Consider the following 922,746-nt stretch of genomic DNA (forward strand, 5'->3'; position numbering starts at 1 on the left):
GAAGCGGTTCATGGGGGGCTTCAAAGAACACAAATTGTTTTGGATTCTTACTATATTCAGAAGGCCAATCTACGGGAAAGCAAATTTGAAAGGATTTTGTATCCAATTGATTGAGATGGGGGATGGAATATGAAGAAACGATATGGTATCCTGGCGGTGGTGGTTATCCTGCTGCTGACACTTTGGGGTGTGTTTTATCAGAGCAGGAAGGAGGGCGGAAGGGAAGAAAAAAAGTCCATACGTATCGGGGTGACCCTATACCGTGGAGATGATTCCTTTATCAATACGCTCAGGGGAAATATTGAGGAACAGGCCAAGGAATATGAAAAGGAAACAGGTATTAAGGTAGTCATGGATATTGTGGATGCCAAGGGGAATCAGAATACCCAGAACAGTCAGGTAGACCGTTTTATTTCCCTTGGCTATGATGCTATCTGCGTGAATATTGTGGACCGCTCCGTGGCCTCCAATATCATCAGCAAAGCCATGGATGCCAGTCTTCCTGTGGTGTTCTTTAACCGGGAACCGGTGGAGGAGGATATGCGTCGATGGGAAAAGCTCTACTATGTGGGAGAAAATGCAAAAGAGTCTGCAACCCTGCAGGGTAACATCCTGGTAGATGCTTACAAAAAAGATCCTTCTTCCCTTGACTTAAATGGGGATGGAAAGGTCAGCTATGTCCTTTTGGAAGGAGAAAACAGCCATCAGGACTCTTTGATCCGTACGGAATGGTCCATTCAGACCTTAAAGGATGGCGGAGTTCCGTTAGAAAAGATCACCGGCGGAATAGCCAATTGGGACAGAAGCCAGGCATCCGCCTGGATGGAGCAGTGGCTTTCGGAGTATTCGGATGAGGTGGAAGTGGTGATATGCAACAATGATGACATGGCTTTGGGAGCTGCTGACGCTCTGGAACGGAAAGGGGACATGAGGCCTGTTAAAATTGTAGGGATAGACGGTACGCCTCAGGGGCTTGAAGGTCTGCGCACGGGAAAACTGTTTGGAACAGTTCAATGTGACAGCCAGGAATATGCAAATGTTATTTTTAAAATTGCTGCTGCGGAATCTCTTGGTCAAAGTGTACAGGAAATTGTAAAATTAGACCAGGATAAGTATTATGAATGCAGACAGAAGGCACTGACCGCCCAGTAATGGGCGGTCAGTTGTGCATAGTGAGTAAAAATATCGAATTATTTTGATATAAAAAGGAAGAATCTAAAAAAATCGATACATATCCAAAAAAAATTATATGGAAAACTGCACAAAAGAAAGCTATAATGTGCATGTCGGTAAGGTAAAAACACCAATCGATAACAATATAATGATAAGGGAGGATTTATCATGAGATTACTCAAAAAAGCATTAGCAGTAGGCCTTGCCTCAGCAATGGTATTTTCCATGGCAGGCTGTGGAGCAGGTACCAAGGCAACAACAGCGGCACCAGAGGCTACTACGGCAGCAGAGACCAAGAAGGAGGAGGCAAGCGCAGAGACCACAGCAGAAGCAGTGAAAGATGCTGTTGGCGGAGATGTAGCGGATAAGAAAGTCGGTATCTCAATTTACAAATTTGATGATAACTTTATGACACTTTACCGTACAGAGCTTCAGCGCTATCTGACAGAGGACTTAGGCTTTAAGAAAGAAAATGTTGTAATCCAGGATGGTAAGGGTGATCAGGCTGAACAGACCAACCAGATCCAGAACTTCATTACCCAGAAATACGATGTATTGATTTTAAACCTTGTGCAGGCTTCTTCTGCTCCGGAAATCACAGATATGTGTAAGGAAGCAGGAATCCCGGTTGTTTACATTAACCGTGAGCCAGATACTCAGGAAGAGCAGAGATGGAGTGACGACAAGATTAACGCTACTTATGTAGGTTGTGATGCCAGACAGTCCGGTACCTATCAGGGAGAAGAGATTTTTGAAACTTCCAACAAGGGCGATATTAACGGTGACGGCGTTGTTTCTTATATCATGATCCAGGGTGACCCTGAGAACGTAGATGCTCAGTACAGAACAGAATTCTCTGTTAAGGCTCTTACAGATTCCGGCATGCAGGTTAAAGAACTGTTAAAGCAGCGTGGCGACTGGGATCAGGCAAAAGCTCAACAGATCGCTCAGGATGCTTTAACACAGTTTGGTGATCAGATTGAAGTAATCTTCTGCAACAACGATGCTATGGCACTTGGTGCTCTTCAGGCAATTGAGGCAGCAGGACGTACAGTAGACAAAGACATCTATTTAGTAGGTGTTGATGCTCTGACAGAGGCTGTTCAGAACGTTATCGATGGCAAGCAGACAGGTACTGTATTCAATGACCACTTCTCACAGGCTCGTACAGCAGGCGATATGGCTGTTAAGTTTATCAAGGGTGAATCCGTTGATAATGTAAACATGGTAGACTATATTAAGGTTACCAAGGATAATGCTCAGGAAATTCTTGATAAATTAAAATAATTTCCAGCAGCCGGTAAAAGAAACGGGTGTGTCGGTAAGGCACACCCGATTTTTAAAGGTATCCGGAGTTACAGGTGTCCCTTAATGCCCAGAAAGCATGGGCTATAAATAGGAAAGGAGAAACGGGATGGCAGAGGAATACAGACTGGAAATGATAGGGGTCAGCAAATCCTTCCCTGGTGTTAAAGCGCTCGATAAAATCAACTTAAAAGTACGTCCCGGTACCGTTCATGCCTTAATGGGTGAGAACGGAGCAGGTAAGTCGACCCTTATGAAATGCCTTTTCGGCATTTATAAAATGGATGAAGGAAATGTTCTTATTGACGGGAAGGATGTGAGCATCGCAAATCCCGATGATGCCCTTCGCAAAGGGCTTGCTATGGTGCATCAGGAGCTGCAGCCGGTTCCGGCTCGTTCCATTGCGGAAAATATGTACCTTGGAAGGTATCCTTTAATAAAAATAGGTCCGTTAAAGATGATTGACCATAAGACCATGAATCAGGAAGCGGAAAAGTGGTTAAAAGATGTAAAAATGAGTTTTAATCCCAGGGCAAAACTTGGGACACTATCAATCGGACAAATGCAGTCAGTGGAAATTGCAAAGGCAGTGAGCCAGAATGCAAAGCTGGTAATTTTGGATGAACCGACCTCATCACTGACTGATAATGAAGTGGAAGCGCTGTTTCGGATTATCAGGGATTTAAAATCCCGCGGTGTTTCTATGATATATATCAGCCATAAGATGGCAGAAATCCGGCAGATTGCCGATGACATTACAATCATGCGAGATGGAACGTACGTAGGCTCCTGGGAGGTAAAGGACATTTCGGATGATGAAATCGTAAAGCAGATGGTCGGCCGGGAATTAAGCAACGTCTATCCGCCAAAGGAAGACTATCGGACAGATGAAACTGTTTTAAAAGTAAGTCATGTAAGCAGCATCCACGCACGCTCCTTCCGGGATTGTTCCTTTGAATTAAAGAAAGGAGAAATTCTGGGATTTGGAGGCCTGGTAGGTGCTCAGAGAACAGAATTGATGGAAGCGATTTTTGGTATGCGCCATATTGCAAGCGGTGAAATTGAAATACTTGGTAAAAAGGTGACGATCAAGCGTCCCCAGGATGCCATCAATGATTCTGTGGGAATGATCACAGAGGACAGACGAGGAACCGGCATTATTGGCTGCTTAAGCATTGCAGATAATACGGCCATAGCCTCTTACCGGAATTATACCAAGGCTGGAACCATTAACAGCAAAAAGGTGGGGGAGGTTGTAAAAGAGAGCATCGCAAAGCTGAGCATCAAGACGCCCAATGACAAGACCCTGATACAATCTCTGTCAGGAGGGAACCAGCAAAAGGTGATCATCGCCAGATGGCTGGCGAATAACCCGGATATTCTGATTATGGATGAACCCACCAGAGGAATTGACGTCGGTGCTAAATATGAGATTTATCAGATCATGATAGATCTGGTAAAGCAGGGAAAATCGATTATCATGATTTCCTCCGAAATGCCGGAACTGATCGGCATGTCAAACCGGATCATCGTTATGTGCAATGGCCATATTACCGGAGAACTGGAAGATGATGAGGCAACTCAGGAGAAAATAATGGCATTTGCCACAAAATTCGATTTAAACGATAAAGTTACAGAAAATTTCACACAGGAGGTTAAATCATGACATCGAAGAAGGTTAATTCTAAAGATTTACCTATGCAAACAAATAAAGTTAATATAAAGGATTTTCTTATTAATAATGGAATCATCGTCGTTCTCATCATGCTGGCGATTTTTACTGCAATTAAACAGCCATCCTTTGGTACCCCTGATAACTTAAAAAACATCGCTTTAAACGTAGCGCCCCGTTTTATCATTGCCTGCGGCGTATCCGGATGTCTGATCACCAGAGGTACAGATCTTTCCGCCGGACGTATGGTAGGGCTATCTGCCTGCCTTGCAGGTACTTTGCTTCAGAAACCAGGATATAGCGGAAAGTTTTTCCCAAATCTTCCTGATTTCGGAATCTGGTGGGTATTCGTAGTCCTGTTAATCTGTATCGCTGTTTGTGCGATTTTCGGTCTGATCAATGGTATGGTTGTTTCTTTTCTTCAGGTTCCGGCTTTTATCGGAACTTTAGGTATGCAGCTGATTGTTTACGGTGTCTGCCTTGTTTATACCAATGCGACTCCAATCGGCGGTTACCGTCCTGCCTATACAGAGGTAGCAAAGGGCAGGCTTTTTGGATTCATTCCTTATCTGTTCCTAATTGCCCTTGCAGTCGGGTTTGTGATCTGGTTTATTTATAATAAAACACCACACGGCAAATATATGTACGCCATCGGCGGAAACGAGCAGGCAGCGGAAGTTTCCGGCGTTAATACAAAAAAAACGAAAATCATCATTTATGTAACAGCAGCAGCCCTTTATGCATTGGGAGGTTTCCTTGTAGGCGCTAAATCCGGCGGTTCCTCCGTTAATATGGGAATGGGCTGGGAGCTGGAAGCCATTGCGGCATGTACCATCGGAGGCGTATCTGTAAATGGTGGTATTGGTAAGGTATCCGGTGTTCTGATCGGAGTACTGGTATTTGAAATCTTGAAGACCTGTCTGCAGTATCTGGGCGTTGATACCAACTTTCAGTATATTGCACAGGGAATTGTAATTGTAGTTGCGATTGCTCTGGACATCAGAAAGTATATTGCAAAGAAGTAATTCCTTTAAGGAGCGCCCCGCAGCTTTTACGGGGTTTTTAGAAAAAGGAATCGGAGCAGGGGCAGCGGACTCTTAAGAGTAATTCCGCCTTTGTTCCGGTTCCTTTTTATGAATGATGTTTCTATGAATGGCGAGCCGTAAGAGTCTGGAAAAGAGGTATCCTTTGGACTCCTGCGGCTCGCTTTATTCATAAAATATTATGGAAGCTGGCTTAGCCTGCTGTTCTGATATTCTCCTGAAAACGTTACGTCTTCTCCAAACCAGGAGGGAGGAATGAAGTTTTCAGCTTCTTCTCGTTCCGGGAATTCCACTTCGGCTAATATTAACCCTTTAAAGCGTCCATCAAAGACATCCAGTTCTATGATCAGATGATCGGAACCTTTTAGGGGGATCAGATATCGTTTTTTTGTAAGAATATGGCCATCCGCTTTTTTGATTAAGTGTTCATAGGACTCTGGTGTCAAAGGAAGATTGTATTCCTCCCGTTCCAAAAGTCCCTTTGATTTGTAGGTAAGGTAATAGGAGTCATCCTCCCTGCGGATCCGTACAACAGGTTCTGTTGAGAGATATCCCTGTTCTATGAAGTGACAAGGATAGGCGGTGTAATCAGCCGGCGGGTGGGGTATGAGATATTTACGTTCTATTTCCATGGGAAATTCCTCCTGCTATAATGTTTTGTACTGCCATATGCGGCCAGTATGTCATGGACAATAAGTTTATTAATACCTGGCCAGGTTTTTCTGTTATACCATGAAAGCAATGAGATAAGCACTGCAAAGCGGTAAGGCTAATGCGACACGATGATAGATGCCTGCGTCATTATACCACATGGGAACAAAAAGTAGAAGGTGGTGGCAAAAAAAGAAAAAACGTGGTAATATGGGGAAAACAATGGAATTCAGGAGATTTTGGACATGAAACGTTTAAGTAAACGGATTTTTGCGGCTTTTCTGGTTGTCTGGGCTTCTTTTCTGCTTTATGGATGCGCTCCGCGGGATCAGGAGAAGAATACCGAAGATAGTTCAGCATCAGAAGCAGGCACGGAAGGGATTCATGAGGAGAAAGGCCCTAAGATCGGGATAAGCATATACCGCTATGACGATACATTCATGAAGCTGTATCGTTCGGAACTAAAACAATATCTGGAAGAAACCTACCATGCGGAGGTGATCATGCGTAATGCCGGAGGAGATCAGGATGAGCAGAACCGGCAGATCAGCCAGTTTATTTCGGACGGGTGTGAAGGGATTATAGTAAATCCAGTGGAGGTGTCGGCTGCGCCCGGTCTTTCTGATGCCTGCAGCCAGGCAGGGATCCCTTTAGTTTTCATTAACAGGGAGCCAAACGAGGAGGAGCAGAAGCGGTGGCAGAACAACCATATGGCAGTGTCCTGCGTTGGAACAGATTCCAGGCAGGCAGGGACTTATCAGGGTGAGATCATACGGGAAATGCCTGATAAAGGAGATATAAACGGCGATGGGGTGGTGTCTTATGCCATGCTCATGGGAGAGGACGGCAATGAGGACAGCCGTTACCGGACGGAATATTCCATAAAAGCCCTGGAAGAAGGGGGAATGAAGACGGATAAACTGTTTTCCGGCAATGGAGACTGGAACAAGGATAAAGGGAAGAAGCTTGCGCAGGAGGTGTTAACCACCTACGGAAATAGGATAGAGGTAATCTTCTGCAACAATGATTCCATGGCAAACGGTGCTTTGGAAGCTGTAGAAGAGGCAGGCCGCGTTCCTGGAAAGGATATTTACCTGGTAGGGGTTGACGCCCTTCAGGATACGGTAAAATATATAAAAGATGGAAAAATAAACGGGACAGTTTTAAATGATCATGAGGGACAATCCCAAACAGCTGCCGATACTTTGATAAAGATGATTGACGGGGAAGATGTGGACACAAGGTATCAGGTGGATTATATCAAGGTCACTGCAATCAGTACCTTTCATACGCTAAAAGGAGAGGATTAAAATGGGAAAAGTATTTGCGTTTTTCGCTGATGGATCAGAGGAAGTGGAGTTATTGGCAGTTGTGGATATTTTAAAGAGGGGTGGCCAGGAGGTGACCCTTGTTTCCGTTACGGGGAAAAGAGATGTGGTAAGTGCCCATCAGATAAATATCCAGGCAGACTATGAATTTTCCGAAGTAGACTGTAAAGATGCCGATGTTCTGTTTCTTCCCGGCGGAATGCCGGGGACCAGGAATTTAGGTGCTCACAAGGGGCTGTTAAATTCTTTAAAAAAAGCTCATAAAGAGAACCGGAGAATCGCGGCGATCTGCGCTGCCCCAAGTATACTAGGAAGGCTTGGTATCCTGGAAGGAAAGAGAGCAACCTGCTTTCCCGGCTTTGAACCAGAGCTTAAAGGTGCCTTGTATACAAAACAGGGAGTTGTTACGGATGGGAATATAACCACCGCCAGGGGGTTAGGCTATGCGCTGGATATGGGAATTGAACTTCTGGGCCTTCTGACGGATAAAGATCATGCCCGCCAGGTAAAGGAGGCCATCCAATACGACCATAGTTCCATGTGATGGGGTAGGTGAATGTATGAAAAAAGGATGGGTATTGCCGGTTCTGGCTGCTGTTTTCATCGGCCTGCTTACCGGATGTGAGAAGAAAGATCCATATGGATTATCGGAAAAAGATCCGGTCACCATTACCATCTGGCATTATTACAATGGCGTCCAGAAGGAAGAATTCGACCGTCTGGTGCAGGAGTTTAATGAAAACAAAGGAAGAGAAAAAGGGATCATCGTCAAGGCGTTTAATAAGGGAAGCATTGACGAATTGAGCATTCTGATTAATGAAAGTATTGAAAAGAAAATCGGAGCGGATCCTCTGCCTGACGTTTTTTCTGCTTACGTGGATAAGGTATACGAAGTGGATCAGATGGGGTTGGCAGCAGATTTAAGCAGCTATCTGACTGCGGACGAAATATCGGAATATGTGGATGCCTATATGGAAGAAGGCAAATTTGACAGCACAGGGGCGATCAAGGTATTTCCTGTCGCCAAGTCTACTGAGATCCTTACTGTGAACAAGACGGACTGGGACAAGTTTGCAGAGGCAACAGGAGAGACAGAGGAGGCTCTTTCCACCTGGGAAGGAATCACCCGTGTGGCAGAGGCCTATTATAAATGGACAGACAGCTTAACGGAGGAACCGGATGATGGAAAGGCTTTTTTCGGAAGGGATGCGTTTGCTAATTATATGATCATCGGCAGCCTTCAGCTGGGCCATGAAATCTTTAAAGAAAAGGATGGGAAAACCATTCTGGATTTTGATAAGCAGACCATGCGGAAGCTATGGGACAATTATTACGTTCCCTATGTAAATGGATATTTTGGTTCCTACGGGAAATTTAGAAGTGATGATGTAAAGACAGGCCAGCTTGCTGCCTTTGTTGGGGCAACCAGCGGAATCTCTTACTTTCCAACCTCAGTGACCCTTGAGGATGGGACCAATTATGCCATAGAAAGTAAGCTTTACCCTCTTCCCAATTTCCAGGGTACCGTTCCCTGTGCAGTACAGCAGGGAGCCGGTATGATGGTGTTTAAATCTGAGGAAAAAAGAGAATATGCAGCAACACTATTCCTAAAATGGTTTACATGTGTAGAACAGAATATGAAGTTTGCTATTGGTTCCGGTTATCTTCCGGTAAAGAAGGTTGCCGGTAATGAAGAACTGCTTAGACCCTTCCTGGAGGAAGCCGGAGAGGACAGCGGGGTATCACAGAACCTTCTGATTGGCCTTAACACAGCGAATCAATACCGGCTTTATACTTCAAAACCGTTTAAAGGCGGTGACCGCGCAAGAAGCGTGCTGAATTCTTCAATGGTTTTAAAGGCAAAAGAAGATTACGAAGAGATATGCGCCCTTATAGGACAGGGAGTGAAACGGGAAAGTGCAGTTGCAAATTTTGTGACGGAAGAAAATTTCGATAACTGGTACAGGGACACAATGGAGCAGTTGGAAGCGATTGTTGGAGAGTAATTTATGAAGAACAAGAGTAGTGAATCCATTCGCACCCAGCTTCTGGGACCTTTGCTGATCCTTCTGGTCCTGCAGGCTGCGGTCATTGCTGGGCTGGTACTGTTTGGCGGGGTTTCCATCAAATTAAAGAATAATGAAATCCACATATTAAGTGAAAATACAGAAAGCACAAAGCTTAGCCTTGAGAAGGAGACCTTTCACCATTGGGTCGTTATGTTTAATAATTCTGAATTCATAACTGCCGGAATCCAGCAAGTGCTGGACAGTGAGGGACGCGAATCCAGGGATATCCTTATGGATCATGAACTGAATCGGAAAATCGTTGATAAGGTTATGGAAAAGTCCATAGAAATGCTCCACTTAAGCCATGCGACAGGAGTTTTTGTGGTCTTAAACGGCCCGGCTGCCAAGAACAGTCCGGTTGAAATGAAAGCAGGCTTTTATTTGCGCAATTCCAATTCCGGAGGATATTTAAAGGATAATTCGTCCCTTCTTATGGAGAGAGGACTGCCATCCATAGCGGAAAAATACGACATTCCTCTGGATTCCTTCTGGGAACTTGGCTTTCAGGAAGATGAGGAGAATAAAGCCGCCGCCTCTTTTTATAAGAAGCCGTATCTTATGGCGGTTCAGAATCTGGCAGCCAAGGATGATGCCATGAAATTTGCCTACTTAAGCCAACCTTTCCGCTTAAGCCCCAGGGATATACAGGTAATAACCTATTCCATCCCAATCATTCTTAATGACGGCACCGTTGTGGGGACATGCGGGCTGGAGATCACCTTAAACCAGCTTGAGCAGATTCTGGGAGAAGACCAGACAAGCGGCAACTTTGAAGAATGCTGGCTTTTAGGTATCCGGAACAAAGGAACAAAGACCATTGTCCCTGTCGCCTATTCCGGATATTTGTATAATCAGTATTTTAACGAGAGCCAAAGAATTGATTATGAGGATAATGAAGAAGAAAACATCAGTGAGCTGACGTCTTCTGAGGGAACCAAATGGTATGCCAGCATAAGAAGTTTAGATGTCTATGGAAACAATGGACCTTTTGAGGAAGATGAGTGGGTATTAGCCGGTATCGCACGCCAGAAGGATCTGCTGTCTTTTTATAATGCAATCCGGCGCATGCTTCTTGGCTCCATGGCAGTACCGCTTATTTTCAGCCTGTTAGGGGCGTTTGTTATAGGCAAGATCATGACGGAACCTATCCGCAGACTGATCGTGGAATTAAGAGGAAAGTCAGGAAGCAGGGGACTTTCCCTTAAAAGAGTACATATCAGGGAAATCGATGAACTGACAGAGACCATTGAACAATTAAATCAGGATGTGGAAAGGGCGTCGTCAAAAATTTCAAGTATTCTGGAACATGCCAATGTCCTTATTGGTGTATTTGAATATGAGGAGGAAGCTGACCGTGTATTCTGCAGCCGCTCTTTGTTTCAGATGCTGGACTGGGGAAGTATAGAAGAGCCATACTGCTATATAAAAACAGAAAAATTCAAGAAATACATGAAGAGGACCTTTAGCGGAATTAAGATAAAAGGGGACCGTATTTTGCAGTGCCTGGAGGGCCCGGAAGGGACGCGCTGGGTGGAATTTATTCTGGACGGATCAAAGAAAGGGACAATTCTTGGAGTGTGTTCGGATGTGACTGCGGATGTAGAGGAAAAAGAAAAGCTGGAGCGGGAGAGAAACTTTGACCTGCTGACGGAGATTTACAACCGGAGAGCATTCCGTGAACAGGTCGCGGCTGTTATGAACAGGCAGAAAGAAAAGGTTTCTGCACTTATCATGTGGGATCTGGATAATTTAAAATATATTAATGATACATACGGGCATGACGAGGGAGACCGGTACATTGTCCTCTTTGCCAACTGCTTAAAGATATTCTCTGAAAAGGGAGGGATTGTAGCCAGATATTCCGGAGATGAATTTGTTACCTTTATGGAAGCAGATGAAAAGGAAGAAATCAGAGAAAAAATCCGGGAATTCATGAAGCATATTCAAAAATTCTCACTGAATACGGGTGGTGGATACCAGTTTCCTATCCGTGTGTCGGGAGGGCTTTCCTGGTACCCGGATGATGCGGCAGACTTTGAGACCCTGTTTAGTTATGCGGACTTTGCCATGTATATGGTAAAGCACAGCGTGAAAGGGGTGGTAAAGGAATTCGATTTAAACGAATATACCCATAACTCCTATATGCTTGCAGGCAGCGAAGAGCTTAACCGGATGCTTGATAAAAAAGAGGTTTGTTTTGCTTTTCAGCCAATTGCAACAAGGGAAGGAAGGATTTACGGATATGAATTGCTGATGCGTCCAAAATTTGCAAATATGAAGGGAATCAGTGAAGTGCTAAATCTGGCAAGAGCGCAGGCAAAGCTTTCCCAGATAGAATCTCTTACCTGGTTTGCAGGACTTAAGGCGGTTGTGGCGGAGGCTATGGCCGGGCAGCTGGGAGCTGACGAGAAGCTGTTCATCAATTCCATTGCAAGCGTTTGCTTAACGGAAACAGAGCAGACGGAGCTGGAAGAAACCTACGGGGATCTGCTTCACCGAATTGTCATTGAAATGACAGAAGGCGAACCGGTAAGCCACGATTTCATGCAACGTAAAGTCGACATGGCGAGGCGGTGGAAGGGGCAGGTCGCTGTTGATGATTTCGGGACAGGATATAACAGCGAATCCATTCTCCTGCGTATGAGGCCGGATATCATTAAGGTGGATATCAATCTGGTGAAACGGATCCACGAAGACCAGAACCGCCAGATCATTTTAAGGAATCTTTTGGATTTTGCAAAGCAAAACAACATAACAGTTCTTGCCGAGGGAGTAGAAACCCCGGAAGAGCTTGAATTTCTTATGAAATGCGGGGTTTCTCTGTTCCAGGGATATTATATTTCAAGACCGCAGATGGAGATCAGACCCCTGGACCCCTACATCGTGAAGCGCATGCAGGAGTTTTCAGGAAAAACCTGATTTAATCGTAAATAATGCTGGAATTTACGGGACGAGTATGCTATAATGTTAAATTGAAGTGTAACGCCCTGTTGATTTGGCGGTTCACATATATTTCAAGGAGGAACCCTTTAATGAGTTTACAAGTAGAAAAATTAGAAAAGAACATGGCAAAATTGACGGTAGAAGTGTCGGCGGAAGAGTTTGATAAGGCTCTTACTGCGGCTTACAATAAGAATAAGGGCAGATTCAACATCCCTGGTTTCAGGAAAGGGAAAGCTCCTCAGGCCATGGTTGAGAAGATGTATGGAGCAGGCATTTTATATGAAGATGCAGTAAACGAGGCTCTTGATGCAACCTATGGTGATGCAGCAGAAGAAAGCGGACTGGACATTGTTTCCAGACCTGAGATTGACATCGTACAGGTAGAAAAGGGTAAGACCCTGATCTATACGGCAACAGTAGCCGTAAAACCAGACGTAACACTCGGCGAGTATAAGGGAATCGAAGTGACCAAGGCATCTGCTGAAGTAACCGATGAAGATATTGATTCTGAATTAAAGAGAGTTCAGGAACAGAATTCCAGACTTATCTCAGTAGAAGACAGACCCGTAGAGGACGGTGACCAGACGGTTATCAACTTTGAAGGCTTTGTAGACGGAAAGACATTTGAAGGCGGAAAGGGTGAGGATTATCCTCTTACCATTGGTTCCCACTCCTTCATTGATACCTTTGAAGAGCAGCTGATCGGAAAGAACATCGGTGAAGAGTGTGAAGTCAACGTAACCTTCCCAAATGAGTATCATGCAACAGAACTGGCAGGAAAGCCTGCATTATTTAAGGTGACTGTTAAGGAAATCAAGAAAAAAGAACTTCCTGAGTTAAACGATGAGTTTGCAAGCGAAGTTTCTGAATTCGAGACATTGGAAGAATACAAGAACGACATCAGGGAAAAGGTTGCTTCCAGAAAAGAGAAAGAAGCAGCAACAGAGAACGAAGATCATGTGGTAGAGAAGGTTGTTGAAAATGCTACCATGGAGATTCCTGAGCCTATGATCGACAGCCAGGTGAACAACATGGTTAATGATTATGCAAGAAGAATGCAGAGCCAGGGCCTGTCTCTTGACCAGTACATGAAATTTACAGGCATGACTCTTCAGTCCTTAAAGGAGCAGATGAAGCCACAGGCTCTTAAGAGAATCCAGACAAGACTGGTATTGGAAGCAGTTGTGAAAGCTGAGAACATCACTGCATCTGACGAAGCAGTAGAGAAAGAAATTGCCAGCATGGCAGAAGCTTACAAGATGGAAGCCGCTATGGTAAAAGAATCTCTTGGAGAAGTCGGAATCCAGCAGATGAAGGAAGATCTGGCAGTTCAGGAAGCAGTAGATTTTCTTGTTGCAGAAGCAAAATTAGTTTAAGAATTATCCCTTGAATAGATTCCTGGCATTTTGTCCGGAGTCTATTCGACTTTGATAAGAGATATCTTGGGGTATCCCTTTATGCCCAGAAAGCATGGGCAAAATATAGGAAAGAGCAGACAGGAGGAAGACAGATGAGTTTAGTACCTTATGTCATTGAATCAACCAGTAAGGGCGAACGTTCTTACGATATTTATTCCAGACTTCTTAAGGAGAGGATCATTTTCCTTGGGGAAGAGGTATCCGATGTATCGGCAAGCCTTGTAGTGGCCCAGCTGTTATTTTTAGAGGCAGAGGATCCGAATAAGGACATCAACCTCTATATCAACAGCCCTGGCGGTTCCGTAACCGCAGGCATGGCAATTTATGATACCATGAACTATATTAAATGTGATGTATCTACTGTTTGTATGGGCATGGCAGCCAGCATGGGAGCATTTTTGCTGGCCGGCGGAGCAAAGGGAAAACGGTTCGCTCTTCCAAATGCGGAGGTTATGATTCATCAGCCATCCGGCGGAGCAAAGGGCCAGGCCACTGAGATCCGAATCGTAGCTGAGAATATACTGAAGATAAAGAAGCGTTTAAATGAAATCCTGTCAGCAAACACTGGCCAGCCTTATGAAGTGATTGAACGTGATACGGAGCGTGACAATTACATGAACGCGGAAGAGGCGAAGGCATATGGCTTGATTGATGATATTATCTACAGCCATGACCGATAAGCCTTTACGCTTAAACAGCCAGGGCGATTGATAGGAAACACCCTGCGGGGTATCCCCGTTACACCCGGTAAAACGGGGCGGGTACTGCCAGAAAGCAGGGCAATGTATTAGGAAAGAATGAGGTGTGTATATGCCGGTCAGAACAGACGACAAGATCCGATGCTCTTTTTGCGGGAAGACCCAGGACCAGGTAAAGAAGCTCATTGCCGGTTCCAATAATGTCTACATCTGTGACGAATGCATTGACTTGTGCGCAGAGATATTAGAGGAAGAATTTGACAGCCATGAGGAAGATGTACCTGATTTTGGTGATATCAACCTGATGAAGCCAAAGGAAATCAAGGCTTTTTTAGACGATTATGTCATTGGTCAGGACAACGCAAAAAAGGTATTGTCTGTAGCAGTCTATAACCACTACAAAAGAATCACTTCCAGAAAAAAAATGGATGTAGAAGTGCAAAAGAGCAATATTCTGATGTTAGGTCCTACCGGCTCTGGTAAAACCTATCTTGCGCAGACGCTGGCAAAGGTTTTAAATGTTCCGTTTGCTATTGCAGATGCCACCGCCCTAACAGAAGCTGGTTATGTTGGCGAGGATGTTGAGAACATCCTTTTAAAGCTTATCCAGGCGGCTGACTACGATATCAGCAGGGCAGAATATGGGATTATCTATATCGATGAGATTGATAAAATAACAAAAAAGTCGGAAAATGTGTCTATTACCAGAGATGTTTCCGGCGAAGGCGTACAACAGGCCCTTTTAAAGATCCTGGAAGGTACGGTTGCAAGTGTTCCGCCCCAGGGAGGAAGAAAGCATCCCCACCAGGAACTTTTACAGATCAATACGACCAATATTCTGTTTATCTGCGGAGGCGCCTTTGATGGATTGGAAAAAATCATTGAGCGCCGGTTAAGTGCCGGTTCCATCGGCTTTAATGCGGAAATCGTAGATAAGAACAAAACAGATATTGATGATCTTCTGAAAAAGGCCCTTCCTCAGGATCTTGTGAAGTTCGGATTGATCCCGGAGTTTATCGGCCGAGTGCCGGTTAATGTATCCCTGGAGCTTCTGGATCGTGAAGCGCTTGTGAAGATTTTAACAGAGCCGAAGAATGCCCTGGTCAAGCAGTATCAAAAATTGTTTGAACTGGATGATGTGAAGCTTGAGCTGACTAGTGAAGCAGTAGAACGGATTGCGGAGCTGGCAGTGGAGAGAAAAACAGGGGCCAGAGGCTTGCGTTCCATTATGGAAAGCGTAATGATGGAGATGATGTACGAGATTCCATCGGACAGCAGCATCGGAATCTGCACGATTACCAGGGATGTTGTAGATAAAAAGGGTGAGCCGGAGCTGATTTACAGGGACACGGCAGTCCCAAGAAAATCACTGGCTCAGAAGTTAAGAAAAGATAAGACAGGCGAGATCGCATAGGTCCCTGCATGAGTCAGGAAGGTGTTACAGCGAGAAAATCTGCTGGAACACCTTTTTGAATGCAAAGGAGAGAACACAATGGTGGATAAGACAATCACAATGCCAGTTATCGCCCTGCGAGGCATGACTGTTCTTCCCAAAATGATGCTGCATTTTGATATCAGCCGGACAAAATCCATTGCAGCTGTGGAGAAGGCAATGGTGGGAGATCAGAAAGTATGTCTGGTTACCCAGAAGAATTCTGAGGAAGCTGACCCTGGAATCGAAGATTTGTATCAGATCGGTACAGTGGCTCTCATCAAGCAGCTGGTAAAGCTGCCGAATAATGTGATCCGTGTTATGGTGGAAGGTATGGAGCGGGCAGAGCTTTTGACTCTTGACAGCGAGGAGCCCATGCTCATAGGTGAAATTGAAAAAGCTCTGGAAGCAGATGATTCCATTGATTATATTACAAGAGAGGCTATGATTCAGATCATTCAGGAAAAGCTGGAGGAATACGGCAGGGAGAATCCCAGAGTCGCTAAAGAGGTACTTCCGGGTCTCATGGTGCTTAATGACCTTGGCGAGCTTTTGGACCAGATTGCCGTACAGCTTTCCTGGGATTACCGGGTACGCCAGCAGGTGCTTGAAAGCGCTCTTTTAGAGGACCGGTATGCGCTGGTTGTTAATCAGCTGATGACGGAGATCGAGGTCACAAAGGTAAAACGGGAATTACAGTCCCATGTTAAGGAACGGATCGACAAGAACCAGAAAGATTATATCTTAAGGGAGCAGCTTAAGGTGATCCGCGAGGAGCTTGGTGAGGACAACCCATTGTCCGATTCCGACGAATACTTAAAGAGACTGAAGGCATTAAAGGCTGATAAGGAGACCAAGGATAAGATACAGAAGGAGATTGAACGCTTTAAGGCGATGCCTGGAGGAAGTCAGGAAGCCAATGTGGTCCGTATGTACCTTGAGACGGTCCTGGAGCTTCCGTGGAAGAAGCTGTCAAAGGATGATAACAGCATCGCCCATGCAGAGGAGATCTTAAATGAGGATCATTATGGCCTTGAGAAGGTAAAGGAGCGGATTCTGGAATATTTAGCAGTCCGCGTCCTTACAAAAAAAGGATCCAGCCCTATCATCTGTCTGGTAGGACCTCCTGGAACAGGAAAGACTTCCATTGCCAGATCGGTGGCAAAGGCTTTAAATAAGGAGTATGTAAGGATCAGTCTGGGAGGAATCCGGGATGAAGCAGAAATCCGTGGACATCGGAAAACCTACGTGGGTGCCATGCCTGGAAGGATTGTAGAGGCCTTAAGACAATCCGGAGTCAGCAATCCGTTAATGCTTCTAGATGAGATCGACAAGGTCAGTAGGGATTATAAGGGTGATACTTCTTCCGCTCTTTTAGAGGTTCTGGACAGCGAACAGAATGTGAAATTCCGGGATCATTATGTAGAGATTCCCATTGATTTATCCAATGTGCTGTTTCTTGCAACGGCCAATACCACGACCACCATACCGGGGCCGCTTCTTGACCGTATGGAAGTAATTGAAGTAAATAGCTATACGGAGAATGAAAAATTCCATATTGCAAAGAATTACTTAGTGAGAAAGCAGCGGGAAAAAAATGGGCTTAAGCCAAGTCAGGTGGCCATATCGGACGAGGCTCTTGAAAAGATCATTCACCATTACACCAGAGAGGCCGGAGTCAGGAATTTAGAAAGGCGGATCGGGGCTGTTTTCAGAAAAGCTGCAAGAGAATTCCTGGAAGATGGGAAAAAGGCCATAGAGATAAATTCAAACGACCTGGAGAAGTATTTAGGTAAGGAAAAGGTACTCTTTGAGGATGTAAACGAGGAAGACCAGGTAGGAATCGTAAGAGGTCTTGCATGGACCAGCGTCGGCGGCAACACCCTTCAAATTGAAGTCAATGTCATGCCAGGGAAGGGAAGCCTTCAGATGACCGGACAAATGGGCGATGTCATGAAGGAATCCGCCCAGACTGCTTTAAGCTATGTCAGGTCGGTATGCCCGGAATATAAGGTAAAGGATGATTATTTTGAAAAACACGATATCCACCTTCACATTCCGGAAGGTGCCGTGCCAAAGGATGGCCCATCGGCAGGAATCACCATGGCAACGGCTATGCTGTCTGCGGTCACAAAACGGAAGGTAAACGCCAAAGTGGCCATGACAGGGGAGATCACTCTTCGCGGCCGTGTTCTGCCTATCGGTGGCCTGAAAGAAAAAATTCTGGCTGCCCGTATGGCCCATGTGGAGAAAGTTCTTGTTCCTGACAGGAACCGCCCGGATATTGCAGAGCTGTCAGAGGAAATCATCGGAAATCTGGACATCATATATGTGAAGAACATGCCGGAGGTTTTAAAAGAAGCTTTCATCAAGGAATAGAAGCACAGGTATGCCCAAAAAGCATGGGCAGGAAAGAGGAAACACCCTTCGGGTATACCTTTATGCCCAAAAAGTATGGGCAGGAAAGAGGAAACACCCTTCGGGTATACCTTTATGCCCAAAAAGTATGGGCAGGAAAGAGGAAACACCCTTCGGGTATACCTTTATGCCCAAAAAGTATGGGCAGGAAAGAGGAAACCATATGATCATTAAATCAGTTGAGCTGGAGACTGTGTGTGGAATAACCAGCAAGCTTCCGGAGAATACAAAGCCGGAGTTTGCCTTTGCGGGCAAATCCAATGTGGGAAAATCTTCTCTCATAAACGCCCTGATGAACCGCAAATCCTTTGCCAGAACCTCGTCCCAGCCGGGGAAGACTCAGACCATTAATTTTTACAACATCAATGATGCTTTGTACTATGTGGATCTTCCAGGCTACGGCTATGCTAAGGTATCCCTGGAAGTGAAGGCAAAGTGGGGGAAAATGATAGAAAACTATCTTCATAAGTCCTCCATGCTCCGGTGCGTGTTTTTGCTGATCGATATCCGTCACGAACCATCGGAGAATGATAAGACCATGTATGATTGGGTCGTGCACAATGGCTATCATCCGATCATCATCGCCACCAAGCTGGACAAGATCAAGAGAAGCCAGGTGCAGAAATCGTTAAAAGTCCTTCGCACGGGGCTTGGGATCGGAAGCGATGTGACAGTGATTCCCTTTTCCGCTGAGACCAAGCAGGGCAGGGAAGAAATATGGGACTTAATTTCAGAATCCGTAAATAGTCTTGACAAGGAGTAAAAATCTTTTTATAATGAACCTATTTATTACATAGAGTTCATTTTGGAGGAAGAGGAGAAAACAGTTATGAAAAAGAAAATGAGAAAAATCGTATCAACTCTTATGGCAGCGACCCTGGCAGCATCCTTTCTGACTGCCTGCGGAGGCGGTAATGCCGCAACAGGCACGTCTGCGGGAGCGGGCAAGGAAACAGGAGATAACAAGGTATTAAAGGTTGCCATGGAGTGCAGCTACGCACCTTATAACTGGACCCAGCCGACAGATGCAGGCGGAGCCGTTCCAATTTCCGGAAGCTCTGATTTTGCTTATGGCTATGACGTCATGATGGCTAAAAAGATAGCAGAGGAACTGGGCTATGGACTGGAGATCGTTAAGCTGGACTGGGATTCCCTTGTTCCTGCCGTTCAGTCCGGAAAGGTTGACTGTGTCATTGCCGGTCAGTCCGTTACTGCAGAACGTATGCAGTCTGTTGATTTTACAGAACCTTACTACTATGCGACCATTGTGACCCTGGTGAAAGCCGGAGGCAAGTATGAGAATGCAAAGAGTGTTGCTGATTTTGCCGGGGCAACCGCTACTTCCCAGTTAAATACCATCTGGTATGATAACTGTCTGCCTCAGATTCCAAATGCAGACATTCAGCCTGCCCAGGAATCCGCACCGGCCATGCTGGTATCTTTAAGCTCCGGAAGATGTGACCTGGTAGTAACAGACAAGCCTACCGGTCAGGCGGCGCTGGTTGCTTATCCTGACTTCAAGCTCCTTGATTTTACCGGAACAGAGGGTGAGTTTAAGGTTTCTGATGAAGATGTGAACATCGGTATTTCTTTGAAGAAGGGCAATACAGAATTAAAGGATGCCGTAAACGGAGTACTTGCCAAAATGAGCAAGGACGATTTTAACAAGATGATGGAAGAAGCAATTTCCGTTCAGCCATTATCCAAGTAATCCAGGTAACATACCTGAAAGTGTAGGTCGGATGCAGGAATGCAGGCATTCCTGTGCCTCACTCACTGCTTGCGGGAATAAAAAATAGAATCAGGGCTTGCAGGCACGGGACAAGAGTGTTCTTATTTCGTGCCGTTTGTTCTGTTTTGACGAAGTACGAGAAGGAGAAGGTAGTATATGTCTTTGCCATCAGATTTTTTTGGAAGAATTGTATTTATACTGCAGCATTATGGCCCTTCCTTTTTAAATGGGGCGGGAAAGACTATGGCAATCGCCATTGTCGGCACATTCATCGGCTGCATCATTGGCTTTGCCGTAGGAATTATCCAGACGGTTCCGGTTTCAAAAAGTGACAATCCGATAAAACGGTTTTTATTAAAATTAATTAAATTTATTTTAAATGTTTATGTAGAGGTATTCCGCGGAACTCCTATGATGGTTCAGGCCATGTTTATATTTTATGGTTCTTCCGTACTGTTTGGCATTAATATGTCCATCGTTTTTGCTGCCTATTTCATTGTATCCATTAATACAGGTGCTTATATGGCTGAGACTGTGAGAGGAGGAATCCTTTCCATTGATCAGGGACAGACCGAGGGCGCCAAGGCTATCGGCATGACCCATTTTCAGACGATGGTCAATGTTATCATGCCCCAGGCACTGCGCAATATCATGCCTCAGATTGGCAATAACTTAATCATCAACATTAAGGATACCTGCGTGCTTTCTGTTATCGGCGTAGTGGAGTTGTTTTATGCCACAAAAGGCGTTGCAGGCGCGTACTATACCTATTTTGAAGCATTTGGCATCACCATGATCATTTATTTCATCCTGACCTTTACCTGTTCCAGAATCCTTCGTTACTGGGAGAAGAAGATGGATGGTCCGGACAGCTACGATCTGGCGACCACGGATACGCTGGCTTATACCAGCGGTATGGTCAAATTTCCAGATCCTAAAGAGAAGGAGGTTAAATAAATGACAGACGGAAAAGTTTTAGAGATTCATCATTTGAGTAAAACCTTTGGAACGAATGTGGTGCTGCGGGACATTGATTTTTCTGTCAATGCCGGAGATGTGACCTGTATTATCGGAGCATCCGGTTCCGGAAAGTCAACGCTGCTTCGATGCATCAACCTGTTGGAAACTCCTACTACCGGCGAAATCCTGTACCATGATGTAGACATTACAGACCGGAAGATGAACGTTCCTTCTTACCGTACGAAGGTAGGTATGGTGTTCCAGAGCTTTAATTTATTCAATAACATGACTGTTTTGGAAAACTGTCTGGTAGGACAGGTAAAGGTGCTGAAAAAGGATAAGGAAGAAGCCAGAAAGAAGGCAATGATGTATCTGGAGAAGGTAGGTATGGCTCCTTACATCAATGCAAAGCCAAAGCAGCTTTCCGGCGGGCAGAAGCAGAGAGTGGCCATTGCAAGGGCCTTGGCAATGGAACCGGAGATCCTGCTGTTTGACGAGCCAACCTCTGCACTGGATCCCCAGATGGTAGGGGAAGTACTGGCAGTTATGAGAACTTTGGCAAAGGAAGGCCTTACCATGATCATCGTAACTCATGAAATGGCATTTGCCAGGGATGTGTCCAGCCGTGTGGTTTATATGGCAGGCGGCGTCATTGAAGAAGAAGGCGCTCCGGCTGATATTTTTGGGAATCCAAAGAAAAATTCAACTAAAGAGTTTTTAAACCGGTTTATGCAGGGATAAGAAAAAGCTGATTCAGGATAATAAATCTGAATCAGCTTTTTTATTAATTTAAGTGATGATTCTCTGACAAGATCCTTTCATCAATACGACGCACAACGCCATGGGTATAAGCTGTAAAATATTTTGACCAGAAACTATATGCCGATGGATTGATGCTCTCAAAGTCTACACCCAGGTGGGTGTAACCCTCTGCCTTCAAGGTTTTTATCACCTCATCCAGCAGGCTTTGATATAATCCTTTGCCTCGATGCTCTTTAAGACAGAACGCACTGTTAATATGGCGGTAATTCGGATGTTCAGTTATAAAGGTTTCGCCAGATTCTGAAATTTTTAAATAAGCGCATATTTTACCCTGGTATAGAGACACAAAACACCGTTCATGATTATTTATACACGTTTCACAAAAGGCATCCAATGGTTCCTGTACACGGTTCATGAAAGTTGGACTATTGTTAAAATGTTTGTTTAACATGAGTTCAAGCGGATATGCCAAAGCGTACTCGCTTGGTTGAAGTTCTATGAACTCGTATTCTTCACAAGTCCTGCAATCAAATGGCTCCATAGGGCGGATTGAATCAATGCAGCGAAGACCAAAACCATATTTAAAAAACTGGTTTTGAGAAATTTCGTCATGTGCATATAAGCAAATACCATGACTGACTGCGCCTGCACGCACCCATTTGCGGGCAGCATCCTGATACATGGCCGCATAAATATTTGCTCTGTTCTTAAGGGTTGCCGCATTGGCCCACATGGGTGAAAACACACCCTTAACGTCAGTAGAGTGAAACGCATTGTCAAAAGGCTTGATGCCGCATAAAAATCCAATCATTTCATCATCTTCAAATGCTGCAACACCCATACCGTTATCGGCAAAGCAGGTCAAATCAGGGAAGGCATCAACATATGGCAGAGCTGGCACCTGAGAAAGTTCTTCTTTGTAGCAGGCCAGTGCCAGTGCGTTTGCCTTTCTGATATGCTCCCTGGCAAAATCAACTATAATCATCGTTTCATTACGCCTCTTTTCGTTTATGGGTAATGAGCAAATTTTATTAGGGCTCATCGGAAACCCGCTGTGGTTGAATCGTTTCCTTTTTAACCGGCTCTCCCTGGATGGGGACCGGCATTTCCTGTTTTTCTGGTATACACTTATGAACCGGCTTGGAAAAAAGATTTCGTATTTTGATCCTGATAAAGGTATTTGCTGCTTTGATAAAAACCACAAAAATAAAAACGGGCAGGATGACGGTTAAAATCAACCTTACCTTGAAATGTAACTTTTTTTTCTCTAATTGTTTCAAATGTAACTGATATTGCCCTTTTATCTTCGGAAATAATGTATTCTTTGTCTGAATTTTACTCAAAATAAATCCCCCTTATGTTTCTGCTAGATGAAATGTTAAGAGCCGCTCATCAGTGCTTTCATGGCAAATGCATATATTTCCTGACTCTTAGATTTCCAGTGGTCACACATGATTTCCGCCTGGTCCTTATCCGGGACAGACAGTTCCAGATTTATCAGGCAGTTTTTTCCTTCCCGGACCTGACAGTGGACGATGTAGTCATGGCTGGTGGATTTATAGAAATCAGCGGTTACACCCACCTCGTTGCGGAGACGGAACTTGTTCTCTTTTAAATATTCATCCATATCATTGATGATAGCCGGTGAAATCTTGCTGCCGAAAAAGGAAAGGGTTTCTTCCCCTTCCCTGGTGATTTCGTACCGGCTGCTGTTATGGTTGGTTTCCACATGAAGCAGTCTGGCCTCCAGCAGTTCATTCAATGCCTGATTGAGCGTAAAATATGTGGTATATTCATGCTCCAGAAAAAAGTTTGACAGTTGTGCGCTTGTCAGGGGGAAATTAACCTGTTTAAGCATGTATAAAATCATTAGTTTGTACAGGGTCATAGGTTCTGACAGCATAGTTACCTCTTTCCTGCCCGCGCTTTTTGGGCATTTTGGTATCCCTGTAAGGGGATACCTCCTTTGTCGCGCTTGCTGCGCCGTAAATTCTAGGATTGTGAAAGCCGCTTTCAACCAGATCCTTCATATTTTTTACTGCCGGATATACTCTTTGACCGCCTGGCTTACCACAGATGCAACACGGGGGTCAAAGGCCTCAGGCAGGATATTATTTTCGTTCAGTTCTGAAGGCGCTACAAGACCGGCGATAGCAGTTGCGGCTGCAAGCTTCATATCTTCCGTAATAGCGGTTGCCCTTCCCTCCAATGCACCTTTAAAGATACCGGGGAACACAACTACATTATTGACCTGGTTGGGGAAGTCAGACCTTCCGGTTCCAACTACTTTTGCGCCGGCTGCTTTGGCGAGGTCAGGCATGATCTCAGGAACCGGGTTTGCCATGGCAAACAGAATGGCGTCCGGATTCATGGAAGCGACCATTTCTTCCGTAACGATTCCAGGGGCGGATACTCCTACGAAAATATCACTGCCTTTCATGGCATCTGCCAAGGAACCATGGGTTCCTTCCAGATTCGTCACATCCATCATCTTTTCCTGCATCCAGTTCAAGCCCTCCATGCCCTTTACCAGGATTCCCGCACGGTCACACATGGTGATATGAAGAAAGCCATAGGAGAGAAGAAGTTTTGTAATGGCAATTCCGGCGGAGCCTGCACCGTTTACAACTATTTTGCATTCCTCTTTTTTCTTCCCTGTCACTTTTAAGGCGTTTATAATGCCGGCAAGAACGACGATCGCCGTTCCGTGCTGGTCATCATGGAATACGGGGATGTCAAGAAGCTCTTTTAGCCGTTCTTCGATTTCAAAACAGCGGGGAGCGGAGATATCCTCCAGATTGATTCCGCCAAAAGCAGGCGCAATATTCACTACGGTCTTAATGATCTCTTCGGTGTCCTGGGTATCCAGACAGATCGGGATGGCATTAATTCCTCCAAACTCCTTAAAAAGCACCGCTTTTCCTTCCATAACAGGCATGGCGGCCAGAGGTCCGATGTTGCCAAGTCCAAGAACAGCACTTCCATCTGAAACGACTGCAATGGTGTTTGATTTGATTGTGTATAGGTAGGCAGCCTCAGGATCCCCTGCAATGACTTTGCAGGGTTCCGCTACGCCTGGGGTGTAGGCAAGGGCCAGATCCTCCCGGCTTTTTACCTTTGCTTTGGAAGTGATTTCCAGTTTTCCTTTCCATTCTTCATGAAGCAATAAAGCTTTTTCGTTGGTTGTCATGATCGTTCGTCCTTTTTTTCACAGTTTTATTTTATCATACCAATTTTAGGGTTTTAAATCAATAGAAAATATGTTAGAATATAGAGTAATTGAAATCAAATAGCTAAATAAGATAAGGAAATTAAAGATACAGGTGGTACTATGAGAGAACGGATCAACAGGCTGGCAAAGGGCATCATTGATTCAGAGATTCCAAAGATTAAGGTGACACCGTGGGAAATTGATGATGTGGTTCGTTCCGGCGGAGCTACCAGGCGGGAACTTGTCGTTACCAGTGAGAATAATTTACATATAAAAGGACTTGCATATTCGTCGAATTTCCGTGTCAGGCTCATAAGCGGAGCATTTGGCGGAACATATAACCATCTGGTCTATGAGATAAACAGTAGTTACCTGGAAGATGGAGATGTGATTAAGGGCTCTTTTTATCTGGTTACCAATGGCGGCGAGAGAGAAGTCCCTTATTCTTTTTGTGTGGAATTAAGCACATCAGGAAAAGCACTGAGTGATTTAAAGACAGCAGAGGATTTTGCAGATACGGCAAAAAAAGATATGGATACGGCTCTTCGTTTGTTTGAGTATCGGGATTTTGCCACGGCTCCCTTTATGCAGGAACTACATGTAAGGGCAATCTACGACGGATTAAAGGGAAGGCCTGACAGAAGGAAGGAACTGGAAGAGTTTCTGACCGCGTTAAAGGTGAAAAAGCCGGTCCAGTTATGGACGGAAACCGAGGAGCGGAGATTTGGGGAACTTGAGGAAGTTGTAATGGATTGGGTGATCATAAAGCGCAGCGACTGGGGCTATGTGAACCTGGAAGTTACAACGGACTGTGATTTTATAGAACTGCCAAGGAAAAGCATCGGAGAGCAGGACTTTGAAGAAGAGGAATGCAGGGTACCCTTTTTGGTTCATCCGGAGCGTATGCACCAGGGAGAGAATTCCGGAAGAATTCTCATAACTGGAATGGAAGACCGATTTGTCATCTCCGTTACTGCGGTCAATAATCCCGGAGGAGGGGTATCCGCAGAAGACGCGTTTGCAAAAGAAGCCTTGAGCCGTTTTTTACGGCTCCGCCTGGAAGAAGAGTACGGGCAGAGGGATATAAATATTCTATATGATGAGATGGAAAAGGCCCTTGATGAGATTGAACTGATGAAGGGTGAAAATAGCCTCCTAAAGCTGCTTCGGGCTGAGATATTCCTTGGCCAGGAAAATCCTTCCAAAGCTGCATTGCTCCTTGACGAGTGCAGAGATGATATCCTTAAGGAGCGCCAGGAAAAAAGGGAGCTTTACTGCTATTACCAGTACCTGCGTTTAAAGGTGCAGCCGGACGAATACCAGAAGGAATCCCTGATCCGTCTCATGAAAAAATATCTGGAAGAAGACAGAAGGCTCTTCTGGCTTTTTTTGCTGCTTATGAAGCTGGATGACAAGCTGCTTGAGAATCTGCCTTCATTGTTAGCCATGATGAAAAAGCAGTTTCATATGGGAGTCAGAAGCCCGTTTTTCTATGTATGGGGCTGCAGGGTACTGAACTGTTCACCGGAGATCATAAGGGCCATGGGTTCCATGGAACTCCAGATCCTATATCATTGCGCCGGTAAAGGGATTATAGATCAAAAGCTGGCGGTGGCCGTATCCAGGCTTACCCTGACGGCAAAGCATTTTAACCGGCTGCAATACCGGATGTTAGTTAAGCTTTATGAGGAGCACCCAATAAAAGAGGTACTTGAGGCAATCTGTGCCTTGTTAATCAAAGGGGAATGCCGCATGGCGGAAGCCTTTTCCTGGTACGAAAAAGGGATAAAGTCAGGGATCAGCCTGACGCGGCTGTATGAATATTATTTGTATGCTCTGCCGGGAAATTACTGCTATCTCCTCCCAAAGGAAGTGCTTTTATATTTTTCTTATGGAGGAAATGAGCTGGATCTCCACAGCCGGGCGGTCCTTTATAAGAATGTTCTGGTTTATCTGGAACCGACCGACCCTCTGTATCAGGCCTATGAGCGGACGATCGAGAAATTTGCTACAGAGCAGCTGTTTGAATCACGGATTGACAAACAGCTGGCCGGGATTTATGAGCGGATGATACTAAAGGATGTGATCGATCTTCCTATGGCAAAGGTGCTGCCCTCCATACTACGGTCCTACCGGGTGGAATGCAGCAATAAAAATATGAAGTATGTCATTGTGTGCTATGAGGAAATGGCAGAGGAAGATGCGTTCCTTCTCGATGATGGTGTTTCCTATGTGCCTTTATTTTCGGAGCACAGCATATTGCTTTTCCAGGATGCCTTTGGCAACCGGTATGCCAACATTCCCTATGAGAAAGAACCTGTTATGGACCGTCCGGAACTGGAAGAGCGCTGCTTTGAATTATATCCGGAGCATTCCATGCTCCGGCTTCGGGCATGTGAACGGATTCTGGCGGACGGGGCATCAAATATAGAAGAGGTGAAGATTTTAGAAGGCACGCTGGAGGATAAAAATCTGCGGCCTCTTTATCAGAAGCTTCTTCTTTCCAAAGTCATCGAGTTTTACAGCATGCAGGCCTCTGACGGTCTGGAAGGAGAAGAAGGAGCCGGGTATTTGGTTAAGCTGGATAAAAAGGTCCTTTCCAGGGAAGAGCGGATAAACGTCTGTGATACGCTCATCCATAACAACCACATGGAAGAGGCGTTCTTAATGATCCGGGAATTCGGAAGCGAAGGAACCCGGACGGAGCGGCTTTATGAACTGTGTACGAAAATGATACTAAAGAACTTATTTGACGAGGATCCTTTGCTTTTACATCTGGCTTACGATGTTTTTAGAGAAGGAAAAAGTGACGGCGTGATCCTTGACTACTTGTGTGAGCATTTTAACGGGTTAACGAGCCAGATGTATCAGGTGCTTATGAAAGGCGTTTCTGAGCATGTGGAAACATATGATCTGGAAGAACGCCTGACGGCTCAGATGATGTTTTCCGGCTGCAGCTCAAAACTTGACAAGGTGTTTGGTCTTTACCGGAGCCGCAAAGAAACTGGTGAAATGATCGTGAAAGCTTATTTTACCATAAAATGCACAGAATACTTTATGGAGGATAAGGAGCCGGAGGAAAAGGTTTTCGCTTATCTGGAAGGAACGGTCCGGGCGGCTTCTGTAAAAGGCCGTCTCCCCACCATTTATCTGCTGGCCATAACGAAGTATTATTCTAAACGTTCTGCACTAGATGAAGAGCAGCAGAAGCTGTGCCGGAATACAGTATCCTTCCTGTTAGAAGAAGGTCTTGTGTTTCCGTATTATAAGGATCTGTCAAAATATATTCCCATGCCGGAAGATATTATGGATAAAGCCATGGTCCAGTACTGTGGGGACCGGGATTCCAAGGTGGAGTTGCAGGTCAGGATTCTTCCGGATGAAGAAGAGTTTCACAGTGAGGATATTTCCCGGATGTACCAGGGAGTTTTCGTCAAGCAGAAGATATTGTTTGAAGGCGAGATCATGGAATACCAGGTGAGAGAGCTGATCGAGGAAGCGTGGGTTCTAAAAAAAGAAGGCAGTATAAGCTGCGATACCGGAGTATCCCGGAAGGCTTCGGACAGCAAGTTTGCCTGTTTAAATGAAATGAGTCTGTCCTTAAGCTTAAAGGATGAAAACGGGCTTAAAAATCGGATGCAGGAGTATTTAAAAAAGAATGCTGCTGCAGAAGAATTATTTCCACTGATGTAAGATAAGGGGGCTGTCAATGGACGGACTGATAATAGGGCTTGACCTTTGTGATGCCTATACCCGCATATGCTGCCATGACAGAGAAAAATCATGGTGCTTTCCTACAGTGATCTGCAGGAAAAAGGATGAAGATGCCTGGTTTGTAGGAGAAGAGGCTTATGCCTATACTCTTGTAGGCGAGGGCATTATAATAGACAAGCTGATAAAAATGGTTAGGAAAGAGGGAACCGCGACTTTGGGCGGAACCAAATACGAAGGTCTTGACCTTTTAAAGATGTTTTTAAAAAAGATATTAAAGCTTCCCATGGAAGAGTTTTTCTGCGATGAGGTGAAACAGCTGGTGATCACCATGCAGAAGGTGGATGTAAAGCTGATGGATGCCCTTATGTATTGTGCGGACTACTTGGAGATTCCAAGAGAGCGTGTGCACATTATCAGTCATACGGAAAGCTTTGTATACTATACCCTCAGCCAGAAAAAAGAGGTTTGGAGCAATCAGGTAGGTGTGTTTGACTTATCGGAAGATTCTTTTCACTATCATGAGCTTAAGGTACAGAGAGGCCTTCGGAAGATGGTGGTGATTGCAGAGGATGAAGCTTTGGAGGAAAGCTTTAATCTGGATATTTTAGACACGCCTTCCGGAGGAAAGCTGGCGGATAAAATCTTAAGCTCCTGCGCGGACAGGCTTCTGCAGAAGAAGTTATTTTCAACTGTATTTCTGACGGGAAAGGGCTTTGAGCGCCATGACTGGGCGGGAGATTCCATGAAGATACTCTGTTCCCGACGGAAGGTCTATATGGAGCCGGAACTGTTTGCCAGAGGTGCGGCTTTTAAGGGAATGGATTATCTTCAGGATAAGACCTCTTATCCCTTTACCTGCATCTGTGAAGGGCGGCTTCATTCCACCATTTCCATGAAGGTGCTTCATAAGGAACGGGAAAGCCAGCTGGTTGTGGCTGCAGCCGGGGATAACTGGTATGAAGCAAAGAGCAGCGTGGATTTGATCCTGGATCATCAGGATTATGTGGAATTTATGGTAACGCCTATGGATCCAAAGCAGAAACGGCTGGTGAAGATCCCGCTTGAAGGATTTCCAGACCGGATGGACAGAACGATCCGGATAGGGATCAGCTTTGGGTTTTTGGATGAAAAAACCATGGCAGTGGTACTGAAAGACAAGGGGTTTGGTGAAATATTCCCGGCCACGGAGGCCGTGATAAGGCAAGAGGTTATGCTATGAGTATGATTCTTTGCCGGCAGGAGCCGGTTAAACATCCTTTTTATTTTGAAGGCCTGGGAATCCGCCTGTTTTCTTCCCAGGAGCTTTGCTATGTGATTTATAATAATCCTCTTTTGGTTATGGATCAATTTGTGGATAATAACCTGATTCAGTTTATCAGAGAGGATCTGGATATGGCTTTTCTGGCTGCAAAGCTGGAAAAATGGCAGCAAAGCGGTGAGGAAACGGATGAGCTTCTTGCTATGATTCTTCACGAATGCGATTACTATACTGCTTCTGAGGTCGGACGGTTCCGGCAGAATCTGGCTACTTACCGCCGGATGCCTGTCCAGGAGTTTTTAAAGGTAAAGGCGGATTACCTGTTTTCCAGAAAACAATATGGAAAGGCCATCACAGAATACGGAAAGATCTTGGATCTTCCAAAGGGTGACCGGGGGGATGACACCTTCCGGGCTAAAATATTTAATAATCTGGGAGCAGCTTATGCCAGGCTGTTTATGACGGACAAAGCCTGCCAAGCGTACCAGAAATCATTTGATCTGGTGAAAAATGCCGAGATTTTAAAAAGAATATGCCATCTGGCCCAGTGGAATCCGGGTCTGGTGTTAAATGAGCGTTTTCAGGCTCTCATTACAGATGAAATGAGGCAGGAATGCGAAATAGAAAAAGAGAAGGCGGAAGCGCTGGCGGCTCAGGCGGACAGCCTAAAAGAACTTGAACGGCTGTTTCAAAAGGACCCAATCAAACGTCTTCAAGGGGCAGGAGAGCTTATCCAGAAGTGGAAACAGGAATACCGGAATATTATGTCTTGACAAATCCTTAAAAAGACACTATCATTACAAGGTATAAGAAAACACCCAGTGGGTATACCTATATGCCCAAAAAGCATGGGCAGGAATAAGAAAAAGGTAGAGACGAAGAGGAGTACGCTTATAACCCTGAAAGAGAAAACCGTTCATCGGCTGAAAGACGGTTAAGGAAGTGTATGCGGAAGGTAGCTTCAGAACCGGAAGGCTGAAATTTATGTTTCAGTAAGCTTTCACGCGTGGCTGCGTTAGAGGCTATGTGAGATATGACAGGCTCTGTCATATGAATAAAGGTGGTACCGCGTTAATACGCCCTTTGCATCCTGACGATGCAGAGGGCTTTTTTTATTTGTAGGAAGCTACGTCCTATGGATTTAAAACTATTTGTTTTACGGCAATTACATGGAAGCAAGGATCGATCGGCCGCCCATGGGCATACATTAAAGCCCTGAATATAAGGCGGTCAGCAGGAAGGAGATAATGATGAAAGAATTGGAGAAGACCTATAATCCGGCAGGGATTGAAGGCAAACTTTATGAGAAATGGCTGGATAAGAAGTATTTTCATGCAGAACCAAATAAGGATAAAAAGCCCTTTACCGTCATAATGCCGCCGCCCAATATCACGGGGCAGCTTCATATGGGCCATGCCTTAGACAATGCCATGCAGGATATTTTGATCCGCTATAAGCGGATGCAGGGATTCGAAGCCCTGTGGCAGCCAGGCACAGACCATGCGGCTATTGCAACAGAAGTTAAGGTTATCGAGAGCTTAAAGAAGCAGGGAATTGAAAAAGAAGAACTGGGCAGGGAAGGCTTCCTGGAAAAATGCTGGGACTGGAGAAAAGATTATGGCGGACGGATCATCAACCAGCTTCATAAACTGGGATCTTCTGCCGACTGGGACAGAGAGCGTTTTACCATGGATGAAGGCTGTTCCGCAGCCGTTCAGGAAGTTTTTATCCGGCTCTATGAAAAAGGTTATATTTATAAAGGTTCCCGTATTGTAAACTGGTGTCCGGTTTGCCAGACTTCCATTTCTGATGCGGAAGTGCTGCATGAGGACCAGAACGGCTTCTTCTGGCATATTAATTACCCCATCGTAGGAGAAGAGGGAAGATTTGTAGAGATCGCAACTACCAGACCGGAAACCCTTCTAGGAGATAGCGCTGTAGCAGTGAACCCGGAAGATGAGCGCTATCAGGACCTTATCGGCAAGATGTTAGAGCTTCCCCTTACCGGCCGCCAGATACCGGTGGTAGCAGATTCTTATGTAGATAAAGAATTCGGTACCGGCTGTGTGAAGATTACCCCGGCCCACGACCCCAATGACTTTGAGGTTGGAAAGAGACATGATCTTCCTGAAATCAATGTTATGAATGACGATGCCACCATCAACCTTCCTGGCAGCAAATATCATGGTATGGAACGCTATGAAGCCAGAAAAACCATTGTAAAGGACCTTGAAGAACTGGGGCTTTTGGTAAAGGTTGCTCCCCATGCCCATGCGGTAGGAATCCATGACCGCTGTAAGACCACTGTAGAGCCTTTGGTTAAGCAGCAGTGGTTTGTCAAGATGGAAGAGATGGCAAAGCCGGCAATTGAGGCTTTAAAATCAGGAGAACTGAAATTCGTTCCGGAGAGATTTGATAAGACCTATCTTCACTGGCTTGACAATATCCGTGACTGGTGTATTTCCAGACAGCTTTGGTGGGGACATCGCATTCCGGCATATTATTGTGACCAGTGCGGAGAGATTATCGTGTCAAAAGAAGTTCCCACAGTATGCCCGAAATGCGGGGGAACCCATTTGACTCGGGATGAGGATACCCTTGATACCTGGTTTTCTTCTGCTCTCTGGCCATTCTCCACTTTAGGCTGGCCGGAAAAAACAGAGGACTTAGAATACTTCTACCCAACCGATGTGTTGGTTACTGGCTACGACATTATCTTCTTCTGGGTAATCCGAATGGTATTTTCCGGAATCGAGCAGACCGGTAAGCTTCCTTTCCATACAGTGCTGATGCACGGTCTGGTAAGAGATTCGGAAGGCCGCAAGATGAGTAAATCCCTAGGAAACGGAATCGATCCTCTGGAGGTTATCGAAAAGTACGGAGCCGATGCCCTGCGAATGACCCTGATCACAGGAAATGCGCCCGGCAATGACATGCGTTTCTATTGGGAGCGGGTGGAGGCCAGCAGAAACTTTGCCAATAAGGTTTGGAATGCTTCCCGCTTCATTATGATGAATATTGAAAAAGCACCGGATGCAAAGGCAGAACTTTCAGAACTTACCATTGCGGACAAATGGATCCTGTCCAAGGCGAACACCCTTGCAAAGGATGTAACAGAAAACCTGGATAAGTATGAGCTTGGAATTGCTCTTCAAAAGGTTTATGATTTTATCTGGGAGGAGTTCTGCGACTGGTATATCGAGATGGTGAAACCAAGGTTATGGGATGATAAGGATCAGACGAAAGCGGCTGCCATCTGGACGCTGAAAACCGTGCTTATTAACTCCTTAAAGCTTCTTCATCCTTATATGCCGTTCCTCACCGAGGAAATCTTCTGCAATCTTCAGGACGAAGAGGAGTCCATTATGATTTCCAGCTGGCCGGAGTATAAGGAAGAGTGGAACTTTGAGACAGAAGAGCATGCGGTTGAAACCATTAAGGAAGCTGTAAGAGGAATCCGGAATGTACGCACCTCCATGAACGTTCCGCCAAGTAAGAAAGCGAAGGTTTATGTTGTTTCTGAGAATCAGGAGATTCTTGATATCTTTGAACACAGCAAGGTTTTCTTCGCTACGCTGGGATATGCTGGTGAAGTGTATTTACAGAAGGATAAGAATGGCATAGCAGACGATGCCGTATCTGCGGTTATTCATCAGGCAGTTATCTATATGCCGTTTGCAGAACTGGTGGATATTGAAAAAGAAGTAGAGCGTTTAAAGAAGGAAGAAGAGCGCTTAGGCAAGGAACTGGCTCGTGTTGAGGGCATGCTTAACAACGAAAAGTTCGTAAGCAAGGCTCCGGCAGCCAAGATTGATGAGGAAAAGGCTAAGCTTGAGAAATATGCTCAGATGATGGATCAGGTAAAGGAGAGACTTTCTCAGCTCTCTTAAATCCCCATCTTGGAAAATCGACAATATGAAATAGAATGTGAAAAACAGTCGAACATGGCAGAAAATGCTGTGTCCGGCTGTTTTTTGTTGCGCAGTATGGGAGAAAGCGTCCTTTTTGATTTTTGTCCATTTGTCAGGAAGAGAGAAGGAATGGACAAAAGGGGAACGTGTGGTCTGTAAGAAACTGTCGGCATATGCCGTGGCAGGATGGAAAAAGGCGATAAAAAAATGGAATCATCCCCATGGTTTTGACAAATTCTGAATGGCTTACTGGCTATAATGTTCGTACAGGGCGGGAGGTGAAAGCGGCGACGGAAATAAACCTGTATATTGATGTGTTGTTCTTAACTAATTTTGCCATGGATTTCCTGGTATTATCCATTGTAAGACGGGGGATGAAGTATCGTCTCATATGGTGGAGAATGATTCTTGGGGCTATTTTGGGGGCAGCCTGGGCCGTGTTTGCTGCCGCTTTTCCATTTTTACCCCTGTGGCTTGAGATGGTAATAACCTATCTGGCGGTGAGCACCCTGATGGTGATGACGGCTTTCGACGTAAAAAGACCAAAGGAAATAGGGAAAGCAGTAAGTGCTCTTTATCTGGCTGCAGTTACAACAGCAGGCATAATGGATGCCCTATATCAGCATACGAAGGCCGGCTATTATATAGAACAGATTCTTAGAGGAAATGGTCAGGAAGCCATACCTTTTTACCGGTTGATTTTTATAGCAGCGGGTACTTACTTTGGAATCCGCTGCTTTCTGCGGCAGATTTCCGCCATGCTAAAGGGAAAGAACAATTTTTATGAAGTTACCATGCATTACAGAGGAAAGAAAAAGGTAGTAACGGCTCTGCTTGATACAGGAAACAGGCTGTATGAACCAGTGAGCCGCCGGGCTGTCCACGTTGTGACCTATGAAGCTGTCCGGGAGCTTTGCGAAAGTGTTTCGGAGGTCGTCTACATTCCCTACGGAAGTGTTGGGAAAAGTGACGGCGTGCTGCCCGGAATATTTTTGGATGAGATGGAGGTACGTCAAGGGGATGAAGTGAAGGTGATTGAAAGGCCTCTGGTGGCCGTATGCAAAAAGACATTATCCGTAAATGGAGAATATCAGATGCTGCTGCATGAAGAGTGAGTGAACGAAGTAAAGGAGAGAGTATCAATGATTATAAAAGTATCCGTACCAAACCGTTTCCAGTTTAAGGCAATTCCAACATTTAAAACATTGATGATGCCGTCACAGGGGGAGGTTCATTACATAGGAGGAGCTGATATTCTTCCTCCGCCTCTGGACAATGAAAAAGAAGCACAGATTATTGGGCTTCTTGGCAGTGATGATGATCAAAGAGCAAAATCAGAGTTAATTGAACATAATCTCCGTCTTGTGGTATACATAGCGAAGAAGTTTGATAATACCAGTGTTGGGGTGGAGGATTTAATTTCCATAGGTACCATTGGACTCATTAAGGCCATCAATACGTTTAATCCAAATAAAAACATTAAATTGGCCACCTATGCCTCCCGCTGCATTGAAAATGAAATACTCATGTATCTGCGCCGGAATAACAAGACTAAGATGGAGGTTTCCATTGATGAACCCTTGAACGTGGATTGGGATGGGAACGAGCTCCTTTTATCAGATATTCTCGGAACCGAAGAGGACGTTATTTATAAGGATTTAGAAACCGAGGTGGAACGGAACCTTCTTAATACTGCCATCAGCCGATTAAGCCCAAGGGAGAGAAAGATCGTGGAACTGCGGTTTGGACTCACAGATGAGGAAGGAGAGGAAATGACCCAGAAGGAAGTTGCTGATTTACTGGGGATCTCCCAGTCCTATATATCCAGGCTGGAAAAGAAGATTATGAAGAGGTTAAAAAAAGAAATTGTGCGGTTTGAATAATCGTTATGGCTGAAAAAAGGGAAGACTTCAAAGAGTCTTTCCTTTTTTTGTTAATAATGAAACTTTTTTGCGTTATAATACGTCTAATAGATAGAAACCCAGAGAGGAGGAAAAAATGAAACAAAAGATTGAAGAAGAGGCAGAACGAATCCTTTTGAAAAATTATGAATCTTATTACCGGCTTGCGTACAGTTATGTAAAAAATGAGCAGGATGCCCTGGATATCGTTCAGGAGAGTGCGTACCGGGTAATTAAGGAATGCAGGAGACTGAGAGAAGAAACCTATTTGTCGACCTGGATTCACCGGATTGTTATAAATGCATCCATTGACTTTATCAGGAAGCAGAAAAAGGAAAGCGTGAGCTTTGATGAGATGGAGATTCCTCATGAAGACAGCTATAAGGAAGATGATCCTCTGGAGCTTTTAAGTTCTTTAGAGGAAAAAGATCGTACAATCGTGATTTTAAAATATATGGAGGAATGGAAACTGGAAGAAATTGCTGAAATTCTGGAAATGAATGTGAGCACTGTCAAGGCCAGGCTTTACCGGGCGCTGAAGAAACTAAAGATTTTACTGGAACCGGAGGTCACTTAGGATAGAAAGGAGCAGTTAATATGGAACACAGCAATGAGGAAAAACTGTTAAGGATGAAAGAAAGATATCAAAATATTCCTGTGCCGGAGGCTGCCCGTGTAAGTATGGCGGCAGGTATTGAGAGAGCAAAAAAAGAAAAGAGGAGAATTCAGATGATGAATATGACTAAAAGAACAGGTATAACAGCAGCAGCTGCAATGGCAGCGATTGTGATTATGGCAAATGCCAGCCCGGTTACCGCCAATGCAATGGAAGAAATTCCGGTTTTAGGCGCAATTGCAAAGGTTGTTACTTTCCGTACCTTTGAGGATGCTAATAATAATTATGAGGCTAAAATAGATATCCCAAAGGTTTCCATCAATGAGAAGGATAATGAAAAGGTTAACCGAACCATTGAAGAGTATGCCAATCAGCTGATTGCGGAATATGAAAATCGGGTAGCAGGAGATCAGGCTGGTAACGGCCACTATTCCGTGACTTCCAGCTATGATGTTGTGACAGACAACGATGAGTACCTTTCCCTGCGGATCAATACAACGGTTGTGATGGCCAGCGGAGCGGAGTACGTAAAGATCTTTACCATTGATAAGGAAACAGGAAATGTAGTGTCTTTAAAGGATTTGATGAAGGATAAGCCCGACTACATTACTGCCATCAGTGATAACATCAAAAAACAGATGGAAGAACAAATGGCTGCGGATGATTCCAAGATGTACTTTTACAATACGGGAGAGGATGCCGTGGATGAATTCAAGCAGATTACCGGAGATGAAAGTTTTTACTTTAATGAGAATGGAGAAATCGTAATTGCATTTGACGAATATGAAGTGGCTCCGGGATACATGGGCGCAGTAGAGTTCACCATACCTAAAGCTGTAATCGGATTTTAAGCGGGAGCTTAAATTGCAGTACCAAACATTTTGATCTAAAATAGGGATGCTGTACAATGACGGGAAATCTTTAAGATTTCATATCATTGAGCAGCATCCCTTTTGTCTGCCTGCCGCCGGAATCTCCGGAATCTCCGGGATCTCCAGTATCACCAGAATCTCCTGTATCTCTGGCATGGAGGCCATATCTCCTGTAAGGATCGTTCCCGTCTTCTGTATTATGTCTGATAATCCTTGTTAATTACGGAGTATCTTTTTCCAATACGGCTGTTTCAAGAGTGTGCCACGGCATAGCCGCACACTTTACCCGTGCGGGCAGATTAGAAATACTTTTCAGAGCGGCGGCTTCTTCAAGCGGCTCTAAGTCATGGTCATTTGTTATTTTACGCTGTATCATCGCGGTAAACAATTCTGCGAGATATTTTGCCTCAGAGAGAGACTTTCCTTTTATCAAGTCGATCATCATTGAGGTTGATGCCTGGGAAATCGCACAGCCTACGCCGGTAAAGGAAGCGTCCATGATCCGGCCGTGCTCAATCAGCAATTCAAGTTCTATTTCATCTCCGCAGCTGGGATTTTTCCCCGCCAGACTAACGCTGGCCTGTTCCAGGTGACGGCGGTTTCTTGTGGATGTGCTGTGTTCGGTAATAATTTCTGTATAAATCTCATTCAGCTCCAAGTTTCAACACCTCCCTGACCTTCCATATGGATCCAATCAAAACGTCTATGTCGTCTTTGGTATTGTAAAAGCATAGGCTGGCCCGGCAAGTAGCATTCACGCCCATATACCGCATAAGCGGATGAGCACAATGATGCCCTGAACGTATCGCCACGCCATCTGCGCTCAGGATTGTCGAAACATCATGAGGATGTGCTCCGTCAATATTAAAGGAAATGACACCCGTGCGGCCATAACCGCTTTCCTGACCGTAAATAGTAACGTGCGGAATGGAATGAAGCCGTGCAAGCGCATACCCGGTCAGCTCATGTTCAATCCGTCCAATCTGCTCATAACCGATATTTTCCAGATAATCAAGTGCTGAGTGCAGGCCGACTGCACCTTCCACATGTTGAGTACCGCCTTCAAATTTCCCGGGGCCGTCTGTGTAAGCGGCGGTCTGTTCGCTCACATCGTCCACCATCCCGCCGCCTAACAGCAATGGGTGCATGTTCCTTAAATGCTCTTTTTTCGCGTATAATACGCCAATGCCCATGGGAGCATACAGCTTATGGCCCGAAAATGCCAGAAAATCCACATCCAATGCTTGCACATCGACCGGCATATGGGGAATTCCCTGTGCCGCATCCAGCACAACAATTGCGCCGGCCTCATGTGCCCTTTTGACGATTTCTTCAATCGGATTAACGATCCCCAATACGTTGGACACCTGCGCGACAGCAACGATCCTGGTCCGGGTAGTTATTTTTGCGGCAATTTCTTCCGTCGTCAGTTTCCCATTTGCATCGGTGTAAAGATACCGTAGCTTAGCGCTTTTTGCTTTTGCCACGGCCTGCCACGGGATTAAATTACTGTGATGTTCCGCAATGGAGATCAAAATTTCATCGCCTTCCTGGACGATATCCATTCCATAAGAGCCTGCTATAAGATTGAGGGATTCCGTGGTTCCTTTTGTAAACACGATTTCATCCGGACTTCCCGCACCTATAAAGGCTGCAACTTTACCCCGCGCGGATTCATAAGCTTCCGTTGCTTTCTCGCTCAAGGGATATGCCCCGCGGTGGGGGTTGGCGTTGTATTGTTCGTAATAGTTTCTCACGGCATCAATCACCTGCGTAGGCTTTTGGGTGGTAGCCGCATTGTCGAGATAAACCAATCTTTTTCCGTTTTCCGTGCTGTTTTTAAGCAGAGGAAAATCATCTGCGTAGTTAGTCCGCATCGCTCAGCACCTCCTGAATATATGAGGAAATTTCTTCCTGAAGGCTGTCTGGTTCTATTTTTTCCAAAACAGAATTGAATGACGCCAGCGCAATCAGTTTCCGTGCCTCACTTTTTCTTATACCGCGGTTCATTAAGTAAAAGAGCTTGTTTTCGTCAAGCTTTCCAGTGGTGGTGGCGTGCTGGCCTTCCACATCATCCTCGCCGCACAAAAGTAACGGTGCGGAAAGATTGACTGCATCAGAGCCAAGTACCAGCACGCTTTCTTCTTCCCGTCCTTTTGCTCCTGCCGCGCCAGGTAGAAAATCAAGGGTACTTTTTGCCGCTTTGCGTGCCTTGTCCAGCAGCGCTCCCCGGACATTTATATTACCACGGGTGTTTTCCGCTTTGTATTCAATTCGGTAATTAAAATCAAGCTCCCGTTCCTGGTTTACAGCATAAGCACCGTCCAAATCAACCGACGCACCGTTTCCTTCAAGCTGTATGCTGCAGCTGGAAACGGATTTTTGCGAACCTGCTTCAATCAGGATCACATGTGCGGCTGCCCCTGTTTCCACGTTTATTTCTGTCGCGTCAACGCCTGTATGATTCTCCGCCAATCTCTGCGCCTTTATCAGCCTGATGTTAGCGTCTGCTTTTGCATGAAGCTTCGTGTATCCACAGTGGAAACAGTTTGCGTCCTCGTCCGATGCATACCGCAGAACCACTGTTGCGCTGCTTCCGGCTTCCGCGCTGATGAACAGCTCATCTGACAGAAGAGCATTGCCGGCACCTAGATGAAAGTCCAGCACAATCGGATCCTTCGCCGTAAATCCTGCCGGGATCGTAAGATGCAGGCGGTAATTGCATAGCGCCGCCGCGTATTCCCGAACATCCTGAAGGATGACCGGAGGAGTTTCCTTCACCTCCAATGCGGGTTCATGGGTGATCTGAATCCCTGAATATTCCTTTTGAAGTGGATTCCCGGAATAGGCGGGCATTCCATCAAGATCTATCGTTATGGCTGTATCGTTTATTTTGAGCATGCTCCATGTTGGAATCTGCAGCCTGTTAAGCCTTTTTAGGGTATTATTCATGCCAACCTCCTTCTAACCGATGCCGCCCTCAAATTCAAGGGCCACCAGCCTGTTCATTTCCACGGCGTATTCCAAAGGAAGCTCCTTTGTTATGGGTTCCACGAAACCGCGGACAATCAGCGCCTTGGCTTCATTTTCACCAATTCCCCGCGTCATCAGGTAAAAAACAGTTTCTTCGCTGATTCGCCCGATTTTTGCTTCGTGTCCGATATCCACTTCGTCATTACGGATATCCATCACAGGAATTGTGTCGGAGCGGCTCTCCCTATCCAGCATGAGGGATTCGCAGCTTACGCTGGACTTGCTGTTTTTAGCTTCGGGCAAAACAGTAACAGCGCTGCGGTAGATGGCTTTCCCGCCACTTTTGGAGATGGATTTTGACGATACCGTAGATGAAGTATTCGGAGCGGCGTGAATCACTTTTGTGCCGGTATCCAGCTCTTGCCCCGCGGCAGCAAAGGTGATGCCCGTAAACTCGCTTCTGGCCCCTTCCCCCCGCAAAATACTGCTGGGATACAGCATGGTGATGTGAGAGCCGAATGTGCCGGAAACCCACTCAATTGCCCCGTTTTTTTCCACTGCCGCGCACTTTGAATTAAGGTTCATCATATTTCTCGACCAGTTTTCGATGGTAGAATACCGCAGTGTCGCGTTCTCGCCCACATAAAGCTCCACACAACCGGCGTGCAGATTCAGCGCGTTATAACGAGGTGCGGAACAACCCTCAATGAAATGAAGCCGTGCGCCTTCCTCAAGAATAATCAAAGTATGCTCAAACTGCCCGGCTCCCGGTGCATTGAGCCGGAAATAGGATTGCAGCGGCATATGCACCTCGATATCTTTTGGCACATAGACAAAGGATCCGCCTGACCAGACCGCTCCGTGCAGCGCCGCGAATTTATGTGCAGTGGCGGGGAGCAGTTTCATAAAGTGTTTTTTTACGATATCCTCATACTCATGGAGCGCGGTATCCATATCGGTGTAAATTACACCCTGCTGGCGCATTTCTTCCTTAATGCTGTGATAAACGACCTCAGAATCATATTGTGCGCCCACCCCGGAGAGCGCCAGTTTTTCCGCTTCGGGAATACCAAGCCGGTCAAATGTTTGCTTGATTTCTTCGGGAACCTCGTTCCAGTTATCCGTCATCGCCATATTTGGGCGGACATAGGTAACTATATGGTTCATATCCAATTCGTGAAGGCTCGGCCCCCAATTTGGCAAAGAAAGCCGTTCATAAACGGCGAGGGATTGTAACCGGTGTTCCAGCATCCAGCTTGGTTCGTTTTTTCCTGTGGAAATATCGGTAACGATTTCCGCAGTCAGCCCTTTATCCACCTTATAAGCGGCGTTTTCCGGGTTTGCAATGTCATAGGCGTCACGGTTGATTTCCTCAACCTGTGTTTTTTTTCGTTCCATTATGTCACCTCCTCAGCCGCTTTGGCAGGTGAGAGAGAAGTAAAGCCGCTGCGGTTCACCTCATCAATCAGCGAGGCGTCTCCGGTTTTGATAATCTGCCCGTCAATCAAAATATGTACCATATCGACACTGATATTTTCTAAAATTTTCGTGCTATGGGTAATGATCAGCAGTGCGTTTTCTTTATTTTTAAAGCCCCGTACACCCTCAGATACCGTTTTGACCGCATCAACATCCAGGCCGGAATCTGTTTCATCCAAAATAGCCAGCTTTGGGTGAAGTGCCAGCATCTGCAATATTTCATGTTTCTTCTTTTCTCCGCCTGAAAAACCTACGTTTAAATACCTTGCGGCGTAACTCTCGTCAAAATCCAGACGTGCCATAAGCTCTTTTAATTCCTTGTGGAAGTCCCAGGCCCGCTCGTTGTTGCCGGTAATCGCATACCGCGCTGTGCGCAGAAAGCTTTCCACAGTGATGCCGTCCACTTCCTCGGGATTTTGAAATGTCATAAAGATGCCGCTTCTAGCTCTTTCATCTGTTTTGGTATAGGTGATGTCTTTGCCTTCAAATACGATGCGGCCTTCCGTTACCGTATAGTCCGGATGCCCCATGATGACACTTGCCAGCGTAGACTTTCCAGCGCCGTTCGGTCCCATGATCACATGGGTCTCTCCTGGGTTTATTGTTAAATCTACCCCCTTGAGGATTTCATTATCACCTGCATAAGCCCTTAATTTAGAAATAGTAAGCATGTCTTACTCCTCCTTTCTTTCTATACCGCCTCCGCAGCCGCCCCCTGATTGGCAGACAAACTCACTGATAGGCATACATTCCTTTACTTTTTCAAAAAAATCCAGAATAACCCTTGCGTTGGAGTCGCTGAGAGAACAGAAATATTGACACAGCTTTTGGTTGGCTTTACTATGGTATTCCTGATGCTTAAGCCTAGCCTGCTCTCCATCCGCTGTAAGCCTGTAATATTTTTCTTTCTTATTCCCGGGCATTTTATATCCTTCAATCAGTTTCTTTTCTGTCAGCTTTACCGTCATCTGAGTTATCGCGCCCTGCGTAACGCCCATAATTTCTGATAGCATACGTGCATTTGCATCGGGATGGTCATAAATCGCGTCAATCAGGTTCAGTTCTGCGTGATAAAGCACATTAGACTCGCTGTATATTTGAGGGATTCTCTGCTCATCTGTGATCATAGCTATAACTTCAAATAAGTTCCCAATTAATTTACATTCCATGTCTTTTTCCCTCCAATATTTTCACGAAACAAAGGCTGATTTTGGTTCTAATTGCGAATTTAGTATAGCACCTAAAGAATCTGCTGTCAATATACTTTAGCAGCTAAAGAATATTGTGATTGCTTATCTGATGGGTGAGAGGAGGTGCATCTTTTTATAATTTATGGTTAAATCAAATATTTACAATGCCTTGATTACAGCTTCGATTATACAATCATAATATAAAATGGTGAAATAACACGAAAATGATTATATGTGAATTTCGGAACGAACAATATTGTGAAAAATGCATTTGCTTAAATCATAAGTCTTATAAAAAATAAAAATATGCATAAATAATTAAGTTAAAAATGTATAAAATACACAAAATATTTAAAACGAACATATAATGTACAAACGGTCATTTAACGCTCTTGAAAAACTAATATTGTAATGTTATTATCTAAATGTAAAGATAAATTCGAACATAATCGATCATAAAACGATCATAAAGAGCAAAGGAGGATGTTTGGATGAGCAAAATGGAAGAAATCACAAGGGAAAGCTGGATCATGAGTACGTTCCCTGAATGGGGAACCTGGCTGAATGAAGAAATTGAACATGAGACAGTGGAACCTGGAACAGTGGCTATGTGGTGGCTGGGCTGTACGGGCATGTGGTTTAAAACACCGGGCGGCTGTAACATTACCGTAGATTTGTGGTGCGGTAACGGAAAGCGTTCTCATGGAAACGGAAAGATGGCTGAGGGTCATCAGATGGCCAATATGTGCGGGGGAAGAAAGATGCAGCCTAACTTAAGGGCGGTGCCTTTTGTGCTCGATCCGTTTGCAGTTAAGCATGTAGACGCGGTTCTGGCAACCCATTACCATCAGGATCATATGAGCCCGGAATATGCTGCCCATGTAATCCAAAGCAATATAACAACCGTTGATGAGAATGGAAAAGAAATCCCGGTTCCTTTTATCGGCCCTAAGAAATCCGTTGAGCTGTGGCAGAAATGGGGGGTTCCGGCGGACCGCTGCATTACGGTAGTGCCTGGAGACAGTATCAGGATAAAGGACATTGAAATTGTGGCATTGGATTCCTTTGACAGAACCTGCCTTGTAACAACCGATTCCACCGGCCCGGACCGGGAAGAGCTGACAGGTAAGTGTCCCATGGATATGGATGATAAGGCGGTAAATTATCTGATCAAAACGCCTGGCGGTAATATTTATCACAGCGGAGATTCCCATTACTCCATTTACTTTGCAAAACACGGAAAGGATTATGACATTGATGTTGCATTTGGTTCTTATGGGGAAAATCCCGTGGGAATGGCAGATAAGATGACATCCTGTGATATCCTCCGCATGGCTGAAGCTCTAAGATGTAAGGTGGTAATCCCCATTCATTATGATGTCTGGACCAATTTCATGGCGGATGTGAATGAAATCAGGGTACTCTATCATATGAAGAAGGATCGGCTGGATTATAAGTTTCATCCGTTTTTCTGGGAGGTAGGCGGAAAATACGTTTATCCCAGAGATAAGGACAAGCTGGCTTATCACCATGAAAGAGGCTTTGAGGATTGTTTTGAAGCACCTCAGAATATTCCGTTCCGTTCACTTTTGTAAGCAGGAAAAAGGAGAAAACAGAAAACATGCTGAGAGATTTTGTGGAGAAGAAACATTATAAATTTGCCATAGAAGCAAAGGATTGGGAGGATGCAGTCCGGATGAGCTGTGAGTGTCTGGAAGAGGACGGGACAGTCGAAGGGAATTATAAGGAAGAGATCATTGCCTGTATTAAAAAATACGGCCCTTATATCATTGTTTTGCCGGACATTGCCATGCCGCATTCCCAGGAGGGGGCAGAAGGCGTGCATAAGACCACAATCGCCTTCATGAAACTGGATAAGCCGGTCAGCTTTGATGCGGAGGACCCGGAAAAGGATGCACAGCTTTTCTTTACCCTGGCCTCCTGTAATCCGGATCAGCATCTGAATAATATGAGCCGGTTATCGGAGCTGCTGTGCAATGAGGAAGTGATTGCTGAACTGAAAAAAGCCAAAGATTCAGAAGATTTACTGAGAATACAGGAACGATATTTGGATTAGGGAGAAGGGGGTAATGCAATGGAGATTTTATTGAAGGTATGGACTTTTTTTGCCACAAACGTTTTGCAGCAGCCGGCATTTATGATTGGTCTGATCGTTATGATTGGTTACATCTTGCTGAGAAAACCGTGGTATGATATACTTGCTGGGACTTTAAAAGCGATCGTGGGCTATTTGATTTTAATGGTTGGTTCCGGCGGGCTGGTAGGCAACTTCCGTCCGGTATTGGTAGGCCTAAAAGACAGGTTCCAGATGAATGCCATGGTAATTGATCCGTATTTTGGTCAGAATGCTGTTACGGCAGGCGTTGGGGAAGTGTTTGGAAAAGGATTTGGTGATGCGATGATTCTGTTGTTCATTGCATTTATCGTAAATATTCTTCTTGTACGTTTTTCAAAATATACCAAGCTTCGGGCACTGTTTACCACCGGTAATGTACAGGTTCAGCAGGCTGCTACTGCATATTGGCTGATCATGTTTGCCTGTCCATTCCTGTTAAATGGAAGAGTTGCCATGCTTGTGGTAATGGCCCTTCTATTGGGAGCTTACTGGGCCGTTGGCTCAAACCTGACAATCAAGCCGTGCCAGGAGGTAACGGACGGTGCCGGCTTCTGTCTGGCCCATCAGCAGATGTTCGGTGTAGCGCTCAGCTACTATCTTGCAGGCAAGCTCTTTGGAAAAGAAAGTAGGAAAAACAATGGAAAAGAAATCAGGAAGATTGAAGATATTGAACTGCCAGGTTTTATGTCCATCTTTAATGACAATATGGTCTGTACTTCCATCTTAATGGTTATCTTCTTCGGGGCGATCCTCTGTATCCTTGGCCGGGATTATCTGGTTGAAGGAGAGTTTATGAAAGAGGGAGCCAGCATGTTCTTCTATGTTCTTCAAACCTGTTTATATTTTGCGGTGTATCTGGCAATTCTCCAATTAGGTGTACGTACCTTCGTAGCGGAGCTGACAGCCTCGTTCCAGGGGATTGCAGACAGAATTCTCCCTGGCTCTGTTCCGGGAGTGGATTGTGCCGTAATCTTTGGATTTGGTGCGGCCAATGCCGTGACCCTGGGATTCTTATCAGGCTTTGTCGGACAGATTCTGGCTATTGTGGCGCTGATTCTGTTAAAGAGTCCGGTGCTTGTTATATGCGGTTTCGTTCCCGTGTTCTTTGATAACGCCACCATCGGTGTTTTTGCAAATGAAAAGGGCGGATTTAAAGCGGCCCTGATTCTTCCCTTCCTATCCGGTCTTTGTCAGGTATTCGGTTCTGCATTTATCGCAGGCTGGGTAGGCATGGCAGCCTATGGCGGATATTTGGGTATGTGGGACTGGGCGGTCATATGGCCGGTATTTACCGTGGTCATGAAATATTTAAGCTACATCGGTATTGGAATCGTACTGGTTGCACTGCTTGCTATACCGCAGATTCAGTATTGGAAGGATAAAAAGGGTTATTTCCTTATGACAGAGGATTATGAAGCGTATAAAGAAATGAAGGCAGATAAAGAGTAAAAGAGATTAAGGAGGGTTTTCTCGTGGCTGGTAAAAATTTAAGCTTTTTAGTGTGTTGCGCAAATGGGGCAGGTTCAAGCCTGATGGCACAAATGACCTTGGAAAAAGTGCTGAAGAAGCATAATATCAAACCGACAAAGGTACATCATTGCGCTCTTTCAGAAGGAAAAGGATCGGCTCCTCAGTACGATGTGGTGGTTTGTGCACAGAACTTTAAAGATATGTTTGCAGATGCTGAGAAAAAAGGCATTAAGATCGTTGGACTTAAAAATGTGATGTCTGCTCCGGAGATTGAAACCAAATTAAAAGAGCAGGGAATCATTCAGGAAGGTTAATGATTATAAATTTCGTCTGCCTGTGTTTCAACCTGGCAGACGGTATCCAATAAACGGTGGATCGTAACAGTAATCAAATATTGATAAAAGTGCAGGTGAGCCTATGAAAAGAGAATACGCCCTTGTGGAGGAGAGAAGAGAGCATATATTGGATATCGTAAGAAACAGTCCCAAGGTATCCGTGAACAGCTTGGCAGAGCAATGCGGGATTTCTGTGATAACAGTTCGAAGAGATCTGCAGTATCTGGAAGACAGGAAGCTTTTAAAACGCTGTCATGGCGGCGCCATTCCCATTGAAAAGGGCCCTGCGCAGGCAAATGAAATATTACGATACAGACGGCTGATTGCCAGCTATGCTGCAACGTTGGTAGATGATAATGATACGCTGTTTATTAACACCAGCAGCACTGCCCTGCAGATACTGGAATATATCAAGAGCAGGAATGTGACGGTCATAACCAATAATGGAAAAGCGATTAACAGTGAACATGGAACCGGGGTAAATATCATTCTCACCGGCGGCGAACTTCGCTACCCGAAAGAAGCCATGGTAGGAGATCTTGCGGTCAGGAATCTTCAGAACATCTATGCAAAAAAGGCATTTATGGGTTGTTCCGGTATTTCCGTTATGTCAGGAATGACGACCGAGATCATGAATGAGGTATGTCTGAACGAATTAATGATCGAACACACAAGAAGCGAGCTGTATATCCTGGCCGATCATACAAAGATAGGAAAGAACAGCAGCTTTTCAAGCTGCAGCATAGGCAAAGTTCAGCATTTGATTACGGATGAAAAGGCGCCTGAAGAAATATTAAAGGAATTTAAGGAGGCTGGAGTGCAGATCCACCAGGTGAAAAAAGGAGGTTTTTAATGAAAACCTATACGCTTGGGTTGTATGAAAAGTCAATGCCGGCTGAATTAAGCTGGAAAGAAAAGCTGGAAGCTGCAAAGAGCGCCGGTTTTGATTTCCTGGAAATGAGTATAGACGAAACTGAGGAGAAACTGGAACGTCTGGAAATGACGGAAAAGGAACGTCTGGAACTGATAAAACTGACAAAGGATGCAGGCATTCCCATCGGTACCATGTGTTTAAGCGGACACCGGAAGTATCCCCTGGGAAGCCATGACCCGGAAGTTAAGAAAAAAAGCATGGAAATCATGAGCAAAGCCATAGAACTTGCATCGGATCTGGGAATCAGGATTATCCAACTGGCCGGATACGATGTGTACTATGAAGAATCTGATGAAGAAACAAGGCGGTATTTTACTGACAACCTAAAAAAGGCTGCCGAAATGGCCGCGTCCGCCGGTGTGGTACTTGCATTTGAGACCATGGAGACCGGATTCATGAATACAGTGGAAAAAGCCATGAAATATGTGAAGCAGGTTTCCTCTGTCTACTTAAATGTTTATCCTGATATAGGGAATATAACAAATGCTGCGTTCATCAATGGAACGGACGTATTGGAGGACTTAAAGCTTGGAAGCGGGCGGCTTGCCGCCATGCATTTGAAAGAGACAAAACCAGGCATATTCCGTGAGGTTCCTTACGGCGAGGGCCATGTGGACTTTAAAAAGGCCATTGAGACCGCATGGAAGCTTGGAGTCAGGATCTATGTGGCGGAATTCTGGTATACGGGAAATCCCTCCTGGAAGGAAGACCTGGTTGCGGCAAATCTTAAAATGACCGGGATATTAAGGGAACAGGAATGAAAGGGAGTAAATAAATGAAGATTGAAAAAAAGGTGATGGGAAATTTAACGAAATGCTATTCCATAGCCCCGCTTCGCTACAAAGGAACCGATCACATCCTTGTTGCGGCGGAAAAAATCGACCGCTGCCTGCTATTTGATTCGGAAGGCAATATAGAAGATACCATTTGGACAGAACCTGGCGGTGTAATGACCATGGTTCAAGTTCCTGGTACGGACGGACAGTTTCTGGCAACTCAAAAATTCTATTCTCCCAATGATTCCAAAGAAGCAAAAATTGTCATAGTGACCCCTGATGAACAAAATGGCTGGGAGGTAAAGACTTTAGTGGATTTACCCTTTGTACACCGGTTTCATATTGTGGAACGGAACGGCATCAACTATTTGATTGCTTGTACCTTAAAGTCAGGCCATGAATTTAAGGATGACTGGTCCTCACCGGGAAAGGTATACGGAGCGGTCCTGCCTGAAGATTTAAGCGGATTCAACGATAAGCATCAGCTTCCGCTGAAGGTGATTAAAGCTGGGATGCTGAAAAATCATGGTTACTATAAGGTGGAAGATGGTGGTCTTCAGACCAGTATTATATCCTCTGACAGCGGCGTATACCAGTTCATTCCACCGGAGCAGCCTTCTGGGGAATGGGGGATCCGCCAGTTGATAAAAGAAGCGGCAAGTGATGCGGTGCTGTTGGATTTTGATGAAGACGGAGAGAAAGAATTAGCCACTATTTCCCCATTTCACGGGGATAAAATCAGCATTTGGAAAAAAACAGACGGGGAATACAGGGAGGTCTATGTTTATGATCAGCCGGCTGAATTCAACCATGCTATTTTCGGAGGGACGCTGTGCGGCAGACCGGCCCTGGTCATAGGACATCGGCAGGGAGAACGAAATCTTTTGGTATTTACCTATAATCCGGTGCAGAAATCCTATGAAGCACAGATCTTAGACCGAAATTGCGGTCCTGCTAACGTATACAAGTATACAAATAATGGAAAAGAGATCATCATATCCACCAATCATGGAATCGATGAAATTGCCATGTATACATTTACCCCATAGGAGGAGAAACATGTTAGAAGACTTAAAGCGGCTTGTTTATGAAACTAATATGGAACTGCCCAAGTACGGTCTTGTCACCTTTACCTGGGGCAATGTGAGCGCTATAGACCGTGAAAGTGGTATGTTTGTTATTAAGCCCAGCGGTGTAGATTATAACAAGCTTAAGCCGGAAGATATGGTGGTTATGGATTTAGAGGGCAGAAAGGTGGAAGGAAGATATCACCCTTCTTCTGATACTGCCACCCATCTGGAACTTTATAGGGCATTCCCAAAGATCGGCGGGATCGTGCACACCCATTCTTCCTGGGCGACCAGCTGGGCCCAGTCCGGGCGGGGAATCCCCTGCTATGGCACTACCCATGCGGATTATATATACGGAGAGGTTCCCTGCCTTCGCTGCCTGACAAAGGAAGAGATTGAGGAAGGGTATGAGAAACACACGGGGCTTCTGATTGCAGACTATTTTAAGGACAAAGAGTATCTGGCAGTACCGGCCTGTCTCTGTAAAAACCACGGACCTTTTACCTGGGGGAAGGATCCCAAAGAGGCTGTGCATAACGCAGTGGTATTGGAAGAGGTAGCCAAAATGGCTTATCGGTGTGAGCAGATCAATCCGGATGTCATCCCTGCACCACAGGAGCTGCAGGATAAGCATTATTTAAGAAAGCATGGGGCCAATGCATATTATGGTCAAAAGAATGGGGAGAATGAAAGATAGATTTTTTTAGACAAAGTAAATGAGGGGATATCAGAGAGCTTTTTTGATAAGCTGTCATAAGGGAGGGAGAAATCTCTCCGGTATATGTAAAAGCCTGCCTTCCTAAACGGAAAGGTGGGCTTGTATTAATAAGGAAGCCGTTACCTAAGAAAGGTAATTCTTCATGGTTTTTAATGCGTTTTTTTCCAGGCGGCTTACTTGCGCCTGACTGATATGGATTTCTTCTGCTACCTCGGTCTGCGTCTTTCCTTCAAAAAAGCGCATGTCAATGATATGGCGCTCCCTTTCTGGAAGACGTCTCATGGCCTCGTTTAAGGAGATGTCCTCTACCCAGTTTTCCTCTAAGTTTTTTTTGTCACTGATCTGGTCCATGACAAAAAGAGGATCACCGCCGTCAGAATAGACCGGTTCATAAAGACTGACCGGGCTTTGAATGGCATCAAGAGCATAGGTGATGTCTTCTTTGCTGACTCCGATTTCATCGGCGATTTCCATCAGGGTAGGTTCTTTTAAGTTTTTCTTCATTAAATTTTCTTTGGCATAGATTGCCTTATAAGCGGTATCACGCAGGGACCGGCTGACGCGGATAGAATTATTATCCCGAAGATAACGCCGTACTTCGCCCAAAATCATGGGTACCGCATAGGTGGAGAACCGGACGTTCTGCGTAATATCGAAATTATCAATGGCTTTGATTAAACCGATGCATCCGATCTGAAATAAGTCGTCAACGTTTTCATTGCTCCCGGAAAAACGTTGTATGACACTGAGAACCAGTCTTAAGTTTCCCTTGATGTAATCTTCTCTGGCCTTTTTATCTCCATCAAGAATCCGTTTGAACAGAACTTCCTTCTCTTCGTTATTAAGAAGAGGAAGTTTGGAAGTATTGACACCACAAATCTCTACTTTGTATCCAGACATATCTTTCCCTCCGCATCATTCATTATTCTCATACAGAAATGATGTACTCAATCGAGGGCTTTTATACGATAGCCGGATCAAAATTATTTTCCAGTTTTTAGGGCATTATTAATCCAGCTTATTTTTTTCATATAGAACCAGCAATCCCTTTAATAGCAGAGCCTCGTCATAATGAATTTTATGATAACAAAGCGGGACGACAGAGGAAGCCAGGCCTCCGGTCGCCACAAGGCTTGCCAAAGTCCCAAGTTCTTCCTCCATACGGTCAATGACACCGTCGATCATGGCGGCATTGCCGTAAAGGATTCCGTTTTTCATGCAGTCAATGGTATTTTTGCCGATCACCCTAGTCGGTTTGTTTAAACCGATATAAGGGAGCTGGGCAGCCCGGCTGCTTAAGGAATCCAGGGAGACTCTAAGGCCGGGGAATATAATGCCGCCGGAGTAGTTCCCATTCCGGTCAATGACGGACATGGTAGTGGCAGTTCCCATGTCAACAATGATGATGGGAGCCTGATACTCCTTTAAAGCAGCTACCGCATTTACGATTAAATCGCTGCCAACGGTCTTAGGGTTGTCCATCTTGATGTTGAGTCCGGTCTTCATTCCGGAGCCGACCACCATGGGTGTCTTACCTGTTATTTTTTTAACAGCACACACGACCACATCCGTAAGAGGAGGAACAACCGAAGACAGGATTGCCCCTTCTATGGCTGAGAGGGGCATGTTGTGAATTTCCATAATATCTTTTATATTAACTGCATATTCCAGCTCTGTTTTTCCGTGGTTGGTGGTGACTCGCTCTACAAAGTAGATGCCGGTATTGTCGATGCCGCCTATGACAATATTGCTGTTTCCCATATCAATGGCCAAAATCATAAAGGGAACTCCTTTCCAACTTTTTTTTCTTGTGCTATACTGTAGAGTATCATATTTTAAGACGAAAAACAACGGGAGGCACTTATGCTGAAAGGAAAAAATATCATTTTGGGTGTAACAGGAAGCATTGCGGCCTATAAGATAGCCGGACTTGCCAGTATGCTGGTAAAAAAGGGCTGCAAGGTACATGTCTTAATGTCCCAAAATGCCACCAATTTTATTAATCCCATTACGTTTGAAACATTGACAGGCAATAAATGCCTGGTTGATACCTTTGACCGCAATTTTCAGTTCAACGTAGAGCATGTATCCATTGCCAAGCTTGCTGACGTTGTAATGATCGCCCCGGCCAGTGCCAATGTGATCGCAAAGCTGGCTCATGGGATCGCGGATGACATGCTGACAACCACCATCCTGGCATGCAGATGCAAGAAGATCATTTCTCCTGCCATGAATACCAATATGTACGAAAATCCAATTGTTCAGGATAATATAAGGATTTGTGAGTCCTATGACATGGAAGTAATCAAACCTGATTTCGGGTACCTGGCCTGCGGAGATATTGGGGCAGGAAAGATGCCGGATCCTGAGGTGCTTTTTGATTTCATTGAAAAAGAGGTCTGCTTTGAAAAAGACCTGGCAGGAAAGAAGATTCTGGTTACGGCCGGCCCTACCAGGGAATCCATTGATCCGGTCCGGTTCATCACAAACCATTCCACAGGGAAAATGGGCTATGCAGTGGCAAAGGCAGCCTCCTTAAGAGGGGCGGATGTGACACTTGTGAGCGGGATAACGGATACGCCAAAGCCCAGGTTTGTGCACCTCATAGAGGTTGGCAGCGCAAAAGAAATGTTTGATGCAGTTACAGCAGAAGCAGAATCTCAGGATGCCATCATTAAGGCCGCCGCTGTAGCGGATTACCGTCCAAAGCATGTGGGAACGGAAAAGACAAAGAAAAAAGAGGGAGAAATGGTTATAGAACTGGAACGGACGGACGATATCCTTAAATGGTTGGGAGAGCACCGTAGAAAGGGACAGTTTCTTTGCGGCTTTTCCATGGAGACCCAGAATATGTTAGAAAATTCAAGAGTAAAGCTTGATAAAAAAAAGATAGACATGATTGTTGCCAACAACTTAAAAGTGGAAGGAGCCGGCTTTGGAACAGATACCAACGTAGTTACCATCATAACCAGGGAAAAAGAGCTTCCGCTTAAGACCATGACAAAAGATGAAGTAGCGCATCACATTCTAGATGAGATATTTACCCGCCAGAATGGAGGAAAGAAGGAGCAGGCATTATGAGAATTGAGAAAAGACAAATCGTTGTACCAGGACAGTTGACCGGCCCGGTGTGTTTGACTGGTTATTTACTGGACAGCATAAGCGTTAACCCGGATATGCTTCGCCCTGCAATTATTGTGCTTCCAGGAGGCGGATACAGCCGGCGGTCAGATCGGGAGAGTGAGCCCATAGCCTTGCAGTTTATGTCCATGGGCTGTCATGCATTTGTTTTGAATTACAGCGTTGACCCCAATCGTTTCCCTACTTCCCTAAGAGAACTTGCTGAAGCGGTGGCCGTCATCCGGCAGCACGCAGCAGAGTGGAAGGTTGACACGAATAAAATCATTCCATGCGGTTTTTCTGCCGCCGGGCATTTGGCCTGCAGTCTTGGGGTTTTCTGGGACAGAGATTTTGTGTGGGAAGCCATAGATCGGACTCCGGAGGAGATCCGTCCGGACGGGCTGATTTTAAATTACCCTGTGATCACAAGCGGGGAATTTAAGCATGCCGGTTCTATCTTAAGTCTTTTGGGCGAGAATGCGACAAAGGAAGAAAAGGAAGCGGTATCCCTAGAGAACTTTGTTACGGAAAAGACACCAAAAGCTTTCCTGTGGCATACGTATACCGATGCCGCTGTGCCCCTTGAAAACAGCCTGCTCCTGGCTTCGGCCATGAGAAGGCATGGCGTGAATTTTGAACTTCATGTATATCCTGCGGGATGCCACGGTCTGTCTCTGGCCAGCGAAGAAACCGCAGGCTCCAATGAGTCCCTCTTAGAACCTTCCTGCCAGAGCTGGATTTCTCTTGCGAAAACCTGGCTTTCTAATTTTTAACCGAATCAAGCAGCAATAGCTGCTGTTCGGTTATACCCGGTAGAGCGGGGCACACTGTGAGTATGCAGGGGCGCGGATTGCAAATATCCGCTTAACTATGGAAGATAGAATCTTGACTTATGGTTAGAATCATACTACAATAGACGAGATCTAGACGTAAATTTTGGAGGAACTATTTTTGTGAATATAGCGGAAGAAATTAAAAAGAGAAGAACATTTGCTATTATTTCCCATCCGGATGCGGGAAAGACGACCTTGACGGAGAAATTTCTGCTTTACGGAGGAGCTATTAATCTGGCCGGTACCGTAAAAGGAAGAAAAGGCGCCAAGCATGCCGTTTCCGACTGGATGGAGATTGAAAAAGAGAGAGGTATTTCCGTCACCTCCTCTGTGTTACAATTTAATTACGACGGATTCTGCATCAACATTCTGGACACACCAGGCCACCAGGATTTCTCTGAGGATACCTACCGTACCCTTATGGCGGCCGATTCCGCTGTCATGGTCATTGATGGTTCCAAAGGTGTGGAGGCTCAGACCATCAAGCTGTTTAAAGTCTGCGTTATGCGCCATATCCCCATTTTTACATTTGTGAATAAGATGGACCGGGAAGCAAGAGATCCATTTGAACTGATGGATGAGATCGAGGAAGTGCTTGGAATACGGACCTGTCCTGTCAACTGGCCCATAGGCTGCGGAAGAGAATTTAAAGGGGTTTATGACCGCTTTAAAGAAACCATAACCACATTCCGGGCGACTACGAACGGCCAGAAGGAAGTGGAGGCTACAGAAGTCCAGCTGGGGGATTCCCAGGTGGATGCAATGATCGGAGAAAGTTATCACCAGCAGCTTATGGAGGATATTGAGCTGCTTGACGGCGCCAGTGATGAACTGGATATGGACCGGGTCGGCAGGGGAGACTTATCTCCTGTATTTTTCGGCTCTGCACTCACAAACTTCGGGGTAGAGACATTCCTGCAGCACTTTCTTCAGATGACAACTTCCCCGCTGCCAAGATTGACGACAACAGGAGTTGTGGACCCATTTGAAGAGGATTTTTCCGCTTTTGTATTCAAGATCCAGGCCAACATGAATAAGGCTCACAGAGACCGTGTCGCATTCATGCGGATCGTCTCCGGCAAGTTTGACGCAGGCATGGAAGTAAACCATGTGCAGGGCAGCAAAAAAATGCGGTTGTCCCAGCCGCAGCAGATCATGGCCCAGGACAGGAAGATCGTGGAAGAGGCCTATGCAGGTGATATTATCGGAGTCTTTGATCCGGGCATTTTTTCCATCGGAGATACCCTTTGCAAATCCAATGAAAAATTTGAATATGAGGGTATTCCTACCTTTGCACCAGAGCATTTTGCAAGAGTGCGGCAGATGGATACCATGAAAAGAAAGCAGTTCATCAAAGGCGTAAACCAGATTGCACAGGAAGGCGCCATTCAGATTTTCCAGGAGTTTAATACCGGAATGGAAGAGATCATCGTGGGAGTCGTAGGAGAACTGCAGTTTGAGGTTTTGACCTACCGTCTGGAAAATGAGTACAATGTAGAAGTAAGACTTGAGAAGCTTCCATACGAATATATCCGCTGGATCGTAAACAAAGAAGAAATTGATGTAGCCAAGATTCAGGGTACGTCTGATATGAAGCGGATCAAGGATTTAAAGGACAATCCTCTTCTTTTATTTGTCAACAGCTGGAGCGTTGGTATGGTATTGGAGCGTAATCCGGGACTAAAGCTTTCTGAATTCGGACACAACTAAGAAAAACCCGCTTTGCGGGTTGCTCGCACAAATCAGATGCCGGAAAACTGGTAACGGTTTAGTAATTATAAAATATAAGGAGGCAGCAGACAATGAGTAAGATTGATGAAGTAAGGGCAGCCATGGTAGAGGCAATGAAGGCAAAGGATAAACAGCGGAAAGATGCCTTATCCATGCTTCTTTCTGCTCTTAAGAATTTTGAAATCGATAAGAAGGACCATACCCCTATTACGGAAGATGAAGCCAATACAGTAGTAAAGAAGGAAATCAAACAGACTCAGGAAACTCATGATCTTGCGCCTGAAGACAGGACGGATATCAGGGAAGAAGCTGCGTTTCGTATTATCGTTTATAAGGAATTTGCTCCGGAGGATATGGGAGAGGAGCAGATCAGAGAGATCATCCAGTCAGTTCTTGAGGAACTTGGAATTGAAGCTCCTACTGGGGCAGACAAAGGAAGGATCATGAAAACCCTGATGCCCAAAGTAAAGGGAAAAGCGGATGGCAAGGCAGTAAATGAAGTACTTGCATCTATAATGAAATAAGAAAAAAAGGGGTGCGGATCATGTATAGGAAAGAAATAGAAGAATATATAGAGTCACATAAGCAGGAAATGATAGAAGACATCTGTACACTGTGCCGCATTAACAGTGAAAAGATGCCATACAGGGAAGGGATGCCTTACGGACCGGGAGCGTTTGAAGCCTTGAATGAAGCGCTGGATATTGCGGAATCCTATGGTTTTTCCATTACCAATTATGATAATTATGTTGGAACGGCAGATCTAAACGATAAGGAAAGACAGCTTGATATTCTGGCCCATCTTGATGTGGTGCCGGCAGGAGAAGGCTGGAAGGAGACAGAGCCTTTTGAGCCGGTAGTAAAGGGAGATAAACTATTTGGCAGGGGAACTGCAGATGATAAAGGCCCGGCGGTTGCTGCACTTTATGCCATGAGAGCGGTGAAAGAGCTGAATATTCCTCTAAATAAAAATGTGCGGCTGATCCTTGGAACGGACGAAGAGTGCGGAAGCTCAGATATCGCTCATTATTATGCCATTGAAAAGGAAGCACCTATGACCTTTTCTCCTGACGGCTCTTTTCCGGTTGTGAATACGGAAAAGGGTGGCTTAAACGGCCATTTCACCGCAGAATGGGCTGCTTCTGACCAGCTTCCCAAGCTGGTGAGCCTGGAGGCAGGAACCAAAGTAAACGTGGTTCCCGGAAAGGCCAATGCAGTTGTCACCGGCCTTGATGCAAAAGTCCTTGAACATGCAGCGGCAGAGTGTGAAAAAAGGACGGGAATCCGCTTTGAACTGAAATTGGATGAAGATACGGCCAACATAACTGCAATCGGTGAAAGCGCACATGCCTCTCTTCCTGAGGAGGGGAATAACGCCCTGACCGGACTTCTTTTATTCTTAACAGAGCTTCCTCTGGCGGAAAGCGAACAGATGATCATGATCCGCCGCCTTCTGGAACTGATCCCTCATGGGGATACTTCAGGAGAAGCTTTGGGAATTGCAATGGAAGATGAGCTCTCCGGCAGCCTGACTCTGGCATTCAGTCTCTTAAACGTGACAGAAACCGGTCTGGAGGGGACCTTTGACAGCCGGTGTCCGGTTTGTGCGACTGAAGAAAATGTCCTTAAAGTAGTAAGAAGAACCATGGCGGAAAAGGGCTTTACCCTTCACAATGATTCCATGAAGCCCCCTCATCATGTGGATGGAAATTCGGAATTTGTAAAGACCCTGCTGGATGTTTATGAAAGCTATACAGGCCGCAAGGGAGAGTGCGTATCCATGGGCGGCGGTACCTATGTCCATGAATTAAAGAACGGCGTTGCCTTCGGCGCTTCCATGCCGGGGACAGATAACCGTATGCATGGAGCTGATGAGTATGCAGTCATTGACGAACTGATTGTAAGCGCAAAGATATTCGCTCAGGTGATTGTAGACTTATGTTCATAAAATTTACGTTTTTGTTTCAAAATATAAAATAAGTATTGACAAAAACAGGAAGAGAGCGTAAAATACGCCTCATAAAGTAATTCCTAGTTTGCCTATAGGAATCAGTGGGAGGAGTAGCTGCCATGAACCAGTGGAGAGCCATGCAGATGAATATGAACAAGATGAACGGCATGTGTATGATGATGTGTCGTGTATCAGAGTGCATAAAAATACGATAATCGTTTCATTTGTATGGATTGTGATTGGAATTCGCTGAGAGCAGCAATACGCGGAAAATTTTAGGTCGCAAGTCTGTGCAGGGCTTGCGGCCTTTTTGTACATTAAAGAAACACCCTACGGGAATTCCATTATGCCCAGAAATATGGGCAATAATAATGAAAGGAAACAGACAAATGCAGTCAGCAGAACCTATTATTCAGCTGGTGGGACTAGGAAAAGAGTTTCGTACCACAGGCGGCCCAATTAAGGCCCTGGACGATATCAACCTGTCCATAGAACAGGGAGAGATATTTGGAATTATCGGTTTAAGCGGAGCCGGAAAAAGTACTTTGGTCCGCTGTATCAACTATTTAGAAATACCGACATCAGGAGATGTACTTTTTGAAAACAAGAGTCTGGCGTCCATGCGGCCACAGGAGCAGAGACTGGCCAGACAGTCCATGGGCATGATTTTTCAGCAGTTCAACCTGCTGGCTCAAAGAAACGTTCTTCAGAATGTGTGCTTTCCGTTAGAAATCGCCAAGGCGCCCAAAAAGGAAGGGTTAAAAAGAGCCATGGAGCTTTTGGAAATCGTGGGCCTTAAGGACCGGGCCAAGGCTTATCCGGCCCAGCTGTCAGGTGGGCAGAAGCAAAGGGTAGCCATAGCAAGAGCCCTGGCAACCAATCCGAAGGTTCTCCTTTGCGATGAGGCCACTAGTGCGTTGGATCCAAATACCACAAAGTCCATACTTGGACTTTTAAAAAATATTAACAAGTCCATGGGCGTCACCGTGGTTGTTATTACCCATGAGATGTCGGTTATAGAAGCCATCTGTGACCGGGTGGCGATTATTGACCAGAGCCATATTGCTGAAGTGGGAAGCGTAAAGGAAATATTCTCTGAGCCAAAGTCAAAGATCGGCAGACAGCTCATATTAGGAGAAGCGGCGGAACAAGTCAGCCGTTTTGGCGGCTCCAGAAGAGTCCGGATTTCCTTTGACGGACGGTCTTCCTTTGAGCCTGTCCTTGCCAATATGATATTAGCCTGTAAGGTGCCGGTGAATATTATGCATGCCGAGACCAGAGATATTAACGGAACTGCTATGGGACAGATGGTCATCCAGCTTCCAGATAATGAGGTGGACCAGAACCGGGTGCTTAGTTATTTAAAAACAGCAGGGATAACACATGAGGAGGTGAAGAAACATGACCTTTGATGCGACTACGATACAAATGCTTATTACAGGTATAGGAGAGTCTTTGTTTATGACGCTGACATCTTCCGTTTTTTCTTATCTAATCGGTATCCCTCTGGGAATTATACTAATTGTTACAGATAAGGATGGAATCCATCCGATCCCCTGGCTCCAGCAGGTATTGGGACTTGTTATCAATCTGTTCCGCTCCATACCCTTTATTATTTTACTAATTATGGTAATACCCGTTACAAAAATGATTGTAGGAACGCTTCTTGGACCAAAGGCCGTGATTCCGCCTTTAGTAATAGCAGCAGCCCCGTATGTTGCCAGAGTGGTGGAGTCTTCGTTTAAGGAAGTGGACAGCGGTGTGGTAGAAGCGGCGAAATCCATGGGTGCCTCTACGTTTCAAATAATATGTAAGGTTCTCCTTCCGGAGGCAAAGCCTTCCCTTCTGGTAGGAGCAGCACTTTCCGTAACAACCATATTGTCCTATTCCGCTATGGCCGGATTTGTAGGCGGCGGCGGTCTTGGTGATATTGCAATTCGATATGGATATTACCGTTATCAGACACAGATGATGTTTGTAACTGTCGCGATCCTTGTGATCATCGTCCAGATCATTCAGGAAACCGGAATGAAGTTATCCAGAAAGAGCGACAAACGGGTTAAATAGTAACAGCCTCAGGCGTTACCATAAAAAAATTCAAGGAGGAAAAATTATGAAAAAGTCACTTTATGTATTTTCAGCTGCACTGGTTGCAGCAGCAGCGCTGACAGCATGCGCAGGAAGTAAGGAAGCACCCGCAACACCTACAGCAACCCAGGCTGCATCCTCAGAGGAAACAAAAGCAGAAGAAACAACGGCAGCTGAAACGACCGGCCAGCTGGAGAAGATCATTGTCGGAGCAACTCCGGCACCTCATGCAGAGATTTTAAATGCTGCAAAGGATATTTTAAAAGAAAAAGGCTATGAGCTGGTAGTCAAGGAATATACGGATTATGTGCAGCCAAACATGGCTCTTGAATCCGGAGACTTAGATGCCAACTATTTCCAGCACAAGCCATATCTGGATCAGTTCAATGAGCAGAAAGGAACCGACCTTGTAAGTGCGGCAGCCATTCACTATGAGCCCTTCGGCATCTACGCAGGAAAGACAGATGCTATTGATAAGCTTCCCGACGGAGCTCAGATCGCAGTTCCTAATGATGTTTCCAACGAAGCAAGAGCTCTTCTTTTACTGGCAGACCAGGGGCTGATCGGATTAAAGGAAGGCGTTGAACTGGATGCAACCAAGAATGATATTGTAAAGAACGATAAGAATTTTAAGATCGTTGAAGTAGAAGCTGCTCAGCTTCCCCGTTCCTTAGGCGATGTAGATGTGGCTGTTATCAATGGAAACTACGCCATTGAGGCAGGCTTAAAGGTATCCGATGCACTGGCTGTGGAGGATGCAAATTCTGTGGCAGCAACCCTTTACAGTAATATTATTGCAGTTCGTGCAGGCGAGGAAAGCAGCGAGAAGACCAAAGCTCTTGTTGAGGCTTTAACAAGCGATACTGTTAAAAAGTTTATCGAAGACACTTACGAAGGTGCGGTAGTTCCTTCTTTCTAAACAGGGACTTCTTTATAAAATAAATAAAAGGCCGTTATGGAGATTGCATAAAGCAGCTTCCATATCGGTCTTTTTTGTTTGAAATGCTAGTTTAACAAAATGCCGCCAGCTTACTCATTGTCTCTTCCGGCATACTCCTGTATGGAATCCAGCGAAAGGATCAGATGACGCTCCGCCAGAGGATATATCTTTTCAAAGTCACATGTAATGATGCAAACAGTATTTCCTCTTCTGGCAATGCGCTGCAGGGATTTCTTCAGCATATGCAGGGTGTCATAATCAATATATTTTTCCGGATAGATGCAGAAGATGATTTTCTTTCGCAGAAGCTCTAGCCGGTATAAGTATATGGCTAGTTTTTCCTTCTTGGGGAGGTTCCGGCAGGAGGAACGGGGGATAAATCCTTCTTCCTCATATTCTTTTAGGAAAGTCTGTTCCACATACTGCATTCTGGCCCGTTTTAGGATGCCCAGGGGCCCGGCCAGCTTCCTGTAGCTGCCGATGCATATATTATCTCTGGAGGACAGTGTTTCGAAGATACAGTCCTCCAGATCAAATCCGGCAAATACAAAGGAGGCGCAGCTCTCTGCCTTGACGGGCCGTTCATAGACACTGATGGAGCCGGAGGCCAGATCCCGGGGATGAGAGAGGAGAGCCAGCAGTTGGGTTGAGGCGTTGCGGAATAAGTCAAAGATCGCAACGATCCCGCCTTCATGAAGTTCAAAGGAAATGTGCTTTAAGGAACCGTAACAGAGTCCGTCCGCTTTTATCGCCACCACCGGGGATTCGTGGGTAGAAGACTCCGTGTAAGCCAGTGGTCGGTTGTACAGTCTGGAGATATCAATGGCATTTCTTTTTTCATTGTATATCCATTTTACCATTCGATGGTCGTCCATAAAGTAAATGCGGTCTGAAAAGAGCTGAAGCTGGTATATATCACAGGATGTTATAAGGAATGATACCTTTTTTTCTTTCAGATACTGATACATTCTGGAGAACTGCGGGTCCTGAAAGAAGGTCAGAGGAATGTCATCCAGGATGATCAGCCTGGCTCCCAGGATATATGCCTTTAGTATTTCCACCAGACATTGCTCTGACCTTGTAAGATGATTTACCTGCACATGGGGAGGGATCGTAAGCTTCATTTCCCTCATGTAATTCTGCGCCTCATGGAGGATAAGCTTTCTATGCATGAGAAAGGCTCTCCGCTTATGGCGCCGGATGATGAACACATTTTCCGCCACTGAGAGAGAGGGGATCAGGGAGCTGTGCCTTTGCACCAGGGTAACGTGGGAGGCCAGAGCCTGACAGGTAACAGGAGACTCTTCGTAGTAGAATCTGCCGCTGTCCGGAATCTCCTGTCCGGACAGGATAAGGGAAAGCAGAGTCTTTCCGGAGTCATGAAGCCCCATGAGTCCAATAATTTCACCTTTATATTGATACATAGTCAGATGGTCTATGAGCATGGTATTGTCCTTGCGCAAACATAGGTCCTGTATCCGGTACAGTTCATCAGGCATAGGTATTTCCTCCGGTTTGGGAAAAGTCATCAGATTTCACGGAGATATAAGGGATGTGAATCTCCACATCGGTTCCCAGGGCAGGTGTGCTGGATACATGGAGCCCGTATCTGTCTCCGAAGACCAGCTTCAGCCGCCTGTTTACGTTCCACAGGGCAATGCCGGTGCTCCTTTTGCCGTGATTGGGTGAGACATAGTATTCCTGCTTCAGGGAATGGTTCAGCATCTTAAGGGTATCGGAATCGATCCCTTTTCCATTATCAGATATGCGGATGTTAATATGCTTTTTGGCAGGGATAATTTCGATGTTGATAACTCCGTTGTCTGCGGATTCTGTAAAGGCATGTACGATGCTGTTTTCCACTATGGGTTGCAAGGTGAGCTTGGGAATTACCGCATCCATGATGCTGCTCCAGGTATCCGGCAGATCCACATTCAGACAGAACCTGTCACGGAAGCGGTATTGCTGGATCTTCATATAATTGTTGATTACATTTACTTCATCGTTCAAAGTGGCAAAGTCGCTTTTCGTGCTGATGCTGTAACGGAAGAAGTTAGATAGGGCGTAGGTGATATCCGCTATCTCCTGCATGTCGCTTATTACGGCCTGGGCGCGGATGCATTCCAGCGCATTATACAGAAAATGCGGGTTTATTTGATTTTGCAGGGTAAGAAGTTCGGTCTGCTTCTTTAAGATTTCATTTTCATAGTAACGCGCATTATCCCGGACGGCCTTCAGGCTGTGTTCCTCTAAAAGCTTTTGTAATTTCTTTTCTGTTAAGAGCTTCATAGTCATTCTTTCCCTTTGCATGTCAACTGTATATTTTTCGGTAATCTTTCGGCGTAATGCCTACGTATTTTTTAAAAAGCTTACTGAAATAACGGGCATCCTGAAAGCCTGTGGAATATGCAATCTCATTGATGGACAGATTAGAGTCCTTTAAGAGCTCCCTTGCCTGACCGATCCGGTATGAATTTAAATAGTCAATGAAATTCTCACCGGTCTCCTTTTTAAAGATATTGGAAAGGTAGGCCGGATTTAAGGTTACTAAAAGCGCTGCATCCTCCAGCCGGATTGGATCCGTGTAATGTTCCTCAATGTATTTGAGGACCATGCGGATGGGGCGGGTGTTCTGAGCCTGGACGGCCTTGTGGATATTTTCAAATATGTAGGATACAGGTTCCGATACGGCAGCTTTTAAGGCATCTAAAGACAATGCGTTTTCTATGGCGTAGTGAATCTGGCCGGATAAGTAGTCGATTGGCAGCTCCTCCTGGTCCAAAGATAAGTCCATGCGTACAAGCATCCGGCATATCTCCCCCAGCATTTCTATGATGTCAAACAGTGGGAAAAGATTCTTTGGTCTGAAAAACAGCTGATTTAATGTAGCCATGAAATCCGTGATGTTTACGGATTCAATAGCCTTTTTGAACTGCTGTAAATACAAGCTTTTTTCCACCTCTGTGAGATATGGGACCGGAGGCAGCTTCTTCCGGTACAGGATCTGGCCGCAGCCCGACAATATGCGGTAATAGGCAGCATCCATGGCGTCCTTATTGGACTGTCCGAAGGAAGAGATCTTATCATAGGAATCGCCAACACCCACGGTAATCTTAAGTCCGGCAAACAGGTCCAGAAGATTACAGGCCTTCTGGTAAAACTCCTGGAGATGATTAAAAAAAGATCCTGCCGCCTGCCGGGGATAATTGATGCCGAGATAGATAGCGCTGCCCTCCATGCAGGAAAGAACCTGGAAGCAGAAGTCTTCAAATTCCTCATGGAACATGGAGATCAGCTTTTTGTTCAAGGAGCCGATATTGTCCAGATTATCCGCACTCTGGTTGACGAAGTCCAGCTTGAGGCAGAGGATACAGAACAGTCCGGGTTTAAAGTCTATGCCATATTCACCGATGACCTGCTCCAGCGGGACTGCAGGGTCCTGGATTTCCCATATAATACGTTTTAAGAAAAAGGATCTGCCGGGATGTTCTGTGTGGATGGCAGGCATAGCCTCACCTGCAGCCTGGGACTGATGTCTATTCAATTCTTCCAGGATTTTCTTAAGGGCCTGGTTCAGTTCGTTTTCATTGATGGGTTTCAGAATATAGTCATCAACCGAATATTTCAAGGCGTTGTGGGCGTATTCAAACTGTTTATAGCCGCTTACGATGATGAAACGGCAGGGAATATTTAAATATCGTGTCTGACGGATCAGCTCAATGCCGTCCATAACAGGCATGCTGATGTCCGTAATCACGATGGCAGGGCGTATTTCCTGAATCTGCCCAAACAGCTCCTGCCCGTTGTGGGCGCAGCCAGCAAATTCCAACTGCAGCTCATCCCATAGGATCATCTTTTTAATCAGCTCGCAGATCAGGAATTCATCGTCGGCTATGAGCACCTTCATTCTTTCACTTATCACAGGACCCCTTCTTTCTCTTATTAATTTGTCATTAATATTGCTTAGCAGAAGTTGCACTTTCTTCTGCTAAAAGGCGGGTGCTTTACCGCCGTAAATCTGATTAAGAGAACATGATTTTTGTTCTCTTAATATAGCATACCAAAATGGTAGTGTAAATGGAGGAATTAGTAAAAATGCATAAAAATTATACTGTAAATATACAAAAATAGAAATATTACACATATTCTAAAAAACGGTGCATTGAAAAAAGCCCCAAACAATCTTATGATAAGTTCCATCAAACACCTGTGAACAGGTTGATCGAGAAAGGAGAAGGAGTATGAATAAACAGATTCTTGCATGTGTATTGGCAGCGGCTATGGCAGCAGGAGCCCTTGCAGGATGCAGCGGAACTTCCCAAAGTGGCGCAGCAGCGGGGGGAACGACGGCTTCAAAGGTATCCGATGGGGGAGCGGAGAGCCAGGGAGGTGAGGCAAAGACCGGGGAGAATATCACCCTTACGCTGTGGCATATTGAAAATGATGCCAAACGGCAGGAGGTAGTGAAACGCTGTATTGAGAGATTTGAGGCCAGTCATCCCAATGTGAAAGTGGAACAGGTGCCCATGGAGAACGACCCTTATAAGACCAAGCTTACCACCGCCATGGCAGCCGGACAGGAGCCGGATATATTCATTTCCTGGGGCGGCGGATGGCTCCAGTCCTTTGTAGAAGAGGGAAAGGTGCTTGATATTGATGAGGACGTGAGAAAAATCTCTGACATCTACCACGAGTCGGCCCTGTCTCTTTTCGAGCTTGAGGGGAAATACTGGGCAGTGCCCTTCCGGGCAGGCGCGGCTCCTGTGTACTATAATACCGAGATTTATAAGGAACTGGGACTTAAGGTACCGGAGACGGTGGAAGAGCTTGAGGCCAATTGCGAAGTTATTAAGGAACATGGCATCATCCCCTTTGCCGAGGGTAATTCCAGCCAGTGGCCGGGTGCGCTTACCTTTATATGGCTGTCTCTTAGAGAGGGAGGCTCCCAGACGTTCCTTGACGCCTATAACCGCACCGGTAATGCTACATTTGAGGACGAGAGCTTTATTAAAGCCGGACAGAGGATTCAGGATTGGGTGAAAAAAGGATATTACCCCGAAGGCCTCAATGGTATCAACTATGATACCGGAGGATCCAGAATGCTGTTTTACAGCGGTCAGGCAGCTCACATTGTTCAGACCAATAGTTTCGTATCCAACTGTAAGTCAGAAAAACCGGATTTCTACGAGAATAATCTGGGGTTGTTCAACTACCCTGTAATAGAAGGCGGCAAAGGAAAGGCAGACGAGATCTTAGGAGGCGGCAACGGGTATTCCATCTCTGCTTCCTGTAAGAATCCCAAAGAAGCGATGGAACTGGTAAAAGTCCTGACAGATCAGGAGTATGCCCAGGATATGTCAGATACCGCAGGCATTCTTACCGGAATAAAGGGTGTGGAAATCAAGGACAGCAAGCTGCAGCAGATGGAGGAGCTTCTGGTTCATGCCTCCTATATGCAGAACTTCTACGATCAGTTCCTGCCAACAGAGCTTGGAAACTTACATAAGCAGACCACCTACGACCTGTTCGGACTCACCACTACGCCAGAGCAGGCGGCCGCTGACATGGAAGCACTGGCACAGAAGGATCTGGTTAAGAAATAATACATGACATGGATGGAGAGGGTGTTGCATGGCAGAATGCATGTTGCAACGCCCTCATTCCGGATCGTCCTCTGTGAAAAGGAGTGATTATATGAGCAAACAAAATAAACATATTGGAATCATAACGCTGTTCGTGCTTCCGGCCCTGCTGTTTTATGGTACATTTAATGTAGTGGGAATCGTCAGGACATTCATCTACAGCTTTATGGACTGGAAGGGAATCAGCGCCAACAGGACTTTTGCAGGATTTGGGAATTACATCGAGCTGTTCGGAGATTCTTTGTTCTGGAATGCTATGTTGAATAACGTAATCCTGGTCATTGTCTCCGTAGCTGTCCAGCTCCCCGGAGCCTTGCTCTTAGCCCTGCTGATCAACCAGGAGCTTAAGGGAACAAGGTTTTTCCGTACGGTATTTTTTATGCCGATGCTGCTGTCCACGGTTGCTACCGGTATCATGTGGATTCTGTTTTATGATCCCTATTTTGGCCTGATAGCCAGTCTCATGCAGAAGCTTGGGTTAAAATGCATTGCTTTTCTGGAAGGGAGATCATCCATGCCCTCCATTCTGTTCGTCATATGCTGGCAGTTCATTCCCTTCTATATGATTATATTAAAGGCGGGACTGACCAATATACCGACGGACATTTATGAGGCGGCCAGGATCGACGGGGCAAATGGTAAGCAGTGTTTCTGGAAAATCACCCTTCCACTGCTTGTTCCGACCCTTCGCTCGGCGGCGGTCCTGCAGCTGGTGGGATCTTTAAAATACTTTGACTTATTCTATGTCATGATGGGCGGCGCGCCCAACAGGGCGACAGAGCTGATGGCCACCTACATGTACAAGAAAGGGTTTACGGAATTCCGCATGGGATATGCCAGCGCCATTGCTGCCAGCATGTTCATTCTGTGTTTTGCCATAGCATGCATGTTCCTTTATATTACGAGAGATAAGGAGGCGGCATAATATGGGCGTATTGTTAAAAAGAAAAATAAAGAATACCGTTCTCTACGCAATCAGCATCGTTATTGCACTGATTACAGGATTTCCCTTTGTGTTTCTGGTCATCAACAGTTTTAAGGGCATGGGGGAATACTTAACCAATATCTGGAGACTGCCAAAAGAACCGTTTTTCGGAAATTATCAGTTGGTCTTAAAACCTGATTTTCTCCGGTATTTCTTAAACAGCGTTGTGGTGTCGGGAGTCAGTGTTTTCATCATTGTGGTCGTATCATCCATGATCTCCTTTACCTTTGCAAGGTTAAAATACAGAGGGAGGAATCTGCTTTACTTTGCCATTATCGCGGGAATGATGATCCCGGTACATACGACTCTGATCCCCACATTCACGCTTTTAAGTAGCATTGGCCTGACGGATACTTTAACCGGCCTTGTGGGTCCTTATGTCAGTTATAACATTCCCATTGCCGTATTCATACTGACCCAGTTCTTCCGGGAGATACCCAAGGAGCTGGAGGAAGCGGCCATCATAGACGGCTGCAGCATTGTTGGAACCTTTAAGAATATCATACTTCCGCTGTCTGGTCCGGCTATCTCCACAATCGTGGTATATACATTTTTGAATATCTGGAATGAATTCATTAATGCCAATGTACTGATCAACAGCACGGGAAAGAAAACCCTGCCTTTAGGGATCCGTGAATTCTACGGCATGCAGTCTGTAAATATACCGGCAGTGCTTACCGCTATCCTGATCGGATCGCTTCCGGTCATCCTTTTGTACTTCTTTGCACAGGAAAAGGTAGTTAACGGATTGACCCAGGGAGCGGTTAAAGGCTGAGTGAGCCCGGAAGGGATATATATATGGACAGATCGAATGAAATAGATCGTAAGAGAGGAGAGGATTTGATATGGATTTTGAAGAGAGGGCCAGGGAGTTAGTCGGTCAGATGACCCTGGAAGAGAAGGCCTCGCAGCTAAGATTTGATGCCCCGGCAGTCAAAAGGCTGGCGATCCCCAGATACCACTGGTGGAATGAATCACTTCACGGTGTGGCAAGGGCGGGGACAGCAACCATGTTTCCCCAGGCCATCGGTATGGCGGCCATGTTTGATGAGGAGATGATGAAGGAGATCGGCACTGCGGCGGGCATGGAAGCAAGAGCAAAGTACAATGCCTGTTCGGCCCTGGAGGATCGGGATATCTATAAAGGACTGACCCTTTGGTCTCCCAATGTGAATATCTTCCGGGATCCCAGATGGGGAAGAGGCCATGAGACGTATGGAGAAGATCCATACCTTTCCGGCAGACTGGGCGTGGGATTCATACAGGGAATCCAGGGAGAGGGCGAATACTTACTGGCAGCAGCCTGTGCCAAGCACTTTGCGGTACACAGCGGACCGGAGGAACAGCGCCATACCTTTGATGCCAGAGTCAGCAAAAAGGATCTGTGGGAGACCTATCTGCCTGCATTTGAAGCCTGTGTCACCGAGGGTAAGGTGGAAGGGGTCATGGGAGCGTATAACCGGACCAACGGAGAGCCATGCTGTGGCAGCAAAACTCTGATACAGGATATTCTGAAAGAGAAGTGGAAGTTTGACGGGTATTTTGTGTCGGATTGCTGGGCCATCAAGGATTTCCATGAAAACCATCAGATAACGGATACTGCCGCCCAGTCCGCAGCCATGGCCCTGAAAAATGGCTGCGACATCAACTGCGGAAACACTTACCTGCATATTTTAAGTTCCTATGAACAGGGCCTGGTGACAGAGGAGGAGATTACAGAGGCTGCGGTGCATGCAATGCGCACCAGGATGCGTCTGGGGCTGCTTGATGAGGACTGCCCCTACAACCAGATTCCTTATGAGACGGTGGGATGCAAAAAGCATAGGAAACTGGCCATCTGCGCAGCGGAAAAATCCATGGTTCTCTTGAAGAATGACGGGATTCTTCCACTTGATAAGAAGCTTAAGAGGGTGGCTGTCATAGGGCCAAATGCGGACAGCCGCTGGCCGCTCATCGCCAATTACCACGGCACAGCACCCCGGTATGTGACAGTACTGGACGGAATAGAGAATCTTCTTAATGAGAATACAAGAATCTTTTACTCGGAAGGCTGCCATACCATGAAGGACCGTGTGGAACGGCTGGCACTGCCGGGAGACCGCATAAGCGAGGCAGTGACTGCAGCACTTAAGGCAGGGCTGGCCATTGTATGCGTGGGACTGGATGAGCGGTATGAGGGGGAACAGCAGGATCTGGGTAACCGTTTTGATGAGGCGGTCAGTATGGCGGATAAGCCCACTCTGGCCCTTCCTGAATCCCAGTGCCGCATGCTGACCGCACTTATAGAGACTGGCGTACCGCTGGTGGTGATAAATATGTCTGGAAGCGCCATGGACCTGGCGTGGCTGGATCAGGCGGAAAGTGTAAAAGCAATCCTGCAGGCCTGGTATCCCGGTGCTGAGGGCGGAACGGCCGTAGCCAGGGTCCTCTTTGGGGAGACCAGCCCATCAGGCAGGCTGCCAGTCACCTTCTATCGGTCTGAGAAGGAGCTTCCTGCCTATGAGGACTACAGCATGAAAAACCGGACCTACCGGTATATGAAAGAAGAAGCTCTTTATCCCTTTGGATTCGGCCTTTCCTATACCAGCTTCCGGTACAGGGATTTGGAGTGCGTCCCTGCAGGTGACGGCAGCATGTACGTAACTGTGAAGGTCAGGAACGAAGGACCGGCAGATGGTGAGGAAGTGGTTCAGGTGTATGTGAAGAACCTGGATTCTTCTCTTGCAGTGAGGAATCATTCCCTGTGTGCATTTGCCAGGGTGAGTCTTGCAAAGGGACAGGAGAGGGAGGTAAGCTTCTGTCTTACGGGTCTGGCGTTCTGTGTGGTGGACCATGACGGGGATCGCCGCTTGGATGGGCATCGGTACGATATTTATGCGGGCGGCAGCCAGCCTGACAGTAGGAGCTGTCTGCTTACAGGCACTGAACCCTTAAAAGTCCGGGTGCAGCTATAGGAGGGACTGTTTGAAAGAAAGCTGAAGAAGGAGAGATAAAATGGACTTATTACAGGTAAGAAATGGTAAAATCGTGGATGAATCGGGAAATCCTGTGTACCTTCGCGGAACCTGCGTGGGCGGCTTTATGAACATGGAGGATTTTATCAACGGATATCCGGGTACTGAGAGCGGGATGAAGAGAGAGATGACCAAGGCCCTTGGTGCAGGCAAGGCAGAATTGTTTTTTGAGACTATCCTTGACAATTTCCTGGCTGAGGAGGATATCCGGCTGATCCGGGAAACCGGGGCCAACTGCATCCGCATTCCTTTGAGTTACCGGCATTTTGAGGATGACCAAAATCCCTTTATATATAAGGAAGAGGGATTTAAACGGCTGGATGCCGTACTGGATGCCTGTGAACGCCAGGGGGTCTACGTGATCCTGGATATGCATGCCTTGTCTGGCTGGCAGAACTGCCACTGGCACAGTGATAATGAGCGGGGCGCGGCTCTTCTCTGGAGCTTCCGCCATTTCCAGGAACGGATCATTGCGCTTTGGGAGGCGATTGCACAAAGGTATAAGGACAGAAATGCAGTGGCAGGCTACGACCTGATGAATGAGCCGTCCACAGGAACACCTACCGGCGAACATGCCTATGACTTTTACGAGTTCTACCAGTCGGACTGGAAGGCAATCAACAAACTGTACCGGGAGATAGCAGATGCGGTTCGAAAAATTGATAAAAAGCACATCCTGTTTCTGGAGGGGGATAATTATTCCAGGAATTTTGAAGGGCTTGAGAAGCCTTTTGAGGATAATCTGGCATACAGCAGCCACAACTATATACCGCCGGGATATGGGCCGGGGACGTACCCGGGATATTATGGCGGGGTGTACTGGGATAAGAATAGGCAGAGGGCAGAGTTCCTTAACCACCAGGGGACGCAGTTTGCCTTAAAGCACCATGTACCTCTGTGGGTAGGGGAGTTCGGTTCCCAGTATCATGGTTTTCCGGAAGAGCTTCCATACCGCCTGGCATCTATGGAGGATCAGCTGGATATTTACAACACCTTTGGAGTCCACTGGACCACCTGGACCTATAAGGACCCGGGGATCATGGGGTGGGTATTCTTAGATCCGGAGAGCGAATATATGAAGATTATCCAGCCGGTCCAGGAACAAAAACGCATCCTGGGAGCTGAGAATTTTGTCGCAGATTATGCAGGGGTGGCGGAAGGCAGAAAGAAATCCCGCGCGCTTGCCGATTATATCCTGGATGTGATGGGAGAAACCAGGATTGACAAAGCGTCCAATGCCTTTGTGATGAATTACGGGGTGCTTAACGGCTATGCGGGCGCTATGCTGCAGCCGGCTTACGCCAGGCGTTTTGCCGGATACAGTGAGGATGACTTAGAGCGCATCGCCGGGGGCTTCAAGCTGGAAAACTGCGTAAAGAACCAGCCTTATCTGAATCTTCTGAAACATATGCTGCATTGATAAATATCCATTGTTCTGTTAAAATTGGATGTGGAAATATGTAAATGAGCAGCCAGGAATAACGGAAAGAGGAGAGAACTTGGGATGAGGAAAAAGACAGTCTGGAAAGAAAAAATGGCAGAATACTGGATGATTGGGCTTTTACTTTTCCTGGTGGCTGTATTCTCTTATATGTTACCGGTATTTGCTACCAGAGGGAACCTAGCCAGCTTCCTGCGTTCTATGCCTATTTTGGGAATTGCTACGCTGGGAGTTGCAATGCTCATGATCTCCGGCGGAATTGACTTATCCTGCGGGGCCATCATGGCATGTGCAGGGACGGCGGCTGCGTATCTGGCAGTACGGGGAATGCATCCGGCGGCATGCCTGGCTCTTGGAATCCTCTGCGGCGGCGCATGCGGACTTCTCAACGGGTTTCTGATCACACGGTTTGAGCTTAAGCCGTTTATAGTGACCGTAGGAAGCAATTATATGATCCGGGGGCTGACCCAGATGTTCACAGGGGGAATTCTGATCAGCGGCCTGCCAGGCTGGTTCTACCACATTTCCAACACCCATCTGCTGGGCAATATCCTCTATTCCAACTTTCTTATCTTCCTGATCCTGGCTGTGGCAGTTGTCCTTGTCATGAAATGTACGATTTTTGGCCGATACTGCTATGCCGTAGGCTCCAGTAAGAAAGCCAGCAGTCTGGCCGGCATCCAGGTAAAACGGCATCTTCTCAAGGTTTATTTTATTGAAGGGGCCTTTGCAGGGATTGCGGGAATCATCCTTATGTCCTACTTGAACGTGGGAGCATCCAGTGAGGCTATGGGGCTGGAAGCATATGCCATCGCTGCTGTGATTATCGGCGGGATCCGGTTTGAAGGAGGGGCAGGAGGCATTGTTCGTGCGGTACTGGGACTGCTTATTATAGAAGTGTTTAAAAATGGTATGAATGCGGCCGGATTAAATACTTACGGGCAGCAGGCGGTTACAGGACTTATGATTCTGGCGGCGATCGTGATGGACTATTTTCGGAAGAAGAGGGAAGAAACAGCATGAGTATGTTTAAAATTGGGATAATCGGAATGGCGTTGTGCCTTTTTATGTCCGGATGCGGGAGCCAGCCCGCATCCGCATTTGAACGGCAGGAAGGGAAGACTTTGTATCTGATTGCATTGAATGAAAAAGGACCTTATTGGAAGCCGTTGATTCAAAGTGCGCAGGATCAGGCCAGAGAGCGGGGGTGTACTCTGATCGTAAAAGCCGGGCTGCCTGGGGATTCCTCACGGCCCCAGAAGCTGATTGAGATGGTCCAGGAGGCGATCGATCAGAAAGCAGACGGCATTGCTATGGCAGCCTTAGAACCGGAGATGTTTGATATAAAAGCGGCGGAGGCAATGGCCGCCGGAATCAAAGTAGTCACCTATGATACGGACATCAGGACTTTAAACAACCGGCTGGCATATATCGGAACGAATAATTATGAAGCCGGAATGGAACTGGGGAGGCGGGGAGCCGAAGACTTAAAAGCCCGGGGAATTACCGGGGGGAGGCTGACAGCCGTTACCTACAGTGGTTCCGCGCAGAACATGACTGAGCGTTACAAAGGACTGAAGGATGGTTTTAACCAGGCGATGGATCAGGATGCCGCCCAGTTTACCTGGTGTACCTGGATTATAAATGACCTAAGCGTATCCAGGGCAAAAGAGCAATTGGAGACACAGATCATATCATATCCTGACCTAAAGGCAGTGTTCACTCTGGGAACAGAGTCTGTCATTACCGGGACCATGGAAGCTATCAAATTCCAGAACCTGCAGGGAACTCTGTACCACTATGGATTCGATTATTCTCCTACTCTGGCAGCCGGTGTGGATGAGGGCCTGATTACAGGCATTGTGGACCAGAACTGCCAGGTGATAGGCAGGACACTGGTGGACAAACTTGCAGACGCAGTAGAAGGGAGAGAGATTGAGAAGGAATATTTAATTGATGTGACATGGGTAGAAGCTAAGAATATAAAAGCGTATGGAGAGAAATCGGAGAGGTAATATAAATGAATATAAAGCAGAAAAGCGCGCCCCAGCGGGAGCTGTGGGCTCAGTTTGACGCCCTCCAGATGGGAAGCGGCTGGGATGAGGAAGATATAAAGAAGCCTCAGATTTTGCTTGAGGATGCCTATGGGGACAGCCATCCGGGCAGCGTACATCTTTCGGGACTCATGGAACAGGTAAAATACGGCGTGTTTGAAAAAGGCGGGTATCCAGCAGGGTATCATACTACGGATATCTGCGATGGCTGTGCCCAGGGACATAACGGAATGAATTACATACTGGCCTCCAGAGAGGCCATCTGCGATATGATAGAACTCCACGGTTCCGTGTACCCATGGGATGGAATGGTACTGGCGTCATCCTGTGACAAATCCATACCTGCCCAATTAAAGGCAGCGGCCCGGCTTGACATTCCTTCTATATTTATACCTGGCGGAAGCATGAGGAACGGGCCAGGGATGACGACTTCTCTGGTGGCAGGAGACATATCCCTGCGCCAGAAACGGGAAGGGGCTATCACTCCGCAGGAAATAAGGGATTACAAGCTGACGGGATGCCCCTCAGCCGGTGCATGTACGTTTCTTGGAACGGCCAGTACCATGCAATGCATGGCGGAAGCCCTGGGCATGGCCCTGCCCGGCTCTGCGCTGATTCCGGCCACCATGCGGGATATCCTGGCGTGGGCGCGCAGGGCAGGCCAAACCATAATGAAGCTGGCGGAGAAGGATATTCGTCCCAGCCAGATCATGACGAAGGAAGCTTTTGAGAATGCCATCATGATCCATAGTGCAATCGGTGGGTCCACCAATGGAGTCATTCATCTCACTTCCCTGGCAAAGGAGCTTGGGCTCTTGGTTGCACCGGAAACATTTGACGAAATCAATCACCGGATTCCCCACATCGGAAATATCACCCCCAGCGGGCAGCATCTGACAGAGGCATTCTGGTTTGCAGGCGGAATTCCCATGGTGGAACGGGAACTAAGGGATATGCTGCATCTTGATGTAATGACAGTCACAGGCAGGACTCTGGGAGAAAATCTGGAAGATTTGGAAAAGGACGGCTTTTACGAGCGTTATGAAGGTTATCTGAGCAATTACGGACTGAAGCGGGAACAGGTTATCTTTCCGGTCAGTGAAGCCGGTGAAAAGGGCTCCATCGCTGTTATGCGGGGCAATCTGGCTCCGGAGGGAGCTGTCATTAAATATGCCGCATGTGTCAGAGAGATGTGGGAGCATAATGGAAGAGCACGAGTATTTGACTGTGAGGAGGATGCTTACCAGTCTGTGGTGAAAAAGGAGATCCGCAGAGGTGATATCATTGTGATCCGCTATGAGGGTCCAAGGGGCAGCGGCATGCCGGAGATGCTCATGACCACAGAAGCAATTGTCTGTGATCATGATCTCAATGGAAGCGTGGCCCTGGTTACGGACGGCAGATTTTCAGGAGCCACCAGAGGACCTGCTATCGGCCATGTGTCTCCGGAGGCAGCAGCAGGAGGGCCTCTTGCCTTTGTGAGAGACGGCGATATCATTTCCTACAGTGTGAAGGACAGGACCCTGAACCTTACAGGAATCCAGGGGGAGGAACGGACGCTTAAGGAGATTGAGAAGGTGCTTGAAGAAAGGAAAAGAGAGGGGATCATTCCCAGACCGAAGCGGAAAGGGATATTGGCAAGATACACCAGGGATGCCCTTTCCGCTATGGAAGGAGCAGGATATGAATCATAGGGGACGAAGGAAGTCGGAAAGAGACAGCCGGGCCCGTCTGGCGCATATCGTGTTCAAGGAGAGAGGAAGGATGACAGTTTAGATGAATGTAAAATATATAACACCGGCAGTAACGGCATTTACAAGTGACTTTCATGTAGATATGGAGGCCAATAGGCAGATATATGACCATCTCATAGCAGGAGGAATGGATGGAATCCTGATTCTTGGAAGTATCGGAGAATTTTTTGCCATTCCGCAGGAAGAGAAGAAACGGATGATCCGTGAAGCCCTTGCTTACGTGGATCATCGGGTAACGGTTTATGTAGGCACCGGCGGAACGGTTTTTGAGGAATGTGCAGAGCTGTCCCGCTATGCTCTGGAGCAGGGCGCAGACGGAGTTATGGTCATCCCTCCCTATTACTTTAATCTGCCGGACAGCGCTGTTCTGGACTTTTATGATTCTCTGGCCGGAAGGATAGAAGGCCCGCTGCTGCTGTATAATTTCCCTGCCAGAACCGGGTATGACCTAAAGCCCCAGGTAGTTCTTGAACTGGCCCGCAGAAGGAAGAATATTGTAGGGATCAAGGACACAGTGGATGTCATGGGGCATACCAGAGCTCTGATTCAGACAGTGAAAAAAGAATTTCCTGATTTTCTGATTTATTCAGGATTTGATGAATTCTTCTCCCATAATGTGATAAGCGGAGGAGACGGCTGTATCGCCGGGTTATCAAATTTTGCACCGGAGACCGCCTCTGCTCTTGCTGAGGCGGCCAGGAAGGAGGATTTCGGGCTGCTGCGGGAATACCAGATGAGGATCGACCGGCTTATGGCGGTATACGATGTGGGAGAGCAGTTTATACCTATTATAAAAAAAGCCATGGTGCTTTGCAGGGTTCCCATGAAGTCTGTTTGCGCCCGGCCCATGCAGGAGGCTACGGAGGGAGAGACCAGGCGGCTTGAGCAGATTCTTAAGGAAGAGGGATTGCTTCCGTGAATGCAGAGGGATAGAGATTTTTTAAAGCAGGTAAAAGAACATTCTTTAACGGGTATCCGCTGAAGAATGTTCTTTTTATTGAATGATAAAACTTCCTTATTATCAGCTGTTCTTGCAAAATATCGTTAGACGTTTTTCGCCAAACAAATATTAATTTTACAGAATATGGAAAATAATGTATAATTGCCATATGATCGAAAGTAAAAGTCCTTTCGATCATCGGATGGACGGCGCAAAAAGCATGCGCCTTTTATTCTTGCTTGCTCAGCTCTCTTATCATCAATTGCTAAACAAGTTCGAATAAGTTATATATTATGACAGAAAGGGAGATGATAGAAATGGATCAGGATAATCAAGATGGATCCTGGCAGGTAAACCAGGATTGGGATCGCGAAGCCGTATATAAACAGCCGGAGAGTCCGGTACAGAGCAACATGGCCCTGGCCTCTCTGGTCATGGGGATTCTAGGAATTATAACCTCCTGCTGCTGTTATGGAGGAATGATTTTCGGAAGCCTTGGAATTTTGTTTGCCCTGCTTTCCAGGACAGAAGATAGGTTTGAAGGCTATGCAAAGGCAGGCCTTATTACTTCAACCATTGCCATTGTGCTTGTTGTATTGGTTATAATCGTATTTGTGGGGACTGCGGCGATGAGTGGCCTGGGGCTGGGAGGTGTGTTTTCATGAAGACTTCATCATCAGAACTTAAAAGTCGTGCAAAGCGGTCCTTGAAAGGCAGATACGGCTTGTGTATCGGCATCCAGTTTATAGAAGGTGCCATTCTTCTGGCTATAACTTTGGTGTATATTTTAACGTCCTTTTCTATGGGACTGGTAAGGGATCCTTTTATTAATGGCGGCAGCGTAACAACAGGAAATGTGATCCTGAAGGCAGGTGTTTATATATCGTTCCTGATCATTCTCTCTGTATACGGTCTTTTAAAACCGGGAGTCCTTAAGATTTATATGGATATATGCAATGGCAATGCAGCCAAACTGTCTGACCTTCTCTTTGCTTTTCAGAACAAGCCCCATAGGTTTTTAGGACTTTATTTTATAAATCTTTTCATTGGGTTTGCCTGGGGGATACCGTACTTTGTAGTACTCATTGTAGCAGTCATCACTGATTTTATACCTGTCATGGTAGTACTGCTGGTACTTACGTACCTGCTTCTGCTTATTGGAAATATCATAACTATGCTGTATTTATCCCAGTCTATGTTCCTACTCATCGAGTCCCCGGATCAGAGGGTATTTGGGAGCCTTAAGGAAAGTGCAGCCATGATGAAGGGCAATAAGGGCGGCTATTTTTACCTTTTCATAAGCTTTATTGGCATGGTAGTCTTGGGATACTGCTCCATGGGAATTGGTTTGCTCTGGATCGTCCCTTATATTCAAGCTACTATGACAGAATATTATCTGGATCTTAAGGAACGGCTTTCCCGGAACAGCCATGGAAGAGGTGAGGAAGTTTCTTTTGAATCCATGTGGAGCCAGGAAAATCAGTGGTAGAGCCGTGTCATGCATAAGGTATGCGCATAGAATATACTAAGGAGGTGTATTCTATGCGAATTTGTGAACTAAAACAAAAAGAGGTAATCAATATTTGTGACTGCAGACGCCTCGGTTATGTTGGTGATGTAGATTTTGACATGGAAACAGGATGCCTTTTGGCTATTATCGTACCAGGACCAGGATGCTTTTGCGGCTTTTTAGTCAGGGAAAAGGAGTTTATCATTCCATTCTGTGACATAAGGCAGGTGGGCCCGGACATCATCCTTGTAAATGTGGATTTGGAAAAAGCAACGGAAAGATGCGGGATATAAGGAGGATGGGCTTGCGGATCTTTGGATTGTAAGATATGATATATAAAACGAAGTTCGATTCGTGACACTAAAATTACAGTCCGTAGACAGGAGGACCAGAAACGTGAAATGTCCATTTTGCAATGAAGCAGACACCAAGGTCATTGATTCCAGACCGGCAGACGACAACAGTTCAATCAGACGCCGCAGACAATGCGAGAAATGCGGAAAGAGATTTACCACCTATGAAAAGCTTGAGACCATGCCCCTTATGGTTATTAAGAAGGATAATTCCAGAGAAGTTTATGACCGTTCAAAAATAGAATCAGGAATTCTTCATTCCTGCCATAAGCGGCCGGTATCATCCCAGCAGATTGATTCCATGGTAGACGAGATAGAGACCCAGGTTTTCAACCGTGAAGAAAAAGAAGTGGAAAGTACGGTGATCGGAGAGCTTGTCATGAAAAAACTGCAGGAAGTGGATGAGGTTGCTTATGTGCGCTTTGCTTCCGTATACAGGGAATTTAAAGACGTGAGTACGTTTATGGAAGAAATAGGAAAACTGTTGAAAAAGTAGGAGATATATGTTTAAAGTATTTTATCCGGATAAAGATGCGGCATCAGCATACGATATATCCTTTGAAAAATTATATAAAAATGGGATCAGAGGCGTGATTTTTGATATTGATAATACTCTGGTGCCTCATGGTGCGCCCGCAGATGATAGAGCTAAGAAATTATTTTTACATCTGCGTGAACTTGGGATGGAATCCTGCCTCCTTTCCAATAACAAAGAGCCGAGAGTGGCTTCCTTTGCCAGGGCTGCGGGCAGCCCTCATTATATATATAAAGGAAACAAGCCCTGGAGAAAGGGCTATCAAAGAGCGATGGAATTCATGAAAACGGATGCGAAACATACGGTTTTTGTGGGGGATCAGCTATTTACCGATGTTTATGGAGCCAAAAGAGCCGGAATCTACAGCATTCTGGTCATGCCGATTCATCCCAAAGAAGAAATCCAAATTGTTTTAAAGAGGTATTTAGAAGCAGTAGTGCTGTATTTTTATCACAGAGATAAGAAAAGAAAAAAAGCGAACAGTGTCAGGTGAAAGAACATTTATGAAGGGTAAAAGACAGCCTGACAGGTTATAATACGGATGAGACGGTCCGGACAAGCCGGCTGATCCGGGAGATACAGGAGATGCTTTGCCCGGAAAGCATGGGAGAAAAGGTGGTAAAAAGGATATGAAAATTCTTGTATTAAACGGGCCGAATCTAAACTTTTTAGGAATCCGAGAAAAGGGAATATACGGAACAGAGGATTATGATGCGCTGGTATCCATGCTGGAAGAAAAGGCGCAGAGAGAAGGTCATGAGCTGGAAGTCTTTCAGAGCAATTATGAAGGCGGAATCATAGATAAAATTCAGGAGGCATATCACAATGGAACAGAAGGGATCATCATTAATCCCGGAGCGTTTACCCATTACAGCTATGCCGTCAGAGATGCCCTGGGTTCCGTAGAGATTCCTAAGATTGAAGTCCATATATCCAATGTCCATAAGCGGGAGGAGTTCCGCCATACATCAGTGACGGCGCCTGTTTGTACCGGACAAGTCGTAGGTCTGGGGCTTAAGGGATATGCTCTTGCAATGGATTATTTAACAGGTAAATAATTGCTCTGATTCAAGAAAAGGGAGATATTTGTAAAAAACTGTTGAAAATGTATTTGTTATAGTATAGAATATAAAAGGTTAAGAAGAGAAATTCAAGGAGGAATATCATTTATGATATCAGCGGGTGATTTTAGAAACGGTATCACATTAGAGATCGAGGGTACTGTTTATCAGATTATGGAGTTCCAGCATGTAAAACCTGGAAAGGGTGCTGCATTCGTAAGAACTAAGATTAAAGATGTGTTAAACGGCGGTATTAACGAGCGCACATTCCGCCCATCAGAGAAGTTCCCACAGGCAAGAATCGATCGCTTTGACATGCAGTATCTGTATGCTGATGGAGATCTTCATAACTTTATGGATACGAATACCTATGAGCAGATGGCGTTATCTCCAGATGTAATCGGTGATGCGTTAAAGTTTGTAAAAGAGAATGAAACGGTTAAGGTATGTTCTTATAATGGTAAGGTATACTCCGTAGAGCCTCCGTTATTCGTGGAGTTGGTTATTACAGATACAGAGCCGGGATTCAAGGGTGATACCGCTCAGGGAGCTACTAAGCCAGCTACGGTTGAGACCGGTGCAGTAGTATATGTTCCCTTATTTGTAGATCAGGGTGACAAGATTAAGATTGATACACGTACAGGTGAATACCTGTCCAGAGTATAAAAGGAAAAGGACCGGGCGATCTGCAAGGTCCTTTTATTAATTATGTAAGATATTGAGAAAACAACGTAGAAAGGTTCGTTCTAATATTCCTGCGTTGTTTTTATGCTTTAAAGGGATTTGCAGGACAGCTCTTTTTAAAACCGCTATATTTCTGTGTTCATTTATGGTATAGTTTGTTAAAAAGGAAGTTGAGCGGGGGCATAACATGACTGAAAGAGAGAAAATGTTAGCAGGAGAACTTTATGATTGCGGGGATAAGGAATTATTAACCCAATGGCATAAAGCAAAGAATCTTATAAGGAATTATAACCAGACGAATTCTGAAGATGCTGCGGAAAAAGACCGTATTTTAACAGAATTATTAGGTGGGCGAGGGTCTAACTTATGGATTACCGCACCGTTTTTTGTTGATTACGGGAATAATATTTACTTTGGTAATAACTGCGAGGTTAATATGAACTGCACTTTTTTAGATGACAATAGAATCGTTATCGGGGATAATGCCCTTATTGCACCTAACGTACAAATATATACTGCATTCCACCCTACAAATGCCATAGAGCGTTTCGGGAAGATAAAAGAAGATGGTTCTTTTTCTTTTTGTAAAACACAAACAGCGCCTGTTATTATTGGTAACAATGTTTGGATTGGAGGCGGTGTGATTATTATGCCCGGTGTAACCATTGGCAATAACGTTGTGATTGGTGCGGGGAGCATTGTAACAAGAGATATACCTGATCATCAGATTGCATATGGCAATCCGTGCAGAATCATACGGGAAAATATTTAAATACGGGGAAATGCAATAAGAGAATATTGCAAGCATAGAAAGTAAATATGATAAAATAATAAAAGAAAGCACCTTTTTGGGAAAAGATAAGGATTGAGCGATCCTCATAACTTAAAAAGGCGCTTATTTTATTACTGGATCACCTATTCCTGTCCATGTGACTGAAGATCATGGAGCAGTACAGTTTTGGAAAAGAAAAGGGAAAAGAATTTGATTTTTAAGGTCACTTGTAATATAATTAATATTTAGCGTAGAAATATCTGGAATAGAAAAAGGAGACCAGGAACTGATGAAGAAGATTCTTGATTTGATTACAGCAGAGATGAAGGCAGCATTTGCGAACTGCGGATATGATGAGGCTTATGCAAAGGTAACCTTATCTAATCGTCCGGACCTTTGCGAATACCAGTGTAACGGAGCCATGGCAGCAGCCAAGGCTTATAAAAAGAAACCGTTTGATATAGCTTCGGAAGTGGTGGAAAAGCTTGCCGCAAGTCATGTATTTGCTGCGGTGGATGCAGTGATGCCGGGATTTATCAATTTAAAGCTCAATTCAGATTATCTGGCAGACTATATGAATGGCATGGCTGACGAAGAACAGTGCGGCTGTGAAAGAACAAAAATCCCCATGACAATTGTGGTGGATTACGGCGGAGCCAATGTCGCAAAGCCTCTGCATGTAGGCCATCTCCGTTCCGCAATTATCGGGGAGAGTATTAAGAGAATGGGCCGTTTTCTTGGACATCATGTCATCGGAGATGTTCACCTGGGAGACTGGGGCCTTCAGATGGGACTGATCATTGAGGAGCTTAAGGACAGAAAACCGGAGCTGCCTTATTTTGACGATTCCTATGAAGGGGAGTATCCAGAGGAAGCACCTTTTACCATCAGTGAGCTGGAAGAGATATACCCTGCGGCCAGTTCAAAAGCCAAATCTGATGAAGAATTCAGTACCAGAGCTCATGACGCCACTTTGAAGCTGCAAAACGGTTTCAGACCTTATCGTGCCATCTGGCGTCATATTATAGAAGTATCTGTTTCTGATTTAAAGAAAAATTACGGAAATCTCAATGTTTCCTTTGATTTATGGAAAGGGGAAAGCGATGCAGAACCCTATATTGCCGGTTTGATCAAGGAACTGGAAAATAAGGGTCTTGCCTATGAAAGCCAGGGAGCCCTTGTTGTGGATATTGGAGAAGAGGGAGATACCAAAGAACTTCCTCCCTGTATTGTAAGAAAGTCGGACGGTGCAGCCCTTTATTCCACTTCTGATCTTGGAACCATTATTGAACGGGAGAAAGATATAAAGCCAGACTGGTACATCTATATTACGGATAAACGTCAGGAGCTGCATTTTGTCCAGGTGTTCCGTGTGGCGAAAAAGGCCGGCTTTGTATCACAGGATAAGAAGATGTCACATCTTTGCTTTGGAACCATGAACGGAAAAGACGGCAAGCCCTTTAAGACAAGGGACGGCGGAGTTATGCGTCTGGAAACACTGATATCTGACATCAGCCAGGCGGCTTACGAAAAAATCATGGAGAACCGTACCGTTTCTGAGAAAGAAGCGGAGGAAACATCAAAGATCGTGGGATTGGCAGCCTTAAAGTATGGGGACCTGTCTAATCAGGCATCCAAGGACTATGTGTTTGACATGGACCGTTTCGTATCCTTTGAGGGAAATACTGGCCCTTACATCCTTTATACGATTGTAAGAATTAAATCCATTCTGGCAAAATACCAGGGCCTTGAAGATAAATACCAGGGTGAGGAGCAGATTCTTGCAGCTGCATCGGAGGCGGAAAAAGATCTAATGCTCCAACTTTCCAGATATAACGAAATCATGGAAACAGGCTTTACGGAGCTTGCGCCCCATAAAATATGCCAGTACATTTATGAACTCGCCAATGCATTTAATCGCTTTTACCATGATACCAAGATCATATCCGAAGAGGATAAAAAACGGCAGGCATCCTGGATCCGTTTAATCAGGCTTACCAAGGATGTATTAAATGCATGTATTGGCGTACTGGGAATCGAGGCGCCGGAACGAATGTAATGGTGAACGGATGTGAGGAACTATGAGAGTATCACACTTGACGACAAATACCTTCTGGAAGGGCGAATCAGGCGTCAGTGCCCTGGTGGAGGATCAGGGAAAGGAATATAAGGCAAATTTGCATATCAAGGGTAGTCAGGTTTTTGACTACTCTTGTTCTTGTGCCCAGGGAAATTCTTACCGGGGGATGTGTCCTCACTGCAAAGCTCTGTTTGAGGTGTATAAAGAGCAGGAGTCAAACCCTGGAAGGCCTGTACTCACTTCCCAGCAAGCAAGAGCCATGATTCGGGAATATACCAACCGGGAGGTGTCCCGGATCATGAGCGAGGGAGAAGAGGAACAGGTGAAACTTTCCCTATCCCTCCTCATCAGCCGTAGAGATGTGAAGCTGGAGTTTAAGCTTGGAAAGGACCGGCTTTACATGGTAAAGGATCTGGCTGCATTTGCAAATGCGGTAGAAAACGGCACCTATGTGGAATACGGCAAAAATTTGGCGTTCCATCACAGTCCTTCCGCCTTCGCAAAGGAGAGCCGCCCCCTCCTGGAATTTGTACTGGAGATTGTAAATGCATATTGTGAGCATTATGAACAGTTTCAGAAAAGTTCCTTTTCCACAAAACCTGTCCTGCGTTTTTTAAATTTGAGCCGCGCAAACCGGGACCGTTTCTTTGGAATCATGATGGGAGAGACCCTGGAATTTGAAGATTACAAGGGGCAGAAGCGGCAGCTGATGATCGTTGACCGCAATCCCAACTTAAAGGTTACGGTAAAGCGCCAGGGACGGGATGGGGTTTTGGTGTCCGTTGACCGGGAGCTTCTGACCTTTGAGGGGGAACACCGCTTATATCTTGCAGATATGAAATACTTATACTGTTGTGACCAGCCCTGCAGCGAGGCCCTTTCCGTGTTTCTGGGGCAGATGATGGAAGGGTTTAAACCTTCTTATGAAACAGAGATCAATGACAAGGATATGCCTCTTTTTTATGAACGGGTTTTAAAAAGGATCGCTGCTTACTGCACCATTGATTCCAAAGAACTGGATCTGGAAGCTTATAAACCGGAGGAGTTAAAGGCTAGATTTGACTTTGATTCTGATGGGCAGGGCGGACTGATTTTAAAACCGACCCTTTCCTATGGGGACTATTCGTTCCAGCCGGTAGAAGATGAGCGCCTTCCCCGTACCGTGTGCCGGGATGTGCCCGGAGAGTTCCGCATCAGCCGCCTGATAACCCGCTACTTTAAATACAAAGAATATGAATCGGAATATCCGGCCATTCGGGATGATGAGGAAGCGGTATACCGGTTACTTACCTCAGGAATGAGCGAGTTCATGGCGTTGGGAGAAGTCTATTTTTCCGAATCCTTTAAAAAGTTAAAAGTTCTTCCTCCTCCCAAAGTATCCATTGGAGTTCGGAGTGTAGGGAATTGGCTGGAATTGGACGTGGATACGGCCGGGCTGTCGGGAGAGGACTTAAGCAGGCTTTTGGAAGTATACAGCCAGAAAAAGAAGTATTACCGCTTAAAAAGCGGGGAATTTATAAGTCTTGACGACAACGGGCTTATGACGGTTGCAAGGCTGATTGAGGGCTTATCTGCTGACCCTGATAAGCTGGGCAAGTCGTTCCGCCTTCCAAAATACAGAGCGCTTTATCTGGACAGCATTTTAAAAGAAGGAAATGGCATTACCCTTTACCGGGACCAGCTCTATAAGGCGGTGGTCCGGGGAATGAAGTCTGTGGAGGACAGTGATTTTGAGGTCCCCAAGCCCCTGCGTCATGTGCTGAGAGGGTATCAAAAGACGGGATACCGCTGGCTTAAGACATTGGACAGCTATGGCTTTGGCGGAATCCTTGCCGATGATATGGGACTTGGAAAGACCATTCAAATCATAACCCTGCTCCTTGATGAAGCGGATAAAAAGGAACATACAACTTCCCTTATCGTCTGTCCTGCCTCCTTAGTGTACAACTGGGAGAATGAGTTTCACATTTTTGCTCCATCTCTTAAAGTTGCGACAATCACCGGACAGGCAGGGGAGCGGGAAGAGCTGTTAATGAATACGGATGAGCAAGATGTGCTGATCACGTCCTATGATTTATTAAAACGGGATATTGCTCTTTATAAGGATAAGTTCTTCCGGTTTCAGGTCATTGATGAGGCCCAGTATATCAAAAATGCATCCACCCAGAGTGCAAGAGCGGTAAAAAGCATTGATGCAGGAAACCGGTTTGCTTTAACCGGTACTCCCATTGAAAACCGTTTATCTGAGTTATGGAGCATTTTTGATTTTCTGATGCCGGGATTTCTTTTCTCCTATCGGAAATTTAAAAAAGAATATGAGCTTCCCATTGTCAGGGATCAGGAAAGGCCAGCCCTGGAGAGCCTTCACCGCCTGATCGGCCCCTTCCTATTAAGACGGCTTAAGAAAGATGTGCTGAAAGAATTGCCGGACAAGCTGGAGACCATTGTTTATTCGGCTTTTGACAAAGAGCAAAAAGAGCTGTATGCGGCAAATGCGTTCCGCTTAAAGCAGGAGCTTGAAAGTTTAGATGGCAGTTCGGGAAGGGATAACATCCAGATCCTTTCGGCGCTTACCAGACTCCGTCAGATCTGCTGTGACCCTCATTTATGCTATGAGAATTACAAAGGCGGATCTGCAAAACTGGAAACCTGCATTGACCTGGTTCGGAATGGGGTAGAAGGCGGGCACAAGATCCTGCTCTTTTCCCAGTTTACCTCTATGCTTGAGGTGATCGGACAAAGGCTGAAAAAAGAGGCGGTACCATTCTATATGCTGACAGGAGCAACTCCGAAAGAAGATAGGCTCCATATGGTTAATTCCTTTAAAGATGATGAGATCCCCTTATTCCTGATTTCCTTAAAGGCAGGCGGTACAGGACTTAACCTGACTGCGGCGGATGTGGTCATACACTTTGATCCATGGTGGAATGTGGCTGCTCAGAACCAGGCCACGGACCGTGCCCACAGGATCGGTCAGGAGAAGCAGGTGAGCGTATTCAAACTGATCACTAAGGGGACGATTGAGGAAAATATTTTAAAGCTTCAGGAATCCAAAAAAGATTTGGCGGAACAGATTATAACAGAGGGAACCGTATCCTTAAGCAATCTGACCAAAGAGGATTTGTTGGGGCTTTTGGATATATAGTTAATTGAATGAAAGGATGGATAAGTGATGAAAGTACTAATGTTAAACGGGAGCCCTCATGAGAGAGGCTGTACCAATCGAGCCCTCCTTGAGGTGGAATGGGCCTTGAATGAAGAAGGCATTGAGACAGAAATCCTACACGTAGGGAGCCAGTCTGTCCATGGATGCATTGCCTGTCAGAAATGTTCAGAAACAGGAAGATGCGTATTTAATTATGATTTGGTTAATCAGGTACTTGATAAAATGGAAACAGCGGAAGGACTGATCGTAGGTTCCCCTGTTCATTATGCTTCTCCTAACGGCACCGTGCTTTCCTTCCTGGACCGTTTGTTTTATGCGGGAAGGGATTTTGCCTTTAAACCTGGAGCAGCAGTTGTGTCCGCCCGGAGGGCAGGAACTACAGCTTCTCTTGATGTGTTAAACAAATATTTCACCATTGCCCAGATGCCGGTGGTTTCCTCCACTTACTGGAACATGGTTCACGGATTTACGCCTCAGGAGGTGGAACAGGATTTGGAAGGGCTTCACACCATGAGAGCTCTCGGAAAAAATATGGCATGGCTTTTAAAATGTCTTGAGGTGGGAAAAGCCGCAGGAATCAGCCTTCCCGCCTGGGAAGAAATCCCAAGGACAAATTTCATACGATAAACAAGAAAAAATTCCCTTTACTTTTTCTGGTTGTGGTGTATAATGAGAAAGGCACTATATGTAGTGATTCAAAACTTATAGATACAAAATATAGAAGAGGTTAAGGTGACAGGGATGATTAAAGTTCAAAAACGTGACGGCAGAATTGTGGAATATGACAGGGATAAAATCATTACAGCCATTCGGAAAGCCAATGCAGAGGTGGAAGCTTCTGAGCGGGCTGGAGAGGAAATGATTGATACAATACTGGATCATGTGGAGAGAGATAACGACGGCGTGATCAGTGTGGAAGCAATTCAGGACATGATCGAGAGCAGTCTGGTAAATAAGAACAAATATACGCTCTCCAAAAAATACATCATTTACCGTTACCAGAGGGCTCTGCTTCGGAAGGCAAACACAACCGATGAGTCTATCTTAAAACTGATTAAAAATGAGAACAAGGAACTTGCAGAGGAAAATTCCAACAAGAATACCATTCTGGCATCGACTCAGAGAGATTACATCGCAGGAGAGGTGTCCAGAGACTTAACCAGAAGAATGCTGCTTCCGGAGAGGATTTCTCTTGCCCATGACCAGGGCTCCATTCACTTCCACGATGCGGATTATTTCGTACAGCCGATTTTTAATTGCTGTCTGATCAACATCGGTGATATGCTGGATAACGGCACCGTAATGAATGAAAAAATGATCGAAAGCCCTAAGAGCTTTCAGGTGGCCTGTACGGTCATGACCCAGATCATAGCGGCTGTTGCCAGCAACCAGTACGGCGGCCAGTCCGTAGATATCCGGCATTTGGGAAAATATTTAAGAAAAAGCAATGATAAATTCCATAAGCAGATCTGTGTGGAATTCGGGGATACGGTTTCTCCTGAGATGGTGGAAAAGATGGCCGCCATCCGCCTGAGAGATGAATTAAAATCCGGTGTCCAGACCATTCAGTACCAGATCAACACCTTAATGACAACCAACGGGCAGGCCCCCTTTGTGACCCTGTTCCTATGCCTTGATGATAACGACGAATACCTCAAGGAAAATGCCATGATCGTGGAGGAGGTCCTCCGTCAGAGATTGGAAGGGATTAAGAACGAAGCAGGCGTATATGTCACTCCTGCATTTCCTAAACTGATCTATGTTTTAGATGAGAATAACTGCTTAAAGGGCGGAAGATATGATTACATAACGAAGCTGGCGGTGAAATGCTCTTCTAAACGCATGTACCCGGATTATATTTCTGCTAAGAAAATGAGGGAAAATTATGAAGGGAACGTATTCAGCTGCATGGGCTGCCGGAGCTTCCTGTCTACTTGGAAGGATGAGAATGGAAATTACAAGTTTGAGGGAAGATTTAATCAGGGAGTGGTAAGTCTTAATCTGCCGCAGATCGGTATTCAGGCAAAGGGAGACGAAGATACATTCTGGAAGATTTTGGATGAACGTCTGGATCTATGCTATGAGGCTCTGATGTGCAGACATAAGTCACTGGAAGGCACCCTTTCCGATGTAAGCCCGATCCACTGGCAGTACGGTGCCATCGCAAGGCTTAAAAAAGGTGAAAAGATCGACCCGCTCCTTCATAATGGCTATTCAACCATATCTTTGGGATACATCGGCCTTTATGAGACGACAAAGCTTATGAAGGGAGTCAGTCAGACAGATCCGGTAGGAGAAGAGTTTGCCCTTCGTGTCATGAATTATATGCGGAAGGTTGTAGACCAGTGGAAAAAACAGACAGGCCTTGGCTTTGGCTTATATGGGACACCGGCGGAATCTCTCTGCTACCGTTTTGCCAAAATTGACCGGGAGCGGTTCGGAAACATACCTGATGTGACGGACAAAGGCTATTACACCAACTCCTATCACGTTGATGTGCGGGAAAATATAGATGCGTTCAGCAAATTCACCTTTGAAAGCCAGTTTCAGAATATTTCCTCCGGCGGGGCCATTTCCTATGTGGAGGTTCCTAATATGCAGAACAATCTGGAAGCAATGGAAGAAGTGGTGAAATTCATTTACGATAACATCCAGTACGCAGAGTTTAACACCAAATCAGATTATTGTCAGGAATGCGGCTTTGATGGTGAGATCATCATCAATGAAGATATGGATTGGGAATGCCCTCAGTGCCATAATAAGGATAAGAAGCGGATGAATGTGACCAGAAGAACCTGCGGTTATCTGGGAGAGAATTTCTGGAACACCGGAAAGACAAAGGAGATCAAATCCAGGGTTCTTCATCTATAGGAGGTGTGCCATGAATTATGCAACCATAAAGCCTACGGATGTAGCGAACGGCCCGGGGGTCAGGGTATCTTTGTTTGTCAGCGGTTGCAATCATCGCTGCAAGGAGTGTTTTAATTCTGAAGCCTGGGATTTTCATTACGGCCAGGAATATGGTCCGGAAACCGGATCAAAGATACTGGAATATTTAGACCATCCCTATATTGCAGGCTTAAGCCTGCTGGGGGGTGAGCCCATGGATCCCAAAAATCAGAAGGGCATTCTTTCTTTGATAGAGAAAGTAAAGGAGCGTTTTCCGGAAAAGACGATCTGGTGCTACACCGGTTATGATTTTGAAAAGGATATTCTGGGAGACATGGCAGGAAAGCTTCCTGAGACAAGGCGTATATTAAACTGTCTGGATGTCCTGGTAGACGGAAAGTTTGAAGTGGAAAAAAAGGATTTAAAACTGCGGTTTAAAGGGTCATCCAATCAAAGGATCATTAAAGTGCAGGAATCCCTTGATATGGGAACGATTGTATTGTGGGAATAAAGAACAGGGTATTTTGCAGTCCGCCGTATCGGCGGGGGCAAAATACCCTGTTTTAGCTTCTTACCGTTTAAAACCGGCCACTTACCCATAATCCCTGTAAAAACCGGTTCGATTATGATATGATGAATTGGCAGTCAGGAGGAAGAAGTATGAAGGTCAATTTTAGAACAGTCAGCCATGATGCGGAAGAATCTGCGGAGCTGTACATCCATGAGCGGGATGAGGCGGTGGACCGTCTTGCAGAATATCTGGAACAGGATTTGTTCCGGTCGGTAACGCTCTTGTGCCAGAGGGAAGAGAAAATCTGCCGGGTTCCGAGCCCTGAGATTTATTTGATTGAAACGGTGATGGAAAAACAGGTGGTCCATACGAAAGAGGAAACCTATGAGACAAATAGGAGACTTTACGAACTGGAGCGGCTTCTTCCGTCTAATTTTATCCGTATATCCAAATCTGTGATCATGAATATAGATAAGGTAAGGACCTATACCCCCATGCTCAATGGGCTTATGAAGGTTTCCATGTTAAATTCCCAGGAAACTTATATTTCCAGGAAATATTTAAAAGAGGTAAAGGACAGGATTTTGGAGGTGAGGCGTTATGAATAGGAACGAGGGAAAAAGAGAGGTTTTTTGGGAAATTCTGTTTGCCGGAGCCGATCTGGGGATGATTTTATTTGTAGGTGCTTTAATGGGACTTTGGCTTTTCTCTGGCAGACAGGGGCTAGAGATCGTCATGGACCGCCTGGGCTTGTTTTTTCTCATTTATCTTGCTTCAGGCTGCCTGCTTCAATTCTTTAAACGGCTGCCTGAAATGGATCTAAGCTGGCTGCGGGGAATGGCTTTTATGTACTGGTTTGATATTTTATTAGTTCTCTTATTGTTTCTTGCTGCATTTCTTCCGGATTATTTAAGATACATGATCTTATCCGATGCTGTGGTGCTTGTCGGGAGATGGGCGTTAAATTACCTTTATGCTAAGCGTACTGCCAATGAACTGAATAAAGCAAAGGGAGGACGGACCCTTGTCATTGATTTGAATGAAAAGCCAGGCACTAAGGAAGAATTTTTCTCTTTTCTGGAAAATTACTGCATCAAAAACCGCTTGAGCCTGGAATATATAGAACGGGATATTCCGGCTGTGGTTAAGCTTGACGGGGTCCTTCATGAGGTGGATTTAAGGAGTTACTATACGTATGGAGGACCTGTGTATACCATGGACATTACAAAGCTTTAATTGGCAAGTCAGGAGCTATCTGAGTATGAGAGTGTTCACAAACCTGGGAACCTATGGTAAAATAGATGAAGTAAAATGAACAGGACAGGAGCGGAACATGATTGACAATCCAAACAAAAGCGAAAAAACAAAATACCGTCTGGCTGATTCCATAAAGGATTGCATGAAAACCAAGCCTGTGGATAAGATTACAGTGCAGAACATTGTGGATGGGTGTGGAATGACCAGACAAACCTTTTACCGGAATTTTAAGGATAAATACGATTTGATCAACTGGTATTTTGACAAGCTGGTTCTGGAATCCTTTGCTCAGATCGGAGTGGATAAAACCGTTCGTCAGAGTCTGAAGGAAAAATTCGAATTTATCAAAAAGGAAAAGGTATTCTTTACGGAGGCGTTCCGTTCCGACGATTATAATTCTTTGAAAGAACATGACTTTGAACTGATCATGGGATTTTATACGGAACTCATTACCCGGAAGAGACAGGAAATGCTTTCTGAGGAAATCGAGTTTTTTCTTGAGATGTATTGCAGAGGTTCCGTATATATGACGGTGAAATGGGTCCTTTCGGGTATGAAGCAGAGTCCGGGTGAGATGGCTGCAAGTCTGACAGAAGCTATGCCGCCCAAGCTGGAAACGGTATTTTCGGAAGCGGGCCTGATTTAGGTATGATTGCTATATAATAAAAGTTACAATTTGTGTTTTTTGTAAGATTTGTTACAAAAGATACCGATTGTAACTTTATTTTTTGCCTGTATGTTGTTAAAATTATAACATAATAAACATGTCATATAAGGAGAAGGAGAGGTTATCATGGCAAACAGGATTGTATTAAACGAAACATCATATCACGGCTCCGGTGCAATTTTGGAGATTCCAGGCGAGGTAAAAAGAAGAGGATTTCAGAAAGCTTTTATTGCATCGGATCCCGACTTAATTAAATTTAACGTAACCACGAAGATTACAAAGATCCTGGAAGAAAACGAAATGGATTATGAGATCTATTCAGATATTAAGCCAAACCCGACCATAGAAAATGTCCAGACAGGGGTAGAGGCATTTAAAACGTCAGGAGCGGATTATATCATAGCGGTCGGCGGCGGCTCTTCCATGGATACGGCTAAAGCCATCGGCATCATCATTGCAAATCCGGAATATGAAGATGTAAGAAGCTTAGAAGGAGTGGCTCCCACTAAAAAACCAAGCGTACCGATCATCGCCGTTCCCACCACAGCAGGTACGGCAGCGGAAGTTACCATCAACTATGTAATCACTGATGTGGAAAAGAAACGCAAATTTGTCTGCGTGGATCCTCATGATATTCCCATTGTTGCCATCGTTGATCCGGACATGATGGCCAGTATGCCAAAGGGCCTGACTGCCGCTACAGGCATGGACGCTTTGACCCATGCAATCGAAGGTTATATTACAAAGGGTGCCAATCCCATCACAGATATGTTCAATTTAAAGGCAGTTGAGTTAATAGGAAAAAGCTTAAGAGGGGCCGTGGAAAATACCGTCGAAGGCCGGGAAGGCATGGCATTGGGCCAGTACATTACAGGAATGGGATTTTCAAACTGCGGCCTTGGTATCGTACATTCCATGGCACATGCACTTGGCGCTGTTTATGACACACCTCATGGGGTGGCAAACGCCATTCTGCTTCCTACCATCATGGAGTATAACGCCGATACAACCGGTGAGAAGTACCGTGATATCGCAAGGGCAATGGGTGTGGAAGGAACTGAGAGCATGACGGAAGAAGAATACCGCAAGGCAGCGGTTGATTCGGTCAAAAAACTGTCAGCAGATGTAGGGATACCGGCAGATTTAACACAGATAGCAAAAGAAGAGGATGTGCAGTTCCTGGCAGAATCCGCAGCGGCAGATGCATGCGCTCCAGGAAACCCCAGGGAAGCCAGTCTGGAAGATATCATCAAACTTTATAAATCACTTATGTAAGCAAAAGAAACCTCCTGGCCCTCGGTCAGGAGGTTTTCCAATATCCGATATCCATGGGAAAAGAACTTGAAATAAGATCCAAATCGGTTATTCTGAAAGTAATATAAATGGATAAGGAGAAACTATATGAACGATCGAATGGAAAAGGCTGAATCAGTCTTAGAGCTGCTTCCCGGTTTTCAATATCTCTATAAGGGGGAAGTGAATACAGAAACTGTGGATTATCTGATAAAAAAGGGCTGGGCATTGGAGGCAGAAGACTGCGGATCTGTTCAACTGGCCTCTTTGGCAGGAATGGACAGGAACGACATTTATTTCCCGGCTCTTTATAAAGAGCCGGCAGCCATAAAGGCAGTCATTGGGACATGCAGGTTCGTTGCCTCCAGTTTAAAAGAGATAGAACTTATCAATGAAGCAGCAGCCGGATATCTGGCTCCGGGTCATCTGGAAGTGATAGGAATTGCCGTGATTGCAGAAGCTTATGACAATGGAGAAATGCCTGGCTTCCGTGTGGAAGAATTATCCCAATTAGCGGCGGAAGCCAGAAAATTGCGTTTCATATCCATACGCGGCTGTTTTATCCAGGGCAATTCGAAAGGCCTGTCAGGAGAAAAGCTTGGAAGATATTTGAGAGACTGTTATGAAACAGCCAAACTGGTTACCACGACCATTCCCTGTGGCATGTCTTATATAAACATCGGCAATTCCATGGAACCTGCTGTTCAAACCATGAAATCAGGCCGGGAAGCTCAGGAAACGCTGCAAACTGCAGCAAAGATCATGGTCAACCAGAATCAGACCGCTTTTTATGCGAAATTGCTGCTGCAATAAAGAAAAATCACCCCGCTGCTGGAAACTGTATCTGTTTCTGGCAGCGGGGTGATTTAAGTCCCATTATTTCTTTCTATAATACGTGTTCTTTAACGGCAGGCTTTGTCTGAATACTCCATCCAGCCTGTAGTAAGCATGAGCACAGGCGGGAGAGGTGGGGATCATGCACAATTCCCCGCATCCCTTGGCACCAAAGGAGTAAGGCAGTTTATCCTCTTCCTTTGGCTGGCAGAGAATGACTTCCAGTTCAGGTGCCTCGTCTGCTCTCATAAATCCTATGGTACCGAATTTGCTGGCAGGATATCCGTTTTCACATTTAAACTCTTCAGTGACACCGTAACCGATTCCCATGATCATACCGCCTTCAATCTGACCTTCCACGGACCCAATGTTTACTGGAGTTCCCACGTCAAACGCAGATACTGCCTTGGTGATTTTTCCCTCTTCATTTAAAATAATTACCTGAGTTCCATAGGAATAAGATACGTGGCTTACAGGATTATCCTTGATGGCTCCAAGTGGATCTGTCTGAGCAGAATATTCCCCGAAGAATTCGTGTCCTTCTAAGTCTGCCAGGCTGTTTCCGCTGTCTAAGGCACATTTTAGCTTTTCACCGGCTCTGCGGGCTGCTTCCCCTGTAACAACCGTCTGGCGGGAAGCAGTGGAGGTTCCGGAGTTAGGAGTCCTTATGGTATCTGCCGCTTCATAGATAAAAAGGGCAGGATCAAGTCCTGATGCATGACAGATTTCGGTTAAAGCCATTTGACCGATTCCCTGGCCCATACACGAGGCGGAGGTGCGGATGTGAACATTTCCCTTCTCAACGGAAAGAAGAACACGGCCTACATCCATTTTACCCATTCCGGTTCCTGCGTTTTTAAAGCCGCAGGCAATTCCTGCGTATGGATTGGAATAATAAATATCCTTTACAGCGTCAAGGCAGGCTTCCATATTGGTATTTGGGTCTGCGGTCTGCCCGTTTGGAAGGATATCGCCTGGCTTGATAGCATTCCGCCGGCGGATTTCCCAGGGATCAAGACCAGCCATTTCTGCAAGCAGGTTGATATTCATTTCCGTTGCAAAGCAGCTCTGGGTTACGCCAAATCCCCGGAAGGCGCCGGAAACCACATTGTTGGTGTAAACGGACATACCAAAAATATCAATGTTCTGATAGTTATAAGGGCCGGCTGCGTGGGTGCAGGCGCGGTGGAGCACTGGGCCTCCCAGAGAAGCATAAGCTCCCGTATCGGCAATGATGACTCCCTTCATAGCAGTCAGGCGGCCGTTTTCATCACAGGCTGTGGTGAATTCCATTTCCATGGGATGGCGTTTTACATGGTAATTTAAGGATTCCTGGCGGCTGTATTTGACCTTAATAGGTTTCCTGGTATACCAGGCCATTAAGGCAGCATACTGCTGCACAGACATATCCTCCTTGCCCCCGAAACCGCCGCCTACTAAAGGTGCATGGCAATGGACCTTTTCCTTGGGAAGGTTAAGCATCTGAGCACATTCTCTCTGAACGTCATATATGGACTGGCTGGTGGTGTAAATCAGCAGGCCGTCATCCCCTTCAGGAAGTGCCACGCAGCACTCCGGTTCCATGAAGCCATGCTCCTGCCAGGAGGTTTTGTATTTTCTTGTTACTACATATTTTGAATTTTTAATGGCTTCATCTGCATTTCCCCGCACCAGGTTGGCACGGCTCATGATGTTGCCGTCTTCATGAATAAGGGGAGCATCGCCCTTTAAAGCCTCATAGGGGCTTGTGATGGCAGGAAGCTCCGTATAATCAACGTCAATGAGTGCCAGGATTTCTTCCAGGGCTTCTGCACGGGTCGCTGCAATGACTGCCAGAGCATTTCCAACGTAACGGGTGATATCTCCTTCGCCCATGAGAACATCCCAGTCCTGCTTGATGTGGCCGATCTTATTGCATGGCACATCCTTTTTTGTCAGGATTTCCACGCAGTCCGGGTGCTCCAGTGCTTTTGATACGTCGATCCGGTTGATCAAGGCTCTTGGATACTTGGAATACAGGCACTTGGCGTACAGCATGCCAGGCAGATACATATCATCGGCAAAGATTCCGGTTCCGTTTACTTTCTCTGCAGCGTCTATGCGCTTAAAGTGTTCATTCATATGCAGGGCAGTAGGAGATTGTGGGATCTCCAGCTTCTCTCTGAAAAAGTCAGCCGCCAGAAGAATGGCATCTTCAATCTTTTTATAGCCGGTACAGCGGCATAAATTGCCCTTGATTGCCTTTTTAACTTCCGCTCTTGTAGGGGTGAGATTTGTATCCAGAAGACTTTTGGCGGAAATGACCATGCCAGGAATACAGAAGCCGCATTGAACAGCGCCGGCCTCTGCAAAGCAGTGTTCATAAACCTTCATTTCTTCCGGGTCAATTCCTTCTACAGTAAGAATGTTTTTTCCCTCCAGCGTGCTGATTTTGGGAACACAGGCCTTTACTTTTTTCCCGTCAATAAGAACTGTACAGGTTCCGCAGGCGCCTTCACTGCAGCCATCCTTTGTAGCTGTCAGATGAAGATCATCCCGTAAGAAACGCAGCAGCTTTTTGTCGTGGGGCGTTTCGTAGTCCTGACCATTGATGTGCAATATGTACATGTGTAAACTCCTTCCGGCTAAATGCCTTTTTCTTCTAAGAAATCCTTAAGCAGGTTCATACAGACTGCCTTTCGGTATTCTGCTGATACGCGGCCTCTGGTCAATACAAGGCGCTCCCCGTAAGCAGAAAGCAGCTCTTCTTTGGAAGCGCTTGCTTCATCGAGGGTTTTATCAGACAGTCCGGCTTCTAAATCCTGAAAGCGGAGAACTGTATCGGACACGGCGCCAAATGCGGCGGCCATCTGTTGGATCCTTCCATTTTCTACAGTCAGAAGACCTGCAAATGAAACACGGGAAATGGCAAGAGCGTTTCGCCCGCCGACTTTCTTATAATAATATTGATCCAGGCCCCGTTTAGGGAGAAGTATCTCTACAATCAGCTCCTCTGGCTTTAAATCCAGTTTTTTTCTTCCTAAATAAAAATCTTCAATGTTTACGGTCCGCTGACCGTGGACGGAGGCAAGACGTATTTTTGCGCCGCAGACAAAAAGGATCAGCACGGAATCAGCTTTGGCAGACCCGTTTCCGATATTGCCTCCAAAGGTTCCCATATTCCGGATTGCAGGGGCCGCAATTTGTGCAACAGCCTCTTTCATAAGCGGGTGAATCAGGTCGGATTCCAGCGCCTCTGTAAAGGTAACGCAGGAACCGATGGAAATATAATCCCCTTCCTCCCGGATATTCCTTAATTCATCCAACCCGTTTAAGAAAAGATAGGAGACCCCTTTTCTGTTTTCCACCATAAGATCAGTGCCGCCTGCATAAGGAACGGCATCGGTAGTTTTCTTTATTTCCAATGCTTCCTGTAAGGAAGCTGGTCTGTATCCATTTACCATAATCCATTTCCCTCCTTTGCGGCAATATGAATTGCATTTACAATGGCGTTATACCCGGTACAGCGGCACAGATTTCCGGATAGTCCTTCCCTTATCTGGCTGTCTGTGGGATTAGGAATCCTGCTCAAAAGGGCTTCAGCAGCCATTACCATTCCTGGAATACAAAAACCGCACTGCACCGCCGAAGTGGCAGCGAAGGCTTTATTTAATACGGCAAAGCGCTCCGTCTCCCGAAAACCTTCCAGAGTGACAATGCTGGCGCCCTCAACAGCACCCATAGCAACACAGCAGGTGTTTACCAGAATTCCGTTCATCAGGACGGAACAGGCGCCGCATTCTCCTTCCTTGCATCCGCATTTGACACTGGTCATACGGAAGGAATCTCTTAAAACATCCAGAAGACGGTCTGCTGCGCTGCCGTCATAAGCAGTTTCCTCTCCGTTTAACAGAAAATTGATAGCTTCCATTATAACCCCTCCTTCATAATCACTTTCATGGTATCCTCTGCTGTAAATGGGGCGTGATTCAGCTTGACTCCATGCCCCAGGGCCTGTTCCACAGCTTCCACATAAGCGGCAGGAACCCCTACCAGAGGCAGTTCTCCGGCTCCTTTGGCCCCATAGGGTCCGTCTGGATATTCTTCCACATGCAGCATACAAGTTAGGTTCGTCACATCGGCGGAAGTGGGTATTAAATAATCAGAGAATGAATTGTTTCGGATTCTTCCTTTCTGGTCGTAATCCATATATTCGGTGGAAGAGTAGCCGATCCCCTGAAGGAATCCGCCTTCCATCTGCCCCATAACAATGTTGTAGTCAATGGGCGTGCCAACGTCAAAATTGCCGTAAGCCCCAAGAATCTTCGTCAGCCCTGTATAGGTATCCACCTCTACTTCTGCGGCGTTGACCCCCCAGGCATAGGTGGGATAAGCATCTCCCTGGAATTTATCCAGGTAGAAGGGAATGACAAAGTCAGGTTCTTTAAACCGTTCTTCCACCATCTGATCCTCCCCGTCCTTCCATTGGGAGCGCAGCTTAATGGCACAGCGGCGGAGGAGTTCTCCTACTACCATGAGGGAACGGGAGGCAACAGTGGGGCCGGAGTCCGGAACCCGGGCCGTATCCGGATGATCGTAATAAACCCTATCAAGAGGAAGATTTAATTCCCTGGCAACGATTTTAGGAAACGTGGTACGCAGCCCCTGGCCGATTTCTCCGTTGGATGCCAGGATCTCTACCGTGCCGTCGGGATATTTGTGAAGCCTGCATACGGCTTTGATAATGTCCCGTTCACCGGAACCGGTAAACCCAGCTCCGTGAAAATGCATGGAAATTCCGATTCCTCTGCGGTACCGTCCGGTCTGAGGCTTTGCATATTCCCGGCGCTTTCTGCGGTAATCACATGCCTGGTCAATTTCATCGATCATGGAAGGAATGGGGACAGGAAAATGGTATTTTCCGGAAGTGGAAGTGGAATCCCCCTGCTTTACAATGTGTTTTTCCTTAAATTCCAGACTGTCGATTCCCAGATCCATTGCAATATGGTCCATCATCATTTCAACTGCAAAAAATGTCTGAGGGGCGCCGAAGCCACGGTAAGCTCCTGTGGGAGTGGTGTTGGTTTTTAAGGCCCTACCTCTTACGTGGAGATTTTCAATGTCATAAATTCCGTTTGAGCAGATAATCCCCCGTTGAAGAACCACGGCAGACAGGGTGGTGTAAGCGCCGCTGTTGAATTTTACATCTATGTCCATGGCGGTCACTTTGCCGTTCCTGACGGCTACTTTATATCTGCAGAGAGAAGGGTGGCGTTTGGAGGTAAACTCTAGATCTTCCCGGCGGTCAAAGATGCAGCGGACGGGAGCACCGGCCTTTTTGGCAGCAACAGCTACCTGACAGCCCAGGATTGACGGAAATGCCTCTTTTCCGCCGAAGCCTCCTCCGGTCACATCCTGTTTGATATGTACCTGATCCGGTCCGCAGCCAAGGGCCCTCATAACGGCTCCGTGTACGTAATAGGCGCATTGGAGGGACCCGTGGATAAACATTCTTCCGTTTTCCTCAGGTTCCGCCATCATTCCCTGGGTTTCCAGATAGGTCTGGTCCTGATATCCGGTGGTGAATTCTTCTTCATAGATCTTGTCGGCTTCAGCAAAGGCCTTCTCCATATTCCCTTTGCCATATTCATAGTCAAAGAATACGGTATCCGCATTGCCAAGGTCCAGGACAGGTTCCAGTTCTTCATAGGAAACCTGGATCTCGGCCAGAATGCGGTCAACCACCGCTTCTTCCGGCCCCACTACCATACCAATGGGCTCGCCGATGTATTCTACCGTTTCCCGGGCATAAACAGGCGTATCGTCCATGACGATGTTTACATGATTATCACCGGGAACATCAGATTTATCAACGTAAAAATAGCCGTTGGGAAGGGGCGGGATGTTAACGGCGGTTAGTCTTGCACGGGCCAGCCTGGAACGAAGGATTTTACCTACCAGAACCCCATCATTTTCATAATCGCCTACATAAACAGAGCGGCCCGCCATCTTTGCCTCATGGTCTTTTTTAACTACTGGCTGACTGATGTTTTCCATTGTTTCATTACCTCCTTTTAAATTTTGGCCGGACAAAACCGGCTGATGCATACTTCATAATCTTCCATGGTATCCAGATCCGTCCATACGCCGTCATCATCCACCGGGACGTGGATGATGGAATCCTCCTGCTGCTTCCAAAGCTGGCGCAGACCGCCTTCTCCTTCAAATTGCAGTATGATGTCACGGAATCTGTAATCAATCAGGGGTGGGTGCTTTCTGTATCCTCCCAAAGTGGGAAAGAGGACAGTAGGCCGGTTGTCTGGCCGGGCTTTTAAAAGTTTATGGAATGTGTTTTTTTTAACAACCGGCATGTCACCTGGAAGCAGGAAAAATGATCTGCATTGGGGCATGGAGCGAAGTCCATATTTTATGGAAGTCAGCATATCGGTAGTTTCATAGTGAGGATTGCTGGCATAAATGATTTCTTTCCCATAATGAAGGCGAAGAACCGACTCAATCTCATCTCCCCGGTAACCCAGAACAATTACGATCTGTTTCACTCCTGCTGCCAGCATGCTGTCGATGGTGCTTTCAATCAGTGTTTTTCCCCGAAACGGCATCAGCGGCTTAAAATCCCCCATGCGGCTGGATAATCCTGCGGCCAGTATAAGGCCGCAGGCAGAACTGGCTCCAAGCATAAAAAATCCCCCCTTTTATAATAACACTATGATTATAATGCCATTATAAAAGGGGGTTATGTATGTTTCAAATTCTTCCTGGGAAGCACTCGCTTTACCGGAATAATCCACTGTCACGAAACAGAGAGGAAAATTCTTTTTGTGTAAACTGAAATATATTATCCTCCAGTTTCTGCCATGTCCTTAAGAACTGGAGGCCCTGGGGAGTCAGGGTGGTGTTTCCGCCACGTTTGCCACCATGTTTCCGCTCTGTAATGGGATATCCCGTTTCTTCTTCCAGCTTATTTAACATATCCCATGCTTTCCCGTAGGACAAGGCCATGCGGTCACAGGCACTGCGGACGGAATGGGTGTCGAGGATCAGGTACAGAAGAAGTTTGATTCTTGTATTAAAGAAAACAGATTCCTTTTGGAGGTTTAACTGAACGGTAGGATGGAGAAGTGCCCGGTTATGCTCTGCCAGATAGTCCTCCAATTGGCGGCAGTCCCGTACACTGATAAAGATTCCGGGGTCATCCACAGGTAGAAAGATGCGGCGGTCGGGTATAGAAGAGATGGCCGCCTTTAAGCCTCCGATTCCAGAGTAGGCAATGATTTCCGGAACAACAGTTTCTGAAAGAATAATGGGATGGCCGCCTTTGCCCATACAGGAAGGTGTTATAATATCTCCGTTAGTGGCCAGCAGGCTATTTAGAGTGGCCGGAGTGAACATGGGAACATTTACCGGTGTAAAGACCATCCGGTCACATTTTCCCAGTAAATATTTCAGGCCTATTTTTACGGAGTCAATAAGCTCTGGCTGCTCGCAGTTCTCATTGCGGATAAAGATCACTCCATAGCTGGATAACTGGTATTTTACTTCATCCTCCTCTGCTCCGGTTACGACTACAATGGGAAAAATACCAGCCTGTTGAAAGGATATAACTATACGTTTTATTATGGGGATTGTCCCGATCTGCAGCAATGGTTCCGCATCTTTTTTGCTGGCGGCTGCAATCACCCCGCCAATCCGGCTGATTTTCATATTGGGTCATCCTCCTTAAATAAATATCTGTTTCAATCATAGCATGAGGTAGGGAGCCGGGCAAGTTCTTGTAACAAGGATCTTGACAGAATTGTTATGGAAGATAAGCCTTATTGAGGCATAGGAACCCTGTTAATATAGATTTTATCGCCGATACAGGATTTTATGGGGAAAAACTGGATGCAAAATCAGAAAGATGATGTTATGATAAAACAGGTAAGGAGATAATTCTGAAATGACAGATACAAAGAATGATTTTTCAAAAGGAAACGTGGTGGAAAACATATTAAAGCTGGCCGTCCCCATGACATTGGCTCAGCTGATTAATGTGCTTTACAACATCGTTGACAGAATTTATATAGGAAGGCTTCCGGAAAATGCGACCATGGCATTAACAGGACTTGGCCTGTGCCTGCCCATCATTTCCATAGTCATAGCCTTTGCCAATTTATTCGGAATGGGCGGTGCGCCTTTGTGCTCCATTGAGAGGGGGCGGGGGAATGATAAGGAAGCGGAAAAGATCATGGGTAATTCATTTATCCTCCTGGTGTTTTTTGGCCTGGGGCTTACCGTTTTGGGTCTGATTTTAAAAAAGCCCATGCTTTATTTGTTTGGCGCCAGCGATCTTACATATCCTTTTGCGGATCAATACATCAGCATTTACCTGCTTGGCAATGTTTTCGTTATGATCGGCCTTGGGATGAACAGCTTTATCAACTCTCAGGGATTTGGAACAATGGGGATGGTAACGGTTCTTTTAGGAGCGGTTGCCAATATTATTTTAGACCCCATATTTATTTTTGTTCTGGATATGGGGGTAAGAGGTGCGGCCCTTGCGACCATATTGTCTCAGTTACTTTCTGCTCTCTGGATTGTTAAATTCCTGACAGGAAAGAAGGCTATTTTAAAGCTTAGGACCTCCTGCTTTCGTTTGAGAAAACACAGGGTAAAAGATATCATTGCCCTTGGAATGTCAGGCTTTACCATGTCCATTACCAACAGTCTGGTGCAGATCATGTATAATGCTTCCTTGCAGCGCTATGGCGGCGATTTGTATGTGGGAGTAATGACCGTCATCAATTCGGTCCGGGAGGTAATATCTATGCCTGTAAGCGGAATTACCAATGGTGCGCAGCCGGTCATGGGCTTTAATTACGGGGCACAAAAATATGACCGGGTAAAACGGGCAATTATTTTTACATCAGTAGTTTCCATCGCATATACCACAGTCATGTGGGGACTGGTCCATGGTTTCACAGAGTTTTTCATCCGGATTTTTAATCAGGAAGAAGCACTGTTAAAGGCAGGTGTCCCGGCGATGCGGATCTATTATTTCGGCTTCTTTTTTATGTCCCTGCAGTTCGCCGGCCAGTCTGTGTTTGTGGCCCTGGGAAAAGCAAAAAAAGCAGTATTTTTTTCCATTTTCCGCAAGGTGGTGATCGTGATTCCTCTGATCCTCATCCTTCCGGGTCTGCTTGGTAACGGGGCGGCGGGAGTCTTTATGGCGGAGCCGGTTTCCAATCTCTTGGGAGGCGGAGCCTGCTTTATAACCATGCTGGCGACTATATGGCCGGAGCTTAGTGAAAAAAGAAAACAGTAAAAGGAGAAACGTATGAAAACTATAACCAGGGATTATATTACAAATGTTCTTGCAAAAGAGAATCCGCCCTGTGCTAGGATCAGGGCAGGAGAGATCGTGGCCTTTGAGACCTATGACTGCTTTACAAACCAGTTTCTTCCGGAAGAGGCGACCTTTGAAACTGTAATAAGAAAACCAGGAAATCCGGCTACAGGGCCTCTCTGCATTGAGGGAGCGATGCCGGGAGATATGCTTAAGATCGATATTCTGGATATTGAGATGGGTCCTGTGGGAATTGTCATGTTAGGGCCTGGCAGCGGAAGCGAAAAGGAGGAATTTCCCCGGAAGATATTAAGACGGGTGCTTGTAAAGGGAGGATACGCCTATTTCAATGAACGGGTCAAAATCCCGGTAAAACCCATGATCGGCGTCATCGGGGTGGCTCCGGCAGGAGAGGGAGTATCCACCATCACCCCTATGGATCATGGCGGAAATATGGATTGTACTCAGATCAAAAAAGGAGCATCTTTATATCTGCCTGTATTTGTGGAAGGGGCGCTTTTGTCTATGGGGGATTTTCATGCTGTCATGGGAGACGGCGAAGTGGAGGACTGCGGTCTGGAAATAGAAGGGCGGGCTACTGTCCGGGTGAGCGTTGTGAGAAATAAAAACTGTGTTTCCTATCCAATGATAGAAACAGAGGATAAGCTTATTACCCTTGCATCCAGGGAACAGGTGGAGGAAGCCTGGCGGGCGGCGACCAGACAGATGTATGAATTCATGAAGGAAAAGATGGGTATGGATTATGAAGAGGCCGGCATGCTGCTTACCATGACCGGAGACCTTGTTATCTGCCAGACAGTAAATCCTATGAAAACGGTAAGAATGGAACTTCCCCGCCATATAACCCAAAGTTATGGTTTTGATTCCATTTCGGTAGAGTAAATAAGGCTTAAGATTCTTGACAGCCAACCCTTTTTGGAAGATAATGATAGATAAATTACAATAACTGACAGATATGCCGGTAAGGGAAAGGAAGAGTATCAATGCAGACAATCAGAATCGAAAAAACAACTTGCCCGAAAGAAAAACCAGGCAATGATAACCCGTTGACATTTGGAACCATATTTACGGATCACATGTTTGAGGTAGACTATGAAGATGGAAGAGGCTGGTATGATCCCAGGATCGTGCCTTATCATAAGCTGGAGCTGGACCCTTCTTCCATGGTATTCCATTACGGACAGGAGATGTTCGAGGGCTTAAAGGCATACAAGACAAAAGATGGCAGGGTCTTGCTGTTCCGTCCTGATAAGAATATCGAGCGTGCCAACAGAAGCAACCGAAGGCTTTGCATCCCGGATATTCCGGAAGATCTGTTTTTAGAAGGCTTAAAAACAGTTGTAAACGTAGATCAGGACTGGATCCCTACAAAACCGGGAACCTCCCTTTATATCAGGCCTTTTGTAATTGCTACCGACCCCTTCTTAGGGGTCAGGCCCTCCAACACCTATAAGTTCATGATTATCTTATCGCCTGTTGGAGCTTATTATGCCAGCGGACTTGATCCGGTCAAGATATGGATCGAGGATGAATATGTAAGAGCAGTAAAGGGCGGCATCGGTGAAGCTAAGACAGGGGGGAATTATGTTGCTTCCCTGGCTTCCCAGGTAAAGGCTCATGACGAGGGCTATTCCCAGGTGCTATGGCTTGACGGTGTCCACCGGAAATACATCGAAGAAGTTGGTGCCATGAACATCTTCTTTAAGATCAACGGCGTAGTCATCACACCGGAGCTAAACGGAAGCATCCTCCCGGGCGTTACCAGGGATTCCGTCATTGCCCTGTGTAAAAAATGGGGAGTGGCTGTTGAAGAACGGAAGGTTTCGGTTGATGAGGTGGTCGAGGCGGCAAGATCCGGAGCAATGGAAGAATGCTTTGGTACAGGAACAGCTGCTGTCATATCCCCGGTTGGTGAACTTCGGTTTGAAGAAGAGAGAATGTCTGTGGGAGGTGGCAGGATCGGAGAATTGACCCAGAAACTTTATGATTCCATTACCGGCATCCAGCTGGGCATGATTGAAGGACCAGATGGCTGGTCCGTGGAAGTAAAATAAATCTTACAGAATTTATCCGGCGGAGCTGATCCTATAGCGCCGCCGGAAATTTTGAGGAATACAGAAAGAAAAAGGGAGCCGGATATGACAGCGGTACTGATAAAGGCAGTTGCATTTGTATCAATTATTATTATGGGATACCTGCTCAAACGGGCAGGTTTTTTTCAGGCAAAGGATTTTTACCTGATCTCCAGGATCGTGATCAGGATTACCCTTCCTGCAGCCATTGTATCCAATTTCAGTAGGATCACCATGGATTACTCCATTCTTTTTGTATGTGCAATTGGATTTTTGTGCAATTGTGTGACGGTTGCCGCAGGGTATGTGATGTATGCCCGAAGAACAAAGGCTTTAAGGGCTTTTGCAATGATCAACATGTCTGGTTATAATGTGGGAAATTTTACAATGCCTTTTGTGCAGAGCTTTTTAAGCCCTGTCGGATTTGCCGCCACAAGCTTGTTTGATGCCGGGAATGCTGTTATGTGTACCGGAATGACTTTTACCCTGGCCGGCATGGTGATAGGAGAGGAGGAAAAGCCTTCCATAAAAAAGGCTGTGCTTAATCTATTTTCCTCGGCTCCTTTTGATGCCTATGTCATAATGACAGTTTTAAGCATACTTAATATAAAGCTGCCTTCTGTTTTGGTCACCATCGCGGATACATCAGGGGGAGCCAATGCGTTTCTCGCCCTTTTAATGCTTGGCATTGGTTTTGAGATCCGAATGGAAAAGGAAAAGATGAGTCACATTCTAAGGATATTAGTGGTACGGTATATTCTTGCAGTTTTTATGGCAGTTGGATTTTATTTTCTGGCACCCTTTGGGCTCGATGTTCGCCGGGCACTGGTGATCGTGTCTCTTGGCCCAGTATCGTCAGTGGCGCCTGCATTTACCGGTGCTTTAAACGGAGATATCGAGACAGCGAGTGCAATCAATTCCCTGTCAATTGTCATCAGTATAGCTGCAATTACAGCAGCTCTGATCATTCTTTTGTAAGAAAATTTTTTATGACGCTTGACAAACGGCACAACCGTGTTATAATCTAAAGCTATAAAGCAATATAGAAAAAGCATTGACAAGACCAGTACCATATCAGGAAAGGCCAGAGAGAGGCGCGTTTGGTGAAAGCGTCTTACGGGAATGATATGAGAAGACCAGCTTGGAGCGTCCCGTAATGGGGAACGGTGATTCCGTTATCATCATATGAAGTGGTTTGAACGTTTAATTTGTTCACTCAAGCAAGGGTGGAACCGCGATTTCTTTGAATAGAATCGTCCCTTTCTGTATGGAAGCATACAGAAAGGGGCTTTTTTTATTTTCATAAGCGATTCACAGAACGGATATGCTTACTCGCCAATCCACTTTCGATAAACAAAACATGTAACAATAATATGTAAAGGAGATTGATGGCAAATGAAGATTACGTTAAAAGACGGCTCAGTCAAGGAATATGAACATGCAATGTCAGTGATTGACATCGCTTCCGATATAAGCGAAGGCCTGGCTAGAAATGCCTGCGCGGGCGAGGTGGATGGAAAGGTTGTGGATTTGAGGACCGAGGTTGATGGGGACTGCAGTTTAAGCATTCTTACGGTCAGCGATCCGGCAGGTCTTTCTGCATATCGTCATACAGCAAGCCATATCCTGGCACAGGCTGTGAAAAGGCTGTATCCCCAGGCAAAGCTTGCAATCGGACCGTCCATTGAAAATGGATTTTATTATGATTTTGATATCCCTTCTTTTTCAAGAGAAGATCTTGACAAAATCGAAGGTGAGATGAAGAAGATCATAAAGGAAGGTGCAAAGATCGAGCGCTTTACCCTTCCGAGAGAAGAAGCAGTTAAATTTATGGAGGAAAAGGGCGAACCTTATAAAGTAGAACTGATTCAGGATCTTCCTGAGGATTCGGAAATTTCCTTCTACCGTCAGGGAGAGTTTACGGACCTTTGCGCAGGCCCCCACCTTATGAGCACCAAATCCATCAAGGCATATAAGCTCACTTCTTCCTCTGGTGCTTATTGGAGAGGCAGCGAGAAAAACGCTATGCTGACTCGTGTATACGGCACTGCTTTTGCTAAGAAGGAAGAATTAAATGAATACCTGGAATATCTGGCAAACATTAAGAACCGGGATCATAACAAGCTGGGCCGTGACATGGAGATTTTCGCAACGGTTGATGTAATCGGCCAGGGACTTCCTCTATTAATGCCCAAGGGTGCAAAGATTGTCCAGACGTTACAGAGATGGATCGAGGATGAGGAAGAGAAGCGGGGCTATATGAGAACAAAAACCCCTCTCATGGCAAAGAAGGATTTATATATCATTTCCGACCACTGGGATCACTATAAGGAAGGAATGTTTGTACTGGGAAATGAGGAAACAGATGATGAGGTATTTGCTCTCCGTCCAATGACCTGCCCATTCCAGTACTATGTTTACAAACAGAGCCAGAAATCCTACCGTGATCTGCCTTGCAGATACGGCGAAACCTCTACCCTGTTCCGCAACGAGGATTCCGGCGAGATGCACGGATTAACTCGTGTACGCCAGTTTACTATTTCCGAAGGTCACTTAATCGTGCGTCCTGATCAGATTGAAGAGGAATTTAAGGGGTGCGTGGATCTGGCAAAATACTGTCTCACAACACTTGGCCTGGAAGGCGACGTGACTTATCAAATGTCCAAATGGGATCCAAATAAAGCGGATCATTATCTGGGCACACCAGAGATGTGGGATGAAGTGGAAGGCATGATGCGCAAGATTCTTGACCACATCGGAATCGAATATACGGAAGCTGCAGGAGAAGCGGCGTTCTATGGGCCTAAGCTGGATATTCAGGCAAAGAATGTATATGGTAAGGAAGATACCATGATTACCATTCAGTTAGATATGTTCTTAGCAGACCGCTTTGATATGAGCTTCGTGGATAAGGATGGAACAAAGAAACGTCCTTATATCATCCATAGAACTTCCATGGGATGCTATGAAAGAACACTGGCCTGGCTGATTGAAAAATACGAGGGAGCATTCCCGACATGGTTATGTCCAGAGCAGGTTCGCGTACTTCCGATTTCTGAAAAATACCATGACTACGCAGAAAAAGTTGCGGCTCAGTTAAAGGATAACGGCGTTCTGGCAACGGTTGACGAGCGTGCGGAAAAGATCGGTTACAAGATCCGTGAGGCGCGTTTGTCAAAGCTTCCATATATGCTGGTGGTAGGTCAGAAAGAGGAAGAAGATGGTGTCGTATCTGTCCGCAGCCGCTTTAACGGCGATGAGGGACAGCGTCCGCTTTCCGATTTCATTGATGATATCTGCCGCGAGATCCGGACAAAGGAAATCAAAAAGGTAACTATAACTGAAGAAGCGAAATAAGATCTATCATGGCTTAAGGAAAAGAAGGGAAATATTCGTGAGAATATTTTCCTTCCGCTGCGTGCATAATAATCCTGAAACATTATCTTAGGTAAGAATGCCAGGAGGAAATAGGCCATGACAAAATTAGATTGTAATGTAACAAGCTGTCTTCATAATTCAGATAATTATTGCTGTAAGTCCGCCATTATCGTGGAAGGATCCCAGGCAAAGGACAGCTATGATACCTGCTGTGGAAGCTTTGATGAGAATAAGGACGGTTCTTTCCATAACTTATTCAAGACTCCGGAAAGCCGACTGGAAGTGGACTGCGAAGCTGTTAACTGTGTTTATAATGAAGGACGCCACTGTTCTGCAGAGCATATTGGAATCGCAGGGGACGGTGCGAACGCAGCAGAGCATACCGAATGCTCCACCTTTAAAACCAGATAATCATTAAAAAATAAGATGCGCTGGGAGGAAATTCCTGACGCATCTTATTTAAATCGTTGATCGGATCATAAGATCATAACAAAGGTTCCTGCCGTAATCATAAGGATGCCTATGAGTTTTTTCAAAGTAAATTGTTCATGGAGGATAAGAAAAGCCAGGATCACAGTGAGAACTATGCTTAGCTTATCTACGGGAACTACCTTGGAAGCTTCACCAATTTGAAGGGCCTTGTAATAGCAAATCCAGGAGAGGCCGGTAGCAATGCCGGACAGGATGAGAAAGATCCAGCTTTTTCTGCTGATTTCAGGCAGACCGGTCTGGGCTCCTGTGAGAAAAACGATCAACCAGGCCATGAGCACCACAACAATTGTCCGTATGGCCGTAGCCAGATTGGAATTGACTCCTTCGATTCCCATTTTAGCCAAAATAGAGGTGAATGCGGCAAAAACGGAGGAAAGAAGAGCGAAAGCAAACCACATAAAAAGCGCCTCCTGATTCGTTTATTTTATTACATACTACTATTGTAGCTCTCCCGATAGAAAGTTGCAAGATAAACCTTAAAAGGAAAAAAAGGACAATGTTTTAAAAATATGTTGACAGAAAGATAAATATATAGTATTATTATGTGAGTTGTGAAAACAGCAAACAGGAAAGTAGGTATCCGCCTCACCACGGCACGAGTAAGTGTCCCTGGTTCATAGCCTTTTGTACATAGGTTTACTGTGTAGAGACTTTGGTGGTGGATAGCATTTGTCTATCTACTTTTTTTTATGCCTATGGGCAAGCAATGTGGATTCCAGCCAACACACACTATATAATGGAGGTGCACGACAATTAGCGATTTAATGATTAATGAACAGATCAGAGATAAGGAAGTTCTGTTGATTGGTGAAAACGGAGAAAAATTGGGAATCATGTCTACCAGGGATGCTTTGCAGATGGCAAAGGAATCAGAACTGGATTTGGTTAAGATTGCTCCGACTGCAAAACCACCGGTTTGTAAGATTATCGATTATGGTAAATATCGTTATGAACTGGCAAGGAAAGAAAAAGAAGCTAAAAAGAAACAGAAGGTAATCGAAGTAAAGGAAGTTCGTTTATCTCCTAACATTGACACCAACGATTTAAACACGAAGATGAGCGCCGCAAGGAAGTTCCTCGAAAAGGGAGATAAAGTTAAGGTAACCTTACGTTTCAGAGGTCGTGAGATGGCGCATATGTCAAAGTCAAGGTATATTCTGGATGACTTCGCTGAGAAGCTAGCAGATATCGCTGTTATTGACAAGCCACCTAAGGTAGAAGGAAGAAGCATGGTTATATTTTTGAATGCAAAACGCCAGTAGAACTTATCAAGGAGGAAAATACAATGCCTAAATTAAAAACCAGTAAATCAGCTGCTAAACGCTTTAAAGTTACAGGAACGGGAAAGCTTGTAAGAAATAAAGCTTACAAATCTCACATCTTAACTAAGAAATCAACTAAGAGAAAAAGAAATCTTAGAAAAGATATCGTTACTGATGCAACAAACGCAAAAGTAATGAAGAAGATTTTACCATATTTATAGGATCTTAAGTTAAGAAGGAGGAAAAACCGATGGCAAGAATTAAAGGCGGTATGAACGCTAAGAAAAAACATAACAGAGTGTTAAAGATGGCTAAAGGCTACAGAGGCGCTCGTTCCAAACAGTATAGAGTAGCAAAGCAGTCAGTCATGAGAGCATTAACAAGCTCCTATGCAGGCAGAAAAGAGAGAAAGAGACAGTTCAGACAGTTATGGATTGCCCGTATCAATGCTGCAGCACGTATTAACGGTGTATCTTACAGCGTATTTATGCACGGCTTAAAGTTAGCTGGAGTTGATTTAAACAGAAAAGTTCTGGCTGACATGGCAGTGAATGATGCAGAAGGCTTCGCAAAATTAGCAGAACTGGCTAAGTCCAAAGTGGCTTAATCGCATATACAAACCTCGGAAACCTCGTGTTTACGGGGTTTTTTTTGATGCCGCGAGCGTCTAAAAATGAGTAAATTTTGATTCGTAATATACGCGTAATGTACAAGCGCTTTTAGAACTTTTCAGGAATTTTATTAATATCTGCAAGTAGTACTTCCGTCGTTTTATGGGTGTACGACCCTTTGGTTAAGTAACAGAATGGCCTGCAATGAGCGATAGTTATTCTTAAATATCAATTTAACGAAGTAATATTACGCCCCCCCCTCACATATAATTGTATATCCGTATATTCTTCCAAATCTATAAGTTATGCCGGTTATATGAGTATTAAAGCGCCTTCTGCTATAGATTCGATTTATATCAAGAATTAGAAGTGTTCCAAATTAATTTATCAGAACACTCGTTGTAAAGCCTGAATTTCAGCACTAGGTGTGAATGTAATTGGACCAACATTAAAATTGATTATTAATATAGGAGATGTTGTAGAAATGAACCATATAGTAAATGAGAATTATAGAATTTATTTAATAACCATGGATAAAAGTGATCAATTTTGGAAGGTTATGGATAATGGTGCTAGAGAAATGGCTTCTATGTTAGGTGTTACATATGAATGGGACGCCCCCTTAACGAGAGATGTAAATAAACAAATTGAAATATTTAATAATGCCGTAGTAGCGGGAGCAGATGCAATAATGTTAGCGGCGAGTGATCCTTTAAAGATTTCAAGAGCAGTTGAAGAAGCGAAAGCAAAGGGTGTAAAAATCATTTATGTTGATGCACCAGCGTTTGAAGAAGCAGTCATAACCTTAGCTACAGATAATTATACAGCTGGTAAGATAGCTGGAGAAAATATGTTTTACGAATTAGAGGAGATTGGTGTCACATATGGTTCAATAGGAATCATTGGGATAACTCCTGAAAACAGAACGACTGTAAATCGGGAATTGGGATTTCGTGATTATTTTAAATCGTTTGTCAGATATCAAATATTAGAAACAATATACACGAATGGTGACCCAGAGTTAGCAAAACAAGCAACGGAAAAATATATAAGAGACAATCCCAATCTAGTTGGTGTTTTTTCAACGAATGAAGGAACTACATTAGGGCTGGGATATGCTTTGAGAGAAAATGATATAAATATTATCGGTATTGGATTTGATATCACAGAGGTAATTCAGGAAATGATAAGAGATAATACTTTAAAAGCTATATTGGTACAAAATCCATTTACAATGGGCTATTTGGGTATGGCTGAGGCAGTTGCTGCATTAAGGGGATTTGATACAGGTCCACAATTTATTAATACTGGAGTAACTGTAGTTAATATATATACACCAAGTCGAATATTATCATAAATAACTATATTTGAGAAGCTAGTTGATGCTGTTTTATCCAGGACGATTGAATGAATATCTATAAAGGAAAACTGGTCAGACAGTATGTCACAACTGTCTGACCGGCCCATTTATTTCCTTATTCCGTCGGTACTTATAATATGTCCTTTTTTCCTAATGATTCCAGACCTAAACGTGATTGCTGATTTTTAAAGGGGGCATCCGGTGTTGCGTACCCGCCTTGTGTTGTGAATGACTACGTTTGACAACCGTTTACAGATTTCAATAAGTAGTAATGGATTTTAATAAGTATCATCAGAGATTCTTTTTTAAACTGTTTAAAATATGTTCTGTCTTAAATTTCTGATCGACAATTCTGACAATATCATAATTATAAACCCCGCTATCTGTTTGAGGTTCGTTTCTTGCTGCCCCCTATGTGATAAATAATTTAATAAAATACGTGAACTATTATTGATTTACTCAATATTATATATTAAAAGTAATATAGCTAAAAAATAATAAGGAGTAATTATTATATGGAATTATATGCATTCGCCTCTGAATTTCCGGAATTATATGCAATGTTAAATGAAACTGTTAGATCCACTATTGCAGCGAACAATATGACCGGAGACGAGTCTCTCAGGGATTGGGACAATATGATTGATAATTATGTTAGTAATTTCGATTACGAGGATTATTATGGACAGGAGATGGGAGAAAGTTTATCTCAGCAGATACCTTTTGATGGTTTCGGAGGTAGGGATGGCAGAGATAGGGACAGAGATAGGGACAGAGACAGAGACCGCCGCCGCCGTCGCTTTCATGATTTTAATTTAAGAGATATTATCAGACTTTTGTTTTTAAGACAATTGTTCGACCGAGACCGTTTCTAAAATTTAGTTGTAAAACCCTGAATTTTGTGGTCACAAGCATCCCCTATAAATCAAAGATTAAGTATATGTTTTGGTATACTGTGGCTTGGATATAAATAAAAAAATCACAATATGTGCTTTAACATTCCCATAGTTAAAAGTATATCAACGTGCGCTTGGCTTCGGCTGGGCGCTTTTTTGTGGGTGAAATTATGTGAAAGAAAACAAAAATAGAACAGAATAAAAAAGAATCTATTTGGAGAGACAAACTCTCAGCCCCCTAAATAGAAGTGCTCCAGTGGGATGATCTTTAAATTGATACGAACCTCAGAAACCTCGTGTTTACGGTTTTTTGATGTCATGCGCCTGAAAACGAGTAAATTTTGATTCTCCCGGCGATATAGATGAATTTGTTTGATTAAACCTATATTTAACTGAATAATAGGAAGGTTAAGCCAAGTTTTTCTGCTGTAATAATATCCCGGCAACATGGTGCAATTGCGCGGCGGTATCAATGTATGAATGATTTTCGTGCAGTATTATCTGTAGCCATACTGGGAGTGTTATAAAGTAACGTCTGGTGCTGGTACTTTTAAAAAGTAATTTTGATAAATTGTTTTTCATCATATCACCTCAAAAATATGGTGTGTGGAACGGAAAATAATAATACAGGAAGTATCTGGATATCAATGAAATTAGTTTTACAGAAGAAAGTAACCTTACTGGTACAAGGCAAGAAGCTGATTGAAAAGGCCAAATGATCCCACTGTAAGATCTACCAGGAATGCATAACAGGTGCTGGAAAGATGATGCAAAGAATAACAAGGGAGATTTAAACCTCCCTTGCTTCACTGGATGATGCCTAATTGGATGTAATTCTAGGTTTAGGGCCTTCACCTGGAGGAGTATAAAATGGATCAATATAATCGCTATTTGGAACGGCTTTCGATCGATGTTCTGTATGGGTAACATTTTTATTACTGACATTATTGTCGGTAGTATTACCCTGGTTGTTGGTAGATTTATCTTTGCTATTCAAGATGGATGCTCCTTTCGTTTTTTAGTAGTGTCTGCAGAACAAAAAATTATATTCAAAATTTAGGTTTTAGCTCAATGGAGCAGGAAGGAATATATTATGAAAAATTATGATTTCCGGGAGGATGATTTCAAAACAGTACCTGGATTATATTAAAAAGGCTTAGATTATGCTGGGAGACACTATACAAGGAACAGTCGAAGCACAGAAGAGGAAAAGGAACTCTATTTAGAGTCCCTTGATTCACGGATTGCATTCTTCACTGCTTTTTTTATAACAAAATACAAAATTAGAAAGAACAATATTGGGCCGACAATTAAAAGTAAAAGATTGATAAAAGTTATAAATCCATCAAATATTAAATTGGTATCCATAGTCTTCACCTCCTTATACATCATAAGTATATCATAATTATTGTAAATGATAAATATAATCTGGGAGGTGAGCCGATTAATCAGGAATTAGAATGTAACGGATTATTAAACATTGGTGATTCAATATTGATAGTTAGAAGAGTTTGTTATATTATTATATAAAAATTTAATTTGTGGAGGAGTGGTAAATTGAGACTTCGTTTAGTAAAATTAGATAAAAAATATAAAATGCATCTAAATGATATGATGGAAGAATGGTATGCATCGGGTGAAAAAATCGTTCCTAATGCAATTGGAAGACTTGATTATCGTGATTTTGATAATTACATTAATTGTTTAGATAATAACGTCGAAAATGAAGGATTTGTACCATATTCTACTTTTTTTTGCTTAGATGAAGAAAGAGATATATTCGTTGGAGCCGTTAATATCAGGCATTATTTAAATGAATCTTTGCTGTTAAATGGTGGACATATCGGAGATGGAGTACGGCCTTCAGAAAGAAGGAAAGGAGTTGCGACCAAAATGATTGGTCTTGCCCTTGAAGAGTGCAAAAAGATTGGATTAGATAAAGCTTTAATGGTATGTGATAAGAAGAACATAGGCTCCGCGAAAAGTATAGAGAATAATGGTGGCGTCCTGGAAAATGAAATTTTAATGGATGGCATAGTAGAACAAAGATTTTGGATCAGCATTGACTAAATTCCAATTAAATAATGATAACCAATAACCAATAACTATCAGTATTAAGCTGAGATATTTTATTGCTATAAATCAGGTAAACTGATATTCACCTTAGGGGTGAAAACCTATGATTATCACCCCTGAGGTACACAATACAATCTTTGGAATTTAATTCATCAACAAAATTGTATAATTCAAATAAGCTGCAAATATGCACCATAAAAGATATGGGATCTGTAAGTATGCTGCAACAGAATTTATTTTATAAAACTGTTGGATCATTATAATTATTAGAATGATTAACAATATTAGCCATAAAAATGCAAGTAAATATTGAGAAAATCCAAAGAAAATAATGCTCCAAAAAAAGTTAAAGAAAAGTTGAAGTGCATAGATTTTTAGAGCTTTAGTTGAATTATCATTACCTGACACATAAATTATGTATGAAGATATTCCCATGAGGATATAAAGTAATGTCCAAACAATGGGAAAAATATAGGATGGAGGGCTAAGGGAGGGTTTATTTAATAAGGAATATGTTGACATGTTACCACTTATAAGAGCTGATAAAGAACCAACAGCCAAAGGTATAAGAATTGAAATTACTAGAGCACTTTTGTTTATAGGTTTCATATAATGCACTCCATGTGTATTTATTATAGTTTATGAGGTCACATCGAAGAATATTCGGATTTATAATCAAATAGATATAGATTTTTTAGATTAAAAATTTAAATGAAATTAACGCATTAGAGTACATTGAGAACTTAATATTGATATTTGGCAAGCTTGATGATATTCTATCTTTAAGAATTATTTATATTGGTTTTATGGAGGTGAGAAAATGTATATAACTATTTATAATGATTGTGGTGAGCAAGAGTTTATAAATTCAGTTCGTATAAATGGGTTGCTTGAGCACAATATGAAAAAAACAAACGGTAAATTAAAAGTACCAAATATGGAATTTACGAATATAGCACGCAATGAAAAGGGAGTTATTGTAGGAGGTGTATCAGGATCTACTTATCTCTCATCCTTAGAAATAGAGGTTCTTTGGGTACAGGAAGCTTATAGGGGACAAAAAATAGCATCGCGTTTATTGGAAGTAATTGAACATCAGGCAAAAGACGCTGGGTGCCAGATTGTTCATCTGACTACATATTCTTTTCAAGCTCCTCTTTTTTATCAAAAGCAAGGATATGTTATTTGTGGAGAAGTCAACGGTTTTCCCGATAATATCAGACTATATACTTTAAAGAAACAGTTGTAATTTATAGCGGAATGAACGGATAATTGAGAGAGCCAATGCGTTAAATAAAAATAGTATATGGCTTGCTTTTTATATGGGAGAAGAGAAGCAGACATATCTAATCATGCAAAAAATGCCTGTAAGCATGCTCCTCTTATCCAAGGCTGTAAATATTTTTTCTCTAGTTGTTTTATACTCTCTGCTATTAAAATTCTTTTCGATAACCATTTAACCAAGCTCTATCTTCAAAAGGTTTTTTTGTCACACCAGGATTTTCTTTATCTGGAATTCCCAAGGGCATATAGATAACTACTGTTAAATCTTCTGGAACTCCAAGAATCTCTCCCATTTTTTTGGCCTTTTCTCCTTCGATCTGTCCCTCAATCCAGGTAGTAGAATATCCCTTTGCATTTATTGCCAAGAGAATATTCTCAGCTGCGGCGGAGTAATCGTGTATGTGGTAGGAATTACCTTTATAGGAAATCGTTTCTTTTGTTAACAGAAGGATTGCTGCTGGCGCAGTCAGCGCCCATGATGCACCATATATAGTTGCCAGATTGTGTACCATCTCCTGATTATTTACTGCGATAAAACAAGTTGTCTGCTGATTGCAGCCTGAAGGGGCTGCTGCACCAGCTTTCAAGATTTCTTTTAAATCGGCATCAGGGATATAATTCGGTTTGAATGTTTTGCGATAACTTTTTCTTGTACAGATTGCTTCCATTAAGTCCATTCTATCAGGTCCTTTCTATCTTCCTGTTTATGATTATGTTTCTATAAAAAAGTATATCATGTATTTCCATATTTTGCGATAGTATAGACGTTAAATTACAACGAATGTAATTTATATATGCACTATTTAATGGCTTTTATTGCATGAACATACGCTTACTATATCAAATGCAAGCGGTGAAAGGGTAATACGGAAACCATGTGTTTCCAGGGGCTTTTTTTGACACTCAAAACGACACTTATCCACAATAATGTGGAAACAATTGTGGATTGTGTGTTAATGTCTGAAAATACGACAAAATTATGCAAATTATAACAGGACTGAGACCTATGGTTATACACAAATTCATTGCTAACACACCTTGTCTAGATGGTCCATATAATATAATGTAATACAGTAAAAAGATTAATTTATCAATTCATTCCTATTATAATAAGGGTTAAAATAAATACATATAAATAGCTTAATTGAGTGAATACCGGTGTCAAAGCCATCTTTTGCGGCATTCACATCTTTTCTTATGGGCCCATATAATAAAATATAAAAATAATAAAAGAGGTGCAAATATGGGCTGTTTTTGGGGCGGCTGTAATAATAACTGCAGGCGTAGTTGCAACAATAACTGCGGATGTGAAAATAGATCTTGTTGCGAAACAGAGAGAGATGAATGCGAAAAGGAAAGAAGAGAAGCTTACTGCGCAGGTTTTCGGGATGGCTGTAACAGCGCTTCCCGCTGGCGCGGTGATGATGACTGCTGATGAAATAAATGTAGAGTAGGAGAAATGCTCCAGGAGGCTGAGGGTTTCTGATTTGGAATGTGGCGCCGCAACAGGCGTTTGTATGCCATCTTTTAGGACGGTTATGTACACTTAGTAATTTGGTTGCCTACAGGTAAGAAAATAATATAAAATTATACGCTATATTAGCCCCGGGATTTTGGCCTCGGGGCTATTGTGTTGGGAAATTGTTTCGATCCTAAGTTCGGTCGGTGTTAAGTACAGATATCCAGGCACATCGGGATACATACTTTCTGCTATACTTGGAAAGGAAAAAGCGCAGACAAAGATGCCTGCGCTTTTTCGTATTATAATCACATGTGCCTTTTATTTCCAGGCAATAAAAAACTCCCCGAGTAGGACTTGAACCTACGACCCAACGGTTAACAGCCGTTTGCTCTACCGACTGAGCTATCGAGGAATACATGACTTATTATACCCGAAAAGTGAAATATGTCAATAGGGAAAATATAAATATTAAAAAGTGCGGGAGATGGGACTTGAACCCACACGAGCATACACCCACAAGATCCTTAGTCTTGCCTGTCTGCCAATTCCAGCACTCCCGCACAACGAACATTATCTTAGCACTTAAAAGTAAAATTGTCAATATTTTTTGAAAAATATATACAAAAAAAATATTTGAAAAATTTGGAGAAATGTTGTTGACATATAAGAGCTTGTATACTATAATAACTATTGTTGTTACGACAGATAACAACGAAATGCAGAAGTGGCGGAATTGGCAGACGCGCACGGTTCAGGTCCGTGTGGTAGCAATACCTTGAGGGTTCAAGTCCCTTCTTCTGCATGAAACTATGCAGATCGTCATAGCTGTGTGGTTTTCAATATTTATATGACATGCGGGAGTGCTGGAATTGGCAGACAGGCAAGACTAAGGATCTTGTGGGTGTATGCTCGTGTGGGTTCAAGTCCCATCTCCCGCATTATAATTTAAACCGGATTAGAATGTCCTGTGGAGATGACCACAGGACATTAAATTTTTTTGGGTTTTATGTTCAAAGGCAGCGCCATTAATAAATAAACAATGCCAATTTAGAGTCGAGGATTTAATGATAATCCCCGGCTCTTTTACGTTAAGGTTCTATTAAAAAGAAGCCTATTTTACAGTAAAACACAAAATTCGATACATATAAATCGCAATTAGGGAGTTTGGAAATAATAGGGATTATATTGGGGGTATAATAATTAATACAATTGTTAGATATTAATTACGGTAATTTGTCCGGTTGATAAACGGATAAATGGCTTGTCTGAATTCCTATCACCATTCCATCGTTTTCCCCAATTGAGCTTGTTCAACTGCCTTAAATTTGGCTTTCTGAATGAGCTCTTTTTTATGTACAAATAGAAAAATGTGGAGACATTCTTTCGGTGGCGAGACATATAAAAGAGTTGGAAGCCGGCCGCCCCTCATAGGCCGCCGGCCTTTTTTGTGACAGCATTTAAGATAATGGTCCGGGCACAATTTCTGGCAATCATGCTTTACGCAGGTTAGGACGGGCAGATTTTGGTTTCCTTATTATTCCATCGTTGTATGTTAACAGGCAGTAAAAGTGTTGTCCTAAATATCATTTTCTTCTGATCTACATCTATAACCATTATACCACCTAATTTTGTTGCCGTTTCATTAATGATTGATAAACCAAGGCCATGAAAATCCCGATTAGGCTTTGTTGATTCAGGAATTCCATTACGAATGAGTACTTTACCATGAAATGAGTTTTCTGTTTCGATTTTCAGCCAGCCATTGTGGGAAACAAATCTGCTTCTGATGGAAATAAATCTTTCAGAATCAGAAGTGACTTTTGCACAAGCCTCTGCTGCATTATTGAATAGGTTTGTAAACATACGGACAATATCGGTTTCAGATATATTATGACCGATGGGAAGATAGACATTAGCTGAAAATTGGGTGGATTGCTCCTTACATCGATCTGCGGTATCCTGCAGGAGAGCATCAAGCAGGATATTATTTGAATAAGAGTGTTGTACCGGAACTTGCTTTTGACTTTTATCGAGTATGGTATCGAGTAAGCTTATAGCTTTCTGATATTCACCGATGGACAACAGAGATTTTACAGAGGTTATCATATAATTGTAATCCTGTTTGAGAGCCCGAAAGCTCTCGATATATTTCTGATACGCTTTATAATGCCGCAATTGTCTCTCGAGCTGCTGTTGCTGCAATTCCGTATGTAATTCATATTTTAAAAGGAAACTGGTTCTGATTCCCCAGCTGACGAGCAATCCCTGTGCTGCAAAGCAGATGATACAGGAGATGATGCAGGCCATGTTATACCAGGTCAAATCGGCCATATAATACCGCCCCAGGTTGATAAACAGCAGATATCCCAGAAGGCAAACTTGAAAAATAGCTACAAACCGGATCTGTTCATTACTGCGGTAGAACGTTTCAACCTTCGCTTTTGGAGCGATGAAATGGCGAAAAAGCATATTGTAAACGAGAATCACGCATAAGGAAAGAATCCATGCAATGGGGGAGTAAAACTTGTCTTGCCTTACCCACTGTACGCTATGGTTCAGAATCAGAGCAAAAACCGGCAATACGATTCCTCGTCCCCAGTATAAAACTGCGACAAAATAGCCGCTCTCAAAAAGTAGCTGCATCGAATTCATTTGATACAATCCTTTTAATTCCAGCAGAACGATCAATAAGAGAGCCAGAACTCCATAATGTGAGGATATAGCCAATCCCCAGGTAGCACTGAAACTCCAATTGATGACTGCAGAAACCAGGAAGAATATCAAGTGATTTCGTTTCAACAAAAAATTCCTTCTATGATAAAGAAGAAAAGATACACTGTACACGGTAAAAAGGCATTCTGTGACAAACCGTAATAAAAGAGACATCGGTTACCTCCTTTCGTAAGAAAAACCTCTGTTCGGTGAAAAAATCAGACCAACAAGTAGCATTTACTCCAAGTTATATATAGGAATATAGATGGAGAAAAGAATAAATTTAAAATAGCATTTTTATCCATAATTAGCATTTATTATGCTCTTAATTCATTATTTGTTGTTCTCAATTACCGATCGATAGTGGAAGGGCATATGAAAGGTTTTTATTTTATAACGGCTAAATTCAATACATAAAAACTAAAATTGAGTACATATATTTCCAGAAAAATCAAGTTTCAAATTATACTCACAAAGTAAAGTATTAATATTACAAAATTTCGTTTTTGGAGAAAATACGGTGAAATTTCAGATTACAACGGACTATGCAATTCGGATCATCCTTTATATGGCTCAGCAGGGTGATCAAGTGACAACAGCGAAAGAGGTAGCAGCACAATTAGGTATGACCTATAACTATTTCAATAAAATTGCCGCAAAAATCAAGCGGTTAGGGTTCATAGAGTCTGTACAAGGCCCAAAGGGTGGATACCGTTTAGCAAAAGATGCTGCAGATATAACATTATACGATATTGTTGAGGCGATGGAGGGAAGTATCTGCATCAATCGATGTTTGGAAGAGGATGGATACTGCAGCAGAAATGCTACCCCATCATGTCTGGTGCACCGAATTTTTGAATCTATCCAGTCTAAAACGATTGAAATGCTAAGTGGGACTCGAATTTGCGATCTTATATATGAAAATGCGAACGAAACATAACATTGAGAAGGACACTCATCAGTATTGCCTAAAGTATGAAAAAGTGACTTGCCGTTTTTCTCTGGTAAGAGCTAAGTCTGGAATTAGGCCCAGAGCGTAGAAAAAGATGAAAATGTAAACCTTCGTGTTTACGCAGCAAAAAACCGTATGCAAATCGCAAACGGTTTTTTGCTGCTGTAATCATTATCTCTTTTTAACAGGATAGCAAACCTCGGTTACTAACTCATCAGGGTTCTGGGTTTGAGCAGGGCTGACATGATAGATGCAGAACATAGCTCCGTTAAATTCATAACCATTGTCATTTACCCAATTTGCCACCGCATGGTTTACAGCGGTGAGCTGCTCGTAGCTGCCCTTGTAGGTTGCTGAAGCAATCTCCAGCGCAGGCATGGTTTTAAACACAACGTGTTCAGTATCTTGATAGCACCCTTTTATCGTGATTTGAATTTCTACATCCACGTCGCGATCCTTATATCCCTCGTCATGAAAGATTGCAAGGCTGCAGCAATTGTCAGCTTGCTGAAGCTGCAATGGAGCTGTTTCTGTCATCATAAGGTTCCACAGGATGCCTTCCTGTTCGTAGGCGGGAATCACCTTTCGTACACTGGCAACATAGCGCTCCGGTAGGTTCTTTAATATAACATTGTAATTCATAGCGGTTTCATCCTTTCTCAGCCGTTTGATGGCTGTGTCAAGGAGCAGTAAACGGCGGCCTGTTTCTTCGGCTTCCGTCTGAACCTCAGCCTGCTTCACTGCCAGAAAGTCAGCTAATGCCTGGGGATTATCGTAGTTCTTCAGGATTTCCCCAATTGGAATAAGGCCAAACCCCATATCCTTGAGAGCTATGATTCTGCCTGCAATCGGCAGTTGATCCTCCCCATAGTAACGGTAGCCGGTAAAACTATCCGTGGTTTTAGGCACTAACAGGCCGATCTCATCGTAATGCCGAAGCATTCGTATACTAATCCTTGATAATTTTGAAAAATCACCTATTTTCAGCATTTTTATTTCCTCACATATATGTGTTTTTTGAGCTCAACTACAGTATAGAGTATACCACAATGTAAGAGTCAATGGGAATTTTAGATTATTTATATCGGATGACTTTTTTTGCCTGTAAAGAGGGAATAGTACTTGTACTTTCTTCCATTAGTGGGAAATTTAATACACCAAAACCCTAATTCACTACGTGGGTTTAATAAATATAGTTTTTTATACTATACTTCCAAAGTAAAGTTTAAATTCAATTATTACTATTGGGAAAGGGGGCTTCGGTAGAATTTTTTATAACAATAAATTAAGCAATTCATATTATTATTTATGTAGCTTAACGGAGCGCTTGTACAGCAGCTTGAAGAAGCAATGCAATTAAGCATGGCTTTTGGCTTCTTTAATAAAGATGATGCAGCCAAAAAAGGCAGAGACCTTAAAGGCTGCGCGAGGGTCCGGGAGTGAATACATTTTGATAAAAAGCGCGCCTATTATATTTTGTAATATTACTGATGTTATGGGGGCGTTATATGTACCTGTTACAACTTTAAAGATAAATTTTACGGTAGGGATGTTGTTCCTAAATAAAAAGCTTCAAAGTTTAACAATTATGAAAAGAGTAGGACCTTAACCGTACGCAGGAAAAGCAGCTGGTACTAATAAGAACTGGAGGCCCTTTAAATTCAGTAATAAAGGGGGATCAAAAAATAGGAGGAAAACATATGCAAACAATGAAACACCGTAAAAGCAGCAAAATAATCAGCATGCTCTTGGTGATGGTTTTGCTCTGTGCGATGTTCCCGATAAGGATATTTGCAGAGGAGACTGGGGAGGTTACGGTAAGCACTGCCAAAGACTTTATTCAGGCAGTTAATAGTAATAATACCTGGAAAATTACGCTTGCCGCGGATGTTGTTATAGAGTATGGTATGACAAATGCGCAGGGCAATTGGAACAGTAATTATCAAAGTGCGGCTCAGCCTGGTTTATCTGGACAGCCGCAAGGGATTTTGGTTGGAAATAAAGCAAATGCCGGTGGTGACGGCAGCTTCGTAATCGATGGCCAGAATCAATATAAGATTATATTTAAGTGGCCCCATACGATTGTCGAGAATGGTAATTTTTATTTTCCTAACGCAAGTAAGGTAAAGTCATTCACAATGAAAGATATCACATGGTACGGAAGTAGTGAGGTTGGCTGTTATTTTCCTGCCGGTAATGTCGTGAATGACGTACAGATTACCTTTGATCATGTTACATACAAAGGACCGGGTATGGGTGATATTGCAATATATTCGGTTTATAAACCGCAGGTATTATTTAGAGATTGTGACATTACAATGAGTTACCGCAATGGATCAGGAGGAAGCGGAGTTGATTCGGATGGATATGGAGGAAGTTTGCCGTCATCTGGCTCTGCACCTTATGGAGCTTTGTGGCAGGATACCCACGCTTCTGAAACCATTGCTGCAAATTTTATTACATTTGAAGGAAATAATACCATTACCAAACAGGACTCTCCGGCAGACGGCGGGGGTGTTCTCGGTGATATTGATCCGATCTTCTATATTTACTGGTACGGGGACAGCTACGTGAAGGTGGCAGACGGCGCTTCTCTGATCATTAAGGATGAGGCGGGAAAAACAAAGCAATCTACCTATACAACCGGTTTAATTGGTACCTATACATCCGCCTATTCCACTCCGTTTATCGTTGGAGAAAATGCTGTTTTTGAATATCACCATGTAGGCAGCGGAAATGGATTTATTACCGATTATTACAAGCTTGGCAGCCTTATAATTGGGGATCAGGCAAGTGTAGTCTTCGATATCAAAGCTGATAAAAAGTTTAATACAAATGATGTAAGCAATCTTCCTGCCTATTTTACGGCGGACTCAATTCGCGTCGGTGAAGGGGCAAAGTGGACATATGTTGTGGATTATGCTGGTTCAGCTGCCAATGCTAACAACTCGATGGTCAGTGCAAACACGATCAGCATTGCAGATAGTGCCGAGGTAAACCTTATTGCCAAGAATAATTCGCAAGCAGAATCCCTGATTACCTTGCGGGACAGCAGCCCCAGCATTTCATTTACAAATCCTCAAAATGTTGTATTGTTCAATAGCAAGAGCGACACAAACTCTTATGTAATCAAGAGCTCCAGCAATGCAAGTTTGAACATAAAAACAAATGGGATTCGTTCTTGGGTGTCTTTACCTGAAAACAATGTGTCTATAACAGGGAATATCAATCCAGGAAATCAGGTGGCCCTTGAAAACAACTACGTAACCTCCCCGGATGCCCCTTATCAGTGGGTGTTAGATGGAGCACAATACTCAGCAACTCTAAAATCTGGTGCAAATGCTGAAATTATAAACGATTCTTCGGGTCATGGTGATGTTTTCAATCTGTCAGGTACTAATGCGTTAAAAAACATCAATGTATTGGAACTACGGGCAAAAGCTGCTTTGACAAGTGGCAGCGTTTTATACGAAATCTGGGATGGTACATCTGTCAGCAGCTTTCCAGCCGGAATTGGGGGACCATTCCCTGTTTCAGGTCCGAAGGACAATGATTACAACTATTCAATTGCAAAAGAAATACAATTAGGAAGTGGAGAAGATCATTATATCTTTGACATGGAATATACACTGAATCAGTTACAGGTTAACGCAGCAATTTCCGATTGGGCACTGACAATGAGCGATACTGATAATGGTTTGGGAATACATACGCTCTATTATGCGGTTGATAACCGAGGGGCGATTCCGGGAACTGATCCAGATGGGATCCCAGACTATCAGCAGCCTTATTCAACGGTAAAAGTGTTCTATAGTCTTTATGACGGCACCGTTGGGGATCCTCAGCTTGTCGGTGATCGAGAGGATATGGAAATAGCTACTTTATATGAAAAAGTCGGTTCGGCAGGCATTTATACTGCACCAAAAAATCAGACGTATAATGCAGAAAACTACGTGTTTGACGATATTTTGACCAATGACGAATGGGAGAATAAAGGCGGCCTTTCGTCCTATCAGTTGGATGGCAGGAATATTTCCTTTACCTATCCTGAGGACATAGAGGAAGATCCCATACCAGATGGGAAATTAGTACTTGTTTATTCGCTGGATATAAAAGATATAAACGATATTAACAGCAATGGCAATGAAGATGAGCCGAATGGTATTCCCGATTGGCAGGAAACTGAAACCGAAGAAGGCAACGAAACCGGTGGAGGAATTGAGAACGGTGGAGGAATTGAGAACGGCGGAGGAAACGAAACCGGCGGAGGAAACGAAACCGGTGGAGGAAGTGAAACTGGTGGAGGAAACGAAACCGGTGGGGAAAACGAAACTGGTGGAGGAAGTGAAACCGGAGGCGGTAGCGAAACTGGTGGAGGAAACGAAACTGGTGGAGGAAGTGAAACCGGAGGCGGTAGCGAAACTGGTGGAGGAAATGAAACTGGTGGAGGAAGTGAAACCGGAGGCGGAGGCGAAACTGGTGGAGGAAGCGAAACCGGCGGAGGAAACGAAACTGGTGGAGGAAGCGAAACCGGCGGAGGAAGCGAAACCGGCGGAGGAAACGAAACTGGTGGAGGAAACGAAACCGGTGGAGGAAGTGAAACCGGTGGAGAAAACGAAACTGGAGGCGGAAGCGAAACCGGCGGAGGAAACGAAACTGGAGGCGGAAGCGAAACCGGCGGAGAAAACGAAACTGGGGGCGGAAGTGAAACCGGCGGAGGAAGCGAAAACGGAGGCGGAAGCGAAACTGGTGGAGGAAATGAAACTGGCGGAGGAAGCGAAACCGGCGGAGGAAACGAAACTAGTGGAGGAAGCGAAACCGGTGGAGGAAACGAAACTGGTGGAGGAAGTGAAACCGGTGGAGGAAGCGAAACCGGCGGAGGAAACGAAACTGGTGGAGGAAGTGAAACCGGTGGAGAAAACGAAACTGGAGGCGGAAGCGAAACCGGCGGAGGAAACGAAACTGGTGGAGGAAGTGAAACCGGTGGAGAAAACGAAACTGGAGGCGGAAGCGAAACCGGCGGAGGAAACGAAACTGGGGGCGGAAGTGAAACCGGAGGCGGAAACGAAACCGGAGGCGGAAGCGAAACCGGAGGCGGAAGCGAAACCGGCGGAGGAAACGAAACTGGTGGAGGAAGTGAAACCGGCGGAGGAAACGAAACTGGCGGCGGAAGTGAATCCGGAGGAGGAAACGAAACCGGAGATGGAAGCGAAACTGGCGGAGGAAGCGAAACTGGAGGCGGAAGCGAAAACGGAAGTGGAAGCGGTGGCAATTCCAGCGGAACTGGTGGAAGTAACGGAGGAAGTAGTAGCGGGAGTGGAAGCAGCAGTTCCCGTGGACCTGGAGGAAGCAGTAACAATACCGGTGGACCTGGTGTTATATCTGGAAACAGTGTCAACGATGAGATCATCGAGGATATTGTTGTAGATGACCAGGATATACCGAAAGGAATCAGTGAAATAAACGAAGTAGACGAAATAGGTAAAATAGACGGTTTACCGAAAACAGGCGACACCAGTGTAACCTGGAACGTTTATTTATTGTTATCCTTTGCATCATTCTCCGCGTTTGTTTTATGCCATTTAGGCAGTAAAAAAATAAAATAAAATAAAATGGAAAGGCGGTAAGGGAATGGTTAAAAAAAGATATTCCTTATCGCCTTTTCCATTCATCCCTTTGTCTATGTAAGAGGCTTTGTAGGAGACCATTGGATCATATTATTTAATTCGAGCCGGGGTACTGGAATTAAGACCCCGGTTTTTGGTGTTAAAAACTAAAAGAAGGATATATGAACCCCTTAACACTCCTTACATACAGAAACGCAGTTACAAAAGATAAAATGTGCTATAATAGGATTCAAATAAAATTCAGGAGGAGTATTTATGGGGTATAAAGTACTGGTAGCGGATGATGAGTATATCATTCGCCGGGGGATTATCAGTTTTTTAAGACAATACAGTGATTTCGAACTGGCAGCAGAAGCGGAGGATGGAGAAATGGCACTTGAACTGGCAAAAGACATTTCACCGGATGTTTATTTTGTTGATATTAATATGCCATTTCTAAATGGTCTTCAATTCATTAAAAGCTTAAGGGAAATAAACCCCAGGGCAGTGGTGGTGATCATAACTGGATATGACAGGTTTGAATATGCCAGAGAAGCTCTGAAGCTGGGGGTCTTTGAATACCTGCTGAAGCCTCTGATGGAAGGTCCATTTGATGAGATGATGCAGCGGGTGCGGGAAAGACTGCAGAGAGAGGAAAGTGAAGATAAGTATCTAATCTGGGCGAAGAGTATGCTTGCACAAAATCGTACCTACCTAGCCTCTAACTTTTGGCAGAGAGCACTGGAAGGGCATTACACAAAGGAAGAAATCAGGGAACGCTCCCAGTACTTAAATCTTTTGCTTCCAGAACCATTTGCAATTACGGTGGTTTCCCTGGAATATCATAAAATGGAAGATGTAAAAAGCACCTGGAATGAAGATCTTCTGTTTTTTGTTGCTGAAAATATTGCAAATGAAATGTTTCATGGGCTAGTGAACCCAAACAGCTGCCAGGACAGGCACGGTAATCTGGTGGTGATCTCAAAAACTGTGGCACCGGAAGCTGCAGAGGAGCAGACGGAGACCTATTGCCATATGCTGGAGTCGCAATTACCGGTGCGCTGTATAGTCATGCAGGTGACCGGAGATGATTATGGAGCTCTGGCTGAAACCTATGAAACGGCTGTCAGCCGGTTAAAGGAGCTGGAAACCGGTTCCTCTGTGATTAAGGATGTGAAGCTTTATATTGAGGATAACTATTCGCGGGAAGACTTTTCCTTTCAGGATGCGGCAGGCCATGTAAATCTGTCTGTTCCCCATTTAAGCAGGATGTTCCGCAGAGAGATGGGAGTAACCTTTATCGATTACTTAACCAGCGTCAGGATCCGTAAGGCAATCGAGCTTTTACATAGCGGTGAATTAAAGATTTATGAAATCGCGGAACTGACCGGATACGCAAACCAGCATTATTTCAGTAATGTATTTAAAAAGAATCTGGGGGTCAGCCCTGCTGAATACCGAAGATTGATTAAAAATGATAATCAAACCTCATCCATGCAATGATTTTATACCTTTTACTCAAATTATTGCAAAGACTTTCTCTCCTCCTTCCGGCATAATAAACGTATCGTTAAAACCAAAAAGGAGGATCATCAAAATGAAAAAAAGATTTTTAAGCGTGTTGCTGTGCGCATCCATGGCAGCGGTTTCCTTAGCCGCATGCAGCAGCGGAGCCAGCAGTTCGACCGCAACCACAGCCGCTCCCCAGACTACATCGGCACAGGCTGAGACCACAGCAAAAGCAGAAGAGACCACGGCTAAAACTACCGAGGCTTCAGGAGAAAAGCTGGTAGTCGGCTTTGCCCAGATCGGTCAGGAGTCCGGATGGCGTGACGCAGAAACCCTTTCCATTCAGACATACGCGTCTGAGAATGGGGATAAGGTAGAGCTTCTTTTTGCAGATGCGCAGCAGAAGCAGGAAAATCAAATTAAAGCGATCAAGAACTTCATCGAACAGGGCGTAGATGTTATTGGCCTTGCACCGGTCGTTGAAACCGGATGGGATCAGGTATTTGCTGAGGCAAAAGAAGCAGGGATTCCGATTATCCTTCTGGACCGCAGAGCGGATGTCAGCGAAGACTTATATGCAACCTTTATCGGCTCTGATTTCATTGAAGAAGGCAAGATGGCTGCAAAGGAAATGGCAAAGCTGCTCGGAGAAAATGGTAAAATTGTTGAGCTGGAAGGAACGGTAGGTGCTTCCGCAGCAACGGACCGCAAAACCGGGTTTGATGATGAGATCAAAGCAAGCTATCCAGGTATTGAGATCGTGGCTTCCCAGACCGGTGATTTTACCAGAGCCCAGGGAAAAGAAGTTATGGAGTCTTTCCTTAAATCTAATAAGGATATCAAGGGTGTTTATGCGCACAACGACGATATGGCCCTTGGAGCAATCGAGGCAATCAAAGAGGCAGGATTAAAACCGGGTGAAGACATTAAGATCGTTTCCATTGACGGTGTCCGCGGAATCTTTGAAGCAATGGCAGCCGGAGAGGCAAATTGTACCGTAGAATGTAATCCACTGCTTGGGCCGCTTTTATTTGAAACAGCAGCAAAGCTGAAGGCAGGCCAGTCTGTTGATAAATGGGTGAAATCGGTAGACGGCGTATTTACTGCTGATATGGCAGCTAAGGTACTTCCGGACCGCAAATATTAAACCGCGGGGTTGTTGCAAAAGTATATCATTATTTTTGCAGCAACCCTTTTCATATCAGAGGAGATGCTTCTTAATTGAAAAGCGAGGAGGAAACACCATGAGTGCTGGGAATCAGCTTTTGACAGCGAGAAATATATCCAAGGCATTTGGGAAAGCGGTTATTGCTTTGGCTGATGTGCAGTTTGATTTGAATCGGGGGGAAATACATGCCTTGTTAGGGGAAAACGGTGCGGGAAAATCTACGCTCATTAAAGTGCTGACCGGAGTGGAAACCAAGGACCGGGGAGTCATTGAGTTAGACGGAAGACAGATCAATCCGAGATCCACACAGGAAGCGCAAAACGAAGGAATTTCAACGGTATACCAGGAAGTTAATCTTTGTCCCAATCTTTCCGTGGCGGAAAATATTTATATTGGGCGGGAACCGAGAAACCGGTTTGGAACCATTAATTGGAAAAAAATCAATGCCGACGCCAGTGAACTGCTGGATAAATTTGATTTACATATAAATGTTACAAAAAATCTGGATCATTATTCTGTAGCGATCCAGCAGATGGTGGCCATTGCAAGGGCCAGCGATATTGATGCCAGGGTTCTGATTTTGGATGAACCCACCAGCAGCCTTTCCTCTGCTGAGGTAGATAAGCTGTTTCAAATTATGAGAAAGCTTCGTAAAGAGGGAATGGGGATTGTCTTTGTCACACATTTTCTGGATCAGGTTTATGAAGTCACTGACAGAATCACCGTACTTCGAAACGGAAAATATGTGGGAACCTATCTGACGAAAGAGCTGCCAAGAGTAGAGTTGGTGGGTAAAATGATAGGCAAGGATTATGCAGGGCTTAAGGACATGAATGCTAAACGGCCGGAGGAAGCAGAGGGACGGGAAAAGGAGACTTTTATAGAGCTGGCCAATGTCAGCAGTGCCGGAACGGTTAAGGGGTTTGAGCTTAAAGTGAAAATGGGAGAAGTTCTGGGCTTTTCCGGGCTCTTAGGTTCCGGGCGTTCGGAGACAGCCAAGATTTTATTTGGAATAGACCCCATCAGCGAAGGAGAAGTAAAGGTGAAACATGAGACGGCTCACCTCCATTCTCCCTTAGACGCAATCCGGAACGGAATCGCTTTTTGCCCGGAAAACCGGAAGACAGAGGGAATCATCGGAGAGCTTTCCATCTGGGAAAATATCATACTTGCCCTTCAGGTGAAACGGGGGATCTTCCATAAGATTTCAAGGAAAGAAGCGGAAGAGCTTTCGAAGGAGTATATTGAAAAACTTCAGATCAAAACACCGGGCACTGAGCAATTAATTAAGAATCTGAGCGGAGGAAACCAGCAAAAAGTAATTCTTGCCAGATGGCTTGCTACGGATCCGGAGTTTCTGATGCTTGATGAACCAACCAGGGGAATTGATATCGGAACAAAGGCGGAAATACAGAAAATTGTCATGGATCTTGCAGGAAGAGGGATGGCGGTACTCTTCATATCATCGGAGATTGATGAGATGCTCCGCTGCTGCACCAGGATGATCGTGCTCCGGGATATGAAGCAGGTAGGAGAGCTAAACGGAAAAGAAATATCGGAAGAAGCAATTATGCATATTATGGCTGGAGGTGAAGCGTCATGAGAGAAATCTGGAATCGTTTGTCAGGAAAACAGTATTTCCGCCCCCTCATCATTTTTATGATAATTCTGCTCTTTAACGGTATTGTAAGCAAGGGGGGATTTTTCACACTATCCATCGTGGATGGGCACTTATACGGACGTATAATTGACATTGTAAGAAATGGAAGCAAGCTTATGATACTGGCTGGCGGCATGACTATGATACTGGCAACGGGCGGAACTGATATTTCTGTAGGTTCTATCATGGCAATCAGCGGAGCCATTGCCTGCAGCATTGTAAACGGGAATATTTTTCCGTCATTCCATGGGAATGTTGCCGCGGCGATTATATTCGCGATCCTTGCAGGAACGGTCAGCGGCATCTGGAATGGATTTTTAGTGGCTAAAATAAAGATCCAGCCAATTGTAGCCACCATGATTTTAATGGTGGCGGGCAGGGGTATCGCACAGCTGATTACCAGGGGAAAGATCGTTACGATTACTTCGGAAGCCTATTATTTTATCAACGGAGGTTATATTCTCGGTATTCCCTTCCCCTTGTTTATTGTCGTTTTTCTAGTGGGTTTTTTGGTTCTGTTTACAGGAAGAACGGCATTTGGCCTGTTTTTAGAATCCGTAGGCTGCAATCCGACTGCCTCAAAGTATGTGGGCATTAAGGTTGACCGGATGCTGCTGGCAATCTATACACTTTCCGGAGCCTTTGCTGCGGTGGCAGGTTTGATTGAAAGTGCCGGGATTAAGGGTGCGGACTGCAATAATGCAGGACTGGGGATTGAAATGGATGCCATTCTTGCCGTAGCAATTGGAGGAACCAACTTAATGGGCGGGCGTTTTTCCATTCCAGCCAGCGTCATAGGAGCATTGATCGTGCAGAGCATCACAACAACAGTACTGGCCCTGGGAGTTCCGGCGGCTTATATCCGTGTGTTAAAGGCATTGTTGATTATAATCATCTGTCTGTCCCAGTCAAAACAGTTTAAGGATCTGGTCATCAAGCGCAAAATGATAAACAGAAAGGTGGTTGGTAACTGATGGAGCAGGCGGGAAAAAGAAAAAGAGTTCAGATCAATAATATTTCGCTGGTTATCACCGTTGTGCTGTTTGTCCTGATGTTTCTGTTTGGTTCAGTAAAGTATAATAACTTTTTATCTTTATCAACCTTTTTAAATCTTTTTAATGACAACGCATACTTAATGATTGCGGCAATCGGAGCTACCTTTGTGCTGATAAGCGGAGGAATCGATATCTCCATCGCCTCTACCATAGCATTTACCGGCGTAGGATCTGCTTACCTGCTGGAGCGGGGAGTCCCGGCATTTCTGGTAATCCTACTGATGCTTCTTGCAGGAATCATCGTAGGCTGTACCCAAGGGGCCCTGATTCATTATTTTAAGCTTCAGCCGTTCATTGTGACTTTGGCAGGCCAGTTTTTAATGCGGGGACTTTGCGTTGTAATCAGTGAACGCTCCATTCCCATCAGTGATCCGTTTTTTAAGACCATGGCACTTGGGAAGGTGGCAGTTCATCTGGGAGAAGCGAAAGCGTGGAACGGGAAAATTTATTACTATGTATTTATTCTTTTGATTGTGTTTGCGGCTGCGGTCTATACCCTGAGATATACAAAGTTTGGCAGGTGTTTATATGCACTGGGAGGAGGAGAAACGTCTGCTAGCCTCATGGGATTAAATGTTGCAAGAACGAAAATTGCGGCATATGGAATCAGCAGCTTTTGTGCCGCTCTCGGAGGAATCGTGTTCAGTTTTTACACTCTGGCTGGATTCGGGCTCCAAAATCTGGGTCTGGAACTGGATGCACTTTCTTCCGCTGTGATCGGCGGCACCCTGCTGACCGGAGGCGTAGGTACTGTGGCGGGTACGGCAGTCGGAGTCATGATAGAGGGAATTATCCAGACGATCGTTACCTATCAGAATTTAAATACCTGGTGGACGAAAGTTACCATTGCGGCGCTTCTGTGTTTCTTTATCGTAATACAGAGAATCATCGCGATCCGCGCAGAAAAATCAAAGGGGAAGAACGAATATTAAAGCATAAAGCAGTTGTAAGAGTCTGTTAACTTCGGTATACTGATGAAGCAGGGGATATGAAATGAAAATAGGAGTGAGAGCAATGAAATATTGGACGAAAAGATTCATGGATATGAAAATTCGTGATAAAATGATCAATTCTCATATTTTTATTGCGCTCATTCCTTTTTGCTTTGTTGGATTATTGGGGATTATCAGCTCGACCAGAGAGGCGGAGCGCAATGTGACCCAGCATACATCTTTGCTGGTAGGGCAGGTGCAGCATACAACGGATATCTACATAAGCAGTATTGAAAAGACTGCAAATATGCTGATCAGGATTATTGAGCCAATGCATCTTAATAAGATCCCATCTGCTGAGGACAGCCGCTGGGAAGCGTACGAAACAGCCCTGAAAAACAGCTTTGAGACAGTGGCGGAAACACATGATGAAATTGCGGGCATCTTTTTTGCCACGGAGCATGATATGTATGTGGGAACCGGGATGTCCAGAATCTCCCGGGACCCGTTTGTCAAAGAAGTCTGGTATGAAAAAGCAGCGGCATCTCCAGGTGAAATGCAGATCATCAGCAATGTTACCGGAAGGAATATTGTTACGGAGGCCGCCTACAGCATTGATGATGTATTTTCAGTTATGAAAGCTGTTATTGACCCGGAGACAGGGGAGAGAGTAGGCGTACTGCTGTTTGATGTAAAGCATGAAATTATTTCATCTGCCATTCAGGATGCCAACATCGGTGAAAATGGATTTGTATTCGTCCTGGATGAACAGAATCATTTAGTATATGCACCAACCAATAAAATCGTCTACCGCATCCGCCCGGAATGGCTTTGGAATGAAGAAGAACCTGTAACTGCGGTTACCAATGGGGAAAAGTATCAGATCAGTTATCAGAAATCCGCCTATACGGGCTGGAAGACTGTCAGCGTCTCATCTTACCGTGAAATCATGGGCGGAATCAATACCATGCTGATCATGTTTGGCTGGGTTTTGGTTTTAACAATTCTCACGGTATTTATTGTGGCGGTAAAAATTTCAGAGACGGTCACAAAACCCATAGTCAGGCTCCGCAACCTGATGAAGGAGACGGAAAAAGGCAACTTATCCGTTCGGTTTGAAGGTGATTATCTGGATGAGGTCAGTGAGCTTGGCCGCCGGTTCAATCAGATGCTTGAGCGAATACAAGAATTGATGGAAGAGGTTTATAAAGAACAGGAAAATAAACGGAAAGCACAGCTTAAGGCAGTTCAGGAACAGTTTAAGCCGCATTTCTTATACAATACTTTGGACACCATAGGCTGGATGGCCAGAGAGCATTCCGCTTATGACATTGTTCATCTTGTGGATGCTCTTACCAATGTTTTTCGTATCAGCTTAAGCAAGGGCAAAGACTATATTACCATTGAAGAAGAAATCCGATATATTTCCAATTATCTCTACATACAGAAAATCCGTTACGGGCCTAAGGTTCAGTATGAAATTCAGGCGGAGGAAGACTGTATGAAGGTGGTTCTTCCCAAAATGATCCTTCAGCCGTTGGTGGAAAACTCCATTTACCATGGGGTTAAGATGAAGAATGGAGACGGGCATCTAAAGATCACTGGACGGGTGGAAGATGATTGGGTGAGCCTGGAGGTATGGGATGACGGAAGGGGTATGGAAGAAGAAAAGGTTTGGGAATTATCCAGATTATTAAATGAACCGGGAGAAGCCGGCAAAAACAGAAGCTTTGGTTTGTTTTATATTAAGGAGCGGCTTCGCATCCGGTACGGAGATCAGTTCCAGGTATTGGTGGAAAGCAAAGAGGGGCAGGGGACGCGTATTGTTATACGAATTCCGAAAGAAGTTCAGAATGATCTTGAAAAAGGATAAAATGGAAAAAAGAACGAAATTACTAATGGTATTACTGGTATCGGTATTCATCTTTTTGGGATACCGAATATATAACGGGGCAATTACACAGACGGTTTATAAAAGTGATGTGGAATATGTGATCGGAGTTTCTCAGGCAAACATGCGGGAAGCATGGCGGGTTGCTCTGATTAATGAGATCCAGGAGGAGGCGGGAAAGTATCCCAATATCAGGATCGTAACTGCAGACGCCACCTCCAGCGTAGAAAAGCAGGAAAAGGATGTTGACAGGCTTCTGGATTTTGGCATAGACCTTTTGATCATCTCTCCCTGCGATTCCAGCCGTCTCACAAAGAAAGTCAGAGATGTATATCAGGAGGGAGTTCCTGTAATTGTTATGGACCGAAGCGTGGAAGGCTTTGATTATAACCTGTTTATCGGTCCGGATAATAATCTGATCGGGAAGCAGGGCGGAGAATGTGCGGCCCGGCTTCTTGAAAACGGGAAGGGAAAGATCCTCGAGCTTCGTGCAACGGCTGGTTCCCTTCAGAGCGAGGAGCGAAGCGATGGGTTTGATTCTGTGATCAGGGACTATCCTGATATAGAAAAGACCGTCTGTGATCTAAAAAATGATATGAAGGATCCTGCCTATGATGCGGTTTTTGCCATGCAGGAGGAACTAAAAGGTGTTTCCCTGATATTTGCCAACAATGATTCGGTAGCCTTTGGAGCATACCAGGCACTAAAAGACAGGAATCTTGCTGAGACGATAAAAGTCATCGGATGCGACGGCTTTACAGGAGAAAACGAAGGAGTAGACCTGGTGAGAAAAGGAAAGCTTGCGGCAACGATTTCCTGCCCTACAGGTGGGAAAGAGGCAGTGCAATATGCCATTAATATTCTTCGGAAGGAAAGCGGTGTTCCCAAGCAGGTCATTTTAAGAAGTCATACGATCTATCCTCAGAATGCCGGTGAGTATCTGGCAGCTCTTGACAGAGAAAGTATCGACGATGGCAGGAGAATTACCGTAGGATATTCCCAGGTGGGGCAGGAGAGCCAGTGGAGGCTTGCCAACACCCGCTCGATCCAGGAAGCAGCCAGGGAGTTTCATATGGAACTTCTTTTTGACAGCGCAGACCAGTCTCAAAAAAAGCAGATTGAAGCGATCCGAAGGTTCATTAAGGAGAAGGTAGATGTAATCGTAGTTTCTCCGGTGATCGAGACAGGCTGGGATGAGGTACTGAAAGAGGCAAAGGAAGCCAATATTCCTGTAGTAATGTCCGACCGCAGAATCGAGGCGGGAGATGATTTAACAACCACGTATATTGGCGCTGATTTTTTAGAGGAAGGGCGAAGAGCCATGCGCTGGCTAAAGGAACATGTAAAACCGGAGCATGGAATTGTTCATATTTTAGAGCTTCAGGGAAGCGAAGGCGCGACACCCACGGAAGAGAGAAAAAAAGGTTTCTTCGAAATATTAAAGGAGAATCCCCAGTACCAGATTATATATACGGATTATGGTGATTTTACGTTCGAAGGAGGAAAACAGGTTGTCGAGGAATACATAAACAGTCACACCTGGGATGTGGATATTATCTATTCCCACAACGACGATATGGCCCTTGGAGCGATTAAAGCATTGGAGGCACATGGATTGAAGCCGGGGAAGGATATAACAATTGTTTCCGTGGATGCGACGAAAGAAGCGTTTCAGGCAATGATAGACGGCAAGCTGAACTGTGCCGTGGAATGCAGTCCGCTTTTAGGTCCTCCGCTTATGAAGGCGATCCGGGATATGATTGCAGGAAAGGAAATGCCTCTTCGGATTATAACAGAAGAAAAGGTGTACGATCAGTCGGATGCGGAGGCCGTTATCAAAACCAGAGAATATTAAGGATTGCCATTTTCACTGGAATATTCTTTGCCGAAAAGAAAATAAAAAAGTACTTGATTATTTGCTAAAAGTATAGTATTATAATTGTACGAATTGAATTACCAATTCGAACAATTAAAAGGCAGAAGTGGCGGAATTGGCAGACGCGCACGGTTCAGGTCCGTGTGGTAGCAATACCTTGAGGGTTCAAGTCCCTTCTTCTGCATGGCTATACTTAATGTCCTGTGGAGAACACCACAGGACATTTTTTGTACGATCCTGTGATTAATTATTAATTTTGGGTTGACAATAATTTTAATTACTGGCATCAAATACATCAGATTTTATTTCTTTTAGCTTTTATAATACTTATGTTGCTAAGTACGATGATACAGGAACCCGTGTATCCGGAAACCTGGTTGATAGCGAGCCCAATCCATATTTAAAGACAACAGAGTGGAACTGGCCCATCGATCCCCTTGGATTTCGAATTACACTGAATCGATTGTATGATAAATATCAAGTACCGCTTTTTGTAGCGGAAAATGGACTTGGTGCAAATGATAAATTAGAAGAGTCCGGATATGTGCATGATACCTATCGCATTGAGTTTCTGCGTGAGCATGTTGCTGCGATGAAAGAAGCGGTAAAAGACGGTGTGGAGATATTCGGGTACACTGTTTGGACCGCAATTGATTTAGTAAGTTGCGGTACAGTTCAAATCAACCGGATCTTCATAATCCGCTTGGCTGCTTATTAAAAAAGGGTGCTGTTAAATCAATGATTGATCTGCAGCACCCTGAACTTTTATAATTTTGCCATACTCATACCAGGTTCATAAACCGCATACTGGCTGCGGCCGTGTTTCTTCGCGTGATAAAGAGCAATGTCAGCCTTTTCATATAATTCCTCAAATACAGTACCGTCTTCCGGATAGGCGGCTGTTCCCAGACTGCCGGAAATATGTGCTTCCGGTTCCAGAGCACTGCCTATGAGACTGCATAAATTTTCCAGACGAGCGTACAAATCCATGCTGTATGCCACATCTTTCAATAATATGATGAACTCATCGCCTCCCAGCCGTCCGAAGATGTCATCGCGCCTTAAAGCGGATTTAAGTCTTGAAGCGGCGCGGTGGAGGGCCTTATCCCCAAACTGATGGCCGTAATTATCATTCAGTTGCTTGAAACGGTCAATATCCAGCATAATTAGGATGTGATGTCCCTGGCTGTTTTTTAATGTATTGCGGATTGCATGTATGGCAGTTGCTCTGTTAAGCAGCCCGGTAAGGGAATCCTGTTTGGAAAGCTCCTGAAGATTCAGGGCCTCTCGTTTGGAAGCATCAATATCCTTAATGAGAATAAATGCCTTAATCGTATCAGTATAAGGATCGGAAACAATCTGCACCATGCCAAGTCCCCAGTAGACGGTGGAATCAGGGCGTATACGCCGGTGTTCCAGCCGTAAAGACCGGTTCCCCCGATAGTAGTGGTAGAGCAATTGGTTTTTATTGAAGAATTTTAGAAACATCTCCCGGTCTTCTTCAAAAATATGATTCTCTGCTATGTAGGTCATAATGCTGGAAAATGAATTGGAGACATATTCCGGCATGGTCTGAGTCATTTCTCCAATGATTTCTTCAAATAAGTCGAATTTTAAATTATATTCGTAATAGCCGATACAGTCCTTTTTCTGTTCACGCATGTATTCCATCCACTTTTGATAAGCCAGTTCTTTTTCATATTGATCCGTAATATCCTGGTAGGATATGATTCCCCTGAGAGGTTTTTGCTCCTCAGTGCACACCAGGGAATATTGTGAGGAAAACCAATGATAATCTCCGGAACATATTTTCAGGCGTGTGATGCACTTTCCCTCGGGTATCCCCTTTTCCATGTCATCATAAAATTCCAGAAAATCGGTGACGCTTTCCTTATGCACAATGCCGTTTTCAATAAGGAATTCGGGGGAGAGCGGCTGGGTGTAGGGAAAGGGGAAAGTTCTGGAAAATTCAGGCGATGGAGATAGGGTTCTGGAAGGGATGTCATAGATGCTTACAAGGCAGCCCGAATGCCGGCTTGCCAGCCGGTATTGTTCTTCACGGATCCGTAAGTGTTCCTGGAATTTTTTCATACATGTGATATCGGAGATAGCACAGTACATAAGTTCCTCCTCAGGGATGTAATTCAATTGTAAGGAACACCAGATGCAGCTTTTTTGTATTTTTGCTTTGAATTCTAATTCAAAACTGGCTGCTTCGCCCGTCAGGTGGCTGCGTATTTCCGCAAGCAGCTCCGGATATTCTGATTCACATACCATGTCCTGAAGTGAAGCAGGCGTTTGAAATAGTGCTTTAATCGCCTGATTGGAGTAAAGAATGGTAAGATCATCATCAGTTTTAAGCTTCAGTATGCCGCAAGGAATGCGGTCTAAAAAAGTTTCTCCGTTCATTTTCACTTTCTCCCATAAGTGCTATGAAAATAGAAATTGGCCTTATATAGAATATATGATGCATGTTGTCAAAAAATGCACAAAAAGATATAAATATAGAAAATATTTTTAAATAGATGAATTACGGTTTATGGTCACAAAATATTGGAGGATTTTGACAAAAACGAAAAATAAATTCGTGCACATTGCTTAAAATGAAAGAGATAGATAAGATTCGATTGACAATTTGTTACAATTGATATATTTTTAAAACAGAACTTATTTCGGAGACCGAAAAAAGAAGGAAGGCGTTGTACAAATATGAAAAAAAGCGGTTTACAGGACATGAAAAGGGAAAATTTGCGATTGATCATGAATGTAATTTTAGAAAAGGAAACGGTTTCCCGTATAGAATTATCCGAGATCATAGGGCTTTCACCGAGTACGGTTTCATCACTGACATCGGAATTAATAGAAAAAGGCTGGATCGTGGAAAATGGTGTGACCACATCTACTGGCGGCAGAAAAAGGATCGAATTATCGGTTAATAACAGCAAAGGATATATCGCAATATTGGAAATTGGCTGGAGAAGAGCCGTTTTACATTTTTTAGATCTGGCACTTGAAAAAAAGCATAGCGTTCTGATATCTGATTATTACATTACCGGCAATGAACTGCTTGAAAAGGTCGCCCATTGCATAAAGGAGGATGCGGAGAATTTTTGCAATGGGAAATTGTCCGGAATCGGGCTTTTGTTCCAGGAGGATATGAGTCCCAGCGATTTTAATGTCATGTATTCCACCTCTTTGTCTTCTGCCAGCATATCATTTTGCGAAGCGGTGAAAACCCAGTTTAAAGTACCCGTCATGGAAGAATATTCTCAGGTTTATTCCTTCCGGCAAATCATGAAAAAAGAAGAGAGTACGAACAGTGCACACATTGAGATTGGAAAAAAAATCTTTGTTTCCATAACCTCCAATGGGACGTTTCTTGATATGACGGAGGGTAAGAAAGCGGATATGACCCCCTTCGTTGAAAATACAGGTAAAAAAATGACCGCAGACAAACTTTCTGAAGGAATTGTAAATATATTGCAGATGATCTGCATGATGTTTCCCATCGAAAACGTATATCTGTCAGGCAGGCTGGACGAGGGAGACCGTCTGGCAGAATGCGTAAGCGGACAGTTAAAGAAAAGCCATTTATTAAAACACGCTGTTGAAGTCAAGGCAATAAAGCCTGTGATTAACCATATGGAAACAGATTTAGGTAAGAGAGTACTGAAAAAAGTAATTTGTGAAATGTAGCCATCCGGACGGCCGCCGGATGACTGCATTTCAGAGAGGAGATGTTAATGGATTTTAAAGAAGTGGTAAATGAAAACAGATTTACGCTGGTGGTCAGCCTGCCGGAAAACAATCTGGAACTGGCCAGGGCCGCATTGGAAGGAGGTGCCCAGGCAATTAAAGTTCATGCAAATGTATGGCACCGTGCAAGCGGCCATACATTCGGAACTTATGAAGAGAACAGGCAGTTCCTGAAAGAATTGATTGCACTATGCAAGGATGTGCCGGTTGGGCTTGTACCCGGAGGAGAAGATGCATTTATTACAAGGGAAGAAAGGCTGGAAGTGGAACAAATGGGGCTTCGGTTCTTTTCCTCCTACATTCATCATCTGCCGTGTCATATGATGGAGAGCCGGGTGTTGACAAAAATGGCTGCTATTGATGATACGTATGATCAGAATACGCTGGAAGCAGTCCGGCAGTCCGGCATTGATATCCTGGAATGCAGCATTCAGCCGGGAGCACGCTACGGGACTCCGCTTAATTATGCAGATATTTTACGATATTCCCATATATCAGCTAAGGCAGGGAAGCCGACTTTGATTCCTACCCAGAAGAAGATTTACCCGGAGGAAGTAAAGCATCTTTATGAAGCCGGCTGCAAAGCCGTCATGATCGGAGCCATAGTCATGGGAAAGGAACCGTCTGCAGAACAGGTAAAAAAAGTAACCGGACAGTTCCGGAATGCGGTAGATAAATTATAAACACCATATATTTGAAAAATGGAGGATTTCGTATGTTACAGGGAACATGTATCATCATTGCTTTTCTAGTTATTGCAGCTTTTATGATGGCAAAAAAACTGCCTACTTTGCTTGCTCTTCCCTTTTTGGCGGTTGTCATCTGCGTGATTGCAGGAGTTCCGGCAGTGGGAGTGAATGGAGAAGGGGCTCAGATTGGCTGGCTTTCTACTGTTTTAGAAGCCGGTACTGTCAGAATGGGATCTGCTATTATGGCAGTTATCTTCGGTGCCTGGTTAGGACAGCTGATGAATAAGACTGGAGTGACCGAAAATATCATCAAAAAAAGTGCAGAGCTGGGCGGCGACAGGCCGTTAATTGTTACCCTGATCATGGTAACGGCAGTTGCACTCTTGTTTACTACTTTAAACGGATTGGGTTCTGTTATTATGGTGGGAACCATTGTTTTGCCCATATTGATTTCTGTGGGTGTTCCGGCCGTCAGCGCTGCCAGTATCTTTTTAATGGCATTTGCAGTGGGACTGAGTTTTAATATTGCAAACTGGACATCATTTTCCAGCATTTTCGGATTGGAAATTGATAAAATAAAAGGGTTTGAAATCTATATGCTGGCTGTGACACTGATTGCAACCATAATCCTGATATTTGTGGAATTCAAAAAGAATGGAGTAAAGTTTGCTTTTTCCGCACCTGTTTCAGATCAGATCCAGACAAAGCAGTTAAGAGGAACAGCCGGTGGGCTTGCCATGATCACTCCACTTGTTCCCATCATTCTGGTAGCGTTTTTAAAGATACCCGTTGTTCCTTCCTTTTTGGCAGGTATCTTCTGGATTCTGCTGTTTACCTCCAAAAGCTTTTCCAAAGCCATGAATCTGCTTGTAAAAACCTGTTATGACGGAATTACTGATGCAGCGCCTGCAATCATCTTAATGGTGGGCATTGGAATCTTGTATCTAGCAGTGACTCACGCCATGGTAAAGGAAGTGCTGAACCCGTTTTTACTTGCCGTAATCCCAACTTCTAAAGTCGGATACATAATCTTTTTTTCCATCCTGGCACCATTATCCCTATACAGAGGTCCTATGAATCTGTTTGGACTGGGTTCCGGAATTGCAGCCCTGGTGATCGGACTTGGCACACTGAATCCGCAGGCTGTTATGGGGGCATTTCTTTCCGCTGAAAGGATTCAGGGCTGTGGGGATCCTACCAATACACAAAACGTCTGGACGGCTAATTTCGCCGAGGTCGACGTTAATACTATTACTAAAAAACTATTGCCCTATCTTTGGACGATTTCCGTGATCGGTGTAATCATCTCGGCATTCATATACTTTTAAGTAATCGACAGGAGAATTTATTTTATGAAAGTACGCATTGGGATTGATGTGGGCGGTACCTTTACGGATGCCGCTGCCATTGATAATGAAACTTTTGAATTAATAGGAGTGGTGAAAACTCCTACTACCCACAATTCCAGGCAGGGGGTGGCAGAAGGAATTGTTCAGGCGCTGCAGCGCATTATGGAGGATTGTCATATTAATCCAGATGACGTTGTTTTTATCGCTCACGGTACGACTCAGGCAACCAATGCACTTCTGGAAGGAGATGTGGCTCCGGTTGGAATTGTAACGCTTGGAAGCGGTTTGCAGGGGGCAAAAAGCAGGTCGGATACCAACATCAGCAATATAGAACTGGCAGCCGGTAAATTTTTGGAAAGCCAGAACGAATATGTGGACACATCGGATAAGGACAGTCTGGGAAGCAGGATCGTGGACGCCATCCGCACTTTAAGAGAACGAGGGACTTCCAGCATTGTAGCAGCAGAGGCTTTCAGTGTGGATGATCCGTATCATGAGAATCTGGCTCTGGAAAAATGCAAGGAAATGAATATCCCGGGCACGGCTACCAATGAAATATCAAAGCTATACGGTCTGAAAATAAGAACCAGGACGGCCGTAGTGAATGCCAGCATTATGCCTAAGATGCTTGAGGCGGCGACTATGACAGAAACGAGCATCATAGAGGCTGGAATCAAAAACCCTCTGATGGTAATGCGCTGCGATGGAGGCGTTATGACTGTGGATGAGGTAAGAAACCGGCCGATTATGACAATTCTCTCGGGTCCGGCAGCCGGTGTAGCCGGTGCTCTGATGTATGAAAAGCTGACGGATGGTCTGTTTTTTGAAGTCGGCGGCACCTCTACGGATATATCCTGCGTAAAGGATGGCAAGGTTATGATCCAATATGCAGAAGTGGGAGGACATAAAACCTATTTAAGCAGTCTTGATGTAAGAACCGTGGGCATCGGCGGGGGGAGCATGGTACAGATAAAGGATGGCAAAGCTGTTAACATGGGGCCGCGAAGCGCTCATATTGCCGGTTTGGATTATGAAGTTTATACCGATGCCGGCCTTATTAAAAATCCAAGGCTTATGACGGTCAGGCCCGTACCTTCTGATCCGGAATATGCGGTTATTGAATGTGACAATGGAGTACGGGTGACCCTCACCATGGCGGGAGCCGCTAACATAGCCGGTTACGTCAGGCCGGAGGACTATTCCTATGGGAATGTGGAAGCAGCAAGGAAAGCCTGGAAGCCATTGGCAGATCAAATGGGCTGCACCGTAGAAGAGGCGGCAGAAAAGGCTATGGCATTCGCAGCAGCCAAGAATGCAAAGGTTGCAGAACAGCTTATAAAGGACTATAAAATGCGGCCGGAACAGACCGTATTTGTAGGAGGCGGAGGCGGAGCGGCCAGTGTGGTTCCCCATCTTGCAAAGACTATGAAGCATAAATACAGGATCGCAGGCAATGCCGCGGTGATTTCTACCATTGGTGTCGCTCTTGCCATGGTACGGGACATGGTGGAACGAACGGTGTCAAGTCCCTCACAGGAAGATATTTTAAGCATTCGCAGGGAAGTGGAACAGAAAGCAATCCAGAGCGGAGCAGCGCCCGGGACCATTGAAGTTCATGTAGAAGTGGATACGCAAAAAAACCTTTTAAGGGCAATTGCTGTAGGTGCCACGGAAATGAGAAGTAAGGTTCTGGGTAATACAAAACTGACGGTTGAACAGCTTCTTAAGATTTGTGCCGAAAATATGGTTGGGAATCCAGGAGAGTTATCCATAACCGCTCAAAACGGAGTGATGTATGCCGTGCAGTCCCAGAGGCTGGAAAAGAAATTTCTGGGATTGGTGAAAAAGAAAACAACTCCCCTGCGTTTGATTGATGAAGAAGGCGTGATCCGTCTTCAGAAAAGCAATGCCCTGGTTTCAGAGGTGAAGATTGCGGACTGGGAAACAAAAATCGAATGGTATTTGGAAGAGCTGACAGTGTTTAATGACGGCGGTGCCAATCTGCCCAATATTTATCTGGTATCAGGGAAACGGATCATTGATTTATCCGGACTCCAGAGCAAAGCGCAAATTTGTGCACTGGGAAATGCGGAACTGACAGGTTTTGGCAATGATGAAAATATCCTGATCATTGCAACCGGCCGGACAGAAGGATAAATGTGGATAAGGTGGTGATTGGATTTTGAATACGGGTTCCATGCCGTTTCCGGGAAAGGAATTGGCACAGGATGAATTAAGCCGTGACAGCTGCTATCATAAAATCCGGTCTGAGGACAGAAAAAGGATTACAGACCGGGCGTGGCAAAAGGGAGAAGCGGCAGCAGAAATGATTTTTATGCGATATAATGGGGAAAAGGACTTTTTTAGAATTGTATCAGAAAGCGGCTTAACCTGCGAGAAAGTGGATGCCGATTATGTTGTGGGAAACCAGAGATATTTCAGTGATTATCTGACAGGACAGAAGAGGATCCATCTTTATTTGAAATCCATATCACTTTGGGCAAAAGAAAACAAAATGGAAATGGCGGAAGCTATGAACCTGATTTTAAGCCATGAATATTACCATTATCTTGAATGGAGTGAACTGGGATTTACGAGTAAAGAATATCTGGTGCCAATGCTAAGGATAGGCAGTCTGAAAATCGGACGGACCGGGATACGGGCACTATCGGAAATCGGTGCTCATGCCTTTGCCTGCCGCTATGAACAGCTGATAAAGGAGGAGAGATATGCAACAGAACTTAAACTATGATGTGGTCATTATTGGAGGAGGGCCTGCCGGTACTGTAGCCGCAATCGCCAGTGCCAGATCCGGTGCCAGGACTCTTTTGGTAGAGCAGAATGGATATCTGGGCGGTATGCTTACTGCGGCCGGAACGGGTCCCCAGATGACATTCCATGCTGGAAGTATGCAAGTCGTGCAGGGAATTGCTGAGGAAATTGTAGCGCGTATGGTAAAAGAAGGCTTTTCTCCAGGCCATATGGAGGACTTTGTGGGGTATGCCAGTTCCGTAACCCCGTTTGATGCAGAGGGAATGAAACTGATTCTTGAGACCATGGTAAAAGAGGCTGGAGCTGATCTGCTCTATCATACCGTCTATACAGGCTGTGAATGGGAGGACCGCAAGATCCGCAAGGTACATCTGTATGCAAAACAGGGGTTCTTTGATGTATCCGCATCCGTGTTCATTGATGCATCAGCAGACGGGGATCTGGCCACCCATGCAGGAATCGGAAGTGTTTACGGCAGAGAGGAGGATCATCTGGCTCAGCCCATGACAATGAATGTCAAGGTATGCAATGTGGATCGGAATAAGATGATCGAATACATAAAGAAGAACTCTGATGATATGCTTGAGACCATTCCATTCGAACGTCTGCAGCTGATTCCCAGAAGCGGCATGCAAGGGGCTTATTCTGTTATCAGTAAGGCAAAGGATAAGGGGGAATTCCCGATTGACAGAGATATGGTACTTTGCTTTGAAACCAATAATTCCGGAGAATATATCCTTAACATGTCCCGAATCATTAAAAAAAGCGCTCTGGATTCTTTTGATTTAACGGAAGCAGAGATAGAGGGCAGAAAACAGGCACATGCCATAGTTGCATTTATGAGAAGATACATCCCTGGATTTGAAAATGCGGTTATCGTTACCACAGGACCGCATATCGGGATACGGGAAAGCCGTAAGATAAACGGCGCTTATCGGTTAACTGCCTCCGATTTATTAGAGAACAAAATGTTTGAAGATGCCATTGCCATGGGCGGATATCCCATCGACATCCATTCTCCTGATGGAGGAACAATGGAGCATCATTATTTAAAGAAAGGTAGCTGGTACTCCATCCCATACCGTTGTTTGTATACAAATGAACTGGATAATCTTCTGGTAGCCGGGCGATGCATCAGTGCGACTCATGAAGCCTGTGCTGCGGTCCGCGTAACACCCATACTGATGGCGATCAGTGAAGGGGCCGGTACTGCGGCAGCGATTGCGGCAAAACAGGGAGTTGGGGTTGCCGCAATCGACGTAGCACAGCTTCAGAATCTTTTAAAGGATCATGGCGCTTTTCTTGAGCCATATAATTGAATTTTTAGATCCGGAAAAGCGGACAATAATTATTTCCGGTACAGGTACACGGGTCGGCCGCTTTCCATCTTTCTTTGAGGCTCACCCTGGATCAGCGGTATGGCATATTCCAGAAATTCTGAGGAGATATCCGTGCCATTGCCGCAGATCCACTGGGCAGGGAACAGCTTTTCCTGATTACATACCTCATTGACATCAACGGTGATGCATTCCATGGAATAAGGGGAATTTCCTGTGCGTTGAAAGGCGACCATTCTTCCGGTAATACCTTTTAACGCTGCCTTTACTCCTTCTGATCCCGCCTGCACGGATTCTTCTATATCGGTTGCAGAAGCAAGCATGCCGCTGCAGCGCTGGTTTACATTCAGTTCAATGGACCGGACCTTTACACCAAAACGGTCACGTACAAAATTCTCCAGCATTTTTCCGCTTCCGGTCAGCATTTTATGACCAAAGGTGTCCAAACGGACTTCATCCGCGTATTCGCAGATAAATTTGCCCTGGGAGTCAGAGAGTCCTTCTGAGATGCAGATAATAACGGAATTGTGATTGTTAAGTGCTGCTTTTACATCCGATGCGAACTGCTCAAATTCAAAATCCGTTTCAGGAAGATAGATAAGCAGGGGATTATCGCCATCAAATTTTCTGGCCAACGCACTGGCAGCAGTAAGCCAGCCGGCATGACGTCCCATCAGCTCTATGATGGTGACGGACTTTTGCTGGTAAACAGAAGAATCCAGAACGATTTCGCGGACAGTATCAGCCACATATTTGGCAGCACTGCCGTATCCGGGAGTATGATCCGTTAATATCAAGTCGTTGTCAATGGTTTTGGGAATTCCAATAAAACGGATAGGGCTTCCATGACGGGCGGCGTAGCGGGAAAGCTTACTTACCGTATCCATGGAATCATTACCGCCAATATAGAAGAAATATCCGATATCCATAGCTCGGAATTTTTCAAAAAGAGCCGGATAAAAGGGAGAAGACAGATCGTCAGGGAGTTTATAGCGGCAGGAACCTAAATAAGCAGCAGGTGTTAATTTCAAAAGCTCCAGCTCATCTTCTGTCAGGTTACCTGTTAAATCCATATAATTACCGGACATGAAGCCTTCTATGCCATTGAGCATTCCGTAAACCCTTCCGATTTCGGCCTGGGCCATTCCTTCCTTGATGACGCCGTAAAGGCTTGCGTTGATCACAGCGGTTGGTCCGCCGGATTGTCCTACGATTGCATTTTTCTTCATGTAATAATATCCTCCAAGTTTGCATATGCCATGGGCACCTTCCCTATTCTATAATAGAAAGAGTTTCTTTGCAACTGGGAAATATTTGGCCCATAAAAGGGAGGAGCCGGTGAAATGTGACTTTCACCGGCCAGTTATGAAAAAAAGTTTTATTTTTAACAAGTTTGGAGTTCCTCTTGTTACTGTCTTCATTATATAAGACATATGTGAAAAAAGTTTGTAGAAGTTGTAAATAAATTTTGTACGTCTTGTGAAAAAACTGTGAATGAATGGTGTTGGCTTTTTATAAATGCTTGTAGACGATTTATGCAACTGTAGCTGATTATAATTGAATAATTATGAAATAAAGGTATTATAAAATCACATTGATAGTAACATACTATGCAACAAACTATACAACACTATGCAACAAACTATACAACACTATACAACAAACTATACAACACTATAAAATCTTCTCTATTTCAGTTCTAAACCATTCAATATCCATGTGGGTATAAACTCTATCTGTTAAATCTTTTATGGAATGTCCCATGAATTTTTTCCTGGCGTATTCATCGACTCCATATTCTTTTGCAAATGTTGAAAAAGTATGTCTGCCATCATGTAGAACATGACCTAAAATGCCAAGTTCGGATTCTTTCTTCAACAGAGAGTTTCTGAATGAATTTTCAATATATCTATACGAACCGTGAAATTTTTGAGTTCTTCCAAATAACATAGGCCTACCAATATCAATGGCTTCATGGTAATACTTATGAATTATTGGTAACACCTTAGGATGAATGGGAACTGTTCTATTAATACCATTGATAGTTTTTACTCCACCTGTATATGTCCTGTTTTCTAGATCAATGTTATTTACTGCAAGAGTAATGACCTCGCCTGGACGCCAGCCAGAGTAACATTGAACAATAGTCATGTCAATGAAAATGTCGCCGCTATTGTCCCAGAGAATTGCTAACTCATCTTTAGTGTATGGCCGGCCCTCTCTGGATTTTTGAACGTTCCCTTTGTTTGTGTTTATTGTAAACGTCCGAGCATAGTTTTCGGTTACAATTCGTCGGAAGACAGCATAATCAAAAAGAAGATTATATAAAGCTTTAATATTGCCTTTTATTATATATGTGGCAGCAATCTTTCTACCAGCCTCGCTCCCTCTTTCGCCAATCTTGTACGCATTCTTAATATGTTCTTCGATAATAGGTGGTAAAAAGTCGACAACTTTGATGTTGTAAGCTGGTCCGCAATACTTAAAAGCGGCATCATACGATTTACGCCTATTATCATCCAAGTTATTATCTGATATGTACTTTGGTAACCATGCATCATATAATTCTTTGACAGTTAAATCGTTTTTTAAATCATACGGATTCTCTTTATATCTCATGATTGCTTTATATGCATCTATTTTTTCGGAAAAAGATCCAAGGAAATCATAAATGTAATAGCTTTTCCCTGTATCCTCATTAAGCGTTAATTTAGGATTAACCATTGCAGCGAAAGGCTGGCGCCGATTTCCGGTGAGTGTTTTAATGGTACCATATCCATTTGGTAAACGCATTAATGATTGCTTATCTGATTTTTTAGGCCGGCCCCGTTTGCTTGTAGATTGTTTATGCGGTAAAAGAGGGTATCCGCAATGTGGACAAGCTGTTGCCTGTGTACTAATTTGCCCTTTGCATTCAGGACATTTCTTTAAAGACATAATATCATCCTTTCTAAAAAAGAGTATAAAAATAGCACTATACCGGTTTACAGTTTAGTGCCGGGATGGTACAATGTCTTTGTAAGAGAAGTGTATCGGCACAGCCGGTATAATCTTTGTGAAGCCGTTCGGTGTTGGTAGCGCCGGGCGGTTTTTTAAATTTTTTGTTCCCAGACTTTTCCGCATTTATTACACATGAATTTTTGCTTTCCAGCTGGTTTGTGATTAACAAGAGTAAAAGGTTTAAGTGGATTTAAATTCAAAGTAGTCTTTGTCTTCCCTCCAATCAATTGAACATCGGTGCTTCCACACCCCCATGCCGGGTGTGCCATTGAAGAACCTCCTTTTTATATACTCTTATAAAAGCCATAGGCTTTGATAAACATAGTATAAATCAGGTAAAGCTCCTTCACGGTAAACTGTCAATTATTGCTTAATATATACTTAGAAATTATGACCATGCAAATGATAATACTCAGCATGTTCAAAAACATATCCTTCACCCATAAGAAAAAGATGAGTACTAAAAAATTCGGAATCATCTTTATTGTTCTCAGATTCCTGCTCTGTGTGCATGGGAATATAAGAATTTTTTTTCGGGAAAAACCATTCACATATACTTTTATGTAAATTTCTTTGCGTCCAATAACAAAATGATTGATAATCCTTTGCTATTCGATTAGCAGCCATGCATGATACATAAAATGTATTATAGATATCTTTTACTGACTCACAATGTAAATATTGCATGATCGCCCTGGGAGCTAAGATATTGCTGGAGAAGAAGTCAGCTTCTTTTTCATTTTCTACGCATTCTCCAACATGATTAAGAACGATATGGGCAACTTCATGCATTAAAGTAAAACGTTGACGTTCTTTATGAGGAAACATATCATTATAAAATATTATACCTTGGAGTGTAAAAGCATCATTACTAACTAATAGACATTTTTTAACTTTAGACTCGGGGAGCTCCGAATATTTATATACAGGAATCCCTAAACCTTTGATTACCTTAAAGCAATCAATAGGAAATTTTTTTATATCACATCTCTTATATACTTCTAATGTTTTTTCAATAATTCTATATTGCTCCAAAAAATCACCCTTTACTCATCGGACAGAAGAGCCTTGATTATGTCCTGTTTTTGTTCGAGCGTGAGTTTCTTTCCGTTTCTAGCTATGAGACTTTGAATATCATCATAAGTAGGTTCATATGTAGTTTTCAGGCTGCTATCATCAAAATCATCCAAAGATAAGCCTAAAACACGAGCGATGGCTTTTAAGGTCTCAAGTTTAGGATCTCTTGTTACACCGCTTAATATTTTATTCAATGTTCCGATTGGAACGCCAGATCTTTCTGATAATTCTTCTGTGGTCAACCCTAATTTTTTTTTGTACTCATTAATCTTTTCTAATCCCATTATCTTATCCTCCCGTTCGGTAATATTTTACCGCTAAACAGTGAAAATGTCAATAACAATTTTCCATTAACGGTAAAAATTTCTAAAAAAACTGTTGACTTTTACCGTTGATGGATATATACTTGCATCATAAATAACCGTTAACGGTAAAACAAAGGAGGCGATTAAATGTATTATCGACTGAGAAATGAAATTGACAGAAGAGGATATACAATAGAAAAATTTGCAGCTTTAGCAAACATGTCTGAAAAAAGTCTCAGAAACAAGCTAAATGGTATAACAGATTTTTCTTGGTCGGAAGTTCTTCTGATTCGCAAATTACTTGATTCAAATTTATCTTTGGAAGAACTCTTTAAAAGGGAAGATAAAATAGCCTAACATAAGAACACACGTTCGAATGGTTATAATATACCACTTTCGTATGGACGTGTCAATGCAAAAGAGGAGATAAGTAATTTCAAATAAAGTGGAGGTGAGATACATTGAAAAAGAATCGTGTTAAAACTGCCACGGCAGCTAAGATAGTCGGTGTAGATCGGGGCTTTTTCATTGAGAAGGTTCGTATTGGGAAGTATCCGGGTATCTATGAAAAAAATGGAAAGAGAGCGAATGTAGTGGTTCTTGCCACTGATTTAGCTCAATTCCTTGGGAGAAGTATGGAAGAAATAGATGCAGCAATTGTAGAAATAGAAGGGAGGTGAAACTTGTATGAACAAATTTTTAGATGAAGAGCAGAGAGATAAAAATTCCGTATCAATTTCAGAACTAGACAAACAGATTATGTTAGGGAATTGGAGCCCGGTATGTATTAATGATGGGCGAATTGTTGGAACTGAAGAAGAGGCTTGAAAGGAGGCATTCCTATGGAGGGCAAGCGAAAAGCAGAAACCCCGGGAGCTGCAACTCCCAGGGATTCAAGGTAACTGAAAAAATATTTGTACCTCTATTATACAGAGGAGAACGGAGAAAATCAAGATGGAAGAATTATTAAAAGCAATTTTATTATCTGCCGTGGCAGATAAGGCAAAGAAAGATATGGAACAACCCGTAATTCTGGCTTTTGAAAAAGGGCAAGGGGTGGTTGGTAAAGCCACAATTAAAATCAAGGGACCAAGTTCATGTGTAATGGCTGGTTGTACCACTTTACTTACAAGTGCAATAAACACAATACACCCTGAATGTAAGACAATGCAGAAGGAAACCCTAGCAATGATTTACACACAGGTTGCAGAAAATTTGGAACTTAAATAGGAGGATAAGGAGTTATGAATACATTACAGAACAATTCAGTTACATTAATCGGGGAAGTAGATTCTGGCTTTACTTTTAGCCATGAAGTAAGGGGCGAAGCATTTTACTTGGTAAATCTGGCTGTTAAGCGACTTAGTGAACAGGCGGACATTATTCCGCTGACGATTTCGGAGAGATTGATTGATGTGACTGCTGATTGCATGGGGAGAACCTTAGAAGTTGCTGGTCAGTTTCGTTCTTTCAATCAGCAGGGGGAGAATAAAAAAAGATTGATACTTTCGGTCTTTGTAAGGGATGTTTTCTTTCTGGAAGAGGATTTTACAGATTGTACAAAGTCTAATTCCATTACCTTAAAGGGCTATCTGTGTAAGTCTCCGGTTTACCGGAAAACTCCTTTAGGAAGAGAGATTGCGGATCTTCTTCTTGCAGTTAATCGTTCCTATAATAAATCAGATTATATTCCTTGCATTGCATGGGGGAGAAACGCAAAATATGCCTCAGGGCTTTTTGTCGGCACTAAGATGGAAATTTCTGGAAGAATTCAAAGCCGGGAATATACCAAGAAGCTCAGTGAAACGGACATTGTAACACACACTGCTTATGAAGTTTCAGTCTCGAATTTAGAGGTGTTTGAAAATGATTAAGGAGAGGGCGAAAGAAGTATTAATTAAAATGGGAATGCCAGCTTCGGTCAACGGTCTTGAATATATAGCTGAAGCTATGGGACTATTTGAATCAGGATCCCATGATATTAAAATCATGGCTTTATATGAAGAAATCGGAAAAAAACATAACACAGCTAATACCGGAGTTGAGAGAGCCATACGTCATGCGTTCGGAATAGTTATGACAAAGGGAAATCAATCTATGGTAAAGAAATACTTGTCATTCGACAATACTACCAATTCAAACATGTTAAAACTTCTGTATTACCGGTTGAAGCAGGAGGAACGTGAGACAGCCAATTCTAAACCTCTGGGAGCAGAAGAAGTTATCAATTCAGATCCGTATCAGGTATTGGAAGATGATATGGTCCTGGCAATTCAGAAGTTTGTGAAAAATTTAAAGGAGGCAAATTCAAATGTATATTGTAAAACTGATCAGTGCACATTGCGAGAACTTCAAGGGCTTCAAGAGCTTTGATATGCAGTTCGGAGACAAGGTAACACATTTAAAAGGAGCTAATGGATTAGGTAAGTCAACTGTAGCCGAGCTCCTTATGTGGACGCTTCATGGAATAGGAAATGATCTGACTAATAATCCTAAGGTACGAAGAGAAGTCGATGGTATTCCAGTGGTAGACGTTCCGGTGGTCGGTGAAATCACCATGGAAGTAAACGGTAAAGAGGTGATAGCAAGGAAGGTACAGAAGCGAACCACCAAAAAAGACGGAAGCTATTCTGATGATAATACATATTCCATTAACGGCGTGGAGAAGAATCTGAAAGATTTCATTGGATACTTTGACTTTAATTTCGATGATCTGCTCATGTGTATGAATATCGGAGCATTCCTAGCAAAGAAACCAAAGGAAATGAGAGAATTTCTTTTTAAGCTGCCGCAGGATATTTCGATTAAGGATATTGTGATTAAGTATCCGGAGTTTGCAGAGTTGGTTCCATTGTTGGAGAAGTACGATATTGACGAGATTTCTTCTATGAATAAAGCCAGCATTACCAAACTGAACAAGGAAATTGCTGGCTATCCCGGTCGTATAGATGAAGTAAATCGCCAGATCGTAGAGGATATTGATACTGCAGAACTGGAATTGCAGAAGAATGAATTGCAGCGACAAATTGCAGATATTGAGAAGCAGGAGGAAGATTCTCTTGCTCAGGCTAAACTGCATGATTCCAGGTCCAAGGATATCATGGATTTACAGTTCAAACGTTCGGAAATAGAACGGGTTGCCAATGGAAAATTAGTGGAGCAGAAGAAAGAGATCCAGAAGCGCATTGATGATGCAGAATTACAGTTCCGTCAGGCTATGAATGATTCTTCTATGGCGGAGTTAGACGAACAAAGAATTAATGACGCTATTGAAAGGAAAAAAGAACAGAAAGCCAGCTTACTAAAAGAATACAATAAAATCTCTGAAAGCACATTTCCTCCTTATATAGCATTGCCAGAGTTGGGATCAGATGTTTTAATTTGCCCGACCTGTGGACAGGATTTGCCAGAATCAGTTAAGGCACAGAAAAGAGAACAATATGAGGAAAATAGCCGGGAGCACCTTCAGCAGTATGAAAGCAATAAGAAAAAATGGGAGCTACATAATGCAGAACATCTAGCTTCTATTTCAGAAAAAGGCAGATTGTTAAAAGCAGAGATTGAGAATCTGGAAAGTGTAGAACTTTTAGAGGTTGCTAAACGTCTTAAATCAGCTAATGAGCAGAAGGTTGTTGCCAATAGTGTAAAAAACAAAGCTATGGAAGAATTGAATTCACTTCCCGTCAAGGTGGATTTAACAGACAATCAGGAATATGAAGCAATCTGCATGGAGATTTTCAAAAAGGAAGAAGCTTTAAAGTATGTGAATACCGGTGCCGATTATCGGGCTACACTGCGTAATCAGAAAGCAGAGATTCAGGTTGAACTGGATTCCGTGAAAGAGAAGATTTCCAGATCAGCTAAAAATGTGAAACTGGAAGAACGGTTGTCTTTTCTGCGGAATGAGCAGCTGCAAAAAGAACAGTCTAAGGCTGACTGTGAAAAAATCCTTGAATTGCTGGACCAGCTTGACCAGAAAAAGAACGAACTTCTGGTTGATTCAATCAACAGCTACTTCGGCGGCAGGGTGACATGGGATTTATTTGCCTTTGCTAAGAACGGTGGCTATAAAAAGGATTACTGTGTGCCAAGGATTGATGGATATGAAATCCATGATAATACAGCAAATCATGGTAGGAAGATAGAAGCCATGATGATTATCGCCCTGACCATTCAGAAAATCGTGGGTATTCAGTGTCCGGTCATACTTGATGATGGCGAAAGTCTTGACCCGTGGCGGCTTCCGATATGTGATAGTCAGTTAATTGTCATGAGCCGGGCAGATAACAGAGATTTAACGGTTGAGGTTGCGTAATGGACGCTGAGAGCTTGATTCGCATAACAGAGTTTCTGCATGCATTAAAGATATTGCTTGCGGCAACCAAACGTCTGAAAGTTAAAGATTGGGAGCATCTAAAAAAGATAGCTGAACTATTGGAAAAATGGGGGAAGATCTAAATGCAGATTATAAAAGTGCAGTTTTTAAAGGGAGAAATCCCCAACGGCAAAGCTTATACATATTTTTCAGAGGAAACGGTTTCTACCGGAGATTTGGTACAGATTAATTCTTCTGCGAAGGGCATTGTTACCGAAGTTGATGTACCAGAAAGTGAGATTGAAGCGTTCCGGGATAAGGTGAAAACAATTGTTGGGAAAATTGTTGCAGAATCAAAGGAAGAACCCAGTGAGCATTTCAATGTTTCTAATTCCATGGTGGCACAGGAACGCTATTGTGAAGAAAAGAGCTATCCTCATTTCGCTCCTAAAAGTGGTATCTGTTGGAAATGCAATCAGCAGATTTACGCTGAAGGTAAAAATCGTATGGGGAACCTGTCCAAGGGAATATCGGTAGAAGAGGCTGGGAGCGAGTTAATTACTGCTTGTCCCCATTGTAACTGGTCATATTGCGAATGATGGTCATAAGGAGGACATATGAAACAGAATCCTTGTAGATATTGTTCATCGGCAATGGAGTATAAAGGTAAGCATTTTCCTACCCATAAAATGGAATGTCACGACTGTGAGTATATTAAGTCTCACAGAGAATACTTGAAATCCCAAAGGAAGTTTGAAATAGGTCAATATATATCGGATTTCAACGAGCTTATGGCACAGGAATATGTGTTTGTCGGTATGGCAGAGACTCCAAAGCATATTGAGGTTATCAAAAGTTGGCAAGTAAGAAGTGTATTAGGAATTTTGGATAATAAACATTTCTATAAAGCCATCAGGAAAGAAAACGAGGACAAATAAAAATGGCAGGAGCATTAAAACATAAACAGAGAAGTCGCCGGAGTTTTTATCAGAATCGCAAGGTTCTGGGAAGTGTGGCTACTGCAGCAGCGTATCGTAGTAATTCATTGAACATGGCCCGACAAGCAGCAGGGGTGAACTGGTTGGAAAGATTCAAGCAGATGTTCAGAAAACAGAAAGGGGATAAATAATCATGGCAAAACAGGAAGTAGTGGCAACCGGAACACAGCAAGCGGCCTTGGTAGTAAATAATGCTTTCATTGATGGCTTAAATGCGCAGTTGAAACAGAAGCAGGAATATGGGCTCACATTTCCGGCAGATTATAATCCCACGAATGCTTTAATGGGAGCATATCTCATATTAAAAGAAACCAAGGACAGGAACGGAAAATATGTTTTGGAAACCTGTTCACAGGCCAGTATCGCCAATTCGCTTATGGACATGGTGACGATGGGTCTGTCAATGCAGAAGCGGCAGTGTTATCCAATAGCCTACGGCGGTAAGCTGCAGTGTCAGGTATCCTATCATGGACATAAAGCAATGGCACATAGATACGGAGCAAAGGATATTAATGCAGAGGTTATTTATGAAGGGGATATATTCAAATATCATATTGAAAATGGTCGGAAGATACTTGATGAACATACACAGGATTTTGAGAACATCGACTTGACCAAAATCAAAGGAGCCTATTGCATAGTTATCCTCTCAGATGGCAGTACATACATGGAAGTGATGAATATTCATCAGATTAAAACCGCCTGGAAGAAAGGCTATGGCTATAAAGAGAATAGCGGCACTCATGCGGAATTTACTGACATGATGGCAAAAAAGACAGTGACATCCAGAGCCTGCAAGCAGATTGTTCAGCAGTATGGTGATGTGTATGCTATCGAAGCAGTCGACAAGGCAGAAGATATTGATTCGGTAGATGTTGTTGCAGAGGACGTAGCCTACGATGTTCAGAGTTATGCCAATGCACAGGAATTTCCAATGCCAAAGGAATCTGAACCGGTTGAACAGGATGAAGTACCTGCAGGTGAAGTGGAGGTTCAAGAACAACAGGCTGAATCCGAACCGTCATCACCACAGCCGCAGAAACCTGATTGGGCATAAAGGAGCTTGAGACGCTTGCATGAAATTAAAAGTTATAGGCAGTTCCAGCAAAGGAAATGGATATGCCCTCATAGCAGAAAATGAAATCTTACTACTTGAATGTGGCTGCCCATTTAAAGAAGTCAAAAAAGCCATCGATTGGCAAATTCTAAAGATAAAAGGTTGCTTGGTTTCCCATGGACACCAGGACCATCTAAAATACGTCAGGAGTTTTCTAACAGCCGGAATCCCGGTGTACACCAATGAAGAGACAAAACAAGCTATTGAGCTTATCGCAGGTTCACAATTCTATAGCATGACAGAATTTAAAGTGGTTCAGATAGGAGGCTTCAAGGTTATTCCTTTCTATGTCCCACATAATGAAACGCCGAACTTTGGGTATCTAATTGAGCATGATGAAATGGGAAGATTGCTGTTCGTTACCGACTACGAGTACATACCATACAATTTCCAAAAGCAACAGATTCAGCATTTCCTGATTGAAGCAAATTACCAGGAGCAGTTCATCGACAAGGACCTCCCGAACTATGAGCATAAGCTCCTTGGCCATGCCTCTCTGGAAACTTGTATCGGGGCCATTAAGGCAAACGATACACCTAACCTTAGGAACGTCGTAATGTGCCATCTTGGGGGCGGTTCAAGCTTGGAAGAGTATTTTATCAGTGAAATGCAGAAAGTGACGGGAAAGAGCGTTAATGTAGCCTGCGCGCTACCGGGGCTTGTTCTTGAATTGAACAGCGAGCCTTTTTAACAAAGGAGTTGATTGATACGATTTGCATTGAAAATAATGGCATTCCAGTGTTTAAAGAAAATGAAAATGATATTGAAGTACTCCGTTCTATGAATCCGAATGAGCGGAGAGAAAGCTTAATCACAAACAATATAAGGTTGGCCATTTCAGTGGCACAGAAGTTTAGTTACGAAGAAGACTATGAATCTGTGGCCATGATTGGCTTAGTAAAGGCAGCTGATACTTTTGACTTAGGTAAGGAAATAAAATTTGCCACCTATGCCACCAGAGTGATAAGTAATGAAATTCTAATGTACATAAGAAAAAGCAAAAAGGATTTATATACCATATCTTTTGAAACAATTATTCCAGGAACTGATGAGAGACCATTGACCATTGGTAATACGTTGAGCTACGAAGATAAAGAACTAGATAAATTTGAAAAAGCAGAAGGAATTATAGAGCTTCATGAGGCTATCCATTCTCTTCCGGATAGAGAATGTAGAATAATCTGCTTGCTTTATGGGATTGGCGAGTGTCGATCATATAAACAAAAGGAAGTTGCAGAAAAAATTGGGCTTTCGCAATCCTATATCAGTCGTTTAGAGAAAAGTATACTTAAAAAGATGAAAATAAAAATGAAAAATTACAGATAGATAGGACCGAAAAGTCCCTAAACTATAAGACTTTTTAACCCGGGTTGAAATAGATATAACACATTAATCATGCCTTTGGAGGAAAAATATCATGGCAAAAGTGAATTTGGAAGAGTTTGCGGGCGGTGCCCTACAGGAGAAGTTTGATATGGCTATGGGAAAGGTTCTGGAAAATATGCAGGATCCTAATACCCCATGGAAAAATAAGCGATCTATCACTGTGAAGATAACATTCCAGCAAAATGAGGACCGGGACGATGCGCAGGTTGATGTATCTGTGGAACCAAAGACAGCTCCGGTTGCGCCTATCGCTACCAGAATGGCAATTGGTAAGGATCTTAAGACCGGAGAAACATTCGCACAGGAATACGGTAAACAGCTTCGAGGTCAAATGTCCCTGGAAAATTATCAAACTCCACAAGGTGATTTCAAAGTTGATGGCAAAACTGTTGATCCAGAGACAGGAGAAATCAAAGAAGAATCAGATGGTAAAGTTGTAGATTTAAGAGTAGCCAAACAGGCATAAGGAGGATTTTAATTATGGATATGACAAGGGAAGCATTACAGTATGTGGTTGGATTAAGTGAAGCAAATATCCTGGAAATCAACGGAGATACATATACCGATAAGCAGGTCCACAGAATTGATAATAGTCTGCATGCAGCAGCAATTGAGATGAACACGCTATCAAGTCTGGTGGACTATGCCAAGGCATTTGCTGATGAGATGTCAGATCAGATGTTGGTGCAGGTAGTTTCTCCAACGGAAGTCAAACTGATTTCATGCCTTGATGCGGATCGGAAACGTGAATGTCTGGTAAATGTATCGGCTATGATTCCAGATTTTAACTATGGTAGGTACATGGACCATGAAAGTTTCATCATTGCTTTACAGTCAAAATTCATTGACAACAAAGACCGGGAGTTACTGTTAAGATTCGCTGGCACCGTGAAAGATGAGTCTATTGCTCAGTACGGTGATGATGGCGTGACTCAGAAAGCTACCATAAAGACTGGGATTACTTCCGTTGGTGAGGCAATCGTTCCAAATCCGGTTCACCTGTGCCCATTCCGAACATTCGTTGAAGTGGAGCAGCCAGAAAGTGCTTTTGTATTCCGTATGAAGCAGAGTGAAGGGCGCGGCGTAGAATGTGCCATCTTTGAAGCTGATGGTGGGGCCTGGAAGAATGCAGCTATGAGAAATATTAAGGGATACCTTCAGTCTGAGTTATCTGAGTTGCCACAGTTTACAGTGATTTCTTAACAACGTTATCGCCGGCTCAGTCAATGGGCCGGCGAAGAAAGAAGGACTAGAGCATGAATCGTGTAATTTTAATGGGACGCCTGACCCGTGATCCAGAAGTGAGATATTCCCAAGGAGAGCGTACTATGGCAGTGGCAAAGTATACTCTTGCAGTAGACCGCAGAGGAAGACGACAAGAAGGCCAGCAGTCAGCAGATTTTATTAATTGTGTAGCGTTCGATAAGGCGGGAGAATTCGCAGAAAAATATTTCCGACAGGGTATGAGAATATTGGTATCCGGAAGAATTCAGACCGGTAGTTATACAAATAAAGATGGTATTAAGGTCTACACCACCGATATCATGGTTGAAGATCAGGAATTTGCAGATAGCAAGAATGCTTCTTCCGGTGGAGGAAGCCAACCTACGAACACACCGGGAATTTCTGGTTCAATAGTAGGCGATGGTTTTATGAATATTCCAGATGGCGTAGAAGATGAAGGCCTTCCCTTTAACTAATGGGAGGTGCTGCATGTGAATAAGAAAAATCAACCAAAGCCTTCCGAGGTTATAAAAAATTTTCTTGATTATCTGGTAAATAGCCAGAAGGAATATCAGGCGGCCTGCACAGAAATGTTTGCTGAAGATAAAAAGGTTCAGGATTTTCTCCATGCTATTGAGTTTGAAAAAGATAGTAAGGTCCGTAGTAAAATAAGCACTAAATTTCATATTAGCAGAAATTTCCGGAGAGCTGCAAAGGACAGATCACTTCAACTTGAGCGAGTTGCAAAATTCTATTCAGATAAGGCTAATAAGCCATTTATTGATAAATTGCGCAGCATGGTTCAGGATCAGAAGAAAGAAGAGGAGTGGCTTGAAAGTGAGCGTGTTTATTATCCCAGAGGAGGTGATCCCGATTGCTGATTTTGGAGGATACCAGACAGCAAGAGAAAAAACATGATGTTAAGCATGAGTATTTCCGGCGTGTTGGAGTTCATTATAATCGAACTGCATTATATTGTGGGGATTATACTCTCCCTGCGAATCAGAGTGTTTGTATAGATACAAAAAAAGATATTCATGAGCTTATCGGCGATATTCAAGTTAAGCAAATGCCTAAAAAAGAAGTAAAAGATAAAGTTTACGAAATCTGTAAAAATGAGCGAATTTCATTTGATCTTGCTGATGAAATATATCATGCGATATGTGATGATGATGCAGATCGGTTTGCAGAAAAAGATATTAATGAAGTTTGCTATAAATATGCTTTATCTGAAAGCGTAATAGCCTCGTTTCAGGCACTTTATGTTAAAAGACACGGGTTCTTCCATCGAGGACTTAAAAGGGCGCAGAATAGCAAAATAGGGCTATTTATATTGATTGAGAATGAGGACGGGGTAACTTCTATAGATGATTTGTTCTATTGGCATAATCCTCGGCTTGATATACTGGTTAATAGTAATCAAATGATTGGTTTCTGCAAAAGTGGTAAGCCCAGATATAAGAAGGTAAGGAAATATCCTTATGCGGCTACTGGGGAATGGCTGGCAAAGGCCTGCCTAACTATGGAATTAAAGTATAGCTGTAAGTTTCTTTTTTGCAGCCCGGGGGAATCCGGATCAAAGATTTTAGAACTTTTGGGAATTTCCCAGATTAATTATTGAATTGACTGACCGGAGCTTTTGGTTCCGGTCAGAGAGCTAAATTGACGGGTGGTGTTTTAATATGGGATGTCCTATTATTCCAACGATACAATGCCAGCTAAATTGTCCGTATCGTGAATGCAAGAAGCAAATTACAGCTGATGAAATGCGGTTGTCAGAGCGGATTGATATTGAAATAAAGCTTGATCCTCTTCCCGATGACTATAGATCTAGGTGGGCCAGGAATAACTCAGAACGAAATAAGGCTAATAAGCGTAGGCATTACATAGAAAATTATGATTCTTATAAGGCAAGAAGAATGGCCTATTATCAAGGCCATAAAGAAGAGATATTGTCGAAGCAGCATGAATATTACCAGAGGAATAAGGAGCTTATAAATGCACGAGATCGTGACAGAAAGCGTGACAGATGGGCTGAAAATCCGGAGTACTACAGGCAAAAGCAGAGAGAATATCGAGCGAAAAGGAAAGCAGAGAAATCATTGTCATTGAATACATAAGGCAATCTTCAGTAAAAAGAGGAAATTGGATTATAAGATATTTAAGGTGAATAAAAAATTCATTTAACTAAAAAGCTGAAAACTTTTGAAATTGATTATGGGAGGTTGCGTTAATGACACATAGTTTTGATTCCGAGATAGCAGAGAAATATGGAATACTGGAAGCTATACTTCTAAATAATATTTATTATTGGATTGAAAAAAATCGAGCAAATGAGCTAAACTTTTTTGATGGAACTTATTGGACATATAACAGCGCAAAGGCATTTAGTCAATTGTTTTCATACGCCTCTGAAAGACAGATTAATTATGCCTTGAAACATCTGCGTGAAGAAGAAATTCTTCTTGTTGGAAATTATAACGAGAAAACATATGATAGAACTTTATGGTATTCCATAAGTGAGTGTGGTCTAGCCATTATAGAGAAAAGAGAAATCAAAAATACGGAAATGTCAAATGGAGATAGCAAAAATGTAGAATCCATTTTACAAAATTGTCAAATGGAAATAACAAATTTGTCAGATGGATTTGACACTAATGTAGAACCTATACCAGATATAAAACCAGATAATAAACCAAATATAAAACCAAATGATAATACAGTATCTAACGATACTGTTCGCAGCACTGACGTGCAACGTGTCATTGATGCCTGGAATTCTTTGCCTGGATTAAGCCGCATTACAAAAATTGTTTCCGGTACTCAACGTTACGATTGGTTAAAAGTACGGATTAGGGATTATGGTATTGAAGAAGTGTTAAGAGCAATTGAAAATGTTCGGAGTAGTCCATTTCTTCTCGGGAGAAGTAAAAGCGGTTGGACCATTGATTTTGATTGGTTTGTAAGGCCGAATAATTTCCCCAAAGTACTTGATGGTAATTATCTAGATGATAAATCAGCAAGCCAAGAGCCCAATAATCCAGAGTCTCATAATGATGGTGGAGAAACATGGCAGTAGGACAGAAGTTGTTTGACCCTGATGAAATCCGAAAAACAATCAATACGATAAAACCTGATGGAGAATTGTTTGAGGTACGGTGTCTTGAAGCAAATGGGCGAAAAGTTTACAGCGGATATTTTAAATCACCTGAAACCTTAATTGACCAGCTTTGTAGGCTTAATTCTACAGACAGTAATATTTACATAACTCTGGGGTGTGTGAAAGAAGACTGTTATTCACGGGAGCAACGGGAAAAGTTCGTCATGAACGCAAAGAATACGACTAATGACAATGATATTGTGGGGTATAAATGGCTTTTCATAGATGTGGATCCGCAACGGCCGGCCGGAGTTTCCAGTTCTGAAGAACAGTTGCGGAAAGCAAAGGAACGTGGCAATCAGATTTATGTATTCATGAAGAATCTTGGATTTAATGATCCGGTAACGGCTTTGAGTGGTAACGGGATTCATCTGCTATATCGGATTCAGATCGCCAATAACGAGGATAACAAGGCACTGATCAAAAAGTCTCTAGCGGCACTGGATATGTTCTTCAGTGATGACGAACTGAAAATAGATACAACTAACTTTAATCCCTCCCGTATTTGTAAACTGTATGGGACCATGGCCAGAAAAGGCAGCAATACAAAGGAGAACCCTCACAGGCTTAGTCATCTGCTTTCTGAGGGGAACCCAGTGCCAACAGATAAGATTTATCTGGAAAAGCTAACGGCCATGATTCCGGATAAGCAGGAAAAGCCACAGAGGTATAACAATTATAATCCCAAAGATTTTGATTTAGAAGAGTGGCTACAACGGTATAATATCCAATATAAAAAGGCTGGCTACAGTGATGGAACTAAATTCATTCTGGACGAATGTCCGTTTGATAGCAACCATAAAGGTAAAGATGCTTGTATCTTTCAGTCTCGGTCCGGCGGTATTGGATTCCATTGCTTTCACAATTCATGTTCGGATAAGACCTGGCAGGATGTGAGAAAGCTTTTTGAGCCAGACGCTTATGAAAAGCGGCAGCAGGAATATGAGCGCAAGATTTATTCACGGTTACCGGTACAGCAACGCCCAGTACAGAGCATTGTGCCGGTCCAAGGGAATCCGGTGTTTTTCACGGCAAGAAATATTTTAGACCTGCAGGTACCGGAAGAAAGATTCGTGAAAAGTGGAATAGTTGATATTGACAAGAAACTGAGAGGATTAAAAAAAGGATATGTAACTGTTATGTCTGGCTTAAGAGCCTCTGGAAAATCCAGTGTCATATCTGAAATGGTTTTGGACGCAGTGGAAACTGGAAATAATGCTGCGGTATTCTCTGGGGAGTTAGCACCAAAGAATTTCATGAGGTGGATGGACCTGCAGGCTGCCGGAAGAGGATATACGGAGCCTACGCAATTTGAAGGATATTACAATGTTCCCAGAAAGTATAAGGAGCAGATTGCAGAATGGTTGGGTCAGCATTTCTTCTTGTACAACAACGATTACGGTAATGATTACCGGGCGGTGGCAGAACAGTTTGAAAAGGCCATTGAGGAAAAGAAGCTGGATTTGCTGATTCTGGATAACCTGATGGCTTTCAATATCCTTTGCCTATCAGATAACAAATTCGAAGCGCAGACAGCATTTATTCTTGATATGCAGCGGATTGCAAAGAAACACAATGTCCATGTGCTATTTGTAGCACACCCGAGAAAGGCAATGGGATTCCTCCGGCTTGATGATATATCCGGTACTGCGGACCTGGGAAATGCAGTTGACAATGCCCTGATAGTGCACAGGGTTAATAATGACTTTAAAAGGCTTGGTAAGCAGATGTTTGGCTGGAATGACAATAACCCGATATTTGAATCCACCAATGTGATTGAAATTGCAAAAGATCGAGACGGCGGCACAATGGATTATTTCGTTCCGCTACACTACGAAATAGAAACTAAGCGATTGAAAAATTCGCCTGCTGAAAACAAAATCTATGGCTGGAATAAATCTGATGATGGATTCCTGAATGTGGAGCAGGGCGAGATACCTTTTGATTGAGAGGAGGTAATGTATCGTGACATTAAGCACTCAAAAGCCAACACGGGAAGAACGTGCGGCTATGACCAAAGATGAATTGCTTAGAGCAGTGTGGCTTCTTGATGATGTACTTGAATCTTTAAGGTGGATTCCGATTAAGGAAAGGCAGCCTAAATATGACGGGGAGTATGAAACAACTGTAAGGACATTACCTGGATTTAAGGGTGTTTCGCCTGGTGTTGTACAGAATGTCCGAATGGTTTATGTGTCCGGGAAATGGAAAAGCCAATGGTTTCAGGAAATTCCCTACTATGAGGTATTGGCGTGGCGTGAAGTTGCAGAGCCGTTTAAAGGTTGATACATAACCTGCTTAGGCAGAAAGGACAATATGAATACATATGTGATTACTTTATCAGGATATGATAGGCAGGCAACTGCTTACGGTGAAACGTCGGGAAAGGCTAAGTATAATTCCTACTTAGAAATGGGAGATTTATTTGATAGCTTTGCTGAATTTTTGCGATTTGTAAAAAGCATAAAGCTGATCCATAAATTCAGACCGTGTGATTTGTTTGGTGATATTGAACAGTTCGAGCGAATGAAAGAATGTCGTAATATCCCATTCGCTTTTATGGGAATGAAGGTGATTTTAAAATCCAGAAGCAGAGGAAATATTAAAGGAGCCATTGTCGGTTCAAATGACAGCATGAACTTGGATATCTGCTTTGATGGAACCTGCCATAAAGAGAATTGTCACCCACATTATGAATTGATCTATCTGGATAATAGTGGGAACATCGTAGCCGAATTTTAATTGGGATTTAAAGAAATCAGGACAGAGAGGAGAAAAGGCATGACAGAATATTTAGCAGAAAGTACCCTTGCAAACATGAGATTTGGTTTGTCCATAACAAGACCGGGAATAAATGCAGTAAACGAAAAAATGGCTCTTGAAATAGCTATAAGTGCATTGGAAAAACAAATTCCAGTTAAGCCCATAGAAGATGGTTCATTTGGGAAATGCCCGGCTTGTGGATATGAATTTAATTCGGAGCTTCTGAGTGAGTACAATTTGAAATACTGCTTAAATTGTGGGAAGAAGATTCAACTCGCTAAGCAAGGTTTGGAGGTAGACAATGAAAATCATTAAGCAAGACGGCAATGTAGTTAAGGGGCACAGTATTGAAATGCAAGGTTGTGTTATCTACTGTACTCCAGATGATCAGCCAGGTAAATGTGTAGAGTGTGGTAGGTATAGAGATATGCTGCGGACAACAGAAGTGTTTTCAGAAATGACCATTGCAGGTTGGAGCTTTAAAAATCCCGAATATGCTATGCCACAAAATTAGAATTTAATGAATTAACGTACATTGAAAACTTAATATTGATAGTTAGTAAGGGTAGTGGTATTCTATTCATGAAGATTATTTATATAATAGGAGGGTGAAGCGATTGGAGCAAATTAAATTACAACTTCCTAAAACATACCATAAAGAAGCCGCAGAAGATTATAAGAATGAATTCTTCAAATATAATGAATACGTTATTAACGGAAGTGCATTATTTGACCAAATGAAATATGACCAATGGCTTGTTAACACCACAAATAACAGCAAAGAAAGTACAGTAAGGGCAGATTGGGTGGTAGCAAGTACATTTTTTGCAGTCAGACAGTGCGATAATAAAATTATTGGAATGATAGATATACGCCATACTTTAAATAACGATTTTTTAATGCAATATGGTGGCCATATAGGTTATTCAGTGAGACCAAGTGAAAGAAAAAAGGGCTATGCAACAGCAATGGTTCGGCTGGGGCTTAATTATGCAAAAACACTTGGCCTTAATAAAGTGATGTTGGGGTGTTATGCAGATAACGTTCCCTCAATACAAACCATTAAAAAGTGTGGCGGTATATTGACTGAAATAAAACCATATTTGGATGGAAAAACAATTCATATATATTGGATTTATTTACAGTAATTCTACTAAATGATTACAATATGATTGAATTAAATATGTTAAGAAAACTACTAACTATCAGTATTAAGCTGGTAGTTTTTTAGTGCAGAAATTTAATTAAGCAAACTGAAATTTAATGGAGGCTATATGTTAGATAACAGGTTAAAAGTTTTTGTTGCAGTGTGCGAAACCCGCGGATATCAAAAGGCTGCTGATAAATTATTTATCTCACAGCCTGCGGTATCACATCACATACGAAACTTAGAGCAGGAAATGGGAACAAAACTCATTGTATTTAGAAAAGGGCAGCTTAAGTTAATGCAACTCACGAAACACGGAGAAATATTATTTAAGTATTGCAAGCAGGTAGTTAAACAAGATAAGCAATTACAAGAGGAATTAGCTCAGAACAAGAATTATGTTCCCCCATTTGAGCCATATAAAATTATGACAAAATTATATGAGGATCCTGACTACATAATGGGGAAAAGGCTAAGTGAGTTGGTATCATCTATTGCCGAAACTAGATCCGAAAGGGATCGTCTATATAATGCTTTACGTGATGATCCAGATGTAAGGAAGAAAGTATTTGATAGCGGTCAGCGTAGATTTTATTATTATCACACAGACGATGTTAAAAAGTATATTGAAGATATGCGAATCTGATATTTTGCATAGTTGAAAATCATTGAAAGGAGACCGGAGCGGTGGCCACCGTGACAGGATATCCTGGCTTCTTTCACAAATAATGGATTATTTAGAGTTTTTGAAAACAAAGATTGAAATTGCAACGGATACAGGATTCGCAGTAGAACGGAGCACTATCAATAAGGCATTGAAATTTCATCAGGGTGACGCTGTCGCATGGGCTTTGAAAGGTGGTTGCCGAGCGTTATTTGAAAGCTTTGGCCTTGGAAAGACAGTTCAGGAAATAGAATTCTGCTATCAGGTAATTAGGAAGTTTGGAGGAAAAGCTCTCATAGTTTGTCCATTGGGTGTTAAACAGGAATTCATAAGGGACGCGCAGAGTATTCTCGGTTATGAAAAGCCCATATATGTTAGAAACATGGAAGAGGTTAAGGCTGCAGAAGCTGGTATCCTCATTACCAACTACGAACGAGTACGTGATGGAGATATAGACCCCAGTTATTTCACGGCAACTTCTCTTGATGAAGCCAGTGTTCTTAGGAGTTTTGGAAGCAAGACTTATCAAACCTTCCTGGATAAATTCAAAGAGGTTCCTTACAAACTTGTGGCTACAGCCACGCCAAGTCCGAACAAATATAAAGAGCTGATTCACTACGCCGGATATTTGGGAGTTATGGATACCGGCCAGGCATTGACGAGATTCTTTCAGCGAGATTCTACAAAAGCCAATAATTTAACTTTATATTCGAACATGGAAGATGAGTTCTGGCTTTGGGTAAGCAGCTGGGCGCTATTCATTACAAAGCCTTCAGATATAAACCTGGATTATTCAGATGATGGATATATTCTTCCGCCTTTAGATGTAAGGTGGCATGAACTTCCGGTAAATTACGGCGATACTGCAGATAGAGATGGCCAGTTTCAGTTATTTAATGAAGCAGCTGACGGCCTGAAAGAAGCAGCACAGGTGAAACGAGAAAGTATTGACCTAAGAACAGCAAAGATGAAAGAGATCCTTGAGTCTGACCCGGAGGATCATTTTATTATATGGCATGACCTGGAAGCAGAGAGACTGGCAATTAAGAAAGCAGTGCCGGGTGTCGTGGATATTTACGGTTCCCAGGATTATGAAATTCGGGAACAAAGGGTTATTGACTTTTCAGAGGGTTGTTGTCAGTATTTTGCAACAAAAAAAGAGTTATCAGGATCTGGCTGCAATTTTCAAAAGCATTGTCATAGGGAAATATTCCTGGGGATTGATTACGAATTTAATGATTTTATTCAGGCCATACATAGGTGCTATCGCTTCCTGCAAAAGGAGCCAGTTATCATTGATATTATCTACATGGAAAATGAGAGAGAAATCAAAGATGTGTTACTGGAAAAGTGGAAGAATCATAATCACATGGTAGAAAAAATGATTGAGATTGTTAGAAAGTACGGATTGTCGGCGGCTGGGAAAGAAAAACGCTTAGAGCGGAAGATGGGAGTTGAAACAGTGAAGGTCAAGGGAAGTAAGTATACAGCAGTTAATGATGATTGCGTAGAAGAAACAAGGCGTATGGAAAGTGATAGCGTTGGCCTGATTCATACATCAATACCTTTTGGAAACCATTATGAATATTCGGCCAATTATAATGACTTTGGGCATAATCAGGATACGGAAAGATTCTTTGAGCAGATGGACTTCCTTACACCTGAACTTCTTAGGATCCTGCAGCCGGGAAGAGTGGCGGCAATACATGTTAAGGATCGTATCCTTTTCGGAAACGCTACAGGAACAGGAATGCCCACGGTAGAACCTTTTCATTCAGATTGTATTAGTCATTATATTAAACATGGATTTCAGTATTTTGGCATGATTACTATTGTTACTGATGTGGTAAGGGAAAATAATCAGACCTATCGGCTGGGCTGGACGGAGCAATGCAAAGATGGAAGCAAAATGGGAGTGGGTTGTCCAGAATATATTTTACTCTTTAGAAAACTACCTACTGACAGATCAACGGCTTATGCAGACGTACCTGTGAAAAAGACCAAAGAAGATTATACCAGGGCTCAATGGCAGATAGACGCTCACGGATTCTGGAGATCTTCGGGTAATCGCCTTATTAGAAAAGAAGAGTTAGAAAATGTTTCGGTAAAGAATCTTCAGGCTGTTTACCGGAAATATAGCAGGGATCATGTTTATGACTATAAAGAGCATGTAGAGCTGGCCAAGAAACTTGATACGGAAGATAAGCTCCCAGCTACATTTATGGTGGTTGCGCCGGGAAGCTGGACATGGGAAGTATGGGACGATATCAACCGCATGAGAACTTTGAATACCAGTCAGAGCCGGAGAAGAGCGCAACTCCATGTATGTCCTTTACAGCTGGATATAGTGGAACGAATTATCAACAGATATTCCAACGAAGGTGACCTTGTAGCAGATCCATTTGCCGGGCTTATGACGATCCCTATGACAGCCGTTAAGATGGGTAGGCTCGGATATGGAATAGAATTGAATCCGGATTATTTCAGAGATGGCGTTGGGTACCTGCAGGCGGCAGAAGAAGATGTGGATTCCCCGACACTATTTGATTTTATGCCAGAGATAATAGCATAAGGCAAAGCAAGAGAAGAAAGGAGATAAAAATTTGAAGAATTGGGTTAAATGGGTGAGTGTAGCCGTGGTCGTATTGTTCGGAATTGGTTTTACAGAATCTCCAATGTGTTTGTGGGCGTTTTTCATTCCGTTTTTAAGTGATTGCTTTTCATAGACAGGAACGGAGGCAAAGTCTTGAAATATGAATTACATATGCTTTTACGAAAGATAATAATGAGGTGATACGGAAAAGATTGCAATTCGTGTAAGCATTATGATGGAAGCTTTGGTGACGAGAGCTGCTTTCCCTGTGAACGAAGCATAAAGGCGGTGGGATATGAACGAAAGTAGAAAATATACGATTTACGCCGTAGATTTTGACGGCACACTTGTAGAAAGCGTCTGGCCGGGAATCGGTGAGCCGAATCAGGCATTGATTAATCATTTGATTAAAAGACGTAGAGGGGGAAACAAAGTAATTCTTTGGACATGCCGCTGTGGCAGCCGCTTGGAAGAAGCTGTTTCATGGTGCAGGAATTATGACCTGGAATTTGACGCTGTGAACGAGAACTTATCTGAAATGGTAAAGTTGTTCGGAAACGATTCACGAAAGATATTCGCTGATGTTTACATAGACGATAAGGCCAAGGTTAAGGCCAAGTATCGCATTCCTTATCAAGGTGGTGAAGATGATGGAAGAACGCGATCTTAGAAAGTACTGGTCCGCCTATACGGACGCATGGAAACTAATGAAAAATCGTCAGATGGTCAAGCAGGAGCATGTGGCACAGATGATAAAGAAGCATGGGAATCCTGTCATGAGCCGGCTGTTTTGCCTGGTTGTCTGGCAGGAGATTAAGCGGATTAATTCCGGGGGGGCTCCTCTTCAGGACAAGCAGTATGAAGAATGTCTTACCGGAGCATGGAAGCTGTTTAAGCAGTACAGCGATCCGAATGATACAGAAGAATACTGGAATGGCCTGGTTGATATGATAGGAGCCATGTCCAAAGAATATGGTAATTGCAGCTTTATAAGTAATGTCCTGATCCATGTAACGCTAGAAGAACTTGAGCGGATTTGGAGATCTAAAAAGCAATAAAAAGTGAAAGGAGCCGACCTCCTGCAGGGGTAACGCTATAGCGGGTCCTTTTGAGAATATGAGAGATTTATTAATAGATTGCTTTGCCGGAGGCGGTGGGGCAAGCGTTGGGATGGAAATGGCTTTGGGCCGTCCGGTTGATATTGCTATCAATCATAATCCACAAGCTATCAGGATGCACAGAACGAATCACCCTGATACGCTTCATTTGACAGAGGATATCTTCAAGGTAGACCTGCAGAAATATGTAAAAGGCCGTCATGTAGCTTTAATGTGGGCCAGCCCAGACTGTACCAGTCATAGCAAGGCAAAAGGCGGTAAGCCGCGAGAGAAAGGGCTTAGAATTCTTCCATGGGCAGTATATAAACATGCGAAAGCAATTCTGCCTGATGTGATCCTGATGGAGAATGTTGAAGAGATCCAGCAGTGGGGACCCTTGGATAATGAGGGTTATCCAATAAAGGAGCGTAAGGGAGAGGATTATCAAAGGTTTATTACAGCCATGAAGTCACTGGGTTACATATTTGATAGTCGGGAACTGATAGCAGCCGATTACGGAGCTCCCACCACAAGAAAAAGATGGTATGCAGTATTTCGGAGAGATGGAAAGCCGATTGTCTGGCCGGAACCGACTCATAACAAAAATGGTACTGATGGGTTAAAGAGATGGGAACCTATATGGAAATATCTTGAATTAACGGATTTAGGAAAATCTATATTTGGCAGAAAGAAGCCACTGGCAGATAAGACGATGAACCGGATCGCCAGGGGATTGGATAAATTTGTTTTTAATTGCCCGGAACCGTTTATTGTTCAGGTGAATCATGGGGGAGATAACTTCCGGGGACAGAGCATACATGAGCCTATGCCTACCATAACGCAGAAGCATGGCTTTGGAACTGTGACACCGTACATTATGCAGATAGGGCAGACTGGATTTTGTACAGAACGCAATCGTTCAGTTGAAGATCCATTGAGTACAGTAGTTACAAACAACGAACATTGCCTGATATCGCCAGTTATCACACCCTTCATAGAGAAGTCTTATGGAGGTAATTACAAAGGAGCGGGCAGTGGCATGGATGAGCCAGTACATACTATCACTACGGTTGATCATAACCATGTTGTTGCACCACTTTTGATTCAGTATCATTCCGAAACATCAAAATCTGATGTGAGAGGGCAGTCAGTTGACGTACCGATAATGACACTGGATACCAGTAACCGTTATGGCTTGGTGGCGGCTTTCCTTACAAAATTCTATAAAACGGGAATAGGTCAGCCTTTATGGGAACCGATACATACAATCACAACCAGTCCTGGGCATTTTGGACAAGTCAGTATTCTTGCAATCAGCAAGGAAGAACTGTTGAAGAATGGTGTTGATGAAGAAACAGCACAGAAATGCACTTGGGTAAGCCAGTTTATCATTAAGTACTACGGTGGTGATGTGTCTGGTGTAAGTTTGGAAGAACCACTTCATACTATTGTGACAAAAGACAGATTTGCTTTGGTTACGGTCCTTGGTAGTGAATATGTGATTCTGGATATCTTTCTACGTATGTTGAAGGCCGAACCAGAATTGAAATTGGGACAGGGATTCCCAGAGGATTATATTATTGACCATGATTACGAAGGGAAAAAGTACCCAGTATCTGAACAGGTGGCCCGTATTGGAAACAGCGTTGTTCCCATCGTGGCTAAAGCGTTGGTTGTGGCGAATTGCTCATATCTGAAAATCGGAGAGCGAATGCCAAACATGAGGATTGATGATAGCCAGGAGCAGCTTAGATTTGCCTGATATAACGTAGAATTAAAGATTTATTGTTCCTTGATAATTGAATATTGATAGTTGGAATGGTATAATTCCTTTATCACTAAAGATGGGGGGAGTATTATGGATTGGAATATATTTTGGGCGGCATTTGGTGCAATAGGGACTACTTTAGGTTCTTTGATAACAGCAAGTGCTGTAGTTATTGCAGTTAAACAGTATAAGCAACCTTTGATGAAGATTGTAAAAGTAGTGGTGACTTCGGCTGCTATAGTTGATAATTCAGGAAATTATTTAATGTTTTATTGTATAAGCATAAAGAATAGAGGTATAAGAACAGTACAAATTAACTCTATAAATATCAAGGGGAATAAGAAAGTGTTGTGGTTAAATAGTACTCAATTTGAATCAGATACTAAAATAAATCTTCCGGTAAAAATCGAGCCAGAAGAAATCATAGACTTTTTGATTGAAGTGGAAAAATTTAGATTGGAGATAAAAAAAGCTGTTACAAATAAGGTAATCAGGAAGAGGGGTAAATTAGTGGTTTTTGTAACAGATTCTCTTGGCGATAAGTATTATTGTAAAACAAATATTAAAATTGCAAGCTTAATAAATTCTCTTTAATGTTTGTAACCAACTATCAATATTCGGTAGTTGGTTTTTTGTTGCAAAAAATGAAAGGAGGCTGGAGCTCCTGCAGGGCAAAGTCATGACGGCTCCTTTCAAAAATGTTTATAAAAGAAGATGATTTGAAACTTAATGAGTGGCAATTTTCACAGCGAAAATATTTGCCATGGGAAACAAAATTGCAACTGACGAAGACCAGAATACAGGAGTGGTATGATAACTGGGGTGGTCAAGTATATCTCAGTTATTCCGGTGGATTGGATAGTACTGTATTGCTTCATCTGATCCGCAAGACTATAGGTGATGATATGCCGGCAGTGTTCTCAAATACAGGCTTGGAGTTCCCCGAAATTGTTCGATTTGCAAGGAAGGCACCTGGAACTTTTAAGGAGATAGAACCACGTAATAAAGATGGTAAACGCATCACATACAGGGACGTTATTTTGAGCGAAGGATATCCTCTTGTAAGCAAAGAAACTGCTATGAAAATCAGGAAGTTACGGCACGGGAATTTATCAGATAGATACCGGAATTACTTGCTGAATGGTGATGAAAGGGGCTCTTTTGGAGTTCTTCCGAAAAAATGGAGATGCCTCCTGAACGCACCTTTTGATACCTCTGAAAAATGTTGTGATGTGATGAAAAAGAAACCATTCATTAAGTATACAAAAGAAACTGGCCGGGTTCCGTTCATTGGAACAACGCAAGACGAGGGATTTGTGAGAGCGCGTCTTTATTCACATACAGGTTGTAATGTGTATGATGGTAAGACAATCAAACCAGCCTATGGGGTTTTGGACAAAGCAAGACGTATTACGGTATGTCGTTGAGAATGATTTGGAAATATGCTCCGTATACGGTGACATTAAGCAATCTCCCCGTGGCAAATATTATCTCACTGGGGAGCAACGGACTGGCTGCATGTTCTGCGCATTTGGAGCCCATTTAGAACCAGAACCTAACCGCTTTCAGCGAATGTCAATTACGCACCCAGGATATTATCGTTTATGTTTTAAGCCATTGGAGAGCGGCGGACTAGGAATGAGCGTACCGTTGGACTACCTTGGAATCCCGTATGAAACCTGGGAATCAGTGGGACAGATGAATTTGGCTGACTACCTGAATGAAGAAAGGAATGGACTATGTGGAAAATAAAAATTGTTTACAGTGATAAAAGTAAATGCACGTTAACAGGGAAACACAAGGAAATTCCATTAGAACTGGCACGCCATTACTATAACCAGTATGCGGCAGGGAAGAAGTGTAAAGTTACATACCAGCAATATCCTAAAAAGGATTTTGCAGAAACGGACTTGTATGAGAAGATTGTGGAACTGGAATCCAGTGAGGAATAGCTGAAAGTGCTTGGGGGGACCGGCAAGGTTTCCCCTGCCGGTATGAGTATGAAAAAGCTATGCATCTAAAAATCCAACATTCTTAGGAGCACGTTTGTATTATAGCAGATATGAATCAGTTTAGCAGATGTAAAATTTTACCATTTTCAATTAAAGACAAGAAATAGCCGGGGCATAGACCCCGGTAAAAAAACAACTCTAAAAGAACATACATTCGAATGGTGGATAATAAACAAGCGGCAGAGTCACCGACCAAAGTTTTTCTACCGCTTCACGCTTAAGGATATTATAAATCAAACTGTCTCCTTAAGCAACTAATTTTTTAGTAAAGGAGATTACATATTGTGAATGGACAAACTGTTAAAGCACAGGTTATTAATAATATCATTGTTGCCATGGCAGGGCATGTGGCGAAAGAAGTTTTAGACATTCTTCATCAGGTGGTCATAAAGGAATTTGTTAATGTCAATATGGAGGAGATTACAACTCTTCCGGTAGAATATCAGAATGATATGGATCAAAAAAACAAATACATTATTCAGCTTTTCATTGTTAAGAAGAAAATCAAAGATAATACAAAGGAAGCTTACCTTGGTGCGGTAAAACGACTAATTACCCTGATTGATAAGCCATTGGATAAAATTGAGGAATCAGATATCAGTTTTTATCTTTCCTGGTATGAGAAGCGAAATGTTAATGTAGGCGGGAAAAAGAATCAAGCAGTGACAGTGAATAATGAAAGACGGTTCTTATCTGCTTTCTTCACTTGGATGCGGAAGGAAAAGTTAATAGGTGAAAACCCGGTGGAAGCTACTGATCCGCTGAAAACGGTTCGGAAACCGATTGATTATTTCAAGCCAGAAGAGATGGCGAAGATGAGAGATGCTTGTAAGAAACCAAGGGAGCGCGCCTTAATAGAAGTGCTACGGAGCACCGGTGCCAGAGTCGGAGAGCTGGTCGAAATTACTATTGATCAGATAGATTGGAGGACTGGAGATATTGTAATTCTGGGAGAGAAGAATGACAAGTATCAGCCCATCTTCTTAGATGACGAAGCTCGATATTATTACCGGCAGTATCTTGACTCCAGGAGTGATGATAGTCCGTTTATGTTTCCTCACTGTAGGGAACCTTATGAAAAGCTGTCAACTTCCGGTATCCGGAGCATCTTAAAAACCATTGGTAACCGGGCCAAATTGAAATGCCGGGTATACCCTCATAAAATGCGTAAGACACTGGGAATGAGTCTTAAAAATAAGGGTGTGGACATTGGTACTATTCAGGAGATTTTGAGGCATTCCAGTCCGTCGGTGACAGCTATTTATTATGCTCAGTCAACACCGGATACATTAAGAAACGTGAGGGAGAGATGTTCAGCATGATGAAAAAAACGGTCAAGGAACAATTAAAGAGTTTGGTAGCGCTTAATGCTGCAATCTCTGAGGCTGGAGAAGAAATACAAGCTATTCAAAAGGAAATTAATACATATGGGTATGATGAAAAATATTCCTCTGCTTTAAATGATCTGAAGCAGAAAACCATCTACCACCGATATCTAAAAGTAAAAAATTATATAAATTTATATGATAAAATAGAAGCTCTGGAAGACGAGCAGGAAAAACGCTTGTTGAGATACCGGTATTTACGAGGCTGGCGTTGGGAGGCTATTGCTGATAAAATGGGATATTCACTTAGGCAAACTTTTAATATACATAAGAAAGCTCTCCAAAACATTGAATAGTATTTGTGCATAGAAGTGCAGTTATAATTTATGATATGCTGACCTTAGAAATTAAAAGGAAAGGAGGCGAAGTTTTCCGGATAAAAGCTGCAGCGACTTCTTTCTACAATGAGTTTAACTTTTTTGGACTTTTTTGCGGGCATTGGAGGATTTCGTAGAGGTATGGAATTGGCAGGTCATAAATGTATTGGTTTCTGTGAATGGGATAAGTTCGCAGTCATGAGCTACACTTCAATGCATTTGATTACAGAAGATCAAAGGCAGCTCCTTCTTCAACTTCCAATAAAACATAGGCAAAAAGAAATTTTAAAGGAGGAATATCGGAATGGAGAATGGTATGCAAATGACATCAGAACAGTTAATGTCAGAGACCTGCCAAAAGCAGATGTATGGTGTTTTGGATTTCCCTGCCAAGACATATCTATCGCCGGGAAAAGACTCGGATTCGCTGGAAAGCGTTCAAGTCTGTTTTTCACAGTTACAGGACTTATTAAAGACCTTGAAGAAAAAGATAAACCCTCAATGTTATTTATTGAGAACGTTAAAAACTTACTTAGTGTTAATCGAGGACTTGACTTTGCCAAACTTCTCATTGAGTTGGATGAAATCGGCTACGATGTCGAATGGCAAGTTCTCAATACAAAAGACTTCGGAATTCCACAAAGCCGAGAAAGAGTGTTCATTATTGGATTTCTTAGAGGAAGAAGCAGAAGAGAAGTATTACCTGTCAGAGGATCAGGTTGCAAAAATAATTTTCCATTATTAAAGCCTAAGAAGTATGGGGACGGCATATTAATACGGGATGTAAATAAAAAAGGTTATTCTTTAGCCGAAGTGGGAGATAGTATAAGTCTTGCTTTTCTTAACAGTAAAACAAAGCGTGGCAGGGTAGGAAAGGGAAAGGTCCATACATTAACAACTGCATGTAATCAGGCAGTTGTATGTGAAAAGGATAGGACCCCAAAGATTCGAAAACTAACCCCTCGTGAATGTTTTCGCCTACAAGGTTGGACAGATTATTATTTCGATAAAGCAGCGATAGTTAATAGTGATAACCAACTGTACAAACAGGCTGGTAATGGAGTGACAGTGAAGGTAATACAGAACATAGCTACTAAATTTCATCATTAATAGTATTTCTAAAAATTGTTCTATTGAGATTCTCCAAAACAAGAGGAGGTTTTGTATATGAATAGTTTTATTAGCTGGATAGGTGGAAAAAAGTTATTAAGAAAGCAGATTTTAGAGCAGTTTCCGGATCAGACTTCCTATGGACGTTATATTGAAGTTTTTGGAGGAGCTGGTTGGGTATTATTTTCAAGAGATAAACATGCTCCGTTGGAAGTCTTCAACGATTTGAACGGAGAATTGATCAATTTATACCGGGTGGTAAAATATCACCCGGAACCGCTGCAGAAGGAATTGGAATGGCTGCTTATGTCCCGGGAACAGTTCTTTGATGAGTTGAACCGTAATATCAGAGGTATGACCGACATACAACGAGCCGCCCGGTTCTTCTGCCTGATCAGGGAGAGTTTTGGTACAGATTGTAAATCTTTTAGAGTAAGTCCGAGAGATATGCAGAAAGCAGTTGATTATCTAAAGGAAGTTTCTGGACGATTAAATCGAGTGGTAATTGAGAACCAGGACTTTGAACGGCTGATTAAAACGTATGATAGGCCAGACGCATTATTCTATCTGGACCCTCCATATTACGAAGCAGAGAAGTATTATCCGGACCGGTTCAATCCGGAGGATCATGAAAGGCTGTGTAAATGCCTGAGCAATTTAAAGGGAAGATTCGTTTTATCTTATAACGATTGCCAGCAGATACGTGATTTGTATGAGGGATATACAAGCATTGAAGTTGACAGAATGGACAATTTAGCGAACAAGGATAGGAGTAGGAGATACAAGGAGTTAATCATAAAGAATTTCGAATAAGGTAAATGATTTTGATCCCCCCGGGTATGCAGAAGTAAATCTGGTATTTTGAAAATGGAATTCGTAAAATTATTGCTGAAAATCCGAATCAGATTTGAGAGAGATTCCAACTTAGGAGGCCCAGGTGTTTGAAAAACAATCCCCCCGGGTGGGCGTATTGTAATCTAAGAAATCCGTTTTGAGATTGTGAAATTTTCTATTGAAAGTTCACCTTAAGGTTGTAAAGATTTCCGTTTGAAATCCGCTTCAGATAATTGCTTTATTTTTAAAGATTTCAGATTAACCCTGTAAGCGTTTACTGCATGACTTAATCCCAAGCCAAGGCTATATATTTCCACCGTAGACGGCATTAAAGCAACACATAGCCAACTAACCGCATTGAGAGGGGCAAGCCCATATAAAGGCTATTTGTTGCCATGATAGCATATGCCGGCAGAGACTTCAATGGAAAAATCAGAAAGCCGCCAGAACCACCAGAGCGGCGGCCCGCGTTGCGTAGCTCTATCTAACATAAGCTTGTACCTCCTCACTTTGATTTTTGCATACCTCAAGCCGCGCCCGTCCACGTCCTGCCCCGTGGCTTTGTAGGGCGTAGCCTGATCATATGCGGGGTGCTATCGTGCAACCGTTTAAACGCCGGATTACGTCACCGAGGCGGTGGGTGGTTAATGAGTTACCGGCTTGCGGCAGACTGTAAGCAGGTACATGTCTTTAGCAAGTGCTTTGCGGCCTGATTTCGGGTGGCCGGTCCGTTGCCCTGTCATTGTAATATGTCCAGGCTTGACACAGCGCAAGCACAATTATAACGGCATTGCTTGTCTTGAGCCGGGGGCGCTTCGTTGCCACCTGAAACTCTTTTTGTCCCGTTTGCTGCAGCTGGGCACGGCTTAAATGTAACAGCAACCCGATAATGGATTTTGGACGGATCCTGCGAACCGGTAAAGCACTTGCAAGGCCTTATACATGGGTGGAAGCCTTGAAAGGTTTTAATCCCATATATGGGAAGATTCCGCTTGTAGGTCGTAAGCCTGCCGCCGATCAGAGCCGGGAAGCGGAAAGGAAGTTTAACATTGTCTATGCTATATGGTCTAAATAATATTTTTCACATTCTTCAAAAGTGATTTCATGGCGAATACGCTTTAAAAACATATCAAGTGGCAGGGAATCAAGTACTGTCTCCATCTTAGCGGTGGAGTTTCTTTTTTGCCAATCTTCGATAAAATTTGCTCGCATTGTATCAGATTCATGTTCAATTCTTAAAAGGGCTTGTCCTGGTATGCTCTCTGGCTTAACATACCATGTAATATTGCCGCCGTTGGAAATGTGTGCTATATGTTTATTGTCTCCATTGACCTCCTTTGCGCTGTTCGCTACTGTCAGGCCATTTCCAAGGTATCCCATCCATAAAGTGAAATTACTCTTCAATTTGTTGCCTTTCTCTCCTTGTCCCTGGAGGTAGGGAAATAAAAGAACGGCGGCGGACTGAACCGCCCACGGCTAAACCGTAACCGCCTGAATTGGATTTACTGGAATCACTGAACCATGCTTTTAATAAAATCATCTATGCTGTGGATCGTGGTGAAATAATTTGCTGGGAAGTGCTGATCTACTAACTTTTTCAGTGCTGATATTGCGCCTTTCAAGGTCTTGTATGGTTTGTATAAAGTCCAATAGTCTTGATAATCATTTAATACCTCGGAAAAGTAAAAATCCTTTTGCATTATCACATATTGTCCGTCTTGGGATTTTACCATGTAACTATTCTTTATTTCCTCTTCTCTTTCTTTAAGCATAGTCCGATCGCTTTCCTCTTCAACAATTTCAACAGAATTGCATCTCTGGAGGTTGTCAGACACAACTCCGATGTTAAAGATCTCCCCTACATAGTAGGCGGTGGCTTCCTGAATGGTCCCGTTAAAGCGTGTTGTTATGCTGTCCCCGTTTTCATAATTTACTTTTACTGTCATGATGTTATCCTCCTAAAACTTGATAATCCGGCGGTTGCTTTGACGCTACGGCTTGACCGCCGCCGGCTTAATTAGATAATCGCAATTCGCCTGTCTCCGTTGTCAAGTACTTTCTGAAGCTTGTCAGACGTGCTGGTTAAGTTCTCCGCTTTGAGATTTAAGAGCTCCTTTTCAAAGGCGCTTGCTTCAGGTGACGCTGCAGCATTTGCATTGATTGCCGCATTTCTATCAAGCTCTCCAATGATCCATGCAATTTCCGTTGTAGTTAATTTAATCATTTTGTTACCTCCATTTTGGCAATTTTCCTCCACTCTGCATTTACCAGGGCTTGTGACCTGCGGAACTTGTCCGGCTGCATTAGAGGGGCGGCGGTGGCCGCCTAATAAGCGAATTTAGAATTAAAGATGATTGACATGTAATGAGATTTTGAAACTCTTACCAGACGAAAGTTCAGGCAACCCACTTGCTGACCTATATAGTAGTGATTGCATTTTGAGATTTTGCAGATCCAGATTTTATTTTGATTCCAGTTGTCTACCCTGTGTTCTGTTTTCATGTGGAGCTCCTTTCCTTAAGCGAATATGAAATTGTAAATCTGACATTTCATGGTAGCTGGCATTAAAAAGGCGTAACTGGTGTGAACTCTCCATCGACAAACTGCACGAGTAGCAATGTAGAGTCGTTTCCGTTGCTCACTATCAAGTTGTAAGACCTCCATAATCGCCTGAACTGCGCTTTGTGCTCTATCGTGTGACTGATTGGCATATGACAGGTGCTCCTTGCGTATTTTCAAACCATCAAAATTTCCGTTGTAAAGTGTCTTCCCAGAATAGCAATAATCGTTGTAACTGCTGTTTTCTTCCTCGACTAAATCAATCAGTCTTTCAATGTCAATATTCATTTTCATAATTTCTACCGCCTTTATATTTGTTTTGTAATTGTTTTATTTATTTCCATTTGATACCATTGCTTGAATATTCCAATGTGTGCAATTCTCCACTTACGAGAAAAGTGATTTCGGAGAGATTTCTATCTATCTTGTAAATGCCGCCTGTTTTCGTTCTGTCGCACCAATTGCAGTATGGAATGCCATTGACTAATACTTTGTTAATTCTCTGTGTTTCTTCCATATCTAAGATATTTATAAGTTCCTGAATGTCAGTTAACTTTACATTCTCCTTCAGTTCAATAAATGTTGTAACTCTCTCGTGACCTTTGATTTTTTTCATGTTGTTCGTTCCTCCTTATGTGTCAATAATATCACTAAAAATAGTGAAAGTCAATACATAAATCACTAATAATAGAGAATTATTTTTTGTTGACATTCTACCTAGATTTGATATAGTGTAAATAGAATACTATATTGAGGTGATGCCAATGCTGGAATATAAGATAGATGTAATTCAAAAACTGAAAGAAGTCGGTATTAATACCACAAAAGCTAAAGAAAGTGGTGTTTTTGGTCAGGCCACAATGAAGAAATTTAAAGATAAAGATACAAGTATCTCACTCGACAACCTTAATCGTCTTTGTTGCATTCTGGAAATGCAACCAAGAGACATTATAAAATACGTAGAAACGGAAGAAGATAAAGAAAAAATAATCTCTAAAATCAGGGATAAATAAGTTGACTATTCACTAATATATGTGATAAAATAAGGTATCGAACGAAAGGAGATACCGGAATGCAGATAGAGTACAGTAGGCCGGCCGTAAAGTACATTAATTCACAAGATAAGCCGACAAAGAAACGATTAAAAGAAGCTATTGAAAAAATACCCCAGGGCGATATAAAGAAACTCAAAGGATTAGAAAATGAATATCGCTTAAGGGTTGGTGATTTAAGGGTTTTGTTTACCATTGAAGGAAACATGATAATTATCTATGATATCTTACCCAGAGGGCAGGCATATAAGAGAATATAGGAGGTGCCAGAATGAGCAGAGAAGCATTAAAGAATCTCATTGAATTAGTACCGGAACAGGATATAGAAACCCTTTTCCGTGTGATTGTAAAATTTGTTCCTGGGGATATAGCAGATCAGGACGAGATAGAAGCAATAGTTGCGGCGAAAAGAGATATTGAAGAAAATGGGACAGTTTCACATAAAGACATTAACTGGGATTGATTTAAGGGCCGGCGGTTGCTGGCTCTTTTTTGTGTTCCATGTACGGAGATAAAGAAAAGCCCTGCATTATCTGCAGGGCTGGACCTCTCCGGCAACCGATTGGGGCAGCCTGCCGGTGGCTGTTATAATACAAATAGCACAAAGAAAAATTCCTGTCAAGGGTTGATTTCAAAATTCTTTTGTGCTAATCTGAAAAAGCCGAGGGGGCTCTACAAGAAATACTCAAGGGCATATCTTCCGGACATTGAGAATTTATCATGATGATTTTATCAGGCAGGCCAAAGAGTTGAAAACACTTTGAAGCCTGCTTTTTGTATGCGAAAATCCGTATATTTTGGCCCAATATATTATAAAATACATATAGACATAAATGTTTATTTATTATATACTCTTAGGCTTTCTGTATCCCCTGAGGTATGTAACTGTATGGGATATATATAGATAAAATAAAGGTTATTGACAGATATTTTATATTGTGGTATTATCTGGAAAACGATATAAATAAAGCGTGCATGTGCTAGCCTGGTTGGCCTTGACCATATGCAATGTCCCCGTAATAGGCGGGAAAGAACCAATGACTTTGAGTCCTTGTGTTGTACGGTATTCACTCCGTATGGCGCGAGGACTTTTTTATTTGGTCCATAAATCGATTTAAAAAGTGCAGGCAAGAAAACCTCCACGGAACATAGCGGAAACGCTTTAAAGGGTATTAACGAACGTAAAAACGGCATTTAATTCCATGGGTTATAGAACAAATATAACTTTGTTAAAGAAATTAGGATTGCGAAGTGATCAGATGCAGGGAATTAGTGATAAATGCAACCGGGATAGTTGCAGGCTCTGTAAGGATGAAAAATGTACGGATCAGGAGCAGCGGAACGAATGTCTAGATCTGTTGAGCCAAATCATACCAAGTCCAGGTGATCTGGTAGCATTTGCCCTGTCAGATTAGGATTCCAAAGTTATGTTATATTAGCTTCTGGGGCTTCAAGAGTATTTACCCAGGCATTAAATATATAAAGCTCTTATATGTGTCTGTATGATGATTATATGATACCTGTATAAGAGACAGAAAGGAGATATGTAAGTTATGGCTAAGACAGATGATTATACAGTAGATGGCTTTGATATAGAGCTTAATACAGATGATAGAGATACAGATGATAGAGATTATATTAATAATATTACAGCTATCATTATGGAGATATCTAATGAGTTTATAAAGAGACATAGTAATATTAATCTATGTTCTTCTCAGGGATTATCTGAGTTATTAAAAGATATAGGACGTAAGTATAAAGCAGATATTAATAATATAAAAGAATTAGATATACTATGGGATATCTATACAGTTATCTGTTGTACTTGCAGGATTAAGCCTACATTACTTAGATTCGGTATGATGATAAGTGTAAACAAAGATACGTTTAATAGCTGGTTAAAAGGGGAATATGATGGTCGGGTCGCTTCTGGTCACTCCGTAACGGCACAAAAATGGAAATCAGAATGCGAATCAAGCTTGTATGATGAGGTAATCCAGACCGGCAACATCGGCTGCATGTTCGCCCTAAAAGCCAACTATGGGTACCGTGATAACGTCCAGATCATAGCTTACGATGACAAGGCAGGGAAGCCTGAATATAGCCGGGCAGAGATAGAAGAGCGTGCCAAGACGGTGAACCTGCTGCCTGAATCAACTGACGAACTACCAGATTAACACTTCAAATATTCTGACAACATCTAAAACCTTCCACACAAAAGATAAAATTCAATAGCATCCATGCAATGTGCACAGTGTTTCTAGGCGATTTTGTGCAGTATTCATGCCCAACAATACGTTAAACAGTTATTTAACGAATAGTTGAAAGGGCAATAGCAAAGAAAAAGACCTAACTTGTGCAATGTGCTTTAAAACATGAAAATAATTTGTGCAATAATACAAGTGATATGGACAAGCAGAGATTTGCAAGAGATAAGAGGGGCCGGAGGGGGTCTATGGAGAAGCAGTTTAGGGGCCAGTTAGCCGTCCAAGTTCCGATAAAAAACAAAAAGGCTTTCACCCACTTAAAGCAAAGTGTTTCGGAGATTTGAGAAAAGGAAATATATTCGCCTGATTCTCAAAAATTTTAAAAAATATAAAAAGGCTTTTCCAGGAGGATATATAAATGTTCAATTGTAAATTACTGTTTGCCAAAAGATATAGAGGAACTTTCATGTTTGCCTTTGTAAATTTCAAGACCCAGGAATGCTATGAATGGTTTTTTCAATTCTCGTTAAAGGATCCATGGTGGATTCCTAAATATGATTCGTATTACCTGAATGATGGTAAGTGGCCGTTAGCCGGCTGGTTGTTTTTCTATTTTGGCAGACACACTAGAGGGGCAGTAATCCCATGTGAGCAAAGTGAAATCAGTGAGGGCAAAAAGCCATTGGTTGATAAAGCCGGGAATCTGTATGTGATTTATAACCTGCCTGAAGAAGAACTGGCCAGGAAATTCCGGCGGACAATTCTCCGATATAACTGTGAAGTTGGGATTGAGAAAGATGGCGATAACGTGACAATAATTAATACAGTCCGGTCCAAAAGATGGATTTCAATTTTTCTCAAAAAATAAAAAGGCGTTATTTGCTGTGAAGAAAAAGTTATATATGGCGGTTGAAACAGATAAATATGAGTTGCCGCTTTATGTGGCTGATACATCAAGGGAACTGGCCGACTGGTCCGGCTTCAGCATTAACTACGTGCTAAGTGCTATATCGCATGATTATGCTGGAAAGAAATCCGGAATGAAGTTTCTGCGGATTGAATTTGATCAGGAAGAATGATGCTTGGCTTTAAATAGCAATTTAACAAAGTATAACTTAGGGTATCACGCACGCAAAGTAATTGATGTTAGCACAATATTAAATAATGTTGCTGATTTAATGGAGGCTGGTTATTATGGTGGCGATCTGGTGTTACAAGGGTATGCGCCTCCTGACACCTACAATAGTAATTCCTGGGGACTTATACGGTGGGTAGCTGGATCTTCTGGTATAGCTTATTTGCAATTTGTACAAGATCGCAGTGCTGCCATTATTACCAGGTCTATTAGTAGGACGGGTAATACGGATACAGGCTGGATATTACATTAAAATGATCATTTAATCCAGTAGCACGAATCGAACATAGTAACCAGCATAAATTGCGGCACTTGATTTAATTACGTTAACCTGTAAGGTATTGCAGTCTATCCTCGTTATTCCGTCCATGGTCCGCAGATCTGACCATGTGCCAGTAGATAACTGTATTTGTGCGGCCAATAGGTATGTATTACCAGATGAACTTCCACTGATGTTAAATAGTTGGTTGGTAGACGTATCATTAAATACCCCGGCGGCAGTGCGGATGCGACTTGTGTCAAATTTGTTGTTCAGATTATTACTTACTCCCGCTAAATTGCTATTTAAGGAGATCCATAAATGAAAGATTATAAGATTTTTATAAACATAACAAAAGAGGTTTTAGATTCCGTGAAACCAGGTGATTTAGTAAAAGTCAACGATTGGAAAAAACCGTTGAAGGTAATTGCTGTCTCTGATAATTATTTTGTGATGGCAAGGAAATTGTTTGGAGAATGGGAGTATTCGGTTTGTGAAAAGAAACCTTGGGGTGGAATAAGATATAACGCAATGATTGGCGGCAAATTTCATATTGGTACAGATGGTTGGGTATTTGGTTCTCCGACATGGATTGATTTTGATTGCGAGGGATATGACTTTGATAATTTGGAAGCGTCCCAAGCTTACATAAACTCATTTGAGTTATCAGAGGATAACAGGGATCATTCTTTTATTTCTCCACGCAATGCCGTGCCGATAGCCAGTATTTATATTAAGTCAAACTAAACCACGGGTTCCGGCGTGCATGGGAAGCCGGATTAAATGCGGTCAATCAGGTGGTGGCATCTGGGCGTAAAGCAGCCCGTAACTGAATTTGTGGAGGTAAGTAGAAATGAAAAATTCTAAGGTCATAGCAGCCGATGAAGAAATAATGAAAACTGCTTCAGATACTTTTTTCAGACAGTTAGTTGAGTGGATGAACAGTGAAAGTATTGAAAACACTGATAGTCTCCAAGATGCTGCTGAGATTGTCCGGAAAGAATTTCTACAGAAAGGTGACTGGTACAATGCTCTGGTAGATTCCATTGCCCAGTATTTGAGAACCATTCCAGCCAATAAAGGGTTATACAACGTTGCAGAGGAGCTTGCTGATCGTATTATCGGAATAGAAAATTTGGAAGGAGATATCCATGGACAAGAAAGAATTGGCAAGGCTCATTGATGGCCGGGAATATGGCTATGAACCATTCCGGGACGTTCGGCAGGCAGCGAAAGAATCTGGTCTGGTTATCGTCAGTGGTGCGTCTGATGACTTGATGGAAATTGACGGCGCTATTTATGATGAGCAGGGTTGTTTTGAAGGTGGCGTGATATATTTTGACCGTCAAGGTGCATTTGGTAGTGATGGTTATGCTACAAATAAGATTGTAGCCCTCTGGTGCGATAGGTCCGCATTAGACGAAAACGGAAAAGTTATTACCTGGACGTATAAAACGGATATTCCCCATGAAACTTTTATGATTTATGAGGACGTGGCGCCTTACTGCCGGGGTATAGTATTTAATTTGGCAGATGTGAAATAGAGGTGAGGGATTTGGTATTTCTGAAATGGATTATTACGGTTTGGCATATATCTATGGCACTATTTATTTGCTCGACTTCTAGAGGGTTGACTTGGGAAAGGAATAAAGCTGCCGTTATTGGGTTTAGTATTATGGCTATTATGTATGTTCTGGCATTGGTGCCGATTTGGAGGTGATAGATATGATGTGTTTCACAGAGCAGCAGAAACAGGAAATTGTACATACAGGAATGCTTGTTGTTGAGTTCAAGAGGTCAGTTGTTAAGGCCAGCGAAGCCGTGAAAGAGGTATTTGAGTTTGTGAAGGATGTATTGCTGCAGCTGGCAGATAGAACCACTAAAAGGCTACAGGTAATTCATCGGGGATATCAGAAATTACCTCTAAAAGAAAAATATAAAGCGGTCCGCAGGCTAGACAAGTGCGGATTCACTGAAAAAGAAATTAACCTGATGGTAGGGGGAACATACCACTGCCGGAATAATTGTTAGGGAGGAGTTAGAAGATGAAAAACGTAATTGCTATTGTGGTAGCTGGTATTAGCTTTTTATTGTGATTCTACGTTGGTGGCTGGCTCCTGTTTATACAGCCGATTATATCTGCCGGTCATGCTTTTGACGCCGGTACATTAACTGCAACGATTATTGGCTTGACCATTATCAAGTGTATGCTTGCAGCTGCTGTGGGTTCAATTATCATTTGGCTTGGATGTACAATAGCTGGGTTCATTCAGCTGATTGGAGGGCGTAAGAGAAAGTGATTTTTACATATTTCGGAATTGTCCTGTTCTTTATCACTGAATGGGCGCAATTCAAAAAGGAACGGCCGACATCAGCTTTCAAGGGCCATGCGTTGTCCTTTGAGGCTGACAGGTCGAGGCACCCAGTATAGCTGGTGCTAAGCGAAAGATGTGTAACTATAAAATATCTTTGAAATTTTAAATCACTAAGTGCCAAACTTAAAAATTCTTTCGCAGGCCAATGGCAACGAAGCAATGATGGTAAGTTGCTGAAAAGTCCATCAGAGTGATCAAAATGTACTAACTCCCCATAGCTGAATGCTTGTCAGGGGCCGTCACTGGCCCGTGGGGATTTGCCCGGAAACGGGCATTGACGTTTTACTATCCTTTCACCTCATAGCTGTTTGCTGTTAAGGCGGAGCAAATCCGCCGTGAGGTTTTGGAACAGTAAGTCCATGCAGTATGCGTATTGATTCCCATTTTGGAGTGGTCGGTACGCAGCTGGCAGACGTGTCACCTGCAAGGCAGTTCCTAAGTGAAGTCAAGGCATTTTGCACATTGGAAATTGAATATTGCTGGTTGGTGAGTTATAATATATTCAACACGAATGATTAGGGGGTTTTTATGGACAAGCGATATCAGATATTTATAAGTTCAACATTTACTGATTTGAAAGATGAAAGAAAGGCGATTATTGAAGGACTTTTAAATGCAAAGTACATACCTTCAGGCATGGAGATGTTTGCAGCTTCTAATGATGAACAATTTAAGTATATAAAGAAAATCATAGATACTTGTGATTATTACGTACTGATTGTAGGGGCAAGATATGGTTCGATTAATCCTTCCACAGGTAAAAGTTTTACTGAGCAAGAATATGATTATGCTGTTGAAAAGGGCATTCCTGTATTAGCTTTTCTTCATGATGATCCATACAATCTTCCAGCTGAAAAACGAGAAGATGAAAAACGAGAATTATTAGACAAATTTAGAGCTAAAGTATCTAGTGGTCGCTTATGTAAGATGTGGCATACATCGTCAGAACTGATATCGTCAGTAATTATTAGTCTGGGTGAGGAGGTTGCCGACAACCCGCAAATTGGGTGGACGAGAGGTAATGTTGAAGATAGTACTATACTATTGTCTCAACTTAATACTCTTAGGCTGGAGAAAGAGAAAGTTGATAAATCGTTTAAAGAACTAAGAATAAAATATGATGAATTGACAAGAGATAGGGAAGATTTAGCTTCCGGAAGTGAACATTATGTTATTCTAGGAACAGAAACGATTTACGAATCAGGTGCATACGGAAACCGGAGGAGTAGATCAATATCAAGAAGTAAATCCTTGTCATGGGATGAAATATTTTCAGCTGTTGGGCCACACTTATTAGCTCCAAAGACCTTACATGGTTTTAAGTCTGATTTAATGTCATCTATAAACGCTGCATATGATGCTGGGTTTTCGTTTTTGAATGATGACTGTGTTCAAACAATTAAGATACAGTTATATGCCCTGGGGCTTATTACTGTTTATCAAGCAAAGCAAACTAGTGGGAGCGTTGTAGAGGGCATTGTTATAACTGAAAAGGGAAAGAAATATTTGACGGAATTAAAAACAATAAAAAAGTAGAAATTCACCAACCATCAATATTCGGTGGTTGGTTTTTTATTGCGAAAATGAGGAGGTTGGAATGAATATGGAAAAGAGTCAACCAGTTGTAATATATCGTTGCCGCCAGTGTGGAATTGAATTTGAAAGAGAAGGGATCCATACCGGAAATTGCAGAGTAAATGGTGTTGATGTTCCGGTTGGGCCAGTTAATGTATATCACTGTTGTGGTGATGGCATATTTGGCCTGGGCGATTTGATCGGAGGATATGAGGTGAAAAATGAGCATTAGCAGAGTAATTGAATCAATAGAGCGTGATGCATTCAGCCGCTCCATGAATCTTCCGGAAAATGGATTTGACGGACAGGCGGATGTAAAAGTGTTCCCAGATGGTAGTCGTTGGGCAACGTGCCCATGGTGTGATAAGAAAGCGATAAAAATACTACCAGAAACTAAAATTCATATGATGCCATATAAATGTAAGAATAGTAAATGCGAAAAAGAGTTTATAATTAATCTCTAATGAAATTATTGACAGAACGCATCTATTTATGATAGTCTGAAAGAAGAAAAAGTATAAAGTCTGATTTAAACCAGAGCCTAGTGAGCCTTCGGACCTTTGTTAATAAACAGAGGAAGGAGGCTCTTTTTAATGGATTTTCATGAACACAAAGAAATAATCAAAAAGTTAAAGCGGCAGATTGAAACGCCGCCTTCTTACGACATTCTGAACATTCTGTTATCAGAACTCCAATATACAATGCAAGATAATCCGGATTTGCCAGTTGAGGACCGGGACTTTATCATGGCCTATTCCGGGTTTATCAAGAAATGGGCGGTTACAAGGTTTGTCCAGACCATGGAAATTCGCTGGGACGATTTGTACTGGAAAACATTGCATTTTGAAGCTCCTTTTTTGTTTGAATCTTATCTGATTTACCTGGAGAAGAACCGGGAAGCAAAAGACCGCTTTTATTTACCGAAACGCAAGCAGCTGAATAAGCATGGCTTGATTCAGGCAATGCAGGATCTGGAAGATGATAGGTTAGATATCTTAAGTATATCTATGCCGCCAGGGACGCAGAAGACAACCTTGGAGAAGTTCTTTGCATCGTGGGTAATAGGAAAGCATCCTGATGATTTTAGTTTGTTTTATTCTCACAGTGGGGATATTACGAGAATGTTCTATGACGGCATATATGATATCACTACAAATTCAGATGAATACACTTGGAGCGAGATATTCCCAGATGTGAAACTTGAAAGCACAAATGCCAAGACAGAGACAATTAATTTTAATAAATATAAGCCTTTCCCCAATATTCAGTGTACCTCCATTGGTTCAAAAAATGCCGGTAAGGTTAGGTGTAACCGGTACTTGTATTGTGATGATCTTATTGGCGGCATTGAAGAGGCTCTGAATAAGATCAGATTAGACAAACTCTGGTCTTTGTATAGTGTTGATGGTAAACAGAGAAAGATGGACGGCTGTAAAGAAATTCATATTGCTACAAGATGGTCCGTCCATGATGTGATTGGAAGAATAAAGAATTTATATCACAATAGTGACCGGGTGAGATTCATTAAAGTTCCCGATATCGATCCGATTACTGAAGAATCAAACTTTGACTATGAATATAATGGTTTTTCAGTTGCTTTCTTCAATGATCAGGCACTGGCCATGGATGATATTTCTTATAAGTGTCTATATAAAAGCCAGCCAATTGAACGTGAAGGCTTGCTATATCATGAAGATGAATTAAGGCGATACTTTAAACTTCCAGAAAGAGAGCCTGATGCTCTTCTTGGTATTTGTGATACGAAGGACAAGGGGGCAGATTATATGTTCCTACCTTGCGTGGCCCAGTATGGAAGCGATTATTACTGCTTAGATTGCGTTTGTGATGATAATTCCGACTATGGTGTTCAGTATGAAAGGTGTTCTCAGATAATAGTGAATAATAAGCTGCAGCAGTGCCAGTTTGAAAGCAATAATGGCGGTAGCCGTGTTGGGTACGAAGTAAATAAACTGGTAGAGCAGAAAAACGGCCGTTGCAATATTACCACTAAATTCACTGATAGCAACAAGGAAACGAAGATTATCGTAAATGCGGACTGGGTGAAAAAGCATGTTTTGTTTAAAGATTCTTCACTCTATAAAGCCAAAAGCGATTATGGTATAATGATGAGTTTTCTGCTTAGCTATTCTGTAAAAGGCAAAAATCCGCATGATGATGTACCTGATGGTTGGGCGCAGTTTGCATTGTTCACACAGAATATGGGTGGCGCTAAAGTCACAGCTTTTCGAAGACCGTGTTAAGGAGGATTGATTATGAAATTGACGAGGGAATATTTAGCGACTTATACATATCTAGAATCCGAAATTAAGCGTCTCAGGCGCAGGATAAAATACTATGAGAGTAATCCGTTGACTTCTGAATATGGGATTGTGAAAGGATCCCTGCAGCAATTTCCATATACGGAATGCCATTTCGTAGTTTCAGGGGCAAATGTGAAATCAAATGAGGAAAGAGAAAAGGCGGTACGTCAGCTCCTAATTGATTTGAAAGGCAATGAACAACTTTTTGAAGATATGAAACTGGAGATAGAGTGTTTTCTTGAAAAGCTGGGACCGGAACAGCTGGAGATGAAGCAAATTCTGTATTTTCGATATGTTGAACGATGGTCTTATGATGAGATTGCAAGAGAATTAAATTACGATAGAACTACTGTTCAAAAGAAAATTGATAGGTTATTAGACTTAATGTAATATTATAATTGCATACACATAGTTACCTGAAATGTATTCTATGTATTTTAATATTATTGGTATTTTATTTATTGGTAATTTGTGATAAAATTAAGCATTATGGGGGGTGCGAACTAATGAAATTAATGGATTATGAATTTGGTTTCGCTGATGCGACAAAGGAGTATATAAGGAAACCAGAAATATTTGAAAATGCTTTTTGTGATACAAGAAACATCGTAGAAAAATTGATTGATGGATATGAATTTTTATTGATTGGAAGGAAAGGAGTTGGGAAGTCTGCGTATAGTAGCAAGATTCAATCAATAGCTAAACTTTCCAATACTGAATTAATAGCAAAATTAATGAATTTAAATGACTTTGAATTTAGCACATTCGCGAAGACGGGAATTGACAACGATGTTTCAGGAACCCAAAAATATAAGAGTTCATGGGATTTTATATTATTGTTTGCAATATATAAAGTATTATTTAATGATTTACAAATGACAGAATCTAGTGCCATAAATGATGTAGTGTTTATGCTTGATCAAGCTGGATTCTCTTTGGATAATGAATATAAAACTGATATAGTTCGATTAACAAAAATAAAAATGGGTGTTGGAGTAGTTAATTTTGATGCGGAATTCGAAAAGAAATATAACTCATCTCCAAGTAATTATTTAGAAAGAATTTCAGTTATAACAGAAAAAATGCTGTATGGAATTTCAGATGCATACTTAAATGAAAGAAAAGTTGTAATTATTATAGATGGCTTAGATGATGTTTTAAGATATAAAAAAAATAAAGCTGAAATAATATCTAGCCTGATTAGAAGTGTAGACTTTTTAAATGACAAGTGTGCTCAATTTCATAAAAAAATAAAAATAGTATTACTTATTAGAGAAGATATTATTGCCATGTTAAATGATCCTGATCTAAATAAAATAATACAAGATGGTGCTATTATTTTAAATTGGAGCAATCGATTAGAGGAATTAAAGAAAATTGTAGACTTACGATTTCAATTATCAGGTATGTCAGAATCGAATGCTCTGAAGTGTTGGGATAAGATTTTTCCTCCAAAGATTAGGGGCAAAAGCACATGGTTACATGTCCTAGATCATACACTATATAAACCAAGAGATATTTTGCAATTTCTAAAATATTGCCAAATGGAATATCCAAATAATGAAACATTATCACTTTCGGATACACAAAATTCTCTCAAGGTATATTCAAATAAATATTTTATCGAGGAAATGAAAAATGAATTGTCGGGATTTATTGATGAAGAATTGATATATCTAATACCTACTGTATTTAGAAGATTGGGCGGAAGAGCATTTGATTTAAAAGAGATAGTACGTTTATTTGACGAACAATGCAATAAATGTGTTACCGAAGATTCAATTAAAACTTTGTTGCTATATTTATTTGATGCTGGTTACATTGGACAGCTTGTATCAAATGGAAATAAGAATGGGACAAAGAGATCAGTGATTTTCAAATATCGTAATCCAACGGCAAGAATTGACTATTATCAAAAATTTATAACACATCAAGGTTTGCATAGTGGTTTAGGTGTAAGATTGTAAAAAGGGATTCCCCGGACATGCCGGACGGGAATCCCTAAAAGTAGCTACTCTTTCATAGTATATCTTGAATATATATGATTTATTCAAAGATTGCAAGTCCTTTTTTTAAAAAGTGATATTTTTTGATTTAGAATTGGTGAAACATTCCCACAATTCCCATTTCTAATATGATAAAATGATATCGTGGTATATAATAAAAAGAAAGCGTTGTCGCAGAGATGACGCTTTTTGTTATGTCTGGAGGTGGGAATTTGACGTTTGAAGGCTGGCTGCTTAAGATAAACGAAAAAGTGTTTCCAAATGAATTGATAGCTCTGGAATCATATAAGTGCACGCCGGACCAGATAATGGACCTGGATCCCTACCGAGATGGAAGTGGAGAACTACATCGAAACGTATTACCGCATACAGCTACGTCCATCGAATTTTCCACCACACATCTACGATTGAGAGATGCTGACAAGTTGAACGGGTTTGTTCCTCATGGCGTCCGTGTTAAATGTGAAATTGAATATTGGAATCCCAATACGTCCTCGTATAAAGCGGGGGCGTTTTATATTTCCGATATTCCGTATGAGATTGTAAATGTTGATGAGAAAAGAAAGGATATACTCTACAAACCGATTAAGATAACTTTAACCGAATATTAAGGAGGTCGGTTCTTTGCTGAATATTCCAGAAGAAATTAAAGCCTTGTACCGAGCAGATAATTTAAGTACTGCCACACAAAGGCATCTGAAGCTTCGGTTCTATGATGGGAAGATTAATCTCCCGGAAGATGTTCTTTTTCATAAAGAATCATTACCGGTTGACCAGGAGCCAATATATGTTATTGATAATAGCCAGATAATATCCGAATCCCTTACGATAGAAGAAAATTTATGTGCAAGCCCGGACTTGAAATTTGGAGAATGTAATTCAACACAGTTTGATATAGTGGTGGCTGATGTACTACTAGATCTGACCGGGAAAGAATTTATACTTACGGTTGAGGTTGGTGGCTATGAAATGGCTATGGGGGTTTACAAAGTAGATAGCTTTGTTCGGGAACAAGCTGATAGGCGGCGTAAGAAAATTGTTGCCTATGATCGAATGTTGAAATTTGACGTTGACGTGGCGGAATGGTATCAAGGTCTGTCCTTTCCCATGACCTTGAAACAGTTCCGGGATTCACTGTGCGCGTATGTCGGCGTTACTCAGATCTCCGTGATATTGCCTCTTGACGATATGCAGATTACAAAAACCATTGATCCGGAGCAGTTGGATGGCCGTAAGGTTTTAATTGCCATCTGTGAAATAAATGGTTGCTTCGGAAACTTTGATAAGATCGGCCGGCTTACATATAAATTTCTGGGTTTTTCAGGTTTGTTTCCGTCAGAGACTTTATATCCGTCTGATGATTTGTTTCCATCAGAAATGACCAACGCAGAAAATTTGTCACGGTACAAACAGTCTGAAACCTATTATGAGGATTTTGTAACAAGACCATTTAACAAAGTGCAGATTCGGCAGGAGGAAGGTGATGTAGGGGTTTCTTACGGGTCGGGAAAAAACTGCTATATTATTCAGGGGAATTATTTGGTTTATGGTAAGTCAGCAGAAGAACTTCCATCAATTGCGGCAACGGTATATGAGCAGATATCCAGGAGGATATATAAACCAAGTCATATTGTAGGCCCGGCACTGCCATGGGTGGAGGTTGGCGATGGCATTATTTGCTATACCACCGATGATGTTATTGAAACTTACTGTCTTAAGCGTACTATGAAAGGTATTCAGGGCATGATGGATACCTATGAATCTCAAGGAAGTAGTGAGCGGGAACAGAGTTTCGGACTTGGTGACCAAATTATTCAACTTGAGGGTAAGGCGGCTGTTATTAAAAAGTCTGTGGAAGAAGTATCCGTAAGGGTAACTGACCTGAAAGCAGAAACCGAAGCAAAGTTCGCTATTACCGCTGAACAGATCCTTGCAGAAGTCACCAGGGCAAAGCAGGCAGAGGCTTCTTTGAGCATCAGGGCGGATCAGATTGCTTTATCCGTGACAAACCTTACCAATGATACTAATTCACGGTTTATGCAGACAGCCGAACAGATCGCCCTTAAGGTGAGCAAAGGGCAGGTATCTTCACAACTTTCAGTAGAGAGTGATAAGGTTACGATATCCAGCAACCGGCTCATTGTAAACAGTACAAATTTTCAACTTGATGGCAATGGAAACGCCACATTTAGCGGAAAGGTTCAAGGTGCGCAGGTTGTAGGTTCTTCAATAAGCGGTGGTTCAATCAATATAGGTGGCGGTACTTTCTGGGTGGATTCCGGAGGAAATGCAGCTATTAACGCAGGACAAATAAATCTTGGAAGTGTAAATATAAATCCTAATTATTCTGATCTGGGGGCGTTTAGGGTTACTAGTCAAAGGTATGGAGCAATCTATAGTGCGAACGGTGAAATAGAACTCGTGACAAGTCAAAATGACGGAACCGGTCCGGCATTAATATTGAAAAGAGGTGGAAATGTATCAACCAGGGTTGGATATGGAAGTATAGTAACTGGAGATATTTGGTTAACTAATCGAAGTGATTTTTGGGGAGGTTGGACAATAACTGATGAAATAATATTATTACATAATAGGGTTTTTGGAACGAGTTATTAAAATTTGAAGAGAGGTTGAAATTAAAAGAAAAACTGGATATAATAAGGTTAAGGAGGGGTTAAAATGAAAAATATCATTAGGCTACCACTAATAACAATATTATTAATAACAATATTTTCTTTTAATGCATTCGCCATGAATAATGAATACATTGCACCTGAACGGCAAACACCATTAAACGAAAAAAGGAATGAAGATCGTTCACTTGATTTTAGATGGACCTGGATAAGTGATGATTCATGTGTTCGATTTAGAACAAATGAAAACGTAAATAAAGCTAGAATTGATAAAATGTATGAATTAGGAGCATTGCCACAGTGGGCAGAAGACGGAAAAGATGGTTATGGAGTTGTTAAAAAACGATATACCTATTCTGGAAAGTGGGTACAAGCTGCAGATGGTATCTGGTCTTTTTTGTTTGATGATTACACAATTCCAGTAGGTGTAACACTAATTGATGGCGTACTGTATGCATTTAACACCTATGGAGAACTGAAAGCTGATTATGAGTACTATGATGGTTTAAAAACTAAGGCAGACGGCTTGGTAAAAGCGGACAGTGCAGAATTTACCCAATGGCTCACAACTCAGTATCTTCCAGAATGTACAAGCCACGAATAAGAGGTTGCAAGCAAGGAGCAGTAGATTTTCCCCTGCTCCTTTCCTATGTCAAGAAATGAACAGTGGTTTTTAGAGTGAGAGGATTATAATTTGATTAAGTCCTCGCCTATTCATTATTTGCCATAAATTTAGGGAGATTGATTGAACTGGTTATGAAATCAGAAGGAGCATGTTAATTGCTACGGTCCTAAAACCTGTTTTTCAACAGACCAGATACAGGATTGTTTTATTAAGGTTCCTATTTACGAACAGTTAACTATGTTCAGTGAAATCATTACAAGATATTAAGGAGGACATACATAAGTATGAATACATATGTAAAGCTGGAAGTGAAGCAACTATTGACACATCTGTGTTTTGCAAGGACTTTAAAGAAAAAAACATGAAAATATTTCTGTGGCCCCGAATTGTATCTGTATGCGTTCCATATATCCCAGCGGCTTTATTTTGGAAGTGAAAGAGCATGCAGAAAGGGTTATTATAAGGACTAACCGTGAGTTGATTGATAACGATAATGGGGGCTTTTTGTGTTTCTGAAGAGTGATTCAGATAAAAATACAAATGGAGAGCGAGGATTGATTCCTCGCTCCTTTTGTATGCCTTTTGTATTGCAAAACGTCAAAATACTATTAAATTTAAATTTCAAAAGGCCTTTTGAGTAAAAACTATTTGAAAAACGTATGTTCTTATAGTATGGTCATATTGTAAGAATAAATGAAAAAGCTACATTCTAAGTGGCAAGTGGGGTTTGTTAGCGATACTAAATAAACTCAAAAAGCTTTTACACTTACAGAAAATAAAAACGCAAAGGAGAAGATATTACAATGATTGATAATGTGAAAAACGTGGAAGAGGCTGTTAAACTGGCAAAACGGACAACTTGCAATGATCTTTTATTTGTTGCAGGCATGGCAAGGTTTTATAATTGCAAGCCATTGAATATGGAGAGGGACGATTTTCTTCTCTTTTTAAGTACACTTTACCATTATGGAAAGATTCAGGGAATACGACAGGAACGAGCAAAGAGAAGAAATTGAATGACAACATTTTAGTGGTTGTCGATTATTTAGCAAAATTAGCTGACAACAATTTTGTGGTGTGTGGTTATTCCTTTGACTGACCAGAAAACTCTAAGGAATAGTGAAGTGAAGGACATTTTCCCGTCACCGTATTTACTGAAGCGAAAATTCGCCTTAGTAAGCTCACATCAAAAAGATAGTGGTTAATAATGATAAATATACGGATTTTTAACGATGGACAAATGTCCGTGGTTGATTATTTTAATGGTGAAAGCTAAAGAGTACTGGCTTGGAAATGGGTTATGAGGTCAAAAAGATATTTGATGCCAATTACGGTGAGGTAAATACATATCATCGTGAAGTTTGGGAAGCGGTTTATCCCGAATATGAAATTTAATAAAGTAATGAGTTTAGAAAGAGCGTCCTTAACCGGACGTTCTTTTTCTACGCCGAAAGGAGGAAATAACTTGAAAAGGGTAATCACATTTACTGAGGAACAGGTAATGCAGATACAGTACATGTTAAATGCCGTCACCGTAACCGGTATCCAGAATGCCAAGCAGGTGGCAGCCATTGCGCAAATGTTGGAGTTGGGAATGCCGGAGGAAATTAATGAGTCCGCAGAGAGCGAAAAATTTAAAGACGTGTATTCGCCGGTCGATTGGGAAAACCCGCCTGAAAGAAAGACCACAATCAGTAACGAAAAAAAGAAAGAGGGTGCCAGTTAATGGCTTATGGACCATATTACTACATAACTGACTGGAAAAATGAACCTTCGCAGGAAACACCCATAAACCGTACAAATCTCCTTAAAATTGAGAATGGCATTAAAGAGGCAGATAACCGGATTGTTCAGCTTGATGCCAAGAAGGCAGAGCAGGCCCTTGTAAACACCCTTGTAAAAGAAATTACCCTGGATACGGATACAGGTATCCTGACCGTGACCCAACAGAATGGAACAGTAACTACTTATGACCTGGCCATTGAAAAGGTTGTAGCAAACTTTGACATTAATGATGATAATGAGCTGGTTCTCACCTTGGCAGACGGCACACAGAAGGTAATTGACCTTACCCGGTTTGTCTATTCCGTGGACAGTACATCTACGATTGCAATGAAAATCCTTAACCGGACTATTACCGCAGAGATCGTTGACGGTTCTGTGACCATGGCTAAATTGGACGCTTCCATACAGATGGAACTTAGGCAGTACATGCTTGATGCTCAGGCAGCCAGGGATATGTCCCTCCAATATCAGAATAATGCCAAGATCTTCCGGGATCAGACGGAGGTAATTGCAAACGAGGCCGTAACAGACATAGCTGCAGCCGGGGGCCGTGTAGATGAAACCTTGACAGAGTTTAATTCCCTGCTTATGAACGGGTATTTCAATGGACCGATGGGGCCGCAGGGGCTACAAGGAAATCAGGGGGCCACGGGGGCCACAGGAGGACAGGGGCCACAGGGGATTCAGGGGATCCAAGGTCCTCGTGGGCCACAAGGGGAACGAGGATCTGATGCTGTAGTGACGCAGACTAATGGTAATTATATTTTCCAGATACGAGATGGACACTTATATGTGATTTACCCAGACTCTTCTTCTGAGCCGCCGCCAGTGCATATTAATGAAGCAGGACATTTTATAGTGACTTTTTAAAGGAGGTCAGATATGGCAGAATTGGATTTAGGCTCAGTAATTGGGCCGCAGGGTCCGATAGGACCAAAAGGAGATACTGGAGCTCAGGGACCAACCGGAGCCACAGGTGCAACCGGTGCAAAGGGAGATACTGGTCAGCGCGGGAGCCTCTGGTATAACGGAACCGGGATAACTGGCACAAGTACAACTGCCACAGTATTTAGTGGATCAGGAGTTTCAGCCGCCCTTGTGAACGATTATTACCAAAATACTAGCACAGGTGCGGATAGGGGCAGGATATACCGATGTACGGTAGCCGGTGCCGCTACGGTGGCTAAATGGGTGTATGCAGGTACTAATTTAGGACCGCAGGGAGAACAGGGAATTCAGGGAGAAACAGGCGCTACCGGAGCAACAGGTCCTAAAGGTGATACTGGGGCAACAGGAGCAACTGGGCCAAAAGGTGATAAAGGAGATAAGGGAGACAAGGGGGATACCGGGGCAACAGGCCCGAATGCAGCAAACTTAATCAGTGCCACAGACGTTCAGGGATTGGTTGGCACAGCAGGGGGAAGCTCTACGGTGCAGCTGCTTATCAATGCAATCGCTGATAAGGTAGCCAACAAATTACTTTTAAAAACCGATGTGGTAAGCCAGATTGTAAACGATGCTTCTAAGGCTGCCAGTATGGCGGCGTTGTATTCTCTCAAACAAACTACTGATACACTAAATAGCAATTTAGCATTGAAAGCTAATGCGAGTGATTTACAAAACTTGTCGGCTGATTTAAAGTATTTTTCACAAACAACAATTCTCATAGGAAACAGTGAAAATATCGCTGTGCAGTGCACAAGGCGCGGTCATGTTGTGGATATCGTTTTTAAGGGAAGTAAGCCTATATCTTTCCCTGCAGGTGGATTTGCTTTCTTTACTTTAGCAGAACAATTTCGCCCATCTGACTATAAATACATCAGCGCTTATGGGTTTGATATGCTTATACAGATCGCACCAAACGGAGAAGTGCTTACTTATCAAGAGTCAGCTAGCAGAATCATTCAAGGACAGTGTTCTTTTACCGTAGAATGATCACTTATACGATTGTGGTTGTTCCTGTACTGACGTCATTAAACGATCCGTCCGGATTGACCGTAAATGTGAAATTGCTCAAATATAGGTGGTTATCCCTTATGCCAAGTCTTGTAGCGGTACCTGTGGCAAAATTACGTGATGTAATATATGTTCCGGTAGCATCGTTATAGATAGTCGATCTTAATGTATTTTCGCTATTAATTAAACTCATAGACTTCTGTACACCACTACCAAACAGTCCAACTAAATTGCTATTTAGTAGAAAAGAGAAACTTAAAAACTGGTCCCTCATAGGGGCTTATTTTATTGCCTGAATACGGGCGGAAAGGAATCTTATGAGTATTGAAAAAATCAAATTCGGTGATCAGGTATTCGACCTGGTGCCCGCAGGTGTAGATCTTGTAGATGGTGGAGGAACCATCAAATTTCTGATGGGAGAAAAGCGCTTTGAGGAGATCGAAACCATCCTGCAGGCCAATAGTACCATCAAGCAGATTGCCCGATCAGGCGATACAGACTGGTCGCGATCTGATCTGGTTTATGGTGATTTTGTATCAAGAGATGCCAACTATGTAATAGGTACGGCGGATGATGGTGTAACCGTCATTACGGCCGCTGTAATGATTGCCACGTTCCGTACACCAGATTTACGCGAAAGGGTAACAGCACTGGAAAAAGAAAATGAGAATATCAAAAAGGAAAATGCAGCAATGAAAGAAAGTTTAGGAACTCTGATTTTAAATAACTTAGAGGAGGTTAAATAATGTTTGATATGCTGAAGTGGTTATACGATGGTGGAAAAGGAAAGTTGACTATCAATGGCCTGGTAAATGCTGTCATAAAGGGCTGGATTACCGAAGCACAGAAACAGGAGATCATTGGAACAATAGACAGCCAGTAAAACAGGGAGGGGAGATATGATACTTGACTTCCAAGTCAACAAGCAAAATTTAATTAGAGCAGACACCGAACAGCCGGCGGCCCAGAGTATGCAGTATCTTATGTGTCGGTTTACCTTCCAGTCTGATGATTGGGACAGCATGGAAAAGCACGCTGTCTTTCGGAAATATCTAAGTGATAGCATTGATGCCTATACGCTCCCGTTGAATAGCGAAGGAGTCGCTATGGTTCCGTCAGAAGTTATCACAGCTAGAGGCTTTGAGGCATCTGTATACGGTTATAATGATGGGCAGCGGATTACCACGAACAAGATATACATTTCGATTCAGGAAACTGGATATGAGCAGGGAAAAGTACCAAGCGTCCCTGCTCATGATTTATATGAGCAACTCCTTGATGCCATGAAAAAGCAGGTAAATGGTTTGTCTTATGAATCAGGATACATGCAACTCATGGCAGGGGGGATGTCAATAGGCGAAAGGGTCCGTGTATCAGGAACAAATGAAACCCGGGAAATAGAATTTACTAATGATGGGACCTATATAAAGTGGCGGTATACAGATAGCAATGATTGGCAGCAACTGGTAAGCCTTCAGGCAATTACCGGTCCGCAGGGTCCACCGGGGGCAACGCCAGAATTTGAAGTGAGATCGGGGCGCCTAATCGCAAAGTATAATGAATAAGGAAGTGAAAGAAATGGCGGTAAGAGAAGAAGATTTAGGAAGTGTCATCGGCCCTCAGGGCCCTCAAGGAATACAGGGGGAAGTCGGCCCGACTGGTGCAAAAGGTGATAAGGGCGAAGATGGAGCAAAATGGCTCACAGGTACCTCTGCTCCATCAACTCAAGGTACGAACGGGGATTATTATTTAAATACCAGCAACTGGGATGTATATCAGAAAGCATCGGGCACTTGGTCTAAAACAGGAAATATCAAAGGTGCTACAGGTGCCAAGGGTGATAAAGGCGATCCGGGTGCGACCGGAGCCCAAGGACCAAAGGGGGATCCTTTTGCTATTGCCAAGACCTATACAAGCGTAGCTGCAATGAATTCAGGATATTCCACGGACGGTGTTGGTGTTGGACAGTTCGTAGTGATTGATACCGGAAATGTTGAAGATGTTGACAATGCGAAGTTGTATTTAAAAGGGGTTACTGCCTATACCTACATTACGGATATGTCCGGGTCGACCGGCTTAACAGGTCCTCAGGGGCCAAAGGGCGCAACGGGTGCGACAGGCCCTAAAGGCGATAAGGGTGATCAAGGGGTATCTCCCATGTTTGAACTTAGAAGCGGGCATTTATTTGCTATCTATCCGGAATAGCAGAGGTTGTGACAATTTATAGAAAGCATGAGGTAATTATATGCCTACAGAAATAATGGTGGCACTTATTAGTTTGGCCGGCAGTGGGGTGGGGGCTTTTATAGGAATCCTGGCATCTGCAAAGCTTACTAATTATCGCCTAGAGCAGTTGGAAAAGAAGGTTGACAAACATAATACTGTAATTGAACGCACTTTTAGGCTTGAGGAACAAATGAAAGTTGCAAATCACCGCATAGCGGATTTAGAGGAAAAAGGAGATTGATTATATGGAACAGATCATGAATTACGTAAAACCGGAACTTATTATTGTAGCGGTGGTGCTGTACTTTCTGGGAATGGGCCTTAAGCAGAGCCAGACGGTCAAGGACAAGTACATTCCGCTGGTAAATGGTGCTGTAGGAATCGTTCTGTGCGGCGTATATGTCTTAGCTACCAGTGCCTGCCAGACTGGGCAGGAAATTGCTATGGCGATATTTACGGCCATTACGCAGGGTGTTCTGGTTGCAGGATTGAGTACATATGTAGATCAGATTATTAAGCAGTCTAGAAAAACTGAATAATTGTTGTGATATCACAACTTTTGGGCCTGGGATTATCCTGGGCCTTTTCTATTTGAAAGGAAGGGTAGATTTATGAAAATCTGTTTAGATGCTGGTCATTATGGAAAATACAATAAAAGCCCTGCTGATGGGCGATATTACGAATCAGACATGGTATGGAAACTTCACTTGATGCTTAAAAGATATTTAGAGGAGTACGGCATGCAGGTAATTACTACCCGTGTAGATCAGGCAACAGATCGGGCACTCTATGATAGAGGGACAGCATCAGCCGGGTGTAATCTATTCATTTCTTTGCACAGTAATGCCACAGGCTCCGGATTGAATAATAACGTTGACTATCCGGTATCTTATTGTGCTATCAACGGCAGAGCGGACGATATTGGCCTTGCTTTGGCAAAAGCGGTACAAGTTACCATGCAGACCAAACAGGCCGCCAGAATCGAACACAGGGCGGGTAACAACGGGGATTACTATGGGGTTCTGCGTGGTGCTTCCGCAGTAGGCACTCCTGCACTTATCCTGGAGCATTCCTTTCACACAAACGCTTCGGTAACTGCCTGGCTCTTAAATAACGAAAACCTTGTACGCTTAGCAAAAGCAGAAGCAGACGTTATAGCAGCGCATTTTGGCATTCAGAAGGAAAAGAAATCCGGGTGGAAACAGGAGGACGGCGGTTGGCGTTTCTACAATGGCGATAACGGGGAATACGTGCGGAATAACTGGCACCATGATATAGAAAAGGACCTTTGGTACTGGTTTGATGGCGCTGGTATGATGGTCACAAACACATGGTATCAGTATAAAGGCGGCTGGTATTATCTCAACGCAGATGGTGTTATGCTAAAAGGTACTCTGATCGCAGAATCCGAAAAGGTTTATTGCCTGGATAGCGAGGGCAAAATGGTTGTGGAACCGGTCATGCTCACGCCGGGACAGGATGGGGCGCTGCAGTACCCGGGGTTGGCAGAGTAAATAAAAAGAGCAAAAGCCTACTGGGATAGACTTTTGCTCTAAGATGCAGAGGCCGCTGCACCTATGTACGATGTGTACACATCTAATAATATGGCTTTATTAATAATAATATGCTAGGACCAATTAAAAAATTGCTACATATAATATATTGTACGAAGACATTGTACGATCATTTATATAAATCTCCTTTATTTGTAGACTTCTGTAAGGCGGGTATCCGGAAATTCCGAGCCCGCCTATAAAAGATACTTTGCAATCTGCCAATAACACAGGTGTTTTAATCCTTCAAGCATTAAAAGGACAACTTCTGGATGTAATATTGAGTATTAATAATAAACCACATTTGGGTATCAAATCTCATAATAGTCCAGAGAGATAAACCTTGAAGATCATATTCTGCTACCAGCCCGGCTCTTGCCTCAAAACTTCTCGCATCATTAAACCACACTAAGTGAAGAATCCCGTCACTATCCATATAATAGAAAAAAGGTGACTGTGCTGCTTCGTTAAATTGTATTGGTATATTGTTATCTGCTGCAATCTGTATTGCATTATTGTTTGCTATAGCAGTTGCTTCTGTTGCACCCGGAACATAGGGTAGTGTCCAATCATAACCGAGTGTAGTGATTCCTAAGAATAATAATTCGAGTGGAATAATACTGGTTACGTAGTCTAATAGTTCTCTTAAAACATTAACCGGAAAAATTGAACTTGGGTAACTATAAAATCTAGCCCAATCATAAGAAGCAAATAGAATCCCATCTACATATCCAGATAATCGTGAATAATCCAACTTTTCAAAGCTGACAATAGGCCCCTGAATATTCATAATTGGCGTTGTGGTTATTAGTACTCTATAACCTTCAGAACGAAATATAGCTGAAGCCTTTTTAATGTATTCTACAATACTGTTTATGTTATCCGGTGTAATATCTTCGATATACATATTCACTCCATAATAACCCTTTGTTTTTACCATTTGAAGAATATTATCAATAAGACGATCTTGCACAGAAGAGTTATTTAAAATATTCTGAGTTACTTCACGAATAATAGTTCCTTCTTCCGTAATCGTAGAAACAAACATCATGGGCGCAACACCATAAGTTTTAGCCAACTGAATTACATCAGAATCGTCAGCAATAGTAATAATTTCTCCTTCACTTGTAGCCCTATAATTGAATATAGTCAAATATGTTAAAAAAGGGAGCGTTTTTATTAAAACAGATTTATCTATATATGAAAAAGTATAACCACTAGTGGCAATTGTTCTTGTTTTGTTAGTTTGATAGCTTAAGACTATCGTTTCACCGGCATACAAAAATTCTCTGTCAGAAAGATAGGGATTATTTCTTAATAAAGCCATTGGCGTAGTACCATGCTGCTCTGCAATACTCTCCAAAGTATCGCCGGGTTGGACAACATAGAGTGTTTCTGGCTGTACAATCACGATAGTTTGACCAATTGCTAAATTGCCAGGGTTTGTAATTCCGTTTTCCAATATTAAACTGTCAACTGGGATTTTATAATAATCTGATATTGATTTTATGGTTTCACCGGGTTGGACAACATGTATGATCATGGAATCCCTCAAATGATCTTATTAATACTATTATATGCTAATCTTACATGTTCATAACATCATAATGTAGATATAATACTAGCGGCCTGGGCGGGCAGCCAGGAGCATACCAAGCCATCCACTATTGATTTTTCGAACGTTCGTGCCGATTCCAAATACTCCCATATGTTTTCCTATCTATTGTAATACTGCTCAAACCATCGTGGTTTTCTCATATATTCAGCTTTTTCTTTCGTTTCCTTACCAGACTCCCTAAAAAATCCGCAGCTTGTATGATCGGCTCCGCAACCTTCTTTATCTCTAATGTAATGGGGGCAATGGTTAATGTCCTCCGCGAGCCCACAATTTCCTAACATGCTAACACCTCGATTGTCTGTTCTGTTAATGGTGGAAATAAAAGGAGGGAAGCACTGTGGCTTCCCAATTCTTGTTAATGAATGCCTACTCTGAATAATCCAATTGTCCATTGAATCGTTTTCTGGTTGCAGGCGGTAATGACTCTTTTCTTTAAAAAACCGTTTTACTGTAGCCGAGTCATCGACCAGTGCATCAACAATATCCCCATTATGCGCAGTTGCTCGGTATTCTACGATAATCTGATCGCCTTCAAGAATACCTGCGTTGACCATACTGTTTCCTTTAACTTTTAATATAAAGGTCTCTGCATTTGGAAGTAATTCAGCTGATATGGGATAATAGTTCTCAATGTTTTCCTCTGCATAAAGAGGCAGTCCGGCCGCTACGGTTCCGAGGAGCGGAACGTTCACAACCTCCCGGCGTGTCAGCTGGAAACAATCGTCTATGATTTCAATGGATCTTGGCTTAGTTGGGTCTCTTCTTATGTATCCCTTTTCCTCGAGAATCGACAAATGAGAATGGACGGAAGAAGTTGATTTTAAATTAACTGCTTCACATATTTCTCGGACCGATGGGGGATAGCCATTCTTTAAGATTGATTTTTTTATATACTCTAAAATTTCCTTTTGGCGTTCTGAAATGTCCACATTTAACCCGTCCTTTATTTTGTTTTACTGATAATAGCATACTTAGATGCAAAAAGCAAACGTTTGTTCGAAAAAGACTATACACGTAAAGTAATTTGTAGTATCATTATAGAAAAGGTAGGTGATTAAGATGATGGATACTATATCCAAGGATTTATATAGTAAAGTTATGAAGGCCCAATATCAGATGATTGAAGCTTTTTTAGATTATGTGAACTATGAAGATGAAATAGCAGACGGTTTGACAGGAATGTCATATATATTATTTTGTGAAAACATTCCATTTTCTTTTGATGGGCAATGCATAGCGGTACCTGATTTTGGATTAAAAATATCTTCTGGAGAAAAAGAGAAATTATATGTTGAATTTGAAAATGTAAAGAAATCCGAATGTTATCCTGCAGAGGTCTATAATAAATATTTAGAAAAGAGAAAATAGCAATTTGAATAATACGAAATCGGCCCTAACAACTACTCAGGCAAACATCGATACCCGTATTCCGTCTCGAATCGCTTTCCGATGGAATGATGGAGGAGCCCTACAGCTCTACATAGATGGTGTCTATTATGCATCGATAGAATTTATTGATAAATGATCATTTACTGTAGTGTAATAGGTGATCTGAGTATGCACCAGAATACTTTTAAACTTTCGGAGGCGAAACTTGGGCTTGTGTTATAGGCCATCAATCTAAATCCAGCTGGGGTTAAAGAGACGGCACTTATCTCTACGTCTGCCCACCCAGCCCCCATACCCCCTTTACTTAAAAGTATGGCGTAATTATCATCTGATAGGGGCGTGCCAAACGGGATGTCATAAATTGCGCTGCCAAGTGGTTGTAATGCGCTTACAGTGTAAGACCAGTGCTGTGCATTTTTTGCCAAATTATTACTTAGGTTATTTAAATTGCTATTTAATTAATTATGAAGGTAGTAGACAAAATAAAAAAAGACCACTTATAAGCAGTCTTTCTTATCACTTGGTTTATGCAATTTGAACATTAACAGCCTGTAATCCACGATTACCTTCTGTTACATCAAATGTTACAGACTGACCATCGTCTAAAGACTTATAGCCGTCCATAGCAAGACCTGAGAAATGAACGAAAATTTCGTTACCCTGCTCGTCAGCGATAAAACCAAATCCCTTTTGTGCATTAAACCATTTTACTGTACCTTTATTCATGAAAGATACCTCCTTAAATATTAATATTGTATTTTTGCTAAAACTAAAAATCGCATATATATGTAAATCATCAATAGAATAATGACTTACGTATATATGCGAAATCAAGACCTTATTTAAATACCTATCTATCTTAACACAATGGTTTAAATAAGTCAAGAAAAACTTGCAAAGAAGGCCACATTGAAAAAATCATCAAAAAAAGCACAACGCAAAGCGGGAAAGGTGTTCCAGGCTTAGAATATTGGGAGATTAGTTTATAAGGTAATCAAGTGATTAGTTAAGTCTCGACTAACCACCAGATACCTTGGGAGATCCACCTTACTGGTGATTATTTCTATTTTTTATATTTTACTATAAATTCACGTTGGCTTTGCATTAAAACAGATCTTATCTGTGGGGAAAATAATGATGGAAATATTGGTTAATATAGTTGAAATGGTTTTGACATGCTGATAAGGGATGATAATGAATTGCATTTGATAAATGTAAAATGGTTTAGGATCATTGTTCATAGATAAATGGGATAACTTCTTCACGCTTAATGTTCAATACATAAGCGAACTCCTCACAAAGTGTTTTTTCAGCATCTTTGAGAAAGCATTCGTCAGAATCCTGTAGTTTCTTGTCTTTATTTGTGCTTTTTAGCTCTTGTTTACGACTACGCAAAGTTTTTATCATTTCTATAAGTTCGGAACGGTTACCATCTGCAAGAACCTGGCCGTATAATTCTTTGCGCTTTCGATTATCCTTTATCCAATTGTGGTCTTTACTCGACAATTTCTTGACTAGAAAGAAAATTTCATCGGCAGAAAGAATGTGGCGAATTTCAGTTTTTCTTCTGTCACTTATAGCTGAGACGTATAATGTCGAGGCAGTATGGTAAACAGGCTTGAGCACGTAATATGGGCGGATTTTTTCATCCATGCACATATCCTGTAATCCGGTAACCCTACAAACACCATGACTTCCGTATATGATGACATCACCTATGTTCATAATATTTCACCTCTTTCTAATAAAATAAAAAGTGCGGTTCACTAAAACTGGACTTACGTCCCTGTAAAGCAAACCACACGTTCGATATTTATATTATAGCACAATTGTAGATGAAATGTATACGGTAATTTACTCCAAAGTTCACGACTATATCATGGGCTTATCTATTTAGTATTTTCCGGAGTGCCGGGAGAAAGGTGGAATTATGAAAGTGTGGAATAGAAAATATGATAATGATCACAAAGAACTAGAAGAGAAGATAATGGTAAAAGACCAATATAACAGAATGATGATGATAAGAGTTGCGAAGAAATACAATCTGGACGATCAGATCAATACAAGAATTGAATTAGAATATCACAGTAGTAAAAATTATGAAGTTTCTATATCGGATCTACTAAATTAAATTGCTATTTTAGAATAGACCTCAAGATTCCCACATTTCCCATTCATAATATGATAATATGGTATCAGTGAAAAGTATATCAACATGCGCTTGGCTTCGGCTAGGCGCATTTTTCGTGGGTGAAATTATGGAAAAAAGATTTGAAAAGCCAAAGCAAAATAAAAAAGAATCTATCTGGAGAGATAAAAGTGCCAAACACCCAGAAGGCAAATCTTCCAGTGGGATGACTTTTAGGGTTAAGAAGGTGATAAGTGGATGAACAAACTCAGTTACATTGATATTTGCAAAGGTGCATTCGGGCGCAAGGTAGCATATACCAGTGTTTCGACCATTACTTCCGAAAATATTTTGAAAGTAGTTGGTAGGGCGGTTAGTATCCTGAATTATAATAGGCCGTTCATTCGTTATCTTCATGATTACTATATGGGGGATCAGCCAATTTTGTACAGGGAAAAGGCAGTGCGCCCAGAAATTAATAATAAGACAGTGGAAAATCATGCTTTGGAAATAGTGCGTTTTAAGGCAGGTCAGACATACGGTGAGCCTATCCAATACGTGAGCCGAAAAAAAGATGAGAACATTAATAAAGCTGTTGATGCACTTAATGATTACATGAGGGACGCTCATAAGCAGGCAAGAGATATTGAACTTGGAACATGGCAAAGTTCGGTAGGTACTGCATATAAGGCCACCTTAAAAGCAGGCAAAAACAATCCGGTTCCCTTCTGGATACACATTCCCACGCCGTTAAATACAATTGTTGTATATTCGCAGGTAGATGGCCGGGATATGCTTTCAATTCAGCAGTTAAAAGACGAAAACGAGCAACAGTACTATCTTTGTTTTTCCGAAGATAAATACTTCATTATTAAGAATGGCCGGATTACCGATAACAATATTAATGGATTTGGAGGAATTCCTATAATAGAATATCCTAATAATCCGGATCGGTTATCTGACATTGAAATCGTAATTACAGCTTTGGATCAGATGAACAAAATGCAGTCTGATCGAATGAATGGCATTGAGCAGTTTGTTCAGGCATTTATGCTTTTTAAAAACTGTGAGATTTCAAAAGATGAATTTATAGAAATGAGCCAGTTGGGTGCAATACAGGTTAAAGATTCGGGCCAAGCCAATAAGTCAGATGTGAAGCTTATGACTGCTGAACTTAATCAAGAGCAAACTCAGGTATCCAAAGACGATGTATATCGTCAAGTGCTTGTGGTTGAGGGAATGCCAGATCGTCAGCAAAATACCGGCGGTGATACCGGCCAAGCGGTTTATCTTAGAAATGGTTGGGATTTTGCAGAACAGAGGGCAAAACTCGATGAACCATTCATTATTGAGGCAGAAAAGAAACATTGTCAAATCGTGCTTAATATCATCAAGCAGACAACCAATGATGTTCCTTTGACAGTAAGAGATTTTGATGTTAAAATCACTCGAAACTCAACTGACAATATGCTTGTTAAGGCACAGGCATTGGATTATTTATTGAAAAACAAAGTTAACCCATTAATTGCTTTAACCACTTGCGGTCTGTTTGGAGACCCTGAAAAGGTATGGTTAATGAGTAAACCCTATATGGATACAATATTTAAAACGCAAGAACAATTAGATGTTGAAGTAGAAAAAGGAAGAGCATATGAATTGCTAAAGAATCAATCGAATAATGCAGTAGCTAAAACAGGAGAAGCCGAATAGCTTTTCTTTTTTATTTTGGAGCTATCCGTCAAATAGCACAATCCGGCAGGTGCGACCTGCGTTACCAAAAGCGTGGATAGAAGGAGGAAATTATTATGACCAGAGAACAGGCTAAGAAGAATTTGATAGCATTAGGCGTTGCTGAACCGACCGATGAGCAGATTACGGGTTATCTTAATCAGCACAATGGGGAAGTAAAAAAGGTTCAGGAAGACGCTGATAAATGGAAGAAAGAGGCTGAAAAGGCCGAAGAGTTACAGGCAAAACTTGACGGGATTGAACAGCAGAACCTTACAGATTTGGAAAAGGAAAAGAAAGCTAGGGAAGCGGCTGAAAAGAATGCCGCTGATTTACAGAAGCAGCTTACTCAATCTGCTGTAGAAGGTATCTTTGCAAAGGCGAATTTATCAGGAGAAGAATTTGCTGGAATGATGGGTGCTTTGTCTGCTTTAGATATGGAGGCGGCAAAGACCAGTGCTGAAGCCTTTGTGACTGGAATTTCCAAGCGTGATGAAGCAAATAAGACACAATGGCAGAAAGAAATATTTGACAAAACACCGAATCCGGGTGCAGGAGATCCACCAGCAAATACAGATCCAGGCAAGAAGAGTGCTGCCGCCGAATACGCAAAGCAGTATTCCCAGAATAAAAACCCGCAGCCGGTTGCTACACCTATCGCCGGTGCGCAACCGGGAACATTAATTTAAGGAGGAATTGAGATATGGCTTATATGAAAGTTATTCAGGGAGAAACGCTCCCTAACTTTTTGGAAAGTGCCGTAGGATTGGTACAGAAAACAGAAATGGTTACTCAGGATAAAGCAGAAACTGTAGGCACCAAGAAACTGATTTATGGTGGCACAGCATTCCCGGCCAATGATGGGACAGCCACAGGTATTGTATTTGAAACTGTTGACATGACTGATGATGAGAAGCGGCCTGCCAGTATAATTAGGGCCGGCAGAATCTATGGGAATAGATTAAAGACCGCATTGTCAGCCGCAGCAAAAACAGCTTTGGAAGCAAAAGGCTTTGTAATTCTTGATGCTCCCGAAGTTGAATTTTAATTGGAGGTGCTAAAATGCCATTTAATGTATTGGACGCTATTAGCGTAGATGAAAGACTGAATTTTGCCCAGAACTTTGCAGTTGCAAGGCCGACTGTTCTGGATACCATTTTCCCGGATATTAAAACCCAGCATTTTAAAGCGGAGTATTATCGATTAATGCAGGGGCAGAACTTGCCGACACCGGCATTTGTACATGCCCTGGATACCGAAGCCCATATTGGTGTCCGCCCAACATTTGAGAAAGTATTGACTGAAAAACTTTTCATCAAAGAGAAAATTAATCAGTCAGAGCAGCTTCAGATGTATATTACTAACGGCGTACCTGATGATGACGGCTTAATCAAGTGGGTATTTGATGATATTGGCCGGCTGTCTGAAAGCGTTGTTACCAGAACCAAAATTGCTAAAGGTCAGTTAATGAGCCGTGGTATCATGAAAATCAAGGAGAACAACCTTGATATGGTTATTGATTTTGGAATCCCGGCAGAACAGAAGATTGTTTTTGGTGACTGGTCAGATCCGGAATATGATATCTTCTCTGACTTTCAGCGAGCGGTAAAGATTCTGAAAGACCAGGGCAAGCTTGTCACTAAAGTGTTGACTTCTGATACACAGATCCAGCGTATGAGAAAAAATAAATCCATTCAGACAGCTATTTATGGAGCAATCAATCTTGGTAAACTTGTTACCATGGCCGAGTTACGTTCAATTCTTCTGGAAGAATTCGGATTCTCCCTTGAATCTTGTGATGAAAGGTACGCATATGTAAAGGTTGACGGCTCCCGGGCAAACGGACGTTATTTTGATGAGGATAAAGTTACTTTTTATACGGCTAATGCGTCTGGTGGTGCTGGTGTTGGCCTATGGGGACCTACTCCTGAAGAGGCTGATTATGCAGCGTTCCAGGAAGCATTGCAGAAAATGTATGTAACTGTAACCATGTGGTCTACAAAAGACCCGGTGGCTAAATGGACTAAGGCTTCCGGTATGTTTATCCCGGTTCTTCCAGACCCATATGGAATTGTAATTGCCACCGTAGTGACTGGTTCTGGAACACTTGGAACCCTGACGGTTAATTCTATTGCTGGTACGGCTACGGGTGATACCAAAGTAACTGCTTCCCCAGCAAAGGCAAGCGGAAATTCCTATAAGTATAAAGTGGGCGATTCCGCGACCGCTGTAACCTATGGACAGAATGTCCAGACATGGAGTGCTTGGGACGGTAGTGCGGATATTACGGCAGCAACTGGCAAGGTGATTACCATTGTTGAATGTGACTCCAGCTACAAGGCAGTTAAGGCAGGTAATGCTACGGTAACGGCTAAATCATAAGAAAGGCGGTGAGGTGAGTGGAAATGGAAATCTTGGCTGACATGAGTACATATCTTGGTGACGAAGTAAGCGAACAGGATAATCCGGTTCTGCTCATTCTCATCAATCGGGCAATTCGTAAGGTGAGTTCCAAGCGTTATCCATATGGGTATACTGACACACAAAAAGAAGCGGCGGTTTCAAAGTACCGGGATACGGTCTTTGACGCTGCTGTTTATTATTGGGCGAAGCAGGGAAGTGAGGGGCAGAGCTCGCATTCTGAAAACGGGATTTCCCGGGGATATCAGAATGAAGATGATCTTTATTTTGATGTGGTGCCTATGGTAAAGACTTTATAACTTATATTTTAGACGGTGCGTGTCTGGCTAACCTCCCGGCCGGACGCAGGGTGTATGTCAGTAAATGGTGGTGGGCAGGCATACTTATTATGTCTGGGAGGAATACTTTAATTGAATAACTTCTTTTATTTGCTATCATTATGTTTTATAATGGTTGTGAAAGGAGTGTAGTTCTTATGGAAAATACATTAAGTGAATTAATAATCAATCTATTAGATGGAAATTTTATTTCAACAATTCTTGGGGTTTTGGCTGGAGGAATAATTACTATAAAGATAAATGAATGGACTAATAAAGAAGTAATTAAAATGGAGATAAAAACTAACTTATGGAAGCAGCTTGCTGATTTATTAAATACGGCGGACGATAATATTGTAGTATTTAAATCATTAGTACAACGTGAGGATATGCAGTTAATTGATTACATAATCTCTTTTCAAAAACTTATTGATGATTTAGTTAAAATTTTCAAAAAAGTTAATGATATGCTAATAAATTACGGATTCTTATGCATTGATGTACCTAATATGACTTTGGAACTAAAGGAAATTTTAATAAATATGCAAAATAAAGATATTCAAAGTATTGAAGAAATAAAAGAAGCTCTAGAAATAGTGAGGAATTCTTTTATATTACTAGGTATTGGATTACAAAAAAGTTTACTGAAGGGTTTATATAAGAAAAGTGACTATCGAAAATTATTAAAAATCGGAAAGAACGCATCAAATTAAGCGTTCTTTTTTATTTCGAATTAGGAGTTGACATGTGAGAGGGTTGAAGCGTAACCAGAAATCATTATACTATCAGCTTTATTCAGAGCATATCCCGGTTTATGAAACCGATTTGGACGGCAATATCATCTATGATCCAGTGACTGGAGAACCACTTCGTACTGGTGATTATACTGTAGGGTATGCGGACCCGGTGGAGTTCAGGGCGAGGGTGTCTGCAGCCAGAGGAGAAGCCTCGACTGACCCATTCGGTGTGAATACCGAGTACGACAAGACAATAAGTGATTGCAGCATGAAGCTGCCGATTGATGAGTTGTCCGTACTGTATGTAGATAAGAAACCGGAATTTGACTCTGATGGTAATCTAATGAATAAACCGGACTACAAAGTTGTCAAAGTGGCAGGAGATATCAATTCTACGCTCTATGCTATTAAACAATTGCCAGATGGAGGTGCGAAGAATGGTTAAGTACAAAAAGAAACCAGTGGTATTTGAAGCCTTTAGATTTCAGCTTGATGATGTAATGCCAGACTGGTTCAATGAAAAGCGTATTAAAAATGAAATTATTACTCATGAAGATGGAACGTGCGATATAAAGACGCTTGAAGGGACTATGAGAGCCGACAAAGGCGATTATGTAATTCTGGGCGTAAAAGGCGAGATATATCCCTGTAAGCCGGATATATTCGAAGCAACCTATGAAAAAGTTTGGCCTTTATCTTCATTACTAGAAAATCAAAAAACAGATGTTGGTTCTATGACTGATGAAGAATGGAAAAAATATCTTAATCGCTTAAAATGTCCAGGAGAGTAATTCGAGGAAACTTTTCCTCAAAAGGAATCCAGGACATCATAAACCAACTTAAGCAGTATAAAGCAGACTTGTACCGAAAAGCTGAATTGCTATGTCAACGTTTAGCGGAAGCCGGACAGACAGTTGCCCTGCAAAGCATTAGTGAATCCCCCTTAGGTAAAACAATTACCCTCTGGGTGGAAATGGAGCCGCGGAAAGACGGTTGCAAGGCCATTCTGGTTGCTACCGGGCAAATAAAGTCTAATGACTACGGCACCATTAACACCTTGCTTCTGGTTGAGTTTGGAGCCGGCGCCTTCTATAATCCGTCAGATAATCCGAAAGCCGGAGAGATGGGATATGGAATCGGAACATTCCCCGGACAGATCCATGCCTTTGAAGATGGGTGGTACTATTGGGGCGAAGATGAGAAGTGGCACTACACCCATGGTACAAAAGCCACAATGCCAATGTATAATGCTTCTTCGGCTATACGGACGCGAGTGGCGGCCATTGCAAAGGAGGTTTTCCAGTAATGCTTGATATTTCCTCTTTGGTTTATACCCGGTTGGTGAATGATGAAACACTGAAAAAATATATCAAAGGAAGCGGCACCACTAGGAACGATACACCTTCGGCTTTTCCCTACCTTTATTTCAAAAGCCTGGGCCAGCCGACAACAAGCAGTTCTCTGCAGAACAAGCAGTGTGCCATATCTGCTGATTTTGAAATTATTGTATATGATTCCGGATCTTTCAGCAAGGCAAAACAGTTAATTTTTCTTGCGGCAGATATAATGACAGAATTAGGGTTCACATTAAAATTTGGTCCTCTTGAAGTGGATCGTTCTAATACAACAGAAGCATATCGCTGGATTGCAAGGTTTCATAGGACCTATTGCGAGGGTGATTTGATATAAAAATAAGAGCAATTAACTTTGAGCTTCGTCTAATGGTGAAGTTCTTTTTTATGCAAAAAGGAGGATATGACCTATGGCAAAAGCTGTAGATTTATCAACTGCCGGTATCCATGTCGGATATGGGATCGAAACAACAACTGGAACAAAGCCCACAACCTTTACTGATCTGCCGAATCCCAAAAGTATTCCTGACTTTAATCCAGAAGTAGGTAGCTATGATGTAACATCTTTGAATGATACTATCTGGAAACGTTATATTGATGGGCTGAAAGATCCGGGAGGAGCCCTTGCAATCACGTTTGGTATGTCACAAATGTTCCTGGATATGTGGGAAGCTCTTTGTGATGAGTATGATACGGCTAAAATATCAAATAAACGTATGTGGCTGGAATTTTATCACCCGAGACTAACAAAGGCTTTTTACTTTACTTGCGTGCCAGCAAGATTAGGTTGGGCGGCTTCCGACGTTGACAATGCTTGGGATACCAGTATATCTGTTACACCAACCGGAGAAATCGGGTGGGATGATCCTATTGTTCCAACTGAACCATCGGAAGAACCTTAATAAAAAGTATGGGAGGTATTAAAATATGAGGATTTTAACGATTGGCGGTAAGGACTATAATGTGGAATTTTCCTTTGAAGCTGCAGAGTATAAAGATTGTGTGGACAGTATATTCAAAGTTATTTCTGGCAGTTACATTATGAAGAATGGGCCAACTGATGAGAATGAAAAGATATCTGTTGCAACGGCCATATTGAATGGTACATCTGATATGGTTTCAGACATTCCCAAAATCGCTGTTACGGCTCTTTATGCCGGCTTGCTGGAAAACAATCCGGTGGAAAACGAACAGGCAGCCAAAGCTCTATTTAAGCAGTTTGTCAAGGAGAAACCAGACGATGAGCGTGCTTCATTCTGGGGAATGTATGATTTTCTGAGAGACTGCATGGAAGAAGATGGTTTTTTCAAACTCACCGGAATGGACAAGGTAATTGCTCAGATGAGCGAAGCGGCGGAAGAACAGAAGTCCAAATCCGGGAAGATACCACAGGATCACAAAAGGAAATCAACTTCCACAAAATAATCTGGGAACAGTATTTGCCAGAAGCATTAAATATGGGGGTTCCGTATGATTTATTCTGGCGGTTAAATCCTCGGAAGCTTCTGCCATTTGTAGAGGCATATCGAAGAAAGCAGCAACAACGTAGTGACGAAATGTGGCTCATGGGCCAGTATGTTGCTTCAGCTTTGGACGCTACTGTATGTAATGCAATGCCATTTATTAAAAGAAAGTGGAGAGGTAAGTATTTTGAAGAACCAATACGTGTAACACCAAAGACAGAAGAGGAAAAGCGGTCAGAAAGTGAAAAAGCTTTACAAGGGTTCATCTTTGCTGCTGGAACAATGGAAAATGATATGAAACGTAAAAAGAAAGGCGAGTGATAGACGAAAATTCACTCGCCTTTTTTTGTATGTGCAAAGGGCGGTGAAACCATGTCAGATGTTATTGATGATTTAAAAGTCCAAATAGACGCCAGTACAAATAGTGCTGATGCCAAAATTGATAAATTCATACAAAAGATGATGTCTCTGCAATCTGCCATATCCGGGATTGAAATGTCCGGTGCAAGTCAGGTGGCCTCTGGCATAAATCAGATTGCTTCATCTATCCAAAGCTTTAATGAACGGACTAAAACTGCGGATTTTTCCAGAATAACCGTAGGGCTTAATAAACTGTCGGCGGTTGACGTTCAGGGAGTAAGCAATACCGCTCACGCCATGGAAAGCTTTGCAAATAGTATAAATGGAATTGGTAATCTCAAATTTGATACGGAAACTCTGAATAATATTGCAAATTCCATTTCAAAGCTGGGACGTGCTTCGGTTACGGAGGCAACACAGAATCTGGAATTTTTAAAAACCAGTATGGCAGATTTTGTTTCCGGAATGAACAATGTGGGAAGTCTGAATTTTAATCCGGATTCTCTATATAAACTGGTGTCCTCAATAAGTAGGTTGGGTGGTATTAATGCCACACAGGCGGTAAAGAACCTTCCGCAGATTTCAACCTCCCTGCACAGTTTTGTTTCCAGTATGAATTCTGTTGGCGGTGTCACGTTTAATATTGAGGGACTTAATTCTCTTGTGAACAATATTAGCCACCTTGGTGGGGCAAAAGCTACACAGGCCACAGCAAACCTTAAGCCAATAAAGGACCAGCTTTTAAGGTTTGTGAGTGGTCTGAACGGGATAGGTGCGCTCAATTTTGATACAAGTGGGTTGGAAAATCTCGTTTCTTCTATAACAAAGCTGGGTGGAAAATCTGCAAGCAATGCAATTCCTAATATTCAGAACCTTGGAATATCCTTAAGAAATCTGATGGCCACTCTGTCCAGTGCCCCACGGGTCAGCAATAATCTTATTCAAATAACAAATGCTCTGGCAAAATTGGCTTCCAGTGGTTCCAAAGTGTCAAGTGCCAGCGTTGCAATGAGTAATGGTTTGAAATCGTACACAGGTCGGACGGGAAAAGCCATGTTAGGAATAAAGGGGCTTGCAGCGTCTATTGGAATGTTCTACGCCAGATGGTGGGCGGTAATTCGTGGAATGAAAGGTCTATGGAAAGCAACGGAAGCTTCTATGGACTATATTGAGACATTGAATTATTTTGACGCCGCCTGGGGGCAAGTAGCAGATGCCGGGGTAAAAAACTGGGAGAAGTCTGGCTATGAATCAGCAGAAGCCTATGCCAAATCATTCAGCAAACGTGCACAGGAATTAACGGGGAAAATGTCCGGCTTCATGGCAGATGAGAATGGGAATTTAAAATCTACCGGTGCGGTTAGTCTTGGTATTGATCCAGAAAGGCTTATGAATTATCAGGCTACTTTTGGTCAGATGGCTTCCTCTATGGGAGTAGCCTCTGAAACGGCCCTGCAGCTATCTAACGCTTTAACTATGATAGGTGCAGATCTTGCTTCCGTAAAGAACTTGAATTTCAAAGATGTATGGGAGGATATGGCTTCCGGCATGGTCGGCATGAGTCGGACTCTAGATAAATACGGCGTAAATATCCGCAATGTAAATTTGCAAGAAAAATTAAGTGAACTTGGTATTATGGCAAAGGTTTCGGCTCTAAATCAGCAGGACAAGGCCTTATTACGTGCCATTATCTTATTGGATTCCACTCGGTACGCCTGGGGAGATTTGGCTAGCACTTTAGACGCGCCTTCAAACCAGTTACGACTTCTACAATCAAATTTTGCGAACCTTGCAAGGACGATAGGGAATTTATTTCTGCCTATTGTTGCCAAGGTTCTTCCTTATATTAATGCTCTGGTAATAGCATTACAGCGGTTATTCTCATGGGTCGGCGGACTTTTGGGTATTAAGGTAGGGGATTTCAGCTCTTCTATTGGTTCTGCCGCCACAGACTTTGGAGATATGGAAGATGCAGCAGATGGGATTGCAGATAGCACAGGAGATGCAGCGAAAAATACTAAAAAGATGGCAGACAATTTACAAGGTTTTGATAAATTAAATGTCGTAAGCTCAAAAGATTCTTCTGGTGGTAAAGGTGGTAGTGGCGGCGTCGATGGAGGTTTATTAGATGAAGCTTTTTTGAACTCTTTGTCCGAATATCAGAAAGTTTGGGAAGCTGCATTTGCAAATGTGGAAAATAGTGCACAGGCAATGGCTGATAAAATTGTAAATGCATTTAAGGTCGGTGATTATTACGGTATAGGAAAATACATAGGAGATGGCTTAACAGGGGCTTTAGAAAGTATAAGCTGGTCTGCAGTTTATTCTATTGCGGGTGGATTCGGTACGGGATTGGCAGAATTTTTAAATAGCCTTATTTCGCCTGAATTGTTTGGGGCAGTAGGTAAGACGATTGCAGGGGCTTTAAATACTGCTCTGTATACCGCGCTTGCTTTTGGCATAGCTTTTGACTGGACGAATCTGGGATATTCTAGTGCCAATGGAATTAACAATTTTTTCAATACATTTGACTTTGCTTCTGCCGGAGCGGCGGTTAACGTCTGGGCTAAAGGTCTGTTAGACGCATTAATAGAGGCACTGGATAATATAAACTGGTCTCTAATAGGAACTAAAATTGGAACATTCCTTGAATCTATAGATTTCATTGAAATAGGTGGAAAAGTAGGGGAAGCAATATGGAAAGCCATAAATGCAGGTATAGAGCTTTGGGGGAGTTCTTTTAAGACAGCACCTGTTGAAACGACAATGCTTACAGCATTTGGTCTGCTGAAATTCACAGGACTTGGAAAGTTGTTGTCTGGGAAAATAATGCGATCACTGGCTAAAGGATTGTCTTTCTCTGGAATTGGAACATTACTAGTAAAAGCATTTCCTAGAAGCACTATTATAACCACGATAACTACAACTATGGCTCAAACTGGTGCTTCTTTACCATCAGTATTGTTTGGTGTGATATGGGTACCTATACAGACTTTTTTCACTACAACATTACCTGGATTAATAGGTGGAGCAATAAGTGGTTTAGGTGCAAGCATTGCCGGTGGAATAGCAGCATTGGCCGCAGCTCTTGGAATAAGCGTAACTGCCGCAGCTGCACTTGTGGTAGGTGTAGTTGTTGCAGCTATAGCCACAGTAGTATATGCTTTTACACATTGGGATGAAATTAAAGAATTTTGGACAAAGAAAGTTCCTGAATGGTGGAACACTTCCGTGTTGCCTTTTTTTGAATCTATTCCAGATAAACTCTCTGCAGTGTGGGATAAGGTAAAGTCTACAGCTACTTCTTCATGGGATAAATTGATTCAATATCTGACTGGCATACCGGGGAAAATAGGAAATATTGTTACAGACATCGCTGATTGGTTTAATGAATTACCTGGGAAGATTGGATATGCTTTAGGGTATGCTCTGGGAACCATTACAAAATGGGGCTTAGAAGTAGCAGAATATATGGCTAAGAAAATCCCCGAAATAATAGCTTCTGTGGTAAAATGGTTTTCTGAAATGCCTGGGAAGATATATACTGGAATTTCTACCTTTATAACAAATGTTGCAACCTGGGGAACAGAAATTTACAATGCATTTAACCAAAAAGTATCTGAAATAATTGTCGGCACTGTGAAATGGTTCTCTGAAATGCCCGGGAAGATATACGATACAATAATAAAAATCAAAGAGAAAATATCAACATGGGCCACGAATACCGTATCATTTTTTAAAACAGAGGTTCCTACTATTGTAGATAAGGTGATAGAATTCTTTGGAGAATTACCGAAGAAAATGGTTACTATAGGCGAAAATGTCATTAAAGGTCTATGGGAAGGTATTACGAATTTGACGGACTGGCTGGGAACTGGTATCGCCTCTTTTACTAAAGGCGTAATTGATGGGTTTAAAAAAGGCTTTGATGAACATTCTCCCTCGAAAAAAGCGTTCCAGATTGGTGATTATTTTACCATCGGAATGATGAATGGTATTGAGGATAAATTTGGTGTAATTTATTCTAAAGTAGATTCTTTTGCTGACAAACTAACAGATTATAATATTTCTCTGCCATCAATAGATACCAACGTACAAGTCAGCAGGGAATTCTTTGATATGGTAGATACAAAAGCCTCTGTTTCCTACGATACACCTTCTTATGATTTTAAGGCCGGCATATCCGCAGAATTGCATGCAGCGTTATCTGGAATTATTGATTATGAGAAGATGGCAAAGACTATGGCACCGATTGTAGCTGATGCGTTAGAGCATGCAGATATAAAAGCAAAGATTGGTCAGCAAGAAGTTTGGAAAAGTACAAAAGATAGTTGGAATCAGGATTATAGAAAGTTAAAAAAAGCACCAGTACCAATTTGATTTAAGGGCCATAGACTCTTCCAATGTGGATAGCCTATGGCCTTTTTTGTTTTATTATTAAAATAGCAATTTAACCGCTTTAGGCGATAACCTTGGTGGCAAGAAAACCATTTCCGGGGTCACTGAGGTAACCCTTGATGCCAATGGATACGGCCTAGTTAATTTTGGCTATGTGTTTGCCAACACCTACACTAATGTTATTATTAGTAACAATACGGGGTTGTATTTCCAGTACGAAATCTACCCTGGAGGTTTTGGCGTGTGGGTATTTGATGCAAATGGAACAAAGCTAATTAATACGAAAATCTGGGTCACATGGATAGCTCATGGGACGGCAAAATGATCATTTAATATTTTTTGACAAGTGATTCTTAAACCAATTTGAAGGCTCCCACATAAATGTCATCTATAAATAATTGAAGTACTCCTGCATCATCCCATCTAATAGATGCCCTGGAGGTTATTCGATAATTGAGAGCATTTGTTGTATTATTCAATACAGTATTCGTGTTTTCCAATGCACTAGCATTTGCTTTTAATGCTAAATTGCTATTTTATCTACATTGTTAAAAAAAGAAAACGAAATTAAAATATATTGATTTAAAGTAAATAGTAACACACTATACAACAAAACAGAGAAACGCACTGTATTTAAGCCATTTCTCTGTTATGTGAAAAAACTGTGAATGAATGGTGTTAGCTTTTTATAAACGATTGTAGACGATTTTTACAACTATAACCGATTATAAATGAATATTCTGTTGTAGTGTCTGTCGAAGATTCTGCAGTTATCAACGTTTCGTCTTTCCCAGAGGTTGTTTTACCTCTACAAGCGGATACGCTGATGATATAGCACATAATGCTGCTACAAATAACTTATTTTTCATATTCATTCCCCATTTCTTTTTGCAGCGCCTGGGGCCGGAGGGAGAAAGGGGAACTATGGGAGAGGTACAAAATAGCTGCGAACATTGCAAGACACTGATTGAGTATATTGGTGATATTGATGAAAACAGGGATCAATTAAATTATTGCCCGGTATGCGGTAGAAAAATTAATGAAGAGCTTCCTGAATGGAAGCAGCACTTAGAAAATCGTTTTGCAAAGGTAATTTAGGATTTTTCTTTCTATTTAAAATGCTATTGCTAAAATAATAGCCAAGGTACAATAAAGTACTACTCCATCAATATTCTTATTTCTCCAGCACCACAATGCCATTATCAAATCAAAAAACGTTACAATCACACGTGAAACAACAATAATAGTCATTATATATACCTCCTGTTATACTTCCTTCATTCTCCTGAAAGCAAGTATGAAAAATACAATTCTATTTTCTAAGGCAATAATACCAGATACATAAATAAAAGAATGATTAGTTTGATAAACAGTAGTTTTTTTGTTATGAACTACAGTAAGTCAGGACTGATAAGCAAGAAAGGAAAAGTAATAAACATGGGAAAGCTGAAAATGTTATCTGGTGAACTTTAAGAAATAGTCTTTCAACATTGGAAACTTATGAATTAAACTGATATTTGTATATTCTTAACCATTCAATATCCATGTGAGTATAAATTCTATCTATTAAATCTTTTTATGGAATGTCCCATATTTTTTTCTGGCCTAATCATCAATACCATATTCTTTTGCGAACATTATCATCCTTTTTAAAAAAGAGTATAAAAATAGCACTAAACCGGTTTAAAGTTTAGTGCCAGAATGGTATAATATCTTTGCAATAGAGGTGTATCGGTACAGCCGGTATAATTTATGTGAAGCCGTTCGGTGTTGGCAGCATCGGGCGGTTTTTACTGTTTATGAACTATAAAGTATAAGAAGCTATAAGTTGACCAATTCGCTCTATATCACATGTACCTGTAAATTCGAATTTGACTTTACCTGCACCGCTGAAATATACTTCTAATTCACTATCTAAGTCGAATACTCCAGAAGTCTCAACGGAGAACACTTGTATTTTTGAGTATGGCATTGATGTAAAGTCTTTCTTTGTTCCAGTCATTCCTTGAACATTTACGGAAATAATACGCTTATTTGTAAAAACAACGTAATCGCGAATGCCTTTGTAGCATCCTATGGTCTCTTCGCCAGAGATAAAAAGTTTGGTAACTCCATCTGCAATGGAATTATCTACCTTTTTCAGTTTTACAAAAGAACCATTTTTAAAATCAATCATACTCATTCCCTCTATTTCTTTAGATTTTTATTATAAAGCCAAAGGCTATTCTAATTCTTAAATTATTTAAATAAGCATTTTGAATCTTCTTCTGAAAACTTTAGAACACACGTTCAATATAGTTAATATATCACTTTTAGATTGCTGTGTCAATGAAAAAGGGGGGTTAAGAAATTAAAACGGAGATAAAAAACGTGGTAAACGTAATTAATATTGATAGTTAGTAAGTATGGTGATATTCTACTCATGAAGGTTATTATATTTGACGAAAGAAAACAGGTGAATACTATGGTTGAAACAATATATTTTGCAGGTGGCTGTCTATGGGGTGTACAAGCATTTATCAAAACACTAAAAGGTGTTATTAATACTCAGGCAGGACGAGCAAATGGTTATTCAAATACTCTAGAAGGCGAGTATGATGGTTATGCTGAATGCGTAAAAACAGAATTTGACCCTGATATTGTAACTGTTTCTCAACTAATGGATTATTTTTTTGAGATTATAGATCCTTACAGTATGAATAAACAAGGTAATGATGTGGGAAAAAAATATCGCACAGGCGTATATAGTAAAGTACCTCGACATTTGGAAGATGCCAAGAATTATATAACAGAAAGAGCGGATAGGGGCAAAATTGTTGTGGAAGTTCTTCCGCTTATGAATTACGTTAAAAGTGCAGATGAACATCAAGATAGATTGGATAGGTGCCCTAATGACTATTGTCATATTCCTAAAGATTTATTACAAAAATATTTATAACTCGCTGTTATGAGCATAATACGAAGCTGATAAAATCACGCAGATTATCAATCCGTATTTTAATAAATTTTGCTTAGGTACGAAGAAATTTCACGTTAAAAATAATTGCATTTCCTTATATGGGTTATTGAAGGAAAAACAGGATTTACCTACTGCAAGCTGCTTTACAGGTCTAACCTTATATATTTATTTTATTTGCCGATACCATATATAGCAATGAAAAGTAAAAAGAAAAGGGGGTAACTTATGTATATTGGTAAATTGAACAGGCAGATGACTTCCCTAAATATCAATGCCATCAACCGTTCCGCCGCTAATCAGACAGAGGCCTTGTTTGGAAAAAAGAAAGACGATGTGAACCGGGATACCGCCGTCATTTCTCCTGTTGGCAAAAACCAGAGTATGCTAGAGCTGCTGATGAAGCAGAAGGAGTTCTTACAGGAGCAGAAAAAGTCCCTTATGGACTCATCTCAAGATAATGGAACTGATGTAAAAGCACAGCTGGAAGAATACGAAAAGCGACTGGAGGAAATCGACAATCAGATTTCTCAACTTCAGGCAAAGCAGGCAGAAGAAACGGAGGATGAGGGCTCTGATGGTAGGATCTACGATAAGCCAAAGACAAAGGAAGAAGCCCAGGCAGACCAGCTAAACGGCATCTCCGCTCTTTCTGCCAACCAGGAGCAGGCGGAAACAATCCACCAGGAGAAAAAGCATTTGGCTGGAACCATCCGGGTCCTGGAGGCTGAAATATCCAGAGGCAATGGCAATATAGAAGCCAAGTCTAAAAAGGTGACAGAGCTTAAGGACCGGTCTCTTGAACTCGACGATAATATCAGTCAGAATTTGCAGAAGGTTCAGAAATCCATTGAAGAGATAAGGAACGAAACTAGCGAGGCTGTTATCGATGACGGCGAAGACATGAAACCGACGGAAAAAATGAGCAAGATGGGCAATAAATAGTACAATCGAAAACACCTCCTGCAATCTATTTTCGTTAATTGCAGGAGGTGTTTTAAGTTATAACCTGTGTACCGACATATTATTAATTTATGCATTATAAATTAGCACTAGTAGTAACAAATGATGCAACAAACGATATAAAACTAAAAAATCTTTTCTATATCCATTCTAATTCAAATCTCCATGTGAGTGTAATCTCTATCCTTTAAATCTTTTATGGAATGTCCCATATATTATTTTCTGGCGTATTATCAATACCATATTCTTCTTCGAATTAAAGTATACGGCCACCATGTAGAACATGACCCCAAATGCCAAGTTCGGATTCCTTCTTCAGTAAATTCAATCATTTGCTTTTTATGATATTTGTGATCTCCTGTTGATATAATAATTAGTTGTTTTTCTATAATTACAGACTTCTTAAGATTTGAAATTTTTAATGTCAATTTTTTACAAATAGTTTACTTATTTTTACAAAAACATAAACTTCATTGACTTAAAATTGCTTCAGATTATATACTTTAACTAAATTTATAGTAACCTATGTAATTATAAGGAGGTCAAGATCTATGAAAAAAAAGCATTTAGCGGTTACAACTTTATCTATAGCATTAGCCATAGGAAGTGCTATGTCATCATTTGCTGCAGGATTTGTGAATACCCCGCAGGGGGTAAAGTACCAGTGGGGTTCTGGTGATTATTGTACGAACAACTGGGTCAATTACAAAAATCATTGGTTCTTCTTTGGTAATGACCAGCTTATGCGTACCGGGTGGATTCAAAGGGATAACACATGGTATTACACCGCTGACACCGGTGAACTACAGGGCGGTATTATGAAGATTAATGACAATGTCTACTACTTTGACACCAATACCTTGAAAATGGTAACCGGTCCCTACACCTACAATGGTGTCACACATAACTTTACTGAAAATGGAACCACTGACGGTGGCCCATACGTTTACACCGAATGGAACAGTGATGGCACCATCAGGCGTGGCGTAAAATTTGGTGTCCGTTAAGTGGGGGACTGCTTTTTATATTTAACGTAACGGAGGCCAGAAAGTACGCGCCCATGGTTTAGCTGTAATAATATATTTAATATAATAAGAAAAAGCAGGTGAGTTTTTATGAAGTACCTTAAGAGGTTGGTAGCCTGGGCTTCTGTAATAACAGTACTCTGGATTAGCCTTCCACTTGAATCCCTGGCAGCTTCATCGAAAACTATATCGTCGGTGATTATTTATGTAGGACTGAAGGATTTGGAAGAAGGAAAGACGTTACCGTCAGAAGTTTCCTTTAAAACAACGGAGAAATCAGGAAATTATGTCTGTTGCAATAATAACAGGTATGAAGTTACAGATTTAAATTGGATAACCTCTGATAATAAGGAAATGATGATTGGTTCAAAGCCGAAGATGAAAGTAACTTTACGGGCTATAGATTCCGATGAATATGCGTTTAAAGGAGGATATAATTCCGGTAATGTGTCAATAAAGGGAGGGGAATATGTGACCTCCAGCCGTTCCAGGGCAGATACCTTATATGTGACATTTACGTTTAATCCTTTAAAAGGAACCTATAATTCACCTGAAAGTGCTTCCTGGGGGGATTCAGGAATCGGAGATGCCGAATGGAGCGAAGGGGAATACAGTTCCGGAGCATATGATGTCTATTTATATCGTGGAAAAACAATCATACAAAAGGTTGAGTGTTTAAAAAAAACTTCTTATAATTTCTATCCTTATATGACAAAAGCAGGCAGTTACATTTTTAAAGTCAGAACTACTTCAGGTACGGAAACGGAAAAGAAATACGGAAAGAAAAGTGAATGGACAGAATCTGATGAAGCATATCTTACGGAAGAAAACGTGTCTGATGGAAGTGGACAGAATGGATCATGGAATTCAAATTCGGAAGTTGGTTGGATTAGGAAAGGGAATACCTGGTATTATAAGTATCCTGATGGTACCTATCAAAAATCCTGGGCAAATATAAATAACAAATGGTATATGTTTAACAGCAGTGGAATGATGGTTATTGGATGGAAGCAGAGCAACGATCACTGGTATTATTTTAATAGTAATGGAGACATGGTGACTGGCTGGATTGTTTCCGGTAATAACTGGTATTACTTAAACCCTTCGTTAGATAATGGAGTGGAGGGAGCTATGCATACTGGCTGGAGACAGATCAATGGAAACTGGTATTATTTTAATACCAATGGTTCCATGGCAATTGGCTGGGTTATGTCCAATAATAGATGGTACTACCTAAATCCATCAGCGGCCTCTGGTGTAGAAGGAACCATGATGACTGGCTGGATTGTTTCCGGTAATAACTGGTATTATTTGAACCCTTCGTTAGATAATGGAGTGGAGGGAGCTATGCATACTGGCTGGAGACAGATCAATGGAAACTGGTATTATTTTAATACCAATGGTTCCATGGCAACTGGCTGGGTTATGTCCAACAATAGGTGGTACTACCTAAATCCTTCGTCAGCCGTTAGCATAGAAGGGGCCATGGTAACTGGCTGGGTATTCTATAATAATAAGTGGTATTATACAGATTCTGCCGGAGCCATGCAATCAGGCTGGAAACAGATAAATAAAAACTGGTATTATTTCAATAGCGATGGGGCCATGGCAGTCAACACAATTATCAACGGATTCTTTATTGATAAAGATGGTACATGGTATAAGTAATTAAAAACAGGAATGATAGTTTTATCGCAAATCTCCGCCTTAACTCATGCTGTTAATAGTGATATTACAGCTGTTGTTAACGATGTATTATGAATAATATTAGCGTATGATAAGTGATGACTGCAGACTTATGCAAAGATAATGGAATATAAGAATTAAATAATATAAATGTTCACTTTACAAAAAAGAGGTAGAGATATTGATGTCTTTACCTCTAATATTTTATCCATGGACGAGCATTCCGCACTCTTCACAATATAGCCAAGTAGACTTATTACGAACTTTATTAGGTGTTTTAATCCTTTTAGCGTTGGCATTATTATACCCACATACAGGACATATAAATTTGGTTTCGCCATACCAGCCTATTTTTTCTAAAGCATTTAATCCTGTTTCAATAAAAACAAAACATTCATCATTTTTTAATTGTTTTTCCATTGCAATTACTCCTTTGCGTCTTTTCATAATCAGTATATCATATTTAGAAATAAAAATCAAACATATGTTCGACAAAGTATTTAAAAGCAGCAATCACATTATTAAAGGTATCTGTACTGTATGTATTTGCCATGGCGGCATTTATGACATTAGGATTTACCATATCGAGGCCGGTATTTGACTCTAAGAGTGATGTATGCGGTACTGATGACGGCTACAAAAATGAAGCCTAGCGTGAGTTTTTCATGCGATCGTTGATTGTTTACAAATTCGGCAGATGATGGTAAATAGGAAAATAGAACTTAAGTATTAAATTATGAGTATGTACCCGGATTCGAAGGTTGGGGTATCTGAGTATTTGTAAGGGAAAAGCCCAAGCAACGAAAAGGTAGGTTACTCAGGCTTGTACACGAGATGGGTCACAATTATAATTGCCATAAAATCAAATTATATTCGCAAATTGTGATTTTCTTGATCAATCTTCAATTTCAGTGCAAACGGTAAAACTCCATCGGATACTATGTGTTCCGATCAAGATAATGAAGCTTACATAATAACTAATGTATAATTAGGGTAAGAATTTTATTTTACTTTCCCCACGGCAGCAAGGTAAACGATATATTCATTTATACCATCTAATCCAAGTAATTCATCAAATGCCTCCTGTACATACCCCGCAATTGCACAAGTGCCACACCCAATTCCTTCACATGCCAGATATAAATTTTGACATATATGACCAATATCCAACAACATTAGTCTGTGAGCTTCGCAATGGTATCGCCATTCACCACGATATGGGATACAGGACCATAAAAATACAACCGGAGCCCGTCCAAACCACTTGGCTTCGCTATAATAACCTTCACCACCATAAGCATAGATAAGTTTATCTGTCAAATCATCTACATAATGACATAAAGCCAGCTTATGTTCTAAAGGCATATAAATATAAATACCTTTATCTAAACCTGCCACATTATTAACTGCAAGATATGTCTCACTGGAATGCCTGCCACCTGCAGAAGGAACTGGGCGAAGGGTTATATGACCGGTATTTTTATATGCAGGTATCACTTTCTGCACACCTTGAGTTGACCACAATAAAAATGACAACTCTTCTAATGTAATTGGTTTATCTTTATAATTTCGTCTACTTCTACGATTATTAAAGCAAGTGTATAAATCATTGTATTTAACAGTTTTTTTATCAACTGCCGGAAGATCAATGATTTTTAATTTGCCATCGGTTGTTTTCGCAGCACTTGGTGGCGGCATACCACGCTCTTGATCGGATATAAAGTCACGTTCAGGAAGATCAAATCCACTTTTCATAAAAGTACGATTATCGTTAAAATTGTCCATATTGTGTTCTCCTTTTATCAGAATATCATGAATCCATACAATCAATAAACATAAACGTCATTCCCTTTGTGATGTGCGGGACATTATTAAACCTGTCATCACTCCGAAAAGCAGCATAGATAAAAACATTTCGATAAAATGCGCCCATCTGACCGGATCAGGGAAAAGAAAGTTTGGAATAATGAGTAAAATAGCCGTATTCAGGTATATCAGGCAGATATTAATGATATACTCTCTCCGATGGTTCCACCCCATATAAAGCAGAGGCAAAGCGGCTATCCCCAACAGAGCGCCTCTCATAAACTGGAATGGGTAGATGGCCGGATTCTTTCTCCAGTTTTCTATCAGCTTAGCCCAAAAGCCTATGTCCTACGAATCGCCGGAGTAAAATATCCTCACGGCTTCCGATCTCCACGCGACAAAATAGCCGAAAACAAAGTTTACGATCATATAGGCAAACTCGACCAGAACAATACTTATCACGAGCTTAATCGCATTAATAGGGGAAATAGAAACAGATTCCCTTGATTTTCTTTGCTCCACATTTTAACAGCCATTGGGACGGATGCTAATAGCGGCCGTCCGTGCGCTAGCTTCCTTAAACGCCTGTGAGAATGGCATTATACCATTCACAAGAATAAATACGATTGTATATGTTGCAAATACATTTAAAAATTAGACTATGTTTTTCATATTGCCCCCTGATTTATTTTATTATAAAAATTACCCCATGTGGTTTCGAATCTGATCACAGCTTGCTTGCGGCACGGCTGTATTATATTTAGTATAGTCAGTATAGATTGAAGTTGATAAAAAGGCAATAAAAAATTTAGTTCCACATATAACATTATGCAGATACTAGGTATAAATGATCGTATTGACAATTTCACCCAGTCCAAACGTTTCAAGTCAATCGGATATTCTCACTCCGCTTTTAGCTATGAGGTTAGTCTAATTTGACTATTTCACTTATTCATGCTAAGGTTAATGAAACAGCTCCGAATATCTTTCTGATAGTGGGGGAACCAATCTCAGGGGTGAATCTTAGTTTTAAGAGGGGCAACTTGGGAGCCCTAATCCGTCAGCTAATCCCATAGGAGTATACCAAGCGAATGACGAAGCTCAATATGAGTTAGTTTATCCGCTTTTTTGATGTGCCAAAATATACCAACAAGGAGGTCTTGTAGTAATAGGGTATTGATATATGCAAAAAGCGTTAAACGTATGTCATAAGGTTTAATATTATGATGTGGAGGAACAAAATTGAATTTTCTATTGAAAATCAGTATTGTAATATTTGTTGGAATTATAGGCGGGAAAGCAGCCAGAGTCTTTAAGCTTCCCAATGTATCCGGTTATCTGGTAGCAGGATTGTTTTTAGGGCCATCTTTTTTACAATTTATTAGTTCAAGTGACATGGAATCGTTTTCTGTAATTAATGAATTGGCTTTAGCAGTGATTGCCTTCAGTATAGGTAATGAATTTGTCATTAAAGATATGCTGAAATTAGGGAAATCCATCGTAATTATTACTTTGGCAGAGGTCGTTGGAGCCATTGTTATTGTTTTTACTGTTATGTATTATTTATTAAATCAGCCTTTTACCTTTTGCATTGTAATTGCATCAATGTCAGCTGCAACGGCACCAGCCGCAACTTTATTAGTAATAAGACAGTATAACGCTCATGGACCATTAACAAAAACAATATTACCTGTAGTTGCTTTAGATGATGTGTTTGGAATAATAGCTTTTGGAATTGCAATGTCTTTAGCAACACTATCGACAGGTCAACAGGATTTTTCCATAGTACAAATGTTTCATGGACTGGTTATTGAGATAGGAGGCTCTGTTTTACTTGGTTTGGTTCTGGGGATTATTCTAACTATTTTTGCAAAGAAATCAAGTGGCCGTGACGAGCTTCAGGCAGCATCGCTTATGGCAATTGGAATTGCAACAGGAATATCTATTAGTTTAGGACTATCCCCTTTATTAACGTGTATCATGATGGGAACCACCGTGGTAAATACATTAAAAAAGTCGAAGAGAGTTTTTGACTCAGTCAATGATTTTGCATCACCAGTTTACATTTTATTTTTTACATTAGCTGGTGCCAGCCTGGATATAAGTATTTTAGTTAGCGTAGGAATTGTGGGGGTCGCTTATGTAATTGCAAGGGCCGGTGGAAAAATGCTGGGTGCATGGATCGGTGCGAAAACTGTGAAAGCCGATCCTAATATTACAAAATACCTCGGTTTGGGATTACTCCCTCAAGGCGGTATATCCATTGGTCTTCTTGTGCTGGTACGTCAGCAATTACCGGAATATGCCGTTGCTATTGGTACCATTATCATGTTTAGCGTATTGATTTATGAAGTAACAGGACCTATATTTGCTAAGCTGGCGATACAAAAGGCTGGTGAAATTGATCAATTGGAGAATAAAGAAGAAAAACATAATCACAAGAATAATGTTGTTCATATTTCTCAGTCATATGATTAATCTAAGTATAAATATTAAAATTGGGGGTGGAATTATGTATGTTCTATTTATTGTTTTAAATGCAGTTGACAGTCTGGATGATATTTTATCCGGATTTGTAAGGGAAGGAATTAGTGGAGCAACCATATTGGACAGCCAGGGTATGGGAAGTGCTATTGTGAATAATGAGAATAGGAGTGCCCCATTATTCAGCGCCTTACATATGCTTCTAAGTGATTCGCATCCTTATAGTAAAACAATTTTTACCGTTCTTGAAAACGAAAGTTTATTAGATAAAGCGGTAGCAGTTGTTCGGGAAGCAGTTGACGGTATATCAGGTATTGGGGGAGGATTTATGTTTACAGTTCCCATCGGTAAAGTTTATCAGATGAATCGATAATCTAATCGCTGTAGGAGTTGTACTCGTAGGACCATACTTGTTGAATGTTACAGTACCTTCCGAAATGTACAAGCCATGACTAAAATATCATATTTTACAGGGGTGTTGCAGAGCAAATACATTGTTCTGCAGCACCTTTTTTACGTTACAAATAACCGTCAGGAGGTATTTAATATTCGCATTCGAAGATTTAAGCTATAAAATTGGAAATGCGTACATATTATAAATTGAATATTATGCTGAAGTATAGTGCATGATATTTTTGATGAGAGGTATAATATGTGGAATGAGAAAATGAAAGTACGATCCAAAAGAGGAATTAAAGGAAATACAATAATTGTTATTGCTTCCGTTATACTGATATATTTACTTGTATCTTTATACTTTATAAATCATTTCTATATTTCCACTGTAATAAATGGAGTAAATGTTTCGTTAAAAGCGAATGATGATGTGGATCGGCTAATGGGGAACTACGTAAAAGACTATAAGCTGCAACTAATAGAAAGAAACGGGGAAGTCGAATATATAACCGGGCGTGAGGTTGGATTGGAATACAGAGGAGAAGATAATATTAAAAATCTTCTCCATAAGCAGAATTCTCTTAAATGGATCGTTTCATTATTTAAGGATCAAAAACTATATTCGAGTGATTTATTTACTTATAATAAAAAAGCCCTGGAAAATAAAATAAGCGAATTAAACTGTTTAAATAACAATCTGATAGAACCACAAAATGTGGGTTTTAAATATTCTAACGGTTCCTATGAACTCGTGGAAGAAGTGTATGGTAATAAAATAAGGAAAGATAATTTAGTGAAATCAATTCAGTCGGGTATTTTAATGGGAGAGACTAAATTAGATTTAAATGAAAGACTTTGTTATGAAAATCCCCAATATACCTTAACCTCAGCTAAAACTCATAAAACCAGAAACATTTTAAATAAGTACGTATCAACCAGTATTACCTTTACATTTGGTACCAAAAAGGAAATACTAGATGGGAATATGATACATAAATGGTTACATGTAGATGATAATCTGGATGTGGAAATAAACAAGTCCTCTGTTGCGAAGTATGTGAATGGATTGAGCAAAAAATATGACACTGTCGGAATCACAAGAAACTTCCAGTCATCGGTTGGGAAAGTAGTAGAAGTAAAAGGTGGACTTTATGGTTGGAAAATTAATCAGGATGCAGAAACTAAGGAACTACTGAAAAATATAAGCCATGGGCTGATACTTACCAAGGAACCTGTTTATACACAAAAAGCTTTGTCCCGAGATGAGAATGAGATAGGCAATACCTATGTAGAAATTAACATTACCAGGCAGCATATATGGTATTATAAAGATGGGAAGTTAATTATCCATGGCCCAGTGGTAACAGGGAATCCTAACAGAGGATATTCAACTGTGGTTGGAGCCTACATGCTTAACTATAAGCAAAGAGATACAGTCTTAACTGGGCCTGGTTATGCGGCGGGTGTGAAGTACTGGATGCCTTTTTACGGGAATATTGGAGTTCATGATGCGAGTTGGAGGCATTCCTTTGGAGGTGAGATATACAAAAGAAATGGCACGCATGGATGTGTAAATGCTCCCTTATATTTAGCAAAAACGATTTTTGAACATATAGAAGAAGGGATTCCTATTATCTCCTATGAAGAATAGCAAAAGAAGTTTAATTTGTACCTAGATGTGAGATTTTATTAAGAAAGAACGCTCTTAACAGGGCGTTCTTCAGGCTGCATACAAAGTACATTATATGTTTTAAGATTTTCCATCTGTATTATCAGCATGATCAGAGGAGGTATTTGAGGAGGATTTATCGTTTGCAGATGAACTACAGATTGAACGTCGAACAGCGATTGCATTTAATGAATCACTTAACAATAGCGTGTCTGCAGCCAAAAGTGATAATTCATCATCATTTAAACAATCTGCTATTTGACAAGCCAATGCAGAAATAAATAATACATCGCAACAGTAACTCATATGATCCCTCCGATTATATATATGTATAAGTTATTGTTTTATACCTTTCATTAAAAGAATAGAAGAGGTACATTGGAAAACTAATTTTGGTCTTATTTATTTGGCAATTTTAGTTTTGTTATTGGCAGGCCATTGGATGCTTTTCAGGAAAGCAGGAGAGCCTGGCTGGAAAAATACTCACAGGAAGAATTCCATTACAAAAACGACCATGCAGGCGGCTAAGGAAACCTGGAACAGGCTTTTTTCCTTGTAAGCCAGTATGGCAGCTGCCATAAGAGCAGCGATACCGGACCATATGCTTTTGGTGGCCGTAAGAATGGCAGGAAAGGTCATTACCGACAAAGTCACATAGGGGACATAGTAAAGGAAAGACCGGATGAAGGTTGTCTTTATTTCCTGTCGGATCAGGGTCAGGGGAAGGACGCGGATAAAATAGGTAACGGCGGCCATGACCAATATGTAAAGATAGATTCGGTTATTCATGGGAAACCTCCATAGTGTCCGGTACCGGGAACAAAACAGCAGCAGCTCCCGCGATCAAGACCGTCAGAATGATCAGTCTGAGTCCGGAAGAAACCCTGTGAAGTGCCGGAATCAGGAAAAACAAAAGACTAAAGACCATGGAAACGACGGTTACTCCCGCCAGAATCCGATCTTTCTTTGCAGGGGGAATGATAATTGCCAGAAACATTCCATATAGGGCCACCCCCAAAGCGCTTAAAGCCCTTTCAGGAAGAAGCTGGCCTAAGAAAGCTCCTGCTGCGGTCCCCAGGGTCCAGCCAGGAACGGCCAGCAGAAACAGGCCATAGCAATACCAGGGGTTTAACGGACCTGGCCTGCAAACGGAAACGCCGAAGATTTCATCCGTTATCCCATAGCCGATCAGCAGACGGTGATAAAACGGGGTTGTTTTATCAAGCTTTTGGGATAGGGAACACGACATGAGACTATACCGCAGATTGATGACCAGCTGGGCTATGGCCATTTCAGCAAAGGGAGCACCTGCCGTGATGATGCCCAGACCGGCAAATTGTCCTGCTGATGTCAGGCTGGTAAGGGAGATTGCAATGGACTGCCAGGGCGACAGCCCATAATTTATGGCCATAATTCCAAAAGTGAAGGATACGGCAAAGTAACCAAGGCAGATGGGGATTCCATCCTTTATTCCGGATTTTAACTGTTCTCTTCTGGTATTCATAATATTCCTCCTCGTAGTGTGTGACTGTCCTTATTATGCTATAAAAATATATCATGATCCTTTACATCAGTAAAACAAATGTTTATAATGAAAACATTAGAAAAACTGATGATAAGGAGCTGGAGAATGTGAAGCGGTACCGGGCAGTTATGAAGATTGTGGAAACAGGAGGATTTACCAGAGCTTCCGAAGAACTTGGATATACTCAGTCAGCCGTCAGCCAGATGGTGCAGTCCTTAGAGGAGGAACTGGGTACGGTACTGTTTATCCGTTCTAAAAAAGGCGTGGTTTTGACCCCCGATGGAGCAGAACTTTTACCTTACATAAAAAATATTTACCATGCTTACAGGGAACTGACGGAGAAGCGAAAAGAAATGGAAGGGATCCAGAATGCCACCATCCGGATCGGCACCTTTGCCAGTGTATCCTGTCATTGGCTGCCGGGATTAATTAAGACGTTTAAGGAGAAATACCCGTTGGTCAGCTTTGAACTCTACCAGGGGGATTATACGGCCATAGAGCAGTTGGTTAAGGAGGGAAGTGTGGATTTTGGACTCATCAATCCCCAGGCAGTGGGAGATCCGGAGCTTAAGACCATTCCGTTAAAGAAGGACCCCATGCTGGCTGTCCTTCCCCTATCCCATCCCCTGGCAGAACATAAGAAGATCTTATTGGAGGAACTGGCATCAGAACCATTCATTCTCCTGGAAGAAGGAAGCCTCAGTGAACCTATGGAAAGTTTTCGTGAGCATGGGATCAAGCCCAATATCCAGTATATCGTCCATGATGATTATACGATCATGGCCATGATCGAAAAAGGACTGGGGGTCGGGATTTTATCAGAAATTATATTAAACCGAGCGGATTATAAAAATTTGGTTAGGGAGACGGAACCGCCATTAGCCAGGACCATTGGTGTAGTTTTCAAGGATAAGAAGATACTCCCTGTCGCCAGCAGGCAATTCCTGGAGTATCTTACAGAAGAATATGGGGAACTGGGACCCGGTGCCTAGAGGGGCCTGGAAAAGAAGGACAGCTTTAGGGAAAAGCTAAACTATGGAGGAGAAAAGAATGGGGCATAAAAATTTAACGACACTTTGTTATATCCAGCGGGAAGAAAGCTATTTAATGCTGCACCGGATTAAAAAGAAGGACGATATGAATCAGGATAAGTGGCTGGGAGTGGGAGGTCATTTGGAGGAAGGGGAGAGTCCGGAGGAATGCCTTTTACGAGAAGTAAAAGAAGAGACCGGATTATCCCTGACTTCCTACCGGCTTAGAGCCATTATCACCTTTGTATCAGACAAGTATCCGGATGAGTACATGTTTTTATACATCGCAGACGGATATGAAGGGATAATGACTGAGTGTGCGGAAGGAGAGCTTAAATGGATCCCCAGGGAAGAAATAGGCGGGCTTTCTCTTTGGGAAGGAGACCGTATTTTCTTTGAGCTGTTACTAACGGATACTCCTTTCTTTTCCTTAAAGCTTGTGTATACCGGGGATCATCTGTCAGACGCTTTATTAAATGGCAATCCATTGGCTCTCCCACCGGCTATTACAAAAGTTCCTTCCTCGCAAAGAACTCATAGCTGATCTTATACATCAAAAAGTTCCAGACCAGTGCAAGTAACGGTGAACAGCACAGAAGGATAAATATTATCTGATCTGTAAATGAAACACCCAGCAAGGTGAATAGCTTATAGGCGCCATAGAAGATGGCAGCAGGAATCAAACAGGAAACAAGCATTAATATGCGGGCCTTTTCTGCACCGAATTTAAACAGAAGAGGAATTGACATGCTCCCTGCAATTTCTGAAATCACCAGGCTTATAACGCCGGTAAACAGCAGAGAAAGCATATTATTTATGCTGCTGAAAATACCCTTATGCGCTATGGTGCCGCCTATTGCGCCAATCACCAGTCCGGTAACCGCTCCAATGGCTGAGAAGATCAGAAGAACAATAAATTTGCTGATCACGATATCCTTTTTAGTAACTGGCATAACCATCGCGTATTTCAGCCATTTGGATTGATCATCAAAGCTGAATGCGGTGATGATCATCATGCTGCATAGAATGCCGCTCATGATAATATAACCCTCTACTCCAGAGGAAGGAATCAGGGCAAAAGCTAAAACAAGCAGTATAAAAATCATGGATTTGGCATTGTGTCCGATGTTATATAAATCTTTTAAAATCAAGCTTTTCATTTTATCAGGTCTCCCTTTACATAGAGAAGAAGGATATCGTCAATAGTGGCATCATCCACCACTGCCGTTTTGTATTTACGGCGGGCCTTTTCCTTGTCTGCCACCAGCACATCCCATTGATAGTCACGTTTCCGGTAAGCAAGGATCTCAGATTGATCGATAGCATCGAACTGATCTGTTTTACACCGGATAATACCATATTGGTAGCGCAATTCATCCTTTTCTTTACAGAACAGGGCCTTTCCTTTATGAATAAAAGTAATATAATCCGCCACCTTTTCCAGATCCGTAGAAATATGGGACGACATCAGAATCGAATGGTTCTCATCCTGCACGAAGTCCAAAAACAAATCCAGCATATCGTCACGCATGACGGGGTCAAGTCCGCCGGTTGCTTCATCCAGAATCAGAAGCTTCGGTTTATGGGAAAGCGCAACTGCAATGCTGAGCTTCATTTTCATTCCCCTGGAAAATGCTTTGATCTCTTTATGGGAAGGTAGCTGTAATTTTTTCAGATAGTTATAGTAGGCGGTTTCATCCCATTGCTTATAGGCAGCCGCAGATATTCTGCCAATTTTGGCAGGTGTAAGGGTTTCATAGAAATTGATGCCGTCAAACACGACTCCTATGTTTTCTTTGATGTTTCTTGGATCGGAAGAAAGCTCCTGGCCCCAGAACTTAACCACCCCTTCGTCCTTTTGGATAAGATCAAGGATCGCATTGATTGTGGTACTTTTACCAGCGCCGTTCTCGCCGATCAATCCCATAATAGCTCCTTTGGGAATGGAAAATGATACATGATCCAACTTAAAATCAGGATATTGTTTCGTCAGATTTTCAACTTGCAAAATTGGTTCCATTTTTACTCCTCCTCCTGGTAAAACATAGTTAATAGCTCTATCAGTTTGCCCAGTGATATGCCGCTGGTAAGGGCAATATCGGCAGCCTCCTGCAAATGTTCCTCAGCTTTTCGCTGTTGCTCTTCCTGAAAGAAATCTTTGTTTTGTGCCGATACAAAACTTCCTCGCCCAACGGTAGTTTCAATGAAGCCGTCCCGTTGTAAATCTTCATAGGCTTTTTGTACGGTAATGACGCTGACATGAATGGATTTAGCCAATGCCCGCATGGAGGGAATAGGATCTCCGGTCTGCAGCTCTCCGCTCATAATCAGCGCTTTTATTTGCGAAGTGATCTGTTCATATATGGGCTTATTTGTATTACTGCTGATTATAATCTCCACAGTAGGTCTCCTTAGTGTTGCGTAGTGTACTTATTGAACAAGTACATTATAAGCATTGCATCTCGCCATGTCAATAGGGAAAAGAAAAAAAGATTGACCTGATTTCCTTTCCGTGGTATAGTGATGGAAGTATAAAAGATAGGATGTGTGTGTTTGTTAATTGTATATAATCATGGAGCATAAGGCAGTTTAATATGAAAAACAGGATTCGGATCAGGAAGGCCATAAGTCTTTCCTTTATTTCGTGTACCTGTTTTGCCCATGAGATACAAAGCAGACAGAATAAGGTTGAAAGCCTGTAAGACGTCGGTTTGTGGTCTTACAGGCTTTTTTTGCGCGAACAATGAGCCGAATGAATATGCCTGCATATTCATCTGGCGAATGGTTCTGCCTGCCCTTTGCTCCATGAACCTCAGGAAACCAATTGGAAAGACAGAATGAACGAGGAGAATTACATGAATCACACATTTCGGATTTTAGAATTTAATCTTATATTAGAAAAACTTGAAGAATTTGCGCATACGGAAGCAACGAAAGAGAAAATAAAGAATATGACCCCATGCCTCAAGGAAGGCGAGGTGAAAAAGAGCCTTCGCGATACGACGGAGGCCAGGACCATCATTGACCGGATGGGGCTTCCTCCCGCAGTCAGCATGAATGGTCTGCAGGAGATCATGAATACGGCACGGCAGGGCGGCTGCCTCTCCGCTGAAGAGCTGGAACAGACAGGGGGAATGCTTACCGCAGTAAAGCGGTTTAAGGATTTTTTGAACCGGTGTAAATACCTGGAGCTTGGTCTGCCTTATTATGAGCAGGACTTAAACCCATTGGAAGATCTGGCAAGGGAGATTTATGAAAGCGTCAGAAACGGCAAGGTCGAGGACAGCGCCAGCAAACATCTAAAAAACATCCGCCAGGATGTGGTCAGATTGGAAGAAAAGCTGCGGACGAAAGCAGAGGCCATTTTAAGGGGAAATAAAAAATATTTTTCCGATTCTTATGTGACTTTTAGAAATGGCAGACTTTGCCTCCCTGTAAAAAAAGATTACAGATCAGGGGTTCCAGGCAGTGTCATTGACCAGTCAGCAACCGGCTCTACCCTTTTTATTGAACCGGCAGCAATTGCAGTGCTTAACGGGGAACTGGAACTTTTAAGGATTGAAGAGGATAATGAGGCAAGAAGGATCCTGTATATGCTTACGGCCTCAGTTGAAGAAAATTTAGAGGTTCTGGAAGGGAATAAACGCCTTCTTGAGAAACTGGATTTCCTGTTTGCAAAGGGAAGTTTAAGCGCCTCCATGGCCGGCATCAGTCCAGTCATTAATACGGACCGGACTATAAAAATCGTAAATGGCCGCCATCCATTCATGAACCCGGAAACAGTGGTACCTTTAAACTTTGAACTGGGAGAGAAAGAACGGGGAATCGTAATTACAGGGCCCAATACAGGAGGAAAAACCGTATCCATCAAGACGGTGGGGCTGTTCTCCCTTATGGCACAATGCGGCCTTCACCTGCCCTGTGAAGAGGCCGATCTTTGTATGAACAGCCAGGTGCTCTGCGATATCGGAGATGGTCAGAACATTACGGAAAACTTATCCACCTTTTCTGCTCATATCACCAATGTAATGAAGATCCTAAAGGAAGCCGGCCCGGAGAGTCTGGTCATTCTGGATGAGCTGGGTTCAGGAACAGACCCGGCAGAAGGCATGGGAATCGCCATTGCCATACTGGAAGAGTTAAGAAGCAACGGCTGTCTTTTTTTGGCAACCACCCATTATCCAGAGGTAAAGTCATACGCCAAGGAAGCGGAGGGCATTACCAACGCACGAATGGCTTTTGATAAGGAAACCCTTAGGCCGCTTTACCGTATGGAGATTGGGGAGGCTGGAGAAAGCTGTGCCCTTTATATAGCCAAACGGCTGGGAATGCCGGATTCTATGATAAGAAGAGCCAGAAGATACGCTTACGGAGAACAGGAAGGCCTATGGGAAGAAGGGCAGGATGCCTTAAGAGAGAGAGCTGGACACTTAAACTTAAACGGGCCTAAAATAGAAAAACTGAAGAAGACGGCGGTGAATAAAAATGTAATGGAAAAAAAGTTCACCATCGGAGACAGCGTGTTTGTTTATCCGGATAAGAAAAAGGGAATTGTGTGCAGACCTGTGAATGATAAAGGGATACTGCAGGTCCAGATGCCGGATAAGAAAATCTGGGTCAACCAGAAAAGGGTAAAGCTTCTGGTGGCCGCAGAAGAGCTATACCCTGAGGATTATGATTTTTCCATAATTTTTGATACCGTGGAAAACAGAAAAGCAAGGCATAAGATGGAAAAGGGATATCAGGAAGGGCTGGAGATCAGAACGGAGTGATCCTGAAGTCTGAAAAAGCCGCCGTTAAGCCAGGCAAGGAAGAGCCGGACGCCATAATGTCCGGCTCTTTTTGATATGTTGACTGGATTAAGCGGAATAAAAAGAATCTTGTGTTAATTTGACGACATTGCATACGCATGGTAAAATAATGTAATATAGCTGAAGTTTATACTGGGGGGTAATCATAATTATCATAAAACGGATTATATGCTATTTTCTGCTTATGTTGTTTTTGAACATCAATTTAGTGACTTACGTAATTCCAGGCACTGCGGCAGCTGCAGGTATAGCCCTAATAAATTAAAAGTAAAGAGTCTGTAGAAATGAAAAATACGATTCTTATGAAACAGGTCAAAATAACCTCCGGCATGGGAAGACCCGTAAATGCCGGAGGTTATCTGGCAGTAAAGCTTTGGGCCATGCTGCCTTAATTCTGATTGAAAAAGGAGTGTATCGTGAGATTCAGATTAAACATAAAGTACCTATGCGCCTTAATTATAGTCTTTATTATTGAAGTACTAATAGCTGTTTTCGTAAATGATAAATTCATCAGGCCATACGTTGGCGACGTTTTGGTTGTGGTTCTGATTTATTGTTTTATCAGGTCATTTGTGGGGAGAGAAGTTAAGCTGCTCCCTTTGTACATATTTGGTTTTGCCGTATTGACGGAGGTGGGGCAGTATTTTCATTTAGTGAAGCTGCTTGGCCTTGGCGACTATAAAATTGCAAGGATCATAATTGGTTCAACCTTTGATTTTAAGGATATTGCCTGCTATTTGGCAGGCTGTACCGGGTTATTCTTGTATGAGATGGTAAAGCGGCGTAAGTAATCAGGTGAAATGCGGCCTAAGCCTGGAATGTACGGGGGATGGTAAAGTCGTCGTCAAGCTCAGACAGAATGAGCCGGAAGATCTGTACGTGACAAAGCTCATCTGCAATGATCCTGTTTAAAATTGCCTTGATCCGGCAATCGTCGATCCATTGGGCCTGGAACTGGTATTTCCGGATAGCTTCCAGCTCACTTTCCAGAGAGTTGGCAACCAGGGGACCGATCCGGGTGGGATAGCGGTTGCAGGCTGGAGTCCAATACCTTAATCGTCCGCTTTGATAGCTCCACAGCCTGGGGTCGGCGCCCAGCATGATGGACAGTTCGCCAAAGGTATTAAGATGATGCATTTCAACAATGCTGATTTTATGGAAGCATTCTGCTATATCAAAGAAGAGGCTTCTCGTAATCATGCTGTTGTAAATATAAAGGCTGATTGCAGACATTTCGGAATTGCAATCGCCTATGTTGGAAAGCATAGCTGCGGCATACGCTTTATTTTGAGATATGATCTCTATGGGAGGCCAGGGATCTTTGTCGGCAAAAACAAGAGCTGATAAATCCATATAATACCCTCATTTCAATTTATTCTATTAAAATATATCCGCCAGATGGTAGAGTATGACTTAAAAACACAGGAAGATGGAGGAACGAAGGACATGGACTGCAAAGAGAAATTCAGAAAAACAGTAGAAGACTTTTTACCATATAACGAGCAGGAAGAAAGGGATAAGGAGATGCTGCTCCAATATCTCTCGTCAGGAGAATCCATATTTTCCCGTGAGAGTTTAGGTGCCCATATGTCGGCGTCAGCTTGGGTGGTAAATCGGTCCCACGATAAGGTTCTTATGGCCTATCATAACATCTATGATTCCTGGGCATGGACCGGAGGCCATGCAGATGGGGAAATGAATCTGCTTCAAGTAGCGGTCCGGGAAGCTATGGAAGAAACCGGAATTAGAACGGTAAGACCGGTTACAGAGGATATCTTTTCCCTGGAGGTGCTGACGGTGGACGGTCATGAGAAGAGGGGAGCTTATGTTTCCTCTCATCTTCACTTAAATGTAACCTATCTTCTGGAAGCGGATGACAGAGAGGTCCTTCATAAGAAAGCGGATGAAAACAGCGCAGTGGGCTGGTTCGGTGTGGAAGAATGCTTAAAGGCAGTAAATGAGCCATGGATGAGGGAGCGAATATACCAAAAGCTGCTTGATAAAATGAGAGATATCAATTTTTAACAAAGAAATGATAATTATTTTCCATTTTACTGTTTTATTTTTCCTGATTATGATTTATAATAGAGGAATCAAATGAATAAAGTTTTGCCAAATAAGACAGCGAGGTGGTAGATATGAAGATTATTTACGCAATCGTCAGCTCAGATGATGGAAACAGGGTGACTGATGTGCTGAATGAACACCAGTTCAGCGTGACAAAACTTGCCACAACAGGTGGCTTTTTAAAGAAGGGAAACTCTACATTAATGATCGGTACGGATGACGGACAGGTAGAAGAAGTCATCACTCTGATTAAAGATACCTGCGGAAAACGCCAAAAAATTACCTGCAATGTTCCGGCGCCAAATATCGCGTCTGTTTCAGCCGGATATATGATGATGCCGATGACAGTGGAACTTGGCGGAGCTACCATATTTGTAACTGACGTAGAACGATTTGAAAAGATTTGATGAACCGGCAAAGGGATTGCAGAGCAATCCCTTTTCGTAACTGCTGAAATGAATAAGCCGGAGAATAATAGGAGGTGTGTCTTTGGAACTGGATGAGAGGACAAAAAACATGCTGGTGGCAGAGGCTTACGAAGCTCAGAAAATGGCTTATGTACCTTATTCTGATTTTTGTGTTGGAGCGGCTCTGTTGGCAAAGAACGGAAAGGTCTATCGTGGCTGCAACATTGAAAATGCATCCTTTACGCCCACAAACTGTGCAGAGCGTACGGCATTTTTTAAAGCGGTCTCAGAGGGAGTCTCTGAATTTGATGCCATAGCCATCGTGGGGAATAAAAGGGGCGAAAAGGGAGAACTGTGCGCGCCCTGTGGGGTTTGCCGGCAGGTAATGGCCGAATTCTGTGATCCTGAAGAATTTAAGATTATTCTGGGTGCGGGAGAGGAGTTTTCCGTCTATACCTTAAAAGAACTGCTTCCTTTAGGATTTACAAAAAAGAATTTGAATTCCTGAACGCCCGGAGAACACAGGCAATAAAGCGGGAATGATAAGTATAAGGGAGGTTTTTGAGTGTTATGAGAATGTATGATGTAATTGCAAAAAAGCGGAATGGGGAACCACTGACGGAGGAAGAGATCCGCTTTATGATCAAAGGATACGTAAAAGGGGATATCCCGGATTATCAGATGTCAGCCATGCTGATGGCCATTTATTTTAAGGGAATGAGCGATGAAGAAACAGCTATTCTCACGGATGCGGTGGCTCATTCCGGTGATATGGTAGACTTATCACCCATCCAGGGAGTGAAAGTAGATAAGCACTCCACCGGAGGCGTGGGGGATAAGACGACTCTGGTGGTGGCGCCAATTGTGGCTGCCTGCGGGGTCAAGGTTGCGAAGATGTCAGGCCGCGGTCTGGGCCATACAGGAGGAACTGTTGATAAAATGGAATCCATACCGGGAATGCGGACCGTCCTGACAGAGGAAGAGTTTTTTCAAGTGGTCAATGCCGCCGGGCTTTCCGTGATCGGGCAGTCCGGAAACCTGGCTCCAGCGGATAAAAAACTCTATGCTCTTCGGGATGTGACTGCAACCGTGGACAGCATCCCCTTAATTGCTGCATCCATTATGAGCAAAAAACTGGCAGCAGGAAATGACTGTATTCTTCTGGATGTGAAAACCGGCAGTGGAGCATTTATGAAGACCCTGGAAGACTCCATCACTCTGGCGGAGAAGATGGTAGCAATTGGGGAGCACGCAGGAAAGAGGACCATGGCTCTCATAACGAATATGGACATTCCGCTGGGAAGCCTGATCGGCAACAGCCTGGAAGTCATTGAGGCTGTGGAAATTCTTCATGGAAGAGGACCCAAGGATTTAAGGACGGTTTGCTTAAGCCTGGCTGCCGGTATGCTTTATCTGGCAGGAAAAGGGAATCTGGAAGAATGCCGGTCGCTGGCAGAAGGAGCCATTGCCGATGGAAGTGCTTTGGCACGGCTTATTGCCATGGTAGAAGCTCAGGGAGGGGACTCTTCGGTGATCAGGGATACCTCACTTTTTGCCAGAGCAGCCTTTGAAAGGGAAGTGAAAGCCTTAGAGAGCGGCTATATCACCCATATGAATACAGAGCAATGCGGGATCTCATCTTCGCTTTTAGGTGCCGGCAGAGTTACGAAGGAGAGCGTGATTGATTATACGGCTGGAATCGCCCTTAAGAAAAAGGTAGGCCAGAAGGTGGAAGCGGGAGAGACGATAGCCGTGCTTTATGCTTCAAAGGAAGAGCTGTTTGAGGCTTCTGAAGAGGAATTTATAAAGGCAGTCACCATAAGCAGTCAAAAGCCGGAGGAAGAACCCTTAATTTATGCCAGTGTTACCAAAGAAGGCGTAAAACGCCTGACAGAATAGAAAGGTAGGAAAAAATAATGACAGATTTAGAGATGTTAAGCTACGTAGACCACACACAGTTAAAGGCATTTGCCACCTGGGAGGACATTGAGGAGCTTTGTAAGGAAGCTGTGGAATATAAAACGGCTTCCGTGTGCATCCCTCCCTGCTATATCAGCCGGGTACATGAACAATTTCCAGGCCTTAATATCTGTACCGTTGTCGGATTTCCTCTGGGCTACAGTGTGACAGAATCAAAGATCCTTGAAACAAAAAAAGCCATTGAAGACGGGGCCTCTGAGGTGGATATGGTAGTAAATATCAGCGATGTGAAAAATGGAGATTACGATAAGGTAGAAAAGGAAATTGCAGAACTGAAAAGAGCAGCCGGCGAAAACATCTTAAAGGTCATTATTGAGGCCTGTTATCTTACAGAGGAAGAGAAGATCGCCATGTGCAAGGCAGTTACGGCAGCCGGAGCTGACTATATTAAGACTTCCACCGGGTTTGGTACCGGGGGTGCGGCTCTTGAAGATATTGAGTTATTTAAAAAGCACATCGGACCCGGTGTAAAGATAAAAGCGGCCGGCGGGGTCAGAACCCTTGAGGATTTAAGGGCTTATATTGAAGCCGGATGCAGTCGTGTGGGTGCCAGTGCAGCTGTTAAACTGGCAGCACAGAAGCAGTAAGTCATTTCAGGAAAATAAAATATACTTTCAACGCTCCAAAAGCAGCACCTTTACAAGTGTCTGAATTTTGGAGCGTTTTTTATTTATTTCTATACAATTTACACAAATAATAGCAAGGTGTTCTCTGGCTAAATTTCACGAAAATATTTAAATAAATAAAAAACACTGACAAAAAATTTTTAAAGTGTTAGACTTAAGATATAGAAATTGTAACTTTATGTATCAAAGTGTTGGCATTCAGGCAGGAGGAATAATTATGTTTCAGGTAAATGATCTAGTAGTATTCGGAACCCATGGAATATGCAGGGTAGAGGCGATAGGGAGCCTTAACATGTCCGCAGTGGATGATGACCGCCTTTACTATACGCTGAAACCTCTTTATGAGGCACAGCAATGTGTTGTTTATACGCCCGTAGACAATTTAAAAGCACCCATGAGAGAAGTATCTACCAGAGAAGAAGCCATAGAGCTGATTAATCTGATTCCAGATACTCCAACCACGTGGGTGCTTGACGAAAGACAGCGAGAAGGAAGCTATAAGGAAATCATGATGAAAAATGAGTGCACAGGCTGGCTCCAGATCATCAAGACACTGTATTTAAGGAAACAGAAGGGGCTGGTAGAAGGTAAGAAAAATTCGGCAAAGGATGAATTCTATTTTAAGATGGCGGAAGATCTGCTTTACGGTGAACTTGCGGTAGCTTTAGAATTGGAACCGGCCGTAGTGAAAGACATGGTGGTGACACGGGTGAGTGCTGAGTAAAAAAGGAATGGAATTTGACTGCAATCTCATATATCGTATTCACCATCTAAACGCCTTGTTTAGCTGTTAAAAAATTGCAAAAGCTTATGATCTAAAGACTAATAGGATTGAAAGGTATGAAACAAATATGATATGAAAGATAGATAATCTTTCTGTTTACTATGAAGAAATTGGTTCAGGAAAACCAGTCCTTTGTATTCATGGATTTCCAGAGGATTGGATCATTATCGAAGGATTTATATAGATTTGCCAATGGGGATTAGTAAAGCATTTACCACGTTTGACCTTCCTGTATCTTGATAAAGCAGGACATAATCTGCAAATAGAAAATAAACCATTGTTTGATTTGCATTTCCGTGATTGGCTAAATAACTGTAATTAAGTAATTTGGGTGTTCCAAACAAACCAGGTTAACTTTTAGACGGATAAATGAAATTGGCCGTGGATTAATTATTTTGAGGATATAGTTTCATATTGCAGAATCAATAAATTGAATATATATAAAAGACTACTAACTGTTAGTATTTAGTTAGTAGTTTTTTTGCAATCATATAACCTCATCAAACAAGTAGCTTTGCGGATTGCGAATATCCGATTGACTAATAATAAAATAGTGCTAAGATAAAAATTGTTTTTATTATAGTTAAATAATCATGGAGCATGGGTATATTTTATTTACAGTAAAGGAGAAAAAATGGCAAAATTGTTTTTCAGATATGGTGCAATGGGGAGTTCTAAGACGGCTAACGCACTAATGACAAGATATAATTTTAGAGAAAAGGGGAAAAACGTATTATTAATAAAACCTGATTTAGAAACCAGGGATGAAAAAAACAAAATCAGATCTAGAATCGGACTGGAAGCAGATTGCATTTTATGGTCTGAATTCAAATATGACGATTATAATTTAATCAAGGAATTGGATGCAATCATTGTGGATGAAGTACAATTTCTTTCTGAAAATGATATTGAACAACTTTCTAAAATTGTCGATGAATACGATATTTCAGTTTTCTGTTATGGCCTCAGAACGGATTTTACATCCCACCTTTTTCCCGGATCCAAACGTTTGATGGAACTGGCAGATGAAATTGAGGAACTTAAGACAGTCTGCTGGTGCGGGAATAGTGCCAATATGAATGCTAGGATTGATAAAGATGGAAATGTAATCAGAGAAGGAAAGCAAATATTAATGGGGGCAAATGATAAATACATTTCATTATGCCGTAAACACTATAAAGAAGGTAAAATCAGACAATAGTTTATACGAAATCATATCCTTATTAACAGCCGGGGCAAAGGCCCCGGTAAAATAACATATTTTTTCCACTGCTTTATGCTCATGGAGCAGTATCTTAAATGGCCATTTCCGGCCAGTTTCCCCACATACCATTGTTCTTGTGACATATCACATAATTCCTTAACTGCTGCAATACCTGTTGAAGCACTCGGATTACTATTCACACTCGATTAAAATAATTATTATAAAAAAGTGATTGACTAAAATAATTTTATAAAATATAATGAAATCAACCAAAAAGAAATGCATATTAAAACATTACTTGTACAATATGCGACCAAGGAGGAGGTATAATTTTATGTTTAAGCAGCTTCAAAAATTAGGTAAGGCATTTATGTTACCGATTGCCATTCTTCCGGCAGCAGGTCTCCTGTTAGGAATCGGTGGGGCAATGTCCAATCCAAACACGATCGCGGCCTATCCGTTTTTGAACATCTTTGCTCTGCAGGCAATATTTACTGTTATGAGCAAGGCGGGAGAAGTGGTGTTTGGAAATCTGTCATTAATCATGTGTATTGGTCTGGCAGTGGGGCTTGCAAAAAAAGATAAAGGAACTGCGGGTCTGGCAGCTGCGGTTGCGTTTCTTGTCATGAATGCATCGATCGGTGCATTGCTGTCAGTCTTTAAACCAGATGGAAACACAATTGATACCGGAGTAGTAGGTTCTATTGTAATAGGCTGTATGGTTACCTATTTTCATAACCGGTACCGCGATATACAGCTGCCTCCGTTTCTGGGATTTTTCGGAGGATCACGTTTTATACCGATTGTATCCTCTTTTGCAGCAATTTTTATCGGCGCAATATTTTTCCTGATTTGGCCTCCTTTTCAGTCGTTATTGATTTCCAGCGGCCAGACCATTGCTGGCATGGGAGTTTTAGGGACTTTCCTTTATGGATTTTTGATGAGGCTTTGCGGTGCAGTGGGCCTTCATCATATGATTTACCCTATGTTCTGGTATACAGAATTAGGCGGAGTTGCCACTGTGGCGGGCCAGGAAATTGCAGGTGCTCAAAAGATATTCTTCGCCCAGCTGGCTGATCCTGATTTTACAGGAATGTATACCGAGGGTACACGGTTTTTTGCAGGCCGTTTTGATACGATGATTTTCGGTTTACCGGCCGCATGCCTAGCCATGTATCACTGTGTTCCACAAAAACGCCGTAAATTAGTATTCGGTTTATTCTTCTCTGCAGCCCTTACATCATTTTTAACAGGCATTACAGAACCCATTGAATTCATGTTTCTGTTTGTAGCTCCCTGGCTGTATGTGATACATGCATTTTTAGATGGTCTCTCGTTTGCGATTGCTGATCTTTTAAGCGTTCGTATCGGCAACACATTTTCCGGCGGAATTATTGACTTTACCTTATTTGGAGTCCTGCAGGGCAATGCAAGGACTCACTGGATCTATGTGGTAGTGGTGGGAGTATTCTGGGCGCTTCTGTATTATGTGCTGTTCCGTTTTTTGATTACAAAGTTTAATATCCCGACTCCGGGCCGCGAGGCAGGAGAAGAAGATGAGGTAAATGTAGAGTCAAAGGGTACAATCGCTGAAACGGCGGTTCGTGTACTTGCGGCTCTGGGAGGTAAGGAAAATATCGAAGATTGCGATGCTTGTATCACCCGTCTGCGTGTAGCGGTAAAGGATATTACCAAAGTTGACAAAGAGGCCATAAAACGGGAAGGCGCAACGGCCGTATTGGAAGTTAAAGGGGGTATTCAGGCAATATTTGGAGCGAAAGCAGATCTGATAAAATCAAAAATAAACGACATAATTGGCGAAGATTAGGGAGATGTAATACTTATGAATAGAGGTTTAATTGTATCCTGTCAGGCGCTTCCTGAGGAACCCCTGCACAGTTCATTTATCATGGGGCGTATGGCTCTGGCGGCAAAAGAAGGAGGCGCAGTCGGTATTCGTGCAAACAGCGTGGAAGATATTGAGGAAATCAAGAAACATGTGGATCTTCCTATTATCGGAATTATCAAAAAGGTATATGAGGAAGGCAAACCTTATATTACACCCACATTTGCAGAGGTGGATGCACTGGTTCGGACAGGTGTTGATGTAGTCGCCGTAGATGCTACCATAAATCAGGATGTGGATTTTCTATATAAGCTTCATGAAAAATATCCACATCAAAAATTTATGGCTGATATTTCAACGGAAGAAGAGGGGCTGCGTGCTGATGAGATTGGTTTTGATTTTGTTGGTCTGACACTGCTGGGATATACACCTCAGTCTCAAGGACTGGATAAATTTCAGGTGCTTCAGTCTTTGATTGGAAAATGTAAGCACCCAGTAATTGCAGAAGGAAATTTCAACACACCGGAGCAGGCTGCAAAGGCGATTGAATCAGGTGCTTACGCAGTTGTTGTGGGAACTGCAATTACACGCCCCCAATGCATCACACGTGGATTTGCCGAAGCAGTATCAAAGGTTTTTATTTAAATTGATTCCTCTCTTCCGGTTTCCTCTAAAATCTTTTCGTTTTTATTAAAAGGTGATATAATAAGAACACTTTATTAATATGGGTTCAGTTTTTCACAAATTAAAGACGAAAGTATAAGAGGTACAATATGGATATTCTTTCATCAATTCAAAAGAAATATAATACGTTTACTGATAAAGAACGAAGTATCGCTGATTACATTTTGAAGGAAGGTAATAATATTCGGAATATGAATATCTCTGTTCTTGCTGCTACTGTGGGAGTTTCTGACGGTACAATTACCCGTTTCTGCAAAAAGGTAGGACAGAGATCTTTTGCAGAACTGAAAATCCAGCTTGGAAGCGCAGGAGCAGGAAATAAGATTGCTCACTCAGACGATCTTGTATCTCAGGTTTATGATTTTTATAAGACTGTGATTGAACATTCCAATCAGATGATAGATAGAAAAGCATTGGAGTACCTGGCAGACCAGATTGAAGCGGCAGGAAATATCTATATATTCGGAGTGGGATCATCGGGGCTGACTGCCTGTGAAACCATGCTCCGCCTGTCCCGCATGGGATTTCATGTACAAAGTGTAACAGATTCTCATCTGATGGTAATTTACAGCTCAATTTTAGGCCCTGGTGATCTGGTAATTGCAATTTCCATATCCGGTGAAACCGCGGAAGTTATCAATGCTGTTAGGGCAGCAAAACAAAATGGAGCAAAGCTCATCGGTCTGACCAGTTTTACCGACAGCACGATCGCACAGTGTGCGGATTTTTGTCTTCCCGTAGTAAATCCTTTGTTTGTTGATCAGGAAAGGTTTGTAAACAGTCAATTATCAACTCTTTATACGATCGATCTTCTTTGTCTGATTCTTCTAAAGGATGAGGCCCGAAAGAAAAAGATGAATATTACGGTAGAAACCATTGTCAAACAGTCTCATTTAAAATAGCTTGCTGCAAAATATGCAGCGGATTCCATTATATTGAAACCAGTGGCGGCTTTGAATTGCTATATCAAAGCCGCCACTGGTTTTATGCATATTGTAGGACAAAAAGGAGATAATAGACCAAAATAAGGATTGGAGAAATATGGTTTCACGAGTGATACCATGATAAAAATATGGAAAAAACACTGGCATTTCACGATCTTTTCGTTATTTTGTGCGGTATAGTAATGGGAACTATTGCGCGGATTGTTACACTTCGTATTGATACACGTCAAAATCCCAGTTATCCTACCGGCGGCTTCATTAACATAGTGATAGGCATTCTGGCTTCTTTTCTGGGGGCTGTTGCAATTCCGTCCCTGTTAAATAAAGAATTTACGGCAGTTACTTTTATTGCCTTGGCGATCCAGCATTTCCGGGATGTGAGAAAAACAGAAAAAGAAAGCCTTGAAGATCTGGAAAAAACAGAATATTCAAAAAGAGGGGCTGCTTACATTGATGGCATTGCCAAAACCTATGAATCCAGAAATTATTTATCACTGCTTACATCCCTTTTTGTTGTATTAATTTTAAGTATTGTATCTGCTGACAGTCTGGTTATAAATATGATAGGTGCCGCGGCCAGCGGTTTTGGTATGATTTATTTCCTGACAAGAATAACAAAAGGCAAATGCATTGGTGACATCTGCAACATAAGAGAAGGGAAAATAACCATAGACCATTCGGATCTGCTTGTAAATGGCATGTTTGTTACCAATGTGCTGGGAACTGAGAGAAGCCGGGATTTGTTTTTGAAAGAAGGGATCGGCATTGTTATAGAGCCGAAAACTGATAAATTCAGAATTACGGTTGAGAATTATGGGCAGAGGCAGGCCATGCTTTTTGAGGCTACCCGGACTTTTGGTGTAAAACGGTACAGTTTTACCCGGAAAAATTTTACAAATGGAGCATTGCTATTGGCGTTTGTGCCAATTATCCGTGATCCTGATGCCATAATAGACGTAATCAAAAAGACACCTGTACTGGAAAGCAGCAGAAAAATCACTACAATTATGGATATAGATATGGGAGGGAATATCAATGGGGAAGAGTAATCCGGAGATAATGGTTTATATAACAGATAACAAAGAACGAATCATATCAGGTGATCCTTTGACTCTTTATATCCCGGATTCTAAGGAGCGGGAAATATGTCTGACTGATTTAGGGAAGGCACTTCGGGCGGATGTGGTGCAGCTGAAAAATGGTGATCATGTATTAATAAGCAGATAGAATTTTGCAGGAGGCAGTCAATGGAAACCCAGTTGGGAAAAGACACGGTAAGGAAAGAGGCAAAAGATAAAGTAGCAGGTGCAGCCAAGTATACAAATGATATAACAGATTCGCCGATGCTCTACGCCAGATTATTGACAAGCGTTCATGCTCATGCCCAGATCGTATCCATAGATACCAGGGAAGCTTCTGCTATGCCGGGGGTAAAGGCGGTTATTACTGCAAAGGACCATCAGGTTATCTGTGGATCCATGCTTCAGGACAGGCCTCCCTTAGCCAGAGATAAAGTGCGTTATTACGGGGAACCGGTTGCCATCGTTGTTGCAGATGATGAAATGCAGGCAAAAGCAGCAGTGGGAAGGATACTTGTAGAATATAAGCCTTTACCGGTTGTGAATTCTGTAAAAGAGGCATTCAAAAGGAATCCTGTGATCATACATGAAGCTCTTATGTTATATACTAAAGCCACGGAGGAAGTATATCCTGTAAAAGGAACCAATATCTGCCATCATCAAAAAATCAGAAAAGGCGATATGCAGAAAGGCTGGCTGGATAGCGAAATTGTTGTAGAGGGTAGTTTTTCCCTGCCCCAGTCTGATCATGCCGCCATGGAAACTAGGGCAGTTCACTGTATAATCATGCCGGAGGGCAGTGTAAAGATCAAGACATCAACCCAATCACCTTATGAGGTAAAGGAATCAATCAGCAAATATCTTAATATTCCGGAGGGAAAGATTGTAGTCCAGGTTCCATTAGTTGGCGGTGCATTTGGAGGAAAGGCATGTATACAGCCAGAGGTGCTTGCAGTGATTGCGGCGATGAATGTTAAAGGAAAATGGATCAATCTGGTGAATACAAGAGAAGAAGATATGGTCACTTCTCCATGCCATTTGGGGTTGGAGGGAACCATAAGGATCGGAGCGAAAAAAAGCGGGCAGATCATGGCGGCAGAAATGACATTCCAGATAGATACCGGTGCTTACTCTGACATTTCTCCTAAGATAACGAAAGCAATCGCAGCGGATTGTGCCGGTCCCTACCGGATACCCAATATTCAGTGCGATTGCTACAGCGTTTATACAAACCACCCCTATATAACCTCTTTCCGAGGATTCGGTCATGAGGCACATACCTTTTGTCTGGAAAGAATGATGGATAAACTGGCTTTCGAAACAGGACTGGATCCTTTTCAGCTAAGGCTCATAAATCTGGTTAAAGCCGGCGACACAACTCCCACCCAAGTCAAAGTCACAGCCAGCAATACAGGGAATGCGGCAGAATGCCTTGAGAGGCTGAAAACAGTCATTAACTGGGAGGAAGGTTCCCGCATCGCAGAAGAGAACGGACTGGTCAGAGCAAAGGGAATCAGCTGTCTGATCAAGACCTCTGATACTCCCACAGATGCAGGCGCAAGCGCTGTTTTATCTTTTAATTCTGACGGAAGCATAAATCTGGATTGCGGCGCTGCGGAGATAGGGCCTGGAATGAAGACAACGGCAGCGCAGATATTGGCGGAAAAGATGAGAATCAGTGTCAATGACGTTTATGTAAAGCTGGATGTAAATACCCAGTCAACCCCTTATTTATGGAAAACCGTTGCCAGTATGACAACTTTTCTGGTTGGACGGGCCGTATTAAATGCAGCGGATGATGCCATATCCCAGCTGATGGGTCTTGCATCGATTGCCCTGCGGTGCCCGACGGAAGACCTGGACTTTGAGAATAAGATGATATATGTGAAACATGATCCGGAGCTTTATATCATGTTCGAGGATCTGGTAAAAGGCTACAAATTTTCAGACGGCAATTCCCTCAAAGGGCCTGTGATTGGAAGGGGCAGCTATATCATGAATCATCTGACACCCCTTAATGAGGCATCGGGACGGGGAACACCCGGCAAGAGCTGGACGGTAGGAGCCCAGGCCGTTGAAATTGAATATGATACCAGGCAGCATACTTACCGGCTGCTAAAAGCGGCTACTGTGATTGACGCGGGTAAAGTCATAAATCCCAAGACTGCAAGAGGCGTGGTTATGGGCGGTATGTGTATGGGGCTGGGGCTTGGTACCAGTGAGGATTTCGTCTATAATGAAGATGGAATTGTAGAAGATACTAGCTTTCGCACCTATAAAATGATCCGATATGGAGAAAATCCGGAATATGTGGTTGATTTTGTAGAAACACCTCAAATTGATGCACCCTATGGGGCCAGAGGGATTGCAGAACACGGCATTATTGGAATGCCTGCCGCATTGGCTAATGCTATATCATTGGCAGCTCATATTGATGTGAACCGGCTTCCCATTACTCCTGAATTCATATGGAGAGAAAGGATGAAACTATGATTCCTTTTGATTTTGATTATTATAAACCAGAAAGCATGGATGAAGCATTTAAGTACTACCAGGACTTGCTTGATAATAATAAAAAACCTCTTTATTATGGGGGAGGAACGGAAATTATCAGTATGGCCAGGGTAGGGGGGATAGGATTTGATTCGGTTATTGATTTAAAAGGAATACCCGAATGCAGCCAGCTTGAGGTGAGCGGTGGGAAATTCAGGATTGGAGCCGCACAAACCCTTACAAACATTGCGGAATACAATGCATATCCCTTATTGTCCAAAACCATAAAAAGAATTGCAGACCACACGATCCAGGGGAAGATCACCATAGGAGGTAATCTTGCCGGCACAATTAAGTACCGTGAGGCAGCCTTACCTTTAATGATAAGTGATAGCACCCTGCAGGTAATGACACGGAGCGGTTTGGCCGAATTACCTTTTTCAAAGGCATTCAATGGAAAACTGCAGCTTAAAAAGGGAGAATTTCTGGTATCCATATTGATCGGAGAAAATGATTTGAGTCACCCTTACAATCATGTAAAAAGGACAAAGCAGGAGAAAATAGATTATCCGTTGATCACCATGGTGGCATCGAAACATAACAAGGCCATAAAAACAGCGATTACCGGGTATGGCGATCATCCAATTATTTTATCCGAACGGATTATGAATCATAAATTATATAACATGGAACAGAAGATCAAAAAAATTATAAATTTAGTCCATAGTGATTGTAAAGGTGATTTATCGGGGAGCAGGGATTATAGAGAATTTGTATTAGAAAACATGCTTCAGGATATGTTTCATAATTTTGAAAAGATCGGCTGATCCTTTCAGGAATTGAGGGGCTTTATGCATTTATCAGGTGATAGTATTATAGTTCTTAATGTAAATGGTGAAGATAAAACTGTTATGGTTAAACCGGCCTATACTCTGCTTCATGTTCTTCGGGAGGAATTGTCATTAACCGGAGCCAAAAGCGGCTGTGAGAACGGAGATTGCGGCGCCTGCACGGTACTCGTTGATGACATGCCGGTAAAATCCTGCCTGATGCTGGCGGTAGAGGCGGTTGGTCATAGAATAACCACAGTGGAAGGGCTTAAAAACGCTCCAATACAAGATGCATTTATTAAAAATTGGGGATTTCAATGCGGTTATTGTACTTCCGGGTTCCTGATGGTTTGCCACGCACTGGCCAGGCACAAACCAGATGCGGATGATGAAACCATAGAGGAATGGTTACAATCCAATCTATGCAGATGTACCGGTTATGAGGAAATAGAGAATGCCGTAAAATCAATATTATCAGGGAATTATAATTGAAAGAATGCGAATTTATTCGTATGATTCACATCTTGTCTGATCCTCCCATACAATATAGTATCATAATGAAATGAGGTATATGATATGGGATGTTCTAATTCTTGGTCTGGTGGCTGCAACTGTAACAATACTTGCAACAACCGGAATAATTGCTGTAATAATAGATGTCGTAACAATTGTAATGTTGATCCTTGTGCTGAAGCAAAAAGAGAGGCATATTGTGAAGGTTTCAGAGATGGCTGCAATGATCCATGTTGCAGAGGCAAAAGATAGGCGAGGCTGATAGCAGGATGAGCGGGTATCCGGTATTCCGGACCCGCTTTTTTATATTTATCCAACCGTCCGTATTCGTTTCATGATTTGCAGAATCTGCTTTTTCATGATATGATAATTCCAGAGTTAACCAATAGGTTTCATAAATTTGTAAGAGAGGAAGCATGTCTATGGGAAATAAAAAAGGTATTATAGCTGAGTTTAAAGAATTTGTTTTACGCGGGAATGTGGTTGACCTGGCAGTTGGCGTTATTATCGGTGCTGCTTTTCAGGCGATCGTCAATTCTCTGGTAAAGGATATTATATCTCCTTTGATCGGAGTAATTACCGGAGGAGTGGACTTCTCCAACAAATTTGTTCCTCTATATGCTGTTCCGGCAGGTGCGGATGTTTCCACGCTTTCAGCTGCACAAGCACTTGGTCCGGTATTTGCTTATGGTTCCTTTATTACGGCAGTAATCAATTTTTTAATTATGGCTTCTGTTATTTTTATGATGATAAAAGTGATTAATTCCCTGCGGGGGAAAAAGCAGCAGGCGGAACCGGCTGCTTCTACGGACAAGGAATGCCCATTTTGTTATACTCGTATCAATGTAAACGCTACCCGCTGCCCTAATTGTACAAGCAAACTTCCTGTACAGCCTGAAACAGTACAGGAAGATTAATGGAACAGAAAACCGGGACGCCAGATCAGTAAATTACATGATCGTGGAAAAGAGTTCGAATACACGGTTCAGATCCAATTGCCCAAATCCCCATATATTGTTGGGATAGCTGTAGGCAGGATTCCGTTGTGCTCCTCTTATTATAATACGGTTTACTTGTTCGCCTGTAATATAAGTAAAGTTGCCTTTGTTCTGAGTCCATTCAAAGATGACAGCAATTGCACCCGCTGTAAAGGCGGCAGAAGCGCCGGCGCCTGTTAAGGTTCCGTATTGATTTTCAGTGACTGCACAGGGAATCTGAAAACCGGGAGCTGCAATATCAGGTTTGACATAACCGCTTCTTGTGAAACCTCTTCCTGATTCATCTAATATATTAGATGTCATCTGATTATAAGCGGCAGCGGTTAAGGTACGTCTGGAATTTCCGGGAGAGGTTATGGTGATATCCGGATTGGAATTTAAAAAAAAGGTCTCGTCAGATATCAAGTCTCCGCTGGGGAGCCAGGAATTAATAGTAAAAGGTTCATTTTCTATGTTTTGGACACGGAAGTACCAGATTCCGGGAAGGGGATCCTGAAAACGCAATAATATCAGCTGGTCGCCGCTTTCCCTTTCAAATATCATATTATTCACCCATAAGATACTCTGGCTGTTCTGGAAAACATACTTATGGCAATCATTGAAAGACGGATTAATCGACGAGACCATTTCCCGGTCAGGTGCGGAAATTTCAATAGAAAGCCGTCCTGGAATGTGTGCCCAGATTTCCATGGAGAACTGCTTGTCACTTTCTGCTATATTCAACTGGAAATCATTAAAGTGCGGCGCAGATATGGTTCTGTTAAAATAGTGCCTGCCGCTGTTTCCCTGGTTTCCTGCTGATATGGAAACATCCACATCAGGACGTTGAACCAGGCTTTCAAGGTAGGTGCTTAAAACTCCCCTGCCATCGTGGCTGCCCTGGCTACTGCTTAAAGCAATACATATGACTAGAGGACGTCTTAAGCGTTGACCTACGTCAATTAAATAGCGTATTCCAAGAACGATATCTGATTCCTGAAAACATAGTTTGTCTTCCGGAACAGAAAAAATCATTTTAAGATTTGACTTGGCTTCTTTTAATTTCACAACAACCAATTCTGAATTTGGAACAACGCCGCTAAAAGAGTTCTTAGTGTCTGGAGAGCCTGCAACGATACTTGCTATGGCTGTACCGTGCCCAATTGTATCAATGGAAGGAACAACAGAAAGTGAGTTTTCATATTGCAGTGCGTCATTTATGGAAGCTTTTGTATATTCTGTACCGTAAGTAAAGCCATTGGGAGGTGGCCCATCCTGTATGGTCTGGTCCCAAATAGAAAGGATCCGTGTTGTTTTATCCCTATTCATGAAAGCTGGATGCCGGTAATCAATTCCGGTGTCTACAATGCCGATAATCACTCCTTGCCCCAATAAGGTATAATTATTAACTGGTGTGATGCTTACCATGCCGGGGGTTGGAGGTGCTACGTCAGCAGAAATGGTATAAAGAGTTGGAAAAACGTGGTAAGGATTTTGGCCGAGATCACATGGCTGCATATTATTTTTAGCTAGATGCAGCAGGGAAAACCTGTCATTCAGCAACGTAACATCATCACTGACACCAAAGGTAGGAACTAATAAATTACTTATCATCAAGTCGTAATAATTATTGTCCAGTATTTTCTCCATAATTAAATCTCCCTGATAAGATCTGGTTATAGAACATATAGTATATTTTATGCAGCATTGCTTCTGATATGAGCGCTGCCTGCCTGCAGGTGACGCCCCTAATTTTCTTATACTCATAATAAAGGTCCGGTTGCATAAAATATATCATATGTGCCAGTAGTATAGACAGGGAGGCCTGATCATGCAAAAAATATTGGATGATAATTTTTATGACTTGATCATCAGTAATATAATGATTCCCACATATGATACCGGAGATAATATAACACCTATGGATTTAAGGCATTCTTTGGCTCATATCCCTGTTGATTCAGCGAATCCCTGCGACTTGGGAGTTTACCCTTATAATGCATTTCCTTCTTTGCTGACCTTAAGCTCCACCGTCAGCCTTGAAAAATCTGGTATCGGAACGGTTCAGAGAAATCCTTATCTGGCTTTATTTGGCCGGGGAGTGCTTGTTGCGGTCATAGATACCGGAATTGATTACCAGCATCAGGCGTTTTTATATAATGACGGAACAACCCGCATTCTTTCCATATGGGACCAGACCATTCAGGATGGCGCACCGCCGGAGGGATTTACGTACGGCACCGAATACACCAGGGAGTATATCAATGTTGCACTTAAGTCGGAAAATCCCTTATCCATAGTCCCTTCTGTGGATACCAATGGTCATGGAACTGCAATCGCAAGTGTAATAGCGGGAAAACCGAGCCTGGAGCAGGCATTCAGTGGTGTTGTACCGGAATCCGACATTGTGGTCGTAAAATTAAAGCAGGCAAAGAGCAGTTTGAGAAAAATCTTTTTTGCACCTCCAGATGCCGAATGCTATCAGGAGTCGGATTTAATCATTGGGATCGGTTATGTGACTACCGTTGCTCAAAGACTGAACCGTCCCATCACCATATGCATTGCAATGGGAACAAACCAGTCAAGCCATGACGGACGGGGAGCGACCAGCTTCATTACCAATTATTTGGCGCAGCAGCCGCATATAGGAATAACGATAAGCACCGGTAATGAAGCAAACAAACGCAGACATTACTTTAACAGCACCACAACGGAACCCTACCAGAACAGCTTTGAACTAAGTGTTGGGGAAAATGATAAACTGTTTGCTATTGAGCTATGGCCGTTTGCTCCGGCAAGGCTGTCAATCGAAATAACCGCTCCGAACAGAGAAACAACGGGGCAGGTTTTTCCGGCCCTGGGAGAATGCAGAAGATTTGCCTTCGTATTTAACCCAAGCATCGTATGGGTTAATAATTATATTTTTGAAGAAGAGACCGGGGACCAGCTCATATTGATGCGTTTTCAGGATCCCCTTCCAGGAATCTGGAACATTCGGGTGCAGAACCTTGATAACGGACCATTTTCTTTTCATGCATGGCTGCCGTCAGGAGAATTGATATCAGAAAACACCTTTTTTATAAATTCCAACCCAGATACTACCATAACTTCACCGGCAAACGCAACCAATCCTCTGACAGTAACCGCTTATAATCAGTTTAATGATACCGTGCTGCCTGAATCCGGAAGAGGCTATACACGAACAGGATTTGTTAAACCAGATATCGCGGCACCGGGATTTGAGCTTACCTGTGCAGTTCCGGGAAACCAATATGGCAGCATAACAGGAAGCGGGTCTGCGGCAGCTCAGGCAGCAGGAATTGTTGCCATGGTTTTTGAATGGGCGATTCCAAGGGGAAATTATACCAATATTACAGGAAATGACGTAAACCGTCTGCTGATTCGCGGAGCACAGCGAGACAGCGGGACTACTTATCCCAATAATATCTGGGGATACGGTCAGATCGATGTCAATACGCTGTTTGAAAGGCTTACAAATATTTAAACGGACAACAGATCAGATCAATGGATATTATTGCAGTTCGTTTATATTTTATGATTGAGGTTATTGAAAACATTCGATATAATGTAAATGCTTGCTTTCAGGAAAAAGTGTTAAAAAATAATAGGATACAGGAAAGAGGAGAAGGAATGGAAGATACGAAAAGGTGTGGTTTGGAAGCGCTGGAGAAAACGACTGAAATCAGCGAATTCAAATGGTATATTTTTGATATCATAAATGAAGGGCTGGAACAGGACGGAATTGAAAAAAGTAAATTCAGTCTGGATAAGAAGAAAGCTGATGCGGTCTGTTTCACAGTAGGGGCCGGAAGTTTTTCTATATGCGGCAAAGGCGGAGAAGCAGTTAAACAGCACCACAATATATATCATGCTGTCTGTGACTTTTTTAACAGAATCTATGAGAACGAGGAAAATACAGAGAATGCTGTGACTCGTTTCCTCATAAGAACTCTTGATTTACCGGCCCTGATGAAGAAGCCAAGCCGTTCCATGCTGAGGGACCAGATCAACAAATGTCAGGAAGAGATCGATGCCCTGGAAGAGAAGATGCAAAAGGAGCCGGGAAAAAAGGAAGAAACCATGCTTTCCCTTAATAAGGTTTATTTAAAAGGATTAAAAGAGAAAATGGAAAGAAATTTTGGGGAGACGATATAAAAAAATAATCTTTGCATTTATATGAATAAAACATGTGGATCAGGCCATAATAGGATTATACCAAAGATGAGTGAATACTTATCCTCCCCTTTTTAGTGAGAGAAGTCCTGTAGACTAGTGTTTATGTGGCTTCTCTCATTTTTTTATCAGAGTTCAAATGGCAAAACTGTTGCCAAGCTGTTGCCCAAACGATTAACTTCAATAATGTCGCTGAATCAAAAAACGACGATTCAGCTCTTGTGTAACAAGAACGAAACAAGCTGATGAAGAGGGCGTAAAACATATATAAAATCAAAAATTGGAAAATAATGAATATTAATAATTTAAAAGCAATCGGAATATCTATAACCGGTTGCTTTTATTATGTTATGTTTGATTGGTAATGCTGGGAAAGCTAGAGGACTTCTTTTCTTTTTTAATAACTTAAGATTTTATCGGTAAGGTCGATTATAAATATGTAGTATTATAAAAAGAAATGTGAGGTAGTAACATGAATGAAGAAACATTAGTATTTGGTAAAGGTATTAAAATCTGGAGTATCATTTGTATCGTTTTTAGCGCTCTTGCTCTAATTGTCAATTGTACAGTCGGATTTTTTGATTTGGCTGTTATAGGTGTCGCTAGCTGCGCAGCTTATATACTGTTGTTAATTAAGAAAAGAAAGATTGCTTTTTATGCCATTATAATTTTTACAGTAATAATAATGGTACTAAATGTGGCAATACATGATGTGGGTATTATAACCTCATTAACCGGGGTCATAAATCCTATTATTACATTTGGTTTTCTATCAAAATACTGGAAACAGATGAAATAGGTTAATGCCCATAGGCGTGCGTCGCCAATCTGTTTAGCATAAGCCAGTTCATAAATGGGAGCAACTATCTAAAATGGTAGTTGCTTTTTTATTACAAATTCAAATCCTTTGGGTTGTAAGTCGGATTTACTGGAAAGATGATGCAAAGAGGGTTATGATTGGGAGAACATTGGAGATAGTGATGACAGATATTTTGTAAACTGAAGAATGTTGGTGATTACATTTACTGTACCTGTTCATCGTTTTAATAACATTTTTTGTTGAATGTATTGCAGTAGCAGAATAATACTTAAATATAATTACTGAAAACCAACTATCATTTTTGATAGTTGGTTTTATATTATCATATAAGCGGAAATTTCGTTCTACAATGGGTTGGTAAAAATTGGTAAATGCTATTTTCATATAAAATTGTATAATAATATGAATAGGCCGGTAGCCGTCAGATGCTGCTGGCTGATTTGTTGCATAAAACCAGGCATAAGAAAATGGAGGATATGATATGACTGAATTTATTGAAGAGGATTTACTTACGAATTTTCCTGATCAGCAGCTTGGTTTATATCGAAAGGTGGTAAAAGAATATGGAGATACGACTATCTATATATCTGATGAGGCATATGACATTAAGGGGAATACCTTACAAGAATATTATTCACTAAGAACCAAAGTAAACTGCAACAGATCAGACTTTTGGCAACTGTTTAACATGTTAAGAAAGTATTGATAGATTACCACTGGATTTCCGGAGGTTTTTATTACCATAATAACAAGATTTTTGGGTGTCATTGATAAATGAGCCCTTCTGTCGTATGATATGCTTACAAGAGAAGGGGGTAATTTTATGGACAGCCAGTAGGAAGTGTTGTATACTAGGGCAGTATAAGCAATGAGATCTAAGGCTTAAAAAGGAGTGACAAATATGAATCAATTGCCAGAAGGATATAAGGAAATAAGAAAAGTAGATTTGGAAAAAGATAAAATAGCATTAAATATTTTTGCATTTATAATATTTATCGTTATGGTGGTTTTAGGTGAACTTATAGCTCCAATAACCTTTACAGTTGATTTGAAATTTATTTACTTTCTAATTCTAGCTATTGTCTTATGTATCATCTATACTATTATACATGAAGCGATACACGGGTATTATATGAGGAAATTTAGTGGAAAAAAGGCTCATTATGGATTGGCTGGTTTATGTGCTTATGCAGGTAGTTATGCCTATTTCAATAAAAAACATTACATCATAATAACACTTTCACCTGTTGTGATTCTTGGTATTATTTTATTTATAATTAATGTTATTGTATCACAGAGCTATTTCTGGCTAATATATTTTGTACAGATGGCCAACTTAACGGGTGCTGTCGGGGATTTTTATATAACTTATTTAATGAGTAAGATGCCTGACGATACACTAACGCAGGATACAGGGATGTCTATGATAATGTTTTCAAAACAATCATAATCTAAATTATTTTAAACTATCAATAATCATATTGGTAGTTTTTTTATACTAAAAATCAAGTGTTTGCTAGGAGAAGTAAAATAAAATGCAAGAATAAAATATGAGCGAAGAGGAATTCGATGTTATGACAATAAAGGTATTAAATAACATGAGACATTAGTACTGGTCATTGACTTATCTGATATACAAACAGTAGCTGTCTTTATTATGATGATGAGAGAACAATGTTTTAAGTACCGATAAAACAATCATTTCCCTACTCTTATATAGTATGAATTAGTATTTAACGTATTAGTGTACATTGAAAACTTAATATTGATAGTTAGAAGTGTTTACTATATTATTAAATAGTGTAAATCGGAATTTTTAGTTATATGCGACAATGATTGGGAATAAAATAAACCAGAATTATGTAGTAAATAGGAGACTATGAAAGTGATAGAGATTATTAAAGCATTTATATTTGGGATTGTTGAAGGCATTACAGAGTGGCTACCCATAAGCAGTACAGGGCATATGATTTTAATTAATGAATTTGTAAAATTAGATGTATCTAAAAAGTTTTATAGTATGTTTGAGGTTGTCATCCAGTTAGGAGCAATTATGGCGGTAGTTGTTCTCTTTTGGAATGATATTTTCCCAATTGGACAAACAAATAATAATATTTCTGCCAAAAGTCAAGTATATATAAAAAAAGATGTATTAATTCTATGGTTTAAAATATTAGTTGCCTGTATTCCAGCAGGGGTTATAGGAATAATTTTCAATGAAAAGTTTGAAGATCTATTTTACAATTATCAAACAGTAGCATTTGCTTTAATCGTTTTTGGTGTTGCTTTTTTAGTAATCGAAAGTAATTATAAGGATAAAAGTGCAAGGATAAATTCAATGTCAGAGTTAACATTTGACATCGTCTTTACTATAGGAATTTTTCAGTTGATAGCGGCGATATTTCCAGGCACATCCCGCTCCGGTGCTACTATTGTAGGAGCTTTACTTTTAGGGGTATCAAGAAAAGTAGCAGCTGAATTTACATTCTTCTTAGCCATTCCTGTAATGTTTGGAGCTAGTTTATTAAAGATTTTGCAATTTGGGCTTTTGTTTTCTACATTTGAATTCACGATTCTTTTAGTAGGTATGGTAACAGCATTTGTTTCATCTATGCTTATTATAAAATTTTTAATGGCATACATTAAAAAGCATGACTTTAAAATATTTGGATGGTATAGAATTACTTTAGGTATAATAGTTTTAATGTATTTTATGTAAAAGCATGAAGTTTCAGTTTAATGATGTTAATCACGAACTACTAACTATCAGTATTTAGTTAGTAGTTTTTTAGTGCCAGAAATTCATGAAACTGATATTTGCCAGAAACACCGATTGAAAGCTTTCAATTTTTTTACGCAAAAAGCACTCCAAAAGTTATGGAGTGCAAAATGAGATGAGTCAATGGGTTATAAATTGAACCTTACCAACATTAAAATGCCAATTAGGTATAACGTCTTTTTTAGCCGGAATCGCTTTGTAACCTGCTTTGACCATGGCTTCCATGAAGCATTGTGAAGTGATTTGGTGCCCAATATCAGCCCCTGTTACGCGGTTGAAACGCGCTTTCAGACCATAAGCAGTCTGTTGATAGTTAATGCTTGGAATCATCTTATAGTTAAAAAAGATGTGATCGATCAAAATATCCTGATCAGGAAGAGATAAGTCGGAAAAATGATCAGCCTTTTTCATGGAACGTCTCCTTTCGTCTATACTCAGTTCTGGCGTAAGCCTACAAATAAATTATATGAAAAATATAAAAAGATATGTCAAATAATTGAAAAAACTAAGCACCAAAGGAGGAATGCAACTTATACGAACATTAAACTGATATTTATAAGAAATTTGTGGTAGAATTATGGAAGAGTTTAAGCTTGCTAACTATGAGTATAATCTTTTTGTATTTGTTAAGTGAGCTGAATTATTTTTATTTAAATGAATTATGATTTAATTAACATTAGTTAATAGTTTTAATGAATACATGGAGTTTTTATTATTTTTGAAAGAAAGGTGAACCATACATGAATGAAATGAAAACAGTATTAGATAAAGTTGTAACATCTTTGACTGCAGTTTTAGGTATCGAAGCTATTGTGCTTGGAGGCTCACGTGCAAGGGGAACACATACACCTGAATCAGATGTAGACATCGGCATCTATTACGATAATGCTACGCTTGATCTTGTATCTTTGAACAAAGCAGCACAACTTTTAGATGACAATCATAGGGAAAAGCTGGTTGTTTCTCCCGGTGAGTGGGGAAAATGGGTCAATGGAGGTGGTTGGCTTACTATTGATGGATATCATGTCGATTTTATACTACGCGATGTACAACGAGTTGAAAGTGTGATTTCGGAATGCCAGGAAGGAGGCATTTCGGCGCATTATCAAACTGGACACCCGCATGCGTATATCAATGTAATGTATATGGGTGAACTGGCAATATGCAAAGTATTGTGGGATAAACAAGGTATTATCTCTGAACTAAAGAGCGTTGCAGAACAATATCCGCCAAAATTGAAGCAAGCTATCATAGGATTTTTTGGGTTTGAATCAGAGTTTTCGTTAATGATTGCAGAAAGCAATGCCGGGAAAAATGATATTTATTATGTAACTGCTCATATAGTGCGAGCGATATCAGCACTTAATCAAGTGTTATTTGCGGTAAATGAACAATACTGTATAAATGAAAAAAAGGCAGTCGGAATGATAGACAGTTTTAACAGTCATCCACTTGGTTACAAAGATAAAGTTAATTCAATTTTCTTAGCGGCTGCAACTGATAGCACAGATGCTTGTGCACAGCTAAGGTGCTTAATTAACGAAATAAAAGGTGTTCTTTCGAATTATGAGTGAACTTAGGAAGGAAAGAATGTAAAGAAAACTGATATTATGAGATGCTGCTTTTATGATGTAGTTATTAGCAGCTAAAAACATAAATAGAGTATTATTTTAGGAGGTATAGAAATGGAGACTCGTCCTCAGACAGTCATTAAAATGACTGTAGTAAAAAAGAATAATTATTGCCCTATTTTTAAAGAAGGTGATGAAATAATAATAAAGAAGCACTGCTTTGACATAAGTTTCAATAAATTGGAAAAGTATTGTTATGCTACCCTAGCAGATATATATCCTAAATGTAACAATTTGAGAAAGCAGACGGTGGGATCAAAGGATATCTTTATCTGCCGTGACAATGGAATTATTGAGATTGAATTAGAAAGACTGGCTGATGAGCCGTACGACTTTGAAAGAATAGAAAATACATAAAACAAAGATTGGACAGATACATCTAACGTAATATGTAAGAAGTGGAGAATATGAAAATTGGATATAAACAATAAAAATAGATATACTTATTTTATACAATAAAATAAGGAGTTGTGTGAAAATATGAGAGAATCAGATACAATTAATCTGTTACGTGAGTGCGATGCGGGGATAAAAATGGGAGTTGCGTCAATTGATGAAGTTTTAGAATATGCCTATGATGATAAGCTGAAAAAATATCTGATTGACTGCAAAGATAAACATGTTAAATTAAAAGAGGAAATTCGCACCCTCTTAGATGAACTTCATTGCGACGGCAAAGAACCGAACCCAATGGCTAAAGGTATGTCATGGATAAAAACAAATGTGAAATTGATTATGAAGGAGTCAGATCATACAATTGCCGATTTGATAACTGATGGATGCAATATGGGCGTAAAATCGCTCAATAAGTATCTAAACCAGTATAAGGCGGCTGACGAAAAGCCTAAAGATATTACGAAACGGCTTATTAGCCTTGAAGAAAAGCTTTCCGAAGATATGCATCAGTTTTTATAAGAAAAAAAGAAATTGAGACATGTGTTTTAATGATACATGTCTTGATTCCTACATATTGTTAAATGCTTAGTATGGGATTGTTCCTATAAATATGAGAGATGGCAGCCTGGTATGTATTGGAAAGGGAAATGATGACTGGAATCAATCTGCCCCACATGGAGCCGGTGGATTAATGAGTAGGTCACAAGCAAAAGAGACGTTTACTGTATCAGAGTTTAAAAAGCAAATGAATGGAATTTATACGACATCAGTAAATAAAGAAACTTTAGACGAATGCCCAATGGCATATAAAAAGCATCATCAAACCGATCTACAATTTCAAAGCCGGCTTGTATAAAATAACTATTTCCTGTAGAGGTTTTAAAAACTATATTTTACAATCAACTATCAATAATTATATTGGTAGTATTTTTTGCATCAACTTAAATTAATTTAAGGTAACCCCATTAGTTTTCTTTACGTAGGCTTTTTGTCTGATGTAACATTTATCTAAATGTTGACATTATAATAACTCTGGATTTATAGTATTAAAGAGTATAGAAGGAATAAACAATTTAATTGAACAGAAGAAGAAGGGAGAACCAATGAAAGAATTAAAAACAGTAGAGGAATCCATGGTAGAGCAGGTTCACCTTTTGATGCCTAACCATATCAATGGAAGTGGTAGACTTTTTGGCGGGCAGCTTCTGGAGTGGATTGATGTCGTGGGTGCGATAACTGCTAAACGCCATGCTGAATGTAACACTACGACAGCTGCAATAGATAATCTTCAATTTAAGGCAGGGGCCTTTATAAATGACACCATTGTGTTGATAGGAAGATTAACCTATGTGGGTAATACCTCAATGGAAGTAAGGGTAGATACCTACTCGGAGGATCTTTCGGGGATACGAAAACCGATTAACCGTGCCTATCTGGTATATGTAGCAATTGATAAAGAGGGAAATCCTGTTAAAGTGCCGGGACTTAAACTTACGACACAAGGACAAAAGGCTGAATGGGACAGTGCGGTAAAGCGGAATTTACGTAAGTTAAGACGTAAGGAAGGTTTCTAAGAAAATTTCCATAAAATACAAGATGCCGAAGATCATCGCGATGAAGGTTTTCGGTAACAGGAAAAAGGATATTGACTAAGGTTAATTTTAAATAGAAAACTACAAATTGACATACGAAACTTAACATTGATATTTTTTGAGATTTGCTGTATTCTTCATATATATAAATGAGACTAGAGAGGAATTTTAAATATGAAAACAGAAATAACAGTCGCTTATAATAATATTAGTGAAATTAAAGAATTGTTTTTAGAGTATACTCATATGTTGGTTGAAAATGACCCTGATTTTGCTGAATATTTAAAAATCCAAAATTACGATTCAGAACTTGATCATTTGTCGGATAAATACGCACGTCCAGATGGTAGATTATATATAGCAAAAGTAGAAGATGAAGCAGTTGGCTGCATTGGTTTAAGAAAAATTGATGATGAGAACTGTGAAATGAAAAGACTATATGTTAAACCTGCATTCCGAGGACATAAAATTGCTAATAAGCTTGTGGAACTAATTATTAATGATGCGAAAGAAATCGGTTATAAAAGCATTCTGCTGGACACACTTCCCTTTTTAGAGGGAGCGATACGTTTGTATAAAAAACTTGGATTTTTTGAAATTGATTCGTATAATAACAGTCCGATGGATAATTTAGTATATCTGAGATTAGATTTGAATTAATAAATCATCATCAAAGAAAAACCAGAGAGGAAGGATGTTATGGAATTTTATTTTAAGTCAAAAGGTGCAAAAACCCATCTTTACCGGGAAAGTGGGTTTATCGATGAGGATTTGGGGGAGCTGACGGAAACATTTTCCGGTAAACTGAAGACTAAAAATTTACTGGGTGAAAACTTTGAGTTGGAAGATATTTCTGGCTTCTTTTCAAAAGGAAACAGGTATTCCATTAAGAGTTCGAAAGGATTAAATGGAATAATTGAGAAAAAGAGCTTCGGTGACAGGTATATTTTAAAATAACGATGTTTTTATAGATATGCTGTAGATCGGGCATTGGAGAATAATCCAGTGCCCTTTTTAATACTTTAAATGTAATAATAGAATCAGGCAATTGAAGGTGTCCGGTACCCGTCTATAAGCAGCAGTCAGGTAAAATTAAAAAAATAGAACATATGTTTGCATTTGTGGCATATCTGTGTTATAATATGCATAAGGATTAAATAAAAAAGTATTCCGTTAATACAGCAATAATCTGGACTTGCGTCGCCGATTTAAGTGAAAGCATCAAAAGAAGGCTCTCGATGCATTCATTGCAGTATAAATATTGGTTTTCTGCAAACGCTAAAAATCATAATAACCCAAAGTAATTAGTAAGAATATCTGCTGTTTTTGAAATACTTAATTGCACGATCTGCTCCAAAGAAACGGTTTTTCTTCATCTTCATGATCAAAGAACTTTTCTACTGAAGCATGCCGCTCGCTAAATTAGCGCCACATGCTGATAATCAGATATTTCTTTTAAAATAGTACCCTAAGATAAACTGGCATTTACTGATGCCAAAAAACAGAAAACATATAAATTGGAATATAGTTTTTCATTTTACCAATAGAAATAAACCGTCATACGAAAGGTCATTTATTTAAGGGAAACAGATGCCGCATTATCCAATAACAGATAGAGGTTCTTTAGAAAATCACGATGAGGTGGTTTTAATTTTTAACCATGAAACGAACACTTGTTCTAATGCGAAAGGAGAATCGCGTATGATGATCACAAAAAATAACTTAAATGAAATATTATTTGAAAACCAGGATGCAAGGCTGTTAATTGAACGGGTGGTTTCCTCTACGCAAGCGACTCTATATTATTACCATGACGATGAGATCACCGTTGAGAAGGCATTGGAGATATATAACCGTGCAATGAGGGCGGAAGAGAAAGATGCCTTCTCCTGCGTAACATTCCTGGATTTTTCCAGGGAAAAAAACAAATTGCAGTATTCTGGAAATCCTTGCTAAAATGGCATTTTGGATATAGATTAATTTTAATAAATAATTAAAACAATTCAGAATCGGATGAAATAATAAAAAATATTGACATAAATAATAAAATTATGTATAATTCAAATAATTTCATAGGCGAAATGCCGATGAATTAAGACGAAACAAGAAAAACAATATCAAAAGGAGAGGGAAAAATGAAAAAAAGAGTATTAGCTTTAGGCACTGTAGCCTGTCTTGTTATTGGAACCCTGTCAGGTTGTGGCTTTACCGGGTCAACCAGCAGCCCCACCACTGGAGGAGCTTCCCAAAGTGTGGAATCTAGTGAAGCCGCTTCTGACAAAAAGGAGGCTCCGGCAGCCGGCGATCAGGTGCTTAGCGTATATGCAAATGCTGAGATCAAAACTCTGGTACAATGGGCGGCTTCTGACAATCAGTCATCAAAGGTGAACAATAATGCATTTGAAGGTCTGCTTCGCCTGGATGAAAATCATGATGCGCAGCCTGCACTTGCGGAAAGCTATGATGTTTCCGATGATAAACTTACATACACCTTTCATTTGAGAGACGGCCTGCAATGGAGTGATGGAACTCCTTTGACAGCAAATGATTTTGTATTTGCCTGGTTAAAGCAGATGAGTGCGGAAGCCACCAATGGCTACAGCTTCATTATGACTGACTATATTGTTAACGGTGCTGAGTATAACGAAGGCAAAGCCAGTGCAGAAGATGTGGGAGTAAAGGCCCTTGATGAAAAGACCTTCCAGGTGATTTTAAAAGCACCTACCCCTTATTTCTCCCGGTTAACTGTTCTTTGCCAGTTCTTCCCGTTAAATGAAGCATACGTCACCTCAAAAGGCGACCAGTATGGTTTAAGCGCAGAGAATATGATTTACTGCGGCCCATATGTTATTACCAGCTATGATCCGGCGGTAGGGGCTACCTTGAAAAAGAATGATAAGTACTGGGATGCAGCAAATGTGAAGGTTGAAAATGCTCAGGTAAGGGTAATGAAAGATGCTTCTGCAGCCCTTAATGCTTATCTGGCCGATGAACTGAGCCAGGTGGCTCTTGATTCTGCCAACGTAGCCGCTTATCAGAATAATCCGGAATTCAGTTCTAAGAGTGAGTTCAGAACCGAGTATCTGCAGTTCTCTTTGAGCAATCCGGTTATGGCAAACAAAAATATCCGCAGAGCTGTTTCCATGGCCATTGACCGTGAGACCTTAGTGAAGGCAATTCTTGCTGATGGCTCTGCTCCAAGTGCCGGTCTGATTGCGGAAGGCATGTATGGAAACGAAAGCAAAAGCTTCCGTGATTTAAACGGAAATATTTGTCAATTTGATGCGGAACAGGCTAAGAAATACTGGGAAGAGGGCTGTAAGGAATTGGGACAGACACCAACTCTTACTTTGCTGGTAAGAGATGATTCTGTAACAAAGGCGGTTGCAACCTACATACAGAGCGAATTAAATAAGAATTTAGGCATTGATATCGTGATTGATACAAAGACGGTTCAGGCAAGAAATGAATTAATGGATAACGATAATTACATGTTTGCATCTACCGCATGGGGCGCAGATTATGATGATGCCATGACATACCTTGATTTATGGACCAACGGCACTCCATACCGTGGCTCCTATCAAAATGAACAATATAATAAACTGATTAACGACGCAAGAGTTGAAACCGATGACGCCAAGCGTCTGGATATGCTGCTGCAGGCGGAGAATCTTCTGATCGATGAGGATGTGATTGTTGCACCTTTGTACCATAGAGGTTCTGCAACCCTTACAAAATCCAATGTGAAAGGACTGGTCAATCATCCTTTCGGGCCAGATGTGGAATTTAAATACGCTTATTTTGAGTAAGATGCAGCGGACAGGGATTTGACCTGACCAACGGAATGCGGAAAATGAGAAGAGCCGTTCTTCCCTTTTTAGTACTGGAAAAGGGCGGCTCTTTTTAAAATCTCATGAGAATATGAATGCAAAGGAGGACACAGCATGATAAAATATATCTGCAAGCGACTGATATATCTGGCGCTGACATTATGGGTCATTGTAACAGCTACTTTTTTTCTGATGAAAAAGCTGCCAGGATCTCCTTTTGATGCGGAGCGCTTTAATATGATGTCTATTCAGCAGCAGCAGGCCATTTTAGAGCAGTATGGGCTGAATGAGTCCGTGCCCCGGCAATACCTAAAGTATATGGGAAATATCCTGCATGGAGATTTCGGAACATCCTTTACCTATACTGGACAGAAGGTATCTACCGTAATCGGAGGAAGGATCGGCCCCTCAGCTTTGATTGGCCTTCAGGCAGTGCTGATCGGTCTGGCTGTTGGCCTGACATTGGGAATTATCGCGGCGTGGAGACATAACAGCGGAATTGACTATTTCACTATGATTGTAGCTGTTCTTGGAGTTTCTGTACCTAATTTTGTAGCTGCGGCTCTTTTGCAGTATTATGTGGCCTTAAAATGGGGAATCCTGCCCGTTGGTTTTTGGACAGACTGGAAATGTTCGGTTCTGCCGTCCATTGCCTTATCATTTTCTGCGACTGCCATGATCGCCCGGTTTATCCGGACTGAGATGCTGGAGGTGTTGGAGCAGGATTACATTGTCACTGCCAAAGCCAAGGGTCTTAGTCCAATGAAGGTACTCATGCGCCATGCGGTAAGAAATTCGATCATCCCTGTGGTGACGATTCTGGGACCCATTGTTGTAAATCTTCTGACAGGCTCCCTTGCTGTTGAGAATATTTATACCATCCCTGGAATTGGCAGCTTATTTGTAGACAGTATAAAGGCTAATGACTATTCCACGATCATGGGAATCACGATTTTTTACAGCGCTTTCTATATTTTTGTAGTGCTGATCGTTGATATCGCTTATTCCCTCATCGATCCCAGGATTCGTCTGGCAGCCGGTAAGGAGGGGTAAGCATGGATGAATTATTTGTAAAGGCATATGTGGATGAATCGGAGAAAGAACATATTGCCCGACCCAATTTAACAGCCCTTCAGGATGGCTGGCTTCGTTTGAAAAAAAATAAGGCGGCAGTTGTTTGCCTGTTTACATTGATTGCTATCGGGCTTCTGGCAATACTGGCACCTGAGTTTTCAAGATATTCTTATAAAGAAACGAATTATGACATCATTTATCAGATTCCCTCTATGAAACATCTCTTCGGAACGGATCAGTTCGGCCGTGATCTTTGGGTCAGGACGTGGATGGGAACCCGTATTTCCCTTCTTATTGCCTTTGTGGCAGCTCTTTTGGATTTAACATTGGGAGTGACCTATGGAGCGGTTTCCGCATTGGCCGGCGGGAGAGTGGATGCCGTTATGCAGCGTATCATTGAAGTGCTGGTGGGAATCCCCCATCTGATCATCGTCATCCTTTTGATGATGGTTATGCCGGCAGGTATCTGGACGATTGTAGTAGCTCTTTCCATTACCGGCTGGGTGAATATGGCACGTTTGGTCCGCGGATCCATATTAAAGCTTAAGAATCAGGAGTTTGTGCTGGCAGCCAGAGTGCTGGGAACCAGTACTGTCGGAATCATATGGAAACATCTGATCCCCAATACGGTAGGAGTCATTGTCATCAATGCCATGTTTACCATTCCTTCTGCCATATTTACGGAGGCATTTTTAAGCTTTATCGGCATTGGCATGCAGGAACCAAAAGCATCATTGGGAGTTTTGATCAACAACGGATACCAGGTGCTTCGCAATTTCCCCCATGTATTGATTTTTCCGGCAATCGTGATCGTCCTGATTATGGTATGCTTCAGCATTCTTGGAGACGGCTTGCGGGATGCTCTGGATCCAAGGATGAGAAAGTAGGTGAGACGTCATGAGCAGATTATTGGAAGTTAATCAGTTGCAGGTACATATAAAGACACAGCATGGAGTAGTCCAGGCGGTGCGGGGGATAAGCTTTTATCTTGATAAGCAGGAGACTTTAGCAATCGTGGGAGAGTCCGGCTCCGGCAAAACCATTTCCGTGAAAAGCATTATGGGCCTGCTTCCGAAGAATGGTAAGATCGTGGGAGGCAGTATTCTCCTGGAAGGTAAAGATCTTTCTAAATACAGCGAGCGGCAGATGCAGACGGTACGGGGATCGGATATTTCCATGATATTTCAGGATCCCATGACCTCTTTAAACCCTACTATGACTATAGGAAAGCAGATTGTGGAGGTATTAAAAGAGCATCGGAAGGATATGACTAAAGTTCAGATGAAGAACCGGGCTCTTGAGCTGATTTCTCTGGTTGGAATTTCTAACCCAGAGACAAGGTTTGACCAGTACCCTCACCAGCTTTCCGGTGGTATGAGGCAACGAGTTGTGATCGCAGTGGCATTGTCCTGTGATCCAAAGATATTGATCGCAGATGAACCCACTACGGCTTTGGACGTAACCATACAGGCACAGATTCTGGATTTGATGAAGGATTTGCAGAAGAAAATTAAAACCTCTATTATTATTATTACCCATAATCTGGGAGTTGTGGCGAATATTGCGGACCGGGTTGCCGTTATGTACGGAGGCCAGCTGGTGGAAAGCGCTGATGTGCGTGAGCTGTTTTACCAGACGGAACATCCTTATACGAAGGGACTTTTGGCTTCCATACCAAAGGCTTCCCATAAAGGAGGCGAGCTGACGGCCATTCATGGGACTCCGCCGGATCTGATGGATCCGCCAAAAGGCTGCCCATTTGCAGCAAGATGCACAAAAACCATGGAGGTCTGCAGACAGTATCCTCCCCAGGATATGCTTTGCGGCGAGAGCCACCATGCGCGCTGCTGGCTTCTTGATGAGCGGGCAAAGGCTTTCAGGGAATAGGAGGAAATCATAATGTCGGCAGAAAAGAAACCATTATTAGAAGTAAAGCATTTGAAAAAATATTTCCAGGTGGGGAAAAATCAGATATTGAAAGCAGTGGATGATGTCAGTCTGGATATATATAAGGGAGAAACCCTTGGTCTGGTGGGAGAAAGCGGCTGCGGGAAATCAACCTTTGGCCGGACTGTAATCCAGCTTTATGAGCCAACGGATGGCCGGGTCGTATATGACGGACAGGAAATTAACGGCAGCTTGGCGGCGGCGGAGCGCCATAGCTTTACAAGAAAGATGCAGATGATTTTTCAAGATCCTTACGCGTGTCTTAATCCGCGTATGAAGGTCATAGATATTGTTGCAGAAGGAATTGATGCTCATGGAATCTTGAGCGGAGAGGAACGGAGAATAAAGGTACTTGAGCTTCTGGAAACGGTAGGGCTTTCCGAAGAACATGCAAACCGCTTTCCTCACGAATTCTCCGGCGGACAGCGTCAGCGGGTGGGGATTGCCCGGGCATTGGCTGTGGATCCGGAGTTTGTGATCTGTGATGAACCCATTTCCGCACTGGATGTTTCCATTCAGGCACAGGTGATCAACTTATTGAAAGAGCTGCAGGAGAAGAGGGGGCTTACCTATCTGTTCATCGCTCATGATCTTTCTATGGTTAAGCACATCAGTGACCGGATCGGCGTTATGTACCTGGGGGCCATGGTGGAACTGACAGACAGTGAGAGCCTGTTTGAGACTCCGCTCCATCCCTATACCCAGGCATTGCTTTCCGCAATTCCTATCCCTGATCCTGATGTGGAAAAGAGCCGCAGCCGGATCATGCTGGAGGGAAGCCTGCCAAATCCTGTTAATTTGAAGGAAGGCTGCCGGTTTGCTTCCCGCTGCCCTTATGCTGAGCAGCTGTGCCGGGAAAAGACACCGGAAATGAAAGAAGTCAGGCCAGGGCATTTTGCAGCCTGCCATAAGGCAATGTAGGATGCCGGCAACAAAATATAGATGGTTAGGAGAAAATAATGAAAGACTATATCTTGGAGGTCTGTGTGGATTCTGTGGAATCCGCTAAAGCAGCGGTACAGGGAGGAGCCGACAGGCTGGAGCTCTGTGCAAATCTGGTGATTGGGGGAACTACCCCTGGCGTTAGTCAGTTTAATCAGATCCGCAAAGCCTGTGATGTTCCAATCAACGTTCTGATACGGCCCCGGTATGGAGATTTTCTGTATACAGATCATGAATTTCAGATGATCTCAGAGGATGCGCAGATGTATCGGAATCTTGGTGCGGATGGGATTGTCGTGGGATTTTTAAAACCGGATGGGGATCTTGACATGGAACGGCTGAAAGTGCTCAGAGAAAAGGCGGGAACGGGAAACATGACCCTGCACAGAGCCTTTGATGTATGCCGGGATCCTTACAGGAGCCTGAAAGAGGCCATAGAGGCAGGGGTGGATACCATACTGACCTCCGGACAGCAGAACACCTGCATGGAAGGAAAAATACTTTTAGGGGAGCTGATGGAGCAGGCGGCTGGCCAGATCGACATTTTGGTAGGCAGCGGAGTCAATGTAGATGCCATTGCCTGCCTGATGGATGAGATAAATGCACGTTGTTTTCATATGTCTGGAAAGACAATCGTGGACAGCGGTATGATCTACCGGAAGGAAAATGTAAATATGGGAATACCGGGAATCGGGGAGTATGATATTTTCCGCACAGAAGAGGAACAGATTCGCCGGGCAAAAAGGCTGATGGAGGAGAAAGCATGTTTACGGAAGAACGTTTAGACAGGATTTTACAACTCCTTCACGATCAGGGTATGGTGAAAGTAAAGGATTTAAGCGCCCTTTTTCAAGTGACAGAAGACTGTATACGCAAGGACTTAAAAAACCTGGAGAATGCCGGAAAGTTGAAACGTACCTATGGCGGAGCCTTATTATCCCAGGATTATCCTCTGAAACGGGATGTGATTGACCGGAGAGATACAAATATTGAAAAAAAGAACTTAATTGCTCAGAAGGCTTTTGAACTGATCAGAAGCAATGAAACCATATTTCTGGATATTTCCACCACGAATATCATGGTAGCGGAACGGCTTGCCAAATCCCACAAACGGTTGACCGTGGTGACGAACATGATCGATATTATGCAGACACTGGCAGTAAATCCGGATATCACCTCCATTGGAACCGGAGGAATCATGTACCGCACGGTAAACGGCTTTATGGGAGCAGCTGCCATTGAGATCATCAAACAGTACAGCTTTGACAGGGCCTTCATCGGGACCTGCGGCCTGGACCTTACGGATAATTCCATTACCACCTTAGGAGTGGAGGACGGTCTGACAAAAAAGGCGGCCATTGCCAGCAGCAGGCACAAATATCTAGTAATGGAAAAGGATAAGTTCTACTTCAATGATTCCTATAAATTTGCTCATTTTGATGACATAGACGGAATTATCACGGACTCCATGCCTGATGAGGCCACAGCCAGAAAGCTATACTCTGCAGGAGTTACCATTCAGTAACTTTGACCGGACTGCCCGGGTCAGAAAATAATTAATTGATTTCGCAAAGGAGAATATAGTCATGTTTTCAGAACATTTGCAGAGATATGCCCAGGAAAAATATGAACTTAGACTTCCCTTTCTTGGAGGTCTTAAGGAAGAAATCGAAAGGGCAATGGAGCGGTGTACTCCCATAGAACAGGTACTCATGAAATTTTTATATGGGACAATGCCCTTACGGGATGCCGGGGAGTATGATTTTGACCTGTTTCTTGGATTTGTCAGGCATTCCATCATGGTTTATGAACAAATGGAATGGTGTCAGGAAATTCCGGAAGATATGTTTCTCCATCATATTTTATATTACAGGATCAATACGGAGAATATCGAAGACTGCCGTAGGTTTTTCTATGACAAATTGATCGACCGGATCAAAGGGCTTTCCGTAAGGGAGGCGGTGCTGGAAATCAATTACTGGTGTGCGGAGAATGGAACCTATGAGGCTTCAGACAACAGAACCATATCTCCTGTGACTGTGTATAAATCCGGGAAGGGAAGATGCGGGGAAGAATCTACGTTTGCTGTAACGGCTTTCCGGAGTGTGGGAATTCCTGCCAGACAGGTGTATACCCCCAGATGGGCTCATTGTGACGACAATCATGCATGGGTTGAAGTGTTTGTGGATGGAAAGTGGCATTTCCTGGGAGCCTGTGAGCCGGAAGAAGTGCTGGATAAGGGGTGGTTTACCAATGCTTCCTCCAGGGCATTGCTGGTACACACCAGAACCTTTTCCGATTATTCCGTTGATTCGGTGACAGAATGTCTGGGCAAGGAAGATTTAATGGTTTATTATAATGGTACTGCAACCTATGCCCTGACCAAATCTTATGAGATCCAGGTGCTTGATGAGGATAATAACCCGGCTGAGAGTGTCCAGGTTTCTTTTGAGATTCTTAATATGGCCGAATACTGCAGCGTGGTAAACTTATATACAGACAGGAATGGAAAGGTTTCCCTTACCGTTGGTCTTGGAGATGTCCATGTCCGTGCAATGAAAAAAGGGTTATGCTGCGAGGCGTGGATCTCTCCAGAGGATGAAGATGGAACGGTTCTGGTATTAAAGAAGGAAGAGGAGAAATCCGGATTAAATGCCTGGGTGGATGTGGACGTGAGAGCTCCAAAGGATTATCCCGTAAATCCGGTGAAGCTTACAAAAGAACAGAAGGAAAGAAACAGAGAACGGATCCAAGAGGCTAATCAGATGCGGGAAGGCAGGATCGCAGGGTACTTTATGGCGGAAGAGGCTTCCTCATACCCTGATGAAACAGAGATCCTCCGGTTGTCTGCCGGTAACTTTGACGAGATTTACAAATTTCTTTCCAAGGATCAAAATCCAGACCGTAAGGCCATGCTTAACAGCCTGACTGTAAAAGATTATAAGGATGCAAGGGCAGAGATTCTGGAGAGCCATCTTACAGGGGCCACCCCATATCGTAAGAAGTGGGTGGAGAAGGGACAACTGGATATTTATGTAAAATACATTCTTTGTCCAAGAGTTTTGCTGGAAGAAATGACCGATTACAGGGGATTTGTTGAGGAATATTTTAATGAGGACGAAAAGGAAGAATTCCGTAAAAATCCTGAAATTATTTGGGAATATGTGAAGCAGCATATCGGTTTTGAATCAAAGCTGGACTACAAGACAATTTGCTCCACACCGGCAGGAAGCCTTAAGCTTTTACAGAGCAATCCCCTTAGCCAGAAGATATTATTTGTTTCTATCTGCAGGACATTTGGCATTCCGGCCCGGATTAACCCGGTAAATCTGGAAGCTGAAGTTTATGAGACAGGAAGATTCGTATCAATAACTGGAGCAGATGAAATCGTAAGAGACAGGACCGAAGAGTCAGGAAAACTGGTGCTCTATGGAGAAACAGATAATCTGTGGACCTATTACCAGACATGGACCATTGGAAGGCTAAAAGAGGGGCAGTTTGTATCTCTGGATTATACCGGCTTAAAATTTTCCGGCGGCGTTTTAAAAATGGACTTAGAGCCCGGCATTTACCGTCTGATCACCTCTGTCCGTCTTCCCAGCGGGAACCAGAACGCCAGCGAGTATGTCTTTGAATTGAAAAAGGATGAAGAAAAGTCTGTGACCATGCGCCTGCGGGCCGGAAGCCTGGATGACATGCTGGTTGATAACATGCTGGATGATTTTGAAGTGACCGTAAAAGGGGATAATGAGAAAGAAAAGACGGTTCCGGCATCAGTGCTTATGAAAGGAAAGAGCAATATTCTTGCTATCCTGTCTGAGGGTCAGGAACCAACCGAGCACGTTCTTAATGAAATGTTTGAACAAAAGGAAGCTTTGGAATCCCTTGATGCCCAGATCATTTTCCTTCTGCAAAGTGAAACGTCATTACAGAACCGGACCATCAGTAAAGTCCTGGAAGCAATTCCTCAAATAAAGGTGAGTTACATAAGCTTCGATGATACGGTTGAACCACTGGCCAGAAGAATGTATGTGGATCCGGAGAAGCTGCCTCTTTTAATTGTTACGGACCCTGGCCTTAAGGCGGTCTACGGATGCAGCGGCTACAATGTTGGAAGCGTGAATTTAATAATGAAGCTTTTGGGGTTAAGCAGGAAAAGGCTTTAAAAGAACATAAGTGTATAGGAAGAGACGCAGAGAATTGTAAAATAAGAAAAAACATTTTGCAAAATATATAAAGATGTTATATACTGTTTGTTGGAGTACTACTGGAAGTCAAATACCTTGCAGCAAGCTGGGGGCCATTTGACTCCGTTGGCAGTTGACAAGGTCAGGCTTTACTGATCTTGGCTCATTGCCTTCATGAGAATAACAGACAAAAGGATGGTTTGAACATGGCTATTTTAGAAAATTGGAGAAACTTGGCATACGGCGATGGGCTGGATGATAAAGGAAAAGAAGAATTATGGACCGAGTATTTCAAAGTAGAAAAGGGAATCTATGAGCATATTCTTTCCAAACCAGAGGAAGCGGTAGAGGGAACGGTAGAGGATCTGGCAAAGAGATATGGTACAGATGTCCAGACAATGACCGGATTTTTAGATGGAATCAATGAAAGCTTAAAGGGATATGAGAACCCTATTGAGACCATGGACGAGCAGACCGTGGTAAAAATAGAGATCGATCCGGAAAAGCTGTATTATAATATGGTAGAGGCTAAAGCAGAATGGCTGTATAATCTTCCTGAGTGGGATGCAATACTGTCAGAAGAAAAGAAAAAAGAGCTTTATAAAAAGCAGAAAGCTTCTGGAACCATTGTAAAAGGAGCAAAGGTTGGAAGAAATGATCCATGTCCATGCGGCAGCGGCAAGAAGTATAAAAAGTGCTGCGGATCCAACCAGTAATCCAATGCTGCCCCGGCAGCAGGATAAAGAGACAGGAAGGCAGGTACCTCTTTATGAGTTACCTGCTTTGTTTTTGGATACCTTAATAATGCCCAAAAGGCATGGGCAAGAAAGAGGAAACACCCTTCGGGTATACCTTAATGCCCAAGGAGCATGGGCAAGAAAGAGGAAACTGTGAATGGAAGCGTACACTAGCTTTGCAGAGGTCTATGACCGGTTTATGGACAACATTCCATATAAGGACTGGTGTGAATACGTAACTGGTCTGTTGAATGAATATGGAATCAGGGAAGGCTTGATTCTTGACCTGGGATGCGGTACGGGAAGCCTTACGGAGCTTCTTGCGGACCGGGGGTATGATATGATCGGAGTGGACAACTCCGAAGACATGCTGCAGATTGCCATGGAGAAGCGGGAAAAGTCAGGGAAAGACATCCTTTATCTTATGCAGGATATGAGGGAATTTGAACTCTACGGCACGGTGCGGGCTGTTATAAGCATTTGTGACTGTATAAACTATATTCTGGAATATGAGGATTTGGCGGATGTTTTCAGGTTGGTAAACAATTATCTGGATCCTGGAGGAATTTTTATATTTGATCTGAACACTATATATAAATATGATACCATTATGGGTGACTCTACCATTGCGGAGGACCGGGAGGAATGCAGCTTTATCTGGGATAATTATTATGACAAGAAATCCCGGATCAATGAATATGATCTTTCCCTGTTTATCAGGCAGGAGGATGACTTATACCGGAAATATACGGAGAATCATTACCAAAGAGCATATTCTCTGGAGGAGGTAAAGATCGCGATAAGAGAGGCCGGCATGGATTTTGTGGCAGCTTTTGATGCTTTTACCAAAGAACCCGTAAAGGATACCAGTGAAAGAATTTATATCATAGCAAGAGAACGCGGAAAGGAATTATAAAATGGCTGATTATATTGTCAGAGCTACAGCAGGGGATCATCAGATCCGTGCTTTTGCTGCTACTACCAGGGAACTGGTAGAACAGGCAAGACAAGCTCATAATACAAGCCCTATCGCTACGGCTGCCTTAGGCAGGCTTTTAACTGCGGGAAGTATGATGGGCATTATGATGAAGGGGGAAGATGATTTACTGACCCTTAAGATCCAGGGAAGCGGTCCTATGGAGGGCCTTACGGTGACAGCAGATTCAAAAGGAAATGTAAAAGGTTATGTTTACAATCCAGGCGTCATGCTTCCTCCCAATCAGGCAGGAAAGCTGGATGTAGGCGGTGCAGTAGGAGAGGGAGTATTAAGTGTAATTAAAGATATCGGACTCAAGGAGCCATACGTTGGACAGACCATACTGGTGGGCGGTGAAATTGCGGAAGATCTAACTTATTACTATGCTTCTTCTGAGCAAACGCCTTCATCGGTGGCACTTGGTGTTTTAATGAATAGGGATAATACCGTAAAACAGGCCGGCGGCTTTATCATCCAGCTCCTGCCGGGAGCATCTGAGGAGATTATAGGAGGACTGGAGAAAAAGCTGGGAGAGATTACCTCGATCACAGAGCTTTTGGATCAGGGAAATACACCGGAGATGATTCTTGAGTATATCCTTGGAGAGTTTGGCCTGGAACTGATGGAACAGGTTCCTACCCGTTTTTATTGCAACTGTGATAAAGCCAGGGTGGAAAAGGCCTTGATCAGCATCGGAAGGAAAGAACTTCAGGAAATGATTGACGAAGGAAAGAGCATTGAAGTGAACTGCCATTTCTGTAATAAAAATTATGAGTTTACAGTAGAAGACTTAGAAAGTCTGCGCGATAAGACCTAAGACAAGGATATCAAAAAGAGCCATCCACTGGATGGCTCTAATCGTAATCATGTGAAACAATATAACTTCTTCCTGTATATTGAAAAAAGGTACACTGATGAGTCAATGATTATAATTTGGTAACGTTTGTAGCTTGTGGTCCCTTAGCTCCGTCTACAACATCGAACTCTACCGCAGCGCCTTCATCTAAGGATTTGAAGCCGTCCATGCTAAGACCTGAGTAGTGAACAAATACATCGTTACCCTGTTCGTCGGAAATAAATCCGTAACCCTTTTGGTTGTTAAACCACTTAACTGTACCTTTCATTATGATACCTCCAAAATGAATAAAAAAATTGTACTGTTACAGGATATCTGTAACCTCCCTAAGAATAGCATAAAAAGGGAGAGGTGTCAAACGTTTTCCGTCTTAAAAATCAATAAATCTTCATTAAAAAATAAAGGGGAAATAAGTAGTGAAACCGGAGAAAATTGTGGTAAAATGGGAAAAGATTCTTTTGCAAGGGTAAAAAGGTGAATGCAATGAAATTTATGAATTTGTGGGGTCATTTTTGTACAATCAATATACATAAGATCCGAGTCATGAAAAACTGTTTTCGTGTAGGTCTTATAAAGCAGGGACTGCTTCATGATTTGTCAAAATACAGTCTGGAAGAGTTTGTTCCAGGCGTTCTTTATTACCAGGGGACCAGAAGCCCCAATGCTGCGGAAAGAGAGGACAAGGGTTTCTCAAAAGCCTGGCTCCACCATAAAGGCCGCAACAAGCACCATTATGAATACTGGATCGACTTTACCACAGATATGTCGGAGGGTCTGGTAGGTCATAAGATGCCCCTAAACTATGTCATCGAGATGATGATGGACCGGATTGCGGCATCGAAAACCTATAAGGGCAAGGATTACACCGACGCATCGCCTTGGGAATATTATATACATGCGAAAAACTACATGGTCATTGCCCCTGAGACAAGAAATTTGTTGGAGGAGCTTCTTTTGATGTTAAAAAACCAAGGGGAGCAAAGGACATTTTCTTATATCAGACATTTATTGGAAAAAGGAGATTACTAGCTCCCATCATAAAGGATTTTAGCGAAGAGTTCTTAATATATATCGAACAGGAGATACCAGAATCTCTTTTGCAAGAGATATTTAAAGAAACTTTATTGGGATAAGAATTATAAACGATAGGTATATAGCGATGATAATTAATTGAATATGCAAGAAATAATAATTCAGTATGAAACTGATCGATTGTTTTTTATACTGAAAAAGGAGAAGGTTAATTCAAAAAATCGCTATGTCAGCAGGTACATAATGAAGATGATTTATAAGACGATATTTAAATGCTAAGGCTTGGTTGTGAATCTTGGGGAAGTCCGGCATAATCCCAAAATCCTACCGATGAATATTCAGTACAGAACGGTAACTATATTTTTACACGTATCATATATTGTAAATAATAGTATAAGCGGAGATTTAAGGTGAATTTCGCTGTAAACAAGCACCTGCAGAAGTCATGCATGCAGCAAGCTCCATATAAACAGAGGGAGCTAGATCCGGATAGAATAAGTGTACCTGTCGGTTATCAAATAGAAGTATTTGCTCAGGGATTAAATGCACCTATTGGTATGGTATTTACAGAAAAGGGTGATATGTTAATTGCTGACTCCGGAATGGCTACAATGAATCCGAAAGTTATGCGTATGAGTAATGGAAATATAGATGTTGTAGCCGATGGCTTTAATGTCCCCATAACTGGTATCAATTATAAAAATGGATATATTTATGTATCGCATAAAGGTGTTATAACTGTTCTTAGTCCGGATGGTACAAGACAGGATATTATAAGTGGCTTGCCAAGCAACGGTGACTTTAGCAACAACCGTGTCGAATTTGGTATTGATGAGAAAATATATTTTGGACAGGGAACAATAACGAATTCTGGTGTAGTAGGACTGGATAATAGCTGGGTTCATGAGCATTCTAATTTACATGATTATCCAGGTTCCTATATATTTCTTAACTACACTAATTTTGAAACTAAAAATGTATTGATACCAGCCATGGGGACGGCTGTTACCGGAGCTTTTTCCCCTTTTGGAGTTCCGACTATTCAACAATATCAAGTAAAAGAAGGCAGAACCTTAGCCTCTGGCAGTGTTTTAAGGGCAAATATGGATGGATCTGGTATAGAACAGGTTGCATGGGGGCTTCGTAATCCGTTTTGTATGAAATTTGATGCCTTGAAACGACTGATCATATCAAACCAGGGAATGGATGCAAGAGGAAGCAGACCGATTGCCAATGCATTAGATGAATTGCATTTGTTAAATATAGGTGCGTGGTATGGCTGGCCAGATTACACAGGAGGAGTTCCTGTGACATTGCCCAGGTTTACTCCGATCAGAGGCAGAAAACCAGAACCATTACTTCATACTATTCCATCGGTACCGCCGACACCAATTGCAGTTTTTCCGTCTGGATCCAATATCATGGGATTTGATTTTAACGAATCATCAGATTTTGGACTGATCGGCGACATTTACATTGCATGCTTTGGTGGAATCCAATACGAAGAGCCTGGCGATATACATTCAGGTGTAGGACATAGGGTATTGAAAGTTAATGTTGTGAATGGAGAAATAGCGACATTTGCTATCAACAAATCAGGATTTCCGGAAGAAAGGGGGCTGAGCAGGCCCACTGATGTTGTTTTCGGACCTGATAATTCCATGTATATATCGGATATGGCGATCTCTGATTTAGATATGCATAATATTTATTTACCAAACACAGGAGTAATTTGGAGAATAAGAAAAATAAATCTTTAGATATAATTTAAGGGAAGTCATCTGGCTTCCCTTAAAACATCTAAATATTTAACATTGATTTAACCAAAAGCTTCATATAAAAGACGTTCCATAAAACATTCGGTAAAGTGCCATAAACCGGGGAAAACGATTTTAAATTAACGGCACAGGGTATCTAACAGGTGACGGACGTAAATGCAAAGCTTTTCACCATCCTCAAAGAAGTCCGATTCATAGGAAACATAAGTGATTTTATCCTTGAATTCCATTTGCAGGCAGGGTGTCCACAAGGAGGAAAACTGGGGAAGATACCAGCCGGCCCTGCGTGTGTAGCATGTCTTAGCCGTAGCTTTTATCCGGGCTTCCTTATCCACGTATTCCGCCACGCTTTTGTGAATGGCCTTGTCTTCATAAATCAAATAATAATAATTTTTATAATCAGGATAAAAATATTTTAATTCACCCTCATAGAGGTCTATGGTTATGGTCAGGTGTTCTCCTTTTGCATCCATGGAGACCAGGGAATTGGATTTGGAAAATCCAACAGGAACGGCAAAGCCATTTGTACAGGTAAGCCGTAAAGAGTGGAACTCCCGGCCGAAGATGTCCTCCTGGCTTAATAACTCCTGGTGCTCAAGGAAAAAGCTATGCTCCAAAAAGTCCGGGTAATTCAATATAGGGAGGATCAGTGGCATTCCTTTTAAATCATCTTCATTATGTAATATTAAAAGATCAAATAGAAATTTATCATGGGAGATAAGATAATCTTTATAAACTTCGATCAGCTGACCGCCGGAATAAAGATCCTTCCTCTCTACTTTTAAGAACTCCTCAATGGCTTTTTGCTTCATGGAAGGAAGTCCAAGAAGTCCCCTGTAAGGGCGTATTTTTTTGTAAATATCCAGGCTTTTCACACTGGAAAAATTATAAGGCATGCCATGGGCAAGGCAGCGCTTCAAAAGATAGGGAATATCGAAACCATCCCCGTTAAAATGGATGACTGTATTAAAATCTTCTAAGAAATTAAAAAAGGTTTCCAGCAGTTCTTTTTCCGAATCCAGGGAGTCAGCGAACCATTGGACCAGGTTCCAACAGCCGTTCCTATAATAAACACATCCGATCAGATAAAGGGTAGAATACTCCCCGGAGAAGCCTGTGGTTTCTATATCAAAGAACAGCAGATCCTCTTTCCGGCCGATCCGGTCTAAGGGATATGTCTCATGAAATGCAATGGTTTTCTGTAAGGTGATCATGTATGATTCCGCCCTTTCCTTAGTACTGTTCATGTTTTTTGAACAGGGCAAACCCCGATTTGCCGGGTATATGGGGATACCCGCAGGGTATTTTCTCTCCCAATATTATAGCGGAAAGGCGCTGGTCCGTCAACGAAAAACAGAATATTTGTTCGACCATCCGCTTGCATAAGAACAGGCTGTATGCTATGATAAATAATATAGATAAGATTTCCAGCATAACAAAAGGAGACAGAGGTCGTGATTTCTTTCGTAAAAGGGCCATTGGTTGAAATATTTGAAGATACCGTTGTTATAGAGAGCGGGAACGTGGGATATGAGATACATGTTCCCATATCCGTGATTCAAAATATGCCGGGAATTGGCGCAGAGGCAAAGTTATATACATATTTTCAGGTAAGAGAGGATGCCATGTGCCTCTACGGTTTCTTAAACCGTCAGGATCTGCAGATGTTTAAGCAGCTCATAAGTGTGAACGGGATTGGCCCCAAGGGAGCCTTGGGAATTCTTTCTGCTCTTGACCCGGATGATTTAAGAAGGGCCATTGTTTCAGGAGACGCCAAAGCCATATCCAAAGCGCCGGGGGTTGGAGCAAAGAGTGCTCAGAGGATTATATTGGATTTAAAAGATAAGATTGATATCGCTGGAATTCTCCCTTCCGGGTTTGTGGAACAGAGGAATGGGCCTGTTTTATCCGGCGGCGGGGTAGCAGGAGAAGCCATGGAAGCGCTGGCGGCTCTGGGATATTCCGCAGTTGAGGCGGGCAAGGCGGTTCGTCAGGTGGAAGTGACGGAATCCATGACGGTGGAAGATGTGCTTAAGGCTTCCTTAAAGCATCTGGCATTTATATAAAATAACGGGTAAAGGCAGAGATGGAACGTAGAATTATAACCACAGAGGTAACAGAAGAAGATAAAAGAATAGAACCAAACTTAAGGCCCATGTGTCTTGCTGAGTATATTGGACAGGAAAAGATACGTACCAATTTAAAAGTATATATTGATGCCGCCAAAGCCAGGGGGGAATCCCTGGATCATGTTTTATTTTACGGGCCTCCCGGCCTGGGAAAAACGACTCTTTCAGGGATCATTGCCAATGAAATGGGAGTCAACATGAAGGTCACATCAGGACCTGCAATCGAAAAACCGGGCGAGATGGCCGCCATACTGAACAATCTCCAGGAAGGGGATGTGCTGTTTGTGGATGAGATCCACCGATTAAACCGCCAGGTAGAAGAGGTTTTGTATCCAGCCATGGAGGACTATGCCATAGATATCATGCTGGGAAAGGATTCTTCTGCCAGATCCATAAGACTGGATCTTCCGAAATTCACATTGGTGGGAGCGACTACCAGAGCGGGGCTTTTAACCGCTCCATTAAGAGACAGGTTCGGTGTGGTGCAGAAGCTGGAATTTTATACGCCGCAGGAGTTAAAGATAATTGTTTGCCGTTCCGCCAGGGTCTTACAGGTGGAAATTGAGGAAGAAGGGGCGGCAGAGATCGCCAAACGGTCCAGGGGAACTCCAAGACTGGCAAACCGCCTGTTAAAGAGAGTCCGGGATTTCGCCCAGGTAAAGTACAACGGTATTATCACAAAAGAAGTGGCGGATTTTGCCCTGGACATTCTGGATGTGGATAAGTTTGGCCTGGATTATAATGACAGGGCGATCCTGACCACAATGATTGAGAAATTTGCCGGTGGTCCGGTAGGACTGGATACCCTGGCAGCTTCTCTGGGAGAGGATGCCGGGACGCTGGAAGATGTTTATGAACCGTATCTTCTGATGAACGGCTTTATAAACCGCACCTCCAGAGGGCGTGTTGCCACGGAACGGGCATATGAACATCTTGGAATCTCCTTGGGATCGTAATCTGCCTGAATTTTAGAACTTTCCTATTATTTAGCCGTACTTTTTGGACATAAAGGTATGCAGGCAGGGCTTTTCTATCTGCACAAAATATGTTATAGTAAAAAGGAGCAAATGAAACAGGGAGAGAACAGCATGGATTCCAAACGCAGTACAGAAGTTTTAATAGATGGCAAGATTTATGCTTTGGGCGGAAGTGAGGAAGAAAGTTATATCCACCGCCTGGCAAGCTACATCAATGAGATGATTATAACGCTGAAGCATCAGGAAGGGTTCACGAAGCAAAGCGCAGAATATCAAAATATCATGATTCAGTTAAATATGGCGGATGATTACTTCAAGGCCAGAGAACAGACCGCCATGCTGGAGCAGCAGAAGGCGGAGATGGAAAAGGAGATCTATAGCTTAAAGCATGAACTTGTTGCCACTCAGATGAAGCTTGAGTCGGCAAAGCTTGAACTGGTGGAAACCAGGAAATCTGTGGATTCCGGTAAGAAAGAATAAGTCAGGAGGGGATGTTGGGCGGCAGGGCCGTGACATCCTCTCTTTCATCAATAAAGGGCAATCAGGAGGAACTTGTGAAGAAAGCAGTTGAAATTCTTGCTCCGGCAGGATCATTTGAAAGTATGAAGGCAGCGGTGGCGGCAGGCGCCGATGCAGTCTATATGGGCGGCAGCCGGTTTGGGGCAAGAGCATTTGCGGAAAATCCCGAGGAGGACAAGCTGCTGGAAGCCATTGATTACGTCCATCTTCATGGGCGAAAGTTATACATGACCGTTAATACGCTGATGAAGGAGCAGGAGATAGGGGAGCTTTACGATTATCTTGTTCCGTATTACAGGCAGGGCCTGGATGCAGTCATCGTACAGGATATGGGAACCTTCCGGTTTATCCGGGAGAATTTTCCGGGACTTCCCATTCATGCAAGTACTCAGATGACCATAACCGGCGCTTATGGGGCCAGGATTTTAAAAGACTTAGGAGCAGACCGGGTTGTTACTGCCAGGGAATTATCCCTGAAGGAAATTGCAAAGATACGTGATCAGGTGGATGTGGAGATCGAGAGTTTTGTACACGGCGCATTATGCTACTGCTATTCCGGTCAATGCTTATTCAGCAGCCTCATAGGAGGGAGAAGCGGAAACAGAGGAAGATGTGCCCAAACCTGCCGTCTGCCCTACGAGGTGAAACGGGAAGGCCAGGCTCTTGGAGGAAAGGATGACCATTATTGCCTCAGCCTCAAGGATTTGAGCACTTTGGATATCATACCGGACATGATTGAAGCCGGAGTCTATTCCATGAAAATTGAAGGAAGGATGAAGAGTCCAAGGTATACGGCTGGAGTAGTAAACATTTACCGAAAGTACGCGGACCTTTATCTGGCTAAAGGAAGAGAGGGCTACCGGGTCGAATCGCAGGATAAAAAAATGCTTCTGGATCTATTTGACCGGGGAGGTCAGACCGACGGATACTACAAGCGCCAAAATGGACGGGATATGGTAGTTTGGAAAGAAAAGCCTGCTTTTCGTGAAGGCAATCAGGGGTTGTTTGATTATCTTGATAAAAACTTTGTAGAAAAACAGGTAAAGGAGCCGGTGATTGGAACTGTACTTTTGGAAGAAGGACAGATGGCCTCTTTGCAGTTAAGTGCCTGCGGCCATAATGCCGCCGTCGCAGGGGAGATCGTACAGACTGCCCAAAATCAGCCTGTAACAGAGGAAAAGGTAAGGAAGCAGCTGGATAAAACCGGAAATACACCTTTTTATTTTGAAAATCTCGATATTAAGATAACGGGGAATATATTCCTACCGGTTCAGACTCTTAATGATCTGCGCAGGCGCGGATTGGAAGCCTTGGAATATGAAATTCTTAAAGATTATAAAGAGAAGAGGCAGGCAGTACCGGTGAAAGCTGTAAAAGAGGCTGTTTATAGCCAAAAATCTTCTTCAGAAGGCCCCGAACTTACGGTTTCACTGGAGCGGCCGGATTGTTTGGAAGAAGCGGTGTCCAGCCCTGATGTAAAAAGAATTTATATTGATTCTGCAGAATTTAAGCCGGAACAATGGAAAGCCTCTGTGGAGGCAAGTCACAGGGCCGGCAAGGAGTGTATGCTTACCATGCCTCATATTTTCAGGATCAGGGCAGAACAGTTCTTTGATAAACATTTAACGGAGTTGAAAGCTGCTGCATTTGACGGATTTCTGATCCGTTCTCTGGAGGAAACAGGTTATTTAAAAGAGAAGGAAGTCAATGGTACCCTGGTATTTGATTTTGGCATGTATGGAATGAACAATTTTGCCCAGGAGATGCTAATAGAGCTGGGAGCGGATGAGCTTACCTGGCCGGTAGAATTAAACAGCCGGGATTTGGGAAAACTAAAAGTTCCAGGGGAGCTTTTGGTATATGGCAGGCTGCCAATGATGGTGACCGCCCAATGCCTTCATCAGGGAATGGAACAATGTGACAAAACACCGGTCGTATTGTCATTAAAGGACCGGTTGGGGAAGGCATTTCCTGTTAAAAACCATTGCACTTTCTGCTATAATTCCATTTATAATTCAGCGGCCGTTTCCCTTCTTGGTTTAGAGGAAGCGGTAAAGGGATTATCTCCCTCATTGTTACGGCTTCAGTTCACTACAGAGAACAAAGCACAGACAAAAGCGGTGATACAAAGCTTTTCTGACGGATTCCTTTACGGAAGAGAAGCAAAATTGCCGTTTGAAGAATTCACAAGGGGTCATTTCAAACGCGGTGTAGAGTAGGTGACATATGATTAATCTGATTATTGACGTCTCCAGATATCTGATGATACTGTTGATTGCATTATACACATATTTGAATTTTCGTTTTTTTTCCTTTCCGGATGAAATCAGGAAAAGGAAGATTTGCAGACGCCAGAATTTTGCTATGTTTCTCATTCATCTTCTTGCCTATTTGGTCATCTGGCTGGAGACAGAGGATGAAAAGATGCTGGTTTTTTACGTGGCCCAGGTAATCTTCTTTTTCAGTTACCTTTTCCTGTACCGGCTGATTTACCGCAATGTATCCAGGTTGCTGGTCAATAATATGTGCATGCTTCTTACCATAGGCTTTATTATGCTGACCAGGCTTTCTTTTGACCGGGCCATGAAGCAGTTTGTGATCGTTGCTGCCGCGGCTTTGGTGACATTTGCCATCCCCTTTGTCATTGACAGAGTATGGCAGCTGAGTAAGATTCCATGGATCTATGGAATTGGAGGAATCCTTCTTCTGGGAATTGTATGCCTTGCAGGAACCAGCAGCTACGGCGCCCAGCTATCCCTGGAGTTCGGAGGTTATTCCTTCCAGCCCACGGAATTTGTAAAGATCATTTATGTCTTTTTTATAGCCACTATGTTTTACCGGTCCACCAGCATGAAGACTGTTCTTATTGTCACTTCGGCGGCGGCCCTTCATGTGCTCATTCTGGTGGCCTCCAAAGACCTTGGAAGCGCCCTCATTTTCTTTGTGACTTATGTTTTCATGCTCTTTGTGGCAACAGGAAAATGGCGGTATCTTCTAGTCGGGGCTGGAGGAGGGACTCTTGCCTCCATGTTGGCCTATCAGCTTTTCGGGCATGTAAGGACCAGAGTATCGGCATGGTTAAACCCCTGGGCGGATATTGCAGGGAAGGGGTACCAGATTACCCAGTCTTTGTTTGCCATTGGCACTGGAGGCTGGTTTGGTATGGGACTATACCGTGGGATGCCAAGAAGGATCCCGGTGGTTGAAAAGGATTTTATATTTTCAGCGATTTCGGAGGAGCTGGGAGGCATCTTTGCCATGTGCGTCCTTCTTATCTGTCTGGGATGTTTTTTACAATTCATGATGATTGCCAGCCGGATGCAGGCGGTATTCTATAAGCTGATTGCATTTGGCCTTGGAACGATTTATATCATTCAGGTATTTTTAACTGTAGGAGGAGTAACGAAATTTATCCCTTCCACAGGAGTAACGCTTCCTTTAGTCAGTTATGGAGGAAGCTCCATCCTAAGCACCTTTATCATCTTTGGAATCATCCAGGGACTTTATATACTCAAACGCAATGAAGAGGAAGAAGAAAAATATGAAGGCTAACCCGAATCCAAAAGCAAATCACCATATCCTGATACTTACCTATGGGGTCGTACTACTTTTTGTAGGGCTTGCGGTTTATTTTGGTTACTTTTTGCTTGTGAAAAGCGACAGTGTGATCAATAATTCCTACAATGCCAGACTTGACAGCTTTGCCGACCGGGTGGTACGCGGAGAAATCTACAGCAATGACGGCAGGATCCTTGCCAGGACAGATGTGGACGGAGAGGGAAAGGAAACAAGAGTTTATCCATATGATTCACTGTTTGCCCATGCGCTGGGTTATTCCACCAATGGAAAGACGGGTCTGGAAGCCCTGGCTAATTTTTATCTACTGACAAGCCATGTAAATCTTGTAGAGCAGGTGGCAAATGAGCTGTCTGGCAAGAAGAATCAGGGGGATAGTGTTGTCTCTACTCTTGATGTGGATCTTCAGAAGACGGCTTATGATGCCTTAGGCAAGCGAAAAGGGGCAGTGGTAGTGATGGAGCCGGATACCGGCAAGATCCTTGCCATGGTATCCAAACCGGATTATAACCCTAATACCCTGGCTGCAGACTGGAGTCAGCTGGTGGCGGAAGAGAACACTTCTGGACAGTTATTAAACCGTGCGACTCAGGGACTATATCCTCCGGGGTCTACCTTTAAGATGGTTACGGCATTGGAATATATAAGGGAAAATCCGTCCAATTATAAGGATTATACCTTTGACTGCAAAGGCATTTATAAAAATGGGGATTATACCATCAGGTGTTACCATGAGACAGTTCATGGACATCAAAATCTGGAACAGGCATTTGCAAATTCCTGCAACGGAGCTTTTTCAAATCTTGGTCTGCTTCTGGACTTAAATGGATTAAAGAATACTGCGGACCAGCTTCTCTTTAATACGGATCTGGCCTTACCCATTGCAAGCAGCAAAAGCTCTTATACCATGGGAGGCGGTGCTGATACGTGGCAGATCCTTCAGACTGCGATTGGCCAGGGACAGACTCAGATCACGCCCATTCATAATGCCATGATTGCTGCGGCCATTGCCAACGGCGGAACTCTTATGAAGCCTTATTTCATTGACCGGGTGGAAAACGTAGGGGGGGATATCATTAAGAAATTTATGCCTCAGTCCTATACGAGTCTTATGACTGCCGTGGAAGCTTCTGAATTAACTGAGTTTATGCGGGATGTTGTAACAGAGGGAACAGGCTCTGCCCTTAGGACCGATGCCTATACAGTAGCCGGAAAGACCGGATCTGCGGAATTTGAAAAAGGTAAGGAAACCCATGCATGGTTTGTAGGATTTGCTCCGGCAGAGCATCCAAGAGTCGTTATATGTGTAATTGCAGAAGAGGCCGGCTCAGGCGGGCAGGCGGCGGCTCCAATTGCCAGAGCTTTATTTGATATATATTTTTCCAAACAATAAAAAGAATGCTAGTTGTTTACAATAATTACGCACTTGCATATGAAACCAAAAAGAGGTATACTAGAGCCAGTCTGTGTGACACACCAAAACCGGGCTTCCCAAGGAAGTTACGGTTTCACTCTGGAGGAATTGCAATGATAGAAGCAACGAGTTGTGGCGGTGTGGTTATTTTTCGAGGTAAAATTCTGGTTTTATATAAGAATTACAAAAATAAGTATGAAGGTTGGGTTTTGCCAAAGGGAACAGTAGAAGCGGGTGAAGAGTATAAGGAGACGGCTCTCCGGGAAGTAAAGGAAGAGACAGGCGTAAGTGCGTCCATAATCAAATACATTGGTAAGAGCCAGTACTCTTTTAACACGCCTCAAGATATGGTGGAGAAGGATGTGCACTGGTATCTAATGATGGCCGACAGCTATTACAGTAAACCACAGCGGGAAGAATATTTTATTGATTCAGGATATTACAAGTTCCATGAAGCGTATCATCTTCTGAAGTTTTCCAATGAAAAACAAATATTGGAAAAGGCCTACAATGAATATCTGGATTTAAAGAAGAGTAATTTGTGGGGCAATAAGAAGTATTTCTGAAAGGTCAGTCCAGGGATGTGCCTGGACTTTCACTGGAAGAGCCGGAAAAGTTAAACAGTAACTTTTCCGGCTCTTTTCACATGGAATCATCTTTTAATAAGCAGCTTCCAGTTCTTTTAATTTGGCTGATAGGGACTTTGTATTCAGCTCAAAGATAAGACCTTCACTTTTAGGACTCTCCATTACCTGATTGATATAAGAACAGTGGCTTACCATGGGATCCTGATCCCTGCCTGCAATCGCATCAAGCTCTTCAACGGAAACGATCTCGTCAACTACGATTCCCCATCTGATGCCATCCAGTATAAGAACCATCTCTTTGTAAATCGTTGAACGGAATAATTCCTTTGTCTGGTCCAAAAGGTGTAGTATGGTCGGCATGGATTCTTCCTTTACCCGTTTTAAAATTTTAAGGAGGCATTCCTCTCTCTGGCAGTTTTCGCAGTCCTTTTTGCAGCGGTCTGCTTCATCGGCAGCCAGATGAAGCCTTTCATGAGGCTCCTCTATTTTGCGCAGATGATTGGTGATGGTAAGGTTGTCAGTTTTAAAGCTGTCATACCATATTCCCAAAGCACACTGATGGGGATCTTTTGCCAGGTGGAAGGAGCCGCCTTCATCAATAAAACGTTCCAGTTCCTTTACCCAATTAATATGGTCCTGTTTTCTGGCATCAATCATATCTTCAAAATCCCTGCACTCATCGGAAATGGATTTTAGTCCAAAAGTAACCCGTAAGTCGAGCATTTGTATGACTTCGTCCCGGTATTTGAACATTCCGGTCACATTGGCCGGAGCAGCCGGTATTGTGCTGTAGTTTGGCAGCTGTACAATGGTTGATATGTATTTACTGTTGATGCAATAGAGGGAACCGGCAATTTTAAATAAAATATACGGACATCTGATCTCTTTTTCCATTTTCTGATAGTACCTTCCCTTTTTTTATTCTTGATATCTGTATTATATAGCCTATTGCTACATAGTTCAACGTATTTTGAGGAAAATTATATTTTAAAACTTAATGATTGGACTATGAATAAATGGAAATTCAGAGTATAATGGAAGGGAATATCTGATCGGGATAGCACATATTTATCAGGGAGGAAGGATCATGGCAAAAGTAAGCTCTTTAAGCCGCAGCATCAATACGTTTTATGTGGAATGGAGTGCTCTCAATCACTACTTGTCATCCTATGAATGCGAGCGGAATGGAGTACCATACATCGGTTTTGGGGACCCTCGCGTCCAAAAACTGTGGAAGGGATTATCTGCTCAGGAGCGAAAAGAAGTCATGAAACGCCTGGGCACGAAAAATGAAACAGAACTGCAGAATTATTTTACCTGATTTTACTAAGATTTTGAGAAATGGAGAAATACATGTCTGAAAGAAAATTTGTAGTCGTTGACGGTTCTTCTATGCTGTCGACCTGTTATTATGCGGTTTTACCAAGGGAGATCATGTTTGCAAAGTCAGAGGAGGAGAAACAGAAGCACTATGATAGGATCCTTCATGCAAAGGATGGCACTTATACCAACGCCATTTTCGGTATGCTTAAGATGGTGGTCTCCCTGATGAAAAAGCAGCAGCCGGATCACATAGCCTTTGTATTTGACAAAACAAGGGATACATTTCGCAGAGAGCTGTACCCGGATTATAAGGGGACCCGGGGAGTGACGCCGGAGCCGTTAAAAAGCCAGTTCGTCCTGATGGAAGAGATCTTAAAAGACGTGGGCTTTCAGGTTCTTTTAAGTGAACAGTATGAAGCTGATGATTATGCCGGAAGCCTGGTTATGAAATTCCGGGAGGAGATTTCCATGATTCTTCTGACTAAGGACCACGATTATCTCCAGCTGGTAAATGATGAATACAATGTCCGTGCGTGGATGGTTCAGTCACGGCAGGAGAAAGCGGACGAACTGTACAAAAAATATTATTCTTTTTACAGTGTAAAGAAAGATGAGGTCAACCTTCCTGAAAAGGTTTTTGAATATACCTCTGATACGGTGCTGAATGAAGAGGGTGTCCGGCCGGAGCAGATCGCTGATTTAAAGGGAATCCAGGGAGATCCTTCTGATAATATCCCTGGAGTAAAGGGGGTCAGCAGTGCGGCGGCTCCGCTTCTTCGGGAATACGGCACAGTGGAAGAGATATACCGTTCCATTCACGAGGCCGAGCCTGATAAAAAGAGCCTGAAAGCACTCCAGGATTTCTGGAAAAATGAATTGGGGATTACCCGTTCTCCTTATAAAGCGATGACAAAGACCAGTGAAGAAGAATTGTGCGGGGAAAAGGCAGCCCTGCTTTCTAAAACACTGGCAACTATGAAAACGGATATTCCTATTGATATGGAGCTTGAGGATTTTTCTGCAAACGCCTATCAGGAGGAAAAAGTAAAAAAATGGCTTAAATCCCTTGATATAAAAGAAGCTTCCATATTTGGTACCGGTAAATAATATTTTAAAAAGTATTTTTTCATCTTGCCTGGAGACACTCATACAGAGCGCCTTGATTTTGAGTCAAATATCAGGCTCTTTACTTAGTAGAAATAAAGGAGAAACAGATTATGAGCAAATCTTATGAGGTTTTGTCCTCTTTATTGGAAAAGACTATGGCACTTCAAACTTCCCTCGTTCTATTTGAATGGGATAATGAAACTCTTGCACCGGAAGGTGCCGGTTCCTACACTTCAAGGGTGATCGGTGCGCTCTCTGAGGAATATTACAGGGTTATGACAGGGGAAGACATGGGGAAAACCATTGCTGACTGCGAGGAAGATAAAAGTCTGTCCGATGTGGAACGGGCCATTGTCAAGGGAGCGAAGGAGGCCAGAGAAGAACTGGTATGTATTCCGTCAAATGAGTACCGGGAAAATGCCCAGCTCATCGCCGAGGCAGCCCGAATCTGGTCAAAGGCAAAAAAAGAGGAAGATTTTGATTCCTTTGCGCCGACACTTGAAAAAGTAATCGGATTTAAAAAGAAGTTTGCCTCTTACCGGAAGAAAGAAGGCCAGAAGCTTTATGATGTCATATTGGATGAGTTTGAAAAAGGATTTAATATGGAGCTTTTGGATGAGTTTTTCAGCCGGCTTAAAGAAGAAATAGTTCCCCTGTTAAAAGAGATCAAGGAGAATGGAAAAGCCATTGACGATTCTTTTTTATCAGGCGGGTATCCTGAGGAAAAACAAAGAGAAATGGCACACTATCTCGCTGAATATGTTGGCTTTGACTTTACAAAGGGCGTGCTTGCAGAAAGCGCCCATCCGTTTACGACAAATCTCCATAATCACGATGTGAGAATTACTACCAGTTATCGGGAGAAGATGGATAACGCCATGTTCTCTGTGATCCATGAAGCCGGTCATGGAATTTATGAACTTGGAATCAGTGACGAGATCACACAGACACCAGTAGGGCAGGGAACTTCCATGGGAATGCATGAATCCCAGTCCCGGTTTTTTGAGAATATCATCGGCCGCAGCCAGGCTTTCTGGACTCCTCTTTATGGAAAGCTTCAGGAACTCTATCCTGAACAATTAAAGGAAATCTCCATTGAGCAGTTTATGGATGCAGTTAATAAGGTGGAGCCAAGCTTTATCCGGACCGAGGCCGACGAACTTACCTATAATCTTCATATCATGATCCGTTATGAAATTGAGAAAATGATCATGGAAGAAGACGTGGACTTAAAGAAGCTTCCGGAAATCTGGGCAGATAAATATGAAGAATATCTTGGAGTACGCCCGGAAAATCCATCAGAGGGGATCCTGCAGGATATCCACTGGTCTCAGGGGCTGATCGGTTATTTCCCGTCTTATGCCCTGGGAAATGCTTTTGGAGCGCAGTTATATTATCATATGAGAAAAGAAATGGATTTTGACGAGCTTCTTGTAAGTGGAAAGCTTGATGTTATTAGAGATTATTTAAGAGAACATATCCACAAGTTTGGTAAGCTGAAAACCAGCCGTGAGATATTAAAAGATACTACTGGAGAAGATTTTACCCCGGATTATTTCATTCAGTACCTGAAAGAAAAGTATTACAGCCTGTATGAGCTGTCATAAAGCTCTGGCTGGGATGGCAGGTCCTGCCCTGCTGAAATAAAAAGGGAACGCATAGTTCGCAGTTGAAAAGAGGATGAATATGGAAAATATCAAGAAAAGTGCATCAGAACTGATCGGCCATACACCCCTGGTAGAATTCTCCAATTATGGAAAAAAGCACCATGTGACGGCTGCCATTCTAGCAAAGCTGGAATATTTTAATCCGGCAGGAAGTGTTAAGGACCGGGCGGCTCTCTATATGATTCAGGATGCAGAAACGTCCGGCATCTTAAAGCCTGGTGCCACGATCATAGAACCGACTTCCGGCAATACGGGCATCGGTATTGCGAGCATAGCTGCTATGAGAGGATATAAAGCGATTCTTACCATGCCGGAGACCATGAGCGTGGAACGGCGTAATCTTTTAAAGGCCTATGGCGCGGAAATTGTATTGACAGAAGGATCAAAGGGGATGTCTGGCGCCATTGCAAAGGCGAAGGAACTGCAAACAGAAATAACCGGTTCCATTATTCTGGGACAGTTTGATAATCCGTCCAATTCCAGGGCTCATTACGAAACAACCGGCCCGGAAATATGGGAAGATACCGATGGAACGATCGATGTTCTTATCGCTGGTGTGGGAACCGGAGGTACCATTACCGGAGCAGGAGAATATTTAAAAAGCAAAAATCCTGAGATAAAGGTGATAGCAGTAGAACCTGCCGCCTCGCCGGTTCTTTCCGGCGGAAATCCTGGACCTCATGGAATTCAGGGAATCGGAGCCGGATTTATCCCTTTGATCTTAAATACTGATGTTTACGATGAAATCATACCGGTGGAAAATGGAGATGCATACGAGACGGGAAAGGAAATCGCGCAAACAGAAGGGATTTTAGTGGGAATTTCCTCCTCTGCAGCCGTATGGGCAGCCAGAGAAGTTGCGAAACGTCCGGAATATGCGGGAAAAAGGATTGTTGTAATTCTTCCCGATACTGGGGACAGATACTTATCCACACCTTTGTTTACCTGAACAATAAAAATGTAAATATGAAAAACCAGGGATGCATTTTCTGCAAGCCCTGGTTTTTCATTAAGAGCGCATATGCTCCTTCCAATTTAAAGAATAATAGTAATTGATTTCAGCACCATAAAACAGGATGCAGATACAGGCATAAATCCACAGCATTAACAGCACAATGGCTGTAAGGCTTCCGTACATGACCGAGTAATTGCCGAAATTATTAAAATAAATGGAAAACGCAAAAGAAGAAGCGATCCATCCCAAGGTACAAAATGCTGCTCCGGGCAGTTGGCTTAAAAAATGCTGCTTTTTTTCCGGAACATAAGTATAAAGGACAGCAAAGCAGATCGTCAGCATGAAAACGAGCATGGTACGAAATGTAAGAACATACTGGGTGATCTCGGCCAGCAGCGGAAAGTGGTGGTTCATAAAGCTCTGAATGGTACCTCCAAGGACCAACAGAACAAGGGTCAGGAGACAGATAATCATAAAAATGATGGTATAGCCGACGCAGATGATCCTGGTCACGATATAGTTTCGCTTTTTCTCCTGGCCAAATACCCGGTTAAGGCCCCGTTCAATGCTGAGCATCCCCTTGGAAGCAGACCAAATGGCAGCCACTGCGGTAGCGGAAAGGACAGCTACCGGAGAATTCGTATAAAGGTCATCGATAACAGATACGATTAAGCTGTTCATTTCCAGTGTACTTGGGATGATCGTAATCATAAGCTGGAGCAAATTGGCTTTCGTAATGGATGGGATGAGCTGTATCAAAGCCAGTAAAAGCATCATAAAGGGAAATGCTGCTATAATGGTGAAGAAGGAGGCCTGGGCTGCATATACAGTCATTTCATCCCTGCTGTATTTGTCATAGATTTGTTTACAGCGCAATAAGAATCGAATCATAATATCTCCTTTTCCTGCCATAATTTCTTCGCTAGTATTAGCATATTATCATGGAACAAAAAAAATATCAAGGCATTCTGCCTGCAGGTGGAAATACGTACATGATTGACAGATCCTGCCATAAATCATAAAATAAAACCAACGAGTATCAGGCTGGCAGTGAAGAAAGGAACAAAAACGAATGGAGAATATTCCTGCAAAGACCATAGTGACCAGAACAAAAGGCTCTCAGTGGTTCGGTATTGACTATAATATGAATATCTATAAAGGGTGCTGCCATGGCTGCATTTATTGTGACAGCCGTTCAGACTGTTACCGGATCGATAATTTTGATTCGGTGCGTGTCAAGGAAGATGCCCTTCGGATCATCCGGGATGATTTAAGGCGTAAGGTGAAAACCGGCATTGTTGGGACAGGAGCTATGAGTGACCCCTACAATCCTTTTGAACAGGAGCTTGAATTAACGCGGCACGCCCTTGAGCTTATTGATGTATACGGCTTTGGGGCAGCAGTGGCTACAAAAAGTGCCCTTCTTAAGCGGGACATTGATATTTTAAAAGGAATCATGGAGCATTCCCCTGTCCTGTGTAAGGTAACGGTCACCACCACAGATGACGATCTGGCAAAAAAAATCGAACCACATGTATCCAGTCCCTCGGAGCGCCTGGCTTTGGTTGAGGCATTAAGGAAGAACGGAATATTTACGGGAATCTTATTGATGCCGGTTCTTCCGTTTCTGGAGGATAACGAGGATAATATCCTTTCGATCGTAAAAGCCGCCCATGAAGCCGGAGCCAGCTTCATTTATCCGGCTTTTGGTGTGACTTTACGCAATAATCAAAGAGAATGGTATTTTGACCGCCTAAAAGAGCTGTTCCCCCAACAGGATTTGGTGTCGGAATATATCAGGCGGTATGGCAACAGTTATCAATGTACAAGCCCGGGAGCCAGAAAGTTATGGCAGGTATTTTCCCGTGAGTGCGAGCGGAATGGCATATTATACCGGATGAAAGACATCATTCATGGGTATAAAAAGAATTACGAAGTGACCCAGTTAAGTCTTTTTGATTAGGAAAGGGACATCAGTTCTCCGAAATAGGAAACAAATTCTTTGGCTATGTTTGAAACATAGCCATTTTTTTTATACACGGCTGCCATTCTGGTAACAGTATCCGCAGAGTCGATCTCCCTGAATACGAGGTCCTTGTGTTCTCCTATTTTGCTGATGGATTCAGGCACCAGAGCGATTCCAAGTCCGATACTTGCCCATTGGAGACAGGTTCTGGCATCATCATTGCGGCAAAAAACATTGGGCATGATACCGCTGTTTTGGAAGGCCAGGGAGATGATGGAATCAAACCGGCGGTAATAGATCAAGGGCTTGCCGGAAAGGTCTGTCAGCCTGATTTTATTCTTAGGGACGCCTGAAAAAAAGGACGGGTTTCCAACCGCTATTAATGGCTCGTCTTTTCCGTACATGCATTCAAAGCCCTCTGCATTAAAAGGTGTCCTGATAATCGCGCATTCCACAATCCCGTTTTTCATCTTTTCCAGAAGCTCGTAGGTATTTCCTTCTGTGACCTCAAACCGGACCTTTGGATGGGTGCAGCAGTATATCTTTAAAAAATCGCGAAGCAGATTGCCGGAAGAAGAGATAGTTCCCAGCTTTAAAATTCCTTTGGAAGCAGTTGGAAAATGATCGAGTTCTTCCACAATGGAGTCCATCATGGACAGGATGTCTTTGGCTCTGGAATAGAGAAAAGCACCTGCTTCCGTCAGTTCTGTTTTCCTGGAGCCACGTTCAAAAAGCTTTACTCCAAGCTCTTCTTCCAGCAAAAGGATCTGCTTACTTAGAGGCGGCTGGGATAACCCCAGCTTTTTTGCTGCTGCTGTAAAGCCTCCGGTTTCTGCAATTGTGGTAAAATAATAAAGCTGCTTTGAATTAATTGGATTCATTGGGATATCCTCTATTTCATATTATGTATTGTATTATTATACCAAAATGGTATAATGTTACAAGGTATTATTCCAAAAATGTATTTAATTTTTATAAGCGGAGGAATATTAGGATGAAAAAGCTCCTGAAATATTTAAAGGACTATAAGGTAGAAAGCATTATGGGGCCGTTATTTAAGCTTCTGGAAGCCTGCTTTGAATTATTGGTGCCTCTTGTAGTGGCAAAGGTGATTGACGTAGGGATCAAGTCTCAGAATATTCCTTATATACTTAAGATGGGCGGATTATTGGTTCTGCTTGGCGTCATAGGCCTTGTCTGTTCTATTACGGCCCAGTATTTTGCGGCAAAAGCAGCGGCCGGCTTCGGAACTTCTCTCCGAAATGATTTGTTTGCCCATATCAACAAACTGTCGTACCAGGAAATAGATTCCATTGGAACTGCGACCCTGATTACCCGTATTACCAGCGATGCCAATCAGGTACAGTCTGGAGTTAATTTATTCCTTCGTCTGTTCCTTCGTTCTCCGTTTGTGGTATGCGGTGCCATGATCATGGCATTTACCATCAATGCCAGGGCAGCTCTGGTTTTTGCAGTACTTATCCCGGTTCTTTCCATTGTTGTCTTCGGCATTATGCTGATCAGCATCCCATTGTATAAAAAGGTGCAGAAGCAATTGGATCAGGTGCTCTTGGCTGTCAGGGAGAATCTTGAAGGAGTCCGTGTCATCCGTGCGTTTGACCGCCAAAATGGTGAAATACGCCGGTTTGATGAGGAAAATGGCCTTTTAGTACGTTTCCAGGTTTTCGTAGGAAAGATTTCAGCCTTAATGAATCCCCTTACCTATGTTTTGATCAACCTGGGGATCATCGTTTTGATCAACACCGGCGCGAGACAGGTGCAGAGCGGCATCATCACTCAGGGGGCAGTGATTGCTTTAGTAAATTACATGTCCCAGATTTTAGTAGAGCTTGTAAAACTGGCAAATCTGATTATCACGATTTCAAAGTCCTTAGCCTGTGCAGGCCGGATTAACGCTGTGTTTGAACAGGAGCCAGCCATTACAGAAGTTTCGAATAAGGGTGTGGAAGAAAAACAGGATGCTCCCGAAGTAGAATTTGACCATATGACCTTTGCCTATGCAGGGGCCAAGGATGCGGCGTTAAGCGGTTTATCCTTTCAGGTCATGAAGGGGGAGACCATTGGAATCATCGGAGGAACAGGTTCCGGTAAGACCACCCTGGTAAATCTGATTCCCCGTTTTTATGAGGTCACAGAAGGATCCGTAAAGGTAGGAGGAGTTGACGTAAGGCAATATCCTTTGGGACAGTTGAGGGAGCTGGTGGGAATTGTTCCCCAAAAGGCGGTGCTTTTTAAAGGAACCCTTCGGGAAAATATGAAGTGGGGGAAAAAAGAAGCAACGGACCATGAGATTTATGAGGCTCTTGCCACTGCCCAGGCAAAGGATTTTGTAGAGGAAAAAGGAGAAGGACTGGAGCTTCTGATCCAGGCGGGAGGAAGGAATCTTTCCGGCGGGCAGCGGCAGAGACTAGCCATTGCAAGGGCATTGGTAAAAGATCCTCAGATTCTCATCATGGATGACAGCGCTTCTGCCCTGGATTTTGCTACTGATGCCAGGCTTAGAAAGGCAATTAAAGAAAGTACCGGGAATATGACTGTTTTCCTGGTATCCCAGAGAGCTTCCAGTATTAAAAACGCGGACAGGATCCTGGTCTTAGATGACGGGCAGATGGCAGGCTGGGGAACTCATGAGGAGCTGTTAACTTCCTGTCAGGTTTACCGGGAAATATGCTTATCCCAGCTGTCAAAAGAGGAGGTGCAATAACATGAACGTAAAAAAATACAGATCCACTGTCAAACGGATTTTTCGCTGCATTGGCCGTTATAAATGGGGAGTCGCTGCTTCCCTGGCCTGTGCTTTTGTCACAGTTTTATTGACTTTATACGTTCCCATCCTCACTGGCCGGGCCATTGACTGCATTGTGGGAGCAGGAGCTGTTGATTTTGCCGGCATGTGGACGATTTTAAAACAAATAGGAATCATCATTGCAATAACAGCGGTGGCCCAGTGGCTTATGAGCCATATCAACAACCTGGTTACCTACCGGGTGGTGAAGGATATCAGAACCCAGGCATTTAATAAGCTGGAGATCCTTCCTTTAAAATATATTGATTCCCATTCTCACGGAGATATCATAAACAGGATTATCACAGATATCGATCAGTTTTCCGATGGGCTGCTAATGGGCTTTACCCAGCTGTTCACCGGAGTCCTTACCATTTTTGGAACATTGGTTTTTATGTTTTCCATGAATCCGGGCATAACGGTTGTGGTGGTTCTTGTAACTCCTGTTTCACTGTTTGTTGCCAGCTTTATTGCAAGAAAGACCTTCCGCTTGTTTAAGATGCAGTCTCAGACCAGAGGGGAGCTGACTTCTCTTGTGGAAGAGATGCTGGGGAATCAGAAGGTGGTGCAGGCCTTTGCCCATGAAGCCGATGCACAGGAAAAATTTGAAGATATTAACGAAGATTTGCGTGTCTGGAGCCTGAAAGCTACATTCTTTTCTTCCATTACCAATCCAGCGACCCGCTTTGTGAACAGCCTGGTTTATGCCAGTGTTGGAATCGCCGGAGCTTTTGCGGCTGTAAAAGGACTTTTATCCGTAGGACAGCTTTCCAGTTTTTTAAGCTATGCCAATCAATATACAAAGCCATTTAATGAAATATCTGGTGTGGTTACTGAGCTTCAAAATGCCCTGGCCTCTGCTGCTCGGGTGTTTGAACTGATTGATGAGGAGCCTCAGGTCCCAGAGGAGCCAGACGCTGCAGTGCTCAGCAATGCAAAGGGAGAGATATCTCTGGAACAAGTGTACTTTTCCTATAATCCTGAGATCGCCTTGATTGAGGATATGAATTTAAACGTACGTAAGGGCCAGAGAGTAGCCATCGTAGGCCCTACGGGCTGCGGAAAGAGTACGGTAATTAATCTCCTCATGCGTTTTTATGATGTGGATTCCGGTTCCATCCGGGTAGATGGGAAAGATATACGCCATATGACCAGACAAAGCTTAAGAACCAGTTACGGTATGGTGCTGCAGGAGACATGGCTTAAATCAGGGACCATTCGCGAAAATATTGCATATGGAAAGCCGGATGCGGCTGAGGAAGAAATCATTCTTGCGGCAAAGGAGGCTCATGCCCACAGTTTTATCAGGCGTATGCCGGAAGGATATGATACTGTTATATCGGAAGACGGCGGAAACTTATCCCAAGGCCAGAAGCAGCTTTTATGCATTGCCAGAGTTATGTTGTGCCTTCCTCCCATGCTGATTCTTGATGAAGCCACTTCATCTATTGATACCAGAACCGAGATAAAAATTCAAAAAGCTTTTGGAAAAATGATGGAAGGGCGTACCAGTTTTATCGTCGCTCACCGTCTTTCTACGATTAAAGAAGCGGATGTGATACTGGTAATGAGGGATGGCCATATCATTGAGCAGGGAACTCATGAAAGCCTGCTTTCCCAAAATGGATTTTACGCACAGCTTTATAACAGCCAGTTTGCTGTGTAGCTTTGATTAGATAATAAAAAACAGCGTCAGAAAGATATCTGGGATATACTTTCTGGCGCTGTTCTTTTTTTCACTGTTATGATATACTTTAAAAAGTTCGATATTAGTTATAATAACTATATAAAAGGCGGTAGGATTATGTTTGAAATCATTATGGAAGCCAGGAGGGCGGTCTGTTTCAGGCCCGTAAGAATTCCTTTGCAGTTTACGGATAAGGGGAGGGGGTATGGATAAATTTTGTGATCACATGACGGCGGTTTAAGATATTGATTCTGTAAAAGACAGTGTAAAAATCTTGGCCGTATTTTATGGTTTTAAAGAACAGGGGGAAAAAATGAGTTTTTTAGATATTATTTTGTTGGGCGCATTGTTAACAGAGAGTGTGCTTTTAATTGCGTTGGCCCATTTTTACAATAAAGAAAAAGAAAAAGTTCAGATTGAGAAAACAAAAAGAGCCGAAGATAAGGAGTATATTGATATTTTTATAGAGCATCTGGAAAAACGGGCTGAAACCTATGAAATACTCCTTGAATTTAAAAGAATTTTAGAAGAAGCTTATAAAGATGCGATTTAAGAAAGGAAAACGGACAGAGGCCGTCTTATTTCCTTCTGATATAAGCCATATCAAAATAATCCTTGACATTTTGATCATCCGTTATTACAATGGTACGTAACGTTACAATTAAAAACATCAAATGCAATGAAGGTGTAAGTAAATCCTTAATTTTCTTCCAGAGAGAAAGGGCCATCGGCTGTAAGCCCTTTTAAGTTCAGATAAGAGATTGAATTTCCCACCGAAGCAGCATGATTGAAACCAGCGACAGCTTTGGCTGCCGGTCTGGCGGGTAAGTCATGACGTCAATACACGTTACGTATACCGAGTGCCTGTGTCATACGCAGGAATCAGGGTGGTACCGCGAATATAGCTTCGTCCCTTTTTGGGGCGGAGCTTTTTTAGTTCATTTCGCTGTTATAGCGGTAAAAGTAAAATTTGATCATGAAAAGAAGGAGAGCACGATGAAGGACCAATTGGAAAAAATCAAACAGGAAGCGTTAAAGCAGATTGAAGCTTCCGATGCGCTGGAAAAACTAAACGACATTAAAGTTGCTTATCTTGGAAAAAAAGGTGAGCTAACCAGTGTATTAAAGAGTATGAAGGATGTTGCTCCGGAAGACAGGCCAAAGGTGGGCCAGATGGTAAATGACGCCCGGGCCGTGATCGAGGGGAAATTAGAGGATGCCATATCCGCTCTGCAGAAAAAAGCCAGAGAAGAACAGCTGAAAAAAGAAGTAATTGATGTAACCCTTCCCGGCAGACGAAATAAGGTAGGCCACACCCATCCAAATACCATTGCTCTGGAAGAGGTTGAGCGAATCTTCGTTGGGATGGGATATGAGGTCATTGAAGGGCCGGAAGTGGAATACGATTCCTATAACTTTGAAAAATTGAATATACCTAAGAATCATCCGGCAAGAGACGAACAGGATACCTTTTATATCAGTGATAACATCGTATTAAGAAGCCAGACATCACCGGTCCAGGTCAGGACCATGGAAAAAGGCAAGCTGCCGATCCGCATGCTGGCCCCCGGCCGCGTATTCCGGTCTGATGAGGTGGATGCAACCCATTCCCCTTCCTTCCACCAGATAGAAGGACTTGTAATTGATAAAAATATAACATTTGCAGATTTAAAGGGGACCCTTGCAGAGTTTGCCAGAGAGCTTTTTGGCCTTGAGACAAAAGTGAAATTCCGTCCGCACCATTTCCCGTTTACAGAACCAAGCGCGGAGATGGATGTTACCTGTTTCAAATGCGGCGGAAAAGGCTGCCGTTTCTGCAAAGGCTCCGGTTGGATTGAGATTCTTGGCTGCGGCATGGTTCATCCAAATGTGCTTACAATGAGCGGAATCGATCCCAATGAATATTCCGGCTTTGCATTTGGAGTTGGATTGGAGCGGATTGCCCTGTTAAAATATGAAATTGATGACATGAGATTATTATATGAGAACGACATCAGATTCTTAAAACAGTTTTAAGGAAAGGAAGATAGATCAATGAATACACCATTATCATGGATTAAGGCATACGTTCCGGATTTAGACGTAACGGCCCAGGAATATACAGATGCTATGACGCTTACCGGATCAAAGGTTGAGGGCTATGTTTGTCTGGATAAAAACTTAGAGAAAATCGTTGTTGGACAGATATTATCCATTGAACGTCATCCGGATGCGGATAAACTGATCATCTGCCAGGTCAATGTTGGAGCGGAAACCGTACAGATCGTTACAGGCGCATCCAATGTAAAGACAGGAGATAAAATTCCTGTGGTATTAGACGGAGGCAAAGTGGCAGGAGGCCACGACGGCGGCGCTCTTCCGGAAGAAGGAATCCAGATCAAGAAAGGGAAACTAAGAGGAATCGAATCCTGCGGCATGATGTGCTCCATTGAAGAGCTGGGCTCTTCCAATGAAATGTATCCAGATGCACCGGAAAGCGGGATTTACATTCTGCCTGAGAATACGGAAATAGGTGCTGATGCCATAGAGGTGCTGGGCCTTCGTGATTCCGTATTTGAATACGAGATCACCTCAAATCGTGTGGACTGCTACAGTGTAATAGGAATTGCAAGAGAAGCGGCGGCTACCTTCCGTAAGCCCTTTGTACCTCCGGTGGTAACAGCCACAGGAAACAGTGAGGATATCCATGACTATTTAAAGATTTCCGTAGAGGATAGCCGTCTTTGTCCCCGCTATTGTGCAAGAATGGTGAAAAATATCAAGCTTGCTCCTTCCCCGGCCTGGTTGCAGAGACGACTTGCAGCATGCGGAATCCGTCCGATTAATAATATCGTGGATATTACCAATTATGTGATGGAAGAGTATGGTCAGCCAATGCATGCCTTTGACTATGACCTGCTTGCAAATCATGAAATCGTTGTAAAATGCGCGGGAGAAGGCGATACCTTCCAGACCCTTGACGAACAGGAAAGAAAGCTTGACAGCACCGTTCTCATGATCAACGACGGAGAAAAGGCTGTAGGAATCGCCGGTATCATGGGCGGAGAGAACTCCAAGATTACCGATGAGGTGAAGACCATGGTATTTGAAAGCGCCTGCTTTGATGGAACCAATATCCGCCTTTCTTCTAAAAAAGTCGGATTAAGGACCGATGCTTCCGGTAAATTTGAAAAGGGACTTGATCCTAACAACGCTGAGGAGGCGATTAACCGCGCGTGCCAGCTGATTGAGGAGCTGGGTGCAGGAGAAGTCGTAGGCGGCATGATTGATATATATCCTGAAAAGCGGGAGGGGAAAAGACTTCCCTTTGAGCCAGAAAAGATGAATCGGCTTCTGGGTACTGAGATCGAAGCGGAAACAATGCTTGGATACTTTAAAAAGCTGGATTTGGAATACGATGAGACAGCAAATGAAATCCTTATTCCCACCTTCCGTCAGGATTTAGACTGTATGGCGGATCTGGCGGAAGAAGTTGCCAGATTCTTTGGATATGACAAGATCCCCGTATCCCTGCCCACCGGTGAGGCAACGACCGGCAAACTGTCATACAAATTAAGAGTTGAAGAGGTGGCTAGGGAAGTGGCGGAATTCTCTGGATTTTCCCAGGGAATGACCTATTCTTTTGAAAGTCCCAGGGTATTTGACCGTCTGCTGATCCCGGAGAACAGTCCGCTTCGTGTGACCGTAAATATATTAAATCCTTTGGGAGAGGATTTCAGTGTTATGAGGACATCACCTCTTCATGGAATGTTAAACTCCTTATCCACCAACTACAACCGCCGCAATAAGAATGTCCGCCTTTATGAGCTGGCCAATATTTATCTTCCAAAGGCGCTTCCATTGACCGAGCTTCCCGATGAAAGAATGCAGTTTACCCTGGGATTTTACGGCGACGGCGATTTCTTTGATATGAAGGGTGTGATAGAAGAATTCTTTGATAAAACCGGAATGCACAAACGGCCTCATTATGTTCCAAAGAGTGGTAAAACATTCCTTCATCCAGGAAGACAGGCAGATATCATTTATGATGGGGTAACCATCGGATATCTGGGAGAAGTTCATCCGGAGGTGGCTGACAACTATAAGATTGGGGACCGGGCCTATGTGGCTGTGATCGATATGCCATCCATGATTCCATTTACAAGCTTTGACAGAAAATACACCGGAATAGCGAAATATCCGGCTGTTACCAGAGATATCAGCATGGTGGTGCCAAAGGAAATTCTTGTCGGACAGATCGAAGAGATCATCGAACAACGGGGAGGAAAGATACTGGAAAGCTATGAGCTTTTCGATATTTATGAAGGAACCCAGATTTTAGCAGGATATAAGTCTGTTGCTTATTCTATCACCTTCCGCGCAGGCGATCACACCTTAGAAGAGCAGGAGGTTCTTGCTGTAATGAAAAAGATCCTTAACGGATTACAAGGATTGGGAATTGAACTTCGGGCATAAACAAATGCCGTTTTACAAGTATGACATCAAAGAAAGATGCCAGGATGAAAGAAAAATCTCCTGGCATCTTTTTTCTCTCTGCCTGCATGGACGTGATAAATTCCGTCAATCCTTACGGTAAGAATGTAAGAAAGGACAGGAGGCAAAAAGATGTTTAACAGCCTTGATATTATAGAAATAACAGGAAGAATTGTCCGGGATTCCTGGGGGTATCCCGGGGTAGAAGCTGAAGTGATTCTGGAAAACGGTGCTCATGGAAGAGCGACGGTTTCCCTGGGAGACACAGGAAGGGCAGAGAAACAGGCAGAGCTTGTGGGTGACTGGCTTTCAGAAACAATATTGTTTGAGGATGCATCAGACCAGGGAAGAATCGATCGGATGCTTTCCCAGGCAGCAGTGAACCGGGGAGAAGAGGTTGGGAACCAGGGTGTTCTGGCTTTATCCATGGCGGCTGCAAGAGCAGCGGGGGCAGGACTTCATCTGCCGCTTTACCGTTATCTGGGCGGAACCTCGGCTCCTGTGATGCCGGTTCCCATGATGAGTATGATAAGCGGAGGCGGCGGGGAAAAAGGTCTTGATTTTCAAGAGATCATGATTGTTCCTCAGGGAGCAAATTCCTATTCGGAAGGACTTCGCATGGGAGTGGAGATTTACCAGACATTAAAAAGGCTTTTATCCATAAGCGGCTTTAGCACCTCTACAGGAGATGGCGGCGGCTTTGAACCTGATATGAAAAATTCAGAAGAAGCATTGCATTATTTAATGGATTCCTTTAAGCTTACCGGATATAAGCCGGGGACAGACGTGCTGGTGGCCATCAATGCTGATGCAGACCGTCTGTATGTGAAAGAAGATGGCACTTACTGTTTTTCAAAGGAAAGCAGGAAAGGTGGAATCTCCATAAACAGGGCGCAAAAGGATATGCTCGCCTATTATCTGAGGCTGGCGGACGGCTTTCCCATCTGTGCGGTCCTAAATGGTCTTTGGAAAGAAGATCTGGAAGGACGAGAACAAATGATGAAGCTCTTGGAGCACCGTACGCTTTTGGTATCCGATGATTTTGCTGCGGCTAATGCGACGATCATCCGTATGGAACAGGCGGGGACTGTAACCGGGGCGTTGGAAATGGTGGAGAAGGCAAGAAAAGCCGGACATAAAGTGATCATTGCCAGCGATGGAAAGGATACGGAAGAGTCATTCCTGGCGGATATGGCAGCAGCTGTCGGTGCCGATTATGTGAAGAGCGGAGCACCGTGCAGAGGAGAATGCATCTCCAAATACAATGAACTTTTGCGCATTGAAGAATTTTATAGAAAATTTGGACGGGCTGTTATGGAATATTCTAACTGACCGGCCGAAGGAAAAAAAGTACAGTAGTGCCTGGAGAAGCATGAAAAAGGCAGCGTTTTTTACGGCCGCTGCCTTTTTCATGCTGTTTTAACCGATAACTGGCTGTATTAAAAATCAGCATAAACTGTATTCCCAATTACCAGCACGCCCCATCTTTTTGCCCCAAGATGGTGCGAATGAGATGATTTACGCCATATATAAAAAGTATAATAAAAGACATGATTGCTCCTTTCTGCCTGAAAAAAGGCGTAAAAAAATAAAGCGCTGCCAATCGGCTTTCAGAAAGACAGCGCCTATGCTGTTATTAGCAGGATATCGTTGCTTATTCTTCGTCAATGTGAGGAGCTTCATTCAGCGGAGACATATGCCTGCCGCCACCATGTCTGCCAAAGCAATTGGAACCGTGTCCGTTGAACCTTGGATCATTGTGGCCCGGTTCAAAATGTCCGGCGCCGTGCGAGCCTCCCGGTCTTCTGTCTGGACAGCCATGAAAGCATTCCCTGCGGTCAAAAGGATGTCTGCCCCCACGCATAAACATCATGTCAAACCTTTCATCACCCAGTCTTTCACGTGCAGAGCGCATCCATTCAAGCCTTTCGTCATCTTCATCATCACCAAGCTGGGCTTCAAGTACCTCAGTGATGCGGTCGAGATACTCACCAAAGACCATTTGTTCCTCCTCGTTGAGACAACTGAAGATATCTTCGAAATTCGGGCGGGGCTGCTGCTCATTCTTTCCTTTTTCCGTTAGCTGTACCAACATGACGCGTCTGTCAGCTTCTGAAGGGGTGCGGGTGATATAACCGCCTTTCTCCAGTTTGTTAAGAAGCTCGTTAAGAGATTGTATCCGGATGCCTAACAGATAAGACAGGTCTTTTGTGCTGATTTCAGATTGTATTTTTAGCATCGCCAGAACCCTGCCTTGCCCGCGGGTTGGATCAGCCATGGGTCCATGTTCCGCATGTTTCTGTAAATGGTGGCGCTGCAAGAGCCATTGCAGCTTTGAAAATTTTTCGTAAAGTTCTGTAAAGTTATCTTCCATCATATTATAAACCTCCTAAAATTGAATATTCATCAGGTACCTTAAATATATTGTAACGGTACCTGATAGAAATGTCAAGAAAAATTTCATAAGGTACCTGTTTATTTCATATGCCTTAGTTTTTGTTATTATAAATTCCTTATAAAAGCAAAAGGAAATTAAATTTATAAAAGCGAAAAAGTCTGAATATAGGAACAATGGGATAACATACCTGGCGCGTGATGCCAAAGATGAAGAATAATGATATAATAAGGAGGGATGCGATGAAAATCATATTATGAAAAGTTTTGCGGGGATAAGAGATAAATGCTTATCAAAGGTGAGTGAGCGATTAAGACGCTTCTATAATAATAAGGTCAGAAAAACAGGGAGAGCTTCTTTATAAAACATCATGTAACAAGGGCACATGATGATTGAATATAAAAATATAAAAATATATTGTATTTTCAGAAAAATTATGGTATGATATCCTTTGTTTGACTATAGGAGGTGGGAAACGTGATCAGGATTATTTTATCAATCATATTTGTTATCATATGTGTTGCTTTATCAGCAATAATCCTTTTACAGGAAGGAAAGAGTCAGGGCCTGGGTTCTATCGGCGGTATGGCTGATACCTACTGGGGCAGAAATAAAGGCCGTTCCATGGAAGGAAAACTGGAGAAATTCACAAAATACGGTGCAGTCCTGTTTTTCATTTTGGCGCTGGTACTGAATCTGAATATACTGTAAAGATTAAACACTCTTGTGATATGGCAACAAGGGTGTTTTTTTCGCATTATAGGGAAGTTTCGTAATACCTACTGGTAAAGTGCAGATAATATATTATGGCTTATCGGAACTTGTAAAGCAAGTTTCGATATAAGGGCTATTTTTAGCCCTTCCATACGATTATCGGAAGTGCTTCTTGCTTCCGATAAAAAAGAAATGATTAAAAAATAGATAAAAATCAAGAGAGGAAGACAATGACAGAAGAACAGTTAACGCAAAGAAAAGCCATGCTTCTCCAGCTGATAAATGATCCTGCCTATGCACCTATGAAATTAAAGGAATTAGCCATTCTCTTTGACATTCCAAAGGATCAGAGGGAAGATTTAAAAGAGGTACTGGATACCCTTTTGGCAGAAGGAAAGATTGGTATATCACAAAAAGGAAAATATGGTAAGCCAGATATCGGCTCCATTGCCGGTGTGTTTTCCGGACACTCTAAGGGTTTTGGGTTTGTAGCGGTAGAAGGGCTGGATCAGGATATTTTTATTCCGGAAGACAAGACAGGCGGAGCGCTTCACGGTGATACCGTGCTGATTACTGCAGAATCAAAGTCAGGAAACGGAAAAAGAGCTGAGGGCCATGTGATCAAGGTGCTTGTCCATGCAAATGAGCAGATCATAGGGTTCTATCAGAAAAATAAAAATTTTGGTTTCGTTATTCCGGACAACCAGAAGATTTCTAAGGATGTGTTCATTCCTCAGGGCAAGGACATGGGAGCCGTGACCGGTCATAAGGTTGTGGTTAGAGTTACAGATTTCGGCGGACCGGAACGTAAACCGGAAGGGATGATAACCGAAATAATTGGCCACGTCAATGACCCTGGCACGGATATTCTTTCGATTGTAAGAGCATATGGACTTCCGGAGGAATTCCCGGACAGCGTAATGAAGCAGGTGGAAGCAGTACCTGATGCAGTGACCGGAAAAGATATGCAGGGCCGTCTTGATTTGAGAAATTTACAGACAGTTACCATTGATGGAGAAGATGCAAAAGATCTTGACGATGCTATTACTATATCTAAAAAAGATCGTGTCTATACTTTAGGCGTTCACATCGCTGATGTTACGAATTATGTAACGGAAAACAGCCCTTTGGATGAGGAAGCATTGAGACGGGGAACCAGCGTTTATCTTGTGGACCGGGTAATTCCCATGCTGCCTCATAAGCTGTCAAATGGGATTTGTTCCCTAAATCAGGGAGAAGACCGGCTGGCCTTAAGCTGCATCATGGACATTGATGAAAACGGTAATGTAATGGGACACAGGATAGCAGAAACCATCATAAACGTGGATCGGAGAATGACCTATACGGCAGTCAACGCCATTATCTCTGACCGGGATGAGTCGGTTATGAAGGAATACGAAGCCTTTGTTTCCATGTTTGATCAGATGAAGGAACTGGCTGATATTCTGCGGGAGAAGAGAAAGAAGAGAGGCTCCATTGATTTTGATTTCCCGGAAACCAAGGTGATTCTTGATGAACGGGGAAAGCCTTTGGAAATCAAGCCCTACGAGAGAAATGCAGCAACTAAAATCATTGAAGATTTTATGCTGATGGCAAATGAGACAGTTGCAGAGGATTATTTCTGGCAGGAGATTCCTTTCCTTTACCGGACCCATGACAACCCGGATCCGGAAAAGATGAAGAGCCTTGCCACTTTGATTAATAATTTCGGATACTCCATCCGTTTTCATAATGGTGAGGTTTACCCGAAGGAAGTACAGAAGCTGCTTGCCAATGCGGAGGATACGCCAGAGGAGGCACTGATCAGCCGTCTGGCCCTTCGTTCTATGAAGCAGGCTAAATATACAGTGTCAAATACCGGGCATTTTGGCCTGGCGGCTAAATATTATACTCACTTTACTTCTCCAATCAGAAGGTACCCGGACTTACAGATCCACCGAATCATTAAGGAGAATTTAAGGTCAGGCTTAGCTGGAAAAAGGATCAGCCATTACGATAAGATTCTTCAGCAGGTAGCCGTCCAGTCTTCTGCCATGGAGCGGAGAGCCGATGAAGCAGAGCGGGAGACCATTAAGCTTAAAAAGTGTGAGTATATGTCTAAACACATTGGGGAAGAGTTTGACGGAGTGATTTCCGGTGTGACAAACTGGGGGCTTTATGTGGAGCTTTCCAACACCGTGGAAGGCTTGATCCATGTGAATCAGCTCCAGGATGATTATTATCACTTTGATGAAGAGCATTATGAGCTGGTAGGTGAAATGACAAGGAAAACCTTTAAACTAGGTCAGCCTATCAGGGTCATGGTATTGGGTACGGATAAGCTTTTGCGTACCATCGACTTTATTCCGGCGAAGAGTTTTGATGAGGAATAACAGGAGGAATGAAAATGGGGAAAGAGAGTTTCAAATTAATTGCCAATAACAAAAAGGCATATCACGATTATTTTATAGATGAAAAATTCGAGGCTGGTATTGAACTTGCCGGAACAGAAGTAAAATCCATCCGCATGGGCAAATGCAGCATTAAAGAGTCCTTTGTGAGAATCGATAAAGGAGAGGTTTATGTCTGCGGCATGAACATCAGCCCGTATGAAAAAGGGAATATCTTTAACAAGGACCCGCTAAGGGTCAGAAAGCTGCTGCTTCACAGGGCTGAGATCGGAAAGCTGGATGCAAAGATTGCTCAAAAGGGCTATACCCTGGTCCCTCTGCAGGTATATTTTAAAGGCAGCCTGGTGAAAGTGGAGATCGGCCTTGCCAGAGGTAAAAAGCTATACGATAAGAGAGATGACATTGCGAAAAAGGATCAGAAAAGAGAACTGGAAAGAGACTTTAAGGTGAGAAATCTTTCATAGAGTGCCACTTTAAGCCTCCTGAATAATCTGTACAGAAAGCTGTTTTAATGCTAAAATAACCTTAGAAAATGTTGGAGGGAAAATGGATGGCATTATATGATTACGTAGGGGCGTTAAAGCGGGGCCGAAGGCGATATCAGGCTTCTGTGTCAAAGGGAGAATATCCGTATCTGCCGGTCCTGGATCAGATCCTGTCTTATACGGATATTGTTTCAGAAGTGAATTTGGGAATCATGGATATTCCTCTGGAAAAGGTGGTGGGTACGAAAACGGAGGGACGCACCAGCGCCTTTGCCAGTAATTTCATGCCTCTATTGTCGGAGAAATCGGAATTTGGGGCGAAATGGGCATATTTATATGACCATCAGATTGAAGAGGGGATCCATGATCCTATTGAAGTCTTTGAATTTATGAACCAGTATTATGTTCAGGAAGGCAATAAAAGGGTCAGCGTCTTAAAATATGTTGGTGCTTTCAGCATCTCTGCCTCTGTAACCCGCCTGATTCCAAAGAGGACTGATGATTTAGATAACAGGCTTTACTATGAATTCCTGGATTTTTACCAGGTTTCCTTTAACTGTGATGTCTGGTTTAGTAAAGAAGGGAGCTACGACAAGCTGATAAAGGCAATGAATAAGAATCCGGGAGAGCCTTGGAGTGAGGATGACAGGATCATCTTCAAATCCGCTTATGACCGTTTTTCCAAAGCATTCCATGCCTTTGGCGGCGATGATTACGATATGACGTGTTCGGATGCGTTCCTTGTTTACGTGGAACTGTTCGGATACCGAATCGTGAAAGACCGGATTGAAGGGCAGATAAAAAAGGACTTGGTCAGAATGAAGGATGAACTGCTCCTGGCCTCCAGAGGCAATAAGATCACTTTGGTTGAACAGCCGGAAGAAATAGAGGAATCATCGGACAATAGCCCCCTTAAGCTCATTAATTGGCTGCGCCCGTTCCAGTCCATTGAACCGGAGATGCTAAAGATTGCATTTATCCATGCAAAAACAGCAGAAACTTCCAGCTGGGCTTATGGGCATGAGCTGGGCAGGATGTATTTAGAGCAGGCTTTTAACGGAGCCGTACAAACGGTTGCATTTTTTAATGCAGATTCTGAGCAGGAGATCGCTAATGCCATTGAACTGGCCATTGGGGCCAGGTGCAACGTAATATTTACTACGGCCTCCCAGATGATCAATTTAAGTGTGAAGGCTGCAATCGATCATCCGGAAGTAAAGGTGTTCAACTGTTCCGTTAATATGTCCTATTCTTCCATCTGTACCTATTATGGAAGAATGTATGAATCGAAATTCCTAATGGGCGCTTTGGCAGCTTCCATGTCCCAGGCCGAGAAGATCGGATATATTGCTGATTATCCGATCTACGGCACCATTGCTAATATCAATGCCTTTGCCCTGGGAGCCAGAATGATCAATCCTTATGCCAAGGTGTACTTAGAATGGTCAAGGGTAAAGGACCGTGATGCTCACGCGGAGTTGGAAAAAGAGAAGGTCACCTTTATTTCAGGTGATGACATGATAACTCCTCAGACGCCCACCAGAGAATATGGACTTTACCAGAAGAACCCTGATGGAACCCTGAAAAATCTGGCGACTCCTATCTGGCATTGGGGAAAGTTTTACGAAAGAATTGTTAATATTATATGCCATGGAGATTTCGGCAGGAAGGAAATGAAAGGGAAACAGGCCATCAATTACTGGTGGGGGATGTCGGCAGATGTGATCGATGTCATTTGCTCTCATAATCTGCCTCACGGAACCAGCCGGTTAATTACACTTTTGAGGAATTCCATACGGGCTGGAAGCTTTCAGCCTTTTGAAGGAACCATTTATTCTCAGGACGGACAAATCCAGTGCAGGGAAAACGAAAGTCTTACTCCGGAAGATATAACTACCATGAACTGGCTGACAGAAAATGTCGTAGGACAGATTCCGGAATTTGATGAGCTTACGGAAGAGGCTCGGTCTCTGGTACGTCTCCAGGGACAGACAATATACGAGAACATGGATATGGAGGAACAGCGTGAAGATCCTGGTACTGTCTGACCATGAGTCAAAATCACTTTATGAATACTATTCACCGGAAAAATTGCAGGATATTGATCTAATTATTTCCTGTGGAGATCTACGAGCGAATTATCTTACGTTTTTTGCAACATTTTCCCATGCCCCGGTCTATTATGTCCGGGGAAACCACGATTGCAGGTATGAGGAATGCCCACCTGAAGGATGTACCTGCATTGAAGATGATATCATAACCTACAAGGGAATCCGGATTATGGGCCTGGGCGGTTCCATGCAGTATATTCCAGGCTCACCGAACCAGTATACGGAACGGGGAATGGAGCGGAGAATCAAAAAGATGTGGTGGAAGCTTAAGAAGAACAAAGGTTTTGATATTCTTGTCACCCATGCTCCGGCATTTGAACTCAACGACTTACCCGATCTGCCTCACCAGGGATTTACCTGTTTTAAAGCACTGATGGACAAGTATTCTCCCAAATATTTTCTTCATGGACATGTCCATGCCAATTATGGTAAGAGTTTTAAGAGGGAAGACCAGTATGGCTGTACAAAGGTCGTAAATGCCTATGAGTATTATATTATAGAGTATCCGGGGAATCCGTAATAAGAGTTAAATGCAAAAGTCATGGAATCAGACATTGATTCCTTATATGGAGCTTTGACGGTCATTGTGGTGCTTGCGGACCGGGCAGTGTTAACGTATCTGTATGACGGATCTTTGGGTATGGAAATACGGAACACCCCCAGGCCAAGCCAAGGAAAGAACATGCAATTAAATACATAGATTAGAAGAAACAGAAAAAAGAGGTCTGCGTTGATAAGACGCGGGCCTCTTTGCTTTATTTTTAGGTATAACCTCAAATTATGATACACATTCCTATTAATTAGTTGACAAAAAGATGCTGGATTGTTATCATTTAAGTTACTATACAAAAAGGCGGGGATATGGATGGAGAGAATCGTATTATCATTGTTGGTTGATAACACCTCCGGCGTTTTGAGCCGTGTAGCCGGACTGTTCAGCCGCCGTGGCTATAATATTGAAAGCCTTACGGTGGGTGTGACTGCGGATGAGAGATATTCCAGAATGACGGTGGTGTCCACAGGCGATCAGGAGATTTTAGACCAAATTGAAAAACAGCTGAGAAAGCTGGAAGATGTCAGGGATATCAAAGAATTAAAGCCAGGTCATTCTGTTTACAGGGAGCTTATACTGGTCAAGGTGCATGCGAATGCCAGCCAGCGTCAGGCGATTTGTGCCATAGCTGATATTTTCAGAGCCACCATTGTTGATGTTGGCAAAGATTCCGTAACCGTCATGCTTACAGGAGATCAGTCCAAGCTTGATGCAGTTCTTAACCTGCTTGAAGATTATGAAATATTAGAGCTTGCCAGAACTGGTCTCACAGGACTTTCCAGAGGCTCTGACGATATTCGGTATCTGCCTTAGGCAGTCAGGATTTGTAAGCTAGAGGTTATTGCCAAAGGCGGACAGTGAGCCGTCGGCATGGTTCCTTTAACAAAATATATCAAGAGTCAGTATATGAGGAGGAAATAAAAGATGGCAAAGATTTACTATCAGGAAGATTGCAATTTATCCTTATTGGAAGGTAAGACCATTGCAGTTATTGGATACGGCAGCCAGGGCCATGCCCATGCGCTTAATTTAAAGGAGTCTGGATGTAATGTCGTTGTAGGACTTTATGAGGGAAGCAGTTCCTGGGCAAAGGCAGAGGCACAGGGGTTAACCGTTTATACAGCAGCAGAAGCTGCAAAGAAGGCTGACATCATTATGATCTTAATCAATGATGAGAAGCAGGCTGCTATGTACAAGGAATCTGTAGAGCCTAATTTAAAGGATGGGGACATGCTGATGTTTGCCCATGGTTTTGCCGTTCATTTTGGACAGATCGTTCCTCCTAAGAATGTTGATGTTACCATGATCGCACCAAAGGCACCCGGCCATACCGTAAGAAATGAATATTTGGTAGGCAGAGGAACCCCATGTCTGGTTGCTGTTCATCAGGATTATACAGGCAAGGCAAAGGACAAGGCCCTGGCTTATGCATTAGCCCTGGGCGGCGCAAGAGCCGGCGTACTGGAGACAACCTTTAAGGATGAGACAGAAACAGACCTTTTTGGTGAGCAGGCAGTATTATGCGGAGGCGTATGCGCTCTGATGAAGGCTGGCTTTGAAACCTTGGTAGAAGCAGGATATGCTCCTGAGAATGCTTATTTTGAATGTATTCACGAGATGAAGCTGATCGTAGACCTGATTTTTGAAAGCGGCTTCGCAGGCATGAGATATTCTGTTTCCAATACTGCGGAATACGGTGATTACATCACAGGACCAAAGATCGTTACCGATGAGACCAAGAAGGCGATGAAGCAGGTTCTTACTGATATTCAGAATGGAAACTTTGCTAAGGACTGGTTGCTTGAGAATCAGGTAGGATGCGCTCACTTTAATGCTGTCAGAAAAAAAGAAGCTTCCCACCAGTTGGAAAAGGTAGGCAGCGAGCTACGTAAGCTTTACAGCTGGAACGACGGCGGAAAGCTGATTGATAACTAAGTTTTATAGCCGCAGGCGGCGGCCTGTTAAATAAAAGATCCCGGAAAAAGACTTGCTTTTTCCGGGATCTTTATTTACTTGAGCAATGAGCCGGCTCCTCTCATGGCATTAAAAAAGTTCTCCATAGCCGTGGATAATCCATTTGGATTATAAGCAAATCCAACGGTTCTCTTCTTAATCGCCGTCTCCATGGGAATCTGGACCAAATCTCCCCGGTCCAGTTCATCCTGGACAAATTCCTTGATCACACATCCGATCCCCAGTCCGATTTTGGCAAATTCGATCAGCAGATCCATGGTAGTGACCTCCAAAAGCTGATTTGGTACAATCTGATTTTCTTTCAGATATTCATCAATATACTTTCTGGTCATGTTGTTCTTATCCAAAAGAAGGATATTTCCTGTCTGAAAGAAATCCGCCTCCGGTCCTTCTCTTAAATACAGGTTATCCAGATAAGATTTCGTAGCCACGAAAATATCATGGATGTCCATAACCGGCTGAAACAAAAGAGGTCGCCGGCTGCTGGGCTCTGCAATCAGACCCAGATCAATGCGCTGCTGTTCCAGCATAATGATTGTATGGGAGGTTGACTGGCTTTCAATGGAAATCTTAATATGAGGATACTTCTCAATGAATCCCTTTAAATAAGGAAGAAGGATATACTTGCAAAGAGTATTGCTGACACCTATTTTCAAGTGTCCGATATTAAAATCCTTCACCCGCTTCAGTTCCAGTTCCCCGCGGTTTAATTCTTCAAAAGCTGCTTTTGTATGATTATATAGAAGCTTTCCTTCTTCGGTGAGCTGTACACCTCTTGAATTCCTTGTAAATAATATCACCTCCAGGCTGTCTTCCAGCTTGCTGATTGATTTACTGATGGCAGGCTGGCTGATATAAAGCTCTTTAGCAGCTTTTGAGATATTTCCGGCTTTGGCAACTTCATAAAATATCTTATATTGGGAAAGGTTATGATCCATGATAAGTCTTCCTCTCATTGAACGATACGTTTTGTACCATTTTATAACTAACTATTATATTAAATATTCGTATTATGTATTTCTATTATACCAATAAGTGTGTTAAAATGTAAAGCGAGAAAAAGATGTTACAATTTAAACTGTAATAGTGATAAATGAACAGGAGGACGCAGACAATGGGAATGACGATGACCCAGAAAATATTGGCAGCCCATGCAGGGCTTTCCGAGGTAAAGGCAGGCCAGCTGATCGAAGCAGAACTGGATCTGGTATTGGGGAATGATATCACATCTCCGGTTGCCATTAAGGAGATGGAGAAGTTTGATAAAGATACAATTTTTCATAAAGATAAGATTGCCCTGGTCATGGACCACTTTATTCCAAATAAGGATATTAAATCAGCAGAAAACTGCAAATGCTGCCGTGATTTTGCCGGCAAACACGAAATTACCAATTATTTCGATGTAGGTCAGATGGGAATCGAACATGCCCTTCTTCCGGAAAAAGGACTGGTGGTTGCAGGAGATGCAGTCATTGGAGCGGACTCCCATACATGTACCTATGGAGCACTGGGAGCTTTTTCTACCGGTGTAGGCAGTACGGATATGGCGGCAGGTATGGTAACAGGAAAGGCCTGGTTCAAGGTGCCGACCGCAATTAAGTTTGAACTGGTGGGGAAACCTTCCAAATGGGTAAGCGGCAAGGATGTTATTTTGCATATCATAGGCATGATCGGTGTAGACGGTGCTTTATATAAGTCAATGGAATTTTCCGGAGAGGGTATCAGGAATTTAACCATGGATGACCGTTTTACTATTTGCAACATGGCCATTGAGGCTGGCGGGAAGAACGGTATTTTCCCGGTGGATGATCTTGCAATCCAGTACATAAAGGATCATTCAAAGCGTGATTATAAAATCTATGAGGCGGATGCGGATGCAGAATATGAGGCAGTTTATACCATTGACTTATCCAAATTAGAGCCAACGGTTTCTTTCCCCCACCTTCCTGAAAATACCAGGACCATCGGCACGTTTGGTGAAATTAAAGTAGATCAGTCGGTAATCGGCTCCTGTACCAACGGCCGGCTTGATGATATGCGCATAGCAGCCGCTGTCATGAAAGGACATAAAGTGGCAAAAAATGTACGCTGTATCGTGATTCCGGCTACTCAGGAAATCTATTTGCAGTCTATGAGGGAGGGCCTTTTAGAAATCTTTATTGAAGCCGGAGCTGTAGTCAGCACACCAACCTGCGGACCGTGCCTTGGCGGCTATATGGGTATTCTGGCGGCAGGAGAGCGCTGCATCTCTACCACCAACCGTAATTTTGTTGGACGTATGGGTCATGTGGAATCAGAAGTATATTTAGCCAACCCTGCAGTGGCTGCTGCAAGTGCGATTACCGGTCATATATGTGCGCCGGATGAACTGGGATTATAGGAGGTTGTAAATATGAAGGCATGTGGATCTGTTTTTAAATATGGAGATAATGTGGACACGGATGTTATCATTCCGGCAAGATATTTGAATATTACAGATGGGAAAGAGCTGGCTAAGCACTGTATGGAGGATATTGACAAGGAATTTGTTACCAATGTAAAAAATGGAGATATTATTGTCGCAAATAAAAACTTTGGATGCGGTTCTTCCAGAGAGCATGCGCCCCTTGTTATCAAATGTGCAGGAATAAGCTGTGTGATTGCCGAAACTTTTGCCAGGATTTTCTACCGGAATGCAATTAATATCGGCCTTCCTATTATAGAATGCCCGGAAGCTGCCAGAGCCATTCAGGCAGGAGATGAGGTTATGGTTGATTTTGACAGCGGTATTATCACCAATAAAACCACCGGTGAATCCTTTGAGGGGCAGGCATTTCCTCCCTTTATGCAGGGGATCATTTCAGCGGGAGGGTTATTTCCCTATATTAATAAGAAGAGATAGCTTTTTTCCATGGAAATTAAGTCCGTAACTGTCAGGAATTGTATTTGACAGTTACGGACCTTTTTGCTGTGGGAAATGTTTTTCCGGCATTGCCAATAAAAGAAATGCATATTATAATTAAAAAAAATTCTAGGAGTTGATCTATATGGTAAAGACAAATGCAATGAGAATGCTTGACAAGGCAAAGGTCGAGTATACCACCAGGGAATATGAAGTAGACGAGCAGGATCTATCCGGCAGCCATGCAGCAGATATGATGGGGGCAGATCATGGAAGCGTATTTAAAACTCTTGTATTAAAAGGAGAAAAAATAGGATATCTGGTCTGCTGCATTCCGGTTGATGGGGAACTGGATTTGAAAAAAGTGGCGAAGGCTGCCGGAGATAAGAAGGTAGAGATGATTCCCATGAAGGATTTGCAGGGAATCACAGGATATATACGCGGAGGCTGTTCTCCCATCGGCATGAAAAAACAATTTCCTACATTTGTCGAAGAAACGGCCCGCTCTTATGAGGAAATTGTCGTCAGCGGAGGCTTAAGAGGACAGCAAATCGTCATTGCTCCCCAGGCCCTTGTTGCGTTTATAAAGGGCAGTTTTGCCCCCCTTACCCATAATTAGTTTACATAATACAAGAAATGCTGTGGACAAGTCATACAGTTGAAGTTGAATAATTAACATAAATGTAACACTATTGTAAAATATGAGTGCAATAATAGCATAAAAAGCAGGGAAATACCTGGGGTGAAATAGTGTATAATGCACAAATGAAAAAGGGGGATGAAAATTTAGAAATTAAAATATCACAAAAATGTTAAATGGGCATTGACTTTTTTGGCAGGCTTCTTCTATAATTACGGACGTCACCAGGAAACGGCTGTGGAATGTAACCCAGCCCAGGCAAGTGATATAAGAGAAAGAGGTGTATATATGCTTACACTACGCTCTATCCTTCAACAGATTTGTCAATTCTTCAGAGGGATGTCCTTTAAGGTCACAAAGCGGATGTATCGTTCTTCCGCAGTTTTTATGGCGGGTGCGGCAATTATTACTGTTGTGGCGTTTACCTCAGCAGGATTTGGAAGCGGCGGCAGAAATGCTTTAACGGCATTTGCGGAAACGCCGGAGTCAGAAGACTCTCCGGATAAAGAAGAAGTAAAAGATGAAACAGTGAATGAAGAAACCGTTACCCAGGAAAAAGCCCAGATAAAACTTACGGAAGTCAGAATGCAGGCTCAACAGCTGGCCGGTGATTTCCTGGAAAAAGATGTGATCCTGAAACAGGAACAGGCGGAGGAGTCCAAGGCAGAGATTGAGCGAATCAATACGAAGATCGCCATGGAAGAAGAGGCTAAACGGCAGGCAGAGGAAGCAGCTAAAAAAGCGGCGGAAGCAAAGAAAGCGGCAGAAGAGGCAGCAAAGAAGGCAGAGGAAGAAAAGGCTGCTCATTCTACGTCAGTGACTCAGGACGATTATCAGGTCCTGCTGAAGATCGTGCAGGCGGAAGCCGGTATTTGCGACGACAAGGGTAAGATCCTTGTGGCCAACGTAATTATTAACCGCGTAAAGAGCGGAAAATTTCCCGACACGGTGAAAGGAGTCGTCTATGAACCCTCCCAGTTTTCACCGGTATCAAACGGCAGTATTAATTCCGTAAAAGTGACAGATGATACGAAACAGTGTGTTGACCGTGCGCTGTCAGGAGAGGATTATTCCAACGGAGCCCTGTATTTTATGAATCGGGGTGGCTCCAGAAGAGGTGCTATCAGCTGGTTTGATTCCCATCTGACTTATCTATTTCAGCATGGCAACCATGAATTTTTTAAATAAAAACATTGTAGAATATTCTGCTTTCGGTGTATACTATATGTGCATGCAGGTACCCCTTGAATCTGCGGCCAAACGATACGATACATAAAAGGAGAATAGGATTATGATTTTTGATTCGGCAAAAAACCTTGATTTTTACAGAAGCCTTGGAGTGGACGGAAGATACGAAAAGGCAGTTAATTTTCTTAAGAACACTGATTTAGAGAGCCTGGCGCCAGGCAAATATGAGATTGACGGCAAGAATGTTTTTGCGAATGTAACTGAGTATACGACGGTTCCTTGGGAGGAAGCCAAGTACGAAGCTCACCATAATTACACAGATATTCAATATGTGATATCCGGTTCTGAAACCATGACATATGCACGGATCGATGAACTGAATGAAAAGGTACCTTATAACGAAGAAAAAGATGTTGTATTTTACGACAATGAAAATCCAGGCTTAAAAGTAGTGGTAAAAGCTGGAGAATATATGATTTTCAATCCCTGGGATGGTCACAAGCCAAAAGCAGCTGTAAGTGAACCGGCTTTGATTAAAAAAGTGATTGTTAAGATCAAAGAGAACTAATTAAAAAACGGGAACCGATCCTTTTTCAAAGGATCAGCTCCCGTTTTCTTTTTATGGATTCCAGTTGTCCGGACCGGACAGGACTGCTTCTTTTGTGAAACTTTTACGATCAGTTTCTGTCAGCCGGTGAATCCAGTCCGGCCGTTTTTCCATCTCGGCACCAGGGCCGTAACTGCCATATTCGCCGTAGAAGGTATGTTTATGGGCAGCTTCCTTGTTCCAGTCATGCCAGCCTTCTTTGCAGATATGATTATCCATAAAGCAGTTTATCAGCACGGTTTTCCCATACTCTCTCCATGGACGACCAAGGTAAGCGTTGTCAGAAGGGCAGTTGCCCTCAAAGCGGCAATTTGCCATGACATAGCCATATTCCTGTCCTTTTGGAGTAGAGGCGGCAGTTACATAGCTGCTGATCTCAATCCCCGTATATTTGGAAAAGAAGGTGCAGCCTTCAAAATAAGCGGTTGCGCTGCCGAAAATAAAGTCAATGTCCCCTTCTAAGTAACAGTTTTTATAATAGTGCCGGCCGTTGATCCGGGGAGAATGCTGCTTTGGTCCAATAAAACCATTGGGTTCGATTTCCTTTGGAGGAAGGGGACCTGTAAAAAGAGTATCCTGGTTTCCTAAGAAACGACAGTTTTCAAAAAACAACCGGTCTCCATCGGCATAAAGGGCCAAAGCCTGTCCGACATCGGTGCCAATTCCCGCGCTGTTTTCAAATGTAAGATTCTTAGCGGTAAAATCATGGGTATCGATCAGGCAGGAATAGGTGCGGAAGGTGCCACGCTTCATCCCATCCTCCATGGTCATGCGGGCATAAAGGCCGTAAGAGAGTATGGTGCTTTCTGCATCTTCCCCGACAAAGGTTACATGAGGAACCGTTACGGCTATCTGCTCTTCATAAAAACCCTTGTGTATGTAGAGGACCTGTTCCTCCGTATGATCAGTTGGAAGAGAACGAAGTGCCTCTCCAATGCTTGTAAAATCTCCTGTACCATCTTTTGAAATATGAATCATAATTTTCCCTTCTTTTGCTTATTGTACACAAAATGCATAATATATATTTAATATATCCATTTTTTAGGAAAATTGCAATGAAAATCATTGACTTTTTCTTAACAAAGTGAGATAATAGTAACAAATTTGGATTTTATAAAAGGAGGATTTTTCTATGTCAACAAAAGCATATTATCCAATCAATGAAATTGGAAAAGGCCAACCAGGTTTTGCAACTACGCGTTCGATCATTGAAGCTCCGTTTTATGGAAACAACGTAATTAAGGTTAATACACTTAGAGAGGCATATGAACTGGCTAAGAATTCACCAGGAACCGTGGTGACGGACATGCCTGTGTACAGGGGAGAGGAATTTGGCCTTGATAAAGATGCCAAGGTTCTCTTATTTAACGATGGTGCGATTACCGGACGTTATGCGACTGCAAGAAGAATCGCAGGAGAACCCGGTGTAAATTGCGGCGCTCTTGACAAAGTTGTTATGGACGCAGTTTATGAAACCCGTTGGAAAACAATGTATCATGCAGAGGTTTATGCCGGACTTGATCCTGAATTCATGGTGAAGGTACATCTCCTTATTCCGGAAGGTGAAGAAAATATTCTGTATAACTGGATGCTGAACTTCCAGTATATGTCTGATGAGTATGCGAAAATGTATAAAGCTTCTAAACCAGTCGGCGACGGAAAAGAAGCAGATATCTATATCTTCTCTGATCCTCAGTGGAATGGTTCCGACCGTCCTGGAGTAGATCTGTCCTGCTTAAGCGATCCTAAATGTTTATGCTACTTTAATACGGACCAGAACTGTGCTGCAATCCTGGGTATGAGATACTTCGGTGAGCACAAAAAAGGTACCCTTACTATGGTATGGGCTCTTGCTAACCGCAACGGATATGCTTCCTGCCACGGCGGACAGAAAGAATATAACTTGACTGATGGTTCCAAATATGTTGCATCTGTATTTGGTTTATCCGGCTCAGGAAAATCCACCATCACTCATGCAAAGCATGGCGGAAAATATGATGTTACCGTTCTCCATGACGATGCTTTCATCATCAATACCGATACCTGCTCATCTGTGGCAATAGAGCCTACATACTTTGATAAGACACAGGATTACCCGACCGGCTGTGAAGATAATAAATATCTCTTAACTGCCCAGAACTGTTCCTGTACCTTAGACGAATACGGAAAGATCCAGCTGGTAACAGAGGATATCAGAAACGGCAATGGACGTGCCATCAAATCAAAACTGTGGTCTCCCAACCGTGTGGATAAGATCGAAGCACCGGTTAATGCAATTTTCTGGATCATGAAGGATCCTACCATTCCGCCGGTAGTAAAATTAAAAGGCGCTTCCCTGGCCTCTGTTATGGGTGCAACTCTTGCAACAAAGAGATCATCAGCAGAAAGACTGGCACCGGGTGCTGATCCCAATGCTCTGGTGGTTGTTCCTTATGCCAATCCATTCAGAACCTATCCTCTGGCCAATGACTATGAGAAATTTAAAAAACTGGTAGAAGAGAAGAACGTAGATTGCTATATTATCAACACTGGTGATTTCATGGGCAAGAAGGTTCAGCCTAAGGATACCTTAGGCATCCTGGAAGCCATTGTGGATAAGACCGCCCAGTTCAAACAGTGGGGACCATTCTCTGACATCGAAATCTTTGAGTGGGAAGGATTTGTTCCGGACCTTCATGATGCCTCTTACGCAGAGCAGTTAAAGGCACGTATGGAAGACCGTGTGAAATTCGTTGCAAATACTGCATCTGTAAAGGAAGGCTATGATAAGCTTCCGGATGATGCCCTGGCAGCACTTCAGAAAATTGTTGAGGAATTAAAATAAAATTTCATAGAGACGAAAAAGGACTTTCCTTTTTCGTCTCTGTTTTTGCGTGGATACCACGTCAGTTAAGAAAAACCCTCAAAGAGTGTTTTTCTTTATTTCACCATACAGGAGGCACCATGAATAAAGAATATCTGTTGTTTGATTTAGATGGAACCCTTACGGACCCCAAAGAGGGCATAACGAAGTCTGTCCAGTATAGCCTCCGGCATTTTGGGATTGAGGTGGAGAATTTAGATGAGCTTTGCTGCTTTATCGGGCCGCCTTTAAAGGACAGCTTTATGGAGTATTATGGCTTTAGTGAGGAACAGGCAAAAAAGGCCATTGATATTTACCGGGAATATTTTTCAGAAAAAGGATTGTATGAAAATAAGGCCTATGAAGGCGTGCTGGATGTACTGCAGTCTCTTCTTAAGGCAGGGAAAAAGCTTTATGTGGCCTCCTCAAAGCCGGAAGTGTTTGTCCGGATGATCCTTAAACATTTTGAGCTGGATTCCTGTTTTTTATTTATGGGAGGTGCCGACATGGATGAAACCAGGGTAAAAAAAGCAGATGTGATACGTTATGTTTTAAAAGAATGCGGAATTACCGATTTGGACAAGACGGTGATGATCGGAGACAGGAAGCATGATGTTTTGGGGGCTAAAGAAACCGGAATTGCATCCGTAGGGGTGTTATATGGATATGGAAGCAGACAGGAGCTTACAAAAGCCGGAGCGGATGTTTTGGCAGATACAATTTTTGATTTGCAGAATCTGTTATAGTATGCTATACTAGGTCTCTAACATTTTAAGCAGGAGGAATACAAGAGATGAAAAAGGTGGAGATCGGATTCTGGGGAGTTGAGTCCATCCTGGAATTTGTCTCAATTGCGGGAGCGTGTAAAGAAAAAATAAATTTGGCCTGCGGAGATAGAACGGTAAACGCAAAATCGTTGCTTTCTGTGCTGTCTTTGGCCACTGCGGAAGGGTTGGAACTGATCATTCATGAAGACTCCAGCGACTCTCTTTTAAGACTTCTGGAACTGTATGTAGAGCACGGAAGACTTCTTGGCAGCAAACATATTGCTGTCTGATCCAATAGATTAAAATCAAAACTGACAGGAAAAGGAACTTGAAAAACAAAACAAAGTAGTGTATACTAAGACCATAGAAAACATGGGAATGTAATTCCTGAAATGTGCGACACTCTTACCTTTTTTGAACCTACATTATGACTCATGGGATTCCGATATTTTCAGGTGGATGTCAAGCCTCCGTTTGCAGTGGAAGGCAGAAACTTGAGTGAGGTTGCCCACCTAGCAAGGCTAGGCGTCAATAAGTAAGAACCGGCATTTTGGGGTTACCAAAGAAAAAAGCAGCGAGAAATCGCTGCTTTAATTTTATGTAAAAGTATGGTACAGTATAGGATAGACAATAGTCAATCTTAAAAACTTAGGAGAATTTTTATGAAAGAGACAAAATTTCGGAATTATTTATGCTGGGGAGTCACAGCACTTTCCGTTATTGCCTTGAGCATAACCTTTGCCTTTTTCCTTTCCAGATTCCAGGCTGTGAAAGGTACGGTAAAAATAATTGTGGGGATTCTTATGCCTGTCATTTACGGGGCAGTCCTCGCATATCTTTTACTGCCGGTATATAACAAGTCCAGAGACATTACGGTACGCCTGTTTTCTTCCAGATGGAAAAATGGGAATGGGGTGAAGTCCATATCCCGGGCCGCGGCAACTGTGGTCAGCTTAATTTTTCTGTTTGTGATAGTAGTCGGACTTTTCTGGATGATCATCCCCCAGATCTATACAAGTGTCATGGGACTCCAGGAATCATTGGGCGAGAATATGAACGATCTGGCCCTGTGGCTTCAGAATATGCTTGAGGATAATCCTTCTGTAGAACGGGCGGTCATACCCATATACGACCGGCTGACAGGCCAACTGCAAAATTGGATGACCTCTGATCTGGTCCCCAACATGTCCATGTTGATCGGCAGCCTTTCCAGCGGACTGCTAAGCGTGGTACTGGTTCTAAAGAATATACTGATCGGTATAATCGTAATGGTTTATCTCCTGAACATAAAAGGAACGCTTTCTGCTCAGGGCAAAAAAATCATTTACAGTATATTTCCTATTAAAACGGCTAACCAGGCAATCGATGAAATCCGTTTTGTTCACCGGGTGTTCGGCGGGTTCATAACGGGAAAGATTTTAGATTCCCTGATTATCGGGATTATGTGCTTTTTTCTTTTGAACGCTATGAATATGCCTTACACACTGTTAGTAAGCGTGATTGTGGGCGTAACCAATGTGATTCCCTTTTTTGGTCCGTTTATCGGAGCTATTCCCAGTGCATTTTTAATCCTGCTGGTCAGCCCTATTAAGTGTCTGTATTTCCTGATATTCATTCTTTTGCTCCAGCAGTTTGACGGAAATATCCTGGGTCCGAAAATATTGGGACAATCCACGGGGCTTCCCAGCTTTTGGGTGCTGTTTTCAATCCTGCTTTTTGGCGGACTGTTTGGTTTTGTGGGAATGATCATTGCGGTGCCGACCTTTGCAGTGTTTTACAGTGTCGTTTCGAGGCTGGTAAACCGTTCCCTTACGAAAAAGGATCTCTCCCTTAAAACGGTGGACTATTATGATCTGGAGCGGATTGATGAAAACAAAAAAACTTATATGAGATAAGAGGAGCGCATGAATAAAAAGACATTTATCGGATTTATAGTCGGTATTCCTCTTTTGGTTTTGATTCTCATTATTATTATTCTGGTAAATGAACCGGAACCGGAGGGAATATCAAGGGGGGTAGCATATAAGTCAGCTGCACTTCTTCTTACCGATAGAGAAAGCTGTGAAAAAATGCTGAAGGAACATAGCCAGGAATACTTTCCGGAAAAGGAACAGAATAACTGGTATGTGAAATACATGAATTACCTGTATGCAGGCGGTTATCTTGACCCCCATGAAATTCCGGCAAAAAGTGATACTGCGGAAGGCTTTCTGACCTATAAAGAGGCGGAAAGCCTGGCGGAGGCTCTGGTTCCTGGATCAGGAAAGAGGATTCATGAAAGCAGCAAAAAACAAAATAAGAAACTTCCGGCTGATGAATGGTGGTATTTGTATGAAGAACTGAGGCAGGCACTGGATAAGGAAGGAACGATCAAAGTGCTTGACGTATTTCTTTATGGCACTCCTACCAATGTAAAAACTGCAACAGCCTGGACTGCCTATACCAGCGGGGGAAATTTTCAATTTGAAGGCATCAGCCTGGATTCTTACATAGACTGGGAGTTAAAGCTCCTGGTAAAAGGCAATGAGATCATTGCATTAAAAGAAGCGGTGACAGATTCCATAACCTATAAAAATGTCTGGCTGACCACAGGAACTGGAGGTACATTCGGTGTATACCTGGGATCAGTGGAACGTACTTTTCCCCTTGAGGCCTCTTTGGGGCAGCCGGAGGATTTTGCCAATAATATTGCGGATATCAGTTTAAAAAGAGGGAGCCTTCAAAAGGTTACCTTAAAGAAAAAGAAGATATCGGGGAAGGTTCTTGCGGTGAAGGATGATTCTGTTGAGGTTGAGGGGTATGGCAGCTTAAAGCTGGATAAAGATTTTAAGGTATACCGGTTATACGGTCAGTTTGAAGAGCGCAGTGTCTCTGATATTCTTGTAGGATATGATATACAGGATTTTGTTGTTGCCCATGGCAGGATATGTGCTGCCTTACTGGTAAGGGAATTTGATGCTAAGAGCATTCGTGTCCTTTTGATGAGCACCAATTTCCAGTCTATCTTCCATCCGTCAGTAACCCTGTCTGCTGAAAGTGGTCTGTTATTGACCTATGGCGAGAAGGAGGTAAAGGTGCCTCCAAAGGCAGAAGTAATTATTGATACCTCAGATGAGCGGCTAAAGGATGGACGTATTGTAATCGCACCTTTAGAAAAAGGAGATTCCATTTCCGTTAATTCCATCCAGAGGTCCTATGGCACCCCGGCCTATGACGGAACGATTGAGATACGTAAGGAAGCCGATGGGCTGCTATTAGTCAATGAGTTGTACCTGGAAGATTATCTGACTAAGGTTGTTCCCAGCGAGATGCCAGACAGCTATGAAAAGGAAGCTTTAAAAGCTCAGGCTGTCTGTGCCAGAACCTATGCGTTCCGTCAGATCCAGAGCAACACCTACAGCAAATACGGAGCCCATGTGGATGACAGTACCAGATTCCAGGTTTATAACAATCTGCAGGCTGCATCAAAAACAGAAGAAGCGGTACGCGAGACTTATGGAAAGCTGTTGTTTTATAACGATAAACCAATTGAAGCTTTTTATTTCTCAACCTCTTGCGGACATACAACCGACGGGAGCATATGGGGAGGAGATCCGGCTGGTTTTCCCTATCTTGATGGCAGCCTTCTTCAGGATAGCAGGGGAGTATTAAATTTGTCGACAAATTCTGATTTTGATGAATTTATAAAGAAAAAAGATTATCCAGCCTTTGATTCAGGTTTCCCCATGTACCGATGGGAAACCACTGTCACGAACCGGCAGCTGGAGGAAGAAATCACCGAAGTCGGGTCGATCCTGAATATTACTGTAACAGAACGGGGAGTAGGCGGAATTGTTAAAAAACTAAGGGTCGAGGGATCCGACGGCGTCATGACCATCAATGGGGAAGGACAGGTAAGGGCAAAGCTTGGAAATAAATATATGAGCATTACAAAGCTTGATGGTACGCTTATGAAGAATTTTGACTCCCTTCCCAGTGCCTATATTGCAATAGAAAATCAAGGCGTTGATGACAATAATATCACAACCTTTCATATCTATGGGGGAGGTTTTGGGCATGGTGTCGGAATGAGTCAGAATGGGGCTCAGGCCATGGCAAAGGGCGGAAAGAATTTCGAGGATATCCTGAAATTCTTCTATCATGACACGGAAGTGCGGGAGGCAGAGCAGAGTAAGGAATGAGAATGACTTTTCCAGCGTAGGATGATAGAAAAAACACAGGAATGTCGTATGCAAGATCAAAAGCTGGAAGTCCTGTTAAATCTTGCCCTCAGCGCAACTCCTGAAGAGCGTGAAAAATCAGGCAATTTAAATGTAGGATATAATCCCGAGGAAAAAACATGGGATGTGATTGTAAAGCATTCCGGAGATATAAGCAATCTTTCCCTGGTGGGAATCCGTGTGGAACAAATGGTGAATGAATACTCTATACTTACCGTACCGGAATCCCTTATTGACCAGTTAAGTGCCTTGCCTCAAATCGAATATGTAGAGAAACCAAAGAGGCTGTTTTTTGCCATCAACCAGGCAAAGTCGGCCTCTTGTGTCAATCTGGTCCAGCAGGGAAGCAATCCTCTTACCGGAAGGGGCGTTTTGGTAGCTATTATTGATTCGGGAATTGATTATTACCACGCTGATTTCCGGAATGATGACGGTACGACCAGGATTGTAGCGCTGTGGGATCAGACACTGGACCGGGTGTTCACTGCAGAAGAAATCAATGCCGCCCTGGCTACCGGAAGCAGGACAGAGGCCAGAAAGCTGGTTCCAACCGTAGATATTTCCGGCCATGGCACAGCCGTGGCATCCATAGCGGCAGGAAACGGAAGGGAAAACAGGGGACAATACCGGGGAATTGCTTTTGAAAGCCCTCTTTTAGTTGTAAAGCTTGGAGTTCCTCAGGAAGGAGGATTTCCCAGGACCACAGAACTTATGCGTGCGGTTAATTTTGCGGTACAACAGGCTGTAAGTATGCAGATGCCTCTGGCCATTAACTTAAGCTTTGGAAATACTTATGGATCCCATGACGGCACCAGCCTTTTAGAGACATTCCTTGATGACTTATCCAATTACGGGAAGACGGTGATTGTGGTGGGAACGGGTAACGAAGGGGTGGCCGGCGGTCATATTTCCGGAGTTCTGACAATGTCAAATCCCGAGGAGATTGAGCTGAGCGTGGGAGGATACCAGCGAAGCTTCAGTGTACAGCTTTGGAAATCCTATGCGGATTTATTTGATATCAGCATTATAACACCTTCCGGAGTAGTGATCGGACCCATCAGCAGCAGCCTGGGGCCTCAAACCCTGAACTATGGAAATACAAGAATTTTACTGTATTATGGGAAGCCCGGACCATACAGTGTGGCGCAGGAAGTTTATATGGATTTCCTTCCCCTCGATACCTATATCGACAGCGGGATATGGAAATTCCGCCTGACTCCCAGACAGATCGTGGAAGGCAAATACGATCTCTGGCTCCCATCCGCCGGAGTGCTGAGTGAGTCTACCAGGTTTTTAAGAGCCACACCTGAAACCACTTTGACCATTCCCTCTACGGCCAACAAGGTCATTTCCGTGGGTGCATATGATGATACCTATCAGTCTTATGCGGATTTTTCCGGCAGAGGATTTACCAGGAGAACCAATCTGGTAAAACCGGATATTGCGGCTCCCGGAGTGGGGATCATTGCGGCAAGGGCCGGAGGCGGGTATGAAACGGTAACAGGTACGTCCTTTGCAACTCCTTTTGTCACCGGCAGCGCCGCCCTTTTGATGCAATGGGGAATTGTGGATGGAAGGGATCCGTTTTTGTTCGGGGAAAAGGTTAAGGCTTATTTCATTCGAGGTGCCAGGCCCTTGCCAGGAATTACGAAATATCCCAATCCTGAGCTTGGATACGGTGCTTTATGCGTGAGTGACAGCCTTCCTGTATAACAAGGAAGGTACGCCCTGACAGGATGATGAAAAGCCATTGGAAAAACAAGCAAAATGATTTATAATATAGTTTATGAACTTGCAGCGCAAGTGAAGATAAAAGGGCTGCCTTTTAGCCCGTCCATCCGATTATGAAAACATCTATTGTTTTCATAATAGAATCAGTACTTTTGGGAGGTGTGAAATGGAAGTCAGACATGAACTGGTCATTCCCAATGATGATTTGCCTTTCCGGTTGTTTATTTTTGAGGGAAGAGATGGAAATTACAAGGTCACGAAACATTGGCACCATTCCGTTGAGATTTTTCTGGTTCAGGAGGGCAGGATTGATTTTTATATCAACAACAGCCACCTTTCCCTTGAGAAACAGGATTTTGTGCTGGTCAATTCCAATGAAGTCCATTCCATTGAATGTCCAAATCCTAATATTACCATAGTTCTTCAAATACCGGCGGAAACCTTTGAGGAGTACATGGGAGAAGAGACCTATGTGAATTTTGAGAAAAAGGATGAGGTCCAAAATAAGAAACTGACACAGCTGGTGATTTCCATGTTTTCCATATATGAGGAACAGGAATATGGTTATAGCCTGAAGGTAAAAAGCCTGTTCTATGAACTTCTATATCTTTTGGTTACGGAGTTTAAGTCGGAAACCATGGATAAGGAGGTTATCCGCCAAAAAAAGCAGCTCGACAAGCTGTCAAAGGTGACTCAGTATATGAGAGAAAATTATGACCAGGACTTAAAGCTTGATGAGGTGGCAGGGCGATTTGGCTTCAGCCCTACCTACTTGTCCAGAATTTTTCAAAAATATGCGCAGGTCAATTACCGTACCTATCTTATTGACCTGCGTGTCAAATATGCGGTCCGGGAACTGGCAGGGACCGGCGGTGAGATTGGTGAGATCGCCATGAAGCATGGATTTCCGGACAGCAGGGCCTTTTCAAAGGCATTTAAGAAGAGGTATGGCTGTCTTCCCAGTGAATACAGGAAATATCTGGATGCAGGCAGATAACGGATATTGCAATTATTTTAATATAGGGTGTTATAATTACTGAAAATATGATATAATGTACCATAACTTTGGGCGAAGGAAGTGATTGTATGAATATCAGGGAATCCACTGAACAATGGGAGGAAGCATATTTAAGTCCTTATGCCGCTATCAGTAAGAACAGCAAAGGAAGAGAGCGGAAAGAGGAATCTTGTGATATCCGGACTGCCTACCAACGGGACCGGGACCGGATCATTCACTGCAAGGCATTTCGCAGGCTGAAACATAAAACCCAGGTTTTTCTGGCCCCGGAAGGGGATCATTACAGAACCAGGCTGACTCATACCCTGGAAGTATCCCAGATAGCCAGAACCATAGCAAAATCCCTGCGCATGAACGAAGACTTAACGGAGGCCATAGCTTTGGCTCATGATCTGGGCCATACCCCATTCGGCCATTCCGGGGAAGCAATTTTGAATAAGATCTGCTCCCAGGGCTTTGCTCATTATAAGCAAAGTGTACGGGTAGTGGAGGTTTTGGAAAAGGACGGCATGGGCTTGAACCTTACTTGGGAGGTCCGGGATGGAATCTTAAATCACCGCACCAGCGGTCACCCTTCCACCTTAGAAGGAGGCATTGTCCGCCTGTCGGATAAGATTGCCTACATCAACCATGACATTGACGATGCCATCAGGGCAAAGATGTTTGTGGAAGAGGATCTGCCGGAGTGCTATACGGGTGTTTTGGGTCACAGCGTTCGTGAAAGACTTAACAATCTGATCCATGATATTATCCGCAACAGCTATGGAAAGCCGGAGATCATAATGTCTCCTGATATGGAGAAGGCCATGCAGGGGCTGCGCACCTGGATGTTTGATAACGTTTATAAAAGTGATATCCCAAAAGCAGAAGAAGGGAAAGCACAGCATCTCATCGTCATGCTTTTTAATTACTATATGGAGCACCCGGACAAGCTTGCGGAGGAATACCGCACCTTAATGGAGGAAGGTGAGGAAAGCCGGGAACAGGCGGTCTGCGATTACATAGCAGGCATGAGCGACAGATTTGCCATTGATAAATTTGAAGAGCTGTTTGTCCCAAAAGCCTGGAAAATGGTTTAAAGCAAATGAAACTGAAAAGGAGAAACACCCTGCGGGTATACCTTCATGGCCAAAATATTTTGTCTGAAAAGAGGAAAGGAGAAATGAAGCTTCATGCGATATTCGGAAGAAGTAATTGAAGAGGTCCGGATGAAGAATGACATCGTGGATGTGATCTCGGGATACGTCAAGCTGCAGAAGAAGGGAAGCAATTATTTTGGTCTCTGTCCTTTTCACAATGAAAAGTCCCCTTCCTTTTCCGTATCTCCCGCTAAACAGATGTACTACTGCTTTGGCTGCGGTGCAGGCGGAAATGTACTGACGTTTATCATGGAATATGAAAACTATTCCTTTTCTGAGGCCCTAAAAGTTCTGGCAGACCGCTCAGGCGTGAAGCTTCCTGTGGCAGAGTACAGCAAGGAGGCGAGAGAGCAGGAAGATCTTAGGTCCGCTCTTTTGGATATCAATAAGCTGGCCGCCAGTTACTTTTATTACCAGCTTAAGAATCCTCAGGGTGAGACTGGCTACCGTTATTTAAGGGACAGGCAGCTGAGCGACGAAACCATCACCAGGTTCGGGCTTGGCTACTCCAATAAGACCAGCGATGATCTTTACCGGTATTTAAAGGGCAAGGGATATGACGATAATCTGTTAAAGCAGACCGGACTGGTGACCATAGAGGAACGGGGGACCTATGATAAGTTTTGGAACCGGGTCATGTTTCCTATTATGGATGTGAACAACCGGGTCATTGGTTTCGGCGGCCGGGTCATGGGAGCCGGGGAACCAAAGTATTTAAACTCGCCGGAGACTAAGCTTTTTGATAAAAGCCGGAATTTATATGGTCTTAATTATGCCAGGCTTTCACGGGAAAAGTACATATTGATCTGCGAGGGTTACATGGATGTGATTGCGATGCACCAGGCCGGTTTTACCAATGCGGTGGCTTCTCTTGGAACGGCTTTCACCACCCAGCACGCCCAACTGTTAAAACGATATACGGATAAAGTGGTTCTCACATATGACAGTGACGGCGCAGGCGTTAAGGCTTCCCTCCGTGCCATTCCCATTCTTAAGGAAGCGGGAATCTCCATTCGCGTGCTAAACATGCAGCCATATAAAGATCCGGATGAGTTCATAAAGAATCAGGGAGCAGAAGAATTCCGTAAACGGATCGATGAGGCCCGCAACAGCTTCCTGTTTGAAATTGATGTATTGAAAAAGAATTATAAAATGGATGATCCGGAGCAGAAAACAGAATTTTACAATCAGGTCGCCAGGAAGCTTTTAGAATTCCCAGAAGCATTGGAACGTGAGAATTATTTGGAGGCGGTATCCAGAGAATATTTTATCAATTATGATGATTTAAAACGTCTGGTCAACCGCTTGGGCGCTTCTCTGGGACCATCGGTTTCTGCTCAAAGGGAAGAAGAGGGGTACTTAAAAAACCAGAGGAAAAAGGAAAAGGAAGACGGTGTAAAGCAGTCCCAAAGGCTGTTACTCACCTGGCTCATTGAAAATCCATTATTATTTGATAAGATTGAAGGAGTGATTACTCCCAATGATTTTATAGAAGAACTGTATCACAAGGTGGCACGGATGGTTTTTGACGGACACGCTGCCGGAACATTGAATCCGGCCGAGATCTTAAATCATTTTATTCATGATGAAGGTCAATACCGGGCAGTCGCAGGTCTTTTTCATGCGAGCTTAAAAGAGTCCCTAGATAATGAAGAGCAAAAAAAAGCGTTTTCGGAAACAATTATGAAAGTGAAAAAAAACAGTCTGGATTATGCCAGCCGTCATGCAGCGGGGATTTTGGAACTGCAGAATATTATAAAGGAACAGGCTGCGCTAAAGGATTTGCATATTTCGCTGGATTAGGGTGTACACTATAGGCAGGCTGTGGAAGGATGGAAGAACATGGACGAGAATGTGAAGAAGGCAGCAGATAAGATGGTGGGGTCAAAAAAAACGGAAGAGGAACAGGCTGCAGAGCTGAAGGCTTTGGAGTCAGCCGCTGCATTTGAGGAAAAATTAAATCAACTTCTTCTCCTGGCAAAAAAGAAACGGAATGTACTGGAAAACCAGGAGGTTCTGGATTTTTTTGTGGGAGAGAACTTAGACTCAGATAAGCTGGATCAGATTTATGATTTTCTGGAAAGCAATAAGGTAGATGTACTTCAAATCGGCGGTGAAGATCTGGATCTTGATGAGGATCTGTTCATAGAAGAAGATATCGAGGATGAAGAAGAAATCGATATGGAAAGTATTGATTTATCTGTTCCGGAAGGTATCAGTGTGGAAGATCCGGTCCGCATGTATTTGAAAGAGATCGGCAAGGTTCCTCTTCTTTCCAGTGAAGATGAGATTGAGCTTGCCAAGAGAATCGAGCTGGGTGACGATGATGCAAAGCAGAGGCTGACAGAGGCCAATCTGCGCCTGGTGGTCAGTATTGCCAAGCGTTATGTCGGGCGGGGAATGCAGTTTTTAGATCTGATCCAGGAAGGAAACTTGGGACTTATTAAGGCTGTGGAAAAGTTTGATTACCGGAAAGGTTATAAGTTCAGTACTTATGCGACCTGGTGGATCAGACAGGCCATCACCCGCGCCATTGCGGACCAGGCCCGCACCATCCGGATTCCGGTCCATATGGTAGAGACCATCAACCGCCTGGTTCGTGTATCCAGACAGCTTTTACAGGAGCTGGGCAGAGAGCCGGTGCCGGAGGAAATAGCCGCCAGAGCGGATATGCAGGTCGACCGGGTCAGAGAAATCATGAAGGTATCTCAGGAACCGGTATCCCTAGAGACGCCTATCGGAGAGGAAGAGGACAGTCATCTTGGAGATTTTATTCAGGATGAGCAGGTAGCTGTTCCCGCCGATGCCGCCACATTTACCATGCTCCATGAACAGCTGATGGAGGTGCTTGACACCTTAACCGAGCGGGAGCAAAAGGTCTTAAAGCTGCGTTTCGGACTTGATGACGGGCGGCCCAGAACCCTGGAAGAGGTAGGAAAAGAATTTAATGTTACGAGAGAACGGATTCGTCAGATAGAGGCTAAAGCATTGCGTAAACTGCGCCATCCCAGCAGAAGCAAGAAGCTTAAGGATTATCTGGATGATTAAGGATACAAGACGGAGTTTAAAATGAAGTTATCAAGGCGTTTGGAAACAATCGCTTCCTTTGTTCCGGAAGGAAGCAGAATTGCAGATATTGGAACGGATCATGGTTATATTCCTATCCATCTGGTACAGGAAGGTAAAGCAAAATATGCCATTGCCATGGATGTGCGGAAGGGCCCCTTGTTAAGGGCCCAGGCCCATATCCAGGAGGCAGGTTTACAAGCTCATGTTGAAGTCCGTTTAAGCGACGGACTTTTAAAATTAGAGCAGAACGAAGCGGACTGTGTGGTCATAGCTGGCATGGGCGGTGAACTGATCATACATATACTTGAGGAAGGCCGTAATTTATGGGAAGGCATTCCTTATTGGGTCCTGTCCCCCCACTCAGAACTGGACAAGGTGCGCAGATTCCTGGAAGAACAGGAATTTTTTATTGAGCGGGAGACTATGATAAAGGAAGAAGGAAAGTTCTATTCCGTAATGGGGATCAGCAGAAAGATAAAAGCAGTAGAAAAAAATGAACGCGAGATTTCCTACCGCTATGGCAGGAGCCTTCTGGAATCCAAAGATCCTGTTTTAAAGGAATATTTAAAAAAGGAAGAAGAGCAGCTGGAGCAGATCATGAGAGGGCTTTCCGTGAGCCAATCGGAGGCAGCGGTCAGAAGAATGGAAGAGCTGAAGCTGGAACTAGCCTATAACAAGGAGGCACAGGATGCAGTGCGATAAACTCATAGAAAAACTGGAACTGCTGGCTCCGCCAGTCTGTGCCTGTGATTGGGATAATGTGGGCCTTTTAGCGGGCCGTAGTGATAAAGAAGTAAAAAAGGTTTTTATTGCCTTAGATGCTACTGACGAAGTTGTCGAAAATGCTGTCCGGTGGGGAGCAGATTTATTGATTACCCACCATCCCCTTATTTTCAAGCCTTTAAATAGAATTAATGACAAAGATTTTATATCCAGACGTATTTTAAGCCTGATCCGCAATGACATTTCTTACTATGCCATGCATACAAACTTTGATGCTGCACCTGGATGTATGGCTGATGCGGCCGCTGGAAAGCTTGGTCTTACAGATTTAAACGTACTGGATAAAGAAGGCATGATGACGAAAGAAACATCGGAAGGTTCCAGGGAAATGGTATATGGAATCGGGAAAACGGGGTATCTTAAGGAAGAGATGACGGTAAAGGAGATCGCTGTTCTTGTGAAGGAGCGGTTTCGTCTTCCCTTTGTCACGGTTTATGGAGAGGCAGCACCAGGAGAGACCGTGCGTTTTGTAGGCATAAGCCCTGGATCCGGAGGAAGTATGATCAAACCGGCTTTGGCTGCAGGTGTGAAAGTCTTTATTACAGGCGATATCGGCCACCATAATGGGATTGATGCCGCTGCAAACCATATGGCAGTCATTGATGCCGGCCATTACGGCCTGGAATATCTGTTTTTGGACTTTCTGGAAGAGTATCTGAAGAAAGAAGTAGGGGAGGACTTAGAAATCTGCAAGGCAGAAGTGGAATTTCCTGAAACATTCATATAAGGAGGAAGCGAATGGCAGTTGTTACGATAAACGGTGTTGAAAAGCAATACCCAATTGGCACGTCTTATCAAGATATTGCAAAAGAATATCAGCCCCAGTATGAAAATGATATCTTACTGGTCAGCATAAACGGAAAATTAAGTGAACTCCATAAAAAAGTCCAGTTTGACTGCAGCCTTCGATTCTTTACTGGGAAAGATCAGCCCGGAATCCAGACTTATCACAGAAGCGCTATATTTGTAATGATGAAAGCCTTTTATGATGTGGCTGGCGCAGAAAATATTGAAAAAGTGACTGTGGATTTTTCTCTTGGAAAAGGCTATTATATGCAGGCTCACGGAAAAATCGGACTGACCGAGGAACTGCTTTCCCGGGTAAAATCTCGCATGCAGGATTATGTGAGCCAAAAAATCCCGATTATGAAACGGAGCGTAAACACGGATGATGCCATTGATTTATTTCACAAGCACCGGATGTATGACAAAGAAAGACTGTTTCGCTACCGCCGCGTCTCCCGTGTCAATATCTACAGCATAGGCGGCTTTGAAGATTACTATTATGGATACATGGTACAGAATACCGGATATATTAAGTATTTTGACCTGATATTACATGATGACGGCTTTATGCTCATGCTGCCCCAGAAGGAAAACCCCAAAGAAGTTCCTGTTTTCGAGCCGGAAAAGAAAAAGAAGCTGTTCCGGGTGCTGAAGGAGAGTGTAAAATGGGGGGAACGGCTGAATGTATCCCATGTAGGCGCTCTGAATGAAGAAATTGCATCGGGAAATATCAATGAACTGATTTTAATTCAGGAGGCTTTACAGGAAAAGAAAATTGCTGAGATCGCAGAACGAATTGGCGCCGACAGGAGCAAAAAATTTGTTATGATCGCCGGACCGTCCTCATCCGGAAAAACTACCTTTTCCCACCGGCTGTCCGTTCAGCTAAAGGCTCAGGGAATGATACCTCATCCCATTGCTGTGGACGATTATTTTGTTAATCGGGTAGACAGTCCGAAAAATCCGGACGGAAGCTACAATTATGAGGTCCTGGAAAGCCTTGATATTGAACAGTTTAATAAAGACATGACGGCCCTTCTGGCAGGAGAAACAGTGGAAATGCCGCGGTACCAATTTAAAACAGGGGTCAGGGAGTATAGAGGCGATTATCTCAAACTGGGAGAAGATGATATCCTGGTGATCGAAGGAATCCATTGCTTAAATGACAGGCTCTCCTATACCCTGCCAAAGGAAAGTAAATTCCGTGTATATGTAAGTGCACTGACTCAGTTGAATATTGATGAACACAACCGGATTCCAACAACCGATTGCCGTCTGATCCGTCGGATGGTACGGGATGCCAGAACAAGAGGAGCTTCCGCGCAGGACACCATACGCATGTGGCCGGCGGTGAGAGCAGGAGAGGAGGAGTATATTTTCCCCTTCCAGGAATCTGCGGACATGATGTTCAACTCAGCTACGGTCTATGAACTGGCTGTTCTGAAGCAGTATGCAGAACCGCTGTTATTCGGTATTCCAAGAGAATCCCCGGAATATATGGAAGCAAAGCGCATGTTAAAATTCCTTGACTATTTTCTTGGGGTCAATTGTGAGGATATTCCCCGCAATTCCATTGTCAGAGAATTTATTGGAGGAAGCTGTTTTAAGGTTTAAAACGGAAAGTAGCTTTACAAATAAAGAAATATATGATATGTTATTATAGTTTGTGAGAAGCTTTCTTTTTGCTTTTTACAAAAGGTGCTGGTTTTTAGCGCCGTCCATCCGATTATGAAAACAGTTTTTCATAATATAGTTTTGAGTAAGACAAATGGCCGCAGCTGCAAAGCCGAAAGGCTGCAGGTGAGGAAAGTCCGGGCTTCACAGGGCAGGATGCCAGATAACGTCTGGCGGAGGCGACTCCAGGGAAAGTGCAACAGAAATATACCGCCGCTTCATGCGGTAAGGGTGGAAAGGTGGTGTAAGAGACCACCGCCCTTCTGGTAACAGGAGGGGTCCATGTAAACCCCATCCGAAGCAAGACCGAACAGGGAGCATAAGGCGGCCCGTCTGCTCCCGGGTAGGTCGCTTGAGCCTGCTGGTGACGGCAGGCCTAGATAGATGGCCATTCAACGACATAACCCGGCTTATCGTCTTGCTCAAAACTTAAAAAAGTGGATACGTATGCAATGTCTCTGTTTCTTATCAGAGCAAGCCATATGGAAAGAATAAAAAAACTGCCTTCCTTGTATACAGGGAAGGCAGTTTTTGAATTATTTCGAATATTTTTCTTCGCAATACCGGCAGCGGTAAACTTCTTTCTGCTCATCGGCAAGATAAAATACATGAGGAAGCCCCTGCTCGATGGAGGTAATGCAGCGGGGGTTTTTGCATTGAATCACGTTGGTGATCTTATTAGGAAGGCTTAAGGTCTTCTTTTCCACAATCAGGTTATCCTTTATAATGTTAACCGTAATGTTATGGTCAATGTATCCCAGAATGTCTAAATCAATGTGGTCTAAGCCGCCTTCAATTTTTATGATGTCCTTTTTTCCCATCTTATTGCTTCTTGCATTCTTAATGATGGCAACCTGGCAATCCAGCTTGTCCAGACCCAGGTTATAATAGATTTCCAGACTTTTGCCGGCTTCAATGTGGTCTAATACGATTCCTTCTTTTAATCCGCTGATATTTAACATGATTTTTCTACCTCCAGTAATGTCATGATAAGAGCCATACGCACATACACGCCGTACTGTGCCTGCTTAAAGTAGGCGGCTCGGGGATCCTCGTCAACCTCCACTGAGATTTCGTTGACTCTTGGAAGAGGGTGAAGAACATACATATCTTCTTTCGCCAGTTTCATTTTCTTTTTGTCCAGAATGTAGCAGTCTTTTAAACGGATGTAATCTTCCTCGTTGAAGAAGCGTTCCTTCTGGACGCGGGTCATATAGAGGATATCAAGAGAAGGCATGGCATCGTCAAGGCTGTCCATTTCTACAAATTCAATGTTATTGGCTTTCAGTACATCTTCTCGGATGTATTCAGGCACCCGCAGCTCTGGGGGGGAAATTAAGATGAATTTGATGTTTTCGTAACGAACAAGAGCATTAATCAGAGAGTGAACCGTGCGGCCAAATTTTAAGTCGCCACAGAGGCCAATGGTCAGATCATTCAAACGGCCTTTTAAAGAATTGATGGAAAGCAGATCAGTAAGGGTCTGGGTCGGATGCTGGTGGCCTCCGTCACCGGCATTGATTACCGGTATGCTGGAATGGTTGGCAGCTACCAGTGGAGCCCCTTCCTTTGGATGTCTCATGGCACATATGTCTGCGTAGCAGGAGAGAACCCGAATGGTATCAGCAACACTTTCTCCTTTTGCGGCAGAACTGGAGTCGGCAGAAGAAAAGCCTAGTACACTGCCGCCCAGATTTAACATGGCAGCCTCGAAACTCAAACGAGTTCTTGTACTTGGCTCATAAAATAATGTCGCTAATTTTTTTCCATCGCATACATGAGAATATTTTGGAAGATTTTCTTCGATATCTTTCGCCAGGTCTAAGAGTTGTCCTGTCTCTTCCACACTAAAGTCTAACGGGTTAAGTAAATGTCTCATAAGAATCTCCTTTATCCACTAAATTATGGTTTAAAATTCTATCCCATCTATTATACAGTATCCATTAGAATATTTCCACACTTTTTTTAAATTTATGATATAATCTTTTCGTATGCCTTTTTTCCAGTAATTAACAGCTTCCCTCCTGTAAGGAATATTTAAGGAAGCGTAAGAAAATAAAGAATGACCGATTGAAATATCTTGTTGTATAATGTGTATGCAAAGTCAAGTATCCTACAGCAGGTTCAGGATCGTTGATACTTGCAGCATTCGCCAGATACAAGAATTCCTGCATTCCTGTGCCTGGCTCATTGCTTGTGAAAATAAAGAAAGGGGGTGTCTGTTTTGGCGGAAAGAAAGTCACCTATGATTCAGGTCAAGAATCTCTACAAGGTGTACAAAGTGGGAAACACAAAGGTCTATGCGTTAAACGGTGTGGACTTTACTATAAATAAGGGAGAGTTCTGTGCGATCGTGGGCCCCTCCGGTTCCGGTAAATCCACTCTCTTAAATATGTTGGCCGGCCTTGAGAAGCCGTCAAAGGGAGAGATTGTCATTGGCGGGAGCCATATAGAAAAGCTTTCAGAAAATCAGCTGGTATCATTCCGCAGAAAGCACGTGGGTTTTATTTTTCAGTCTTATAATCTTTTACAGACTATGAACGCGGTGGAGAATGTGGCTATGCCTCTGTCATTTCGTGGAGTGCCAAAGAAAACTAGAAATGAAAAGGCAAAGGAATACATAAAGCTGGTGGGGCTTGAGAAACAGATGAAGCATATGGCCAATGAGATGTCAGGAGGTCAGCAGCAGAGAGTCGGTATTGCAAGAGCTTTGGCAGTAGACCCTAAGATCATCTTTGCGGATGAGCCAACTGGAAACTTAGATTCCAAGACTACCAGAGAAATTTTAAGTTTAATGCAGAAAATCGTGAGGGAGCAGAATCAGACTTTGGTCATGGTTACACATGATAATTATATTGCAAAGTTTGCTGACAGACAATTCCATATAGTAGATGGAAAGATCGTTAAAATCGAAGAACAGCATCATGAGGAACAGCATCATGAGGATACGAAGGAGGACATGGGATATGAAGAAGGTTAGGAAAGGGATTTTATGGCTGCTTGCGGCCCTTATGATCATAGGAGCCATGCCCGGTGCGGCTTTTGCCCAGTATGACCTAAGCAAAAACACCTACATAGATGTTAAGAAGACTCCGTCGGGAAAGACCGGGGAAAACGTTACCATTAATATGGTTTTTACTAATAATAGCGGCAATGATTTAAATAACGTGGCAGTGAGGTTTGACCGGGATCTGGCAGAACAGGAATACCGGGCAACGGAAGATGCAGATGAAGATTCGAAATATACTGGAGCAGTCTTTCCTTTTGAGATCACTTCCAGTACTTTTGATAACAAAAAGCTGGGAACGGTAAAGAGCGGTTCATCTAAGAGTATTTCTCTTACTGGTAGGGTTCGGAGAGACATTGCAGAGGGGTATTACCTAATACCTTTGGAAGTCGTAACGGATGCATTAAAAAAGGATGATGGTGCCCATTCCAGTTACGAAAAGGTCAACATCTGGATCACAAAATCCTCATCAACCACAGAATCCGGGAAAGATGAAGGAACGATTCAGTTTGAGCTGGGTGAAAACCAGAATACGCCTTTTGGCATCTATCCCCAAACCATGAATTTTAATATGAACGTCCGCAATGCTTCCCAAGTTACGGCTTTTGATGTAAATGTCCGTATGAAGCTGGACCAGGACAGCACAAAGTTCCCCTTTGATATTAACGATGGAAACTACACCAGACATTATGACCGCATGGGCGGTGGTGAAACGGTGGAGATTCCCTACAGCATGAATATCCGCAAGGATGTTTACAGCGGATACTATCCTATTACCTATACCATTGAATACCGCGACAGCACGGACGGAGACGTCCAGAAAGCGGAAGAGACCTTCTATGTCAAGGTTCAGAATAAAGACAAAGAAGAGGAGACAGGTGATTTCAATGCCAATGACAGAACAAAGGCGAGAATCATTGTAGATGGATTCCAGACGAACCCGGAGACAGTTTACGCCGGGGAGGAATTTGAAATGATCCTCCATATGAAGAACGCCTCCGAAAATGTTGCAGCAAGCAACATTCTCTTTAACCTGGAATCAGAAAAGGTTACGGACAGCGCGGTATTTACCATGGATTCCGGTTCCTCATCGATCGTTGTAAATTCTCTTCCCGCTGGCCAGACCACGGATATAAAATTAAAGCTTCGGGCAGGAGCATGGGTGGATCAAAGAACCTATGCCATCACCATCAATGAAAAGTATGACAGCCCTGAATTTAAAAACGCAGAAGAAAAAGTTACGGTAAACATTCCTGTTAAGCAGGTTTCCAGGTTGAATACGGGAACGATCGAGGTAATGCCGGATACGATTTCCGTAGGATCAGAAACAAATGTAATGTTTCCTATCAATAACACCGGAAAGGTTCTCCTCTACAACGTAATGGTGGCCTTTGTGGGAGATTCCATCCAACAGACCAACAGCTATGTAGGAAATATAAAGCCAGGAGAGTCTGGAAATGTGGATGCCATGATCAGCGGAACAGCACATACCACGGATGATGGGAAAATTAAGGTTATGATCACCTATGAGGATGAAAATGGGGTTGTCAGCGATCCTGTTGAAAAAGAGTTAAGTTTAACAGTAACGGAACAGGAAGACTTAGATCCCGGAATGGATGGTTCAGGAGAATTTCCGGCAGTAACAGAGCCGGAAGGCACTTCCAAATATGGAAAGATCATCATTCCTGCGGTGATTGTCGTCCTGGTGATAGGAACCATTGGAACCGTATATGTGCTTAAGAGGCGTAAAAAGAAAAAGGAAGCACTGGAAGAACTGGAAGAGGAAAAAGACAATGAAATTTAGCGATTTGCTTTCCATGAGTGTAAATAACTTAAGACGCAGGAAGCTAAGGACATTTTTAACGGTTCTGGGAGTTTTGATCGGTACGGCTTCCATTGTTGTCATGGTGTCTTTGGGGATCGGCTTTAATGAACTTACCATGGAACAGATCGCTTCCTATGGAAGCCTTACGGAAGTTTCCGTATATTCCAATGCAATGTGGGGAGGAAATGAAAGCAGCAAGGACCCTAATTACATGACGGATGATGTGATTGCACAGTTTGAACGGATCGATCATGTTAATACTGCTTCCCCTCTTCTGGAAACCAGTGTTTTGATGACTCAGGGGGCTTATCAGGCGTATATCAACCTGATCGGAGTCACTCAGGAGTACATGAAGAACATCCCCTTAAAGGAGGGGCAAATTCCGGAGGCGGGAAAAAGAGACTTGCAGATGATTGTAGGGAATATGGTTGCCAGGAATTTCAGCAATCCCAAGAGCAATCGTAACAACTATTATGATGATCCCACCAGCATTCCTGACATAGATTTTATAAATAGACCTCTGTTTGTGATTTTTGATATGGATGCCTATTATCAGTCCCAAAACGGGGGAACTGGGGAAGGCGGAACAATCGTCAAACCGCCCAAAAAGTATCTCATACCAACGGCCGGTCTGGTAGAAGGAGGGCCAGAGGATTGGAATAATTACAGTTACAGCGTTTATGTGGATTTAGAAGCGCTAAAATCTCAGCTAAAACAGATTTTTAAAAAGAAGCCCATTCCCAACCAGCCAACCAATAAAAAGGGAAAACCCTACAACTATTTTATTTATCAGCAGGCGGTTGTTGAAGTGGATGATATGAATAATGTTACTGCGGTACAAAAAGCGATTACAGATATGGGCTTTCAGGCCAACAGCAACATGGAGTGGCTGGAGCAGTCTCAGAAGCAGGCTAAGATGGTTCAGGCTCTTTTAGGAGGTATCGGAGCCGTATCCCTGTTTGTGGCGGCAATTGGTATCGCCAATACCATGATGATGTCCATTTACGAAAGAACAAAGGAAATCGGTATCTTAAAGGTCCTTGGCTGCGATATGAATAATATCAGGAACATGTTCCTTATGGAGTCAGGCTTTATCGGCTTTTTAGGAGGCATAACGGGAATCCTGTTCAGCTATGGGGTTTCATTCCTTATTAACAGGTTCCTTTCGGGCCGCTTTATGTCAGATATGCCTGGAGATCTTTCCAGGATTCCTCCCTGGCTTACCTTAACGGCTGTTGGATTTGCTGTTTTTGTAGGAATGGCCGCAGGATTTTTCCCTGCCCTTAGAGCCATGAAGCTAAGTCCTCTTGCAGCCATTAGGAATGAATAGTGGTAAAAAATAGGGTTGCATTTTTTCAGAGAATATTATATGATGATGTATAAGGTACGTGCGACTGGCGGATAAGTGGATTTTTACCACGGGGAGCACGATACGTAAAAAGCCGACCGCCTGGGCACCCTATGGGATGCCCAGGCGGTTTTTTGCGTAAACAGCGAGCCAAAAGAGTTCATTGTGTTTTCATTCAGAAAGGAGACCAGAGCTGATGAGTTTGATTTCTTTACAAGACGATTTAAAGAGTAATTCCTATCCGGGAAGAGGCATTATTATGGGAAAAACACCGGATGGAAAAAAGGCGGTTGCCGCTTATTTTATTATGGGAAGAAGCGATAACAGCCGAAACCGTGTATTCGTAGAGGAAGGGGAAGGTATCCGTACCCAGGCCTTTGATCCCTCAAAGGTCACAGACCCCAGTCTCATTATTTACGCTCCGGTGCGGGTAATGGGGAATAAGACCATCGTGACAAACGGAGATCAGACCGATACCATTTATGAGGGAATGGATATACAACTGACGTTTGAACAGTCCTTGCGGTGCCGGGAATTTGAACCGGATAGTCCTAATTATACGCCCCGTATTTCCGGGATCATGCATATAGAAGGCGGGCGCTTCAATTACGCCATGTCCATCATCAAGAGCAATCATGGGAATCCGGACTCCTGTAACCGTTATACCTTTGCCTATGATAATCCTGAAGCAGGTGAAGCCCATTTCATTCATACCTATATGCATGATGGAAGTCCTTTGCCTAGCTTTGAAGGGGAACCTAAGCTGGCAGCGGCCCTTGACGACCTGGATGAATTTACTGCCATGCTATGGAAAAGCCTCCATGAAGAGAATAAAATTTCTCTCTTTGTAAGATATATTGACATAGAATCCGGAGCTTATGAGACACGGATTGTAAATAAAAACCAATGACAGGAGTACAAAAGATGAATGAGCTGGAATTAAAATATGGATGTAACCCGAATCAGAAGCCCTCAAGGATTTTTATGCCAGGTGGGAAAGAACTTCCCATTAAGGTATTAAGCGGCCGTCCGGGATATATTAATTTTCTGGATGCTTTTCATGGCTGGCAGCTGGTAAGAGAATTAAAGGAAGCGACCGGCCTTCCTGCGGCAGCTTCTTTTAAACATGTGTCTCCGGCCGGTGCCGCAGTGGGACAGCCTCTTGACCGGATACTTGCAAAGATCTACAGGGTAGAGGATATGGAAGGGCTTTCTCCCCTGGCTTGTGCCTATGCAAGGGCAAGAGGTGCAGACCGTATGTCTTCCTTCGGTGACTTCATTTCCCTGTCGGATATCTGTGATAAGGATACTGCAAGAATTATCAAACGGGAAGTGTCGGATGGCGTCATTGCCCCAGGGTATGAACCGGAAGCCCTGGAAATCTTAAGGTCAAAGAAAAACGGCAATTACAACATCATTCAAATTGACCCGGATTACCAGCCAGAGCCGCTTGAGAGAAAACAGGTTTTTGGGATTATGTTTGAGCAGGGAAGAAATGAAGAGAAGATTCATGGAGATCTTTTAATGAATGTGGTGACAAAGAACCAGGATATCCCCCAATCAGCTAAAATTGACCTGATTATTTCTCTTATTACTTTAAAATATACCCAGTCCAATTCTGTTTGTTTTGCAAAGGGCGGACAAGCGATCGGGATCGGGGCTGGTCAGCAGTCCCGTATACACTGCACAAGACTGGCAGGAAATAAGGCGGATAACTGGTTTCTTCGTCAGGCTCCTCAGGTCCTGGAGCTGCCGTTCTTGGAAGGCATCAGCCGTGCGGACCTGGACAATGCCATTGATGTCTACATTGGAGAAGATTATATGGATGTCATTGCTGACGGCAGATGGGAAAATATTTTCAGGGTAAAGCCAGCCGGATTCACAGGTGAAGAAAAGAAGGCCTGGCTTAGCCGGCTGACGGAGGTTTCTCTGGGATCTGATGCATTTTTCCCATTTGGCGATAACATTGACCGCGCATACAGAAGCGGTGTAAAGTACGTGGCCCAGCCTGGGGGATCGGTTCGTGATGACCAGGTTATTGAAACCTGTGACCAATATGGGATGGCCATGGCCTTTACAGGGCTTCGTCTGTTCCATCATTAAATGGGAAGGAAAATAAGTACCAGCCTATATTTTTTGTAAAAGCACTTTAAAGAGAAGGCCGGCATAAAATGAGAGTAAGTAAGTTTAAGGTGGCTTTCTTTGAAAACTTTTCCCAAACCTTTAACTGCGCGAGAAGAACGAGAGTGTCTGGAACGATACCAGGAAGGGGATCAGGAGGCGAGAGCCACACTCATCGAGCGAAATATGCGTCTAGTGGCACATGTGGCAAAAAAATATCAGAATACAGATTATGATATGGAAGATCTTCTTTCCGTAGGTACCATAGGACTTATAAAAGCCGTCAATACCTTTCACCCGGACAGAGGCTCCAGACTAGCCACTTATGCGGCCAAGTGTGTGGAGAATGGTATCCTATCATAACGGCTCCAAACGGGACGAAACATGGAACCGGTGTATGCCTGCGGCAGCAGGGCATACACCGGTTCCTGACGTTTATATATTAAATTGACCTTCACGGCTGCAGATGAATTCTGCTTTGCAATTACATTTCTTCTTCTGTGCTGTACCTTTCCACCAATAATCCCCCAGCAAAGAATATTTAAATTTGTCCAACATATATATTGATAAATAACAAATTTGAGAAGGGGGCAAGGGTATGGTGAAGTTAATTGCTATCGGCAATCGTTTTATGAAGGATGACGCCGTAGCAATTAAAGCTGCCGAAATCTTGGAAGACCGGCTGATCCGCCAGGATATTCATGTGATCGTTGGTGAAACCGATTTTCAAAACTGCTTTTATTTACTGGATGAGGATGACTTTGTTTTCATCCTTGATGCACTTTCTTCTGGAGCAGAGCCGGGAAGCGTTCATCTGACCAGCCTAGAAGATGTGATGTCACAGCCTTCCTTATTCTCCATGCAGCATGATTTAAGCATGGTGGAACTCATGAAGCTGTATGGCAGTCAATTTAAGGGATACTTGATGGGCATAGAAATCTACGAAATCGGCTTTGGCCAGGAACTAAGCACTGTTTTAAGAGATAAACTACCCCAGATCTGCAGGGTAATTGAATGCGCAATTAAAAAAATCATATCGGAGGAAATCACGAATGCATGATACGTTCCTAAATCAAAATATATTTGAAGCGATTGTTGAAATATGCGGGGAGAATTTTATCGAGAAGATTTTTTATTTAACCATTACGGTACATACAAACAGCCATATAAGTGAAGACAGCCTCCGTGACTATTTTTCAGAAAGAAATAATACGCTTATTGGAGACTGGACAAACATATTGGTACTTAAACGGGAAATAGAGCCGCTTACTGCGGTTATAGACGAAATTGAAGGAGAGATATCCCAATGATAAGGCCTGGTTGATGACCGGCACAAGTTTCAATCATTCAGTAATTTATTATGGGAGGTTATTTCATGGAATTAAATATGTTTTTGAATTACATCGGGAACTGCGTCAAGCATATAAACGAGGATATAGAAAGACTACATTCCAACCAGTACAACAATAACGTTGTGCTGGATCATTTGAGCAGTGAAGTGATCATGCTGGAAAGTCATATCAAATATTTTAGTCAGTCAAATCAAGTAGACATGGAAGAAACACAATATCCATATCAGGCCATCCATGCAAATCAAGCCGAGGAGGAAGTACCAAGATACTTTACCCTGGAAGAGTTATCCCGTTATGATGGGAAGAACGGAGCCCCGGCTTATGTAGCAGTAAACGGAGTGGTGTATGATGTGACAAATAATTCTGTGTGGAAAGGAGACAGCCATTTTGGTCTTAATCCTGGAAATGATTTATCAGTTAATTTTGCAACATGTCATCCGGGAGCAATGGTCCTGACCAGATTACCGATCATCGGCTATTTGGCTACAGAGTAAAGTTGGTGAAATGTTTGGATTATGGAAGCTTTGAATGTCCTTACCAGGAAAGCAGGCTAAAAACAACGGAAAGTCTTGTGAACAGGGTAAGGGATGAAATCGTTGGAGAGACGCGGCAAAGACGGAATCTTGTCTGGCTTGAATTAAATGGCTGTTCTGGTAATACCATCTCTCTTTTGGACGGGCAAAATCCGGATTTTAAGTATCTGCTCACTCAAATGACCAATTTTACATACAGCAACAGCCTGATGAATTCTTATGGAAACAAGGCCATGGATCAGCTGTTCGACGTGATAGGAAGGGATTATATCCTTGCCGTGGAAGGTGCCGTATCTTTAAAGGACAACGGTTCTTATAATATCATCGGCCGGCACAACGGCAGGGAGATTACCGGGTATGAAGCGGTTAAAAGATTGGGGGAACAGGCGGCCCATGTGATTGCAGTAGGAGCCTGCGCTTCACACGGAGGCGTGTCGGCGGCAAGACCCAATCCAACCCAGTGTGTGGGAGTACAAGAGGTTTTGCAGAGAAAAGTGATTAAATTAACAGGCTGTCCGTGTCATCCGGACTGGTTTATGGGGACACTGGCCTATCTGATATTATATGGGGACCCCCCGCTTGATAGCAGGGACCGTCCCTTGATGTTTTACAGCATTACCATTCACGACAGATGTCCAAGGAGATCTTATTTTGACAGCGGTATCTTTGCAACGAAGCTCGGGCAGGAAACCTGTATGTACATGATGGGCTGTAAAGGTCCGGTTACCCAGATCGACTGTCCCATTCGACAATGGAATGGGCATGTCAACTGGCCCATAGGAGATGATTCGCCCTGCATCGGATGTGCTCAGTTTGGATTTCCTGATGCAATGGAGCCTTTTATTACCTATGACACCATGAGAGGGGAGTAGATATGGCGGAGAGAATAACCATCAATCCTGTTACCCGAATCAGCGGCTTCATGGAAATTGATGCCGATATCGAAGAGCGGTCAGTGGTGGATGCAAAAATGAGAGGTTTGATGTTCCGTGGATTTGAAAAAATGCTTCAGGGCAGAAGTCCTTTTGATGCTGTTTATTTTACACAGCGCATCTGCGGTATCTGTTCAACCGCACATTCCATGGCTTCTGCTCTTGCTCTGGAAGAAGCATTGAACATTGTCCCCTCTGAACAGGGAAGGTATGTAAGGGACCTTCTTCATGCCTGCGAATTCCTGCAAAATCATCTAAGGCATTTTTACCAGTTTACCTTGCCGGATTTTGTTAAGCTGCCTGAGGATTATCCGCTGTTTAAGACAGATCACAATGATTACAGGCTACCAAAGAACATAAACGATAAAATGGTAAACGATTATTTTGAATCCCTTCAGTTCAGCAGGGCTGCGCATCAGATGCTGGCCATTCTTGGAGGAAAGGTTCCTCATAATCACGGAATATTCATTGGAGGGATCACTTCGCCGATATCTGCAGATAAGATCATTACCATAAAATCAATCCTATATAACATAGGACAGTTCATCATTGAAAAAATGGTTCCGGACGTATACACAATTGGTACCTTTTATCCAGAGTATTATCATTACGGTGGAGGCTATGGCAACTTACTGACCTATGGAAGCTTTAACCATTATAAAAATTTGGGGACGCTCTATGTGGATCCTCTTGTTTATTCCAATGGACAGACATCCCCCTTTGATCCTGTACTTATAACCCAGGAAGACGAATACGCCTGGTTCAATGAAAATGATGAACCGGACAGAAATAAATCCCAGGCATATTCCTGGATAAAAGCGCCGAGATACAATAATATCCCTTATGAGGTAGGGCCGCTGGCAAGGCAGTGGCTCTCCGGCGAGTACAGAAATGGGATCTCTGCCATGGACCGGACCATTGCAAGAGTGCTGGAAGCTAAGAAAATTGTGGAAATCATGCAAACCCTTATAGATAATCTGATCCCGGGAGTATCCATGCAGAGGGAAAATGAGATTCCTGTGCAGGCATCGGGAAAAGGACTGGTGGATACGACACGGGGAGCCCTGGGCCATTGGCTGTATATTGACAACAGTAAGATAGCCTTTTACCAGATCATAACCCCGTCTGCATGGAATTTGTCAACACAGACAAATGGAATGAAGGGAACCGGAGAACAGGCACTGATGGGGGTACCTGTGAAAGATGTAACTACACCTGTGGAGATCGGAAGGATCATACGGTCGTTTGATCCCTGCGTGTCCTGTGCTACCCATGTTTTCTTAAGCGGGAAGTATATGAATACAATTCAGGTTGTGTGAAGCTCTTCCATAAGAGCCTGTTTTTGGTCATTCGGGCAGGAAAGCTGCTGGATATATTGAAGGACAGCCTGACTATGCAGGAGTGCAGCTTTTTTTCTCAATTCTTTTCTGTCTTCTTCTGTTTTGGGCTGATATACGATCATATTCATAACACGGACCTGATATAGACTGTTATTATAATGTATGTTGCCTCCCATGTCCTGTATGTTTGGATTAAGGGAGCGGAACGCAGCGCTATGCTTTAGTGAGGAGGAAGATTGGGTGGAAGCCGGGATAGAAAGGTTTGCGATTTATTCAAGAAAATCAAAATTTACCGGAAAAGGAGAGAGCATCGGAAACCAGATCGAGCTGTGCAGACAATACATTTCAGCACATTATGGAGCGTGTTTCGCTGACAGCGCCTGTGTATATGAGGATGAGGGGTTTTCCGGAGGAAACCTTGAACGGCCTCAGTTCAAAGTCATGATGCAGGAAGCAAAAAAAAAGAAATTTACGGCGGTCGTATGCTACCGTCTTGACCGTATAAGCCGTAATATCGGTGATTTTGCAAATCTGATCGAAGAGCTTAATGAACTTCATATTTCCTTTATATCCATAAAAGAGCAATTTGACACATCCTCACCCATGGGGCGGGCCATGATGTACATTGCTTCTGTTTTCTCTCAACTGGAGAGAGAGACAATCGCGGAGCGCATCCGGGATAATATGCTGGAGCTCTCTAAAAGCGGAAGATGGCTGGGAGGGAATACGCCTACGGGTTATACGTCGGAGAGCGTATCCTCCGTGACCATAGACGGTAAGGTGAAAAAAGCATTTAAGCTAAAGATGATTCCGGAAGAGGCAAATCTTGTCAAGTTGATTTTTGAGAAATTCTTAGAAACAGGTTCACTGACTCAGACGGAAACCTATTTGCTCCAAAATGGTCATAGGACAAAATATGGCCGCCTATTCAGCCGCTTTGCAATAAAAGGAATATTGACCAATCCGGTTTATATGATCGCAGATCAGGAGGCCTATGAGTATTTACGGGAAAAGAATGTGGATCTGTTTGCAGAAAGAGAAGCCTTTGACGGAAACCATGGAGTGATTGCATATAACCGTACCCTTCAAAGGGCCGGAAAAACTCACGAGATGAAAGTTATGGAAGAATGGATCGTGGCAGTTGGAAAGCATAAGGGAGTGATATCCGGCTCCATGTGGGTCAATGTTCAGATGCAGCTGGAGCAAAATAAATCAAAAAATTACCGGAAACCCCGCAGTAATGTGGCGTTGCTGTCCGGAATCCTCTTTTGTGGCGGCTGCGGCGGTTATATGCGTCCAAAGCTGTCAGGCCGGTACAATGACGAAGGGGAACAGATCTATTCTTATTTATGCACCATGAAGGAAAAAAGCCGTATGAAATGCTGCGGAATGAAGAACGTAAATGGAAATATGCTGGATCAGATGGTCCTGGAAGAAATCAAAAAGATATCTGTGGATTGGAGTGAATTTCAAAAGCAGCTTTGCCGGAGCAAAAAGGCAGTGGAAGAAAGCAAAGAGGAAGTGGAATGGGATAAATCCCGTTTAAAGGATGAACTGAAGAATATGGAAGGAGAAATAACCGGACTGGTGGCCTCCCTTGGAAAAGCCGGAGGGACCGGGGCGGAAGGATATATCATACAGCAGATCGAAGGGCTTCATAAAAGAAAAGGGGAAATGGCACAGCGGTTATGGGAGCTTTCCCTTGACGTAGGAAATAAAGAGCTTTCCGATTCGGAATTACAGTTCATAAAGCAGACCCTGTCTTCCTTTCAACATGTGATCAGCCTTATGGATGTCCGGCAAAGGCGGGCAGCGGTCCGCACTTTTGTGGATAAGGTCATATGGGATGGTGAGAATGTTCATCTGTATCTGTTTGGCTCGAAGGTGCCTGAATTACCAGAGCCGCAAGGTGACTATAGCAAATGAAATCCTAATGCTTCTTCGTGCAAACAAGAAATATTCAAAAGAGGTTTCTTTGTTTGAACCCATTGGCGTAGACAAGGATGGAGAGACTGTAAGTTTAGTAGATGTCATTGAAATGGAAAATAAGGAGACTCTGGAATCTATAATTTTAAAACAGGATATTAAGGAACTGTATGAGGCCTTTGACAGTTGCCTTAAGGAAAATGAAAAAACCATAATCGGAATGAGGTACGGTCTCCATGGAGGGAAGGAGTATACACAGCGGGAGATTGCGGATGTCATGGGGATATCCAGATCCTACGTATCCAGGCTGGAAAAAAAGGCTTTGGAGCGGTTAAGAGACGAACTTAAAAAGAATTGTATTTAAAAAGAAGCATTATTAAATTGTCCCATCTCTGATGGTTTAGTAAAAAGTCTGGGAGGCCCGATAAACAGGGCGTTCCGGACTTCTTTGCTGTCTTGTGACAGTGCGTTATCCGGTCAGGGTGTTCTTATCAGGACTTAATGCAGATTGTAATTAATATGGTTGACAAAAAAACGAAATCATAATACTATGTAAAAAAGGATATTTCATACTAAACATATATGTATTCTTTAATATAAGAAATGCGTACAATGCGCAGGACAAATATCTGAGAAAATTTTATGTTTATTTAAGGAGGAGGACATTTATGAAAAAAGTAGTCTTTCAAAAACTGCATAAGGTAATTGGAGCTATGCTAGTTTTCGGCATGGTGGTATCTCTTGCGGCCTGTGCAAAGTCAAATTCCAATCCGGGAGCTGAGAGTCCGGTTAAGGGTAATGCGGCAGAGGATAATTCCGCAAAGGGTGAGAATACGGAGGATAAGATCGTTAATATCGGAATGACCGATTCTATCAGCAGCGTTAACCCACTGTTGATGGATGCAACTGAGATCATGAAGACCTCCACGGCAATGGAATTCCTGCCTCTTGTTGAATTAAACAGCAATCTGGAGTTTGAGGGTATGCTGGCTTCTTCTATTACTACGGAAGACAATATACATTTTACGGTAAATATTGATCCGGGCGCAAACTGGTCCGACGGTCAGCCAGTAACTGCAGATGACGTCGCATACACTGTTCTTAAGCTCTCAAGCCCCGTCCGTGCCAATGCAAGCATGGCGCTCTATGCCATTGAAGGCGTGGGCGACGACGGTTTTTCAGAGGCGGGAGCAACGGAGATATCCGGCGTTAAGGCAATCGACAATAAAACCGTCGAATTCACGACCAAATATCAGATGGCCCTTACCACCTTTCAGAATACATATGGACGCTATATACTGACACTGCCCAAACATGTACTTGAGAGCGTGGCGGATGAGGACCTGGCAGGTTATGACTGGTTCAACGCTCCGACGGTAGTTAACGGACCCTACCGCATCACAGCCGTTGATTTGCAGCATTATGTATCCTATGAGGCAAATGAAGCATACTGGAAGGGCGCTCCAAAGATTAACAGGTTAAATATCAAGATCGTACCTGCGGCACAATTGCTGACAGGGCTGCAATCAGGAGAGATTGATTTTGTGCAGCAGACCACTGGTAACATCCTGCAGGAGGATTATGCCAGCGTAGAAGCCCTTGCGAATGTGACTGTCAACTATGGTGCCCCTGTCATCAACCAGTCGATCTTCTTTAATACCACCACGGTAACGGATCCCCGCATCCGTCAGGCGATTTTGTATGGAATTGACCGCCCTTCCATAATAACAGGACTGTTAAACGGAAAAGGCGAAGTGGTTGACGGCTTCCTGTCCAGTGCGGGACCTTTTTATGACGAGGGCCTGACACCTACTGTTTACGATCCGGAAAAAGCGAAAGAATTAGTCGCTAAGGCAGTCGCAGACGGTTGGGATGCTTCAAGGACATTAAGCTTCTATGTAAACAGCGGTGACTCCACTTTCTGTCAGGCCGCAGATTACATTGCTGCGAAGCTGCAGGAAATCGGACTCAAGATTCAGGTGACAACCGTGGACTTATCCAGCTTAATGACTAAAGCGGGAAATAAGGATTTCGATTTGCTGGCAGTGCAGTATACCTATGCACCGGTAGATCCTTTCCCGGACGTTAACTGGTTATTATCTGCGGACGGCTGGACCGGCTATGTGAATGATACCGTAACTCAGGCCCTGGCGGCGACCCAGGCCACCAGTGATATGAATGAAATCAAGAAGGAATATCGAAAGATCGATACCGTCATGCAGCAGGAGGCCCCAATGATTTCTACCTATATCATAAGTGCAATCGGAGCTGTGAATAAAAGGGTGGAGAATGCGACGCCGGATGTATATGGCTCTTTTAATAATATCCAAGAATGGGATGTGACACAATGACACCGCTGCTGGAAGTAGATTCGCTGGAAATGGCGTTTTCCACCGGAGCCGGAGATATCAAATGCTTAGACAGGGTCAGCCTTCATGTAAATCAAGGCGAGATCCTGTGCATCGTTGGAGAATCCGGCTCCGGCAAGAGCGTTACCCTTCTGTCAGTCATGGGTCTGCTTGGAGAAAATGGTAAAATCACAGGAGGTAAGGTGGTCTTTGACGGGCAGGAACTGCTGAAACTGCCGGAGGAGGAATTGGACCGTATCCGAGGGAGTAAGATGACTATGATCTTTCAGGACGCCATGGCCAGCTTAAATCCGTTATTCACCATTGGGAACCAGATCATGGAAGCCATGCGGATTCATATGAACCTGGACAGGAAAACAGCGAAGGAACGGGCACTGCTCCTCCTGGATAAGGTGGGGCTTCCGGATCCTTCTTCTATTATGAACAAATATCCGCATACACTGTCTGGAGGAATGCGGCAACGGGCAATGATTGCCATGTCCCTTGCCTGTAATCCGAAGCTTCTCATAGCGGATGAGCCAACTACTGCGCTGGATGTTACGATTCAGGCACAGATTATGGAACTCTTAAGGAACTTACGTGAGGAGCTTCATATGTCAATCATTTTAATTACCCATGACATGGGACTGGTAGCTGAAATGGCGGACCGGGTTATGGTTATGTATGCCGGACAGATTGTGGAGGAGGCTGGCGTTCTCGATTTGTTTAAGAAACCGGGTCACCCCTATACACAAGCTCTGCTGAAATCCATTCCAAGTATCAGAGATAAAGAAGAGAGAGAACTGCTTACGATTGAGGGTGCTGTTCCAGAGTTTTACGGTGAGATCACCGGCTGCCGCTTTGCAAACCGCTGCCCGTATATGGCCAATGGCTGTGATCTGGAGCAAAGTTTGGTTGAAATAGAAGATAGTCACGGGACAAGATGCTGGCGGGCGGAAGAAATCCGGGAGAGGAAGAAGCAAGCATCAGGAAGGAATTAACAAATGCAAAAGGAACGACAACCTCTGGCAGAGATAAAGGGATTGAAAAAATATTATCCGGTTCGTGACGGAATTATTCCCCATACAGTTGGGTTTATCCATGCTGTGAACGGTGTGGATTTTGAGCTATATCCGGGAGAAACTCTGGGACTGGTAGGTGAATCCGGCTGCGGCAAATCCACCATAGGGCGGCAGCTGGCCGCGTTAGAAACTCCCACAGAGGGCAGCATTGTCTATGATGGATATCCGTTCACGGACCGGTCAGCGGCTGGAATGAGACAAATCCGTACCCAGATACAAATGGTGTTTCAGGATCCTTATACCTCCCTTAATCCGAAAAAACGTATTTTTGAAACTCTATCCTACCCAATGCTGTATCATGGTGTCACTACAAAACAGAATATCCATAGGGAGGTTGACCGCCTGCTTGATATGGTGGGACTTCCGAAAAATACGAAGGGGCGTTATCCTCATGAGTTCTCCGGCGGGCAGCGGCAAAGGATCGGGATCGCAAGAGCCCTGTCTCTTAACCCCAGACTGGTCATCTGCGATGAGCCGGTCAGCGCCCTTGATGTATCAATACAGGCTCAGATTCTAAATCTGCTTCGTGATCTGCAAAAGGAGCTAAAGCTTACCTATCTGTTTATCGGCCACGGTCTGGATGCGGTCAAATACATCAGTGACCGGATTGCCGTCATGTATCTTGGGAAGATTGTGGAGCTTGCGGATGCAAAGGAACTGTTTGAGAATCCGGTGCATCCTTATACGCAGGCATTATGCAGTGCCGCACCGATTCCAGATCCTGAGGCCAGAGGCAGAAAAAGAGTGATATTGCAGGGAGAACTGCCTTCCAATAAGGATCTTCCTTCCGGCTGCAATTTTCACAGCCGGTGTCCCTACGCCATAGAGGAATGCAAGCGATCGGAGCCGGCGTTGATTCAGGTCCAGCCTGGAAGCGGCCATCTGGCAGCCTGTCCGGTGCTGACCCTGAGGAAACGGCCAAAGGAGGATGCGAATGCTTAAATATATTATCAAGCGTATTCTTATCGCTATCCCGGTCCTGATAGGTATAACCGTAATTGACTTTCTGATCATGACTATGGTAGGAAGTCCATTGGAACTGCTCCAGGGCCCCAGAGTATCCGAGGCGGCCATCGAAACGAAACGAATAGCGTTAGGCCTTAATAAGCCTGTCTATGTACAATACTGGATCTGGCTGACAAATCTTCTTCAGGGCAACATGGGATATTCCATGAAGAGTTTCCAGCCGGTCAGTCAAATGATTAAAACCTATATCGGGCCAACGTTACTGCTCATGTCCGTCTCGTTATTTGTCAGTATGCTGATTGCGGTACCGGCAGGAATCTATAGCGCAGTCCACAAATATACACCGCAGGACTATACTGTAGTCACGCTATCCTTTCTTGGAAGCAGTGTTCCCAGTTTTTTTCTTGCATTGGTGCTGATCTATTTTTTTACTGTGAGGCTTGGCTGGCTGCCCTCCAGCGGTATGTATACCCTGGGAGCGCAGAAAAGTGCCATGGACGTCATCAGGCATATGATCATGCCTGTGATTGTATTGGCGACCTCCATGGCGGGGACCAATATCCGATATATCCGCAGTGCCATGCTTGAGATCCTTCAGATGGATTATCTGCGAACGGCAAGAGCAAAGGGAATTGGCCGCTTTCTGGTGATTAATAAGCATGCGCTTCGCAATGCGTTAATTCCGGTCATTACTGTATTCGGAATGCATATACCGATTTTGTTTGGCGGAGCCATCATCATAGAACAGGTATTTTCCTGGCCAGGGCTTGGCATGATGACCATGAGTGCAATTATCAGCAGAGATTATCCGGTCATTATGGGTGTCTGTCTGATGTCCGCCATCGTTGTTCTGGTGGCAAACCTGCTGACAGATATCATCTACGCACTGGTAGATCCGACGATTACGTATTAAAGCAGGAGAAAATGAATGAATAGAGATAAAACAATCATCAGTGAAGACAATACATACCGTAATACGGTAATGAGGCGGTTCCTAAAACACAAATTGGCTGTGGCCAGTACTGTGTTCCTGGCGATCATCCTCCTATGTGCGCTGCTGGCGCCGGTTCTTTCGCCTTATGACCCGAATAAGGTGGTCGGTGGATTCAGTGATCCGCCTTCCATAAAGCACCTGCTTGGAACGGACCAGGTGGGTCGGGATGTATTGAGCAGAATGCTGTACGCCGTCAGAATCTCACTGCTGGTAGGATTTGCCGCTACCGCCGTATCTACGGTAGTCGGTGTGGTTTTAGGCCTGGTATCCGGGTTCTTCGGAGGAATCCTTGATATGGTTATCATGCGGTTTACTGATATGGTCATGTCCTTTCCTTATATCCTGCTAGTATTAGTTTCTGCTGCGATATTTCGCCCAGGCCTTTTAAATATTATTCTGATTCTCGGTTTTGTTGACTGGCCCGGAATTGCCCGGCTTGTCAGAGGGAATGTACTGTCCATCCGGGAGATGAATTTTATTCAGGGGGACCGCGTCGCAGGAATGCCGAAGCATTATATCCTGTTTTCTGAGATACTTCCCAATACGGTCGCACCTATTCTGGTTTATGCGACCTCTGTTATCGCTATATCAATGTTAGATGAAGCAGCCTTAAGCTTTCTTGGTATGGGAATTCAACCGCCTCAGTCCAGCCTTGGCAATATGTTAAACGGAGCCCAATCCATCTCCATCCTCACTTCCAAGCCATGGTTGTGGGTACCGCCGGGTCTGATGATCATATTGCTGGTTGTCAGTATTAATTTCATCGGAGACGCGTTAAGAGATGCGTTCGATCCTTCGGGAAATTGATTACGGATCGCTGTGTATGGGATAGGGCTGTAGTCTGTTTTTCAGTTTAAATCCTGATTTGAGGATAGGTGAGAGGAATTTAGACTGAAAAAACGAGGAATTATAAAAAATATAGAAAATGTATAAAATTTTGTTGACTTTTTTGAAATAACTGGTATAGTTAAAGCAAGGATATATTGAGTGGATTGTTACTGGAAAGCAGGCAAAACCAATTTTGATTATGGAAAATGAAATTTTATTTTCGTGGTCGAAGTTGGTTTTTTATTTTATAGGATGGGACATTGTATGAAAATTGACAAAATAATCAATAACAATATTGTCAGTGCGCTGGAGCCGGATGGAAAAGAAATTATAGTCATGGGCAGAGGAATCGGTTTCGGTATGAAGCCGGGAAAAGAGATTCCGGAGAGCGCAGTTGAAAAAGTATTCCGTCTGGACAGCCAGAACAATGTTGACAAATTTAAAGAATTGCTGGTGAACCTTCCCCTTGAGCACATCCAGGTTTCTACGGAAATCATAAATTACGCGAAAAGCGTATTAAACAGGAGTCTTAATCAAAACATATACATAACGCTGACGGACCACATCAATTTTGCCATTCACCGGTTTAAGCAGAAGATGAAATTTTCAAACCCTCTGCTTAATGAGATAAAAACCTTCTACAAAGAGGAATACTTGATCGGTGAATACGCCATCGCATTAATTGAGCGGAGGATAGGAATATCCCTTCCTGTTGACGAGGCGGGATTCATTGCGTTTCACATCGTCAATGCGGAATTTAATACCGCCATGCGTGATACCATTGATATCACAAACCTGATCCAGAATACCGTAGGGATTGTGAAAGAATATTTTTCAATGGAACCTGATGAAATGTCTTTAAATTATCAGCGGTTTGTTACCCATTTAAGGTTTCTGGCACAAAGAATCGTTACAAAGGAGCTGTTAAACAGCGGGAATGTTGAATTTAACCATTTGATATCCAAGATGTACCCGGAGGAATACAGGTGCAGTTTAAAAATTAAGGATTATATAATGGAAACATACCATCACGATGTAACGGAAGAAGAGACCGCATATCTGGCGGTTCACATCAAGAGAATGAGGCTATAGAAGAAAGGAGAATCATGGTATGTTTGATTCATTAAAAAAAATATTCGGTGGAGGGGGAGAAAAAGAAAGAGAAAAAATTCTGGCCCCGGCGGAAGGAACAGTAGTACCCTTAAGTGAAGTGAATGATCCCACATTCAGCCAGGAGATCCTTGGAAAAGGAGTCGCCATTATTCCGGCAAAAGGCAGAATTGTGGCTCCGGCCGACGGAATCCTTACGGTGGTGTTTGAGACAAAGCATGCTGTCAGCATTACGACTCCGGAAGGTGCTGAGATCATTGTCCATGTAGGACTTGATACGGTCAATTTAAAAGGGGAGCATTATACTGCTTATAAAAAGCAAGGAGACAAAGTGAAAGCTGGGGAGCTTCTTCTTGAATTTGATATGGCAGCCATAAAGGAAGCAGGTTATGAGGTGATTACTCCGGTTATCGTCTGTAATACTCCGAATTATCCGGATATGGTATGCCATACAGGGATGCAGGTAAAGGAACTGGAACCAATCATCGAATTATAGGTATTAAAATGAGGGAGTATTTGTATGAAATAAAAGATCCCCTGGGACTTCATGCCAGGCCGGCCTCCATGATCTTTATGGAAGCAAGGAAATATTCATGCAGCATAGAAGCCCAGTGGGAATCAGACAAAGCGGATTGTAAAAGCCTTTTGGCATTAATGGGGCTTGGAGCCAAAAGAGGAAGCATCATCCGGTTCCGGTTTGACGGAGAGGATGAGGCGGCGGCCATAACCGCGCTTTGCGCCGTTTTGGAAGAAATGTGATCTGAACCTGCTTGGCAGCAGGTATGGATAAAAAATGTCCGGTAGGACAAAAAGAAAGGGGTTTCTTTATTATGATGAAGTATTTGCAAAAACTAGGTAAGTCATTGATGCTTCCGGTGGCATGTTTGCCTGCGGCAGGCATACTGATGGGGATTGGTTACTGGATTGACCCCACCGGCTGGGGGGCTAACAGTGCCATTGCTGCCTTTTTAATTAAGGCAGGGGGCGCCATCATCGATAACATGGCAGTTCTGTTTGCAATCGGCGTTGGTGTTGGTATGGCAGATGACCATGAGGGTACTGCAGCACTTGCGGCCATTGTTTCCTGGCTGATGATTCAGACGATCCTTTCACCTGGAGTAGTTGCCATGTTAAAAGGAATTGATGTCAGTGAAGTAAATCCTGCCTTTGGTAAGATTGGTAACCAGTTTATCGGTATCGTATCCGGTATCATCGGTTCCAGCTGTTATAACAGGTTTAAGAATACCAAGCTTCCTGATGCGCTGGCATTCTTCAGCGGCAAACGGTCTGTTGCCATTGTCACCGCACTTGTTTCTTTGGTAGCCTGCCTTGTTTTATTCTTTATATGGCCGGTTGTATATTCCGGATTGGTTGCATTTGGTAAGGGCATCCTGGGATTGGGCGCAATAGGAGCTGGTATTTATGGTTTCTTCAACCGTCTTCTGATTCCGGTAGGTCTCCATCACGCACTGAACTCCGTATTCTGGTTTGACGTTGCAGGAGTAAACGACCTTGGTAATTTCTGGTCAGGAAATGGTGTCCTGGGCCAGACAGGTCAGTACATGACAGGATTTTTCCCGGTTATGATGTTCGGTCTTCCGGCCGCAGCTTTAGCTATGTATCATACCGCAAAACCTGGTAAAAAGAAAAATGCATATGGTTTATTGCTTGCAGCAGCAGTTTGTTCCTTCTTTACAGGCGTAACAGAACCTCTGGAATTTGCTTTCATGTTCCTTGCTCCAGGCCTTTATTTAATCCATGCAATTTTAACCGGTATCTCCTTAACGATCTGCTCCCTGCTACCCGTACGTGCAGGCTTTAACTTCAGTGCAGGTTTCGTTGACTGGTTCTTGAGCTTTAAGGCTCCTATGGCTGTAAATCCGCTGCTTATTATCCCTCTGGGCCTTGTTTATGCAGCTGTTTACTACTTCGTATTCCGCCTTGCAATCTTAATGTTTAACTTTAAGACTCCGGGTCGGGAAGATGATGATGTAGATGAAAACACAGTCACTCTTTCCAATAACGACTATACGGCAGTTGCTTCCATTCTTCTGGAAGGACTTGGCGGCAAGAATAACATCACCAGCATCGATAACTGTATTACAAGATTAAGGCTGGAGATCAAAGATTACACTCTGGTAGACGAAAAGAAGATCAAATCCGCAGGCGTTGCCGGCATCATCAGGCCAGGTAAGACCAGCGTACAGGTTATCGTAGGACCCCAGGTGCAGTTTGTTGCAGATGAATTTAAGAAGCTGTGCCAGTAATAAACAGGCAAAAAGCAGGGGCATATTACAGCCCCTGCTTTTTTATTCTTGTATGTGGGTGAAAATACCAAAGTTTCCGGGGTCCCAAACAGGCCTTGAATGAATATATTAAAATAAAAAGGTAAGTTTGCCAGGATATGCGTGATATATTAATTCTTGTGCTGGCGCTTTGCACCGACACCTTTGTTGCCAGCATAGCCTACGGGGCTAACCGTCTGAAGATTTCCAGCGGAAAGGTTATTGCAGTAAATTTGATTTGCAGCGGATGTCTGGGAGCTGCTCTTATATTTGGAAGCGTAATCAGCGGATTGGTACCGGAAAATTTTGCAAAAGGTGCAGCATTTTCCTGCCTGTTTCTTCTGGGCGTTATAAAGCTTCTGGATTATACCATAAAAAAATATATAAACAACCATGTAAATGTTCAAAAGAATCTTACATTCTCTATTTCCGGCCTGAGCATCATCATAAATATATACGGGAATCCTTTGGCGGCAGACTGGGATCACTCCAAATCTTTGTCCTGGAAGGAGACCATCATGTTTTCCCTGGCGATGTCCTTGGACAGTCTGGTAGCTGGAGCTTTATCCGGATTTCTAATGATTCCTCCGGGACTTACAGCCCTTTGTGCCATGATTGTGGGTACTGCCGTCATGTATATCGGCCTGTTTTTGGGACATAAGATTGCAGCGTTAAAAGGCTGGGATTTGACCTGGGTCAGCGGTATACTGTTTTTGTTCCTGGCATTTGGGAAATTATAATCATTTGATTTAAAAATGGGGTTCCGCTCATTTAATTGGGTTGCACCCCATTTTTATTTGCGGTATAATCGTTATCAAAAACAGGAGCAATCATTTATGCAGTTTACAATACCTCATTATTATAATAAATTCCGCTGTGTGGCCGGAGAGTGCCCGGATACCTGCTGTGCAGGCTGGGCCATCATGATCGATGATCTTACAAGGAAACGATACCAAACGCGAAAGGATGCTTTTGGCAGAAGGCTTAGGCAGTGGATCGACTGGAAAAATGGCTCCTTTAAACAGTGTGACGGCCGGTGCGCGTTTCTGAATAAGGACAATCTATGTGATATCTATAAAGAAGCCGGCCCGGGAATGCTATGCAAAACCTGCCGGGATTATCCAAGGCATATAGAAGAATACGAAGGAGTCAGGGAAATTTCTCTGTCCTTATCCTGTGAGGAAGCTGCCGGTCTGATTCTTGGCTGTAAAGATCCTGTCCGATTTCTTACGAAAGAAGATGAAAGGGAGGAGTCTTATCCTGATTTTGATTTTTTATTGTTTACCAAGCTTATGGATGCAAGGGATATGATTTTATCCTTCCTGCAAAACCGGGACATGGATTGCCGTCTGCGCACTGCCATGGTACTGGGGTTTTCTCATGATATGCAGCGGAGAATCAATGAGGAAAAGTTATATGAGTTGGATGAATTGATGAAACGGTATCAAGGGGCAGCCGGAGCCGAGTTCGTTGAAAAGAAAATGGCTGTTCGCAGGATAGAAGACAGGATCCGTTATGAAAAGATGAAGAAGTGGTTTTCTCTGTTTGGAAAGCTTGAAGTGCTTAATGAGAGCTGGCCCCAATATTTGGGAACTCTTAAAAGCATATTGTTTGATGCCGGTGCAGAAAGCTATGAGGAAAACAGGAAAGCCTTTCACCGGTATTTAATGGAGGATGAAGGTCATAAGCGCCAATGGGAGCAGTGGAGCGAACAGCTTATGGTATACTTTATCTTCACCTATTTCTGCGGAGCTGTTTATGACGAACACCCCTATGTGAAAGTAAAGCTTGCCGCAGTGAGCACAATTCTTATTCAGGAAATGGGCCTGGCAGTATTTAAGAGAAATAAAGGCAGCCTGGATTTTGAGGAGTTTGTTCATCTGTCCCACCGGTTTTCACGTGAGGTAGAGCATTCGGATGCGAACCTCAATGAAATGGAACGAATATTCCGGACGGATAAAGGATTTGGCCTGGAGGAGATTCTTCAGATGCTTTAGGGTTGAGGTTTGAAAAGCATAACTTTTGATATTATGCTTTTCAAACCTCCTGTTATTTTTGCAAGCCAATCCCTTTTCAAGCAGAACTCTTTGGGATAGGAGGGGATATTACAGGAAGCCAGAGAACACAGAAGCAAATATAACGGTACAAAGTCCGGAGGTCGCGATGGCAAGACTGCTCATAGCCCCTTCGATTTCCCCCATTTCCAAAGCTTTTGTCGTTCCCACGGCATGGGAAGCAGAACCAATGGCAATGCCCTTGGCAATAGGGTCCGTAATTTTAAATACCTTGCATACGGCTTCAGCAATAATGCTTCCCTGGATTCCGGTGATGATGATGCTGGCTACTGTTATGGTCACATATCCCTTCATTTCCTCTGAGATTCCCATTGCAATGGCTGTTGTAATGGACTTTGGCAGAAATGTAACATACTCCTGGTGATTTAAACCAAAGACCAGAGCCAAAAGCAGTACAGTGGTCATTGTGGTAAAAACCCCGGTCAGGGTTCCGGCTATAATGGCTTTGGAATGCTTCTTAAGCAGTTCCATTTGGCGGTATAGGGGGATTGCCAGGCAAATGGTGGCTGGCGTCAGAAGATAGCTGATGTATTTGGCGCTTTTATCGTACACCTCATAATCAATGTGAAATACAGACAGAAATACCATGACAATACAGATGGATATTAAAAGAGGGTTGAAGATAGCCCATTTAAATTTTTTCTTTAAACGGAGTCCCAGCTCATAGCTTAAGAGACTGAGCACCGCACCAAAAAACAAAAAATCACTAACTGTATTACTCATTTTTTTCTGCCTTTCCATTTCTGTCATTTTTTATAAATAGCTGAGTCACTTTTCCGGTAATTACCATCACGATGATTGTGGAAAGCAGGGTGATGACCAGAAAAGGAACCAAAATGGGACGAAGTACGCCCCAGGAATCCAGAAGTCCGACGGCTGCCGGAATAAACATCAATGGCATGATGTCTATGAGAAATATGCTGACTTCCTCAACTGCTTCCAATGGAATCCATTTCTTCCTTAACCCAATCAGCATGACAAGCAGGCCATAGATGCTTGCAGGGACCGGAAGGGGAACCAGCAGATGTATGATTTCTCCTGCCAGAGATATAAATAGAATAATAGTGAATTGTCTGATGTATTTCATTACAAAGCCTCCTTAGTTTCCTTCCTGACTTTTCAACTATGGTTTATCCTAAACTTAAATTTAGGGCTTGTCAAATGGTTTTATTATCATAACGATTTTTTTTGTTGGTAAATTTAAGGGAAGCAAGGTATAATAGGAGCAAGAATGAAGAAGGAGTAAAGAATTATGATGGCTGGTACGGAATTTGATATTCTGTATTTTTTACAATCGTTACATACTCCCTGGCTGGATGTGTTTATGAAGGAGATTACCAGTCTGGGAGATCACGGGATTTTCTGGATCCTCACCGGAGCTGTTTTGCTGTGTTTTAAAAAGACAAGAATCATAGGCCTTTGTGTTATTTTATCCTTGGCGGCCGGCTTTTTGGTTGGAAATACGTTCCTTAAGAATGTGATTGCCAGAGAAAGGCCTTGTTGGATTGATAGCAGTGTTCCCCTTTTAATTCATAATCCCAGAGACTATTCCTCTCCATCCGGGCACACTCTGGCTTCCTTTGAAGGAGCTGTGAGCATCTGGCTTTACCACCGGAAGTGGGGAACTGCTGCACTGATACTGGCGGCGCTAATCGGTTTTTCCAGAATGTATCTGTTTGTTCATTTTCCTACCGATGTACTGGGAGGGCTGATTCTTGGTGTTTTGATCGCTTTATTGGTTCATTCCATCGTGGAGAAAGGAAGAAATTCTAAAAAAAATATTTGCTTTCCAGGAAATCTGTGATATACTGATGGCGTTACAAAATACAATATAATAGTCGCAGAGTAGACCCGTGTGCGTTAAGTGCCAGCTGAACAGGGAGTTGTCAGCCGGACGAAAAGATTTTCTTGCGGTACACCGGTCGCATCCCGCTGCATCAGAAGATAGGAATATTATCTCCGGTTGTAGTTTGAGGTCTGCAAAGGAGGTATTTTTTATGAAAAAATTCGTCACTTTGTTCACCGATTCTTACAGAGAGCTGAAGTCTGTAAGAACCATTACCACAGCCGCCATGTTTGGCGCAGTAGCAATTGTTTTGGGCATGTTTTCCATTAACATGGGAAATTACATCCGGATCAGTTTTGCCTCCATTCCCAATGGAATGGTTTCATACCTGTTTGGCCCGGTAGTTGGAGGCCTGTTTTCCGGAAGTATGGATGTGCTTAAATACCTCTTAAAGCCTACGGGAGCATTTTTCCCGGGACTGACCCTGGTAACGGTTCTGGCAGGTATCATGTATGGCTGCATGTATTACAGAAAGCCGATCACCTTAAAAAGGGTTCTGGTCTCCAAGCTATTAGTCATGCTGGTATGTAATGTGATTCTTAATACCATGTGTCTATCTATCCTGTACGGAAAGGGCTTTATAGTACTTTTACCGGCAAGGGCACTTAAAAACCTGGTCATGTGGCCAATTGATTCCATGATCTTTTATTCCATGGCAAAAGCTTTGGATACCATGGGGGTTTTTAAAACAATCCGTAATGTTAGGACTGCGGGAACAAAATAAAAAACAAAGGCCTGTAGCGTCATTGATGACGGCACAGGCCTTTTGCCAAGTCAATCGGATATTCGCAATCTGCGACCCACTTTATCACAGCATGCCCCGCTTTGCCTGGCATAACCTCATAGCTGCTGTCGCAGCTTATCGGAATGGTCCAGAACGCCCTTTTATCTTCCTTTGCATTGCAAGTTCAGATAAGATATATTATAATCTTAAGTGTTTATATGTTGTGACGGCACAGATAAGAATAATCAGATTAAAAAGGAATGATGGAAAAATGGAAAAAAAGATAAAAGCCATTTTTTTTGATATTGATGGTACGCTTCGGGATTTTCAAACAAAACGGATTCCGGACAGCGCAAAAGAGGCACTTTTGGAAGCCAGGAAGGCAGGAATCCTGTTGTTTATTGCAACAGGGCGCCATAAGCTTGAAATGGAAGAAGAAAACCTTCTGGAGGGAATTCCCTTTGACGGCTATGTGACGCTAAACGGCCAGTACTGCTATTGCGGAGACAGGATTATTTATGATTTGCCCATAGACCCTGGTGAAGTGGAGCGGACGTTAATGTTTTTGGAGGAAGAGCCTTTTCCATGCATGTTTATGGAAGGGGACCGCATGTACATCAATATGGTGAATCATATTGTGGAAAAGGTCCAGATGGATATCGGAACCAGGATTCCACCGGTTTTAAATGTAGAAAGGGCCAAAAAACAGCGTATTTACCAGATAATACCTTATGTTTCCTGCGATATGGAGCAGAAGCTGAAGAAGCATCTTTGCGGCTGCGAGTTCATGCGCTGGCATGATGAGATGGGCTGTGATGTGATTCCCGCAGGCGGAAGTAAGTGGAATGGGATCATGAAGATGGCAGAGCATTATGGCTTTTCTGCAGGTGAGATGGCTGCCATTGGCGACGGTAATAACGATATTTCCATGATAACCGGTGCGGGTCTTGGAATTGCCATGGGAAATGCCTCTGACGAGGTTAAGAGAGCAGCCGGTTATGTTACAGATTCGATAGAAACAGATGGCTTAAAAAAAGCCGTCTTCCATATATTAGACTATAATTCATTTAGGAGGAATCATCAATGAGTGATGTAAATTGTACTCATAATTGTAATACCTGCCAGGAGAACTGCGGCAGCCGTGAGGAACAGGTAAGCTTTTTAGAACCACTTAACCCTGCCAGTACAGTAAAAAAGGTAATCGGGGTTGTAAGCGGAAAGGGTGGCGTGGGTAAATCCCTGGTAACATCCCTGATGGCTGCAGGCATGAACGGGAAAGGTTATAAAACGGCAATCCTTGATGCGGATATCACCGGGCCATCCATTCCAAAGGCCTTTGGTCTTTCGGATTACGGTGTGGGCATGACGCCTGGTGGCCTTATGATCCCGGCTATCACGGCAACAGGAATTGAAGTGATGTCAGCGAATCTGATTCTGGATCATGAGACAGATCCTGTCATCTGGAGAGGTCCAGTCATTGCAGGAGCTGTGAAACAGTTCTGGCAGGAAGCTCTATGGGATAATATTGACTACATGTTCGTGGACATGCCTCCGGGAACTGGAGATGTGCCCTTAACCGTGTTCCAGTCCCTACCTGTGGATGGAATTATCATTGTCACCTCCCCTCAGGAGCTGGTTACCATGATTGTAGAAAAAGCGGTAAATATGGCGAAAAAGATGAACATACCGATTCTGGGGCTTGTAGAAAACATGAGTTACTTAATTTGCCCGGACTGTGGAAAGCAGATTTCTGTATTTGGGGAGAGCCGCGTTGATGAAGCAGCCAAAGCCAATGGTCTTACCGTTCTGGCTAAAATCCCTATTGATCCACAGATCGCGGCAGCAGTGGATGGCGGTACGGTCGAGTATTTAGAGGTGAACTGGCTTAACGAGGCAGTTTCGGCAGCAGAGAAAGCTTAAAGTAATGTAAGTTTCGAGGGATAAGAATGAATATTAGCATGAACCCCAATAGTGAATTGAACCAGTCCATTGTGAATGTTCCCAATCTGGTTCAGGTTCCGGACCCGCTTATGAAGCAGGCATACCAGTTTCAGGAAGCTATGATGATGTATACCTGTGCCATTCGGGAGATCAAGACAAAGCTGGAGGTCCTTAATGATGAATTGTCAGTAAGAAACTCCAGAAACCCAATTGAAATGGTTAAATCAAGAGTAAAGAAGCCTATCAGCATTGTGGAAAAGCTGCAGCGCAGAGGGCTGCCGGTTTCCCTGGAATCCATGATGGAAAATCTGGATGATGTTGCAGGGATCCGCGTGATCTGCTCTTTCCTTGATGATATTTATGCAGTGGCAGATATGCTGGCCCGCCAGGATGATGTACATATCATTGCCATTAAGGATTACATCCGCCACCCCAAAAAAAATGGTTACCGCAGCTATCACATGATCGTTGAGATCCCCGTGTTCTTTTCCGACCAGAAAAAATGGATGAGGGCAGAGGTCCAGATCCGTACCATTGCCATGGATTTCTGGGCCAGCCTGGACCACCAATTAAAATATAAAAAAGAAGTGGAAGAGTACTCCCAGGAAATCAGCGAAGAACTGCGGGAATGTGCGGACGTGATCGCACAGACCGACGAAAGAATGCTGGGTATCAGAAAGAGAATTGAGGATCATGGAATTGCAGTTTCTAAATAAATAAGAGAAGGGAGCAATTGGGGTAAAAACCTGCAATTGCTCCCTTTTTTAAGTTTTGATTATGTGCTGGCGGGTAGAAAGGGGAAGGCTGACGGTAAAAATAGTTCTTGTTTCAAGACTGCTGGTCAGGTTAATCTTTCCCTTGTGGTGTTCAATAATAGACTTTGCAATAGAAAGGCCAAGTCCATAGCCGCCATCCTTACGGACTCTTGATTCATCCGTCCGGTAAAACCGTTCAAAGACATGGATCTGCTCCTTTTTAGGAATAGGGTCTCCCGTATTTTGAACGGTCAAGATGGCATAATGGGATGATTTCTTTAAGCTGACTGTTACGGAACCATGTTTTCCTGCGTATTTGCAGGCATTGTCCAGCAGGATGTTGATAACCTGCTTTAGCTGGACTTCCCAGCCTTCCAGGATAATGCCGGAGTCAATTTCATTTTCCAGGTTAACCTTATTCTCAAAGGCAACGGATTCAAAAAGCAGGACTCCGTTTAATACGATGTCACTGAAATCCAGAGGAGCCATTGCCGTCTGGGTAGCCTGGACGGCCCCAGTATCGGAACGGGCCAAAAAGAGCAGTTCCTCTACAAGCTGTTTCATGCGTTCTGCCTCTTCTTTTGTGTTGTTCAGCCATTTCTGCTGATCCATGATGGTGCATTCCTTATGAAGGGAAAGAATCTGTAAATTGGCCAGGATTACGGTAAGAGGCGTCTTTAGTTCATGGGATGCATCGGCAATGAACTGGTTTTGCATCCGCCACGCGGTTTCCACAGGTCTTAGTGCCAGACGGGAAAGGAAAATACTCAGGATCAAAAAAAGAAAGACCGCAGCAAGAAAGACCAGCAGACAATTGATCAGAAGGGCTTTTAAATTATTTCGTTCATATCGTTGGTCTGCAAATACTATTTTCGTACCCTCTGTGGAGGAAACTTTAAGGTAACGAAGGGAATAATCCTTAAGTTCCCCCTGGGAAGAGTCATTTGCTTTTGCAAGCTCCACCAGTGTGGAAGCCAGCTCTCTGGTAATCGTGAGATTGTTTTCCCTAATGTTTTCTATGGAGTTGCGGTTGTTTAAATTTACCACGAAAACAGGGACAAGAGGCGGCAGATACTTTTGGGGTCTGCGGGTAATCTCCAACTTATCCGGCAGACGGTCCGGCCTGTTATGGTCGGCGGCCTGGTAAAGAGCCATGACGGTCTGCCGTTCGATGCGTTTAAAATTGGCGTAGTAAAAGATGCCAAGAACTGCGGAAAGAATGCTTATCACAAAAATCATGTTAACCAAAACAAACCGTCTTCTTAATTTTTTTATCATGTTGTTTCCTCCAGGCGGTATCCGACCTTGCGGAGGGTGCTGATTTCCACCCGTGAACCCACAAAGTTCAGTTTTTTGCGTAAAAAGGAAATATAAGCCTCAACATTGTTGTCCTCTGCGTCGGAATCACTTCCCCATACCCTTGAGATGAGAGTTTCCTTTGAAACGATCCTTCCGGAATTGCTCATAAGGATCTTTAACACTTCAAATTCCTTATACCCAAGATGAATGGATTTGGTGCCGCAGCATAAATCATTGGCAGACAGATTCAGGGTTAAGTCACCGAATTTCATTTCTTCCACGATCACTTCTCCCTGGCGGCGGGAGAGAGCCCGGATGCGGGCTAACAGCTCTTCCGGAATAAAAGGCTTTGTCATATAGTCATCAGCACCCCGGTCAAGCCCGGTTACCTTATCCTGAATGTCATCCCGTGCGGTCAGCATGAGAACAGGAGTCTGGATGCGGGACTCTCTAAGCTTTTTAACCACTTGAAAACCATTTTCCCCCGGAAGCATGACATCTAAAACAATGACGTCATATTCCCCGGAAAGACCGCAGGACAAACCATCAGTTCCATTATACACAATATCAGCCTGGTAATGTTGTTCCTTCATAATCTGTCCCAAAGCATCGGCCAGTCTTACTTCGTCTTCTACAATCAATACCTTCATGATTCAATTCTCCTATATATATTATTATGAACCTGCTAACATCTATTATAAAATGTGACTGCTTATTAAGCAATCTTTCATTTGTGTAATCATAATGGATCAAGCTTAAATTAAGCTGAAATGTCATGATCAGATATGGTCTGGTTAAGAAATATTTTAAAGTGAAAACATCAAGTTTCAGGTTAATTTCAGCTTACTGTCACAAAACAGACATATGCGCCTGTTAAAATAAGCCTCAGATTTAAATGATGAGAGGAGAAACTGGATGAACAGACGGACAATAGCGGCCTCCCTGGCTTTTGCAATGGCTGCGACGGCAGTCAGCCCCATGATTACAGAGGCATCAAGTAATTTTGATTTAAGGAAAAAGGTGATCGGTGTTTCGGGGATCATGAACACTGGGAATCTGAATTTATCAGTGACGCGGGGGGAATTTGCAAGCATGCTGGTAAATGCCTCTTCCTATCGAAGTACGGCCGGCAAAACCAGCAACACTTCTGTATTTGCTGATGTGCCGAGAAACCATGAATATGCATCTCAGATCCGGATCGCAGCGGATCAGGGGTGGATGAACGGGTATCTGGGAGGAAACTTTAAACCGGATGAATCCATAACGCTTCAGGAGGCGGTAAAAGGAGTTCTAGGGCTCTTGGGATATGTAAATTCCGATTTTACTGGTGATCAGTCAGGTTCCAGACTTTCCAAATATCATTTCTTGGAATTGGATGAGAACTTAAATAAAGAAGCTTTGGAAATTCTAAATAAAGAGGATTGCATCAACCTGTTTTATAATCTGCTGAAAGCAGATACAAAAGCTGGAACCATGTTTGGAAAAAGTCTGGACTGTGAATTGACGAGTGACGGTGAGATTGATCCGTTTTCAATGGTCGATAACAGCATCAAGGGACCGAAAATTGCAAAAAGCAAGAGCAGGCTTAATTCCATTTTGCCCTTTAAGCTTAGTGATGCCAATATTTATCTTGACGGAGATCCTGTTACCAATTCCAGTGATGCAATTAATGTTTCCTTGGAAAGCACGGATGGTGTTCTTGTATATTATCATACTATCTCTAAAACCGTATGGCTTTATACCGTTGGAAATGAAAATGAAAGCGGACGCTCCGCCGTATTTGGAGAAATCACCAATGTGGTCTATGATTCTTCGGATTTAATGACGCCGGGGGCAATCATACTGGATGACGGTAACACCTACGAGCTTTCCAGCACTGAGATGAAGTTTGCATTTTCTTCCTATGGGGATCTTCGGGTAGGAGATACCGTGAATCTGATCTATACCCTGTCTGTAGACAAGGAAGGAAATGAGACCCGGACTGTCATTGATTATATAGAATAGAAGATAACAGGAGAAGCCGGAATGAAAAAAATCATTCAAAAATTATTTTTAAAAAATAAGAAAAAGGGCCGTATAAAGGGAAAAAAGGTTTTGATTTTTCTGATTTTAATCCTTGCGGTGCTGGCAGGAGTAATAGCGGCTGCAGGCTTTAAAAAGTCAAAGTCAGCATCAACCACAGCAAAAAGTATAAGAACTGCAACAGTAACAAAACGGGATATCGTTTCAGAACTATCCTCCTCCGGAACTATTTCTCCCCAGAATACCTATGACATAACCTCTTTGGTTGAAGGAGAAGTCATCGCAGCAGACTTTGAGGAGGGAGACGAGGTAGAAAAGGGACAGATCCTCTATCAGATCGACACATCATCCATGGAATCGGAGATGACATCTGTAAACAACAACCTGTCCAGAGCCCAGGAAAATTATCAAACTGCACTTGATGATTATAATTCTGCTTTAGGTGATTACAGCGGAAATACTTATAAATCCACAGAGAGCGGGTACATAAAGTCACTTTCTATTAAGGAAGGGGATAAAGTAGGAAACAATACGGAAATCGCCTCAATTTATGACGATAAAACCATGAAGATCAAGCTTCCGTTCCTTTCCGGGGAGGCAGCTCAGATAGCGGCCGGTCAGGCGGCGGTTCTGACCCTTACAGATACTGGAGAGCAGATCCAGGGCGCAGTTACTTCTGTCAGCAACATGGATGTAACCTTAACAGGAGGGCGTATCGTTCGTTATGTAACCATTGAAGTTACAAATCCTGGCGGTCTTACCACGGAAACCCCGGCTACGGCTGCGGTAGGCGATTATGTGTGCAGTGTGGAAGCAACATTTGAACCCAAGCTTGAGTCGACCATGAAAGCGGACTTATCTTCCAGCGTGGAGGTAGGAACCATGCTGGTACATGAAGGAGATTATGTAACAAAAGGCACTCCTATTTTTACAATGGAAAGCAAGTCTGCGGATAAACTGTTGCGCACTTATAAAGATACGATGGAAAAGGCCCAGGAAACACTGGAAGGAGCAAAAAGCAAGCTGGAGAGCACCGAGAATACTTATGATAACTACACCATTACTGCTCCCATATCCGGAAAGGTCATTACAAAAACCGTGAAGGCAGGAGATAAGATTACCAAAAGCTCCAGCGGAAGCTCAACTCTGGCAGTCATATACGATATGTCCGCCTATACATTTAAAATGTCTGTGGATGAATTGGATGTAAAGTCCGTGGAAGTTGGCCAGGAAGTAAACATTACAGCAGACGCCGTAACCGGTAAAACCTTTCAGGGAACAGTTACCAATGTTAGCCTGGAGAGTTCTACTTCCAATGGTGTTACCAATTATCCTGTAACTGTCACCTTAAATGATGGTATGGATGAGCTTCTCCCCGGCATGAACGTAGATGGAGTGATTATTCTGGATAAAGCGGCTGACGTCCTTGCCGTACCGGCCGATGCGCTGATGCGGGGAAATCAGGTGTATGTAAAGGATGATTCGGTGAAGGAGCCCCAGGGGAACATTCCGGAAGGCTTTCGGGCAGTAGAAGTTACTACAGGCTTAATCAGTGATGAATATGTGGAAATTACCAGCGGATTGGAAGAGAACCAGGAGGTCTACGTTGCACAAACCACTGTAAGCACCTCAACGAATATTATGATGCCGGGAGGCATGGGTGGCGTAAACGTAGGCCCAGGCGGCTCCGGTTCCGGAGTAAGGTACCGCAGTGAAGGCGGTGGCTCCGGCAGCGGAAACCGCAGTACAGGCAGCGGCGGAGGTTCCGGCAACGGCGGCCGTCAGCCTTAAGGGCCGCAAGGAGGTTATATAACGTGGAAAACACCTTGATTGAATTAAAGGATATCTATAAAGTATATCAGATGGGAGAGGAGGAGGTCCGTGCAAACAACGGCGTGTCTTTAACCATCTGCCGCGGGGAATTCGTGGCTATTGTAGGAAAGTCGGGAAGCGGGAAATCCACGCTCATGAATATAATAGGCGCACTGGATGTTCCCACGTCAGGAGAATATCTTCTGGGTGGCGAGGAGGTGGGCAGGATGTCGGATAACCAGCTGGCCGGGATACGGAATAAGATGATTGGCTTTATCTTCCAGCAGTACAATCTGCTTCCCAGATTGAATCTTCTTGAAAATGTGGAGCTGCCCCTGTTATATGCAGGGGTAGGAACCAATGAACGGAACAAACGCGCCATGGCTTCTCTGGAACGGGTAGGTCTGGCGGAAAAGTGGAAAAATTTTCCTAATCAGCTTTCCGGAGGCCAGCAGCAGAGGGTTTCCATTGCAAGGGCGCTGGCAGGAGATCCCTCCCTGATTCTGGCCGATGAGCCTACGGGGGCTTTGGATTCAAAAACCAGCCGGGAAGTCCTTAATTTCTTAAAAAAGCTGAACGATGAAGGGAATACCATCGTCATGATCACCCATGACAGCGCCATAGCAAAGGAAGCCAGGCGGGTGATCCGGGTACACGATGGTAAGATTAATTTCGATGGAGACGTAAATGAATATTCTGCAATCCTTTAAAATGGCTTTAAAAAGCATCTGGGGCAATAAAATGCGTTCCTTTCTCACCATGCTTGGAATCATTATCGGTGTGGCATCGGTCATCATTCTGGTGAGTCTAGTAAACGGACAAATGTCCTATATGACGGAACAGTTTACCAGCATGGGTACCAACCAGATTAATGTAAACGTGACCAATCTATCATCCAGAACCGTAACCGTGGATCAGATGTATCAATTTTATGAAGACAATAAAAATCTTTTTTCCCAGATGACGCCACGGGTTTCCTTGTCTTCTACCTTAAAAAACGGTACGGAATCCCTGACCAATACTACGGTATCCGGTGTCAGCGAGGAATATCTGGATATGAAGGATCAGACCCTGGATTCAGGGCGGTTCCTCCAATATTCTGATATCATATCCAGGCAGAAGGTTTGTGTTGCAGGTTATTATGTGGCCTGGGAATTATATGGAGGAGCGGAAAAAGCCATTGGCCAGACCATTAAAATAAATGGTTATGCCTATCAGATCGTTGGCGTGGTTTCCAGACAGGATGAGGATGAGCTTAAGGACGGCGGTTCAGACGATGTTTTATACCTTCCCTACAGCAGTGCCGCCAAGATGAACAACACTGCAGACATAAACAGCTATGTCTTTGCCACCGCCGACATGGATCATTCCGCAGAGTCCAAAGAGGCCATCAACACCTTTCTTTATGGGATTTTCAAGGATGAGGACTTGTACCGGATTACTGCTATGAGTGAGCTTTTAAACTCCTTAAATTCCATGATGTCCATGATGTCCATGATGCTTGGGGGAATCGCCGGGATCTCTCTTTTAGTTGCCGGAGTCGGAGTCATGAATATCATGCTGGTGTCCGTAACGGAGCGTACCAGAGAAATCGGAATCAGGAAGGCGCTGGGGGCTAAAAAGCGCAACATCATGCAGCAGTTTGTAATAGAGGCCGCAGTTACCAGCTCTCTTGGCGGGGTTGTGGGTATCCTGGTGGGCTCCGTGGCAACCACCATCATAGGAACTGCTATGGGAATGAACGCCACACCAACACCCGGCGCTGTCATAGTTTCCTTCAGCGTATCCGTAGGGATCGGTCTTTTATTTGGCTATATGCCTGCCAGAAGAGCTGCTGATTTGAATCCGATTGACGCTCTGCGCAGCGAGTAAATATGGAATATATTCTTGCAAATATATCATATTGGTGATACTATTTGCATAGTTACCAAAGGAGTAGCTCATTTTTGGGCTGCTCCTTTTGCGTAGAGTAAATTCAGTGAATTATGAGAAAGGGAAGAAATTATGAAGGTTGTTGATATGCATTGTGATACCATCTCAGAGCTTTTTTACAGGAGGGAAGAAGGAAAGGTCTTTTCCATCTTAAAAAATGATTGCCATATTGACTTGGAACGCATGAAAAAAGGTGATTATTGCCTACAGAACTTTGCTTTATATACAAATCTTGCCGGTCAGGAGCATCCGTTTGAATATTGTATGAAGCTTGTTGACCTCTTTTATACGGAACTGGAGAAATACGAGGATATCATAGGTATTGTAAAAAGCTACAGGGATATTGAAGAAAACCGGAAGAATGGGAAGATGTCTGCCATGCTTACCATAGAAGAAGGAGGCGTCTGCCAGGGTGAACTGGCATTCTTAAGAAATTTTTACCGGCTGGGAGTACGGATGGCCACTCTTACATGGAACTATAAAAATGAGCTGGGGTATCCCAACCGGATCTGGGAGGAAAACGGAGAGGCCTTTTTTGAGCCGGAGATGGAGCATGGGCTTACGGAAAAGGGAATCGAATTTGTTCAGGAGATGGAACGGCTGGGAATGGTTATCGATGTCTCCCATTTGTCAGATGCGGGGATAGAAGATATGTTCCGGTATACAGAAAAACCATTTGTGGCCAGCCATTCCAACGCAAGAACCATTGCCTCCAACCCAAGAAACTTAACGGACGATATGATTAGAAAGCTTTCGGAACGAGGCGGCGTGACCGGAATCAATTATTGCGCCGATTTTCTTCATGACTGGAAAAAGGGGGAAGGAGTCTTAAGCCGGGTGGAAGATATGGTTTTACATATGAAGCATATGAAAAAGGTGGGAGGCATCCAGTGTATTGGGCTTGGATCAGATTTTGACGGCATTGGGGGAAATTTAGAAATGAAATCTCCGGAAGACTTACCCCTGTTGGAAGTTTATATGAAAAAAGAGGGATTTTCGGAAAGCGAAATTGAGGCAGTTTTTTATGGAAACGTCCTTCGTGTATACAAAGAAATTTTACATTAAGACAAAAATTTACATAAATTTTACATTAATGTGCATTTTACTTTACATGGATTTGATATAGTATTTACAAAAATGTATTATCATGAAAAACGGAGGATGCTATGTCAATCGCAGATTTACAAATGCTTTTTAAATTCATCGGGGGACTTGGAATGTTCCTTTATGGAATGGACGCTATGGCCGATGGGCTGCAAAAATCAGCAGGTCACAAAATGCAGCAGCTTTTAGGAGTCCTTACCAGCAACCGGCTCATGGGTGTGCTTTTGGGAACTGGAATTACCGCCATCATTCAGAGCAGCTCGGCTACCACAGTCATGGTGGTAGGCTTTGTAAATGCCGGAATCATCAATCTGCAACAGGCCGTTGGTATTATTATGGGTGCTAACATCGGAACAACCGTCACCAGCTGGATTGTATCCATGAGTGAATGGGGAGAGATGATGAAACCCGAGTTTTTTGCTCCGGCATTGGTAGGCGTGGGCGCTGTTTTAAGTCTTTTTACCGGAAGCGGGAAGAAAAAACAGGTTGGAGAAATTCTGGTGGGCTTTGGTGTTCTGTTTATAGGACTTTCCTTTATGTCAGACTCCATTACGCCTTACCGGAACGCACCTATTTTCAGCCAGGCATTTTCCGTTTTAGGAAAAAACCCTTTTCTTGGAATTTTGGCAGGCCTTGTTGTTACCGGTATCATCCAAAGCTCCTCAGCATCTGTAGGAATTTTGCAGACACTGGCTCTCAATGGTGTTGTAAACTGGCAGTCAGCGATATTTATCACTTTAGGACAAAATATCGGTACCTGTGTTACCGCCCTGCTTTCCAGTGTTGGTGCTAACAAAACCGCAAAGCGTGCCGCTGTCATTCATCTTCTTTTTAATGTGGTGGGAGCTGTCATTTTCGGATGCATCATGTTTGTCGTGTTTAAATTGAATCCGGTTTTCGCGGTATCACGGGTCAGCAGTGTGGGAATATCCATCTTCCATACGATATTTAATGTGAGCAATACCATTATCTTATTCCCATTTGCCGGGCTTTTGGTAAAGGCTTCCGGTCTGCTTGTTAGGGAGGATCAGAAAGAATCAACGGTAGATTCTGATACCCAGATGAAACGTCATCTGGATGAAAGAATTTTAGAAACTCCTTCCTTTGCCATCGAGAATGTGAACCATGAAGTTGTGAGTATGGGATATGCTGCCATGGAAAACTTGGATCTTGCGGCGGCGGCTCTTCTTGGCAACAACAAGGCAGAGGCAAAGCTGGTGGAAAAAATGGAACAGAAAATCAATGATTATGAAAAGATACTCACAGATTATCTGATAAAACTTAATAACCAGTCCTTAAACGAGGAGCAGCATCTTCTGGTTAAAAACTTATTTTATACAATCAGCGACTTTGAGCGGGTCAGCGATCACTGTGAGAATTTATCCGAGCTGGCAATAGAAAAAACCAACCGGAACATAATCTTTTCAAATGGTGCAGAAAATGAAATAAAGGAAATGCTTAAGGAGGTTCGTTCCTCACTGGAGCATGCCATAAAAGCCAGGGAGACTGGAGACATGTCTGAGGTCCGCGCAGTGATCCAAAGCGAAGAACGTGTGGACAGCCTGGAAGAGGAATTAAGAGAACGACATATCGAACGTTTATCCGCGCAGACATGTAAACCGGAAAACGGAATTATCTTTTTGGATGCACTGAGCAATCTGGAACGTATTTCAGATCATGCCCACAATATTGCCGGTTACGTGAGGGATGAAATGTAACAGAAAGTGTGGGCAGGAAATAAGGAAGGAGAATGTATGGAACGTATCTATGTAATTGAAGACGATGACAACATCAGGGATTTAATTAAAATTGCCCTGGAAGGTTTTGGCTATGAAGTATCCGCTTTTGAGATGGCGGAAGATGCCTTAAGTCATATTGAATCAGATAAACCGGCACTGGCTGTGTTTGATCTGATGCTTCCAGGTATGGACGGCCTGACAGCCATTCGCAGAATTCGGAAAAATGAGTCTTTAAAGGATATTCCCATTCTTATTCTTACCGCGAAAGACAGGGAGTTTGATAAGGTAGCAGGACTTGATGGAGGTGCCGACGACTACATGACAAAGCCATTTGGAGTCATGGAACTGGCTGCCAGAATCCGAAGTCTTTTGCGGCGAAGCACCAGGGGAGAGGCAAACGCAAACGAACTGAATCAATATTGCTTAAGTTTAAATAAAAAAACAAGAGAGGTCTATTGTGACGGCGTTAAGATAGAATTGACGTTAAAAGAGTTTGAGCTTTTGCAGTATTTAATGGAGAACCATAATAAGGTCGTCACCAGAGATGAGCTTTTAAACCACATCTGGGGGTATGATTACGATGGAGAGACCAGGACTCTGGACATGCATATCCGTACGCTCCGGCAAAAGCTGGGAGAAAACGGCGGTTCCTGCATCAAGACGATCCGCGGCGTTGGCTATCGTTTTATTAAGACGGAAGAGTAGGACAATCACAATCAATCGTCTGGCTGTATCCAAAGAATGAGGGAATCTATGAGAAGCGTAATCTTTAAGAAATTTATCCAGATCATTTTGGTAGTGCTGATACTCAGCAGTTCTGTTTTTTATATTGCTTCCAGCAGCGCACTGCTTAAAAATTCCAGAAAAGACATGACTTACACCTTAAGAGCCATGGATGAGATCCTGGATTATTCCAGTGATCTTGCCGGTGAAATAGGTGGCTTAAAGCAGACCCTCAGTGAGAATGAGAGCCGTTTTACAATTATACGCATGGATGGAAGTATTGTGGCCGATACTGGGAGTGTACCGGCCGCTTCCCTGGATAATCATTTGGACAGGGAAGAAGTGAAGGAAGCACTTGTGGAGGGAACCGGCACAGCCAGACGCTATTCCAAGACCCTTAAGGAAAATATGCTTTATGTGGCAATCCGCTCCTCTCGGGCGGATTATATTCTTCGTATGGCAATACCCTATTCGGGCATGAAAGAATACCTGATGCTTCTATTGCCTTCGATCTGGCTCAGCTTTCTGATGGCCATAATGTATTCTGCATTTTCAGCGGACAGCTTTTCAAAATCCATTACAAAGCCGTTAAAGGAAATTTCTCAGGAGATGTTAAAAGTTAACGGGGATTATACGGACCTCTCTTTTGAAAAATACCAGTATCCGGAAATTAATATTATTGCGGAAACGACAACGGAAATGTCTAAGAACGTAAAAGAATATTTAAACCAGATTGAGCTTGAAAAGCAAATTCGCCAGGAATTTTTCAGTAATGCTTCCCATGAGTTAAAAACCCCGATCACATCTGTTCAGGGCTATGCGGAGCTTCTGGAAAGCGGGATCATTCAGGATGAAGAACAAAAGATGGATTTTATAAGACGCATCAAGAAGGAAGCAATCAATATGAATCATCTCATCAATGACATCCTTATGATCTCCCGGCTTGAGGCAAAGGAAGCAGAGGTGTTAAAAAATGATGTGCGCCTGTCCATTCTTGTAGGCGATATCGTCGAATCTTTAAAACCACTGGCTGCATCCCATGAAGTCACTGTCCATGTGGATTGCAAACCGCTTTGTATGTACGCCAATGGACAGCAAATGAAGGAACTTTTTGGAAATCTCATAAGCAACGCGGTAAAATACAATAAGCCTGGCGGTGAAGTTTGGGTCACGGTGACAGAAGAGGACCGCAATGTAATAATCCGTGTGAAGGATAATGGAATGGGTATTCCAAAAGAATCCTTAAGCCGTATATTTGAACGCTTTTACCGGGTAGACAAAGGACGGAGCAAGAAACAGGGCGGAACAGGCCTTGGACTATCCATTGTAAAACACATTGTCAATTTCTATCATGGGACCATTACCGTCCGGTCAGAGCTTGATATGGGTACGGAATTTATGGTAAAGATTCCAATTCAGGAGAAAATATGTTAATATTGATTCAGTAAATGATAGGAGGTGTGCAGATATGGGAAGTTTTATTTTAACCTGCTGTTCTACAGTAGATATGAAGAAGGAATTTTTTGAGCAGCGTCAGATTCCCTATGTGTGTTTTCACTATACAATGGATGGCGTTACCTATCCGGATGACTTAGGGCAGAGCATTCCCTTTCCTGAGTTCTATGACCGGATCGCCAAAGGCGCGACCCCAGTGACTTCCCAGGTAAATGTGGAAGAATATTGTGATTTTTTTGAACCATTTTTAAAGGAAGGCAAAGATATATTGCACCTCACCCTTTCCTCCGGTATTTCAGGAACCTACAATTCTGCATGCGTAGCCAGGGAAGAAATGAGTTCCAGATATCCAGATAGAAAGATCGTCATCGTGGACTCTCTGGGGGCTTCTGCCGGTTATGGACTTCTGATCGATTCAGTGTCAGACTTAAGGGATAAAGGGGTTTCCCTGGAAGAGGCAACGGAGTGGACGGAGAATAATAAATTATTCGTGCATCACTGGTTTTTCTCTACGGATTTGACTAGTTTTAAGCGGGGAGGCAGAATTTCAGCCACATCCGCAATGCTTGGTACAGTGCTTAACATCTGCCCCCTCATGAGCATTGACAACACGGGGCATTTGATTCCCAGGCAGAAGATCCGTACTAAGAAAAAGGCCATCCAGGAGATCATAAACACAATGGAGGCCCATGCAAAAGGTGGGAGAGATTACAGCGGCAAATGCTTTCTTTCCTATTCCGCCTGTGAAAATGATGCCAGGGAAGTAGCGGCCCTGGTGGAGGAACGCTTCCAAAAGCTTTCCGGAAAGGTGCTGTTAAACAGCATTGGCGCAGTCATCGGATCCCATACCGGACCTGGTACCGTGGCATTATTTTTCTGGGGTGATAAAAGAACAGATTAGTTCTAATCCCGGGGAGCACTATCATAATAATGAGGATGCTCTCCGGGATTTTCTTTTACATAAATGCCAAAGTGTGATAAGATAAATGCTGAATGCAGGAAAAAGGAGAGCTCTTATGAAAGTAAAAAATTCAGCACATGTGGCAGCGTTGTACGGAATGCTGATTGCACTGGCGTTTGTTCTCAGCTTTGTAGAAACCCTGATTCCCATTTCCCTTGGAATACCGGGTGTAAAGCTGGGGCTTGCCAATCTGGTCACGGTTGTGGGGCTCTATACGGTTGGGACAGGCGGAACGGTTGTCATTTCACTTTTGCGGATCGTTCTCACCGGATTTACCTTTGGAAACTTGTTTGCCATGCTTTACAGCCTGGGGGGCTGGAGCTTAAGCCTGCTTCTAATGGTTATTTGCAGGAAAAAAAACTGGATGAGTACAACGGGAATCAGTATTCTCGGAGGCGTGGGGCATAACATCGGACAGGTTTGCGTAGCTGCCCTTGTGGTCAAGCAGGCCGGAGTATTCTTTTATCTTCCCTTACTTCTGATATCCGGTACAGTCGCCGGACTTATCATAGGGATCCTGGGGGGTTTGATTATAAGCCGGATCAGTAATTTTATTAAAAAAATGCAGTAAAAACAAAAGATAGGATATTGTTTTGCCGCTTTTGGAAATGTATAATGGGATAGGTATATTAGGATAAAAAGAAACCAGGAGGAACATCACAATGATTTACGAGGCAATTAAGAAGCTGGTACAATATGGACGAAACACAGGCTTGATCGGGGAAGCGGACAGGTTTTATGCCCTTAACCAAATCCTTGATGTAATGATGATGGACGAGTATGAGGAATCAGAAGGAGTACCGGAAAATATTGATCTGGAAACTGTTTTGCACGAATTACTTGATTATGCATGCCAGGCCGGAATCATAGAAGAAGACAGTGTTACATACCGGGATTTGTTTGATACAAAGCTGATGAATTGTCTTATGCCAAGACCTAGCGAAATAGAAAAAACGTTCTGGGAGCTTTATCAGGGCCAGTCACCTGAGGCTGCAACCGGATATTATTATAAACTGAGCCAGGATTCCGATTATATCAGGCGGTATCGGATAGAGAAGGATATGCGGTGGGTGACCCCTACTAAGTACGGAGACCTGGATATTACGGTGAACTTATCAAAGCCTGAGAAGGATCCCAAGGCGATTGCCGCAGCAAAGCTTGCGAAACAAGGTGGTTATCCCAAATGCCAGCTTTGTATGGAAAATGAGGGTTATGCCGGAAGGACCAATCATCCGGCCAGAAATAACCACAGGATCATCCGTCTTGAAATCAATAACAGTGAGTGGGGCTTTCAGTATTCCCCTTATGTTTATTATAACGAGCATTGTATCGTTTTCAACGGAAAGCATATCCCTATGAAGATAGAGAGAGATACTTTTGTAAAATTGTTTGATTTTGTCAAGCTGTTTCCTCACTATTTCCTCGGTTCCAATGCAGATCTGCCCATTGTAGGAGGATCCATCCTGTCCCATGACCATTTTCAGGGAGGAAATTATGATTTCGCAATGGCAAAGGCGCCCATGGAGAATTGCTTCCAGCTGGAAGGCTTTGAAGGAGTGGAAGTCGGAATCGTGAAATGGCCGATGTCCGTACTGCGTACCAGAAGCAAAAACCCGGAAGACTTAATCGCCCTTGGAACAAAGATTCTTGATGCCTGGAGGGCTTATACGGACGAGGAAGCCTATATTTTTGCAGAAACTGATGGAGAGCCTCACAACACCATTACCCCTATTGCCAGAATGCGGGATGGCGTATACGAACTTGATCTGGTCTTAAGAAATAATATCACTACGGAAGAATACCCTCTTGGAGTTTACCACCCTCATCAGGAGCTTCATCATATCAAGAAAGAAAATATCGGCTTAATTGAAGTCATGGGATTGGCAGTCCTGCCTTCCAGGTTAAAGGAAGAACTGAACCTGCTGGCTCAGTGCATTGTGGAAGGAAAAAGCATAAGAGAGGAAGAAACCATTGAGAAGCACGCAGATTGGGCGGAGGGTTTCCTTGGAAAATATGAAGAAGTGACAAAAGAAACTGTGGATGAAATTCTAAAGAAGGAAGTTGGCCTGGTTTTTGAACGGGTTTTGGAGGATTCAGGCGTATACAAATGCGATGAGCAGGGACGTAATGGATTTGGGCGGTTCCTTGCCAGTGTCGGGTTTACTCCTTGTTCACAATAGAAAGACTGTGAGAATATCAGATGGAATTGTGTTTGTAATTACCGTCCCTTTGAGGTATAGTCGAGTGGGAGTGAAAGGAAACTATAAATTCACTCAAAAACGTACAGAACCGGCTTAAAGGAGCCGGAGGGAGATAGACAAACAGTCATGAAGCAGATAGAAAACAAAACACTGAGAACGCTTGCAGAGTATGGACTGATCACGTTCAGCATCTGGATTATGGTAGTGGGGATTTATTTCTTCAAATTCCCCAATAATTTTGCATTCGGAGGTGTCACAGGGTTTGCGACGGTTATCAGTGCATTAACCCATTGGTCGGCCAGTGAGTTCACAACCATTGTGAATACAGTTTTACTGGTGGCTGGCTTTCTCTTCCTGGGACGGAGCTTTGGGATTAAAACGGTTTACGCCACCCTCATGATGTCCGTTTTTCTTTACTTTTTGGAACGGCTTTACCCGATTACAAGGCCTCTCACCAGGGAACCACTTTTGGAACTGATCTTTGCGATTCTTTTGCCAAGCGTAGGTTCTGCGCTCCTTTTTAACACCGGAGCTTCCAGCGGGGGAACGGATATTATCGCCATGATACTGAAACGGTACACCAGCCTTAATATTGGAACCGTGCTTTTGCTGGTGGATGTGACAGGAGTCATTATGGCCTACTTTGTATTTGGGCCGGAGACAGGGTTATTCTCTTCCCTTGGTTTATTAGCCAAATCCCTTGTGATTGGCGATGTCATCGAAAACATTAACCTGTGCAAGTGTTTCAGCATCATTTGTGATGATCCGGGGCCCATCTGTGATTATATTATTCATGGACTTAACCGGAGTGCCACGGTTTATGAGGCACAGGGCGCGTTCAGTCATCATAAAAAGACAGTCATCCTTACGACTATGAAGCGTTCACAGGCACTTAAGCTGAAAAATTATATACGTACAGTGGAACCGACAGCGTTTATACTGATATCTAATTCCAGCGAGATAATAGGAAAAGGATTTCTTGCCAATTAAAAAAAACCGGAGAACATAGATTCTCCGGTTTTTTTAATGAATAGAGCAGGAAATGTGGGATCAGCTTTCGTCATTTTTTACAAAAATGTACTTTAGCACATTAAAAACGCATAAATTTAAAGTAATAAAATTGACGGCTAATCTTTTTTGTAGTATGATACGAATTAAGTTCCAAAAAGGGCGAAGTTTTGGAAGGAAGAGGAGAGAAGATTATGAAGAAATCAGCAAATGTTTTATCATTGGTTCTTGCCGGCGCCATGATGTTGTCTTTAACGGCATGCGGCAGCAAAGCACCAGACACGGCGGCCTCAGCTCCGGAAACCACAACTGCAGCAGAAAAAGCAAGTGAAGCTGCAGAATCCACGGGAGAAAAGACAGCAGATGGAAAGCAGTATAAAATCGGGGTTCTGCAGCTTGTACAGCATGCAGCCTTAGATGCATCCAATAAGGGCTTTATCCAGGCACTTGATGATGCAGGTCTTAACTATACCGTTGACCAGCAGAACGCCTCCGGCGACCAGCCTACGTGCCAGACCATTGCCAGCAAGCTGGTGAATGACAACGACGATTTGATCCTTGCGATCGCAACACCGGCGGCTCAGGCTGTTGCAGGAGCCACAAGCGATATCCCGATTCTGTTGACAGCGGTCACTGATCCGGCTTCCTCCGATCTGGTTGAGAGCAACGATAACCCAGGAGGAAACGTAAGCGGCACCTCTGATTTAACTCCTGTAAAAGAGCAGATAGCTCTCTTAAAAAAGATACTCCCTGATGCAAAAACCGTGGGAATTCTTTTCTGTTCCGCAGAATCCAACTCCGAAATCCAGGCTAAGATGGCAAAAGATGCAATTGAAGCAGAAGGCATGACAGCTGTGGAGTATACGGTATCTAACTCCAACGAGATCCAGACAGTTGTTACCTCCATGGTAGGAAAGGTAGATGCACTCTATACACCTACTGATAATACCATTGCCGCAGGTATGGCAACCGTGAGTATGGTAGCAAATGAAAACGGCATTCCGGTAATCTGCGGGGAAGAAGGAATGGTAAATGCCGGCGGTCTTGCTACATATGGCATTGATTATTATGAACTGGGTTACTTAACCGGACAGCAGGCAGTAAAGATCCTGACAGAGGATGCGGATATCTCCAAGATGCCGATTGAATACCTTCCTTTGGATAAGTGTAAGCTGACTGTCAATGAGGAAACGGCAAAGACCCTGGGAATTGATATTTCCAGCCTTAAATAGGCGGTTAAAAAAATGAGCGGCAGGCGGGTCCTGTTTGAATGGCCCGCCTGCCGGCCATAGATGCTTTACATAAAGGATGGGTTTTCATTCTTTATGTAAGGCATTTATGTCTATGAAAGCCCTTTGGGCATTGCAGGAAATAAGAAACGAGAAAATACGCGGAGGAATGATTGATGAGTGGTTTGTTGGTATCCCTTCAGGATGCAGTTGTTCAGGGGGTTTTATTGGGGATTATGGTTTTAGGAGTTTACATTACCTACAAACTATTGGACATTGCCGATTTGACGGTAGATGGAAGCTTTGCCATGGGCGGATGTGTGTGTGCCGTTATGATACTTAATTTTAACGTTGATCCCTGGATTGCCTTAGGGATTGCGGCAGTGGCCGGGATGGCAGCCGGGGCAGTGACCGGTTTGTTACATACTGTCTTTGAAATACCGGCGATATTGGCAGGAATCCTGACGCAGATCGGTCTTTGGTCCATAAATCTACGGATTATGGGCGGAAAGAGTAATGTGCCGCTTTTAAAGACTGATACAATTATGTCTAAATTCATAGCGGTCACCGGGGTAAGCAAACAAGCTGCCGCAATGATCATCGGAATCGGCCTGGCAATCATAATGATTTTCTTTCTTTACTGGTTCTTTGGAACAGAAATCGGCAGTGCCATGCGTGCTACAGGTAATAATCAGGCAATGATACGCGCTCAGGGCGTCAATACAAACTGGACAAAGCTTTTGGCCCTCACCATCAGCAACGGACTTGTAGGACTTTCCGGAGGACTGGTCTGTCAAAGCCAGAAATACGCGGATATCGGTATGGGTACCGGTGCGATTGTCATTGGCCTTGCCGCTATTGTTATTGGTGATGTGCTTATGGGGAAACTTCGTTCCTTTGCAAGTAAGCTTATCTCGGCAGTCGTGGGTTCCGTCATATATTTTGTGATCCGTGCCATGGTTTTAAGAATGGGTATGGATGCTAATGATATGAAGCTTTTGTCGGCTGCAATCGTTGCAGTGGCGCTTTGCGTTCCAGTCATGGTGAATAAATGGCGTATCAGGAAATCTTATACAGAAGGAGGAGAATAACCATGCTGGATATTAAGAATGTCAAAAAAACATTTAATAAGAACACCATCAATGAAAAAAAGGCATTGAATGGCATTGACCTCCATCTGAACGAGGGTGATTTTGTCACGGTGATCGGCGGTAACGGAGCAGGGAAATCCACAATGTTGAATATGATAGCAGGGGTGTACCCGATTGATTCCGGTAAGATCCAGATTGATGAGATCAATATTTCCAGGGACCCGGAGTATAAGAGGGCTAAATATATCGGAAGGGTATTCCAGGATCCTATGCTGGGAACTGCCGCCGGAATGGAAATACAGGAAAATATGGCTTTGGCTTACCGGCGGGGGCAGGGAAGAGGTCTTGCCTGGGGAATTAAGACCAGTGAAAAGGCATTTTACCATGAGGCGCTAAAAAAACTGGGACTTGGGCTTCAGGACCGTATGACCAATAAGGTAGGGCTTCTTTCCGGAGGCCAGAGACAGGCGCTTACCTTGCTGATGGCGACTTTAAAAAAGCCGAAACTGCTTCTTCTTGATGAGCATACTGCTGCACTTGATCCCAAAACTGCCAAAAAGGTTCTGGAAATCACACAGGAGATTGTGAAAGAGCAAAACCTCACGACTCTTATGATCACTCATAACATGAAGGACGCGATCCAGATTGGCAACAGGCTTGTCATGATGCACGAAGGACGCATCATATATGATGTGTCTGGGGAAGAAAAAAAGAAGCTGGAAGTAGAGGACCTTCTTAAGAAATTCGAAGAGGCAAGCGGTGAGGAATTTTCAAATGACAGAATGATTCTGGCGAAATAGCCGGTGAAATTACAGGGCATGGAACCTTTTGTAAGGGTTTCCTGTCCTGTTTTTTGTTTTCGTGTCAGAAGGCTTATGATTCCAATCTGACTTTTCCGGATGTATCTTTCTTAATATATGTAACATAATCTTAATAATTTTTTGTTGTAGTTATATCGCAAATAATGACATTTTATGCTATACTTAGGCAGATAGACTTATAGTCTGAATTGGCTTTCCGCTAGAAAACAGGAATATGGAGAGAAAGTACAGGATGGAAAATAACAACGAGAAAAAAGATTATATCATTCGTTTGGATAAGGCAAGAAAAAAACGCAGTAATAATGATTACAAAAAACTTTTGGCAATGGGAGGAACAGCGGTTCTTTGCGTAGCAGTTATTTCTGCAGTGGGGGTGGCGGTGAAGAATCACCTCTCTGCAAAACCAGCAGGGCTTGCATCCGCATCCGAGGCCACAGCAATAAAGATGGAGGAATCAGCAGGCTTAAATGCAGAAGCCGAGTCTGAAGCTCAGGCAGCAAAGGAAAAAGAGGAAAAAGAAAAAGTTGTAAATTCCTACAAGAATTTAGGGATCATTCAGGTTTCAGGATACTTAAATGTGAGAAAAGCACCGGGTACCGAGGAGGATGTAATCGGTAAACTCCAGGGTGACAGTGCCTGCGATATTTTGGAGAATACGGAATCCGGATGGAGCAAAATTTCTTCCGGCGGGATTGAAGGATATATAAATTCCGAATTTGTTTTAACAGGAGAAGACGCAAAGAAGAAAGCAATGGATCTGGTGAAGTTAAGAGCAATCGTTCAGACCGATAGCATGAACATCAGGAAGGACCCCTCCACCAGTTCGGATGTGGTAGGCCAGGCACTTTCCAATGAGCGGTATGAGGTCTTAGGACAGACAGAGGGCTGGGTACAGATTCCGGCCGGGTATTTATCCACGGATTACATCAAATTGGAATATGGACTGAATGAGGCCAGAAAACTGGATCTAAAGGCCATGATATTCAATCTCTATAAGAACATCGGTATCTCCGATGTGGATAATTATTTGAACGTAAGAGAAGAACCCAATGAAAACGGCAAGATTATTGCAAAGATGCCAAGCAAAGCCGCAGGAAATATTTTAGAGACGGCGGATGGCTGGTATAAAATTCAGTCCGGTAACATTACCGGCTATGTGAAGTCTGATTATATCCTGACAGGACAGGCAGCAAAGGATGAGGCTTTGCAGGTTGCAGAGCTGATGGCCATCGTCAACACGGATATGTTAAACGCCAGGACAGAACCATCCACTGATTCAAAGATATGGACGCAGATATCAAACAATGAACGGTATCCTGTTTTAAAACAGATCGACGGTTGGATACAGATCGAGCTGGAGGAAAACAGCAGCGCCTATGTATCCACGGATTACGTTGATGTCCGGTATGCTCTTCCTGAGGCAATCAAATTCTCTCCTTTAGAGGAGAAGGCCAATGCCCAGGCATCCTTTAGGGCCCAGATCGTCAATTATGCCCTTCAGTTTTTAGGAAATCCTTATGTATGGGGCGGAACCAGCTTAACTAAGGGGGCCGACTGCTCTGGGTTTACCATGTCTGTTTACGCTCATTTTGGCATTGGACTGCCTCATTATTCTGGCTCTCAGGCCGGTATGGGCAAGGCAGTAAAATCAAGCGATATGAGGCCTGGGGATCTGATCTATTATGCAGACAGCAGAGGGACCATCAACCATGTGTCCATGTATATCGGCAACGGACAGATCGTCCATGCGGCCAGCAGACGAAGCGGTATTAAAATTTCCACATGGAATTACCGGACACCGGTAAAGATCCGTAACATGATCGGTGATTGATGTAAGGTCCCCGGATTGAAATTTAATTGATGTTTTGATTAAATTTCAATCCGGGGGCCTTTTGTATTTTACTTTTATCGGGTTTACAAATTCTGGAAAAAGGATTATAATAGACAAATCCGTTATATTTTTAAAAATATAACGGGAAGATCCGATAGGAAGACAGATGCAGTCGTTTTCGCAGCGATAAGATTTTCAAAACCGGTTCTTAAGCTTGGAAATAGAATTAAATGAAAAAGCATACTAAATATTTTGAGGGGGAATTGAGATGAGAAAGCTGTTTAAATCAGTTTTAGAAACGCTGGAAAAAGGTGAAGATGGGGTTTTGGTAACCATTATTGCAAGTTCTGGATCCACTCCCAGAGGTGCAGGATCTCATATGCTGGTAAGGCGGGACGGAACCACCGAAGGAACGATCGGTGGCGGAGCGGTGGAATACCGGTCCATACAGCGCTCACAGAAAGCGATTGAGGAAAAGACCTCCTATATGCACAGCTTTGTACTTGGAAAGGAGCAGGTAGCTGATCTGGGTATGATTTGCGGTGGCGATGTAGTGGTTTACTTCCAGTATCTGGACCATGAGAATCAGGAATTTAAGGACGTATGCAGGAAGATAGAAGAAGCCTATAACAAGGATGAAGACAGCTGGCTGCTTATGGATATTACCAACGAAACCACATGGGGGCTGGGCATCTACAGCAAATCAGCGGGATTTGCAGGGATAACGGGAATTGATGAAGAAGATAGAAAAATTCTCCTTCAGCATAAAGCGGTTCAAAAAAACTTTGGTGAACGTAAGTATTACAGCGAGCCTCTGGTACGGGCCGGATGCGTCTATATTTTCGGAGGCGGACATGTAGCACAGGAATTGGTGCCGGTTCTTTCTCATGTAGGATTCCGGTGTACGGTTTTTGATGACCGGCCGGAGTTTGCAAATGAAAATCTGTTTCCCCAGGCAGAAAAGACCATTGTAGGGGATTATGAAAAAATTTTTGATTCTCTCGAATTAAGGGAATGCGATTATGTCTGTGTTATGACCAGAGGTCATCAGTCGGATTACGTTGTTCAGAGACAGGTCCTTACGAAAAATGCCTGCTATGTCGGTGTGATAGGCAGCCGCAGGAAACTGGAAACGTTGTCTGAAAAGCTTATGGCAGATGGTGTTACCAGAGAACAAATCGACAGCTGTCACAGCCCCATCGGCTTAGAAATCTACGCAGAGACACCCGCTGAAATTGCCATCAGCGTGGCGGGAGAATTAATTGCTGTAAGGGCCCTGCGGGAAGGACGAAAAAAATAATGGGGAAATTCTTATTTCTAAAAGGTGATTCCGGAGAAGGAAAGACAACCCTGCTTTTTGAATGCTTAAAGCCCTTTCACCGGATGGTTGGAGGATTTTATTCCCAACGTCTGCTAAACGAAGACGGGATGACCATGGGATTTCGTATGGTTCCAGCAGAAGAGGAATGGATTCCGGCAACAGTCTATAAAAAAGCAATGACAAATGTTTTTATTGAGCGGACTGACCATGGATTTCAAAAAAATCTTCAGATCTTTAAAACCGATGGATTAGAAATTCTGCGTTCTTCCGCTCATAAAGAGCTCTTCCTTTTGGATGAAATAGGCGGGATAGAACTTTTTGTGCCGGAATTTATAGATAAGGTTCTTTCCTGCATTGATAGCCAGGTGCCCTGCATCGGAGTTTTAAAAAGCCATAAAAACCTTGAGTCCATGAGAACCAGAATTCCTGCAGAGCCGGACCCGGACAAGATTCTTCAGGATTTGGAAGAAGAGCTTGTAAAGCGGACAAATGGACGTATTCTTACGTTTGAACGTGAAAAAAGAGAACACATTCGGACAGAAATTATAGGATTTTTGAGAGAATGTACGGAAAAGGAAGGAAAGGGAACGGATGGTAGAAAGGGACTGGATTTATAAAAGACGTTTTGGAATCATCGTGCTCTTATTTATTGTCTGCTTTTTGGGCTCCTTTTTGCTTGGACGGTATCCGGTATACCCGGACACACTCTTAAAGCTCCTTCTCTCGGTGTTTTTTCCCATGCAATCCACTTGGACGGCCCAGGCAGAGACGGTTGTTTTCCAGGTCCGCCTGCCAAGAGTTTTTATGGCAGCATTGATCGGAGGAGGATTGAGCTGTGCAGGGGCCGCTTATCAGGGGATCTTTAAAAATCCCATGGTATCACCAGATGTTCTGGGTGCATCCTCTGGTGCGGGATTAGGTGCTGCTCTGGGATTGTTTTTTTCATTTGGCTATAACGGAGTAACAATCAGCGCCTTTCTTTTTGGTCTAGGCGCGGTAGGGATTGTCTGCCTCATCAGCAGCCGTGTAAAGTATAATCCCGTGCTGGGATTGGTGTTGTCCGGTATGATGGTGAGCTCCCTCGCTTCCGCAGCGGTTTCTTTTTTAAAACTGGTGGCAGATCCGACCAATACTCTTCCGGTCATTACCTATTGGCTTATGGGAAGTCTGGCATCCATCCGACAGAAAGACGTTATGTTTGCGGCACCATGGATCCTCATAGGAATCCTTCCGATTTACCTTCTTCGGTGGCGGATCAATGTTTTAAGCCTTGGGGAAGAGGAAGCAAGGAGCATGGGGATCAATGCGAAGAGGCTCCGTTTTATCATAGTAGTCAGCGCGACTTTAATTACCTCAGCAGCAGTATCAGTCAGCGGGCATATCGGCTGGGTAGGACTGGTAATCCCGCATTTTGCCAGAATGCTGGTAGGAAGCGATTATCGCAGGCTATTGCCGGCCTCACTGCTTATGGGTGGCAGTTTTCTGTTGGTTGTGGATAATTTTGCAAGGCTTTTGGCCACCAGTGAGATTCCTATCGGCATTTTGACTGCATTTATTGGTGCTCCGTTCTTTTTATATCTTATTTTGCGGGAAGGAAACCGATTATAAAGGAGGGGAAGTATGGAGCTGACAGTTAAAGATCTGGAATTCGGATATCATTGTTTTCCGGTATTAAAGGGAATCAATTTTTCATTCAACAAAGGGGAACTGGTCTGTGTCCTTGGAAAAAACGGTGCAGGCAAGAGTACGCTCTTTCGCTGCATGTTAGGTCTGCTGAAGGGGTATCATGGAGAGATTCTGATCAATGGAACAGAACGCCGACACTTCTCGGAACGTGAATTGGCCAGAAAGATTGCTTATATACCCCAGAACCATGATACTGCATTCTCTTTTTCGGTTCTGGATATGGTGTTAATGGGAACGACTGCCTCGCTTCCCCGCTTTGCAAGTCCGGGACAGAAGGAAAAAGAAAGGGCATTGAATGCTCTGAAGCTATTAAAGATTGCCAGTCTAAAGGACCGTATATTTGGGCAGATCAGCGGCGGAGAACAGCAGCTTGTGCTGATTGCAAGAGCTATCGCCCAGGAGGCCAAAATACTGGTTATGGATGAACCCTGTTCCAGCTTGGATTATGGCAACCAGATCCGGGTTATGAAGGAGCTGCGGACCCTGTCAGAAAAAGGATATTTAATTGTACAATCCACCCATAATCCGGAGCATGTCTTTTATTTTGCCCATAAAGCACTGGTGATGATGGATGGAAAGACAGCGGCTTTTGGTGAGCCGGACAAGATCCTTACGAAAGAGCTCTTGGAAGGCGTATACCAGGTGCCTATTGAGATCTATGAGGATTTAAATAGCGGAAAAAAGGTGTGTATGCCTGGGGGAAGGTGATGGATATGTGGGAAATGTATGACCGTCTGATAGAACCGATACCAGATGATGCAAAGATAGAAGATTATTTCGTAGGAATCCAGTGGACTTCAGTGACTGTCCGCGGATATACTGGCGCGGCAGCGACAAATCCGCTTCAGACCATTAGGAGGACTGAAAAAAATATACTGGATATGTCATGGAAGGAAGCTGCAGGGCTGATAAAATCATGGAATTTTACCGAGGCAAGCATAGGTGCCGCAGCGGTAAATGCCTATTATAACCAGCCGGAACGGATCAGCGGGCTGGAAAAGGAAGGCACAATCAGGCAGCTATCGAAGGAAGATGCCTTTATGGCCTATCGTGAGGATATCAAAGGAAAAAAGGTGGCGACCATCGGACATTTCTGCTTTGCAGAGGAATTTTTAAAAGAAGCAAAATCCTGCGTGATCCTGGAACGCAATCCAATGGATGGCGATTATCCGGATAGTGCCTGTGAATATATACTCTCAGACAGAGATTATGTTTTTATTACGGGATTTACCCTGGTGAATAAAACTCTTCCAAGACTTTTAGAGCTGTCGCGGAATGCCAAAGTTATATTAGTGGGACCCAGCGTGGCTCTCGCTCCTGATCTTTTTAACTTTGGCGTGTGGGAGCTAGCGGGTACTCTTATTACGGATAAAAGACTTACAGAGGAATTAGTGAAAAAAGGTGAGCATAAGGCGGTAATCCGTTCCGGATTGCCGGTGAGGCTCTCTAAATAATAAATGTATGCCGCAAAAGCGGCGGAATAAGGGGATCATATGAAAAAAATGAGAAAAAGTCTGGTACTGGCTGCATTCCTTGCTGCTGCAGTACTGGCAAATGGCTGTCAAAAAGGAAGCGGCAAGGAGGTTCCTGCCAGTCAGGCAGAGTCAACTGCATCAGTAAAAGCAGAAACTCAGGCAGAAACAGAAAAAGCGGGCGAAGCAGGGGTGCAGACAGACGCCAGAGTGTTCACGGATTCAGCAGGAAGGGAAGTTACACTTCCAAAAGAAATTAACAAGATTGCTCCTTCCGGGCCTTTGGCACAGATCGTGCTTTATACCCTTTGTCCGGATAAGCTGTCCGGACTTGCTTCTGATTTTTCCGAAGGTGCAAAGCAGTACATTGACGAAAAATATTGGTCACTTCCTAAATTCGGCCAGTTTTATGGGAAGAATGCAAATCTTAACATGGAGGCTCTCATTGCGGAAAGTCCGGATGTGATCATTGATATCGGAGAAGCGAAGAAAAGCGTAAAAGAGGATATGGATGCCCTTCAGGAGCAGCTAAACATGCCAGTCATCTTTATAGAGGCAGATTTAGATACCATGAGTTCTGCTTATGAGAAGCTGGGAGAGCTTACCGGAGACACCGATCAGGCAAAGAAACTGGCGGACGATTGCAATAACATACTGATAAAGTCTGAAACAGCCAGGGAACAGCTTTCAGAAAAGAAATCAGTTTATTTTGCAGTTGGAGATGATGGACTTCATACCAATGCAGAGGGTTCCATTCATGCCCGGGTTATCGAACAGATAGGAGCGGAAAATGCAGCTAAGGTTGAAATGGTATCAAGCGGCGGCGGAAGCGAAGTATCCTTTGAACAGCTTCTTCTGTGGCAGCCGGATATTATTATCGCAGATTCTGAAGCCCTGTATCAAACCATAACAACAGATAAGGTCTGGGGAGAATTAAATGCAGTAAAAGAGGGAAAGGTTTATCAGATACCATCCGTTCCCTATAGTTTTATGAGCAGTCCGCCTTCTGTCAATCGGATGATCGGAATTTTATGGCTGGGCAATCTTGTATATCCGGAACAATATAATGCTGATATAAAACAAGAAGTAAAGGATTTTTACGAACTGTTTTATCATGTGACTCTTGATGATACACAGGTAGTAAAAATCTTAAAATAAACAATATACCCCCGGATTGGAACCTGGCTTTTATACCAGTTCCGTGTCCGGGGGTTATGTTTATATAGTTACTGCTGTTGGTTTTTGTTTCTATTATAATTAATCAGACATCCGGCCTTTACGATTTCCCGCTCTTCCGGGGTCATATCAGCAATGTGCAGTTCTATCTCATGAATCGGATTTCCTTCTTCGCTTTTCACAACGTAAGCTGGAATGTGTTCCATATCTCCGTCAAGAGCTTTGCGGATTCCTGGTACATAGATGAAATCCCCTACTTCAAAATCCGGCTCTGCATCAAGAAGGAAAGGAAGCATTCCCCAGTTCATAACATTGGAACGATAACGTTTCGTTGCATACTCTTTTGCAATATTAGCTAAGCCGCCCAGCACTCGCTGGCAGCTGGCTGCCTGTTCACGGGCAGAGCCATCACCCGGCTTTACTGCGTAAATCATACTTCCGATCTCGGTTTCCCCAACATTCAGTTCCCGCTGGTTTAAATAAGCAGTCAGGGCCTTAAAAGCAGATTCCAGTGACCGGTCAGCCTCTAAGGGACATGCACCTGCTTTCCTTACCTGCTCCAGCTCATTTACTTTCTTTGAGCGTTCCACGTATTCCGGATCGCGTCGGGACAATGTAAATTCCGCTAGTCCGAGAGGGTTGGAACGGTAGGAGGAGGTTTCTCCGGAGGGGATCAGTTCATCAGTGGTAGTGATCGGATCCATGATCTTTGAACATACCCGCAATATGATGTTATCCGTTAAGGTACTCATAGCCGGCCAGTCCTTGATATTTGGACCATAAATCAGGGGTACCTCAGGCTGAGCCTTTCCGAATCCCTGATACACCCTTCTCTCATAGGAAGATGGATCGAATTCATAGGCAGGAACCTGGTAATCCTCTCCATAGCCTTCCGCAGATGTGAGATAACCGCCGTTTGCTGCTGTTGCAGCAATGGAGCGGGCATCCATGAGAGCGACACAGGAAATCTGTCCGCTGCCAGGCTTGGAGCCTTCCCGGTTAGGGAAGTTTCTTGTGGTGTGGCGGATGCTTAAGGAATTATTGGAAGGTGTATCCCCTGCGCCAAAGCATGGGCCGCAGAATGCTGTACGGACAGTTGCACCGGCTGCCATCAGTTCTGAGATGGCTCCCTTTTTCACCAGATCCATATAAACTGGCTGGGAAGAGGGATATACAGATAAATTAAAGATGTCATTTCCGCAGTTTTTACCGGACAGAATATTGGCTGCAGCCATAACGTTGGAGTAGTTGCCTCCGGCGCATCCTGCGATCACTCCCTGCTGTACCATCAGCTTTCCGTCCACGATCTTGTCTGTTAAGGAAAGGTTTGCTTTGGAACTGCCCACAATGCGCTCTGCTTCCTTTTCCACAGTGCGCAGAATGTCTCCAAGGTTATTATTTAATTCGTTGATCTCATAGGTATTGCTTGGATGGAAGGGCAGTGCGATCATAGGCCTAATGGTGCTTAAGTCCACATAAACCACTCCATCATAGTAAGCCACTTCTCCGGGATTTAATTCTTTGTAAGCATCTCCCCGGCCATGAAGGTCCAGATAGGCTTTTGTGTCCTCATCGGTTCTCCAGATAGAGGAAAGGCAGGTGGTTTCCGTAGTCATAACATCCACACCGTTCCGATAGTCCGTATCCATAGAAGACACACCGGGTCCTACGAATTCCATGATCTTGTTCTTTACATAGCCGCTTTTAAAGACCGCTCTGATAATGGCCAGGGCCACATCGTGAGGGCCAACGGATGGAGCCGGGCTTCCGGTAAGATAAATGGCCACAACGCCGGGATAAGCAACATCATAGGTATCACGAAGAAGCTGCTTTACCAGTTCTCCGCCGCCTTCTCCAATGGCCATGGTTCCCAGGGCTCCATAACGGGTATGGCTGTCAGAGCCGAGAATCATGCGTCCGCAGCCGGCCATCATTTCCCGCATGTACTGATGAATGACCGCAATATGAGGCGGAACAAAGATCCCGCCGTATTTTTTAGCAGCGGAAAGTCCGAATACGTGATCATCCTCGTTTATGGTACCGCCAACTGCACATAAAGAGTTATGACAGTTGGTCATAATGTATGGAATAGGAAATTCTTTAAGCCCTGATGCACGGGCAGTCTGGATAATTCCTACAAATGTTATGTCGTGGGAGGCCATGGAGTCAAAACGGAGCTTTAGATGATCCATTTGATCCGAAGTGTTGTGATTCTTTAAAATAGAATAGGCGATGGTACCTTTTTTTGCCTCAGCTTTATCTGCAGCCTTTCCTGTAAGGGCAGCAACTTTTTCTGCTTCCTGATCCGGAACCAGTTCCGTTCCATGTACAAGATAAGCTCCGCCGTCATACAATTTTACCATATGCTATCGTTCCTCTCTTTTTTTATAGGAGATAGTTTCTCCTACGTATTTTGTCGCCGGACGCATGATTCTTCCGTCGTACAGCTTGTTTTCGATATTGTGCGCCAGCCAGCCTGCCATACGGGAGCAGACAAATAAAGGCGTATACATATCTTCCGGTATCTGTAACATATTATAAGCGAAACCACTGTAGAAGTCTACATTGTTTGACAGGGTTTTTCCGTTGCCAGCCAGGCATGCTTTGGCAACCTTTTCAAATTTTGTCAGGAATTCATATTCATCTTCCCTGTTTTTCTGTTTGGCAAGCTTTTCACAGCAGACCTTTAATAAATCCGCCCTAGGGTCGGAGACCGTATAAACTGCATGGCCAAGTCCATATACAAGGCCGGAATTATCATAGAAATCCTTAGATAGGATCTTCTGGATTACTCCCTTCATCTGGGCTTCGGTTGCCTTTAGACCGATTTCCTTTTCAATGGCCTTGATCATTTCACTGCAGCATATATTGGCGCCGCCGTGCTTTGGCCCCTTTAAGGAGCCGATGGAAGCGGAGATGGCCGAATAAATGTCGGTTCCTGTGGAAGATATGACTACATTGGTAAAGGTAGAGTTGTTTCCGCCGCCATGATCTGCGTGGATCATCAGCATCACATCCAGGAGATTCGCTTCCTGCTCGGTAAAGATCCCATCCCGGCGCAGCATGTAGAGAATATTTTCTGCCATGGAATATTCCGGCTTTGGATAATGTATGATCAGACTGTCTCTTTCATAGTAATGAACCTTGCTCTGGTATGCATAAACGGAAAGAGAAGGAAGCTTTGCCATGATATTGATTCCCTTTAGAAGTGTCTCATAGGGATCCACATTATCAGGCTCCTCATCATAATCGTATAGAGCCAGTATACTCTGCTGAAGGCTGTTCATCAGATTGCGGGAAGGTGTGCGGAGCATATTCTTCTCCAGAAACTCATCGGGGAGATGGTAGTTCTGGCTAAGGGTAGAGGTGAACTCTCTTAATTCCTTCTTAGAGGGGAGATAGCCAAAAAGGAGTAAAAATGAAGTCTCTTCAAAACCGTTACGTTCATTATTCTTTCCGTTTACCAGGTCGCCGATTTCAATTCCACGGTAATAGAGCTTGCCGGGAACGTTGACCTTTTTTCCGTCTTCGATTTCATAGCCTACTACGTCAGATACGCGGGTCAGGCCTACCCGTACTCCGGTACCGTCTTCGTTGCGGAGCCCTTTTTTTACATTGTGTTCCTTAAATAAATTGTTTGGAATATCCGTGAAATTAGAGGATTTGCCAAAGGTCTGAGCGATAAAAAAGTTGTTCATGAGACGATCTCTCCTTTTTTTTAGTTTAGCCACAGCCAAAAAGTCAGGTATCTGTTTATAGAAAAGCAGCGCAAAAGGATTACTCCGGCGCTGCCTCCATTGGCAAGAATGTGACTTAATTTATGTTGTTTGGTAGTTTACCATGTGGAAGTATCAAAGTCAATAACTTGTTACAATCACAATTAAAATATTGTAATTGCATAAGGTTGAAGACTGGCATTGATCGGAAGCATATTTTTATGGTTTTCTCCACATCATATGGAAATACCCCATGAATATTCCATGACAGCATGTAAAGAGGGCAGATTCCGCCTGGAACGCGTGGGTTAGTATAAAAGTGAAACTACCAAATCAACAGTGAAACAGGAGGTTTTTAAGGTGAGAGAGTATCAGCATAATAATGGGAAGAACGAAGATCCGGATGAAAGACAGAATCGGCCTGACGGCAATGCGCGCAAGGAAAACCTTGATGAAAAAAAGACAGAAAAGGATATAGAACAAAAAGAGGATGAAAAGCTGGAAGAATATGGCCAGATGACCCTGGATGATAACGCGAACAAGCGGAAAATCCATCTGATATCCATTATCGGTGAGGTGGAAGGCCACGAAAATTTATCCGGCAACAGCAAAGCTACAAAATATGATCACATCCTCCCGAAGCTGGCGGAGATTGAAGATGATGATTCCGTGGAAGGACTTTTGGTTCTCTTAAATACCTCCGGCGGAGACGTGGATGCAGGTCTCGCCATAGCGGAGATGATTGCTTCCTTAAGCATCCCGACCGTATCCCTGGTTCTTGGCGGAAGCCATTCCATTGGTGTTCCCCTGGCCGTATGCACGGATTATTCCTTTATCGTACCCACTGGAACCATGATGGTTCATCCCGTAAGAATGACAGGAATGGTAATTGGCGCCTCCCAGACGTATGAATATTTTGAAATGATACAGGACCGGATCTTAAGCTTTGTTTCCACTCACGCAGAGATCGCATACGACCAGCTAAAACGTCTTATGCTGAATACGGAAATGCTTACCAGAGACTTGGGAACCGTGCTGGTTGGCGAGGAAACGGTAAAAGAAGGACTGATAAATGAAGTGGGCGGAATCAAGGATGCTTTAAAAAAATTATATGAACTGATGGAAACTGCTTCCCGTTAATCGTTGCAATTCTCCCGATTTTTTTGTATACTGTTACCAACGGATAGAAGGGGGTAGTTATTGTGCCTGAGACAACGAAGAAACGTACAACAGCAAAAAAAGGAAAAAACGGGAGAACAAGAAATACCGCCGCCAAAAAAAATGTGATTTTACCGGAACCGGAATTTATCCATTCAGAAGTCGTGATCATTATGTCATTTTTGGCTGCGGCCATTCTGTTTTTTAGCAACTTTCATTTATGCGGCGTGGTCGGGGATTTTCTGCGGAGCATACAGTTAGGCATATTCGGAAGTGTGGGATATGTCGCGCCTGTGCTGCTGTTTGCAGGTACAGCGTTTTACATCTCCAACCAGGGAAATCCCAGGGCTGCTTTTAAACTGGCGTCTTTTATTCTGGCGCTGGTTTCTTTGTGTGGATTTTTACAGCTCCTTTTTGGAGCAAAGGCCGGCGAGGGAATAGGACTTGCCGACATTTATTTTGAAGCTTCCGTAAGCGGAAGAGGAGGCGGCATAATAGGAGGCCTTCTGGCAGGAGGGCTTGCCTCCATAATCGGCGTAGTGGGAGCCTATCTGGTGATAGGAGTTCTTCTTGTCATATCTGCAGTCTGCATTACGGAAAAATCGTTTGTAGATATTGTGAAAAAAGGAAGCGGAAAAGCATACCGCCATGCCAGGGAAAATATGGACATGCACATGGAAGTCCATGCTATGCGCCAGGAAGCCCGTAAACAGCTTTTGGAAGAGAAAAAGCTTCGGGGAGTCAATTTAGAGGCCACGAAGTTAGGAGAAGCCCAGGAAGAAAACTATGTGGAAGAGCAGGTTGAGGAAGTTCCTGACAATCTTGCCGATGAAATTATGGTCCAGGCGAAACGGCTGTCTGCCGTTACTGCTGTGGAAGAAGACGAACTCAATCCTGCTGATGTTTTCCGGGGCAGTTTTTCACCTGTACTGGAAGATGATGAGGATATTGTTCCCTTTGACCCCGATGTGGAAGGAACACCGTTTGCTGAGGCTCTGGAAGAACCTTCCATATATATGAAGAAAGAGGTCAAGACCTTAAAGGAATTGGAGTTTGTGGAAGAGGAGTTCTATCCTGAGGAAGGAAATGATACCTTTGCCATTCCGGAGGAGCCAAAACAGGTGGTAACCGCTTCCGGCAAGGTTATAGAAACGGATACAGAAGCTCTTCAGAAAAAACTGGAAAAGAAACGGGAAGAGGCAGCAAAGGAGGATGGGGGAAGTGTCAGCCTTGAAATCAAGCAAAAACAGGAGATTGTGAAACAGGAATATAAGTTTCCGCCTCTCTCCCTGCTTAAAAAAGGAAAATCAGCGGTCTTTTCCGACCGGGAATATAAGGATACGGCCATCAAGCTTCAGCGGACCCTCCAGAATTTCGGAGTTGGGGTTACTGTTACCAATATAAGCTGCGGACCCTCCGTAACCAGGTATGAACTTCATCCGGAGCAGGGGGTAAAGGTCAGTAAGATCGTAAGCCTGGCAGATGACATCAAATTGAGCCTGGCGGCCGCTGATATCCGAATTGAAGCTCCTATCCCGGGAAAATCGGCGGTGGGTATCGAGGTACCCAATAAAGAAAACCAAATGGTATACTTACGGGATATTCTGGAGGCAGACAGCTTCCAGAAACATTCCTCTAAAATTGCGTTTGCGGTGGGAAAAGACATCGGCGGCCAGGTGGTTGTCACTGACATTGCAAAGATGCCTCACCTTCTGATCGCCGGAGCCACTGGTTCTGGTAAATCCGTCTGCATCAACACCTTGATCATGAGCATCATTTTTAAGGCGGACCCAGAGGATGTAAAACTGATCATGGTAGACCCCAAGGTGGTGGAATTAAGCGTTTATAATGGAATTCCCCATTTACTACTCCCTGTGGTCACTGATCCCAAGAAGGCTTCCGGAGCCCTAAACTGGGCGGTGGCGGAGATGACGGACCGTTATAATAAGTTCGCTCAGTATAATGTCAGGGAAATTAAGGGATATAATAAAAAGGTTGAGAGTATAAAAGATATTGAGGATGAAGATAAGCCTAAAAAGATGCCTCAGATCGTCATCATTATCGACGAGCTTGCGGATCTGATGATGGTAGCTCCAGGAGAAGTGGAAGATTCTATCTGCCGTCTGGCCCAGCTTGCCAGAGCTGCTGGTATCCATCTTGTCATCGCCACCCAGCGTCCGTCGGTAAATGTCATAACAGGTCTCATTAAGGCCAATGTCCCCTCCAGGGTAGCTTTTGCGGTTTCTTCCGGCGTGGATTCCAGAACCATTATTGATATGAACGGTGCGGAAAAGCTTCTTGGAAAAGGCGATATGCTCTTTTATCCTGCTGGATATCCGAAACCTATGCGTGTTCAGGGCGCCTTTGTATCAGATTCCGAAGTCTCCAAGGTGGTGGATTTCTTAACAGAGCAGGGCATGACTGCAGATTACAACCCGGAGGTAGAAAGCATGATCGCTTCTGCGCCTGCAGGAGGAGAGATAAAGGGCGGCGGAAACGACAGGGATGAATATTTTGTCCAGGCCGGAAAATTTATCATTGAAAAGGATAAGGCTTCCATTGGTATGCTGCAGAGAATGTTTAAAATCGGCTTTAACCGGGCTGCCCGGATCATGGACCAGCTTGCAGAAGCCGGAGTAGTAGGAGAAGAGGAAGGCACCAAGCCCCGCAAGGTGCTGATGAGCCTGGAAGAATTCGATGAAATACTTTCCCAGGGTTATTAATATGGCTTATCTGAACTTGCAAAACAAGTGAAGATAAAAGGCGCTGTTTTTCAGCGCCATCCATCCGATTATCAGAAATTCCGATAATATAGAACCGTGTTATATACATAGAAGGAGGATTGGAGAATGAAAACAGATATTGAAATCGCACAGGAGGCCAAAATGCTTCCTATTAAAGACGTGGCTGCATCCTACGGAATCGGTGAGGATGAGCTGGAGCTTTACGGAAAGCATAAAGCGAAACTGACAGATGAATTGTGGGATCGGGTAAAGGACCGTCCGGATGGCAAACTGGTTCTGGTAACCGCCATCAATCCTACTCCGGCGGGAGAAGGGAAAACCACCACTACCGTAGGCCTTGGTCAGGCATTGGGGAAAATGGAAAAAAAGGCGATCATCGCTCTCAGAGAACCCTCCCTTGGACCATGCTTTGGAATTAAGGGCGGCGCGGCAGGCGGCGGATATGCCCAGGTAGTTCCCATGGAAGACTTAAATCTTCATTTTACCGGTGATTTTCATGCCATAACCTCTGCCAATAACCTGCTTGCAGCTCTGTTAGATAATCATATCCATCAGGGGAATGCTCTGGGAATCGATACCCGTCAGATTCTTTGGAAGCGCTGCCTGGACATGAATGACCGTGCCCTTAGAAATGTTGTGGTCGGCCTTGGTTCCAAAGCAGAAGGCTTTGTGAGAGAGGATCACTTTGTAATTACGGTTGCATCGGAAATCATGGCTATCCTTTGCCTTTCAAACGATATGGAAGATTTAAAAGCTCGGCTGGGAAGAATCATTGTGGCATATAATTATGCAGGGGAGCCGGTGACTGCCTCTCAGTTAAACGCAGTAGGAGCTATGGCGGCTTTATTAAAGGATGCGTTAAAGCCTAATCTGATCCAGACACTGGAGCATACCGGCGCCATCGTTCACGGCGGACCCTTTGCAAATATCGCTCATGGCTGTAACAGTGTTCGTGCAACAAAGACAGCCTTAAAGCTGGCGGATGTTGTAGTGACAGAGGCAGGGTTTGGTGCGGATTTAGGCGCGGAAAAATTTCTGGACATCAAATGCAGGAAAGCCGGATTAAAGCCCGATGCCATTGTACTGGTGGCAACCGTGAGAGCCTTAAAATACAACGGCGGCGTGCCCAAGGACCAGTTGAAAGAAGAAAACCTGGCTGCTCTTGAAAAAGGGATTGTCAATCTGGAAAAGCACATTGAAAATATGATGAAATACGGTGTTCCGGTCATTGTTACCTTAAATTCCTTTATCACAGATACAGAGGCAGAACACCAGTTTGTTAAACGGTTTTGTGAGGAGAGAGGCTGTGAATTCGCCTTATCCCAGGTATGGGAGAAAGGAGGAGAGGGCGGCATAGAGCTGGCCCAAAAGGTCCTTTATACCTTGGAGAATAAAGAAAGCAATTTTGCACCCATTTATCCTGATGAAATGGGGCTGGAAATTAAGATCGCTACAATTGCAAGGGAAATCTATGGCGCAGCTGGGGTGACCTATGCTCCGGCAGCTTTAAAAGCCATAAGAAAATTTGAAGAAATGGGCTTTGGCAGCCTTCCTGTGTGTATGGCAAAGACACAATATTCCTTATCCGATGACCAGACAAAGCTTGGGAGACCGGAAGGCTTTGATATTAACGTACGGGATGCTTATGTATCGGCCGGAGCCGGATTTGTGGTCATTCTGACCGGAGCCATTATGACAATGCCAGGCCTTCCAAAGAAGCCGGCCGCAGATAATATTGACGTAAATGAAGATGGAGTAATCACCGGATTATTCTGATTTGGAGGTTTTGATGAAGTTTAAAGAATGGCTAAAGGACTTAAAATATGAAGTATTGCAGGGTAGCCTGGACGTGGATGCAGAGGATGTCATTTATGACTCCAGAAAGGCCCGAAAGGGTGTTGTATTTGTCTGCATGAAGGGAACGAGAACCGACTCCCATGAATTTATCCCTGAGGTGGTGGACGCCGGGGTGGAGATCCTTGTAGTAGAACAAAAGACAAAGATCCCGGATGGCGTAACTGCCATTCTCGTACATAATGCCAGAGAGGCTCTGGCTTTACTTTCAGCTGCAAGGTTTGGTTATCCGGCGGAAAAGATGGTGACCATTGGAGTGACCGGAACCAAGGGGAAAACCACAACTACGCACATGATCAAGACAGTTCTGGAAGCCTGCGGGAAAAAAGTGGGAATGATCGGAACCACAGGTATTGTCATTGGTCAGGAAGTAACGCCTACGATGAATACAACTCCCGAGTCCTATGAACTACACCAGGCATTCACCCGTATGGTGGAGGCAGGCTGCGGATATATGGTGATGGAGGTTTCCTCCCAGGCCTTCAAGATGCACCGGGTAGACGGGATCTGTTTTGATTACGGACTGTTTACCAATCTTTCTCCTGATCATATCGGACCGGATGAGCACCAGGATTTTGAGGAATATCTTTTTTACAAATCCAGGATTTTTTGCTGCTCTAAAGTGGGCATCATGAACGGTGATGACGAGCACTGGGCTGAAGTGGTAAAGGATGCCACCTGCAAACTTTATTCTTTCTCCATGGATAAAAACGGAACCGACTTTAAAGCAGAGGACATCCGATACATCGCCCAACCGGATTTTGTGGGACTGGAATTTGACATCAAAGGGAGTTGTGAGCTTTCTGTCCGGGTGAATATTCCGGGACGCTTTAACGTTGCCAATGCATTAGCTGCAGTCAGTGTTTTAAGCTTTTTAGGGCTTCCAAAAGAGAATATCTGTCATGGGCTGGAACATTTAAACGTGAACGGACGTATGGAAATCGTATATGCCTCTGAAAAATGTACGGTAATTGTAGATTATGCTCACAATGCAGTCAGTATGGAAAGTCTGCTTACAACCTTGAGGGATTATCATCCAAAGCGCCTTGTCTGCGTCTTTGGATGCGGCGGAAACCGTTCCAAGGACCGGCGTATTACCATGGGTGACAGCGCGGGACGTCTGGCAGATCTTACGATTATCACTGCGGACAATTCCAGATATGAAAAAACGGAAGATATCATTGCTGATATCCGCGGAAGTCTTGAAAAGACCGGAGGAAAATTCATAGAAATTCCTGACCGCAGGGAAGCGATCCGCTACAGCATCATACATGCCGAACCGGGTGACATGGTTGCCATTATAGGAAAGGGGCATGAGGATTACCAGGAGATAAACGGAGTCCGCCATCATTTTTCAGACCGGGAAGAGGTCTTAAAAGCGGTGGATGCACAGCTTTCATAGGAAGCTTAAAAGGAAGGCCGGGCGATAAATAAAATGCCGGAAGCCGTAGGGATATGCGGCTTTCGGCATTTCCACGGTAGATGGAATGGAGGAAGCAATGATAAATATGACAATAAAAGAAATACTTTCAGCCACAGGAGGAAAGCTTCTTTGCGGAAACGAGAATACAGTTTTAGAACACATCAGTATTGACTCAAGATCGATGAGGGGAAATGATCTGTTTGTCCCTATCATTGGAGAAAAACAAGATGCTCACCGCTTTATCGGGCAGGCCTTTGACAATGGAGCAACAGCGACGCTTACCAGCGAGCATGACGCCATGGACTTAGCGAAACCCTGGATCCGGGTTGAGGATACAAAAAAGGCTCTTCAGGCCATTGGGAGCTATTACAGGGACCGTTTAACACTTCCTCTTGTTGGAATTACGGGAAGCGTAGGAAAGACCACTACAAGAGAAATGGTCGCTTGCGCCCTGTCTGCCCGTTATTCCGTCTATAAAACTCCTGGAAACCATAACAGTCAGGTGGGGGTGCCCATCACCTTATCGGAGATTTCGGCCGGGGATGAAATCGGAGTCATTGAACTGGGAATGAGTGAGCCGGGAGAGCTGACCGTCATTGCCAGGATTGCAAAGATCCAGATGGCTGTGATTACCAACATTGGCGTAACCCATATCGAGCAGTTGGGGTCCCAGGAAAATATTTACAGGGAAAAGATGACCATCCAGGATGGCCTTATGGATGGCGGAATCCTGTTTTTAAATGGGGATGACCCGCTTTTAAAAACAACAAAGGCAAAAGAAGGCTGTAAGACCATCTATTACGGAACAGGGGAAAATTGTGATTACAGGGCTCTGGATGTCCATCTTGAGGAGGGCTTTCCGGCCTTTACTGCAGTTTTTGGCCAGAAGAAGGTTCCTATACGGCTGGCGGTTATGGGAAGCCATAACGTGTTAAATGCCATGGTGTCTCTTGCAGTAGCTTCTGAATGCGGCATTCCTATGGAAGAAGCTTCAAAATGCCTTCAGGAATTCACCGGCTTTAAAAACCGTCAGCAAATCTATCATGTGGCAGGTATGACCATCATAGATGATACATATAACGCCAGCCCGGTTTCTATGAAAGCAGGTCTGGAGGTTTTAGGCTCTATAACAAAGGCGGAACGAAGGATCGCAGTATTGGCTGATATGAAGGAACTGGGAGAAAAATCCCCAGAATACCATTATGAAATCGGGGAATACATTGCAGAACATCCGGTATATGAGGTAGTGACTTTAGGAGAATTGGCAGGGGAGATCGCCAGAGCGGTGAAGGAACACGCTCCTCATATTACGGTTAAAGAATTTATGGAACCGGAGCTGCTGGTATCTTATTTAAATAAGGAGTTAAAGGAAGGGGACTGCGTGCTGTTTAAGGGCTCCAACAGCATGAATCTGGGCCCTGTAGCAGAAAAATTTTACCGGCCTTGACAGCCTTCAAAAGCTCATGCCTCATAAGGCGTACCTTTAAGCCCAAAGAACATGGGCAGAAAAAAGGAAACACTCTTCGAGTATACCTTTATGCCCAAAGAACATGGGCAGAAAAGATGAAACATCCTGCGGGTATGCCTTTATGCCCAAAGATCATGGGCAGAAAAGATGAAACATCCTGCGGGTATACTTTTATGCCCACAAAGCGTGGACAGAAAAGAGGAAAACAATGACTGAACGATATGCCCGGATTATTATTGATATTTCCCATGAAAAAGTTGACAGAACCTTTGATTATAGGATCCCGGCCGGTCTACTTGATGAAGTGGCTGTGGGGTCCCTGGTTTTGATTCCTTTTGGAAAAGGGAATTCCATGCGGAAAGGGTATGTGGTCGGCATTGCCGCCCATGCGGATTATGATCCGGATAAAATTAAGGAAATAGCAGGGATCGTTACTGATGGTGTATCAGCGGAATCTCTGCTCATTTCTCTGGCATGGTGGCTGAAAGAACGGTATGGCTCCACCATGAACCAGGCATTAAAAACGGTACTTCCGGTAAAGCAAAAGGTAAAGCCAAAGGAAAAAAAGGTACTTAAAAGCCTGTTGGATCATTCTCAGCTTATCAATGCTTTAGAGGAAGCGGAAAAAAAGAAATATAAGGCCAGAGCTCGCCTTTTTCAGGCGCTTATGGAAAATCCCGTCATCCCATACGAAATTGCAACCAACCAAATGAACCTTTCTGCAGCCACCTTAAAGCCGGTGATAGAAAAAGGATACGTAAGCCTTGATTGTGAAGAGGTTTACAGAAATCCTGTTAAAACAGAGGCAAAAGAAAGAAATAAGGTGGTTTTAAATGGGGAACAGCAGACCATTGTAGACAGCTTTTGCCTGGATTATTCCCAATCGATAAGAAAGACCTATGTGATCCACGGCATTACTGGAAGCGGAAAAACGGAAGTTTACATGGAACTGATCCAAAGGGTCATAGAGGATGGAAAGCAAGTGATCGTTCTCATTCCGGAGATTGCCTTAACCTACCAAACCGTTCTGCGTTTCTACGGAAGATTTGGGAACCGGGTATCCATCATCAATTCAAGATTGTCGGCAGGTGAACGGTATGACCAGTTTGAACGGGCAAGAAACGGAGATATTGATATTATGATCGGTCCCCGTTCGGCCCTGTTTACGCCCTTTTCCCGTCTCGGGCTGATTCTGATAGACGAAGAGCATGAGGGGGCTTATAAAAGTGAAGTATCCCCTAGATACCATGCCAGAGAGGTGGCTGAGAAAAGGGCCTCCATGCAGGGGGCATCTTTGGTGTTAGGCTCGGCGACTCCATCCCTGGAAGCTTATTCAAAAGCCCTTCAGGGGGAATACCGGCTTTTTCGACTGACGGAACGGGCAAAAAAGAACAGCCGACTGGCGGCAGTATCTGTGGTAGATTTAAGGCAGGAGCTAAAAGAAGGCAATAAATCCATTTTCAGCAGGAATTTACAGGCATTGATCGAGGACCGGCTGAAGAAAAGAGAGCAGGCCATGCTGTTTATCAACAGGCGAGGTTATGCAAATTTTGTTTCCTGCCGTTCCTGCGGCGAAGCCATTCGCTGCCCACACTGTGACGTGACTCTGACACTTCATAATAACAGCCGACTTGTTTGCCATTATTGTGGTTATTCCATATCCATGCCAGACCGCTGTCCTGCATGCAGTTCTCCTTACATTGCCAATTTCGGCGTGGGGACCCAGAAGATAGAGCAGATGACAAAAAAGATGTTTCCAGCTGCCAGAGTCCTGCGAATGGATCTTGACACCACCTCCAAAAAGGGTGGACACGAGGAGATACTCACCGCTTTTTCTGAAGGAGAGGCTGACATCCTTATAGGCACTCAGATGATCGTAAAGGGGCATGATTTCCCCAATGTGACCCTGGTTGGAGTGCTGGCGGCAGATCTGTCCTTGAATACCCCGGACTACCGTTCTGCTGAACGGACCTTCCAGCTCTTAACCCAAGCGGCAGGAAGGGCCGGACGGGATTCTCGAAACGGTGACGTGGTCATTCAGACCTATAGTCCGGAGCATTACAGCATTGTGACTGCCGCAAATCAGGATTATGAGGCGTTTTACCAACAGGAAATGGCATATCGGCGCCTGATGAAATACCCACCGGCAAGCGGCCTTTTAACCGTTCAGTTTTCCTCCAGAAAGGAAGACTGCTTAAAAGAAGCAGCGGCTTTGGCAGCCGGGTTTGTTGCCCCCCTTGCGGAACAGGAAGCGGTACAGGTCATCGGCCCGGTAGATGCGAGCGTTTACAAAATTAATGATATCTATAGAAAAATTTTATACTTGAAACAGGAAAACTATGATATACTAATAAAAATCAGGGATCATATCGATGTTTTTTCAGAAAACCATTGGCAGTTGTTTGATCAGGTAATGATTCAATATGATTTTTCATAAATGAGAGGATAAAAGAAGATGGCAATTAGAAAGATTAGAACCATTGGAGATGAAATTTTAAGAAAGCACTGCAAACCTGTAAAAGAGATCACACCAAGGATTTCCGAGCTGATCGTAGATATGTTTGAAACTATGTATGAATCAAATGGAGTTGGCCTTGCAGCTTCCCAGGTGGGAATTTTAAAGCAGATCGTAGTTATAGATGTAGATGACGGCAACCAGTATGTGCTTATTAATCCGGACATCGTGGAGACCAGGGGAAGTCAGACCGGGCCGGAAGGCTGCCTTAGCGTTCCAGGAAAATCCGGAACGGTTACCAGGCCCGATTATGTAAGGGTAAAGGCTTTTGATGCTTCCATGGAGCCGTTTGAACTGGAAGGGGAAGGATTTTTAGCTCGTGCAATCTGTCATGAATGCGACCATTTAAACGGCGATTTATACGTAGACAAAGTGGAAGGCGAGCTGGAGGATGTCTCCCTTGATGAGGATGAAGAAGGAGAGGTTGAAGAATAATTATGCGTATCATATTTATGGGAACACCTGATTTTTCCGTTCCCGCTCTTGAGGCTTTAAAAGAGGCCGGGCATGAGATCCTTGCGGTAGTTACCCAGCCGGATAAACCAAAGGGAAGAGGGAAGGAAGTCCAGATGACTCCGGTAAAGGAGAAGGCAATGGAATACCAACTTCCTGTTTACCAGCCGGTTAAAGCCAGGGATCCGGAATTTGTAAAAATTCTTTCAGACATGGCACCGGAGCTGATCATAGTGGTTGCTTTCGGACAGCTTCTGCCAAAGTCCATACTGGATATTCCCAAATACGGTTGTGTGAATATCCATGCTTCTCTGCTTCCTAAGTACCGCGGCGCATCTCCCTTACAGTATGCGGTCATTAACGGGGAAAAGGAAAGCGGTGTCACGACCATGATGATGGCGGAGTCTCTGGATACCGGAGATATGCTGGATCAGGAAGCCATTTCTTTGGATGAAAAAGAAACCTTTGGCAGCCTTCATGATAAACTGAGCAGGCTTGGAGGCAGGCTTATTTTAAAAACCATAAACAAACTGGAAGATGGAACTGCCATCCGTATTCCCCAGGATGATTCTAAGACCTGCTATGTAGGCATGATAAAAAAGTCTATGGGAGACATTGACTGGTCCATGGATGCAGTATCCATTGAGCGCCTGATTCGTGGATTAAACCCATGGCCCAGCGCCTATACAGTCTGGAATGGAAAAGTGATGAAACTATGGGAAGCAGAAGCAGTGGATAAGGAGTATGAAGGGGCTTATGGCCAGGTGGCAGAGGTTAGCCGGGATACGCTGGTCATAAAAACCGGAAAAGGCGGCTTATCCATCCGCAAACTTCAGCTGCAAGGGAAAAAGTGCATGGATATTGACGCGTTTCTCCGCGGATATCCCATTGCAAAAGGCACCGTTTTGGAGCGCCTTGCGGACATACCTAAAAGCCAGGAAAGCGCGGGCAAGAAAGAAGAAAGGGGAGTCTGATTATGTATTATGGCGGAATGATGGGATATTATTGGGATCCAACCTGGATCCTGGTCATCATCGGAGCAGTTCTGTCCATGGTGGCATCTGCAAGAGTGAACAGCACATTTAATAAATATTCAAAAGTAAGAAGCATGTCCGGAATGACAGGGGCTGAAGCAGCAAAGCGCCTTTTAAATTCCCAGGGCATTTATGATGTTCAGGTAAGGTCTGTAGGCGGGCAGCTTACGGATCATTATGATCCAAGAACCAAAACTGTTAACCTGTCTGACTCTGTTTATGGTTCCACATCAGTGGCAGCAATCGGTGTCGCAGCGCACGAATGCGGACATGTAATGCAGGACAGCACAGGCTATATTCCTCTGAAACTTCGGGCAGCCATTGTGCCGGCGGCCAATATTGGCTCCAAGGCAGCACTGCCTCTCATTATTCTTGGTGTTATAATAGGGGGAATCGGTTCTCCCTTAGTTAATATCGGCCTGATCCTGTTTTCTCTGGCGGTGATTTTCCAGCTGATCACCCTTCCTGTGGAATTCAATGCTTCCAGCCGGGCGGTTACACTTTTGGGCCAGGTGGGGATTTTAGGTGACCAGGAATTAGGTTATACCAGAAAAGTGCTGGGTGCGGCAGCCCTTACCTATGTGGCGGCGCTTGCTGCAACCGTGCTTCAGCTTCTAAGGCTGGTTATCTTGTTTGGAGGAAGAAGGAATGATGACTAAAGAGACAGACAGCAGGGAAATCTCACTGGATATCCTGTTAGAGATTATGGAGCGGGGAGGCTACAGCCATATCATCCTGCGTCAGGCTCTAAATAAGTATCAATATCTGGATAAATCGGAACGGGCCTTCATTTCCAGAATCGTAGAGGGGTCTGTAGAATACCTGCTTCAGATCGATTATATCATTGATTCCTTTTCTAATACAAAAGTTTCAAAGATGAAACCGGTAATACGCACTATTTTGCGCATGTCGGTCTATCAGCTTCTTTATATGGACCGTGTTCCCGATTCCGCTGTATGCAACGAAGCGGTGAAACTTGCCGTGAAACGGAAATTTACAGGATTAAAGGGATTTGTTAATGGAGTGCTGAGGAATATTACCAGAAATAAAGAGGGATTGGGCTGGCCCGATGATTCTGTCCGTTATTCTATGCCGGCATGGATCGTATCCATGTGGGAGGAGACCTATGGCAGGGAAACAGCAGTCACCATAATGGAATCCTTTTTAAAAAATAAAAAAACCACGGTCCGCTGCAATTTTGCAAAGGCTTCAAAAGAAGAAATCCTTCAGAGTCTTAAAAAGCAGGGGGCAGAAGTAAGTGAGTCCGGAATCTCAGAAGCAGTGCTTTGCATTGAAAAATATGATTACCTGGAAGGCCTGGAGGCATTCCAAAAGGGATATATCCAGGTTCAGGATTTAAGTTCCAGCTTTGTAGGTGAAATTGCTGACCCTAAAAAGGGAGATTACGTCATTGATGTCTGCGGCGCGCCGGGAGGAAAGAGCATTCATATAGCAGATAAGCTTGACGGGACTGGTATGGTGGAGGTCCGGGACTTAAGTCTATTAAAGATAAATATGGTCGAAGAAAATATGAAACGATGCGGATTTTTAAATATCCGCACAAAAGTCCAGGATGCACTTGTTGCTGACCCGGATTCCGTGGAAAAGGCGGATATCGTCATTGCCGATCTGCCTTGTTCCGGACTTGGAATCATTGGACGAAAGCCGGACATCAAATACCGCATGACGCCGGAAGCCCTGGAATCTTTGGCCGCGCTCCAGCAAAATATCCTGTCGGTTGTCCAGGCATATGTAAAACCGGGCGGACGTCTGATTTTCAGTACATGTACCATAAACAGAAAAGAAAATGAAGAAAATGCCCGGTGGTTTCTTGAGCATTTTCCTTTTGACTGCATAAGTCTCGAGGGAAAACTTGGAGAAGGGCTGGATTCAGCCGCCGCAAACCGGGAGTTTATACAGCTTTTGCCGGGAATCCATCCCTGTGACGGATTTTTTATTGCGGAATTTCAAAAAAGGTAGGCATACCTTTATACCCAAGGAGCATGGGCAGAATAGAGGAAATGGATAATGGATAAAATAGATATAAAATCTCTGGATATGGAGCACCTGACATCCTATATGGTATCCATTGGAGAAAAGCCCTTCCGTGCAAAACAGCTTTATGAATGGATGCACCAGAAGCTGGCTCCTGATTTTAATGAAATGACAAATCTTCCTAACTCACTGAAGGATAAGCTTGTGCATCTGACAGAGTTTACCTGTCTTTCAGTTGTTGAGGAAAAGATTTCAAAAATAGATGAAACAAGAAAATACTTATTTGCTCTTTCCGATGGAAATGTGATTGAAAGCGTTTTGATGAAATACAAGCATGGGAATTCTGTCTGCATTTCATCCCAGGTAGGCTGCCGCATGGGCTGTCGGTTCTGTGCTTCCACACTTGACGGATTGGAAAGAAATTTAACCCCTTCTGAAATGCTTGATCAGATATACCGGATCCAAAGAATTACCGGGGAACGGGTTTCCAATGTGGTTGTCATGGGTTCCGGGGAACCTTTAGACAATTATGACAATCTGGTTCAATTCATTCGCCTTCTTACGGATGAAAACGGACTGAATATCAGCCAGCGCAACATAACGGTATCCACCTGCGGCATAGTACCTGGAATTCTTCGGTTGGCGGAAGAGGATCTGCAGATTACCCTGGCATTGTCTCTTCATGCACCAAACGATGAAGTAAGAAAAACCCTGATGCCCGTTGCCAATCGTTTCCCTCTAAAGGATGTACTGGATGCCTGCCAGACGTATTTTGATAAAACCGGTAGAAGACTTACCTTTGAATACAGCCTGGTGAGCGGTGTCAACGATAATTTAAAGGAAGCCTCCTCTCTGACGGCTCTTTTAAAGGGGCAGCATGGGCATGTGAATCTGATTCCGGTAAATCCTATTAAGGAACGCAATTACGTGCAGTCAGACCGGAAGGCAATAGAAGCCTTTAAAAATCTTCTTGAAAAAAACGGAATAAATGTTACTATAAGAAGAGAAATGGGACGGGATATTAACGGTGCCTGCGGACAGCTTAGGAAAAGCTTTTTAAGTCAGGAGTTAACTACTCCTCAGTAAATTACAGGGTATTTGACCCTTGAAGCATTCGCTGGATAAAGGAATGCAAGAATTCCTGTACCTGGCACGTTGCTTACAGAAATAAAGAGGAAGTGAGAATGAAACGATGAAGGCTTGCGCTATGACGGATACCGGAAGAGTCCGTACGGCCAATCAGGATTATGTCTATGCCCAGGCAGAGCCTTTGGGCACACTGCCCAATCTTTTTTTGGTTGCAGACGGCATGGGCGGCCATCAGGCCGGAGATTATGCCTCCAGATATATTGCAGAAAGTCTGGTGGCTCACTTAAAACAGGCGGATTCGTCTGGTATTGTTCCGCTTCTTCGGGAGGAAATCTTGAAGGTCAACGGAATGCTTTATCAGGAATCCATGAAAAGTACAGAGTTAAACGGTATGGGAACAACCTTGGTTGCGGCTGTGATCGAGGACACTACTATGTATGTGGCAAATGTTGGAGACAGCCGTCTGTATCTGGTTAATAATAATCGGCTGCGACAGATTACAAAAGATCATTCCTATGTGGAAGAACTGGTGTCTTTAGGCCAACTGGAACGTGGAAGCCGGGATTATCAGGAAAAAAAGAATATTATAACAAGAGCGGTTGGTACTGAAGATAAGCTGGAGGTTGATTTTTTTGAAGTCAGTCTGGAACCTGGAGATTATGTGCTCATGTGTTCCGATGGACTCAGCAATATGGTTGAGGACGCTGAGATAGAAGAAATTATATGCTCAGAACTGGAGCTGCAGGAAAAGGCAGAGAAGTTGATTACAATAGCCAATGATAATGGCGGGAAAGACAATATAGCTGTTGTTTTAATTGATCCGCAAATTGGCAGGGAGGTAAGCTTATGATCTTAAGACCGGGGACATTTTTACAGGACAGATATGAAATACTGGATCAGATCGGTTCCGGCGGGATGTCAGATGTATATAAGGCCCTGTGCCACAAATTAAACCGCCCTGTAGCCATAAAAGTCTTAAAAGAAGAATTCAGTTCAGACAGCGGTTTTGTCAGCAAGTTTAAAATGGAGGCCCAGGCGGCTGCCCGCCTTTCCCATCCAAACATCGTAAACATCTATGATGTAGTAGATGAAGGGGATCTCCATTACATTGTCATGGAACTGATTGAAGGAATCACGTTAAAAAATTATATTAATAAAAAAGGCTGTCTTGATGTGAAAGAGGCCATTGGTGTTGCAATTTCCGTTGCACAGGGAATCGCAGCTGCTCATGAACAAGGGATCATACATCGGGATATCAAGCCCCAGAATATCATCATAGCCAGGGATGGAAAAGTGAAGGTGGCTGACTTCGGAATCGCGCGGGCTGCCTCTTCCCAGACCTTAAGTGCTACCGCAGTAGGCTCTGTCCATTACATATCTCCGGAACAGGCAAGAGGCGGTTACAGCGATGTAAGAAGCGATGTTTATTCTCTGGGAATCACCATGTACGAAATGGTGGCTGGCAGAGTTCCGTTTCAGGGTGATAATACAGTGACTGTTGCCCTGGCCCATTTGGAAGACCCTATCACACCGCCAAGCTATTATAATGAGAACATTCCGGTAGGGCTTGAAAATATAATTTTAAAATGTACCGAAAAGAAACCGGAGTACCGTTATGGCAGTATGCAAGAGGTCATATCCGACTTACGGAAGGCCCTTGTCAATCCTGACGGAGATTTTGTCCAATATAATTCCCAGGTGGATGATTCCCAGACGGTTATTATCGGAAAACCGGAGTTGGAACAGATTCGTTCCGGCCGGAAGATCCAGGCAGATCCTTTTGCCAGCCGGAATGGAAACAGAAATCAGGAGCAGAGGCCGGAACGCCGCCCGGAAAAAAAAGCGGGCGGACAGCCAGGAAACGGCAGAGCCAGAAAACAGGATTCAGAGGATGATATCAATCCTAAAATCGAAAGGCTTTTAACTGCGGCAGGTGTTGTTGTTGCCATTCTCATTGTGATCGTACTGGTCATCGTGTTCTCTAAGGTAGGAGGCTTGTTCCGTTCCGGTTCTCCCAAGGAAACTGAATCAACTGCGGAAATTTCTACGGAAGAAACCTTAAGCGACAAAAAAGTGAAAATGACCAGCGTTGTGGGATTGGCTACGGATATTGCAGAGCAGAAGTTAAAGGATAACGGCGGCCTGTATATGAAGGTAAGTGATTACGTATATGATGACACGGTAGACAAAGGCGATATTGTGTCTCAGGACCCGGCAGAGGGTACGGTAATTGATAAGTATTCTGCTGTATATGTGATGGTCAGCAAGGGACCGGAGCACGAAACCGTTGATTTAACTACGCTTGGTCTGGAGAAGATGGATGGCGCTACCGCCAAGGCAGCTCTGGAGGGCAAAGGTCTGACAGTCAATGAGGAACAGAAAAACAGCGATACCGTAGCAGCAGGATATGTAATCAGCTACAGCCCTGATAAGGCAAAAGAAGGAGAAACCGTGACTTTGGTTTTAAGCAGCGGCCCGGCTCTTGTCAATCCGGTCACTGTACCAAACATTATCGGCCAGACCCAGGAGGTCGCCGTGGAGATGCTGGCTGACGTGGGACTGGTTCAGGGAACGGTTACGGAAGCAGCTTCTGAGACAGTTCCCCGCGGTAATGTTATCAGCCAGTCCTTAACCGCTGACAGCCAGGTAGAGACGGGAACTGCTGTGAATTATGTTATCAGCAGCGGAACTGCCCAGCAGGCCAAGGTCAAATATCTGGCTTCCATTGATAAGTCTTATTCACTGCAGAATATTATCGGACCAGGCTCCGGCAGCACCCAGCTTACTTTAAAGATACAGCTGAGGCAGTCGGTGAATGGAAGGGATGAAATCAGAGAGCTAATGGGACCTGTTACCATGGCAGGCGACCAGATGCTTCCCGTATCATTTAAAAATATAGAAGGTGCTTATGGCGTTTCCGGCGGGACCGTAGAGATCGTAAATGTCGAGACCGGCGATGTGATTAATTCTTATTTCATCACATTTATACCGGTACCGCAATCGTAAGGAACACACCCTTCGGGTATCCCTTCATGCCCAAAAAGCGCGGGCAGGAAAAAGGAAAAAATATGACAGGAAAAATTTTGAAAGGAATTGCAGGCTTTTACTATGTGCACGGCACAGACGAAAACATCTATGAATGTAAAGCAAAGGGTATTTTCCGCAATAAAAACGTGAAACCATTGGTTGGAGATGATGTGGAATTTTCTGTCCTGGACAGCATAGAACTGAAAGGAAACATCGAACAAATCCTGCCAAGGAAAAACACCCTGGTTCGCCCGGCCGTAGCAAATGTGGATCAGGCGCTGGTGTTGTTTGCCATTACCCATCCGGAACCCAACTTAAATCTGTTGGATCGTTTTCTGGTTATGATGGAAGTTCAGGAGGTTCCTGTAAAAATCTGTTTTAATAAAACGGATTTAACAGGCAGTGAAGAAAAGCTGGCTCTTGGAGATATCTATGAGGCAGCTGGTTATCCTGTGTATTTTACCAGTACCTATGACGATCAGGGAATTGAGGAGATCAGAGATCTGGTGCGTGGGAAAACCACGGTTCTGGCAGGACCTTCCGGAGTGGGAAAGTCCTCCTTAACCAACCTTCTTTATCCTCAGGCTGAGATGGAGACTGCAAATATCAGCGAGAAAATTCAAAGAGGAAAGCATACCACCAGGCATTCGGAGCTTTTTGGCATCGGACGGGATACGTACCTTATGGATACGCCGGGATTTAGTTCCATGTACCTGGAAGACTTGGAGTGCAGTCAACTGAAGGACTATTTTCCTGAGTTTGAATCCTATGAAGACGGATGCCGGTTTCTGGGCTGTGTCCACATAGGAGAAAAAACCTGCGGCATAAAGGCTGCGGTAGAAGAAGGAAAAATAAACCGGGGCCGATATGAAAATTACCGGCTTTTATATCAGGATCTAAAAGAGAAAAGGAGATATTAATATGCTTAAACTTGCCCCTTCCATATTAGCGGCAGACTTTAAAATTCTTGGACAGCAGGTAGCTGAAGTGTCGGAGGCAGGAGCCCAGTACATTCATCTGGATGTGATGGATGGTGCATTTGTGCCCAGTATTTCATTTGGAATGCCGGTCATCGGAAGCCTGCGGAGCTGTACGGACCGGATATTCGATGTTCACATGATGGTTGAGGAACCTGGAAGATATATCAATGATTTCAAAGAAGCAGGAGCTGATCTCATCTGTGTCCATGCAGAAGCCTGCACCCATTTAGACCGTACCATAAATCAGATCAAGGAAGCCGGTCTAAAGGCTGGAGTAGCCCTTAATCCGGCAACTTCCCTATCTGTCCTTGATTTCATTCTTGCGGAAGTGGACATGGTTTTACTCATGACGGTAAACCCAGGCTTTGGCGGACAAAAATTTATTCCGTATACCCTGGATAAAGTTAAGGACTTAAGGCGCATCTGCAGGGAGCGGAATTTGGAGACAGATATCCAGGTTGACGGGGGCGTCACCTGTGAAAATGTGAGAGAACTGATTGAGGCAGGTGCTAATGTATTTGTGGCCGGTTCTGCTGTATTTAAAGGAAATGCGGCTGATAATACAAAAGCATTCTTAAAAATATTTGAGGAATATGAAGGGTGAAAGAAGAAACTACAGGTTTGATCGTTACCGGGGGAACCATGGATTATGGATTTGCCGGCAGATTCTTAGAAAACAAAAGGTTTGATAAAATCATCGCAGTAGACGGGGGTCTTGCAGCTCTTTCCAGGCTGCAGTTAAAGCCGGATGCCATTGTCGGAGATTTTGATACGGTGGCAGAAGATGTCCTGTCTGAATATAAAAACAGTTCGGAGAATATCACCTGGGAAATTCATAAACCGGAAAAGGATGAAACTGATACAGAACTTGCCATAAATACCGCCATAGGGCTTGGCTGTTCAAAGCTGGTCCTGCTGGGGGCAACAGGAGGTAGGATGGACCATTTTATCGGCAATCTTCATCTTCTTTATGCCTGCCTGAAAAAGGGTGTGGAAGCAGCCATTGTTGATGAAAAGAACTGGATCACAGTGATTGATAAGGGAAGGACGTTTCAGGCTGAAGCACTATGGGGAAAATATATTTCCTTCCTTCCACTATGCGGAGAAGTGAAGAAAATCACTCTGACCGGCTTCAAATATCCTCTTTATGAAAAGGACATTGACTTAGGAACCAGCCTGTGTATCAGCAATGAGCTGACGGGTGAAGAGGGCACCATTGAATTCGCATCCGGAACCCTGATCTGTATCCAGTCCCATGACTAAACTGGTATGATTTAATATATCGAAACTGGATATTTATATCACTCCACTTGCGTGCTAAGATAAAGAACAACTAGAGCAGCAAGGGAGGAATTACCAATGAGTAAAACAGACAACAGGATTTATAAAACCGCACTGACAGGACTGTTTGCCGCTATGTCCTACGTAGTATTTACATTCCTGCAATTTAAGATCACACTTCCGGGAGGGGATGCCACTTCCATTCACTTAGGGAATGCGGTCTGCGTTTTGGGAGCAATTCTATTAGGCGGGCTCTACGGCGGCTTAGGCGGCGCAATCGGCATGACCATCGGAGACCTTTTTGATCCGGTTTATGTGGTATATGCGCCAAAGACCTTTCTATTAAAACTGTGCATCGGCCTTATCACCGGATTTTTGGCCCATAGAATCGGAAAGATCAATGAATCCTCTGACAAAAAGCATATACTGACCTGGACCATCACGGCAGTGGCAGGAGGACTATTGTTCAATGTGATTTTTGATCCTCTGGTCGGTTATTTTTACAAGCTTCTGATCCTGGGTAAACCGGCGGCAGAACTGGCGCTGGCATGGAACGTTGCATCCACTTCTATTAATGCAATTACATCAGCCATAGTTTCCGTCCTCATTTACATGCCTCTTAGAAATGCCCTGATCAGGTCCGGTTTATTTACTAAAATTTGTTAGGAGCTCTTATGACATCAGAAAAACATCAGAAAAAAATTGCTGTTATTCAAGATCTGTCGGGATATGGCCGCTGTTCTCTCACAGTGGCTCTTCCTATACTTTCTGCCTTAAAGGTACAGTGTTGTCCGGTTCCCACTTCCATACTATCCAGTCATACCGGATTTTCCACCTACTTTTTTGATGATTATACGGAGAAGATGCCTTTATATATTGAACAGTGGAAGAAACTGGATCTGTCCTTTGACGGTATTTACAGCGGTTTTTTAGGTTCCGAGGAACAGATTGAAATTGTCATTGACATGATTAAGGATTTCAGCACACCGGAAACGAAGGTTTTGGTGGATCCCATTATGGGAGATCACGGAAAGGCATATCAGACCTATACGGAACGGATGTGCAGCCGCATGAAGGAACTGGTGGGATATGGTGATATTGTAACCCCTAATCTGACAGAGGCCTGTATCCTGACCGGCAGACAATACCGGCCGTCAGGCTGGAAGCGTTCAGAGCTTCTTGTTATGGCTGCTGAGATATGGGATATGGGACCAGATTCCGTGGTGATCACTGGCGTAAGAGAAGGCAACTATGTGACGAATGTAGTGGCGGAGAAGGACCGGGATCCCCGCTTTTTGCGTTCTCTTCATGTCGGCAGTGAGCGGCCGGGAACCGGAGATGTGTTTTCAAGCATCCTCGCAGCCCAAACCGTGAAAGGGATCCCATTAACAGAAGCAGTGAAAAAAGCGGCCAGTTTTGTAAAGGCCAGTATCATAAAATCCGATGAGCTGCATGTCCCGATAAAAAACGGAGTGTGCTTTGAAGAAATCCTTTCTATGCTGATTCGGGGATAAGAATGAGACATAGGATGGGGAATTTTAGGAAAGGGGCTTTTCTTTGCCCTTTTTTTGTAGTATAATCAACGGCAGACTATCATGCGGACAACTTTCGCAGAGAATATTGAGGAAAAACCAGGAGGAATACCATGTTAGATTTAAAGTTTGTAAGAGAAAATCCTGAAATTGTAAAGGAAAATATTAAAAATAAATTCCAGGATAGTAAACTGCCGTTAGTTGACGAGGTGATTGAACTCGATGAGCAGAACCGTACAGCAAAGCAGGAAGGTGATGCTTTAAGAGCTGAACGCAACAAACTTTCCAAACAGATCGGCGCCTTGATGGGACAGGGGAAAAAGGAAGAAGCACAGGAAATGAAGAAGAACGTGACCGATGCTTCCGAACATCTGGCCGGGTTGGAGGAAAAGGAACGTGAGCTGGAAGAAAAAATCAAAAAGATTATGATGACCATTCCGAATATCATTGATCCCAGCGTCCCCATCGGTAAGGATGACAGCGAGAACGTAGAGGTAGAACGTTACGGCGAGCCTGTTGTTCCTGAGTTTGAGATTCCTTATCACACAGAAATCATGGAAAGCTTTGACGGCATTGACCTTGACAGTGCAAGAAAAGTAGCCGGAAATGGCTTTTATTACCTGATGGGTGATATTGCAAGGCTTCATTCTTCTGTACTTTCCTATGCAAGGGATTTCATGATAAACCGTGGCTTCACCTATTGCATTCCGCCCTTCATGATCCGCAGTGAAGTGGTTACCGGCGTTATGAGCTTTGCCGAGATGGATGCCATGATGTATAAGATCGAAGGAGAGGATTTATATCTGATCGGTACCAGCGAGCATTCCATGATCGGAAAATTCATTGATACCATCCTTCCGGAAGAAAAGCTTCCTCAGACCTTAACCAGTTATTCTCCCTGCTTCCGCAAGGAGAAAGGCGCTCATGGCTTGGAAGAACGTGGAGTGTACCGGATCCATCAGTTTGAAAAGCAGGAAATGATCGTTGTCTGCAAGCCGGAAGAAAGTATGGATTGGTATGATAAATTATGGCAGAATACAGTTGACTTATTCCGTTCCCTGGATATCCCGGTAAGAACCCTGGAATGCTGTTCCGGTGATTTAGCGGATTTAAAGGTAAAATCAGTAGATGTAGAAGCCTGGTCCCCAAGACAGAAAAAGTATTTTGAAGTGGGAAGCTGTTCTAATTTAGGCGATGCCCAGGCAAGAAGACTTAAGATCCGTGTTTCTGGAGAGGAAGGAAGAAAGTATTTTGCCCATACGCTAAACAACACCGTAGCTGCTCCTCCAAGAATGCTGATCGCTTTCCTGGAGAACAACTTACAGGCAGATGGAACCGTGAAGATTCCGGAAGCCTTACAGCCCTATATGGGAGGCACAAAAGCACTTATGCCGAAAAAATAAGGATTGAATAAGGTCCGGCTTTTCCTGAAAGGCCGGACCTTTTTACATTTCCTGCACAAGTTATCCGGTTGCAGTTGACAAGGGGGATCATACGTATGGTATGATGGATAGGACGAAAGACAGGTGCGTATCCGTTAGAAGGGAAACGCAGCCGGTATGAAAAATGAAAAAGGAGTGACAGCGGTATGATTACATTTAACCATTTTAATTTTAATGTACTTGATCTGGAAAAGAGCTTAAAATTCTATAAGGATGCACTGGGACTTGACCCTGTGCGTGAAAAAACAGCATCAGACGGTTCCTTTAAACTGATATATTTAGGTGATGGAAAAAGTGATTTTACCCTGGAACTGACGTACTTAACAGAACGAAAAGAGCCTTATAACCTGGGAGAATGTGAATTTCATCTTGCATTCAAAACGGATGAATACGAGACCTTCTATAAAAAACATAAGGAAATGGGTGTTATCTGTTATGAAAACCCTGCCATGGGCATTTACTTCATCAGTGATCCTGACGGCTATTGGATCGAGATTGTTCCAACCAGATAAGGAGAAGCCGTGTATATTGAAGTAAATGGAGTCACGTTATACTATGAGGTTTCAGGAAGCGGCCCGGCGATCCTTCTTGTCCATGGGAATGGAGAGGATCATAGTATTTTTAATGAAACAGCGGAGCTTTTAAGAGAAAATTATACCGTTTATGCCCTGGATTCCAGAGATCATGGAAAAAGTTCCAGAGTGAAAACACTGGGGTATGAGGCAATGGCGGAAGACGTGGCCGAATTTGCCAGGAAGCTGAAGCTTGAAAACCCCTGCTACTGTGGATTCAGCGACGGCGGGATCATTGGGATTCTTGCAGCCGTCCGGTATCCGGAGCTTTTTTCAAAGCTGGTGTTATGCGGAGCTAATGCTTATCCCCAGGGTTTAAAATGGTACTGGCTTAAATTATTTTCTCTGTTAGAAGCCGTAAATCACGATCCAAAGCTTTTGATGATGCTGAAAGAACCCCAGATAACAGCCAGAGAGCTGGAGAGCATCCCGGTTCCAGTCCTTCTATTGGCCGGAGAACGGGATATGGTCCGTGAATCCCATACCCGTTATCTTGCTTCAAAAATTAAAGACAGCCGTCTTAACATCCTTCCGGGAGAAGGGCACGGCAGTTATATTGTACACAGCAGGAAACTTTATTATTTCATAAAGAAGTTTCTTGAACGACCAATTCCGAAAGAAAGATTTATTTAAAATAAAACAGGGGTGTAAAGAAAAAACACTTGACACCTAATAAAAAATATTGTATGATATCCCAGGTGATGATATGGAGAGGATTGCAAGACAGGTCTTATTATATGATTTCTACGGCGCTCTCTTAACGGAGCATCAGAGGCATATTTACGAAGATGTGGTTTTTTATGACCTATCTTTAAGTGAGATTGCAGAAGAACAGGGAATCAGCCGTCAGGGTGTCCATGACCTCATTAAACGGTGCAATAAGATCCTGGAAGATTATGAAGAAAAACTTCATCTGGTAAAAAAGTTTGAGCAGACAAAAAAACTGGCCAGAGAGATCCAGAGTTTGACAAAAGAGTTTGCCGGCAGTTCAGATATGAATCTGATCCATCGCATTGAGGAGATATCGGGCGAAATCATCGAGCTGGAAGCTCATTAGGAGGGCGTTAGATGGCTTTTGAGAGCTTATCCGATAAATTACAGAATGTATTTAAGAGCTTAAGAGGCAAAGGACGCTTGTCCGAGGCCGATGTGAAAACAGCACTTAAAGAAGTGAAGATGGCTTTACTGGAAGCCGATGTAAGCTTTAAGGTTGTTAAACAGTTTATAAGCGCTGTACAGGAGCGGGCAATTGGACAGGATGTCCAGAACAGTCTGACTCCCGGACAGATGGTAATAAAGATTGTAAATGAAGAGCTGGTAAAGCTGATGGGATCTGAGACGACTGAAATTTCGTTAAAGCCTGCCGGTGATACGACCATTATTCTGATGGCAGGTCTTCAGGGCGCCGGTAAAACGACCACTACTGCCAAAATAGCTGGAAAGCTTAAGGCAAAGGGCAGGAAGCCGCTTCTCGTTGCTTGTGACGTTTACCGTCCCGCTGCTATCAAGCAGCTGCAGATCAATGGGGAAAAGCAGGGCGTTCCCGTTTTCTCCATGGGAGAAAACCATAAACCGGCAGATATAGCAAAGGCTGCTGTTGCTTATGCGGCAAAGAATGACCAGAATGTGATCATTCTGGATACGGCAGGCCGTCTTCACATTGATGAAGACATGATGAACGAGCTGATCGAAATTAAAGATGCAGTAGATGTTCATCAGACAATCCTGGTAGTAGATGCCATGACAGGACAAGATGCGGTAAATGTAGCAGGAATGTTCAACGACAAAATTGGCATTGACGGCGTTATCATTACCAAGCTGGATGGTGATACCAGGGGCGGTGCAGCCCTCTCAATCCGTGCAGTAACTGGAAAACCGGTTCTTTATGTAGGTATGGGAGAAAAGCTTTCCGATTTGGAACAGTTTTATCCGGACCGTATGGCTTCCAGAATTCTTGGTATGGGCGATATCCTTTCCCTTATTGAAAAGGCTGAAACCCAGGTTGATGAAGAGAAAGCAAAAGAGTTGTCTCAAAAGCTCCGCAAGGCGGAATTTGATTACAATGACTTTCTGGACCAGATGAACCAGGTAAAGAAAATGGGCGGCATGGCAAGCATATTAAGCATGATGCCGGGCATGGGCCAGATGAAGGATATGGATTTTGATGAAAAAGCCATGGACCGGGTGGAAGCGATCATCCTTTCCATGACAAACAAAGAACGGTTGAATCCTGAGCTTATGAAAAATGCTTCCAGAAAGCAGCGTGTAGCTAAGGGTGCGGGCGTGGATATCACAGAAGTAAACCGCATAGTCAAGCAGTTTGATCAGATGAAGAAGATGATGAAACAGCTTCCCGGCATGATGGGCGGCGGAAAGCGTCACGGCGGTTTGTTCGGCAAGATGAAGTTACCGTTTTAGTTTATTCTTTTACGTTAGCAAAGCAGATTTCTGCGTTCGCTATAAATTAGTTTCAGAATCCAAGATTTAAGGAGGTGAATTTCAAAATGGCAGTAAAAATGAGATTAAAAAGAATGGGTCAGAAAAAGGCTCCTTTCTATAGAATTGTAGTTGCAGATTCCAGATCTCCAAGAGATGGCAGATTCATCGAAGAGGTTGGTTACTATGATCCTACCACAGAACCAAGCGTAATCAAGTTCAACGAAGAGAACGCAAAGAAGTGGTTAACTGCAGGTGCTCAGCCAACTGAAGTTGTAAGCAAGCTTTTAAAGATCGCCGGTATCCAGTAGTGAGAGGTGAAGCATATGAAGGAATTAGTAGAAGTAATTGCAAGAGCACTGGTTGATAACCCGGATCAGGTTGTTGTTACTGAAACCGTAAAAGACGATGAGATAATCCTTGAACTTACGGTTGCACCTTCCGACATGGGTAAGGTAATTGGCAAGCAGGGCAGGATCGCTAAAGCTATCCGCTCTGTTGTAAAAGCAGCAGCTTCCAAAGAAGACAAAAAGGTTACTGTAGAGATTCAGTAACCGTAAAAGACCGCCGGCCTGTCGGGACGACGGTCCTTTTGGTATTATTTTCTTTGTGCAAATGCTTAAGAATAAGCCGGATAGTGATATCCGGTTTCTTTAACATGGTTCGATGAGCAAAGGGAAGCAGATTTCCTTTGCATAAGATGGAGAGACAGATGGATAATTTGTTAAGAGTTGGTGTAATTTCATCCACTCACGGGGTGAGAGGAGAAGTGAAGGTTTATCCAACCACAGACGATGTAAATCGTTTTAAAAGTCTAAAGAATGTAATTCTGGATACGGGCCGGGAACATATGGATCTTGAAATCCAGGGAGTAAAGTTTTTTAAGAATATGGTGATCCTTAAGTTTAAAGGATATGATTCCATTGATGACATTGAAAAATATAAAGGAAAAGATCTGCTCATAACCAGGGACCAGGCGGTAGAGCTGGGACCGGATGAAAATTTCATTGTAGATTTAATTGGACTTCGTGTAGTCACTGAGGATGGAGAAGAGTTTGGAACCCTGACCGATGTGATTAAGACCGGAGCCAATGACGTCTATGAGGTAAAAACGGCAGAAGGGAAGGAAGTCCTGCTTCCGGCAATTAAGGAATGCGTGTTAAATGTGGATTTAACAGAAGGAATTGTTACAGTTCACATCATGGCTGGACTTCTGGATTAAGATAGAGGAGTGGAAATAGACAATGAATTATCACATATTAACCCTGTTTCCTGAGATGGTCCTAAACGGCCTCCACACCAGCATTATTGGGAGAGCGGCGGAAAAAGGCCTGCTCTCTATTGAAGCTATAGATATCCGGGAATATTCAACGGACAAGCACCGCCATGTGGATGATTATCCATATGGCGGCGGAGCCGGAATGGTCATGCAGCCTATGCCTATCTGTGACGCCTATGATGATTTGTGTGAGAAAATAGGGAAAAAGCCCCGGGTTATCTACATGACTCCCCAGGGGAGGGTTTTTAACCAGAGAATTGCGGAGGAGCTGGCAAAGGAAGAAGACCTTGTTTTCCTGTGCGGCCATTATGAAGGAATTGATGAAAGAGCTTTGGAACTTGTTGCCACGGATTATCTTTCCATCGGTGACTATGTGCTGACAGGAGGCGAGCTTCCGGCCATGGTTATGATTGACTGCATTTCCCGGCTGATCCCAGGGGTCCTAAACAACGATACCTCTGCAGAATTTGAATCCTTTCACGACAATCTTCTGGAATATCCCCAGTATACCAGACCGGAAGAGTACAGGGGGCTCCGGGTTCCTGATATCCTTTTATCCGGTCATCATAAAAATATTGATACCTGGAGAAGGGAACAATCCATTAAACGGACCCTGGAACGCAGGCCGGATCTTTTGGCGGAGGCCAGCCTGTCCAAAAAAGAAGCGGAATATTTAAAAAAGCTTGAAAATGAGCAGGAAAAACGGGAATAATATAACCGAATCAAGTAAGTAGTGAAGCGGATTGCGAATATCCGCTTTATGAAAAAGGACTTGCAATCCAAGTTTCTTTATGATAAAATGAAAAACGTTGTGATGAAAAGGCGATGGTCCTCTGTTACGGATTATAAAATGAAGTATTAAGAACATCAAATAATATCAAGGAGGTTCACACAATGAACGAAATTATTAAGAATATTGAAGCAGCACAGTTAAAGCAGGAAGTTCCTCAGTTCAACGTTGGCGATACCGTTAAGGTATACAACAAGATCAAAGAGGGTGCCCGCGAAAGAATCCAGATTTTTGAAGGAACCGTTATTAAAAGACAGAACGGCGGCGCCAGAGAGACATTTACCGTAAGAAAGAATTCTAACGGCATCGGCGTTGAAAAGACCTGGCCATTACATTCCCCTTCTGTAGACAACATTGAAGTTGTAAGAAGAGGTAAAGTAAGAAGAGCAAAACTTTACTACTTAAGAGACAGAGTTGGTAAGGCTGCTAAGGTCAAAGAATCAGTTAAATAATTCCGGATCAGGTGAGGGGGACAATGCAAATTGTCCCTTTCTTGACATGAGTTACTTAATGAAGATAAGCGAAGCGAACTTCCTTATAATAGATGGGGGGTTTCATACATGGATTTTTATCACAGTGAAGATAATAATAAGCTCCGGCAAATAGTCAACTGGGTCGTTGATATTGTAGTAGTGATTGCCTTAGCATGGTTTCTGGTATATGCTTATGGAACACAGATTGTGATTGCAGGGCACTCCATGCTTCCTCTTCTCGCTTCGGATGATGTGGTTTTGATGGACCGGCTGGCTTATGATTTTGGAAAACCGGATCGGTTTGATGTTGTGGTATTTCAAAGAGAAGATCAGAAAATGAATGTAAAGAGGGTCATCGGACTGCCAGGGGAAACCGTGCAGGTGAAAAACGATGAAATTTTTGTTGACGGCGAAAAGCTAAAAGAGCCGTCAGGCTCTGGCCGTATCTCTCTTGCCGGACTTGCGGAAAAGCCGGTCAAGCTTGGAAGCGATGAATATTTTCTGCTGGGTGATAACAGAGACAGCAGCGAGGACAGCCGTTTTGCCAATATCGGAAATGTAAGCAGAGGTCAGATCCAGGGCAAGGTATGGTTCCGGATGATGCCTTTTATAAAAATGGAACTAATTCGTTCAAAGTAGAGGAATGTTATGAATATACAATGGTATCCAGGTCATATGACCAAAGCCAAAAGGGCTATGAAGGAAGATATCAAATTAATTGATTTGATAATAGAACTGGTGGACGCGAGAGTGCCCTTAAGCAGCCGGAATCCTGATATTGATGAATTAGGAGCCGGAAAGGCACGTATCGTTCTGCTTAATAAATCCGATCTTGCGGATGAACGCTGCAACAGCGCCTGGGAGGCTTATTTTGAAGCCAAGGGCTGCCACGTTGTCAAGGTAAATTCCAAGAGCGGGGCTGGATTAAAGCAGATTAACGGTGTAGTTCAGGAGGCATGCAAGGAGAAAATAGAACGTGACCGCAGAAGAGGAATTTTAAACCGTCCGGTGAGAGCCATGGTGGTTGGAATTCCCAATGTGGGAAAGTCTACCTTTATCAATTCCTTTGCAGGAAAAGCATGTGCAAAAACAGGAAACAGACCGGGAGTGACAAAAGGGAATCAATGGATCAGGCTTAATAAGAGCTTAGAGCTTCTTGATACCCCCGGTATTTTGTGGCCGAAATTTGAGGATCAGCAGGTGGGAATCAGGCTTGCTCTCATTGGATCTGTTAATGATGAGATATTGAATAAGGATGAACTGGCAATGGAACTCATCCGTTTCCTGACAAAAAAATATCCCAGAGTTCTATCTGAAAGATATGGAATAGAAACAGAAGATGCCCTTGAGGCATTAATGCAGGTAGCACAGGCCAGGGCCTGTCTTGCAAAAGGCGGAGAACTGGACCTGGTAAAAGCTTCGAATCTTTTAATCGATGATTTCAGAAGCGGAAAGCTGGGTCGGATGACTCTGGAACTTCCTGCGCAATAACCAAAATTAAAAGAAAGGGTTTTGCTTTTTGGAAAAAGAGCAAGACCCTGTTTTTCAATCAAAACATGGGAGCATAAAGAAATGAGAAAATTAACAGAAGAAAAGCTTCAGGCGGAACAGGAGCGCCTGGAAAAAATGAAAGAGTTTGAACGTCAATATGAGGATCATATCCTGGTCTGCGGTATCGATGAGGCTGGACGCGGACCTCTCGCAGGGCCGGTGGTAGCCGGTGCGGTGATCTTGCCCAGGGCTTGCGAAATCCTTTTTTTAAATGATTCAAAAAAGCTGTCAGAGAAACGGCGGGAAGCCCTTTTTGAAGAGATTCAGGAAAAAGCCTCCGCTTTTGCAGTCGGAGTGGTCGGAGCAGACCGGATCGATGAAATAAATATCCTGCAGGCTACCTATGAAGCGATGAGGCTTGCCATAGGCGAATTAGGAGCAGAGCCGGAAGTCTTTTTAAATGATGCGGTTACGATCCCGGGAATTACCGCTTCCCAGGTTCCTATTATCAAGGGAGATTCAAAGAGCGTGTCAATTGCCGCTGCAAGCATTATGGCAAAAGTGACCAGGGATCATATGATGGAGGAATATGAAAAATTGTTTCCCGAATATGGTTTTGCAAAGCATAAGGGATATGGAACGGCAGCTCATATTCATGCTCTAAAGGAATTTGGCCCATGTCCCATTCACAGACGCAGCTTTATCAAGAATTTTGTGGGAGGTTGTATTTGAAGAACAATCGGGAGATTGGAAATGAATTTGAAGATGCGGCCGCCGCATATCTGGAAAGTAAAGGATATGTTATATTAGAACGGAATTTTGGAGACCGTAAGGGAGAAATTGATATTATCGCAAAGGATGGAAAGGAACTCGTCTTTATTGAGGTAAAGTACCGGCGGAATCTGGAAAAAGGAGATCCGGCGGAAGCAGTCCATTTTTCGAAGCAGAGGAAAATCAGGGATGCTGCCAAAAGATATTTGTACCGGTGCCATCTGGGAGAGGACATTCCCTGCCGGTTTGATGTGGTGGCTATCCTGGGACAGGAAATCCGGCTGATTAAAGACGCATTTTAAACAAAGGTGTGATGGAAGATATGTGGAAGCGAAAAGCTAGTGTTACAGGAATGGATTATAAGACAGTGGAAAAGGTACCTTATTTGTCCTTCCCTGTTTTAGAAAGAACTGGGTTAGTGAAGCAGGGGTTTTCAACAAAACTGGGTGGCGTCAGCCAGGGTAAGTTTGCTACTATGAATTTTACATTTACCAGAGGAGATAATCGGTCGCATGTTTTGGAAAACTACCATAGGATGGGAAAGGCCCTGGGAGTCGATGTGGAGCGGATGGTTTTATCCTATCAAACCCATACCACCAATGTACGGCTGGTAACAGAAGAGGATGCGGGGAAGGGAATCGTAAAGGAACGGGATTATGAGGATGTGGATGGATTGATCACCAATATTCCTGGAATTACCCTGGTCACCTTTTATGCAGATTGCGTGCCCCTTTATTTTCTGGATCCAATCCATCAGGCCATTGGGCTGAGCCACTCCGGCTGGAGAGGAACCGTGAAACGTATGGGGGAAGTTACGGTTAAGAAAATGGAGGAAGCCTTTGGAACGAAGGCAGAGGATGTGATCGCCTGCATCGGCCCCAGCATTTGTAAGGAATGTTATGAGGTGGGAATCGAAGTGGCCCAGGAGTTTATGAAAGGGTTCGATAAAAAGCATTGGGGCGATATCTTATCTGAAAAGACAGATGGAAAATATTTGCTGGATCTTTGGCGGGCGAATGAAATTGTGCTGCTGGAATCAGGGATAAAGCAGGAAAACATACAGGTTACGGATATCTGCACCCATTGTAATTCCGATCTTTTATTTTCCCACCGGACGACCGGGAATGAGAGAGGGAATCTGGCGGCATTTCTAGGGATTGCAGAAAAGACCAAAGGTATATGATACACTTGATTGTTTATCATTCATAAGTTCAAAAAAGTGAGATGCTGCAAAACAGCAGCATCTCACTTTTTGGTTAAAATGAAGAGGAACCTTACACCCTTTTGCGTTTACATATGCAGGGTATATTCTTATGCCCGATATTTTTTTAACAAATTCTGGATTTTCTCTGTAGAAGAAAGGGCTGTACTTATGGGCACATCATGATTTAAAGAATTAACAATTGCCGCAATGTATTTACTGATATCTGCTTCTACATACCATTCCCTTTCCAGCAATTCCATGGGACGGTAATTTAAATTTGTTGTAACCACACAGTCTATATAGCCCCGACTGTAATAGTCGTCAAATTTAGCCAGTCCGTTGGTGAACAGGCCAAAGGTACAGCAAACGATTACCTTATCTGCTTTCCGCTCTTTTAATTCCTTAGCCGTATCCAGCATGCTCTCCCCGGAAGAGATCATATCGTCTACGATTAACACTGTCTTACCTTCTACGGAGGCACCTAAGAATTCATGGGCGACAATCGGGTTCCGTCCATCGATTACTTTGGAGTAATCCCGCCTCTTATAAAACATACCCATATCCACGCTTAAGTTGTTTGCAAGGTATACGGCACGGTCCATGGCACCCTCATCCGGACTGATTACCATTAAATGCTCTTTATCAATCTTTAAATCCGGACACTTCCTCAATACTGCCTTGACAAACTGGTAAGTGGGCATGAAATTGTCAAATCCATTTAACGGGATGGCATTTTGGACCCTGGGATCGTGGGCGTCAAAGGTAATGATGTTGCTGACTCCCATATGTACCAGTTCTTCCAAAGCCATGGCGCAGTCTAAAGATTCCCGTTTGGTTCTCTTATGCTGGCGGCTCTCATATAAAAACGGCATGATAACACATACCCTATGAGCCGTTGCGCTGCAGGCGCCAATAATTCTTTTTAAATCCTGAAAATGATCATCAGGAGACATGTGGTTGGTATAACCATTGACGGTATAGGTTATGCTGTTATTGGTGACGTCTGCCATCACAAATACGTCCGTACCCCGGACGGATTCCCTGATAATGCCTTTCGCTTCTCCGCTTCCAAAACGCGGGCATTCGCATTTGAGAAGATAGGAATCCACATCATATCCGCGATAGTGAAGATCAGCTTTTCGGCGTATAAGCTCCTGGATATCATTTCTGCGGAAACCTACGATGTGGTCGTTTACTTTCCCGGCCAATTCCCGGCAGCTTTCCAGCGCTGCAATCTTTAGGGAAGCAACAGGTAGCTGGTCGTTAAATACATAATCATTTGCCATGACAAAGATTCCTCCATAATAAATCAACAGCCAGTCGTAAGACTGCCTGCTTTTAATCTTACACCCTTTTATACCATTGAATGACAGAATGCGTCAATAGCTTCGGTCGTATTTCCAGGAAAAAAACAAAAAAGGCTTCCTTTACAAAGAGTGACAATCTTGTTATGATATATGGGACAGCTACAGAAAGGTAAAATTAAGATGAGCAAAAGAGGACATATCATAAAAGAAGTTGATTCCGGCTCTATAGCAGATCAGCTGGAACTGGAGCCAGGGGATACGGTCCTGTCCATAGATGGTCATGAACTGGAAGATATTTTTGATTATGAGTATTACATTAACAGCGAGTCCATTCTCATGACCGTAAAAAAGAAAGATGGGGAAGAATGGGAGCTGGAAATAGAAAACCAATACGAGGATCTGGGGATTACCTTTGAAAACGGACTCATGAGTGAATACAGATCCTGCCGGAATAAATGTATTTTCTGCTTTATAGACCAGATGCCCCCTGGAATGAGAGAGACCCTGTATTTTAAGGATGACGATTCCAGGCTTTCCTTTTTACAGGGAAACTACGTGACACTGACCAACATGAGCGATCATGACATTGACCGTATCATAAAGTTTAAACTGGCACCGATCAACATTTCCGTTCACACCACCAATCCCACATTAAGGTGTGAAATGCTTCACAACCGGTTTGCAGGCCAAGCGCTGGATAAGATCAGGAGGCTCTATGAGGCAGGGATCCCCATGAACGGACAGATCGTGCTGTGTAAGGGCATCAATGACGGAAATGAGCTGGAGAGGACTATAGAGGATTTATCAAAATACCTCCCATATATGGAGAGCGTATCCGCAGTCCCTGTTGGAATGTCAAAATACCGGGATGGCCTGTATCCTTTACAGCCCTTTACGGCTGATGATGCAAAAGAGATCGTGGAGATCATCGGACGATGGCAGAAAAAGCTTTATAAAGCCCATGGAACCCATTTCATTCATGCCAGTGACGAACTTTATATCCTGGCGGGAGTGCCTTTTCCGGAAGAGAGCCATTACGACGGATATATTCAGCTGGAAAACGGCGTAGGCATGCTGCGGCTTTTGGATGAGGAGATTAAGGCCGCTCTGGAAACCATGGAGAATGACCATAAATCTGAAGAGATTTCAATCGCAACAGGCAGGCTTGCTGCCCCTTATATTGAGAAACATGCAAGACTGGTACAGGAAAAATTTCCCGGGCGGATCATTCACGTTTATCCTATTACCAATGTCTTTTTCGGGGAGCAGATCACAGTGGCAGGTTTAATCACCGGCCAGGATTTAATCGGACAGCTTAAGGGACAAGCAATGGGCAGAAGGTTATTGCTTCCTGAATGTATGTTCCGAAGCGGAGAAGAGGTATTTCTTGATGACCTGACCCGTCAGGATGTACAAAATGCTTTACAAGTACAGGTAGATATTGTAAAATCAAGCGGTCAGGATTTTGTACAGGCAGTTCTTATGCCGGTAGAAGAGCGCGAAGTTTCTTATGAAGGATATGAATTAAACAACCTTACGGGAATACCCTCATAACCGGAACATCGGGCAGGAAAGGGGAAATACCCTGCGGGTATCCCTTTATGCAAGAACCTTTATGTCCCAAAAACATGGACAACAAGAAGAAAGGAAATAACATATGAGTAAACCAGTAGTTGCCATCGTAGGCCGCCCCAATGTGGGAAAGTCTACGTTGTTTAATGTTTTAGCCGGTGAGACCATTTCTATTGTAAAGGACACACCAGGCGTTACCAGGGACCGGATCTATGCAGACTGCACCTGGCTGGATATGAATTTTACACTGATTGATACAGGGGGTATTGAGCCGGACAGCAGCGACATTATCTTATCCCAGATGAGGGAGCAGGCGGAGATCGCCATTGCCACTGCAGATGTTATCATATTTATCGTGGATGTCCGTCAGGGACTTGTTGATTCGGATTCCAAGGTCGCAGATATGCTTCGGAAATCCAAAAAGCCCATCGTCCTTGCTGTCAATAAAGTGGACAGCTTCCAGAAGTTCGGGAATGATGTATACGAGTTCTATAACCTAGGAATCGGGGATCCGGTCCCTGTTTCTGCTGCTTCCAGACTGGGCCTTGGAGATCTTCTTGATGAGGTGGCAAAGCATTTTGGCGCCTTTGATACAGAGGAAGAAGAGGATGACAGGCCGAGAATTGCAATTGTGGGAAAGCCAAACGTAGGCAAATCTTCTATTATAAATCAGCTTCTGGGAGAAAACCGGGTCATTGTTTCCAATATTGCAGGCACTACCAGGGATGCGGTGGATACGGAGATCGTTCATAATGGCACGGAATATGTGTTCATTGATACAGCTGGTCTGAGACGGAAGAGTAAGATCAAAGAGGAACTGGAGCGCTACAGCATCATCCGTACCGTTACGGCAGTTGAACGTGCCGATGTTGTGGTAGTGGTCATTGACGCGGAAGAAGGCGTAACCGAACAGGATGCAAAAATTGCGGGTATTGCCCATGATCGTGGAAAGGGCATCGTTGTTGCGGTCAACAAATGGGATGCCATTGAAAAGAACGATAAGACCATCTATGAATATACAAACAAGATCAAGAATACTTTATCCTTTATGCCTTATGCAGAATACTTATTTATCTCTGCAAAAACCGGCCAAAGAATGAATAAGCTGTTCGAGGTGATTGATATGGTTCGGGAGAACCAGACTCTTCGGGTAGCTACCGGAGTTCTAAATGAAATCATGTCAGAAGCCGTGGCACTTCAGCAGCCCCCGTCCGATAAGGGCAAGCGGTTAAGACTATATTATATCACCCAGGTTGCTGTAAAGCCTCCGACTTTTGTAATCTTTGTAAACGACAAGGAATTGACTCACTTTTCCTATACCAGATATTTAGAGAATAAGATCCGGGAAGCATTCGGTTTTAAGGGAACCTCCCTTAAGTTTATATACAGAGAAAGAAGCGGAAAGGAATAATCGTATGGAGCGAATCATCTGTCTTATTGCAGGTTATTTATTCGGACTCATACAGTCCGGTTATTTTTACGGAAAGGCTCATAAAATTGACATCCGCAATCACGGAAGCGGTAATTCCGGCACGACCAACGCCTTGAGGGTTATGGGGCCAAAGGCCGGAGCAGTGGTCTTTTTAGGCGATTTCTTAAAGTCATTGCTGCCTTGCCTGATGATCCGGGTCCTGTTCCGGTCCCAGCCGGAGATGATTTATCTTCTGATATTGTATACTGGTTTTGGCGTAATCCTGGGCCATAATTATCCATTCTATCTTAATTTTAAAGGCGGCAAGGGCATTGCTGCCACAGCCGGGCTGATTGTAGCTACTGATTTAAGAATGATGCTTTTATGCCTGGTGGCATTTGTTTTGATCGTCGCTGTTACAAGATATGTTTCTCTTGGTTCTCTGGTGGTCGCAACAATTTTTCTAATATGGCTGTTCGTCTTTGGAATGATGGGCGCGTATGGTCTTGATCAAAGATTATTGCCCGAATTCTACATAGTGACAGCACTGATAAGCGGTCAGGCGTTCTGGCGCCACCGGGCAAATATTGGACGCCTTGTCCGCGGCAGAGAGAATAAAATTTCCTTTGGATCAGGAAAAAAATAACATGAGGTGAAGAAAATGGCTAAAATCGGAGTGATCGGATCTGGGAGCTGGGGAATAGCGCTTGCAGCTCTTCTATATAATAATGGGCATGAGGTGACCGTCTGGTCTGCTCTTCCTGAGGAAATTTCGGAGATGAGATCGACCCAAAGGCATCATACCCTGCCGGATCTGGTGCTGACTGAGGATATGACTTTTACGGAAGACTTAGAAGAAGCCATGACAGGGAGGGATCTTCTTGTAACGGCAGTTCCTTCCGTTTATGTCCGTTCAACGGCAAGAAAGATGAATTCATTTTGCAGATATGGTCAGGTAGTGGTCAACGTTGCAAAGGGAATTGAAGAATCCTCTCTTATGACCCTCTCCGAAATATTGGAAGAAGAGCTTCCCATGGCAGATGTGGCGGTCCTTTCCGGACCAAGCCATGCGGAAGAGGTGAGCAAAAACCTCCCCACCACTTGTGTGGCAGGTGCCCGTACCAGAAAGACAGCGGAATACATTCAGGGAATTTTTATGAGTGAGGTTTTCAGGGTTTACACAAGTCCTGACATCCTGGGAATCGAGCTTGGAGGCTCCATCAAAAATGTCATCGCCCTTGCTGCCGGTATCGCAGATGGACTTGGCTATGGTGATAACACAAAAGCAGCTCTGATCACAAGGGGCATTGCCGAGATATCCAGGCTGGGCACAGAAATGGGCGGTAAATTTCAAACTTTTTGCGGCTTATCCGGAATCGGAGATCTGATCGTAACCTGTGCAAGTATGCACAGCCGGAACCGGAGAGCAGGAATCCTGATCGGCCAGGGAAAGACCATGGAGGAAGCCACAAAAGAAGTGAAGATGGTGGTAGAAGGCATTTATTCTGCCAAAGCAGCTCTGGCTCTGTCGGAAAAATACGGTGTTTCCATGCCGATTGTGGAGCAGGTAAATGCAGTTTTATTTCATAACAAACCAGCCTCTGAAGCGGTCAAGGATTTAATGCTTAGGGATAAGACCATTGAAAGTTCTGATCTGCCCTGGGATTAATGGAGAAGCATTCCTCATGTGCAGGCAGGAAAAAAGAAACATGTCGATTTTTTTATATTTAAATTAAAATCAGTTGACTTTTTTTAAAAGCCATTTTATTATAAAGACTATGTATACGTCAACGAAGTTCGATCTGCCCCTGGCTCATTGAACAGAAGATTTGCTGGATTCCGGTGTGCATTATCTGCCGTTATCAAGTAAATATTACCAACGGACACGTATATATAAAACGTTATATGAGGAGGAATGGATTATGAAAAAATCTATGAAGAAGTTACTGAGCCTTGTCATGGCAGTTGCTTTGGCAGCATCTTTAACTGCCTGCGGAAGCGGCAAGACTTCAGAAACCACCGCCGCCGGGGAAAAAGCGGCATCAGGAGAGTCCTCGGAAGCAGCAAAGGCTTCTGGAGAAGGTTCCTTTAAAATCGGTGGTATCGGACCGATCACTGGAAGCACAGCGATTTACGGACAGGCTGTTATGCGCGGTGCGGAATTAGCCATTGACGAGATCAACGCTAACGGCGGAATCAATGGGACTCAGATTGAGTACAGCTTCCAGGATGATGAAAACGATACGGAAAAAGCAGTAAATGCGTACAATACCTTAAAGGATTGGGGTATGCAGATGTTAGTTGGTACTGTTACCTCCGCTCCCTGTATCGCAGTAGGTGCGGAATCCAGTAACGATAACATTTTCCAGCTCACTCCTTCCGGTTCAGCCGTAGACTGCGCCAAATTTGACAACCAGTTCCGTGTATGCTTCTCTGATCCAAACCAAGGAGCAGCTTCCGCACAGTACATTGGTGAGAACAAGCTGGCTACCAAGGTCGCTGTTATTTATGACAGCTCCGATGTTTATTCAACCGGTATCCATGATAAATTCCTCTCTGAAGCAGCTAACCAGGGATTTGAAATTGTGTCAGATGAGGCATTTACCGCAGACAACAATACCAACTTCTCCGTACAGCTTCAGAAGGCACAGGATTCAGGCGCAGAGCTTGTATTCCTTCCGATTTATTATTCTCAGGCTGCCTTAATCCTTGCACAGGCAAAGCAGATGGGATACGAGCCACAGTTCTTTGGCTGTGATGGACTTGACGGACTTTTAACCGTAGAAAATTTTGATACTTCCTTAGCTGAAAACGTAATGCTTCTGACACCATTTGCTGCTGATGCAAAGGATGAACTGACCCAGAAGTTCGTTACTACATTTAAGGAGAAATACGGCGAAACACCAAACCAGTTTGCTGCTGATGGTTATGATGCGGTTTACGCCATCAAGGCTGCTGCTGAAAAGGCTGCAATTACAGCAGATATGGATGCTTCTGCAATCTGCGATGCGTTAAAGACATCTATGACAGAAGTTTCTGTTAACGGCTTAACAGGCGAAAACATGAAGTGGTCCAAAGACGGAGAACCGGATAAGGCACCAAAAGCAGTTAAGATCGTAAATGGTGTTTATACAGCGATGTAATTACTGAATTTCATTCATTTGGTAAATGACCCAATAGAGGGTCGTCCAGAGGACGACTCTCTTCTTTTAAAATAAACAACGAATGAGGTGCGATGGTATGATGAGTTTCATATCCTATTTTATTAATGGTCTAAGTCTGGGCAGTGTTTATGCGATCATTGCCTTGGGGTATACCATGGTATATGGCATTGCCAAGATGCTTAATTTTGCTCATGGCGATGTAATTATGATTGGAGGATACGTGGTGTTCACAGTTGTCAGCACAATGGGCTTAGGCCCGGTTGCCGGCATACTTCTTGCAGTGATCCTATGCACGGTTCTTGGCGTTGTCATTGAGGGGGTCGCTTACCGTCCTCTCCGTATGGCAAGCCCACTTGCGGTTCTGATCACGGCAATCGGTGTGAGCTACCTGCTCCAAAACATCGCACTGCTCGTTTTTGGTTCTAATCCGAAATCCTTTACTTCTGTCGTAACAGTTCCGGCTCTTAAGCTTTCCCAGGGAAAGCTGATTATTTCAGGAGAGACCATTGTTACGATCATCAGCTGTATCATCATTATGATCGGTCTGACGATGTTTATCAGAAAGACAAGAGCAGGACAGGCCATGCTTGCCGTATCGGAAGATAAGGGAGCCGCCCAGCTCATGGGAATTAATGTGGACGGAACCATTGCCCTTACTTTTGCCATCGGCTCGGCCCTGGCTGCTGTGGCCGGTGCGCTACTTTGTTCCGCTTATCCGACTCTTACCCCCTATACCGGCTCCATGCCAGGCATTAAGGCATTCGTGGCTGCTGTATTTGGCGGGATTGGCTCCATTCCGGGAGCGTTTATCGGCGGACTTTTGCTGGGTGTCATTGAAAACTTAAGCAAAGCTTATATTTCTTCCCAGCTTTCCGATGCCATCGTATTTGGAGTCCTTATTGTCGTTCTTCTTGTAAAGCCAACCGGAATCCTGGGTAAGAAGATCAACGAGAAAGTATAGGTGGACGATATGGAAAAAAGTATGAAGATAAATTTCCGTCTGAATAAGACAATAAAAAGCAATATGATAACCTTTGGGCTGGTGATCGCTGCCTATATTATCGTACAGCTTCTGGTAAATGCAGGCCAGGTGAGCAACCTGATGAAGGGCCTTCTGGTGCCCTTGTGCATTTATACCATTATGGCAGTATCCTTGAACTTAACCGTAGGCATTCTTGGAGAACTGAGTCTGGGTCACGCAGGTTTCATGTGTGTGGGAGCCTTTTCCAGTGCTTTGTTTTCCATTGCCATGCTGGAAGCCATTCCAAACGCGGGGATCCGTTTCTTTTTCGCTATTTTAATTGGTGCTTTCTCGGCTGCACTGGCTGGCATTGTGGTTGGAATTCCGGTTTTAAGACTTCGGGGCGATTATTTGGCGATTGTAACCCTGGCATTTGGAGAAATCATTAAAAATGTGATAAATGTGGTTTACATTGGAAAAGATGCTGACGGGCTTCACTTTTCCTTAAAAAACGCGGGAGCTCTCAATATGGCAAAAGAGGGGACTGTAATCATAAACGGTGCCCAGGGAATTACAGGAACGCCTAAGAATTCCACCTTTACCATTGGTGTAATCCTTATTTTGATCACGCTGTTAATCGTTCTGAATTTAATTCATTCCAGATCCGGCCGGGCTATCATGTCTGTGCGGGATAACCGCATTGCGGCGGAATCCATTGGTATCAACATTACAAAATATAAATTAATGGCCTTTACCATTTCTGCCTCCCTGGCAGGCGTGGCTGGTGTTCTGTACTCCCATAACCTTTCTGCACTTACTGCGACACAGAAGAATTTTGGCTACAACCAGTCCATCATGATTCTTGTATTTGTGGTTCTCGGCGGAATCGGAAATATCCGTGGTTCCATGATCGCTGCAGTTCTCTTAACTTTGCTTCCGGAGCTTCTGAGAGGTTTAAATACCTACCGGATGCTGATTTACGCCATCATTCTGATTGTCATGATGATTTTTAACTGGAGCCCTAAATTAATTGATCTCAGGAAACGGTTTTTTCATAAGAACAGGGCAGAGAAGGAGAGGGCATAACCATGGCTTTACTGGAAATCAAGAATCTTGGAATATCCTTTGGCGGATTGCGCGCCGTAGATAATTTCAGCATCACCATTGAAAAAGGGCAGCTTTATGGTCTTATCGGCCCAAACGGTGCCGGGAAAACCACGATCTTTAACCTTTTAACCGGTGTATATAAACCCAATACAGGCACTATTTTCTTGGACGGAGAGAACATCACAGGGAAAAAGACAGTGGATATCAACAGAGCCGGGATCGCAAGAACCTTTCAGAATATCCGTCTGTTTAAGGAGTTAACGGTTCTTGATAATGTTAAGACCGGTCTTCACAACACCTATTCCTATGGGACGGTCACAGGAATTCTCCGCCTGCCTAAGTACTATAAAGTGGAAAAAGAGATGGATCAGCGGGCCATAGAGCTTTTAAAAGTATTTGGCCTTGATGAAGAAAAGGATATCCTCGCTTCCAACCTTCCATACGGAAAACAAAGGAAGCTGGAGATCGCCCGTGCCCTTGCCACAGGTCCTAAGCTTTTGCTTCTGGATGAGCCGGCAGCCGGTATGAATCCCAACGAAACCACAGAGCTTATGGATACCATACGTTTTGTACGGGATAATTTTGATATGACCATTCTGCTTATTGAGCACGATATGAAGCTTGTTTCCGGCATCTGTGAAAGACTGACTGTACTGAATTTCGGCCAGGTGCTTACTCAGGGAAAAACAGCGGAGGTGCTCAATGATCCGGAAGTTATCAAGGCATATCTGGGAGAATAAGGAGGCTTAAGGAATGGCACTACTTGAAGTAAAAGATTTAGAAGTATATTATGGCGTCATCAAGGCGCTTAAGAATATTTCCTTTGAAGTAAACGAGGGTGAGATCGTAGCCCTGATCGGCGCTAACGGCGCTGGAAAAACCACGACCCTTCATACCATAACCGGCCTTTTAAAGGCGGCCTCAGGCACCATCCAGTTTGACGGCCAGGATATCACAAGAATCCGGGGCGATAAAATTGTGGGCATGGGTATGGCTCATGTACCGGAAGGACGTCGGGTATTTGCAGCTTTAAGCGTTTATGAAAATTTAAAGCTGGGCGCTTATACAAGACGGGATAAAAATGAGATAGAAGAAACCCTGCAGATGATCTACAAACGTTTCCCAAGGCTTCTGGAGAGAAAGAACCAGCCAGCGGGAACCTTAAGTGGCGGAGAGCAGCAGATGTTAGCCATGGGACGTGCACTGATGAGCCATCCTAAGGTGATCGTGCTTGACGAGCCCTCCATGGGCCTTTCCCCAATTTATGTGAATGAGATTTTTGATATCATTCAGGAGGTCAACAAGTCAGGAACTACGGTATTGCTGGTGGAGCAAAACGCAAAAAAGGCTTTGTCCATTGCAAACCGCGCGTATGTTCTGGAAACAGGGGCCATTGTGTTAAGCGGCAATGCCCATGAACTGATGAATAATGATTCGGTAAAGAAGGCATATCTAAGCGAATAATCATATAGCTTTCGCAGAATACCAGATTTTTAAAGGATGGCAAAAGAAGTGTAAAAGCTGCTTTGCCATCCTTTAATTTACCCTTTTCCACCAGTCCAAATTCGATTATAAAAGAGACGCGGCGTGAAAAATAAAAGGGAATAATCCTTTCTCCCATGCATATAGTATAACAGCACAGAAGGGGGAATCTTTATGGACAATTATAACGTATACAATGATATCAAAGCCCGAACCAACGGAGAAATCTACATCGGAGTTGTGGGGCCGGTAAGAACAGGAAAGTCGACTTTTATCAAGCGTTTTATGGAATTAATGGTTCTGCCGGGCATGGAGGATGAACACCAGAAAACTCAGACAAGGGACGAACTGCCCCAGAGTGCGGCAGGAAAAACCATCATGACCACAGAACCAAAATTCATCCCCAAAGAAGCGGCAACCATCCGTTTGGGAGATGAGATCGAAACAAAAGTCCGCTTGATCGACTGTGTAGGCTTTATGGTAGACGGTGCTGCCGGCCACATCGAAAATGATGAAGAACGGCTTGTGAAGACACCCTGGTTTGATTATGAGATCCCTTTTACGAAAGCGGCAGAAATAGGAACCAGAAAGGTTATCAATGACCATTCTACCATTGGCGTAGTCATAACCACAGACGGTTCCATCGGCGAACTGAAGCGTCCCAACTACATAGCTGCAGAAGAGCGTACCGTACAGGAATTAAAAAACCTGGGGAAACCATTTATTATTCTGCTCAATTCTGCAAGGCCGTATTCTGAGGAAACAGCGGCTCTTTCAAAAGATATAAGCCAGAAATACGGGGTAACGGTCATGCCCATTAACTGTGAACAGTTAAAGAAGGATGACGTAAATAACATCCTTGAACGGGTATTAAAGGAATTCCCTGTGACAGAAATGGATTTCTTCATTCCAAAATGGCTTGAGATCCTCCCTGCCACCCACTGGCTGAAAGCCCAGGTAATCCAGGCTGCAAAAGATATGGTAAAAAAAGTATCCCACATGAAGGATGTATCATCAGACTTATTTGACGGGTCAACAGAAAGCGTCCGGTCCATCAAGATCCAGAACTTAAATATGGCCGACGGCAGCGTATCGGTTGCCATGGATGTGGATGACAGTTATTATTATCAGATTTTAAGCGATTATGTAGGACTCCCGATTGAGGGAGAATACCAGTTGATGCAAACCTTAAGCGAGCTTGCAAAAATGAAGGCTGAATACGAAAAGGTCAATCAGGCCATGAGCCAGGTTCGTTTCAAAGGTTATGGAATCGTGACTCCGGAACGGTCCGAGATTATACTGGATGAACCGGAAGTCATTAAGCACGGAAATAAATACGGAGTAAAAATGCGGGCAGAAGCACCTTCCATTAATTTAATCAAAGCCCATATACAGACGGAGATCGCTCCTATTGTCGGAAGTGAACAGCAGGCGGAAGATCTGATCGCTTACATTAAAGAAAATGCAAGAGAAAGCGAAGACGGAATATGGAACACCAATATCTTTGGAAAATCCATTGAACAGATCGTGGAAGACGGCATTCAGCAAAAAGTATCCCAGCTTACGGAAGACTGTCAAATAAAACTTCAGGACACCCTCCAAAAAATAATTAACGATAGTAATGGCGGTATGATTTGCATTATTATCTAAATTAATGGTATAATACAAAAAACAGGTACAAAAGGAGGGCTTTATGAAATTAATGTTCATCGGCGCAGCCCGCGAGGTAACCGGGAGCTGTCATTATCTGGAAGCTGCCGGTTTTAAAATCCTTGTGGACTGCGGTATGGAGCAGGGGATTGATAAATATGTAAATGTGGATCTGCCAGTCAGCTATGCGGAAATTGATTATGTTCTTTTGACCCATGCCCATATCGATCACGCAGGAATGCTTCCTTTTATCTATGCAAGAGGGTTCCGGGGACGAGTGATCTCCACCGTGGCAACCGCCGACCTTTGCGGAATTATGCTGAAGGACAGCGCCCATATTCAGGAGTCTGAAACAGAATGGAAGAACAGAAAAGCAAGGCGGGCTGGTCTCCCGGAAGAAGAACCCCTGTACGGAATCAATGATGCCATGGGCGTAATGGAGCTGTTTCATTCCTACAATTACAACGAAAAGGTGGAACTGGAGGATGGCTTTACAATCCGTTTTATAGACGTAGGCCATCTTCTTGGTTCCGCCTCTGTTGAAGTCTGGATGACAGAAGGCGGAATCTCAAAAAAAATCGTATTTTCCGGTGATATCGGCAACAAGAACAAGCCCTTAATCCGTGACCCTCACTACATAAAAGAGGCGGATTATGTGGTCATGGAATGCACCTACGGAGACCGGCTTCACGGTGTGATACCGGATCATGTTTCCATTCTTGCAGGCATTGTCCAAAAGACCCTTGACAGTGGTGGAAACGTGGTAATACCCGCATTTGCAGTGGGAAGGACCCAGGAGCTCCTTTATATGTTCCGCCGAATTAAAGCAGAGAAGATGGTCACGGGTCACGATGGGTTTGAGGTTTATGTCGACAGCCCTCTGGCAGTGGAAGCAACCCATATTTTTAAAGATAATCTGGTAGACTGCTATGATGAAGAAACAAAGGAACTGGTCATGAAAGGAATCAACCCCATATCCTTTCCAGGCTTAAAGCTGTCGGTTACCAGTGAAGAATCCAAGAACATTAATTTTAATTCAAAACCAAAAGTGATCATCTCAGCGGCAGGCATGTGTGATGCAGGCCGTATCCGCCATCACTTAAAGCATAATTTATGGAGACGGTCATGCACGATCGTTTTCACCGGATACCAGTCCATAGGAACCTTGGGAAGGAGCCTGATCGAAGGCTGCAGCGAAGTAAGGCTGTTTGGCGAAACCATTCAGGTGGAAGCCCATATAGAACAGATGGAGGGAATGAGTTCCCACGCAGATATGGAAGGATTGATTGCCTGGTTGAACGCTTTTGAAGAAAAACCGCGACAAGTATTTCTGGTACACGGTGATGACCTGGTTTGCAGCTCCTTTGAGCAGCTCCTTGAGAAAGATTACGGATACAGGGCAAAGGCCCCTCACTCCGGATCTGTTTATGATCTTTCCCTTGGGAGATGGCTCGATGAGACAGAGGGCATCGCAGTTGTCAAAGGACCGGAAATCTCAAAAAAACCAGTGGGTGTTTATGGAAGGCTTTTTGCTGCCGGCGAAAGGCTTTTGCAGGTTATCCGTCATAACGAAGGCGGAGCCAATAAGGATCTTGCCAAATTTGCGGATCAAATTAATTCTTTATGTGATAAATGGGATAGATAAGGAGAACAAAAGAAAGTGACGAAAGTACAATTATTTACCGACGGAGCTGCAAGAGGAAACCCCGACGGGCCAGGAGGCTATGGCGCGGTTTTGCAATTTACTGATTCCAAAGGGCAGCTCCACGAAAAAACCATGTCGGCGGGATATGTAAAAACCACCAACAACCGTATGGAACTTATGGCGGCCATTGCAGGTCTGGAAGCGCTTACCAGACCTTGTCAGGTAGAACTATACTCTGATTCCAAATATGTGACAGACGCATTTAATCAGCATTGGATTGAGAACTGGGTAAAAAACAACTGGAAGAGAGGCAAAAGCGGCCCTGTAAAGAACATTGATCTATGGGAAAGGCTGTTAAAGGCCATGGAACCTCATCAGGTGACTTTTCACTGGGTAAAGGGACATGCCGGTCACCCCCAGAATGAACGGTGTGATGTGCTTGCCACAAGTGCTGCGGATGGAGATGATCTGCAGGTCGACGAAGGGATATGATATGGCAAGCATTGGGAAATGCCAAAAACTTACATATCTCTTACAATGTCTTACTAATTGCGATTTCCTATTTTCTTTCTTTTTTATTTGTGCTATGTTATTTTCATCAAATAGGTTAGGATGATATTTCATGAATAAAAATAGAGGAATTTGGATTGTAATTGGAAGCATTCTGGTCATCGGGATCCTCATAACCCTTGCCACAACCACATTTGTAAAAAGCAAGGAAAATGTTTCGGATCCTTTGGGAATTACCGGACTTTCAAACTCCGAAATTCCGGATGACCAAGTTGAAGCAAAAGGCTATGGCGGAACGCCGGAATTGTTCTCAGCGGATATGGCGGCTCCCCAGGAAGCGCCTGCTACCGCAGAAGAATCAAAGATGAGGAAAGCCGGTCCGGCAGCCACCCCTAATGCCGAGACCGCTGTGGAGAATAAAGCCCAGCCGGCAGATGCCGAACTTCGAATGAAAAGCGATGCAGTTCCTGATCAGGCAGCACCGGCCCCCCAGGCAGCGGAAAGCTCGAACGAGGCTTCCATAGAGGAAACCGTAATCTCTCCCATAAGCCCGGATTTAAAAAGCAGGCAGGCGAATGCTGCCGCTCCCGCGGAAGGTGCAGCCTATTATCAAAAGCATTTGCTGGAACTGGATGCCCAGATCAAAAAGATGCGGGAGGAATCAGGAGATTCCAATACCTACTCCATGAAGGTCCTGGTGGATAAAGAATTCAAGCTGTGGAACAGGGAACAGAATGCGATTTATGCCGCTATTATAGAAGGGCTGACTGACGAAGATAAGAAGACACTGGAAACTTCACAGCAGGAATGGATCAAAAGCAGGGATGCAAAGGCAGAGGATGCAGCAAAAAAATACAGCGGCGGAAGCCTGGAAGAGGTTGAGTATACGGCTTCCATGGCAGAGTCCACAAGGGCACGGGCCTATGATCTGGTAGAAGAATACATGGATGTTCTTTCTTTAAAAGATGAACAGTAAAAAGTACGGCATTTACCGTACTTTTTTATTTTGAGTTAAAAAATTTCCATAGCAACATCTTGATAAATAAAATCCCATATGATAGGATAGTAAAATGAGTGATATTATATGAATTTTTGGGAGGAAAAAATATGACAGCAATATTTGCAAGTTTATTGGAGACCGCAATAAAATTCCTGTTCTTCCTGTTTCTTGCATGGGGCGGTATCGTATGCGGCAAGAAATACAGAGATCATAAAGATGCCGTAAACAGCGGCAATGCGACGAAAGAGACAAAATAGCAAACGGAGGACAGTAACGTGAAGAACTACGGTGTGAATGAACTGAGGAGAATGTTCCTTGAATTTTTTGAGAGTAAGGGACATCTGGCTATGAAAAGCTTCTCCCTGGTTCCGCATAATGATAACAGCTTGTTGTTAATCAACTCGGGCATGGCTCCCCTTAAGCCATATTTTACAGGCCAGGAAATCCCGCCAAGAAAAAGGGTGACTACCTGTCAGAAGTGTATCCGGACAGGAGATATTGAGAACGTTGGCAAGACAGCCCGCCACGGCACATTCTTTGAGATGCTGGGAAATTTTTCCTTTGGGGATTATTTTAAGGATGAGGCGATTCACTGGTCATGGGAATTTTTGACCCAGGTAGTCGGCCTTGACCCGGACAGGCTGTATCCCTCCGTATATCTGGAAGATGATGAGGCCTTCGAAATCTGGAATAAGAAAATCGGCATTGCGCCCGAGCGTATTTTCCGCTTTGGAAAGGCAGACAATTTCTGGGAGCACGGCGCAGGTCCCTGCGGCCCCTGTTCTGAGATCTACTACGACAGGGGAGAGAAGTATGGCTGCGGCAAGCCAGACTGTACCGTTGGCTGTGAATGCGACCGTTATATGGAAGTGTGGAATAATGTATTCACCCAGTTTGAAAATGACGGCCATGGAAACTATGAGGAATTACAGCAGAAAAACATTGATACCGGCATGGGACTGGAACGTCTGGCCGTAGTTGTTCAGGATGTGGATTCCATTTTTGATGTAGATACCATAAAAGCTCTTTTAAACCGCGTGGCTGAACTGGCCCGGACAGAATACAAGAAGGATCCTGATGTGGATGTATCCCTTCGGCTGATCACAGACCACGTTCGTTCCTGTACCTTTATGATATCCGATGGCATCATGCCCTCCAATGAGGGACGGGGATATGTTCTCCGCCGCCTCTTAAGAAGAGCTGCCCGTCATGGAAGACTTCTGGGAATCGAAGGAAAGTTCCTTGCAGACTTATCCACCACCGTGATTGACTTATCAAAGGATGGATACCCGGAGCTGGAAGAAAAGAAAGCTATGATTTTAAAAGTTCTGACCCAGGAGGAGGACAAGTTCAACAAGACCATTGACCAGGGGCTTGCAATTCTTGGCGACCTGGAAGAGGAGATGATAAAAGAAAAGATCACCATCCTATCCGGCGAGAATGCTTTCAAATTATATGATACCTACGGATTCCCTCTGGATCTGACTCTGGAGATTCTGGAAGAAAAGAATTTCGGAGTGGATGAAGCCGGCTTTAAAGCTGCTATGCAAAAGCAGAGGGAAACAGCCAGAAATGCCAGAAAGACCACCAATTACATGGGGGCTGACGTCACGGTGTACCAGTCCATTGATCCAGCCATTACAACGGAGTTTATCGGCTATGATAAGCTGGTTTGTGATTCCAAAATACTTGTTCTCACTTCGGAAACAGACTTAGTGGAGGCGCTTACCGATGGAGAGACCGGAACCATTGTGACGGAACAGACCGTATTTTACGGAACCATGGGAGGCCAGCAGGGCGATGTAGGCAGAATCGTAAGTGATATGGGCGAATTTAAGGTGGAAGATACCATCCATTTACAGGGTGGAAAAGTGGGCCATGTGGGCAGAATGATAAAGGGAATGCTGCAGACCGGAGATGTGGTTACTTTAAAGGTTTGTGAAAATAACCGCCAGAATACGGGGAAAAACCACAGTGCAACCCATCTTCTCCAGAAAGCCTTAAGGGCAGTTCTGGGCAATCATGTCGAGCAGGCCGGTTCCTTCGTTGACGGAGACAGGCTGCGCTTCGACTTTACTCATTTCTCAGCCATGACACTTAAGGAAATTGAACAGGTGGAAACCCTTGTGAATGAGAAAATCAAGGAATCTCTTCCTGTAAAAACGGAAACCATGTCTTTAGAGGAAGCCAAAAAATCCGGTGCTATGGCACTGTTTGGGGAAAAATACGGCGATACGGTCCGCGTGGTAAAAATGGGAGACTTTTCCACAGAGCTTTGCGGAGGCACCCATATTAACAATACGGGAGTCATCGGCTCTTTTAAGATCTTATCCGAAACCGGTATCGCAGCCGGAGTCCGGAGAATCGAAGCCCTGACCGGAGACGGCCTGATGCATTATTATCAGGAGACAGAAAAAGAGCTTCTTGAAGCAGCAAAGACTGCCAAGACAACACCATCATCCCTGACGGCAAAAATTGAATCTCTTTTAGAAGAAATAAAAGTCCTGCATTCTGAGAATGAAAAGTTAAAAAGCAAACTTGCAAAAGACTCTCTTGGAAATGTAATGGATCAGGTAAAAGAGATCAAGGGAGTTAAGGTCCTTGCCACAAAGGTGCTTGATGTGGATATGAATGGACTCCGCAATCTGGGCGACCAGCTGAAAGATAAGATAGGCGACGGAGTCATTGTAATCGCCTCTGTTCAGGATGATAAAGTGAATCTGATGGCCACTGTTACGGAGGAAGTGCAGAAGAAGGGAGCCCATGCAGGCAACTTGATCAAAGCCATTGCTTCCTTAGTCGGAGGCGGCGGCGGCGGACGTCCGAATATGGCTCAGGCAGGCGGAAAGAATCCGGCAGGAGTGGATGCGTGCCTTGAAAAAGTTACGGAAGTTGTTGCAGAACAGCTGAATTAATCCGCGAAACATTAAGAAAAATATAAAAGTTTTTCTTGACGTATGGCAAAATTATGCTATAATCATATCAGTGCTATAAAATACCCAAACAGTTGTATTATGCACAAGTACACAACTGGAGGGAGGTTAGGTGTGAGCTATGTCAAATGTTATCGTTAAAGACAACGAGACCTTAGATAGTGCTTTACGCAGATTCAAAAGAAACTGTGCAAAAGCAGGTATCCAGCAGGAAATTCGTAAGAGAGAGCATTACGAGAAACCAAGCGTTAGACGTAAGAAAAAGTCTGAAGCTGCAAGAAAACGTAAATATAACTAATAGTTAAAAGATGAATCCCTGGTCGCATTTCTATGTGACCAGGGGTTTTTTCGACTTTTAAGGCCGTAGAATGTTCCGCATCTTTTTTGCATATAGTATAAAGGGATTAAAACCCTAAATCGTTTTGCAAAAATAAAAAGAGAGGGGCAGAAAAGGGATTATGTTTGAGGAATCAAAGGAAAAAGCAGCTTCCGCCTTAAAACTCCCGAAGGACGTGGTCCTGGGAGAGGTGCTTGTATCTTTTCTTGGACGTCATAGCGTTGTAATAGAAAATTACCGAAGCATTATCCTGTATACAGACTGTTCCATCAAACTTCAGGCAAAAAACTGCCGAGTGATCATTGGCGGAAGCCGTCTGATGATTGAATATTACACCAATGAGGAGATGAAAATCAACGGTTATATAAAATCCCTGGAATTTGAATAAAAGGGGAACTGGAGGTGAAATAAGATGCTTGCATGGCTGAAACATTATTTATTCGGTTATCTTTCTATAGAAATGACCGGTTTTTCCCCGGAACGTTTTCTTAACATGTGCAGCGTACATGAACTTGAATTGTGGAAAGTCGTAAATTGCGGACATTCCTATCAGCTTTTCATGACGGTACAAGGGTTCCGTAAGGTGAAGCCCCTTGTGCGCAAATCGAAGGTCAGACTTAGGATTTTAAAAAAGTTTGGACTTCCTTTTTTTTTATATCGGAACAAAAAAAGAAAACTATATGCAGCCGGGTTCATCAGCTTTTTTTTGATCCTCTATTCTCTTTCCCTGTTTATCTGGGATATTGAATTTGACGGGAACCGGATGTATACATACGACACTCTTATAAAATTCTGCGAATCGGAAGAAATCCGGTATGGTATGAAAAAATCAAAAATTGATTGTGACGTCCTGGAAGAAGCTTTTCGCACAAAGTTTCCTGAAATAACCTGGGTATCAGCAAGGGTATCAGGAACACGCCTTTTGGTTAAAATAAAAGAAAATGAAGTGTTGTCGGAGATTCCTGCTAAGGATGAAACTCCCTGTGATATCATAGCGGAAAAAGGCGGTGTAATCACCTCCATGATCGTTCGCAGCGGAGTTCCAATGGCAGCCATAGGTGATACGGTAGAAGAAGGGCAGATACTGGTCAGCGGCACCCTTCCCATTATCGATGACAGCGAAACAGTGATAAACACCCACTTTGTACGCTCTGATGCGGATATAACAGCCAGGACAGAATATCATTTTATAAGACAGATTCCTCTTTTTAGGAAAATCGATGTAGAAACAGGGAAAGAAAGGAAGGGTTATTATATGAAGGCTTTCCGTTTTTCCTTCATGCTTATCCGACCCCGGCCAGAGGGAACTTCCTGGAAAAGGACCATGGAAGAAGAGCAGCTTCATTTATTCCAGAATTTTTATCTTCCCATTTACTTTGGCAAAATAACAGGGAAAGAGTATATATCCTACGAGCGTCCCTATACAGAGGAAGAGAAAAAACAGCTGTCTGAGGATATCAACGAAAGGTACAAAAAAAATTTAATAGAAAAAGGGGTACAAATTCTGGAAAATCATGTTAAAATACTAGATAATGAATCTTTATGCCAGGTAGCCATAGATTTCGTGGTAGAGGAGCCTTTAGGTAGGCGGGAGGCGTTTAAGATACAAAGATCAGAGGAACCGGAGGAGACAAATCATTCAAATGAGCGTAATTGAGACAATCATAGACATTCCAGCTGAACACGAAAAAAATGTATGCGGACAGTTTGACAGCTATCTAAAGAAAATAGAACGTACCCTGCATGTTACCATGATTGGACGCGATGGCGCCCTAAAGATCATTGGATCAGAACAAATGGTACAGAAAGCAAAAAGTGTATTTAGTAATCTGATTGAGCTTTCCAAACGGGGGAATTCCATTACAGAACAAAATGTAGATTATGCTCTTTCTCTGTCATTTTCTGAAATCGACAATCAGATTTTAGAAATCGACAAGGACATTATCTGCAGAACCATAACAGGAAGGCCGGTAAAGCCAAAGACCCTCGGGCAAAAGCAGTATGTAGACCAGATCAGAAAGAAGATGATCGTATTCGGAATCGGTCCTGCAGGAACCGGAAAAACCTATCTTGCCATGGCTATGGCAATCCAGGCTTTTAAAAACGGAGAGGTAGGCCGGATCATTCTGACCAGACCTGCTATTGAGGCCGGTGAAAAGCTGGGGTTTCTCCCAGGAGATTTACAAAGCAAAATAGATCCTTACTTAAGGCCTTTATATGATGCACTCTATCAGATCATGGGAGCAGAGAGCTATCTTCACAATTCCGAGAAAGGCCTGATTGAGGTAGCACCTCTGGCTTACATGAGAGGCCGTACCTTAGACAATGCCTATATTATTCTTGACGAAGCCCAGAACACCACTCCGGCCCAGATGAAGATGTTCCTCACCAGAATCGGCTTTGGGTCAAAGGTAATTGTAACAGGTGACTTGACGCAAAAAGATCTTCCTTCCGGAAGCTTATCAGGTCTTGATATGGCCATGAAAATATTAAAGAGAATTGACGACATCGGTTTCTGCCATCTAACCAGCAGTGACGTGGTTCGTCATCCTCTGGTGCAGAAAATCGTACAGGCTTATGATGATTATGAGTCGAAGAAAAAGCCAGTGGAACGAAAGACAAAAGCCATTGGCGGCAGAAAGGCGCGTTATGACGATTAATATTGAATATGAGGCCGAAAAAAAACTGGATATCCCATATGAAGATATCATTAAAAGGGTAGTGGAAGATTCACTGGATTATGAAGACTGCCCTTATGAGGCAGAGGTCAATGTCCTCATTACAGACAATGAAGATATCCGCCAGATCAACAACGAATACCGGAATATTGACAATCCCACAGATGTTCTTTCCTTTCCCATGATTGAATATGAAAGGCCTTCGGATTTTGAGTATCTGGAAGATGCTGCGGATGACTGCTTTCATCCGGAAACAGGAGAACTATTACTGGGAGATATCGTCATATCTATCGATAAGGTGGAAGAACAAGCAGAAAAATACGGTCATTCCCAAACAAGAGAGCTTGCTTTTTTAGTCGCTCACAGTATGCTTCATCTATGCGGCTATGATCACATGGAAGAGGAAGAACGGGAGATCATGGAAAGGAAGCAGGAAGAAATCTTACGCCGGGGAGGATATACGAGATGATGAAAAAGGTATGGTTTGGATTCGCTGGCGTCATGCTGTCTGCCGCTTTTTTATCCGGCTGCGGTAAAAAATATGAAAAGGTATGGATTCCGGATCAATCGGTGGAAACCGCCGAGGCGGAAACAAAAGAAATCAAAATAAGCAGCAGTGAGTCAGCAGACGATGGGACAGAAGCGAATTCCGGTGAATACTATACCTTTGAAGAACGTACCGAAAAAGATGGTAAGATACGCAGTTACCTTACGGGGGAGATGGTGGATTCTGCCATAGGAAACCGGAGGCCGGTGGCAGTGATGATGAGCAATGACAAAGAAGCTCTTCCGCAATACGGAATCAACCGTGCCGGAGTGGTCTATGAAGCACCGGCAGAAGGTGGAATGAACCGTTACATGGCTATTTTGGAAAATTATGATGATCTGGACCGGATCGGCTCCGTCAGGAGCTGCCGCACCTATTATACATATTTTGCCCGCGAGTTTGATGCGATCTATGCTCATTACGGGCAGAGCACCTTTGCAAAGCCTTATCTGGCCAATGTGGATAACATCAACGGGCTTGACGGTATCGGTACGGTGGCATATTTCCGTACCAAAGACCGGAAAACTCCCCATAACGCTTACACCAGCGGGGAACGGTTAAACAAATCCATTCTTCAGCTGGGATACTCTGAAAGCTATGCTCCGTCCTACCGCGGCCATTACCGTTTTGCAAAGGATGGCAGGAAGGTAACTCTTGAAGGAGCAAATAGCGTTAGCGATGCCTATAAGGTCTATCCAGGCTATGTGCTCAACAAACCGTGGTTTGAGTATCATGAAGAGGACGGTCTTTACTACCGGTTTCAGTACGGGGCTCCCCACAAGGGAAGTGAAGGCCAGATCAAGGTTAAGAATATCATCCTTCAATACTGTCCTTCCGCCCATTATGCAACGACAGAATATTTAAACATCAACGTACAGGATGACTCTTATGGCTGTTACGTGACAGAAGGCCGTTCCATCCCCATAAAATGGAGCAAAGACGGAGAATTCGGCCCAACACATTATTACGACATGGAGAATAACGAGATTATCCTGAACCAGGGAAAAACCTGGGTATGCATTATTTCTGCACAGGATTCTCCCAATGTAAAGTTATATGGAAAAGAATAGGACAAGCAGTAAAGCAACAAAAAGGGGATCTTCTAATTTCCTGATCCAGGGAGCCATCCTTGCGGTGGCAGGCATTATCGTTCGGGTCATTGGCATGTTTTACCGTATCCCTCTGGCGGATATTTTAGGGAATGAAGGAAATGGTTATTACAGCTCTGCGTTTACCATTTATTCCCTCCTTTTGATTGTATCCTCCTACAGCCTGCCTACGGCAGTATCCAAGATGATCGCCACCAGACTGGCGAGAAAAGAGTACCGCAACTCCATAAGGGTGTTAAAGGTAGCTCTGTTTTACGGTACTGTGGTAGGAGGGCTGGGAGCTGCCGTGCTCTGGTTTGGAGCGGATATATTCGCCAGCCGGTTTTTAAAAATGCCTTATACCTTCTATGCCTTAAAGACACTGGCCCCTACCATCTGGGTGATTGCCTATCTTGGTGTGTTCCGGGGATATTTCCAGGGTATTGGGACCATGCTTCCCACGGCTATATCTCAGATTCTTGAACAGATCGTCAATGCGATCATCAGCGTATATGCAGCTTCCAGGCTGTTTCAGGCAGGGCTTCGGTCCAATCTGGTTCACGGATCAACGGAATACTCCTTTGCCCTTGGAGCAGCGGGAGGAACCATTGGAACAGGAGCAGGGGCTGTAGCTGCCCTGCTGTTTCTCCTGTTTATTTTATTCAGCTACCTGCCAATCATGAAAAAGCAGGCAAGAAGGGACAGGACAAGGCGTCGGGAATCCTATGGAGAACTTTCCGGCGTTCTTTTCATGACAGTCTTTCCCATTGTTTTAAGCAGCGTGGCTTATAACATAAGTACCGTGATTGACAACAGCATCTATGGAAACGGCATGACGGCTATGGGCATGGGTGCTTCGGAGATTGCTTCCAACTGGGGCATAATCGGGAAGTACCAGCTTCTATTTAACATCCCGGTTGCAATTGCCAATTCCCTTGCCTCCGCTCTAATCCCATCCCTTTCAAGAGCAATGGCGGAAGGTCAGAGAGGACAGTTAAAAAGCAAGGTTTCCATGGTGATTCGTTTTTCCATGCTCATCGCCATACCGGCTACGGTTGGTCTTACCGTACTGGCAGGGCCTATCTGTAATCTGTTATTCAGCAGGAATGACAACTCGGCTCTAATTAAGATGATGATGTACGGATCTGTGGCAGTCGTGTTTTTCTCCCTTTCCACAGTGACCAATGGAGTATTACAGGGGATAAACCGGATGCAGACCCCCTTAAAGAATGCGATCATTTCCCTGGTCCTTCATGTAATCATCCTGTGCATCATGCTTTTCGGATTCCGGATGGGAATTTACAGCGTGGTATATTCAAACATCTTATTTGCCCTTACCATGTGTCTCTTAAACGGAGCCGCAATCGGTCGATTTTTAAATTACAGGCAGGAAATCAAAAAAACATTTATTATTCCCATTCTGGCATCGGGGGTTATGGGAGCGGCCGCTTACGGCACTTATTTCCTTGTTCATCTGACCTTAAAGCGCAATGCAATCAGTGTTCTTGCCGCTATAGCCATAGCTGTGGTGGTTTATGGAATTCTTCTTTTAAAACTGCGCTGTGTAGATGAAGCAGAGCTTTTAAACGTTCCGGGAGGGAAGAAGCTGGTGCGCATTGCAAGAAAATTCCATCTTATGTGATTAAAACCCAGGAAGAAGGCAGATACTATACTTACATGAAGGAGGTATCATCTCATGAAGAAGTATATGTTCTGCTTTCTTTTGTTCGTAGCGGCATCCGCCATTTGCTTAGGAATTGGTTTTGCCATTACAAAGGACAGCGTAAGGCCTGAAGAGGCTCTGCCGGGGGCAACCATAGAAACAGAAACTGTAACGGAAGCGCAGATTGTGATAAACCAGGAAGAGGTTGAACCCGTAAATGCAAAGGGCAAAGAAAAATTTTATCTTGTCTCAGAGGACGGATATCTTCTCGTCCTCTACCAGGATAAAACAACCATCTGCCTTTATACCCATATGCCCGTCACTGACTTTCCTGAGGAAGAGCGGGGGAAATTAATGGAAGGCATATGGTTTTCTTCCATGATCGAGGTATTTAATTACCTGGAATCCTATACAAGCTAAAGAAATACTTGAAATGAAGGGACAAACTGGATACAATAAGTCTGTCTGAGGATACAGGAGGATTTTATGAAACAACAGGTAATCATTGTAGGAGCAGGAGCTTCCGGTCTGGCAGCGGCTATCCAGGCAGCCAGACAGGGTGCTTCTGTTACCGTTTTAGAACATACAGCCAAAGCGGGGAAAAAGCTTCTTTCCACCGGAAATGGGAAATGCAATTTAACCAATTTAATGACTCCGGATGGCGCTTACCGGGGAAGTCAGCAGGCGTTTATTAAAAAAGTGCTGGATCACATTACAGTGGAACAGACACTGGAATTTTTCCGGGACCTGGGTCTTGTTCTTACAGACCGGAATGGATACGTCTATCCTAACACAGGACAAGCCGTCTCCGTTCTGGAAGCTCTTCTTTTTGAACTTAACCATCTTGGTGTTTCCGTCATCACTGACTGTCAGGTTGAGGAGATAAGGAAGGATTTATCCCTGATAACTTCCAAAGGAAAGAAAAAGGCAGATGCCATCATTTTAGCGGCAGGTTCCATGGCGGCTCCGAAAACAGGATCCGATGGAAGCGGTTATCAGCTGGCTAAGGCTTTGGGGCACCGCATTATTAAGCCACTGCCTGCTTTGGTACAGCTAAAGTGCAGGGAAAAGTGGTACAAACAGGCAGCCGGTGTCAGAACTGAGGCTTCTGTGACGCTTAAAATAGACGGAAAAACTGCAGCAGAAGACCGCGGGGAACTTCAGTTCACGGATTACGGAATCTCCGGAATTCCGGTTTTCCAGGTCAGCCGTTTTGCTGCCGGGGGAATCGATACTGGCCGTCAGGTGACGGCAGAGTTGGATTTATTACCTTCCATGGATTTTAACAGTACCAGACAGCTTCTTTCGGAAAGGGCGAAGCGCTTTTGCTACCGGCCGGCGGAAGAATTTCTAAATGGTGTCTTAAATCACAAGCTTGCCCGGATTCTTTTAAAGGAAGCCGGGATCTCAGAGACGGGCTTTGTTAAAGATATCACAACCCTGCAGATAAAAAAGCTGACCTCTGTTTTAAAGGGACTTAAAACAGAAATCCTTGCCGCCAATTCCTTTGATCAGGCTCAGGTGTGCAGCGGAGGCATTGATACCAGGGATGTGGACCCCAATACCATGGAGTCAAAACTAATTAACGGACTTTACCTGGCTGGGGAGATTCTTGATGTGGACGGCATTTGCGGGGGTTATAACCTTCAGTGGGCGTGGTCTTGCGGCATACTGGCAGGTACTAGTGCAGGAAAGGCTGTCCCTCGGGGCAGGAATGAGGAACGTAATGATCAGAATTAATCAGTTAAAGCTGCCGGTGGATCACACAGAAGAGGCCTTATGGGCAAAGGCAGCAAAAACACTAAAAATTCCGGTAAAGGATATCCGCTCTATTCAAATAATCAAACAGTCTGTTGATGCAAGAAAAAAAGAGGAAATCCATTTTACTTACAGCATCGATGTGGAAACTACAAAAGAAGAGTCTGTGATACATAAAGCAAAAAGCGGAGATATTGGAATGTCGGAGATAAAAGAATACTCCTTTCCAAAGCCGGGTATCGAACAAATGGCCAGCCGGCCGGTAATCATCGGTGCCGGACCGGCCGGGCTTTTTTGTGGGCTCATGCTTGCAAGACACGGATACCGTCCCCTTCTTCTGGAACGGGGAGAATCCGTGGAAAAGCGCAGAGAGGCCGTGGACTTATTCTGGAATGGCGGGACATTAAAACCGGATTGTAATGTACAGTTTGGAGAGGGAGGCGCTGGTACCTTTTCCGATGGAAAGCTTAATACCCTTGTGAAAGATCCCCTTATGAGGAACCGGAAGGTGCTGGAGCTTTTCGTGGAATTTGGAGCTGATCCTTCTATACTCTATGTAAACAAGCCTCATATCGGCACTGATGTTTTAAGCGGCATCGTGAGAGGAATGAGGGAGGAGATCATAAACCTTGGAGGAGAGGTCCGTTTTAACAGCCGTGTTACAGATTTTATCGTAAAAGACGGCAGGATGCAGGGAGTGATGGTCGATGAAGAGGAAGAGATTCCGACAGAAGTTCTTGTACTGGCTATCGGGCACAGTGCCAGGGACACGTTTGAAGTTCTGAATAAAAGAGGCATTCCAATGGAAGCAAAGGCTTTTGCTGTGGGCTTAAGAATTCAGCATCCGCAGGAAAGCATAAACCGTTCTCAGTACGGAACTGGTAACCATCCTGTACTTGGCCCGGCGGATTACAAGCTGACCCATCAGTGCACAAACGGAAGGGGTGTATATACCTTCTGTATGTGTCCCGGAGGATATGTAGTCAATGCCTCCTCAGAGGAACACAGGCTTGCGGTAAACGGAATGAGCTATCACAAGAGGGATGGCGTAAACGCCAACAGCGCCCTGATTGTTACCGTAACACCAGAGGATTTTGGCAGTACAACTCCTCTTGCCGGAATCGCATATCAAAGACGGCTGGAAGAAGCGGCCTTTTTAAGCAGCAGCGGGAAAATTCCGGTCCAGCTTTACGGAGATTTTAAAAAGAATCAGCTCTCAAAGGTATTTGGCAATGTTGAACCGGCTTTTAAAGGTTTATATGATTTTGCAAACATCAGAGAATTACTACCTGAATACTTAGCAGAATCCCTGATCCAGGGAGTAGAAGCTTTTGAACGCCGGATTCACGGCTTCTCCAGGCCAGACGCCATCCTGGCAGGTGTGGAAAGCAGAACCTCTTCACCGGTACGCATACCAAGAGGCGATACCTTTGAATGCAGTATCAGCGGAATCTATCCATGCGGAGAAGGCGCCGGCTATGCAGGAGGGATCACTTCTGCTGCAATGGACGGCTTAAAAGTGGCAGAAGCCATTGCTTCCAGATTTGACAGGTTTTCTATATAAATTGACGAAACCATAAAAATGATGTAAGATATGAAACAAAAAGAATTACAGAAAGCAGATGATAATGAAGATGAACGCCACAGAACGAGAGGAACTAAAGGATAAAAAACGGATTGTGATAAAGATCGGATCCTCATCCTTAACCCATGCCTACACAGGGGATTTGAATCTGATGAAAATTGAAAAGCTGGTTCGTGTAATCAGCGATTTAAAAGGACAGGGAAAGCAGGTGGTTTTAGTTTCCTCAGGCGCAATTGCAGCAGGACGTCAGGCTCTTGGGCACCATACCAGACCTGTAACCATATCAGAAAAACAGGCATTCGCCGCCGTAGGCCAGGCCAGGCTTATGATGGTGTACCAAAAGCTGTTTGCTGAATATAATCAAATAGCGGCACAAGTTCTTTTAACCAAAAACACCATGGTTAATGACAGCAGCCGATATAATGCCCAGAACACCTTTGATGAACTTTTAAAACTTGGAACCATCCCCATTGTCAATGAAAACGATACCGTATCCACCTCCGAAATTCCTCTGGTAGATAATTTCGGGGATAATGACCGGCTTTCCGCCATTGTTGCCGCATTGATCGGGGCAGATCTTTTGATATTATTATCGGATATTGACGGTCTTTATTCTGATGATCCCAGACAAAACCCGAAGGCAGAATTTATCGGTTTGGTAAAGGAAATCACACCTAAGCTGCTTGATATGGGAAAATCCACCTCCGGAAGCGATGTGGGTACCGGAGGCATGGCTGCAAAGCTCGCTGCCGCCCGTATTGCTACGGACAGCGGTTCTGATATGGTCATTGCTAACGGTGACCAGGTGGAGGTTATCGAGCAGATCGTAACAGGCGAAGAAAAAGGAACCCTGTTCCTGGCCCATCCAAACCATGACTTTGACTTAATGGACTATATTAATCACGAATATTAAGGAGAACCCTATGAATCAGGATAAGATCGACAGAATCAATACACTTTATCATAAATCAAAAGCAACAGGATTATCAGAAGAAGAACAGGCGGAGCAGGCTGCTTTGCGAAGAGAGTATATCGAATCCATCCGCAATAGTTTACGGGGAAATTTAAACAACATTTCCATTCAGGAGGAAGACGGATCCGTAACGGATTTGGGTAAAAAGTATGGAAAAGTTGGAGAAGAATGATATCAGGCGTTTGATAAAGGAACAGCGAAAAACCTTGGAAACGGTTACCGAGAATGTATGGAACGATGCCATCTGTGAGCAGCTTTTAAGCCTTGATGATATCCTTCGGGCGTATTGCGTTTATTGCTATGTTTCCTTTCGTCAGGAAGCAGGTACCTGGAAGTTCATGGAAGCTTTATTAAAACAGGGAAAATACATAGCAGTACCTAAGGTCGTTGGAAGGGAGCTTGAATTTTATTCCATTTCCGGAAAAGCAGATTTAGAAGAAGGTGTTATGGGTATTATGGAGCCAAAACCAACCTGTTTAAAAATCCATGATCCGGAAGCGCCTGTGATTGTTCCGGGAGTTGCTTTTGATAAGTCCGGAAACCGGCTCGGATACGGCGGCGGATATTATGACCGTTTCTTTGAAAGAGAACCAAACCATCCCCGCATTGCCATAGCCTACGGCTTCCAGATCTTTGACCATATTCCTACAGAACCACATGACAAACGTATGGACCGGATTATCATTCCTTAAGGGATTCCCTTAAGAGCAAGAAGAAACACCGTTTAAGAAACGACCTTCGGGTATCCCTTTATGCCCAAAGAGCATGGGCAGGAAAGACGAAAAGATTGGAGGAACCTTTTATGACGATTACTGAAATCGGAAGAAAAGCAAAAGAAACAGCCGGAATTATAGGTATCCAGGGATCAGCAAGAAAGAATGAAGGATTAAAGGCAGCGGCAGCCGCCCTTCTGGAAGGAGAAGCGGAAATCCTCGCCGCAAACCAGGAGGATGTAATAAAAGCTGCTGCTTCCGGAATGAACGCCGGACTGATTGACCGCCTGGAACTGACTCCTGCGAGAATCGAAGCCATGGCTGACGGACTTTTATCCGTGGCTGCACTGGATGACCCGGTGGGAGAAGTGATTTCCATGAAGATCCGTCCAAACGGCCTGACCATCGGCCAGAAGCGCGTTCCTTTGGGCGTTGTAGGTATTATATACGAAGCCAGGCCCAACGTGACCGCCGATGCCTTTGGGCTCTGCTTTAAATCAGGAAATGCTGTGATCTTAAAGGGCGGAAGCGATGCTCTGGAATCCAACATGGCTATAGTTAAATGTCTCCGTACCGGCCTCAGGAATGCAGGACTTCCGGAGGATACCATCCAGCTCATTACTGATACTGACAGAGAAGTAACAAAGGAATTCATGCGACTTAGGGAATATGTGGATGTATTGATCCCAAGAGGAGGCGCCGGATTAATAAAAACCGTTGTGGATAACAGTACCATTCCGGTCATTGAAACAGGAACCGGAAACTGCCATATTTTTGTCGATGAATCCGCTGATTTTGATATGGCCTTAGATGTCATATTTAATGCAAAGACCCAGAGGATCGGAGTGTGCAATGCCTGCGAATCCCTGGTCATTCACAGAGCAATTGCCCCTCAGTTCCTGCCTTTATTAAAAGAGCGGCTCGCTCAGAAATCCGTAGAGATCCGGGCGGATGAAGAAGCCTGTTCCATGGCAGAAGGATTTGTCCCTGCAACCGAGGAAGATTGGGGCAGTGAATACCTGGACTATATTTTGTCCTTAAAGATTGTTGGCTCCGTGGATGAAGCGATTTCCCACATTAATCGTTATAACACCAAGCATTCCGAGGCCATCATTACCTCAGATTATAATAACGCTCAGAAGTTTTTAAATGAGATCGATGCAGCGGCCGTTTATGTCAATGCATCCACGCGCTTTACGGATGGATACGAATTCGGTTTTGGGGCTGAGATCGGGATCAGTACCCAAAAGCTCCATGCAAGAGGTCCTATGGGACTTAAAGAGCTGACGACCACAAAATATATCATATATGGGGATGGCCAGGTACGTCCATAGCTAGGTTAAAACATATAAGGAAAACAGGGAGTTTGCTACAGGAATGTGCACACCCTGTTTTTTTTGTGTAAAAATCGTAAATCACCTATTAAATGTATTATCCAAAGAGGCATTGCTGGTTAAAAATAAGAAAAAATAATTGAAAACACTTGATTTATCCTCCATTATAACTTACTATAAATCAAATTTATGCATATTGCACAAATAGTATTAAATATAATTACTGAACATGTGCTATTTGTATGAAATGAATTGATTTATTGATAATATTAGTATATTGTAATGTTATAACTTTTACATGCCTGCGCAAGTGGCGCAGGATAAGCAAATAAGGAGGCAATCGTTATGTTAAAAACTAAGAGGTTTGTAGCGGCGACGCTGACAGCGGCAATGATTATGGGAACATTGGCCGGATGTGGGAGCAGTTCAAAAGGGAACGCTGACAACGGGACTGTGAAAACAGAAGGGGAAAAAGCAGAGACATCAGGAGCAGCGGCAGGGGGAAGCGCAGCAGTAGGAACGAAAGTGGAATTTTGGAATGACAAATTTGCCAATTCGGAAAAGTCTGATGTAGATAAAATCATGAACAGTATTACGGAATTAAGCGGAATTAAAGTAGAGCAGATTGCGTATCCGGATACGGCAGCATATCAGACAGCCATGCAGCAATCCATCCGCGATAAGAAGGCACCAGGATTATTTACCTGGTGGAGCGGACCTCAGTTAGAAACACTTGCCAAGAATGATTTGCTAGAGGATTTATCAGACCTTTGGGATGAAGTGATTGTTCCAAACGGCGTATCAAAGGACTTGGCAGATGCGTTTACTGTGGATGGCAAGGTCTATGCGGTACCATACAGTGTTATCTATAATACCATGGTTTACAATATGGATATTTTCAAACAGTTTAATCTTGAAGAGCCCCAAACATTTGATGACTTCCTTGCTGTCTGCCAGACGTTAAAGGACAACGGCATCACTCCTATCGCATTGAAAAATGACTCATGGGCGGGCTTCATCTGGTTCCAGGCCTTAATTGGTGCATATGAACCGCAGCTTTATTTGGATATCTGTAACGGAACAAAAGATTATACGGATCCGGACGTAGTAAAAGTAATGAATATCTGGAAAGACATGCTGGACAAGGGATATTTCACCATGCCCATGAAGATTCAAGATATGGATAAATCTTTAGCACAAGGTACCGTAGCCATGGAATTGGAGCCAAACTATGAAGTGGGTTCCCTGATTAAAGAATACGGCATGGTAGCCGGAGAAACTGTGGGTGTATTCGTCCTTCCTTCCATGAATGATCATAAGAAGGTTATCTTCTATGAAGTGGCTCCATTATGTGTCGCCAAGGCCAGCGCAGATAAAGATACTGCAAAAGAAGTGTTACGGTCCTGGTTTAAGAAAGAGCATCAGACGGTTCTGACAGAAGTCGCAAACTTTGTAAATACCAGTGAAGTACAGGTTGATAACAAATGCATCCAGGATACGCTTGCCTTTACTTCAGATTCAGATAATTACCAGATGCTCCTCCGCTACTACGAAAATACGCCGGAAGAAATTCGTAATACAGCGTTGGACGAACTGATGAAGTTTGAACTTGGGGATGCAGATGTGGATGATGTATTACATACAATCCAGGCAAAAGCATCTGAAGTATTTGGAAAATAGTCAGGAAAAGGTCAGGAACCGGAGAGCGGACATCCGCTCTCCGAGTCTGCGATCAGAAAGGAGCATCTGGTATGGCAAGGACGATAGAAACAAAGAATAAAAAAATATATTGGAAGGATTATTTATATATACTTCCGGCAGTCCTTTTTATCGGTATTTTTTTTGTATCATCCATTTTTTATACGGTCCGGCTTAGCTTCTTTGAGTGGGATGGTTTTTCAAAAATGACGTTTAAAGGTCTGGATAATTATATCAATTTGTTTCAGGATAAAAATTTCAAGACTTCAGTGATGAATACTTTCATCTGGGTAGTTTCTTCCATGGTTACGTCAGTGCTTGTTCCATTATTGTTTGCGATTTTGATTACAAGGAGTTCCGCATTAACACTCTTTAAAAATATATTTTATTTTCCAACAGCACTTTCCGGCACGGTCGGAGGCTTGATCATGGCTACTCTTTTATCCACCTATGGACTTCCTCAGATTTTCTTATGGCTTGGGAAGCCGGAACTGGCGAGAGACTGGCTAGCCATTCCTTATGTAAATACCTTTATCATGATCCTGACCGGCGTATGGCAGGGGATCGGTCTAAACATGCTGTTGTTCATTTCAGGAATCAGGAACATGGATTCGTCTCCCATTGAGGCCGCCAAGATTGAAGGTGCAGGTTCCATCAAGCTTTACACAAAAGTGATTCTGCCGCTTTTAAAACCGACCATCATCGTTGTGCTTTTAATGGCACTTGTAAACAGTTTTAAAGTATTTGACGGCATATGGGTTATGACGAAAGGCGGTCCATACAGGACATCTGAGACTCTGGCTCTTACCATGTACGAGGAATCCTTTATTTATAACAATTTCGGCGTTGGCGCTGCGGTTGCAGTCGTTCTTACTATCGTAATCCTCATAGTATCCTATTTTAATATCAGGAATACTTTCAAGGAAGATTAGACAAGGAGGTCATCATGGCACAGAAAACAAATAAAACAGTCATTGTCAATACCATACTGTCCGTTCTTGGCCTTGTGTGGATTACCCCCTTGATCTTTACAGTACTGAATATCGTAAAGACAAAGCAGGAATATAACATGGGAAGCTTCTGGCAGCTTCCAGAAGGTTTCAATTTAGTGGACAATATAAAAACCGTGATTGACAGCGGGATATTAAGTTCCATAGGAGCCAGCTTTTTATACGCAGTTTTAGGATCTGGTTTTTCAGCTTTTATCGGCCTTTTGGCAGCTTATGCCCTTACTCATTTAAGGATTCGTGGAAAAATGTTCTGGTTCCTTTTTATCTACAGCGGAACAATCTTTCCATTTCAGGTTTATTTGATTCCTATTTACAAAGGATACTTTAAGCTGGGACTTTACGATACAAGTCTGGGCATGGTACTGTTCTATACGGCAATCTGTATTCCTTTCTGTATGTTTGTCCTTCGCAACTTTTTTCTTGGTATCTCTAAAGAGGTCTGCGAATCGGCAAAGATCGATGGAGCATCGGATTGGAAAACGCTGTTATACATCTTCGTACCAATGGCAAAGGCGCCTTTATCCATTCTGTTCCTTTCACAGTTTACCTGGTCCTGGAACGACTTGATGTTCGGGCTTACTTTTACAAAATCAACCAATGTCAGACCGGTCATGGCAAGCATGTCCATGTTAAGCAAAGGTAATGCACCGGCACTGTTTTTAGCATGTATACTGGTGTCCATACCAACTATTATTCTGTTCATATTTCTTCAGAATAACTTTGAGGCGGGTATGGCTTACACCAGTAAATAAAAGGAATAAGGAGGATGAAGATGTATATGGAAAAAAAGTGGAATATTTATTTAATACAGCATTCCCATACAGATATTGGCTATACGGAAAGACAGGATAAGATCATGCGGTACCATTACGATTTTATACGCCAGGCCATGGGTATTCTTGATGGAATCCACAGCGGAGAAATCACAGGGTCTGACGGTTTTGTATGGCAGTGTGAAAATTACTGGCAGGTGGAGAATTTTTATGAAATAGCAGACAAGGCCACAAGGAAAAAATTCGAGACCTACGTAAAAAGCGGTGAAATCGGGTTAAGCGGCAACTATTTAAACATGACTGAACTGGTAAGCATGCCGGTTCTGGAACACGCAATAGAAAAAGCGCAGCAGTATGGGAAAGCAATCGGGCATCCGATTACAGCTGGTATGTGCGCTGATATCAACGGAATGGCATGGGGATATGCGGATGCTCTTTACGATTATGGAATCCGGGATTTTTACTCCTGCCTCCATCCCCATCACGGAATGTTCCCTCTCTATAAAAAAACACTTCCGTTCTACTGGGAAAGCCCCAAAGGAAACCAGCTATTAGTCTGGAACGGAGATCATTACCACCTGGGGAATGAGATGTTTCTAGCTCCACATGGGGGAACAACTTATATGATAAACGATGAATTTTCACCGGGAATCCGGAAGAATTTCATTCTTAACCAGAACACAGAGGACACGTACGAGAACGAGATGAAGATCGTAAAGACCAGAATCCAGAGGTATCTAGATAATCTCAATGAGGAAGGTTATCCCTACGATATCGTACCGTTCATGGTTTCCGGAGCAATTACCGATAATGCACCGCCCAGTGCCGGCATTGCAAAACGGGTCAATGAATTGAACAAGATATTCAAAGACCGCATATCTTTCCGCATGGTGACCCTGGAGCAGTTCTTCGATGCTGTAAGGAATCATTGCAGCGATATCCCCGTCTTTCGCGGAGACTGGACCGACTGGTGGGCCGACGGAATCGGCTCAACACCGGCTGAGGTAAAGGTATACCGGGATGCTATGAGAAAATATGACCTCTGCAGGAAACTGGATCCCCATGGTCTGCTTGGAAATCAGAAACTGATGGAGAAAACAGCAAAGGAGCAGATGCTGTATGCGGAACATACCTGGGGGTATTCCTCCAGCGTTTCTGAACCGTGGGAAAGTCTGGTAGGGATGCTGGAACTGAAAAAAGGTGCTTATGCAGCTAATTCCAATACTCACGTGGCAAAGAATTTAGATCAGATTATGGCAGCCAAAGGGGAAGTGACAATCCGCCAGGATAAGCCTCAGCGCTATTTGATTATCAATCCACATGACGTAGCGCTTCACACAAAAGCCTGCCTTTATATTGAGTTCTGGGAGTATATCCAAGGTGTACGTTATGATGAGACCATTCCGATCCGGGTGGTAGATTGTGAAACCGGACAGACGATCCCAAGCCAGGTAAAACGGATCGCCAGGGCTACCCAGGTAGAAATCGAAATTGTTATGAGACCGAAAGAAGAGAAGTTGGTGATGATTACTCTTGATGAACGGAAGTATCAGACAACTGAAAATCACGCCCACATCGGGGCGGAAGGCATTAAGGACCTGCTTTCAGAAAAGGATAACAGGGTGGATGCAGACCGGATTGAGACTGACCATATAATTCTTACTTTAGACGGAGAAAAGGGGATTATTTCCATTATTAATAAAGCAGATCACACAGAACTGATCCGTAATGACAGTGTGGACGGCGCATTTGCCGGTGTATACGAGGTGACGGATATGGCGGAATCCGCCTGTGAAACCAGAAGAAGAATGGGACGCAACAGAAAGTCTACAGCTACCAGAAGGTACAGAAGCATGTTAAAGGATCGGAGAATCGTGGAAAACGGAACGGTTTACGCGGTAATTGAATTGGATTATCAACTGGAAGGAACCGGATTCTATACGGTATTGGTAAAGGCATATAAACATCAGCCTAAGCTGGAGGTTATGGTAAGAGTCCATAAACAAAGTGTATGGGAGCCAGAAAACTTATACGTGGCCCTTCCGTTTACTGCCGGAGAAGACACAACGGTTTATTTTGATAAAACAGGTTGTATTTTCCGGCCGGGAATTGATCAGCTGCCGGGAAGCTGTCAGGACTTCTATCTGATACAGAATGGTGTAGTTTTAAAATCAGACAACATAAATCTTGCCATTATCACGAAAGATGCGCCTCTCATTAGTCTTGGCGGACTGGAAGCCAGACCAATCGTCTTATGTAATTGCAAGGATATTGGAAGAAACCGTTCCCCGATTTACTCCTGGGTGATGAACAACTATTGGGAGACAAATTTCAAGGTGAATCTGGGTGGATTTTATGAATTTTTCTATACGCTGATGGTTCATGAGCCATGCGGCGAGGCGGAAATGTATGCAGAATGTGAGGCAGAAAACCAGGGCCTGATTGCCTGTTATACAGATTGACAAAGGAGAGATAAGTGTGAAGGCGGAATGCAGATATATACTTCTGGATGTAGGCGGTACGAAGATAAAATACGCGGTTGCAAACCAAATGGGACAGTTGTTTTATAAAGAACCGGAGAGTTTTCCGGCCTTAGCAAAGGAAGAAAGCGGGATTATCTTTGACAATTTTGCTTTCCTGATTGATCAGATGAAGAAAATGGCCGGGGGAAATCCCATTGCCGGCATAGCCATGGCGTTTCCTGGACCGTTCGATTACGTTCATGGAATCAGTTTGATGAAAGGACTAGATAAGTACGATTCCATCTATGGAATTCCTCTCGTTCCCCAATTGAAAAAGCGTCTGGATTGGCTGTCAGATATTCCTTTTCAATTCCTACATGATGTGGAAGCGTTTGCTGTGGGGGAAAGCTGGTTTGGAAAAGCTGCAGATAAGGAAAAAATCATTTGTCTTTGTATTGGCACTGGAGCAGGCTCCGCTTTTGTAAAAGCAAAAAAGGTGCTAAAGGAAGAAAAGGACGGAGTGCCGGAAAATGGCTGGCTTTACAATACTCCTTATCGTGACGGAGTAATTGATGATTACGTATCCGTCAGAGGTCTAGCGGCACTTGCCGGTGAAATTTATGGCAGCAGTATTTCCGGTAAGGAACTTTACGACCGGTCCTGTCAGGGGGTAGAGAAGGCACTGCTTACGTTCCAGGCATTCGGGGATAATTTAAAAGACGCTATGATGCCGTTTATAGACAAGTTTAAACCTGATGCACTGGTTATGGGGGGGCAGATATCAAAAAGTTTCGCCTTCTTTGGAGACGGTATCCGAAAAGAATGCCAGGATAGGAATATCGAGATTTTCACAGAAGACGACACATCGGGGCTGGCAATGCTGGGACTGTTTATTTCCATGAAGGAAGGAGTGTAGACAATGCTGAATCACGAAAAAGGAGCGCAGCCCTTATATTCCCAGCTGGAAACAATATTAAAGAAGCAGATTGAGCATGGGGAATTCAATAAGGGTGATATTTTTCCCACTGAAAAGATGCTGATGGAAGAGTACAATGTATCTCGGGTCACGATAAGACAGGCTTTGGCTGCGCTGACACTGGACCGGTACATCAAAAGTTCAAGGGGAATTGGAACCACGGTAATATATGAAAAAATTGACGAACATTTAAAATGTGTCATCAGCTTTACAGACGAAATGAAGCAGCATAACATCACCATGAGTACATCCTACTGTACAATGGAAAAAGTCAGACCGGGGAAGAAAGTAGCCATGGTACTTGGAATTCCTGAGACGAAGCAATGTTACTGCCTTACCAGAGTGAGATGCGTGGATAATATCCCTATGGTCTATTCCGTAACGTATTTGAAGGAGATCGTGGAACTGCCTATGGAAAAGGAATATTATATGGAATCCTTATATAAATATCTTCAAGAAACCCATGGAATCATTATTGTGAGAGGACAGGATACTTTAGAAGCCGTGTTATCCACGAAGGAAATCCAGGATTTTTTAAAAGTAGATCCACAGCTGCCTTTATTTAAGAGGATTAGAAAGACATTTTTAGCAGATGGGGAAATATTTGAATATTCTGATTGTTATTATCCAGGCAACCGGTACAAGTATACTGTGGATTTATAAAAAGGTGAAAAGAAAAGCTTCATTCAACGTTGGTGTTATAAATCATTTGCAAAACAACTGGATATACAGGCATATTCGCTTGTTTCATTAGGAGGCAAATATGATATTTAAAAACAAATATAACAATTATGAACTACATCCGTATACTGAAATTAAGGGGTACAATGACCATGCATGGGAAGATTACGATTCGGTGATATCTAAATTGAAACAGAATATTGGGGAAAAGGAATCTGCCGTGGTGTGTTTTGACTTATATCCGGGTGTGAATAAGGAAGAAATCATTGCTTTGGCAAGGAAATTAAAGCCGGATATTCTCATTGATATGGAAGAACTGGCAAAAAGTGAGGAAGTATTAAACCGGGAATTTCGTGATTTTATTACGGACGACCGGGTGTTTGGAATCATGTGCCATAAGCGGCTGGAGGACTTTTTTGATTTTGAAAAAATGGCAGCAGCCAGGCAGCAGCTTTCCATACAAAAAAAAGGGCTTGTGGTGATTGCCGGGGTTGGGGCAGGGCTATTAAGGGAAGGTGATATCACGGTTTACTGTGATATCACTCGATGGGAGGTTCAGCTTCGCTACCGTGAAGGTATGCCTAACTGGCACTGTACCAATTACGATGCACCGAATCTGGAAAAGTATAAAAGAGGGTTTTTCATTGAGTGGAGACTAGCCGACCGGTATAAGAAGGAACGGTTTGAAAGCTTTGATTACATACTGGAAACGGAAGAAAAGGGAAATCCAAAGTTGATTACCGGTGAGGCATTCCGGGCAGGCCTGAAGGAACTAAGCAGACGCCCCTTCCGTTTAGAACCTTACTTTGATCCGGGGGTTTGGGGCGGTCACTGGATGAAGGAGCACTTCAACCTTGATAAAGAGAAAGAAAATTTCGCTTGGAGCTTTGATGGAGTACCGGAAGAGAATGCCATAAATTTGGCCTTTGGAGAGGTGAAGGTAAAACTCCCTGCCATTGATCTCGTTTTCTACTGTCCCAAGGATCTTTTAGGAGAGCGGGTGTACGGCCGATTCGGCACGGAATTTCCTATCCGTTTTGATCTTTTGGATACCATGGGAGGGGGAAATTTATCCCTTCAGGTTCATCCGATGATGGAATATATTCAGGACGCTTTCGGAATGCATTACACTCAGGATGAAAGTTATTACTTGCTGGATACAGATGAAGACGAGGATACATATGTTTACTTAGGTGTAAAAAAAGGTGTGGACAAGGATGCTATGGCACGGGATTTGCGTGAAGCTGAGATTGGTAAAATCCAGTTTCCTGCCGAAACATATATAAACGAAATACCGGTGAAGAAGCATGACCATATATTGATCCCGGCGGGAACCATCCATTGTTCCGGTAAAAATACCATGGTACTTGAGATCAGCGCCACTCCCTACATCTTTACCTTTAAGTTGTGGGATTGGGGAAGAGTCGGTTTGGATGGGATCCCACGTCCCACTCATGTGGATCACGGGTTAAAGAATATCCAGTGGGAACGGGACACAGACTGGATCTATAACGAAATCGTTCATCAGGAGCAGATTCTGGAAGAACGAGAGGGTATGAAATTGGAACGTACCGGACTTCATAACCAGGAATTCATCAACACCTTCCGCTATACGTTCACGGTACCGGTTTCCGTTAAGATGGAGGATTCCGTTCAAATGATGAACCTGGTAGAGGGAGAATCTGCCAGTATCGAAAGTGTAGACGGAACCTTTCAACCCTTTGAGGTCCACTATGCGGAAACAGTCATCGTGCCTGCAAGCGTAGGAGAATACCGGATCGTACCTGGTAATGGTATGTGCATGATGATAATTGCAGCAATCCGAAAATAATGGAGGAAATAAAGCATATGGATAAATCAGCGATTAAAAAGGTACACGTGGTATTTAAGACCCATCTCGACATCGGCTTCACTGATTTAGGGCAGAATGTTCTGAACAAATATGTGAATCATTATATTCCGCTTGCCATTGACTTGGCCATAAAGATAAATAAGGAAAAAGAAAAACGGTTTATCTGGACTGTCGGTTCCTATCTCATAGATTACTATTTCAGACATGCTGGAGAGGAGGCCTGCAAACGGCTTGAGGCGTCAATTCGCCGGGGAGATATCTGCTGGCATGGACTGGCCTTCACTACACATACGGAATTATTGGATAAGGAACTTTTTGAATACGATTTAAGCCTTTCTGACAAGTTGGATAAGCGGTTCGGAAAGAACACCATTTCAGCCAAGATGACAGATGTTCCAGGCCATACGAAAGCCATCATCGGTCCTATGACGGATCACGGCAAGGTTTACATGCACATCGGTGTCAATCCTTCTTCAATGGTCCCTCAAGTCCCCTTGACCTACCGCTGGAAATCGGGAGATAAGGAGATTATCATCCAGTACTCTATCGAATACGGTGCGCCTTGTTACGTGGAAGGAATGGATGAGGTACTGGAATTCGCCCATACCGGTGATAACTTAGGACCTCAATCGGTTGAAGCTGTAGAGGCTGAGATGGACCGGATACAGGCCATTTATCCTCAGGCTAAAATCGTAGCGTCTACCATGGACATGTATGCTGAGAGCCTGCTTCAATATAAAGTCCACCTTCCGGTAGTAGAAGAAGAAATAGGGGATACCTGGATTCATGGCATTGCCTCCGACCCGCTGAAGATTACTCGTTATCGCGGACTGATAGAATGGAAGGACCGTATGGAAAGGGAAGGAAGACTATGCCGGGGAGACAGTTTTTATGGAAACTTCATGGAAAACCTGCTTCTGGTGGCAGAGCATACGTGGGGACTAGATTATAAAAAATACCTGGCTGATTTTACGAATTGGGAAAAAACTGATTTCCAGGCAGCCAGAAAAGCGGATGTGACAACACTGGATTTCCTTACAAACCGCAATGCCGGTATGTTAAAGGTCTTACAGGAGGATTTCCACAAGTACCGCGGAGGGAAATTCGATGGATCCTTCAAACTATATGAAAGTTCCCATGCGGAGCAGATGGAATACATTTGGAAGGCTGTGGATACCCTTCCGGGTGAATTGAAGGAAGAGGCAAAAAAGGAACTTGACCGTCTGACTGTTAACTGCCGCGATATGGCGGAGAGAGAGGACGGAAGAACAATATATCCTTATGATCGGGTGGTTATAGGAGAATGGACGGTATCATTTGATGGCAGTGGTACTATGGTGTATTTGAAGAAAGGTGATAGGGAGTGGATTACGGATGGGGGGTTCGGGAGGCTATCCTATGAGACTTATAATGCCAGGAACTGTGTGGAGAATTATTACAGCTATAATCGGGCCTTCCGCCAAAATCAGTGCTGGTCGGAAGGAGATTTCTCTAAGCCGGGCCTTGAGTTCGTAGAGGATTTAGATAATCAGAATTACGTATTTGGTGCAAAGAAAATAAGCGCAGATGGTAATGAAATTCACATCATGCTAAAAGGCAATGAAGAGGCGAATACAAAATATGGCTGCCCGAAGCAAGCTGTTATTACCTATACCTTTGGGGGTGATATTAAAGTAAGACTCTGCTGGTCCGGAAAGGATGCCAACCGCATGCCGGAAGCACTTTGGTTTGATGTTTGCTTTGATGTAGAAAATCCATACTGCTGGAGGCTGAAGAAGATGGGAGATCTTATTTCTCCGGTTGAAATAGTGCGGGGAGGTAACAGAAGACAGCATTGTGTGGAAGAACTCTCCTATCACGGTGCAGACGGAAAAATCGTGGTTATAAACCACCATTCCCCTCTCGTCAGCGTGGGTGGCAAATGGATGTACGGTGATTACCGGAATCTTCCAGATATAAAGAAGGGATTCTCTTATAATTTATTTAATAATAAATGGGGAACAAATTTCAAGATGTGGTGTGAGGATGATTGTTGTTTCGAATATACGGTCAAGATCACAGGAGAGTGTAAACCTGCTATTTAAGAAAAAATATACGTCTCTGGTATTCCTACTTAAAGCAGAGTGACTGTACAAAAGATTCAAGAGCCAGCTGATATGGTGTTCTACCATACAGACTGGCTCTTAAACTTAAAGATATCGTTTGCGAATCTTTCCCTCTTATGAATAAGCCGGATATCAGCTTTTGACATAAGTCAACTGGTATTTCGGTGAGTTAAGCGTTAATTCTGTATAATCCATGATCTGATTATTGGTCAGATAAGTAGTATTGGCAACTCTCAGAATGGGAGTATCCAACGAAATTCCAAACATTTCTGCAATATTTTTTGTAGGATGAATGGGTGTTACCGTATGATCGCTGTATGCGATTTTCATATCCTTTACCTTTTCAAAGTACTGATATTTTGACTGCTGCAATACCTGCATAGAGATATCGGGATATAACCGGCTGGACATATAGGTTGTTTCAAACTGAAAAATTTCATCATTTGCATACCGGATTCTTTCAATAAAATAAATCGGTTCCCCTGTCTCAATTTTTAAGATGGAAGCAATGTTTGAAGGTGCTTTCTGGATCATAAAGGTGGGAACTTCTGTCCGGACAGAAATTCCCTGTTCACACATTACTTCTGAAAATCCCTGGATGGAACTGGGGTTTAATGTAACAGAAGGGTGGCACACAAATGTTCCAACTCCGGCAACTCTTGTCAAAAGACCCTTTGCAACCAGATTATCTGTGGCCTTTCTGACAGTCACCCTTGAAACATGATAGGTGTTAGAAAGCTCCAGCTCTGTGGGTATAAGATCGTCTTTTTTGTAATAACCTAAATTTATCTTCTGAAGCAAGTCATTTTCAATCTGTTTATATTGTGCAATTCTTTTTTCTGCCATAATTATCACCTCATTTTCTAATAAAACCAGTTCTTTAATTGTATTATACTTTGAAATAAATGACAATACATATTTGAATTAATATGTAAACTACGCAACAAACTAATAAAGGAAGCTGCATGTTCCATGATAATACAAATATATTAAATGTATTGACATTACTTTGCGGCTGTAGTATATTATGTACAGAAATGATAATACATATTAAGCAGTGATAAATACATTTTAACAGCAGGAGGTACATTTAGTGAAAAATGTATTGTATATTCATACCCATGATTCCGGGCGGGTATTAAGTCCTTATGGTTATAAGGTTCCCACGCCGAATATGGAATCCTTTTCCAGGACAGCAGCCGTGTTTCGGAATGCGTACTGTGCAGGTCCGACTTGTTCCCCCAGCCGGGCAGCAATGCTGACAAGTACGTATCCACATCAGAATGGCATGTTAGGTCTGGCCCAGAGAGGCTTTACCATGGACTACAGCAAACATCTGGTTCATTATCTGAACGAGAATGGCTATAATACCGTTCTTTGCGGAATCCAGCATGAAGCAGGCTGGTATCTGGACCGGAAACTTGGGGCGGCCGAGATTGGCTATCAGGAAGAACTGACCACAGATAATTCCGGATATTCTCAGGAAGAGCTGGTGGACTGGGATAAGGAAAATGCACGTAAGGTCTGCCGATGGCTGAAAAATTATAATAAAAAACAACCCTTTTTCCTTTCTTACGGAATGTATGCAACCCATCGGCGGTTTCCTGATAAGATTGATGATGATATTGACCCTGAATATGCCCTTCCCCCTTATCCGATTCCGGACACCAGGGAAACCCGTAACGATTTTGCAGGTTATCTGATGAGCGTTAAATGCGCAGATGCCTGTTTTGGCCAGGTGATATCCTGCTTAAAAGAAGAGGGGTTGTGGGAAAATACCATTATCCTTTTTACTACAGATCACGGTTTGCCAAATCCCTTTTCAAAATGTACTTTATTTGACAGCGGGATCGGTGTGAATCTGATGCTTCGTTCACCGGGAGCTTTGGCGAATGGAACCGTTGCAGACAGTCTTGTTTCCCATATGGATGTATTTCCTACGCTTTGCGAGCTCCTTGAATTGGAGAAACCGGAATATCTGGAAGGAAAATCAATGGTTCCCCTGTTAACAGGGGAGAAAGAAGAAATCAGGTCCGATGTCTTTGCCGAAATCAATTTCCACACGTCCTATGAGCCGGCACGTTGTGTACGCACGAAGCGTTACAAATATATCCGTTTTTATGATACAGCCTATTTGAAGATTAACCAGTCAAACATTGATGAATCTATGACAAAAGATTATTTTCTGAAGCAGGATCTGGAAAGCCAGACAAAGTACGAAGAAGCTCTTTACGATCTTCTTTATGATCCGGGAGAACGCAATAATCTGGCATATAACGGGGAATACGCTTCGGTTTTGAAAGATATGAGCCATAGATTACTGGTTTATCAGGAAGATACAGGAGATCCGATTCTGAAAGGTGAAATTACAATAAAACCAGAATGGAAAATAAACAGAAAGGAGTGTAAGACCGCAAGTTCAAAAAATCCAGAAGATTACGTCAGCTTTGGAAAATGAAAGGAGGAAAAGGATGATAGGAATGATTGTAGCCGGCCATGGCAGTTATGCCGCAGGGATCACAAGCGGACTGAAGCTGCTGGCTGGAGAGCCGGAGTATTATGAACCAGTGGATTTCCTGGAGGAAGATTCTCTGGAGATTCTAACCGGAAAATTAGCGGCGGCGGCTGAAAGGCTTTCCCAGTGCACCGGAATTTTGATTTATACGGATTTGACCGGAGGATCCCCGTTTAATGTCTCCGTTCGCATGAAAATGGAGCGGTCCGGCAAAATAGCGGTAATCGGAGGCGCAAACCTTCCGGCAGTACTGGAAGGATATATGTCAAGAGGCTCCTTGGACAGTGCTTCAGAACTTGCCGCAGGGAGCTTGACTGCGGGTAAAAATGCAATGGTGCAATTTGAAGAATCTGCTGTCGCGGATGGGGATTACGAAGAATAATAAACGGAGGAATAAGGTATGACTTTTTTACAAGCTTTACTGATTGGAATATTTGCCTATCTTGGCAGTAAGCGTACACCATGGTTTTTTGGGGTAACCGGAGGGTGGAATATGATTGGGCGTCCACTAGTAGCCGGCTTGATTATTGGCGTGATCTTAGGGGATGTAAGAGGGGGCGTCATTGCAGGTGCTATGGTTCAGGCACTATTTATCGGACAGATCACGCCCGGAGGTGCTATGCCGGCGGATGTGAACTGGGCAGCCTATATCGGGATACCATTAGCACTGGCGGCTGGAGGTACCGGTGAACAGGCAGTGGCCTTATCGGTTCCTCTCAGCATGCTGGGACTTGGGCTGTTTAATTTTATTATGACGATCAATGCATATTTTCCTCATATGGGAGATCTTGCCGCAGAAAAAGGAGATGGGGCCGGAATTCACCGTGCTACTTACCTGGCAGCCGTTCCAAGCTTTATTCTCAGGGGAGGCTCTGCCTTGCTGATCTGTTATCTTGGAACGCCCCTGGCAGAATTCCTGATCACCAGTATGCCTCAGGGAATCCTGCACTTCTTTGAGGTTGCCGGAAAGATGCTCCCGGCCATTGGATTTGCCATGCTGCTTAAGCAGTCCCTTTCAAAGAAATGGATGCTTGTATTGTTTCTGATGGGCTGGATCCTGATCGGCTCCACCAATATGTCTGTGACTGCACTGGCGGTATTTGCAACTGCAATTGCATTTATCTTTGTTATGGCCCAGGGCGGAACACAAGCGGCTGTACCGGCTCCGGTACAAAGCGCAGAGGAGGATGGCTGTTATGAAGAATAAAAGAGAAAACTCATTGCTTAACAAAAAGGATATTAATAAAGCTGCCTGGTCTTACATTTTCTTTATACAGGCAACCCAGAATTTTGAACGTATGATGGGACTAGCCTTTTGCCATGTGCTGGAACCGATTTTAAAGAAACTCTATAAAAATGATTCCGTTGAATACAAAAAATCCCTTCAGCGCCATATGCAGTTTTTTAACACAGAGCCTCAGCTTGGCGCCCTGATTCCCGGCATTACCATTGCCATGGAGGAAGCCCGTGCCATGGGGGAAGATGTCAGTGAAGAGCTGATTGTTAATACCAAAAATGCGCTTATGGGGCCCTTTGCCGGAATTGGAGACTCTATGTTAATCGGTACCTACAGTCCGATTCTGCTGAGTATTGCCATGAGCATGTGCATTAATGACGGAAATCCCGTTGGTCCCCTGTTCTTTTGCGCAGTATGGCTTACCAGTGTGGTTGGCCTGCAGTGGTATCTGTTTCATAAAGGATATCATATGGGAATCGGTGCGGCAAACCTGTTTTTCACCAACCGTTCCCTTGCAGATAAAATCACTACCGGACTCACCATGATGGGGTTGATCGTAATAGGCGGAGTTGCTGCAACAACTGTAAAAGCAAATGTGGTTTACCAGTTTGTCAGCGGTGAAATGTCTCTTTCTTTGCAGGAACAGATTTTTGATAAAATAATGCCTGGGATACTTCCCCTTTTGCTTACACTGGCAGTGTGGTATCTGATGGATAAAAAGAAGTGGTCCGCGACAAAGATAATTCTCGGCATCGTTGCGTTTACAGCTGTTATGGTATTTTTAGGGATCATGTAAATGCTGGAGGAACAGAAGCAGACGGACCAGAGGAGATTTTCTTATGAAAGATATGGTTTTAATAATGTCAGACCAGCACGGCTGGGATTACACGGGATTTGCAGAGGAACGGATTGATACGCCAGGTCTTAAAAAGATTGCAGAGGAAGGTCTGCTGTTTGAACGCTGCTATTGCAATTCGCCCCTTTGCGTCCCTTCCCGTATGTCATTTCTAACTGGAAAATTACCCTCACAACTGGGCATTTTTAATAATGATGCCGCTCTTGGCGGGGATGTGCCCACCATTGCCCATGAGATGGGACGTCTGGGATACCAGACCGTTCTGGCTGGCCGGATGCATTTTAAAGGGGAAGACCAGAAGCATGGATTTGATGAACGGTATTGCGGAGATATCACCTCTCAATTCTGGGGAACCGGCGGGAAAAAGCGCCTGGACTTTGGCGTGTATGCCGGAACCACGAACAGGAAAAACTGCCTGGATGCAGTTGGAGGGGGGATTTCCCCGGTTATGCTTTATGATGAAATGGTGTTCCGCTCAGCCATGGATTTTCTTGAGAATTGGGGAAAGAAGAAACATAAAAAACCGCTGTTTCTGGTGGTAGGATTCTATGGCCCTCATTTTCCTTTTACCTGTAAAAATGAGGATTACCTTAAGTACCAAAGCCGCTTTACTATAGAGGAATGTGAGAAAGAGGCAAGGCTTCCTTCTTTTTCTGCTTATCATGAATTCCAGCAGGAATGTGCACCAGAACATATGAGAAACTGCAAGGCCGCTTATTGCGGCCTGGTGGAGCAGTTGGACCGGTATGTAGAGGAACTATATCATAAAATCAAGACAGTTGAAGCCGGACGGGAATATCTCTTTCTCTACACCTCTGATCACGGGGAACAGCTTGGAAAACGGAAACTGTTCGGTAAGCAGACCATGTATGAAGCTGCGGTCCGCATACCTCTTCTGGCGGCAGGCACAGGGATAGCTCCAGGTATTTCAAAAGAGCCTGCAGGACTTTTGGATGTATCACGCACGCTTTTGGAAGAGACCGGAAGGAATGAAAATTACTCCTGGCATCAGGGAAAGAGACTTGATTTCAGTGGCACCCGAAGTGAAACATCCAGACTCATCAGAATCCAGCAGATGGTGGGAAGTGATGACAGCCTGCAGCTCATAGAAGGAGTGGTTCTGGGACAATACAAAATAGTCAAGTCAGGTAATGAAACCATATGTCTATATGACTTACAGGAAGATCCTGATGAAGAACATGATCTGTCAATGATGAGGAAAGGCTTATTAGAAGAGCTTATGAAACAGATAGGAGAAAGCGGAGGCTACCTGAGTAAACCTATGGTGCAGTATCTAACTGACCGGGAGCAGGAAGCCAGAGATGATCAGCGGCGGTTAAAAGCATGGGGACAGGTAAAAAAACCGGAAGAGTGGGCAACCATGAAAATAGATAAAAACACACTCATAAATCCAAGAGAATAGTTGGGAGGATTCCATGAAATACAATAAGTTTTGGACAGATATGCATAGTAATATTCACCATGAGCAAATGAGCGAGCTCCCGGTGTGGTATGAACATATAAAAAAACAGATGGATTTCTGGCCGGTGGCTTATTATCCGTTTTACATGCGGCCCTCACCTTCAGGGCTTGCGGTCGAAGACCGGTACGATGATGAAGCAATTGCCAGGGACTGGGAATTATTAAGAAACTTTACTGAGGAAGCCAACAGACAGGGATTTCCAATGTTCATGGGTTATGAATGGCAGGGAGCCGGGCTGGATGGAGATCATAATGTGTTTTTTCTTCACAATAACGGGAAACAGGAGCATCCGATGCGATATCAGGACCTGGCCGCAGCCTATGAGGGGCAGGAGGTCATTGGAATCCCTCACCATCTGGCATACCAGCCGGGCTCCAGAGGTAAGAATTGGGATACTCATAACGAAACGTTTTCTCCTATCGCAGAAATTTACTCCAGCCACGGCTCCAGTGAAAATGACGATGGGCCTCTGTCTATGGACCGCCATGTCCATATGGGTCCGCGGACAGGAGAGACGACCTTTGAGAAAGGCCTTGAACGAGGGTATAAAATCGGCATCATTGCGGCAGGTGATAACCACAGTATTCCCGGAGTTTTTGAGAATGGAATCATGTGTGTGCTTGCAGAGGATAATACAAAGGAATCCATCTGGGAAGGATTGATAAACCGGAGAACCTACGGGGTAACCCGGAGCAGGATCGAAGTTGACTATTGTGTGAACTCAGCGCCAATGGGATCTGAAATTGAAGCAGGCAAAGAAGTAGAATTGGAATTTCAGATAAAAGGGACCGGAGCGGTAGACAGGGTGGAGATTTTAAGAGATAATGTCTTAGAGGAAATGGTTGTGCATTCAGGCACATGGGAACGGGAGAGGCCGGTTGGATTGATCCGGTTCAAGTTCCGTCTGGAGCTTGGCTGGGGACCGGATACCAGGGTCTACCATAACCACCTAAGGAAAGACTGGGAAGGACGTCTGGAAACGGACGGAAAACTGCTTTCCGTCCAACCGTGCTGGAATCACTATGGTCAGGAAATTTTTCGGGATGATGAAAAGAGCTGCAGCTTTACCATGACTACATACCAGTCTCCGGCTTCCGGTAAATGGATGGGATCGGAGAAGGCTGCAGCAGAGGGCTTTATCTTTGAAGTGGAAGCGGATGTGGACAGCGTTCTGCACCTGTTTGTCAATGGAAAGGAATATCTCCTTCCGGTAAGGGAATTGCTTAACAGCTCCCAGGTTATGGCACTTTGGGATGAAGTGAACTGCCTGACAAAGGAAAACTGGGGTGAGATCACTCATTACCGGAATGATCCATGGTGGCACAATGCCTATAAAATCCGCATAGGGAAGGCATATCCTGAAAGCTCCTATAAACTGACCGGGAAAAGAAAGATCCGGATGGAGCAAAGCGGAAACCTCCGGCTTCGCATCTGGCAGAAAAATGGAGATGCCGCCTGGACCTCACCTGTGTTTATAACCGTAAAAGACTAACGAAAGGGGACTATTTAATGATGGAGATTGTTAATGTCCGGATTGATGACCGCCTGATTCACGGACAGGTAGCTACTGTCTGGAGCCAGGTTACAGGAGCAACCAGGATTATGGTAGTTGATGATCAGGTTGTAAAGGATACAATCAATAAGGAGGCTCTTAAGCTGGCATGTCCTAAGCAGTGCAAGCTTTCAATTCTTACCGTAGAAAAAGCTGCCGCAAATCTGTGCGCTGAAAAATACGAAGGGGAAAGGGTCTTCCTGGTTGCCAAAAGCCCAAAAACCATATGCAGGCTTTACGATGCAGGCTTCCACATGGATCGGGTGAATGTGGGAAATATGGGAGGAAAGCAGAACACCCGAATGTTAAAAAAAGCCGTCAGTGTATCAGAAGAAGATATTGCAGATTTTCTGTATCTGTCGGAACAGGGGGTTGCAATTACGGCCCAGATGGTTCCGGCCGATGAAGCACTGGATTTCATTAAACTAATCAATGAGCGGTAAAATGCAAACGTAGCCAGAAATGCCTTATCCCATTGCCTCCAATGATACGGAAGATGGAAGAGCATAAAACTGCCGGGTAGAAATTACCATTACTGGACGGGCTAATTAGAGAGGATTCGTACATACTATGAAATATCCCCCGTATTCCGTTTGTGATATTTGACATTTTTATCTATTTATGATAGACTACGGGCATATAAAAACGAAATGAGGTGAAAGGATGAAATAACAATTCTTGCTAAAGTAACTGCATGATGAGAAGAAAAAGAGACTTTGTCTTTTTTTTGTCATGCCTGTTTTTGCAAGAATATTGTTTCATTCTCATACCCTTTTTATGTCATAGATGACATGGATTAATCAGAATATTAGCCCTATGGGCTTGTTTTGATGCGAACGGCTGTGAGAAAATGAATTCTTGCAGTCGTTTTTTGTGCGGAAATATTTTATTTCCTGCCTATGGAGGAATCTCTATGTCATTAATACAGGTCACTGATTTGTCATTTACCTATGAAGGAAGCCCGGATCCTGTCTTCGAACACGTTTCCTTCCAGATTGATACGGATTGGAAGCTGGGTTTTACTGGAAGAAACGGGAGAGGAAAAACTACCTTTCTAAATCTTCTGATGAATCGTTATAATTACACAGGAACTATTATTTCAAATGTCATATTTGACTATTTTCCCTTTCCTGTGCCGGATGAAAAAATGAACACTGTGGAGATTCTGGATTCCCTCCTTGGAGAATATTTATTCTGGGAGCTTAAAAGAGAGCTCTCCAGACTAAAAGTTTCTGAGGATGTACTATACCGGCCTTTTTACACACTTTCAAACGGGGAGAGGACTAAGGTTCTTTTAGCAGCCCTGTTTTTAAGAGAAGGCCATTTCCTGCTGATCGATGAACCGACTAACCACTTAGACCGGGAGGCCAGAGAGCTGGTAAGCCAGTATTTAAACAGCAAAAAGGGATTTATCCTTGTATCTCATGACAGGAAATTCCTGGATGCATCTGTGGACCATATCCTGTCCATTAACAAAACAAATATTGAAGTTCAGAAAGGCAATTTCTCCTCCTGGTATGAGAACAAGCAAATGCAGGATCAGTACGAACGGTCCGAAAATAACCGTTTAAAAAAGGACATCCGTCATCTGGAAGCAGCCGCAAGGCAGTCAGGCGAATGGGCGGATCAGGTGGAGTCAACAAAGATCGGGAAAAAGTCCATGGGCCGTGAAAAGTCCATTGATACACGGGCCTATATAGGCGAAAAGTCCAGGCGGATGCAGATGCGCAGAAAGAGTCTGGAACTCAGGCAGGGCAGGGCCATTGAGGATAAAAAAGGGCTTTTGAAAAATATAGAAGAGGCAGAAGATCTTAAGCTTTATCCTTTAAAATACCGCTCATCCAGAATCCTTTCATTAAAGGATGTTGTTCCTTACTATGAAGGGCCTGTTTGCGGGCCCGTCTGCTTTACACTGGAACAGGGACAGAGAATATCCCTGCAGGGAAAAAATGGCTGCGGAAAATCCAGCATATTAAAGCTGATCGCCGGAAGGGAACTGACAGGAGACACTATTTCCTTTAAAGGGTATAAGGAAATACCAAGCGGTCTTAAAATATCCTATGTATCTCAGGATACTTCATTTTTAAAAGGGAGCCTGACAGAATATACCATGGAAAGCGGTATCGAAGATCATCTGTTTAAGGCGCTTCTTCGAAAGCTGGACTTTTCTAGAGAACAGCTGGAAATACCCATGGAATCCTATAGCGAAGGACAGAAGAAAAAGGTTCTCATCGCCCGCAGCCTCTGTGAGCAGGCCCATCTGTATATCTGGGATGAACCTCTTAATTTCATTGATGTATATTCCAGGATCCAGATCGGGGATTTAATCCTTAAGTTCCAGCCGACCATACTGCTTGTGGAGCATGACGATGCATTTACCGGGAAGGTGGCAACTGGTGTGGTGAAACTGATGAATTGATGACGATTTGTCCTTTGGCGGCCCAGGACTTCGTTGTAGAATTTTCAGTGGACTTGTGCTATAATCTTTGCACATGATGTTTTTTTACCATGTTGGTAAGAATCGTACGTTACGTACAAAATATATATCAGGAGGATAATTTAATGACGCATTCCATGAGGTTAAGATAGAACCGCGGGTTATGTTGCGGTAATTCCGTATTACAATAACTCACTTTAAAAAAACGAATTTTGTAATATAGGAGAATATAAAAAATGAATAAATGGAAAAAACAATTTATTACTATTTACGCAGGGCAAGCGTTTTCCTTGCTAGGGTCGTCTGCTGTACAATTCGCTGTTATCTGGTGGCTGACAATACAGACTGAATCTGCAGTTACACTTACAGTGGCATCCATTGTTGCCTTTATTCCGAGCATGATAATAGGCCCCTTTGCCGGAGTATGGATTGACCGCTATAACCGACGCACTGTTATGATCGCGGCTGATGGTTTTGTGGCTCTTTCCAGCGTGGCTTTAGGCAGTGCCTTCCTGTTGTCAGAAAATCCCCCCTTAACATTCATCTACCTTATACTGTTATTGCGGGGGCTTGGCAACACCTTCCACGGCCCGGCCATGCAAGCTGCCATTCCCATGCTGGTACCTGCACCGATGCTTACTAAGGCTGGTGGCTGGGGCAATATGGTCACTTCAGTTTCCAATATGCTTGGTCCAGCGTTGGGCGCAGCCCTCATGGGTATTTTCCCAATCGCTGCCATCATGTTGATAGATATATTTGGAGCTGTTTTCGCCATAGCATGTCTGTTGTTCATCAGAATCCCCAATATACCGCAAAGTGGTGAAATGCCGCATATGCTGGCAGATATGAAGATGGGGCTTTCTGCAATGCGGGCAAATAAGCCTCTTATGGCAATATTCCCCGCCATGATGATTATGACCATTCTTTATATGCCTTTGGGTTCTTTGTTTCCGCTATTGATCCGTGTTCATTTCGGCGGTACGGCGTGGCATAGCGGTGCAGCTGAGTTTGTCTTTGCGGGCGGGCTGCTGATTTCTTCTTTTGTCATAGGAGTTTGGGGTGGTATGAGGCGTCGCTTTCTTATGGCGGCTCTCGCAATCGTAGTTATGGGCGCATGCTCTCTTGTCAGTGGAGCTTTGCCCGCCGGGGGCTTTTGGGTTTTCCTTTTCTGTTGTTTTCTTATGGGCAGCTCCGGTACTTTTTTGAATGTGCCGATAATGGCCTATATCCAGGAAACTATCCCGCCGGAAATGATGGGTAAGGTGTTCTCTCTTATGATGACCGCCATGACATGGGCTATGCCAATAGGACTCATTGTTGCAGGACCGGTAAGCGAACTCATTGGAATTGACCGGTGGTTCTTCTGGTCTGGTCTTGCGCTCATGGCAACCGGGCTGGCTTGCCGTCTGATGACACGGCGATATGACGCATTGACCATGCTGCCTGAAGAAATATCTTAATCCATACTGCGCCGTGATTATCGGCATTCGTTACACAACCGTCAGAGGACAGGGCATTCAACCCTGTCCTTTTTGCCCCATTACCCAACAAAAGAAAGCAATTGAAATTAATCAGGTAGATTACTGCTCATATGAAGGGTGTTTCCAACGGAAAAGCCGATTTTGATATTTGCAATAAAAAATATTTATGATATAATGGGAAAACCGAATAAAAATCAAGAGGTTATACAAATGGATTATATAAATATGACTTATGAGGAAACCCTCAGCCAGGCACCAAAGGAAGAGCCGGCAAGACAGTACTACTTTATAGAACGTTACCGGGATATTCTGGATAAATTAAAGGAATCATCAGGGAAAGAACAATTTACCTTTCACATCGCTACCTTCGGTTGCCAGATGAACTCTAGGGATTCCGAAAAGCTTCAGGGAATTTTAGAAGCAATCGGCTTTGTGGAAACCGATACGGAGGAAGCAGACTTTGTTCTATATAATACCTGTACAGTCAGAGAAAATGCCAATGACAGAGTCTACGGACGTCTTGGATATTTAAACAGTATAAAAAAGAAAAATCCTCATATGATGATCGCTCTATGCGGCTGCATGATGCAGGAAGAAAAAGTAGTTGCTAAGATTAAAAAGAGCTACCGCTTTGTGGATATTATATTCGGAACTCACAACATTTTTAAACTGGCTGAGCTTATGTATGAACGCCTGGAAGAAAAAAAGATGGTTGTAGACATCTGGGAAGGAACGGACCGGATTGTGGAGGATCTCCCAACGGACCGGAAGTATCCCTTTAAGTCCGGCGTTAATATTATGTTTGGCTGCAATAATTTCTGCAGCTACTGCATCGTGCCCTATGTGCGCGGCAGGGAGCGGAGCCGCAGTCCAAAAGACATTCTGGAAGAGGTAAAACAGCTCGTAGATGACGGTGTTGTGGAAATTATGCTTTTGGGACAGAATGTTAACTCCTATGGAAAAAACCTGAAAACACCCGTAAGCTTTGCAGAGCTTCTGACTCAGATCGATCAGGTGGAAGGCCTGGAGCGGATACGTTTTATGACTTCCCATCCAAAGGATTTGTCAGACGATCTGATCGAAGCCATGAAAAATTCAAAAAAGGTTTGCACTCATCTTCACCTGCCCCTTCAGTCAGGCAGCAGCCGTATTTTAAAGGTTATGAACCGGAAATACACCAAGGAACAGTATCTGGAGCTTGTAGAAAAAATCCGGACAGCCATGCCGGATATTTCACTGACTACAGACATCATTGTAGGTTTCCCCGGAGAGACGGAAGAAGATTTTAACGAAACCCTTGAAGTGGTGAAAAAGGTACGTTTTGACAGCGCCTTTACCTTTATCTACTCCAAGCGTACCGGTACACCGGCGGCCAAGATGGAAGAGCAGGTACCGGAAGACGTGGTAAAGAACCGCTTTGACCGTCTGCTGGCTGAAGTCCAGAAAATCTCTTCCGAGGTCTGTGGAAGAGAGGAACATACCGTTCAGAAGGTACTGGCAGAAGAGGTGAATGATCATGAGGAAGGTCTTTTAACCGGCCGCTTGAGCAATAACACTACTGTTCATTTTAAAGGGGATTCTTCTCTTATTGGAAAAATCGTGGACGTATATCTGGATGAATCCAGAGGATTTTACTACATGGGAACTTTAAGACCATAAACAGAAGAAAAAGGAAGTGAAAGAGCATGGCTGGACTGTCACCAATGATGACCCATTACATGGAAACAAAGAAGGAGTACCCGGACTGTATCCTGTTTTACAGACTGGGGGACTTTTACGAAATGTTTTTTGATGATGCGGTTACCGTATCAAGAGAGTTGGAAATTACCTTAACCGGAAAAGAATGCGGACTGGAGGAACGGGCGCCTATGTGCGGCGTTCCTTATCATGCCGTTGATACATATTTAAACCGTCTTGTCCAGAAAGGTTTTAAAGTTGCCATTGCCGAGCAGATGGAAGACCCCAGGCTTGCCAAAGGATTGGTAAAGCGGGAGGTTATCCGTGTGGTAACACCTGGAACCATCACAAGTGCACAGGCTCTTGATGAAACAAAAAATAACTACCTGATGGGAATCGTCTATATCGGCGAAACCTTTGGGGTCGCAGTTGCGGATATCAGTACCGGCGATTTTCTTGTAACAGAGGTAGAGTCAGAGCGGGAACTTATGGATGAGATCAATAAGTTTACCCCCTCCGAAATCATCTGCAACGAAGCATTTTATGTTTCGGGAGTGGATGTAGAAGAAATAAAGAACCGTCACCAAGCGGTTATTTCATCTCTGGATCATCATTTCTTTTCCGATGAAGTCTGCCGGAAAATTCTAAAAGAACACTTCAAGGTAGGCGCACTCACAGGACTCGGGCTGGAAGATTATGACACCGGAGTCATAGCTGCCGGGGCAGTTATGGAGTACATGTACGAGACCCAGAAAAACAGCCTTTCCCATATAACAACCATTACCCCTTATTCCACCGGGCAATTCATGATTATTGATACTTCTACCAGGCGGAATCTGGAGCTTTTAGAGACCTTAAGGGAAAAGCAGAAGCGTGGAAGCCTTCTCTGGGTTCTGGACCGGACGAAAACAGCCATGGGCGCCAGAATGCTGCGCACCTACATAGAGCAGCCTTTAATCCATAAATCAGAGATCATAAAACGCCAGAATGCCATTGAAGAGCTGAATATGAATTTCATATCAAGGGAAGAGATCTGTGAATATTTGAATCCGATTTATGACCTGGAACGTCTGATCGGACGAATCAGTTATAAGACAGCCAATCCAAGAGATATGATCGCATTTAAAAGCTCCCTGGAGATGCTTCCGCACATCAAGAATCTTTTGGCGGAATTCACCAGTGATATGCTCACGGACTTGTGGGGGGAACTGGATCCCTTAGAGGATGTCAGGGAATTGATTGACCGTGCCATTATCGACGATCCGCCCATCACCTTAAGAGACGGCGGAATTATTAAGGACGGCTTTCATGAAGAAGCCGACAAGCTGAGAAGTGCCAAAACAGAGGGTAAAAACTGGCTTGCTGAGTTGGAATTACGGGAAAAAGAAAAAACAGGAATCAAGAACCTGAAGGTAAAATTCAATAAGGTATTCGGCTATTATTTTGAAGTGACCAATTCCTTTAAGGATCTTGTACCCGATTACTTTATTCGTAAACAGACGCTTGCCAATGCAGAACGTTACACCACCGACGAGTTAAAGGAACTTGAAAATGTGATACTGGGAGCTGAGGACAAGCTGTTTTCTCTGGAATACAGTTTATTTTGTCAGGTCCGGGATTCGGTGGCGGATCAGGTTCTCCGGATTCAAAAGACTGCCAGGGCCATAGCAGGGATCGATGTTTTGGCCTCCTTATCCTCTGTTGCCACAAGGAACAACTATGTAAAGCCTCAGGTTAATGAAAAGGGACTGATCGACATTAAAAACGGTCGCCATCCGGTAGTGGAAAAAATGATGCGGGATGATCTGTTTGTTTCTAATGATACCTATCTGGACAATGGGAAAAACCGGGTTTCCATTATCACCGGCCCAAACATGGCAGGAAAGTCTACCTATATGCGCCAGACTGCGTTAATTGTCCTTATGGCCCAGATCGGAAGCTTTGTTCCAGCAGAGGAAGCAAGCATTGGAATCTGCGACCGGATTTTCACCCGGGTGGGTGCATCCGATGATCTGGCTTCCGGCCAGAGTACCTTCATGGTGGAGATGACGGAGGTAGCCAATATCCTTCGGAACGCTACGAAAAACAGTCTGATTGTCTTAGATGAAATCGGCCGCGGCACCAGCACCTTTGACGGACTCAGCATTGCCTGGGCTGTGGTAGAACACATCAGCAATCCGAAAATCCTGGGAGCAAAAACCCTGTTTGCGACCCACTATCATGAGCTGACCGAACTGGAAGGAACCATGAGCGGGGTGAATAATTACTGCATCGCAGTAAAAGAACAGGGCGATGATATTGTTTTCTTAAGAAAGATCATAAAGGGCGGGGCTGATAAGAGCTACGGCATACAGGTAGCTAAGCTGGCCGGCGTCCCGGACACCGTTATTGCCAGGGCCAAAGAGCTGCTGGAAGAATTAAGAGATGCGGACATCACAGCCAAAGCCAGAGAGATTGCCGAGATCAACTCCAATATTACCCAGAGAAAGGCTGTTCCAAAGCCCGACGAGGTGGATTTACAGCAGATGTCTCTCTTTGATACCGTAAAGGATGATGATATCATCAAGGAATTGGGCGATTTAGAGCTGGGCAACATGACTCCCATTGACGCGCTCAATACCCTGTACCGCCTGCAGACAAAACTAAAGAACCGTTGGCAGTAGAATAACAGCCTGCGGGCATACCTTTATGCCCCAAAAGCGTGGGCAAAAAAGTAGAAAGGAGCAGGTGCCATGCCGAATATAACCGTATTGGATCAGAATACCATCAACAAAATAGCGGCAGGAGAGGTCATCGAACGTCCGGCCTCCGTTGTTAAGGAGCTCTTGGAAAATGCCATTGATGCTAAATCCACCGCAGTTACCGTGGAGATCAAAGAAGGGGGAACCTCCTTTATCCGGGTGACCGACAATGGCTGCGGAATTCCCAAAGAGGAAGTACCTCTGGCATTTCTGCGTCATTCTACAAGCAAGATCAAATCCGTAGAGGATCTCTTTACCATTTCCTCTCTTGGATTTCGGGGAGAAGCTCTTGCAAGTATCGCCGCTGTCTCTCAGGTGGAGCTGATTACCAAGACCAGCGTCGGACTTACCGGTACCAGGTTTCAGATTGAGGGTGGTGAAGAACGGTCCCTGGAAGAGATCGGAGCACCTGAAGGAACCACCTTTATCGCCAGAAACTTATTTTACAATACTCCGGCCAGGAAGAAGTTTTTAAAAACTCCTTCCACGGAAGGTGCTCATGTGGCTGAGCTTGTGGAAAAGCTGGCGCTGTCTCATCCGGAAGTATCCATCCGCTTTATCCAGAACAATCAGAACAAGCTTCACACCTCCGGAAACCACAACTTAAAGGATATTGTATACACGGTATTTGGCCGGGAAATCGCATCAAACCTTCTGGAGGTTACGGTGAATAAGCCTCAGGTTTCCATTCATGGCTACATCGGAAAGCCGGTGATCGCCAGAGGCAACCGGAATTATGAAAACTATTTCATCAATGGCAGGTATATCAAAAGCAGCATTATTTCCAGAGCTATAGAAGAAGCCTACCGTCCATTTATGATGCAGCATAAATATCCCTTTACCATGCTTCATTTCTCCATAGAATCGGAGATGCTTGATGTAAATGTCCACCCCACCAAGATGGAGCTTCGGTTCCGGGATGGGGAAATGGTCTATCACATGGTGTATCAGGCAGTATCAAGCGCTTTGGCCCACAAAGAACTGATCCCTGAGGTGGAGTTAGAGAAAAAGGAAGAGGTAAAACAGTACTTTTCCGAAAAAAGACATGAGCCCAGCCCAGAGCCTTTTGAAAGACGCAGGCTTATGGCTATGGAGCAGCAGGCGGCTGCAGAAGAAAAGAAAGTTACGGCCTATGCTTTTCCTAAAAGATTAACTCCGCCCCAGCCTTCCTTTGTAAAGGAAAGGGATGATCTGGCGGACAACTGGATAAAACCTCAGACTCCAGCCTTAGAAAAACTGCCGGAAGCTCCATCAAAAGATGAGGTGCCCAAGAAAGAAAAGGGACCGGAACAGCTGGATTTGTTTGACGGAAAACTTCTGGAGCCAAAGGCCCGGTCCATGCATAAGCTCATTGGACAGCTGTTTGATACTTACTGGCTGGTTGAATTTAATGAACAGCTTTTTATAATTGATCAACATGCTGCCCATGAAAAGGTTTTATATGAAAAAACCATGGGAACACTTAAGAATAGGGAATACATTTCCCAGATGGTTAGCCCTCCCATTATTCTGACTTTAAACCAGAATGAAGAAGTTTTATTAAAATGCCATTTAAAGTATTTTTCAGATATGGGCTTTGAAATTGAACCTTTTGGCGGCAAGGAATATGCGGTCAGAGGAGTTCCTGCCAACCTTTTTTCCATTGCCAAGAAAGAACTTCTGATTGAGATGATCGATGGGTTATCAGAGGATGGCTCTTCCCATAACCCGGATATGATTTATGAACGGGTTGCATCCTTATCCTGTAAGGCAGCGGTAAAAGGAGGGCATCGCTTATCAGCAGCGGAAGCCAACGAGCTTATTGACCAGCTATTAAGCCTGGAAAATCCTTATGCCTGCCCTCACGGAAGGCCAACGATCATTTCCATGAGCAAATATGAGTTAGAGAAGAAATTTAAGAGGATCGTATGATGAGACCGCTGATTATTATTACCGGGCCGACGGCAGTGGGAAAGACCGCTTTGTCGGTCCGGCTTGCGAAGGCAATTGGGGGAGAAATTATAAGCGCTGATTCCATGCAGGTATACCGCCATATGGATATCGGTTCTGCAAAGATCAAAAAGGAAGAAATGGACGGAGTTCCTCATTACCTGATCAATGTTCTTGACCCGGAAGAGGAATTTAATGTGACAGTTTTTCAGAAGATGGCGAAGGAGGCCGTGGAAGAGATTTATTCCCACGGTCATATACCCATTGTGGCCGGCGGAACCGGTTTTTATATCCAGGCCCTTCTTTATGATATTGACTTTACGGAAAATGGAGGAGACACCTTCATACGTATGGAACTGGAAAAATTGGGCCAGGAGAGGGGAGCAGAGTTTCTCCATAATCTTCTTCGGGACATTGATCCGGATTCCGCAGACGAGATCCATGAAAATAATATGAAACGGGTAATCCGGGCAATTGAATATTACCGGCAGACCGGTGAACGGATCTCAGAGCACAACAAACGGGAAAGACAAAAGAAGTCTCCTTATGATTTCCTCTATTATGTAGTAAATACTGACCGGGACCGCCTCTATGAACGAATTGACCGGCGTGTGGACTTAATGCTTGAGCAGGGGCTTGTGGAAGAGGTAATGCACTTAAAGGATATGGGCTTAACCAGGGACATGGTTTCTATGCAGGGCCTTGGGTATAAGGAAATCCTGGATTATTTACAGGGGATATATACACTGGAAGAGGCTATTTATGTTTTAAAGCGGGATACCAGGCATTTTGCAAAACGGCAGATCACCTGGTTTAAACGGGAACGTGATGTAAGATGGCTGGATCTTCCGGATTTTAACAATGACCTGGATCAGGTGCTTATAAAAATGTTGCAGGACATAAATGAGATGTACGAATTGGAGAATAATAAACAATGGAAATAAATGAAATGTACGAAAGCCTGGGGGTCAGCAGACAGGTAATGGATTTCGGGAAAGAAATCGAAGAAGCTTTAAAGGAGCGCTTTCGAGAAATCGATGAAACGGCCGAATATAATCAGATGAAGGTCATTAAAGCCATGCAGGAAAACCGGGTCAGTGACATCCATTTTGCGGCAACCACGGGCTATGGTTACAACGACTTAGGCCGTGATACCTTGGAAGCAGTTTATGCCAGTGTATTCCATACGGAAAGCGCTCTCGTAAGACCGAACCTGATCAGCGGCACCCATGCCCTGACCGTAGCCCTTTCCGGGAATCTCCGCCCAGGGGATGAACTTCTCTCACCTGTGGGAAAGCCCTATGATACCCTGGAGGAAGTGATCGGCATCAGGGACAGTGTAGGTTCTTTAAAAGAATACGGAGTTGTATACCGGCAGGTGGACCTTCTTGCCGATGGGACCTTTGACTACGAATCCATTGAAAAAGCGGTGAATGAAAAAACAAAGCTGGTAACTATCCAACGTTCCAAAGGATACGATACCCGTCCTACCTTTTCTGTATCCCAGATCGGCGAGTTGATATCCTTCGTGAAGAAGATAAAGCCTGATGTGATCTGTATGGTTGACAACTGCTACGGGGAATTTGTTGAAAAGATTGAACCGTCTGACGTGGGAGCCGATATGGTGGTAGGCTCTCTCATAAAGAATCCAGGAGGAGGCATTGCTCCCATCGGCGGCTACATTGCGGGACGGGCAGACTGCATTGACCGTGCTTCCTACCGGCTGACTGCACCTGGCCTTGGAAAGGAAGTTGGGGCCACTCTGGGTCTTAACCAGTCCTTTTTTCAGGGATTATTTTTATCTCCTACCGTAGTGGCAGGGGCCTTAAAGGGAGCTGTATTTGCCGCCAATGTCTATGAAAAGCTGGGCTTTTCTGTGGTACCTGACGGTACCCAGTCCCGCCATGATATCATACAGGCCGTTACCTTCGGGAAACCGGAAGGAGTCATTGCCTTTTGCCAGGGGATTCAGGCGGCCGCTCCAGTTGACAGCTTTGTCACACCGGAACCTTGGGATATGCCGGGTTATGATGCCCCTGTCATCATGGCAGCAGGTGCTTTTGTACAAGGTTCATCCATTGAGCTGAGCGCGGATGGTCCCATCAAACCGCCTTATGCGGTTTACTTCCAGGGCGGTCTTACCTGGTACCATGCAAAGCTGGGGATTTTAATGTCGGTACAAAAGCTCTTGGAAGCAGGTCTGATCCGTTTTAAATAATAAATTTTTCACAATCGTGCTTACTGGCCAATGGAAGAACAAGTCCTTGCACTTTTCCCTTGAAGGCAAATTATAAAAAACGGTATACACAACTGCAAAACTATGTTAGAATAATTTGATAGGTATGGACAATCCTGTCATAAAACCAAAAGGGGTAGTAAAGCAGATGAAATACAAAAACTGCTGGGTACTGCTTCTTCTTATGCTGGCCGGCGTAGTTCTCGGAGGCTTTGTCGGAGATCTGACCCGGGGAATTTCCTGGCTGTCCTGGCTGAACGCAGGACAATCCTTTGGATTTGATACCCCGCTGATCGTCAATCTCGGCATATTGGTAATAACCTTTGGTATTAACATTAAAATTACCATGGCTGGCATTATAGGAGTAGCAGCAGCCCTCATTACATATCGGTTAATCTGAACGCATGCGTTCATGCCCGATGAAGCGGGGCACGCTGAGATCAAGGAGCGAAATGATTGCCAATATCCGCTCTGCCCTACATATGTCCTTTTTAACGTACCTGGAGAGTAACGGTCAGGAGGCATATGAAACGAATAACGATGAAAGACATTCCTGCGGATGAACGGCCCTATGAAAAGTGTTTAAAGGAAGGCCCGGAAGGCTTAAGCGATGCGGAGCTTTTATCTATTATCATCCGCACAGGTTCCAGGGAGAATAATTCCCTGACGCTGGCACAGAAGATACTGGCCTTAAATTATCCCAAAGAGGGTATTTTAGGGCTTTTGCATCTTTCAATGCCGGAACTTATGCAGGTTAAGGGAATCGGAACCGTAAAGGGCGCCCAGCTTTTATGCGTGGGAGAGCTTTCCAGACGTATCTGGAAAAGAACCGCACGCTCCGATGGGATGTCATTCCGTAATCCCCTTGATATTGTTAATTACTTTGTGGAGGATATGCGCCATAAAGAACAGGAGCTGGTTTATATCGTGCTCCTGAATACAAAAGGAGCCCTGATAAGGGACATTATGATCTCTCAGGGAACAGTGAATACATCCGCTGTTTCTCCCAGGGAGATTTTCATTGAGGCCATGAAATATCATGCCGTAAGTCTGGTACTGGTTCATAATCATCCAAGCGGAGATCCGTCTCCCAGCAGGGAAGATTTAAGCTTCACCCGCAGGGTAAAAGAAGCAGGAGATCTGGTTGGCATCCGGTTATTGGACCATATTATCATAGGAGATAATTCCTATATCAGTTTGAAGGAACGGGGAATCTTATAGATGGAATCAAAGCGCAGCAAATATGTTCTAATTGCCTTAACGGTATTTTGTGTCCTGTTGATCGGGTTGACCTCCATTCATGACGAATGGCTTACGCCCCTTAGGACCGGGGTAGGATATTTTCTGATTCCGGTGCAATCGGGTGTCAATGCGGTTGGTTCGGCCATTTATGATGAAATTATTGATTATACAAAGCTTCATGACGCACTGAACGAAAATAAAGAGATGAAGGAAATTATCACCCAGCTGACCGAGGAAAACACCAGACTTCAGGCGGAAGAATTTGAGTTAAAACGGCTTCGCCAGCTTTACAGCCTGGATCAGGATTATAGTCAATATACAAAGGTGGGAGCCAGGGTCATTGCCAATGACTCAAGCAACTGGTTTCAGATATTCCGAATCGATAAAGGCTCAAAGGATGGGATTGCCCCGGATATGAATGTTGTGGCCGGAGGCGGTCTGGTGGGCATTGTCACGGATGTGGGGGCGAATTATGCAACCGTCCGCTCTATTATTGATGATTCCAGCCGTGTGAGCGGCATGGCCATGCAATCCGGAAACAGCTGCATCGTTGCCGGTGACTTGACCCTGTTTAAAGAGGGAAGGCTCCGGATCACCAACGTGTTAAAGGAAAGCGATGTAAAAGACGGAGATAAGATCGTAACATCCAACATCAGTTCCGTATTCCTGCCCGGCATCCTGGTTGGTTATGCCTCCGGCATTACCAATGATACCAATAACGTTACCAAATCAGGGTATTTAATTCCGGCAGCAAAGTTTGACAGCCTGCAGGAGGTTCTGGTTATCACAAAACTGAAAGCTGATATGATGAAGGAAGAAGATTCTTCTACGGAGGAGACCGCTCCCCAGGAGACGAATTCCTCTGAAACAGAAACATCGGAAAGCGCTTCTCAATAAGAAAAAATAACCTTCGGGCATACCTTTATGTCCAAAAGGCTTTGACAGGAAAGAGGAAACACCCTTCGGGTATACCTTTATTGCCAGAAGGCTTGGACAGGAAAGAGGAAACACCCTTCGGGTATACCTTTATTGCCAGAAGGCTTGGACAGGAAAGAGGAAAGGAGTAATATGAGACGGATACTTTTTAATGTGCTGATGATAATTCTTGCATTTACGATACAAAATTGCCTTTTTCCGTTGCTGCCGTTTTTATCGGCTTCTCCCAACCTGCTCTTAATCCTCACCTTTTCCTTCGGCTTCATGCATGGAAAAGAGGCAGGGATGTATTACGGGCTTTTGGCCGGGCTACTCATGGATTTATTTTACAGCGGGCCTTTTGGCTTTTACACCCTGATTTTTATCTATGTAGGTTATATCAACGGAATCTGTACGAAATATTATTATGAAGATTACATTACGCTGCCCTTGATCCTAAGTGTACTGAACGAATTGGCTTACAATCTGTATATTTATGTTTTCCGGTTCCTGATTCGTCAGAAAATCAGGGTTGGGTATTATTTTATCAATCTGATGCTTCCGGAAATCATTTTTACCGTTGTAACGACCCTGCTTCTTTATCGGGTATTCCTGATTTTGAACCGGCACTTGGAAGAGATAGGAAAAAGAGGTGATTCGGCAATTGTTTAGTGATTTGTTTGACATTATAAAGGATTTTTTGAAAAAAACCATATCTTCTCGGCTTTTTATACTTGGAATCATTTGTTTTTTCATGTATGCCGGATTAATTAATAAACTTTTTAACATGCAGATCGTTAATGGAGAAGAAGCCCTTAACGAATACCTGCAGCTTACGGAACAGACCATTACAACCGCCGGAACAAGAGGCAATATCTATGATCGGAACGGCAAAGTCCTGGCTTATAACAAACTGGCTTATTCCGTTACCGTACAGGATACCGGAGCGTACAAGAATGCAAACGCCAGAAATAACATGTATTTAAGGTTGGTACAGATTCTTGAAAAGCACGGGGAAACCATACAGGGAAAATTTGAAGTTGCTATTGATACCAACGGCGACATCGTATACACTTCCTCCTCCGAGTCCTCCAGAAAACGCTTTCTGCGGGATTATTATGGTCTGAAAAAGGTGGAAGACCTAGATGATGAAAAAGGTGCCTATCCCTCTAATATAAACGCAAGGGAGCTGTTTGAGAAGGCCTGCAAGGACAATGGCCTTACCGATATGAAAGATCAGGATGGAAAGCCAGTTCCCCTGACAGACCAGGAGGCCCTTGATATCATCAATATCAAATACGCCCTTCGCCTCATGTCCTACCGAAAATACGAAGCCACTACGGTTGCCAGTCAGGTATCCGATGAAACCGTAGCGGATATTTTGGAGCATATCGGTGAAATGCAGGGAGTGAATGTGGAGGAAACCACAATCCGCGCTTATAACGACAGCATTTCCTTAGCTCCGGTCATCGGCTATACCGGAAAGGTCCCGGAGGACCAGTTAGAGGGCCTTCAAAAGAGGAAAGACGATTACGACATCAATGACATCGTAGGACGGACTGGAATTGAATATACCATGGAGCATGAGCTTCAGGGGACAAAAGGGAAAAAAACGATTTACAAGGACAGTGTGGGACGAGTACGGGAAACAAAAGATGAAACCGATGCTTCCGCAGGAAATGATGTGTATTTAACCCTGGATGCAGATCTTCAAAAGGGCATTTACCATCTGATTGAACAATCTTTAGCCGGAGTTCTCATTAAGACCATTGTAAATGGCGATTTCAATACAAACGGATCCACCGATGGCTCCAATATGAAGATACCTGTTAAGGATGCCTACTACCAGCTGATCAACAACAATGTCCTTTCCCTGAAGGAAATGGAAGGTGAGGACGCCTCTGAAACCGAAAAAAACATATACCGGAAATATATGTCTTCCCAGCAGCAGATCTTTACCAATTTAAACAATGAGCTGATGAGCGCCCACGCCACGCCTATGAAGGATCTTTCAGAAGACTTAAAAGCCTATATGTTTTATATATATACTTATCTTTCCGGTCCTACCGTGGGAATTATTAAGGAAGATGCCATAGATACCTCCAGCGGGGAATATCAGGCGTGGAAAGCGGATGAAATCAGTTTAAGAGACTATCTGTATTATGGAATTGCCAATGGCTGGGTAGACACTACCAAGCTGGGGACCAGTTCCAAATATTCAAATGCGGATGACACCTTTGAAGCCCTTGTGGCATATGCTCTGGACAAGCTTAAGGATGACCGGAACTTTACGAAAAAAATATACCGGTATCTGATAAATGACGATGTCATTACAGGGCAGGAGCTATGCCTTGCTTTATATGATCAGGGTGTTTTAACAGACAACGGTCAGGATGCCGCAGATTTAAGGGCAACTGGTGATGCTTACACCTTTCTGATAAAAAAGCTGTCATCATTGGAGATCACTCCTGCCCAGCTGGCATTATCCCCATGTAATGCAGGAGTAGTGGTTACAAACGACAAAACAGGAGAAGTGCTTGCTTTGGTTTCCTATCCTGGATATGACAACAACAGGATTGGCGACGGAACCTATTTCAGCCAGCTGCAGGCGGACATGTCCCTTCCGTTATACAACAATGCGACCCAGACAAGAAAAGCGCCTGGTTCCACCTTTAAACCCATCACTGCAGTAGCAGCTCTGGAAGAGCATGTCGTCACAATGGATGAAACCATTACCTGTACCGGTATTTATACGGATGTAGAACCGCCCATTAAGTGCTGGATTTATCCAGGCCAGCATGGTCCTCTGAACATTGTGGGAGGAATTGGGAATTCCTGTAACTATCTCTTTGCCGATCTGGGGCACCGCTTGTCAATGGATGCAAACGGAGTATATTCTCCTGACCAGGGACTTGAAGTTTTGCGGAAATATGCAACCATGTTCGGACTGGATCATAAGTCCGGGGTAGAGATCGCAGAGCTTGATCCACAGATTTCAAAGGAAGCGCCAGAGCGTTCTGCCATGGGACAGGGAAGCCATGCTTACACCAATGTCCAGCTTTCCAGATACGTGTCTGCCATAGCAAACCGGGGAACTGTATTTGAACTCAGCTTATTGGACAAGACAACCGATTCTGAAGGTAATCTGATACAAGATTATACCCCTAAGATTTCTTCTCATATTGACGCGGCGGCTTCAACGTGGGATACTGTACAACAGGGGATGAGAGAAGTGATTGCAAACGGTTCAAGTAAAAGGTTATTTACCGATCTTGAAGTGGAAATTGCCGCTAAAACCGGTACTGCACAGGAGGCCCGCAACAAGCCCAATCACGCTTTCTTTATTTCTTATGCGCCATATGACAATCCGGAAATCTGTGTTACCGTGAATATTCCGTATGGCTATTCATCATCCAACGCCGCCAATATTGCGAAGAACGTCTATAAGTATTATTACGGCTATACGGACTTAGAATCCATTATAAATGCCGGTGCCCTGGATGCAGCGAAGGTCAACATTCGCGATTAACTAGGATAAGAGGTGATATGATGCATAATACCGTAGTAATTAAAAGCAACAGAGCAGGTATGACTGTCATCCTGGACCCAGACACCCCCTTCCCTCAGCTTCTATCTGATATTGGGAAAAAATTCGGGGATCATGCGAAATTCTGGGGATCCGCACAAATGACCCTGACCCTGGAAGGGCGGGAACTGAATTCCGAGGAAGAGTTCGCAATCATCAACCAGATCACGGAAAACTCCAATGTGGAGATCATCTGTCTGGTTGATACGGATATAAACCGTATGGAGCGCTGCGAAAAAGCACTGAACGAGAAACTCATGGAGCTGTCCTGCCAGACAGGGCAGTTCTTCAAAGGCAATCTACAAAGCGGAGAGACTTTGGAATCCGAAGCCAGCATTGTGATCATCGGTGATGTATGCAAAGGTGCGAAGGTTTTGGCAAAGGGCAATGTGATCGTTCTTGGAAAACTTTCAGGAACAGTATGTGCAGGTGTAGCAGGAAACCGGGGAGCGCTCATTACTGCCCTGGATATGGCTCCAATCCAGCTGCGCATCGCAGATTACACCTCAGGCCTTGACGGAAGAGGAAAGCGCCTGGGAAGAGGTCCTATGAAGGCTTATATGGAAAATAACAAGGTCATAATTAAACCAATGAAAAAAAGTGTGGAAATATTCCAAAAACTAAGGTAGAATATAAAAAGGAAGTTATCCCTAAAAATCAGGAGGATATGGTATGAGCGAGATTATCGTAATCACTTCTGGAAAAGGCGGGGTAGGCAAGACAACAACCTCTGCTAATGTTGGAACCGGACTTGCGATTCTGGGTAAAAAAGTAGTTCTGATCGATACAGATATAGGACTTCGGAACCTGGACGTTGTTATGGGTCTGGAAAACCGCATTGTCTACAATCTAGTAGACGTGGTAGAGGGCAACTGCCGTATGAAGCAGGCCCTGATAAAAGACAAAAGATACCCGAACTTATTTTTACTTCCTTCAGCCCAGACCAGGGACAAGACTGCAGTCACTCCAGAACAAATGGTAAAGCTGGTTGATGATTTAAGAGAAGAGTTTGATTACATCCTTCTGGATTGTCCCGCAGGTATTGAACAAGGCTTTCAAAACGCCATTGCAGGCGCTGACAGAGCCATTGTTGTTACAACTCCGGAGGTTTCCGCAATCCGGGATGCAGACCGGATCATCGGGCTTTTAGATGCCGCTGACATGGGAGCCATTGAACTCATCGTAAACCGGATCCGTGCGGATATGGTAAAAAGGGGAGACATGATGTCTCTGGACGATGTCATGGACATCCTTGCCGTTGATATTATCGGTGCTGTGCCGGATGACGAGGACATCGTCATTTCCACAAACCAGGGAGAACCTCTCGTTGGTATGGGAACCCCGGCCGGACAGGCCTATATGGATATCTGCAGGCGGATTACCGGGGAAAACGTACCGCTTCAAAACCCAGCAGTACGTGAAGGCCTGTTCTTTAAACTCTCCCATCTCTTAAAGAGAGCATAGGAGGGTGTGATATGAGCCTGTTTCCTGTATTCCGCAAGAAGAATTCAGGAGAAATTGCAAGAAATCGTCTGAAACTTTTGCTGGTTGCGGACAAGGCTGATTGTTCTCCTGAGATCATGCAGATGATAAAAGACGATATGGTCCGTGTTGTTTCAAGATACATGGATATAGATTCCGACAGAATAGAGATACAGATGAAGAAGCTTAAACAGCCGGATTGCGAACGCTTTATTCCGGTTCTTTATGCAAACATCCCTATTCGCGACGTACCTGATAAGGGGATATACTAATTATGTTTTCTGATTACAATTTTAAATACTATAATTACCGGTTAGTTTTGTACATGCTGTCGCTGTCCGTTATCGGGGTTCTTGTGGTGGCCAGCGCCTCCAACCAGGATTCCAGTACAGTGACAAAACAGATTATCGGCGTAATGGTGGGATTTGCCCTGGCTATTGGGCTTTCCATCATAGACTATCATAGAATTATCAAGCTTTATGCTCTGATTTATGCGGGCTGCATTATTTTGCTGGGAGCTGTTCTTGTTATGGGACATACGGCTGGAGGAGCCACCAGATGGATTAATATTCCTGGTATCGGACGGATACAGCCGTCTGAATTCGTAAAAATCGGTTTAATCGTGTTCTTTTCCTGGTATTGGAACAAATACCAGGAAAGGCTGAACACGCCGATTATGATAGGGCTTGCCGCTTTGCTTGCGGCCATACCCATCGGTCTTATTTTTGCAGAGCCGAATTTATCCACCAGCCTTGTGGTTTCCATTATTATCCTGTGTATGGTATTTTCCGCAGGAATCAGTTACCGCTGGATCGGGGGCGTCCTTGCCGTTGCTATACCGGCAGGAGCGCTTTTCATATTTCTGCTGACCAAAGGACTGATCCCTTTTATACACGATTATCAGGCGCGGCGGATCCTTGCATGGATTTATCCCCATGCAGAGCAGTATGCGGAGAATCTGTATCAGCAAAAAAATTCAATTATGGCAATCAGTTCCGGACAGCTTCAAGGGAAAGGACTTTTTAATACAACCATTGCATCGGTGAAAGATGGAAACTTCTTATCAGCCGGGGAAACCGACTTTATTTTCGCCATTATCGGCGAAGAAATGGGATTTCGAGGCAGCGTTATCGTCATTGTTCTTATTGGTCTGGTTGTATTTGAATGCCTTTATTTGGCATCCAAAACCAAAGATATGTCAGGAAAACTGATTTGTACCGGCATGGCAGCTTTAATCGGCTTCCAGGCCTTTGCCAATATCGCCGTGGCAACGCAGATATTTCCCAATACAGGCCTTCCTCTCCCCTTTATCAGCTCGGGAGTCAGTTCGCTCATCAGCATCTTTATGGGTATGGGACTGGTGCTGAATGTTGGACTGCAGCGCAAAATCGGTAATTAATAAGGAGGTATATCGTCATGAATATAGGACTAGTTGCACACGATTCAAAGAAAAAACTTATGCAGAACTTCTGCATTGCCTACAGGGGAATTTTAAGTAAACACATGTTATATGCTACCGGAACCACCGGACGTCTGATCGAAGAGGTAACAAACTTAAATGTTCATAAATATCTGGCAGGACATCTGGGCGGGGAGCAGCAGTTGGGATCCCAGATTGAACACAATGAGATCGATCTGGTTATCTTTTTAAGGGATCCTCTTACACCCAAGTCCCATGAACCGGATATCGTAAACATCATGAGCACCTGTGATATGCACAACATTCCTCTTGCAACCAATCTGGCTACCGCAGAACTTTTGATCAAGTCTCTGGAGCGTGGTGACATGGAATGGCGAGAGATGTACAAATAACAGAGGTAGATTCCGTGAAAAAAAGAGTTTTTGTAAAATCAGGCTGCATTGCCTTATGTACCGTATTTCTGACAGGCTGCGCCGGTCTGAAGGGCCTGGATAATCCTTATGTGTATTCGGAAAGAACCACCCTTTACCAGTCCAGTGCAGTATCTGGCAGAGCAGAACCCTTTGCTCATGATCTCTGTATCGTTTCAGAGGATCCTTCCAGCCAGGACAATGCGGTCACTGCCGAAGCTGCCGCAGTCTTTGACTTAACGGATAAGAAAGTCCTGTTTGCAAAGAATCCTTTTGAGCGTTTGTATCCTGCAAGCATCACAAAAACCATGACAGCTCTTATAGCCTTAAAATACGGAAATTTAACAGATGAAGTCACGGTGACCAAGGATGCTGTCATTACGGAAGCCGGGGCTACTTTATGTGGGATAAAGCCAGGAGATAAGCTGACTATGGAACAGCTTTTATATGGTCTTATGCTCCCATCCGGAAATGATGCCGGGGCTGCCATTGCAACCCATATGGCCGGAGGGATAGACCAGTTTTCACAGATGATGAATGATGAAGCGTTGAAGATTGGAGCTACAGGCACTCATTTCCTTAATCCCCACGGATTAAGCGATGATAATCACTACACCACAGCTTATGACCTGTATTTAATCTTTAATGAAGCTTTAAAGTATCCCGATTTTCGCAAGATTGTTGGTACAACTGAGTACACCACCACCTATCAGGATGGCGCGGGAAAATCAGTAAATGCAACCTGGAAAGGCACCAACTGGTATATGACAGGAGAGCGCCAGATGCCGGAAGGACTTACCGTCCTGGGCGGAAAAACAGGTACGACAAAGGCGGCCGGAAGCTGCCTGATCATGGGAAGCTCGGATTCCTCTAAGCGGGAATATATTACCGTTGTTTTAAAGGCACCGAATCATGCAGGCCTTTACGATAATATGACAAATATATTGAATAAAATTGTAGAATAGTCATTGCCTTTCTTATGGATTTGTACTATAATTATATTAATCCGAATAGACTTTTTATACAAATTATATAACGCAAGGAGGAGATTGCTATGGTGCAGATAATAGCAGGAAAAAAGGGTAAGGGAAAAACAAAACATCTGTTAGACAGAGCTAATTCCATTGTTAAAGAATCATCAGGTTCTATTGCCTACCTGGACAAAAGTTCCAAGCACATGTACGAATTAAGCAACAAGATCCGCCTCATTAATGTCAATGAGTATCCGATTACATCAAGCGAAGGATTTATAGGTTTTATCTGTGGTATTATATCTCAAGATCATGACTTAGAGATGATGTTCTTTGACAGCTTTCTAAAGCTGGCCTGCCTTGAAGGGGAAGATATATCTGAAACCATTGCAACTTTGGAAAAAATCGGTGAAAAGTATCACGTAACCTTTGTTCTCAGTGTTTCCATAGATGCGGAGAATATGCCTGAGAATGCCAGGGCTAATGTGGTTGTTTCATTATAATCATACATGAAGATAAGGGGGCTGCACGGCAGTCCCCTTTGTTTTGCTTGAATTTTTTGGAATTTCCTTTTATAATACTAAAAAGAACGCCCTGGGGCATACCTTTATGCCCAAAGTACATGGGTAGTAATAAGGAACGCCGTGGGGGCATACCTTATGCCCAAAGTACATGGGCAGTAATTAGGAAAGGAGGCGTCAGGTTGGCTAAACAAAAGGCAGCGCAGCCATTAAAAAGGGCTGTTCGTCCAAAAAAGAATAAAAAAATCATCCGGTACCGGCGGCCTCTGAATATTAATGTTGGCATGATCATCTTTGCGTTGATCTTTGTTTATATGGTGTTCAGTGTATTCGCCTATGTTCGTAGAGATAAGATACAGTTTTATGAAGTACAAGAAGGCAGCATCGTCAATAATAAAAATTACACAGGAATAATCCTCCGGCAGGAAGAAGTAAAAAATGCAGACCGTTCCGGCTATGTCAATTACTACGTAAGGGAAGGAAAACGGGCTTCAAACGGCACCAGGGTCTATTCCATTGATGAGACAGGAAATCTCACTTCATTTCTGGCGGAAAATTCAGAGGATAAGATTACACTGACACCGGAAAATCTTGCTGAGCTGAAAAAGCAGCTGACCACATTCAGCCTCACTTATGACAATGACCAGTTTCGATCTGTATATGATGCCAAATACGCTTTAGAAGCCGAAGTCATGGAATATATGAATTTTAATGCTTTGGACAACCTCGGAGCCCAGATGGATCAGGCAGGCATTAATTTTGAGCAGGTAAAAGCAGACCGGGCAGGTATCGTCTCCTATGGAGTGGATTCTTATGAGGGACTTCAGCCATCGGGAGTTTCAGATGCCGTATTTAACCGAAGCAGCTATACGAAAACCTTTACAAAATCAGGAAATCTAATAGAAAAGGGCTCACCCGTTTATAAGGTCATTACTTCCGATTTATGGTCAGTCGTGTTCCCAATGACAGAAGAAGATTCCAAATCATATGGAGACAAAACGAATCTTACCGTAGAATTTTCCGGACGGGATTTAAAAGCTACGGGTAGCTTTTCCGTGTTTTCCGGAACAGATGGAAAGGCTTTTGGAAAATTGGACTTTGATAAATATATGGTTCAATTTGCATCCGACCGGTACGTTGATTTTGAAATCGTTTCTGACCGGGTAGATGGATTAAAGATTCCTGTAACATCTGTTACTAAAAAAGATTTTTACCTGGTCCCCATGGACTATGTCACCCAGGGCGGAGACAGCCAGTCCACCGGTTTCAACAAAGAAGTGTATTCTGGGTCCGGGACCTCAGTAGTCTTTGTCCCTACTGAGATTTACTATTCCGAAGGGAATAATTACTATATTGAAATGGGTACGGAAGACGGCTTTAAAGCCGGAGATTATATTGTAAAACCCAATTCCACGGAGCGTTATCAAATTGGGACAAGCGCTTCCCTTCAGGGCGTATATAATATAAACAAAGGGTACGCTGTATTTAAACAGATTGATGTGCAGGCATCCAATGACGAATATTACACGGTGAAAAAGAACATGACTTATGGATTGGCGGTATACGATCATATCGTTCTCAAAGCAGAAACTGTCAATGAAGGGGAATTAATTTATCAATAAGAGGTGATTGGTTTGGTTAGGGAAAATCTGGAAGAAGTAAATAAACGTATTTTAGCAGCCTGTAAGAGGGCCGGAAGAAATCCGGAAGAAGTAACACTGATAGCGGTAAGCAAAACAAAACCCAATAACATGATTTCAGAAGCATATTCTGCCGGTGTACGGGATTTTGGAGAAAATAAGGTGCAGGAACTTTGTGAAAAGCACCTTGCCCTTTCGGAGGATATCCGCTGGCATATGATTGGTCATTTGCAGAGAAATAAAGTCAAGCAGGTCATTGACAAAACTGTGTTGATTCACAGTGTAGACACTATCCGCCTGGCGGAGCAGATCGAAGAGGAAGCCGCCAAAAAAGACTTAATTGTGGACATCCTTTTGGAAGTGAATGTGGCAGAAGAAGAAAGCAAATATGGGTTTAAATTGGAGGAGACGGAGAGCGCGATTCGTAGAATCGCCAGCCTTCCCCATGTAAAGATAAAAGGTCTTATGACTATTGCACCTTTTGTAGAAAAATCTGAGGAAAATCGTCCTGTTTTTAAAAAATTAAGACAATTTTATGTTGACATGCAAAGCAAAAACGTTGATAATGTTAGTATGAATATGCTCTCAATGGGTATGACCGGAGACTATGAGATTGCCATAGAAGAAGGTGCTACTCTGGTAAGAGTCGGTACCGGAATTTTCGGTACAAGATATTATATGAACACTTAATGATTGAAGGAAATGCGAAGCAACGTTTACCCGCATGATTGGGCATGAATTAAGTGAGAATATATGCCTGGACCCTGGATAGATTTTTTCTCACTCAGGAACCATGGTATAAGATTGGAGAGAATAAAGTATGAGCATTTTAGGCAAACTGATGGATAGCATGCGCTTAAACGATACAGATGATGACGATTACTATTTAGATGACGACTACGAGGATGAAAGCGATAAACCTGCTAAGAGAACCCTTTTCTCAAAAAAGAATGAAGAGGATTACTACGAGGAGGACGACGACTTTGATCAAAAGCCTCGTTTCCTATCCCGGTCCCCTAAAGTAGTGCCCATGAAGCAGTCCCGCACTATGGAGGTATCCATGGTAAAACCAACCTCCATTGAAGATGCAAAGGAAATTTGCGATCATATGCTGTCCGGAAAGGCTGTTGTCCTCAATATGGAAGGCATCCATACAGAAGTCGCCCAGAGAATCATCGACTTTACCTCAGGCGCCACTTACTCCATGAATGGTAATTTACAGAAAATATCAAATTACATATTCATAGCGACCCCGGAATCCGTAGAGCTCTCCGGTGATTTTCAAGATCTGTTAAATAATGGAAGTCTGGATATGGGCGGAATGAATTTACGCCTTTAACAGATGTTCCGCATAAGACATCATACATTTCTTTGAATGGTACAAGCAGACGATTTTCCACATCACACGTTTCCTCAAATCGTTGCAGCATTGCAATGCAGGAAACGGGACGGAAGATTGTTTGCTTTCTTCCATGATATAGGAGTAAAAATAATACAGCAGTAAAACACCCTGCGGGCATACCTGAATGTCCCAAAAGCATGGACAGAAAAGAGGAAAATACCATGGGAAACAGAATTCCGGTACACATGAACGGTGCCTTCATTTATGAGATTGTCATGGAAACTGGGTTTGACAGACTAAAAGAAGAACTGAAAAAGCTGAACCTGGAAGAACGCAAGGTTTGTATTGTCACAGATTCCAATGTGGCACCTCTTTACCTTGAGGAAGTGGAATCGATTGTGTCTTCCTGTTGCAAAAATACAGAACATTTTATTTTCCCTGCCGGAGAAGAAAACAAAAATCTGGATACCGTCAGGAACCTATACGAAGTTCTTGTTGTAAAACAATTTGACCGCCATGATTATCTGCTTGCTTTGGGCGGAGGAGTTGTGGGAGATTTATGCGGTTTTGGGGCTGCAACCTATCTGCGGGGAATATCCTTTATCCAGGTGCCTACAACCCTGCTGTCCCAAGTCGACTCCAGCATCGGCGGAAAAACCGGCGTTGATTTTGATTCCTACAAAAATATGGTAGGAGCCTTCCATATGCCGAAGCTGGTATATTCCAATACCGCCACCTTAAAAACTCTCTCAGAAGAGCAATTTTCTTCTGGAATGGGAGAGGTTATCAAGCATGGACTGATCAAAGATGCCTCCTATTACCAATGGCTTATGGAGCATGCCGCTGAAATTCATAGCAGGGATTTAACAGTATTAAGTGAAATGGTTCTTGTGAGCAACCAGATCAAGCGGGATGTAGTGGAAAAGGATCCGACAGAACAGGGAGAGCGCGCTCTTTTAAATCTGGGACATACCCTGGGACATGCCATTGAAAAGCTTTCGGATTTTCGGCTTGTACATGGTCACTGTGTGGGACTTGGCTGCATCGCTGCCATGGCGATATCGATCAATAGAGGAATGATCCGTTCAGAAGAACTTCCAAGACTTTTAACGGTGATGGAGCAATTTGGTATGCCTGCTTCGGTAAGCGGTCTTTCTGCAGAAAATATTGTTCTCACAACAAAAAGTGATAAAAAAATGGATTCCGGCACCATCCGGTTTATCCTGTTAGAACAGATTGGTAAAGCCTTCACCTGCAAGACTGTCACTGATACGGAAATGGCAGAAGCGCTTCGCCATATCTTAACTTAAGGAGATTTTCATGAATCAAAAAACAAAACTGATCATTGGTATGATTATCGGCTTCTTTCTTTCCATTGGCCTGGATCAATGGACCAAGCTTCTTGTTGTTAAGCATCTCATGAACCGGCCTCCCTTTGTCATCTGGAATGGAGTATTTGAACTTTATTATTCCGAAAACCGGGGGGCAGCATTTGGAATGCTTCAGGGTAAACAGGCGTTTTTCCTGCTGGTTGCCTTGCTAGTGCTTACAGCAGCTGCTTTTGCGGTCAGCCGTATGCCTGCTGATAGAAAATACCTGCCGCTGCACCTGATTGCCATGTTTCTTTCGGCAGGAGCGGTGGGAAATATGATCGACCGCTTTTTAAGAGGCTATGTGGTTGACTTTTTATATTTTAAGTTGATTGATTTTCCAATTTTTAATGTTGCGGATTGTTACGTCACGGTATCCATGTTCGTCTTTATGCTCCTGTTTCTGTTCTATTACAAAGAGGAGGACTTATCCTGTCTTTCCTTTCATAAAAAGGAGGAGCTGGGTTGAGTCAAGAGTTTATAGTCGCTCCTGAGGAAGCCGGTGTCCGGATCGACCGGTATTTATCCGACCAATGCCAGGACATTTCCCGTTCCTATCTTCAGAAGCTTTTAAAGGAACAATCCGTGCTGGTTGAAGAAAAACCGGTAAAAACCAATTATAAAGTAAATGCAGGGGACCGGATTTCCCTGACCCTTCCTGAAATAAGGGAACCGGAAATCATGCCGGAGGAAATCCCCCTTGATATTGTCTATGAGGATAAGGATATCATCCTCATTAATAAACCAAAGGGGATGGTAGTCCATCCCGCTGCAGGCCATTACAGCGGAACCCTGGTCAATGGCCTGATGTCTCATTGCCGCAATGAATTATCCGGAATAAACGGTGTTATGCGCCCTGGTATCGTCCATCGGATTGATATGGATACCACCGGGGTTCTTATTGTATGTAAAAATGACATGGCCCACAATTCCATTTCAGAACAGCTGAAGGAGCATTCCATTACCAGAAAATATGCTGCAATCGTACATGGAGTCCTAAAGGAAGACGAGGGAACGATCAATGCACCCATTGGCCGTCATCCCGTAGACCGGAAGAAAATGAGCATCAATGAGAAAAATGGAAGAGAAGCAGTGACCCATTACCGCGTTCTTGAGCGGTATCGGCAATTTACCTATATCGAATGCCAGCTTGAAACGGGCCGAACTCATCAGATCCGTGTCCATATGGCAAGCATAGGCCATCCTCTTCTAGGAGATTCTGTCTATGGCCCCGCAAAGTGCCCATTCCGTCTTACCGGGCAGACGCTTCATGCCGGCGTATTAGGTATCATCCATCCCAGAACCGGTGAATATATAGAGTTTACTGCGCCTCTTCCCGACTATTTTGAAGAACTATTGAGAAAACTGCGGTTAACTTAACAGGCTTGGCATAAGACATCTTCTTAAAAAACAGTTAAATCGTAATATAAATCTAGATTTTTCAGAAATTTTAAGGTATAATATAACTATAAGATACCGGAAGGAGCTGTCTATATGAGTGGAAATTTAGTAATTGCAATTGGAAGACAATGCGGAAGTTCTGGAAAAATCATCGGACAGAAATTGGCAGAAGAACTGGGCATTAAATGCTATGACAAGGAGCTTTTGGCACTTGCAGCAAAAAACAGCGGGTTATGTGAAGAATTATTCAAAACCCATGATGAAAAGCCAACCAACAGTTTTCTGTATTCCCTTGTGATGGATACATATTCCATGGGATTCACAACCTCTGGTTACATGGATATGCCAATAAATCATAAGATCTTTTTAGCACAGTTTGATACCATCAAACAGCTGGCGGATGAAGAATCCTGTGTAATCGTTGGAAGATGTGCCGATTATGCACTGGCGGATTATCCCAACCTTGTTTCCGTGTTCATTACTGCCGATGAAGAAGATAAGGTTCAATCCTTAAAAGAACTTTATCATGTTGATGATACCAAAGCAAAGGATATTATGGTCAAAACGGACAAAAAGCGTTCCAGCTACTATAATTACTATTCCAATAAAAAATGGGGAGATGTAAGAAGCTACGATTTATGCATTAATCGAAGCTCCGTAGGGATAGATGGAACCGTAAAGCTGATCCACAATTTTGTTGATGCTAAAATGGAATGGAATAATGCGAACCGTTGACGGTTTAATATCCTTAAGAAACAGATGCTATTTTTATTGAATTGAATAAAGACGGACATTTCTATGATACAGCTGAAATGTCCGTTTTTTGTTCGCGGTTTTGTATTTTCTGTACATTAAATGTAGATATGTTAAATAATATTGTTGACATTGTACATAGCATATGATATTGTTTGAATATACAAAATAATGTAAATTGATAAAAGCGAGTAAACTCATGAATAACAATTGTTTAGAAGCAGGAAACCTATATCAAAAAATAGGCCTGGTAAAAAATCTATTGGCGCTGGATTTAATGTCCCGGAATGCAGGAGACCGGATTCTGCCTATCTCAGAGTATCAGGATAAATTCGGGGTATCCAGGGGGACCATTCAGAACGCATTTGCCTGTTTAAAAGAGTGCAATGCTGTGACGCTGGAGAACCATGGGCATCAGGGTACCTTCATCAAAGAGATTGATTATAAGAAGCTGCAGGAAAATTGTATGCGCAAAGAAATTCTTGGAATCATGCCCCTTCCCTATTCCGTAACTTATGAGGGCTTTGCCACGGCCATGTATACCCAGTTTGCACCGCTTAACTTTAATATGGCTTACGCCAGAGGTGCAGTAGGGCGTATTGATCTGGTGGAATCAGGAACGTATCAGTTTGCTATCTGCTCCCAGTATGCAGCGGAACAATCCATAAAAGAAGGAAAGCAGATTGAAGCGGCAATTAATTTTGGACCGGGCAGCTTCCTTTCCAGGCACGTGCTTCTTTTAGGGGATACCAAATATGAAAACATTCAGGATGGCATGCGGGTAGCATATGACAGCAGCTCCATTGACCAAAGCTGCATTACTAAAAATATTATCCACGGCAAAAAGGTTACTCTGGTCCCTATCCGGACCCAACAGACCGTAAGCGCCTTGATGGATGGTATCATAGATGCAGGAGTATGGAACTATGACGATATCCTGGAGCATAAATACGAATCACTGAACGTGGTTTTCTTAGATGAATCCGATTATAACAACCTGTTTTCGACGGCTGTAATGGTTATCAGAAAGGAGGATGAATATCTAAAGGCACTGTTAGAAAAGTATGTCAGCGTACCGAAGGTTGTGGAGATCATCAGGGAGGTAAGAGATAAAAAGAGAGAACCCTATTTTTAAAAGTTGTCTTTTTGAAGCAAAGTACAAAAAAATGTATATTGATATTGGGAGGAAATCCAATGGATTTAAGAGATATTTTAAACCAGCGTCTGGATATTCTGGAGGAAAATCATGTAATTTGCAAAGAAGTTGCGGATTATTCCAGAAAAGCAGTGGAACGGATCCTGGAAGAAAAACCTGACACAGAGGAAGATAAGGCTGCAATGTTTATTACTCATCTGGCTATGGCAGGACAACGGGTACTAGACGGGGTTGTGGAACACCCTCTGGATAACACGCTCCTCGAGGGAATAAAAATGGAGCCGGTTTACCAAAGAGCGGAAGTGTTAAAAGAGGAACTGTTAAAGGAAACAGATATCCAGTTCCCGGAAGCAGAACGGAATTTTCTGACCGTTCATCTATGCAATCTGCTTACATAATAAGGTATCAGGACCGAATGGTCTTTTTAAGAAATGATACAAGGATAAAAGGAGGATAGAAGCAATGAAGATTGTGGTTGGTGGTCAGATTGACAAGGAGGAAATTGCCAGACTGGTGTCCCTGCAGATGAACGGCCGTGCAGAGATCGAGATCAAGGGGGATCTGGATGCTGCATTGGGCGTGAAAAACGGAAAGTATGATTATTATGTAGGTGCCTGCAATACTGGCGGCGGCGGAGCGCTGGCTATGGCTATGGCCATGCTGGGTTCCGGGCTCTGTTCTACGATTTCCATGCCAGGAAATGTAAAGAGCGGAGATTTTATCAGGGAAGAGGTACAAAAGGGGAAAAAAGCATTTGGATTTACAGCACAGCACAAAGAAGAGGTCCTTCCGGTTTTGCTTCAGGCAATCATTGAGAAAGAGGAGGTTTCATAGGTATGAAATACATAGTTATCGCATTAATCGGGGCATTGGCTTCCGTTTTATCCAATCAAGGGATTGCAGTATTTAATGACGGTTTCCGGCCAATTGTGGGGCAGTATTTTAACGGTGAGATCAACCGAAAAGAATTGGCGGCCATGAGCTTTGCCATCAGTTTCGGTCTGGTTATCGGTTTTGGTATACCGACCTCTATTGCAGCAAGCATTATTTTGATCCACTGCCTGCTGTTAACTACTGATATCATCGGATCCTTCTGTAATAACAGCAGGAACGGGATGATCCTTTCCGCTGTCATCGGAGCCGCTTACGGCCTGGCGATTCTGGCCGGTCTGGAGTTTGTCGTAAAACTGTTCAGCTACATGCCATATAACTTCACCAGTGATTTAGGAAGTGTTTCCGGCTATATAACAGTTGCATTTGCCGTATTCCCGGCAGTGGGCATCGCTTATCAGCATGGTTTTAAAAAAGGATTGACCACCGGAATAGTAACCTTAGTTGTATATTTCCTTGTAAAAAAATTCGGTACCTTTCCTATCGGGGCAGGCAAGGTTTCTTTAAATGCAGAAGGCATGGCTATGCTTGCAGGTATGATTATGATGATCGTTTATGCTGCTCAGCAGAAAGGAACGGAACATACCAATGAAGGGCTGATCCAGGGTTTTGAGGGCAACATTTTACGAATTCGTAAAAACTGGCTGTTACTGGCTGTTATGGGCGGTCTGATCGCAGCCGGAACCAGTCTGGCGATTATCGCCGGCGATCCCGCCTCCCTGGCCCTTTTGGCTAATCAGGAATACAGCAACGCTGGATTAACTGCACTGGCAAGAGCCATTGGTTTCATACCTCTGGTATTTACTACAGCCATTGTGACAGGCGTGTACGGCGCGGCTGGATGCACTTTTGTATTTGTAGTCGGACTGTTCCTCCATGGAAACCCGCTTTTTGCCTTTGTACTGGGATTTGCAGTCATGGTAGCAGAGATTTTCCTGATCAACATTTTTGCAAAATACATGGATAAATTCCCGGGTGTAAAAGATATGGGAGAGTATGTGAGAACATCCATGAACAAGGTTCTGGAAATTTCTTTGCTTGCAGGCGGTATTGTAGCTGCTGAAAAAATGGCCGTTTCCTCTTCCGGATACACTGGAATCGGAGCACTGTTTGTAATCGGGGCCTTCCTGTTAAATAAGAAAGCGAAAAAACCGATTGTTGACCTGGCGGTCGGTCCTGTGGCCTGTATCGTATTCGGAGTGCTGCTGAACCTGCTTCTCATAATCGGTCTCATTGCAGTCCCGGTGGCTAAGTAGCTGGGAATTGATATGGAACGACTTGAAACATATGCAAAAAAAACATTTTTGGCACTTAAAAATCCCTATTGCACTGTAAACCAGGTAAATCCCCTTGCAATCGACCAGATTGCTCCAACTCAGATAAAACATGGGTTTGCCTGTTATACCGGTATTAAGGATACTCCGGTCATTCCCGGGAAACTAAAAGAACGGCTTAATGAAAGTGGCTTTTTATTTCATACCGCCGATAAAATGGCTTTAGGCGGGAGAGCGGTGGATTTACAGCTTATCAATCCCATTACAGGAAAATGGATGACCGGTTCCAGCAGCGGTACGGCCCTAAACGTCTTCTATGGAATCAATGATGCCGGAATCGGAACAGACGGCGGCGGCAGTGTACTTGCACCTGCCGCTGCACTCAATCTTTATGGATTTATCTCTCCGTTAATCGAGCAGGATCATATGAGGCAGTATTCAAAAGCTTCCACTGATGGAATCATATTTTCCCCCAGCATTGGTGCCATTACCAGAGATTTAAAGACCCTGGAACAGGTTTTAAACCCATTGCTTGGAATAAGCCTGACGGAGGAATCCGATGACAGGAATATCGGTTGGGAATGGCAAGAAGTACCAAGCGGAGGACCGCCGGATATTTATGGGGGCCGGGAACCATTGATCCAATACTTAAACGGAATTATAAAGCCGGGAACCATCCTGATCTCAAAGGAAGGACCGGTGGATGTGAATGCCATGGGGGACAGCATTTACGGCCATTTTGATAAGGAAACAGAAAAGAGCCAGGCTCATTCGGGAAAAGGTCTGATGCGGGTGGTCAATATGTGCGGAAAATCCGCATTGACCGTACCTTCCAGTGAATTGGGGTGTTGTATAGTTCTGATCTGTGAAAGTAAAAAAGAGGACATTGAAGCAATGTTCCGAAAGGCCAGATTGCTGGTCTGTAAAAGATCCCAGTTGATCGAGCGGTACTTTATGAACTTTGATATGTATTTCTAGTGCTGAGTTAGTAAACAGCGTACCCCGCTTTACCGGGTATCAACTGGATATGCAGGCATATCCTCTTGATTCGTTAGGAGACAAAACATGGAAAACGGTTATACTTTGATGCATGAACACATTACCATAGACTTATCAGGAGTAAAAAAAGACCAGGATTGCCGGCTGGACTGCTTTGAAGAAACGAAAAGCGAGCTTCACCGTCTGTATCAGTTAGGAGTCAGGCGCATTCTGGATGTGACGAATATGGGCATGGGAAGGAATCCGGAATACGTGAGCCGTATGGAAAAAGCCACCGGCATCAGGATCTTGCAGTCGACCGGTTTTTATAAAGAGCCATTTCTTCCGGATTTTGTGTATTCCATGTGTGAAACAGAACTTGCCGAACTGGCAGAGAAGGAATTGACAGAAGGAATAGGGGATTCCGGCATCAAAGCAAGGGTCATAGGAGAGTTTGGGACCAGTAAAAGCACCATGACGGATATGGAAAAAAAGGTATTTCATTCCATGGCTTTAGCCGCGGTGCATACCGGTTCCGTAGTAACTACTCATACCACCCTTGGAACAATGGCTTTGGAACAGGCCATCTATTTAAAAAATGCCGGGATACGGCCGGAAAAGATTATTATCGGCCATTTAGACCTTTCTCAGGACACGGATTATATTCTTTCGGTACTGAAGGAAGGCGTCAATATCGGATTTGATACTGTGGGAAAAAATAATTACTGTCCGGACCGGTTCCGCGCAGAAACACTAAAGCAAATCGCAAAAGAAGGTTTCCTGGGGCAGGTGGTTTTATCTATGGACATTACCAGAAAATCTCATTTAAAGGCATGGGGAGGTCTGGGTTATGCTTATCTGTTTGAAACCTTTCTTCCCATGCTTCGGGATTATGGTTTATCCAAGGAACAAATCGACATGCTGCTGATTAATAATCCGGACCGGATTTTAAAATAAGGAGGAAGATAAAATGCAGACCTATCCGTTATCCAGCATCTCAGTAGAGGCGGCCGCCAGACTGCAGTTTAAAGTGATTGATTGTATCACAAAATCATTCAGCGGCCGCGAGATTTTAAATCGTGGAGATTTAGGGGTTATTCCAGGGCTTAATAAGCCGATAACCACAAAGAAAGCGGAACGGGTTATTGCGGATCTGTTTGATGGGGAAGCCTGTATCCTGGTAAGAGGCGCCGGAAGCGGAGCTATAAGAATGGGACTCCACAGTATATTAAAACCGGCCGAAAAAATTTTGGTACACAAGGCGCCTGTTTACAGTACGACTGCCACCTCCCTGGAAATGTTATACATTCCGGCTGTAGAGGCCGATTATAATGATCCGGACGATATACGCAGGGTGATAAAAGAAAACAATGATATTAAAGGTGCCCTCATCCAATACACAAGGCAAAAGGCGGATGACCGCTACGACATAGCCCAGGTGATAGAAACAATTAAGGAATGCATTGATATTCCCATATTAACCGATGATAACTATGCCGCCATGAAAGTGAGCCGGATTGGCATCCAGTGCGGAGCGGACCTTTCCTGTTTTTCCTCTTTTAAGCTGTTGGGCCCGGAAGGTGTAGGCATTATCGTAGGAAAGGCATGCTATATTGAAACATTAGTGAAAGAAAGTTATTCCGGAGGCATGCAGGTACAGGGACATGAAGCCCTGGATGTACTCCACGGCCTTGTTTACGCGCCTGTGGCCCTGGCCATACAGGCCCAGGTAAATGAAATATGTGTAAAAAGGCTGAATGAAGGTGAGATCCCTCAGGTAAAACAGGCATTTCTGGCAAATGCCCAGTCAAAAGTACTATTGGTCGAGTTTTATGAGAACATTGCAGAAAAAGTCCTTATGGAAGCCGAAAAGCTGGGAGCAGCGCCGAATCCAGTGGGGGCAGAATCAAAATATGAGCTGGTTCCCATGTTTTACCGGGTATCCGGTACCTTCCGGAGTGCGGATCCAACACTGGAAAGCCGTATGATCCGAATCAACCCGATGCGGTCCGGGGCGGATACCATTATGCACATTATAAAAGAAGCTGTAGAAAGAGTGATATAAATGTTTTTAGAACAGACCTTAAAACGAAACCCGGAACTGATCAAAGCCTCCTTTGAGCTTCATCAGAGCGGGCTGATCCAACCGGATTCTTATGTGATAGACGTGGATACCTTTCTGGATAATGCAGCTTTCATGTTAAAAGAAGCAAAGAAAAAGGAGATCCGGTTGTTCTTCATGCTGAAGCAGGCCGGAAGAAATCCCTACCTGGCAGGGAAACTGGTGGAACTGGGCTACGAAGGGGCCGTTGTAGTGGATTATAAAGAAGCCAAAGTCATGATGGATCACCAGATCCCGATCGCAAACGTCGGGCATCTGGTACAGATTCCCACTGCCCAGGTAGAGGAGATCGTGGCATACCGTCCTCAGTTGATCACGGTATATTCCGAAGAGAAAATCAGTCAGATCCATCAGGCGGCAAAGAAACTGGGACTTTCCCAGGAGATCATTCTCCGTGTTACCAGCGATTCGGATATGATCTATTCAGGGCAGACTGCAGGGTTCCATATTGATGCGTTAAAAGTTCTGGCAGAACGGGTCAAAACACAGTATCCCTGTGTAAGAATTGCAGGTGTCACATCTTTTCCCTGTTTTTTGTATGAAGAAACCGCTCATGACCTGAACCCCACCAATAATATGGATACCGTAAGATTTGCGGCTAAGATTTTAAAGGAGTGTGGAATCCAGGTAACCATCGTCAATACACCATCAGGATCCTGCACCTACGCCCTGAATAAGATCAGAGAAATGGGAGGAAACTGTGCCGAGCCGGGCCATGGCCTGACCGGAACGACTCCAATGCATGCGTACCATATGCTGGAGGAAGTTCCGTGTGTTACTTATGTTAGTGAAATATCCCACAATTTTAAGAGGCAGGCCTATTGTTTCGGCGGCGGCTATTACCGGCGTTCCCACGTAAAGTCTGCACTGGTTGGGACCTCTTTTGATAATTACACAGAAATGGGTATTATTCCGCCTTCCAATGAAAGCATTGATTACCATTTCGGCCTGACGAAAGAAGGAACAGTAGGAGATACTGTGGTCATGGCATTCCGTTATCAGATCTTCGTTACCCGGTCGGATGTGGTGCTGTTGGAAGGATTGAAAAAGAAAAAGCCGCAAATTGTTGGAATATATGACAGCATGGGGAAAAAGCTATGAAAAAAAGATTGATTGTTATCGTATTGGATGGATTTGGCATCGGAGCCATGGAAGATGCACGTCTGGCCAGGCCGGGAGATGAAACAGCCAATACCCTTAGAAGCATTTTAAAGGACTACCCCGATCTAAAGCTCCCGGCACTGGAAAAGCTGGGACTTATGAATGCCTATGGGAAGGAAAGTGCTTCCATGAAATTCTCACCTGAAGCAAATTTCGGTAGCTGCGAACTCATGCATTATGGTGCAGATACGTTTATGGGGCATCAGGAGATTATGGGAACACTTCCTAAAAAACCAGAAGTCCATCCCTTTCAGGAGAAAGCAGACGCAGTAAAATCACACCTGGAGGCAAATGGACATCAGGTACAGGTCATAGAACGGCAGGGGCTGCGCTATTTACTGGTAGACCATTACGTAACCGTAGCTGATAATCTGGAAGCGGATTTAGGGATGTGCTACAATGTAACGGCTCCTTTGGATCTGATCTCCTTTGAAGAGGAATATGCCATAGCCAGAAAGGTAAGAGAAGTAGTAACCGTAGGCCGGGTGATTGTATTTGGCGGAACCGGAAATACCATGGAAGACCTCTGGAATGCTGAAGAAGTGAAAGAAGGCCGTTTTATCGGCATTGCCTCTGCAAAATCCAAATCCTATGATCAGGGCTACCAGTGCAGACACTTAGGTTATGGGGTGGATCAAAACGTACAGGCCCCCACGATTCTCACAAAAGCAGGGTATGACTGTACTCTGATTGGAAAAGTAGCGGACATTGTATCCAATGACAGAGGGCTGAGCATTTCCTGTGTACCCACACAGGAAGTGATGGACCTTACATATCGGGAAACAGAAGCCATAAATCAGGGCTTTTTATGTACCAATGTGCAGGAAACAGACTTAGCCGGGCATTCCCAGTCCACCATGGTTTATAAAAGGATCTTAGAAATCGCAGACCAGGGAATCAGCAGGCTTTTACCGGAACTGACTTCCCAGGACATTCTGGTGATTATGGCCGACCACGGAAATGATCCCAATATCGGTCACAGTAAGCATACCAGGGAACGTGTTCCCCTTCTCGTTTATAAAAAAGGAATAACAGGAAGAAGGCTGGGAAGGAGAAATACTCTCTCTGACATTGGCGCAACCGTTTGTGATTATTTTGGCACAGACGCTCCGCAAAACGGAGAATCCTTTCTGCCGGTTCTAAAAAATTGACGGGAAGGAATTTAACTTCATCAAGTAGTGAAGCGGATTGCGAATATCCGATTGGCTCCATAAAAAAAACATGAGGGAAACGGCAAAGGCCGCACGCCTCATGTTTTTTCTTTTCCTATGAGTTTACTCAACCGTCACAGACTTCGCCAGATTCCTTGGCTGATCCACATCCAGATCCTTTCCCACAGAAGCGTAATATGCAATAAGCTGAAGCACAACTGCGATTGGAAATACCGTGAACCGGTCGCCGATCTCCGGAATATTGATCTGAACATCAGCAATCCCTGGCTCAATCTTAGATTTCTCCTTTGTCAATAAAATCACAAATGCACCTCTTGCCTTTACTTCCCGGATATTGGAGATGGTTTTTGAAAAAATCTTCTCCTGTGTTGCAATGGCAATAACCGGAACCTGATCCGTTATAAGAGCAATGGTACCGTGTTTTAATTCACCTGCAGCATAGGCTTCCGCATGAATATAGGAAATTTCTTTTAATTTCAAAGCCCCTTCCAGTGAGAAGGCGTAATCAAGACCACGTCCGATAAAAAAAGCATCCGGCTTATTGATTAAGTGCGTTACTAAGGCCTTTACCTCATTCTTTTTTTCAATCATAGCCTCCATGGCCGGTATGGCATCAAGCAGCTTTTTTATAAAGTCCTCGGCTTCCTCGTGGTCATAATTTCCTCGGACAAAGGCCATCCGGCAGCATACCATATAAAGGGCAGCAAGCTGAACAGAGTATGCTTTGGTACTGGCAACAGCAATTTCCGGGCCTGCATGAGTATAAAGAACATAATCGCTTTCCCTGGCAATGGTAGAGCCTTTTACATTGACCACAGAAAGAGTAGAAGCGCCGCAGGCCTTCGCCAGCCGCAAAGCCGCCAGGGTATCAATGGTCTCCCCTGACTGGGATATGATGATGACCAGGGTGTTACGATCAATGAGCGGGTCTTCATAACGGAATTCAGAAGCAATGGAAACTGTAACAGGGATACGAAGAAGCGGTTCCATAAGAGCCCTTGCCACCATCCCTGCGTGCATGGCAGTACCGCAGGCCACGATATGAACCTGGGTGCACTGTTTCAGCACTGAGTCCGGAATTCCGTCATCGCCAAAGTCCGGCAGTCCCTTTACCAGTCGCGGCAATATGGTGTTCTTAAGGGCATCCGGCTGTTCATGGATTTCCTTCAGCATGAAATGGGGGAATCCGTTTTTCATGGCTGCATCCATATTCCAGTTTACCTCCATCAGCTCAGGTACTTCTTCCTGTTGTTCCAGGTTATAAAGATGTACCTTATAGGAGGTGAGTTTTACAATATGATTCTCAGGAACCACAAAGTACTGCCTGGTATATGGAATGAGAGCAGTTAAATCCGAAGCTACAAAAGAACCGGATCTTGTATAGGCCACAACCAGGGGGCTGATATTGCGGATTGCATAGATATCACCTGGATGATCTTCAAACATCACGCAAAAGCTGTAAGAGCCTTTTAAATAGGCGGTAAATTTTGAAATAGCTTCTACGGGATCTCCCTGATAAATGCTCTCCAGAACCCAGGCAGCCACCTCGCTGTCTGTTTCGGAGCGGAGCTTTCCCTCCAGATGAAAATCAAGAGTAAGCTGATGATAATTTTCTATAATGCCGTTATGAACCAGAGTAATCCGCCCAGCCTGATGAGGATGGGTATTTTGGGTCGTTACACCTCCGTGGGTTGCCCATCTGGTATGTCCAAGACCACAATGGGATACCTCTGTGATTCCTTTGCATTCTTCCTTTAGATTGGATACTTTTCCTGTATGTCTGATCAGTCGGGTATGAGAATTCTCCATAAAAAGAGCAATGCCTGCACTGTCATACCCCCGGTATTCCAGCTGAGACAATCCTTCGAGCAATATTCTTTTAGAGTCTAATGGTCCTGTATATCCAATAATTCCACACATAATTTCATAATCTCCTTAAATTTTCATTTTGTGGCTGCATTCGTCCTTAAAAATGGCAAACAAAAAACAAGCTGTCTGGCTCCAGATTTTAAAACGGCAGCTTTTTTATTACATTCTGTTTTTAGTCCCCGGTTCCAACGCGTTTGTTTTGCAGTTACCTGCATATTTCACGTAGGATACACGCCCGGAGGGGCATGGAAGGGCATCCGCCGAATATTCGATAACCCTTCACCTCGTCAACCCTTGATGCCATTTTTCCCTGAAAAATGTTCACGATCGCATCAACTGGTGCATGGCGCTTAGCTTTGCTATTGTTATTTATGCCTCCTTCATAAATCTAGTTTATTATAGCCTTTGATCGTTTGTGCGTCAATACTATGATTTACATTCATTTTACGAAAAGCTTCTTTTTCATTTTACATCAATTCTATAAAATGAATTTTAGATATGCAGAAAGGAATTGTGATCTATGGCAAGTTTATCTTTTGTAAATGTATGTAAAACCTATAAAAACGGCCTCACCGTTGTAAAGGATTTTAATCTTGATATCAAAGACAGGGAATTTTTGATCCTGGTCGGCCCATCCGGCTGCGGGAAGTCAACGACACTTCGCATGATAGCAGGGCTTGAAGACATTTCTTCCGGTGAGTTGTGGATAAATGGACAGCTTATGAATATGACAAGCCCCCAAAGCAGGGACCTATCCATGGTGTTCCAGTCTTACGCTCTTTATCCCCACTTAACAGTCTACCAGAATATGGCCTTTGGCTTAAAGGTACATAAGGTCCCAAGGGAAGAAATAGGGAAACGAGTTGGTCGTGCGGCGGAAATCCTTCATATCAGCCATTTGCTTGACCGGAAGCCTTCTGCCTTATCAGGAGGGCAGAAACAGCGGGTTGCAATCGGAAGCGTGATTGTCCGCCAGCCTAAGGCATATCTGATGGACGAACCCTTATCCAATCTAGATGCAAAGCTGCGGGCACAAATGCGTGTAGAGCTTGCCAAAATCCACAGAGAACTGGATGCAACCATCATTTATGTTACCCATGACCAGGTGGAGGCAATGACCCTTGGCACCAGGATCGTAGTCATGAACAGCGGGGTGATCCAGCAGGCTGCAGTTCCAAATGACATTTATCAAAATCCAGTCAATAAATTTGTGGCAGGCTTTATCGGCTCCCCCTCCATGAACTTCCTGCCTGTCTGGGTAGAGCGAAGAGAAGAGAAGATCTGCCTGGAATTTGGTAAAAACAAACTCTTTACGAATGAAATATGCGCAAAGCGGCTGTTGGAAGGCGGTTATGTGGGAAGGCGTGTGTACCTGGGGATCCGGCCAGAAGATTTCCATGAAGAAGGACCAGAAGAACAGAAGCTCCTTTTGGATGTGGATATGAAAGAGGTCCTTGGGGCCGAAATACTTTTCCATGGCCGAATCAACAGAGATGAGATATGTGTACGGTTAAGTCCCAATGTTAAGGCAGAGAGCGGCGACCGTTTACCGGTATATGCGGATATGGACCGAATTAAATTGTTCGATATGGATACGGAGCAAAATATTTTATACGTTTAAGGAGCCTTCATATGAACCTAAAAACAATTGTAAAGAAAGCAGGGCCTTATGCCTATATAGTCCCGGCAATGACAATATTTGCAGTATTTTTGTTTTTCCCGTTTTTCAAAACAATATATTTAAGCTTATATAAAACCAATAAAATGGGTCAGGCCAAGCTTTATGTAGGTCTTTTAAACTATACGGACCTTTTAAATTCCCCGTCTTTTTTCAACAGCCTTCTGGTAACCGCAGTATTTGTCTTAATTGTCGTAACAGTAAGCATGCTGTTAGGGCTCGTTGCTGCAGTTCTTTGCAGCAAGACCTTTCCCGGAATCCGGATCTTCAGCACTGCTTACGCGCTGCCAATGGCCATTGCTTCCAGTTCCGCTGCTATGATATTTAAAATCATGCTTCATCCTTCCATTGGAATCGTTAATAAGATCCTGGGATTCCATATTAACTGGATCAGTGATCCCAGGTATGCCCTGGCCTGTGTCGCCCTGTTGACCGCCTGGCTGAACAGCGGAATCAACTTTCTTTATTTCAGCGCCGGGCTCAGCAACATTGATGAGACCATTTATGAAAGAGCCTCCGTGGATGGGGCAAATGCTGTTCAGAAATTTTTCTTCCTGACACTTCCTGGCTTAAGCCCTATTATGTTTTACACCCTGGTGGTCAATATCATTCAGGCATTCCAGTCCTTTGGCCAGGTCAAGGTCCTGACTCAGGGCGGACCTGGAGAATCCACCAATTTGATCGTTTACTCCATTTACCGGGACGCCTTTTTTAACTACCGCTTCGGGAGCGCAGCAGCCCAGTCCGTGCTGTTGTTCCTCATCATCATGATCCTCACCATATGCATGTTCCGCCTGGAAAAGAAGGGGGTAAGCTATTGATGGAATCTATTATCACCACAGCCTCCAAAGATATGAACCGGGATGAGCTGGAAAAACTGAAGCAGTCTGCCAATCAAAAGGCCCTTGTGCGCAGAAGGGTGGGAAAGCTGGCACTGGTGATCATAAACCTGGCCATGTCTGTCTTTGTTTTGCTTCCGCTTCTGTATGCGGTGAGCATTGCATTCATGCCTTCCGGTGAACTGTTCACAACTGATATGAACTTAATCCCAGGGAATCCGACCCTTGAGAACTTTCGTCAGGCCATGGTTAAAATCCCCTTAAGCCGGTTTATTGTCAATTCCTTTTTTGTAGCAGGCTGTATCACATTCGGACAGATCCTATCCTGTTCCCTGGCGGCATTTTCTTTTTCCTTTCTGGATTTTAAGGGGAAAAATCTGCTGTTCATGATTGTTATGGCAACCATGATGATACCTGGAGAAGCCACCATCATCTCAAATTATTTGACCGTAAGCGGGTTACAATGGCTTGACAGCTACAAGGTATTAATTATTCCTTATCTTACTTCAGCCATGGGTATTTTCCTTTTCCGTCAGTTTTATAAATCTTTTCCTGTATCCTTATATGAATCTGCGAGGATTGACGGTTGTTCTAACTTAAGATTTATTTACAGCATCCTGATTCCTCTTACCAAATCAGCAATCGGGGCCATGGCAGTCTATACCTTTATCAATGCCTGGAATATGTATATGTGGCCTCTTCTTGTTACCGGCTCTGACCGCATGAGAACGGTTCAGATTGGAATCGGCATGCTGGACAGCGTGGACTCACAGTCCATTTCCATGATGATCGCAGGTGTTGTCATGATCATCGTTCCATCTATCTCTGTTTTCATTGCAGGGCAAAGACAGTTGATCCGTGGTATGTTCTCAGGAGCAGTCAAAGGCTGACCTGGTTCAGACGTCCGGCGAGCCGCCAGGCAAATCGGTCTTCAATATTAAAAATAAAATTTGGAGGAAAGAAGATGAAGAAAAGAGCACTTGCCATGAGTATGGCAGTTATGATGGCAGCAGGAGCATTGTCCGGCTGCGCCAGTCAGACAGGAACAGAAACGAGCAGTGCCGGTTCAACCACAGTGGAAGCCCAGACGACTGCCGCCCAGTCTGCAGATAGCTCTGGCAGCCCTGCAGGCACCACCATAACCTTCTGGCATTCTATGGGAGGTGTAAACGGAGAAGCCATTGATACTCTTGTAACGAAATTCAATAAGGAAAACACTTCCGGCATTACTGTAGAAGCTCAGTATCAGGGCAGCTATGACGATGCCATCAATAAGCTGAAGAGTGCTCAGATCGGCAATATGGGCACTGATCTGGTCCAGATCTATGACATCGGTACCCGTTTCATGATCGATTCCGGCTGGGTCATTCCCATGCAGGAGCTGATCGATGAGGACCAATGGGATTTAACACAGGTGGAACCAAACATTGCAGCCTATTACACCGTAAATGGAAATCTGTATTCCATGCCTTTTAATTCCTCTACTCCGATTCTCTATTATAATAAAGACATCTTTACGAAAGCCGGCATCACGGAAATTCCTGACAGCCTTCCAGGAATTGAAAGAATCGGCGAGGATCTTATTGGCAAGGGCGGAGCAGGAGAGGTAATATCCTTAGGCATTTATGGCTGGTTCTTTGAGCAGTTCACCTGCAAGCAGCAGGCTCAGTATGCCGACAATGGAAATGGAAGAGAAGGAGCTGCAACGACAGTAGATTTTGATAAAAACGGAGCCGGTGTCAAAACCTTAACCGCATGGAAGAACTTATCGGATAAGGGTTATGCTCCTAATGTCGGACGGGGCGGTGATGCAGGTCTTGCCGACTTCAGCGCAGGCAAAGCGGCTATGACTCTGGGCTCCACCGCATCTTTAAAACAGATATTAAACGATGTGAACGGTAAATTCGAAGTAGGAACCGCATATTTTCCTAAGGTGAGTGACGATGATAAAGGCGGCGTTTCCATTGGCGGAGGTTCCTTATGGGCACTAAATAATGAGGATCCGGCAAAGCAGCAGGCTGTATGGGAATTTGTGAAATTCCTCGTTTCCCCGGAAAGCCAGGCCTACTGGAATTCCCAGACCGGTTATTTTCCTGTTACGGTTGCCGCTCACAATGAAGCTGTGTTCAAAGATAATATCGCACAATACCCTCAGTTTAAAACAGCCATTGATCAGCTTCATGATTCCACCCCTCAGTCCGCCGGGGCACTTCTCAGTGTATTCCCTGAAGCAAGGCAGATCGTGGAAACGGAGATCGAGAACATGATCAACAACAAGGGGACCCCGGAAGATGCAGTTGCTAAGATGGCAGAAAGCATTAATAAGTCCATTGAAGACTATAATCTTATTAACAATTAGATAATATCTAGAAAGGATATTGACAGATGAGAACAAAAGTTTGGGCTCACAGAGGCGCTTCCGCTTATGCGCCGGAAAACACACTGGAGGCATTTGAACTGGCATGCTGCAGCAAAATCCAGCCGGAATTTGGCACCTCAGTCATTCCTGAACTCATTGAAGTGTTAGAGCTTGTAAAGCCTTTTGATCTCACTGTTAATATTGAGCTGAAGACAGGAGTTTTCCGCTACAAAGGAATTGAGAAGGAAGCATTAACCGGACTTCTTTTCTCAGATGGTTTCATTAACGTTGCCGGATACGCAAAATTAATAGGGGCGGATGCACTTCATCCGTCACTCAATCACCTCCGGTCTAAAAAGCTGATTAAGGAAGCAAGGAAGAAGAAGCTTCCGATTCATGTCTGGACCGTGAACGATAAAGACATGATGGAATACCTTGCAGACAGGAAATTGATGCAATCATAACCAATTACCCTGATATTGCAAAAGAAATTGTAAATAAGAAAGGAAGATTACATGATACGATTAGTAGCATCTGACATGGATGGAACTCTTTTAAACCGATATGGAAAGGTTTCCTCCTTAAATATTGCCGCCATTGAGGCTCTTAAGCGAAAAAACATCGGTTTTGTTGTCTGTACTGGCAGAAACTTTGCTGATGCCTACAGCCCCTTAAAGGAAGCTGGAATTTCCTGTGATATTATCTGTATGAACGGTGCCGCCGTTTTTGACAGTTATGGAAGACAGCTGAGAAAGCAACCGCTGTTAAAAGACCAGGTAAGCCGCATTCTTAATATTTGCCGCCCTTTTTCAGTTCTTTATGATTTTATGACAGAAGAGGGAAGTTACACCACCTCCACCATGGAAGAATTCCGGAAAAGCTTTGAGGATAAAATTTTTCTCCCCATGGTTTCCGATGAGCATACCTATGAGACCATTGCAAAGCGGTTTCATTTTACATCAGAAGAAGTTCTGCTTGGATCTTCATGGGAGATATATAAAATGTCTGTTGTCCATGAAACCCCGGAGGTCTTAATGCAGATCCGCTGTGCTCTGGAAAATGAAGAAGGAATCTCAGTTGCTTCATCGGCACCCACCAATCTGGAGCTGACTCACATAGGTGCACAAAAGGGATCTGTCCTGATGGAATATGCGGCAGGCACCAACATCCACCCCAGGGAAATACTTGCCATTGGAGACAGTGAAAACGACCTTTCCATGCTTAGACTTCCTCTGGGATATACCATAGCCATGGGCAATGCATCGGAAGTGATTAAACGCAGCGCACGCCTAATAACCAGAAATAATGATGAAGATGGGGTTGCTGTCGCCATAGACTCTTTGATCCTTTCAGAAGCAGCCGCAAATTATTGATTCTTTTACCAATCTTAAATATATCAATTCTTTTTCTCTTTCTTTTAGTCCCCGGATTACAGGTACAAATAAACCTGGCTGCGTTACGGCCATTGGCCGTAGTTCAATACAGGAAAATATCATTACTTTTAATAGTGGTCAAGGTAAATATTTTGTGTTACAATAAATAGCTGATTGACTGATAAAATTAAGAGAAAAGCAAGATATCTTAGGCATATTTCTGATAGAATAGATGGGATCTGCCAAAGAAAATATTGGAAAGGATTGATTATTCGATCATGGATTATGAGGATGAATTAGACCGTATGCGGGACCGAAAAAGCCGGGAGGGCAGTAAAAGGACGAGGAGCGCAGATAAAACTCCTCCGACAGAAAAAAAGCGCCAGCCGCAGACGGTAAGAGGAGATAGAACCTATTACAGTACAGGTGACGGAAGAAATCCGCGTGTACGATATAATGGTCCGCAAAACGGCACCAAACATAAAGCGAATAAAAAACGGAAGCGAAAGCACAAGCAGCGAGTCATATTAGTGGAGCTTGTAATTTTGGCGCTGGTACTGTTTGGTGTGTTTTTTTTGTTCAAACAGCGCACCCATCAGAAAGGTTATTGGACCATTGCCGTTTTTGGTGTTGATTCCCGGGATGGAAAGCTCGAAAAGGGAGCTCTGTCCGATGTGGAGATGATCTGCAACATCGATAAGGCTACCGGTGAAATAAAACTGGTATCGGTTTTCAGGGATACATATTTAAAGATTGACAGCAAAGGAACCTATCACAAAATTAATGAGGCCTATTTTAAAGGCGGCCATAAACAGGCAGTGGATGCACTAAATGAGAATCTGGATCTTAACATTGATGATTATGCTACCTTTAACTGGAAAGCTGTTGCTGATGCCATTAACATTCTAGGCGGAATCGATTTGGAAATTACAGATTCAGAATTCGCCTATATCAATGGTTTTATTACGGAAACTGTTAATTCCACAGGAATCGGCTCTTATCAATTGAAGAAAGCAGGGATGAACCATTTAGATGGTGTACAAGCTGTGGCCTATTCCAGATTACGTCTCATGGATACGGATTTTAACCGGACAGAGCGCCAGCGTAAAGTAATAAGCCTTGCAATGGAGAAAGCAAAAAATGCTGATTTTGGTACATTAAGCACTTTGGTTTCTACTGTATTTCCTCAGGTCTCTACCAGCATTGGCATGAATGATGTTCTGTCCTTAGCCAAAGGAATCAGCAAATATCACATAGGTGAAACAAACGGTTTCCCATTTTCACGCACTACCATGAAGATCGGCAGAATGGATTGTGTTATCCCTACCACATTGGAGAGTAACGTCGTCCAGCTCCACCAGTTTCTTTATAATCAGGCTGATTATTCTCCATCATCTGCGGTGAAAAAGATCAGCGATAAGATCGCCCAGGAAAGCGGCATGAAAGATCCTGGTAAGAATGCTCCGACCGGCGGAAGTTCAGGAGGCAAGAAAAAGAATCAATCGTCATCAAAAGATACCGCTCCTGCACAAACGGAAGCTGCCACTGAGGAACGTGTGATAGAGACCACGGCAGAAAGTACGAAAGAAGTGATTCCGGAAACAACCGAGCAGGAGAGGACGGAAGTTCCCACCAACGATGACGGAAGCCTGGTTGGACCTGGAGCAAATATAAAGGAAACAAAGGAAGAGAAGAAACCGGAGAAAGATACGGAAAAGGAAAAGAATCCGGAAAAGGAAACAAAACCGGAAAAAGAAACCGAAGAAAATCCGGGAGTACGGGAAGGTCCGGGATCTGGCGGAGAGATCGGTCCTGGAGTATAAGGAGAAAGGAAATTATTTTATGATTTTATCTGATAAAACAATTCTTCGGATGCTGGAGGATAAAACGCTGACGATATCACCTATGGAAAAGCACCAGATACAGCCTGCAAGCGTAGACATCAGACTTGGGAATACGTTTTGTGTCGTGGAGGATACAAGCAATGGGATTATTTCCTTAAATGATGAGATACGGTATAAGACCATTGAAACGGATCGGTATCTGCTTCTGCCCGGACAGTTTGTACTTGCTACCACCATGGAATATTTCTCTTTGCCAGATGATCTGACGGCCTTTGTGGAGGGCCGCAGTTCCTTGGGAAGACTGGGGCTGTTCATTCAAAATGCAGGCTGGGTGGATCCGGGATTTAAAGGCGAAATCACGTTAGAGCTTTTTAACGCAAACAGATGTGCGATCGAGCTATGTTCAGGCCGACGTGTCGGACAGCTTGTTTTTGCACAATTAGATGATCATGCCTTAAATCCATACAACGGAAAATATCAGGGGCAAAAGGGTGCAACGGCTTCTAAGGTTTTTATGGATATGGATTCGTAACGAAAAAGGAGATCAAGGCCAACCGGACTTATCGGCGGCCTTGATCTCTTATTTTGTTGAATCTCTTATATCGTTCATACTTTCTACCGACTATTTGACCCTACCTTAATATCCAAAATATCCAGGAAAAACATGAACAGCGGAATGCCAAAAAGCAGACCCCAGACTCCAATATAATGTTCGCTCACCATTAGAATAATAAATACTAAAAATACGGGGATCTTTGTTTTTGCAGACATTAATTTTGGGTTCAACACATAGGTTTCCAAAGAATGGAGAATTACAATCATCACAATACCGTTTACCTTTCTAACCTAAAAACGTGTATTTATAAATTATGTATTATTTATGTCCAATTTAGCCTGTATTCCAATTATAGTATAAGAATATAGCTTTGAAAATACCTGGACACAATTTTGCAAAATCTATAATGACTTCTTATAGCATTATGGGGTCAAAAATTTATTTATAGCATATTACCGTTTAATATATTGACATTTATCGATATGAAACTTATAATGTTTTCTTAGCTACTAAATTTGGGGGAATATTATGAACGTATCTATAACAAATTGGAAACGAAACTTTTATACCATATGGGCAGGCCAGGCATTTTCTCAATTTTCAAGTTCTGTCCTACAGTTTGCGATTGTATGGCATTTGACAGATAAAACCGGTTCCGCTTTGGTTTTATCTGCTGCAATGATGATGGGATTTCTGCCGCAAGGAATCTTAGGTCCTTTCATAGGTGTGTTCATTGACCGCTATAACAGAAAGATGATTATGGCAGTTTCAGATTTATTCATTGCTGCGGCCAGCTTTATCATGGTTATTGCTGGACAGATGGGCGTTTTATCCACGGAGCTGATTTTATTGGTTTTGCTGATTCGATCCATAGGATCTGCCTTTCATACACCTTGCCTACAGGCTGTGACGCCTCAGATTGTACCGGAAGATCAACTAACACGATGCTCCGGATATTCACAGGCTCTGGAATCTGTTTCTCAATTATTCAGCCCTGCGTTAGCGGCTGTTCTCTATCAGTCATGGAGCTTAAGCAGCATCATCTTTCTTGATGTCATTGGAGCGTTAATTGCAGTATTCATGCTTGTGATATCAGTAATCCCGGAATTAAATCATAATGAAAAAATAGGAAAGATACATATTTTAAAAGAGGCAAAAGAAGGATTTAAAATACTTCGTACCAAAAAAGGAATGCTGGGCCTGGTTTTAATAGGTACTCTTTATACCCTGGCAATGATGCCGACCAGTGCACTGTTTCCTCTGATGAGTATGTCATATTTTCATGGTACCAGCACAAATGCAAGTGTTGTTGAAATTGTATTTTCCATTGGCCTGCTGATTGGATCTTTGATATTGGGCCGATGGGGAGGAACTAAAAATAGAATTTATACCATAATCGGTTCTTTTCTGTTAATGAGTTTTAGTTTGTTTGTATCTGGATTCTTGCCGCGTGACAGTTTTATATTATTTGCTGTATGCTCCTGGTTAATGGGAATATCCGGCCCATTTTATTGGGGAATGTATACACCATTGCTGCAAAGTAACTTTGAAGCGAAATATTTAGGGCGGGTAATATCATTATCAAGCAGTATCCGGTTAATAAGCGGCCCAATAGGGCTTTCTGCTTCCGGAGTTTTTGCAGAAAGATATGGGGTGGAGAAGTGGTTCCTAATTGCAGGAGCACTTGTCTTATTTGCCTCATTTTTATGTCTTGCCATACCTTCCATAAGAAATTGTGATGCTAAACAAAATGATAATAAATAGAAGATTAAATACAACTGTTTGATAATAACCAAATAAAAAATATTGACAAATTTAAGCAGGAGTATATAATGGCATCATATTGATATATATGAATGTGTGGAGTGATTATGGATAAACACGAGAAAACTGCTAAAATATTCAAAGCGTTCTGTGATGAACAAAGACTTGCAATATTAGAGTTACTACAGGACGGAGAAAAGTGCGCCTGCGAATTGCTGGAAAAGCTGGATATTACCCAGTCAACCTTGTCCCACCATATGAAAATTCTTTGTGATTCCGGGATAGTGGCAGGGCGTAAGGATGGGAAATGGATGCATTATTCAATCAGTGAGTCCGGGACAGAACATGTGAAAAAGCTTATAAAAGAAATTACAATGGTGAGCCCCAATAAGACAAATAGTTGTTGTTAAGTATACCTCTTCATATTAAAATTATAAAAAGCATAGATTGAAATGCCAAACAAGAAACTAACAAAGTCATCATCTTGTCTGGTATTCAATCTATGCTTTTCTTTATTATTCCGGTTCCGACATATGATATCAGCTCACTCAGGATTCAATATAATCCCGGATATCCTTTGTTTCATGGTCTTCGTATTTAACGATACTTCCTTCCCAGGTTCTCAATTGAACATAGCCTGGTCCCCGGGATACAATGTAATTAGGAAAGATAGGAGTCTTTCCCAATCCCTTGGGTGCGTTAACTATAAATGTAGGAATTGCCATACCAGAAGTGTAGCCTCGTAAATATTCCATGATCTCTATGCCGTCTTCAATGGATGTATTAAAATGAGCGGTTCCCCGGACATGCTTTGCATGAAAGATGTAATATGGTCTTACCCTGCATTTGAGCAGCTCATGGTTGAGCACCCTCATGATGTACTTATCATTGTTAATTCCATTTAACAGTACGGCCTGATTTCCCAGAACGATCCCGGAATCTGCCAGTTTTTCACATGCCGCTTTTGACTCTTTTGTAACTTCTATGGGATGATTAAAATGAGTGTTTATGTAGATCGGATGATATTTTTTCAGCATGGAGCATAATTGATCTGTAATCCTTTGAGGCATGGTTACCAGGCATCTGGTTCCCAGGCGGATATAATCAACATGAGGGATCTCTTTCAACTGCTTTATTATCCACTCAAGGTACTCATCAGAAAGGCACAGGGCATCCCCGCCGGTGATCAGCACATCCCTGATTTCTTCATTTTCTCTTATATAATCAATGGACTCCAGGATCATGCTGCGGGACCGGTGAACGTCTTCCTCCCCAATATTTCTTCTTCTCTGACAGTGCCTGCAGTACATGGCGCATTCATTGGTCACATTCATAATTAACCGGTCTGGATATCGTCTTGTAATGCAGCCTGCCGGATTTGTAAATTCTTCTCCCATAGGATCAAGATCCATGCAGGAGTCATCCAATTCTTTATAGGTTGGAATCGATAATAACCGAATAGGATCATATCTGTCATCTGGATCTGCCAGACTTAAATAATAGGGAGAAACCGCCCATCTGAATTTTTTCTCGACTTTTTTAATGCGCATTTTTTCTGTTTCACTTAAGGAAATGATTTTACTTAAAGTTTCAACATCCGTTACCCTATGAGTTAACTGCCATTGATAATCATTCCAATTTTCTTCTGTAGCATCCAGTACCTCTAATATTCTGGTTTTCCTTTTCATGAATTCTTCCTCTAAATCCATTCCTTTTGGAATTCTCTTGCGTGCCTCTAAAAAATCTTCGATTCGCCCCTTTAATTCTTCTGCTCTTTCAATTGATACCTGTTGTTTTTTGCTTTTTCCCATATAATTTCTCCTTATATATTATTTTCTCCGTAAAAAACAAACTTCCTATGGAGATTTTGGCAACGAAAAACCGGGAATGGTGTTTGCTTGTTGGAAAATGAAACGTTACTAGTTAAGATATGATGAAGGAATATAATGTCAGATTAAATTGGTTAAATCAATTTCATGTTATAGTAACAACTTAATTATATCAGTAAAGTTGTTACTTAGTCAACAGTATAGAAAAAAACTGCTTTAGTGAATATTCACAAATAAAAAATGTAAAGACCAAGACATGTAGGCTGAAGCCAGATGAATAAAAATTGAGAAGAATAAAAAAGTATTGGGATTAATACAACTCATATGTAACATATTTTCATGAATAGATGGAGCTGATTATGATTCATTAAAATAGCTTTTATCTTCAGTACACTTCAACATTAGATTAAGCTTTTACATTTTCTACAAATAATACATCTTTTACAAAAATATTATAAAATTAAATTTATAATTATTAAAAACATGAAAATATTACAATTATTTTTAAAATAGTTCATTTATTATAGCAAAAAAATTCCATATAATTAAATAAATTTTTATATTATATCTCTGACTGTTTTTATGGGATAGGCAGGATCACTTATTAACAGGTTCAAGATCACTAATATAATTATTTTAATAAAAAAGGAGGAATTTTGTGTGAAGCAAAAGATTAGGAACAAGTGGAAGCGGGTGACAAGCATGTGTCTGGCAATACAGATGATCATGACAGTTCCATCTGCCGGACAGACGTTACCGGTAATAACCGGATCAGAATTATTAAACACACGGCATTATGCAGCGTCCATTAATCCTACAGTGGGAGGGGGAAGTCTGTCACTATCAAAAAGCAATGATACGACTTTGGCATGGAACACCATGAATGAAGAATTAATACCTGGAACAACCATGTTCTGGGAAGGGGGGAACCAATTTCGAGGGGCTGAAATCACAACAGAGCTGTCAATGAAGTCACTCTCGGAAACTTACGGTGTACAAGGAGTAAAGCTGGGGAATGAGGTTCATGGCGTTAAATCATGGTTTTTATTCGGCGGCGAAATCCTTTGTGCCGGAGCAGGCCTTATGGCGCAAACAGGAAGCAGCGGGCAGCTCATAACCGTTGTAGATAATATTCCGGTTACAAAAGATACAAAGCTGGCATTAACAAATCCCAACAACGGATACCGAAATGTACTGGCAGCAAGCACAAACCAGTGGAGTTCCCTCGTTAATACACCAACGAAAGGGGTCCATACCCAGAGAAACTGGCTCAGCGCATCTGACTTGAACAATAATGAACTGCAATGGTCCTATGTGTTTGGAGACGGGGAGACCGGATCGTTCCTGTCTACTTCAAACGTATACTATCGGCTGAACACGAAAGAGTCTGATACGGCTCAGTTAGCCGAGTTTTTTATAGCTCCCGGAGAAACCTACCAGTATACCATGGTCTCAGGGAAAACAACCGCTGATTATTCAAATTCAAGCCTCTACAAAACCGATGCAAGGCTTCTGATAAATACTCCGCAGATACAGGCTGCTTCCAGCAACGCAGAAGGGATTGTATCTGTAAACAAGTGGTCTTCCGACAGCATCAGACTGGATAATCAGATAGTGCCATTGACAATGAATGAGAGCATGTCACTTACCATAAAAAAAGATCCTTCTAATGGTAATATAACGCTGAATATAGCAAAGCCCGAGAATCAAACCGTTGGTTATCTGGAGGTAACACTGGAAACCAGGGGAAAAGGCATACTAACAAATTCGAACCAAAAGGCATTGGCAGATTCCTCTTTTGGATCTAACATTTTTCTTAAATTCGATGCTTCCGAAATGGGTCCTGAGCCAGTGGTTCTGAAGATTGAAGGAAAGGCAGCTGAAGCAATAACAGGAGATGAGATTGTTTTGGTAAGAGGAGAAGACGGACGGATTGAAAAACCGGCTGAATTATCCGGCAGCATTCGTTGGGAAGTTAAAATACCAAAGCCCGACGGGAGTTATGTGCGCAATGCGGGAAGTAGTAAGATTAAGAGAGAATTGCTGGAAGGAGAAACAGATGGAACCAGAAAAGCCGGAGATGCTGATGGAAGCCACATCGCTTCTGTTAAAAAGCTTTCCGGTGAAGACGCACTGCTGATGGCAAATGAAAAAGGAATTGCCACAGTACTGGCCACTGATGAAAACGGAAAACAAAAAAAGTGGAACGTAACAGTCCTATATGAAGATCCTGCAAATCTACCACAGACAGAACCGGAAGATTACGAGACAATCCGTAAACGGTGGAAAGATTCTCTCATCGGTAATGATCTGACTGAACTTGATGGAGGCAGAGTGATCCTTGACGACATTCAGGCGCAGGCAAAATCTGCATGGGAAGCGTATGCCTATAAAGGACAGGATTCCTGTGCCGGAATCCCCTGGCTAAAGGATGAAGGAGCTGAGGGTAACCCGGAGATTCTCTATGAGAATGATGCGGTAGAGTTTCGTCCGGCTTTTAAAAAGGTGCTGGCAATGGCAAAGGCATATGCAGCAAAGGGAAACCCCTATTACCAAAATGATGAGCTGATAAAGGACATAAAACAGATCATGAACTATCTGTGTTCCCAGTGTTACTCACCAAAGACCCAGACAGATAACTGGTGGACGTGGGAAATCGGCGTTCCCAAAGATCTTATTCCTATACTGGTCCTTATATATGACCAGCTGACGGAGGAAGAAATCAACCTTTATACCGAGGGGCTATATTTCTTTCAGCCGGATCCTTATCATGAAGGCATCATTGGAACCGGAAGCACCCATGCTCAGGGATACCGGACGGCCCAGGGAGCCAATATCATTGACTGTTCCAGGACCGCCTTAGGACTGGGAATTATCAGAGAAGATAATGAGCTTGTTTATATGGCTCAAAAAGCTTCTTCAGAGACTTTTATAATCCAGAGCTTAAAAGACAGCACCAAAATTGCGGATCAGGGTTATACCAGCGGTTTCTATGCAGATGGTTCTTATCTTGACCATTCCCATGTGCCATATTTAGGGTCCTACGGAATAGAGTTTCTGAAAGGCGGGGCAGGAATGCCGCCTCTATTTGCCGGAACACCTTGGGAATATCCAAGAGAAGTGCAGGAAAACCTGGAATTCTATTTGAAAGAAGGTTTTTTGAATGGGATGTACGATGGTATGATGCTGGATTCTCTGAAAGGACGTTCTGTATCAAGACCTGCTGGCAGTAACCGTGGTGCAGGAAGAGAAGCTATGGTTCTAATGATCCAGCTAATGGATTCCGTATCCCCTGAAGTACAGGAAGAATTAAAAAGTTCATTAAAAGCCTGGATGGAGATTGATCCCGGATTTATTAAAACCTTAAGCGGAGCAGAGTATATATCGATAAAGGAAAAAGCCCTGGAAATTCAGGGAGATGATTCTATCACCACCTCCATTGCTCCGATACATAAAAATCTGCCTCTCATGGACCGGGCGATTCACCGTACAGATAAGTTCCTGATGGCTCTGTCCATGTATTCAGAACGTATTCAGAATACGGAAATCATGAATCATGAAAACCGTTTTGGCTGGCATCAGGGAAGCGGCATGACCTACTTATACAATCAGGATACGATGCAGTATACGGAAAATTTCTGGAACACTGTTAATCCCCTCCGGTTGGCGGGAACTACCCTGGTTTCCAAGAATATCGGCAACGGTCAGCCGGACAGCTCAGGCTTTGCCCAAGGCGGTGATTTCCGCTCAAGGGAATCCTGGGTCGGAGGCAGCAGCATAGAGAATGACGGAATAAACGGAATGTCGTTAACCGGAGAAGTCCGTGTCAAAGAGGGAGAAGGTTCTCCTTCCGTGACATATTCCCCTAATCTGTCCGCTAAGAAATCCTGGTTTATGCTCGGGGAACAGATCGTATGTCTTGGAGCCGGCATATCTAATTCCGGAGAAGAATATCCGGTGGAAAGCATTATTGAAAACAGGCGTCTGAGACAGGATGGTGACAATCCTCTGATCATCAACGGAGAGCCAAAAGATCTTATGACAGAGTCCGCATCTTTAAAAGATATTGTAGAAGGAAAAGTGGATGTGTCAGGAACAACGCTTTCTGATGTTTCATGGGCCCATTTAAAAGGTAATACAGCCGGAAGCGATATCGGTTACTATTTCCCTGTCGGTTCTCAAACAATATCGGTAAGGAAAGCAAGGAATGCCGGAGACTGGTCAATGGTCGGAACATCAAATGGAAAAGCGGAAGAGAACTATCTGGAAATGTGGTTTGACCATGGGAAAAATCCTGAAAATGCCACATATGAGTATGTTCTTCTGCCAGGAAAGACTGCTGAAGAAACAGAACAGTATTCCAGGGAACCACAAATAACGGTCCTGTCAAACACTTCACAGATACAAGCTGTTTACGACAGATCCGAAAATATACTTGGAGCCAATATATGGACAGATACTGCTGCAAAAATTGGAGACTTCTCCGTTAAAGGTGCTGCTTCTTTCATGGCAAAAGAAGACGACAATGGAAATCTGACTGTCTCTGCCTCTGATCCAACGATGAAAAATACAGGTACTATTGTAATCGAAATAAATAAACCTGTGACAGATATTCTTTCATCAGACGAGAATGTTAAGGCAGAACTGACAGAATACGGTGCAAAACTTACCATTCAGGCAAAAGGAACCAACGGTTCCAATTCTTATGCAACAATGCAGCTGGCGGCTTCCCTTTCTCCGCAAGCCGTTACCCTTTCTCCTGGGCAGAGTATATCCTTTGCAGTCAATGATTACACCAATGATGCAGGGAATGTTACCTGGAAAGTCACAGGAGATAAGCCTCTGGAATCAGGTACCGGAATCGATGAAGAAGGCGGTCTTGATATTGATGATTTTGAAGAGAGCAGCCGGTTAAACGTGACTGCTGAACTTGAAAATGGGATAAAGCTTCAGGCCTTTGTATCCTTAGGCGGAAAAGTTGGACCAGAATTACCGAAAAACATTCAAAAAGTCCAGTCTCTTATTGAAGATGCGGTAAAAGAGGCCATAAGCAACGATGATTACAGCGATTACAAGGTACAAAAATCTATCAGGTCAGCAGTCAATGCCTTAACTGCCGTTTCAAATGAAGAATTGGCAACGTATTTAATGGATCAATTGATCACATTAGAAGAACTGTATAAGGCTGCCATGGCTGCAAAAGACTGTATGATAGACAGCAGAGTGGATTCCACTGAAACAGAAATGACTGGTATACAAATTGCAGGGGCTGCGTTAAGCATACCCATTAAAATTACAGGAAGCAGTGCAACTCCCTCCAGTGCGGTAAGAGCGACTGCCTCCAATGCAAGCAAGGCATCTCCCTCATCCGCTTTCCGGATCTTTGAAGATGAGGAAGATGATCAGGAAATCCGTACTGCAGTTCTGTCGGTCACAGACGGCAATGTATCCGAAACAGAAGAAGAATTCCGAAAATCCTTTGGGCTTCAGCTTCAGTTGGAGGATAAGTATGGAAATAGAAAGCCCATATCATTAAATGCTCCGGTGAAAGTATGGATGGACATTCCTGAACAGGAAAAGAGCAATCGTTCCATTGCTGCGACATTTAAGGGGTCAGGTGGAGAAACCAGACAATTGCCCGTATATTGGGATCACAAAACAGATAAAATTTCATTTGTGATAACGGATAACGGAACAGTGACCTTAATAATTGACAGTACCACAGGAGGAGAAGAACACTTTCAGGTGTCCATTGATGACAATCTGGAAGGCGGCAGCATCACTGCCAATCTCACCGAAGGAAAAAAAGGAACAAAGGTAATTGTTAAGACAGTTCCTGATATTGGATATCGTTTAAAACGTCTGTCTGTTAACGGAAAGACAGTGTCGCTGGACAAAAACGGAAAATATGAGTTCCTGCTCTTGCAGAATACCTATATTACAGGTGAATTCCGGAAAACCAATCTGGACGGAGAGGGAAGCCAGGACAAAGATAGAAACTATGAATCAAGACCAGCTAGCTCTGTCTGGAAGATGGTGAACGGAAAGTGGTACTATTTCAATGATAAGGGCAATATGGCGACAGGCTGGCTTTTAGCCGATGGAAAATGGTATTGGCTGAGCTCAGATGGAGCTATGCATACCGGCTGGGTCTTTGATCAGATGGACGGCTCCTGGTATTATCTGGATTCATCCGGAACCATGGCAGAAGGCTGGAATTGCATAGATGGGAAATGGTATTATTTGACCACACAAGCAGAGGGTTCATCCGGCTGGGCACTGAATCAGGAGAAATGGGAATATAAAAAGCCAGAAGGGTACTCACGCCCGCGTGGATCGTTATACATGAATGGTGTGACTCCAGATGGCTGGATGGTTGACAGCAATGGAGTATGGAATCAATAAGTGTCAGGCTGTTAATCTTTTGTAAAAGATAATAAAGTTGATGGATGCTGCTTTGCTAACTGATGTTTGTTTTGCAGCATCCATTATTTTTTTGAAATTCCTCCGAATATAGATTGTCCTTCAATCCAAAATTTGTAATATAAACAACCTTATGTTATGATAATATTTATAAAAAATGAAGTAGGAAGGTAAGTAACATGATTCAGTGCAATTATGAAAGAATGGAAGATAAGATTAAAACTTTCAGCAGGTTTGGAGATACTGGAAAGGGTGGAATTACCAGATTTTCCTTATCAGATGAAGCCTTAGCCGCAAGAAAAGAATTCGTAAAGCGCATGGAGGCAATCGGTGCTTCCATGGCAACAGATGATATGGCAAATATATATGCAACCATTGCCGGTACAGAAGATTTACCTGCCATTGTCTCAGGTTCCCATATGGATTCTGTACGCCAGGGCGGGAATTATGATGGAATTCTGGGTGTCTTAACCGCAATGGAAGTGGCAGAAACCATAGTTAATGATAAAATACATCACAGACATCCGATTACGGTTATAGTATGGACAAACGAAGAAGGCGCCAGATTTGAACCGGCAATGATGTCTTCCGGTGTTGTTTGTGGAAAGTTTAACAAGGAAATTATGCTTGCTTCACAGGCAAAAGACATTCCTGGATATACCTTCAGAGAAGCTTTGGAGAAAAGTGGATTTAAAGGAAAGGAAGAGAACCGGCTGGATCCATCTAAAACAAAGGCTTTGGTGGAACTTCACATTGAACAGGGCCCGGTGCTCGAAGCAGAAGGAATAGATATTGGAGTAGTAGAAGGCGTCTGCGGAATGATCAATTACGAATTTACATTTACCGGACAGGCAGGTCACGCAGGAACAACACCTATGAAATACCGTAAGGATGCACTTTATGCGGCGGTTAAAACCATTCAATATCTCCATGATGAACTGGACCAGTTAGATAGCAAATTGGTTTATACCACGGGAAAGATTTCTGCCCATCCGAACATTCACACCATAATACCGGATGAAGTAAAATTTACCCTGGATGCGAGACATCAGGATCCGGAAGTGATCAAACAGGTACTTGCAGTCATTAATAAGATCCCAAGCATTGTGGAGCAATGCGATGTGAGTTATGAGGAAGCATGGTCACGTGAGACCGTGAGCTTTACTGCTGAACTGGTTGATTATGTGGAAAAAAGTGCAGAGGAATGGGGCTATTCCCATCGTAGAATATACAGCGGCCCAGGTCATGATGCACAGTTTGCTATAGATCTGGTTCCTACTACCATGATATTCGTGCCAAGTGCAGGAGGGCATAGCCATTGTGAGATCGAATATACTCCGGTAGAAAACTGTTTAAAAGGTGCGAATGTACTTTTAAATACAATTCTGCATATCGATAAAGAGCATTAAACAATAAGAATGCTCAATAAAATGAAGCTGAATAATCTATGATAAATCATGTAACAAATCATTACTCCTTTATAAACGAAACGGCTCCGTCAGTATAAAAACATAATACAGCTTGCCGTGAAAGAGCAGGAGAGCAGGGATAAATATTTAAATTGCAAAGGCAAAATAATTATGGTAAAATATAGAAAAATCCCAGAAGAAAGAAGGAATATCAATTATGGATAAAGAAGTATTAGATTATGCTGTTGAGAAAACTCACGAATTGATGAGTGCACCATCATGTAGCAATGAGGCAAAAGCAGCGGCTCAGACCTGGTTGGATTCTATTGGAACTGATAGGGAAGCCGCAGAAACCAAAAAGTATATTGATGAACTTGAGGCAGATATCTTGCCTGTTGACAGTTTAATCGGTTTTGCAGGATCTGAGGCTGGAATCCAGGTTTTTGGTGAAGAAACTGCGAAGAATATTGAGGCACATGCAATTGAAATAAAATCTGCCGGAGAGAAATATTGTGATTGTCCGGCTTGTGCTGCTGTAGCAGCAATTCTTAGTAAGAAAGATGTCCTTCTTAAATAGGAAAATAAAATTAAAAATCGGAACACTTTAAAGAGCATCAATCAGAAATGATTGGTGCCTTTTCTTTATTGATTCCTATTTCTCGCAGGGGCGGCTATCAATAGAACTATCTTTTAAGAAATCTTTATACGGCCTTCCATAAGCATGGCTACAGAAGCGATAGCAGAAAACCCATGAAACAAATGAAACAATCATGAAACAAATGTAAAACTTATGACTATATTGACAAAAATATTTTATTACTTTATGATCAAATTGTTAATTATGATATAATTATTGGTTTGAAAATGAAAAATATAGTAATTATATATAATTATTGTTTCTGAAACAAATTGAAAGAGGTGAAAGTAATGCCATTGACAGTTAGAGATATTGCAAAAATTGCAGGTGTTTCTCCAGCTACTGTTTCAAGATATTTTTCTGGCAGTGGTGTTGTGAGTAAAGATACGGCCAGAAAGATTGAGCATGCTTCCAAAGAGTTAGGGTATACACCAAGATTTAAAAAGTGCAAAGATAATGGTGTCATAGCTGTTTTGGTACCTAACTTGCAACTGGGCTTTTACGGTGAAGTGTTAAAAGAATTGATTGAAGAAATTCCAAAATATAACTACAGAATTGTATTTATACCAACCATACCGGACAGTGAACATTATAAGATATTCTTTAAGGAAATGAACATTGTAGGCGTGATATATTTTGATGAATTCATAGACCTGGATATTATTAACTACATCGCATCCAAGAAAATTAAAACGGTAATGTTTGCCGGAGGGTCTCTTGACAGCAGGTCAGAAATGGTTCATATCAATGATATTGCAGCCGCCTATGAAGGAACTAAATATTTAATTAGCCTGGGGCATGAAAAGATAATAATTCTATCAGACTTTTTAAAAAATATCGGATCTTCTTTTCAGCGGTTTACTGGCTGTAAGCGGGCGCTTGATGAGATTGGAGTTGATTTAAATGAAAATGAAATGTTAGGATGCGGAACTGTTACTTATGAAACTGGTTACCGGTTAACAAAACAATTCTTGGACAAGAAAACAGACTTTACCGCTATTTTTGCCTTTAGTGATGAGATGGCAATGGGAGGAATATCTGCGTTGCATGATTTTGGGCTTAAGGTACCGGAAGATGTATCGGTTTTGGGATTTGATGATATTGCCATGGCAAGCAGATTCATACCAAGGTTAACTACGATACATCAGCCAATCAAAGAATTTGTTACGAAAACCTTAGAGGCTTTTCAGGATTTAGACAATGTAAATGATAAAGTAGAGATCACACTGCCATATAAGATTGTAAAGCGTGACACTTGCACGGTGAATAAGGGAGTAAACATATATGAAAAGTAAAAGAATAGGGGCATTCGTTTCTGAGTTATTAAGACAGATTTATCTGATATTCTTTGTGTTCATCTCAATTGGACCATTATTATGGATTATCATGTCTTCCTTTAAGACGAACAAAGAAATTTTATCATCTGCATTCGCATTACCTTCAAATTTTAGTCTGGCAGGTTATAATGCAGCACTTAAACTGGCTCCTATCTTTAAATTTTACAATAACAGTTTATTGATTTCCATGGTTAGTACAATTCTAAATATACTTGTAGTATCAATGGCAGCATATATTTTGGCAAGATGTCGGTTTAAAGGGAAAACATTTTTAACATTATTACTTTCCTCCTCGTTATTAATACCTACTTCCTCTTTATTAATGCCAATTTATATCATTATGACAAAGATTGGTCTGTATGATACGAAAACAGGACTGATCATTGTATACGCAGCATTAGGGCTTCCCTCCTCGCTGTTTATTATAAAGAGTTATTTTCAGAGTATACCGGTAGAATTGGAAGAAGCCGCTTATTTAGACGGAGCGGGTTTTGCGAAAACTTACTTTTTAATTGTATTTCCTATTGCTAAATCGGGGCTTGCAACTGCAGCAATACTCCAATTCTTAACTTCATGGAATGAATTCATGTTCGCATTGATCTTAACAAAAAGTACATTGGCAAGAACATTGCCATTAGCACTCAATTATTTTACATCTCAGTTCTCATTTAATTACACGGCGATGTTTGCAGCATTAGCCATGGTGATCATTCCAAGTATATTAATTTATACACTCCTGCAGGAACAAGTAACAGATAGTATGGTAGCCGGATCAATTAAAGGTTAGGCTGGTTAACGGGGCTTTGGCACAATGGTGTCTCAAATATAATGTATCAAAGAAAGGGGATTTATGATGAAAAAAGATCTTGGGAAAGTTGTAGGGGTACTATTAATAGGGGTTATGGTTATCGGTATGTTGCAAGGGTGTGGGGCAAAAAACAATGAAACCGGAAGCAAATCTGATACCGGCAATACACAGGTAACGGATGGCGGCAGCGAGGCTGGTAAGATAATTGAAATTAATTTTCCCACCTCCTGGGTTGGTGTAAGTTCAAGTACAGAGTGGTTTAATGATCGTTTAAGCGCATTTAATGAACAATATTCGGATAAATATAAAGTTGTAGTAGAAGAGATTGCCGGTGATCAGGCTTATGTGGATAAATTAAAAGTTCTATACTCCTCCAAATCCTTACCGGATGTTATTAGTACAGGAGGTTACAACCTCATTGATTCCATGAAAGATCAGCTGGTTGATTTAACGCCTTATGTGGACGATCAATGGAAAAACTCTACCAGTGAAGTATGCTGGGATGTAAATTCAAGAGACGGACATATTTATGGAATTCCGTATTCCAGACAGGTGATTGGATATTTCTATAACAAAGAGCTTTTTGAAAAAGCGGGAATCAAAGAACCGGCAAAAACCTGGGATGAATTCTTTGATCAGTGTGACAAATTATTGGCAGCAGGTATTGCTCCAGTATCAATGGATACTGCAGATTCAGGCTGGCTGACTTCATTATTGTTAGGTGCCATGGTTGCTTCTAATGACGAAGGTGAAAAGTTTATGAATACGTCACTTCCTAAAAACTATAATACTCAGGAATTCATAGATGCAGCCGGAATGATTCAAACATTGTTCCAGAAATATACGACTCAGGATGCAATTGGCGGAAAATATGAGAATGGAGCCAGTAACTTCTTTATGGAACAGACAGCAATGATAGCAAATGGTCCTTGGATGGTCAGTGATTTCTATGATACTTCCATGGTAGAAGAAGGTTTTGCGGACAAGATAGGAACAGCTATGTTTCCGGGAAATGTTATGTATAACAGCGGAAAAATTGGTTTTAATATTGCATCTAAATCAGAAGATCAATTAAATGCTTCTCTTAAATTTGCTAAATTTATGACATCTGCGGAAAGCCAACAAAAAATGCTGGAAATGACAGGAGAAATTCCGGCTGATATTCATGTGACTTCCGATACCATTTATCCGCTTGTAAATGATGTTGTAGAAAACGGTAACCAGGCAGCTAGAAATATTAATGATTTTCAAAGCTTATGGTATGCCAACGTAGTTGATGAGATAAGCATTCAATATCCACTGCTTGCCCAAGGACAAATAACTCCGGAAGAATTTGCAACCGCATTAACCAAAGCAGCAGAGAAAAATTAATTGACAATATCAATTCTTTCCTCTGCCTTTACCGGCAGGGGAGAGAAGAATAGAGGTGAAAGAGATTGCGTGTAAAAAAAAGAATGATGGTATGTTTCTTATTACCTTGTATCCTGCTATTTTCCTTAATTTATCTAATACCCATGGGAATTGTATTTGTAACCTCATTCTTTGAGTGGAAATCTGGCGGAGTTTTTCATTTTGTTGGTCTTCGTAATTACATTGAGGCCTTTATAAATGATACAAGAATGCATCAGGCATTAAAAAATACCGGAATATGGGCTCTGCTTCAATCAACTGTCCACGTAGGAATAGGTACCATTACCGCATTTATACTATCCCGTAAAATAAAAGGCTGGAAGATCTTTCGAACGATATTCATGATACCCAATGTTATATCAGCAGCTGCCTTAGGCGTTATCTTTTTAAATGTATTTAACCCCAAATATGGACTGCTTAATTCCATGATCAGTACACTAACCGGTAATGAGTTTTCTAAAAATTGGTACTTTGATCAAAACTCAGCTTTTCTTACCGTGACCTGGAGCTGGTTGTTGTATGCAGGTCTGGTTATGATACTAGTTCTGGCAGGTGTCATGTCCGTTCCTGATGAAGTAATGGAGGCGGCGAAAATAGACGGGGCCTCCGGTTTACAGATTGATTTTAAAATAAGGCTGCCATTGGTACGTACAATTCTTGGAACTTGTGTAATTATATCGGCAACCAGTATGCTAAGAGAATTTGAATTAATTTATCTTACTACCAACGGAGGACCTGGCGATACTACCCTTAATCTGCCTCTATATCTATATAAAACCTCTTTGACAGATAATAATTATGGATATGCAAATATGATGGGAGTTTTATTAATTATCTTAGGTATCTTTGCTGTTTTTGCTATTAATAAATTGTTCCGTATGAGTGAGTCTGATTATTAATAAAAAGGATAGGAGAATAAGAATGAAGATTACAGTAATAGGTGGGGGAGGGGTACGCTCAATGTTTCTTGCAAAGAGCCTGTCCCAAAATGCGAAAAGATTAGGAATCACTGATCTGGTATTCATGGATAATAATGAGAAAAAATTAAATATTTATGGAAAAATGGCAAGAGAAGTTGCAAAAAGAATTGATTCTTCTCTTACATTTGCTCTCACAACCGATCCTGTCGAAGCAGTAACGGATGCCGATTATGTCATTACTACCATACGTGTCGGAGAAGATGACATGAGAGTTAAAGATGAAAGAATCGCTCTTTCCTATGATTTGTTAGGGCAGGAGACAACAGGTGCGGCAGGTTTCTCATTTGCAATGCGTTCCGTTCCTGCTTTGGTACAATACTGTGAGCTAATAAAAGAACATGCAAAAAAAGAAGTGAAAGTATTTAATTTTACCAATCCTGCGGGAGTAGTTTCCCAGACGTTAAGAGATATGGGATTTGATTTTACTTATGGGATCTGTGATGCACCCAGCGGTTTGCTGCATTCCTTTGCTAAACTGTATGGTGTCAGCCAGGATGAAATAACAGGAGAATGTTATGGACTTAATCATCTTTCCTTCTTTAAGAGCATTCAATTAAACGGGAAAGAGATTATGGCAGATTTGCTGGCAGATGACCGTGTTTATGAGTTTACTGATATGCGGTTTTTTGATAAAGAATTAGCTTTGCATCTGGGCTGTATCTTAAATGAATATTTGTATTACTTTTATTATCGTGAGGTAGCCATATCCAATATTCTTACAGCAAACGTAACACGAGGTGAAGTGATTAAAGACATTAATCTACATATGACAGAAGAATTATCTAAGATGGATATAGAAGGTGACTTTGATCATTGTTTAAAAGTATATGAGCAATGGTATGACAGAAGAGAAAGCGCTTATATGGCTAATGAAACGGGGATTAAAAGCCATAAACCTCCTTTTAAGTTTGATATTAATGAGAAAGATAATGGTGGCTATGCTGGGGTCGCTTTAAAATATATTGAAGCAGAATTATCTGGGGAGTCAAAAGATATGATTCTTTGCGTTCCCAACAATGGGGCTATTGAAGGATTAAAGGATACAGATGTGGTTGAAGTCAGCTGTACCATTACCAGAGATGGTTATATTCCTCACAAGATTGAAGAACCCGGTGAACTTCAAATGGAACTGATAAGAAGAGTAAAGTCTTATGAAAGACTGGCTTCTTCCGCCATTCGGAACCGGGATAGAAAAGAAGCAGTGGATTGTCTCATGCTGCATCCGCTTGTGAATTCTTATTCCCTGGCTAAGGCCTTAATGGAACAATACCTAAGTATCAATACAGAATATATTAAGGAGTGGAAGTAGGATGGAGCACGTATCAGGAGTCGGAATGATTAATGTGGATATCCTTTATTCAGGAATTGACAGAATTCCCAATGAAGGGGAAGAAATATATTCCAAGGAATTTGATATTCAGTTAGGTGGGGGAATTCCGGCAACTATGATTAACCTAGCACGCCTTGGGATTCCTACTGAACTATGCACTTTCTTAGGAGATGATATGTTCTCCAATTATGCAAAATCCCAGTTAAAACACTATAATACATCGTATCATAATATTTATAATGGAGACGGTATGCCCCTGGCCATAACCTCCATAGTCACAACACAAAGGGACCGTACCTTTATTTCTTATCGTAATCATTTTACACTGAATGAAGAAGATCAGGATAAGATATACGATAAACTAAAAGGTGCAAAAATAGCAGATATGCAGCTGGGGTATTTAGAAGTTTATAAGCGTTTGAAAGAGGATGGAACAATACTTGTTTTTGATGTGGGCTGGGAAGACGGGATGTCTTTAGAAAAATATTCAGAGTATCTTAAGCTAGCAGATTATTTTACGCCTAATCAGAAAGAAGCGTTAGAGATTACGAAAACAAATAATTTGCAGGAGGCTGCGGATAAACTAAAAGAATATTTTGATCAGGTAATTATCAAGCTTGACAAGAACGGTTGTATGCTTGTAGAAGGTGATACGACACATATCATTCCGCCGTTAGAGAATATTAAAGCGGTTGATGCTACAGGAGCAGGAGATGCATTTTTAAGCGGTTTTATTTATGGTTTATATCATAACTATGATATTAAAGATGCCATACTGTTTGGCAACATTACCGGCGGATTATGTGTAGAAGGGATTGGATGTTTAACACGTTATGTAAATGAGAAGGAATTACTAGTGATAGCAAATAAGCATCGTAAGAAAATCAGGTAAAATAAACAGGTGAAATTAATCATTAAACGGATTAAAATAAAAGACAGAAAGATGGACAATTTATGTGATTGTTCATCTTTTTCACGAAAAAACCTAATGCGATATGGTAGTGAGCATGTAAGGCCGCGGATTTCGAATGTCCGCTTGACTTTCATGTCTGCTACAGACTAAGAATTGACAGCACCAAAATGCTGTGATATAATGATTGCGTTTCAGTAAAGGAGAGAATACTATGAACTTCTATTTGACCAATCAACTTGTTAAGAAACTCAACTCTGTACAATTCATGCCGGTGAAACATTGTACAGAGTATAGCGTATAGATGACGCATTAAGATTTCATCGGAAAGCAGGGCAATTTTCATACTAATACAAGTTAGTATGCTATTGCTTCTTTCCGTGTGTAAATTTAGCGTATAAAAGGCTATGGACAATGTTTTGTCCGTAGCCTTTTGCTTTTAAAATATCGGTTTGTATAGAACTGAGAGGCAGAAGGCAAATACACATATGTGTATTGTCTTCTGCCTTTTTGCGTTTTTACACATGGTTGCTGGTTTAATAACAGAAATGAAAGGACTTTGATTAACATGAGCTTACTAGAAATTAACGGATTATCACATTCTTTTGGAGATAATCTGCTTTACAAAAATGCGGAATTGACCCTCAACAAAGGCGAACATATTGGTATCGTTGGACAGAACGGAACTGGAAAAAGCACTTTGATTAAAATTTGCACCGAGCAGGTGATGCCGGACGCCGGACGAATGAGCTGGCAGTCCAATATCTCTGTTGGTTATCTTGGCCAGTATGCGGAAATAGACCATAGCTTAACTATGAAAGAATTTTTAAAGTCAGCCTTTTCAAGACTTTACGAGATTGAAAATGAAATGGGGGCATTATATGAAATGGCAGCAGACGGCGATACGAGATACCTGGAACGTGCAGCTAAACTTCAGGAAGAACTTGAAAGAAATGATTTTTATTCAATTGATACACATATCGAACAAGTGGCAAACGGATTGGGATTGCTTGCTATTGGTCTTACCCGTCCGATTGAGCAAATGAGCGGAGGCCAGCGCGCAAAGGTGATTTTAGCAAAATTACTTCTAGAAAAACCTGATGTTCTTTTGCTTGATGAACCAACAAACTTTTTAGATAAAGAACACATTACATGGCTTGCCGAATATTTATCCAGATTGGAAAATGCTTTTATGATAGTGTCACATGACTTTGCCTTTTTAGATAAAATAACAAATCGAATTTGTGATATAGATAATGATACCATTACAAAATATTATGGTTCCTATTCAGAGTTTTTGAAAAAGAAAACTCTGCTGCGAGAAGATTATATCAGGCAATATTCTACACAACAAAAGGAAATCAAAAAGACAGAAGAATTTATAAGAAAAAATATAGCCGGACGAAAATCAAAAATGGCAAGAGGCCGTCAGAAGCAGCTTGATCGCATGGATAAAATGGAGGCTTTAGCGCAGAAGGAAATAAAGCCATATTTTTATTTTCCAGAATTACCTTTGACGAATACAGAGCATTTAACAGTTAAACATTTAACAATTGGCTACCATTCCCCTGTGTTGTCTGATATTGATTTTAGCATAAAAGGCGGACAAAAGGTAGTGATCACCGGGTTTAACGGAATCGGAAAGTCAACGCTTTTAAAAACTCTGGTCGGGCAGATTCCGTCCATACAGGGTTTATATAAATACTCCGACCAAGTAACTCTTGGATATTTTGAACAGGATTTATCATGGCCTGATGATACAAGAACTCCCATTCAGATTGTTTTAAATTCCTGTCCGGATCTGGTAATAAAAGACGTCAGAAAAAAATTAGCCAGATGTGGTATTTCGAGTAAGCATGCCATGCAATCAATCGGGACATTAAGCGGCGGAGAACAGGCAAAAGTGAAAATGTGTTTATTGACATTAACACCATGCAATTTTCTGATTATGGACGAACCGACAAATCATTTAGACGTTCAGGCAAAAGACTCCTTAAAAACAGCCTTATCGGAATTTTCGGGGACTGTTTTACTGGTTTCACATGAAGAAGCATTTTATAAAGATTGGGCGCAAAGGGTCATTGATATAGAGAAACGGTAAAATTTTCTGAACATCCTAATCTGCCCTGCAGCAGAAAGTATGTCCGACAGCTCTCTGTTGCAGAACAAACATCTCAACACCGGAACGTACATATTGGCTCTAGCCAATATATCGCCCACTCTGGTATAATAAGAGCATAAATGGAAAGGACGTGAACAGATGCAGAAAATGTTGGAAAAATCACCGGATATCCTTTTGTCAAGGGGTGGGGAGCTGGAGGATGAATATAAAAAGGTATATCGATCCTTATGCCAATGAGTTTAATGAGAGCGCCAACGGTGCGGGACATTAAGATGATACAAATTGTCCATCACGAAAAGTACGGTGATATCTATGCTTATGAAACCGACGGTATGGGACATCATATTCTGATGGATGACGCAAATTCCCCCAGCCTTCTGGCTATTCCTTATCTGGGTTACAAAGATGCTTCGGATGAGATATATCAGAATACCCGCAGATTTATCCTGTCAGAGGATAATCTTTACTTTTATTCCGGTACATACGCCCGGGGCATTGGAAGCCAGCATATACCAAAAGGCTTCATCTGGCACATCGGATTAACAATGCAGGCTTTAACTTCCACTGACAGGGCTGAGATACTGGAATGTCTGAGAATGATAGCGGCTACCCATGCCGGCCTTAATTATATGCATGAGTCCTTTAATCCGGAGAATCCAGAAGAATTTACCAGGACCTGGTTTGCCTGGGCTAATTCAATATTTGCAGAACTGTTGGATCAATTATCCATTCATGGGTTCTGGACCAGTGCTTCTTTGCTATAATAGCAACAGACGCACTGGTCTTAATTTTTCTTAAGTATCACCTGTTTAAAAATGCAAGAGGCTAAGTTAAATTGGAACTCTTTATTATGATTTATACTAAGTTGAATATGTCAAAAATACACAAGATAGGACAGGAAACGTAATGCTTGATTTGATATTATGATGATGTAACGAAGGGAGGATAAAAGATGGCATGGATAGAGATGCTTCAGCAGGCAATTAACTACATGGAAGATCATCTACTGGATGAAATTAATTATGAAGATGTAGCAGATATGATTTATATGTCAAGTTACGAATTCCATCGAACATTTAGTATAATGGCCGGAATGACAGCTAATGCTTATATTCGAAATCGTAGATTGTCACTTGCAGGTGTGGAATTAATGGAAACAGATGTAAAAGTGATAGATGCAGCTCTAAAGTATGGCTATGATACTCCAGAAAGCTTTACGAAAGCATTTACACGTTTTCACGGAGTTTCACCCAAATATGCCAAAAAGCAAGGAACTAAATTATGCCTCTTTAATCCCTTGAAAATTAAGATATCAATGGAAGGCGGTAAAAGTATGGACTATCGTATGGAAGTTAAAGAGGAACAGAGGTTTATATGTTTAGCGAGAGCATTTTCTAACGAAAGTATAAATGAAGAGGGAAATCATGAAATACCAGATTTCTGGGATGAATGCCATAAGGCCAACCTGGTAGAGGTATTGCGACAATTGAGACCAGAGGGTAAAAAAGATTTATATGGACTTTGTTCACCTAACCAGGAAGGAAAAACAACATTTGAGTATGGAATAGGAGTCATTGTTGATGACGAAACAAAAGTATTTAATCAAAGTGAAATGGAACTGAAAGGATATCGCATTTGGACTACTTTAAAACAACAGTATGTGGTATTTGAATGCTTTGGAGAAAATGGCGATTGTATTAGTGAAGCATGGATTCAATTTTTTAAAGAATTTTTACCACAGATGGGATATGAAGCATCTGATCATACCGACTACGAAATCTATTTTGAAAACGGAAAAATAGGTTTGTTCTGTGAATTGTGGATTCCAGTGAAAAAGTGCTAACGAAGTATAGCTGATTTATTGAAAGAAGAGGGGATAGGGAAAGAAAAACAACAAAACTGCTTGATGTTATGTGTGATACAGAATCTAAGATCAACAGCTAGAATGCCAGCGCCGCCTTCATTTTGAAATCGTAACGATGGCCAAGAAATTTCAATAAAATAGTATTGTATATTAATTGAAGATATGGATTTATTATGATATTATGTTTAAAAAAGGAGGTTTTATGTATGAAGGGGTTTTTTAGGGTTATATTTACAACAATATTACTTGCTGGTATGTTGATTATTCCTGCAAGCGCCGCTGAAGATCAAGCTGTTAACTGGGGAGATACAAATTATCAGATAATGGTGCCAGGTTTTATTGAGGGAAGAGATATTACAATTAACGGTCAACCCACACCTGCAATTGTTGTTCAAAAGCCAGAGAAAAATAGTGATAATAAGTATCGTATTTTTGATATCATAACAACTAATACAAATGCAACATCCATTACTTCAACTGTTTATAATTCAAAAGAAGAATATGCAGGCGATTTAATGACAGATCTTGAAAATGGTCGTGTCAGCTACATTCCAGTTTTATCAGACGATTTTGAAAGTTTATCTAAAGAGCCTATGTATTTTGGATTCTCATATCGGGATAAAGATTGGAATGAGATTTATAAATTCCCAATTTGGATAGTATTTGAAGACAAAAAATAAGTTATCGTTGATTATTTCAGTTTCTAAGATATCAGTGAAGAATCATGAAAAAAGTATAAAATATTTTAAGACGGGGCTATTGTTAAAGTAGATATATCTACGGTAACGAATAGTCTCGTTCTTTATGTGCCAAAGTAGTAATGGATAAAACAGTAGTGAAAGCTAGAGATAATCCCTTTGATTGAGAAAATGGGAGATTACTTGATATAAAAGATAGAGTAGAGGGGAACGTAATCTGTCCCTATTCTTGGAAAGGCTCAGTGAAAGATAGAGTGAACGTAGAATTAGATTGTCCATATTTGTAATAGAAGAGAATACGTGGAAAACATTATATTCTAATATGATGAAAATGGAACATAGGTAACTGGCTCTTTATTGACCCCGATAATATTATGAAAATTATTCGGGTATTGTTTGGTGGACCAGTTCCGAGTGTCAAAATTCTTATGATATGAGACCTAAAAAGAAGTTGTATTATCAAAAGAGGAAAAAGGAACGTTGCCCGTATTGTAGAGGAATGCGCAGAAAAATGCATCTATTTTATGAATATCATTGGACTAAGATGATGCCAATATGATATACTTAATGATAGTATTAAATAAAAAAACGACAAAACCCCCATGATTTCAGTTTTTCGGTTTTCCGGATAAAACAGTGAAAAACGACATAACAGATAACCGAAAAATTTCCGACAAAACTCCGAAAATCCGGGAACCCTTGTAAATACGGGGCTGGAAGGGGTTTTGTCGTATACATTTGAAAAACGACAAAACCTCGATAACGACAATTCAAATCAGCTAGGTTTTGTCGTTTTTTTATAAGCGAAAATATTATTGAGAGAAATGCTGTAAGATAAAAGCGACAAAACTAACTGATGGTGATTGCTCAGAAAACTATTTTCATTTTCATGGGCGTGGGGCGGGCGTATGACCGATGGAATTGTTTTACTGATAATGGGCTTTCTTGTTTCCCCCTTCGGCATACCCTGCGCCGGGCTGTGGATAGTGGATAAGCTGCACGATCTAAAGGATAGCATACAGAGCATTTGAGAGGACAACCGAATACCGAACGGGGGAGCGCCACACTAGCAGGCAAGGGTTCCTATTGGACGGTGCGGCGGCTGTCTGACCGTATCTGTCTGTAATGGGGCCTGTCGTATATCGCCCAGCCGAATATTATGGCGAGTGGCTGGACAACCGCAGACCGCCCACCTAGCAGCAGCGCCTTGTGGCGCAGATTGACGCTTGCCTAGCCTAGCAGCCCGCCAGCTTTGACGAGTTCCTACAGGCTATTCATATACAGGGGCGGCTCCATTAGTTTCCGTGAGGCCGGGGCCGCTGAATTCTTCACCCGCTTGCGGTCTGACACGCTGGGCGAGGGCAAAGGCCTCGGCTATGAGCGGTGGACCAAGATTTTCAACCTAAAGCAGATGGCTGCGACCCTTCAATTTTTGCAGAAAAAGGTCTTGCTACAATATGAGGATTTGGAGCGGCGGGCCGCCAGGGCCGTTGACCGCTCCCATGCGCTAACCGACAAAATCAAGGCGACGGAGGTGGCAATGGCCCGCAACAATGAGTTGAAAGGGGCCATTGTGGACAACGCCAAAACCCGCCCGCTCTTCGACGCTTATAAGGCGGCGCGGTACAGCCGCAAATGCCTTGCGGAGCATGAGGCCGACATCCAGCTCCACAGAGCTGCGCGGGCTACCTTTGACCATCTGCTGGGCGGGTGGCAAGCTCCCCACAGATGGACGCGCCGAAAGAGGAGTACAAGGCATTGTAGGACGAGAAACGCACCTCCAGCCGAAAATACTGATATGAAACATGATTTGCTGTTAAATGTATCGGTATTGCACAATTAGAGTGGCTCTTTAAAATATATTATACCTAAGGCATTGCTACTAATTGAATTTAACTTAGCTTTATATTATAGTATAGTTTATAAGTATTGTTGCAGTACAATGATTTGCCTTGAGACATTTTTTGTAAACGAATGAGGAGGAATATTTTATGAGTATTATGAGAAGGCGTTTAATTTGGGGAATGATAACGGGGGTTTGTCTTGCAATTGTTTCTTTGCATAGTACAGCAATGGCGGATTATAGTACTGGTAAAGTATTGTCATTAACCAATATAGAAGGCATATCGGCTACACCATCTAATGCAACATCATCCAACGCTTTATTAACAGAACAGATGGGGAGTTCAATTGTGATAAGTGGCGTAATGCCTGGTCAATTGAAAACTTTCATTGAGGCAAATCCTCAGTTTGTATCTGAGGAAAAAATACGGGATCTTACTGTATCCGGAATATTAGGGTCGTCTGATTATCATTATATAAATATGAACCTAAGCAGATTAGAAACTTTAGATCTGAGTGATGTAGATAACGCGACAATTCCTACCTATGCGTTTGCTAATTCCCAGACTTTGAAAGAAGTTATTTTGCCGATATCTCTGAGTGAAATACCAGCCAGTGCGTTTGATGACTGTAAGCAACTTACTGAAATTGATTTGTCCAATATATCGATAATCGGTCCTAGGGCTTTTAAAGGATGTGAGAATCTCACTTTGAAAGCCGGAACCAATTTATCCCCCGATTTGGAAGGAATTTCCTTGTATGCTTTTGCCTACTGTAAGCAACTGTCTGACATAGATTTGTCTCATGTTACTTTGTTAGAGCAAAATGCATTTTATATGTGTGAAAATTTAACTTTGGCAGAAGGTACCAACCTATCTCCTGAATTGAAAACAATTCCACATGAAGTCTTCGTTGGCTGTAAGCAGTTAACTGGCTTAGATTTATCCCATGTCATATCAATAAGCAGAAGTACATTTGCCAGCTGTGAAAATCTTACATTAGCGGAAGGAACCAATTTATCCGGGGGATTAAATGAAGTGTCGGAGTATGCTTTTGTGGGTTGCAAGCAGTTGACTGGATTGGATTTGACGCATGTTACTTCATTGGGGGAGCGGGCTTTTGCAGGATGTGAAAATCTTAAATTGGCAGAAGGAACAAACTTATCTCCTGAGTTAACTAAAATTCCAAGGTATGCTTTTCAGGACTGCAAGCAGTTGAGCGGATTGGATTTGTCATATATTTCTTCATTGGAATTCTGTGCTTTTACGCGCTGCGAAAATCTTACATTGGCGGCTGGAACCAACATATCACCGGAACTAAATGTAATACCAATGTATGCGTTTGAAGGTTGCAAACAGTTGTCGGGAGTGGATTTGACGAATGTTTCAATTCTGGAGTATTACGCTTTCAATGGTTGTGAAAATCTTACATTGGAAGTTGGGACCAATCTGTCACCGGAGCTGAAATCAATACCAATTTATGCATTTCAAGACTGTAAGCAGTTGTCAGAAGTGGATTTGACACATGTATCTTCACTGGATCGCTATGCTTTTAGTGGGTGTGATAATCTTACTTTGAAAAAAGGGACTAATTTGTCTTCTGACCTGAATGAAATATCGATGTATGCTTTTGCAGGCTGCAAGCAACTTGTGGGAGTGGACTTAACGCATGTTTCCTGGGTGCAGAGTGATGCATTTTATGGTTGTGAAAGCCTTAAAAGTATCTTATTACCCAAAATAAAACCTAGTATTGAGAGGGAGAGTTTTACCACGCCACTTTTATTGCTGGTAGAGGATGGAGCTGTGTATGAGAACCTTGATGGTTTTCCAACAGGTTCCTCTTACCCAGTCATATCTGGGAAAGAATCTATTTACGCAGGTGATACGTTAACACTCATGATCGATCCTGATGGAGGGGATGTTATCGCATATCAGTGGTATTTTAATAAGTCTCTTTTGGCAGGAGAGAGTGGGAAAACATTAACTAAACTGAATGTACAGAAATCCAACAGTGGAATATATGAGTGCGAAATACGGTTGGGTTCTGTCTCTCAAAGGATTAGTAAGTCTATTACTATTAACTCTGTGAGCTCTTCCGGTTCGGGTGGGGGAGGATCTTCATCATCATCCTCTTCTTCAGGGACTCTTGGTTCATGGAAGAAGGATGATGTTGGCTGGTGGTATCAAAATAAAGATGGCAGTTATCCAAGTGTGTCCTGGAAACATATTAATAAAGAGTGGTATTACTTCGACGGACTTGGCTATATGATGACTGGTTGGCTGCAGCAGGAGGGGAAATGGTATTGGCTAGATCCGGGAACCGGAAAAATGATAAAATCTGATTGGGTACTTTATCAGGATAATTGGTATTATTTTGGAGCGGATGGATCAATGCTAACTGGCTGGTGTGAATACAAGAATGCATATTATTACCTGTCACAAGAGGAAGATAGATATTATGGACACATGCTGAGGAATACGGTAACACCTGATGGCTATATCGTGAATGAGGATGGAATGAGGATTCCGTAAGATAAAGATATCGGTTATAAAGAGCAAGTGCAGAAATGCTAAGATAAAAACCGAAAAATTTCCGACAAAGCTCCAGAAGTCTGGGAAGTATAGAAAACTAAGGACTGAAAGGGTTTTGTCGCTTTTTTATTAACTATATATAGAGAGATAGAGGTGGAGATAGGGAGAGAAAAGCGTCATAACCGATTTTTATTATGGTGCCAACAGAAGTTAAGAGTAGCCACTGATCGGGAGTCGGTAAGCCAGCGATCACTGCAGCTAGAAAGCCAGCGCCGTCTCCGTTTTGATCGGCAGCACAGAAGTGGTCATATCCAATGTTATATAGTTATTTATGAACAACATATAGTCTACCTATTACATGGGATTGTTCAAAGTGCGCTATGGCTTGGAAAGGTTCTGTAAAAGATAGAGTAGATGGGAGTGTAATCTGCCCCTATTGTAGTGGTAAGAAAGCCATTCCGGGCAAAACCTCTTTTAAAGCACTGTATCCCGAATTGGATGCAGAAGCCTCTATAACGAATGAAGTGGATCTCGATAACATTCTTCCAACATATAGTCTACCTATTACTTGGGATTGTTCAAAGTGCGCTATGGCTTGGAAAGGTTCTGTAAAAGATAGAGTAGATGGGAGTGTAATCTGCCCCTATTGTAGTGGTAAGAAAGCCATTCCAGGCTAAACCTCTTTTAAAGCACTGTATCCTGAAAAGGCTGCAGAATATTCTTCAAATAATGAAGTAACTTCAGATACTATTTTATCTACATATTCACCTCTAGTTGAATGGGATTGTCTCGTTTGTAAAATGTCTTGTAAAGGCTCAGTGAAAGATAGAGTGAACGAAGAAATAGATTGTCCTTATTGTAATGGAAGAGAAGCTATACGTGGAAAAACTTCATTCAAAGCATTACATTCTGATTTGATGAAGGAATGGAATTTAGGTAACTGGCTCTTTATTGATCCAGATGATATTATAGAAAATTATTCGGATAGTGTTTGGTGGACTTGTTCCGAGTGTCAAAATTCTTATGCTATGAGTCCAAAAAAGAGGTTATATTATCAAAAGAGGAAAAAGGAGCCTTGTCCGTATTGTAAAGGATTGCGCAGAAAAATGCATCATTTTTTATGAATATCATTGGACTAAGATAATGCCAATATGATATACTTAATGATAGTATTAAATAGAAAAACGACAAAACCCCCATGATTTGAGTTTTTCGGTTTTCCGGGAAAAACAGTGAAAAACGACAAAACAGCAGTGAATTTTTTTTTCGGTTATTTTAAGGAATTTATTTTCGGTTATCAGTAGATCATGAAATTTTTTTCGGTTATAGATTTATGCAGAAATGGTAAGATTAATAGAGTGATTTCCAACTATTCGCGAAAGTCTAGTTTAACGAATAGTTGGCAAAGAAAACAATAGAACTGTTAATTACATAATTAATTATATCACTTAAGAACTTTATCTTTCATATCCTTGCTTACCATTACTCTGATATGCTCCCAATACTTACCCTCTTTATTCCAAAGTATGTAAAGTTCTTTAATACCATTGCCTAAGAATCAGATTATATTAAAAAGTAAAATTAAAAATGAGGGAAATATAAATGACTGGTCTTTCAATAATCATTTACAATCCAAATATTAAAAGAAATGAGGTCCAATTATGAGTTCTTCTCTCTCCTACCACCAGCAAAAAGATATTGAAAACGTAAAGCACCTGCGTCAGTTGGTAAAGGAACTTCCCAAATTCTGCGGAGATTTTTTCAGGGGGATTGAACCTCGCACTTCTTCCCGTACCAGGATCGCTTACGCTTATGATCTAAAGGTATTTTTTGACTTTCTAATTAAAGAAAACCCCGTTATCGGCAAGCTTCAGGTTCAGGATATTACTTTAGACCACCTGGAATCGCTTCGGGTTGTAGACATTGAAGAATACATGGAATATTTAAAATACCGTTTTAATGATAAAAATCAGGAAGTGACCAACAAAGAGCGAGGAATCATGCGAAAAGTCTCTTCACTGAAAAGCTTCTATAATTATTATTACCGGAATGAGCGGCTTCAAACAAATCCCGCTTCTCTGGTGCAGCTTCCAAAGCTGCATGAAAAGGATATTATCCGGTTAGATATTGATGAGGTGGCTCTTTTACTCGATGAAGTAGAAAACGGGGGATCTTTAACTGAGAAGCAAAAATCCTATCATGCGAAAACTAAGATCCGTGACCTTGCACTATTAACTCTCATGTTAGGAACCGGTATCCGGGTCTCTGAGTGTGTTGGTCTGGACGTAGATGATATTGATTTAAAAAATGGCGGGATCCGGATTCATAGAAAAGGAGGAAAGGAAGTCACTGTCTACTTTGGTACCGAAGTTGAGGATGCCCTTCTTGATTATCTTGACGAACGCAGTTTTGTCATTCCTGAGGAAGGCCATGAAAAAGCACTCTTCCTATCCCTTCAAAAGAAACGGATTGCAGTACGCAGCGTCGAAAATCTGGTTAAAAAATATTCCAAACTCGTAACACCTTTAAAAAAGATCACCCCACATAAACTGCGCAGCACCTACGGAACAAGCCTGTATAAAGAAACCGGGGACATCTATCTGGTTGCAGACGTTTTAGGACACTCAGATGTTAACACTACGAAAAAACACTATGCTGCTTTGGAGGATGAACGCCGGCGCAGTGCCAGAAATAAGGTTAAATTGCGGGAAAAAATGTAATGAAAATAAATTATAAAGTAAAATAATAAAACTAAAAATTCTAGAGACTATATATATCATAAGCAACTGTATCCCTGGCGGATTCCTTTTTGTCTTTTGGGGAACTTTGAAAGCTTTGGCGAATGGTCTGCGAGCATGTGTCTTATGTAAGAGGACATGACGCATGCACGTAAGGACCTGATATAAATATAATGGGAAGTTGCTATCTATCTTTTTAATTTTTTGTTATAAAAAAGAAAGCATCTAATATCTAAATTAGAGCTTTCTTTTTTCACCTTTATCATCAGGCTCTTATAATATTTTCATACGAAAAGCGAATGCCGTTATTCCTCTTAGCTTTTGGCCTCTTCTTCACCTTCAACTGCTTCACGTATCTTAGAGCCAACAACTGTTATCATCTTTTGTTCCGGATCAATAGTTGAGGTAAGTCCTTCCGGAAGTTTAATATCACTAAATTGAATACTTTCACCAGCCTCCATATTAGAAACATCAATTACTATTTCATCGGGAATATCCTGAGGTAATCCCTCCAGTAAAATTGAATCTATGGTACTGTTAATCAACAATCTTTTTGACTCAAGAAGTTCTGCTCCGGTAATTTTTATAGCCACTTCTTGTTTGATTTTTTCAGAAAAAGATACCATTTGAAAATCCAAATGAGAGATTTCGTTCTTAACCGGTTCAATGTGTATTTCTTTTGCCATTACGGTATAACTCTGGCCATCAGGAACAACCAGTTTAAAAATGCCATTCCGGCCAAACTCTTTCATTGATCTTCTAAATACATCTTTCTTAACAGCTATTGAGATTGAATCAACACCTTTACCAGCTATGTTTCCCAGTAAATATCCTTCTCTTTTTAACTGATTATTGTCACCCTTTCTGGTACTTTTTCTTAACTCAACGTTCATAACTCCAGTATTTTCCATAGTTAGAAGCCTCCTTGATTTATAATTATATTATGGCAATCATCTAAAATCTTATGATTCAATGATGAAAACCTGTTACCTAAATTTCAATGTGATTTAAAATAACAAAATATAAATTGTCAAAAGAAAATATATTTCTCAAAGAAAATGTATTTCAAATAAGTTATCCTAAATTAAATTTGAATTTATTTCTTTAATACAAACTTATTTTATTTATTATTTAAAAAATCACATAGAGTTTCAAATAACATATAATTAATAGTATAGTATAAATCTGACAATTGTCAAGTTTTCTATTTGTATAACAGAAATTTTTCCTGATGAAAAGATTAAAAAGATATAAAGGTGCTGTTCGAGAAACTCAAGTTCTTGGCACAATATTAAAAACCATTAACTTATTCTAATGGATTTTCAATATTATCTATTATTTCCCCTTTATCGCAATGTTTTAAAAAGAAATAAAATGTTGAATCAATTATATTAATAGTACGCTGAGAGATATCATAATCAAACAACGGTGGTTGGATTTTCTTAGCTGTTTGCAATTTTGCCAAACTACTCAATAGATACCCAATATCACTAGGCCTTATATCGGTACTTCTGTGATGACGGCTTTTAATTATTTCTTCTATCTTTTTACGCGGCACACCCATTAAAATAGTGGAAAAATCCATACTTAAAATTGCAATAACAAAATAGTATGGCAAGAAAAGAGGTTTTTTCTCCTTATCTTTAACATCTCTCTGCCCCTTTGCAATATCCTCCAGTGCACGAACATGTCTCGAAGAATAATCATCACATTTTGCTGTAATGGCGTGATCAAGAGTCATCTGGTCAACAATATGTTTTCTGAGTCCTTGTTTTTGTAATATACCATTTTCCAGGCATAACAGTTTTAATAGCTCCTGAACAACTCCTATGCTTCCCATCGATTCCTCGCAGAGCCTTAGTAATATTTCATCAGAAATTTCAATATTAAGCTCTTCTGCTCCTTTTTTTGCTACACTAATAAATTCTGTGTTGTCCCACGGCTCAACCGGTATTTCTGCAATCCTATCTTGTAAATCTCCATTAAATTGAATAAGCCTGTTTTTTTCTTTCCATACACCTAAAATTATAAATCTTAATCCTAGCTCTTGAAAAGTGCGCAAATCAAACGCTAATTGTTTTTGAACATCACTAGAAAGATAATGAAAATTTTCAAGAATTACAAATTTATCAGAATTGGCTTGTTTATATAAATCAAAAATGTCTTGTGGCAGTTCTAGGTTAAACTCTATTGATCGATAATTAAGCTGCTGTTCAGCTAATGCATTAACTTTTGCAGACCCTTCGATCTCCGCAGCCGCTAAAAATGGTAATTTAGATTTAATTTTTGCTACAGCTCCAATTTCAACATCTCCGCTCTTACTCTTCTGCTTATCGGTTAATATTTCAATACCAAGTTTTCTAAGAATCGATTTATAAATATCTGAAACCTGACTTTTGGGACTGCAGCTGACAGCTAAGCATTCACTATATGGCAAATATTTACTGACCAAAGCAGTTTTTCCTTGTTTTGATGCACCATAAACTATTATTTGTTTATCTGACCTTAGTGCGTTCTCAAATGACCCATCAACTTCCTGGCGTTCAATATAGCTTAGCACAGGTTTTCTACTAACCCCGAAGACTTCTTCTAATTTGACCATAGGTACTCTTCCCCCGTCACATTATATATTTAACTTATTATACAATGCATTTTCAGTTTTAACAAACAAAACGTAACTATAATAAAGTAATTTAAGCAAACCTGCAACGAGACCAATGCCTATTGCAATCTGCATTCGCAGTATTGCATAGATGGTAAAAATTATTTAAGATAATTTATAAATTTAAAAACCAAATAAATTGAGTCTCATGCCTATATTCAGGTTCATTATAATATGCATACTCATCAATCACACTAAGAGTTGCTCCTTGTTTATGATAAAATTTACAGGCAGGAACATTATTGTTCTGACATTCTATTTTCATTTGTACAAGTCCTTGACTGCGACACCAATTTGCAGCCATGTCAAATAATGTTTGACCAACTTTTTGCTGCTTGTATGTATCATCCACACGAATATCCCATAATACTGCAAGGTCATCCCTATTTGAAAGCATATTTATTCCTTTTGTACGTGATACAATTGTTGCTGCTCCTATTGGTTTATCACCATCAAAAGCCATGAAAAAAGCCCAAGTTGAAATATCCCATTGACTTCCCCAACGCATTACCGTTTCGTCTTCGCCAGTACAAAAGTCTTTTACATAAGGTTTTATAGGGGTTTCGACAAGATTGAAACCACTTAATCCACGATTAATTTTATCTATTTTATAATAACTAGAAACATGAACACGCATAGGAATTAAGTCATATTGTGTGAAATATGTCTTATCCACCTTTTTATATGTAATCATATAATATCTCCTTTGATCTTATTAATTATTTTCACCCTATCCTTCTTATGTTAATTATATGATAGCTCGTTGTTTTTGAAAGATATAAAAAAGCTATCAACATATCGAATGTTGACAGCCTAAAGCGGCAACAATTCATTGCGGCTTTTCTTTATGTGTTTTTTCAAACTTCAGAATCTTTAACAATGATCCATAAACTCAAACTAAGTATAAAAATAAAATGCAACAATTACCTAAGAGTATGCATATATTCTTCTGCATGATCCCAATTAACTACAAACGAAGTTCCCTTTTGGCAGAATACGGAACAAGAAGGATTATTAATATCCTCATTTGGGTTATATTGATAATGATCAAGAACTTGGGCTTCATTATGACATTTATCATAATGAGAAAACGCCATAGATATACTTCCCTTGCCTCCGGACATTACCATCAGCTCTTCTCCGTAATTCATAAATGAGGCAACAGGACCCTGACCTCTTATTACAGTTCTTCCACTTCCATCCGGAACCGGAGCTTCAAACCGGCCGGAATATTTTGTAATGTCAGTTAATACCCTTCCAGTTAATGGATCCGGGATTAATATCGTAAAACTGTAATAAGGCTCCAGAAGTAGGTTTTTGGCCTTCATAAGCCCCTGGCGAACCGCCCGGTATACTGCTTCACGAAAATCGCCGCCCTCAGTATGCTTAATATGAGAAATTCCATCAACCAGAATAACCTTAATATCCGTCAACTCAGATCCGGTCAAAACTCCTTTATGAATGGTTTCAAACACATGGGTACGCACCAGATTCTGATAATTGATCCCAAGTCTGTCCACATGACATTGACTCTCAAATGTAATCCCCTTCCCCCGCTCACCGGGTTCTATCCTTAATGCTACTTCCGCATAATGGCGAAGGGGTTCAAAATGTCCATACCCTGTAACCGGTTCCTCTACGGTTTCCATATAGATGATCTCTGGCTGTCCAAAGGATATCTTTGTCTGAAATCTTTCTAACACAACCTGTTCCAGAACCTCAAGCTGTATTTTACCCATGATATTCACTTTTAACTGCCGCAAAGACTCTTCCCATACCACACTTAGCCCAGGTTCTTCTTCCTCCAGAATGTGAAACATCTTTAAGATTGCCCGGTCGGGTATCTCAGGCGAGTACAGGGCTCTTGCCTGAAGGGTGGGTTGAAGTGCCGGAACTACCGTATCACAGCACTCCCCAAGCCCTTGGCCTGCCCTGGTAGTCCGAAGCCCGGTGACAGCCACCACATCTCCTGCAGAAGCCGTCTGAAGGGCCGTAAAACGTTCTCCCTGAAATGTCCTTATCTGATGAACCTTCTCATCCGCTGATAAAGAATCCCGGACATTGAGAATGCCGCTTAATATCTTCAAATACGTCATACGCTCTCCATGTACATCATATCGGATCTTAAACACTCTTCCTCTAAAAGGAGCTGATACCGGATAGGAAGTGTCTGTGTAACTATAAAAGATATTAAGAAATGCTTCTATTCCCTCTCCTATTAAAGCGCTGCCGCCAAAACAGGGGAATAGCTTCCGGTTTTTAATCTGAGAAACAACGGCAGGTCTTACGTCATCAAATGTAATACTTCCATTCAACCATTTATCCAGTAATGCTTCATCCCATTCAGATACATTCTCAATGAAATCGTCTGTCAGGGAAGCCTCATTTCCCTTCTTAATGCTAATGCCTTGAAAATCCAGGATATTACCTGAAAAACGTTCACGAATCTCTGTTAAAACTCTTTCATAAGATGCAGATATCACATCAAGTTTATTAATAAATAAAAAAACAGGTATATGATAACGCTCCAGCAGGTTCCATATGGCCTCTGTGTGGCCCTGTATTCCATCTGTGCCGTTGATCATAAGAACTGCATAGTCCATGATCTCCAAGGCCCGTTCCATCTCAGCGGAAAAGTCTGTATGGCCAGGCGTATCAATCAGATAATAAGTATCTTTGCCATGGGTAAAGCCGGCCATATCTGAAAATATGGTTATTCCTCTCTCCCTTTCGATATCATCATGATCCATACATGCGTTTTTAGCATCTACACGGCCCAGAGCCCTGATTACCCCTTCTCTGTATAATACCTGCTCCGAAAAAGTGGTTTTTCCGGCGTCTACATGGGCCAAAATTCCAAAAGTTATCTTCATAATTATTTTTAATCCTTTGACTATAAGAATAATTCTGAACTTAATAATGCATGATTTATGCCTCTATAAGAGACGTTGCATTTATTATTCTAAGATATAATTCCAATAAAATCAATGGATTTAAAAATAGCGGCTTATTTTTCTATTTATCTCACTCCTGAATCAGAATCAGATGCAAAGTATACGACAGTCAGATACTGTCCGCTGTGTATGGTATCTTCTTTTAATCCGTTTATGTTTTTTAATTCTTTTACATATTGGGCAGTGGTCATACCACTGTTCTCCAGATACGTTCCGGCAATGCTCCATAAGCTGTCCCCCTTTTGGATCTCAATGCTGGTATAATACTTCTCCAACGCCGGAATTTCCGTCTCTCCGGCAAGGGCATTCATTATAGAATTGCCAAAAAAATGAGAACCAAGTAAAACGACCAATGACAGTGCAATTAATTGCTTCATCATATGCATACCTCCTTTAAAACAATCCCAAACAGAACATAGGTTCTTTTTCTGTCATCATCATACCACTGCGAACATATGTTTGTCAATTGATTTTGCATTTTTTCGAACAAAGGTTTGCATTTTTATCGAACATATGTTACTATAGTTTTAATGAATAAGGATTGAGGAGGCCGTACCATGGCGCAAGAGAGAATTACCCCAAAACAGCAGGAAATTTTGGAATATATAAAAGAAACAATATTAAAGAAGGGTTATCCACCGGCAGTCAGGGAGATTTGCGAAGCGGTCTGTTTAAAATCAACATCATCCGTTCACTCTCACCTGGAAACGCTCGAAGAAAAAGGATACATAAGAAGAGACCCAACCAAGCCCAGAACCATTGAGATCATAGACGACTGCTTTCAGCTGACTCGCAGGGAAGTTGTAAACGTTCCGCTTCTTGGTACCGTAGCGGCCGGACAACCTCTTTATGCAGAGGAAAACATTGAGAATTATTATCCCATACCAGCTGACATTCTTCCAAACGCTGAGACCTTCATGTTAAAAGTTAAGGGAAACAGCATGATTAATGCAGGCATACTTGAGGGTGATCAGATTATTGTTGAACACTGCCCGACAGCCCATAACGGCGAAATTGTGGTGGCATTGGTTGATGATTCCGCAACTGTAAAACGGTTTTTTAAAGAAAAGGGACATTACCGCCTGCAGCCAGAGAATGATTCCATGGATCCGATTATTGTAGACAATGTTGAGATCCTGGGTAAAGTAATCGGTCTGTTCCGTTTGGGGATTCATTGAGAATGATTCATTGAGATTTTTAATTCATTGAGATTTTTAATTGAGAAACGTGATTTTGTCTCAAGGTTTACATAATTAATTTATGTAAACCTTGAGCAGACTAAAACATTCATTTATCAATTATTACAAGACTTGTAACAAGGCATAAAATAAAACATAAATAAGACACAAATGATACGATACTTATTTTGCAGGAATATTAGCAGTTTCATACTGCAATAAGACTGTAATAAAAACTGCAATGAAAAAACGGCTCACAGATTCTGTTAAGCCGTTTTACCCAATTAAATTCCATTCTTATGATAAAGCTTCCAATTCGTCAGCCTCAATTTTCTTTCCATCTCTCCAGATTCTTTCCAGATCATAGAACAAACGATTTTCACGATCAAATACATGGACAATGATATCACCATAATCCATGAGTATCCAGTTAGCAGACTGATAGCCCTCTATCTGTTTGCAGACAAATCCCTTTTTTCCAAGTTCTTCCTCTACATTGTCAACCATGGCCTGTACCTGATTTGCATTGTTACCGCTGGCAATAATAAAATAATCTGCCATTACGGATACTTTGCAGATATCAATAATTCTGATATCTTCCCCTTTTTTATCTGATAAAGCCGCAAAAGCGGTTTTTACCATCTCTACTGACTGATTCATCCTTGTTCTCCCTTCTTTTCTTCGTGAACCTGCTTATAATAAGCATATGCCTGCTTTGACATAGAGTCCACAAAACTGCCTTTTCCTTCCAGATAATCCAAGGTTTCCTTAAGGATCTGATAAACACACTCATCTAAGTCCACAAAAGCTACAGACCGCACAAGAGCCAGATTCACCGCTCTGTTGCGTCTGGGTTCAATATAATCCGCCGTAAAAACGATTTTTTCCAATATGGACATCTCTGCTCTGCCGGTGGTATGCCACCGGATCGCGTTTAAGATCTCATCGTCATTGATGCGGTATTTATGCTCAGCAAGCCATGCCCCATATTTTGCATGGAGTACGACCGGGGCCCTCAATTCGTCGTCAGTCAATGGAAGATCTTGTTTCTTGCATTTTTTAATAATATCTTCATCACCATAAGGCTTGGCACAATCATGAAGCAGGCCGGCCAGCTCCGCTTTATTTAAATCACATCCATAGCGCATAGCCAATGCGGTGCAAATAAATGATACACTGATCGTATGCTCAAACCTGGAAGGAGTTAAACTCCCCTTTAAATCATTTCTCAACTCTAAGATAAGATCCTTCATGGTTCCAACTCCTGATATAAACCGTGGGCTTCAATATATTCGATGACCTCCCGCGGTACATAGTCTGATATGGACTGCCCACTGGCAATCATGCGGCGTAGCTCTGCAGAAGAGATATCCATTTCCCCGCAGTGAAGCGTGCGGATATCCGCGCCATACTTGTTGGCCAGATAAGCTATCTGCCTGTCCATGGGACGGTCCGCTTCCTCATATTCCCGCCGGGCAGTCAATATGACTGCCTGGGTCAACACCTGGTCCGGCTCATACCAATTCTCAATCTCATATAAAGAATCAGCTCCAATGATGAAATAAAAAGAATGCTCCGGATATTCTTCGTGCAGTAATCTTAACGTCTGCGCCGTATACGTATTTCCGGTTCGCCTTACTTCAAAATCCGAACAGACTAAGCCTTCATGATCTTTCACGGCAAGTTCTGTCATGGCAAGACGGGTAGCCGGTACTGACACATTACGGTTCTTTTTATGAGGCGGATGTCCGGAAGGCATATACCAGACTTCATTTAAGCCATATTCCTTATATGCCTGCCTGCCAATCATTAAATGTCCATTGTGGATTGGATCAAACGTACCGCCCATAATGCCTATTCTACCCATAATCTTCGACTCCCTGACCCAAAAATGAAACAGGATTATTTTGGAAGCACGATCTTCCTTTTGTTTTCCTCTTTCGCCTGCTTATAAAGGATAATCTTTCTTCCGATCACCTGAACGACCTCGGAGTGAGTTCTCTCTGCTAATACTTCAGCAATACTGCTTCCATCATCCAGGCAATTCTTTAGTACCGTAATCTTTATTAATTCTCTGGCTTCCAGTGCCTCTGCAACCCCATTGGTGATCTCAGGTGTCAGGCTGGACTTTCCAATCTGGAAGATAGGATCTATATTCATCGCCAATCCCTTTAAATAGGATCTCTGCTTACTTGTCATATTATTCTCCTCTGCTATTTGTAATAGTCAAATTCAAGACCATACATGCGGACCGTATCTCCTTCTTCAATTCCCGCCTGTTCCAGCTCATCTAAAATTCCGTTTTCTTTTAAGAATTTCTGGAAGAAGGTAAAACCTTTTTCTGATTCCAGATTCGTATAGCCTAACATCTTTTCAATACGGGGACCTTCTACCACGTAAACTCCATCTTCTGTTACTTCCACAGAATAAGGAAGAAGTGCATCCCCCAGGCTCTTAACATCGAATTCCTTTTCAAATATAATCGGACTTAAATTCACAGTCTGAAGCAATTCATAGATAGCATATAACAATTCTTTTACTCCCTTACCGCTTACTGCAGATATAGGATAAACCTTAACACCCTGGGGTTCAAATTCCGCCTTAAGCTTTTCAACCGGATCTTCACCGTCATCAAATATCGCATCAGTCTTATTGGCTGCAATGATTTGAGGACGTTCCATCAATTCCGGATTATAAGCCTTCAGCTCCTTATTGATTGCATGGATATCCGCAATAGGATCTCTTCCTTCCGTAGATGCGGCATCCACCACATGAACCAGGACTCTTGTCCGCTCAATATGACGGAGAAAATCATGTCCTAATCCAACACCCTCAGAAGCGCCCTCAATAAGCCCTGGAATATCAGCCATAACAAAGCCCTTTCCTCCATCCATATCCACAACGCCTAAATGTGGGTTCAAGGTTGTAAAATGATAATTGGCTATTTTAGGCCTTGCATTGCTGACTCTGGAAAGAAGTGTGGATTTTCCAACGTTTGGAAAACCAACTAGACCTACATCCGCAATCACCTTTAATTCAAGCTGTACCCAAAGTTCCTGGCAAGGCTGGCCAGGCTGGGCATATTTGGGGGCCTGCATGGTAGGAGTTGCATAATGCATATTCCCCTGTCCGCCTTTGCCACCTCTTAATATAACTTCCCTGCGGTTCTCGCCGGACATATCGGCAATAACTTTTCCGGACTCAAAATCCTTGAGCACTGTGCCTTCCGGAACTTTGATCACCAGGTTTCCGCCGTCTTTTCCATGGCATCGGCGTTTTCCGCCTGATTCCCCGTCCTGTGCGGTATATTTGTGAATATGCCGGAAATCACTTAATGTGTTAAGGCCTTCATCTACCTCAAATATAATATCACCGCCGCGGCCGCCGTCACCGCCGTCAGGACCGCCGCACGGAACATAAATTTCCCTGCGGAAACTGACATGACCGTCACCGCCTTTTCCGGACCTTATAAATATTTTTGCTCTATCGGCAAACATTCATTCACCTGTTACCTTTCTTTTCGATTAAAATTAGGGTTTAACCCTTCCTTTAAAGGGTTAAGCCCCTTTCTTAAAGGGTTCAACCCTAAATTGAGCATGAGCAGCGAATTTTTGAATACAGGCAGCCAGACAGGTCCTGTATTTTAAAAAACGGCTCCATACGTCTAAGGTATGAAGCCGGTCCAATTATTCGTTAATTGCTTTTGGATAAACAGAAACCTGCTTTTTGTCTCTGCCTTTTCTCTCAAATCTTACAACGCCATCCACTAAAGCGAATAATGTATCATCACCGCCACGGCCTACGTTGATGCCTGGATGAATGTGAGTTCCGCGCTGTCTATAAAGAATATTGCCTGCTAACACGAACTGACCGTCAGCTCTCTTGGCACCTAATCTCTTAGCCTCGGAATCTCTACCGTTCTTGGTAGAACCAACACCCTTTTTATGAGCGAAAAATTGAAGGTTCATTCTTAACATTACTTACACCTCCTTAAATCGGATTTTAATATATGGTTCTCCATACTCTTCTTCAATATCTTGTAAGCCCAATACCAAAGAGTTCATAAGGAGTTGTGATCCTGAACTGATATTTGATGTAAAACGGAAATGAAAAGCACCTGACTTCTCTTCCTGGTCTACTTCAAAGGAATCTTCAGTAAACTGTTCCACGCTGTTGGTCATATTAAATGTAAGTGCTGACACCGCAGCACAGACAAGTTCCTGTCCTTCCTGATGATCATCAGATAAACCGGCATGTCCTAACATCTGGATTCCTGTATAATGCTGTTCTGAATCAACCAATACGGTTACTCTTATCATAATTAAGCATTGATCTTTTCGATCTTAACCTGAGTATAAGACTGTCTGTGACCATTTTTCTTATGGTATCCGGATTTTCTCTTATACTTGTAAACAATAACCTTCTTAGCTTTGCCTTCCTTCACAACTGTACCTGTTACGGTAGCACCTGCTACGGTTGGGCAACCAACTGCTAATTCACCATTGTTAACAACAAGTACTTGGTCAAATGTGACAGCTTCGCCAGCGTCAACACCAAGCTTTTCCACTTTAATGATATCGCCTTCCGCTACTTTGTACTGCTTTCCACCTGTTGCAATAATCGCGTACATATGGCACCTCCTATTATCATTACTCGCCAACTGTGGTGTTCCATACAAATGGAAACTTTTCAACCTCATTGTGCGGCATACTTTATTAATATATCATTCCTAAACTGTTCTGTCAATATCTTTTAAATAAAAAATAATCAGTTTTTCCGCCTGCAGCAAGGCTTTTCCTTGTATTTGTTTCTGGTGTCCAGTATAATAGAAGCCATCAAATAAAACAAGGGGATACGAATAGATTCAGCTGGGCATAAATAATCACATATTTACCAGCCTCTGTCATAAACATGCTATCAGTATAAGGAGCGTTCGGATTACAGCGCTTAACATGTTCATAAGCGAACGAAAGGAGATCAAACTATGAAAAACTTTTTTAACAGAGAATGGAGTTTACCTGAAAAGCGATTGTCAATCCTGTCAGCATTTCTGTTAGGCTGCGTCCTTGGCTTTTTATTCTCACCTATAAAGAAAGGAATCTACTGCGGCAATCATAACGGAAACAGATATGAGAATCTTCCAGAAAAAGGCACAACGGGAATCCTGTAGCATTTCATTACTCTCTCCACGCATTAAGGCCGCAAAATATCTGCGGCCTAATCTTTTTTTAACTATTTTTCCATGTAGAAGGTGCAAAAATCAATAACAATGGGAATACCTCCAAACGTCCCGCAAGCATGTCAAACATCATGACATATTTAGACAAAGCAGAAAAATTAGAGAAGTTCTGGAGAGGTCCTGCTCCTGCAAGTCCTGGTCCTATGTTATTAAAGGTTGCTGCAACAGCAGTAAAATTAGTAGCAAAATCAAAGTTATCCAGACTGACAATCAGGACAGAGAACGTAAAAATTACGATGTAAGCACATAAAAATGTATTGATAGACCGGAGTACATTATGTTCAATGGGCTTTCCATCCAGCTTTAATACCTTTACGCTTCTGGGATGGATCAAGGATCCCAGTTCTTTTTTTACAGCCTTTAAAAGAATGACGACTCTTGATACTTTAAAACCTCCGCCCGTACTTCCTGCACATGCACCGATAAACATGAGAGCAACCAGAATCCCTTTTGAAAATTCCGGCCATAAATCAAAGTCAACGGTTGAATAGCCCGTTGTTGTAATAATCGAGGCCACCTGGAAGGCCGCATGATGAAACGCGGAAAACAGACTTCCAAAGCTGCCGCGGATATTAAAGGTAATAAATAAAACAGACGCTGTAATGATTCCAAGATATGCCCTGGCTTCCTCACATCGGAAGGCTTCTTTGGGATGGCGGGTTAAAAGCAGGTGATACACATTAAAGTTTATACCGAATAAAATCATAAATACGGTAACAACTCCCTGCAGGTAGTAACTGTCATAAAAAGCCATACTGCTGTTTTTAATTCCAAATCCGCCGGTACCTGCTGTTCCGAAGCTGATTGCCAGGGAGTCAAACAGCGGCATACCTCCTATCAGCAGAAGAATAATCTGCAGCACCGTCATAAATAAATAGATTGTATAAAGGATTTTAGCGGTGGACCGCACCCTTGGCACCAGTTTCCCTACGGAAGGGCCAGGGCTTTCTGCCTTCATAATATACATATTATAACCGCCTGCAAGAGGCAGGATGGATAAAATAAATACCAGAACCCCCATACCGCCAATCCAGTGGGTAAAGCTCCTCCACATAATCATGCATTGGGAAAGAGATTCCACATCCGTTAAAATACTGGATCCAGTTGTCGTAAAGCCGGAAATCACCTCAAACATGGCATCTTCAAATCTAGGGATCTCCCCACTTAAATAAAAGGGCATTGCCCCAAAAAAGCTTAAGACAATCCAGCTTAGTGCAACGGAAACAAAACCTTCTTTTGCAAAGAAAACCATGTTTTCAGGTTTTTTTCGTGTAAATATAATTCCAATGCTTCCGCAGACTGCCATAACTGCCAGAAACCAATAACCGCTGGTTTCTCTGAAGATCAATGCAGTGATACACGGCAGCAACATGAAAACTGCCTCAATATTTAAAATCCAGCCCATCAGATAGATGATAACTTTTTTATTCATTGCCTTTTCGCCTTTTCTACCTTAGTATGTCCTTTAAGTCATTAAGCCCGGTCACTGTGGTGACTACGATCACCCGGTCACCTTCTTCCAGGGTATCTTTTCCGCGGGGGCTGATAAACCTCCCCTTCCGGTTAATAAAGGCCACAAGAAGATTATTTTTAAGCTCAAGCTTTTCAAGTGGAATCCCTACGATACTTGGCTCATTTGCAACACGGAATTCCAAAGCTTCCGCCCGGTCCGCTACAATTTTATAGAGGGTCTCCACATTGCTCCCCATGGAATTCTGCATGGCGCGGACATATTGGAGAATGGTTTCACTTGTGATGAGTTTGGGATAAATCACACTGCCTAAATTCATGGAATCAATGACATTTTCAAAAGCGATCCGGTTTACTTTTGTAATAAGTTTTGCCTTGGACTGGCTTGCTGCATAAAGAGATAGCATGATGTTCTCCTCGTCAAAACCGGTAAGAGAAGCGAAGGCATCGATCTGCCCGATTCCTTCCTGAAGCAGCAGTTCCTGATTAGAGGCATCTCCATGAATGACCATAGCCTTTGGAAGAAGCTCGCTCAGCTCATTGCAGCGTTCCATATTCTGCTCCAGTATCTTTACGTTAATCTTTGTACTTTCCAGCAATTTTGCAACATAATATGTAATCTTTCCGCCGCCTACCATCATGACTGTCCGAATTGTATTGTTATCAATCCCTGCCTGTTTGAAGAACTCGTTGGCTTCTGCAGGCGATGCGATAAACGAGATTTTATCTCCAGCCATCACGACGGATTCCCCGCTAGGGATGATGACTTCACTGCCATGCTCAATGGCGCAGATCAGCACATTGCAATGAAGCTTTGAAAGGACCTCCCGCACCTTCATGTTGTGGAGGATGGAATGATCCGGCACCAGGAATTTTAAAATTTCAATCCTTCCTTTGGCAAACGTATCAATTTTGATTGCAGACGGAAACCGGAGCAGCCTGGCGATTTCCATGGCTGCAGCCATCTCCGGATTAATAGCCAGGGAAAGTCCAAGCTCTTCCCTGATATAGTTGATTTCAGAGTGATATTCCGGATTACGGATCCTGGCAATGGTATGGCAGTCTCCTGCCTTCTTCGCAATCAGGCAACATAGCATATTCAGCTCGTCAGAATTAGTTGTGGCAATTAAAAGGTCTGTCTCCTGAATCCCTGCCTCCATCTGTACTTTATAAACTGCCCCATTTCCCACGACGCCCATGACGTCGATTCTCTCCGTAATAGAGTTAATGACATCTGCGCTTTTATCAATGAGCATAATATCATGATGCTCATTGTTCAGCTGTTCTGCCAGGGTTGCACCTACCTTACCGCAACCCACGATTATGATTTTCATAACGAAACCTTCTCCTTCATCTGCAATGCCTGCTCATAAAGAGGCTTTCTTATTTTTTTTCTGGTCACTTCCACCAGATTTAATTTTGTCATTTCAACAACGGTCGTTTTGACCGGATCTTTGGACAGAATCCCTTCGAGACGTTCCATAAGCATACGCCTGTCTTCTTCTGCTTCCATATCAATAAAATCAATAATAATGATACCGGATAAATTTCTGAGCCGAAGCTGATGCCCGATTTCTTCAGCCGCCTCTAAGTTAACCTTTTTGATCGTTTCCCTGAGTTCTTTTTTTCCGGAATATTTACCTGTATTTACATCAATGACTACCAGAGCTTCCGTGGGTTCAATGACCAGGTAACCACCTGATTTCAGCCATACCCTTTTCCCTAAAGCTTCATCCATAGTCTTTTCTATCCGGTATAGCTTTCCTAATGGAAGCAAATGATCCTCATACTTTGTAAGAAGCCCCAGGTCCTCCGGCTGGCACTGGGTGAGATAATCTTTTATAGCCTCGTATATATCCGGTTCATCGGTAATGACTGCTTCCAGGGAAGATTTAAGGCTGTCCCTTAAACCGGTCAAGTAGGAAGGGGCTGAGCTGTACAGAAGGCTGTAGCAGGTTCTGTGCTTTGCATTGTCCAGCATCTCTTTAAATGAATCCATTAACTGGATCAGTTCCGATTCCAGTTCCTCTTTTGGAACCTTATAGGCATTGGTGCGGACAATCATGCCAAAGTCTTCATCCTTCCTGGATTCCAGATAAGACTTCATCTCCTGTTTCCATGACTGATCCGTGATCTTGGTTGAAAAGCCAATCTGTTTCTTTCCGGAGGTCAGTACAAAATAGCGGCCGGTAACATTTAAATTTCCAGTGAGAACCGGAGCCTTTGTCTTCACCGCATCCCGTTCTACCTGGACGATGATTTCATCGCCCTGACGAAGCCTGCCGTTATAAGGCCTCTGATCCACAAAGAGGATATTGGCGTCAGACAGACTTAAATATCCCATCTGTCCCCCACCTATATCTACAAATGCCGCATTGATATTTTTAACGATATGATTTACTTTTCCTATATAGATATTTCCCAAAACGGACTGGTTTTCTTCCGGTTCAATGTTGACCTGAACCGTCTCTTTTCCTGACTGGAGAAGTGTGATGACCGAGCCGTTCCATCTTGTTATGATTAACTTATTCAAGGGATTCTCCTATAAGCCCCAAAGGCACAAGCTTTCTATGTTCCTCATCTCCGTTGTTTCCGTAAACCTCTTCTCTCTGAATCTGGAAGGCAAACTCCGGGCAGGTCTGTCCAAGCCACTGGTAATAAGCTTCCATCACCAGCTCAGGCTTTAAATTATCTGCGCTTCCGGCAGATATCTTCATGAAGATCGTCTCTCCATGAACCGAGAGTTCATAGATAAAAGCTTTTAAGTCTATTTCTCTTTCGCCTTTTTTAGTTTTTTTGATGATAAGAATATGTTCCTGTCCCATAAAATCCGAAAGGCCGTTTAGAAATGCCTCCAAATCGTTTGGCTGCTTTCCCTCCCGGAACGTCAGTGTATAGTCTGCGGCAGCAACAAGAGACATGGCGTTTTTCGCCCGTTCATCAAGGATATGGCATTCCATGATCTGGATTCCCTCAGCCATTACTTCATTTAACTGGCTCACCATGGTTTTGCAATCCTCCATGGAATTCACTTCAATATCCATGTATTCTCCATTGCTGGTAAGGCCCACTCCTAAAGGTGCTGCAAAGGACATGATCTGATGAGGGCTGAAGCCTTCGCTGTATTTGATATCAATCCCGGCCCTTCTCATAGCCTTCTGAAAATAACGCATCACATCCAGGTGGCCTACGAATTTGACCGGGCCTTGCTTGGAAAATTTAAATCTCAGTTTCATAGCAGACTCCTCCCTTGAAATTCATAGCCCCACAGCCGGAACATCTTTCCCTGCAGTTGGGGGTGACTTTCGCATTGATGGCATTCTGCCATTCTCTCTTTAAAAATTCTTTTGATACGCCTGCATCAATAAAGTCCCAGGGGAACACTTCCTCTAAATCCCTTTCCCTGACCGTATAGAAATCCTCATCAAGGCCGCAGGTTTCAAAAGCTTTCATCCAGATATCATTTTTAAAATGTTCGGACCAGGAATCATACAAGGCGCCGTTTTTATAAACCTCTTCAATCAGGGAGGAGACTTTTCTGTCACCGCGTGCCAAAACACCTTCCAGAACCGTCAAGTCAGCTTCGTGATAATTATATTTTAAGCTCTTTTGATTCAGCATCTTCTTGAATTTATCTTTAACGATATAAGCTCTTTCCAAAAATTCTTCTTTTGTGCACATCCTTGCCCACTGGAACGGGGTAAATGGCTTTGGAACAAAGAAGGAAGAACTTGCTACTACCTGGACCTTTCCATTTCTTTGATCCTTTGGAATTTCATAGTAGACTTCCGCCACCTTTTCCGACAGTTCTGCTATCCCTTCCATATCCTCTACAGTTTCTGTAGGAAGCCCCAGCATAAAGTAAAGCTTTACCCGGTTCCAGCCGCCCTGAAAGGCTTCTCCCGCACCTTTTAAGATGATCTCTTCTGTCAGTCCTTTGTTAATAACATCACGAAGTCTTTGGGAACCCGCCTCTGGTGCAAAGGTTAAGCTGCTCTTTCTGATATCCTGTACCTTGCTCATGACATCAAGGGAAAAAGCATCGATACGAAGGGAAGGCAGAGAAATATTGACTCCCTTGTCCTTAAATTCATCAATCAGGAAATTTACAATTCCCTCTAAATGGCTATAGTCACTGGAGCTTAAAGAGCTTAGGGAAATTTCTTCATGCCCGGTACTCTTTAAGAGCTTGCTGGCATAGTCTTTTAAGTATTCCAGACTGTGTTCCCTTAGTGGACGGTAAACATTACCGGCCTGACAGAAACGGCAGCCCCTGATGCAGCCTCTCATGACCTCTAAGACCACCCGGTCCTGAGTTACCTTGATAAAAGGAACCACCGGCTTTTCAATGTAATAAGCCTCATCCATGGTTACAACTAACTGCTTCGTTACCTTTTCCTTTGCATGGGGATTGTTGGGCTTCATGCTCTCTATGGTTCCATCCTCATGATAGGATACATCATAAAAAGCCGGTACGTAGATACCATCAATCTCTGAAGCCATCTCCAGAAATTCCCGGCGGGTTCCTCCATTCTTCTTATTTTCCTTATAACGGTCCATAAGCTCAAAATAAACGGTTTCTCCTTCGCCGATGTAGAACATGTCAAAGAATTCCGCCAAAGGCTCAGGATTGTAGGCACACGGGCCTCCGCCAATGATAATAGGATCTTCCTCTGACCGGTCCTCCCAGTGAAGGGGAATTTGTCCCAAATCAAGAACCTGGAGGATGTTTGTATAACACATTTCATATTGAAGGGTAATTCCAATAAAATCAAATTCCTTAATAGGATCCTGGGATTCCAAAGCAAAAAGAGGAATATGCTGCTCCCTCATAATCTGATCTAAATCCGTCCAGGGGGAAAAAATGCGCTCACAGTAAATATCCTCTCTACGGTTAAACATATCATATAAAATCTGCATTCCTAAGTGGGACATCCCAATCTCATATACATCCGGGAAACACATGGCAAAGCGGATGTCTACGGCAGACTGGTCTTTTTTTACCATATTTACCTCGCCGCCGATATAGCGGGCCGGTTTTTCAATTCTCAATAAAATCTCATCGCTTAGTGCTAATTTTCTCATGGTCATTCCTTTTTTTATTTGCAGTTTATGCATCTATTTAGTAGATATCTGTTGTAAAGCTGTCAATGAAAACCAGCGGTTGCCTGACATTGCGGCCGCTTCGTTTTCCCCAACGAACCATTCTTAATGATACTTTGCATAATTATAGGATACTTTCGGTGATTAATCAACTCCAAAATTACCTGTGGGGATCCGGACTTGGAAAAACTCATAGAACACAGAAATAGGCTACCCGGCATCCGTAGCTGGAATCTCTTTCTTTACTAAAGCAGAGGCTGGCCAGCTTTTTGTCCTTTCTTTTCTATACCAACGGTTATCCAGGATACCAAAAGCAGCACACAGGCCATCCAAATCGCCTTTTCTCCCAACCGGTAGGATAGCCAGCCCCCAGTAAGGGCTCCGGTGAAAAAGGCCAACAAGATTCCTGTGTAATGATATGCTCTTCTCCGGCACATTTTATCCTTTCTGACAAAACCTTCATAATACATTTCCGCACAGGAACGCATATTTCCCGTACAAAAAACCGGCGCATAGGCGGCATTTCCTCCAAAGTTCCGGAAGGTACAAAATTGCACCGCAGCGGCAAATGAAACCGCTGTATTGGCAAACAGGTGTGGCAGGGTGTGAGGAATGAAGCCGACCAAAAACAATACGGCAATTTCCAGAAACAAAATACCCGATATCCAATGGGTGTGTTTTTCTTTATAAATTTTATAAAAAATATGCCTTGCGAGAAAAACCCCCAGCCAGAACGCTCCGATGGGTACAAATGCCTGCCCCATGCCTTTATAATCCTTTGAGAGGAAACGAATTGCAGCCAGAACGAAATTTCCTGTCTGGCCGGTGGCAAATACATTGCCTCTGTCAACATAAGAATAAGCATCCATTAATCCGCCTATTGCAGCCAAAAGCATGTGAAATCCGATGTGGTCAGTAAACTTTATATTTGATTCATTTCCCATATGCCAATATCTCCTTAATTCCTAATGCCCATGGCCTCCTAACATTATAGTACATTCCTTCAGCAAGTACAAGGGCAGTTGTGGCCGATGAGCAGGATACCGTTAATCCTAATGTAAGCCCGAATCTCGGCATCCATGATTAAAAGCGCGAAACCGGCAATGCCGGTTTCACGCTTCCACATCAATACTCCCCTGATCATAATATTTTTTTACTTAGCCCCATAATAACTGGCAATCCCCTTAAATATCAACGTTCCAACAACCGAACCGCCGTCTAAAATGCCAATGCTTCGATCTGCCGAATAAGCGGCACGTCCATGGACTGCCCGCATCTGCCGTGTGGCTTCTGAACCCTGTCCTGCTGCCTTCTCCGCTTCTATTACTGCCATTTCAGGATCAGATGCATATGAAACCAGGGCCTCTGCTCCCGGATACAGGGAATCAAGAATGGTCTTCTCTCCCACCTTTGATTCCGCCTTTTCCATGATGTTTTCCACTGCCGCAAGCAACGCCCCGGCTGCCTCTTCAAAGCTCGCCACTTCTTTTCCCTTTAACGCTTTTGCTAAGCCCATAAAGCCAAAAGAAGTGATCGTTCCCAAGGAAGATGGGGCGGAGGCATTGAACACCTTGCCGCATGCCAGGAAAAGTTTCCCAAGATCCTTTTCCTCCGCAGTTTTTAAAAATTCCACCACTGCCCGGTAGCCGTCCTCCATAGAAATTCCTAGGTCCCCATCCCCGTTTACCTGATCCAGTTCCACCAGATAATCCCGGTTTACAGACATTTCCTTACTGACCGCTTCCAGGATTCCTTTTACTGATTCCCGATTCATGCTTATTCCCCCTATTTATTTGCATTTGTATAGAACGGAGTTTCTGCCGGAGCCAGAAGCAATTCCTTTAATTCCTGATCCAGTTTAAATATCGTTACAGAAAGGCCGGCCATTTCCATAGATGTAGCATATTCCCCTATGTGGGGCATTACAATGCTGACTCCTGAACGGGAAAGGATCTGATGCACTTTTCTGTACACAATTAACTGTTCCTCCAAGGGGGTTCCACCAAGGCCATTGACCATTACGGACACTTCGTCCCCGTCTTTCAAAGGCATATCCTTCGTGATCGTATTCACCAGCGTTTCTGCTATTTCGTCGGCGGTCATCATCTTCCTCACCTCAATACCCGCTTCTCCATGAATCCCCATTCCAATCTCAATCTTATCATCTGCTATGGAAAAGGTCGGTTTTCCAGCCTTGGGAACAATGCAGGGAGACAGGGCAACGCCCATAGAACGAATGTTGTTTAAGGCTTTGGCTGTTACATCCGCCACTTCCTCTAAGTTCCTCCTGTTATCGGCTGCTGCTCCCGCTATTTTAAAGGCATATACCATGCCTGCAACACCCCGGCGCTTCTCTGCATTTTCCTGGGAAGAGCTGGCAACATCATCCTTTACAAGTACTGCTTTTGTTTGAATATCGTCAAATTCCACTTCCTCACAAGCCATATTGAAATTAAAGCGGTCGCCGTTATAGTTTCCGTATAAACACAGCACGCCATTTCCCCTGTCACAGGCGCGGATCATGTCAGCCATCTTAGCCGCTGCCGGGGAAGCAAAGACTTCCCCTACTGCACAGCCGTCCAGCAGCCCTTTCCCAACATATCCTAAAAATACCGGAAGATGTCCGCTTCCCCCTGCTGTTACTACGCCGACCTTCCCCTCCTTGACCGGATAATTGGAAACCAGCACATGATAATCATTATGTAACAGCTTCACCTTATCACCATATGCACAGATAATGCCTTCCATGGTATCCTGCACGAACGCGTCCGCACTATTGATAATCTTTTTCATATAATCCCTTTCTTTCTATGGTTCAGATCTACCTAATTTTCCTTTACTCCCCAAGCACTGCGAAGCAGCTCCGGATATGGCTCCAAATGGGCATAATCATTAAACCTGGCGGATCCCTTCTTCCGAAATGGGCACATCCACATTGCATCGTTTAACACATTGCCGTCCATGCCGGATCAGATACAGCTTCAAAGATCAATTTCCTCCTTATCTTTCATTGGAAAACGAAATCTCTTTCGGATATTCCCACCGCTGCAGCTCCTCCTGAGCAAAGCCAACCGGCTCTTTTCCTCCGCCTGCTGTCAATGCCAGATAATATAATTCTGCCAGTTCTTCAATATAAGCGGCCTTTAAAAATGCTTCATAAACATCACGTTCATCCAACGCAACGGCTCCATGCTTTTCCAGTAAAAAGCAATCTGCCTCCAGGCAGCTTTCAATGACGCTGTCCGCCAGTCCAGTGGTTCCCGGACGTCCATAGGGAGCAACAGGGACGCGGGCTTTTGTCAGGCCTAAGTTAGCCACTTCATACACAACTGCCGGAATCGGCTTGTTTAGTAAGGCAAATGCAGTGGCATAGGCAGAGTGTGTATGGGCAATTGCCGCTGCTTTAGGTCTCTGCCGGTAGATCATAAGATGCATCAGGGTTTCGCTGGTCGGCCTTAAGCCAGACAAGTTTTCAATAACCCTGGCCTCCAGATCCATAACTACCATATCCCTTGGAGTCAGCAAGTCCCGGTCAACGCTAGTTGGAGTAATGATTACATAACCGGTTACTAAATCCCTTGCACTGAAATTTCCGGACTTATGCTTACACAAACCATCTCTCTGAGCACGTTTTGCAATTTCACACACATCCTTTTTTAATGTTTCAAGCATTCTAATCTCCTCTTTTCTTCTTCATTTTCGCAGACCAGCTGCAGTAATTCCAAAATATCATCTGCTGTCTTTGCCTCCTTTATGGAAGCCAGCTTCTTTTCATCTTCTAAAATATTGATTAACTGGTTTAACGCTGCCAAATGGCTCTCATAATCCGGAGTTGCCAGTACAAAAATCACCTTTACCTCCATGTAATCATGCACCATTATGTTCTGAGGAAGCAAAAGCATGGATAATCCTACATCATATACTCCTGCATCGATTCCAGCATGAGCAATCATGACATGGTCTGCAATTAGCATGATCTGCTGATGTTCGATAATATTAGAGATAATCGTTTCAACATATTGGTATTTGATAATATTTTTATAAAGCAGGGGAACTGCTGCAAATTCTATGGCTTCCTTCCAGCCCATGCGTTCCTTAATGATCCTGATGTTGGATCTTGTCAGCAATTCCCTTAGTTCCGGTTTCCTTTTCTCTATGGTTTCTCCTTCTCTCCGGTCAGACTGTACCATGTATGAGTCAATTTCCATTCTCAGCTTCTGAAACACACTTTCATTTGTATGCTTTTTTATGATTTGGAGGATAGTCTCTACCTGGGGAAAGATCTCCCCTGAACTTTTCAGGCTATCAAATACATTTTTACGAAGCTTCTTTCTTCTTTCCTTGTCCAGCAAAGGTTCAATCACAAATTGTTTTTTTGATGTCTTTAAGGACGCTGTCGTAAATACCAGGTCAAAGTCTTCCTCGTACTGATAGAATTGGCGCGCCGACATATAGTTCAGAAAGTCGATTTCCGGAAAGGTGTGCTTTAATGAGGTCAGAAGAAAATGGGATACTGTAATACCGTTCTGGCATACCACCACCGCCCTTGGGCGTCTGTCTGTTTTCTCTTCCTCATCCTCTCTGCTGGTCTGGGCAATAAAAATCAGGGTAATATAAACAAGTTCACTTTCCGGAAATGACATTCCGATTATTTTTTCCAGAGGCGTCACAGACTTTTTCACCATGTCATGTACTTCCTGGTAAGCAGGAAGTACGTATTCGGAAATATCGGGGCCTATATGAAAATTATATCTGATGCGGTACAGGGCAGGCAGGCTGTGGTTCATGAGCAAATGTAAGGTATTCTCTTTATTCTCAAAGCAAATGCAGGCGATCCGCTCAAAATTGCGGATGGTTTCCTCCACTGCCTGATAAACCTCTTCCTGCCCTGCAACAGCCTCCAAATGGGTGTTGATCTTCATGCTCTGGATATGGGCGGTAAAGTACATTGTTTCCTGAATGCTGTTTACCCCCTCGGCAGACAGGCAGGATTTGATCACCATATATTCCTTTGTTCCTGCCACATGACGGAAGGTTTCCGGAACTATATCTAAAGCCATACCGTCCCGGATCCGCCTCAGCACCAGGGCGAAAAAGCACCGGTTCACTTCGATCATTTCGTCCGTAAAACGGGTCTTCAATTCTCCTTCAATGGTTTCCGTCATATTCCGCATATGCTCCATCTGCTTTTGAGTGATCTTTCCGATCCGAAAAACCGCTGCCTGCTGCCCACGTCCTGACAAAATATTTCGCAGTACCAGAAACAGCCGCTGCCTCAAATCATATTCCCGGCCTTCAAGCTGGTAGCCTTTTACCCTGCTGTATGTAAGTTGAATGCTTGAATCAGGCAGTTCATCCTTTAAGCGCTTTAAATCCGAAAGTACGGTATTTTTACTGGCCTTTAACTCAGTTATGAAATGCTGCAGCGAAAGTTCCTGCTGTTTTGAAAGCAGCATCAGCTGTATGATATCTCCCCGCTCATCCCTGGAAAGCCAGACATCCTGATTTTCCTGTTCCAGACGGGTGAAATCCAGTTGTTCTATGATCTCATTTGGGATGAGAATCCTCCCGTTATTCACCCGTTCCAGAATCGGCAGCTGCTGTTCCTCCAGATATTCATTAATTCTAGTAATCCCATACTCCAGTTGTTTTCTTGACAGATGCAATTTTGCTTCCAGAGCCTTTCCCGTAACAGATGCACTATGATTAATAATTTCTTTCAAAATCAAGCAATTCCGTTGGCCGATTTTCATGTTACGCTCTTTCCTTTGCCAGGTCTTCCTTCTTTTCCTGAATCAGGCTTCTTGAATAGAGTACAAAGGACGCAATCCACAGAACCAGAATAATTAACGGAAGGAAATCTCCCTGCAGCGCCTTTACTGCGTGTGAAAATGCATAAGTAAATATAGGGCCGTCAATGCTTGAGTTTGAAATCATCTGCCCAGGCGCAAGCTCCACCGCTTTTGTGGTATTTGCCAGCTCTGTCATAAAGGGAGCAAAGGCAGTACCCACCCATAAAAATACCGGTGTAAAAATGGTACATTGAATCAGCATGCGCAGGATGTTTCCCCTGCACACCAGGTATGCTGGTACTGCAATGGCAATATTAATGATACCCGCAAAAGGTAAGATCTTATTGCCGGGAAGGATAAAGGACATAATAAGGGTCACTGGCACCGTCCAGATAACAGCCAGCCAAATCTCATTGGCCCCGCCAAGAAACGGCCAGTCTAAACCTACATACATCTCTCTGTCTGCAAATTTGCTCTGCATAAATTCTGAAACCGCATTGGAGATCGGCTCCAAAGCCTGCATGAAGTATTTTGAGATCACCGGGAATAAGGTGAGGGCAGTGGCACACTGTACTCCAAGAGTTAATATCCCTGCTAAATCGTACCTTGCCAAAGCTCCGAAAATAATTCCTAAAAGGAATCCCAAAATATGATTTTCCGCAAAAATACCTAGCTTTTCTTTTAAATCCTCTGCATTAAATGATTTATTAAGTCCAGGAATCTTCCGAAGGATACAGTCTACAATATACATAGGTGCCGTAAGAAAAACCATCTTATGAGTACAGGTGACTCCCGGAATACCGGAAAGCTTACTGATACGGTGCTGATGGAAATCAGCGGATTTCAGTTCAAAAACCACCTGAACTGCCGCAACGACAAACGCCACGATTACATTGCCGGTTATGTAGTATACTGCAACAGCCGTAAAGATTTTACCCCATACATTCCATAAATCTGCATTAAAGGTATCCGTCTTGTTCATGGCCAGCATGATAATATTAATGACGATTAAAAGGGGAAACATCAAAAATGCATAAGGCCAGGACCAGGAAATCGTGGACATTGTGGTCCAGCCCCCATCGGTAATGGGAAGATCAATACCGGAAAACTTTAACATGGCAGTTGCTGCCGGTGTGATCACTCCGGTCATGTAGTTGATCAGCATGCTCATTCCGGAAAATGCTACACCAAGGGTTATGCCTGATGAAACAGCGTCTTTTACTTTCATTTTAACAATTAACCCGGCTATGATAATGATTACCGGTACAAATACAGCAGCCCCAAGCCCCAGAAAGAAATTTACAGTATTTGCTAACATCTGCATCCTCTTTACCTCCTTATTTTACAAACTCTAAATTTATAGATTCATCTTTTTGTAGTCCGCGATTGCTTTCAGCAGTTTATCAAACTCCTGGTCTTTCCCAATGCCTGTGAGAAATGCGATTCCATTGATCACAGGAATCGGATATTCCTTGGCATTTTTTACTATGGTAATATAGGCTGCGCTGCCGTCCATATAACGGTCAACAGACTTTAAATCCACTGCCTCCACTAAAGCATCCACTTTCTTTTCCTTTAACATGCGGTTTACCTTGCTTGCTACTGTCTGTGAAGTAGCCACTCCGCTTCCGCAGGCTACAATAACTCTGATTCCCATGGTCAAAACCCTCCTCTGATTTCATACGGATCCTTACGATTCCATACCCTTGATGCCGCAGACCAGCTCAAAGTATTCATCTGCTGTTTTGGCATTGTTTAAACGCTCCATTAATTCCTCATTCTGAAAATTCTCCACCAATATCTGCAGCAGATCGATGTGTTCATCTGATTTTAAAAATCCCAGCATAAATATAAATCTGACTTGATGGACTTCATCATTGTTTGCCATTTCCCTCCATTCAACAGCTTCTTTCAGCCGAATAGGAGCAATAAACGGCCGGATGATCTGGCTGATATCTGTATGGGGAATGGCAACCGGATAGGGCTTAATGGGTAGTGCTGTGGGATAGCTTTCTTCCCTTACCTTTAGTGACTCCAGATAAGTTTCTTTCACAAATCCTCTTTTAAACAGAATGTCTGCCATCCGTTTAAATACTTCGGTCTGGTCCGCCGCTTCTAAGTCCAGCTGAACCAGGTCCCGAAATAACATATCCTTTTTCAAATGTAACCTCCTTTAATGCTTATCATTTACCGGTAATAATCAAGCAATTTGTTATGTGCAAATTATACCATTGCACTATCCCCTTATCTACAACCGTTGTGTACAATTATCAATTTCCCCATTGCGCAAAATTGGACTCACGCAAAAAAAGACCAGTCTTCAAATGTTGACAGACCAGTCGTTTTCTTTATAAGATTGCTATTGTTATACAGGCTTTTGCCATTTCCACTAATTACATCCGGAAAAATCGGATGCACACCGGCGCCCCGGTATTTATCTGATTTACCTGATTCATATGACCATTTTCTTTGATTTCAAAAACTGTGATTGTATCACTGTCTTGATTGCCAACTAAAATATACGCTCCAGTCAGGTCAATTGCAAAATTCCGAGGCGTTTTTCCACCGCAGAATTGTCTTTCGACGAATGTCAGACTTCCATCCTCTTCGATTTGATAGCAAGCCAGACTATCATGTCCACGATTCGATGCATAGAGAAATTTTCCATCTGGAGTAATATGAAGGTCAGAACATGTGTTGTTCCCGGTAAAATCCGATGGAAGTGTATTTACGGCATTCTGAAATTCCATCTTGCCGTCAACATATGTAAAATGCATTACCTGCGAACTAATTTCATTAATCAAATAGAAATGCTTCCCATCTTTTCCGAACTCTCCGTATCTGGGGCCGCTTCCTGCAGGCACACGAACCGAAGCGCTATCCTCAGTATATGCAACGCTTCCTTCATATCGATATGCCACAAGCTTATCAATTCCCAGATCAGAGACATAAAGCGATTCCTGATCCGGTGCAAAAATACAGCTATGTGCATGGGGCCTTTCCTGGCGTGACTGATGAATACTGCTTCCCTCATGTTTAAATAACTGGCAATCATTTTTAACATTTCCTTTTTCATCAATTGGATACACAGTCACGGAGCCACTGGAATAATTAGCTATAGCAGCAAATTGTCCGTTTGGCCCAATCGCAATATGACATGGGTCTTCCCCATAAGTATTCCAGCTACCTTCTATGCTCATATTGCCTTCTTCATCATAAGTGAGCTGGGTCATACCGCCGCCGGTCTTTCCCAGATATTCTTTCATCTCATTAACTGCATAAATCTTTTTATTTATCTCATCTACACATAGGAAAGAAGGATTTTTGACTGCAATTTCTTTTTTTATTTCTATCTTGCCGTCTTCAAATGTACAGAATGAAATTCCCTTTCCTTTTCCTTGAAATACTTCACCTGTTCCAAATAAAATTGGTTCCGTGTAACTGCCAATAACAAAATATTGTTTCAAAGTTCTTATTCCATCCTTTCTACCAGCTCCACCCAACAGCCGGGCTTGTTGGTTCGTTATGGTTTACTTAAGGCTGAAAGCATAAAATCACCTCCAAAAATCAAAGTAGAATTCTACTATGGTTTATGAGTAGGATTCTACTTTGTCAATAGCTGCCTTTTTAATCGGAATGGCAGGGTACTGTTCCCTCTGCATTTTATCTTTCTGTAAATTTCTCTACGATTTTAAGAAGCAGTTCTACCACCTTCTCCATGGACTGAACGGGAATAAACTCAAACTTTCCATGGTAGTTATAACCACCGGTGCACAGGTTTGGACAAGGAAGCCCTTCATAAGACAAACGGGCTCCATCCGTGCCTCCGCGGATGGGTGTTACCAGAGGTTCTATTCCGATTTCCTCCATGGAAGTCTTTGCTATATCGATCAGGTACATGTGAGGCTGGATCTTTTCCTTCATATTATAGTAACTGTCCTTTAAAGTAAGTTCCACGGTCCCTGCATGATAGCGGCTGTTGAGATATTCCGCCACCCTCTCCATAAATGCCTTTTTCTCTTCAAATCTTTCTTTGCTGTGATCCCGGATAATATAATCCATACGGGCTTCTTCCACCGTTCCGCTCATAGAATCCAAATGGAAAAATCCCTCATATCCTTCTGTATACATAGGATTTTCAGCAGCTGGAAGCATGCTGTGGAACTCCATGGCCATCAGCAGGGCATTCCTCATTCTTCCTTTGGAAGATCCTGGGTGGATGCTTGAGCCGTGCACCCGGACCTTTGCGGAAGCAGCATTGAAATTCTCATACTCCAGTTCTCCTAATCCACCGCCGTCTACGGTATAAGCCACATCTGCTCCAAAGCCCTTTACATCAAAGAAATCTGCGCCTCTTCCAACCTCTTCATCCGGTGTAAAGCCAATGCGGATGGTTCCATGAGGAATCTCCGGATGGGATAAAAGATACTCCGCCATAGCCATGATCTCGGCAACTCCGGCTTTGTCATCCGCCCCCAACAGGGTGGTTCCGTCCGTTGTAATGATATCCTGCCCCTTGTACTTTAACAAATCCGGAAAATCGCTTGCACTCATGACCAGTCCGGTTTCTTTATTCAACAGGATATCACCGCCGTCATAATTTTTCACGATCTGCGGCTTTACTCCCGTCCCGGAATATGCAGGTGCGGTATCCATATGGGCAATTAAGCCAAGTACCGGGACAGGCTTATCCATGGTGGCAGGTATGGTAGCGTAAACGTAGCTATGCTCATCCACCATCACATGCTCCGCCTTCATGGCCTGAAGCTGGGCCGCCAGTTCTCTGGCTAACACCCGCTGCTTTTCCGTACTGGGAACTGCCTCCATATCCTCCTTAGACTGTGTGTCAAAGGATATATACTTTAAAAAATTATCTAATACTTGTGACATATTCAAATCGCCTCTTTTTCTAAAATTTATTATTCCATATTTAAAATGGCTTTTATAGCTCCTGCCGCGGACCATACAGACAGGCCGAAACCAATGGCTAGGTCAATGAAAAATCCTCTCCACATATCCATATCGGACATCAGCTTTCCAAAATTGGAGAAAACATAGGCCAAGGTTTCAAAGCTGGCTTCATACTGGAAGTATCCCCTTGTTATGGATACGGCATAATCCAGAAGATTGGCTCCAATGATCATTCCGGCTGTTATAATAAGACAAATGACGGCTCCCTTTTTATCCAGTGATCCTCCAAACTTCTGATAGCCGCTTAAGGCAAGCTTCAGCATAACAAACCCTGCTATTCCTGCAACAAATCCAACCTGACCGATGAGCACCCACAGCCCCACTCCTAAAAGAGAGGCAAACAGGGCCCCGATTATACCAAAGAGTGGATTGGACGGCTTCTGATCAAGGGATGCGGATATCTGAAGGATTGCTTCCGGATCCACATTTTCAGGGTACATGCGGTATGTACCGTCCAGTATATCTTCCGGCAATTCCTCTTTTTTATCCTCAATTTTCCTTTTCACCTGGGAGATTAGTTCCAAGAACCCATCCTTGTTCTTTCTTCCCCCCATAGCAAGGGTATGGTATTTTTGATCCTTTGTTTCAACCATAAGCCTTATTCCCGTTGCAGAGGAGGTATCATAAATCCGCGCAACAGCCTCATATGGGATGATATCAAATCCCTCTGCATTGGCAATGATATAATCATTGGTCAAATAAAGCTGTTCTTTTTCATAGGAGGAGGTATTGGCCCGATTAAGCTGTCTGTCTAATGCAAGCAGTCTTTCTCCTGTCCATGCCTTTAAGGTAATCCGGCTTATCTTAAACCTCCGGCTGTTAAGCTTCCATACCAAAATCAAAGTTCCTGCCAGAGCGGCCAGAAATCCGTACGAAAAAACGAGAGAAATTGTTTCCGAAGCATTGGAGGCCGGCATTCTGGTGGTATCCAGATAGTATTCTCCGAAATAATCCGAAAAATTATCCTCCGTTACAAGTTTCTCTCCCCACATCTCATTGTAGCTCTCTATGGCATACTCCCGGATATCAGCCTCAATGCGCGACGACATGCCGTAAAAAACCACAGGCTCCGGTTCTTCCTCGGACTCATCGTACAAATAGGATTGAATCTGTAAATATTCCTCAGGCAGGTTCCCGTGGACCTGTACGATATAAGGAAGCAGGTTTTCATCGTAAGCAAAGTAATAATGATTGGTTTCCTTAAAATCCGACGCAAACTCCCAGGTCATCATTTGAGCCTTTAAGCTGCTGTAAATATCTGCGCCATCATACACATGAAACTCCATCGGTTCCACATCAGGCTTCGTATTTCCCACAAGTTTCATGCCAATTCCTGCAACAAAAAACGAAACGGCGGTGATATACAGGAAAATAACAGGTAACACCCAGTGGTAAATCCGTGTCATCCGTTTCATCCTGCCAGACATCTGTTCTTTCATACCCATAGCCTCCCATAATTTCCATTTTTTTATTATACCATGGAACAATCAGGCTGTCCATGGCTCTATGTACACAAAAAACGCTGGAAAAGCAAGCAGCCTTCCCAGCGTTTTTATAAGGTTTATCGGTTGGACAGTTCCCTGGTAATATCTTCCCAGGATACTCCTTTATAAGCCATAAGCACCATCATATGATAAAGGAAATCTGAAATTTCGTATTTTACTTCCTCCGGATTTGGATTTTTGGCTGCTATTACAATTTCCGTTGACTCTTCTCCCAGCTTTTTCAATATCTTGTCAAGACCTTTGTCAAACAGATAATTGGTATAGGAACCTTCCTTTGGATTTGTCTTTCTGTCAAGGATTACATGAAATACCTCTTCAAACACCTTTAAGGGATTGCTCTCCTGATACTCTTTTTTAACAAGATTCTGATAAAAACAGCTTCTCGCCCCTGTATGGCAGGCGGCTCCGATCTGGTTCACTTTTGCTAACAGCGTATCATTGTCGCAATCCAGGGCCAGGGACTTCACATACTGATAGTGGCCGGAGGTTTCTCCCTTCCGCCAAAGGCTTTTACGGCTTCTGCTGTAATAGGTCATACATCCGGTCTTAAGTGTTTCGTGAAAGGCTTCTTCGTTCATATAGGCCAGCATGAGCACTTCTCCTGTCCTGTAATCCTGGGTGATTACAGGAATCAGGCCATCATCGCCCAGCTTAAACTGGTCAAAGCTTACCGGGCTTTCAAAGGTATCCACTCCGATTCCAAGGGCTTTTAAATCCTGCTTCAAATCCATGCAGTTGGCTTCCCCGTCAAAGCTTCCCACCAGGCCTTTCACATTTTCCACCCCAAGGGCATAGGCTAAGAGATCTGCATCTTCCCCGCAGCCGGTGATCAAAAAGTCCTCCTCACAAGATGAAACGGCCTGGAGTTTTTCCTCTGTAACGCCCTCCCCCAGGATCATGAAAGAAGCACCCAGCTGGGCGTATTCCTTGGTCCGCTCCAAATACGAACAGTCCGGAAGATAAGCATAAATCTTATCATCTCCAAACCTGTCCGCCGCTTCCTTCATCAAATCCACATTTTCATCAAGGCTTACATCAAGAAATGCTGCCTTTGCTCCTGCATAAAGGTATTTCTTCACATCCTCCAGCCGTCTGACTCTTCCTCCTAAAATCACAGGAATATCAGACAGTCTTGCAACTTCCTTCATAAGGCCGATTGTCCGTTCATGATCTTCCTCTGACTCAGATAAATCATGCAGAAAGAGCTCGTCGGCTCCGCTGTCACCGTAAAAACAGGCCAGTGTCAAAAGATTTTCCCCATAGCACGCCTTTTGATCATCAAGCCTTACTGCCTTCCCCTCCCGGATTCCAAAACCTGCAATTAGTTTTTTATATTCCATCATCATATCCTCCCCTGATGATTCTGCTTTTCAAAGGCTTCAATGGCTTCCTTTAAATCGATCCGATTTTCATACAACGCCTTCCCGATGATGGCACCACGGACACCTGCATGATAAAGCTGCCTTAAATCTTCCATGGAAGACATTCCTCCGGAGGCAATGATATCCATTCCGGTTTCTTCCGTCAGCCTTTTCGTGTACTCCACATTGGGGCCCGTCAGCATCCCATCCCTGGATATATCGGTATAAACGATATGACGGACGCCGTACTCCTTCATCCTGCTGCAAAGCTCTGATGCGGTGATTCCGCTGATCTTTTCCCAGCCTTCCACCGCTACCATACCATCCTTTGCGTCAACGCCTGCCACGATCCGGTCCTGCCCGAACTTTTTCACCATGTCCCGGATAAATTCCGGATTTTCAACGGCCTTTGTCCCGATGATTACCCTGGCTACTCCCAGGGAAAGCATGGACCCGACAGCCTCTTCGCTTCGGATGCCGCCGCCTATTTCGATTGGTATGGAAACGGTATCCGCTATTCTTTTGATCACCTTTTCATTTATAGAACGGCCGGCCAAAGCCCCGTCTAGATCTACCAGATGAAGGAATGTGGCTCCCTGGGATTGCCAGAGGGCAGCTACCTCCTCCGGCTTTTGGGAATATACGGTGATCTCCTTAAATTCTCCCTGTTTCAAACGGACGCACTGTCCGTCTTTTAAGTCAATTGCTGGATAAAGCTGCATATGGATTCTCCTTTATAATGTTCCCTTTGTAGACAGTACCCCTGTAATTCTTGGATCAGGGGATGTTGCCTCATCCAAGGCTTTTGCAAATGCTTTGAAGATTCCCTCGATCACATGGTGGTTATTCTCTCCTGCCATTTTTCTGATATGCAGGTTCATTTCAGAAGCATATGAAACAGCATAGAAAAATTCCTTCAGCATTTCCGTCTCAAATTCACCCACCCGTTCGCTGGTAAGCAAAACATCGTAGCTTAAATACGGCCTGCCGGATAGGTCAATGGCACAGAGGACCAAGGTTTCATCCATAGGGAGGATCATGCTTCCGTAACGTCTGATGGATTTTTTATCACCAAGGGCCTGTTTGATGGCAGTTCCCAGGACAATGCCCGTATCTTCAACGGTATGGTGGGTATCTACCTCTAGATCTCCTTTCACCGTCAAGGTTAAGTCAAAAAAGCCATGTCGGGCAAAGCTGTTTAACATGTGATCAAAAAATCCAATCCCCGTTTGGATGTCAGCTTTTCCGCTTCCGTCTAAATCAAGGTTCAGCCGGATATCTGTCTCACGGGTTACCCGGGAAATCTCTGCACTTCGTCCCATATTTAACCTTCTTTCATGTTTATAATTAGGTGAGTCCGCAGTTGCGCTCGCACATAGCACTATTCCGCACTGCTCATTGCTTTCGAGGAAAGCGTACCTTTACAGAGTTTGCATGGGCGGTTAAATGTTCTGCCTCGGCAAATGCTTCGATATCTTCATGGATCTCTTCCAACGCTTCCTTTGAGTAATAAATAATGCTTGATTTCTTTATAAAATCATCCACACTTAAGGCTGAAAAAAATTTCGCCGTCCCATTGGTAGGAAGCACGTGGTTTGGTCCGGCAAAATAGTCTCCAAGAGGCTCCGAACTGTATTCTCCAATAAATATTGCGCCTGCATTATGAATCCTGGTCATATCTTCAAAAGGATTTTTGGTGATGATCTCCAAATGCTCCGGAGCGATCTCATTGACAGCCTGGATGGCTTCCTTCATGGTATCCGCCACTAGGATATATCCGTAATTATCCAAGGACTTTTCAATGATCTCTCTACGGGGCAGTTCCTGGGTGAAGGTTTTTATTTCCTCTGACACCTTCTCAGCCAGTTCCATACTGGTGGTTACTAAAATAGCCGAAGCCAACTCATCATGTTCTGCCTGGGACAATAAATCTGCCGCCACAAAGCGGGGATTGGCGCTCTCATCTGCAAGCACCAGTATCTCACTTGGGCCTGCAATGCTGTCAATGCTTACATGTCCGTAAACAGCCTTTTTTGCCAAAGCCACAAATATATTTCCTGGACCTACGATCTTGTTAACCTTAGGGATGGTTTCTGTACTAAAGGCAAGGGCCGCTACAGCCTGTGCCCCACCTACCTTATAAACTTCGGTCACCCCCGCAAGATGAGCTGCCGTTAAGGTGACAGGATTGACCTTTCCATCCTTTCCCGGCGGAGTCACCATGGCAATGCGTCTAACACCTGCCACTTCTGCCGGAATGATATTCATCAGGACCGAGGACGGGTAAGCAGCCTTTCCGCCTGGAACATAAACACCCACGCTTTCTAATGGTGTGATCTTCTGGCCAAGAATGGTGCCGTCCGGCTTACTGTCAAACCAGCTGTACTGTCTTTGCTTTTCGTGAAACTGGCGGATATTTCTCATGGACTTTTTAAGGATCTCTATAAGCTCCGGATCAACTTCCTTCATGGCTTCTTCAATTTCCTGTCCGGTCACCTTTAGGGTTTCGGCCTTTATTTCCGCCTGATCAAATTCCTTTGTATAGGCAAATACTGCCTGATCTCCATCCCGTTTCACCGTTTCTACGATTTCCTGGACCGTGTCGGCATATGCGCTGTAATTATTAGGATCTCTTTTTAACAGATCAGCAAGAATATTTTGTCTGGAAGTTTCGTTAAGTTTTACAATTCTCATCGGTTTTCCTCCTGCAGCAAGGTACGCAGATCATGGATCAGCTTTGTTATCCTGTCATTCTCCCGTTTCATACTTACCTGATTGACCACCATACGGGCGGATAAGGGGCAGATTTCCTCCAATACCGCAAGCCCGTTTTCCTTAAGGGTGGCACCTGTTTCCACAATGTCCACTATAACCTCGGAAAGCCCTACAATAGGCGCCAGCTCAATGGAGCCGTTAAGCTTTATGATTTCAACAGTCTGATGTTTTTTATTGTAAAAATAGTCCTTGGCAATCGCCGGATATTTGGTGGCTACACGAATCCTTTCATGATGCTTTAAAAGCTCTCCTGCCGATGGCGGGCCGCAGACACACATTCTGCAGGTTCCAATCCCCAGGTTCATGACCTCATAAAGCTTTCTTCCTTCTTCTAAAATGGTATCCTTTCCCACTATGCCAAGGTCAGCCGCCCCATACTCTACGTAGGTAGGCACATCACTGGCCTTCGCAAGAAAGAACCGAATTCCCAGCTCCTCGTTGGTGAAAATCAGCTTCCGGGAATCTTTATCCTTCATTTCTTCACAGGTGATCCCGATTTTTTCAAACATTTCAAGTGACTGTTTTGCAAGCCGCCCCTTTGCCAGGGCAAAAGTCAGATATCTCATACGTACCCCCGATTATTTTAAATATTCCGACAGAGGTATCTCATCTGTACGGTCCAGAATAAGGTTCATGACCTTTACGGAAAACCCGCTTTGGTCCAGATACAGCAGATTATTTAAATCCCGGCGCCTTGCATAAGCCTGATAGTCCTCAAGGGAACGGGCCGGATCCTTCCGCTGAAGCTGAACCGCCATGCCGGACTCCCGGAAATGGCTGGAAAGACGGATTGCATGTTCCCTGGCTTCTTTCTCATAAAGGATCATGGTGTTCACCAGATCAACCTTCATCTCGATCTTCTGCCGGGAAAGGGCCAGTAAAAGCTCATCCACCGAGATTCCGAATCCCACGGCAGGAGCATTTTTACCAAACTGTTCCAAAAGCTTATCGTATCTTCCGCCATTCACTACGTAATCCCCGGTCCCGTAGGTATAAGCCTTAAAAATAATGCCGGTGTAATACTGATACTGACTCAGCATGCCGAGGTCATAGGAAACGTAATCAGAAAGCCCATAACATTCAAGAATCCGGCTTACCTCTTCCAAGCGTTCAATCGCCTTTAGCGCCCGTGGATTGGAGGTCAGTTCCCTGGCAGCCTGGATCTGATCAAGGGATCCAAACAGTTCCGGAAGCTTTAAAAATACCTGTTTTAACTCCGCTTTAATAGGCTGTGCCATCACCAGTTCTTCTACACCAAAATAATTCTTATTTTCAATAAGCTCTCTTAAGGCCTCTTCCATATCCTCATCCATGCCGGCTTCTTCCATCAATCCTTTAAAGAAATCCACTTCACCTAATTCCACCTGGAATTCCGTTAATCCTGCTGCCTTTAAGGCCCTGATTACCATCGCAAGAATTTCTGCATCTGCATCCGGAGAATCGTCTCCGATAAACTCCACTCCTGTCTGGCTGGCTTCCTTAAGCCGGCCCTGATAGCTGGAATTATTGATAAAGGTTCTCTCGATATAACAAAGACGGATGGGCATATCCTCATCCAGAAAATATTTGGCCGCACATCTGGCTATGGCAGGCGTTTCATCCGGACGCAGCACCAAGGTTTGGTTATCCCTGTCAAAAAACTTAAACATCTCCTTTGCCTTGACACTTCCCCGGGACTCGTTGAAAATATCAAAAAATTCGAAGGTGGGAGTTTCAATGTCCTGATATCCGCACAGATGGAAAACCTTTAACATCTTCTCCTGTACAGCAGCCTTTCTCGTACACTCTACTCCATAGATATCCCGGACTCCATCCGGCGTATGTAACAGTTTATTTGCCATAATAACCTCCGTCTTCTGCTTCGATCTTCCATGATAAACCGCCAAAACATGCAGTGAAGAAAAATATTTTCACAGTTTATTATTTTATATCACTTTCTTGTAGTAAAGTGATAATTTGATAACGTATAGTCGATTATAGGGGAAAAAGCGTTTCTTGTCAATCTCTTCTATCCAAATCTTTCTGAATCAGTTCCAGGTAGTGGACGAAAATATCCCGTAACCTCCGTATCCGCCAGGTCTTATCCACCTCTTCATAGGTAAAGCTTTTCCGCCCGCCCTCTTCCATTCGTTTCCAGAACCGTTTCAGCTGGTCAAATGGGAGATAATAGATCTCATCCTTCTGAGTATAGGATAAAATGATAAAAGCAATTCCTCCCTGACTTTCAAACTCTTCCATAAAAGCAACTTGATGAGGATGGATGTTTTGAAGGGGAAATGTGCCAGCCGAACATTCCTTGGCATCAAAGCATACCGGAATCCCCTGAACAGCCCCGATATAATCCACTGTACTTTTCTGGTCGAAATAGGCCAGGGTGATGTGGCGGCTTTCCTTATCAATGGAAATCGGGGTGATCGGCGTCGGTATCTTCTGGATCAAAGCCAACCCTTTTTCCCGGTAGCTGTCATTGCTTCGGTTAATCAGATCTTCAAGAGCTGAACCTCTTAACCCTCTTGTATTCCAGGTTCCCATCTCTGCCTCCTATCTCCATTCCCTGCATATCTTGGAAAAGGTCTTTGGTAAAGGCGCATAAAAGGTGCGGCCAGATAAGTAGGCAAGCGGCTCCGGCAGTTTAGGGAATGTCACCTGATAAGAGTGTAGGAGCTGGGATTGAATGTGATAAAGCTTTTTTGCTTCCTCGTTAACCCTGCTGTCCCCATATTTATAGTCTCCTACGATCGGGTGTCCAATGGAGGATAAATGAGCACGGATCTGATGGGTACGTCCTGTAATCAGAGTGACCTTAAGGAGAGTGTATCCTTCCTGCCACTTTACCGGCTCATATTCCGTAACTATCGGAGCGCATCCGGGAACCTCCTGCTTATAGACTGTCACCTGATTGGTTGCTTCCGACTTGGTCAGATAGCCTGTGATCACCTGTTTATCTGAAATCTGCCCCTTTACCACGCACTGATAATACTTGTGGATGCTCCTGTCCTTAAAGGATGCTGACATGAGCTGAAGGCCTGGGAGCGACTTTCCTCCCACCACCAGGCCGCTGGTGTTCCGGTCCAGACGGTTGCACACGGAAGGCCGAAAGCTCCTTAACTGATCTTTGGATAGCTGTCCGCTCGAAACCAGATAATCGATCATGTATTCCACCATGGATTCATCCGACTCTTTAGCTTTCTGGGAGAGCATGCCTGCAGGCTTATTTACCAAAAGTATGTGCTCATCCTCATAAATAATGTTTAATGATACTTTTTTTACCTCCTGAAGCTTTACCTGGGAAAACTTTTCAATGGTTTCATCAGAGAGAAAAAGTTTGACCTCATCTCCTTCTGCAAGCTTTTCCGAGCCTTCACATTTCCTGCCGTTTAAGGTGATGTTCTTCTTTCTCATCATCTTATAGAGAAAGCTCTTTTCTGCAAGGTTTAAATATTTGGAAAGCAGCTTATCAAGGCGCTGCCCTGCTTCATTTTTCGATACAATCAATGACTGCATGTTTTATCCTTTCCATATTACTACCATGTATTTTGGACAGGCCCACCCCGCTTTATCGGGTGTAAAGGTATACCAGAAAGGTATTTCTGTCCTGCCGGTTACATGGATAAGCTTTTTAACAACGTAACACCACGCTCCACGCTGCCGTCATCCTTGTACTCTGCTTCCGGTCTCAGATTGGAAAGGCAATTGAAAAATTCCTCTTCATCCAGAATGAGCCTTATATCCAGCTTTACCTGATGGCTGAGGAACATATCCTTAAAAAAACACTCTGCTTTTCCTGTGTCCTGTTTTCTGGCTGAACAGTAAGCATAGATGCCGGTTGGATGAACCGCAGCCACATCCACCGGCATGACCGCATCCCTTGAGGTGATGATCAGATCGTAAAGCATTCTGCTTTTTCCTTCATGGGAACATGCTTTTTTATAGAGTTCCTGGTTCAGCGTTTTGTATTTCCATGAGGCCAAAAGGGGGGATGCCCAATTGGCCATCGGAAGGACGGATAGAATGGCTGTAACCGTCAGGATATTTTTAAAGGATGAGCTGTCTGCCATTGTACGGGCCAATAGCTGTATGAGTATCAGGGCCGCCCCGGCAAGGACTTTCCCTAATTCTGTTCTTTTATGATAATTACGGTAACCGTACTGTCCCTTCCTGTATCGTTTCACTTTTATATTCCTCTTCCTTTGCCTTCTGGATATTCGTAATCCATTCGCTACTTGCTCACAGCGTGCCCCTCTTCACCAGACATAACCTCATAGCTGATATTGCAGCTTGTCAGAAAGGGCTTACACCCTTCTGACACAAGCAATTCCCAATCACCCCTTCTGCCTTTTCGGCATTCAAAGCGTGGGACTTACTTGATGAGGTTAAATAGTCTTCATAAGTCCCTTCATAATACGAAAGATCACGGAGTGTGGAATTGTGTTGCACATAAGCCGGAAAGACTTCATGGTGGTTCCATATACAGAAACCGGACGCCCCATCATGCTGTCCCGCAAAGCAATGCGCACCACTTTCTTGGGATCAGCCATGACGATCCTCTTATAAAGAGGGATCTTTCCTGTGGTTTCCGCAATATCGAAAAATTCGGTTTTCACTGGTCCCGGGCATACCGCCGTCACATAAATTCCCTTTTGCTTCAATTCTTCATTCAGCGCCCTGCTGTAACTTAACACAAAGGATTTTGTAGCCGCATAAATGGCAAATCCGGGTTGGGGCAGAAAGGAAGCAGCAGAGGAAAACTGTATGATGCGGCTGTTCTTTGACATATAGGGAAGGACCATATGAGTCACAGCACAAAGGGCTTCGCAGTTTAATTCCACCATGCCCATCTCATCCCCTATATTTATGCTCCCCACGGCGCCGATTTTTCCATAACCTGCCGCGTTGATTAACCACTTTACCTCTGGCTTTTCTTTCGCCAGGATATCCTCTAAGCTCATCAGTTTGCTTTTATCCGTCAGGTCAATGGCAAAGGTCCGGACCTTAACCGGAACATGAGGGGACAGCTCTTCCAGCCGGTCTTCCCTTCTGGCGATGGCCCATATTTCCCCAATCCCATTAAAACGGTCAGCAATCTGCATGATAAATTCTCTTCCCATGCCGGAAGACGCACCTGTTACAATGGCAATCTTCATAATCGTTCCCTTCTTTTTTATTATTTTTGCCTGCATATCTGGGGCAGAGCCCACCCCGCTTTTTTCGGATGTGAATATACCCGAAGGGTATACTTTGAATACAGGATTATTTTTTACCTGCTTTTTTATGGATGTTCCTAATGGTCTTTTTCTTTTGCTCCCGACGATCTTTTGTCTCTGAAGCCGCCCCTCTTTTCCCGCTGCCAGGATTCTTCCCTGTTTTATTCTCTGAGAAACCTCCTGGTGAACCTGTCTTCGGACGGATTAAGCATTTTTTATCATACCCGATCAAATCGGTGCGGCCTGCCAGTCTTAATGCCTCGGAAACCAATTCATAGTTTTTCGGATTCCGATACTGGATAAGCGCTCTTTGCATGGCCTTTTCATGAGGATTGACCGGTACATATACCTTTTCCATGGTACGGGGATCATATCCCGTGTAATACATACAGGTGGATATGGTGGAAGGGGTAGGATAAAAGTCCTGGACCTGTTCCGGCATATATCCCAAATCCCGTAAATATTCTGCAAGCTCCACGGCTTCCGAAAGTCCGGAGCCTGGATGGGATGACATTAAATAGGGAACCAGATACTGTTTCATACCAAGCCGCCCATTCATGTCCTTATATTCCTTTACAAACTGGCGATATACCTGATTTTGGGGCTTTCCCATTTTTGAAAGCACCTTGTCCGATACATGCTCCGGGGCCACCTTTAGCTGTCCGCTGACATGGTACTGACAAAGCTCTTTTAAAAACTTTTTCCCGGGATCCGCCAGCACATAATCAAACCGGATGCCAGAACGGATGAATACCTTTTTCACCTTTGGCAGGCTTCTTAGCTTTCTCAGTAACTCGATATAATCCGAATGGTCCGCTTTCAGATTTTTGCATGGTTCCGGGAACAGGCACTGCCGGTTGGAGCAAGCCCCTTTTGTCATCTGTTTTTCACAGGCCGGGTATCTGAAATCCGCTGTGGGTCCTCCTACGTCATGGATATATCCCTTAAAGTCCGGTTCCTCTGTTAAAAGCTTTGCCTCATCCAGAAGGGAATTATGGCTTCTTGCTTGTATAATCCTGCCCTGATGAAAGGTAAGAGCACAGAAACTGCAGGCGCCAAAGCACCCCCGGTTGCTGATCAGACTGAATTTAATTTCACGGATGGCCGGAACTCCTCCAAGCTCCTCATAGGAAGGATGGTAATTTCTCATATAAGGAAGAGCATAAACCTCATCCATTTCCTCCATGGAAAGAGGCTTGGCCGGAGGATTCTGAACAACAAACAGATTGTCTTTATATGGCTCCACCAGACGCTTTCCGGTAAATGGGTCCGTATTATTATATTGAATGTAATAGCTTTTTGCGTATTCTTGTTTTTCAGCCTTCATTTTATCAAAAGAAGGAAGGATCTGGGCATCATATACGGATTCCAGGCTGTCCGTCTTATAGACTGTGCCATCGATAAAAGTGATATCCTTGATGTCGATCCCGCTATTCAATGCGTCTGCAATTTCCACAATGGACTTTTCCCCCATCCCATAGGAAATTAAGTCCGCCTGGGAATCAATCAGAATGGAATGCTTTAACCGGTCCGACCAGTAATCGTAATGAGCCAGACGCCTTAAGCTGGCTTCAATGCCGCCGATAATGACAGGCGCTTTCCTATATGCGGACCGGATCAGATTACAGTATACCGTAACCGCATAGTCAGGACGCTTTCCCATAACGCCCCCTGGTGTATAAGCATCCTGCTGTCTGCGTTTCTTCGAAACAGAATAATGATTTACCATGGAATCCATGTTGCCGCCGGAAACCAGGAATCCCAGGCGTGGTTCTCCTAAGACCTGAATGCTTGCCCGATCCTTCCAGTCCGGCTGGGATATAATCCCCACTTTATAGCCATGGGCCTCTAAAAGGCGGCTGATAATGGCATGGCCAAAGGACGGATGGTCCACATAGGCATCTCCGGTGACATAGATAAAGTCACATTGTTTCCACCCTCTGATATTCATATCAGCCCGGCTCATGGGAAGATAATCGTGCATCATGATATTTCGACCTTTCTTTTCAGTATCTGGTGATAATCGTATATAAAATAGTCAGCTAGCTGCCGTTTTTCTTCTTCCATCTCTCTGGAAAATTCATCATCAATGGCGCAGACCGTCATGCCTGCACGCTTTCCTGCCAGAATTCCTGCAGGGACATCCTCAAAGACCAGGCATTGATCAGGAGATACGGAAAGCTCCCCTGCAACCTTTAAATAAATATCCGGCGCAGGCTTACCATAAGTCACCTCGCAGGAAGTAGCCACTACCTGAAAATATTGCCCGATATTTAAGGAATCAATCACCGCATCCACCATCTGCCTGCCATTGCTGGTGGCGATTCCAGCCTTTAATCCTCTTTCAGTGATATATTTAAGAAAATCTCCTGCTCCCGGCTTTAACCAAACCTCGTTCCTGTATTTTTCAATGGACATATCCGTCCACACAGCCTTGATTTCCTCAAGGGATTCTTTCAGCTTGAACCGCTCTTTAAAATAAAAAGCGGTTTCCGAAAAGCTCATCCCTTCAATCTCCTTTTGTAAATCTTCCGGACATGCAAGCCCTCTGCTGCCAAGAAATTCTATATCAATGGATTTCCACATCCACATGGAATCAACCAGTGTTCCATCCAGATCAAAAATCACTGCTTTCTTTTCCTCTAACATCCTCTGCTTTTGTCTTCCTTTCCTTAAGATTGCCCATGTAGTTTGGGCATAAAGAGATTCCCGAAGGGTGTTTCCTTAAGATTGCCCATGTAGTTTGGGCATAAAGGGATACCCGAAGGGTGTTTCCTTATTTACCATGATTTTTTAGACTCAGGATTTCATCCTCTGAAAGCGGGCGGTATTCACCCGGTTTTAATGCCTCATCTAATATAAGGCTTCCCATAGACATTCTCTTTAAGTATATCACACAGCACCCAAGAGTTTCAAACATCCGTTTGACCTGATGAAATTTTCCTTCCCGGATGGTCAGGTGGATTTCAGAAGGTACCTTATTTTTCCCCTGCTTAAGTACTTCCAGCAGGGCTGGCATTGTGGGCGTTCCATCGGAAAGCACAAGCCCTTCCTCCATGCGTTCCTTTGCATCAGGCGGAAGCTCCCCTTCAACCCGTGCAAAATAAACCTTATCCACATGCTTTTTAGGAGACAGCAGCCGATGAGCCAGGTCTCCGTCATTGGTGATAAGAAGAAGCCCCTCCGTATCAATATCCAGCCGTCCCACAGGAAAAAGATCATCCCGTTTCCGCTCCTCAATGAGACTGATCACGGTTTCATAACGGGAATCTTCTGTGGCAGATACCACGCCCTGGGGCTTGTTTAGCATGTAATATTCATACCGGACATAGGACACTGGACGCCCATCCACGGATACTTGTTGTTGTTCCGGATCGATTTTGCGCTCTGCCCTTTTCTCCGGTATGCCATCTACCAGAATCCTGCCTTTCCTGGCCATTTCTTTGATCTGGCTTCTCGTTCCTTCTCCCATCTCTGTTAAATATTTATCAAGTCTCAGTTCCTTCATTATTGCCACCGCCATCCCGGATAGTATTTGTTTTTTATAGTTGCTCCGCTTCCCTTTGCAAAGCCCAGGGGGAAGCCCTCCACACAGATCAGACACCAGCCTTTTACAGGGTCCTCTCCGTCTTTCAGGGAAATGGTTTCTCCCTTTAAATAGCGGATCACCCTATCATCCTGTTTTTCCCAGGAGACAACCTGTTTGAACTCTTCTGGCTTTAAGGCCATAGCAAAGGCCTGTCCCGGTTCAAAACGGTCCTTCTTCATCTCTCCCAGCAAAAGTCCGGTCCTTAAGAAGCGCAGTCCTTTCGTATTCTCCTGGAAATGTTCGGGCAAATAGTATACCGCATCATTCTTTATCCGGATCCGGGAACTCTCCAGTGGCTTTGAGACCATGGTAAGGAAATTAGAAAGTTCAGCAGGAAGGGGAGACTGTTTGCTTCCGGCCTTTCCATAATCCTTATATCCTGCCGTACTGCCTTTCTTTTTTAACAGCGCCATAAAATGCCCTTCTCCCTTGATCTTATGGGGAAAAAGGCGGAGGCAGCCGGGGAGGCTGATCCCACCGCTGGCTCCTTCGAAAAGAGGAAGCCTGATAAGCTCCATCTCCTCATGGAACTTCAGAGTCCGTCTGATAATGTCTTCATTTTCACAGGCAGAAAACGTACAGGTGGAGTATAAAATATAGCCCCCGGGAGCAAGCATGCCTACTGCCTGATCCATAATTTCACTTTGGATCGCAGCATAATACTCCGGCCCGTGTTCCTCATAGCTTTTCACCATATCCGCATCCTTGCGGAACATCCCTTCTCCGGAACAGGGCGCATCAACCAGTATCTTATCAAAAAATTCACCGAAGGTTTCCTTTAATTTCTTTGGTTCCTCACTGGTGACACAAATATTCTCAATTCCCCACAATTCTAAGTTCTTAAGCAAAGCCTTTGCCCTGGAATTGCTGATGTCATTGGACACCAAAAGACCTAGGCCTTTCAGCTTTGCCCCCAGCTCCGTACTTTTCCCCCCTGGCGCTGCGCAAAGATCAAGTACCTTGTCTCCCGGAACTACGGGAAGCAGGCTTGCCGGCGTCATAGCGCTGGGTTCCTGGAGATAATAAAGCCCGGCGTAATAATAAGGATCTTTTGCCGGACGTTCTTCTCCCTCATAGTAAAAACCGTTATAAATCCAGGGAACGGGCTTTAGCTTAAGGGTTGTCATGTTTGTAAATTTTTCCGGGGTTATTTTAAGGGTATTGATACGCAGTCCATAGAGCCGTTCCTCTTCAAAACTTTTTAAATACGCCTCATACTCTTCTTCCCCTAATAAATCTTTCATTCTGTTAAAAAATTCTTCTGAAATCTTCCGTTCTTTCACGTTGTCGCTCCCATCTTGCGTCAAGGAAGTTCGATTTACCTTAGGCTCATCGAACGGCTAATTTACCAAAGTAAGGCGCGTTATTCTGCCTTCATTAAATAAACTATGCCTATGTAAGCAATCTTAATATAGCTTATCGAAATTTGCAAGGCAAGTTTCGATAAAAGGCCGGCTTTATCGTCCATTTATCCGATTATCGGAAGCGATATTTGCATCTGATAATATATAACTTACCGGAACATGCAAAGCAAGCTTCGGTAAAAGAGCTGCTTTTTTACCCAGCCAACCGATATTACATTAATACGAATATTTCAACCGGTATTTCTCCAGATATTTTAACACCCAATAGGGATTTACGCTCATCTCCTCATTATGATCGGTCCGCAAATAAATTCCCAAATGCAAATGGACTGGAAAGTTGCCGGTAGTCCCCTCTACCTGGCTGTAACCGGTATCCCCCATAAATCCCAAAAGTTCTCCCGCTGTCACCTCGTCTCCTTCCTTCCACTGCCTGCTGTAGCCGTAAAGATGGGCATAATAAAGATACGCTCCCTTTGGAGTCCGTATCCCGATCCTCCATCCTCCCTTTTCCAGCCACCCTACCTTTTCAACCACTCCGTCACTTATACTGACCACCGGATAATGCCCTCTGGGCTGCTCCTCGCCCATAATGTCGCAGCCTTCATGCCCTCGATCTCCTCCGTAGGTCCTGTTGTCCATCCAGCCGTTTTGATAGCTTATATCCGGAGAACCGGACTCAAGGGACAATGGGATCGGAAAAAACTTTAAATCATATAAAATAGTTTCATAGGCCTGACGGAGCTTTCTATACTCCGCCGGCTTTACCTTTAATAGTCGGTCCGTATGGGTATCACTGTCTGTGACCCCAGTCAGATCATATTGATGCTCCACCATTAGGGAAGTCAAAGTATCATAATCAAGTAAATCCCATTCCGCCACCATTTTTCCAAGCTTTAAGCTTCTGAAGTCATCGCTTTCCCAGGTATAAGCGTCGAGCTGGTAAAAGGTAGGATTATTATACAGGTAATCGATCATGGTTACCTGGAAAACAGAAAGGATCAGTATTAAAAGAAGAATCACCATCATATCAGTCATGCCATTTCATATAATTGTATAAAACAATCTATTCAGGTGTACATGAAAAAATCCTTTTTCCGTCTGCTTTCCGTTGCTGCCTTAATTCTGTTGCTCCGTTTTCCGTCCACAGCCTTTGAAGGGGCAAGAAACGGACTTGTATTATGGGGCTCAGTCGTGATACCCACCCTTTTGCCCTTTATGATCTGTTCCAATGTCATAGTTGCCTTAAATGCAATCCGCATCCTTATTTTCCCCGTCAGAAGGATCCTTCATCGATTCTTTTGCCTTTCGGATGCAGGAAGCTATACCCTTGTTTCCGGACTGCTCTGCGGTTATCCCATGGGAGCCAGAACCTGCAGTGATTTCATGGATAATGGACGTATCTCCGAAAAAGAAGGAAGATATCTTTTAGCCATCTGCAATCATCCCAGCCCCATGTTTTTGTTAGGCTATGCTGCCGGAGGGCTTCCATCATCCGTACCGGTCTGGCTCCTTCTTGTCTGCGTCTACCTGCCCATAATTCCTCTTTCCATTGCAGCCCGGAGCTGTTATGGCATAAACGGACCTGCCCTGTCCCTTCCTGTAACCAGAGAATCCTCCAAATCCTTTGATGACAGCTTAATGGATTCCTGCGAAGTTATGGTAAAAATCGGGGGATATATCATGCTTTTTTCCATACTGGCCCTCTACATAACAAAGCTCCCCATAAACCTCCCTCAGTATAAGGCCCTTATCCTGGGATTTGTTGAAATGACCACAGGAATCAAGGCCGTTTCTCGTGCTTTTACAGGAATCTCCGCAGGCTTATGGATCGGAACCGTAACCGCATTCGGCGGATTATCCGGCATCTTTCAGACAAAGAGTGTTATAAAAAATGCCGGATTATCCATCCGGCACTATGTAGCTTGGAAAGTACTTCACAGCTTCCTTACCATCATACTTTTTATTCTGTTGTCCCGTTTTCTTCTGTTCCTTCCACGGGCATGACAGCTCCTGTCAGCTCCTGGCGGTTAGAGGAGACGATATCATAGCTTGACTGCATGGAAGTCATAAACGCGTCAAAACGGCCCTGAGCTCCTTCCATGGAATGACTGATTATAGTCTGAAGGCTCTTTAACATGTCATCCGTATACTGGACAGAGCTTTGCCTGATTCCATTGGCGTCAGAAACCGCCTGCTCCACAATCTGCTGGGCTTGGCTGTTGGCCTGTTCAATAATATCATTGGCCTGGGTGTATGCTTTCTGCATAATTTCATGCTCATTAACCAGCTCATTTGTCTGAGCATTGGCCTGGGCCAAAATAGAATCCGCCTGCTGGCGGGCTTCATTCATAATGGCGTCACGGTTGCTGATGATCTTCTGATACTGCTTAATTTCATCCGGAATGCGCAGACGAAGCTCTACCAAAAGCTCTTCAAGTTCATCCCTGTTGACCACAATCTTACTGTTGGAGAGCGGCTGGTATTTACAGCTGTCAATATATTCTTCAATTTCACCGATTAACTGTTCAATTCTGCTCATCATATACGAACACTCCTTACCCTTATTTCATTCTATCTTCCATCTTCTTCATTACACGCTCTGCAACGCATGCAGGTACAAACGTGTTTATCTCTCCACCATAGGCGGCAATCTCCTTCACAATGCTGGAACTCAAGTAAGAATATTTTAAATTCGTTGTCAAAAACACAGTATCAATCTCTGGGGCCATGACCCGGTTTGTCTGTGCGATCTGCAATTCATATTCAAAATCCGTTACAGCCCGAAGCCCGCGAATCACTGCATCCGCCTGATTGGCTCGTACAAAATCTACCAAAAGCCCTCCAAACGACTCTACCTCCACATTGGGAAGATCTTTCGTAAGGCTCTTTAACATATTAACACGTTCTTCTACAGAAAACAACGGAGTTTTTGAATTATTATTTAAAACTCCTATGATCAGATGGTCCGACATCCTGGCAGAACGTTCAATAATATCCAGATGACCAAAAGTCACCGGATCAAAGCTACCCGGGTACACTGCTTTTTTCATATGGTCTCTTCCTTTTCCTTATTGTTGTCCATGTATTTCAGGCAATTTCTTATAGTTTTTTCCTTGTTATAAAAACATGCTTATTGGTTTTATAATTCTTTTCCCTTAACGTCCGGTATCCCAGATTCTCCAAAAAATCAAAAGAAGTCTCTAAAGAAGCTTCCACAATAATTGTCGTATCCTCATCAATCAGCCGGGAATCAGCCAGTTCCTGCAAAGCCTTTTTTTCCCAATCTTGATTATAGGGAGGGTCCATAAATATAAAATCAAACACATACCCTTTCCCAGAAAGCCTTCCAAGTCCTGTCATGATGTCACAGTTCATCACAATTGCGCCATCCTCCAGTTTGGTGGTCTTTAAATTCTCACGGATACATTCCGCTGCCCCCGGATTCTGTTCCACCATGACCGCCAGCCTGGCGCCCCGGCTCAGCGCTTCGATTCCGATAGCCCCGCTGCCAGAGAATAAATCCAGAAAACAGCAATCAGGCATGTCCCCTTGTATCATATTAAAAAGTGTTTCTTTAATTCTATCTGTCGTAGGCCGCGTATCCAGCCCCTCTATGGTCTTCAAAACAAGCCTCCTGGCTTTTCCTGCTATTACTCTCATAACAATTCCTCACTTTATTTTTCCAAACCATTATAGTATGAAATCGGTAGATATACAACTGATTTTTCGCGCCAGCAATGAGCCATGGTGAAAAAATGCAGAAATTCAGGCGCGTTGTGCTTGCACATAAGCACCTGAACTTCTGTATTTTTTCATAGGGCGAAGCCCGCGACCCTGACTGCGCTCCGTGCAGTCAGGGTTCCATGGCGGACTCAACTACCGCACCAACCCTTTCCAGCCACTTCTCCCACCCCAAATCAAAAAAAACAGGAGCCGCAGCCCCCATAACTGATTATCAGTTACGAAACTGCAGCTCCTGCTTCCCTTCAATCGTCCATGCTATTGGACTAAATGTTATTTCTTGTTATATTCGAAGGGTGTTTCATTTTTTTTTACAGATTATTTACCTGCCATCTGTCTTTCCTGGGCTTCGATCATCTTCTTAACCATATAACCGCCTACGGAACCGTTCTGAGCAGAAGTTAAGTTACCGTTATAACCGTTGGTTAACGGAACACCAATCTCGCTGGCTACTTCCATTTTAAAACGATCCATTGCTTCTTTTGCCTCTGGTACATTTGTAGTATTAGATCTACCTGACATAATGATATGCCTCCTTTTCATCTATTCACCATGATTTTGTTTTTTTAATAATTCATGGTGTGTTTTGTGCTACACTCCTATTATGGCTGGAATAGAATGAAATACACTAGAAGGTTTTTCGTAAAATGTTTTTTTCTGGAAAAAATCGAGCCTTCAAAAACATTCTCATACAGATACATTTTTAACCCTGATTACCAGACTCCAAAATCTTTTCAATATTCGTTTTCACCAATTGAAACGCTACCTCATTCATGCCGCTGTTTATAATAACATCCGCCATTGGTTTCGTAGGCTCCACAAACAAATAATGCATTGGCTTAACTGTGGTTAAATACTGTTCCACAACACCCTCGATATCCCGGCCTCTTTCCTTTACATCCCGGATCACCCGGCGAAGGATCCGTTCATCGGCGTCAGCCTCCACAAAGATCTTTATATCAAACATGCTTCTTAAGCGCTCATCCGCAAAAACCAGGATTCCCTCAACTAAAATAACCTTTTTAGGCTCCACTTTCACTATATTTTGAGAACGGTTGTGCATGGAATAATCATAAACAGGGCAATCAACCGCTACTCCTGCACGAAGCATTTGAAGCTGCTCCAGCAAAAGTTCTGTTTCAAAAGCTTCGGGATGGTCATAATTCATTTTCTTTCTCTCTTCAAAAGAGATCCCGTCCTGCTTTTTATAATAATTATCATGATAAATAACCGCGATATCGTCACAAAATGCATCCTTTAACCGGTTGGTAAAGGTCGACTTCCCTGAGCCGGTTCCTCCGGCAATTCCAATTATCACACACTTCATCTTCCGTGCTCCTCCACTCATTTGCCGTACAAAAGGGTTCAACCTCTTAAAAAAGTTTGAACCCTTTTATCATTACTCAATTACAGTCGCTTCTTCATATACAACCGCATTAGGCTTTATTGCACAATAATAATTAGCAAAGGTAACCTTCATATAAGGATATACATAAATGAAAGCAATACCACAGGTGACAAGGCCCAAAAGCTGCCATAAAATAAAGGACAGCTCCAGAACAAAGAATTCCCACTTATGTCCTACCATCATTTCCTTACTTTCACGAATGCATTGCATAATACCTTTACTAGGATCCTCAACCATAATAATAATAGCCTGTGAATAGCGGTAAGCAGCTATAATACCCGGAATAATCAGAAGCAGGGTCCACAAAAAAGTAAGTAAAGACACCATGAGAATCAATCCAAGAGCTTTAAAAAAATACCTTACAGATCCGAATAAATCCCCATATGACATAGTATCATCCCTGTTTGCAACTTTTAAACAGTAAGACTGATACCCAAACTGGATAATAGTACTAACAACAATATTAATAATTAAAAAAATAATGCTGCTGGCTGCAAATGCTCCGCTCTGGCCTAAATCCCCGTAAGCGTTCGCATTACCTATCATCTCCTGCCATATATCAAGAAATCCCTGTACAACAGATAATATAACCATGATGACACCAACAATTATTGTAACCATATAAGGACTTACCATCGCATCCCTCATGGCATCCTTTGCATCAAATTTTAAGGTTTTTCTACTCATTACATTCCTCCTGTTTCCCTGCATTCATAATTTTACGTAAATAAGTTTATCATTTGCAGTCGATTATTGCAAATATTTTCTGCAAAAATCAGACAATCAGATAATTTTAACTATAAATTAAGCTTATCATAGCTTTTCTCAAGATACTCCTGCAGCTTACCTTTCAGTTCCTGGTGTTCCTCTTTTTCCAGCTCCGGATCCACATGAAAAAGCCGTTTCACTTCTTCAGATACAGTCTTTAACAGGTTTGCATCCGTAAAAATATCCCCCAGTTTAAATTCCAGATCCCCACTCTGCCTGATTCCGAAAATATCGCCGGGTCCCCGGAGCTTTAAATCCTCTGAGGCAATAAAAAAGCCGTCATTGGACTGGTTTAAGATTTCCAGGCGTTCTTTCGTCCCTTCCTGTTCCGACGCTCCTACCATAATACAGTAAGACTGATATTTACCCCGCCCTACACGCCCTCTCAGCTGGTGAAGCTGAGCCAGCCCAAAGCGCTCCGCATTCTCAATCATCATTACCGTTGCGTTGGGAACATTCACTCCTACCTCAATTACAGTCGTGGAAACCAGAGCTTTGATTTCCCCGCCGGCAAATCTCTCCATGATTTCATTTTTCTCCTTAGGCTTCATTTTCCCATGAAGATATTCAACAGATATTCCCGGAAGTGCCTCTCTTAAGGTTTTCGTATAATCCACTACATTTTCCGCATCAATCATCTCGCTGGCTTCCACCATAGGGCAGATCACATAGGCCTGCCGGCCGCTTGCTATCTCTTTCCGGATAAATTCATAGGCCTTCCCCCGGCAGCCGGTATCTACAACACAGTTTTTAATAGGCAAACGGTTTGCCGGCAGCTCATCAATGATTGATATGTCCAGATCTCCGTAAATGATAATAGCGAGGGTCCGTGGGATGGGTGTGGCACTCATAACCATAACATGAGGCTCTTCTCCCTTTTTCCCCAGCAATTCCCGTTGGCCGACTCCAAACCGATGCTGTTCATCGGTGATCACCAGTGCCAGATTATCGTATACCACCTTTTCCTGTATGAGGGCATGGGTTCCGATAATGATATCCGCCTCATGGGAAGCAATCTTTTCGTAAGCAATCCTTTTTTCCTTCGCCGTCATGGAGCCTGTAACAAGTATGGGCTTTTTGTCAATCTGATGCGCAGCAAACAGCTCTGTCATGGATTCAAGATGCTGCTTTGCCAGTACCTCCGTAGGCGCCATAAGAGCTCCCTGATATCCGTTATACGCCGCCTGAAGAAGGGCAAGTATGGCAATAATCGTCTTACCGGAGCCTACGTCTCCCTGAATAAGCCGGTTCATGACCCTGCCTCCCGAGAGATCGCCGTATACCTCATTTAAAACCTTATCCTGGGCATTGGTAAGAGAATAGGGAAGACTTTTCCTCAAGGCCTCTACTTTGGGAGAGAGACTCAAGATATATGCGCTTTTTTTATCCTCTCTGCCATCCTTTAAACGCCGGACCGCCATGAGAAAAAGAAAAAATTCGTCAAACACCAGTCTTTTTCTGGCAAATAACAGTTCATTCCGGTCCGTCGGAAAATGAATATGTTCAATTGCAAAATTATATTCCGCCAGTTCGTGTTTTTTTCGCAAATCAGCAGGCATATAATCCCGTACCATACTCCGGAGGCTTAACGCCTGTCGTTGAGCTTTTACAATGGTTTTATTGCTCAGTCCCTTGGTTTGACCGTAAACAGGCTGCATGGAATGCACCACCTGCTCATAAGCCTCTTCCGTAAATACCTCAGGCTGTTCCATAGTAAGACGCCCGCTTTTCTTTACCACCCTGCCACGGAAAATAGCCCGTGTCCCCGCTTTTAAAGTGGAGTGAAGATAGGGCATATTGTACCAGGTGAGCAAAAGAGTTCCCGTCATATCCTTTAAAGTTGTTGTGATGACCTGAATATGGCTGTACCGTTTTACATCCGGAGTCTTATAAAGCATACCGGCCACAGTCATCACCTGATCCGGTTTAAGCTCCCCAATAGGGCATGGCTCCTCATAGGTGTCATAGGCCCTTGGATAATATTCCAGAAGATCCCCAACGGTTATCACTCCCACCTTTTGAAACAATTTCCCTGTTTTTTCACCGATTCCCTTTAAGGAATCAATAGACTCACCATTCAAAGACGGGTTCCCCTCCTTTCTTTTTACCTGCACAGCAAAACCGGGCAGACAGGCCTCGTCTGCCCGGTATATAAAATGCCGCTGGCTCTTTTTATTCTACTGATATGAGATAATAATAAATCGGCTGGCCGCCTGCATGAAGCTCTACCTCGCAATGGGAAAACAGCTCTTCTGCTTTTTCCTTAAGCTCTTTTGCAGCCTCTTCTTTGACATCCTTGCCGTAATAAATGGTCACTAATTCAGATTCTTCTTCCACCATGGCTTCCATGGCTTCTAACACCGTTGACTCAATTTCCTTTCCAACCGCCAGAATACCACTGTCGCCAAGCGCCATGATATCCCCTTCCCGGATCTCAATATCATCGATCATGGTATTGCGGACCGCATAGGTAACCTGTCCTGTTTTCACTCGGGACATCTCTTCTGTCATAATCTTTTCATTATCCTCCGGCGATAAATCCGGAGCAAAATTGATGATGGCAGTAATGCCCTGAGGTATGGTTTTTGAAGGAATCACAATAACCTTCTTGTCTTCCACCAGGCTCTTGGCCTGCTCAGCAGCCAATATGATGTTTTTATTGTTTGGCAGGATATAGATGGTGTCGGCATTCACCTTTTCGATGGCATTTAACATATCCTCTGTACTTGGGTTCATGGTCTGACCGCCCTGGATCAGATAATCTGCGCCGATCCCCCGGAATATTTCATCAAGACCTTCCCCGACAGATACGGATATAAATCCATAGGGCTTTCTCTGCTCCGCCTTTTTTTCGACCCCAGCCTTCTGCTGTGCTGCAAGTTTTTCCGATTCTTTAATCAATTTTTCCTGATGCTCTTCCCTCATATTATCGATCTTCATGCGGGATAAGGAACCATAAGTAAGGGCCTTTTGGATTGCAAGTCCCGGATCATTGGTATGGACATGGACTTTTACCACGTCATCGTCCGAAACAACCACAATGGAATCACCGATGGATTCCAAGTATCCCTTGAAATCGTGTTCCTTCTTATCATCATAGTGGTTTTCCAGATTAATGATAAACTCGGTACAATAACCGAACCGGATATCAATGTCAGCAGTTGTTGCTCCTGAGGCTCCGGCAGCATCAACCGGGCGCTTTTCGACCTCTACGGATAAGTCAACCTCTTTGCCCGACAGACAGTCAAAGGCACCCTTCATTACCTGCATAAGGCCCTGGCCGCCGGAATCTACAACACCAGCCTGTTTTAAAACCGGAAGCATCTCAGGCGTCTGGCTTAATACATAATCACCATGTTCGATTACCTTCTGACAGAACTCAAGGATATCCTCTGTCTCGGTCACCAGCTCCGCAGCCTTTTCTGCCATTCCTCTGGCTACAGTTAGAATGGTTCCCTCTTTTGGTTTCATAACTGCTTTATAAGCAGTTTCTGTTGCCCGTACAAAGGAATTGGCTAAAACGGTGGCAGTCACCTGATTGGCGGCAGCGATCTCTTTTGTGAAACCACGGAACAACTGGGACAGGATCACACCGGAGTTTCCTCTCGCTCCTCTTAATGAACCGGAGGAAATTGCTTTTGCTAACGATTCCATGGTGGGATTTTCAATGGCAGCCACTTCCTTTGCCGCTGCCATGATCGTCATGGTCATGTTGGTACCGGTATCTCCATCCGGCACTGGAAACACATTCAGTTCGTTAATCCATTCTTTCTTTGCTTCCAGTCCTTTTGCTCCTGCCAGAAATGCCTTTTGCAGCATTTTGGCGTCTATATACTTCATACCCACGGGTAGTTTCCTCCTTAATCAATCACTCTTACGCCTTCGACAAAGATGTTAATCTTATCTACTGCCATACCTGTGAATTCTTCTACTTTGTATTTTACATTTTCAATCAAGTTATCCGCCACCGCAGAAATGCTGACCCCATAGGCTACAATTACATGGAAATCGATGGTGATATGGTTGTCCTGGATATTCACATTGATTCCGTGAGTCAGGCCTTCCCGTTTTAAAAGCTTAACAAGTCCGTCTTTCATACTGACAGCCGCCATACCGACGATACCGAAGCATTCCACTGCGGTCGTTCCGGCATACATAGCGATAACATCAGGGCTCACCTGGATTTCGCCCAGTTTATTATTAATATAACCCTTCATAGTCTCTACCTCCGTTCTTTCTGTCTGTTTTGATTATACATGATTTTACCAAAAAAAGAAACAAATTTTTAATTTTCACTTGCAAATCCATGTGTTTTCTGTTATCATACATTTGTTGTGGATTTTTCAACCATAAAAAGTCCAAGTCGCTTTTAAGGAGGTGCAATCATGGCTAAATGTGCAATTTGTGAAAAAGCCGCTCACTTTGGCAACGCAGTGAGCCATTCCCATAGAAGATCCAATAAGATGTGGAAAGCAAATGTAAAGTCCGTTAAAGTAAAAGTTAATGGCGGCGCTAATAAGAAGATGTACGTATGTACTTCCTGCTTAAGATCCGGATTAGTTGAAAGAGCTTAATCGAAGGAAACTCCTGGCTGATGACAGTCAGGAGTATTTTTTTGCCTTTTTTTCATGAGGCCGGACTCTTTAAAAGGCTGGCCTCATTTATTTTTAACAGCATTGCTTATTCAGCAGCAGAACAGGTTATATCCCAGTACCAGACATCCGATAATAAAAAGGATCGTTACGATAGTCGCCGGGATAAAAAGCAGAATTGCCATGCCCGCTCCAAAGCAGAACAGCATAAGTCCGCATACTCTTCTCATATCATCCCTCAATCCATTCAGGCTATATAACATACTATGCGGCTTATCCCTTTATTATTCTTCCGCTTTTTTCTTCTCTTCAGAAGCGGCCATCTCCTCCGCCACCTTTAATGCTTCCGAGGAAACCTCTTTTGTTCCGCCGGCAAATTTATTGACAAAATCCGGAACCATATCCAGAATTTTCGTTACAGCATCCTGCTGTTTGATGTTAACCAGCTTTGTTACTCCATTCTGAATGATTAACACCGCACTGGGGCTCATCTTTGCATGCATGCCTCCTGCCCCGTTATGCTTTGTATCTCCCGCAAAGGATCCGGCGGCCATGCCGCAGGTCACATCCACCAAAGGCAGAATGATCGTATCATCCACCTTTACCGCATCTCCTACCACAGTTTTTGTCGCCACGAAAGAATCCATTCCCTTAAACAGCGACTCTACCGTAGATGTAAAATTATTCTCTGCCACGTTAAGCAATTCCTCCTTTATGAAGCCATCCTTTTAGCAAACGCCTGAAATTTCTGTCCAAAAGCATCCGCAATCCTATAAAAAGAGCCGTCCCCAGACGAATCCTTCCGCGAAACGTTCCTTCCACCATAAACACCGTCTGGTCAAAAACCGGATACAGGTTCAAATGCTTATGGCAAAGCGGATAAATAACGCTTGCATAGGTAAGCACCTGACCAGTCAGATACGGATCATCAAAGCCAAAGGTTATATTTCCCTTTCCCCGGCGGGGAAGGATATGGCGGATCAATCTTTTTACCTGTCTAAAAAGCAGCTTTCCTGTCTTCTGGTTCTCCTTGTTGGAAACCCAGGCATAAATCTCATCTTTTTTGTCTTTTATTGTTCTCAGTGTATCACAGATCCGCAGGAAAAAAAACTTAAGTTTTGTAAAAGCCATAAGAACCTTCTTCTTAAGCTTTTCAAACACTCCCATGACCCGGAATCCTTTTTTCTTTTTTGATTCTTCCTTTGGAGGCGTCAGATTTCTTAATTCCTCCCTTGGAGGCGGCAGGTTCTTTGGTATTTCCTTGACCCTGTCATGAATTTCATCCTTCACTTCCTGTGCTTCTCTTATGGGTTCCGGTTCCATTATTTCCATGGCCTGAACCATAATATCCTCCGCTTCCTTAAGCTCTGAATCCATCTTTTTGGGCTTTCCTTTGCGGAAGCCAAAAATCCGGATCCTCACGATTAAGTCTTCCTCATACTGAGCTGTTACGGAAAGGATATGTAGCAGCCAGGTAATCCTGGCTTTCCCCTTCACCTTTCCGTCATAGGATCCCTCTGCCTGGTACCGAACCGGGACCAGAAGGATTAACAGAGCAACAGTGAGGACAAGCCCTAATACGATAAGCACCAGCAGACCTAAAATTTTAAGTATAAACAAAATTATATGAAGCATGAACACCTCACACCTTACCGGCTTTTTTCGTTGCTTTCACCCATGCTTTTTGGGCATAAAGGTATCCCTGAAAGGGGCTTCCCTATAAAAGCAGACAGATCGAAGCCTCCAGTTTTCCGGTACATATCACCGATGATATTCCCAGCCACCTCTAACGCTTCCCAGTAACCGGACGCAATGCCTAAAATGAGAAATTCCTCCTCCCGGTAAAGAGGCCACAAAAGTGTTATTGCCGGATAGATATCAAGTATATTATTCCCATTTGCAGCAGGCGTAATCACATAAATCCCTGGTCCAGGCTTTAACCTGCGGATTCCCTGAATAATCCGGTAACGTTTCTTCTTCGCTTTCTCACCAACGTACAAACGGTCAAACCAGCTTATTTTCATCATCCATCAGCTCTTCCAATAATTCCTTGCAAGTTTCCTTTTCCGCTTCATCCAGGCAGCTTTTTAAGCTTCCTTCGATATATGCCTGTATTTCGTCAATTGAATTAAAATAGACAGGGAGGCCTGATAAAACCTTCGCCATTATAGCCCGGATCACAGGTCTGGAGACGCCAGAGAATACCTCCTCAAGCTCTTTAAAATACTCCTTCGCCGTTTTCTCCAGATAGGAACGGTCAACAACAGCCGCTTCATCTGCCTTACCTGTTTCTTTCCACTCATCCCGGCTTTTTAATTCTACAAAAGAGCTTCCGGATAAAAGCCTGTCTACGTTTACAGCTTTCACGTAATCCGGATCTTTATTCCAATCGTCGCTCTCTTCCGGAAGCTCGGTCCTTAAATACCGCTCATAATAAGCTTCCTGCCTTCCCTCCAGCTGGGTAAGCTTGTCAAAAAACTCTTCTGCTGCTGGGGAATAATCATCTTTTATGAACTTTTCTAAAATCTCTGTAACCATGGAGCAGTAAAGTTCTTCCTCCTTCACATCAACAACTGCTTCCGGTCTTGCAAATACTAGAACACAAAAGTCATTGATGATATCCTGGAGCAAGATATAAAGGCCGGATTCATCCATAAGACCCTCGCAGGCAAGGCCAAGCTTTTCAGAAGCTTCCTCAAAACCTTCCGCGGTCATATTTCCGTAATCCATAATCCGGAACTGTTCCAAAAGCCCAAAAAGTTCCTTATGCCCTTCTTCCATTCCTGAAGGAAGCTTCACCATGGATTCGGTGCGGAGGTTATACATCATATCCTTAAGATTCTCTATGGGAGAACCAATGTAAACGGACAGTCCTTCCATAACAAGACTGAAAAACTTCTGTTTTGTCAGACGGACCGGAAGCTGCCCGATGATCTGCCTGATCCTTCCGTTCATAACGGCCGTTTCCTTCGTATCCGTAACGAATCCGATAAGACGTTTTGCAAAGCCTTCATCATCCCCTTCGGTTTCCGGCAAAGACATAAACTTCCGTTCCAGGCGGTTTATAACATATTCATAAATCTGAAAGCAGTCCGTGTAGGAAGTTAGGACCTCCACTTCATGAGTAACACCCTCGCGGAGCTTAAGCAGTTCTTCTTCCGCATCTTTTCCGGAAAAATGACTTTTTAGCAGCCCGTTAAGCTGCCGGCAGTAAGCAATGATCCGCTCCGGAATCACCGGTTCCTCCCCTACGGTTTCAAATAAAGTATAATAATTCAGCACCAGTCTTACGTAGGAATACTGGTACGCTGAAGTCATCTGTTTTTTCAGCAAACGGGTCTCCAAATTTATCTCCTCCCGGAAGGTTTTATGAATGATAATTCTTAAGAATGGAACGGCGCAGCAGATCCAGTGCCTTTACTACAGATTGTTCCCTGATCTTCTCCCGGTTTCCCTTAAAATGATATTCTTCCACTGAAACCTTATCCTTCATATAGCAGGCCATATAAACAAGTCCCACTGGTTTTTCCCCATCAGAATCCGGTCCTGCGATCCCTGTCACTGCGATGCAGACATCTGAATCAGCCGCACATACACCACCGATCGCCATTTCTTTGGCAGTCTGTTCGCTGACAGCACCGTACTTCTTCAAGGTGCTTTTGCTTACATCAAGATGTTTCCTCTTTGCCTTGTTGGAATAGGTGATAAAGCCTTCCCGAAAAACTTCGGAAGCCCCCGGCACATTCACCAGACGTCCTGCAATCAGTCCTCCGGTGCAGGATTCTGCTGTAGTCACCGTCAGCTCATATTTTTTCAGGAGGCGTACTACTGCCATTTCAAGGGTTTCTTCCTCTTTTGTGGTATACACATCATTCCCAAAACGGTTTTTAATTTCTTTTACCACCGGTTTTAAAAGACTTTTGGCTTCCTCTTCACTTGATGCCTTAGCTGTTACCCTTAAATGCACCTCAGCCGTCTTTGCATAGGTGGCAATGGTTGGGTTGGACTGTACGTCAATGAGGTCAAGAAGCTTATTTTCTACCTGGCTCTCTCCATGTCCGCAGATCTTGATCATTTGAGAACGGATCACGTCAGGCTGGAGCTTCTGAAGGTAAGGAAATACCTGATCGCGGAACAGGGGCTTTAACTCATTTGGAGGTCCAGGCAGCAGGATTGCCGCCTTTCCATCTTTTTCCAAAATCAGTCCTGGAGCAGTACCGTTATGGTTGTCAAGTACAGCCGCTCCCTGAGGAACCAGTGCCTGCTTCCAGTTATTATCTGGAATCTCTTTATAAATGCTGTTTTTAAAATACTCTTTGATTCTCTCCTTTGTATGGCTGTCTTCCACCAAAGAGAATCCCATGACCTCTGCGCAGACTTCTTTTGTCAGATCATCCTCCGTAGGTCCAAGGCCTCCGGTCAGGATGACAACATCCGAGCGCTTTAAGGCAGTCTCAAATGCCTCAGAAAGACGTTCCCTGTTATCGCCCACTGTAACCTGATGATACATGGAGAGTCCCAAGAGAGCACATTTTTCCGCCAGATACTGAGTGTTGGTATTTACAATATTTCCAAGAAGAAGTTCTGTTCCAACTGAAATCAGTTCAACAACCATGATTACATACTCCCTTCCGTAAGAACGTGGTAATTTTTTGCTACATAATCAACTAGTGAAACCAAGGTAAGAATTGTGGCGAGCCAGATAAACACTGTTGTAAGGATAGACAATGCCGGAATATTTAAGATAAGTAAAACAGACAAAATCATCTGGGACACTGTTTTAAACTTTCCCCAATAGCTTGCCGCGATCACCACACCATTATCAGAAGCCACCAGACGGAACCCGCTGATAATAAATTCACGGCTAATGATCACAATAACGATCCAGGCAGAAAGCTGGCCCAAGGCCGTAAAACAGATAAGTCCTGCACAAACCAGCAGCTTATCTGCCAGTGGGTCCATAAACTTGCCAAAATTAGTCACCAGGCCATACTTCCTTGCAATCTTTCCATCAAGCAGATCCGTAAAGCTGGCCACAATGAATATAGCCGCCGCAATGTATCGGTATGATGCATTGGCACCTCCGTCAAGCAGCAGAAACAGAACAAAAAATGGAATCATAATAACCCTTAAAATCGTAAGCTTATTCGGTAAATTCATCCTCCAACTCTCCTATCAAATCATATTCCATAGCCCCTGTCACGCGGACTCTTGCAAAATCACCTGACATCAGTTCTCCTCCCGTCTGAACAAAAATCATTCCGTCCACACCAGGCCCATCCATATAGGTACGTCCAACATAAGCGTTTTCATCCGCCACCTTGCCTTCTATCATAACCTCCAGGCTTTTCCCGATCATAGATCTGGAAAAATCATAGGAGATCTCCTGCTGAAGCTCCATGATGGCGTCACGGCGTTCCTCCTTCTCTTCCTGCAAAACCTGATCCGGAAATTCCGCAGCAGGAGTATCTTCTTCTGCCGAATATGCAAACACTCCCAAACGCTGGAATTCCATCTCATCCACGAACTCCATCAGCTCTTCGTGATCTTCCTGGGTCTCCCCTGGGAATCCTGAGATCAATGTAGTTCTAAGTGCAATATCCGGGATTTCTCTCCGAAGCTTTTCCACGATTTCCCGAAGCTGGGTCTGCGTGGTCTTACGGCCCATGCGTTTTAAAATCCTGTCGCTGGCATGCTGAATAGGCAGATCAAGGTACTTGCAGATTTTCTCTTCTTCCTTAACGGTCTGAATCAGCTCATCCGTAATCTCTTCCGGATAGCAGTACTGAATCCGGATCCACTGAATCCCGGATATGCGGCACAGGTTTTTGAGAAGCTTTGGAAGCGACTTCTCGCCATATAGATCCACGCCATACAGAGTCGTCTCCTGAGCCACTAAAATAAGCTCTTTTACGCCCTTCTCAGCCAGTCTCTCTGCTTCCTTTACCAGACGTTCCATAGGAACGCTGCGGTAATTTCCACGCAGAGACGGGATGATACAGTAAGTACAATGCTTGTCACAGCCTTCCGCAATCTTTAAAAAGGCATAATGTCCCCCTGTAGTAAGAATCCGGTCTGTTTCCACTTCCGGAAGCTCATCCAGTTCGTGAAAACGCTGAACGTGTTCTTTACCGCCCAAAGCTTCCGCCAGAACGTGAGAGATCTCGTCATAGGTGGAAGTACCTAAAATTCCATCAACTTCAGGAATCTCGTCTATGATCTCCTGTTTATACCGCTGGGCCAGGCAGCCGGTCACGATTAATGCCTTGCATTTGCCATCAATCTTTCTCTGCGCCAACTCCAGTATGGTATTTACGCTTTCCTCTTTAGCATCACCGATGAAGCAACAGGTATTGATCACAATCACATCCGCCTCATACTCATCATCCGTAAAGGTATATCCGTCTTTATTCAGAAGGCCCAGCATCATCTCTGTATCCACAAGATTCTTGTCGCAGCCCAGTGAAACACATAATAACTTCATGTTTTAACTCCTGTCTTTCATTATAATGGGAAAGGCCATCTCATCCAAAAGGGAGACGGCCTCTTTCCTAATTATCGTCTTCTTCTGTTGCATCCGCTTCGCTTAAAATCTTCACTTTGCCCTCATATAGTTCTTCTACGGCAACAGAAAGCGGTTTCTTACCAGCTCCCAAAATCTCCGGCTCTGAGCCGCCGATAATCTGCCTAGCTCTCTTGGCTGCGGCAATTACGATAGAATAACGGCTCTGTACAACAGGAGCCTCTCCTGGCTCTACCTCGCTGTTTACTACATTAATCAAATCTGAATAAGATGGATGTAACATCTTTCATTCCCCTTTCTCAATCGGCTCTATATATTCTTTAATTCTTCCCGGATATGGGATAAAAATGCCATATTATTGGAAGCACGGTTATGCTGTACCTGTATCATGCGGTGCATCTCTTCCACACAAGTGTCTATCTTATCGTTAATGAGGATATAATCATAGCCTTCCATGCCTTCCGCTTCCTCAGCTGCCCGGCGGAGTCTGGCATTGATCACATCCATGTTTTCCGTACCGCGGCCTATGAGACGACGCTTTAATTCCTCTGCGTTGGGCGGCATGACAAAAATCAAAATCGCAGCAGGGAAATGTTTCTTTACCTTTAGCGCCCCCTGAATTTCAATTTCCAGGATTACATCCTTCCCCATTTTCATCTGGTTTAAAACGTATTCCTTGGGTGTACCATAGTAATGGTTAACATACTGGGCATATTCGATCAATTCTTCCTTTTGTATCATATCCTTAAAACGTTCTTCTGTCACAAAGAAATATTCCCTGCCGTCTGCTTCTCCCTCTCTGGGATTTCTGGTAGTAGCGGATATGGACAACGCATAATTATCATACCGTTTCAGAAGCTCTTTCATCAAGGTTCCCTTGCCTGCCCCTGAAAATCCCGATACGACTACCAATATGCCATTCTCATTCATGTTTTTCGTTACACTCCTACTCAATATTCTGGATCTGTTCCCTTACCTTTTCAATCTCGGTCTTCAGAGCGATGGCCTTATCGGAAATTTCCAGGTCATTGGCTTTGGAAAGTATGGTATTCGCTTCCCGGTTCATCTCCTGAGCGATGAAATCCAGTTTTCTTCCCACACTGCCGCCTGCATTAAGCTCTGTACAAGTATTTTCAATGTGGCTTCTGAGACGTACGGTTTCTTCATCCACACAGATTTTATCGGCAAATATCGTAACTTCCGCGGCAATTCTTCCTTCATCAACGGAAGCATTTGCCAGCAATTCCTTCACCTTGTCCTCCAGTTTTGCCCTGTATTCTAAAAGAATCCTGGGGGACCGTTCTTCAATGAATTCCACAAGCTCAGTCATAAACTTAAGCTTTCCAAGGAGATCGTTCTTTAGGTTTTCTCCTTCTGTCACTCTGGTTTCCACAAAACGTTTTGCAGCTTCCTCTATGGTTTCTGAAAGAAGCTTCCACATCTGATTCTCATCCTCCGGCACCTCTTCCATGATAAGGACCTCCGGGCACCTGGCCAGGGTCGATACCTTGATGTCGTTCTGAATTCCGAATTGTGCCTCCATCTTTGCGAAATAATCCATATATTCAGCAGCCAGCGCATTGTTATACTTCAAACACAACTTATTCTCTGTGTAATCCTCGTAGGTGATAAATACATCAACCTTACCGCGCTGGATATAATTCTTTAATAGATTCCTGATCCCTGCTTCAAAGAAATTAAACTTTTTCGGCATCTTTATGCTTAAATCCAGATATCTGTGATTTACAGCCTTCATTTCTACGGAAATCTTATATTCATCCGTGACAGTTTCGCATCTGCCAAAACCTGTCATGCTTTTGATCATTCCATATGCCTCTCTTTCGCCATAGATATCATCCATTATAATTCATATTAAAATACAAGTCAATTGGTTTTAAATTTTACAGAAAGTTGATTCTGTGCTATACTATCCTTATTATATAGACCATTTACCGGAGGAACAGACAATGGCATTAGACGGAATTGTTATGGCAAATCTCGCAGCAGAGATGAAAAACCGGCTGGAAGGCGGAAAAATCGCAAAAATTGCCCAGCCGGAAAAGGACGAACTGCTGTTTACTATTAAAAACCAGAAAAACACATGGAGACTCCTGATTTCGGCCAGTGCCAGTCTCCCCCTCATCTATTTTACAGAGGCAAACAAACAGAGCCCCATGACCGCCCCAAATTTTTGTATGCTTTTAAGAAAGCACATCGGAAACGGGCGCATCATCCGGGTAAGCCAGCCGGGACTGGAACGGATCTTATGCATGGAAGTGGAGCATTTTGATGAATTAGGTGATAAACGAATTAAAAAACTGATTATTGAAATCATGGGAAAGCACAGCAACATCATCTTTTGCAATGAAGAGGACTTGATTTTAGACAGCATAAAGCACATCTCCGCCCAGGTCAGCTCTGTACGTGAGGTTTTGCCGGGAAGAACCTATTTTATCCCACAGACCATGGAGAAAAAAGATCCCCTTACCATCACGGAAGAAGAATTCATTGATGTAATCGGCCAGACAGCCGCACCTATACAAAAAGCGCTGTATATGAAACTGACCGGTCTAAGCCCCATTATGGGCCATGAGCTTTGCAATCTGGCCTCCATTGACGGGGACCGTTCTGCCAATGGAATGACGGAGCTGGAACTGGTCCATCTGTATCACATGTTTTCCTTTATTATGGATGATATAAAGCATGGACATTTTACACCAAACATTATATATAAAAAGGAAGAACCAGTGGAATTCTCCGCCCTTCCCTTAACCTGTTATCAGGGAGAAGGCTATGTTTCCCAATGCTTTGATTCCATCAGCTCACTTTTGGAAAACTATTATTCCTCAAAAAATACCATTACCAGAATCCGGCAAAAATCCGTGGACTTACGGAAAATCGTCCAGACTGCTTTGGAACGAAATTATAAGAAATACGACCTGCAGGCCAAGCAGCTGAAGGATACGGACAAACGGGACAAATATAAGGTCTACGGAGAGCTTATCAATACCTATGGATATGAATTAACCGGAGGTGAAAAGCAGCTGGTCTGCCTTAATTATTACACCAACGAAGAAATTACCATTCCTATGGATGATCAGTTATCAGCAAAAGAAAATGCTCAGAAGTATTTCGATAAATACAATAAGTTAAAGCGCACCTTTGAAGCTGTAACAGATCAGATTGCCGAAACCAAACAGGAAATTGACCATCTGGAATCAGTTAGTACTGCTTTGGACATCGCTTTAATGGAGGAGGATCTTGTACAGATTAAAGAAGAATTGATGGAGTACGGATACATTAAGCACCGTCGATCCGGCGACAAAAAGCCTAAGATCACAAGCAAGCCCTTCCACTACCTTTCTTCAGACGGATTCCATATTTATGTAGGGAAGAACAATTACCAGAATGAAGAGCTGACTTTTAAAGTGGCAAGCGGCAATGATTGGTGGTTCCATGCAAAAGGGATCCCAGGCTCCCATGTGATCGTAAAATCCGATGGAAAAGAGCTTCCCGACCGGGCCTTTGAAGAAGCCGGAGCTTTAGCAGCCTACTATTCTAAGGGTCGTGAAAACGATAAGGTGGAAGTGGATTATGTGCAAAAAAAGCAGATAAAAAAGGTGGCTGGAGCGGCGCCTGGCTTTGTTATCTACCATACCAATTATTCCATGGTCGCTGAGCCAAAGATTCTTTTGGAAGAATGTAAGTAAATCCATTCCGGAAGGCTCGTAATCGTTTATTGAGCCGTTGAAGGGAAGAAAATGATATAAATTAACAATATTGAATTCAAAATAAGCAGGTAACGGAAGAACATAACATTCTTTCACGTTACCTGCTTTTATTTAAATTCCACCAATTACTTACTCTTGTCAAATATCAATACACTCCATCTCTACCATAGCTCTTCTTTCAGGTACTGTCGTTATTACATCTATATAATATTCATCTGGAATGATCTTCCTCTTTCTATGCTTTGACTTGATATTCTTTTGCACAGAAGCATCTGCTAAATTCTTTTCCAATTTTAGAATTTTACAAAATAAGTTTTCTCTCATCTGCTATTCTCCAATCTTTGTTATCCCCTAGTACAGGAAAGATATGCCAGACTTCATGCGATAAATCAGTCTAAAACAATACCTATCCAATTTCATAAAATTGACTAACTGCCCTTTGAATTTAATTCAAAGGGCAGCATCTTTTTACTTTATTCTACTGAGTATCCATAAAACTTCTGAATGAATACAAATTCCATATCTTTTAACTTAGTCTATTTATAGGAATCTCAATTAATTCAGACGAAGTTTCCCCCTTGTTACTACTGTAGTCATACAATACATATTCCAACTAGTTGGATTTGAAGATCTCACAATGATTTATATGTATTATTTTCATTGTCATCACGGCGCTTTTTCTTTTTATAATGAATACATTATCATTATATAACTCATACCGGACAATCTGCACTTAAATTTAAAACCAAAATTCTTTTTCTCGTCAATTCCTTATTTAGTATTATCATTATGCATTTTTAACACTGCTTCCGGAATTTTTCTCTCATAGATTCCAGCAGGAAAACTTCTCCCTATAGAATTAAGAGATACTTTTACTAATACTTTCTGTAATTCTTCTACTACCATCTTTTTCATCATTAGTTCTCTCCTTTAACATTTATTTTATTTTTAGGAAGTAAAGTTAAGACTTCCAAAATAACTGGATAAATAATAAGTCCTCTAAGGGTCGGATTTAAATATGCAATTCCCATCATCAACGTTAAGGCAATAATGGAATGTATCTTCTTAATTAGTTTATCTTGTGAACTAAAGTGTTCGATATTTATTGTACGTGGAACGCAACAAACAATAATAATAACGGAAACTATATAAATAAACGGCAAAAGTAACACTTTTATTTCAAAGAAGACATCTCCTAAAATTGATAATGCCCAAACCAGCATCATACTAAATCCGCAGCCCAAACCCGTTTTAGCATGAATACCGCCAGCCTGTAATCTTAATCCGCAAAATGCAGATAATACAACAAGTGTCTCAAATCCTTTTCCTAAGACAACTCCTATAAGAAAGATAATAATAAGCTTAATAACATTGTCAAGTAATAGTTCCATTCCATATTGAATCACTTTATTTTCTTCTTGACTTTTGGGGCTTACTTTATTCAACCAGTCGCAAAAACCAACAGCAATTCTGCTAATACTCATTTTATCACCACCATTTGACCTTATACTACCATATCTTTAGGCCAACAAAATATTTTTGCAATTTCCGTAGTGTTTTTCTTCCTAAGCGTTAAATGCATTTGCTTTTCATACAATTCCCTTTACTTTCCAATTACAACAATGTAAAATATAAACATACATCTACGGGCGAGGAGATACAACATGACTTATTTTACCTATACACTTACAGGAGCCTTATGTACCTATTTTCTTTGTGTACATTTGCTTCCTAATAAAATATCTATTCTCAAACGAATTATTATATTTTTATATGCTTTTGGTACACTCTATTTTTTTAATAGAATATACGGTCAATCTGGCTCGTTTTTCACTTTTTCTGGCATAATACTTTTAGTTTATTGCTTTACCAATAATCATTATCTAAGTCTATCATGCTATTTATTCGGATACCTTTATAGTATTTCTTTCAGCTACTTATTTATGTGGATAATGACCTTTTTTCTAAAAATAGATATAACCGACTTTTCGAATAATGGTCAAGCAATCATAATCTTTTCTTGGGTTTATTGTGTGTATTGTGGTATAACAACAAAATTGATAGGCTGGTATTTTCACAAAAAATTGAAACTTTCTCAATATTTAACCAATCGTCATCTGTTGAAAGCGATTTTTATTGACCTATTTCTTTTAGTGTTGTTTTATATCTTTAATTTTTCTTACGGAGAGCGTCTTGGCTATAACTACGGTGTTATCGCAGTAAATGGAATCATCTTTATCTTTTTATTTTCAATCACAGTCCTGCTCATGTATTCAGTCTATAAGATTACCATAAGTGAACAGTCCTATAAACACCGCATGGCACAGTTTGAAAATCTCCGTACTTATGCGGAACGCCTAGAAAAATCTTATGGAATTATGCGCAAATTTAAGCATGATTACATGAACATACTTATTACCATGTCAGGATTTATGAAAGAAAATGATATGGTAGGTCTAAAGGAATATTACGGAGAAAGAATTCTACCTATCAGCCATGCATTTACAGAATCAGATACCAAATTGGGAACTCTCTCCAACATTAAAAATACTGCCTTAAAAAGCCTGCTATCCTCCAAATTCGTATATATGATGGAAATAGGCATCAAAACGGAAATAGAACTGATTGAACCTGTTAATGATCTTAACATGGATTGCCTTGACCTCTCCCGAATTCTAGGCATACTCTTAGATAATGCTATGGAAGCTTCTATAGAAACAAAAGAAAAAGAAGTGCGCTTCTGCATGTTTTATAAAGAGAAGGATCTCCATCTCATCATTCAAAACACCGCACTCCCTCCAACGTATGCGATATCAGAGCTTCGCAGTCACGAAATTTCAACAAAAGGTGAGAATAGAGGAATCGGCCTTTTTAACGTAGATATGATTTTAAAAAATTACGAAAATACTATCTGGAATACTACATATGAAGAACCTTATTTTACACAAGAATTAATCCTAATGCATAATGATTAATAGGGAGTACAAAAATGATCCACATATACCTTTGTGAAGATGATAACAGGCAATTAAGCCGCTGGAAAGACATCATAGAAAAATATCTGATAATAAATCAGACAGAATCCATGCTTTATTGCGCAACCTCAAACCCGGAAGAACTGCTTTCCATGCGAAAGCGCTCCAACACCACCGGACTTTATTTTCTGGACATTGATTTGCAGTCAAATAAAAATGGAATTGAACTGGCTCAGGAAATACGTAAATATGATCCGAGGGGATATGTTGTCTTTGTAACTACTCACAGTGAAATGGCTATTCTTACCTTCCGATATAAGGTGGAAGCAATGGACTTCATTACAAAAGATGAAACAGAAACCTTACCAGATCAGATTTGCTCATGTATACAAAATGCAGAAAGAAATTATAAGGCTCAGCTTGACACCTCCAATCGTCTTTTATCCATAAAGCTGGATAAAGATTCACTGGTTCTGGATCAAAATGACATTGTAGCAATTACGACCAGCGACGATTCCCACAAAATCATCGTTCATACCAAAACCGGAATACGTCAGATCTCAGGCTCATTGAAAGAATTTCATGCAACCTTGAATTCCGGTTTCTGCCAATGCAACCGTTCCACCATTATAAATATGAAACATGTATTAAAGTATTCCAAGGAAAATGCTATACTTCATATGAATAATAAAGAAACCTATTCCGTATCGATTCGTATGATGGGAAAAGTGCAGAAAGCTTTAAATAACATTCATATTAAATAGATGCGCTGGGCAATTGCAGCACAGTTAAAAAAAGCAGCCCCTGTCATTCCTTTAGAGAATGCTAATGGAGCTGCTGCTTTTGATGTATGATCGTTAAACAAATCCTACCACCACTTAATTAAATCCGTCACTTTATTCCGTAATTCCACAAAGTCCTTAGAAGCAATATCCCTCGGCCTTGGCAGATCGTTTTTGATCTCTGTTTTTATCGTTGTAGGCTTATTTGTAAGAACAAGAATCCTTTCCCCTAAATAAACTGCCTCTTCGATATTGTGGGTAATGAAAATAACAGTTGTCCCGTTTCGTTTCCACAGGCTTAACAGCTCATCCTCCAGCTTAAACCGAAGTTCAATATCCAGCTGCCCATAGGGTTCATCCATTAACAATAACTCCGGCTCTGTAGCAAATGCTCTGGCGATGACTACCCGCTGGAGCATACTTGCTGAAAGCTGATCAGGATAGTATTTACGGTATTTCGTTAGTCCTACCACCTCTAAATACTCCTCCACCTTCTGATCCGCCAACTCTTTTGAAGTATGCTTAATGTCCAGACCAAACCGGATGTTTTCTTCTACCGTAAGCCACGGCATCGTTGAATATTCCTGAAAAATATATGCAATGCTGTGCTTTTTTAAATCTACAGGTTCATTGTTAATTAATATCTCCCCTTTTGTGGGTTGATAAAGCTTAGTGAGGCTGTTTAGAAATGTTGTCTTGCCACAGCCTGTAGGCCCTACGATACAAAGAAATTCTCCTTTTTTCACGTCAAAGGATATGTCATCCAGAACAAGAAGCTGGTCGAACTGTTTTGTCAGATTCATTACCTTAACTTTTGTTTCTCTTTTATCTTCCATAAACTCCTCCTTTACAGCGATTTGTCCATATTTTCTGTTATCTCCTGCCGTAATCGTAGGAATTCAGAGTCAACATAACTTCTGGGATGAGGCAGATCAATCTTATATTCTTTCTTAATGGCAGAAGGACAGTTGGTCATCAGGATGATCCGGTCTGCCAGAAACAACGCTTCCTCAATGTTATTGGTAACGAAGATAACCGTTCTCTTTTCTTTCTGCCAGATTCTCTGAAGCTCTTCCTCCATCATATATCTGGTCTGGGCATCTAAATGGCCGAAAGGTTCATCCATCAGCATAATATCGGGATTATTGCTGTAAGCTCTGGCAATTCCGACTCTTTGTCTCATACCGCCTGACAACTGGGAGGGATAACTTTTTTCAAACCCTTTTAGACCTACCAGATCTATATAATGATCTGCAATCTTTTTTATCTCCTCTTTCTTAAATCCACGGACCTTCGGCCCAAATTCCACATTTCCCATGACTGTAAGCCATGGAAATAATGCTGTTTTCTGATAAACAACTCCTCGTTTTGGAGCAGGGGCAGTCACTTTTTTTCCATGATCCAACACATCTCCGGAAGTGGCCGGCTCTAAACCTGCCAAAATGTTAAGCAAAGTGGTTTTTCCGCACTGTCCCGGTCCAAATAACACCAGAAATTCATTTTCCTTAACAGAAAAATCAATGTCCTTTAATACCAGATTCTTGCCGGTACCGTCAAAGCTGTCAAACTCCTTGGATACGTGACTGCACTGTAGCACTCCTGTTAAAGTCCCTGCTGCTGATTCCATATGCATAACCTCCCTTCCAGCTTTGCCATGGCAGTAGCCAGAATATATCCAACAAGGCCGATTGCCAGCATTCCAACCATAATCTGAACGGTATTTCCATTGGTCATTCCCATAACGATTAACCAGCCGACACCTTCATCGGACCGTACCATTTCAGCTCCTACTACCGCGGACCAGCCTGCTGTAATCGCAATCTGAAGACCTGCGAAAATATACGGAACCGAGGAAGGAAGAACAACACGAAAGAACACCTGACGCTCTGATGCGCCTAACATTCTGGCAGCTCCCAGTAAAACAGGATCTACATTTTTCGTTCCATCGTATGTATTCACTGTAATAAAACAAAAACACCCCAGAAAAATAATAAAGAATTTACTCTGATCTCCAAGCCCAAACCACAGAATTGACATAGGGATCCAGGCAAGAGGCGGTATCGGACGAATAAATTCAAAGATGGGCTTTACAATTGCTTCTACTGTTCTGGAATACCCCATTGAAACTCCCAAAGTAATCCCGGTAAGAGTTGCGAAAAAGAAAGCAACACCCACTCTGTACAGACTGACACCAATGTGTACCATCATCGTATGCCTGCCAATGGGGACAGTAAAGCTTTCGAAGAATTTAATAATGATCTCTGAGGCAGGAGGGAGAAACATTCTGGCATTTGTAAACCTGGCTACCAGTTCCCATAAAAGCAGCAGAGATCCAAAGGCAATCACAGTCATAAAAACTGCAACATTTTTTCTGAACAATCTGGCTGCCATGGCTATTTCCCTCCCTTTACAAACTTAGTCTGCAATTTTTCCAGTATATAGGACAACAAAAAACCAATCACTCCTATTGTGATCATTCCTACTAAAATCACATCTGGCCGTCCCAGCATTCTTGCTACCTGAATCATATAGCCCAGACCTCTTGTTGCCGCTAGAAGCTCTGCTGCCACCAGTGCAACCCAGGAGGACCCCAGTGCAAGCCTTAACCCTGTAAAAATCATTGGAAGCGCAGTTGGAATAGCCACTTTAAATAACATCTGCTTATTAGTAGCACCAAAGGTACTCGCAACCCACAAATGAACCCGGCTGGTTCTCTTGATCCCTGCATAAGCATTGATGGTAGCACTGATAAAAGCTGCAAAAAATATAATTCCAACCTTTGACCAGTAACCAATTCCCAGCCACAGAATCATCAGAGGAATCCAGGCAAGGGCGGGAATGGGACGTATTACATCAAACAATGGCTTGGCAAACATCTCAAATCTCCTGCTCCATGCCATGGCAATCCCCAGAGGCACCCCAATGACTACTCCAACGGTATAACCTCCCAGTGCTATTTTCATACTGGCTCCTATATGCTGGAGAAGGGTCGCTCCATCTGGATTGACCCCTCCTGTTAGTTTATATAGAAATGTATTCAGTACTTTTGCCGGACTGGGAAGCATCATGGGAGAGATCAGGTGCAAAATATCGGTTACCAGCTCCCAGATAAAGAGCACAGTAAGAACAGAACATACTGACATCAGCCAGTATTTATATTTTGCTTTCTCCTTCTTCATTTCCATTCCTCCTAATTGTTTTTAACGAATTCCGGATCAATATTTTTGTCAAACTTATCTATGAGCTCAGGCTCCAGCTGACCAAGGCTTATATAGAATTCGCCAAGCTCCCTGGCAAAGCTGCCCAGATCACGATTGCTCCAGTCTTCCGCTGTGATGAACTGAACTCTGCCTAAATCACTGACACAGCTTTCTCTTGTGGTCTCTGCACCTGCTTCTTTTAAAAATTCCACCATCAGATCTGCGGCCATATCAGTATCTTCATTCAGTGCCTTACAGGCCTCCATAATACAGTTCATGTATTTCTGAACCAGTTCCGGTTTTCCTTCCACTGCTTTTCTGTTAGCAACTACCATATCTACATATCTGGTTCCAAGATCAGCCAGATTGCCTACCTGAACCATACCGTCATCCACTGCTTCAAAAAATGTGGGAACGTTAAGAGCTACGGCATCACACTGATTTGCCTGTAAGGCCTGATAAGCCTGGGCGGTATCCATATTAACAATATTTACATCTGTAATTCCAAGCCCCAGCTTCTCCAGCCATTTTAATGTGGTAAAATGCTGTGCTGTTCCTATTGGCAGGAGAATTGTGGCTCCCTTTACAGTCTCAGGACTGCCAAGTACATTGGGGTAAGAAGGGTTGTAGCCCTTAGCACCTGCAATAGCAGAATCAGGCTTTACAAATACTCCCAGACCATCTGTAGACTCCAGAACTTCTCCTATAATCATCATGTCATAATTGGCAACACCTGTCACTGCTGCTGCACCCATTGCTCCAACATCCCATAAATCTGCTGCCAATGCTTCATTCATAGGTGCACCTGTTGCAAACATGACTGTTTCCATTTTAAAACCAGCTTTTTCATCCAGCTTATTCTTCTTAATATACTCTGTGGGCAGGCTGGTGATAAATGGCATCATAGCAACTCTTAATACAGGCAAATCTCCTGCTGCCTCTGTACTTGAATTTCCACCGTTTCCTTCTGATGGAACAGAAGCATTTCCGCCTCCCTTTCCACAAGCTGCCAGTACCATGGACAAAGCCAGAACCGCTGCTGCAACCTTCATTACTTTTTTGCTTTTTCTCATATTACATCCTCCTCGTATAATAGTTTCTAGCATTTTCCCCTATCCTGTTTACAAATGGAAATACGAATTCTTCCGACTTGCCGCAACCAACTCTTTATTTTTTCGTATTTCCTTCTTGTATTATGATTATATAATAGCCATAGTACCTCTGTTTTTTTATTATTTTATTTTTCTTTTGCTTTTCGGATGGATTTTGCTAAAATGAAATTGTTGACTTTTCCAATTTTGACATTTGTTTTGATATTTTGACAGAATACTGTTGCTGCAGGATTCTCCTCCTGCGGCTGCACCTTTCCAGCCATTTTGCAGAATTTCTATTACATAAAAAAGATGACCGCTCAGTTAACGGCTGGCGGTCATACAATATCATCCCCTCTTTTTAGAATCCGTATCGTTCCAGCATCTCCAAAGGACACTGGTTTTCCTTCATACGTTTTCTCATGAAATGGATCATTCTTTTTTCTGCTGCTTCATCCTCAATGGGCGATTCCTGATTCGGATCTTTTTCTAAATCAAACAACATCGTAGGATATGTATTTTGCCCGGCTTCTCTGCCATAGGGAATCTGCATAACAGGCAGATCCTTTGTAAATGAAAATCCATCTGACAAAGTCATCTGCTTTAACTCTTCCTCTTTTATAAAAGCCCTGCGTCCTCCATGGCGAGTTGGCATCAGAGTATACTGATAGATCTTCGTCTCATAATTTACAGGACTTCTCATATAAACATAGCGTCCGTCTGTACAGTTGATCTGGCCTCCATAGATTCCGAAAAGAGCAGCTTCCCGTATGGCTTTATCTTCCTGAAGTACAGACTGAAGGGGAATTCCCTCCATATCTTTTGGAAGCTCCAGCCCAAATTGTTTCAATATGGTTGCAGGCAGATCAATGGTCTGCACCAGACTTTTTACCCGTTTTCCCTTATTTCCAGTGACCGGGTCCCATATGAACAAAGGAATCCTGGCCACTTCATTATAAAACGGGCAGTGGCATTTGGCCCATTGCCCATGTTCTGACAGAAGAAACCCATGATCAGTATTAACAATAAGCATAGTATCCTTCCACATATGATACTCATCCATCAGATCCAGGATCTCACCCAGCTTTTCATCACACATAGACAACAGGGCTCCATATTCTGACCTCAAATGAAGAATTTCCTCTGGTGTATCACGCTCATTAAGATTTCTGTAATCCGGCCAGTCATAAACGGCCCCATTATAAGTATGGGGAAACAGTTTTTTAAACTTATCATGAGTAAAAAACGGTTCATGGGGATCAAAGGTTTCTATCTGCAAAAACCATTGGTCTGAATTGTGGTTGGTCCTGATAAATTCTTTACCGGCTTCAAAGGTTTTACTCTGGGGCTGCTTCTCTTCTGTATCTAAATAGGACCTGTTAATAAAATCCTGGGGGACCCAGTTGTGCTCCCAGCTGTCAGCAATTCCATCACACCGGTTTTTATATTCCTTTGGAGCCCTGTTCTCTCCTGCAACCCCTTTCCATGCATCCCCCTCCTGTCCACGGAATCCTTCCCACGTTCTGTATCTGGTATGATAGGTTGCTCCGCCATCTTCAAAATAATGGTAATGATCGGTAGCAATATGGGTATGAATGCCATTGCGATTTAACAGCTCAGGCATGGAATCATCAAAGGGCTCCAATGGCCCCCAGCTTCGATGGAGAAAATTATATCTCCCAGTGTGCAGTTCCCGCCGCGCAGGCATACAGGGAAGGCTGCCGGCATAGCAATTGTCAAAAGTTACCGAATGTTCTTCCAGTTTGTTAAAATTAGGAGTCTTTGCAAATCTTCCTCCATAGGACTCCAGCATATTTCTATTTAATGAATCAAACATGACCATCAAAACTCTCATGATTTCTTTTACTCCCCTCTTCTGTATTCATAGGGATTGACCCCATAACGTTTTTTAAAGGTTGTGGAAAAATAACTCACATTAGGATATCCCACCGCTTCCCCGATTTTCTGAACACGTTCTGTTGTGTGGGACAGCAAATAAGCAGCTTTCTTAAGCCTTATCTCAGAGACAAAGGCACTATAGGTACAGCCCACCTCTTCCTTAAAGATTCTGGATAAATATTCCGGGTTTAAGTGGACCTCCTGGGAAACCATTTCCAGGCTGATAGCTTCGCTGTAATGCTTTCTCACATAATCAACGGCTGCGGATACTCCTTTGGACAATCGTCTTTCATCCACATCCTGATATGCCAACACATTTCTGATAAACTCCAAAACTTTGCACCTGGCTTCTGCATAGTCTGTGGTTCTATAGACCCGGCTTTTTTCTTCTAAAAGCATATGGTGCATCAGCTGTGCGTCCTCTTCTGCAAACCGCATATATGCCATTTCCATTGCATCACAGCAAAAGGAGGTAAAACCACTGATAGGAACCCCTGTATCATTCCTGGCTTCTTCCATGGTTTCTTCCGTTCTTCCATAAAATTTGTCACCTTGCACATCATATAATTCCCGTCTTTTCTTCCGGAAAACAGACTCCCACTTTGATTCCTTTTTTCTGATTTCACTTCCACTGCTCTTAGCTTGCCAAACCTTTATTTTCCCTTCATAATATCCCATTCCAAGACCATAAACCGCCTGAACAATAGCATCGGGCACATTGCATAAACGGTCCGTTATGGTGCTGACTCCTGCCATACAGCCGTTATTTAATACAATTGCAGATGCATACTCATACAAGATCTGATTCTTCTTAAGCTCGGTTAAATCCCTTGCCAGATTACCAATAATCACATAGGTATATCTGTCATACTCAAAGCTGGCTACATGACGGACACAGGCGTTCTGTGGCAGGACAAAATCTTTCATTAAATCCTGTTTCCAGACAGCAATGGAAAACAGTCCTCCATCCCTCCATCTGATATTACAATCTCTCAGCTGCCTGATATCATCCTCTTCCAATGGTCCGTCTTTTCTTAAAATATCACTGATTATGGAGTGCTGCTGTCCTGTACTCTCCGTTTCTCCACGAACTTCTTTCGTACCCGCTCTTTTTATTTGCAGTTCCAGCTTAGAAAGCATCTCCTGAAAGGACTGTTGATTCATCTCTGTTTTCAGCAGATAATCGTCACCACCCTGGCGAATGGCTTCCCGCACCAAATCAAAATCTGCAAAAGCAGTCAGTAATATGACGATCGTTCTGGGATTTAACTTTTTAATCTCCTTTAAAAGCTCTAAACCTCCCATGAGAGGCATTTTTATATCTGTGAATACGACATCAGCCTCATTTTCTTTATAAATTGACAGAGCCTGCTCTCCGTTATGCGCACAGCCTGCCAGTTCACAGCCCGGATAGCTCTGAATACAAAACTGCAGCCACTCACAAATCATTCTTTCATCATCTACAATCAGTATTTTCATGCGAAATCCTCTTCATTGATATGCTCTCTCATTATAACAGGAAGCTTTAAAGTAACTGTTGTCCCGATTCCTGATTCGCTTTCCACAAGAAGCCCATAAGAATCTCCAAAATTGATTCTGATTCGATTTAACACATTTAAAATGCCAATGGAACCTCCGGTATGGTACTCTCTGTCCTCCAGCTGATTTCTCAATTGTATAAGTTCCTCATCGCTCTGACCAACTCCATCGTCGGAAATAGTAATCAAAAGACAGTCTCCGTATATGGCAGATTCGACCACAATAAGCCCCGGCTCCTCCTTTGCATTAAGTCCATGAAATATAGCATTTTCCACGATTGGCTGTATAATAAGAGAAGGCACAAGGCACCCCTTTGTCTTTTCTTCTATTTCACATTCAAAATGCACTTTATCGCCATAGCGGATCTGCTGAAGTACCAGGTATTTTTTCGTATTTTCAAACTCTTCCTCCAACAAAATGAAATCCGTATCTACTGACAAGGTCCTCTTTAGCAGGTCTATAAAAGCTGACATCATTAAAACCGCCTGCTTGTTATTTCCCAGTTCAATCATGCACTGAATAGAAAACAGGGTATTATAAAGAAAATGGGGATTGATCTGGGCCCTGAGAAAATCAAGCTCAGATTTCCGCTTTTTTATTTCTTTTTGCTTTACACTTTCCATCAGTTTTTTAATCTCTTTTGCCATCTCATTAAAGCTGTCTTTCAATTGATTGACTTCTTCATAGCCTTTAATGTCACTGATCACATCAAAATCACCCTGCCGTACCTGATCCATCAGACTGCACAGCTTCTGGATCGGCTTTGATATTCTGCCAGATAAGTAATAAGCAGCTCCCGCTCCTGCAAAAATGCAGAAGCTTAAAAGCAGGAGCAGAATGGCAATGGCCTGATGGAGAGGCCTAAAAATCACAGAACAAGGCATCTCCTCTACAATTGTCCATCCTGTTTCAGGATCATAATAATTGGACAGCAGATAATCCTGCCCCAGTTTCCTAATCATATTGTACTGATTTATTCCATAAAACTGTCTGAAGTTTTTAACCCCAATGAAGTTTTTGCCAAGCAAATCCTTATCTCTGCTGGATACTATATTTCCTTTTTTATCAAAAATATAAAAGTTGCTGTTTTCCTCTACAGAACTATATAAACCCTCCAGATACTTTTCATCTATATTAACCAGGATCGTACCAAGTATATTGCCCTCCTGATCCATGACCTGACGAAATGCACCGAATACATAAGGATTATCTAAGCCTGTGCTGTCAAACTTTTCCCGAAAACTGCTGATAAACACCATATCATCCTCAGAATCATAGCTTTGCCTGTACCATAACTGGCTTTCTAATCCCTGAAAGTCATAATCCCCTTTCCCCCTTGAGGAGTACTGAAAACCATTATTGCCCAGAATGACCACATCATAATTCAGACCTATATCATGAAAAACCTGGTCATAGGTCTTTTTTAACTCATCAAGATAATTGATGGCCTTCTGCCTGCTTTCCAGGAACTGATCCTTTTCTTCAGACAGATAGCTTCTCATATGCTCATCATAGCGGTAAAGATTGGATATGGTAATCGTATTGCTTTTTATGGTATTGGATCGTTCTGAGATCTGTTTTAATACATCCAGTCTGCTCTGTCCGATCTGATCCAGCATAAGGCTTTTGATCCCTAGGAATAAAAACATAACAAAAAGAAGGGAAATCAAGGCAAACGTAAGCCCATATCCCAGGCGCAGCTGTGCCTTAAGGGTACTAAATCCCTTTTTCATTTTATTCCATTCCTTTTTCATCTTTACAATTAGTTTTCTGCAGTTTTTCTTTAATATAATCATCACAGCTATGAGACTCTTTCTCCTTACTCCAGACTCCCGCCAGATTGATCTGCCCGGAACCGTATACAGCTTCTTTCGCACCATCAATCTCCGGATTTACATATTTTAAAAACCACTGCTCCAATTCATAATTCAGTTTATTTTTAATTGTTGCCGCTTCCCCGTCTTCAGATAAAAGAAGATTGCTCCTCTCTACCGGATCTTTCTCTAAATCATAGAGTTCATTGGGTCCATAAGGGTAACGTTTGATAAACTTATATCTGGTTCCCCGTATCATTCGGTTCGGCCCATATTCATCTAATACAACAATAGATTCTGACTGAATAAAGGGTTGTCCCATCATAGCCGGAAGAAAGCTTCTGCCAGGAAGATGATCCGTGAAACTGTCCTCTGCTCCGACATATTCCAGCAGAGTTGGCATAAAATCATAAGCGGAAACAAGAGAAGTGTTTACCATACCCTGAGGAATGCTGCCAGGCTGGCTGGCAATAAAAGGAACCTTAACTGAGGATTCATACATATTGATCGGAAAGGTACCATTGCCTTTTCCCCAGAAACCATGGTGTCCGCAGCTGAATCCATTATCGCTGGAAAACACTATCAGCGTCTCTTCTCTGATACCCAGACGATCAAGCTCATCAAGAATACGGCCGATATTCTGATCCATTGCAGTGACTGCTGCATAATATCCCATCTGATTAGCCCTTAAATCCTTCATAACCTCTTCTGTTAAATAAATATGATCCGGATGCTTTTCCTCCATAGGGCATGACAAGAAGGAACAGTCCTCGTAAATTTTTGTGTATTCTTTTGGATGGTTGTTAACCCATGGGGAATGAGGTGCCGTATAGCCTACATGAAGATAAAAAGATTGCTTGCCTGCGTTTTCTTTGATAAAAGATATGGCATCATCGGTTATCACATCAGTGACATAACCGGATTCATAGATTAGTCGTCCTTCTTTATAAAAAGGAGCATTATAATAAGGGCCTCCGCCAGATTTGTGCGCAAACCAGTGTGTAAAACTCTTTTGAGGAACAGAACTCCTGCCAACGTGCCATTTACCGGACAGACCACATACATAACCTTCCCGAGCCAATACATCGGTATAAGCGGTCTGACCCGCCAGATATTCTATATCCTCCTGTTCTTTATTATCGTCACGAAGCCAGTCATGGACCCCATGCTGTGATGGAATTCTTCCGGTTAAAAGAGAAGCCCTGGCTGGGGAACAAACAGGGGAAGCACAAAAGAAGTTGTCAAAGCGGATCCCCTCTGCTGCCAGCCTGTCCAGGTTGGGCGTAAGTATCTCTTGATTCCCGGCACAGCCCATAGCCCAGGCACCCTGATCATCCGATAATATAAAAATGATATTGGGTTTATTTTTACTCATTTTTGTTCTCCTTACTATTAGGTTATAATAGCTGCGGCAAGTCGAACATTTATCTTTAGTATATATGATGTAGAATCAATTGTAAAGATGCATTTTTATGTCGCATTTTATACAAAAGCATCTCCTGACCATAGTTAAGACCATCGTCTATGCCGCTTAGCGGGTTGCATAGATATCTGCACTTTGCATGCTCTATTGGGTCAAGGCACATAAAAAGCGCCGGAAAAAGTCCGACGCTAATAGTATGTGCCTAATTGATTCTTTCTATTTCATGGTAAGTTTGGCATGATCTTAAATATCAATCCCTGATTCTTTTAATTTTACCTGTCCCACAAAAACGGATCTTCTGTCTTACACAGGTAATTTTTAAGTTTTTCCCGGTATGCAAGAATTTCTGTTCTCTGGCAGTCCGGCTCCAACAGTACCGGATTTATCTGGTAAGGATCTTCCATATTATCATATAGATATTCCTTTTGTTCCTCTCCAGGAGCATAGCCGTTAAAAATGACATAGGTATAACGTTTATCCTTGATGCCTCTCCAGCCATAAGCCTTATGGGTGAGCCCCTTGTCGGAAAACGCCTTTACCGCATCCGCACCGCCTGGATAGGAACAGATCAACATATCCTGCGGTTCGTTCTCATCTTCTCCGAACATACCTTTCACATGACTGTAACCCTCGCACGTTTCAGGTATGGAAAGCTCCAGAAGTTCCAAAATGGTCGGCATATGGTCCGGACTTGCAAAGATTCCGTCATTGTCCACAGCCTTAATTCTTCCCTTCTGACGGATCATAAGAGGAATATGGATGGACTCCTCATACCAGACATTTTTACTCATCAGACCGTGGGAACCAAGCATTTCCCCATGATCCGCAGATAAGATGACAATGGTATTTTCCTCCATATTATGGTCCTTTAAATATTGAAGGATTCTACCAAACTGTTCATCGATTCCATGGACTGCAGCATAATATTGCCTGGTCTGGGTTTCAAGCAGTCCGCCTTTTTCCCTCATCTCTTCCGGTACGTTTTTCCGGTATTGAACTTCTAAATCCTTAAATTTCTCATAATACCGGTCCGGTACCAGTTCATAGGGAAGATGGGGCGGATTATAGGATAAGTACAGCGCAAAAGGCTGCTCTTCTTCTTTCCTGGCTTCCATATACTCAATGGCCTTATCTGTCTCAAATTCCGCAGACCACTTTCCGGGTTTTATTTGCTTTTCATCATCCTGCCAGTAATGAGGATCCAAATGGTCATCCCAGGCTCCATAAGACAGCCAGTAGTCAAATCCATGTCTTCTCTCTCCAGGCGGTGTATAGGCATCCCAGTCTTTTGCGCCCGATTTAGGATTGGAGGAAAAGTTAAGCTCTGAAGCATCCAGATGCCATTTGCCAATGTAACCTGTTTGATATCCTTCGGCCTTCAGTACATCTCCGATACAGAGCTCCTGGGGCCTTAGCATGACTTTTTCTTCCAGTCCTATCTTGCAATTGGTCCACATCCCTACACGGAATGGGTATTTCCCTGTCATCAGGGAAGCTCTGTGAGGAGAACATAAGGGGAACGTACTATAAGCATTGGTAAACCTCATGCTCTCCTGGGCAAAGGAGTTAATATTTGGAGTCACCACCTGGTCCATGTTCATAAATCCCATGGCGTGAGCCCGCCACTGGTCGGCAAAAACATACAGCAGATTCGTTTTCATTTTTTTCTCCTTATTCTTCCACAGTTCTTACCAGTACAGCTCCCAGTCCTTTGAAAGCCTGGTAAGAGCCTCCATGTAAAAATAATCGCCCCAGGTATTGCACTCATCCACGCCACGGTTCGTACAGGTATTCTCCTTGGAATCCCTGGCGTAAGTGCCATGAAGCAGCAGTCCGTTGGATTTATTGTAATCCTTGTTGGCACAATGATCTACCAGTGCCCTTAGCATGCGGTCAGCCGCATCTAAATATACCTTAGCTTTATCTTTTTTTAAATATTTTGCCATTTCTAAGATTCCGCAGACAGCAATGGCAGAAGCGGAGGAATCTCTCGGCTCCGTGCTTCCCGAGTCAAAGTCAAAATCCCAGTAAGGAACAAGATCATCTGGCAGGTGTTCGATAAAATAATCCGTTACCCAGCAGAACAGATCCATGTATTCTGTATTTTTTAAGTACCGGTAGCTTAAGGCGATTCCATATATGCCCCAAGCCTGGCCTCTGGCCCATGCGGAGCCATTGCGATTACCCTGATGGGTCACGCCATAGGTCGGTTCCCCGGTCTCTACGTCAAAGAAATGAGTATGATAAGTGGAATGATCAGGACGAAGAATGCATTTCATAGCAGTTCTTATATGATTTTCCGCCTTTTCTTCATAAGAAGGATCTCCCGTCACTTCTGTTGCCCAGTAAAGCAATGGAAGATTTAACAGACAGTCAATGATCAGCCTGTATTCCTTCGGTTCTCCCGGATTTCCCCAGGCCTGAAGGAATTTTCCCTTCTCCCGGTAACGTTCCGCCAAATGGTCCGCTGCCAATAGAGCCGCCTTTTTTGCATGCTCATTACCGGTCAGCTTATAGGCTGCCACGCAGGATAAGCTGAATAAAAATCCCATATCATGATGGTTTACATCAATTTTATTCTCAATTCTGTCAAGAAAGCTTTCTACCTGTACTTCTGCCGCTTTCCGGAACGCTTCATCGCCGGTATGCTCATAAGCCAGCCAGATCACTCCTGTCCAGAATCCTGTTGTCCATTCTACATTTTCTGTTGCTTCATAAAATTCGTCAAAACTGTTGGAAGACTGGAATTTATCCGTAAATACTGCTAGGTTTTCTTTGACGATCATTACCGCATCATCAAGAGCTTTTTGAACCATGCCCTCTTCCATTCCAGGATAGGTTTTTATTTGTTCCAATGTTTGTGCCATATGCCTCTCCTTTCCTCCTGTTGTCCATCTTTTTGGACATAAAGGTATACCTATAGGGTGTATCAGCTTAGCCTTTGATTCCGCTGGCTGCGACGCCCTCAACAAAGAACTTCTGGCAGCTTAAGAATACAATGATGACCGGGATCAAAGAGCATACAGAGGCTGCCATGATCCATGCATAATCCGCTCCGAACTGGGATATAAACATCCGGATACCAAGCTGAATGGTCTTTAATTCTTTTGTCTTTAAATAGATCAATGGTCCCATAAAATCATTCCATACATTCGTAAAGGTAAAAATGGTCAGGGTTGCCATTGCCGGCTTACCAAGAGGAAATACGATTTTAGCAAATATACCGTACTCGTTTAATCCATCAATCCTGGCTGCTTCACATAATTCGTCAGGAATGCTGATATAAAACTGCCGGATTAAAAATACGCCGAATGCGGAAAAGGCCTGCATCAGGATTAATCCTAAGTGAGTATTGTTAAGCCCAAGCTTGGAAACCAGAATAAACTGGGGAACCATGTAAACCTGCCATGGAACGGCTATGGTCGTAACATACATAAGGAATATTAAATCTCTGCCTTTAAAACGTGTCTTCGTAAAACCGTAAGCAGCAAAGCAGCTGGTGAACAGCTGGATTACGGTCGTAATGACCGTCAGCTTGGCGGTATTGAAAAAGAAGGTCACAAGGGGCAGCTTCTTCCAGATGATTTTGTAGTTCTCCCAATGCATCGATTCCGGCCACCACGTCATAGGTATGGAAAATACGTCTTTATTAAGCTTTAAGGAAGAAATCACCATCCAATAAAAGGGCACCAGCATAAAAAGGGATAAAGCAATCAATCCCAGATACAGAAAAATGTTCAAACTCTTAGTTTTTGTTTTCATCGCTTTCCCTCCTTACATCAAATCTTTAGACCACTTCTTTTCACCAGCAAACTGAATCAGGGTGACAACAAGGACTACTGAGAACAGAACAAGTGCGCCAGCGCTTGCCGGTCCAAACTCCCAGCTTGTAAACGCCTTTTCATATATATAATTGACCAGAGTCTTAGTGGCATTACCAGGACCTCCGCCTGTCATTACGTATACGAGGTCAAATACCTTAAAGCATTGGATGGTCAGCATGATCAATACGAAGAATGTGGTTGGAGTCAGCATAGGAATGGTAATATAACGAAGCTTCTGGAAGCCGTTGGCTCCGTCAATTCCTGCTGCTTCATAAAGAGAACCTGAGATTCCCTGAAGCGCTGCCAGATACACGATCATATAGTATCCCATGTATTTCCATACGCTTACGATGGAAATAGCCACCATGGCCCATTTCACATCCACAACCCATCTGGGGGGCTTGGAAATGCCGATGAATCTCAGAAATTCATTGATTGGTCCAAAATCCGGCTGGAACAGCATATTCCACACCGCACCTACTGCTACGATGGAAGCAATATAAGGGAAATACAATGCTGTACGGAAAACTGCGATTCCCTTTAACTTATGGTTCAACAAAACTGCCAGTAAAAGTGCCAGCACTAAGGTTGGTAATACAGTAAGCAGTGCATATTGAATCGTGTGAAAAAAGGATTGAACAAAAATCCTATCATTAAAAATCTGAACGAAATTACTTAATCCTACAAATTCCATGGGGGTACGGGACCCATCCCATTTCATAACACTTAAAACAAAAGAAAAGATAACGGGAATAAATACGAAAATTGCATATCCGATTAAATTGGGTAGAATAAAGGAATAACCAATCAGGTTACTTCGGATTGCCTTCATTTGATGAGACTTCATTGTCTTTTTTGATTCTTTCATACAGGGTTAACCTCCTTTTCACCTGCTTTTTGCCACAAAAAGAGCGCCTTGCCATATGATTAGAAAAGGCGCTCTCCGGGCAATCAATTTTTTACCAGCCCTTGATCTCCGCAACACGCTTGTTCAGTTCTTCGATTCCCTGATCAACAGTATACTGCTTAATCATGATCATCTCATGAACTTCTTCAAGTACAGTTTTGATTTCAGTAATCTTTGGATCTAAAGGACGGTCAAATATATAGTGAGTATAAGTCAGTGCTTCAATATTTGAATCTCCCTCTGGGAAGAACTGTGCAGAAGCAATGGTCTTTAATGACTCTTCTGTCTGGATACCGGTAAATACGCCCTGTTCAGCTAAAATATTAGCTGCTTCTTCGCTGGTTGCAAACTTCACAAAATCCCAGGATAAGTCAGGTTCATCGGTATAAGCACTGATTCCAACAGGAGTGAGAGCTCCTACCGTGTAACCGGCTTCTGTATCAGCAGGATGTGGAATCCTTGCAATGCCCCAGTTAAAGGAAGTTTCATCAGATGCCTGAGACTGGATCATAGTTGCAATAAACCAGGAACCCATAGGCATCATAGCACACTGCTGATTTTTAAATACAGATGAATAATGGATATTTGCTGTCTTTAAAGTAGAGAAATCCTGAATATAACCATTATCCTGTAAAGCAAGAGCTTGCTCATACCATGGCTTTAAGAAGGAATAATCCTTTTCAACAACTGTGTGTTTGCCATCCTGAACAGCCCAGTTTGATACAAGTGCCTGCCAGGTGTGGTTATGTCCGCCATAAACCTTTGAACTGCCTTCACCAGAAGTCAGCTTTGCTGCAAGATCATAATACTCATCCCAAGTCATATCATTTGATGGATAAGGAACGCCTGCCGCATCAAAAAGGTCTTTATTGTAGTATAAGATATACCAGTCGGAACGATATGGAAGTCCATAGGTAGCTCCGTTATACTGAAGCTGCTCTGCTGCACCATTGTAAATGGATAAATCCAAATTATCTTTCTTCATGAAATCATCCAAAGGAAGAAGCTGATTTTTATCTGCCATCTGAAGCATGGAACCCATGTCTTTTACCCAGATTACATCTGGATCCGGCTGAGCTGCAGATAAGCTGATTCCAAGGGAATTGTTGTATTCATCGGCTGATGTATCAATAACATTAATTTCAACATCCGGATGTTTTGCCATGTAAGCATCAACTACCGTCTGGAATGTGGGTGATGTATCATAGTCCCATGTAGTAACGGAAAGTACTTTCTTTTCTCCTGTGCTTTGTGCTTTTTCATCTGATTTTGTTGTTTCTGTCTTTTCAGTTGAACCTGCAGCACTGCTCTCAGTTGTTTTGCTGCCACCACAAGCAGTTAAAGATGCGCATACCATTCCGGCTGCTAACACCATAGCTAAAACTCGTTTTAATCTCATTAGATTGAAACCTCCCTTTTTTTAGAACTACGCGCGTATGTGTTCTTTGTGGTATAAGAATAACAGATTTATGGCAATATCAAAATAAACGATTTGCATAATTCTATTATTTTTTTTACTCATAACCGTTTTTCATGATTCCAAACATATACTTTATTTAGATTCTTATACTTTTTTAAGATTAATTTTTATATTCGTTGAATTTCTGTGTAATAAAGGATATGATATTATTAAATTTATTCTCGTGAAGGCAACGAATCAAGGTCAAGCATGTTTAACTTTGACGACTGCTCACGGGGTTTAGAAAGGATCTCTGTCATGCCCCGCACATTCCAGTATAAGCTTCTTCTATATAATCTTCTGGTAGTTATAAGTATCGCCTGTGCCGTAAGCTTTTATAACTATCATTCCTATTATAAGGATGCCATTCAAAATGAAACGGAAAACTCTGTTAACCGCATACAGATTCTGTCCGACCGGATGGAAGTTGCTTATGAGGAAATGGTTAACATCATTGTAACCTGTTCAGAAAGAAAGTCTTTATTTTACACACCATCCCTAAAACAGTCGGAATACGGTGATGCTGCTTATATTAAGCTGTACGCTTCCAATGTACTGAGGGATTTCTGCGCAATTTCAGGATACAGCAAATATATCTATAAGATCACTCTTTATAGTAACGGAGAAATCCTGCAAGCAGGAAACGCCTACGGCTCCTCTTTCGATTATAGAGACATCCAAAATGCGCCCTGGTTCCACGATATGCTTTCCAGAGAAAATACCCAGTATCTTCTCTCCCTGGAGGACAACCCTTTTTCTCCAATGAATTACACCCCTAAGCTGCTCCCTCTTCTTAGACCATTAAAATATTCCTCAAGCAGTAATCCGGAGGATGCCTGGATATTTCTGGCCATTTCTCCCCGCCTGTTTTCCGATACCCTGGAAAGCATGGGAGATGGGCAGATCATCTTTGCATCCACTTTAGATGGAAGTATCATTTCTTCTGTGAATGGAAAGGATTATGATGTCTCTGATCTGCTGGTCACTCTTAGAAACTTAAAAGACCCTCAGGGCAATTTCCGAACTTTGCTGAATGGAAAGGATTGTATCATATCCTATCAGAGGCAATTAATCAGCGGTCTGATCTTTTTTCAGATCCTGCCAATTTCAGACCTTAACCTTGACCATGGCATGATTGGGGGTACCATTGCTCTCATATTCTTTTTCTGCTGTACCATTGGCTTAACCTTGTCCTGGTTTATATCCCGCCAGCTAAGCGCTCCTATCAGCCGTTTGAAAAAACGTCTGGAATTCATCTCCATGGGAAATTTCGAACCGGACCGCTCCATTGAAACAGATGATGAAATCGGAAGCATAGGAAAGCAGATCAACCAGATGTCTGACCGGATCTCCGATCTTTTGGAAACCAGAGTTCAAAGTGAAAAAGAAAAAAAGGATTTGGAAATTAAAATGCTTCAGGCCCAGATCAATCCTCATTTTCTATACAATACACTGGATTCTATCAAATGGATCGCAACCATGCAGAAAAACAGCGGGATCGTTCAGGTGGTCACTGCCCTGTCCTCCCTGCTAAAGAACATGGCAAAGGGATTCAACGAAAAGGTAACCCTTCGTCAGGAATTGGATTTTTTGCAGAATTATGTTATTATAGAGAAAATCCGATATATTGAACTTTTTGATGTAACCACAGAGGTTGATCAGGAAGTTTTATACGATGCGAAAATTGTGAAGCTGACCCTTCAGCCCATTGTGGAGAACGCCATCTTTAACGGAATCGAACCAAGCGGAAGAAACGGGCTGATACAGATACACGTTTTTGCTGAAAACAGTGTTCTTTATATTACGATAAGAGACAACGGCATCGGCATTTCTCCAGAAGGCATTGAAACGCTGTTAACTGATACTTCCCGCATCACGAGAAGCAATATGAGCGGAATCGGGCTTCCAAACGTGGACCGGAGATTAAAGCTGGTTTACGGAGAAGAATACGGAATAAAGCTGGAAAGCGAATTAGACCAATACACATTAATTACCATTGCCCTTCCTTTGGAATTTTAAGAAGGGCTGACAAAGGGGTATAAAGACAGCATGTATCGAATTATAATTATAGACGATGAGCCACTCATCCTGGCGGGCATCGCTTCCCTGATCATATGGGAAAACTATGAGTGCACGATTATAGGAAAGGCGACCAACGGTCCTTCCGCCTATGAGATGATCATGGATCTTCATCCGGATATCGTTATAACGGATATCCGGATGCCCGTGTTAAGCGGGCTTGATCTGGTGGAAAAATGCAAAGAAAACGGCTGTGACTTTGCTTTTATTGTATTAACAAACTTAGAGGAATTCCATCTGGTGAAAAAAGCCCTATCCCTGGGTGCCTCCGACTATCTGGTGAAAATCGATCTGAATGAAGAAGCGCTTGTGAACGCTTTGGAACGGGCCAAGGAGGCCTGCGACCTGCTGGTCAATAAGCAGAACCGCCTCCTGGACAGCCAGCTTAAGAATAACCAGGAGGATCTGGCAAAGACAGAGTTCCGCCGTCTCTTTCTTTCTCAGGAGGCAGTATCTGATATTCCCGAAGAACTGGAGGAGCAGTATCCGGCTCCTTTTGTCATCCTATTTTCCTTAAGCCCAATTCACATAGACTTTGAAGCAGGCGGGGGAAGCTATGATCTGCATTCCGTCAGCAGGCAGCTTATGGATATACTGGGCGGAATCGCAGCAAGGTTTTTCTTTCATTACACGATTCTGGAATACCGGCAGGATACGTTTCTTCTTACAGCCTCTTTTAAAGAAGAAGCCTTTTCCAAAAACGTTATAAGGGAATTCTGCCAGAAGTTCAGCGTTGCTTTAAAAACTTACTTTGAACTTTCTGCCGTCTACGGCGTAAGCAGGACAAAGGAAAAGATTTCAGAACTCCCCCAGGCATTTTCAGAAGCTTTGACGGCCTTGGAGTATTACTACTTTGAATCTTCATCCCAAGTGGTTTTTTATGACGGACAGAACTCTCATTTCAGTCAAGCAAAAAAATTCAATATCAATGTTTTTAAAAAAGATCTGGCCGCTTATATAAGCCAGAACGACAGTGAAAAGCTGGCTTCCATTTTTGAAGAAATCATCACCCTGTTCCGGGAAAACAGACCCCGCAAGGAACAGGCCACCAGCGCCTGCATTAACATTTACACCTATCTCTATTCATTTTTTGAAACAGGGGATGACAGCTATCAGGAGATCTTTCCTTATACCATTAACATTGCAGAGCAGCTGAATCATTTTAACAGCCTGGAGGACATTCTGGAATGGCTGAGAAGTTTCTGTCAGAAGCTGTGCCGTCTTTTGGAGGACCGGAAATCCACTCGTTCCGACAAGCTGGTGGATCTGGCCAGAAGCTACATCAAGGAGCACTACATGGAAAAGCTGACTCTGGCCGATGTTGCCGAAGCTTTAAACATAAGCTCCGGACATTTAAGCAATACTTTTAAAAAACTTACAGGAACTACCCTGTCAGACTATATTGCCCAGGTTAAGATTCAGCATGCCATGGAGCTTATAGATACCCACCAGTACCTGATGTACGAAATCTCTGATAAGCTTGGCTTTGATAATCCTTATTATTTCAGTAAGGTATTTAAAAAGGTTACGGGCATATCGCCGAGAGAACACGAAAACCGGGTCACTTATCCATTTACAGACGAAGGGAGTTAACTATGCCTCCAGTTAATCTTTTGATCAAACCGTCCTCCGGCATGTGCAACATGCGATGTCAGTACTGCTTTTATCACGATATTACGGAAAAGCGAACACAAGGCTCATATGGCTTTATGTCAGAGAAAACTTTAAAGAATGTCTTAAAAAAAGCCCTGGACCACGCAGACACTGCCTGCACCATTGCTTTTCAGGGAGGAGAACCTACTCTGGCCGGTCTTCCTTTTTTTGAACAGGCCGTAAGGTTATCAAAGGAATATAATAAGAAAAATTTAGAAATACATTTCGCCCTTCAGACCAACGGCTATAATCTGGGCCCGGAATGGGCGGAATTTTTCGCCAGAGAACATTTTCTGGTTGGAATCTCCGTAGACGGGACCATACATACCCATGATGCTTACCGGAAAAACGGAACCGGCAGTGCCACATTTTTAAACATCATGAAAACAGTGGATAGCTTCAACAGGTATGGAGTGGAATATAATATCCTCACAGTGGTAAATAAAAGAACCGCAGCCTCCATCAAAAAAATATATCAATACTATAAGAAAATGGGCTTTTCTTATCTCCAATTCATTCCCTGTCTGGATCCCCTGGAGGCTGCCCCTGGTACTATGGAATATTCTCTTACACCGGAATTATACGGACAATTCCTCTGTGACCTGTTTGACTTATGGTATGAGGATTTTAACGCCGGAAAGGAAATTTACATCCGACAGTTTTATAATTACCTCTCACTTCTATTGAACGGAAATGCAGAATCTTGTGACATGAACGGTTTTTGCAGCATCCAAAACGTCATCGAAGCCGACGGCGAGGTATATCCCTGTGACTTCTTTGTTCTGGATGAATTTAAGCTGGGGAATTTAAACGATACCGGTTTTGATGAAATACACAAAAAAAGAATGGAAATCGGTTTTCTCTCTAACCAGAAAGCGCCTGACAGCCAGTGCCAGAACTGTTCTTACTTTGCTCTGTGCAGGGGAGGCTGCTACCGGCACCGTATCATGTCCATGGAAAAAACCTGCCGTAATTACTTCTGCAAATCCTATCAGTTGTTTTTTGACCATTGTCTTCCAAGGCTTATGCAGACAGCAAGAAAATTAAATCATCTATGAAAAACGTTTTAAAGTAAGATATAAAATTCTGGGGAAAGATCATTATCTGGTCTTTCCCCTTTTCTGTATTCTGAAGCATGTCTTGGGCATGTCTGGATGAACTATCTTCTGATCGCTTTGACTTCAATTCCGTTTAATTCAGTTCAGATGACTTGACATACTTAGATTGTCTAGGTATAATGATTACAATACTTAGATCACCTAGGTATAGCGTCAGGAGAATGACAAATTCTGAGAAAGGGGAAATCCTATGGACAAACGCTATATGGCTCTCGGCACTTCTATGCTGGTGCTGAAGCTTCTGAAAGAGCAAAGCATGTACGGGTACCAGATAATTCGTATACTGGAACAGCAAAGCCAGAATGTATTTCAGCTTCAGGAAGGCACACTCTACCCAATTCTGCACACTCTGGAACAACAGGGAGCAGTCACCAGTTATCATCAGACTGCAGACAATGGCCGCAGCCGCAAATATTATGCAATTACCTCTTATGGGCAGAAGATGCTGGAAGAAAAATCAAAAGAGTGGAAGGTTTACCAGACTGCCGTCAACCAGGTGATGGGAGGTGTTTTATTTGAATAAAAAAATCTCTGATTCTGCAGTCACCCATTTTCTTGAAGATGTAACTGACCAGATTTCTTATAAACCGTTACGTCCCTCCATTCATCAGGAGCTGGAATCACATATTAAGGACCGGATTGAGGAGTATGAATCCCAGGGCCTATCTCTTGCTGATGCAGAGCGTAAGGCTCTTCGCGGCATGGGGGATGCAATTGCCATTGGTACCGGACTGAATGAGGCCCACAAGATTCAAAAATCCCCTAGACTTGCCTTCATCACCGCTTTACTGCTTCTGACAGGCTTTGTTCTCTCCTGCTTTTTCCGATGGACGCCGGAGCAGATGTCAAATGGCTATCTTTACTACATACCAGGAGGGATTCTGCTTGTATTTACAGTATTAAAGGGGTACCCCCTCTTAATCCGGCACAGAAAGATTCTGGCATCATCTATATGCCTGCTGTATCTGGCTCAAATAGTGATATTTTTCCTGTCACACTTTAGCGGTAGACGGTTTGGGGTTGTAAGTACTGCCTATTTTGCCACATTACTGTTAGTTCCAGTGATCACAGTGCTGCTGTATTGTTCCCGCCATAACAGGAAGAAATTTCTGACAGCCGCTCTTGTGTGCGCCGGAACATGGATGCTTCTCATGTATACATCCGGCCTGTATCTTATCAGTGATACTGCAGCAGCCATTTTTCTGCTGAGTATACTTGGAACCGTGTGTTTTATGATTCACCGCGGGATTCTTTCCGGTAAGAAGAAATATCTTTATTCCTGTACACTGGCATTTCTTGTTCTTCTCGGAAGTCCGCTTTTTTTAACATCTTCCGGCCGTGAAAAAATAAAAGCTTTTGTAACTCCACAGTCTGCGATTTACACCACCTGGGATGATACGTACAATGGAATATTGATTCAGGAGCTGCTTTCAAGAACTTCTCTTACTCACGGCCTTTTACTCTCCCCGGAGGAAATGATGGATTACGGTACCGGTGCATGGTATTTCGCTTCCCGTGATCCGCGGCATATTGGCATAGTAGGCATTCATACCGACAAACAGCAGCAGGAATTTCAGGAGAAAGTGGAGGCAATTGAAAAGCAAGGAGGAAGACCGCGATATATCCATTACCAGGCAGATGATGTGACCCTCTGGGATATTCTTCCTCAGCACTACCATAATAATTATTTGATTGCTGTATGTATCTTCCTGTTTGGCTGGCTTCCGGGGCTGGCTATGATAGGAACCATTGGCCTGTTTTATTGGATCCTTTTTTCATACATCAGACGGATCCATGGGAATCTGGCTTCATCTCTTGCTTTTTGCTGTGGTCAATGCTTGCTTTGGCAGGGAGTATTTTACCTGTTGGGAAACTTTGGTTATCAATATGCGATTTTTCCCAATCTTCCCTTGATTTCAGAGGGGCAGCTAAGCATACTCCTCAATATGTTACTTCTTGGGCTTGTTTTTTCAGCATACCGTTATGACCACGTAATAGAAGAGCCTGTAAATTACAGGCCAATCACATCCGGCTGAATGACCGGGGCAATAATTTTCATCTTTTCATTTTATAATACAAGATGCTATGACTACTATCAATATTAAGTTAATTTCATTCCGGCAATAAAAAAACTACCAACTTAATATTGATAGTTTTAATGTTAACAATTAAAATCAAAAACCTACTCTTTTGGATTCGGCTCCGGGAGCCATGAAGTATTTAAGTCAGTTCCTTTAAAAACCCGCCTCAAACCATAAGATTTTTGCATATACATATCATCATCAGGATAATAGCAAGTATCTTCACTTTGATTAGTTCCAATGTCCAAAATTGCCAAAACCTCGTCACTGGAATTATAGAATGTATGGGCGATATTTTTCCCTGCCGGTTTTGCTATAAAGTCTCCCTGTTTTATGGTTCTCTCCTCTTCGTTTAAGCGTAAAGTTCCAGTACCGGAAAGGATCATAAAAAACTCTTCCTGCTGTGAATGACTATGATATCTCGTACTGTATGCTTTAGGCGGAACATAATCAATATTCACATAAATCTTCTGACTTCCGGCAGCCTCCCCCAATAGCTTTGTTACCAAACCGATCTCATCATCCCAAATAAACTGTTCAGGCAATTTATCCACGTTAAAGATATCCAATTAAAATTCTCCCTTCGCTCTTTAAATCATTTTATACGAGTAGAATATCACACAGCCTGCCAACATTCAATATTAGGTTTTCAATTTATGGATGATCTGCCAATAATAAAAGCACGGTAACCCCGTGCTTTTATTTGCATATCGTTCTTATTCTGCTAAATTGACAATGTAAAAATTCGTCAGATCGTTTACCGAAAATATGGAAACTTAATCCGCATAAGTCCCTTTTGATTTAACCAACTTAGGCCGGTAACCCTGGGCCGTAAGTGCTGCCATAATGGTATTCTTATGTTCCGTTCCAAATGCTTCCATGGTTATGCGGAGTTCCACTGCCGCATTCCGGTTAATGCTGATAAACTGGTTGTGATCCAGACGGATGACATTACCCTGTTCTTTTGCAAGTAGCGCAGATATCTTTGCAAGCTCTCCTGGTTTATCCGGAAGCAGAACAGATACCGTAAAGATACGGTCTCTCTGCATCAGGCCCAGTTGGACTATGGAAGCCATGGTAATCACATCCATGTTTCCTCCGCTTAAGATAGAGACAATTTTTTTATTATCCACGTTCATGTGCTTTAATGCCGCAACCGTCAGAAGCCCTGAATTCTCCACGATCATCTTATGGTTTTCAACCATGTCAAGGAATGACACGATCAGTTCAGAATCCTCTATGGTGATGACATCATCCACATTTTCCTTGATGTAGGGGAATAGTTTTTCTCCAGGGCATTTTACAGCTGTTCCGTCTGCTATCGTGTTGACACTTGGAAGGGAAACCACCTTCCCCTGCCGTAAGGATTCCTGCATACAGTTGGCACCTGCCGGTTCCACGCCGATGATCTTGATCTTGGGATTTAACATCTTGGCCAGAGTAGAAACTCCTGTGCAAAGACCGCCGCCTCCGATGGGTACCAGGATATAATCAACAGTAGGAAGTTCCTTGATGATCTCCATGGCAATGGTTCCCTGCCCGGCTGCTACGTCCAGGTCATCAAATGCATGAATAAAGGTAAGCCCCCGTTCTTCTGAAAGCTTGTAGGCATAATTGCAAGCCTCATCAAAAACGTCGCCTTCTAATAGGACCTCCGCTCCATAGCCCTTGGTACGGTTTACTTTCATCAGGGGTGCCGTGGTGGGCATAACAATGGTTGCCGGAATGCCGGCCAGCTTTGCAGCATAGGCAACACCCTGGGCGTGATTACCTGCAGAGGCAGCAATAAGACCTTTGGATTTTTCTTCTTCAGACAGGGTGCTGATTTTATAATAAGCCCCTCTCACCTTGTAAGCTCCGGTATACTGCATATTCTCAGGCTTGAAATATACCTTATTGCCAGTCTGAGCGGAGAAATATTCACTGTATACCAGCTTTGTTTCCAGGATAACTTTGCTAACGGCTTCCGATGCTTCTTCAAATTTTTCCAATGTCAACATACTTTACGCCTCTTCTTTCTCTTCAACGTGAAACAATGCACTTACAAATTCTTTTGCATTGAATTTCTGCAGGTCATCAAGTTTCTCTCCTACCCCAATATATTTTACAGGAATTCCCAGCTCAGACTGGATAGCGACCGCAATGCCTCCTTTTGCGGTTCCGTCAAGCTTTGTAAGGATAATCCCGGTAATATCAGCAACCTCCATAAATTGCTTTGCCTGAACAAGAGCATTCTGTCCCGTGGTCCCATCCAGTACTACCAGGGTTTCCCGGTAGGCCTCAGGGTATTCCTTGTCAATGATCCGGTTGATCTTTTTTAGCTCTTCCATAAGGTTTTTCTTGTTATGCAGACGGCCTGCAGTATCACAGATTAAAAGATCCGCATGTCTGGATTTTGCCGCTGCTACCGCATCAAAAACAACTGCCGCAGGGTCGGAACCTTCCTGCTGGGCGATAATATCCACTCCGGCCCTCTTAGCCCATTCACTAAGCTGTTCTATGGCTGCTGCACGGAAGGTATCCGCTGCGGCAACGATCACCTTTTTTCCGTCATCCTTCATCTGCCCGGCCAGTTTGCCCACTGATGTGGTCTTTCCTACTCCATTTACGCCGATGATCAAAAGAACGGAATTCCGTTTTTCAAATTCATAGGCATTTTCTCCCAGATCCATCTGTTCCATGATGCTGTCCATGAGAAGCTGTTTGCATTCCATGGGATCCTTGATGTTTTGTTCTTTTACTTTCTTTCTCAAATCCTCCATAATGGACATGGTGGTCTGAATCCCCAGATCCCCCATAATCAGGATCTCTTCAATTTCTTCATAAAATTCATCATCAATGGCTGAAAAACCACTGAATATGGAATCTACGCCAGCGATGATGTTATCCCTTGTCTTCTGCAGCCCAGCAACCAGCTTACCAAAGAATCCCTTTTTCTCACCCATAGTCGGCCTCCTTAACTTTCTAAATCTTCTTCAATCAGGTTTACAGATACTAGCGTTGAAACACCCTTTTCCTGCATGGTAATACCATATAGACGGTCTGCAGATAACATGGTACCACGCCTGTGTGTAATAACAATAAACTGAGTATATTTCGTCAGTTTATGCAGGTATTTTGCAAAACGGTCCACGTTGGAATCATCAAGGGCTGCTTCGATCTCGTCAAGAAGGCAGAATGGAGAGGGCTTTAAGTTCTGGATAGCAAACAGCAGCGCAATAGCCGTCAATGCCTTTTCCCCACCGGAAAGCTGCATCATATTCTGAAGCTTCTTGCCAGGCGGCTGGGATATGATTTGAATTCCTGCTTCCAGGATATCCTCATCCTCCACCAGCTCTAATGTGCCCCGTCCTCCTCCAAAAAGTTCCTTAAATACTTTATCAAACTCCTGCCGTATTTCCCGGAACTTTTCCTCGAATTGTTTTCTCATTCCCGTATCCAGTTCATCGATGATCTTTAACAGGGTGCCCTCTGCGGCTACCAGATCATCGTGCTGGGTCTTCATGAATTCATAGCGCTCTGATACCTCTTTATAATCCTCAATGGCATTGACATTGACATTGCCAAGCTTCCGGATCTCCTCTTTTAAGGACTGGATCATTCGTTTGATCTCTGGAAGTGATGTCCATTCCTGGTTCTTTAACTCCTTTGCAGTGGAGAAAGTCAGTACATATTCATTCCACATGTAATTGACATGGTTCTCCATCCACTCATCAAGCTTTTCCTTCTGGCTTTGCAAACGGAACAGTTCCTTATCCAAAAGGCTGATCCTTCCCGTAAGCTCTTCTCGTTTTCGGAACAGTTCCTTCTGCTCTCTGGAACTGGTCTCTTTTTGTGTGGACTTCTCATTTATGATGCCTTCCAGTTCTTCTGAATATACCCTTTCTTCCGCGATCCTGCCCTTTAATACCTCAATTTCTTTTTGTTTTTCTTCGATAATGGAATTAGAACCATGCGTTCCGTTTGAAAGCCCAGAAAGCTCCTCCTCCAGACGATGGGTTTCTTCCTTTACACGCCGGATATTTTCCAGTTCAAAATCATCCTTTTGCTTTAAACTTGAGGTTTTCAGCTGGACGGACGATAAGTCCTTAGAATACTGCTCACGGTCTGCCCTGGCGGTTTCAAGCCGGCCGTTTAAACGTTCCAGTTCTCCGACCGTATCCTGATTCTGTATCTCCAGCTTATCAATGGCTGAAAGAAGCTCTTGCTGGCTGACACTGATTTCACGTATCTGCACTTCAAGCTGGCCGTTTTCCCGCTCTAAGTCTCCGTAAGATTCCTTAATTTCTTCTTTTTTATCTTCAATCCTGCGTATATTTATTTTAACCGTATTTTGCCTTAAATAAAGCTGCTGTTTTTCTGCCCGGATCTTTTCCAGTTCCTCCCTGCTTTCCCCAAGGAGTCCCTCGCTTAACACCAGTTCTTTTTCCAGCCGTTCCACATCAGAAAGAGCCTTGGAGCAGATCTCTTCCAGTTCCTCCATCTCACGCTTGCGCCCTAAAAGATTGCTGGAATTTTTAAAGGCACCGCCCGTCATGGATCCGCCTACGCTGAGAAGCTCTCCTTCCAGTGTTACGATCCTGAAAGAATACTGGAACTTTTTTGCAAGTGCAATGGCGTGTTCAATGGTATCCACCACAACCACACGGCCCAGAAGATAATTTAAAAGGCCTTTATACCGGTCTTCCGCTTCCACCAGGGTACCCGCAACCCCCAGTACTCCCGGTTCCGTAAGAGCCCTGTCCTGGCGGAAGGAATCCCTGTTGCCAACGCTGGTTAAGGGAAGGAAGGTAGCTCTTCCATACCGGTTTTTCTTTAGATATTCAATAAGCTGCTTGGCAGTTTCTTCGGAATCAGTCACAATATTCTGAATGCTTCCGCCAAGAGCGGTCTCAATGGCAATTTCAAATTTTTTCGGTACCTTGACCAGATCCGCTACAACCCCGTGGATGCCATGGATCCTGTCCCTAACCTCCATGATACGGCGGATGCTGCCGCCATAGCCTTCATAACGCTCAGCTATATTTCTTAAAGACTCCAGCTTTGTATAACTGGTATGATATTCCTGCTGTTTGTCATTTAAGTTCTTGTTAAGCCTTTTGACCTCGCCTTCTAACTCCTCAGCCCGGTTCTCACTGAACGCCTGGGCTTCCTGGCTTTCTGAGATTTTGGCTTCTATCTCATCTGCTTCCTTTTGAAGAGCTTCCAGCCGCTCATCCTGTTCCGACTCATCACTTTTAAACTTTAAAAGCTTCTGGCAAACCTCAGAACGGCGCACATTCACCTGTTCCAGCATGGTTTCATACCGTTGTTGTTTTGCGGTTAAGGAAGCTTTTTCATTGAGGATATCAATGATGCCGCTCTTTCCTTCCTCAATCTGCTGTTCAAAAAGATGGATTTTCTCATCTTCTGAACACAGGACTACTTCTGCATCTTTCAGTTCATTTACGGCGGATTTCACCTGGTCGGCAATCAGGGAACGTTCTTCCTCATAAGTAGCAGCCTGAGACATTTTCATCTGGATTTCAGCATGAATAGCCCTCATGCGTCCGGCAATGTGCTCCGCATTCATCTGTTCCGTATTGATCTGTTCCTTTAGAACGTTGATCCGGCCTTCCAGACTTCCTATTTCCATGTTGGATTTATTTTTCTCATTGCCGGCCTTGCTGATAGCCTCTTCAAGCTCCGCTAAATATGTATCGAGAACATCATATTCTTCCCTGATGCCTTCTGATGTCTGCTTTGCCTCCTCCAGATCATGCGCTACAATGGTTTCCTTTTCCTGGTTTTCCTTCATCTGTACCTGGATTCCCTCGGTCTCCATCAGGAATTGGTTAACATCATACTTTTTTAAATCTTCTTTTAATCGCAGATATTCCTTTGCCGCCTCAGATTGCCTTGCCAGGGGGCCCACCTGCTTTTCAAGCTCTGTGAGGATGTCATTGACACGGATGAGGTTTTGTTTTTCATCTTCAAGCTTCTTCTGGGCAATGAGCTTGCGCCGTTTAAATTTAACGATGCCGGCGGCCTCATCAAATAATTCTCTTCGCTCCTCCGGCTTACCGCTTAAAATCTTATCAATCTGGCCCTGGCCGATAATGGAATAGCCTTCCTTACCGATTCCGGTATCATAGAACAATTCATAAATATCCTTTAAACGGCAGGCACTGCCATTGATCATGTACTCGCTTTCGCCGGAACGGTAAACCCTTCTTGATACTGTTACCTGGTCGTAATCAATGGCCAGATGATGATCGGAATTATCAAGGGTAATGGCAACATAGGCAAAGCCCTGAGGTTTTCTCAGTTCAGTTCCGGAGAAAATCACATCCTGCATGTTGGAGCTTCGAAGCTGCTTTACCTTTTGTTCACCAAGCACCCAGCGCACGGCATCGGCGACATTGCTCTTGCCGCTGCCGTTAGGGCCTACGATGCCGGTGATCCCATTATGAAATTCAAAGACGATCTTATTGGCAAAAGATTTAAAACCCTGGATTTCAATACTTTTTAAATACATAGTTCACGCCGACAGGCTCTACTGGACCTGCCCTTTCTTTTCCTTATTATTGTCCATGCTCTTTGGACATAGAGGTATACCCGCAGGGTGTTTCCTTATTATTAAGGCGGAGAATCCCATGATAGGCGGCCACCTGCTCCGCCGCTTTTTTTGTCCGTCCGGTCCCCTGACCGATTATCTCCTGGCCTATAAGGACTTGAGACTCAAATACCTTGTTATGATCCGGTCCCTCTTCCCGTAAAAGCTCATAGCTTAAGGGCTCGTCCGTCTTACTCTGCACGATCTCCTGTAAGATAGTCTTGCTATCATAAAAGAGCTGCTTATGTTCCAGATCATTCATGATGAATCGAAGGATAAACTCTTTTGCATTAGCAAAACCACCGTCCAGATAAATGGCCCCAATCAGCGCTTCCATAGCATCAGATACGATCGATGCACGTCCTCTGCCTCCGGTGGCTTCTTCCCCCTTGCCCAAAAGCAAGTATTCTCCAAGCCTTATATCCTCTGCACAATAGGCAAGAGTCGGTTCACAGACGATGCTGGCACGTATCTTTGTCAAATCCCCCTCCGGCTTTTCCGGATACTTGTGATACAGACAGTCACTGGAAACTACTTCCAGCACAGAGTCTCCCAAAAATTCCAGGCGTTCGTTGCACTCCAGCTTATTTAACCGGTGTTCATTGGCATAGGAGCTGTGTGTCATGGCCTGTGTCATGAGATGGCTGTCCGAAAAACGGTAGCCGATACGCTCCTCCAGTTCTTTTAATTTCCTGCTCATTATACACCTCTTCTCATTATGAAAGAAGGTGCTGCGGACAGACCAAAAAGTCCCCGGCAGCACCCACATCTATTAATTTAAAGCATTCTTGATCTGTTCTACTGCATCACTGACACTTACGATGTTTTCTGCCACTTCTGTTGGAATCTCAATATCAAATTCCTCCTCAATGCCCATAATGATCTGGAACACATCAAGGGAATCAGCGCCAAGGTCATCCACAAATGTGGAGTTCATGGACACCTCATCCGGCTCAATATTTAACACCTCTGCAATTATGTTCTGTAGCTTCTCAAATTCCATCTCTTTTCCTTCCTCTCTCCTATTCTTGATTTCCTTATTCCTGCCCATTCTTTTTGGGCATAGCGGTATGCCCGGAGGGCGTTTCATCATTCTTTTTAAGACTTTCTCTTATCTTATCATTAATTCCCTGTTCTTTGAAGGTCACGCACTGAAGTATGGAGTTCTTCACTTCTGTTGCCTTTGAATTCCCATGGGTTTTTACAACCAAGCCATTCAGTCCCAGAAGCGGCGCTCCACCGTGCTGAGATGCATCAAATGATTTTAGGCTTTCCTTCAAAGCAGGTTTTACAAGCAGAGCTCCGATTTTGCTCCTCAAACTTCCCATCATACCGCGTTTAACCTTATCGATTAAGGTTGCTCCTACTCCTTCGTAAAGCTTCAGGATTACATTGCCTACAAATGCCTCACATACAATGACATCTGCACCGCCATGCGGAATCTCCCTGGCTTCAATGCTTCCGGTAAAATGGATATCCTTGCACTCCTTTAACAGTGGAAAGGTTTCTTTTACAAGCGCATTTCCCTTTTCCTCTTCTGCGCCGATATTAACGATAGCCACTCTTGGATTCTTTATTCCCACTACATGCTCCATGTAAAGGGATCCCATCCTGGCAAACTGTACCAAATGGGATGGTCTCGCATCCACATTGGCTCCGCAGTCAATCAGCAGGGAAACGCCTTTTTCCGTTGGGATAAGCGGTGCAAGCGGTGGTCGTTCCACCCCTCTTATCCGTCCGACAATCACCTGTCCGCCAACCAGTATAGCGCCCGAACTGCCAGCCGATACAAAAGCATCCGCCTCCTTCTGTTTTACCAGATTCATTCCCACAACGATGGAAGAATCTTTCTTCTTTCGTATGGCGTTAACCGGAGGTTCATCCGTCTCGATTACCTCTGACGCATTCACAATCTGTATCTGATCCTTTTGAAACGTATGCTTCTTCAGTTCTTCCGATACAATTTGCTCCTGCCCTACTAAGAGAACCTGGACTTCTTTATTCGCGTTTACCGCCTCTACGGCTCCGGCAACCATCTCCACCGGTGCATAGTCGCCGCCCATGGCGTCAACAGCTACTTTTATCATCATGATTCTCCTTTCACATATCGCCTAAGATAATCTATTACATAATATACTAAATATTATACTATAAATCAATAATAAATTAAGAAAATTAAAAGATCAGACACGACCTTTGTTTTCTCTGCTTTTTTCCACCCTCTTCATGATATAGACATATGAGATTGCAGTGAACAGCCCGGCGCTTAACCAGGCTGCCGGATCGCAGGCACATGCCAAGGGAAAGCTTAAAAGCCGAATCGCCAATCCTGCAGTGATCAGTCTGGCCGCAAGCTCTACAACTCCTCCAAGCATGGGAAGAAGGCCGTAGCCGCACCCCTGCATGGTATTTCTGAATATAAAAATCATTCCAAGAGGAATATAAAAAACAGAACATAAATAAATATAGGTTTTCGCCCAAGGCAGCATTTCCGTTATATCCACATTGCCCGAAAAAAACAGCCTTAATGCATATGGGAGGACTAAACAGACGATGACAGAAGAAAGCGCGGAATAAACGACCTCTGCCCAAAGTACAAGCCTGACACCCTGGCGGATCCTTCCTATGTCTCCTTTTCCGTAATTCTGACCCGAATACGTCGCCATTGTCTGTCCCATGGCGACCATTCCCTGCAGAACCAGACCCTGAAACTTATTAGCGGCCGTATAAGCTGCTACTGCAGCTGAACCGAATAAATTAACAGCTGACTGCATGATGATGGTTCCTGATGCAGTGATTCCAAACTGAAGAGCCATGGGAATTCCCACGGAAAGCTGGCGCATTGTATCCGGCACATTCAGCTTCCAATGATGCCTCTTTGGAGTTAAAACCGGAACTTTTTTATAAATATAGAAGATACACAGGAGCGCGGATATCCCCTGAGAAAGATTCGTTGCCCAGGCAGCTCCGGCCACTCCCATTTTTAAATTAATTATAAAAACAAGATCCAGCACTACGTTCAGAGAGGCAGAAAACATCAGAAACAAAAGGGGGATCCGGCTGTTCCCAACGGAACGGAGATAAGAGGAAAACAGATTGTAAAATACATTTGTAACAATTCCCATGCAGATGATGGAAATGTAAGTGTAAGCATCCTCGAAAATATTGCCGGGTGTGTTCATTACCTTTAAAAGTGTTCTCATAAAGGAGAGACTTAAGACTGTCATAAGCACAATAACGAAAGATGACAGGATAATCCCATTTGCTACGGAGCGCTTTGTGCCGTCTTCATCTCCTGCTCCAAACCGCTGGCTGGTAAGGACCGTAAACCCGGTGCTCATGCCCTGGGAAAAACCAATGACCAGGAACATGATCGTACCGGTAGATCCCACTGCTGCCAGTGCATCCGGCCCTACAAAACGGCCTACGATAATGGTATCTGCCATATTATAAAGCTGCTGAAAGATATTACCCATCAGAAGCGGAAGTGTGAATTTTAAAATGATCGGAAGAGGATTGCCTCTAGTCATATCAGTTTCCATTTTTTTCCATCCTCTGTTCAAAAATATTGTCGCCCATTATAGAAGCGCAAGGGTTATTTTATCACGTTCCTCTTCTATTGTCACTCCTTTTCAAAAAATCAGGCATACCTATTCATAAACAGCAGCCATAACAGCTCCATAATCCCCTATTCGCTCCCCTAACTGTGCAGGTACGATCCTGCACGCAGCTGCGGAAGAGGCAAGAGCCTCCCTGTGAATTTCCTCCCACATGGCTGTTTCCATGAATTCATGGGTCCTTGCGTATATGCTGCCGGCTACTATTACCTCCGGATTCAGGATATCAATAAGCATGGACAGCCCTCTTCCGAAATATGTTCCCGACTCTCCTAATAATTTAACGGCATCCTCTTGACCTGCCCTGGCTGCCTCTGCCACATCCTTTGCCGTAATTTCTGTCTTATCTCCCGTCTGAAAGGAAGCCCTTTTCCCGCATTGTTCCATCTGCTCCGCCTTATTTATCGCCATCTGCCGGATTCCGCCTCCGCTGCAGAAACCTTCCAGGCTCCCGGCCTTTCCATATCCCACCGGTCCATCCTCCTTAAGACGGATGTGCCCCACTTCTCCTGCCAGGCCACTGGTTCCTGTATATAAACGCCCGTTTAAAATCAGCCCTGCGCCAAGGCCGGTCCCAAAGGTGAGAAATATCATATGAAGAGCTCCTCTGCCAGCCCCATATTTCCATTCGGCAAGGGCACAGGCATCGGCATCGTTTAACATCCTGGCAGGCATCTGGAGTTCATCCGACAGATAAGAAACAATGGGAACTGAAACCCATCCCGGCAGGTTAGGAGGAGAACAGATGACCATGCGGTCAGGACTCAGAGGTCCTCCGCAGGATATTCCAATACGGCAATCAGGCCGGGAAACTCCATGGGTCTCTAACATACTTTCCCCATAAACGCATAACATATCCAACACTGCTCTCCAGTCTGATGTTGTCTGTATTTCCTTCCGGTCGATCCATATGATCGTATCGCCCTCCAGCCGGCAAAGAAACACCGCACACTTTGTTCCTCCGATATCAAATCCCATGATATGCATCATTATACCTCAGCCTTCTATTATTATAAGTAAGTTCAATTCGCCTGGCTGCTGGCCAAACGGCCAACTTGCCTTCATTAAGTAATATATGCCAACAGAGCAGGAACCGGCGAACCGGCCCTGCTCTTTTCCTGTTATAAAATGTATCTGCGATTAAATCTCACTTATTTCAATGTATCTTTTGTAAGAACAGAAACACCTGTATCTACATTCTTGTCTCCTGTATCCTTGTCTTCCAGGGCATTTACAGCAGTCTTCATTCCTTCATATCCCATAACATCTGGATTCTGAGCCATGGTTGCAAGGAGATAGCCATCTTTAATCAGCTGAAGGATCATATCAGATTTATCAAAGCCTACGCCGATTACAGTCTCGCCTGCTTCCTGAATGGCATTGCCTGTTCCTACTGTAGAGCCTTCATTGGCTCCGAAAATGCCTACACAGCCCTGGGTAATATAGTTTGCAGCAATATCCTTGGATTTTGCAGCATCGCCTTCGCCGTACTGAGTTTCCAGGATCTCAAACTTTGTTCCTTCAAATGCAGAACGGAAGCCTTCTTCTCTGGCCACTGTGGATGCGGTTGCAGCATTCACGTTTACGATGCCGATCTTGCCTGATTCGATTCCTTTTTCCTTTAAGGCTTTGATCATTTCATCACCTGCAGTTTTTCCAGCAGCTTTGTTATCTGTTGCAAGGGTCTGGATCGCCGGCAGAGATGCTGCAGAGTCTACATATACCACTTTTACTCCTGCGTCAATAGCTTCCTGTAACGAAGCAGTAACTGCATCAGGGCCGTTAGCAGCCAGCAAAATAGCCTGGGCGCCTCCTGCTACGGCATTGTTAATGCATTCAATCTGCTTTGCATCATCCTTTACATCAGGAGCCAGCCATTTATAATCTACATTTCCAAGCTCCTTTACAGCCTTCTGGGCGCCTGCATCCACGTTTACCCAGTGCTGATCCATTTGATCCATGGTGATCAGATAAACCTTGTGTGAGCCTCCGCCGGAAGCCGCCTCTTTCGCTGTTTCTGCAGCTGTAGTTGCAGCTTCTGTTGCAGCTGCTGTTGTTGCCCCGGTCGTAGCTGCAGCCTCCTTCTGCCCGCTGCTGCAGCCTGCCATAGCCGCAATCACTCCCATTGAAAGAATAGCCGCCAATACTTTCCGCTTCATAAACCTTTTCCTCCTTAAAATTGGATAATTTAAAATCTGCCTATATCAAAGCCTCAGGCTCCAATACCATCATTATGGTTCTATCTTATTTTTCTTTCCCAGCTTTCCGCTTCGTACAATCACATCAATCAATACGGAGATCACTACAATGGCGCCGATGACAATATTTCGGATTGCAACCGGGGCACCTGCAAATTGAAGTCCATTCTGGAGCACGCCCCAGATAGAAGCACCGATTACCGTACCAATTAGAATTCCCTGGCCTCCCAAAGTTGAAACTCCTCCGATTACGGAAGCCGCCACAGCATACATTTCATAGGCATTGCCGGCATCCATGGTACCCATGCCGCTTGTTGCACAGATCACAAGTCCTACGACGCAGGAGCAAAAGGAGCTGACCAGATAAGCCTTTGTAGTGGTGGCTACGATATTTACCCCGGACAGCTTGGAGGCCTCTATGTTGCTTCCGATTGCATAAATATGCCGTCCGGTCCTTGTTTTGCTTAAAAGGAAATTAAATACCAGCCATAAAACAATGGATATGATTACCGTGTTATACACTCCGGCGACCTTTCCATAATAAAAGAAATCCCGAAATCCCCTTGCCCCGTCTCCAATGGCATCGGTATTGTAGTTGTTATTGACTATCTGAGCAACGCCCCTGGCAATTGTCATGGTGCCTAAGGTTGCAATAAAGGGTGGAAGCTTGCACTTGGCTACCAGTAAGCCGTTGACAACTCCTACGATCAGACAGCACATCAGGGTAAGAATTACCGCAACCCATGGATTCATGCCCTTTGTCATCATGGTCGCAGATATCATGCAGCTCATGCCGACAACAGAACCAATGGACAAATCAATATTGCCGGTGATCAATACATAGGACTGTCCGATGCCGATTAACAGGATCGGCGCAATCTGGCGCAAAAGATTTGCAACATTTTTCCCGGAAAAGAATGTAGGGTTTATGATGCCAAAAACAACGCACATAACGATAAGTCCTAAACTTACTGTGACTACCTGCCCCATCCCGCGAACGGCGAACAGCCTTTTATACCAACTCTGTCTTTTACTATTCATGTTACCTCTCCTTGCCCTTTTCTTAACTGATCTTGCTTTCAAACTGAGTCGCATATTTGAGGATCAGATCCTGTGTCGCCTCAGCTGTCATCACTTCCCCTGTAATTTTCCCGTCGCACATAACAATAATCCGGTCGCTGATGCCAAGGACTTCCGGCATTTCCGATGAAACGAACAAAACGCCGATCCCCTTCTGTTTTAATTCGTTCATCAGGTTATAGATCTCAACCTTAGCCGCCACGTCGATGCCTCTGGTGGGTTCATCAAAAATAACCACCCGTGAATTCCTTGCCAGCCATTTACCCACCACCACCTTTTGCTGGTTACCACCGGATAAGCTTCCGGCATCCACCTCTGCGTTCGGCAGCTTGATTTTTAAGGAAACCACTGTTTTATCCGTCATTTCCCTCTCTTTTCTTCTGTTGACAATTCCCAGCTTTCCGCATAGCATATCCAAATTAGGAAGGGCGATGTTATCCCGTATGCTGAGTTTCGTACAAAGTCCGTCCTTTTTCCTGTCTTCCGGAGCCAGTACGATGCCTGCTTTTATGGAATCCTCTACCTTATGTATGATAACTTCTTTTCCATCCAGAAAAATCTGCCCGGATTCCTTTGGATCCGCTCCAAATATAGCCCTGGTGGTCTCTGTCCTTCCTGCCCCCATTAATCCTGCAATCCCCACGATCTCGCCTTCATGCAGCTCCAGGTTGATGCCGCGTACCATCCGTCCGGCATTTAAATTGCGGATCTCCAGAATCTTCTTCCCCTTTGGACAGGAGACCCGTGGGAATTTCTGTTTTATTTCACGGCCGACCATGTGAGAAATGATCTCATCCATCCGCTTCTGATCAAAATCCATGGTTGTGATAAATCTTCCGTCTCTCATAATAGTGACCCGGTCCACGATATGCCTCAGTTCTTCCAGGCGGTGGGATATGTATACGATTCCACAGCCTTCTTTCTTTAGCTTTTTAATGATAGTGAACAGATCTGCGATTTCTTTTGAGGTCAGGGCTGACGTAGGCTCATCCATAATCAGGACCCTGGCATTCATGGAAAGCGCCTTGGCGATCTCAACCATCTGCTGCTTGGATACTGCCAGATTGCCCACCAGCTCCTCTGGATCTAATTCTATATTCATACGGCTTAAGATCTCGGCTGCCGCCTTGTTCATCTCTTTTTCAGAAAGGAGCATTCCCTTTGTCCGTTCCCGTCCCAGAAAAATGTTTTCCGCTACGGTCAGATGCTGGCACATGTTCAGTTCCTGATGGATGATCGCTATCCCAAGTTCCTTTGCCTTCTGTGTGGTCATTTCCCGGATATTGTCGCCGAATACTTCAATGGTTCCTCCATCTCTTGGATAAACGCCGCTTAATATTTTAACAAGCGTCGATTTTCCTGCACCATTTTCACCCAGCAATGCCATAACTTCTCCTGATTTTAAATAAAACGAGACATCGTCAAGTGCTTTTACACCAGGGAACGTCTTCATAATATTCTGCATCCGCACAATATCTTCCTGCATACCTATCACCCTCATATTTCTCTCAAATTCTAGCTTCTGTAAAGAGTATATCATCGGAAACCCATGGATAGTAGGGGAGATTCTTCCGTTTAAGGGGGGTATTCTTTGGCAATCAAATCCCTTGCAGAAATGAAAAACAGGCAGCCTGACCGCCTGTTAATCTTTTTTATTACCAGCCAACTTTATAAAATTCCTCTTTCGCATATTCTGCCGCCACCTTTCCATCCTGCAGGATTATCATCCGGTCTGATACATCCATGTTGTCGGCAAGGTTGCTGGTAAGAATGAGTACCGAGATCCCGCTGTTTTTCAGCTCCTGGATCAGATCCAGCACATAACGCCTTAAGTACATGTCCCCTTTTGCCAGCGGCTGTACACACACGGCGACCTTGGGGTGAAGGAGATGGATCCGGTAATAGGCAAGGCCGTATCTTTCCCGCACGCTTAAACGGTCAATCTTTCCCGCATCAATACAGGAGCCCACCTTTTTCATATATTCCTTCCGCACACTGCGAAGATGGCTGCGCTTTAAATTCCCAAACCACACCTTCCGGTCCAGAAGAAAGGTCAGGTTTTCCATATAGCTCATATCTCTAAACAGAAAGGTTTCTGCCGGATCATCCGGAATGACGGCTACACCCTCCTTAAAAAAGTCCGTAGGCTCCTCCCCTGCAAAGACCCTTTCTCCCAGGTAAATCCTTCCGGTCCGGATTCCCCTGCTGCCGGAGAGAACCTCCACCAGAGGCTCCCATGTCTGGTTATCCGTATCCAGTATCATCAGACATTCCCCTTTTCGCAGAGAAAACCCAACCGGCTCTTTCCCATTCAGATACACTCCATCTAACTTAAGAACGGCCTCCTCCTTAGGTTCCCGGATCTGGCTGCCGGACAAGTCAAAAGATATGGTATAAGGCTGAAGGGCCGTTTCCACCATTTCTTCTTTTTCAAACACCTTCCATATGATTCCCTGATGAAAAAGAGCTGCCCGGTCCGCAATCTGGAACACCTCCTGATGATGGTTGCCCATATAAAGAAATGCGGTCCCCCGCTTTGCCTGCTCCCTGATAATATCCTGGAACTGTTTTAGTTCCATCTGGCTTAAGAAATTGCTGATCCTGTCCAGAATAATGAACCGGCACCCAGCCAGAATGGCTTTTAAAAGCTCAGTAACACAGCGCTCAAAGGCGCTTAAGGTTGAAACCCGGCGCTTGGGATCAATGGACAGCCCCAGCTCCGCCATCAAAAGTTCCACCTGATGATCCAGCACCCTGCTGTTAATAATATACTTTTTAAATCCCTTCCGCATTACAAACAGGTTATCAGATATGGTCAGGCTGTCTATGAGCCGTCCCCTCTCCTCAATGACATAAACCCGGTTGTCGGTAAAGTCTGCATGGGAATAGTGATTTATCCGGTCTCCTTCATAGTATACTCCGCCAAAGCTTATGGGAATATTATGGCAGATGAGGCGGATCAACTGGGAACAGCCCTTTGCATCGGATATGATGAGCCCCATAATTTCTCCCTGGAGAATATAAAAATCCAGATTATCCAGATAACGTTCTCCGTTTTCTTCCAGGGTAACATGATTCAGCCGGAGAATTTCCTTTCTCATCTCATCACCTCTTTTTCCTGTTAATCCTTTACAAGCGGAAGGGATATCTCCACATCCGTCCCTGCCTCCACCTGGCTGTAGACGTGGATACCATATTCCTCTCCGAAGAGCAGCTTGATTCTGTTATTGACATTCTGGATTGCAATGCCGCCTTTCCGGTCTATATCTGGGTTCACGTCGTCCAGGGATAAGCTTTTAAGCTTTTCATTCAGCATCTTCACCCTTTCAGCCACCATGCCAAGTCCGTCATCAGATACCTTGATGATCAACCGGGAATCCGTCACCGAAATTTTAATGATCAGATGCCCCTCCCCTATCTTCCGTTCGATCCCATGATAAATGGAATTTTCAACAACAGGCTGCAAAGTCAGCTTTGGCAGACGGTATTGCAGTATCTCCATTTCATCCAACTCTTCTGAACATGCATACTGGATATTCAGCTGTAATTTTTTGCCGAAGCGGAACTGTTGGATGTAATAGTAGTTCTCAATATTTGCAAGCTCATCCTCTAAGTTTACCAGATGGTCTACATTGGAAATGGTATATCGGAAAAAGGTGGCAAGAGCCTCCGTCATCTCCGCTATACTGTCCACTCCCAGGCTCAACGCCTCACTCCGTATACCTTCCAAAGTATTGTACAAAAAATGAGGATTGATCTGGTTTTGCAGGGCTAGGTATTCCGCCTGCTTTTTTGATACATTGATCAGTTCCCTGGTTCCAAGCATTTCCAGGAACCTTTGATTTACTTTCTCGGATTCCGGGCAATAGGGATAGCGTATTTTAAATAAGTCATTTAAAACACTGCCAGAGGCAAACTGCCGTTCCACCCGTTTGGTTTCCTGCATGGGCTTATAAATTCCATAATATCCGTTGTAAAAAAACAAGACAAGGAGAACGGAAGCCGCCATTAAAAGCCAAATTTGCTCCGGCTGACCCCTGGTTAAGTAAAGGGCATAACAAAGCATTAGCATGAACCCGGTCAAAATACCTGCCAAAAGAAAAATTACTCTGACGGACAGAAACCGAAACTTCTCTTTCATAATGCGCCTCCCATCAGGAATAAAGCTTCCGATATTCGTTTGGCTTTAAACCGGAATATTTGGTAAAGTTCTTTGTAAAATATTTTACATCGCTGTAGCCCACTTCCTCACATATGGATGCAACACTTAAATTTGTTTCCTTTAGAAGACCTTTCGCCTGTTCCATGCGCACCTCGGATAGGAACTCCAAAAAGTTCTTGCCTGTCTCTTTCTTAAACAGGGAACTGAAATATGTAGGATTGAATCCGGCGACTTCACTGACTGTTTCTAAGGTAATAGCTTCCCTATAATGGTCCCTGATGTACTTTTTAGCTATGCGGATGGGGCGGTTATTCTCCTGCATCTTTCCGGCCACGGCCCTATCGTAGGAAGCGGAAATCTCTTTTATGAGATAGCGCAGGACCTCTCTTGCAGATGAACAGAATTCCACTCCCTGATTAAACCGTTCCATAAAATTCTGTTCAATGGGGATCTTATGGTTTTTCATGAAAAACAGATAGAGATTACAGACCTCTCTGCACATCTGCAAAATTTCATGCCCGGTCATATCAGTCTGCTCCAAAAGCCCGTCTTTCAGTTTCATCAGGCAATCCCCCACCTGCTGCCTGTCCAGACTTTCCAGAGCCGTGTTCATATTCTGGTTAAATTGAGTAAACCACTGGCTTGATGCCAGATGAAAAGAACTGCGCAGCTCCCCCTCCAGGAGCTTGCCGTTTCCAGCCACCAGCCGCTGCTCCACCAGATACCTGGCGGATTTAAGAGAGCTTCTTAGCTGGGCAATATTCCATACGGTAGTTCCAAACCCTATGGTCACCCGAAGCCCTTCCAGAATGGATTCCAGCACCGCAAGCTCATTTAATATATTTTTACATTGCCGGCGAATGAATTTCCTGTTTTCCTCTCCATAATTCAGAAATAGATAAATATGACTGTTTTCCACATACAATTCCCAGTCGAACACGTGGCCTTTCAGCATCTGCTCTGCAATCTGAGTTGTCTTTTCTGTCAGGAATTCCAGGTTTTTCTCGTCTGGCATGGAAATTCCATCAAATTTGACACAAACGATCTGGAAGCATCCCTGTTTTAACTGATAATAATACTGCTTATTGATTTCTTCCAGGCTGGAGCAGTCCTGTTCGCTCCGGTCCCGGTACAGGACATTGGAAAACCAGGTGGTACGCAGCCTCTCCGCGTCACTCTTCCTTGCCAGCCTGACCCGTTCCTCGTAGGTCAGCTGTTCACTTTTTTCATTATACCTTACTCTTATTTTTTCCAGAGTTTCCGTTAGTTCCTGTTTTTTAATAGGTTTTAACAAATAATCACTGACCCCATATTTGATCGCTGTCTGGGCATATTCAAAATGGCGGTATCCGCTGATAATCACAAATTCCACGCCAACATTCAGTTCCCGGGTCTTTTTCACCAGGTCCAGGCCGTCATATCCCGGCATCCGGATATCCGTAATCACTACATCAGGAGAAAGGGCTTCTATCTTTTCAAGCGCCTCGATCCCATTATTTGCCACACCGCTGAGCTTCATATCCAGTGCTTGCCAATCAATCAACTTCTCGATCAGCTGGCAGATCTTTTCTTCATCATCTGCTATTAATACTTTTAACATGATTTTCCCCCTGCTTTGCCCCGATTCTTTTGTCATTATAACATGTTCGTCCTAGGGAAGGAAGTAGTGTAAAAAAAGAAAAGCAGGTTCCCATAGACCAAACTTTTTGTATTTTGTAATTCAGACACGGTAAGCTCTGTCAGGCCGATCAATCCAATCTTTCATTCCCACTTGAAAAAACGGATGGAAATACTGATACATATCACTGCAATGGCGATCATCACCAAAACCGGAAGGAAAACACTGTTCATTGGCAGCCCCAATGAAGCAGCCTTAAGAAGTTTAATTCCCTGTGTCAAGGGAAGGATGTCTGCTACCTTTTGAAACGCAGCAGGCATTACCTCATAAGGCAGAGTAGCGCCTGAAAAAATAAGCATTGGAAAGTACAGCAGGCTGGCAGCGGCACCAGCTATTTTCGTATTCGGCGCTATCCCGCCCACCAGGAGCCCAATGCTGAACATAGACAGCATAACCAGAAAATACGCTCCAAGGAACGGAAGCCATGAGCCTTTTAATTGATATCCGAACAATAACGCCCCTGTTACATAAACGAGAATAAGGGATGCAATGGAATAAAATGCATAAATGGCAACCTGCACCGCCAAGATAAGTGCAGGGTCAGCGGGCGTTACCTTAAGCCGCTTTAAAATCTTTCTGCTTCGATAATCAGAAACAACCAGGGGAAGCCCCATCACGCCTCCGGCACAAATAGCAATGGCTGATACCGCACCAAAGGATTGTTCCAGGAACGTATAATCTGCACCATCAAAGGCGGGTTTGTCTCCAAACACTGCTCCTAAGATCACAACCACGACAATTGGCATACAAATAGCAAAAATAAACATGTCCAGTCCGCGAAGTGACAATTTTCCTTCTGTTTTTAGTAACGTTTTAAATGGTTTCATATTCACCCTCCCCGTCAGTATACCAAAGATATGCATCCTCTAGCTTTTCATAAGGACTTGCTGCGACCGATTCTTTTATGGAACCGCAAAATATGCTCTTCCCGTCCTTCAAAATCATGATCCTGTCACAAAGGGCTTCCACCTCATCCATAAAATGGGAGGTCAGCATAATGGTGATTCCTCTTTCTTTTAACTGGGAAAGACTCCTCCACACTTCCCGCCGTGCCCTGGCATCCAATCCTGTTGTCAGTTCGTCTAAAAATACTACTTCGGGATCCGGGATCAGCGCAAGCACGATAAAAAGCCGTTGCTTCTGACCTCCTGAAAGTTCACTGACCAGGCTTTTTGACTTTTCCAAAAGCCCGAATTGTTCCAGAAGGACAACATAATCCAGGGTGCTTTTGTAAAGCGAAGCAGTAACTTCACAAAGCTCATCTACCTTGATTTTGTCCTGATAATTGGCCTCTTGAAATTGAACACCGACCCTCTCGAAAAGTTTTTTCCGGTCTTTTTGCGGATTCATTCCCAAAATGGATACCGTTCCACTATCCTGCTTTTTCGTTCCCAGGATACATTCGATAGCCGTACTTTTCCCCGCACCGTTTGCTCCCAGCAAGCCAAACACTTCCCCGCGGGAAATTGAGATATTAATGTTCTCTATCGCTTTTACTTGGGCGTAAGACTTGCTCAGCCCTTTTACTTCAATGGTTGTCTCCATGCGATAAAATTCCTCCTTTTTTCTTTTCACAAAAAGAATAACACCAGAGCAAAGTCTGGTGTTAAAGTGTAGGGTTTGATTCAAATTGTTTTTTCATCTTCCCAAGGTGCGCCAGCATAACTTTCGCGTTTTCCTCCGCATAATGCAAAGAAGTGAGAAGCTTATCACATACGGAAATAATATCGTCGCTTTCGTCCGGCGTATCAATTACCTGCCGGATATCTGCTTTGGGATTTTGGGATAATGAATTCAGCATTCGCAAAATTGCTGAAAGGGAGTAATTTGCACAGCGCAGGGTACGTATGATTTTGAGCCGCAGAATATCCTCATCCGTATAAACCCGGTAGCCGTTTTGCTTTCGTTTTATAGTGAGCAGACCGTTCATTTCCCAATTTCTTAAGGCATCCATTGAAATTTGTAAATAATCGGCCGTTTCTTTTCTGGTTAAAACCATTGTTCCGGGTTCTTTGTTGTTGCCTGGTAACAGCTTTTGGGTAATCTCTATGGCCTCTTCCGCATTACTCTGCTCATTCTTTATCTGCTGCAAATAATGTTCCGTTAAGGCAATCGCCTTGTCAAAATTTCCGGAAGCTGAGGTCTTAATAATCGTAATTGCCTGCTTTCTCAATCCATTTTGCAAGACCTCGACCTTTAGCGCGATTCTTACGAATTTAATCTGCTCCATATGAAAATCTGTAAAAATGCGATAACCGTTTTCCTTCCGCTCTGGTTTGGGAATAAGCTCAAGATCTTCATAAAGCCGTACTGTATTGGAATGGATCCCTATACTACGCGCAATTTCAGACGTCATGTATGTTTTCATTTCATCTATCACCACCATTCTATTCTACCATAATAACATCGTTTAAAAGCCTGGTGTTATAGTGGAGAGTTCAATTGTAACGAATGAGAATAAAAAGTGCAAGGTGTAAATGATATCGGCCTGCCTGCAAATGAAAACATGCATATCGTCCATCGGGACGATACACTTGTTTTCCAGTCAGCCAGCCTTACAGAGACATAACACGATTCGCTCTTCACCTGACTATTTCAAATTCAACTGACCCGGCAGCTCCAGGCGCTATCTCATATTTGTCAAAAACTATAACCGGATTTCCATTATCCTTCATATAAAATTTCGTTTCATCCGTAATGCTTTCGAAACCGCCCTCCTCAGGGGTAAAAAATGAAATACCAATTTCCTTTGATTTTTCCTCCATCTGGCTATTAATGCTCTCGTTTGCTTTATTGATGTAATCCTCTCCGAGAACATCCTTTAGTGATAATAGCTTTCCTGATTTTAAATCTATGTTATAGTACTTCTCCTGACTGTATGCAGAGGTCCAGCTCTCTGTTCCCCTTACCACAAAAGAAAGATAGTCATCGCTTTGGGCCTTGATCTCATACCACACCTTGATCTCGATCTGATGTTCCGCCCATTCTGCCTCTGTTCCTCCTGTATCCAGAAACGCCTGTTTATATTCCTGTGCACGCTCCAATGATTCATCCGAATATCTGCTGCAGATTTCCTGGATTTCTTCATTTATTTGCATGGAAAGTCCATGAGTGTCATTTTGGATAAATTCCACTCCCGGCACTTCTACCGAAATTTTTTCATCCCCAACAGTCTTTTGATAGGAGCTTACGGTCAGGACCCGGGCGATGGCACCTACAACCGGAATCTGGTGCACCTCCTCTGCAAAAGCTGTGTTTATATTCAGAGCCGCAGTAAATGTTAAAAGGAAAGCTGCTGCTGTTCCCAATCCCCAGCTATAATACCGCTTCTTTCCATTCCCATTATGATTCCTGGTGCTTGTTGCTTTTCTTCCTTCGAACTGCTCGATGGCACCCTGTATGCGTCCGCTTAATTCCTCGGGAATGGGAGTCTCATCGTATCTTTTTTTTGCATCATCCAACTGGTTCATATGTTTACCTCCTGAATATTCTGCTTTAACAATTTTAAGCCACGGTACAGTCTTGCCTTTACCGTGTTTAAATTGGCACCGGTGATCTCAGCAATCTCTTTCAGCGACATTTCTTCAAAAAAACGAAGCTTTATGATGTTTTGTATTTCTATATCCAACCGGTTGATCTCGTTATAAAGGTCATCCGATGGTTCAAAGCCCTGTTCATAATAGGGGATCTCCAGACCAAGGTCTTCTCCTGAGGCGATCTCTTTTTTATTTTTCTTGAGAAAATAAATGCTCTCGTTTACAAGTATCCTGTAAAACCATGTTTTAATGGCATCGGTATTTTTTAAGGATTCATAATGATCCAGCGCTTTTAATACCGCATTCTGAACAATATCCAGTGCATCCTCCTGGTTTTGGGCGTAGCTGAATGCCAGCCGGTAAAACTTTTTCTGGTTTTCAATGATGTAGCCTGTCATCTTATCATAAATCTCTTGTCTCATTAGTTACCCTTTCTGTCCTTTGCCAGACATTTTTGCCGTTCTGTTATATAGATGATTTCAGATGCAAAAAAGTTGCAGAAAATGAGAAACAGGACTCTGAAAATTCAGAAGCCCCGTTTTTATATGCTTTGCGCCCTTACTTATTATTATTTCACCTTTGAGCTTAAATTTATTCTATTAACGTAATTGCCGCCAAACAGCAGGTGGCGCAATTCGGTATCATATGTTTTTCATAATTTCCATACCTCTATCATTACATAACTGAGTCAAAATATCAAGCAGGCATCAGCTTCCCCAATTTATATACTAAACAAAGCGGCGGCTTTGAATCTATTCGATTACAAAACCGCCGTTTAATTATACATTTTTCAATTGGTATAACATATTGTCTGCCAAATGACGGCTTTTTATATACCGTCCGGCTGTTTAAATATGTTTTCGTGAATTTAACCGTCAATTTTACGAACGGGGATCCATATCTCACTTTTATAATCTGGTCTGCCCGTATCAGGGGTTTCATTCCACAATAACTCCGGTCCCCCGGTCAATTCATATCCCGATGCCGGGAACCATTCCCCATAAATCTTAGCCCATGTGTCCTGTATCGCCTCCGGAAACGTACCAACCGCTTTAAATACCGCCCAAGTAGATGCCGCAACATGAAGGATATCATAGCCGTCAGAAGCCGTTTTGGAAGTAGCAACTCCGATATACTGGTCAAGCTGTGAGCCTTCCGTGGTACGCTCTTGAAAATTCGCAGAAACACTGAGCATTCCTTTTGGTTCCACATCGCATAATCCTTTTAACTCGTCAATAATTTGAGGAGTTAGTTTTTGCACCAATGAGTCCATCTGTGGATTGATCCCTTTAAATTGCACTTTAATTCTTTTTTTAAATCCGACAACATAAAAATCGTCTTTTTCCACAACACGATAATTCATTTCTATTCCTCCTTTGATTGTTAATTGAAAGGTCATTGGCGGCAGGACTTTAAGTTCAGTGTTTGCTTTTTTGGCTTGTGAAGGGGTTACTCCATGCATCACTTGAAAAGCTTTGCTAAAAGCTTCAGGTGACTCATAGCCAAGCTGTAATGCTAAATCAATGACCTTTACCGAATCATTCTGTAACATCAGTCCTGCTGCCGAGAGCCGCCTGCGGCGAATATATTCACCTAATGGCATTCCTGCAAGAAAAGAAAACATTCTGCGAAAATGATATTCTGAACAGCCGGATATACGTGCGATCTGACTAGGTTCAATATCAAGCATCAAATTTCTTTCAATATATGCCATTGCATCATTAAATTGAGCCAGCGTATTCATTGCCTTATTCCTCCTTTCAAAACAATCATACCTGAGTTTTAGATGTAAATCCTGATATTTTTGATGCGGATAAACACGGATTTTTATCAACAAAGGACTCCTTGCTTTAATATTCCACTTCCTTTTCCGGCTTTATTATATCATGCAATGCCTCTGGTTAAAAGAAGTAACCTTTGCCGGAAACTATATCATTATCAGCATCACTCATTGCTCTGTAACCGGTCAATTACCACTGCAATGAGAATAATAACTCCCATGGCAATGGTCTGCCAGTAAGAGGATATGCCTAACAGACTCAATGCATTATTTATGATTCCGATGACAAAGAGTCCAAAGATCGTCTGCACCATACCGCCCCGCCCTCCGGACATGCTGGTGCCTCCCATAGCTACGGCAGCAATGGCATTCAGCTCATATCCGGCTGCTGCAGTTGCCTGACCGTTCTGCAGTTTAGAAGCCAATACAGCGCCTGCAAGGGCCGCTAAGATACCGCAGATGATATAAACAGACATTTTGATCTTCCTGACCTGGATGCCGCTGAGCTTTGCAACCTCCGTATTGCTTCCTACCGCATAAATGTATCTGCCGTAACAGGTTCTTCCAAGAATAAAAATAGCAGTACCGATCACTAAAAACATGAGTATAACAGAAACCGGCACCGGACCAACCGAGCGAAGTCCTACCCAGCCAAAAGAAGCCGGCAGTCCGAATATCGGTTTTGCATCTGTAAAAACATATCCCAGACCTCTTGCGGCATTCATCATCGCCAGTGTGGCGATAAAGGGCGGAACATTTAAAACAGATACAAATAATCCGTTGATGCTGCCGCAAATTCCTCCGACCACAACAGATGCTGCCACAATCACGCACAAGCTCAGCCCTATGCCGGCATCCGGAAACAGCTTGATGCAGGCTGCTGCTGCAATACCGGCAAGTGCCGCAACAGAGCCAACGGATAAATCAATTCCATCAGAAAGAATCACAAACGTCATGCCGGTTGCGATCAATGCATTAATCGCAATTTGAATCAATACATTCTTAAAGTTACCGATGGTTGCAAACCTGGGAACAAACATCAGGCAAAGTGCAAATAAAAGGATCAGGAAAATCAGCATGGTATTGTCTTTTACAAATGTCAGATATTTATTTGGTTTTTGTGTATTCATTCGTTTTCCCTCCCGGAACTTTCTGTGCTGATGCTTGCCAATCCCATGATTTTTTCTTCCGAAGCCTCTTTGGTATCTATAAATCCTGAAACAGTCCCTTCCCTCATTATCATGATCCGGTCTGCAACTCCAAGAATTTCAGGCAGATCAGAAGAAACCATGATAATGCTGCCTCCGGCCTCTACAAACTCCTTCATCAAGTTGTAGATCTCAGCTTTTGCATTGACATCAATCCCCCTGGTAGGTTCGTCCATAATCAAAATACGTGAGCCTGCAAGAAGCCACCTTGCAATGACAACCTTCTGCTGGTTACCTCCTGAGAGATTTTTAATCCTGGTCCTGATCCCGGGAGTTTTCGTCCCCATCTTTTTCACATATTCCTCTGACGCCGCCTTTTCCCAGGCGAAGTCGATCAATCCCTTTCTAGACCTTTGAAACAAGCTGGATATCGTCGTATTGATGGCTACATTCTTTTCAAGAAGCAGCCCCTGGCCCCTTCTGTCCTCCGGAACAAGGCCAATCCCGGATGCAACCCCATCCTTTACAGATTTCGGCCGGTATGGTCTGCCATAGACAAACATAGAACCAGAGTCCGGGGCATCCGCTCCGAAAACAGTTCTCATTACTTCTGTCCGTCCGGCACCGATCAATCCTGCAACACCCAGGATTTCTCCCCTCCTAAGCTGAAACGTGACATTGTGGAACGTTCTGCCTCGTCCCAGGTTTTCTACGGATAACACAATTTCATCCTTTACTGCATGTTCAGACCGGAAATAGAACTGCTTCATTTCTCTTCCCACCATCTTGTTGATCATTTCTTCTTCTGAAATTTGAGATAAAGGCAGAGTTGCTACAACCTTTCCATCTCTTAATATCGTAATATCATCCCCTATTTCACGTATCTCCTTCAAACGGTGGGATATGTAAATAACCGCTACATTTTCTTTCTTTAAAGACTTTATGACTTTAAACAAGGCCCCCACTTCTTTTTCCGATAAGGAGGAGGTAGGCTCATCCATGATGACCATTGAACTATTTTGGGATACCGCTCTGGCGATTTCGACCATCTGCTTATCCCCATTGGCCAGCTTTCTGATAAATGTCTTGGGGTTTATTTGCATTCCTAATGATTCAAGCAGCTTACCGGCTTCCTGATTCATCTTCTGCTTATCAATCAGCCCTAAGGGGGTTTTGGGTTCCCTTCCTAGGAAGATGTTCTCAGCAATCGTAAGATCCGGTATCACACTGAGTTCCTGATGGATCACACTGATTCCTTTTCCTAAGGATTCCCTGGTGTTTTCAAATCTTTCTTTATTTCCTCTGACAATCAGATTTCCTTCATCCGATTGATATACCCCTGAGATGATTTTAATAATTGTAGATTTCCCTGCACCATTTTCCCCCAGCAGAACATGGACTCTGCCAGGGGAAAAATTGATGGAAACGTCATTCAGTGCTTTTACGCCAGGGAAGGATTTACTAATGTGTTCTAAAGCAACGAAAACCTGTTCTTTCATTGCATCTCACTCCTTCCGTTGTAGGTTGTACTATTTTAAGCTGCTTGCGTCAATCACTCTGGGGGGAATCGGAATTAATTTTTCAACAGATTCACCGGCCAGATGCTTTTTAATGCATTCCAATGTTGTTATTCCAATGGCTGACGGATCCTGAGCAATATCTGCGATCCAGTTTCCGCCGCTTAAAATCGCTTCAACGCCCTCGGGGTTTCCGTCAAAACCAATTACTTTTACATTACTTCCCACCGCATCAATGGAAGACATGGCACCTACGGCTGCGGGATCTCCAACACAAAATACCACATCAAGGTTTTCATGCTTTAACAGCATATTCTGCATAACCTCTGCCGCTTTTCCCTGGTCTCCCGAATAATTCTGTACATCCACAACCGATACATCGGGGGCATTTTTATTAAGCCATTCTGTGAACCCTTTTTCACGCTGTACGCAGCCTTCAATCTCTGCATATGTAATAACTGCCGCCTGACCGGCTTTTTCTTTCAGGATATGTTCCACCGCATATTCTGCGGCCAGTTCCCCGCCTCTGTAATTGTCGGTTGAAATATGGCTGATTACCTCTCCATCCGATGCAACATCCATGGTAAATACCGGTATACCGGCTGCGTCAGCCAGTTCCACCATGGATTTACTTCCGGCGGAGTTGGTAGGACAAATGACGATTGCATCTACCTTTTGTGTAATAAAATCCTGTACCTGATTCAGCTGTTTGTTGCCGTCTCCGGCCGCATCCTGGATGATCAGCTGATATCCCATTTCTTTTGCCTTTTCATTCATTGCTGCCTCTATGTTATTATAGAAAACATGGGCATTGTTTAACAGGCTGACACCCACTGTGATGCTTTTGTCATTGGTTTCCTTAGGCTTTGAAGCCTCCTCGCTTCCCCCATTTGTTGCCACTGCCGGTTCCTGTGTGGCTTTCTGGCATCCCGCCAGACTCAAAACTACTGCTCCTGCGACTAAAAATCTCTTTAATGCTTTCTTCATGTTGCGTAACCTCCCATAATTTTTATTTATATCAAGTTATTTGATACCCAATCCGACATAGCCTGGAAAATCAGCCATACGGATGTAGCACCCGCATCCTGAAGTCCAATCGCCTTGTCCCCGTAATATTTAGCCCTTCCAAATCTGGCTCTTATCCCTTTTGTAAATTCAACACCTTTTTTTGCCGCTGCTGCAGCCATGGAGAATCCCTCATGGATGGTCAGCCCCTGGGAAGCGGCGTATTCTAACGCAGCTACGGCTGGCTCCAAAGCATCCACCATTGTCTTATCTCCGACCCTGGCCTTTCCTCTCTGCATAATGGCATTCAGGGATACCCGGAAGCTTTCCGCAAAATCCGGAAGTCCAAAACAACAGGACGGTTTTCGCCGGATAACACCGCTGATAAACATGGTACCAAACAAAACGCCTGAGGCTCCGCCCATGGTATCAAGCAGGATCCGCCCTAATTCCTGAAATACAGATTCCACGGATTCAGCTTCCATGGAAGGAAGCTGTTCCAGGACCGCTTTAAATCCCAGTTCCATACCCGTGCCGTGATCTCCATCACCTATTTTCATATCAATTTCTGTCAGATACGGCTCATTTATCACAATCCGGTCGGCAACACACAGAAAAAGCTGCTTTACCTGATCCGCATTTAGTTGATCCACATTCATCTGCTGCCTCCTCGAAACCGGAATAATGGGGATTTACAGGGTTTTCGGTATAATTCTTTCAACTCATCATCAAGGATCAGTATTGACACGGAGAAGCCACCGGTTCCCTGAGGTGAAAAAAGGGTATCAATAAATGAATGAACATTGACAATTCCGTTTGCCTCTGCAATTTCACTTACTTTCCGGCTTACGATACATAGTTCCAGCATGCTGGTAAAACCGTAACCATTCACCATAAATACAGCCTCACAGCCTGCCGGGACCTCATTTAACAACTGTTCCATGAGCGCTTCTGTTATCTCATCTGCTGTCGAGAGCTCCTCCCGTTTCATTCCAGGCTCTCCATTAAATCCCATTCCAAACTCCACAAAGCCATCCGGAAGCTCGCACATCGCCTCTCCTGACCCGGGCATATATCCCGGGGAGGTGGTTACACCAAAGGTTCTGGTGTTTTTGCCTGCTTTCCCAACCACCCGTTTCATTTCTTCCAGACCATAGCCTTCTTTGGATGCTGCCCCCGCAATTTTAACCACAAAGGAAATTCCTGCTATCCCCCTGCGCTCCTCCTTTTTTTCCAGGGGAGCCGATGAAATATCATCAGATACATAAATACAATGGGACTTAATACCTTCCAATTCAGCAAGCTCCCGCACCAGTTCAAAATTCAGTACATCTCCGGCATGATTTGCCGCGATAAAAATGACCCCCTTATCATGAGGCACTGACCTTGTCACTTCCAATACGGTACGGGAAGGCGGCGCCGTATAAACATTTCCCAGGGCAGCTCCGTCAGCCAGGCCATCTCCCACAAATCCCAGAACCCATGGTTCATTCCCAGATCCTCCGGCAATGACCACCGACACCTTATCTTCTTCCCTTTTATTTTTAATTCCCATAACGCCAGGAACCTTGCAATACAGGTCCGGATTTAAGGAAAGATAGCCTTCCAGCATCTCCGGTACCAGCCGATCCTGGCTATTGATCAGCTTATTCATAATTTCCTGCTTTCCCCCCGCTGCCGCAAACTGTAATTTTGTTCCTTACATACTGCTTTACAGAATCCCGGCCTCTTTTGCCATAAATTTTTGGATCAATAACGGATTGGTTTTCTTTTAGAACTGCTTTCACCCCATCGCTAAATGCAATTCGCAAATCCGTTGCATAATTGACTTTACAAATGCCTTCCCGGATGCATTCCTGCACTGTTTCATCTGCAAGCCCGGAGGTTCCATGGAGGACAAGGGGTATGGAAACCTTTTTCCTGATTTCCTTTAGTATATCAATGCGGATATTGGGAACCCCGGAATATACGCCATGTGCGGTTCCGATGGATACCGCAAGATAATCGATTCCTGTCTTTTCCACAAAATAAGCTGCTTCATCCGGTGATGTGAATCCTCCGTCACCCCCCTCCAGATCATCTTCCTTTCCTCCCACACGTCCCAGCTCCCCTTCGACCGGTATGTAAGACGGATGGCAGGCATCTACAACAGACTTTGATATAGCCGCATTCTCTTCCATGGACAAATGGGAACCGTCTATCATAATGGAGGTATATCCCTCACGAAGGGCCTGCATCGCCAGTTCAAAGCTGCTGCCATGATCCAGGTGAAGAGCCACAGGGACTAAAGCGCGTTCGGCTGCTGCTTTTACATTGGCATAGTACAGGTTTAAGCCTCCATATTTTACAGTAGACGGCGTTGTCTGCAGAATCACCGGCGCGTGAAGCTCTTCCGCCGCACTAATGACAGCCATAACCATTTCCATGTTTTCCACATTAAAGGCTCCGACTGCATAGTTTCCTTTTTGGGCATCAAGTAACATTTTTTTAGAAGTAACTAACGGCATTTTTCTCTCTCCTATTCTTATGACAATCATGAAACAGCCTCATGTTCATTCCACCCTTCTTACATCAATTTCCTTCTCATAATCATCCACCTTATCCATGGGGCCCAATCCGTTGCTCTCAGCCACATTTGCCCCTACTGCCGCAGAACGCTTTAATGCTTGTTCTACCTCCCCCGGCTGGTCAAGCCATACGCTTAAAAATCCGGCAAGACACGCATCTCCCGCACAGGCAGAGCTGACCAGTTCAACGTTCTTTGTACCCGCAAAAAAAACAGATTTTCCATTATAAAAATAGGATCCCCGATCCCCCAGTGTAATAAGGATATTTTGTGCCCCCTTCTCGTGCAGATAGTGGAGGGCATCAACCATATCAGCTTCATCCCGCATAATGATTCCAAAGATATCTTTTACTTCCTCATCATTGGGCTTAATTAAATATGGCCGGTAATGCATCAAGTCCTTTAAGTAACCGGAACTGATATCTAAAATCACCTTTACCTGTTTTTTTCTGCAGATTTCCATTACCTCATCATAAAACTGGTTTCCGATCCCCTTTGGCAGGCTTCCGCTGATTACCAGCGTATCTAAATCAACAAGTCCGTTCATCATCCGGAGCATATCCTCCTGCTTCCGGTCAGATACATAGGACCCTTCATTTACAAACTTGTACTCCTCCTTCCCATCGTTTATAAAAATATTAATCCGTGTGATATCCTCCACCCAGACCGGAAAGGTTTCAATGGATTTCTTCTGAGTCTCCTCAACAATATACTTTCCTGAAAAGTCCCCGAAAAAGCCAAGAACTTTTGATTGGATATGGAACCGTTTCAAACAATAGCTTACATTCAGCCCCTTGCCATTGGGAGTATAAACTGCACCATACGTCCGGTTTACTACTTTTGCCTGTATTCCATTGGTTGAAATATTCATATCAATCGCAGGATTTGTAGTCAATGTATAGATCATCTTCTATTGCACCTCACCTTTTTTCAGAACTTCTGCTCATTTGCCATTATATATAGAAATTCCATGAAAATCTTTTCAGAAATTGAAAACCCAGCAAAGCCAAGATATAAAAAAAGGGCTGGATTTTTCATCCGCCCTGTTATTTTTTGCGATAGGTTGATATGTAATCAATGATAATTCTGCAAATCATATGCAATGCAATTCTTGATGAGACCTCAAATTCCTTAATAGCCTGATGGGAATGCTTATATCCGATAAGGGAATAATTGCTGTATAGCAACAGCTTGGACTTCTCATTACAGCAGCAGGTAATCACACGGTTTCCACGATGAAAGGCTGTAAATGCAGAGGCGATCAGCTCCGGAGTTTCTCCGTTTAAAGACAAGAGAAACAAAACATCGTCTGCCTTTAGTTTTGAAGCTTTTACCTGCATGATGTTGGGATCGTCTGTGTAAAAGACATCATAGTCCAGAAGCTGAAGCTTTAATGAAAACTCCTGCCCTACATAAGTTGTCGGCCCTCTTGCAAAAACCGATATCTGCCGGGCAGAATCCAGGCATTTAATAATTTCCAGAACATCGGTAAGGGAAATACGTTCATGTACTTTCTGTGCCTCGATAAGAGTTTTATTGAGTATTTCATTTATGCCTTGTATTTCCTCGCTCTTTGCCTTATTAACGGAGCGGTACCGGAGCTCATTGAATCCGTTTAATCCGCACTTCCGGATTGATCTGGAAACGGTGGAGGGAGAAGAATAGGTCTCAAATGCAATATCTACAATTGACATCTCAGGAAGGGTATCTTCATGAGTATTAATAAAATTTACGATTTCAAGCTCGGTTTTTGTTAACTTATCTACGGTCTTTGGATCAAGTGATATAATCATGACAACACCTCCTGTCTCATGTTTTTGAATGCGGCTCATCATTCTTAAAAACTGTAGAAATTATATCACAAACAATAACGAAAATCTTTTCAGAATTTACAAATATTGACACGACCCTAAAAAAGCTGCGGCATCAGACCGATTAATCAGTCTGATGCTGCAGCTAATAAAAATATCAATTATTCTTTTGTAACTAAATCATTTACGTTATCAGCAGTTACCAGTTCGTTGTCCAGAATCACATACTTGTCCACGTCTTTGCCCTGCAGATAATTGTATGCAGAATTCAAAATCGCTTTTCCAAGGAAGAAAGGCGGTTCTGCAATCGTTGCATTAACCTTTCCTGCTTTAATGGCTTCAATGGTGTCATCAATGGCATCGCAGCCAATCATGGTAATCTCATCCAGACGGCCGGCAGCTTCGATCGCTTCCAAAGCTCCAAGAAGCATTTCATCGTTGGCTGCATATAATCCGTCGATGTGGTCGTTGGCCTGAAGGATGTTCTCCATTACGCTCATGCCCTTGGCACGGTCAAAATCTGCAACCTGGCAGGCAACGATCTTCATGTCAGGATTCTGGCTTATCACTTCGTTAAAGCCCTTGGAACGGCTCTGAGCCACATTGGTTCCCATAATACCCTGGATTTCTACGATATTTCCTTTGCCTCCCAGTGTATCTACCAGATACTCGCCGGCCAGTTTCCCGGATTTGATGGCATCGTAACCGATATGAGAAACCACTTCTCCGCCGCTTGCCTCACGGTCCATGGTAAGCACCGGGATACCGGCTTCGTTACATGCTTCTATGGAAGATACGATTGCATCCGAGTCACAAGTATCAATGATGATGCAGTCCGGTTTCTTGGTGATCAGGTTTTCTACATCCTTCATCTGAATTGAAGGATCATCCTGCGCATCTGTAATATAAAGTTCTACTCCTAATTCGTCTGCGGCTTTCTGTACCCCGTCTTTTACATCCACAAAGAATGGATTTGTCTGAGTATTCATAGCAAGTCCTATTACGTATTTCTTTTCCCCTGACTTATCCTCTGTCTTTGCTTCCGCTGTAGCCGTAGCTGCTTCTGTCTGTACGGTCTCCTGCTTGGTTTCAGACGCTTTCTCTCCGCTGCTGCATCCTGCCAATGATGCAAGGACAAGTCCTGCAGCTGCTACAGCTGCCATGTGTTTTCTTTTGATCATAATCTTTTACCTTCCCTTCTTTTTACATTAATAGTTTTATTTATTCTGCTTTCGCAGATAAATCCTTAACCTTTTTATCCACCAGAACTGCAATGAGTACAACTGCGCCCTTTACAATATTGGTAGCATGGGGATTTACGTTCATTAGTGTAAGAATATTATCGATAATTCCCATGATCATAGCACCTACCACAGTTGGCAGCACAAATCCGGTTCCCCCGCTTAAGCTTGTGCCTCCAAGTATGACCGCCGCAATGGCATCCATCTCGATCCCCTGTCCGCTGGTGGATTGTGCAGACCCCAGTCTGGCTGTTAAAACCACTGCCGCAATACCGCTTAAAAAGCCATTAATGATGTAAGCCATCCACTCCGTCTTTTTCACGGAAATTCCGGATAAGCGGGCTGCTTCCCGGTTTCCGCCAAAGGCATAAATGCTGCGTCCAAAGCTGGTTTGTGTCAATATATAATGTGCCAGCAAGAAAAGAGCAATCAGTATAATAACAGGTACCGGAACCCCCAGAACCGTACCTTTTCCAATAAACTTATAGGAATCTACCTTTACCGGAATGGGAGAACCCTTGGTGTAGACCAAAACACAGCCCCGTAGCAGGGTCATCATGCCAAGGGTAGCGATAAACGGGGGAATCCCGCATTGGGAAATAAAAAATCCATTAACGATTCCGCAGGTAATTCCGATTGCGACTGCTGTAAGTACCGCCAGAAAGGTATTGCCGGTGGAAGCCAGCACACCAGAGGCTACAACTCCGGCAAACCCCAGAATGGAGCCTACGGACAAATCGATTCCGCCGGTAAGGATCACAAAGGTCATGCCGCATCCGATGATGCCGGCAACTGTCACCTGCTTAAAAACATTAAACAGGTTAGAAACACTTAAAAAGCTTTCTGACAGAAAGGCGGCAAAGATACAGATTACCAGTAAGATCAAAACTGATCGATATATATTAATTTGGTTGATTAACCGTTTCTTAGTTTCCTGATTCATTTTCACTTACCCCTCCAGACGCATGTGCTAATATTTTTTCCTGATTCATTTCCTGTTTGGAGATTTCTAACACCGTTCGTCCTTCCCGCATAACAATGACGCGGTCACTGACTCCAATCAATTCCGGAAGATCCGTAGAAATTACAAGAATGCTCTTTCCCGCTTCCGTCAGCTTGTTCATAATGGTATAGATCTCCGCCTTGGCCCCAACGTCGACTCCTCGTGTGGGTTCGTCTAAAATCAGAATATCAGAATCCGCTAAAAGCACCTTTGCAAACACTACTTTCTGCTGGTTTCCGCCGCTTAACTTTCCGGCAAGCTGCTGTGCAGAACTGACTTTAATATTAAGCGCTTTCACCTGTTCCTTTACACGGTCCATTTCCAGCCTGTTATCCAGCCGGAATCCTTTGGTCAGTTTTTTTAAAGATGACATGGAGATATTTTCTTTGATGCTTCTTAATAAAACAAGCCCCTCCTGCTTCCTGTCATCTGAGACAAACCCGATTCCTGCTTCTAATGCTTTTCTGGGAGAAGAACAATCCTTCTTTTTACCATGTACGTATATTTCTCCGCTGTCCATTGGAATGGCACCGTAAATCAGCTTGGAAAGTTCTATGGTACCGGCACCCAAAAGACCTGTAATCCCTAATATTTCTCCTTTGTGAAGCTTTAAGCTGACATCATGGACCCCACGGCTGTTTACTTTCCTGGCTTCAAATACCACTTCCTGGGTTTTGTAATCTCTTACCGGATACAGGTTGGATACATTGCGTCCGACCATCATGGATACCACATCATCGTAATCCGTCTCTCCAATGATTTTAGATGCGACGAATTTTCCGTCGCGGAAAACCGTAAGGCGGTCTGAGATCTGAAAGATCTCATCCATGCGGTGGGATATGTAAATGATTGCAATTCCCTTTTTCTTCAGTTCCTCAATTGTCCGGAAGAGAATCTGGATTTCCTCATCTGCCAGTGCTGCGGTAGGCTCATCCATAATGATGATTTTTGCCCCGATGGTCAGGCACTTGGCAATCTCCGTCATCTGAGCCTCCGCCACTGATAGATTCTTTACCTTAGTCTTTGCATTGAACTTTAAGCCCAGATGATCCAGATTCTCCTGTGCATCCTGGTACAGCCTGTTCCAATCCACTTTCCCCAATGGACTTACCGGAAGTCTTCCAAGATACATGTTCTCTGCAACCGACATCTCCGGAACCATATTAAACTCCTGATAGATCATGGCGATTCCATGTTTTTCCGCATCTTTGGCAGAATGAAACACCACTTCTTTGTCATCCAGATACATGGCACCAGAAGTATAAGGCTGTGCTCCCGCGATTATTTTCATCAAGGTAGATTTTCCTGCCCCGTTTTCTCCGCACAGGGCATGGACTTCTCCCTCAAAGATCTCCAGATGAACCCCGTCAAGAGCCTTAACACCGGGAAACGTCTTTACGATTGATTCCAGTTTTAAAACTAACCTTCCTCCCATATGTTTTCACCACTTCCCCTTTGATTCCGGTCAATATGCACATCCTGAGACCAATACTACGTTGGTATAGCCAGTAAATTCCCCTGTCAGGATGATTGCCTTGGCCCCCTCAGTCATCTTTTTTAATTCTTTGTGGGGCACATACTCCACCGGAATTCCTTCCTGCAAGAGAGCAAGCGCCTTTTTATGCAGTTCAGGGCTTACTGCAAGTGCCTCCTCTGCAAATATGGCCTTTTCCGTTACCATATACTTTTCTATTTCTTCCAGTACTTCCAGATAAGCAGGACTTCCCGGCTTCCAACCCAAGTCCACCCGTTCCACTCCCTTGGGAATGGGAAGTCCTGCATCTCCGATTACCAACATATCCATATGCCTGAGTTCTGCCATGACTCTTGCTAATTGTGGGTGTAAAATTCCTGTTTTTAACATGAGCGATTCTCCTTCTCCTGCTCTTTAATAAATGAGTCAATTTCTTCCCTGTCGGGCATGGCCGGTGTGGTTCCGATCCTTTGTACCGAGATAGCGGCTAATGCATTGGCAAAGGCTGCCGCCTCCCATAGATCCTTTCCTTCTGCTAAGGCTGCCACCAGGCCGCCATTAAACGCATCTCCGGCACCGGTCGTATCTACTGCACTTACCCGGTAAGCTGGCAGGATGCCCCTCTTCTTTGGAGTTGCTAAGTAAACACCTTTTCCCCCTAAGGTGATCAGTACATTTTTAACCCCTTTTTCAAAAAAGTAATCTGCAGCTCTTCCTGCATTTTCTTCCCCATCCACCGGTATCCCGGTTAATATCTCAGCTTCTACCTCATTCGGTGTGATTAAATCCACTTTACTTAAAATGCTGTCACTGACCGGCTGTACAGGTGCCGTATTTAAAATGATTTTTACACCTTTCTCATATGCGATATCAATTACTTTTTCCACGGAAGAAATATTGGTTTCCAGCTGAGTCAGCAAAAATTCCGACTGATCCAGCAAATCTGAAATGGATTCAACTTCTTCGTCTGTAATCGTGTCACAGGCGCCCAGAATGACAACAATTTCATTCTGGCTGGTGTTTTCATCAACCATGATCAGCGCACAGCCGGTCTCTGTCTGTCCTGTGCGGAATATCCGGTTTGTGTCCATTCCCAGGATTTTCATGGTATTTAAGGCCACATCTGCGAATGCATCCTCCCCAAGCTTCGTTACCATGGTCACATCAGCTCCCGCCTTATGGGCAGCTACCCCCTGATTGAATCCCTTTCCTCCCGGACCCATTTTAAAAACACTTCCTTTAACGGTTTCTCCCGGGACCGGAAGATGAGGGCTTCTTCCCATCAGATCCACTACAAAGCTTCCGAAAACTGTTACTTTTTTCCCCATAATCCTTCTCCTCTTTCTTATAGCAAGGCGATTCCGTTGCCTGCTCCTATCCTGTCCGCTCCGGCTTCTATCATGGCCCTTGCCTCTTCCGGTGTACGGATTCCTCCGCTAGCCTTTACTTTTGCCCTGCTTCCTACGGTCTGCTTCATAAGTGCTACATCTTCAGCCGCAGCACCGCCCGTGCTAAAACCTGTGGACGTTTTTACAAAATCTGCTCCGGCTTCTATAGAAAGCTCGCAGGCTTTTACAATTTCCTCTTTCGTTAAGAGGCAGTTTTCTAAAATAACTTTTACAACTTTCCCCTGGGAGGCTTCTACAACTGCTTTTATATCGTCACGCACCAGATCATAATTTTTATCCTTCATGGCGCCGATGTTCATTACCGTATCTACTTCATCTGCCCCTGCCTTCACTGCCTCGGCGGCTTCAAAAGCTTTTGCAGAAGCTAACATTGCGCCCAGAGGGAAACCTACCACGCAGCAAACAGCGACACCGCTTCCTTTTAATTCCTGTGCAACGAGAGGTACCTGGCAAGTATTCACACACACCGATGCAAATCCATATTCTTTTGCTTCTGAACAGTATCTTTTAATTGTTTCTGACGTAGCATCTGCCTTTAACATCGTGTGATCCACTAATTTTGCAATTTCCATTTTCTTCTCCTCTTTTCTTTCATTCTCTATCTCCCCGTATATGTAACCGGTTACATATCCGGGGTAAAAATAAACTGCAAACCGCAGCCTATTTTATTAATTCTGACCCGCGAAGCACCACCTGATATGGAACAAAGATTTTCCTGCCGGAGCTTTTACTCTCCTTATGGGATAGCTTGTCAATCAGCATTGCCATCGCTTCATATCCCTGCCTCTTTGCATCACGTTCGATGGTTGATAGCCTGTAATCGATTATTTTAAGAGATTCAATCTGGTCAAAGCCTACCATTGATATGTCCCTGCCCATTTTAAGTTTCTGCTCGGTAAGATACTTAAGGACTCCCAGACTGGTCTGGTTATTGGAGGCAAAAATTGCAGTCGGCGGATCCGGAAGCCGCAGCAATTCTTTTGTCCGTTCATAGGCTTTGATAATCTTGAAATCTCCGGATACAATATACTCTTCCTTAAGTTCAATCCTATAATCCATTAAGGCCGCCTTGTATCCCTTTAACCGGTCCTTCCCCGGCATAGAAGTGCTTGGACCTGTAATGATTGCGATCTTTCGGTGTCCGGCATGGATCAGAGATTCCACTCCTTTATAAGCAGCGGCGGCATTCTCTACAAAAACACCATCCAAACTGGAATTTTTAATATTCCGGTCAACTAAAACCACCGGAATTCCCTTGTTTTCAAATTGAATCAGCTTATCCCGAGTCACCATATCAAGCTCGGAAACCGGGGTAATAATCAAACCGGAAAGTCTTTGGCCTTCTGCCATCTGAAGGTATTGATGTTCCCTTTCCTGCATTTCACCTGTATCAAACAAAACAATGTTATACTGGTTATTGACCGCTATCTCTCCCATTCCGCTTATAACACTGGAAAAAAACTCATTGGCTATATCCGGAACAATAACACCGATACTGGAAGAGTCACGGGTGCTTAAACTTCTTGCAATGGCATTCGGTACGAAATCAGCTTCTTCAATTGCAGCTAAAACCTTCTGCTTCGTTTCGTCCTTTACATATCCGGACTGATTAATCACTCTGGACACTGTCGCAGAAGAAACACCTACTTTTTTGGCAATATCCCGTATATTCATTATTAGTATCTCCTTTATGTAACCGGTTACATATGCATATTAACATATTGTATAACGAATGTAAAGCCTTTTTTATCATTTTTTACAAATGATTTGGATTTTTTTGTGTAATCAGAAAATAGTGCCAGATAAGAAGGTAATCCATGACAGTTATTATGACTGGAAGAATGGTAAAAAATAGCACGGCGGTAGTCTCTCGTTTGCCGCCGTGCTTCTGAAAGTTGGCTAAAATTATGGAAACTCAATTTAGATCCAAATATTATATTAGGAGGTCATGGGATTCCTCTTATCAATAACAACGCAAAGGAAGCAATTCGGTCCGCATACAAATACCATTTATTAAATAATCGATAACATTAAAAAAGCTGCTACTCAATTCCTTAAGTAACAGCTTTTTTTAATGTAATTTTCTAATAATTCTTACACGGTTTAAATCTTATTTCCACAAAATCCGTAGAAAATTAAGCTTCAACATTGATAATTTCTTTCTTGTTGTAAGAACCGCAAGCCTTGCATACTCTGTGAGGCATCATAAGTGCACCGCACTTGCTGCACTTCACTAAGTTTGGAGCGCTCATCTTCCAGTTTGCTCTACGTTTGTCTCTTCTTCCTTTAGAAGATTTGTTCTTTGGACAGATAGACATGGTTACACCTCCTTAAACTTTTTAAAAATATCCTGGATGACTGCCATTCTAGGGTCTGTAGACCTAATATCGCAGTCACAAGTCTCATGATTGAGATTTGTTCCACATCTATTACAAATCCCCTTGCAGTCTTCACTACAGAGAACTTTCATAGGCAGGTTCAGTATGAGTTCATCACAAACCAACTGGTCTACATCCAGATTATAACCATTAATAAATGGTTGTTCTTCGAAATCTTCTACAATTCCCGAATCCGTTTCACTTAAATCAAGAGCACGGATTACATCAAAACTCAGGTCAACACGTACCGGATCCAAACAGCGGTCACATGGAATGATCAAAGCTAATTTCACTTTTCCTTCCACCACCAGCTTTTTGTCTCCAAGATTCATAATCCGCAGCAGCACAGGTTCTGCATCTACTACTTCATAATCACCGCCTGGCCCGTGATAGACCTTCATATCAAGATCGGGTGTGTAAGTTTTCTCTTTCCCTTCAAGGGTGAACAACTCAGTTAAATTAATAAGCATACTAGTCTCCTAATACGCACCTATGTTATTATACATATGGGTGCAACATTTGTCAACAAATATTTCCATATTTGAAGTAACAGTTCAGCCATACTTATGAATGGTATGGCTGAACTGTAACCCATACACAACATCATGTACCGTTTTATCCCGGATTATACCAGAGCTTTTGTCTCTCTTGCAATGGCCAGCTCTTCATTGGTAGGAATTACGCATACCTTTACCTTAGATTCCGGTGTGGAGATCATGACACGTTTTCCTCTTGCTTTATTGGCTTCTGCATCAATGGAAATACCAAGGTAGCCTAAATATTCGCAAACTGCACCTCTGATTGGCTTATCATTCTCACCCACGCCTGCGGTAAACACAATAGCGTCAACACCGTTCATTGCTGCTACGTAGGAACCGATGTATTTTGCCACGCGGTAAATAAATGCCTGAATAGCAATATCAGCCAGATGATTTCCTTCTCCCTGTGCCTTCTGAACATCACGGAAATCGCTGGAAATACCACCGGACATACCAAGGATACCGGATTTTTTATTTAAAATATCCAGAACCTCGTTAACGCTCTTGCCTTCCTTGTTGCAGATAAACTGAACAACAGCAGGATCAATGTCACCACTTCTGGTTCCCATAATAAGACCCTCTAATGGAGTCAGTCCCATGCTGGTATCCACGCACTTGCCGCCGATGGAAGCAGAAATGCTGGCTCCGTTTCCTAAATGGCATACGATTACCTTGCCATTTTTATGATCCAGATCACAATATGTTAATGCTTCGTTGGATACAAATTTGTGGCTTGTTCCATGGAAACCGTAACGGCGAATGCTGTATTTCTCATAATATTCATGAGGAATTGCGTACATACCGGCTTTGTCAGGCATACCCATACCGAAAGAAGTATCAAATACTGCTACATTTGGAACTCCCGGTACAGCTTCCTCACATGCTTCAATTCCCATCAGGTTTGCCGGATTATGCAAAGGTCCTAAATCAAAGCAGTCACGGATAACCTTTTTCACGTCTTCATTTACTACGATAGAATCGCTGTAAATCGTTCCTGCATGAAGAACCCTGTGTCCTACTGCAGAAATTTCACTGGTATCCTTGATTACACCGTATTTTGGATCAACCAATGCATCCAAAACCAGCTTTATAGCAACGGTATGGTTCGGCATCTCTTTCTCTACTACCAAATCCTCATTGCCTTCTGACTTGTGAGTCAGCTTGGAACCGGCAATGCCGATTCTCTCGCATAAGCCTATTGCTAAGACTCCCTCGTTCTCCATATCGATCAGCTGATACTTTAAGGAAGAGCTTCCGCAGTTAATAACTAAAATTTTCATATTCCTTTGATTCTCCTTCATTTATTTAATAATTTCGCCGTACTGTTCTCTGCCACAGCTTGCTGCGTTGGATTCGTCTGTGTCAATGTGCATAGCCAAAGCATAATTTTCATTTACACGCACAACTACATCTCCGAAAATAAGGCTTCTACCGTCTGTGTCTATTTTCACAGAAACAACTTCACCATCTTTAACACCAAGCTTTTCTGCTTCTGCAGGAGTTGCATGGATATGACGCTTTGCAACGATCACGCCCTCTGTTATCTCAATTTCACCAGCAGGTCCAATGATCTTGCATGCACCGCTGCCCGCAACGTCACCGGATTCTCTTAAAGGCGCAGCAATTCCAATGGAACGGGCATCGGTTGCGGAAAGCTCTATCTGAGTCGCTTTTCTAACCGGGCCTAAAATGGAAATCCCTTTAAACTCGCCCTTGGAACCAACAACAGTTACTCTCTCCTCACAGGCAAACTGGCCTGGCTGGGATAAAGATTTTTTCTTTGTTAACTCATAGCCGTTTCCAAATAAAATCTCAAGATGTTCCTGAGTTAGATGTACATGTCGAGCTGATGTTTCAACGATAAAATTCATACCTATCTATTCTCCTGTTCTTTTAATCGATGTTTTTCACCGATTCTCACTCTATTCTATGAGGATTCGCTAAAATTTTCAAGTGTTGTACTAAAATAATTTGCATTTTTTGCGAAACAATCGCATAATAGAGGATAAGAAAAAGAAAAAGGATATCTTTTAACATGAAAAACAAAAGTTCTCTAGCCGTTGGTATTATCGCTGAATACAATCCTTTCCACGATGGACATGCCTACCATATCAGGAAGGCCAAGGAAATCTCTCATGCAGACTATTGCATCGTGGCTATGAGCGGGGATTTTGTCCAAAGAGGAGCTCCTGCCATCTATGATAAATATACAAGAACAGCCATGGCATTGTCTTGCGGAGCCGACTTGGTGGTCGAGCTTCCGTCTGTATTTGCCTCCAGCAGTGCAGAGGATTTTGCAGCCAGTGGGATCGCCCTTCTTAACAATCTGGGAGTAGTTGGCAGTGTCTGCTTTGGAAGCGAATGCGGTAATGTGGAAAAACTTACCGGTATTGCTTCTATTTTAGCCACAGAACCCCCTGTTTATACGAAAGAGCTGCGCAGAGAGCTGAAAAAGGGGGCCACCTTTCCTCAGGCCAGAAATCTGGCCCTTATTTCCTGTGGAATCTTAAATAAGGATGAGGCTTCCATTCTGGCCTCCCCAAATAACATCCTGGGAATCGAATATTGTAAGGCTCTTTACAGGCAGAAAAGTTCAATAACTCCAGTTACAATATCCAGAAAAGGATACGGATATCATGATACCAGTCTTGCCTCCGAAGGTTTCAGTTCTGCTACCGGAATCCGGAAAGCCATTTATGAAAATCCGGATATCCTTAAACAGGCGGAGTCTTCCCTGATACAAGTGCCGGATTCTGTAAAACAGATGATGTCCCAGGGCTTCCCTGTGTTTCCTGACGATATCAGCGCCTTATTAAATACCACACTGCTTAAATTGGACTGCGAAGGGGTTCCCTTTGAGAAATTTGCCGACGTTTCAGAAGAACTGGCTGCCAGACTCCTAAGGCAGCTTCCGGATTTCCTTCCTTTTGAGGAAAAAATCAACCATTTAAAAACAAGACAATATACTTATACGCGGATCAGCCGGGCTCTTCTCCATATCGCCCTTGGAATCACTGCCCATCAGGTTGTTTTAGGCCGGAACGCCGGTTACGCCCCATATGCCCGGGTTTTAGGCTTTAAAAAAACTTCCGCAGGTCTTATGGGAGAAATAAAAAAGAGAGGGAGCATCCCTCTCATCACAAAAACTGCCGATGCAAGACTCATTCTTTCCGGAGCAGCCTGGTCCATGCTCCGCCAGGATTTTTACTGCTCCCACATTTATCAGACCATTGTACAGGACAAATATCGCATAAAAATGAAAAATGAGTTCACTCATTCCGTCGTCATCCTATGATGGCAGCTGAATGAATTCCCTGATCTTATCTTTATATAGAAGAAACCGGGATTTAGGAACTACGATTCCCTGTTTCCACATTTCAAGGAGCTGTTCAAACGTAACAAACTTCGCATCTACCACTTCTTCTTGCTGAATGGTTATGTCATCTATGGTAACATTTTGCCTGGTGATATAGGTGTCCACAAACCGCTCCTTCAGACGGATTGCATGAATCAGGATGAGCTGCTCTTTTTCCGTCCGGACCCCAACCTCTTCAGAAAGCTCCCGAAGAGCTCCTTCTATGCTGGTTTCACCCGCAAGAACAGAGCCCCCGGAGCATTCCCACATAAGGCCGTAAGGCTTATCCGGATGCCTTTTGGTGAGCAAAATCTCCTGTTTTCCATTTACAAGCCAGATATCCGACACAAGGTGATAATCTCCTGTACCAAGGGGTACTCCGCGGACATGTGTTTTTCCAGTGGCCACCCGATTTTCATCATAAACATCCCAAAGCTCCATAAACCATTCCTCCCGACCTAAGAATCAGCTGTGCAGCTAAAAGTTACCTCCGTTCCAACCCCAGTGATCCACTTCCTCATATTTCACATAAATTTTATCCTGGGCAATGGAAAGCACATCTTTATAGATTTTACAGATCTCAGCGGTCAGCCTGTCGTAATCCCGTTCGGATGCATGACCGAAAATCTTTACTTCCACAAATGCAAGCTTTGTATTATTATTCCCTTTAAAGTAAAGGGAACAGTTATCTTCAAAGCCAACCATGAGCCAGCTTTCCGATTTGCCGGGAATGAGGCTGATGGCCTGTCCAAGCTTTGATTTTAGTGCTGTTTTTTCTTCTTCTGATAATGCGACATTTACTTTCGAGTTGATGAAAGGCACTGATTTCTCCTCCTTAAATCGTTTTTTATATCATACCACATATAATTAAAAATTACCATCCACTTTCTGATTCTTATCCTCTTCTATGAGCAGGTCCGCAAGCGTCAGCTTCCCATGGAGAAATTCCATGATCTCCTGGATCTCCCTGCGGTTATCCTTCTTTCCGCCCTGCTTCACTCCGCGGATCAGAATATTTTTCGGTGTATGCTCCATGTCGATAAATTCAAGAATCTGAGTCCGGTATCCCTGGCTTTCCAGAATTTCTGCCCTGAGCGCATCCGTATAAAGAGCTGCCATCCGTTCCCGGATCAGACCATATTGAAATACAGGAGCCATAAGCTCCTGATGTATGGTTTTATTCAGCTCATGCTGACAGCAGGGAACCGACAAAATGACAGAGGCTCCCCAACGGACGGCCTTTGCCAGGGCATAATCCGTAGCGGTATCACAAGCATGAAGAGTCACTACCATATCCACATGGTCCACACCCTCGTAGGAAGCGATATCTCCATGATAAAATTTTAACTTATCATATCCATACCGCTCTCCCAGGCGGTTACAGTCATCAATGACCGTCTGCTTTAAATCCAGCCCGATAACACGGATCAAATACCCTTTCAGTTCATGAAGATAGTAATACATAGCAAAGGTCAGATAGGATTTCCCGCATCCAAAATCAATGATTACATTCTCTCGGCTCTTGTCAAGCCTTGGGAGAATATCTTCAATAAATTCTAAGAACCGGTTGATCTGGCGAAACTTATCATATCTGGAAGCAATGACTTTTCCTTCCGCCGTCATGACTCCTAAATCCACCAGAAAGGGAACTGGTGTGCCTTCTTTTAAAATATAACTTTTCTGTCTGTTATGCTGAGGGACTGTAGAAGTTGCCGCAATTTTTTGTTGCCGTTTTATCTTGATGCTTGGACTACCCTTTTTGCTCATCAGCACTCTAACCTGGCCCTTTCTGGATTCCAGTTCCATCTGGCGCAGCATTCCATCCAGCAGATCCACGATATAGGAGATACATTCTCCCACTGAAAAATTCTTATGAAAGGCCTGGTTTCCCACCAGCTCTTCCGCTTGAAAGATCAGGCTTCCTTTTAGCAAAAGCGGGCGTACCTTTACTTTGGAAACGCCCTGCTTATCTGATGGATTGCTGATTACGATCCGAAGCAGATTTTCATCAAGAAACTCTCTTCCAATCTGAATTAATTGTTCTTTTTCCTTTTCTTCCATGAAATCAGGCAATTCCTTTCTTCTTTCTCGCCCATGCTTTTTGGGCATAGAGGGATACCCGCAGGGTGTTTCTTCTTTCTCGCCCATGCTTTTTGGGCATAGAGGGATACCCGCAGGGTGTTTCAGTTTTCTGCATCCACCCAGCTTGCCCGCAAAAGCTCCGGGTATGGCTCAAGATGTGCATAATCATTAAAACGTTCCATTAAAAATCGCCCTGTTTTTTCGTTCCAGTGAACTTCTGTAATGCTGCAGTTTTCAAGGGAATTTCCAAGGAGACGATAAAATTTCGGTTCCATATGAAGCAATGCCGATGTCACGGAGCGGATCACGCCGCCGTGAGTCACAACAGCTACATTCTGGTAACCGCTTGAGGCTATTTCTTCAAGGACAGGGATGGCCCGTTTTATTACATCCCCGGCACACTCGCCTCCGGGATAGGGCAAATCCTGTTCCAGCCGTGCCTGTTCTTTCTGAAAATCTCCGTATATTGCCGCTATCTTCTCATCCGCCATGCCTTCCATATCTCCGAAGGAAATCTCCCTAAGCTCCTGCCTTATGATGTGCTTTGCATTCCAGTACCGGTTCGCTTCCCTGGCGGTTTCCACCGCCCGGATCAAATGGCTGGAATATACCGCTTCCATGCCTACGGAGGCAAGCCGCTTCCCGACTAAGGCCGACTGGCGTCGGCCTTCTTCGGCTAGATCCACATCGATATTACAGAGTTTGCTGTTTTGCCGTCCATGGCGAATCAAATAGATATTCATTCCCTGTATCCCTCCTCCACCGGTACTTAATTTTTAAAGCTGTGAATAGGCGCCGGGATCCGTCCGCCTCTGGTTACGAATTTCTCGCAGGAGTACTTGCTGACCGGCATAACAGGAGCATATCCCAATAAACCGCCGAATTCCACCGTCTCTCCCACGGATTTACCAATAACCGGAATAATGCGGACTGCCGTTGTCTTCTGATTTACCATTCCGATCGCGGATTCGTCTGCAATAATACCTGCAATGGTAGTGGCAGGTGTGTCTCCAGGAATTGCGATCATATCAAGTCCTACCGAGCATACACAGGTCATTGCTTCCAGCTTCTCGATATTTAACGCTCCCATGGCTACCGCATCGATCATTCCCTGATCTTCGCTGACCGGAATAAACGCACCGCTTAAACCGCCCACATAGGAGGAGGCCATTACGCCGCCTTTTTTTACCTGGTCATTTAACAAGGCAAGGGCAGCCGTGGTACCCGGTGCGCCAACCCGTTCCAGGCCGATCTCTTCCAGGATTTCAGCCACACTGTCACCAACGGCTGGAGTCGGTGCAAGAGATAAATCAATGATACCAAAAGGAACATCCAGCCTTTTTGATGCCTCCTGGGCAACCAACTGGCCGACACGGGTTATCTTAAAAGCGGTTTTCTTAATCGTTTCACAGAGAACTTCAAAATCCTTTCCTCTGGCTGCTTCAATGGCGGTCTTAACAACCCCAGGACCGCTGACTCCCACATTAATGATGACATCCGCTTCCGTCACCCCGTGGAACGCTCCAGCCATAAAAGGATTATCATCCGGCGCATTGCAGAACACCACCAATTTGGCGCAGCCGAGGGAATCAATGTCCCTGGTGGCCTTTGCCGTTTCCACTACGGTCTCTCCCATAAGAGCCACTGCATCCATGTTAATGCCTGTCTTTGTGGAACCTACATTGACTGAGCTGCATACACGGTCCGTGCAGGAGAGGGCCTTTGGTATGGAGCAGATCAGATTTTTATCCGCAGCGGTCATTCCCTTGCTCACCAGGGCAGAATAGCCGCCAATGAAATTAACGCCCACTTCCTTGGCCGCACGGTCAAGGGTCTGTGCAATGGTTACAAAATCTTCCGGACTCTTGCAGGCCGCACCGCCGACTATGGCAATGGGAGTTACAGAAATTCTTTTATTTACAATGGGTATTCCAAAATCCTTTTCAATCTCCTTTCCCACTGCCACTAGATTTTTTGCAACGGTTGTGATTTTATTATAAATTTTTTCATTCACCGTTTTTAAGTCACTGTCACTGCAGTCAAGAAGGCTGATGCCCATGGTAATGGTACGTACATCAAGCAGCTCCTGTTCGATCATTTTATTGGTTTCATTAACTTCAAACATATTTAACATATCGGGAACCCATCCTTTTCTTATGCCTTGAACTTGTCATCAGATACGGTGCATGCTGGTAAAAATCTCTTCACGCTGGCATTTTACCTTTACTCCGATTTCATCGCCAATCTGTTCCAGTTCATCAGCAAGCTCACCGAAAGGCTTCGTTGCATCATTAATATCCACGATCATCATCATGTTAAAGAAGCCCTGGACAATGGTTTGGGAAATATCCAATATGTTCACCTGGTTGCCTGCTAAATAAGTACAAATCTTTGCTATGATTCCTACGGTATCTTTTCCAACTACTGTAATAATCGTTTTGTTCATTATGTTTCTCCTCTTTCATTAGATTATATCATGGACCTGCAGTTCATGATCAACATTCAACCTTCGTGCCGATGAGCAAGTTCATCTTCGCTCTCCTGCGCTCATTATATCGTAATAATCTCTGACATCTGATCCCTTTTTGCAACCGTTATGGAAAAATCAGATGCCTTAAATGGATTATCTCCTTCTGTGATCTCAAGCCTTACCGTTTCATAAGCAAGCTCTTCATAATTGTTCTCCTTGCTTAAGTGGCCCAGCAAAATCTTCTTTAAGTTTTCATGAAGAATACAGCACAAAAGCCGTCCCGCGTTCTCATTGGAAAGGTGTCCGTGATCTCCCAGGATCCTGCGTTTCAGATAGTAGGGATAAGGCCCTGCCTGCAGCATATTCACATCGTGATTGGACTCGATCAGCACCGCATCAAGTCCTTGAAGATGCTCAATAATATACTGGTCGTAATGCCCCATATCTGTGGCAACCGCAACAGACCTGCGGCCATGCTGGATCCGGTAAGCCACCGGCTTCACCGCATCGTGATCAATGGAAAAAGGCTTTACTTCCAGATCCCCAACATTAAAATCAACATCAGGCCTGATGGCACAAAATAATTCCCTGGGGTATTCCCCTAAATACTTCTGTTTTGATATCTCCTCCAGGGTTTCCCTGGTCCCATAAATAGGAACCCCATATTTCCTGGCCAGAACTCCCAGTCCTTTTGTATGGTCGGAGTGTTCATGGGTAATGACGATTCCAGTCAGTTCACTGCCCTTTACTCCTATTTCATTTAATCCTTGTTCGATCCGCTTGTTGCTTATCCCGGCATCCACCAGGATATGCGTGGTATCGGAGCCCACATAAATGCAGTTTCCGCTGCTTCCGCTTGCAATACTTACCAATCTCATATTTTCCTCTTTTCAGCCCTGCATTCCGGATGATCCCCCCGCTTTTCCGGGTGTAATGAGATACCCGCAGGGTATTACCCTCTGCTTTTCAATAATTCAGCCAGCTGTTGCTTTACCTCCTCCATGGAACCGTTATTTTCAATCACCCGCGTACAGCGGTTTAAAAACTCAGCTTCAGAGGCCTGACTCGCTATGATACGCTCCGAATGCTCTCTCGTATAGCTCCTGGTTTCCGCCAAACGGCGGATCCGGTTCTCCTTTGATGCATGGACGTACCACATCTCATCCCAGCTGTCATCCATATTTTCATTCATAATTGCAAATTCTACCACAATAAGCCCTGCTTGGGAAGCAGAAATTTTATCCTCAATGGTTTTCCATACCATAGGGTGAATGATTCCATCTACGGTTTTCCTTGCGCTGTCATCCTCAAAGATGCGTGCGGCCAAAGCTTTACGGTCGATGGTTCCATCAGGTTTTAAGAGGTCTTCCCCCAAGGCTGTCTTAACAGCCAGGTAGCCTTCCTTTCCCGGCTCCATGAGCTCATGGGCCACTTCATCCGCTTTGATTACTTGCGCACCATATTCCTCTTCTAAAATAGAAAGAACCAGACTTTTTCCGGCTCCGACCCCTCCGGTCAATCCAATCACTCTCATCCTGTCACCAACCATTTATTCTCCTAAAGGCAGCGGCCCAAAAGGACATACCTGGATGTCCTTCTGGCGACAGCCTATCAAATACATTGCAGCAAGGTGTTTTACTTTGCATCAAACCAGGAGTCTCCTACATTTGCCTCTACCTCAAGGGACACTGCAAGGTCCGCTGCATGCTTCATTTCTTCCACAAGAAGCTCTTTTACCTTATCAACCTCATCATGATATGCTTCAATGAGAAGCTCATCATGAACCTGAAGGACGATCCTGGATTTTAATTCCTGCTTTCTTAAAGCATTGTCCACCCGGATCATAGCAATCTTGATAATATCCGCCGCAGTACCCTGGATGGGAGAATTCATGGCGACCCGCTCTCCAAAGGAGCGCTGCATGAAGTTAGAGGATTTCAGCTCTGGTACGGGACGGCGTCTGCCAAACATACTGACTGCAAACCCCTGTTCTTTCGCCTCAGACACAAGCCCATCTAAAAACGACTTCACACCCGGATAGGTTTCAAAATATTTACTGATGTATTCCGAAGCCTCTTTTCTGGTGATGCTTAAGCCCTCACTCAGTCCAAAGGAGCTGATTCCATAAACAATGCCAAAGTTTACGGCCTTTGCGTTCCTTCTCTGAAGAGGCGTCACCTCATTTAGCGGAACGTGAAACACCTGGGAAGCCGTTATGGCATGGATATCCTCCGCCTGCCGGTAAGCACCGATAAGACGCTGGTCCCCTGACATATGGGCCAGTACTCTCAGCTCAATCTGAGAATAATCCGCATCAACAAACCGGCATCCCTCCTGAGGTACGAAAACCTTCCTGATTTCCCTTCCCAGCTCCATGCGGACCGGAATGTTCTGTAAATTAGGTTCTGTGCTGCTGATTCTTCCCGTAGCTGTAATGGTTTGGTTAAAGGTTCCGTGAATCCGCTCATCCGGTCCGATGTAAGCTGCCAGCCCGTCTGCATAGGTAGAATTCAATTTCGTCAGCTGTCTGTAATCCAGAATCAGGTTGACCGCAGGCCAGTCAGGCGCCAGCTTTTCCAATACATCCGCTGCCGTTGAATAACCGGTTTTTGTCTTTTTTCCTCCCGGAATCTTCATATGGTCAAAGAGAACCTCTCCTAACTGCTTGGGGGAATTGATATTAAAGGTTTCTCCCGTTTCTTCATATATCTTCTGCTCAAGCTCTGCAATACGGACCTTTAAACGGTCACCATATTCCTTCAGGCGATCCTTTTCCACGCGGATTCCTGCTTCTTCCATATGAAAAAGGCTGTAGATCAAAGGCATTTCAATCTCATAAAACAGCTTATCCATACCTGCCTTTTCCAGTGACTCACGAAGCAGGTCATGGCTTTTTAAGGCAACATAGGATATATAACAGATGCAGGTAACGGCTTTTTCCCTGTTTTCTTCCAGTGCACGCTTAAAGGAGCTTTTTCCTATAAGCTCTGATCTAGACGGGGTGGAGAGATCTAAGTAATCCTCCGCCAGATCATTGTATTCATAGGAATCCTTTAACGGGTTTAACAGATATCCGGCGACTCCAGCATCAAACACCGGTTGTTCCGGCGAAAGCTTTAAAAACGCTAGCTGGCTCTTTAAGTGAAAGACGGTTGTCTGTCCCGCTCTTTTACAGACCTCCTCTGCTTTCTCTGCCAGATATTGCGGCGTAAGAGTCCCCTGGGGAATGAAGCAGTAGCACTCTGTTTCACTGAGGCAAAGAGACAGGGCTGACACAGCCTTGTCCTCAATGACCAGCTGCAGTCCCAACCGACAATCCACTTTGCACTTTAAAAATATTGCTTCAGCTTCTGAAAGGTCTGTAACAGCTTGAAAGCCAGATTCCAGGGACGGTTCCTCATCTTCTCCAGGGAAAACGGCTTGGACGAAATCCATATCAATAATTTTCTGAATCTCTGCCTGCTGGAGGGTTTTTGTATAATCCAGACGGATATCGCAATCCCTGCGAAGGGCAGCAAGTTCTTCCTTCCGCTTTACTGCTTCCGGATTCCCGGTAAGCGCCTCCCGGATTCTCTGAGACCCTATTTCTTCTATGTGGTCATAAATATTTTCTACGCTGTGATACTCCCTTATTAACTGACAAGCCATTTTCTCGCCAATCCCCCTTGATCCGGAAAGCGCAAATACTCCGCCAAGAGACTCCGGCTCCAGGCCAAATTCTTCCCGTATAAGCTCTATGGAATAGGCCTTAAACTCCAGGCCCTCTTCTCTGACAACCGGCATCTTAAGGGTTACATGTTCTTCCACTGCCTGCAAAAGCCTCCGATCCCCAGACAGGAGCTGTATTTCCCCTTCCTCTTCCAGGCATCTTTTTGCCAAGGAGGCCAGAATATCTGCGGAAGTATATCCATTTTTATCCAGAACAGGGATATCCAGGGAAAGCATTGCCTCCCTTAAGCGCTCTTCCTCCGTTAAAAGTCCTTCGTACACCGCTGTGTTTTTATACATTTCTTTATGACTTCCTTCTGGTCCGGAATCAAAGGCCACTGCCAGATAGTCCGCTTCTTTTGCCTCTAGAAGCTTCACGATCAGACTTTGAACCCCTCTCGCTCCATTGGAAGGAAGCCCGTAAAAGGCGTTCCTCAGCATACTGCTTCCATCTACTAAAACAATATTTTTTCTGCTCATGTTTCCTCTTTCCTGCCCATCTTCTGGGGCATAAAGGTATACCCGCAGGGTGTTTCCTCTTTCCTGCCCATCTTTTGGGGCATAAAGGTATACCCGCAGGGTATTTCCTCTTTTCTGCCTATGCTATTGGGTTATAAAGGTATGCCAGTATACCCATTTAGGTACTCTCTTCCATCATAGTAGGCCCCACTGCAGCCATATCCGGCATTGCAGTAGGACCGTAAAAAACAGGGCCATTACGCTTACCGTAGCCACCGCATACCTGGCAATTTTAATACACCGTATAACCTGAAGCCTTTGTCGGGACTGTTCTAAGGCTGCCTCCAGCGCTCCTTTTATATTATAATTCCCCGTTTCGGAATCCAGCTGCCTGATTCCCACGTCCACAGTAAAGTATATTTCCAGTTCCTCCCGGCAATCCAGGCAGGATTCCATATGTTCCAGAAATTCACTCAGCTCTTCGTCTGTCAGTTCATCATTGATGTATGGCATAACAAGACGTTCTGCTTCCTTACATGTCATGGTCCAGACACCTCCTTTATTATATCTTTTGTCTATCATACAATATATTTTACTCATTTTCAATTTAATAATCGCAAAAAAACACTTGCCAAATGGAAAATCCTATGATAAAATAATGAGCGTTGTAAGGAAAGGCCGGCATGTCGGAATGGCAGACGAGGCGGACTCAAAATCCGTTGATGGCAACATCGTGTGGGTTCAAGTCCCACTGCCGGCACTACACCCTTGGCAGGGAGCAAGGCTCTGGAAAGCTGAAAAAGTTCAGTTTTCCAGAGTCTTTTCTCTATTCTGCGGCTAGTACATCTCGCACTTTTCGGCATCTTCTGCAGCACCTTCCTTCCAAAATTTTCCTATATTTTTCTTAATTCGGGGAAAATCACGGGCACATCTTCAATATTTGTGATATACTGTAAAAAAATCCGTAAAACTGAAGGGAGGTAATCCTATGAAACGATACAATGTTATCCCAGCCCTTTTCATCGGCTGCACCCTGATTTTAAGCGGCTGCGGGCAAAAAAATTATGTTAAAACCGACTTACCAGCCACCTCTGTAGCTGCATCCGGAGAGACCATGTCCGCTGCCGCAGAAGCATCAGAACCTGTAAAAATTGAAAACCCGGATTCCCAGGCTCAGCAAGAGGAAGCTGTCAAGAACACCTCTGCCGCCGGCATCACTGCTGCCCTCCACACCTATAAAGAGGGAAAAGTTTCCATTCAGTATCCAGTCGTCTCCGGATTGGAGGATGGGGCTATGGAAGAAAAAATCAATGCTTTGTTAAAAAGCAATGCCCTTGAGATATTAAAAGCCTATTCCGTCAATGAGGAAAAGGACAGCCTTTCTCTTACAGCAAAAGTAAACTCCGTAGACAGGAAGCGCGTCACAGTTGTATACACCGGACTTTTTTCCGGGGACGGCGCGGCGCATCCGGTTAATGTGTTTTTTACCAATACGGTTGATCTGTCCATGGCAAAGGATCTAAGACTCACGGATTATGTAGATCCCAATGCGCTGGCTGAATACATCCGTTCTGATGACTGTCAGCTCTATGATGCCACTCCTGAACTTACAGAAGCATTGATTCCTTATTTGGTTCAAACCAGCCTGGAAACATATACCAAAATGTTCCAAAAAGCGGATTTTCCCATGGAGACAGCATCCTCTGGACATACTCCTGCCTTTCCGGAATCCTTTAGCTATGAAGACCGCGGTACCATTATTGTTTCCATTCCGGTCCCCCATAGTCTGGGTGATTTTGCGCTGATAAAATATACTCCTGAGACAAAATAGGAAAAATAGTTGCCTTTTACTTCGTTCTCTGTTAAAATAGGACGGAAAATAAAAGGAATTGGGGTAGAAAAATGAGTAACAACGTAAAACTGACAACCCGAGATTATCTGCTCAGTATCCAGCATCTGTTCGCCGCCTTCGGTGCAACCGTGCATAGCGTTACTGATAAGTCACAATCCATCGCTGGCATTACTTTCCACAGGTGCCGGCAACTTAATATTCCACTGCTGTACTAAAATTAAGGTTCCATTATTTCCTGGTTATCCTTCACTTTTCTGGCCGCTGCCACCGCAGTTATCCGGCCGGAAGAAACCGCGATCCCAGGAAACGTACCTTTAGCACAGGGTGGAATTATTTTCGCCCTGGGGGCCATCCCTTCCTTCACTCCCATTCCCTGCGTAATTCTTATGAAGTATATGGAGCATTACGACTAATGGAACTGTTGCATGGAAAAACTTTTAAAGGATAGCTTATTGTAGAACTTAATGTTATAGCAGGCTCAATTACAAGATACAATTTACTTTGTTTCTTGTAGTCATAATCGTTGTTCTCATAAACCTCATATTACCGGAAACCCCTGATACTCTAAGAGAATAAAGAAAGGATTTAAAACAATTATGGACTTTTCAATGGACAATGTAACCGTTTTTACTCACCCGCTTATTCAGCACAAGATCTCTATTTTAAGAGATAAGAGGACAGGCACCAATGAGTTCCGTGCCCTCATCGAAGAAATCGCAATGCTGATGGGATTTGAGGCCTTAAGAGATCTCCCCTTACAGGACGTAGAGGTGGAAACTCCCATTGAGACCTGTATGACTCCAATGATTGCCGGTAAAAAAATGGCTGTCGTTCCTATCCTTCGTGCCGGACTGGGCATGGTCAACGGAATCCTGGCTTTGGTTCCCTCTGCAAAAGTAGGCCACATCGGCCTGTACCGGGATGAAGTTACCCATGAGCCCCACGAATACTACTGTAAGCTGCCAAGCCCAATCGAGCAAAGAACCATTGTTGTAACAGATCCTATGCTGGCAACCGGCGGTTCCGCAGTAGCCGCTGTGGATTTCATCAAACAGCATGGCGGAAGAAACATCAAATTCATGGCCATTATCGCTGCTCCGGAAGGCTTAAAGAGACTTCGTGAGGCACATCCGGACATCCAGATCTACATCGGACATCTGGACCGCCAGTTAAATGATAACGCCTATATCTGTCCTGGTCTGGGAGATGCAGGAGACAGAATCTTCGGTACAAAATAACAGACAACTAAGAACCACTAAAAACGCGCCTTGATCCGGCATATCCTGCCGCTTCAAAGCGCGTTTCTTTTTGACTATATTTTATCCGATTCCTTTATATAGGATGCTAAGTGCAAATACTAACGCAGCAAGAAAAACATAGATGTATTTTGCAGTAAAAAGATAAGCCGCCCCTAAAGGCTTCTTCCTTCCCCTGTTTAATTCTTCCATGATCTTTCCATCTTTTAATACCCAGTAAATCATGATGGAGCATAAAACAGCGCCAAAGGGAACTACGTATATTGTAATCAGATCCATAAAGAATCCCATATAAGGCTCGTATTCTATGAAGAGTCCTGGAATAAACACCGCGGCTCCTACCAAAAAAATAGCCTTTTTGCGTGATAAGTGTAAATGAGTCTGTACCGCCTCTGAGCACACCTCAAGCATGTTTACCAGAGAGGTCACCCCTGCAAACAGCACAGAAAGGAAAAACAGCACTGCCACCCATCTTCCCGCCGGAATCATGGAAAAGACCTTTGGCACTGTGATGAACATGAGCGGCGGACCGCTTGCAGGGTCCATCTGAAAAGCAAATACCGCCGGAATGATGGCGAAGCCGGCCAAAAGCGCAGCAATCGTATCAAGGAATGCAGTGGTGATGGCTGCCTTAGGAATATCTTCCTTTTTATCCAGATAGCTTCCGTAAATGACCATTCCAGAGCCTGTAATGGATAAGGAAAAGAATGCCTGTCCCATGGCCATCACCCAGGTTTCCGGCTTCAGCAAGTACTCCCATCTGGGAACCAGCAGATATTCATAACCAGCCAGAGCGCCTGGAAGAAAAAAGACCCGGACCGCAATGATTGCAAACAGGATAAAAAAAGATGGCATCATGATTGCATTTACTTTTTCAATCCCCTTTAAGACACCGCCAGCCAGCACTGCCACAGTAATGACAACAACAAGGAAATGCCAGGGCATGCTGCCAAATTTTCCAGTCATGCTGGAAAAATATACCGTTGCATCCGTATTCATCATCACGCCGCTTAAGGATCCGAACAGATACTTAAGAACCCAGCCTACAATGATGGCATAGCCAATGGCAATGCCAAAAGACCCGATCAAAGGGATGGCTCCAATAAAGCCGCCTCCTTTTTTTCCTCTGGTCTTCATGGCATAGTCATAGGAACCAATAGGGCCTGTCCCGGTCAGCCTGCCAAAGGCAAACTCGCCGGAAAGCCCAACCATGCCAAACAAAAAAATAAAACCAAAATACACCAGTAAAAAAGCGGCTCCCCCATACTGGCCCAGGCGGTAGGGAAACATCCAGATGTTTCCCATACCTACCGCAGAGCCAACAGAGGCAAGGATAAATCCGATCCGCGAACCAAAGGTTCCGTTCTTCGCCGCAGTGTGTTGTTTATCCATTGTACTGTTCCTTATTCCTCAATTTTTTTCTCTACGATTTCTCCCTGGTTCTTATAGATGGAGTTAGCATCTACACAGCCTCTGACACAGGAAAGAGGATAAATATTGGACTTCGGTCCGATTACGGTTCCTGGATTTAAGACTGCGCCGCAGCCAACTTCCGTGAAATCGCCTATGATCGCACCGAATTTCTTAAGGCCGGTCTCAATATCCCCGTCTTCTGCATGAACCGTTACCAAAGACTTATCGGATTTTACGTTGGAAGCCAGAGAAGAAGCACCCATATGTGACTTATAGCCTAAGATGGAATCTCCTACATAGTTGTAATGAGGAACCTGTACGCCATCAAAAAGAATGGAATTCTTAATTTCAGAAGAGTTTCCTATTACAGCACCTTCTCCAATGATGGCATTGCCTCTGATAAATGCACAATGACGGATCTGTGCGCCCTTACAGATGATCACATTCTCACCCATACATGCAGTTGGCGGAAGATTGATGGATTTATGAATCCATACTGCTTTACCCACGTGAACAAACTCATCCTTTGGAAGACGCGCTCCCAGAGAGACGATGAATTCGCTGATTTTGGGAAGGATCTCCCATGGGTAAGTAGTCTGTTCAAATAATAATTTTGCTATTGTATGGGTAGTATCAAATAAGTCCTGGTTTGTCATATCTTCTTTTTTCATTTTATAATCTCCTATTTTTGTTTTTTATAATTAGCTGCCGCGGCATCAAATACACCATGCAGATCGTAGTGATTGTTGAGTCTTAAAACTCCTGCGGTCCGCCCGGCAACAAAATTCTCCAGCTTCTGCATATATTCATCCGGGGTTATGGACCCCTCGGCCACGTAAGTCAGCCCTTTTTCCCAGCTTGCCGTCAATTCCGGATTAAGAAGCTGTCTGATGGAAGCATTGACTACGTCGAAAATCATCTCTCCCAAAAGAGTGGGTACAATTATCTGAGTCTTGCTGTTTAGGGAGAGGTATTTGATATTGCACAGCTTTTTTAAAATCTCAGCCCGTGTAGCACTGGTTCCTATTCCGCTTCCCTTTATCTGGGCGCGGAGTTCTTCATCTTCAATAAGCTGTCCGGCGTTTTCCATGGCTAAGATCATGGAACCGGATGTATAGCGCTTGGGAGGAGAGGTTTCTCCTTCCTTAATCGTCAGCTTTTTAAGAGGAAGCTTCATTCCTTTTTTCAGGGTGCCAAGCATAGCAACGAATGCGGGATTATCCATCTGATTCTGAGAGGATTCCTGATTGTTCTCCTCTTGTCCGTTGTCCTCAGAAGGTGCTTCACCATTTCCTTCATCCTGCTGCTTCTTTTTTCCCCAGGACACCTCAGCAACTTTTAAATAACCCGCTTCCAGCATGACCCGGAAATTGGCATAAAAATGTTCCTTTCCCGACAACTGATTCGGGGCGGGTTCTGCAGCGGGGTTCCCTGTATCCGCCACAAGCTCCAGGGCATATTTCTGATAAACAGCCGGGGGATAAAAGACGCTTATAAATCTTCTTGCTATGACTTCATAAACCTTCAATCCCAGGGGAGACAGTCCTCTCAACGCGGCAAGTCCCTGACCGGTGGGTATGATGGCATAGTGGTCCGTTATTTGCTTATCATTGACGTACCTGGTTTTTTCAATGGTCTTAAAAGAGCCCTTCTCCATAACCTCTGCAGCTGCTTCTGCCAAAGGTTCAAAGCCCTTAAGCCCGGCTATGTTCTTATGGATCTCCTTTGCAACCGCCGTGGATAAAACTCTGGCATCAGTTCTTGGGTAAGTGACCAGCTTCTTCTCATAAAGCTCCTGGACCTGCTTTAAGGTCTCATCAGGACTGATCTTAAACATTCTGGAACAGTCATTCTGAAGCTCAGCCAGATTGTAAAGCAAGGGAGGATTCTTTGTTTCCTTTTTCTTTTCTATGGAAGCAACGGTTCCTTCCATGGGATCCATGAGAGACAGGGTGTTTATCAGCTCTTCCGCATATTTTCGTTCCTTAAAGCCGTTTTCCTTATAAAGGAATGGGGATTCGAAATACTTGGATCCAGGAGCGCTTCTCCACTCCCCGTCAAAATCCATACCCGATAATTCGGGGTTTACTGCATCTTCTTTAGAAAAGGTTCCGATTACACGGTAAAACGGAGTTTTAACAAAGTCCCGGACCTCCCGTTCTCTCCGCACCACCATCCCCATGACACAGGTCATGACCCGGCCGACGGATATTACCGTATTCTTCCCGCTTTTTAAGTAATTGGAAATATGCTGCCCATATCTTAGTGTAAGCAATCGGGAAAAATTAATTCCCATGAGATAATCTTCTTTCGCCCTTAAATAGGCTGAGGCCGAAAGATTATCGTATTCGGATTCATCCTTTGCTTCCCGGATGCCTCGTAAAATCTCATCCTCAGTCTGGGAATCAATCCACACACGTTTCTGCTTCTTGTCCACCACTCCTGCCATTTGCGCCACCAGGCGGTATATGTATTCTCCTTCCCGCCCGGAGTCCGTGCATACATAAATGGTATCCACATCAGGACGGTTCAGCAGGCCGCTTACAATCTTAAATTGTTTTTCAGCGTTTGGAATCACCTCGTACTTAAACTCCTTGGGAAGAAAAGGAAGGGTGGATAGGCTCCACCGCTTGAATTTGGGATCATAGCTTTCCGGATAGCTCATCGTTACCAGATGCCCTACGCACCAGGTTATGATCACCTGATCCGATTCTATATATCCATCCCTGCGTCTTCCATTCGCCTTTAAAGCGTTGGCAAACTCCTGGGCCACACTTGGTTTTTCTGCAATGTATAACGATTTCGACATATATCTCCCTACCGCCTTATGATAGTAACCTGTTCATTATAACACTAAAATTGATGAATGGCAAATCTTTCTGATAACTATGCCTTTGCGGAACCTTTCCTTTTATATTCAGATAAGATAACGGAGGTGAACATCAGCACACATCCAGCCGCCAGTTTTATCGTCACCTGCTCCCCCAAAAACAGAACGGAAAACATCAGGCCGAATACAGCTTCAAAGGATAAAATAATGGAGGAAGTATTGGGAGTCAGATGCTTTTGTCCCATATTCTGGAGAAGAAAACAGATCATCGTGCAAAAGATTCCCAGATACAGCAGGCCGGTCACCATGGAAGTGTCAATCACGGTTACATCTAAGGAACCTTCCAAAACCGGAGCAATTGCCCAGCTTAAGATTGCCGCCATAACCATCTGGATCACAGTCAGGATAATGGGATCATGGTCTTCAGTATAACGATCAATAAAAACAATATGAAACGCGAAGAAAAAGCCGCATACAAAAGTCATCAAATCCCCAATATTCACGGAAAGGTCTCCCTCCAGGGACAACAGCGCAAGTCCCAGCACTGCGATACCTGCTGCCGCCACATTGTTCCGGGAAGGCTTTTTTCTGTTATAAAACCAATGGAGAAACGGTACCAGGATCACGTACAATGTGGTGATAAAAGCATTTTTACTGGCAGTAGTATATTTAAGCCCATAGGTCTGAAAAAAATAACTGACAAACAAAAAAACTCCTAAAAGTCCGCCGCACATTAAATCCGGCTTACTGACTTTTTTCACCCGCTTCCAGAATACGGCCACCAGCGCAACAGACGCAATGGTAAAGCGTAAAGCCAGTAAATAAGCCGGGGTGATCACTTCCACCGAATTCTTCATCACAACAAAGCCGCTGCCCCATATGATGGTTGTTATAATCAGACCCAAGGCAGATAATGCCTTAATCCCTTTTCCGTCCTGTTTATTCATATGTACACCTAGATGTCCTTTCACAAAAGAGCAGGGGCGCAGTATCCTGCGTCCCTGGTTTATTTTACCTGCTCATTTCTATTTTATAATAGAGAACTTGTATATGGTTGTTGTCTTATATTCTTCGCCGGCTTTTAAGACTGGAGACTGAAATTCCGGTTTATTTACGGAATCAGGATAATACTGGGTTTCAAAGCAATAGCAGCAGCGCTTTTCGTATACCGCTCCGCCTTTGCCCGTCATTCCATTTTTTAAGAAGTTCGCAGTGTAGAACTGTATTCCGGGAAGGTCTGTATAAACCTCCATCCGGATGCCTGTCTTATCTGATTCCGATGCGGCACACAGGGAAACCTCACCTTGCGGGTGGTTTAATACCCAGTTATGGTCATAACCTCCGCCAAAGATCAGCGCCTCATATTTCTCATTGATATCCTGCTCAATGGGTTTCATTACAGTGAAGTCCATGGGAGTTCCCTTAACAGGGGTGAACTCCCCGGTGGGAATGGAACCTTCATCTGCCCTTGTATATGTATCTGCATCAATCCAGACACGCTGCTTCATGGCATCTGCGCCATCATGTCCATCAAGGTTGAAATAACTGTGATTGGTAAAGTTTGCTACGGTATCTGCATCGCAGATCATATGGTAGGAAATCTCAAGGCTGTTATCCGGTGTTAGTGTATAGGTTACTGTAATGTTTGCATTCCCTGGGAATCCCTGATCTCCATCTGGTGAAAACAGGGAAAAGCTGACACTTGTTCCAAGATCATTTTCCTCCGCCTCACTGTCCCAAAGACGGCTTTGGTAAAGATCCGGTCCGCTGTGAAGATTGTTAGGCCCGTTATTAGGTTCCAGTTTGTACTCTTTTCCATTAATGCTGAATTTTGCACCTGCAATACGGTTGGCATTCCTTCCGATGGGAGCTCCAAAATGTGGCGGATTTAAAAGATATTCATCCGCGCTGTCAAATCCCAGGACCACATCAACTACGGTCCCATCCCTGTCAGGCACATTCATATTGACCCAAACTGCACCGAGATTTGTGAAAGAAGCGGAAACTCCGTTTCTATTTACAAGTGTATACAGATACACTTCCCTTCCATCTTGCATGTTTCCCCAAAGCTCTTTCTTGTATGCCATTTTCCTTCCTCCATATACCTTTTTACTTAAAGCTCTCTCCCTGAAGGTCGAGAGCTCTATGATCCAATCATTCTTTGGCCTTGATATATCCCTTTGCGGTTAAAAGCTCTGCTGAGAGAACCGCACCGCCGGCCGCTCCGCGGACCGTATTATGGGACAGACCCACAAATTTATAATCGTAAACCGAATCTTCTCTTAAACGTCCTACTGAAATTCCCATTCCTTTTTCAAAATCCACATCATGAGTAACCTGTGGACGGTTATCCTCTTCCAGATACTGTATGAACTGCTTGGGAGCGCTTGGAAGCTCAAGTTCCTGCGGAAGGCCCTTAAAATTCACCATGCGGTCAATTAATTCCTCTTTGGTGGGCTTTTTGCGGAATTTTACAAATACAGCCGCCGTATGTCCGTTTAATACGGGTACCCGTATGCACTGACAGGTGATGACCGGTTCACTGGCTTTTACGATCTCCCCGTTTTCAATCTTTCCCCAGAGACGAAGCGGCTCCTGCTCGCTCTTTTCTTCTTCTCCTCCGATATAAGGAATGATGTTTTCTACCATCTCCGGCCAGTCCTTAAAGGTCTTTCCGGCTCCGGAAATTGCCTGATAGGTCGTAGCCACCACTTCATAGGGTTCAAATTCCTTCCAGGCTGTCAAAACAGGTGCATAGCTTTGAATGGAGCAGTTGGGTTTTACCACAATGAATCCACGGTCTGTGCCCAGACGCTTTTTCTGATCCTCAATGACTTCAAAATGCTCAGGATTGATCTCAGGCACCACCATAGGAACATCCGGCGTCCACCGATGGGCACTGTTATTTGATACAACCGGTGTTCCGGTCTTTGCATATGCTTCCTCAATGGCCTTTATTTCTTCCTTGGTCATATCCACAGCGCTGAAAACAAAATCAACACTGGCAGCAACCGCTTCCACTTCATTTACATTCATGACAGTTAGGTTTTTTACGGCCTCAGGCATTGGAGTGGTCATTTTCCAACGGCCGCCCACTGCTTCCTCATAAGTTCTGCCAGCAGAACGAGGACTTGCTGCCACTGTCACCACCTCATACCATGGATGATTCTCCAGAAGAGAAATAAATCTCTGTCCCACCATACCGGTTGCTCCTAAAACGCCAACTCGCAATCTTTTTTCCATCGCTTTCTCCTCTTTTCTTTTCATTTTGTAATCTTATCATATGCTAAATTCTTAACTATCCTATAACAAAGTGAAAAAAAAATCAATATTTATTCGCCAGAAAAATACATTTGTACGCCGTGCACATACATTTCTTTAAAATGTATGCTGCAGTAAAGCATTAAAGACGCACCTTGCTGCCCTTTCCGTCACGCTTTCCGATCTTCAGCCGGTTTAAATGAACCTCTTTTTCCTTGTAATGAATGATAGGATCCTCGCCTAAAAGATACACGGTCTCTAACTCCTCGCCAGGCGCCAGTTTGATTCCCCGCACGCCTCTTGCATTCTTCTTCATCTCAGGAATCTCTTCCGTCTGGAAACGTAAAAATACGCCTGCCGACGTCTGCAGCACCACATCCGTCTGTCCACCCACAAGCTGAACGCTGATGACACCATCTTCGTCCTGAAGCTTAGTGGCCGCTACGGTCCTGTTATTAGTTTCAAATTCCTCTCCCGGTACCAGTTTTACAAGAGCCTGTCTGGTAGCGAACAAAAATTTTCGGCCCTTGAAGCTCTGTGCATGGCCCAGGTATATGATCTCTTCCCTGGTCCCATCAAACTTGCTTAAATTATCAATGGGTGTCCCTTTATCCCGCAGCTTGCCGCCTGGAATATCCAGAACTTTCACCTGATGTAAGTTTCCTGTATTGGTAAAGATACATATTTTATCCGTATTCAAACAGTTTACCACATAAGGATTCTCTGTTTCAATGGTTTCTTTATTTCTTTCATAAGTATTCTTATCAAGCACCTTACAGTAGCCAAAACGGTCCATGACAAAGGTGACCTCTGATACGGCAACCGCATCTTCCTCATAAACGGCTTCCCTGCCATCCTCAATATGAGTCCTTCTTGGCGTCGCATATTCGGCTTTGATATTGTCTAAGTCTTTTTTAATGACCGCATCCATGTTTTTGCGGCTGGACAGGATTTTTTCATATTCAGCGATTTTAGCCAGCGTTTCCTTATACTCCTTTTCCAGTTGGAGGATCTCTAGACCGATCAGCTTATAGAGGCGCATTTCCAGAATAGCTCCAGCCTGTTTTTCCGTAAAGTGCAGCTTCTTTGCATCCTCTTCAAAACCCTTGACCCGGAAATTTATATTGGAGATATCTCCGGTCATCAGACAGTTCTTTGCGTCTTTCAGGTTTTTAGAACCCCTTAAAACTGCGATGATCAAATCAATGATGTCACAGGCTTTTATAAGGCCTTCCCTGATCTCTTTCTTTTCCAGCTCTTTTTCCAGAAGGGTCTGATATTTTCTGGTGGCATTTTCATATTGGAAATCCAGGTAATTTTTAAGGATTCCCCTTAAATCCAGGGTTTCCGGACGCCCGCCTGCAATGGCCAGCATGTTGACTCCAAAGGTATCTTCCAGCTTAGTTTTCTTATAAAGGATGTTGCGGATTTTCTCCACATCCGCATCCTTTCTCAGCTCCAGGACGATCCTGATCCCGTCTTTGTTGGACTGGTTGGAAATATCAACCACATCCGTAAGCTTTTTGCTCTCAACCAGGTCTGCCACATCCATCAGAAATTTATTAATTCCGGCTCCGACCATGGTATAGGGGATCTCTGTGATTAACAGTTTATCTTTATCTGCCTTCCGTTTTCCAAGCTCCACTTCTATTTTCCCTCTGAGCTTGATCTTTCCTACGCCGGTTTCGTAAATGGCAGGCAGATCACTTTTATTGGCTATAATACCGCCAGTGGGAAAATCCGGTCCAGGCAAATACTCCATTAATTCCTTTATGGTAATATCCTGATTATCAATATACGCACGGACCGCATCAATGACTTCTCCCAGGTTATGGGGAGGAATGCTGGTGCTCATACCCACTGCAATCCCCTCCGCCCCATTGATCAGCAGATTTGGAACCCGCACAGGAAGGACTTCCGGTTCCTTTTCCGTCTCATCGTAATTGGGGACAAAATCAACCGTCTTATCTAAGTCCTTTAAATAGACTTCCTCTGCGAATTTTTCCAGTCTGGCTTCCGTGTAACGCATGGCTGCCGCTCCGTCTCCCTCAATGGAGCCGAAGTTTCCGTGGCCGTTGACTAAAGGCATCCCCTTTTTAAATATCTGGGACATGACTACCAATGTCTCGTAAATGGAGCTGTCTCCATGGGGATGGTATTTACCCATGGTATCGCCCACGATACGCGCCGACTTCCGGTGGGGCTTATCATGGTTTAAGCGAAGCTCGCTCATGTCATATAATACTCGCCGCTGTACCGGCTTTAATCCGTCTCTTGCATCCGGGATCGCTCTGGCTGTGATTACGCTCATGGAATAGTTCATGTAGCTCTTCTGCATTTCCTCGGAATATTCTGTTTTAATGATTTTTTCTGCCATTACTCCTTCTCCTTACGCGTCAATCTCAGCTTCATCCGCATGCTCATAGATAAACTGCCGCCTTGGAGGCACATCGCTTCCCATGAGCATTTCGGTAATTTCCGAAGCCATACGGGCATCTTCGATTTCCACCTGTTTCAGCACCCGCCTTTCAGGGTCCAGAGTGGTTTCCCACAGCTGTTCTGCATCCATTTCTCCAAGTCCCTTATACCGCTGCAGGGTAAACTCTCCCGTATGGGTCCTGCGGTAGCGCTCCAGCTCCTTTTCATCATAAAGATACTGTTCTTCTCCCCGCTTTGGAACAACCTTAAACAGAGGCGGCATGGCTATAAACACATGGCCGTTATAAATAAGCTCCGGCATAAACCGGTACAAAAAGGTGAGAAGAAGGGTATCGATATGGCTTCCATCCACATCGGCATCGGTCATAAGGATGATTTTATGATACCGCAGCTTTGTAATATCAAAATCATTGCCGTATCCTTCAGAAAATCCGCAGCCAAAGGTATTGATCATTGTCTTGATTTCCCCATTGGCCAGAACCTTGTCCATAGATGCCTTCTCTACGTTTAATATCTTACCTCGGATCGGGAGAATGGCCTGGTACTGCCTGTTGCGGGCCGTTTTTGCGGAACCGCCCGCAGAATCTCCCTCTACGATAAAAATTTCACATTCTTTTGCATCCCGGCTTTCGCAGTTTGCAAGCTTTCCGTTGCTGTCAAAGGAAAACTTTGACTTGGAAAGCATATTGGTCTTTGCCTTCTCTTCTGCTTTACGGATCTTTGCAGATTTTTCCGCACAGCCGATCACTGCCTTTAAGACTTCCAGATTTCGGTCAAAATACCGCTGAAGCTCATCTCCAGCCACAGTGAATACCGCCTTTGTGGCATCGGCGCTTGCAAGCTTTGTCTTTGTCTGTCCTTCAAAGATGGGATCCGGATGCTTTACCGCCACCACGGCAGTTAAACCGTTTCTCGTATCGGCTCCTGTAAAGTTAGCATCCTTTTCTTTTAAAATCCCCAGTTCTCTTGCATAGTTATTGATCATCTGAGTGAAACGGGTCTTAAATCCAGCCAGGTGGGTTCCCCCTTCCTGTGTGAAAATATTGTTGCAGAAGCCCAGGATATTCTCCTCAAAGGTATCTACAAACTGCAAGGAAACCTCCACTTCAACCTTATCCAGGGTTCCCTTAAAATAAATCGGATCGTGAATTGCATCCTTTCCGGAATTTAACTCCCTTACATAGGCGATGATTCCTTCCGGTTCATGATAAATGACGGTTTCCTCTTCTCCCTGCCTTTTGTTAACATAGGTGATATGAAGCTCCGGATTCAGATACGCGGTTTCATGAAGACGGCTTTTTAACCATTCCGCTTTAAAACGGATTCTTTCAAAAATCTCCCCGTCAGGCAGGAAGTTGATTTCTGTTCCTGTCTCTTTTGTTTTTCCTAACGTGGGAAGCAGGCCATCCACCAGTTCTACCGTTGGTATGCCCCGCTCATATTCGTCGTAATGAATCAGACCATTCTTATATATTTTAATTTTCATGTGGGCAGACAGGGCGTTCACAACCGAGGAACCGACTCCGTGCAGGCCGCCGCTGGTCTTGTAGGCGTCATTATCAAATTTACCGCCTGCATGAAGGGTAGACAGTACGACCCGCTCTGCCGATATTCCCTTTTTGTGCATCTCCACCGGAATTCCTCGTCCTGCATCCTTTACGGTACAGGATCCATCTGCTTCCAGGGTGACCCATATCTGACTGCAGTAACCGGCAAGATGCTCGTCCACCGCGTTATCTACAATCTCATAAATCAAATGGTTCAATCCCTTTGTCCCAACACTGCCTATATACATGCCCGGACGTTTTCGAACCGCCTCAAGGCCTTCCAATACGGTAATACTATCCGCATTATACTGTGCTTTTGCCATGTTACTCCTCCACATCTGGTATTGTCATATCCCATTATACAATGCCTTTTCCAGTTTTGGCAAGTTTCTGGCATTTTTTTTGCTAAATTCATAAAAAAGTATTGAACTTTTCCAATACCCTATGCTATAATATAAAACGTATCAAATAAAATAAGCAGATATAGTTCATTGGTAGAACATCAGCTTCCCAAGCTGAGGAGGCGGGTCCGATTCCCGTTATCTGCTCTAAACCTTTTATTTACAAAGAAAAAGAGGACTTCCAAAACAACTTGGATAGTCTTCTTTTTTTAGGTAAGTAATGCGATTATGAACATACCAAAGGCCATAAGGTCTTTAAATTCATATTTCATCCGCACTACTTCCCATCTATGTATAATGGAAGGCCAACGCCCTTGCAGTAACACGATTGCTCCATGTAACTATGGCAGCATATCCCATTTCAATGTGCAATTATTTTTCTTAACATTCTCCATGCATATCCTCGCTATAATTTAAAAAGGAATCACCCCCAAATGCCCAAGCAATATTTTCAAACCAATCAAAACCAATATTATACCTCCAGCCAGCTCCGCTTTCGATTTGAACCTTGTACCGAATACATTTCCTATTTTAACACCGATCATGGATAAGGCAAATGTTGTAATCCCGATAAAAGAAACCGCCGGAACGATGTTGACCTGAAGGAAGGCAAAGGATACCCCCACTGCCAGAGCGTCTATACTCGTGGCTAGGGCAAGGGGCAGCATCTCGTCGGGCTTTAAAGTGGCTTCCTTGTTATCAGGCCGCTTTCCTCCAGGGCAGTTTCTGTCTTTGCACGTTTCAACCGGACAGACTCTGTCAGGACAGCCCCCTCCTTTGAAACTTTCAAAAATCATTCTACCGCCAAGAAAACAGAGCAATACAAACGCGATCCAATGATCATAGGAGATAATCTTGTCCGCAAACCACGTGGCAGCATAATACCCCATAAGCGGCATAACAGCTTGAAATATACCAAAGTACAGACCGACAATCATTGCCTTTTTTACTGTTGCTTTCTTCATTGTCAGCCCGGCGCAGATTGCAACGGCAAAGGCATCCATAGAAAGCCCCACTGCAAGAATAAAGAGTTCGACTAAATTCATTTTACTTCCTCCGTACCAAATCGTTTATTCAACAAAAAAAGACTCCCGTACAACCCTGTCAGGTTATACTTGAGCCAATATAAAGCAAAAGACCTATGTATAGCCTGGGCTATACATGAGTCTCGTTTTTTAAGACAAGCCAGACCATCATGGTCAGTATGTTGACTTGACACGCGGCAGTCCGCGCAAACTACTCCCTCATGAGCGATTCTGTTGTGTTGGTAGTATAGCATGGGTATGCAGCCGCTGTCAATCCTTCTCATTTAATACCTTACCCGGAATCCACTTTCCTCCACTGGCGGGATCTCTGCCGCCTGGAGGCTGTCAATCATAATGTAACGATCCTGCCTTAAATGGTCAAACAGGCGGTCTATTACTTCTTCCAGCCCCTGCAGTTCCATTTCCACCCGCCCATCATCTAAGTTTCTCACCCAGCCGGTAAGGTTAAGTCCCCGGGCAAGCTGCTGGGTTCGGAAACGGAATCCCACCCCCTGTACCCGTCCGCTTACATAAACATGCTTTCGGATTTTATCCCATTTTTCCATCGCAATCACCTGCACCCTGACCTCCTCCGTGGCAGGGTTTCTCCTTTATTTAATAATAGTCTCATCAATGGTCTCATATATTTTACTATAATAAACGAACTGGTTTTCCGGCTGATTTTTTCCATGATTTTGTGTAAAAAAACTCCTCAGAAATAAGCGTTCTCTCCTGGAATCCTTTACTAATTATAACTTTTTATGGGGAGTTTGGCAATCCTTTCGCAATTTAAGTTTTTTTTTCAAGTTGGGGTTGATTTTTTACCATTTAGCTGTTATACTATCAAAGGTTCAGACCTTAAATATTATAATCGGATTGCTTCCGTAGCGCAGTTGGTAGCGCAACGCATTCGTAATGCGTGGGTCGGGGGTTCGAGTCCCCCCGGGAGCTTTATAAAAACCTCGTTTATACGAGGTTTTTTCTTCATATAAAGATTTACTTACACGATGCGATTGAAACTTTTTATGTTTGAAAGGAGAAATTATGTTAGAGATCATTTTACCATTCGTTCTTACTGCTGCAGCTGTAATTATCCTTCTTGGTATCTTAGCAAGCGGATATGTAAAGGCTCCGCCTGACAGGGCTTTCATTATTTCAGGATTAAAAAAAGAGCCAAAGATTTTAATTGGACGCGCCGGAATTAAAATCCCATTCCTTGAACGATTGGATAAGCTTTACCTTGGTCAGATGACGGTGGATATCAAGACAGAACAATCTGTGCCAACAAATGATTTCATCAACGTGAATGTTGACGCTGTTGCGAAAGTTAGAATTGAACCAACGGAAGAAGGAATCAAATTAGCGGCTAAGAACTTCTTAAATAAAAACCAGGATCAGATTACCCAAGACTTGCAGGATTCCCTTCAGGGTAATATGCGTGAGATTATTGGTACTCTTACTTTAAAGGAAATCAATACTGACAGAGATTCCTTCTCCGATCAGGTAATGGCAAAAGCATCAAAAGACATGAAAAAACTTGGGATTGAAATTGTATCATGCAATATCCAGAATATATCCGATGAGAATGGCCTTATTAAGGATCTTGGTGCCGACAATACGGCAAGAATCAAGAAAGACGCTTCTATCGCAAAAGCTCAGGCGGAAAGAGACATTGCAATTGCCCAGGCGGAAGCAGATAAAGCCTCTAATGACGCGAGAGTACTTGCTCAAACAGAAATTGCTCAGAAGAATAATGAACTTGAGATTAGGAAGGCTGAATTAAAGAAGGAATCTGATTCAAAACGTGCGGAAGCTGATGCAGCTTATGAAATTCAGAACCAGGAACAGCAAAAAACTGTTCAGACAGCTACAGTAAATGCCCAGATTGCAAAGACAGAACGGGAAGCAGAACTAAAGAACAAAGAAGTTGCCGTTATGCAGCAGACTTTGGAAGCCGAAATTAATAAGAAAGCCGATGCAGAACGCTATGCGGTAGAACAGAAAGCTTCCGCTGACTTAGCAAGAAGGCAGCGCGAAGCGGAAGCAAAGAAATACGAACAGGAAAAAGAGGCAGAAGCAAGAAAAGCCCAGGCGGAAGCAGAAAAATTTGCTATGCTCCAGGAAGCCGAAGGTATTAAGGCCAAAGGAGAAGCAGAAGCTGCTGCTATTCAGGCGAAGGGTCTTGCAGAGGCGGAAGCAATGGAAAAGAAAGCGGACGCAATGAAGAAATACGGGCAGGCTGCAATGATGGAAATGATTGTGCAGGCATTGCCTGAGATGGCAAAGGCAATTGCAGAACCATTAGCAGCAATTGATAAGGTCACTATTATTGACAGCGGGAATGGTGATACAGGCGTAACTTCCATGGGGAGCTATGTACCCGCCGTCTTAGCTAAGACGATCGAATCTGTAAAAGAAACAACCGGTTTGGATATCACAGAGATCATGAAGGCAAATACATATGATGCTAAGGTAACCAGAAATGTAAATATTACCGGAATTCCTGACGGTACAAATATAAATGAACCGGCAAACGAAGTAATTGTTGCAAACATCAGCAAGGATATTGCTGACAGTACAGAGAAAGGGTAAAAACAGAAATGGAAAAACCATCCTTACACAGGATGGTTTTTTTCATTTATTAATCTTATTTCTCATATATCCGAATTTTTTCGTTTTTTGCTTTATACATCTTTTCATCTGCCCTGCGTATAAGCTCCTCCGCAGTCACAGGAACATCCTTCATGGTTTCTATCCCAAAAGAGATGGAAAGAGGGCCCCCTTTTACAGCCTGGCTTACCGGCATCTTTTCAATTTCCATTTGTATGCCTTCTGCAATTTCACGTGCATGATCTTCATTGACACCGCTCAGGCAAAGAAGAAACTCATCTCCGCCATATCTCGCCGCCCAAACATCTTCATAAGAAATATTCCGGGAAATGACTTCGCCTGCTTCTTTGATCGTTGAATCCCCCGCCTTATGCCCATAAAGGTCATTAATTGATTTAAAGTTATCAAGATCAATAAAGCATACGGACAATGGTTTATGCTTTAGCAAAGCATTAATAATATCAACCGGAAGGCGCTCATCCACAAAACGCCTGTTATAAAGGGTTGTAAGGGGATCTCTCACCGCCGCATCATTAAGCTCCTTTATAAAGCGGGTAAATATTTCTCCTTGATTATAATCACCATTCCCCACGAGCATTGTGTCAGTAGCATTTTTTAACAGCTCAAGTATCGCCGGGCTATCGGCGTTATCAATGGGAATAGCTGTAACAAGAAGAACCTCTTCCCCGCTTTTTTCCATTTTTACAAAGCTTTTATTTTCCTGATAAGCTCTTATGGAAATACAGTTATCACAAATTCTGTTGTTTTCCCAATAATGATAGCATACATCCGGTGTCCCGGTTAAAGAAGACTGCCGATAGTCCAGCACCCTTTTGTTGAGCGGATCAACCAAACGTACGATATCATACATTTTATAAAAAAAGTCCAATTTGTCTTTTATCTCATCCAGCGAAATATTATCCATTTTAACCCCGTAATGCTTATAAATTCCGTATATAACTTATAAGTGGCAATATCGATTCTTTATTTATAAAATCAGCCTTTTTTCCGTAGCTTGCCAGCATCTCTTTGTCTTCCTCCGTCAAAGAATCCTGGTCTTTTTTTGCGGTCATCTTGCAGACAAAAGCCATCATTGACCGATGTATGGGACTGAGTTTAGAATAATCCATGGCCCCGCGTAAATGGAAAACTTTGATCTTATCCTTCATTTCTTCGGTAAGATCCTTATACAGGCTCTTTTTAATATGATCCGTATTAACTGTATCGGAAGGATCAGCCAGACCGCAGGTAAAAAGTATCAGATTCTTGTCGGAGAACTTAGAAAAGTTCTTTGTCAATAACTTAATCCCGTTGACACCCCCGGCATACAGGCCGCCACCTAAAATGATGGTATCATATGGTAAAAGATCACCCGCCTTTATATCTTTACCTTCAAACAGATCACAGGATAATTCCCCGGCGATCCATTCTGCATATTTTCTGGTCGCTCCGTATTTTGATTGATATACTACCGCAATCTTCTTCATAACAGGCTCCTCCTATATTCTTTATCTATGACAAACCTATGTATTCCCAATCGTTTTATACATCAATCAAAAAATGACAGCGCTTCTGTTTTAAAACTGTCCCAATTAACGCAAAAACCCCCAGGCTGCTCCTGAAGGTTTTTACTATGACCTATCCGAGAATCGAACTCGGGTTTCCGCCGTGAGAGGGCGGCGTCTTGACCGCTTGACCAATAGGCCATTTACAGCATATTATTGATACAGAATCGAGGCGACAAGATTCGAACTTGCGACCTCTGCGTCCCGAACGCAGCGCTCTACCAAACTGAGCCACGCCTCGATTACGTTAGGTAGTATAATACAAATCCCAGCGGATGTCAACCTTATTTTCAAAATTTTTTTATTATTTTAAAATTCTGGAAAAATTTCAAAAAATTTCTGTTACTATCTTGTCCGGAAAAGTCCCGGGCTTCAGAAGGGGTCTTATCCCCCTCTGTCAGCCCAGGTCAAATAAGGACAGCTGATTGGATTCCGGGAGTTCAAAAAGAAGTCCTAAATCTCCCATCAGATCACAGACGGTCTTGCTGACCTTTGTCCTGTTTCTGAAATCTTCCCTTGATAGGAACGCTCCATCTTTCACCGAATCCACGACGGCATCAGCCGCTTTTTCACCCAATCCGTCAATGCTGCTTAAGGACGGCATCAGTTTGTCGTCAATGATCTGGAAATGCCTTGCCTTTGCCCGGTAAATATCGATGGGCATAAAGTCATACCCTCTGGCATACATCTCCTGTACGATTCTCATATCCCTTAGTGTATCCTGCTCTTTTTTTGAAAGAGTGTCGATCCGCTTCCTATAGTCAGCCAGATAATATTCCAGCTTATCCCGTCCCTGGCACATCAGCTCATAACTGAAGCCATTGGCACGAATACTAAAGAAGGAGGCATAATAAGCCAGAGGATAAAACACCTTGCAATAGGCAATACGCCAGGCCATCATAACATAGGCGGCAGCATGGGCCTTAGGGAACATGTACTTGATCTTTTTACAAGACCAGATATACCAGTCCGGAACTCCGTGGGCGGTCATCTCCTCCTCCCACTCTTTCTTTAACCCTTTTCCCTTTCGGACGCTCTCCATAATAGAAAAGGACAGTCCCTCTTCGATTCCCATTGATATTAAATAGACCATGATATCGTCACGGGTACAGATTGCCGTCTGAATGGTAGCCTTTCCCTCCTGGATCAGGGCCTGGGCGTTACCCAGCCACACATCCGTACCATGGGCAAGGCCGGCAATACGTACCAGGTCAGAGAAATACTTGGGCTGCGTGTCAATTAACATCTGCATGGCAAAGTCCGTACCAAACTCCGGAACCCCAAGGGCTCCAAGCTTACATCCTCCAATATCCTCCGGCGTGATTTTTAAGGCTGAGGTGTCCTGAAACAGCGACATGACCTCCTTGCTGTCAAGAGGAATATCCTTTACCGGATCAAAACCAATCAGATCCTGAAGCATACGGATCATGGTAGGATCATCGTGCCCCAGAATATCAAGCTTCAGTAAGTTATGGTCAATGGAATGGTAATCAAAATGGGTGGTTACCGTCATGGTGGTCATATCATTGGCAGGCCGCTGAACCGGAGTAAAGGAATAGATCTCCTCTCCATGAGGAAGTACAATAATTCCACCCGGATGCTGTCCGGTGGTTCTTCTGACCCCAACACAGCCTTGCACGATCCGGCTGATCTCACAATTCCGCTTTCTTACCCCATGCTCTTCATAATAATTTTTTACATAACCAAAGGCAGTCTTATCTGCCAGAGTACCAATGGTCCCTGCCCGGAACGTCTGGCCTTTGCCAAAAATAACCTCGGTATAGTCATGAGCCTTACTTTGATACTCACCGGAGAAGTTTAAGTCAATATCCGGCTCCTTGTCCCCCTTAAAGCCCAGGAAGGTTTCAAAGGGAATATCAAATCCGTCTTTTGCCAGTGGAAGTCCGCACACCGGGCAAACCTTATCCGGCATATCACATCCCGCCATACCGGAGAACTGTTTAACTTCCTCTGAATCAAAATCATAATAATGACAGGACGCACAATAATAATGTGGGCTTAAGGAGTTTACCTCCGTAATTCCTGACAGATAAGCTACAAAGGAAGAACCGACAGAGCCTCGGGAGCCTACCAGATACCCATCCTCATTGGATTTCCAAACCAGCTTCTGGGCAATGATATACATAACCGCAAACCCATTGGATATGATGGAATGAAGCTCTCTCTCCAGCCGCTCCGTAACGATTGTCGGAAGGGTTTCACCGTAAATGGCATAGGCCCTGTCATAACAGATTTTTCTTAAGTCTTCATCGGAATTCTCAATGACGGGAGCACATTTATCCGGACGTACCGGAGAGATCTTTTCACACATGTCGGCAATTTTTCTTGTGTTTTTTATTACTACCTCTTCCGCCTTATTTGGCCCCAGGTATCCAAATTCTTTCAGCATTTCCTCTGTGGTACGCAAGTACAAAGGCGCCTGATCGTCGGAATCCTTAAAGCCCTGGCCGGTCATAATGATCCTTCGGTAAACCTCATCCTCCGGATCCAGAAAGTGAACATCACAAGTGGCACAAACCGGCTTACCAAACTGCTCTCCAAGGCTTACGATCCTTTTGTTAATGTCGATCAAGTCCTGTTCCGACTTTATTGAACTTTTCTCATCCCTAAGCATAAAGGCATTGTTTCCCAAGGGCTGTATTTCCAAATAGTCATAAAAGTGAACCAGTTTTGCAACCTCTGCGTCGGAAACGCCACGAAGAAGGGCCTGATACAGTTCCCCTGCTTCACAGGCGGAGCCTACGATCAGTCCTTCCCGATATTTATTCAGAACACTTTTGGGAATCCTGGGTCTTCTGGCATAATAATTAATGTGGGAATAAGAGATCAAACGGTAAAGGTTTACCCTTCCCACATCATTGGAAGCCAATATGATCACATGATAGGTAGGAAGCTTTTTAATCATATCCGCCGTCATGGTACTTAGACCATTAAGCTCGTCAAGGGTTTCCACACCCCGTTCCCGGATCATTCTCACAAATGCCACGAATATTTCAGCCGTACAACCTGCATCGTCTACCGCTCTGTGATGGTTCTCCAGGGAAATATTAAGCGCCTTTGCAACCGTATCCAGCTTATAGCGGTTAAGCTTCGGAAGGAGAAGCCTTGCAAGCGCCACCGTATCAATAACTGTAGGATCAAAGGCCAGGTTAAGCCTGGATGCATTATAGGCGATAAAGCCCACATCAAAGGATGCATTATGAGCTACCAGGACCGAATCCCCGCAAAACTCCAGAAACTGCGGCAGTATTTCATCGATTTTAGGGAAAGGAAGAACCATATTGTCATTGATGCCTGTAAGCTGCTCGATCTCAAAAGGAATGGGCACATCAGGATTTACAAAAGAGCTGAATTTATCCGTAATGATCCCATTAATTACCTTTACCGCTCCGATTTCGATGATCCGGTTCCTGGAAGAACTAAACCCTGTTGTCTCGATATCGAATACAACATAGGAATCCGATAAGCCCTGGTTTCTGGAATTTTCCACTAACTGCTTTAAATCATCTACCAGATATCCTTCCACGCCATAGATCAGCTTAAAGGGATCTCCTTTATCCAGAGCATGATTGGCATCCGGGAAGGCCTGGACACAGCCGTGATCGGTTATGGCTATCGCAGGCATTCCCCATCGCTTTGCCCGTTTTACGATATCCTTGACCTCTGATACGCCATCCATATCGCTCATTTTTGTATGGCAATGGAGCTCCACCCTCTTTTCAAGGCTGTTATCCACCCTCTTCCCGGTAAAGTCCTCGGATTTCTTGATTCCAACCACTGATCCGAGAGTCAGCTCACCGTCAAATTTATCAATGGTGGTAACACCCTTGATGCGTATAAAGCTTCCCTGTACCACTGCTGCTTTTAAATCATCAATCTGCTCTTCCCTGGCAAACATTTTCACCGTGATCGTATCTGTAAAATCCGTCACATCAAAGATCATGATGGTCTTCTGGCTTCTCAGTTCTCTGCTGTCCACAGTTAAAATCTTGCCTCTGATGGCAACTTCCCCGATCTCACCATCAATCTTTTCAATCTCTATGATTTCCCCGTCAAAGTCACGTCCGTACAATACATCCGGATTGTCTGAACGGCGTCCGTAGGAGCCGCTGCCCTTCTTAAAGTCCTTCCACTCCTTTTTCCCGGAATCTGAATCGCCGGTCTTAGCAGCTTCCTTCTTCCCTCCCATACGCAGTGCGGGCGCAGGAGCCTTAGAAGCCTGGTCTGCTGGAGCAAAAGCCGTATATTCTGCAGTCAGGGCATCCAAAGAAATGCCATCTGCCATGGAAGGACCGCCAGCTCCCTCACCGGTCCCGGCACCATACTCAATCTGGTCTTCATCATTCTTTATCGCAAAGGAGGTACGGCTTACAATTTCCGCTACCTCCCGCTGCATCTGAAGCTCTTTTTGTTTTGCCAGCTCGTTTTCCTTGGGTTCCACATATTCATACTGGACCTCTACCGGCAAGCTGCACCGTTCCTGGAAAATCTTTTCCAGAACCCGTTTTAAGTCCCCGGCCTTTTCATGGGTAACTATGGTATCCTCCACCGTCATCTTAAGAAGATCCGGTTCAGGAAACTGGAATTCCGCCTTACGGAACATGTTATATTCAATAATGCTGTAATTTTTAAGTTCCATTAAAAGGCTTTCCTTATAGGCTTTTAATAGCTTCTGAGGCGTATACTGGCCCGATAAACGGAACCGTTCGATAATCTTTATGGTAATCCGCTTGGAAGGAAAAAGCTGGTCCTTGATCCCCTTTTCCAGCCCGTAAATATTTTGTTTATGTATAAGTCTCGGGCTCATGAGGTAAATGCGAATAGAGCTTCTATCCCTGCCTAAAGCGACCTTCTCCACTTCCACCAGATTTAAAAGCTCCCTTAATTCCTCTGTAATATGTAAACTTGGAAAAACCTCCAAAAATCTTTTTGACATTCTATCACCTATTGCATCTTCATAAGCTCTTCCTTTAGGGCCTGAAGCAGTTCATCTTCCGGTACCTTACGGATAATCTCTCCTTTTTTCATCAAGAGGCCTTCTCCGATTCCTCCTGCAATTCCAAGATCTGCTTCCCTGGCTTCTCCCGGTCCATTTACTACGCAGCCCATAACAGCTACCTTAATATCCAGATGGTCGAATTCCGAAACCAGTTTTTCCACCTGGTTTGCCAAAGAGATCAGATCGATCCTGGTCCTTCCGCAGGTCGGGCAGGATACCACTTCCACACCGCCTTTTCTTAAACCAAGTGTCTTTAAAATCAGCTTTGCGGTCTTCACTTCCTCCACCGGGTCTCCTGTTAAAGATACACGGATGGTATCTCCGATTCCTTCATGAAGAATGATTCCCAGACCCACCGAGGATTTGATTGTCCCGGAGACATAAGTGCCTGCTTCGGTTATTCCTACATGAAGAGGATAATCCGACCGCCTGGCAATCAGTTCATGGGCTTTTACGCACATGAGCACATTGGAAGATTTAATACTGATGACAAGATTTTCATATCCCAGTTCCTCAATCATCCGTACCTTTTGAAGAGCGCTTTCCACAATACCTTCTGCAGTCACTCCACCGTATTTTTCTATCAGATTCTTTTCAAGGGAACCACTGTTTACACCTACCCGGATGGGAATATCATATTCCCTGGCCTTTTCCACAACCGCCCGGACCCGGTCGGCCGAACCGATATTCCCTGGGTTAATCCGGATCTTATCCGCTCCGGATTCTATGGAAGCGATGGCCAGCCGGTAATCAAAGTGAATATCCGCTACCAGTGGAATGGAGATCTGCTTCTTTATCTGCTTTAAGGCAGCCGCCGCTTCCATGTCCGGCACTGCAACCCGGATGATATCGCAGCCAGCCTCTGTCAGAGCTTTAATCTGACCTACTGTCGCATTCACATCCTGCGTTTTCGTATTGCACATAGACTGGATCAGAACCGGATTTCCTCCGCCGATCACCCTGTCTCCAATGCGGATAACTCTTGTTTTCTCTCTGCTCATACGTTCCTCCATTCTGCATATACCTCAAAACCGGAAGCAACCCGCTGCGCGAGTTCCATCCGGTTATAGCGGAAGACGTCAAGTGAACATGCATGCATATTCTTTTGACACCCGCCTGAGTAATTATGGTTTTCTCACGTAAACCTGCTGATATCGTTAAATACCACAAAAATCATGAGGGCCATAAGAGCTGCCATGCTGATTAAATTAACCAGGCCCTCCTTTTCCGGATCCATACGCTTGCCTCTGATGGCTTCAATTATCAGAAACAAAAGCCTCCCCCCATCAAGGGCGGGGATCGGAAGAAGATTCATAACGCCTAAGTTTGCGCTCAGCAGGATACACATGCTGATCACATTCATAAGTGCCGCTACAACGCTGACTGTAAGCCCAGCCTTAACAGAATCATCAATCATGACCACAATGCCCACCGGACCGCTTAAATCATTAACACTGGCCTTACCGGTAAAGAGCATGCCAAGGCTTTTAACTGTCAGCTTTACATCGTATTTCATTTCCATATAACCATATTTTACCAGCTCACCAAAAGAGGCGGCCTTTTTATTCTCCGGAGCAATGATAATACCAATCAGATATTTCCCGGTTTCCTTTGAGTACTGTGGATTAACGGAAACAGAATGAATGCTTTCAGCTCCGGTCGTTGGATCCATTCTGGAATATTCCACAAGATTCATCTTTTCCTCAGGCTTTAAAAGCTTATAAAGAATGTAATCCCGATACATGGATACACTTTCCCCATTGATCCGAAGCAGCTTATCTCCCGGCTGGATTCCTGCCTCATAAGCAGGCGAATTTTCTGTTACTTCCTTTATATAGGTCGTATCATATCCGTTCAGCCCTACGAGAATAACAGCCAGGAAAAAGGCTAAAATAAAATTAAAGATAGGACCGGCTGCAATTACTGACATCCGGGCAGGAATCGATTTGTTCTGGAATGCCCGCTCATCGGGATTTTCCTCATCTTCTCCCAGCATCATACAGGAACCGCCCAAAGGCAGCGCCTTTATAGAATAAATAGTCTCACCTTTTTTAAAACGGACCAACCTTGGCCCCATGCCGATTGAAAACTCAACCACCGCGATTCCGTTCATTTTTGCGAATAAAAAATGCCCTAATTCATGAATTAATACGATCAGCCCAAAAACCAGAATCGCTACGATAACGCTGGACAATTTACCACCTGCTTTCTATATATTCATAAGCTGCAGCCTCTGCTTCAAGAATTTCCTCTACTGTTGGATTCTCTTTTACAGTATGCCCGTTCATAGCTCCCTCTATCATATCAGTTATGGTTGGATATGAAATTTCTCTGTTTAAAAATTTGGCAACTGCCCGTTCATTGGCAGCATTGAAAACAGTTGGAAGAGTTCCGCCTTTTTTTCCGGCAATATATGCCAATTTTAAACCAGGAAAATTTACCATATCCGGTTTTTCAAAAGTTATTTGATTCATGGTCCAGAAATCCAGACGATCTCCGGGAAGATATCTCCTCTCCGGATAGAAAAGAGCATACTGGATCGGAAGCTTCATATCAGGCGTTCCAAGCTGGGCCATGACAGCTCCATCCTCAAACTCCACCATGGAATGAATCACACTCTTAGGCTGGATCACCACTTCTACCTGGTCCATATCCACGCCAAAAAGCCATTTTGCTTCCATTACTTCCAGGCCTTTATTGACCATAGTGGAGGAATCAATGGTAATTTTCCTGCCCATAGACCAGTTGGGATGATTTAACGCATCCTCCACCTGCACAGACTCCAGCTCTTTTCTGGTTTTTCCCCGGAAAGGACCGCCGGACGCTGTCAAAAGGATCTTATGTATGGCTTTTTTATCTTCCCCGTTTAAGCACTGATAAATAGCACTGTGCTCGCTGTCCACAGGGAGAATCCTCACTCCTTGTTCCTTTGCTAAAGGCATAATAATATGTCCGGCAGTTACAAGGGTTTCCTTGTTGGCAAGAGCAATGTCCTTTCCCGCCTCAATGGCTGCGATGGTAGGACGGATTCCTATCATTCCAACGATGGCAGTGACCACAATTTCAGCAGAGCTTTCTGTGGCAGCTTCAATAAGGCCTTCCATTCCTGAAACAATGCGGACCGGCAAATCCTTTACCGAAGCCGCCAGTTCCCTGGCCCTATCTTCTCTCCATACGCATGCTAACTTTGGATGAAATTTTCTGATTTGCTCCTCTAACAGGCGGATGTTACTGCCTGCCGCCAAGGCGGTTATTTCTATATCTTTTTGATTTTCAGCCACCTCCAGAGTTTGTTTCCCGACGGATCCCGTTGAACCCAGGATTGCTATTTTCCTCATCTTATGCTGCTTACTCCTTTTCTTTTCCAATTTATCAATTTATTTAGCAAAATAATCTTTTAACGTAAAAATGTTACTGCAAAATAAATGGCAGGCGCCGTAAAGAGCATACTGTCAAAACGGTCCAGAATTCCCCCATGGCCCGGAATCAATTTTCCATAATCCTTAACCTTATGATTGCGTTTGATTGCAGATGCAGCCAGATCCCCAACCTGGGAGATTACCGCGCCAATGGCACAAGCCAGTCCACAGGCTGCCTGCGGATTGCGTAACTCTGTCATGGATCCTCCAAAAAGAGTTGCATAAAGAATACCAAGAAGAGCTGCGCCGGCCACTCCGCCGATTGCCCCTTCTATGGACTTTTTAGGGCTGAGTACAGGAGCCAGCCTGTGCTTTCCTATAAGCATACCCACGCAATAAGCACAGGTATCACACCCCCATGAGCTTAAAAATACCAGCCACACCAGATATTTCCCGTCTGCCATGGCACGGACCTGATAAAGATAGGACAGCATGACTGTAACATAAAAAACTCCAAAAAAGGCCACCGTTACCTCTTCCATCTGATACCTTGGAAAGGCAAATACATAAATACTCATAAGGGTCATCAAAAATGCGATGGACATGAGCATCATAAACTGCTCTCCATGAAACCACAGCAGCCCATAATAGGACAAGGCTGTTAAATATCCCATATATCCCAATGGGTTTTTCTGTATCTTCATCACGCGATACAACTCAAACAAACCAATCATAGATATGGAAAGGGTTGTGGCAAAAAGCAATACTCCCCCGCTTCCAACTGTAAAAAGAGCTATGATAACGAGAATGACTCCGCTTATCAGTCTGGTTGTAAACATGGTGTTTCCTCCCTCCGAATCACTTCACTCCCCCAAATCTTCGTTCCCTACTATTGTACGCAGCAATTGCCTTTTTCATTTCATCCATATTAAAATCAGGCCAAAAGCAATCCGTAACATAGAGTTCCGTATAGGCCAGCTGCCACAGCAGATAATTGGAAAGCCGCAGTTCCCCGCTGGTGCGTATAAGAAGATCCGGGTCCGGAAGTCCTTCCGTGTCCAGATAAGAAGAAAAAACTTCTTCCGTCATATTCTCCGGCAAAAGCTTTCCTTCTGCCGAATCCTTCATGAGTTTCCTTGCAGCACGAACAATCTCATCACGGCCGCCGTAATTAACAGCAATAATAAAGGTAAGACCTGTATTATCTTTCGTCTCTTCCACCAGCTTACCGATTCCCTCTATAATATCCTGGTCAAACCGATCCTTATCACCGATCATCTTTACACGCACATTATTGGCTTTGGCGATCTTCAAAAGCCTGACCATATAATAGCGGAACAGCTGCATTAAGGCTCCCACTTCATCTGTGGTACGTTTCCAGTTTTCCGTTGAAAAACCATAAACCGTCAGATACTTTATTCCAAGCCTTGCTGCATCCTCTACCGTTCTTTCTACGGTCACGCATCCTTCTTTATGGCCCACGCTTCTTGGAAGCCCACGTTTTTTTGCCCATCTGCCATTGCCATCCAATATAATAGCCACATGCTCCGGAATCACCATATTCTCATTCATTTTGTCCATATAATGCCGCTCCTTTTAAAACAGAATAAAGAGTCTTTAAAGCAGACTCTTGCGCAAGAGCGCGGTTCTTTAGCAACCATACTTCCTTAGCGCAGAGTGCGCATCCTAGCGGAGCGCGTTTTTATTATCAGGGAATTCCAGAGAAATCTCCTGATATATAAAACAGGACAGGCATAATGCCTGCCCTTGTTAAAGATTTTTATACAGTAAGAAGATCCTTTGACTTTTCTTCAATCATTTTGTCTACCTGGGCGATCATCTTGTCTGTCAGCTTCTGAATCTTGTCTTCAGCCTCTGCCTGTTCATCTTCAGAAATTTCCTCTGCCTTTAACTGCTTTTTAAATAAGTCATTGGCATCACGGCGGATGTTACGGATAGCGACCTTGGAAGCCTCTCCTTTTTTCTTAACATCCTTAACCAGATCCTTTCTGCGTTCCTCCGTAAGCTCCGGAAATACAAGGCGGATTATATTGCCGTCATTCGTTGGGTTGATTCCCAGTTCAGAAGTGAGAATTGCTTTTTCAATTGCCTTTAACAGACTCTTCTCCCATGGCTGGATCACAATCATACGGGCTTCCGGAATAGAAATGTTGCCCACCTGCTGGATAGGAGTCGGTGTACCATAATAATCCACTCTTATTTTATCCAGAACATGCGGGTTGGCACGTCCTGCGCGGATTGTCATATAGTCATTCTCCAGCGCTTTTAATGTCTTGTTCATCTTGTCTTCGTAAACCTGTAAACTTTCCTGCATATCGTCCTCCTGGTTTATGCGGTAACTATGGTACCGTTTATTTTTCCCTGCATTGCATTGGCAATGCCATCTTTTTCATTTAAACTAAATACCGCAAGGGGCATTTTATTTTCCATACACATGATGGAAGCCGTTAAATCAATGACACCAAGCTGCTTCTCGATGACCTCCTGAATGGAAATCTTCTCATATTTAACAGCATTGGGATTTGTCTTCGGATCACTGTCATATACACCGTCAATGGATTTTGCCAGTAAAATATAATCTGCCTCCATTTCAATGGCGCGAAGCGCAATGCCTGTATCGGTTGAAAAATAAGGATGGCCTGTTCCTCCGGCAAAAAATACAACTTTACCCTCATCAAAATATCGGTTAGCCCTATCCTTGGAAAAAAGTTCTGTCATGGAACCACACTCAAACGGGGTTAGTATCTGTGTACTCATCCCGGCATTACGGAAAATCTCTGAAACATAAATGCAGTTCATTATTGTAGCAAGCATACCAATCTGATCCGCCTTAGGACGGTCAATGGCATCGCTGGTTCTGCCTCTCCAGAAGTTACCTCCGCCAATGACAATGCCTACTTCGACACCTGCATCTACGGATATTTTAACCTGCCGTGCGACCTCCTTAACAGTCGCTTCGTCAAAGCCCGTCTTATTCGCACCAGCAAGAGCTTCGCCACTAAGCTTTAATAATACACGTCTTGGATTCATAGCCTTAACTCTCCTGTACTTTTGTATTGTCTTAGGAGATTATAACATACTTTCGTAGGGTTGGAAAGAGGAAGTTTGCAGGCGGGGAATAAAGACCGGGCAAAAGCAAAGCACCCGGAAAATAATTCCCGGATGCTTCTAAAATTCAGATAATCCTTACTACTCCATGGTAGCATACTGGAAGAACCAGTATCCGTATGGTGAATACCATGTACCCTTTAACTTAGGATCCTGTAACCACGGCTGGCTGTAATAAGCAACCGGAGCTATAGCGGAATCCTCTAAAATCATATTCTCTGCTTCGTGCAGCAATGCATAGTGCTTTGCAACATCAGAAGTTGAGTTTGCTTCATCAAGCTTCTTATCAACTTCAGGGTTATTGTACTTACCATCGTTATTACCGCTGGTAGACTTAAATAAATTCAGCATATTGGATGGGTCGTCATAGTCTAATAACCAGCCGTTACGTGCAATCTGGAAATCTCCTGCACGACGGGTAGGTGTAAAGGTAGACCATTCAACGATCTTAATGTCCATATTAACTCCCAGTGCTTCCTTCCAGCAGCTCTGTAAATACTCAGCTAATGGTTTATGGAAAAGCTGGTCATTCGTCATGTATTCAATGGTTGGAAATCCCTGGCCATCTGGATATCCGGCTTTTGCAAGAAGCTCTTTTGCCTTAGCAATATCAGCTTCATGATCAGCTACATTAAAGAAATCGCCGCCATTATTCTTACGAGTCACGTCTTCAAAGGAAGAACCATTTTCTGCATCAGAGATGCCAGGGCCAACGAAATTTGTTGACGGAGCATAAATTCCCTGCATAACAGTATTGGCAACATAATCACGGTCAATGGCAAGGCTCAAAGCTTTACGCACATCCGGGTTATTAAACGGTTCCTTTTGGGTCTGGAAGCTTATATAATAAGTACCCATAGTAGATCCTATCTGGAAATCATCGGTAGTTCTAAGGGTTGGTATTTCTTCCGTAGGAAGGGTTTTAATCATGGATACTTCACCAGCCTGGTATGCGCTGTAAGCTGCATTGGCATCTTCCATCAGGACGAATTTTAAGGTATTTAAAGTAACCTTGCTTGCATTCCAGTAATTTTCATTCTTACCAAAGGTAATGTGAGAACCTGGTACCCATTCAACCATCTTTAAAGGACCATTGCTCACATAGGTCTCCGGCTTTAAGGTCCACTGATCGCCATTTGCCTCAATTGTAGCCTTCTGTACAGGAACCATGGATGCATGAGTGATCAGCTTTGAGAAATATACACAGGGAACAGACAGCTCAACCACAAAGGTTTTATCATCAGGAGCGGAAACAGCCAGAGCATCCAGATTGCCTGATGCTGCGTCTTCATATCCCTTTACATAGCCCAGCATATCTCCTGCATACGGAGCTGCCGTATTAGGATCAGCAAGTCTCTTCCATGAATATACAAAATCTTCGGCTGTCAGCGGTGTGCCATCGCTCCACTTTAAGCCATCACGGAGATGGAAGGTATAGGTAAGGCCATCCTCAGATACATCAAAAGATTCAGCCTGACCGCCCACAATCTTGTTCTCTGGGTCAACGATCATCAGTGGTTCATACGCATGAACAATAATATTGGCACCATCTGCAGCGCTGTTCAGTGCCGGATCAATGGTCTCGGGATTTGGACCAACCTGCACTGCAAGATCAAGTGCTGTAGAAGTTCCATTGGCGGGAGCTGTTGTTTCGCTGTTAGCCTCCCCAGCTTTTGTGGTGTCAGAACCCGCTTTCGTGCCAGCAGTATTATTTCCGCCGCAAGCGGAAAGAATCATACCGGAGGCCATAACGGCAGCTAACACAAGTGACATTTTTTTCATAGACCGTCCTCCTAATAAAAAATTATATTCGATCAACGCAATAACGCTTTAACCAGTTACTGCAGCGACTTATTCTTTAGCATAACATAAAATCAGAAAAATAGCAATGAGAAAATGGTTTATTAGATAAGAATGCAGTTAATGGGATATTCGCAATCCGCAAGTATGTCCCAACCAGCCATTTATGCCTTTCCGTGATTGAAACGTAGGACTTATCTGATGAGGTTAAATAAAAAAATCACCCAGAAAAATTCCTGGGTGATTTGAAAATAACAGACTTTTTACTCCATGGTAGCAAACTGGAAGAACCAGTATCCATACGGAGAATACCATGTACCCTTTAACTTAGAATCCTGTAACCAGAATTCATTCCGGTAATTAAGCGGTGCAATGGCTGCATCGTTAAGGATTATATTTTCTGCTTCATGAAGCTTCTCATAGTGCTCTTTAACATCAGCTGTGGAGTTGGCTTCATTAAGCAGCTTGTCAAGCTCCGGATTATTGTACAAAGCATTATTGTTGCCGCTTGTAGACATCATCAGGTTTAAAAGATTGGAAGGATCATCATAATCAAGACTCCAGGCATCACGGGCAATCTGATAATCTCCTGCACGGCGGGTAGGTGTAAAAGTAGCCCACTCAAGGATCTTAATGTCTACGTTAATGCCAAGTGCTTCCTTCCAGCAGCTCTGCAAGTATTCTGCTACCGGTTTGTTATAGCCTGCATCATTGGTCATATACTCAACAACAGGGAAGCCTTTTCCGTCTGGATATCCTGCCTTTGCAAGAAGCTCTTTCGCTTTTGCAACATCTGATTCATAATTTTCAATATTAAAGAAGTCGCCGCCGTTGTTCTTGCGTGTTACATCCTCAAAGAAGGTTCCGCCTTCTGCATCAGAAACACCACGTGGAACGAAGTTAGCCGCAGGAGCACCAATTCCCTGCATAACGGTATTAGCCAAATAATCGCGGTCAATGGCAAGGCTTAAAGCTCTACGCACGTCCGGATTATTAAATGGCTCCTTCTGGTTCTGGAAATCTATATAGGAAATACCCATGCCTGGCTCTACATGGAACTCTTCTGTTCCCTTAAGAGCTGGGATCTCCTCTGTAGGTACATCCTTAATCATAGACACTTCTCCGGTCTGATAAGCGCTGTAAGCCGCATTGGCATCTTCCATCAGGACGAATTTTAAAGTATTTAAAGTAATCTTATCTGCATTCCAATAATTTTCATTTTTTGCAAAAGTAATATGGGAGCCTGGAACCCACTCAATCATCTTTAACGGTCCGTTGGAGATGTAAGTGTCAGGCTTTAAGCACCACTGATCCCCAGCTGCATCTACAACTGCCTGCTGTACAGGAACCATGGATGCATGAGTAACCAGCTTTGAAAAATACACGCATGGAGCAGATAATTCTACTACGAGAGTCTTATCATCAGAAGCGGATACGCCAAGGGCATCCAGATTTCCGGCAGCAGCCTCTTCATAGCCTTTTACATAGCCCAGCATATCTGCAGCATAAGGAGCTGCTGTATTAGGATCTGCCAGTCTCTTCCAGGAATACACAAAGTCATTGGCTGTAAGGGGCGTACCATCACTCCACTTCAAGCCATCACGAAGATGGAAGGTATAGGTAAGTCCATCCTCAGAAACATCGAAGGATTCCGCCTGACCGCCTACAATTTTGTTCTCTGAATCTACGATCAGCAGAGACTCAAAGGCATGTACGATCACATTAGCACCATCAGCCGCGCTATTTAAAGCGGGATCAATGGTTTCCGGGTTTGGACCGACCTGAACTGCAAGGTCAAGACCTCCTGATGATTCTCCTCCTGGGGTAGTTGCCTCCCCGTTGGCTGCATTGGTTGTACCGCCTGCAGATGGACCAGCCGATTTATTACCGCCGCAAGCGGAAAGGATCATGCCGGTTGCCATAACAGCAGCCAATACAAGTGACATTTTTTTCATAAATTCCCTCCTATAGATATATTTAATCGGCACAGCAATACGTCCATCGTCTGTTGTGCCGATTCTCTCTCAGCATAGCATAAAAACTATTAAATGGCAATGAAAATCAATTTACCTTTTCCAGATGGTGACATGCAGCGTAATGACCGGAAGAAACCTCTCTCCACTCCGGCTCCTGGGCAGCACAAAGTTCATCCGCATAAGGACACCGTGTACGGAAGCGGCAGCCGGATGGCGGATTTACCGGGCTTGGTACATCCCCTTCCAGAACGATTCTCTTAGATTTACGGCTGGTTTCCGGATCCGCAATCGGGATGGCAGAAATCAGGCTCTTAGTATATGGGTGCACACTGTGGAAGGTCAGTTCATAGCTGTCTGCAAGCTCTACCATTTTTCCTAAATACATAACTCCGATCCGGTTGGAAATGTGTTTCACAATGGAAAGGTCATGTGCAATAAACAGATAGGTCAGTCCCAGTTCTTCCTGAAGCTGTTCAAACATATTGACAACCTGTGCCTGAATGGAAACATCCAGAGCCGATACCGGCTCGTCACAGACGATGAACTGAGGGTTCACTGCCAGAGCACGTGCAATACCCACACGCTGACGCTGTCCGCCGGAAAATTCATGAGGGTAACGGTTTGCATGCTCTGAATTAAGTCCTACTGTTGACAGAACAGAAATGATCTGGTCCTGACGATCCTTTTTATTAGAAGCAAGATGATGGATGTCAATCGCCTCGCCGATAATATCACCAACGGTCATACGGGGATCCAGGCTGGCATAGGGATCCTGGAACACGATCTGCATCTTTCGGCGGTAAGGGAGCATGTTTACCTTGGTAATATCCTCACCGTCAAAGAAAATCTTTCCTGCGGTAGGCTCATATAGCCGGAGCAAAGTACGGCCTGTGGTGGTTTTTCCGCATCCGGATTCTCCAACCAGTCCCAGAGTCTCGCCCTTTTTAATTCCAAAAGAAACGTTATCTACTGCTTTTACGACTTTTTTCTCAAATAACTTGCCTCCGGCAACAGGGAAATACTGCTGTAAATTCTGCACCTCTACAAGATTTTTATTTTCCATCATGCATCTCCCTTCTGTGCCTGTTCATACTCCTGCTTCTGAAGCAGCCAGCAGGCACTATAATGAATATCGGATATATCCGTATACGGCGGCATTTCACGCAGGCAAATCTTCATGCAGGCGCGGCATCTGGGCGCAAAAGGACAGCCAGCCGGCGGATTTAACATATCCACAGGGCTTCCTTCAATAGGAACCAGCTTATTGTGCTCTTTTTCCGTAAGCTTAGGAATGCTTCGGATCAGGCCTTTTGTATATTCGTGGCTTGGATTATAAAAAATATCATCCGTATTGCCGTATTCTACTACTTTTCCTGCATACATAACTGCAATTCGGTCGCACATGTTCGCAACCACACCCAGGTCATGAGTGATCATGATGATCGCCATACCTAGCTTTTCTTTCAGTTCCATCATCAGTTCCAGAATCTGTGCCTGAATGGTTACATCCAGAGCGGTAGTCGGTTCATCTGCGATCAAAAGCTTTGGCTCACATGCAAGAGCAATGGCAATCATGATACGCTGGCGCATACCACCGGACAGCTCGTGAGGATACTGCTTCAGACGCTTATCAGGCTCATTGATCCCTACCAGGGTCAGAAGCTCCCTTGCTCTGTCATTCGCCTGTTGTTTATTTTTATTTGTATGAAGCATGATCACTTCAGTGATCTGGTTTCCAACTGTGTAAACCGGATTCAAGCTGGTCATGGGATCCTGGAAAATAATAGAGATTTCGTTTCCACGGATCTTTCTCATTTCCTTCTCTGTCATTTTTTCAATCTGGTGGCCGTTAAACTGAAGGGATCCATCAATCAAGCGTCCAGGATAAGCCGTAAGTCCCATAAGGCTGTAGGCTGTTACAGACTTACCGGAACCGGACTCACCTACAATGCCAAGAACCTCTCCTTCACGAAGATGAAGGGATACATCATTAAGAGCCTTAACTTCTCCAGCCGGTGTAAAGAAGGAAAGACGTTCATTTTCAATATTAACCAAATATTCGTTCATCGAATCTCTCCTCCTTAATCTTTCAGCTTTGGATCGAATGCGTCACGCAGACCATCGCCCAACAGGTTGAAACTTAGAATAATGATAGAAATCATAAGAGCCGGTGCAAACAAACGATGCGGATAGCTTTGCAGACCATTTAACGCAGCGCTTGCAAGGCTTCCCAAAGAAGGCATGGGCGCAGCAACGCCAAGGCCAAGGAAGCTTAAAAAGCTCTCCGTAAAAATTGAGGATGGTATCTGCAGGGTAGTCGTTACAATTAAGGTACCAATACAGTTTGTAAGTAAATGCTTCTTAATGATATGACCGCTGGAAGCTCCAAGGGCCCTTGCCGCAGTTACATATTCCTGCTCTTTTAAAATCAGGATCTGGCTTCGTACGATACGTGCCATACCTACCCAGTAAAGCAGGGCAAATACAACAAAGATACTGATTAAGTTAACACCAATGACCTGGATCCACTGAAAACCAGGCCTTTGAGACAAGGCTTTTAGAGGCTGGTCAAATGCAACGGATAGCAATACGATAATCAAAATATCAGGTACTGTATAAATCATATCAACAATACGCATCATAATCATATCCACCCAGCCGCCGAAAAAGCCTGCGATGGAACCGTAAAGGGATCCGATGAGTAAAATGATACAGGAAGCGATTAAACCGACCATCAGGGAAACACGGCTTCCCATCATGACACGGACCGCATAGTCACGACCCAGGTTATCCGTTCCTAAAATATGAGGAAATACTTTCTCTCCTGATTCTATAGCAGTCAGTTCTTTTTCAGAATACTGCATGGGAGCAAGATTTTCACTTCCACGGATCTGCTGTTCATACCTATATGGGTAAAATTGAGGGACTAAAAAAGACAAAATAAATACAACAATGATAACAGCAAGGCTGATCATTGAAATCTTATTCTTTTTAAGGCGTCTGATTCCATCCTTCCAAAATCCAACGCTCTTACGCATGACTGTCAGGCTTTCTTTTTCTGCATCACTTGCCGGGAGAAAGTCTTCTACATTAAGCTGTAATGATAATTTATTCTTTGGCATTTCTTTCTCCTTTCCCTTACTTCAGATTAATTCGCGGATCGATGAATTTATAAGCAACGTCGACCAGCACATTCATGATAACCATTAAAGTAGCAAGGAAGATCGTAGTACCCATGATAAGAGGATAGTCACGTCCTGTAATGGAACCAATGAATTCTGATCCCAGGCCCGGAATCGTAAATATCTTTTCAACAATAAAACTTCCTGTTACGGTATAGGCCAAAAGCGGTCCTAAATATGTAACAACCGGAAGAATGGCGTTACGAAGTGCATGCTTAAAGATGCTGACCATCTGGGAAAGCCCTTTGGCACGGGCTGTTCTCATGTAATCCTGTCCCATAACATCCAACATGGAAGAACGCATCAGACGTGCGATATAGGAGGACGGATAGAATGAAAGAGCCATGACAGGCATAATGTAGTTTTTCCACGATGCCAGTCCAAACGTAGGCAAAAGTCCCAGCTTTAGACTCAAAATATACATTAAAATAGTACAGACAACAAAACTTGGTACTGCAATACCGCATGTACTGAAGATAATAATAATATTATCAACTGCAGTTCCGCGCTTGAATGCAGCAATACTGCCTAATGGAACTCCAACGAGAACAGCGGTCAGAATTGCAATTCCGCCGATCTTTGCAGATACAGGAAATTTTGTTTCAATGATCATGTTTACCGTACGGCCGCGCTGTTTTACGCTTAATCCTAAATTGCCGTGAAGCAAATCCTTCATATAAGTAATATACTGTTCGCTTAACGGTTTATCCAGGCCGTACTTTTCATTAAGGGCCGCCTGGGCCTGTGGGCTTATGGCCTTCTCTGACATGAATGGGCCTCCTGGAACCATATTCATGACAAAGAAAGTAACCGTTGCAACAGCAAAGATGGTTACGATCGCCATAGCGATACGCTTTATAATATATTTAGCCACTTTCCTCAACTCCTTTGGTATAGTGATGTCCGTCAGTTATGGAAACATCTGTCAATGGTAAACGGACACTGTTTTAAAAGAAAAATCCCATGGATACCCATGGGATTCCCCCCAGAATCCTGCTACAAGATTACTGCATCTGCCTAGCAACTTCTTCTGCAAAGTTCTCTTCCTTCTTCTCAAGACCTTCACCAGTCTCAAAGCGTACGAACTTTTTCACATCTACCTTACCGCCGACTTCCTTGGAAACCTGCTCCAAGTACTTTCCAACAGTTAAATCTCCATCTTTTACATAAGCCTGGTCTACCAGACAGAATTCTTTTAATTCTTTGTTTAAACGGCCTACAATCATCTTTTCAAGAATGTTATCTGGCTTATCCGGATTCTCATTCTTAGCCTGAACTTTTAAGATTTCCATTTCATGATCAATGAAATCCTGAGGAATTTCATCTCTCTTCACATACTTTGGTGTTAATGCAGCGATCTGCATGGCAATATTCTTTAAAGCTTCCTTTACAGTGTCATTCACTACTTCTGCATCAGCTTCAATCAATACACCGATTCTTCCGCCGCCGTGGATGTAATCAACAACGACTCCGCCGGAAACGATCTTCTCATATCTTCTGATGTTCATATTTTCCCCGATCACTGCGATCTGGCTGGATAATGCCTGGGCAACGGTTAAGGAGCTGTCCTGTTTCCAAGCCTCTGCAAGGAATCCATCCATATCTGCCGCCTGGGAAGTAAGTGCCTGAGCTGCAACATCAGCAACATAGTTCTGGAACTGAGCATTCTTTGCAACAAAGTCTGTCTCACTGTTTACTTCTACGATAGCTGCAGACTTTCCGTCTTCTGAAACAACTGTGGTAACGATACCTTCTGCTGCAATTCTTCCTGCCTTCTTAGAAGCAGCTGCAAGTCCTTTTTCTCTTAAGAACTCTACTGCTTTGTCCATATCACCGTCTGTTTCCGCAAGAGCTTTCTTGCAATCCATCATGCCCGCGCCGGTCATCTCTCTTAATTCTTTTACCATTCCAGCTGTAACTGCTGCCATTTGTTTTCCCTCCATCAATTGATTTCATCGTTATTGCCCATGCTTTCGGGGCATAAAGATATGCCCGCAGGGCGTTCATTTAATCTTTGATATTTTCAAAGGCCGTTTTATTCACAGGAAACTTTTTCCAGTAAAAAAAGCTTCGACCCGCTTCTCAAAGCAGGTCGAAGCATTCAATCGCCTGAATAATTAAGCCTCTACAGTCTCTTCTGTTTCCTGAGCTGCTTCTGCTTCTTCTGCTACTGCCTCGCCCTGGTTTGCTTCGATTACTGCGTCTGCCATCTTGGATACAATTAATTTTACGGCTCTTATCGCATCATCATTACCTGGAATCACGAAGTCAAGTTCTTCAGGATCACAGTTTGTATCAGCGATACCAATTAACGGAATTCCCAGTGTATGAGCTTCCTGAACGCAGATTCTTTCTTTCTTTGGATCTACAACGAAAATCGCATCCGGAATCTTCTTCATATCTTTGATTCCGCCTAAGTTCTTCTCTAATTTCTCCCACTCTTTCTTAAGAGCAATAACTTCTTTCTTAGGAAGAACTTCAAATGTGCCGTCCTGGGACATGGTCTCGATCTGCTTTAATCTTGCTACTCTGGACTGGATTGTCTTAAAGTTTGTAAGCATACCGCCAAGCCATCTTTCATTAACAAAATACATACCACAACGCTCTGCCTCAGATTTGATGGCATCCTGAGCCTGCTTCTTTGTTCCTACGAAAAGGATCTTGCCGCCTTCAGCTGCAATATCAGAAACTGCCTTGTAAGCCTCATCTACCTTAACTACAGACTTCTGTAAGTCAATGATATAGATGCCGTTTCTCTCTGTGTAAATGTATGGAGCCATCTTAGGGTTCCATCTTCTTGTCTGATGACCGAAGTGTACGCCAGCTTCTAAAAGCTGCTTCATTGAAATAACGCTCATGTTACTACCTCCATTTGGTTTTACTTCCGCCCGCTTCTTATGCTTCCAAGGAGACCGGTATCCGGCACCATCCTCTGGAATCCGCAGACGTGTTTTTTATCAGCTTAGCCAGTATAGCATATCTTTTTATACGATGCAAGTATTTTTTTACATTTTGTGTTCAAATTAAACATAACCTACCATATTTTGTGTACAGATGAAACAATTGGATATACAAGCATATTCAACTGATTCATAAATTCAGGTCTGAATGGTTTTTCCTTAACCTTCCATATAAAAAAGAGCAGCTTTCACTCTGCTCCTTTTTCTTCTGACAATGGCTTTATATATCTTTGATATCCCGGCGCTCCGGTATATTTTTAATGGTTCCGGCTTTAATGGTTTTCAATTCATCAAACACCACATCGTTCAATACCTTAATATAAGTTCCCTTCATACCTGAGGATCTGGATTCAATCACTCCAGCACTTTCAAACTTCCGAAGGGCATTGACAATGACGGAACGGGTAATCCCTACACGGTCAGCAATCTTGCTGGCTACCAGGATTCCCTCATTGCCATCCAATTCCTCAAAGATATGAGTAATGGCCTCTAATTCGGAAAAAGACAAGGTGCTGATCGCAGATTTGACAATCTGCACTTTTCTGGTTTCCTCCGCATTCTCTTCATTAACAGACCGCATCATTTCAAGTCCTACCACCGTTGTACCATATTCACTTAAAATGATGTCATCGATATCGTATTGAGAATCGGATTTATAAATGAACAGGGTTCCTAATCTTTCCCCTGCAATATCAATCGGTGTGATGATAGCTTGGTATTTTCTGATATTGTCACCAGTGAAACCCAGCGTTTCCAAATTAACATTCTCCTTTGTTGATAATATGCTGAGCAAACGCTCATTTAACATTGTATCAACATAACCGCCAACCTGGTCCGCGATCAGCTCCTGAATCTCCTCGATGTCCGGTGTCAGGCCTATGCCCAGCACCTTTCCCTTCTTGCTGATCACAAGAATATTCGAATTCAGGATCTCGGTCAGCACTTCACAGATATCGTTAAATACAACCTTATGCGAATTATTGTTATGCAATAATTTGTTAATTTTTCTAGTTTTGTCCAACAACTGTACGCTCATAGCCGAAAACCTCCTTAAGAATTTATGTGAAAAACTAAAATACACCTCTAATGATTAAATATTAACATTATTATTTTCAAATAACAATAGTTTTTTGAAGATTTTCGATTTTCTTAATAATTATTCTTTTTCCTATTTGTCAGTGCTATATCCACATTGCTCATTGGAGCAAAGTAATTTGTTTCCCTTTTCAACCATATAAGCTCCGCACTTGGGACAGGCTTTGGTGGAAGGCTTCTGCCAGGACATGAAATCACACTCAGGATTTGCCTCACAGCCATAATAAATTCTGCCCTTTTTGGTTTTCTTTATTACTACCTCTTTTCCGCATTTCGGACAAGGCACACCGACTTTTTCAAGGTAAGGCTTTGTATTCTTACATTCCGGAAATCCGGGACAAGCCAGGAATTTACCATGAGGACCGTACTTTATAACCATGTTCCGGCCGCACACTTCACAAATCTCATCCGTCACTTCATCAGCGATGGTCACAGATTCCAATTCCACAAGAGCCTTGTCTACCGCTTCTTTTAAATCGGGATAGAAGTTTCTCACAACAGTCTTCCACGGAACAGAACCATCTCCCACTTTATCAAGAAGGTACTCCAAATTGGCGGTGAACGTAATATCAACGATACTTGGGAAGCTTTGCTTCATCATGCTGTTTACTACTTCGCCAAGCTCCGTCACATAAAGATTTTTATTTTCCTTTGCCACATACCGTCTGGCAATAATGGTTGTGATGGTGGGAGCATAAGTACTTGGGCGTCCTATCCCCTGTTCTTCCATAGCCTTTACAAGAGATGCCTCCGTAAAGTGCGCCGGCGGCTGAGTAAAATGCTGTCCGCTCTCAAGTTTATCCAGTTTCAGGATGCTGCCCTTTTCCAGATTTCCAAGCAATACATTGGTATCTTCCTTTTCATCTTCCTGAACATATACGGACATAAAACCATCAAAGGACAGTTTGGAAGCGGAAAGTGTGAAGACATAGCTTCCTGCCCCCACTTTGACTGAAGTAGTCGCATAAACGGCAGACTGCATTCTGCTGGCTGTAAATCGTTTCCAGATCAACTGGTAAAGCCTGAATAAATCCCGCTGCAGGGATTCTTTTACAATAACCGGCGTAAGAGCAATATCCGTAGGACGGATCGCCTCGTGGGCATCCTGGATCTTTGCATTGCTTTTTTTCGCCTGTTCCCCATTTGCTACGTACTGGCTGCCGTACTGCTTTCCAATATATTCTCTCGCCGCAGTATCTGCTTCCTCTGCGATCCTGGTGGAATCGGTTCTCAAATAGGTGATAAGACCCACGGTCCCATGTCCTGCTACCTCCACACCTTCATACAGCTGCTGAGCAAGACGCATGGTCTTCTGGGTTGAAAAGTTAAGTACCTTAGATGCTTCCTGCTGAAGGGTACTGGTAGTAAATGGTATGGGAGCCTTTTTAACTCTTTCCCCATTTTTAACTTCCTCCACTTGATACGTCTGATTTTCAAGACCTTTCAGTATCTTATCCAGTTCTTCCTTTTTTCCAATGGCAATCTTGCCGTCTTTATCACCGTAAAATTTTGCGGTCAAAGGCTTTTTGCTTCCTTCCTGCTTTAAAACGGCTTCCAGGTTCCAGTACTCTTCCGGAATAAATGCATTGATTTCTTCCTCCCGGTCGCTGATCAGACGCAATGCCACCGACTGGACCCTGCCGGCACTTAAGCCTCTCTTTACCTTAGCCCAAAGGAGGGGACTGATCATATATCCAACCATACGGTCCAAAACCCTTCTGGCCTGCTGGGCATCTACCAGATTCATATCAATTGTTCTCGGGGTTTTTAAGGAAGCCTTTATCGCATTCTTTGTAATCTCGTTAAAGCTGATCCGGTATACCTGCTTATCCTTCACTTCATCAAGCTTTAAAGCCTTCATCAGATGCCAGGAAATCGCTTCTCCTTCCCGGTCAGGGTCAGTCGCAAGATAAATCTTATCGGCCTTTTTCACTTCTTTCCTAAGTTTGGCCAGAATATCCCCCTTTCCTCTGATTGTTATATATTTGGGATCAAAATCATGCTCCACATCAATTCCCATCTGGCTTTTCGGAAGATCCCTCACATGTCCGTTAGAGGCATCTACTTCATAATTCGCTCCCAGGAACTTTTTTATCGTTTTTACCTTTGCCGGTGATTCCACAATTACTAAACAGTTCGCCATACCAAACTCCTCGCCTATAGTTTCTTACCATAATATTGATGGGATGTCTGTACAACACAGCCTTTGAGTTCTAATTCCAGAAGAGTGCTCAAACAATCACTGACAGACAATCCGCTTAAAGATATAATCTCTTCCAGATTCTTCGGTTGCAAATCTAGGCAACTATACACCATTTTTTCTTTTTTGACAAGTCCGTTCTCGTTTTTTTCATGAACTCTTAATATATTACCACTCTGCAATTTGAAATATTCCAGCACAGAATCAGGACCTAACAAAATTTCTGCGCCTTCTGAAATAAGCCGGTTGCAGCCTGCACTTAAGGGATCTGTGACCCTTCCGGGAAGAGAAAAAACTTCTTTTCCCTGTTCAAGTCCTAAGTTAACTGTGATCAGAGAACCACTTTTTTCCCGCGCTTCAATAACTAAAATTCCATCTGACAGCCCGCTGATGATCCGGTTCCTCATAGGAAAATTACAAGGTCTTGGCGCATCACCCGGCATAAACTCCGTAATGATTCCGCCCTTGACTGCCATCTGTTCATATAATCCATAATTCTCTTTAGGATAACAAATATTGATTCCGCAGCCTAAAACACCATAGGTGTCTCCGCCGGCTTCCAGCGCACCCTGATGACCAGCACTATCAATTCCCCATGCCAATCCGCTTATGATCTGAATTCCAGCTCCGGAAAGCTCCCTGGCCAGGCAGGAGGCCATTTGCTTCCCGTAATTCGTGCAGTTTCGGGCTCCAATTATGGAAACCGCAGGTCTTTCATCATCAGGCAGCTTTCCTTTAAAAAAGATTCCCATAGGATATCCATAAATCGAAAGAAGCCGTTTCGGATATTCTTTGTCATAAGGTGTAACAAAATGAATTCCTCTATTTTCCAGCTTTTCCAGCTCTGCTATGCAAGCGTCTTTTTTACGTTTCATCTCCTCAAAAATGGTAGCTTCTGTCTGTTTTAAAAATCCTGACTGTTCCAGTTCTTTTCCTTCTATATTATATATTCCTTTATAGCTTCCGATGTAATCATAAAGCCGTTTTATTTTTACCGCTCCCAGAGCGGGAACATGACAAAGCCAGTATAAATACTCCCGTTCTTCATGACCGTCCATAAATTCCTCCCCAATATTTTCCTTCTATACTGCGCAGTCCTACCGCTTCTGCCAGATGGACTTTTCTTATCCATTCAGAGCCGTCCAGATCCGCAATCGTCCTTGAAACCTTTAGGATCTTCTCATAGCCTCTCACACTGAGTCCCAGGTTTTCATATACCTTCTTTAAAAACCTCTGCTCCTCATTTCCAAGACTGCAGGACTCCTCAATCTGGGCCTTATTCATGGAACTGTTAAAGTATATCCCACAGCCTTTAAACCGCTTTTTTTGAATTTTTCTTGCGTCCTCAATCCGTCTTCGTATGGCTGCAGAGGATTCGCCTCCTTTTTTCTCCTGCAGTTCTTCGTATGTGACCGCCCCGGATTCTGTGCAGATATCGATCCGGTCCAACAACGGTTTTGAAATCCTGCTTAAATATTTGCGCACCTGCAGTTCAGAACATCTGCATCTTGACCGGTCCGGGAAAAAGCCGCAGGGACAGGGATTTAGAGCCGCTGCCATCATAAAGTCCGCTGGGAATTCATAGGCACCGAATATTCTGGTAACCGTTATTTTCCTCTCCTCAAGAGGCTGCCTTAGAAGCTCTATGGTAGTTCTTTGAAATTCGGGTAGTTCATCCAGAAACAGAACGCCTCCGGATGCCAGGGAGATCTCGCCTGGTTTTGGTATTCGTCCTCCTCCGGCAAGAGCCGTTGGACTGATGGTATGATGAGGGCTTCGGAAGGGCCTTTTCACCACCAAGGGCTCTTCTTTGGAAAGCAGCCCGCATACACTGTATATCTTTGATATATCCACTGCTTCCTCCATTGACAGAGACGGCATGATCGTTGGAATCCTCTTTGCAAGCATCGTCTTTCCGGTCCCCGCAGGGCCGATATAAAGAATGTTGTGCATACCCGCCACCGCCACCTCTGTGGCCCGTCTTAAAAAAAGCTGGCCTCCGATCTCTGAAAAATCGACGTCATAAGCTTCCTGCTGCCCCATCAGCTCCCCATTTCCTAAGGAGCCTGCTTTTTGCTTCTCCGGATCGTTTAACTGATCCGTTAAATCCTTCAGATGATCCACTCCAATTACTTCTATTCCTTCTATTACTAAGCCCTCCCTGACGTTCTCTCTGGGAAGAAAACACTGGATCTTTCCGTCCTTTTTTGCAGCAGCAGTAATGGAAAGGGCTCCTCTTACAGGCTTAATCTCCCCATCTAGTCCCAATTCCCCGGAAATCACGCAACTACGCAAAGCGGCAGGTTTAACCAAGCCGGAAGCCGCCAAAATGGCCACCGCGATGGGCAAATCAAACGCAGTTCCCTCCTTGCGTATGTCGGCCGGGGAGAGATTAATAGTGACTTTTCTTGCAGGCAGCCGGAAGCCGGAATTTCTTAACGCCGTTCTTACCCGGTCCTGAGCTTCCCTTACCTCAGAGGAGAGATAACCAACCATGGAAAAACCCGGAAGTCCATCACTAACATCTGCTTCCACCAGGATAGGAACCCCTTCTACTCCCTTAATTCCCACACTATGAACTTTACTGTACAAAAATTGCCTCTCCTTTCATTCTTCCTGCCTACGCTTTTGGGCAGGGGATTTTATGATTCTGTTTCATAATTACAAGCTTGGAAAACATGCAGAAACGCATCTGGAATGTTCCTGAACCGGAACCTGATTTTATGATAACCGAAAAAAAGGAAAATGGCAATGTTTTTCTCTCATCTGCCTGATTCCGAAAGAATCAGGAATCCTTTAAGCCATGGGAAAATTCAGGCATATAGGCCCGGTAACGGAGCGGCATGTGATTACGCTGACAGACCGGATTTGTCCTTTCTTTTATGGAAACGCTTATTCTAAAGCGCTGAAAAAGCTTTTCGTATTCGTCTTCATCCGACGCTTTTTTCATTTGTTTCTCCCATTCCGGTGAAATCAGATCCACCAAAAACCAAGGCCGAAATGCCGGATGCAAAACTGCCTTTCTCCTGTTTTCATCATAGATAACCCAATTCTCTCCTGACAAGCGGTCCATAAAATGGGGAGCCAGAAGAACAATTACATCATTCTTTGGTCCGATCCGGCTCACCAAAAGATCACCCTCCATCTCCACAAATCGCACAAAGCCTGAGAGCAGATGAGTCTCATTATCAATATTACGGCACATCTGAAATATTTCGTATACCTCTTGAACCTGAAGCATATGAACTATCTTTGCACCAAAATGAAAACCGTAAATTAAAAAACGGTATATTTTATCCCCACGGTCTCTTTCTTTACTTAACGCAGCCTTGTATACAGCAATATATGCTTCCTCCGAAATCTTCCCCCTGATAGCCTGTACCACCTTATCAACACTCTGGGCGTTGACCGGAACCTCCTCATACTGGCAGAACAGCTCCATGGTATCCTCATCCCCCATAAGCCCAAGCTGCACATTCGCGTGGCCCTTTCTGCTGGTCCATGCTGCATATACACCGCTGAGAATGCCTTCTACGCTATTCTCACACAAATAGACTGTCTTCATAACCGGACTCCTTTTAACTCTGTCAAAGCAGGTACACTCATGTCATCAAACAAAGAAAGCTGCCGGAAAGTTCCTGTGGAACCGATGTCCCATACTTTTTTATGTTCCTCTCCTACAAGATGACTGGTAATAAAGTCCTCCTCGATCTTAACCGGATACATCATCCTGCCGGAACAGGTTATAAAATAAAGCGCACGCTTCAGTACAACACCGATCTTCTTTAAAGCATCAAAATCAAGCGGGCCATTCCTTCTGGCTGCGACTATACGCTTCACCGACTTCACTCCCATTCCGGGGACTCTCAGAAGGGTATAATAGTCTGCCCGGTTCACTTCCACTGGAAATAATTCCAGATGACGCAAGGCCCAGTCACACTTTGGGTCCAGAAATACATTGAAGTTCGGACGATCCTCGGAAAGCAGCTCTCCTGCCTGAAATCCATAGAAACGCATGAGCCAGTCTGCCTGGTACAGCCGGTGTTCCCGCAAAAGAGGAGGTCCCCCAGGAAGAGCCGGCAGGCTGCTGTCCTGATTGACTGGAACAAATGCAGAATAAAAAACCCGTTTTAAATCATAATTTTGATAAAGAGCCTCTGCTACCATCATCATCTGAAAATCATTTTCCCTAGTGGCCCCCACGATCATCTGTGTGCTCTGACCGGCGGGTACAAAGGACGGAGCTTTCTTGTATTCCATCAGTTCGTAACGATTAGCCGTAATTCCTTTCTGAATCTGCTTCATGGGAGTAAGAATCTTGCTCCTGCTTTTGCCGGGAGCCAGCTTCTTAAGTCCGTCGGCAGTCGGAAGCTCCAGATTGATACTCATACGATCTGCCAGAAATCCTGTTTTTTCGATCAATACCGGATCTGCACCCGGAATGGCCTTTACATGGATATAACCGTGAAAATGGTATTCTTCCCGCAGCTTTTTAAGGGTCTGGTAAATCAAATCCATAGTATAGTCAGCACTGTGAAGGACCCCAGAGCTGAGGAACAGCCCTTCAATATAATTACGGCGGTAAAACTGGATTGTCAGCTGGCACACCTCCTCAGGGGTGAAAGCTGTTCTCACAACATCGTTAGAGCATCGGTTGATGCAATACTTGCAGTCATAGATGCACTGGTTGGTAAACAATATTTTCAGAAGGGATATACATCTGCCATCTGCAGAAAAGCTATGGCAGATTCCGCATGCCTTCGTATTCCCGAGGGTCCCCGCTTTTCCCTTTCGGTCCACTCCGCTGGATGTACAGGCAACATCATATTTTGCGGCATCTGATAATATTTCAAGCTTTTCCTGTACACTTAATTCTTCCTGAATCAGCATCTCTCCACCTCGAACACACGTTCTTTTCTTTTATTGTAGCATAGTCAAACCTTTTTTTCAAGCATTTTCGAATGTATGTTCTTAATTTTAAAGATTTAACAGAGTCTGGGCTCATGAAATGTCCAAATAGGAAGATGCCACAAGATGCGAAGATGTACAAGATATAAGCGCAGAGATAGAAAAATGGAATCTTTTAAATAGGTAAAACATGCTTAAAAAGCAGCAGAAAGGAGGCGGAAATGCACGCGCTCTCTTTCTGCTGCCTATACATAAACCTGAAATCTTTCGCCCCCTGCGGTTGATCCATTTGCCGGTTCCGGCACTTATCCGTAAAATTCTGCTTCGTTATCCTCCATCTCCTCCATCTGGATAAAGCAATCGGCGGGAGCTTAGAAACCTTACAAAGCTGGATACAATAATGGACACAATAATGGATACAATGCTCCTTCCCATGATCTCTTCATGTTTCAAGATGGGAAAGGTCCTTTTGTACTGTTATTTAAAAACAGAAGTGATAGTACTCCAGATATATTTGAAAATATTCCCGATGCGGTGGAAAATATTTCCGTCAGAATGAAAGTCTTCATCAACTTTTACATCTTCACTGTCCTGCTTATCTTTTATCTCCTCAGTACGCAGAATCATCTGAATGCTCCTGGGGGACGGATTTTTTGCCGAGGTCATGGACACCGGAGAGGCTTCCAAATCAATGTTTAAAATAGTCGTATCTTCTATCGTATATTCATCCCATTTGTCATCAATCATATCCTTAATGGTGTCTTTTGCATTTCTCAAAACCTCAGTCTGATTCAGCCCATTCCCTGCCTCATCTAACGTACCAGCAAGGCCATTTAAGGTTTTCTCCGTACTGCTGTTTAAGGAATCGCCAACCACTTTCATCTGATTTTCAAGGGACCGGAAAAATACATTCATGGAATCAATGCCTCTGGAGGCGCTGTCTGTCATTTTTCCAATATCATTTAAAGTCGCGATCATATCATCATGGTGACGGTTTAGGATGCCATTTAATTCATCCACTGAGTTGATCAGATCATCGGCCGTATCACAGATATTCCCTGTAGCAGTGGCTATGTCAATTAATCCGTCTATCGTTCCGTTTATAGGGCCTCTTAAGGATTGTAAGTCTGCCATCAGCATACCGGTCATCCCCAGCATTGTTCCCAGATCTCCGGTCAGCCCCGCACCGCTGTTAACAATCTGCGGAAGAAGTGCGGCTAAAGGTGCGGCTGCTTCCATTATTTCCTTGGATCCATTGCTTGGGGTAGCCTTACGGCCGGTTGCCAAAGCGGAAGACAGATAACCGGTAAGAGCATTGATTTCCGGAATAGAATAGTCCTTCTCATTAAACAAATAGGAAGATATCTCGTCTTCATCCATCAGACCTTCATCCTGGATCTCCTGGATCAGATCCTGTAAGTCAGTATTTCTCATTCCTGCCGCCGAAGTACTTAGGGTATTGCTAAGGGCCGCCAGATTAGGAAGGGACTGACCAAGAGAGGCTAATTCCTTTGCCAGCTGCTGCTGCTCCGTTGTCAGAGTATTTAAGCGTCCTTCTATTTTTTTAACCTGCCCCATAAAAGCCTGGGATTTCATATCCGTCTGAGAACTCTTCGCCATTTTCCGCAGGTCATCCACTTCATTTCTTAAATACCGGACACTGTCCTGCAGATCTCCTAGATCAGGGGACAGGTCGTCAAGAATTCCCACCATATGATTTGTCTGGGTCCTGATCTCATTTAAAGCATTTCCGGCATTCTGCGTATGGTTATAAAAGGGCCGCATGGTCTGGGACAAATTGTCAAGAGCTGCCAAAGCCTCATCCGCATTCTCATACACCTTACCCTTGGAATCGGCAAATATCTGCCTGGTCCTGTCAAGTCCCCTGAGACCATCCGCCGTATCTGCGATGCCTTTTTGCATGTTTCCCATGGAGTCTAAAACCACATCCAGGCTGTCGCTGATCGCATCTGCAGAATCCTCCATGGTTTCCTTTGCATCTCTTAAATCTGCAATTTTATCAAGCTGGCTAACTGTCAAAGGTACCATGGTAAAGATCATGCCGGAAAATTTAAAATCTTCTGAACCGATGTGGATGGAATAATGGCCTTCCTCACCTGGCAATTGAAAGAATACAGCCATATTTAAATTACCGATAGACTGCACCTGTGCGCCTTCCGCTTCCAGGCTTAAGTTTTTATCCATATCAACAACTGTGCTGGCCATTAGGGCCATGTTATTCCGGTAGTAATCGGAAACTCCTTGATTGGGAACCAGATCCACATTGACCTCAATCAGGCCCTTTTCGCCGGCCAGCTCTTCTGCCTTTTTCTCTACACCGTTTAAACGGTAACTTACTTTAATATCCCAGGGGAGCTGGGATTTCTCTGTTTGGGTCCGGCCTTCAAAATAAAACCGGCTTCCTGTCTCTTCGGGAGAAAAGGTGACAGAGCCATCCTCCCCTATTACAGGTTCCGAATGGTCCGTTAAGTTCATTACCTTATCGTAAACCCCGTAATCTACTACCATGCTGTTTCCATTCATCTGGTAATTCTTTACAATGCTGCTTTCCTTGATCTCCCCATAAGGATCCATGGTCACATAAAGAGTTTCATCATACTGGGGCACATCAGGCGAGGCCAGGGCCGGCAGTATGGATTCAAGGGAGACTATGACAGCCAGGCCCATACTTATGATTCTATTATACTTCTTCATGATCGTTCTCTCCTTTGATTTTCACTTTTCCATATCTTAAACGTCGTTTTTCTCTTCTTTTTACCGCACGGAGCTGCTGATTCTGGATCTGCTTGTCAAAGGTGCTAAGCAAGGCAGGAAGCAGGGAAAGTACCAAAACCATGCTTAAAAGTGCTCCCCTTCCCACCAGGCGTCCCACCTGGGAAATCGCTTGTATGGACGATGTAAAATACAAAAGATAACCGACTACCGTAAGAATACCGCCTGACGTAAAAATGGAAAGAGTACTTTTTGAAATAGCAGCCTTGGCAGAGTCCGTGTTGTTCATGGTTTTACGGAAGCCCAGATAATTATTGGTCATTAGGATGGAATAATCAATGGTAGCTCCCAGCTGCAGGCAGCTTACGATGATGTATCCGATGTACACCATGTAGTCTCCAAGCACATATGGTAACGTCATATTTAAATAAATGGCCACTTCAATCGGTATAATTACAAGAATCGGTACCAGAACAGACCGGAAGGTTGCAAAAACAACCAAAGCCACTCCCGCCAAAGACAACAGTGACACTTTATTGTAGTCATCCGTTAAAATGTCACGGATATCAATTGTCGTGGGGGTCATACCTATCACATAGGCATCTTCCGGATAGTACTCCCTGATCAATTGTTCCAGCTCCTGACTGCATTCAAAGGCGTACGGACTCTCCTGGACCGTGTTTAGGGAAATCAAAAGCCTGGCGTATTTTTCACTCCGAAGCTGTTCAGTCACTTTTTCAGGAAGAAAGCTTTCCGGAATTCCCTTGGGAATAGTCCCCGCCATAGACATTGCATAATTTACGAAATCCAGCTCCTCCAAGGCGTCCGTCAGCTGCCGTTCGGTAACAATCGATCCATTGGGAACAATTCCAATGATCATGTTTGATTTTCCGAATTCTTCATTGATAGCCCTGGTATCCTCATAAACTCTTGTTCCAGGTCCAGCTCCAATGGCATCATCGCCGTAGTAGAAAACGTTCATATTCTGACCGAAATAACAGGGAACAGCCAGAAAAATGGCAATAACAAAAACAGGCTTCCGGATCTGGTTCATTAATTTTGCAAACCGGTCAAAAGAAGGGATGAACGGTTTATGGGCTGTTTTTTCAATCTTATCATTAAAGTGCAGGATCAGAGTCGGCATAAGGAATAGTACGGTAGCCAGACTGCAAATGATCCCTTTGGTCAGTACAAATCCCACATCCTTACCAATGGTAAAGCGCATGAATGCAATAACAAGAAACCCTACTATGGTGGTGGCCCCGCTCGCAAGAATAGAACTGCAGGATTCCTTTACTGCCAGTTCCATGGCCTCATGGATCTCGACGCCGGTATTCTTAATTGCCGTAAAAGTATGTAAAAGGAAAATGGAATAATCCATGGATACCGCCAATTGTAAAATGGCTGCCGTGGAAAACGTAAAAAATGATATGGTTCCGAACATCAGGTTGGATCCCATATTCAAGACAATGGCCACAACCATGACGAAGATAAACAAAAACGGTTCCATCCAGGATGTTGTGGTAAGGGTTAAGATCACCCAGATGATTACGAGCGCCATTCCAATCGCCATGGTAATCTCTTTTGTTATGGATTCCTCCCGCTCTTTACTGGAAACGGCGCTTCCTGCAAAATAGCCTCTGTCTTTTCCTACAATTTCATAAATCCCGTCTACCGCTTTCCGGGTTACCTGACTATCATCGCCGTTTTCAAATATTACATCCATCAAAGCATACCCGTCACGATAATAATCTTCCATGGAAAACGCATCCACAGACATCATATCGGTAATCCCCTGATCCACAAAAGAAGCTCCCATATAAACATCCGTGGTTAAATCCGGACCTATTACCAGATCCACCCCTTCCAGGTCCGATATTTGCTGTCTTATTTTTTTTGCTTCCTGAAGGCTTACATCCTTTACCATGATACGGGCCATTCCAGGATATCCAAACTCATCCTCCATCACATCAAGAGCCTGTTTTGTTTGGGCAAACTGCGGCAGGTATTTGCTTAAATCGTAATTGACCTTTACAAAAGGAAAACAGATGGCACAAATGATGGCCGCAAGAAAGAAAAAAGTCTCTATTTCCTTCCCGCGGAACACAATAATATGTACGATTCTATCAAATAAACTTCTGTCTCTCTTCATAGTTTCCTCCATTACCCATCCTTTTTCTGTTAATAGATATATTATTGACTTTTGAACACGTGTACATTATAATACTCTTGTAAATAAGTTTCAATAATCAATCAATTAAGAAGAATCTATTAATGATCACAAAGTCTTTTTTAATGCAATATTCAACACTCTTTGATGTTGTGTTCATTATTTTCAGGGATTCAGGCTCTGAAATTAAGAAGCAAGCCAAGAAGCACAATTGGAGGAATCGTATGGAAACTCAAAAACAGGATCGCCGCATCCGAAAAACTCAGAAGCTATTGAAAGAAAGCCTTCTTGAACTCATGGAAAAAAAGGACTTTAAGAATATTTCCGTGAAAGACATCACGGAACTGGCAGATTTAAACCGGGGTACTTTTTATCTTCACTATACCGATACCTACAACCTGTTACAGGAGATGGAATCCGAAGTCTTAGATGATTTTCAGGATATGGTAAGCAACTGCCGCTATGCCTTTAAAAAGGGTTCGCTCCTGCCCGTTGTTATACCAATCATTCATTATATTGAGGAGAACAAAAAGATATGTAAGATCCTTTTTGAGAACAGCTCCTCCAATGATTTTGTAAACCGCTTCCATACCCTTGTCTTAAAAAACGGAACTGCGATCATCAGGGAACAGTATCCTGCTGCCAGGGAAGTGACCCTGAACTATTACCTTGAATTTATCACATACGGACTGACCGGTGTCCTGAAGCAATGGCTTGATACGGATATGCAGCAGCCAAAGGAAGAGGTAGCCGAATTTGTGGATAAGATGATCATGGGAACTGCGCAAAAGCTCCTTGCTGTTTAAAGAAATCATTTTTTGTCATAAATCCTTATTTTTCGCCAGGAATCAACCGATATATGGATAGCGATGTCATACAGCCATTTAACTGTATGCTGCATCAATACTTACACAAGGATGAACTTTATGCTGAAAAATATAAAATCCAAAGATAAGAAGATTCCAAAAACACCCCCTATAAAAGGGAAGGAAGTAAATAATAAACAAAATAAAGCGAAACCGGCAAAAGCTTCAAAAGACAAAGGAAAAGGTCTATTACCTAAAAATAAAAGAGTTCTCGTTTTGATGGGAGCCGCCCTGCTGATCGTTATTATGGGATCTGTTCAGGCCATTATTATGCTTACGTCCCAAAAGAAGGGTGAGTCAGACGAAAAGGCAGAAGTAGCACCAACCTACTACTTTTCAAAAGAAGAAGATATTTCTTCGGTTACTGAAATTGTTGGCGCACGCGATTTTAAAAAGCTGGAGGCTTCTGAAGCCAGCTCTGAAGCAGAAACGAAGGAAACCGTTGATCAGACAACGGAATCATCTTCCGGCACTGCTTCACAAACATCCGGCCTGGAAGCCAGTTACAAATATCTTCATGTGGAAGATACCTCCGCTGATATAAAAAGCTACATGGATTATCTGGAGGAAAAAAAGAATTTCATTAATATAACGGATAAGTCCGAACAGCCAGAGTCCGGACAGCCTTCCTCAGAAGAGACCCCAAAGACAAGCTCAGAATTCTATCAGCTTGCCGGGCCGTCTAAAGATTCCGCTTCCTATCTTTCCATTACCCTGGAATCCGAAGTAGACAGCTATACCGTAACCACCAGTAAAGAAAGCCAGCCCTGGAGCACCTATTTTAAGGACCAGTGGAATCAGCAGAAAAAGATAATCGCTGATTTTGAAAAACTGCCAAAAGCGACCAATACCATAGAACAGGCAGAGGATGCCGTCCGCACCCTGAGCCAGGAAAAGCTTGGCCTGGCGGAAGCTTCCGACTCTTATGAATTTATCGCATCACCTGGTATATCTAAAATAGGCGGAAAAAATTACTATACAGTCAGGACATACAAACGCCAGCCTGACAGTACTCTGATTTATATAGCAACCTATTTATTTGACTATGAAACCAGCAATGTAGCCTTTCAGTACGATGAAGTAACAGGAAAGACAACTCCGCTGGGATGATTATACACGAAAAAGACGGACAGTCCTTATGGTGTGCTACCCATATCATTAAGGACCGGTACCGTCTTTTCCTATTTTCCTTTTTATGCTATAGTTAGCTTATAAAAAACAGAAGGAGATGTTTTAATGGAATTTTTACAATTGGCAAAAGAACGTTACTCAATGAGAAAATTCAGCGACCGGAAAATAGAAAAGGAAAAACTGGATTTGATCCTGGAAGCCGGAAGGGTCGCTCCTACTGCAGTGAATTATCAGCCCCAGCGAATTCTTGTCATTGACAGCGAAGAAAACCTTGCTAAATTAAAATCCTGCACCCCTTATCATTTTCATGCTCCTCTGGCTTTGCTGGTATGTTATGATTCCACGGTCAGCTGGAAAAGGTCTTACGACAATAAGGATATGGGAGATGTTGACGCCAGCATCGTTGCCACGCAGATGATACTTGAAGCGGCTGAATTAGGATTAGGCAGTACCTGGGTAGGTCATTTTGACCCTGTGTGCATCCGTTCGTCATTTAATATCCCGGAGCATTTAATTCCAGTTGCTCTGCTTCCTATGGGCTATCCCGGGAAAAACTGTGCTCCTCACCCTCTTCATGAGAAACGGTTTCCTATAGACCATACTGTTTTCTATAATTCCTATAGCGGCATTGACTCCTCCAAAGAACGGTAACCTTTCATGAACCCCCATATGCATGCATAAGATAACTATATACTGCGTTTAAAATAGCAGGTTGGGGGCTTTAGCATGAATAAAATATTGGATAATGAATATTATGACTTGATCATTAGTAATTCTTTAGTTCCCGGTTTTGATACCGGTAATAATCTTACGGTTTTAAATGATAGATATTCTTTGATGCATATATGGAAAAGCAATATGGACGCCTGTGACCTGGGACGGTATCCTTATGATAATTTCCCTTCCCTTTTTACACTTACTTCTAAAGTGAGCATAGAAAAATCGGGCATTGCCAATGTCCGGAGACATCCCGATTTAAGCCTGATGGGGCTTGGGGTTGCCATCGGCATCATAGACACCGGCATCGACTACCAGCACCCCGCATTCAAATATCATGACGGTACCACCCGTATTCTTTCCATATGGGACCAGACCGACCAGACCGGCAAGCCTCCCAAGGACTTTAGTTTCGGCTCAGAATACACGAAAAAACACATCAATACCGCACTGAAATCCAAGAACCCCTTATCCATGGTGCCTACTGTTGATAGCAATGGACATGGTACGGCAATCGCCAGTGTAATCGCCGGCAGTCCCGATGAAAAAAACTCTTTTACCGGTGTTGCTCCCCAAACCGAGCTTATCATAGTAAAATTAAAAGAAGCGAAGCAAAATTTAAAAGAGCTGTTCTTTGCTCCGGATAATTCCCTGTGCTATCAGGAATCTGATATAATGCTGGGAATCCGTTACCTGCTCTCCGTTTCGGAAGAAAAAGAGCTGCCTCTCGTTATATGCATAGCAATGGGAAGCAACCAGGGAGGCCATGATGGTTTGGGAGTTATCAGCTCTTACTTAGAACACATCGTACAAATGCCCAAAACTGACGTATTGATAGCCGCAGGGAATGAAGGAGACAGCCGCAGACATTATTTCCACCATTCGGCGGCTACTCCTTTCCGCAATGGCTTTAATTTAAAAATAGGGAGAAACGATAAAAAATTCACAATGGAAATCTGGCCCTTTCCTCCTGGGAAAGTAAGTATTGAAATATTCCCGCCTAACCAGGAATTCATTCAGAGCATATCTCCCCCTGCCGGAGTTTGCCAAAAATTCAGCCTTGCCATGGGCCAAACTACCATTTGGATCAACAATATCCTGTTGGAAGGTTCAACGGGGGATCAGGTTATTTTATTGCGGTTTGACAATCCGACTCCAGGAATCTGGTATTTCCAGGTCACAAGCATAGAAAATGAACCTTTTTCCTTCCATTCCTGGCTTCCGTCAGGGAACTTGATTTCAAACGAAACATATTTCTATCAGGCAAATCCCAACACTACCATTACAGCCCCGGGAAATGCCAGAAATCCCCTGACAGTTGCCGCCTATAACCAGTTTGATGGCAGAATTCTGGGTGAATCAGGAAGAGGCTTTTCCAGATTCGGGGAAATCAATCCTAATATTGCCGCTCCCGGATACCAGATTCCATGCGCACTCCCAGGAAATCAATATGGCAGCCTAACTGGTACCGGAGCCGCCGCCGCACACGCAGCGGGAGCTTCTGCCATGGTCATGGAATGGGGGTACTGCAAAGGCAACCACACTACCGTCACCGGCGTCCAGATCAATCATATGATCATGCGGGGAGCACAGAGAGACAGCGCCTATTCTTATCCCAATGAGAGCTGTGGATACGGACAGATAGACGTATACAAACTGTTTCAAAGGATATCTGTGATTTGATGCATTTGGTATTAAGAATATGATAAGTAGCTTTAGCTGTCTAACCCATGGTTGGCAGCTATTTTTTTATAATACACTACTGCCCCTATTCCACACAGGCAGGCAATCCCGGCCAGCAGCAAATACCCGGTCTGTATACCTGCTCTGACGACCAGCGCCCCGGTAAAGATCGGGAAGGTTGTCATGCCCAGTGCATATATAGCCTGGTACATTCCCATGGCCGTAGATTTGCTGCCGGCCGGAATGCCGCGCATTGCTTCCGAGGTTGCAAACGAGAACAAGATACCAGTGGACATCCCCGGTAATATTTGCAGCAGCAAAAGCACAGGTATGCTCCCTGCGGCCGGAACCAGGATACAATAGAAAGCCACAACAGCAAAAACCAGCGGAATCCAGAACCTTGGGCCTTTCCGGCTGCAGGTCCCGGAAGCTGCGAAAGCCGCAAACCCTACGGATGATATCATGTAGATCACAGAGGATATCCCCACAATTACGTCCGATGCGCCCAATTCTTTTAATATCTGGTTCGTAAACGACATGGCAGTCGTCAGCTGGATCCCCTGTTGAATCAGAGCCAGGAAAGAGAACAGCCATAAGTGCCTGAAATTGCAGACAGATAGCAGTTCTCTTTTCTTATGTATACAGGGTTTAACAGCCGTCTCTTTAATTCCAATTGAAAGAAGAAAAGCCATCAGGCCCGCGCACATGCTCAACATGCAGATTCCCGCCATGCCGATGCGATGATAGCTGATTGTACTGCACAGAAAGCCAAGAAGCATTCCAAAATTATTAAACAGTACGATCCGGCTGGTGGCAGCCTGCTGATCTCCTGCAGAAAAATGATAGGTATAGAACACCATATAGGAAATCCACATGGCAGAAGCCAGTCCGGAGAAGAAATTGGCAACCAGAAAACCTGTGCCATTGCACCAGAATACCCGGAAAACAGATGCGGTTCCAGAGGCTATCGCTCCTGCCATTATAAAATATTTATGTCTGCCAACAGAATCTGCGCAAAGGCCTATGGGAAACCTTAACACCAATTGGGAAATTCCATAAGCCCCCACCACCATTCCGGTAAATACGCTGCCGGTGATTGGAGGCAGTAATTCTTGCGATGGTCAAAAGACCCTTTAAAAGTCCGGAGGCTGCGATCGCCGGAACCATGGGAGTAAACATGGAGGAAACTACGGAGATAACACCTTCCAGTTGTCCAATTACTTCTTTCTTTGCCTTCTTTGTATCTCTTAATTCAAACCTTAATCTGGTAAAACAATGGGTGAGTCCCCTTATGTTATCAGAACCGCCGACATTTGTTATAATGTCTTTGGCTATTTGATTATAATTCATTTTCCAAACCCCTTTCAAGTGTTATCATATCTTATCACCCGGCCGAAATGACAAAATAAAAAAGACCCGACCAAGCGATACAAATCATAAGGCTAAAAATAATAAGCCTTATCACTCTTTGCTCAATCCGATCTTGCCTGCATTACCAGTAACACGTCTTCCTGTTTTGCTATTTAGTTGTACTCAACTGAATACAATATAACACTGTTTGCAAATTGATGCAACTAATTTTAAATTTTTCTGCATTTTTCCCAATTTTTCAACGCAAAAATCGTCTATTATTTACAAAAATAAAGCGTTTTTGCTAACAATCAATAAAATGAATGACCGGAGCAAAACATGTCCGTTTGCTCCGGTCATTCATTTTATATGTCTGCAGCTGCCTTCATGATAAGAGCTGCCACAGCAGCCCCGGGATCTTTTAAGGAGCGGGACGCTTCTCCTCTTGTTGCTGCCCTTCCATGAACGGCTATCATTGTCGTTGTATGTTCAAAACCATCCCATGCAGCTGTTGCAGCTTCCTCAAAGGCTTTCTCAAGGGATACTCCGGCTTCCACTCCGGCTTTTAGTATCTGTACTCCGGGATGAAATCCATCCAAAAAGGTTTTATCCCCTAATTTTGCCTTACCCAGATCAGCAACACCTGCTTCATAGGCTTCAAACATATCAGCAACATCTGCACCGGACAATTCTGTCGTTCCTTTTAGTGTCTTCCCGGCACGCATCAGTCCTGCTGCCATCAACGTTCCCATGGTTGAAGGGACCTTATTACCCATGGTCTTTCCTGCCTTGTATAATAACTTGCCCAGATCCGGCTCCGATCCATCCGAAACCGCGTCGTAGGCCGCCTGGAATCCATCCGTCATCGTAAGTCCCAGATCACTGTCTCCCACAACACTGTCCAGTTCAATTAAGTAGTTTCGGTTTTCCACCATAATCTTACTTATTCTGCCAAGCATGGCTATCAGTTCCTGCTGGTTCATATCAGCCTCCATTCTGCCGCTGATGCCGGCGGCATAAATAATCGTGACAAACGATATGCGCTTATACCATCTACTCCAATCGGATCTTTAGACAATTCCCTGCTTAAAGAATGGTGTATCAGCCGGAGCATCCAGATAGCCCTTCAGTTCCTCATCCATTTTCAAAAGGGAAATGGATAAGCCTGCCATCTCAATGGAGGTTACATATTCACCTACATAATAACGGTGCACCTTGATTCCCTTCTCTTCCAGAATCAGATTGACCTTTCTTGCCACAATATACTGCTCATCAAGAGGAGTAGCTCCCAGTCCGTTTACCAGAACCGCAACCTCATCTCCGGCGCAGTATGGAATATCTTCTAGGATTTTTTCCATCATTTCTGATGTGATTTCATCTGCTGTTTCCAGTTTCCCCCGGCGGATTCCAGACTCTCCATGGATTCCCATACCGATTTCCATCTCATCCTCTCCGATCTCAAATCCCGGATGACCGACTCTTGGTACTGTACAGGGGGTTAGTGCCACTCCCATGGTCCTTACATTGGCAGCCGCTTTCTCTGCAATCCGTTTTACCTCCTGTAAATCCTTACCGGCTGCCGCTGCTGCTCCGGCGCATTTGTATACAAAAAAGATGCCTGCTACTCCTCTTCTGGTGTTCTTTTCTCCTGAAGCCGCCTTGGGAGATGCCACATCTTCCCCTGCAACAACGCTTTCCACATGGATATCCTCTTCCATATCTGCCATCTCTGCGGCCATGTCAAAGTTAAAGATATCCCCATTATAATTACCGTAAATATAAAGAACACCGGCTCCGGAATCAATGCGTTTCGTTACATTAAGCATCTGCTCCGCGCTGGGAGACTGGAAAACATCTCCCACCGAACAGCCGTCTAACATCCCTTTTCCTACATAACCCAGAAACAGAGGAAGATGCCCCGAACCCCCTCCGGTCGCAATCCCTACTTTTCCCTCTACCTTATTGGAGGTAACCAGACAGCGCAAGTCACCTTCCGTATAAGTAACATAGTCCGGATGAGCAAGGTAGATTCCCTCCAGCATCTCATTCACATAGTTTTCCGGTACATTAATCAGTTTTTTCATTTATTCCTTCTCCTTCCCACAATTTATTGCAGTTCAACCATATGCGTTCCGATACACTTCTATGACCTGCTGGAGTGTCGGTCTAAATGGATTGTCCTCCATACAGGAATCCTTAAGCGCAATTTCTGCCAGAGCCTTAAAATCTTCAGGATTTACCTTAAGCTCTTTAAGATTTTGTGTAATCCCAACCTCTCTTGACAGCCGCCTGATACAGGCCACCGTTTCCTTCACGGCCTGTTCCCCTGTCATGGCAGACGCCCCAGGCAGTTTAAGTCCCTCTGCCACCTTCTTATACCGTTCCGCGGCTTCCGGCCTGCTTCCATTAAATTCCATGACAAAAGGCAGCAAAACCGCATTGCAGATGCCGTGAGGCAGGTTCATAAGCCCTCCAAGAGAATGGGCCATGGCATGCACCATGCCAAGACCTGCATTGGAAAATGCCATGCCTGCGCTGTATTCCGCATAAGCCATCATTTCCCTGGCCTTTTCATTGCTTCCGTCAGCCACCGCTTCCGGAAGGTATGTACCAATCACGCCCATTGCCCAAAGGGCATCCTTATCCGTATATGGGGTCGCCCGTTTTGCCACAGCCGCTTCAACGGCATGGGTCATGGCATCCATTCCTGTGGAAGCCGTAAGGGCTTTTGGCATGCTCATCATTAAGTCCACATCATTAACGGCTATGGTAACCATACAGTTCGGGTCTACCATACACATTTTAGAATGTCTCACCGGGTCGGTCACGATATAGAACGAGGTAACCTCAGAACCGGTTCCCGCAGTGGTATTCACCGCAACTATGGGCATTCCTGGATTAAGAGAGCGTTCTACCCCTTCATAGTCCTCCACCTTACCGCCGTTTGTCATCACAATGCTGACTGCCTTTGCCGTATCTATGGCAGAGCCACCGCCCACAGCCACCAGAAGGTCCACTTCCAGGGCCTTAGCAGCCTCCAGGCAGTCACCTACAACCATGGTGGTGGGATTGGGCTCAACCAAGTAGTAAATGGCGTATTCCATCCCGGCTTTTAAAAGACAGGCTCCCACTTTGTCACCGGTACCATTTTTATACAGGAAGGGGTCCGTAACGATAAGTCCCCGTTTAAACCCCCGTTTCTTAAGCTCATCCGGCAGCAGCCCGATGGAACCGCGGCCAAAAAAACTGGTCCCTACTGCATTGATCCTCTCAAGTGCCATAAATGGCCTCCTTAGAATTCTATATTTCTGAAATCTCCCGGATCGATCCGTTTCAGCGCGCTCAGTTCTTCCTTTGTAGGAAGGGGCGTATAGGCGATATGGGAGTATTTTATTGGAAATCCGGTATTTTCCTGTACCTCCTCTAAGCTGGAAGTTGGGTGGATGGTTTCAAGAACCATTTCTCCATGTTCCATTTTAAAGATGCATAAGGGGGTGATGATCCGTTCCACATTTCCCCTGGTAGTTACAAAATCCACCTGATTCACAAAGGTGCGCTTATCATGCTTTGTCCTCCAGAGAATCGCCCTCTTTGCCGTTGGTATAAGAACAGCACTTCCTGCTCCTCCAGGCATCCTCACCTTTGGTTTTTTGTAATCTCCGATAACCGACGCATTGACATTGCCATGGGAATCAAACTGGATTCCGCTTAAGAATGCCACATCTAACCCCCCTCTCATGGCCAGGTCAAATACTTCCATTAAAGGAAAATATGAAGTGGAACGTTCCAAAAGCTCCGGGCCTGCACTGGTATACTTTTTAAGCCTCACCGGATCCGGGTCTGTTCCTCCCGGGATATTCAAATGTACAGCTCCCGGTGCATGAAGCGCTTTTGCAAGCAGCAGCGCAATCATGGGCATATGGGAGGATACTCCGTGAAAAACCTTGCTGCCGTCAGGTATGAGGCGGGCCATGGCGCAGACCATAATATCGCAGACTCTGTTTTTTTCTTCCATCATGCCATGTCCCCCTTATCCTTTGTAATCGGACTTTTCAAATGCCTTTAAATAGACATTCAGGCCGTCCAAATCTTTCAGCCCTTTAAATTCCTTTAGATTCTTTCCGTCAATATCATAAGAACCCGGACAAGAACATGGTGCAGCCCCTTTGGGGACCCTGACAACTGCTTCCACCAGAAAATGAGGAATATCCGCCTTTTTTGAACTTCCGGTAAACGCAGATCCATGGACGATATTCTCTGCTGTCAGGATGACCCTTTTGGCTGCCCTGGAAAACAGGACATCCTCAAATAATGGCCCTGTGATCCTGGCGTTCCCCTCTTCATCCGCCTCCTGTACATGAATAACCGCAACCTCCGGCCTTATGGCCTTTACCACTGTCACCGGCTCCTTTGTAAACGGATCCTCGACCCGTATGAAATAATCATTGGCATCGATTAAGTCGCTGATCACAAGCCCCTTTACAGGCATGAATCCCACTCCGTAGCTGGCGGCACGGAGCGCGGAGATCACCGTATAACAGGCGTGCTCGTTCCCTTTGACAGCTCCGCTTTCAACGGCCCTGCGGTAATGTCCGGCCAGGGAATATTCACTTTCATAGCTGATAAAGCCGGCATCTACGCTGGAAACACAGCCTCCGAAACAAAGCATGTCCACATCCATGGCTCCTGCTGTCTTTACCAGCTTTAAGTCTCTTTTTTTCTGACGCACCAGTTCCCGTACCATCGCCATGGGCGCCCGATGGAGCACATTGCCGCCTAGGCCAAGAATATCTCCGTCATAGATCCGGGCGGCCGCCTCCTGCAAAGTCATTATTTTGCTCATGGTCTGACCTCACTTTCTATCCTGCACTCCTTTATTTCGCTGCATTGCAGGCAATCTGGATGGCATCCCATACCCCGGAAAAGGGAGGTGCATAAATGAGATCCGTCATTCCAAGCTCTGCCGTTGTCATCCTGCAATGAATTGCCACAGCAAATACATCTGCCCGCAAAACAGCCCCCTTTTGTCCGCAGGTCTGTGCACCAAGCAGCCTTTTTGTACCTTTTTCATAGATCAGCTTTATGGTGATCGGCGTTGGATCCGGATAGTACGCCGGATGGTCATTGGCCTGGATAACCAAAGTCTTATAATCCTTAGTTAGTCGTATGGCATCTCCTTCTCCCATACCCGTACGTCCAAGCTCCAGCCCGCAAACCTTGATCGCCGCAGACCCAAGGGCACCGATAAACGCTTCATGGCCCCCTGCTAAATTGGCGCCTGCGATTCTGCCGCATTTGTTCGCAACTGTTCCAAGAGCCAAAAAGCTGTCTTCCTCTAATACTTCGTTATAGACTAAAATACAGTCTCCCGCCGCATACACATCCGGAATAGAGGTTCTCATTTCCTGGTCCACAATGAGGCCACCGTTTTTCCCCATGGTGATTCCTGTGTTCTTCAGAAATTCCGTACAGGGACGGACACCCACGGCAACGATCACCAGATCCGCATCGTAGGTTCCCTTATCTGTTTTTACACCTTTTACATAAAGACCGTCTCCATAAAACCCTTCCACCTTTTCTCCGGTGTTAAGAAGGACCCCTGACTTTACCAACTCCTCATGGGCCAGGGCAGCGATTTGCTCGTCAAAGGGCATAAGGATTCTGGGCGCTGCCTCAAGCATACGGACATTCTTTCCCAGATTCAAAAATGCTTCCGCACACTCCACTCCGATATATCCGCCTCCAACGATGACGATGTTTTGGACTTCCGGCATTTTTGCATATTCCTTTAAAAAGATGCCGTCTTCCATGGACTTAAGAACATGGACTCCCATAAGCTCCTTGCCCGGAAAGGGAGGAACCACAGCCGATGCCCCAACAGCTATCATTAATTTATCATAAGAATCCGTAAATTCCTGACCGTTTTCAAGGTTCTTTACAAGGACCTCTTTCCTTTCCACGTCAACGGATTGTACCTCGTGGCGGAGGAAGGTTTCTATGCCCATCTTAGTGAAGGTCTCCCGTGAACGGGCGATCATCTTGCGGTAATCATCGTTATAGTCCCCTACATAGTAGGGAAGTCCGCACGCTCCATAAGAGAGAAAGCCTCCCTTTTCATAGACCGTTACTTTCGCGTCCGGGTCGACCCTGCGGATCTTGGAGGCGGCACTCATTCCTGCCGCTACTCCTCCAATTATAATAATCTTCATGTTTTCTCCCTGATTATATCGTTACCGTTCGGTCATGCTATTTATCTTATGCCCGGCTTCCTTCATGGCTTCTTCTGCTGTCTTTTTTCCGGAAAATGCCTCAAAGATTTTCTCATAAAGGACTCCGTTTTTCTCCCCTGCCTTTGACAGATCGGGAAGGGGTCTTGCAAGTTCTATCATCTTCTGCTGTACCGGAAACCAGGGGCAGTCACCGGCCCCTTTCAGATAGCTTCCTCTTCTTACTGGAGCACCACTCTTTCTTCCCACCTTCTGATCCACCTCCGGTGACCGAAGGTACGAAAGAAATTCCTCTGCAGCTTCTTTTTTCCTGCAGCTTGAACAGATTCCAAAGGACCAGGTCACGTTCCATGCCGTGGAAAAAGTGGAAAATCCCAGATCCTCTGGTTCCAGACAGCCTTCCTTAAACACTTCACCCATCTGACCGCTCCAGGTAACTGCCATAGCTGCTCTTTTTTGGCGGATAGCCTCTGCAATTTCCCCATTGCCGAATCTATCCGTACCGCCAACTGCACAGGATCTCAGTTCCGCATAGGATTTCAGACCCTTTACCGCATCTTCCTTTCCGCAGGCCGCAGATCCATCGGGATCATAAGCATCTCCTCCGTACATGCGCAGGAAGGGAAGGGCATCGGTAAATATCTCAGACTTATCAGCCTTCATGGCTACTGCCCGTTCCCCGCAGGCCGCCTTGTAAGCTTTTGCCGTTTCTATGTATTCCTGGGGAGTGATGACGCTTCCAAGTTCCTTCCCCAGTACCTGTTCAAGCAGGCTTTTACGGTAGACGATCATATGTCCGTCGCAGAAAGAGGGAGATAAATACGTCTTTCCCTTATACTTCATTTCTTCTGCAATGACCGGAAGGATATCTTCTTCCTCAAGCGCAAGTTCCGAAAGGTATCCGTTTTCTACAAAATCACGAAGCCATAAATGGCCTGCAACCATGACAATGTCATAATCTGCTTCTCCGGCAAATGCTTTCATCATCATCGGATAGTAATCCGCCCAGGGCACGATATGAAAATCAACGTTTCCACCATATCCGTCTATAATCCCCAGTTCTTTATCCAGATAGCCTTCCACCGCCGGATCTGCCACTGCCAAAATCTTAAGCGTTTCCTGTTCCATAAGCACTACCTCTCCTATTACGTTAAGCCTTACCTTCCCGGCTGCGGCGGCGCATCTACGATGCCAACGATATAGGCATCAACAGGTGCCGAACGGTCCAGCGCATACTGAGTCGTATTGTCAGTGGTTACTAATACCAGTTCCCCAATCCCAGCACCAATGGTATCGGCCGCTACAAAAGTATCCTTATGATCTCCATAATATGGTTCTACCAAAAGAAGCTTGAACCCAACCAGGTTCCTGCATTTTCTAGTGGAAACCACAGTTCCCATTATTGTTCCTAATATCACCTGGCCTCTTCCTTTCTAATGGTTACCCATTGTCCCTGCTTTAACTGGAACGCATTGGCATCGTCAGTATCCACATGGAAATCCAGCCTGCTGTCACGGGTAACACGAATAAGTACATGGCCGAGCACGCCGCCCTTTGGCCCATCTACTGAAACACTTACCCGGTCCTGATCCGATACCCCAAACCACCGGGCGTCTTCCGGCGTCATATGAATATGACGGTCCACAATGATGACGCCCTCTGTCAGAAGGATTTCTCCCTTTGGCCCCTTAAGCATTACCCCGGGAGTTCCCTTTAGATCTCCCGATGATCTTACCTGTGGCTGTATTCCAAGGATTCTGCAGTCACCGGAGGCCATTTCCACCTGGCTTTGTTTTCTCTCCGGTCCCAGAATCCGTACCTTAGGAAGCGTTCCTGCCGGACCGGAGACAGCAACCTGTTCCTCACAGGCAAACTGTCCCGGCTGGCTTAATGCTTTCATGGGAGTCAGCCGGTATCCGGCTCCAAAAAGCGCTTCTACATGTTCCTTTGACAGATGCACATGCCTTGCCGAGATTCCTACGGGAACCTGGTAAGGCTGTGTGCTAAGCCTCTTCCAGTTATCCAGGACCAGTGAGGTTACCTTCTGAATCAGTTCTTCCCTGTTTTCCATTGTAAGCCTCCGCCTTTAAACATTTTCCTGTTCTTTTTATTTAAGGAATGGAAGGATTCCGCCTATGGAATTATGCGGTCTCGGGATTACATGAACTGCTACTACCTCTCCCACTCTGGATGCCGCTTCCTCTCCTGCTTCCACTGCCGCCTTGACAGCTCCTACGTCTCCCTGAACCATAACCGACACCAGGCCGGAGCCAATTTTCTCAGTTCCCACCATTTCTACGTCCGCAGCTTTTAACATGGCATCTGCTGCCTCGATCGATGCGGTAAGGCCTCTTGTCTCAATCATTCCCAGTGCTAACATTCCCTTTTTTACTGCTGTCTCTGCCATTTACTTATCCTCCTTAAGTTTGTGTTCTTCTTCCTCTGGTTTTACAGGATTCTTTTCGTTTTCATGCCTGTCTATCATATTTAAAAGCTTCAATACCTCCGGATGAGGGTTTTCGATGGACACGGATACTTTTACATTGTCATCTCCCACGATCCGCCCTGCCTCTCTGGCCGCCTCCACTGCGGCACGAACCGCCGAGGTCTCACCCGCTAATACTGTGTGGCACATCCTTCCTCCCAGCTTCTTGTGGCAGCTTACGATTTCCACTTCAGCCGCCTTTAAGGCCTGGTCTACCACCACTACGGTATTGGCATAATAATTGATTTCTAAAACCCCTATGGCGTTTCGGTTTGTTTTCATGACGCCCACCTTTGCTGAAGACTATTTGATCCTTGGTAAAATTTTGTCAATATCCTGATGCGGCCTTGGAATCACATGAACTGCTACCAGTTCTCCGACTCTGGAAGCTGCCGCCTCTCCTGCCTCGGTGGCCGCCTTTACCGCGCCTACCTCTCCGGTTACAATGACGGTTACCAGACCGGAGCCGATTTTCTCGGTCCCTACAAGCTCAACGTCTGCCGCCTTTAACATTGCATCTGCTGCTTCGATGGATGCCGTCAAACCCCTTGTTTCAACTAACCCAATTGATGTGGATGCCATATCCTGCTACCTCCTGAAATTTATAATGTTTTCTTCCTCGAATGATACCTTTGTTATATGAGACAACGCTTTTGTTCCCTCATATGGTTTTTCGATCATCTCTACCAAAACCTCTTCCGGACTGTTAAATTTAAGAGCCGCTCTTTTTGCTGCCTCACAGGCCTCTTTCACATCATCGATTCCGCCTTCAAATTTCACCTGGACCGTAAGGGGAATGAATGCGGTCGCATCCTTTGGATTGATGGTGTCGATCCCAATGATCCTCACATTTGCTGCCTTACAGGCCTTATCCATAGCATAAAGAACTGCGCCATATCCTGCACATTCCAAAAAGCCGATTGCCATATGTACCTTCCCCTCTCTAGATGATCCGCAGGCCTCCTTCTGCCAGCATGCACCTACGTCTTCTGGTAAAGCTTCTTGCACAGGTAAGACCCTCTCCGGTAGGACCTGCGATCGTCATGGTCGTATGGCCCTCTCCGCCGATTCCTACCCCTTTTAAGGTTGAGCCGTTCTTCGTAAAAATGGTTGTCTCAATAATTTTTCCGAATTTGGTCATATTCTCAACGTTTCTGGAAAACATGGATGCCGTATGCCGGTTGCCTGACTCTGCCGCTACCGCGCACTCCACACATTCTTCAAAAGTCTTTAAGCGTACGATGGGTAGTATGGGCATCAGCTGCTCTACCATTACAAAGGGATGGCTTCTGTCTGTCTCGCAGATCAGAAGCCGGACATCCTTGTGCCCGGAAACGCCTATGGCTTCTAAAAACAGGGCCGCATCCTTTCCAACCCATTTTTTATTCACTTCATAGCTACCGTCTTTTTCTATCATGGCAAACTTAAGGATTTCATTTAACTCCATGGAATTAAGCAGGTATGCACCTTCCTTTTCCATCTTATTCACCAGCACATCCGCAACACGTTCCATGACGAAGACTTCCTTTTCCGCCAGACACAGAATGTTGTTATCAAAGGAAGCTCCACGGTAAATCTCTTTTGCCGCAAGATCTATATCCGCCGTATCGTCTACAATGACCGGCGGATTTCCCGCACCTGCTCCGATGGTCTTCTTTCCGGAGCGAAGCAGGGCATTAACCATAGGCATTCCTCCTGTACCAACCATAAGGCGGATTCTGGGATCAGCCGTCATTTTGCCCACGGCCTCCATGTTAGGTTCTTTCTGCATGGTGATTAAATTTTCCGGACCTCCGTTTTCCACAATGGCCTGATGAAGAAGCTTCAGGCAGTGGGCGCAGCATCTCTTGGCTCCCGGATGGACATTAAACACTACGGAATTTCCTCCGGCTATCATACTGATGGTATTATTGATCATGGTTTCGGTAGGATTGGTGGACGGCGTAATGGCTCCGATTACCCCAAAAGGAGCACATTCCTCTATCATCAGTCCTTCATCTCCTGAAATGGCATCCGTAGTCAGACATTCCACGCCAGGTGTTTTTTCAATAACAGCCATATGCTTCAGGATCTTATCCTCAAAGCGCCCCATGCCGGTTTCTTCCCAAACCATCTTTGCCAGGGTTTTTGCATGGCTTTTTGCGGTCATTCGTATGGCTTCAATGATTCTCCGTCTGTCTTCTATCCTGTAATGCTCTACCCATTCACGCTGGGCCGTGTGGGCCGCTGCAATGGCATCCTCTACCCGTTCAAATACCCCATTTTCACTTTGAGAGGGAAAATAAGATGGCTTTACGCCTCTGCTCTCTATGCCTGCAAGCACTTCCTTTACAATCAGTTCTATCTCTTTTGCCCCAATTTCCATGATTGCCTCCTAGTTTAGCTGCTCTATCACTCTTCTCACTACTTCGGCTATAATTTCCTTCTTTGCCTTACCTAAAGCTTCCGCCTCCACAGGCTTCTGTTCCTCTATGGTCAAGGTCTTCTGTGTCACGCCGGTACAGCCGCAGCTGGAGACCGGCAGGTTTTCTCCCGGCCTTACAATGGATGTTACCCCTTTTAGTACCGTCCCTGTCTGCTCTGCCGGACGGACATCTGCTGCCGTAATCACATCCTTCATATTCGTCACTTCTACGGAACAAGGCGGAATCCCGCCAGCCGTGATGCCAAGCTTATGCCGGATATCCAGCAGCTTATCTACCTGATCGCAGGAAAGCAGATTCTGGCGTCCGATGATATTGCCTGTATACATCAATATGGTCGCGTAATATTCAATGGATTCCAGCCTGTAAAACGCCTGGTGAATATCTTTTCCCCAGGTCAGCGCTCCGTGGTTTGCAAGAAGCACGCCATTGTGAGATTTCACAAAGGGCGCAATGGAATCAGGAACTTCCTCTGTACCCGGTGTGGCGTATTTTGCAACCGGGATAGACCCAAGCCCCAGAACCGCTTCCGTAAGGACTGCGGCATCCAGACTGATCCCGGCAATGGCAAAGCTGGTCGCCACCAAAGGATGGGCGTGGGTAACTGCCTGCACATCTGGATTTTCCTTATAAACCCTTAAATGCATCTTTACTTCTGAGGAGGGCTTCCATCTTCCCATCAGCACTTTTCCGTTCAAATCCATCTTCACCAGCATATCCTGTGTCATAAATCCCTTTGATACCCCGGTCGGAGTCGTCCAGATGGTGTTGGGTCCTACCTTACAGCTGATGTTTCCATCATTCGAGGCTACAAAGCCCTTTTCGTACATACGTCTGCCGATATCCAAAATTGCCTTTTTGGCCTCAAAATCAGACATGTACTTTACGCCTTGAACTGTCATCATATCTTTACCTCCAAAGTCCAAACAACTACATGTTTTCCCTGTCCGAACTTTCCTCTTTTATACTGTATTTTTACCATTTTTATGTCTGTTTGTCAATGTTTTATGTTGTTTTATTTCTGTTTTTACTGTTTTATTTTTATTTCAACTATTTCTTCTTTACATTTAAGCAAAAAAATTATACAATATACTTATATACCACATGATTTTTATGGTTTTGTATTGCATTTTATTTTAATTATCATTTATTGTCATAAAGAAAGGAATATGCCTATGTTAGCAGTAACAAGGAAAGCCAAGATCAAAGATATTATTTTAGAAAAGAAAAGCGTTACGGTGACCGAACTTTCCAAGATTTTCTCCGTGACCGAAGAAACCATCCGGCGGGATTTAAAGCAATTGGAGGATGACGGGTTCCTGACCAGAACATACGGCGGTGCATTCATACAAGATGGGGTTGAGAATAACGTAGAATTAACGATCCGGGAAACCGCATATATGGAAAGCAAGCAGGCTATTGCAAAAAAATGCCTGTCCGTGATCCACAACGGCGACTCCATTTTCTTAGATGCCTCTACCACATCCCTGCAGCTGGCAAAAGCTCTCCAGGGGATGCGCCTTACCGTGGTAACTAACTCCCTGCTGATCATCAATGAACTTTATGACAAAGAAGATATCCGCCTCATTTCCATCGGAGGTTCCTATACCCCCCGGGACAAAGCCTTTGTAGGAAATACAGCAATCCGGAACCTAGAATCTTTTTACTTAGACAAGACCTTCATGTCCTGCAGAAGCGTTTCCATAGAACATGGAATCACCGATTCCAACGAAGCCATTGCCGCCATACGCCAGACACTGATGACCCGGAGCAATCATGTGTATCTGATCGCCGACCACTCCAAGTTCGATAAAACCTCCTTCATCCGGATATCCGGTTTTGAAACCATCAAAGGACTGGTCACCGACAAGCAGATGAACGAACAATGGAGAGAATATCTTTTAAAAAACAACGTAGAGCTTCTTGAAGCCGCGGAAGCATAATCTGATTTTGGCAAGAGGATGTCCCAGTTCCTATGAGACATCCTCTTTTCCTATGTAAGGTTCAGCAACAACTACTTACATTTCCTTTGCTTTCAGGGCTTCTTCCTTCTTCCTGAATATTTCTTTTAATGATTCTGTATAGGGTGCTCTGGCGATCCCGTATTCCGTCACGATCCCTGCGATCAGATCATTATCCGTCACATCAAATGCAGGATTAAATACCTTTACGCCTTCCGGTGCCATCCGTTTTTTATACCACATCTCCACCACTTCCTCTGCCGGGCGTTCCTCAATGTGGATCTCCTTACCGGTAAGAGTGTTCATATCAATGGTGGAGGTTGGGGCGCAGATATACATGGGCACACCGTAGCGTTTGGCTGCCAGGGCTACCATGGAGGTTCCGATCTTATTTGCAGTATCACCGTTGGCAGCCACCCTGTCACAGCCTACAAATACGGCATCGACCCAGCCATTTCTCATGACGGTCGCTGACATGTTGTCACAAATCACTGTAACATCAAGACCAGACTCCTTTAATTCGAAAGAGGTCAGTCTCGCGCCCTGAAGAAGGGGTCTTGTCTCGTCCGAAAAGATGCGGAAGCCATAGCCCTTTTCGTGTCCCAGATACATGGGAGCTGTCGCAGTTCCGTACTTTACCGTAGCTAACTGCCCGGCATTGCAGTGGGTCAAAAGGCCGTCGCCCGGCTTTACAAGAGACAAACCATATTCTCCGATCATCTTGCAGACCCAGATATCTTCTTCCCGGATCTCTATTGCCTCTTTATGAAGGAGTTCAACGATCTCAGGAACAGTCCTCTCTGTATTTTTCAGAACCACCTGTTCCATCCGTTTCAGCGCCCATGATAAATTGACGGCAGTAGGACGTGCGGAATCTAGATAGTCCTTTGCTTTTTGGAATTCTGCATAAAAATCTTCAAAACGATCTGCTTTGATCTCCCGTGCGGCCAGATAAATGCCAATCGCTGCCGCCACACCGATGGCAGGTGCCCCTCTTACCTGAAGAAGATAGATTGCATTCCAGATATCCTCCTGTTTTGTCAGGGAAAGTATTTCCGTATGATACGGCAGCTGTGTCTGGTCAATAATGACCAGGGCATTGTTCACTTCATCTAGCGCAACAGTATCATAGTCCATGATGGATTTTTTTGTTTCTTCGCTCATTAGTTATCCCTTTCTTGTTACCGGCTTTCAATCCCGTATTACCGGCTTCCAAACTTACCGATAGCCTCTTTAATTGCATTCAAATAATCTTCTCCGCTCCGGAAGCTGCGGCGGTTCATTATATAATTCTTTGCCAGCGTAATGACGATCTTTTCGGCCCTGGCCCGTTTTTCCTCGTCAGGAATTGTGGTAATATCAATGACATTAGCCATTCCTACAGTCCGGCGGATGGATTCAAGTCCTGCTACACCTGCAGTGTCGGAAAGGATGCCTTCCAGATACCATTCCTTAAATCCCGGTACCTTTGCCATGGTTTCCGTTACGTGCTCATCAAAGACCTTGTTGTACTTTTCAATGAACAAGTCCACAATGTCGGAGATCGTACTTAGGCACCAGCCGCAGAACTCCTCTTTTTCCTTTTCATCTTCAATGGTGGCGTCACCGTTGCACCATGCAAAAAACATATTTGCAATGACATTGCCGATATCATAGCCCATAGGTCCGAAGAAGGCGAATTCCGGATCAAAGATGTAAGTGTGCTCTTTATTAATAAACACAGAGCCAGTATGTAAATCTCCATGAATCAGAGACTGGGCATTGTTCATGAACTCAAACTTCAGCTTGGCTGCTTCCAGATGCAAGGCCTGATCCTCGTACAGTTCCTTCTTTACAAAATCTGCATTGGGTGGAAATACATTGTTCCTGTGGTTGTAATCAATAAAGGGTTCGCTGTATACCAGATCCTCTGAAATCTCGCAAAGGTCCGGATTGATAAAGCTTTTAACCAGTTCTTTTTTCTCTTTGTGTCCCAGGACAATATCCGTTGTACGCAGAAGGGAATTAACCATAAAAGTGGTCACATGATCCGCAAATTTAGGATAAGTCTCATGTTTTAACAGACCGGTACGCATCATGGTATGACCGATCATATCCTCCATGACCATGGCACACATGGTTCCGTCATACAGGTAAACCTTTGGAACCAGCCCCGGAGCATAAGAATCCTGGATCCCAAGAATCTTTGCTTCAATTCTTCCGCGGTCGGTGGAAACATGCATTTCTGCTGAAATACGAAGCGCTTCTCCTGCCTGCTTCACGATGATGGTTTTCCCGCTTGCAGGATCCTTTACACGAAACACATAGTTTAAGTTTCCGTCTCCGATCTCCTTACATTCCAGCCTGGCATCCGCATCAAAATAAGTGAGCTTCTCCTTAACATAATCCGGTACCTCTTCCGCTTTCATCAAAAAATAACTGTCGTATTTAGACATTCCTGTCACCTTCCCCTGATCAATATAACGTTTTTAGTTTACATTTTTTGTCTTGCCGCTTGCATAGGTCATGGCAAGGGCAATGGCAAGGACTGCTCCCTTTATGATGTTCATGGCATAATATGGCACGGACATCATGATAAGACCATTCTCCAGCATACCCACAAGCACCGCTCCCGCAAAGGTACCAAATGCATTGGCTTTTCCGGCACCTAATACAGAAAACCCGATATAAGCCGCACATACAGATGGCATCAGGTAGGCATCACCTGCTGAAATCTGCGCCGTTCCCACACGTGCTGCCAGGCAGATTCCGCCGATCGAAGCAAAGGCAGCTGACAGAAAGTATGCAAGGATCTTATACTTTGCTACCGGAATACCGGAAAGCTGGGCCGCCTCAGGATTTCCGCCTACAGCATACATGTATCTGCCGTGTTTGGTATAATTTAAGAAAAAGTATGCAAACAGCACCACACAGATCATGATGATGATCAGCCATGGTTCCTTTCCCAATGCCCGGAAGGCTTCGGGAACTAGGCCGGGAGCCTGGGTCCCATCGGCGCGTGTCATACGCTCAGTGATAGCGCCGCCCTTGGAATAGGTCATGGAAACTCCCTGATACATAAACATTACGGAAAGTGCCGCAACCATATCCGGTATCTTGAATTTTACGATCAAAATACTGTTGATGACTGCAACGCTTAGGCATATGAGTACCGTAAGAATGATGGAAACACCTATATTGATGTTGTGCCATACAAAGCACGTCATAACAAAAACATTGGCAAACTGAGCCGTAGCTCCAATGGAAAGGTCCATGCCGTTTACCGCCAGGGCAAACGTAAGACCGATTGCAATGATGGTGGTGATGGATACCGCACGAAGGATCGTGATCATATTAGACTGGGTAAGAAACATGCTCGTTCCCGTATCCTTGCTCCAGTTTCCAAACGTAAACAGGATGAACATGATAAGCATCGTTGCGATGGTACCCCATTTTGTCACAAAATCCCCAACGTTCCTTTTCTTTTTTACCTTCTCTGCCCCAGACATATCATTTACCTCCTGTCGAATAGTAAAGCAGTTCTTTTTCGTTCGTATCTGCTGCGTTTAATTCTTTAATAATTTCTCCGTCATACATCACATAGATGCGGTCGCAGATACTTAATATTTCCTGGAATTCGCAGGTGGCATAAATTATACCTTTTCCCCTGGCTGCCAAACCTTCAATTAACTCATACATATCCTGCTTGGCTCCCACGTCGATCCCTTTGGTCGGCTCGTCAAAAATATAAACCTCTGAATCCTTATTCAGCCATTTTCCAACGACCACCTTTTGCTGGTTTCCGCCGGATAGCAGGGCAACAACCTGGTTCTCGGATGGGGTCTTGATTCCAAGGCCGCGTATCATATTTTTGGCGTCCTCTTTTTCCCGCTTCTTGTTTACTACAGAAAGCCGGTTCGTATATTTTTCCATGGCTGCCACAGAGATATTGGAGACAACCGGGTCCGAAATCAGGACGCCTTCTTTTCTCCGCTCTTCCGGAACCAGTGCAAGCCCATGCTTCACGGCCTGGGTAGGCCCTTTTGCCTTGATCACTTTTCCGTTTAACTTCATGGTGCCGCCTGACTGCTGGTAAGCGGAAAACAGGGTCTTGCAAAGCTCTGTCTTGCCAGCGCCCACCAATCCTGCTACTCCGATAATCTCTCCTTTGCAAACGGTCATGTTGATATCTTTTACTTTCCCTTCCCTTTCGGAGAGGTTTTCTATTTCAAGCAACGGCCCGCCGATCTCGCACTTTTTCTTGATGTAATTATCCTCATAGCTACGGCCTAACATATATTCGACAAGAGTATTTACTTCCAGTTCTTTAGAAAGCGGCAGTTCAGTCACCAGTTTGCCGTCTCTCATAATGGTAATATTTTCACAAATCTCGTAAAGCTCACTTAATCGGTGGGAAATAAACACCACTCCCACATTCTCTTTCGCCAGCTCACGCACCACCCGGAACAATTCCAGTGTCTCGGAATTGGAAAGAGGGGCCGTGGGTTCATCCAAAATCAGGAACCTGCACTTTTCCGCCACGCATCTGGCTATGAGAACCATCTGTTTTTGCGCCAGGGTAAGTCCTGATACCTGTTTATTAATATCCACTTCTACATTTAATTTCTTTAATACCGTTTCTGCTGCCTGCCTGATCTCTTTCCAGTGCACGATTTGCTTTCGCCCCATTTTATTGACCAGCGTGTTGAACATTACATTCTCAGCCACGGACAGATAGGGAATCAGCGCGGTGTCAACTTCCTGAAATACGATTTCTATCCCAAGATTTTTAGCGTCTTTGGGGCACCGGATTTCCACCGGTTCCCCTCCAACGTAAATTTGTCCTGTATAATGCGTATTGACACCGGCAAGCACTTTCATTAAGGTGGACTTACCTGCGCCATTAGCACCCACAAGCGCATGAATCGTACCACTTTTCAGACCAAAATCAACTCCATCCAAAGCCTTAACTCCAGGAAATTCGATGGATATATCTTTCATTTCAAGTTTTACTTCGGTCATGGCATCTCTTCCTTAATTATGTAATGAATACAGAGCGTTTCTTTAATTTACATATTTGTTCTTGATTGTATCAGTATATAGTGCGCCCTTAGGATCTTCGGCATCGCCCCATCCATCAATGATGCTGCTCAAATCACTCATGGTTGTCTGAGCATTGAGCTGGGTTGTTTCAATGTTACATGCATTTAGGTTAAAGTAATCCGGTGTTTCTTCTCCCATAAATTTAAGAGCCAAAAGACGGGCATCTACAATACCGATCAGTTTCGGATCAACGGCTGCAGTAGATTTCCACACGTCAGGATTCTTTACCATTAACTGAATGTCATCGTTGGATACATCAATGGTGTACATTGGGATATCGGTACGTCCAGCGTCGTTCAATGCCTGTAATACACCCTTTGCCAGCTCATCGTAGCAGCCCCAGATGGCATCTACGGAACCTTCCGGATATTTAGGAAGAATAGCAGCTGTCTTGTTGGTCATATCGCCGCGGGCATTGGCTGAATCAGATGGCGCAATCACTTCCAGGGTCTGGATCTTGCCTTCTGCTTCCAGCTTGGTATAGATTTCGTTACGTCTGTCTAACGGAGGGATTCCAGGGCCCATGAAGGTCTTTAAAACTTTCATAGGGTACTTTCCGCCTTTTGCTTCAAACTCTTTCATCATGTAGCCAAGGGAAAGCTCGGCCAGCGCCTGATCGTTCTGAGCGGTGGAAGTTACTCCGGAAAGAAGCTCGCCGCTTGCATCTCCGCCCTTAAATGGCATGGTATCAAAGGTAACAACCTCCATGCCTTTGTCTCTGGCAGGCTTTAACATATCATAGGAATAAGACAGCTGTCCGTGAGATACGATAATTCCCTGATAATCTTTTGCAATAACCTGAGCTACTGTCTCCTGAGCCTTTGCATCATCGCCGTCTGTCACAAAAGTGTCTACGGTCCAGCCAAACTTCTTCCCCTCGGATACACAGCCATCTAAAAACTGCTGGGTATGGTCTCCTGCTGCCAGGTTCCGCACAACGGCGATCTTTTTTCCTGCAAGAGAGCCTGTGGACTGGGCGTTTTCAACCTTCTCCGCTGTAGTCGCCGGTTCCGTCTTAGCTGCTTCCGTCTTTGCTTCTGTGGATGCCGGTGCAGCTGTTGCTGCTGTGCCGCTGCTGCCGCATGCAGTTGTTGACAATACCATTGCTGCTGCAAGCACCATTGCTAACCTCTTTTTCATAAAGTAAACCTCCTTTAAAGATATAAAATATAGTTTTCTATTCCGGACACACCCAACCTGTCCTTCCTGTAGAAATTGTAGCATATTGTATCCGGTTTTGCAATATTTTTATTTGATTTTATTTATTTATTTTGTTTTATACTGTATTTCATTGTGTTTTATGTTGTTTTATGTCCTATTCAGGATGTATTTTTCATTATTATATATATCGACCCATTTTCTTCCATACGAAATAGTATTAAACTAATAAAAAGTATTTGCAATCAAACTCATCAATGTTTTACTTATGTTTAAAGTAAAGTAATAGTTGTATTTTCACCAGTGAAAAAGAGGGAAACAGCAGCCTGCAGGCCAGATCCAGTAAAAAACTGGTTCTAACCGGCAGGTAACTGTTTCCCTCTATCACCATTCTATATGAATCCTTAAGGAAAATCCGTACAGGCTGCACCTTCAGCCTCTCAAAGGTTATTTATGACGTCCTTTAATGCATTGATAAATATTCTGCAACATCTTCTACAATCAACGAGGCAGCTGCCTGAACCTCAGAATCCCCGCTTCGCAGAGTTGCACCGCCATAATCCTTAATCATCTGTAAGTCATTGAAACTATCGCCTATGGTTCTTATTTCATCAAACCCGCCCCAATACCCGGAGATCCAATCCACAGCCGCCGACTTGTTCACGCCCTTAGCCACAATATCCCCATTCCAGACATTGGCATAAGCGGATATCAAAGGGAACCGTTCGTTCAGCCGGGCACACAGCATTCGGATCCACTGCACATCCTGCCTGCGCCTGTGAATCTGGATGATCTCTTTCAGGCAATGGATCCGGTCTATGGAAATCTGCCCGTTACAGGGCTTTTGGGTGGTAGCTCCGGAACTTGATAGCACATTCACCTTTCCGTTTCGCATGGATACACCGCTTCCTTCTTCACCAAGACCGTGAAGGTACCAAAGCACTTCTCTAGCCGTATGATCATCTATGGTCCTGCAAAACAGCTCTTTTCCTGTTTCATCTAACAAGAGAGCGCCATTGTTTAATATAAGGGCATCAGGCTTTATCGAATACTTCTCCAAAAACACACGGACTGAAGATTCATTGCGTCCTGTGGCAATGACAAACCGGTTTCCTGCTGCCTGCCAATCACCAACCGCGTTTAAGTTTTTGGCACTAATACAGCCATCTATATATAAGGTCCTGTCAAAGTCACTTACAGCACATTTCATCTATTCCCGTATCTCCTTTCCACGGCAAAATACGCTAACCAGATTCAAATCTGAATCTACGATTGTTAGGTCTGCATCCTTGCCGGGTTCAATGCTGCCCTTTCTGTCATCTGCATGAATATACCGGGCCGGATTTAAGCTGGTCATTCTCATGATATCGAACCAATCCACAGAGGTATGTCTGGCCATGTTTTGTATGGAACCTATGTAACTTAACTCCAGTTCTCTGACTGCCTGATAATCCTTTGGGTCCATCCATTCCTCTCTGCCGTCATAGTGAGATATCCGTACCTTATCTCCCTCCTTTATAAATTTCATTTTCCTGACATAATGATCAAATTCCGTCCGGGTCTGGGCAAGGCCGCTGCAATCCGTGGTCATGATCATGCGTTTGCTGCCTTTGATCCGGAAAGCGATGTCAAAGGCTTCATGAGACACAGTCATACCTGTCTGCTTGGCAAATTCACACATCATATCATCAAAATAAAGTGCGGCGCCCGCCACTCCCAGCTCCCGGTGATGGAATCCACGCATTCCGCTGAAGGTATGGGTAAAACCGCCGAGGCCGGCATCCTTTATCTCTTTGATCTGGGAAAAGGTAGCCCCGCTGTGGCCTACAGAGGTCTGTATTCCCTTCTCTTTGCAGAATTCCAGTACCTCTCTTGCCCCCTCCTGCTCTACCGCAATGGTCATATACCGGCAAAGTTCTTTGTTCCGGAAGCTGTTATAGATTTCCTCCATCACCTTAAGGCTTGGAAGAATGCAGCATTCTTCCCTCTGCATCCCCCGGTAAAGGGGATTGATAAAAGGTCCCTCCAGATGAACTCCTACCATCTCAGCTCCCGGATAATCCGCCTCATAGGCATCATCCGCAGCCTTGATACAGCGCCCGATTTCCGATATGGTATCCGCTCCCGAGGTCGCCAAATAAGAAGTAACTCCTGCATAGGGAAGGGTGCGGCACATTTCTTTTAATGCGTCTGCACTCTTCTCAAACCAGAAAGAGCCTGTTGCCCAGCCATGGATATGGATATCAATGAATCCAGGCAAGATAACAAAATCAGAAAAGTCTTCGTATTGCCCTATATAATCCTTATGCAGCGCCTTTATTTTCCCATGTTCCATCTCTAAAAATCCGTCAAATTCCTGGTTTTCAAGAATGATATGCTTTGAATAAAGTACCATAATCCACCTACCTTAACGTCCAATAATCTTTATTTGCAGCCATTAGGTCATCTAACACCGCTTTTGCCTTGGAAGGGTCTACAACCGTACGGTTCAGCGTCAGTGCCATCAATGCCTTAGTATAATCTTTTTCCAAAAATGCTTCCACAGTCAGAAGCTCATAGGCATACTGTCCTTCCATCAGTCCCTTGTAATAAGGCTTTATGGGCCCAAAGGGATACCCCTTTGCTCCGTCTTTTCCAATGGTCCCTGCTACCTCTACAATTGCCTCGGGTTCAAAATTATCAATGATCCCCTGGTTTTTCACCATCACAATAAATTCCTTATTCAGATCATAGGCAATGGATTCCGCAACCTCCACCATCAGATTTCCAAACACACTGTTGGTCAGCATTTCCAGTCCATCCATGTGATCTTTCCTGGCAGCCCTGGCGCAAAGTTCAAACACTTCCTTTTCCCTGGAATCCCGGGATTCATCGGCACGGGTGTAATCCGGGTCGCTTTCCTCCACGATTTCATCGGGAAACATGTAATACTGCATATAGGTGGTAGGGATATATTCATCCATTAATCTCATGTATTTGTTCACCCTTACATAGGTATCCAGCCATGATTTTGAACGCTGTTCCGCATTAAAGGGCTTAAAGTCGTGATCTTTTAAATAAGAACGCAGCGTGTCAAAGTAATCATTTCCCTCCCTGTCCGTAAGCTCCGTAAACCACCCGAAATGATTCAGTCCAAAGTAACGTGCCCGAAGGCTTTCCTGAGGCACTCCAAGAATTTTGGAGTAGCTCTTCATCAGGGAAAAAGGCTGGTCGCACAGGTTTAAAATACGCTTATCATCAGGAAACAGCCTGTCAAGTCCCAATGCTACAATAGCGGCAGGATTAGTATAGTTTAAAATCCAGGTATCCTTAGAATAGGAACGGACCTTTTCCACCATCTTCTTCATGGCTCCCAGAGAACGCATTCCGTAAGCAAATCCGCCGGGACCGCAGGTCTCCTGTCCAACCAGTCCGTAGCGCAGGGGAATCTTTTCATCCAGGGAGCGCATCATTGTCTTTCCTACCCGCATCTGACAGAAGATAAAGTCAACATTCCTGTAAGCTTCATCCTCATCCGTTGTAAATACCACCTCACATTCCGGATAATAGGATTTTAATACCAGACGGTCGTAAGCCTCCATTAGTCCCATGCGTTCTTTATCTATATCATAAAAGATAATTTTAGAAAGGGGAAAACGTTCCTTATAATTGACCAGCGTACCCACAAGTGCCGGAACGCGGGCACTCCCCGCTCCGGAAATTGTAATCACATGTTGTTTTCTCATGTTACTCTCCTTGTATTCTTAATCATGAAAGGGAATGCCGCAAATCACTGCCGCATCCCCTTGTTTGAATAAATACTGCTTTTTATTCGCCAGCCGCAGCTTCCGTAACGCCGTTTTTCTTTTCTGACTCCAGTCTTTCCTTCAGCTTCTTTGCTCCTATAAGAGCCTTCTGGGCCATCTCCTCTGCAAGAACGCTGCAAAGCCCTGTGTAGTTTGCGGGGTCGATCATGGATTTTAATTCATCTGCCGTAAACATGGAGGAAAGGGTTTCATCCTCTGTCAGCACATGATAATAATCATTTCCTTCAAGCTCCACCATCATGGCTTTTTCATACATGAGTTCATGAGCTCTGTCCTTGCCTATTTTTTCAGCCACATTCATCATTACCAGTTCGCTGTTATCAAGGCCTTGATTTAATTTTACATTTTTAAGCATCCGCTCTTTGTTGATCCGCAGGGTGCGGCTTAGTTCTTCGGCTCTTATAAGGACCTCGGTCGTCAACTGAAGGCCTTCCTCCATAATTCCTTCAAACAGCATATAGGAGCTGCTGTCCCCTTCAAACATCCGCACTGCAGAATAAAGCCCGACAGAAGGAAGGGAGTAAAGCTTCTGGGAATTGGCGATAATCCCCTTGGCCAACTTGGGATTGATCTTCTGGGGCATGGTGGAGCTGCCGATGGTTCCCGGGGTAAAGGATTCGCTGACCTCAGAAAATTCTTCAACGCCGGTATAATAAACCTCTTCCGCCATTTTGTGAAACGTATTACATAGAAGAGACAGATTCATTAAATATTCCAGTTTCATCTGACTCATGTTCCGGCTGGGCACATCCATAGAGCCCATACCCAGTTTATGGGCAACCCGATTCTGGATCTTACGGCCAACAAGACCCGTAGAATTAAAACCCCCTACTGCCCCTCCCATCATGGCTACAAACACCCGTTTCTCGCTTTCCTCCAGCCGTTCCAGAGTGTTCATCAGCTCGCTGATCCAGACGGAAACCTTATATCCATAGGTAATGGGTATGGCATGCCTGCCATGGGTTCTCCCTGCCATGACTGTATCTGCATGGTCTAAGGCCAGCCTGCCCAGATTTTCAAGGATATCTGCAAGAAAGCTTTTGAAAACAGAATTTACCTGCTTTGCGATATAAAGCTGGGATGTCTGCTGAATGTTCTGGGTAGTAACCCCGTAGTGAACATATTTTCCGCCCTCATCACTGCATGCTTTCACCAGCACCTTTACAAAGGGGACAAACCCATGGCCCACCTTTGCCTTGATCCGGTCCATTTCCTCAAGATCCAGATCTTCAAACCGAACCGCCCCAATGTCCCTAGCAGCTTCCATTGGTATGAAGCCTTCCTCTGCCTGGGAAAGAGCCAGAGCAGCCTCCACCTTCAGCCACGTCTCATATTTGAACGTTTCACTTAACAGTCTTTTAATTCCTCTGTCATCCAGTTTACTCTTAGAATCATAGAAAGCTCTCATCGTACACCTCTTATTTCTTCATAGCATCATCTACCGCATGCCGGACAAATTCCACATGGGGCCCAAATACAACGTGAATGTGATCCGTTGACGGAAAGAAGATACCCGCACAGCCAGAATCCTTGATTTTTATCTGATCCACCTTGGTTGGGTCTTTTAAGTCCACCCGCAGGCGGGAAATACAGTTTTCCACACTCAGAATATTATCCTTGCCGCCCAATCCTTTAATAACAACTTCCGCAATAGCCGGCCAGTTCTTTTCCTTCAGAAGAATGCTTGCCGATTCTTCGATTTCAAACCCTTCCCGTCCCGGTGTCTCCAAATTGAATTTTACAATAAACCATTTGAACACCAAGTAGAACACGATGAAGTTTCCAATTCCCAGAAGGATAAGGTTCAGCCAATGTGTATTTTCATACAAAAGCCCAAAAATACCAAAGTCAAAAATCGTACCGCGGATATAGCCAATGGAGATATGAAGCATCTGGTAAGGAATCGCCCCAATACCGCTCATAATGCAGTAGAGAATAAACAAAGACGGCGAAATGAACAGGAACGAGAATTCCAGCGGCTCTGTGATATTACCTAAAAACGCAGTCAGGCAGCAGGTAAGGATTACGCCTTTTGCGATCTTTCTGTTCTTTAAATAAGAGGTTCGGTACATTGCCAGTCCCACAGCCGGTACACGGAATAAAGTTGTTAACATCTGTGCGCCTCCCAGATAACTGGTAAGGGTAGGCATCAGCTGACCCCAGTATTCACTGCTGGGCCCTAAGTTAAAAAGAACTTCATTGGTGGCATTTAAGATTCCCACATATTCGGTTCCATTAATCATATAGGTTCCGCCGGCCTCAGTAAAACGAACCATGGAGGAAAGAACATGATGCAAACCAAAAGGAATCAGCGCACGGTTTAGTGCATAATAAATGGCATTTCCTATGTACGGTGTCGTAAAGATAAAGGAAATGCTGATAAGGAAATTAGTCAGCAGATTCCAGAACACCGGAATGATAAGTCCGATGGGGATCATTGATGCAAACGTAATGATAGGAATGGATTTCTTCCCTCCAAAGAAAGCAAATGCAAGGGGAAGCTCCAGGCGGTAAAACCGGTCTGCTGCCTTGGCAGCCACCAAACCTGCAATCAGGCCCCCCAGTGCCTCGATCTTCAGTGTCTGAATACCAAGAACCGTACCCTGCCCCACCTGAGCCGCAACTTCCGGATCAGCCAGAGTTCCCGTCTGTTTCAGATAAATACCCATTACCACGTTCAGTGTTAAATAGCCGACCACTGAAGAAAAAACAGCAATTCCTTTTTCATTCTTTGCCATACCCTGAGCAACGCCCATGGCAAACAGCAATGGAATATTATTAAAAATAATGCTTGTGATGGTTTGTAAGCTGGATAAAATAAGCTTTAAAACCTGGTTTCCCAAAAACGGGAATTTCTCTATCATGTAGGACTGCCCTAACGCACTGCAAATACCCATAACCATACCAATAGGTGCTAGAAGCGCGATTGGCAGAAGGAGAGACCGCCCAAATGTTTGGATGCTGTCTTTCCAGCTAGACTTTTTATTGCTCATATTTTTTCCCTTCCTTTGTTATGACATTGTGTGTTTAAGGCGCCTTTTAACTGTGTACATTATGGCAGATTCTATGAGTTGCTTCAAGGCAAAAAATTTATATTTTATTGTTGCGTTTAGTTGCCCTTAACTTTATAATGAAACCATTATAAACATAACAGTACTGGAGGTATGTATCATGGGATTAAGCTACAATGATTTAAGCCTGCTGCGGTATATACAAAAAAGACAGCGCATTTCCCTTTCAAAGGTTGCCCTGCAGTTTCAAAAGGATGAAATATCCATACGCCGGACCATCGAGCGGATCAACCTTTTCTCCCACAAGCCCCTGGTGGAAATACAAAAGGGCTTCTGCCTAAGCCCCTTAAACTACAAGGAATTTGTGGATTTTATCCAGCAGATCACCATGACTGACTATAACAGTTCCTACATCGAGCGGATCCGCATCATGATCGTGACCATTTTTTTCGACGGTTATGTCAATGCTTCTTCTCTATATGAAAACTGGGGGCTTTCCCTGACCACAAAAAAGCAGGATACCGCCCACTTAAGGCAATTCTTAGCCGGGCACGGTCTCAGCCTTGTGACTTTAAAGAAAAAGGGGCTTACCATTGAAGGCGATGAACTGCAGCTTCGGTTTCTTGTTATCGACATCCTTCATCCCTTGTTAGAGTTTACGCCGGAAAACCGGATTGCGGTCCGCAAGGCTAATACTCCCCTGGAAAAACAATGCTACGATCTGGCTAATACCGATCTCCAGTCCGTCTCCCATCAGGCGGTGGAACGGCTGAACTTCTTTTTAACAGAATACAATCTGTCTTTAAACTATCCATCTAAAAAGTTTCTTTTGCTGTTTATCTGTATCATGGAGATCCGGCCTGTGAATGAATCCATGAAATTTTGTTACCGCCTGCCCCTGGCGCCATTAAATATCCGCTTTGTTGATGACAGCAAGGAAAACAGGCTGTACAATGTGGCCTTCAGCATGATGAACTTTTCCCGCAGTCTGGATTTTCCTTTTGACAAGCGACTGTGGTATACCACCGAGCAATTTACGGAACAGGTGGTAAGTCATTTAAAAAACCCTTTTTCCATCCAGGAAGAATTCATCAATGAGATTTACAACTATTTATACCGGGAAATCACCCTGGATCACTTTCACTGTACATTTGTGGACAAGACCGTAGAAAATACGAAAGAACAGTTTTCAGACCTGTATGAAACCGTCAGAAAGTACGAGGTGTACTTTAAAGCTTCCTATAATTTTTCTTTCATGGATGAGCATCTTTCTACTCTGACCCTGCTGGTACAAAAGCACATCCTACGCAACCGTACTATAAACCGCCAGAATAAGAAAATCGTTGTGATGACCAGCATCAACTTTGAACGGGTCAGTTTTTTTCTGGAACAGATAAAGGAATATGTGGAACTGCAGTGGATGGGGACCTTAAACATTAACGAAGTCCACAGACTGAAAGACTTGGATTATGATTATATCTTTTGCTTTTCATCGCGGATTTTTAATATCCTTCATGCTCATAATCTTCCTGTCATCCGCATGAATTTCTTTGTTGACAGCAATGATATGAAAACCCTTCTGGCAAACGGCTTTTCTACACGGAAGCACCGATTCCTGACCACCAGCTTTGTGTCGGAAATCGGGGAAAAAAGCGAAACTGAAATGGAAGCATATCTGAAAGAAAATTACGGAGATTATTTTGTATGAGAAATCGAAACAAGGATATTACTTTATAAAAAAACAACTAAAAAAGCACCGGGCTTTGTCTATGATAATGTGAAATAATCATAGACAAAGCGGTGCTTTCAGAATCCTAAAGCAATTCTTCTATTGACTCTCCAATCATATCCTGAGCTTTCTGCAAACCGAAATTATCCAACACCGTTGCCCCGATCACTGCAAATGTATTCTGCTCCTTTAATACTTCGCAGTTGGCATAAGAAGCTGAATAGGCCAGAAAAGGCACTTGTTCCTTTGTGTGGTCACTTCCCTTAAAGGTGGGATCATTGCCATGGTCTGCCGTAATTAAAAGCAGGTCATCTTCATTTAAAAGCGGCAAAAGCTCTCCCAGCTTTTCATCAAACCGTTCTAATTCCGCTCCGTAGCCAATCGGATCCCGGCGGTGTCCCCATAGGGCATCAAAATCAACCAGGTTCACAAAACACAGACCGTTAAATTCTCTTTTCGCGATCTCTATGGTCTGTTCCATGCCATGAACACTGCTTTGGGATTTATTGCCTTCTGTAAGCCCTTCACCATCGAAAATATCATAGATCTTTCCTACGCTGATCACATCCAGGCCTGCATCCTTTAATATATTAAGAGCAGTGGTTCCAAAAGGCTTTAAGGCATAATCATGACGGTTTGGAGTTCTTTTAAACTCGCCTTTCTTATTTCCAACATAAGGTCTTGCAATGACCCTGCCCACCTTCCATTCGTCCCTTAAGGTAAGCTCTCTTGCAATCTCACAGCAGCGGTATAGTTCCTGCAAGCCAAAGGTTTCCTCATTGGCACAAATTTGTAACACTGAATCTGCAGAAGTGTAAACGATCATGTCCCCGGTAGCAATCTGATGCTCTCCCAGTTCATCCATGATTTCTGTACCGCTGGCGGATTTATTTCCGACAATTTTGTGTCCGGTGCGTTTTTCCAGTTCATCAAGCAGTTCCTTTGGAAAACCTGTTTCCGTAAACGTTTGGAAAGGATTTGTAATGTAAAGCCCCATCATTTCCCAATGACCTGTCATGGTGTCTTTTCCCACACTGGCTTCATTAAGTTTTCCATAATACGCCTTAGGCTCAGATACAGGTTTTACATGCTTTAAGGAACGCAGGTTTCCCAAACCAAGCTTTTCCAAATTAGGCAGATTAAGATGTTCCACTACGGCATCAATATGACCCAGAGTATCGCTGCCCTCGTCGCCGTACTCAGCGGCATTATTCATAGCACCTATTCCTAAAGAATCAATTACAACTACAAATATACGTTTAAATCGTTTCATATTACCTCCCTGCGCTTTGATCGCAACATAAGTCTCATACAGCTTGCAAATAATTGTTTTCCAGGATCATTGAACAGGCTCCGATTATAACTTCCTGAAGCCCTCACCCTTGTCTGCTGCTATTATTTTATTCAAACATTCCCTGTCTGACTCATGATATTTAAAATTTGGATCCAGTTACACACACCGCCGGCATTGCAATTGGACAGACCTTTTGAGCATATCTTATCCCTTTATTATACAATTTTGTAGAATTTTTGCAATCTTTTTCTCTGTTTTCTATGAATTTTCCAAACTATCTGGCTGGTTCGTACCCTATCACAGTCCGATCCCGGTATCAACCTGACGTACAAACCGCTTTAAATAAACATACTTTGCAACAGATTTTTCATCTTTCTTTTACCAGGCCTATCGTAATTACTTCTTCGTTGACAAATACTACGGGAAGAATTAAGATGTTTGTAATTATGAGTAATCGGAATTCGTAAAGCTGGGTCTGATGAAGCTCAAATCAGCTAAAAGGAGCAAATTAAGTGAACAATGTCTTATTAAGCATCCTCTTAATCATATCTTCAACATTACTTGGGAATTTAGTTTTATATGGAATCAGAAAGAAAGAAATTCCCGGGGTTTTCTTTTTTTCACTCCTTATGATGGCTATGATCATTCATTCCGTCGGCTATGCCTTTGAGCTGCTGAGCGTTACTGTTGGATCAATGTATTTTTGGATCAGAATCGAATACCTTGGTGCCGCCTTTTATCCATTCCTGATTATGTTATTCGCCAGGGAGTATGCAGATGAGAAGAGGTTTGCCAATAAGTATCTGCTGACTCTGATGTTTACAGTCAGTATCATTACTTTAATATTAGTCAATACCAATTCCTATCACTGGCTGTATTACTCTTCCATAGGGGTTGATTCTTTCCCTTACTTTAACGTTTTGGCACTGGAAAAGGGCATGTGGTACTATGTCCAGGTATTTTGTTTATGTTTTTCTATCATTTACAGCATCATAATCTTTAGTATCAAGATAAAAAGAACAAGAGGGGATTACAGAAAGAAAGTCGTATTTATGCTGATAGGGGTATCCATTCCCATGGTGACGTTAATTGTTTATATGCTCGGACTGGGGCCGGTCTATATTGATTTATCACCTTTCTCCTATTTTTTTATGAGTGCCTTTATAATCATCGGGCTTTTAAGGTATGATATATTATTCCTTGCACCGGTCACCCATGAAATGGTATTCAATTCCATAGAAGAGGCAGTTCTTGTTGTCGATAAAGACGAGTTACTGATTAACTTTAACTATGCTTCGAAACGATTCTTTCCTTCTCTTGCAAAGGTAAAAATCGGGGATTCCATTCATTTAGTCCAGGAATTAAAGGATTATAATTTTTCTGCCAAACAGTCCATTAACGAAATTCATGGTAAGATACTTCGCTTTAAAGTCATTAATATAAAAAATGATAAAGTGAGAATATACGTTGTTGATGATATTACGGAATCAGAGCGGGCTAAAAAACAACTGGAAATTCTGGCTACGGAAGATGCCTTGACAGGGCTTTATAACAGGCGGTATTTTATGGAAAAGGTAGAAGCCAGTACAGAAGAAGGAATTATTGTAATTATTGACTTAGATCATTTTAAATCCATTAACGATACCTTCGGACATATAGAGGGAGACAGAGTTTTAAGAAATTTCGGCGGTGAGCTTATGCGTTTCTTTGATCATCAGACCGTATGCCGGTATGGCGGTGAGGAATTTGCCATATTTATGAAGGGAGTTGCCATGGAAGAAGGATTTAAACAAATAGAAACCATGAGAGAAAAAACGTCGGGTATGGATTTTTCCAGAAAGGTCACTTTTTCAGCAGGAATGGCAGAATGCAAGGATTGTAATATATCAGAAGCACTTATCAATGCTGACCGAAAGCTTTATGAGGCAAAGGAGAATGGAAGAAATCAAACCAGGTACTAGAAGCAGCATTACGCATATAGGCTATGAACAGAAAAACAAGAGAACGCCGAGATACATATAAAAGAATATTTTGCAGGTAAAAATATGAAAATACGCGATGAATACACATGCCCTTTGGAATTGACACATGATATTACGAAAGGCAAGTGGAAACCAATCATTTTATGGCAGCTGGGGAAGGGAGTTATGTCTTTGACCCAGCTTGAAAAAGACATTAAAGGCATTAATCAAAAAATGCTTCTTGAACATCTGAAAGAGCTTATGGATTACAGAATGATAGGCAAGCATTCTTTTGAAGGATATCCGCTAAAAGTTGTGTATTTTTTAACCGAACGCGGGAAAAAGCTGTTGGATGCCGTCACAATCATGCAAAGCATAGGCATTGACATCATGATAGAAAACGATATGACTGACTATTTAAAAGAAAACGGTTTTATAGACTGAGTATACCTACAAAAATGTGTGTAATTTACTGCCTGGTTCTTTTGTGCTATAGTTTTCCCATAAACAAACTCAGGAGGAATTTAAAATGATGAGGGATTCAGAGAAAACGATCGGAAATTTGATTGGCAAGCAGGGAATTTCTTTTATAAGCTCTTTGGATGATGAAGGATTCCCCAATACAAAAGCAATGCTGCCGCCAAGAAAACGGGATGGGATTAAAACCTTTTATTTTACTACAAATACCTCTTCCATGCGTGTCAAACAATTTCGCAGCAATCCCAAAGCATGTATCTATTTTTGTGACAAACGGTTTTTTCGCGGAGTTATGTTAAAGGGAATAATGGAGGTTTTAGAGGACACAGCAAGCAAGGAAATGATCTGGCAGGAAGGAGACACCATATATTATCCGAAAGGTGTTACAGATCCGGATTATTGTGTGCTGAAATTTACGGCCCAGACAGGCAGATATTATGCCAACTTCAGTTCTGAAAACTTTATGATTGAATAATTGCACTATTAGAGTCAACTAAAACCTTAATTTTAGTTGACTCTTTTATTCATATCATGTTTCATTTTCCGTTCAAAACTTCCAGAGATCCCCATCTCTTCCCGGTATTTGGCAATCACTCTTCGAGAAAGGCGATACCCTTTTTCACTAAGTAATTCTGCAAGTTTCGAATCACTATACGGCTTTTCTTTATTCTCTTCATATACGAGTTCACGTATTAATTCTTTGACGCCATCCGAATTAATCAAGCTGCCGTCACTTACGGGAACCGACGCAGAAAATAAGTTTTTCATCAGAATACAGCCTGCAGGAAACTGAAGATATTTGTCCTTAACAGCACGGCTTATGGTGGAGGTACTAACGGACAGCTTTTCTGACATTTGTGTCATGGTACACGGTTTAAGTTTCCCGGAATACAGAAAAAACTCATCCTGTTCTTCCAATATTGCATTTGTTATTTGAATAATCGTCTTGCGCCTCTGTTCAACTGCATATATGAGAAATTTCGCCCGTTCTAACTTTTTCTTAAAGTATTCAAAAAGCTCCGGCTCTTTTACTTCTGCCATCATCTGGAGATAGTAATCGCTTAATTGATAGTCTCCGCACCAATTATCATTGATTTCTACATTCCATTTTCCATCAGGACCCATAGAAACGATAACATCCGGAACAATATATTGCTTTTCGTTCTCTCCAAACCCCTGCAGCGGCCTTGGATTTAATGTACTTATAAGAGCAATATATCTCCTGGCCTGAGCCGATGAAATGTCCAGCGCACGGGTGATGGAACTGATCTTACCCTGAGATATGTCCGTTAAATGATGAGTGATCATATTTTTTAGAATTCCATCATCCAAACCCAGAATTTCGATCTGAATTAATAAGCATTCTATCAGATTCTTTGCGAAAATACCGTATGGCTCCAACTTTTTTAAATCTGATAAACAGTCTTTGATTACCTGCTCATTCACACCGGTTAACTGTGCAATCTCCGGAACTTCCAAATCGATAAACCCATTACGATCCAGGCTTTGAATTAAAAAATCAATAACTCTTAATTGTTTATCCGTGTAACGTTCTAACTCCAGCTGCTCATAAACATAGGTATAGATATTTTTCGTATTAGAAGTATCAAACTCCTGGTTGCTGCTCTCATTACCTTCTTCTAAAATACCTGCTGTATTTTTTAAAGGCTTGCAGTAATTTGACTGATACCACGCTTGATAATCTTCCTGAGTATAAGATTCGGCTCTGGAGCTTGTTTGTTCCAGTAATGGATTTTCCATATATTCATTTTCCATATACCGGCTCAGCTCACTGTTGCATAATGCGAGCAATTCCAGTGAAGATATCTGGTTTTGAGATAGCAGCTGACGTTGTTCAACAGTTAATTTATGTTTCATGGCAACCTCCCTTTGTAACCATTGCGTTAGAAATATTATACCACACGGCAGACTGAGTAAAAAGAGCGAAGTTTTATCACCTCGCTCACTTTTATCATGGAGAACGTCATTTTATTTATTCAAGAATTGTAACCCCATCAATTAATTCCTTTTCAAATTCCACCCTATGATGCTTCGTGTATAATCCTGGTGCTCCTCCTGTATGGATCATGATGATCTTCTCACCTTTTTTGATTTTACCTTCCTTAACCATATCAATGATTGCGGCAAAACATTTTCCGGTGTAACAGGGGTCGAGGAGGATAGCTTCTTTTCCTGCCATCAGACGAACCGCATCTCTTACCTCTTTTGAAGGGAGATTGTATCCGCCCCGGACAAAATCTTTTTCAATATCAAAATCTTTTCGTCCAGCGCTTATTTTCATTCCATACTTCTCTTTTACACTGTCAAAGAGTTCAACAATGCTATTCTCTTTGTAATCATCAAAGGGAGAAATCGCCACACCGGTTAATGCCAGGCCGGAGTTTTCATTATGGAATCCACAATACAGGCCCATATAGGTCCCTAAACTACCTGCCGCAGAAATAACCCGTGCATCTCCGATTCCCATGGCAGCCGCCTGCTTTGTAAGCTCTACTGCACATTCATAGTACCCCAGTATACCGACATCATCGGAACCACCTAGGGGTATGTAATAAACAATCTCTCCCTGAGCCTCATATTTTTTGATTGTGTCCCTGACCAACTCTTTATATTGGTCAAGAGACGGACGGCCGTCATCCTTTTTAATGATTACTTCAGCGCCCATTAACCGGTCCAACAGTAGGTTTGCCGACAATTCTCCTGGGTAATCCCCAATTGCAACAATCGCACACCTCATATTGAATTTAGCCGCCACAGCTGCTGTCAAACGTCCATGATTTGTTTGTACGCCGCCCTCAGTAATAAGCATGGTCGCCCCTTTGTTTTGTGCTTCTTTTAAAATATACTCCAGCTTTCGAAGCTTATTGCCTCCCATGCCCAGACCCGTCATATCATCACGCTTAAGATACATTTGGATCCCTAATTCTTCTGATATATTTTTAAGATACTCCAAAGGAGTGGGTAAATTCAATAATGAGACTTTCTCTTGACCTAAAACCATAATAATACCTCCTTACATAGTTGCCTATATTTTCAGCTGTAAATATAAATAAATCAATCGGATATTTGCAATCCTTTTCGTTCCTTGATGAGGATCAATTGCCGATGCTTTAAAAAACACGGTCTTAGTATATTACATGTGGCATTGACCGTTTATATTCCAGTTACTCACCAATCATGATCTTAACAATTTCGCGGTCCGTCTCACGCATTCCTTCCTTACCAAGCCGTCCGACATTACGTATGGTCTCCTCAACATCACGATTAATAATTCCTTCACCAGAACGGAATTGCTGTTCCCCATTTTTAAACATGTCATGGCCTAAGAGCCCCGCCATAATACTGGTGGCTATTTTTCCTGCACAGGAAGGCTTGGCTCCGTCACAGATCATGCCAGATGTAATAACAACAGAATTAACAAGAGTATGTGCAATCTCCTCAAATCCACCGCCTAACAGATAGGCGATACCGCAAGCGGCAGCACAGCCAGCACTGACAGCGCCGCAATAAGCTGACAAACGGCCAATTCCAGTCTTTTCATGGATGGATACCAGGTTTGCAAGGGCAAGGGCACGATATAATTTATCCCTTGTCACATCCAAATCATTTGCATACTCAATCACGGGCACTGAAACCGTGATCCCCTGATTGCCGCTGCCGGAATTAATGATTACCGGAAGTTCACAGCCACTCATTCGTGCATCACTGCCGGCCGCCGCCTTGGCAATTGCGCGATTACGGACATCGTTTCCGTAAGAAGCCAGCCAGGTGCTTCCTATGTTTGCGCCATAATCATTCTTTAACCCCTCTTCCGCAATCGCCATGTTGTAATTAATTTGAGGATCTAATATGCCTTTTACATCATCGACCTGCAGAGAATCTGCAAATTCGATGATATCGTTTAAGTTTAGCAGGCTTTTATCTGTTAAGCCCACCTCCAGAGTCTTTTCAATGTTATTTCCATTCCCCGGTTCACAGCTGGCCTCCAAATTAAATAATGTTTCTCCATTTTTCTCAATCAATATGATGTTTGTATGATATTGAGCGATTCTCAGCTTTACATATTCATTTCCTTTAAATAAAATGAGGACGATGTCAAACGTCAGTTCCCCGTCTATCGCTTTTACCTTAATTGGCACATGATTCACAAAGTCTCTTATCTCTGACTTTTTATCGTTACTAACTACAGAAATAACCTCCAGATGCCTGGAAGCGTCACCTGCAACGATTCCTGCTGCTACCGCTGCCTCGATTCCCTTTAAGCCATCCGTATTAGGTACCACAACGCTTTTTACATTTTTAATAATATTATAGCTTACATGTACTTCTACTTTATCAGGCATGCCACCAAGCACTTCTCTTGCTTTTGCCGCACCATATCCTAATGCAATCGGTTCCGTACATCCCATTGCGGGTACTAACTCTTCTTTTAAAATCTGCACATATGTTATATAACGCAAATCTTTCGTATCCATATCAATCCTCCCCATTGCCTTAGAAAACCTACTTGCTAAACAGTCAATCGGATATTCACAATCCGCTTCACTTCCTGATTAGGTGAAAAAGCGGGGTTTATATGGAAGTTTCCTATATACCCCGCTTTTTTAAATTTAGAATCCACTCACCTTTATGAATATTACAGTTTTTCCAATACCTCATCTAAGTCTAAGGTTTTAGTTCCGTCTTCAAGAATAAAAAATGGAATTCCAATACCACCGTTCTCTTTAACCGCTTCATATGCCGGTTCCGATTCACGAGCAGCAAGATATGCTTTTAAATCCTTTAAATCTGCTGATAAATTTTTAAAATCTACACTGGCTTTTCTATCAATCAGCTTATTCAGCGCGTAAAGTGTATCTGGACATAGATGACTTCCAATAATTGTTATTTTCATAGGTATCTTTCCTTTCTTTTATGCAATAATATCTGATTTTTCGACGAATTCTTTGTTGTTGCTTTTTATGTGATTATTAATCCATTCTTTCCCTTCAACCATTCTGGCTACCATCATGGAAGCAATGGCATCACCAGATGAATTTAAGCAGGTAGCAGCAGGGTCAAACAGGAAACCTAATGTTGCAATTAACGGAAATGCCTCTGGCGGAAAACCAAAAAGACCGACGATCAGCATTTCGCCTACCAAACCTCCGCCCGGCGCTCCGGATAATACAAACGCGGATAAAATCGCTACAACAATTGACATGGCATAAGTTCCAACTCCTGTGAACGGTTGATGAAACACTCCAAACAAAAATGCAATCTTGACGATTGAAGATAATACCGAACCGTCCATATGCATGGTTGCTCCCATTGGAAGAACAATCTCTCTGATATCCTTTGGAACTCCCATTTTGTCACAAGCATCCAGATTTACAGGAAGAGCAGCCATTGAGCTTTGAGTTGCGAAAGCCGTCAATGCGGGTGTAGGAACAAATTTCAGCATACGGCGAACCCCTTCTTTTCCTCCTGCTAAATAGGAATACAGCGGGAAGAATATTACCACATAAATTAAGCAGAGCGGATAGTACAAGATCATGGAACGGCCGTAATCACCAATTAAACTTGGTCCAAACTCACCTACTAAGTTGGCAAAATAAGCACCCAGTCCGATCGGAGCAAATTTCATGATTAAATTGACCATCTTCATGATGATATTATTTAAGTTCATAAGCATTTTTCCAACAGGACTCTCGTCACCGCCGCATGCGCTTACACAGAATCCAAACATGACAGAAAAAATAATCAGCGGAAGCATGTTCTGGCGGCTTAAAAGTTCCGGAAAATCGGAAACAGTAAGAGCTCCGACAATCATGTCACCTACAGCGGCAGCTTCTCCGACTTCCGATGCCCCCATAGCAATTGAGGTGCTTGCTGCAGGCGGGAAAATATTCACTGCAAACAGAACCAGCACAGCTGCGACAGCGCCAGTGCCGATAAAAACAGCGATAAGATTCATTAAAATACTACCAAGACGTTTCATATTTACCATGCTTCCCACAGCACTGGAAATAGAAACCATGACCATCGGAACAACGATTGTAAACATCAAGTTAAGGAAAATATCGCCAAGCGGTTTAACAATTGCAGCCTTCTCACCTGCAACCAATCCAAATCCTGATCCGATCAGAATTCCCAGCACTAACAGGATAGGGAACCGATAGCTTTTCCAGATATCTTTTTTATTCATAAGTACACTTCTCCTTTTCACCCCATGATTTTAATTTCAAGTGACTTTCATAATTCCTTTATCTTAAAGACGATTTACCGCTTCCTCCAGCTGTTTCATGGCTTTTTCCAGCATGCTTCTCGGACAGGCTGCATTCAACCTCATATAGCCGGAAAGGCTCCGGCCAAAGGTATAGCCTTCATTTAATCCCAATTTTGCTTCTTCAATCATAAATTTTCTTAATCTTTCATTATTCATTCCCAATTCCCGGCAATCCAGCCATACCAGATAAGTAGCATCCGGTACATTGGGTTTGATGTTAGGAATGTACTTCTCACAATAATCTCTAATAAACTCAAAGTTTTCAGAGAGATATGGAAGCAGCTGCTCTAACCACTCTTCCCCCTCATTAAACGCAGCTTCCATGGCTACGGAGCTGAATGCATTATTCCTGTGAATGTCTAAATTCATCCAGAATTTATCAAAAGCAGCCTTCATCTCCAGATTCGGGAAAACATTCGTTGATGCCTGTAATCCTGCAAGATTAAATGTCTTAGTACCAGAAATACAACTTATGACATGATCTCTGGCCGTTTCTGATATCATAGCGGTTGGGATATGTTTCTTACCATGAAACACCAGATCAGAATGTATTTCGTCTGAGACCATCAGCACGTCATTGGCATGACAAATCTCAAACATCTTCTGCAGCTGCTCTTTCGTCCAGACGATCCCAAGAGGATTATGGGGACTGCACAAAAGAAAGATTTTCACATTTGGATCTTTTGCTTTCTCCTCAAAATCTGCGAAATCAATTGTCCATTTTCCCTCCTGTTCAACCAGTTGGTTTTCAACTACGTTTCTTTCCCATGCCTCTGTAATATCATAGAATTCAGAATACACGGGAGTCTGAATCATAATGGAATCCCCTTTCCTGGTAAACACCTTGACAATTGAAGACAGTGCAGGTACAACTCCAAGGCTCCAGCTTACCTTTTCCTTATCAATCTTCCAGCCATGCCTGCGGAACTGCCAGCCAAGTATTGCATCAAAATAGGAGTCAGGCCGATATGTATATCCCCAGATCCCTTCCATTGCTTTCTCCACGCATGCATTAATGATTGGCTGTGCCGTTTGAAAATCCATATCCGCGACCCAAAGCGGAATCACATCCGTAGTACCAAACTTTTTTTGCCTCTCATCGTATTTTCCAGCGCGGTTTTCACTTCGGTCAACTACGATGTCAAAATTATACTTCATATGAAGCTCCTTTCAGTTTTATATTTATATATAGAGCAACACACGTGCCAACTTTTTATAAAACAGAAAAAATATTAATAAAAACGTAGAAAAAGCCTGTAAATGCTGCCTTTTCTACGTTTTATACTTTTTAAATATCTTGCAAAACTTTGCCGGGAAATGACCCCCTTCCCTTCATGGTCTTTAATAAGTTGCAATTTGGTCATTAATTGGTTTCTAATCGGTTTTTAATTGGTTGTTAATGGATCAAGATATATCATATGTCGGATTATCTCAGCCAATTAATTAGTAATCCAATCGACTCCTTTTTTGGTAATACTGCTTCCGCCTCTCCCCCTTGCAACAATTACGTAGCCGTTATCCTCTAATCTGCCTAATATTTTACGCACCTGAGGCTGAGTTAATTTTACCTTGCGATTCTGCGCCTCCAACAGTATTTTATCCCGCCCGATGGACTGTCCTGTACGTTCTGCATGATAAAGAATTTCCAGAATTACCCGTTCCTGTTCGGTGGGCATATGCGATGAATTCTGGTGCTGAGGCGGCTGATCTGCGGCGTACAGTTTCAGTCCCGTATCTTTTATCCCATTCGTCTCTTCTCTGTATTTACCTATACGAAAAACCGGCGGCAGATCATCAATGGTTATGACGGTATGGCCGGTAAAGCACAAATAATCTACGACATTACGCAGTTCCCGTATGTTCCCCGGCCATTCATATTTGTGAAATAACTCCTTGATATCATCACTTAAACGGAACTTTCCTCCAAGTTCTTTCCGAAAACTATCCAGAATTAAGAATACGTCTTCCGCTCTCTTGCGAAGCGGCGGGATTAACACCGGCAATGCGTTCAGCCTGTAATAAAGATCCTGCCGGAATGTTCCTTCCGCCACCTTTTGCTCAAGTTCTTCATTTGTTGCAGCAACGATCCGCACATCAACATGAATCATTTGATTTCCGCCAACCCGCATGATTTCCCGTTCCTGCAAAACACGCAGCAGCTTTACCTGCAGCGCAGGGCTCATGCCTTCCACTTCGTCTAAAAACAGTGTCCCTTGATGAGCGAACTCAAACAAACCTGGGCGGCCGCCCTTTTTCGCGCCGGTAAAAGCTCCTTCTTCATATCCAAACAGCTCACTCTCCAATAAATTTTCTGGCATAGCAGCACAGTTGATTGCCACAAAGGGCTGATCCCTGCGCTTTGACGCATTATGAACGGAATGTGCAAACAGTTCTTTGCCGGTTCCTGTTTCCCCAATTAACAAAACCGGGGATTCTGTGCATGCCATTTTATTTAGAATAAATTTAGTCTTTAATATAAGTTCAGACTCTCCAATCACATCATCAAAACAATATTTGGCACTATGTCCCTGGCCCTTTTTCATCAATTGGCCCCGAAGTTCATTTTGCCGGCGTTCCATCTCATTGAACTTCTGCAAGATGGCAACGGCACCAATACAGATATCCCGTCTTAACACCGGCCGCACATAAAGGCTTACCAGATTTCCTGCAACTCTCACAACTTGAGGATTCGTCTCCTTTTTCTCCTCTAAACATTTCCGGAATGGGATATAAGGGAATACTTCTTCCCCCATGTTTGTAAGACTAAGATTTTCAGGAACACGGGTGATATCGGAAGCATTTTTGTTGATTGCATATATTTCACCATGTTCATTTACCGCAATCACACCCTGATCAAGTACTTCCATGAGAATATCAAACTGACTCTCCAATCTCCTGGAACGGTTGAACATCTGGTCAAAATAATAGGTATTGGTGCATACCGATTCCTGATACTGTTTAAACGTGGCTTCTTCCAGCAAATCGTCAAACCCCAGCCGGAAGGCGGCTTCAATCATGGTATCAGCAGAGCAGGTTCTCTGTCCCAGATTTATAATTGTGGGAATTCCGCATGGCACATAACGCACTTCATCCGGAGTAACAGCAATCTCTGCCATATCAGCCAGCTTGCTTCCCGGTGCATAGAGTATAAACTTTAAATGGGTAATCCCAAGCTGTTCCAGCTGTGTCACCGCTTCCCTGGCCATAACCTCAGTGATATTAACAAAAATGACCTTGGTTCCCTTCGGAATCTCTTCCAGACGGCGTACAGCTTCTTTAAAATAAGTAACTTGAATTTCCATCCGTTGTGCATCAGACGGAATATAACGATCCGTATTCCCCATGGCATCAAAAGCATCCGTCGAGCCCATATACAAATCGCACGGTTCCATATTCGCTGCCGTTCCATCCATCATGCTATAATTTCGTACAACAGCCCGTTCCCCAAACACCGACCGGACCTGTTGCGCATATGCTTCTCCCGCAAATGGGTCTAATGCAATAACCGCAATACTTTTTTTCATGCCTTACCTTCCTGTGATGAAAAAGAATCAAACATCAGTTTATGCGTTTCTTACTCCTGCTGCTTCTAGTATAGCATAGCAAAAAAGGCAGGTAAAGCCATCCTATCGATCATTTCCGTATGAAATGGCTGGGTGTAAAACAGACGCTTATTATAACTTAAAGGAATAATAATAAGACTTCCCCTTTTCTGACAGCCGCCGGATATCCACTTTAAAAATGTCACTGATGCAGCGATGAACCCTTTGATCGGAAGCTACCTCATAAGCGCTCACTTTTCCATTTTCCATCACGGCCAGCAGGTCTGAGTAATTGAGAGCCAGATTGAGATCATGCAAAACCAGAACAATGGTTTTTCCAAGCTTCCTGTTTAAACGGTTTATAAGCTCCATAATTTCATAGGAAACATTAATATCAAGATACGTTGTGGGTTCATCCAGAATAATAACCGGCGTATCCTGAGCCAGCACCATGGCAAGAAAGACCCGCTGGCGTTCTCCTCCGGAAAGCTGGCGCATATTTTTGCTTCGCAGAGACTGGCAGCATGTCATTTCCATGGCATATTCCGTCAGCCGTCTATCCTCGGCAGAAGAGAAACTGATTGGAGACTGATGAGGATATCTTCCTGACATTACCGCATCTTCCACTGACATATCCGGTATGTGGCTGCTTTGAAGCAGCACGGATACATTCCTGGCAAACTCCTTTCGTTTCATACCGCTGATCTCTTTATTCCCGTAAAGCACCTTTCCCTTATCCGGATGCAACAGACGGGAAGAAAGCTTTATCACTGTACTTTTTCCACAGCCATTGGGTCCGACGATGGTGGTTATCTTTCCTTTTTCAAATGTTAGATCCATCCCGTGGATCAGCGGCTGCCTGTTATAAGAATAAGTTACATCCTCAAGCCTGATCATAATTTCCATCATTCCTTCCGCCTGTTTTTTAGAATCAGATAAAGAAAAAACGGTCCTCCCATCAAGGACATCAAAATACCCACCGGCAGCTCATAGGGCAGGAACAAGGTTCTTGCAAGCAGATCACACAAAATTACGAAGATGCCACCTGTCAGAGCACTTGCAGGGATGACATACCGGTTGTCCTGGCCAATCATTAATTTCACCCCATGGGGTACCAGAAGGCCTACAAAACCGATCATTCCGGCAAAGCTGACTGCCGCGCCTGCAAGTATGGCTGCAATGGCCAGATAGGCGCATCGGCAGGCATTTACATTCATTCCAAGGCTTTTTGCGTTGTCTGCTCCAAGATTTAAAATGTTTAAACCCTTGGAGCAAAGCATCGCCAGAATAAAGCCTGCAGCAATAAAAACCGAAGAATAAACAAGTACATTTGAAGAAACAGAGGAAAGTCCTCCTACCAGAAAATTTCCTGCGCCTACGTAGGCATCCGGGTATAAAATCATAATCGTATTCATTCCTGCGCTGAATATACTGTTTACCGCAAAGCCTGTCAAAACCAACAGAACTCTTGATAATCTTCCGGTCATGGTAATGACAAGAACCAGCATACAGGCAAGGAGAGCACCGGAAAATGCCGACAAAGGCAGGAAGAGCGGGTCTGCCGGTAGAAATGCAGATGCCAGCAAAACAAAAAGTCCGGCTCCTGCATTCACGCCTATGATATTAGGACTTGCCAGCGGATTGTTTAACACGGACTGAATGATCGCACCGGATACTGCAAGTGCGCTTCCTGCAAACAAGGCTGCTGTGACCCTTGGCAGGCGGACCGTAAGAAGAATCCGGTATAAAAAATCATCAGGCTCTCCTGCAGACAGGGTGGCAAAGAGAACAGATGGCCGGATGTTACTGGTTCCCAGGCATAATCCCAGCAAAACCGAAACCACAAGCCCTACAGCTGATAAAAGAATAAACAGCTGTGCCTTATTATTTCTTCCCATATAAAATCTCCGAAATATATTGATAGCTTTCCCCCCATTTTTCATTAGGTTTATAAAGAAACTTTTCCTTTGGCAAAAGGATGTAACGGTTATTTTTAACGGCGGTAAGGCCATTCCATGCCGGATTCTTTTCAATGCCTTCCTTTAAATTCTTCATGGCAAGAGCATCGTCATTTCCCATGGGGATCACAAAAATATAATCCGGGTCTTCTTTTACGATGCTTTCCATGTTAAACTCCTTTAACAGGCTCTGGTTCTCGTCGGCTACATTTTTACAGCCCAGATCATTTAATATTTTTCCTGTCATGGTCTCGGAATTTTGTGCAACCGCTCCGCCGGAATAAGTAATGAGAAGTAAAACAGAGGGAGGCTCCTTGGCTTTTGCCCCGGAGAGAATTTCCTCAATCTCTGCTTTCACAGCCACCCCATTTTTTTCATACAGCTCTTCTCTCCCGGTTATTTCCGTACAGGTCTTAAGCATGGACAGATAGTCATCAAAATATGTCACTTTAAAATAGGCAGTCGTAATGCCCGCTTGCTTTAAAACCTCTTTAAGCGCTGCATGTTCTTTGGTTACTGATGACAATAGAACAAGATCAGGGTTTAAGGCTATGATTTTTTCTACATTTGGACTGTTATATTTCCCCACAGATACAGTTTCCTCCGTAAGTTCCAGTCCCCTTTCATCAAATGCATCATCCGTAACACCGGCCAGACTGCCTCCGGCTGATAACCAGACTTCTGCAAAGCTCCCCATCAACGCCACCACACGCTCCGGTTTCCTAACCGTCACCTCCTGCCCAAGAGCATCGGTAAAGCAGTATCCCTCCGGCATAACGGCAGCCGGCTCCCCTGACCTTTTTCCGCACCCTGTAAGCATATTTACTATCATGAAAAACATCATTGCATACACCATGGTTTTTTTCTTCAATTTATCAAGGCACCTTCTTTGCATAATTGTTTTCTGTAAGCGCAATAGCTGTCTTCTGCCATATAATCGCCGTCATGATAATATCCTGCCCGCGCACGGCAGCCTCCGCACTCATTTCCGTAAGTGCAGTTACGGCATGTCCCCTTGTAGTCCCGGGTGCGCAGGGTTTTAAACAAGCTGCTGTTTTTCCATATTTCATCAAACGGTTCTTCGCGGATATCTCCTGCTTCCTCAACCATATAGGCACAGGGGCGGACCTTTCCAACAGGGCTTACCACGCAGTAGGAAAGTCCGGCCAGACATCCTCTGGTAAAACGGGTATGAACTTCCATCTCTTTTGCCACTCTTGTAAATTGAGGGGCGCAGGTGGGTTTGATATCAATGGGAACCTCCTTCTGCTTTTTCATAATAGTCTGCAAAAGCCTTTCGTACTCCATAACTTTCAGCGAGGTTTCTTCCAAATATCTCCCTCTGCCAACCGGAATCAGAAAAAACAGGTAATTGGCTACAGCGCCTGATTCCACGCTGAAATCAATAATATTTTCCACTTCTTCCTGATTCCAGTCCATGATCGTAGTATGTATCTGAAAGGGCAGGCCGGCTTTTTTGCAATTTTCAATTCCTTCTAAGGTCAGGCGGTAAGCATTTTCATCTCCCCTGAATCTGTTATGTTTTTGTTCATCCAGGCTGTCAAGGCTGATTCCCATGACTGCAGCCTTGCACTTCTTTAAATTGTAAGCCGCTTCCCCCGTAATCAGCATACCGTTGGTGCCAAAAACAGGCCGAAGGCCCGCACCTGCTGCATAGGATACCAGGGTATAGATATCCGGGCGCATTAACGGTTCCCCTCCGCTGAATATCATAATGCGAAAACCAGCCCTGGCGATTTCATCAATTAGCTTTTTGGCTTCCTCCGTTGTTAATTCATCTGCTTTTTTACTGCCGGCATCCTGGTAGCAATGCCGGCACTTAAGATTACACTGGTTTGTGGTCATCCATGAAACGATCATATGCTTTCTCCTTGTACTATTCTTTAAACCATTCAATTCATCATAATTCCATCAGCCCTTTTTCATTCCATAATTTTTTGATTTTTAACGATATATCGAAAACAAAAATTCAAAACCAGCGGAAATACAGAAAAATTCTTTTATCCTTTCATGGAAAACAGGTGATATAATAAAGTTTTTAATAAATAGTATCAATAACGATTCCTCATGCGTTGTAATTACAACAACAAAATGGGAAATCCTATGTTATGATAAACATATCGAATAACCCATACTTTTATCCCATACAGAAAGGAAGAAAAATGGCACACTATATAAAAATCACTGACACCATTTACGATATAACCGAAAGATTCCCCGAAACAATCGGACTGTTTGTTGCAAATGGTTTTGAGCAATTAAACAATCCAATCATGCGAAGCACCCTTGGTAAGACGGTCACTCTGGAAATGGCCTTATCCATGCGAAAGCTCAATCAGGAACTTTTCATAGAAAAACTGGAAGAAACCATAAAGCAAAACCTACCGGACCTTACTTCCGGTCTTACCCCTACGAAAAAAGAAGAAGGCGGCGATATCCGCATTGAAGGGGTGCTCCCCTGCCCAATTCGCCTTCCACTTTTGGAAAAGTTCGAAGCCTGGATGGCTTCCCAAAGGGATTCCATGGACTATAAGGTAGACTACAATTTAAAATCTGCCAACCTTGGACTTGATGATGTTAAGGAACGGATCATTGCCGCAGACGGCAACGCTGATGCCTTATCAGATCTCTATCTTTCAGCTGGCTTTGACTTGTTTTTTGATAAAAACCTGATGGGACGCTACCGGGATTCCGGTACCTTTGAAGATATTTCAGATATGAAGCAAATAAATCCTGATTTTGACAATGACGCCATTTCTTTAAAGGACCCTAAGAACCAATATGCCATCATCGGCATTGTTCCTGCAGTAATAATGGTAAATACCGCTGTTTTAGGAGACCGGCCGTTTCCCGAAAGCTGGGCGGATTTAATGAAGCCCGAATTTGAAAACAGCGTCAGCATGCCAATGAAGGACTTGGACATGTTCAACGCATTTTTGCTGCACATCCATCGGTATTACGGGGATGAGGGCATTGAAAAAATGGGTAGGGCTCTTTTACGCAGCATGCATCCGGCCCAGATGGTAAAATCCCATATTTCAAAGGATGGAAACAAAGTTCCGGCCGTTACAATTTCCCCTTACTTTTTTGCCAGCATGGCAGATGAGAAAAGTCCCCTCCGGCCCGTATGGCCAAAAGATGGCGCGATCATCAGCCCGATTTTCCTTTTGGCAAGTACAAAGAACAGGGAAAAGGTCAAACCATTTGTAGACTTCCTGTATTCCAAAGAAATAGGTGAAATCCTTTCCTCTAACGGGAAATTTCCTTCTACTAATCCGCTGGTAGACAACCACTTAAAACCAGATCAGAAATTTATGTGGCTTGGCTGGGATTATATTCACAGCCATGATATCGGAGCACTTATTAAGACTACAGAACAGCTGTTTTATCAGGCAGCGGAAAAGGAGGTCTTATGAATCTGATTATTGTTTCAGGCCCCCCCTCCTCCGGGAAGACGTCTGTGATATTAAAAACCATTGCTTCTTATCAGAGCAGAAATATAAAGGTAGGTGTTGTCAAATTTGACTGTCTTTATACAGACGACGATGCTGCCTATGAAAAAGCCGGTATACCGGTAAAAAAAGGACTTTCCGGTGCCTTATGCCCAGACCATTTCTTTGCTTCCAATATTGAGGAGGTGGTAAATTGGGGCAATGAGGAAAAGCTGGACTTGCTCATCACAGAATCCGCCGGTCTTTGCAACCGCTGTTCCCCCTATTTAAAGGAAATTAAGGGAGTATGCGTCATTGACAATCTTTCCGGTATCAATACCCCGAAAAAAATCGGCCCCATGTTAAAATCTGCTGATTTTGTAGTGATTACAAAAGGGGATATTGTGTCCCAGGCGGAGCGTGAGGTTTTCGCCTCCTGTGTAAGCTCTGTCAATCCCCGTGCCGTCACCATGCATGTAAATGGTTTAACCGGGCAGGGAGCCTACGAGCTGGGAAGTCTTCTCTACGATGAAAACCAAAACATCGAATCCGTCCAGGGCATGCAGCTTCGCTTTCCCATGCCTTCTGCTCTCTGCTCCTATTGTCTTGGAGAAACAAGGATCGGAGAAGCATTTCAGATGGGTAACGTTAAAAAAATCAATTTGGGGGCAGATAAGACATGATAGAATTAAGCTTAGACCAGCTTCTAAAAGATTATGCCTTTGTAAGTGCATACTTTGAACAAAACAGGCTGGATATTGCCGGGTACGGGGATAAGACCTTCCGGGAATATTTAGAACATTTTACGGAGGAAGAATTAGAGGACCATGCCATTGATAAGGATAAGCTCCTGTCCAATCTTCCTGTCTATATAGAACAGATGAGTGCATTTCTGGGTCTTGAAAAAAGCAACCGGGTCCTTTCCATGACAATCCTGGCAGGAAAGGACAAATCCGGTAATCCGGAAGGCTTTACAGAACTAACGGTGGAAACCTCTCAAATTATATCCATCGTAGGGCCTACGGGGTCCGGCAAAAGCCGCCTTTTGGCAGATATCGAATGGGCGGCGCAAAAGGATACGCCTACAGGCCGCAGCATATTGATCAACGGAACGAAGCCGGATAATAAATGGCGTTTCTCCTCCAACAACCGGCTGGTGGCGCAGTTGTCACAGAACATGAATTTTGTCATGGACCTTACGGTAGAAGAATTTTTAAGGATGCATGCCGTAAGCCGGCTGGTGGAAAATCCCCAAACTGTTATTGAGCAGATTATTCTGGCTGCCAATCATCTGGCAGGAGAAAAATTTGACTTAACGACTCCTGTCACCAGCTTAAGCGGAGGACAGTCCAGAGCTCTTATGATCGCAGATACTGCTATTTTAAGCTCTTCTCCCATTGTTCTTATCGATGAAATCGAAAATGCCGGAATTGACCGAAAAAAAGCGCTTGAGCTATTGATCTCTTCCGATAAGATCGTGTTAATGGCAACACACGACCCTCTTCTGGCACTTATGGCGGACAAGCGGATCATCATTAAAAACGGCGGTATCAGCAAAGTCCTGGATACCAATGAGGAAGAAAAGCTCTTGTTAGAGGAACTTGAAAAGATGGATTCCCTGATACAGACTGCACGTCAGGAGCTGCGTAAGGGAAGTACCTTGTCTGCGAAAACCCTGGATATGGGACTATAATACTATTTAGAGATAAAAAAGAATCCTGTCTGCCAAAGGTTGTGTTAATACCTCCTCGGGCAAACAGGATTTTTAATTAACCGTTTGTAACTACCTATTTACAGGAATAAATCCTCACTTCAAATATCCCTGCCTCCCTGCTTCCATATGTAGAAATTGGGCTGATCCGGATAGCGTCTCCTATTGTCCCGTCAATAAAGAGCTGCTGAAGCCTCTGTCCATGGGATTGGGCTGCAATATGCTCCACAACTTCCCCTTCCAGAAGGATATCCGCTTCATATTCCTTTAAAAGTTCCGACGGCGGCCCGGACTTCTGTCTGGATAGCACGCCCTGGTTTATGGAAGGAGTAATCTCCCTGCTTAAATTGGAGTCCAGCACCAGACGTATTTCCCGGATGGGCGTCTTCCCCGGCAGGGATAGAAGCAAGGAAGGGCTGTCTTCCATGGCGGCACGCCAGCAGTTTGACTCTTCATACACCGTTCTTGCCACTCCGTTTACCACCTTTTCCGGCTCACAGCCTGGAATATGGTGAGTCGCTGTCACAAGAGCATGCCTGGCGAGATCATCAGGGTCCTGGTTGACAACAAAGGGGATATAGCAGTCATCCTTTAAAAGTTCCTGCTGCAGTTCCCCCACACAATCAAGAATTTCCCTGGGTACCAGATTCCTTTTTACTGCCACGGAAGCGGCCGTACCTACTGCCTGACCAACGACCGCACAGGTTCCCATAACCCTTGTAGAGGAAAATGCCACATGGGAGCAGCTGATTGCCCTTCCTCCTAAAAACAGGTTACTGATGTTTTTTGAATACAGGCAACGGTAGGGAATGGAGTATATGCCGTTTACCTGGTTCCAGACCGTTGGATCATCGTTTTCATTTAAAAAGCCTTCAACTGTATGAATATCCATGGGCCATCCCCCATAGGCCACGGCATCATAAAACCGGGTGCTCTCCAGACAATCCTTTTCCGTCAGCACATAATCTCCTATGAGCCGGCGGCTTTCTCTTTTTCCAGGAAGAAAGCCCACCCATTCCAGCTCCATACGCTCCGCACCGTGTTCTCCGCTGTTTTTAATATGATCCCATACACCAAATACAGCCTTTAACAGATCATCCCGAAGTTCTTCTCCACAGGAAATTACATCCCGTTCTCCGCCTCCCAGCTCGATCCACCAGTATCCCGAGGTGACATCACTGTGATCCCGCAGCCTAAGCTGTTCCTCGTTATAGGTATTGGCCCAGAAAGGCTTTATAAAGGGCACCTCATGGCCCATATCCCGTGCCTTGAACATGAGGGAATTTCCCATGGTATAGGGATCTTCTTTTTCCGGAGCCAGGGATTCTCCATATTGGGAGCTGCTCTCCCTTCCGATCCGGTACTCTGCTCCTGCCTTAGCTCCCAGAACACCGTCACCCGTAGCATCTAAAAACAGAGTACCGAAAATGTGGAAAGTCTTCTCCGTGGTCATCTGCAGGGCATATACTGCCTCGATCCTGTCACCATCGCACAAGACCTCCGTCATATGAGTATTTAAATAAAGGGTCAGGTTTTCCTGATAATGAACCTTTTCCCATAGAACAGAATCAAAAATCGGATACACCATCTCCGGGTTTCTCCGCTTGTTTTCCAAAAGTATTTCTTCTAATATTCCGGTTTCACGGGCATTTGGAACCGACATGTGATGGTCTGCCCCACAGATATGCATCCGGATTTCGGAGCTGGCATTGCCGCCCAGAACAGGCCTGTCGTGAATCAAGGCTGTTTTCACACCTCTTCTGGCAGCAGCAATGGCGGCGCAGATGCCGGACATACCACCTCCGACTACAACAAAGTCATAGTGATATGTGTTCACGGATTCACCCCCAATTCCATAAGACGGCTTTGAATCTTTCTCACTTCAAGGTTTCTGGGCACTGTTTCAGAAGCGGCGCACATGGCTGCTGCAATTCCCACCGCCTGCCCCATATTGGCGCAGATTGGCATGACCCGGTAATTAGAATGGGCCATATGGGTTCCTGAAATATTTCTTCCCGCAAGATACAGATTGTCAATTTCCAATGGTACGAAACAGCCGTAAGGGATGGTATACCCTTTTGTCTGAGGAAAATGCTTTTGACTGCCGGTTTCGTCCAGGCCATTACCGGTTAAATTGTGCACGTCAAAATTAAAGCAGGCCTTTGTCACTACCCAGTTATCAAATACCCGGGCCTCCAGGATATCCTGCGAACGAATGGTCTCTACGCCCTTAAAATGCCTGGTTTCCCGGATACCCACCAGGGAGGCGGAGCTGATGATATAACAGTTTTCAAAACCCGGTACATATCTTCTAAGAAAAGCAACTATTTTCTCCATCTGTTCTCTGCATACCAGGGTTGCCTTAGTCAGATCCTCGGCACTTGTACCGTCCACTCCGGTGCAGTTGGTCATATTGCAGGTGACCACTCCAGGAAGCGTTGTTTTGTAAAGGAGTACATGACCCGCAGGTTCTGGTAGATGCTGCTTCCCCAGCTCCTGTAAATCCCCGTCAGGAAGGTCAAAGCTTTCTTCAAAGCCACCGGGAAAAACACCTTTCTCCTCATCCACGCCTGCCACCTTAAACATGATCGTAGCCGGCTGCATGAGTCCGTCGCGTTCTCTGCCCTTTAAGTAGGGAGCCCCGGCCTTTGCCGCTATATCGCCATCTCCTGTAGAGTCTATGACGATCTTCGCAAGGACAGCCTCTCTGCCAGACTTGCTTTCCAGGATCACTCCCTTGATCACATTCCCCTCCATAACAACATCACTGGCAAAGGTATACAGTCTGAGGCTTACCCCTGCCTCCGTAAGCATGCGGAGAAACACTGTCTTTAAGCGCTCAGGATTAATGATCTGACGGCCTTCCCCGGAAAACTCTGCCGAACGGCTCAGGATTTCCTCATAAAATCCCCCTTCTGTATTTCCCGTCCAGTGGCTCATAAGTCCTGCTGTGGCGATTCCTCCCACATCTCCGGCCTGCTCCACCAGCATAGTCACAGCGCCTTCTCTTGCCGCTGCAACCGCTGCTCCTATTCCTGCCGGTCCTGCCCCAAGCACCAGCACATCAACCTCACGTATTACAGGTATCTCTCTTTTATTTTCCGTTACATATTTCATATTCTCAACCTTATCCTTTCACTGCACCAGCCACCAGGCCCTTGACAAGAAACTTCTGCCCCAGTAAAAATACGAGAAAAGCCGGAATCAGGGCAGATGCCGCTGCTGCCATGACAAGATTATACTCCGTCACACTTTCTTCTATAAAATTCGTAAGGGCAATAGGAATTGTATACAATCGCCAATCGCTCAAAAACACCAGTGGCTCCAGATAGCTGTTCCAGTTCCACAGGAACACTACCATTGCAAGAGATGCCATATTTGGTTTAGCAATAGGCACCATGATCTTTAGCCATATGAGAAACTCGTGGGCTCCATCTACCCTTGCCGACTCTCTCAGTTCATCCGGAATCTGCATAAAATACTGGCGCATGAGAAATGTGCCTGTAATGGTAATAAGTCCCGGAAGAATCAGGGTTAAGTGGGTTCCAGTGAGCCCCATTTTATTGAACATGACAAACTTGGGGATCAGGGTCACCTGACTGGGGATCATCATGGTCGCCAGATAGATCAGGAAGAGGATATTTCGTCCTCTGAACTTTATTTTTGCAAAGGCATACCCTGCCAGTGTGCTGGTAAGCACTGATCCCGTCAGATTGATGACAGCGATCTTTATGGAGTTCCAGTATGCCAGGCCAAAATGGTAATCCCTGACAGCCAGGCCTCCCACATTCCACACTTTCTTGTAATTATCAGGATAAAAATATTTTGGTATCCATTCAATCGGCAGCTTCATGACATCCAGTGGAAGCTTCATTGATGCCGAAAGCATCCATAAAAACGGGGTGACCATGGAGACTGCCAGAGCCCCTATGACTACGGTAAACAGGATCCTAAGGATGATCCGCTGATGTTTCTTCATTCCAGGCGCCTCCTTTCATCTTTATTGCCCATTTCCTTTGGGCATACAGGTATACCCGCAGGGTGTTTCATCTTTATTGCCCATTTCCTTTGGGCATACAGGTATACCCGCAGGGTGTTTTCTTAATAGCTGACCCATTTTTTCTGCCCCGCCCATTGGAACATGGTTATGCCAAAGAGGATCAGGAACAATATCCACGACATGGCGGAAGCATATCCCATCTTGTAGAAGGTAAAGGCCGAAGTATAAATATAGTAAACCAACACATTGGTGGCCGTTCCGGGGCCGCCCCTTGTCATGATCTGAATAGGCGCAAACACCTGGAACGAGGTAATAAACGTAGTAATGATCAGAAAAAAGGTAGTGGGTGACAAAAACGGGATCGTAAGCTTAAAGAATTTCTGAATCTCTCCTGCTCCGTCAATATCCGCCGCCTCATAAACATCCTGAGGAAGTCCCTGAAGTGCCGATGTATAGATCATATTGGCATATCCCACTCCCGACCATACGGTCATGAGCATCAGCGCGGGCAAAGCCCATGTTGTATCTCCAAGCCACTGGGGAGGATTCTCCACTCCAAATAACTTCACCATCTGGGTAAATGGGCCCCAGGGGGAATACATCATCACCCAAACAATGGCAACCGCTACGATATTGGATATGTAGGGCATAAAAAGCGCCAGCCTCATGGGAAGTCTGGCAACGCAGTATTTATCAATGATGACCGCTAATACCAGTGCCAGAAAAACGGTCACCGGTACCACTCCAACCGCAAAAATGATGGTGTTGAACAGGGAACTGGTAAACCATCCATCCTGCCACATGTCAACAAAATTTTTAAGGCCGATAAAATCCCAGTTGCCGATCCCTTTGGTATAATCCCAGTTCGTAAAGCTGATGATCAGGGAAAAGATCATGGGAAATAAGGTAAAAAGGCATACACCAATAATATTGGGCAGAATGAAAGCATAGCCGGTTAAATCCACCTTTAACTGTCTGCTAAGCCTGATTTTCTTCATGTTCAGTGGTTCCCTCCTTTCTTTTTTATTTTCCCGGGGCTGCGTAATGGAAACAGCCTCCCCGGGAATTTTTTCCCGATTATTTCTGCAAAAGCTCATCAGCTCTGGCTTTGGCCTTATTCATGCCTTCTTCTGCCGTCTGCTTTCCGATAAAGATCCCTTCCAGTTCTTCCACCGCGATTTTCTTTACTTCCGCAATATGGTTGGTGATAGAGGGAACCGCGTAATTGTCTGCCGGTGTTATGAGGATCTTCTGGGTGGTTTCCGCATCTAAATAATCCTCTGCTCCCATGACAAACGCCTCTGTTACCTCAAGGGCATTATAGGTGTTGGAAGCCGGTACACGTCCTCCTTCCACTACGGGAAGCATTCCCTCGGTAGCGTACCATTTTGCAAATTCCCATGCGGCGTCAATGTTCTGGGACTTTGGATTGATGCAAAGATGATCTCCATAGCCTCCCTGAGTGTAATTTCTCTGTCCTTTTTCCACCACAGGATAAGGGGCGAATGCAGTCTTAAAGTCATGAGGATAACTAGCCTGGTCCTTAACGCTTCTTACAATCCACGGCCCCACCGTCATGGCAGATTTTCCTGTCAGGAACATGCTTTCCTGAGACAGCTTCTGGGTCACAGAATCCGTATGAGTTGGAGATGTTTTATCCACATTCATCATGTTATTGATCAGTTCAACGGATTTAAGCACCACAGGATCATCAAAGCTGGTTTCCTTGTCATTTTTATACATAGGATCTCCGCCGCTTGTCTGGGCTACCAGGTACGTGAAAAGATAGGTCAGATCCTGCTGGGAATTCCAAAACATGCCGTAAACCTTATCCTGACCTTCTCCATGAGTAAGCTTTTTGGAGATCTCACGGAATTCGTCAAACGTCCATTCCGTAGGAATCTCTATCCCAGCCGCTTCAAACATGTCTTCATTTAGAACGATTCCGTACTGATCCAGCTTTGTAGGAATGGAAAAAGGCTTTCCGTTTATGTAATACGCCTCCGCCAGAGACCCGAAATATTTTGTCATTTGGAAATCATCACGGGCAATCAGTTCTGAAAGATCCAGTGCCATGTTTCCTTCCGCACGCTTTGTCAGAACATCGGTGCTGTATGTCATATAAAGGTCCACACCATCTCCTGATAGAAGATTTGTTTCCAGTTTTAAATTTCCCGTATCATCATTTACAAACCGTTCGTACTCTACCTGTATCCCTTTGTCCTTGTAGAGCTGGTTAAAATTATCACAAACAGCCTGAGGACCTGCTTCCGCAGGAACACCTCCCCACATCCGCAAAACAACAGGTTCTCCATTTCCTGCTTTTGGCGTTTCTGCTTTTGATTCGTCCGTTTTTGCAGTTTCCTCAGACGCAGTTACCTGTTCCGATTTCTGGCCGCTCTGACAGCCGGCCATCACTGACATTGCCATTAGAGATGCCATGCCGAGTGCCCCTAATTTTTTCCACTTTCTCATTATACCTTCCTCCAATAGTTTTGATTTCTTTTATACTATAGCAAAAACAGCAGACAAGTGATATCCCTCTGCCTGCTGTCTTTCTTTCAATTCTTTCGATTTCCGGCTCCACTGGTTTCTTCCTTTACCAATACTTTAAAATCCTGCTATTTTTCTTTCAGATCCTACTATTTTCCTCCACTTTCTTTAACCAAGCCTGGCGATATTCCAAAGGAGACTGCCCCACGCTCTTTTTAAACTGGGTGCTGAAATAATTGGGATTAAAGATTCCAACCTCATCTGCAATCTCATTTACCTTTAAATCGCTGCTTTCCAGCAAGTATCTGGCATGCTCCATCCTCACCCGGTATACGTATTCCACAAAGCTAATCCCTTCTTCCTTTTTAAAAACATGGGAAAAATAACTGCCGCTCATGTTCACCATAGCCGCAATTTCTGCAACCTGCAATTCTTCCTTCATATGGCTTCGGACAAAACTTTTTGCTTCGGCAACCTCTTTTCTCAATATTCTGCCGCTGTTTGACTCATACTCCTTTTTATACTGTTCCAACAATTCCAATACGGATTGCCTGATTTTTTCAAGATATGTATAATCATTGATGGAAGCCTCCATGTTTATTCCGTTCTTATCCAGGAACAGATCTATATCAGCTTGGCTGCGGGCAAAGGAGGCCGCCAGGGTTCCATAGGCCTTTCTCAGAAGATAACGGATTTCCTCAGGCTCACAACGGTTCTTTTCTTTCAGAAATTCAAATAATTCATTAAGAAACTTCCTCATCCCAAAAAAGTCGTGTTCCGCCGCCAGACGTTCTAAAACAGAGCTGTGAAATTCGGGCGGAAGAACCGCCTCTTCCTTAACATTCCTCTCGTGTGGATGAAGCTTTCCAGGTTCCGAAAAAAAGCGCATATTTAACGTGACCCGGTTCTGAGCAATGGCATCCTTTAACCCTTTGATCCCTGTACATTCCCTGCTCAATGCTCCGCTTACCTCCAGGCCGTAGTACTGTCTGGCACAGTTGGAAAAGATGCCAAACTCCTTCTCCATCGCTGTAAAAAAGGCCTTATGATCCTGATTTCCCGCCAGGTTTACTGCCACAGCAAAATCATATTCCCCATATTGGAACACTTCTGCACGGTGATGGCGGCTGAACAATTCGCTAAGGATATTTTCCATGGTAAATATAAGGAGCTCCAAATCCATAAAATCCCCCTTTTTTCTTACCACTTTAAAATCATCGATGGTAATGGAGAGGATATGGAACGGATGGTCAAAATTTACAGAAAGAGGCAGCCTCATCAGTTCCTCTAAATATTTCTTCAAAAAGGTTTCAGAGTTTAAAATTCTTTTAAACAATCCTCTTTTTATGACTTCCAAATTCCGTTCCGCCAGTGCAGAGGTTTCCTGGACTGTGTCGGTCCCTTTCCCTACGGAGGTGGCTTCATCCATGATTTTCAGCAGCTCCTCCGGCTTCACCGTCAATTTAAAAACATAATCAAACGCCCCCATTTTCATGGCATTTCTTACATTGTCAAAATCATTATAACTGCTTAAGACAATAAACTGGATGTGAGGATATTTTTCCCTGCACTCAGAGATAAGCTCAAAGCCATCCACCGGGCTCATCTTTAAATCCGTAAGAACGATATCCGGCTGGTACTGTCTGATCTTTTGAAGTGCCTCTTCCCCATCCGATGCATCACAGACAATCTGGTATCCGTAGTTTTCCCATTTAATCAATGACTGGATTCCCAGGCGCACCAAAACCTCATCATCTACAATCATCACCCTTTTCATCCCCTGACTTCTCCTCTCTGATTACCGGAAGTGTGAACAATACCACCGTCCCTCTTGTTTTAAGACTTTCTATGGCCAGCCCATACTCATTGCCAAAGGTAATTCGGATATACTCATCCACATTCTTGATTCCGATGCCTGTCAGCTTGCTTTCCTTTATCCGACCTTCTCTGGAGGCCTCAAATTGCCTGATCACATTGGGGGAAATACCCACTCCGTCATCCTCCACATATATGTTAAGGTTGTCCTCCTCTGCAGATCCGTAAATCCGGATCAGGATTTCCTCCCTTTCCTTGTCATATCCATGAATGACAGCATTTTCTACAATGGGCTGAAGGATGAATTTAGCTGTTTTCAAATTCATGAGATCTTCTTCAAGATCCATTTCCAGCCTGCAATGATTTCCGTAACGGCAGTTCTGGATATAAAGATAATTCCTGATGTTCTCCACTTCTTCCGCCACCGTTACCAGGCAGTTTTCCCTGCTCATGCTGTATTTTAATATATGGGCCAGAGCGTCGATTCCATCTACGATATTGTCCGCTCCTCTTATGATCGCCATCCAACGGATGGTTGACAGGGTATTGAATAGAAAATGAGGATTTAACTGTGCCCGCAAAGATTCATACCGGTATTTTTCCTTTATCTCGTGCTCATTTTTAAGTTCTTCAAACAAATGGCGGATGTTAATGGACATTTGCCGGAAGGAGCGGTTTAACTGTCCGATTTCATCGGACCGCTTCATGTCGATATTTTTTAAATCCATGTCCAGCGTATAAATTTCCATCTGACCGCTGAGTTTTACAATGGGCTTTACCAGCATCCTGATGGAAAGATACAGAATTAAGACCAGCGCGCATATGACGATCAGGATGATCAGATTCATCCTGTGCCCGATCATTTCCACCTGATTGGTCACTTCCTGATAATTGGTGAAATGAAAGACTTTCATCTGCTGATCGTTAAACACCCACGGCTTTGGTATGGTGTAATAGCTTATAAGAAAGTTCCCTCCTGCAGACTGATACCGCAGGTTCCCGCTTTTTTTCTTCTCCGTCTCCTGGAACAGATTTCTTATATCCTCTTCGTGAATGAGCCCCTGGGTGTCATTTTGCAAAAGCACAGTTCCTTCTCCAACACAGACATAGGCCATGTCACCTGCATAGGCATATTCCATTAACAGGTCGCTGAACTTTTTCTGGTCAATGCTGATAATAAGTGTTCCTATGACATTACCCGTCGTATAATCATTGAGCAGGGATTTTGCCAGGGAAATATAGGTCTGGTCTTTCTGTTCACCAATGATGTAAGCCGGATTAAACATGGACCATACAATATGCCCATTGTTCTCCCTGCTCTTTTTCACCCAATCCTGATCCAGGAGAAACTGGTAATCCTGGTAATTCATGCTCCAGTTGGAGTAAATCCTGCTGTAATCATCAAACAGGAGGATCTTCATATCCTGAACGAAATCAAATCCGCTGGCGATGCTGAGCTTATGTATCATCTGGTCAAAGTACTTCGTGTTGTCATATTCAGACGTATTGGGATCTGTTATGCGCCTTTGCAGATCCTCGTCATATACAAAGACATTGGTCAAAGCGGCGATGTTCTGTAAATTATCGCAGATATTCCGTTCTCCCCTTGATATGTTCTGAATAACTTTTTCACTCAGCTTTTCCTGGATAAAATGTTCCATGCTGACTCGTACGTAAATACAAGTTCCTGCCAAAGGCATGACCACGCATAGCAGTAACAGCAGAAACATCCGAACAGATAATTTAGAAGGCTTTTTCATCCCTTTTCCTCTTTCCGGTATCATCTATATGCAGCTCCATATATCCTTGCGCGATGAATATCTGTAAATATGGTAATTTTTATTATAGCAAATATTTTATTTTCTGCAAAGATGGGCATTTTTTTTAATATGTAAACGTTTCGTAAATCTTAATTGGTATTTTCGCTTTAAATCCAGCATTTTTTAATTGACTTCATTTCATATTTATATATAAAAGCAATACAATCCACAACATCTTTTTAATAACTCATTATTCACAATCTGTTATTAACTCAAAAGGCTGTGTGCTAAATAATTAGCACACAGCCCAGCTGGAATTTTTTTAAACTACATTATTTATACTGAATACCTTTTAAAACTTGAACAGCCTGTTTTACTTTTTCCTCTGACGTCTGCCAAAGGGCATATTCATCTCTTTCCGGAAGCCCCATGCTAGTTCCTTCTTTTCGATATGTCATCATGCTGTCCACCTTAATTTTTCCGGACATATGATAAGAGGTAATACCGGTAAGCGGAATTAATTTATCCATTACTTCAGCATTAATTCCTCCTGCTGCCAGGATTTCGATTCTTCCTGCACTTTTCTCATAAAGCTCCTTTAACAATTCTCTGCCAGCCCATGCTTTTCCACACTGACCGCCAGTTAAAATAGTATTCATTCCTAAAGAAACTGTCTGTTCCAACGTTTCCAATGGGTTTATGCAGGCATCAAATGCTCTGTGCAGTGCAGTGTCCATGTTTCCGGCTAATTTTACCAGTTCGGACATTCTTTCCTCATCCAGCCGTCCATCCGTTCTTAAGATTCCCATTACCACACCATCGGCTCCCAATTCACGATACATCTGTACTTCTTCTTTTAATTGTTCAAATTCATAAGCATTATAGCAATAATCACCATATCTGGGACGTAGAAGGACACGGACTTTTATATACGTATATTTTTTTACAAGCTTAAACAGTGCCATTCCAGGAGTCACGCCGCCGATTACCAGATTGCTGCAAAGCTCAATCCTGTCAGCTCCTGCATTATCCGCATTTACCGCAGATTGCACACAATCTGCACATACTTCTAATACCGAATATTTCATAATCACCTCATACTCTCAGAATTAAAAAAACCGCCTGTCTTTTCAAACTAGTTGCTCTTTGTTTTTAAATATGCCAGATTCTGTCTGCATATTTCTGTTCAAGAGTATTATTAAACTCTCTGCCTCCGTCAATATTAGCACTCTTGTAAACCGGAGGCTCATATCCTTTTGCCATCATATCTTGTATCGCTTCATAAATCATTTGCTGCAGAAGAAGGCATGTGCTGAGTGAAGAGGTTCCGCAGACTTTGCAGTCCAGTCCTTCAACTTCCAGAGCAGCATCTCCAAATGTGGAATGGTTATCCAGAACCACATCTGCAAACTCATATAAAAGCTTACCGGAAGAATGTCTGGAAGTTGAGCTTTTTGAAACCTCCAGCGCAGTTACTACTATCAGCTTGTTGCCTTTTTTCTTTATGTAATCAGCCATTTCTATTGCAAACGGGTTTCTGCCGGAGTTAGAGATCAGTATGAAAATATCATTCTCTCCTATGTTCACCTGGCGCATTAAAAACGGTGCATTTCCTTCCACACTCTCATACATACCTTCCGCCTTGTCCCGGATAAGCTTGCTTGGAATTAAACCTCCGGCTCTTCCGCATACTTCAATTGCACCTGCATAGGAATGCCCGCTTCCAAATGCCTGCAGGATTCCTCCGTTTCTGATAGAATCAGAAACCAGTATGGCCGCCTCATGAATGTGCTCCTGTTCCGCTGCTTCCAGTTGTTCCATAATTTTTTTTGATTGGTTAAAAAACTCTAATCCCATAATCTCTCTCCTTACTGTATCATTTAATGTTCCACCATTCCCTGACCGGAACATTTCTGTCCTCTGCCGGAAATGGTATGTTGTCTGTTTATCCCAAAAATCCAATTGCTGCAAAAATGATGGATGCTGCCATAACAATTAAGATTGCCTTTGTAGAGGTCATCTTTTTCTTTCCAAGCAAAACATAGATTGCAGCTACAATCAGAACAGGAACAAGGCTTGGCATGATCTGATCTAAAATGTCCTGTCCCGCCAAAGTGACATCTCCCGATGTAAAGGTTGCTGTAACATTCGCGTTTACTACAGTCGGAATCAAAGCACCGACCACGGTAATGCCAAGCAGTGTTGCCGCACTGGTCAATGCATCCAGCTTATCTTTTGCTGAGGCAATTAATTTTGTACCCTCTCTGTATCCAATTCCTACTGTGAAATAACGGAATGCCATGATCGCTATATTAACCAATATCCAGATAACGACACCTGTTACATTACCCTGCTGTCCCATATAAGCGGCTATAGAACCGCAAATCGTTGGTATCAGGACTCCAAATATGGTATCACCAACACCTGCAAAAGGCCCCATCAGACCTGTTTTAATACCATTTGCTGTTTCAACCCCATCTGTGCTGCTGTTTTTCCCCTCTGCCTCTGTTGCAATATCAATACCCAGTATAAATCCGCCCATATGAGGAGTCGTGTTGAAAAACTGCACATGATTTCTCATTGCTGCTTTTAACTCTTCTTCTTTTTTATATAATTTACGTAAGACCGGGAGTATGGAATACAGATAGCCTATTGCCATCATTTTTTCATAATTCCATGTAATCTGTGATGCCAGAATCCATCGTTTGCTTACACTGTTTATATCCTGGCTTGTAATCTTTTCCTGATTAGTCTTCATATTCTCCATCTAACAATCCCTCCTGAACAGCACCCTGATTTACTGCAACAACGTTCTGGTTTTTCGCTGCCTCCTGCTTAAATGCGATGATTGCCAGTGCCACTCCCATGATTGCCACTCCAACCATTGGCACTTTTAAATACGCCGCTGCAATGAATCCAATGAGCAGATAAGCGATATAATTTTTAACAGGAAGATATCTTAAAAGGATTGCAATACCCACTGCTGGAAGCAGTCCTCCTGCAACTGACAAACCGCTCATTAACCATTCCGGCATATGCTCTGTAATGGTATTAACAAGGTTCTGCCCGAAAATTAACATCAGGAAAACTGGAATCGCTCTGGAAAGCCCCCACGAAAAAGCTCCCAGCCACGTATTCCTTGCCATCCCCTTAAAGTCCATTCTTTCAATCGCTGCTTCAACTCTCTTGGAAAAGAACACATTAGAAAATCTTGCAAGGACATCCAGCTGTACCATCAAGAGTCCTACAGGCACCGCCAGTCCCATACCAAACTCCATTCCCTTTCCAGACGTGATTGCAAATACAGTCCCAATCATCGCACCAGTCACATAATCAGGTATGGATGCCCCTCCATATGTACCTACTCCAAGGATCATCAGCTGAAGAGTCGCCCCTACTGCCAGACCAGTTCCTATATCCCCCATAACAATACCGGTAATCGTCCCTATGATAACCGGCTGATTTGCAAATATAGATGTAGATAAGCCTTCACAAATAAAAAAGAAAGCTAAAAATGTCAATACTGTTATCTGCCACACTTGAATTCCCATTCCCTATGCCTCCTTTTTAATCTATAAAAGAAGTAAATTTCTTCTTCTCGTCATTCGGTACCATCTGGGCATATACCTGCACACCGGATTTCTCTATATCCTGAATATCCTTAATTTCTTCCTTTGAGCAGTAAACGGATTTAAATATTTGTTTCCGTCCATTTTTCACTCCCATGTTTCCGATGTTTACTTCTTTTACTTTGACTCCTGCTTCAAGCAGCTCACGGATTGTATTCGTCCTCTTTACAATGAGGAATACTCTCTGTCCCGTGTAAGCACCTTTGTTAAGCTTCCTCGCCGCTGAAGATACTGACAGGACACTTAGCCTGATACCTGAGGGAACTGCTGCCTGCAGAGCCTTTTTGCTTATCTCATCGCTCAAGATGTCGTTATCTACTATCATAATTCTTGTGACGCCAAGAGTACGAGTCCAGAAGGTTGCCACCTGACCGTGAATCAGACGTTCATCCAGCCTGAAATTCACAATACCGTTATTTTCCACCGGCTCAGCAGATTCAACAACTTCCTTTGTTTGTTTTGCGGCATATACCCCTTCTCCGGTAATTATTTCTCTTGACTGTTCAATCGCACTCTCTAACGTATCACCTATATTCAATGCAATCATCATACCCAGGCATAGTCCTGATACCAGTGCGATCGTTGGATACTCATGTCTTATGGTAATTGCTGCATTATAAGGCGTTCCCCCCTTTATGTCAGAAATAATCGCCTGACACTGTTCCTCTCCTTTTTCCGCAATAATCTTTCTGTAGGCCCTCTCAACCGATTCTTTCGTCATTTCCTCTGTAAATGTCACTACTGAAAACTGGGGTGCTGCTCCGGTAATCATTTCGCAGCTCTTTTTACAAGCCTCAGCATATTCCCCATGTGAAGCAATAATGTAATACATATCCCTTCCTCCTAACGTTTTCACAAACTTTTATTGACTATGTCACCCTCCCCATCATTTACGGTCTTTATTAACCGAACATCTCTTACTCCTTTCTGACTGAATTTTATAATTTATTATGCATAATAACTTGAAACTTATTATAAATAAAAACTCTTTAAAAATCTTTGAATTTCGCTTTTTGGAAACTTTTTTAGCAACTTCCCCTTAATTGTACAAACTTAATTTAGTCATTTCTCACAAAAAAAGACAGACTCTACATGAAAGTCTGTCCTTTCTCGATTTAATTATTTTTCACTTTTCTCTTTCCTGATCTTTCTGTAGCTGTCCACAATCAGATTCACGACGACACGCTCAATCATCAGATGATTCTGCACAACCGTCGTTAAATGATATAAAACCGGATACGTGATACAAGGGTCATACGCCGCCTCTTTATTCGAAGTAATGAGCGCTATCTTGCCCTTCGTTTTTTTGATAAATAATTTGGATGAATTCAAAGCTTTCATCCCATCCCTATAAATATACTGGCCTGAATTGGAAAATATAATAATCAGAGTATCCTCATCTGCCTGATTAATAAATTGTTCCTGCTTTATATCAAAGAGATTTGTTTTTATATATTTCCTCTCCTCAGCAAACATATACATAAAATCCATAGCAACCGTTTCCGAATAAACGGCTCCGAATGCAGCAATTTTATCATATTCATAAATAGCCTCTGCCAGTTTTTGAATCTGCCCCATGTTAATTCCTGACAGGAAATTTTTAATATCGCCAGAAAGAACATTCAAATATCGTTCAATTCCTTGTGCTTCAATAAACTCGTTCATCGATAATTTTTGTTCGTTTCCGGTATATTTGCTTCTTTTTTTCTCATTCCTCACATTATCCCTAAATTCTTTGTAATCTTCAAAGCCAAGGCGCTTTATGAATTTAGAAAGTGTTGACTTGGAGATGTGGCATTTTGCCGCAACCTGGTCAATCGGTAAAAATTCAACCTCATATATCATATCCAGCAGACTTTTCGCGATATGTGCATCTGTAGAACCATATTCACAATCATTTAGTAAATTTAACAAGCGATATGCAACAATATACATCCATTAACCTCCCGTATCTCGATATTTCTCAAAAATTTTTATAGTTCATCGGGTTCCGCCATTTCAACGTTAGCCACAATGCAAGAAATGTCTATTTTTCTTTTATAATAAGTATATTGTATATTACAAATTTATCAACTTCTTTATCTTCGGTATTCAAGTATTTAAATCTTCTCATAGTTCAAATAAAAACAGACCTTCTCCATTGTGAGAAGATCTGCTTTTTCAGACTTAACTTAATTTTTTTCACAGAAGCATATAAAGAATTAAAAGCACATAGGGCCTTGCCAATAATATTGAACTATCATCATAATTCCTTTTCATAATTCAGCTGTCTGCATGCAGCGATTATTTCATAACAATTGGTAGTTATCTCAATTCCCTAAATCAATTCAGTTCGACAGCTTCACTTTATTACGTCTTTCCCATCATATGTTCTAGTCCAGATTTTCCTTCAGCCATTCTACCGATTTTACTATAGATTCATGAGGATCATCCCAGTAAATGGAATCGTTGATTTCCAGATCCACAACACCTTTATAGTCATACGCCTGCAACGTCTGCAGATATTCCTTCAGGGGAAGATCCCCATCACCCAGAATATAATGGCACGTATCAGCAAAATGGATCAACTTGATCTTCTCAGTGCCTAAAACCTCAAAGTAGTCCTTCAACTCCTCTCCCGCCACAGCCATGGCTACCACGTCCACACATACGAAGAGTGCCGGGGAATTGACCTCGTCCAGAACACGCTTGACATCCGCCAGATTCAGTACCAGATTGCTCTCATAAGGCTGGAGTTGTTCCAATACCAGCTCAATTCCCTTTCTCTCAGCAATTTCTGCTATCTTTTTGAAAGTATCTACCATCCTAGCAAAGGATTCCTCTCTTGGTAGATCCAGAAGTCCACAGCCTGAATTCAGAAAAACCTTGTTGGTACCCATCACCAAAGCATCGTCCATTGCCATAATGAAATAATCCAATGTGCGATTTCTCACCGCCTCATGGGGATCTGAAAAACTGTAGGGATAAGATAGGGTTTCCGGGGTGTAAACCGCCACGTTCAGACCCAGCTCTTCCATTTTATTCCGGATGGATCCCAATTTAGCTTTGGCATCTTCCGCAGTGGGATTGTCCAGCCTGCAGTAGTGAGGAATTCCGCCCCAAAGGTCCACGTGCTTCAGACCACATTTTTTCATAGAATTCAGATAGTATTCCAGGGAATAGTGGACATACTGAACGCTCATTACCCCGATTTGATCCATGGTAATCTTCGACATTTTTGCCGCCTCCCGTCATCAATATTCAAACTGGCGGTAGTAACGGCGGATCACCATAGGATGGCAGAACTCTTCCTCCATATGGGCATCCACACGGTTGTTAACCGCATGCATAACCAGATGTGAAACAGAACCTCTGAATTCCTGGCTGATTCCCTTTAGTTCATAATCTTTCGTATCAATAACAGTGTAATTCTTGCAGACCTTGGGCAGGAATCCTTTCACGCGCTCTGCCAGGGGGCGCTGCTCGTCCTCTCCGATGAACAAAGTCACAGGAGTTTCCGCGTCTATAACCTCCAGCATACCATGGAAAAATTCGGCACTGGTAATGGATTTAGTTCGGATCCACAGCTGCTCCTCCCAGTAGCACATCGCATAGGAGTAAGTGGCTCCCCACTGATTACCGCCACCCACAAAATAGTGGGGCATATCCGGGCGAGCCTTAAAATACTCATATTTATCCCTGGCGAATCCAGCTGCCCACTGGTCTGCTTCCTTCTCAATCTCCACCAGGCCCCGGGCCAGATGGGCCTCCATCTCTGCGTTGTACCGGTCGTACTCAGGGAAGTCCCCGTTGTTGAACATCAGCCGGTTGGCAACCATATAAAACTTCAGCTGCTCATTCATAGGGTAGGAAATGCACCAGTCACATAGCTTCACCATGGGAGCAACTGGCTTGTCAATAAAACCAAACACCTTGGCACCGGCTTCCCGTGCCTTTTCAATGGCCCTTACCATCTCCTCGGTGCTTCCCGTTACAGATGAGAAGATCACGATGGAATCCTTGGTAAAACGCTTATTGCCAGTAGTGATGAACTCCGCGCCGTTCTCCACATATACCGGTATGGAGCTTCTGCCCCTCATATAGATCTCCGCCTGCATGCCGGAAGCCCAAGTTCCGCCTATACCGATGAAATAAATACCGTCAAAACCTCTCTGCTGGATCTCGTCCACAATTTTTTCAATCTCCGGCCGCAGTGCCAGAGCGCCATTTATACTGTCAATCTGCTTCTGTTCGTCAAACTTTAACATATTTGCTCCTTCCTTCTACTTATGGAAATGCACCTTAAAGTTGCACTTGTCTCCACGGGTATAAGATTTCGAATATTCTATCACACGGTCATCCTCATCATAGGTGGTGCAGGAGAACAGGAATACCGTCTGGTCTTTGTTGATATTAATCAGCCTGGCATCGGACTGAGTCAGCTGAACTAAATCCAGGGTCTGCCAAGCTCTAACAGGGTTAATCCCATAAAATTTATAGATTTCAAACATGCTGAACACACTTAAGTCGATCCCTTCCATCTTAGGTGCCAAATTATAAGGAATATAGATTTCCTGAATGGCTATGGGGTCTTCATCTGCATAGTCCAGACGTTTGATATAGTACAGCATATCTTCCTCGTCGATTCCAAAGATTGCCGCGTATTTTTCTCCGGCCTTCCGCTGGCCTTTCAGCAGGATCTTGCGCTTATTCTGAACATGCTTTTCATCCATGGTCTGGGTAAAACCGCCCAACACCTCTAAGTCCCTCTCGATCTGGGCCACAACGTACACACCCTTGCCCTGGACACGTTTTAACAGTCCTTCATTCACCAGCGCATCAATGGCGCTGCGGACGGTCAGACGGTTGATTCCGTAGGTGCTTGCCAGAACATTTTCCGAGGGGATAGCCGTACCGGGAGCATACTCCCCGTCTTCGATTTTAGAACGTACCACTTCCCGAAGCTGAAGATAAATCGGTGAATTGTAAGCAATCTCTGCTGTTTTGGCCAACTTTTTTCCTCCTTGTTATAAGCACTTGGCGGTCGTTTTTTAACCACATATATGCGATATTACCAGGCGCCGTTGTACTCCAATGTCACACTGGAGTTAGCAGCGCCCATTTTCATGCACTCTTTCACATTTTTGCCTTCCAGAATCCCCTTCAGGAATCCTGCAATAAAGCTATCCCCGGCTCCCATGGTATCCACCACGTTGCAGGGTATAATACCAAATATTGTAAACCCAGTTCCGTCATAGGCAATGCTGCCTTTTTCGCCCATTGTGGCAATCACCATACCAGGACCTTTTTCCTTAAGCTCCTTCATGGTCTCCCGAAGTTCCCAGGTATCTCCGTCGTCCGTGGCAAAAAACAAGTAATCCACAGACGGAATCGCAGCGATAGCCGCCGGATCACCCGGCCTTGTGGCTGCATCGAACGCAATTCTGATTCCACGCTTCTTCAACTGAACCAAATCGTTGTGGATATTCCCCCATAGTCCAGTCACGATCATATCATGCTCACAGATAAAATCCTTTTCTTCATCTGTCAGCTTGAAGCCGGCCAGCACACCCTCATCGTAATCTCCGAAAATGCGCTCTCCGTCCACCAGGTCCACATGGGTGATGGCCGTGTTCCCCTCCATGAAACGGATATGGGATACATCCACGCCTTTTTCTGCGATCTTCTCCTTCATCAGCGCGCCGTACTTATCCGTACCCACCACGCCGGTATAGGAAGCCTGGCCTCCCAGCCGCACAAAATACACAGCCACGTTTACAGGATTGCCGCCCGGGTAAGCATTCCCGGTATTATCATAAACATCCATACAGTTATCGCCAACTGCAGCCAGTTTCATATTTTATTCCTCCATTTGCCGGAAAGAAACTCACCTTCTCGTAAGCTCGCTTGCGAAGCAAACGTATTCTGAGCGTGTGATTTCCTTAAAATATTCAAACACCACGCCCTGCTGGTCCATCGTCACACCTGACTGATAAATCACAGGAGCACCTTCTTCGATTTCCAGATAACCCGCTTCTTCCTCATCGCAATAGGCGATGCTCAGTTTCTCCATACCGCTGGAAACCTCCACACCATACTGTTCCTTCAGCACAGCATAGAGAGAAACCTTATTTAAATCGATCAGTTCCAGACCTGCAAAACGTTGGGCATCCAGATAGATGGTAGTGATCAGCACGGGTATCCCGTCCAGATAACGCAGGCGCACAAGCCGTATCAGCTTGTGCCCCAGCGGCAGTTTCATTTTGCGCCCAATATCCTTCGTAGTTTCACAGAAATCCACGAGCAGCACCTTTGTATCGACCCTCCGTCCTGCAATCTGCGCTGTCTGATAAAAACCGTAGACATCCTGCAGGTTACGGACCAGTTTTTCCCTGGCCACATAGGTTCCAGAACCATTCTTATTATATATTTTGCCTTCCAAAATCAGCTGCTTAATCGCACTTCTGAGGGTGGACCGGTTAAAATCCCACATCTCACACATGCTCCGCTCGGAAGGAAGCTTCTCATCCGGTTTTAAGTTGTTTTTAATTATATAATTTTCAATTTTTTCCATTGCCTCATCCCGGGGCTTCTGGCGATCTAAACTCATGACAGACATTCCTTTTTTTCATTTTTAATTACAAATCTTGTTACACTATCTTTAATCTTAGAACATCTGCCTCAAAGTGTCAATCTCTCTAATTGGAGAAAACCGCTATTTTACGGCCTCCGCCTTTTTATTCCGGCTCTCCCAGAAGTAAAATACCGGAAGTCCTGTAACCACGGCAATCAGTGCGCAGGCGATACCTGCCATAGGCGCCCATATAAAGGTTGACCAGATCAGGGTTCCTGTGATCAGCATGGCCACTCCCACCATCAGAGGCCTTGCAGGCATTCTGTATGCAGGTTTGTAGTGCGCCTTATTTCTCAGCACAATGATCGTGCCAAAGGTAAGGAAGTTCTTTAGCAGAGCTACCAAAGTGAAGTAACCAAGCAAGTCAGAAAGCGATGTGGCGAAAATCAGAATGATCGCAACTGCACACTGAACCAGTATGGAAAAGTAAGGAGTCTCATACTTGGGATGAACCTTGCCAAACGATTTGAAGAACAGGCCATCCTTTGCCATAGCGTATTCAATACGCGGCTGGAACATGATACAGCTGGACAGAGATCCGATTACAACGATCACTGCCATCACCGCCACGATAATTCCCGCATATCCGCCTATAACGGGGATCTTGGAGGCCAGCAATGCGATAGGAGCCTCCGAGGCAGCCAGCTCGTCAACAGACAACAGACCGGAAGCGATCAAAGTCAGGCCAACATACAGGGCAAGTACGATAAATGCAGTGAGGATCAGTCCTCTTGGCAGATTCTTCTTGGGTTCTTTGATCTCTCCAGACATATAGCAGGCCGCCGCCATGCCGTCAAAGGACCAAGTGGTGGCAGAGATACCGGCCAGAAGAGCGGTAAAACCAGTTGCAGTCACGCCTGCCAGCGGCGCGGAGGATAGGAACAGGTCTCCTTTAATGAAGAAGATACCGATACCGATGATCAATACAAAGGGAATAACCTTCAGAGCGGTAATTATTGTCTGAAATTTACCACCACCTTCCACAGAGCGCAAATGCAGCATCATGAAAATCAGCACGAAGCCAACTGCCACCAGGCGGAGAATCAAACCGTGCACCGGAATGAAGAACGCCAGGTAGTTAGCAATGGCCAGGGCCATAATAGAAATGGACGGCGGGTCGGTGGCCCAGAAGCTGATCCATCCGCAAAGGAATGCCAGAGGGCGTGAACCCGCTTCCTTAAAGTAAACATACTGTCCCCCGTCCTCAGGAAAGGCACTGGCCAACTCCGCATAGCAGAAATTAGCTGGAATCTGCAGCATTCCGCCGATCAGGAAAGACAGCACCAAAAACAGACTGCTTCCTGCGGCTCCCGCCACCTCACCCAGTGATGAGAAAATCCCGGATCCTACTGTTGTACCGACTCCGAGAGCAATTACGGTGCCAAGACCAAGCTTCCGCTTTAATTCATTGGAATTTTGTTCCGGTGTTTTAACGTTTGACATACTCTTTCTCCTTTTTATTTGTATTTTTGCTATATATGCTCCCCTTAACCGTATATCACTTCACGTCCACATGGACGTGCAGCTGTTGCTAGAAACTATTAATCCCCCATCACCTGAATGAGTATGGTTCTCTGGGCCGGTCCGTCAAATTCGCAGAAGTAAACATCCTGAGCCCCACCTTTTTGAATGCAGCCCTTGCTTACAATCAGATGACAGTGGTTCCCTGTGAGAAGTGATTTCAGGTGACCCGTGGGATTGCCTGCCGTAGAACCATACTCACGCAGCATCCTGGCGTGAGAGTATGGCCAGTCCTCTGGGGCCATCCTGGCCAGGAACTCCGATATATCACTTTCCAGGCATTCCAGTGACTCATTCACCGTAATTCCGGTAGTTGTGTGTCTGCTGATTACGTTGACAATTCCATTTTGAATTCCACTTTCCTTCACGGCTTGCTCGATTTCACCGGTGATCCGGATCATCTGGTTGTATTCCGTTGTCAGGAGTGTCATTGAACTTGTATTTACCACTGGTATCCCTCCTTACTTTTCCCCGGAACCATCGGGAGTGAAAGTATCTTCTAATCCGCCCAGGAATTCTATTGCATTACCACCTTTTATCAGTTCCAGGGTACTCTCTCTAAAGCCCAGACGCGAAATGGCATCCGCCATACGGATCTGCTCAAAACGCGGATTGTTGCTTCCGAACATTACCTGGTGACGGAGACTGCGGTCAATCCATGTGACGGGGATGTCATGGTTAAATATCCTCTTGAAAAATTCCAAAGCATTATCAAAATACAACATCCCTGTATCCGCATAAACATTGGGATATTTCAGCATCAGCATGGCGGTCTCCTGCACCCAGGGCCAGCCGAAGTGGGCCAGGCAGATCTTCAGGCCTGGTCTGGCGGCTGCCAGTTCTTCAAACTCAATTGGCCTTGAATATTTTGCCAGAGTATTCGGCTCCCAGGACATTCCGCTGTGAAAAATTATAGGCCTGTGATACTTCTCACACATGTCGTAAATCGGATCCAGCCTCTCATCCGACGGATAAAAATGCTGCCTGGATGGATGAAGCTTCAATCCCTTGAGTTTCAAATCACCAAATGCCTGCTCCATCTTATCTGCAGCCCCCTCGGCCAGGGGATCCACTCCTGCGAAACCAATAAAGCGGTTTGGATCCATATCCACCAGCCTTTTGATCTCCTCATTTGTTACCAGCGGACTGCCGTGCTCTGTGGAGTAGTCCTCTGGAAGAAGGCACAGGCGGTCCAGCCCTGCACAGCGCATCTGGTTGAATATATGCTGCAATGGTGCGGTACCGTTTAAGTGGATGTCCAGAGCGTCGTGCCTTAACGCCTCCCTCCTGGCGTCCTCATTGATAGGCTCATAAAACGCCGGATGTACATGAATGTCAATAAACATAATAAGTCTTCCTTCCTGTCTGTCAGAAGCCAGCTTCTCCCATATAGGCCCGGACGTTATCGATGGATCTCCTGGAATACAGCCTGGGCTCGTTGATATATCCTGTTACCAGCTCCAATGTGGCGGTTTTATCATATCCGGCATCCTTTAGCTCTTTAAACAGCTCAGGAAGCGGAATGGAGCCCTCGCCGGGAACAATGTGACTATCAGTCCCCTGAACTCCGTCAATAATATGCATGTGATACATTTTTTCCCCCAGCTTGTCAATGTATGCCATGATGCTTTCATGCTGGACAAAAGGCGGCACCACATCGCACATTCCCACAATATAGGGGGAATCGATGCGTTTGAACAGCTCGATCAGGTCATTGGCGCTCTTAAACGCATTGGTCTCATAGGGTGTGAGTGTCTCTACCACCAGCTTTACGCCGACCTTCTCAGCGTGGCCGGTCAACTCTCTTAAGGTGTCCACCATGCGGGACCAGATCTCCTCATAGGTTGCCAGATATCCGGAATGGGCAGGGGACACCAGCATATAATCAGAACCCATTTCTTTCGCCATATCCAGACACAGCTTCAAATAATCCACCGCATCTCTCCTCTGCCGCTCGCTTCCAATCATGAAGTTGTAAGGATACGCATTGTGCTCTGGTGTGAATCCCATCACCGGCATCTGATATTTATCGATTAACCGCTTTACGTCTAAAATCTCTCCCGCCTTCAGATCTGGTGCAAAGGCGTGAGGTCTCCCGCCCCACAGCTCAATGAAATCATAGCCGAAACGCTTTGCATCCTGAAAGCAGTGTTCCAGCGGATTGCGCTGGTAGCCAGAAGTAAACATTCCAAGTTTCATATTTAATTACCCCCTTTGTTATGGCACGCGACGGTTGTATGTAGACCGCTTATGTGCGATACATGCCGACTTACTCAGTCTGGTACTACACAAGCTTAGTAAGTAAACATTGTTCGTGTTCTTTTATGATTACTGCAATTGCTTCTCCCAATGCCCGGTGTCCTTTAAAACTCAGATGGATTCCATCTTCTCCCACATCTCTGGTGGCAGATCCGCCGTCCAGGTACAGACACCCATGCGAATGGTACAGATCCCGGTAAATCAGCGCCAGCTCCCCGCTCTTTTTCCAGGATTCCTGATCAAACATAGGATCAGTATCAGGATGAATGGGAACTTGGGCCACCAGTATGATTTCAGTTTCAGATCCTCTGGTATCCAGAATGGGCCTGGCCCTGATCAGAATCTCTTCCATATCGTATCCTATTTTGGACATTCTCCTCATATCTGGTACCCGTCTTTGGCATGTAGCCCCATGTATTGGAATCGCCATAACAGAGAATCCGTTTTCACATCTTCTCATTCCTCCCAAGGATTGAAGGTACTGACCACTTTGGCAGCTATCTTCGCACCGGTGTCCAGACATGTTTCAATGTCCGAACCATTCAGAATTTCATAGAGGAATCCAGCGATAAAGCTGTCACCTGCTCCCACAGTATTCACCACCCATGCAGGATAAATGCCTCCTTCATAAAACCGGTTGCCGTCATAGGCCAGGCTCCCCTTATCACCAAAGGTGGCCACCGCAACCTTCATGCCTCTCTCCACCTTATCCTTCAGGTAGGATTCAATAAAAGCATCCCGTTCCTTGTGGTAGGAATAAAATCCATAGTCTACATATGGCAGTGTTTTCTCAACCAGTTCGTGGTCGAGTCTGTCTGCATAGTCAAAGCTGATCTGCGCACCGGAAAGCTGGCGGATCTTCGGCAAGGCATCCTCCGCCTTTCCCCACAATGCGGTATGCACCAGGTCATGGGCGGCAGCAAAGCGGACATCCTCATCGTCAAACTCAATATGTTCCAGCACCCCCTCCACATAATCACCGTGTACCCGGTCCAGCCCGTCCATATCCATGTAAGTGATGGCAGTCGGCCCGTCTCCCACTTTGAAACGGCTCAAATCCAGCCCTTCCCTGGCCAGTGTCTCCACCATCCATTTTCCGTTTTCATCGGAACCGGTGGTACTGATAATGGATACAGGAATTCCCAGCTTCTGAATATTGACACCAGTGTCGACTACATTGCCGGTGGGATATTTCCTCCCAATCCGGTCATACACGTCAATGCAGTTATCTCCCATTGCAGCAACCTTCATTTTTCCTCTCCTCCGCATTTTTATTATACATGTTTTATCTTTTTTATACCACTTGCAGTATATCAGATCAATACATTAGTGTCAATTTATTATTTTTCACATATTTTTCCCAATATAATAGTGCATATTACACATATAATATATAACTTTTGACTTTTAATTTTTGTTTCACTTCCAATCATATATACGTTCAATTAATCTTTATACCAAATTTCATCGTTCTACATCTGCTGTTGTGTACAGCCTGGTGTGCGATGGATTATCTGCTTCCAGTCATATCTTTTAATTAGTCTTCACGCATAGGTCTTCCGTCATTCAAAGTACATAAACCCGTATCCAGCCTGCTTAAAATTTGTAGACTCCGCCTTCCTGTAATAAATAAAGATTCGTTCTATTGTGTGTCAGACTTGTCCTCCTGTCATTATCCAGAAATTTTATTCTGTTCAAAACACATGTGTTGATCTTCTAGAATAAATACATATGTAATCACTATTAAGATACCGTTTATAACGTAACGAACGAAAAACCGAGCATCAACCCTATACCGTATTTTCGCCCACTTATCATTTATTTTTATGCAATATGTACATTTTAATGTTAATTTTTATACTTTTATTACAAATTTTATTACAAGTCACATTTTTGATTGAATCCATTTTTTTACTGTGATATGATAGCATAATAATTGGTATGAAATTTCAAACAACTTATCTGAATCATTATTTTTTCAAAGGAGGCTGATTATGCAGAAAGCTAACATTCTATTACGATCCAACGCTGTTTTCTCAGGCCTTGCTTCCGCTCCGGAAGCAGGTTTCGTTGCCATATCAGGCAATCATATCATGGCCGTAGGTCCCTCAGACGGGGCGGAGTACGCCGAGCCGGACACCCAGGTGCTGAATTTGGGAGACAGGCTCATTTGTCCGGGCTTTACGGATGTACACTGCTTCTTCAGTGGATATCTGCTGACCATCGCAGGAGCCGATTTAAGTACATGCCAAGACGCTGGTCAGGCGATAGCAGCAGCTAAGGATTATCAGAAATCACTGGCCCCGGGCGCTACAGTTCTGGCAAGAGGTGTGCAGACAGGCTTCACGGAGCTAAGCTGTGACCGACTGGATCAGGAATTCGGAGACGTGCCTGTTATCCTCTTTATGGAGGGGGGAGAAAGCTGCTATATGAACAGCGCCGCCCATAGGGATTACCGTTTCACTCCGGACACCTGCTGGTCAGAAAGCTACTGGCGCCTTCTGAAGTATATTCTGGGGCAGAGGGACTTTTCCGTTCCGGAATTCAGGAAATATCTGTCCATGATGAATTCAAGGGGAATTACTTCTATAAAAGAAATGGGCTTTGATGATTTCTACGGTTTTACAAAAGAACTTAAGAAATTAGAACAAGAGAATACCCTTACCGCTAGAGTTCATTTCATGAGTCAACCTGTTGGCTTCCCCATGAATCTGGAATACGGAAGGGAGATGCGGGATTCCTTCTCCGGCAGTTTCGTACACTTCTCAGGTTATAACCAGATGACCGACGGATCCATCAGCCAGCTGGAAGGTGAAATGAAATCGCCTTACCTCTGTTCAGATACCTGCTGTACCAAGGATATCGACTGGGAAGGTTTAAGAAGGGATACCCTATCAGCCGACAGAGAGAACTTCCGCTTTTCTCTCCATGCCCAGGGTGACGGAGCAATCTGCAGGACCATAGATATTTTTGACCAGTGCCAAAGGGAACCGGGCGGTAAGATAAAAAACCGTCATGCAATAACAGACCTGGAATGCTCGGATCCTACTGATCTGGAGCGTATGGGAGTTCTCGGCATAGTGGCAGAGGTCTATCCACAGATCATGTCCATTGCAAACCGGGACAGTAAACTGGCAATGATTCAAAAGAATATCGGCCAGGAACGCGGCAAGAACTACTGGAATCGCCGGAAAATGGTTGATAGTGGCGTGATGATCTCCTGCGGTACGGACCTACCGCTGCTCTACGACGATATTCCGGAGTCCATCTATCACACGGTAGGCGCCCTGTTTCCTGAAGGAGGTGCACCCTTCAACAAGGAGAACACCCTGACTACAGCTGAGCTATTGAAGGCCTGGACCTACGGTGGCCAGTACAACCTGGGCTGTGAAAACCAACTAGGAACCCTTAAAGCCGGCAATCTGGCAGATATCGCAGTTCTGGACGGAAATGTATTTGAGACCTCCATGGACCATGTGCGTGACATCAAAGTGTGTCTGACACTTGTGGATGGCAATATTGTCTATTGTACAATCTAAGGAAACCAATGAATTAAATCACGACAAAAGCGGAAGAAAACCAATCCGGTTTTCTTCCGCTTTTATTTTAATGCTTTTTTATTATTCGTATAAAGAATCCAATGCCTGCCTCAAATCTGAGATAAGATCCTCCGCATCTTCAATGCCAACGGATAAACGAAGGGTATCATCAAAAACTCCTGCTTTTTCCCTTTGCTCCTTCGACTGGCCAAAATGTGGGGAGGTTGCAGAATGTACGATCAAGGACTTTGCATCTCCTACGTTTACCATGTAATCGAAGATGCGGACCCGCTCCAACACCTTCTTGGCTGCCTCAAGACCCCCTTTAAGGCGGATGGACAGTATCGCGCCAGGGCCTTTGGGAAAATACTTTTTCGCCAGGTTATAGTATGGACTGCTCTCTAGTCCTGGATAGGATACCTGCAGAATCTGCGGATGGCTTTCCAGGAACTGCGCCACCTTATGGGCATTTTCCACATGGCGTTCCATGCGAAGGGACAAGGTTTCCATCACTCCGCATCTCTGCATGCTCATAACCTCATAGCTGCAGGTTTCGCAGCTTGTCAGGCTGGACTTACGCCACTTATGCCGTGATTTACAATTGAAGAATGACCTGCAAAAAAAGTCAGAGAATTGGAAAATGGGGTATCGCAAAATTGGGGAATAGTTGGATATTGATTAAGAAATTGATGTGAATGACAAGCGAATTTTACGTATCTTCAGAATAAAAAGGGTCAATCCCACTATGAACTGACCCTAAAAGTTTTAATTATTCAGTGTCCCGCTTGATGGCAGCACACGTTTTTGTTTATTCAAGTAATATCTCTTTTTATACTTCACACCGGCAAATTTGCTGATCTTACGAATGATGTTATAATTTACAAAGCCACCCACTGCTCCTACCAATGGGATCCCCTGTATAAATTTTGCGACTAACAGCGACTCCGATAGTATTCCTGCTGTAGTTTTTATAAGTTCTTCCAAGTCAATTTCCGAAGCCATCTTATCATCGATGTCTACGCCTAATTTTTCAAGCTTTTGATAGAATTCTTTCTGCTGCTCCTGTTTCGACATTGCAGTGCAGATCAAAAGCAGGATATAAGCTTTTTCTTCCTCTGATTCATAATGATATCCATAACTTAAAGCAATTTCATAAACAGATTTCATGACCAAGGATAAAAAAAGCGGAATATCTGGCAAGCCGATTCCTAATGCCCCCAAAACTCCTCCTTCAAGTACAGAAATGGAAGAATTAAACATCTGGGACTGCTTGGAATACCGGTCAAGACGTTTCAGATATTTTCTTTTGGTCACTTTGTCAATGGCATAATTATTTAAATCATATTCCAACTGTATCTTATCTTTATCATAAGTTTTCTCGATATAAATATATCCTTTATCAAAAACCAGCCGGAAACCTTTATAAAATGCCGTTTCCAGGGCGGTTTTCAGTTTGCCGGGAATATAACTTTGGATTTTATCAGCAACAGGCTCTATGGAAGCTTTTAATAATGGATTTTCCTTTTTGTTAAGCAATTTATTTTCTTCTTTTTTTATCTGCTTCACCTGTTTATCGAATTGCCGTCTCATATATGTCAGCCTCCCCTTTCAGTGAGTCCTTTGTTTTAGTTTGCTTATCCAACATTGATAATACAAAAGAGCTATGTTACCATTTTTTCGGTGGTTCATAGCTCTCTAATTGCCATATTTAAAACTTCCTGGTCCCTCCAACTTTCGCAAGATCTCCCTTAATCGTTTCAAAATCCATTCCGGAAGCCGCATCTATGGAGGCTACAACCGCGCCCTCCACTAATGGGCAATCTACCATTTCCACCTTTTTTTCCTCCAGCATTTCGATTACCATCTCAGTGGTCATGACGGCACTGCCCATATCCATGAGCACCAACACTCCATCGTCGCTATAAACAGATTCAATCGCAGCCTGGATTTTCTCAAAGCTGGTGCCAAAGCTTCCGTCTTCAAGCCCGCCGGCCGGGGCAATCCGCGCATTGGATGCCATGATTTTTGTCAGTTCCACAACACTTTTTGCCAGCGAATCACTATGAGATACGATAACTAATCCAACCATCAATGATACACCTCCCTTCAGCTTGCTACTTTAGAAATCACTTCCAGCATAAAAGAATACGATGTAGCTCCCGGATCCTGATGCCCCAGGCCCCGTTCACCCACATAACTGGCCCGGCCCTTGGTGGCAATCAGATCCTTTGTATGCTCCGCTCCGGACCATGCTGCCTTGACTCCTGCATTAAGGACTTCCCCTGCCGTTTTCCCTTCCTGTGCAGCTTGATCCATGGCCTGATAGGACGGTACCATAGCATCCAGCATGGTCGCCTCCTCCACTACTGCCTTACCACGCTGTTCTACCGCTTCGATGGCAGTCTTTATGACCGTCAGAAAATCGGTGATGTCCACACCTTCCTTTCCAGCCATGGCCTGTCCAGCCTTCATGAAAGCAGATCCATATAACGGACCAGAGGCCCCGCCGACAGTAGAAACAAGCGTCATACCTACCGTCTTTAATATGGTCCCGATATCCTTGCCTTCCAAACCGGTTAGCTTTTCATTTACTGCAGCAAAACCACGGGCCAGGTTAATACCGTGATCACTGTCTCCAATCGGCTGGTCCAGTTCCGTAAGATAATCCTTTTGTTCTTCCATTTTTAAACTGATTGCTTTAATGATCTCTAATACCTTTTTACTGTCTGCCATGGCAATCCACCTTTCTGATCCATATTTACATTGATAAAGTCCCCGCAAAAAGCGGGGACTGAAAAAATATTAAAAATATCCCTTTATTTCCAGGCAGGCGTATCCGCGACCGCATCCAGAAGCTGCTTCATTTCATCATCCAAGCGAAGAAGGGAGATTGAAAAGCCCTGCATCTCGATGGAGGTCATATATTCTCCGACAAAGGTTTTATGTATCCGTATACCTTTTTCTGCCAGAACATCAGAAACCCGATTGTTAATGATATAAAGCTCCATCAGCGGTGTTCCGCCAGCACCATTAATCATAACTGCTACTTCGCTTCCTGCATAATCGATATCTTCAAGAATCTGACTCAGCAGCATATCAACGATCTCATCCGCTTTCTTAACCGGCTCTCTATGCGTTCCCGGTTCTCCGTGGATACCGATTCCAATTTCCATCTCATCATCGGAAAGGGTAAATCCCGGTTTCCCCGCTGCCGGTACCGTACAAGGTTCAATCGCTGCTCCCATCGTTCTTACATTATCAATTACTTTTTGCGCAGTTGCCTGCACTTGATCAAGATCTGCACCAGTCTCGGCCATAGCACCTGCTATTTTATGCACAAAGACTGTCCCTGCCACTCCTCTGCGGCCGATCGTATAAAGACTGTCCTTTACTGCCACATCATCATTCGTGACAACATGCTTCACGGTGATGCCTTCCATCTCCGCCATCTCTGCAGCCATCTCAAAGTTCATAACATCACCGGTATAGTTCTTAACGATCATAAGCACACCAGCATCCGTAGCCACCGCTTTAATGCCCTCATAGATCTGATCCGGAGTCGGGGATGTAAAGACCGGACCCGCAACTGCGGCATCCAGCATTCCTGTTCCGACAAAACCGCCATGAGCTGGTTCATGCCCGCTTCCGCCGCCGCTGATCAAAGCCACTTTACCCTCTTTCTTCTCGGCCCGCACAACAACATTACCACAATCCAGCTTTTTCAAATGCCGGGGATAAGCCTTCACCATCCCTAAAATCATCTGTTCTTCCACCAAAACTGTATCGTTAATAAATTTTTTCATTGAGAACCCCCTTGTCCATTCATTATTTTATGAATTTATTCATCTTCACCCAAACAATTCATATCATTTAAGCCGCAAGTTGTATCCTCTTCTTCATCCTCTAAGCAGTTCATATCATTGATGCCGCAGGTTGTATCGTCTTCTTCTCCAAGACAATTCATGTCATTCAAGCCGCAGGTTGTATCTTCATCTTCGGTTAATCCGTTCATATTGTTGATATCCATTTTCTTAATCTTCATAGAAAGTCCTCCTTCGACTAATCATTCACAGCAACACAGAGCTTCAAAAAGACCCAATGTCATCTACACTCTTTTGTTGCTACGATATCTACTCCTGTTCCTGCCACATCAGGCAGGATCACGTCACCAATCCGGACAGGCGCTTTCACCGTGATACCTTTGAGTGCTTTTACACATTCAAAGATTTTATCTTTGGGTATATCCTCTTTGGTTTTTACCGATACCATGTCGGATTTTCCGCCCTCCACCTTCACAGTGGATGTAACGATCCTTGTGGGATTGGTAACTTCCTTTCGGCCATATACCTCACCTCGCTTACAGGTATTTCCTGTAATGTTCACGATTTCCCCGCCTTCCAGTTCCACGGTCAGAGGACAGCCCATAGGACAGCTGATACAGATAAGTTCTCTTTTTTCCATACCTATGCCTCCTCTATCCTTATTGTAATCCTGTCAACATCCGGATGCAACAGTAACTTTTCTTTTTCCAGCCTTATTTCTTCCATTTCTCCTGGTGCCATCACCATCCGTTTCCGATGCAGCACCCTCTCGTTATTAAAGTATACACCGATATAGCAGTTTTTATAAACATTTCCGACCCGGAACCGGACAATTTGAGTTGCCTCCATACGTTCTGGGTTAATCGTGCTTGGAACCGTATAACGAACCCCATCAGTTCCCTCAAGGCTGATTTCCCGGCCGCCCGTTTTTTGCGTCCCGTTTTTCACATATATTGCAGCATTCTTTCCGGCAGCAGCAGCTTCTTCCGAAACGAAATCCACCAAGTCATGCACATGAAGCACGTTTCCGCAGGCAAAGACTCCTTCCACATTTGTTTCCAGACTTTCATTTACAATCGGGCCTGATGTAACCGGATTCAAAACCACTCCCATGGCACCGGAGAGTTCATTTTCCGGTATCAGTCCGACCGATAATAGCAAGGTGTCACAGGAATATTCCTCTTCTGTTCCGGCAATTGGTTTCCCCCTGTCATCCACTGCTGCCAGAGTAATTCCCTCCAACCGCTCCTTGCCTCTGATCTCAACTACCGTATGCTTCAATTTAAGCGGAATTCCATAATCATCCAGGCACTGGACAATATTCCTTTTAAGCCCTCCGGAATATGGCATGATTTCAGCCACCACCTTAACCCTGGCCCCTTCCAGAGTCAGTCGTCTGGCCATAATCAATCCGATATCTCCGGATCCAAGGATCACTACCTCACGCCCGGGCATGTAGCCTTCCATATTTACAAGACGCTGTGCTGTACCGGCCGAAAAAATACCGGCCGGCCGATATCCAGGTATATTGAGAGCTCCCCTGGAGCGTTCTCTGCATCCCATTGCCAGGATGATCGCCTTGGCCTGGATATCAAACAGTCCTTCCTCCCTGTTCATAGCCGTAACTACCTTGTCAGGGCTGATTTCCATAACCATTGTATTTAGAACAAATTCAATCTTATGTTTTTCCACTTGTTCCGTGAAACGAGCCGCGTATTCCGGCCCTGTCAATTCTTCCTTAAATGTATGCAGTCCAAAACCGTTATGAATGCACTGATTTAATATTCCCCCGAGCTCCTTATCCCTTTCCAGGATTAATATACTTTCAGAGCCGTTATCCCGGGCCGCAATCGCCGCAGCAAGGCCAGCAGGACCGCCGCCAATTATCACAATATCATATTCTTTCATCCAAAGCGCGCCCCCTTTTTATATTCTGTCCTTGTTATATCCGACTAACAGCTGTGAATTCCCGCCGGATTTTGTTATTTCTGTCATGGGAATGCCCAGTTCCCGGTGCAGAATCTCCATTGTTTTAGGCGTGCAAAAACCTGCCTGACAGCGCCCTGCCCCTGCCCTGGTCCGGCGTTTGATACCATCTAAGGTTCGGGCTCCCAAAGGCCGGTGAATGGCGTCTAAAATCTCCCCTTCCGTCACCATCTCGCAGCGGCAGATAATATTTCCATATGCCGGTTCTTTCTCAATAAGAGCTGCTTTCTCCTCTTTTGACAGCGTATCCAGATCAATATTTCCTTTGCGGGTTCCGTTAAAATCAGGATTAATATCCAGGTCCAGCTTTTCCCGTAAGATTTCTGCTGTCATTTTGCCGATCGCCGGACTGCTGGTAAGCCCCGGTGATTCAATGCCTGCACAGTCCACAAAACCCGGTGCATCTTCCAGCTCCCGGATAATAAATTCATGATGGTCTTCATGGGCCCTTAAGCCCGCAAAAGAGGTGATCACTTGTCTAAATGGCAGATTCTTCACGTTAAGACAGGCCTTTGAAAGTTCGTCAAGGCCCTCCCTGGTAGTCGCCGTGCCTTCCTTATCCTCTATATCAACAGCGGTTGGGCCGACGATTAGATTTCCATGTACCGTAGGAGTTACCAGTACCCCCTTGCCATATTTACTCGGCAGCGCAAAAATTGTCCGTTTCACATGCTTTCCTGCGTTTTTGTCCAATAGAAAGTAATCACCGCGCCGGGGAGTGATATGGATCTTTGATTCACTGACCATATTATGAAAGCGGTCTGCATAAACACCGGCCGCGTTCACCACATACCGGGTCTCATACTCGCCCTTGCTTGTTACCAGCTTCCAGCCACCCTCGATCTGCTTGATACTCTCTACCTCGGTATCAAATTTAAAGTCAATGCCATTGGTATAAGCATTTTCTGCCAATGCAATATTCAAATGAAAGGGACATACAATCCCCGCTGTAGGAGCAGATAAAACTGCAATCACCTCATCTGCCAGGTTTGGCTCCATTTCCCTGATTCTTGCCTGGTCTGTAATGATTTCCAGATCCTTTACACCATTTTTAACACCCCGGTCATAAAGGGCCTGCAGATTCGGCAGCGATGCTTCATCCAGGCATACAACCATAGACCCGCACTGTTCAAAAGGAATATCAAGCTCCTTAGAAAGCTCTGGCATCATTTGATTTCCTTCAACATTCAGCTTAGCCATCAGGGATCCTTCTGCCGCATCATAGCCCGCATGGATGATGGCACTGTTGGCCTTGGTGGTGCCGCAGCACACATCCTCTTCTTTTTCCAGAACACAGGCATTCACCTTGTACCGGGAAAGTTCACGTGCGACGGCACTGCCAGATACACCCGCTCCAATAATAATTACGTCATACATACTTTTGTGTCCTCCCTTTCATATATTACCAGAAGCGGCACAAATAAGACGTGTTTCCACGCCTATTTGCGCCGCTCCATTCTCCCGCAATCCATATATGATATTATCGATCAGGATGGTTATATGATTATCTCAAAATTATGCCCAGGGAATTGCCTGATACAGCAGTACCGCAGCAATCGCACCAATGACAGGACCGACAATAACAACTGGTGCATAACCCCAATTAGAATCGCCTTTGTCCTTAATCGGAAGAACACTGTGGGCAATACGCGGACCAAGGTCACGAGCCGGATTAATCGCATATCCGGTCAGTCCGCCAAGAGACATACCAACAGAAACGATAATACCAAATACCAGGAGCTTATCCAGACCGGTAGCTATGCCGCTGACCTGTGAAATACCCTTAATACTGAATACTAATACGAACGTACCGATCGCTTCACTTAAAATATTTCGTCCCATATTGGGAATAGATGGTCCTGTTGAAAATACACCAAGCTTGGTAGCCGCAGATTCTGTTGCATCAAATTGATCCTTGAACAGAAGATAAACAAGAACCGCCCCGCAAAATGCACCAGCAAACTGAGCTACTATGTAACCGGGAACCAGCCCCCAGGCCATGCTTCCATCCACAGCTAAGGCAATTGTTAATGCAGGATTAAAATGGGCACCGGAAGCTGCGCCGAAGATAAAGGCCGGAATTAAAACAGCAAGACCCCATGCAAAGGTAATTTGAATTGAACCAGCACCTTTCATACCAGACTTGTTTAATGTTACGTTTGCTACAACGCCATCGCCTAAAAGAATCAGAATCATGGTCCCGATAAATTCTGCTATATATGGCAACATAATGTATCCCCCTTGTTCATTTTTGCACATTAATAGTTACAAAAATCGTTTTAGTCTTCCTTTGACCAGCCAAAAGAATATTTAACAGCTTTATTCCAGCCACTTACCATTTCATTCCTCTTATCCTCTGAGATTTCAGGAGTAAAGGTTCTATCAATTGCCCAGTTCTTAATTACCTCTTCCTTATTCGCCCAGTAGCCAACTGCAAGCCCTGCCAGATATGCAGCTCCCATCGCAGTCGTCTCGACGCACTGAGGACGGTTAACCGGTGCATCAATGATATCTGCCTGCGTCTGCATCAGATAATTGTTGGCACTTGCACCACCATCTACCTTAAGAGCTGCCAGCTGAATGCCGGAATCAGCCCGCATCGCCTGCAGAACATCGTTTACCTGATAGCAGAGGGAATCCAGAGTTGCCCGGATAATATGGTATTTGTTTACACCACGGGTAATTCCAACTAAAGTGCCTCTGGCATACTGATCCCAATGAGGTGCCCCAAGACCTGTAAACGCCGGTACCACATAACAGCCGTTGGTATCCTTAACTTTATTCGCCATATACTCGGAATCCTGAGCAGAATCGATCAGCTTTAATTCATCCCGCAGCCATTGAATCGCAGCACCCGCCACAAAAATTGAACCTTCCAGTGCATAATTCACTTTGCCGTCCAATCCCCAGGCAATCGTTGTTACGAGACCATTCTTAGAGAATACCGGCTTCTCACCAGTGTTCATCAGCATAAAGCATCCGGTTCCATAAGTATTCTTAGCCTCACCGGCATTAAAGCAAGTCTGGCCAAACAGTGCAGCCTGCTGATCGCCTGCGGCGCCGCCGATCGGAATGATACCGCCGAAAAACTGCGGATCACTTTCCCCATATACGCAGCTCGATGGCTTAGCTTCCGGAAGCATTGATTTCGGGATATTAAGTTCTGCCAGAATTTCATCATCCCACATTAACGTATTGATGTTAAACATCATGGTACGGGATGCATTGGAGTAATCCGTTACATGAACCTTACCCTTAGTCAGCTTCCAGATCAGCCAGGTCTCTACCGTACCAAACAGTAATTCACCCTTTTCTGCACGTTCCCGGACTCCTTCTACGTTATCAAGGATCCATTTTAACTTTGTTGCTGAAAAATAAGCATCAATTACCAAACCTGTTTTCGACCGGAAGGTATCAACCAAGCCTTTTTCTTTCAAAGAGTCACAGTATTCGGCGGTTCTCCGGCACTGCCATACAATCGCATGATATACGGGCTCCCCAGTCTCCTTATCCCATACAATTGTTGTTTCACGCTGATTTGTGATACCGATTGCCGCGATATCCTCTGCGCGTGCACCGATCATTGATATAGCCTCAACTGCAACTCCCAGCTGTGTTGACCAGATTTCATTTGCATCATGCTCTACCCAGCCTGGCTTTGGAAAATATTGTGTGAATTCCTTTTGTGCCACACTGCACATCTCACCCTTTTCGTTAAAAAGGATACATCTGTTACTTGTCGTACCCGCATCCAATGCCATTACATACTTCGCCATAAAAACCCTCCTTCTTAGTTGATCCCATTCTTCAGTGTCATTTATACTCAACTGCTTTCCTGCAAAAACAGCTCAGTTCCTTCTTACATTTTCCATACCATCGGATTGGTTGTGGATACGGATATCGCACCTGCGGTGAGAGCCTCCATCACATCCTCTTTGTCCGATATCAGACCTCCGGCTATCACCGGCACCTTGACCAGACTGCATACCCTCTTAATCACCTTTGGCATCAGACCGGGCAATATTTCGATAATATCCGGCCTGGCTACATTCATCAGCCTATCTATATTTTCAAAAGCCATAGAATCCAGGACAAATATTCTTAATGTTGTGAATAATGATAATTCTTTTGCCCGCTTAATCAGTGCCGGCTTTGTTGAGATAATGCCGTCCGCTTTCGTATTATTCTTAATGAAATCAACTGCAATTTCTCTTCCGCTTAAACCTGTAATCAGGTCAATATGTACCATAGCTACTTTATCCGCATCTTTGATCTGCTTAACAATCGAACTTAAATTGCAGATATCACCGAACAGGATAAACACCACCCGGATCTCCTCCATGCTACAGCAGTCGGCAAGACCTTTCATATCCTTTACCGCCGCGATAACCGGATTGCTCTCAAACAAGTCGTAATATTTCTGGTCCATTGGAGCTCCTCTCTTTTTTGCATCGATATCCTTTTTGACATCTGGCCGCAAAAGCCTGCCAGTAATCATCCAAAACGGAAAAAAGAGCATAGTTTAGAATCAACATTTCTGTTGTTCTGCTATGCTCTCATCATCTCCGCATGATTATTACCTTGAACTCAATATAGCACATTGTATATACTCTTTCAATAGTTCAAATTTTTTTCTGTAGAATCAAACAGTTTATCGGCATCTTAAACTACATTTTTGTGCAATTTGTATATTATTTTAATTTTTTTATTTTATTTTTAGTTATTATTTTAACAATGTGACAATTTCCTCTATCGCCTTGTTCCCCATATGGATTTCTTTATCATTGAATATGATCATCGGCACACGCTCAATATTATACTTGGCGACCAAATCCGTATAAAGTGCCGCATCGATCATTTCCGCCTCGATATCAGGATTCAAAATTGCAATCTGCTGACAAGCCGCCACTACCCCGGGACAATGATGGCATGACAAGGATACACATATCTTTATATTGGTTTTTGTCTTGAGCTTTAAAATCTTTTTTCGCAGGCCGCCCGATATCTTCTGCCCCGGACCTGCAAGATTATATATAGCCAAAATAAAAGAATTGATTTCTTTCCCGCCCGGAATTCCGTGAAAAGCACAGCGGCCATAGCTTCCCGCCTTATAAAGACCGGTAACCGGCAGAAAAGCCGTATCCAGCTCCGGAACCTGATCCCCCTCCTCCGGGGAGTACAGCTCCAGGCACAGCTTTTCACTGAGAGAGACAATCGTTTTCAGAAATGAAGCCATCTGCAAATCTTTTTCCCTTGAAATATCCACCACTGCTTTGATTGTCACCGGGTCTTTCATTTTTTTCAATATATCAGACAGCTGCACGTTCAGCTCCTGATCAATCAAATTACTTTCTGCTGATATTGTTGTAATATCAAGCATAACAGGCACCTCCTCTGTTGTTGTTTCTATACCTCATCAAATGAGATACAATCATGAATATTCTTTTATAAGCTTATTTTAGCGAAAAAAATGCTGACTATCAATAGTAATTTTTTTAATTTGTCTCACAACAAATATTATTGAAGAAAAAAGACGCCTCATTTTCTACAAAATGAGCGTCTTTCTATCATTATATCAGCGAAAGCTTCTCCATAGCCCTTTTCATCCTCTCTAAGCCTTCCATCAGCTTTCCCCGGGGACACCCCAGATTCATCCGGAGGTAATTCTCATCCCCATAAACCTTTCCCGGCATGATTCCGACCTTTCCCTCATGGACAAGCGCATTCTGTATGGCACCGCTGTCTGCACCCACTCTGCTCATATCAATCCAGGCCAGATAAGTGGCTTCCGGCATGCGGAATCTCACTCCGGTATCCGCCAGTTCCTTTTCCACAAAGATGGACAATTCCTTCATATTTCCCCTGATATAGGTGCACAGCTGGTCTGCGTAATCCATACATTCCCCGTAGCCTGTCATCATGGCATGCATCCCCATAAGGCTGACGGAGTTGAGAAAATCCCTGTTTCGCATCCGGGAAATAAACGGATCACGGATTCCTTTATCGGGAAGGACACAGTAAGAGCCTATAAGGCCGGGCGTGTTAAAAGTCTTGCTGGCGGAGCTGACCAGATACAGCTGGTCATATTGATTCCCATATTTAAGAATCGGACAATGCTTCCGGTCTGTCAAAATCACATCCGAGTGTATCTCATCCGAAATGATTGTAACCTGATGCTTTCTGCACAATTCCACCATCCGGTCCATTTCATCCGTAGTCCAGACCCGGCCCGTAGGATTGTGAGGGGAGCAAAGCAGGAAAATCCGGCACTCCTTAACCAGGTTCTCGAACCGGATAAAATCGATTTCATACCTGCCGTTTTCCGGTATAAGCCGCAGAGGGACCATTTCCCGGTTATTGTCTTTAATTACGTGATAAAAGGCATCATACATGGGTTCAAACACCAGTACCCTGTCATGCTCACGGCTCAGCAGGCGAAAAAGCACTGCAATGGAATACAGAACCGATGGGCTGTAGACCACCCAATCCGGGCTGACCAAAACCTTGTGTCGGTCAGCAAAGTATCCTGCCACAGCACCTTTAAATTCTTCATGGTTCCACCGGCTGTAGCCATAGATTCCATGTTCCACCACTTCCAAAAGCTTTTTCCTGATTGGCCAGGGCACCATGAAATCCGTATCAGAAATGGAAAAGGGAAGCAAATCCTCCTCTCCGAACCGGTCTTTTATATAATCCCACTGGGTACAATATGTTCCCCGTCTGTCAATTATTTGATCAAAATTATACTTCATATACTTCCGCCTCAAATCCGATCTGCCTGCAGACCTCTTTATCCAGCTTTATCAGCAGGCACTCCAGCAAATCCACCATCTGCTCCATATCCCGGTAACATGCAATGGAATAGGGAGAATGTCCATAGCGCGTCGGAATTCCCAGCACCACGGCAGGATGTCCCGTTCCGTCCTGATGAAGCACACCGCCATCCGTTCCTCCGTTTAAGAACATATCGTCCTGCACATGGATATCAAGCTCCTTTGCACAACGGCGTACCAGCTCCACCATGGCGCGGTTGCTTACAACGGTTTTGTCATAGTGAACGATCATAGGCCCCTTTCCAATCTGCCGGTTATTGGTGTGGTCACGCACGAACTCATTTCCGCTGCAGGCTGCATCCAATACAATGCAGATATCCGGAAGCACAACTCTTGCCGCTGTTTTTGCGCCTCTCGTCCCCACTTCCTCGGAACTGGTAAATGCATAGCTGATACGGTTCGGATGAACGTTCCCATCCATCCGTTTCATTAACTCTCCCATCACCCAGCAGCCCGCCCTGTCATCAAGGGCCCTGGCGGCAAAACGGCCATTTTCGTATTCCCTGTAAACGGAAGAGAAAGTTACCATATCTCCAGGCTGCACTCCAAGGTCCATGACCTCCTCTAAACCGTCCTGCCCCATATCCACATAAAGGCCTGTTGCCTCTTTTTTACCTTCGTCATATACTGCGTTTAATATCCCTTTATACTCCCTGCCGCCGGCAGTTGTGACTGTTACTTCCTGCATGAAGCTGGAAAAGGTCCGTACATTTCCAACGGGCAGCACCATCACCATCCCCTGGCTGGAAATGGACCGCACCAGAAATCCCACCTCATCCATATGGGCGGCTAAAAGGATCGACGGCCCTTCTCCCCCCTGGGTGAAAATGATGCTGCCAAGACCGTCATAAGCCAATTCCTGGGCATAGGGCGTGCAATTTTTACGCAGTACATCCCTAACCCGGCGTTCATTGGAGGCCACCGCCTTGGCCTCACATAATTCTTTTAAAAATTCTTTATCCATATAAAAAGACTCCTTATCCCACAACAGTCAGTTCCCTGGGCGAGGATGTGAGCAGACGGCAGCCTTCTTCCGTAACAAGAACATCATCCTCAATGCGTACACCACACTGTCCTTCCAGATAGATTCCAGGTTCCACAGTCATGACCATACCGGGCACCAGAACCCTTTCGTCTCCAGGTGCGAAATCAGGCAGCTCGTGGCAGGCAATCCCCAGACCGTGTCCAAGATTGTGAGAAAATGCCGGGCCATATCCTGCTTTCTCAATCACGTCTCTGGCAGCCCGGTCGATATCACTGCATTTTTTTACCGGACCAATGGCACGGATAGCCGTCTCCTGGGCTTTTTTCACGGTCTCATATACCCGTCGCATGTTAAGATCAACCCGCTGCACCGCAATTGTCCGGGTGATATCAGAACAGTATTCTCCCACCCGGACGCCGAAATCCATGGTAACAAAATCTCCGGCTTCAATGACCTTATGACCTGCCTTGGCGTGGGGCATAGCGCCATTTATTCCACTGGCAACAATCACATCAAAGGACTCTTTCTGCGCCCCCAGTTCTTTCATATAATAAATCAGGCGGTTCTCCACCTGTTTTTCCGTCATTCCGGCTTTGATCTGACCGAGGATATAGGAATAACCCCGGTCAGCAATCTCACAGGCCCTGCTAATACAGAAAATTTCATCTTCCGTCTTCACCATGCGAATGGAATCCGGCGACACGGGCACAAGCTCTGACATCAGTCCCGCTTTCAGTTTCTGGTACTGTGCAAAAGAGACGGCCTCCGCCTCAAAGCCCAGTTTTTTGACAGACTCTTCCTTCGAAATCCGGTTTATGTACTCCATATACCCACAGTTTTTGTCCGCCAGCAAAACCCTGGCATTCATTTCCTTAAGGGCTCCGGCCATCCGCTCCTTTTGCTGTACATAATACCGTCCATCCACAATGGAATAACAGCCCTTTTGGGTAAGCAGCACATAACCGCTGCCGCTGTATAGCCCTGCCGTGTAACATTTATTTTCTCTGGATACCAGCAGCAGTCCATCCAGACCGTTTCGTTCCATAAACTGCCATACACTTTTCAGATGGAGTTCCATTCTGCCATCTCCTGTTCTATCAGTCGTTGGAATCTACCGTCAGCCTGCCTTTTAGTATCATATTGTTGCGGATAAATATGACCAGCAAAGCCGTCACTACAGCTCCGACCACGATTCCCGCGATATAGGCCGGAATGTTCTGGCACAAAGGCCATGCCCATACAGCGGACTCCGGGAACCACTGCACCGCACCGAATATAGTGGCAGAAAGGGAACCGCATATAGCACCGATCATGTAAGAGGGAATGATTACCTTAGGCATTTCCAGTGCAAATGGAATGGCTCCCTCAGAGATTCCCATCAGTGCCAGAAACATGGCAGTCTTCCCCTGAGGGTAGAACTGCTTATCAAACACATGGCGCTTTACTACCAGACGATCAATCAAGGTCGCTAGCCCCAATCCAAAGGAAGGAACGACTATGGCAACTACACGGGCAGTAATTGGCAGTACCTTATCGGTTGTAAATCCAAGTGCAACAAACCCGGCTGCTTTGTTGATAGGGCCGCCTAGATCAATGGCCGTAGCAGCAGACAGAGCAATGGTATACCCATAAGACCCTGCCTTTCCGGCTGCCGACAGTCCCGACTTGATCAGGCTATTCAACATTCCCCCAAGAGGCGTTACCACCAGATGCATGCCCAGCATGACAAACACGGCCGCCAGCATGGGAATCAGGAATGTGGATTTGAATGCCAGCATATTGTGGCTCACTTTAATCTTCTGGTTCAAAAACTTTACAAAATACCCGGCTGCAATGGCTATGATCAGCGCTCCTAAAAATGTAGAAGCTACGGGCGAGGCAGCCGTCCAGGTTCCATCCACAAGGCTCACAACTGCAGTTGGCTTTGTGGCCATTAAGCCGCCGATAAAACCGGCCGGAAATGCCAGCTTGCCGCCGATGGAATTCGCCATAAAAGCCGCAAACATAGGAATCGCAAATCCGAACAGCGTTCCGCCAAAGTTCGCACATAATTCGGAAAATTTCAAAAGAAATAAGTTAAATCCAACATAATCTCCACTGTTCATGGCATCCAGAATACCTATGGACGGGTCCACGCTCAGGATTACATATGGAATAAGCTGTGAAAATGCAAGAATCAATCCGCCCATGATCAGGAATGGAATCATGTTGCTGATACCGGTCATTACGTGACGTGACAATGTATCCCAAATCCCCTTTTTCTCCTGAAACTCCGGTTTCTGCTGTACAGACTTATTGGAGCTGCCTGCATTTTTGTTTTCTGCCTGCCCTGTCAATGCACTCCTCTTTGTAATTGCCATCTTCTTTTATCCCCCTTATCTCTCGTTTTTCACTCTTCCATGCTTTCAATTTCCTGAATAATCCCCTTGGCATTCTTAATCGCATCCTGAAGGCCGATTTCGTAAATATCATAGGCGTCAAAGCGCTCATTGTTCTGGGGTGCGATGGCAACGGCATGAATAATAATATCTGCCTCAGCGATTTCTGCCGGGGTCAGCTCATTTTGAATTCCATCCGCCCCCTGGGTCTCCACCTTTACGTCGTATCCCAGTTCCTTTGCCGCATCCTCTAAGGCCTGAGCCGCCATAAAGGTATGGGCCAGCCCCATGGTACATGCGCATAATGCTACTAATTTTTTCTTTGCCATTATTTTTCCTCTTTCTCATTATTTTTTATATTTATCATCCGGGCGTCCCCAGAAGAATCAACTTCTCAAATGAAATTCATCAGTTTATAGACACCGCCTGATGAATGACCTCGTAAATCTCCCCGGCGGAATCAGACTCCATAAGCCTGTTCCGGAATTCCTGTTTCATCAGCATTCTCGAAAGGGATGCCAGAATCTGAATGTGCTCATTTCCGTAATTCTCCTTTGGAACAATTAAAGCAATCATAATATGAACCGGCTTGCCGTCAAAGGATTCCCACTCCAGTTCATTGTTCGATTTCACCACAATGATTCCCGTCTGAACTACGGATTCACAACGGGTATGAGGAATTGCAAACCCGTCCTCCATGCCGGTAGGACCCTGAGACTCCCGTTCCAAAAATCCCTTATAAGTTCCTTCCACATCCCGGCACAGCCCTAAGCTTACCGCCTTTTCTGCGATGGAACGAAGCGCTTCCTCCTTACTCCCAAATTCCATCCCGGTAAAAATATAATCTTTTTTGATCACTTCCTTCGTCATCATCACACCTCTCTCCCGCACATAATATTTTGAAATGTATAAAAATCATCCGCCTGTATGAGGCGGCGCACCAGTTCCTCTGAGTGGACCACTTTATACAGCGTTCTGAAAATCCGGGCATACTGGTTTCCAGACTGGTTAAAACAGGCTAAAAATACCATCTGAACCATCTCGCTCCCCCATTGAACGGGATTATCCAAAATCCCTATAGCAATACAGGAAGAGAATTCTCCCTGCATCAGCACATGAGGCACGGCCACCAGATTTCCAACCTCTGTGGAACTGATCCTTTCACGCTTTTCTATGGCGTTTATCATCTGGCTTCCAATTCCTTTGTTTCGTTCCAGCATAGCACCCAGCTTTTTAATGGCCTGGAACCGGTTCTCCGCACTGATATATCCAAAGCAGTCCGGGTCAAAATACCTCATTAACTCCTTTTCAATGCATATCTTCTGCCAGATCTGCTCCTGAATACCGGAAATTGCTTTCTCGCCCAGAAGATCATGGGAAACGATTACAGGAACATTTCCCTCATACTCATCCATAGGAACCGCTGAAATAATCACATCCGGCTCCCGGTCCAAAGCCAGCTTTAAATATCGGACCGGATACACGCTGCAGATAAATATATTCTGAACTTCGCTCTGAATTTTCTCCAGAATCATCTGAGACGTGCCGATTCCGTAATTGCATAGGATCACCGCCTTAATCCGCTCTCCGGACTGGGGTTCATAAACACCTAAATAAACGGTCAGATAACCGATCTCATCCTCATTGATGGAAACGCCGAACCGCTCCTCAAAGCGCTGTGCCATCAGGATGGCATAATTCATTTCCAGAGGATAGCTGTTTTTGATCTGTCCGATAATGGGATTGGGCGAGTAGTTTCCGGCTCTGGCCCTCTGCATCAGGGCCTTCAAGTGCATGCTTAAAACATTCATCACTTTCTCATCCTGATTATAGGAAATCCCTGTAAGCTGAGAAATCTCCGCTAAAAAGTCATTGACGAACCGGCGCATTTCCTCACAGCCAGCGGTATCCGCAAGGTTTAAGTTATATCCCATAAAACCGGAACACACCATGACATAAAAGCACTCCTCCTCTGCAACTGCAATATGGAATTCCTTACCCAGTGCCTCCATAATAGAGCGTATCATCTGATAGTTATGGCCGGAAATGGAGGCTCCAAGCTTCATTCCGGTGACTTGACGCCCTTTTCTGTTCCGTGAAAGGGCGATGATGATTCTTGCAATCAGATTGTTTAAATCCATATCTGCCACTATCATTCCGTATTCCTGAATGTATCCGAACACCAATTCATCCGTCCGTTCAAGCTCTTCCTCAGAAATGTTATAAATTCCTGTATTCACAAGCTTTGCATTACAGTAATCCAGGCCAATGTCCCCCAAAAGAGTGCGGATATCTGTTTCTTCCCCCGTAATGGAGAGGCCATAATAAGGCTTACCGGCAAGGGTCAGCCTGTATCTGCCTAAAAAATCCTTCACATCTGCGGTCATTTTATTTAAGGTGGACGAGCTTAAAAACATGATATCGCTGAGTTTCTCAATGGTGATCTCATCCCGGTCGATGATTTCTAGAATCATCTCATGAATCCGTTTATCTCCATCTTTCTGGCGGTATTCTTTCTGGGTAAGAAGAGGCTTTAATGCCGCCTTGTTTCCCTCCAAAGCATACCCCTGTCCCCTTTTACGGGAAATGGACACATCAAACGTTTTCAGTTCCTCACTTAGAACCGAGAGATACCGCATTACCGTTCTGGAAGAGATTCCAAGCCGTTTCGCCAACTCTTCCCCATCCATGGCATTATCCTGATGCATCAGGCAATTCAAAAGCTGTATCTGCTTTTGTGTCAAATCCTGTATCATACAATCACTTTCCTTCTGGTTTTATTATGCTCCTAAGCAGTATAACTTTCCATTCATTCCTTGTCATCAGAAAATGACAGGAGGTGGAAAGAAAAAAGAGGAGCCAAAGCAGACTCCTCCAGATTGTCCCATATTTGAATAATAGACCTAGTGACCCTAAGGTTTTTTATCAATCAATTCCCCTTTCTTTTTAATAACACGTATCTTAAATTTATTTATGCATATATTATAAAGATGAGTAAAGTCATAAAGAGGCCACGAATGCACATATGTAATTTAGGTACAATCAGGCAAGTTGGACGAATGCTACAAATCCATAATGCAGTGGTTGATGAGGTTTTTCTTATTAATAATAATACCGGATATCTTGACATTCTCTACGCCAATTATGAACAAAATGAGGCCATATCGGAATCCTTAAGACTTAATGTAACCATTAGCACTGTCATACTAAATTCATACGGCTATCATATATTCTTATCCGACATCGAAGAAGGCATGTTGGTAGATTCCTTATTTTCACCAATTAATGTAGGACTCACTCCGCCACAGGTAGATGCAGATTTAATTGTTGCAAGAACATACGATCAGCCGCCACTGAGCTTTGTTATAGATCGAATCGCAAAAGTAGATATCGATAACTCTTTTCTCTATACTGGCGATCCTAATAATACAGATAATCAAATAAAATTTAATATCAGCAATATAACTACAATTCGAGATAAAGACAGCAACCCTGTTCCTCTTCGTTCGCTTCATCCTGGTTTATTAGTGGACGTGATCGTGGCTCATACCAATTTTCAAAATACGATTATTCCAAATGAAGCCGATGCTCTTCATGTCCAAGTATTATAAATATTACTTAATGCCCAGCAGGATTCAGCCAGCCTGCTGGTTTTTGTTTTATCCTTAATCACCTTTTTCTACTTTCACAAACTCTTCACAGTTTCATCAAACTCCCGTCACATTTTACAGGTATATTCATAAATGTAAAGAGGCCAATAACCCTTTAAAATAAAACTTTTTTTCATACAGCCGGCAGGATTCCCCCGATCTTGCCGGCTCCTCCCTTTTATCAGACAAAACATATCTGCTCCTTGAAAACCCACATTGGAAATGCTGCTATTTAATTTATTCCTGACCTTTCGCAGGTTCCTGAAGCAGTTCCTTTATCTGCGGTATGGTTTTGCCGTTCTGATGCATTTCCCTTATTTCCTCTATACGGGTGATTGCTTCTTCACGTTTGAATCTCCTGGTCAGATTCGTTTCTGCCTGTTCAAAAGGCAGCATCCCCTCTTCTGTATAGAACTTTAGGGTGCTGTATCTGGTATTGGTCAGTCGTACCAATTCTCCGATTGATACATATTCTGATTCCATTATTTTTTCAATTGTTCGTTGCCTTGACATAACAAGCTCCTTACAGATTGTAACGACGTAATCTTACTCCATGGATTGGCATTCTGCCGCTGATTGCTTCAGGGATTAGTTCATATTTAATATTATCAATTTTTACAACCGGAACTGCACCTTCCCGAAGCACCTCATATACATGTCCCTGTGAAAATACCCGATCTAATACATTCTTCAATCACATCTGTGCGTTTGGAAAATATTCTTCCGTATCGATAAAGATCGTTGTTCTCCATTACAAATTCCCAGCTGATTCCTCCATCTTCTGATTGGTAAAGTACCTCTTGTCCCCCATCAGCCCCCTGTCCTATTACCATTTTCAGAATCCCATCTTCTTCATATGGCATTTGGGGGAAATCAAACGGGGAATCCTGGTTCAGATTTTCTTCCATAACGGAATACGGAAGCTGTACTGGCTCCGTTGTTTTTCCACCATCATCTGTCCGGTATAGCTCTGCCTCATCGCCGCCATTATGTGAAAGACAGAAAAATCCCAGCTTTTCGTCAATAAAGGCAATGCCTGCGGCCACCCCAGTCTGACCTAAAAACGGGTCTAGATTCACAACCTTCCAGTTTATTCCTCCATCATCACTGCACTCCAGGGTGTAATAACGGCTGCCAAGAGCGGCATCTGCTACATTCAGACGGAACCGGTCACCATTTTCAAATTGAAATTCTTCATCTGGATTAATTGCGGCAGGCTTATCTTCAGACATTGCTTCGCTGCCAGATTGCTCCTCCTCCTTTGATGCTGCCAGATAGCGTTTTGGCGTGATTTCATTTTCTTTGCCAGGAACAAACACAGAAACTGTATACCCGCGAATATTGGATCCGGTCTCAGCGCTCGCCTGATTGCCCTCATTTAAATCCAGACAAATGATTCCTGTCGAATCATTTCCCCAATCCCTCACTCCGTAATAAATGAGGCCGTATTCCTGTTCCCCCCACGGCTGCACAGCTTCTTCCAGATTCACTTGTTTTAGAATATCAAGCATCGGCTGCAATTTCTTACGGTCTTTATCCTGCTCTGATACTGATCCATCCAAATACACAGTCGCACGTTTTGACTTGCTCCCATCATAACTGATCAGATAGGTCTTTAATTTACCTTTATCATCTATTCCATACAAATAGGTCTCCAACGAAGTTATGGTTCCATCTGGTTTGAAATGAAGATTAAAACTGGTAGCGACATAAAGCTCTTCCGGCATTTGAAGCGTTTGCTTCAAATCCTCTATCATTTTATCTACTCCACCAGAAAACACATGATCATGAGCAATCTCTACCGTCCTTTTATGGGTTCTTTCATATAAAAACCATGATAATTTTCCATTAAAATTACTGGCGCTAAGTACAATTTTCTCACCATAAAACAATGTAGTTCCAATATAAAATATCAGAAGCACCGACATATAACTTCTATATAACCATCTGCCTTTATTATTCTTTCGTAATACGGCTTCTTTCAGAATATCAGTTTGTTCTTCTGCCCTTCTCCCTTTTTTCACTGATGCTATCATCGCTATTAAGAGCATTACACAGAAAAATACCAAACAGCCTGCTAATATCGGTATATTCCTTCGCTTTCCTCCAAACTGGCACAATCGGTATAAGCGTTGCAAAAACACAAGATATACCGCTGCTGTCAGAGGATTTACCATTAAAAGCCAAAATGTTTTCCAACTCATTCTTCCTTTATTCTCTTGCATGGGTTACAGCCTCCAAATTCCTACTCCATACGTTTCTGCTGTTCATGAATCAAACGGACATTGAAACGCTCTGTTTCATTCAGCACATCTTCCTTAAAATCATTTGGATCAATCGTTCCTTCATACCAGCTGCATTGATTAAAATACCTCTGCAATTCTTCATCAGCAAACCGCCTGCCATGCCTTGCATAAATCTCGTTTCTTGCAATCCGCAGCTGACTGGCTGAAAGGTTCCATAAATCGGGCTCCTGCAACAGGCTATCGCTGCTGTTAGGAAATACAAATTCTGATCCGTCATATTTTGCTGTATCAGACTGAATCCGGAAAGTATCCCTGATTTGACTGATTTCACCATGCATTTTATTGTATTCCTCCATTATGGCATTGTCATCCATATAAAATGTCACATCCGTGGGCAGTGACATTACATATACATAGGGACCATCATACCCCCATATTTCATAATCAGGCAGATTAACATAGCTGCAGTCCGGGTACGCCTGAATATAGAATAGTACTCCATCCCCCATCAAATCAAAGGATTTTTTCTGATGGTAGCTGCATCCTCCTTTAAACTCATTTCTGACTGCCAGGCGATTCCATTCTTTTGGCAAATCCAGTTCAAAGCCTGGCGCCTGAGAGTCAGAAGCCGGAAAAGCCGGCTCCTGCTCCGTTTCAGACATCTCTGTTTCCATAGACTCAGCTTCTGCCTTCTCTGTGGCATTTGTTTGCGGTAGGAATTCTTCGGCTTTCGTCTCTTCATATACTATCGTTTTATTTGATCCCCAATGATGTGACCCCATTAGCATAAGGATTCCAAACAGTACCGTGTAAATACCAAGTACTCCGGTTAAAACAATCCGGCACACTAGGCCGGCCTTATCTTTGAGAAAGCCTGGAGATTCCGCATAGGTACAAGCTCCATATCCCATTGCCTCCCTGACTGCTTTATTTTCAGGGCTGTATGAAAGCAGATTCCCGCAGATATTTTTCGCCTTATCCATTTCACCTGCTTGTTTATAAACATTCATCTGAATGGGCATAAGCGGTATGCGATGATATGCATCTGGAAAACGGTCACAATATACATTCACATAGGCTTCCACCTGTCCAAATTTCTGATCCATATAAGCCTTCCTGATTTCAGACAACAGAAGCATTGCCTCTCCAATTCTTTTTAATTTGGGATAATTATTAACAAGCTGCTTCTGGTATAAATATTCTGCTTCGGCATCTCCTTGCCATCCCAGCCCTATGTAGCATACGAAGCATAGATTGCTGTGAACCAGCTGCATCAATTTCTTTTCATGAACGCCCTTCCAGTCATTATCTGCCAGCTTCAGTGCCTGCTCAAATCTTCCAGCCCTGGCAAATCCGACGGCAGCATTATGTATCTGTTTCTTATAGTAAGACGGATACCGATAGGAACCATAGGCTGCCTCCATTAAAAAAGCTGCCGCCGCTGTAAGGGGCCGGTTCTCTTTTGTAAGTACCTCCATATGCTTTTTTGCCCAATAAACTCTCAAAGTAACGCCTAAACTCAAAATCACCAGGCTTAATATAAAAACAGTTCCTATGTAGTCTAATGAATTCAGAAAGACCCACTCGTATAAATATTCCTGGAAAATGTAAAAACCTGATCCGCAGGCAAATAATAATATCAGGCATCGGTTCCAGTATCGTCTTCTGTCATGGATTAAAAACCACCGCTTCCCTGCCTCAAATGCTGCCTGATTCACTGGGTCATCCTTAAATTCCAGTAATCTTTCTTTTGCATAGCTTCTCTTTTTACGATTATTTTTTAAAAGTTGAAAAACACCCAGTACCCCAAATATGATAACGGCAAACAGGTAGAGGTACCCCCGAATATTTGCCATCTCTCCCTGACTATAGTGAATCGAAGACAACCCCACAGAACTTAACAGTTCCCATTGCCAATTATCTGTATTGTCAAGGCTAAACATAAAAAGATGGATTGGCGTGCTGTCTGAAGTTTTTCCCCTGATACTTCCCTCTATTATCAGTCTCGTCTGCTGCTCTTCCAACCTGCCTGTATAACTGACCGAAACATGAACGCCTTTTTCCGCAGCAAAAATATCAACACCCTCGCCATTTGCCCCTACATTGATTACAAAGCTCTGCTTTGCCGGCATAATTTCCATATCTAAATAATGCAGCCGCTTTCCTTCAATCAAAGAAATCCACAATACAAAGCAGCCGATCAAGATGCCTAACCCATAATACAGGTAACGCATATTGCTTAACTTTACTACGCCTTTTTTATTCATTCTTCCTCCCCGCAAAAACATATAGAATCACTTAATAATAGCATAAAAATGAATGAAAAGAATAACGAAATCATAAATATTTCCAAACGAATTATTTTAACAGTCATCAGATAACCGATAGATTGATTCCTGGATCCCCGCGACATACAAAAAACAAGGTACAGAATATTATTCCTGTACCTTGTTTTCTGCTATTGGCTCATGAACAAAACATAAGTGTAGGTGCTTGGTATAAAATTTAAGACTGGCATCATCATTCATTTTCATAATGCAGCTGTCCGCATGCAGCGCTAATTTCAGAACCAAATTGCGTTCTGATCGTCACGCTTATACCGGCCCTCTTCAGGGTACCGCCAAATTGCCTGATAGCACTTGAAGATTGAAATTTAAAAGTTGTCTTATCCGTAGAATTATAAGGGATTAGATCAATGTGATATAAATGCCCCCATGAACCTCGGCTTTTCAATAAACTTACAACTGCTTCTGCATGATCTTTGGTATCATTAATTCCTTCAAGCATAATATAAGCAATAAACACTCGCCGGCCCGTATGAATGATATGTTCATCTAATGTTTTCATTACTTCATTCAATGGAAATCGTCTATTGATAGGCATTAAATCGTTTCGTTGCTTATCAAATGGTGAATGAAGGGAAAATGTCAGATTCACTTGTGGAAATTCTCTGGTCAATCTTTGAATTCCCGGTATAATGCCAATTGTTGAAACAGTAATTCTTCGCTGCCCTAATCCAAATAAACTCTGATCCGTTAAAATTTTTACTGCTTCAAATAACTCCGGATTTGCAAAAGCCTCACCCATTCCCATAAACGAAACACTATTGAGCTTATGGGAATTAAATAGGAAGTAAAGTAATTGGTCTGTTATTTCATCAGCAGTAAGATTACGTTTAAAACCAGCACTTCCCGTTGCACAAAAGCGACAGCCAAAACCACAGCCGCATTGGGTAGATATACAAAACGATTCCCACCCCTGCTTATATTTTAATCCAACTGCTTCTATTTTTTCTCCATCAGTTAATTCGAACAGCAATTTTTCAACTTGTTTGGAATCTTGTATAAAAACAGGTTTTACACTTGATACACGATTCCCAAATTCATTTACTAACGCCATCCTTAACTCTTTTGGCAGTATCTGCATATGATCAAAATTATCTATTCTTTGATGAAAAATTGCATTTGTAATCTGTTTGTACCTATACTCAGGTAATCTCAAATCTGATACTATTTGTTTCATTATTTTATATTTTGTTTTTGTCTGTTTCACGCAGGCTTCCTCCTCACTATTAATCGTTAGGAAGCAAAGCCAGTATGATTAGCGACTTATATTACTCCATGCAAGCGTCGCCCAAATCATCCGGCTTTGCATGGAGCCTATTGTGTGTTGCTATTCTTAACTCTTTAAACATATTAATTTCCTTTTCCATTTACAATTTAATTGTTTTTGTTGCTACATTTTCACAAAACGTTCTGTCATGCTCGACAAACAAAATTGTCAGCTCATGTTCTATTAATAATTTCTCAATCTGCATACGGGAAATGACATCAATAAAGTTCAATGGTTCATCCCATATATATAAATGCGCCCGTTCACAGAGACTTTTGGCAAGCAATACCTTTTTCTTCTGTCCTCCGCTAAAATCCTCGATATTCTTTTCAAACTGTTCTCTTGAAAAATCAAGTTTTCTAAGCATGGATTTAAATAAACTCTCATCTATACAGTTTTTATCTGCATACTCAGATAGATCACCATATAAATCCGAGGTATCTTGTGAGACATAGGAAATGATTAGCTTGTTGTTCTTACTTACAACTCCACTATGGGGGATGTCATCTCCATAAATCAATTTTAATATACTTGATTTTCCACTGCCGTTTTTTCCCTGAACAGCAATCTTTTCACCTTGCTCAATGGTGAAACTTATTCCTTCACAGACAATTTTATCGTCATATTTAATAGCAACATCTGTAAGCTCTACAAGCTTTTTATCATGGAACGTGGACGGTGTTAACTTTAAGCTTTCATTTGATTCAATATTTTTAAGAAGCTTTGACTTTTCTTCTATCATATTTTGTTGTCTGGCTTCTATATTTTTAGCACGCTTCATCATTTTTGCAGCTTTATGTCCAACATATCCTTTATCTAATTTGCTACCGGAATTAGTGGTTCCATGCTTACTGCTTTCAACACTGTCTGACCAGGTAGATGTTCGTTTTGCCGAGCTGGAAAGTCTGTTAATATCCCTTTTTAATTTTTCATTTTCTGCCAGTTCAAAATTATCTTGTAATTCCTTATTTCTCCACCATGAAGAAAAATTTCCCTTTTGTATTTCAATATTTGTTTTATTAATAGACAAGATATGGTCTATACAATTGTCCAAAAAAGACCTGTCATGGGAAATCAGAATAAATCCTTTCTTTTTTTTCAAATAATCACTCAGTTTTTGCCTGGCTTCAGCATCCAAATGGTTGGTCGGCTCATCGATCAGCAAAAAGGATTTCTCCTTCAAAAACATGGCAGCCAACAATGCTTTGGTCTGCTCTCCTTTCGATAGTGTATAATACTGCCTGTATAAAGCGTCATAGTCCATATCTAACAATGATAATTCTTTAACTATCTCCCAATCCTCTGAGTTTGGACTGATCTCCCTTATGATATCTATGGTGAAATTATCTTGCTCCTGAACTTCATAAGGAAAATATTCAAACGTCACATTCGCTGAAATGCTTCCGCTATATTCGTATTTACCCAGCAAAAGATTTAGAAAAGTAGTCTTCCCTCTGCCATTTCTTCCGGTAAAGCCTAATTTCCAATCGGTATCAATCTGAAAGCTGACATTTTCAAAAATATTATCATAACTACCTTCATAAGCAAAGGTCAGGTTTGCTACATTTATTAAAGACATAATTTTGTCCTCCTCTGAATTTTAAAATATAAATGACAAAGTCGGAACAATCGGCGACCTTATTATTACTCCATATAAATGCCGCCTGCAGTATCCGACTCTATATGGATAGAAACATGTGTTAGTAAAGTATCTTTATTCATCATAATATCCTCCTTATCTGATTATATAAAAAAAATAAGAGCTGCAAGAATTAATTATTCTTACAGCTCATAAATATACGCAGTTAAGCTAAAATTATAGCACAACACAAGTGTATAAATTAAGAGAAAAAAGAATATCTTTCTTGCATGAGTACAACAAAACAAACAGGACAGCCCTGTTTCGCTTTGTATTAAGTGTACTGGAAAAATTAGCAAGAAAAATTAATCATTTTTTCACCTCGAATTATTTTTTACTATTGTACTATTATTTGCTTGAAATGTCAATAATGAGTGACTCAAGAAAATCTATTTCTTATATGCTGACATCAAATTCATACCCCTACAGTATAACCAGTGGCTTTTATTGGCAAGATTTACGACGTTCGATTCGTTATTTCGTTCTCTATAAAATCTTTCGAAACATTCATTGCATTTATGATAGGGGTGAATCGCCTGTACTGAATTGTTTCTTTGTCATATTTAATTTGGGCCTTCTCAGTTTTGCTTATGATCGATTGAACAGGCGGTAATGCTTTTATTAAATCTGTTTTCGTATACATCCCTATATTACTATCTTTTTCTATTAAAGCTTTTGAAATATACAACGCCTTAATTCTATTCTTTAAAAGAGAATGCTGTGATGTACCCTCAGCAAATTTTAATTGCATTTTTTCACAATTATTTATGGTAGTACATATGAGCTGTAATGCAGCATCCAACTCTTTTTGCAAATAATTTTCCATGTATTTCTCCTAGTAAGATTAGCGTAAGGCTGGAATTTAGCCGAGGTCATCATGTTTCTCAATATTTTGCTTTATACCGATCAGAAGTGCCAAAAATAGCAAGAGCCCTACAAATACTTCTCCTATATAAGATAACATCGCCCTGGTCATGGCAGAAATTTCAAACAACTGCGGCAATATCCACAGCGCACCAAATGCCCCAAACACCATTGTAACACAAATAAATATACGCAGCTTTGTAAATGGAATACAACTTTTAATAACTGACAGCATAGATACCAGAATCAAAAGCATGTACATAATCGTCTGCCTCTGCTGTGTATCAAATGGTAAGGTAAGGCTGATAAAAATGATTCCAGCTGTAATTGTCAGTGCAAACGGTGCAGCATTTGCCAATGCTGTCCTTAAGAAAGAGCTGCGAACCCTCTTTGTATTCGATTCAAAAATCGTCAGAAACGATGGATATGCTTCGATAAAGGCATCAATCAGCGTAATTTGAATTGGAATAAACGGAAAAGGCATGTTGAACAGCAGGAAGAAAAGGGACAGTAGCAAAGAATAGATCGTCTTAATAAAGAATATCCCTGCTGTTCTGGTCACATGATTAATCACTTTTCTTCCTTCCAACACCACCTGCGGCAGATTCGCAAAATCTGAGTCTAACAAAACGATCTGTGAAATCTGACGGCTGGCATCACTGCCTTCGGCTATGGCGATAGAACAATCTGCTTCTCTAAGGGCCAAAAGATCATTCACACCATCACCAGTCATCGCCACCTGATGTCCTGCGCGCTTCATAGCCATCACAAGCAACTGCTTTTGTTTCGGTGTCACCCGGGCGAATACTGTATATTTCATGCATATGCTGTCATAATCCGTAATCTCTCCAAAGGAGGACAGATCGACTGCATTTTCCCATTCCTCTAATCCTGCTTTCTTCGCGATGATAGACACTGTTTTAATATGATCACCGGAAATAACTTTTACTTCAACACCTTCTTTACGAAAATACTCCAGCGTTTTTGCAGTGCCTTTTCGAATGTTATCTTCTAAAATAACGGCGCACAGCGGTTCAATCTCATCCGGCAGTTCTCTTTCATTTTGCCATTCGCCATTGTAATAGCCTATTACAACAGCACGGCAGCCCTTTTCTATCTGGTGTTCTACATCCGAAGGCAAAACATTCATAATCCTCTCAGCCGCACCAATGAATACTGTTCCGGCAGTGTGAAAGCTGACCGCCCCCCATTTCCGAAGGGAGGAAAAAGGAACTTTATATGTCTGCTGGTACACGGAATTTGTTCCAAAATGCTCTTGAAGAGCCTGAAAGGTAGCGTTATTATCATTGCTCGCAGCAAGATAAGACTGAATCAGCGGTGACAGTTTTTTATTCGTTGAATCAGATAACGGAAGCACTTCCTTAACCTTCATCTTACCGTCTGTGATGGTTCCCGTTTTATCAAGGCACAGAACATCCACATGAGCCAGTGTCTCCAGGGAATAGATATTCTGGACCAGAATCTTCATGTTTGCCAGACGGATAACGCCGTTTGCAAGCGAAACGGCAATCAGGAGCACCAATCCTTTGGGCAGCATCCCCAAAAGTGCCGCCGAAGAAGATACGACAGCATCCGAGACCAATACTTGCCTGAGCATGATTGCTTCAAGGAACAACAGAATCCCCAACGGTACAATGAGAAAGCTTGTAAAGCGGGTCACCTGTTTCATGGAACCGAGCAATTCAGACGACACTCTCTTGGCTTTTTTGGTTTCTTCCATAAGCTTTACGGCATAATTTTCACTGCCTACGTGCGTTGTTTTTGCATAGCATTTTCCTGTGACGACAAAGCTTCCGGAAAAAAGCTCGCTGCCCTCTGTCTTTAATATGGCATCACTCTCGCCGGTTAACAGCGATTCATTAACTTCTGCCATACCGCCAAGTACAATCCCGTCATTGCAGATTTGATGTCCGCTTTCCAGTACCATTACATCATCTATAACAATGTCCTCGGTTTCAACGACAATCTCTCTGCCATCTCTTACCAATTTTGCCTTTGGCCGGTTCAAGATCGACAGCTCGTCTATCAGTTTTTTTGCTTTCAGTTCCTGTGCAATCCCGATCACAATATTGATTATAATAATGACAATAAAAATCATATTGGAATAAGCACCGACAGCGAAAAGCAATGCCGCAATTATAAAATTGAGCAAATTAAATAATGTAAAAATGTTTTCTTTAAATACCTGCGCTTTGGTTTTTGTAATGGAACCTGGTGGTTTTCCCATATCTCCCCGTTCTTTGCGATCCATTACTTCCTGCGTAGATAGACCTTGTATTGGTGCCTCCATTTTTTCCTCCATTTATATCCAGTCTTAATTTCCGTTTATTAACCATTTCATCGAAAGCGAACCATTTTTGACCATCGGATGGACAAGCTGAAATAAAGCCCTTTTATCTTCACTTGCTTTGCCAGTTCAGATAAGTTATATTATTCAAACATAAAGTCCAGTTAAATTGAAGTTAAACTCTTCATAAACTATAAAACAGTTTCCCTGTTTCAGCAAAATCACTTTTTTATGCAATGGAAGATCTGGCTGGGATCAGCAGGATACTGGACAAAAACTCCATAGCGTTATCCGTGGATTCCTCTGGTAAAACTATCTATCAGTACGGGAGTGCAACCGAAGCAGATGGAATCCTGCTTGATCTAATGCTTCCCGGTATTGACGGTTTTACCGTCTGCCGCAAGCTGCGGGAGACACTGGACATTCCTATCCTGATGTTCACGGCACGTTAGGAGGATATTGATAAGATACGCGGACTTGGACTTGGCGCGGATGATTATATTGAGAAGCCTTTTTCTCCCAGTGTGCTGGTGGCACGGGTTAAGGCGCATTTGGCACGATATGCCAGATTGAAGAAAACGGATAGGACCGAACCGATACCGATTACGTTCGGCAATATCCGCATAAGTACCGATACTCGCAGGGTCTATGTGAATGACATTGAAATCGAACTGAAAAACAAGGAATATGAGTTTTACTGTTTATGGCACTCAACGATGATGTGGTCTTCAACCGGGAAACGCTTTACGAGCGTATCTGGGGTATGGAGGCTATGGGAGATAATGCCTCTGTCGCCGTCCACATCAACCGGCTGAGGGACAAAATAGAGGAAGATCCAGGCGTATATCCAGACGGTGCGGGGTGCGGGTTATCGGCTTAAGGCGTAAATTTCACAAACAGGCACCTCTGGCACATTTCCGTGCCAAGGGCAGCCCATTTTTGAAATCTATCATTTATGTTTATGCATATCCGCCCATCAGCTCCCGGATCTCTCCCATCGGGTACTGGAACCGGCTTCGTTTCTGAATCAGGTCAGGGAACGGGTTAGTCGGCAGCAAAAACTTACCCACTCCAAGAATACTGAACAAAGATAGGCAGTACAAGTTTTCCCATAAGAATAAAAGAGCTTTAAATACGATCCGGCTTAAGATAATGACTGATCAGTTCCCTTGTCTTCAATCCGCTTAATCTGCGTTACAATGTGTCTGTTACAATTTCTTTCTAATATTTTTTATGATAAATCCGCTTTCAGGCAAAGTGGGAATTCTTGAAAGGCTGTAGGTTAAGTCTTGTTCTGGAACTTCAAAGTCAATTTTATTAACAAGAAAGTTTAAACCTGCTTTCATTATCTCAATCGTAATACCTTCACCAGGACAGCGATGCCCCTTTCCTGGATCGCCGCCGCCTTGCGGGATAAAGCTAAATGTCCGGTCTTTTTGTTCCTTAAAGCGCTCCGGCAGAAATTCATCAGGATTACTCCATATTTTAGAATTATGATTCATCCCATAAACATCAAGTAATACAAGTACCCCTTTTTTAAACTCATACTGATTCCAGACAAAGTCCTTGTGTACCCTTGCTCCTAAAAATGGGGTAAACGGATAGAATCTACGAACTTCCTGCACAAACATTTCAAAATAATTGTTATCACCACGAGTCAGTTCTTCATGACACTCAGGATGTTCATACATTGCTAATGCTGTAAAAGTAATGTATGTTGAAATAGCGACAATAGGTCTTATTACGTTTATAAGCTCTTTTGCAGCCATCTGTAACTCCATTTGGCTGCCATCAGGCTCTCTGTGAAAAGCCATTAAATGAAGTGCGGAATCATCTTTTACTATCAGCTTCTCTTGTCTTACATCGTCTATGATTCCTCTTATCCATTCCTCGGTTCTATTTCGTGCCGCCTTTCCTTTCCAGTATCTTGGCCCAACTCCGCCCAGTCCATCAACCATAGCACAAAAATCATCTGCCCTGCTTTCTACATCAGATTCCGGCAATGGAACTCCAGTCCAGAAACATGCTATCTTGCATATAACATTTTTAACTTCGTGAAATAGTACAACTTTTTCCATATCCGCCCATTTATGAACGGAAGCTTCCATTTCTTTCTCAAAAAGCTCCGCAAGTTCCTTTTGATGATTTTCAGTCATTAACGACATGAAAAATAATTTTCGCTGAGTATGTGCTTTATTATCCATCCCCTGAATGGCATTAACTCCAAACAGTGTTTTTTGTATTCTCTTTGGCATTGCACCTTTTCGTTGAAATAACTCTTCATTATAAAAAATTTTACATGCTTCTTCTCCACTAATGCAAATAGCTTTTTCTCCCATGATATGGGTCTCGAAAATATTGCATTTATAAAGATCCATTCTATTTTTTATAAAAAGATATCCTTCTTCCAATAATTTAAGAGTGTGATCTAAGCCTTTATCCTGTACAATTCGCTCTTTAACTTCCATTCCTTCTCTACCTTCTGTTTCTATTATAATTTTTTAACATTGTAAATACTTTTGGTTTATTATCGCTTTATTACCGATAAATATTCATAGAGAACAGGCCTTAATGCACTGTTTCTTTGCATTGAAAGCAAATGGTTACTGCAAAGAATTCTCAGTTTAAAAAAAAATAATATTTAAACATCATATCAGCTTTCATCTAAACCTCATCATGCTAAAGGCTCTGTGGCAGCTGGGAGCAATGAAATATTTAAAGGGCGGCTATTATTTAACAACAAAGTGTTGTTAAATGGCAGCCGCCCACTATAGGATTTCTTCTGTCCGAGAACTATTTTCCTCCAATTATATTTTTTTCACCATGCCAACAGACTTTGGAGCCGAATACACAAATCCAAATTTTTTATATAGTTCATCCGCCGGTATATCAGCAATCAGGCTAACATAAGAATTTTTCGGAATGTTATTCTCCAGGTATGTATTTATTTCTGACATAATCCGTTTACCTAGTCCTTTTCCCTGGTATGAGGGGGCAACAGCAATGTCCACGATATGATAAAAGCATCCTTTATCCCCTATAATTCTTCCCATGCCAATTAGTTTATCAGAGTCCCTTAAAGTAACAATATAGATAGAATTTTTAAATCCCACTTCTGAAGCCGCTTCATCTTTTGGACTCAATCCAGAAATTATTCGTAAATTATTATATTCCTGTGCATTTGGAATTTCATTTGAAACGGATATATCCATTTTCATATTTCCTTTCCCTCTTATATATTGAAAACAACTTCCTATTCTATCCCTCAAAATATAACCGATATTAAAAGGTACGTTAATTGTGGAATAAATATTTAGGTAATCTCGCATCCGGATGAGAAAGTGAACCCGCATTATGCTTGTTCTATTCAGGCTTTTTATACATGCTCGAATCCCAAGGGGCGTTTGCGTCATAATCTTCGGGCGGATGATGCTGCGGGGCTGTGATATACCACCAAACACCAAATTTATCTATTACTTCGGCAGCGCATGGGCTCCATGGTAATGGCCCGATGGGTGTTTTTATTATTCCGCCCTCGCTAAGGAGTGCATACGCTTTTTTCACTTCTGTTTCATCACCAAATGTAGCACCCAACTGTACCCTTTGGTCCTTGATGTCATTGTTTTCCGCTTCGACAACAGAAAGAATTTCTTCGCCGTTTTTATAGAGTTCTGAATGAAAATATGTTCCATCAGGGTTTTTGACATGATACCCTAACTCCAACCCGAATACTTCCTTATATAGTTCTACTGCCTCCACGCTGTTTTTGACATACAGTCCATGTCCTATTTTCATATTGATACCTCCTTTCAAGAGATATGATTTTTCACGTCTGCCTTTTGCTTTGCAACAACACCTCATTAGAACCATGTTAACAACATTCATAGAGGACATAAACCACTGAATCCCAGGCTAAATGCTCCGTCATGAATCAAAAACCGTGCAAGATTCTCCTGCTATTGGTAATTATACTACTTTTCTGCTCTATTTTTAAGTCTTAAATTAACAAAATAAAAGATCCCCGTTAAAAATGGGAATATAGCCATCAAAGCAAACATTGTCACATATCCTGCCGCATTTTATTTCGAAAATATAACCAGGCTTTATCGGATGAAAGCGTCAGATTCACAAAAAAGGTACTCCAACCGTTTGTAAAACGTTTGAAGTACCTTTTTCCATATCTTATTCTGCTGCCGGAACCACCGGTATGTCCATCTCCGTACCAGTAGTCTCCGAACCTCCAGCCCCAGGTCCGATCTCCGAATTCTCTTGCACTTCCGTGGTCTGCGGCTGTGTCTCCGTAGACGTCTGGGACTCGGTTTCCGCTGGAGGCACTGTGGTATTCCGATTAATGACTGCAGGTTTCCCTTTATAAGTACTATTATGAAGCGGCTCTTCCTTTATCACCGTATCTCCCTTTTTATACACCCGGTAGCTTTTGTAAACGCCGCCGATGGCGCCCTTATCGACTACCTTTTCCGTTCCATAGGGCAATGCAGGATTTTCCTCGTATACAGGCTCCAACGGCTCTAAATCACGAACCTTCTCGGATCGGATTGACACTTTCACCCCAGCCTCCAGGATTGGAAGTCCCACCAGGGAGAGCTTTAAGCTTTTCCCGTCCAGCGCAGCCCGGATCGCCATGGTATGACCGCTGGTATTTACAAATTTTAAATCCGGACCTGCGTAGCCGTCAAAGCTGACCATGGCATCCTGTCCCTTTTCCACATAGGACGGTGCAAAGCTGTGGGCATTGCGCTCCGTGGTTTTAAAACCGACTTCAATGATGGCATGATACAGGGTGGTGGATACCTGGCACACGCCTCCGCCCGGTTCTTCAATCAGGACTCCGTTCCGGTATGCACCGGCGGGCTGATATCCTTTTTCCTTTGTACGGTTCCCGGTAGTATTGTTAAAGGAAAATTCTTCTCCCGGCTTAAGTATTAGTCCATTGAGGGAATCTACTGCCAGACGGATGTTTTGATTTCTGTTTTTATTATCCGTCGTCATCGTTGTAAAGGTTCCGACGACCTTATACTGCTCTTTTGCCTGGCTCTGAGTCCTTTCAGGGGATGTTTCCGTAAAACCTGCCATGATTTCAGCTTGGTAATTCTCTGATTTTGCTGCGTCCATCAGCTGCTCCACCAGCTTCTCCTGATCCAGAACGCGACCGTTCTGTTCTTTTGTATACACGAAAGCCCCGCTTGTCTTGTTAAAAGATTCCAGCTCGGAGTTAACAGCGCTTTTATTCCAACGATCAGCAAGCGAAGCCGCTTGACTGATAAATGGCTCTCTTAAGGCTTCATAATCAATTTCATACTGCTGCTTTTGATCCGGGGACGTTCCCTCCAATTGCTTTATAATCGCCTGAAGCTGTGGTTCTAAAAGATTGTCCAATAAAACCGAATCCTTCCCGTCACTGACAATCAGCTCCCACTGATAACGTTCTTTCAGGGTTTCTTCTGCCTCCATTACTGTAAGACCGGTCAAGTCTGTCTGTCCCACCCGGGCTGCGGAAAGGATTTTATCCGTCAGGCCCGGGGTAGTTCCCTTTTCTGACTCTTCCACTGACCGCGGGCCGTTGGAACCGGCCCTGGAATACAGATAACCTCCGGCTGACAGAGCTGCCAGAAGCAGCACACCCACTGCTATATTTCTGTTTCTTTTTATTTTTCTTCTTCTTTCCCTGTACTTACCCATGGATTCAATTCCGCTCTCCTTTCATCGTCTGCTCAATGATGCTTTTCATAATATCCTCGGAAAGCTGTCCGCTTGCATAGCCAAATGCAATTCCAATCCGCGCCTAAAACCATCAGGGCATCGTCCCCACACTCTTATCTATGGAATACCCTAATGCGGCATCTATTTTAATGCAAAGTTATTTGATTCTGTACTTTAATCAGTTACAGTTTGTGACTGTAACTATATCATTTACACTTCCTTGTGTCAAGGGTTCTGGGAAGATTTCATAACAAAATTTGTCTTCTTATAAGAGCACAGTATCTGGTCATGCAGAACTAATTTGGAACGTGCCCTCGGCATTAATTATTTTCGGTGGAACCATCGGAGCCACTATAATGGCTTTTCCTCCTCAAAGGCTTAAAACCATAGGAACCGTAATTAAAAAGGCCTTTTCTAAATCACATTTTGATGTAAAAAGGATATTGCTTCTTTAGTCAGAAGCGCCGAAATATCCCGGAAGGATGGGCTTCTTGTTCTTGATAATCATATTGATGATTTAACTGATGATGCATTCTTGAAGATGGGAATTCAACATATCATTGATGGTGCGGATGAAGATCAGTTGAGAAATTTATTGGAAGGTTCTACTTATTTCATGAAACAGCGGCATCAAAAGGGCGCAGCAATGCTGGATATGATAGCAGCTACGGCTCCTGCACTGGGGCTTTGCTTTTCCATGATGAAACAGGCGGGTGGACTTCTTTATAAAGGGAACCAATGATTAAGCGCTGGTTTGTAGCATTTTCAAAACGCCGCGTAGAATGAAAGGAAAGCCATTTCCTAACTTCCTAAAAACAGGAACTGGAAATGGCTTTCTTTTCTTAAAATATGTTTTATTTATACAGACATGGCGCTACTTCTGCTGTGTCCATATTGGAGGCGTCGTACCATAGACAGCCTGTGTCTATATCGTTAACCGGTTGCCCGGTTGCCGCCTTTGCTGCCAGCATAACCGCCTGATATCCGATTTGTACCGGATTCTGGGTAATGGAGCCTGCCAGGATCCCGTTCTTTACGGCGTCAAGCTGAATGGAGCCGGAATCAAAGCCTACACCGATCACTTTATCCGATCCCAGCTTCTGAAGGCTTTCATTGGCAGTTACCAAATTCTTTGCAGTAAACTCATTTGAAGCATAAATGGCAATGAGATCGTTCTTATTTAACAACGTGCTGGCCACAATAACGCAGGATGCGTCATCCACGGTTGCCGGAATTCCCACATCAATAATCACCTTTGCCCCATCAGCCTTTACGTTGTACTTGTCATGTCCTTCCACCGCACAGTTGCTTTCTCCGATCAGGGTGCGCATCTTGTCAATAAAGCCTCCGGTTCTCTCCCCGATAGATTGGGAGGTGGCATCCTGAGAAACCACACCGATTCTTACTACCTGGGCGGGATCTGTTACCTGTTCCTTGATGATGTCGTACATTTTTTCAGCTGCCAGACCTCCTGCCACATAATTATCCGTTGCTGCATTTGCTACAATGGCGCCTTTTGGCGCATCTGGAACTCCGGAATCAAAGCCTACGATAGGAATGCCTGCCGCCTGAGCATTGGAAATGGCATCCAAAGACGACTGGGTATCAAGGGCTGCCAGACAGATGGCACTGGGTTGTTTATTAACCGCATTGTTTAATTGCTCAATCTGCTCAGCTACGGCGCTTTCATTGGCCGGACCTACAAAATTGGTGGATTTTAAGCCTAAATCCTTTGCCGCCTGCTCTGAACCCATCTTAACTGCCTTCCAAAAATCATGCTGAAATCCCTTTGCCACGATCTCTATCGAAATACTGCTGTAGTCGATCGTTCCGTCCTCTGCCGCCTTCGGACTTTCAGTCTTTGAAGTCTCTTCCTTCGGGGCAGGAGCCTCTGTAGAAGCAGGTGCCGGAGCCTGTGTCTCTCCGGAACATCCTGACAGAATTGCAGAAGTCATTGCCGCGCATAGGAATGCACCAAGTAATCGATTTAGTTTCATTTGAAAACCTCCCTAAATTTTTTTATAATTTCCCATTTTTAGCGGAAGATTAATTAATAATAGATGGAATCTCTTTAAGCCTTCCCCTGCTTTCTCCGGTTCAGCACATCTACAAAGACTGCTATCACAAGGACAAATCCGGTAATTAAAAGCTGGTAATGAGGCTGTACCCCTATAAAGGGAAGGCCGGTCTTTAAAACAGCCATGATAAATACGCCAATCAAGGTTCCTGCAATGGAGCCTACGCCGCCCGCCAGACTGGTTCCGCCGATAACAACTCCTGCAATTGCATCCAGTTCAAAACCGTTTCCCGTACCTGGCATCAGAGTGGAATATACGGCCGCATAGGATACACCTGCCAGACCGGCAAATAATCCACTGATGACAAAGGCCAGAGTTTCATATTTCATCACATCCACACCGGACAGCCGTGTGGCCTCTTTATTGCTTCCCAAAGACAGAATGTAGCGGCCCGGTCGTGTTTTATTCAGAAGAACAGCCATGGCCACAGCCAGAATGAGAAGCAATATAAAGCCTGTTGGTATTCCTGCCTGGGGAAGCCCCGGCGCTTTCAGCTTAAAAAGGCTTCGAAAGGCTCCTCCGGAAGCCGTTGCCTGCGGGAAGGTTACGGTAGCTGTATTGGTAACAATAGAGCCTAAGCCTCTGGTAATCATCATCGTTCCCAATGTGGCGATAAAAGCCGGGAGCTTCATAACCGATACCATAATTCCGTTAGCCAGTCCGAATAATCCTCCCAGAAGAACAGCCAGAACCACGCACACTGGCATAGGCAATCCGGCTTTGGTAAACAGAGTTCCCGTTATAAGGGAGCAGCAGATACAGGAGGTTCCTATGGATAAATCAATACCTCCGGTAATGATGACAAAGGTCACGCCGATTGCCATGATTCCGATATAATAAGAAGAATCCAGGATACTGATTATGGTGCTGTATTTTGCAAAATTTTTCCCAAAAAAACAGAAAAACAGGAATAACACAACTAATGCGATAATTGCGACTAATTTTTGAGTACCGATTGCCTGAAGCAGGCTCCCATGGTCTTTTTTTGCCTGATTGTTTTTATCTTCCATCTTTATAATTCCTCCTGGTTAATTTCTTATGGTTGCAGCATGCATGATCTTTTCCTGGGTCGCCTCATTAATGTTTATTTCTCCCGTCTTGCGCCCCTCACACATGACCAGAATACGGTCACTCATCCGAAGAACCTCGGTCAGCTCTGAGGAAATCATGATAATTGATTTTCCCTGTTTGACCAGTTCATTCATCAGCGTGTAGATTTCACTTTTCGCACCTACATCGATCCCTCTGGTTGGCTCATCAAAGATCAGGATTTCACAGTTTCTGGTAAGCCATTTGGCAATCACCACTTTCTGCTGATTACCTCCGGATAGATTTCTCACCTGCTGATGTACAGAAGGAGTTTTGGTCTTCAAGGCTTTCACATACTTCTCCGCTGTCCTTACTTCCGCCTTATTGTCAAGAAACAGCCCTCTGGTAAACTGCTTCACAGAAGACATGGTAGTATTTACCACCACTGACTTTTCCACGATAACGCCATACCGTTTCCGGTCCTCAGATAAATAGCAGATTCCGGCTTTTACCGCATCTTTAGGAGAACGGATATCCACCCTTTTTCCATAGACAAAAATTTCTCCGCTATCTTTTTTATCCGCTCCGAAAATAGCCCTGGCACTCTCCGTGCGTCCAGCTCCCATTAGCCCGGAAAAGCCCAGGATCTCCCCCTTATGAAGTTCGAAGCTTAAATCCTTTACGGCTCTTCCTACATTTAAGTTCTCCACCTTAAGAACCACCGGAGCATCCTCTGGTACGCTGCTTTTTGTCTTGGGTGCCTCATAAACGGTCCGTCCAACCATCATGCGGATGATATCATCCTTCGTACAGTCCTCAGTAATCAGAGTCCCCACATATTCGCCGTCACGCATGACGGTGACACGATCGGTGATCTGATTGATCTCATCCATCCGGTGGGATATGTAAATAATTCCGATTCCTTTGTCACGCAGATCCCGGATGATTTTGAACAGCTCATTGATTTCAGACTCCGTCAGGGCCGCCGTTGGTTCATCGAATACAATTACCTTTGCTTCTGTGGAAATAGCCTTTGCTATTTCACACATCTGCTGCCGCCCTACCGTCAGACGCCCCATATTTTCATTTGGATCTATTTTTATATTCAGCTTACGAAATAGCTCTGCTGCATCCTCTGCCATCCTCTTGTCATCTACAAGCCTCCCGCTCATCCTTTCTCTTCCAATAAAGATGTTCTGGGCGACGGTCAGATGATTCATCATATTTAACTCCTGATGAACGATTACGATTCCTGCGTCCTGGGCCTCTTTCGGGTTTTTAAACTGAACTTCCTGTTCTTCAAAAACAATGGTTCCCTCATCCCTGCTGTAAATGCCGGTCAAAATTTTCATCAACGTGGATTTTCCTGCGCCGTTTTCTCCCATTAGAGCATGAACCTCTCCCCGCTTCAGCTCCAGACTGGCCTTTTTCAGCGCATAAACCCCTGCAAAGGATTTATCAATATTCTTCATGGTCAAAATAACCTCTCCCACTGATCTCCCTCCGTTCCTCTACGTCTCTTTAATCTTGACTCAGTATATCAGGATAAAGTTTTTTAAAAAATCGAAAAACCTCCCAAAATAGGTTAAAATATTACTTTTTCAAGCATATTAACCCTTTTTGGAAGGTTCTTTTCCTTCACATTCTATTGGCTGTTGATCTCTTCTTTTTTCGTTGCCCTGCTTCCCAGAAAGGGAAACAACAGCTTTTCATTTTCTTCGGAATAGATATCCCCCACAGTGACCAGCTTGGAGCCAGAGTTTAAAAACAGATCGGTTTTTCCTCCTTTTATGCGTTTAACTGCCTCTTCAATTCCCAGATACCCCATATTAAACGGATTCTGAATAGCCAGCGCCTGATATACACCGGATTCCAGAAGCTGAATCTGAGATACGGAGCTATCAATTCCAAAGGTTTTCACCTTACCTTTGAGTCCCAGATCCCGTACTGCACTGGCGGCACCGAGGGAGGAATACTCATTAAATCCGGCTATAATATTGATCTCAGGATGCCTTTTTAAAAGCTGCAAGGTTACATCATATGCCTCCTGATAGATGGAATCACAGAATACCACTTCTTCAATAGCTCCAGCCTCTTTTCCCAGGCCTTCCCGTATTCCCTTCTCCCGGTCTATGGCTGTAGAGCTGCCTTTTACATGTCCTACCAGACCGATTTTGGGATTCTCCGGAAGAAGTTCCTTCATATATTCCCCCAGTCTTCTTCCAATTTCCACATTGTCCGTGGCAACAAGAGGAATGGACAAGCTTTCATTGATATTGGAATCAATGAGAATAACCTTAACTCCCTGATTTACAGCCTGTCGGATGCTAGAGGTAGTTTCCTCATAGGAGCAGGGACTGACTAAAATCGCATCCGGCCTTCTCCTCGCCGCCTCCAGTATCAACCGGTTCTGTCCTTCTACATCCGTTTCCGTTTCCGGAGCCATCAGGCTTAATTCTACGTTATACTCTTTAGACGCAACCTGGGCTCCCGCTATAACGGAGGACCAGAATTCGTTGCTCTCGTCAATCTTTTTGGGAATCAGAATAATCTTTGGCCCGGCCTTCTCTCCTGTTGTTTCATAAAGCTGATAGCAGATTCCAAAGACCGCTCCCAGTAAGAGCAGGTACGCTCCCAGCTTAATTCCTGTGCTCTTTTTCACTTTCACCGCCTCCCTCCATGTCCGGAATACGGACAATAGCAGCAGTTCCCCCGCTGGGGCTGCTTTCATAGCAGAGACCGTATTCCCTGCCATAATACAGTTTCAGCCGGGTCTGCACATTATACACTCCCACTCCATTTCTCTTATAGTTGACCTTATGCTTTTGAAAAATGGATTTCATCTGTTCTTCGGTCATCCCTTTTCCGTTATCCGTTACCTTCAATATAATATCCCTTCCCTCCGGGTAGGCCTCAATCCGAATAAGCCCCCTGCCGCTTTTATATTTAATTCCGTGGTAAATAGCGTTCTCAGCAAGCGGCTGCAATACCAGCCTAATCACCAGCTTCTCCATTATAGATTCATCAATGGCCATTTCATAATCCAGTTTGTCCTTATAGCGCATCTGCTGAATATCCAGGTAGTTCTTTACATAATCGGTTTCCTGCTTTATGGTAAAAAGCTCCTGATCACTGCTGATGGACCGCCTTAAAAGCCTGGCTAAGGCCATGGTCATATGGACCACCTCACGGTTCTTTCCGGCTTCGGCCATCCATACAATGGAATCCAGCGTATTGTAGAGAAAATGGGGATTTATCTGAGACAGCAGGGCCTTCATTTCATTCCTGCGTTTTTCCTCTTGTTCCCTAATATTTTCCGCCATCAGCTTCTGAATCTCATCTGCCATCATGTTGAAGGCATTTCCCAAAGTCCTGATTTCATGGTCAGGTATTCGGGTCAGATCCACCTGTTCAAAATTCCCTCTTTCCACCCGTTTCATGGACTCCTGCAAAAGAATCATGGGCTTTGTTATTCTGCGGGAAAGTATTGTCACGGCAGCGGTCAGAACCAGACACAGCAACAGGGTAACCAGAGTATAAATCAGCTGTGTCTGGGAACGGTTCTTTAAGAGCTCTGAAGTATAGGCCACTCCCACTACCGTCCAGCCTGTTTTTTGGGATTCCGTTATGGTATAGAGCTTCTGTTGCATGCCTTTTCCGCTTAAGAAATATTCCTCCCCGCAGTCAAGTACTTCTTTTATCTGTTCTTCCTTTAAGCCGCTGTAGATCAACTGCTGCTTGGGGTGGTAGAGAATATTTCCCTTCTTGTCCAGAATAAATACATATCCTCTGGTCCCCAGATCAATTCGTTCGCACTGCTCCTCAATGGCCTTGTAATTTAAATCAATAAAGAAAACTCCCTGATTTTTCGTTCTGCCCGTATACCTTAAGGGACTGCTCAAGGTCACTACCCAGGGGTATTCGTTCATGATGATGTTCTGCACCCGGGAAGATGAAAGAACCGTCATCCCTTTACTGGTCTCCAAAGCGTCCCGGTACCAGGCTTCATGGAGAATATACGCATAAGGATTTAAAGTCTGGGTTCCGTCATTTATCAGGATATTGCTGGGACCGGCCACGGCGCCAATATTGTAAATATCATCCCGTGTTTCCCTTACCAGCCGGAACCGTTCCAGTACGCTGCTTCTTAGCTCTTCCCTGCGGATCGGATCTCTTTCAGAAAATAAATACCGAAGCAGATCCTTATCGCCTGACATCAGATAGGAAATATTCTCCATATAATCAAGATAGGAATCTATGTTATGGTTAGCTTGCTCAATCAGCTGCATGGTGCAGTTTACGGAATTGTTTAGAACATTTTTTTCGGTATACCGGAAGGAAAAGACGTAGATCAGAAACAGGGCTGATAGAATGATGGGAAGGAAGCAGATCAGCATGCCGGAGCGGATGCTTTTAAATTGAAAACGGAACCTCATTTATCTCCTCTTTTCCTTTGCATATTCTGTAGGCGTCTTTCCGGTTGCCTTTTTAAAAGCAAGACTGAAATAATGGGGATCTCCAAACCCGGTCTTCTCGGCTACCTGATAAGTTTTTAAGCTGGTAGTTTCCAGAAGTTCTCTGGCCTTTTCCATGCGGGTATCACTTAATACCTCCAGGAAGCTTTTACCAATACAATCCCGGAACATGGCGCTGAAACGGCTGGGGCTCATAGCCAAGTAGCTGCACATGGACTGAAGATTTAAAGTACTTTCACCATAGTGGCTTCTAATATAATCTACGGCTAGTACCGCCCGCTCATTCCCCTTCTTATCCTTTACCTCTGCCACTGCATCTACTAGTCCTTCGAAAATATTCTCCAAAGCCGTCCGTTCTTCCTCCAGAGACTTTTTTCCGTCTATTTGTGAGATATATTTATTTACCTGCTCATACGCCTCAAAGCCTTCCATTCCCATAACTTCCAGCATGGATCTGGCCTCAGAGAGCGTATGAATGATGATGCTTTTGGCACGGTCCTTTTTTAAAAAGGATTCCTGTATCCGCAGGCAGAGTTTGAAAAGAGCCTCTCCGGCTTTCTTTTTTTCTCCTTCCCGGACCGCATTAAGTAAATCCTCCTGCAGTTTTTCCCATTCTTCAAAAACAGCCGCTTTCACAGCCCTTTCCCTGTACAGAATGGCTCCCGCCTCCTGGCTGTAGCGGTATTCCAGCATATCCTCTGCCTCCTCATAGGACAGATAAAGCTGCGCCGTACTGTTTACAGGACTTCCGATTCCAATGGTAAGCCTGATACCTATACAATTATTTACGCTATCTGAGATTACTTGAAACAGTTTTTCTGCCTTTCCTCCCCAGCGTTCATGAAAGTTCCCGAACAGCAGAAAAACAAGCTGGTGGTCCAGTTTCTGAATCACATATCCAATACCTGATCTTCCAATAATTTCAGCTGCAATATTATAGACAGCAAAACACAGAAGTTCTGCAGACTCCTTATCCTCTCCCCTGATTTCCGCATCTCCGACAGCAACCATACACTTAGAGCCACTTAGGGCAATGCCATAGGATTTAAGCTCTGCCTCCAGTTCAGCAGCAGAACTATTCCCACAGATCAGGCGCATCAGAAGCTTTGACCTTAAAACCTCTCTATTTTTTAGCAATCTTTTTCTTTCCCGGCTTTCCTGATCCAGCTTTTCGCGAATGCCGTCAAGGGCCTGTCCCAACTCTTCAAGAGAAAAAGGCTTCAGAATATACTCTCTTACCCGGTATTTTAAGGCCTGTTTGGCATATTCAAAATTATCATAGCCGCTTAATATGACCACACAGATATGCGGATACTCCCTTGAAATCAGGCGGCTTAACTCCAGGCCATCCATATAAGGCATACAGATATCCGTCAGAACTACCTCTACCGGATTGTCACGGATGTAATCCATGGCATCCTCCCCATGCGGAAAACACCCCTTCAGTTCAAATCCCCTGCTGCTCCAGTCCATGGTTTCCTTTACTGCCTCACGGACTAAAAACTCATCATCAACAAGAACCACACGATACATAAACCTTCCCCATTTCTGACTCTCATTATAATACACAGAGCTTCTTTTGCCTAGAAAAAAACAAGGCTTAAGCAGATGAATCCTCTTAAGCCTTTGGTTTTTAGTTATTCTGTTATTTTGGGGATCCTCGTCAGTTTCTCTACGGACTCCCGGGCCTTTAAGTACACCGTAAGCGGTGGAACGGAAGCCGATCACCGGATATTGACCTATTGATCTGCTTGCCGCAATATTGTATCTTTCTAAATAGTTTTTTGATAAGTCTATTATACTATTGCCGCCATTTTGTTTCTTGTGATATAGTAGCAAAAAGCATAATAATATTCATATCTCTGCCAAATATTGCCAGAGAATAGAGAGAGGGACCAATAACAATAAACAAACTCAGCATGAACTCTTGGTTATGTAAGGTCATACCTACAAATGTTCACGACCCATATCGGTTTTTTATTCCCATTTGTTACGTATCAGCTTATTAAATTACAGAATTGGAACCCAATATTCTATATTACCGTTCCCGTCTTTATCCACAGATTCATCACTTTTCGTAAAATCATACATGGCATTTTCGTTGAATTGACAGGTAGACTGCGGGAACCACTCTTTATAAATATAATCTGCAACCGGCTGTAGAGAGTCTTGCGGTCTGCCAGTAAAGCTAAAAACCACATACTTGCTTGCTGGCAATTCCTTTGTTACCATTCCATCAGGTATTTTGAAAAAATCCGTAACCTCTGCAACAGCGTAAAAATCAAAGGCAGGCTGTCCATTTTCGCCGGAAAAATCTTTATAATCATTTAGCCCTATTAAGCAATTCCTATCAGAACGGTTAGCAATCTTTCCTTTATTGGCCTGAAGCCGTATCATACATTCACTAATAACAGCAAATCCGTTTTTTGTATTCGCGGTATATCCAACCAACAATATTTTCCCGCTTTCTATAGTCTTTATATCCATAATCATATCTCCTCTTAATTGTTTCTTTCCGTCTACGGTGAATTTGAGTTGTAAAGGGTAAAATTCACTTTTCTTTCTCAACGCTTGAGGACTACAATCAAAAAGTGCCTTAAACGCTACTGAAAAAGATTGTTGTGTTTCATATCCTGCAAACAATGCAATTTCCAGAATAGGTTGATTAGTAAAAATAAGTAATCTTGCCGCTTCGGTTAACCGCCGCCTTTGCACATATAAATGAACAGTAAAGCCAACAATACTGGTGAACATCCTATGCAAATGATATTTTGAATATCCAGCTTCATGGGCCAGGCTTTCTAAACTCAGTTTGTCTTCCAAGTGGCTTTCGATATAATCCACTATTCGAGTTATATTTAGTAGATTGTTGTCCACGTTTCCACCTCCTACGGCCATTATAGTAAAAATCGGATAGGCACTTTTCACATTTCTTGCTATCTTACCATTTTCGATTATTTCATTTCAATCTGGTAGCATGTTTTATGCTATAAAATTTGTTTATCTTTTTGACATATGGAATATGGTATTATTCCTTTTGCGTTTTTAATTCAAATAATAGGCATTCATTTTTTCTCCCTTACAAACACCCCCAACACCTCATACATGATGCTATTCAACTCACTTTAGGTACAATAATGCAATTTCAACTTACAATCGGGTGATTTTTATCTTACATTTCTGTAGGCCAAAATGGCCCCGTTTAAACGGGACCATTTTGCAACATGAAAATATTACTGTGCACTTATGGTATCTACAATTGACATATCGCGAATGCGTTTCACCGGGCCTCGTACAGCCAAGATAACGGATAATAAAACAACTGCTATAATAATGGTTATTTGTATGAATGGAATATTCCATTCTTCGCTCCAGTGAAAGGTTATCAGTTTAGCGTATAGGAACTTATTCAGCATTAACCCGACAACACTGCCGAAGATACTTCCTGTAATCGCATAGGCTGAGGCTTCCGCAACAATCATTTTTATGAGCTGGCGATTACTCAAGCCGATGGCACGAAATGCTCCATACTGCTTCATACGGGAGGAAACGCTCATGGCAAGGCTATTCACAATATTGAAGATGGTAATTAAAGCAATCAAAGCCATAAAACCATAGATAAACAATCCAAAAGAGTAATACGAACCTATTACGCTGCGATTACTGGAGCGCTTATCAGAAAAGGTGACCTCCGTACCAACCATTCTATGAATTTCATCAACATCAGCTTCCGTTGCGTTCTTAGATAACTGCAAATCAATAATTGTATAATCCGTTTCGCCGGTCAGCTGCAGAAAAGTATTTTCCGAACAGATCATTGTTCCTACGTCAGGGGCACTGTTAAAAGGACTGGCAGAAAGTGAGCCGACGATTTTTATATCCGCCGTTTGCCCATTTATGTGCAGAGTAGCCGTATCCCCAGTTTTTATGGTATTTTGTGGTTTAAAAACAATCAGACCGGTATTGCTTTCCTGTTGGACGGTATCTAAAGATCCCTCCAGTAAAGAATTCTTAGCCCATCCAAATTGGTTTTCCTCATAAGAAATCAAATCCACCTTTTTTTCCTGTCCATTCACCGTAACCGGTACATTATAGGCAAACTTTCGTCCGTATACCCGTTTAACCGCCGGATTTTCCTGAAATTCCCCTAACAAGATACTGCGAATCGAACAGGTACTATCCGGGCTGACAATGGATAAATCCGGTGTCCATGGCTTTAAGGGAGTAAGCGAATGGTGCATAAAATCAATTGTGACCGAAAATGCTAAAAAAAGCATAATACTTAGTGAAAAGGAACCTACCATCAAAACAAAATTCTTCTTACTGGCTTTTGCATGATGGAAACCAAGAGCTGTATCAATCTTAAAAAGTGTAGTATTTGCGGCTTTGCGCACAGGTTGTAAAGAATTCGCATTTCCGGATACGGCTGCCAATGGCGAGACTTTAGCGGCTCTTTTCGCCGGGGAACGAGCGGCCAGAAGAACCGTCAGGATACCTACACTGATACCGGCCACGATACTAGGCAAGCTTATTCCAAATGCTGGCATTCCAGCAAAATATTCCGGACTGAGAAAACGTAGTATGGCGCACAAGATCCAAATAACAACGGCTCCCGTGGAAATGCCCAGCGGAATTGCGAATTTACACCATCCAAGGGCTTCCTTTCGGACGAATCGCATCACCTGCTTTGGTGTCGCACCGATACAGCGCATCATTCCAAAAAATTCGGTACGCTGTGCGACATTGCTGTTTAGACTGCTTGCAATCATCATAATGCCTGCCAGTAAAACCAATAGAAACAAGACAGCAGCTGAACTATAGATTTGAAGCATAAAAGAATTTCCGCTTTGCCCAAGCAATCCCAACAGCTTCGTATTTTCCGAAACCTGTTCGTCTGAGAGTCCAAGCTGAGACTTCATATCATCAATCGTATTGCGTATATTGCTATGAGTGGAAAACTGCACACAAAAGACACTGTTATACTCCGCAGGGTCACCATTCGTGACTCCGGGATACAGGGAACGAAACGCCTTGGTCGTCAAGCAAACCCCATAGGAATCTTCTTCCATCGTTTTAGCGCCATTATTCAAAAAGCCGGAAATCGTAAACTCATAGATGTTTCCGTCAGGCCCATCGACTGAAATCACATCTCCAATTTGCATACCAATCACTGTCTTTACGTTTTCGGTAACCATAGCCTCTTGGTCATCTTGCGGAAACGCTCCGTCCCGAATGTCTTGCGTTTGCATCTTGGTAATCCAGTCTTTATCACTTCCAAAAATAATAGCATCTTTTCCAGATACAGTATAGCCTTGATCTCCCCTAAAATTAAGGACACCATACCAGGAAGATGCAGTTACATCCGGTCGTGCAGAAATTAGAGCGGCTTGTTCTTCATTTATATTTCGCACCATTACATGCCAATTACCATCCTCCATACGGGCCTGCATAATCTGGCTGCGTATAAACATGTCAGCCATACCAAAAATAGCCGTAACTAGAAACACCGCTAAAACAATGCAGAATACAGACATTCTGTTCTGCCTTTTATGGACTTTTGCTGAAAGGGAAACAAGGTCAAGATAACTTTTCATTCTCTTTCCCTCCCAAATCCGTCAGCACACCATCCGAAACGCGCAGCACGCGATCTACTGACGTGGTCAGATGATTGTTATGTGTAATCATTAAAATTGTTTGCTGATAATGGCGCGATGCCTTGTCCAGTAAATCGATTACATCCTGACTGTTTTTGCTATCCAGATTTCCGGTGGGTTCATCCGCCAGAATCAGTTTGGGTCTTGTTATCAGCGCCCGTCCAATTGCAACACGCTGCTGCTGACCGCCGGATAATTGGCTGGGCAAGTGATGGCGGCGTTCTTGAAGCCCTAAGACTTCTAAAATCTCATTCACTGTTGACTGCTCCGGCTTGCGGTAATCCAGAAGAATCGGAAACATAATATTTTGCTCCACAGTTAATTCTGCAACAAGCTGAAAAAATTGAAACACAAAACCGATATTGCGCCTCCTAAAAATAGTACGCTGTTCCTCTTTCATGGAAAATAAATCTTTTCCGTCCATGTAGATGTTACCGGCAGTAGGGGTATCTAAAGCTCCAATACAATTAAGCAGTGTGCTTTTACCGGAACCCGATTCGCCTACCACCGCCGCAAATTCGCCCTGTTCTAATGTAAAAGAAACATCTTTTAAAGCATTTACCTGATTTTCACCCGCTCCATAGGTTTTTGATAAATGCTGTACTTTTAAAATATCCATATATTAAGTACCTCCTTTCTGAATAGAATAACAGGTACACCTTACAATCGGGTGAATAACAGCTTACGGTTCCGTAAGAAAGGAAAGCGTAAAAACTGTCCCCTCATGCAGAGCGCTTTGAACGGAGATGATGCCGCCCTGACCCTCAACAATGGCTTTTGCCAGTGACAGGCCTAGACCTATTCCCTGCATATCCAGAGATTTTTTGCTGCGGTAAAAACGTTTAAACACGTGATGTAAATCTTCCGGAGAAATACCTGAACCATTATCTGTAATCAATATGCGGAGCATTGCAGGGGATCGGTTCCAAGAAATATGGATTTCCCCTCCCGAATTGGTATGATCCAACGCATTTTTAACGATATTTCCAATCGCTTCGCTGGTCCACTGCTGATCACAAAGGAGGGTTTCTTCCGGTGTTTCATCGACGATGATTTCTTTTCCCTCACTGGCTGCCCGTGTTGTCAGTTCACTGACAGCTTGAGCAATTAAATTCGATATACGACAGCTTTCTTTTTCAAAAGCAATACTGCCAGCATCTAATCGGGTAATTTTCAGCATGACTTGAATCAGCTGATCCATACGTTTTAGAGCTAATTCTGTCTTTTGGGAATACTCCATTACGGTTTGAACATGATCCGGTTCATCGGCAATGATTTCGTGATACATAGTTAGTGCCGCAAGCGGTGTTTTCAGCTGATGTGATATGTCTGAAATTGTACTTTTTAAAAATTCTTTTGCTTTCTGACTGGCTTCGCTTTTTGACTGGAGTATTGTAGCAAGCTGTTCTACGGAAGCAAAGAGACGATAGATTGTTCCCTCGTTCATTTGTGGCATGTGGCAGGAAAAATCGCTCTCTGTAAAATTGGTAATCACCTTTGCCGCCTGAAGATAAAGCTGCTCTCTTTTCCATAAGAAAATGAATGCTCCAACCAAAAGCAAAGAGGATAGAAGCATTCCAAAAAGCAGCATATAGGATTCTGAAATCTTCTGAAACTCAGCAATGAAGGGAAGAAATCTTATTGCGGTATGTTCTGTTACACCAATATTAGCAAGTAGTGCTTTCCCCTCTTGGCTGTTTGTTGTACTCGTAATGGCTTTGGCAATCACATCTTTTGAAACACCCTGTTCCAAGAAAGAAGTCACAACGGCATTGTCGTGCGATAGAAATAAACCATGCACGGCTTTTTTCTGTACAGCATTCAACCCTATGCCAGAAAGAAAAATCAGCAAAACAAAGGTTAAAATAAACACACTAAAATATTTGAATTGTTTATCACGAAAAAGGTTCATACAGATACCTCGTTCCACTGATAGCCAAATCCCCGGATCGTTATTAAATGCTCTGGATGGGAAGGATCAGATTCAATTTTTTCACGGAGCCGCCGCACATAAACGGAAAGAGTATTATCGTCCACAAAGTCGCCTGTATTGTCCCACAGTTCATTTAATATAGTATTACGAGTAGTCACCCGGTTAGCATTTTTTACGAATAAACAAATAAGACGGTATTCTGCGCTTGTTAAATCCAGAGTTTTTCCATTTAACAACACCCGGCTTCCTAAAAGGTCAATCGATATATCACCACATTCTATTATGGTATGGTTATTTTGATTGGAAATTCCCATTCGGCGCAGCAGGGCACGTATCCGGGAACACAGTTCGCCGAGTTTAAAAGGTTTTGTAACATAGTCATCGCCACCGCAGTCCAGCCCCCGAATGACATTCACCTCTTCATCGGAAGCGGTTAAAAATAGAATAGGAATCTTATATCCTTGTTTCCTCACTTTTTCGCAAACTTCAAAGCCCGTCCCATCCGGCAATGTCACATCAAGAATAAGTAAGTCGTATTTATCAATCATAGGTAACCAGCCCAAGGCTTCTTCTACCGTACGGACAAGTTCAACATCAAAGCCATTGCGCTCTAAAGAATATTTCAGCCCATCCACTAAACTGATGTCATCTTCTAATAGCAAAATTTTATTTTCCATCGTTCATTCCCCTTTTTCTGGCATCCACTGGTTTTTCCGCATCTTTTGGAATTGCCCATGCACGACCAAAGCGAACTGCTCCGTCAATTCTGTTTTCCCCACATAGCTTTTGTATTCTCCGCTTGGAGATTTCCCATTTTTCAGAAGCCTGCTGCACAGATATATAATCAAGCATTTGTTTTCCTCCACAATGTTTATTGATTCCAGTATATATGCAATAGCGAATGAATTCAACAATCCCTTTTACCAAATGTATTCTTGTCAACCGTCATCATTGGTTCGTTAATTGTCCGGAGAGCCATTCTGTCAGCTCCGTAAGCTCAGAGGGAAACAGTATACCATGAGTTTTCACCCCGGTCACGCCCCAAAGCTCGCCGCTCCATTCCTCCAGGCAATCATCCATATCACCCCATTCATTCTCTCTGTAGATATGAGGGAAGAGGTGGCTGAATAACTGCAGGGTTTGCAGTTCATTTTTCATGGTGCATCTGTCCTTTCATTCTGATTTAAAATCACCTTTTCCGTCAAGAAACGGTATTAATCGTTCAAGCAAATTTTCATTGATTATGTCATATGTTGCGATTTCCAGCAGTTTGACAACTGTATCATCATTTATGTATTCCGCTAATGAAACAATGCTAGAAATATCTATTCCATGTTTTGCAAGACCTTTTGCCATTTTGTCAAGTAAACTGGGTTTTAGCAACGGTGCGATATTTACTATATCAGATATGCATTGTTTGTCCAATTCACTGCATAAATCTTGCCCTTCCACAGCGCTTTCATGAATGGCGGCTTCCTTATCAGTTGGATGGCCGGAACTAATAAGTTCATCAAGAGTGATACCGAATATCGGGGAAACTGTCTCCGCACTCATATTTTGATATTGCTTGACGGGTCAGGTTAAGTCGTTCAGCAAGTTCAGATTGTGTCATGTCTGCTTTTTTACGAAGCTTTGAAGTATATGCACCAAATTTTTTTATATCAAACATAAAAGATACCTCCTTATATTCAGAATATCGTGGATGCAAAGGCAAATCAAGCAAAGGATAGTTGCCATTAACCATATCCAATGTTATGTCACCCATTCCGAGAAAGAACCTCCGTTAGCAAGGTATAACGGCATCTTTTCCTCGATAATAGGTTCTATGTTCTCAATAATACATTCTTTGATTTCTTCAATTAAAAAAGACACAATTTCAAAACTGAAATGTGCCTTATTTGCCCTTTATTTACCAAGTGTCCGTCCAAGCTTTCATGCCTGCGGTTTAATATCATAAGTGATAATTCCCCCACAGATTATTAGTACTAAAATTATTCAAAAACAAAAGAACCGTAAGCTATTTATAAAATCCCTGTCTCGTATCATTGTTCCCCATAAATACAGTTCTCAAGTGCCTCTTTTAACCCTTCAAAATCCAAATAGTCTTCAATAAATTGTTTGCGTAGTAAATTAAAAGGAATAAACTCGTTATATTTACCATCAATCTGCACTTTCTCAGGTAAAGGAAGTTCATATAAATCTAGATCAGATTTTATAATATCGGAAATAATATATTCCAATTCTTCTTTCGTTCCAGTAAAATTCACCTCTAAATAGACACAAGTAATCCAGGGATGTTTACTTTTTATTTTCCTTTTCAACAATGCAAAATGAAGAGTTAATAGCTGTCGTGTCCCCAACCAAGGGAACACCGCATATTTTACATCAGAGAGAGGGGTAACCAGATTTTCTAAAATACCGCTATTTCGAGCAATGTATTGTATTTCCGTTAATCGTTCACGACACCTTTCACTCAAGTAGGGATATGACAAATCACCTTTAAGAATGCTGCGGACCTTTTTTACTAAAACAGTATGCAGCTCCGCATCGAAATCCACGTCCCAGTCAACGACTGAAATACCTGGTACTTTTTTAACAAAAATTACCTTTGATTTTGTATTAACATCAACCGTTTCCCATGTCATGCCCGCTAATGCAAAACGAGTACCAACAGGGTAAATCTTATCAACAGTACCGATTGTGCGGTTTTCATCCTTAACAAGCAAATATTCCGGTGCAAGGAAAACCGTGAGAAAATGATGACTATTTACAATTTTTTCGCCTTCTCTGCCGATCATCAAGCCCCCGTGTTCTGTCCGCTGTAATTGCTCAATATTGATAAGATGAGTCAATAACTGTTTATAATCCTCCTGGGAAATATGGCTAAAACAACCCAAAGTAAGGATGGCCTGCGCAAGAGCTGCAGGGGAAAGTTCACCACTGCTTTTTAAGTGGCTCATCGTTTGATGATACAGAAGGTTATATGCATGATGATGCGGATAAATTGGTTCTATCCAATGGTCCTTTATATACAGCTCAATAATAGCAATCGTTCGGATAAACTCCCAATTGATAGGCCCCAGTGTATCTGCCGGATTGATTCGGATATCTTCAACAAAGGTGAATAGAAGTTGTGGAACCTGACCTCGGCGTCCACATCTGCCAAGCCGCTGTGCAAAGCTGGAGACGCTAAGCGGGGCGCCGACCTGTACTGCCTGATCAAGCGAACCAATGTCAATACCTAATTCCAATGTAACGGTTGCACCGGTAACAATTTTATCATCACTTGATTTCATCTCATCCTCCGTGTTTTCACGAAGCAACGCAGAAACATTTCCGTGATGAACCCGGTAAACATCTGGCGCCTTTTTTTGTAGCGCAATTTCACGAAGATTCGCCATAACAAGTTCGGTTTCTTCCCGGCTGTTTGTAAAGATGATGGTCTTTTTATCAAGCGTCATCTTAAATAAATATTCGTAATGCTCACGATCACCCATATTCCCGCCTGTTACAACCTTGTTATCGCTTGCGTCGTTGTCAGAGATATCACGCTCATCGTGTAGATTAACAAAACGTTCCACATGAAGCTTGATACGCTTCTTTCCATCTTCCGTTATAGGGGCAGCACAGTTACGGCCAGTTCCTGTATTGAGCCAGTTCTGTGCGGAAGACACATCACCGAGCGTTGCCGAAAGGCCGATACGCCTTGGATTTACGCCAGTCAGCTTTTGAAGACGTTCTAAGATGCACAACAGCTGAACACCGCGTGCATCGCGCATAAACTGATGTACTTCATCAATAATGACAAATCGCAAATCAGAGAACATTTGGAGGCAAGCGCCACGCTTATTGGTTAAAAGGCTTTCAAGTGATTCCGGGGTTATTTGGATAATCCCTTCCGGATGCTTGATCAACTCATTTTTCTTGGTTTGTGATGCGTCACCGTGCCATTTACAAACAGGAATATGTGAATCAACAAGTAACTGCTCAAGGCGTTTGAACTGGTCGTTAATAAGAGCTTTCAGCGGTGAAATATACATTACGCCTACCGAACGGGAAGGTTTCTCATACAGCTCCGTAAGCACAGGCAAAAAAGCCGCTTCGGTTTTTCCAGAGGCCGTGCCAGAGGAAAGCAGTAAATTGTCATCACTGTTAAAAATGACCTCGCAAGAGGCAACCTGTATTCCACGTAATTCCTCCCATTTGTTCTGATATATGAAATCCTGTATGAAAGGAGCAAGTCTGTTAAATACATCCATCTTAGTTTACACCTCGAAATCTAAAAAATCACTGTGTATCGTTTCATCGGACAAACCACCCTTGGCCATCTCAAAGCTGTTGCTGCCTAAAATATCAGACACACTACTATTTGGGTTCTGATGCAGAATATTAACAAGTTCGATGAAATCACGGATGATTTCTCTCGGTGTGATATGTGTGCCTGCACCAACACGATTATATTCCACGGTCAGAAAGTACAGTAAATCCTCATGATTCATCGTTGGTGTATAGCTGTATAGCTGTGCATGAATGTCCCGCAGTTTTTCAACGAGAACATACACCTCTTCTTGCGTAAGCATTTGCAGCCTAATAATAGGAGCGGTTAAGTCCTTCATCTCTTCAGTGGCAAAATGTCCTTCTGCAAGGCGAGACCGAAGAGCTTCATAACTGAACATACCTTTGTATTTATCTTCAATGCACTGAGGTGTACCGCCGATTAAAAATCCAATATGCTTTGCTTTGCCCTGTAACACGTCGTTATACATAGTCAGTATTTTTTCATAATTATTTTGTCTTGTGATGGAGTTTGGAATCTTATAAATATTGACAAGTTCATCAATGAAAACCAATAGCCCCTTATATCCGGCGTTTACTAAAAAAACAGCAAATAATTTCAAAAAATCATACCATGTTTCATCCGTAACAATGAAATTAATATCCAAATCTGCCTTTGCTTCTTTGCGGGATGCATATTCGCCGCGAAACCACTTCAGTACATTTGATTTCATTGCGGCATCATCTTGTTGGTAGGCTCTCCAGTAAGCAGCAACTGCTTTGGCGAACTCAAAACCGTTTACCATGCCCTCAAGAGAACCAGCTACGACATATATCTGTTTTTCAACTAATCGATTGAACGCTTCGCCTTCTGCATCGGACTGTGCTCTTATAGACGCCTGTATACCTGAGATCCATTTTTCCAAAATCAACGGCAGTGCGCCACCATCCGGCTTTGATTTCGTTGAAAGGTTTTGGATCAGTTCTTTGTATGTTGCAAGTCCCTGCCCTTTTGTTCCCGCAAACCGTCGCTCAGGGGAAAGGTCAGCATCAACCACAGCAAAGCCTTTTGCAGTCGCATAATTACGTATGGTTTGAAGTAAAAAGCTCTTACCGCTGCCATACTTACCTACAATAAATCGAAAAGAAGCACTTCCATCCTCAATCATTTCAATATCATGTAAAATCGCAGCAATTTCCTGTGTTCGCCCTACGGTGATGTATTCAAGTCCTATGCGGGGGACCACACCCCCCTTTAATGCATTGATTAGTATATTAGCTATCCTCAACGGCAACTTATTTTCCATTATATTACACCATTTCCTTAATTTTATTTATATATTCTTCATATATAGTCAGACTATCGTCAAGTTCAAGAATGTTATCACCGATTGTGTCAATCGCCTTTTCATTAATACTGTCAGCCAACACTTCCAGCATAACTCCGTTGGCATCTGCAAAATGCTTCAGATTTGTATCCCCTTGAAGTATTAATTTAAGCGCATTCACTTCTGTTTCGCCGAGTATATGAAAAAAACTTGTCCAATTGTCTTGCATTGCTATAGGAGCGTCGGTAAAAACAGTTTGAGATATAGCAGGACTAGTCTCTGCTGTGCTTGATTCAAAATACATCATAGGTTCGATATCTGGCACGATCAGTTTTTCCTGAGTGTCATCAGCTTCAAGTCTTATTTTATGAAGAGAAGTTTCATCCACGGATACAACAATTTTCGTTGATTCTTTGTAATACTCATTCACTGCTTCGTGAATTATATATTCAAGGGAAAGGCCCACAGATTCAAGTTTTTTTATAAGTTCTTTGTCAACTAAATGAATATCAGCAGACAGCTTGTGTTTAAACTTTGTAACTTTTCGTAACTCAGATTCTGTTTGCTTCATAATATAGCCAATGAGTTGCCGACCGCTATTCATAGCCAGTGTGGAACTAAAAGACCAAAAGTTTTGAGAACATATATATATTTCTTTATCGGAAAACACAACTTTCTTATCCGGTCTATTAATTGCGGAATAAAACAATGCATCCTTGAAAGGCGTCCATACAGACATCTTATTCGTCGGATAAAAAATCAAATCGTCAAAAATGATACCTGCTCTATTAAAAACAACTCTAAGTTTATGGATTACCATACAAAAACAATCACTGAGCTGCCCTTTTGTATCATTGGTAAAAAAAATTGATTTTCTGATATCATACTTTGAAACATTGCAAAACAAATCAAAGTTGTCGTTCATGTCTGTTTCGTACATGAATACTTTGGCATAATGTGCTTGCAGATTGTTTTCACAGACAAATTCCTTAAATGGCTTCGGGAGATCATAATAAATATGGTAGTCCTTTATCCACTTAACCATATATTTATCAATCGAAGAGTCAAAACGCTTGAAAGCTCTCCAGAAAAACATCAGCTTATCAAGTCCTTCCTGAGAGTCAGCCACTCCGATATTATGAATCAGCTCGTAAATATAAACAAAGGCATATGATAATGAAACATTTGTAACATTACCTTTTCTTACATCAGTCCGCCATGTAAAATATGTTCTGAGCTGCGCATAACTCATTTGCTGGTAATAAGGAAAATAGTTTGAAAATTCTACATAGCCATTGTAATCATCTTCGTAATCCTTCATGAAAACAGCTTGTTTATAGAATACTTTTGAATTACTAATCCGTGTTTGCTTGTTATAAAAATGAGAATTGAAATTAGAAGGAAGCTGGGTATCTCTTGCTATTTGCCTCATTTCATTAAATATCTTACGATTCTCATCAACGATAGGATTTACTACTTGCGGCTGAGGTCTAGAAAATGCCCGATTGTTGTTTGTTCCTCCGTCAATTTCAATTTCAGCAAAAACCTCGTCTTCAAAAGAAACAGGAGTGACGTTTTGCAGAAACTGTTTTAATTGATTTTCCTTTTCTTCAAAAAAAGAAATTTGTCCCGGTATTTTTACAGGTTTATATTTCTGGTCATTTTTGTTCATACGCATTATAATTACGAGAAATACCCGCTACCTCCTTTTTTTGATATAAGCTGTCTCTCTTAAAAGTCTATTCCTTTCAATCTTTGACAGCTGTAAACAAACTCAATTAATCATCATCTTCATCACAATATTTTTAATGCGGCCTATAGAGATAATATATCATATTTATATGGATAAAGCAAACAAATGTTCTTGCTGTTGATTTCATATCTGGTAGCTGATTGGTCATAAAAGAAGCCATAAAGCATGGTCAACCTACCGCCTTATGACTCCATGATTCCTTATGATATCGATTCTTATTCTTGCTCTGGCTTTATAATACCCATCAACCGTTTGATTTCCTCAAACTCTATGGGAGTATAATCAATCCGTTCCACACTAACACAAAAACTCTGGCTACTATAATCGGTATACTGCTTGCTGGAATGTACATGACAAAAAATATTGGCATAGGGCATGTTGGTATTGGTATAAAGCGGCTCATGAGACAGTATCCAAAAGTGATCTAAAATAATAGGAGCATCGTAAACCCGATGAAATCCCATATCATAATAACATTTCACATTTGGATTGTCATGATTCCCAAGGATCAGATATTTGATTCCCTTCAGCCGTTTTACAATCCCGGCAGTAACCTCAGCCTTATAAAAAGAAACATCTCCTAACTGATAGACCTTATCCTGTTCTCCAACTACCAGGTTCCAGTTAGCAATCAGTGTATCGTCCATTTCTTTCACCGTTTTAAATGGACGATTCTCATAAGCCATAATTGCACTGTGACCAAAATGCGGATCGGCAATAAAAAAAGTATTCATAGTTCCTCCATAGCTCTACAAATAATCTAATACCAGCCTAACCGATTGCTCCGGTGACTGATCTGAGGTGTCGGGCCAAAATCCAATTTTAGGAGTTTCCCGCATAAAGTCCGCGTGTAGTGTTTCCCGCGTAAAACCAATATACCCAACCTTTCCCCGCGATGCCTCTCGCTTCTTTACTGTTTTCACATTTGGACAAAGCACTATTACATGAACACTCCGGTCCCCCAGCATATCTAATATCTTGGAAAGCTCTTCGCCGTAATAATTATCCTGCATAACAACAGAAAACCCGCTATCATAATAGGTTCTGGCCACATCTGCGGTCAAGCCATAGCGCAGATGCAACTGTCGGACGGCTTCGTCGGATGGCTGTACGGGCATCTCTGCACGTCCTGATACAATCATTGTTCGAAATATATCACCGCGCAGGTGTACGCTGTTTACAATTTTTGAAGCGAGTAGTTCTGCAACTGTTGATTTTCCAGATGTCATAACACCAGTAATTAAATATATTGCCTTCTCCAGCATAACACACCTCCTATTGATGCTTTTTAAATCCGTAAAGTATTTTATCCCAACGATAAATTCAAATTTTTCATTTTATCACTCTATCTATCTAATATTAAGAAAAATTGCTTAGCAAGAATCAGAATAAAAAAGACTTTATTCAAATCGGCCGCCTACGGCTAAGACATTGCAAGCCGAATATGCAGAACTGCTTTCGAAGAATAAAAAAGCAAACTGAAATGTCCGAATACCTCCATTGCTTGGACTTATTTTGCTGTTTTCTCAAACAGATAAAAAGCCACTTGACTCTGACACCGTGTCAAGGCTTAAGGTCAATTTCAAAGGAGGGATATGAAAATGAATTTTAAGATTTACTCGAAGCAAAGCATTATAACTAATCCCAAGCAGTTTATAGACAAATACAAAGATTTACCAGCATCTCCAAAGGAATTACTGAAAATAGTGCAAGGATTAGTCATTCATGGTGACCAGGGAAAGCTGTACAACACTACCTTCAGCAAAAGACAGATGGATGAAGAATTGTTACGCACTGTCCCGCAAATGTTAGAGAAATTATTACAATTCAACCAAAGTTCCCTGTTAGACACAAGACCCGCAAATCTTCGTCTGATTGGAATGTGCAGAGATTACGCTCTACTCTTCTTATCTTTTCTACGGCATAAGGGTATTCCTGCAAGACTGCGTGTTGGCTTTGCTAATTATTTTGAAAGTGAACTAATGTATGAAGATCACTGGCTTATTGAATATTACGACAAAGAAAAACATCATTGGGTGCGTGTAGACGCACAGCTTGATAGCATTCAGAAGGCTCATTTTGGGGTGACTTTTGACACTGAAAATATGCCGTCAGATGCAGGATATCTACTTGGAGGGCAAGCGTGGACGCTATGCCGCTTGGGAGAGCGCCATCCGGAGGATTTTGGCTACAATAAAAACTGGAAGGGTTGGCATTCCGTCAAAGGGAATCTATTACATGATTTCAACAGCCTACTTGCTATGGAACTCCTGCCGTGGGATTTGTGGACGGAGCTTAGTACGAAAAAATATAATAATCTAAGTCGGCGGGAAAAGGACATTTTAGATGAAATGGCTATGCTTACCACAAATCCTAACATCACGGAAGAAGAACTCTTAGCATTTCAAAAACGTTTGCCTGCGGAGTACATGGAGGCTATCCATTCAAAACTTAAGCTGTTGGGTATTGAGGGGCAATACGAAACGTTGAGCCCCGATATGCTGGAGACAAAGTTTTCTATAATTCCATCAGCAAAAGAACGAACTGTAGTTACCCCCGTGAAAGATAATAAACATCAATTGGTGTTAAAAGGGTGTCGTCAAAACAACTTAAAAAATGTGAATGTGATCATTCCAAAAGAAAAGCTTACTGTCATCACAGGTGTAAGTGGAAGCGGTAAATCGTCTCTAGCTTTTGACACAATTTATGCAGAGGGAAAACGTCGATATCTCGATAACATGTCAAATGCTGCTAAAATGCAGGAACAGATAGAAAAACCGGATTTTGATACGATACAAGGTCTCACTCCCACCATTGCAATTGAGCAGAAAAAAGGAAGTCAAAACCCTCGTTCTACCGTTGGAACGCTGACAGGTATTTTGGATCACCTGCGAATGCTATATGTTGCAATCGGAATACCTCATTGCCCTTATTGCGGAGTGCCTGTACAAAAAGATAGCAAAAGTAAAAATCGTTGTCCTGTTTGCGGTAGCCTGTTTCAAGGGCTGACAGCATCAACGTTTAATGCCAATGCTCATGTAGGGGCATGCCATACCTGCAATGGGCTTGGAATTTTATATGAAGTTAACACGGATACTATTGTGGTGAATGGCGACCTATCTGTGTTAGATGGAGCTACTTCCTACTTTGGAAAGCTGCGTGGTAAAAAACCAACAGGAAACTGGATGCTCGGAGAATTATATGCAATAGCAGCCGATATGAACGTGGATTTAGATCTGCCTTGGAATGAGTTACCCAATGAATTCAAACAAGCAGTATTTTACGGCACAGGGGATAAAATTTACAGCTTTAAATATAATTCCGGAGGACGTGATACAGAAATCAATCGCCCCGCAGCTGGAGCAGTAAGCCATATACAGCGATTATTCCGAGAATCCAAGTCAAATGATAATCCACAAAAAGAATATATGCGGGAAATTCCCTGCCCCACCTGTCACGGAGAATTATTGTGCTATGAAGCCCGCTACACAACAATTATAGGATACCGTTTGCCCGAACTAACAAAGATGTCCATTGACAAGCTCTGGAATTGGGTATGCAACTTGCAGGAATTGCTTTCAGATAATCAGAAAAGCAAAGCCGAAGAAGTTCTGCTCGAAATTCAAAATCGAATTGTAAATCTCTTACAAGTTGGTTTGCCATATGTATCTTTGAGTCGAACCGCTCCAACCCTTTCAGGTGGTGAATTACAGCGTGTACGGTTGTCTAGCCAGCTTGGCAGTGAACTAATTGGTCTTACCTATATCCTTGACGAGCCCTCCATCGGGTTGCACCCACGAGATCATCATCTGATGATTGACACTATCAAGCATCTACGGGATAAGGGAAATACCGTTATTGTTGTAGAACATGATAAGGATACAATGTTAAATGCTGATTATATCGTTGATATCGGCCCTGGTGCGGGAACTTTCGGCGGTGAAATTGTGGCCGCAGGAACTGTGGATGAATTTATGAAAAATACATTGTCTGCTACCGGACGTTTTCTTAGCAAGAGCAAATCATGTGAGCCAGAAAATACAATAAATCCTCATAAGTGGATGACTCTGAACGGATGTACTGGAAACAATCTTAAAAATATCAACGTCCGTTTTCCACTTCATACAATGTGCTGTATTACTGGTGTAAGCGGTTCTGGGAAAAGCTCACTCATTTTTGGTACCTTGATACCGGCACTGAACAAGGTGATTAACCATCAAAGGTGTGTCGATTCCAGTTATCTCTCCTTTGAGGGATATGAGGATATTGATGGGTTTGTCCAGATGGATCAAAGTCCAGTTGGGAAGTCCTCACGCTCAACCCCTGCAACCTATATTGGTGTTTTTGACACTATCCGCAGCGTATTTGCAAAACAACCCAGAGCTTATGAGCTTGGGCTTAGTGAAAGCCATTTCAGCTTCAACTCAAAGGGCGGTGGATGCCCTGTGTGTGAGGGGCAGGGGCAAATTAAAGTCGCTTTTCAATATATGGCGGACACTTACGTTACTTGTCCAGAATGTAAGGGCAGCCGCTATCAGGAGTGTGTGCTAGAGGTTCTTTACAAGGGAAAAAGTATTGCAGAAGTCTTGCATATGGATGTGTCGGAAGCACTATTACTTTTTAAAGATGTTACAGAGATTGTACAAAAGCTGTCCCTAATGGATGAAGTAGGTCTGCCTTACCTAAAACTGGGCCAAAGCACTGCTACTCTTAGCGGAGGTGAAGCACAAAGACTGAAGCTTGCCAAGGAACTGAGCGGAAAGCAAAAAAGGCATATGGTCTATATATTGGATGAACCGACAACTGGGTTGCACTTTCAGGACATTGAAAAGCTGCTATTGATTTTCCGCAAATTGGTTGATGCAGGGCATTCACTATACATTATTGAACACAACACCGAAATCATCGGAGCCTCAGACTGGATTATTGATATTGGGCCAGAGGGAGGAAATGCTGGAGGGCAGGTTGTGGCCGAGGGAAGTCCGGTGAAAATTAAAAGAAATCCAGCAAGCGTTACTGGCAAGTATCTGTGAGGAGGGAACGAATGAAAATATGGTCGAAAGAATCTTGGCAGTATAAACTCACGGCGTATATGTTGAGCCAAGGAATATCCCTACTTGGTTCATCGGTTGTATCGTTAGCAATTATCTGGTATGTCACGCTGGGAACTGGCTCTGGTAGTTTGGTTGCAGGTGTTACCATCACAACTTTTCTGCCACAGGCTGTGGTAATGTTATATGGTGGCATACTTGCCGACCGTCACCCACCTAAGCGTATTGTGATTTTAAGCGACTCTATGATAGCTATTTCCACTTTTATACTGGCTATTTTGTTTATTACTGGTATAGATAATATAGGCTGGGTGTTTTTCTTTAATGTTTTACGTTCTTTTGGAACAGGCATCCAACTTCCTTCTTCAAAGAGTATATTGCCACAGATTGTTCCAAAGGATCAATTGATAAAAGCAAACAGTATCAATACCGGTGTGTGGAGTGTCATTCAATTGATATCGCCGGGGCTTGGCGGCCTTGTTATGAGCCTTATGGATATGGAGTATGTGTTTTTAATTGATGTAGTGACTGCTGTAATCAGTATTATTATTTTAGCTACCATCATCGTGCCATCGGCCGAAATACAGCAATGCAATGAAAATACACGAGAGGAGCTAGTGCAAGGTTTTCGTTACATCATGAATTCTAGTGCATTGCGCAATGCAATACTATTATACACCATATTTCAGTTCTTGGTCGTTCCGGCTTCACAGCTTACACCACTGTTAGCATCTAAAAATGTGGGTGGTGAAGTTTGGGTACTCAGCGTGATAGAAACAGCGTTTTCAATCGGCGCACTGTCAGCAAGTCTTTTTATGGCGTATAGAGAGCTAAAAGTTCCCCATTTCAAACTCATCGGGTTGTCCTCTATTGTTTTTGGAATGACAATGCTCCTGTTATTGCCTGCACGAGGTATTCTGCTGTTTGCAGCAATGATGTTCCTAATGGGAATCGGCAGTCCTTTGTATTACACACCGCTTATCACTCACATACAAGAGAGTACCGAGGACTCTTATATGGGTCGTACCTTTTCATATGTAGATTTATTGTCTTCACTTGCAACACCACTTGGCATGATGATATTTGGTCCTTTAGCTAATGTCAGTATCCTTCTACCTTTTGTAATTCCAGGTATTGCACTAATCTCATTGGGCATTTGGGTTCGAAAGAAAATGCAAAAATAATAGGGCTTGCCCTAAGGGGCAGCCCATCTTTTCAAATCATACTTCAATTAGCGGGATTTGTATCTCTGTTAGGTATTCTTCTGGGTTATCAGTATCCTCATGGTCGATAATTGTGACCTGACGAGACGGACTTCCCATAGTATATGGGTGGATTTTGTCAAGCCAATCTGCAAAAGAATAGTAAGCACCTGCAATATTTTCATATGGACCATAAACCATCATGCAAGCCATTTTATCAATATTTTCAAGCATGCGATAAGTAAAAGCTCCTTTGCTCTTGCCTAACCGCTTCACAATAAGGCATACTTCAATATCAACACCTGAGTCCATGTGTTCATCGTCGTGATAAATTGCAACATTGTTTTGACTGCTTCTATCAAACTCAATATGCTCTTGATGGACAAAATCCATAAGTTCACTCCAAAGTTTACCTTCATCAAAATGACTATCAACCTTACGGCGAAGCGATATAACAGGATATGAAGGTATGGATTTTATAGTTACATTATAATATTGGTCAAATTTGTCCGTCTCAATATGTGCGATAGCAGAACGAATCTGTTCAATACGCTTTTTCTCCATTTCAATAACTTCTTCAATATCTCGAATTTTGTTATTAAGGCTTTGCATTAGATATGTATCATTCCAGTTTTGCAATAACTGCGTAGTTTCAGCTACTCCAAAATTAAGGTCTCTCAGTAGTACAATTTTTTGCAACCCC

Annotated in this window: 867 protein-coding genes, 10 tRNA genes, 2 other RNA genes, 5 pseudogenes, 3 riboswitches and 2 other annotated features (2 of these 889 cut by a window edge); of the genes and pseudogenes, 518 read left to right on the forward strand and 366 right to left on the reverse strand. The window is 43.4% G+C overall.

Going from position 1 to position 922,746, the window contains the following annotated elements; all coding sequences use genetic code 11:
* The 5 genes from H171_RS05375 to H171_RS05395 form a co-directional block, all read left to right on the forward strand.
* Window positions 1-114 carry the final stretch of a substrate-binding domain-containing protein gene (locus H171_RS05375; RefSeq protein WP_186802577.1) on the forward strand. 858 nt of this gene lie to the left of the window's left edge, so 114 of the gene's 972 nt are visible here — the last part of the coding sequence; its start codon lies off the left edge, out of view; the stop codon is at window positions 112-114.
* Window positions 115-129: 15 nt separating this feature from the next.
* Window positions 130-1,152 (forward strand): galactose ABC transporter substrate-binding protein, encoded by a 1,023-nt coding sequence (locus H171_RS05380; protein WP_242976872.1) that lies wholly within the window; start codon window positions 130-132, stop codon window positions 1,150-1,152.
* Window positions 1,153-1,341: 189 nt separating this feature from the next.
* Window positions 1,342-2,460: a galactose ABC transporter substrate-binding protein gene (locus H171_RS05385; RefSeq protein ID WP_100304230.1), complete on the forward strand. Its 1,119-nt coding sequence runs from the start codon at window positions 1,342-1,344 to the stop codon at window positions 2,458-2,460.
* A gap of 127 nt (window positions 2,461-2,587) precedes the next feature.
* Window positions 2,588-4,144: a sugar ABC transporter ATP-binding protein gene (locus tag H171_RS05390; protein ID WP_100304231.1), complete on the forward strand. Its 1,557-nt coding sequence runs from the start codon at window positions 2,588-2,590 to the stop codon at window positions 4,142-4,144.
* A gap of 32 nt (window positions 4,145-4,176) precedes the next feature.
* Window positions 4,177-5,175 carry a galactose/methyl galactoside ABC transporter permease MglC gene (locus H171_RS05395; RefSeq protein WP_100307432.1) on the forward strand — a complete coding sequence of 333 codons (999 nt, stop codon included), beginning with the start codon at window positions 4,177-4,179 and terminating at the stop codon, window positions 5,173-5,175.
* 197 nt (window positions 5,176-5,372) lie between these two features.
* Here H171_RS05395 and H171_RS05400 read toward each other — a convergent pair whose 3' ends face one another.
* Window positions 5,373-5,825: a CYTH domain-containing protein gene (locus H171_RS05400; protein WP_100304232.1), complete on the reverse strand. Its 453-nt coding sequence runs from the start codon at window positions 5,823-5,825 to the stop codon at window positions 5,373-5,375.
* A 264-nt stretch (window positions 5,826-6,089) separates the two neighbouring features.
* Here H171_RS05400 and H171_RS05405 point away from each other — a divergent pair, with 264 nt between their 5' ends.
* The 12 genes from H171_RS05405 (at window position 6,090) to H171_RS05465 (ending at window position 21,583) form a co-directional block, all read left to right on the forward strand.
* Window positions 6,090-7,154 carry a galactose ABC transporter substrate-binding protein gene (locus H171_RS05405; protein ID WP_100304233.1) on the forward strand — a complete coding sequence of 355 codons (1,065 nt, stop codon included), beginning with the start codon at window positions 6,090-6,092 and terminating at the stop codon, window positions 7,152-7,154.
* 1 nt (window position 7,155) lies between these two features.
* The gene (locus H171_RS05410) at window positions 7,156-7,716 is read left to right on the forward strand and encodes a DJ-1 family glyoxalase III (RefSeq protein ID WP_100304234.1); all 561 of its coding nucleotides are present in this window, start codon (window positions 7,156-7,158) and stop codon (window positions 7,714-7,716) included.
* Between the two features lie 16 nt (window positions 7,717-7,732).
* Entirely contained in the window at window positions 7,733-9,178 is a 1,446-nt protein-coding gene (locus H171_RS05415) for an extracellular solute-binding protein (RefSeq protein ID WP_166433595.1), read from the forward strand.
* Window positions 9,179-9,181: 3 nt separating this feature from the next.
* Window positions 9,182-12,160, forward strand: coding sequence for an EAL domain-containing protein (locus tag H171_RS05420; RefSeq protein WP_100304235.1), 2,979 nt, complete (start codon window positions 9,182-9,184; stop codon window positions 12,158-12,160).
* A 113-nt stretch (window positions 12,161-12,273) separates the two neighbouring features.
* On the forward strand, window positions 12,274-13,560 hold the full coding sequence (gene tig / locus H171_RS05425; RefSeq protein ID WP_100304236.1) for a trigger factor: 1,287 nt from the start codon (window positions 12,274-12,276) through the stop codon (window positions 13,558-13,560).
* Window positions 13,561-13,694: 134 nt separating this feature from the next.
* Window positions 13,695-14,282, forward strand: a complete 588-nt coding sequence (gene clpP / locus H171_RS05430; RefSeq protein WP_013273024.1) for an ATP-dependent Clp endopeptidase proteolytic subunit ClpP — start codon at window positions 13,695-13,697, stop codon at window positions 14,280-14,282.
* Window positions 14,283-14,412: 130 nt separating this feature from the next.
* Window positions 14,413-15,714, forward strand: a complete 1,302-nt coding sequence (gene clpX / locus H171_RS05435; RefSeq protein WP_100304237.1) for an ATP-dependent Clp protease ATP-binding subunit ClpX — start codon at window positions 14,413-14,415, stop codon at window positions 15,712-15,714.
* Window positions 15,715-15,792: 78 nt separating this feature from the next.
* Complete coding sequence (gene lon, locus H171_RS05440) at window positions 15,793-18,111, forward strand: endopeptidase La (RefSeq protein WP_100304238.1); 2,319 nt, start codon at window positions 15,793-15,795, stop codon at window positions 18,109-18,111.
* A 202-nt stretch (window positions 18,112-18,313) separates the two neighbouring features.
* Window positions 18,314-18,913: a ribosome biogenesis GTP-binding protein YihA/YsxC gene (gene yihA, locus H171_RS05450; protein ID WP_100307434.1), complete on the forward strand. Its 600-nt coding sequence runs from the start codon at window positions 18,314-18,316 to the stop codon at window positions 18,911-18,913.
* A 66-nt stretch (window positions 18,914-18,979) separates the two neighbouring features.
* Window positions 18,980-19,861: a transporter substrate-binding domain-containing protein gene (locus H171_RS05455; RefSeq protein ID WP_100304239.1), complete on the forward strand. Its 882-nt coding sequence runs from the start codon at window positions 18,980-18,982 to the stop codon at window positions 19,859-19,861.
* Between the two features lie 183 nt (window positions 19,862-20,044).
* Complete coding sequence (locus tag H171_RS05460; protein WP_207655223.1) at window positions 20,045-20,839, forward strand: amino acid ABC transporter permease; 795 nt, start codon at window positions 20,045-20,047, stop codon at window positions 20,837-20,839.
* Entirely contained in the window at window positions 20,840-21,583 is a 744-nt protein-coding gene (locus H171_RS05465) for an amino acid ABC transporter ATP-binding protein (protein ID WP_100304241.1), read from the forward strand.
* A 43-nt stretch (window positions 21,584-21,626) separates the two neighbouring features.
* Here H171_RS05465 and H171_RS05470 read toward each other — a convergent pair whose 3' ends face one another.
* The 4 genes from H171_RS05470 to H171_RS05485 all read right to left on the reverse strand — a co-directional run bounded on the left by H171_RS05470 (window position 21,627) and on the right by H171_RS05485 (window position 24,794).
* A complete protein-coding gene (locus H171_RS05470; protein WP_100304242.1) occupies window positions 21,627-22,589 on the reverse strand; it encodes a GNAT family N-acetyltransferase in 963 nt (320 codons plus the stop codon).
* Between the two features lie 46 nt (window positions 22,590-22,635).
* Window positions 22,636-22,947, reverse strand: a complete 312-nt coding sequence (locus H171_RS05475) for a glycoside hydrolase family 23 (RefSeq protein ID WP_100304243.1) — start codon at window positions 22,945-22,947, stop codon at window positions 22,636-22,638.
* Between the two features lie 35 nt (window positions 22,948-22,982).
* Window positions 22,983-23,507 (reverse strand): DUF4364 family protein, encoded by a 525-nt coding sequence (locus tag H171_RS05480; protein WP_025233525.1) that lies wholly within the window; start codon window positions 23,505-23,507, stop codon window positions 22,983-22,985.
* Between the two features lie 132 nt (window positions 23,508-23,639).
* On the reverse strand, window positions 23,640-24,794 hold the full coding sequence (locus H171_RS05485; RefSeq protein WP_100304244.1) for an NAD(P)-dependent malic enzyme: 1,155 nt from the start codon (window positions 24,792-24,794) through the stop codon (window positions 23,640-23,642).
* 141 nt (window positions 24,795-24,935) lie between these two features.
* Here H171_RS05485 and H171_RS05490 point away from each other — a divergent pair, with 141 nt between their 5' ends.
* The 8 genes from H171_RS05490 to H171_RS05525 all read left to right on the forward strand — a co-directional run bounded on the left by H171_RS05490 (window position 24,936) and on the right by H171_RS05525 (window position 37,066).
* Window positions 24,936-28,508 carry a DUF5717 family protein gene (locus H171_RS05490; protein WP_100304245.1) on the forward strand — a complete coding sequence of 1,191 codons (3,573 nt, stop codon included), beginning with the start codon at window positions 24,936-24,938 and terminating at the stop codon, window positions 28,506-28,508.
* A gap of 16 nt (window positions 28,509-28,524) precedes the next feature.
* Window positions 28,525-29,748 carry a DUF5716 family protein gene (locus tag H171_RS05495; RefSeq protein ID WP_100304246.1) on the forward strand — a complete coding sequence of 408 codons (1,224 nt, stop codon included), beginning with the start codon at window positions 28,525-28,527 and terminating at the stop codon, window positions 29,746-29,748.
* On the forward strand, window positions 29,745-30,560 hold the full coding sequence (locus tag H171_RS05500; protein WP_100304247.1) for a hypothetical protein: 816 nt from the start codon (window positions 29,745-29,747) through the stop codon (window positions 30,558-30,560). Before H171_RS05495 ends, H171_RS05500 begins: the two co-directional genes overlap by 4 nt.
* A 90-nt stretch (window positions 30,561-30,650) precedes the next feature.
* Window positions 30,651-30,874: a binding site (T-box leader), on the forward strand.
* A gap of 163 nt (window positions 30,875-31,037) precedes the next feature.
* Window positions 31,038-33,677 (forward strand): valine--tRNA ligase, encoded by a 2,640-nt coding sequence (locus H171_RS05505; protein ID WP_100304248.1) that lies wholly within the window; start codon window positions 31,038-31,040, stop codon window positions 33,675-33,677.
* 242 nt (window positions 33,678-33,919) lie between these two features.
* On the forward strand, window positions 33,920-34,813 hold the full coding sequence (locus H171_RS05510; RefSeq protein ID WP_100304249.1) for a sigma-E processing peptidase SpoIIGA: 894 nt from the start codon (window positions 33,920-33,922) through the stop codon (window positions 34,811-34,813).
* Between the two features lie 27 nt (window positions 34,814-34,840).
* Complete coding sequence (gene sigE / locus H171_RS05515; RefSeq protein WP_038280784.1) at window positions 34,841-35,581, forward strand: RNA polymerase sporulation sigma factor SigE; 741 nt, start codon at window positions 34,841-34,843, stop codon at window positions 35,579-35,581.
* A 115-nt stretch (window positions 35,582-35,696) separates the two neighbouring features.
* On the forward strand, window positions 35,697-36,176 hold the full coding sequence (locus tag H171_RS05520; protein ID WP_100304250.1) for an RNA polymerase sigma factor: 480 nt from the start codon (window positions 35,697-35,699) through the stop codon (window positions 36,174-36,176).
* Between the two features lie 20 nt (window positions 36,177-36,196).
* Window positions 36,197-37,066 carry a DUF3298 and DUF4163 domain-containing protein gene (locus H171_RS05525; RefSeq protein ID WP_100304251.1) on the forward strand — a complete coding sequence of 290 codons (870 nt, stop codon included), beginning with the start codon at window positions 36,197-36,199 and terminating at the stop codon, window positions 37,064-37,066.
* A gap of 241 nt (window positions 37,067-37,307) precedes the next feature.
* Here H171_RS05525 and sufU read toward each other — a convergent pair whose 3' ends face one another.
* Genes sufU through H171_RS05555 form a run of 6 tightly spaced genes read right to left on the reverse strand, consistent with a single transcriptional unit; the run spans window position 37,308 to window position 42,708 of the window.
* Window positions 37,308-37,745: a Fe-S cluster assembly sulfur transfer protein SufU gene (gene sufU / locus H171_RS05530; protein ID WP_100304252.1), complete on the reverse strand. Its 438-nt coding sequence runs from the start codon at window positions 37,743-37,745 to the stop codon at window positions 37,308-37,310.
* The gene (locus tag H171_RS05535) at window positions 37,732-38,964 is read right to left on the reverse strand and encodes a cysteine desulfurase (protein WP_100304253.1); all 1,233 of its coding nucleotides are present in this window, start codon (window positions 38,962-38,964) and stop codon (window positions 37,732-37,734) included. The genes sufU and H171_RS05535 overlap by 14 nt, the downstream gene beginning before the upstream one ends.
* Complete coding sequence (locus H171_RS05540; protein WP_100304254.1) at window positions 38,954-40,039, reverse strand: SufD family Fe-S cluster assembly protein; 1,086 nt, start codon at window positions 40,037-40,039, stop codon at window positions 38,954-38,956. The genes H171_RS05535 and H171_RS05540 overlap by 11 nt, the downstream gene beginning before the upstream one ends.
* Window positions 40,040-40,051: 12 nt before the next feature.
* Window positions 40,052-41,458: a Fe-S cluster assembly protein SufB gene (gene sufB, locus H171_RS05545; RefSeq protein ID WP_100304255.1), complete on the reverse strand. Its 1,407-nt coding sequence runs from the start codon at window positions 41,456-41,458 to the stop codon at window positions 40,052-40,054.
* Entirely contained in the window at window positions 41,458-42,210 is a 753-nt protein-coding gene (gene sufC / locus H171_RS05550) for a Fe-S cluster assembly ATPase SufC (RefSeq protein ID WP_100304256.1), read from the reverse strand. The genes sufB and sufC overlap by 1 nt, the downstream gene beginning before the upstream one ends.
* 3 nt (window positions 42,211-42,213) lie before the next feature.
* Complete coding sequence (locus tag H171_RS05555; protein ID WP_100304257.1) at window positions 42,214-42,708, reverse strand: MarR family winged helix-turn-helix transcriptional regulator; 495 nt, start codon at window positions 42,706-42,708, stop codon at window positions 42,214-42,216.
* Between the two features lie 512 nt (window positions 42,709-43,220).
* Between H171_RS05555 and ulaG the strand changes: the two genes are divergently transcribed.
* From ulaG to H171_RS05595, 8 genes are all read left to right on the forward strand, one after another.
* Window positions 43,221-44,324: an L-ascorbate 6-phosphate lactonase gene (gene ulaG, locus H171_RS05560; protein ID WP_100304258.1), complete on the forward strand. Its 1,104-nt coding sequence runs from the start codon at window positions 43,221-43,223 to the stop codon at window positions 44,322-44,324.
* A 26-nt stretch (window positions 44,325-44,350) separates the two neighbouring features.
* Entirely contained in the window at window positions 44,351-44,806 is a 456-nt protein-coding gene (locus H171_RS05565) for a PTS sugar transporter subunit IIA (protein ID WP_100304259.1), read from the forward strand.
* Between the two features lie 18 nt (window positions 44,807-44,824).
* Complete coding sequence (locus tag H171_RS05570; protein ID WP_100304260.1) at window positions 44,825-46,315, forward strand: PTS ascorbate transporter subunit IIC; 1,491 nt, start codon at window positions 44,825-44,827, stop codon at window positions 46,313-46,315.
* A gap of 23 nt (window positions 46,316-46,338) precedes the next feature.
* Window positions 46,339-46,650 carry a PTS sugar transporter subunit IIB gene (locus H171_RS05575; protein WP_100304261.1) on the forward strand — a complete coding sequence of 104 codons (312 nt, stop codon included), beginning with the start codon at window positions 46,339-46,341 and terminating at the stop codon, window positions 46,648-46,650.
* 103 nt (window positions 46,651-46,753) lie between these two features.
* Entirely contained in the window at window positions 46,754-47,524 is a 771-nt protein-coding gene (locus H171_RS05580) for a DeoR/GlpR family DNA-binding transcription regulator (protein WP_100304262.1), read from the forward strand.
* Window positions 47,524-48,366 (forward strand): L-ribulose-5-phosphate 3-epimerase, encoded by an 843-nt coding sequence (locus tag H171_RS05585; RefSeq protein WP_100304263.1) that lies wholly within the window; start codon window positions 47,524-47,526, stop codon window positions 48,364-48,366. Before H171_RS05580 ends, H171_RS05585 begins: the two co-directional genes overlap by 1 nt.
* Window positions 48,367-48,380: 14 nt before the next feature.
* Entirely contained in the window at window positions 48,381-49,430 is a 1,050-nt protein-coding gene (locus tag H171_RS05590) for a hypothetical protein (protein WP_100304264.1), read from the forward strand.
* Window positions 49,431-49,440: 10 nt separating this feature from the next.
* Entirely contained in the window at window positions 49,441-50,148 is a 708-nt protein-coding gene (locus tag H171_RS05595) for an L-ribulose-5-phosphate 4-epimerase (protein ID WP_100304265.1), read from the forward strand.
* A gap of 144 nt (window positions 50,149-50,292) precedes the next feature.
* Here H171_RS05595 and sigG read toward each other — a convergent pair whose 3' ends face one another.
* The gene (gene sigG, locus H171_RS05600; protein WP_025233499.1) at window positions 50,293-51,069 is read right to left on the reverse strand and encodes an RNA polymerase sporulation sigma factor SigG; all 777 of its coding nucleotides are present in this window, start codon (window positions 51,067-51,069) and stop codon (window positions 50,293-50,295) included.
* A gap of 108 nt (window positions 51,070-51,177) precedes the next feature.
* Window positions 51,178-51,948, reverse strand: coding sequence for a type III pantothenate kinase (locus H171_RS05605; protein ID WP_100304266.1), 771 nt, complete (start codon window positions 51,946-51,948; stop codon window positions 51,178-51,180).
* A gap of 84 nt (window positions 51,949-52,032) precedes the next feature.
* On the opposite strand from H171_RS05605, the gene coaBC reads away from it, so the two are divergent.
* The 8 genes from coaBC to H171_RS05645 all read left to right on the forward strand — a co-directional run bounded on the left by coaBC (window position 52,033) and on the right by H171_RS05645 (window position 60,811).
* The gene (gene coaBC, locus H171_RS05610) at window positions 52,033-53,250 is read left to right on the forward strand and encodes a bifunctional phosphopantothenoylcysteine decarboxylase/phosphopantothenate--cysteine ligase CoaBC (RefSeq protein WP_100304267.1); all 1,218 of its coding nucleotides are present in this window, start codon (window positions 52,033-52,035) and stop codon (window positions 53,248-53,250) included.
* Window positions 53,247-54,062, forward strand: a complete 816-nt coding sequence (locus H171_RS05615) for an alpha/beta hydrolase (protein ID WP_100304268.1) — start codon at window positions 53,247-53,249, stop codon at window positions 54,060-54,062. The genes coaBC and H171_RS05615 overlap by 4 nt, the downstream gene beginning before the upstream one ends.
* 180 nt (window positions 54,063-54,242) lie before the next feature.
* Window positions 54,243-55,832, forward strand: a complete 1,590-nt coding sequence (locus H171_RS05620) for a peptide chain release factor 3 (protein ID WP_100304269.1) — start codon at window positions 54,243-54,245, stop codon at window positions 55,830-55,832.
* Window positions 55,833-55,924: 92 nt separating this feature from the next.
* On the forward strand, window positions 55,925-56,377 hold the full coding sequence (locus H171_RS05625) for a GatB/YqeY domain-containing protein (RefSeq protein ID WP_100304270.1): 453 nt from the start codon (window positions 55,925-55,927) through the stop codon (window positions 56,375-56,377).
* Between the two features lie 20 nt (window positions 56,378-56,397).
* The gene (pepV, locus tag H171_RS05630; protein WP_100304271.1) at window positions 56,398-57,801 is read left to right on the forward strand and encodes a dipeptidase PepV; all 1,404 of its coding nucleotides are present in this window, start codon (window positions 56,398-56,400) and stop codon (window positions 57,799-57,801) included.
* A gap of 392 nt (window positions 57,802-58,193) precedes the next feature.
* Window positions 58,194-59,216, forward strand: a complete 1,023-nt coding sequence (locus tag H171_RS05635; RefSeq protein ID WP_242976873.1) for a methionine ABC transporter ATP-binding protein — start codon at window positions 58,194-58,196, stop codon at window positions 59,214-59,216.
* Window positions 59,206-59,871 carry a methionine ABC transporter permease gene (locus tag H171_RS05640; RefSeq protein ID WP_100304273.1) on the forward strand — a complete coding sequence of 222 codons (666 nt, stop codon included), beginning with the start codon at window positions 59,206-59,208 and terminating at the stop codon, window positions 59,869-59,871. The genes H171_RS05635 and H171_RS05640 overlap by 11 nt, the downstream gene beginning before the upstream one ends.
* A 46-nt stretch (window positions 59,872-59,917) precedes the next feature.
* Entirely contained in the window at window positions 59,918-60,811 is an 894-nt protein-coding gene (locus tag H171_RS05645) for a MetQ/NlpA family ABC transporter substrate-binding protein (protein ID WP_100304274.1), read from the forward strand.
* A 110-nt stretch (window positions 60,812-60,921) separates the two neighbouring features.
* On the opposite strand, the gene H171_RS05650 is transcribed toward H171_RS05645, so the two are convergent.
* From H171_RS05650 to H171_RS05660, 3 genes are read right to left on the reverse strand one after another with little or no spacing between them, the layout of a single operon-like run.
* The gene (locus tag H171_RS05650; RefSeq protein WP_157803121.1) at window positions 60,922-62,331 is read right to left on the reverse strand and encodes an ATP-binding cassette domain-containing protein; all 1,410 of its coding nucleotides are present in this window, start codon (window positions 62,329-62,331) and stop codon (window positions 60,922-60,924) included.
* A complete protein-coding gene (locus H171_RS05655; protein WP_166433596.1) occupies window positions 62,324-63,121 on the reverse strand; it encodes a sensor histidine kinase in 798 nt (265 codons plus the stop codon). Before H171_RS05655 ends, H171_RS05650 begins: the two co-directional genes overlap by 8 nt.
* Window positions 63,122-63,143: 22 nt before the next feature.
* On the reverse strand, window positions 63,144-64,754 hold the full coding sequence (locus tag H171_RS05660) for a helix-turn-helix domain-containing protein (protein WP_100304277.1): 1,611 nt from the start codon (window positions 64,752-64,754) through the stop codon (window positions 63,144-63,146).
* A 319-nt stretch (window positions 64,755-65,073) separates the two neighbouring features.
* Here H171_RS05660 and H171_RS05665 point away from each other — a divergent pair, with 319 nt between their 5' ends.
* From H171_RS05665 to H171_RS05795, 27 genes are all read left to right on the forward strand, one after another.
* Window positions 65,074-66,435 carry an extracellular solute-binding protein gene (locus H171_RS05665; protein WP_100304278.1) on the forward strand — a complete coding sequence of 454 codons (1,362 nt, stop codon included), beginning with the start codon at window positions 65,074-65,076 and terminating at the stop codon, window positions 66,433-66,435.
* Window positions 66,436-66,526: 91 nt separating this feature from the next.
* A complete protein-coding gene (locus H171_RS05670) occupies window positions 66,527-67,399 on the forward strand; it encodes a carbohydrate ABC transporter permease (RefSeq protein WP_100304279.1) in 873 nt (290 codons plus the stop codon).
* 1 nt (window position 67,400) lies between these two features.
* A complete protein-coding gene (locus tag H171_RS05675) occupies window positions 67,401-68,234 on the forward strand; it encodes a carbohydrate ABC transporter permease (RefSeq protein ID WP_100304280.1) in 834 nt (277 codons plus the stop codon).
* Window positions 68,235-68,304: 70 nt separating this feature from the next.
* Complete coding sequence (locus tag H171_RS05680) at window positions 68,305-70,413, forward strand: glycoside hydrolase family 3 C-terminal domain-containing protein (RefSeq protein WP_100304281.1); 2,109 nt, start codon at window positions 68,305-68,307, stop codon at window positions 70,411-70,413.
* Window positions 70,414-70,453: 40 nt separating this feature from the next.
* The gene (locus H171_RS05685; RefSeq protein WP_100304282.1) at window positions 70,454-71,893 is read left to right on the forward strand and encodes a glycoside hydrolase family 5 protein; all 1,440 of its coding nucleotides are present in this window, start codon (window positions 70,454-70,456) and stop codon (window positions 71,891-71,893) included.
* An 84-nt stretch (window positions 71,894-71,977) separates the two neighbouring features.
* On the forward strand, window positions 71,978-72,937 hold the full coding sequence (locus H171_RS05690; RefSeq protein WP_100304283.1) for an ABC transporter permease: 960 nt from the start codon (window positions 71,978-71,980) through the stop codon (window positions 72,935-72,937).
* Entirely contained in the window at window positions 72,934-73,929 is a 996-nt protein-coding gene (locus H171_RS05695; protein ID WP_100304284.1) for a sugar ABC transporter substrate-binding protein, read from the forward strand. Before H171_RS05690 ends, H171_RS05695 begins: the two co-directional genes overlap by 4 nt.
* 5 nt (window positions 73,930-73,934) lie before the next feature.
* On the forward strand, window positions 73,935-75,662 hold the full coding sequence (ilvD, locus tag H171_RS05700; protein ID WP_100304285.1) for a dihydroxy-acid dehydratase: 1,728 nt from the start codon (window positions 73,935-73,937) through the stop codon (window positions 75,660-75,662).
* Window positions 75,663-75,744: 82 nt separating this feature from the next.
* Entirely contained in the window at window positions 75,745-76,641 is an 897-nt protein-coding gene (locus tag H171_RS05705; RefSeq protein ID WP_100304286.1) for a dihydrodipicolinate synthase family protein, read from the forward strand.
* A 338-nt stretch (window positions 76,642-76,979) separates the two neighbouring features.
* Window positions 76,980-77,327, forward strand: a complete 348-nt coding sequence (locus H171_RS24540; RefSeq protein ID WP_242976874.1) for a hypothetical protein — start codon at window positions 76,980-76,982, stop codon at window positions 77,325-77,327.
* Window positions 77,324-78,151: a DUF975 family protein gene (locus H171_RS05715; protein WP_100304287.1), complete on the forward strand. Its 828-nt coding sequence runs from the start codon at window positions 77,324-77,326 to the stop codon at window positions 78,149-78,151. Before H171_RS24540 ends, H171_RS05715 begins: the two co-directional genes overlap by 4 nt.
* A gap of 53 nt (window positions 78,152-78,204) precedes the next feature.
* A complete protein-coding gene (locus H171_RS05720; protein ID WP_092250591.1) occupies window positions 78,205-78,465 on the forward strand; it encodes a PRC-barrel domain-containing protein in 261 nt (86 codons plus the stop codon).
* Between the two features lie 103 nt (window positions 78,466-78,568).
* Window positions 78,569-79,021 (forward strand): transcriptional regulator NrdR, encoded by a 453-nt coding sequence (nrdR, locus tag H171_RS05725; protein ID WP_025233466.1) that lies wholly within the window; start codon window positions 78,569-78,571, stop codon window positions 79,019-79,021.
* Between the two features lie 7 nt (window positions 79,022-79,028).
* Window positions 79,029-79,553 carry a YqeG family HAD IIIA-type phosphatase gene (locus tag H171_RS05730; RefSeq protein WP_100304288.1) on the forward strand — a complete coding sequence of 175 codons (525 nt, stop codon included), beginning with the start codon at window positions 79,029-79,031 and terminating at the stop codon, window positions 79,551-79,553.
* A gap of 136 nt (window positions 79,554-79,689) precedes the next feature.
* Entirely contained in the window at window positions 79,690-80,118 is a 429-nt protein-coding gene (aroQ, locus tag H171_RS05735; protein ID WP_100307435.1) for a type II 3-dehydroquinate dehydratase, read from the forward strand.
* A gap of 111 nt (window positions 80,119-80,229) precedes the next feature.
* Window positions 80,230-80,787, forward strand: coding sequence for an elongation factor P (gene efp / locus H171_RS05740; protein WP_025233463.1), 558 nt, complete (start codon window positions 80,230-80,232; stop codon window positions 80,785-80,787).
* A gap of 205 nt (window positions 80,788-80,992) precedes the next feature.
* Entirely contained in the window at window positions 80,993-81,577 is a 585-nt protein-coding gene (locus tag H171_RS05745; protein WP_100304289.1) for a sugar O-acetyltransferase, read from the forward strand.
* Window positions 81,578-81,866: 289 nt separating this feature from the next.
* Window positions 81,867-83,636: an arginine--tRNA ligase gene (gene argS, locus H171_RS05750; protein ID WP_100304290.1), complete on the forward strand. Its 1,770-nt coding sequence runs from the start codon at window positions 81,867-81,869 to the stop codon at window positions 83,634-83,636.
* Between the two features lie 22 nt (window positions 83,637-83,658).
* A complete protein-coding gene (locus H171_RS05755) occupies window positions 83,659-86,802 on the forward strand; it encodes a DEAD/DEAH box helicase (RefSeq protein WP_100304291.1) in 3,144 nt (1,047 codons plus the stop codon).
* A gap of 27 nt (window positions 86,803-86,829) precedes the next feature.
* Window positions 86,830-87,450, forward strand: coding sequence for a flavodoxin family protein (locus tag H171_RS05760; protein ID WP_100304292.1), 621 nt, complete (start codon window positions 86,830-86,832; stop codon window positions 87,448-87,450).
* A gap of 114 nt (window positions 87,451-87,564) precedes the next feature.
* Entirely contained in the window at window positions 87,565-89,694 is a 2,130-nt protein-coding gene (gene nrdD, locus H171_RS05765; RefSeq protein WP_100307436.1) for an anaerobic ribonucleoside-triphosphate reductase, read from the forward strand.
* Between the two features lie 10 nt (window positions 89,695-89,704).
* Entirely contained in the window at window positions 89,705-90,223 is a 519-nt protein-coding gene (gene nrdG, locus H171_RS05770) for an anaerobic ribonucleoside-triphosphate reductase activating protein (RefSeq protein ID WP_100304293.1), read from the forward strand.
* A gap of 149 nt (window positions 90,224-90,372) precedes the next feature.
* A complete protein-coding gene (locus H171_RS05775; RefSeq protein ID WP_100304294.1) occupies window positions 90,373-90,831 on the forward strand; it encodes a LytTR family DNA-binding domain-containing protein in 459 nt (152 codons plus the stop codon).
* Window positions 90,824-91,459 (forward strand): DUF4318 domain-containing protein, encoded by a 636-nt coding sequence (locus tag H171_RS05780; protein WP_100304295.1) that lies wholly within the window; start codon window positions 90,824-90,826, stop codon window positions 91,457-91,459. Before H171_RS05775 ends, H171_RS05780 begins: the two co-directional genes overlap by 8 nt.
* Before the next feature lie 97 nt (window positions 91,460-91,556).
* Window positions 91,557-92,126 (forward strand): TetR/AcrR family transcriptional regulator C-terminal domain-containing protein, encoded by a 570-nt coding sequence (locus tag H171_RS05785; protein WP_186802576.1) that lies wholly within the window; start codon window positions 91,557-91,559, stop codon window positions 92,124-92,126.
* Window positions 92,127-92,273: 147 nt separating this feature from the next.
* On the forward strand, window positions 92,274-93,422 hold the full coding sequence (fucO, locus tag H171_RS05790) for a lactaldehyde reductase (protein ID WP_100304296.1): 1,149 nt from the start codon (window positions 92,274-92,276) through the stop codon (window positions 93,420-93,422).
* 126 nt (window positions 93,423-93,548) lie between these two features.
* Entirely contained in the window at window positions 93,549-94,253 is a 705-nt protein-coding gene (locus H171_RS05795; RefSeq protein ID WP_100304297.1) for a hypothetical protein, read from the forward strand.
* Window positions 94,254-94,316: 63 nt separating this feature from the next.
* Here H171_RS05795 and xdh read toward each other — a convergent pair whose 3' ends face one another.
* The 6 genes from xdh to H171_RS05825 all read right to left on the reverse strand — a co-directional run bounded on the left by xdh (window position 94,317) and on the right by H171_RS05825 (window position 101,975).
* Complete coding sequence (gene xdh / locus H171_RS05800) at window positions 94,317-96,881, reverse strand: selenium-dependent xanthine dehydrogenase (RefSeq protein ID WP_100304298.1); 2,565 nt, start codon at window positions 96,879-96,881, stop codon at window positions 94,317-94,319.
* 17 nt (window positions 96,882-96,898) lie between these two features.
* A complete protein-coding gene (locus H171_RS05805) occupies window positions 96,899-97,717 on the reverse strand; it encodes an FAD binding domain-containing protein (RefSeq protein ID WP_100304299.1) in 819 nt (272 codons plus the stop codon).
* Window positions 97,711-98,184 (reverse strand): (2Fe-2S)-binding protein, encoded by a 474-nt coding sequence (locus tag H171_RS05810; RefSeq protein ID WP_100304300.1) that lies wholly within the window; start codon window positions 98,182-98,184, stop codon window positions 97,711-97,713. The genes H171_RS05805 and H171_RS05810 overlap by 7 nt, the downstream gene beginning before the upstream one ends.
* Entirely contained in the window at window positions 98,184-100,310 is a 2,127-nt protein-coding gene (locus H171_RS05815; RefSeq protein WP_100304301.1) for a xanthine dehydrogenase family protein molybdopterin-binding subunit, read from the reverse strand. Before H171_RS05815 ends, H171_RS05810 begins: the two co-directional genes overlap by 1 nt.
* 17 nt (window positions 100,311-100,327) lie before the next feature.
* Entirely contained in the window at window positions 100,328-100,951 is a 624-nt protein-coding gene (locus H171_RS05820) for a nucleotidyltransferase family protein (RefSeq protein ID WP_100304302.1), read from the reverse strand.
* Between the two features lie 94 nt (window positions 100,952-101,045).
* Entirely contained in the window at window positions 101,046-101,975 is a 930-nt protein-coding gene (locus H171_RS05825; protein ID WP_100304303.1) for an NTP transferase domain-containing protein, read from the reverse strand.
* A gap of 235 nt (window positions 101,976-102,210) precedes the next feature.
* Here H171_RS05825 and H171_RS05830 point away from each other — a divergent pair, with 235 nt between their 5' ends.
* The 6 genes from H171_RS05830 to H171_RS05855 all read left to right on the forward strand — a co-directional run bounded on the left by H171_RS05830 (window position 102,211) and on the right by H171_RS05855 (window position 109,478).
* The gene (locus tag H171_RS05830) at window positions 102,211-103,575 is read left to right on the forward strand and encodes an MATE family efflux transporter (protein WP_100304304.1); all 1,365 of its coding nucleotides are present in this window, start codon (window positions 102,211-102,213) and stop codon (window positions 103,573-103,575) included.
* Window positions 103,576-103,587: 12 nt separating this feature from the next.
* The gene (locus H171_RS05835) at window positions 103,588-104,499 is read left to right on the forward strand and encodes an acetamidase/formamidase family protein (RefSeq protein ID WP_100304305.1); all 912 of its coding nucleotides are present in this window, start codon (window positions 103,588-103,590) and stop codon (window positions 104,497-104,499) included.
* A gap of 101 nt (window positions 104,500-104,600) precedes the next feature.
* The gene (locus H171_RS05840) at window positions 104,601-105,671 is read left to right on the forward strand and encodes a branched-chain amino acid aminotransferase (RefSeq protein WP_100304306.1); all 1,071 of its coding nucleotides are present in this window, start codon (window positions 104,601-104,603) and stop codon (window positions 105,669-105,671) included.
* Between the two features lie 84 nt (window positions 105,672-105,755).
* Window positions 105,756-106,667: an AEC family transporter gene (locus tag H171_RS05845; protein WP_100304307.1), complete on the forward strand. Its 912-nt coding sequence runs from the start codon at window positions 105,756-105,758 to the stop codon at window positions 106,665-106,667.
* A gap of 417 nt (window positions 106,668-107,084) precedes the next feature.
* Window positions 107,085-109,046 (forward strand): threonine--tRNA ligase, encoded by a 1,962-nt coding sequence (gene thrS / locus H171_RS05850; RefSeq protein ID WP_100304308.1) that lies wholly within the window; start codon window positions 107,085-107,087, stop codon window positions 109,044-109,046.
* A gap of 117 nt (window positions 109,047-109,163) precedes the next feature.
* Window positions 109,164-109,478: a DUF1540 domain-containing protein gene (locus tag H171_RS05855; RefSeq protein ID WP_025233446.1), complete on the forward strand. Its 315-nt coding sequence runs from the start codon at window positions 109,164-109,166 to the stop codon at window positions 109,476-109,478.
* A gap of 65 nt (window positions 109,479-109,543) precedes the next feature.
* Here the strand turns inward: H171_RS05855 and H171_RS05860 are convergent, their stop codons facing one another.
* Window positions 109,544-109,957 carry an EamA family transporter gene (locus H171_RS05860; protein WP_100304309.1) on the reverse strand — a complete coding sequence of 138 codons (414 nt, stop codon included), beginning with the start codon at window positions 109,955-109,957 and terminating at the stop codon, window positions 109,544-109,546.
* A 366-nt stretch (window positions 109,958-110,323) separates the two neighbouring features.
* On the opposite strand from H171_RS05860, the gene infC reads away from it, so the two are divergent.
* The 5 genes from infC (at window position 110,324) to H171_RS05885 (ending at window position 113,667) form a co-directional block, all read left to right on the forward strand.
* A complete protein-coding gene (infC, locus tag H171_RS05865; protein WP_025233444.1) occupies window positions 110,324-110,821 on the forward strand; it encodes a translation initiation factor IF-3 in 498 nt (165 codons plus the stop codon).
* A gap of 23 nt (window positions 110,822-110,844) precedes the next feature.
* On the forward strand, window positions 110,845-111,042 hold the full coding sequence (gene rpmI, locus H171_RS05870) for a 50S ribosomal protein L35 (RefSeq protein ID WP_013272956.1): 198 nt from the start codon (window positions 110,845-110,847) through the stop codon (window positions 111,040-111,042).
* Window positions 111,043-111,071: 29 nt separating this feature from the next.
* Window positions 111,072-111,428 carry a 50S ribosomal protein L20 gene (gene rplT, locus H171_RS05875; protein WP_024295099.1) on the forward strand — a complete coding sequence of 119 codons (357 nt, stop codon included), beginning with the start codon at window positions 111,072-111,074 and terminating at the stop codon, window positions 111,426-111,428.
* Between the two features lie 488 nt (window positions 111,429-111,916).
* Window positions 111,917-112,789, forward strand: a complete 873-nt coding sequence (locus H171_RS05880; protein WP_100304310.1) for a substrate-binding domain-containing protein — start codon at window positions 111,917-111,919, stop codon at window positions 112,787-112,789.
* A 518-nt stretch (window positions 112,790-113,307) separates the two neighbouring features.
* Entirely contained in the window at window positions 113,308-113,667 is a 360-nt protein-coding gene (locus H171_RS05885) for a hypothetical protein (RefSeq protein WP_100304311.1), read from the forward strand.
* Window positions 113,668-114,508: 841 nt separating this feature from the next.
* On the opposite strand, the gene H171_RS24070 is transcribed toward H171_RS05885, so the two are convergent.
* The gene (locus H171_RS24070; RefSeq protein ID WP_157803122.1) at window positions 114,509-114,685 is read right to left on the reverse strand and encodes a hypothetical protein; all 177 of its coding nucleotides are present in this window, start codon (window positions 114,683-114,685) and stop codon (window positions 114,509-114,511) included.
* Between the two features lie 560 nt (window positions 114,686-115,245).
* Between H171_RS24070 and H171_RS05890 the strand changes: the two genes are divergently transcribed.
* Window positions 115,246-115,758: a GNAT family N-acetyltransferase gene (locus H171_RS05890; RefSeq protein ID WP_100304312.1), complete on the forward strand. Its 513-nt coding sequence runs from the start codon at window positions 115,246-115,248 to the stop codon at window positions 115,756-115,758.
* Between the two features lie 150 nt (window positions 115,759-115,908).
* Here the strand turns inward: H171_RS05890 and H171_RS24875 are convergent, their stop codons facing one another.
* Window positions 115,909-116,373, reverse strand: coding sequence for a TspO/MBR family protein (locus H171_RS24875; RefSeq protein WP_100304313.1), 465 nt, complete (start codon window positions 116,371-116,373; stop codon window positions 115,909-115,911).
* Window positions 116,374-116,584: 211 nt separating this feature from the next.
* Between H171_RS24875 and H171_RS05900 the strand changes: the two genes are divergently transcribed.
* Window positions 116,585-117,013, forward strand: coding sequence for a GNAT family N-acetyltransferase (locus H171_RS05900; RefSeq protein ID WP_100304314.1), 429 nt, complete (start codon window positions 116,585-116,587; stop codon window positions 117,011-117,013).
* Between the two features lie 184 nt (window positions 117,014-117,197).
* Here H171_RS05900 and H171_RS05905 read toward each other — a convergent pair whose 3' ends face one another.
* A complete protein-coding gene (locus H171_RS05905; RefSeq protein ID WP_100304315.1) occupies window positions 117,198-117,725 on the reverse strand; it encodes a nitroreductase family protein in 528 nt (175 codons plus the stop codon).
* A 558-nt stretch (window positions 117,726-118,283) separates the two neighbouring features.
* Here H171_RS05905 and H171_RS05910 point away from each other — a divergent pair.
* Entirely contained in the window at window positions 118,284-118,502 is a 219-nt protein-coding gene (locus H171_RS05910) for a hypothetical protein (protein WP_100304316.1), read from the forward strand.
* Between the two features lie 347 nt (window positions 118,503-118,849).
* Here the strand turns inward: H171_RS05910 and H171_RS05915 are convergent.
* Both H171_RS05915 and H171_RS05920 read right to left on the reverse strand, forming a co-directional pair.
* Window positions 118,850-118,922, reverse strand: a tRNA-Asn gene (locus H171_RS05915).
* Window positions 118,923-118,986: 64 nt separating this feature from the next.
* A tRNA-Leu gene (locus H171_RS05920) sits at window positions 118,987-119,070 on the reverse strand.
* 158 nt (window positions 119,071-119,228) lie between these two features.
* On the opposite strand from H171_RS05920, the gene H171_RS05925 reads away from it, so the two are divergent.
* Window positions 119,229-119,312: transfer RNA gene (locus tag H171_RS05925), tRNA-Leu, on the forward strand.
* Between the two features lie 52 nt (window positions 119,313-119,364).
* A tRNA-Leu gene (locus tag H171_RS05930) sits at window positions 119,365-119,448 on the forward strand.
* 568 nt (window positions 119,449-120,016) lie between these two features.
* On the opposite strand, the gene H171_RS05935 is transcribed toward H171_RS05930, so the two are convergent.
* Window positions 120,017-121,198 (reverse strand): sensor histidine kinase, encoded by a 1,182-nt coding sequence (locus H171_RS05935; protein ID WP_157803123.1) that lies wholly within the window; start codon window positions 121,196-121,198, stop codon window positions 120,017-120,019.
* A gap of 544 nt (window positions 121,199-121,742) precedes the next feature.
* Here H171_RS05935 and H171_RS05940 point away from each other — a divergent pair.
* The gene (locus H171_RS05940; RefSeq protein WP_100304318.1) at window positions 121,743-122,162 is read left to right on the forward strand and encodes an RrF2 family transcriptional regulator; all 420 of its coding nucleotides are present in this window, start codon (window positions 121,743-121,745) and stop codon (window positions 122,160-122,162) included.
* A 183-nt stretch (window positions 122,163-122,345) separates the two neighbouring features.
* Here H171_RS05940 and H171_RS05945 read toward each other — a convergent pair whose 3' ends face one another.
* On the reverse strand, window positions 122,346-123,164 hold the full coding sequence (locus H171_RS05945; RefSeq protein ID WP_100304319.1) for a MerR family transcriptional regulator: 819 nt from the start codon (window positions 123,162-123,164) through the stop codon (window positions 122,346-122,348).
* Window positions 123,165-123,874: 710 nt separating this feature from the next.
* Here H171_RS05945 and H171_RS05950 point away from each other — a divergent pair.
* The 10 genes from H171_RS05950 (at window position 123,875) to H171_RS05995 (ending at window position 138,589) form a co-directional block, all read left to right on the forward strand.
* Entirely contained in the window at window positions 123,875-127,780 is a 3,906-nt protein-coding gene (locus tag H171_RS05950) for a pectate lyase-like adhesive domain-containing protein (RefSeq protein WP_100304320.1), read from the forward strand.
* 276 nt (window positions 127,781-128,056) lie between these two features.
* A complete protein-coding gene (locus H171_RS05955) occupies window positions 128,057-129,283 on the forward strand; it encodes a response regulator transcription factor (protein ID WP_100304321.1) in 1,227 nt (408 codons plus the stop codon).
* 94 nt (window positions 129,284-129,377) lie between these two features.
* Window positions 129,378-130,436, forward strand: coding sequence for an ABC transporter substrate-binding protein (locus H171_RS05960; RefSeq protein ID WP_100304322.1), 1,059 nt, complete (start codon window positions 129,378-129,380; stop codon window positions 130,434-130,436).
* A gap of 97 nt (window positions 130,437-130,533) precedes the next feature.
* A complete protein-coding gene (locus H171_RS05965) occupies window positions 130,534-132,060 on the forward strand; it encodes a sugar ABC transporter ATP-binding protein (protein ID WP_100304323.1) in 1,527 nt (508 codons plus the stop codon).
* On the forward strand, window positions 132,057-133,091 hold the full coding sequence (locus H171_RS05970; protein WP_100304324.1) for an ABC transporter permease: 1,035 nt from the start codon (window positions 132,057-132,059) through the stop codon (window positions 133,089-133,091). The genes H171_RS05965 and H171_RS05970 overlap by 4 nt, the downstream gene beginning before the upstream one ends.
* On the forward strand, window positions 133,091-134,104 hold the full coding sequence (locus H171_RS05975) for an ABC transporter permease subunit (protein WP_100304325.1): 1,014 nt from the start codon (window positions 133,091-133,093) through the stop codon (window positions 134,102-134,104). The genes H171_RS05970 and H171_RS05975 overlap by 1 nt, the downstream gene beginning before the upstream one ends.
* Window positions 134,105-134,186: 82 nt before the next feature.
* Complete coding sequence (locus tag H171_RS05980; RefSeq protein ID WP_100304326.1) at window positions 134,187-135,977, forward strand: cache domain-containing sensor histidine kinase; 1,791 nt, start codon at window positions 134,187-134,189, stop codon at window positions 135,975-135,977.
* Complete coding sequence (locus H171_RS05985) at window positions 135,958-137,850, forward strand: substrate-binding domain-containing protein (protein WP_242976875.1); 1,893 nt, start codon at window positions 135,958-135,960, stop codon at window positions 137,848-137,850. Before H171_RS05980 ends, H171_RS05985 begins: the two co-directional genes overlap by 20 nt.
* A 121-nt stretch (window positions 137,851-137,971) precedes the next feature.
* Window positions 137,972-138,055, forward strand: a tRNA-Leu gene (locus tag H171_RS05990).
* 96 nt (window positions 138,056-138,151) lie between these two features.
* Window positions 138,152-138,589: a family 1 glycosylhydrolase gene (locus tag H171_RS05995; protein WP_100304327.1), complete on the forward strand. Its 438-nt coding sequence runs from the start codon at window positions 138,152-138,154 to the stop codon at window positions 138,587-138,589.
* A gap of 47 nt (window positions 138,590-138,636) precedes the next feature.
* Here H171_RS05995 and H171_RS06000 read toward each other — a convergent pair whose 3' ends face one another.
* Complete coding sequence (locus tag H171_RS06000; protein ID WP_100304328.1) at window positions 138,637-140,280, reverse strand: sensor domain-containing diguanylate cyclase; 1,644 nt, start codon at window positions 140,278-140,280, stop codon at window positions 138,637-138,639.
* A 300-nt stretch (window positions 140,281-140,580) separates the two neighbouring features.
* Here H171_RS06000 and H171_RS06005 point away from each other — a divergent pair, with 300 nt between their 5' ends.
* The 6 genes from H171_RS06005 to H171_RS06030 are packed head-to-tail and all read left to right on the forward strand — an operon-like array spanning window position 140,581 to window position 147,756.
* Entirely contained in the window at window positions 140,581-141,567 is a 987-nt protein-coding gene (locus tag H171_RS06005; RefSeq protein ID WP_100304329.1) for a winged helix-turn-helix transcriptional regulator, read from the forward strand.
* 47 nt (window positions 141,568-141,614) lie between these two features.
* Window positions 141,615-142,310: a hypothetical protein gene (locus tag H171_RS06010; RefSeq protein WP_100304330.1), complete on the forward strand. Its 696-nt coding sequence runs from the start codon at window positions 141,615-141,617 to the stop codon at window positions 142,308-142,310.
* Window positions 142,311-142,342: 32 nt separating this feature from the next.
* Complete coding sequence (locus H171_RS06015) at window positions 142,343-143,644, forward strand: C4-dicarboxylate ABC transporter (RefSeq protein WP_100304331.1); 1,302 nt, start codon at window positions 142,343-142,345, stop codon at window positions 143,642-143,644.
* A gap of 24 nt (window positions 143,645-143,668) precedes the next feature.
* A complete protein-coding gene (locus H171_RS06020; protein ID WP_100304332.1) occupies window positions 143,669-145,822 on the forward strand; it encodes a hydantoinase/oxoprolinase family protein in 2,154 nt (717 codons plus the stop codon).
* A gap of 25 nt (window positions 145,823-145,847) precedes the next feature.
* On the forward strand, window positions 145,848-146,417 hold the full coding sequence (locus tag H171_RS06025) for a hypothetical protein (protein ID WP_100304333.1): 570 nt from the start codon (window positions 145,848-145,850) through the stop codon (window positions 146,415-146,417).
* On the forward strand, window positions 146,395-147,756 hold the full coding sequence (locus tag H171_RS06030; RefSeq protein WP_100304334.1) for an FAD-dependent oxidoreductase: 1,362 nt from the start codon (window positions 146,395-146,397) through the stop codon (window positions 147,754-147,756). Before H171_RS06025 ends, H171_RS06030 begins: the two co-directional genes overlap by 23 nt.
* A gap of 29 nt (window positions 147,757-147,785) precedes the next feature.
* Here the strand turns inward: H171_RS06030 and H171_RS06035 are convergent, their stop codons facing one another.
* The 5 genes from H171_RS06035 to H171_RS06050 form a co-directional block, all read right to left on the reverse strand.
* Complete coding sequence (locus tag H171_RS06035) at window positions 147,786-149,003, reverse strand: 6-phosphofructokinase (RefSeq protein ID WP_100304335.1); 1,218 nt, start codon at window positions 149,001-149,003, stop codon at window positions 147,786-147,788.
* A gap of 445 nt (window positions 149,004-149,448) precedes the next feature.
* Window positions 149,449-150,711, reverse strand: a complete 1,263-nt coding sequence (locus tag H171_RS06040; protein WP_100304336.1) for a tyrosine-type recombinase/integrase — start codon at window positions 150,709-150,711, stop codon at window positions 149,449-149,451.
* A gap of 155 nt (window positions 150,712-150,866) precedes the next feature.
* Entirely contained in the window at window positions 150,867-151,043 is a 177-nt protein-coding gene (locus tag H171_RS24075) for a hypothetical protein (RefSeq protein WP_157803124.1), read from the reverse strand.
* Between the two features lie 112 nt (window positions 151,044-151,155).
* Window positions 151,156-151,809: an ImmA/IrrE family metallo-endopeptidase gene (locus H171_RS06045; protein WP_100304337.1), complete on the reverse strand. Its 654-nt coding sequence runs from the start codon at window positions 151,807-151,809 to the stop codon at window positions 151,156-151,158.
* Between the two features lie 11 nt (window positions 151,810-151,820).
* Window positions 151,821-152,135: a helix-turn-helix domain-containing protein gene (locus tag H171_RS06050; RefSeq protein ID WP_100304338.1), complete on the reverse strand. Its 315-nt coding sequence runs from the start codon at window positions 152,133-152,135 to the stop codon at window positions 151,821-151,823.
* A 168-nt stretch (window positions 152,136-152,303) separates the two neighbouring features.
* Here H171_RS06050 and H171_RS06055 point away from each other — a divergent pair, with 168 nt between their 5' ends.
* The 37 genes from H171_RS06055 (at window position 152,304) to H171_RS06235 (ending at window position 180,025) form a co-directional block, all read left to right on the forward strand.
* Complete coding sequence (locus H171_RS06055) at window positions 152,304-152,513, forward strand: helix-turn-helix transcriptional regulator (protein WP_100304339.1); 210 nt, start codon at window positions 152,304-152,306, stop codon at window positions 152,511-152,513.
* Window positions 152,514-152,617: 104 nt separating this feature from the next.
* Window positions 152,618-152,836 carry a hypothetical protein gene (locus H171_RS06060; RefSeq protein WP_100304340.1) on the forward strand — a complete coding sequence of 73 codons (219 nt, stop codon included), beginning with the start codon at window positions 152,618-152,620 and terminating at the stop codon, window positions 152,834-152,836.
* A 7-nt stretch (window positions 152,837-152,843) separates the two neighbouring features.
* The gene (locus tag H171_RS24080; protein WP_157803125.1) at window positions 152,844-152,984 is read left to right on the forward strand and encodes a hypothetical protein; all 141 of its coding nucleotides are present in this window, start codon (window positions 152,844-152,846) and stop codon (window positions 152,982-152,984) included.
* 126 nt (window positions 152,985-153,110) lie between these two features.
* On the forward strand, window positions 153,111-153,386 hold the full coding sequence (locus H171_RS06065) for a hypothetical protein (protein ID WP_100304341.1): 276 nt from the start codon (window positions 153,111-153,113) through the stop codon (window positions 153,384-153,386).
* A gap of 14 nt (window positions 153,387-153,400) precedes the next feature.
* On the forward strand, window positions 153,401-154,030 hold the full coding sequence (locus H171_RS06070; RefSeq protein WP_100304342.1) for a single-stranded DNA-binding protein: 630 nt from the start codon (window positions 153,401-153,403) through the stop codon (window positions 154,028-154,030).
* The gene (locus H171_RS06075) at window positions 154,023-154,529 is read left to right on the forward strand and encodes a sporulation initiation factor Spo0A C-terminal domain-containing protein (RefSeq protein ID WP_100304343.1); all 507 of its coding nucleotides are present in this window, start codon (window positions 154,023-154,025) and stop codon (window positions 154,527-154,529) included. The genes H171_RS06070 and H171_RS06075 overlap by 8 nt, the downstream gene beginning before the upstream one ends.
* The gene (locus H171_RS06080) at window positions 154,468-156,471 is read left to right on the forward strand and encodes an AAA family ATPase (RefSeq protein ID WP_100304344.1); all 2,004 of its coding nucleotides are present in this window, start codon (window positions 154,468-154,470) and stop codon (window positions 156,469-156,471) included. Before H171_RS06075 ends, H171_RS06080 begins: the two co-directional genes overlap by 62 nt.
* 143 nt (window positions 156,472-156,614) lie before the next feature.
* On the forward strand, window positions 156,615-157,070 hold the full coding sequence (locus H171_RS24545; RefSeq protein WP_242976876.1) for a hypothetical protein: 456 nt from the start codon (window positions 156,615-156,617) through the stop codon (window positions 157,068-157,070).
* Between the two features lie 18 nt (window positions 157,071-157,088).
* Window positions 157,089-157,409: a hypothetical protein gene (locus H171_RS06090; protein ID WP_100304345.1), complete on the forward strand. Its 321-nt coding sequence runs from the start codon at window positions 157,089-157,091 to the stop codon at window positions 157,407-157,409.
* Between the two features lie 193 nt (window positions 157,410-157,602).
* Window positions 157,603-158,526, forward strand: coding sequence for a recombinase RecT (locus H171_RS06100; RefSeq protein ID WP_100304347.1), 924 nt, complete (start codon window positions 157,603-157,605; stop codon window positions 158,524-158,526).
* Between the two features lie 19 nt (window positions 158,527-158,545).
* A complete protein-coding gene (locus tag H171_RS06105) occupies window positions 158,546-159,277 on the forward strand; it encodes an MBL fold metallo-hydrolase (RefSeq protein ID WP_100304348.1) in 732 nt (243 codons plus the stop codon).
* 8 nt (window positions 159,278-159,285) lie between these two features.
* Window positions 159,286-159,912, forward strand: coding sequence for a sigma-70 family RNA polymerase sigma factor (locus H171_RS06110; protein WP_100304349.1), 627 nt, complete (start codon window positions 159,286-159,288; stop codon window positions 159,910-159,912).
* Between the two features lie 91 nt (window positions 159,913-160,003).
* Complete coding sequence (locus H171_RS06115; protein ID WP_100304350.1) at window positions 160,004-160,438, forward strand: hypothetical protein; 435 nt, start codon at window positions 160,004-160,006, stop codon at window positions 160,436-160,438.
* A 14-nt stretch (window positions 160,439-160,452) separates the two neighbouring features.
* Window positions 160,453-161,175, forward strand: a complete 723-nt coding sequence (locus tag H171_RS06120; protein WP_100304351.1) for a hypothetical protein — start codon at window positions 160,453-160,455, stop codon at window positions 161,173-161,175.
* Between the two features lie 53 nt (window positions 161,176-161,228).
* Window positions 161,229-161,672 (forward strand): single-stranded DNA-binding protein, encoded by a 444-nt coding sequence (locus tag H171_RS06125; protein WP_100304352.1) that lies wholly within the window; start codon window positions 161,229-161,231, stop codon window positions 161,670-161,672.
* 15 nt (window positions 161,673-161,687) lie between these two features.
* Window positions 161,688-162,077, forward strand: coding sequence for a hypothetical protein (locus tag H171_RS06130; RefSeq protein WP_100304353.1), 390 nt, complete (start codon window positions 161,688-161,690; stop codon window positions 162,075-162,077).
* Window positions 162,071-162,817: a hypothetical protein gene (locus H171_RS06135; RefSeq protein WP_100304354.1), complete on the forward strand. Its 747-nt coding sequence runs from the start codon at window positions 162,071-162,073 to the stop codon at window positions 162,815-162,817. Before H171_RS06130 ends, H171_RS06135 begins: the two co-directional genes overlap by 7 nt.
* Before the next feature lie 61 nt (window positions 162,818-162,878).
* Window positions 162,879-163,316: a hypothetical protein gene (locus H171_RS24290; protein WP_100304355.1), complete on the forward strand. Its 438-nt coding sequence runs from the start codon at window positions 162,879-162,881 to the stop codon at window positions 163,314-163,316.
* 113 nt (window positions 163,317-163,429) lie between these two features.
* Window positions 163,430-164,275 carry a hypothetical protein gene (locus H171_RS06145; protein WP_100304356.1) on the forward strand — a complete coding sequence of 282 codons (846 nt, stop codon included), beginning with the start codon at window positions 163,430-163,432 and terminating at the stop codon, window positions 164,273-164,275.
* Window positions 164,266-166,305, forward strand: coding sequence for an AAA family ATPase (locus tag H171_RS06150; RefSeq protein ID WP_100304357.1), 2,040 nt, complete (start codon window positions 164,266-164,268; stop codon window positions 166,303-166,305). Before H171_RS06145 ends, H171_RS06150 begins: the two co-directional genes overlap by 10 nt.
* Before the next feature lie 16 nt (window positions 166,306-166,321).
* Entirely contained in the window at window positions 166,322-166,642 is a 321-nt protein-coding gene (locus tag H171_RS06155; protein WP_100304358.1) for a hypothetical protein, read from the forward strand.
* A gap of 30 nt (window positions 166,643-166,672) precedes the next feature.
* Entirely contained in the window at window positions 166,673-167,098 is a 426-nt protein-coding gene (locus H171_RS06160) for a hypothetical protein (RefSeq protein WP_100304359.1), read from the forward strand.
* Between the two features lie 39 nt (window positions 167,099-167,137).
* Window positions 167,138-167,434 carry a hypothetical protein gene (locus H171_RS06165; protein WP_100304360.1) on the forward strand — a complete coding sequence of 99 codons (297 nt, stop codon included), beginning with the start codon at window positions 167,138-167,140 and terminating at the stop codon, window positions 167,432-167,434.
* Window positions 167,421-167,633, forward strand: a complete 213-nt coding sequence (locus tag H171_RS06170; protein WP_100304361.1) for a hypothetical protein — start codon at window positions 167,421-167,423, stop codon at window positions 167,631-167,633. Before H171_RS06165 ends, H171_RS06170 begins: the two co-directional genes overlap by 14 nt.
* Window positions 167,634-167,736: 103 nt before the next feature.
* The gene (locus tag H171_RS06175; protein ID WP_100304362.1) at window positions 167,737-168,267 is read left to right on the forward strand and encodes a GNAT family N-acetyltransferase; all 531 of its coding nucleotides are present in this window, start codon (window positions 167,737-167,739) and stop codon (window positions 168,265-168,267) included.
* Window positions 168,268-168,393: 126 nt separating this feature from the next.
* The gene (locus H171_RS06180; protein WP_100304363.1) at window positions 168,394-168,912 is read left to right on the forward strand and encodes a LysR family transcriptional regulator; all 519 of its coding nucleotides are present in this window, start codon (window positions 168,394-168,396) and stop codon (window positions 168,910-168,912) included.
* Between the two features lie 100 nt (window positions 168,913-169,012).
* The gene (locus H171_RS06185) at window positions 169,013-171,502 is read left to right on the forward strand and encodes a DNA methyltransferase (protein ID WP_242976877.1); all 2,490 of its coding nucleotides are present in this window, start codon (window positions 169,013-169,015) and stop codon (window positions 171,500-171,502) included.
* Window positions 171,503-171,818: 316 nt separating this feature from the next.
* Complete coding sequence (locus tag H171_RS06190; protein WP_100304365.1) at window positions 171,819-172,193, forward strand: hypothetical protein; 375 nt, start codon at window positions 171,819-171,821, stop codon at window positions 172,191-172,193.
* Window positions 172,171-172,581 (forward strand): hypothetical protein, encoded by a 411-nt coding sequence (locus tag H171_RS06195; RefSeq protein WP_242976878.1) that lies wholly within the window; start codon window positions 172,171-172,173, stop codon window positions 172,579-172,581. The genes H171_RS06190 and H171_RS06195 overlap by 23 nt, the downstream gene beginning before the upstream one ends.
* A gap of 58 nt (window positions 172,582-172,639) precedes the next feature.
* Window positions 172,640-174,382, forward strand: coding sequence for a DNA cytosine methyltransferase (locus H171_RS06200; RefSeq protein ID WP_100304367.1), 1,743 nt, complete (start codon window positions 172,640-172,642; stop codon window positions 174,380-174,382).
* A gap of 96 nt (window positions 174,383-174,478) precedes the next feature.
* Window positions 174,479-174,982 carry a hypothetical protein gene (locus H171_RS06205; RefSeq protein WP_100304368.1) on the forward strand — a complete coding sequence of 168 codons (504 nt, stop codon included), beginning with the start codon at window positions 174,479-174,481 and terminating at the stop codon, window positions 174,980-174,982.
* A 125-nt stretch (window positions 174,983-175,107) separates the two neighbouring features.
* The gene (locus H171_RS06210; protein ID WP_242976879.1) at window positions 175,108-175,815 is read left to right on the forward strand and encodes a phosphoadenosine phosphosulfate reductase domain-containing protein; all 708 of its coding nucleotides are present in this window, start codon (window positions 175,108-175,110) and stop codon (window positions 175,813-175,815) included.
* Between the two features lie 312 nt (window positions 175,816-176,127).
* Window positions 176,128-176,340: a hypothetical protein gene (locus H171_RS06215; protein ID WP_100304369.1), complete on the forward strand. Its 213-nt coding sequence runs from the start codon at window positions 176,128-176,130 to the stop codon at window positions 176,338-176,340.
* A 344-nt stretch (window positions 176,341-176,684) separates the two neighbouring features.
* A complete protein-coding gene (locus H171_RS06220) occupies window positions 176,685-177,722 on the forward strand; it encodes a tyrosine-type recombinase/integrase (protein WP_242976880.1) in 1,038 nt (345 codons plus the stop codon).
* Window positions 177,719-178,081 (forward strand): hypothetical protein, encoded by a 363-nt coding sequence (locus H171_RS06225; protein ID WP_100304370.1) that lies wholly within the window; start codon window positions 177,719-177,721, stop codon window positions 178,079-178,081. Before H171_RS06220 ends, H171_RS06225 begins: the two co-directional genes overlap by 4 nt.
* Window positions 178,082-178,189: 108 nt before the next feature.
* Complete coding sequence (locus H171_RS06230; RefSeq protein ID WP_100304371.1) at window positions 178,190-179,212, forward strand: DNA cytosine methyltransferase; 1,023 nt, start codon at window positions 178,190-178,192, stop codon at window positions 179,210-179,212.
* A gap of 57 nt (window positions 179,213-179,269) precedes the next feature.
* A complete protein-coding gene (locus tag H171_RS06235) occupies window positions 179,270-180,025 on the forward strand; it encodes a DNA adenine methylase (RefSeq protein ID WP_100304372.1) in 756 nt (251 codons plus the stop codon).
* A 1,074-nt stretch (window positions 180,026-181,099) separates the two neighbouring features.
* Here H171_RS06235 and H171_RS06245 read toward each other — a convergent pair.
* The 5 genes from H171_RS06245 to H171_RS06265 form a co-directional block, all read right to left on the reverse strand.
* Window positions 181,100-181,450, reverse strand: a complete 351-nt coding sequence (locus tag H171_RS06245; protein WP_100304374.1) for a hypothetical protein — start codon at window positions 181,448-181,450, stop codon at window positions 181,100-181,102.
* 107 nt (window positions 181,451-181,557) lie between these two features.
* On the reverse strand, window positions 181,558-181,992 hold the full coding sequence (locus H171_RS06250; protein ID WP_100304375.1) for a hypothetical protein: 435 nt from the start codon (window positions 181,990-181,992) through the stop codon (window positions 181,558-181,560).
* Between the two features lie 71 nt (window positions 181,993-182,063).
* Window positions 182,064-182,270, reverse strand: a complete 207-nt coding sequence (locus tag H171_RS06255) for a hypothetical protein (protein ID WP_100304376.1) — start codon at window positions 182,268-182,270, stop codon at window positions 182,064-182,066.
* Between the two features lie 293 nt (window positions 182,271-182,563).
* Window positions 182,564-182,899 (reverse strand): hypothetical protein, encoded by a 336-nt coding sequence (locus tag H171_RS06260; RefSeq protein WP_100304377.1) that lies wholly within the window; start codon window positions 182,897-182,899, stop codon window positions 182,564-182,566.
* A 40-nt stretch (window positions 182,900-182,939) separates the two neighbouring features.
* The gene (locus H171_RS06265) at window positions 182,940-183,221 is read right to left on the reverse strand and encodes a hypothetical protein (RefSeq protein WP_100304378.1); all 282 of its coding nucleotides are present in this window, start codon (window positions 183,219-183,221) and stop codon (window positions 182,940-182,942) included.
* A gap of 148 nt (window positions 183,222-183,369) precedes the next feature.
* Between H171_RS06265 and H171_RS06270 the strand changes: the two genes are divergently transcribed.
* The 31 genes from H171_RS06270 (at window position 183,370) to H171_RS06420 (ending at window position 206,277) form a co-directional block, all read left to right on the forward strand.
* Window positions 183,370-183,618, forward strand: coding sequence for a helix-turn-helix domain-containing protein (locus tag H171_RS06270; protein WP_100304379.1), 249 nt, complete (start codon window positions 183,370-183,372; stop codon window positions 183,616-183,618).
* Window positions 183,619-183,677: 59 nt separating this feature from the next.
* Window positions 183,678-183,917, forward strand: coding sequence for a type II toxin-antitoxin system RelE family toxin (locus H171_RS06275; protein ID WP_100304380.1), 240 nt, complete (start codon window positions 183,678-183,680; stop codon window positions 183,915-183,917).
* 11 nt (window positions 183,918-183,928) lie between these two features.
* Window positions 183,929-184,120, forward strand: coding sequence for a hypothetical protein (locus H171_RS06280; protein WP_100304381.1), 192 nt, complete (start codon window positions 183,929-183,931; stop codon window positions 184,118-184,120).
* A 1,090-nt stretch (window positions 184,121-185,210) separates the two neighbouring features.
* Window positions 185,211-185,837: a hypothetical protein gene (locus H171_RS06285; RefSeq protein ID WP_100304382.1), complete on the forward strand. Its 627-nt coding sequence runs from the start codon at window positions 185,211-185,213 to the stop codon at window positions 185,835-185,837.
* A 448-nt stretch (window positions 185,838-186,285) separates the two neighbouring features.
* A complete protein-coding gene (locus H171_RS06290; RefSeq protein WP_100304383.1) occupies window positions 186,286-186,735 on the forward strand; it encodes a hypothetical protein in 450 nt (149 codons plus the stop codon).
* Between the two features lie 16 nt (window positions 186,736-186,751).
* Window positions 186,752-186,946: a hypothetical protein gene (locus tag H171_RS06295; protein WP_100304384.1), complete on the forward strand. Its 195-nt coding sequence runs from the start codon at window positions 186,752-186,754 to the stop codon at window positions 186,944-186,946.
* 3 nt (window positions 186,947-186,949) lie between these two features.
* Window positions 186,950-187,255, forward strand: coding sequence for a hypothetical protein (locus H171_RS06300; RefSeq protein ID WP_100304385.1), 306 nt, complete (start codon window positions 186,950-186,952; stop codon window positions 187,253-187,255).
* A 327-nt stretch (window positions 187,256-187,582) separates the two neighbouring features.
* Complete coding sequence (locus tag H171_RS06305; RefSeq protein ID WP_100304386.1) at window positions 187,583-188,008, forward strand: hypothetical protein; 426 nt, start codon at window positions 187,583-187,585, stop codon at window positions 188,006-188,008.
* 106 nt (window positions 188,009-188,114) lie between these two features.
* Entirely contained in the window at window positions 188,115-188,444 is a 330-nt protein-coding gene (locus tag H171_RS06310; protein WP_100304387.1) for a hypothetical protein, read from the forward strand.
* Window positions 188,413-188,805: a hypothetical protein gene (locus H171_RS06315; RefSeq protein WP_100304388.1), complete on the forward strand. Its 393-nt coding sequence runs from the start codon at window positions 188,413-188,415 to the stop codon at window positions 188,803-188,805. The genes H171_RS06310 and H171_RS06315 overlap by 32 nt, the downstream gene beginning before the upstream one ends.
* Window positions 188,806-188,986: 181 nt before the next feature.
* A complete protein-coding gene (locus tag H171_RS06320; protein ID WP_100304389.1) occupies window positions 188,987-189,292 on the forward strand; it encodes a hypothetical protein in 306 nt (101 codons plus the stop codon).
* Between the two features lie 872 nt (window positions 189,293-190,164).
* Window positions 190,165-191,172: a DUF4062 domain-containing protein gene (locus H171_RS06325; protein ID WP_100304390.1), complete on the forward strand. Its 1,008-nt coding sequence runs from the start codon at window positions 190,165-190,167 to the stop codon at window positions 191,170-191,172.
* A gap of 61 nt (window positions 191,173-191,233) precedes the next feature.
* Window positions 191,234-191,443, forward strand: a complete 210-nt coding sequence (locus H171_RS06330; RefSeq protein ID WP_100304391.1) for a hypothetical protein — start codon at window positions 191,234-191,236, stop codon at window positions 191,441-191,443.
* On the forward strand, window positions 191,433-191,675 hold the full coding sequence (locus H171_RS06335; protein WP_100304392.1) for a hypothetical protein: 243 nt from the start codon (window positions 191,433-191,435) through the stop codon (window positions 191,673-191,675). Before H171_RS06330 ends, H171_RS06335 begins: the two co-directional genes overlap by 11 nt.
* Window positions 191,676-191,804: 129 nt before the next feature.
* Window positions 191,805-193,472, forward strand: a complete 1,668-nt coding sequence (locus H171_RS06340; RefSeq protein ID WP_100304393.1) for a hypothetical protein — start codon at window positions 191,805-191,807, stop codon at window positions 193,470-193,472.
* Window positions 193,473-193,484: 12 nt separating this feature from the next.
* The gene (locus H171_RS06345; protein ID WP_242976882.1) at window positions 193,485-193,922 is read left to right on the forward strand and encodes a sigma factor-like helix-turn-helix DNA-binding protein; all 438 of its coding nucleotides are present in this window, start codon (window positions 193,485-193,487) and stop codon (window positions 193,920-193,922) included.
* Window positions 193,923-194,038: 116 nt separating this feature from the next.
* Window positions 194,039-195,499 carry a P-loop ATPase, Sll1717 family gene (locus tag H171_RS06350; RefSeq protein ID WP_100304395.1) on the forward strand — a complete coding sequence of 487 codons (1,461 nt, stop codon included), beginning with the start codon at window positions 194,039-194,041 and terminating at the stop codon, window positions 195,497-195,499.
* Between the two features lie 251 nt (window positions 195,500-195,750).
* Window positions 195,751-196,149: a DUF6711 family protein gene (locus H171_RS06355; protein ID WP_100304396.1), complete on the forward strand. Its 399-nt coding sequence runs from the start codon at window positions 195,751-195,753 to the stop codon at window positions 196,147-196,149.
* A 13-nt stretch (window positions 196,150-196,162) separates the two neighbouring features.
* Window positions 196,163-198,154, forward strand: coding sequence for a hypothetical protein (locus tag H171_RS06360; protein ID WP_100304397.1), 1,992 nt, complete (start codon window positions 196,163-196,165; stop codon window positions 198,152-198,154).
* Between the two features lie 63 nt (window positions 198,155-198,217).
* Complete coding sequence (locus H171_RS06365) at window positions 198,218-198,775, forward strand: hypothetical protein (RefSeq protein ID WP_100304398.1); 558 nt, start codon at window positions 198,218-198,220, stop codon at window positions 198,773-198,775.
* An 824-nt stretch (window positions 198,776-199,599) separates the two neighbouring features.
* A complete protein-coding gene (locus H171_RS06370; protein WP_100304399.1) occupies window positions 199,600-199,812 on the forward strand; it encodes a hypothetical protein in 213 nt (70 codons plus the stop codon).
* Between the two features lie 449 nt (window positions 199,813-200,261).
* Window positions 200,262-200,522: a hypothetical protein gene (locus tag H171_RS06375; RefSeq protein ID WP_100304400.1), complete on the forward strand. Its 261-nt coding sequence runs from the start codon at window positions 200,262-200,264 to the stop codon at window positions 200,520-200,522.
* On the forward strand, window positions 200,522-201,451 hold the full coding sequence (locus tag H171_RS24550) for a hypothetical protein (protein WP_242976884.1): 930 nt from the start codon (window positions 200,522-200,524) through the stop codon (window positions 201,449-201,451). Before H171_RS06375 ends, H171_RS24550 begins: the two co-directional genes overlap by 1 nt.
* A gap of 12 nt (window positions 201,452-201,463) precedes the next feature.
* Window positions 201,464-202,516: a collagen-like domain-containing protein gene (locus H171_RS06385; protein WP_100304401.1), complete on the forward strand. Its 1,053-nt coding sequence runs from the start codon at window positions 201,464-201,466 to the stop codon at window positions 202,514-202,516.
* 338 nt (window positions 202,517-202,854) lie between these two features.
* Entirely contained in the window at window positions 202,855-203,283 is a 429-nt protein-coding gene (locus H171_RS06390) for a hypothetical protein (RefSeq protein ID WP_100304402.1), read from the forward strand.
* Entirely contained in the window at window positions 203,283-203,420 is a 138-nt protein-coding gene (locus H171_RS06395; RefSeq protein ID WP_100304403.1) for an XkdX family protein, read from the forward strand. The genes H171_RS06390 and H171_RS06395 overlap by 1 nt, the downstream gene beginning before the upstream one ends.
* 16 nt (window positions 203,421-203,436) lie before the next feature.
* Window positions 203,437-204,102, forward strand: coding sequence for a hypothetical protein (locus H171_RS06400; RefSeq protein WP_100304404.1), 666 nt, complete (start codon window positions 203,437-203,439; stop codon window positions 204,100-204,102).
* 13 nt (window positions 204,103-204,115) lie between these two features.
* Window positions 204,116-204,742, forward strand: coding sequence for a collagen-like domain-containing protein (locus tag H171_RS06405; protein WP_100304405.1), 627 nt, complete (start codon window positions 204,116-204,118; stop codon window positions 204,740-204,742).
* A 40-nt stretch (window positions 204,743-204,782) separates the two neighbouring features.
* Entirely contained in the window at window positions 204,783-205,004 is a 222-nt protein-coding gene (locus H171_RS06410; protein WP_100304406.1) for a hypothetical protein, read from the forward strand.
* A gap of 4 nt (window positions 205,005-205,008) precedes the next feature.
* Window positions 205,009-205,302, forward strand: coding sequence for a phage holin family protein (locus H171_RS06415; RefSeq protein ID WP_100304407.1), 294 nt, complete (start codon window positions 205,009-205,011; stop codon window positions 205,300-205,302).
* A gap of 72 nt (window positions 205,303-205,374) precedes the next feature.
* A complete protein-coding gene (locus H171_RS06420) occupies window positions 205,375-206,277 on the forward strand; it encodes an N-acetylmuramoyl-L-alanine amidase family protein (protein ID WP_100304408.1) in 903 nt (300 codons plus the stop codon).
* 292 nt (window positions 206,278-206,569) lie between these two features.
* Here the strand turns inward: H171_RS06420 and H171_RS06425 are convergent, their stop codons facing one another.
* Both H171_RS06425 and lexA (H171_RS06430) read right to left on the reverse strand, forming a co-directional pair.
* Window positions 206,570-207,859 carry a LysM peptidoglycan-binding domain-containing protein gene (locus H171_RS06425; RefSeq protein WP_100304409.1) on the reverse strand — a complete coding sequence of 430 codons (1,290 nt, stop codon included), beginning with the start codon at window positions 207,857-207,859 and terminating at the stop codon, window positions 206,570-206,572.
* Window positions 207,860-208,281: 422 nt separating this feature from the next.
* A pseudogene (gene lexA / locus H171_RS06430) lies at window positions 208,282-208,863 on the reverse strand (transcriptional repressor LexA); the annotation flags it as partial.
* 130 nt (window positions 208,864-208,993) lie between these two features.
* Here lexA (H171_RS06430) and H171_RS06435 point away from each other — a divergent pair.
* Window positions 208,994-209,302 (forward strand): hypothetical protein, encoded by a 309-nt coding sequence (locus H171_RS06435; protein WP_100304410.1) that lies wholly within the window; start codon window positions 208,994-208,996, stop codon window positions 209,300-209,302.
* Between the two features lie 546 nt (window positions 209,303-209,848).
* On the opposite strand, the gene H171_RS06440 is transcribed toward H171_RS06435, so the two are convergent.
* The gene (locus H171_RS06440) at window positions 209,849-210,049 is read right to left on the reverse strand and encodes a cold-shock protein (RefSeq protein WP_100304411.1); all 201 of its coding nucleotides are present in this window, start codon (window positions 210,047-210,049) and stop codon (window positions 209,849-209,851) included.
* Between the two features lie 504 nt (window positions 210,050-210,553).
* On the reverse strand, window positions 210,554-211,048 hold the full coding sequence (locus H171_RS06445; RefSeq protein WP_242976886.1) for a CarD family transcriptional regulator: 495 nt from the start codon (window positions 211,046-211,048) through the stop codon (window positions 210,554-210,556).
* A gap of 205 nt (window positions 211,049-211,253) precedes the next feature.
* On the opposite strand from H171_RS06445, the gene H171_RS06450 reads away from it, so the two are divergent.
* The 17 genes from H171_RS06450 (at window position 211,254) to H171_RS24085 (ending at window position 225,325) form a co-directional block, all read left to right on the forward strand.
* Window positions 211,254-211,454, forward strand: a complete 201-nt coding sequence (locus H171_RS06450; protein WP_100304413.1) for a hypothetical protein — start codon at window positions 211,254-211,256, stop codon at window positions 211,452-211,454.
* Between the two features lie 127 nt (window positions 211,455-211,581).
* Complete coding sequence (locus H171_RS24720) at window positions 211,582-211,713, forward strand: hypothetical protein (protein ID WP_278281724.1); 132 nt, start codon at window positions 211,582-211,584, stop codon at window positions 211,711-211,713.
* Window positions 211,710-213,161, forward strand: coding sequence for a phage portal protein (locus H171_RS06455; protein ID WP_100304414.1), 1,452 nt, complete (start codon window positions 211,710-211,712; stop codon window positions 213,159-213,161). Before H171_RS24720 ends, H171_RS06455 begins: the two co-directional genes overlap by 4 nt.
* Window positions 213,162-213,256: 95 nt before the next feature.
* Complete coding sequence (locus H171_RS06460; protein ID WP_100304415.1) at window positions 213,257-213,868, forward strand: hypothetical protein; 612 nt, start codon at window positions 213,257-213,259, stop codon at window positions 213,866-213,868.
* Between the two features lie 14 nt (window positions 213,869-213,882).
* Window positions 213,883-214,227 carry a hypothetical protein gene (locus tag H171_RS06465; protein ID WP_100304416.1) on the forward strand — a complete coding sequence of 115 codons (345 nt, stop codon included), beginning with the start codon at window positions 213,883-213,885 and terminating at the stop codon, window positions 214,225-214,227.
* Window positions 214,228-214,241: 14 nt separating this feature from the next.
* A complete protein-coding gene (locus tag H171_RS06470; protein WP_100304417.1) occupies window positions 214,242-215,561 on the forward strand; it encodes a major capsid protein in 1,320 nt (439 codons plus the stop codon).
* 23 nt (window positions 215,562-215,584) lie between these two features.
* A complete protein-coding gene (locus tag H171_RS06475; protein WP_242977077.1) occupies window positions 215,585-215,899 on the forward strand; it encodes a hypothetical protein in 315 nt (104 codons plus the stop codon).
* A 176-nt stretch (window positions 215,900-216,075) separates the two neighbouring features.
* Window positions 216,076-216,630, forward strand: coding sequence for a hypothetical protein (locus H171_RS06480; RefSeq protein WP_100304419.1), 555 nt, complete (start codon window positions 216,076-216,078; stop codon window positions 216,628-216,630).
* A 34-nt stretch (window positions 216,631-216,664) separates the two neighbouring features.
* Complete coding sequence (locus H171_RS06485) at window positions 216,665-217,099, forward strand: hypothetical protein (RefSeq protein ID WP_007950055.1); 435 nt, start codon at window positions 216,665-216,667, stop codon at window positions 217,097-217,099.
* Entirely contained in the window at window positions 217,092-217,445 is a 354-nt protein-coding gene (locus H171_RS06490; protein WP_242976887.1) for a hypothetical protein, read from the forward strand. The genes H171_RS06485 and H171_RS06490 overlap by 8 nt, the downstream gene beginning before the upstream one ends.
* A gap of 68 nt (window positions 217,446-217,513) precedes the next feature.
* Complete coding sequence (locus H171_RS06495; RefSeq protein ID WP_242976889.1) at window positions 217,514-217,960, forward strand: hypothetical protein; 447 nt, start codon at window positions 217,514-217,516, stop codon at window positions 217,958-217,960.
* Complete coding sequence (locus tag H171_RS06500; RefSeq protein ID WP_100304421.1) at window positions 217,960-218,343, forward strand: hypothetical protein; 384 nt, start codon at window positions 217,960-217,962, stop codon at window positions 218,341-218,343. Before H171_RS06495 ends, H171_RS06500 begins: the two co-directional genes overlap by 1 nt.
* Before the next feature lie 73 nt (window positions 218,344-218,416).
* Complete coding sequence (locus tag H171_RS06505) at window positions 218,417-218,908, forward strand: hypothetical protein (RefSeq protein WP_100304422.1); 492 nt, start codon at window positions 218,417-218,419, stop codon at window positions 218,906-218,908.
* Between the two features lie 25 nt (window positions 218,909-218,933).
* The gene (locus H171_RS06510) at window positions 218,934-219,431 is read left to right on the forward strand and encodes a hypothetical protein (protein ID WP_100304423.1); all 498 of its coding nucleotides are present in this window, start codon (window positions 218,934-218,936) and stop codon (window positions 219,429-219,431) included.
* Between the two features lie 14 nt (window positions 219,432-219,445).
* Window positions 219,446-219,790 carry a hypothetical protein gene (locus tag H171_RS06515; RefSeq protein ID WP_242976892.1) on the forward strand — a complete coding sequence of 115 codons (345 nt, stop codon included), beginning with the start codon at window positions 219,446-219,448 and terminating at the stop codon, window positions 219,788-219,790.
* Between the two features lie 51 nt (window positions 219,791-219,841).
* Entirely contained in the window at window positions 219,842-224,209 is a 4,368-nt protein-coding gene (locus H171_RS24555; RefSeq protein WP_242976893.1) for a hypothetical protein, read from the forward strand.
* A gap of 942 nt (window positions 224,210-225,151) precedes the next feature.
* Window positions 225,152-225,325, forward strand: a complete 174-nt coding sequence (locus tag H171_RS24085) for a hypothetical protein (protein ID WP_157803126.1) — start codon at window positions 225,152-225,154, stop codon at window positions 225,323-225,325.
* Window positions 225,326-225,340: 15 nt separating this feature from the next.
* On the opposite strand, the gene H171_RS24090 is transcribed toward H171_RS24085, so the two are convergent.
* Entirely contained in the window at window positions 225,341-225,478 is a 138-nt protein-coding gene (locus H171_RS24090; protein WP_157803127.1) for a hypothetical protein, read from the reverse strand.
* Window positions 225,479-226,031: 553 nt separating this feature from the next.
* The gene (locus H171_RS06525) at window positions 226,032-226,403 is read right to left on the reverse strand and encodes a PH domain-containing protein (protein WP_100304424.1); all 372 of its coding nucleotides are present in this window, start codon (window positions 226,401-226,403) and stop codon (window positions 226,032-226,034) included.
* A 288-nt stretch (window positions 226,404-226,691) separates the two neighbouring features.
* Here H171_RS06525 and H171_RS06530 point away from each other — a divergent pair, with 288 nt between their 5' ends.
* The 4 genes from H171_RS06530 to H171_RS06545 all read left to right on the forward strand — a co-directional run bounded on the left by H171_RS06530 (window position 226,692) and on the right by H171_RS06545 (window position 230,839).
* The gene (locus tag H171_RS06530; RefSeq protein ID WP_100307441.1) at window positions 226,692-227,165 is read left to right on the forward strand and encodes a peptide-methionine (S)-S-oxide reductase; all 474 of its coding nucleotides are present in this window, start codon (window positions 226,692-226,694) and stop codon (window positions 227,163-227,165) included.
* Window positions 227,166-227,411: 246 nt separating this feature from the next.
* On the forward strand, window positions 227,412-228,128 hold the full coding sequence (locus tag H171_RS06535; RefSeq protein WP_100304425.1) for a hypothetical protein: 717 nt from the start codon (window positions 227,412-227,414) through the stop codon (window positions 228,126-228,128).
* 569 nt (window positions 228,129-228,697) lie between these two features.
* Window positions 228,698-229,153 carry a hypothetical protein gene (locus H171_RS06540; protein WP_100304426.1) on the forward strand — a complete coding sequence of 152 codons (456 nt, stop codon included), beginning with the start codon at window positions 228,698-228,700 and terminating at the stop codon, window positions 229,151-229,153.
* 108 nt (window positions 229,154-229,261) lie between these two features.
* Complete coding sequence (locus H171_RS06545; protein WP_242976895.1) at window positions 229,262-230,839, forward strand: N-acetylmuramoyl-L-alanine amidase family protein; 1,578 nt, start codon at window positions 229,262-229,264, stop codon at window positions 230,837-230,839.
* 222 nt (window positions 230,840-231,061) lie between these two features.
* Here the strand turns inward: H171_RS06545 and H171_RS06550 are convergent, their stop codons facing one another.
* The gene (locus H171_RS06550; RefSeq protein ID WP_025233407.1) at window positions 231,062-231,277 is read right to left on the reverse strand and encodes a hypothetical protein; all 216 of its coding nucleotides are present in this window, start codon (window positions 231,275-231,277) and stop codon (window positions 231,062-231,064) included.
* 582 nt (window positions 231,278-231,859) lie between these two features.
* Window positions 231,860-232,642 carry a SagB/ThcOx family dehydrogenase gene (locus H171_RS06555; RefSeq protein ID WP_100304427.1) on the reverse strand — a complete coding sequence of 261 codons (783 nt, stop codon included), beginning with the start codon at window positions 232,640-232,642 and terminating at the stop codon, window positions 231,860-231,862.
* Window positions 232,643-233,628: 986 nt separating this feature from the next.
* A riboswitch (cyclic di-AMP (ydaO/yuaA leader) is annotated at window positions 233,629-233,758 on the forward strand.
* 147 nt (window positions 233,759-233,905) lie between these two features.
* On the opposite strand from H171_RS06555, the gene H171_RS06565 reads away from it, so the two are divergent.
* The 3 genes from H171_RS06565 (at window position 233,906) to H171_RS06575 (ending at window position 237,194) form a co-directional block, all read left to right on the forward strand.
* Entirely contained in the window at window positions 233,906-235,141 is a 1,236-nt protein-coding gene (locus H171_RS06565; RefSeq protein ID WP_100304429.1) for a cation:proton antiporter, read from the forward strand.
* A gap of 34 nt (window positions 235,142-235,175) precedes the next feature.
* Complete coding sequence (locus H171_RS06570; protein WP_100307442.1) at window positions 235,176-235,520, forward strand: hypothetical protein; 345 nt, start codon at window positions 235,176-235,178, stop codon at window positions 235,518-235,520.
* Between the two features lie 279 nt (window positions 235,521-235,799).
* Window positions 235,800-237,194 carry a L,D-transpeptidase family protein gene (locus tag H171_RS06575; protein ID WP_242976896.1) on the forward strand — a complete coding sequence of 465 codons (1,395 nt, stop codon included), beginning with the start codon at window positions 235,800-235,802 and terminating at the stop codon, window positions 237,192-237,194.
* Window positions 237,195-237,293: 99 nt separating this feature from the next.
* On the opposite strand, the gene H171_RS24100 is transcribed toward H171_RS06575, so the two are convergent.
* From H171_RS24100 to H171_RS06585, 3 genes are all read right to left on the reverse strand, one after another.
* Window positions 237,294-237,518, reverse strand: coding sequence for a DUF6774 domain-containing protein (locus H171_RS24100; RefSeq protein WP_157803128.1), 225 nt, complete (start codon window positions 237,516-237,518; stop codon window positions 237,294-237,296).
* 177 nt (window positions 237,519-237,695) lie between these two features.
* Window positions 237,696-238,001 (reverse strand): AzlD domain-containing protein, encoded by a 306-nt coding sequence (locus tag H171_RS06580; protein ID WP_100304430.1) that lies wholly within the window; start codon window positions 237,999-238,001, stop codon window positions 237,696-237,698.
* The gene (locus tag H171_RS06585) at window positions 237,994-238,716 is read right to left on the reverse strand and encodes an AzlC family ABC transporter permease (protein ID WP_025233392.1); all 723 of its coding nucleotides are present in this window, start codon (window positions 238,714-238,716) and stop codon (window positions 237,994-237,996) included. Before H171_RS06585 ends, H171_RS06580 begins: the two co-directional genes overlap by 8 nt.
* Before the next feature lie 128 nt (window positions 238,717-238,844).
* On the opposite strand from H171_RS06585, the gene H171_RS06590 reads away from it, so the two are divergent.
* Together H171_RS06590 and H171_RS06595 are read left to right on the forward strand one after the other, a co-directional pair.
* Entirely contained in the window at window positions 238,845-239,729 is an 885-nt protein-coding gene (locus H171_RS06590) for a LysR family transcriptional regulator (protein ID WP_100307444.1), read from the forward strand.
* A 58-nt stretch (window positions 239,730-239,787) separates the two neighbouring features.
* Window positions 239,788-240,312, forward strand: a complete 525-nt coding sequence (locus tag H171_RS06595) for an NUDIX hydrolase (protein WP_100304431.1) — start codon at window positions 239,788-239,790, stop codon at window positions 240,310-240,312.
* Here H171_RS06595 and H171_RS06600 read toward each other — a convergent pair.
* The 3 genes from H171_RS06600 to H171_RS06610 are packed head-to-tail and all read right to left on the reverse strand — an operon-like array spanning window position 240,275 to window position 242,168.
* Entirely contained in the window at window positions 240,275-240,928 is a 654-nt protein-coding gene (locus H171_RS06600) for an ABC-2 transporter permease (protein ID WP_100304432.1), read from the reverse strand. The genes H171_RS06595 and H171_RS06600 overlap by 38 nt on opposite strands.
* Complete coding sequence (locus H171_RS06605) at window positions 240,925-241,788, reverse strand: ABC transporter ATP-binding protein (RefSeq protein ID WP_100304433.1); 864 nt, start codon at window positions 241,786-241,788, stop codon at window positions 240,925-240,927. Before H171_RS06605 ends, H171_RS06600 begins: the two co-directional genes overlap by 4 nt.
* 2 nt (window positions 241,789-241,790) lie before the next feature.
* The gene (locus H171_RS06610) at window positions 241,791-242,168 is read right to left on the reverse strand and encodes a GntR family transcriptional regulator (protein WP_100304434.1); all 378 of its coding nucleotides are present in this window, start codon (window positions 242,166-242,168) and stop codon (window positions 241,791-241,793) included.
* Between the two features lie 455 nt (window positions 242,169-242,623).
* Here H171_RS06610 and H171_RS06620 point away from each other — a divergent pair, with 455 nt between their 5' ends.
* Together H171_RS06620 and H171_RS06625 are read left to right on the forward strand one after the other, a co-directional pair.
* A complete protein-coding gene (locus H171_RS06620; protein ID WP_100304436.1) occupies window positions 242,624-244,540 on the forward strand; it encodes an endonuclease MutS2 in 1,917 nt (638 codons plus the stop codon).
* Window positions 244,541-244,995: 455 nt separating this feature from the next.
* Window positions 244,996-245,370, forward strand: a complete 375-nt coding sequence (locus tag H171_RS06625; protein ID WP_207655176.1) for a ribosomal maturation YjgA family protein — start codon at window positions 244,996-244,998, stop codon at window positions 245,368-245,370.
* A gap of 16 nt (window positions 245,371-245,386) precedes the next feature.
* Here the strand turns inward: H171_RS06625 and H171_RS06630 are convergent, their stop codons facing one another.
* Window positions 245,387-245,932: a ferritin-like domain-containing protein gene (locus H171_RS06630; RefSeq protein WP_100304437.1), complete on the reverse strand. Its 546-nt coding sequence runs from the start codon at window positions 245,930-245,932 to the stop codon at window positions 245,387-245,389.
* Window positions 245,933-246,025: 93 nt separating this feature from the next.
* Between H171_RS06630 and H171_RS06635 the strand changes: the two genes are divergently transcribed.
* The 17 genes from H171_RS06635 to mscL all read left to right on the forward strand — a co-directional run bounded on the left by H171_RS06635 (window position 246,026) and on the right by mscL (window position 260,953).
* A complete protein-coding gene (locus tag H171_RS06635) occupies window positions 246,026-246,604 on the forward strand; it encodes an NUDIX hydrolase (RefSeq protein ID WP_100304438.1) in 579 nt (192 codons plus the stop codon).
* Between the two features lie 113 nt (window positions 246,605-246,717).
* Window positions 246,718-247,053: a cyclic-di-AMP receptor gene (locus tag H171_RS06640; RefSeq protein ID WP_013271785.1), complete on the forward strand. Its 336-nt coding sequence runs from the start codon at window positions 246,718-246,720 to the stop codon at window positions 247,051-247,053.
* Between the two features lie 88 nt (window positions 247,054-247,141).
* Complete coding sequence (locus H171_RS06645) at window positions 247,142-247,561, forward strand: cytidine deaminase (protein ID WP_278283610.1); 420 nt, start codon at window positions 247,142-247,144, stop codon at window positions 247,559-247,561.
* Between the two features lie 62 nt (window positions 247,562-247,623).
* Window positions 247,624-248,952, forward strand: a complete 1,329-nt coding sequence (locus H171_RS06650) for a pyrimidine-nucleoside phosphorylase (RefSeq protein ID WP_100304439.1) — start codon at window positions 247,624-247,626, stop codon at window positions 248,950-248,952.
* A 17-nt stretch (window positions 248,953-248,969) separates the two neighbouring features.
* Complete coding sequence (gene deoC / locus H171_RS06655; RefSeq protein WP_100304440.1) at window positions 248,970-249,620, forward strand: deoxyribose-phosphate aldolase; 651 nt, start codon at window positions 248,970-248,972, stop codon at window positions 249,618-249,620.
* Between the two features lie 256 nt (window positions 249,621-249,876).
* Entirely contained in the window at window positions 249,877-250,383 is a 507-nt protein-coding gene (locus tag H171_RS06660) for a CarD family transcriptional regulator (protein ID WP_100304441.1), read from the forward strand.
* A gap of 694 nt (window positions 250,384-251,077) precedes the next feature.
* On the forward strand, window positions 251,078-251,644 hold the full coding sequence (locus tag H171_RS06665; protein WP_100304442.1) for a thymidine kinase: 567 nt from the start codon (window positions 251,078-251,080) through the stop codon (window positions 251,642-251,644).
* A gap of 337 nt (window positions 251,645-251,981) precedes the next feature.
* Window positions 251,982-253,475: a PTS transporter subunit EIIC gene (locus tag H171_RS06670; protein WP_100304443.1), complete on the forward strand. Its 1,494-nt coding sequence runs from the start codon at window positions 251,982-251,984 to the stop codon at window positions 253,473-253,475.
* Between the two features lie 15 nt (window positions 253,476-253,490).
* Window positions 253,491-254,138 carry an N-acetylmannosamine-6-phosphate 2-epimerase gene (locus H171_RS06675; RefSeq protein WP_100304444.1) on the forward strand — a complete coding sequence of 216 codons (648 nt, stop codon included), beginning with the start codon at window positions 253,491-253,493 and terminating at the stop codon, window positions 254,136-254,138.
* Between the two features lie 128 nt (window positions 254,139-254,266).
* Entirely contained in the window at window positions 254,267-255,079 is an 813-nt protein-coding gene (locus H171_RS06680; protein ID WP_100304445.1) for a MurR/RpiR family transcriptional regulator, read from the forward strand.
* A 170-nt stretch (window positions 255,080-255,249) separates the two neighbouring features.
* A complete protein-coding gene (locus H171_RS06685) occupies window positions 255,250-256,170 on the forward strand; it encodes a YIEGIA family protein (RefSeq protein ID WP_100304446.1) in 921 nt (306 codons plus the stop codon).
* Window positions 256,157-256,348 carry a capping complex subunit for YIEGIA gene (locus tag H171_RS06690; protein ID WP_025233370.1) on the forward strand — a complete coding sequence of 64 codons (192 nt, stop codon included), beginning with the start codon at window positions 256,157-256,159 and terminating at the stop codon, window positions 256,346-256,348. Before H171_RS06685 ends, H171_RS06690 begins: the two co-directional genes overlap by 14 nt.
* Window positions 256,349-256,368: 20 nt before the next feature.
* Window positions 256,369-258,693 (forward strand): xanthine dehydrogenase family protein molybdopterin-binding subunit, encoded by a 2,325-nt coding sequence (locus tag H171_RS06695; protein WP_100304447.1) that lies wholly within the window; start codon window positions 256,369-256,371, stop codon window positions 258,691-258,693.
* Window positions 258,690-259,520 carry an FAD binding domain-containing protein gene (locus H171_RS06700; protein ID WP_100304448.1) on the forward strand — a complete coding sequence of 277 codons (831 nt, stop codon included), beginning with the start codon at window positions 258,690-258,692 and terminating at the stop codon, window positions 259,518-259,520. The genes H171_RS06695 and H171_RS06700 overlap by 4 nt, the downstream gene beginning before the upstream one ends.
* Window positions 259,521-259,544: 24 nt before the next feature.
* Window positions 259,545-260,015, forward strand: a complete 471-nt coding sequence (locus tag H171_RS06705; RefSeq protein WP_100304449.1) for a (2Fe-2S)-binding protein — start codon at window positions 259,545-259,547, stop codon at window positions 260,013-260,015.
* Window positions 260,016-260,094: 79 nt separating this feature from the next.
* A complete protein-coding gene (locus H171_RS06710; RefSeq protein WP_100304450.1) occupies window positions 260,095-260,298 on the forward strand; it encodes a hypothetical protein in 204 nt (67 codons plus the stop codon).
* Window positions 260,299-260,458: 160 nt separating this feature from the next.
* Window positions 260,459-260,953: a large conductance mechanosensitive channel protein MscL gene (gene mscL, locus H171_RS06715; protein WP_100304451.1), complete on the forward strand. Its 495-nt coding sequence runs from the start codon at window positions 260,459-260,461 to the stop codon at window positions 260,951-260,953.
* A 33-nt stretch (window positions 260,954-260,986) separates the two neighbouring features.
* Here the strand turns inward: mscL and H171_RS06720 are convergent, their stop codons facing one another.
* Window positions 260,987-262,663: a S8 family peptidase gene (locus tag H171_RS06720; RefSeq protein ID WP_100304452.1), complete on the reverse strand. Its 1,677-nt coding sequence runs from the start codon at window positions 262,661-262,663 to the stop codon at window positions 260,987-260,989.
* 181 nt (window positions 262,664-262,844) lie between these two features.
* Here H171_RS06720 and H171_RS06725 point away from each other — a divergent pair, with 181 nt between their 5' ends.
* The 6 genes from H171_RS06725 to H171_RS06750 all read left to right on the forward strand — a co-directional run bounded on the left by H171_RS06725 (window position 262,845) and on the right by H171_RS06750 (window position 268,746).
* Complete coding sequence (locus H171_RS06725) at window positions 262,845-264,518, forward strand: S8 family peptidase (RefSeq protein ID WP_100304453.1); 1,674 nt, start codon at window positions 262,845-262,847, stop codon at window positions 264,516-264,518.
* A gap of 146 nt (window positions 264,519-264,664) precedes the next feature.
* On the forward strand, window positions 264,665-265,189 hold the full coding sequence (locus H171_RS06730) for a hypothetical protein (protein ID WP_157803129.1): 525 nt from the start codon (window positions 264,665-264,667) through the stop codon (window positions 265,187-265,189).
* Window positions 265,190-265,679: 490 nt separating this feature from the next.
* Window positions 265,680-266,006: a hypothetical protein gene (locus H171_RS06735; RefSeq protein WP_100304455.1), complete on the forward strand. Its 327-nt coding sequence runs from the start codon at window positions 265,680-265,682 to the stop codon at window positions 266,004-266,006.
* A gap of 502 nt (window positions 266,007-266,508) precedes the next feature.
* Window positions 266,509-266,733, forward strand: a complete 225-nt coding sequence (locus H171_RS06740) for a hypothetical protein (protein ID WP_100304456.1) — start codon at window positions 266,509-266,511, stop codon at window positions 266,731-266,733.
* 195 nt (window positions 266,734-266,928) lie between these two features.
* Entirely contained in the window at window positions 266,929-267,477 is a 549-nt protein-coding gene (locus tag H171_RS06745) for a DUF3267 domain-containing protein (protein ID WP_100304457.1), read from the forward strand.
* A 429-nt stretch (window positions 267,478-267,906) separates the two neighbouring features.
* Window positions 267,907-268,746 (forward strand): undecaprenyl-diphosphate phosphatase, encoded by an 840-nt coding sequence (locus H171_RS06750; RefSeq protein WP_100304458.1) that lies wholly within the window; start codon window positions 267,907-267,909, stop codon window positions 268,744-268,746.
* A 180-nt stretch (window positions 268,747-268,926) separates the two neighbouring features.
* On the opposite strand, the gene H171_RS06755 is transcribed toward H171_RS06750, so the two are convergent.
* Window positions 268,927-269,217 carry a hypothetical protein gene (locus H171_RS06755; RefSeq protein WP_100304459.1) on the reverse strand — a complete coding sequence of 97 codons (291 nt, stop codon included), beginning with the start codon at window positions 269,215-269,217 and terminating at the stop codon, window positions 268,927-268,929.
* A gap of 329 nt (window positions 269,218-269,546) precedes the next feature.
* On the opposite strand from H171_RS06755, the gene H171_RS06760 reads away from it, so the two are divergent.
* From H171_RS06760 to hslO, 19 genes and pseudogenes are all read left to right on the forward strand, one after another.
* Complete coding sequence (locus H171_RS06760; RefSeq protein ID WP_100304460.1) at window positions 269,547-270,380, forward strand: nucleotidyltransferase domain-containing protein; 834 nt, start codon at window positions 269,547-269,549, stop codon at window positions 270,378-270,380.
* Between the two features lie 111 nt (window positions 270,381-270,491).
* Window positions 270,492-270,794, forward strand: a complete 303-nt coding sequence (locus H171_RS06765; protein ID WP_100304461.1) for a hypothetical protein — start codon at window positions 270,492-270,494, stop codon at window positions 270,792-270,794.
* A 123-nt stretch (window positions 270,795-270,917) separates the two neighbouring features.
* On the forward strand, window positions 270,918-271,352 hold the full coding sequence (locus H171_RS06770; RefSeq protein WP_100304462.1) for a hypothetical protein: 435 nt from the start codon (window positions 270,918-270,920) through the stop codon (window positions 271,350-271,352).
* 76 nt (window positions 271,353-271,428) lie between these two features.
* Window positions 271,429-271,783: pseudogene (locus H171_RS24985) on the forward strand (RtcB family protein); the annotation flags it as partial.
* A 153-nt stretch (window positions 271,784-271,936) separates the two neighbouring features.
* Window positions 271,937-272,407 (forward strand): acyl-CoA thioesterase, encoded by a 471-nt coding sequence (locus tag H171_RS06780; protein WP_100304463.1) that lies wholly within the window; start codon window positions 271,937-271,939, stop codon window positions 272,405-272,407.
* A gap of 192 nt (window positions 272,408-272,599) precedes the next feature.
* On the forward strand, window positions 272,600-273,085 hold the full coding sequence (locus H171_RS06785; RefSeq protein ID WP_100304464.1) for a GNAT family N-acetyltransferase: 486 nt from the start codon (window positions 272,600-272,602) through the stop codon (window positions 273,083-273,085).
* A 39-nt stretch (window positions 273,086-273,124) separates the two neighbouring features.
* Complete coding sequence (locus H171_RS06790; protein ID WP_100304465.1) at window positions 273,125-273,382, forward strand: hypothetical protein; 258 nt, start codon at window positions 273,125-273,127, stop codon at window positions 273,380-273,382.
* Between the two features lie 744 nt (window positions 273,383-274,126).
* Window positions 274,127-274,381 carry a hypothetical protein gene (locus H171_RS06795; RefSeq protein WP_100304466.1) on the forward strand — a complete coding sequence of 85 codons (255 nt, stop codon included), beginning with the start codon at window positions 274,127-274,129 and terminating at the stop codon, window positions 274,379-274,381.
* Window positions 274,382-274,560: 179 nt separating this feature from the next.
* Window positions 274,561-276,237 (forward strand): peptide ABC transporter substrate-binding protein, encoded by a 1,677-nt coding sequence (locus tag H171_RS06800; protein WP_100304467.1) that lies wholly within the window; start codon window positions 274,561-274,563, stop codon window positions 276,235-276,237.
* A gap of 135 nt (window positions 276,238-276,372) precedes the next feature.
* Entirely contained in the window at window positions 276,373-277,311 is a 939-nt protein-coding gene (locus H171_RS06805) for an ABC transporter permease (protein WP_100304468.1), read from the forward strand.
* A gap of 2 nt (window positions 277,312-277,313) precedes the next feature.
* Window positions 277,314-278,219 (forward strand): ABC transporter permease, encoded by a 906-nt coding sequence (locus tag H171_RS06810; RefSeq protein WP_100304469.1) that lies wholly within the window; start codon window positions 277,314-277,316, stop codon window positions 278,217-278,219.
* A 10-nt stretch (window positions 278,220-278,229) separates the two neighbouring features.
* Window positions 278,230-279,219 carry an ABC transporter ATP-binding protein gene (locus H171_RS06815; protein ID WP_100304470.1) on the forward strand — a complete coding sequence of 330 codons (990 nt, stop codon included), beginning with the start codon at window positions 278,230-278,232 and terminating at the stop codon, window positions 279,217-279,219.
* 12 nt (window positions 279,220-279,231) lie between these two features.
* Window positions 279,232-280,200, forward strand: coding sequence for an ABC transporter ATP-binding protein (locus tag H171_RS06820; protein WP_100304471.1), 969 nt, complete (start codon window positions 279,232-279,234; stop codon window positions 280,198-280,200).
* A 38-nt stretch (window positions 280,201-280,238) separates the two neighbouring features.
* Window positions 280,239-281,006, forward strand: coding sequence for a copper homeostasis protein CutC (locus tag H171_RS06825; protein WP_100304472.1), 768 nt, complete (start codon window positions 280,239-280,241; stop codon window positions 281,004-281,006).
* Window positions 280,985-281,746, forward strand: a complete 762-nt coding sequence (locus H171_RS06830; protein WP_092250318.1) for a DeoR/GlpR family DNA-binding transcription regulator — start codon at window positions 280,985-280,987, stop codon at window positions 281,744-281,746. Before H171_RS06825 ends, H171_RS06830 begins: the two co-directional genes overlap by 22 nt.
* 61 nt (window positions 281,747-281,807) lie before the next feature.
* Window positions 281,808-284,387 carry a transglutaminase-like domain-containing protein gene (locus tag H171_RS06835; protein WP_100304473.1) on the forward strand — a complete coding sequence of 860 codons (2,580 nt, stop codon included), beginning with the start codon at window positions 281,808-281,810 and terminating at the stop codon, window positions 284,385-284,387.
* Window positions 284,388-284,614: 227 nt separating this feature from the next.
* Entirely contained in the window at window positions 284,615-285,124 is a 510-nt protein-coding gene (locus H171_RS06840; RefSeq protein ID WP_100304474.1) for an SEC-C metal-binding domain-containing protein, read from the forward strand.
* Window positions 285,125-285,302: 178 nt separating this feature from the next.
* A complete protein-coding gene (locus tag H171_RS06845) occupies window positions 285,303-286,061 on the forward strand; it encodes a class I SAM-dependent DNA methyltransferase (RefSeq protein ID WP_100304475.1) in 759 nt (252 codons plus the stop codon).
* Between the two features lies 1 nt (window position 286,062).
* The gene (hslO, locus tag H171_RS06850; RefSeq protein WP_100304476.1) at window positions 286,063-286,938 is read left to right on the forward strand and encodes an Hsp33 family molecular chaperone HslO; all 876 of its coding nucleotides are present in this window, start codon (window positions 286,063-286,065) and stop codon (window positions 286,936-286,938) included.
* A gap of 109 nt (window positions 286,939-287,047) precedes the next feature.
* On the opposite strand, the gene H171_RS06855 is transcribed toward hslO, so the two are convergent.
* Complete coding sequence (locus H171_RS06855; RefSeq protein WP_025233342.1) at window positions 287,048-287,245, reverse strand: cold shock domain-containing protein; 198 nt, start codon at window positions 287,243-287,245, stop codon at window positions 287,048-287,050.
* A gap of 215 nt (window positions 287,246-287,460) precedes the next feature.
* Here H171_RS06855 and H171_RS06860 point away from each other — a divergent pair, with 215 nt between their 5' ends.
* A complete protein-coding gene (locus tag H171_RS06860; RefSeq protein WP_100304477.1) occupies window positions 287,461-288,006 on the forward strand; it encodes a DUF5662 family protein in 546 nt (181 codons plus the stop codon).
* A 413-nt stretch (window positions 288,007-288,419) separates the two neighbouring features.
* Window positions 288,420-289,769, forward strand: a complete 1,350-nt coding sequence (locus H171_RS06865) for a PQQ-dependent sugar dehydrogenase (RefSeq protein WP_100304478.1) — start codon at window positions 288,420-288,422, stop codon at window positions 289,767-289,769.
* 137 nt (window positions 289,770-289,906) lie between these two features.
* Here H171_RS06865 and H171_RS06870 read toward each other — a convergent pair whose 3' ends face one another.
* Window positions 289,907-291,001, reverse strand: a complete 1,095-nt coding sequence (locus tag H171_RS06870) for a ribonuclease H-like domain-containing protein (RefSeq protein ID WP_100304479.1) — start codon at window positions 290,999-291,001, stop codon at window positions 289,907-289,909.
* Window positions 291,002-291,241: 240 nt separating this feature from the next.
* Between H171_RS06870 and ruvA the strand changes: the two genes are divergently transcribed.
* From ruvA to H171_RS06905, 7 genes are all read left to right on the forward strand, one after another.
* Window positions 291,242-291,853 carry a Holliday junction branch migration protein RuvA gene (gene ruvA / locus H171_RS06875; RefSeq protein WP_100304480.1) on the forward strand — a complete coding sequence of 204 codons (612 nt, stop codon included), beginning with the start codon at window positions 291,242-291,244 and terminating at the stop codon, window positions 291,851-291,853.
* Between the two features lie 20 nt (window positions 291,854-291,873).
* Entirely contained in the window at window positions 291,874-292,872 is a 999-nt protein-coding gene (gene ruvB / locus H171_RS06880; protein ID WP_100304481.1) for a Holliday junction branch migration DNA helicase RuvB, read from the forward strand.
* 132 nt (window positions 292,873-293,004) lie between these two features.
* A complete protein-coding gene (locus tag H171_RS06885) occupies window positions 293,005-293,373 on the forward strand; it encodes a cell division protein ZapA (RefSeq protein ID WP_100307447.1) in 369 nt (122 codons plus the stop codon).
* A gap of 122 nt (window positions 293,374-293,495) precedes the next feature.
* Window positions 293,496-295,631 (forward strand): U32 family peptidase, encoded by a 2,136-nt coding sequence (locus tag H171_RS06890; RefSeq protein WP_242977078.1) that lies wholly within the window; start codon window positions 293,496-293,498, stop codon window positions 295,629-295,631.
* A 7-nt stretch (window positions 295,632-295,638) separates the two neighbouring features.
* A complete protein-coding gene (locus H171_RS06895; RefSeq protein WP_100304483.1) occupies window positions 295,639-296,964 on the forward strand; it encodes an FtsW/RodA/SpoVE family cell cycle protein in 1,326 nt (441 codons plus the stop codon).
* Window positions 296,954-298,381, forward strand: a complete 1,428-nt coding sequence (locus H171_RS06900; RefSeq protein ID WP_330404190.1) for a peptidoglycan D,D-transpeptidase FtsI family protein — start codon at window positions 296,954-296,956, stop codon at window positions 298,379-298,381. Before H171_RS06895 ends, H171_RS06900 begins: the two co-directional genes overlap by 11 nt.
* A 134-nt stretch (window positions 298,382-298,515) precedes the next feature.
* The gene (locus H171_RS06905; RefSeq protein WP_002603763.1) at window positions 298,516-298,968 is read left to right on the forward strand and encodes an NUDIX hydrolase; all 453 of its coding nucleotides are present in this window, start codon (window positions 298,516-298,518) and stop codon (window positions 298,966-298,968) included.
* A gap of 93 nt (window positions 298,969-299,061) precedes the next feature.
* Here H171_RS06905 and H171_RS06910 read toward each other — a convergent pair whose 3' ends face one another.
* A complete protein-coding gene (locus H171_RS06910; RefSeq protein WP_100304485.1) occupies window positions 299,062-299,883 on the reverse strand; it encodes a CZB domain-containing protein in 822 nt (273 codons plus the stop codon).
* 193 nt (window positions 299,884-300,076) lie between these two features.
* Here H171_RS06910 and H171_RS06915 point away from each other — a divergent pair, with 193 nt between their 5' ends.
* The 4 genes from H171_RS06915 to cysK all read left to right on the forward strand — a co-directional run bounded on the left by H171_RS06915 (window position 300,077) and on the right by cysK (window position 304,035).
* Window positions 300,077-300,310 carry a hypothetical protein gene (locus tag H171_RS06915; RefSeq protein ID WP_100304486.1) on the forward strand — a complete coding sequence of 78 codons (234 nt, stop codon included), beginning with the start codon at window positions 300,077-300,079 and terminating at the stop codon, window positions 300,308-300,310.
* A gap of 32 nt (window positions 300,311-300,342) precedes the next feature.
* Window positions 300,343-301,419 (forward strand): 5'-3' exonuclease, encoded by a 1,077-nt coding sequence (locus tag H171_RS06920; RefSeq protein ID WP_100304487.1) that lies wholly within the window; start codon window positions 300,343-300,345, stop codon window positions 301,417-301,419.
* A 110-nt stretch (window positions 301,420-301,529) separates the two neighbouring features.
* Window positions 301,530-303,026 carry a carboxypeptidase M32 gene (locus H171_RS06925; RefSeq protein ID WP_100304488.1) on the forward strand — a complete coding sequence of 499 codons (1,497 nt, stop codon included), beginning with the start codon at window positions 301,530-301,532 and terminating at the stop codon, window positions 303,024-303,026.
* 79 nt (window positions 303,027-303,105) lie between these two features.
* On the forward strand, window positions 303,106-304,035 hold the full coding sequence (gene cysK / locus H171_RS06930) for a cysteine synthase A (RefSeq protein ID WP_100304489.1): 930 nt from the start codon (window positions 303,106-303,108) through the stop codon (window positions 304,033-304,035).
* Window positions 304,036-304,095: 60 nt separating this feature from the next.
* On the opposite strand, the gene H171_RS06935 is transcribed toward cysK, so the two are convergent.
* A complete protein-coding gene (locus H171_RS06935; protein ID WP_100304490.1) occupies window positions 304,096-304,932 on the reverse strand; it encodes a YihY/virulence factor BrkB family protein in 837 nt (278 codons plus the stop codon).
* A gap of 181 nt (window positions 304,933-305,113) precedes the next feature.
* On the opposite strand from H171_RS06935, the gene H171_RS06940 reads away from it, so the two are divergent.
* Window positions 305,114-306,004, forward strand: coding sequence for an SPL family radical SAM protein (locus H171_RS06940; protein ID WP_100304491.1), 891 nt, complete (start codon window positions 305,114-305,116; stop codon window positions 306,002-306,004).
* On the opposite strand, the gene H171_RS06945 is transcribed toward H171_RS06940, so the two are convergent.
* On the reverse strand, window positions 306,001-306,888 hold the full coding sequence (locus H171_RS06945; protein WP_100304492.1) for a LysR family transcriptional regulator: 888 nt from the start codon (window positions 306,886-306,888) through the stop codon (window positions 306,001-306,003). The two genes, H171_RS06940 and H171_RS06945, sit on opposite strands and share 4 nt — an antisense overlap.
* A 113-nt stretch (window positions 306,889-307,001) precedes the next feature.
* On the opposite strand from H171_RS06945, the gene H171_RS06950 reads away from it, so the two are divergent.
* From H171_RS06950 to eno, 6 genes are all read left to right on the forward strand, one after another.
* Window positions 307,002-308,732, forward strand: coding sequence for an ABC transporter ATP-binding protein (locus H171_RS06950; RefSeq protein WP_100304493.1), 1,731 nt, complete (start codon window positions 307,002-307,004; stop codon window positions 308,730-308,732).
* A gap of 1 nt (window position 308,733) precedes the next feature.
* Entirely contained in the window at window positions 308,734-310,479 is a 1,746-nt protein-coding gene (locus H171_RS06955; protein ID WP_100304494.1) for an ABC transporter ATP-binding protein, read from the forward strand.
* Between the two features lie 334 nt (window positions 310,480-310,813).
* Window positions 310,814-311,053 carry a hypothetical protein gene (locus tag H171_RS06960; protein ID WP_100304495.1) on the forward strand — a complete coding sequence of 80 codons (240 nt, stop codon included), beginning with the start codon at window positions 310,814-310,816 and terminating at the stop codon, window positions 311,051-311,053.
* 117 nt (window positions 311,054-311,170) lie between these two features.
* Window positions 311,171-311,418: a binding site (T-box leader), on the forward strand.
* A 78-nt stretch (window positions 311,419-311,496) separates the two neighbouring features.
* Window positions 311,497-312,516, forward strand: a complete 1,020-nt coding sequence (gene pheS / locus H171_RS06965; protein WP_025233321.1) for a phenylalanine--tRNA ligase subunit alpha — start codon at window positions 311,497-311,499, stop codon at window positions 312,514-312,516.
* An 18-nt stretch (window positions 312,517-312,534) separates the two neighbouring features.
* Window positions 312,535-314,955, forward strand: a complete 2,421-nt coding sequence (gene pheT / locus H171_RS06970) for a phenylalanine--tRNA ligase subunit beta (protein ID WP_100304496.1) — start codon at window positions 312,535-312,537, stop codon at window positions 314,953-314,955.
* 150 nt (window positions 314,956-315,105) lie between these two features.
* Window positions 315,106-316,305 carry a phosphopyruvate hydratase family protein gene (eno, locus tag H171_RS06975; protein WP_100304497.1) on the forward strand — a complete coding sequence of 400 codons (1,200 nt, stop codon included), beginning with the start codon at window positions 315,106-315,108 and terminating at the stop codon, window positions 316,303-316,305.
* A gap of 322 nt (window positions 316,306-316,627) precedes the next feature.
* Here the strand turns inward: eno and H171_RS06980 are convergent, their stop codons facing one another.
* Window positions 316,628-317,350, reverse strand: a complete 723-nt coding sequence (locus H171_RS06980) for a MarR family winged helix-turn-helix transcriptional regulator (RefSeq protein ID WP_242976900.1) — start codon at window positions 317,348-317,350, stop codon at window positions 316,628-316,630.
* Window positions 317,351-317,845: 495 nt separating this feature from the next.
* Between H171_RS06980 and secG the strand changes: the two genes are divergently transcribed.
* The 8 genes from secG to ilvC all read left to right on the forward strand — a co-directional run bounded on the left by secG (window position 317,846) and on the right by ilvC (window position 325,556).
* Window positions 317,846-318,079, forward strand: coding sequence for a preprotein translocase subunit SecG (gene secG, locus H171_RS06985; protein ID WP_025233317.1), 234 nt, complete (start codon window positions 317,846-317,848; stop codon window positions 318,077-318,079).
* Window positions 318,080-318,345: 266 nt separating this feature from the next.
* Window positions 318,346-320,454 (forward strand): ribonuclease R, encoded by a 2,109-nt coding sequence (gene rnr, locus H171_RS06990; protein ID WP_100307449.1) that lies wholly within the window; start codon window positions 318,346-318,348, stop codon window positions 320,452-320,454.
* 14 nt (window positions 320,455-320,468) lie between these two features.
* The gene (gene smpB, locus H171_RS06995; RefSeq protein WP_100304498.1) at window positions 320,469-320,936 is read left to right on the forward strand and encodes an SsrA-binding protein SmpB; all 468 of its coding nucleotides are present in this window, start codon (window positions 320,469-320,471) and stop codon (window positions 320,934-320,936) included.
* 86 nt (window positions 320,937-321,022) lie between these two features.
* On the forward strand, window positions 321,023-323,005 hold the full coding sequence (locus H171_RS07000; RefSeq protein ID WP_100304499.1) for a BMP family ABC transporter substrate-binding protein: 1,983 nt from the start codon (window positions 321,023-321,025) through the stop codon (window positions 323,003-323,005).
* Window positions 322,983-323,588, forward strand: a complete 606-nt coding sequence (locus tag H171_RS07005) for a metallophosphoesterase family protein (RefSeq protein WP_100304500.1) — start codon at window positions 322,983-322,985, stop codon at window positions 323,586-323,588. The genes H171_RS07000 and H171_RS07005 overlap by 23 nt, the downstream gene beginning before the upstream one ends.
* 21 nt (window positions 323,589-323,609) lie before the next feature.
* On the forward strand, window positions 323,610-323,768 hold the full coding sequence (locus H171_RS24105) for a hypothetical protein (RefSeq protein WP_157803130.1): 159 nt from the start codon (window positions 323,610-323,612) through the stop codon (window positions 323,766-323,768).
* Window positions 323,769-323,933: 165 nt separating this feature from the next.
* On the forward strand, window positions 323,934-324,434 hold the full coding sequence (gene ilvN, locus H171_RS07010) for an acetolactate synthase small subunit (RefSeq protein ID WP_100042141.1): 501 nt from the start codon (window positions 323,934-323,936) through the stop codon (window positions 324,432-324,434).
* 111 nt (window positions 324,435-324,545) lie between these two features.
* Window positions 324,546-325,556: a ketol-acid reductoisomerase gene (ilvC, locus tag H171_RS07015; protein ID WP_025233311.1), complete on the forward strand. Its 1,011-nt coding sequence runs from the start codon at window positions 324,546-324,548 to the stop codon at window positions 325,554-325,556.
* 74 nt (window positions 325,557-325,630) lie between these two features.
* On the opposite strand, the gene H171_RS07020 is transcribed toward ilvC, so the two are convergent.
* Window positions 325,631-326,533 (reverse strand): LysR family transcriptional regulator, encoded by a 903-nt coding sequence (locus H171_RS07020; RefSeq protein WP_100304501.1) that lies wholly within the window; start codon window positions 326,531-326,533, stop codon window positions 325,631-325,633.
* A gap of 176 nt (window positions 326,534-326,709) precedes the next feature.
* Between H171_RS07020 and leuC the strand changes: the two genes are divergently transcribed.
* The 5 genes from leuC to H171_RS07045 all read left to right on the forward strand — a co-directional run bounded on the left by leuC (window position 326,710) and on the right by H171_RS07045 (window position 330,872).
* The gene (leuC, locus tag H171_RS07025; protein WP_100304502.1) at window positions 326,710-327,975 is read left to right on the forward strand and encodes a 3-isopropylmalate dehydratase large subunit; all 1,266 of its coding nucleotides are present in this window, start codon (window positions 326,710-326,712) and stop codon (window positions 327,973-327,975) included.
* A gap of 12 nt (window positions 327,976-327,987) precedes the next feature.
* Complete coding sequence (gene leuD, locus H171_RS07030; protein ID WP_100304503.1) at window positions 327,988-328,476, forward strand: 3-isopropylmalate dehydratase small subunit; 489 nt, start codon at window positions 327,988-327,990, stop codon at window positions 328,474-328,476.
* A 145-nt stretch (window positions 328,477-328,621) separates the two neighbouring features.
* Entirely contained in the window at window positions 328,622-329,095 is a 474-nt protein-coding gene (gene ybaK / locus H171_RS07035) for a Cys-tRNA(Pro) deacylase (RefSeq protein WP_100304504.1), read from the forward strand.
* Window positions 329,096-329,404: 309 nt separating this feature from the next.
* Window positions 329,405-330,304 carry a cell wall hydrolase gene (locus tag H171_RS07040; protein ID WP_100304505.1) on the forward strand — a complete coding sequence of 300 codons (900 nt, stop codon included), beginning with the start codon at window positions 329,405-329,407 and terminating at the stop codon, window positions 330,302-330,304.
* A 103-nt stretch (window positions 330,305-330,407) separates the two neighbouring features.
* Window positions 330,408-330,872, forward strand: coding sequence for a YhcH/YjgK/YiaL family protein (locus H171_RS07045; protein ID WP_100304506.1), 465 nt, complete (start codon window positions 330,408-330,410; stop codon window positions 330,870-330,872).
* 51 nt (window positions 330,873-330,923) lie between these two features.
* Here H171_RS07045 and H171_RS07050 read toward each other — a convergent pair whose 3' ends face one another.
* Window positions 330,924-331,889 (reverse strand): pectinesterase family protein, encoded by a 966-nt coding sequence (locus H171_RS07050; protein ID WP_100304507.1) that lies wholly within the window; start codon window positions 331,887-331,889, stop codon window positions 330,924-330,926.
* A gap of 154 nt (window positions 331,890-332,043) precedes the next feature.
* Here H171_RS07050 and H171_RS07055 point away from each other — a divergent pair, with 154 nt between their 5' ends.
* The 15 genes from H171_RS07055 (at window position 332,044) to rnpB (ending at window position 349,369) form a co-directional block, all read left to right on the forward strand.
* Window positions 332,044-333,735 (forward strand): phosphoenolpyruvate carboxykinase (ATP), encoded by a 1,692-nt coding sequence (locus tag H171_RS07055; RefSeq protein WP_100304508.1) that lies wholly within the window; start codon window positions 332,044-332,046, stop codon window positions 333,733-333,735.
* Between the two features lie 119 nt (window positions 333,736-333,854).
* Window positions 333,855-334,499, forward strand: coding sequence for an HAD family hydrolase (locus H171_RS07060; protein WP_100304509.1), 645 nt, complete (start codon window positions 333,855-333,857; stop codon window positions 334,497-334,499).
* 47 nt (window positions 334,500-334,546) lie between these two features.
* Window positions 334,547-334,810, forward strand: a complete 264-nt coding sequence (locus H171_RS07065; RefSeq protein WP_100304510.1) for an HPr family phosphocarrier protein — start codon at window positions 334,547-334,549, stop codon at window positions 334,808-334,810.
* 91 nt (window positions 334,811-334,901) lie between these two features.
* Window positions 334,902-335,081, forward strand: a non-coding RNA gene (gene ssrS, locus H171_RS07070) — 6S RNA.
* 101 nt (window positions 335,082-335,182) lie between these two features.
* A complete protein-coding gene (locus tag H171_RS07075) occupies window positions 335,183-336,415 on the forward strand; it encodes an AI-2E family transporter (protein ID WP_100304511.1) in 1,233 nt (410 codons plus the stop codon).
* A gap of 9 nt (window positions 336,416-336,424) precedes the next feature.
* Complete coding sequence (locus tag H171_RS07080) at window positions 336,425-338,701, forward strand: SpoIID/LytB domain-containing protein (protein WP_100304512.1); 2,277 nt, start codon at window positions 336,425-336,427, stop codon at window positions 338,699-338,701.
* A gap of 48 nt (window positions 338,702-338,749) precedes the next feature.
* Window positions 338,750-340,453 carry a S8 family peptidase gene (locus H171_RS07085; protein ID WP_100304513.1) on the forward strand — a complete coding sequence of 568 codons (1,704 nt, stop codon included), beginning with the start codon at window positions 338,750-338,752 and terminating at the stop codon, window positions 340,451-340,453.
* A gap of 184 nt (window positions 340,454-340,637) precedes the next feature.
* Window positions 340,638-341,468 (forward strand): AraC family transcriptional regulator, encoded by an 831-nt coding sequence (locus H171_RS07090; RefSeq protein ID WP_100304514.1) that lies wholly within the window; start codon window positions 340,638-340,640, stop codon window positions 341,466-341,468.
* An 89-nt stretch (window positions 341,469-341,557) separates the two neighbouring features.
* Entirely contained in the window at window positions 341,558-342,568 is a 1,011-nt protein-coding gene (locus tag H171_RS07095) for a deoxyguanosinetriphosphate triphosphohydrolase (RefSeq protein ID WP_100304515.1), read from the forward strand.
* 93 nt (window positions 342,569-342,661) lie between these two features.
* Complete coding sequence (gene dnaG / locus H171_RS07100) at window positions 342,662-344,431, forward strand: DNA primase (RefSeq protein WP_100304516.1); 1,770 nt, start codon at window positions 342,662-342,664, stop codon at window positions 344,429-344,431.
* A 39-nt stretch (window positions 344,432-344,470) separates the two neighbouring features.
* A complete protein-coding gene (gene rpoD / locus H171_RS07105; protein WP_242976902.1) occupies window positions 344,471-345,676 on the forward strand; it encodes an RNA polymerase sigma factor RpoD in 1,206 nt (401 codons plus the stop codon).
* 21 nt (window positions 345,677-345,697) lie between these two features.
* The gene (locus tag H171_RS07110; RefSeq protein ID WP_100304517.1) at window positions 345,698-346,399 is read left to right on the forward strand and encodes a tRNA (adenine(22)-N(1))-methyltransferase; all 702 of its coding nucleotides are present in this window, start codon (window positions 345,698-345,700) and stop codon (window positions 346,397-346,399) included.
* Window positions 346,386-347,207 (forward strand): Nif3-like dinuclear metal center hexameric protein, encoded by an 822-nt coding sequence (locus H171_RS07115; protein WP_100304518.1) that lies wholly within the window; start codon window positions 346,386-346,388, stop codon window positions 347,205-347,207. The genes H171_RS07110 and H171_RS07115 overlap by 14 nt, the downstream gene beginning before the upstream one ends.
* An 11-nt stretch (window positions 347,208-347,218) precedes the next feature.
* Window positions 347,219-348,880, forward strand: a complete 1,662-nt coding sequence (locus H171_RS07120; protein WP_100304519.1) for a nucleoside kinase — start codon at window positions 347,219-347,221, stop codon at window positions 348,878-348,880.
* Between the two features lie 142 nt (window positions 348,881-349,022).
* Window positions 349,023-349,369, forward strand: an RNA gene (gene rnpB / locus H171_RS07125) — RNase P RNA component class A.
* Between the two features lie 107 nt (window positions 349,370-349,476).
* Here rnpB and H171_RS07130 read toward each other — a convergent pair.
* Together H171_RS07130 and pyrB are read right to left on the reverse strand one after the other, a co-directional pair.
* On the reverse strand, window positions 349,477-349,902 hold the full coding sequence (locus tag H171_RS07130) for an aspartate carbamoyltransferase regulatory subunit (protein ID WP_025233291.1): 426 nt from the start codon (window positions 349,900-349,902) through the stop codon (window positions 349,477-349,479).
* Window positions 349,896-350,819, reverse strand: coding sequence for an aspartate carbamoyltransferase (gene pyrB / locus H171_RS07135; protein WP_054790988.1), 924 nt, complete (start codon window positions 350,817-350,819; stop codon window positions 349,896-349,898). The genes H171_RS07130 and pyrB overlap by 7 nt, the downstream gene beginning before the upstream one ends.
* Window positions 350,820-351,185: 366 nt before the next feature.
* Between pyrB and H171_RS07140 the strand changes: the two genes are divergently transcribed.
* From H171_RS07140 to H171_RS07190, 11 genes and pseudogenes are all read left to right on the forward strand, one after another.
* Window positions 351,186-351,920 (forward strand): ABC transporter ATP-binding protein, encoded by a 735-nt coding sequence (locus H171_RS07140; protein ID WP_100307451.1) that lies wholly within the window; start codon window positions 351,186-351,188, stop codon window positions 351,918-351,920.
* A complete protein-coding gene (locus tag H171_RS07145; protein ID WP_100304520.1) occupies window positions 351,907-353,751 on the forward strand; it encodes a COG1361 S-layer family protein in 1,845 nt (614 codons plus the stop codon). The genes H171_RS07140 and H171_RS07145 overlap by 14 nt, the downstream gene beginning before the upstream one ends.
* A complete protein-coding gene (locus tag H171_RS07150) occupies window positions 353,741-355,102 on the forward strand; it encodes an ABC transporter permease (RefSeq protein ID WP_100304521.1) in 1,362 nt (453 codons plus the stop codon). Before H171_RS07145 ends, H171_RS07150 begins: the two co-directional genes overlap by 11 nt.
* A 50-nt stretch (window positions 355,103-355,152) precedes the next feature.
* A riboswitch (ZMP/ZTP riboswitch) is annotated at window positions 355,153-355,235 on the forward strand.
* An 81-nt stretch (window positions 355,236-355,316) separates the two neighbouring features.
* Window positions 355,317-356,030: an IMP cyclohydrolase gene (locus H171_RS07155; protein WP_100304522.1), complete on the forward strand. Its 714-nt coding sequence runs from the start codon at window positions 355,317-355,319 to the stop codon at window positions 356,028-356,030.
* Window positions 356,031-356,044: 14 nt separating this feature from the next.
* Window positions 356,045-357,223 (forward strand): phosphoribosylaminoimidazolecarboxamide formyltransferase, encoded by a 1,179-nt coding sequence (locus H171_RS07160; protein WP_100304523.1) that lies wholly within the window; start codon window positions 356,045-356,047, stop codon window positions 357,221-357,223.
* A 99-nt stretch (window positions 357,224-357,322) separates the two neighbouring features.
* Window positions 357,323-357,598, forward strand: a pseudogene (locus H171_RS07165) (sigma-70 family RNA polymerase sigma factor); the annotation flags it as partial.
* Between the two features lie 241 nt (window positions 357,599-357,839).
* Window positions 357,840-358,301 (forward strand): hydrogenase maturation protease, encoded by a 462-nt coding sequence (locus tag H171_RS07170; protein ID WP_100304524.1) that lies wholly within the window; start codon window positions 357,840-357,842, stop codon window positions 358,299-358,301.
* Window positions 358,294-358,551, forward strand: coding sequence for a hypothetical protein (locus H171_RS07175; protein WP_100304525.1), 258 nt, complete (start codon window positions 358,294-358,296; stop codon window positions 358,549-358,551). The genes H171_RS07170 and H171_RS07175 overlap by 8 nt, the downstream gene beginning before the upstream one ends.
* Window positions 358,552-358,616: 65 nt before the next feature.
* On the forward strand, window positions 358,617-359,087 hold the full coding sequence (locus H171_RS07180) for a cytochrome b5 domain-containing protein (RefSeq protein ID WP_242976903.1): 471 nt from the start codon (window positions 358,617-358,619) through the stop codon (window positions 359,085-359,087).
* Window positions 359,088-359,101: 14 nt separating this feature from the next.
* On the forward strand, window positions 359,102-359,998 hold the full coding sequence (locus H171_RS07185) for a hydrogenase small subunit (protein ID WP_242976904.1): 897 nt from the start codon (window positions 359,102-359,104) through the stop codon (window positions 359,996-359,998).
* Between the two features lie 2 nt (window positions 359,999-360,000).
* Window positions 360,001-361,377 (forward strand): nickel-dependent hydrogenase large subunit, encoded by a 1,377-nt coding sequence (locus H171_RS07190; protein WP_100304527.1) that lies wholly within the window; start codon window positions 360,001-360,003, stop codon window positions 361,375-361,377.
* Here the strand turns inward: H171_RS07190 and H171_RS24110 are convergent.
* Entirely contained in the window at window positions 361,365-361,526 is a 162-nt protein-coding gene (locus tag H171_RS24110; RefSeq protein WP_157724401.1) for a hypothetical protein, read from the reverse strand. The two genes, H171_RS07190 and H171_RS24110, sit on opposite strands and share 13 nt — an antisense overlap.
* Before the next feature lie 112 nt (window positions 361,527-361,638).
* Between H171_RS24110 and H171_RS07195 the strand changes: the two genes are divergently transcribed.
* The 13 genes and pseudogenes from H171_RS07195 to fliB all read left to right on the forward strand — a co-directional run bounded on the left by H171_RS07195 (window position 361,639) and on the right by fliB (window position 374,934).
* Entirely contained in the window at window positions 361,639-363,324 is a 1,686-nt protein-coding gene (locus H171_RS07195; RefSeq protein ID WP_100304528.1) for a recombinase family protein, read from the forward strand.
* A pseudogene (locus H171_RS07200) lies at window positions 363,317-363,688 on the forward strand (sigma-70 family RNA polymerase sigma factor); the annotation flags it as partial. The gene H171_RS07195 and the pseudogene H171_RS07200, both read left to right, overlap by 8 nt.
* 304 nt (window positions 363,689-363,992) lie before the next feature.
* Window positions 363,993-365,675, forward strand: a complete 1,683-nt coding sequence (locus H171_RS07205; RefSeq protein ID WP_100304529.1) for an ABC transporter substrate-binding protein — start codon at window positions 363,993-363,995, stop codon at window positions 365,673-365,675.
* A complete protein-coding gene (locus H171_RS07210; protein ID WP_100304530.1) occupies window positions 365,672-366,673 on the forward strand; it encodes an ABC transporter ATP-binding protein in 1,002 nt (333 codons plus the stop codon). Before H171_RS07205 ends, H171_RS07210 begins: the two co-directional genes overlap by 4 nt.
* 3 nt (window positions 366,674-366,676) lie before the next feature.
* A complete protein-coding gene (locus H171_RS07215; RefSeq protein ID WP_100304531.1) occupies window positions 366,677-367,696 on the forward strand; it encodes an ABC transporter ATP-binding protein in 1,020 nt (339 codons plus the stop codon).
* Window positions 367,689-368,633, forward strand: coding sequence for an ABC transporter permease (locus H171_RS07220; RefSeq protein WP_100304532.1), 945 nt, complete (start codon window positions 367,689-367,691; stop codon window positions 368,631-368,633). Before H171_RS07215 ends, H171_RS07220 begins: the two co-directional genes overlap by 8 nt.
* 15 nt (window positions 368,634-368,648) lie before the next feature.
* Window positions 368,649-369,521, forward strand: a complete 873-nt coding sequence (locus H171_RS07225) for an ABC transporter permease (protein ID WP_100304533.1) — start codon at window positions 368,649-368,651, stop codon at window positions 369,519-369,521.
* 285 nt (window positions 369,522-369,806) lie between these two features.
* Window positions 369,807-370,634 (forward strand): BglG family transcription antiterminator LicT, encoded by an 828-nt coding sequence (licT, locus tag H171_RS07230; protein WP_100304534.1) that lies wholly within the window; start codon window positions 369,807-369,809, stop codon window positions 370,632-370,634.
* Between the two features lie 19 nt (window positions 370,635-370,653).
* Window positions 370,654-371,148: a PTS sugar transporter subunit IIA gene (locus H171_RS07235; protein WP_100304535.1), complete on the forward strand. Its 495-nt coding sequence runs from the start codon at window positions 370,654-370,656 to the stop codon at window positions 371,146-371,148.
* A 20-nt stretch (window positions 371,149-371,168) separates the two neighbouring features.
* Complete coding sequence (locus tag H171_RS07240) at window positions 371,169-371,411, forward strand: HPr family phosphocarrier protein (RefSeq protein WP_242976905.1); 243 nt, start codon at window positions 371,169-371,171, stop codon at window positions 371,409-371,411.
* 71 nt (window positions 371,412-371,482) lie between these two features.
* Window positions 371,483-372,919, forward strand: a complete 1,437-nt coding sequence (gene nagE, locus H171_RS07245; protein WP_100307453.1) for an N-acetylglucosamine-specific PTS transporter subunit IIBC — start codon at window positions 371,483-371,485, stop codon at window positions 372,917-372,919.
* 137 nt (window positions 372,920-373,056) lie between these two features.
* Complete coding sequence (locus H171_RS07250; RefSeq protein ID WP_100304537.1) at window positions 373,057-373,677, forward strand: manganese efflux pump; 621 nt, start codon at window positions 373,057-373,059, stop codon at window positions 373,675-373,677.
* 96 nt (window positions 373,678-373,773) lie between these two features.
* Complete coding sequence (fliB, locus tag H171_RS07255; protein ID WP_100304538.1) at window positions 373,774-374,934, forward strand: flagellin lysine-N-methylase; 1,161 nt, start codon at window positions 373,774-373,776, stop codon at window positions 374,932-374,934.
* Between the two features lie 108 nt (window positions 374,935-375,042).
* Here fliB and H171_RS07260 read toward each other — a convergent pair whose 3' ends face one another.
* Both H171_RS07260 and H171_RS07265 read right to left on the reverse strand, forming a co-directional pair.
* Window positions 375,043-375,735 (reverse strand): LrgB family protein, encoded by a 693-nt coding sequence (locus H171_RS07260; protein ID WP_100304539.1) that lies wholly within the window; start codon window positions 375,733-375,735, stop codon window positions 375,043-375,045.
* Complete coding sequence (locus H171_RS07265; protein ID WP_100304540.1) at window positions 375,728-376,099, reverse strand: CidA/LrgA family protein; 372 nt, start codon at window positions 376,097-376,099, stop codon at window positions 375,728-375,730. The genes H171_RS07260 and H171_RS07265 overlap by 8 nt, the downstream gene beginning before the upstream one ends.
* Window positions 376,100-376,267: 168 nt before the next feature.
* Between H171_RS07265 and H171_RS07270 the strand changes: the two genes are divergently transcribed.
* The 5 genes from H171_RS07270 (at window position 376,268) to H171_RS07290 (ending at window position 380,239) form a co-directional block, all read left to right on the forward strand.
* Window positions 376,268-376,816 (forward strand): phosphatase PAP2 family protein, encoded by a 549-nt coding sequence (locus H171_RS07270; protein WP_100307454.1) that lies wholly within the window; start codon window positions 376,268-376,270, stop codon window positions 376,814-376,816.
* 35 nt (window positions 376,817-376,851) lie between these two features.
* Window positions 376,852-376,949, forward strand: a riboswitch (THF riboswitch).
* 60 nt (window positions 376,950-377,009) lie between these two features.
* Window positions 377,010-377,582 (forward strand): folate family ECF transporter S component, encoded by a 573-nt coding sequence (locus H171_RS07275; RefSeq protein ID WP_100304541.1) that lies wholly within the window; start codon window positions 377,010-377,012, stop codon window positions 377,580-377,582.
* 271 nt (window positions 377,583-377,853) lie between these two features.
* Window positions 377,854-378,669: a Cof-type HAD-IIB family hydrolase gene (locus H171_RS07280; RefSeq protein WP_100307455.1), complete on the forward strand. Its 816-nt coding sequence runs from the start codon at window positions 377,854-377,856 to the stop codon at window positions 378,667-378,669.
* Window positions 378,666-379,502 carry an Mrp/NBP35 family ATP-binding protein gene (locus H171_RS07285; RefSeq protein ID WP_100304542.1) on the forward strand — a complete coding sequence of 279 codons (837 nt, stop codon included), beginning with the start codon at window positions 378,666-378,668 and terminating at the stop codon, window positions 379,500-379,502. The genes H171_RS07280 and H171_RS07285 overlap by 4 nt, the downstream gene beginning before the upstream one ends.
* Window positions 379,503-379,528: 26 nt before the next feature.
* On the forward strand, window positions 379,529-380,239 hold the full coding sequence (locus H171_RS07290; RefSeq protein ID WP_092250145.1) for a GTP pyrophosphokinase: 711 nt from the start codon (window positions 379,529-379,531) through the stop codon (window positions 380,237-380,239).
* Between the two features lie 48 nt (window positions 380,240-380,287).
* On the opposite strand, the gene H171_RS07295 is transcribed toward H171_RS07290, so the two are convergent.
* Both H171_RS07295 and H171_RS07300 read right to left on the reverse strand, forming a co-directional pair.
* The gene (locus tag H171_RS07295; protein WP_100304543.1) at window positions 380,288-381,556 is read right to left on the reverse strand and encodes a sensor histidine kinase; all 1,269 of its coding nucleotides are present in this window, start codon (window positions 381,554-381,556) and stop codon (window positions 380,288-380,290) included.
* On the reverse strand, window positions 381,553-382,227 hold the full coding sequence (locus H171_RS07300; RefSeq protein ID WP_100304544.1) for a response regulator transcription factor: 675 nt from the start codon (window positions 382,225-382,227) through the stop codon (window positions 381,553-381,555). Before H171_RS07300 ends, H171_RS07295 begins: the two co-directional genes overlap by 4 nt.
* Before the next feature lie 265 nt (window positions 382,228-382,492).
* Here H171_RS07300 and H171_RS07305 point away from each other — a divergent pair, with 265 nt between their 5' ends.
* The 22 genes from H171_RS07305 to H171_RS07410 all read left to right on the forward strand — a co-directional run bounded on the left by H171_RS07305 (window position 382,493) and on the right by H171_RS07410 (window position 407,143).
* On the forward strand, window positions 382,493-383,581 hold the full coding sequence (locus H171_RS07305; protein ID WP_100304545.1) for an S-layer homology domain-containing protein: 1,089 nt from the start codon (window positions 382,493-382,495) through the stop codon (window positions 383,579-383,581).
* Window positions 383,582-383,602: 21 nt separating this feature from the next.
* Window positions 383,603-385,390, forward strand: a complete 1,788-nt coding sequence (locus tag H171_RS07310) for an HlyD family efflux transporter periplasmic adaptor subunit (RefSeq protein WP_100304546.1) — start codon at window positions 383,603-383,605, stop codon at window positions 385,388-385,390.
* Between the two features lie 71 nt (window positions 385,391-385,461).
* Entirely contained in the window at window positions 385,462-386,121 is a 660-nt protein-coding gene (locus H171_RS07315; protein ID WP_100307456.1) for an ABC transporter ATP-binding protein, read from the forward strand.
* Window positions 386,105-387,283, forward strand: a complete 1,179-nt coding sequence (locus H171_RS07320) for an ABC transporter permease (RefSeq protein WP_166433669.1) — start codon at window positions 386,105-386,107, stop codon at window positions 387,281-387,283. Before H171_RS07315 ends, H171_RS07320 begins: the two co-directional genes overlap by 17 nt.
* A gap of 132 nt (window positions 387,284-387,415) precedes the next feature.
* The gene (locus tag H171_RS07325) at window positions 387,416-388,408 is read left to right on the forward strand and encodes a dipeptidase (protein ID WP_100304547.1); all 993 of its coding nucleotides are present in this window, start codon (window positions 387,416-387,418) and stop codon (window positions 388,406-388,408) included.
* A 101-nt stretch (window positions 388,409-388,509) separates the two neighbouring features.
* Window positions 388,510-390,165 carry a Na/Pi cotransporter family protein gene (locus tag H171_RS07330; RefSeq protein WP_100304548.1) on the forward strand — a complete coding sequence of 552 codons (1,656 nt, stop codon included), beginning with the start codon at window positions 388,510-388,512 and terminating at the stop codon, window positions 390,163-390,165.
* 36 nt (window positions 390,166-390,201) lie between these two features.
* Window positions 390,202-390,891, forward strand: coding sequence for a response regulator transcription factor (locus H171_RS07335; RefSeq protein ID WP_100304549.1), 690 nt, complete (start codon window positions 390,202-390,204; stop codon window positions 390,889-390,891).
* Between the two features lie 48 nt (window positions 390,892-390,939).
* A complete protein-coding gene (locus tag H171_RS07340) occupies window positions 390,940-392,343 on the forward strand; it encodes a sensor histidine kinase (protein WP_100304550.1) in 1,404 nt (467 codons plus the stop codon).
* A gap of 34 nt (window positions 392,344-392,377) precedes the next feature.
* Entirely contained in the window at window positions 392,378-393,265 is an 888-nt protein-coding gene (locus H171_RS07345) for a DegV family protein (protein ID WP_100304551.1), read from the forward strand.
* A 115-nt stretch (window positions 393,266-393,380) separates the two neighbouring features.
* Complete coding sequence (locus H171_RS07350) at window positions 393,381-393,896, forward strand: Gx transporter family protein (protein WP_100304552.1); 516 nt, start codon at window positions 393,381-393,383, stop codon at window positions 393,894-393,896.
* 91 nt (window positions 393,897-393,987) lie between these two features.
* Entirely contained in the window at window positions 393,988-395,505 is a 1,518-nt protein-coding gene (gene galT / locus H171_RS07355; protein ID WP_100304553.1) for a UDP-glucose--hexose-1-phosphate uridylyltransferase, read from the forward strand.
* Window positions 395,506-395,652: 147 nt separating this feature from the next.
* The gene (locus tag H171_RS07360) at window positions 395,653-396,516 is read left to right on the forward strand and encodes a YitT family protein (RefSeq protein WP_100304554.1); all 864 of its coding nucleotides are present in this window, start codon (window positions 395,653-395,655) and stop codon (window positions 396,514-396,516) included.
* Between the two features lie 212 nt (window positions 396,517-396,728).
* Entirely contained in the window at window positions 396,729-397,766 is a 1,038-nt protein-coding gene (locus H171_RS07365) for an ABC transporter substrate-binding protein (protein ID WP_100304555.1), read from the forward strand.
* Between the two features lie 173 nt (window positions 397,767-397,939).
* Window positions 397,940-398,854 (forward strand): ABC transporter permease, encoded by a 915-nt coding sequence (locus H171_RS07370; RefSeq protein WP_100304556.1) that lies wholly within the window; start codon window positions 397,940-397,942, stop codon window positions 398,852-398,854.
* 2 nt (window positions 398,855-398,856) lie between these two features.
* Complete coding sequence (locus H171_RS07375; protein ID WP_100304557.1) at window positions 398,857-399,654, forward strand: ABC transporter ATP-binding protein; 798 nt, start codon at window positions 398,857-398,859, stop codon at window positions 399,652-399,654.
* Between the two features lie 253 nt (window positions 399,655-399,907).
* Complete coding sequence (locus H171_RS07380) at window positions 399,908-401,506, forward strand: C40 family peptidase (RefSeq protein ID WP_242976906.1); 1,599 nt, start codon at window positions 399,908-399,910, stop codon at window positions 401,504-401,506.
* Between the two features lie 268 nt (window positions 401,507-401,774).
* Window positions 401,775-402,806: an XdhC family protein gene (locus H171_RS07385; RefSeq protein ID WP_100304559.1), complete on the forward strand. Its 1,032-nt coding sequence runs from the start codon at window positions 401,775-401,777 to the stop codon at window positions 402,804-402,806.
* Window positions 402,806-403,444, forward strand: coding sequence for a nucleoside-triphosphatase (locus H171_RS07390; protein ID WP_100304560.1), 639 nt, complete (start codon window positions 402,806-402,808; stop codon window positions 403,442-403,444). The genes H171_RS07385 and H171_RS07390 overlap by 1 nt, the downstream gene beginning before the upstream one ends.
* Window positions 403,419-404,435, forward strand: coding sequence for a FecCD family ABC transporter permease (locus H171_RS07395; RefSeq protein WP_100304561.1), 1,017 nt, complete (start codon window positions 403,419-403,421; stop codon window positions 404,433-404,435). The genes H171_RS07390 and H171_RS07395 overlap by 26 nt, the downstream gene beginning before the upstream one ends.
* Window positions 404,436-404,447: 12 nt before the next feature.
* Window positions 404,448-405,221 (forward strand): ABC transporter ATP-binding protein, encoded by a 774-nt coding sequence (locus H171_RS07400; protein ID WP_100304562.1) that lies wholly within the window; start codon window positions 404,448-404,450, stop codon window positions 405,219-405,221.
* Window positions 405,221-405,967 (forward strand): Rossmann-like domain-containing protein, encoded by a 747-nt coding sequence (locus H171_RS07405; RefSeq protein WP_100304563.1) that lies wholly within the window; start codon window positions 405,221-405,223, stop codon window positions 405,965-405,967. Before H171_RS07400 ends, H171_RS07405 begins: the two co-directional genes overlap by 1 nt.
* Window positions 405,968-406,006: 39 nt before the next feature.
* Entirely contained in the window at window positions 406,007-407,143 is a 1,137-nt protein-coding gene (locus H171_RS07410) for an ABC transporter substrate-binding protein (protein WP_100304564.1), read from the forward strand.
* Window positions 407,144-407,211: 68 nt separating this feature from the next.
* Here the strand turns inward: H171_RS07410 and H171_RS07415 are convergent, their stop codons facing one another.
* Together H171_RS07415 and H171_RS07420 are read right to left on the reverse strand one after the other, a co-directional pair.
* Window positions 407,212-409,524, reverse strand: a complete 2,313-nt coding sequence (locus H171_RS07415; RefSeq protein WP_100304565.1) for a hydratase — start codon at window positions 409,522-409,524, stop codon at window positions 407,212-407,214.
* Between the two features lie 3 nt (window positions 409,525-409,527).
* Complete coding sequence (locus tag H171_RS07420; RefSeq protein WP_100304566.1) at window positions 409,528-410,859, reverse strand: citrate synthase; 1,332 nt, start codon at window positions 410,857-410,859, stop codon at window positions 409,528-409,530.
* 378 nt (window positions 410,860-411,237) lie between these two features.
* Between H171_RS07420 and H171_RS07425 the strand changes: the two genes are divergently transcribed.
* The 33 genes from H171_RS07425 (at window position 411,238) to pgeF (ending at window position 443,867) form a co-directional block, all read left to right on the forward strand.
* Complete coding sequence (locus H171_RS07425; protein WP_100304567.1) at window positions 411,238-412,017, forward strand: ClpP family protease; 780 nt, start codon at window positions 411,238-411,240, stop codon at window positions 412,015-412,017.
* A gap of 62 nt (window positions 412,018-412,079) precedes the next feature.
* On the forward strand, window positions 412,080-414,758 hold the full coding sequence (locus H171_RS07430; RefSeq protein ID WP_100304568.1) for an FtsK/SpoIIIE family DNA translocase: 2,679 nt from the start codon (window positions 412,080-412,082) through the stop codon (window positions 414,756-414,758).
* 126 nt (window positions 414,759-414,884) lie between these two features.
* The gene (locus tag H171_RS07435; protein WP_100304569.1) at window positions 414,885-416,555 is read left to right on the forward strand and encodes a formate--tetrahydrofolate ligase; all 1,671 of its coding nucleotides are present in this window, start codon (window positions 414,885-414,887) and stop codon (window positions 416,553-416,555) included.
* Between the two features lie 13 nt (window positions 416,556-416,568).
* Entirely contained in the window at window positions 416,569-418,035 is a 1,467-nt protein-coding gene (locus tag H171_RS07440; RefSeq protein ID WP_100304570.1) for a UDP-N-acetylmuramoyl-L-alanyl-D-glutamate--2,6-diaminopimelate ligase, read from the forward strand.
* 97 nt (window positions 418,036-418,132) lie between these two features.
* Window positions 418,133-419,503 carry a UDP-N-acetylmuramoyl-tripeptide--D-alanyl-D-alanine ligase gene (locus tag H171_RS07445; RefSeq protein WP_100304571.1) on the forward strand — a complete coding sequence of 457 codons (1,371 nt, stop codon included), beginning with the start codon at window positions 418,133-418,135 and terminating at the stop codon, window positions 419,501-419,503.
* A gap of 229 nt (window positions 419,504-419,732) precedes the next feature.
* The gene (priA, locus tag H171_RS07455; protein ID WP_100304573.1) at window positions 419,733-421,961 is read left to right on the forward strand and encodes a replication restart helicase PriA; all 2,229 of its coding nucleotides are present in this window, start codon (window positions 419,733-419,735) and stop codon (window positions 421,959-421,961) included.
* Between the two features lie 18 nt (window positions 421,962-421,979).
* A complete protein-coding gene (gene def, locus H171_RS07460) occupies window positions 421,980-422,474 on the forward strand; it encodes a peptide deformylase (protein ID WP_025233226.1) in 495 nt (164 codons plus the stop codon).
* 2 nt (window positions 422,475-422,476) lie between these two features.
* The gene (gene fmt / locus H171_RS07465; RefSeq protein WP_100304574.1) at window positions 422,477-423,466 is read left to right on the forward strand and encodes a methionyl-tRNA formyltransferase; all 990 of its coding nucleotides are present in this window, start codon (window positions 422,477-422,479) and stop codon (window positions 423,464-423,466) included.
* A gap of 2 nt (window positions 423,467-423,468) precedes the next feature.
* Window positions 423,469-424,185, forward strand: a complete 717-nt coding sequence (locus H171_RS07470) for a zinc metallopeptidase (RefSeq protein WP_100304575.1) — start codon at window positions 423,469-423,471, stop codon at window positions 424,183-424,185.
* Entirely contained in the window at window positions 424,175-425,506 is a 1,332-nt protein-coding gene (gene rsmB, locus H171_RS07475) for a 16S rRNA (cytosine(967)-C(5))-methyltransferase RsmB (RefSeq protein ID WP_100304576.1), read from the forward strand. The genes H171_RS07470 and rsmB overlap by 11 nt, the downstream gene beginning before the upstream one ends.
* A 48-nt stretch (window positions 425,507-425,554) precedes the next feature.
* Complete coding sequence (rlmN, locus tag H171_RS07480) at window positions 425,555-426,607, forward strand: 23S rRNA (adenine(2503)-C(2))-methyltransferase RlmN (RefSeq protein ID WP_100304577.1); 1,053 nt, start codon at window positions 425,555-425,557, stop codon at window positions 426,605-426,607.
* A gap of 106 nt (window positions 426,608-426,713) precedes the next feature.
* Window positions 426,714-427,460, forward strand: coding sequence for a Stp1/IreP family PP2C-type Ser/Thr phosphatase (locus tag H171_RS07485; RefSeq protein ID WP_100304578.1), 747 nt, complete (start codon window positions 426,714-426,716; stop codon window positions 427,458-427,460).
* Window positions 427,457-429,616, forward strand: coding sequence for a Stk1 family PASTA domain-containing Ser/Thr kinase (gene pknB / locus H171_RS07490; protein WP_100304579.1), 2,160 nt, complete (start codon window positions 427,457-427,459; stop codon window positions 429,614-429,616). Before H171_RS07485 ends, pknB begins: the two co-directional genes overlap by 4 nt.
* A 62-nt stretch (window positions 429,617-429,678) precedes the next feature.
* On the forward strand, window positions 429,679-430,557 hold the full coding sequence (gene rsgA, locus H171_RS07495; protein ID WP_100307458.1) for a ribosome small subunit-dependent GTPase A: 879 nt from the start codon (window positions 429,679-429,681) through the stop codon (window positions 430,555-430,557).
* A 1-nt stretch (window position 430,558) separates the two neighbouring features.
* On the forward strand, window positions 430,559-431,221 hold the full coding sequence (rpe, locus tag H171_RS07500) for a ribulose-phosphate 3-epimerase (protein ID WP_100304580.1): 663 nt from the start codon (window positions 430,559-430,561) through the stop codon (window positions 431,219-431,221).
* Window positions 431,222-431,259: 38 nt separating this feature from the next.
* Window positions 431,260-431,880, forward strand: a complete 621-nt coding sequence (locus H171_RS07505) for a thiamine diphosphokinase (protein WP_100307459.1) — start codon at window positions 431,260-431,262, stop codon at window positions 431,878-431,880.
* A gap of 96 nt (window positions 431,881-431,976) precedes the next feature.
* The gene (locus H171_RS07510; RefSeq protein WP_100304581.1) at window positions 431,977-432,564 is read left to right on the forward strand and encodes an ECF transporter S component; all 588 of its coding nucleotides are present in this window, start codon (window positions 431,977-431,979) and stop codon (window positions 432,562-432,564) included.
* An 8-nt stretch (window positions 432,565-432,572) separates the two neighbouring features.
* A complete protein-coding gene (locus tag H171_RS07515) occupies window positions 432,573-433,412 on the forward strand; it encodes a pyridoxamine kinase (protein WP_100304582.1) in 840 nt (279 codons plus the stop codon).
* Window positions 433,413-433,543: 131 nt separating this feature from the next.
* Window positions 433,544-434,833: a serine--tRNA ligase gene (gene serS, locus H171_RS07520; RefSeq protein WP_100304583.1), complete on the forward strand. Its 1,290-nt coding sequence runs from the start codon at window positions 433,544-433,546 to the stop codon at window positions 434,831-434,833.
* A gap of 185 nt (window positions 434,834-435,018) precedes the next feature.
* Window positions 435,019-435,384: a VOC family protein gene (locus H171_RS07525; protein WP_100304584.1), complete on the forward strand. Its 366-nt coding sequence runs from the start codon at window positions 435,019-435,021 to the stop codon at window positions 435,382-435,384.
* Between the two features lie 9 nt (window positions 435,385-435,393).
* Window positions 435,394-436,077 (forward strand): alpha/beta fold hydrolase, encoded by a 684-nt coding sequence (locus tag H171_RS07530; protein WP_100304585.1) that lies wholly within the window; start codon window positions 435,394-435,396, stop codon window positions 436,075-436,077.
* A 73-nt stretch (window positions 436,078-436,150) separates the two neighbouring features.
* Window positions 436,151-436,501, forward strand: coding sequence for a YlxM family DNA-binding protein (gene ylxM, locus H171_RS07535; protein WP_100304586.1), 351 nt, complete (start codon window positions 436,151-436,153; stop codon window positions 436,499-436,501).
* 11 nt (window positions 436,502-436,512) lie between these two features.
* Window positions 436,513-437,862 carry a signal recognition particle protein gene (gene ffh / locus H171_RS07540; RefSeq protein WP_100304587.1) on the forward strand — a complete coding sequence of 450 codons (1,350 nt, stop codon included), beginning with the start codon at window positions 436,513-436,515 and terminating at the stop codon, window positions 437,860-437,862.
* A gap of 86 nt (window positions 437,863-437,948) precedes the next feature.
* The gene (gene rpsP / locus H171_RS07545; protein ID WP_013272775.1) at window positions 437,949-438,191 is read left to right on the forward strand and encodes a 30S ribosomal protein S16; all 243 of its coding nucleotides are present in this window, start codon (window positions 437,949-437,951) and stop codon (window positions 438,189-438,191) included.
* Between the two features lie 15 nt (window positions 438,192-438,206).
* Window positions 438,207-438,434, forward strand: coding sequence for a KH domain-containing protein (locus H171_RS07550; RefSeq protein ID WP_025233209.1), 228 nt, complete (start codon window positions 438,207-438,209; stop codon window positions 438,432-438,434).
* A 158-nt stretch (window positions 438,435-438,592) separates the two neighbouring features.
* The gene (gene rimM, locus H171_RS07555) at window positions 438,593-439,102 is read left to right on the forward strand and encodes a ribosome maturation factor RimM (protein WP_100304588.1); all 510 of its coding nucleotides are present in this window, start codon (window positions 438,593-438,595) and stop codon (window positions 439,100-439,102) included.
* Window positions 439,103-439,124: 22 nt separating this feature from the next.
* Complete coding sequence (gene trmD, locus H171_RS07560) at window positions 439,125-439,871, forward strand: tRNA (guanosine(37)-N1)-methyltransferase TrmD (RefSeq protein WP_100304589.1); 747 nt, start codon at window positions 439,125-439,127, stop codon at window positions 439,869-439,871.
* A gap of 182 nt (window positions 439,872-440,053) precedes the next feature.
* Window positions 440,054-440,401 (forward strand): 50S ribosomal protein L19, encoded by a 348-nt coding sequence (gene rplS, locus H171_RS07565; RefSeq protein WP_025233207.1) that lies wholly within the window; start codon window positions 440,054-440,056, stop codon window positions 440,399-440,401.
* Window positions 440,402-440,509: 108 nt separating this feature from the next.
* On the forward strand, window positions 440,510-441,061 hold the full coding sequence (lepB, locus tag H171_RS07570) for a signal peptidase I (protein WP_100304590.1): 552 nt from the start codon (window positions 440,510-440,512) through the stop codon (window positions 441,059-441,061).
* Window positions 441,062-441,070: 9 nt separating this feature from the next.
* A complete protein-coding gene (gene ylqF / locus H171_RS07575; protein ID WP_100304591.1) occupies window positions 441,071-441,913 on the forward strand; it encodes a ribosome biogenesis GTPase YlqF in 843 nt (280 codons plus the stop codon).
* A gap of 81 nt (window positions 441,914-441,994) precedes the next feature.
* The gene (locus H171_RS07580) at window positions 441,995-442,645 is read left to right on the forward strand and encodes a ribonuclease HII (RefSeq protein ID WP_100304592.1); all 651 of its coding nucleotides are present in this window, start codon (window positions 441,995-441,997) and stop codon (window positions 442,643-442,645) included.
* Window positions 442,591-442,986 carry a YraN family protein gene (locus tag H171_RS07585; protein ID WP_100304593.1) on the forward strand — a complete coding sequence of 132 codons (396 nt, stop codon included), beginning with the start codon at window positions 442,591-442,593 and terminating at the stop codon, window positions 442,984-442,986. The genes H171_RS07580 and H171_RS07585 overlap by 55 nt, the downstream gene beginning before the upstream one ends.
* A gap of 11 nt (window positions 442,987-442,997) precedes the next feature.
* Window positions 442,998-443,867 (forward strand): peptidoglycan editing factor PgeF, encoded by an 870-nt coding sequence (pgeF, locus tag H171_RS07590; RefSeq protein WP_100307460.1) that lies wholly within the window; start codon window positions 442,998-443,000, stop codon window positions 443,865-443,867.
* A 128-nt stretch (window positions 443,868-443,995) separates the two neighbouring features.
* On the opposite strand, the gene H171_RS07595 is transcribed toward pgeF, so the two are convergent.
* A complete protein-coding gene (locus H171_RS07595) occupies window positions 443,996-445,174 on the reverse strand; it encodes a ribose-phosphate pyrophosphokinase (RefSeq protein WP_100304594.1) in 1,179 nt (392 codons plus the stop codon).
* A gap of 201 nt (window positions 445,175-445,375) precedes the next feature.
* Here H171_RS07595 and H171_RS07600 point away from each other — a divergent pair, with 201 nt between their 5' ends.
* From H171_RS07600 to H171_RS07775, 37 genes are all read left to right on the forward strand, one after another.
* Window positions 445,376-446,749, forward strand: a complete 1,374-nt coding sequence (locus tag H171_RS07600) for a DUF512 domain-containing protein (protein WP_100307461.1) — start codon at window positions 445,376-445,378, stop codon at window positions 446,747-446,749.
* A gap of 103 nt (window positions 446,750-446,852) precedes the next feature.
* Complete coding sequence (gene der, locus H171_RS07605) at window positions 446,853-448,178, forward strand: ribosome biogenesis GTPase Der (RefSeq protein ID WP_100304595.1); 1,326 nt, start codon at window positions 446,853-446,855, stop codon at window positions 448,176-448,178.
* Window positions 448,179-448,182: 4 nt separating this feature from the next.
* Window positions 448,183-448,824 (forward strand): glycerol-3-phosphate 1-O-acyltransferase PlsY, encoded by a 642-nt coding sequence (plsY, locus tag H171_RS07610; RefSeq protein ID WP_100304596.1) that lies wholly within the window; start codon window positions 448,183-448,185, stop codon window positions 448,822-448,824.
* Between the two features lie 15 nt (window positions 448,825-448,839).
* On the forward strand, window positions 448,840-449,847 hold the full coding sequence (locus H171_RS07615; RefSeq protein ID WP_100304597.1) for an NAD(P)H-dependent glycerol-3-phosphate dehydrogenase: 1,008 nt from the start codon (window positions 448,840-448,842) through the stop codon (window positions 449,845-449,847).
* A 253-nt stretch (window positions 449,848-450,100) separates the two neighbouring features.
* Complete coding sequence (locus H171_RS07620; protein WP_100304598.1) at window positions 450,101-451,321, forward strand: ABC transporter substrate-binding protein; 1,221 nt, start codon at window positions 450,101-450,103, stop codon at window positions 451,319-451,321.
* A gap of 100 nt (window positions 451,322-451,421) precedes the next feature.
* The gene (locus tag H171_RS07625) at window positions 451,422-452,303 is read left to right on the forward strand and encodes a branched-chain amino acid ABC transporter permease (protein ID WP_100307462.1); all 882 of its coding nucleotides are present in this window, start codon (window positions 451,422-451,424) and stop codon (window positions 452,301-452,303) included.
* Between the two features lie 9 nt (window positions 452,304-452,312).
* Window positions 452,313-453,389 (forward strand): branched-chain amino acid ABC transporter permease, encoded by a 1,077-nt coding sequence (locus tag H171_RS07630; protein ID WP_100304599.1) that lies wholly within the window; start codon window positions 452,313-452,315, stop codon window positions 453,387-453,389.
* 2 nt (window positions 453,390-453,391) lie between these two features.
* Window positions 453,392-454,150, forward strand: coding sequence for an ABC transporter ATP-binding protein (locus H171_RS07635; RefSeq protein ID WP_100304600.1), 759 nt, complete (start codon window positions 453,392-453,394; stop codon window positions 454,148-454,150).
* A 13-nt stretch (window positions 454,151-454,163) separates the two neighbouring features.
* Window positions 454,164-454,874, forward strand: coding sequence for an ABC transporter ATP-binding protein (locus H171_RS07640; protein WP_025233192.1), 711 nt, complete (start codon window positions 454,164-454,166; stop codon window positions 454,872-454,874).
* Between the two features lie 192 nt (window positions 454,875-455,066).
* The gene (gene spoIVA / locus H171_RS07645) at window positions 455,067-456,542 is read left to right on the forward strand and encodes a stage IV sporulation protein A (protein ID WP_100304601.1); all 1,476 of its coding nucleotides are present in this window, start codon (window positions 455,067-455,069) and stop codon (window positions 456,540-456,542) included.
* A gap of 43 nt (window positions 456,543-456,585) precedes the next feature.
* Complete coding sequence (locus tag H171_RS07650) at window positions 456,586-458,187, forward strand: MBL fold metallo-hydrolase RNA specificity domain-containing protein (protein WP_100304602.1); 1,602 nt, start codon at window positions 456,586-456,588, stop codon at window positions 458,185-458,187.
* Window positions 458,188-458,202: 15 nt separating this feature from the next.
* Window positions 458,203-458,679 carry a ribonuclease HI gene (gene rnhA, locus H171_RS07655; protein ID WP_100304603.1) on the forward strand — a complete coding sequence of 159 codons (477 nt, stop codon included), beginning with the start codon at window positions 458,203-458,205 and terminating at the stop codon, window positions 458,677-458,679.
* A 130-nt stretch (window positions 458,680-458,809) separates the two neighbouring features.
* The gene (locus H171_RS07660) at window positions 458,810-459,673 is read left to right on the forward strand and encodes a lysozyme inhibitor LprI family protein (RefSeq protein ID WP_100304604.1); all 864 of its coding nucleotides are present in this window, start codon (window positions 458,810-458,812) and stop codon (window positions 459,671-459,673) included.
* A 131-nt stretch (window positions 459,674-459,804) separates the two neighbouring features.
* Entirely contained in the window at window positions 459,805-459,954 is a 150-nt protein-coding gene (locus H171_RS24295) for a hypothetical protein (RefSeq protein WP_166433184.1), read from the forward strand.
* A 51-nt stretch (window positions 459,955-460,005) separates the two neighbouring features.
* On the forward strand, window positions 460,006-462,612 hold the full coding sequence (gene alaS, locus H171_RS07665; RefSeq protein ID WP_242977080.1) for an alanine--tRNA ligase: 2,607 nt from the start codon (window positions 460,006-460,008) through the stop codon (window positions 462,610-462,612).
* A gap of 139 nt (window positions 462,613-462,751) precedes the next feature.
* Window positions 462,752-462,928 carry a 30S ribosomal protein S21 gene (rpsU, locus tag H171_RS07670; RefSeq protein WP_008975787.1) on the forward strand — a complete coding sequence of 59 codons (177 nt, stop codon included), beginning with the start codon at window positions 462,752-462,754 and terminating at the stop codon, window positions 462,926-462,928.
* 160 nt (window positions 462,929-463,088) lie between these two features.
* A complete protein-coding gene (locus tag H171_RS07675; protein ID WP_025233186.1) occupies window positions 463,089-463,355 on the forward strand; it encodes a YabP/YqfC family sporulation protein in 267 nt (88 codons plus the stop codon).
* A 24-nt stretch (window positions 463,356-463,379) separates the two neighbouring features.
* The gene (gene yqfD / locus H171_RS07680) at window positions 463,380-464,624 is read left to right on the forward strand and encodes a sporulation protein YqfD (protein WP_100304606.1); all 1,245 of its coding nucleotides are present in this window, start codon (window positions 463,380-463,382) and stop codon (window positions 464,622-464,624) included.
* Window positions 464,611-465,627: a PhoH family protein gene (locus tag H171_RS07685; RefSeq protein WP_100304607.1), complete on the forward strand. Its 1,017-nt coding sequence runs from the start codon at window positions 464,611-464,613 to the stop codon at window positions 465,625-465,627. The genes yqfD and H171_RS07685 overlap by 14 nt, the downstream gene beginning before the upstream one ends.
* Entirely contained in the window at window positions 465,617-466,114 is a 498-nt protein-coding gene (gene ybeY, locus H171_RS07690) for an rRNA maturation RNase YbeY (RefSeq protein WP_100304608.1), read from the forward strand. Before H171_RS07685 ends, ybeY begins: the two co-directional genes overlap by 11 nt.
* Complete coding sequence (locus tag H171_RS07695; protein ID WP_100304609.1) at window positions 466,111-467,262, forward strand: DUF3048 domain-containing protein; 1,152 nt, start codon at window positions 466,111-466,113, stop codon at window positions 467,260-467,262. Before ybeY ends, H171_RS07695 begins: the two co-directional genes overlap by 4 nt.
* Complete coding sequence (locus tag H171_RS07700) at window positions 467,249-468,922, forward strand: putative polysaccharide biosynthesis protein (protein WP_100304610.1); 1,674 nt, start codon at window positions 467,249-467,251, stop codon at window positions 468,920-468,922. The genes H171_RS07695 and H171_RS07700 overlap by 14 nt, the downstream gene beginning before the upstream one ends.
* A gap of 54 nt (window positions 468,923-468,976) precedes the next feature.
* Window positions 468,977-469,363 carry a hypothetical protein gene (locus tag H171_RS07705; RefSeq protein ID WP_100304611.1) on the forward strand — a complete coding sequence of 129 codons (387 nt, stop codon included), beginning with the start codon at window positions 468,977-468,979 and terminating at the stop codon, window positions 469,361-469,363.
* Window positions 469,364-469,429: 66 nt separating this feature from the next.
* Window positions 469,430-470,683: a BaiN/RdsA family NAD(P)/FAD-dependent oxidoreductase gene (locus H171_RS07710; protein ID WP_100304612.1), complete on the forward strand. Its 1,254-nt coding sequence runs from the start codon at window positions 469,430-469,432 to the stop codon at window positions 470,681-470,683.
* Window positions 470,670-472,265 carry an NAD(P)/FAD-dependent oxidoreductase gene (locus H171_RS07715; RefSeq protein WP_100304613.1) on the forward strand — a complete coding sequence of 532 codons (1,596 nt, stop codon included), beginning with the start codon at window positions 470,670-470,672 and terminating at the stop codon, window positions 472,263-472,265. The genes H171_RS07710 and H171_RS07715 overlap by 14 nt, the downstream gene beginning before the upstream one ends.
* Before the next feature lie 70 nt (window positions 472,266-472,335).
* Entirely contained in the window at window positions 472,336-473,199 is an 864-nt protein-coding gene (proB, locus tag H171_RS07720; RefSeq protein WP_100307463.1) for a glutamate 5-kinase, read from the forward strand.
* 10 nt (window positions 473,200-473,209) lie between these two features.
* Entirely contained in the window at window positions 473,210-473,431 is a 222-nt protein-coding gene (locus tag H171_RS07725) for a DUF896 domain-containing protein (RefSeq protein WP_054790714.1), read from the forward strand.
* A complete protein-coding gene (locus H171_RS07730; RefSeq protein WP_100304614.1) occupies window positions 473,409-473,951 on the forward strand; it encodes a 5-formyltetrahydrofolate cyclo-ligase in 543 nt (180 codons plus the stop codon). Before H171_RS07725 ends, H171_RS07730 begins: the two co-directional genes overlap by 23 nt.
* Before the next feature lie 110 nt (window positions 473,952-474,061).
* Window positions 474,062-475,306, forward strand: a complete 1,245-nt coding sequence (locus tag H171_RS07735) for a glutamate-5-semialdehyde dehydrogenase (RefSeq protein WP_100304615.1) — start codon at window positions 474,062-474,064, stop codon at window positions 475,304-475,306.
* A gap of 345 nt (window positions 475,307-475,651) precedes the next feature.
* Complete coding sequence (locus H171_RS07740; protein WP_100304616.1) at window positions 475,652-476,986, forward strand: ABC transporter substrate-binding protein; 1,335 nt, start codon at window positions 475,652-475,654, stop codon at window positions 476,984-476,986.
* A 71-nt stretch (window positions 476,987-477,057) separates the two neighbouring features.
* On the forward strand, window positions 477,058-477,936 hold the full coding sequence (locus H171_RS07745) for a carbohydrate ABC transporter permease (RefSeq protein WP_100304617.1): 879 nt from the start codon (window positions 477,058-477,060) through the stop codon (window positions 477,934-477,936).
* 14 nt (window positions 477,937-477,950) lie between these two features.
* Entirely contained in the window at window positions 477,951-478,766 is an 816-nt protein-coding gene (locus H171_RS07750; protein WP_100304618.1) for a carbohydrate ABC transporter permease, read from the forward strand.
* A gap of 20 nt (window positions 478,767-478,786) precedes the next feature.
* The gene (locus H171_RS07755) at window positions 478,787-481,249 is read left to right on the forward strand and encodes a glycoside hydrolase family 38 N-terminal domain-containing protein (protein WP_166433597.1); all 2,463 of its coding nucleotides are present in this window, start codon (window positions 478,787-478,789) and stop codon (window positions 481,247-481,249) included.
* 16 nt (window positions 481,250-481,265) lie between these two features.
* A complete protein-coding gene (locus tag H171_RS07760) occupies window positions 481,266-482,165 on the forward strand; it encodes an ROK family protein (protein WP_242976908.1) in 900 nt (299 codons plus the stop codon).
* A gap of 3 nt (window positions 482,166-482,168) precedes the next feature.
* Entirely contained in the window at window positions 482,169-482,888 is a 720-nt protein-coding gene (locus tag H171_RS07765) for a GntR family transcriptional regulator (protein WP_100304620.1), read from the forward strand.
* 100 nt (window positions 482,889-482,988) lie between these two features.
* Window positions 482,989-484,737: a class I mannose-6-phosphate isomerase gene (locus H171_RS07770; RefSeq protein ID WP_100304621.1), complete on the forward strand. Its 1,749-nt coding sequence runs from the start codon at window positions 482,989-482,991 to the stop codon at window positions 484,735-484,737.
* 17 nt (window positions 484,738-484,754) lie between these two features.
* The gene (locus tag H171_RS07775; RefSeq protein ID WP_100307465.1) at window positions 484,755-486,842 is read left to right on the forward strand and encodes a DUF5054 domain-containing protein; all 2,088 of its coding nucleotides are present in this window, start codon (window positions 484,755-484,757) and stop codon (window positions 486,840-486,842) included.
* A 153-nt stretch (window positions 486,843-486,995) separates the two neighbouring features.
* On the opposite strand, the gene H171_RS07780 is transcribed toward H171_RS07775, so the two are convergent.
* Window positions 486,996-487,709, reverse strand: coding sequence for a GntR family transcriptional regulator (locus H171_RS07780; RefSeq protein ID WP_100304622.1), 714 nt, complete (start codon window positions 487,707-487,709; stop codon window positions 486,996-486,998).
* A gap of 247 nt (window positions 487,710-487,956) precedes the next feature.
* On the opposite strand from H171_RS07780, the gene H171_RS07785 reads away from it, so the two are divergent.
* The 42 genes from H171_RS07785 (at window position 487,957) to H171_RS07990 (ending at window position 532,793) form a co-directional block, all read left to right on the forward strand.
* Window positions 487,957-489,321 (forward strand): sulfatase family protein, encoded by a 1,365-nt coding sequence (locus H171_RS07785; protein ID WP_100304623.1) that lies wholly within the window; start codon window positions 487,957-487,959, stop codon window positions 489,319-489,321.
* 13 nt (window positions 489,322-489,334) lie between these two features.
* The gene (locus H171_RS07790; RefSeq protein ID WP_100304624.1) at window positions 489,335-489,760 is read left to right on the forward strand and encodes a PTS sugar transporter subunit IIA domain-containing protein; all 426 of its coding nucleotides are present in this window, start codon (window positions 489,335-489,337) and stop codon (window positions 489,758-489,760) included.
* A gap of 18 nt (window positions 489,761-489,778) precedes the next feature.
* On the forward strand, window positions 489,779-490,585 hold the full coding sequence (locus H171_RS07795; protein WP_100304625.1) for a PTS mannose/fructose/sorbose/N-acetylgalactosamine transporter subunit IIC: 807 nt from the start codon (window positions 489,779-489,781) through the stop codon (window positions 490,583-490,585).
* A complete protein-coding gene (locus H171_RS07800) occupies window positions 490,575-491,411 on the forward strand; it encodes a PTS system mannose/fructose/sorbose family transporter subunit IID (protein ID WP_100304626.1) in 837 nt (278 codons plus the stop codon). The genes H171_RS07795 and H171_RS07800 overlap by 11 nt, the downstream gene beginning before the upstream one ends.
* A 43-nt stretch (window positions 491,412-491,454) precedes the next feature.
* Complete coding sequence (locus tag H171_RS07805) at window positions 491,455-492,894, forward strand: sulfatase-like hydrolase/transferase (protein WP_100304627.1); 1,440 nt, start codon at window positions 491,455-491,457, stop codon at window positions 492,892-492,894.
* 13 nt (window positions 492,895-492,907) lie between these two features.
* Window positions 492,908-494,446 (forward strand): PHP domain-containing protein, encoded by a 1,539-nt coding sequence (locus tag H171_RS07810; protein ID WP_207655177.1) that lies wholly within the window; start codon window positions 492,908-492,910, stop codon window positions 494,444-494,446.
* Between the two features lie 17 nt (window positions 494,447-494,463).
* Window positions 494,464-494,949 carry a PTS system mannose/fructose/N-acetylgalactosamine-transporter subunit IIB gene (locus H171_RS07815; RefSeq protein WP_242976909.1) on the forward strand — a complete coding sequence of 162 codons (486 nt, stop codon included), beginning with the start codon at window positions 494,464-494,466 and terminating at the stop codon, window positions 494,947-494,949.
* A gap of 470 nt (window positions 494,950-495,419) precedes the next feature.
* Entirely contained in the window at window positions 495,420-496,925 is a 1,506-nt protein-coding gene (gene abc-f / locus H171_RS07820; protein ID WP_100304628.1) for a ribosomal protection-like ABC-F family protein, read from the forward strand.
* 254 nt (window positions 496,926-497,179) lie between these two features.
* Entirely contained in the window at window positions 497,180-498,403 is a 1,224-nt protein-coding gene (locus tag H171_RS07825; protein WP_207655178.1) for an MFS transporter, read from the forward strand.
* Between the two features lie 231 nt (window positions 498,404-498,634).
* Window positions 498,635-500,083 (forward strand): tRNA (N6-isopentenyl adenosine(37)-C2)-methylthiotransferase MiaB, encoded by a 1,449-nt coding sequence (miaB, locus tag H171_RS07830; RefSeq protein ID WP_100304629.1) that lies wholly within the window; start codon window positions 498,635-498,637, stop codon window positions 500,081-500,083.
* 26 nt (window positions 500,084-500,109) lie between these two features.
* Window positions 500,110-502,764: a DNA mismatch repair protein MutS gene (gene mutS / locus H171_RS07835; protein WP_100304630.1), complete on the forward strand. Its 2,655-nt coding sequence runs from the start codon at window positions 500,110-500,112 to the stop codon at window positions 502,762-502,764.
* 69 nt (window positions 502,765-502,833) lie between these two features.
* A complete protein-coding gene (mutL, locus tag H171_RS07840) occupies window positions 502,834-504,753 on the forward strand; it encodes a DNA mismatch repair endonuclease MutL (RefSeq protein WP_100304631.1) in 1,920 nt (639 codons plus the stop codon).
* Window positions 504,750-505,715, forward strand: coding sequence for a tRNA (adenosine(37)-N6)-dimethylallyltransferase MiaA (gene miaA, locus H171_RS07845; RefSeq protein ID WP_166433598.1), 966 nt, complete (start codon window positions 504,750-504,752; stop codon window positions 505,713-505,715). The genes mutL and miaA overlap by 4 nt, the downstream gene beginning before the upstream one ends.
* A complete protein-coding gene (locus H171_RS07850) occupies window positions 505,706-506,989 on the forward strand; it encodes a methionine gamma-lyase family protein (protein ID WP_100304633.1) in 1,284 nt (427 codons plus the stop codon). The genes miaA and H171_RS07850 overlap by 10 nt, the downstream gene beginning before the upstream one ends.
* Window positions 506,990-507,155: 166 nt before the next feature.
* Window positions 507,156-507,407: a DUF4321 domain-containing protein gene (locus H171_RS07855; protein WP_025233156.1), complete on the forward strand. Its 252-nt coding sequence runs from the start codon at window positions 507,156-507,158 to the stop codon at window positions 507,405-507,407.
* 125 nt (window positions 507,408-507,532) lie between these two features.
* Complete coding sequence (radC, locus tag H171_RS07860; protein WP_100304634.1) at window positions 507,533-508,228, forward strand: RadC family protein; 696 nt, start codon at window positions 507,533-507,535, stop codon at window positions 508,226-508,228.
* Entirely contained in the window at window positions 508,229-509,146 is a 918-nt protein-coding gene (gene mreC, locus H171_RS07865) for a rod shape-determining protein MreC (protein ID WP_100304635.1), read from the forward strand.
* Window positions 509,147-509,317: 171 nt separating this feature from the next.
* Window positions 509,318-509,836, forward strand: a complete 519-nt coding sequence (mreD, locus tag H171_RS07870) for a rod shape-determining protein MreD (protein WP_054790760.1) — start codon at window positions 509,318-509,320, stop codon at window positions 509,834-509,836.
* Window positions 509,829-512,693 (forward strand): penicillin-binding transpeptidase domain-containing protein, encoded by a 2,865-nt coding sequence (locus H171_RS07875; RefSeq protein WP_100304636.1) that lies wholly within the window; start codon window positions 509,829-509,831, stop codon window positions 512,691-512,693. The genes mreD and H171_RS07875 overlap by 8 nt, the downstream gene beginning before the upstream one ends.
* A gap of 20 nt (window positions 512,694-512,713) precedes the next feature.
* Complete coding sequence (locus tag H171_RS07880; RefSeq protein ID WP_100304637.1) at window positions 512,714-513,379, forward strand: septum site-determining protein MinC; 666 nt, start codon at window positions 512,714-512,716, stop codon at window positions 513,377-513,379.
* Between the two features lie 43 nt (window positions 513,380-513,422).
* Window positions 513,423-514,214, forward strand: coding sequence for a septum site-determining protein MinD (gene minD, locus H171_RS07885; RefSeq protein ID WP_038284319.1), 792 nt, complete (start codon window positions 513,423-513,425; stop codon window positions 514,212-514,214).
* Between the two features lie 11 nt (window positions 514,215-514,225).
* The gene (gene minE / locus H171_RS07890; protein WP_100304638.1) at window positions 514,226-514,504 is read left to right on the forward strand and encodes a cell division topological specificity factor MinE; all 279 of its coding nucleotides are present in this window, start codon (window positions 514,226-514,228) and stop codon (window positions 514,502-514,504) included.
* Window positions 514,505-514,506: 2 nt separating this feature from the next.
* Window positions 514,507-515,631 carry an FtsW/RodA/SpoVE family cell cycle protein gene (locus H171_RS07895; RefSeq protein WP_100304639.1) on the forward strand — a complete coding sequence of 375 codons (1,125 nt, stop codon included), beginning with the start codon at window positions 514,507-514,509 and terminating at the stop codon, window positions 515,629-515,631.
* A gap of 17 nt (window positions 515,632-515,648) precedes the next feature.
* The gene (gene mgsA / locus H171_RS07900; protein WP_025233147.1) at window positions 515,649-516,044 is read left to right on the forward strand and encodes a methylglyoxal synthase; all 396 of its coding nucleotides are present in this window, start codon (window positions 515,649-515,651) and stop codon (window positions 516,042-516,044) included.
* Complete coding sequence (locus H171_RS07905; RefSeq protein ID WP_100304640.1) at window positions 516,023-517,027, forward strand: D-alanyl-D-alanine carboxypeptidase family protein; 1,005 nt, start codon at window positions 516,023-516,025, stop codon at window positions 517,025-517,027. Before mgsA ends, H171_RS07905 begins: the two co-directional genes overlap by 22 nt.
* Window positions 517,028-517,116: 89 nt before the next feature.
* Window positions 517,117-517,536 carry a hypothetical protein gene (locus H171_RS07910; RefSeq protein ID WP_038284331.1) on the forward strand — a complete coding sequence of 140 codons (420 nt, stop codon included), beginning with the start codon at window positions 517,117-517,119 and terminating at the stop codon, window positions 517,534-517,536.
* 200 nt (window positions 517,537-517,736) lie between these two features.
* Window positions 517,737-519,176, forward strand: coding sequence for an HlyD family efflux transporter periplasmic adaptor subunit (locus H171_RS07915; protein ID WP_100304641.1), 1,440 nt, complete (start codon window positions 517,737-517,739; stop codon window positions 519,174-519,176).
* A gap of 12 nt (window positions 519,177-519,188) precedes the next feature.
* Complete coding sequence (locus H171_RS07920; protein ID WP_100304642.1) at window positions 519,189-519,884, forward strand: YggS family pyridoxal phosphate-dependent enzyme; 696 nt, start codon at window positions 519,189-519,191, stop codon at window positions 519,882-519,884.
* 130 nt (window positions 519,885-520,014) lie between these two features.
* On the forward strand, window positions 520,015-520,533 hold the full coding sequence (locus tag H171_RS07925) for a cell division protein SepF (RefSeq protein WP_100304643.1): 519 nt from the start codon (window positions 520,015-520,017) through the stop codon (window positions 520,531-520,533).
* A gap of 224 nt (window positions 520,534-520,757) precedes the next feature.
* Complete coding sequence (aroB, locus tag H171_RS07930; protein WP_100304644.1) at window positions 520,758-521,846, forward strand: 3-dehydroquinate synthase; 1,089 nt, start codon at window positions 520,758-520,760, stop codon at window positions 521,844-521,846.
* Window positions 521,847-521,856: 10 nt separating this feature from the next.
* On the forward strand, window positions 521,857-522,375 hold the full coding sequence (gene lspA / locus H171_RS07935; RefSeq protein WP_100304645.1) for a signal peptidase II: 519 nt from the start codon (window positions 521,857-521,859) through the stop codon (window positions 522,373-522,375).
* Window positions 522,372-523,286 (forward strand): RluA family pseudouridine synthase, encoded by a 915-nt coding sequence (locus H171_RS07940; RefSeq protein ID WP_100304646.1) that lies wholly within the window; start codon window positions 522,372-522,374, stop codon window positions 523,284-523,286. The genes lspA and H171_RS07940 overlap by 4 nt, the downstream gene beginning before the upstream one ends.
* 114 nt (window positions 523,287-523,400) lie before the next feature.
* Complete coding sequence (locus H171_RS07945) at window positions 523,401-524,042, forward strand: cytidylate kinase-like family protein (protein WP_100304647.1); 642 nt, start codon at window positions 523,401-523,403, stop codon at window positions 524,040-524,042.
* Window positions 524,043-524,259: 217 nt separating this feature from the next.
* Entirely contained in the window at window positions 524,260-525,195 is a 936-nt protein-coding gene (gene yhfZ, locus H171_RS07950) for a GntR family transcriptional regulator YhfZ (protein WP_100304648.1), read from the forward strand.
* Between the two features lie 59 nt (window positions 525,196-525,254).
* A complete protein-coding gene (locus tag H171_RS07955; protein ID WP_100304649.1) occupies window positions 525,255-525,614 on the forward strand; it encodes a PRD domain-containing protein in 360 nt (119 codons plus the stop codon).
* 64 nt (window positions 525,615-525,678) lie between these two features.
* Window positions 525,679-526,050: a DUF2620 domain-containing protein gene (locus H171_RS07960; RefSeq protein ID WP_100304650.1), complete on the forward strand. Its 372-nt coding sequence runs from the start codon at window positions 525,679-525,681 to the stop codon at window positions 526,048-526,050.
* A gap of 2 nt (window positions 526,051-526,052) precedes the next feature.
* Window positions 526,053-527,363: a YhfT family protein gene (locus tag H171_RS07965; RefSeq protein ID WP_100304651.1), complete on the forward strand. Its 1,311-nt coding sequence runs from the start codon at window positions 526,053-526,055 to the stop codon at window positions 527,361-527,363.
* 12 nt (window positions 527,364-527,375) lie between these two features.
* Window positions 527,376-528,359: an amidase family protein gene (locus tag H171_RS07970; protein ID WP_100304652.1), complete on the forward strand. Its 984-nt coding sequence runs from the start codon at window positions 527,376-527,378 to the stop codon at window positions 528,357-528,359.
* A gap of 87 nt (window positions 528,360-528,446) precedes the next feature.
* Complete coding sequence (locus H171_RS07975; protein ID WP_100304653.1) at window positions 528,447-529,316, forward strand: phosphotriesterase family protein; 870 nt, start codon at window positions 528,447-528,449, stop codon at window positions 529,314-529,316.
* 13 nt (window positions 529,317-529,329) lie between these two features.
* Entirely contained in the window at window positions 529,330-530,424 is a 1,095-nt protein-coding gene (locus H171_RS07980) for an aminotransferase class V-fold PLP-dependent enzyme (RefSeq protein ID WP_100304654.1), read from the forward strand.
* Window positions 530,425-531,582: an alanine racemase gene (locus tag H171_RS07985; RefSeq protein ID WP_100304655.1), complete on the forward strand. Its 1,158-nt coding sequence runs from the start codon at window positions 530,425-530,427 to the stop codon at window positions 531,580-531,582.
* The gene (locus tag H171_RS07990) at window positions 531,579-532,793 is read left to right on the forward strand and encodes a phosphopentomutase (protein WP_100304656.1); all 1,215 of its coding nucleotides are present in this window, start codon (window positions 531,579-531,581) and stop codon (window positions 532,791-532,793) included. The genes H171_RS07985 and H171_RS07990 overlap by 4 nt, the downstream gene beginning before the upstream one ends.
* Window positions 532,794-532,916: 123 nt before the next feature.
* Here the strand turns inward: H171_RS07990 and glmS are convergent, their stop codons facing one another.
* Window positions 532,917-534,734: a glutamine--fructose-6-phosphate transaminase (isomerizing) gene (gene glmS, locus H171_RS07995; protein WP_100304657.1), complete on the reverse strand. Its 1,818-nt coding sequence runs from the start codon at window positions 534,732-534,734 to the stop codon at window positions 532,917-532,919.
* 469 nt (window positions 534,735-535,203) lie between these two features.
* On the opposite strand from glmS, the gene H171_RS08000 reads away from it, so the two are divergent.
* The 8 genes from H171_RS08000 to dcd all read left to right on the forward strand — a co-directional run bounded on the left by H171_RS08000 (window position 535,204) and on the right by dcd (window position 543,308).
* Window positions 535,204-536,304: an ABC transporter ATP-binding protein gene (locus tag H171_RS08000; RefSeq protein ID WP_100304658.1), complete on the forward strand. Its 1,101-nt coding sequence runs from the start codon at window positions 535,204-535,206 to the stop codon at window positions 536,302-536,304.
* An 11-nt stretch (window positions 536,305-536,315) separates the two neighbouring features.
* Window positions 536,316-537,182 carry a carbohydrate ABC transporter permease gene (locus H171_RS08005; RefSeq protein ID WP_100304659.1) on the forward strand — a complete coding sequence of 289 codons (867 nt, stop codon included), beginning with the start codon at window positions 536,316-536,318 and terminating at the stop codon, window positions 537,180-537,182.
* Window positions 537,183-537,214: 32 nt separating this feature from the next.
* Window positions 537,215-538,090 carry a carbohydrate ABC transporter permease gene (locus tag H171_RS08010; RefSeq protein ID WP_408645660.1) on the forward strand — a complete coding sequence of 292 codons (876 nt, stop codon included), beginning with the start codon at window positions 537,215-537,217 and terminating at the stop codon, window positions 538,088-538,090.
* A gap of 74 nt (window positions 538,091-538,164) precedes the next feature.
* Window positions 538,165-539,559: an ABC transporter substrate-binding protein gene (locus tag H171_RS08015; RefSeq protein ID WP_100304661.1), complete on the forward strand. Its 1,395-nt coding sequence runs from the start codon at window positions 538,165-538,167 to the stop codon at window positions 539,557-539,559.
* 26 nt (window positions 539,560-539,585) lie between these two features.
* Entirely contained in the window at window positions 539,586-540,023 is a 438-nt protein-coding gene (locus H171_RS08020; RefSeq protein WP_330404199.1) for a glycerophosphodiester phosphodiesterase family protein, read from the forward strand.
* Between the two features lie 51 nt (window positions 540,024-540,074).
* Complete coding sequence (locus tag H171_RS08025) at window positions 540,075-540,932, forward strand: Cof-type HAD-IIB family hydrolase (protein ID WP_100304662.1); 858 nt, start codon at window positions 540,075-540,077, stop codon at window positions 540,930-540,932.
* A 278-nt stretch (window positions 540,933-541,210) separates the two neighbouring features.
* The gene (locus H171_RS08030) at window positions 541,211-542,755 is read left to right on the forward strand and encodes an LCP family protein (RefSeq protein WP_100304663.1); all 1,545 of its coding nucleotides are present in this window, start codon (window positions 541,211-541,213) and stop codon (window positions 542,753-542,755) included.
* 19 nt (window positions 542,756-542,774) lie between these two features.
* Window positions 542,775-543,308 carry a dCTP deaminase gene (dcd, locus tag H171_RS08035; protein WP_100304664.1) on the forward strand — a complete coding sequence of 178 codons (534 nt, stop codon included), beginning with the start codon at window positions 542,775-542,777 and terminating at the stop codon, window positions 543,306-543,308.
* An 83-nt stretch (window positions 543,309-543,391) separates the two neighbouring features.
* Here dcd and H171_RS24990 read toward each other — a convergent pair whose 3' ends face one another.
* Window positions 543,392-543,598, reverse strand: coding sequence for an AI-2E family transporter (locus H171_RS24990; RefSeq protein WP_100304665.1), 207 nt, complete (start codon window positions 543,596-543,598; stop codon window positions 543,392-543,394).
* 262 nt (window positions 543,599-543,860) lie between these two features.
* On the opposite strand from H171_RS24990, the gene H171_RS08045 reads away from it, so the two are divergent.
* Window positions 543,861-545,096 carry an MFS transporter gene (locus H171_RS08045; protein WP_100304666.1) on the forward strand — a complete coding sequence of 412 codons (1,236 nt, stop codon included), beginning with the start codon at window positions 543,861-543,863 and terminating at the stop codon, window positions 545,094-545,096.
* Between the two features lie 107 nt (window positions 545,097-545,203).
* Window positions 545,204-545,506 carry an ArsR/SmtB family transcription factor gene (locus H171_RS08050; RefSeq protein ID WP_100307468.1) on the forward strand — a complete coding sequence of 101 codons (303 nt, stop codon included), beginning with the start codon at window positions 545,204-545,206 and terminating at the stop codon, window positions 545,504-545,506.
* A gap of 138 nt (window positions 545,507-545,644) precedes the next feature.
* Here H171_RS08050 and eam read toward each other — a convergent pair whose 3' ends face one another.
* Window positions 545,645-546,907, reverse strand: coding sequence for a glutamate 2,3-aminomutase (eam, locus tag H171_RS08055; protein ID WP_100304667.1), 1,263 nt, complete (start codon window positions 546,905-546,907; stop codon window positions 545,645-545,647).
* A gap of 678 nt (window positions 546,908-547,585) precedes the next feature.
* On the opposite strand from eam, the gene H171_RS08060 reads away from it, so the two are divergent.
* The 18 genes from H171_RS08060 to H171_RS08145 all read left to right on the forward strand — a co-directional run bounded on the left by H171_RS08060 (window position 547,586) and on the right by H171_RS08145 (window position 573,946).
* Complete coding sequence (locus tag H171_RS08060) at window positions 547,586-553,330, forward strand: polysaccharide lyase family 8 super-sandwich domain-containing protein (RefSeq protein WP_100304668.1); 5,745 nt, start codon at window positions 547,586-547,588, stop codon at window positions 553,328-553,330.
* Window positions 553,331-553,527: 197 nt separating this feature from the next.
* Window positions 553,528-554,757, forward strand: coding sequence for a Zn-dependent hydrolase (locus H171_RS08065; protein ID WP_100304669.1), 1,230 nt, complete (start codon window positions 553,528-553,530; stop codon window positions 554,755-554,757).
* A gap of 217 nt (window positions 554,758-554,974) precedes the next feature.
* The gene (locus H171_RS08070) at window positions 554,975-555,334 is read left to right on the forward strand and encodes a molecular chaperone Hsp90 (RefSeq protein WP_100304670.1); all 360 of its coding nucleotides are present in this window, start codon (window positions 554,975-554,977) and stop codon (window positions 555,332-555,334) included.
* Window positions 555,335-555,684: 350 nt separating this feature from the next.
* Window positions 555,685-556,689 (forward strand): LacI family DNA-binding transcriptional regulator, encoded by a 1,005-nt coding sequence (locus tag H171_RS08075; protein ID WP_242976910.1) that lies wholly within the window; start codon window positions 555,685-555,687, stop codon window positions 556,687-556,689.
* Complete coding sequence (locus H171_RS08080; protein WP_100304671.1) at window positions 556,679-557,518, forward strand: carbohydrate ABC transporter permease; 840 nt, start codon at window positions 556,679-556,681, stop codon at window positions 557,516-557,518. Before H171_RS08075 ends, H171_RS08080 begins: the two co-directional genes overlap by 11 nt.
* Window positions 557,519-557,581: 63 nt before the next feature.
* Window positions 557,582-558,910, forward strand: a complete 1,329-nt coding sequence (locus H171_RS08085) for an ABC transporter substrate-binding protein (protein WP_100304672.1) — start codon at window positions 557,582-557,584, stop codon at window positions 558,908-558,910.
* A gap of 65 nt (window positions 558,911-558,975) precedes the next feature.
* Window positions 558,976-559,848: a carbohydrate ABC transporter permease gene (locus H171_RS08090; protein ID WP_242976911.1), complete on the forward strand. Its 873-nt coding sequence runs from the start codon at window positions 558,976-558,978 to the stop codon at window positions 559,846-559,848.
* Between the two features lie 22 nt (window positions 559,849-559,870).
* The gene (locus H171_RS08095; RefSeq protein WP_100304673.1) at window positions 559,871-561,238 is read left to right on the forward strand and encodes a family 4 glycosyl hydrolase; all 1,368 of its coding nucleotides are present in this window, start codon (window positions 559,871-559,873) and stop codon (window positions 561,236-561,238) included.
* Window positions 561,239-561,263: 25 nt separating this feature from the next.
* Entirely contained in the window at window positions 561,264-562,151 is an 888-nt protein-coding gene (locus tag H171_RS08100) for a carbohydrate kinase family protein (protein WP_242976912.1), read from the forward strand.
* Between the two features lie 586 nt (window positions 562,152-562,737).
* A complete protein-coding gene (locus tag H171_RS08105; protein ID WP_100304675.1) occupies window positions 562,738-564,270 on the forward strand; it encodes an ABC-F family ATP-binding cassette domain-containing protein in 1,533 nt (510 codons plus the stop codon).
* A 293-nt stretch (window positions 564,271-564,563) separates the two neighbouring features.
* A complete protein-coding gene (locus H171_RS08110; protein ID WP_242976913.1) occupies window positions 564,564-565,055 on the forward strand; it encodes a glycoside hydrolase family 125 protein in 492 nt (163 codons plus the stop codon).
* A 188-nt stretch (window positions 565,056-565,243) separates the two neighbouring features.
* Window positions 565,244-566,134, forward strand: coding sequence for an AraC family transcriptional regulator (locus H171_RS08115; protein WP_100304677.1), 891 nt, complete (start codon window positions 565,244-565,246; stop codon window positions 566,132-566,134).
* 227 nt (window positions 566,135-566,361) lie between these two features.
* Entirely contained in the window at window positions 566,362-566,835 is a 474-nt protein-coding gene (locus H171_RS08120) for a hypothetical protein (RefSeq protein WP_100304678.1), read from the forward strand.
* Window positions 566,836-567,761: 926 nt separating this feature from the next.
* On the forward strand, window positions 567,762-567,884 hold the full coding sequence (locus tag H171_RS24995) for a CD1845 family protein (RefSeq protein ID WP_408645629.1): 123 nt from the start codon (window positions 567,762-567,764) through the stop codon (window positions 567,882-567,884).
* A gap of 960 nt (window positions 567,885-568,844) precedes the next feature.
* A complete protein-coding gene (locus H171_RS08130; protein ID WP_100304680.1) occupies window positions 568,845-571,226 on the forward strand; it encodes a leucine-rich repeat protein in 2,382 nt (793 codons plus the stop codon).
* Between the two features lie 353 nt (window positions 571,227-571,579).
* Window positions 571,580-571,903 (forward strand): zinc-ribbon domain-containing protein, encoded by a 324-nt coding sequence (locus tag H171_RS25000; protein WP_408645661.1) that lies wholly within the window; start codon window positions 571,580-571,582, stop codon window positions 571,901-571,903.
* Window positions 571,904-571,918: 15 nt separating this feature from the next.
* Window positions 571,919-572,350 carry a zinc-ribbon domain-containing protein gene (locus tag H171_RS25005; RefSeq protein ID WP_408645662.1) on the forward strand — a complete coding sequence of 144 codons (432 nt, stop codon included), beginning with the start codon at window positions 571,919-571,921 and terminating at the stop codon, window positions 572,348-572,350.
* A gap of 537 nt (window positions 572,351-572,887) precedes the next feature.
* A complete protein-coding gene (locus H171_RS08145; RefSeq protein WP_100304683.1) occupies window positions 572,888-573,946 on the forward strand; it encodes a tyrosine-type recombinase/integrase in 1,059 nt (352 codons plus the stop codon).
* Window positions 573,947-574,278: 332 nt separating this feature from the next.
* Here H171_RS08145 and H171_RS08150 read toward each other — a convergent pair whose 3' ends face one another.
* From H171_RS08150 to H171_RS08170, 5 genes are all read right to left on the reverse strand, one after another.
* On the reverse strand, window positions 574,279-574,875 hold the full coding sequence (locus H171_RS08150; protein ID WP_100304684.1) for a 50S ribosomal protein L25: 597 nt from the start codon (window positions 574,873-574,875) through the stop codon (window positions 574,279-574,281).
* A gap of 395 nt (window positions 574,876-575,270) precedes the next feature.
* The gene (locus H171_RS08155) at window positions 575,271-576,566 is read right to left on the reverse strand and encodes a hypothetical protein (protein WP_100304685.1); all 1,296 of its coding nucleotides are present in this window, start codon (window positions 576,564-576,566) and stop codon (window positions 575,271-575,273) included.
* A 175-nt stretch (window positions 576,567-576,741) separates the two neighbouring features.
* Window positions 576,742-577,320 carry a GNAT family N-acetyltransferase gene (locus tag H171_RS08160; protein WP_100304686.1) on the reverse strand — a complete coding sequence of 193 codons (579 nt, stop codon included), beginning with the start codon at window positions 577,318-577,320 and terminating at the stop codon, window positions 576,742-576,744.
* A 229-nt stretch (window positions 577,321-577,549) separates the two neighbouring features.
* On the reverse strand, window positions 577,550-579,499 hold the full coding sequence (locus H171_RS08165) for a GTP-binding protein (RefSeq protein WP_100304687.1): 1,950 nt from the start codon (window positions 579,497-579,499) through the stop codon (window positions 577,550-577,552).
* A gap of 146 nt (window positions 579,500-579,645) precedes the next feature.
* Complete coding sequence (locus H171_RS08170; protein WP_100304688.1) at window positions 579,646-579,960, reverse strand: LysM peptidoglycan-binding domain-containing protein; 315 nt, start codon at window positions 579,958-579,960, stop codon at window positions 579,646-579,648.
* Window positions 579,961-580,137: 177 nt separating this feature from the next.
* Between H171_RS08170 and lexA (H171_RS08175) the strand changes: the two genes are divergently transcribed.
* Window positions 580,138-580,758 carry a transcriptional repressor LexA gene (gene lexA / locus H171_RS08175; protein ID WP_100304689.1) on the forward strand — a complete coding sequence of 207 codons (621 nt, stop codon included), beginning with the start codon at window positions 580,138-580,140 and terminating at the stop codon, window positions 580,756-580,758.
* Window positions 580,759-581,055: 297 nt separating this feature from the next.
* Here the strand turns inward: lexA (H171_RS08175) and rsfS are convergent, their stop codons facing one another.
* The 8 genes from rsfS to rplU all read right to left on the reverse strand — a co-directional run bounded on the left by rsfS (window position 581,056) and on the right by rplU (window position 585,388).
* On the reverse strand, window positions 581,056-581,418 hold the full coding sequence (rsfS, locus tag H171_RS08180) for a ribosome silencing factor (protein ID WP_100304690.1): 363 nt from the start codon (window positions 581,416-581,418) through the stop codon (window positions 581,056-581,058).
* Window positions 581,415-582,011 (reverse strand): bis(5'-nucleosyl)-tetraphosphatase (symmetrical) YqeK, encoded by a 597-nt coding sequence (gene yqeK / locus H171_RS08185; RefSeq protein WP_100304691.1) that lies wholly within the window; start codon window positions 582,009-582,011, stop codon window positions 581,415-581,417. Before yqeK ends, rsfS begins: the two co-directional genes overlap by 4 nt.
* Window positions 582,008-582,625 carry a nicotinate-nucleotide adenylyltransferase gene (gene nadD / locus H171_RS08190; protein ID WP_100304692.1) on the reverse strand — a complete coding sequence of 206 codons (618 nt, stop codon included), beginning with the start codon at window positions 582,623-582,625 and terminating at the stop codon, window positions 582,008-582,010. Before nadD ends, yqeK begins: the two co-directional genes overlap by 4 nt.
* Window positions 582,626-582,660: 35 nt before the next feature.
* On the reverse strand, window positions 582,661-582,957 hold the full coding sequence (yhbY, locus tag H171_RS08195) for a ribosome assembly RNA-binding protein YhbY (protein WP_100304693.1): 297 nt from the start codon (window positions 582,955-582,957) through the stop codon (window positions 582,661-582,663).
* Window positions 582,958-582,971: 14 nt separating this feature from the next.
* Window positions 582,972-584,255, reverse strand: a complete 1,284-nt coding sequence (obgE, locus tag H171_RS08200; RefSeq protein WP_100304694.1) for a GTPase ObgE — start codon at window positions 584,253-584,255, stop codon at window positions 582,972-582,974.
* Window positions 584,256-584,444: 189 nt separating this feature from the next.
* Window positions 584,445-584,735 carry a 50S ribosomal protein L27 gene (gene rpmA / locus H171_RS08205; RefSeq protein ID WP_025233055.1) on the reverse strand — a complete coding sequence of 97 codons (291 nt, stop codon included), beginning with the start codon at window positions 584,733-584,735 and terminating at the stop codon, window positions 584,445-584,447.
* 3 nt (window positions 584,736-584,738) lie between these two features.
* Window positions 584,739-585,077, reverse strand: a complete 339-nt coding sequence (locus H171_RS08210; RefSeq protein ID WP_100304695.1) for a ribosomal-processing cysteine protease Prp — start codon at window positions 585,075-585,077, stop codon at window positions 584,739-584,741.
* 2 nt (window positions 585,078-585,079) lie between these two features.
* Window positions 585,080-585,388, reverse strand: a complete 309-nt coding sequence (rplU, locus tag H171_RS08215) for a 50S ribosomal protein L21 (RefSeq protein ID WP_025233053.1) — start codon at window positions 585,386-585,388, stop codon at window positions 585,080-585,082.
* A gap of 354 nt (window positions 585,389-585,742) precedes the next feature.
* Here rplU and H171_RS08220 point away from each other — a divergent pair, with 354 nt between their 5' ends.
* A complete protein-coding gene (locus H171_RS08220; RefSeq protein WP_100304696.1) occupies window positions 585,743-585,928 on the forward strand; it encodes a hypothetical protein in 186 nt (61 codons plus the stop codon).
* Window positions 585,929-585,986: 58 nt separating this feature from the next.
* On the opposite strand, the gene H171_RS08225 is transcribed toward H171_RS08220, so the two are convergent.
* From H171_RS08225 to H171_RS08380, 32 genes and pseudogenes are all read right to left on the reverse strand, one after another.
* Window positions 585,987-587,429, reverse strand: a complete 1,443-nt coding sequence (locus H171_RS08225) for a TrkH family potassium uptake protein (protein ID WP_100304697.1) — start codon at window positions 587,427-587,429, stop codon at window positions 585,987-585,989.
* A gap of 16 nt (window positions 587,430-587,445) precedes the next feature.
* The gene (gene trkA, locus H171_RS08230) at window positions 587,446-588,801 is read right to left on the reverse strand and encodes a Trk system potassium transporter TrkA (protein ID WP_100304698.1); all 1,356 of its coding nucleotides are present in this window, start codon (window positions 588,799-588,801) and stop codon (window positions 587,446-587,448) included.
* Window positions 588,798-590,000, reverse strand: a complete 1,203-nt coding sequence (locus H171_RS08235) for a ribonuclease E/G (protein WP_100304699.1) — start codon at window positions 589,998-590,000, stop codon at window positions 588,798-588,800. Before H171_RS08235 ends, trkA begins: the two co-directional genes overlap by 4 nt.
* The gene (locus H171_RS08240; RefSeq protein WP_100304700.1) at window positions 589,993-590,703 is read right to left on the reverse strand and encodes a TIGR03936 family radical SAM-associated protein; all 711 of its coding nucleotides are present in this window, start codon (window positions 590,701-590,703) and stop codon (window positions 589,993-589,995) included. Before H171_RS08240 ends, H171_RS08235 begins: the two co-directional genes overlap by 8 nt.
* On the reverse strand, window positions 590,687-592,552 hold the full coding sequence (locus H171_RS08245; RefSeq protein WP_100304701.1) for a TIGR03960 family B12-binding radical SAM protein: 1,866 nt from the start codon (window positions 592,550-592,552) through the stop codon (window positions 590,687-590,689). The genes H171_RS08240 and H171_RS08245 overlap by 17 nt, the downstream gene beginning before the upstream one ends.
* A gap of 263 nt (window positions 592,553-592,815) precedes the next feature.
* A complete protein-coding gene (locus H171_RS08250) occupies window positions 592,816-593,514 on the reverse strand; it encodes a YoaK family protein (RefSeq protein WP_100304702.1) in 699 nt (232 codons plus the stop codon).
* A gap of 209 nt (window positions 593,515-593,723) precedes the next feature.
* On the reverse strand, window positions 593,724-594,344 hold the full coding sequence (locus tag H171_RS08255) for a dihydroxyacetone kinase subunit L (protein ID WP_100304703.1): 621 nt from the start codon (window positions 594,342-594,344) through the stop codon (window positions 593,724-593,726).
* Window positions 594,345-594,355: 11 nt separating this feature from the next.
* Window positions 594,356-595,363, reverse strand: a complete 1,008-nt coding sequence (locus H171_RS08260) for a dihydroxyacetone kinase subunit DhaK (RefSeq protein WP_100304704.1) — start codon at window positions 595,361-595,363, stop codon at window positions 594,356-594,358.
* 105 nt (window positions 595,364-595,468) lie between these two features.
* A pseudogene (locus H171_RS24880) lies at window positions 595,469-595,555 on the reverse strand (histidine phosphatase family protein); the annotation flags it as partial.
* Between the two features lie 15 nt (window positions 595,556-595,570).
* The gene (locus tag H171_RS08270; RefSeq protein WP_100304705.1) at window positions 595,571-596,242 is read right to left on the reverse strand and encodes a class II aldolase/adducin family protein; all 672 of its coding nucleotides are present in this window, start codon (window positions 596,240-596,242) and stop codon (window positions 595,571-595,573) included.
* A complete protein-coding gene (locus tag H171_RS08275; RefSeq protein ID WP_100304706.1) occupies window positions 596,227-598,323 on the reverse strand; it encodes a BglG family transcription antiterminator in 2,097 nt (698 codons plus the stop codon). The genes H171_RS08270 and H171_RS08275 overlap by 16 nt, the downstream gene beginning before the upstream one ends.
* 1 nt (window position 598,324) lies before the next feature.
* Window positions 598,325-599,686, reverse strand: coding sequence for a PTS galactitol transporter subunit IIC (locus tag H171_RS08280; RefSeq protein ID WP_100304707.1), 1,362 nt, complete (start codon window positions 599,684-599,686; stop codon window positions 598,325-598,327).
* Between the two features lie 33 nt (window positions 599,687-599,719).
* Window positions 599,720-600,019 carry a PTS sugar transporter subunit IIB gene (locus tag H171_RS08285; protein WP_100304708.1) on the reverse strand — a complete coding sequence of 100 codons (300 nt, stop codon included), beginning with the start codon at window positions 600,017-600,019 and terminating at the stop codon, window positions 599,720-599,722.
* Window positions 600,020-600,052: 33 nt separating this feature from the next.
* Window positions 600,053-600,523: a PTS sugar transporter subunit IIA gene (locus H171_RS08290; protein WP_100304709.1), complete on the reverse strand. Its 471-nt coding sequence runs from the start codon at window positions 600,521-600,523 to the stop codon at window positions 600,053-600,055.
* A 232-nt stretch (window positions 600,524-600,755) separates the two neighbouring features.
* The gene (locus H171_RS08295; RefSeq protein WP_100304710.1) at window positions 600,756-601,829 is read right to left on the reverse strand and encodes a lactonase family protein; all 1,074 of its coding nucleotides are present in this window, start codon (window positions 601,827-601,829) and stop codon (window positions 600,756-600,758) included.
* Window positions 601,830-602,025: 196 nt separating this feature from the next.
* Window positions 602,026-603,252, reverse strand: a complete 1,227-nt coding sequence (gene pepT / locus H171_RS08300; protein ID WP_100304711.1) for a peptidase T — start codon at window positions 603,250-603,252, stop codon at window positions 602,026-602,028.
* Between the two features lie 29 nt (window positions 603,253-603,281).
* Window positions 603,282-604,772 carry a hypothetical protein gene (locus H171_RS08305; RefSeq protein ID WP_100304712.1) on the reverse strand — a complete coding sequence of 497 codons (1,491 nt, stop codon included), beginning with the start codon at window positions 604,770-604,772 and terminating at the stop codon, window positions 603,282-603,284.
* A 122-nt stretch (window positions 604,773-604,894) separates the two neighbouring features.
* Window positions 604,895-606,181, reverse strand: coding sequence for a bifunctional phosphoribosyl-AMP cyclohydrolase/phosphoribosyl-ATP diphosphatase HisIE (gene hisIE / locus H171_RS08310; protein WP_100304713.1), 1,287 nt, complete (start codon window positions 606,179-606,181; stop codon window positions 604,895-604,897).
* Window positions 606,181-606,921 carry a 1-(5-phosphoribosyl)-5-[(5-phosphoribosylamino)methylideneamino]imidazole-4-carboxamide isomerase gene (gene hisA / locus H171_RS08315; RefSeq protein ID WP_100304714.1) on the reverse strand — a complete coding sequence of 247 codons (741 nt, stop codon included), beginning with the start codon at window positions 606,919-606,921 and terminating at the stop codon, window positions 606,181-606,183. The genes hisIE and hisA overlap by 1 nt, the downstream gene beginning before the upstream one ends.
* A 12-nt stretch (window positions 606,922-606,933) precedes the next feature.
* Window positions 606,934-607,521, reverse strand: coding sequence for an imidazoleglycerol-phosphate dehydratase HisB (gene hisB, locus H171_RS08320; RefSeq protein ID WP_100304715.1), 588 nt, complete (start codon window positions 607,519-607,521; stop codon window positions 606,934-606,936).
* Between the two features lie 73 nt (window positions 607,522-607,594).
* Window positions 607,595-608,893, reverse strand: coding sequence for a histidinol dehydrogenase (gene hisD, locus H171_RS08325; protein WP_100304716.1), 1,299 nt, complete (start codon window positions 608,891-608,893; stop codon window positions 607,595-607,597).
* Window positions 608,890-609,540: an ATP phosphoribosyltransferase gene (hisG, locus tag H171_RS08330; protein WP_100304717.1), complete on the reverse strand. Its 651-nt coding sequence runs from the start codon at window positions 609,538-609,540 to the stop codon at window positions 608,890-608,892. The genes hisD and hisG overlap by 4 nt, the downstream gene beginning before the upstream one ends.
* A 12-nt stretch (window positions 609,541-609,552) precedes the next feature.
* Entirely contained in the window at window positions 609,553-610,815 is a 1,263-nt protein-coding gene (hisZ, locus tag H171_RS08335) for an ATP phosphoribosyltransferase regulatory subunit (RefSeq protein ID WP_100304718.1), read from the reverse strand.
* A 157-nt stretch (window positions 610,816-610,972) separates the two neighbouring features.
* Entirely contained in the window at window positions 610,973-611,506 is a 534-nt protein-coding gene (locus H171_RS08340; RefSeq protein ID WP_100304719.1) for a Holliday junction resolvase RecU, read from the reverse strand.
* Between the two features lie 9 nt (window positions 611,507-611,515).
* Window positions 611,516-612,478 carry an RluA family pseudouridine synthase gene (locus H171_RS08345; protein ID WP_100304720.1) on the reverse strand — a complete coding sequence of 321 codons (963 nt, stop codon included), beginning with the start codon at window positions 612,476-612,478 and terminating at the stop codon, window positions 611,516-611,518.
* A 98-nt stretch (window positions 612,479-612,576) separates the two neighbouring features.
* The gene (locus H171_RS08350; RefSeq protein WP_100304721.1) at window positions 612,577-613,146 is read right to left on the reverse strand and encodes an O-linked GlcNAc transferase-like protein; all 570 of its coding nucleotides are present in this window, start codon (window positions 613,144-613,146) and stop codon (window positions 612,577-612,579) included.
* 201 nt (window positions 613,147-613,347) lie between these two features.
* Window positions 613,348-614,118: an SDR family NAD(P)-dependent oxidoreductase gene (locus H171_RS08355; protein WP_100307471.1), complete on the reverse strand. Its 771-nt coding sequence runs from the start codon at window positions 614,116-614,118 to the stop codon at window positions 613,348-613,350.
* 106 nt (window positions 614,119-614,224) lie between these two features.
* Window positions 614,225-616,165 (reverse strand): YgiQ family radical SAM protein, encoded by a 1,941-nt coding sequence (locus H171_RS08360; RefSeq protein WP_100304722.1) that lies wholly within the window; start codon window positions 616,163-616,165, stop codon window positions 614,225-614,227.
* Window positions 616,162-616,827 carry an HAD family hydrolase gene (locus H171_RS08365; protein ID WP_100304723.1) on the reverse strand — a complete coding sequence of 222 codons (666 nt, stop codon included), beginning with the start codon at window positions 616,825-616,827 and terminating at the stop codon, window positions 616,162-616,164. Before H171_RS08365 ends, H171_RS08360 begins: the two co-directional genes overlap by 4 nt.
* A gap of 127 nt (window positions 616,828-616,954) precedes the next feature.
* Window positions 616,955-617,686, reverse strand: a complete 732-nt coding sequence (locus H171_RS08370; protein ID WP_100304724.1) for a pseudouridine synthase — start codon at window positions 617,684-617,686, stop codon at window positions 616,955-616,957.
* A complete protein-coding gene (locus H171_RS08375; protein ID WP_100304725.1) occupies window positions 617,686-619,050 on the reverse strand; it encodes an RsmF rRNA methyltransferase first C-terminal domain-containing protein in 1,365 nt (454 codons plus the stop codon). The genes H171_RS08370 and H171_RS08375 overlap by 1 nt, the downstream gene beginning before the upstream one ends.
* A 297-nt stretch (window positions 619,051-619,347) precedes the next feature.
* A complete protein-coding gene (locus H171_RS08380) occupies window positions 619,348-620,157 on the reverse strand; it encodes a M23 family metallopeptidase (RefSeq protein ID WP_100307472.1) in 810 nt (269 codons plus the stop codon).
* Between the two features lie 51 nt (window positions 620,158-620,208).
* Here H171_RS08380 and H171_RS08385 point away from each other — a divergent pair, with 51 nt between their 5' ends.
* The gene (locus H171_RS08385) at window positions 620,209-621,135 is read left to right on the forward strand and encodes a nucleoside recognition protein (protein WP_100304726.1); all 927 of its coding nucleotides are present in this window, start codon (window positions 620,209-620,211) and stop codon (window positions 621,133-621,135) included.
* Here H171_RS08385 and H171_RS08390 read toward each other — a convergent pair.
* The 9 genes from H171_RS08390 to H171_RS08430 form a co-directional block, all read right to left on the reverse strand.
* The gene (locus H171_RS08390) at window positions 621,092-621,673 is read right to left on the reverse strand and encodes a vacuolar family H+-ATPase subunit H (RefSeq protein ID WP_100304727.1); all 582 of its coding nucleotides are present in this window, start codon (window positions 621,671-621,673) and stop codon (window positions 621,092-621,094) included. The two genes, H171_RS08385 and H171_RS08390, sit on opposite strands and share 44 nt — an antisense overlap.
* 19 nt (window positions 621,674-621,692) lie before the next feature.
* Entirely contained in the window at window positions 621,693-622,181 is a 489-nt protein-coding gene (gene coaD, locus H171_RS08395) for a pantetheine-phosphate adenylyltransferase (RefSeq protein ID WP_100304728.1), read from the reverse strand.
* A 49-nt stretch (window positions 622,182-622,230) separates the two neighbouring features.
* Window positions 622,231-622,791, reverse strand: coding sequence for a 16S rRNA (guanine(966)-N(2))-methyltransferase RsmD (rsmD, locus tag H171_RS08400; RefSeq protein ID WP_100304729.1), 561 nt, complete (start codon window positions 622,789-622,791; stop codon window positions 622,231-622,233).
* Window positions 622,792-623,190: 399 nt separating this feature from the next.
* Window positions 623,191-623,394, reverse strand: a complete 204-nt coding sequence (locus H171_RS08405; protein ID WP_038281954.1) for an alpha/beta-type small acid-soluble spore protein — start codon at window positions 623,392-623,394, stop codon at window positions 623,191-623,193.
* Between the two features lie 181 nt (window positions 623,395-623,575).
* The gene (gene udk / locus H171_RS08410; RefSeq protein WP_100304730.1) at window positions 623,576-624,199 is read right to left on the reverse strand and encodes a uridine kinase; all 624 of its coding nucleotides are present in this window, start codon (window positions 624,197-624,199) and stop codon (window positions 623,576-623,578) included.
* Between the two features lie 72 nt (window positions 624,200-624,271).
* Window positions 624,272-624,967, reverse strand: coding sequence for a DUF975 family protein (locus H171_RS08415; RefSeq protein WP_100304731.1), 696 nt, complete (start codon window positions 624,965-624,967; stop codon window positions 624,272-624,274).
* Between the two features lie 110 nt (window positions 624,968-625,077).
* Window positions 625,078-627,129, reverse strand: coding sequence for an ATP-dependent DNA helicase RecG (gene recG / locus H171_RS08420; protein ID WP_100304732.1), 2,052 nt, complete (start codon window positions 627,127-627,129; stop codon window positions 625,078-625,080).
* 91 nt (window positions 627,130-627,220) lie between these two features.
* Entirely contained in the window at window positions 627,221-628,894 is a 1,674-nt protein-coding gene (locus tag H171_RS08425) for a DAK2 domain-containing protein (RefSeq protein WP_100304733.1), read from the reverse strand.
* Between the two features lie 14 nt (window positions 628,895-628,908).
* Window positions 628,909-629,265, reverse strand: a complete 357-nt coding sequence (locus H171_RS08430) for an Asp23/Gls24 family envelope stress response protein (protein ID WP_100304734.1) — start codon at window positions 629,263-629,265, stop codon at window positions 628,909-628,911.
* 168 nt (window positions 629,266-629,433) lie between these two features.
* Here H171_RS08430 and rpmB point away from each other — a divergent pair, with 168 nt between their 5' ends.
* Complete coding sequence (gene rpmB / locus H171_RS08435) at window positions 629,434-629,622, forward strand: 50S ribosomal protein L28 (RefSeq protein ID WP_025233002.1); 189 nt, start codon at window positions 629,434-629,436, stop codon at window positions 629,620-629,622.
* Between the two features lie 110 nt (window positions 629,623-629,732).
* On the opposite strand, the gene H171_RS24300 is transcribed toward rpmB, so the two are convergent.
* From H171_RS24300 to H171_RS08485, 11 genes are all read right to left on the reverse strand, one after another.
* Window positions 629,733-629,870 (reverse strand): hypothetical protein, encoded by a 138-nt coding sequence (locus H171_RS24300; protein ID WP_013272624.1) that lies wholly within the window; start codon window positions 629,868-629,870, stop codon window positions 629,733-629,735.
* 54 nt (window positions 629,871-629,924) lie between these two features.
* The gene (locus H171_RS08440; protein ID WP_100304735.1) at window positions 629,925-630,335 is read right to left on the reverse strand and encodes a GerW family sporulation protein; all 411 of its coding nucleotides are present in this window, start codon (window positions 630,333-630,335) and stop codon (window positions 629,925-629,927) included.
* Between the two features lies 1 nt (window position 630,336).
* Window positions 630,337-631,275: a DUF2953 domain-containing protein gene (locus H171_RS08445; RefSeq protein WP_100304736.1), complete on the reverse strand. Its 939-nt coding sequence runs from the start codon at window positions 631,273-631,275 to the stop codon at window positions 630,337-630,339.
* Between the two features lie 14 nt (window positions 631,276-631,289).
* Complete coding sequence (locus H171_RS08450; protein WP_330404201.1) at window positions 631,290-631,667, reverse strand: hypothetical protein; 378 nt, start codon at window positions 631,665-631,667, stop codon at window positions 631,290-631,292.
* A complete protein-coding gene (locus tag H171_RS08455; protein ID WP_100304737.1) occupies window positions 631,645-632,985 on the reverse strand; it encodes a hypothetical protein in 1,341 nt (446 codons plus the stop codon). Before H171_RS08455 ends, H171_RS08450 begins: the two co-directional genes overlap by 23 nt.
* A gap of 22 nt (window positions 632,986-633,007) precedes the next feature.
* Complete coding sequence (locus tag H171_RS08460) at window positions 633,008-634,255, reverse strand: competence/damage-inducible protein A (RefSeq protein ID WP_100304738.1); 1,248 nt, start codon at window positions 634,253-634,255, stop codon at window positions 633,008-633,010.
* Between the two features lie 2 nt (window positions 634,256-634,257).
* Window positions 634,258-634,800: a CDP-diacylglycerol--glycerol-3-phosphate 3-phosphatidyltransferase gene (gene pgsA / locus H171_RS08465; protein ID WP_100304739.1), complete on the reverse strand. Its 543-nt coding sequence runs from the start codon at window positions 634,798-634,800 to the stop codon at window positions 634,258-634,260.
* Window positions 634,784-636,124: a 30S ribosomal protein S12 methylthiotransferase RimO gene (gene rimO / locus H171_RS08470; protein WP_100304740.1), complete on the reverse strand. Its 1,341-nt coding sequence runs from the start codon at window positions 636,122-636,124 to the stop codon at window positions 634,784-634,786. Before rimO ends, pgsA begins: the two co-directional genes overlap by 17 nt.
* Before the next feature lie 67 nt (window positions 636,125-636,191).
* Window positions 636,192-636,446, reverse strand: a complete 255-nt coding sequence (gene rpoZ / locus H171_RS08475; RefSeq protein ID WP_013272616.1) for a DNA-directed RNA polymerase subunit omega — start codon at window positions 636,444-636,446, stop codon at window positions 636,192-636,194.
* Window positions 636,447-636,472: 26 nt separating this feature from the next.
* Window positions 636,473-637,093, reverse strand: coding sequence for a guanylate kinase (gmk, locus tag H171_RS08480; protein ID WP_092249511.1), 621 nt, complete (start codon window positions 637,091-637,093; stop codon window positions 636,473-636,475).
* A gap of 16 nt (window positions 637,094-637,109) precedes the next feature.
* A complete protein-coding gene (locus H171_RS08485; RefSeq protein WP_100304741.1) occupies window positions 637,110-637,988 on the reverse strand; it encodes a YicC/YloC family endoribonuclease in 879 nt (292 codons plus the stop codon).
* 142 nt (window positions 637,989-638,130) lie between these two features.
* On the opposite strand from H171_RS08485, the gene H171_RS08490 reads away from it, so the two are divergent.
* Window positions 638,131-639,873, forward strand: a complete 1,743-nt coding sequence (locus H171_RS08490) for an Rqc2 family fibronectin-binding protein (RefSeq protein WP_100304742.1) — start codon at window positions 638,131-638,133, stop codon at window positions 639,871-639,873.
* Window positions 639,874-640,032: 159 nt separating this feature from the next.
* Here the strand turns inward: H171_RS08490 and H171_RS08495 are convergent, their stop codons facing one another.
* The 3 genes from H171_RS08495 to H171_RS08505 all read right to left on the reverse strand — a co-directional run bounded on the left by H171_RS08495 (window position 640,033) and on the right by H171_RS08505 (window position 641,378).
* A complete protein-coding gene (locus H171_RS08495) occupies window positions 640,033-640,218 on the reverse strand; it encodes a hypothetical protein (RefSeq protein ID WP_100304743.1) in 186 nt (61 codons plus the stop codon).
* A gap of 447 nt (window positions 640,219-640,665) precedes the next feature.
* Complete coding sequence (locus H171_RS08500; protein WP_100304744.1) at window positions 640,666-640,812, reverse strand: exodeoxyribonuclease V subunit alpha; 147 nt, start codon at window positions 640,810-640,812, stop codon at window positions 640,666-640,668.
* A complete protein-coding gene (locus tag H171_RS08505) occupies window positions 640,812-641,378 on the reverse strand; it encodes an accessory gene regulator B family protein (RefSeq protein WP_100304745.1) in 567 nt (188 codons plus the stop codon). Before H171_RS08505 ends, H171_RS08500 begins: the two co-directional genes overlap by 1 nt.
* A 180-nt stretch (window positions 641,379-641,558) precedes the next feature.
* Here H171_RS08505 and H171_RS08510 point away from each other — a divergent pair, with 180 nt between their 5' ends.
* Both H171_RS08510 and H171_RS08515 read left to right on the forward strand, forming a co-directional pair.
* Window positions 641,559-642,869, forward strand: coding sequence for a sensor histidine kinase (locus H171_RS08510; RefSeq protein WP_100304746.1), 1,311 nt, complete (start codon window positions 641,559-641,561; stop codon window positions 642,867-642,869).
* A 14-nt stretch (window positions 642,870-642,883) separates the two neighbouring features.
* Window positions 642,884-643,633 (forward strand): LytR/AlgR family response regulator transcription factor, encoded by a 750-nt coding sequence (locus H171_RS08515; protein ID WP_100304747.1) that lies wholly within the window; start codon window positions 642,884-642,886, stop codon window positions 643,631-643,633.
* 104 nt (window positions 643,634-643,737) lie between these two features.
* Here the strand turns inward: H171_RS08515 and H171_RS08520 are convergent, their stop codons facing one another.
* From H171_RS08520 to H171_RS08585, 14 genes are all read right to left on the reverse strand, one after another.
* Entirely contained in the window at window positions 643,738-644,487 is a 750-nt protein-coding gene (locus H171_RS08520; RefSeq protein ID WP_025232984.1) for an ABC transporter ATP-binding protein, read from the reverse strand.
* Window positions 644,488-644,498: 11 nt separating this feature from the next.
* Window positions 644,499-645,278 carry an ABC transporter ATP-binding protein gene (locus tag H171_RS08525; RefSeq protein ID WP_100304748.1) on the reverse strand — a complete coding sequence of 260 codons (780 nt, stop codon included), beginning with the start codon at window positions 645,276-645,278 and terminating at the stop codon, window positions 644,499-644,501.
* Window positions 645,254-646,042 carry an ABC transporter permease gene (locus H171_RS08530; protein ID WP_100304749.1) on the reverse strand — a complete coding sequence of 263 codons (789 nt, stop codon included), beginning with the start codon at window positions 646,040-646,042 and terminating at the stop codon, window positions 645,254-645,256. Before H171_RS08530 ends, H171_RS08525 begins: the two co-directional genes overlap by 25 nt.
* A 2-nt stretch (window positions 646,043-646,044) precedes the next feature.
* The gene (locus H171_RS08535; protein WP_100304750.1) at window positions 646,045-646,830 is read right to left on the reverse strand and encodes an ABC transporter permease; all 786 of its coding nucleotides are present in this window, start codon (window positions 646,828-646,830) and stop codon (window positions 646,045-646,047) included.
* 11 nt (window positions 646,831-646,841) lie between these two features.
* Window positions 646,842-647,924 (reverse strand): ABC transporter substrate-binding protein, encoded by a 1,083-nt coding sequence (locus H171_RS08540; protein WP_100304751.1) that lies wholly within the window; start codon window positions 647,922-647,924, stop codon window positions 646,842-646,844.
* A 379-nt stretch (window positions 647,925-648,303) separates the two neighbouring features.
* Window positions 648,304-649,797: a sulfatase gene (locus H171_RS08545; protein ID WP_100304752.1), complete on the reverse strand. Its 1,494-nt coding sequence runs from the start codon at window positions 649,795-649,797 to the stop codon at window positions 648,304-648,306.
* Window positions 649,798-649,805: 8 nt separating this feature from the next.
* Window positions 649,806-651,320 carry a response regulator transcription factor gene (locus H171_RS08550; RefSeq protein ID WP_100304753.1) on the reverse strand — a complete coding sequence of 505 codons (1,515 nt, stop codon included), beginning with the start codon at window positions 651,318-651,320 and terminating at the stop codon, window positions 649,806-649,808.
* Complete coding sequence (locus tag H171_RS08555; protein WP_242976915.1) at window positions 651,317-653,113, reverse strand: sensor histidine kinase; 1,797 nt, start codon at window positions 653,111-653,113, stop codon at window positions 651,317-651,319. Before H171_RS08555 ends, H171_RS08550 begins: the two co-directional genes overlap by 4 nt.
* Before the next feature lies 1 nt (window position 653,114).
* Entirely contained in the window at window positions 653,115-654,569 is a 1,455-nt protein-coding gene (locus H171_RS08560) for a sulfatase-like hydrolase/transferase (RefSeq protein WP_100304754.1), read from the reverse strand.
* A 320-nt stretch (window positions 654,570-654,889) separates the two neighbouring features.
* Window positions 654,890-656,278, reverse strand: coding sequence for a sulfatase family protein (locus tag H171_RS08565; RefSeq protein WP_100304755.1), 1,389 nt, complete (start codon window positions 656,276-656,278; stop codon window positions 654,890-654,892).
* A gap of 27 nt (window positions 656,279-656,305) precedes the next feature.
* Entirely contained in the window at window positions 656,306-657,484 is a 1,179-nt protein-coding gene (locus H171_RS08570; RefSeq protein WP_100304756.1) for a glycoside hydrolase family 88 protein, read from the reverse strand.
* 67 nt (window positions 657,485-657,551) lie between these two features.
* Complete coding sequence (locus H171_RS08575) at window positions 657,552-658,379, reverse strand: carbohydrate ABC transporter permease (protein WP_100304757.1); 828 nt, start codon at window positions 658,377-658,379, stop codon at window positions 657,552-657,554.
* A 12-nt stretch (window positions 658,380-658,391) separates the two neighbouring features.
* Window positions 658,392-659,288 carry a carbohydrate ABC transporter permease gene (locus H171_RS08580; RefSeq protein WP_166433670.1) on the reverse strand — a complete coding sequence of 299 codons (897 nt, stop codon included), beginning with the start codon at window positions 659,286-659,288 and terminating at the stop codon, window positions 658,392-658,394.
* 112 nt (window positions 659,289-659,400) lie between these two features.
* The gene (locus tag H171_RS08585) at window positions 659,401-660,747 is read right to left on the reverse strand and encodes an ABC transporter substrate-binding protein (RefSeq protein WP_100304758.1); all 1,347 of its coding nucleotides are present in this window, start codon (window positions 660,745-660,747) and stop codon (window positions 659,401-659,403) included.
* Between the two features lie 318 nt (window positions 660,748-661,065).
* Between H171_RS08585 and H171_RS08590 the strand changes: the two genes are divergently transcribed.
* From H171_RS08590 to H171_RS08610, 5 genes are all read left to right on the forward strand, one after another.
* Entirely contained in the window at window positions 661,066-662,826 is a 1,761-nt protein-coding gene (locus H171_RS08590) for a sensor histidine kinase (RefSeq protein ID WP_100304759.1), read from the forward strand.
* Window positions 662,827-662,856: 30 nt separating this feature from the next.
* The gene (locus H171_RS08595; protein ID WP_100304760.1) at window positions 662,857-664,479 is read left to right on the forward strand and encodes a response regulator transcription factor; all 1,623 of its coding nucleotides are present in this window, start codon (window positions 662,857-662,859) and stop codon (window positions 664,477-664,479) included.
* A gap of 2 nt (window positions 664,480-664,481) precedes the next feature.
* Entirely contained in the window at window positions 664,482-665,597 is a 1,116-nt protein-coding gene (locus H171_RS08600; RefSeq protein ID WP_100304761.1) for an anaerobic sulfatase maturase, read from the forward strand.
* A gap of 250 nt (window positions 665,598-665,847) precedes the next feature.
* The gene (locus tag H171_RS08605) at window positions 665,848-666,180 is read left to right on the forward strand and encodes a PadR family transcriptional regulator (RefSeq protein WP_100304762.1); all 333 of its coding nucleotides are present in this window, start codon (window positions 665,848-665,850) and stop codon (window positions 666,178-666,180) included.
* Window positions 666,164-667,693, forward strand: coding sequence for a permease prefix domain 1-containing protein (locus H171_RS08610; RefSeq protein WP_242976917.1), 1,530 nt, complete (start codon window positions 666,164-666,166; stop codon window positions 667,691-667,693). Before H171_RS08605 ends, H171_RS08610 begins: the two co-directional genes overlap by 17 nt.
* Before the next feature lie 146 nt (window positions 667,694-667,839).
* Here H171_RS08610 and H171_RS08615 read toward each other — a convergent pair whose 3' ends face one another.
* From H171_RS08615 to H171_RS08800, 40 genes are all read right to left on the reverse strand, one after another.
* A complete protein-coding gene (locus H171_RS08615) occupies window positions 667,840-668,307 on the reverse strand; it encodes a cupin domain-containing protein (protein WP_100304764.1) in 468 nt (155 codons plus the stop codon).
* A gap of 207 nt (window positions 668,308-668,514) precedes the next feature.
* On the reverse strand, window positions 668,515-669,738 hold the full coding sequence (gene ilvA, locus H171_RS24430; RefSeq protein ID WP_186422697.1) for a threonine ammonia-lyase: 1,224 nt from the start codon (window positions 669,736-669,738) through the stop codon (window positions 668,515-668,517).
* A gap of 3 nt (window positions 669,739-669,741) precedes the next feature.
* Window positions 669,742-670,683: a signal recognition particle-docking protein FtsY gene (gene ftsY, locus H171_RS24435; protein WP_186422696.1), complete on the reverse strand. Its 942-nt coding sequence runs from the start codon at window positions 670,681-670,683 to the stop codon at window positions 669,742-669,744.
* Window positions 670,684-670,694: 11 nt separating this feature from the next.
* On the reverse strand, window positions 670,695-674,255 hold the full coding sequence (gene smc / locus H171_RS08625) for a chromosome segregation protein SMC (RefSeq protein WP_100304765.1): 3,561 nt from the start codon (window positions 674,253-674,255) through the stop codon (window positions 670,695-670,697).
* A gap of 46 nt (window positions 674,256-674,301) precedes the next feature.
* Window positions 674,302-675,033 (reverse strand): ribonuclease III, encoded by a 732-nt coding sequence (gene rnc, locus H171_RS08630; RefSeq protein WP_100304766.1) that lies wholly within the window; start codon window positions 675,031-675,033, stop codon window positions 674,302-674,304.
* A gap of 72 nt (window positions 675,034-675,105) precedes the next feature.
* Entirely contained in the window at window positions 675,106-675,336 is a 231-nt protein-coding gene (gene acpP / locus H171_RS08635; RefSeq protein WP_100304767.1) for an acyl carrier protein, read from the reverse strand.
* A 34-nt stretch (window positions 675,337-675,370) separates the two neighbouring features.
* Window positions 675,371-676,420: a phosphate acyltransferase PlsX gene (gene plsX, locus H171_RS08640; RefSeq protein ID WP_100304768.1), complete on the reverse strand. Its 1,050-nt coding sequence runs from the start codon at window positions 676,418-676,420 to the stop codon at window positions 675,371-675,373.
* A gap of 96 nt (window positions 676,421-676,516) precedes the next feature.
* On the reverse strand, window positions 676,517-677,875 hold the full coding sequence (locus tag H171_RS08645) for an MATE family efflux transporter (protein ID WP_100304769.1): 1,359 nt from the start codon (window positions 677,873-677,875) through the stop codon (window positions 676,517-676,519).
* Between the two features lie 108 nt (window positions 677,876-677,983).
* Entirely contained in the window at window positions 677,984-678,940 is a 957-nt protein-coding gene (locus H171_RS08650) for an ROK family protein (protein ID WP_100304770.1), read from the reverse strand.
* A gap of 161 nt (window positions 678,941-679,101) precedes the next feature.
* On the reverse strand, window positions 679,102-680,109 hold the full coding sequence (locus tag H171_RS08655; protein WP_100304771.1) for an ABC transporter substrate-binding protein: 1,008 nt from the start codon (window positions 680,107-680,109) through the stop codon (window positions 679,102-679,104).
* 72 nt (window positions 680,110-680,181) lie between these two features.
* Complete coding sequence (locus tag H171_RS08660; protein ID WP_100304772.1) at window positions 680,182-681,189, reverse strand: ABC transporter permease; 1,008 nt, start codon at window positions 681,187-681,189, stop codon at window positions 680,182-680,184.
* Window positions 681,190-681,211: 22 nt separating this feature from the next.
* Window positions 681,212-682,714: a sugar ABC transporter ATP-binding protein gene (locus tag H171_RS08665; RefSeq protein ID WP_100304773.1), complete on the reverse strand. Its 1,503-nt coding sequence runs from the start codon at window positions 682,712-682,714 to the stop codon at window positions 681,212-681,214.
* 169 nt (window positions 682,715-682,883) lie between these two features.
* The gene (locus tag H171_RS08670; protein ID WP_100304774.1) at window positions 682,884-684,329 is read right to left on the reverse strand and encodes an ATP-binding cassette domain-containing protein; all 1,446 of its coding nucleotides are present in this window, start codon (window positions 684,327-684,329) and stop codon (window positions 682,884-682,886) included.
* Between the two features lie 20 nt (window positions 684,330-684,349).
* A complete protein-coding gene (locus tag H171_RS08675; protein WP_100304775.1) occupies window positions 684,350-685,369 on the reverse strand; it encodes a sensor histidine kinase in 1,020 nt (339 codons plus the stop codon).
* Window positions 685,370-685,382: 13 nt separating this feature from the next.
* Complete coding sequence (locus tag H171_RS08680; protein WP_100304776.1) at window positions 685,383-686,990, reverse strand: response regulator transcription factor; 1,608 nt, start codon at window positions 686,988-686,990, stop codon at window positions 685,383-685,385.
* Window positions 686,991-687,151: 161 nt separating this feature from the next.
* Window positions 687,152-687,895, reverse strand: a complete 744-nt coding sequence (locus H171_RS08685) for an ABC transporter permease (RefSeq protein WP_100304777.1) — start codon at window positions 687,893-687,895, stop codon at window positions 687,152-687,154.
* Window positions 687,882-688,613: an ABC transporter ATP-binding protein gene (locus H171_RS08690; RefSeq protein ID WP_100304778.1), complete on the reverse strand. Its 732-nt coding sequence runs from the start codon at window positions 688,611-688,613 to the stop codon at window positions 687,882-687,884. Before H171_RS08690 ends, H171_RS08685 begins: the two co-directional genes overlap by 14 nt.
* A 61-nt stretch (window positions 688,614-688,674) precedes the next feature.
* Complete coding sequence (locus tag H171_RS08695; protein ID WP_100307474.1) at window positions 688,675-689,436, reverse strand: MerR family transcriptional regulator; 762 nt, start codon at window positions 689,434-689,436, stop codon at window positions 688,675-688,677.
* Window positions 689,437-689,650: 214 nt separating this feature from the next.
* Window positions 689,651-690,538, reverse strand: coding sequence for an RsiV family protein (locus H171_RS08700; RefSeq protein ID WP_100304779.1), 888 nt, complete (start codon window positions 690,536-690,538; stop codon window positions 689,651-689,653).
* Window positions 690,535-691,026 (reverse strand): RNA polymerase sigma factor, encoded by a 492-nt coding sequence (locus H171_RS08705; RefSeq protein WP_100304780.1) that lies wholly within the window; start codon window positions 691,024-691,026, stop codon window positions 690,535-690,537. Before H171_RS08705 ends, H171_RS08700 begins: the two co-directional genes overlap by 4 nt.
* Window positions 691,027-691,472: 446 nt before the next feature.
* Window positions 691,473-692,348, reverse strand: coding sequence for an AraC family transcriptional regulator (locus H171_RS08710; RefSeq protein WP_100304781.1), 876 nt, complete (start codon window positions 692,346-692,348; stop codon window positions 691,473-691,475).
* Between the two features lie 200 nt (window positions 692,349-692,548).
* Window positions 692,549-693,514 (reverse strand): ABC transporter permease, encoded by a 966-nt coding sequence (locus H171_RS08715; protein ID WP_100304782.1) that lies wholly within the window; start codon window positions 693,512-693,514, stop codon window positions 692,549-692,551.
* Window positions 693,511-695,031, reverse strand: a complete 1,521-nt coding sequence (locus tag H171_RS08720; protein ID WP_100304783.1) for a sugar ABC transporter ATP-binding protein — start codon at window positions 695,029-695,031, stop codon at window positions 693,511-693,513. The genes H171_RS08715 and H171_RS08720 overlap by 4 nt, the downstream gene beginning before the upstream one ends.
* Window positions 695,032-695,061: 30 nt before the next feature.
* Window positions 695,062-696,036 (reverse strand): substrate-binding domain-containing protein, encoded by a 975-nt coding sequence (locus H171_RS08725; RefSeq protein WP_100304784.1) that lies wholly within the window; start codon window positions 696,034-696,036, stop codon window positions 695,062-695,064.
* Window positions 696,037-696,062: 26 nt separating this feature from the next.
* Window positions 696,063-696,713: a dihydroxyacetone kinase subunit DhaL gene (dhaL, locus tag H171_RS24305; RefSeq protein ID WP_242976918.1), complete on the reverse strand. Its 651-nt coding sequence runs from the start codon at window positions 696,711-696,713 to the stop codon at window positions 696,063-696,065.
* Window positions 696,710-697,708 (reverse strand): dihydroxyacetone kinase subunit DhaK, encoded by a 999-nt coding sequence (locus H171_RS24310; protein ID WP_166433599.1) that lies wholly within the window; start codon window positions 697,706-697,708, stop codon window positions 696,710-696,712. Before H171_RS24310 ends, dhaL (H171_RS24305) begins: the two co-directional genes overlap by 4 nt.
* Complete coding sequence (locus tag H171_RS08735; RefSeq protein ID WP_100304785.1) at window positions 697,701-698,561, reverse strand: class II fructose-bisphosphate aldolase; 861 nt, start codon at window positions 698,559-698,561, stop codon at window positions 697,701-697,703. The genes H171_RS24310 and H171_RS08735 overlap by 8 nt, the downstream gene beginning before the upstream one ends.
* Before the next feature lie 45 nt (window positions 698,562-698,606).
* Window positions 698,607-699,527 carry a 1-phosphofructokinase family hexose kinase gene (locus tag H171_RS08740; protein WP_100304786.1) on the reverse strand — a complete coding sequence of 307 codons (921 nt, stop codon included), beginning with the start codon at window positions 699,525-699,527 and terminating at the stop codon, window positions 698,607-698,609.
* Between the two features lie 139 nt (window positions 699,528-699,666).
* Entirely contained in the window at window positions 699,667-700,413 is a 747-nt protein-coding gene (locus tag H171_RS08745; RefSeq protein WP_100304787.1) for a MurR/RpiR family transcriptional regulator, read from the reverse strand.
* A 179-nt stretch (window positions 700,414-700,592) separates the two neighbouring features.
* Window positions 700,593-701,612, reverse strand: coding sequence for a substrate-binding domain-containing protein (locus tag H171_RS08750; protein WP_242976919.1), 1,020 nt, complete (start codon window positions 701,610-701,612; stop codon window positions 700,593-700,595).
* A 40-nt stretch (window positions 701,613-701,652) separates the two neighbouring features.
* Entirely contained in the window at window positions 701,653-702,615 is a 963-nt protein-coding gene (locus H171_RS08755; RefSeq protein WP_054791808.1) for an ABC transporter permease, read from the reverse strand.
* Window positions 702,599-704,110 carry a sugar ABC transporter ATP-binding protein gene (locus tag H171_RS08760; protein WP_100304788.1) on the reverse strand — a complete coding sequence of 504 codons (1,512 nt, stop codon included), beginning with the start codon at window positions 704,108-704,110 and terminating at the stop codon, window positions 702,599-702,601. Before H171_RS08760 ends, H171_RS08755 begins: the two co-directional genes overlap by 17 nt.
* Window positions 704,111-704,140: 30 nt before the next feature.
* A complete protein-coding gene (rbsD, locus tag H171_RS08765) occupies window positions 704,141-704,539 on the reverse strand; it encodes a D-ribose pyranase (protein WP_100304789.1) in 399 nt (132 codons plus the stop codon).
* Complete coding sequence (gene rbsK / locus H171_RS08770; protein ID WP_100304790.1) at window positions 704,533-705,477, reverse strand: ribokinase; 945 nt, start codon at window positions 705,475-705,477, stop codon at window positions 704,533-704,535. Before rbsK ends, rbsD begins: the two co-directional genes overlap by 7 nt.
* A gap of 17 nt (window positions 705,478-705,494) precedes the next feature.
* Window positions 705,495-706,130, reverse strand: a complete 636-nt coding sequence (deoC, locus tag H171_RS08775; protein ID WP_100304791.1) for a deoxyribose-phosphate aldolase — start codon at window positions 706,128-706,130, stop codon at window positions 705,495-705,497.
* An 88-nt stretch (window positions 706,131-706,218) separates the two neighbouring features.
* Window positions 706,219-707,232 (reverse strand): LacI family DNA-binding transcriptional regulator, encoded by a 1,014-nt coding sequence (locus H171_RS08780; protein ID WP_025232930.1) that lies wholly within the window; start codon window positions 707,230-707,232, stop codon window positions 706,219-706,221.
* Window positions 707,233-707,693: 461 nt separating this feature from the next.
* A complete protein-coding gene (gene rpmF, locus H171_RS08785) occupies window positions 707,694-707,876 on the reverse strand; it encodes a 50S ribosomal protein L32 (protein ID WP_038281809.1) in 183 nt (60 codons plus the stop codon).
* Between the two features lie 2 nt (window positions 707,877-707,878).
* Window positions 707,879-708,406, reverse strand: a complete 528-nt coding sequence (locus H171_RS08790) for a YceD family protein (RefSeq protein WP_100304792.1) — start codon at window positions 708,404-708,406, stop codon at window positions 707,879-707,881.
* A 155-nt stretch (window positions 708,407-708,561) separates the two neighbouring features.
* The gene (locus tag H171_RS08795; protein ID WP_100304793.1) at window positions 708,562-709,755 is read right to left on the reverse strand and encodes an acetate/propionate family kinase; all 1,194 of its coding nucleotides are present in this window, start codon (window positions 709,753-709,755) and stop codon (window positions 708,562-708,564) included.
* Between the two features lie 21 nt (window positions 709,756-709,776).
* Entirely contained in the window at window positions 709,777-710,346 is a 570-nt protein-coding gene (locus H171_RS08800; protein WP_100304794.1) for a PduL/EutD family phosphate acyltransferase, read from the reverse strand.
* Between the two features lie 164 nt (window positions 710,347-710,510).
* Here H171_RS08800 and H171_RS08805 point away from each other — a divergent pair, with 164 nt between their 5' ends.
* Window positions 710,511-711,770: a nucleotidyltransferase gene (locus tag H171_RS08805; RefSeq protein WP_100304795.1), complete on the forward strand. Its 1,260-nt coding sequence runs from the start codon at window positions 710,511-710,513 to the stop codon at window positions 711,768-711,770.
* Here the strand turns inward: H171_RS08805 and H171_RS08810 are convergent.
* The 10 genes from H171_RS08810 to H171_RS08855 form a co-directional block, all read right to left on the reverse strand.
* Window positions 711,765-712,271, reverse strand: a complete 507-nt coding sequence (locus H171_RS08810; protein WP_100304796.1) for an NUDIX hydrolase — start codon at window positions 712,269-712,271, stop codon at window positions 711,765-711,767. The genes H171_RS08805 and H171_RS08810 overlap by 6 nt on opposite strands.
* Window positions 712,272-712,307: 36 nt before the next feature.
* Window positions 712,308-712,652, reverse strand: a complete 345-nt coding sequence (locus H171_RS08815; protein ID WP_100304797.1) for a phenylpyruvate tautomerase MIF-related protein — start codon at window positions 712,650-712,652, stop codon at window positions 712,308-712,310.
* Window positions 712,653-712,697: 45 nt separating this feature from the next.
* Window positions 712,698-713,891: a class I SAM-dependent methyltransferase gene (locus H171_RS08820; RefSeq protein WP_100307476.1), complete on the reverse strand. Its 1,194-nt coding sequence runs from the start codon at window positions 713,889-713,891 to the stop codon at window positions 712,698-712,700.
* A 122-nt stretch (window positions 713,892-714,013) separates the two neighbouring features.
* Window positions 714,014-714,655: a histidine phosphatase family protein gene (locus H171_RS08825; protein ID WP_100304798.1), complete on the reverse strand. Its 642-nt coding sequence runs from the start codon at window positions 714,653-714,655 to the stop codon at window positions 714,014-714,016.
* Between the two features lie 26 nt (window positions 714,656-714,681).
* Entirely contained in the window at window positions 714,682-716,046 is a 1,365-nt protein-coding gene (locus tag H171_RS08830) for a PFL family protein (protein WP_100304799.1), read from the reverse strand.
* Window positions 716,047-716,085: 39 nt separating this feature from the next.
* Complete coding sequence (locus H171_RS08835; RefSeq protein WP_054791792.1) at window positions 716,086-716,358, reverse strand: ACT domain-containing protein; 273 nt, start codon at window positions 716,356-716,358, stop codon at window positions 716,086-716,088.
* Between the two features lie 104 nt (window positions 716,359-716,462).
* Window positions 716,463-717,260, reverse strand: a complete 798-nt coding sequence (locus H171_RS08840) for an MBL fold metallo-hydrolase (protein WP_100304800.1) — start codon at window positions 717,258-717,260, stop codon at window positions 716,463-716,465.
* A gap of 74 nt (window positions 717,261-717,334) precedes the next feature.
* On the reverse strand, window positions 717,335-717,931 hold the full coding sequence (coaE, locus tag H171_RS08845; RefSeq protein ID WP_242976921.1) for a dephospho-CoA kinase: 597 nt from the start codon (window positions 717,929-717,931) through the stop codon (window positions 717,335-717,337).
* A gap of 86 nt (window positions 717,932-718,017) precedes the next feature.
* Entirely contained in the window at window positions 718,018-720,570 is a 2,553-nt protein-coding gene (gene polA / locus H171_RS08850) for a DNA polymerase I (protein ID WP_100304801.1), read from the reverse strand.
* Window positions 720,571-720,744: 174 nt separating this feature from the next.
* Entirely contained in the window at window positions 720,745-721,092 is a 348-nt protein-coding gene (locus tag H171_RS08855) for an anti-sigma factor family protein (protein WP_100304802.1), read from the reverse strand.
* A gap of 134 nt (window positions 721,093-721,226) precedes the next feature.
* Here H171_RS08855 and H171_RS08860 point away from each other — a divergent pair.
* The 3 genes from H171_RS08860 (at window position 721,227) to upp (ending at window position 723,639) form a co-directional block, all read left to right on the forward strand.
* Window positions 721,227-721,309, forward strand: a tRNA-Leu gene (locus H171_RS08860).
* Between the two features lie 228 nt (window positions 721,310-721,537).
* A complete protein-coding gene (locus H171_RS08865) occupies window positions 721,538-722,380 on the forward strand; it encodes a polysaccharide deacetylase family protein (protein ID WP_100304803.1) in 843 nt (280 codons plus the stop codon).
* Between the two features lie 629 nt (window positions 722,381-723,009).
* On the forward strand, window positions 723,010-723,639 hold the full coding sequence (gene upp / locus H171_RS08870; protein WP_025232901.1) for a uracil phosphoribosyltransferase: 630 nt from the start codon (window positions 723,010-723,012) through the stop codon (window positions 723,637-723,639).
* Window positions 723,640-723,720: 81 nt separating this feature from the next.
* Here the strand turns inward: upp and H171_RS08875 are convergent, their stop codons facing one another.
* The 8 genes from H171_RS08875 to H171_RS08910 all read right to left on the reverse strand — a co-directional run bounded on the left by H171_RS08875 (window position 723,721) and on the right by H171_RS08910 (window position 735,470).
* Entirely contained in the window at window positions 723,721-725,049 is a 1,329-nt protein-coding gene (locus tag H171_RS08875; RefSeq protein WP_100304804.1) for a sodium-dependent transporter, read from the reverse strand.
* An 11-nt stretch (window positions 725,050-725,060) separates the two neighbouring features.
* Window positions 725,061-725,741, reverse strand: coding sequence for an LbetaH domain-containing protein (locus H171_RS08880; RefSeq protein ID WP_100304805.1), 681 nt, complete (start codon window positions 725,739-725,741; stop codon window positions 725,061-725,063).
* Window positions 725,742-725,752: 11 nt separating this feature from the next.
* The gene (locus H171_RS08885) at window positions 725,753-727,879 is read right to left on the reverse strand and encodes a DNA topoisomerase (RefSeq protein ID WP_100304806.1); all 2,127 of its coding nucleotides are present in this window, start codon (window positions 727,877-727,879) and stop codon (window positions 725,753-725,755) included.
* A 77-nt stretch (window positions 727,880-727,956) separates the two neighbouring features.
* Window positions 727,957-728,847 (reverse strand): DMT family transporter, encoded by an 891-nt coding sequence (locus H171_RS08890; RefSeq protein WP_100304807.1) that lies wholly within the window; start codon window positions 728,845-728,847, stop codon window positions 727,957-727,959.
* A gap of 78 nt (window positions 728,848-728,925) precedes the next feature.
* Window positions 728,926-729,987: an aldose epimerase family protein gene (locus H171_RS08895; RefSeq protein ID WP_100304808.1), complete on the reverse strand. Its 1,062-nt coding sequence runs from the start codon at window positions 729,985-729,987 to the stop codon at window positions 728,926-728,928.
* Between the two features lie 67 nt (window positions 729,988-730,054).
* The gene (gene asd, locus H171_RS08900; protein WP_100304809.1) at window positions 730,055-731,143 is read right to left on the reverse strand and encodes an aspartate-semialdehyde dehydrogenase; all 1,089 of its coding nucleotides are present in this window, start codon (window positions 731,141-731,143) and stop codon (window positions 730,055-730,057) included.
* Window positions 731,144-731,303: 160 nt separating this feature from the next.
* Window positions 731,304-733,538 carry a DNA gyrase/topoisomerase IV subunit A gene (locus H171_RS08905; RefSeq protein WP_100304810.1) on the reverse strand — a complete coding sequence of 745 codons (2,235 nt, stop codon included), beginning with the start codon at window positions 733,536-733,538 and terminating at the stop codon, window positions 731,304-731,306.
* 12 nt (window positions 733,539-733,550) lie between these two features.
* The gene (locus tag H171_RS08910) at window positions 733,551-735,470 is read right to left on the reverse strand and encodes a DNA gyrase/topoisomerase IV subunit B (RefSeq protein ID WP_100304811.1); all 1,920 of its coding nucleotides are present in this window, start codon (window positions 735,468-735,470) and stop codon (window positions 733,551-733,553) included.
* Between the two features lie 154 nt (window positions 735,471-735,624).
* Here H171_RS08910 and H171_RS08915 point away from each other — a divergent pair.
* A tRNA-Gly gene (locus H171_RS08915) sits at window positions 735,625-735,695 on the forward strand.
* Window positions 735,696-735,961: 266 nt separating this feature from the next.
* On the opposite strand, the gene H171_RS08920 is transcribed toward H171_RS08915, so the two are convergent.
* The gene (locus tag H171_RS08920) at window positions 735,962-736,594 is read right to left on the reverse strand and encodes a manganese efflux pump MntP (protein WP_100304812.1); all 633 of its coding nucleotides are present in this window, start codon (window positions 736,592-736,594) and stop codon (window positions 735,962-735,964) included.
* 263 nt (window positions 736,595-736,857) lie between these two features.
* A complete protein-coding gene (locus tag H171_RS08930) occupies window positions 736,858-737,139 on the reverse strand; it encodes an acylphosphatase (protein ID WP_100307478.1) in 282 nt (93 codons plus the stop codon).
* A gap of 312 nt (window positions 737,140-737,451) precedes the next feature.
* On the opposite strand from H171_RS08930, the gene H171_RS08935 reads away from it, so the two are divergent.
* Window positions 737,452-737,524: transfer RNA gene (locus tag H171_RS08935), tRNA-Thr, on the forward strand.
* 93 nt (window positions 737,525-737,617) lie between these two features.
* Window positions 737,618-739,165 (forward strand): flotillin family protein, encoded by a 1,548-nt coding sequence (locus tag H171_RS08940; protein WP_100304813.1) that lies wholly within the window; start codon window positions 737,618-737,620, stop codon window positions 739,163-739,165.
* 55 nt (window positions 739,166-739,220) lie between these two features.
* On the opposite strand, the gene H171_RS08945 is transcribed toward H171_RS08940, so the two are convergent.
* The 28 genes from H171_RS08945 to H171_RS09080 all read right to left on the reverse strand — a co-directional run bounded on the left by H171_RS08945 (window position 739,221) and on the right by H171_RS09080 (window position 775,262).
* Window positions 739,221-740,108: a GGDEF domain-containing protein gene (locus H171_RS08945; protein ID WP_100304814.1), complete on the reverse strand. Its 888-nt coding sequence runs from the start codon at window positions 740,106-740,108 to the stop codon at window positions 739,221-739,223.
* Between the two features lie 16 nt (window positions 740,109-740,124).
* Window positions 740,125-740,670 (reverse strand): flavodoxin domain-containing protein, encoded by a 546-nt coding sequence (locus tag H171_RS08950; RefSeq protein ID WP_100304815.1) that lies wholly within the window; start codon window positions 740,668-740,670, stop codon window positions 740,125-740,127.
* 147 nt (window positions 740,671-740,817) lie between these two features.
* Window positions 740,818-740,889 (reverse strand) — tRNA-Glu (locus H171_RS08955).
* A gap of 26 nt (window positions 740,890-740,915) precedes the next feature.
* Window positions 740,916-740,989: transfer RNA gene (locus H171_RS08960), tRNA-Pro, on the reverse strand.
* 156 nt (window positions 740,990-741,145) lie between these two features.
* Complete coding sequence (locus tag H171_RS08965) at window positions 741,146-745,705, reverse strand: PolC-type DNA polymerase III (protein ID WP_100304816.1); 4,560 nt, start codon at window positions 745,703-745,705, stop codon at window positions 741,146-741,148.
* A gap of 8 nt (window positions 745,706-745,713) precedes the next feature.
* A complete protein-coding gene (ispG, locus tag H171_RS08970) occupies window positions 745,714-746,769 on the reverse strand; it encodes a flavodoxin-dependent (E)-4-hydroxy-3-methylbut-2-enyl-diphosphate synthase (RefSeq protein ID WP_100304817.1) in 1,056 nt (351 codons plus the stop codon).
* A gap of 134 nt (window positions 746,770-746,903) precedes the next feature.
* Window positions 746,904-747,962 carry an RIP metalloprotease RseP gene (gene rseP / locus H171_RS08975; RefSeq protein ID WP_100304818.1) on the reverse strand — a complete coding sequence of 353 codons (1,059 nt, stop codon included), beginning with the start codon at window positions 747,960-747,962 and terminating at the stop codon, window positions 746,904-746,906.
* Window position 747,963: 1 nt separating this feature from the next.
* Window positions 747,964-749,106, reverse strand: a complete 1,143-nt coding sequence (locus tag H171_RS08980) for a 1-deoxy-D-xylulose-5-phosphate reductoisomerase (RefSeq protein WP_100304819.1) — start codon at window positions 749,104-749,106, stop codon at window positions 747,964-747,966.
* A 59-nt stretch (window positions 749,107-749,165) separates the two neighbouring features.
* Entirely contained in the window at window positions 749,166-749,966 is an 801-nt protein-coding gene (locus H171_RS08985; protein ID WP_100304820.1) for a phosphatidate cytidylyltransferase, read from the reverse strand.
* 19 nt (window positions 749,967-749,985) lie between these two features.
* Complete coding sequence (locus tag H171_RS08990; protein ID WP_100304821.1) at window positions 749,986-750,708, reverse strand: isoprenyl transferase; 723 nt, start codon at window positions 750,706-750,708, stop codon at window positions 749,986-749,988.
* 199 nt (window positions 750,709-750,907) lie between these two features.
* Window positions 750,908-751,462, reverse strand: coding sequence for a ribosome recycling factor (gene frr, locus H171_RS08995; protein WP_100304822.1), 555 nt, complete (start codon window positions 751,460-751,462; stop codon window positions 750,908-750,910).
* A gap of 14 nt (window positions 751,463-751,476) precedes the next feature.
* Entirely contained in the window at window positions 751,477-752,178 is a 702-nt protein-coding gene (gene pyrH, locus H171_RS09000; RefSeq protein WP_100304823.1) for a UMP kinase, read from the reverse strand.
* Between the two features lie 159 nt (window positions 752,179-752,337).
* Entirely contained in the window at window positions 752,338-754,038 is a 1,701-nt protein-coding gene (locus H171_RS09005; protein WP_100304824.1) for a peptide ABC transporter substrate-binding protein, read from the reverse strand.
* 281 nt (window positions 754,039-754,319) lie between these two features.
* Entirely contained in the window at window positions 754,320-756,011 is a 1,692-nt protein-coding gene (locus tag H171_RS09010; RefSeq protein WP_100304825.1) for a peptide ABC transporter substrate-binding protein, read from the reverse strand.
* Window positions 756,012-756,117: 106 nt separating this feature from the next.
* Window positions 756,118-757,095, reverse strand: coding sequence for an ABC transporter ATP-binding protein (locus H171_RS09015; protein ID WP_334293239.1), 978 nt, complete (start codon window positions 757,093-757,095; stop codon window positions 756,118-756,120).
* A complete protein-coding gene (locus tag H171_RS09020) occupies window positions 757,095-758,099 on the reverse strand; it encodes an ABC transporter ATP-binding protein (protein WP_100304827.1) in 1,005 nt (334 codons plus the stop codon). The genes H171_RS09015 and H171_RS09020 overlap by 1 nt, the downstream gene beginning before the upstream one ends.
* 14 nt (window positions 758,100-758,113) lie before the next feature.
* Window positions 758,114-759,154: an ABC transporter permease gene (locus tag H171_RS09025; protein ID WP_100304828.1), complete on the reverse strand. Its 1,041-nt coding sequence runs from the start codon at window positions 759,152-759,154 to the stop codon at window positions 758,114-758,116.
* A 16-nt stretch (window positions 759,155-759,170) separates the two neighbouring features.
* Window positions 759,171-760,088, reverse strand: coding sequence for an ABC transporter permease (locus H171_RS09030; RefSeq protein WP_100304829.1), 918 nt, complete (start codon window positions 760,086-760,088; stop codon window positions 759,171-759,173).
* Between the two features lie 130 nt (window positions 760,089-760,218).
* Window positions 760,219-761,142 (reverse strand): translation elongation factor Ts, encoded by a 924-nt coding sequence (tsf, locus tag H171_RS09035; RefSeq protein ID WP_100304830.1) that lies wholly within the window; start codon window positions 761,140-761,142, stop codon window positions 760,219-760,221.
* A 189-nt stretch (window positions 761,143-761,331) separates the two neighbouring features.
* The gene (gene rpsB, locus H171_RS09040; RefSeq protein ID WP_100304831.1) at window positions 761,332-762,072 is read right to left on the reverse strand and encodes a 30S ribosomal protein S2; all 741 of its coding nucleotides are present in this window, start codon (window positions 762,070-762,072) and stop codon (window positions 761,332-761,334) included.
* A gap of 322 nt (window positions 762,073-762,394) precedes the next feature.
* On the reverse strand, window positions 762,395-763,210 hold the full coding sequence (gene codY / locus H171_RS09045) for a GTP-sensing pleiotropic transcriptional regulator CodY (RefSeq protein ID WP_100304832.1): 816 nt from the start codon (window positions 763,208-763,210) through the stop codon (window positions 762,395-762,397).
* Between the two features lie 132 nt (window positions 763,211-763,342).
* A complete protein-coding gene (gene topA / locus H171_RS09050) occupies window positions 763,343-765,412 on the reverse strand; it encodes a type I DNA topoisomerase (RefSeq protein WP_100304833.1) in 2,070 nt (689 codons plus the stop codon).
* Between the two features lie 14 nt (window positions 765,413-765,426).
* The gene (dprA, locus tag H171_RS09055) at window positions 765,427-766,527 is read right to left on the reverse strand and encodes a DNA-processing protein DprA (protein WP_100304834.1); all 1,101 of its coding nucleotides are present in this window, start codon (window positions 766,525-766,527) and stop codon (window positions 765,427-765,429) included.
* Window positions 766,514-768,061 (reverse strand): YifB family Mg chelatase-like AAA ATPase, encoded by a 1,548-nt coding sequence (locus H171_RS09060; protein WP_100304835.1) that lies wholly within the window; start codon window positions 768,059-768,061, stop codon window positions 766,514-766,516. The genes dprA and H171_RS09060 overlap by 14 nt, the downstream gene beginning before the upstream one ends.
* A gap of 193 nt (window positions 768,062-768,254) precedes the next feature.
* A complete protein-coding gene (locus H171_RS09065; RefSeq protein ID WP_100304836.1) occupies window positions 768,255-769,034 on the reverse strand; it encodes a TIGR03915 family putative DNA repair protein in 780 nt (259 codons plus the stop codon).
* Window positions 769,031-770,359 carry a putative DNA modification/repair radical SAM protein gene (locus H171_RS09070; protein WP_100304837.1) on the reverse strand — a complete coding sequence of 443 codons (1,329 nt, stop codon included), beginning with the start codon at window positions 770,357-770,359 and terminating at the stop codon, window positions 769,031-769,033. The genes H171_RS09065 and H171_RS09070 overlap by 4 nt, the downstream gene beginning before the upstream one ends.
* A gap of 495 nt (window positions 770,360-770,854) precedes the next feature.
* Window positions 770,855-773,092, reverse strand: a complete 2,238-nt coding sequence (locus H171_RS09075; RefSeq protein WP_100304838.1) for a hypothetical protein — start codon at window positions 773,090-773,092, stop codon at window positions 770,855-770,857.
* The gene (locus tag H171_RS09080; RefSeq protein ID WP_100304839.1) at window positions 773,079-775,262 is read right to left on the reverse strand and encodes an efflux RND transporter permease subunit; all 2,184 of its coding nucleotides are present in this window, start codon (window positions 775,260-775,262) and stop codon (window positions 773,079-773,081) included. Before H171_RS09080 ends, H171_RS09075 begins: the two co-directional genes overlap by 14 nt.
* Before the next feature lie 242 nt (window positions 775,263-775,504).
* On the opposite strand from H171_RS09080, the gene H171_RS09085 reads away from it, so the two are divergent.
* The 4 genes from H171_RS09085 to H171_RS09100 all read left to right on the forward strand — a co-directional run bounded on the left by H171_RS09085 (window position 775,505) and on the right by H171_RS09100 (window position 779,677).
* A complete protein-coding gene (locus tag H171_RS09085) occupies window positions 775,505-776,086 on the forward strand; it encodes a TetR/AcrR family transcriptional regulator (protein WP_100304840.1) in 582 nt (193 codons plus the stop codon).
* Between the two features lie 120 nt (window positions 776,087-776,206).
* Window positions 776,207-777,256: a hypothetical protein gene (locus H171_RS09090; RefSeq protein ID WP_100304841.1), complete on the forward strand. Its 1,050-nt coding sequence runs from the start codon at window positions 776,207-776,209 to the stop codon at window positions 777,254-777,256.
* Window positions 777,257-777,382: 126 nt separating this feature from the next.
* Complete coding sequence (locus tag H171_RS09095) at window positions 777,383-777,928, forward strand: nitroreductase family protein (protein ID WP_100304842.1); 546 nt, start codon at window positions 777,383-777,385, stop codon at window positions 777,926-777,928.
* 75 nt (window positions 777,929-778,003) lie between these two features.
* Window positions 778,004-779,677 (forward strand): S8 family peptidase, encoded by a 1,674-nt coding sequence (locus tag H171_RS09100; RefSeq protein ID WP_100304843.1) that lies wholly within the window; start codon window positions 778,004-778,006, stop codon window positions 779,675-779,677.
* A gap of 32 nt (window positions 779,678-779,709) precedes the next feature.
* Here H171_RS09100 and H171_RS09105 read toward each other — a convergent pair whose 3' ends face one another.
* From H171_RS09105 to H171_RS09185, 17 genes are all read right to left on the reverse strand, one after another.
* Window positions 779,710-780,750, reverse strand: coding sequence for an MFS transporter (locus H171_RS09105; protein ID WP_100304844.1), 1,041 nt, complete (start codon window positions 780,748-780,750; stop codon window positions 779,710-779,712).
* Window positions 780,668-781,027: a PTS transporter subunit EIIB gene (locus tag H171_RS09110; RefSeq protein ID WP_100304845.1), complete on the reverse strand. Its 360-nt coding sequence runs from the start codon at window positions 781,025-781,027 to the stop codon at window positions 780,668-780,670. The genes H171_RS09105 and H171_RS09110 overlap by 83 nt, the downstream gene beginning before the upstream one ends.
* Window positions 781,028-781,392: 365 nt before the next feature.
* Window positions 781,393-782,010, reverse strand: a complete 618-nt coding sequence (locus tag H171_RS09115) for a dihydroxyacetone kinase family protein (RefSeq protein WP_100304846.1) — start codon at window positions 782,008-782,010, stop codon at window positions 781,393-781,395.
* An 87-nt stretch (window positions 782,011-782,097) separates the two neighbouring features.
* Window positions 782,098-783,111: a dihydroxyacetone kinase subunit DhaK gene (locus H171_RS09120; RefSeq protein ID WP_100304847.1), complete on the reverse strand. Its 1,014-nt coding sequence runs from the start codon at window positions 783,109-783,111 to the stop codon at window positions 782,098-782,100.
* Window positions 783,112-783,144: 33 nt separating this feature from the next.
* Window positions 783,145-784,308 (reverse strand): iron-containing alcohol dehydrogenase, encoded by a 1,164-nt coding sequence (locus H171_RS09125; protein ID WP_100304848.1) that lies wholly within the window; start codon window positions 784,306-784,308, stop codon window positions 783,145-783,147.
* Between the two features lie 11 nt (window positions 784,309-784,319).
* A complete protein-coding gene (locus H171_RS09130) occupies window positions 784,320-785,045 on the reverse strand; it encodes a CoA-transferase subunit beta (RefSeq protein ID WP_100304849.1) in 726 nt (241 codons plus the stop codon).
* Between the two features lie 12 nt (window positions 785,046-785,057).
* Window positions 785,058-785,870, reverse strand: coding sequence for a CoA transferase subunit A (locus H171_RS09135; RefSeq protein WP_100304850.1), 813 nt, complete (start codon window positions 785,868-785,870; stop codon window positions 785,058-785,060).
* Between the two features lie 31 nt (window positions 785,871-785,901).
* The gene (locus tag H171_RS09140) at window positions 785,902-787,236 is read right to left on the reverse strand and encodes a CoA-disulfide reductase (RefSeq protein WP_100304851.1); all 1,335 of its coding nucleotides are present in this window, start codon (window positions 787,234-787,236) and stop codon (window positions 785,902-785,904) included.
* A 21-nt stretch (window positions 787,237-787,257) separates the two neighbouring features.
* On the reverse strand, window positions 787,258-788,382 hold the full coding sequence (locus H171_RS09145) for an extracellular solute-binding protein (RefSeq protein WP_100304852.1): 1,125 nt from the start codon (window positions 788,380-788,382) through the stop codon (window positions 787,258-787,260).
* A gap of 29 nt (window positions 788,383-788,411) precedes the next feature.
* Window positions 788,412-788,672 carry a EutN/CcmL family microcompartment protein gene (locus H171_RS09150; protein ID WP_100304853.1) on the reverse strand — a complete coding sequence of 87 codons (261 nt, stop codon included), beginning with the start codon at window positions 788,670-788,672 and terminating at the stop codon, window positions 788,412-788,414.
* Window positions 788,669-789,325: a phosphate propanoyltransferase gene (locus H171_RS09155; protein WP_100304854.1), complete on the reverse strand. Its 657-nt coding sequence runs from the start codon at window positions 789,323-789,325 to the stop codon at window positions 788,669-788,671. Before H171_RS09155 ends, H171_RS09150 begins: the two co-directional genes overlap by 4 nt.
* 36 nt (window positions 789,326-789,361) lie before the next feature.
* Complete coding sequence (locus tag H171_RS09160; protein WP_025232812.1) at window positions 789,362-789,661, reverse strand: BMC domain-containing protein; 300 nt, start codon at window positions 789,659-789,661, stop codon at window positions 789,362-789,364.
* Window positions 789,662-790,021 carry a BMC domain-containing protein gene (locus tag H171_RS09165; RefSeq protein ID WP_100304855.1) on the reverse strand — a complete coding sequence of 120 codons (360 nt, stop codon included), beginning with the start codon at window positions 790,019-790,021 and terminating at the stop codon, window positions 789,662-789,664.
* 21 nt (window positions 790,022-790,042) lie between these two features.
* Window positions 790,043-790,321, reverse strand: a complete 279-nt coding sequence (locus H171_RS09170; protein ID WP_025232810.1) for a BMC domain-containing protein — start codon at window positions 790,319-790,321, stop codon at window positions 790,043-790,045.
* A 6-nt stretch (window positions 790,322-790,327) separates the two neighbouring features.
* Window positions 790,328-790,666, reverse strand: coding sequence for a BMC domain-containing protein (locus tag H171_RS09175; protein WP_025232809.1), 339 nt, complete (start codon window positions 790,664-790,666; stop codon window positions 790,328-790,330).
* A gap of 16 nt (window positions 790,667-790,682) precedes the next feature.
* Window positions 790,683-792,104, reverse strand: a complete 1,422-nt coding sequence (locus H171_RS09180) for an aldehyde dehydrogenase family protein (protein WP_100304856.1) — start codon at window positions 792,102-792,104, stop codon at window positions 790,683-790,685.
* Window positions 792,105-792,113: 9 nt separating this feature from the next.
* Window positions 792,114-793,067, reverse strand: coding sequence for a class II aldolase/adducin family protein (locus H171_RS09185; protein ID WP_100304857.1), 954 nt, complete (start codon window positions 793,065-793,067; stop codon window positions 792,114-792,116).
* A gap of 270 nt (window positions 793,068-793,337) precedes the next feature.
* Between H171_RS09185 and H171_RS09190 the strand changes: the two genes are divergently transcribed.
* Window positions 793,338-794,105 (forward strand): DeoR/GlpR family DNA-binding transcription regulator, encoded by a 768-nt coding sequence (locus H171_RS09190; protein WP_100304858.1) that lies wholly within the window; start codon window positions 793,338-793,340, stop codon window positions 794,103-794,105.
* 75 nt (window positions 794,106-794,180) lie between these two features.
* Here H171_RS09190 and mtnA read toward each other — a convergent pair whose 3' ends face one another.
* From mtnA to H171_RS09240, 10 genes are all read right to left on the reverse strand, one after another.
* Window positions 794,181-795,287 (reverse strand): S-methyl-5-thioribose-1-phosphate isomerase, encoded by a 1,107-nt coding sequence (gene mtnA / locus H171_RS09195; protein WP_100304859.1) that lies wholly within the window; start codon window positions 795,285-795,287, stop codon window positions 794,181-794,183.
* A gap of 38 nt (window positions 795,288-795,325) precedes the next feature.
* Window positions 795,326-796,558, reverse strand: a complete 1,233-nt coding sequence (gene mtnK / locus H171_RS09200) for an S-methyl-5-thioribose kinase (RefSeq protein WP_100304860.1) — start codon at window positions 796,556-796,558, stop codon at window positions 795,326-795,328.
* Between the two features lie 33 nt (window positions 796,559-796,591).
* Entirely contained in the window at window positions 796,592-797,611 is a 1,020-nt protein-coding gene (locus H171_RS09205; protein WP_100304861.1) for an ABC transporter permease, read from the reverse strand.
* A gap of 1 nt (window position 797,612) precedes the next feature.
* Window positions 797,613-799,124 (reverse strand): sugar ABC transporter ATP-binding protein, encoded by a 1,512-nt coding sequence (locus tag H171_RS09210; protein ID WP_100304862.1) that lies wholly within the window; start codon window positions 799,122-799,124, stop codon window positions 797,613-797,615.
* 42 nt (window positions 799,125-799,166) lie between these two features.
* The gene (locus tag H171_RS09215) at window positions 799,167-800,345 is read right to left on the reverse strand and encodes a sugar ABC transporter substrate-binding protein (RefSeq protein ID WP_100304863.1); all 1,179 of its coding nucleotides are present in this window, start codon (window positions 800,343-800,345) and stop codon (window positions 799,167-799,169) included.
* A 481-nt stretch (window positions 800,346-800,826) separates the two neighbouring features.
* Window positions 800,827-801,573 (reverse strand): HAD family hydrolase, encoded by a 747-nt coding sequence (locus tag H171_RS09220; protein WP_100304864.1) that lies wholly within the window; start codon window positions 801,571-801,573, stop codon window positions 800,827-800,829.
* On the reverse strand, window positions 801,574-802,758 hold the full coding sequence (locus tag H171_RS09225) for an N-acetylglucosamine-6-phosphate deacetylase (protein WP_100304865.1): 1,185 nt from the start codon (window positions 802,756-802,758) through the stop codon (window positions 801,574-801,576).
* Between the two features lie 7 nt (window positions 802,759-802,765).
* Window positions 802,766-804,088, reverse strand: coding sequence for a family 4 glycosyl hydrolase (locus tag H171_RS09230; RefSeq protein ID WP_100304866.1), 1,323 nt, complete (start codon window positions 804,086-804,088; stop codon window positions 802,766-802,768).
* 82 nt (window positions 804,089-804,170) lie between these two features.
* Complete coding sequence (locus H171_RS09235) at window positions 804,171-805,577, reverse strand: class-II fumarase/aspartase family protein (protein ID WP_100304867.1); 1,407 nt, start codon at window positions 805,575-805,577, stop codon at window positions 804,171-804,173.
* 10 nt (window positions 805,578-805,587) lie between these two features.
* A complete protein-coding gene (locus tag H171_RS09240) occupies window positions 805,588-807,162 on the reverse strand; it encodes a PTS transporter subunit EIIC (RefSeq protein WP_100304868.1) in 1,575 nt (524 codons plus the stop codon).
* Between the two features lie 178 nt (window positions 807,163-807,340).
* Here H171_RS09240 and H171_RS09245 point away from each other — a divergent pair, with 178 nt between their 5' ends.
* Entirely contained in the window at window positions 807,341-808,888 is a 1,548-nt protein-coding gene (locus H171_RS09245) for a helix-turn-helix domain-containing protein (protein WP_100304869.1), read from the forward strand.
* 106 nt (window positions 808,889-808,994) lie between these two features.
* Here H171_RS09245 and H171_RS09250 read toward each other — a convergent pair whose 3' ends face one another.
* Complete coding sequence (locus H171_RS09250) at window positions 808,995-810,182, reverse strand: phosphopentomutase (protein ID WP_100304870.1); 1,188 nt, start codon at window positions 810,180-810,182, stop codon at window positions 808,995-808,997.
* 533 nt (window positions 810,183-810,715) lie between these two features.
* Between H171_RS09250 and H171_RS09255 the strand changes: the two genes are divergently transcribed.
* From H171_RS09255 to H171_RS09265, 3 genes are all read left to right on the forward strand, one after another.
* Window positions 810,716-812,164 carry a histidine kinase N-terminal 7TM domain-containing diguanylate cyclase gene (locus H171_RS09255; RefSeq protein ID WP_100304871.1) on the forward strand — a complete coding sequence of 483 codons (1,449 nt, stop codon included), beginning with the start codon at window positions 810,716-810,718 and terminating at the stop codon, window positions 812,162-812,164.
* An 84-nt stretch (window positions 812,165-812,248) separates the two neighbouring features.
* On the forward strand, window positions 812,249-812,608 hold the full coding sequence (locus H171_RS09260) for a winged helix-turn-helix transcriptional regulator (protein ID WP_100304872.1): 360 nt from the start codon (window positions 812,249-812,251) through the stop codon (window positions 812,606-812,608).
* A gap of 88 nt (window positions 812,609-812,696) precedes the next feature.
* A complete protein-coding gene (locus H171_RS09265) occupies window positions 812,697-813,116 on the forward strand; it encodes a pyridoxamine 5'-phosphate oxidase family protein (RefSeq protein ID WP_100307479.1) in 420 nt (139 codons plus the stop codon).
* A 32-nt stretch (window positions 813,117-813,148) separates the two neighbouring features.
* Here the strand turns inward: H171_RS09265 and rpoN are convergent, their stop codons facing one another.
* The 11 genes from rpoN to nirJ2 all read right to left on the reverse strand — a co-directional run bounded on the left by rpoN (window position 813,149) and on the right by nirJ2 (window position 826,311).
* Window positions 813,149-814,519: an RNA polymerase factor sigma-54 gene (gene rpoN / locus H171_RS09270; RefSeq protein ID WP_100304873.1), complete on the reverse strand. Its 1,371-nt coding sequence runs from the start codon at window positions 814,517-814,519 to the stop codon at window positions 813,149-813,151.
* Window positions 814,520-814,634: 115 nt separating this feature from the next.
* The gene (locus tag H171_RS09275) at window positions 814,635-815,663 is read right to left on the reverse strand and encodes a 1-aminocyclopropane-1-carboxylate deaminase/D-cysteine desulfhydrase (protein ID WP_100304874.1); all 1,029 of its coding nucleotides are present in this window, start codon (window positions 815,661-815,663) and stop codon (window positions 814,635-814,637) included.
* 163 nt (window positions 815,664-815,826) lie between these two features.
* Window positions 815,827-817,137 carry an L-cysteine desulfidase family protein gene (locus H171_RS09280; RefSeq protein ID WP_100304875.1) on the reverse strand — a complete coding sequence of 437 codons (1,311 nt, stop codon included), beginning with the start codon at window positions 817,135-817,137 and terminating at the stop codon, window positions 815,827-815,829.
* Window positions 817,138-817,298: 161 nt separating this feature from the next.
* Complete coding sequence (locus tag H171_RS09285) at window positions 817,299-817,556, reverse strand: glutaredoxin (protein ID WP_025232786.1); 258 nt, start codon at window positions 817,554-817,556, stop codon at window positions 817,299-817,301.
* Between the two features lie 18 nt (window positions 817,557-817,574).
* On the reverse strand, window positions 817,575-818,849 hold the full coding sequence (locus tag H171_RS09290; RefSeq protein ID WP_100304876.1) for a dicarboxylate/amino acid:cation symporter: 1,275 nt from the start codon (window positions 818,847-818,849) through the stop codon (window positions 817,575-817,577).
* A gap of 63 nt (window positions 818,850-818,912) precedes the next feature.
* Window positions 818,913-820,088: a MalY/PatB family protein gene (locus H171_RS09295; protein WP_100304877.1), complete on the reverse strand. Its 1,176-nt coding sequence runs from the start codon at window positions 820,086-820,088 to the stop codon at window positions 818,913-818,915.
* Between the two features lie 281 nt (window positions 820,089-820,369).
* Complete coding sequence (locus H171_RS09300) at window positions 820,370-822,454, reverse strand: sigma 54-interacting transcriptional regulator (protein WP_100304878.1); 2,085 nt, start codon at window positions 822,452-822,454, stop codon at window positions 820,370-820,372.
* Window positions 822,455-822,604: 150 nt separating this feature from the next.
* Window positions 822,605-823,381, reverse strand: a complete 777-nt coding sequence (locus H171_RS09305) for an ABC transporter ATP-binding protein (RefSeq protein WP_100304879.1) — start codon at window positions 823,379-823,381, stop codon at window positions 822,605-822,607.
* The gene (locus H171_RS09310; protein WP_100304880.1) at window positions 823,378-824,370 is read right to left on the reverse strand and encodes a FecCD family ABC transporter permease; all 993 of its coding nucleotides are present in this window, start codon (window positions 824,368-824,370) and stop codon (window positions 823,378-823,380) included. The genes H171_RS09305 and H171_RS09310 overlap by 4 nt, the downstream gene beginning before the upstream one ends.
* A complete protein-coding gene (locus tag H171_RS09315) occupies window positions 824,357-825,301 on the reverse strand; it encodes an ABC transporter substrate-binding protein (protein WP_157803132.1) in 945 nt (314 codons plus the stop codon). Before H171_RS09315 ends, H171_RS09310 begins: the two co-directional genes overlap by 14 nt.
* Entirely contained in the window at window positions 825,298-826,311 is a 1,014-nt protein-coding gene (nirJ2, locus tag H171_RS09320) for a putative heme d1 biosynthesis radical SAM protein NirJ2 (protein ID WP_100304882.1), read from the reverse strand. The genes H171_RS09315 and nirJ2 overlap by 4 nt, the downstream gene beginning before the upstream one ends.
* Before the next feature lie 302 nt (window positions 826,312-826,613).
* On the opposite strand from nirJ2, the gene H171_RS09325 reads away from it, so the two are divergent.
* The 3 genes from H171_RS09325 to H171_RS09335 are packed head-to-tail and all read left to right on the forward strand — an operon-like array spanning window position 826,614 to window position 829,575.
* Complete coding sequence (locus H171_RS09325; RefSeq protein WP_100304883.1) at window positions 826,614-827,867, forward strand: ABC transporter substrate-binding protein; 1,254 nt, start codon at window positions 826,614-826,616, stop codon at window positions 827,865-827,867.
* Window positions 827,864-828,565, forward strand: a complete 702-nt coding sequence (locus H171_RS09330; protein ID WP_038281541.1) for a GTP-binding protein — start codon at window positions 827,864-827,866, stop codon at window positions 828,563-828,565. Before H171_RS09325 ends, H171_RS09330 begins: the two co-directional genes overlap by 4 nt.
* Window positions 828,562-829,575 (forward strand): ATP-binding cassette domain-containing protein, encoded by a 1,014-nt coding sequence (locus H171_RS09335; RefSeq protein ID WP_100304884.1) that lies wholly within the window; start codon window positions 828,562-828,564, stop codon window positions 829,573-829,575. The genes H171_RS09330 and H171_RS09335 overlap by 4 nt, the downstream gene beginning before the upstream one ends.
* A gap of 94 nt (window positions 829,576-829,669) precedes the next feature.
* Here H171_RS09335 and H171_RS09340 read toward each other — a convergent pair whose 3' ends face one another.
* From H171_RS09340 to frlD (H171_RS09455), 24 genes are all read right to left on the reverse strand, one after another.
* Window positions 829,670-831,430 (reverse strand): FAD-dependent oxidoreductase, encoded by a 1,761-nt coding sequence (locus tag H171_RS09340; RefSeq protein ID WP_100304885.1) that lies wholly within the window; start codon window positions 831,428-831,430, stop codon window positions 829,670-829,672.
* Window positions 831,427-832,710, reverse strand: coding sequence for an FAD-dependent oxidoreductase (locus H171_RS09345; protein WP_100304886.1), 1,284 nt, complete (start codon window positions 832,708-832,710; stop codon window positions 831,427-831,429). The genes H171_RS09340 and H171_RS09345 overlap by 4 nt, the downstream gene beginning before the upstream one ends.
* Window positions 832,711-832,720: 10 nt before the next feature.
* Window positions 832,721-833,572 (reverse strand): carbohydrate ABC transporter permease, encoded by an 852-nt coding sequence (locus H171_RS09350; RefSeq protein ID WP_100304887.1) that lies wholly within the window; start codon window positions 833,570-833,572, stop codon window positions 832,721-832,723.
* 122 nt (window positions 833,573-833,694) lie between these two features.
* Window positions 833,695-834,591, reverse strand: a complete 897-nt coding sequence (locus H171_RS09355) for a carbohydrate ABC transporter permease (RefSeq protein WP_100307480.1) — start codon at window positions 834,589-834,591, stop codon at window positions 833,695-833,697.
* 79 nt (window positions 834,592-834,670) lie between these two features.
* Complete coding sequence (locus H171_RS09360; RefSeq protein ID WP_100304888.1) at window positions 834,671-836,068, reverse strand: ABC transporter substrate-binding protein; 1,398 nt, start codon at window positions 836,066-836,068, stop codon at window positions 834,671-834,673.
* 157 nt (window positions 836,069-836,225) lie between these two features.
* Entirely contained in the window at window positions 836,226-837,863 is a 1,638-nt protein-coding gene (locus H171_RS09365) for a response regulator transcription factor (protein WP_100304889.1), read from the reverse strand.
* Window positions 837,838-839,685 carry a cache domain-containing sensor histidine kinase gene (locus H171_RS09370; RefSeq protein ID WP_242976922.1) on the reverse strand — a complete coding sequence of 616 codons (1,848 nt, stop codon included), beginning with the start codon at window positions 839,683-839,685 and terminating at the stop codon, window positions 837,838-837,840. The genes H171_RS09365 and H171_RS09370 overlap by 26 nt, the downstream gene beginning before the upstream one ends.
* Before the next feature lie 308 nt (window positions 839,686-839,993).
* Entirely contained in the window at window positions 839,994-840,749 is a 756-nt protein-coding gene (locus tag H171_RS09375; RefSeq protein WP_100304890.1) for a copper homeostasis protein CutC, read from the reverse strand.
* Between the two features lie 64 nt (window positions 840,750-840,813).
* On the reverse strand, window positions 840,814-841,518 hold the full coding sequence (locus H171_RS09380; RefSeq protein ID WP_100304891.1) for an SIS domain-containing protein: 705 nt from the start codon (window positions 841,516-841,518) through the stop codon (window positions 840,814-840,816).
* A gap of 88 nt (window positions 841,519-841,606) precedes the next feature.
* Complete coding sequence (locus tag H171_RS09385; protein WP_100304892.1) at window positions 841,607-842,428, reverse strand: PTS system mannose/fructose/sorbose family transporter subunit IID; 822 nt, start codon at window positions 842,426-842,428, stop codon at window positions 841,607-841,609.
* Window positions 842,409-843,212, reverse strand: a complete 804-nt coding sequence (locus tag H171_RS09390; protein WP_100304893.1) for a PTS mannose/fructose/sorbose/N-acetylgalactosamine transporter subunit IIC — start codon at window positions 843,210-843,212, stop codon at window positions 842,409-842,411. The genes H171_RS09385 and H171_RS09390 overlap by 20 nt, the downstream gene beginning before the upstream one ends.
* A gap of 16 nt (window positions 843,213-843,228) precedes the next feature.
* A complete protein-coding gene (locus H171_RS09395; RefSeq protein WP_100304894.1) occupies window positions 843,229-844,122 on the reverse strand; it encodes a PTS mannose/fructose/sorbose transporter subunit IIAB in 894 nt (297 codons plus the stop codon).
* A 287-nt stretch (window positions 844,123-844,409) separates the two neighbouring features.
* Window positions 844,410-845,225, reverse strand: a complete 816-nt coding sequence (locus H171_RS09400) for a MurR/RpiR family transcriptional regulator (protein WP_100304895.1) — start codon at window positions 845,223-845,225, stop codon at window positions 844,410-844,412.
* 437 nt (window positions 845,226-845,662) lie between these two features.
* Window positions 845,663-846,505, reverse strand: coding sequence for a sugar phosphate isomerase/epimerase family protein (locus H171_RS09405; RefSeq protein WP_100304896.1), 843 nt, complete (start codon window positions 846,503-846,505; stop codon window positions 845,663-845,665).
* Window positions 846,506-846,523: 18 nt separating this feature from the next.
* Window positions 846,524-847,537 carry an SIS domain-containing protein gene (locus H171_RS09410; RefSeq protein WP_100304897.1) on the reverse strand — a complete coding sequence of 338 codons (1,014 nt, stop codon included), beginning with the start codon at window positions 847,535-847,537 and terminating at the stop codon, window positions 846,524-846,526.
* 15 nt (window positions 847,538-847,552) lie between these two features.
* Window positions 847,553-848,281: a GntR family transcriptional regulator gene (locus H171_RS09415; RefSeq protein WP_100304898.1), complete on the reverse strand. Its 729-nt coding sequence runs from the start codon at window positions 848,279-848,281 to the stop codon at window positions 847,553-847,555.
* 59 nt (window positions 848,282-848,340) lie between these two features.
* Complete coding sequence (gene frlD, locus H171_RS09420; protein WP_100304899.1) at window positions 848,341-849,126, reverse strand: fructoselysine 6-kinase; 786 nt, start codon at window positions 849,124-849,126, stop codon at window positions 848,341-848,343.
* A gap of 30 nt (window positions 849,127-849,156) precedes the next feature.
* The gene (locus H171_RS09425; protein ID WP_166433600.1) at window positions 849,157-849,879 is read right to left on the reverse strand and encodes a GntR family transcriptional regulator; all 723 of its coding nucleotides are present in this window, start codon (window positions 849,877-849,879) and stop codon (window positions 849,157-849,159) included.
* 105 nt (window positions 849,880-849,984) lie between these two features.
* Window positions 849,985-851,346 carry an amino acid permease gene (locus tag H171_RS09430; RefSeq protein WP_100304901.1) on the reverse strand — a complete coding sequence of 454 codons (1,362 nt, stop codon included), beginning with the start codon at window positions 851,344-851,346 and terminating at the stop codon, window positions 849,985-849,987.
* A gap of 98 nt (window positions 851,347-851,444) precedes the next feature.
* A complete protein-coding gene (locus tag H171_RS09435; RefSeq protein ID WP_207655226.1) occupies window positions 851,445-851,855 on the reverse strand; it encodes a secondary thiamine-phosphate synthase enzyme YjbQ in 411 nt (136 codons plus the stop codon).
* 30 nt (window positions 851,856-851,885) lie between these two features.
* On the reverse strand, window positions 851,886-852,770 hold the full coding sequence (locus H171_RS09440) for an amidohydrolase family protein (protein ID WP_100304903.1): 885 nt from the start codon (window positions 852,768-852,770) through the stop codon (window positions 851,886-851,888).
* Window positions 852,771-852,792: 22 nt separating this feature from the next.
* Complete coding sequence (frlC, locus tag H171_RS09445) at window positions 852,793-853,623, reverse strand: fructoselysine 3-epimerase (protein ID WP_100304904.1); 831 nt, start codon at window positions 853,621-853,623, stop codon at window positions 852,793-852,795.
* 85 nt (window positions 853,624-853,708) lie between these two features.
* Window positions 853,709-854,056, reverse strand: a complete 348-nt coding sequence (locus tag H171_RS09450; RefSeq protein WP_242976923.1) for an SGNH/GDSL hydrolase family protein — start codon at window positions 854,054-854,056, stop codon at window positions 853,709-853,711.
* Between the two features lie 83 nt (window positions 854,057-854,139).
* Window positions 854,140-854,934, reverse strand: a complete 795-nt coding sequence (frlD, locus tag H171_RS09455) for a fructoselysine 6-kinase (protein WP_100304905.1) — start codon at window positions 854,932-854,934, stop codon at window positions 854,140-854,142.
* A 743-nt stretch (window positions 854,935-855,677) separates the two neighbouring features.
* Here frlD (H171_RS09455) and H171_RS09460 point away from each other — a divergent pair.
* Entirely contained in the window at window positions 855,678-857,222 is a 1,545-nt protein-coding gene (locus H171_RS09460; RefSeq protein WP_100304906.1) for an amidohydrolase, read from the forward strand.
* An 81-nt stretch (window positions 857,223-857,303) separates the two neighbouring features.
* Here the strand turns inward: H171_RS09460 and H171_RS09465 are convergent, their stop codons facing one another.
* From H171_RS09465 to H171_RS09560, 20 genes are all read right to left on the reverse strand, one after another.
* Window positions 857,304-857,750 (reverse strand): PLP-dependent transferase, encoded by a 447-nt coding sequence (locus H171_RS09465; RefSeq protein WP_242976924.1) that lies wholly within the window; start codon window positions 857,748-857,750, stop codon window positions 857,304-857,306.
* Window positions 857,751-857,987: 237 nt separating this feature from the next.
* Window positions 857,988-858,812, reverse strand: a complete 825-nt coding sequence (locus H171_RS09470; protein WP_100304908.1) for an EcsC family protein — start codon at window positions 858,810-858,812, stop codon at window positions 857,988-857,990.
* 118 nt (window positions 858,813-858,930) lie between these two features.
* Window positions 858,931-859,311, reverse strand: coding sequence for a dihydroxyacetone kinase phosphoryl donor subunit DhaM (dhaM, locus tag H171_RS09475; protein ID WP_100304909.1), 381 nt, complete (start codon window positions 859,309-859,311; stop codon window positions 858,931-858,933).
* Window positions 859,312-859,328: 17 nt separating this feature from the next.
* A complete protein-coding gene (gene dhaL / locus H171_RS09480; RefSeq protein ID WP_100304910.1) occupies window positions 859,329-859,955 on the reverse strand; it encodes a dihydroxyacetone kinase subunit DhaL in 627 nt (208 codons plus the stop codon).
* A gap of 83 nt (window positions 859,956-860,038) precedes the next feature.
* On the reverse strand, window positions 860,039-861,025 hold the full coding sequence (gene dhaK / locus H171_RS09485; RefSeq protein ID WP_100304911.1) for a dihydroxyacetone kinase subunit DhaK: 987 nt from the start codon (window positions 861,023-861,025) through the stop codon (window positions 860,039-860,041).
* Window positions 861,026-861,060: 35 nt separating this feature from the next.
* A complete protein-coding gene (locus H171_RS09490) occupies window positions 861,061-861,264 on the reverse strand; it encodes a hypothetical protein (protein WP_100304912.1) in 204 nt (67 codons plus the stop codon).
* A gap of 59 nt (window positions 861,265-861,323) precedes the next feature.
* A complete protein-coding gene (locus tag H171_RS09495) occupies window positions 861,324-861,683 on the reverse strand; it encodes a DUF1667 domain-containing protein (RefSeq protein WP_100304913.1) in 360 nt (119 codons plus the stop codon).
* Between the two features lie 2 nt (window positions 861,684-861,685).
* Window positions 861,686-862,951: an NAD(P)/FAD-dependent oxidoreductase gene (locus H171_RS09500; RefSeq protein ID WP_100304914.1), complete on the reverse strand. Its 1,266-nt coding sequence runs from the start codon at window positions 862,949-862,951 to the stop codon at window positions 861,686-861,688.
* 18 nt (window positions 862,952-862,969) lie between these two features.
* Window positions 862,970-864,406, reverse strand: coding sequence for an NAD(P)/FAD-dependent oxidoreductase (locus H171_RS09505; protein WP_100304915.1), 1,437 nt, complete (start codon window positions 864,404-864,406; stop codon window positions 862,970-862,972).
* A gap of 138 nt (window positions 864,407-864,544) precedes the next feature.
* Window positions 864,545-865,258: an MIP/aquaporin family protein gene (locus H171_RS09510; protein ID WP_100304916.1), complete on the reverse strand. Its 714-nt coding sequence runs from the start codon at window positions 865,256-865,258 to the stop codon at window positions 864,545-864,547.
* Between the two features lie 50 nt (window positions 865,259-865,308).
* A complete protein-coding gene (glpK, locus tag H171_RS09515) occupies window positions 865,309-866,805 on the reverse strand; it encodes a glycerol kinase GlpK (protein ID WP_100304917.1) in 1,497 nt (498 codons plus the stop codon).
* Between the two features lie 83 nt (window positions 866,806-866,888).
* Entirely contained in the window at window positions 866,889-867,458 is a 570-nt protein-coding gene (locus H171_RS09520; RefSeq protein WP_100307482.1) for a glycerol-3-phosphate responsive antiterminator, read from the reverse strand.
* Between the two features lie 294 nt (window positions 867,459-867,752).
* Entirely contained in the window at window positions 867,753-868,409 is a 657-nt protein-coding gene (locus tag H171_RS09525) for a thioredoxin family protein (RefSeq protein WP_242976925.1), read from the reverse strand.
* Window positions 868,410-868,599: 190 nt separating this feature from the next.
* Window positions 868,600-869,781, reverse strand: a complete 1,182-nt coding sequence (locus tag H171_RS09530; RefSeq protein WP_100304919.1) for a MalY/PatB family protein — start codon at window positions 869,779-869,781, stop codon at window positions 868,600-868,602.
* The gene (locus H171_RS09535; RefSeq protein ID WP_100304920.1) at window positions 869,771-870,826 is read right to left on the reverse strand and encodes a M20/M25/M40 family metallo-hydrolase; all 1,056 of its coding nucleotides are present in this window, start codon (window positions 870,824-870,826) and stop codon (window positions 869,771-869,773) included. Before H171_RS09535 ends, H171_RS09530 begins: the two co-directional genes overlap by 11 nt.
* Before the next feature lie 13 nt (window positions 870,827-870,839).
* The gene (locus H171_RS09540; RefSeq protein ID WP_100304921.1) at window positions 870,840-871,925 is read right to left on the reverse strand and encodes a M24 family metallopeptidase; all 1,086 of its coding nucleotides are present in this window, start codon (window positions 871,923-871,925) and stop codon (window positions 870,840-870,842) included.
* Between the two features lie 19 nt (window positions 871,926-871,944).
* The gene (locus tag H171_RS09545; RefSeq protein ID WP_100304922.1) at window positions 871,945-873,207 is read right to left on the reverse strand and encodes a PTS fructose transporter subunit IIC; all 1,263 of its coding nucleotides are present in this window, start codon (window positions 873,205-873,207) and stop codon (window positions 871,945-871,947) included.
* A 29-nt stretch (window positions 873,208-873,236) separates the two neighbouring features.
* Window positions 873,237-873,554, reverse strand: a complete 318-nt coding sequence (locus tag H171_RS09550) for a PTS fructose transporter subunit IIB (RefSeq protein WP_100304923.1) — start codon at window positions 873,552-873,554, stop codon at window positions 873,237-873,239.
* A gap of 79 nt (window positions 873,555-873,633) precedes the next feature.
* Entirely contained in the window at window positions 873,634-874,098 is a 465-nt protein-coding gene (locus H171_RS09555) for a PTS sugar transporter subunit IIA (RefSeq protein ID WP_100304924.1), read from the reverse strand.
* The gene (locus H171_RS09560; protein WP_100304925.1) at window positions 874,098-875,981 is read right to left on the reverse strand and encodes a BglG family transcription antiterminator; all 1,884 of its coding nucleotides are present in this window, start codon (window positions 875,979-875,981) and stop codon (window positions 874,098-874,100) included. Before H171_RS09560 ends, H171_RS09555 begins: the two co-directional genes overlap by 1 nt.
* Window positions 875,982-876,242: 261 nt before the next feature.
* On the opposite strand from H171_RS09560, the gene H171_RS09565 reads away from it, so the two are divergent.
* Complete coding sequence (locus H171_RS09565) at window positions 876,243-876,836, forward strand: hypothetical protein (protein WP_100304926.1); 594 nt, start codon at window positions 876,243-876,245, stop codon at window positions 876,834-876,836.
* A 276-nt stretch (window positions 876,837-877,112) separates the two neighbouring features.
* Here the strand turns inward: H171_RS09565 and H171_RS09570 are convergent, their stop codons facing one another.
* From H171_RS09570 to H171_RS09600, 8 genes are all read right to left on the reverse strand, one after another.
* Complete coding sequence (locus tag H171_RS09570) at window positions 877,113-877,388, reverse strand: helix-turn-helix domain-containing protein (protein ID WP_100304927.1); 276 nt, start codon at window positions 877,386-877,388, stop codon at window positions 877,113-877,115.
* A 134-nt stretch (window positions 877,389-877,522) separates the two neighbouring features.
* Window positions 877,523-878,632, reverse strand: a complete 1,110-nt coding sequence (locus tag H171_RS09575; protein WP_157803133.1) for a WD40/YVTN/BNR-like repeat-containing protein — start codon at window positions 878,630-878,632, stop codon at window positions 877,523-877,525.
* 232 nt (window positions 878,633-878,864) lie between these two features.
* Window positions 878,865-879,074 (reverse strand): hypothetical protein, encoded by a 210-nt coding sequence (locus H171_RS24115; RefSeq protein ID WP_157803134.1) that lies wholly within the window; start codon window positions 879,072-879,074, stop codon window positions 878,865-878,867.
* A 46-nt stretch (window positions 879,075-879,120) separates the two neighbouring features.
* Window positions 879,121-881,388, reverse strand: coding sequence for a YARHG domain-containing protein (locus tag H171_RS09580; RefSeq protein WP_157803135.1), 2,268 nt, complete (start codon window positions 881,386-881,388; stop codon window positions 879,121-879,123).
* 253 nt (window positions 881,389-881,641) lie between these two features.
* Complete coding sequence (locus H171_RS09585) at window positions 881,642-882,673, reverse strand: Cfr family 23S rRNA (adenine(2503)-C(8))-methyltransferase (RefSeq protein WP_100304930.1); 1,032 nt, start codon at window positions 882,671-882,673, stop codon at window positions 881,642-881,644.
* A 160-nt stretch (window positions 882,674-882,833) separates the two neighbouring features.
* Window positions 882,834-884,312 (reverse strand): Lsa family ABC-F type ribosomal protection protein, encoded by a 1,479-nt coding sequence (locus H171_RS09590; RefSeq protein WP_100304931.1) that lies wholly within the window; start codon window positions 884,310-884,312, stop codon window positions 882,834-882,836.
* A gap of 517 nt (window positions 884,313-884,829) precedes the next feature.
* Window positions 884,830-885,198 carry a hypothetical protein gene (locus H171_RS09595; RefSeq protein ID WP_100304932.1) on the reverse strand — a complete coding sequence of 123 codons (369 nt, stop codon included), beginning with the start codon at window positions 885,196-885,198 and terminating at the stop codon, window positions 884,830-884,832.
* Window positions 885,199-885,234: 36 nt separating this feature from the next.
* On the reverse strand, window positions 885,235-887,547 hold the full coding sequence (locus tag H171_RS09600; protein ID WP_100304933.1) for an HAD-IC family P-type ATPase: 2,313 nt from the start codon (window positions 887,545-887,547) through the stop codon (window positions 885,235-885,237).
* Window positions 887,548-887,780: 233 nt separating this feature from the next.
* On the opposite strand from H171_RS09600, the gene H171_RS24560 reads away from it, so the two are divergent.
* Entirely contained in the window at window positions 887,781-887,996 is a 216-nt protein-coding gene (locus tag H171_RS24560; RefSeq protein WP_242976926.1) for a response regulator, read from the forward strand.
* A gap of 251 nt (window positions 887,997-888,247) precedes the next feature.
* Window positions 888,248-888,424: a winged helix-turn-helix domain-containing protein gene (locus H171_RS24565; RefSeq protein WP_242976927.1), complete on the forward strand. Its 177-nt coding sequence runs from the start codon at window positions 888,248-888,250 to the stop codon at window positions 888,422-888,424.
* A 328-nt stretch (window positions 888,425-888,752) separates the two neighbouring features.
* Here the strand turns inward: H171_RS24565 and H171_RS09610 are convergent, their stop codons facing one another.
* From H171_RS09610 to H171_RS09625, 4 genes are all read right to left on the reverse strand, one after another.
* Window positions 888,753-890,012, reverse strand: a complete 1,260-nt coding sequence (locus H171_RS09610) for a cytochrome P450 (protein WP_100304934.1) — start codon at window positions 890,010-890,012, stop codon at window positions 888,753-888,755.
* Window positions 890,013-890,351: 339 nt separating this feature from the next.
* Window positions 890,352-890,762 (reverse strand): GNAT family N-acetyltransferase, encoded by a 411-nt coding sequence (locus H171_RS09615; protein ID WP_100304935.1) that lies wholly within the window; start codon window positions 890,760-890,762, stop codon window positions 890,352-890,354.
* A 145-nt stretch (window positions 890,763-890,907) separates the two neighbouring features.
* Window positions 890,908-891,339, reverse strand: a complete 432-nt coding sequence (locus tag H171_RS09620; protein ID WP_207655180.1) for a VOC family protein — start codon at window positions 891,337-891,339, stop codon at window positions 890,908-890,910.
* Between the two features lie 387 nt (window positions 891,340-891,726).
* Window positions 891,727-893,244 carry a VanW family protein gene (locus tag H171_RS09625; protein WP_100304936.1) on the reverse strand — a complete coding sequence of 506 codons (1,518 nt, stop codon included), beginning with the start codon at window positions 893,242-893,244 and terminating at the stop codon, window positions 891,727-891,729.
* A 278-nt stretch (window positions 893,245-893,522) separates the two neighbouring features.
* Between H171_RS09625 and H171_RS25010 the strand changes: the two genes are divergently transcribed.
* Window positions 893,523-893,720 carry a motility-associated protein gene (locus tag H171_RS25010; protein ID WP_408645630.1) on the forward strand — a complete coding sequence of 66 codons (198 nt, stop codon included), beginning with the start codon at window positions 893,523-893,525 and terminating at the stop codon, window positions 893,718-893,720.
* 53 nt (window positions 893,721-893,773) lie between these two features.
* The gene (locus H171_RS09630) at window positions 893,774-894,007 is read left to right on the forward strand and encodes a MotA/TolQ/ExbB proton channel family protein (protein WP_330404287.1); all 234 of its coding nucleotides are present in this window, start codon (window positions 893,774-893,776) and stop codon (window positions 894,005-894,007) included.
* Window positions 894,008-894,119: 112 nt separating this feature from the next.
* Here the strand turns inward: H171_RS09630 and H171_RS09635 are convergent, their stop codons facing one another.
* The 20 genes from H171_RS09635 to H171_RS09730 all read right to left on the reverse strand — a co-directional run bounded on the left by H171_RS09635 (window position 894,120) and on the right by H171_RS09730 (window position 917,055).
* Window positions 894,120-895,262 (reverse strand): ABC transporter substrate-binding protein, encoded by a 1,143-nt coding sequence (locus tag H171_RS09635; RefSeq protein WP_100304938.1) that lies wholly within the window; start codon window positions 895,260-895,262, stop codon window positions 894,120-894,122.
* Between the two features lie 74 nt (window positions 895,263-895,336).
* Window positions 895,337-896,353, reverse strand: coding sequence for an ABC transporter permease (locus tag H171_RS09640; RefSeq protein WP_100304939.1), 1,017 nt, complete (start codon window positions 896,351-896,353; stop codon window positions 895,337-895,339).
* An 18-nt stretch (window positions 896,354-896,371) separates the two neighbouring features.
* Complete coding sequence (locus tag H171_RS09645) at window positions 896,372-897,865, reverse strand: sugar ABC transporter ATP-binding protein (protein WP_100304940.1); 1,494 nt, start codon at window positions 897,863-897,865, stop codon at window positions 896,372-896,374.
* A 152-nt stretch (window positions 897,866-898,017) separates the two neighbouring features.
* Entirely contained in the window at window positions 898,018-899,034 is a 1,017-nt protein-coding gene (locus H171_RS09650) for a substrate-binding domain-containing protein (protein WP_157803136.1), read from the reverse strand.
* Window positions 899,012-900,808, reverse strand: a complete 1,797-nt coding sequence (locus H171_RS09655; protein WP_100304942.1) for a cache domain-containing sensor histidine kinase — start codon at window positions 900,806-900,808, stop codon at window positions 899,012-899,014. Before H171_RS09655 ends, H171_RS09650 begins: the two co-directional genes overlap by 23 nt.
* A complete protein-coding gene (locus H171_RS09660; RefSeq protein WP_100304943.1) occupies window positions 900,809-902,380 on the reverse strand; it encodes a response regulator in 1,572 nt (523 codons plus the stop codon).
* Between the two features lie 477 nt (window positions 902,381-902,857).
* Window positions 902,858-903,724, reverse strand: a complete 867-nt coding sequence (locus tag H171_RS09665; RefSeq protein ID WP_166433602.1) for an AraC family transcriptional regulator — start codon at window positions 903,722-903,724, stop codon at window positions 902,858-902,860.
* A gap of 356 nt (window positions 903,725-904,080) precedes the next feature.
* The gene (locus H171_RS09670) at window positions 904,081-906,441 is read right to left on the reverse strand and encodes an ABC transporter permease (RefSeq protein ID WP_100304945.1); all 2,361 of its coding nucleotides are present in this window, start codon (window positions 906,439-906,441) and stop codon (window positions 904,081-904,083) included.
* The gene (locus H171_RS09675) at window positions 906,425-907,120 is read right to left on the reverse strand and encodes an ABC transporter ATP-binding protein (RefSeq protein ID WP_100304946.1); all 696 of its coding nucleotides are present in this window, start codon (window positions 907,118-907,120) and stop codon (window positions 906,425-906,427) included. The genes H171_RS09670 and H171_RS09675 overlap by 17 nt, the downstream gene beginning before the upstream one ends.
* 63 nt (window positions 907,121-907,183) lie before the next feature.
* Window positions 907,184-908,413, reverse strand: coding sequence for a sensor histidine kinase (locus H171_RS09680; protein ID WP_100304947.1), 1,230 nt, complete (start codon window positions 908,411-908,413; stop codon window positions 907,184-907,186).
* Window positions 908,410-909,111, reverse strand: coding sequence for a response regulator transcription factor (locus H171_RS09685; protein WP_100304948.1), 702 nt, complete (start codon window positions 909,109-909,111; stop codon window positions 908,410-908,412). The genes H171_RS09680 and H171_RS09685 overlap by 4 nt, the downstream gene beginning before the upstream one ends.
* The gene (locus tag H171_RS09690; protein ID WP_100304949.1) at window positions 909,101-909,286 is read right to left on the reverse strand and encodes a DNA-binding protein; all 186 of its coding nucleotides are present in this window, start codon (window positions 909,284-909,286) and stop codon (window positions 909,101-909,103) included. The genes H171_RS09685 and H171_RS09690 overlap by 11 nt, the downstream gene beginning before the upstream one ends.
* A gap of 96 nt (window positions 909,287-909,382) precedes the next feature.
* Window positions 909,383-909,592 carry a hypothetical protein gene (locus tag H171_RS09695; protein WP_242976928.1) on the reverse strand — a complete coding sequence of 70 codons (210 nt, stop codon included), beginning with the start codon at window positions 909,590-909,592 and terminating at the stop codon, window positions 909,383-909,385.
* A 15-nt stretch (window positions 909,593-909,607) separates the two neighbouring features.
* Window positions 909,608-909,988 carry a hypothetical protein gene (locus H171_RS09700; protein WP_157803137.1) on the reverse strand — a complete coding sequence of 127 codons (381 nt, stop codon included), beginning with the start codon at window positions 909,986-909,988 and terminating at the stop codon, window positions 909,608-909,610.
* On the reverse strand, window positions 909,945-910,199 hold the full coding sequence (locus H171_RS24570; RefSeq protein ID WP_242976929.1) for a helix-turn-helix domain-containing protein: 255 nt from the start codon (window positions 910,197-910,199) through the stop codon (window positions 909,945-909,947). The genes H171_RS09700 and H171_RS24570 overlap by 44 nt, the downstream gene beginning before the upstream one ends.
* Window positions 910,200-910,476: 277 nt before the next feature.
* A complete protein-coding gene (locus tag H171_RS09710; protein ID WP_100304952.1) occupies window positions 910,477-912,693 on the reverse strand; it encodes a DEAD/DEAH box helicase in 2,217 nt (738 codons plus the stop codon).
* Between the two features lie 6 nt (window positions 912,694-912,699).
* The gene (locus H171_RS09715; protein WP_100304953.1) at window positions 912,700-914,016 is read right to left on the reverse strand and encodes an ATP-binding protein; all 1,317 of its coding nucleotides are present in this window, start codon (window positions 914,014-914,016) and stop codon (window positions 912,700-912,702) included.
* Window positions 914,017-914,020: 4 nt separating this feature from the next.
* Complete coding sequence (locus H171_RS09720) at window positions 914,021-915,709, reverse strand: TerB N-terminal domain-containing protein (protein ID WP_166433603.1); 1,689 nt, start codon at window positions 915,707-915,709, stop codon at window positions 914,021-914,023.
* A 296-nt stretch (window positions 915,710-916,005) separates the two neighbouring features.
* Complete coding sequence (locus H171_RS09725; RefSeq protein ID WP_100304955.1) at window positions 916,006-916,524, reverse strand: metallophosphoesterase; 519 nt, start codon at window positions 916,522-916,524, stop codon at window positions 916,006-916,008.
* A 15-nt stretch (window positions 916,525-916,539) separates the two neighbouring features.
* Window positions 916,540-917,055, reverse strand: coding sequence for an AAA family ATPase (locus H171_RS09730; RefSeq protein ID WP_100304956.1), 516 nt, complete (start codon window positions 917,053-917,055; stop codon window positions 916,540-916,542).
* A 336-nt stretch (window positions 917,056-917,391) separates the two neighbouring features.
* Between H171_RS09730 and uvrA the strand changes: the two genes are divergently transcribed.
* Together uvrA and H171_RS09740 are read left to right on the forward strand one after the other, a co-directional pair.
* Window positions 917,392-920,823, forward strand: a complete 3,432-nt coding sequence (gene uvrA / locus H171_RS09735) for an excinuclease ABC subunit UvrA (RefSeq protein WP_100304957.1) — start codon at window positions 917,392-917,394, stop codon at window positions 920,821-920,823.
* Between the two features lie 11 nt (window positions 920,824-920,834).
* Window positions 920,835-922,025 carry an MFS transporter gene (locus H171_RS09740; protein WP_100304958.1) on the forward strand — a complete coding sequence of 397 codons (1,191 nt, stop codon included), beginning with the start codon at window positions 920,835-920,837 and terminating at the stop codon, window positions 922,023-922,025.
* Between the two features lie 36 nt (window positions 922,026-922,061).
* Here the strand turns inward: H171_RS09740 and H171_RS09745 are convergent, their stop codons facing one another.
* A protein-coding gene (locus H171_RS09745; RefSeq protein WP_100304959.1) for a MerR family transcriptional regulator crosses the window boundary here: on the reverse strand, window positions 922,062-922,746 show its 3' portion. Its footprint extends 140 nt past the window's final position; only the last 685 of its 825 coding nucleotides appear in the window; its start codon lies off the right edge, out of view; its stop codon occupies window positions 922,062-922,064.

Origin of the sequence: [Clostridium] celerecrescens 18A, assembly GCF_002797975.1 — a bacterium.
Classification (GTDB): Bacteria; Bacillota; Clostridia; order Lachnospirales; family Lachnospiraceae; genus Lacrimispora; species Lacrimispora celerecrescens.

Bases quoted from the DNA above. Each gene is read 5' to 3' on its own strand.
- H171_RS05380 (WP_242976872.1), top strand. From the start codon at position 130: ATGAAGAAACGATATGGTATCCTGGCGGTGGTGGTTATCCTGCTGCTG.
- H171_RS05385 (WP_100304230.1), top strand. From the start codon at position 1,342: ATGAGATTACTCAAAAAAGCATTAGCAGTAGGCCTTGCCTCAGCAATG.
- H171_RS05390 (WP_100304231.1), top strand. From the start codon at position 2,588: ATGGCAGAGGAATACAGACTGGAAATGATAGGGGTCAGCAAATCCTTC.
- H171_RS05395 (WP_100307432.1), top strand. From the start codon at position 4,177: ATGCAAACAAATAAAGTTAATATAAAGGATTTTCTTATTAATAATGGA.
- H171_RS05400 (WP_100304232.1), bottom strand. From the start codon at position 5,825: ATGGAAATAGAACGTAAATATCTCATACCCCACCCGCCGGCTGATTAC.
- H171_RS05405 (WP_100304233.1), top strand. From the start codon at position 6,090: ATGAAACGTTTAAGTAAACGGATTTTTGCGGCTTTTCTGGTTGTCTGG.
- H171_RS05410 (WP_100304234.1), top strand. From the start codon at position 7,156: ATGGGAAAAGTATTTGCGTTTTTCGCTGATGGATCAGAGGAAGTGGAG.
- H171_RS05415 (WP_166433595.1), top strand. From the start codon at position 7,733: ATGAAAAAAGGATGGGTATTGCCGGTTCTGGCTGCTGTTTTCATCGGC.
- H171_RS05420 (WP_100304235.1), top strand. From the start codon at position 9,182: ATGAAGAACAAGAGTAGTGAATCCATTCGCACCCAGCTTCTGGGACCT.
- tig (WP_100304236.1), top strand. From the start codon at position 12,274: ATGAGTTTACAAGTAGAAAAATTAGAAAAGAACATGGCAAAATTGACG.
- clpP (WP_013273024.1), top strand. From the start codon at position 13,695: ATGAGTTTAGTACCTTATGTCATTGAATCAACCAGTAAGGGCGAACGT.
- clpX (WP_100304237.1), top strand. From the start codon at position 14,413: ATGCCGGTCAGAACAGACGACAAGATCCGATGCTCTTTTTGCGGGAAG.
- lon (WP_100304238.1), top strand. From the start codon at position 15,793: ATGGTGGATAAGACAATCACAATGCCAGTTATCGCCCTGCGAGGCATG.
- yihA (WP_100307434.1), top strand. From the start codon at position 18,314: ATGATCATTAAATCAGTTGAGCTGGAGACTGTGTGTGGAATAACCAGC.
- H171_RS05455 (WP_100304239.1), top strand. From the start codon at position 18,980: ATGAAAAAGAAAATGAGAAAAATCGTATCAACTCTTATGGCAGCGACC.
- H171_RS05465 (WP_100304241.1), top strand. From the start codon at position 20,840: ATGACAGACGGAAAAGTTTTAGAGATTCATCATTTGAGTAAAACCTTT.
- H171_RS05470 (WP_100304242.1), bottom strand. From the start codon at position 22,589: ATGATTATAGTTGATTTTGCCAGGGAGCATATCAGAAAGGCAAACGCA.
- H171_RS05480 (WP_025233525.1), bottom strand. From the start codon at position 23,507: ATGCTGTCAGAACCTATGACCCTGTACAAACTAATGATTTTATACATG.
- H171_RS05485 (WP_100304244.1), bottom strand. From the start codon at position 24,794: ATGACAACCAACGAAAAAGCTTTATTGCTTCATGAAGAATGGAAAGGA.
- H171_RS05490 (WP_100304245.1), top strand. From the start codon at position 24,936: ATGAGAGAACGGATCAACAGGCTGGCAAAGGGCATCATTGATTCAGAG.
- H171_RS05495 (WP_100304246.1), top strand. From the start codon at position 28,525: ATGGACGGACTGATAATAGGGCTTGACCTTTGTGATGCCTATACCCGC.
- H171_RS05500 (WP_100304247.1), top strand. From the start codon at position 29,745: ATGAGTATGATTCTTTGCCGGCAGGAGCCGGTTAAACATCCTTTTTAT.
- H171_RS05505 (WP_100304248.1), top strand. From the start codon at position 31,038: ATGAAAGAATTGGAGAAGACCTATAATCCGGCAGGGATTGAAGGCAAA.
- H171_RS05510 (WP_100304249.1), top strand. From the start codon at position 33,920: ATGGTTTTGACAAATTCTGAATGGCTTACTGGCTATAATGTTCGTACA.
- sigE (WP_038280784.1), top strand. From the start codon at position 34,841: ATGATTATAAAAGTATCCGTACCAAACCGTTTCCAGTTTAAGGCAATT.
- H171_RS05520 (WP_100304250.1), top strand. From the start codon at position 35,697: ATGAAACAAAAGATTGAAGAAGAGGCAGAACGAATCCTTTTGAAAAAT.
- H171_RS05525 (WP_100304251.1), top strand. From the start codon at position 36,197: ATGGAACACAGCAATGAGGAAAAACTGTTAAGGATGAAAGAAAGATAT.
- H171_RS05535 (WP_100304253.1), bottom strand. From the start codon at position 38,964: ATGCGGACTAACTACGCAGATGATTTTCCTCTGCTTAAAAACAGCACG.
- H171_RS05540 (WP_100304254.1), bottom strand. From the start codon at position 40,039: ATGAATAATACCCTAAAAAGGCTTAACAGGCTGCAGATTCCAACATGG.
- sufB (WP_100304255.1), bottom strand. From the start codon at position 41,458: ATGGAACGAAAAAAAACACAGGTTGAGGAAATCAACCGTGACGCCTAT.
- sufC (WP_100304256.1), bottom strand. From the start codon at position 42,210: ATGCTTACTATTTCTAAATTAAGGGCTTATGCAGGTGATAATGAAATC.
- H171_RS05555 (WP_100304257.1), bottom strand. From the start codon at position 42,708: ATGGAATGTAAATTAATTGGGAACTTATTTGAAGTTATAGCTATGATC.
- ulaG (WP_100304258.1), top strand. From the start codon at position 43,221: ATGAGCAAAATGGAAGAAATCACAAGGGAAAGCTGGATCATGAGTACG.
- H171_RS05565 (WP_100304259.1), top strand. From the start codon at position 44,351: ATGCTGAGAGATTTTGTGGAGAAGAAACATTATAAATTTGCCATAGAA.
- H171_RS05570 (WP_100304260.1), top strand. From the start codon at position 44,825: ATGGAGATTTTATTGAAGGTATGGACTTTTTTTGCCACAAACGTTTTG.
- H171_RS05580 (WP_100304262.1), top strand. From the start codon at position 46,754: ATGAAAAGAGAATACGCCCTTGTGGAGGAGAGAAGAGAGCATATATTG.
- H171_RS05585 (WP_100304263.1), top strand. From the start codon at position 47,524: ATGAAAACCTATACGCTTGGGTTGTATGAAAAGTCAATGCCGGCTGAA.
- H171_RS05590 (WP_100304264.1), top strand. From the start codon at position 48,381: ATGAAGATTGAAAAAAAGGTGATGGGAAATTTAACGAAATGCTATTCC.
- H171_RS05595 (WP_100304265.1), top strand. From the start codon at position 49,441: ATGTTAGAAGACTTAAAGCGGCTTGTTTATGAAACTAATATGGAACTG.
- sigG (WP_025233499.1), bottom strand. From the start codon at position 51,069: ATGTCTGGATACAAAGTAGAGATTTGTGGTGTCAATACTTCCAAACTT.
- H171_RS05605 (WP_100304266.1), bottom strand. From the start codon at position 51,948: ATGATTTTGGCCATTGATATGGGAAACAGCAATATTGTCATAGGCGGC.
- coaBC (WP_100304267.1), top strand. From the start codon at position 52,033: ATGCTGAAAGGAAAAAATATCATTTTGGGTGTAACAGGAAGCATTGCG.
- H171_RS05615 (WP_100304268.1), top strand. From the start codon at position 53,247: ATGAGAATTGAGAAAAGACAAATCGTTGTACCAGGACAGTTGACCGGC.
- H171_RS05625 (WP_100304270.1), top strand. From the start codon at position 55,925: ATGAGTAAGATTGATGAAGTAAGGGCAGCCATGGTAGAGGCAATGAAG.
- pepV (WP_100304271.1), top strand. From the start codon at position 56,398: ATGTATAGGAAAGAAATAGAAGAATATATAGAGTCACATAAGCAGGAA.
- H171_RS05635 (WP_242976873.1), top strand. From the start codon at position 58,194: ATGCAGTCAGCAGAACCTATTATTCAGCTGGTGGGACTAGGAAAAGAG.
- H171_RS05640 (WP_100304273.1), top strand. From the start codon at position 59,206: ATGACCTTTGATGCGACTACGATACAAATGCTTATTACAGGTATAGGA.
- H171_RS05645 (WP_100304274.1), top strand. From the start codon at position 59,918: ATGAAAAAGTCACTTTATGTATTTTCAGCTGCACTGGTTGCAGCAGCA.
- H171_RS05650 (WP_157803121.1), bottom strand. From the start codon at position 62,331: ATGCCTGATGAACTGTACCGGATACAGGACCTATGTTTGCGCAAGGAC.
- H171_RS05655 (WP_166433596.1), bottom strand. From the start codon at position 63,121: ATGAAGCTCTTAACAGAAAAGAAATTACAAAAGCTTTTAGAGGAACAC.
- H171_RS05665 (WP_100304278.1), top strand. From the start codon at position 65,074: ATGAATAAACAGATTCTTGCATGTGTATTGGCAGCGGCTATGGCAGCA.
- H171_RS05670 (WP_100304279.1), top strand. From the start codon at position 66,527: ATGAGCAAACAAAATAAACATATTGGAATCATAACGCTGTTCGTGCTT.
- H171_RS05675 (WP_100304280.1), top strand. From the start codon at position 67,401: ATGGGCGTATTGTTAAAAAGAAAAATAAAGAATACCGTTCTCTACGCA.
- H171_RS05680 (WP_100304281.1), top strand. From the start codon at position 68,305: ATGGATTTTGAAGAGAGGGCCAGGGAGTTAGTCGGTCAGATGACCCTG.
- H171_RS05685 (WP_100304282.1), top strand. From the start codon at position 70,454: ATGGACTTATTACAGGTAAGAAATGGTAAAATCGTGGATGAATCGGGA.
- H171_RS05690 (WP_100304283.1), top strand. From the start codon at position 71,978: ATGAGGAAAAAGACAGTCTGGAAAGAAAAAATGGCAGAATACTGGATG.
- H171_RS05695 (WP_100304284.1), top strand. From the start codon at position 72,934: ATGAGTATGTTTAAAATTGGGATAATCGGAATGGCGTTGTGCCTTTTT.
- ilvD (WP_100304285.1), top strand. From the start codon at position 73,935: ATGAATATAAAGCAGAAAAGCGCGCCCCAGCGGGAGCTGTGGGCTCAG.
- H171_RS05705 (WP_100304286.1), top strand. From the start codon at position 75,745: ATGAATGTAAAATATATAACACCGGCAGTAACGGCATTTACAAGTGAC.
- H171_RS24540 (WP_242976874.1), top strand. From the start codon at position 76,980: ATGGATCAGGATAATCAAGATGGATCCTGGCAGGTAAACCAGGATTGG.
- H171_RS05715 (WP_100304287.1), top strand. From the start codon at position 77,324: ATGAAGACTTCATCATCAGAACTTAAAAGTCGTGCAAAGCGGTCCTTG.
- H171_RS05720 (WP_092250591.1), top strand. From the start codon at position 78,205: ATGCGAATTTGTGAACTAAAACAAAAAGAGGTAATCAATATTTGTGAC.
- H171_RS05730 (WP_100304288.1), top strand. From the start codon at position 79,029: ATGTTTAAAGTATTTTATCCGGATAAAGATGCGGCATCAGCATACGAT.
- aroQ (WP_100307435.1), top strand. From the start codon at position 79,690: ATGAAAATTCTTGTATTAAACGGGCCGAATCTAAACTTTTTAGGAATC.
- efp (WP_025233463.1), top strand. From the start codon at position 80,230: ATGATATCAGCGGGTGATTTTAGAAACGGTATCACATTAGAGATCGAG.
- H171_RS05745 (WP_100304289.1), top strand. From the start codon at position 80,993: ATGACTGAAAGAGAGAAAATGTTAGCAGGAGAACTTTATGATTGCGGG.
- argS (WP_100304290.1), top strand. From the start codon at position 81,867: ATGAAGAAGATTCTTGATTTGATTACAGCAGAGATGAAGGCAGCATTT.
- H171_RS05755 (WP_100304291.1), top strand. From the start codon at position 83,659: ATGAGAGTATCACACTTGACGACAAATACCTTCTGGAAGGGCGAATCA.
- H171_RS05760 (WP_100304292.1), top strand. From the start codon at position 86,830: ATGAAAGTACTAATGTTAAACGGGAGCCCTCATGAGAGAGGCTGTACC.
- nrdD (WP_100307436.1), top strand. From the start codon at position 87,565: ATGATTAAAGTTCAAAAACGTGACGGCAGAATTGTGGAATATGACAGG.
- nrdG (WP_100304293.1), top strand. From the start codon at position 89,705: ATGAATTATGCAACCATAAAGCCTACGGATGTAGCGAACGGCCCGGGG.
- H171_RS05775 (WP_100304294.1), top strand. From the start codon at position 90,373: ATGAAGGTCAATTTTAGAACAGTCAGCCATGATGCGGAAGAATCTGCG.
- H171_RS05780 (WP_100304295.1), top strand. From the start codon at position 90,824: ATGAATAGGAACGAGGGAAAAAGAGAGGTTTTTTGGGAAATTCTGTTT.
- H171_RS05785 (WP_186802576.1), top strand. From the start codon at position 91,557: ATGATTGACAATCCAAACAAAAGCGAAAAAACAAAATACCGTCTGGCT.
- fucO (WP_100304296.1), top strand. From the start codon at position 92,274: ATGGCAAACAGGATTGTATTAAACGAAACATCATATCACGGCTCCGGT.
- H171_RS05795 (WP_100304297.1), top strand. From the start codon at position 93,549: ATGAACGATCGAATGGAAAAGGCTGAATCAGTCTTAGAGCTGCTTCCC.
- xdh (WP_100304298.1), bottom strand. From the start codon at position 96,881: ATGTACATATTGCACATCAATGGTCAGGACTACGAAACGCCCCACGAC.
- H171_RS05805 (WP_100304299.1), bottom strand. From the start codon at position 97,717: ATGGTAAATGGATACAGACCAGCTTCCTTACAGGAAGCATTGGAAATA.
- H171_RS05810 (WP_100304300.1), bottom strand. From the start codon at position 98,184: ATGGAAGCTATCAATTTTCTGTTAAACGGAGAGGAAACTGCTTATGAC.
- H171_RS05815 (WP_100304301.1), bottom strand. From the start codon at position 100,310: ATGGAAAACATCAGTCAGCCAGTAGTTAAAAAAGACCATGAGGCAAAG.
- H171_RS05820 (WP_100304302.1), bottom strand. From the start codon at position 100,951: ATGCTTGGAGCCAGTTCTGCCTGCGGCCTTATACTGGCCGCAGGATTA.
- H171_RS05825 (WP_100304303.1), bottom strand. From the start codon at position 101,975: ATGAAAATCAGCCGGATTGGCGGGGTGATTGCAGCCGCCAGCAAAAAA.
- H171_RS05830 (WP_100304304.1), top strand. From the start codon at position 102,211: ATGACAGATACAAAGAATGATTTTTCAAAAGGAAACGTGGTGGAAAAC.
- H171_RS05835 (WP_100304305.1), top strand. From the start codon at position 103,588: ATGAAAACTATAACCAGGGATTATATTACAAATGTTCTTGCAAAAGAG.
- H171_RS05840 (WP_100304306.1), top strand. From the start codon at position 104,601: ATGCAGACAATCAGAATCGAAAAAACAACTTGCCCGAAAGAAAAACCA.
- H171_RS05845 (WP_100304307.1), top strand. From the start codon at position 105,756: ATGACAGCGGTACTGATAAAGGCAGTTGCATTTGTATCAATTATTATT.
- thrS (WP_100304308.1), top strand. From the start codon at position 107,085: ATGAAGATTACGTTAAAAGACGGCTCAGTCAAGGAATATGAACATGCA.
- H171_RS05855 (WP_025233446.1), top strand. From the start codon at position 109,164: ATGACAAAATTAGATTGTAATGTAACAAGCTGTCTTCATAATTCAGAT.
- H171_RS05860 (WP_100304309.1), bottom strand. From the start codon at position 109,957: ATGTGGTTTGCTTTCGCTCTTCTTTCCTCCGTTTTTGCCGCATTCACC.
- infC (WP_025233444.1), top strand. From the start codon at position 110,324: ATGATTAATGAACAGATCAGAGATAAGGAAGTTCTGTTGATTGGTGAA.
- rpmI (WP_013272956.1), top strand. From the start codon at position 110,845: ATGCCTAAATTAAAAACCAGTAAATCAGCTGCTAAACGCTTTAAAGTT.
- rplT (WP_024295099.1), top strand. From the start codon at position 111,072: ATGGCAAGAATTAAAGGCGGTATGAACGCTAAGAAAAAACATAACAGA.
- H171_RS05880 (WP_100304310.1), top strand. From the start codon at position 111,917: ATGAACCATATAGTAAATGAGAATTATAGAATTTATTTAATAACCATG.
- H171_RS05885 (WP_100304311.1), top strand. From the start codon at position 113,308: ATGGAATTATATGCATTCGCCTCTGAATTTCCGGAATTATATGCAATG.
- H171_RS24875 (WP_100304313.1), bottom strand. From the start codon at position 116,373: ATGAAACCTATAAACAAAAGTGCTCTAGTAATTTCAATTCTTATACCT.
- H171_RS05900 (WP_100304314.1), top strand. From the start codon at position 116,585: ATGTATATAACTATTTATAATGATTGTGGTGAGCAAGAGTTTATAAAT.
- H171_RS05905 (WP_100304315.1), bottom strand. From the start codon at position 117,725: ATGGACTTAATGGAAGCAATCTGTACAAGAAAAAGTTATCGCAAAACA.
- H171_RS05945 (WP_100304319.1), bottom strand. From the start codon at position 123,164: ATGCTGAAAATAGGTGATTTTTCAAAATTATCAAGGATTAGTATACGA.
- H171_RS05950 (WP_100304320.1), top strand. From the start codon at position 123,875: ATGCAAACAATGAAACACCGTAAAAGCAGCAAAATAATCAGCATGCTC.
- H171_RS05955 (WP_100304321.1), top strand. From the start codon at position 128,057: ATGGGGTATAAAGTACTGGTAGCGGATGATGAGTATATCATTCGCCGG.
- H171_RS05960 (WP_100304322.1), top strand. From the start codon at position 129,378: ATGAAAAAAAGATTTTTAAGCGTGTTGCTGTGCGCATCCATGGCAGCG.
- H171_RS05965 (WP_100304323.1), top strand. From the start codon at position 130,534: ATGAGTGCTGGGAATCAGCTTTTGACAGCGAGAAATATATCCAAGGCA.
- H171_RS05970 (WP_100304324.1), top strand. From the start codon at position 132,057: ATGAGAGAAATCTGGAATCGTTTGTCAGGAAAACAGTATTTCCGCCCC.
- H171_RS05975 (WP_100304325.1), top strand. From the start codon at position 133,091: ATGGAGCAGGCGGGAAAAAGAAAAAGAGTTCAGATCAATAATATTTCG.
- H171_RS05980 (WP_100304326.1), top strand. From the start codon at position 134,187: ATGAAATATTGGACGAAAAGATTCATGGATATGAAAATTCGTGATAAA.
- H171_RS05985 (WP_242976875.1), top strand. From the start codon at position 135,958: ATGATCTTGAAAAAGGATAAAATGGAAAAAAGAACGAAATTACTAATG.
- H171_RS06000 (WP_100304328.1), bottom strand. From the start codon at position 140,280: ATGAACGGAGAAACTTTTTTAGACCGCATTCCTTGCGGCATACTGAAG.
- H171_RS06005 (WP_100304329.1), top strand. From the start codon at position 140,581: ATGAAAAAAAGCGGTTTACAGGACATGAAAAGGGAAAATTTGCGATTG.
- H171_RS06010 (WP_100304330.1), top strand. From the start codon at position 141,615: ATGGATTTTAAAGAAGTGGTAAATGAAAACAGATTTACGCTGGTGGTC.
- H171_RS06015 (WP_100304331.1), top strand. From the start codon at position 142,343: ATGTTACAGGGAACATGTATCATCATTGCTTTTCTAGTTATTGCAGCT.
- H171_RS06020 (WP_100304332.1), top strand. From the start codon at position 143,669: ATGAAAGTACGCATTGGGATTGATGTGGGCGGTACCTTTACGGATGCC.
- H171_RS06030 (WP_100304334.1), top strand. From the start codon at position 146,395: ATGCAACAGAACTTAAACTATGATGTGGTCATTATTGGAGGAGGGCCT.
- H171_RS06035 (WP_100304335.1), bottom strand. From the start codon at position 149,003: ATGAAGAAAAATGCAATCGTAGGACAATCCGGCGGACCAACCGCTGTG.
- H171_RS06040 (WP_100304336.1), bottom strand. From the start codon at position 150,711: ATGTCTTTAAAGAAATGTCCTGAATGCAAAGGGCAAATTAGTACACAG.
- H171_RS24075 (WP_157803124.1), bottom strand. From the start codon at position 151,043: ATGGCACACCCGGCATGGGGGTGTGGAAGCACCGATGTTCAATTGATT.
- H171_RS06050 (WP_100304338.1), bottom strand. From the start codon at position 152,135: ATGGGATTAGAAAAGATTAATGAGTACAAAAAAAAATTAGGGTTGACC.
- H171_RS06055 (WP_100304339.1), top strand. From the start codon at position 152,304: ATGTATTATCGACTGAGAAATGAAATTGACAGAAGAGGATATACAATA.
- H171_RS24080 (WP_157803125.1), top strand. From the start codon at position 152,844: ATGAACAAATTTTTAGATGAAGAGCAGAGAGATAAAAATTCCGTATCA.
- H171_RS06065 (WP_100304341.1), top strand. From the start codon at position 153,111: ATGGAAGAATTATTAAAAGCAATTTTATTATCTGCCGTGGCAGATAAG.
- H171_RS06070 (WP_100304342.1), top strand. From the start codon at position 153,401: ATGAATACATTACAGAACAATTCAGTTACATTAATCGGGGAAGTAGAT.
- H171_RS06075 (WP_100304343.1), top strand. From the start codon at position 154,023: ATGATTAAGGAGAGGGCGAAAGAAGTATTAATTAAAATGGGAATGCCA.
- H171_RS06080 (WP_100304344.1), top strand. From the start codon at position 154,468: ATGTATATTGTAAAACTGATCAGTGCACATTGCGAGAACTTCAAGGGC.
- H171_RS24545 (WP_242976876.1), top strand. From the start codon at position 156,615: ATGCAGATTATAAAAGTGCAGTTTTTAAAGGGAGAAATCCCCAACGGC.
- H171_RS06090 (WP_100304345.1), top strand. From the start codon at position 157,089: ATGAAACAGAATCCTTGTAGATATTGTTCATCGGCAATGGAGTATAAA.
- H171_RS06100 (WP_100304347.1), top strand. From the start codon at position 157,603: ATGGCAAAACAGGAAGTAGTGGCAACCGGAACACAGCAAGCGGCCTTG.
- H171_RS06105 (WP_100304348.1), top strand. From the start codon at position 158,546: ATGAAATTAAAAGTTATAGGCAGTTCCAGCAAAGGAAATGGATATGCC.
- H171_RS06115 (WP_100304350.1), top strand. From the start codon at position 160,004: ATGGCAAAAGTGAATTTGGAAGAGTTTGCGGGCGGTGCCCTACAGGAG.
- H171_RS06120 (WP_100304351.1), top strand. From the start codon at position 160,453: ATGGATATGACAAGGGAAGCATTACAGTATGTGGTTGGATTAAGTGAA.
- H171_RS06125 (WP_100304352.1), top strand. From the start codon at position 161,229: ATGAATCGTGTAATTTTAATGGGACGCCTGACCCGTGATCCAGAAGTG.
- H171_RS24290 (WP_100304355.1), top strand. From the start codon at position 162,879: ATGGGATGTCCTATTATTCCAACGATACAATGCCAGCTAAATTGTCCG.
- H171_RS06145 (WP_100304356.1), top strand. From the start codon at position 163,430: ATGACACATAGTTTTGATTCCGAGATAGCAGAGAAATATGGAATACTG.
- H171_RS06150 (WP_100304357.1), top strand. From the start codon at position 164,266: ATGGCAGTAGGACAGAAGTTGTTTGACCCTGATGAAATCCGAAAAACA.
- H171_RS06160 (WP_100304359.1), top strand. From the start codon at position 166,673: ATGAATACATATGTGATTACTTTATCAGGATATGATAGGCAGGCAACT.
- H171_RS06165 (WP_100304360.1), top strand. From the start codon at position 167,138: ATGACAGAATATTTAGCAGAAAGTACCCTTGCAAACATGAGATTTGGT.
- H171_RS06170 (WP_100304361.1), top strand. From the start codon at position 167,421: ATGAAAATCATTAAGCAAGACGGCAATGTAGTTAAGGGGCACAGTATT.
- H171_RS06180 (WP_100304363.1), top strand. From the start codon at position 168,394: ATGTTAGATAACAGGTTAAAAGTTTTTGTTGCAGTGTGCGAAACCCGC.
- H171_RS06190 (WP_100304365.1), top strand. From the start codon at position 171,819: ATGAACGAAAGTAGAAAATATACGATTTACGCCGTAGATTTTGACGGC.
- H171_RS06195 (WP_242976878.1), top strand. From the start codon at position 172,171: ATGATGGAAGAACGCGATCTTAGAAAGTACTGGTCCGCCTATACGGAC.
- H171_RS06200 (WP_100304367.1), top strand. From the start codon at position 172,640: ATGAGAGATTTATTAATAGATTGCTTTGCCGGAGGCGGTGGGGCAAGC.
- H171_RS06205 (WP_100304368.1), top strand. From the start codon at position 174,479: ATGGATTGGAATATATTTTGGGCGGCATTTGGTGCAATAGGGACTACT.
- H171_RS06215 (WP_100304369.1), top strand. From the start codon at position 176,128: ATGTGGAAAATAAAAATTGTTTACAGTGATAAAAGTAAATGCACGTTA.
- H171_RS06225 (WP_100304370.1), top strand. From the start codon at position 177,719: ATGATGAAAAAAACGGTCAAGGAACAATTAAAGAGTTTGGTAGCGCTT.
- H171_RS06230 (WP_100304371.1), top strand. From the start codon at position 178,190: ATGAGTTTAACTTTTTTGGACTTTTTTGCGGGCATTGGAGGATTTCGT.
- H171_RS06235 (WP_100304372.1), top strand. From the start codon at position 179,270: ATGAATAGTTTTATTAGCTGGATAGGTGGAAAAAAGTTATTAAGAAAG.
- H171_RS06250 (WP_100304375.1), bottom strand. From the start codon at position 181,992: ATGACAGTAAAAGTAAATTATGAAAACGGGGACAGCATAACAACACGC.
- H171_RS06255 (WP_100304376.1), bottom strand. From the start codon at position 182,270: ATGATTAAATTAACTACAACGGAAATTGCATGGATCATTGGAGAGCTT.
- H171_RS06260 (WP_100304377.1), bottom strand. From the start codon at position 182,899: ATGAAAATGAATATTGACATTGAAAGACTGATTGATTTAGTCGAGGAA.
- H171_RS06265 (WP_100304378.1), bottom strand. From the start codon at position 183,221: ATGAAAAAAATCAAAGGTCACGAGAGAGTTACAACATTTATTGAACTG.
- H171_RS06270 (WP_100304379.1), top strand. From the start codon at position 183,370: ATGCTGGAATATAAGATAGATGTAATTCAAAAACTGAAAGAAGTCGGT.
- H171_RS06275 (WP_100304380.1), top strand. From the start codon at position 183,678: ATGCAGATAGAGTACAGTAGGCCGGCCGTAAAGTACATTAATTCACAA.
- H171_RS06280 (WP_100304381.1), top strand. From the start codon at position 183,929: ATGAGCAGAGAAGCATTAAAGAATCTCATTGAATTAGTACCGGAACAG.
- H171_RS06285 (WP_100304382.1), top strand. From the start codon at position 185,211: ATGGCTAAGACAGATGATTATACAGTAGATGGCTTTGATATAGAGCTT.
- H171_RS06290 (WP_100304383.1), top strand. From the start codon at position 186,286: ATGTTCAATTGTAAATTACTGTTTGCCAAAAGATATAGAGGAACTTTC.
- H171_RS06305 (WP_100304386.1), top strand. From the start codon at position 187,583: ATGAAAGATTATAAGATTTTTATAAACATAACAAAAGAGGTTTTAGAT.
- H171_RS06310 (WP_100304387.1), top strand. From the start codon at position 188,115: ATGAAAAATTCTAAGGTCATAGCAGCCGATGAAGAAATAATGAAAACT.
- H171_RS06315 (WP_100304388.1), top strand. From the start codon at position 188,413: ATGGACAAGAAAGAATTGGCAAGGCTCATTGATGGCCGGGAATATGGC.
- H171_RS06320 (WP_100304389.1), top strand. From the start codon at position 188,987: ATGATGTGTTTCACAGAGCAGCAGAAACAGGAAATTGTACATACAGGA.
- H171_RS06325 (WP_100304390.1), top strand. From the start codon at position 190,165: ATGGACAAGCGATATCAGATATTTATAAGTTCAACATTTACTGATTTG.
- H171_RS06330 (WP_100304391.1), top strand. From the start codon at position 191,234: ATGAATATGGAAAAGAGTCAACCAGTTGTAATATATCGTTGCCGCCAG.
- H171_RS06335 (WP_100304392.1), top strand. From the start codon at position 191,433: ATGAGCATTAGCAGAGTAATTGAATCAATAGAGCGTGATGCATTCAGC.
- H171_RS06340 (WP_100304393.1), top strand. From the start codon at position 191,805: ATGGATTTTCATGAACACAAAGAAATAATCAAAAAGTTAAAGCGGCAG.
- H171_RS06345 (WP_242976882.1), top strand. From the start codon at position 193,485: ATGAAATTGACGAGGGAATATTTAGCGACTTATACATATCTAGAATCC.
- H171_RS06350 (WP_100304395.1), top strand. From the start codon at position 194,039: ATGAAATTAATGGATTATGAATTTGGTTTCGCTGATGCGACAAAGGAG.
- H171_RS06365 (WP_100304398.1), top strand. From the start codon at position 198,218: ATGAAAAATATCATTAGGCTACCACTAATAACAATATTATTAATAACA.
- H171_RS06370 (WP_100304399.1), top strand. From the start codon at position 199,600: ATGATTGATAATGTGAAAAACGTGGAAGAGGCTGTTAAACTGGCAAAA.
- H171_RS24550 (WP_242976884.1), top strand. From the start codon at position 200,522: ATGGCTTATGGACCATATTACTACATAACTGACTGGAAAAATGAACCT.
- H171_RS06385 (WP_100304401.1), top strand. From the start codon at position 201,464: ATGGCAGAATTGGATTTAGGCTCAGTAATTGGGCCGCAGGGTCCGATA.
- H171_RS06390 (WP_100304402.1), top strand. From the start codon at position 202,855: ATGAGTATTGAAAAAATCAAATTCGGTGATCAGGTATTCGACCTGGTG.
- H171_RS06395 (WP_100304403.1), top strand. From the start codon at position 203,283: ATGTTTGATATGCTGAAGTGGTTATACGATGGTGGAAAAGGAAAGTTG.
- H171_RS06400 (WP_100304404.1), top strand. From the start codon at position 203,437: ATGATACTTGACTTCCAAGTCAACAAGCAAAATTTAATTAGAGCAGAC.
- H171_RS06405 (WP_100304405.1), top strand. From the start codon at position 204,116: ATGGCGGTAAGAGAAGAAGATTTAGGAAGTGTCATCGGCCCTCAGGGC.
- H171_RS06410 (WP_100304406.1), top strand. From the start codon at position 204,783: ATGCCTACAGAAATAATGGTGGCACTTATTAGTTTGGCCGGCAGTGGG.
- H171_RS06415 (WP_100304407.1), top strand. From the start codon at position 205,009: ATGGAACAGATCATGAATTACGTAAAACCGGAACTTATTATTGTAGCG.
- H171_RS06420 (WP_100304408.1), top strand. From the start codon at position 205,375: ATGAAAATCTGTTTAGATGCTGGTCATTATGGAAAATACAATAAAAGC.
- H171_RS06425 (WP_100304409.1), bottom strand. From the start codon at position 207,859: ATGATCATACATGTTGTCCAACCCGGTGAAACCATAAAATCAATATCA.
- H171_RS06435 (WP_100304410.1), top strand. From the start codon at position 208,994: ATGATGGATACTATATCCAAGGATTTATATAGTAAAGTTATGAAGGCC.
- H171_RS06440 (WP_100304411.1), bottom strand. From the start codon at position 210,049: ATGAATAAAGGTACAGTAAAATGGTTTAATGCACAAAAGGGATTTGGT.
- H171_RS06445 (WP_242976886.1), bottom strand. From the start codon at position 211,048: ATGAACATAGGTGATGTCATCATATACGGAAGTCATGGTGTTTGTAGG.
- H171_RS06450 (WP_100304413.1), top strand. From the start codon at position 211,254: ATGAAAGTGTGGAATAGAAAATATGATAATGATCACAAAGAACTAGAA.
- H171_RS24720 (WP_278281724.1), top strand. From the start codon at position 211,582: ATGGAAAAAAGATTTGAAAAGCCAAAGCAAAATAAAAAAGAATCTATC.
- H171_RS06455 (WP_100304414.1), top strand. From the start codon at position 211,710: ATGAACAAACTCAGTTACATTGATATTTGCAAAGGTGCATTCGGGCGC.
- H171_RS06460 (WP_100304415.1), top strand. From the start codon at position 213,257: ATGACCAGAGAACAGGCTAAGAAGAATTTGATAGCATTAGGCGTTGCT.
- H171_RS06465 (WP_100304416.1), top strand. From the start codon at position 213,883: ATGGCTTATATGAAAGTTATTCAGGGAGAAACGCTCCCTAACTTTTTG.
- H171_RS06470 (WP_100304417.1), top strand. From the start codon at position 214,242: ATGCCATTTAATGTATTGGACGCTATTAGCGTAGATGAAAGACTGAAT.
- H171_RS06475 (WP_242977077.1), top strand. From the start codon at position 215,585: ATGGAAATCTTGGCTGACATGAGTACATATCTTGGTGACGAAGTAAGC.
- H171_RS06480 (WP_100304419.1), top strand. From the start codon at position 216,076: ATGGAAAATACATTAAGTGAATTAATAATCAATCTATTAGATGGAAAT.
- H171_RS06490 (WP_242976887.1), top strand. From the start codon at position 217,092: ATGGTTAAGTACAAAAAGAAACCAGTGGTATTTGAAGCCTTTAGATTT.
- H171_RS06500 (WP_100304421.1), top strand. From the start codon at position 217,960: ATGCTTGATATTTCCTCTTTGGTTTATACCCGGTTGGTGAATGATGAA.
- H171_RS06505 (WP_100304422.1), top strand. From the start codon at position 218,417: ATGGCAAAAGCTGTAGATTTATCAACTGCCGGTATCCATGTCGGATAT.
- H171_RS06510 (WP_100304423.1), top strand. From the start codon at position 218,934: ATGAGGATTTTAACGATTGGCGGTAAGGACTATAATGTGGAATTTTCC.
- H171_RS24555 (WP_242976893.1), top strand. From the start codon at position 219,842: ATGTCAGATGTTATTGATGATTTAAAAGTCCAAATAGACGCCAGTACA.
- H171_RS24085 (WP_157803126.1), top strand. From the start codon at position 225,152: ATGGGAGAGGTACAAAATAGCTGCGAACATTGCAAGACACTGATTGAG.
- H171_RS24090 (WP_157803127.1), bottom strand. From the start codon at position 225,478: ATGACTATTATTGTTGTTTCACGTGTGATTGTAACGTTTTTTGATTTG.
- H171_RS06525 (WP_100304424.1), bottom strand. From the start codon at position 226,403: ATGATTGATTTTAAAAATGGTTCTTTTGTAAAACTGAAAAAGGTAGAT.
- H171_RS06530 (WP_100307441.1), top strand. From the start codon at position 226,692: ATGGTTGAAACAATATATTTTGCAGGTGGCTGTCTATGGGGTGTACAA.
- H171_RS06535 (WP_100304425.1), top strand. From the start codon at position 227,412: ATGTATATTGGTAAATTGAACAGGCAGATGACTTCCCTAAATATCAAT.
- H171_RS06540 (WP_100304426.1), top strand. From the start codon at position 228,698: ATGAAAAAAAAGCATTTAGCGGTTACAACTTTATCTATAGCATTAGCC.
- H171_RS06545 (WP_242976895.1), top strand. From the start codon at position 229,262: ATGAAGTACCTTAAGAGGTTGGTAGCCTGGGCTTCTGTAATAACAGTA.
- H171_RS06550 (WP_025233407.1), bottom strand. From the start codon at position 231,277: ATGGAAAAACAATTAAAAAATGATGAATGTTTTGTTTTTATTGAAACA.
- H171_RS06555 (WP_100304427.1), bottom strand. From the start codon at position 232,642: ATGGACAATTTTAACGATAATCGTACTTTTATGAAAAGTGGATTTGAT.
- H171_RS06570 (WP_100307442.1), top strand. From the start codon at position 235,176: ATGTATGTTCTATTTATTGTTTTAAATGCAGTTGACAGTCTGGATGAT.
- H171_RS06575 (WP_242976896.1), top strand. From the start codon at position 235,800: ATGTGGAATGAGAAAATGAAAGTACGATCCAAAAGAGGAATTAAAGGA.
- H171_RS24100 (WP_157803128.1), bottom strand. From the start codon at position 237,518: ATGAGTTACTGTTGCGATGTATTATTTATTTCTGCATTGGCTTGTCAA.
- H171_RS06580 (WP_100304430.1), bottom strand. From the start codon at position 238,001: ATGAATAACCGAATCTATCTTTACATATTGGTCATGGCCGCCGTTACC.
- H171_RS06585 (WP_025233392.1), bottom strand. From the start codon at position 238,716: ATGAATACCAGAAGAGAACAGTTAAAATCCGGAATAAAGGATGGAATC.
- H171_RS06595 (WP_100304431.1), top strand. From the start codon at position 239,788: ATGGGGCATAAAAATTTAACGACACTTTGTTATATCCAGCGGGAAGAA.
- H171_RS06600 (WP_100304432.1), bottom strand. From the start codon at position 240,928: ATGAAAAGCTTGATTTTAAAAGATTTATATAACATCGGACACAATGCC.
- H171_RS06605 (WP_100304433.1), bottom strand. From the start codon at position 241,788: ATGGAACCAATTTTGCAAGTTGAAAATCTGACGAAACAATATCCTGAT.
- H171_RS06620 (WP_100304436.1), top strand. From the start codon at position 242,624: ATGAATCACACATTTCGGATTTTAGAATTTAATCTTATATTAGAAAAA.
- H171_RS06630 (WP_100304437.1), bottom strand. From the start codon at position 245,932: ATGGATTTATCAGCTCTTGTTTTTGCCGACAAAGATCCCTGGCCTCCC.
- H171_RS06635 (WP_100304438.1), top strand. From the start codon at position 246,026: ATGGACTGCAAAGAGAAATTCAGAAAAACAGTAGAAGACTTTTTACCA.
- H171_RS06640 (WP_013271785.1), top strand. From the start codon at position 246,718: ATGAAGATTATTTACGCAATCGTCAGCTCAGATGATGGAAACAGGGTG.
- H171_RS06650 (WP_100304439.1), top strand. From the start codon at position 247,624: ATGAGAATGTATGATGTAATTGCAAAAAAGCGGAATGGGGAACCACTG.
- deoC (WP_100304440.1), top strand. From the start codon at position 248,970: ATGACAGATTTAGAGATGTTAAGCTACGTAGACCACACACAGTTAAAG.
- H171_RS06660 (WP_100304441.1), top strand. From the start codon at position 249,877: ATGTTTCAGGTAAATGATCTAGTAGTATTCGGAACCCATGGAATATGC.
- H171_RS06665 (WP_100304442.1), top strand. From the start codon at position 251,078: ATGGCAAAATTGTTTTTCAGATATGGTGCAATGGGGAGTTCTAAGACG.
- H171_RS06670 (WP_100304443.1), top strand. From the start codon at position 251,982: ATGTTTAAGCAGCTTCAAAAATTAGGTAAGGCATTTATGTTACCGATT.
- H171_RS06675 (WP_100304444.1), top strand. From the start codon at position 253,491: ATGAATAGAGGTTTAATTGTATCCTGTCAGGCGCTTCCTGAGGAACCC.
- H171_RS06680 (WP_100304445.1), top strand. From the start codon at position 254,267: ATGGATATTCTTTCATCAATTCAAAAGAAATATAATACGTTTACTGAT.
- H171_RS06685 (WP_100304446.1), top strand. From the start codon at position 255,250: ATGGAAAAAACACTGGCATTTCACGATCTTTTCGTTATTTTGTGCGGT.
- H171_RS06690 (WP_025233370.1), top strand. From the start codon at position 256,157: ATGGGGAAGAGTAATCCGGAGATAATGGTTTATATAACAGATAACAAA.
- H171_RS06695 (WP_100304447.1), top strand. From the start codon at position 256,369: ATGGAAACCCAGTTGGGAAAAGACACGGTAAGGAAAGAGGCAAAAGAT.
- H171_RS06700 (WP_100304448.1), top strand. From the start codon at position 258,690: ATGATTCCTTTTGATTTTGATTATTATAAACCAGAAAGCATGGATGAA.
- H171_RS06705 (WP_100304449.1), top strand. From the start codon at position 259,545: ATGCATTTATCAGGTGATAGTATTATAGTTCTTAATGTAAATGGTGAA.
- H171_RS06710 (WP_100304450.1), top strand. From the start codon at position 260,095: ATGATATGGGATGTTCTAATTCTTGGTCTGGTGGCTGCAACTGTAACA.
- mscL (WP_100304451.1), top strand. From the start codon at position 260,459: ATGGGAAATAAAAAAGGTATTATAGCTGAGTTTAAAGAATTTGTTTTA.
- H171_RS06720 (WP_100304452.1), bottom strand. From the start codon at position 262,663: ATGGAGAAAATACTGGACAATAATTATTACGACTTGATGATAAGTAAT.
- H171_RS06725 (WP_100304453.1), top strand. From the start codon at position 262,845: ATGCAAAAAATATTGGATGATAATTTTTATGACTTGATCATCAGTAAT.
- H171_RS06730 (WP_157803129.1), top strand. From the start codon at position 264,665: ATGGAAGATACGAAAAGGTGTGGTTTGGAAGCGCTGGAGAAAACGACT.
- H171_RS06735 (WP_100304455.1), top strand. From the start codon at position 265,680: ATGAATGAAGAAACATTAGTATTTGGTAAAGGTATTAAAATCTGGAGT.
- H171_RS06740 (WP_100304456.1), top strand. From the start codon at position 266,509: ATGACTGAATTTATTGAAGAGGATTTACTTACGAATTTTCCTGATCAG.
- H171_RS06745 (WP_100304457.1), top strand. From the start codon at position 266,929: ATGAATCAATTGCCAGAAGGATATAAGGAAATAAGAAAAGTAGATTTG.
- H171_RS06750 (WP_100304458.1), top strand. From the start codon at position 267,907: ATGAAAGTGATAGAGATTATTAAAGCATTTATATTTGGGATTGTTGAA.
- H171_RS06755 (WP_100304459.1), bottom strand. From the start codon at position 269,217: ATGAAAAAGGCTGATCATTTTTCCGACTTATCTCTTCCTGATCAGGAT.
- H171_RS06760 (WP_100304460.1), top strand. From the start codon at position 269,547: ATGAATGAAATGAAAACAGTATTAGATAAAGTTGTAACATCTTTGACT.
- H171_RS06765 (WP_100304461.1), top strand. From the start codon at position 270,492: ATGGAGACTCGTCCTCAGACAGTCATTAAAATGACTGTAGTAAAAAAG.
- H171_RS06770 (WP_100304462.1), top strand. From the start codon at position 270,918: ATGAGAGAATCAGATACAATTAATCTGTTACGTGAGTGCGATGCGGGG.
- H171_RS06780 (WP_100304463.1), top strand. From the start codon at position 271,937: ATGAAAGAATTAAAAACAGTAGAGGAATCCATGGTAGAGCAGGTTCAC.
- H171_RS06785 (WP_100304464.1), top strand. From the start codon at position 272,600: ATGAAAACAGAAATAACAGTCGCTTATAATAATATTAGTGAAATTAAA.
- H171_RS06790 (WP_100304465.1), top strand. From the start codon at position 273,125: ATGGAATTTTATTTTAAGTCAAAAGGTGCAAAAACCCATCTTTACCGG.
- H171_RS06795 (WP_100304466.1), top strand. From the start codon at position 274,127: ATGATGATCACAAAAAATAACTTAAATGAAATATTATTTGAAAACCAG.
- H171_RS06800 (WP_100304467.1), top strand. From the start codon at position 274,561: ATGAAAAAAAGAGTATTAGCTTTAGGCACTGTAGCCTGTCTTGTTATT.
- H171_RS06805 (WP_100304468.1), top strand. From the start codon at position 276,373: ATGATAAAATATATCTGCAAGCGACTGATATATCTGGCGCTGACATTA.
- H171_RS06810 (WP_100304469.1), top strand. From the start codon at position 277,314: ATGGATGAATTATTTGTAAAGGCATATGTGGATGAATCGGAGAAAGAA.
- H171_RS06815 (WP_100304470.1), top strand. From the start codon at position 278,230: ATGAGCAGATTATTGGAAGTTAATCAGTTGCAGGTACATATAAAGACA.
- H171_RS06820 (WP_100304471.1), top strand. From the start codon at position 279,232: ATGTCGGCAGAAAAGAAACCATTATTAGAAGTAAAGCATTTGAAAAAA.
- H171_RS06825 (WP_100304472.1), top strand. From the start codon at position 280,239: ATGAAAGACTATATCTTGGAGGTCTGTGTGGATTCTGTGGAATCCGCT.
- H171_RS06830 (WP_092250318.1), top strand. From the start codon at position 280,985: ATGTTTACGGAAGAACGTTTAGACAGGATTTTACAACTCCTTCACGAT.
- H171_RS06835 (WP_100304473.1), top strand. From the start codon at position 281,808: ATGTTTTCAGAACATTTGCAGAGATATGCCCAGGAAAAATATGAACTT.
- H171_RS06840 (WP_100304474.1), top strand. From the start codon at position 284,615: ATGGCTATTTTAGAAAATTGGAGAAACTTGGCATACGGCGATGGGCTG.
- H171_RS06845 (WP_100304475.1), top strand. From the start codon at position 285,303: ATGGAAGCGTACACTAGCTTTGCAGAGGTCTATGACCGGTTTATGGAC.
- hslO (WP_100304476.1), top strand. From the start codon at position 286,063: ATGGCTGATTATATTGTCAGAGCTACAGCAGGGGATCATCAGATCCGT.
- H171_RS06855 (WP_025233342.1), bottom strand. From the start codon at position 287,245: ATGAAAGGTACAGTTAAGTGGTTTAACAACCAAAAGGGTTACGGATTT.
- H171_RS06860 (WP_100304477.1), top strand. From the start codon at position 287,461: ATGAAATTTATGAATTTGTGGGGTCATTTTTGTACAATCAATATACAT.
- H171_RS06870 (WP_100304479.1), bottom strand. From the start codon at position 291,001: ATGATCACCTTACAGAAAACCATTGCATTTCATGAGACATATCCCTTA.
- ruvB (WP_100304481.1), top strand. From the start codon at position 291,874: ATGGAACGTAGAATTATAACCACAGAGGTAACAGAAGAAGATAAAAGA.
- H171_RS06885 (WP_100307447.1), top strand. From the start codon at position 293,005: ATGGATTCCAAACGCAGTACAGAAGTTTTAATAGATGGCAAGATTTAT.
- H171_RS06890 (WP_242977078.1), top strand. From the start codon at position 293,496: ATGAAGGCAGCGGTGGCGGCAGGCGCCGATGCAGTCTATATGGGCGGC.
- H171_RS06895 (WP_100304483.1), top strand. From the start codon at position 295,639: ATGATTAATCTGATTATTGACGTCTCCAGATATCTGATGATACTGTTG.
- H171_RS06900 (WP_330404190.1), top strand. From the start codon at position 296,954: ATGAAGGCTAACCCGAATCCAAAAGCAAATCACCATATCCTGATACTT.
- H171_RS06905 (WP_002603763.1), top strand. From the start codon at position 298,516: ATGATAGAAGCAACGAGTTGTGGCGGTGTGGTTATTTTTCGAGGTAAA.
- H171_RS06910 (WP_100304485.1), bottom strand. From the start codon at position 299,883: ATGGAAAAAGAGATCAGATGTCCGTATATTTTATTTAAAATTGCCGGT.
- H171_RS06915 (WP_100304486.1), top strand. From the start codon at position 300,077: ATGGCAAAAGTAAGCTCTTTAAGCCGCAGCATCAATACGTTTTATGTG.
- H171_RS06920 (WP_100304487.1), top strand. From the start codon at position 300,343: ATGTCTGAAAGAAAATTTGTAGTCGTTGACGGTTCTTCTATGCTGTCG.
- H171_RS06925 (WP_100304488.1), top strand. From the start codon at position 301,530: ATGAGCAAATCTTATGAGGTTTTGTCCTCTTTATTGGAAAAGACTATG.
- cysK (WP_100304489.1), top strand. From the start codon at position 303,106: ATGGAAAATATCAAGAAAAGTGCATCAGAACTGATCGGCCATACACCC.
- H171_RS06935 (WP_100304490.1), bottom strand. From the start codon at position 304,932: ATGATTCGATTCTTATTGCGCTGTAAACAAATCTATGACAAATACAGC.
- H171_RS06940 (WP_100304491.1), top strand. From the start codon at position 305,114: ATGGAGAATATTCCTGCAAAGACCATAGTGACCAGAACAAAAGGCTCT.
- H171_RS06945 (WP_100304492.1), bottom strand. From the start codon at position 306,888: ATGAATCCAATTAATTCAAAGCAGCTTTATTATTTTACCACAATTGCA.
- H171_RS06950 (WP_100304493.1), top strand. From the start codon at position 307,002: ATGAAAAAGCTCCTGAAATATTTAAAGGACTATAAGGTAGAAAGCATT.
- H171_RS06955 (WP_100304494.1), top strand. From the start codon at position 308,734: ATGAACGTAAAAAAATACAGATCCACTGTCAAACGGATTTTTCGCTGC.
- H171_RS06960 (WP_100304495.1), top strand. From the start codon at position 310,814: ATGAGTTTTTTAGATATTATTTTGTTGGGCGCATTGTTAACAGAGAGT.
- pheS (WP_025233321.1), top strand. From the start codon at position 311,497: ATGAAGGACCAATTGGAAAAAATCAAACAGGAAGCGTTAAAGCAGATT.
- pheT (WP_100304496.1), top strand. From the start codon at position 312,535: ATGAATACACCATTATCATGGATTAAGGCATACGTTCCGGATTTAGAC.
- eno (WP_100304497.1), top strand. From the start codon at position 315,106: ATGTTTAACAGCCTTGATATTATAGAAATAACAGGAAGAATTGTCCGG.
- H171_RS06980 (WP_242976900.1), bottom strand. From the start codon at position 317,350: ATGATGGAAGATAACTTTACAGAACTTTACGAAAAATTTTCAAAGCTG.
- rnr (WP_100307449.1), top strand. From the start codon at position 318,346: ATGCTTCTCCAGCTGATAAATGATCCTGCCTATGCACCTATGAAATTA.
- smpB (WP_100304498.1), top strand. From the start codon at position 320,469: ATGGGGAAAGAGAGTTTCAAATTAATTGCCAATAACAAAAAGGCATAT.
- H171_RS07000 (WP_100304499.1), top strand. From the start codon at position 321,023: ATGGCATTATATGATTACGTAGGGGCGTTAAAGCGGGGCCGAAGGCGA.
- H171_RS24105 (WP_157803130.1), top strand. From the start codon at position 323,610: ATGGAATCAGACATTGATTCCTTATATGGAGCTTTGACGGTCATTGTG.
- ilvN (WP_100042141.1), top strand. From the start codon at position 323,934: ATGGAGAGAATCGTATTATCATTGTTGGTTGATAACACCTCCGGCGTT.
- ilvC (WP_025233311.1), top strand. From the start codon at position 324,546: ATGGCAAAGATTTACTATCAGGAAGATTGCAATTTATCCTTATTGGAA.
- H171_RS07020 (WP_100304501.1), bottom strand. From the start codon at position 326,533: ATGGATCATAACCTTTCCCAATATAAGATATTTTATGAAGTTGCCAAA.
- leuC (WP_100304502.1), top strand. From the start codon at position 326,710: ATGGGAATGACGATGACCCAGAAAATATTGGCAGCCCATGCAGGGCTT.
- leuD (WP_100304503.1), top strand. From the start codon at position 327,988: ATGAAGGCATGTGGATCTGTTTTTAAATATGGAGATAATGTGGACACG.
- ybaK (WP_100304504.1), top strand. From the start codon at position 328,622: ATGGTAAAGACAAATGCAATGAGAATGCTTGACAAGGCAAAGGTCGAG.
- H171_RS07040 (WP_100304505.1), top strand. From the start codon at position 329,405: ATGCTTACACTACGCTCTATCCTTCAACAGATTTGTCAATTCTTCAGA.
- H171_RS07045 (WP_100304506.1), top strand. From the start codon at position 330,408: ATGATTTTTGATTCGGCAAAAAACCTTGATTTTTACAGAAGCCTTGGA.
- H171_RS07050 (WP_100304507.1), bottom strand. From the start codon at position 331,889: ATGATTCATATTTCAAAAGATGGTACAGGAGATTTTACAAGCATTGGA.
- H171_RS07055 (WP_100304508.1), top strand. From the start codon at position 332,044: ATGTCAACAAAAGCATATTATCCAATCAATGAAATTGGAAAAGGCCAA.
- H171_RS07060 (WP_100304509.1), top strand. From the start codon at position 333,855: ATGAATAAAGAATATCTGTTGTTTGATTTAGATGGAACCCTTACGGAC.
- H171_RS07065 (WP_100304510.1), top strand. From the start codon at position 334,547: ATGAAAAAGGTGGAGATCGGATTCTGGGGAGTTGAGTCCATCCTGGAA.
- H171_RS07075 (WP_100304511.1), top strand. From the start codon at position 335,183: ATGAAAGAGACAAAATTTCGGAATTATTTATGCTGGGGAGTCACAGCA.
- H171_RS07080 (WP_100304512.1), top strand. From the start codon at position 336,425: ATGAATAAAAAGACATTTATCGGATTTATAGTCGGTATTCCTCTTTTG.
- H171_RS07085 (WP_100304513.1), top strand. From the start codon at position 338,750: ATGCAAGATCAAAAGCTGGAAGTCCTGTTAAATCTTGCCCTCAGCGCA.
- H171_RS07090 (WP_100304514.1), top strand. From the start codon at position 340,638: ATGGAAGTCAGACATGAACTGGTCATTCCCAATGATGATTTGCCTTTC.
- H171_RS07095 (WP_100304515.1), top strand. From the start codon at position 341,558: ATGAATATCAGGGAATCCACTGAACAATGGGAGGAAGCATATTTAAGT.
- dnaG (WP_100304516.1), top strand. From the start codon at position 342,662: ATGCGATATTCGGAAGAAGTAATTGAAGAGGTCCGGATGAAGAATGAC.
- rpoD (WP_242976902.1), top strand. From the start codon at position 344,471: ATGGACGAGAATGTGAAGAAGGCAGCAGATAAGATGGTGGGGTCAAAA.
- H171_RS07110 (WP_100304517.1), top strand. From the start codon at position 345,698: ATGAAGTTATCAAGGCGTTTGGAAACAATCGCTTCCTTTGTTCCGGAA.
- H171_RS07115 (WP_100304518.1), top strand. From the start codon at position 346,386: ATGCAGTGCGATAAACTCATAGAAAAACTGGAACTGCTGGCTCCGCCA.
- H171_RS07120 (WP_100304519.1), top strand. From the start codon at position 347,219: ATGGCAGTTGTTACGATAAACGGTGTTGAAAAGCAATACCCAATTGGC.
- H171_RS07130 (WP_025233291.1), bottom strand. From the start codon at position 349,902: ATGTTAAATATCAGCGGATTAAAAGAAGGAATCGTATTAGACCACATT.
- pyrB (WP_054790988.1), bottom strand. From the start codon at position 350,819: ATGAGACATTTACTTAACCCGTTAGACTTTAGTGTGGAAGAGACAGGA.
- H171_RS07140 (WP_100307451.1), top strand. From the start codon at position 351,186: ATGATTCAGGTCAAGAATCTCTACAAGGTGTACAAAGTGGGAAACACA.
- H171_RS07145 (WP_100304520.1), top strand. From the start codon at position 351,907: ATGAAGAAGGTTAGGAAAGGGATTTTATGGCTGCTTGCGGCCCTTATG.
- H171_RS07150 (WP_100304521.1), top strand. From the start codon at position 353,741: ATGAAATTTAGCGATTTGCTTTCCATGAGTGTAAATAACTTAAGACGC.
- H171_RS07155 (WP_100304522.1), top strand. From the start codon at position 355,317: ATGAGTTTGATTTCTTTACAAGACGATTTAAAGAGTAATTCCTATCCG.
- H171_RS07160 (WP_100304523.1), top strand. From the start codon at position 356,045: ATGAATGAGCTGGAATTAAAATATGGATGTAACCCGAATCAGAAGCCC.
- H171_RS07170 (WP_100304524.1), top strand. From the start codon at position 357,840: ATGGTGAAGTTAATTGCTATCGGCAATCGTTTTATGAAGGATGACGCC.
- H171_RS07175 (WP_100304525.1), top strand. From the start codon at position 358,294: ATGCATGATACGTTCCTAAATCAAAATATATTTGAAGCGATTGTTGAA.
- H171_RS07180 (WP_242976903.1), top strand. From the start codon at position 358,617: ATGGAATTAAATATGTTTTTGAATTACATCGGGAACTGCGTCAAGCAT.
- H171_RS07190 (WP_100304527.1), top strand. From the start codon at position 360,001: ATGGCGGAGAGAATAACCATCAATCCTGTTACCCGAATCAGCGGCTTC.
- H171_RS24110 (WP_157724401.1), bottom strand. From the start codon at position 361,526: ATGAATATGATCGTATATCAGCCCAAAACAGAAGAAGACAGAAAAGAA.
- H171_RS07205 (WP_100304529.1), top strand. From the start codon at position 363,993: ATGAAAAAAGTAGTCTTTCAAAAACTGCATAAGGTAATTGGAGCTATG.
- H171_RS07210 (WP_100304530.1), top strand. From the start codon at position 365,672: ATGACACCGCTGCTGGAAGTAGATTCGCTGGAAATGGCGTTTTCCACC.
- H171_RS07215 (WP_100304531.1), top strand. From the start codon at position 366,677: ATGCAAAAGGAACGACAACCTCTGGCAGAGATAAAGGGATTGAAAAAA.
- H171_RS07220 (WP_100304532.1), top strand. From the start codon at position 367,689: ATGCTTAAATATATTATCAAGCGTATTCTTATCGCTATCCCGGTCCTG.
- H171_RS07225 (WP_100304533.1), top strand. From the start codon at position 368,649: ATGAATAGAGATAAAACAATCATCAGTGAAGACAATACATACCGTAAT.
- licT (WP_100304534.1), top strand. From the start codon at position 369,807: ATGAAAATTGACAAAATAATCAATAACAATATTGTCAGTGCGCTGGAG.
- H171_RS07235 (WP_100304535.1), top strand. From the start codon at position 370,654: ATGTTTGATTCATTAAAAAAAATATTCGGTGGAGGGGGAGAAAAAGAA.
- nagE (WP_100307453.1), top strand. From the start codon at position 371,483: ATGATGAAGTATTTGCAAAAACTAGGTAAGTCATTGATGCTTCCGGTG.
- H171_RS07250 (WP_100304537.1), top strand. From the start codon at position 373,057: ATGCGTGATATATTAATTCTTGTGCTGGCGCTTTGCACCGACACCTTT.
- fliB (WP_100304538.1), top strand. From the start codon at position 373,774: ATGCAGTTTACAATACCTCATTATTATAATAAATTCCGCTGTGTGGCC.
- H171_RS07260 (WP_100304539.1), bottom strand. From the start codon at position 375,735: ATGAGTAATACAGTTAGTGATTTTTTGTTTTTTGGTGCGGTGCTCAGT.
- H171_RS07265 (WP_100304540.1), bottom strand. From the start codon at position 376,099: ATGAAATACATCAGACAATTCACTATTATTCTATTTATATCTCTGGCA.
- H171_RS07270 (WP_100307454.1), top strand. From the start codon at position 376,268: ATGGCTGGTACGGAATTTGATATTCTGTATTTTTTACAATCGTTACAT.
- H171_RS07275 (WP_100304541.1), top strand. From the start codon at position 377,010: ATGAAAAAATTCGTCACTTTGTTCACCGATTCTTACAGAGAGCTGAAG.
- H171_RS07280 (WP_100307455.1), top strand. From the start codon at position 377,854: ATGGAAAAAAAGATAAAAGCCATTTTTTTTGATATTGATGGTACGCTT.
- H171_RS07285 (WP_100304542.1), top strand. From the start codon at position 378,666: ATGAGTGATGTAAATTGTACTCATAATTGTAATACCTGCCAGGAGAAC.
- H171_RS07290 (WP_092250145.1), top strand. From the start codon at position 379,529: ATGAATATTAGCATGAACCCCAATAGTGAATTGAACCAGTCCATTGTG.
- H171_RS07295 (WP_100304543.1), bottom strand. From the start codon at position 381,556: ATGATAAAAAAATTAAGAAGACGGTTTGTTTTGGTTAACATGATTTTT.
- H171_RS07300 (WP_100304544.1), bottom strand. From the start codon at position 382,227: ATGAAGGTATTGATTGTAGAAGACGAAGTAAGACTGGCCGATGCTTTG.
- H171_RS07305 (WP_100304545.1), top strand. From the start codon at position 382,493: ATGAACAGACGGACAATAGCGGCCTCCCTGGCTTTTGCAATGGCTGCG.
- H171_RS07310 (WP_100304546.1), top strand. From the start codon at position 383,603: ATGAAAAAAATCATTCAAAAATTATTTTTAAAAAATAAGAAAAAGGGC.
- H171_RS07315 (WP_100307456.1), top strand. From the start codon at position 385,462: ATGGGAGAGGAGGAGGTCCGTGCAAACAACGGCGTGTCTTTAACCATC.
- H171_RS07325 (WP_100304547.1), top strand. From the start codon at position 387,416: ATGAAGGTTGTTGATATGCATTGTGATACCATCTCAGAGCTTTTTTAC.
- H171_RS07330 (WP_100304548.1), top strand. From the start codon at position 388,510: ATGTCAATCGCAGATTTACAAATGCTTTTTAAATTCATCGGGGGACTT.
- H171_RS07335 (WP_100304549.1), top strand. From the start codon at position 390,202: ATGGAACGTATCTATGTAATTGAAGACGATGACAACATCAGGGATTTA.
- H171_RS07340 (WP_100304550.1), top strand. From the start codon at position 390,940: ATGAGAAGCGTAATCTTTAAGAAATTTATCCAGATCATTTTGGTAGTG.
- H171_RS07345 (WP_100304551.1), top strand. From the start codon at position 392,378: ATGGGAAGTTTTATTTTAACCTGCTGTTCTACAGTAGATATGAAGAAG.
- H171_RS07350 (WP_100304552.1), top strand. From the start codon at position 393,381: ATGAAAGTAAAAAATTCAGCACATGTGGCAGCGTTGTACGGAATGCTG.
- galT (WP_100304553.1), top strand. From the start codon at position 393,988: ATGATTTACGAGGCAATTAAGAAGCTGGTACAATATGGACGAAACACA.
- H171_RS07360 (WP_100304554.1), top strand. From the start codon at position 395,653: ATGAAGCAGATAGAAAACAAAACACTGAGAACGCTTGCAGAGTATGGA.
- H171_RS07365 (WP_100304555.1), top strand. From the start codon at position 396,729: ATGAAGAAATCAGCAAATGTTTTATCATTGGTTCTTGCCGGCGCCATG.
- H171_RS07370 (WP_100304556.1), top strand. From the start codon at position 397,940: ATGAGTGGTTTGTTGGTATCCCTTCAGGATGCAGTTGTTCAGGGGGTT.
- H171_RS07375 (WP_100304557.1), top strand. From the start codon at position 398,857: ATGCTGGATATTAAGAATGTCAAAAAAACATTTAATAAGAACACCATC.
- H171_RS07380 (WP_242976906.1), top strand. From the start codon at position 399,908: ATGGAAAATAACAACGAGAAAAAAGATTATATCATTCGTTTGGATAAG.
- H171_RS07385 (WP_100304559.1), top strand. From the start codon at position 401,775: ATGAGAAAGCTGTTTAAATCAGTTTTAGAAACGCTGGAAAAAGGTGAA.
- H171_RS07390 (WP_100304560.1), top strand. From the start codon at position 402,806: ATGGGGAAATTCTTATTTCTAAAAGGTGATTCCGGAGAAGGAAAGACA.
- H171_RS07395 (WP_100304561.1), top strand. From the start codon at position 403,419: ATGGTAGAAAGGGACTGGATTTATAAAAGACGTTTTGGAATCATCGTG.
- H171_RS07400 (WP_100304562.1), top strand. From the start codon at position 404,448: ATGGAGCTGACAGTTAAAGATCTGGAATTCGGATATCATTGTTTTCCG.
- H171_RS07405 (WP_100304563.1), top strand. From the start codon at position 405,221: ATGGATATGTGGGAAATGTATGACCGTCTGATAGAACCGATACCAGAT.
- H171_RS07410 (WP_100304564.1), top strand. From the start codon at position 406,007: ATGAAAAAAATGAGAAAAAGTCTGGTACTGGCTGCATTCCTTGCTGCT.
- H171_RS07415 (WP_100304565.1), bottom strand. From the start codon at position 409,524: ATGGTAAAATTGTATGACGGCGGAGCTTATCTTGTACATGGAACGGAA.
- H171_RS07420 (WP_100304566.1), bottom strand. From the start codon at position 410,859: ATGAACAACTTTTTTATCGCTCAGACCTTTGGCAAATCCTCTAATTTC.
- H171_RS07435 (WP_100304569.1), top strand. From the start codon at position 414,885: ATGAAAACAGATATTGAAATCGCACAGGAGGCCAAAATGCTTCCTATT.
- H171_RS07440 (WP_100304570.1), top strand. From the start codon at position 416,569: ATGAAGTTTAAAGAATGGCTAAAGGACTTAAAATATGAAGTATTGCAG.
- H171_RS07445 (WP_100304571.1), top strand. From the start codon at position 418,133: ATGATAAATATGACAATAAAAGAAATACTTTCAGCCACAGGAGGAAAG.
- priA (WP_100304573.1), top strand. From the start codon at position 419,733: ATGACTGAACGATATGCCCGGATTATTATTGATATTTCCCATGAAAAA.
- def (WP_025233226.1), top strand. From the start codon at position 421,980: ATGGCAATTAGAAAGATTAGAACCATTGGAGATGAAATTTTAAGAAAG.
- fmt (WP_100304574.1), top strand. From the start codon at position 422,477: ATGCGTATCATATTTATGGGAACACCTGATTTTTCCGTTCCCGCTCTT.
- H171_RS07470 (WP_100304575.1), top strand. From the start codon at position 423,469: ATGTATTATGGCGGAATGATGGGATATTATTGGGATCCAACCTGGATC.
- rsmB (WP_100304576.1), top strand. From the start codon at position 424,175: ATGATGACTAAAGAGACAGACAGCAGGGAAATCTCACTGGATATCCTG.
- rlmN (WP_100304577.1), top strand. From the start codon at position 425,555: ATGGATAAAATAGATATAAAATCTCTGGATATGGAGCACCTGACATCC.
- H171_RS07485 (WP_100304578.1), top strand. From the start codon at position 426,714: ATGAAGGCTTGCGCTATGACGGATACCGGAAGAGTCCGTACGGCCAAT.
- pknB (WP_100304579.1), top strand. From the start codon at position 427,457: ATGATCTTAAGACCGGGGACATTTTTACAGGACAGATATGAAATACTG.
- rsgA (WP_100307458.1), top strand. From the start codon at position 429,679: ATGACAGGAAAAATTTTGAAAGGAATTGCAGGCTTTTACTATGTGCAC.
- rpe (WP_100304580.1), top strand. From the start codon at position 430,559: ATGCTTAAACTTGCCCCTTCCATATTAGCGGCAGACTTTAAAATTCTT.
- H171_RS07505 (WP_100307459.1), top strand. From the start codon at position 431,260: ATGGATTATGGATTTGCCGGCAGATTCTTAGAAAACAAAAGGTTTGAT.
- H171_RS07510 (WP_100304581.1), top strand. From the start codon at position 431,977: ATGAGTAAAACAGACAACAGGATTTATAAAACCGCACTGACAGGACTG.
- H171_RS07515 (WP_100304582.1), top strand. From the start codon at position 432,573: ATGACATCAGAAAAACATCAGAAAAAAATTGCTGTTATTCAAGATCTG.
- serS (WP_100304583.1), top strand. From the start codon at position 433,544: ATGTTAGATTTAAAGTTTGTAAGAGAAAATCCTGAAATTGTAAAGGAA.
- H171_RS07525 (WP_100304584.1), top strand. From the start codon at position 435,019: ATGATTACATTTAACCATTTTAATTTTAATGTACTTGATCTGGAAAAG.
- ylxM (WP_100304586.1), top strand. From the start codon at position 436,151: ATGGAGAGGATTGCAAGACAGGTCTTATTATATGATTTCTACGGCGCT.
- ffh (WP_100304587.1), top strand. From the start codon at position 436,513: ATGGCTTTTGAGAGCTTATCCGATAAATTACAGAATGTATTTAAGAGC.
- rpsP (WP_013272775.1), top strand. From the start codon at position 437,949: ATGGCAGTAAAAATGAGATTAAAAAGAATGGGTCAGAAAAAGGCTCCT.
- H171_RS07550 (WP_025233209.1), top strand. From the start codon at position 438,207: ATGAAGGAATTAGTAGAAGTAATTGCAAGAGCACTGGTTGATAACCCG.
- rimM (WP_100304588.1), top strand. From the start codon at position 438,593: ATGGATAATTTGTTAAGAGTTGGTGTAATTTCATCCACTCACGGGGTG.
- trmD (WP_100304589.1), top strand. From the start codon at position 439,125: ATGAATTATCACATATTAACCCTGTTTCCTGAGATGGTCCTAAACGGC.
- rplS (WP_025233207.1), top strand. From the start codon at position 440,054: ATGAACGAAATTATTAAGAATATTGAAGCAGCACAGTTAAAGCAGGAA.
- lepB (WP_100304590.1), top strand. From the start codon at position 440,510: ATGGATTTTTATCACAGTGAAGATAATAATAAGCTCCGGCAAATAGTC.
- ylqF (WP_100304591.1), top strand. From the start codon at position 441,071: ATGAATATACAATGGTATCCAGGTCATATGACCAAAGCCAAAAGGGCT.
- H171_RS07580 (WP_100304592.1), top strand. From the start codon at position 441,995: ATGAGAAAATTAACAGAAGAAAAGCTTCAGGCGGAACAGGAGCGCCTG.
- H171_RS07585 (WP_100304593.1), top strand. From the start codon at position 442,591: ATGTCCCATTCACAGACGCAGCTTTATCAAGAATTTTGTGGGAGGTTG.
- pgeF (WP_100307460.1), top strand. From the start codon at position 442,998: ATGGAAGATATGTGGAAGCGAAAAGCTAGTGTTACAGGAATGGATTAT.
- H171_RS07595 (WP_100304594.1), bottom strand. From the start codon at position 445,174: ATGGCAAATGATTATGTATTTAACGACCAGCTACCTGTTGCTTCCCTA.
- H171_RS07600 (WP_100307461.1), top strand. From the start codon at position 445,376: ATGAGCAAAAGAGGACATATCATAAAAGAAGTTGATTCCGGCTCTATA.
- der (WP_100304595.1), top strand. From the start codon at position 446,853: ATGAGTAAACCAGTAGTTGCCATCGTAGGCCGCCCCAATGTGGGAAAG.
- plsY (WP_100304596.1), top strand. From the start codon at position 448,183: ATGGAGCGAATCATCTGTCTTATTGCAGGTTATTTATTCGGACTCATA.
- H171_RS07615 (WP_100304597.1), top strand. From the start codon at position 448,840: ATGGCTAAAATCGGAGTGATCGGATCTGGGAGCTGGGGAATAGCGCTT.
- H171_RS07620 (WP_100304598.1), top strand. From the start codon at position 450,101: ATGAAAAAATCTATGAAGAAGTTACTGAGCCTTGTCATGGCAGTTGCT.
- H171_RS07625 (WP_100307462.1), top strand. From the start codon at position 451,422: ATGAGTTTCATATCCTATTTTATTAATGGTCTAAGTCTGGGCAGTGTT.
- H171_RS07630 (WP_100304599.1), top strand. From the start codon at position 452,313: ATGGAAAAAAGTATGAAGATAAATTTCCGTCTGAATAAGACAATAAAA.
- H171_RS07635 (WP_100304600.1), top strand. From the start codon at position 453,392: ATGGCTTTACTGGAAATCAAGAATCTTGGAATATCCTTTGGCGGATTG.
- H171_RS07640 (WP_025233192.1), top strand. From the start codon at position 454,164: ATGGCACTACTTGAAGTAAAAGATTTAGAAGTATATTATGGCGTCATC.
- spoIVA (WP_100304601.1), top strand. From the start codon at position 455,067: ATGGACAATTATAACGTATACAATGATATCAAAGCCCGAACCAACGGA.
- H171_RS07650 (WP_100304602.1), top strand. From the start codon at position 456,586: ATGAAATTAATGTTCATCGGCGCAGCCCGCGAGGTAACCGGGAGCTGT.
- H171_RS07660 (WP_100304604.1), top strand. From the start codon at position 458,810: ATGAATAAAAATAGAGGAATTTGGATTGTAATTGGAAGCATTCTGGTC.
- H171_RS24295 (WP_166433184.1), top strand. From the start codon at position 459,805: ATGACAGCAATATTTGCAAGTTTATTGGAGACCGCAATAAAATTCCTG.
- alaS (WP_242977080.1), top strand. From the start codon at position 460,006: ATGTTCCTTGAATTTTTTGAGAGTAAGGGACATCTGGCTATGAAAAGC.
- rpsU (WP_008975787.1), top strand. From the start codon at position 462,752: ATGTCAAATGTTATCGTTAAAGACAACGAGACCTTAGATAGTGCTTTA.
- H171_RS07675 (WP_025233186.1), top strand. From the start codon at position 463,089: ATGTTTGAGGAATCAAAGGAAAAAGCAGCTTCCGCCTTAAAACTCCCG.
- yqfD (WP_100304606.1), top strand. From the start codon at position 463,380: ATGCTTGCATGGCTGAAACATTATTTATTCGGTTATCTTTCTATAGAA.
- H171_RS07685 (WP_100304607.1), top strand. From the start codon at position 464,611: ATGAGCGTAATTGAGACAATCATAGACATTCCAGCTGAACACGAAAAA.
- ybeY (WP_100304608.1), top strand. From the start codon at position 465,617: ATGACGATTAATATTGAATATGAGGCCGAAAAAAAACTGGATATCCCA.
- H171_RS07695 (WP_100304609.1), top strand. From the start codon at position 466,111: ATGATGAAAAAGGTATGGTTTGGATTCGCTGGCGTCATGCTGTCTGCC.
- H171_RS07700 (WP_100304610.1), top strand. From the start codon at position 467,249: ATGGAAAAGAATAGGACAAGCAGTAAAGCAACAAAAAGGGGATCTTCT.
- H171_RS07705 (WP_100304611.1), top strand. From the start codon at position 468,977: ATGAAGAAGTATATGTTCTGCTTTCTTTTGTTCGTAGCGGCATCCGCC.
- H171_RS07710 (WP_100304612.1), top strand. From the start codon at position 469,430: ATGAAACAACAGGTAATCATTGTAGGAGCAGGAGCTTCCGGTCTGGCA.
- H171_RS07715 (WP_100304613.1), top strand. From the start codon at position 470,670: ATGATCAGAATTAATCAGTTAAAGCTGCCGGTGGATCACACAGAAGAG.
- proB (WP_100307463.1), top strand. From the start codon at position 472,336: ATGAACGCCACAGAACGAGAGGAACTAAAGGATAAAAAACGGATTGTG.
- H171_RS07725 (WP_054790714.1), top strand. From the start codon at position 473,210: ATGAATCAGGATAAGATCGACAGAATCAATACACTTTATCATAAATCA.
- H171_RS07730 (WP_100304614.1), top strand. From the start codon at position 473,409: ATGGAAAAGTTGGAGAAGAATGATATCAGGCGTTTGATAAAGGAACAG.
- H171_RS07735 (WP_100304615.1), top strand. From the start codon at position 474,062: ATGACGATTACTGAAATCGGAAGAAAAGCAAAAGAAACAGCCGGAATT.
- H171_RS07740 (WP_100304616.1), top strand. From the start codon at position 475,652: ATGTTAAAAACTAAGAGGTTTGTAGCGGCGACGCTGACAGCGGCAATG.
- H171_RS07745 (WP_100304617.1), top strand. From the start codon at position 477,058: ATGGCAAGGACGATAGAAACAAAGAATAAAAAAATATATTGGAAGGAT.
- H171_RS07750 (WP_100304618.1), top strand. From the start codon at position 477,951: ATGGCACAGAAAACAAATAAAACAGTCATTGTCAATACCATACTGTCC.
- H171_RS07755 (WP_166433597.1), top strand. From the start codon at position 478,787: ATGTATATGGAAAAAAAGTGGAATATTTATTTAATACAGCATTCCCAT.
- H171_RS07765 (WP_100304620.1), top strand. From the start codon at position 482,169: ATGCTGAATCACGAAAAAGGAGCGCAGCCCTTATATTCCCAGCTGGAA.
- H171_RS07770 (WP_100304621.1), top strand. From the start codon at position 482,989: ATGATATTTAAAAACAAATATAACAATTATGAACTACATCCGTATACT.
- H171_RS07775 (WP_100307465.1), top strand. From the start codon at position 484,755: ATGGATAAATCAGCGATTAAAAAGGTACACGTGGTATTTAAGACCCAT.
- H171_RS07780 (WP_100304622.1), bottom strand. From the start codon at position 487,709: ATGGCAGAAAAAAGAATTGCACAATATAAACAGATTGAAAATGACTTG.
- H171_RS07790 (WP_100304624.1), top strand. From the start codon at position 489,335: ATGATAGGAATGATTGTAGCCGGCCATGGCAGTTATGCCGCAGGGATC.
- H171_RS07795 (WP_100304625.1), top strand. From the start codon at position 489,779: ATGACTTTTTTACAAGCTTTACTGATTGGAATATTTGCCTATCTTGGC.
- H171_RS07800 (WP_100304626.1), top strand. From the start codon at position 490,575: ATGAAGAATAAAAGAGAAAACTCATTGCTTAACAAAAAGGATATTAAT.
- H171_RS07805 (WP_100304627.1), top strand. From the start codon at position 491,455: ATGAAAGATATGGTTTTAATAATGTCAGACCAGCACGGCTGGGATTAC.
- H171_RS07810 (WP_207655177.1), top strand. From the start codon at position 492,908: ATGAAATACAATAAGTTTTGGACAGATATGCATAGTAATATTCACCAT.
- H171_RS07815 (WP_242976909.1), top strand. From the start codon at position 494,464: ATGATGGAGATTGTTAATGTCCGGATTGATGACCGCCTGATTCACGGA.
- abc-f (WP_100304628.1), top strand. From the start codon at position 495,420: ATGTCATTAATACAGGTCACTGATTTGTCATTTACCTATGAAGGAAGC.
- H171_RS07825 (WP_207655178.1), top strand. From the start codon at position 497,180: ATGAATAAATGGAAAAAACAATTTATTACTATTTACGCAGGGCAAGCG.
- miaB (WP_100304629.1), top strand. From the start codon at position 498,635: ATGGATTATATAAATATGACTTATGAGGAAACCCTCAGCCAGGCACCA.
- mutS (WP_100304630.1), top strand. From the start codon at position 500,110: ATGGCTGGACTGTCACCAATGATGACCCATTACATGGAAACAAAGAAG.
- mutL (WP_100304631.1), top strand. From the start codon at position 502,834: ATGCCGAATATAACCGTATTGGATCAGAATACCATCAACAAAATAGCG.
- miaA (WP_166433598.1), top strand. From the start codon at position 504,750: ATGATGAGACCGCTGATTATTATTACCGGGCCGACGGCAGTGGGAAAG.
- H171_RS07850 (WP_100304633.1), top strand. From the start codon at position 505,706: ATGGAAATAAATGAAATGTACGAAAGCCTGGGGGTCAGCAGACAGGTA.
- H171_RS07855 (WP_025233156.1), top strand. From the start codon at position 507,156: ATGAAATACAAAAACTGCTGGGTACTGCTTCTTCTTATGCTGGCCGGC.
- radC (WP_100304634.1), top strand. From the start codon at position 507,533: ATGAAACGAATAACGATGAAAGACATTCCTGCGGATGAACGGCCCTAT.
- mreC (WP_100304635.1), top strand. From the start codon at position 508,229: ATGGAATCAAAGCGCAGCAAATATGTTCTAATTGCCTTAACGGTATTT.
- mreD (WP_054790760.1), top strand. From the start codon at position 509,318: ATGAGACGGATACTTTTTAATGTGCTGATGATAATTCTTGCATTTACG.
- H171_RS07880 (WP_100304637.1), top strand. From the start codon at position 512,714: ATGCATAATACCGTAGTAATTAAAAGCAACAGAGCAGGTATGACTGTC.
- minD (WP_038284319.1), top strand. From the start codon at position 513,423: ATGAGCGAGATTATCGTAATCACTTCTGGAAAAGGCGGGGTAGGCAAG.
- minE (WP_100304638.1), top strand. From the start codon at position 514,226: ATGAGCCTGTTTCCTGTATTCCGCAAGAAGAATTCAGGAGAAATTGCA.
- H171_RS07895 (WP_100304639.1), top strand. From the start codon at position 514,507: ATGTTTTCTGATTACAATTTTAAATACTATAATTACCGGTTAGTTTTG.
- mgsA (WP_025233147.1), top strand. From the start codon at position 515,649: ATGAATATAGGACTAGTTGCACACGATTCAAAGAAAAAACTTATGCAG.
- H171_RS07905 (WP_100304640.1), top strand. From the start codon at position 516,023: ATGGCGAGAGATGTACAAATAACAGAGGTAGATTCCGTGAAAAAAAGA.
- H171_RS07910 (WP_038284331.1), top strand. From the start codon at position 517,117: ATGGTGCAGATAATAGCAGGAAAAAAGGGTAAGGGAAAAACAAAACAT.
- H171_RS07925 (WP_100304643.1), top strand. From the start codon at position 520,015: ATGAGCATTTTAGGCAAACTGATGGATAGCATGCGCTTAAACGATACA.
- aroB (WP_100304644.1), top strand. From the start codon at position 520,758: ATGGGAAACAGAATTCCGGTACACATGAACGGTGCCTTCATTTATGAG.
- lspA (WP_100304645.1), top strand. From the start codon at position 521,857: ATGAATCAAAAAACAAAACTGATCATTGGTATGATTATCGGCTTCTTT.
- H171_RS07945 (WP_100304647.1), top strand. From the start codon at position 523,401: ATGAGTGGAAATTTAGTAATTGCAATTGGAAGACAATGCGGAAGTTCT.
- yhfZ (WP_100304648.1), top strand. From the start codon at position 524,260: ATGAATAACAATTGTTTAGAAGCAGGAAACCTATATCAAAAAATAGGC.
- H171_RS07955 (WP_100304649.1), top strand. From the start codon at position 525,255: ATGGATTTAAGAGATATTTTAAACCAGCGTCTGGATATTCTGGAGGAA.
- H171_RS07960 (WP_100304650.1), top strand. From the start codon at position 525,679: ATGAAGATTGTGGTTGGTGGTCAGATTGACAAGGAGGAAATTGCCAGA.
- H171_RS07965 (WP_100304651.1), top strand. From the start codon at position 526,053: ATGAAATACATAGTTATCGCATTAATCGGGGCATTGGCTTCCGTTTTA.
- H171_RS07970 (WP_100304652.1), top strand. From the start codon at position 527,376: ATGGAACGACTTGAAACATATGCAAAAAAAACATTTTTGGCACTTAAA.
- H171_RS07975 (WP_100304653.1), top strand. From the start codon at position 528,447: ATGGAAAACGGTTATACTTTGATGCATGAACACATTACCATAGACTTA.
- H171_RS07980 (WP_100304654.1), top strand. From the start codon at position 529,330: ATGCAGACCTATCCGTTATCCAGCATCTCAGTAGAGGCGGCCGCCAGA.
- H171_RS07985 (WP_100304655.1), top strand. From the start codon at position 530,425: ATGTTTTTAGAACAGACCTTAAAACGAAACCCGGAACTGATCAAAGCC.
- H171_RS07990 (WP_100304656.1), top strand. From the start codon at position 531,579: ATGAAAAAAAGATTGATTGTTATCGTATTGGATGGATTTGGCATCGGA.
- glmS (WP_100304657.1), bottom strand. From the start codon at position 534,734: ATGTGTGGAATTATTGGATATACAGGACCATTAGACTCTAAAAGAATA.
- H171_RS08000 (WP_100304658.1), top strand. From the start codon at position 535,204: ATGGCAAGTTTATCTTTTGTAAATGTATGTAAAACCTATAAAAACGGC.
- H171_RS08005 (WP_100304659.1), top strand. From the start codon at position 536,316: ATGAACCTAAAAACAATTGTAAAGAAAGCAGGGCCTTATGCCTATATA.
- H171_RS08010 (WP_408645660.1), top strand. From the start codon at position 537,215: ATGAACCGGGATGAGCTGGAAAAACTGAAGCAGTCTGCCAATCAAAAG.
- H171_RS08015 (WP_100304661.1), top strand. From the start codon at position 538,165: ATGAAGAAAAGAGCACTTGCCATGAGTATGGCAGTTATGATGGCAGCA.
- H171_RS08020 (WP_330404199.1), top strand. From the start codon at position 539,586: ATGAGAACAAAAGTTTGGGCTCACAGAGGCGCTTCCGCTTATGCGCCG.
- H171_RS08025 (WP_100304662.1), top strand. From the start codon at position 540,075: ATGATACGATTAGTAGCATCTGACATGGATGGAACTCTTTTAAACCGA.
- H171_RS08030 (WP_100304663.1), top strand. From the start codon at position 541,211: ATGGATTATGAGGATGAATTAGACCGTATGCGGGACCGAAAAAGCCGG.
- dcd (WP_100304664.1), top strand. From the start codon at position 542,775: ATGATTTTATCTGATAAAACAATTCTTCGGATGCTGGAGGATAAAACG.
- H171_RS24990 (WP_100304665.1), bottom strand. From the start codon at position 543,598: ATGATTGTAATTCTCCATTCTTTGGAAACCTATGTGTTGAACCCAAAA.
- H171_RS08045 (WP_100304666.1), top strand. From the start codon at position 543,861: ATGAACGTATCTATAACAAATTGGAAACGAAACTTTTATACCATATGG.
- H171_RS08050 (WP_100307468.1), top strand. From the start codon at position 545,204: ATGGATAAACACGAGAAAACTGCTAAAATATTCAAAGCGTTCTGTGAT.
- eam (WP_100304667.1), bottom strand. From the start codon at position 546,907: ATGGGAAAAAGCAAAAAACAACAGGTATCAATTGAAAGAGCAGAAGAA.
- H171_RS08065 (WP_100304669.1), top strand. From the start codon at position 553,528: ATGATTCAGTGCAATTATGAAAGAATGGAAGATAAGATTAAAACTTTC.
- H171_RS08070 (WP_100304670.1), top strand. From the start codon at position 554,975: ATGGATAAAGAAGTATTAGATTATGCTGTTGAGAAAACTCACGAATTG.
- H171_RS08075 (WP_242976910.1), top strand. From the start codon at position 555,685: ATGCCATTGACAGTTAGAGATATTGCAAAAATTGCAGGTGTTTCTCCA.
- H171_RS08080 (WP_100304671.1), top strand. From the start codon at position 556,679: ATGAAAAGTAAAAGAATAGGGGCATTCGTTTCTGAGTTATTAAGACAG.
- H171_RS08085 (WP_100304672.1), top strand. From the start codon at position 557,582: ATGATGAAAAAAGATCTTGGGAAAGTTGTAGGGGTACTATTAATAGGG.
- H171_RS08095 (WP_100304673.1), top strand. From the start codon at position 559,871: ATGAAGATTACAGTAATAGGTGGGGGAGGGGTACGCTCAATGTTTCTT.
- H171_RS08100 (WP_242976912.1), top strand. From the start codon at position 561,264: ATGATTAATGTGGATATCCTTTATTCAGGAATTGACAGAATTCCCAAT.
- H171_RS08105 (WP_100304675.1), top strand. From the start codon at position 562,738: ATGAGCTTACTAGAAATTAACGGATTATCACATTCTTTTGGAGATAAT.
- H171_RS08110 (WP_242976913.1), top strand. From the start codon at position 564,564: ATGATACAAATTGTCCATCACGAAAAGTACGGTGATATCTATGCTTAT.
- H171_RS08115 (WP_100304677.1), top strand. From the start codon at position 565,244: ATGGCATGGATAGAGATGCTTCAGCAGGCAATTAACTACATGGAAGAT.
- H171_RS08120 (WP_100304678.1), top strand. From the start codon at position 566,362: ATGAAGGGGTTTTTTAGGGTTATATTTACAACAATATTACTTGCTGGT.
- H171_RS24995 (WP_408645629.1), top strand. From the start codon at position 567,762: ATGACCGATGGAATTGTTTTACTGATAATGGGCTTTCTTGTTTCCCCC.
- H171_RS08130 (WP_100304680.1), top strand. From the start codon at position 568,845: ATGAGTATTATGAGAAGGCGTTTAATTTGGGGAATGATAACGGGGGTT.
- H171_RS08145 (WP_100304683.1), top strand. From the start codon at position 572,888: ATGAGTTCTTCTCTCTCCTACCACCAGCAAAAAGATATTGAAAACGTA.
- H171_RS08150 (WP_100304684.1), bottom strand. From the start codon at position 574,875: ATGGAAAATACTGGAGTTATGAACGTTGAGTTAAGAAAAAGTACCAGA.
- H171_RS08155 (WP_100304685.1), bottom strand. From the start codon at position 576,566: ATGGTCAAATTAGAAGAAGTCTTCGGGGTTAGTAGAAAACCTGTGCTA.
- H171_RS08160 (WP_100304686.1), bottom strand. From the start codon at position 577,320: ATGATTACATATAAAAAGGTGGATAAGACATATTTCACACAATATGAC.
- H171_RS08165 (WP_100304687.1), bottom strand. From the start codon at position 579,499: ATGAAGATAACTTTTGGAATTTTGGCCCATGTAGACGCCGGAAAAACC.
- H171_RS08170 (WP_100304688.1), bottom strand. From the start codon at position 579,960: ATGATGAAGCAATTAATTGCACTGTCATTGGTCGTTTTACTTGGTTCT.
- lexA (WP_100304689.1), top strand. From the start codon at position 580,138: ATGGCGCAAGAGAGAATTACCCCAAAACAGCAGGAAATTTTGGAATAT.
- rsfS (WP_100304690.1), bottom strand. From the start codon at position 581,418: ATGAATCAGTCAGTAGAGATGGTAAAAACCGCTTTTGCGGCTTTATCA.
- yqeK (WP_100304691.1), bottom strand. From the start codon at position 582,011: ATGAAGGATCTTATCTTAGAGTTGAGAAATGATTTAAAGGGGAGTTTA.
- nadD (WP_100304692.1), bottom strand. From the start codon at position 582,625: ATGGGTAGAATAGGCATTATGGGCGGTACGTTTGATCCAATCCACAAT.
- yhbY (WP_100304693.1), bottom strand. From the start codon at position 582,957: ATGACAAGTAAGCAGAGATCCTATTTAAAGGGATTGGCGATGAATATA.
- obgE (WP_100304694.1), bottom strand. From the start codon at position 584,255: ATGTTTGCCGATAGAGCAAAAATATTTATAAGGTCCGGAAAAGGCGGT.
- rpmA (WP_025233055.1), bottom strand. From the start codon at position 584,735: ATGTTAAGAATGAACCTTCAATTTTTCGCTCATAAAAAGGGTGTTGGT.
- H171_RS08210 (WP_100304695.1), bottom strand. From the start codon at position 585,077: ATGATAAGAGTAACCGTATTGGTTGATTCAGAACAGCATTATACAGGA.
- rplU (WP_025233053.1), bottom strand. From the start codon at position 585,388: ATGTACGCGATTATTGCAACAGGTGGAAAGCAGTACAAAGTAGCGGAA.
- H171_RS08220 (WP_100304696.1), top strand. From the start codon at position 585,743: ATGAAAAACTTTTTTAACAGAGAATGGAGTTTACCTGAAAAGCGATTG.
- H171_RS08225 (WP_100304697.1), bottom strand. From the start codon at position 587,429: ATGAATAAAAAAGTTATCATCTATCTGATGGGCTGGATTTTAAATATT.
- trkA (WP_100304698.1), bottom strand. From the start codon at position 588,801: ATGAAAATCATAATCGTGGGTTGCGGTAAGGTAGGTGCAACCCTGGCA.
- H171_RS08240 (WP_100304700.1), bottom strand. From the start codon at position 590,703: ATGAAACTGAGATTTAAATTTTCCAAGCAAGGCCCGGTCAAATTCGTA.
- H171_RS08245 (WP_100304701.1), bottom strand. From the start codon at position 592,552: ATGAGAAAATTAGCACTAAGCGATGAGATTTTATTGAGAATTGAAAAA.
- H171_RS08250 (WP_100304702.1), bottom strand. From the start codon at position 593,514: ATGGGAAATGAATCAAATATAAAGTTTACTGACCACATCGGATTTCAC.
- H171_RS08255 (WP_100304703.1), bottom strand. From the start codon at position 594,344: ATGAATCGGGAATCAGTAAAAGGAATCCTGGAAGCGGTCAGTAAGGAA.
- H171_RS08260 (WP_100304704.1), bottom strand. From the start codon at position 595,363: ATGAAAAAGATTATCAATAGTGCGGACGCGTTCGTGCAGGATACCATG.
- H171_RS08270 (WP_100304705.1), bottom strand. From the start codon at position 596,242: ATGCTTGAAACATTAAAAAAGGATGTGTGTGAAATTGCAAAACGTGCT.
- H171_RS08275 (WP_100304706.1), bottom strand. From the start codon at position 598,323: ATGAAAATCGGCCAACGGAATTGCTTGATTTTGAAAGAAATTATTAAT.
- H171_RS08280 (WP_100304707.1), bottom strand. From the start codon at position 599,686: ATGCAGATGTTAGCAAATACTGTAAATTTCTTTCTGGGGCTTGGGGCT.
- H171_RS08285 (WP_100304708.1), bottom strand. From the start codon at position 600,019: ATGGGAATCAGAGTTATTGTAGCCTGCGGAAGCGGAGTGGCTACTTCA.
- pepT (WP_100304711.1), bottom strand. From the start codon at position 603,252: ATGTCACAAGTATTAGATAATTTTTTAAAGTATATATCCTTTGACACA.
- H171_RS08305 (WP_100304712.1), bottom strand. From the start codon at position 604,772: ATGAAAGAACAGATGTCTGGCAGGATGAAACGGATGACACGGATTTAC.
- hisIE (WP_100304713.1), bottom strand. From the start codon at position 606,181: ATGATGGAATATAAAAAACTAATTGCAGGTTTTGGAATCCGGGAGGGG.
- hisA (WP_100304714.1), bottom strand. From the start codon at position 606,921: ATGCAGCTTTATCCAGCAATTGACTTAAAAGACGGACAGTGCGTCCGT.
- hisB (WP_100304715.1), bottom strand. From the start codon at position 607,521: ATGGGACGAAGTGCAGAGATTTCCCGGGTAACCCGTGAGACAGATATC.
- hisD (WP_100304716.1), bottom strand. From the start codon at position 608,893: ATGAGAATTGTAAAACTTAACGAAACTTCCAGACAAAATATTCTTGCT.
- hisG (WP_100304717.1), bottom strand. From the start codon at position 609,540: ATGAGATATCTGACTTTTGCCCTGGCAAAGGGGCGGCTTGCAAAACAG.
- hisZ (WP_100304718.1), bottom strand. From the start codon at position 610,815: ATGGCAAATAAACTGTTACATACGCCGGATGGAGTCCGGGATATCTAT.
- H171_RS08340 (WP_100304719.1), bottom strand. From the start codon at position 611,506: ATGGGAACCTGGAATACAAGAGGGTTAAGAGGTTCAGCTCTTGAAGAT.
- H171_RS08345 (WP_100304720.1), bottom strand. From the start codon at position 612,478: ATGCAGTCATTGATTGTATCGAAAAATGAAGCAGGGCAGCGCCTTGAT.
- H171_RS08355 (WP_100307471.1), bottom strand. From the start codon at position 614,118: ATGAAGATTGCCATTGTAACAGGTGCGTCTTCCGGCATGGGAAGAGAA.
- H171_RS08360 (WP_100304722.1), bottom strand. From the start codon at position 616,165: ATGATGCACGATTATCTTCCCATGAGCCGGGCTGATATGAATATCAGA.
- H171_RS08365 (WP_100304723.1), bottom strand. From the start codon at position 616,827: ATGTTAGAGGAAAAGAAAGCAGTGATTTTTGATCTGGATGGAACACTG.
- H171_RS08370 (WP_100304724.1), bottom strand. From the start codon at position 617,686: ATGAAGGAACTGAGACTTGATAAATATTTAACAGAGATGGGAGAAGGA.
- H171_RS08380 (WP_100307472.1), bottom strand. From the start codon at position 620,157: ATGATGGTGATTCTTCTTTTAATACTGATCCTTTCTGTTTTCCAGGTA.
- H171_RS08385 (WP_100304726.1), top strand. From the start codon at position 620,209: ATGAAAAAATCCTTTTTCCGTCTGCTTTCCGTTGCTGCCTTAATTCTG.
- H171_RS08390 (WP_100304727.1), bottom strand. From the start codon at position 621,673: ATGATGAGCAGAATTGAACAGTTAATCGGTGAAATTGAAGAATATATT.
- coaD (WP_100304728.1), bottom strand. From the start codon at position 622,181: ATGAAAAAAGCAGTGTACCCGGGTAGCTTTGATCCGGTGACTTTTGGT.
- rsmD (WP_100304729.1), bottom strand. From the start codon at position 622,791: ATGAGAGTAATAGCAGGAAAAGCCAGGAGGCTTGTTTTGAAGACCATA.
- H171_RS08405 (WP_038281954.1), bottom strand. From the start codon at position 623,394: ATGTCAGGTAGATCTAATACTACAAATGTACCAGAGGCAAAAGAAGCA.
- udk (WP_100304730.1), bottom strand. From the start codon at position 624,199: ATGAAGTGTGTGATAATTGGAATTGCCGGAGGAACCGGCTCAGGGAAG.
- H171_RS08415 (WP_100304731.1), bottom strand. From the start codon at position 624,967: ATGAGTAGAAAAACCTTAAAATTTGATGCAAAGGATGCCATGAGGGAT.
- H171_RS08430 (WP_100304734.1), bottom strand. From the start codon at position 629,265: ATGAAGGGTTATATTAATAATAAACTGGGCGAAATCCAGGTGAGCCCT.
- rpmB (WP_025233002.1), top strand. From the start codon at position 629,434: ATGGCTAAATGTGCAATTTGTGAAAAAGCCGCTCACTTTGGCAACGCA.
- H171_RS24300 (WP_013272624.1), bottom strand. From the start codon at position 629,870: ATGAGAAGAGTATGCGGACTTATGCTGTTCTGCTTTGGAGCGGGCATG.
- H171_RS08445 (WP_100304736.1), bottom strand. From the start codon at position 631,275: ATGCTTCATATAATTTTGTTTATACTTAAAATTTTAGGTCTGCTGGTG.
- H171_RS08450 (WP_330404201.1), bottom strand. From the start codon at position 631,667: ATGATGAAAATAAGCTGGTTTGACCGTTTGTACGTTGGTGAGAAAGCG.
- H171_RS08460 (WP_100304738.1), bottom strand. From the start codon at position 634,255: ATGGTTGTTGAACTGATTTCAGTTGGAACAGAACTTCTTCTTGGAAAT.
- pgsA (WP_100304739.1), bottom strand. From the start codon at position 634,800: ATGAATTTACCGAATAAGCTTACGATTTTAAGGGTTATTATGATTCCA.
- rimO (WP_100304740.1), bottom strand. From the start codon at position 636,124: ATGAAGTTATTATGTGTTTCACTGGGCTGCGACAAGAATCTTGTGGAT.
- rpoZ (WP_013272616.1), bottom strand. From the start codon at position 636,446: ATGTTACATCCATCTTATTCAGATTTGATTAATGTAGTAAACAGCGAG.
- gmk (WP_092249511.1), bottom strand. From the start codon at position 637,093: ATGAATGAGAATGGCATATTGGTAGTCGTATCGGGATTTTCAGGGGCA.
- H171_RS08485 (WP_100304741.1), bottom strand. From the start codon at position 637,988: ATGATCAAAAGCATGACAGGTTTTGGCAGATGCGAAACTGTCACGGAT.
- H171_RS08490 (WP_100304742.1), top strand. From the start codon at position 638,131: ATGGCATTAGACGGAATTGTTATGGCAAATCTCGCAGCAGAGATGAAA.
- H171_RS08495 (WP_100304743.1), bottom strand. From the start codon at position 640,218: ATGAGAGAAAACTTATTTTGTAAAATTCTAAAATTGGAAAAGAATTTA.
- H171_RS08500 (WP_100304744.1), bottom strand. From the start codon at position 640,812: ATGATGAAAAAGATGGTAGTAGAAGAATTACAGAAAGTATTAGTAAAA.
- H171_RS08505 (WP_100304745.1), bottom strand. From the start codon at position 641,378: ATGAGTATTAGCAGAATTGCTGTTGGTTTTTGCGACTGGTTGAATAAA.
- H171_RS08510 (WP_100304746.1), top strand. From the start codon at position 641,559: ATGACTTATTTTACCTATACACTTACAGGAGCCTTATGTACCTATTTT.
- H171_RS08515 (WP_100304747.1), top strand. From the start codon at position 642,884: ATGATCCACATATACCTTTGTGAAGATGATAACAGGCAATTAAGCCGC.
- H171_RS08520 (WP_025232984.1), bottom strand. From the start codon at position 644,487: ATGGAAGATAAAAGAGAAACAAAAGTTAAGGTAATGAATCTGACAAAA.
- H171_RS08525 (WP_100304748.1), bottom strand. From the start codon at position 645,278: ATGGAATCAGCAGCAGGGACTTTAACAGGAGTGCTACAGTGCAGTCAC.
- H171_RS08530 (WP_100304749.1), bottom strand. From the start codon at position 646,042: ATGGCAGCCAGATTGTTCAGAAAAAATGTTGCAGTTTTTATGACTGTG.
- H171_RS08535 (WP_100304750.1), bottom strand. From the start codon at position 646,830: ATGAAGAAGGAGAAAGCAAAATATAAATACTGGCTGATGTCAGTATGT.
- H171_RS08540 (WP_100304751.1), bottom strand. From the start codon at position 647,924: ATGAGAAAAAGCAAAAAAGTAATGAAGGTTGCAGCAGCGGTTCTGGCT.
- H171_RS08545 (WP_100304752.1), bottom strand. From the start codon at position 649,797: ATGAGAGTTTTGATGGTCATGTTTGATTCATTAAATAGAAATATGCTG.
- H171_RS08550 (WP_100304753.1), bottom strand. From the start codon at position 651,320: ATGAAAATACTGATTGTAGATGATGAAAGAATGATTTGTGAGTGGCTG.
- H171_RS08555 (WP_242976915.1), bottom strand. From the start codon at position 653,113: ATGAAAAAGGGATTTAGTACCCTTAAGGCACAGCTGCGCCTGGGATAT.
- H171_RS08560 (WP_100304754.1), bottom strand. From the start codon at position 654,569: ATGAGTAAAAATAAACCCAATATCATTTTTATATTATCGGATGATCAG.
- H171_RS08565 (WP_100304755.1), bottom strand. From the start codon at position 656,278: ATGAAAACGAATCTGCTGTATGTTTTTGCCGACCAGTGGCGGGCTCAC.
- H171_RS08570 (WP_100304756.1), bottom strand. From the start codon at position 657,484: ATGGCACAAACATTGGAACAAATAAAAACCTATCCTGGAATGGAAGAG.
- H171_RS08575 (WP_100304757.1), bottom strand. From the start codon at position 658,379: ATGAAAACAAAAACTAAGAGTTTGAACATTTTTCTGTATCTGGGATTG.
- H171_RS08580 (WP_166433670.1), bottom strand. From the start codon at position 659,288: ATGAAGTCTCATCAAATGAAGGCAATCCGAAGTAACCTGATTGGTTAT.
- H171_RS08585 (WP_100304758.1), bottom strand. From the start codon at position 660,747: ATGAGATTAAAACGAGTTTTAGCTATGGTGTTAGCAGCCGGAATGGTA.
- H171_RS08590 (WP_100304759.1), top strand. From the start codon at position 661,066: ATGCCCCGCACATTCCAGTATAAGCTTCTTCTATATAATCTTCTGGTA.
- H171_RS08595 (WP_100304760.1), top strand. From the start codon at position 662,857: ATGTATCGAATTATAATTATAGACGATGAGCCACTCATCCTGGCGGGC.
- H171_RS08600 (WP_100304761.1), top strand. From the start codon at position 664,482: ATGCCTCCAGTTAATCTTTTGATCAAACCGTCCTCCGGCATGTGCAAC.
- H171_RS08605 (WP_100304762.1), top strand. From the start codon at position 665,848: ATGGACAAACGCTATATGGCTCTCGGCACTTCTATGCTGGTGCTGAAG.
- ilvA (WP_186422697.1), bottom strand. From the start codon at position 669,738: ATGTTGACATTGGAAAAATTTGAAGAAGCATCGGAAGCCGTTAGCAAA.
- ftsY (WP_186422696.1), bottom strand. From the start codon at position 670,683: ATGGGTGAGAAAAAGGGATTCTTTGGTAAGCTGGTTGCTGGGCTGCAG.
- smc (WP_100304765.1), bottom strand. From the start codon at position 674,255: ATGTATTTAAAAAGTATTGAAATCCAGGGTTTTAAATCTTTTGCCAAT.
- rnc (WP_100304766.1), bottom strand. From the start codon at position 675,033: ATGAGCAGGAAATTAAAAGAACTGGAGGAGCGTATCGGCTACCGTTTT.
- acpP (WP_100304767.1), bottom strand. From the start codon at position 675,336: ATGGAATTTGAGAAGCTACAGAACATAATTGCAGAGGTGTTAAATATT.
- plsX (WP_100304768.1), bottom strand. From the start codon at position 676,420: ATGATAAAAGTAGCTGTTGACGCCATGGGCGGCGACTATGCACCGGTG.
- H171_RS08645 (WP_100304769.1), bottom strand. From the start codon at position 677,875: ATGGAAACTGATATGACTAGAGGCAATCCTCTTCCGATCATTTTAAAA.
- H171_RS08650 (WP_100304770.1), bottom strand. From the start codon at position 678,940: ATGATGCATATCATGGGATTTGATATCGGAGGAACAAAGTGTGCGGTG.
- H171_RS08655 (WP_100304771.1), bottom strand. From the start codon at position 680,109: ATGAAGCGGAAAGTATTGGCGGCTATTCTTTCAATGGGAGTGATTGCG.
- H171_RS08660 (WP_100304772.1), bottom strand. From the start codon at position 681,189: ATGAATAGTAAAAGACAGAGTTGGTATAAAAGGCTGTTCGCCGTTCGC.
- H171_RS08665 (WP_100304773.1), bottom strand. From the start codon at position 682,714: ATGCAGGAAGATATTGTGCGGATGCAGAATATTATGAAGACGTTCCCT.
- H171_RS08670 (WP_100304774.1), bottom strand. From the start codon at position 684,329: ATGAGAAAGGAAATTCTCCGGCTGAATCATGTTACCCTGGAAGAAAAC.
- H171_RS08675 (WP_100304775.1), bottom strand. From the start codon at position 685,369: ATGAAAGAGAAGTTTCGGTTTCTGTCCGTCAGAGTAATTTTTCTTTTG.
- H171_RS08680 (WP_100304776.1), bottom strand. From the start codon at position 686,990: ATGTTAAAAGTATTAATAGCAGATGATGAAGAAAAGATCTGCCAGCTG.
- H171_RS08685 (WP_100304777.1), bottom strand. From the start codon at position 687,895: ATGAAACCATTTAAAACGTTACTAAAAACAGAAGGAAAATTGTCACTT.
- H171_RS08690 (WP_100304778.1), bottom strand. From the start codon at position 688,613: ATGGAGACAACCATTGAAGTAAAAGGGCTGAGCAAGTCTTACGCCCAA.
- H171_RS08695 (WP_100307474.1), bottom strand. From the start codon at position 689,436: ATGAAAACATACATGACGTCTGAAATTGCGCGTAGTATAGGGATCCAT.
- H171_RS08700 (WP_100304779.1), bottom strand. From the start codon at position 690,538: ATGAACCAGTTGGATGATGCAAAAAAAAGATACGATGAGACTCCCATT.
- H171_RS08705 (WP_100304780.1), bottom strand. From the start codon at position 691,026: ATGAGACAAGAGATTTATGATAAGATGACAGGCTACATCATTGAAAAC.
- H171_RS08710 (WP_100304781.1), bottom strand. From the start codon at position 692,348: ATGAATACGCTGGCTCAATTTAATGATGCAATGGCATATATTGAAAGA.
- H171_RS08715 (WP_100304782.1), bottom strand. From the start codon at position 693,514: ATGAATACACAAAAACCAAATAAATATCTGACATTTGTAAAAGACAAT.
- H171_RS08720 (WP_100304783.1), bottom strand. From the start codon at position 695,031: ATGAAAGAACAGGTTTTCGTTGCTTTAGAACACATTAGTAAATCCTTC.
- H171_RS08725 (WP_100304784.1), bottom strand. From the start codon at position 696,036: ATGAAGAAAGCATTAAAGAGATTTTTAGTCGCAGGAGCAGTAGTTTTG.
- dhaL (WP_242976918.1), bottom strand. From the start codon at position 696,713: ATGAATGTGGATCAACTAAATGCGGATCAGGTAAAGCAGCTTTTTCTG.
- H171_RS24310 (WP_166433599.1), bottom strand. From the start codon at position 697,708: ATGAATAAGCTGATCAATAGCCAGGATCGGCTGGTACCGGAGATGCTG.
- H171_RS08735 (WP_100304785.1), bottom strand. From the start codon at position 698,561: ATGCCGTTAGTTACTTCTAAAAAAATGTTACTTGATGCCCAAAAAGGA.
- H171_RS08740 (WP_100304786.1), bottom strand. From the start codon at position 699,527: ATGATCTATACATTGACTACAAATCCTGCGATTGATATGAATATTTCA.
- H171_RS08745 (WP_100304787.1), bottom strand. From the start codon at position 700,413: ATGATTATATCACTTGATCCAAAGACCGTAGATAAGTTAACAAAAACC.
- H171_RS08750 (WP_242976919.1), bottom strand. From the start codon at position 701,612: ATGATCAAAAGAAAACACATGGCAGCTGTAGCAGCTGCAGGACTTGTC.
- H171_RS08755 (WP_054791808.1), bottom strand. From the start codon at position 702,615: ATGAATCAGGAAACTAAGAAACGGTTAATCAACCAAATTAATATATAT.
- H171_RS08760 (WP_100304788.1), bottom strand. From the start codon at position 704,110: ATGGGAGGAAGGTTAGTTTTAAAACTGGAATCAATCGTAAAGACGTTT.
- rbsD (WP_100304789.1), bottom strand. From the start codon at position 704,539: ATGTTAAAAACAGGAATTTTACACCCACAATTAGCAAGAGTCATGGCA.
- rbsK (WP_100304790.1), bottom strand. From the start codon at position 705,477: ATGGGGAAAAAAGTAACAGTTTTCGGAAGCTTTGTAGTGGATCTGATG.
- deoC (WP_100304791.1), bottom strand. From the start codon at position 706,130: ATGGAAATTGCAAAATTAGTGGATCACACGATGTTAAAGGCAGATGCT.
- H171_RS08780 (WP_025232930.1), bottom strand. From the start codon at position 707,232: ATGAATATACGGGATATTGCCAAAAAAGTAGGTGTTTCTTCTGCGACA.
- rpmF (WP_038281809.1), bottom strand. From the start codon at position 707,876: ATGTCTATCTGTCCAAAGAACAAATCTTCTAAAGGAAGAAGAGACAAA.
- H171_RS08790 (WP_100304792.1), bottom strand. From the start codon at position 708,406: ATGCTTATTAATTTAACTGAGTTGTTCACCCTTGAAGGGAAAGAGAAA.
- H171_RS08795 (WP_100304793.1), bottom strand. From the start codon at position 709,755: ATGAAAATTTTAGTTATTAACTGCGGAAGCTCTTCCTTAAAGTATCAG.
- H171_RS08800 (WP_100304794.1), bottom strand. From the start codon at position 710,346: ATGAATTTTATCGTTGAAACATCAGCTCGACATGTACATCTAACTCAG.
- H171_RS08805 (WP_100304795.1), top strand. From the start codon at position 710,511: ATGAAAAACAAAAGTTCTCTAGCCGTTGGTATTATCGCTGAATACAAT.
- H171_RS08810 (WP_100304796.1), bottom strand. From the start codon at position 712,271: ATGGAGCTTTGGGATGTTTATGATGAAAATCGGGTGGCCACTGGAAAA.
- H171_RS08820 (WP_100307476.1), bottom strand. From the start codon at position 713,891: ATGGAAGAAAAGGAAAAAGAACAATTAATTCAGATTGGAAGAGAGTTT.
- H171_RS08825 (WP_100304798.1), bottom strand. From the start codon at position 714,655: ATGAATATCTATTTGATTCGCCATGGACGGCAAAACAGCAAACTCTGT.
- H171_RS08830 (WP_100304799.1), bottom strand. From the start codon at position 716,046: ATGTTAAATATGTTTGAAGTTAATGAAACCAATAAAATGATCGAACAG.
- H171_RS08835 (WP_054791792.1), bottom strand. From the start codon at position 716,358: ATGAACAAAACGATTATTACAGTAGTTGGAAAAGATACCGTAGGAATC.
- H171_RS08840 (WP_100304800.1), bottom strand. From the start codon at position 717,260: ATGAGATTGGTAAGTATTGCAAGCGGAAGCAGCGGAAACTGCATTTAT.
- coaE (WP_242976921.1), bottom strand. From the start codon at position 717,931: ATGGTTGGTGACAGGATGAGAGTGATTGGATTGACCGGAGGGGTCGGA.
- polA (WP_100304801.1), bottom strand. From the start codon at position 720,570: ATGAGCAGAAAAAATATTGTTTTAGTAGATGGAAGCAGTATGCTGAGG.
- H171_RS08855 (WP_100304802.1), bottom strand. From the start codon at position 721,092: ATGACATGTAAGGAAGCAGAACGTCTTGTTATGCCATACATCAATGAT.
- H171_RS08865 (WP_100304803.1), top strand. From the start codon at position 721,538: ATGAAACGATACAATGTTATCCCAGCCCTTTTCATCGGCTGCACCCTG.
- upp (WP_025232901.1), top strand. From the start codon at position 723,010: ATGGACAATGTAACCGTTTTTACTCACCCGCTTATTCAGCACAAGATC.
- H171_RS08875 (WP_100304804.1), bottom strand. From the start codon at position 725,049: ATGGATAAACAACACACTGCGGCGAAGAACGGAACCTTTGGTTCGCGG.
- H171_RS08880 (WP_100304805.1), bottom strand. From the start codon at position 725,741: ATGAAAAAAGAAGATATGACAAACCAGGACTTATTTGATACTACCCAT.
- H171_RS08885 (WP_100304806.1), bottom strand. From the start codon at position 727,879: ATGTCGAAATCGTTATACATTGCAGAAAAACCAAGTGTGGCCCAGGAG.
- H171_RS08890 (WP_100304807.1), bottom strand. From the start codon at position 728,847: ATGAATAAACAGGACGGAAAAGGGATTAAGGCATTATCTGCCTTGGGT.
- H171_RS08895 (WP_100304808.1), bottom strand. From the start codon at position 729,987: ATGGCATACAAGAAAGAGCTTTGGGGAAACATGCAAGATGGAAGGGAA.
- asd (WP_100304809.1), bottom strand. From the start codon at position 731,143: ATGGAAAAAAGATTGCGAGTTGGCGTTTTAGGAGCAACCGGTATGGTG.
- H171_RS08905 (WP_100304810.1), bottom strand. From the start codon at position 733,538: ATGGCAGAAAAAATCATTAAAACAGAATATTCCGAGGAAATGCAGAAG.
- H171_RS08910 (WP_100304811.1), bottom strand. From the start codon at position 735,470: ATGGCAAAAGCACAGTATAATGCGGATAGTATTACCGTATTGGAAGGC.
- H171_RS08920 (WP_100304812.1), bottom strand. From the start codon at position 736,594: ATGAATTTAGTCGAACTCTTTATTCTTGCAGTGGGGCTTTCTATGGAT.
- H171_RS08930 (WP_100307478.1), bottom strand. From the start codon at position 737,139: ATGGAAAAATGGGATAAAATCCGAAAGCATGTTTATGTAAGCGGACGG.
- H171_RS08940 (WP_100304813.1), top strand. From the start codon at position 737,618: ATGTTAGAGATCATTTTACCATTCGTTCTTACTGCTGCAGCTGTAATT.
- H171_RS08945 (WP_100304814.1), bottom strand. From the start codon at position 740,108: ATGGATAATATTTCGCTGGATGAGATAAAAGACAAATTGGACTTTTTT.
- H171_RS08950 (WP_100304815.1), bottom strand. From the start codon at position 740,670: ATGAAGAAGATTGCGGTAGTATATCAATCAAAATACGGAGCGACCAGA.
- H171_RS08965 (WP_100304816.1), bottom strand. From the start codon at position 745,705: ATGTCAAAAAGATTTTTGGAGGTTTTTCCAAGTTTACATATTACAGAG.
- ispG (WP_100304817.1), bottom strand. From the start codon at position 746,769: ATGAGCAGAGAGAAAACAAGAGTTATCCGCATTGGAGACAGGGTGATC.
- H171_RS08980 (WP_100304819.1), bottom strand. From the start codon at position 749,106: ATGAGGAAAATAGCAATCCTGGGTTCAACGGGATCCGTCGGGAAACAA.
- H171_RS08985 (WP_100304820.1), bottom strand. From the start codon at position 749,966: ATGTTTACAACCAGACTGATAAGCGGAGTCATTCTCGTTATCATAGCT.
- H171_RS08990 (WP_100304821.1), bottom strand. From the start codon at position 750,708: ATGGACAAAATGAATGAGAATATGGTGATTCCGGAGCATGTGGCTATT.
- frr (WP_100304822.1), bottom strand. From the start codon at position 751,462: ATGCAGGAAAGTTTACAGGTTTACGAAGACAAGATGAACAAGACATTA.
- pyrH (WP_100304823.1), bottom strand. From the start codon at position 752,178: ATGAATCCAAGACGTGTATTATTAAAGCTTAGTGGCGAAGCTCTTGCT.
- H171_RS09005 (WP_100304824.1), bottom strand. From the start codon at position 754,038: ATGAAAAAAATGTCACTTGTGTTAGCTGCCGTTATGGCCTCCGGTATG.
- H171_RS09010 (WP_100304825.1), bottom strand. From the start codon at position 756,011: ATGAAAAAAATGTCACTTGTATTGGCTGCTGTTATGGCAACCGGCATG.
- H171_RS09015 (WP_334293239.1), bottom strand. From the start codon at position 757,095: ATGGAAAATAAAAATCTTGTAGAGGTGCAGAATTTACAGCAGTATTTC.
- H171_RS09020 (WP_100304827.1), bottom strand. From the start codon at position 758,099: ATGAACGAATATTTGGTTAATATTGAAAATGAACGTCTTTCCTTCTTT.
- H171_RS09025 (WP_100304828.1), bottom strand. From the start codon at position 759,154: ATGCCAAAGAATAAATTATCATTACAGCTTAATGTAGAAGACTTTCTC.
- tsf (WP_100304830.1), bottom strand. From the start codon at position 761,142: ATGGCAGCAGTTACAGCTGGAATGGTAAAAGAATTAAGAGAGATGACC.
- rpsB (WP_100304831.1), bottom strand. From the start codon at position 762,072: ATGAGCGTTATTTCAATGAAGCAGCTTTTAGAAGCTGGCGTACACTTC.
- codY (WP_100304832.1), bottom strand. From the start codon at position 763,210: ATGAGCGTACAGTTGTTGGACAAAACTAGAAAAATTAACAAATTATTG.
- topA (WP_100304833.1), bottom strand. From the start codon at position 765,412: ATGGCGAACTGTTTAGTAATTGTGGAATCACCGGCAAAGGTAAAAACG.
- dprA (WP_100304834.1), bottom strand. From the start codon at position 766,527: ATGGACGGTCATGAAGAACGGGAGTATTTATACTGGCTTTGTCATGTT.
- H171_RS09065 (WP_100304836.1), bottom strand. From the start codon at position 769,034: ATGAAGACAGTCTATTTGTGTGAGAATAGCGTAGAAGGCATTCTCAGC.
- H171_RS09070 (WP_100304837.1), bottom strand. From the start codon at position 770,359: ATGCTGATTCAGGAAGAATTAAGTGTACAGGAAAAGCTTGAAATATTA.
- H171_RS09075 (WP_100304838.1), bottom strand. From the start codon at position 773,092: ATGAAGAAGTATAATAGAATCATAAGTATGGGCCTGGCTGTCATAGTC.
- H171_RS09080 (WP_100304839.1), bottom strand. From the start codon at position 775,262: ATGAAGAGAGACAGAAGTTTATTTGATAGAATCGTACATATTATTGTG.
- H171_RS09085 (WP_100304840.1), top strand. From the start codon at position 775,505: ATGGAAACTCAAAAACAGGATCGCCGCATCCGAAAAACTCAGAAGCTA.
- H171_RS09090 (WP_100304841.1), top strand. From the start codon at position 776,207: ATGCTGAAAAATATAAAATCCAAAGATAAGAAGATTCCAAAAACACCC.
- H171_RS09095 (WP_100304842.1), top strand. From the start codon at position 777,383: ATGGAATTTTTACAATTGGCAAAAGAACGTTACTCAATGAGAAAATTC.
- H171_RS09100 (WP_100304843.1), top strand. From the start codon at position 778,004: ATGAATAAAATATTGGATAATGAATATTATGACTTGATCATTAGTAAT.
- H171_RS09105 (WP_100304844.1), bottom strand. From the start codon at position 780,750: ATGGTGGTGGGGGCTTATGGAATTTCCCAATTGGTGTTAAGGTTTCCC.
- H171_RS09110 (WP_100304845.1), bottom strand. From the start codon at position 781,027: ATGAATTATAATCAAATAGCCAAAGACATTATAACAAATGTCGGCGGT.
- H171_RS09115 (WP_100304846.1), bottom strand. From the start codon at position 782,010: ATGAACCAGCAGGAACTGATAGCCATGCTTGGCAGAATAAGTAAGATT.
- H171_RS09120 (WP_100304847.1), bottom strand. From the start codon at position 783,111: ATGAAAAAACTGATTAATGTACCGGAAAACTATGTGAATGAGATGCTG.
- H171_RS09125 (WP_100304848.1), bottom strand. From the start codon at position 784,308: ATGGCACTTGAGAGGATCAATGCAGTAGGGACCAGTTTTTTTGGCCGC.
- H171_RS09130 (WP_100304849.1), bottom strand. From the start codon at position 785,045: ATGATGGAAGAAAAAAACAGAGTCTGCGATATTATGGTCTGCGCCATG.
- H171_RS09135 (WP_100304850.1), bottom strand. From the start codon at position 785,870: ATGAGCAAAATAATGACTTTGCAGGAGGCGGCCGCCCGGATCTATGAC.
- H171_RS09140 (WP_100304851.1), bottom strand. From the start codon at position 787,236: ATGAAGATTATTATAATTGGAGGAGTAGCGGCAGGAATGAGTGCCGCC.
- H171_RS09145 (WP_100304852.1), bottom strand. From the start codon at position 788,382: ATGGAACAGGAAACGCTTAAGATTTTGGCAGTGGCAGATCCGGCGGTG.
- H171_RS09155 (WP_100304854.1), bottom strand. From the start codon at position 789,325: ATGGAAAACAGGGAAGAACTGATTCAGAAGGTAACCTCACTGGTCCTG.
- H171_RS09160 (WP_025232812.1), bottom strand. From the start codon at position 789,661: ATGGCAGAGACAGCAGTAAAAAAGGGAATGTTAGCACTGGGAATGATT.
- H171_RS09165 (WP_100304855.1), bottom strand. From the start codon at position 790,021: ATGAAAACAAACCGAAACGCCATAGGGGTTTTAGAAATCAATTATTAT.
- H171_RS09170 (WP_025232810.1), bottom strand. From the start codon at position 790,321: ATGGCATCCACATCAATTGGGTTAGTTGAAACAAGGGGTTTGACGGCA.
- H171_RS09175 (WP_025232809.1), bottom strand. From the start codon at position 790,666: ATGGCAATCGGCTTTTTGGAATGTGCAGGATATGGCGCAGTTCTTTAT.
- H171_RS09180 (WP_100304856.1), bottom strand. From the start codon at position 792,104: ATGGAAATTGGGGCAAAAGAGATAGAACTGATTGTAAAGGAAGTGCTT.
- H171_RS09185 (WP_100304857.1), bottom strand. From the start codon at position 793,067: ATGATGACAGTTCAAGGCGTAAAGTACATGTCTGATTTTGAGGCCAAA.
- H171_RS09190 (WP_100304858.1), top strand. From the start codon at position 793,338: ATGTTAGCAGTAACAAGGAAAGCCAAGATCAAAGATATTATTTTAGAA.
- mtnA (WP_100304859.1), bottom strand. From the start codon at position 795,287: ATGAGCGAAGAAACAAAAAAATCCATCATGGACTATGATACTGTTGCG.
- mtnK (WP_100304860.1), bottom strand. From the start codon at position 796,558: ATGTCTAAATACGACAGTTATTTTTTGATGAAAGCGGAAGAGGTACCG.
- H171_RS09205 (WP_100304861.1), bottom strand. From the start codon at position 797,611: ATGTCTGGGGCAGAGAAGGTAAAAAAGAAAAGGAACGTTGGGGATTTT.
- H171_RS09210 (WP_100304862.1), bottom strand. From the start codon at position 799,124: ATGACCGAAGTAAAACTTGAAATGAAAGATATATCCATCGAATTTCCT.
- H171_RS09215 (WP_100304863.1), bottom strand. From the start codon at position 800,345: ATGAAAAAGAGGTTAGCAATGGTGCTTGCAGCAGCAATGGTATTGTCA.
- H171_RS09220 (WP_100304864.1), bottom strand. From the start codon at position 801,573: ATGAAATGTGCTGTAAGTGACTTTGACAGGACCTTATATATAGATGGC.
- H171_RS09225 (WP_100304865.1), bottom strand. From the start codon at position 802,758: ATGGTACTTTATTCAAAGCATATCATTCTTGAAAACCAGGAATTTGAC.
- H171_RS09230 (WP_100304866.1), bottom strand. From the start codon at position 804,088: ATGAGAAAACAACATGTGATTACAATTTCCGGAGCGGGGAGTGCCCGC.
- H171_RS09235 (WP_100304867.1), bottom strand. From the start codon at position 805,577: ATGAGAGCTTTCTATGATTCTAAGAGTAAACTGGATGACAGAGGAATT.
- H171_RS09240 (WP_100304868.1), bottom strand. From the start codon at position 807,162: ATGAGCAATAAAAAGTCTAGCTGGAAAGACAGCATCCAAACATTTGGG.
- H171_RS09245 (WP_100304869.1), top strand. From the start codon at position 807,341: ATGGGATTAAGCTACAATGATTTAAGCCTGCTGCGGTATATACAAAAA.
- H171_RS09250 (WP_100304870.1), bottom strand. From the start codon at position 810,182: ATGAAACGATTTAAACGTATATTTGTAGTTGTAATTGATTCTTTAGGA.
- H171_RS09260 (WP_100304872.1), top strand. From the start codon at position 812,249: ATGAAAATACGCGATGAATACACATGCCCTTTGGAATTGACACATGAT.
- H171_RS09265 (WP_100307479.1), top strand. From the start codon at position 812,697: ATGAGGGATTCAGAGAAAACGATCGGAAATTTGATTGGCAAGCAGGGA.
- rpoN (WP_100304873.1), bottom strand. From the start codon at position 814,519: ATGAAACATAAATTAACTGTTGAACAACGTCAGCTGCTATCTCAAAAC.
- H171_RS09275 (WP_100304874.1), bottom strand. From the start codon at position 815,663: ATGGTTTTAGGTCAAGAGAAAGTCTCATTATTGAATTTACCCACTCCT.
- H171_RS09280 (WP_100304875.1), bottom strand. From the start codon at position 817,137: ATGGATACGAAAGATTTGCGTTATATAACATATGTGCAGATTTTAAAA.
- H171_RS09285 (WP_025232786.1), bottom strand. From the start codon at position 817,556: ATGAAAATAACAATTATTGGAAGTCATCTATGTCCAGATACACTTTAC.
- H171_RS09290 (WP_100304876.1), bottom strand. From the start codon at position 818,849: ATGAATAAAAAAGATATCTGGAAAAGCTATCGGTTCCCTATCCTGTTA.
- H171_RS09295 (WP_100304877.1), bottom strand. From the start codon at position 820,088: ATGAAGTATAATTTTGACATCGTAGTTGACCGAAGTGAAAACCGCGCT.
- H171_RS09300 (WP_100304878.1), bottom strand. From the start codon at position 822,454: ATGAAAAAAAGTATTGCGGTTATTGCATTAGACCCATTTGCGGGAGAA.
- H171_RS09305 (WP_100304879.1), bottom strand. From the start codon at position 823,381: ATGATGGAAATTATGATCAGGCTTGAGGATGTAACTTATTCTTATAAC.
- H171_RS09310 (WP_100304880.1), bottom strand. From the start codon at position 824,370: ATGGGAAGAAATAATAAGGCACAGCTGTTTATTCTTTTATCAGCTGTA.
- nirJ2 (WP_100304882.1), bottom strand. From the start codon at position 826,311: ATGATCGTTTCATGGATGACCACAAACCAGTGTAATCTTAAGTGCCGG.
- H171_RS09325 (WP_100304883.1), top strand. From the start codon at position 826,614: ATGGCACACTATATAAAAATCACTGACACCATTTACGATATAACCGAA.
- H171_RS09330 (WP_038281541.1), top strand. From the start codon at position 827,864: ATGAATCTGATTATTGTTTCAGGCCCCCCCTCCTCCGGGAAGACGTCT.
- H171_RS09335 (WP_100304884.1), top strand. From the start codon at position 828,562: ATGATAGAATTAAGCTTAGACCAGCTTCTAAAAGATTATGCCTTTGTA.
- H171_RS09345 (WP_100304886.1), bottom strand. From the start codon at position 832,710: ATGAAATATGTAACGGAAAATAAAAGAGAGATACCTGTAATACGTGAG.
- H171_RS09350 (WP_100304887.1), bottom strand. From the start codon at position 833,572: ATGAAGAAACATCAGCGGATCATCCTTAGGATCCTGTTTACCGTAGTC.
- H171_RS09355 (WP_100307480.1), bottom strand. From the start codon at position 834,591: ATGAAGAAAATCAGGCTTAGCAGACAGTTAAAGGTGGATTTAACCGGC.
- H171_RS09360 (WP_100304888.1), bottom strand. From the start codon at position 836,068: ATGAGAAAGTGGAAAAAATTAGGGGCACTCGGCATGGCATCTCTAATG.
- H171_RS09365 (WP_100304889.1), bottom strand. From the start codon at position 837,863: ATGAAAAGGGTGATGATTGTAGATGATGAGGTTTTGGTGCGCCTGGGA.
- H171_RS09370 (WP_242976922.1), bottom strand. From the start codon at position 839,685: ATGATACCGGAAAGAGGAAAAGGGATGAAAAAGCCTTCTAAATTATCT.
- H171_RS09375 (WP_100304890.1), bottom strand. From the start codon at position 840,749: ATGAAATATTCGGTATTAGAAGTATGTGCAGATTGTGTGCAATCTGCG.
- H171_RS09380 (WP_100304891.1), bottom strand. From the start codon at position 841,518: ATGGGATTAGAGTTTTTTAACCAATCAAAAAAAATTATGGAACAACTG.
- H171_RS09385 (WP_100304892.1), bottom strand. From the start codon at position 842,428: ATGGAGAATATGAAGACTAATCAGGAAAAGATTACAAGCCAGGATATA.
- H171_RS09390 (WP_100304893.1), bottom strand. From the start codon at position 843,212: ATGGGAATTCAAGTGTGGCAGATAACAGTATTGACATTTTTAGCTTTC.
- H171_RS09395 (WP_100304894.1), bottom strand. From the start codon at position 844,122: ATGTATTACATTATTGCTTCACATGGGGAATATGCTGAGGCTTGTAAA.
- H171_RS09400 (WP_100304895.1), bottom strand. From the start codon at position 845,225: ATGTATATTGTTGCATATCGCTTGTTAAATTTACTAAATGATTGTGAA.
- H171_RS09405 (WP_100304896.1), bottom strand. From the start codon at position 846,505: ATGTCGAAGATTACCATGGATCAAATCGGGGTAATGAGCGTTCAGTAT.
- H171_RS09410 (WP_100304897.1), bottom strand. From the start codon at position 847,537: ATGTTAAAGTTTGACGAACAGAAGCAGATTGACAGTATAAATGGCGCT.
- frlD (WP_100304899.1), bottom strand. From the start codon at position 849,126: ATGAAACTGGCTGCAGTTGGCGATAACTGTATGGATGTTTATGATAAT.
- H171_RS09425 (WP_166433600.1), bottom strand. From the start codon at position 849,879: ATGAGTTTAGATCGCCAGAAGCCCCGGGATGAGGCAATGGAAAAAATT.
- H171_RS09430 (WP_100304901.1), bottom strand. From the start codon at position 851,346: ATGTCAAACGTTAAAACACCGGAACAAAATTCCAATGAATTAAAGCGG.
- H171_RS09435 (WP_207655226.1), bottom strand. From the start codon at position 851,855: ATGACACTCCTGACAACGGAATACAACCAGATGATCCGGATCACCGGT.
- H171_RS09440 (WP_100304903.1), bottom strand. From the start codon at position 852,770: ATGTTTATTGACATTCATGTACATCCGGCGTTTTATGAGCCTATCAAT.
- frlC (WP_100304904.1), bottom strand. From the start codon at position 853,623: ATGAAACTTGGAATGTTTACTTCTGGCTACCAGCGCAATCCGCTGGAA.
- H171_RS09450 (WP_242976923.1), bottom strand. From the start codon at position 854,056: ATGTCCAAAATAGGATACGATATGGAAGAGATTCTGATCAGGGCCAGG.
- frlD (WP_100304905.1), bottom strand. From the start codon at position 854,934: ATGAAGGTTGCTGCAATGGGAGATAACTGCATTGACGTGTATGACCGG.
- H171_RS09460 (WP_100304906.1), top strand. From the start codon at position 855,678: ATGCAGAAAGCTAACATTCTATTACGATCCAACGCTGTTTTCTCAGGC.
- H171_RS09465 (WP_242976924.1), bottom strand. From the start codon at position 857,750: ATGCAGAGATGCGGAGTGATGGAAACCTTGTCCCTTCGCATGGAACGC.
- H171_RS09470 (WP_100304908.1), bottom strand. From the start codon at position 858,812: ATGAGACGGCAATTCGATAAACAGGTGAAGCAGATAAAAAAAGAAGAA.
- dhaM (WP_100304909.1), bottom strand. From the start codon at position 859,311: ATGGTTGGATTAGTTATCGTATCTCATAGTGATTCGCTGGCAAAAAGT.
- dhaL (WP_100304910.1), bottom strand. From the start codon at position 859,955: ATGGCAGACAGTAAAAAGGTATTAGAGATCATTAAAGCAATCAGTTTA.
- dhaK (WP_100304911.1), bottom strand. From the start codon at position 861,025: ATGAAAAAATTTATTAACGATACAGTTTTGGTGGAAGAACAGATGATT.
- H171_RS09490 (WP_100304912.1), bottom strand. From the start codon at position 861,264: ATGAAGATTAAGAAAATGGATATCAACAATATGAACGGATTAACCGAA.
- H171_RS09495 (WP_100304913.1), bottom strand. From the start codon at position 861,683: ATGGAAAAAAGAGAACTTATCTGTATCAGCTGTCCTATGGGCTGTCCT.
- H171_RS09500 (WP_100304914.1), bottom strand. From the start codon at position 862,951: ATGAAAGAATATGATATTGTGATAATTGGCGGCGGTCCTGCTGGCCTT.
- H171_RS09505 (WP_100304915.1), bottom strand. From the start codon at position 864,406: ATGTATGACGTAATTATTATTGGAGCGGGTGTATCTGGCAGTGCCGTC.
- H171_RS09510 (WP_100304916.1), bottom strand. From the start codon at position 865,258: ATGTTGCCATATATAGCAGAATTTATCGGGACCATGATTCTGATTCTT.
- glpK (WP_100304917.1), bottom strand. From the start codon at position 866,805: ATGGCGAAGTATGTAATGGCATTGGATGCGGGTACGACAAGTAACAGA.
- H171_RS09520 (WP_100307482.1), bottom strand. From the start codon at position 867,458: ATGGACCAGAAATATTACGACTTGTTTGAGAGCAATCCGGTTATCGCG.
- H171_RS09525 (WP_242976925.1), bottom strand. From the start codon at position 868,409: ATGCTTGATATTACAACAATATCAGCAGAAAGTAATTTGATTGATCAG.
- H171_RS09530 (WP_100304919.1), bottom strand. From the start codon at position 869,781: ATGAAGTATAATTTTGATCAAATAATTGACAGACGGGGAACATATTGT.
- H171_RS09535 (WP_100304920.1), bottom strand. From the start codon at position 870,826: ATGGATAAAGAATTTTTAAAAGAATTATGTGAGGCCAAGGCGGTGGCC.
- H171_RS09540 (WP_100304921.1), bottom strand. From the start codon at position 871,925: ATGGAACTCCATCTGAAAAGTGTATGGCAGTTTATGGAACGAAACGGT.
- H171_RS09545 (WP_100304922.1), bottom strand. From the start codon at position 873,207: ATGGCAATTACAAAGAGGAGTGCATTGACAGGGCAGGCAGAAAACAAA.
- H171_RS09550 (WP_100304923.1), bottom strand. From the start codon at position 873,554: ATGGCAAAGAAAAAATTAGTAGCATTATGCGCATGTACCATGGGGCTG.
- H171_RS09555 (WP_100304924.1), bottom strand. From the start codon at position 874,098: ATGATGACGAAGGAAGTGATCAAAAAAGATTATATTTTTACCGGGATG.
- H171_RS09560 (WP_100304925.1), bottom strand. From the start codon at position 875,981: ATGATACAGGATTTGACACAAAAGCAGATACAGCTTTTGAATTGCCTG.
- H171_RS09565 (WP_100304926.1), top strand. From the start codon at position 876,243: ATGCACATATGTAATTTAGGTACAATCAGGCAAGTTGGACGAATGCTA.
- H171_RS09570 (WP_100304927.1), bottom strand. From the start codon at position 877,388: ATGTCAAGGCAACGAACAATTGAAAAAATAATGGAATCAGAATATGTA.
- H171_RS09575 (WP_157803133.1), bottom strand. From the start codon at position 878,632: ATGATAGAGGATTTGAAGCAAACGCTTCAAATGCCGGAAGAGCTTTAT.
- H171_RS09580 (WP_157803135.1), bottom strand. From the start codon at position 881,388: ATGAATAAAAAAGGCGTAGTAAAGTTAAGCAATATGCGTTACCTGTAT.
- H171_RS09590 (WP_100304931.1), bottom strand. From the start codon at position 884,312: ATGTCTTTAATAAATGTAGCAAACCTGACCTTTGCTTATGAAGGTAGT.
- H171_RS09595 (WP_100304932.1), bottom strand. From the start codon at position 885,198: ATGGAAAATTATTTGCAAAAAGAGTTGGATGCTGCATTACAGCTCATA.
- H171_RS09600 (WP_100304933.1), bottom strand. From the start codon at position 887,547: ATGGAGGCACCAATACAAGGTCTATCTACGCAGGAAGTAATGGATCGC.
- H171_RS24560 (WP_242976926.1), top strand. From the start codon at position 887,781: ATGGAAGATCTGGCTGGGATCAGCAGGATACTGGACAAAAACTCCATA.
- H171_RS24565 (WP_242976927.1), top strand. From the start codon at position 888,248: ATGGCACTCAACGATGATGTGGTCTTCAACCGGGAAACGCTTTACGAG.
- H171_RS09610 (WP_100304934.1), bottom strand. From the start codon at position 890,012: ATGGAAGTTAAAGAGCGAATTGTACAGGATAAAGGCTTAGATCACACT.
- H171_RS09615 (WP_100304935.1), bottom strand. From the start codon at position 890,762: ATGAAAATGGATATATCCGTTTCAAATGAAATTCCAAATGCACAGGAA.
- H171_RS09620 (WP_207655180.1), bottom strand. From the start codon at position 891,339: ATGAAAATAGGACATGGACTGTATGTCAAAAACAGCGTGGAGGCAGTA.
- H171_RS09625 (WP_100304936.1), bottom strand. From the start codon at position 893,244: ATGGGTAAGTACAGGGAAAGAAGAAGAAAAATAAAAAGAAACAGAAAT.
- H171_RS09635 (WP_100304938.1), bottom strand. From the start codon at position 895,262: ATGAAACTAAATCGATTACTTGGTGCATTCCTATGCGCGGCAATGACT.
- H171_RS09640 (WP_100304939.1), bottom strand. From the start codon at position 896,353: ATGGAAGATAAAAACAATCAGGCAAAAAAAGACCATGGGAGCCTGCTT.
- H171_RS09655 (WP_100304942.1), bottom strand. From the start codon at position 900,808: ATGAGGTTCCGTTTTCAATTTAAAAGCATCCGCTCCGGCATGCTGATC.
- H171_RS09660 (WP_100304943.1), bottom strand. From the start codon at position 902,380: ATGTATCGTGTGGTTCTTGTTGATGATGAGTTTTTAGTCCGTGAGGCA.
- H171_RS09670 (WP_100304945.1), bottom strand. From the start codon at position 906,441: ATGAAAAGTTATCTTGACCTTGTTTCCCTTTCAGCAAAAGTCCATAAA.
- H171_RS09675 (WP_100304946.1), bottom strand. From the start codon at position 907,120: ATGGATATTTTAAAAGTACAGCATTTATCAAAAACCTATGGAGCGGGT.
- H171_RS09680 (WP_100304947.1), bottom strand. From the start codon at position 908,413: ATGAACCTTTTTCGTGATAAACAATTCAAATATTTTAGTGTGTTTATT.
- H171_RS09685 (WP_100304948.1), bottom strand. From the start codon at position 909,111: ATGGAAAATAAAATTTTGCTATTAGAAGATGACATCAGTTTAGTGGAT.
- H171_RS09690 (WP_100304949.1), bottom strand. From the start codon at position 909,286: ATGCTTGATTATATATCTGTGCAGCAGGCTTCTGAAAAATGGGAAATC.
- H171_RS09695 (WP_242976928.1), bottom strand. From the start codon at position 909,592: ATGAAAAATGAACTGCAAACCCTGCAGTTATTCAGCCACCTCTTCCCT.
- H171_RS09700 (WP_157803137.1), bottom strand. From the start codon at position 909,988: ATGAGTGCGGAGACAGTTTCCCCGATATTCGGTATCACTCTTGATGAA.
- H171_RS24570 (WP_242976929.1), bottom strand. From the start codon at position 910,199: ATGGGTGACATAACATTGGATATGGTTAATGGCAACTATCCTTTGCTT.
- H171_RS09710 (WP_100304952.1), bottom strand. From the start codon at position 912,693: ATGGATGTATTTAACAGACTTGCTCCTTTCATACAGGATTTCATATAT.
- H171_RS09715 (WP_100304953.1), bottom strand. From the start codon at position 914,016: ATGGAAAATAAGTTGCCGTTGAGGATAGCTAATATACTAATCAATGCA.
- H171_RS09720 (WP_166433603.1), bottom strand. From the start codon at position 915,709: ATGAACAAAAATGACCAGAAATATAAACCTGTAAAAATACCGGGACAA.
- H171_RS09725 (WP_100304955.1), bottom strand. From the start codon at position 916,524: ATGAATACTTTTTTTATTGCCGATCCGCATTTTGGTCACAGTGCAATT.
- H171_RS09730 (WP_100304956.1), bottom strand. From the start codon at position 917,055: ATGCTGGAGAAGGCAATATATTTAATTACTGGTGTTATGACATCTGGA.
- uvrA (WP_100304957.1), top strand. From the start codon at position 917,392: ATGAATTTTAAGATTTACTCGAAGCAAAGCATTATAACTAATCCCAAG.
- H171_RS09740 (WP_100304958.1), top strand. From the start codon at position 920,835: ATGAAAATATGGTCGAAAGAATCTTGGCAGTATAAACTCACGGCGTAT.